Source organism: Streptococcus oriscaviae (assembly GCF_018137985.1).
Lineage (GTDB): Bacteria > Bacillota > Bacilli > Lactobacillales > Streptococcaceae > Streptococcus > Streptococcus oriscaviae.
In genome coordinates this window covers 57,672-980,417 of sequence record NZ_CP073084.1, presented here as the reverse complement: position 1 = coordinate 980,417, position 922,746 = coordinate 57,672, and the positions used below count along the sequence as shown (strand labels likewise).

At 44.1% G+C, this 922,746-nt stretch carries 911 protein-coding genes, 4 tRNA genes, 2 other RNA genes, 22 pseudogenes, 1 CRISPR repeat array, 2 riboswitches and 4 other annotated features (2 of these 946 running past the window's edge); of the genes and pseudogenes, 561 read left to right on the top strand and 378 right to left on the bottom strand.

The window, feature by feature from the left end; all coding sequences use genetic code 11:
* From infB to INT76_RS04910, 7 genes and pseudogenes are all read left to right on the top strand, one after another.
* Positions 1 to 741: pseudogene (gene infB, locus INT76_RS04940) on the top strand (translation initiation factor IF-2); its annotated part reaches 1,728 nt to the left of the window's first position; the annotation flags it as partial.
* Between the two features lie 242 nt (positions 742 to 983).
* The gene (gene rbfA, locus INT76_RS04935) at positions 984 to 1,334 is read left to right on the top strand and encodes a 30S ribosome-binding factor RbfA (protein ID WP_212572788.1); all 351 of its coding nucleotides are present in this window, start codon (positions 984 to 986) and stop codon (positions 1,332 to 1,334) included.
* Positions 1,335 to 1,471: 137 nt separating this feature from the next.
* Positions 1,472 to 3,235, top strand: a complete 1,764-nt coding sequence (locus tag INT76_RS04930; RefSeq protein WP_212572786.1) for an ABC transporter ATP-binding protein/permease — start codon at positions 1,472 to 1,474, stop codon at positions 3,233 to 3,235.
* The gene (locus INT76_RS04925) at positions 3,228 to 4,892 is read left to right on the top strand and encodes an ABC transporter ATP-binding protein (RefSeq protein ID WP_212572785.1); all 1,665 of its coding nucleotides are present in this window, start codon (positions 3,228 to 3,230) and stop codon (positions 4,890 to 4,892) included. Before INT76_RS04930 ends, INT76_RS04925 begins: the two co-directional genes overlap by 8 nt.
* 2 nt (positions 4,893 to 4,894) lie before the next feature.
* Positions 4,895 to 5,485 carry an MptD family putative ECF transporter S component gene (locus tag INT76_RS04920; RefSeq protein WP_212572783.1) on the top strand — a complete coding sequence of 197 codons (591 nt, stop codon included), beginning with the start codon at positions 4,895 to 4,897 and terminating at the stop codon, positions 5,483 to 5,485.
* Positions 5,482 to 6,141, top strand: coding sequence for an energy-coupling factor transporter transmembrane component T family protein (locus INT76_RS04915; protein WP_212572781.1), 660 nt, complete (start codon positions 5,482 to 5,484; stop codon positions 6,139 to 6,141). The genes INT76_RS04920 and INT76_RS04915 overlap by 4 nt, the downstream gene beginning before the upstream one ends.
* Positions 6,105 to 7,607, top strand: coding sequence for an ABC transporter ATP-binding protein (locus tag INT76_RS04910; protein WP_212572779.1), 1,503 nt, complete (start codon positions 6,105 to 6,107; stop codon positions 7,605 to 7,607). Before INT76_RS04915 ends, INT76_RS04910 begins: the two co-directional genes overlap by 37 nt.
* Here the strand turns inward: INT76_RS04910 and INT76_RS04905 are convergent.
* The 5 genes from INT76_RS04905 to INT76_RS04885 form a co-directional block, all read right to left on the bottom strand.
* Complete coding sequence (locus INT76_RS04905; protein WP_212572777.1) at positions 7,546 to 8,004, bottom strand: hypothetical protein; 459 nt, start codon at positions 8,002 to 8,004, stop codon at positions 7,546 to 7,548. The two genes, INT76_RS04910 and INT76_RS04905, sit on opposite strands and share 62 nt — an antisense overlap.
* A gap of 137 nt (positions 8,005 to 8,141) precedes the next feature.
* Complete coding sequence (locus INT76_RS04900; RefSeq protein WP_212572775.1) at positions 8,142 to 8,648, bottom strand: hypothetical protein; 507 nt, start codon at positions 8,646 to 8,648, stop codon at positions 8,142 to 8,144.
* A 13-nt stretch (positions 8,649 to 8,661) separates the two neighbouring features.
* Positions 8,662 to 9,108, bottom strand: a complete 447-nt coding sequence (locus tag INT76_RS04895) for a hypothetical protein (protein ID WP_212572773.1) — start codon at positions 9,106 to 9,108, stop codon at positions 8,662 to 8,664.
* Positions 9,109 to 9,238: 130 nt separating this feature from the next.
* On the bottom strand, positions 9,239 to 9,727 hold the full coding sequence (locus tag INT76_RS04890) for a hypothetical protein (RefSeq protein ID WP_212572771.1): 489 nt from the start codon (positions 9,725 to 9,727) through the stop codon (positions 9,239 to 9,241).
* Positions 9,728 to 9,736: 9 nt separating this feature from the next.
* The gene (locus INT76_RS04885) at positions 9,737 to 11,788 is read right to left on the bottom strand and encodes a T7SS effector LXG polymorphic toxin (RefSeq protein WP_212572769.1); all 2,052 of its coding nucleotides are present in this window, start codon (positions 11,786 to 11,788) and stop codon (positions 9,737 to 9,739) included.
* 229 nt (positions 11,789 to 12,017) lie between these two features.
* On the opposite strand from INT76_RS04885, the gene esaA reads away from it, so the two are divergent.
* From esaA to INT76_RS04775, 22 genes are all read left to right on the top strand, one after another.
* Positions 12,018 to 15,503 carry a type VII secretion protein EsaA gene (gene esaA / locus INT76_RS04880; RefSeq protein ID WP_212572767.1) on the top strand — a complete coding sequence of 1,162 codons (3,486 nt, stop codon included), beginning with the start codon at positions 12,018 to 12,020 and terminating at the stop codon, positions 15,501 to 15,503.
* Positions 15,504 to 15,977: a hypothetical protein gene (locus INT76_RS04875; RefSeq protein WP_212572765.1), complete on the top strand. Its 474-nt coding sequence runs from the start codon at positions 15,504 to 15,506 to the stop codon at positions 15,975 to 15,977.
* A complete protein-coding gene (locus INT76_RS04870) occupies positions 15,977 to 16,216 on the top strand; it encodes a type VII secretion protein, YukD family (protein WP_212572764.1) in 240 nt (79 codons plus the stop codon). The genes INT76_RS04875 and INT76_RS04870 overlap by 1 nt, the downstream gene beginning before the upstream one ends.
* A 12-nt stretch (positions 16,217 to 16,228) precedes the next feature.
* Positions 16,229 to 17,428 (top strand): type VII secretion protein EssB, encoded by a 1,200-nt coding sequence (essB, locus tag INT76_RS04865; RefSeq protein WP_212572762.1) that lies wholly within the window; start codon positions 16,229 to 16,231, stop codon positions 17,426 to 17,428.
* The gene (gene essC, locus INT76_RS04860) at positions 17,418 to 21,857 is read left to right on the top strand and encodes a type VII secretion protein EssC (protein ID WP_249116187.1); all 4,440 of its coding nucleotides are present in this window, start codon (positions 17,418 to 17,420) and stop codon (positions 21,855 to 21,857) included. The genes essB and essC overlap by 11 nt, the downstream gene beginning before the upstream one ends.
* Before the next feature lie 130 nt (positions 21,858 to 21,987).
* On the top strand, positions 21,988 to 22,419 hold the full coding sequence (locus INT76_RS04855; RefSeq protein ID WP_212572758.1) for an SDR family oxidoreductase: 432 nt from the start codon (positions 21,988 to 21,990) through the stop codon (positions 22,417 to 22,419).
* Between the two features lie 14 nt (positions 22,420 to 22,433).
* Entirely contained in the window at positions 22,434 to 22,709 is a 276-nt protein-coding gene (locus tag INT76_RS04850; protein WP_212572756.1) for a variable surface protein mvspG, read from the top strand.
* 5 nt (positions 22,710 to 22,714) lie between these two features.
* The gene (locus tag INT76_RS04845) at positions 22,715 to 23,377 is read left to right on the top strand and encodes a DUF4176 domain-containing protein (protein ID WP_212572754.1); all 663 of its coding nucleotides are present in this window, start codon (positions 22,715 to 22,717) and stop codon (positions 23,375 to 23,377) included.
* Positions 23,367 to 24,887: a T7SS effector LXG polymorphic toxin gene (locus INT76_RS04840; RefSeq protein ID WP_212572752.1), complete on the top strand. Its 1,521-nt coding sequence runs from the start codon at positions 23,367 to 23,369 to the stop codon at positions 24,885 to 24,887. Before INT76_RS04845 ends, INT76_RS04840 begins: the two co-directional genes overlap by 11 nt.
* A gap of 4 nt (positions 24,888 to 24,891) precedes the next feature.
* The gene (locus INT76_RS04835; RefSeq protein WP_212572750.1) at positions 24,892 to 25,524 is read left to right on the top strand and encodes a DUF443 family protein; all 633 of its coding nucleotides are present in this window, start codon (positions 24,892 to 24,894) and stop codon (positions 25,522 to 25,524) included.
* A gap of 18 nt (positions 25,525 to 25,542) precedes the next feature.
* Positions 25,543 to 26,145 (top strand): DUF443 family protein, encoded by a 603-nt coding sequence (locus tag INT76_RS04830; protein WP_212572748.1) that lies wholly within the window; start codon positions 25,543 to 25,545, stop codon positions 26,143 to 26,145.
* Positions 26,146 to 26,159: 14 nt separating this feature from the next.
* The gene (locus INT76_RS04825; protein ID WP_212572746.1) at positions 26,160 to 26,459 is read left to right on the top strand and encodes a DUF4176 domain-containing protein; all 300 of its coding nucleotides are present in this window, start codon (positions 26,160 to 26,162) and stop codon (positions 26,457 to 26,459) included.
* A gap of 274 nt (positions 26,460 to 26,733) precedes the next feature.
* A complete protein-coding gene (locus tag INT76_RS04820; RefSeq protein ID WP_212572745.1) occupies positions 26,734 to 27,837 on the top strand; it encodes a hypothetical protein in 1,104 nt (367 codons plus the stop codon).
* An 11-nt stretch (positions 27,838 to 27,848) separates the two neighbouring features.
* Positions 27,849 to 28,355, top strand: a complete 507-nt coding sequence (locus INT76_RS04815; RefSeq protein ID WP_212572743.1) for a hypothetical protein — start codon at positions 27,849 to 27,851, stop codon at positions 28,353 to 28,355.
* 249 nt (positions 28,356 to 28,604) lie between these two features.
* Complete coding sequence (locus INT76_RS04810) at positions 28,605 to 29,108, top strand: hypothetical protein (RefSeq protein WP_212572741.1); 504 nt, start codon at positions 28,605 to 28,607, stop codon at positions 29,106 to 29,108.
* Positions 29,109 to 29,600: 492 nt separating this feature from the next.
* Positions 29,601 to 29,918 (top strand): hypothetical protein, encoded by a 318-nt coding sequence (locus INT76_RS04805; RefSeq protein ID WP_212572739.1) that lies wholly within the window; start codon positions 29,601 to 29,603, stop codon positions 29,916 to 29,918.
* A 1-nt stretch (position 29,919) separates the two neighbouring features.
* Positions 29,920 to 30,132: a hypothetical protein gene (locus INT76_RS04800; protein WP_212572738.1), complete on the top strand. Its 213-nt coding sequence runs from the start codon at positions 29,920 to 29,922 to the stop codon at positions 30,130 to 30,132.
* A complete protein-coding gene (locus INT76_RS04795; RefSeq protein ID WP_212572736.1) occupies positions 30,119 to 30,433 on the top strand; it encodes a DUF4176 domain-containing protein in 315 nt (104 codons plus the stop codon). The genes INT76_RS04800 and INT76_RS04795 overlap by 14 nt, the downstream gene beginning before the upstream one ends.
* A gap of 164 nt (positions 30,434 to 30,597) precedes the next feature.
* Positions 30,598 to 30,909 (top strand): DUF4176 domain-containing protein, encoded by a 312-nt coding sequence (locus INT76_RS04790; protein WP_212572734.1) that lies wholly within the window; start codon positions 30,598 to 30,600, stop codon positions 30,907 to 30,909.
* Entirely contained in the window at positions 30,906 to 31,301 is a 396-nt protein-coding gene (locus tag INT76_RS04785; RefSeq protein ID WP_212572732.1) for a hypothetical protein, read from the top strand. Before INT76_RS04790 ends, INT76_RS04785 begins: the two co-directional genes overlap by 4 nt.
* Positions 31,302 to 31,576: 275 nt before the next feature.
* Complete coding sequence (locus INT76_RS04780; RefSeq protein WP_212572725.1) at positions 31,577 to 31,870, top strand: WXG100 family type VII secretion target; 294 nt, start codon at positions 31,577 to 31,579, stop codon at positions 31,868 to 31,870.
* A gap of 338 nt (positions 31,871 to 32,208) precedes the next feature.
* A complete protein-coding gene (locus tag INT76_RS04775) occupies positions 32,209 to 33,363 on the top strand; it encodes a carbohydrate-binding domain-containing protein (protein WP_212572723.1) in 1,155 nt (384 codons plus the stop codon).
* A 21-nt stretch (positions 33,364 to 33,384) separates the two neighbouring features.
* Here the strand turns inward: INT76_RS04775 and INT76_RS04770 are convergent, their stop codons facing one another.
* Positions 33,385 to 34,047: a trimeric intracellular cation channel family protein gene (locus INT76_RS04770; RefSeq protein WP_212572721.1), complete on the bottom strand. Its 663-nt coding sequence runs from the start codon at positions 34,045 to 34,047 to the stop codon at positions 33,385 to 33,387.
* A 231-nt stretch (positions 34,048 to 34,278) separates the two neighbouring features.
* Here INT76_RS04770 and INT76_RS04765 point away from each other — a divergent pair, with 231 nt between their 5' ends.
* The 16 genes and pseudogenes from INT76_RS04765 to INT76_RS04690 all read left to right on the top strand — a co-directional run bounded on the left by INT76_RS04765 (position 34,279) and on the right by INT76_RS04690 (position 53,256).
* Complete coding sequence (locus INT76_RS04765) at positions 34,279 to 35,247, top strand: thiamine pyrophosphate-dependent dehydrogenase E1 component subunit alpha (RefSeq protein WP_212572719.1); 969 nt, start codon at positions 34,279 to 34,281, stop codon at positions 35,245 to 35,247.
* A 428-nt stretch (positions 35,248 to 35,675) separates the two neighbouring features.
* Positions 35,676 to 36,671, top strand: a complete 996-nt coding sequence (locus tag INT76_RS04760) for an alpha-ketoacid dehydrogenase subunit beta (protein WP_212572718.1) — start codon at positions 35,676 to 35,678, stop codon at positions 36,669 to 36,671.
* Between the two features lie 171 nt (positions 36,672 to 36,842).
* Complete coding sequence (locus INT76_RS04755; RefSeq protein WP_212572716.1) at positions 36,843 to 38,216, top strand: dihydrolipoamide acetyltransferase; 1,374 nt, start codon at positions 36,843 to 36,845, stop codon at positions 38,214 to 38,216.
* 197 nt (positions 38,217 to 38,413) lie between these two features.
* The gene (gene lpdA, locus INT76_RS04750) at positions 38,414 to 40,159 is read left to right on the top strand and encodes a dihydrolipoyl dehydrogenase (RefSeq protein ID WP_212572714.1); all 1,746 of its coding nucleotides are present in this window, start codon (positions 38,414 to 38,416) and stop codon (positions 40,157 to 40,159) included.
* A 150-nt stretch (positions 40,160 to 40,309) separates the two neighbouring features.
* Positions 40,310 to 41,152: an HAD family hydrolase gene (locus INT76_RS04745; protein ID WP_212572712.1), complete on the top strand. Its 843-nt coding sequence runs from the start codon at positions 40,310 to 40,312 to the stop codon at positions 41,150 to 41,152.
* An 85-nt stretch (positions 41,153 to 41,237) separates the two neighbouring features.
* Positions 41,238 to 42,671 carry a 6-phospho-beta-glucosidase gene (locus tag INT76_RS04740; RefSeq protein ID WP_212572710.1) on the top strand — a complete coding sequence of 478 codons (1,434 nt, stop codon included), beginning with the start codon at positions 41,238 to 41,240 and terminating at the stop codon, positions 42,669 to 42,671.
* 63 nt (positions 42,672 to 42,734) lie between these two features.
* A complete protein-coding gene (locus INT76_RS04735; protein ID WP_212573023.1) occupies positions 42,735 to 42,974 on the top strand; it encodes a SemiSWEET transporter in 240 nt (79 codons plus the stop codon).
* Positions 42,975 to 42,997: 23 nt separating this feature from the next.
* Positions 42,998 to 43,339, top strand: coding sequence for a hypothetical protein (locus INT76_RS04730; RefSeq protein ID WP_212572708.1), 342 nt, complete (start codon positions 42,998 to 43,000; stop codon positions 43,337 to 43,339).
* A 286-nt stretch (positions 43,340 to 43,625) separates the two neighbouring features.
* A complete protein-coding gene (locus INT76_RS04725) occupies positions 43,626 to 43,943 on the top strand; it encodes a PTS cellobiose transporter subunit IIB (RefSeq protein WP_212572706.1) in 318 nt (105 codons plus the stop codon).
* Between the two features lie 44 nt (positions 43,944 to 43,987).
* Complete coding sequence (locus INT76_RS04720) at positions 43,988 to 45,955, top strand: BglG family transcription antiterminator (protein WP_212572704.1); 1,968 nt, start codon at positions 43,988 to 43,990, stop codon at positions 45,953 to 45,955.
* 11 nt (positions 45,956 to 45,966) lie between these two features.
* Complete coding sequence (locus INT76_RS04715) at positions 45,967 to 46,281, top strand: PTS cellobiose transporter subunit IIA (protein ID WP_212572702.1); 315 nt, start codon at positions 45,967 to 45,969, stop codon at positions 46,279 to 46,281.
* 10 nt (positions 46,282 to 46,291) lie between these two features.
* A complete protein-coding gene (locus INT76_RS04710; protein ID WP_212572700.1) occupies positions 46,292 to 46,798 on the top strand; it encodes a hypothetical protein in 507 nt (168 codons plus the stop codon).
* 14 nt (positions 46,799 to 46,812) lie between these two features.
* The gene (gene celB / locus INT76_RS04705; protein ID WP_212572698.1) at positions 46,813 to 48,156 is read left to right on the top strand and encodes a PTS cellobiose transporter subunit IIC; all 1,344 of its coding nucleotides are present in this window, start codon (positions 46,813 to 46,815) and stop codon (positions 48,154 to 48,156) included.
* Positions 48,157 to 48,467: 311 nt separating this feature from the next.
* On the top strand, positions 48,468 to 49,304 hold the full coding sequence (gene licT / locus INT76_RS04700; RefSeq protein WP_212572696.1) for a BglG family transcription antiterminator LicT: 837 nt from the start codon (positions 48,468 to 48,470) through the stop codon (positions 49,302 to 49,304).
* Between the two features lie 199 nt (positions 49,305 to 49,503).
* Positions 49,504 to 51,413: pseudogene (locus INT76_RS04695) on the top strand (beta-glucoside-specific PTS transporter subunit IIABC).
* A 160-nt stretch (positions 51,414 to 51,573) separates the two neighbouring features.
* Positions 51,574 to 53,256 carry a carboxylesterase family protein gene (locus INT76_RS04690; RefSeq protein WP_212572694.1) on the top strand — a complete coding sequence of 561 codons (1,683 nt, stop codon included), beginning with the start codon at positions 51,574 to 51,576 and terminating at the stop codon, positions 53,254 to 53,256.
* Positions 53,257 to 53,313: 57 nt separating this feature from the next.
* Here INT76_RS04690 and INT76_RS04685 read toward each other — a convergent pair whose 3' ends face one another.
* Complete coding sequence (locus tag INT76_RS04685) at positions 53,314 to 53,643, bottom strand: putative quinol monooxygenase (protein ID WP_212572692.1); 330 nt, start codon at positions 53,641 to 53,643, stop codon at positions 53,314 to 53,316.
* Entirely contained in the window at positions 53,640 to 54,581 is a 942-nt protein-coding gene (locus tag INT76_RS04680) for an AraC family transcriptional regulator (protein ID WP_212572690.1), read from the bottom strand. Before INT76_RS04680 ends, INT76_RS04685 begins: the two co-directional genes overlap by 4 nt.
* A 263-nt stretch (positions 54,582 to 54,844) precedes the next feature.
* Here INT76_RS04680 and INT76_RS04670 point away from each other — a divergent pair, with 263 nt between their 5' ends.
* The 35 genes and pseudogenes from INT76_RS04670 (at position 54,845) to INT76_RS04500 (ending at position 87,990) form a co-directional block, all read left to right on the top strand.
* Positions 54,845 to 56,329, top strand: a complete 1,485-nt coding sequence (locus tag INT76_RS04670) for a family 1 glycosylhydrolase (protein ID WP_212572688.1) — start codon at positions 54,845 to 54,847, stop codon at positions 56,327 to 56,329.
* 17 nt (positions 56,330 to 56,346) lie between these two features.
* On the top strand, positions 56,347 to 57,099 hold the full coding sequence (locus INT76_RS04665; protein ID WP_212572686.1) for a ChbG/HpnK family deacetylase: 753 nt from the start codon (positions 56,347 to 56,349) through the stop codon (positions 57,097 to 57,099).
* Between the two features lie 128 nt (positions 57,100 to 57,227).
* Complete coding sequence (locus INT76_RS04660) at positions 57,228 to 58,706, top strand: 6-phospho-beta-glucosidase (protein WP_212572684.1); 1,479 nt, start codon at positions 57,228 to 57,230, stop codon at positions 58,704 to 58,706.
* A gap of 8 nt (positions 58,707 to 58,714) precedes the next feature.
* Positions 58,715 to 59,314 (top strand): histidine phosphatase family protein, encoded by a 600-nt coding sequence (locus INT76_RS04655; protein ID WP_212572682.1) that lies wholly within the window; start codon positions 58,715 to 58,717, stop codon positions 59,312 to 59,314.
* Positions 59,315 to 59,327: 13 nt separating this feature from the next.
* Positions 59,328 to 59,932: pseudogene (locus INT76_RS04650) on the top strand (histidine phosphatase family protein).
* A 14-nt stretch (positions 59,933 to 59,946) separates the two neighbouring features.
* A complete protein-coding gene (locus INT76_RS04645) occupies positions 59,947 to 61,386 on the top strand; it encodes a 6-phospho-beta-glucosidase (protein WP_212572680.1) in 1,440 nt (479 codons plus the stop codon).
* An 82-nt stretch (positions 61,387 to 61,468) separates the two neighbouring features.
* Positions 61,469 to 62,299 (top strand): endo alpha-1,4 polygalactosaminidase, encoded by an 831-nt coding sequence (locus tag INT76_RS04640; RefSeq protein ID WP_212572678.1) that lies wholly within the window; start codon positions 61,469 to 61,471, stop codon positions 62,297 to 62,299.
* 103 nt (positions 62,300 to 62,402) lie between these two features.
* The gene (locus tag INT76_RS04635) at positions 62,403 to 63,308 is read left to right on the top strand and encodes an alpha/beta hydrolase (RefSeq protein WP_212572671.1); all 906 of its coding nucleotides are present in this window, start codon (positions 62,403 to 62,405) and stop codon (positions 63,306 to 63,308) included.
* Between the two features lie 181 nt (positions 63,309 to 63,489).
* Positions 63,490 to 64,479 carry a lipoate--protein ligase gene (lplA, locus tag INT76_RS04630; RefSeq protein ID WP_212572669.1) on the top strand — a complete coding sequence of 330 codons (990 nt, stop codon included), beginning with the start codon at positions 63,490 to 63,492 and terminating at the stop codon, positions 64,477 to 64,479.
* 260 nt (positions 64,480 to 64,739) lie between these two features.
* Positions 64,740 to 64,856 (top strand): annotated as a pseudogene (locus INT76_RS11235) (IS110 family RNA-guided transposase); the annotation flags it as partial.
* A 671-nt stretch (positions 64,857 to 65,527) separates the two neighbouring features.
* Positions 65,528 to 66,529, top strand: coding sequence for a uroporphyrinogen decarboxylase family protein (locus INT76_RS04620; RefSeq protein ID WP_212572667.1), 1,002 nt, complete (start codon positions 65,528 to 65,530; stop codon positions 66,527 to 66,529).
* A gap of 10 nt (positions 66,530 to 66,539) precedes the next feature.
* The gene (locus INT76_RS04615; RefSeq protein ID WP_212572665.1) at positions 66,540 to 67,409 is read left to right on the top strand and encodes a transporter substrate-binding domain-containing protein; all 870 of its coding nucleotides are present in this window, start codon (positions 66,540 to 66,542) and stop codon (positions 67,407 to 67,409) included.
* A 13-nt stretch (positions 67,410 to 67,422) separates the two neighbouring features.
* Complete coding sequence (locus tag INT76_RS04610) at positions 67,423 to 68,112, top strand: amino acid ABC transporter permease (RefSeq protein ID WP_212572663.1); 690 nt, start codon at positions 67,423 to 67,425, stop codon at positions 68,110 to 68,112.
* Positions 68,113 to 68,120: 8 nt separating this feature from the next.
* On the top strand, positions 68,121 to 68,807 hold the full coding sequence (locus INT76_RS04605; RefSeq protein ID WP_212572660.1) for an amino acid ABC transporter permease: 687 nt from the start codon (positions 68,121 to 68,123) through the stop codon (positions 68,805 to 68,807).
* A gap of 18 nt (positions 68,808 to 68,825) precedes the next feature.
* The gene (locus INT76_RS04600; protein WP_212572658.1) at positions 68,826 to 69,584 is read left to right on the top strand and encodes an amino acid ABC transporter ATP-binding protein; all 759 of its coding nucleotides are present in this window, start codon (positions 68,826 to 68,828) and stop codon (positions 69,582 to 69,584) included.
* Between the two features lie 150 nt (positions 69,585 to 69,734).
* On the top strand, positions 69,735 to 70,583 hold the full coding sequence (locus INT76_RS04595; RefSeq protein ID WP_212572656.1) for an SAM hydrolase/SAM-dependent halogenase family protein: 849 nt from the start codon (positions 69,735 to 69,737) through the stop codon (positions 70,581 to 70,583).
* 18 nt (positions 70,584 to 70,601) lie between these two features.
* Entirely contained in the window at positions 70,602 to 71,147 is a 546-nt protein-coding gene (locus INT76_RS04590; RefSeq protein WP_212572654.1) for an ECF-type riboflavin transporter substrate-binding protein, read from the top strand.
* Positions 71,148 to 71,270: 123 nt separating this feature from the next.
* Positions 71,271 to 72,251, top strand: coding sequence for an oxygen-dependent tRNA uridine(34) hydroxylase TrhO (gene trhO / locus INT76_RS04585; RefSeq protein WP_212572652.1), 981 nt, complete (start codon positions 71,271 to 71,273; stop codon positions 72,249 to 72,251).
* An 88-nt stretch (positions 72,252 to 72,339) separates the two neighbouring features.
* Positions 72,340 to 74,277 carry an AAA family ATPase gene (locus INT76_RS04580; protein ID WP_249116186.1) on the top strand — a complete coding sequence of 646 codons (1,938 nt, stop codon included), beginning with the start codon at positions 72,340 to 72,342 and terminating at the stop codon, positions 74,275 to 74,277.
* Positions 74,261 to 75,583 (top strand): annotated as a pseudogene (locus tag INT76_RS04575) (5-methylcytosine restriction system specificity protein McrC). Before INT76_RS04580 ends, INT76_RS04575 begins: the two are co-directional and overlap by 17 nt.
* Positions 75,584 to 75,849: 266 nt before the next feature.
* Complete coding sequence (locus tag INT76_RS04570; RefSeq protein WP_249116185.1) at positions 75,850 to 76,452, top strand: hypothetical protein; 603 nt, start codon at positions 75,850 to 75,852, stop codon at positions 76,450 to 76,452.
* Between the two features lie 106 nt (positions 76,453 to 76,558).
* Positions 76,559 to 76,972, top strand: a complete 414-nt coding sequence (locus INT76_RS04565) for a VOC family protein (RefSeq protein ID WP_212572650.1) — start codon at positions 76,559 to 76,561, stop codon at positions 76,970 to 76,972.
* On the top strand, positions 76,965 to 77,546 hold the full coding sequence (locus tag INT76_RS04560; protein ID WP_212572648.1) for a TetR/AcrR family transcriptional regulator: 582 nt from the start codon (positions 76,965 to 76,967) through the stop codon (positions 77,544 to 77,546). The genes INT76_RS04565 and INT76_RS04560 overlap by 8 nt, the downstream gene beginning before the upstream one ends.
* On the top strand, positions 77,539 to 78,294 hold the full coding sequence (locus tag INT76_RS04555; protein ID WP_212572646.1) for a DNA alkylation repair protein: 756 nt from the start codon (positions 77,539 to 77,541) through the stop codon (positions 78,292 to 78,294). The genes INT76_RS04560 and INT76_RS04555 overlap by 8 nt, the downstream gene beginning before the upstream one ends.
* A 249-nt stretch (positions 78,295 to 78,543) precedes the next feature.
* On the top strand, positions 78,544 to 79,335 hold the full coding sequence (locus tag INT76_RS04550; protein ID WP_212573020.1) for a helix-turn-helix transcriptional regulator: 792 nt from the start codon (positions 78,544 to 78,546) through the stop codon (positions 79,333 to 79,335).
* A gap of 193 nt (positions 79,336 to 79,528) precedes the next feature.
* Positions 79,529 to 79,879 (top strand): TfoX/Sxy family protein, encoded by a 351-nt coding sequence (locus INT76_RS04545; protein WP_212572644.1) that lies wholly within the window; start codon positions 79,529 to 79,531, stop codon positions 79,877 to 79,879.
* Between the two features lie 4 nt (positions 79,880 to 79,883).
* Complete coding sequence (locus tag INT76_RS04540) at positions 79,884 to 80,222, top strand: VOC family protein (RefSeq protein WP_212572642.1); 339 nt, start codon at positions 79,884 to 79,886, stop codon at positions 80,220 to 80,222.
* A gap of 104 nt (positions 80,223 to 80,326) precedes the next feature.
* A complete protein-coding gene (locus tag INT76_RS04535; protein ID WP_212572640.1) occupies positions 80,327 to 80,935 on the top strand; it encodes a TetR/AcrR family transcriptional regulator in 609 nt (202 codons plus the stop codon).
* Positions 80,936 to 81,023: 88 nt separating this feature from the next.
* Positions 81,024 to 81,542 (top strand): HdeD family acid-resistance protein, encoded by a 519-nt coding sequence (locus INT76_RS04530; RefSeq protein WP_212572638.1) that lies wholly within the window; start codon positions 81,024 to 81,026, stop codon positions 81,540 to 81,542.
* Positions 81,543 to 81,560: 18 nt separating this feature from the next.
* Positions 81,561 to 83,078 (top strand): cardiolipin synthase, encoded by a 1,518-nt coding sequence (gene cls, locus INT76_RS04525; RefSeq protein WP_212572636.1) that lies wholly within the window; start codon positions 81,561 to 81,563, stop codon positions 83,076 to 83,078.
* 11 nt (positions 83,079 to 83,089) lie between these two features.
* Entirely contained in the window at positions 83,090 to 83,443 is a 354-nt protein-coding gene (locus INT76_RS04520; protein WP_212572634.1) for a potassium channel family protein, read from the top strand.
* Complete coding sequence (locus INT76_RS04515) at positions 83,443 to 84,648, top strand: chloride channel protein (protein ID WP_212573019.1); 1,206 nt, start codon at positions 83,443 to 83,445, stop codon at positions 84,646 to 84,648. Before INT76_RS04520 ends, INT76_RS04515 begins: the two co-directional genes overlap by 1 nt.
* Positions 84,635 to 85,393, top strand: a complete 759-nt coding sequence (locus INT76_RS04510) for a hypothetical protein (protein WP_212572632.1) — start codon at positions 84,635 to 84,637, stop codon at positions 85,391 to 85,393. The genes INT76_RS04515 and INT76_RS04510 overlap by 14 nt, the downstream gene beginning before the upstream one ends.
* A gap of 93 nt (positions 85,394 to 85,486) precedes the next feature.
* Entirely contained in the window at positions 85,487 to 87,160 is a 1,674-nt protein-coding gene (locus tag INT76_RS04505) for an ABC transporter ATP-binding protein (RefSeq protein ID WP_212572630.1), read from the top strand.
* Positions 87,157 to 87,990, top strand: a complete 834-nt coding sequence (locus INT76_RS04500; RefSeq protein ID WP_212572628.1) for an energy-coupling factor transporter transmembrane component T family protein — start codon at positions 87,157 to 87,159, stop codon at positions 87,988 to 87,990. The genes INT76_RS04505 and INT76_RS04500 overlap by 4 nt, the downstream gene beginning before the upstream one ends.
* Before the next feature lie 42 nt (positions 87,991 to 88,032).
* On the opposite strand, the gene INT76_RS04495 is transcribed toward INT76_RS04500, so the two are convergent.
* The 7 genes from INT76_RS04495 to recU form a co-directional block, all read right to left on the bottom strand.
* Positions 88,033 to 89,142 (bottom strand): family 8 glycosyl hydrolase, encoded by a 1,110-nt coding sequence (locus INT76_RS04495; protein WP_212572626.1) that lies wholly within the window; start codon positions 89,140 to 89,142, stop codon positions 88,033 to 88,035.
* A 13-nt stretch (positions 89,143 to 89,155) separates the two neighbouring features.
* Positions 89,156 to 90,466 (bottom strand): glycosyltransferase family 2 protein, encoded by a 1,311-nt coding sequence (locus tag INT76_RS04490; protein ID WP_212572624.1) that lies wholly within the window; start codon positions 90,464 to 90,466, stop codon positions 89,156 to 89,158.
* Between the two features lie 145 nt (positions 90,467 to 90,611).
* Positions 90,612 to 91,400 (bottom strand): hypothetical protein, encoded by a 789-nt coding sequence (locus tag INT76_RS04485; RefSeq protein WP_212572622.1) that lies wholly within the window; start codon positions 91,398 to 91,400, stop codon positions 90,612 to 90,614.
* A gap of 10 nt (positions 91,401 to 91,410) precedes the next feature.
* Positions 91,411 to 92,550, bottom strand: coding sequence for a non-hydrolyzing UDP-N-acetylglucosamine 2-epimerase (wecB, locus tag INT76_RS04480; protein WP_212572620.1), 1,140 nt, complete (start codon positions 92,548 to 92,550; stop codon positions 91,411 to 91,413).
* 231 nt (positions 92,551 to 92,781) lie between these two features.
* Positions 92,782 to 93,495 carry a 16S rRNA (guanine(527)-N(7))-methyltransferase RsmG gene (rsmG, locus tag INT76_RS04475; RefSeq protein ID WP_212572619.1) on the bottom strand — a complete coding sequence of 238 codons (714 nt, stop codon included), beginning with the start codon at positions 93,493 to 93,495 and terminating at the stop codon, positions 92,782 to 92,784.
* 62 nt (positions 93,496 to 93,557) lie between these two features.
* Positions 93,558 to 95,672, bottom strand: a complete 2,115-nt coding sequence (pbp1a, locus tag INT76_RS04470) for a penicillin-binding protein PBP1A (protein ID WP_212572617.1) — start codon at positions 95,670 to 95,672, stop codon at positions 93,558 to 93,560.
* On the bottom strand, positions 95,653 to 96,273 hold the full coding sequence (gene recU, locus INT76_RS04465) for a Holliday junction resolvase RecU (RefSeq protein ID WP_212572615.1): 621 nt from the start codon (positions 96,271 to 96,273) through the stop codon (positions 95,653 to 95,655). The genes pbp1a and recU overlap by 20 nt, the downstream gene beginning before the upstream one ends.
* A 65-nt stretch (positions 96,274 to 96,338) precedes the next feature.
* Between recU and INT76_RS04460 the strand changes: the two genes are divergently transcribed.
* The 5 genes from INT76_RS04460 to INT76_RS04440 all read left to right on the top strand — a co-directional run bounded on the left by INT76_RS04460 (position 96,339) and on the right by INT76_RS04440 (position 100,299).
* Complete coding sequence (locus tag INT76_RS04460; RefSeq protein ID WP_428843983.1) at positions 96,339 to 96,878, top strand: SLOG family protein; 540 nt, start codon at positions 96,339 to 96,341, stop codon at positions 96,876 to 96,878.
* A gap of 71 nt (positions 96,879 to 96,949) precedes the next feature.
* Positions 96,950 to 97,288, top strand: coding sequence for a cell division regulator GpsB (gene gpsB / locus INT76_RS04455; protein WP_212572614.1), 339 nt, complete (start codon positions 96,950 to 96,952; stop codon positions 97,286 to 97,288).
* Between the two features lie 13 nt (positions 97,289 to 97,301).
* Positions 97,302 to 97,668, top strand: an RNA gene (gene rnpB, locus INT76_RS04450) — RNase P RNA component class B.
* Positions 97,669 to 97,722: 54 nt separating this feature from the next.
* Positions 97,723 to 98,880, top strand: a complete 1,158-nt coding sequence (locus tag INT76_RS04445) for a THUMP domain-containing class I SAM-dependent RNA methyltransferase (protein WP_212572612.1) — start codon at positions 97,723 to 97,725, stop codon at positions 98,878 to 98,880.
* 12 nt (positions 98,881 to 98,892) lie between these two features.
* Positions 98,893 to 100,299: a cell division site-positioning protein MapZ family protein gene (locus INT76_RS04440; protein WP_249116183.1), complete on the top strand. Its 1,407-nt coding sequence runs from the start codon at positions 98,893 to 98,895 to the stop codon at positions 100,297 to 100,299.
* Between the two features lie 145 nt (positions 100,300 to 100,444).
* On the opposite strand, the gene INT76_RS04435 is transcribed toward INT76_RS04440, so the two are convergent.
* Complete coding sequence (locus INT76_RS04435; protein ID WP_212572610.1) at positions 100,445 to 100,927, bottom strand: S-ribosylhomocysteine lyase; 483 nt, start codon at positions 100,925 to 100,927, stop codon at positions 100,445 to 100,447.
* Between the two features lie 129 nt (positions 100,928 to 101,056).
* Here INT76_RS04435 and INT76_RS04430 point away from each other — a divergent pair, with 129 nt between their 5' ends.
* From INT76_RS04430 to INT76_RS04370, 13 genes are all read left to right on the top strand, one after another.
* Positions 101,057 to 102,670, top strand: coding sequence for a ribonuclease Y (locus tag INT76_RS04430; RefSeq protein WP_212572608.1), 1,614 nt, complete (start codon positions 101,057 to 101,059; stop codon positions 102,668 to 102,670).
* A 110-nt stretch (positions 102,671 to 102,780) separates the two neighbouring features.
* Positions 102,781 to 103,407 carry a guanylate kinase gene (gene gmk / locus INT76_RS04425; RefSeq protein ID WP_212572606.1) on the top strand — a complete coding sequence of 209 codons (627 nt, stop codon included), beginning with the start codon at positions 102,781 to 102,783 and terminating at the stop codon, positions 103,405 to 103,407.
* Positions 103,408 to 103,438: 31 nt separating this feature from the next.
* Positions 103,439 to 103,753: a DNA-directed RNA polymerase subunit omega gene (rpoZ, locus tag INT76_RS04420; RefSeq protein ID WP_212572604.1), complete on the top strand. Its 315-nt coding sequence runs from the start codon at positions 103,439 to 103,441 to the stop codon at positions 103,751 to 103,753.
* Between the two features lie 61 nt (positions 103,754 to 103,814).
* Positions 103,815 to 106,196, top strand: a complete 2,382-nt coding sequence (locus INT76_RS04415) for a primosomal protein N' (protein WP_212572602.1) — start codon at positions 103,815 to 103,817, stop codon at positions 106,194 to 106,196.
* Positions 106,197 to 106,320: 124 nt separating this feature from the next.
* Complete coding sequence (fmt, locus tag INT76_RS04410; protein ID WP_212572600.1) at positions 106,321 to 107,256, top strand: methionyl-tRNA formyltransferase; 936 nt, start codon at positions 106,321 to 106,323, stop codon at positions 107,254 to 107,256.
* Positions 107,246 to 108,559, top strand: a complete 1,314-nt coding sequence (gene rsmB / locus INT76_RS04405) for a 16S rRNA (cytosine(967)-C(5))-methyltransferase RsmB (RefSeq protein WP_212572598.1) — start codon at positions 107,246 to 107,248, stop codon at positions 108,557 to 108,559. Before fmt ends, rsmB begins: the two co-directional genes overlap by 11 nt.
* Positions 108,560 to 108,597: 38 nt before the next feature.
* Entirely contained in the window at positions 108,598 to 109,335 is a 738-nt protein-coding gene (locus INT76_RS04400; protein ID WP_212572596.1) for a Stp1/IreP family PP2C-type Ser/Thr phosphatase, read from the top strand.
* Positions 109,335 to 111,311, top strand: a complete 1,977-nt coding sequence (gene pknB, locus INT76_RS04395; protein ID WP_212572594.1) for a Stk1 family PASTA domain-containing Ser/Thr kinase — start codon at positions 109,335 to 109,337, stop codon at positions 111,309 to 111,311. Before INT76_RS04400 ends, pknB begins: the two co-directional genes overlap by 1 nt.
* Before the next feature lie 126 nt (positions 111,312 to 111,437).
* Positions 111,438 to 112,133: a cell wall-active antibiotics response protein LiaF gene (gene liaF, locus INT76_RS04390; protein WP_212572592.1), complete on the top strand. Its 696-nt coding sequence runs from the start codon at positions 111,438 to 111,440 to the stop codon at positions 112,131 to 112,133.
* Positions 112,133 to 113,149, top strand: coding sequence for an envelope stress sensor histidine kinase LiaS (locus INT76_RS04385; RefSeq protein WP_212573016.1), 1,017 nt, complete (start codon positions 112,133 to 112,135; stop codon positions 113,147 to 113,149). Before liaF ends, INT76_RS04385 begins: the two co-directional genes overlap by 1 nt.
* The gene (locus INT76_RS04380; RefSeq protein ID WP_212572590.1) at positions 113,121 to 113,762 is read left to right on the top strand and encodes a response regulator transcription factor; all 642 of its coding nucleotides are present in this window, start codon (positions 113,121 to 113,123) and stop codon (positions 113,760 to 113,762) included. The genes INT76_RS04385 and INT76_RS04380 overlap by 29 nt, the downstream gene beginning before the upstream one ends.
* 31 nt (positions 113,763 to 113,793) lie before the next feature.
* Positions 113,794 to 115,194: a bifunctional Cof-type HAD-IIB family hydrolase/peptidylprolyl isomerase gene (locus INT76_RS04375; protein ID WP_212572588.1), complete on the top strand. Its 1,401-nt coding sequence runs from the start codon at positions 113,794 to 113,796 to the stop codon at positions 115,192 to 115,194.
* Between the two features lie 6 nt (positions 115,195 to 115,200).
* Positions 115,201 to 115,569, top strand: coding sequence for a S1 RNA-binding domain-containing protein (locus INT76_RS04370; RefSeq protein ID WP_212572586.1), 369 nt, complete (start codon positions 115,201 to 115,203; stop codon positions 115,567 to 115,569).
* A gap of 81 nt (positions 115,570 to 115,650) precedes the next feature.
* Here the strand turns inward: INT76_RS04370 and INT76_RS04365 are convergent, their stop codons facing one another.
* From INT76_RS04365 to INT76_RS04345, 5 genes are all read right to left on the bottom strand, one after another.
* Complete coding sequence (locus tag INT76_RS04365; RefSeq protein WP_212572584.1) at positions 115,651 to 117,069, bottom strand: PASTA domain-containing protein; 1,419 nt, start codon at positions 117,067 to 117,069, stop codon at positions 115,651 to 115,653.
* Entirely contained in the window at positions 117,062 to 117,736 is a 675-nt protein-coding gene (locus INT76_RS04360; RefSeq protein WP_212572582.1) for an ABC transporter ATP-binding protein, read from the bottom strand. Before INT76_RS04360 ends, INT76_RS04365 begins: the two co-directional genes overlap by 8 nt.
* 11 nt (positions 117,737 to 117,747) lie before the next feature.
* Positions 117,748 to 119,229, bottom strand: coding sequence for an ABC transporter permease (locus INT76_RS04355; RefSeq protein WP_212572580.1), 1,482 nt, complete (start codon positions 119,227 to 119,229; stop codon positions 117,748 to 117,750).
* Between the two features lie 190 nt (positions 119,230 to 119,419).
* On the bottom strand, positions 119,420 to 120,343 hold the full coding sequence (cysK, locus tag INT76_RS04350) for a cysteine synthase A (RefSeq protein ID WP_212572578.1): 924 nt from the start codon (positions 120,341 to 120,343) through the stop codon (positions 119,420 to 119,422).
* A gap of 90 nt (positions 120,344 to 120,433) precedes the next feature.
* A complete protein-coding gene (locus tag INT76_RS04345) occupies positions 120,434 to 121,066 on the bottom strand; it encodes a YigZ family protein (protein WP_212572576.1) in 633 nt (210 codons plus the stop codon).
* A gap of 90 nt (positions 121,067 to 121,156) precedes the next feature.
* On the opposite strand from INT76_RS04345, the gene INT76_RS04340 reads away from it, so the two are divergent.
* The 6 genes from INT76_RS04340 to ppdK all read left to right on the top strand — a co-directional run bounded on the left by INT76_RS04340 (position 121,157) and on the right by ppdK (position 127,998).
* A complete protein-coding gene (locus tag INT76_RS04340; RefSeq protein ID WP_428843982.1) occupies positions 121,157 to 122,452 on the top strand; it encodes an ATP-dependent helicase ComFA in 1,296 nt (431 codons plus the stop codon).
* Positions 122,445 to 123,110 carry a ComF family protein gene (locus INT76_RS04335; RefSeq protein ID WP_212572572.1) on the top strand — a complete coding sequence of 222 codons (666 nt, stop codon included), beginning with the start codon at positions 122,445 to 122,447 and terminating at the stop codon, positions 123,108 to 123,110. Before INT76_RS04340 ends, INT76_RS04335 begins: the two co-directional genes overlap by 8 nt.
* 76 nt (positions 123,111 to 123,186) lie before the next feature.
* The gene (gene hpf, locus INT76_RS04330; protein WP_212572570.1) at positions 123,187 to 123,729 is read left to right on the top strand and encodes a ribosome hibernation-promoting factor, HPF/YfiA family; all 543 of its coding nucleotides are present in this window, start codon (positions 123,187 to 123,189) and stop codon (positions 123,727 to 123,729) included.
* Positions 123,730 to 123,903: 174 nt separating this feature from the next.
* A complete protein-coding gene (locus INT76_RS04325; protein ID WP_212572568.1) occupies positions 123,904 to 124,527 on the top strand; it encodes a helix-turn-helix transcriptional regulator in 624 nt (207 codons plus the stop codon).
* A complete protein-coding gene (locus INT76_RS04320) occupies positions 124,524 to 125,345 on the top strand; it encodes a pyruvate, water dikinase regulatory protein (RefSeq protein ID WP_212572566.1) in 822 nt (273 codons plus the stop codon). The genes INT76_RS04325 and INT76_RS04320 overlap by 4 nt, the downstream gene beginning before the upstream one ends.
* 19 nt (positions 125,346 to 125,364) lie before the next feature.
* A complete protein-coding gene (gene ppdK, locus INT76_RS04315) occupies positions 125,365 to 127,998 on the top strand; it encodes a pyruvate, phosphate dikinase (RefSeq protein ID WP_212572564.1) in 2,634 nt (877 codons plus the stop codon).
* Positions 127,999 to 128,048: 50 nt separating this feature from the next.
* Here ppdK and pepC read toward each other — a convergent pair whose 3' ends face one another.
* Positions 128,049 to 129,386: an aminopeptidase C gene (pepC, locus tag INT76_RS04310; protein WP_212572562.1), complete on the bottom strand. Its 1,338-nt coding sequence runs from the start codon at positions 129,384 to 129,386 to the stop codon at positions 128,049 to 128,051.
* Positions 129,387 to 129,522: 136 nt separating this feature from the next.
* On the opposite strand from pepC, the gene INT76_RS04305 reads away from it, so the two are divergent.
* From INT76_RS04305 to INT76_RS04235, 15 genes are all read left to right on the top strand, one after another.
* On the top strand, positions 129,523 to 130,770 hold the full coding sequence (locus tag INT76_RS04305; RefSeq protein WP_212572559.1) for a diaminopimelate decarboxylase: 1,248 nt from the start codon (positions 129,523 to 129,525) through the stop codon (positions 130,768 to 130,770).
* 168 nt (positions 130,771 to 130,938) lie between these two features.
* Positions 130,939 to 131,175, top strand: a complete 237-nt coding sequence (locus tag INT76_RS04300; protein WP_212572557.1) for a YneF family protein — start codon at positions 130,939 to 130,941, stop codon at positions 131,173 to 131,175.
* A gap of 88 nt (positions 131,176 to 131,263) precedes the next feature.
* Positions 131,264 to 132,058 carry a glutamate racemase gene (gene racE, locus INT76_RS04295; RefSeq protein ID WP_212572555.1) on the top strand — a complete coding sequence of 265 codons (795 nt, stop codon included), beginning with the start codon at positions 131,264 to 131,266 and terminating at the stop codon, positions 132,056 to 132,058.
* On the top strand, positions 132,055 to 133,041 hold the full coding sequence (locus INT76_RS04290) for a nucleoside-triphosphate diphosphatase (RefSeq protein WP_212572553.1): 987 nt from the start codon (positions 132,055 to 132,057) through the stop codon (positions 133,039 to 133,041). The genes racE and INT76_RS04290 overlap by 4 nt, the downstream gene beginning before the upstream one ends.
* On the top strand, positions 133,014 to 133,541 hold the full coding sequence (locus INT76_RS04285; protein ID WP_212572551.1) for a metallophosphoesterase: 528 nt from the start codon (positions 133,014 to 133,016) through the stop codon (positions 133,539 to 133,541). Before INT76_RS04290 ends, INT76_RS04285 begins: the two co-directional genes overlap by 28 nt.
* On the top strand, positions 133,538 to 133,984 hold the full coding sequence (gene cbpB, locus INT76_RS04280) for a cyclic-di-AMP-binding protein CbpB (RefSeq protein WP_212572543.1): 447 nt from the start codon (positions 133,538 to 133,540) through the stop codon (positions 133,982 to 133,984). The genes INT76_RS04285 and cbpB overlap by 4 nt, the downstream gene beginning before the upstream one ends.
* A 9-nt stretch (positions 133,985 to 133,993) precedes the next feature.
* Positions 133,994 to 134,725 carry a site-specific tyrosine recombinase XerD gene (xerD, locus tag INT76_RS04275; protein ID WP_212572541.1) on the top strand — a complete coding sequence of 244 codons (732 nt, stop codon included), beginning with the start codon at positions 133,994 to 133,996 and terminating at the stop codon, positions 134,723 to 134,725.
* The gene (locus tag INT76_RS04270; RefSeq protein ID WP_212572539.1) at positions 134,725 to 135,444 is read left to right on the top strand and encodes a segregation/condensation protein A; all 720 of its coding nucleotides are present in this window, start codon (positions 134,725 to 134,727) and stop codon (positions 135,442 to 135,444) included. The genes xerD and INT76_RS04270 overlap by 1 nt, the downstream gene beginning before the upstream one ends.
* Complete coding sequence (gene scpB, locus INT76_RS04265) at positions 135,428 to 135,997, top strand: SMC-Scp complex subunit ScpB (protein ID WP_212572538.1); 570 nt, start codon at positions 135,428 to 135,430, stop codon at positions 135,995 to 135,997. The genes INT76_RS04270 and scpB overlap by 17 nt, the downstream gene beginning before the upstream one ends.
* Positions 135,987 to 136,721: a pseudouridine synthase gene (locus INT76_RS04260; protein WP_212572536.1), complete on the top strand. Its 735-nt coding sequence runs from the start codon at positions 135,987 to 135,989 to the stop codon at positions 136,719 to 136,721. Before scpB ends, INT76_RS04260 begins: the two co-directional genes overlap by 11 nt.
* Positions 136,718 to 136,963, top strand: a complete 246-nt coding sequence (gene yidD / locus INT76_RS04255; protein ID WP_212572534.1) for a membrane protein insertion efficiency factor YidD — start codon at positions 136,718 to 136,720, stop codon at positions 136,961 to 136,963. Before INT76_RS04260 ends, yidD begins: the two co-directional genes overlap by 4 nt.
* A 171-nt stretch (positions 136,964 to 137,134) precedes the next feature.
* The gene (locus INT76_RS04250; RefSeq protein ID WP_249116182.1) at positions 137,135 to 138,916 is read left to right on the top strand and encodes an oligopeptide ABC transporter substrate-binding protein; all 1,782 of its coding nucleotides are present in this window, start codon (positions 137,135 to 137,137) and stop codon (positions 138,914 to 138,916) included.
* A gap of 264 nt (positions 138,917 to 139,180) precedes the next feature.
* Complete coding sequence (locus tag INT76_RS04245) at positions 139,181 to 139,723, top strand: tRNA (cytidine(34)-2'-O)-methyltransferase (protein ID WP_212572532.1); 543 nt, start codon at positions 139,181 to 139,183, stop codon at positions 139,721 to 139,723.
* Positions 139,724 to 139,798: 75 nt separating this feature from the next.
* Positions 139,799 to 139,972, top strand: a riboswitch (FMN riboswitch).
* Positions 139,973 to 140,018: 46 nt separating this feature from the next.
* A complete protein-coding gene (locus tag INT76_RS04240) occupies positions 140,019 to 140,576 on the top strand; it encodes an ECF transporter S component (protein WP_212572530.1) in 558 nt (185 codons plus the stop codon).
* A gap of 23 nt (positions 140,577 to 140,599) precedes the next feature.
* Entirely contained in the window at positions 140,600 to 141,250 is a 651-nt protein-coding gene (locus tag INT76_RS04235) for a phosphatase PAP2 family protein (protein ID WP_212572522.1), read from the top strand.
* A gap of 36 nt (positions 141,251 to 141,286) precedes the next feature.
* On the opposite strand, the gene INT76_RS04230 is transcribed toward INT76_RS04235, so the two are convergent.
* The 4 genes from INT76_RS04230 to INT76_RS04215 all read right to left on the bottom strand — a co-directional run bounded on the left by INT76_RS04230 (position 141,287) and on the right by INT76_RS04215 (position 144,273).
* Positions 141,287 to 143,107: an acyltransferase family protein gene (locus INT76_RS04230; RefSeq protein ID WP_212572520.1), complete on the bottom strand. Its 1,821-nt coding sequence runs from the start codon at positions 143,105 to 143,107 to the stop codon at positions 141,287 to 141,289.
* Positions 143,097 to 143,519 carry an MORN repeat-containing protein gene (locus INT76_RS04225; protein WP_212572518.1) on the bottom strand — a complete coding sequence of 141 codons (423 nt, stop codon included), beginning with the start codon at positions 143,517 to 143,519 and terminating at the stop codon, positions 143,097 to 143,099. Before INT76_RS04225 ends, INT76_RS04230 begins: the two co-directional genes overlap by 11 nt.
* 81 nt (positions 143,520 to 143,600) lie before the next feature.
* Positions 143,601 to 144,020 carry a low molecular weight protein-tyrosine-phosphatase gene (locus tag INT76_RS04220; RefSeq protein ID WP_212572516.1) on the bottom strand — a complete coding sequence of 140 codons (420 nt, stop codon included), beginning with the start codon at positions 144,018 to 144,020 and terminating at the stop codon, positions 143,601 to 143,603.
* Between the two features lie 46 nt (positions 144,021 to 144,066).
* On the bottom strand, positions 144,067 to 144,273 hold the full coding sequence (locus INT76_RS04215; RefSeq protein WP_212572514.1) for a CsbD family protein: 207 nt from the start codon (positions 144,271 to 144,273) through the stop codon (positions 144,067 to 144,069).
* A 230-nt stretch (positions 144,274 to 144,503) separates the two neighbouring features.
* Between INT76_RS04215 and INT76_RS04210 the strand changes: the two genes are divergently transcribed.
* The 9 genes from INT76_RS04210 (at position 144,504) to INT76_RS04170 (ending at position 150,307) form a co-directional block, all read left to right on the top strand.
* The gene (locus INT76_RS04210) at positions 144,504 to 145,025 is read left to right on the top strand and encodes a Dps family protein (RefSeq protein WP_212572512.1); all 522 of its coding nucleotides are present in this window, start codon (positions 144,504 to 144,506) and stop codon (positions 145,023 to 145,025) included.
* A 229-nt stretch (positions 145,026 to 145,254) separates the two neighbouring features.
* The gene (locus INT76_RS04205) at positions 145,255 to 145,476 is read left to right on the top strand and encodes a YqgQ family protein (RefSeq protein ID WP_212572510.1); all 222 of its coding nucleotides are present in this window, start codon (positions 145,255 to 145,257) and stop codon (positions 145,474 to 145,476) included.
* Positions 145,477 to 145,860, top strand: a complete 384-nt coding sequence (locus tag INT76_RS04200) for a rhodanese-like domain-containing protein (RefSeq protein ID WP_212572508.1) — start codon at positions 145,477 to 145,479, stop codon at positions 145,858 to 145,860. It begins immediately after the preceding gene.
* A 77-nt stretch (positions 145,861 to 145,937) separates the two neighbouring features.
* On the top strand, positions 145,938 to 146,477 hold the full coding sequence (gene rsmD, locus INT76_RS04195; protein WP_212572506.1) for a 16S rRNA (guanine(966)-N(2))-methyltransferase RsmD: 540 nt from the start codon (positions 145,938 to 145,940) through the stop codon (positions 146,475 to 146,477).
* Positions 146,467 to 146,955: a pantetheine-phosphate adenylyltransferase gene (coaD, locus tag INT76_RS04190; protein ID WP_212572498.1), complete on the top strand. Its 489-nt coding sequence runs from the start codon at positions 146,467 to 146,469 to the stop codon at positions 146,953 to 146,955. The genes rsmD and coaD overlap by 11 nt, the downstream gene beginning before the upstream one ends.
* Positions 146,942 to 147,991, top strand: a complete 1,050-nt coding sequence (locus INT76_RS04185) for a SepM family pheromone-processing serine protease (RefSeq protein ID WP_212572496.1) — start codon at positions 146,942 to 146,944, stop codon at positions 147,989 to 147,991. The genes coaD and INT76_RS04185 overlap by 14 nt, the downstream gene beginning before the upstream one ends.
* A gap of 114 nt (positions 147,992 to 148,105) precedes the next feature.
* Positions 148,106 to 148,675 (top strand): YutD family protein, encoded by a 570-nt coding sequence (locus INT76_RS04180; protein WP_212572494.1) that lies wholly within the window; start codon positions 148,106 to 148,108, stop codon positions 148,673 to 148,675.
* Between the two features lie 7 nt (positions 148,676 to 148,682).
* Positions 148,683 to 149,795, top strand: coding sequence for a dual-specificity RNA methyltransferase RlmN (gene rlmN, locus INT76_RS04175; RefSeq protein ID WP_212572492.1), 1,113 nt, complete (start codon positions 148,683 to 148,685; stop codon positions 149,793 to 149,795).
* Positions 149,792 to 150,307, top strand: coding sequence for a VanZ family protein (locus tag INT76_RS04170; protein WP_212572490.1), 516 nt, complete (start codon positions 149,792 to 149,794; stop codon positions 150,305 to 150,307). Before rlmN ends, INT76_RS04170 begins: the two co-directional genes overlap by 4 nt.
* A gap of 56 nt (positions 150,308 to 150,363) precedes the next feature.
* On the opposite strand, the gene INT76_RS04165 is transcribed toward INT76_RS04170, so the two are convergent.
* Positions 150,364 to 150,561, bottom strand: coding sequence for a hypothetical protein (locus tag INT76_RS04165; protein WP_212572488.1), 198 nt, complete (start codon positions 150,559 to 150,561; stop codon positions 150,364 to 150,366).
* A gap of 216 nt (positions 150,562 to 150,777) precedes the next feature.
* Between INT76_RS04165 and trpB the strand changes: the two genes are divergently transcribed.
* Positions 150,778 to 151,953, top strand: coding sequence for a tryptophan synthase subunit beta (gene trpB, locus INT76_RS04160; RefSeq protein WP_212572486.1), 1,176 nt, complete (start codon positions 150,778 to 150,780; stop codon positions 151,951 to 151,953).
* 26 nt (positions 151,954 to 151,979) lie between these two features.
* Here the strand turns inward: trpB and INT76_RS04155 are convergent, their stop codons facing one another.
* Together INT76_RS04155 and INT76_RS04150 are read right to left on the bottom strand one after the other, a co-directional pair.
* Positions 151,980 to 152,627: a prepilin peptidase gene (locus INT76_RS04155; protein WP_212572483.1), complete on the bottom strand. Its 648-nt coding sequence runs from the start codon at positions 152,625 to 152,627 to the stop codon at positions 151,980 to 151,982.
* A gap of 88 nt (positions 152,628 to 152,715) precedes the next feature.
* Complete coding sequence (locus INT76_RS04150; RefSeq protein ID WP_212572481.1) at positions 152,716 to 153,606, bottom strand: cation diffusion facilitator family transporter; 891 nt, start codon at positions 153,604 to 153,606, stop codon at positions 152,716 to 152,718.
* A gap of 135 nt (positions 153,607 to 153,741) precedes the next feature.
* Between INT76_RS04150 and INT76_RS04145 the strand changes: the two genes are divergently transcribed.
* The 6 genes from INT76_RS04145 to INT76_RS04120 all read left to right on the top strand — a co-directional run bounded on the left by INT76_RS04145 (position 153,742) and on the right by INT76_RS04120 (position 157,915).
* Complete coding sequence (locus INT76_RS04145) at positions 153,742 to 154,263, top strand: TetR/AcrR family transcriptional regulator (protein ID WP_212572479.1); 522 nt, start codon at positions 153,742 to 153,744, stop codon at positions 154,261 to 154,263.
* A gap of 20 nt (positions 154,264 to 154,283) precedes the next feature.
* Positions 154,284 to 155,219, top strand: coding sequence for a tRNA modification radical SAM protein MnmL/YtqA (gene mnmL, locus INT76_RS04140; protein WP_212572477.1), 936 nt, complete (start codon positions 154,284 to 154,286; stop codon positions 155,217 to 155,219).
* Positions 155,213 to 155,785, top strand: a complete 573-nt coding sequence (gene mnmM / locus INT76_RS04135) for a tRNA 5-(aminomethyl)-2-thiouridylate-methyltransferase MnmM (protein ID WP_212572475.1) — start codon at positions 155,213 to 155,215, stop codon at positions 155,783 to 155,785. The genes mnmL and mnmM overlap by 7 nt, the downstream gene beginning before the upstream one ends.
* A gap of 150 nt (positions 155,786 to 155,935) precedes the next feature.
* On the top strand, positions 155,936 to 156,343 hold the full coding sequence (locus INT76_RS04130; protein ID WP_212572474.1) for a hypothetical protein: 408 nt from the start codon (positions 155,936 to 155,938) through the stop codon (positions 156,341 to 156,343).
* A gap of 15 nt (positions 156,344 to 156,358) precedes the next feature.
* Positions 156,359 to 157,354: a type II toxin-antitoxin system antitoxin SocA domain-containing protein gene (locus tag INT76_RS04125; RefSeq protein WP_212572472.1), complete on the top strand. Its 996-nt coding sequence runs from the start codon at positions 156,359 to 156,361 to the stop codon at positions 157,352 to 157,354.
* A 141-nt stretch (positions 157,355 to 157,495) separates the two neighbouring features.
* Positions 157,496 to 157,915: a hypothetical protein gene (locus INT76_RS04120; RefSeq protein WP_212572470.1), complete on the top strand. Its 420-nt coding sequence runs from the start codon at positions 157,496 to 157,498 to the stop codon at positions 157,913 to 157,915.
* Between the two features lie 238 nt (positions 157,916 to 158,153).
* Here the strand turns inward: INT76_RS04120 and INT76_RS04115 are convergent, their stop codons facing one another.
* On the bottom strand, positions 158,154 to 158,933 hold the full coding sequence (locus tag INT76_RS04115; RefSeq protein ID WP_212573014.1) for an ABC transporter ATP-binding protein: 780 nt from the start codon (positions 158,931 to 158,933) through the stop codon (positions 158,154 to 158,156).
* Positions 158,934 to 159,074: 141 nt separating this feature from the next.
* On the opposite strand from INT76_RS04115, the gene INT76_RS04110 reads away from it, so the two are divergent.
* From INT76_RS04110 to INT76_RS04095, 4 genes are all read left to right on the top strand, one after another.
* Complete coding sequence (locus INT76_RS04110) at positions 159,075 to 160,412, top strand: hemolysin family protein (protein WP_212572468.1); 1,338 nt, start codon at positions 159,075 to 159,077, stop codon at positions 160,410 to 160,412.
* 127 nt (positions 160,413 to 160,539) lie between these two features.
* On the top strand, positions 160,540 to 161,328 hold the full coding sequence (gene pflA / locus INT76_RS04105; protein ID WP_212572466.1) for a pyruvate formate-lyase-activating protein: 789 nt from the start codon (positions 160,540 to 160,542) through the stop codon (positions 161,326 to 161,328).
* Between the two features lie 201 nt (positions 161,329 to 161,529).
* Positions 161,530 to 162,435, top strand: coding sequence for a DUF2268 domain-containing putative Zn-dependent protease (locus INT76_RS04100; protein ID WP_212572465.1), 906 nt, complete (start codon positions 161,530 to 161,532; stop codon positions 162,433 to 162,435).
* An 8-nt stretch (positions 162,436 to 162,443) separates the two neighbouring features.
* Positions 162,444 to 163,142: a MerR family transcriptional regulator gene (locus INT76_RS04095; RefSeq protein WP_249116181.1), complete on the top strand. Its 699-nt coding sequence runs from the start codon at positions 162,444 to 162,446 to the stop codon at positions 163,140 to 163,142.
* Positions 163,143 to 163,225: 83 nt separating this feature from the next.
* Here INT76_RS04095 and INT76_RS04090 read toward each other — a convergent pair whose 3' ends face one another.
* Positions 163,226 to 164,074, bottom strand: coding sequence for a VOC family protein (locus tag INT76_RS04090; RefSeq protein WP_212572462.1), 849 nt, complete (start codon positions 164,072 to 164,074; stop codon positions 163,226 to 163,228).
* A gap of 4 nt (positions 164,075 to 164,078) precedes the next feature.
* Complete coding sequence (locus INT76_RS04085) at positions 164,079 to 164,618, bottom strand: NADPH-dependent FMN reductase (protein ID WP_212572460.1); 540 nt, start codon at positions 164,616 to 164,618, stop codon at positions 164,079 to 164,081.
* Positions 164,619 to 164,770: 152 nt separating this feature from the next.
* Between INT76_RS04085 and INT76_RS04080 the strand changes: the two genes are divergently transcribed.
* Complete coding sequence (locus INT76_RS04080) at positions 164,771 to 165,118, top strand: winged helix-turn-helix transcriptional regulator (RefSeq protein ID WP_212572458.1); 348 nt, start codon at positions 164,771 to 164,773, stop codon at positions 165,116 to 165,118.
* A gap of 24 nt (positions 165,119 to 165,142) precedes the next feature.
* Here INT76_RS04080 and INT76_RS04075 read toward each other — a convergent pair whose 3' ends face one another.
* A complete protein-coding gene (locus INT76_RS04075; RefSeq protein ID WP_212572456.1) occupies positions 165,143 to 166,840 on the bottom strand; it encodes a M3 family oligoendopeptidase in 1,698 nt (565 codons plus the stop codon).
* A 135-nt stretch (positions 166,841 to 166,975) separates the two neighbouring features.
* On the opposite strand from INT76_RS04075, the gene INT76_RS04070 reads away from it, so the two are divergent.
* The 4 genes from INT76_RS04070 to INT76_RS04055 all read left to right on the top strand — a co-directional run bounded on the left by INT76_RS04070 (position 166,976) and on the right by INT76_RS04055 (position 170,214).
* Entirely contained in the window at positions 166,976 to 167,911 is a 936-nt protein-coding gene (locus tag INT76_RS04070; protein ID WP_212572455.1) for a manganese-dependent inorganic pyrophosphatase, read from the top strand.
* A 160-nt stretch (positions 167,912 to 168,071) separates the two neighbouring features.
* Positions 168,072 to 168,470: a MerR family transcriptional regulator gene (locus tag INT76_RS04065; RefSeq protein WP_212572454.1), complete on the top strand. Its 399-nt coding sequence runs from the start codon at positions 168,072 to 168,074 to the stop codon at positions 168,468 to 168,470.
* The gene (locus INT76_RS04060) at positions 168,467 to 169,513 is read left to right on the top strand and encodes a zinc-dependent alcohol dehydrogenase family protein (RefSeq protein WP_212572453.1); all 1,047 of its coding nucleotides are present in this window, start codon (positions 168,467 to 168,469) and stop codon (positions 169,511 to 169,513) included. The genes INT76_RS04065 and INT76_RS04060 overlap by 4 nt, the downstream gene beginning before the upstream one ends.
* 20 nt (positions 169,514 to 169,533) lie before the next feature.
* Positions 169,534 to 170,214, top strand: coding sequence for a DUF1803 domain-containing protein (locus tag INT76_RS04055; RefSeq protein WP_212572452.1), 681 nt, complete (start codon positions 169,534 to 169,536; stop codon positions 170,212 to 170,214).
* An 18-nt stretch (positions 170,215 to 170,232) separates the two neighbouring features.
* Here INT76_RS04055 and INT76_RS04050 read toward each other — a convergent pair whose 3' ends face one another.
* Positions 170,233 to 171,417 (bottom strand): DUF2974 domain-containing protein, encoded by a 1,185-nt coding sequence (locus INT76_RS04050; protein ID WP_212572451.1) that lies wholly within the window; start codon positions 171,415 to 171,417, stop codon positions 170,233 to 170,235.
* Between the two features lie 144 nt (positions 171,418 to 171,561).
* On the opposite strand from INT76_RS04050, the gene INT76_RS04045 reads away from it, so the two are divergent.
* The 14 genes from INT76_RS04045 (at position 171,562) to INT76_RS03980 (ending at position 183,597) form a co-directional block, all read left to right on the top strand.
* On the top strand, positions 171,562 to 172,245 hold the full coding sequence (locus tag INT76_RS04045; RefSeq protein WP_212572450.1) for a response regulator transcription factor: 684 nt from the start codon (positions 171,562 to 171,564) through the stop codon (positions 172,243 to 172,245).
* Positions 172,238 to 173,218, top strand: a complete 981-nt coding sequence (locus INT76_RS04040; RefSeq protein WP_212572449.1) for a sensor histidine kinase — start codon at positions 172,238 to 172,240, stop codon at positions 173,216 to 173,218. Before INT76_RS04045 ends, INT76_RS04040 begins: the two co-directional genes overlap by 8 nt.
* Before the next feature lie 110 nt (positions 173,219 to 173,328).
* Positions 173,329 to 174,087, top strand: coding sequence for an ABC transporter ATP-binding protein (locus tag INT76_RS04035; protein ID WP_212572448.1), 759 nt, complete (start codon positions 173,329 to 173,331; stop codon positions 174,085 to 174,087).
* Position 174,088: 1 nt separating this feature from the next.
* The gene (locus INT76_RS04030; protein WP_212572447.1) at positions 174,089 to 176,080 is read left to right on the top strand and encodes an FtsX-like permease family protein; all 1,992 of its coding nucleotides are present in this window, start codon (positions 174,089 to 174,091) and stop codon (positions 176,078 to 176,080) included.
* Between the two features lie 123 nt (positions 176,081 to 176,203).
* A complete protein-coding gene (locus tag INT76_RS04025) occupies positions 176,204 to 176,521 on the top strand; it encodes a PadR family transcriptional regulator (protein WP_212572446.1) in 318 nt (105 codons plus the stop codon).
* A 1-nt stretch (position 176,522) separates the two neighbouring features.
* Positions 176,523 to 177,317: a DUF1129 domain-containing protein gene (locus tag INT76_RS04020; protein ID WP_212572445.1), complete on the top strand. Its 795-nt coding sequence runs from the start codon at positions 176,523 to 176,525 to the stop codon at positions 177,315 to 177,317.
* 1 nt (position 177,318) lies between these two features.
* Positions 177,319 to 178,143 (top strand): DUF1129 domain-containing protein, encoded by an 825-nt coding sequence (locus INT76_RS04015; protein ID WP_249116180.1) that lies wholly within the window; start codon positions 177,319 to 177,321, stop codon positions 178,141 to 178,143.
* A gap of 80 nt (positions 178,144 to 178,223) precedes the next feature.
* Complete coding sequence (locus INT76_RS04010) at positions 178,224 to 178,460, top strand: DUF2829 domain-containing protein (RefSeq protein ID WP_105156501.1); 237 nt, start codon at positions 178,224 to 178,226, stop codon at positions 178,458 to 178,460.
* The gene (locus INT76_RS04005) at positions 178,453 to 179,151 is read left to right on the top strand and encodes a 3-oxoacyl-ACP reductase (protein WP_212572444.1); all 699 of its coding nucleotides are present in this window, start codon (positions 178,453 to 178,455) and stop codon (positions 179,149 to 179,151) included. The genes INT76_RS04010 and INT76_RS04005 overlap by 8 nt, the downstream gene beginning before the upstream one ends.
* Before the next feature lie 34 nt (positions 179,152 to 179,185).
* The gene (locus tag INT76_RS04000) at positions 179,186 to 179,428 is read left to right on the top strand and encodes a zinc-ribbon domain-containing protein (RefSeq protein ID WP_212572443.1); all 243 of its coding nucleotides are present in this window, start codon (positions 179,186 to 179,188) and stop codon (positions 179,426 to 179,428) included.
* A 20-nt stretch (positions 179,429 to 179,448) separates the two neighbouring features.
* Positions 179,449 to 180,000, top strand: a complete 552-nt coding sequence (locus INT76_RS03995; RefSeq protein WP_212572442.1) for a GNAT family N-acetyltransferase — start codon at positions 179,449 to 179,451, stop codon at positions 179,998 to 180,000.
* On the top strand, positions 179,997 to 180,467 hold the full coding sequence (locus tag INT76_RS03990) for an ASCH domain-containing protein (protein ID WP_212572441.1): 471 nt from the start codon (positions 179,997 to 179,999) through the stop codon (positions 180,465 to 180,467). Before INT76_RS03995 ends, INT76_RS03990 begins: the two co-directional genes overlap by 4 nt.
* A gap of 61 nt (positions 180,468 to 180,528) precedes the next feature.
* A complete protein-coding gene (locus tag INT76_RS03985) occupies positions 180,529 to 180,840 on the top strand; it encodes a hypothetical protein (protein WP_212572439.1) in 312 nt (103 codons plus the stop codon).
* A 477-nt stretch (positions 180,841 to 181,317) separates the two neighbouring features.
* The gene (locus INT76_RS03980; RefSeq protein ID WP_212572437.1) at positions 181,318 to 183,597 is read left to right on the top strand and encodes an IdeS/Mac family cysteine endopeptidase; all 2,280 of its coding nucleotides are present in this window, start codon (positions 181,318 to 181,320) and stop codon (positions 183,595 to 183,597) included.
* Between the two features lie 22 nt (positions 183,598 to 183,619).
* Here the strand turns inward: INT76_RS03980 and INT76_RS03975 are convergent, their stop codons facing one another.
* Positions 183,620 to 184,726 carry an NAD(P)/FAD-dependent oxidoreductase gene (locus INT76_RS03975; RefSeq protein ID WP_212572435.1) on the bottom strand — a complete coding sequence of 369 codons (1,107 nt, stop codon included), beginning with the start codon at positions 184,724 to 184,726 and terminating at the stop codon, positions 183,620 to 183,622.
* Between the two features lie 75 nt (positions 184,727 to 184,801).
* Between INT76_RS03975 and INT76_RS03970 the strand changes: the two genes are divergently transcribed.
* From INT76_RS03970 to INT76_RS03925, 10 genes are all read left to right on the top strand, one after another.
* Positions 184,802 to 185,419, top strand: coding sequence for a GDSL-type esterase/lipase family protein (locus tag INT76_RS03970; RefSeq protein WP_212572433.1), 618 nt, complete (start codon positions 184,802 to 184,804; stop codon positions 185,417 to 185,419).
* A 64-nt stretch (positions 185,420 to 185,483) separates the two neighbouring features.
* Positions 185,484 to 186,029, top strand: coding sequence for a signal peptidase I (lepB, locus tag INT76_RS03965; protein WP_212572431.1), 546 nt, complete (start codon positions 185,484 to 185,486; stop codon positions 186,027 to 186,029).
* Positions 186,030 to 186,212: 183 nt separating this feature from the next.
* On the top strand, positions 186,213 to 188,027 hold the full coding sequence (gene glmS, locus INT76_RS03960; RefSeq protein ID WP_212572429.1) for a glutamine--fructose-6-phosphate transaminase (isomerizing): 1,815 nt from the start codon (positions 186,213 to 186,215) through the stop codon (positions 188,025 to 188,027).
* A 152-nt stretch (positions 188,028 to 188,179) separates the two neighbouring features.
* Positions 188,180 to 188,821, top strand: a complete 642-nt coding sequence (locus tag INT76_RS03955) for an amino acid ABC transporter permease (RefSeq protein ID WP_212572427.1) — start codon at positions 188,180 to 188,182, stop codon at positions 188,819 to 188,821.
* A gap of 9 nt (positions 188,822 to 188,830) precedes the next feature.
* Positions 188,831 to 189,463, top strand: coding sequence for an amino acid ABC transporter ATP-binding protein (locus INT76_RS03950; protein ID WP_212572425.1), 633 nt, complete (start codon positions 188,831 to 188,833; stop codon positions 189,461 to 189,463).
* A gap of 14 nt (positions 189,464 to 189,477) precedes the next feature.
* Positions 189,478 to 190,314 (top strand): amino acid ABC transporter substrate-binding protein, encoded by an 837-nt coding sequence (locus INT76_RS03945; protein ID WP_212572424.1) that lies wholly within the window; start codon positions 189,478 to 189,480, stop codon positions 190,312 to 190,314.
* Between the two features lie 172 nt (positions 190,315 to 190,486).
* Positions 190,487 to 192,247 carry a PTS mannitol transporter subunit IIBC gene (locus INT76_RS03940; RefSeq protein WP_212572422.1) on the top strand — a complete coding sequence of 587 codons (1,761 nt, stop codon included), beginning with the start codon at positions 190,487 to 190,489 and terminating at the stop codon, positions 192,245 to 192,247.
* Positions 192,248 to 192,312: 65 nt separating this feature from the next.
* Positions 192,313 to 194,265: a BglG family transcription antiterminator gene (locus INT76_RS03935; RefSeq protein ID WP_212572420.1), complete on the top strand. Its 1,953-nt coding sequence runs from the start codon at positions 192,313 to 192,315 to the stop codon at positions 194,263 to 194,265.
* 1 nt (position 194,266) lies between these two features.
* Positions 194,267 to 194,704 (top strand): PTS mannitol transporter subunit IIA, encoded by a 438-nt coding sequence (locus INT76_RS03930; RefSeq protein WP_212572418.1) that lies wholly within the window; start codon positions 194,267 to 194,269, stop codon positions 194,702 to 194,704.
* Between the two features lie 14 nt (positions 194,705 to 194,718).
* Positions 194,719 to 195,858 carry a mannitol-1-phosphate 5-dehydrogenase gene (locus tag INT76_RS03925; RefSeq protein ID WP_212572416.1) on the top strand — a complete coding sequence of 380 codons (1,140 nt, stop codon included), beginning with the start codon at positions 194,719 to 194,721 and terminating at the stop codon, positions 195,856 to 195,858.
* A gap of 123 nt (positions 195,859 to 195,981) precedes the next feature.
* Here the strand turns inward: INT76_RS03925 and INT76_RS03920 are convergent, their stop codons facing one another.
* The 3 genes from INT76_RS03920 to INT76_RS03910 form a co-directional block, all read right to left on the bottom strand.
* Positions 195,982 to 197,175 (bottom strand): cation diffusion facilitator family transporter, encoded by a 1,194-nt coding sequence (locus INT76_RS03920; RefSeq protein ID WP_212572414.1) that lies wholly within the window; start codon positions 197,173 to 197,175, stop codon positions 195,982 to 195,984.
* 74 nt (positions 197,176 to 197,249) lie between these two features.
* Complete coding sequence (locus INT76_RS03915; protein ID WP_212572412.1) at positions 197,250 to 197,702, bottom strand: threonine/serine exporter family protein; 453 nt, start codon at positions 197,700 to 197,702, stop codon at positions 197,250 to 197,252.
* Positions 197,703 to 197,705: 3 nt separating this feature from the next.
* Positions 197,706 to 198,464, bottom strand: a complete 759-nt coding sequence (locus tag INT76_RS03910) for a threonine/serine exporter family protein (protein ID WP_212572410.1) — start codon at positions 198,462 to 198,464, stop codon at positions 197,706 to 197,708.
* 268 nt (positions 198,465 to 198,732) lie between these two features.
* On the opposite strand from INT76_RS03910, the gene INT76_RS03905 reads away from it, so the two are divergent.
* From INT76_RS03905 to INT76_RS03895, 3 genes are all read left to right on the top strand, one after another.
* Positions 198,733 to 199,164 (top strand): MarR family winged helix-turn-helix transcriptional regulator, encoded by a 432-nt coding sequence (locus tag INT76_RS03905; protein WP_212572408.1) that lies wholly within the window; start codon positions 198,733 to 198,735, stop codon positions 199,162 to 199,164.
* A gap of 15 nt (positions 199,165 to 199,179) precedes the next feature.
* Complete coding sequence (locus INT76_RS03900; RefSeq protein ID WP_212572406.1) at positions 199,180 to 199,539, top strand: DUF1304 domain-containing protein; 360 nt, start codon at positions 199,180 to 199,182, stop codon at positions 199,537 to 199,539.
* 124 nt (positions 199,540 to 199,663) lie between these two features.
* Entirely contained in the window at positions 199,664 to 200,572 is a 909-nt protein-coding gene (locus INT76_RS03895; protein WP_212572404.1) for an AEC family transporter, read from the top strand.
* Between the two features lie 58 nt (positions 200,573 to 200,630).
* Here INT76_RS03895 and pepT read toward each other — a convergent pair whose 3' ends face one another.
* Complete coding sequence (pepT, locus tag INT76_RS03890) at positions 200,631 to 201,854, bottom strand: peptidase T (RefSeq protein WP_212572402.1); 1,224 nt, start codon at positions 201,852 to 201,854, stop codon at positions 200,631 to 200,633.
* A 9-nt stretch (positions 201,855 to 201,863) separates the two neighbouring features.
* A complete protein-coding gene (locus INT76_RS03885) occupies positions 201,864 to 202,679 on the bottom strand; it encodes a Cof-type HAD-IIB family hydrolase (protein WP_212572400.1) in 816 nt (271 codons plus the stop codon).
* A 155-nt stretch (positions 202,680 to 202,834) separates the two neighbouring features.
* Here INT76_RS03885 and INT76_RS03880 point away from each other — a divergent pair, with 155 nt between their 5' ends.
* The 16 genes and pseudogenes from INT76_RS03880 (at position 202,835) to ileS (ending at position 220,225) form a co-directional block, all read left to right on the top strand.
* Entirely contained in the window at positions 202,835 to 203,905 is a 1,071-nt protein-coding gene (locus INT76_RS03880) for an MmcQ/YjbR family DNA-binding protein (RefSeq protein WP_212572398.1), read from the top strand.
* A gap of 80 nt (positions 203,906 to 203,985) precedes the next feature.
* Positions 203,986 to 204,978 carry an aspartate--ammonia ligase gene (gene asnA, locus INT76_RS03875; RefSeq protein ID WP_212572396.1) on the top strand — a complete coding sequence of 331 codons (993 nt, stop codon included), beginning with the start codon at positions 203,986 to 203,988 and terminating at the stop codon, positions 204,976 to 204,978.
* A 164-nt stretch (positions 204,979 to 205,142) separates the two neighbouring features.
* Positions 205,143 to 206,993 carry a translational GTPase TypA gene (gene typA, locus INT76_RS03870; RefSeq protein WP_212572394.1) on the top strand — a complete coding sequence of 617 codons (1,851 nt, stop codon included), beginning with the start codon at positions 205,143 to 205,145 and terminating at the stop codon, positions 206,991 to 206,993.
* Positions 206,994 to 207,020: 27 nt separating this feature from the next.
* Positions 207,021 to 207,311 carry a DUF3165 family protein gene (locus tag INT76_RS03865; RefSeq protein ID WP_212572386.1) on the top strand — a complete coding sequence of 97 codons (291 nt, stop codon included), beginning with the start codon at positions 207,021 to 207,023 and terminating at the stop codon, positions 207,309 to 207,311.
* A gap of 102 nt (positions 207,312 to 207,413) precedes the next feature.
* Positions 207,414 to 208,772, top strand: coding sequence for a UDP-N-acetylmuramoyl-L-alanine--D-glutamate ligase (gene murD / locus INT76_RS03860; RefSeq protein WP_212573012.1), 1,359 nt, complete (start codon positions 207,414 to 207,416; stop codon positions 208,770 to 208,772).
* The gene (locus INT76_RS03855) at positions 208,769 to 209,836 is read left to right on the top strand and encodes a UDP-N-acetylglucosamine--N-acetylmuramyl-(pentapeptide) pyrophosphoryl-undecaprenol N-acetylglucosamine transferase (protein WP_212572384.1); all 1,068 of its coding nucleotides are present in this window, start codon (positions 208,769 to 208,771) and stop codon (positions 209,834 to 209,836) included. Before murD ends, INT76_RS03855 begins: the two co-directional genes overlap by 4 nt.
* Before the next feature lies 1 nt (position 209,837).
* Entirely contained in the window at positions 209,838 to 210,926 is a 1,089-nt protein-coding gene (locus tag INT76_RS03850; RefSeq protein WP_212572382.1) for a cell division protein FtsQ/DivIB, read from the top strand.
* Positions 210,927 to 211,087: 161 nt separating this feature from the next.
* Positions 211,088 to 212,476, top strand: coding sequence for a cell division protein FtsA (gene ftsA, locus INT76_RS03845; protein ID WP_212572380.1), 1,389 nt, complete (start codon positions 211,088 to 211,090; stop codon positions 212,474 to 212,476).
* Positions 212,477 to 212,499: 23 nt separating this feature from the next.
* Positions 212,500 to 213,474: pseudogene (gene ftsZ / locus INT76_RS03840) on the top strand (cell division protein FtsZ); the annotation flags it as partial.
* Between the two features lie 257 nt (positions 213,475 to 213,731).
* Positions 213,732 to 214,403 carry a YggS family pyridoxal phosphate-dependent enzyme gene (locus tag INT76_RS03835; protein WP_212572369.1) on the top strand — a complete coding sequence of 224 codons (672 nt, stop codon included), beginning with the start codon at positions 213,732 to 213,734 and terminating at the stop codon, positions 214,401 to 214,403.
* A gap of 9 nt (positions 214,404 to 214,412) precedes the next feature.
* Positions 214,413 to 214,973, top strand: coding sequence for a cell division protein SepF (locus tag INT76_RS03830; RefSeq protein ID WP_212572367.1), 561 nt, complete (start codon positions 214,413 to 214,415; stop codon positions 214,971 to 214,973).
* Positions 214,974 to 214,978: 5 nt separating this feature from the next.
* Entirely contained in the window at positions 214,979 to 215,239 is a 261-nt protein-coding gene (locus INT76_RS03825; RefSeq protein WP_212572365.1) for a YggT family protein, read from the top strand.
* 15 nt (positions 215,240 to 215,254) lie between these two features.
* Positions 215,255 to 216,034 (top strand): YlmH family RNA-binding protein, encoded by a 780-nt coding sequence (locus INT76_RS03820; RefSeq protein ID WP_249116179.1) that lies wholly within the window; start codon positions 215,255 to 215,257, stop codon positions 216,032 to 216,034.
* 8 nt (positions 216,035 to 216,042) lie between these two features.
* Entirely contained in the window at positions 216,043 to 216,735 is a 693-nt protein-coding gene (locus INT76_RS03815; RefSeq protein WP_212572363.1) for a DivIVA domain-containing protein, read from the top strand.
* Positions 216,736 to 216,737: 2 nt separating this feature from the next.
* Positions 216,738 to 216,950, top strand: a binding site (T-box leader).
* Between the two features lie 28 nt (positions 216,951 to 216,978).
* Positions 216,979 to 217,422 (top strand): GNAT family N-acetyltransferase, encoded by a 444-nt coding sequence (locus INT76_RS03810; RefSeq protein ID WP_212572361.1) that lies wholly within the window; start codon positions 216,979 to 216,981, stop codon positions 217,420 to 217,422.
* Positions 217,423 to 217,432: 10 nt separating this feature from the next.
* Positions 217,433 to 220,225: an isoleucine--tRNA ligase gene (gene ileS / locus INT76_RS03805; RefSeq protein ID WP_212572360.1), complete on the top strand. Its 2,793-nt coding sequence runs from the start codon at positions 217,433 to 217,435 to the stop codon at positions 220,223 to 220,225.
* A gap of 73 nt (positions 220,226 to 220,298) precedes the next feature.
* Here ileS and INT76_RS03800 read toward each other — a convergent pair whose 3' ends face one another.
* The gene (locus tag INT76_RS03800) at positions 220,299 to 220,610 is read right to left on the bottom strand and encodes a DUF1827 family protein (RefSeq protein ID WP_212572359.1); all 312 of its coding nucleotides are present in this window, start codon (positions 220,608 to 220,610) and stop codon (positions 220,299 to 220,301) included.
* 50 nt (positions 220,611 to 220,660) lie between these two features.
* Positions 220,661 to 221,119 carry an NUDIX domain-containing protein gene (locus INT76_RS03795; RefSeq protein ID WP_212572357.1) on the bottom strand — a complete coding sequence of 153 codons (459 nt, stop codon included), beginning with the start codon at positions 221,117 to 221,119 and terminating at the stop codon, positions 220,661 to 220,663.
* A 173-nt stretch (positions 221,120 to 221,292) separates the two neighbouring features.
* Between INT76_RS03795 and INT76_RS03790 the strand changes: the two genes are divergently transcribed.
* Positions 221,293 to 222,288: an MBL fold metallo-hydrolase gene (locus INT76_RS03790; RefSeq protein ID WP_212572355.1), complete on the top strand. Its 996-nt coding sequence runs from the start codon at positions 221,293 to 221,295 to the stop codon at positions 222,286 to 222,288.
* A gap of 97 nt (positions 222,289 to 222,385) precedes the next feature.
* On the opposite strand, the gene INT76_RS03785 is transcribed toward INT76_RS03790, so the two are convergent.
* The 4 genes from INT76_RS03785 to INT76_RS03770 all read right to left on the bottom strand — a co-directional run bounded on the left by INT76_RS03785 (position 222,386) and on the right by INT76_RS03770 (position 226,736).
* On the bottom strand, positions 222,386 to 222,652 hold the full coding sequence (locus INT76_RS03785; RefSeq protein ID WP_212572353.1) for a hypothetical protein: 267 nt from the start codon (positions 222,650 to 222,652) through the stop codon (positions 222,386 to 222,388).
* Positions 222,653 to 222,707: 55 nt separating this feature from the next.
* Positions 222,708 to 224,948, bottom strand: a complete 2,241-nt coding sequence (locus tag INT76_RS03780) for an ATP-dependent Clp protease ATP-binding subunit (protein ID WP_212572347.1) — start codon at positions 224,946 to 224,948, stop codon at positions 222,708 to 222,710.
* A 161-nt stretch (positions 224,949 to 225,109) separates the two neighbouring features.
* Positions 225,110 to 225,451, bottom strand: coding sequence for a hypothetical protein (locus tag INT76_RS03775; protein WP_212572345.1), 342 nt, complete (start codon positions 225,449 to 225,451; stop codon positions 225,110 to 225,112).
* Positions 225,432 to 226,736 carry a DUF1576 domain-containing protein gene (locus tag INT76_RS03770; RefSeq protein WP_212572343.1) on the bottom strand — a complete coding sequence of 435 codons (1,305 nt, stop codon included), beginning with the start codon at positions 226,734 to 226,736 and terminating at the stop codon, positions 225,432 to 225,434. The genes INT76_RS03775 and INT76_RS03770 overlap by 20 nt, the downstream gene beginning before the upstream one ends.
* Positions 226,737 to 226,910: 174 nt before the next feature.
* On the opposite strand from INT76_RS03770, the gene INT76_RS03765 reads away from it, so the two are divergent.
* The 5 genes from INT76_RS03765 to INT76_RS03745 all read left to right on the top strand — a co-directional run bounded on the left by INT76_RS03765 (position 226,911) and on the right by INT76_RS03745 (position 230,458).
* Positions 226,911 to 227,141 (top strand): DUF1797 family protein, encoded by a 231-nt coding sequence (locus INT76_RS03765; protein WP_212572341.1) that lies wholly within the window; start codon positions 226,911 to 226,913, stop codon positions 227,139 to 227,141.
* Between the two features lie 157 nt (positions 227,142 to 227,298).
* A complete protein-coding gene (locus tag INT76_RS03760) occupies positions 227,299 to 227,988 on the top strand; it encodes an amino acid ABC transporter permease (protein ID WP_212572339.1) in 690 nt (229 codons plus the stop codon).
* On the top strand, positions 227,981 to 228,715 hold the full coding sequence (locus INT76_RS03755) for an amino acid ABC transporter ATP-binding protein (protein ID WP_212572337.1): 735 nt from the start codon (positions 227,981 to 227,983) through the stop codon (positions 228,713 to 228,715). The genes INT76_RS03760 and INT76_RS03755 overlap by 8 nt, the downstream gene beginning before the upstream one ends.
* Before the next feature lie 107 nt (positions 228,716 to 228,822).
* A complete protein-coding gene (locus INT76_RS03750) occupies positions 228,823 to 229,671 on the top strand; it encodes a bifunctional methylenetetrahydrofolate dehydrogenase/methenyltetrahydrofolate cyclohydrolase (protein WP_212572335.1) in 849 nt (282 codons plus the stop codon).
* Between the two features lie 13 nt (positions 229,672 to 229,684).
* Positions 229,685 to 230,458: an HAD hydrolase family protein gene (locus INT76_RS03745; protein WP_212572333.1), complete on the top strand. Its 774-nt coding sequence runs from the start codon at positions 229,685 to 229,687 to the stop codon at positions 230,456 to 230,458.
* Between the two features lie 173 nt (positions 230,459 to 230,631).
* Here the strand turns inward: INT76_RS03745 and INT76_RS03740 are convergent, their stop codons facing one another.
* Entirely contained in the window at positions 230,632 to 231,051 is a 420-nt protein-coding gene (locus INT76_RS03740; protein WP_212573010.1) for a nuclear transport factor 2 family protein, read from the bottom strand.
* A gap of 513 nt (positions 231,052 to 231,564) precedes the next feature.
* Here INT76_RS03740 and INT76_RS03735 point away from each other — a divergent pair.
* The 11 genes from INT76_RS03735 (at position 231,565) to INT76_RS03685 (ending at position 240,338) form a co-directional block, all read left to right on the top strand.
* Entirely contained in the window at positions 231,565 to 232,092 is a 528-nt protein-coding gene (locus INT76_RS03735) for an isoprenylcysteine carboxyl methyltransferase family protein (protein ID WP_212572331.1), read from the top strand.
* Between the two features lie 234 nt (positions 232,093 to 232,326).
* Positions 232,327 to 233,670, top strand: coding sequence for an exodeoxyribonuclease VII large subunit (xseA, locus tag INT76_RS03730; RefSeq protein ID WP_212572329.1), 1,344 nt, complete (start codon positions 232,327 to 232,329; stop codon positions 233,668 to 233,670).
* Positions 233,645 to 233,857 (top strand): exodeoxyribonuclease VII small subunit, encoded by a 213-nt coding sequence (locus tag INT76_RS03725; protein WP_212572327.1) that lies wholly within the window; start codon positions 233,645 to 233,647, stop codon positions 233,855 to 233,857. Before xseA ends, INT76_RS03725 begins: the two co-directional genes overlap by 26 nt.
* Positions 233,854 to 234,726, top strand: coding sequence for a polyprenyl synthetase family protein (locus INT76_RS03720; RefSeq protein WP_212572325.1), 873 nt, complete (start codon positions 233,854 to 233,856; stop codon positions 234,724 to 234,726). The genes INT76_RS03725 and INT76_RS03720 overlap by 4 nt, the downstream gene beginning before the upstream one ends.
* The gene (locus tag INT76_RS03715) at positions 234,719 to 235,540 is read left to right on the top strand and encodes a TlyA family RNA methyltransferase (RefSeq protein WP_212572323.1); all 822 of its coding nucleotides are present in this window, start codon (positions 234,719 to 234,721) and stop codon (positions 235,538 to 235,540) included. Before INT76_RS03720 ends, INT76_RS03715 begins: the two co-directional genes overlap by 8 nt.
* The gene (locus INT76_RS03710) at positions 235,533 to 235,958 is read left to right on the top strand and encodes an arginine repressor (protein ID WP_212572321.1); all 426 of its coding nucleotides are present in this window, start codon (positions 235,533 to 235,535) and stop codon (positions 235,956 to 235,958) included. The genes INT76_RS03715 and INT76_RS03710 overlap by 8 nt, the downstream gene beginning before the upstream one ends.
* A gap of 3 nt (positions 235,959 to 235,961) precedes the next feature.
* Positions 235,962 to 237,623, top strand: coding sequence for a DNA repair protein RecN (gene recN / locus INT76_RS03705; RefSeq protein ID WP_212572319.1), 1,662 nt, complete (start codon positions 235,962 to 235,964; stop codon positions 237,621 to 237,623).
* 113 nt (positions 237,624 to 237,736) lie between these two features.
* Positions 237,737 to 238,570 carry a DegV family protein gene (locus INT76_RS03700; protein WP_212572317.1) on the top strand — a complete coding sequence of 278 codons (834 nt, stop codon included), beginning with the start codon at positions 237,737 to 237,739 and terminating at the stop codon, positions 238,568 to 238,570.
* On the top strand, positions 238,563 to 239,399 hold the full coding sequence (locus INT76_RS03695) for an SGNH/GDSL hydrolase family protein (protein ID WP_212572315.1): 837 nt from the start codon (positions 238,563 to 238,565) through the stop codon (positions 239,397 to 239,399). The genes INT76_RS03700 and INT76_RS03695 overlap by 8 nt, the downstream gene beginning before the upstream one ends.
* The gene (locus tag INT76_RS03690) at positions 239,377 to 239,976 is read left to right on the top strand and encodes a YpmS family protein (RefSeq protein ID WP_212572313.1); all 600 of its coding nucleotides are present in this window, start codon (positions 239,377 to 239,379) and stop codon (positions 239,974 to 239,976) included. Before INT76_RS03695 ends, INT76_RS03690 begins: the two co-directional genes overlap by 23 nt.
* Before the next feature lie 86 nt (positions 239,977 to 240,062).
* Positions 240,063 to 240,338 (top strand): HU family DNA-binding protein, encoded by a 276-nt coding sequence (locus tag INT76_RS03685; RefSeq protein WP_067086181.1) that lies wholly within the window; start codon positions 240,063 to 240,065, stop codon positions 240,336 to 240,338.
* Positions 240,339 to 240,426: 88 nt separating this feature from the next.
* Here the strand turns inward: INT76_RS03685 and INT76_RS03680 are convergent, their stop codons facing one another.
* The 3 genes from INT76_RS03680 to INT76_RS03670 all read right to left on the bottom strand — a co-directional run bounded on the left by INT76_RS03680 (position 240,427) and on the right by INT76_RS03670 (position 243,585).
* Positions 240,427 to 241,569: a tyrosine-type recombinase/integrase gene (locus INT76_RS03680; protein WP_212572311.1), complete on the bottom strand. Its 1,143-nt coding sequence runs from the start codon at positions 241,567 to 241,569 to the stop codon at positions 240,427 to 240,429.
* 126 nt (positions 241,570 to 241,695) lie between these two features.
* Positions 241,696 to 242,664 carry an Abi family protein gene (locus INT76_RS03675; protein WP_212572309.1) on the bottom strand — a complete coding sequence of 323 codons (969 nt, stop codon included), beginning with the start codon at positions 242,662 to 242,664 and terminating at the stop codon, positions 241,696 to 241,698.
* Positions 242,665 to 242,823: 159 nt separating this feature from the next.
* Positions 242,824 to 243,585, bottom strand: a complete 762-nt coding sequence (locus INT76_RS03670) for an XRE family transcriptional regulator (protein ID WP_249116178.1) — start codon at positions 243,583 to 243,585, stop codon at positions 242,824 to 242,826.
* 188 nt (positions 243,586 to 243,773) lie between these two features.
* Here INT76_RS03670 and INT76_RS03665 point away from each other — a divergent pair, with 188 nt between their 5' ends.
* Positions 243,774 to 243,914 (top strand): hypothetical protein, encoded by a 141-nt coding sequence (locus INT76_RS03665; RefSeq protein WP_171841394.1) that lies wholly within the window; start codon positions 243,774 to 243,776, stop codon positions 243,912 to 243,914.
* Here INT76_RS03665 and INT76_RS03660 read toward each other — a convergent pair.
* Positions 243,911 to 244,135, bottom strand: a complete 225-nt coding sequence (locus INT76_RS03660; RefSeq protein ID WP_212572307.1) for a DUF2188 domain-containing protein — start codon at positions 244,133 to 244,135, stop codon at positions 243,911 to 243,913. The genes INT76_RS03665 and INT76_RS03660 overlap by 4 nt on opposite strands.
* Positions 244,136 to 244,271: 136 nt before the next feature.
* Here INT76_RS03660 and INT76_RS03655 point away from each other — a divergent pair, with 136 nt between their 5' ends.
* Genes INT76_RS03655 through INT76_RS03645 form a run of 3 tightly spaced genes read left to right on the top strand, consistent with a single transcriptional unit; the run spans position 244,272 to position 244,930 of the window.
* Positions 244,272 to 244,454 carry a helix-turn-helix domain-containing protein gene (locus INT76_RS03655; RefSeq protein WP_212572305.1) on the top strand — a complete coding sequence of 61 codons (183 nt, stop codon included), beginning with the start codon at positions 244,272 to 244,274 and terminating at the stop codon, positions 244,452 to 244,454.
* 15 nt (positions 244,455 to 244,469) lie between these two features.
* Positions 244,470 to 244,673, top strand: coding sequence for a helix-turn-helix transcriptional regulator (locus INT76_RS03650; protein WP_249116177.1), 204 nt, complete (start codon positions 244,470 to 244,472; stop codon positions 244,671 to 244,673).
* A gap of 35 nt (positions 244,674 to 244,708) precedes the next feature.
* The gene (locus INT76_RS03645) at positions 244,709 to 244,930 is read left to right on the top strand and encodes an antitoxin (RefSeq protein WP_212572303.1); all 222 of its coding nucleotides are present in this window, start codon (positions 244,709 to 244,711) and stop codon (positions 244,928 to 244,930) included.
* A 169-nt stretch (positions 244,931 to 245,099) separates the two neighbouring features.
* Here the strand turns inward: INT76_RS03645 and INT76_RS03640 are convergent, their stop codons facing one another.
* Positions 245,100 to 245,669 carry a hypothetical protein gene (locus tag INT76_RS03640; protein WP_212572302.1) on the bottom strand — a complete coding sequence of 190 codons (570 nt, stop codon included), beginning with the start codon at positions 245,667 to 245,669 and terminating at the stop codon, positions 245,100 to 245,102.
* 472 nt (positions 245,670 to 246,141) lie between these two features.
* On the opposite strand from INT76_RS03640, the gene INT76_RS11200 reads away from it, so the two are divergent.
* The 3 genes and pseudogenes from INT76_RS11200 to INT76_RS03625 all read left to right on the top strand — a co-directional run bounded on the left by INT76_RS11200 (position 246,142) and on the right by INT76_RS03625 (position 247,574).
* Positions 246,142 to 246,249: a helix-turn-helix domain-containing protein gene (locus INT76_RS11200; protein ID WP_346267614.1), complete on the top strand. Its 108-nt coding sequence runs from the start codon at positions 246,142 to 246,144 to the stop codon at positions 246,247 to 246,249.
* A gap of 382 nt (positions 246,250 to 246,631) precedes the next feature.
* Positions 246,632 to 246,769: pseudogene (locus tag INT76_RS03630) on the top strand (IS110 family transposase); the annotation flags it as partial.
* 337 nt (positions 246,770 to 247,106) lie between these two features.
* Entirely contained in the window at positions 247,107 to 247,574 is a 468-nt protein-coding gene (locus tag INT76_RS03625) for a GNAT family N-acetyltransferase (RefSeq protein WP_212572300.1), read from the top strand.
* 141 nt (positions 247,575 to 247,715) lie between these two features.
* On the opposite strand, the gene INT76_RS03620 is transcribed toward INT76_RS03625, so the two are convergent.
* The 11 genes and pseudogenes from INT76_RS03620 to INT76_RS03580 form a co-directional block, all read right to left on the bottom strand.
* Positions 247,716 to 248,996 carry a hydroxymethylglutaryl-CoA reductase, degradative gene (locus INT76_RS03620; protein WP_212572298.1) on the bottom strand — a complete coding sequence of 427 codons (1,281 nt, stop codon included), beginning with the start codon at positions 248,994 to 248,996 and terminating at the stop codon, positions 247,716 to 247,718.
* A 41-nt stretch (positions 248,997 to 249,037) separates the two neighbouring features.
* A complete protein-coding gene (locus INT76_RS03615) occupies positions 249,038 to 250,198 on the bottom strand; it encodes a hydroxymethylglutaryl-CoA synthase (RefSeq protein WP_212572296.1) in 1,161 nt (386 codons plus the stop codon).
* A gap of 45 nt (positions 250,199 to 250,243) precedes the next feature.
* Positions 250,244 to 251,428, bottom strand: coding sequence for an acetyl-CoA C-acetyltransferase (locus INT76_RS03610; RefSeq protein WP_212572288.1), 1,185 nt, complete (start codon positions 251,426 to 251,428; stop codon positions 250,244 to 250,246).
* Between the two features lie 191 nt (positions 251,429 to 251,619).
* Positions 251,620 to 252,078 carry a DUF4368 domain-containing protein gene (locus INT76_RS11020; protein ID WP_249116194.1) on the bottom strand — a complete coding sequence of 153 codons (459 nt, stop codon included), beginning with the start codon at positions 252,076 to 252,078 and terminating at the stop codon, positions 251,620 to 251,622.
* Between the two features lie 99 nt (positions 252,079 to 252,177).
* A pseudogene (locus INT76_RS11015) lies at positions 252,178 to 252,303 on the bottom strand (recombinase zinc beta ribbon domain-containing protein); the annotation flags it as partial.
* A gap of 15 nt (positions 252,304 to 252,318) precedes the next feature.
* Positions 252,319 to 253,314 carry a recombinase family protein gene (locus tag INT76_RS11010; RefSeq protein ID WP_249116176.1) on the bottom strand — a complete coding sequence of 332 codons (996 nt, stop codon included), beginning with the start codon at positions 253,312 to 253,314 and terminating at the stop codon, positions 252,319 to 252,321.
* Positions 253,315 to 253,519: 205 nt separating this feature from the next.
* Positions 253,520 to 254,320 carry a replication-relaxation family protein gene (locus INT76_RS03600; RefSeq protein WP_212572286.1) on the bottom strand — a complete coding sequence of 267 codons (801 nt, stop codon included), beginning with the start codon at positions 254,318 to 254,320 and terminating at the stop codon, positions 253,520 to 253,522.
* An 82-nt stretch (positions 254,321 to 254,402) separates the two neighbouring features.
* Positions 254,403 to 256,609, bottom strand: a pseudogene (locus tag INT76_RS03595) (type IV secretory system conjugative DNA transfer family protein).
* Between the two features lie 2 nt (positions 256,610 to 256,611).
* Entirely contained in the window at positions 256,612 to 256,782 is a 171-nt protein-coding gene (locus INT76_RS03590) for a hypothetical protein (RefSeq protein WP_212572278.1), read from the bottom strand.
* 157 nt (positions 256,783 to 256,939) lie between these two features.
* Positions 256,940 to 257,140, bottom strand: coding sequence for a hypothetical protein (locus INT76_RS03585; RefSeq protein ID WP_124776787.1), 201 nt, complete (start codon positions 257,138 to 257,140; stop codon positions 256,940 to 256,942).
* A 10-nt stretch (positions 257,141 to 257,150) separates the two neighbouring features.
* A complete protein-coding gene (locus INT76_RS03580) occupies positions 257,151 to 257,420 on the bottom strand; it encodes a hypothetical protein (RefSeq protein WP_024413593.1) in 270 nt (89 codons plus the stop codon).
* 121 nt (positions 257,421 to 257,541) lie between these two features.
* Between INT76_RS03580 and INT76_RS03575 the strand changes: the two genes are divergently transcribed.
* The 7 genes from INT76_RS03575 to gloA all read left to right on the top strand — a co-directional run bounded on the left by INT76_RS03575 (position 257,542) and on the right by gloA (position 263,740).
* A complete protein-coding gene (locus INT76_RS03575; RefSeq protein ID WP_212572276.1) occupies positions 257,542 to 258,567 on the top strand; it encodes a hypothetical protein in 1,026 nt (341 codons plus the stop codon).
* A 71-nt stretch (positions 258,568 to 258,638) separates the two neighbouring features.
* Positions 258,639 to 259,391: a WbqC family protein gene (locus tag INT76_RS03570; RefSeq protein ID WP_212572274.1), complete on the top strand. Its 753-nt coding sequence runs from the start codon at positions 258,639 to 258,641 to the stop codon at positions 259,389 to 259,391.
* Positions 259,388 to 260,164 carry an alpha/beta hydrolase gene (locus tag INT76_RS03565; RefSeq protein ID WP_212572272.1) on the top strand — a complete coding sequence of 259 codons (777 nt, stop codon included), beginning with the start codon at positions 259,388 to 259,390 and terminating at the stop codon, positions 260,162 to 260,164. The genes INT76_RS03570 and INT76_RS03565 overlap by 4 nt, the downstream gene beginning before the upstream one ends.
* Positions 260,165 to 260,200: 36 nt before the next feature.
* Complete coding sequence (locus INT76_RS03560; protein WP_212572270.1) at positions 260,201 to 261,007, top strand: hypothetical protein; 807 nt, start codon at positions 260,201 to 260,203, stop codon at positions 261,005 to 261,007.
* 107 nt (positions 261,008 to 261,114) lie between these two features.
* Positions 261,115 to 262,395: a DUF6161 domain-containing protein gene (locus INT76_RS03555; RefSeq protein WP_212572268.1), complete on the top strand. Its 1,281-nt coding sequence runs from the start codon at positions 261,115 to 261,117 to the stop codon at positions 262,393 to 262,395.
* Positions 262,396 to 262,562: 167 nt separating this feature from the next.
* Positions 262,563 to 263,258 (top strand): phosphoglycerate mutase, encoded by a 696-nt coding sequence (locus tag INT76_RS03550; RefSeq protein WP_212572266.1) that lies wholly within the window; start codon positions 262,563 to 262,565, stop codon positions 263,256 to 263,258.
* 98 nt (positions 263,259 to 263,356) lie between these two features.
* On the top strand, positions 263,357 to 263,740 hold the full coding sequence (gene gloA / locus INT76_RS03545) for a lactoylglutathione lyase (protein ID WP_024416389.1): 384 nt from the start codon (positions 263,357 to 263,359) through the stop codon (positions 263,738 to 263,740).
* Positions 263,741 to 263,822: 82 nt separating this feature from the next.
* Here gloA and INT76_RS03540 read toward each other — a convergent pair whose 3' ends face one another.
* Together INT76_RS03540 and INT76_RS03535 are read right to left on the bottom strand one after the other, a co-directional pair.
* Entirely contained in the window at positions 263,823 to 264,905 is a 1,083-nt protein-coding gene (locus INT76_RS03540; RefSeq protein WP_212572264.1) for a DEAD/DEAH box helicase, read from the bottom strand.
* Entirely contained in the window at positions 264,895 to 265,881 is a 987-nt protein-coding gene (locus INT76_RS03535) for a Gfo/Idh/MocA family protein (RefSeq protein WP_212572262.1), read from the bottom strand. The genes INT76_RS03540 and INT76_RS03535 overlap by 11 nt, the downstream gene beginning before the upstream one ends.
* Positions 265,882 to 265,964: 83 nt before the next feature.
* Between INT76_RS03535 and udk the strand changes: the two genes are divergently transcribed.
* The 10 genes from udk to INT76_RS03485 all read left to right on the top strand — a co-directional run bounded on the left by udk (position 265,965) and on the right by INT76_RS03485 (position 274,927).
* The gene (gene udk / locus INT76_RS03530) at positions 265,965 to 266,594 is read left to right on the top strand and encodes a uridine kinase (RefSeq protein ID WP_212572260.1); all 630 of its coding nucleotides are present in this window, start codon (positions 265,965 to 265,967) and stop codon (positions 266,592 to 266,594) included.
* Between the two features lies 1 nt (position 266,595).
* On the top strand, positions 266,596 to 267,135 hold the full coding sequence (locus INT76_RS03525) for a PadR family transcriptional regulator (protein WP_212572258.1): 540 nt from the start codon (positions 266,596 to 266,598) through the stop codon (positions 267,133 to 267,135).
* Positions 267,136 to 267,433: 298 nt separating this feature from the next.
* On the top strand, positions 267,434 to 268,993 hold the full coding sequence (locus INT76_RS03520) for a 2-isopropylmalate synthase (RefSeq protein WP_212572256.1): 1,560 nt from the start codon (positions 267,434 to 267,436) through the stop codon (positions 268,991 to 268,993).
* Between the two features lie 8 nt (positions 268,994 to 269,001).
* The gene (gene leuB, locus INT76_RS03515; RefSeq protein ID WP_212572254.1) at positions 269,002 to 270,039 is read left to right on the top strand and encodes a 3-isopropylmalate dehydrogenase; all 1,038 of its coding nucleotides are present in this window, start codon (positions 269,002 to 269,004) and stop codon (positions 270,037 to 270,039) included.
* Positions 270,036 to 270,305, top strand: a complete 270-nt coding sequence (locus INT76_RS03510; protein WP_212572252.1) for a DUF1294 domain-containing protein — start codon at positions 270,036 to 270,038, stop codon at positions 270,303 to 270,305. Before leuB ends, INT76_RS03510 begins: the two co-directional genes overlap by 4 nt.
* Positions 270,306 to 270,308: 3 nt before the next feature.
* On the top strand, positions 270,309 to 271,691 hold the full coding sequence (leuC, locus tag INT76_RS03505; RefSeq protein ID WP_212572250.1) for a 3-isopropylmalate dehydratase large subunit: 1,383 nt from the start codon (positions 270,309 to 270,311) through the stop codon (positions 271,689 to 271,691).
* 5 nt (positions 271,692 to 271,696) lie between these two features.
* Positions 271,697 to 272,290, top strand: a complete 594-nt coding sequence (leuD, locus tag INT76_RS03500; RefSeq protein ID WP_212572248.1) for a 3-isopropylmalate dehydratase small subunit — start codon at positions 271,697 to 271,699, stop codon at positions 272,288 to 272,290.
* A 65-nt stretch (positions 272,291 to 272,355) separates the two neighbouring features.
* On the top strand, positions 272,356 to 272,853 hold the full coding sequence (locus tag INT76_RS03495) for a GAF domain-containing protein (RefSeq protein ID WP_212572246.1): 498 nt from the start codon (positions 272,356 to 272,358) through the stop codon (positions 272,851 to 272,853).
* The gene (gene dnaX, locus INT76_RS03490; RefSeq protein ID WP_212572245.1) at positions 272,853 to 274,526 is read left to right on the top strand and encodes a DNA polymerase III subunit gamma/tau; all 1,674 of its coding nucleotides are present in this window, start codon (positions 272,853 to 272,855) and stop codon (positions 274,524 to 274,526) included. The genes INT76_RS03495 and dnaX overlap by 1 nt, the downstream gene beginning before the upstream one ends.
* Positions 274,527 to 274,738: 212 nt before the next feature.
* Positions 274,739 to 274,927 (top strand): DUF3272 family protein, encoded by a 189-nt coding sequence (locus INT76_RS03485; protein ID WP_212572243.1) that lies wholly within the window; start codon positions 274,739 to 274,741, stop codon positions 274,925 to 274,927.
* Here the strand turns inward: INT76_RS03485 and birA are convergent.
* A complete protein-coding gene (gene birA, locus INT76_RS03480) occupies positions 274,914 to 275,849 on the bottom strand; it encodes a bifunctional biotin--[acetyl-CoA-carboxylase] ligase/biotin operon repressor BirA (protein ID WP_212572235.1) in 936 nt (311 codons plus the stop codon). The genes INT76_RS03485 and birA overlap by 14 nt on opposite strands.
* Positions 275,850 to 275,913: 64 nt before the next feature.
* Here birA and INT76_RS03475 point away from each other — a divergent pair, with 64 nt between their 5' ends.
* From INT76_RS03475 to INT76_RS03465, 3 genes are all read left to right on the top strand, one after another.
* Entirely contained in the window at positions 275,914 to 276,948 is a 1,035-nt protein-coding gene (locus INT76_RS03475) for a M42 family metallopeptidase (RefSeq protein ID WP_212572233.1), read from the top strand.
* A gap of 13 nt (positions 276,949 to 276,961) precedes the next feature.
* The gene (locus INT76_RS03470) at positions 276,962 to 277,699 is read left to right on the top strand and encodes a CBS domain-containing protein (protein WP_212572231.1); all 738 of its coding nucleotides are present in this window, start codon (positions 276,962 to 276,964) and stop codon (positions 277,697 to 277,699) included.
* 109 nt (positions 277,700 to 277,808) lie between these two features.
* Positions 277,809 to 278,276, top strand: a complete 468-nt coding sequence (locus tag INT76_RS03465; RefSeq protein ID WP_212572229.1) for a deoxycytidylate deaminase — start codon at positions 277,809 to 277,811, stop codon at positions 278,274 to 278,276.
* 50 nt (positions 278,277 to 278,326) lie between these two features.
* On the opposite strand, the gene INT76_RS03460 is transcribed toward INT76_RS03465, so the two are convergent.
* Positions 278,327 to 279,232: a hypothetical protein gene (locus INT76_RS03460; RefSeq protein WP_212572227.1), complete on the bottom strand. Its 906-nt coding sequence runs from the start codon at positions 279,230 to 279,232 to the stop codon at positions 278,327 to 278,329.
* A gap of 264 nt (positions 279,233 to 279,496) precedes the next feature.
* Here INT76_RS03460 and metK point away from each other — a divergent pair, with 264 nt between their 5' ends.
* The 3 genes from metK (at position 279,497) to INT76_RS03445 (ending at position 282,623) form a co-directional block, all read left to right on the top strand.
* The gene (gene metK / locus INT76_RS03455) at positions 279,497 to 280,687 is read left to right on the top strand and encodes a methionine adenosyltransferase (protein ID WP_212572225.1); all 1,191 of its coding nucleotides are present in this window, start codon (positions 279,497 to 279,499) and stop codon (positions 280,685 to 280,687) included.
* 131 nt (positions 280,688 to 280,818) lie between these two features.
* Positions 280,819 to 281,652: an AraC family transcriptional regulator gene (locus INT76_RS03450; protein ID WP_212572223.1), complete on the top strand. Its 834-nt coding sequence runs from the start codon at positions 280,819 to 280,821 to the stop codon at positions 281,650 to 281,652.
* A gap of 17 nt (positions 281,653 to 281,669) precedes the next feature.
* Positions 281,670 to 282,623: a DNA repair protein RadC gene (locus INT76_RS03445; RefSeq protein ID WP_212572221.1), complete on the top strand. Its 954-nt coding sequence runs from the start codon at positions 281,670 to 281,672 to the stop codon at positions 282,621 to 282,623.
* A gap of 40 nt (positions 282,624 to 282,663) precedes the next feature.
* On the opposite strand, the gene INT76_RS03440 is transcribed toward INT76_RS03445, so the two are convergent.
* Positions 282,664 to 282,936 carry a YiaA/YiaB family inner membrane protein gene (locus INT76_RS03440; RefSeq protein WP_024382836.1) on the bottom strand — a complete coding sequence of 91 codons (273 nt, stop codon included), beginning with the start codon at positions 282,934 to 282,936 and terminating at the stop codon, positions 282,664 to 282,666.
* 217 nt (positions 282,937 to 283,153) lie between these two features.
* Between INT76_RS03440 and murA (INT76_RS03435) the strand changes: the two genes are divergently transcribed.
* The 4 genes from murA (INT76_RS03435) to INT76_RS03420 all read left to right on the top strand — a co-directional run bounded on the left by murA (INT76_RS03435) (position 283,154) and on the right by INT76_RS03420 (position 286,876).
* Positions 283,154 to 284,413 (top strand): UDP-N-acetylglucosamine 1-carboxyvinyltransferase, encoded by a 1,260-nt coding sequence (gene murA / locus INT76_RS03435; RefSeq protein WP_212572219.1) that lies wholly within the window; start codon positions 283,154 to 283,156, stop codon positions 284,411 to 284,413.
* A gap of 69 nt (positions 284,414 to 284,482) precedes the next feature.
* On the top strand, positions 284,483 to 285,049 hold the full coding sequence (locus INT76_RS03430; RefSeq protein WP_212572217.1) for a GNAT family N-acetyltransferase: 567 nt from the start codon (positions 284,483 to 284,485) through the stop codon (positions 285,047 to 285,049).
* A gap of 1 nt (position 285,050) precedes the next feature.
* Positions 285,051 to 285,911: a methionyl aminopeptidase gene (locus INT76_RS03425; RefSeq protein WP_212572215.1), complete on the top strand. Its 861-nt coding sequence runs from the start codon at positions 285,051 to 285,053 to the stop codon at positions 285,909 to 285,911.
* Positions 285,912 to 285,940: 29 nt separating this feature from the next.
* Positions 285,941 to 286,876 carry a YihY/virulence factor BrkB family protein gene (locus tag INT76_RS03420; RefSeq protein ID WP_212572213.1) on the top strand — a complete coding sequence of 312 codons (936 nt, stop codon included), beginning with the start codon at positions 285,941 to 285,943 and terminating at the stop codon, positions 286,874 to 286,876.
* Between the two features lie 12 nt (positions 286,877 to 286,888).
* Here the strand turns inward: INT76_RS03420 and INT76_RS03415 are convergent, their stop codons facing one another.
* The gene (locus tag INT76_RS03415; RefSeq protein WP_212572211.1) at positions 286,889 to 287,326 is read right to left on the bottom strand and encodes a GtrA family protein; all 438 of its coding nucleotides are present in this window, start codon (positions 287,324 to 287,326) and stop codon (positions 286,889 to 286,891) included.
* A gap of 28 nt (positions 287,327 to 287,354) precedes the next feature.
* Positions 287,355 to 287,458: riboswitch (PreQ1 riboswitch) on the top strand.
* On the opposite strand from INT76_RS03415, the gene INT76_RS03410 reads away from it, so the two are divergent.
* The 9 genes from INT76_RS03410 (at position 287,456) to INT76_RS03370 (ending at position 294,464) form a co-directional block, all read left to right on the top strand.
* Positions 287,456 to 287,971: a QueT transporter family protein gene (locus INT76_RS03410; protein WP_212572209.1), complete on the top strand. Its 516-nt coding sequence runs from the start codon at positions 287,456 to 287,458 to the stop codon at positions 287,969 to 287,971. It overlaps the preceding riboswitch by 3 nt.
* A gap of 85 nt (positions 287,972 to 288,056) precedes the next feature.
* Positions 288,057 to 290,186, top strand: a complete 2,130-nt coding sequence (locus INT76_RS03405) for a Tex family protein (protein ID WP_212572207.1) — start codon at positions 288,057 to 288,059, stop codon at positions 290,184 to 290,186.
* The gene (locus INT76_RS03400; RefSeq protein WP_212572205.1) at positions 290,173 to 290,601 is read left to right on the top strand and encodes a SprT family protein; all 429 of its coding nucleotides are present in this window, start codon (positions 290,173 to 290,175) and stop codon (positions 290,599 to 290,601) included. Before INT76_RS03405 ends, INT76_RS03400 begins: the two co-directional genes overlap by 14 nt.
* A gap of 69 nt (positions 290,602 to 290,670) precedes the next feature.
* On the top strand, positions 290,671 to 291,441 hold the full coding sequence (locus INT76_RS03395) for a hypothetical protein (RefSeq protein ID WP_212572203.1): 771 nt from the start codon (positions 290,671 to 290,673) through the stop codon (positions 291,439 to 291,441).
* Positions 291,422 to 291,682 (top strand): PspC domain-containing protein, encoded by a 261-nt coding sequence (locus INT76_RS03390; protein WP_212572201.1) that lies wholly within the window; start codon positions 291,422 to 291,424, stop codon positions 291,680 to 291,682. The genes INT76_RS03395 and INT76_RS03390 overlap by 20 nt, the downstream gene beginning before the upstream one ends.
* 124 nt (positions 291,683 to 291,806) lie before the next feature.
* Positions 291,807 to 292,745 (top strand): HPr(Ser) kinase/phosphatase, encoded by a 939-nt coding sequence (hprK, locus tag INT76_RS03385; protein ID WP_212572199.1) that lies wholly within the window; start codon positions 291,807 to 291,809, stop codon positions 292,743 to 292,745.
* Complete coding sequence (gene lgt, locus INT76_RS03380; protein WP_212572197.1) at positions 292,745 to 293,521, top strand: prolipoprotein diacylglyceryl transferase; 777 nt, start codon at positions 292,745 to 292,747, stop codon at positions 293,519 to 293,521. The genes hprK and lgt overlap by 1 nt, the downstream gene beginning before the upstream one ends.
* A 15-nt stretch (positions 293,522 to 293,536) precedes the next feature.
* Positions 293,537 to 293,932, top strand: a complete 396-nt coding sequence (locus INT76_RS03375) for a DUF948 domain-containing protein (protein ID WP_212572195.1) — start codon at positions 293,537 to 293,539, stop codon at positions 293,930 to 293,932.
* A gap of 1 nt (position 293,933) precedes the next feature.
* On the top strand, positions 293,934 to 294,464 hold the full coding sequence (locus INT76_RS03370; RefSeq protein WP_212572193.1) for a YtxH domain-containing protein: 531 nt from the start codon (positions 293,934 to 293,936) through the stop codon (positions 294,462 to 294,464).
* 71 nt (positions 294,465 to 294,535) lie between these two features.
* Here the strand turns inward: INT76_RS03370 and INT76_RS03365 are convergent, their stop codons facing one another.
* The gene (locus INT76_RS03365; protein WP_212572191.1) at positions 294,536 to 294,850 is read right to left on the bottom strand and encodes a DUF3270 domain-containing protein; all 315 of its coding nucleotides are present in this window, start codon (positions 294,848 to 294,850) and stop codon (positions 294,536 to 294,538) included.
* A gap of 155 nt (positions 294,851 to 295,005) precedes the next feature.
* Between INT76_RS03365 and INT76_RS03360 the strand changes: the two genes are divergently transcribed.
* Positions 295,006 to 295,935: a peptidase U32 family protein gene (locus tag INT76_RS03360; protein ID WP_212572189.1), complete on the top strand. Its 930-nt coding sequence runs from the start codon at positions 295,006 to 295,008 to the stop codon at positions 295,933 to 295,935.
* 2 nt (positions 295,936 to 295,937) lie between these two features.
* Complete coding sequence (locus tag INT76_RS03355; RefSeq protein WP_212572187.1) at positions 295,938 to 297,224, top strand: peptidase U32 family protein; 1,287 nt, start codon at positions 295,938 to 295,940, stop codon at positions 297,222 to 297,224.
* Positions 297,225 to 297,251: 27 nt separating this feature from the next.
* Here the strand turns inward: INT76_RS03355 and INT76_RS03350 are convergent, their stop codons facing one another.
* Positions 297,252 to 297,572 carry a hypothetical protein gene (locus INT76_RS03350; RefSeq protein ID WP_212572185.1) on the bottom strand — a complete coding sequence of 107 codons (321 nt, stop codon included), beginning with the start codon at positions 297,570 to 297,572 and terminating at the stop codon, positions 297,252 to 297,254.
* Positions 297,573 to 297,665: 93 nt separating this feature from the next.
* Between INT76_RS03350 and INT76_RS03345 the strand changes: the two genes are divergently transcribed.
* Positions 297,666 to 297,881, top strand: coding sequence for a YdbC family protein (locus tag INT76_RS03345; RefSeq protein WP_212572177.1), 216 nt, complete (start codon positions 297,666 to 297,668; stop codon positions 297,879 to 297,881).
* Between the two features lie 24 nt (positions 297,882 to 297,905).
* Here INT76_RS03345 and INT76_RS03340 read toward each other — a convergent pair whose 3' ends face one another.
* Positions 297,906 to 298,448: a biotin transporter BioY gene (locus tag INT76_RS03340; protein WP_212572175.1), complete on the bottom strand. Its 543-nt coding sequence runs from the start codon at positions 298,446 to 298,448 to the stop codon at positions 297,906 to 297,908.
* 371 nt (positions 298,449 to 298,819) lie between these two features.
* Positions 298,820 to 300,172 (bottom strand): glutathione-disulfide reductase, encoded by a 1,353-nt coding sequence (gene gorA / locus INT76_RS03335; protein WP_212572173.1) that lies wholly within the window; start codon positions 300,170 to 300,172, stop codon positions 298,820 to 298,822.
* A gap of 233 nt (positions 300,173 to 300,405) precedes the next feature.
* On the opposite strand from gorA, the gene INT76_RS03330 reads away from it, so the two are divergent.
* The 6 genes from INT76_RS03330 to INT76_RS03305 all read left to right on the top strand — a co-directional run bounded on the left by INT76_RS03330 (position 300,406) and on the right by INT76_RS03305 (position 305,421).
* Positions 300,406 to 301,560 carry an efflux RND transporter periplasmic adaptor subunit gene (locus INT76_RS03330; protein WP_212572171.1) on the top strand — a complete coding sequence of 385 codons (1,155 nt, stop codon included), beginning with the start codon at positions 300,406 to 300,408 and terminating at the stop codon, positions 301,558 to 301,560.
* Positions 301,541 to 302,236 carry an ABC transporter ATP-binding protein gene (locus INT76_RS03325; protein ID WP_212572169.1) on the top strand — a complete coding sequence of 232 codons (696 nt, stop codon included), beginning with the start codon at positions 301,541 to 301,543 and terminating at the stop codon, positions 302,234 to 302,236. Before INT76_RS03330 ends, INT76_RS03325 begins: the two co-directional genes overlap by 20 nt.
* A complete protein-coding gene (locus INT76_RS03320) occupies positions 302,236 to 303,483 on the top strand; it encodes an ABC transporter permease (RefSeq protein WP_212572167.1) in 1,248 nt (415 codons plus the stop codon). Before INT76_RS03325 ends, INT76_RS03320 begins: the two co-directional genes overlap by 1 nt.
* Before the next feature lie 30 nt (positions 303,484 to 303,513).
* On the top strand, positions 303,514 to 303,924 hold the full coding sequence (locus INT76_RS03315) for a hypothetical protein (protein WP_212572165.1): 411 nt from the start codon (positions 303,514 to 303,516) through the stop codon (positions 303,922 to 303,924).
* 113 nt (positions 303,925 to 304,037) lie between these two features.
* The gene (locus INT76_RS03310) at positions 304,038 to 305,096 is read left to right on the top strand and encodes an LLM class flavin-dependent oxidoreductase (RefSeq protein ID WP_212572163.1); all 1,059 of its coding nucleotides are present in this window, start codon (positions 304,038 to 304,040) and stop codon (positions 305,094 to 305,096) included.
* A 124-nt stretch (positions 305,097 to 305,220) separates the two neighbouring features.
* Positions 305,221 to 305,421 carry a hypothetical protein gene (locus tag INT76_RS03305; protein WP_212572161.1) on the top strand — a complete coding sequence of 67 codons (201 nt, stop codon included), beginning with the start codon at positions 305,221 to 305,223 and terminating at the stop codon, positions 305,419 to 305,421.
* Between the two features lie 79 nt (positions 305,422 to 305,500).
* Here the strand turns inward: INT76_RS03305 and INT76_RS03300 are convergent, their stop codons facing one another.
* Genes INT76_RS03300 through INT76_RS03290 form a run of 3 tightly spaced genes read right to left on the bottom strand, consistent with a single transcriptional unit; the run spans position 305,501 to position 306,797 of the window.
* Positions 305,501 to 305,725, bottom strand: coding sequence for a hypothetical protein (locus tag INT76_RS03300; protein WP_212572160.1), 225 nt, complete (start codon positions 305,723 to 305,725; stop codon positions 305,501 to 305,503).
* A gap of 45 nt (positions 305,726 to 305,770) precedes the next feature.
* A complete protein-coding gene (locus INT76_RS03295; protein ID WP_212572158.1) occupies positions 305,771 to 306,058 on the bottom strand; it encodes a GIY-YIG nuclease family protein in 288 nt (95 codons plus the stop codon).
* Complete coding sequence (locus INT76_RS03290) at positions 306,048 to 306,797, bottom strand: tRNA1(Val) (adenine(37)-N6)-methyltransferase (RefSeq protein WP_212572156.1); 750 nt, start codon at positions 306,795 to 306,797, stop codon at positions 306,048 to 306,050. The genes INT76_RS03295 and INT76_RS03290 overlap by 11 nt, the downstream gene beginning before the upstream one ends.
* A 99-nt stretch (positions 306,798 to 306,896) precedes the next feature.
* Here INT76_RS03290 and INT76_RS03285 point away from each other — a divergent pair, with 99 nt between their 5' ends.
* From INT76_RS03285 to phaC, 8 genes are all read left to right on the top strand, one after another.
* Positions 306,897 to 307,640, top strand: a complete 744-nt coding sequence (locus INT76_RS03285) for a lysophospholipid acyltransferase family protein (protein ID WP_212572155.1) — start codon at positions 306,897 to 306,899, stop codon at positions 307,638 to 307,640.
* Positions 307,641 to 307,698: 58 nt separating this feature from the next.
* Positions 307,699 to 308,346 carry a helix-hairpin-helix domain-containing protein gene (locus INT76_RS03280; protein ID WP_212572153.1) on the top strand — a complete coding sequence of 216 codons (648 nt, stop codon included), beginning with the start codon at positions 307,699 to 307,701 and terminating at the stop codon, positions 308,344 to 308,346.
* Positions 308,330 to 310,570: a DNA internalization-related competence protein ComEC/Rec2 gene (locus INT76_RS03275; protein ID WP_212572146.1), complete on the top strand. Its 2,241-nt coding sequence runs from the start codon at positions 308,330 to 308,332 to the stop codon at positions 310,568 to 310,570. The genes INT76_RS03280 and INT76_RS03275 overlap by 17 nt, the downstream gene beginning before the upstream one ends.
* A gap of 80 nt (positions 310,571 to 310,650) precedes the next feature.
* On the top strand, positions 310,651 to 311,280 hold the full coding sequence (locus INT76_RS03270; protein WP_212572144.1) for a Maf family protein: 630 nt from the start codon (positions 310,651 to 310,653) through the stop codon (positions 311,278 to 311,280).
* 139 nt (positions 311,281 to 311,419) lie between these two features.
* Entirely contained in the window at positions 311,420 to 312,088 is a 669-nt protein-coding gene (locus tag INT76_RS03265) for a recombinase family protein (protein WP_212572142.1), read from the top strand.
* A gap of 429 nt (positions 312,089 to 312,517) precedes the next feature.
* Positions 312,518 to 313,918, top strand: coding sequence for an InlB B-repeat-containing protein (locus tag INT76_RS11155; protein WP_212572140.1), 1,401 nt, complete (start codon positions 312,518 to 312,520; stop codon positions 313,916 to 313,918).
* A 231-nt stretch (positions 313,919 to 314,149) separates the two neighbouring features.
* Positions 314,150 to 315,445 (top strand): poly(R)-hydroxyalkanoic acid synthase subunit PhaE, encoded by a 1,296-nt coding sequence (locus tag INT76_RS03255; RefSeq protein ID WP_212572138.1) that lies wholly within the window; start codon positions 314,150 to 314,152, stop codon positions 315,443 to 315,445.
* 25 nt (positions 315,446 to 315,470) lie between these two features.
* Positions 315,471 to 316,541: a class III poly(R)-hydroxyalkanoic acid synthase subunit PhaC gene (gene phaC / locus INT76_RS03250; protein WP_212572136.1), complete on the top strand. Its 1,071-nt coding sequence runs from the start codon at positions 315,471 to 315,473 to the stop codon at positions 316,539 to 316,541.
* 43 nt (positions 316,542 to 316,584) lie between these two features.
* Here the strand turns inward: phaC and INT76_RS03245 are convergent, their stop codons facing one another.
* Entirely contained in the window at positions 316,585 to 317,487 is a 903-nt protein-coding gene (locus tag INT76_RS03245) for an alpha/beta fold hydrolase (RefSeq protein ID WP_212572134.1), read from the bottom strand.
* A 72-nt stretch (positions 317,488 to 317,559) separates the two neighbouring features.
* Here INT76_RS03245 and INT76_RS03240 point away from each other — a divergent pair, with 72 nt between their 5' ends.
* From INT76_RS03240 to INT76_RS03130, 24 genes and pseudogenes are all read left to right on the top strand, one after another.
* On the top strand, positions 317,560 to 317,961 hold the full coding sequence (locus INT76_RS03240; RefSeq protein WP_212572133.1) for a MaoC family dehydratase: 402 nt from the start codon (positions 317,560 to 317,562) through the stop codon (positions 317,959 to 317,961).
* Between the two features lie 111 nt (positions 317,962 to 318,072).
* The gene (locus INT76_RS03235) at positions 318,073 to 319,005 is read left to right on the top strand and encodes a nitronate monooxygenase (RefSeq protein WP_212572131.1); all 933 of its coding nucleotides are present in this window, start codon (positions 318,073 to 318,075) and stop codon (positions 319,003 to 319,005) included.
* Between the two features lie 230 nt (positions 319,006 to 319,235).
* Positions 319,236 to 320,444: an acyl-CoA dehydrogenase FadE gene (gene fadE, locus INT76_RS03230; protein ID WP_428843987.1), complete on the top strand. Its 1,209-nt coding sequence runs from the start codon at positions 319,236 to 319,238 to the stop codon at positions 320,442 to 320,444.
* Positions 320,445 to 320,537: 93 nt separating this feature from the next.
* A complete protein-coding gene (locus INT76_RS03225) occupies positions 320,538 to 321,386 on the top strand; it encodes a 3-hydroxybutyryl-CoA dehydrogenase (RefSeq protein WP_212572127.1) in 849 nt (282 codons plus the stop codon).
* 24 nt (positions 321,387 to 321,410) lie between these two features.
* Positions 321,411 to 322,589 (top strand): acetyl-CoA C-acetyltransferase, encoded by a 1,179-nt coding sequence (locus INT76_RS03220; RefSeq protein WP_212572125.1) that lies wholly within the window; start codon positions 321,411 to 321,413, stop codon positions 322,587 to 322,589.
* Positions 322,590 to 322,619: 30 nt separating this feature from the next.
* Complete coding sequence (locus INT76_RS03215) at positions 322,620 to 323,816, top strand: L-lactate MFS transporter (RefSeq protein ID WP_212572123.1); 1,197 nt, start codon at positions 322,620 to 322,622, stop codon at positions 323,814 to 323,816.
* A 211-nt stretch (positions 323,817 to 324,027) separates the two neighbouring features.
* The gene (locus INT76_RS03210) at positions 324,028 to 324,807 is read left to right on the top strand and encodes an enoyl-CoA hydratase-related protein (protein ID WP_212572121.1); all 780 of its coding nucleotides are present in this window, start codon (positions 324,028 to 324,030) and stop codon (positions 324,805 to 324,807) included.
* 23 nt (positions 324,808 to 324,830) lie between these two features.
* Positions 324,831 to 325,553: a CoA transferase subunit A gene (locus INT76_RS03205; RefSeq protein WP_212572119.1), complete on the top strand. Its 723-nt coding sequence runs from the start codon at positions 324,831 to 324,833 to the stop codon at positions 325,551 to 325,553.
* A 4-nt stretch (positions 325,554 to 325,557) separates the two neighbouring features.
* Entirely contained in the window at positions 325,558 to 326,211 is a 654-nt protein-coding gene (locus INT76_RS03200; RefSeq protein ID WP_212572117.1) for a 3-oxoacid CoA-transferase subunit B, read from the top strand.
* Between the two features lie 335 nt (positions 326,212 to 326,546).
* The gene (locus INT76_RS03195) at positions 326,547 to 327,446 is read left to right on the top strand and encodes a LysR family transcriptional regulator (protein ID WP_212573006.1); all 900 of its coding nucleotides are present in this window, start codon (positions 326,547 to 326,549) and stop codon (positions 327,444 to 327,446) included.
* Between the two features lie 33 nt (positions 327,447 to 327,479).
* Entirely contained in the window at positions 327,480 to 327,947 is a 468-nt protein-coding gene (locus INT76_RS11000) for an acyl-CoA dehydrogenase family protein (RefSeq protein ID WP_249116174.1), read from the top strand.
* Complete coding sequence (locus tag INT76_RS10995) at positions 327,926 to 328,588, top strand: acyl-CoA dehydrogenase family protein (RefSeq protein WP_249116173.1); 663 nt, start codon at positions 327,926 to 327,928, stop codon at positions 328,586 to 328,588. The genes INT76_RS11000 and INT76_RS10995 overlap by 22 nt, the downstream gene beginning before the upstream one ends.
* 27 nt (positions 328,589 to 328,615) lie before the next feature.
* A complete protein-coding gene (locus INT76_RS03185; RefSeq protein WP_249116172.1) occupies positions 328,616 to 329,548 on the top strand; it encodes an MBL fold metallo-hydrolase in 933 nt (310 codons plus the stop codon).
* A gap of 130 nt (positions 329,549 to 329,678) precedes the next feature.
* Positions 329,679 to 330,710: a DNA polymerase III subunit delta gene (gene holA, locus INT76_RS03180; RefSeq protein ID WP_212572115.1), complete on the top strand. Its 1,032-nt coding sequence runs from the start codon at positions 329,679 to 329,681 to the stop codon at positions 330,708 to 330,710.
* 75 nt (positions 330,711 to 330,785) lie between these two features.
* Positions 330,786 to 331,391, top strand: coding sequence for a superoxide dismutase SodA (gene sodA / locus INT76_RS03175; RefSeq protein ID WP_212572113.1), 606 nt, complete (start codon positions 330,786 to 330,788; stop codon positions 331,389 to 331,391).
* Positions 331,392 to 331,582: 191 nt separating this feature from the next.
* A complete protein-coding gene (locus INT76_RS03170; protein WP_212572111.1) occupies positions 331,583 to 332,278 on the top strand; it encodes a Crp/Fnr family transcriptional regulator in 696 nt (231 codons plus the stop codon).
* 244 nt (positions 332,279 to 332,522) lie between these two features.
* Positions 332,523 to 333,752 carry an arginine deiminase gene (arcA, locus tag INT76_RS03165; protein ID WP_212572109.1) on the top strand — a complete coding sequence of 410 codons (1,230 nt, stop codon included), beginning with the start codon at positions 332,523 to 332,525 and terminating at the stop codon, positions 333,750 to 333,752.
* Positions 333,752 to 334,194: pseudogene (locus tag INT76_RS03160) on the top strand (GNAT family N-acetyltransferase). The gene arcA and the pseudogene INT76_RS03160 overlap by 1 nt, the downstream one beginning before the upstream one ends.
* Positions 334,195 to 334,208: 14 nt before the next feature.
* On the top strand, positions 334,209 to 335,222 hold the full coding sequence (argF, locus tag INT76_RS03155) for an ornithine carbamoyltransferase (RefSeq protein ID WP_212572107.1): 1,014 nt from the start codon (positions 334,209 to 334,211) through the stop codon (positions 335,220 to 335,222).
* A 164-nt stretch (positions 335,223 to 335,386) separates the two neighbouring features.
* The gene (gene arcC / locus INT76_RS03150) at positions 335,387 to 336,334 is read left to right on the top strand and encodes a carbamate kinase (protein WP_212572105.1); all 948 of its coding nucleotides are present in this window, start codon (positions 335,387 to 335,389) and stop codon (positions 336,332 to 336,334) included.
* Between the two features lie 90 nt (positions 336,335 to 336,424).
* Entirely contained in the window at positions 336,425 to 337,834 is a 1,410-nt protein-coding gene (gene arcD, locus INT76_RS03145) for an arginine-ornithine antiporter (protein WP_212572096.1), read from the top strand.
* A 28-nt stretch (positions 337,835 to 337,862) separates the two neighbouring features.
* A complete protein-coding gene (locus tag INT76_RS03140; protein WP_212573004.1) occupies positions 337,863 to 338,993 on the top strand; it encodes an aminotransferase in 1,131 nt (376 codons plus the stop codon).
* 139 nt (positions 338,994 to 339,132) lie between these two features.
* Positions 339,133 to 340,635, top strand: a complete 1,503-nt coding sequence (locus INT76_RS03135; protein ID WP_212572094.1) for a YfcC family protein — start codon at positions 339,133 to 339,135, stop codon at positions 340,633 to 340,635.
* Positions 340,636 to 340,652: 17 nt separating this feature from the next.
* Positions 340,653 to 342,005: a dipeptidase gene (locus tag INT76_RS03130; protein ID WP_212572092.1), complete on the top strand. Its 1,353-nt coding sequence runs from the start codon at positions 340,653 to 340,655 to the stop codon at positions 342,003 to 342,005.
* A gap of 229 nt (positions 342,006 to 342,234) precedes the next feature.
* Here the strand turns inward: INT76_RS03130 and INT76_RS03125 are convergent, their stop codons facing one another.
* The 3 genes from INT76_RS03125 to INT76_RS03115 are packed head-to-tail and all read right to left on the bottom strand — an operon-like array spanning position 342,235 to position 343,929.
* On the bottom strand, positions 342,235 to 342,708 hold the full coding sequence (locus INT76_RS03125) for an arginine repressor (protein ID WP_212572091.1): 474 nt from the start codon (positions 342,706 to 342,708) through the stop codon (positions 342,235 to 342,237).
* A gap of 8 nt (positions 342,709 to 342,716) precedes the next feature.
* Positions 342,717 to 343,745, bottom strand: a complete 1,029-nt coding sequence (gene queA / locus INT76_RS03120; RefSeq protein ID WP_212572089.1) for a tRNA preQ1(34) S-adenosylmethionine ribosyltransferase-isomerase QueA — start codon at positions 343,743 to 343,745, stop codon at positions 342,717 to 342,719.
* Positions 343,746 to 343,755: 10 nt separating this feature from the next.
* Positions 343,756 to 343,929, bottom strand: a complete 174-nt coding sequence (locus INT76_RS03115) for a hypothetical protein (RefSeq protein WP_212572088.1) — start codon at positions 343,927 to 343,929, stop codon at positions 343,756 to 343,758.
* A 163-nt stretch (positions 343,930 to 344,092) separates the two neighbouring features.
* Between INT76_RS03115 and INT76_RS03110 the strand changes: the two genes are divergently transcribed.
* Positions 344,093 to 344,797: a glucosamine-6-phosphate deaminase gene (locus INT76_RS03110; protein ID WP_212572086.1), complete on the top strand. Its 705-nt coding sequence runs from the start codon at positions 344,093 to 344,095 to the stop codon at positions 344,795 to 344,797.
* 62 nt (positions 344,798 to 344,859) lie between these two features.
* Here the strand turns inward: INT76_RS03110 and INT76_RS03105 are convergent, their stop codons facing one another.
* Entirely contained in the window at positions 344,860 to 345,819 is a 960-nt protein-coding gene (locus INT76_RS03105) for a glutathione S-transferase family protein (RefSeq protein WP_212572084.1), read from the bottom strand.
* A gap of 87 nt (positions 345,820 to 345,906) precedes the next feature.
* Between INT76_RS03105 and INT76_RS03100 the strand changes: the two genes are divergently transcribed.
* Positions 345,907 to 346,626: a 16S rRNA pseudouridine(516) synthase gene (locus INT76_RS03100; RefSeq protein WP_212572082.1), complete on the top strand. Its 720-nt coding sequence runs from the start codon at positions 345,907 to 345,909 to the stop codon at positions 346,624 to 346,626.
* Positions 346,627 to 346,647: 21 nt separating this feature from the next.
* Here INT76_RS03100 and INT76_RS03095 read toward each other — a convergent pair whose 3' ends face one another.
* The 5 genes from INT76_RS03095 to INT76_RS03075 all read right to left on the bottom strand — a co-directional run bounded on the left by INT76_RS03095 (position 346,648) and on the right by INT76_RS03075 (position 351,993).
* A complete protein-coding gene (locus tag INT76_RS03095) occupies positions 346,648 to 347,655 on the bottom strand; it encodes a FecCD family ABC transporter permease (protein WP_212572080.1) in 1,008 nt (335 codons plus the stop codon).
* Positions 347,652 to 348,677: a FecCD family ABC transporter permease gene (locus INT76_RS03090; protein WP_212572078.1), complete on the bottom strand. Its 1,026-nt coding sequence runs from the start codon at positions 348,675 to 348,677 to the stop codon at positions 347,652 to 347,654. The genes INT76_RS03095 and INT76_RS03090 overlap by 4 nt, the downstream gene beginning before the upstream one ends.
* Positions 348,678 to 348,689: 12 nt before the next feature.
* Complete coding sequence (locus tag INT76_RS03085) at positions 348,690 to 349,619, bottom strand: ABC transporter substrate-binding protein (RefSeq protein ID WP_212572076.1); 930 nt, start codon at positions 349,617 to 349,619, stop codon at positions 348,690 to 348,692.
* A gap of 12 nt (positions 349,620 to 349,631) precedes the next feature.
* Positions 349,632 to 350,417, bottom strand: coding sequence for an ABC transporter ATP-binding protein (locus INT76_RS03080; protein WP_212572074.1), 786 nt, complete (start codon positions 350,415 to 350,417; stop codon positions 349,632 to 349,634).
* Between the two features lie 130 nt (positions 350,418 to 350,547).
* The gene (locus tag INT76_RS03075; RefSeq protein ID WP_212572058.1) at positions 350,548 to 351,993 is read right to left on the bottom strand and encodes a UDP-N-acetylmuramoyl-L-alanyl-D-glutamate--L-lysine ligase; all 1,446 of its coding nucleotides are present in this window, start codon (positions 351,991 to 351,993) and stop codon (positions 350,548 to 350,550) included.
* 263 nt (positions 351,994 to 352,256) lie between these two features.
* Between INT76_RS03075 and INT76_RS03070 the strand changes: the two genes are divergently transcribed.
* A complete protein-coding gene (locus tag INT76_RS03070; RefSeq protein WP_212572056.1) occupies positions 352,257 to 353,348 on the top strand; it encodes a cystathionine gamma-synthase in 1,092 nt (363 codons plus the stop codon).
* Position 353,349: 1 nt separating this feature from the next.
* On the top strand, positions 353,350 to 354,513 hold the full coding sequence (locus INT76_RS03065) for a MalY/PatB family protein (RefSeq protein WP_212572054.1): 1,164 nt from the start codon (positions 353,350 to 353,352) through the stop codon (positions 354,511 to 354,513).
* A gap of 28 nt (positions 354,514 to 354,541) precedes the next feature.
* Here INT76_RS03065 and INT76_RS03060 read toward each other — a convergent pair whose 3' ends face one another.
* Complete coding sequence (locus tag INT76_RS03060; RefSeq protein WP_212572052.1) at positions 354,542 to 355,381, bottom strand: AraC family transcriptional regulator; 840 nt, start codon at positions 355,379 to 355,381, stop codon at positions 354,542 to 354,544.
* A 172-nt stretch (positions 355,382 to 355,553) separates the two neighbouring features.
* Here INT76_RS03060 and INT76_RS03055 point away from each other — a divergent pair, with 172 nt between their 5' ends.
* From INT76_RS03055 to INT76_RS02975, 17 genes are all read left to right on the top strand, one after another.
* Positions 355,554 to 357,656 carry an alpha-galactosidase gene (locus tag INT76_RS03055; protein ID WP_212573003.1) on the top strand — a complete coding sequence of 701 codons (2,103 nt, stop codon included), beginning with the start codon at positions 355,554 to 355,556 and terminating at the stop codon, positions 357,654 to 357,656.
* A 14-nt stretch (positions 357,657 to 357,670) separates the two neighbouring features.
* On the top strand, positions 357,671 to 358,903 hold the full coding sequence (locus INT76_RS03050) for an extracellular solute-binding protein (protein WP_212572050.1): 1,233 nt from the start codon (positions 357,671 to 357,673) through the stop codon (positions 358,901 to 358,903).
* 154 nt (positions 358,904 to 359,057) lie between these two features.
* Positions 359,058 to 359,930 carry a carbohydrate ABC transporter permease gene (locus INT76_RS03045; RefSeq protein ID WP_212572048.1) on the top strand — a complete coding sequence of 291 codons (873 nt, stop codon included), beginning with the start codon at positions 359,058 to 359,060 and terminating at the stop codon, positions 359,928 to 359,930.
* Between the two features lie 10 nt (positions 359,931 to 359,940).
* On the top strand, positions 359,941 to 360,771 hold the full coding sequence (locus INT76_RS03040) for a carbohydrate ABC transporter permease (protein WP_212572046.1): 831 nt from the start codon (positions 359,941 to 359,943) through the stop codon (positions 360,769 to 360,771).
* 70 nt (positions 360,772 to 360,841) lie between these two features.
* Complete coding sequence (gene gtfA / locus INT76_RS03035) at positions 360,842 to 362,290, top strand: sucrose phosphorylase (protein ID WP_212572044.1); 1,449 nt, start codon at positions 360,842 to 360,844, stop codon at positions 362,288 to 362,290.
* A 63-nt stretch (positions 362,291 to 362,353) separates the two neighbouring features.
* Complete coding sequence (locus INT76_RS03030; protein ID WP_212572042.1) at positions 362,354 to 363,964, top strand: glycoside hydrolase family 13 protein; 1,611 nt, start codon at positions 362,354 to 362,356, stop codon at positions 363,962 to 363,964.
* Between the two features lie 81 nt (positions 363,965 to 364,045).
* Positions 364,046 to 364,675, top strand: a complete 630-nt coding sequence (upp, locus tag INT76_RS03025; RefSeq protein WP_212572040.1) for a uracil phosphoribosyltransferase — start codon at positions 364,046 to 364,048, stop codon at positions 364,673 to 364,675.
* Positions 364,676 to 365,229: 554 nt separating this feature from the next.
* Positions 365,230 to 366,102, top strand: a complete 873-nt coding sequence (locus INT76_RS03020; RefSeq protein WP_212572038.1) for a hypothetical protein — start codon at positions 365,230 to 365,232, stop codon at positions 366,100 to 366,102.
* Positions 366,095 to 366,751: an ABC transporter ATP-binding protein gene (locus INT76_RS03015; RefSeq protein ID WP_212572036.1), complete on the top strand. Its 657-nt coding sequence runs from the start codon at positions 366,095 to 366,097 to the stop codon at positions 366,749 to 366,751. Before INT76_RS03020 ends, INT76_RS03015 begins: the two co-directional genes overlap by 8 nt.
* 79 nt (positions 366,752 to 366,830) lie before the next feature.
* A complete protein-coding gene (locus tag INT76_RS03010) occupies positions 366,831 to 367,421 on the top strand; it encodes an ATP-dependent Clp protease proteolytic subunit (RefSeq protein ID WP_212572035.1) in 591 nt (196 codons plus the stop codon).
* A 125-nt stretch (positions 367,422 to 367,546) separates the two neighbouring features.
* Positions 367,547 to 367,819 (top strand): YlbG family protein, encoded by a 273-nt coding sequence (locus INT76_RS03005; protein WP_212572033.1) that lies wholly within the window; start codon positions 367,547 to 367,549, stop codon positions 367,817 to 367,819.
* Between the two features lie 88 nt (positions 367,820 to 367,907).
* Positions 367,908 to 369,080 (top strand): ABC transporter substrate-binding protein, encoded by a 1,173-nt coding sequence (locus tag INT76_RS03000; protein ID WP_212572031.1) that lies wholly within the window; start codon positions 367,908 to 367,910, stop codon positions 369,078 to 369,080.
* Between the two features lie 204 nt (positions 369,081 to 369,284).
* Positions 369,285 to 370,172, top strand: coding sequence for a branched-chain amino acid ABC transporter permease (locus INT76_RS02995; protein ID WP_212572030.1), 888 nt, complete (start codon positions 369,285 to 369,287; stop codon positions 370,170 to 370,172).
* Between the two features lie 2 nt (positions 370,173 to 370,174).
* Positions 370,175 to 371,125, top strand: coding sequence for a branched-chain amino acid ABC transporter permease (locus INT76_RS02990; RefSeq protein ID WP_212572028.1), 951 nt, complete (start codon positions 370,175 to 370,177; stop codon positions 371,123 to 371,125).
* Positions 371,125 to 371,889, top strand: coding sequence for an ABC transporter ATP-binding protein (locus tag INT76_RS02985; RefSeq protein WP_212572026.1), 765 nt, complete (start codon positions 371,125 to 371,127; stop codon positions 371,887 to 371,889). Before INT76_RS02990 ends, INT76_RS02985 begins: the two co-directional genes overlap by 1 nt.
* Complete coding sequence (locus tag INT76_RS02980) at positions 371,889 to 372,599, top strand: ABC transporter ATP-binding protein (protein ID WP_212572024.1); 711 nt, start codon at positions 371,889 to 371,891, stop codon at positions 372,597 to 372,599. Before INT76_RS02985 ends, INT76_RS02980 begins: the two co-directional genes overlap by 1 nt.
* 302 nt (positions 372,600 to 372,901) lie before the next feature.
* The gene (locus tag INT76_RS02975) at positions 372,902 to 373,558 is read left to right on the top strand and encodes a CBS and ACT domain-containing protein (RefSeq protein ID WP_212572022.1); all 657 of its coding nucleotides are present in this window, start codon (positions 372,902 to 372,904) and stop codon (positions 373,556 to 373,558) included.
* 189 nt (positions 373,559 to 373,747) lie between these two features.
* Here the strand turns inward: INT76_RS02975 and INT76_RS02970 are convergent, their stop codons facing one another.
* Positions 373,748 to 374,611, bottom strand: a complete 864-nt coding sequence (locus tag INT76_RS02970; RefSeq protein WP_212572018.1) for a YitT family protein — start codon at positions 374,609 to 374,611, stop codon at positions 373,748 to 373,750.
* A gap of 129 nt (positions 374,612 to 374,740) precedes the next feature.
* Here INT76_RS02970 and tmk point away from each other — a divergent pair, with 129 nt between their 5' ends.
* From tmk to INT76_RS02925, 9 genes are all read left to right on the top strand, one after another.
* Positions 374,741 to 375,373 (top strand): dTMP kinase, encoded by a 633-nt coding sequence (gene tmk, locus INT76_RS02965; RefSeq protein WP_212572017.1) that lies wholly within the window; start codon positions 374,741 to 374,743, stop codon positions 375,371 to 375,373.
* 1 nt (position 375,374) lies between these two features.
* Complete coding sequence (locus INT76_RS02960) at positions 375,375 to 376,271, top strand: DNA polymerase III subunit delta' (protein ID WP_212572016.1); 897 nt, start codon at positions 375,375 to 375,377, stop codon at positions 376,269 to 376,271.
* A gap of 30 nt (positions 376,272 to 376,301) precedes the next feature.
* Positions 376,302 to 376,619, top strand: coding sequence for a DNA replication initiation control protein YabA (gene yabA / locus INT76_RS02955; RefSeq protein ID WP_212572015.1), 318 nt, complete (start codon positions 376,302 to 376,304; stop codon positions 376,617 to 376,619).
* 2 nt (positions 376,620 to 376,621) lie between these two features.
* The gene (gene rsmI / locus INT76_RS02950) at positions 376,622 to 377,485 is read left to right on the top strand and encodes a 16S rRNA (cytidine(1402)-2'-O)-methyltransferase (RefSeq protein ID WP_212572014.1); all 864 of its coding nucleotides are present in this window, start codon (positions 376,622 to 376,624) and stop codon (positions 377,483 to 377,485) included.
* A gap of 123 nt (positions 377,486 to 377,608) precedes the next feature.
* On the top strand, positions 377,609 to 378,700 hold the full coding sequence (gene serC / locus INT76_RS02945; RefSeq protein WP_212572013.1) for a 3-phosphoserine/phosphohydroxythreonine transaminase: 1,092 nt from the start codon (positions 377,609 to 377,611) through the stop codon (positions 378,698 to 378,700).
* Positions 378,700 to 379,257: a GNAT family N-acetyltransferase gene (locus tag INT76_RS02940; protein WP_212572011.1), complete on the top strand. Its 558-nt coding sequence runs from the start codon at positions 378,700 to 378,702 to the stop codon at positions 379,255 to 379,257. The genes serC and INT76_RS02940 overlap by 1 nt, the downstream gene beginning before the upstream one ends.
* Positions 379,258 to 379,310: 53 nt before the next feature.
* On the top strand, positions 379,311 to 380,492 hold the full coding sequence (locus INT76_RS02935) for a 3-phosphoglycerate dehydrogenase family protein (protein ID WP_212572009.1): 1,182 nt from the start codon (positions 379,311 to 379,313) through the stop codon (positions 380,490 to 380,492).
* A gap of 2 nt (positions 380,493 to 380,494) precedes the next feature.
* Positions 380,495 to 381,007 (top strand): methylated-DNA--[protein]-cysteine S-methyltransferase, encoded by a 513-nt coding sequence (locus INT76_RS02930; protein WP_212572007.1) that lies wholly within the window; start codon positions 380,495 to 380,497, stop codon positions 381,005 to 381,007.
* A complete protein-coding gene (locus tag INT76_RS02925) occupies positions 381,004 to 381,357 on the top strand; it encodes an arsenate reductase family protein (protein ID WP_212572004.1) in 354 nt (117 codons plus the stop codon). Before INT76_RS02930 ends, INT76_RS02925 begins: the two co-directional genes overlap by 4 nt.
* A 24-nt stretch (positions 381,358 to 381,381) precedes the next feature.
* Here INT76_RS02925 and INT76_RS02920 read toward each other — a convergent pair whose 3' ends face one another.
* Positions 381,382 to 382,209, bottom strand: a complete 828-nt coding sequence (locus tag INT76_RS02920; protein WP_212572002.1) for an exodeoxyribonuclease III — start codon at positions 382,207 to 382,209, stop codon at positions 381,382 to 381,384.
* A gap of 173 nt (positions 382,210 to 382,382) precedes the next feature.
* Here INT76_RS02920 and INT76_RS02915 point away from each other — a divergent pair, with 173 nt between their 5' ends.
* From INT76_RS02915 to INT76_RS02905, 3 genes are all read left to right on the top strand, one after another.
* Entirely contained in the window at positions 382,383 to 382,667 is a 285-nt protein-coding gene (locus INT76_RS02915; protein ID WP_212572000.1) for an autorepressor SdpR family transcription factor, read from the top strand.
* Positions 382,648 to 383,283 carry an SdpI family protein gene (locus INT76_RS02910; protein ID WP_212573002.1) on the top strand — a complete coding sequence of 212 codons (636 nt, stop codon included), beginning with the start codon at positions 382,648 to 382,650 and terminating at the stop codon, positions 383,281 to 383,283. The genes INT76_RS02915 and INT76_RS02910 overlap by 20 nt, the downstream gene beginning before the upstream one ends.
* 91 nt (positions 383,284 to 383,374) lie before the next feature.
* Entirely contained in the window at positions 383,375 to 385,039 is a 1,665-nt protein-coding gene (locus INT76_RS02905) for a hypothetical protein (protein WP_212571998.1), read from the top strand.
* Positions 385,040 to 385,074: 35 nt separating this feature from the next.
* Here the strand turns inward: INT76_RS02905 and INT76_RS02900 are convergent, their stop codons facing one another.
* Genes INT76_RS02900 through INT76_RS02880 form a run of 5 tightly spaced genes read right to left on the bottom strand, consistent with a single transcriptional unit; the run spans position 385,075 to position 388,681 of the window.
* Positions 385,075 to 385,674 carry a response regulator transcription factor gene (locus INT76_RS02900; protein ID WP_212571996.1) on the bottom strand — a complete coding sequence of 200 codons (600 nt, stop codon included), beginning with the start codon at positions 385,672 to 385,674 and terminating at the stop codon, positions 385,075 to 385,077.
* Positions 385,671 to 386,768, bottom strand: coding sequence for a sensor histidine kinase (locus INT76_RS02895; protein WP_212571994.1), 1,098 nt, complete (start codon positions 386,766 to 386,768; stop codon positions 385,671 to 385,673). Before INT76_RS02895 ends, INT76_RS02900 begins: the two co-directional genes overlap by 4 nt.
* Positions 386,768 to 387,514, bottom strand: coding sequence for an ABC transporter permease (locus INT76_RS02890; RefSeq protein WP_212571992.1), 747 nt, complete (start codon positions 387,512 to 387,514; stop codon positions 386,768 to 386,770). The genes INT76_RS02895 and INT76_RS02890 overlap by 1 nt, the downstream gene beginning before the upstream one ends.
* Positions 387,515 to 387,562: 48 nt before the next feature.
* The gene (locus INT76_RS02885) at positions 387,563 to 388,480 is read right to left on the bottom strand and encodes an ABC transporter ATP-binding protein (protein ID WP_212571990.1); all 918 of its coding nucleotides are present in this window, start codon (positions 388,478 to 388,480) and stop codon (positions 387,563 to 387,565) included.
* Positions 388,481 to 388,495: 15 nt separating this feature from the next.
* Positions 388,496 to 388,681 carry a hypothetical protein gene (locus INT76_RS02880; RefSeq protein ID WP_212571988.1) on the bottom strand — a complete coding sequence of 62 codons (186 nt, stop codon included), beginning with the start codon at positions 388,679 to 388,681 and terminating at the stop codon, positions 388,496 to 388,498.
* 301 nt (positions 388,682 to 388,982) lie between these two features.
* Here INT76_RS02880 and INT76_RS02875 point away from each other — a divergent pair, with 301 nt between their 5' ends.
* The 6 genes from INT76_RS02875 (at position 388,983) to INT76_RS02850 (ending at position 399,312) form a co-directional block, all read left to right on the top strand.
* Positions 388,983 to 392,219 carry a helicase-related protein gene (locus INT76_RS02875; protein WP_212571986.1) on the top strand — a complete coding sequence of 1,079 codons (3,237 nt, stop codon included), beginning with the start codon at positions 388,983 to 388,985 and terminating at the stop codon, positions 392,217 to 392,219.
* A 1-nt stretch (position 392,220) separates the two neighbouring features.
* Positions 392,221 to 392,901 (top strand): DUF4391 domain-containing protein, encoded by a 681-nt coding sequence (locus INT76_RS02870; protein ID WP_212571984.1) that lies wholly within the window; start codon positions 392,221 to 392,223, stop codon positions 392,899 to 392,901.
* 154 nt (positions 392,902 to 393,055) lie between these two features.
* A complete protein-coding gene (locus INT76_RS02865) occupies positions 393,056 to 393,163 on the top strand; it encodes a putative holin-like toxin (RefSeq protein ID WP_212571982.1) in 108 nt (35 codons plus the stop codon).
* A gap of 368 nt (positions 393,164 to 393,531) precedes the next feature.
* Positions 393,532 to 395,352, top strand: coding sequence for a site-specific DNA-methyltransferase (locus tag INT76_RS02860; RefSeq protein WP_249116171.1), 1,821 nt, complete (start codon positions 393,532 to 393,534; stop codon positions 395,350 to 395,352).
* A 3-nt stretch (positions 395,353 to 395,355) separates the two neighbouring features.
* Positions 395,356 to 398,454: a type III restriction-modification system endonuclease gene (locus INT76_RS02855; protein ID WP_212571980.1), complete on the top strand. Its 3,099-nt coding sequence runs from the start codon at positions 395,356 to 395,358 to the stop codon at positions 398,452 to 398,454.
* Between the two features lie 102 nt (positions 398,455 to 398,556).
* The gene (locus tag INT76_RS02850) at positions 398,557 to 399,312 is read left to right on the top strand and encodes a hypothetical protein (protein WP_212571978.1); all 756 of its coding nucleotides are present in this window, start codon (positions 398,557 to 398,559) and stop codon (positions 399,310 to 399,312) included.
* Between the two features lie 70 nt (positions 399,313 to 399,382).
* On the opposite strand, the gene INT76_RS02845 is transcribed toward INT76_RS02850, so the two are convergent.
* The gene (locus INT76_RS02845; protein WP_212571977.1) at positions 399,383 to 399,943 is read right to left on the bottom strand and encodes a DUF1361 domain-containing protein; all 561 of its coding nucleotides are present in this window, start codon (positions 399,941 to 399,943) and stop codon (positions 399,383 to 399,385) included.
* 178 nt (positions 399,944 to 400,121) lie between these two features.
* Here INT76_RS02845 and INT76_RS02840 point away from each other — a divergent pair, with 178 nt between their 5' ends.
* The 7 genes from INT76_RS02840 to metG all read left to right on the top strand — a co-directional run bounded on the left by INT76_RS02840 (position 400,122) and on the right by metG (position 406,715).
* Positions 400,122 to 400,691 carry a TetR/AcrR family transcriptional regulator gene (locus tag INT76_RS02840; RefSeq protein WP_212571975.1) on the top strand — a complete coding sequence of 190 codons (570 nt, stop codon included), beginning with the start codon at positions 400,122 to 400,124 and terminating at the stop codon, positions 400,689 to 400,691.
* A gap of 107 nt (positions 400,692 to 400,798) precedes the next feature.
* Positions 400,799 to 401,122, top strand: coding sequence for a hypothetical protein (locus INT76_RS02835; protein WP_212573000.1), 324 nt, complete (start codon positions 400,799 to 400,801; stop codon positions 401,120 to 401,122).
* 20 nt (positions 401,123 to 401,142) lie between these two features.
* Positions 401,143 to 401,865 carry a ferredoxin reductase domain-containing protein gene (locus INT76_RS02830; RefSeq protein ID WP_212571973.1) on the top strand — a complete coding sequence of 241 codons (723 nt, stop codon included), beginning with the start codon at positions 401,143 to 401,145 and terminating at the stop codon, positions 401,863 to 401,865.
* Positions 401,866 to 402,002: 137 nt separating this feature from the next.
* Entirely contained in the window at positions 402,003 to 402,623 is a 621-nt protein-coding gene (locus INT76_RS02825) for a PadR family transcriptional regulator (protein WP_212571971.1), read from the top strand.
* Positions 402,624 to 402,643: 20 nt separating this feature from the next.
* Entirely contained in the window at positions 402,644 to 403,630 is a 987-nt protein-coding gene (locus INT76_RS02820) for a serine hydrolase domain-containing protein (protein WP_212571969.1), read from the top strand.
* A gap of 50 nt (positions 403,631 to 403,680) precedes the next feature.
* Positions 403,681 to 404,550 (top strand): CPBP family intramembrane glutamic endopeptidase, encoded by an 870-nt coding sequence (locus INT76_RS02815; protein ID WP_212571967.1) that lies wholly within the window; start codon positions 403,681 to 403,683, stop codon positions 404,548 to 404,550.
* Between the two features lie 161 nt (positions 404,551 to 404,711).
* A complete protein-coding gene (gene metG, locus INT76_RS02810) occupies positions 404,712 to 406,715 on the top strand; it encodes a methionine--tRNA ligase (protein WP_212571965.1) in 2,004 nt (667 codons plus the stop codon).
* A gap of 124 nt (positions 406,716 to 406,839) precedes the next feature.
* Here the strand turns inward: metG and INT76_RS02805 are convergent, their stop codons facing one another.
* Complete coding sequence (locus INT76_RS02805) at positions 406,840 to 407,259, bottom strand: GNAT family N-acetyltransferase (protein WP_212571963.1); 420 nt, start codon at positions 407,257 to 407,259, stop codon at positions 406,840 to 406,842.
* A gap of 130 nt (positions 407,260 to 407,389) precedes the next feature.
* Positions 407,390 to 407,620 (bottom strand): DUF4190 domain-containing protein, encoded by a 231-nt coding sequence (locus INT76_RS02800; protein ID WP_212571961.1) that lies wholly within the window; start codon positions 407,618 to 407,620, stop codon positions 407,390 to 407,392.
* A gap of 69 nt (positions 407,621 to 407,689) precedes the next feature.
* On the opposite strand from INT76_RS02800, the gene INT76_RS02795 reads away from it, so the two are divergent.
* The 15 genes and pseudogenes from INT76_RS02795 (at position 407,690) to INT76_RS02725 (ending at position 420,964) form a co-directional block, all read left to right on the top strand.
* Positions 407,690 to 408,631: a competence protein CoiA gene (locus INT76_RS02795; RefSeq protein WP_212571959.1), complete on the top strand. Its 942-nt coding sequence runs from the start codon at positions 407,690 to 407,692 to the stop codon at positions 408,629 to 408,631.
* 69 nt (positions 408,632 to 408,700) lie between these two features.
* The gene (gene pepF / locus INT76_RS02790; RefSeq protein WP_212571957.1) at positions 408,701 to 410,503 is read left to right on the top strand and encodes an oligoendopeptidase F; all 1,803 of its coding nucleotides are present in this window, start codon (positions 408,701 to 408,703) and stop codon (positions 410,501 to 410,503) included.
* Between the two features lies 1 nt (position 410,504).
* Entirely contained in the window at positions 410,505 to 410,966 is a 462-nt protein-coding gene (locus INT76_RS02785) for a hypothetical protein (protein ID WP_212571956.1), read from the top strand.
* A 15-nt stretch (positions 410,967 to 410,981) separates the two neighbouring features.
* The gene (locus INT76_RS02780) at positions 410,982 to 411,533 is read left to right on the top strand and encodes a DUF6630 family protein (protein ID WP_212571954.1); all 552 of its coding nucleotides are present in this window, start codon (positions 410,982 to 410,984) and stop codon (positions 411,531 to 411,533) included.
* Positions 411,534 to 411,618: 85 nt separating this feature from the next.
* Positions 411,619 to 412,338, top strand: a complete 720-nt coding sequence (locus INT76_RS02775) for an O-methyltransferase (protein ID WP_212571952.1) — start codon at positions 411,619 to 411,621, stop codon at positions 412,336 to 412,338.
* A 61-nt stretch (positions 412,339 to 412,399) separates the two neighbouring features.
* Positions 412,400 to 413,365: a peptidylprolyl isomerase PrsA gene (prsA, locus tag INT76_RS02770; RefSeq protein ID WP_212571950.1), complete on the top strand. Its 966-nt coding sequence runs from the start codon at positions 412,400 to 412,402 to the stop codon at positions 413,363 to 413,365.
* 204 nt (positions 413,366 to 413,569) lie between these two features.
* Positions 413,570 to 414,067 carry an LURP-one-related/scramblase family protein gene (locus INT76_RS02765; protein WP_212571944.1) on the top strand — a complete coding sequence of 166 codons (498 nt, stop codon included), beginning with the start codon at positions 413,570 to 413,572 and terminating at the stop codon, positions 414,065 to 414,067.
* A 15-nt stretch (positions 414,068 to 414,082) separates the two neighbouring features.
* Entirely contained in the window at positions 414,083 to 414,553 is a 471-nt protein-coding gene (locus INT76_RS02760; protein ID WP_212571942.1) for an LURP-one-related family protein, read from the top strand.
* Positions 414,554 to 414,574: 21 nt separating this feature from the next.
* Entirely contained in the window at positions 414,575 to 417,193 is a 2,619-nt protein-coding gene (alaS, locus tag INT76_RS02755; RefSeq protein WP_212571940.1) for an alanine--tRNA ligase, read from the top strand.
* A gap of 58 nt (positions 417,194 to 417,251) precedes the next feature.
* On the top strand, positions 417,252 to 417,800 hold the full coding sequence (locus INT76_RS02750) for a hypothetical protein (protein WP_212571938.1): 549 nt from the start codon (positions 417,252 to 417,254) through the stop codon (positions 417,798 to 417,800).
* 222 nt (positions 417,801 to 418,022) lie between these two features.
* Positions 418,023 to 418,580, top strand: a pseudogene (locus INT76_RS02745) (DUF3267 domain-containing protein).
* A 13-nt stretch (positions 418,581 to 418,593) separates the two neighbouring features.
* Positions 418,594 to 418,809 (top strand): helix-turn-helix transcriptional regulator, encoded by a 216-nt coding sequence (locus INT76_RS02740; RefSeq protein ID WP_212572999.1) that lies wholly within the window; start codon positions 418,594 to 418,596, stop codon positions 418,807 to 418,809.
* Positions 418,806 to 419,564, top strand: a complete 759-nt coding sequence (locus INT76_RS02735) for a DUF3169 family protein (RefSeq protein WP_212571936.1) — start codon at positions 418,806 to 418,808, stop codon at positions 419,562 to 419,564. The genes INT76_RS02740 and INT76_RS02735 overlap by 4 nt, the downstream gene beginning before the upstream one ends.
* A gap of 31 nt (positions 419,565 to 419,595) precedes the next feature.
* Positions 419,596 to 420,258: a CPBP family intramembrane glutamic endopeptidase gene (locus INT76_RS02730; RefSeq protein WP_212571934.1), complete on the top strand. Its 663-nt coding sequence runs from the start codon at positions 419,596 to 419,598 to the stop codon at positions 420,256 to 420,258.
* A gap of 25 nt (positions 420,259 to 420,283) precedes the next feature.
* Positions 420,284 to 420,964, top strand: a complete 681-nt coding sequence (locus INT76_RS02725; RefSeq protein ID WP_212571932.1) for a CPBP family intramembrane glutamic endopeptidase — start codon at positions 420,284 to 420,286, stop codon at positions 420,962 to 420,964.
* Positions 420,965 to 421,003: 39 nt separating this feature from the next.
* Here the strand turns inward: INT76_RS02725 and nrdF are convergent, their stop codons facing one another.
* The 3 genes from nrdF to nrdH form a co-directional block, all read right to left on the bottom strand.
* Positions 421,004 to 421,963, bottom strand: a complete 960-nt coding sequence (gene nrdF / locus INT76_RS02720) for a class 1b ribonucleoside-diphosphate reductase subunit beta (protein WP_212571930.1) — start codon at positions 421,961 to 421,963, stop codon at positions 421,004 to 421,006.
* A gap of 405 nt (positions 421,964 to 422,368) precedes the next feature.
* A complete protein-coding gene (nrdE, locus tag INT76_RS02715) occupies positions 422,369 to 424,528 on the bottom strand; it encodes a class 1b ribonucleoside-diphosphate reductase subunit alpha (RefSeq protein ID WP_212571928.1) in 2,160 nt (719 codons plus the stop codon).
* A 67-nt stretch (positions 424,529 to 424,595) separates the two neighbouring features.
* Positions 424,596 to 424,817 carry a glutaredoxin-like protein NrdH gene (gene nrdH, locus INT76_RS02710; RefSeq protein ID WP_212571926.1) on the bottom strand — a complete coding sequence of 74 codons (222 nt, stop codon included), beginning with the start codon at positions 424,815 to 424,817 and terminating at the stop codon, positions 424,596 to 424,598.
* A gap of 297 nt (positions 424,818 to 425,114) precedes the next feature.
* On the opposite strand from nrdH, the gene acnA reads away from it, so the two are divergent.
* From acnA to INT76_RS02680, 6 genes are all read left to right on the top strand, one after another.
* Entirely contained in the window at positions 425,115 to 427,787 is a 2,673-nt protein-coding gene (acnA, locus tag INT76_RS02705) for an aconitate hydratase AcnA (RefSeq protein WP_212571924.1), read from the top strand.
* Complete coding sequence (locus INT76_RS02700; protein ID WP_212571921.1) at positions 427,781 to 428,899, top strand: citrate synthase; 1,119 nt, start codon at positions 427,781 to 427,783, stop codon at positions 428,897 to 428,899. The genes acnA and INT76_RS02700 overlap by 7 nt, the downstream gene beginning before the upstream one ends.
* A gap of 3 nt (positions 428,900 to 428,902) precedes the next feature.
* Positions 428,903 to 430,084 carry an NADP-dependent isocitrate dehydrogenase gene (icd, locus tag INT76_RS02695; RefSeq protein WP_212571919.1) on the top strand — a complete coding sequence of 394 codons (1,182 nt, stop codon included), beginning with the start codon at positions 428,903 to 428,905 and terminating at the stop codon, positions 430,082 to 430,084.
* A gap of 194 nt (positions 430,085 to 430,278) precedes the next feature.
* On the top strand, positions 430,279 to 430,542 hold the full coding sequence (locus INT76_RS02690) for a phosphocarrier protein HPr (protein ID WP_212571917.1): 264 nt from the start codon (positions 430,279 to 430,281) through the stop codon (positions 430,540 to 430,542).
* 4 nt (positions 430,543 to 430,546) lie between these two features.
* Positions 430,547 to 432,280 carry a phosphoenolpyruvate--protein phosphotransferase gene (ptsP, locus tag INT76_RS02685; RefSeq protein ID WP_212571915.1) on the top strand — a complete coding sequence of 578 codons (1,734 nt, stop codon included), beginning with the start codon at positions 430,547 to 430,549 and terminating at the stop codon, positions 432,278 to 432,280.
* A gap of 138 nt (positions 432,281 to 432,418) precedes the next feature.
* A complete protein-coding gene (locus INT76_RS02680) occupies positions 432,419 to 433,843 on the top strand; it encodes an NADP-dependent glyceraldehyde-3-phosphate dehydrogenase (protein WP_212571913.1) in 1,425 nt (474 codons plus the stop codon).
* Between the two features lie 76 nt (positions 433,844 to 433,919).
* Here the strand turns inward: INT76_RS02680 and INT76_RS02675 are convergent, their stop codons facing one another.
* Positions 433,920 to 435,407 (bottom strand): DUF1846 domain-containing protein, encoded by a 1,488-nt coding sequence (locus INT76_RS02675; protein ID WP_212571911.1) that lies wholly within the window; start codon positions 435,405 to 435,407, stop codon positions 433,920 to 433,922.
* Positions 435,408 to 435,682: 275 nt separating this feature from the next.
* On the opposite strand from INT76_RS02675, the gene INT76_RS02670 reads away from it, so the two are divergent.
* Positions 435,683 to 436,951 (top strand): MFS transporter, encoded by a 1,269-nt coding sequence (locus INT76_RS02670; protein ID WP_212572998.1) that lies wholly within the window; start codon positions 435,683 to 435,685, stop codon positions 436,949 to 436,951.
* Between the two features lie 11 nt (positions 436,952 to 436,962).
* Positions 436,963 to 438,006 carry an ArsR/SmtB family transcription factor gene (locus tag INT76_RS02665; protein WP_212571909.1) on the top strand — a complete coding sequence of 348 codons (1,044 nt, stop codon included), beginning with the start codon at positions 436,963 to 436,965 and terminating at the stop codon, positions 438,004 to 438,006.
* Between the two features lie 24 nt (positions 438,007 to 438,030).
* Here the strand turns inward: INT76_RS02665 and INT76_RS02660 are convergent, their stop codons facing one another.
* Positions 438,031 to 439,029 (bottom strand): acyltransferase family protein, encoded by a 999-nt coding sequence (locus INT76_RS02660; RefSeq protein WP_212571907.1) that lies wholly within the window; start codon positions 439,027 to 439,029, stop codon positions 438,031 to 438,033.
* 142 nt (positions 439,030 to 439,171) lie between these two features.
* Here INT76_RS02660 and rnc point away from each other — a divergent pair, with 142 nt between their 5' ends.
* From rnc to ftsY, 5 genes are read left to right on the top strand one after another with little or no spacing between them, the layout of a single operon-like run.
* Entirely contained in the window at positions 439,172 to 439,858 is a 687-nt protein-coding gene (rnc, locus tag INT76_RS02655) for a ribonuclease III (RefSeq protein ID WP_212571905.1), read from the top strand.
* A gap of 2 nt (positions 439,859 to 439,860) precedes the next feature.
* Positions 439,861 to 443,397 (top strand): chromosome segregation protein SMC, encoded by a 3,537-nt coding sequence (gene smc / locus INT76_RS02650; protein ID WP_212571903.1) that lies wholly within the window; start codon positions 439,861 to 439,863, stop codon positions 443,395 to 443,397.
* Positions 443,394 to 444,203: a Cof-type HAD-IIB family hydrolase gene (locus INT76_RS02645; RefSeq protein ID WP_212571901.1), complete on the top strand. Its 810-nt coding sequence runs from the start codon at positions 443,394 to 443,396 to the stop codon at positions 444,201 to 444,203. Before smc ends, INT76_RS02645 begins: the two co-directional genes overlap by 4 nt.
* Positions 444,193 to 445,005, top strand: a complete 813-nt coding sequence (locus tag INT76_RS02640) for a Cof-type HAD-IIB family hydrolase (protein WP_212571899.1) — start codon at positions 444,193 to 444,195, stop codon at positions 445,003 to 445,005. Before INT76_RS02645 ends, INT76_RS02640 begins: the two co-directional genes overlap by 11 nt.
* A gap of 1 nt (position 445,006) precedes the next feature.
* Positions 445,007 to 446,263 (top strand): signal recognition particle-docking protein FtsY, encoded by a 1,257-nt coding sequence (gene ftsY, locus INT76_RS02635; protein ID WP_212571897.1) that lies wholly within the window; start codon positions 445,007 to 445,009, stop codon positions 446,261 to 446,263.
* A 26-nt stretch (positions 446,264 to 446,289) separates the two neighbouring features.
* Here ftsY and INT76_RS02630 read toward each other — a convergent pair whose 3' ends face one another.
* The 6 genes from INT76_RS02630 to INT76_RS11150 all read right to left on the bottom strand — a co-directional run bounded on the left by INT76_RS02630 (position 446,290) and on the right by INT76_RS11150 (position 450,998).
* Positions 446,290 to 446,850: a GNAT family N-acetyltransferase gene (locus tag INT76_RS02630; RefSeq protein ID WP_212571895.1), complete on the bottom strand. Its 561-nt coding sequence runs from the start codon at positions 446,848 to 446,850 to the stop codon at positions 446,290 to 446,292.
* 2 nt (positions 446,851 to 446,852) lie between these two features.
* Positions 446,853 to 447,530 carry a DNA alkylation repair protein gene (locus tag INT76_RS02625; RefSeq protein ID WP_212571893.1) on the bottom strand — a complete coding sequence of 226 codons (678 nt, stop codon included), beginning with the start codon at positions 447,528 to 447,530 and terminating at the stop codon, positions 446,853 to 446,855.
* Positions 447,531 to 447,573: 43 nt separating this feature from the next.
* The gene (gene zwf / locus INT76_RS02620; RefSeq protein ID WP_212571891.1) at positions 447,574 to 449,061 is read right to left on the bottom strand and encodes a glucose-6-phosphate dehydrogenase; all 1,488 of its coding nucleotides are present in this window, start codon (positions 449,059 to 449,061) and stop codon (positions 447,574 to 447,576) included.
* Between the two features lie 79 nt (positions 449,062 to 449,140).
* Entirely contained in the window at positions 449,141 to 449,956 is an 816-nt protein-coding gene (locus INT76_RS02615; protein ID WP_212571889.1) for a TIGR03943 family putative permease subunit, read from the bottom strand.
* The gene (locus tag INT76_RS02610) at positions 449,957 to 450,862 is read right to left on the bottom strand and encodes a permease (protein ID WP_212571886.1); all 906 of its coding nucleotides are present in this window, start codon (positions 450,860 to 450,862) and stop codon (positions 449,957 to 449,959) included.
* A 1-nt stretch (position 450,863) separates the two neighbouring features.
* Positions 450,864 to 450,998, bottom strand: coding sequence for an SPJ_0845 family protein (locus INT76_RS11150; protein ID WP_282960511.1), 135 nt, complete (start codon positions 450,996 to 450,998; stop codon positions 450,864 to 450,866).
* 630 nt (positions 450,999 to 451,628) lie between these two features.
* Here INT76_RS11150 and ligA point away from each other — a divergent pair.
* From ligA to INT76_RS02540, 14 genes are all read left to right on the top strand, one after another.
* Complete coding sequence (gene ligA / locus INT76_RS02605) at positions 451,629 to 453,587, top strand: NAD-dependent DNA ligase LigA (protein WP_212571884.1); 1,959 nt, start codon at positions 451,629 to 451,631, stop codon at positions 453,585 to 453,587.
* 9 nt (positions 453,588 to 453,596) lie between these two features.
* Complete coding sequence (locus INT76_RS02600; RefSeq protein ID WP_212571882.1) at positions 453,597 to 454,640, top strand: diacylglycerol kinase family lipid kinase; 1,044 nt, start codon at positions 453,597 to 453,599, stop codon at positions 454,638 to 454,640.
* 141 nt (positions 454,641 to 454,781) lie between these two features.
* Positions 454,782 to 454,982: a F0F1 ATP synthase subunit C gene (locus tag INT76_RS02595; protein WP_212571880.1), complete on the top strand. Its 201-nt coding sequence runs from the start codon at positions 454,782 to 454,784 to the stop codon at positions 454,980 to 454,982.
* Positions 454,983 to 455,016: 34 nt separating this feature from the next.
* A complete protein-coding gene (gene atpB, locus INT76_RS02590; RefSeq protein WP_212571879.1) occupies positions 455,017 to 455,733 on the top strand; it encodes a F0F1 ATP synthase subunit A in 717 nt (238 codons plus the stop codon).
* Between the two features lie 17 nt (positions 455,734 to 455,750).
* On the top strand, positions 455,751 to 456,257 hold the full coding sequence (atpF, locus tag INT76_RS02585) for a F0F1 ATP synthase subunit B (RefSeq protein ID WP_212571878.1): 507 nt from the start codon (positions 455,751 to 455,753) through the stop codon (positions 456,255 to 456,257).
* Between the two features lies 1 nt (position 456,258).
* A complete protein-coding gene (locus INT76_RS02580) occupies positions 456,259 to 456,792 on the top strand; it encodes a F0F1 ATP synthase subunit delta (protein ID WP_212571877.1) in 534 nt (177 codons plus the stop codon).
* Positions 456,793 to 456,811: 19 nt separating this feature from the next.
* Complete coding sequence (atpA, locus tag INT76_RS02575; RefSeq protein WP_212571876.1) at positions 456,812 to 458,317, top strand: F0F1 ATP synthase subunit alpha; 1,506 nt, start codon at positions 456,812 to 456,814, stop codon at positions 458,315 to 458,317.
* Between the two features lie 12 nt (positions 458,318 to 458,329).
* On the top strand, positions 458,330 to 459,208 hold the full coding sequence (locus INT76_RS02570) for a F0F1 ATP synthase subunit gamma (protein WP_212571875.1): 879 nt from the start codon (positions 458,330 to 458,332) through the stop codon (positions 459,206 to 459,208).
* Positions 459,209 to 459,225: 17 nt separating this feature from the next.
* Positions 459,226 to 460,632 carry a F0F1 ATP synthase subunit beta gene (atpD, locus tag INT76_RS02565; RefSeq protein WP_212571874.1) on the top strand — a complete coding sequence of 469 codons (1,407 nt, stop codon included), beginning with the start codon at positions 459,226 to 459,228 and terminating at the stop codon, positions 460,630 to 460,632.
* 9 nt (positions 460,633 to 460,641) lie between these two features.
* Complete coding sequence (locus tag INT76_RS02560; protein ID WP_212572997.1) at positions 460,642 to 461,058, top strand: F0F1 ATP synthase subunit epsilon; 417 nt, start codon at positions 460,642 to 460,644, stop codon at positions 461,056 to 461,058.
* A gap of 126 nt (positions 461,059 to 461,184) precedes the next feature.
* Complete coding sequence (locus INT76_RS02555) at positions 461,185 to 461,415, top strand: DUF1146 family protein (protein ID WP_212571873.1); 231 nt, start codon at positions 461,185 to 461,187, stop codon at positions 461,413 to 461,415.
* 33 nt (positions 461,416 to 461,448) lie between these two features.
* On the top strand, positions 461,449 to 462,720 hold the full coding sequence (murA, locus tag INT76_RS02550) for a UDP-N-acetylglucosamine 1-carboxyvinyltransferase (RefSeq protein WP_212571872.1): 1,272 nt from the start codon (positions 461,449 to 461,451) through the stop codon (positions 462,718 to 462,720).
* Between the two features lie 3 nt (positions 462,721 to 462,723).
* Positions 462,724 to 462,915 (top strand): DNA-directed RNA polymerase subunit beta, encoded by a 192-nt coding sequence (locus tag INT76_RS02545; RefSeq protein ID WP_212571870.1) that lies wholly within the window; start codon positions 462,724 to 462,726, stop codon positions 462,913 to 462,915.
* A gap of 30 nt (positions 462,916 to 462,945) precedes the next feature.
* A complete protein-coding gene (locus INT76_RS02540) occupies positions 462,946 to 463,782 on the top strand; it encodes a DNA/RNA non-specific endonuclease (RefSeq protein ID WP_212571868.1) in 837 nt (278 codons plus the stop codon).
* Between the two features lie 62 nt (positions 463,783 to 463,844).
* On the opposite strand, the gene INT76_RS02535 is transcribed toward INT76_RS02540, so the two are convergent.
* Positions 463,845 to 464,591, bottom strand: coding sequence for a PHP domain-containing protein (locus INT76_RS02535; protein WP_212571867.1), 747 nt, complete (start codon positions 464,589 to 464,591; stop codon positions 463,845 to 463,847).
* Positions 464,592 to 465,055: 464 nt separating this feature from the next.
* Between INT76_RS02535 and hisC the strand changes: the two genes are divergently transcribed.
* The 11 genes from hisC to hisE are packed head-to-tail and all read left to right on the top strand — an operon-like array spanning position 465,056 to position 472,978.
* A complete protein-coding gene (gene hisC, locus INT76_RS02530; RefSeq protein WP_212572996.1) occupies positions 465,056 to 466,138 on the top strand; it encodes a histidinol-phosphate transaminase in 1,083 nt (360 codons plus the stop codon).
* Complete coding sequence (locus INT76_RS02525; protein ID WP_212571864.1) at positions 466,104 to 467,078, top strand: ATP phosphoribosyltransferase regulatory subunit; 975 nt, start codon at positions 466,104 to 466,106, stop codon at positions 467,076 to 467,078. The genes hisC and INT76_RS02525 overlap by 35 nt, the downstream gene beginning before the upstream one ends.
* 1 nt (position 467,079) lies before the next feature.
* A complete protein-coding gene (gene hisG / locus INT76_RS02520; protein WP_212571862.1) occupies positions 467,080 to 467,727 on the top strand; it encodes an ATP phosphoribosyltransferase in 648 nt (215 codons plus the stop codon).
* Entirely contained in the window at positions 467,724 to 469,007 is a 1,284-nt protein-coding gene (gene hisD / locus INT76_RS02515) for a histidinol dehydrogenase (RefSeq protein ID WP_212571860.1), read from the top strand. Before hisG ends, hisD begins: the two co-directional genes overlap by 4 nt.
* Positions 468,994 to 469,641: a phosphoserine phosphatase SerB gene (gene serB / locus INT76_RS02510; protein ID WP_212571858.1), complete on the top strand. Its 648-nt coding sequence runs from the start codon at positions 468,994 to 468,996 to the stop codon at positions 469,639 to 469,641. The genes hisD and serB overlap by 14 nt, the downstream gene beginning before the upstream one ends.
* Positions 469,638 to 470,222, top strand: a complete 585-nt coding sequence (gene hisB, locus INT76_RS02505) for an imidazoleglycerol-phosphate dehydratase HisB (protein WP_212571856.1) — start codon at positions 469,638 to 469,640, stop codon at positions 470,220 to 470,222. The genes serB and hisB overlap by 4 nt, the downstream gene beginning before the upstream one ends.
* A 1-nt stretch (position 470,223) precedes the next feature.
* Positions 470,224 to 470,838: an imidazole glycerol phosphate synthase subunit HisH gene (gene hisH, locus INT76_RS02500; RefSeq protein ID WP_212571854.1), complete on the top strand. Its 615-nt coding sequence runs from the start codon at positions 470,224 to 470,226 to the stop codon at positions 470,836 to 470,838.
* Positions 470,839 to 470,851: 13 nt separating this feature from the next.
* Positions 470,852 to 471,571, top strand: coding sequence for a 1-(5-phosphoribosyl)-5-[(5-phosphoribosylamino)methylideneamino]imidazole-4-carboxamide isomerase (gene hisA, locus INT76_RS02495; RefSeq protein WP_212571852.1), 720 nt, complete (start codon positions 470,852 to 470,854; stop codon positions 471,569 to 471,571).
* 2 nt (positions 471,572 to 471,573) lie between these two features.
* Complete coding sequence (gene hisF, locus INT76_RS02490) at positions 471,574 to 472,332, top strand: imidazole glycerol phosphate synthase subunit HisF (RefSeq protein WP_212571850.1); 759 nt, start codon at positions 471,574 to 471,576, stop codon at positions 472,330 to 472,332.
* Positions 472,332 to 472,646: a phosphoribosyl-AMP cyclohydrolase gene (hisI, locus tag INT76_RS02485; RefSeq protein WP_212572995.1), complete on the top strand. Its 315-nt coding sequence runs from the start codon at positions 472,332 to 472,334 to the stop codon at positions 472,644 to 472,646. Before hisF ends, hisI begins: the two co-directional genes overlap by 1 nt.
* A 17-nt stretch (positions 472,647 to 472,663) precedes the next feature.
* On the top strand, positions 472,664 to 472,978 hold the full coding sequence (gene hisE, locus INT76_RS02480; RefSeq protein ID WP_212571848.1) for a phosphoribosyl-ATP diphosphatase: 315 nt from the start codon (positions 472,664 to 472,666) through the stop codon (positions 472,976 to 472,978).
* Between the two features lie 52 nt (positions 472,979 to 473,030).
* On the opposite strand, the gene INT76_RS02475 is transcribed toward hisE, so the two are convergent.
* Positions 473,031 to 473,675 carry an HAD family hydrolase gene (locus INT76_RS02475; protein WP_212571846.1) on the bottom strand — a complete coding sequence of 215 codons (645 nt, stop codon included), beginning with the start codon at positions 473,673 to 473,675 and terminating at the stop codon, positions 473,031 to 473,033.
* 102 nt (positions 473,676 to 473,777) lie between these two features.
* Between INT76_RS02475 and INT76_RS02470 the strand changes: the two genes are divergently transcribed.
* Positions 473,778 to 474,917 carry a glycerate kinase gene (locus tag INT76_RS02470; protein WP_212571844.1) on the top strand — a complete coding sequence of 380 codons (1,140 nt, stop codon included), beginning with the start codon at positions 473,778 to 473,780 and terminating at the stop codon, positions 474,915 to 474,917.
* Between the two features lie 226 nt (positions 474,918 to 475,143).
* On the opposite strand, the gene INT76_RS02465 is transcribed toward INT76_RS02470, so the two are convergent.
* Positions 475,144 to 475,593, bottom strand: a complete 450-nt coding sequence (locus INT76_RS02465; RefSeq protein WP_212571842.1) for a YueI family protein — start codon at positions 475,591 to 475,593, stop codon at positions 475,144 to 475,146.
* 170 nt (positions 475,594 to 475,763) lie between these two features.
* Between INT76_RS02465 and eno the strand changes: the two genes are divergently transcribed.
* Together eno and INT76_RS02455 are read left to right on the top strand one after the other, a co-directional pair.
* Positions 475,764 to 477,071: a surface-displayed alpha-enolase gene (gene eno, locus INT76_RS02460; RefSeq protein ID WP_099871461.1), complete on the top strand. Its 1,308-nt coding sequence runs from the start codon at positions 475,764 to 475,766 to the stop codon at positions 477,069 to 477,071.
* A 317-nt stretch (positions 477,072 to 477,388) separates the two neighbouring features.
* On the top strand, positions 477,389 to 478,018 hold the full coding sequence (locus INT76_RS02455) for an HAD family hydrolase (protein WP_212571840.1): 630 nt from the start codon (positions 477,389 to 477,391) through the stop codon (positions 478,016 to 478,018).
* A 140-nt stretch (positions 478,019 to 478,158) separates the two neighbouring features.
* Here the strand turns inward: INT76_RS02455 and INT76_RS02450 are convergent, their stop codons facing one another.
* Entirely contained in the window at positions 478,159 to 478,344 is a 186-nt protein-coding gene (locus INT76_RS02450) for a hypothetical protein (RefSeq protein WP_212571838.1), read from the bottom strand.
* Between the two features lie 14 nt (positions 478,345 to 478,358).
* Positions 478,359 to 479,363 carry a lactonase family protein gene (locus tag INT76_RS02445; protein ID WP_212571836.1) on the bottom strand — a complete coding sequence of 335 codons (1,005 nt, stop codon included), beginning with the start codon at positions 479,361 to 479,363 and terminating at the stop codon, positions 478,359 to 478,361.
* Positions 479,364 to 479,507: 144 nt separating this feature from the next.
* On the opposite strand from INT76_RS02445, the gene INT76_RS02440 reads away from it, so the two are divergent.
* From INT76_RS02440 to budA, 3 genes are read left to right on the top strand one after another with little or no spacing between them, the layout of a single operon-like run.
* Positions 479,508 to 480,686, top strand: a complete 1,179-nt coding sequence (locus INT76_RS02440) for an AI-2E family transporter (RefSeq protein WP_212571835.1) — start codon at positions 479,508 to 479,510, stop codon at positions 480,684 to 480,686.
* Positions 480,676 to 481,905, top strand: coding sequence for a tetratricopeptide repeat protein (locus INT76_RS02435; RefSeq protein WP_212571833.1), 1,230 nt, complete (start codon positions 480,676 to 480,678; stop codon positions 481,903 to 481,905). Before INT76_RS02440 ends, INT76_RS02435 begins: the two co-directional genes overlap by 11 nt.
* A 3-nt stretch (positions 481,906 to 481,908) precedes the next feature.
* Complete coding sequence (gene budA, locus INT76_RS02430) at positions 481,909 to 482,625, top strand: acetolactate decarboxylase (RefSeq protein WP_212571831.1); 717 nt, start codon at positions 481,909 to 481,911, stop codon at positions 482,623 to 482,625.
* A 17-nt stretch (positions 482,626 to 482,642) separates the two neighbouring features.
* Here the strand turns inward: budA and INT76_RS02425 are convergent, their stop codons facing one another.
* Positions 482,643 to 484,292, bottom strand: coding sequence for an Rqc2 family fibronectin-binding protein (locus INT76_RS02425; RefSeq protein ID WP_212571829.1), 1,650 nt, complete (start codon positions 484,290 to 484,292; stop codon positions 482,643 to 482,645).
* A 214-nt stretch (positions 484,293 to 484,506) separates the two neighbouring features.
* On the opposite strand from INT76_RS02425, the gene INT76_RS02420 reads away from it, so the two are divergent.
* From INT76_RS02420 to INT76_RS02340, 18 genes are all read left to right on the top strand, one after another.
* Positions 484,507 to 484,716, top strand: a complete 210-nt coding sequence (locus INT76_RS02420) for a hypothetical protein (protein ID WP_212571827.1) — start codon at positions 484,507 to 484,509, stop codon at positions 484,714 to 484,716.
* Between the two features lie 165 nt (positions 484,717 to 484,881).
* Complete coding sequence (locus tag INT76_RS02415; protein WP_212571825.1) at positions 484,882 to 485,262, top strand: hypothetical protein; 381 nt, start codon at positions 484,882 to 484,884, stop codon at positions 485,260 to 485,262.
* On the top strand, positions 485,259 to 485,456 hold the full coding sequence (locus INT76_RS11145) for an RNA 2'-phosphotransferase (protein WP_282960508.1): 198 nt from the start codon (positions 485,259 to 485,261) through the stop codon (positions 485,454 to 485,456). The genes INT76_RS02415 and INT76_RS11145 overlap by 4 nt, the downstream gene beginning before the upstream one ends.
* Before the next feature lie 7 nt (positions 485,457 to 485,463).
* Positions 485,464 to 485,808, top strand: a complete 345-nt coding sequence (locus INT76_RS11140; protein ID WP_346267621.1) for an RNA 2'-phosphotransferase — start codon at positions 485,464 to 485,466, stop codon at positions 485,806 to 485,808.
* A 245-nt stretch (positions 485,809 to 486,053) separates the two neighbouring features.
* A complete protein-coding gene (locus INT76_RS02405; protein ID WP_105147595.1) occupies positions 486,054 to 486,527 on the top strand; it encodes a hypothetical protein in 474 nt (157 codons plus the stop codon).
* A 533-nt stretch (positions 486,528 to 487,060) separates the two neighbouring features.
* Complete coding sequence (gene trpX, locus INT76_RS02400; RefSeq protein ID WP_212571823.1) at positions 487,061 to 488,065, top strand: tryptophan ABC transporter substrate-binding protein; 1,005 nt, start codon at positions 487,061 to 487,063, stop codon at positions 488,063 to 488,065.
* Positions 488,066 to 488,086: 21 nt separating this feature from the next.
* Entirely contained in the window at positions 488,087 to 488,953 is an 867-nt protein-coding gene (locus INT76_RS02395; protein WP_212571821.1) for an ABC transporter permease, read from the top strand.
* The gene (locus tag INT76_RS02390) at positions 488,950 to 489,708 is read left to right on the top strand and encodes an ABC transporter ATP-binding protein (protein ID WP_212571819.1); all 759 of its coding nucleotides are present in this window, start codon (positions 488,950 to 488,952) and stop codon (positions 489,706 to 489,708) included. The genes INT76_RS02395 and INT76_RS02390 overlap by 4 nt, the downstream gene beginning before the upstream one ends.
* Before the next feature lie 80 nt (positions 489,709 to 489,788).
* Positions 489,789 to 490,277, top strand: coding sequence for a prolyl-tRNA synthetase associated domain-containing protein (locus INT76_RS02385; RefSeq protein ID WP_212571817.1), 489 nt, complete (start codon positions 489,789 to 489,791; stop codon positions 490,275 to 490,277).
* A 149-nt stretch (positions 490,278 to 490,426) separates the two neighbouring features.
* Positions 490,427 to 492,088, top strand: a complete 1,662-nt coding sequence (locus INT76_RS02380; RefSeq protein ID WP_212571814.1) for a ribonuclease J — start codon at positions 490,427 to 490,429, stop codon at positions 492,086 to 492,088.
* 149 nt (positions 492,089 to 492,237) lie between these two features.
* Positions 492,238 to 493,017: an alpha/beta hydrolase gene (locus INT76_RS02375; protein ID WP_212571812.1), complete on the top strand. Its 780-nt coding sequence runs from the start codon at positions 492,238 to 492,240 to the stop codon at positions 493,015 to 493,017.
* A 62-nt stretch (positions 493,018 to 493,079) separates the two neighbouring features.
* A complete protein-coding gene (locus INT76_RS02370) occupies positions 493,080 to 493,778 on the top strand; it encodes a M57 family metalloprotease (protein ID WP_212571810.1) in 699 nt (232 codons plus the stop codon).
* Positions 493,779 to 493,796: 18 nt separating this feature from the next.
* A complete protein-coding gene (locus INT76_RS02365; protein ID WP_212571808.1) occupies positions 493,797 to 494,162 on the top strand; it encodes a hypothetical protein in 366 nt (121 codons plus the stop codon).
* Between the two features lie 67 nt (positions 494,163 to 494,229).
* Positions 494,230 to 496,128 (top strand): ABC-F family ATP-binding cassette domain-containing protein, encoded by a 1,899-nt coding sequence (locus INT76_RS02360; protein WP_212571806.1) that lies wholly within the window; start codon positions 494,230 to 494,232, stop codon positions 496,126 to 496,128.
* Between the two features lie 10 nt (positions 496,129 to 496,138).
* Positions 496,139 to 496,468 carry a hypothetical protein gene (locus INT76_RS02355; RefSeq protein WP_212571804.1) on the top strand — a complete coding sequence of 110 codons (330 nt, stop codon included), beginning with the start codon at positions 496,139 to 496,141 and terminating at the stop codon, positions 496,466 to 496,468.
* Positions 496,469 to 496,573: 105 nt separating this feature from the next.
* Positions 496,574 to 497,056 (top strand): helix-turn-helix domain-containing protein, encoded by a 483-nt coding sequence (locus tag INT76_RS02350; RefSeq protein ID WP_212571802.1) that lies wholly within the window; start codon positions 496,574 to 496,576, stop codon positions 497,054 to 497,056.
* Positions 497,053 to 497,892, top strand: coding sequence for a putative RNA methyltransferase (locus INT76_RS02345; RefSeq protein WP_212571800.1), 840 nt, complete (start codon positions 497,053 to 497,055; stop codon positions 497,890 to 497,892). The genes INT76_RS02350 and INT76_RS02345 overlap by 4 nt, the downstream gene beginning before the upstream one ends.
* 55 nt (positions 497,893 to 497,947) lie before the next feature.
* Positions 497,948 to 498,868 carry a hypothetical protein gene (locus INT76_RS02340; RefSeq protein ID WP_212571798.1) on the top strand — a complete coding sequence of 307 codons (921 nt, stop codon included), beginning with the start codon at positions 497,948 to 497,950 and terminating at the stop codon, positions 498,866 to 498,868.
* 41 nt (positions 498,869 to 498,909) lie between these two features.
* On the opposite strand, the gene gatD is transcribed toward INT76_RS02340, so the two are convergent.
* Both gatD and murT read right to left on the bottom strand, forming a co-directional pair.
* The gene (gene gatD, locus INT76_RS02335; RefSeq protein ID WP_212571796.1) at positions 498,910 to 499,692 is read right to left on the bottom strand and encodes a lipid II isoglutaminyl synthase subunit GatD; all 783 of its coding nucleotides are present in this window, start codon (positions 499,690 to 499,692) and stop codon (positions 498,910 to 498,912) included.
* Entirely contained in the window at positions 499,692 to 501,035 is a 1,344-nt protein-coding gene (gene murT, locus INT76_RS02330; protein ID WP_212571794.1) for a lipid II isoglutaminyl synthase subunit MurT, read from the bottom strand. The genes gatD and murT overlap by 1 nt, the downstream gene beginning before the upstream one ends.
* Before the next feature lie 154 nt (positions 501,036 to 501,189).
* Here murT and cdaA point away from each other — a divergent pair, with 154 nt between their 5' ends.
* The 34 genes and pseudogenes from cdaA (at position 501,190) to INT76_RS02160 (ending at position 533,034) form a co-directional block, all read left to right on the top strand.
* Positions 501,190 to 502,044 carry a diadenylate cyclase CdaA gene (gene cdaA, locus INT76_RS02325; protein WP_212571792.1) on the top strand — a complete coding sequence of 285 codons (855 nt, stop codon included), beginning with the start codon at positions 501,190 to 501,192 and terminating at the stop codon, positions 502,042 to 502,044.
* Positions 502,034 to 502,738, top strand: coding sequence for a CdaR family protein (locus INT76_RS02320; RefSeq protein ID WP_212571790.1), 705 nt, complete (start codon positions 502,034 to 502,036; stop codon positions 502,736 to 502,738). Before cdaA ends, INT76_RS02320 begins: the two co-directional genes overlap by 11 nt.
* A gap of 19 nt (positions 502,739 to 502,757) precedes the next feature.
* Positions 502,758 to 504,110 (top strand): phosphoglucosamine mutase, encoded by a 1,353-nt coding sequence (gene glmM / locus INT76_RS02315; RefSeq protein ID WP_212571788.1) that lies wholly within the window; start codon positions 502,758 to 502,760, stop codon positions 504,108 to 504,110.
* Positions 504,111 to 504,161: 51 nt separating this feature from the next.
* A pseudogene (locus INT76_RS02310) lies at positions 504,162 to 505,693 on the top strand (ABC-F family ATP-binding cassette domain-containing protein).
* A gap of 235 nt (positions 505,694 to 505,928) precedes the next feature.
* Positions 505,929 to 506,705 (top strand): class I SAM-dependent methyltransferase, encoded by a 777-nt coding sequence (locus INT76_RS02305; protein ID WP_212571785.1) that lies wholly within the window; start codon positions 505,929 to 505,931, stop codon positions 506,703 to 506,705.
* Between the two features lie 160 nt (positions 506,706 to 506,865).
* A complete protein-coding gene (locus INT76_RS02300) occupies positions 506,866 to 507,294 on the top strand; it encodes a cupin domain-containing protein (protein WP_212571783.1) in 429 nt (142 codons plus the stop codon).
* A 107-nt stretch (positions 507,295 to 507,401) separates the two neighbouring features.
* Positions 507,402 to 508,802, top strand: a complete 1,401-nt coding sequence (gene pepV, locus INT76_RS02295) for a dipeptidase PepV (RefSeq protein WP_212571781.1) — start codon at positions 507,402 to 507,404, stop codon at positions 508,800 to 508,802.
* Between the two features lie 98 nt (positions 508,803 to 508,900).
* Entirely contained in the window at positions 508,901 to 509,656 is a 756-nt protein-coding gene (locus INT76_RS02290; RefSeq protein WP_212571779.1) for a TPM domain-containing protein, read from the top strand.
* A 35-nt stretch (positions 509,657 to 509,691) separates the two neighbouring features.
* Positions 509,692 to 510,273, top strand: coding sequence for a LemA family protein (locus INT76_RS02285; RefSeq protein ID WP_212571777.1), 582 nt, complete (start codon positions 509,692 to 509,694; stop codon positions 510,271 to 510,273).
* A 264-nt stretch (positions 510,274 to 510,537) separates the two neighbouring features.
* Positions 510,538 to 511,278 (top strand): TraX family protein, encoded by a 741-nt coding sequence (locus INT76_RS02280; protein ID WP_212571775.1) that lies wholly within the window; start codon positions 510,538 to 510,540, stop codon positions 511,276 to 511,278.
* Between the two features lie 107 nt (positions 511,279 to 511,385).
* Positions 511,386 to 511,802, top strand: coding sequence for a PaaI family thioesterase (locus tag INT76_RS02275; protein ID WP_212571773.1), 417 nt, complete (start codon positions 511,386 to 511,388; stop codon positions 511,800 to 511,802).
* Between the two features lie 51 nt (positions 511,803 to 511,853).
* Complete coding sequence (locus INT76_RS02270; protein ID WP_212571771.1) at positions 511,854 to 513,002, top strand: YcjF family protein; 1,149 nt, start codon at positions 511,854 to 511,856, stop codon at positions 513,000 to 513,002.
* 16 nt (positions 513,003 to 513,018) lie between these two features.
* The gene (locus INT76_RS02265) at positions 513,019 to 513,432 is read left to right on the top strand and encodes a DUF2871 domain-containing protein (protein ID WP_212571769.1); all 414 of its coding nucleotides are present in this window, start codon (positions 513,019 to 513,021) and stop codon (positions 513,430 to 513,432) included.
* 161 nt (positions 513,433 to 513,593) lie between these two features.
* Positions 513,594 to 514,847 carry a DUF2130 domain-containing protein gene (locus tag INT76_RS02260; protein ID WP_212571767.1) on the top strand — a complete coding sequence of 418 codons (1,254 nt, stop codon included), beginning with the start codon at positions 513,594 to 513,596 and terminating at the stop codon, positions 514,845 to 514,847.
* 36 nt (positions 514,848 to 514,883) lie between these two features.
* Entirely contained in the window at positions 514,884 to 515,468 is a 585-nt protein-coding gene (locus INT76_RS02255) for a hypothetical protein (protein WP_212571765.1), read from the top strand.
* A gap of 324 nt (positions 515,469 to 515,792) precedes the next feature.
* Positions 515,793 to 516,668 (top strand): tRNA pseudouridine(55) synthase TruB, encoded by an 876-nt coding sequence (truB, locus tag INT76_RS02250; protein ID WP_212572994.1) that lies wholly within the window; start codon positions 515,793 to 515,795, stop codon positions 516,666 to 516,668.
* 35 nt (positions 516,669 to 516,703) lie between these two features.
* On the top strand, positions 516,704 to 517,627 hold the full coding sequence (locus INT76_RS02245) for a bifunctional riboflavin kinase/FAD synthetase (protein WP_212571763.1): 924 nt from the start codon (positions 516,704 to 516,706) through the stop codon (positions 517,625 to 517,627).
* Positions 517,620 to 518,351, top strand: a complete 732-nt coding sequence (locus tag INT76_RS02240) for a potassium channel family protein (protein ID WP_212571748.1) — start codon at positions 517,620 to 517,622, stop codon at positions 518,349 to 518,351. Before INT76_RS02245 ends, INT76_RS02240 begins: the two co-directional genes overlap by 8 nt.
* 76 nt (positions 518,352 to 518,427) lie before the next feature.
* Positions 518,428 to 518,829 (top strand): transcriptional regulator SpxA, encoded by a 402-nt coding sequence (gene spxA, locus INT76_RS02235; protein WP_212571746.1) that lies wholly within the window; start codon positions 518,428 to 518,430, stop codon positions 518,827 to 518,829.
* Between the two features lie 6 nt (positions 518,830 to 518,835).
* Positions 518,836 to 519,114, top strand: a complete 279-nt coding sequence (locus INT76_RS02230) for a UPF0223 family protein (protein ID WP_212571744.1) — start codon at positions 518,836 to 518,838, stop codon at positions 519,112 to 519,114.
* Positions 519,104 to 519,877: an inositol monophosphatase family protein gene (locus INT76_RS02225; RefSeq protein ID WP_212571742.1), complete on the top strand. Its 774-nt coding sequence runs from the start codon at positions 519,104 to 519,106 to the stop codon at positions 519,875 to 519,877. Before INT76_RS02230 ends, INT76_RS02225 begins: the two co-directional genes overlap by 11 nt.
* A complete protein-coding gene (locus INT76_RS02220; protein WP_212571740.1) occupies positions 519,862 to 521,163 on the top strand; it encodes an RsmF rRNA methyltransferase first C-terminal domain-containing protein in 1,302 nt (433 codons plus the stop codon). The genes INT76_RS02225 and INT76_RS02220 overlap by 16 nt, the downstream gene beginning before the upstream one ends.
* 151 nt (positions 521,164 to 521,314) lie before the next feature.
* A complete protein-coding gene (locus INT76_RS02215) occupies positions 521,315 to 522,184 on the top strand; it encodes a phosphate ABC transporter substrate-binding protein PstS family protein (RefSeq protein ID WP_212571730.1) in 870 nt (289 codons plus the stop codon).
* Between the two features lie 2 nt (positions 522,185 to 522,186).
* Positions 522,187 to 523,104 carry a phosphate ABC transporter permease subunit PstC gene (pstC, locus tag INT76_RS02210; protein ID WP_212571719.1) on the top strand — a complete coding sequence of 306 codons (918 nt, stop codon included), beginning with the start codon at positions 522,187 to 522,189 and terminating at the stop codon, positions 523,102 to 523,104.
* Positions 523,094 to 523,978, top strand: coding sequence for a phosphate ABC transporter permease PstA (gene pstA / locus INT76_RS02205; RefSeq protein WP_212571717.1), 885 nt, complete (start codon positions 523,094 to 523,096; stop codon positions 523,976 to 523,978). Before pstC ends, pstA begins: the two co-directional genes overlap by 11 nt.
* A gap of 25 nt (positions 523,979 to 524,003) precedes the next feature.
* Complete coding sequence (gene pstB, locus INT76_RS02200; protein ID WP_212571715.1) at positions 524,004 to 524,807, top strand: phosphate ABC transporter ATP-binding protein PstB; 804 nt, start codon at positions 524,004 to 524,006, stop codon at positions 524,805 to 524,807.
* A gap of 11 nt (positions 524,808 to 524,818) precedes the next feature.
* The gene (gene pstB, locus INT76_RS02195; protein WP_212571712.1) at positions 524,819 to 525,577 is read left to right on the top strand and encodes a phosphate ABC transporter ATP-binding protein PstB; all 759 of its coding nucleotides are present in this window, start codon (positions 524,819 to 524,821) and stop codon (positions 525,575 to 525,577) included.
* 54 nt (positions 525,578 to 525,631) lie between these two features.
* Positions 525,632 to 526,288, top strand: coding sequence for a phosphate signaling complex protein PhoU (phoU, locus tag INT76_RS02190; RefSeq protein WP_212571710.1), 657 nt, complete (start codon positions 525,632 to 525,634; stop codon positions 526,286 to 526,288).
* A 321-nt stretch (positions 526,289 to 526,609) separates the two neighbouring features.
* Positions 526,610 to 527,869, top strand: coding sequence for a hypothetical protein (locus INT76_RS02185; RefSeq protein WP_212571708.1), 1,260 nt, complete (start codon positions 526,610 to 526,612; stop codon positions 527,867 to 527,869).
* A gap of 38 nt (positions 527,870 to 527,907) precedes the next feature.
* Positions 527,908 to 528,819: an LPXTG cell wall anchor domain-containing protein gene (locus tag INT76_RS11135; RefSeq protein WP_212571707.1), complete on the top strand. Its 912-nt coding sequence runs from the start codon at positions 527,908 to 527,910 to the stop codon at positions 528,817 to 528,819.
* 349 nt (positions 528,820 to 529,168) lie between these two features.
* A complete protein-coding gene (locus INT76_RS02175) occupies positions 529,169 to 529,573 on the top strand; it encodes a hypothetical protein (RefSeq protein WP_212571705.1) in 405 nt (134 codons plus the stop codon).
* Between the two features lie 53 nt (positions 529,574 to 529,626).
* Entirely contained in the window at positions 529,627 to 530,301 is a 675-nt protein-coding gene (locus tag INT76_RS02170; protein ID WP_212571703.1) for a response regulator transcription factor, read from the top strand.
* Positions 530,291 to 531,679: a sensor histidine kinase gene (locus INT76_RS02165; protein WP_212571701.1), complete on the top strand. Its 1,389-nt coding sequence runs from the start codon at positions 530,291 to 530,293 to the stop codon at positions 531,677 to 531,679. The genes INT76_RS02170 and INT76_RS02165 overlap by 11 nt, the downstream gene beginning before the upstream one ends.
* Positions 531,680 to 531,789: 110 nt before the next feature.
* Positions 531,790 to 533,034: a transglutaminase domain-containing protein gene (locus INT76_RS02160; protein ID WP_212571699.1), complete on the top strand. Its 1,245-nt coding sequence runs from the start codon at positions 531,790 to 531,792 to the stop codon at positions 533,032 to 533,034.
* Between the two features lie 114 nt (positions 533,035 to 533,148).
* Here the strand turns inward: INT76_RS02160 and rpsT are convergent, their stop codons facing one another.
* Both rpsT and coaA read right to left on the bottom strand, forming a co-directional pair.
* Positions 533,149 to 533,397, bottom strand: a complete 249-nt coding sequence (gene rpsT, locus INT76_RS02155) for a 30S ribosomal protein S20 (RefSeq protein ID WP_212572993.1) — start codon at positions 533,395 to 533,397, stop codon at positions 533,149 to 533,151.
* Positions 533,398 to 533,454: 57 nt separating this feature from the next.
* Positions 533,455 to 534,378: a type I pantothenate kinase gene (gene coaA, locus INT76_RS02150; RefSeq protein ID WP_212571697.1), complete on the bottom strand. Its 924-nt coding sequence runs from the start codon at positions 534,376 to 534,378 to the stop codon at positions 533,455 to 533,457.
* Positions 534,379 to 534,452: 74 nt separating this feature from the next.
* Between coaA and INT76_RS02145 the strand changes: the two genes are divergently transcribed.
* The 8 genes from INT76_RS02145 to INT76_RS02110 all read left to right on the top strand — a co-directional run bounded on the left by INT76_RS02145 (position 534,453) and on the right by INT76_RS02110 (position 542,202).
* Positions 534,453 to 535,043, top strand: coding sequence for a class I SAM-dependent methyltransferase (locus INT76_RS02145; protein ID WP_212571695.1), 591 nt, complete (start codon positions 534,453 to 534,455; stop codon positions 535,041 to 535,043).
* Complete coding sequence (locus INT76_RS02140) at positions 535,040 to 536,317, top strand: pyrimidine-nucleoside phosphorylase (RefSeq protein ID WP_212571693.1); 1,278 nt, start codon at positions 535,040 to 535,042, stop codon at positions 536,315 to 536,317. Before INT76_RS02145 ends, INT76_RS02140 begins: the two co-directional genes overlap by 4 nt.
* Positions 536,318 to 536,341: 24 nt before the next feature.
* Positions 536,342 to 537,004: a deoxyribose-phosphate aldolase gene (deoC, locus tag INT76_RS02135; RefSeq protein ID WP_212571691.1), complete on the top strand. Its 663-nt coding sequence runs from the start codon at positions 536,342 to 536,344 to the stop codon at positions 537,002 to 537,004.
* The gene (locus tag INT76_RS02130; RefSeq protein WP_212571689.1) at positions 536,991 to 537,380 is read left to right on the top strand and encodes a cytidine deaminase; all 390 of its coding nucleotides are present in this window, start codon (positions 536,991 to 536,993) and stop codon (positions 537,378 to 537,380) included. Before deoC ends, INT76_RS02130 begins: the two co-directional genes overlap by 14 nt.
* 80 nt (positions 537,381 to 537,460) lie before the next feature.
* Positions 537,461 to 538,522 carry a BMP family lipoprotein gene (locus INT76_RS02125; RefSeq protein ID WP_212571687.1) on the top strand — a complete coding sequence of 354 codons (1,062 nt, stop codon included), beginning with the start codon at positions 537,461 to 537,463 and terminating at the stop codon, positions 538,520 to 538,522.
* Between the two features lie 134 nt (positions 538,523 to 538,656).
* Positions 538,657 to 540,192, top strand: a complete 1,536-nt coding sequence (locus tag INT76_RS02120; RefSeq protein WP_212571679.1) for an ABC transporter ATP-binding protein — start codon at positions 538,657 to 538,659, stop codon at positions 540,190 to 540,192.
* On the top strand, positions 540,185 to 541,246 hold the full coding sequence (locus INT76_RS02115; RefSeq protein ID WP_212571677.1) for an ABC transporter permease: 1,062 nt from the start codon (positions 540,185 to 540,187) through the stop codon (positions 541,244 to 541,246). The genes INT76_RS02120 and INT76_RS02115 overlap by 8 nt, the downstream gene beginning before the upstream one ends.
* A gap of 2 nt (positions 541,247 to 541,248) precedes the next feature.
* Positions 541,249 to 542,202: an ABC transporter permease gene (locus INT76_RS02110; RefSeq protein ID WP_212571675.1), complete on the top strand. Its 954-nt coding sequence runs from the start codon at positions 541,249 to 541,251 to the stop codon at positions 542,200 to 542,202.
* An 85-nt stretch (positions 542,203 to 542,287) separates the two neighbouring features.
* Here the strand turns inward: INT76_RS02110 and INT76_RS02105 are convergent, their stop codons facing one another.
* Positions 542,288 to 543,271: an L-lactate dehydrogenase gene (locus INT76_RS02105; protein ID WP_212571673.1), complete on the bottom strand. Its 984-nt coding sequence runs from the start codon at positions 543,269 to 543,271 to the stop codon at positions 542,288 to 542,290.
* A gap of 198 nt (positions 543,272 to 543,469) precedes the next feature.
* Here INT76_RS02105 and gyrA point away from each other — a divergent pair, with 198 nt between their 5' ends.
* The 3 genes from gyrA (at position 543,470) to radC (ending at position 547,417) form a co-directional block, all read left to right on the top strand.
* A complete protein-coding gene (gene gyrA / locus INT76_RS02100; protein ID WP_212571671.1) occupies positions 543,470 to 545,926 on the top strand; it encodes a DNA gyrase subunit A in 2,457 nt (818 codons plus the stop codon).
* A 2-nt stretch (positions 545,927 to 545,928) separates the two neighbouring features.
* The gene (locus INT76_RS02095) at positions 545,929 to 546,675 is read left to right on the top strand and encodes a class A sortase (protein ID WP_212572992.1); all 747 of its coding nucleotides are present in this window, start codon (positions 545,929 to 545,931) and stop codon (positions 546,673 to 546,675) included.
* Between the two features lie 61 nt (positions 546,676 to 546,736).
* Positions 546,737 to 547,417, top strand: a complete 681-nt coding sequence (radC, locus tag INT76_RS02090) for a RadC family protein (protein WP_212571669.1) — start codon at positions 546,737 to 546,739, stop codon at positions 547,415 to 547,417.
* Here radC and INT76_RS02085 read toward each other — a convergent pair.
* The 6 genes from INT76_RS02085 to INT76_RS02060 form a co-directional block, all read right to left on the bottom strand.
* Positions 547,414 to 548,052, bottom strand: a complete 639-nt coding sequence (locus tag INT76_RS02085) for a redox-sensing transcriptional repressor Rex (protein WP_212571667.1) — start codon at positions 548,050 to 548,052, stop codon at positions 547,414 to 547,416. The two genes, radC and INT76_RS02085, sit on opposite strands and share 4 nt — an antisense overlap.
* A gap of 95 nt (positions 548,053 to 548,147) precedes the next feature.
* Complete coding sequence (locus tag INT76_RS02080) at positions 548,148 to 548,378, bottom strand: DUF4649 family protein (protein WP_212571666.1); 231 nt, start codon at positions 548,376 to 548,378, stop codon at positions 548,148 to 548,150.
* Positions 548,379 to 548,380: 2 nt separating this feature from the next.
* Complete coding sequence (locus INT76_RS02075; protein ID WP_212571664.1) at positions 548,381 to 548,728, bottom strand: DUF1831 domain-containing protein; 348 nt, start codon at positions 548,726 to 548,728, stop codon at positions 548,381 to 548,383.
* Positions 548,729 to 549,850: a cysteine desulfurase family protein gene (locus tag INT76_RS02070; RefSeq protein ID WP_212571662.1), complete on the bottom strand. Its 1,122-nt coding sequence runs from the start codon at positions 549,848 to 549,850 to the stop codon at positions 548,729 to 548,731.
* 11 nt (positions 549,851 to 549,861) lie between these two features.
* Positions 549,862 to 550,839, bottom strand: coding sequence for a ribose-phosphate diphosphokinase (locus INT76_RS02065; protein ID WP_212571660.1), 978 nt, complete (start codon positions 550,837 to 550,839; stop codon positions 549,862 to 549,864).
* An 83-nt stretch (positions 550,840 to 550,922) separates the two neighbouring features.
* Positions 550,923 to 551,501, bottom strand: coding sequence for a CYTH domain-containing protein (locus INT76_RS02060; protein ID WP_212571658.1), 579 nt, complete (start codon positions 551,499 to 551,501; stop codon positions 550,923 to 550,925).
* Between the two features lie 82 nt (positions 551,502 to 551,583).
* Between INT76_RS02060 and yjbM the strand changes: the two genes are divergently transcribed.
* The 9 genes from yjbM to INT76_RS10975 all read left to right on the top strand — a co-directional run bounded on the left by yjbM (position 551,584) and on the right by INT76_RS10975 (position 561,121).
* On the top strand, positions 551,584 to 552,255 hold the full coding sequence (gene yjbM / locus INT76_RS02055; RefSeq protein ID WP_212571650.1) for a GTP diphosphokinase: 672 nt from the start codon (positions 551,584 to 551,586) through the stop codon (positions 552,253 to 552,255).
* Positions 552,239 to 553,057 carry an NAD kinase gene (locus tag INT76_RS02050; protein ID WP_212572991.1) on the top strand — a complete coding sequence of 273 codons (819 nt, stop codon included), beginning with the start codon at positions 552,239 to 552,241 and terminating at the stop codon, positions 553,055 to 553,057. Before yjbM ends, INT76_RS02050 begins: the two co-directional genes overlap by 17 nt.
* A complete protein-coding gene (locus INT76_RS02045) occupies positions 553,058 to 553,987 on the top strand; it encodes an RluA family pseudouridine synthase (protein ID WP_212571648.1) in 930 nt (309 codons plus the stop codon). It begins immediately after the preceding gene.
* Positions 553,968 to 554,948: a phosphate acetyltransferase gene (gene pta / locus INT76_RS02040; protein ID WP_282960516.1), complete on the top strand. Its 981-nt coding sequence runs from the start codon at positions 553,968 to 553,970 to the stop codon at positions 554,946 to 554,948. The genes INT76_RS02045 and pta overlap by 20 nt, the downstream gene beginning before the upstream one ends.
* A 2-nt stretch (positions 554,949 to 554,950) precedes the next feature.
* Positions 554,951 to 556,678: an ABC transporter ATP-binding protein gene (locus INT76_RS02035; protein ID WP_212571644.1), complete on the top strand. Its 1,728-nt coding sequence runs from the start codon at positions 554,951 to 554,953 to the stop codon at positions 556,676 to 556,678.
* The gene (locus INT76_RS02030) at positions 556,675 to 558,411 is read left to right on the top strand and encodes an ABC transporter ATP-binding protein (protein WP_212571642.1); all 1,737 of its coding nucleotides are present in this window, start codon (positions 556,675 to 556,677) and stop codon (positions 558,409 to 558,411) included. The genes INT76_RS02035 and INT76_RS02030 overlap by 4 nt, the downstream gene beginning before the upstream one ends.
* Positions 558,412 to 558,458: 47 nt before the next feature.
* Entirely contained in the window at positions 558,459 to 559,613 is a 1,155-nt protein-coding gene (gene mutY / locus INT76_RS02025; protein WP_212571640.1) for an A/G-specific adenine glycosylase, read from the top strand.
* Positions 559,614 to 560,415: 802 nt separating this feature from the next.
* The gene (locus tag INT76_RS10980) at positions 560,416 to 560,844 is read left to right on the top strand and encodes a hypothetical protein (RefSeq protein WP_249116170.1); all 429 of its coding nucleotides are present in this window, start codon (positions 560,416 to 560,418) and stop codon (positions 560,842 to 560,844) included.
* A 22-nt stretch (positions 560,845 to 560,866) separates the two neighbouring features.
* A complete protein-coding gene (locus tag INT76_RS10975; RefSeq protein ID WP_249116169.1) occupies positions 560,867 to 561,121 on the top strand; it encodes a hypothetical protein in 255 nt (84 codons plus the stop codon).
* A gap of 45 nt (positions 561,122 to 561,166) precedes the next feature.
* Here the strand turns inward: INT76_RS10975 and INT76_RS02015 are convergent, their stop codons facing one another.
* The 4 genes from INT76_RS02015 to INT76_RS02000 form a co-directional block, all read right to left on the bottom strand.
* Positions 561,167 to 562,885 carry a phospho-sugar mutase gene (locus INT76_RS02015; protein ID WP_212571638.1) on the bottom strand — a complete coding sequence of 573 codons (1,719 nt, stop codon included), beginning with the start codon at positions 562,883 to 562,885 and terminating at the stop codon, positions 561,167 to 561,169.
* A gap of 91 nt (positions 562,886 to 562,976) precedes the next feature.
* The gene (locus INT76_RS02010) at positions 562,977 to 563,546 is read right to left on the bottom strand and encodes an ECF transporter S component (protein ID WP_212571636.1); all 570 of its coding nucleotides are present in this window, start codon (positions 563,544 to 563,546) and stop codon (positions 562,977 to 562,979) included.
* The gene (gene coaC, locus INT76_RS02005; protein WP_212571634.1) at positions 563,536 to 564,081 is read right to left on the bottom strand and encodes a phosphopantothenoylcysteine decarboxylase; all 546 of its coding nucleotides are present in this window, start codon (positions 564,079 to 564,081) and stop codon (positions 563,536 to 563,538) included. The genes INT76_RS02010 and coaC overlap by 11 nt, the downstream gene beginning before the upstream one ends.
* 1 nt (position 564,082) lies before the next feature.
* On the bottom strand, positions 564,083 to 564,772 hold the full coding sequence (locus INT76_RS02000) for a phosphopantothenate--cysteine ligase (protein WP_212572990.1): 690 nt from the start codon (positions 564,770 to 564,772) through the stop codon (positions 564,083 to 564,085).
* Between the two features lie 196 nt (positions 564,773 to 564,968).
* Between INT76_RS02000 and INT76_RS01995 the strand changes: the two genes are divergently transcribed.
* Positions 564,969 to 566,639 (top strand): formate--tetrahydrofolate ligase, encoded by a 1,671-nt coding sequence (locus INT76_RS01995; RefSeq protein WP_212571632.1) that lies wholly within the window; start codon positions 564,969 to 564,971, stop codon positions 566,637 to 566,639.
* 24 nt (positions 566,640 to 566,663) lie between these two features.
* Here INT76_RS01995 and INT76_RS01990 read toward each other — a convergent pair whose 3' ends face one another.
* The 3 genes from INT76_RS01990 to INT76_RS01980 all read right to left on the bottom strand — a co-directional run bounded on the left by INT76_RS01990 (position 566,664) and on the right by INT76_RS01980 (position 569,278).
* On the bottom strand, positions 566,664 to 567,482 hold the full coding sequence (locus INT76_RS01990) for a PrsW family glutamic-type intramembrane protease (protein WP_212571630.1): 819 nt from the start codon (positions 567,480 to 567,482) through the stop codon (positions 566,664 to 566,666).
* 234 nt (positions 567,483 to 567,716) lie between these two features.
* Positions 567,717 to 568,550, bottom strand: coding sequence for a PrsW family glutamic-type intramembrane protease (locus INT76_RS01985; RefSeq protein ID WP_212571627.1), 834 nt, complete (start codon positions 568,548 to 568,550; stop codon positions 567,717 to 567,719).
* A gap of 26 nt (positions 568,551 to 568,576) precedes the next feature.
* On the bottom strand, positions 568,577 to 569,278 hold the full coding sequence (locus INT76_RS01980) for a CPBP family glutamic-type intramembrane protease (RefSeq protein ID WP_212571625.1): 702 nt from the start codon (positions 569,276 to 569,278) through the stop codon (positions 568,577 to 568,579).
* Positions 569,279 to 569,498: 220 nt separating this feature from the next.
* On the opposite strand from INT76_RS01980, the gene INT76_RS01975 reads away from it, so the two are divergent.
* From INT76_RS01975 to dapA, 9 genes and pseudogenes are all read left to right on the top strand, one after another.
* A complete protein-coding gene (locus INT76_RS01975) occupies positions 569,499 to 570,149 on the top strand; it encodes a response regulator transcription factor (RefSeq protein ID WP_212571624.1) in 651 nt (216 codons plus the stop codon).
* Position 570,150: 1 nt separating this feature from the next.
* A pseudogene (locus tag INT76_RS11230) lies at positions 570,151 to 571,505 on the top strand (HAMP domain-containing sensor histidine kinase).
* A 124-nt stretch (positions 571,506 to 571,629) separates the two neighbouring features.
* Positions 571,630 to 572,946, top strand: coding sequence for an FAD-containing oxidoreductase (locus tag INT76_RS01965; protein ID WP_212572989.1), 1,317 nt, complete (start codon positions 571,630 to 571,632; stop codon positions 572,944 to 572,946).
* A 14-nt stretch (positions 572,947 to 572,960) separates the two neighbouring features.
* Entirely contained in the window at positions 572,961 to 573,572 is a 612-nt protein-coding gene (locus tag INT76_RS01960) for a DUF5052 family protein (protein WP_212571622.1), read from the top strand.
* Positions 573,573 to 574,082: a GNAT family N-acetyltransferase gene (locus tag INT76_RS01955; RefSeq protein ID WP_212571620.1), complete on the top strand. Its 510-nt coding sequence runs from the start codon at positions 573,573 to 573,575 to the stop codon at positions 574,080 to 574,082. It begins immediately after the preceding gene.
* Entirely contained in the window at positions 574,075 to 574,728 is a 654-nt protein-coding gene (locus INT76_RS01950; protein WP_212571618.1) for a DNA alkylation repair protein, read from the top strand. The genes INT76_RS01955 and INT76_RS01950 overlap by 8 nt, the downstream gene beginning before the upstream one ends.
* Before the next feature lie 8 nt (positions 574,729 to 574,736).
* Positions 574,737 to 575,033, top strand: coding sequence for a DUF1905 domain-containing protein (locus tag INT76_RS01945; RefSeq protein WP_212571616.1), 297 nt, complete (start codon positions 574,737 to 574,739; stop codon positions 575,031 to 575,033).
* A 321-nt stretch (positions 575,034 to 575,354) separates the two neighbouring features.
* Complete coding sequence (locus INT76_RS01940) at positions 575,355 to 576,431, top strand: aspartate-semialdehyde dehydrogenase (RefSeq protein ID WP_212571614.1); 1,077 nt, start codon at positions 575,355 to 575,357, stop codon at positions 576,429 to 576,431.
* Positions 576,432 to 576,468: 37 nt separating this feature from the next.
* Complete coding sequence (gene dapA / locus INT76_RS01935) at positions 576,469 to 577,353, top strand: 4-hydroxy-tetrahydrodipicolinate synthase (RefSeq protein WP_212571606.1); 885 nt, start codon at positions 576,469 to 576,471, stop codon at positions 577,351 to 577,353.
* Between the two features lie 106 nt (positions 577,354 to 577,459).
* On the opposite strand, the gene INT76_RS01930 is transcribed toward dapA, so the two are convergent.
* From INT76_RS01930 to INT76_RS01895, 8 genes are read right to left on the bottom strand one after another with little or no spacing between them, the layout of a single operon-like run.
* On the bottom strand, positions 577,460 to 578,350 hold the full coding sequence (locus INT76_RS01930) for a glycosyltransferase family 2 protein (RefSeq protein WP_212571595.1): 891 nt from the start codon (positions 578,348 to 578,350) through the stop codon (positions 577,460 to 577,462).
* Entirely contained in the window at positions 578,350 to 579,228 is an 879-nt protein-coding gene (locus INT76_RS01925; RefSeq protein WP_212571593.1) for an acyltransferase, read from the bottom strand. The genes INT76_RS01930 and INT76_RS01925 overlap by 1 nt, the downstream gene beginning before the upstream one ends.
* Before the next feature lie 17 nt (positions 579,229 to 579,245).
* Positions 579,246 to 580,247 (bottom strand): sugar transferase, encoded by a 1,002-nt coding sequence (locus tag INT76_RS01920; RefSeq protein WP_212571591.1) that lies wholly within the window; start codon positions 580,245 to 580,247, stop codon positions 579,246 to 579,248.
* Positions 580,248 to 580,250: 3 nt separating this feature from the next.
* Complete coding sequence (locus INT76_RS01915; protein WP_212571589.1) at positions 580,251 to 581,906, bottom strand: glycosyltransferase family 8 protein; 1,656 nt, start codon at positions 581,904 to 581,906, stop codon at positions 580,251 to 580,253.
* Between the two features lie 24 nt (positions 581,907 to 581,930).
* Positions 581,931 to 583,607 carry a glycosyltransferase gene (locus INT76_RS01910; RefSeq protein WP_212571587.1) on the bottom strand — a complete coding sequence of 559 codons (1,677 nt, stop codon included), beginning with the start codon at positions 583,605 to 583,607 and terminating at the stop codon, positions 581,931 to 581,933.
* Positions 583,608 to 583,622: 15 nt separating this feature from the next.
* Positions 583,623 to 586,124: an SP_1767 family glycosyltransferase gene (locus tag INT76_RS01905; RefSeq protein ID WP_212571585.1), complete on the bottom strand. Its 2,502-nt coding sequence runs from the start codon at positions 586,122 to 586,124 to the stop codon at positions 583,623 to 583,625.
* Positions 586,125 to 586,151: 27 nt separating this feature from the next.
* A complete protein-coding gene (locus INT76_RS01900) occupies positions 586,152 to 587,828 on the bottom strand; it encodes a glycosyltransferase (protein WP_212571583.1) in 1,677 nt (558 codons plus the stop codon).
* Positions 587,821 to 588,699, bottom strand: coding sequence for a glycosyltransferase family 2 protein (locus tag INT76_RS01895; protein WP_212571581.1), 879 nt, complete (start codon positions 588,697 to 588,699; stop codon positions 587,821 to 587,823). Before INT76_RS01895 ends, INT76_RS01900 begins: the two co-directional genes overlap by 8 nt.
* A gap of 215 nt (positions 588,700 to 588,914) precedes the next feature.
* Between INT76_RS01895 and secY2 the strand changes: the two genes are divergently transcribed.
* The 9 genes and pseudogenes from secY2 to INT76_RS11130 form a co-directional block, all read left to right on the top strand.
* On the top strand, positions 588,915 to 590,138 hold the full coding sequence (gene secY2 / locus INT76_RS01890; RefSeq protein ID WP_212571579.1) for an accessory Sec system protein translocase subunit SecY2: 1,224 nt from the start codon (positions 588,915 to 588,917) through the stop codon (positions 590,136 to 590,138).
* A 12-nt stretch (positions 590,139 to 590,150) separates the two neighbouring features.
* Positions 590,151 to 591,695: an accessory Sec system protein Asp1 gene (gene asp1, locus INT76_RS01885; protein WP_212571577.1), complete on the top strand. Its 1,545-nt coding sequence runs from the start codon at positions 590,151 to 590,153 to the stop codon at positions 591,693 to 591,695.
* Between the two features lies 1 nt (position 591,696).
* A complete protein-coding gene (gene asp2, locus INT76_RS01880; RefSeq protein ID WP_212571576.1) occupies positions 591,697 to 593,346 on the top strand; it encodes an accessory Sec system protein Asp2 in 1,650 nt (549 codons plus the stop codon).
* A 2-nt stretch (positions 593,347 to 593,348) separates the two neighbouring features.
* Entirely contained in the window at positions 593,349 to 594,275 is a 927-nt protein-coding gene (gene asp3 / locus INT76_RS01875; RefSeq protein WP_212571574.1) for an accessory Sec system protein Asp3, read from the top strand.
* A gap of 24 nt (positions 594,276 to 594,299) precedes the next feature.
* Positions 594,300 to 596,678, top strand: a complete 2,379-nt coding sequence (gene secA2 / locus INT76_RS01870; RefSeq protein WP_212571565.1) for an accessory Sec system translocase SecA2 — start codon at positions 594,300 to 594,302, stop codon at positions 596,676 to 596,678.
* A gap of 11 nt (positions 596,679 to 596,689) precedes the next feature.
* Complete coding sequence (gene gtfA, locus INT76_RS01865; RefSeq protein WP_212571563.1) at positions 596,690 to 598,210, top strand: accessory Sec system glycosyltransferase GtfA; 1,521 nt, start codon at positions 596,690 to 596,692, stop codon at positions 598,208 to 598,210.
* Positions 598,194 to 599,528, top strand: a complete 1,335-nt coding sequence (gtfB, locus tag INT76_RS01860; RefSeq protein ID WP_212571561.1) for an accessory Sec system glycosylation chaperone GtfB — start codon at positions 598,194 to 598,196, stop codon at positions 599,526 to 599,528. The genes gtfA (INT76_RS01865) and gtfB overlap by 17 nt, the downstream gene beginning before the upstream one ends.
* Complete coding sequence (locus tag INT76_RS01855) at positions 599,525 to 599,704, top strand: hypothetical protein (RefSeq protein ID WP_212571559.1); 180 nt, start codon at positions 599,525 to 599,527, stop codon at positions 599,702 to 599,704. Before gtfB ends, INT76_RS01855 begins: the two co-directional genes overlap by 4 nt.
* Positions 599,705 to 599,977: 273 nt before the next feature.
* A pseudogene (locus INT76_RS11130) lies at positions 599,978 to 600,175 on the top strand (KxYKxGKxW signal peptide domain-containing protein); the annotation flags it as partial.
* 191 nt (positions 600,176 to 600,366) lie between these two features.
* On the opposite strand, the gene INT76_RS11125 reads toward INT76_RS11130, so the two are convergent.
* Complete coding sequence (locus tag INT76_RS11125) at positions 600,367 to 600,654, bottom strand: hypothetical protein (protein WP_282960505.1); 288 nt, start codon at positions 600,652 to 600,654, stop codon at positions 600,367 to 600,369.
* A gap of 3,187 nt (positions 600,655 to 603,841) precedes the next feature.
* On the opposite strand from INT76_RS11125, the pseudogene INT76_RS11225 reads away from it, so the two are divergent.
* The 8 genes and pseudogenes from INT76_RS11225 to INT76_RS01820 form a co-directional block, all read left to right on the top strand.
* Positions 603,842 to 604,837: pseudogene (locus INT76_RS11225) on the top strand (hypothetical protein); the annotation flags it as partial.
* Between the two features lie 4,263 nt (positions 604,838 to 609,100).
* Positions 609,101 to 609,424, top strand: coding sequence for an LPXTG cell wall anchor domain-containing protein (locus tag INT76_RS11220; RefSeq protein WP_428843985.1), 324 nt, complete (start codon positions 609,101 to 609,103; stop codon positions 609,422 to 609,424).
* A 179-nt stretch (positions 609,425 to 609,603) separates the two neighbouring features.
* On the top strand, positions 609,604 to 610,935 hold the full coding sequence (locus INT76_RS01845) for an NAD(P)/FAD-dependent oxidoreductase (protein ID WP_212571557.1): 1,332 nt from the start codon (positions 609,604 to 609,606) through the stop codon (positions 610,933 to 610,935).
* Positions 610,936 to 610,952: 17 nt separating this feature from the next.
* Positions 610,953 to 612,428 carry an AcpB/EbpR/MafR family transcriptional regulator gene (locus tag INT76_RS01840; RefSeq protein WP_249116166.1) on the top strand — a complete coding sequence of 492 codons (1,476 nt, stop codon included), beginning with the start codon at positions 610,953 to 610,955 and terminating at the stop codon, positions 612,426 to 612,428.
* 192 nt (positions 612,429 to 612,620) lie between these two features.
* The gene (gene glpK / locus INT76_RS01835) at positions 612,621 to 614,135 is read left to right on the top strand and encodes a glycerol kinase GlpK (protein WP_212571553.1); all 1,515 of its coding nucleotides are present in this window, start codon (positions 612,621 to 612,623) and stop codon (positions 614,133 to 614,135) included.
* Between the two features lie 18 nt (positions 614,136 to 614,153).
* Complete coding sequence (gene glpO / locus INT76_RS01830) at positions 614,154 to 615,983, top strand: type 1 glycerol-3-phosphate oxidase (RefSeq protein ID WP_212571551.1); 1,830 nt, start codon at positions 614,154 to 614,156, stop codon at positions 615,981 to 615,983.
* 90 nt (positions 615,984 to 616,073) lie between these two features.
* Positions 616,074 to 616,427 (top strand): Lin0368 family putative glycerol transporter subunit, encoded by a 354-nt coding sequence (locus tag INT76_RS01825; protein WP_212571550.1) that lies wholly within the window; start codon positions 616,074 to 616,076, stop codon positions 616,425 to 616,427.
* A gap of 12 nt (positions 616,428 to 616,439) precedes the next feature.
* On the top strand, positions 616,440 to 616,775 hold the full coding sequence (locus INT76_RS01820; protein ID WP_212571548.1) for a Lin0368 family putative glycerol transporter subunit: 336 nt from the start codon (positions 616,440 to 616,442) through the stop codon (positions 616,773 to 616,775).
* A 48-nt stretch (positions 616,776 to 616,823) separates the two neighbouring features.
* Here the strand turns inward: INT76_RS01820 and pepF (INT76_RS01815) are convergent, their stop codons facing one another.
* On the bottom strand, positions 616,824 to 618,614 hold the full coding sequence (gene pepF, locus INT76_RS01815) for an oligoendopeptidase F (RefSeq protein WP_212571546.1): 1,791 nt from the start codon (positions 618,612 to 618,614) through the stop codon (positions 616,824 to 616,826).
* Positions 618,615 to 618,768: 154 nt separating this feature from the next.
* Between pepF (INT76_RS01815) and INT76_RS01810 the strand changes: the two genes are divergently transcribed.
* The 7 genes from INT76_RS01810 to INT76_RS01780 all read left to right on the top strand — a co-directional run bounded on the left by INT76_RS01810 (position 618,769) and on the right by INT76_RS01780 (position 625,032).
* Positions 618,769 to 619,107 carry an ATP cone domain-containing protein gene (locus tag INT76_RS01810; RefSeq protein WP_212571544.1) on the top strand — a complete coding sequence of 113 codons (339 nt, stop codon included), beginning with the start codon at positions 618,769 to 618,771 and terminating at the stop codon, positions 619,105 to 619,107.
* A gap of 199 nt (positions 619,108 to 619,306) precedes the next feature.
* A complete protein-coding gene (locus INT76_RS01805) occupies positions 619,307 to 620,299 on the top strand; it encodes a YhdH/YhfP family quinone oxidoreductase (protein ID WP_249116191.1) in 993 nt (330 codons plus the stop codon).
* Positions 620,300 to 620,445: 146 nt separating this feature from the next.
* On the top strand, positions 620,446 to 621,732 hold the full coding sequence (locus INT76_RS01800) for an O-acetylhomoserine aminocarboxypropyltransferase/cysteine synthase family protein (protein ID WP_212571540.1): 1,287 nt from the start codon (positions 620,446 to 620,448) through the stop codon (positions 621,730 to 621,732).
* Between the two features lie 164 nt (positions 621,733 to 621,896).
* Entirely contained in the window at positions 621,897 to 622,283 is a 387-nt protein-coding gene (locus INT76_RS01795) for a nuclear transport factor 2 family protein (protein ID WP_212571538.1), read from the top strand.
* Between the two features lie 11 nt (positions 622,284 to 622,294).
* Positions 622,295 to 623,281 (top strand): aldo/keto reductase, encoded by a 987-nt coding sequence (locus INT76_RS01790; protein ID WP_212571536.1) that lies wholly within the window; start codon positions 622,295 to 622,297, stop codon positions 623,279 to 623,281.
* A gap of 19 nt (positions 623,282 to 623,300) precedes the next feature.
* On the top strand, positions 623,301 to 624,161 hold the full coding sequence (locus INT76_RS01785) for an aldo/keto reductase (protein WP_212571534.1): 861 nt from the start codon (positions 623,301 to 623,303) through the stop codon (positions 624,159 to 624,161).
* A 16-nt stretch (positions 624,162 to 624,177) separates the two neighbouring features.
* Positions 624,178 to 625,032, top strand: coding sequence for an aldo/keto reductase (locus INT76_RS01780; RefSeq protein ID WP_212571532.1), 855 nt, complete (start codon positions 624,178 to 624,180; stop codon positions 625,030 to 625,032).
* Between the two features lie 33 nt (positions 625,033 to 625,065).
* Here the strand turns inward: INT76_RS01780 and INT76_RS01775 are convergent, their stop codons facing one another.
* Both INT76_RS01775 and INT76_RS01770 read right to left on the bottom strand, forming a co-directional pair.
* Complete coding sequence (locus INT76_RS01775) at positions 625,066 to 625,503, bottom strand: LysR substrate-binding domain-containing protein (protein WP_249116165.1); 438 nt, start codon at positions 625,501 to 625,503, stop codon at positions 625,066 to 625,068.
* A gap of 42 nt (positions 625,504 to 625,545) precedes the next feature.
* The gene (locus tag INT76_RS01770; protein ID WP_249116164.1) at positions 625,546 to 625,944 is read right to left on the bottom strand and encodes a LysR family transcriptional regulator; all 399 of its coding nucleotides are present in this window, start codon (positions 625,942 to 625,944) and stop codon (positions 625,546 to 625,548) included.
* 209 nt (positions 625,945 to 626,153) lie between these two features.
* Here INT76_RS01770 and ylqF point away from each other — a divergent pair, with 209 nt between their 5' ends.
* The 5 genes from ylqF to INT76_RS01740 all read left to right on the top strand — a co-directional run bounded on the left by ylqF (position 626,154) and on the right by INT76_RS01740 (position 629,967).
* Complete coding sequence (gene ylqF / locus INT76_RS01765) at positions 626,154 to 627,005, top strand: ribosome biogenesis GTPase YlqF (RefSeq protein WP_212571530.1); 852 nt, start codon at positions 626,154 to 626,156, stop codon at positions 627,003 to 627,005.
* The gene (locus INT76_RS01760; RefSeq protein ID WP_212571528.1) at positions 626,992 to 627,768 is read left to right on the top strand and encodes a ribonuclease HII; all 777 of its coding nucleotides are present in this window, start codon (positions 626,992 to 626,994) and stop codon (positions 627,766 to 627,768) included. The genes ylqF and INT76_RS01760 overlap by 14 nt, the downstream gene beginning before the upstream one ends.
* On the top strand, positions 627,768 to 628,778 hold the full coding sequence (locus INT76_RS01755) for a YdcF family protein (protein WP_212571526.1): 1,011 nt from the start codon (positions 627,768 to 627,770) through the stop codon (positions 628,776 to 628,778). The genes INT76_RS01760 and INT76_RS01755 overlap by 1 nt, the downstream gene beginning before the upstream one ends.
* A gap of 241 nt (positions 628,779 to 629,019) precedes the next feature.
* Positions 629,020 to 629,457 carry a hypothetical protein gene (locus INT76_RS01750; protein WP_212571525.1) on the top strand — a complete coding sequence of 146 codons (438 nt, stop codon included), beginning with the start codon at positions 629,020 to 629,022 and terminating at the stop codon, positions 629,455 to 629,457.
* Between the two features lie 201 nt (positions 629,458 to 629,658).
* Complete coding sequence (locus INT76_RS01740) at positions 629,659 to 629,967, top strand: hypothetical protein (protein ID WP_212571523.1); 309 nt, start codon at positions 629,659 to 629,661, stop codon at positions 629,965 to 629,967.
* 124 nt (positions 629,968 to 630,091) lie between these two features.
* On the opposite strand, the gene INT76_RS01735 is transcribed toward INT76_RS01740, so the two are convergent.
* Both INT76_RS01735 and INT76_RS01730 read right to left on the bottom strand, forming a co-directional pair.
* Positions 630,092 to 631,744 (bottom strand): FAD-dependent oxidoreductase, encoded by a 1,653-nt coding sequence (locus INT76_RS01735; RefSeq protein ID WP_212571521.1) that lies wholly within the window; start codon positions 631,742 to 631,744, stop codon positions 630,092 to 630,094.
* A gap of 12 nt (positions 631,745 to 631,756) precedes the next feature.
* A complete protein-coding gene (locus INT76_RS01730) occupies positions 631,757 to 632,083 on the bottom strand; it encodes a rhodanese-like domain-containing protein (RefSeq protein ID WP_212571519.1) in 327 nt (108 codons plus the stop codon).
* A gap of 108 nt (positions 632,084 to 632,191) precedes the next feature.
* On the opposite strand from INT76_RS01730, the gene INT76_RS01725 reads away from it, so the two are divergent.
* The 21 genes from INT76_RS01725 (at position 632,192) to INT76_RS01625 (ending at position 651,148) form a co-directional block, all read left to right on the top strand.
* Positions 632,192 to 632,452: a metal-sensitive transcriptional regulator gene (locus tag INT76_RS01725; protein WP_212571517.1), complete on the top strand. Its 261-nt coding sequence runs from the start codon at positions 632,192 to 632,194 to the stop codon at positions 632,450 to 632,452.
* Positions 632,453 to 632,470: 18 nt separating this feature from the next.
* On the top strand, positions 632,471 to 633,025 hold the full coding sequence (locus INT76_RS01720) for a sugar O-acetyltransferase (protein ID WP_212571515.1): 555 nt from the start codon (positions 632,471 to 632,473) through the stop codon (positions 633,023 to 633,025).
* Between the two features lie 10 nt (positions 633,026 to 633,035).
* A complete protein-coding gene (locus INT76_RS01715) occupies positions 633,036 to 633,998 on the top strand; it encodes an ROK family protein (RefSeq protein WP_212571513.1) in 963 nt (320 codons plus the stop codon).
* Between the two features lie 49 nt (positions 633,999 to 634,047).
* The gene (gene dprA / locus INT76_RS01710) at positions 634,048 to 634,890 is read left to right on the top strand and encodes a DNA-processing protein DprA (protein ID WP_212571511.1); all 843 of its coding nucleotides are present in this window, start codon (positions 634,048 to 634,050) and stop codon (positions 634,888 to 634,890) included.
* Positions 634,891 to 635,026: 136 nt separating this feature from the next.
* Positions 635,027 to 637,120, top strand: coding sequence for a type I DNA topoisomerase (gene topA / locus INT76_RS01705; protein ID WP_212571509.1), 2,094 nt, complete (start codon positions 635,027 to 635,029; stop codon positions 637,118 to 637,120).
* Positions 637,121 to 637,246: 126 nt separating this feature from the next.
* Positions 637,247 to 637,927 (top strand): hypothetical protein, encoded by a 681-nt coding sequence (locus tag INT76_RS01700; RefSeq protein WP_212571507.1) that lies wholly within the window; start codon positions 637,247 to 637,249, stop codon positions 637,925 to 637,927.
* A 254-nt stretch (positions 637,928 to 638,181) separates the two neighbouring features.
* The gene (trmFO, locus tag INT76_RS01695) at positions 638,182 to 639,516 is read left to right on the top strand and encodes a methylenetetrahydrofolate--tRNA-(uracil(54)-C(5))-methyltransferase (FADH(2)-oxidizing) TrmFO (protein ID WP_212571505.1); all 1,335 of its coding nucleotides are present in this window, start codon (positions 638,182 to 638,184) and stop codon (positions 639,514 to 639,516) included.
* 110 nt (positions 639,517 to 639,626) lie between these two features.
* A complete protein-coding gene (relB, locus tag INT76_RS01690) occupies positions 639,627 to 639,860 on the top strand; it encodes a type II toxin-antitoxin system RelB family antitoxin (RefSeq protein WP_212571503.1) in 234 nt (77 codons plus the stop codon).
* A complete protein-coding gene (locus INT76_RS01685; protein WP_212571501.1) occupies positions 639,853 to 640,131 on the top strand; it encodes a type II toxin-antitoxin system RelE family toxin in 279 nt (92 codons plus the stop codon). Before relB (INT76_RS01690) ends, INT76_RS01685 begins: the two co-directional genes overlap by 8 nt.
* Positions 640,132 to 640,196: 65 nt before the next feature.
* The gene (locus tag INT76_RS01680) at positions 640,197 to 641,204 is read left to right on the top strand and encodes a DNA glycosylase AlkZ-like family protein (protein WP_212572985.1); all 1,008 of its coding nucleotides are present in this window, start codon (positions 640,197 to 640,199) and stop codon (positions 641,202 to 641,204) included.
* A 106-nt stretch (positions 641,205 to 641,310) separates the two neighbouring features.
* A complete protein-coding gene (locus tag INT76_RS01675; RefSeq protein ID WP_212571499.1) occupies positions 641,311 to 642,135 on the top strand; it encodes an alpha/beta hydrolase in 825 nt (274 codons plus the stop codon).
* A 13-nt stretch (positions 642,136 to 642,148) separates the two neighbouring features.
* Positions 642,149 to 642,895 carry an esterase family protein gene (locus INT76_RS01670; RefSeq protein ID WP_212571497.1) on the top strand — a complete coding sequence of 249 codons (747 nt, stop codon included), beginning with the start codon at positions 642,149 to 642,151 and terminating at the stop codon, positions 642,893 to 642,895.
* A gap of 14 nt (positions 642,896 to 642,909) precedes the next feature.
* Positions 642,910 to 644,076: an ATP-grasp domain-containing protein gene (locus INT76_RS01665; RefSeq protein ID WP_212571495.1), complete on the top strand. Its 1,167-nt coding sequence runs from the start codon at positions 642,910 to 642,912 to the stop codon at positions 644,074 to 644,076.
* A gap of 332 nt (positions 644,077 to 644,408) precedes the next feature.
* On the top strand, positions 644,409 to 644,549 hold the full coding sequence (locus INT76_RS01660; protein ID WP_212571493.1) for a hypothetical protein: 141 nt from the start codon (positions 644,409 to 644,411) through the stop codon (positions 644,547 to 644,549).
* A gap of 58 nt (positions 644,550 to 644,607) precedes the next feature.
* Positions 644,608 to 645,360: an ABC transporter ATP-binding protein gene (locus INT76_RS01655; protein WP_212571491.1), complete on the top strand. Its 753-nt coding sequence runs from the start codon at positions 644,608 to 644,610 to the stop codon at positions 645,358 to 645,360.
* On the top strand, positions 645,361 to 647,331 hold the full coding sequence (locus INT76_RS01650) for an ABC transporter permease (protein WP_212571489.1): 1,971 nt from the start codon (positions 645,361 to 645,363) through the stop codon (positions 647,329 to 647,331). It begins immediately after the preceding gene.
* A gap of 92 nt (positions 647,332 to 647,423) precedes the next feature.
* Positions 647,424 to 647,675, top strand: coding sequence for a type II toxin-antitoxin system RelB family antitoxin (relB, locus tag INT76_RS01645; RefSeq protein WP_212571488.1), 252 nt, complete (start codon positions 647,424 to 647,426; stop codon positions 647,673 to 647,675).
* The gene (locus INT76_RS01640) at positions 647,659 to 647,916 is read left to right on the top strand and encodes a type II toxin-antitoxin system RelE family toxin (protein WP_212571486.1); all 258 of its coding nucleotides are present in this window, start codon (positions 647,659 to 647,661) and stop codon (positions 647,914 to 647,916) included. Before relB (INT76_RS01645) ends, INT76_RS01640 begins: the two co-directional genes overlap by 17 nt.
* Positions 647,917 to 647,954: 38 nt before the next feature.
* On the top strand, positions 647,955 to 648,623 hold the full coding sequence (locus INT76_RS01635; protein ID WP_212571484.1) for a response regulator transcription factor: 669 nt from the start codon (positions 647,955 to 647,957) through the stop codon (positions 648,621 to 648,623).
* Positions 648,620 to 649,561, top strand: coding sequence for a sensor histidine kinase (locus INT76_RS01630; protein WP_212571482.1), 942 nt, complete (start codon positions 648,620 to 648,622; stop codon positions 649,559 to 649,561). Before INT76_RS01635 ends, INT76_RS01630 begins: the two co-directional genes overlap by 4 nt.
* Positions 649,562 to 649,636: 75 nt before the next feature.
* The gene (locus INT76_RS01625; RefSeq protein WP_212571480.1) at positions 649,637 to 651,148 is read left to right on the top strand and encodes a phosphohexomutase domain-containing protein; all 1,512 of its coding nucleotides are present in this window, start codon (positions 649,637 to 649,639) and stop codon (positions 651,146 to 651,148) included.
* A 49-nt stretch (positions 651,149 to 651,197) separates the two neighbouring features.
* On the opposite strand, the gene xerS is transcribed toward INT76_RS01625, so the two are convergent.
* The 8 genes from xerS to INT76_RS01585 all read right to left on the bottom strand — a co-directional run bounded on the left by xerS (position 651,198) and on the right by INT76_RS01585 (position 657,743).
* Positions 651,198 to 652,268, bottom strand: coding sequence for a tyrosine recombinase XerS (gene xerS, locus INT76_RS01620; protein WP_212571478.1), 1,071 nt, complete (start codon positions 652,266 to 652,268; stop codon positions 651,198 to 651,200).
* Between the two features lie 118 nt (positions 652,269 to 652,386).
* Complete coding sequence (locus tag INT76_RS01615; RefSeq protein WP_212571476.1) at positions 652,387 to 652,905, bottom strand: AAA family ATPase; 519 nt, start codon at positions 652,903 to 652,905, stop codon at positions 652,387 to 652,389.
* 67 nt (positions 652,906 to 652,972) lie between these two features.
* Positions 652,973 to 653,728, bottom strand: a complete 756-nt coding sequence (locus INT76_RS01610; RefSeq protein WP_212571474.1) for a DUF3307 domain-containing protein — start codon at positions 653,726 to 653,728, stop codon at positions 652,973 to 652,975.
* The gene (locus INT76_RS01605) at positions 653,728 to 654,387 is read right to left on the bottom strand and encodes a SatD family protein (RefSeq protein ID WP_212571472.1); all 660 of its coding nucleotides are present in this window, start codon (positions 654,385 to 654,387) and stop codon (positions 653,728 to 653,730) included. The genes INT76_RS01610 and INT76_RS01605 overlap by 1 nt, the downstream gene beginning before the upstream one ends.
* A gap of 132 nt (positions 654,388 to 654,519) precedes the next feature.
* Positions 654,520 to 656,058: a signal recognition particle protein gene (gene ffh / locus INT76_RS01600; protein ID WP_212571468.1), complete on the bottom strand. Its 1,539-nt coding sequence runs from the start codon at positions 656,056 to 656,058 to the stop codon at positions 654,520 to 654,522.
* Positions 656,059 to 656,087: 29 nt separating this feature from the next.
* Positions 656,088 to 656,420: a putative DNA-binding protein gene (locus INT76_RS01595; RefSeq protein ID WP_212571466.1), complete on the bottom strand. Its 333-nt coding sequence runs from the start codon at positions 656,418 to 656,420 to the stop codon at positions 656,088 to 656,090.
* Positions 656,421 to 656,492: 72 nt separating this feature from the next.
* Positions 656,493 to 657,029 (bottom strand): DUF7010 family protein, encoded by a 537-nt coding sequence (locus INT76_RS01590; RefSeq protein ID WP_212571464.1) that lies wholly within the window; start codon positions 657,027 to 657,029, stop codon positions 656,493 to 656,495.
* A gap of 15 nt (positions 657,030 to 657,044) precedes the next feature.
* Entirely contained in the window at positions 657,045 to 657,743 is a 699-nt protein-coding gene (locus INT76_RS01585; protein WP_212571462.1) for a GntR family transcriptional regulator, read from the bottom strand.
* 256 nt (positions 657,744 to 657,999) lie between these two features.
* Between INT76_RS01585 and guaA the strand changes: the two genes are divergently transcribed.
* Complete coding sequence (gene guaA, locus INT76_RS01580) at positions 658,000 to 659,550, top strand: glutamine-hydrolyzing GMP synthase (RefSeq protein WP_212571454.1); 1,551 nt, start codon at positions 658,000 to 658,002, stop codon at positions 659,548 to 659,550.
* Positions 659,551 to 659,680: 130 nt separating this feature from the next.
* On the opposite strand, the gene INT76_RS01575 is transcribed toward guaA, so the two are convergent.
* The 12 genes from INT76_RS01575 to INT76_RS01520 form a co-directional block, all read right to left on the bottom strand.
* Complete coding sequence (locus INT76_RS01575) at positions 659,681 to 660,022, bottom strand: HIRAN domain-containing protein (protein WP_212571452.1); 342 nt, start codon at positions 660,020 to 660,022, stop codon at positions 659,681 to 659,683.
* Between the two features lie 23 nt (positions 660,023 to 660,045).
* Entirely contained in the window at positions 660,046 to 660,804 is a 759-nt protein-coding gene (locus INT76_RS01570) for a DUF6287 domain-containing protein (RefSeq protein WP_212571450.1), read from the bottom strand.
* A 16-nt stretch (positions 660,805 to 660,820) separates the two neighbouring features.
* Positions 660,821 to 661,579, bottom strand: a complete 759-nt coding sequence (locus INT76_RS01565; RefSeq protein ID WP_212571448.1) for an SDR family NAD(P)-dependent oxidoreductase — start codon at positions 661,577 to 661,579, stop codon at positions 660,821 to 660,823.
* An 80-nt stretch (positions 661,580 to 661,659) separates the two neighbouring features.
* On the bottom strand, positions 661,660 to 662,259 hold the full coding sequence (locus INT76_RS01560) for a lysozyme family protein (protein WP_212571446.1): 600 nt from the start codon (positions 662,257 to 662,259) through the stop codon (positions 661,660 to 661,662).
* 1 nt (position 662,260) lies between these two features.
* Positions 662,261 to 663,235, bottom strand: a complete 975-nt coding sequence (locus INT76_RS01555; RefSeq protein ID WP_212571444.1) for a nucleoid-associated protein — start codon at positions 663,233 to 663,235, stop codon at positions 662,261 to 662,263.
* Between the two features lie 3 nt (positions 663,236 to 663,238).
* On the bottom strand, positions 663,239 to 664,495 hold the full coding sequence (gene glyA / locus INT76_RS01550) for a serine hydroxymethyltransferase (protein WP_212571443.1): 1,257 nt from the start codon (positions 664,493 to 664,495) through the stop codon (positions 663,239 to 663,241).
* Between the two features lie 13 nt (positions 664,496 to 664,508).
* On the bottom strand, positions 664,509 to 664,940 hold the full coding sequence (locus INT76_RS01545) for a GNAT family N-acetyltransferase (RefSeq protein ID WP_212571441.1): 432 nt from the start codon (positions 664,938 to 664,940) through the stop codon (positions 664,509 to 664,511).
* Complete coding sequence (locus INT76_RS01540; protein WP_212571439.1) at positions 664,933 to 665,547, bottom strand: L-threonylcarbamoyladenylate synthase; 615 nt, start codon at positions 665,545 to 665,547, stop codon at positions 664,933 to 664,935. Before INT76_RS01540 ends, INT76_RS01545 begins: the two co-directional genes overlap by 8 nt.
* Entirely contained in the window at positions 665,534 to 666,367 is an 834-nt protein-coding gene (gene prmC / locus INT76_RS01535) for a peptide chain release factor N(5)-glutamine methyltransferase (RefSeq protein WP_212571438.1), read from the bottom strand. The genes INT76_RS01540 and prmC overlap by 14 nt, the downstream gene beginning before the upstream one ends.
* Positions 666,367 to 667,446, bottom strand: a complete 1,080-nt coding sequence (gene prfA, locus INT76_RS01530) for a peptide chain release factor 1 (protein WP_212571436.1) — start codon at positions 667,444 to 667,446, stop codon at positions 666,367 to 666,369. Before prfA ends, prmC begins: the two co-directional genes overlap by 1 nt.
* Positions 667,443 to 668,030 (bottom strand): thymidine kinase, encoded by a 588-nt coding sequence (locus INT76_RS01525; protein ID WP_212571434.1) that lies wholly within the window; start codon positions 668,028 to 668,030, stop codon positions 667,443 to 667,445. The genes prfA and INT76_RS01525 overlap by 4 nt, the downstream gene beginning before the upstream one ends.
* Before the next feature lie 95 nt (positions 668,031 to 668,125).
* Positions 668,126 to 668,344 (bottom strand): hypothetical protein, encoded by a 219-nt coding sequence (locus INT76_RS01520; protein WP_212571432.1) that lies wholly within the window; start codon positions 668,342 to 668,344, stop codon positions 668,126 to 668,128.
* A 110-nt stretch (positions 668,345 to 668,454) separates the two neighbouring features.
* On the opposite strand from INT76_RS01520, the gene INT76_RS01515 reads away from it, so the two are divergent.
* A complete protein-coding gene (locus INT76_RS01515; RefSeq protein ID WP_212571425.1) occupies positions 668,455 to 668,637 on the top strand; it encodes a 4-oxalocrotonate tautomerase in 183 nt (60 codons plus the stop codon).
* Between the two features lie 35 nt (positions 668,638 to 668,672).
* Here the strand turns inward: INT76_RS01515 and INT76_RS01510 are convergent, their stop codons facing one another.
* From INT76_RS01510 to INT76_RS01490, 5 genes are all read right to left on the bottom strand, one after another.
* Positions 668,673 to 669,041, bottom strand: a complete 369-nt coding sequence (locus INT76_RS01510; RefSeq protein ID WP_212571423.1) for a hypothetical protein — start codon at positions 669,039 to 669,041, stop codon at positions 668,673 to 668,675.
* The gene (locus tag INT76_RS01505) at positions 669,031 to 670,383 is read right to left on the bottom strand and encodes an MATE family efflux transporter (RefSeq protein ID WP_212571421.1); all 1,353 of its coding nucleotides are present in this window, start codon (positions 670,381 to 670,383) and stop codon (positions 669,031 to 669,033) included. Before INT76_RS01505 ends, INT76_RS01510 begins: the two co-directional genes overlap by 11 nt.
* Positions 670,384 to 670,547: 164 nt before the next feature.
* Entirely contained in the window at positions 670,548 to 671,531 is a 984-nt protein-coding gene (guaC, locus tag INT76_RS01500; protein WP_212571419.1) for a GMP reductase, read from the bottom strand.
* A gap of 294 nt (positions 671,532 to 671,825) precedes the next feature.
* Positions 671,826 to 672,449: an endonuclease III gene (gene nth / locus INT76_RS01495; RefSeq protein WP_212571417.1), complete on the bottom strand. Its 624-nt coding sequence runs from the start codon at positions 672,447 to 672,449 to the stop codon at positions 671,826 to 671,828.
* 54 nt (positions 672,450 to 672,503) lie between these two features.
* Positions 672,504 to 674,270 carry a hypothetical protein gene (locus INT76_RS01490; protein ID WP_212571415.1) on the bottom strand — a complete coding sequence of 589 codons (1,767 nt, stop codon included), beginning with the start codon at positions 674,268 to 674,270 and terminating at the stop codon, positions 672,504 to 672,506.
* A 178-nt stretch (positions 674,271 to 674,448) separates the two neighbouring features.
* Between INT76_RS01490 and INT76_RS01485 the strand changes: the two genes are divergently transcribed.
* Entirely contained in the window at positions 674,449 to 675,306 is an 858-nt protein-coding gene (locus INT76_RS01485; RefSeq protein ID WP_212571413.1) for an NAD(P)H-hydrate dehydratase, read from the top strand.
* 25 nt (positions 675,307 to 675,331) lie between these two features.
* Here the strand turns inward: INT76_RS01485 and INT76_RS01480 are convergent, their stop codons facing one another.
* The 7 genes from INT76_RS01480 to INT76_RS01450 all read right to left on the bottom strand — a co-directional run bounded on the left by INT76_RS01480 (position 675,332) and on the right by INT76_RS01450 (position 682,321).
* A complete protein-coding gene (locus INT76_RS01480) occupies positions 675,332 to 676,402 on the bottom strand; it encodes an ABC transporter substrate-binding protein (RefSeq protein ID WP_212571411.1) in 1,071 nt (356 codons plus the stop codon).
* Positions 676,402 to 677,172 carry an ABC transporter permease gene (locus tag INT76_RS01475; protein WP_212571409.1) on the bottom strand — a complete coding sequence of 257 codons (771 nt, stop codon included), beginning with the start codon at positions 677,170 to 677,172 and terminating at the stop codon, positions 676,402 to 676,404. Before INT76_RS01475 ends, INT76_RS01480 begins: the two co-directional genes overlap by 1 nt.
* Positions 677,169 to 677,972, bottom strand: a complete 804-nt coding sequence (locus INT76_RS01470) for an ABC transporter permease (protein ID WP_212571407.1) — start codon at positions 677,970 to 677,972, stop codon at positions 677,169 to 677,171. The genes INT76_RS01475 and INT76_RS01470 overlap by 4 nt, the downstream gene beginning before the upstream one ends.
* Positions 677,956 to 679,110: an ABC transporter ATP-binding protein gene (locus INT76_RS01465; protein WP_212571405.1), complete on the bottom strand. Its 1,155-nt coding sequence runs from the start codon at positions 679,108 to 679,110 to the stop codon at positions 677,956 to 677,958. Before INT76_RS01465 ends, INT76_RS01470 begins: the two co-directional genes overlap by 17 nt.
* Positions 679,111 to 679,148: 38 nt before the next feature.
* Complete coding sequence (gene murB / locus INT76_RS01460; protein ID WP_212571403.1) at positions 679,149 to 680,057, bottom strand: UDP-N-acetylmuramate dehydrogenase; 909 nt, start codon at positions 680,055 to 680,057, stop codon at positions 679,149 to 679,151.
* A 109-nt stretch (positions 680,058 to 680,166) separates the two neighbouring features.
* On the bottom strand, positions 680,167 to 681,033 hold the full coding sequence (gene thrB / locus INT76_RS01455; protein ID WP_212571402.1) for a homoserine kinase: 867 nt from the start codon (positions 681,031 to 681,033) through the stop codon (positions 680,167 to 680,169).
* 1 nt (position 681,034) lies between these two features.
* On the bottom strand, positions 681,035 to 682,321 hold the full coding sequence (locus INT76_RS01450; protein WP_212571400.1) for a homoserine dehydrogenase: 1,287 nt from the start codon (positions 682,319 to 682,321) through the stop codon (positions 681,035 to 681,037).
* 99 nt (positions 682,322 to 682,420) lie between these two features.
* On the opposite strand from INT76_RS01450, the gene INT76_RS01445 reads away from it, so the two are divergent.
* Entirely contained in the window at positions 682,421 to 683,371 is a 951-nt protein-coding gene (locus INT76_RS01445) for a polysaccharide deacetylase family protein (protein ID WP_212571399.1), read from the top strand.
* Positions 683,372 to 683,412: 41 nt separating this feature from the next.
* On the opposite strand, the gene INT76_RS01440 is transcribed toward INT76_RS01445, so the two are convergent.
* The 45 genes and pseudogenes from INT76_RS01440 to INT76_RS01220 form a co-directional block, all read right to left on the bottom strand.
* A complete protein-coding gene (locus tag INT76_RS01440) occupies positions 683,413 to 684,357 on the bottom strand; it encodes a TDT family transporter (RefSeq protein WP_212571397.1) in 945 nt (314 codons plus the stop codon).
* A gap of 45 nt (positions 684,358 to 684,402) precedes the next feature.
* Positions 684,403 to 684,957, bottom strand: a complete 555-nt coding sequence (locus tag INT76_RS01435; protein WP_212571395.1) for a carboxymuconolactone decarboxylase family protein — start codon at positions 684,955 to 684,957, stop codon at positions 684,403 to 684,405.
* Positions 684,958 to 685,164: 207 nt separating this feature from the next.
* Positions 685,165 to 685,704: a GNAT family N-acetyltransferase gene (locus INT76_RS01430; RefSeq protein ID WP_212571393.1), complete on the bottom strand. Its 540-nt coding sequence runs from the start codon at positions 685,702 to 685,704 to the stop codon at positions 685,165 to 685,167.
* 199 nt (positions 685,705 to 685,903) lie between these two features.
* Entirely contained in the window at positions 685,904 to 686,269 is a 366-nt protein-coding gene (gene rplL, locus INT76_RS01425) for a 50S ribosomal protein L7/L12 (RefSeq protein ID WP_212571391.1), read from the bottom strand.
* 70 nt (positions 686,270 to 686,339) lie between these two features.
* On the bottom strand, positions 686,340 to 686,837 hold the full coding sequence (rplJ, locus tag INT76_RS01420; RefSeq protein ID WP_212571389.1) for a 50S ribosomal protein L10: 498 nt from the start codon (positions 686,835 to 686,837) through the stop codon (positions 686,340 to 686,342).
* 30 nt (positions 686,838 to 686,867) lie between these two features.
* Positions 686,868 to 687,006 (bottom strand) — a sequence feature (ribosomal protein L10 leader region).
* Between the two features lie 82 nt (positions 687,007 to 687,088).
* Positions 687,089 to 687,679 carry a ribosome biogenesis GTP-binding protein YihA/YsxC gene (gene yihA / locus INT76_RS01415; protein ID WP_212571386.1) on the bottom strand — a complete coding sequence of 197 codons (591 nt, stop codon included), beginning with the start codon at positions 687,677 to 687,679 and terminating at the stop codon, positions 687,089 to 687,091.
* Positions 687,680 to 687,759: 80 nt separating this feature from the next.
* Complete coding sequence (gene clpX, locus INT76_RS01410) at positions 687,760 to 688,986, bottom strand: ATP-dependent Clp protease ATP-binding subunit ClpX (RefSeq protein WP_212571384.1); 1,227 nt, start codon at positions 688,984 to 688,986, stop codon at positions 687,760 to 687,762.
* Positions 688,987 to 689,012: 26 nt separating this feature from the next.
* Positions 689,013 to 689,183 (bottom strand): hypothetical protein, encoded by a 171-nt coding sequence (locus INT76_RS01405; RefSeq protein WP_212571381.1) that lies wholly within the window; start codon positions 689,181 to 689,183, stop codon positions 689,013 to 689,015.
* 3 nt (positions 689,184 to 689,186) lie between these two features.
* Complete coding sequence (locus INT76_RS01400) at positions 689,187 to 689,699, bottom strand: dihydrofolate reductase (RefSeq protein WP_212571379.1); 513 nt, start codon at positions 689,697 to 689,699, stop codon at positions 689,187 to 689,189.
* A 116-nt stretch (positions 689,700 to 689,815) separates the two neighbouring features.
* Positions 689,816 to 690,655, bottom strand: coding sequence for a thymidylate synthase (locus INT76_RS01395; protein ID WP_212571377.1), 840 nt, complete (start codon positions 690,653 to 690,655; stop codon positions 689,816 to 689,818).
* Positions 690,656 to 690,751: 96 nt separating this feature from the next.
* Positions 690,752 to 691,711, bottom strand: coding sequence for an ROK family glucokinase (locus INT76_RS01390; RefSeq protein ID WP_212571375.1), 960 nt, complete (start codon positions 691,709 to 691,711; stop codon positions 690,752 to 690,754).
* Positions 691,712 to 691,807: 96 nt separating this feature from the next.
* On the bottom strand, positions 691,808 to 692,143 hold the full coding sequence (locus INT76_RS01385) for a hypothetical protein (protein ID WP_212571373.1): 336 nt from the start codon (positions 692,141 to 692,143) through the stop codon (positions 691,808 to 691,810).
* A complete protein-coding gene (gene abc-f, locus INT76_RS01380) occupies positions 692,144 to 694,012 on the bottom strand; it encodes a ribosomal protection-like ABC-F family protein (RefSeq protein WP_212571372.1) in 1,869 nt (622 codons plus the stop codon).
* Positions 694,005 to 695,216, bottom strand: coding sequence for a CCA tRNA nucleotidyltransferase (locus tag INT76_RS01375; protein ID WP_212571371.1), 1,212 nt, complete (start codon positions 695,214 to 695,216; stop codon positions 694,005 to 694,007). The genes abc-f and INT76_RS01375 overlap by 8 nt, the downstream gene beginning before the upstream one ends.
* Positions 695,213 to 695,980: a 4-hydroxy-tetrahydrodipicolinate reductase gene (gene dapB, locus INT76_RS01370; RefSeq protein WP_212571369.1), complete on the bottom strand. Its 768-nt coding sequence runs from the start codon at positions 695,978 to 695,980 to the stop codon at positions 695,213 to 695,215. The genes INT76_RS01375 and dapB overlap by 4 nt, the downstream gene beginning before the upstream one ends.
* A gap of 9 nt (positions 695,981 to 695,989) precedes the next feature.
* Positions 695,990 to 696,841: a DegV family protein gene (locus tag INT76_RS01365; RefSeq protein WP_212571366.1), complete on the bottom strand. Its 852-nt coding sequence runs from the start codon at positions 696,839 to 696,841 to the stop codon at positions 695,990 to 695,992.
* Between the two features lies 1 nt (position 696,842).
* Positions 696,843 to 697,217, bottom strand: a complete 375-nt coding sequence (locus INT76_RS01360; RefSeq protein ID WP_212571364.1) for a DUF1149 family protein — start codon at positions 697,215 to 697,217, stop codon at positions 696,843 to 696,845.
* Between the two features lie 92 nt (positions 697,218 to 697,309).
* Positions 697,310 to 699,259: a PTS fructose transporter subunit IIABC gene (locus INT76_RS01355; RefSeq protein WP_212571362.1), complete on the bottom strand. Its 1,950-nt coding sequence runs from the start codon at positions 699,257 to 699,259 to the stop codon at positions 697,310 to 697,312.
* Complete coding sequence (pfkB, locus tag INT76_RS01350) at positions 699,256 to 700,167, bottom strand: 1-phosphofructokinase (RefSeq protein WP_212571360.1); 912 nt, start codon at positions 700,165 to 700,167, stop codon at positions 699,256 to 699,258. Before pfkB ends, INT76_RS01355 begins: the two co-directional genes overlap by 4 nt.
* Positions 700,164 to 700,913 carry a DeoR/GlpR family DNA-binding transcription regulator gene (locus INT76_RS01345; RefSeq protein WP_212572984.1) on the bottom strand — a complete coding sequence of 250 codons (750 nt, stop codon included), beginning with the start codon at positions 700,911 to 700,913 and terminating at the stop codon, positions 700,164 to 700,166. The genes pfkB and INT76_RS01345 overlap by 4 nt, the downstream gene beginning before the upstream one ends.
* 135 nt (positions 700,914 to 701,048) lie before the next feature.
* Positions 701,049 to 701,777 (bottom strand): tRNA (guanosine(37)-N1)-methyltransferase TrmD, encoded by a 729-nt coding sequence (gene trmD / locus INT76_RS01340; protein WP_212571358.1) that lies wholly within the window; start codon positions 701,775 to 701,777, stop codon positions 701,049 to 701,051.
* Positions 701,764 to 702,282: a ribosome maturation factor RimM gene (rimM, locus tag INT76_RS01335; protein ID WP_212571356.1), complete on the bottom strand. Its 519-nt coding sequence runs from the start codon at positions 702,280 to 702,282 to the stop codon at positions 701,764 to 701,766. Before rimM ends, trmD begins: the two co-directional genes overlap by 14 nt.
* Positions 702,283 to 702,374: 92 nt before the next feature.
* A pseudogene (locus INT76_RS01330) lies at positions 702,375 to 704,141 on the bottom strand (ABC transporter ATP-binding protein).
* Positions 704,142 to 705,884, bottom strand: coding sequence for an ABC transporter ATP-binding protein (locus INT76_RS01325; protein WP_212571354.1), 1,743 nt, complete (start codon positions 705,882 to 705,884; stop codon positions 704,142 to 704,144).
* Positions 705,885 to 705,991: 107 nt separating this feature from the next.
* On the bottom strand, positions 705,992 to 706,231 hold the full coding sequence (locus tag INT76_RS01320; protein ID WP_018167302.1) for a KH domain-containing protein: 240 nt from the start codon (positions 706,229 to 706,231) through the stop codon (positions 705,992 to 705,994).
* Positions 706,232 to 706,251: 20 nt separating this feature from the next.
* Positions 706,252 to 706,524: a 30S ribosomal protein S16 gene (gene rpsP / locus INT76_RS01315; RefSeq protein WP_212571352.1), complete on the bottom strand. Its 273-nt coding sequence runs from the start codon at positions 706,522 to 706,524 to the stop codon at positions 706,252 to 706,254.
* 125 nt (positions 706,525 to 706,649) lie between these two features.
* Positions 706,650 to 707,297 carry a pyroglutamyl-peptidase I gene (pcp, locus tag INT76_RS01310; protein ID WP_212571343.1) on the bottom strand — a complete coding sequence of 216 codons (648 nt, stop codon included), beginning with the start codon at positions 707,295 to 707,297 and terminating at the stop codon, positions 706,650 to 706,652.
* Positions 707,294 to 708,058 carry a class I SAM-dependent methyltransferase gene (locus INT76_RS01305; RefSeq protein WP_428843981.1) on the bottom strand — a complete coding sequence of 255 codons (765 nt, stop codon included), beginning with the start codon at positions 708,056 to 708,058 and terminating at the stop codon, positions 707,294 to 707,296. Before INT76_RS01305 ends, pcp begins: the two co-directional genes overlap by 4 nt.
* Positions 708,027 to 708,619, bottom strand: a pseudogene (locus tag INT76_RS01300) (GrpB family protein). The gene INT76_RS01305 and the pseudogene INT76_RS01300 overlap by 32 nt, the downstream one beginning before the upstream one ends.
* Before the next feature lie 228 nt (positions 708,620 to 708,847).
* Positions 708,848 to 712,027 (bottom strand): annotated as a pseudogene (gene carB / locus INT76_RS01295) (carbamoyl-phosphate synthase large subunit).
* A 516-nt stretch (positions 712,028 to 712,543) separates the two neighbouring features.
* Positions 712,544 to 713,626: a carbamoyl phosphate synthase small subunit gene (locus INT76_RS01290; RefSeq protein ID WP_212571341.1), complete on the bottom strand. Its 1,083-nt coding sequence runs from the start codon at positions 713,624 to 713,626 to the stop codon at positions 712,544 to 712,546.
* 51 nt (positions 713,627 to 713,677) lie between these two features.
* A complete protein-coding gene (locus tag INT76_RS01285; protein ID WP_212571339.1) occupies positions 713,678 to 714,604 on the bottom strand; it encodes an aspartate carbamoyltransferase catalytic subunit in 927 nt (308 codons plus the stop codon).
* A 46-nt stretch (positions 714,605 to 714,650) separates the two neighbouring features.
* Positions 714,651 to 715,172: a bifunctional pyr operon transcriptional regulator/uracil phosphoribosyltransferase PyrR gene (gene pyrR / locus INT76_RS01280; RefSeq protein WP_212571338.1), complete on the bottom strand. Its 522-nt coding sequence runs from the start codon at positions 715,170 to 715,172 to the stop codon at positions 714,651 to 714,653.
* 230 nt (positions 715,173 to 715,402) lie between these two features.
* On the bottom strand, positions 715,403 to 716,050 hold the full coding sequence (locus tag INT76_RS01275) for a Pr6Pr family membrane protein (protein ID WP_212571336.1): 648 nt from the start codon (positions 716,048 to 716,050) through the stop codon (positions 715,403 to 715,405).
* 76 nt (positions 716,051 to 716,126) lie between these two features.
* On the bottom strand, positions 716,127 to 716,462 hold the full coding sequence (locus INT76_RS01270) for a zinc ribbon domain-containing protein YjdM (RefSeq protein ID WP_212571334.1): 336 nt from the start codon (positions 716,460 to 716,462) through the stop codon (positions 716,127 to 716,129).
* A gap of 77 nt (positions 716,463 to 716,539) precedes the next feature.
* Positions 716,540 to 717,109: a TVP38/TMEM64 family protein gene (locus INT76_RS01265; protein ID WP_212572982.1), complete on the bottom strand. Its 570-nt coding sequence runs from the start codon at positions 717,107 to 717,109 to the stop codon at positions 716,540 to 716,542.
* A gap of 118 nt (positions 717,110 to 717,227) precedes the next feature.
* Complete coding sequence (locus tag INT76_RS01260) at positions 717,228 to 718,115, bottom strand: RluA family pseudouridine synthase (RefSeq protein ID WP_212571332.1); 888 nt, start codon at positions 718,113 to 718,115, stop codon at positions 717,228 to 717,230.
* Positions 718,099 to 718,563 (bottom strand): signal peptidase II, encoded by a 465-nt coding sequence (gene lspA, locus INT76_RS01255; protein ID WP_212571330.1) that lies wholly within the window; start codon positions 718,561 to 718,563, stop codon positions 718,099 to 718,101. The genes INT76_RS01260 and lspA overlap by 17 nt, the downstream gene beginning before the upstream one ends.
* Before the next feature lies 1 nt (position 718,564).
* Positions 718,565 to 719,470 (bottom strand): LysR family transcriptional regulator, encoded by a 906-nt coding sequence (locus INT76_RS01250; protein ID WP_212571327.1) that lies wholly within the window; start codon positions 719,468 to 719,470, stop codon positions 718,565 to 718,567.
* A 79-nt stretch (positions 719,471 to 719,549) separates the two neighbouring features.
* Positions 719,550 to 720,005, bottom strand: a complete 456-nt coding sequence (locus INT76_RS01245; RefSeq protein ID WP_212571324.1) for a GNAT family N-acetyltransferase — start codon at positions 720,003 to 720,005, stop codon at positions 719,550 to 719,552.
* Positions 720,006 to 720,236: 231 nt separating this feature from the next.
* Positions 720,237 to 720,530: a 50S ribosomal protein L27 gene (gene rpmA / locus INT76_RS01240; RefSeq protein ID WP_067089616.1), complete on the bottom strand. Its 294-nt coding sequence runs from the start codon at positions 720,528 to 720,530 to the stop codon at positions 720,237 to 720,239.
* A gap of 50 nt (positions 720,531 to 720,580) precedes the next feature.
* A complete protein-coding gene (gene rplU / locus INT76_RS01235) occupies positions 720,581 to 720,895 on the bottom strand; it encodes a 50S ribosomal protein L21 (RefSeq protein ID WP_212571322.1) in 315 nt (104 codons plus the stop codon).
* 35 nt (positions 720,896 to 720,930) lie between these two features.
* Positions 720,931 to 721,001: a sequence feature (ribosomal protein L21 leader region), on the bottom strand.
* A gap of 79 nt (positions 721,002 to 721,080) precedes the next feature.
* Positions 721,081 to 722,406 carry a branched-chain amino acid transport system II carrier protein gene (gene brnQ / locus INT76_RS01230; RefSeq protein WP_212571320.1) on the bottom strand — a complete coding sequence of 442 codons (1,326 nt, stop codon included), beginning with the start codon at positions 722,404 to 722,406 and terminating at the stop codon, positions 721,081 to 721,083.
* 329 nt (positions 722,407 to 722,735) lie between these two features.
* Complete coding sequence (gene thiI, locus INT76_RS01225) at positions 722,736 to 723,953, bottom strand: tRNA uracil 4-sulfurtransferase ThiI (protein WP_212571318.1); 1,218 nt, start codon at positions 723,951 to 723,953, stop codon at positions 722,736 to 722,738.
* Between the two features lies 1 nt (position 723,954).
* Positions 723,955 to 725,097: a cysteine desulfurase family protein gene (locus INT76_RS01220; RefSeq protein WP_212571316.1), complete on the bottom strand. Its 1,143-nt coding sequence runs from the start codon at positions 725,095 to 725,097 to the stop codon at positions 723,955 to 723,957.
* A 116-nt stretch (positions 725,098 to 725,213) separates the two neighbouring features.
* Here INT76_RS01220 and INT76_RS01215 point away from each other — a divergent pair, with 116 nt between their 5' ends.
* Positions 725,214 to 725,588 (top strand): DUF6556 family protein, encoded by a 375-nt coding sequence (locus tag INT76_RS01215; protein ID WP_212571314.1) that lies wholly within the window; start codon positions 725,214 to 725,216, stop codon positions 725,586 to 725,588.
* A 156-nt stretch (positions 725,589 to 725,744) separates the two neighbouring features.
* Here INT76_RS01215 and INT76_RS01210 read toward each other — a convergent pair whose 3' ends face one another.
* The 10 genes from INT76_RS01210 to parE all read right to left on the bottom strand — a co-directional run bounded on the left by INT76_RS01210 (position 725,745) and on the right by parE (position 735,635).
* Complete coding sequence (locus tag INT76_RS01210; RefSeq protein WP_212571312.1) at positions 725,745 to 726,773, bottom strand: threonine aldolase family protein; 1,029 nt, start codon at positions 726,771 to 726,773, stop codon at positions 725,745 to 725,747.
* Positions 726,774 to 726,832: 59 nt separating this feature from the next.
* Positions 726,833 to 726,904 (bottom strand) — tRNA-Arg (locus INT76_RS01205).
* 37 nt (positions 726,905 to 726,941) lie between these two features.
* On the bottom strand, positions 726,942 to 728,147 hold the full coding sequence (gene rpsA / locus INT76_RS01200) for a 30S ribosomal protein S1 (protein WP_212571310.1): 1,206 nt from the start codon (positions 728,145 to 728,147) through the stop codon (positions 726,942 to 726,944).
* Positions 728,148 to 728,269: 122 nt separating this feature from the next.
* Positions 728,270 to 728,341, bottom strand: a tRNA-Gln gene (locus INT76_RS01195).
* Positions 728,342 to 728,616: 275 nt separating this feature from the next.
* A tRNA-Tyr gene (locus INT76_RS01190) sits at positions 728,617 to 728,698 on the bottom strand.
* Positions 728,699 to 728,749: 51 nt separating this feature from the next.
* On the bottom strand, positions 728,750 to 728,983 hold the full coding sequence (locus tag INT76_RS01185; protein WP_212571308.1) for a DUF2969 domain-containing protein: 234 nt from the start codon (positions 728,981 to 728,983) through the stop codon (positions 728,750 to 728,752).
* Between the two features lie 131 nt (positions 728,984 to 729,114).
* Positions 729,115 to 730,137: a branched-chain amino acid aminotransferase gene (locus INT76_RS01180; protein WP_212571306.1), complete on the bottom strand. Its 1,023-nt coding sequence runs from the start codon at positions 730,135 to 730,137 to the stop codon at positions 729,115 to 729,117.
* 92 nt (positions 730,138 to 730,229) lie between these two features.
* Positions 730,230 to 730,847: a DUF4230 domain-containing protein gene (locus INT76_RS01175; RefSeq protein ID WP_212571304.1), complete on the bottom strand. Its 618-nt coding sequence runs from the start codon at positions 730,845 to 730,847 to the stop codon at positions 730,230 to 730,232.
* A gap of 64 nt (positions 730,848 to 730,911) precedes the next feature.
* Positions 730,912 to 733,368, bottom strand: coding sequence for a DNA topoisomerase IV subunit A (gene parC / locus INT76_RS01170; RefSeq protein WP_212571297.1), 2,457 nt, complete (start codon positions 733,366 to 733,368; stop codon positions 730,912 to 730,914).
* A 323-nt stretch (positions 733,369 to 733,691) separates the two neighbouring features.
* Positions 733,692 to 735,635, bottom strand: coding sequence for a DNA topoisomerase IV subunit B (gene parE / locus INT76_RS01165; RefSeq protein WP_212571290.1), 1,944 nt, complete (start codon positions 735,633 to 735,635; stop codon positions 733,692 to 733,694).
* Between the two features lie 102 nt (positions 735,636 to 735,737).
* Here parE and plsY point away from each other — a divergent pair, with 102 nt between their 5' ends.
* Positions 735,738 to 736,376 carry a glycerol-3-phosphate 1-O-acyltransferase PlsY gene (gene plsY / locus INT76_RS01160; protein WP_428843984.1) on the top strand — a complete coding sequence of 213 codons (639 nt, stop codon included), beginning with the start codon at positions 735,738 to 735,740 and terminating at the stop codon, positions 736,374 to 736,376.
* 123 nt (positions 736,377 to 736,499) lie between these two features.
* Here plsY and nt5e read toward each other — a convergent pair whose 3' ends face one another.
* From nt5e to INT76_RS01105, 11 genes are all read right to left on the bottom strand, one after another.
* On the bottom strand, positions 736,500 to 738,620 hold the full coding sequence (nt5e, locus tag INT76_RS01155) for a cell surface ecto-5'-nucleotidase Nt5e (RefSeq protein ID WP_212571287.1): 2,121 nt from the start codon (positions 738,618 to 738,620) through the stop codon (positions 736,500 to 736,502).
* 137 nt (positions 738,621 to 738,757) lie between these two features.
* A complete protein-coding gene (locus INT76_RS01150; RefSeq protein WP_212571285.1) occupies positions 738,758 to 740,026 on the bottom strand; it encodes a dihydroorotase in 1,269 nt (422 codons plus the stop codon).
* A 10-nt stretch (positions 740,027 to 740,036) separates the two neighbouring features.
* Positions 740,037 to 740,504: an NUDIX hydrolase gene (locus INT76_RS01145; protein ID WP_212571283.1), complete on the bottom strand. Its 468-nt coding sequence runs from the start codon at positions 740,502 to 740,504 to the stop codon at positions 740,037 to 740,039.
* Positions 740,501 to 741,157, bottom strand: a complete 657-nt coding sequence (locus INT76_RS01140; RefSeq protein ID WP_212571281.1) for a uracil-DNA glycosylase — start codon at positions 741,155 to 741,157, stop codon at positions 740,501 to 740,503. Before INT76_RS01140 ends, INT76_RS01145 begins: the two co-directional genes overlap by 4 nt.
* 18 nt (positions 741,158 to 741,175) lie before the next feature.
* Positions 741,176 to 742,105: a glycosyltransferase family 2 protein gene (locus tag INT76_RS01135; protein WP_212572981.1), complete on the bottom strand. Its 930-nt coding sequence runs from the start codon at positions 742,103 to 742,105 to the stop codon at positions 741,176 to 741,178.
* Positions 742,099 to 743,586, bottom strand: coding sequence for a glycosyltransferase family 39 protein (locus INT76_RS01130; RefSeq protein ID WP_249116162.1), 1,488 nt, complete (start codon positions 743,584 to 743,586; stop codon positions 742,099 to 742,101). Before INT76_RS01130 ends, INT76_RS01135 begins: the two co-directional genes overlap by 7 nt.
* A gap of 78 nt (positions 743,587 to 743,664) precedes the next feature.
* Complete coding sequence (gene pyrE / locus INT76_RS01125) at positions 743,665 to 744,294, bottom strand: orotate phosphoribosyltransferase (protein WP_212571277.1); 630 nt, start codon at positions 744,292 to 744,294, stop codon at positions 743,665 to 743,667.
* A 225-nt stretch (positions 744,295 to 744,519) separates the two neighbouring features.
* A complete protein-coding gene (locus INT76_RS01120; RefSeq protein ID WP_212571275.1) occupies positions 744,520 to 744,846 on the bottom strand; it encodes an inorganic diphosphatase in 327 nt (108 codons plus the stop codon).
* Entirely contained in the window at positions 744,836 to 745,531 is a 696-nt protein-coding gene (pyrF, locus tag INT76_RS01115; RefSeq protein WP_212571273.1) for an orotidine-5'-phosphate decarboxylase, read from the bottom strand. Before pyrF ends, INT76_RS01120 begins: the two co-directional genes overlap by 11 nt.
* A gap of 168 nt (positions 745,532 to 745,699) precedes the next feature.
* Entirely contained in the window at positions 745,700 to 746,641 is a 942-nt protein-coding gene (locus tag INT76_RS01110) for a dihydroorotate dehydrogenase (protein ID WP_212571271.1), read from the bottom strand.
* 12 nt (positions 746,642 to 746,653) lie between these two features.
* Positions 746,654 to 747,427: a dihydroorotate dehydrogenase electron transfer subunit gene (locus tag INT76_RS01105; protein WP_212571269.1), complete on the bottom strand. Its 774-nt coding sequence runs from the start codon at positions 747,425 to 747,427 to the stop codon at positions 746,654 to 746,656.
* 171 nt (positions 747,428 to 747,598) lie between these two features.
* Here INT76_RS01105 and INT76_RS01100 point away from each other — a divergent pair, with 171 nt between their 5' ends.
* From INT76_RS01100 to glgB, 5 genes are all read left to right on the top strand, one after another.
* A complete protein-coding gene (locus tag INT76_RS01100) occupies positions 747,599 to 748,510 on the top strand; it encodes a LysR family transcriptional regulator (RefSeq protein WP_212571267.1) in 912 nt (303 codons plus the stop codon).
* 177 nt (positions 748,511 to 748,687) lie between these two features.
* Positions 748,688 to 749,815 carry a glucose-1-phosphate adenylyltransferase gene (locus INT76_RS01095; protein WP_282960500.1) on the top strand — a complete coding sequence of 376 codons (1,128 nt, stop codon included), beginning with the start codon at positions 748,688 to 748,690 and terminating at the stop codon, positions 749,813 to 749,815.
* Positions 749,816 to 749,827: 12 nt separating this feature from the next.
* On the top strand, positions 749,828 to 750,943 hold the full coding sequence (glgD, locus tag INT76_RS01090; RefSeq protein WP_212571265.1) for a glucose-1-phosphate adenylyltransferase subunit GlgD: 1,116 nt from the start codon (positions 749,828 to 749,830) through the stop codon (positions 750,941 to 750,943).
* Between the two features lie 9 nt (positions 750,944 to 750,952).
* Positions 750,953 to 752,398, top strand: coding sequence for a glycogen synthase GlgA (gene glgA / locus INT76_RS01085; RefSeq protein WP_212571259.1), 1,446 nt, complete (start codon positions 750,953 to 750,955; stop codon positions 752,396 to 752,398).
* A 79-nt stretch (positions 752,399 to 752,477) separates the two neighbouring features.
* The gene (gene glgB / locus INT76_RS01080) at positions 752,478 to 754,358 is read left to right on the top strand and encodes a 1,4-alpha-glucan branching protein GlgB (RefSeq protein WP_212571257.1); all 1,881 of its coding nucleotides are present in this window, start codon (positions 752,478 to 752,480) and stop codon (positions 754,356 to 754,358) included.
* Positions 754,359 to 754,394: 36 nt separating this feature from the next.
* Here glgB and INT76_RS01075 read toward each other — a convergent pair whose 3' ends face one another.
* The 8 genes from INT76_RS01075 to uvrB all read right to left on the bottom strand — a co-directional run bounded on the left by INT76_RS01075 (position 754,395) and on the right by uvrB (position 765,932).
* Positions 754,395 to 755,216: an ABC transporter substrate-binding protein gene (locus INT76_RS01075; protein WP_212571255.1), complete on the bottom strand. Its 822-nt coding sequence runs from the start codon at positions 755,214 to 755,216 to the stop codon at positions 754,395 to 754,397.
* A 202-nt stretch (positions 755,217 to 755,418) separates the two neighbouring features.
* Complete coding sequence (locus INT76_RS01070; RefSeq protein ID WP_212571253.1) at positions 755,419 to 755,886, bottom strand: 8-oxo-dGTP diphosphatase; 468 nt, start codon at positions 755,884 to 755,886, stop codon at positions 755,419 to 755,421.
* Between the two features lie 12 nt (positions 755,887 to 755,898).
* On the bottom strand, positions 755,899 to 756,633 hold the full coding sequence (locus INT76_RS01065; RefSeq protein ID WP_212571251.1) for an elongation factor Tu: 735 nt from the start codon (positions 756,631 to 756,633) through the stop codon (positions 755,899 to 755,901).
* 2 nt (positions 756,634 to 756,635) lie between these two features.
* Positions 756,636 to 757,121, bottom strand: a complete 486-nt coding sequence (locus INT76_RS01060; protein WP_212571249.1) for a GNAT family N-acetyltransferase — start codon at positions 757,119 to 757,121, stop codon at positions 756,636 to 756,638.
* Positions 757,122 to 757,232: 111 nt separating this feature from the next.
* Positions 757,233 to 762,509, bottom strand: coding sequence for a ZmpA/ZmpB/ZmpC family metallo-endopeptidase (locus INT76_RS01055; protein ID WP_212572979.1), 5,277 nt, complete (start codon positions 762,507 to 762,509; stop codon positions 757,233 to 757,235).
* Positions 762,510 to 763,289 (bottom strand): YSIRK-type signal peptide-containing protein, encoded by a 780-nt coding sequence (locus tag INT76_RS01050; protein ID WP_212571247.1) that lies wholly within the window; start codon positions 763,287 to 763,289, stop codon positions 762,510 to 762,512.
* A 308-nt stretch (positions 763,290 to 763,597) separates the two neighbouring features.
* On the bottom strand, positions 763,598 to 763,804 hold the full coding sequence (locus INT76_RS11215) for a putative immunity protein (RefSeq protein WP_428843980.1): 207 nt from the start codon (positions 763,802 to 763,804) through the stop codon (positions 763,598 to 763,600).
* A 139-nt stretch (positions 763,805 to 763,943) separates the two neighbouring features.
* The gene (gene uvrB / locus INT76_RS01045; RefSeq protein ID WP_212571239.1) at positions 763,944 to 765,932 is read right to left on the bottom strand and encodes an excinuclease ABC subunit UvrB; all 1,989 of its coding nucleotides are present in this window, start codon (positions 765,930 to 765,932) and stop codon (positions 763,944 to 763,946) included.
* Between the two features lie 193 nt (positions 765,933 to 766,125).
* On the opposite strand from uvrB, the gene INT76_RS01040 reads away from it, so the two are divergent.
* Together INT76_RS01040 and INT76_RS01035 are read left to right on the top strand one after the other, a co-directional pair.
* Positions 766,126 to 768,324 carry an ABC transporter substrate-binding protein/permease gene (locus INT76_RS01040; RefSeq protein ID WP_212571237.1) on the top strand — a complete coding sequence of 733 codons (2,199 nt, stop codon included), beginning with the start codon at positions 766,126 to 766,128 and terminating at the stop codon, positions 768,322 to 768,324.
* A complete protein-coding gene (locus tag INT76_RS01035; protein ID WP_212571236.1) occupies positions 768,324 to 769,064 on the top strand; it encodes an amino acid ABC transporter ATP-binding protein in 741 nt (246 codons plus the stop codon). Before INT76_RS01040 ends, INT76_RS01035 begins: the two co-directional genes overlap by 1 nt.
* Before the next feature lie 89 nt (positions 769,065 to 769,153).
* Here the strand turns inward: INT76_RS01035 and INT76_RS01030 are convergent, their stop codons facing one another.
* The 6 genes from INT76_RS01030 to INT76_RS01005 all read right to left on the bottom strand — a co-directional run bounded on the left by INT76_RS01030 (position 769,154) and on the right by INT76_RS01005 (position 773,594).
* On the bottom strand, positions 769,154 to 769,594 hold the full coding sequence (locus tag INT76_RS01030) for a GNAT family N-acetyltransferase (protein ID WP_212571234.1): 441 nt from the start codon (positions 769,592 to 769,594) through the stop codon (positions 769,154 to 769,156).
* A gap of 58 nt (positions 769,595 to 769,652) precedes the next feature.
* On the bottom strand, positions 769,653 to 770,159 hold the full coding sequence (locus INT76_RS01025) for a GNAT family N-acetyltransferase (protein WP_212571232.1): 507 nt from the start codon (positions 770,157 to 770,159) through the stop codon (positions 769,653 to 769,655).
* Between the two features lie 26 nt (positions 770,160 to 770,185).
* Positions 770,186 to 771,055, bottom strand: coding sequence for a DUF4097 family beta strand repeat-containing protein (locus tag INT76_RS01020; RefSeq protein ID WP_212571230.1), 870 nt, complete (start codon positions 771,053 to 771,055; stop codon positions 770,186 to 770,188).
* A gap of 8 nt (positions 771,056 to 771,063) precedes the next feature.
* Positions 771,064 to 771,615 carry a DUF1700 domain-containing protein gene (locus INT76_RS01015; RefSeq protein ID WP_212571228.1) on the bottom strand — a complete coding sequence of 184 codons (552 nt, stop codon included), beginning with the start codon at positions 771,613 to 771,615 and terminating at the stop codon, positions 771,064 to 771,066.
* The gene (locus tag INT76_RS01010) at positions 771,612 to 771,926 is read right to left on the bottom strand and encodes a PadR family transcriptional regulator (protein ID WP_212571226.1); all 315 of its coding nucleotides are present in this window, start codon (positions 771,924 to 771,926) and stop codon (positions 771,612 to 771,614) included. The genes INT76_RS01015 and INT76_RS01010 overlap by 4 nt, the downstream gene beginning before the upstream one ends.
* Before the next feature lie 96 nt (positions 771,927 to 772,022).
* A complete protein-coding gene (locus INT76_RS01005) occupies positions 772,023 to 773,594 on the bottom strand; it encodes an L-lactate permease (protein ID WP_212571224.1) in 1,572 nt (523 codons plus the stop codon).
* 381 nt (positions 773,595 to 773,975) lie between these two features.
* Between INT76_RS01005 and INT76_RS01000 the strand changes: the two genes are divergently transcribed.
* Positions 773,976 to 774,125, top strand: coding sequence for a hypothetical protein (locus INT76_RS01000; protein ID WP_212573080.1), 150 nt, complete (start codon positions 773,976 to 773,978; stop codon positions 774,123 to 774,125).
* 27 nt (positions 774,126 to 774,152) lie between these two features.
* Positions 774,153 to 775,658, top strand: coding sequence for an ATP-binding cassette domain-containing protein (locus INT76_RS00995; RefSeq protein ID WP_212571222.1), 1,506 nt, complete (start codon positions 774,153 to 774,155; stop codon positions 775,656 to 775,658).
* Between the two features lie 55 nt (positions 775,659 to 775,713).
* Here the strand turns inward: INT76_RS00995 and INT76_RS11115 are convergent, their stop codons facing one another.
* The 11 genes from INT76_RS11115 to uvrC form a co-directional block, all read right to left on the bottom strand.
* Positions 775,714 to 775,845 carry a hypothetical protein gene (locus INT76_RS11115; RefSeq protein WP_282960499.1) on the bottom strand — a complete coding sequence of 44 codons (132 nt, stop codon included), beginning with the start codon at positions 775,843 to 775,845 and terminating at the stop codon, positions 775,714 to 775,716.
* 128 nt (positions 775,846 to 775,973) lie between these two features.
* Positions 775,974 to 776,138, bottom strand: coding sequence for a hypothetical protein (locus INT76_RS00990; protein WP_212571220.1), 165 nt, complete (start codon positions 776,136 to 776,138; stop codon positions 775,974 to 775,976).
* A gap of 248 nt (positions 776,139 to 776,386) precedes the next feature.
* Entirely contained in the window at positions 776,387 to 776,581 is a 195-nt protein-coding gene (locus tag INT76_RS00985; protein ID WP_212571218.1) for a hypothetical protein, read from the bottom strand.
* Positions 776,582 to 776,633: 52 nt separating this feature from the next.
* Positions 776,634 to 777,947 carry a GTPase ObgE gene (gene obgE / locus INT76_RS00980; RefSeq protein ID WP_212571216.1) on the bottom strand — a complete coding sequence of 438 codons (1,314 nt, stop codon included), beginning with the start codon at positions 777,945 to 777,947 and terminating at the stop codon, positions 776,634 to 776,636.
* A gap of 87 nt (positions 777,948 to 778,034) precedes the next feature.
* Positions 778,035 to 778,160, bottom strand: a complete 126-nt coding sequence (locus tag INT76_RS00975) for a DUF4044 domain-containing protein (protein WP_212571214.1) — start codon at positions 778,158 to 778,160, stop codon at positions 778,035 to 778,037.
* A 50-nt stretch (positions 778,161 to 778,210) separates the two neighbouring features.
* On the bottom strand, positions 778,211 to 778,369 hold the full coding sequence (locus tag INT76_RS00970; RefSeq protein ID WP_212571212.1) for a hypothetical protein: 159 nt from the start codon (positions 778,367 to 778,369) through the stop codon (positions 778,211 to 778,213).
* A gap of 223 nt (positions 778,370 to 778,592) precedes the next feature.
* The gene (locus INT76_RS00965; RefSeq protein ID WP_212571210.1) at positions 778,593 to 779,021 is read right to left on the bottom strand and encodes an SMI1/KNR4 family protein; all 429 of its coding nucleotides are present in this window, start codon (positions 779,019 to 779,021) and stop codon (positions 778,593 to 778,595) included.
* Positions 779,021 to 779,698 carry an RHS repeat-associated core domain-containing protein gene (locus INT76_RS00960; protein WP_212571208.1) on the bottom strand — a complete coding sequence of 226 codons (678 nt, stop codon included), beginning with the start codon at positions 779,696 to 779,698 and terminating at the stop codon, positions 779,021 to 779,023. The genes INT76_RS00965 and INT76_RS00960 overlap by 1 nt, the downstream gene beginning before the upstream one ends.
* A gap of 55 nt (positions 779,699 to 779,753) precedes the next feature.
* Positions 779,754 to 779,993, bottom strand: coding sequence for a hypothetical protein (locus INT76_RS00955; RefSeq protein ID WP_212571205.1), 240 nt, complete (start codon positions 779,991 to 779,993; stop codon positions 779,754 to 779,756).
* A 28-nt stretch (positions 779,994 to 780,021) separates the two neighbouring features.
* Entirely contained in the window at positions 780,022 to 780,258 is a 237-nt protein-coding gene (locus tag INT76_RS00950) for a hypothetical protein (RefSeq protein ID WP_212571202.1), read from the bottom strand.
* A gap of 198 nt (positions 780,259 to 780,456) precedes the next feature.
* Positions 780,457 to 782,235 carry an excinuclease ABC subunit UvrC gene (uvrC, locus tag INT76_RS00945; RefSeq protein ID WP_212571200.1) on the bottom strand — a complete coding sequence of 593 codons (1,779 nt, stop codon included), beginning with the start codon at positions 782,233 to 782,235 and terminating at the stop codon, positions 780,457 to 780,459.
* A gap of 155 nt (positions 782,236 to 782,390) precedes the next feature.
* Here uvrC and INT76_RS00940 point away from each other — a divergent pair, with 155 nt between their 5' ends.
* Both INT76_RS00940 and INT76_RS00935 read left to right on the top strand, forming a co-directional pair.
* Positions 782,391 to 783,137 carry an ABC transporter ATP-binding protein gene (locus INT76_RS00940; RefSeq protein ID WP_212571198.1) on the top strand — a complete coding sequence of 249 codons (747 nt, stop codon included), beginning with the start codon at positions 782,391 to 782,393 and terminating at the stop codon, positions 783,135 to 783,137.
* Complete coding sequence (locus INT76_RS00935) at positions 783,134 to 784,756, top strand: permease (RefSeq protein WP_212571196.1); 1,623 nt, start codon at positions 783,134 to 783,136, stop codon at positions 784,754 to 784,756. Before INT76_RS00940 ends, INT76_RS00935 begins: the two co-directional genes overlap by 4 nt.
* An 18-nt stretch (positions 784,757 to 784,774) precedes the next feature.
* On the opposite strand, the gene INT76_RS00930 is transcribed toward INT76_RS00935, so the two are convergent.
* From INT76_RS00930 to INT76_RS00845, 18 genes are all read right to left on the bottom strand, one after another.
* A complete protein-coding gene (locus tag INT76_RS00930) occupies positions 784,775 to 785,218 on the bottom strand; it encodes a VOC family protein (protein ID WP_212571194.1) in 444 nt (147 codons plus the stop codon).
* Positions 785,219 to 785,315: 97 nt separating this feature from the next.
* The gene (ldcB, locus tag INT76_RS00925) at positions 785,316 to 786,059 is read right to left on the bottom strand and encodes an LD-carboxypeptidase LdcB/DacB (RefSeq protein ID WP_212571192.1); all 744 of its coding nucleotides are present in this window, start codon (positions 786,057 to 786,059) and stop codon (positions 785,316 to 785,318) included.
* 62 nt (positions 786,060 to 786,121) lie between these two features.
* Positions 786,122 to 786,808: a pyrimidine 5'-nucleotidase PynA gene (pynA, locus tag INT76_RS00920; protein WP_212571184.1), complete on the bottom strand. Its 687-nt coding sequence runs from the start codon at positions 786,806 to 786,808 to the stop codon at positions 786,122 to 786,124.
* A gap of 143 nt (positions 786,809 to 786,951) precedes the next feature.
* On the bottom strand, positions 786,952 to 789,198 hold the full coding sequence (locus INT76_RS00915; RefSeq protein ID WP_212571182.1) for a DUF262 domain-containing protein: 2,247 nt from the start codon (positions 789,196 to 789,198) through the stop codon (positions 786,952 to 786,954).
* The gene (locus tag INT76_RS00910) at positions 789,164 to 790,987 is read right to left on the bottom strand and encodes a DUF262 domain-containing protein (RefSeq protein ID WP_212571179.1); all 1,824 of its coding nucleotides are present in this window, start codon (positions 790,985 to 790,987) and stop codon (positions 789,164 to 789,166) included. The genes INT76_RS00915 and INT76_RS00910 overlap by 35 nt, the downstream gene beginning before the upstream one ends.
* Before the next feature lie 194 nt (positions 790,988 to 791,181).
* Positions 791,182 to 791,670 carry a YkgJ family cysteine cluster protein gene (locus INT76_RS00905; protein WP_212571177.1) on the bottom strand — a complete coding sequence of 163 codons (489 nt, stop codon included), beginning with the start codon at positions 791,668 to 791,670 and terminating at the stop codon, positions 791,182 to 791,184.
* Between the two features lie 13 nt (positions 791,671 to 791,683).
* Positions 791,684 to 791,926 carry a hypothetical protein gene (locus tag INT76_RS00900; protein ID WP_212573079.1) on the bottom strand — a complete coding sequence of 81 codons (243 nt, stop codon included), beginning with the start codon at positions 791,924 to 791,926 and terminating at the stop codon, positions 791,684 to 791,686.
* 19 nt (positions 791,927 to 791,945) lie between these two features.
* On the bottom strand, positions 791,946 to 792,779 hold the full coding sequence (locus tag INT76_RS00895; protein WP_212571175.1) for a Cof-type HAD-IIB family hydrolase: 834 nt from the start codon (positions 792,777 to 792,779) through the stop codon (positions 791,946 to 791,948).
* A gap of 185 nt (positions 792,780 to 792,964) precedes the next feature.
* Positions 792,965 to 794,797 carry a translation elongation factor 4 gene (gene lepA / locus INT76_RS00890; RefSeq protein WP_212572978.1) on the bottom strand — a complete coding sequence of 611 codons (1,833 nt, stop codon included), beginning with the start codon at positions 794,795 to 794,797 and terminating at the stop codon, positions 792,965 to 792,967.
* 248 nt (positions 794,798 to 795,045) lie between these two features.
* Positions 795,046 to 795,459 carry a nucleoside-diphosphate kinase gene (gene ndk, locus INT76_RS00885; protein WP_212571173.1) on the bottom strand — a complete coding sequence of 138 codons (414 nt, stop codon included), beginning with the start codon at positions 795,457 to 795,459 and terminating at the stop codon, positions 795,046 to 795,048.
* 91 nt (positions 795,460 to 795,550) lie between these two features.
* The gene (gene addA, locus INT76_RS00880; RefSeq protein WP_212571166.1) at positions 795,551 to 799,153 is read right to left on the bottom strand and encodes a helicase-exonuclease AddAB subunit AddA; all 3,603 of its coding nucleotides are present in this window, start codon (positions 799,151 to 799,153) and stop codon (positions 795,551 to 795,553) included.
* Entirely contained in the window at positions 799,150 to 802,389 is a 3,240-nt protein-coding gene (gene rexB / locus INT76_RS00875) for an ATP-dependent nuclease subunit B (protein ID WP_212571164.1), read from the bottom strand. Before rexB ends, addA begins: the two co-directional genes overlap by 4 nt.
* A gap of 88 nt (positions 802,390 to 802,477) precedes the next feature.
* Positions 802,478 to 804,748 (bottom strand): DNA helicase PcrA, encoded by a 2,271-nt coding sequence (gene pcrA, locus INT76_RS00870; protein WP_212571162.1) that lies wholly within the window; start codon positions 804,746 to 804,748, stop codon positions 802,478 to 802,480.
* 202 nt (positions 804,749 to 804,950) lie between these two features.
* A complete protein-coding gene (gene nox, locus INT76_RS00865; RefSeq protein ID WP_212571155.1) occupies positions 804,951 to 806,321 on the bottom strand; it encodes a H2O-forming NADH oxidase in 1,371 nt (456 codons plus the stop codon).
* Between the two features lie 125 nt (positions 806,322 to 806,446).
* Positions 806,447 to 807,352, bottom strand: a complete 906-nt coding sequence (locus INT76_RS00860) for a carbohydrate kinase family protein (RefSeq protein WP_212571152.1) — start codon at positions 807,350 to 807,352, stop codon at positions 806,447 to 806,449.
* A gap of 149 nt (positions 807,353 to 807,501) precedes the next feature.
* Entirely contained in the window at positions 807,502 to 809,013 is a 1,512-nt protein-coding gene (gene pyk / locus INT76_RS00855) for a pyruvate kinase (RefSeq protein ID WP_212571149.1), read from the bottom strand.
* 63 nt (positions 809,014 to 809,076) lie between these two features.
* Entirely contained in the window at positions 809,077 to 810,087 is a 1,011-nt protein-coding gene (gene pfkA, locus INT76_RS00850) for a 6-phosphofructokinase (protein WP_212571147.1), read from the bottom strand.
* Positions 810,088 to 810,170: 83 nt separating this feature from the next.
* A complete protein-coding gene (locus tag INT76_RS00845; RefSeq protein ID WP_212571145.1) occupies positions 810,171 to 813,281 on the bottom strand; it encodes a DNA polymerase III subunit alpha in 3,111 nt (1,036 codons plus the stop codon).
* A 183-nt stretch (positions 813,282 to 813,464) separates the two neighbouring features.
* Between INT76_RS00845 and INT76_RS00840 the strand changes: the two genes are divergently transcribed.
* Genes INT76_RS00840 through INT76_RS00830 form a run of 3 tightly spaced genes read left to right on the top strand, consistent with a single transcriptional unit; the run spans position 813,465 to position 815,343 of the window.
* On the top strand, positions 813,465 to 813,839 hold the full coding sequence (locus INT76_RS00840) for a GntR family transcriptional regulator (RefSeq protein WP_212571143.1): 375 nt from the start codon (positions 813,465 to 813,467) through the stop codon (positions 813,837 to 813,839).
* On the top strand, positions 813,832 to 814,539 hold the full coding sequence (locus INT76_RS00835) for an ABC transporter ATP-binding protein (RefSeq protein ID WP_212571141.1): 708 nt from the start codon (positions 813,832 to 813,834) through the stop codon (positions 814,537 to 814,539). The genes INT76_RS00840 and INT76_RS00835 overlap by 8 nt, the downstream gene beginning before the upstream one ends.
* Before the next feature lie 18 nt (positions 814,540 to 814,557).
* Entirely contained in the window at positions 814,558 to 815,343 is a 786-nt protein-coding gene (locus tag INT76_RS00830) for a hypothetical protein (protein ID WP_212571139.1), read from the top strand.
* A gap of 61 nt (positions 815,344 to 815,404) precedes the next feature.
* Here the strand turns inward: INT76_RS00830 and add are convergent, their stop codons facing one another.
* The 3 genes from add to ssrA form a co-directional block, all read right to left on the bottom strand.
* Positions 815,405 to 816,418 (bottom strand): adenosine deaminase, encoded by a 1,014-nt coding sequence (add, locus tag INT76_RS00825; RefSeq protein WP_212571137.1) that lies wholly within the window; start codon positions 816,416 to 816,418, stop codon positions 815,405 to 815,407.
* 109 nt (positions 816,419 to 816,527) lie between these two features.
* Positions 816,528 to 816,615, bottom strand: a tRNA-Ser gene (locus INT76_RS00820).
* Between the two features lie 10 nt (positions 816,616 to 816,625).
* Positions 816,626 to 816,973, bottom strand: a transfer-messenger RNA (tmRNA) gene (gene ssrA / locus INT76_RS00815).
* 106 nt (positions 816,974 to 817,079) lie between these two features.
* Here ssrA and INT76_RS00810 point away from each other — a divergent pair.
* Positions 817,080 to 817,676: a TVP38/TMEM64 family protein gene (locus tag INT76_RS00810; protein ID WP_212571135.1), complete on the top strand. Its 597-nt coding sequence runs from the start codon at positions 817,080 to 817,082 to the stop codon at positions 817,674 to 817,676.
* A gap of 51 nt (positions 817,677 to 817,727) precedes the next feature.
* On the opposite strand, the gene INT76_RS00805 is transcribed toward INT76_RS00810, so the two are convergent.
* A complete protein-coding gene (locus tag INT76_RS00805; protein WP_212571133.1) occupies positions 817,728 to 818,339 on the bottom strand; it encodes a response regulator transcription factor in 612 nt (203 codons plus the stop codon).
* On the bottom strand, positions 818,336 to 819,382 hold the full coding sequence (locus INT76_RS00800) for a sensor histidine kinase (RefSeq protein WP_212571132.1): 1,047 nt from the start codon (positions 819,380 to 819,382) through the stop codon (positions 818,336 to 818,338). Before INT76_RS00800 ends, INT76_RS00805 begins: the two co-directional genes overlap by 4 nt.
* Before the next feature lie 194 nt (positions 819,383 to 819,576).
* Here INT76_RS00800 and INT76_RS00795 point away from each other — a divergent pair, with 194 nt between their 5' ends.
* Genes INT76_RS00795 through INT76_RS00785 form a run of 3 tightly spaced genes read left to right on the top strand, consistent with a single transcriptional unit; the run spans position 819,577 to position 822,707 of the window.
* Positions 819,577 to 820,515, top strand: coding sequence for an ABC transporter ATP-binding protein (locus INT76_RS00795; protein WP_212571130.1), 939 nt, complete (start codon positions 819,577 to 819,579; stop codon positions 820,513 to 820,515).
* Between the two features lies 1 nt (position 820,516).
* On the top strand, positions 820,517 to 821,578 hold the full coding sequence (locus tag INT76_RS00790) for an ABC transporter permease (RefSeq protein ID WP_212571128.1): 1,062 nt from the start codon (positions 820,517 to 820,519) through the stop codon (positions 821,576 to 821,578).
* Positions 821,565 to 822,707: an ABC transporter permease gene (locus INT76_RS00785; RefSeq protein WP_212571126.1), complete on the top strand. Its 1,143-nt coding sequence runs from the start codon at positions 821,565 to 821,567 to the stop codon at positions 822,705 to 822,707. Before INT76_RS00790 ends, INT76_RS00785 begins: the two co-directional genes overlap by 14 nt.
* A gap of 161 nt (positions 822,708 to 822,868) precedes the next feature.
* On the opposite strand, the gene INT76_RS00780 is transcribed toward INT76_RS00785, so the two are convergent.
* From INT76_RS00780 to dnaG, 10 genes are all read right to left on the bottom strand, one after another.
* Positions 822,869 to 823,219, bottom strand: a complete 351-nt coding sequence (locus tag INT76_RS00780; protein ID WP_212571124.1) for a DUF1801 domain-containing protein — start codon at positions 823,217 to 823,219, stop codon at positions 822,869 to 822,871.
* A gap of 196 nt (positions 823,220 to 823,415) precedes the next feature.
* On the bottom strand, positions 823,416 to 824,291 hold the full coding sequence (aguB, locus tag INT76_RS00775; RefSeq protein WP_212571122.1) for an N-carbamoylputrescine amidase: 876 nt from the start codon (positions 824,289 to 824,291) through the stop codon (positions 823,416 to 823,418).
* Positions 824,292 to 824,403: 112 nt separating this feature from the next.
* Positions 824,404 to 825,501, bottom strand: coding sequence for an agmatine deiminase (gene aguA / locus INT76_RS00770; RefSeq protein ID WP_212571120.1), 1,098 nt, complete (start codon positions 825,499 to 825,501; stop codon positions 824,404 to 824,406).
* Positions 825,498 to 826,625: a carboxynorspermidine decarboxylase gene (gene nspC / locus INT76_RS00765; protein WP_212571118.1), complete on the bottom strand. Its 1,128-nt coding sequence runs from the start codon at positions 826,623 to 826,625 to the stop codon at positions 825,498 to 825,500. The genes aguA and nspC overlap by 4 nt, the downstream gene beginning before the upstream one ends.
* Positions 826,626 to 827,885 (bottom strand): saccharopine dehydrogenase family protein, encoded by a 1,260-nt coding sequence (locus tag INT76_RS00760; RefSeq protein ID WP_212571116.1) that lies wholly within the window; start codon positions 827,883 to 827,885, stop codon positions 826,626 to 826,628.
* Positions 827,882 to 828,742 (bottom strand): polyamine aminopropyltransferase, encoded by an 861-nt coding sequence (speE, locus tag INT76_RS00755; protein ID WP_212571114.1) that lies wholly within the window; start codon positions 828,740 to 828,742, stop codon positions 827,882 to 827,884. The genes INT76_RS00760 and speE overlap by 4 nt, the downstream gene beginning before the upstream one ends.
* A gap of 1 nt (position 828,743) precedes the next feature.
* The gene (locus INT76_RS00750) at positions 828,744 to 830,192 is read right to left on the bottom strand and encodes an aminotransferase class I/II-fold pyridoxal phosphate-dependent enzyme (protein ID WP_212571112.1); all 1,449 of its coding nucleotides are present in this window, start codon (positions 830,190 to 830,192) and stop codon (positions 828,744 to 828,746) included.
* Between the two features lie 511 nt (positions 830,193 to 830,703).
* Complete coding sequence (locus tag INT76_RS00745) at positions 830,704 to 831,027, bottom strand: metal-sulfur cluster assembly factor (protein ID WP_212571110.1); 324 nt, start codon at positions 831,025 to 831,027, stop codon at positions 830,704 to 830,706.
* 332 nt (positions 831,028 to 831,359) lie between these two features.
* Positions 831,360 to 832,481: an RNA polymerase sigma factor RpoD gene (rpoD, locus tag INT76_RS00740; RefSeq protein ID WP_212571108.1), complete on the bottom strand. Its 1,122-nt coding sequence runs from the start codon at positions 832,479 to 832,481 to the stop codon at positions 831,360 to 831,362.
* A 2-nt stretch (positions 832,482 to 832,483) separates the two neighbouring features.
* Positions 832,484 to 834,274, bottom strand: coding sequence for a DNA primase (dnaG, locus tag INT76_RS00735; protein WP_212571106.1), 1,791 nt, complete (start codon positions 834,272 to 834,274; stop codon positions 832,484 to 832,486).
* 159 nt (positions 834,275 to 834,433) lie between these two features.
* Between dnaG and mscL the strand changes: the two genes are divergently transcribed.
* The gene (gene mscL, locus INT76_RS00730; RefSeq protein ID WP_212571104.1) at positions 834,434 to 834,796 is read left to right on the top strand and encodes a large conductance mechanosensitive channel protein MscL; all 363 of its coding nucleotides are present in this window, start codon (positions 834,434 to 834,436) and stop codon (positions 834,794 to 834,796) included.
* Between the two features lie 111 nt (positions 834,797 to 834,907).
* Here mscL and galE read toward each other — a convergent pair whose 3' ends face one another.
* The 19 genes and pseudogenes from galE to cas9 all read right to left on the bottom strand — a co-directional run bounded on the left by galE (position 834,908) and on the right by cas9 (position 854,955).
* Positions 834,908 to 835,921 carry a UDP-glucose 4-epimerase GalE gene (gene galE, locus INT76_RS00725; protein ID WP_212571102.1) on the bottom strand — a complete coding sequence of 338 codons (1,014 nt, stop codon included), beginning with the start codon at positions 835,919 to 835,921 and terminating at the stop codon, positions 834,908 to 834,910.
* A gap of 72 nt (positions 835,922 to 835,993) precedes the next feature.
* The gene (gene rpsU, locus INT76_RS00720; protein ID WP_000048054.1) at positions 835,994 to 836,170 is read right to left on the bottom strand and encodes a 30S ribosomal protein S21; all 177 of its coding nucleotides are present in this window, start codon (positions 836,168 to 836,170) and stop codon (positions 835,994 to 835,996) included.
* A gap of 111 nt (positions 836,171 to 836,281) precedes the next feature.
* Positions 836,282 to 836,899 (bottom strand): TIGR01906 family membrane protein, encoded by a 618-nt coding sequence (locus INT76_RS00715; RefSeq protein WP_212571099.1) that lies wholly within the window; start codon positions 836,897 to 836,899, stop codon positions 836,282 to 836,284.
* Entirely contained in the window at positions 836,889 to 837,662 is a 774-nt protein-coding gene (locus INT76_RS00710) for a TIGR01457 family HAD-type hydrolase (RefSeq protein WP_212571097.1), read from the bottom strand. Before INT76_RS00710 ends, INT76_RS00715 begins: the two co-directional genes overlap by 11 nt.
* A gap of 10 nt (positions 837,663 to 837,672) precedes the next feature.
* Positions 837,673 to 838,293, bottom strand: a complete 621-nt coding sequence (locus tag INT76_RS00705) for an NUDIX hydrolase N-terminal domain-containing protein (protein WP_212571095.1) — start codon at positions 838,291 to 838,293, stop codon at positions 837,673 to 837,675.
* Positions 838,290 to 839,018, bottom strand: coding sequence for an acyl-ACP thioesterase domain-containing protein (locus INT76_RS00700; RefSeq protein WP_212571093.1), 729 nt, complete (start codon positions 839,016 to 839,018; stop codon positions 838,290 to 838,292). Before INT76_RS00700 ends, INT76_RS00705 begins: the two co-directional genes overlap by 4 nt.
* A gap of 21 nt (positions 839,019 to 839,039) precedes the next feature.
* On the bottom strand, positions 839,040 to 840,176 hold the full coding sequence (gene hemW / locus INT76_RS00695; protein ID WP_212571092.1) for a radical SAM family heme chaperone HemW: 1,137 nt from the start codon (positions 840,174 to 840,176) through the stop codon (positions 839,040 to 839,042).
* Positions 840,177 to 840,469: 293 nt separating this feature from the next.
* Positions 840,470 to 842,734: a glycogen/starch/alpha-glucan phosphorylase gene (locus INT76_RS00690; RefSeq protein WP_212571090.1), complete on the bottom strand. Its 2,265-nt coding sequence runs from the start codon at positions 842,732 to 842,734 to the stop codon at positions 840,470 to 840,472.
* A 154-nt stretch (positions 842,735 to 842,888) separates the two neighbouring features.
* Positions 842,889 to 843,602 (bottom strand): purine-nucleoside phosphorylase, encoded by a 714-nt coding sequence (gene deoD, locus INT76_RS00685; RefSeq protein ID WP_212571088.1) that lies wholly within the window; start codon positions 843,600 to 843,602, stop codon positions 842,889 to 842,891.
* An 84-nt stretch (positions 843,603 to 843,686) separates the two neighbouring features.
* The gene (locus tag INT76_RS00680) at positions 843,687 to 844,496 is read right to left on the bottom strand and encodes a purine-nucleoside phosphorylase (RefSeq protein WP_212571087.1); all 810 of its coding nucleotides are present in this window, start codon (positions 844,494 to 844,496) and stop codon (positions 843,687 to 843,689) included.
* A gap of 18 nt (positions 844,497 to 844,514) precedes the next feature.
* On the bottom strand, positions 844,515 to 845,264 hold the full coding sequence (locus INT76_RS00675; protein WP_249116161.1) for an alpha/beta fold hydrolase: 750 nt from the start codon (positions 845,262 to 845,264) through the stop codon (positions 844,515 to 844,517).
* A 138-nt stretch (positions 845,265 to 845,402) separates the two neighbouring features.
* Positions 845,403 to 845,777, bottom strand: coding sequence for an MmcQ/YjbR family DNA-binding protein (locus INT76_RS00670; protein WP_212571083.1), 375 nt, complete (start codon positions 845,775 to 845,777; stop codon positions 845,403 to 845,405).
* A gap of 10 nt (positions 845,778 to 845,787) precedes the next feature.
* Positions 845,788 to 846,084 (bottom strand): ArsC/Spx/MgsR family protein, encoded by a 297-nt coding sequence (locus INT76_RS00665; protein ID WP_249116160.1) that lies wholly within the window; start codon positions 846,082 to 846,084, stop codon positions 845,788 to 845,790.
* An 83-nt stretch (positions 846,085 to 846,167) separates the two neighbouring features.
* Entirely contained in the window at positions 846,168 to 847,379 is a 1,212-nt protein-coding gene (locus INT76_RS00660; RefSeq protein WP_212571079.1) for a phosphopentomutase, read from the bottom strand.
* Positions 847,380 to 847,580: 201 nt separating this feature from the next.
* Positions 847,581 to 848,255: a ribose-5-phosphate isomerase RpiA gene (rpiA, locus tag INT76_RS00655; protein ID WP_212571077.1), complete on the bottom strand. Its 675-nt coding sequence runs from the start codon at positions 848,253 to 848,255 to the stop codon at positions 847,581 to 847,583.
* A gap of 199 nt (positions 848,256 to 848,454) precedes the next feature.
* Positions 848,455 to 849,083: a CRISPR direct-repeat array (repeat unit 36 nt; unit sequence GTTTTACAGTTACTTAAATCTTGAGAGTACAAAAAC).
* Positions 849,084 to 849,139: 56 nt separating this feature from the next.
* Complete coding sequence (csn2-St, locus tag INT76_RS00650) at positions 849,140 to 850,189, bottom strand: CRISPR-associated protein Csn2-St (protein ID WP_212571075.1); 1,050 nt, start codon at positions 850,187 to 850,189, stop codon at positions 849,140 to 849,142.
* Positions 850,186 to 850,509: a CRISPR-associated endonuclease Cas2 gene (cas2, locus tag INT76_RS00645; protein WP_212571073.1), complete on the bottom strand. Its 324-nt coding sequence runs from the start codon at positions 850,507 to 850,509 to the stop codon at positions 850,186 to 850,188. Before cas2 ends, csn2-St begins: the two co-directional genes overlap by 4 nt.
* Positions 850,506 to 851,420, bottom strand: coding sequence for a type II CRISPR-associated endonuclease Cas1 (gene cas1 / locus INT76_RS00640; RefSeq protein ID WP_212571071.1), 915 nt, complete (start codon positions 851,418 to 851,420; stop codon positions 850,506 to 850,508). The genes cas2 and cas1 overlap by 4 nt, the downstream gene beginning before the upstream one ends.
* A gap of 163 nt (positions 851,421 to 851,583) precedes the next feature.
* Positions 851,584 to 854,955: pseudogene (gene cas9, locus INT76_RS00635) on the bottom strand (type II CRISPR RNA-guided endonuclease Cas9).
* Positions 854,956 to 855,110: 155 nt separating this feature from the next.
* On the opposite strand from cas9, the gene mnmE reads away from it, so the two are divergent.
* From mnmE to INT76_RS00620, 3 genes and pseudogenes are all read left to right on the top strand, one after another.
* Positions 855,111 to 856,484, top strand: a complete 1,374-nt coding sequence (gene mnmE / locus INT76_RS00630) for a tRNA uridine-5-carboxymethylaminomethyl(34) synthesis GTPase MnmE (RefSeq protein ID WP_212571069.1) — start codon at positions 855,111 to 855,113, stop codon at positions 856,482 to 856,484.
* A 199-nt stretch (positions 856,485 to 856,683) separates the two neighbouring features.
* Positions 856,684 to 856,887 (top strand): annotated as a pseudogene (locus INT76_RS00625) (hypothetical protein); the annotation flags it as partial.
* A gap of 82 nt (positions 856,888 to 856,969) precedes the next feature.
* Positions 856,970 to 857,173, top strand: coding sequence for a DUF5960 family protein (locus tag INT76_RS00620; RefSeq protein ID WP_249116159.1), 204 nt, complete (start codon positions 856,970 to 856,972; stop codon positions 857,171 to 857,173).
* Between the two features lie 53 nt (positions 857,174 to 857,226).
* Here INT76_RS00620 and INT76_RS00615 read toward each other — a convergent pair.
* The 12 genes and pseudogenes from INT76_RS00615 to aroA all read right to left on the bottom strand — a co-directional run.
* Positions 857,227 to 857,542 (bottom strand): annotated as a pseudogene (locus INT76_RS00615) (hypothetical protein); the annotation flags it as partial.
* Between the two features lie 28 nt (positions 857,543 to 857,570).
* Complete coding sequence (locus tag INT76_RS00610; RefSeq protein WP_212571067.1) at positions 857,571 to 858,056, bottom strand: GNAT family N-acetyltransferase; 486 nt, start codon at positions 858,054 to 858,056, stop codon at positions 857,571 to 857,573.
* Positions 858,057 to 858,209: 153 nt separating this feature from the next.
* Positions 858,210 to 858,362: pseudogene (locus INT76_RS00605) on the bottom strand (transposase); the annotation flags it as partial.
* A 494-nt stretch (positions 858,363 to 858,856) separates the two neighbouring features.
* Positions 858,857 to 859,270, bottom strand: a complete 414-nt coding sequence (locus INT76_RS00600) for a hypothetical protein (protein WP_212571065.1) — start codon at positions 859,268 to 859,270, stop codon at positions 858,857 to 858,859.
* Between the two features lie 80 nt (positions 859,271 to 859,350).
* Positions 859,351 to 860,235, bottom strand: a complete 885-nt coding sequence (locus INT76_RS00595) for a helix-turn-helix domain-containing protein (protein ID WP_212571063.1) — start codon at positions 860,233 to 860,235, stop codon at positions 859,351 to 859,353.
* A gap of 138 nt (positions 860,236 to 860,373) precedes the next feature.
* Positions 860,374 to 860,511, bottom strand: coding sequence for a hypothetical protein (locus tag INT76_RS00590; protein WP_212571061.1), 138 nt, complete (start codon positions 860,509 to 860,511; stop codon positions 860,374 to 860,376).
* Positions 860,512 to 860,547: 36 nt separating this feature from the next.
* On the bottom strand, positions 860,548 to 861,189 hold the full coding sequence (locus INT76_RS00585) for a hypothetical protein (RefSeq protein ID WP_212571059.1): 642 nt from the start codon (positions 861,187 to 861,189) through the stop codon (positions 860,548 to 860,550).
* 407 nt (positions 861,190 to 861,596) lie between these two features.
* On the bottom strand, positions 861,597 to 862,967 hold the full coding sequence (gene rlmD, locus INT76_RS00580; RefSeq protein WP_212571057.1) for a 23S rRNA (uracil(1939)-C(5))-methyltransferase RlmD: 1,371 nt from the start codon (positions 862,965 to 862,967) through the stop codon (positions 861,597 to 861,599).
* A gap of 72 nt (positions 862,968 to 863,039) precedes the next feature.
* Positions 863,040 to 864,374, bottom strand: a complete 1,335-nt coding sequence (locus tag INT76_RS00575) for an LCP family protein (protein WP_212571054.1) — start codon at positions 864,372 to 864,374, stop codon at positions 863,040 to 863,042.
* Between the two features lie 15 nt (positions 864,375 to 864,389).
* Positions 864,390 to 865,217, bottom strand: a complete 828-nt coding sequence (pheA, locus tag INT76_RS00570; RefSeq protein ID WP_212571052.1) for a prephenate dehydratase — start codon at positions 865,215 to 865,217, stop codon at positions 864,390 to 864,392.
* The gene (locus tag INT76_RS00565) at positions 865,208 to 865,699 is read right to left on the bottom strand and encodes a shikimate kinase (protein WP_212571050.1); all 492 of its coding nucleotides are present in this window, start codon (positions 865,697 to 865,699) and stop codon (positions 865,208 to 865,210) included. The genes pheA and INT76_RS00565 overlap by 10 nt, the downstream gene beginning before the upstream one ends.
* Positions 865,692 to 866,975 (bottom strand): 3-phosphoshikimate 1-carboxyvinyltransferase, encoded by a 1,284-nt coding sequence (gene aroA, locus INT76_RS00560; RefSeq protein WP_212571048.1) that lies wholly within the window; start codon positions 866,973 to 866,975, stop codon positions 865,692 to 865,694. The genes INT76_RS00565 and aroA overlap by 8 nt, the downstream gene beginning before the upstream one ends.
* A gap of 725 nt (positions 866,976 to 867,700) precedes the next feature.
* Here aroA and INT76_RS00555 point away from each other — a divergent pair.
* The 4 genes from INT76_RS00555 to aroB all read left to right on the top strand — a co-directional run bounded on the left by INT76_RS00555 (position 867,701) and on the right by aroB (position 871,786).
* Positions 867,701 to 868,720, top strand: coding sequence for a 3-deoxy-7-phosphoheptulonate synthase (locus tag INT76_RS00555; protein ID WP_212571046.1), 1,020 nt, complete (start codon positions 867,701 to 867,703; stop codon positions 868,718 to 868,720).
* Positions 868,721 to 868,730: 10 nt separating this feature from the next.
* The gene (locus INT76_RS00550) at positions 868,731 to 869,759 is read left to right on the top strand and encodes a 3-deoxy-7-phosphoheptulonate synthase (protein ID WP_212571044.1); all 1,029 of its coding nucleotides are present in this window, start codon (positions 868,731 to 868,733) and stop codon (positions 869,757 to 869,759) included.
* A 61-nt stretch (positions 869,760 to 869,820) separates the two neighbouring features.
* Positions 869,821 to 870,687, top strand: coding sequence for a shikimate dehydrogenase (locus tag INT76_RS00545; RefSeq protein WP_212571042.1), 867 nt, complete (start codon positions 869,821 to 869,823; stop codon positions 870,685 to 870,687).
* Positions 870,688 to 870,718: 31 nt separating this feature from the next.
* Positions 870,719 to 871,786 (top strand): 3-dehydroquinate synthase, encoded by a 1,068-nt coding sequence (gene aroB, locus INT76_RS00540; protein WP_212571040.1) that lies wholly within the window; start codon positions 870,719 to 870,721, stop codon positions 871,784 to 871,786.
* Positions 871,787 to 871,957: 171 nt separating this feature from the next.
* Here the strand turns inward: aroB and INT76_RS00535 are convergent, their stop codons facing one another.
* From INT76_RS00535 to INT76_RS00495, 9 genes are all read right to left on the bottom strand, one after another.
* On the bottom strand, positions 871,958 to 874,867 hold the full coding sequence (locus tag INT76_RS00535; RefSeq protein WP_212571038.1) for an NADH-dependent flavin oxidoreductase: 2,910 nt from the start codon (positions 874,865 to 874,867) through the stop codon (positions 871,958 to 871,960).
* Between the two features lie 2 nt (positions 874,868 to 874,869).
* A complete protein-coding gene (gene aroD / locus INT76_RS00530; protein ID WP_212571036.1) occupies positions 874,870 to 875,637 on the bottom strand; it encodes a type I 3-dehydroquinate dehydratase in 768 nt (255 codons plus the stop codon).
* A gap of 156 nt (positions 875,638 to 875,793) precedes the next feature.
* Positions 875,794 to 877,131: a Na+/H+ antiporter NhaC family protein gene (locus INT76_RS00525; protein WP_212571034.1), complete on the bottom strand. Its 1,338-nt coding sequence runs from the start codon at positions 877,129 to 877,131 to the stop codon at positions 875,794 to 875,796.
* Between the two features lie 30 nt (positions 877,132 to 877,161).
* Positions 877,162 to 878,118 (bottom strand): alpha/beta hydrolase, encoded by a 957-nt coding sequence (locus tag INT76_RS00520; RefSeq protein ID WP_212571032.1) that lies wholly within the window; start codon positions 878,116 to 878,118, stop codon positions 877,162 to 877,164.
* Between the two features lie 141 nt (positions 878,119 to 878,259).
* Complete coding sequence (locus tag INT76_RS00515) at positions 878,260 to 879,144, bottom strand: shikimate dehydrogenase (RefSeq protein ID WP_212571030.1); 885 nt, start codon at positions 879,142 to 879,144, stop codon at positions 878,260 to 878,262.
* Between the two features lie 35 nt (positions 879,145 to 879,179).
* Positions 879,180 to 880,409, bottom strand: coding sequence for an MFS transporter (locus tag INT76_RS00510; protein ID WP_249116158.1), 1,230 nt, complete (start codon positions 880,407 to 880,409; stop codon positions 879,180 to 879,182).
* Positions 880,410 to 880,512: 103 nt separating this feature from the next.
* Entirely contained in the window at positions 880,513 to 881,835 is a 1,323-nt protein-coding gene (locus tag INT76_RS00505) for an MFS transporter (RefSeq protein ID WP_212571026.1), read from the bottom strand.
* Positions 881,836 to 881,944: 109 nt separating this feature from the next.
* Positions 881,945 to 882,799, bottom strand: coding sequence for an SDR family NAD(P)-dependent oxidoreductase (locus INT76_RS00500; RefSeq protein ID WP_212571024.1), 855 nt, complete (start codon positions 882,797 to 882,799; stop codon positions 881,945 to 881,947).
* A gap of 65 nt (positions 882,800 to 882,864) precedes the next feature.
* The gene (locus INT76_RS00495; protein WP_212571022.1) at positions 882,865 to 883,707 is read right to left on the bottom strand and encodes a sugar phosphate isomerase/epimerase family protein; all 843 of its coding nucleotides are present in this window, start codon (positions 883,705 to 883,707) and stop codon (positions 882,865 to 882,867) included.
* Between the two features lie 156 nt (positions 883,708 to 883,863).
* On the opposite strand from INT76_RS00495, the gene INT76_RS00490 reads away from it, so the two are divergent.
* On the top strand, positions 883,864 to 884,766 hold the full coding sequence (locus INT76_RS00490) for a LysR family transcriptional regulator (RefSeq protein WP_212571020.1): 903 nt from the start codon (positions 883,864 to 883,866) through the stop codon (positions 884,764 to 884,766).
* A gap of 45 nt (positions 884,767 to 884,811) precedes the next feature.
* Here the strand turns inward: INT76_RS00490 and INT76_RS00485 are convergent, their stop codons facing one another.
* The 9 genes from INT76_RS00485 to INT76_RS00445 form a co-directional block, all read right to left on the bottom strand.
* Entirely contained in the window at positions 884,812 to 885,615 is an 804-nt protein-coding gene (locus tag INT76_RS00485; RefSeq protein ID WP_212571018.1) for an ABC transporter ATP-binding protein, read from the bottom strand.
* A gap of 9 nt (positions 885,616 to 885,624) precedes the next feature.
* Positions 885,625 to 886,518: an ABC transporter permease gene (locus tag INT76_RS00480; RefSeq protein ID WP_212571016.1), complete on the bottom strand. Its 894-nt coding sequence runs from the start codon at positions 886,516 to 886,518 to the stop codon at positions 885,625 to 885,627.
* Between the two features lie 129 nt (positions 886,519 to 886,647).
* Positions 886,648 to 887,625 carry an ABC transporter substrate-binding protein gene (locus INT76_RS00475; RefSeq protein ID WP_212571014.1) on the bottom strand — a complete coding sequence of 326 codons (978 nt, stop codon included), beginning with the start codon at positions 887,623 to 887,625 and terminating at the stop codon, positions 886,648 to 886,650.
* 27 nt (positions 887,626 to 887,652) lie between these two features.
* Complete coding sequence (locus INT76_RS00470; protein ID WP_212571012.1) at positions 887,653 to 888,612, bottom strand: ABC transporter substrate-binding protein; 960 nt, start codon at positions 888,610 to 888,612, stop codon at positions 887,653 to 887,655.
* Between the two features lie 616 nt (positions 888,613 to 889,228).
* The gene (locus tag INT76_RS00465) at positions 889,229 to 889,567 is read right to left on the bottom strand and encodes a YlbF/YmcA family competence regulator (RefSeq protein WP_212571010.1); all 339 of its coding nucleotides are present in this window, start codon (positions 889,565 to 889,567) and stop codon (positions 889,229 to 889,231) included.
* A gap of 9 nt (positions 889,568 to 889,576) precedes the next feature.
* Entirely contained in the window at positions 889,577 to 890,680 is a 1,104-nt protein-coding gene (locus INT76_RS00460) for a prephenate dehydrogenase (protein ID WP_212571008.1), read from the bottom strand.
* A gap of 8 nt (positions 890,681 to 890,688) precedes the next feature.
* Complete coding sequence (gene aroC / locus INT76_RS00455) at positions 890,689 to 891,855, bottom strand: chorismate synthase (protein ID WP_212571000.1); 1,167 nt, start codon at positions 891,853 to 891,855, stop codon at positions 890,689 to 890,691.
* Between the two features lies 1 nt (position 891,856).
* Positions 891,857 to 892,531 carry a type I 3-dehydroquinate dehydratase gene (aroD, locus tag INT76_RS00450; RefSeq protein WP_212570998.1) on the bottom strand — a complete coding sequence of 225 codons (675 nt, stop codon included), beginning with the start codon at positions 892,529 to 892,531 and terminating at the stop codon, positions 891,857 to 891,859.
* Complete coding sequence (locus INT76_RS00445; protein WP_282960497.1) at positions 892,528 to 893,691, bottom strand: class I SAM-dependent rRNA methyltransferase; 1,164 nt, start codon at positions 893,689 to 893,691, stop codon at positions 892,528 to 892,530. Before INT76_RS00445 ends, aroD (INT76_RS00450) begins: the two co-directional genes overlap by 4 nt.
* Before the next feature lie 123 nt (positions 893,692 to 893,814).
* Between INT76_RS00445 and INT76_RS00440 the strand changes: the two genes are divergently transcribed.
* A complete protein-coding gene (locus INT76_RS00440; protein ID WP_212570994.1) occupies positions 893,815 to 895,968 on the top strand; it encodes an LTA synthase family protein in 2,154 nt (717 codons plus the stop codon).
* A gap of 199 nt (positions 895,969 to 896,167) precedes the next feature.
* Here the strand turns inward: INT76_RS00440 and INT76_RS00435 are convergent.
* The 6 genes from INT76_RS00435 to INT76_RS00410 all read right to left on the bottom strand — a co-directional run bounded on the left by INT76_RS00435 (position 896,168) and on the right by INT76_RS00410 (position 900,102).
* A protein-coding gene (locus tag INT76_RS00435) for an IS3 family transposase (protein ID WP_212569952.1) occupies positions 896,168 to 897,516 on the bottom strand; the annotation gives its coding sequence in 2 pieces (ribosomal slippage) (positions 896,168 to 897,066 and positions 897,066 to 897,516; 1,350 coding nt in all).
* Positions 897,517 to 897,589: 73 nt separating this feature from the next.
* A complete protein-coding gene (gene rplT, locus INT76_RS00430; RefSeq protein ID WP_000124834.1) occupies positions 897,590 to 897,949 on the bottom strand; it encodes a 50S ribosomal protein L20 in 360 nt (119 codons plus the stop codon).
* Positions 897,950 to 897,991: 42 nt separating this feature from the next.
* Positions 897,992 to 898,192: a 50S ribosomal protein L35 gene (rpmI, locus tag INT76_RS00425; RefSeq protein WP_012027223.1), complete on the bottom strand. Its 201-nt coding sequence runs from the start codon at positions 898,190 to 898,192 to the stop codon at positions 897,992 to 897,994.
* A gap of 26 nt (positions 898,193 to 898,218) precedes the next feature.
* The gene (gene infC, locus INT76_RS00420) at positions 898,219 to 898,749 is read right to left on the bottom strand and encodes a translation initiation factor IF-3 (protein ID WP_212570992.1); all 531 of its coding nucleotides are present in this window, start codon (positions 898,747 to 898,749) and stop codon (positions 898,219 to 898,221) included.
* 15 nt (positions 898,750 to 898,764) lie between these two features.
* Positions 898,765 to 898,894, bottom strand: a sequence feature (ribosomal protein L20 leader region).
* A gap of 26 nt (positions 898,895 to 898,920) precedes the next feature.
* On the bottom strand, positions 898,921 to 899,598 hold the full coding sequence (gene cmk, locus INT76_RS00415) for a (d)CMP kinase (RefSeq protein WP_212570990.1): 678 nt from the start codon (positions 899,596 to 899,598) through the stop codon (positions 898,921 to 898,923).
* A 9-nt stretch (positions 899,599 to 899,607) separates the two neighbouring features.
* The gene (locus INT76_RS00410; RefSeq protein WP_212570988.1) at positions 899,608 to 900,102 is read right to left on the bottom strand and encodes an SAG1386/EF1546 family surface-associated protein; all 495 of its coding nucleotides are present in this window, start codon (positions 900,100 to 900,102) and stop codon (positions 899,608 to 899,610) included.
* A gap of 49 nt (positions 900,103 to 900,151) precedes the next feature.
* On the opposite strand from INT76_RS00410, the gene INT76_RS00405 reads away from it, so the two are divergent.
* Positions 900,152 to 900,346: a ferredoxin gene (locus tag INT76_RS00405; protein WP_212570987.1), complete on the top strand. Its 195-nt coding sequence runs from the start codon at positions 900,152 to 900,154 to the stop codon at positions 900,344 to 900,346.
* Here the strand turns inward: INT76_RS00405 and INT76_RS00400 are convergent.
* The 12 genes from INT76_RS00400 to cps2T form a co-directional block, all read right to left on the bottom strand.
* Positions 900,335 to 900,823 carry an EbsA family protein gene (locus INT76_RS00400; protein WP_212570985.1) on the bottom strand — a complete coding sequence of 163 codons (489 nt, stop codon included), beginning with the start codon at positions 900,821 to 900,823 and terminating at the stop codon, positions 900,335 to 900,337. The two genes, INT76_RS00405 and INT76_RS00400, sit on opposite strands and share 12 nt — an antisense overlap.
* Positions 900,824 to 901,046: 223 nt before the next feature.
* Positions 901,047 to 902,540, bottom strand: a complete 1,494-nt coding sequence (locus tag INT76_RS00395) for a DUF2142 domain-containing protein (RefSeq protein WP_212570983.1) — start codon at positions 902,538 to 902,540, stop codon at positions 901,047 to 901,049.
* 1 nt (position 902,541) lies between these two features.
* The gene (locus tag INT76_RS00390; RefSeq protein ID WP_212570981.1) at positions 902,542 to 903,789 is read right to left on the bottom strand and encodes a lipopolysaccharide biosynthesis protein; all 1,248 of its coding nucleotides are present in this window, start codon (positions 903,787 to 903,789) and stop codon (positions 902,542 to 902,544) included.
* Positions 903,786 to 904,130 carry a DUF2304 domain-containing protein gene (locus INT76_RS00385; RefSeq protein WP_212570979.1) on the bottom strand — a complete coding sequence of 115 codons (345 nt, stop codon included), beginning with the start codon at positions 904,128 to 904,130 and terminating at the stop codon, positions 903,786 to 903,788. Before INT76_RS00385 ends, INT76_RS00390 begins: the two co-directional genes overlap by 4 nt.
* Before the next feature lies 1 nt (position 904,131).
* Positions 904,132 to 904,824, bottom strand: a complete 693-nt coding sequence (locus tag INT76_RS00380) for a glycosyltransferase family 2 protein (protein WP_212570977.1) — start codon at positions 904,822 to 904,824, stop codon at positions 904,132 to 904,134.
* A gap of 14 nt (positions 904,825 to 904,838) precedes the next feature.
* Positions 904,839 to 905,621, bottom strand: coding sequence for a glycosyltransferase (locus tag INT76_RS00375; RefSeq protein ID WP_212570975.1), 783 nt, complete (start codon positions 905,619 to 905,621; stop codon positions 904,839 to 904,841).
* Between the two features lie 94 nt (positions 905,622 to 905,715).
* Positions 905,716 to 907,473, bottom strand: a complete 1,758-nt coding sequence (locus INT76_RS00370; protein WP_212570973.1) for a rhamnan synthesis F family protein — start codon at positions 907,471 to 907,473, stop codon at positions 905,716 to 905,718.
* Positions 907,473 to 908,867 (bottom strand): glycosyltransferase, encoded by a 1,395-nt coding sequence (locus INT76_RS00365; protein WP_212570971.1) that lies wholly within the window; start codon positions 908,865 to 908,867, stop codon positions 907,473 to 907,475. Before INT76_RS00365 ends, INT76_RS00370 begins: the two co-directional genes overlap by 1 nt.
* Positions 908,868 to 908,876: 9 nt before the next feature.
* On the bottom strand, positions 908,877 to 910,100 hold the full coding sequence (locus tag INT76_RS00360) for an ABC transporter ATP-binding protein (RefSeq protein WP_212570969.1): 1,224 nt from the start codon (positions 910,098 to 910,100) through the stop codon (positions 908,877 to 908,879).
* A complete protein-coding gene (locus INT76_RS00355) occupies positions 910,100 to 910,903 on the bottom strand; it encodes an ABC transporter permease (protein WP_212570967.1) in 804 nt (267 codons plus the stop codon). The genes INT76_RS00360 and INT76_RS00355 overlap by 1 nt, the downstream gene beginning before the upstream one ends.
* 2 nt (positions 910,904 to 910,905) lie before the next feature.
* The gene (locus INT76_RS00350; RefSeq protein ID WP_212570965.1) at positions 910,906 to 911,835 is read right to left on the bottom strand and encodes a glycosyltransferase family 2 protein; all 930 of its coding nucleotides are present in this window, start codon (positions 911,833 to 911,835) and stop codon (positions 910,906 to 910,908) included.
* Entirely contained in the window at positions 911,832 to 912,980 is a 1,149-nt protein-coding gene (cps2T, locus tag INT76_RS00345) for a beta 1-4 rhamnosyltransferase Cps2T (protein WP_212570962.1), read from the bottom strand. The genes INT76_RS00350 and cps2T overlap by 4 nt, the downstream gene beginning before the upstream one ends.
* Positions 912,981 to 913,130: 150 nt before the next feature.
* Here cps2T and INT76_RS00340 point away from each other — a divergent pair, with 150 nt between their 5' ends.
* Positions 913,131 to 915,713 (top strand): LTA synthase family protein, encoded by a 2,583-nt coding sequence (locus tag INT76_RS00340; RefSeq protein ID WP_212570960.1) that lies wholly within the window; start codon positions 913,131 to 913,133, stop codon positions 915,711 to 915,713.
* 52 nt (positions 915,714 to 915,765) lie between these two features.
* Here INT76_RS00340 and rfbD read toward each other — a convergent pair whose 3' ends face one another.
* The 9 genes from rfbD to INT76_RS00295 all read right to left on the bottom strand — a co-directional run.
* Positions 915,766 to 916,620, bottom strand: coding sequence for a dTDP-4-dehydrorhamnose reductase (gene rfbD / locus INT76_RS00335; RefSeq protein ID WP_212570958.1), 855 nt, complete (start codon positions 916,618 to 916,620; stop codon positions 915,766 to 915,768).
* Between the two features lie 77 nt (positions 916,621 to 916,697).
* The gene (gene rfbB / locus INT76_RS00330; protein WP_212570956.1) at positions 916,698 to 917,744 is read right to left on the bottom strand and encodes a dTDP-glucose 4,6-dehydratase; all 1,047 of its coding nucleotides are present in this window, start codon (positions 917,742 to 917,744) and stop codon (positions 916,698 to 916,700) included.
* Between the two features lie 188 nt (positions 917,745 to 917,932).
* A complete protein-coding gene (locus INT76_RS00325) occupies positions 917,933 to 918,418 on the bottom strand; it encodes a phosphoribosylanthranilate isomerase (RefSeq protein WP_212570954.1) in 486 nt (161 codons plus the stop codon).
* A complete protein-coding gene (locus tag INT76_RS00320; RefSeq protein ID WP_212570952.1) occupies positions 918,418 to 919,011 on the bottom strand; it encodes a dTDP-4-dehydrorhamnose 3,5-epimerase family protein in 594 nt (197 codons plus the stop codon). Before INT76_RS00320 ends, INT76_RS00325 begins: the two co-directional genes overlap by 1 nt.
* Positions 919,011 to 919,880 (bottom strand): glucose-1-phosphate thymidylyltransferase RfbA, encoded by an 870-nt coding sequence (gene rfbA, locus INT76_RS00315; RefSeq protein ID WP_212570950.1) that lies wholly within the window; start codon positions 919,878 to 919,880, stop codon positions 919,011 to 919,013. The genes INT76_RS00320 and rfbA overlap by 1 nt, the downstream gene beginning before the upstream one ends.
* A gap of 96 nt (positions 919,881 to 919,976) precedes the next feature.
* Entirely contained in the window at positions 919,977 to 920,801 is an 825-nt protein-coding gene (locus INT76_RS00310; RefSeq protein ID WP_212570948.1) for a ZIP family metal transporter, read from the bottom strand.
* A gap of 30 nt (positions 920,802 to 920,831) precedes the next feature.
* The gene (locus tag INT76_RS00305) at positions 920,832 to 921,626 is read right to left on the bottom strand and encodes a Nif3-like dinuclear metal center hexameric protein (RefSeq protein WP_212570946.1); all 795 of its coding nucleotides are present in this window, start codon (positions 921,624 to 921,626) and stop codon (positions 920,832 to 920,834) included.
* Positions 921,616 to 922,299: a tRNA (adenine(22)-N(1))-methyltransferase gene (locus INT76_RS00300; protein WP_212570938.1), complete on the bottom strand. Its 684-nt coding sequence runs from the start codon at positions 922,297 to 922,299 to the stop codon at positions 921,616 to 921,618. The genes INT76_RS00305 and INT76_RS00300 overlap by 11 nt, the downstream gene beginning before the upstream one ends.
* Before the next feature lie 3 nt (positions 922,300 to 922,302).
* Positions 922,303 to 922,746 carry the 3' portion of a DnaD domain-containing protein gene (locus tag INT76_RS00295; protein WP_212570936.1) on the bottom strand. The gene runs 231 nt beyond the window's last position, so the window shows 444 of its 675 coding nt (coding positions 232-675); its start codon lies off the right edge, out of view; its stop codon occupies positions 922,303 to 922,305.

Genomic DNA, 922,746 nt, shown 5'->3' with positions numbered 1-922,746 from the left:
GCCGTTTACGAAGATGAGAAATCTGCGCGTGCAGCCGGTGAAGAGCGTGCCAAACGTGCTCTCCTCAAACAGCGTCAGGTGACCCAACGTGTCAGCCTTGAAAACCTCTTTGATACCCTCAAAGCAGGCGAAGTCAAGTCTGTCAATGTCATCATCAAGGCCGACGTACAAGGTTCTGTTGAGGCTCTGGCTTCCTCCCTTCAAAAGATTGAAGTGGAAGGTGTTCGTGTGAATATTGTTCACTCGGCAGTAGGTGCCATCAACGAATCCGACATTACCCTTGCAGAAGCTTCCAACGCCCTCGTTATCGGATTTAACGTTCGTCCTACACCAGAAGCTCGCCAACAGGCAGAAGCAGATGATGTAGAAGTACGTCTGCACAGCATTATCTACAAGGTTATCGAGGAAATGGAAGACGCCATGAAGGGTATGCTGGATCCAGAATACCAAGAAAAAGTTATCGGAGAAGCTATTATCCGCGAAACCTTCAAGGTATCCAAAGTTGGCACTATCGGTGGTTTCATGGTTATCAATGGTAAGGTGACCCGTGACTCTAGCGTTCGTGTCATTCGTGACGGAGTAGTTGTTTTTGATGGGCAACTGGCTAGCCTGAAGCGCTACAAAGATGACGTCAAGGAAGTCGGCAATGCTCAAGAAGGTGGTCTCATGATTGAGAACTTCAACGACATTAAAGTTGACGACCATATTGAAGCTTATATCATGGAAGAAATCAAAAAATAAGCCTCTTCGAAAATCAAAACGACTCGGCTTGGTGAGTGAAAAGCTCCAGTGGAGGTTTTCAGTCTGCTCCCCTGAAACTAGAAAGGAGCAGAGTTTTACCTGCGCCTTTGTTTCCTTGCCTAGTTTCGATTTTCATTGAGTATGCGATGGATGGACGTCAGCATCCACAGTCGCTTTAACCAAATGTCAAGCTGGGAGTTTTCTTAGCTTGAACGGTATGATTAAATGAGAGGAAAATATCTATGGCAAATCATTTCCGAACAGACAGGGTTGGCATGGAAATCAAACGCGAAGTCAATGAGATTTTGCAGAAAAAAGTCCGCGATCCGAGGGTTCAAGGAGTAACCATCACTGATGTGCAGATGGTGGGTGATCTGTCTGTAGCCAAAGTCTACTACACTATTATGAGTAACCTAGCTTCAGATAATCAAAAGGCTCAAACAGGTCTTGAAAAAGCTACTGGAACCATCAAGAGAGAACTAGGTCGCAAATTAACTCTTTACAAGATTCCTGACTTGGTCTTTGAAAAAGACCAATCCATCGAGTATGGCAACAAGATTGACCAGATGCTTCGGGACTTAAATAAAGACTAAGTTTGAACCACTCTGTTTGAATGGCAGGGATTGGAAAAAATTCCAATCCCTTTTCTTTTTAGTGATAGAAATTAAAATTTACAGACAATTCAAAGAATGATATAATAGAAGGACTATTGTAGAAAACAGGAGTTCTTATGGCACAACAAGAAGAGCGAATTTCTCGCCAAAAACGAAAGGCCTTACTGGCTCGGCTCAAGGAAAGAATCAAGCCAAAGATGGGCTTGGTAGTATTGTCGGCTGTTTTAGCCTGGGCCCAATTCTTGATGCGGATTATTTCTTTTTACCTGATTGCCAGAGGTTTTGCGACCTATCTGGCAGGAGGTAAGCTAGATATTGTTGGTTTGTTGGCCTTGTTGCTAGGTTTGAATGCCTTTGGTTTTGGTATAGCCCTGCTTGCCAAGAATTTGCAGGGGCTTGCGTCGCAGTATGCAAGGGATTCGCTTAAGCAGTCCTTCTTTGAAGCTCTGCTGGCACAGGACGGGCAGTTTGAATCGCAGGCAACTGCTGCTGATGTGTTTACCATAGCTTCCCAAGGGATTGACAGTCTGGATACCTATTATTCTTATTACATGGCTTCCGCTCTGCGTACCTATTTTAACTGTACGACCGTTTTGCTTCTCGTTTTCTTCATTTTTCCCATGGGTGGTTTCATCTTTATCTTGGCCCTGCCCTTGATTCCTATTTCCATCATCGCCATGCAAAAGCGGTCTAAAAAGATCATGAATCGTTACTGGGCTTCCTATATGGATGTAGGCAACCTCTTTCTGGATGATCTCAAGGGTCTTAACACGCTTTATTCCTATCAGGCGGACGGTCTTTACGAGCAGTCCTTCAACCGGCAGGCAGAGGATTTTCGTGATGCGACCATGGAACTGTTGAGCTTTCAATTGCAGGCAGTTGGCTACATGGATGCAGTCATGTATCTAGGCATCGGTGTATCAGGTTTTGTCGCAGTGCAAGAATTGGCAGCGGGCAACTTATCACCTTTTAGCATGCTATTTTTTGTTTTGATTGCGACGGAGTTTTTTGCCCCAATTCGTGAGCAGGGCTATGGGATGCACTTGGTCATGATGAACACCAAGATGGCAGACCGCATTTTTGGTTTCTTGGACAAAATGATGAAAACAGATGAAGAGGCTAATCAGGAGCTGCCTGCTTTCAGCAAGATGGAGCTGGCAGATGTGACCTTTTCCTATGGTGAAAAACAGGTGCTGGACGGTATTTCTATGAGCCTGACAGCTGGGCATATCTATGCTTTTGCAGGAGAGTCTGGGCAAGGAAAGACGACCTTGGCTCAAATCCTGCTCAAACGCTTGATACCAGACAAGGGGCAGGTGTTCTTGGGTGACAGAGAGTTAGCTAATCTGTCGCAAACGGCTATCAATCATCAAGTCCTCTATGTATCAGGGCAGTCTTACCTGCTCAACCAATCCATCTATGCCAACCTTCGCATGGCCTGTGATTGGTCTAAGGAGGACATCTTAGCCTGGATGGAGCAGCACCAGGTCTTGCAGTTTGTCCATGATTTGCCAGAGGGCTTGGATACAGTTGTCGGTGATGATGGAGCCTTTTTGTCGCCCGGTCAACGCCAACAGGTGATTTGTGCCCGTGCAGTCTTGGCGAAGCGCTCGCTCTATATCTTTGATGAGGTAACATCGAGCGTGGATCAGGACAATGAGGGCTTGATTTATGATTTAATCCGCTTGGTGTCGGCTTCGGCGATTGTCATTGTGATTACCCACAAGATGAAGCAGGTAGAGGCGACAGATCAGATTCTTTTTCTGGCTGAAAATCAGAAAGCTCAGGTTGCTGACAACAGCATCCTCTATCAGACCAATCCAGCCTACCGTCAACTGGTAGATAGTCAAAGAGAATTGGAGGACGCGATTTATGGATAAGGAACGCTATCCGACGGGAGTTTTGATACCGCGGCTGCTCCGGTCAATGCAGCACCTCTTGCCGCGTATTGGACTGGCTGTCTTCTTCGCTGTTATGGGGCAGGTAACGACGGTAGCCATACCGGTTTTGCTCATTCATTTGGCCATGAGGGCCTTAGCTGGAGAAACGGCTTCGATTCTCATGCTGGGAATCTTCATTTTACTGGCCTTATTAAGAGGAATTTTTCGTTATGGCGAACATTACTTTGGACATTATGTAGCCTTTCATACCCTTGCGGCCTACCGCAGGCTTATCTTTGCTAAATTGCGGGCCTTAGCTCCCGCCAAATTAGATCGGCAGGACAGCGGAAGTCTTCTGAAAATGATAGGAGAAGATATTGAAGCTCTGGAAGTCTTTTTTGCCCATACCATTGCCCCAATCTGTACAGGGATTTTGGTGGCGGGGCTGCTAGGACTTTACTTCGGTTTGTCTTCTTGGATATTGCCAGTGCTTGCTCTGGTGACCTATGCCATCTTGGCTATCTGGATTCCCAATCAATTTGCCCAGCAGCTCCAGCCCCTACTTAAGGAGCAAAACAGCAAGCGCAAGGCCTATGTGTCCTATTTTATTGAAAGTTTAAAAAGCATGAAGGACTTACTGCAATTCCAACAAACTGACTGCCGTTTTGAGCAGCTGAGCATCAAATCAAAAGAGGTCAATCAGTTGGAGTGCCGAGTAGCCCAAACCAACTTCATGCAGTACGCGGTCAGTTTTTTGGTCGTTGGTTTGTCTATTATGGCTTTTGCCTTGACTAGTTTGCATTTGGTAGAAAGCGGTCAGCTATCGGTTGGAGTTGGACTTTCTCTGGTAGTCGCATTTTCTAGCTCCTTTGCTCCATTTTTGGAACTCAGTCGCCTGCCTCTTGGTTTTAAGCGGGCTATGAATGCCGGTCGCAATATTTTTGAACTCTTGGATGAGAAAGAGGCAGAACAAAGCGGTCAGAAACTGGACATCGTCGTCACGGATATTGCTATTAAAGAATTGGATTTTGACTATGATGGACGAGAAGCAGGCCTTTATCGTAAGCTGTCGGTTGATTTCCATCAGCCGGGAATTATTGGCTTGATCGGGTCTTCCGGTGCTGGCAAGTCAACCCTGATGAAATTGATTATGCGCTGGTATGACTGGCAATCAGGGGAAATAGCTCTTTCAGGAATAGATAGCCGCGACATTGACAAGGCTCACTTGCAAGCCAACTTTGCCTATGTTCCGCAGGTGCCGCAAATTTTCCATCAGAGCATTCGAGAAAACTTGCTTCTCGGACGAACAGATATTTCTGATGAGATGATTTTGGAATTGGCGGACAAGTGCCAAATGAAGGAACGGATTTTAGAAAGTCCGCAGGGCTTAGATACGGTGGTTGCTTCTGCCAATGATTTTTCAGCCGGTGAGGGTCAGCGCTTAGAATTGATGCGCGCCCTGCTCAAGAAGGCAGATTGCTACATCTTTGATGAGCCGACCAGCAATCTGGATTCGCTTAACGAAGCACGCTTTATCCAGCTGGTCAAAGAACACTGTCAGGGCATGGTCTTTCTGATTTCCCACCGTGCCTCAACCATGGCCTGTGCAGATCATCTCTATAGGCTAGAAGGTGGTCAACTGTTCAAGGAGAGATAAGAATGAATTTAAAAGTAAAAGATATTATGGTAACGGGAGCCTTTTCTGCCCTTTATTTCCTCTGTGTAGGTCTTGGAACCTTGATTGGAGTTTTCTTTGATAAGTCGGGCAATATGATGTACGCACCAGCCTTTGCAGCGCTCCTAGCAGGCCCGGTCTATATGCTTTTGATTGCTAAGGTCGGAAAATTTGGAGCTATCAGTCTGGTTGGGGCTGTCATGGCAGGATTTTTCTTCCTGTCAGGCTATATGACGGCTTCTTTTCTGCCGAGTCTGCTCTTTGGATTGCTTGGAGATGGGCTGGCTAGACTGGGTTCTTATAAGAGCAAGGTCTACAATTTGGCCAGCTATGTGCTGTTTTCCTTTGGAAATTTAGGGCCTATCCTTCTCATGTGGTTTATGAGAGATGCTTACGAGGCCGCTCTTGTGGCTCGTGGAAAGTCTGCAGAGTACATCGCTCGGGTTCTTTTAGATTTCAATCTGGGCAATGTCCTCTGGCTGTCTGCAACCATCGTAACAGCCGCTGTGATCAGCGGGCTTCTGGGACAGCATCTGGTTAAGAAATATTTCGATAAGTCAGGTCTGCTGGCATGAGGTTTGATGCTCGCAGTAAAATCATCTTGGTAGTGGCAAGCAGTCTGACTTATGGCTTACGGCTGGGTTTTCTTCAAACAGCTTATTTGGTTATAGGGATGAGCATGCTCTTTCTGCTTTCAGGCAAGAAGAAAATGGCTGTTGTGGCTCTGGTTGGTTTTCTTGGATTGGGCTGTGTCAGTCGGCTGTCTGTCCTTCCGGATTGGCTTAGTCATTTATCCTTTGTTCTAGGCTATATCTGGGTTCCCTTGCTGGCAGGGCATTTTCTCTTGATGACGACCAGTAGCTATGAGCTGGTTCATGCACTTCGGAAGTGGCATCTGCCGGAGGCTCTTCTCTTGGTCTTGGGGGTAATGTCGCGTTTTCTGCCGGCTATCAAGCAAGATGCGCGTCATATTCATGCTGCCCTGATGGTTCGGGGGATTTTTCTGGGCAAACGCGATATGTTTTTGCGGCCTCATCTTTATCTGGAGTGCTTTGTGGTGCCTTTGATGATGTCACTTTTGCGAACCGCCCAAGATTTGACCTTGGCAACCTTGACCAAGGGTTTGGCACTAAAAGGAAAGCCAAGTGAATTTGTCAAGTCGTCTTGGACTTGGCTAGATTGGAGTTTGTGCTTATGGAGCCTCAGCTTTCTACTCTTTCTCCTAAAATAGCCGCTGAAAATTTTCGTTTCTTCTATGGTCAGGCGAAACAGCCGGCCTGTCAGATTGACCAACTGTCTATTCAATCAGGTCAATGTGTGGTGCTGTGTGGCCCTTCTGGTTCAGGAAAATCCACCTTTCTCAAACTCTTAAACGGCTTGATTCCAGAGTATTATCATGGCCGACTAGAAGGGGAACTCCGCCTATCCGGTCAGCAATTGGGGCAGGTTTCAGTGGAAGACTTGTCCCGGCAGGTGGCCTCTGTTTTTCAAAATCCATCCACTCAATTTTTCCACCGAACAGTGGTCAATGAGCTGGTTTTCCCCTGTGAGAATCAGGGGCTGTCGGAAGAAGAAATAGCTGGACGTTTGCACCATATCAGCAGAGAATTTCAGCTGGACAGGATGTTACAAGAGGATATTTTTCAGCTGTCTGGCGGTCAGCAACAGTTGATTGCTATTGCGACGGCAGCTATGCAGGGAACAGATGTTTTGGTCTTTGACGAGCCGACAGCTAACTTGGACAGAGCAGGGATTGAGAGGGTTAAAGACTTATTGTTGGAGCTGAAAGCAGCCGGAAAGACCCTGATTATTGCTGAACACCGGCTGTCCTATCTCAGTGAGTTGGCAGACACCTATCTCTACTTTAAGGATGGCTGTTTAAAGGAAATCTATCCAGCTGCTGCCTTTTTAGGGAGAAACGAAGAATGCCGGCAAGTTATGGGGTTGCGCTGCATGGATTCGACAGTCTATGGGGAGCGGGTTGCAGCGCTCGCAGCCAACTTTACCAGCGATAAAGAAGGCCTTTCTATCCAACATCTTACCGTTCGTCAAGGGAAGAAGGCCTTGTATCGGATCGATCAGCTCTGCCTGGCCAAGGGGCAGGTGGTCGGTCTGGTCGGTCAAAATGGATCGGGCAAGTCTAGCTTAGCCAGCTATTTAGTCGGCCTAAAAGATGATAGTCAGGGGAGGATTTCCTTTCAGGGACAAACCTTAACTGCTCGCGAACGCTTGCAGAAAATCGGCTTGGTAATGCAGGACGTGCGTTTGCAGCTCTTTGCAGAAACAGTCCGCAAGGAGTTGCTGTTAGGCAATCGATCAGGCCAACTGGATAACCAGCTGCTCAGCCTGTTTCGTCTATCCGATCTTTTGGATCGGCATCCAGTTAGCCTGTCAGGTGGGGAACAGCAGCGCTTGATGATTGTGGCCAGCTTATTGGCGGACAAGGACATCCTCATCTTTGACGAACCATCCAGCGGTCTGGACTTGGAACAGATGCACCAACTGGCTAGGGCCCTGGCCTTTTTGAAAAAAGAAAAGAAGCTGGTTCTTCTCATTTCGCATGATGAGGAATTACTGGCCAGTGTTTGTGATAAGGTATTAGATATTGAAGCTTTTCCATATACTGCGGGTCACGTCAGTCAATCAGTTCTTGAGCCATCAACTCTTCAAAACGATGATAAAGGTAATCTTTCTTAGCTTTTCCGGATGGATCTGCTAGAGCATATGGGATGTCCATGCCTAAGCGGGGTGATAAGAGATAGCTATATTTGCTTGTCAGCTCCTCCAAGTTCATAGAATCAATGGCTTCCTTATCCGTTGCTTTCAAATTGGCGTACATGGTCTGGAGTTCTTCTATCTGTTGAAGGGATTGGTCTCCCCTCGCTTTCAGATACTGATAACGGGCACGGATGGCATCTATTTCTTTTGGACTAAGTTTAGATCCTGCATAGCGACTGTCATAACCTGACCCAATGTATGCGCTGTCGACATTCACCCTGATGATGTTCCCGTACTTCTCTTCGATTTCCGCCAAGCTCATCTTCTGCAGTCTTGACTGAAAATCATCGCCGACACCCTGAACCTGCAGGTCCAACAGGCTGACGCTTCCTCTTAAGAGATAGGCTCCGGTCTGTGACTAAGTCAAAAACCGTACTAGATATTGCACGGTCTTTGAAAATTTTATACAATCCAAATCATCCGTTTGTTAGCTATTTTTCAAATTTAAGAATATTATTTAACCCCATCATTATGGACAATTTCTGATAAATAAGCATCAATAGCCTCACCTTGAAGGATGATCTCTTTCTTTCCCTGTGAAGAGAAAATACCTTGCGGTGATTCAATGACCTTCAATTCCTCAATATCCTTGCGGTAGATTCGTTTTGTATAATAAAATTTATCCGTCCGTTCAAAATCAAGCTCTTCTGCCAGTTTCTTTTCTTCTACATCAAGAAAATCAAGAATAATTTCATAATAATCTTCTGTAATGGTTCGAGTATTCAGAGCTGTATATAGATGAAACCACCTGTCCTTATACTTTAGCTCGTAAGAAAGTTCATAAAGATAGTCTAGGTCGCTTTCGTTAACCTCTTTGGAAAAATAATCGTCATATACCTTCCCCCAAGGAGATATGGCATTCTTAAATCCAACTTCTTTGATATCACTGTAAACAACAAAAATATTATTGCCTAGATGACCACTTACAGTATATTTTTTGCCTTTGTAAATTCCAATCATAATTTCTCCAATATTACTCTATAAGTTCCCAACCACGACCACTCATATATCCATATTGTTGGATAATTTTGCCATCCTGACTACTATGTATTGTTATTGTATCCCCATGCTGATAATAATAGTCTGTCCCTTTTCGTAGCTTATATTCCGGCAAGACAATATTTTGTGAACCTGTAAAACCTCGACCTGTGAAAGGGTATTCTCCCACTTTAGGTTCTTCTAATGGAATATCCAGACGCATCTTAGAATCTAATGTAAAATTAATCTTGGCATAGGTTTCATCAACCCCTGGTGTATATGGGGTGTTCTGATAATCCAAACGATTGCCTTCAAAAACCTCGTCCAAGGTTTTCAGGCTAGCCGAATGGGAATCAACGGATACAAAACCTGAAAAAGTATTGTATGGACTACCCGGTTTGACAATCCCTTCCACATACTTCGTCGGAATTACCTTAGCCATCCTGGTATCTGAATCTGGCAAACCTATCTTGAGACAGACCTCTAGAAAAAATTGGGTGTCAGAGGGGGCAGCTAACTGTCTACATTGGTAAACCTAAAACAATCCTATTAGAAAATAGGAGGTTGCTGTATCAGTCTGTTATGGAAGCAAAATAATCATCAATCTCTTGACCTTCAAGTATTCTTTCTTTCTTTCCCTGGGACGAGAAAATGCCTTGCGGCGTTTCAATGACTTTTATGGCTTCAATATCCTTGCGGTAGATTCGTTTGGTGTAGTAAAACTTGTCTGTTCGCTCAAATTCTAATTCTTCTGCTAGTTTTTTTTCTTCTGCATCAAGAAAACTTAGAATTATCTCATAATAATCTTCAAAAATTGTTCGAGAATTCAAGGCAGTAAAGAGATGAAACCACCGACCTTGATACTTTAGCTCGTAAGAAAGTTCATAAAGAAAGTCTAGTTCCACATCCTCTACTTCTTTAATATAAGTATTCTCTGCCACTTGTCCCAAGATATTGATATATTGCGCAAAACCATCATATTGAACATTAGAAATTAATGTATAAATATTATTCCCTTCATAGGTAACATCAAACTTTTTTCCATTAAAAATTGCGTACATATCTTCCTCCTACTGCAGCAACCATTGCTTTTGTTTTCCATCATAAATATACTGTTTCACAAGATTGCCCGACTTACCATCATAGACACCGATGGTATCCCCATGCTGAAAGTGATAGTTTGCCCCTTTTCGCAACTCGTATTCTGGTAAGACAATATTTTGTGAACCTGTAAAGCCTCGACCCGTAAAAGGATATTCTCCAACTTTAGGTTCTTGTAATGGAATATCCAGTCGCATCCTAGAATCTAAAGTGAAATTGATTTTGGAATAGGTTTCATCCGTCTGGAGATTATACGGTGTATTCTTATAATCAAGACGGTTGCCTTCAAACACTTCCTCTAAGGTTTTCAAACTAGCCGAGTGTGAATCAACTGATACAAAACCTGAAACAGTATTGTGCCGACTATTTGGCTGCACAATTCCCTCAACATACTTGGTCGGAATTACCTTAGCCATTCTGGTGCCTGAATCGGGCAAACCTACCTGCAAGCGAATATCTCGAACGATTGCCGTCTGCTTCGCGGAAAGGACAGAGTCGGCATTGGTCAAATAAAGAAAATCATCAACACTATAACCGCGTCTGTTTATGATGTCTGCGACTTCCGCATTTGTGTAAGCAGAAACGCTTGGAGTTCTAACATTTCCTGTAATTTCCGAAAAATCTATGAAGGCTCCAATGATTGAGGTTGCTGTTGTTGAACTTGCCTTGACCCAACCATAATGCTTGGCCACTAGCTTCACATCATCGCTGGCTTCCAATCCTGTCCGTGGATCAAGGCCAGTCTTATTGACATAGGCATTGAGCTTCTCCATGTACTGCGGGTCGCGCCAGTCAATCAGTTCTTGAGCCATCAACTCTTCAAAACGATGATAAAGGTAATCTTTCTTAGCTCTACCTGCTTTCGAATCTAGAATATATGGGATATCTAGGCTATTGCGAGGCAACATCACATAGATGTATTTATCTGTTAATTCTGACAAGGTCATGGCATCAAGTTTAGCCTTGTCCTCTGGACGCAGATTGGCAAACATGGTCTCCAGTCGATCTAGCTCTGCCTTACCCATATCTCCCCGGGCGACAAGATACTCATAACGACCGATGATATAGTTGTATTGCTCAGGTGTCAACTCTCCTGTCAGCACCCGACCATAGCCTGTATTACGGAAACTTTTTTCTCCCTGAATCAAGTGTCCGTACTTATCTTCCAACTCCGCCAAGGTCATGGCGTTAATCTGAGCTTCAAATGGGGAGCGGATAAATTTGACATACTCTTCCTGCGACTTCTTATCCAGATTGCGGAAGTGGGCCAGATCCGCATCCGAAATGCGACCAGAATAGCGAGAACCAAGGATTTCCTTGGCAAGGGCTGATGTCAGTTGCTTGCCAGAGCCACCGTGGCTCAAGACATGACTGACCTCCTCCACGGTCTTGCGAAAGGCCGTGTCCTGAAAGAAGGCAATCGCACTGTCATGCTGGTAGCCAGAACTGACTGCCTGTCCCAACCTTCCAAGTTGATGGTTCTGACTGCTGAACAAGTCCGCGAGAGCATTGTCTGCCTTGAGGCTGTTAAATGCGCTCATGTCCGCAATCAGCTTATCCAAGAGCCTGTCCAATTCTGACTTGGCCGTTGTCATCGCAGAAAGAGATGGACTGGATAGAGGAATGATGTCACTGATACTGCTGTAGATACGGTTAGCATCTGAGTTAATCATCTGGCTATCCGTCAAGATACCAGCCGCCTTGCTTTTGAGCTCAGATAGATAGTCTGTGTTGATAATGGCGCTGTCGCTGGTTTCCCCTGTTATCGATTGGAAACGAGTAATAAGTTCATCGTAGGAGGAGGCAAGCAGAGTCAGGGCATTTTCATAGTTGGTCAGAAGCGGGAGCTGATGGTTGCCGATCTTAGCGTCAATGGCTTCTTTTACCTGACCCTTGAGCGCTGAGGAAGACTGGGCTGCCTGCAGACTCTGCTTGGCAGCGGCTAATTGGCTCCTAAGACTAGTCAGTTGAGCTTCAAGGGCAGCCTTTTGACCCTTGACTTCTGACATATCAATTCTCATAACCGACTCCTTTTGTTTTGTAGGGATTCCTATAGAAAATAGTCAAATTCTATAGTTGTATTATACTATACATCTGTAAATTTGCCTACTTGTTTTTGATTTTTTTTGTAAATAAATGGCTAAAATGGAGCTGGATAACGAACATTATGTAATTATATATCCGAGAGGCTGTTGAAATAATAAAAATATGGTAAAATGGTTATATCATTTTTATTAAGGAGAAATAAAATTGAAGGAAAAATTTAGGAAATATTTACCAATAGGCTTATTATCCCTTGCCTTATTGTTTACAGCAAGTTTTCTGGTGTATATTGCATTCATGGATGATAATCTATACCAAACTACTGAAACGACCAGCTCTAGGATACGTTATGTATTGGTAAATGAAGATGAGGGGGCAGTTTTTCAAGGAAAACCTTATCAGCTTGGGGCTGACTTTGTGACCATGATTAACCAAGATTCAGATAATTCTTGGGAAACGGCCAGTCGAGCAGTTGCCCAAAATGGTATCAACAGCGACCAGTACGATGTAGCTATTATCATCCCAAAGAATTTTTCAACCGATTTGCTCTCTTTAGAGAGTATAGACCCGAATAAGGCGACCTTGGAGTATGTCGTTCGTGAAGGGCAAAATGAGGCAGCTAACCATCAAATTCAAAATCAAGCGAATGAAATCCTAGCTCTCTTTAATCAGCGAGTGATTCAAATGTATTTCTCTAGTATCTTGGGAAATTTAACAAATGCTCAAAATACAGTTTCGAAAATTGTTCGTAATGAAACGGTTCATACCTCTACGCTGATTTCACAAATTCAGAATCCACTCTCAAGCTTTCCGTCAAGTTTTGAGTCTATCTATACATTGTCCAATCAATTAAAGGCACAAAATGATTTGTTTAATTCCCAGCAAGATGGATTTATAAAAGCAACCCAAGATATGTTGACGGCAAATACGAGTAGTTTGTCTTCAGCTAATGATGCTGTCTTGAGTAATAAGGAATTGTTAGATAAGCTTTTAACAGAGTCAAATAATAATTTTCAAATCTCTTTGAAACAGTTTGAAGCACAACTAGAAAATCAAGCGCAGCAACTGGAACAGCAGTGGAAAAATGACAAAGAGCATTATGCTCTCTATCAGGAACTCGTTACTCGTCAACTGGAAAAATATTACAATGTAGCTTTGAATGAAGATACTAGCGTTACGACAAATTTTGTGAGCTTCTTAGTGGCCTACAAGGCATACCAAAATAAAATTGCGTCAGAGAGGGCTGGCATTGAAGAAGCAATAGCGAACCTTGAGAATGAAAAAGCAGAGTTGCAAAAAACACTTGACGGACTGGCAGAAAACTATTATGGAAACCTATCGATAGATGGTGAGAAAATTACAGATCCAACTAAGATTACAGATAAGGAAATTCAAAAGAAGATAGTAGCAGCAGTACTAAAAAGGGAACACTCTGAGCTCAAGAAATACACAGATCTGATTGATAGTTACGTCGGTAGCGTTTCTGTCCAAAATTTAGACACGATTTTATCAACTTTGGAATCTCGAAAGCTGATTGATGCAGATAGTATAGACCGCTATCGAGAGCAACTTAAGATAGTAGGGGCTTATTCTGCTCAGGGTGGAAGTTCAAACGCACCAATTTTTACTGAACCGACAGAAGTTGATAGGGTGGCGAATTTTGTTCAGCATACCAGCATGAATGTAGAGCTTAATGAGGGAGTCCACCACTTAGTATTCACAACAAGTAACTCGGATGTGAGCATGTCTGTAGATGCCAGTGCTATTCAGTCTCAACTAGATGGACAACTAGATGGAACAGGTTATACAGCAGTGGTAACAACAACTGATAATGAGATTATCCTAACTGTCACCTACGATGAGAAAAATGTCAAAATAACAGAAACAGAAGAAACAAAAACAGTTCCTTCTGAACAAGAAAAACCTGCTGAAGAGAGTACGACGTCTGTTACCGAAACGACAGAGGATGCAAGTCCTGCTTTAACATCGCCGTCAACCTCTTCTCCTACCGTAGGGACACCGGCTAGCACTACAATAACAACCAAAGTTATAACCAAAGAAACAGCTCCTAAACAGATTTCCTTCACAGTTCCCGTGACCTATCATTGGTCTGTCACAGGAGAGCAGGTTTACAATCAAGCAACAATCAGTTGGAACCTTCAAGAACGTGTGGTATCTGAAAACAAGCTAGTCTTCTATGATGGGTCCATGGAAGAAATAGCTAATCAACTAGGGACAATAATAGAATCCTTTACATCATTGGAACGAGCAAGTCAGGCCATTGCAGTCCTATACGGAGATCCTGATAAATTGACAGTTACAGATGTAGCAAGCGAACTTTCTCAAGGAACTAGTCTGGATGAACTATCTGAGAGATCAATGATGGATTCTTATTATCAAATCCCTGCCGAAAAAATTCCAGATGAGTTTGTTGTAAGCTATTGGTCAGCTATTTCAACCCTTTACACAGACACCCATGCACAATTAGACAAGCTACAAACCAGATTGGGAACAAATAAGATTGAAGAAGTAGACTCAGAAGGTACAGTCACTTCTAAAATCAATACGGATGTCAAAACCCTTTATGGTTTGCGAAATAGTATGGTTTTGCCAGATGAACTAGAAAATTCTGTAAGAGAGTTATTTAAGTGGTACCACAATGCAAATGAAGAAATAAAAAATGCATGGCAAGATAGTGGAAAACTGACTTCCAAATCTATCCGAACAGAAGAAAATGGAGAGCCAGCTGCTACGGATACAAGAGCTGTTAACCAGCAATTGGAATCTATTGTTACAGATTTAAATAACTTATCTACCAGTTCGAAAGAACTCTCGACTACTATTATTAACTCTGCGGCTAAAGTTGAAGATATTACTCCTGCGATTGAGGAATTGACACAAACAACTAATAGCGTTCAACGGTCAGCACAGTCTATTTTAACTGAGCTGAACCAAACAATATCAGCTACAAGCGAAACTCTCGTAGAAAATCAAGCGTATTCTGAAAACTTTTCCACTGTTATGGCAAATGCCAAAATTGGTGGTACAGATAATCCAGAGGTATTCAACTTCCTTTCGGCGCCAATAGTGATGGAAGGAACTCAGGCTTCCATAGCCGTTAAATCGTTATTACCATATTATATGACTTTGGTCGGTAGTATGATAGCATTGATGACGAGCTTCTTGTTATCTAAGGTTATGAAAGATCGACAGGCAAAGGTTGAAGAAAGTTTTATCACACCTAATATCCTGTGGTTGAATGTTCCAAATGTGACAAAGATAGGATTACTAAGTGTGTTGATGTCAATTGTGTTTGCCGCGACAACAACAATGTTTGCCAAGGTACCGAACGACGGACTTTGGTTCATGTATACTTTCCTGTTTATTTTTGCCTCCATCAATCTACTAACATTAGGGTTACGCTGGTTTAAGCAATATACTTATTATGTTATTGTTCTGGTTTTTGGTCTGTATTTAGTATTAACACCTATATTGGGAGTTTCAACAAAAACCGGAAGTTTTGTGGCATCAATTTATCGCCTTTCTCCACTACAAAATATTGAAACAGGTTATTCAATGATTATTGCGGGTAATTCTATTGGAGCTCTCTCAATGCTTTCTTTGCTTTTGTTAGGTGGAGTTGGATTAGGTCTGCATTTTATTATCAAAAATAGACAAGAGGTTACTGAGTAAATGAAGAAATTTGGTCTACTTGTTCTTATCATACTCTGTTCTTTTGCATCATTAAGTATTGGTGCAGAAGAAGGTACGCTGAATATCAATAACAATGTTATTTATGACAATATTATGAAAGAAAAAGCCGATGTATCTTCAAATCCCTATCTTTTTCTTAATCAAATGAATGAACAAGAAAAGGCCTTACAAGAGGAGATTATTGAGCGTCATAGTAAGATCAAATTAAGCCTGTTTACAGAATCTATCAATAATGAGGAAGAGGCTGGTAGGTATACTATCAGCTCTTACTTATTTACCGATAATTATCAATTTTCCAATGTAGAATCTGGTCAGCTAAGTGAAGGGACAAGTGCGGCAGAAGAATTGGGGATTTGGATGACCATGGCAACATTTTTTATCGTGATGCTTATTGTAGGAATTTACTTAGGACGTCGTTTTTCTAAACTTTTATATATGCGAAGAGGTGAGTGATGGATAGCATTTCAATCGGATTACATATCACAGATAGAATTATAGATATAAAAATTCCGACAAAGGTAACAATTTTAAGATTAAAAGAATTGCTGAGGGATTCGATGGCATTATTGCAAATCGAATTGCCAATAGAATTTGAACTAGTTGTACTAAACAAACCGATTGTATTGGTTGATTACGAAGTATTAGCCCACTATCCTCTTGGAAATGGTGATCAATTGAAGATAGTTTTTTAAATTTAGGAGAGTATGATGGAAGTATTAAAAGCAGGGACACTGGAATTGATAGTTGAAAGAACAGACAGAGGATTGGCCTGTACGTTTAATCCAAGTCAGTATAAGATGGCGAGAGCAGAACAAATTCGACTATTCTTGGATAGTAGCGCCCAGTTACTAGAAGGAGAAATTCTGGAATTGCGAGATGAGGAGATGACGATTCATTATCACATTGATGAGCAATTTAAAAGTTTACCAGATTTTCTTAATAATCTAGATTTGGTTGATAGATTACTAGTGGCGCAAAAATTGACTTTTCTACACGAGTTTGCTACCCGACCGATTGTTCCATTTATTCATCCAGAGAATATATTCATTTTAGGTGATGTAGTTAAACTCGCTCATCGAGGAGTTCATGATATTGTTGTTCCCTACAAGCTAGAAGAAGACGAGGTTTTAAAACAGTACAAGGCTTTGATAACTTATATCTTAAATCCTAAATTAAAATACAGTGACCTTGTGGAAGGGATACATTTGGTAAAGAACCCCTTTGCAGAGCAACTGGTAGCCGCAACTAATTTTGCTCAAGTAAACGACTTGTTGAATCAACAGGTGGTTGCTCAAAAAAATAAGCGAGACAGTGAAAATATACTCGTGAATAGAAACTTGAATCGGACACTTCGTATAGGCACAGTAGGGTTATCTGTTCTAGCGATTATTCTAGGTATTTTTGTAGGTGTTTATAGTTTGAGTGTTGTACCCAGACAGGATAGTATCATTGCCGCAACTTCAGAGTATATCAATAAAGACTATAACGCAGTCTTAGAACGATTGGGAATGTATGATCCATTAGATTTGCCAACAAGTGCTCAATTTATGTTGGCTGAAAGTGCTATTAGGACAGAAGATTCTATCTTTGAAAATCAAAAGGATGCTTTGTTGGGGAATTTGTCACAAAAAACACAGACCAATACCTTACTATTTTGGATTTATACTGGAACCAATAAATTAGAACAAGCCCTCGACATTGCCCAAAACATTGGAGATAATCAGTTAATCTCTTTGGCCTATTTGAACCTATATGATAAGGTTAAAGCAGATTCTACAATGAGTGGCGCTGAAAAGCAAGCCAAACTGAAAGAATATGAAGAAGAAATTCAAAAGTATGAAAAACTTCTTGGATTAACTGACAATGAAACAGAAGATGAAACAGGTAGTTCAGATGGCAATTAGAAAAACAAACAATCAAACTGATGAAACAACAGTTACCTATATTGTGGGGATAGGTGACAAATTTCTAGAAAAAATACGTTTGACAAGGGAACAAACAACATATCCTTTTATGGGTCATCTCGTTGAATCTCACTCTGGGACGTTAATTTTGGATGGAGAATTGTGGGATGGCTGTCTTAAAAATAACTTGTTTGCAATTCGTCAAAATGCGAAAGTTATTTGGACAAATCGGCCTCGGAGAGATTTTATTTTGACGAATCTGGGGCAGGCAGGTATTCAAATTGGTTCTGGCGCCTTAATTAAGTTTTATTATCGCGAGGGAGATTACTTTTTAGATATTTTTAGCAACGGCAACCCAGTTTATTTAAATGAAGTGGCGGTAGATATATTACAGACAAAGTTTCAAGTCTCAGATCGCTTGTTTGTAGGAGGGATTGAGATTGAACTGAGAGAACAACAGCTAAAAGTGACGCATTTCTATCAAGAGGCTATTCAGCTAGATCCAGAACTTTTTATCGAAGAAGCTCAAAAGATGGAATATCCAAAGGGGTTCCCCCATTTTAGAAGAAGTCCAAGGATTTTTCTACGAGAGCCTGATAGAGAGGTTCAGGTCAAATCGCCAAAACCAGAAGAAGGAAGTCCTAGAGGGAATTTATTGCGTGCAATCGTACCCCCTCTGGGGATGATTATTGTTACAGGAGCTGTTAGTATCTTTACAAAAGGAAATCCGCTAATGATGTTAGGGATGGGGAGCATGAGTCTTTTGACCGCTGGCTTCACAGTTTCGGGCTACTTTACGGATAAACAAGAAATTAAAGAAAAAAATCGGCAACGTTCAGAGCAGTATCAGGATTATTTGATTGAGAAGGAGTCTGAACTAGTTGCTCTTCATCAAGCTCAGTTGGAAGCTATGAATTATAATTTTCCGAATGTTGAGCTTTTGGCAATGTTGGCTAAAACCTATAGCTCTAGGATTTATGAAAAAATGCCTGCCAATGAAGACTTTCTAAATGTTCATTTAGGGCATGGAACTATCGATTCAAGTTATAGAATTTCCTATTCATTAACTGACCGTCAAGATAATTGGGATCGTCTAGCTGATGAAAAATTGGTCCATCCTCACAAAAAAATTGAAAAAGCTCCTATTATTGTTTCGCTGAGAGATCAAACTTTAGGTTTAGCTGGGCCTTCTGCAACATTACGAGTTGCTGTTCAGACGATTCTATTTCAAATAGCGATGCTACACTCTTATCACGATGTTGAGTTTGTTACACTGGTACCAGAGTCTGATTATGAAGACTATTGGCAAGAGTGGCGCTGGCTACCTCATAATCAAATGTCTTCTTTGAATCTAAGAGGGATTATTCACAATAATCAAACCAGAGACATGGTCTTGACGTCCTTTTATCAGCTGCTTGTAAAAAGAAGACAACAGTTACGGGAATTGCCAAATAGTGAGTCACATACCTTTTCTCCACACTATATATTTACAATCCTAGATGAATCTTGGATAATGGGGCATGGTCTTAATGAATTTTTGGCAGAAGATATGACTCAGTACGGTGTCACTGTTATATGGGCAAAAGATAGTATAAATATGCTTCCGGAAACGGCAACAAGTGTGGTAGACTACCAGAGTGGAGAATCGGCACGATTAATCAATGATCATCTTGAATATGTAAATCAGACCTTTACACCGAATCATTTACCACAGGGCTTCACTATTGAAGAGGCCATTTATAGGTTGGCAAACTTAAACCACTTGGAAGTTGAGAAAAATTCTATCCCAGAGATGATCACCTTTCTGGAATTATACCAAACAAAAGATGTTAAGGATTTAGCAATTCGAGAAAGATGGAGGCGGGCAGACCCTTCAAAAACGTTAGCAGTTCCGTTGGGAGTACGGGGAAAAAATGATGTGGTTTATCTCAACCTGCATGAACGCGCTCATGGACCGCATGGTTTAATTGCAGGAACGACAGGGTCAGGGAAATCAGAAATTGTCCAATCTTACATCCTATCTCTAGCTGTCAATTTTTCACCAGAAGATGTTGGTTTTTTGCCGATTGACTTCAAAGGTGGTGGAATGGCTGACTTATTTACTAAGCTGCCACACCTTCTAGGGGCGATTACAAACTTGGATGGAGCGGCTTCGGCGCGTGCTTTGAAGAGTATTCGAGCAGAATTGGAGAAGCGTCAGAGAGAGTTTAAGCGGTATGGAGTAAATCATATTAATGGATATACCAAACTATATAGGAAAGGAAAAGAATATACAGACCCTCAAGAAAAAGAGAAATATCCTAAAAAACCAATGCCTCATCTGTTCTTGATTTCCGATGAATTTGCAGAATTAAAGGCTAATGAACCAGACTTTATGGCAGAGTTGGTGTCAACGGCACGGATTGGTCGTTCTTTAGGAGTGCATTTGATTCTAGCAACACAGAAACCTTCAGGGGTTGTGGATGACCAAATTTGGTCCAACTCTCGCTTTAAGTTAGCTCTAAAAGTTGCAGATACAAGTGATTCAAATGAGATTATCAAAACTCCTGATGCGGCAAGCATTACACAGCCAGGGAGAGCCTATCTTCAAGTCGGAAACAATGAAATTTACGAACTGTTCCAATCAGCTTGGTCAGGAGCCAACTATAATCCTAAAGAAGATAATTTGGATTTGATTGATGAACGTATATGGACTATCAATCAACTTGGACAAGCAGAACTTTTGATGGATGATTCCTCGGATTACTATGCTCAAGATGAGCTGCTACAGGAGGAAAAAAAGACGGAGTTGGAAGTTGTTATCCAAGAAATCGTTTCTGAGTTTGCAAAAACAACCCAGCGCCTCCCTGACAAACCTTGGTTACCACCTTTGGAGAGGGAATTGGTAACACCAATGATAGTCGCAGAAGTAGAATGGCAGAAACCAAGAGCATTATCCATTCCGTTTGGGATCTTAGACAGACCATCTAAGCAAAGTCAAGAAGCCTATTTCTTTGACATTGAAGAGGTTGGTAATACAGTCATTTATGGCTCGCCAGGCTATGGAAAATCAACAGCTCTTCAAACAATCATCATGAACCTATCACGGCAAAATAGTCCCGAGCAACTCCAATTTAATTTATTTGATTTCGGAACAAATGGACTACTTCCTTTAAAAGACTTGCCTCATGTTTTTGATATTGTTCGTTTAGATGAGATGGAGAAACTACAAAAGTTCTTGACCCATGTTCAAAATGAAATGAAACGTAGGAAACAAGAATTTACAGAAGTAGGCGTTTCAAGCCTCAGTCAATATCAAGCAAAAACAGGTCGGTATCTTCCGGTCCTTATCAATGTTTTTGACGTCTATGATTCGGTTAGAGAAAGCCCACTTGAAGAACAGGTAGATGCGGTCATCAACCAACTCCTCCAAGAAGGTGCGAGTCTTGGTATCTATACCATCCTTACCGCCCTGACATTCAATAGTTTAAAAATGCGAATGAACGCAAATATGTCAAATAAAATAAGTCTTTATTTGGTGGAAGATGATGCCATGCGCATGATTATGGGGCGTGACGCCCTTATTCCTCAAGAGATATTTGGTAGAGCCCAGATTGAGGACGAAGAAATTCTAGAGCTACAAATTTATCTTCCTATTGAAGGCCACGATGATATTGATCGACTTGCCAGAATGACAGAAGAAATTTCAGCCCTAAACGCCTCATGGGATGGAGAGCCACATAGAGGTATTCCGATGCTTCCTACTGTTCTTAAGATGGACAACTTTAGAAAGGCAAGTCAGGTAAAACGAGCTTGGGAAAGAGGGGAGTTGCCAATTGGTATGGACAAAGAAACTACAGATGTTCAAGGATTTGTTCCTGAACGAGATGGCTATTTTGTCCTGTTCTATGATACTGGACAACAAATTGAGTACCTCGAACATATATTATTTGCAGGCTTTGAACAGTTGGAAGGGAAGGTTAATCGAATTATGATTGACTTATCAGAGAATGGACGTGGAACGGAGTATTTTGATACCGTTCTCTCGCCTACGGAGGTCAACGGCTTCTTTGCAGATATGACAAGTGAAATTCAAGCGCGCCAGCTTTCAGGGGCACGTCACCCTATTTACGTCTACATCTCGGAAGCACAAATGTTAAATCGTCATCTCGTTCTAACTCAAGATAGCTTCCAAAATCTTTTACGTCAAAGTAGCAAAGTGGGGATTCACTTCATTTTCCTTGGAGAACAGAAACAAATTGCGAATGGCTACCTAGATGTTGATAAAGTTCTTAAGAATAATCCACCTTCTGGAACGATTGGGACACGCTTCCAAGATCAGGGGATTATACAGGTACGAAGTCACTTTAGTGAGCCGCCAGTTGCTACCGATGAGACTAATTTTTACATTGGTCGGACAGGTTATCGTGTCAAATTGGTCTCAGAATAAGTCAAATTTCCTGATTCAAGCCGAATCAGGAAATTTTAGTTTTAAAAAATAGCCAAATATCCTTACAATTCAGGCTGGTTTTATGATATAATATTGAAATAAATAGGTAAGAAAGAATGGAGCTCTCTAGATGGAAAATGAAGTAAACTGGGCCTTATATTATAGCTACATCAATCAAGCGAATAGATATAGTACGAAAAGAAGAAATAGTGTAGCCAAACAAAACGAACTTTCTGCAAAAATTGCACGTTTACGGGCAGCTCTGGGCTCTATAGACAGGACGATTAACAATGCTAGCATGGTCAAGCAGCGTGTAACGGAAGTGCAGCAGGTTAATAGTGGGGAGTTCAGGGGCAATAAGGCTGATGAATCTAGTCGCAAAGGGCAAGTATTCCATCAGACACTCTCTGAGTTGGAGAGAAAACATAGTGAGAATCGTGGACGTATTTCACAGAAACTATCAGAGTTAGAATCTGATTTGAGTGAACAAATTGCGATTACTCAATCTGCCACATCTAATATGTATTATTATAATGCTCTTGCAAATGAATTGCTGTATTAAATAGGAGAATAGCTATGACTGTAACAGGCGTTAATTACTCAGAATGGACAGGAATTACTTCCAAGGTCAGTGCGAGTACAGAAGGGATTTCTCAAATGAAACCCCTTCAGTTTTCTCGTACGGACTTAAGTCCTTTTGTTACCTTTTCAGACTTCCTAGATCGCTTCAATCACTCAATTGGCGAGCTGAAGTCATTTACTGTTTCAGATGTCTCACAGATGAATCTTGTCGCCCAAAATAAACTGTCAGATGATGCGAACGAAGCGAGCGCCATTCGTTCAGGAGGATAACTGATATGAGAACTAAACAAGATGCTCTTTTTCAACAGGGTTTATATTCTTTGGGAGTGACTACCGAAAGGGCGTCCTTCTTCCATCTGCTATCCCTCCCTTTCATTGGCCATCCGGAAGTATTAAAGGATTGCCTATTAACCTATTTGAACCGAGAACCACACTATGCCTATCAACCTATTATCGGTGCAGGTTTAACATTTGATTTTCATTACGAGTCGCAAGAAGTTAGTATTCAACGCTTAGAGGAAACTTGGATTCTTCCTCTTTCTCTCTTCATACAGTTTCTTCGACTCGTAGATTTAGTATATGGGGTCATCTATCCTATTGGCACAGTCGTTGAGTTAGATCGTAATCTTCTGTCATCAGACTTGGTTGCACGTTTTGAACAAGCCGGAGTTGACATGCTAGTTAGCTTGGTGGGTCGCCGAGTTCATATGAAGGCAAGTGGAGTCTATGTAGATTATGTGGGATATATGCAACCATATGGCTTGACCTATGATCAGGAGCCATTATTTATCAGTCACCTTTTCATCAAGCGAGTGCTGAGTGAAGGGTACCGAGGAGCTACGGATGATGCGTATTGCTTTGAAGAGTTGCGTCAATCCTATTTAGAGATGGGAATCTACTCAGGCTTATATGAGGAAGGGGTCAGTTATGAGAATTGATATGTCAGAAGTCAAGGGTCAAAAGGCCGCCCTTGAAGCTCAACTGACTAGTCTTAGGGGCCAATTAGCCGCTGCCAAGCAGAGTCTGCAGGCAGCCCAGTCTTCCTCAGCGCTCAAGGGTCAGGTAAAAGAAGCCATTGACGCTAAGATAGGCAACCACCAGCTCCCGCTTCTGACCAACTATGAAAATGCCCTGACTCTGCTTGCCTCCTCCTACGACGAACTTATTACTCGTTTCCAATCGATAACAGGGGAAACCAGCGACAGCGCCATTATCAACACAGACTATCTATCTGAGCTCAAAAGCAAGGCGGCTGGTATCTTGACGGATAGCCAGATGATTAACTCAGATGCTAACCGTATCTACAGCAGTATCAGTGACATCATTCCTCTATCCAGTCCATCTCTTTCTGCGATGACAACGGCCAAGTCAGAATTGGACAGGCTCTTGGATAAGCTGATTGCGGACATGAGCGCATTTAACAGCCTCAAGGCAGACAATGCTCTCGCGGACTTGTTCAGCAGTCAGAACCATCAACTTGGAAGGTTGGGACAGGCAGTCAGTTCTGGCTACCAGCATGACAGTGCGATTGCCTTCTTTCAGGACACGGCCTTTCGCAAGACCGTGGAGGAGGTCAGTCATGTCTTGAGCCACGGTGGCTCTGGCAAGCAACTGACATCAGCCCTTGCCAAGGAAATCCTTGGTTCTCGCTATTCTGGTCGCATTTCGGATGCGGATCTGGCCCACTTCCGCAATCTGGATAAGAAATCGCAGGAAGAGTATGCCTATCAAACGGTATACGCAAAAGCTCAAAGGGGTTATGCACTAACTACAGAAGATGTAGAAATTATCAAAAACTACCAGACCAATTATCCTCAAGTACAAATACCCGAGCGTCTTCAATCAGCAATTTCTCGCTATGAAAGAGATCAAGAGAATCAGATGACTGTAGGAGAAAAAGTTGATGACGCAGCCACAGGAGCGATTGTTGACACTGTTCTTGGAGGAACCAGCTATCTCATCACCCGAGATAACGGATGGGCTTCAAAATTGGGGTACTCCTTCGGTACCATTTTGGACGATGCGGCAGGTCCGTTGGCTCGCTCTACAAACGATGCTATACGAGCGGCCTATACTGGTACCTGTAATGGAATCGGCAATGCAATAGGCTCAACAGTCTTTGGAGCAACGGTCGGTTCAGTGATTGGTATGATGCAAGGAGATAGCCCTGGACAGGCAATTGCAAGTTCAGTTATGACAACGACTTTTAGTTATGGTTTAACTCAGGTAGCTATGTTGGGAGCGGCTGCCTTTCTAGGAGCAACTCCAGTTGGTTGGGCTGCAATTGGTATAGGAGTAGCAGCTGGTGCTGTGACATCGTTATTATACAATTCAGATTTTATGGGAATGAAAAGTGTCGCTCAAGATTGGGGAGAGAATATGGATGAAACATTTTCTAATATAGGAACGGCATTTAAAAATGTAGGAGATTTTTTGTGGGGAGGTTAGATTATTGAGTGAAAAGATTGATATTGAAAATAGTAATTATATACGATACAAAACACTAATTTATAGAGGTAAAAAGTGCTTGGTTGATTTAGATGATAGTTTGTTATATTGTTTTTTTCCATCTTTAATTTGGATAAGACCGATTGTTATCTATGAAATTGATTCAGATAATGAATTTAAAAAAAAGTCAGCGTTATCCAAAAAGGGATGGTTTGGATTGACCATTATAATTGCCTCCCTGACCTCTGCTTTTTTTACAAGGCTTTTACCTGAAAACTTTTATGAAGTGGTATATATTGATAATGTGAGAATAACGATAGGGTTGATGGTCTTGCTACATGTGGTTGCTTTTTCTCTAAAGTGTTTTCAACGGCAGAAAGATGCTAAAGTGGGAATGAATAGAATAATAGTGCAATTTCGTTACAGTCAATCAGTAATTCGCTCATATTATTTGCAACGACTATATGGATTTGTCATACTTTTTACAATTTACGGCTATTTTCTACATTGGTTTATCACAAAGGGGAACTTACTGGTAGGAGTCTTGATTGCTCTTGGAACAGTTTTCTATTATTTTTTAAATAATATAATTGTTCCGATTAAGCCGATAGATGAAATAGTATTTTTAAAAGAGTAAAGGAAGCGGAGACTTAATTTGAAGGAACCAGAACAAAACTACATTATCACAAAAGTAGGAAACCTACGCTACCGTCAGTTACAAGTGGGAAGTGATTATTATCTTTTAGACTTGGACACACATATTTGGACTTGGTTGATTCCGACAAGTGTGTGGTGGTTTCCTATGAGAGTTTATCGATTAAAAGGACCAAAATTTTTTGTGAGCAAGAAACAGCCACAAATTTCGCCATATTTAGTTTCATCGCTAGTCGCTATCTTTTTCACACGTTTTTCTTTGGTATATACCGATTATAACCAATTTATCGCAGGTTCAATTATGCTAGGAGTGTGCGTACTGTTATTTTTAGCCAGGCTGTTGTGGAGTAAGAAGCAAGCAGTGGAATTTACCGAAGTGAAGATTGTTCGTATAGAATTTTCTAAGTCTTCAAGACGAAACTACTTTAAAAGGATGGTATTTCCAATATTGTTTTTATTCACAATACTATTTGTAGGTGCTTATTATTTTTTAATAGGAGAGCTCCTTGGTATTGTTGTTGTTTTTATCCTATTTTTGATGCTATTAAATTCAAGCGGTGCTTCAATGGTGCCTGATGATATAGAGAAGATAATATTTATATAAGTAAGGAGGAAATAATGCAAACAATTGGAAGTATTGTCTACTTAAAAGAAGGTGGACAAAAAATGATGATATTAAATCGTGGAGCGATAGTTGATTTAGGTGAGGGTCAGGTATACTTTGATTACTCGGCTTGTGCCTATCCTGTAGGCTTTAGTCCAGAACAGATATTTTATTTCAATGAAGAGAATATCGATAAGGTTCTTTTTGAAGGCTATCGAGATGAAGATGAAGAACGTTTCATGGAGCTTTATGAAAATTGGTTCGCACAAAATGGAAAGACTCTTAAAAAGGGAGCTGTCAAAGGACCAATTTAGAGATTTAAAAAATCTAGGCGCCTCAGTGGCGCCTTTACTATATTGTGCTATAATTTTATTAGTGCGAATTTGACTTATGTACTATTGCAAGGAAGCCTGAGCGGAGTCAAACATTGCAGCCAGTGTACTCACCCCCTTACTGCAAGCCAGCATCCTTTATAGTGAATGTGTCAGTGAGAAGACATCTTCTCTGGAGCGTTTATATGCTTCCTACTGCAGTGAAAGTTTAGATAGTGAGGAGTTAGAAGCTCAAATCCGCCAGTATGAAAGCAGCATGCGCTCTGCCCTAAACACTTATCGCATCCTGTCTCGAGACCCTGACAGTGATCCAGCCCTTCGCAACAGTGTCCTGGGGACCATCAATACGATGCAGCCCCAGCTCAACCAACTGCGCGAAAAACTGCGAAAACTCTATCAGTTTAATACCGCCTCTGCTCGAAGCTTCGAGAGTATTTCCAGCCTGGAAACAGCCTTGATGTCGGGGTTCAACCGGGTCAAGCAGAGCTTTTCCAACTACGCCCCAGCTACCGGTTTTGTCCCGCCCAAGGATATGACTTGGGTAGAAACGGTGAATAGCCAGTGGAAGAAGAGGGAGGAAGTTGTACAAGGTTATCAAACTGCCCTTAAGAAATTACAGAGAGGTCAAGATTTGACGGATGCGGATGTTGTGGCGATAGCGGCTTATGTTAAAAAATACCCTAATATTGAATTGCCAGAACAAGTAAAGAGTGCATATCCAATTAACGAATTTATAGAAAACTATGGAGTGTCCGCTTTAGCCGGACTTGGTGTCGATGAGTTAACAGGAAAACTATACTATAAGTACATAGGTGAAACTGTTGAGGAAGGCATTATTAATCGTGGAGTAAATTTTGCGCTTCAGAATGCGGGCTATATCTACGCTAATCGTTATTCAATTACAAATAGTGCAGGTAAAATCATTGGCAAAATACCAGGAGAAACTCAAGAGGCTATTATTAAAGAAAGTGGAGAGATTGTTTCTAAATATTCAGCAAAAGCATGGTTTGTCAATGGTATCTTAGGTGAGGCGGTATCGCTTGGGCCAGGTTTACTTGTCGGAGTTGGCTTTAACATGTATTTCGGAGATACTGCGGAAGTAGCTTGGGGCAAGGAAATTACAACCGGGTTAGTTACCACTGCTATTACAGGAGTATTAGCGGTGGCGGGAGTTTCAAATCCAATTGGTTGGGGAATTGCCGTAGGTATTGGTGTAAATATGGCGAATGACTGGCTAAGAGAGGAATTCCCTGAAGTAAAAGAGTTTGAAGATAATGTGGGTGAAGCTGTTGTAGATGGGTGGAACAATCTATGTAATACAGCCTCTAATACTTTTAGTTTCATCAATCCATTTGATTAAAAGGTGAAAATATGGTTAGAAAGAAAATGTTTGGTAAAGCTCACAACTTTTCTCTTGATGGGAAGAAACCTGTTAGAGGATGGTATCTCATCATTACTAATAATGGAAAAGAGTTTTTGGTTAGACGCAATTTCAGATTGCCATGGTATGGTTTTCAAGAAGTCTATCAAACAGGAATTAGTTTGGCTCCAATTGCCATTCTTAATAGCGTTGAAATAAAGAATAGGTCGTTTTTAGGAGCAGGTATAGGAATTGCAATAGCTCCATTAGTACGAATGATTGTTCCTATGGAATTAATTTTTGGTGAATCTAACCTTCCAATAAATGTTCTGGAGGGAGTGTATAATATATTTGGATTGAGTATTATAGTAATGCTTGCTTTTTTCCTAACCAGTTTTTATCGCTATAAGAAAGTAGAAAGTTATATTCAGAAACAAGGAGGAAAACTCTCTAAGTTAGGCTATATAAAATCGAATCAGTATCTAACTTTAATGGCTAATGGAAGGGAATTGTGGTGATATGATAAAGCTAAAGATCATTTTCTATCATATTGTTTTATTTCTACTCATAGTTCTCCCTTTCTATCTATTTTCCTTTATTGTTCAATTTAGGCTGTTTATTCTATTTCCTGTTTTGTTGTGGAGATTCCTCTATTTTGGCGAGGTAGTTATCAGAGATCCAAAACGTGAGATAGAATTTGAAATAATGGATGAAAAAGATGAGTAAGAAACACCTCCAATTGAAGATTACGATAGGTGGGTAATTTGATGAAAAATATTAAAGGACAAGCCTTTAGCTTTTCTCTTGATGGAAAAAGAGCAGTTAAAGGCTGGTTTCTGATTATTGAAGATGATGGCAAAGAGTATTTAGTTAGAAGAAATTTTAGTCTTTCCTCTAACTGGTATCGAAAAGTATATAGAAGTAATCATTCATTGAAAGAATATCTGATTATTGGAGAGGACTATGAACGTTTGTCACAATCTTCTAAATATCAAGGCTGGGGCATTGGACTTGGTATTGCAATTGGAGCGATAATCAATCAAATAGTTCCAAGTAATTTATTTTTTGGTGCTATCAATAGCTCTGGTGATGCTATGATAGGTATAAAAAGTATAGGAACTCTAATTTTAGTAACGGCTGTTAGTTTTTCACTTGCTTCGGTCATTCGAAAGATGAGGTTGGAGCGACAACTCGGTTCTCTAGTTTTGATAGGAAAAATAAAGTCAAAGACAGCATTAAAAGTACTAACAAATGGAAGGGAGTTTTGGTAATTTGAAAATTGTAGGCTATATATTAGCGTTTGTATTATTTGTCCTTCCTCTTCTTGTTCTGTGTTATTTTGTACAGTTGCGTATGTTATTAATTTTTCTGGCGTTATGGCTTATCATGATTTTTTATAGAGGTGTATGGATAAAACCAGACAATCGGATGATTGAATTTGAAATAATAATGGAGGAAGATCTCGAGTAATAAACTGCAAAAAGTGTATGTTTAAATAACCTATGTAACGCAGCCTCTGATACTTTTAGTTTTGTAAATCCATTTGATTAAGAAGGGGGATAGGTATTTTAATGAAAAATGCGTTTATGGATATATCTGCTTCTATACATAGTCTCTCGTTGGAGAGAAAATCTGTAATAAGAGGTTGGTATCTACTGGTAACACCTGAAGGAGAGGAATATGTGGTGCGTCGGCATCTAGGGCTTTCATCACGAAGATACTGGGAGCTTTATCGAAGCACTATTCCGCTTGGAGATTATATTATGGCTACAGATAAAGAGCAAGGAAAACAGGCACATTCGATTTTTTTTGGAATTGTAGGTGGAACAATTGTAACAAGACTAATTCCTAGGGAGTACTTGTTGGGTCCTTCCAATATTCCCTTTAGTCTGGTTCAGGCTCTATTAAATGTTAGCATCATTCTATTCATTTCCATCGTTTTTGTGTTGCTATTAATTAAAGTTAGGGACTTTCGTTTTAAACAATTTATCACAAGAAAGGGCGGAAAACTCGAAAGAATTGGAGATGTGAGGGGGGAAACTCCGTTTCGCTATATGCCAAGTGGCAAGGGGTATTGGTAGTATGTTTAAAGAAATAAAATATTTTTTAACTATAAGTGTTTTGGTACTACCTCTTTTTATTGTTTCACTGTTTGTTCAGTTGCGATTACTAGGTCTAGTAGAATGTATTTTTGTATATTTATTTTATATGGGACTGGATACGAGAGATTTGGTTGATGAGTACCAATTTGAAGTAAGACTAAAAAATGAAGGAGATAGTAATGAACTCAAATAAACTTTTACCCATGGGGACAGTAGTTTATCTGAATGGAGGGAAGCTTGAATTAATGATTGTTTCAAGACAACCGATTCTAAATATGGATGGCACAGAGGTATATTTTGATTATGCAGGTATAAGTCACATTTTAGGATTAGATCCAAAACAAATTGTATATTTTAATCGAGAAAACATTAGTGAAATTGTTTTTACAGGATATGAATCTGATAATGAAGATAGGTTGCAGGATGCTTTTGCAGAATGGCGAGATAATAATCCAGAAATTCCTAAAGGAAAAGTTGAAACGGATAGGAATTAATATTCGTACGGAATTTGTCCAGAAGCAGTAAGGTGATATGACGGGCATAAGCAGGTGTTTCAACTCCTATTGGCTTAGGGTATTGCTATTGGTGTTGGCATCAGTTTTGCCAATGATGCGTTAAGAGAAACATTTCATGATTATATCAGGAGAATATAGAAATAATGAATGAGCGTAGACACTTACCGTTAGGGACGGTGGTAAAAATAGTTGGAAGCAGTGAAAACTATGTCATAGTTTCACAATTTCCGGCTGTTGATATAAATCAAAAAAATGGGTATTTCGATTTTGGAGGAGTTCCTTCACCTATAGGTTTGAGTAGTCAAAATATTGTTTTTTTTAATTTGGATGATATTTCAGAAATCTTATTTGTTGGCTATATCGATAGAGATTTTCAAGGTTTCATGGCTCGATACGATGAATTAGTAGAAAGTATAAAATATCCTAAGCATAAAAATATAGGAGACTCGAAATGAAAAATAAAAAATACTTGTATCTTTTACCGCTTATCTTCCTTATAATTGGGGTAGTTGGTATACTTTCTCATAGAGAACAGAAATTTCAGGGGACCTTTTATCGTGTGCTTGTACATGAAGCCACACGAACAAAAACTTTATCTTTGGAAGAGATTATAGAAGTTGATGGAGTAGAAGTTATAATCAAAGACACAAATTCTACAGAAACGCAGCTGATAGATAGCGAAGAAAAATCGATTAGTTACAAAGGACACAAATATTTTTATAACTATAATACAGGTCACCTTACTTTAACTCGAGATCTCGGAAATGGCAATTTTGAGACAATAGAATTTATCAGTAAAGAAAGTCCTATGTTTGAAGCTTATCAAAAAGGTGAAGTGGGTTATTAATTTACTATGTTGATTTCATCGGTTACCTATATCCATAGGGGTCGAACTAGGACAGTCACTCCTCATATCAGAGTCAGCTCTGGGTCAAGCCGCCGAGTTCATATGAAGTCAAGTGGAGTCTATGGAGATTATGTGGGGTATATGCAACCATATGGCTTGATTAGTGATTTCGTTTCATAAAATATGAAAAATTAGCAAAAGCAACATAGTAAGGACTTGAAAGTACGAATAAAAAATAGTATAATTGTGCTATAAAACATAAAAGGAGATTTACTATGTCACAAATTTCATTAACCCCTGAACAGCTGGTCAGTCAAGCACAGATTTATAAAACTGCTAGTGCACAAATTGATGCAGCAATTCAAAGTGTTAATAGAGCCAATTCTGAAATTGGAGCTCAATGGAAAGGGCAAGCTTTCCAGGCTTATCTTGAACAGTATGTACAACTTGAAGGCAATGTAAAACAAATGGAGGCATTGTTGGAGAGTATAAATGTTCAACTGAATCAATATGCACAAACTGTGGCAGCTCGTGATGCGCAAGATGCAAAATCGTTTGGGCTACACTAATCTATTCTTTCAGTATTGCTTTGGTGAAGGTGAATCCTTCACTTTTTTAGTATTTGATGCACCAACTGGCTAGGGTCTTGGCCTTTTTGAAAAAAGAAAAGAAGCTGGTCCTCCTCATTTCCCACGATGAGGAACTATTGGCCAGTGTTTGTGATAAGGTATTAGATATTGAAGCTTTCCCAAAACCTGAGTGATTTCTCAGGTTTTTGTGTTTTTTCTCTCAGATTTCTTAAGGTTTCTTAGGGAAAATTTAATGTTTCTTTCAGGAAATTTGCGTAAACTAGGAGCAAGTAAGAAGGGCAAGACCTTCTTCGGAAATAGAAATAGAGGAATTCATTATGAAACTGAACGCACGAAAATATTTATATTCATCCATGGCTATTTTGAGTCTGGCCGCCCTAACAGCCTGCTCGACAGCCACCAGCTCAACGACTAATCAATCTTCTGCGACGGTGACAGCAAGTTCGTCAACTAACTCAGCAACTAGCTCGAATTCGGCAGCTTCAACTGTTGATTGGTCTTCTCTGCCAACAACGGAAGTCAGCCTGACAAATGAAGGTTTGACCATTACAGAAGCAGGAACTTATATTTTGACCGGCTCAACCACAGGCGGTGTGACAGTTAACACAACAGGCAATGTCCGCATCATCCTTGCTGGAGCCACTATCTCTAGTCAAGACAATGCCGCCCTTTATGTCGAAGCGGCAGAAAGTGTTGCAATCGAGTTGCAAGATGGCACAAGCAACAGCATTTCCGATTCAAGCAACCACAGCAATACAGATATTGAAGGAGCTCTTCACTCGGAATCTGATTTGACAATCTACGGTTCAGGTAGTTTGACGGTTAAAGGCAACTTCCAAGATGGTATCGTATCGACAGATGACCTGCTGATTTCTGCTGGAAACATTACGGTCACAGCAACAGATGACGGTATCCGCGGCAAGGATTCAATGACGATTACAGGTGGTAGCATCCAAGTGACCGCAGGTGGTGATGGGATCAAGGCAACCAATGCAGATGATACCAGTAAGGGCTACACAGTCATCACAGGTGGTGAGATTACAGTATCTGCCGGAGATGATGGTATTAAGGCGGAGTCTAGCATGACCATCGATGGCGGCACCATCACAGTGACAGACAGTGCGGAGGCCTTGGAAGCAACCAATATTACCATCAACGGTGGTACGCTAGATGTTTATGGTGCAGATGATGCCATCAATGCGGCGAGTGACCTTGCTGGTGCAGACATCTTTATCAAGGTGACAGGTGGTGACCTGACAGTTGCAGTCGGCAGCGGTGATACGGACGCCTTTGATGCCAACGGAAACATCTATGTTTCAGGAGGAACTATTGATATTACTGCCCAATCTGCCTTTGACTTCGACGGAACAGCCGAATATACCGGAGGTACCATCACGGTCAATGGTCAGAAAATCTCTCAAATCACAGCAACAGGACCTGGTGGTGGAGGAGCCCCTGGCGGTGGCTGGTAAGAAAAACAAAACCAGGGGTTACTAGTTAATCCCTGGTTTTCTGTCCATGTTGGGCAGGTTAATCTTGTACTTGATAACCAAAAGTCGGATGATGAGAAAGAAGATGAAGAGAACGATAAAAGAAGGAATGCGAGCAAGTCCCAGCTCAACGACAGCGATATGGTAAGTGATTCCCGTAAAAAGTGCGAGGAGGGCATATACATCTTCTTTGAGTACAATTGGTGTTTCGTTGACCAAGAGATCACGGATAATCCCTCCACCAACTCCCGTCAGTGTTGCTAGAATGCCAGAAGTCATAAAATTCAGATTCAGCTCGACTCCGGTACTGGCTCCAATCAAGGCAAAGATAACGAGACCGATAGCATCAAACACTAGATTGATTCGGCTCAAGAAGACATACATCTGTTTGTCCAGTGGCCGGTCGTTTTTTTTGCTAATCACAATGAGATACATGATCAGGGCAACGGCGATAGAAAGATAGATGGATGAGGGATCTATCAGGGCTGTTGGAATACGATTGACCAGACTGTCGCGAATCATCCCTCCCCCAACGGCTGTAATGATAGCCAATAAGGTGATACCAAAAATATCCAGCTTTTTCTTGAAACCTTTTATCACCCCCGAAACCGCAAAGGCAATGGTTCCAATGTAGTTGCAAATCAATAGAAATAACTCAAAATCCATAGAAACCTCCGTTCCCCATCTTACCACATACTGAAAGAGTTTTCAACGAGAGAAAACTTTGTGAAATGAAAAACAAATTGGAAGCAGGAGTGTTTTCATTTATGTGAAAAAACGCACTAACTACAAGGGTTTGAAAGGTTTTCTGAAATGAAAGAAAACGGTTCAAATATTTGCCATTTGTGAAACATTCCATTATCATGGAAAAGAACGAGAAAACCTTTGGAGGAAATTATGGTATCTATCTCAAAAGAACAACACTTGGACATGTTCTTGAAAATGCAACAAATTCGTGATGTTGATATGAAATTGAACAAATTGGTGCGTCGTGGCTTTGTACAAGGGATGACTCACTTCTCAGTTGGTGAAGAAGCTGCCGCTGTCGGCCCAATCGCTGGCTTGACAGATGAGGACATCATCTTCTCACACCACCGTGGTCACGGTCACGTTATCGCTAAAGGCATTGACATCAATGGTATGATGGCAGAATTGGCTGGTAAAGCAACAGGTACATCAAAAGGCCGTGGTGGTTCTATGCACTTGGCCAATGTTGAAAAAGGAAACTTTGGTTCAAACGGTATCGTAGGTGGCGGGTACGCCCTTGCGGTGGGTGCAGCCCTTACGCAACAATACCTTGGCACAAATAATATCGTTATTGCCTTCTCAGGTGATTCAGCAACCAACGAAGGCTCCTTCCACGAGTCCATGAACTTGGCAGCAGTTTGGAATTTGCCAGTTATTTTCTTTATCACAAACAACCGCTATGGTATCTCAACAGATATTTCTTATTCTACAAAGATCCCTCACCTTTACCAACGTGCAGCTGCTTACGGCATGCCTGGCCACTATGTAGAAGATGGTAACGACGTGATTGCGGTTTATGAGAAAATGCAAGAAGTTATCGAATATGTTCGTGCAGGTAATGGTCCTGCTATGGTCGAAGTTGAATCTTACCGTTGGTTTGGTCATTCAACAGCTGATGCTGGCGTTTACCGTACCAAAGAAGAAGTTAACGAGTGGAAAGCAAAAGACCCGCTCAAGAAATACCGCACTTACTTGACAGAAAATAAGATTGCGACCCACGAAGAATTGGATGCTATCGAAGCACAAGTCGCAGAACAAGTTGAAGCATCTGTGAAATTTGCCCAAGAAAGCCCAGATCCAGATATCTCAGTAGCCTATGAAGATGTGTTTGTAGATTAAGTTGTGAGGTCGTATAAAAAACGACTGAAAATAGGGAACTGACACAGTGTGCTTGCACACAAGGAAGTTCATCATTTTTCCGAGTTTTTAGACCGAACACGATTGTAACGTAAGAAGTTTGACTATGCTCTGAAGAGCAAGTCAAACTAGGGTAGCTCACCAAGGTGGACTACCTACTTGGTGGAGGAGAGCCAAGCTCTCCCTATCCGGAAGACCTTCAAACATTTCCCAAATGTTTGAAGCTAACTTCGCCTATTCAGCAATATCGGCTGAATAGTCTCCGTGTCGTAGTAAGTTATGAGAACGGTAGAATACAATTCTAGAGTGTCTCAAACAGGGATGATAATCAATTATGTTGAGTCTGTTGGTTGATTTTCCCTTTAATTTACTAATTACAGTGAACAAAATGATATAAATTAGGAGTAAAAATGGCTGAAACAAAATTAATGGCCTTGCGTGAAGCGATTAACTTGGCTCAAAGCGAGGAAATGCGTAAGGATGAAAAAGTATTCTTGATGGGTGAAGACGTCGGTATCTACGGCGGGGACTTCGGTACATCAGTTGGTATGTTGGAAGAATTTGGTGAAAAACGCGTTCGCGACACGCCTATCTCTGAGGCGGCTATTGCTGGTTCTGCAGTTGGTGCAGCCCAAACAGGTCTTCGTCCAATCGTTGACTTGACTTTCATGGACTTTATTACGATTGCCCTGGATGCCATCGTCAATCAGGCAGCTAAAACCAACTACATGTTTGGCGGCGGTTTGAAAACCCCTGTTACTTTCCGTGTGGCTTCAGGTTCTGGTATCGGTTCAGCGGCGCAGCACTCCCAATCTCTTGAAGCATGGTTGACCCATATCCCAGGTATCAAGGTGGTTGCGCCTGGTACAGCTAACGATGCCAAAGGTCTCTTGAAATCATCTATCCTTGATAACAACCCAGTTATCTTCTTGGAGCCAAAAGCTCTTTACGGTAAAAAAGAAGAAGTGAACTTGGACCCAGATTTCTACATTCCACTTGGCAAGGGTGAAATCAAGCGTGAAGGTACAGATGTAACCATCATTTCCTACGGTCGTATGTTGGAGCGTGTCTTGAAAGCAGCTGAAGAAGTGGCTGCAGAAGGCATCAGCGTAGAAGTGGTTGACCCACGTACCCTTATACCGCTTGACAAGGAATTGATTATCGAGTCTGTCAAGAAAACTGGTAAGGTGATTTTGGTCAACGATGCCTACAAGACAGGTGGTTTCATCGGTGAAATCGCGTCCATCATCACAGAAAGCGAAGCCTTTGACTACTTGGATGCCCCAATCATCCGTATCGCTTCAGACGATGTACCAGTTCCTTACGCAAACATTCTTGAAAATGCAGTATTGCCAAACGTAGAGAAAATCAAGGCGGCAATCTATAAGCAAGTAAACAAGGGTTAATCTTATCGTCACCCGCTTATCTTTTTTAACATTGTGATTTGGCTTGCCTAACGTCCGTTATGCCTGTGCCCAATCGCCTCGTCAGAAAAGCAATCGGAAAGGCGCTAACCCTGATATGCTAGAAATAAAATAGCCTAGCATTACTAAAGAATGTACGAAAGGAAACTCAAAATGGCAGTAGAAATTATTATGCCAAAGCTCGGTGTGGACATGCAAGAAGGTGAAATCATCGAGTGGAAAAAACAAGAGGGCGATTTCGTCAACGAAGGCGACGTCATCTTGGAAATGATGTCTGACAAGACCAGCATGGAACTGGAAGCAGAAGAGTCAGGCGTCCTCATCAAAATTGTTCATGGCAATGGTGCAACCGTACCTGTTACTGAAGTTATTGCCTACTTGGGCGCAGAAGGGGAAACAGTGGAAGCAGGGTCTGCTCCAGCTCCAGCCCCAGCGGCAGCCATCGAAGAAGTGCCAGCAGGTCGCACACCCGTTATCGTTGCGCCAGCTGCGGCTAAGCCACAAGGTGGCGGCAAGGTTCGTGCTACTCCAGCAGCCCGCAAATTGGCCCGTGAACTCCATATTGACCTGGGTGTTGTGCCAGGAACTGGAGCCAATGGCCGTGTTCACAAGGCGGATGTTGAAAACTTCAAAGATGCAGCACCAAAAGCAACGCCTCTGGCAGCCCGCATTGCAGCAGATAAGGGTATTGACCTCTCTACCATCACAGGTACAGGTGTCAATGGTAAGATTGTCAAAGAAGACGTCTTGGCCCTTGTTGCACCAGCAGTAGAAGCTGCTCCAGTAGCTAAGGTCGAAGAAAAACCAGCCAAGGAATTGCCAGAAGGTGTTGAAATCATCAAGATGAGCCCAATGCGTAAGGCTATTTCAAAAGGCATGGTTAACTCTTACCTGACGGCTCCAACCTTTACCCTCAACTACGACATCGACATGACCAACCTCATGGCCCTGCGTAAGCAAGTCCTTGAGCCAATCATGAATAAGACTGGCCTCAAAGTAACCTTTACAGATCTGATTGGTCTGGCGGTAACCCGTACCTTGATGAAGGAAGAGCACCGTTACCTCAACGCTTCCCTTATCAACGATGCCCAAGAAATCGAATTGCACAAGTTTGTCAACCTGGGTATCGCAGTTGGTCTGGACGAAGGCTTGGTCGTGCCAGTTGTTCACGGTGCAGATAAGATGAGCTTGTCTGACTTTGTGGTGGCTTCTAAAGATGTCATCAAGAAAGCCCAATCTGGTAAACTCAAGGGTGCTGAAATGTCAGGCTCCACCTTCTCTATCACCAACTTGGGGATGTTTGGTACCAAGACCTTCAACCCAATCATCAACCAGCCAAACTCAGCCATCCTTGGTGTCGCAGCAACTGTTCAAACACCAGTTGTCATCGACGGTGAAATCAAGATTCGCCCTATCATGGCCCTTTGCTTGACCATCGACCACCGTATCGTGGATGGTATGAACGGTGCCAAATTCATGGTTGACTTGAAGAACTTGCTCGAAAACCCATTGGAATTGTTGATTTGATTAAAACTAGTTATTAAGTAGAGGGGTGAGGCCACCTTGCCCAACCATAAAAAAGAAAGGGAAGAAGAGCAGAGGGGATTCAGAAACTGAACCCGAGCGGAAAGCTCGGAAAAATAGATAAATCGTTTAGAAAATCAGGATTTTCTACGATTTTCTAGTTTTTCAGTCGCTTTCTCTTCGCTCTTGGTATCTTAATCATGGCAGTAGAAATTATTATGCCCAAACTCGGTGTAGACATGCAGGAAGGTGAAATCATCGAGTGGAAAAAACAAGAAGGTGATATGGTCAATGAAGGCGATGTTATCTTGGAAATGATGTCAGACAAGACCAGCATGGAGCTGGAGGCAGAGGATTCTGGTATCCTTCTGAAGATTGTCCATGGCAATGGTGCGACTGTTCCTGTAACAGAAGTCATTGCCTACCTTGGTGCAGAAGGGGAAGTCATTGAAGAGGGAGCAAACGTGGCTCAAGCAACTGCTGACTTGAAAGCGGCTGGCTTGGAAGTGCCGGCAGCTCCAACAGCAGCTCCACAGGCTCCTAAGGCAGAATTGGCAGCTGATGAGTACGACATGGTTGTTGTCGGCGGTGGTCCTGCTGGTTACTATGCAGCCATCCGTGGTGCCCAATTGGGTGGTAAAATCGCCATCGTTGAAAAATCAGAATTTGGCGGAACCTGCTTGAACAAGGGTTGTATCCCAACCAAGACCTACCTCAAGAACGCTGAAATTTTGGACGGCTTGAAGATTGCGGCTGAGCGTGGTATCAACCTTGCTTCAACCAACTACACAGTTGACATGGACAAGACAGTTGACTTCAAGAACAAGGTTGTCAAGACCTTGACTGGCGGTGTTGCTGGTCTCTTGAAAGCCAACAAAGTCACCATCTTCAACGGTCTTGGTCAAGTAAATCCTGACAAGACAGTTGTCATCGGTGACAAGGTGATCAAGGGTCGCTCCATCATCCTGGCGACCGGTTCAAAAGTTTCCCGCATCAACATCCCAGGTATTGATTCCAAATTGGTCTTGACTTCTGATGATATCCTTGACCTGCGTGAAATTCCGAAATCCCTCACTGTTATGGGTGGTGGCGTTGTCGGTGTCGAACTCGGTCTCGTTTACGCATCTTACGGAACAGAAGTAACGGTTGTTGAAATGGCTGACCGTATCATCCCAGGTATGGACCGCGAAGTGTCTGTTGAATTGCAAAAAGTCCTTTCTAAGAAAGGTATGAAATTCTTGACCTCTGTTGGCGTATCTGAAATCGTGGAAGCCAACAACCAGTTGACCATCAAGTTGAATGACGGTTCAGAAATCATTTCTGAAAAAGCCCTTCTGTCCATCGGTCGTGTACCGCAGTTGGCAGGTCTTGAGAACCTCAACCTTGAATTAGACCGCGGTCGCATCAAGGTAAATGAGTACCAAGAAACCTCTATCCCAGGCATCTATGCGCCAGGTGATGTCAACGGTACCAAGATGTTGGCCCACGCTGCTTACCGCATGGGTGAAGTGGCTGCCGAAAATGCCATTCATGGTAACCACCACAAGGCTAAGTTGGACTTCACACCAGCAGCGGTTTACACCCATCCTGAAATCGCCATGGTTGGTTTGACAGAAGATCAAGCCATTGAGAAATACGGCAAGGAAAATATCCTGGTTGGCCGCAACAGCTTTACGGGTAATGGCCGTGCCATCGCTTCCAACGAAGCCCATGGTTTTGTAAAAGTAATCGCTGATGCTCGCTACCATGAAATCCTTGGTGTCCACATCATCGGTCCAGTTGCTGCTGAAATGATCAACGAAGCCGCAACCATCATGGAATCTGAGTTGACAGTGGACGACGTGGCAGCATCTATCCACGGTCACCCAACCTTCTCAGAAGTCATGTACGAAGCCTTCCTTGACGTGCTTGGCGTGGCCATCCACAACCCACCAAAACGCAAATAAAATCATTTTATCCTCGAGTCATCGGAACTCGGGGATTTTTTCTTGGAAAAATAGTTACATCATACCATAGTATCAGAATATCGGAATATATCGCTAGGAAGCGGATGCATTTCCTTATATAATGGAAGTATCAAAAAATGAGGTGACAATATGGGAAAATTGATTTTTCTGGATGTGGATGGGACCTTGGTAGACTACCACAACCGTATTCCAGATTCGGCCATAGCAGCCATTCGCAAGGCTAGAGAAAATGGGCACCTGGTCTATGTCTGTACGGGTCGCAGTCGGGCAGAGATGCAGCCAGAGCTTTGGGACATCGGCCTTGATGGCATGATTGGAGGCAATGGCTCTTATGTGGAGCACCAGGGTCAGGTCATCATGCACCAGCTCATTTCCAAGGAGGATGCCAAGGCTGTGGTTGATTGGCTTCATGAGCGGGGCCTGGAATTTTACTTAGAGAGCAATAATGGCCTCTTTGCCAGTGAGAACTTCCGGGAACGGGCTCGGGAAACCATGAGAATTTACGCCATGAACAAGGGCAAGACAGCGGAAGAAGTGGCCCATCAGGAGACGGAAGATGTCCTGCATGGAATCGTTTATGGTGGGGAACTCTATCGGGACGATCTCAATAAAATCAGTTTTGTCCTTGATTCCTACCAGGATCATCTGGATTCTAAGGCAGCCTTTCCCCAGCTGGTAGCCAACACCTGGGGTGGCCGGGGAGAAACAGCCCTCTTTGGGGATCTGGGTGTCAAGGACATCAACAAGGCCCATGCCATCGATGTCCTACTGGAACATTTGGGTGCGAAAAAGGAAGACACCATTGCCTTTGGGGATGCCAAGATTGATATTCCCATGCTGGAATACTGTGAGATTGGCGTATCCATGGGCAATGGCGGACCAGAAATCCTGGCCATGGCCGATATGGTGACAGACGATGTGGAGCATGACGGCCTCTACAATGCCTTCCAAAAACTGGGTCTACTTGCGTGATTTCCGCAGGGATGTGGAAAATATCCAACTGTACATCATGTAAGCGGTTTAGTATACTGGTTGTAATAATAAGGAGGAAGATCTTATGACAACACTACCACATGATTTTCTCTGGGGCGGCGCAGTGGCGGCCCACCAATTAGAAGGTGGCTGGAAAGAAGGCGGTAAGGGCATCAGTGTGGCGGATGTCATGACAGCTGCTCGTCATGGTGTGCCGCGGGAGATTACAGCAGGTGTCTTAGAGGGCAAGTACTACCCTAACCACGAAGCCATTGATTTTTACCACCGCTATAAGGAAGACATTGCCCTGTTTGCTGAGATGGGCTTCAAGTGTTTCCGTACTTCCATCGCCTGGACACGGATTTTTCCAAAAGGGGATGAGGAGATGCCTAACGAAGCAGGCTTGCAGTTCTATGATGACCTCTTTGATGAGTGCCTCAAGTATGGGATTGAGCCGGTGGTCACCTTATCTCACTTTGAGCTGCCTTACCATCTGGTAACGGAATACGGTGGGTTTACCAACCGCAAGGTGATTGATTTCTTTGTCCGCTTTGCAGAGGTCTGCTTCAAGCGCTACAAGGATAAGGTCAAATACTGGATGACCTTCAACGAAATCAACAATCAGGCCAACTACCAAGAAGATTTTGCCCCTTTTACTAACTCAGGGATTGTCTACAAGGAAGGGGATGACCGTGAGGCCATCATGTATCAGGCGGCCCACTATGAGCTGGTGGCGTCTGCTCGTGCGGTCAAGGTCGGTCACGCCATTAACCCAGACTTGCAGATTGGCTGTATGATTGCCATGTGTCCGATTTATCCGGCGACTTGTAAGCCGAGTGACATCTTGATGGCCCAAAAAGCCATGCAGAAACGCTATTATTTTGCGGATGTCCATGTTCATGGCTTCTATCCCAACCATATCCTCAATTACTGGAAGCGCAAGGGCTTTGCTATTGATGTGACAGAGGAAGATGAGGCAGATTTGCTGGCGGGAACAGTGGACTATATCGGCTTTAGCTACTATATGTCCTTTGCCATTGACTCCCATAGGGAGAACAACCCTTACTTTGACTATCTGGAAACAGAGGATCTGGTTAAAAATCCTTACGTTAAGGCCTCTGACTGGGAATGGCAGATTGACCCGCAGGGCCTGCGCTATGCTCTCAACTGGTTTACCGATATGTATCACCTGCCGCTCTTTATCGTGGAAAATGGTTTTGGGGCCATTGATCAGGTGGCAGAAGATGGCATGGTTCACGATGATTACCGGATTGACTATCTGGCAGCCCATATCGCAGAGATGAAGAAGGCGGTTGTCGAAGACGGGGTGGACTTGATGGGGTACACACCTTGGGGCTGTATCGATCTGGTGTCAGCAGGAACAGGGGAGATGCGCAAGCGGTATGGTTTTATCTATGTGGACAAGGATGATGAGGGCAAGGGAAGTTATGCCCGGTCGCCAAAACTGTCCTTTGAATGGTATAAAAAGGTCATCGCCTCAAATGGCGAAGACTTGTAAGTCGGTTGTCCTGCAGGGAGAATTTCCCTTGCAGGGCCTTTTTACTAGAAAGTGGGGATGCTAATGATTGGCTTGATTGCTGCTTGCTTGACGACCTTTGGATTTATTCCTCAGGTGATAAAAATTTTTCAGACCAAGGACACTTCAGCTATTTCACTGGGGATGTATACCATGACGGTAACAGGAATTTTCCTTTGGTTGGTTCATGGATTTATCATTGGGGATATTCCGCTGATTTTGGCAAACGGTTTCAGTTTTCTCTTGACAGGAACGATTTTAATTTGTAAACTAATATACAAATAATTCAGTAAAGGCTGGTGATTCTGATGTTACAATTTGTTTGGTCTTTGTTGCTGCTTGCTCTCATTGTAGTTCCATTGACATGGTTGATTGTTAAAACATCTAAGTGGGGTCTGACGCGAAGCCGAACAGGTGATGGCAGTAAGGTTGTCTACGTTATCCAATTTTTTAATATGGACGTTCTTCCGGACTTGTCCAAAAGTTCGGCCTTGATGGAAGTTCTGAAGATTCAGTTGACCAACCAAGAGTCCTATGTTGTTGAAAGTGCCGTATCAGACAAGCAGATAAAAGATCTTATTCAAAAGGAATTTTCTCTGGCAGACAAAGATCTGGTCGTGTTTTCAAAAAATTTTATGCAGTCTGTGTGACAGATCTGCTTCCAATCTCGGAAAAATCTACAAGGGAGATGATGGGAGTTCTTGCTCTATATGATGGTTGGAGCGGTTTTTGTTCATGGGGGCAGCAGGGCCGATAAGGCTTGTGGCTGCGAATATGTTTGCAATCCTAGCTTAGAAAATGGCTGGGATTTTTTGATAATGTGTCGGATTGCGCGAAACTTTCCGCAGTACTAAGGAAAGTCTTGCTATTGTCATAGAAAGCGTTTACAGATATACTGGAGATAGAAATAATCACAAATACATGGAGGAAGCCATTATGTCAAAAGCATTGATTATCTGTGCTGCTGGAATGTCATCATCTCTGATGGCTAAAAAAACAACGGAATATTTTGCAAGCAAGGGACAGGATATTCAGGTTGATGCGATTTCTGCTACTGAAGGGGCGAAGGCTATCGCGGAAGGGAAGTTTGATCTCTACTTAGTCAGTCCGCAGACAAAAATGTACTATGCTAATCTGAAAGATGCAGCGGATAAGGCTGGTAAGGCGATTGCGCAAATTCCACCGCAGGCCTACATTCCAATCCCGATGGGTATTGAAAAAATGGCGCAACTCATCGTGGACAATATCGGTTAGTCAACTTATCTAAACCATTATCTCATTCATTAAAAGGGGAAGTCATGCTGGGACCGAAAGAAAAATTGCTCGCTCAATTCTTATTTCAAAACCGCAACCAGTTTGTAACCAGCAAGGTTTTAGCTGACCAGCTTGGTTGCTCAGATCGAACGGTGCGGAACTATCTGAAAAACCTGACTGATGAACTGGCCAAGATTGACGGTCTTGAACTGCAATCCAAACAAGGCTACGGCTACCAGCTCATCGTTGAAAGAGAAGGTGAGGGGCTAGAATTTCTCACCGATAAGCAGATCCCCTTTGGAAAAGAGAACGTGGATATTTCAGATCGCCACAATTACATCATTAACAAACTTATTTTCGAGCAGGAAAACCTTCTGTTGGAAGATTTGGCTGACCAGCTCTATGTCAGCCGCTCAACCTTGTCAGCCGACTTGAAGAAGATACGCTCTGTCCTAGCCAAGCACCACTTGACGATTGAAAGCCGTGCCAACAAGGGGATTTACGTTCAGGGTGAGGAACACCACAAACGTCGCTTCATTATGGACTATTTCTTTAATGGACACTTTCTCAAGCATTTTCAGAGCTATGTGAGTGGGGATATTCTCAATCTGCCCATTAGCCTGGAAGAGTTGACCATGATTGTGCTGGATGGCTGCCGCAATGAAGAACTTTCCCTATCAGACTATGTGATACAGAATCTAGTCATCCACATTGCTTTAGCCATCAAACGCTTGGAAGACGGTTTTCAGATGTCTCCCATTGATGTGGACAAGGACAAGTTTGCCAGAGAGTTTCGGGTGGCACAAGGAATTGTGGAGCAGTTGGAGGAGCGCAGCCAGATTCATTTCCCACAGGAAGAAGCGACCTACATTGCCCTGCACTTGATTTCTAAAGGTCGCAATCTAGAGTCTAAGACGGATGCGGAAAGGGAACATCGTTTGCAGGATGAACTAGCAGAAGCCTTTCGCCAACTAGACGGAGTTTATGGCAGCCACTTCTTTTCGGACTATCCGCTGATGGAGGGGCTCTTAACCCACTTCCGAGTTCTCTTGGAGCGCCTGACCAATCGGATTCATCTGACCAATCCTTTGGTAGGCGAAATTAAGGAGCACTATCCAGATGCCTTTGAGCTGACCAAACAATTTATTAAGCGGGTACCTAGTTTAGCTATTTATCCCATCACGGATGATGAACTAGCCTATATCGCCCTTCACCTGATGGCTGCGCAAGAGCGTTACAAGGAAAAGAAAAAGGTCAATGTCCTTGTCATTTGTGCAACAGGATATGGCTCGGCGCAAATGTTGAAGCACCGCATTATCAATGAGCTGAATCCCTGCGTCCATGTAGTGGATGTGGTGGGTTATTATGACTTGGATGATGACTTGCTCAAGGGAGTGGATTTGATTATCTCCTCCATCGATTTGTCAACCTTGGTCTTCTCTGTTCCGGTTGTCACTGTCAGTGTCTTTTTAAAGGACGAAGAAGTGGCACGGGTCAAGGAAGCCCTATCCAAGATTGATGGGAAACATCCCTTGATAGACGAAAAAACCGGTCAAAATCTCGAAACAATCTTTGATGACTACTTTTCACAAGACATGTTCTTTATCGAAGAGCAGCTGGAGAAAAAGGAGGTCTTGGATAGGCTGGTTGACTGTTTGAATGAAACAGGCGATAACGGTTACCATCAGAAAATGCTGGAGCTAATCCAACAACGGGAGCAGATGTCAACAGTTGTCTTCAACGACCAGATAGCTGTTCCACATCCTATCAAGGCCTACGATAAACGCCACAAGATTGCCATAGGCATTGTCCGTCAAGGGGTAGACTGGGATCAGCACTTCCACGCCATCAAGCTTGTGTTTCTAGTATCACCTTCCATCTATGAAAATGATGGCTTGGCAGATTTAACCACTCTCTTGGTGCAGTTGACGGATAGACCAGACTTGCAGGCAGCCATTTGTGACTGCCAGGATTATCAGACATTTAAAACCCTATTGCTTTCAGTTGTATAAAAGGAGATAGTATGACAGCAGAAGAATTACAGGTAGCCGCCTTTGAAATTATTCTTTACAGCGGGAACTCTCGAACCCTTGTCCATGAAGCCTTTGCGGCCATGCGAAAGGGTGACTATGAAGAAGCAGCAAAACTCTTGGAAAACGCCAATGAAGAGTTGTTGCTGGCTCACAAGTCACAGACCAAGCTCTTGCAGGAATATGCTGGCGGAACAGAAATTAAAATCGAAATCATCATGGTTCATGCGCAAGATCACCTTATGACGACCATGACCCTCAGAGAAGTAGCCTTGGAAATGCTAGCTCTCTATCAAAAAGTAGCGTAAGGAGTAGGGCATGACAGAAACTAGTAAGAAACCATTCAAGTCAGCTGAGGACATCAAGCAAGAGCAAATCCAAAAGACCAATGCCTTCAATCGTTTCTTGCTCTTTCGTTACAGCTTGCCGGTCTTCTTCTTTGCCAATCTGTATTGGCTCATTATCCAACTAACTCACCTTAGTGTGTATATCCTTCTCCCGATTGTCATGGTGGCACTGATGGTTGCTGCTTTTGCAGAACAAGTGACACTTTTTGGGAAAACAGATATTTCGCTCAAGTTGACGAAACGGGCCTTGTTAGCCCAGAGGGTGATGAACCTGTTGGTGATGGGGCTTTTGCTTGTAGGACAAGGCCACAGTTTATTCCCTATTTTTTCAACAGTCAGTCAGACCCTTATTGCCCTTATCCTAATCCAGTTGGCAGGTCTGGTAATCATCAGCTATAATTTGCGCCGCATTGGCCAAATTGAACACAACTGCGATCCTTATTATTATCGGTTTCAAAAAATAAAACAATCTTACTAAAAAGGAGTTTCATTATGGAAGAACAACACGGATGGTTTGGTTTCCTAGAGAAGCATCTCATGGGACCTATGGGCAAGGTTGCCCAAATGAAGTTTGTGCGTGCGATTACTGCAGCGGGTATGGCGGCAGTACCGTTCACGATTGTTGGCTCAATGTTCTTGGTATTTAGTATCATCCCATTGGCCTTTGGATTTATCCCGGGCATTCAAGATTTCTTTGACGCCTCCTTTGCAAAATATACAAGCCTCTACATGGTGGCTAATACCGCTACTATGGGAATCTTGGCCCTCTACTTCAACTTGGCGATTGGCTATGAGTTGACGAAGATTTATGCCGAAGAAGAAAACCTGAACTTGACACCGCTCAATGGTGCCTTGCTAGCGCTCTTTGCCTTCATCATGGCTGTTCCGCAGGTTGTCTTTGAAGATGGGCTTATGACACTTGTTCATAGCCTAGACCCTGAAAGTACAGTCATTGTGAATGGTTGGGACATTAGCCGCTTGGGAACAACGGGTATCTTTACTGCTATTATCATGGCAGTAGCCGCAGTTCATCTCTACCGCCTCTGCGTGAAGAAAAACTGGGTTATCAAGATGCCTGACTCCGTTCCAGAAGGTGTTTCTCGTGGTTTCACAGCCTTGATTCCAAGTTTTGTGATTGCCTTCTTCGTTATTTTTGTTAATGGTGCCTTTGTTCTGTTAGGAACAGACATCTTCAAGGTTATCGCTGTTCCATTTGGCTTTGTAGCTAACCTGACAGATACTTGGTTTGGTCTGGTGATTATCTATCTCTTGACTCAGGCTCTCTGGATTGTTGGGATTCACGGTGCTAACATTGTCTTTGCCTTCGTATCTCCGATTGCCTTGGTCAACATGGCAGCCAATGCAGAAGGTGCTCGCAATATTGTAGCAGGTGAATTTTCGAACATGTTCGTTATCGCTGGTGGTTCCGGTGCAACTCTTGGACTCTGTATCTGGCTTGCGACCCGCGCTCGTTCCGAGCAACTCAGTGCCATCGGTAAGGCGGCTATCGTACCGGGCATCTTTAACATCAATGAGCCATTGATCTTTGGTTTGCCGATTATCTACAACCCAGCGCTAGCTATTCCGTTTATGCTTGCACCGATTGCTTCGATGACCGTTTACTACTTTGCTATGGAGCTAAACTTGGTCAACGCTGTCATTGGTCAGGTGCCATGGCCGACTCCAGTTGGTATCGGTGCCTTCCTTGGAACTGCTGACTGGCGTGCCATTATCCTTGCTTTGGTATGTAGCTTGGTAGCCTTCCTGGTTTACTATCCGTTTGTTCGTTCTTACGACAAGAAATTGTTGGCAGAAGAGCAGGCAGCAGCACAGTAAACGGATTTCCAATCCTTCGTTCCCCTAAAAAGTAGATGGCTTCTTTGCAGGTTATCTACTTTTTCTTTACTTTAGGAAAATCAGAAAATTGAAAGGCTAGGAAGGACAGAGTTTCTCTGTTTTTGCTGTTTATGCTCGATTAGGTTGGCCTATAAAACCGCTTGCAAATAACTAGGAATTTTGCTACTATAGTTCTAGGATTGTTACTGGTTGGCAGGCAAAACCTAAGCAGATAGGAATAGCAGAGGCTTTTTTGGCGTGCTGTTGCTATGTGTTTAGGTTATTTTTTATGAAAAATGACGGAGAAAAAAATGCTAAAAATTGAAAGAGTCTATAACAATAATGTTGTGCAGGCCAGCGATGAAAATGGCAAGGAATTGATCGTCATGGGAAGAGGACTGGGCTTTCAAAAGCGGTCTGGCGAATTCTTAAATCCCGACCAGATCGAAAAGACCTTTGTCCTGCAAAATGACCTTCAGATGACCGATATTCGGGAAATTTTTGGTACCCTGCCGCAAGAGGAATTAGGTCTGGTCAATCTCTTGATACATAAGGCAGAAGAAGCTCTTGAGACGACTTTTGAGTTGTCACTGTATGTGGCCTTGGCAGACCATTTGCACTTTGCCCTTGAACGAACCAAACAAGGCATGGCCCTAGAAAACCCGCTGGCTTGGGAAATCCGCAAGTTCTATCCCAAAGAATACCAGCTAGGCCTTGAAGCTCTGGCCTTGGTTCAGGAAAAATTGGGGCAGACTTTGGATAAGGCAGAAGCGTCTTCTCTTGCCCTGCACTTTGTCAATGCTCAAAAAAATGGCGCTCTGGGGAAAGAATCCTATACCATCGGTCGGATTGTAACTCAGATCTTGGACATCGTGCGCCTGCACTTTGGCTATGAGATGGATGAAAATGATACCAGCTACCATCGCTTTGTCATCCATGTCCAATATTTTGCCCAGCGGGTAGTCAACGGTTTGGTACAGGGAACCAACGACGCCTTCCTCTTTGAACAAGTACAGCAAAACTATCCTCAGGCCTTTGCCTGTACCAAGAAGATCAAGACCTATATTCGAGAGGCTTATAACTTTGAAATGAGCAAGGACGAACAGGTCTACTTAACCATTCACATTCAGCGTCTGAAGGGGTATTGACAAAATTTTTAAAAAAGTTTTAGAAAACGCTTGCAAAAATTTTTGCAATGTGCTATCATAATCTCAACAAAAGGATTGTTACTGGTTAGCAGGCAAAACCTAAATATATACAAGATACTCTTTTTGACATGGGTCAGAAGGCAGTGTTTGGTATATGTTTAGGTTTTTCTGTTTTTCCAGAAAAGAAAGGAGCCGGAAAATGGCAAAGGATTATACAGATTTAGCTACGGACATCGTAGCTCATGTCGGAGGCAAAGAGAATATCAGCAGCCTCAAGCACTGCGTGACCCGTCTTCGTTTTGGTCTCAAGGACGAAAGCAAGGCGGATACAGATTACTTGAAAGCGCGTGATGGTGTGGTGACCGTCGTTCAAGCTGGAGGTCAATATCAGGTGGTTATCGGAAACCACGTTCCAGATGTCTATGCCGCAGTTCAAAAGGTTGCCGGTATCGCAGGTGATGGCGCCTTGGATATTGACGAAGGCGATGGACCAAAGGGAAATCTCTTTGATCGCTTTGTAGACCTCATTTCTGGTGTCTTCCAACCCTCACTCGGTGTTTTAGCGGCTGCCGGTATCATCAAGGGTCTGGTTGCCATCTTGGCTGCGACCTTGAAGTGGAACAATGACAATAGTGCTATCTACGCTATTCTAAATGCCGCAGGCGATGGCTTCTTCCAGTTCTTGCCAGTTATTCTAGCATTTAATGCCGCTCGCAAATTCAAGATGAGCGAGTTTACCGGTATGGCCATTGCTATGGCCTTGGTCTATCCGACACTGCCAACCACTTTGGCAACCTTGACAGAAGCAGGACTCAACAATGTTTTTGGTATTCCATTTGTCCTGCCTGCGTCGGGTAGTTACTTACAGACAGTGGTGCCTGTCATTCTGGCAGTTTGGGTGGCATCTCATATCGAAAGATTTTTCAAGAAGATTACTCCAGATGTGGTCAAAGTGTTTATGGTGCCATTTGCAACCTTGTTGATAACAGTGCCATTAACCTTCTTGGTGGTAGGCCCTGTTGCCAACTATGCTTCTGATCTTCTATCTGCTGGTTTCACATCTGTTATGGATTTTAGCCCACTTCTTTATGGTATCCTCCTAGGTGTTTTCTGGCAGGTGATGGTTATGTTTGGTCTTCACTGGGCCTTGGTACCACTGGCTATCCTTCAATTCTCACAAAATAATTGGTCAGATGTGCTTATTCCTGCCAACTTGCCAAACTTTACTCAGACAGGTGTTCTTTTGGCTATTTTGTTGAAAACCAAGGAGCAAAAAGTTAAATCTGTGGCTATGCCAGCCTTCATTTCTTCTATCTTTGGTGTAACAGAGCCTGCTATCTACGGTGTGACCCTGCCGATGAAAACCCCATTCTATATCTCTTGTGCGGTATCAGGTTTAATCGGTGCTGGACTTTCCTTCTTTGAATTGAAGTCCTACTCAATGGGTGGTCTTGGTATCTTCCTCTTCCCAAGTTTCGTAAGTCCAGATACTGGAGTTACTCCAATGTGGATTATGATGGGCTTTGCGGTTGCTGCGGTTGTTATTTCCTTCGCTATCCAAATGATGCTTCCGGTTCCTTACTTGTACGGAGGACCAACTGAAAAAAAGTAGTGGAGACTCCTGAGGAGTCTGTACCAGAGCTAAAAGAAATCAAGCAAGAAATTCTTGCAAGTCCCCTTATTGGTAAGGTTGTGAAATTGGAAGACGTTCCAGATGCAGTATTTGCTTCAGGAGCTATGGGCAAGGGGATTGCCATCGACCCCCTAGATGGCATCCTTGTTTCTCCAGCCAAGGCAGAAGTGACCCTCGTTTTCCCAACCAAGCATGCCATTGGCCTTCGGACGGAAAATGGAGCAGAGCTTCTTATCCATATCGGTATGGATACGGTATCCCTTGCTGGTAAAGGATTTGAGTCCTTTGTGGCAGTCGGTGACAAGGTTGAAGCTGGACAAAAACTATTAGAATTTGATGTTCATGGCATTAAGGCAGCCGGTCTTCCGATTATTACTCCAATTATCGTTACAAATACTGCTGATTATGAAGACATTTTAGTCACACAAGAAAGTCAGCTCAACAGCGGAGACTACCTGTTAACGACAGTCAAATAAAACATTAGCAATGTGATAAGCCATTAAAAAGGGGCCAGGGAATCACTCCCCAGCTCCTTTTCTTGTTTGTTAATCGTTCAGAAACTCATTAAAAAGAAAGGAGGGTAGAGAAGAAGTCGGTTGTTTTGCGTGTTTGTTTTCATAAGGAAAGAGGTAAAATATGAAAAAGAAATTGTTTAAATGGCTGAGTTTGGTGCTGCTTTTCTTTTTAGCAGCCTGTGGCCAGACTAAGAAAGAAGAACCTGTCACTTTTAAGAATGACGTTACGCAAACCATCGCCAGTGGCCAGGTTAAGGGCAAGCAAGACCAGGGAAACGGAGTCTTGGAATGGTTGGGCATCCCTTATGCAGCGGCTCCTGTTGGGGATTTGAGATGGAAGGAGCCTCAGCCAGTTGAAGCTTGGACAGATACCTTTGATGCCACCAAAGTTGGTGAAAAGTTTGTCCAATTCACAAATGGTGAGGTCGTGGGTTCCGAAGGAGCCCTCAATCTGGATGTTGTTCGGCCGGATACGACCGAGGCTGGTCTGCCTGTCATTGTCTTTTTGCATGGGGGTAACAACCAGACGGGTCATGCCCAGGAAATCAAGGGTAATACCTTTGTCAAGGATGTCAATGCGGTCTATGTGTCGGTCAATTATCGCTTGGGAGTCCTAGGCTTCAACCCCTTGGAAGCCCTAAAGACAGGGACTGATTTAGAACAATCGGGCAACTTTACCCTCTTGGATATTGCCACCGCCCTAGATTGGGTACAGGAAAATATTGAAGTCTTTGGCGGAGACAAGAACAATGTGACCCTGGCTGGTTTTTCAGCTGGAGGGCGTGATGTCATGGCTACCCTTATTTCTCCCCTCTTTGAAGGCAAGTACCACAAGGCTATTTCTTTCAGCGGGGGCATGACCTTGGCGGATGAGGCGGAGAGTCAGGATATTTTTGCGACTGCCCTAGCCCCGCTGGTTGTGGAAGATGGCGTCAAGGCAGACCAGACTGCGGCCAAGGAGTGGTTGCGGACCAGTGGCAAGGATGTTCAAGACTATCTGTATGGTCTATCCGCTGACCGTCTGGCACCACTCATGGGCAATGCCGGCATCCGGATGTCAGTCTTCCCTCATCTCTACAAGGATGGCACAGTTATTCCTGAAGAAGGTTTTGACACCAAGAACTACAATGATGTTCCCCTGCTCTTGGTGACAGGAACCAGCGAGTTTTCCCTCTTTACAGCCTTTGACAAACGCTTTGCGGCTTCTGTCGGCGATGGCAGTCTCTTCAAGGATGAAAACTTGCTCAAGGAGTTTACCTATGCAGAAACCTATGGCAGCCAGCTCTATCGCCTGTCCAATACGGTTGAAAGTGCTCGAATCATGACTGGAAATTATAACTCGCCTATCTACATCAGCCAGATTTCCTTTGGGGATGATGGGGCTTCTGCTCCAACGGTTGCCGGTCTACTGGGAGCTTTCCACGGTGTATTTGAGCCGCTTTTACAAACTCCATCCAACTATGCAACCTTCATCGGAGATGATTTTGAATCCGCAGGGGCCAAGGAATTGAGCAAGGATTTCAAGGCCTATCTCAAACAGTTTGTGACCACGGGTGATCCAAATGGGGCTGACCTGCCCAAATGGGAAGCCTGGACGGCCTCCAACCAAGAGGTGCTGAGCATGGATGCGGACTTGGAGAAGGTCAAGATTGAAATGTCCAGCGACAAGGAAAGGGCAGAAGACATCCTAGCCAAGATGGAAGCGGATGCGACTCTGTCAACCGCCATCAAGGATGAGCTCAACAAAACCGTCCTCAATGGACGCTGGTTTAGTTCGGTCATTGATGCCAAGTATGGGGAATAGAGCTTCAAAAGATTCTGAGGCAAGAAAAAGGCTGGACGAGGTACGTCCAGTCCTACTTTAGTGGCTATGATATTGTTGATCCCGCTCAGGGATGTTTTCTTGGTCAGAGCGGTAACGCTCCGCACGCACCACAAGGCCATACTTTTCTCGCAGGTTCAGAATGTCCTGCATCATAGGCGAAGCATGGTGGAAGTCGAGGGCCTCTTGGTCTGCCCAAGCATCCACTAGGAGGACAGTCTCAGGGTCCGACAGGGAGTGGTAGTAGTGGTAGACCAGATTGCCCGGCTCTTGACGAATCTTTTCTGCGATGCCTGTTTCTTCCATTTCCTTGACAAAAAGCAGAGCGGAACCATTGGTTCCAGTGTAGTACAGTTGCATAGTAATCATGAGTTGGTCTTCCTTTCTAGTTTGTGAGGCCGCGCAGCGACATAATTTCTCTCCTTGCGAAATTGTTTGCGGTAGCGGCTGGGGGTGACTTTGTAGTAGCGTTTGAACTGGCGGTTAAAGTTGGATAAGTTGTTAAACCCAACCTGATTGGAGATGTCAAGAATGGGCTTCATGCTGGTTGTCAGAAGCGTACAGGCCTCGCGCAGTCGGACTTGGATGACAAATTCCATGCAGGAAGTACCCGTGTGCTGTTTGAAAACAGACATAAAGTGGGTCTTGCTATATCCCATATAATCAGCCATCGCCTCAATCGTCAGATTGTCCTGATAATGGTGGTGAATGTGGTCAATCAGCCCGCGCAGCTTTTCATTTTTCCGATAAAGGTCATCGGTATTTTTCCTGAGAATATAGCCATAGCGGTAAAGTAGATGGAGCAACTCAAACAGCTGGCTTTTGAGCGACAGTTCATAATAGGGCTCGGGAGCTTGAACTAGCGAAAAAATCCGGAAAAGACATTCCTTGACAGGGGCATAGCCCTCCTGATGAGGCTGGATGCGTGGAACAAACTTAAAACCATCGTTTTGCAGGGGCTGGAGGTAGAGCATGGAGGTCTGATCCAAGATAGATGCCCCCAGCAAATCCAGATGCCAGACAAAGGTGTCGGTCACATGTTCCTCGTTTTCAATCGGGTGAATAGAGTGCATAGCATTGGGCCGCATGAGGATGATGTCGCCGGCTTGACTGTCAAAGTAGTCATAGTCGATATGATAACGAGCAGTTCCTTCATAGACGTAGTTGATTTCAATTTCGTTGTGCCAATGAAAGAGGACATCGGGAATCCCCTGCTTGACATGGGTGTAGTAGTACTTAAAAGGCAGCAGCTGATTATCATAGTCAATCTGGTGCTGGAAAAATTGATCGGTGAGATGTTTCTTCATAAAAACCTCCGAATCAGATGATAGTATCATTATACCATATTATTGGGCAAGAAAAGGGTTTTCAATCCATTTATACTATATTTATAAGAAAAAATAAGTTGAGGAAGTAAGAACATGAAGATTGAATATGTTGCCCTTTATGTCAGGGATTTAGAAGGGGCAAGGACCTTCTTTGAAACCTATTTTGAGGGCAATACCATTGAATTGACAGTTTAGGTCTTTTCTTCTCAATTTGTAAAAAATATTAAAAAAGGAGGGCAGTTATGCCTAGATTTCCAAAAAATTTCCTCTGGGGAGGAGCTATTGCAGCCAACCAAGCAGAAGGTGCTTACAATGTAGACGGACGCGGTTTGGTTCAAACCGATGTGACCACCGGAGGCTCTGTCAACAGCCCTCGCTATACAACCTACATTGATAAGGACGGCAAGCCAGGTAAGTATGCTTCCATGGGGCATGCAGGAGGTCATCTGCCAGAAGGAGCGACCTATGCCGTCCTAGAAGACCACTATTATCCAAACCACAAAGCTGTGGATTTCTATCACCGCTACAAAGAAGACATCAAGCTCTTCGCAGAAATGGGTTACTCTGTTTTCCGCTTGTCGATTTCCTGGGCACGGATTTTCCCAAATGGTGATGATGCAGAGCCAAACCAAGCAGGTCTTGATTTCTATCGTTCTGTTTTTGAAGAATGCCGCAAGTATGGTATTGAGCCATTGGTTTCCATTTGGCACTTCGATACACCTTTGAGCTTGGAGCAACGCTATGGTGGTTGGACCAATCGTAAGCTCGTTGATTTTTATGTCAAGTATGCAGAAACCATTTTCAAGGAATACAAGGGTCTTGTCAAATACTGGTTGACCTTCAATGAAATCAACGGCGGTATCATGTTCTTGGATCTCTTTGGTGATGAGATGACTGACCAGGATTATCAAGATGCCTACCAAAGCCTTCACCATCAATTTGTTGCCTCAGCCAAGGCTGTTCAAATCGGGCATGAGATTGACCCAGAATACAAGATTGGGAACATGATTTGTGGTATTGCCTTCTACCCTGGCACCTGTGACCCAGCAGATATCCTTGCCAACCAACACGCTTGGGAGCAAAACATCCACTATTGTGGTGATGTACAGGCAAAAGGAAAATATGGTACCTACGCTAAACGCCTCTGGGCAGAGCATAATGTGGTGGTTGAGATGGCTGAGGATGACTTGGAAGTTCTGGCCAAAGGGAAAGTTGATATGTACACCTTCTCCTACTATATGTCAACGGTCGTAACGACTCATCAGTCAGATGATACCGTTTCAGGAAACTTCTCAGCAGGTGCGAAAAACCCTTACTTGACTTACTCAGACTGGGGTTGGGCACATGACCCGTCAGGCCTCCAATACTACCTTGAAAAAATGTATGACCGCTATGAAATTCCACTCATGGTTGTTGAAAATGGTTTGGGAGCCTTTGATACAGTTGAAGAAGATGGATCGATTCATGATGATTACCGCATCGACTACCACCGTGCCCATGTCAATGCTATGGCAGATGCCATTGCTAATGGTGTCGATTTGATTGGTTATACCACTTGGGGCTGTATTGACCTAGTATCAGCAGGAACAGGTGAAATGCGCAAGCGCTATGGCTTCATCTATGTAGATATGGATGATGCTGGAAATGGGACACTTGCTAGAACACCAAAAGATTCATTCTACTGGTACAAGAAAGTCATTGCCAGCAATGGTGAGGATGTAGAATAAGGAAGACTTACTTCTGTATGACAAAAAGATTGCTTTTTAGGGCCGATGATTTAGGTTATTCTGAAGCGGTAAATTACGGAATTGAAAAAACCATAAAGGATGGCTTGATAAAGAGTGTTGGTGTCATGGTAAATATGCCGGCTACAGATCATGGAGTTCAATTGATAAAAGGCTATGATATTGCAGTCGGCCTTCATACAAATATTTGTGTAGAAACTCCCTTAACCGATCCAAGTCTGATTCCGAGTCTTGTAGATGAAAAAGGTCATTTTAAGACTTCCCAAGAATTTCGGGAGTCCAAAGAAGACTTTGTCGTATTTGAGGAAGTTGTGCTAGAAATTGAGGCTCAGTATCATAAGTTTGTCGAATTGTTGGGGCGTCAACCCGATTACTTCGAAGGACACGCAGTGATGTCAGCAAATTTTTTCAGGGGATTAGAATACGTTGCAGAAAAATATAATCTGAAGTATTCGGGGTTTTCTATGGACGGTAGGCCAATAAGGATAGGAAATACTCTCGTGAAGATCAACTTGGAAGCCATGTTACCTCATTATGATCCGTTTGATATGGTGAAAAGAATAGTAAACAGTTCTCAAGAGGATTGCGTTCAATTGATTGTTTTCCATCCAGGGTATATAGATGACTACCTTATGACCAACTCTAGTTTGACGATTCCTCGTATTAAAGAGGTGACATTTTTAACAAGTCCTCAATCTGTTCAGTGGCTTGCCCATCAAGCGGTAGAGTTGCTTGACTACCGAACGTTATAATAAAATAGCGCGCCTCTACAATATTTGTTAACATATCCCATTAGTCGGAGTAGGACAGCTTAGTGGAAAAACGGTAGTTTACCGTTTTTCTTACAGCTATAAAAATGAATCAATAAAGGAGACGAGCAATGACAGATAAACGATTTCCAGACGGTTTCCTCTGGGGTGGGGCAACAGCCGCCAACCAGTTTGAGGGAGGATTTGGTGAGGGAGGCCGCGGCTTTGCGACCTCTGATACAGCCAGGGCAGTCAATCCAGAAGAGCGCAAGTCCATGACCGGAGAATTTACAACACCCATGAACCGTGAAAGACTGGATTTTGCCCTTCAGGATACAGAAGGACTTTATCCAAAGCGCTGGGGTTCTGATTTTTACCACCGCTACAAGGAGGACATCGCCCTCTACGCGGAAATGGGTTTTAAGACTTTCCGTCTCTCCATCGCCTGGCCACGGATTTTTCCAAAGGGAGATGAGTTGGAGCCCAATGAAGAAGGACTGGCCTTCTATGACAAGGTCTTTGATGAGCTCAACAAGTACGGTATCGAGCCCTTGGTGACCCTGTCCCACTACGAATTTCCCATTCATCTGGTGACCGAGTACGGTGGCTGGAAGAACCGCAAGGTGATTGACTTCTTTGTTCGTTATGCGGAAACGGTCTTCAAGCGTTACAAGGGCAAGGTTAAGTACTGGCTGACCTTCAATGAAATCAATATTCTCGGTCTGACAGGCTACTTGTCAGGCGGCCTCCTCTTTGAAGATGGCAAACTCCATTTGGATGAGATGTACCAGGCTGTCCACCATCAATTTATCGCTTCAAGCTTGGCAACCAAGGCTGCCCATGAGATTGACCCAGAAAACAAGGTGGGCTGTATGTTGGCTCGGATGGAGGCCTATCCAGCAACCTGCCATCCAGATGATATCCTCCACGCGGTGCAGAGGGAGCAGGCTAATCTCTTCTATTCTGACGTCCAAATTCGGGGAGCCTATCCGCGCTACATGAATCGTTTCTTCAAGGAAAATAATATCCAGATTCAGTTTGAGCCAGGAGATGAAGCCATTCTCAAGCAGTACCCAGTGGACTTTATGAGTTTCTCCTACTACATGACCTCTGTGACCCGTCACCCCAACAACCAAAGTCCTGAGCAACAAGCCACCGCAGGTAATCTCCTGCTGGGCGAAGCCAATCCATACCTGGAGGCTTCGGACTGGGGCTGGCAAATTGACCCTGTCGGACTTCGTACCACCCTCAACAAACTCTATGACCGCTATCAGGTGCCCCTTTTCATCGTGGAAAATGGCCTGGGTGCCCTGGACGTGGTCGAAGAAGATGGTGCTATCCATGACAGCTACCGGATTGACTATTTGGAAAAACATGTCCAGCAGATGTACGAAGCCATTGAGGACGGAGTGGAGCTCATGGGCTACACCTGGTGGGGTTGTACAGACCTAGTTTCAGCTTCGACTTCTGAAATGTCCAAACGCTACGGCTTTGTCTATGTCGATGCGGATGATCAGGGTCAAGGAAGCTTTGACCGGTCTCGCAAGGATTCCTTCTTCTATTACAGAGATTTGATTGCAAGCAACGGCGCTACGGCCTTGAATGACTAGGAGGTTATATGTCAAAAACCATTTACTTAATGCGACATGGCGAAACCCTGTTCAACACACAAAAACGGGTTCAGGGCTGGTGCGACTCTCCCTTGACGCAAAAGGGGATTGAGCAGGCTCAGGCGGTCGGCGCCTACTTCAAACGACAAGGTATTGCATTTGATGCCGCCTATTCGTCAACACAAGAGCGGGCAACCGATACCTTGAAGTTGGTAACGGATACTCCTTACCAGCAGCTCAAAGGGCTGAAAGAGATGAACTTCGGTATCTTTGAAGCAAGAGAAGAGGAATTACTGCCCAAGCACCGGCCGGGTTCACGCTCTTTTGAAGATTTGCTGGTACCGTTTGGCGGAGAAGACATTCATGAAGTGGGCAGGCGGGTAGAAGAGGCTATTCTTTCTGTGGCAGAAACAGACCCAGCCCAGTCCATTCTCATGGTCAGCCATGGAGCAGCTATTTGGGGCTTGGTACAGGTCTTAGATGTTCAATTTCCCCCAGGAGTTTTTTTACCTAACTGCGCCATTTGCCAACTAAATTATGAAGATGGGCAAATCCAGTTTGAACACTTGATTGACCCTCAGAATGATTTCAAGGTTTATGATTTGTAACGAGGTAAACGTTATGAAAAAAGTCTATCTCATGCGCCATGGACAGACTCGCTTTAATCTGCAAAAACGCATCCAAGGAGCCTGTGATTCTCCCTTGACAGAAGAAGGGATTGCTCAGGCTCGGGCAGCCCATGATTATTTCACGGAACAGGGCATCCAATTTGACCGCGTTTACTCTTCAACTCAGGAAAGAGCCTGTGATACAGCAGAGCTTGTCAGCGGCCGAACAGATTATATTCGCTTTTGAAAGGCTTGAAAGAACAGGATTTCGGTGCCTTTGAGGGTCAGCAGGAGTACCTCAATCCGCCCTTGCAGGGTGATATTGGTTACGGAGATTATTTCGTGACCTACGGGGGCGAAGATTATATGACGGTTCGTTTGCGGATGGAAGCAACCATGCGGGATATTTTGAACAATCCTGACAATCAGACGGTACTCGTTGTCGGTCACGGGGCTACCATTGCCCAATTTTTAAGACATGTCCTGACAGATTTCCCAAGGGTTCCGATGCGAAATTGTGCCATCATGGAGTTTAATTACCAAGATGGTCGTTATGACCTTTTATCCATTGTAGACCCAGTGAATAGGGAAGTCCTCTGTCAAAAAGAAACCAACTAATAAAGGAGAAAGAAATGACACCATTAAAACCATTTCCAGACGGATTTTTATGGGGTGGCGCAACAGCTGCCAACCAGTGTGAAGGTGCCTACAATGTAGACGGCCGCGGCCTGGCCAATGTGGATGTCGTGCCTATTGGGGAAGACCGCGGAGCCATCATTACCGGCCGCAAGAAGATGTTTGATTTTGAGGATGGCTATTTCTATCCAGCCAAGGAATCCATCGATATGTACCATCGATTCAAGGAAGACATCGCCCTCTTTGGCGAAATGGGCTTTAAAACCTACCGCCTCTCCATCGCCTGGACCCGTATTTTCCCTAAGGGGGATGAGGCTGAGCCAAATGAAGCAGGCCTGAAATTCTACGAAGATCTCTTCAAAGAATGCCACAAGTATGGCATCGAGCCTTTGGTCACTATCACCCACTTTGACTGCCCCATGCACCTGATTGAAACCTATGGTGGCTGGCGTAGCCGCAAGATGCTGGGCTTCTATGAAAATCTCTGCCGTGCCCTCTTTACCCGTTACAAGGGCCTGGTCAAATACTGGCTAACCTTCAATGAAATCAATATGATTCTCCACGCGCCATTTATGGGGGCAGGGCTCTGCTTTGAAGAAGGGGAAAACGAAGATTTGGTCAAATACCAGGCGGCCCACCATGAGCTGGTGGCTTCCGCCATTGCGACCAAAATCGCCCATGAAGTAGACCCAGAAAACAAGGTCGGCTGTATGCTGGCGGCAGGCCAATACTATCCCCATACCTGCCATCCGCGCGACTACTGGGAAGCCATGCAGGAAGACCGGGAAAACTATTTCTTTATCGATGTGCAATCCCGTGGTGAATATCCAAACTACGCCAAGAAGAAATGGGAAAAACTGGGCCTTGAGCTGGAAATGACCGAGGAAGACCTGGCCCTGCTCAAGGAGCACACTGTCGACTTCATTTCCTTCTCCTACTATTCAAGCCGCGTCGCTACTGGCGATCCAGCTGTCAAAGAACAAACCCAGGGCAATATCTTTGCCTCCATTAAAAACCCTTACCTGGACGCATCCGAGTGGGGCTGGCAGATTGACCCGTTGGGCCTCCGTATCACCCTCAACGCCATCTGGGATCGCTACCAAAAACCAATGTTCATCGTTGAAAATGGACTGGGTGCCATCGATACACCAGATGAAAATGGCTATGTAGCGGATGATTACCGCATCGACTACCTCCGGGCCCACATCGAGACCATGAACCAAGCCATTCATGAGGACGGAGTGGTTCTCTGGGGCTACACCACTTGGGGCTGTATCGACCTCGTATCAGCCGGCACGGGCGAAATGAAGAAACGCTACGGCTTTATCTACGTAGACCGTGACAATGAGGGCAATGGCACCCTCAAACGCTCCAAGAAGAAATCCTTTGACTGGTACAAGAAGGTCATCGCCTCAAACGGAAGCGATATTGAATAAGCGAGAAAGACAGGCCTACGTCGGGCCTGTTTTGACTTTTTACTAACTCTTTGATAGTCTGGAAGAAGGGAGGAAATGAGCAGTGAAGAAATGGCTAGGTTTGTTTGGTATTATCTTATTGGGAGTCGCTCTATTTTTCTGCTTTCAAGTATCAGGCAAGAAACCGTCAGATTATGGAGTCTTCATCGGGATGGAAAAGAAAGATTTGCTTCAACTTTCCAAATCCTATCAGACCTTGGTTTTGGATGTGACCTATCTAGACAAAACCGATATCAAACAACTTCATTTTCGCTCTCGGCAGATTTTTGCCTACCTCAATATTGGGGCCCTGGAAACATCCAATTCCTTCTATCAGGATTTCAAGGATTTGACTTTCAAACCCTATGACAACTGGCCAGATGAATCCTGGATTCATGTGACGGATTCAGCCTGGCAGGATTTTCTGGTTCACCAGCTGGCCCAAAGTTTGAAGGACAAGGGGGTAGATGGCCTCTTTTTGGATAACTTTGATGTCTATGATCATGACCAGCGGCCAGAGGTGTATGCTAGTTTGGTCCAATTATTGAAGGAATTTCAGACGATGAACCTACCCGTCATCATCAACGGTGGTTCGACCTTTGTTTCACAATTTCTTGCTGAAGATCCTCAGCTCGCAAGACAGCTCATCTACGCAGTCAATCAAGAAAGTGTCTTTTTAGCTTACGATTTTGATGCGGGCAAACCTGTTCAACAGACTGCAGAAGCAGAAGATTTTTATCTGGACTATTTGAACAATCTCTCCCAGACCGGCCTCCAAGTCTTTCTCATCGAATACGGAGCTGATTCACATCAGGCACATCAGATTTCAAAACAGTGTCAAGACCTGAACTACACACTGTATCTGGCCCCGAGCATCTTGCTGGATAGGGAGTGATTACCTTCCAAAGAAATGATATTTCCCCTGCAAGAAACTGCGATTTACAAAATAACTGAGAAACTTTATAATAGATTAAAAATTGAGGAAGGAAATGCAAGGTATGAAGTATTTTGAAAAGCAATTAGATAACAATGGCTCCTATGCTAAATTTTATCTTCAGGAGCCCAATCAAGAGATTGACTCGGACCGACTTTATCCAAGTTTAGTGATTTGCCCAGGAGGAGCCTATTTTTGGACCTCATTTCGTGAAGATGAGTCGGTTGCACTTCGTTTTCTAGCTGAGGGCTTTCATGTGATAGTGGTTCACTATGCAACAGAGGGATTAGAAAGAATGGCTTCAGATGATGTCGAACAACTTCCAGCGAATCCAGTTTCAGCCTTTCCTCAGCCTCTTGTTGCATTAGCTAAGGCGGTGGCTTATCTTAAAGAGAATGCTGTTTCCTTTCATGTTGATTTAAATTATGTCGTTGTCGGAGGCTTTTCGGCTGGTGGCCATGTAGCAAGTCAGCTAGGGACACATTGGCACAAGCCCTGGTTTCAAGAACTATTAGGAAAAGATATGGAACTATATAGGCCGACCCATCTCCTATTGGCGTACGCAGCCTATGCTCTTGATGCCGATACTGATTCTGGAAGCTTCGATAAGGTAACATTTGCAGCAACAGGTTGCACTCATCCTAGTCAAGAACTCATTGAAAAACTCAATACGATAGCAAATGTCAGTCCACATACACCTCCGAGTTTCGTATGGCATACGATGGAGGATAGTTTGGTACCAGCAAGCAATGCCTTAAAATACTGTCAGGCACTAGACGAAGTCAATGTATCTTACGAACTTCATATTTTTAACAAGGGGAAACACGGTCTTGTATTAGGAGATTTGAGAACAGGTATCAACGAAAGTAATCAAAACGCTCAAGTATATAAGTGGGTTGATTTGTTTTTAGAGTGGCTGGCCCCAATAAAGACAAATCGTTTCAGCTTCCATAAACCCCAAAAAGGGTAAAGATAAAAGCCAACACCATTTTCTGCAGTCAGGAATGGTGTTGGCTCTTACTCTCTAAAGTCGGCTCATTCTAAACAATTCCATTGTCAATTGTCCTCCTTTTCTTTATAATAGGAGTATCTGACAAATAAGAAAGGAAGCATGTGCCAGTCCATTTTTGGTACGCAAAAAGTAGTACAAGATGAAATACATTGTCAACAACAGCAACGACCCAGCCTATAATATTGCCCTCGAAGCCTATGCCTTCAAGGAATTGACCGACCTTGATGAGATTTTTATCCTCTGGATCAATGAGCCAGCCATCATCATCGGTAAGCACCAAAATGCCATCCAGGAAATTAACAAGGAATACACAGATGCCAACGGCATCCATGTGGTTCGTCGTCTGTCAGGCGGTGGCGCTGTCTATCACGACCTCAACAACCTCAACTATACCATCATTTCCAACAAGTCAGAAGAAGGGGCCTTTGATTTCAAGACCTTCTCTAAGCCTGTGATTGACACCTTGGCAACCCTGGGTGTGGAGGCCAACTTTACTGGCCGCAACGATCTGGAAATTGACGGCAAGAAAATCTGTGGCAATGCCCAAGCGTATGCTAAGGGCCGCATGATGCACCACGGCTGCCTGCTCTTTGATGTGGACATGTCTGTCTTGGCCAACGCCCTCAAGGTCAGCAAGGACAAGATTGAGTCCAAGGGTGTCAAGTCCGTCCGTGCCCGCGTGACCAACATCAACAATGAACTGCCTGAGAAGATGACCGTCCTTGAGTTCAAGGAAGCCATCCTCAACCAGATGAAGCAAGAATATCCAGACATGGACGAATATGTCCTGTCAGAAAGCGACTTGGCCCGCATCCAAGAAATCCGTGATAGCCAGTTTGCGACCTGGGACTGGACCTTCGGTGCCACCCCAGAATACACAGTAGAGCGCAGTGTCCGCTACCCAGCTGGTAAGATTACCTCCTACATCAAAACAGAAAAATCCGTCATCGAGTCCATCAAGATTTACGGAGACTTCTTCGGAATCGGTGATGTTTCAGACATTGAGGAGCTTCTCGTCGGCACCCGCTACGAGTATGTGGATGTCCTCGAAAAACTCAAAACCATCGACACCACACACTATTTCTCCCGCATGACCACAGAAGAAGTGGCCAAGGCCATTGTGGCCTAGATGAAATCATGAGTCTGGGCAAGACATCCATGATGGCTCCGCCCTCACCCACAGAATAATGAAAACGAACATAAAGCCCTCACTAGGTGTATAATCTTAGTGAGGGCTTTGTGGTTGACGAGTTAATGATGTTATTCATCGAGGGCAAAACTGATCCACTCTACTGACGAGCACCCCAAAATATGCGGCAGGCATGAGTATAAAAACACGACTACAATTCGGTAGATAAGCTCTCTAATTTTAAGAAGGAGGGAATTGTCATGGATGTTCTCTATCAATCTTGTGCAGGTATTGATGTCCATCAAGCCAATATTGTTGTCTGTATCCTACACGCTCCACTCACCTCAACTCGTCCAAATTGGGTAATGATAGTGTTTTTATTGATATTTGGTTTTTTCTCCTATTCTAATCATCAAAGCTCTGTTCAACTTGAAGCAGCATTTAAAAATGACGATAAGATTCAAATTCTCTATCACCTAATGGTTTCGGAGAGATATGCGAAAGTTATCCGCCAAGCTGGTTTTACGATTCCACCGGATAGCGCTATTCGATTTGATGGAGCTATTGATCCCTTGGAAATCGAAGGAGAGTTGCATTTAAAAATTCATCCACCAGATGAAGCCGATGAGGAACTTAGTATTTCATTTTCAGTGGAAAAGAACGATGCTATTATTGAAGCGTTTTTTGTCATAGATAGGCAACTGAATTTGCTCCGTAGCTATTATCAGATAATGGAACAAAATGAGAGGAAAAACTTAACACTTCAAGAATCAGAAGAAAAGCGTCTTTTGAGTATTGTCCAAAAAGAAATCAATAGTTTTTTGGACACGATGGAGGAGACTTTGTATAATCAGTGAGCTATGCTTGTTGAGATATCTATAAATATAGAAAAAAAGTGCTTTGTGATGGGCATTTTTTCTTTCCCCGATGCTTTCTTGATAGTTTATTCCAAATTCCGTGATAGGAAATATATATTTGTCAACGAGTAGTCAGGGTGGTAAGATTAGAACCATCTATTTTAGGTTCTAAGATGAGAAAGGAGAATCGCATGACAGCAAAACGAGACTTGGTGGAGAGAGCGTTTCGAGGTCAAGAAGTTGACCGTGTTCCAGTTGGCTTCTGGTACCATTTTACCCAACCAGAAGAATGGATGGAGGGGCTGGATTCACCTGAAATCTATCGGAAAAACCTAGAGGGGCATCGGCAGTTCCTGAAAGAGGTTCAGCCGGATTTGATTAAGTTGATGAGCGACGGCTTTTTCCGCTATCCCAATCCTCTGATCACTTCAGGAGCCAGTGCTCAGGACTTGGCCCGGCTAGAATCGATTGCAGCAGACCATCCATGGTTTCAACAACAAGTCCAGTTGGTTAAGGACATCAAGGCTAGCTTTGAAGAGGACATTCCTGCTTTTTACAATATTTTTGCCCCGGCTACCCATCTGAAATGGCAGTTGGCAAATGAAGTTTCTTCAGGTGATCACTTGCTAGCTCAGCTGTTGGAGGAAGCGCCTCAGGCAGTCAGCCATGCCTTAAACGTGATTGCTAGCGACTTAGCTAAGCTCGTCACAAAACTGGTGGAAGAGGCAGGAATTGATGGTATCTATCTCAGTGTCCAAAGCCTGCAAGATACAAGTGTTAGCCCCGAAACCTACCACACCTATCTTGCTCCGTCTGAGGTCAGCTTGCTGGAGACAGTCAACCACCTTCACAAACAAAGCATCCTCCATATCTGTGGCTATGAAGGAGCGAAAAATAACTTGTTCCTCTTTACAGATTATCCGGCACAAGTGATTAACTGGGCAGTTGGAGCAGAAGGAGTCGGTCTGGCAGAAGGGCGACAGTTGTTCGGCGGAAAAACAGTTCTAGGTGGTTTTGACAATACCAAGAATGGTCTGCTCTATAAGGGAAGTCAAGCAGATATTGAAACTGAAACCAAACGTTTGATTGAACAAGCAGGCAGACAGGGGCTCATTTTAGGAGCTGACTGTACCCTTCCTAGTGATATTTCGCCACAACGTATTCACTGGGTTCGCCAAGCAGCAAGTAAATAAGGAGATGAAAATGAAAAAGAAAGTTATTTGGATCGGTGGTCTTGTCCTCGTCTTGGTTCTTGTGACCGTTCTAGTTCGCTATTTTTCTGGGAACAATTCAACAAGTACAGCCAGTCAGAAGGAGGAAGTCACTACCTTGCGGGTTGCCCATACACAATCCTATGCACCATATGATTTTATCAATGAGCAGGGAGAGTCAGATGGCTATGAGGTTCAGGTTTTAAAAGCCATTGACGAGAAGTTGGAGCAGTACCAGTTTGAATTTATCGGAACTAGCGACGAAGACTTATTGGTCGGTTTGGAATCTGGCAAATACGACATCGGGGTCAAGGGAGCTTGGTACACTGCGGAGCGGGCTGAAAAATTCCTGATACCAGAAACAGCAATTGGCGCTAGCATAATCGGTTTTACCGTCCGCACAGCCGATGCTGCAACCTACAAAACGATTGATGATTTTGCAACAGCGGGTGCAAAACTGGTGCCGATTTCTCCGCAAAATGCCCAGTACAATGTCATCCAAGCCTACAATGAAGAACATCCAGACAGTCCGATTGCATTGACCGCGGCGGAAACCTTCACGGTAGCAGATGCTTACGCTTGGGTGCTGGAAGGCCGCTACGATGGGTATTTTGATATTAAATTATCTTTTGAAAAAGCTGTACTTGCCGAGGATGGAGCCTACCATCAATATGCCGAAGAATTGAGCTGGTTCCCTTATCGTGGGATTGAAACCTACCCGCTCATTCACCGCAACCAGCAAAATGAAGAGCTGGTCGCAGCCTACGAAACAGCCATCAAAGAACTGGAAGAGGAAGGGGTTCTAGCCAAACTATCAGAAACCTATTTCGGAGAGAATGTTTTTGACTATGTAACAGATTAGCAAGGAGGGCCTGATGGTCAGTTTTAACGTTGAAAAAGTGTTGCTCTTTCTGCCGGAGCTACTGTCTGCCCTACCAACCACCTTGTTTATCATGCTGATGACAAGTGTGTTTGGTTCCCTTCTGGGCGGCTTGCTGACGTGGGCGCAATTGGCAGGGGGACAGACGGCTCGAAACGTGGCCAAGTTCTATATCTTTGTATTGAGATGTACGCCTCCTATAGTCTTACTGTTTATGGTTTTCTATGGTTTACCAGTATTTTTAGAATGGTGGCTCGGTTTGGACATCAATGCCTGGTCGCGGGCAATTTTCGTTCTTATCAGTCTGATTCTTTTATTTGGCGCCATGCTGGCAGAAGTATTTAAATCCGCCTTTCTAGCGCTGCCTATCGGTCAATTGGAGGCAGGCTTAAGCATCGGACTGACCCCGGTTCAGACAGTTTGGCGTATTTTGCTGCCGCAAGCCTTTCGGATTGCCTTACCAAATATGACGACGGCCCTGCTGAATGTCATGAAGGACGCAGCGTTGGCCTACACCATCGGTCTAGTGGATGTGATGGGAGCGGCCAACTTAATCATCGGTCGCAATACAGGGAATTATTCCCTAGAAACCTACACTGCGGTCGCCTTGATTTATTGGGGAATTGCGCTTGTGATTTCATTTGGTTCACAGAGGCTGGAAAGCATGTTATCAAAAGGAAGCTAGGAGGTAGTATGGACTTAAACTATATCTGGGAAACATTCTTATTGACCCTGGGCGGAGTGCCAGTGACTCTGCTTATCATGCTTGCCGCCCTCCTTTTAAGCTTTGTTCCGGCTCTTTTACTGGCTCTGGGGCAAATTCATCAGGTTAAAGGAGTTCAGTTGTTTTCCACAATTTACCTTGCCTTTATTCGGGCTACCCCTCCTATTGTTTTGATTTTGTTCTTTTATAGCCTACTGCCCAGCCTGCTCAACCTTGCCTTTCAGGGCTTAGGATGGACAGTGGATGTCTTTGCAATCCATCCCATCTGGTATGCTTTTGCCATCTTTAGCCTGATGACAACAGGAACCCTTTCTGAAATTATCCGCTCTGCCCTTTTAACGGTCGACAAGGGGCAGTTGGAGGCGGCACTGAGTATCGGCTTGACGAGAAGAAAGGCATATGTGCGGATTATCTTTCCCCAAGCCTTGAGGTCTGCCCTTCCCAATCTCTGTAACCTCGTCATTAACTTGGTGAAGGGGACATCCTTGGTTTTTGTCATGACAATCAAAGACATCACGGCCATTGCCCGCATTCAGGCAGCATACGGTTATCAATACTTTGAATCGTACGCAGTCATTTTTGTGGTCTACTTACTCTTATGCGGTTTTATTCAATGGGGTTTTAACCGATTGGAAAAACGCATGAGTCCAGTTTGATATGAGAGAGGAGAAGAGATGATAGCCTTAGATGGTATTGAGAAAAAATTTAGTGAAAAACAGGTGCTAGACGGTGTATCCCTCCGTGTAGAGAAGGGAGATGTTGTGGTGATTTTAGGCCCATCGGGGTCAGGGAAAACGACCTTTTTACGCTGCATCAATCAACTGGAAAAACCAGATCAAGGCAGGCTAACCTTAGATGAGGTTCACTACGATCTTGCTAATCTTTCTGCCAAGGATCGCCTGACTATTCGTCAAAAAACAGCCTTTGTATTTCAAAATTACAGTCTTTTTGCCAACAAGACAGCCCTTGAAAATATCCTAGAAGGTCTCGTTGTTGCCCGTAAAATTCCAAAGGCCAAAGCCATTCCGATAGCCGAAGCTGCCTTAGAACGAGTGGGGTTGGCAGAACATGCTGCCAAGTACCCTCACCAACTATCGGGCGGTCAACAGCAACGGGTTGGTATCGCCCGTGCGATTGCCGTTAAGCCAGAAGTTATCCTGTTTGATGAGCCGACATCAGCCTTGGATCCGGAGCTGATTGGAGAAGTGTTGAGCTTGATGAAGTCTTTGGCTCAGGAAGGGATTACAATGATTGTCGTCACTCATGAAATGGGCTTTGCCCGCGATGTCGCCAACCATGTCATTTTCATGGATGGAGGAAAGATTGTTGAAGAAGGTCATCCTAAGGACTTTTTCACTCAGCCAAAGGAAGAACGCACCAGACAATTTCTAGCAAGGATTCTACCTGAACTCAGCTTGGAATATGTTTTGTAGGTAAAGGCAGTGGACGTTGACCGTTTGCTGTCTTTTAGACTGTTTTGAAGTCTTATAGTTGTAAACTATAACAAAGCCCCAAGAAAACCTATTTGAAAGCCGACCGGTTTTCTGATATGATGGATTGGTATTATCTTTGAAGGAGTAGCTATGTCCAATAACTTACTTGTTTTACAGTCAGACTTCGGGCTGGTTGACGGGGCGGTTTCTGCCATGATTGGCGTGGCCTTGCAAGAGTCTAGGGAGTTGGTGGTTCACAATCTCACGCATGACATCACCCCTTATAACATCTTTGAAGGCTCTTATCGTCTGTTTCAAACCGTTGAGTACTGGCCGGAAGGTACTACATTTGTATCTGTCGTTGATCCAGGAGTTGGTTCTAAGCGCAAGAGTGTTGTAGCGTTGACAGAAAAAAATCAGTATATTGTAACACCAGACAACGGGACCTTGTCCTTTATCAAGCAGTATGTCGGTATCAAGGCGGTGCGTGAAATTTCAGAAGTCGCCAACCGCAGAGCCAATACCGAGCATTCCTATACCTTCCACGGTCGAGATGTATATGCCTACACAGGTGCCAAACTAGCTTCTGGACATATCAGTTTTGAAGAAGTTGGACCAGAGCTTAGCGTGGAGAAGATTGTTGAAATTCCAACCGTTCCAACCGAAGTTGGTTCTGATTTTGTCAAAGGAGCTATTGATATTCTGGATGTGCGTTTCGGCTCGCTCTGGACCTCGATTACGCGCGAGGAATTTTATAGCCTCGATCCTCATTTTGAAGAGCGCTTCGAGGTGACCATCTACAACAACGATATGCTGGTTTACCAAAACCAAGTTACTTACGGCAAGTCCTTTGCGGATGTCCGCATCGGTCAGCCCCTAATCTATATCAACTCCCTCTATCGTGTAGGAGTTGCCATCAACCAAGGCTCGTTTGCCAAGGCCTACAATGTCGGTGTCGGACAAAACTGGCACATCGAAATCAAAAAAATTGCCAACTAGGCAGCTAAGGAGATTCAAATGAAAAATAATTCTATCAAAACTGTTGTCGCAACCGGTATCGGTGCAGCCCTTTTCTTCGTCATCGGCTACATGATCAATATTCCTACATTTGTAGCCAATACTTCTATCCAATTGCAGTACGGTGTTCAAGCACTGTTGTCTGTTATTTTTGGTCCAATTGTTGGCTTCCTGATTGGTTTTATCGGGCATTTCCTCAAGGACTCAGTGCAGTATGGCCCATGGTGGTCATGGATTTTGGCCTCAGGTATTTTTGGTCTGATTGTTGGTTTTGTCAAGAACCGACTACACGTTCAGGAAGGAGTATTTACCAAAAAGGATATGATTCTCTTCAACGGCGTGCAGATTGCGGCCAACGTGTTAGCTTGGGGTGTTATTGCGCCAGTCCTAGATATTTTTATTTACAGCGAGCCTGCTAACAAGGTCTTTACACAAGGCTTGGTTGCAGGAATTGCCAACGCAGTAACGGTTGCGATTGCAGGAACCATCCTCTTGGCTGTCTACGCGAAAAATCAAACACAAAGCAACAGCTTGTCGAAAGATTAAAAAGAAACTCGGGCCTCGGCTCGGGTTTTATTTTCAGTCAAATCATTTCCCAAAACTTTTCTAAAAAGATAGAATAAGATGATATTAAAATTATCTAAAAATTTTTATAGAATGAGAGAAATCATGTCAAACGATATTCGCGTCTTGCTTTACTATAAATATGTTCCCATCGAAAACGCCAAGGAATATGCTGCTGAGCACCTGGCCTTCTGTAAATCCATCGGACTCAAGGGCCGCATCCTGATTGCTGATGAAGGCATCAACGGTACCGTTTCCGGTGACTACGAAACCACGCAAAAATACATGGACTACGTTCATGCCAATCCGCTCTTCAGTGACCTCTGGTTCAAGATAGATGAAGAGAATCAAAACGCCTTTAAGAAGATGTTTGTCCGCTACAAGAAAGAAATTGTTCACCTAGGTCTTGAAGACAACGACTTTGACAGCGACATCGACCCGCTAGTGACAACAGGTACCTACCTGTCACCAAAAGAGTTCAAAGAAGCCCTTTTGGATGAAGACACAGTGGTTCTTGACACCCGCAACGACTACGAGTATGATCTGGGTCACTTCCGCGGGGCTATCCGCCCAGACATCCGCAACTTCCGTGAGCTGCCGCAGTGGGTCCGTGACAACAAGGAAAAGTTCATGGACAAGCGCGTGGTGGTCTACTGTACCGGTGGTGTCCGCTGTGAGAAATTCTCAGGCTGGATGGTGCGTGAAGGCTACAAGGATGTCGGCCAGCTTCATGGCGGTATCGCGACTTATGGAAAAGACCCAGAGGTCCGTGGCGAACTCTGGGATGGTAAGATGTATGTCTTTGACGAGCGAATCGCAGTTGATGTCAACCATGTTGACCCTGTTGTCGTAGGGAAAGACTGGTTTGACGGGACGCCTTGTGAGCGCTATGTCAACTGTGGCAACCCCTTCTGTAACCGCCGCATCCTGACCTCAGAAGAAAATGAAGCCAAATATGTCCGCGGCTGTTCAACAGAATGCCGTGCCCACGAACGCAACCGTTACATCACTGAAAACGGTTTGACCCGTCAAGAATGGACAGAGCGCCTAGAAGCAATTGGGGAAACCTTGCCGGTTTTGGTATAAAATAGAATAGATTATCACGTTCCTACTATGATATAATGACATAGTAGGAACTTTTTTAGTAGCAAAAACAGATGAAAGGAAGAAATGAATGAACAAAGAAGTTGTGCTGAGTAAGATAAAAGAAGTATTTCCAGAAGCCAAGCAGCATGAAACGAAAGGCTATACCGCTTTCCGTGTTAGAAATATGAAAGGGGTAGACCAAAACTTTGTTCAGGTACAGAAGAGTCGAGGCGGTATAACTATATCGGTTCTATCTAGGTTCTTATCGGAGGAAGACAAGCAATATTTTAAAATCGCCCCCAAAACGAATGGCTGGCCAATAGATGCCGACTACATCATAGAAACTGAAGAAAAACTCCCAGTTGCCTTATCCATGATAGGGAAGTCCTATGAAGGGGTTAGAAGAGGGGGCATAACCCTAGCAGAGCTTAATGAGCTAGAGTTTAGAAGCTGGGTCGAAAAAACGAAGAAGGAGAAAGGGAAAACAGGTTGGATAGCTGTTGACTCTAAAATTTCTTGGCTAAAGGGCGAATTTTTCCAAGACGAGACCCTTCGGATTACTCCGATAAAGGATTTGTTGCTTGAGATTGAGTCCTTAACGGAAGAGGAAAAGGAACTTATCCAAAGCTTTCCTGAAAATTTATTTTCCCTCCCTGATTCAGATTTTCTAGTCGTCCATAAACAGATTATGGAAATGTGTAAGAAATATAAAGAAGAACTCAGTAAAGTAGTAGCTAGAAGAAATTTACAGAATACAAAGAGAGCAGACTTTGCAAACTTTAAATACACAAATTTTGCCTCGGAGTATGTGCAGTTTCTCAAGGAAAAAGGACAACATCAGATAAAAACAAGTTTGAGCAACAAATTACTTTCTTCCCACAACATCATCCTCCGCGGTGCGCCAGGGACTGGGAAAACCTATTTAGCTAAACAGATTGCAAGAGAATTGACAGATGGAAATGAAGAACAAATCGGTTTTGTTCAATTTCATCCATCCTATGATTACACGGATTTTGTGGAAGGGTTGCGGCCTGTAAAAGATGATTCTGGTGATATTAAATTTGAAATCAAAGCTGGAATATTTAAAACTTTTTGCGAAAAAGCTAAGCAGGCCTCTCAAACGGGTGGTCGAGATAATTTTGATTCGGCTTGGAAAACTTTCTTTGAAGCCGTGAGCGAGGTAGATGAAGACGATTCCTACGTAATTTCTTCTTTACGCGGGAAAAGTATGCACCTTCAAGCTTATGAAAGAGGAGGAATGACAGGAGTCACAGAAAAAGACTCATCCAGTAACTTTTATAATAAAGCTCAATGCTACAATCTGTATAAAGGAAAACCAGGTGTTCCACAAGGTGGATTTGATAATTATAGAAGAGCGATTCTTAATCATTTGAAAGAAAAATTTGGTCTAGAAGACTTTATACCACCAACTGAAACCACCTCTGACAAAAAATTCGTCTTCATCATCGACGAAATCAATCGTGGGGAGATTTCTAAAATATTTGGAGAGCTCTTTTTCTCTATTGACCCAGGCTATCGTGGGGAAGATGGGGCAGTTTCTACTCAATACGCTAATATGCACCAAGAGGAGGAGAAGTTTTATATTCCTGAAAATGCCTATATTATCGGAACCATGAACGACATTGACCGCTCTGTTGATAGTTTTGATTTTGCCATGCGCAGACGCTTTCGGTTTGTTGAGATAAAAGCGGCCGATAGTATGGTGATGTGGGAAAGGGACAAAAACTTCGACAATGACCAAATTCCTGAAGCTAGGACACGCCTGACAAACTTAAATCAAGCCATTGAAAATACCCCAGAATTAAATAGCAACTACCATATCGGGCCGTCCTATTTTTTGAAATTGCCTGAACTTGACTATGATTATGAGATTCTCTGGCAAGATTACTTACAGCCCCTTTTGGAAGAATACCTACGGGGAACTTTTGAGGAGGAACAACGTCTGAGGGAATTAAAAGCGGCCTATGACAGATTAGAGGAAGAAACTCATGTGGATGAGGGATAATCAGCAGGACATTTCAAAGGCAGATTTTCAGGCTAAATACCCAGAATTAGCGGAACACTTGCTGGACAAAAGTCTGGATTATCTAACCAAGAAGCACCAACTCTTCCTTTTTCCAAATGATTTGAAGGATATTCCTGATTTGGATTGGTCAGGAAAAATCTTTGAAACGGTGAATGATAAGGTCAGAACGCGGAATATTGTTGGTTTTATGGGTTTCAAGGGGGAAAGCTTGCGGATTCATTCTCGTTTTGCCCAGAATGATGAGGAAGATTATTTCCTGCATTATATGTTGCAGAAGGTTCTTCATCTCAATCTAACCAACTTAGATACTTCGCTTTCGACGGACCAGTAGTTTTATCAACTCCTGCTATATCTTTTTCCCAAATACCTTCAGGCCGCCTTGCGAAAAGGACTTTACAAGGAGTATCAGCGTTTTCACTACCACGATTCCAATGTCAAGGGAACTCTGGATGTGGCTCGGCATATCAAATATAGTACGCCCTTTGTCGGGAAAATCGCCTACACAACTAGGGAATTTTCCTATGAAAATGACCTTATGCAGCTGATTCGGCACACTATTGAATGGATAAAAGTCAGTCAGAAAAATAGCCAGCAAATCTTAAACCCCAATCAGGAAACTAGGAAAAATATTGACTCTATCGTACAGGTGACGCCTTCCTATGACTTGTCTGATAGAAGAAAAATCATCTTTAAAAATCGCCAGTCGCCTGTTCGACATGCTTATTTCCATGAGTATGCTGCCTTACAAAGGCTCTGCCTCCTGATTTTGAAGGGCCAAGAACAGAATTTCGGATCTGGCAGTGAGCAAATTCACGGGATGCTTTTTGATGTGGCCTGGCTCTGGGAGGAGTATTTGGCAACGCTCTTGGGAAGTCAGTTTCTCCATCCGCGCAATAAAGACAGAAGCGGTGGCTATTCGCTCTTTAACAAGGGGAATGGGCTCATCTATCCAGACTTTCTTTCCTTCTCACCAATGCCCATTGTAGCGGATGCCAAGTACAAACCATTTGGAAATATCAAGGGAACAGACTATCTGCAGCTGGTTGCCTACATGTATCGGTTTGATGCCAAACTAGGATTTTACCTTTTCCCAAATGCAATAACTGAACAGCATAGCCAGCAATTTGAACTCTTGCAAGGGAAAAAACAAAAGCGGGAAGACAAGATTATTGTTGAAAAGCTAGGTTTGACCATTCCGCAACAAATGACCAGTTTTGACGCCTTTGTCCTTGCAATGCAGGCAAATGAAGCCCAATTCCTTGAAAGAATCCAGCTTGAAATGTGAAATAAGAAGAAAAAGGAGGCCCTCCTTGCTGTCTTGAGAAGAAGAGGAGTAAAAGGCGCCTCCCTATCAGTCTCAAAAGCCAATCCCGCTTATTTTCTCTACCATAAACTTGGTTTTCGTACCCTTCGTGAAAACCAGGAGGACTTTGTCATGGTTTTGGATTTTTCCAGAAAATAGGAAAAAAACAGATAGTTTGCTTTCTGTCATCTTGCTTTGACTTTTCAAAGAGCTTATAATAGTGGTGAAAACATGAAATGGAGCAGGAAATGCAGTTCTTGAAAATCATCAAAGCCTTGCCCCTGATTCTGATTGCAGGGGCCTTTATTTTTTTGTCTATCTATATTTGCTTGGACAATGGGGCCTTTATTTTTTTGTCTATCTATATTTGCTTGGACAATGGGGCCTTTATTTTTTTGTCTATCTATATTTGCTTGGACAATGGGGCCTGGGCCTATTTGGCAGCCCGCCTGATGGGCCTTGAGGAAAAGTATGCCAGCAATATGGAGTGGCTTGTCATTGCAGTTCAATCACTCATTTTTACCTCTGACTGGTTTTATGGTCGGATAAGGGCCTTTCTTAACAGGCGTTTGGAAAAATCAAGCGGCCTCAATCACCAAATCTATTTAGGCTACAAGGTGGGTATTGAGTGCCTGATGGCCTTGCCAAAGCGAACCATCCTATTTGCCTTTTACCTCTTGCTCATCATCGCAGAAAATCTCGGCCTGATTGCCAGTGCCAAGGATTACACAGCTGTTATTGTCTTTATCATTGCCGTGGACCGGGTGACCAAGATTTGGCCAGAGGAAAAAGGACGCTTTAGGGAATTTAGCCAGAAAATCAGAAGGCGTTTTAAGAGTGTGAATACTTAGGGCTGGGATTTTTCTCAGCTTTTTTAGCAAGTTATTTGCATACATACAGAATGTATGCTAAAATAAAGAAAACACATACAGGATGTATGTATTGAGGAGGAAGAAGATGTTAAAAAGTCTATACCCTGTTATCATGACTCAGAATGTGGCTGATTTACAGGCCTTTTTCATAGATTATTTTGGTTTTGAAGAGACCTTTGTATCGGATTGGTATGTCAGCCTGCGCTTGAAAGAGCATGAAATCGCCTTTCTGGCTTCAGACCATGAAACCATTCCGCAGGGGTTTAGGCAGGCTGCCCAAGGCATTTTGGTCAATGTTGAAGTGGAGGATATCACTGACATTCATGAGAGAATCCAGCAAGACAGGCCGGATTCCATTGTGTTAAGTTTGCGGGATGAGGAGTTTGGCCAGCGTCATTTTATCGTGGCTATGGATGGTCTGCTGGTTGATGTGATTCAAGAAATTGAGCCATCTGACAGTTTCAAGGAGCATTTTCAGGAGGCTTTTTACCATGAATAAGAAAATGGAAGCCAGTCAAGCGACCATTGGTCAGCTGATAGCGGTGTCCAGAACCTTGTTTGCCCAAAAAGGCTACAATCAGACGTCTCTGGAAGAAATTGTGGACCAAATTGGCATGACCAGAGGGGCCCTCTACCATCACTATAAAAACAAAAAAGATTTGTTCAGGGCTGTTCTCCTGCAGATCCAGGAAGAAATCGGCCAAAAGGTAGCAGAGGAAGCAGACAAAACAGACGACTTGTGGGAACAGTTGCTTATCGGCTCTGTGACCTTTGTTAAAGAGGCCTGCAAGTCTGATATCAAGCAGATTCTGCTGCTTGATGGCCCCAGTGTCATCGGTTGGCAGGATTGGCGTGAAATGGATGAAGCCAATTCCCAGTACCATTTGCAGCAGCAGATTGAGCTTTTACAAGAAAAGGAAATCTTGCGAAGCTATGACTGCCGGGCCATGACGGCACTTATTTCCGGCGGGCTAAATGAACTGGCCCTTTATTTGGCGGAGCAGGAAGCTGTCGGTTTAGATTTGGACGACCTGATCAGAAGGCAATTAGAAGGGTTCAAAAAGCATGGCTAAAAAATTAAAAGATTATTATGATGAGGCCTTTTTGGATGACTTGATTGGGAAAATTGCCTCAGCCTATCCAGACTTTGATAAGGTAGTCTTTAAAAAGACGGTCATGGGTCAGCTGGAAAGTCTGGACTTCAGTCCTAGGCAGATCTTGATTGCGGAGGCACTTAAGGCTCATATTCCTCTGTCCTATCGGGAAAGTTTGGGCATTTTTGAGCAGATTTTAGGTCCAGAGTTGGAGACCAGTGTCGGCATGTTTACGGAAGGTTACTGGCTTTGGCCCATTGGTAAATATGTGGAACTTTACGGGCTGGATGATTTTGAAGCCAGCACGGCCTTTCTCAAGGAACTGACCAAGCGGCATACAGGTGAATTTGGGATGAGGCAGCTCCTGCTGCGCTATCCTGAAAAAACGGTGGCCCTAGTCAAGATTTGGTGTCAAGATGAGGACAATAAGGTGAGGCGTTTGGCCTGCGAGTGCCTGAGAATTGCCCTGCCTTGGGCAAAAAAGACGACCATTGCACTGGACTATTTTGAAGATTATGTCTGGATTCTGACCAGCCTCAAGGATGATGAGGACAAATCCATCCAAAAAAGTGTCGCCAACAATCTCAATGACCTGTCAAAAGTAGACATGGACAAATTCAAGGATATTATTGATTCCTGGACAAAAAACAAGGTCGTCAGTCCAGCCTGCCAGTGGATTATCAGGCATGGGTCCAGAAGCATTCGAAAAAAGCAGAGCCAGGCATAATATGGTAAAATGGGAAAAAGGAGCATTCCATGTCTATTGAAATTCGCAAGGAAAGGTCAGCTGAGTACCGAGAGGTTGAAAATCTGGTAGTGAAGCTGAAAGATTAAAAGCTGCAGTCAAAAAAGCTGAGTTGGAGAGAAGAAACTCTCGAAGACTTTGATCAAAACTTTCCGCCCAGCAGAAAGAAAAGCGGCCAGGACAGTTGGAGTAGGGGATGAAACGAAGGGAGGTGACCCTGTGCAGAAAAAGATGGAAGAAGTGGCTGTCTACATCCAGCAGCATATCCATGATGGGCTCAGTTTGGAAGACTTGGCCAGGCAGTTTCATTACAGCCCCTATCACCTGTCGCGGACCTTTAAGAAGGAGATGGGCTATTCCATTAAGGAGTACATGGAAGCCCTAAAAATCAAGGGCAGTATTGAGCATCTGGTTTTGAACCCTCAGAAAATCACAGACACCGCCCTAGATCACGGTTACTCCAGTCCGACCACATTTTCAGCAACCTTTAAGCGCCATACAGGCTTGGCCCCAAAAAAGTTTATCAGAGAATCTACCCTGTCCTATCGAATTTTGCAGGCTTTTTTGACCCAAAAAGAGGTACTGGTTCACCGTGAAAAACAAGTTGTGACCAATAATCGCTTGTCTGTTAAACTGATTTACCCAGATGATTATCAGCCCCATATCAGCTGTGTCGGCCTGTTCAAGTCTCGCATTCCCAAGGAAAATCCGATTGTTGGGGCAGCCATGAGCCGAGTCTTGACCTGCGTTTTTGACAATGTTCCAAACGGCAGCTACTATCTGCTGACTTGCGAACTCTTGGAGAACTTGTCCTTCAAACAGACCTATGTCCTGGATGAAAATTTTCGTCAGGGTCCAGACCATATGCTCCACTTTTCTGGCGATACCCAGCTTCATTTTGAACTGAACATGCGCCGCCCCATCGCAAGTGACCCACCCATCACCATGAATGTACCGCGTTTGGTAAAGCAGAGCTTGATGGACAAATTAAACTCTCCATTTGGAAAAACTCGTGAGAACTAGCCTCTTCAAGGCTGGTTTTTTGCCTCTAAAAACCGCAATTGAAGATAGGATTTTCTGGAATAATCATGCTAAACTGGAATTAGCAGAAAGGATGAAGGGTTATTGTGACCGACTTCATCATCGTCAATAGGCTCTTAAATCCATTGCCCATTCTAATTGGGAATTGGACAAAAAATAAAAGAAGGGGATGGCTATGGCTTATAATCAAGAAGCAGCAAAGCAGATTAGAGAGGAATTGAGGCGGCAACTACCTCCAGAAGTCTTTGAAGATGAAGTGGCTGAAAAAAAGATGTTTGGCGGTTTGGCATTTATGGTGCGTGGGAAGATGTGCATTTGTGCCAGCGGACGTGATGAGGTTCTGGTCATGGCTCGTATTGGTAAGAAGAGACAAAATGCGCTTCTTCCAATAGCCGGTGTCTCTGTTACCATCATGAGGAGCAGGCCCTGTCAAGGCTATATTGATCTGGATAAAAATGCCTGCGAGAACCTGTCTTTTTGGGTGACCCAAGCCCTTGGATATAATTTAGAACTAATAAAGGAGTAATCATATGAAATCACAGTTTACAAGCCTCATCACCGTCTTTCCTGTCAAGGATGTGGAAACAAGCCTAGCCTGGTACAGAAGGTGGCTGGGAGAGTCAGATAGCATTCCCATGGAAGGGATAGCTGAGTATCAGGTGACCGAGACTGCCTGGCTGCAACTGACCCAAGAAGAAGGAAATCCAACCAGCCTTATCCTGGGTGTAGACGATATCAACAAAGTACGAGAAGATCTTGTCAATAAAGGTTTGGAGCCGAGTGACATTATGGATTGGGAGGTCGTCTTGACCTGTCAGATAGAGGATCCTGATGGCCATACCATCTCCTTTGCGCAAGAAGTGATTTAGGGATAAGAAAAGACTGATAAAGGATTCAGTCTTTTTTTAGTGCATAGGAGTTGACATTATAGACCAAGTGGTCTATAATGTTAAAAAAGCTTAGGAGAAGTAGGATGAAAAAAGAGTTGAAGACCAAGTTAACTCAGGAGCGCATCATTGAAGCGGCCCTAATCGAGTTTGCTCAAAAGGGCTATAAGGCCTTCGGCATCAATGAACTCTGCAAGAATCACAAGATTTCAAAGGGGATTCTTTACCATAACTTTTCTGGCAAGACGGAGCTCTATCTGGCCTGCGTCCGAGAGAGCTTTCAGAAGGCTGTGTCCATCATCCGTGGGGAGTCAGGTGACATTCCCAGTTTGGTGGAGTATATGGAACGGCGGAATCGCTTTTCTAAGGATTTTCCTCACCACAGCCATGTCTTCTTTGAAGCATGGCTGACAGCTCCGGCAGAAATTGCAGATGAAGTGGCACAAGAAAAGGCTGTTTTTGAGGACTTGAATCGCCAGGTTTCAGAAAAATTACTAGCTGATTCAACCCTTAAGGACCATATCAGCCAAGAACAGGCCCTAAACTATCTGACCTTTATCCAACAGCTCTTTCGGAGTTATTATCTGGCAGCCAGCGGGTCTCAAGGAACCAGTAGTCTGGCCAGCCAATATGAGAATGACCTCCAAAAGGTCCTTCATCTCATGATTTATGGCATTTTAAAGGATGAAAAGTGAAAAGGAGTGATGCATGATTAGAAGTCCAGTATGAGGCCAGTCCTCGAAACCAACACAAAAATAAAAAAAGAATTATAGGAGATTTATTATGTCTAAAAAATTATCATGGTTGTCAATCGTAGCGGGTGTTTTATCCATTCTTGCAGGTTTTTATCTGATGGCCAATCCAGCCCTCAGCCTTCTGTCCTTTGCCATCTTGTTTGCCCTGATTTTCATGGTAAACGGTATTTCTGACATCATCAAATACTTCTCAGCTGATGAGAAAAGCGGTTGGGACCTTTTCAACGGTGTGATGACGGTTCTCTTGGCTATCTGGCTCTTCTCAGGGACCTTCTTTGAAAAAGTGACCTTCATTCCCTTCATCTTTGCTTTCTGGGCTCTCTTTACTGGTGTTTCCAAGACGATCATGAGTTTTGAAGTCAAAAAAGTGGACAAGAAGTTGGGCAGCACCCTTCTTTGGACCGGTATTTTGGGGATTATCTCAGGAATCATCATGATGGGTCACCCACTCATGACAGGCGTGATTGTGACCTATACCGTGGCCTTTGTCTTTATCTACCAAGGAATTGCGGCCATCGTTCTCTATTTCAAATCTAAAAAAGCATAAGTTAGAAAGGGTTTCAATATGGAGAAGCTGAAAAATATCCTCTTTAACAAGGTCACCATCGGGGCCATCCTGCTCTTTGTACAGCTAGCCTGGCTCCTGCTCTTTTTCTACCAATTAAGCAGCTATTCCACGGTGATTACAGCTATTTTGGGGCTTGTCAGTGTCCTGATGATGTTGGCTATTGTCAGCTCCAAGGATAATCCGGTCTACAAGATTGGCTGGCTCATCCTGATTGGCCTCATGCCCATGTTTGGAACCTTTCTTTACTTAATCTCTGCCAACAAGCAGCCAGCTAAGAAGCTGAGAAAGGCCATTCAAGAATCGGAAGCCCGCATTGAGCAGCAGCTAGAGCAAATCAACTACCCGCAACAAATCCTCCCCATCGCAGATGAGGTCAAGGGGATTTCGGACTATATTGCCAGTCAGGGGACCTATGCCCGCCATGGCAATACAGATGTGGCCTATTTCAAACTGGGTGAAGACATGTATGCTTCCATGCTCAAGGATATGGAGCAGGCCCAGTCCTTCATCTTCTTTGAATACTTCATTGTCGGCCAAGGCCAAATGTGGGATGGGATGAAGGAAATTCTGATCCGCAAGGCTCAGGAAGGTCTGGATGTCCGTGTCATGTATGACGATTTAGGTTCATTGATGGTCTTGCCAAAGGGATTCAAGTCCGAGCTGGAAAGTCAGGGCGTCAAGGTGGTAACCTTTAACCCGATGGTCCCTTATCTAGCTCTGGGAATGAACAATCGCGACCATCGCAAGATCTTAGTCATTGATGGAAATGTGGCTTACAACGGTGGCATCAATATCGCGGATGAATACATCAATGTGGACAGCAAATTAGGCCACTGGAAGGATACTGGTCTGCGCTTGGAGGGGGATGGGGTTGCCAATCTGACCCTCATGTTCCTCTCGGTTTGGGATGCCTGCTGTAAGGAACAGACCGATATTGCGGCTTATCTGCCTAGGAAGTCCGTAAGGGCCAAGGGTTATGTCCAGCCATTCTCCGATTCGCCTCTGGATGAGGAGCTGATTTCTGAGAACCTTTATATGGATATTCTCTGGAATGCCAAGGACTATGTTTACATCTTTACCCCTTATCTGATTATCGACCATGAGATGACACTGGCTTTGACCATGGCGGCCAAAAGAGGGGTAGATGTCCGCATCGTAGTGCCGAAGATTCCAGATAAAAAGGCTGTCTACACCCTGACCGAATCCTATTTCCGTCCGCTTCTGGAAGCAGGCGTTCGCTTGTATCGCTATACGCCAGGCTTTATCCATGCCAAGAGCTATCTGGCAGATGATAAGGTTGGCGTCGTTGGGACCATCAACATGGACTACCGCAGTCTCTACCTGCACTTTGAATGCGGCACCCTTCTCTACGAAGTGGAGACCCTCAAGGACTTGAAACAGGACTATCTCGAAACCTTTGCGGTCAGTGAAGAAGTGCATTTGAAGGAGCTGGGAGAAGGACTGCTGAAGCGGACAAGTCAGGCTGTCTTGAGAGTTTTGAGTCCGCTCTTTTAGGAGGAAATACCATGAAAGCGAATCTTAAAAAAAAGAAACCCTTGCAGGTCTTGTGGCATATTGTCAAGGTAACCCATTTTTCCAAGTTTATCCTGTCCTTTGTCTGTTATCTCTTTCTGGCAGCCCTGATCTTGTTGTTTACTGAGCCTGCCATCAAGACCTTCGGAGATAGTATTTGGTATTCTTTTGTAACCTCAACCACTACGGGCTATGGGGACATTGTGGTGACAACGGCTATCGGCAGGATTGTCAGTGTTATCTTGTCCCTCTACGGCCTCCTATTTTTCGGCTGTCTGTCAGGGATTGTGGTGACCTACTATATGGAGATGAACAAGCTCTTGCCCAAGGAGGATGACCAAAAGTGATGAAGAAACAAAATGTGACAATCCTGCTTTCTGGCTTCTGCTTGAGCAGTCTGATTGCCCTAGTTGCCTTTTTCTTTTTGATGGCTGAAAAATTTGGCAGCCATCTGCTCTGGGAAAGCTGGGGGCAGTCAGTGCCCTTTCCCAACCTCTATAAAGGTCTCATGCTCTTGGTTGGCGGCCTCCTAGTCTTTGCCCTCAAGCGAAAGTGGGGGAGTCTGCCTAGAACCAGCCATGAGCTGATGGAGGAGCTGCAAGAAGAGCAGACGGTCACCTACCGCCATACTTGGCGCAGCCTGGTCTTGGCCCTGCTCATCCTTGTCTTGGGAGCAGGAGTTGGGCCAGAGGCTCCCTTGCTGGGGGCGGTCATTGCCTATTCCATCTGGCAGGCTGATAAGCTCCGTTACCTAGAAGCTAATAGAGAGCGGCTGAAGCAACTGCCCCTCAAAGACAAGTTAGTCAGGCTTTTCCATCCCAGTCAATACCTGCTGACCTATCCAGCCAGCCAGAAGGGAACGGATAAGAAGAAGCGCTTGTTTTTCATTGTCAACGGCCTGATTATTTTTGTCCTGCTGATGCGGATGACAGAGCAGCCTTCCTTTATCACCAAACTGGGTGACAGCCAGTGGCAGATTGCGGACTTGGTTTTGATTTTGCCCCTCATGCTCTATGGCTTCCTCTTTGGTAAGGTCTACCATTGGCTGATGAAAAAGATAAAAGCTGTCTTGAAGAAGTATTCCTTGCCTCTCTTTGGTAAAGTCATGCTTGGTGCAATTGCCATCTTTGGAATTGCTGTTTTTGCGCCCAGCCTGCTCTTTTCTGGCCAGCATGCCATGCACTCAGTTGTGGAGATGGGCCTGGAGCTACCAGTCCTAGTTTTGTTTGGCCTGTCCCTCCTCAAACTTGTCTTCTTGGAAATCTGTCTGGAAACAGGATGGACAGGCGGAGATATTTTTCCCATCACCTTTGCCAGTATCCTGCAGGGCTTTGCAGTGGCCCAAGTGCTGCCAGGCTACGATTCACTCTTTGTTGTTCTGGTTGTCAGCCTTTCCTTGGCGGTCACCTTGCTGCAAAAGGAGTGGCTGGCAGGTATCTTTATCTCCCTCTTTTTCCCAATCAAACTCTGGCCCATTGCCCTCATCCTCATCTTCATTTTACGGTGGATGGGTATAAAATTGAAAGCAGGAAGAGTTCATGGTGAAGCCTAATTTCAGTCGGCTGCTCCATGGCTCTTGGGCTTTGCTTATCCTTGTCCTGCTCATGCTCCAGCCGGCCATCTATCAGGGAATCATCAAAGCCAGCCTGTCTCCCTCCATGGCCTATCTGGATGCCCTTTTGGCAGGAGAATTCGCCACCTTTATCAGACAAAAACTGATTTGGATGGGAGTTTTTTTGATTTTTGCCTTTCTGGGCCAGCTCTTCCTCTACTTTTGGGGAAATATGCACTTGCTGGGCATTTTGAAGAGAGAAAGAGGGCTTAGTCCTTCCTTGAAGCGCCTGACCTGGGCCTATTACGGGCTAATCTGGTTGATGGTTGGTGCTATCTTGGCTGTCCTTCTTGTCCTTCTTGTCCTTTTTGTCCAGGGCTGGCAGATTTACCAGCTATCTGGCGAGCTTGGACAGTATGATATTCAAGCGACTGTTGAACAGATAATAGAGAAGCTGCGGAGCCTTAGTTTACAAAGCCTTGGGAACATCGAAGTGACCCTGAAAGACTCTTGGACCATTTTAAAAGAAAATGCACCCCTCTATAAAGTGCTACGAGAAGGGATTGCCACCCTAACCAAGCTTGAACAGGTCATCGGAACCTCTTACTTCTTACTTTCTGGACTGTCGATCTATATGGTTTTGGAGTCCATCTATGCCTACTGGTGGGAGAAAAGGCGGCTCCAGAAAATGGTTATTCTCTTCTTACCTGATTTGGATGGCGGTTCAGATTCATCCGACTCCTGATCCAGTTCGGTTATCGTTCGTATCTATTCATCAAAAGCGAGGAATTTGGTTTCCTTGCTTTTTTTCCTACCCCATTTACGCTATAATGGTTTCATGAACAAAATCATCGAGTTTAAGGATTTTACCTTTAAATACAATGCCCAGCAAGAGCCGACCTTGCTTGACATCAATCTAACCATCTATCAGGGAGAGAAGGTTTTAATTATCGGGCCATCAGGATCGGGCAAGTCAACTCTAGGCCACTGTCTTAATGGCTTGATTCCCAATATCTATCCCGGGGAGATGACCGGCAGCTTGACCATTCAGGGGAAGGCCGCTTTTGATATGTCCATCTATGACAAATCTCTTCTAGTCAGTACAGTTCTTCAGGATACGGATGGGCAGTTTATCGGTTTATCAGTTGCTGAGGATTTGGCCTTTGCCTTGGAAAATGATGTAGAACCGCTAGATGTTATGAAGGAGAAAGTGGCCGATTGGGCAGGGCGCTTGGAATTGACCGACCTCCTTGGTCACCGACCGCAGGATTTGTCAGGCGGGCAGAAACAACGAGTCAGCCTGGCCGGGGTCTTGATTGATGAGAGCCCCATTCTCTTGTTTGATGAGCCCTTAGCCAATCTCGATCCGAAGTCTGGTCAAGATACGATTGACCTGATTGACCGCTTGCATCGGGAAGAAGGGGCGACGACCATTATTATCGAACACCGGCTGGAAGACGTCCTTTATCGGCAGGTGGATCGGATTGTCTTGGTCAACCATGGACGCATCCTCTATAATGGACATCCAGATGAGCTTCTTAAGTCAAACCTACTGGATGAAAATGGTATTCGGGAACCCCTTTATTTGTCTACTCTGCGTTATCTGGGGTATCCTATTCAAGCATCCTCCAATCTATCCACCCTTTGGGATTTGGATTTGAAAGAAGTGAACCTATCTCAGCTGCCGGTTGCCCACTTGGAAAAGCAGGGTAAGCCAGTTCTTTTAGAAGTGCGGAATTTGCAGTTTTCCTATCCCACTAAGCAGGTGTTAAAAGATATCAATCTGACGCTTCATCAGGGAGAACGTCTAGCGATTGTCGGTAAAAATGGTGCAGGTAAATCGACTCTAGCCAAGGCACTTTGTGGCTTTGTACAGGCGGAAGGAGAGATGCTTTGGAAGGGGCAATCCATTCTGGATGACTCTGTGAAGGAGAGGGCAGAGCGGATTGGCTACGTCCTTCAAAATCCCAATCAAATGATTAGCCAGACTATGATTTTTGACGAAGTAGCCCTAGGTCTACGCATGCGAGGTCTGGCAGAAGAAGAAGTCCAAATTCGGGTGGAAGAGGCCTTGAAGGTCTGTGGACTCTATCCATTCCGTAAGTGGCCGATTTCTGCTCTTTCCTACGGACAGAAAAAACGAGTGACCATTGCCTCCATTCTGGTGTTAAATCCTGAGATTATCCTTCTGGATGAACCAACAGCCGGTCAGGACAAGCGCAATTATACAGAAATCATGGATTTCCTTGATCAGCTCAATGCTAAAGGACACACCATTGTCATGATTACCCACGATATGCAGTTGATGCTGGATTATTCGGACAGGGCAGTCGTGGTCTTGGACGGTCAAATCATTGCGGATGCCAGTCCGGCTCAAATTTTGACGAATCCATCGCTCATTCGTCAGGCCAATCTCAAAGAAACCAGTATTTTCCACTTGGCAGAACGCTTGGGCGTTGACCCACTGGATTTGACGGCATTTTACATGGATAAGGAGAGGAACAAGATATGAAGGAGATAAAGACTATCGGCTATCATGCCGGTGAGGGCTTGATTTATGAATTATCAGCAGTCAGTAAGCTAGTCTTCTTTTTGCTAGTGTCCATCTCTGCTATGATTACCTATGATACTCGCCTGATTGTGTTGATTGCTCTTTTTTCCCTTTACTTATTCAAGCTATCCCATATCCGGATGCGGGATGTGTCCTTTGTTTTGGTCTTCACCACCATCTTTGCCCTTCTAAACGCCAGTATGGTCTATCTCTTTGCTCCACAATATGCTGTGGAATTATATGGAGCAAAAACCATCCTCTGGTCGGGTGTTGGGATGTATACTGTCACCAGTCAGCAGCTCTTTTATCTACTCAATCTGCTGTTGAAATACTTCTGTACAGTTCCTTTGGCGGTCGTCTTTTTGATGACGACCCATCCTAGCCAGTTTGCTTCCAGCCTTCATCAGATTGGTGTTTCCTACAAGATTGCCTATGCAGTCAGTTTGACCATGCGCTATATACCAGACATTCAAGAGGAATTTTATACCATTCGGATGTCGCAGGAAGCGCGTGGGCTGGAATTGTCGAAAAAAGGCAAGCTGATGGATCGCATCAAGGGCAATTTGGCCCTTGTCATCCCTTTGATTTTCAGTTCCCTCAAGCGGATCGACACTATCTCTACGGCCATGGAATTGCGGCGTTTCGGGAAAAATAAAACCCGTACTTGGTATACCTATCAGCCACCAAGTAAACGGGATTATCTGGTCATTGGCTTGGCCTTGCTCGTCATGGTAGTGACTCTTGGCCTTTTCTGGGTCAATGGCGGTCGTTTCTACAATCCTTGGAAATAAGGCATAAATAGCCCTGCTGGGAATCTCCCGGCAGGGCTTATTTTATGAGAGTGTTTCTAGTGCAATCATGGTAACGATGACAGCTTCGTAGTAGCTATCGGATGGCAAGTCTTGCAGGAAAATATATTTATTTTGCTGCAAGAGCTTATCGTAGGCGTCATTCTTGCTCGCTGCATAAAAAATCGGTGCACCAAAACTGGATGGTTGGTGTTGGTCTAGAGGTTTTCCATCAAGACGGTATCCGGCGTAGATACTTTTTTGTTCCATGAAAAAGTCCATCATCTTATTTAAGATTTTCTGGCTATGTTTGTCCTGACTTTGAGCCAAGACGTAAGGAAGCCGGCAGGCGTTGTAATAATAATCACCATCGTGGGCCGAAGCTACGGCATTGGCCTCAGCTGCTCTAGCATCCCCCTTCTCACTAACCCAAATAAAATCCGGGATCAGGCCCGTGCTATGTTGGGCACTGATGGTTTCCAGCTTTTCCAGCATGGAGGCCTTGATAGACAGCCACTGTTCGTCCTTCGTAAAGTCGTAAAAGGTTTCAAACTGTTCTGGCAGGGTATCAGATGTTCTCATCAGCCAGTAGTAGTCAGAATCTTTGCTGGCCCAGTTTCCAGCAGTCAGGAAATTAGCTTTGCTGTTGTAATTGTATGTAAGGATGTCCTGTAAAATGGCGGTCGCCTGTTTTTGATATTCGGGGGCGTGCTGTTTCCACAACTTTGCTGCCTTAATCAGAGCGTATGCGATATAGATGTCCCCGTCAGTCGCATTATTTTTCTCGTCAGAAACCTGTCCATTTTTGATGGTTTGGCGCCAAGACATGAGCTGGGTTTTGTTTGTCCGGTGATTCATATAGTAGTTGTAGAGTTTGTGGAAATCCTCTTGCGTATCTTCTCCTTTTTCTGCTGCTAAAACAGCAATATACATGGCATAGCCCTGTGCTTCTGAGAGGACGACAGTTTCTCCGGAAGACACCTTGGTCTTAACATAGGCTTCCTTTTTGTTCTTTTGGATGTAGTGGGTAGTCCACTGCTGATAGAGTCGGTCTGTTATGTCTGTTTGGATAGACTGACGGACATAGAAGAAAAGAGCAACGAGAGCCGTTAGAATCATTCCGAAAATCAAAAATTGTAGTTTTCTACTTTTCATAGTACTTTCCTTTCTAGCCGGCAAACCGTTTTGTCTTCACCCACTTGGTTCCCTTGCGACGCAAAATTTTATCAAGAATAACGGATGAAATGGCATCGATGGACACGATGATAAATAATTGAGAATAGGTGAAATAGGCAGCCAAAGCCAGCCAAATTTGCTTGATGGTGGCCTGACCGAATTGCGAAGCCAAAGCAATGTTAATTTGCAACAAATAGAGCAAAATCATCAAGATCCAGTTGAAGAGCATTAGCTGGGTGATATAGATATTGCTCGAATCAAAAGCAAAAGGAATCTCAATGTCTGGATAGAAGAGCCGGGCGACAATGGCGATTACATTGGCTAAAAACACTAAATCAGAAAGAATAATCGCAGCATTAAACCAGAAGAAGGTACAAGCATAGTAAAGAACTTCCAAGGTGACGCGCCAGTTGCTGCGGTCAAAAAGGTGCTTAAAGTTGGCTAAGACGACTTCATAGTTGCCCTTGGCCCAACGCTTGCGCTGCATATAGTAGGAGCGGAGGGTTTCTGGTTCCTGTTGAAAGGCCTCGGAATTATATGCTAGAGCAATCAATTTTCCCTTCTGCATGATTTTGAAAGAAATATCGGTGTCTTCAGTGAGCGCCCCGTTTTTCCAACCACCGATGCTCTTGACAAAATCCGTTTGGATAATAAAATTGGTTCCCGGGATACGCCCGATTTTAAAGAAATGCCAGAGGCCTACATGCAAGATTCGCTGTGTTACCACAATCTCCTGATTGATACAGCGGGTCAGAAAATTCTGGTCGGCATTGCGCGTTTTGTTGCGTCCAAATGCGGCCACATGGCGTTCAGGGTCTTCCAGCGCTTTTTTTACCAGGAAATACAAGGCATTTTTTTCGGGCATGGCATCTGCATCGTAGACGCAAATGTATTCGCCTTGAGCCATTTTCAGCCCATCGTTGAGGACGCCTGCCTTACCGCCGGTTCCCTTGCGGTTGATGAGGGTCATGTTGCGGTTGGCGTACTGTGGCAAGGCCTGAACTTTTTGCATTTCCTGATAGGTCTTGTCGCTGCAGTTATCTGCAAAAAGCAGGAGTTGAACTTTATCTGCCGGATAATTCATATCCAAAATAGCAGTAGCGGTCTGCGCAATAACCACTTCTTCGTTGTGGGCAGGAACTACAATGGTAATCATTGGGTAGCGCTCCAAAGGACTCATGTCCACTTTAAAGCGACTGTGTTTAAGCCAAAAGCAGACAGCGGATGTGAGGGTTGTGAGGGACCAGGCTAGTGAAAACCAAATGGACACTAGCGTTAAAATCATGATGAACTGACTAATCATTATCTACCGCCTTAAAATATCGATTGACTCTATGGTATATAACCAAATAGCAGATGAATAAGACCAAAAAGCAGCCTGTAAAGAAGAGGCTGATGGCCAAGGCAACATTAAAAAATAGATCTGTAAGATTCATAGGGCAACTCCTTTAGTATTCTACGATAATGTCAGTTTCCAACTGCCGGTTTAACTGTTTTAACAGCTCGCTGCTTGTTCTGAATGTTTCCATATTGGACGAATCAATGGCAACATAGCCGTGTCTGTACTGTGTTTCCTGAGAAATCGAGAGATTGTGGAAACGGAGCTTGCTTAGCTTGGGCTGAATAACCGTGTCAAAGTAAAGACGATGTTCGGCATCTTGCCCAGAAAGCAAAATGAGGAAGCTGCCGTTAGAAACATAGTAAACAGTCATGTCTTCTGTCAAACAGTCCAGCAATGTCTGGTAAATGGTTCGAAGCATGTCCCGATAAGCGGATGGATTCATATGATAGAAATGGGAACTATGGGCCCAGTTTACCAAGATTGCTTCAACGGGCCAGGTCTGGTTCTGCTTGGCAGCAGCTAGCAACTGACGGTAGTGGTTTGAAGCGTTTTTTTGCTCATCTTTCACTGCTGAAAGAATCTCCCGCTTGAGTGCATGAATGCGACTCGTCAGGGCGAGTACCAAGGGAAATGAGAATAGGAGAACCAGCTGTTGGAGAGAAGTCAAGTAGACGACACCAGCAACAAGTAGTACGACTGCAATAGAGCTGCTTAACAAGAAGAGCCAGGCAATCAGGATGTCTGACAAGAGTGTGGCAGCTAAAAGTGCAGCAGCGACTAAGAGTAGCTCAGTAAAGAAGATAGAAGTGGTTGAAAAATAACCAAAGGCCAAACAGGCCAGAATCGTTGCTGTTAAGAGCAACCTGAAAAGATCGAGTTTTCGGATATAGGTCATAGTGAACTCCTTATTGAAAATCTAATGGTCTTTCTGCAGACCCAAAATAGTAGGCGATAGCATCCAAGATTCGCTCTGCGGCTTGTCCATCACCATAAGGATTTTTGGCTTGAGCCATTTGATGGTAACTGTCTGCGTTTAACAGCAAGTCTTCCATAGCAGATCGAACCGTTTCAGGTGAGGTTCCGACAAGCTTTAAGGTACCGGCTTCAACGCCTTCAGGACGCTCGGTCGTATCCCGGAGAACCAAAACAGGCTTCCCAAGAGAAGGTGCTTCTTCTTGAACGCCACCAGAGTCCGACATAATGAAGTAACTTTTGGCAGCGATATTATGGAAGTCCACCACGTCAAGCGGAGGAATCAGATGGATACGCTCTGAATTTGCAAGAATCTCAGCTGCAGCTTCTTGGACTGCAGGGCTCAAGTGAACGGGATAGACCACCTCAACAGTGGGGTGGTTTTCGACGACTTCTCGAATGGTTTTTAAAACACGCCGCATGGGCAGTCCTTGGTTCTCCCGACGGTGCATGGTCACTAAAATGAGTTTGTGGTCGGGATTGATTTTCTGAAGAATGGGGTGCTGGTAGTCCTGTTTGACCGTTAGTTTCAGCGTATCAATGGCAGTGTTCCCAGTGATAAACACATCTTTTTCAAGATGATTTTCTAGCAAGAGATTGGCCTTGCTTTGTGGCGTTGGGGCAAAATAGAGGTCGCTGAGAACATCTGTTAGCTGCCGATTAGCCTCTTCAGGGAAGGGCGACTGTTTGTTCCAAGTCCGAAGGCCGGCTTCTACATGTCCGACCTTGATTTGATTATAGAAAGCAGCAATGCTGGCTGCCAAGGTAGTGGTCGTGTCACCATGAACAAGGACAATATCTGGTTTTAGCTCTTTTAACACCTTGTCCAACTTGGAAATGATATGCACGGTAATGTCCGCTAAACTTTGGTTTTGACTCATGATATTCAAGTCAACATCTGGTTGAATCGCAAAAGTTTCCAAAACCTGATCCAGCATTTGCCGGTGCTGGGCAGTGACAACAGTGATTGCCTTAAAACGGTCAGTTTGTTTTTGAAGGGCCTTGACAAGAGGGGCCATCTTGATAGCTTCAGGTCTGGTACCAAAAACAACCATAACAGATATCTGTTTCATTGGTAATATCTCCTCATCTACGGATAGCAAACTGATGTGATGAAACAAGGACATCAACTATCCATGTTAGCATTCTACAATTGTCTTATTTGAAAGTCAAGCAATTATAGAGAAGCTATACCCAATGTTCGGTTTTTTGTGATAAAAATCACGAATTGTAAAGATAGACATATAAGGAATACTTGTCTGGATATTAAAAAACGCTTGGTAGTTCAAGCGTTTGGCGTATTCTTATAATGGTCGTTTGTTTGGAAGACCAGCCTTGCGGGGATATTTATTGGGCGTTTCTTTTTTCTTTTCAACCAGAGTCAGGGTGCGGGGGTCGCCATTCGGCAGCTGGTAGTCCACATTGTCTACGACTTTGGCAAAGAGAAGGTTGAGGGCATTTTGTGCCTGAGCCAGTTCGTCCTCGGCACTGGAGGCCTTGAGGGCAATCAATTTGCCCTTGACCTTGAGAAAGGGAATGGTTAATTCCGACAGAACCTGCATGCGGGCCACGGCCCGAGCGGTTACTAGGTCAAACTGGGCACGAAATTGCTTATCTTGAGCAAAATCTTCAGCCCGCCCGTGATAAAAGCGGACCTTTTTCAGTTCCAATTTCTCGGCCAAAAACTGCAGAAAATGGATTCGCTTGTTGAGGGAGTCAATGATGGTCACCTCTAAGTTCGGGCAGAGAATTTTCATAGGAAGGCTAGGGAAGCCTGCTCCCGCTCCGATGTCAAGGAGTTGGATGTCCTGATTTTGGATGTAGCCCTGCAAGACCGGAGCGATAGAATCATAAAAGTGTTTGAGGTAGACCTCCTCACGCTCAGTAATAGCCGTAAGATTTATCTTTTCATTCCATTCGACCAGAAGTTCATAGTAGCGTTGGAATTGTTCTTTTTGTTTGTCTGTCAGGGGAAATCCCTGTTCTTCAAGGGTTTGGTAAAAAATGTCTGGTTTCATAGAACTATCTTATCATAAAAAGTATAAAAGAAAAACCCAGAAAAATTTCTGGGTACTATTTTCTAGTCACCATTCTGGTTGGTTGACGGGGAGTTAGTTGTTGGTTCAGTCGTTTCGCTTGAAGCAGTTGTGGTTGAACCGCTTGTTTCAGAAGTAGTTGCTGCTTCAGTCGTTGTACTGTAATAGTAGTTCGTGACAGAACGGCTACCCTTGAGGTAGTAACTAGAACCGTAGCGAACCAGTCCGTCAGGCATCTCCCAATCAGTTGCTGTTTCTGGTGAATTGAGGAAGGCCATCATGTTGTGATAAACATCAGTTGCAACATGCATACCATTATCCAGAAGAGGAACCATCCGGTTGGTGTAACCGGTCCAAACAGCCATTGAGTATCTGCTCGAGTAGCCAACAAAGTTTTCATCAGGAACAACCATATAGCTATAATTGGCTTCAGGAACTGTAGCCAAAATTGTATCGGTCTCACTGTCAGTATAGTTAGACGTACCTGTCTTTCCAGCCATTGGTACACCGCTGACAGAAGCGTTCAATCCATAACCATAGCTCATAACGGCCTTCATCATATCCGTCATCATAAAGGCAGTTTCTTCCGTCATAACCCGTTTGCCTTCAGCTGCGTATTCGGAGACCGTTCCATCGCTAAAGACGATTTTGTTGACATATTGCGGTGCATAGTAGGTTCCGCCGTTGGCAAAAGCTGCATAGGCCGCAGCCATCTTTTCACTGCTAGCTCCATATTGGCGGCTGGAATCCGTAGTGTTACTAGAAATGGCGTTGGAATAGTGAATTTCCGGATAGTAAATACCGACACTATTTAGGAAGTTATGAGCGTTTTCCAAACCAGTAGCTTCCAAGGCTTTAACAGCTGTGACATTACGGGAATACTGGATGGCAGATTTGACTGTCATCGTACCAAAGTACCTCTTGTCCCAGTTGTTGACCGGTGTGGAAGTGCCTGGATAATTATAAGGACCATCGACAATGGTATCAGCCGTTGAGGTATAAATGCCGTTTTCTAGAGCTGGGGCATAATCCGTGATAGGCTTCATGGTTGAGCCAAAGTCACGGTTAGTTTCAACGGCTTGGTTGGTACCGAAGGAAACATTGCTAGCCTGATTGCGTCCGCCCAGTTGGGCTACGACACGACCGTTGCTGACATCGACAACAGTGGAAGCAACCTGGAAGTTAGGATCTGGGTATTCCACATAAAGATCGGAGTTGTAGATGTTCCAAAGCTGTTGTTGGGCAGCAGGATCCACATTCGTATAGACATCCATACCAGTTGTCAAAAGGTTGTAGCCTGTTTTGCTCTCAACTTCTTCGATGACCTGTTTGAGGTAATTGTCCATATAAGCAGGGTAGGCTGCCTCGTTTGTCAATGGTTGAAGCCCATCTGTTACGGGAGTCAGAACCGCTTGCTCATACTGGGTAGCATCAATGTACTTTTCTTCCAACATTTCAGCCAAGACCAAATCACGACGCTCCTTAGCAGCTTCTGGCTGGGTGTAAGGGTCGTATTGGTTTGGTGCCTGAGGCATTCCGGCCAGCAAGGCTAGCTGAGGGAGGGTCAAGTCTTTCAGTTCTTTCCCAAAGTAAGACTTGGCTGCCGTTTTCATACCATAGTTTCCGTTGGACATGTAGACCTTGTTGATATAGTAGGTCAAAATTTCTTGCTTGGTATTGCGCCGCTCCAACTGCAAGGCCATCCAGGCTTCTTGAATTTTTCGTTTGAGGGTCTGATCTTCGGTAGAAGTCGAGAAATAGGTTAGCTTGATGAGCTGCTGATCAAGGGTTGATCCCCCTTGTAAATTGCCGCCAGAAAGGTTGTTCAACAGAGCCCCCGCGATACGGAGGACATCGATTCCCCTATGGCTGAAGAAGCGTTGGTCCTCAATTGCTACAACAGCATTCACTAGTTCGGTAGGGATTTCTTCCGTCTTGGCATTGGAGCGTTTTTCTGTTCCAAGGTCTGCAATTAAGTTGCCATCCTTATCGTAAATTTTACTGGAAACAGTTGCGACCAGACTTTCTTCGGTTAGCTCCGGAGCGCTGCTGATGTAGTAGGTTACCAGAGCGGCCCCTGCAATAACAGCGATGATGAAGACTGCCAGAAGGCAGTTGGCTGCAATCAGCAGTAATTTTTTAATGGTTGTTTTGTTCAACAGAGTCACCACCTAATAAAATTTTTTCAACGATTGTCAGATAGGGCAGGCTAGGAAAACCGCCTATTTCTATCTCATAGCCATGTTCACGAATATAGGCAATCGGCATGGACTTGCTGCCTTGATCGATCTGATAAAACGAAATCAGAGCAACCGCGGGCAAGAGATAGGTTTCCTTCAGGGTTGAAAAGTGAAGGAGGACAAAACAGATTCCCCCCTGTCCAACAACCTGTTCCATGTGCTCAATCTGGTGAGCATGAAAATTTTTCATGGGCATGGCTGTCTTCTGGCGTGTTTCCTTGGCCTCAAAGTCGATGTAGTATCCTTTGAAAACTCCTGAATAGTCCGTAGTGGATGCCTGACGGAAGTAGGCTTCTACAATCTTGGCCCGGCTTCGTCTTGGATAGTCCACTTTGACAATTTGGATAGGAGTTGGCTTCTTATGAATAACGGCTATCCCATGAGCTAGATAGTATCCATTACTGTCGTTAATGGCCGTTTCAAAAGACATTCCACGGTTAGCGAAGTTAACACGTTTTTGACGGGGGTCACTATTTGTTCTAATGATTTTCTTTCTTATCTGATGAGGATAATTGACCATAGAACTCCTTCTTGATAAACTATTATCAGTACATTATAACATAAAGAAGGAAAAGAGTACAAGTCATGCACATTAGGAGCCTATTGGTGACCGGCTACCGGCACACTGATCTGGGGATTTTTTCGGATAAGGATGCTAGGATCTACCTCATCAAAAAAGTTATCCGACAAGACCTCATCCATTTCCTGGAAAACGGGACGGAATGGTTTGTTTTTACAGGCAATCTTGGCTTTGAATACTGGGTCTTACAAGTTCTGTTGGACTTGAAACAAGAGGGGTATGACTGCCAGATAGCGACCATTTTCCCCTTTGAAAATCATGGTCAGAACTGGAACGAAGCCAATCAAGAGAAATTGGCCGCTTTTAAGGCAGTTGATTTTGTCAAGTTTACCTATACTCACTATGAAAATCCAGGGCAATTCCGCGCCTACAATGAATTTTTACTAGATAATACCGATGGTGCCTATCTATTTTACGAACCGGAAAATGAAACAAACTTGAAATATTTGCATAATCTCCTCTTAAAAAAGGCAGGGTATACTGATAAGAGGGTCACCTTTGATCGCTTAAATGAGGTGGCTGAAAATTTTGAAGAATTTGAGTAAAATGACTTGATTTTTCCCTATTTTTTTTAATATAATAGAGCTAGTGACGTTTTTAGATTTGGGAGAGAAAAATGGCAAGTATTAAATTTACAACTAAAGATATTTTTGAGCAGGATTTTAAAATTGGTTTTCGTGGTTATGATCAAGATGAAGTCAATGATTTCCTTGATGATATTATGAAAGATTACGACGCCTACGAGGCCATTATCAAGGAGTTAAAAGGGGAAATCGCCCGTTTGAAGGCTCAGGCAGCCAATGCTCCTCGTACAGCAGCGCCAGTTGCAGATGAGTCAGAAGTTCTTCGGACAGAGCGAGCTTCATCTGCGACCAACTTTGATATTTTGCGCCGACTGAACCGTCTGGAAAAAGAGGTTTTTGGCAAACAAATTATTCAAGAATCGTACGAATAAACTGGACTGTGCAATTTTTGGATAATCGCGTGGTAGCGTGCTACCATGAGGAAAGTCCATGCTAGCACCGGCTGTGATGCTGGTAGTGTTTGTGCTAGGCGAATCCATAAGCCTAGGGACGTAGCGATACGTTACGGCGGTCAAATTGGCTAAGTCCTTGGATAAGCCATAGTAGACCTGAAAGTGCCACAGTGACGAAGTTTTTATGGAAACGTAAAAAATGGAACGCGGTAAACCCCTCAAGCTAGCAACCCAAACTTTGGTCGGGGCATGGGAAAGCTGGAATCCGAACGGTCTTTCCTGACTGCATAAGCGGTAGACAGATGATTATCGAAGGCGGCAGAGCCTAGTGCCGCTGGAACAAAACATGGCTTATAGAAAATTGCATAATAGGTAGGCTAGCTTTGCTAGCCTTTATTCAATAGAGGAAACAGATGAAAGAAAAATTTGAATTGGTAGCCACTGCAGCGGCTGGTTTAGAAGCGGTTGTTGGTCGAGAAATTCGTAATCTAGGCTATGATTGCCAGGTAGAAAATGGACGGGTCCGCTTTGAAGGCGGGCTAGACGCCATCATTAAGACCAATCTTTGGCTCCGGTCTGCCGACCGAATAAAGATTGTGGTGGGTCAGTTTCCTGCTCGCACCTTTGAGGAATTGTTTCAAGGTGTTTTTGGCCTAGATTGGGAGCATTACTTGCCTCTGGGCTGTAAATTTCCGATTTCAAAGGCCAAATGCGTCAAGTCTAAACTCCACAATGAGCCGAGTGTTCAGGCCATCAGTAAGAAGGCAGTCGTTAAGAAATTACAGCAACATTTTTCTCGCCCAGAAAATGTCCCCTTGCAGGAAGTTGGGGCAGAGTTTAAAATTGAAGTTTCCATTCTAAAAGATCAGGCGACGGTGATGATTGACACAACGGGAGCCAGTCTCTTTAAGCGAGGCTACCGGGTAGAAAAAGGCGGAGCTCCTATCAAGGAAAATATGGCAGCAGCTATTTTGCAACTGTCCAACTGGTACCCTGATAAACCCTTGATTGATCCAACTTGTGGTTCAGGAACCTTCTGTATTGAGGCAGCTCTGCTAGCTCGCAACATAGCTCCAGGACTTAAGCGCTCCTTTGCTTTTGAAGAATGGAATTGGGTGGATCAGGATGCGGTCGAACAAGCTCGCAAGGATGCTCAAACTCAGATTCGGACAGACCTTGTCTTGGATATTTCTGGTTTTGACATCGACGGTCGCATGGTGGAAATCGCCAAGAAAAATGCCTTTGCAGCAGGTGTTGAGGACGCTATTTGCTTCAAGCAGATGCGGTTGCAGGATTTGCGAACAGATAAAATCAACGGCGTTATCCTTTCCAATCCGCCATATGGAGAACGGCTTTTGGATGACACTGCCATTGCAAGACTGTATCGAGAAATGGGGGAGGTTTTTGCCCCGCTGACAACCTGGTCCAAGTTTATCTTGACCAGCGATGAACAGTTTGAAAGTCGTTTTGGCAGCCAAGCTGACAAGAAGCGCAAGCTCTACAATGGAACCCTGAAGGTAGATCTCTATCAATTTTTCGGACAACGTGTGAAACGAACAAGAACAGAATAGGAGTCAGTAGATTTGGAAAATAAAGACAAACAAACAGGTCTGCCACAAGATGATGAAAAAGTATTGGAATTTGAGCAGGCTAAGGATATGACCATTGCCGAGGCCGTTCGTAAGCATCAAGAAATACAAGCAGGTGTAACGGAAGACGATAGCATTTTGGATCGTTATATCAAGCAGCACCGTGATGAGATTGAATCCCAGAAATTTGAAACACAGATTGCCAAGGCACCATTAACTGAAGAAGGCGCAAAAGAGGAAAGCTTAGAAGAAGCGACCTCAGAAGCTACTCTTTTGGAGGAAACACAGGAGTTTGCTCTTCATAAAGTCGTTTCTACCGAGGAAAAAGAAGAACCAGCAGTTTCAGCAGAGGAAACAACTCCGCTTATCGTTGAAGAGCTGCCTGCTCCTGAAACAGCAGATTTTAACGACTATGAAGATGTAGAGAGTCGAAAAGAGAGCAGAAAAAAAATCTTTGTTGGTTTAGGCATTTCCGCGCTTTTTGTCGGTATTTTAGCCTCGGCCTTTATCTGGCTTAATGCAGCGAATAAAAATGATTCAACAGCTTCGTCAAGCAGCTCTACAACAAGATCTAGCCGAACGAGCTCTTCAAGCACTACAAATGAGGCGCTGGCTGCTTTTGACAGTTTTTATGCTGGCTTCTTTGTTGATGCTGAGCAAACCAAGTTGAAAAATTCTGAATTTGGGAAACTTGCTGAGTTAAAAGCCTTGCTGGATAAAATGGATAGCTCAACAGACGCCTATAAGGAAGCGAAATCTCGCTACGACAAGTTGGCCAAGGCTATTGCTGCTTTGCAAGACCTCAACAATCAGTTTGACAAGCCTGTTATTGTAGATGGTGAGGTCGATTCTTCAGCAACTGTAAAGGGAGATGCCAATCTAACAGCTGTCACAACAGGTATCAGCTCAGTGGATGCAGTGCTTGCAGCAGCCGTTACTCTCGGTCGCTCCCAGCAGGAAAGTGGCGTTACTGCAACTGTCAGTCAATCTGCTGAAACCAATAAGACGGTTACAGAAACCTCGGCGTCTTCTAGTCAAACAACGGAAGCAACAAGTGCAACGGTAACAGGTGCAGCCTCTATCTATGGCATTGCCGTTCCAGCAGGAGTTACCCTGCAGCGTGACGTCAGCCGGGTTCCTTATAATCAGGCTGCCATTGACGATGTCAACAATGAGGCTTGGACCTTTAACGCAGGGGTATTGGAAACCATCATTTCTATTTCTCAACAACGTGGGTATATCTCAGGGAATGACTATATTCTGGAAAAGGTGAATATTGTAAACGGCAATGGCTACTACAATCTCTATCGTCCAGATGGAGTCTACCTCTTTACCCTCAATTGTAAGACGGGTTACTTTGTTGGTAACGGTGCTGGCCACTCAGATGCTCTGGATTATTAAATCATATGTATCACATTAAGTTAGACAAATTACTCTTTTAAATTGGATAATAAAAATGCTGGACTGATTCTTGGTCAGTTCAGCATTTTTGTTTTTTTTATCATAGAAAAAAGCGACAATTTGCCGCTTTGACTTGGAAAAACGCTTATACCGGCCGATGTTCAAAGGCGTTGTCAGAAATCCCTTGCTCCAAAATCAATTTTGCCCACTCCTTGGCAGAATGAAGGCTATGGTCCTTGTAGTTGCCACAGGATTCGATAGTGGTACCTGGCACATCCTCCCAAGAAATTCCTTGGGCAATTTCTTCTAGGCTAGACTTGATAACTTTGGCTATTTGGGTAGGATCTTGCTTGCCCCACATAATCATGTGAAAACCAGTGCGGCAACCAAAGGGAGAACAATCGATTAAACCGTCGATGCGTTGGCGAATCAACTTCGCCAAAAGATGCTCGATGGTATGCAAACCTGCGGTGTCCATGGCATTTTCATTGGGCTGAATCAGTCGGATGTCAAAGTTTGTGATGACATCACCTTTGGGGCCGACTTCCTCTGAAATCAAGCGGATGTAAGGGGCTTTAACGATGGTGTGATCCAGTTCAAAACTTTCAACAATAACTTCTTTGCTCATAAATTTCTCCTTTGTTATTCGTTATGATAATTATAACATAATTTCAATTTTGAATTGTGAAATCGTTTGAAATATGTTAGAATAGAAGAGGATTTTTTGAATCTACAATGAAAATAAAGAGGTGGAAATATGGAACTCAATCCGATAGTGGTTGCTCTTGTTTCTGCTCTCATTGGTTTAGTTATTGGTTATCTAGCCATTTCTTTGAAGATGAAATCTGCTAAAGGAACAGCAGAATTGACACTTTTAAACGCTGAACAAGAAGCTAGCAATGTCCGTGGAAAGGCAGAGCGGGAAGCAGAAGCAATTGTGAGAACTGCAGAGCGCGACCGCCAAAGCCTGAAGAAGGAATTGCTCTTGGAAGCCAAGGAAGAAGCTCGTAAGTATCGCGAAGAAATAGCAGAAGAGTTTAAGTCGGAACGACAAGAACTGAGACAAGCAGAAGCGCGTTTGACAGAACGTGCCAGCAGTTTGGATCGAAAGGATGATAATTTAACAAATAAAGAAAAGACTTTGGAGAAAAAAGAACAAAGTCTGACTGACAAATCTAAACACATTGATGAGCGTGAACAAGAAGTTGCGAAACTAGAGGAGCAAAAAGCTCAGGAATTAGAAAAAGTAGCTTCGCTCAGTCAAGAAGAAGCGCGTGAATTGATTTTGACCGACACTCGCGACAAGTTATCCCATGAGATTGCGACTCGTATCAAGGAAGCAGAACGCGAGGTTAAAGAAAGAGCAGATAAGACGGCCAAAGATCTGCTGGCTCAAGCTATGCAGCGAATCTCTGGTGAGTATGTGGCAGAACAGACCGTCACATCCGTTCATTTGCCTGATGATGCTATGAAGGGGCGGATTATTGGACGTGAAGGTCGCAATATCCGGACCTTTGAAAGCCTGACAGGGATTGATGTTATCATCGATGATACACCAGAAGTAGTTGTCCTGTCTGGATTTGATCCAATCCGTCGGGAAATTGCCCGCATGACCATGGAAGCTCTCCTGCAAGATGGCCGGATTCACCCAGCCCGCATTGAGGAGTTGGTGGAAAAACACCGTGTGGAAATGGATAATCGCATTCGTGAGTATGGTGAAGCTGCTGCCTATGAGATTGGCGCACCAAACCTGCATCCTGATTTGATTAAAATCATGGGACGTCTGCACTTTAGAACCTCTTATGGCCAAAATGTTCTCCGTCACTCGATTGAAGTGGCTAAGTTAGCAGGAGTGTTGGCTGCAGAGCTGGGCGAAAATGTCAACCTTGCCCGCCGTGCCGGTTTCTTGCATGACGTTGGTAAGGCGATTGACCGAGAAGTAGATGGAAGCCACGTCGAAATCGGTACCGAGTTGGCTCGTAAGTATAAGGAACATCCAATCGTTATCAACGCGATTGCCAGTCACCATGGAGATGTAGAAGCAACGAGCACCATTGCCGTGATTGTTGCTGCAGCTGACGCCCTTAGCGCAGCCCGTCCAGGGTCTCGCCGTGAATCGATGGAAGCCTACATCAAGCGCCTGCAAGACCTGGAAGAAATCGCCAATAGCTTTGATGGCATCAAGCAATCCTATGCTATTCAAGCAGGTCGTGAAGTTCGCATCATCGTCCATCCAAATAAGGTTAGCGATGATAAGATTACGATTTTGGCCCACGATATTCGTGAGAAAATCGAAAACAATCTGGATTATCCAGGAAATATCAAAATCACGGTCATTCGTGAAACGCGCGCGACTGAGGTTGCCAAATAGGAGAGAGGGTCCATTCGGACTCTTTTTCTATCCCTAGTCTTTTGGTGAAATGGGTTGAAATCTCACTCGTTTTCTGTTACACTAGAGTGAAAGCTTTAGAAGGAGAACTCATGACAGAACGTGGCTTACTAATCGTATTTTCTGGTCCGTCTGGTGTTGGAAAAGGAACCGTCCGTAAAGAAATTTTTGAAAGCTCTGACAACAAATTTGAATATTCTGTATCCATGACAACTCGCCCTCAGCGTCCAGGTGAAGTGGATGGGGTGGATTATTTCTTCCGTACCCGTGAGGAGTTTGAGGAGTTGATTCGCCAAGGGCAGATGCTAGAATATGCGGAGTATGTTGGTAATTACTATGGAACACCTCTAACCTATGTCAATGAAACCTTGGACAAGGGTATTGATGTTTTCTTGGAAATTGAAGTGCAAGGGGCGCTTCAAGTCAAACAAAAGGTGCCGGATGGAGTCTTTATTTTCCTGACCCCACCTGATTTGGAGGAGTTGAAAGACCGCTTGGTTGGACGTGGAACCGACAGTGAAGAGGTTATCCGCCAACGCATCGAACGGGCAAAGGAAGAAATTGCCTTGATGAGGGAATACGACTATGCAGTAGTCAATGACCATGTTCCGCTTGCGGCTGAGCGTGTGAAGCGGATTATTGAAGCAGAACACTATCGAGTGGATCGTGTGATTGGTCGTTATGATGAGATGATTCGTGAGCAAGTAACAGCTCGCTAGAGAATATAAAAGTAGAAAGAGTAAGAATGCTATGATGTTAAAACCGTCAATCGACACCCTTTTGGACAAGGTGCCGTCAAAATATTCCTTGGTTATCTTGGAAGCCAAGCGGGCTCATGAATTGGAGTCAGGGGCAAAACCAACTCAAGAGTTTAGTTCTGTAAAGTCAACCCTACGCGCTCTGGAGGAGATTGAGTCTGGCAACGTTGTGATTCATCCAAATCCAGAAGCAAAACGTGAGGCTGTTCGTCGCCGTGCGGAAGAGGAGCGCCGTCGTCAAGAAGAAGAAGAGCGCAAGATTAAGGCGCAAATCGCTAAGGAAAAAGAAGAAGGCGATAAAATTTAACAAACGGAGCTCAGTTGGAAGACCAGCTGGGTTTCTTTTAGCTTATGGAAAGGAGGTTTCTATGCTAGCTCAAGTGATTGTCGATGTTCCTCTGATGCAAACAGACAAACCTTACAGCTACCGAGTTCCCAAGGCTCTGGCTGGCCTGATGCAAGAAGGGATTCGGGTTCATGTTCCCTTTGGTAAAGCCAACCGGCTTATCCAAGGAATCGTTGTCGCCTTGTCGGATGAAGAAGAGCCAACAGACATCAAGGAAATTGCTGAGATTTTGGACTACCGACCAGTCTTGAATCAGGAGCAGCTCTGGTTAGCAGGACAGATGCGAAAGACCGTTTTCTCCTACAAGATTTCGATTTTGAAGGCGATGTTGCCCAACTTGCTCAACTCGACCTATGATAAGATTTTACACGCAGGGGCCGGTCTTTCAGATGAAGATAGACGGGAAATTTTTGCAACGAAGGAAGAAGTGCGTTTTTCTGATTTGGATGTGGATAATCAGGCCCGTGTTATGCGTTTGGCTCAAGCAGGGAAGATTGAAGTGGAGTATCTAGCGAAGGACAAAAAGCAGATTAAGACAGAAAAATGGTACAGGGTTTGTCATGAACGTCTCAGTCAATATGAAATCAGCAATCGTGCCAAAAAGCGTCAAATGCTAAAGGAAGAACTCCTAAAGCAAGAGGAGCCAGCTCCCTTGAGCCAACTGAAGGAACGATATTCTTCAGAAATCATCCATTATTTTGAAGAAAATGGTCTTATCTCGGTTTGGGAGGAGGAAGTCAGCCGAGCCCAAAACTATTTTGATAACGTTGAAGCCAGTCAGGCTCTAACCCTCAATCCTGAACAAGCGATTGCAGTCAGAGAAATTACATCAATGATTGGACGAGAAAGCCAAACCTACCTTTTGCAAGGCGTGACAGGTTCTGGAAAAACCGAAGTATATCTTCAGGTTATCGATCAAGTTTTACAGGATGGAAAGACTGCCATTATGCTGGTTCCTGAAATTTCCCTAACTCCTCAGGTAACCAATCGCTTTATCTCGCGCTTTGGTCAGCAGGTGGCGATTCTACACTCAGGTCTGTCAGATGGTGAAAAATATGATGAATGGCGCAAGATTGAGCGGGGGGAGGCTCAGGTGGTCGTCGGTGCCCGTTCGGCTGTCTTTGCTCCATTGAAAAATCTGGGAGCCATTATCATTGATGAGGAACACGAGGCCAGCTATAAGCAGGATAGCAACCCTCGCTACCATGCCAGAGATGTGGCCAAGTTACGAGCGGAGTACAACAGGGCCGTTCTGGTTTTGGGGTCTGCGACTCCGAGTCTTGAAAGCAGGGCTCGGGCCAGCAAGGGGCTGTACGGTCTATTGACCCTGCAGAAAAGGGCCAATCCCTTGGCTCGGATTCCTAGGGTGGACATCATCGATTTCCGCGACTACATTGGCCGTCAGGAAACCAGTAATTTTACTCCGCCCTTGCTCGAAAAAATTCAAGAAAAATTAGCCCGCAAGGAGCAGGTCGTACTTATGCTCAATCGCAGAGGCTACTCCTCCTTTGTCATGTGCCGGGATTGCGGAACAGTTGACCAATGTCCGAATTGTGATATTTCTCTGACCCTGCACATGGACAGCCGTAGTATGAATTGCCATTACTGTGGGTTTCAAAAGGGAATCCCCCACACCTGTCCTAACTGCCAAAATCCATCGATTCGATACTACGGAACAGGAACGCAGAAGGCCTACGATGAGCTGCAACAGCTTATACCAGAAGCCCGTATTCTCCGGATGGATGTGGACACGACTCGTAAAAAGGGGGCGCATGAAGACCTCTTGGGCCGCTTTGGTCGTCAAGAAGCAGACATCCTCTTAGGAACTCAGATGATTGCCAAGGGCTTGGATTTTCCAAATGTCACCTTGGTCGGTGTTCTCAATGCCGATACGGCCCTCAATTTACCTGATTTTCGCTCTTCTGAGCGAACCTTCCAGCTGCTGACTCAAGTGGCCGGTCGAGCTGGGCGAGCGGATAAGGAAGGAGAGGTTCTGATTCAGACCTACAATCCGCACCACTATGCTTTGGCATTTGCCAAAAATCAGGATTATGAGGGGTTTTATCGGTATGAGATGGCCATTCGTCGCAATCTAGGCTATCCTCCCTATTACTTTACAGTCGGGTTGACCTTATCGCATAAGTCAGAAGAGTTTGTGATGAAAAAGGCTTTTGAAACAGTTGCTGTTCTAAGGGGAAATCTGACAGAGTACATTCAGATTCTTGGACCGACACCCAAGCCCGTCGCGCGCACCCATAATCTCTACCATTATCAAATCATTTTGAAATACCGCAAAGAGGATAATGTGGAGCAGGTACTCAACCAGATACTGGATTGGACCCAAGAAAAGGAACAAAAGGATTTGCGGCTGATTATCGACAATGAACCGCAACAGATGATGTAAGGCCGAGCAATCGGCTTTTCATTTTTGTCCAAGCAGATGGATTTGGCAGTAAAGTAGCTTGAGTTAAGGAAAATGCAAGCAAAAGTGGTATAATATAGAGATAGTGATAGGAGTAGAACACACAATGACAAAGATTATTTTTATGGGAACGCCAGACTTTTCGGCGACTGTTTTGGAAGGAATCTTGGCTGATGACCAGTACCAAGTTTTGGCGGTTGTTACTCAGCCAGATCGGGCAGTTGGTCGTAAGAAGGAAATTCGTAGAACACCTGTGAAGGAAGTCGCTCTCCAACATGGTCTAACCATCTACCAGCCCGAAAAATTATCGGGGAGTCAGGAGATGGAGGAACTGATGGAGCTAGGAGCAGACGGGATTGTAACAGCTGCTTTCGGTCAATTTTTACCGAGCAAGCTACTTGATTCAGTCGGCTTTGCGATCAATGTCCATGCCTCTCTTTTACCTAAATACCGAGGTGGTGCGCCTATTCACTACGCCCTCATCAATGGAGATGAGGAGGCTGGAGTGACAATCATGGAGATGGTCAAAGAGATGGATGCTGGCGACATGATTTCAAGCGACAGCATCGCCATTGAAGAAAGTGATAATGTCGGCAGTCTTTTTGAAAAATTAGCTCTTGTCGGAAGGGATCTACTGCTGAGAACCTTGCCTGACTACCTATCAGGAAAGCTTCTGCCACAGCCACAGGATCCAGCATTGGTTAGTTTTTCTCCCAATATTCGTCCAGAAGAAGAATGCTTGGATTGGAACAAGTCAGCGCGTCAGCTCTTCAATCACATTCGCGGGATGAATCCTTGGCCGGTTGCCCACACTCTTTGGAAGGGTGAGCGATTTAAGATTTACGAGGCGGTGGAAGTGCCGGGTTCTGGTCCGAGCGGTCAAGTGATTGCCCGCAGCAAAAAGGAATTGATTGTCGCAACAGGCCAAGGTGCCTTGTCCTTAAAGACCGTCCAGCCCGCTGGTAAACCAAAGATGGGCATTGCGGACTTTCTCAATGGTTCTGGCCGAGAGTTGGCAGTAGGAGAACAATTTGGTAACTAGAAAGAAAGACAGCGCACGAAGTCTAGCTTTAGAGGTTTTGGGGCAGGTTTTTGAACAGGGAGCCTATTCTAATCTGGCTCTCAATCAAGCTTTAAAACAAGCAAAACTCTCAGAAAAAGACAAACACTTGGCTACGGAGCTAGTCTATGGAACAGTAGCCCGAAAGATTAGCCTCGAGTGGTATCTAGCTCACTTTATAGCTGATAGGGACAAGCTGGATAGCTGGGTTTACCAGTTACTCCTGCTTAGCATCTATCAGTTGCTCTATCTGAATAAGATTCCCAAGCATGCCGTTGTTCACGAGGCGGTGGAACTCGCCAAGGCAAAGAAGGGGGCAGATAAGTTTGTTAATGCTATCCTTCGTAAATGGTTGGAAACAGACCTACCAGACCCCACGACCATCAAGCGCAAGAACAAGCGTTTGTCTGTCCTGTATTCGGTGCCTGTCTGGTTGGTCAAGACCCTGATTGACGAGTATGGAGAAGAGCGTGCAGAGAAGATACTAGCTAGTCTTCACATCCGCAACAAGGCAAGCGTGCGGGTAACGGATTCTAGTCGTCTGGAAGAGATAAAGACTCAACTAGGTGCGGAACAATCCAGACTTTCCCCAGTCGGTTTAGTCAAGGCCAATGGGCATTTTGCTAGTACGGCCTATTTTCAGGAAGGGCTGATCACCATTCAGGATGAATCCAGTCAACTGGTTGCTCCAACCTTGAAAATTGAAGGTTCAGAAGAACTATTGGATGCTTGTGCAGCGCCGGGCGGAAAAACTTGCCACATGGCTTCTTATCTGACGAGCGGTCGGGTAACTGCTTTGGATTTGTATGACCACAAACTCAGCTTGATAGAAGACAATGCGCGACGTTTGGGTTTGTCAGATAAGATTGTAACCCGACGTTTAGATGCGACAAAGGTGGCAGAAACCTTTGGTCCAGATCGTTTTGATAAGATTTTGGTAGATGCACCATGTTCGGGGATAGGCTTGATTCGCAGGAAGCCGGATATTCGTTACAATAAGGAGGCTGCAGATTTTGAGTCCTTGCAGCAAATCCAGCTTCAAATCCTTGACAGTGTTTGCCAAACCGTTAAAAAAGGTGGTATAATAACCTATAGCACATGTACCATTATAGCCAAGGAAAATCAGGAAGTTCTTCGTATTTTTCTAGAGAAACATCCTAATTTTGAACAGGTTACTTTGAGCCACCACTGTGCGGACATTGTAACCGACGGCTGCATTTTACTCACACCCGAACAGTATTTGACAGATGGATTCTTTATCGGTCAAGTCAGAAGAAAATCCTAAATTAGAGGAGGTTGCTGATTCATCAGCAGAGATACAGTATGGAAATTGCACTTTTAACAGATGTGGGACAGAAGCGTTCCAATAACCAAGATTATGTCAACCGTTATACCAACCGAGCAGGTATTGATTTGATTGTGTTGGCAGACGGAATGGGTGGGCATCGCGCAGGCCATATTGCCAGTGAGATGACAGCCACGGACCTAGGAGCGGCTTGGGTGGACACCCAGCTGAATGTTCTCAATGATGTACGCCAGTGGATGGTGGACATCTTGGATGAAGAGAACAAGAAGATTCATGAGTTAGGTAAGTCAGAAGAGTATAAAGGGATGGGAACAACTCTTGAGGCAGTTGTTGTTATCGGCAATCAGATGATTTATGCCCATGTGGGAGATTCTTGTATCGGACTTATCCGCAATGGAGAGTACACTCGTCTGACCAGTGATCATTCTCTGGTTGGAGCCTTGTTGCGCGCCGGTCAGATTACAGAGGAAGAGGCTCAGAATCATCCTCATAAGAATTTTGTCACTCAATCAATCGGCCAGCAAGAACCGATTGAACCAGATATTGCCCTTAAGACCTTGGAGGTCGGTGATTATGTCCTAGTCAACAGCGATGGTTTGACCAATATGGTGTCCATCGAGGATATTTGTGATATTGTCCTCAGCGAAGTTCCCTTGGGTCAAAAGGCAGAATCCCTTATTCGCTTCGCCAATAATGCAGGTGGAACGGACAATATCACAGTAGCTCTTCTTCAGATTACAGAGGAGGCTCATTGATGATACAGATTGGAAAGATCTTTGCAGGTCGCTACCGGATCGTTCGACAGATTGGTCGCGGTGGTATGGCAGATGTCTATCTAGCCCGCGACCTGATTTTAGATGGTGAAGAGGTCGCCGTGAAGGTCCTTCGGACCAACTATCAGACGGATCAGATTGCCATTCAACGCTTCCAGAGAGAGGCTCGCGCGATGGCTGACCTAGACCATCCTAACATTGTTCGTATCTCAGACATTGGAGAAGAAGATGGTCAGCAGTATTTGGCCATGGAGTATGTAGACGGTCTTGACCTGAAACGATACATCAAAGAAAATGCTCCTCTATCCAATGACACTTCTGTCCGTATCATGGGGCAAATTCTCCTTGCCATGCGGATGGCCCATACTAGGGGAATTGTTCACCGGGATTTAAAACCTCAAAACGTTCTGTTAACCAAAGACGGAACGGCCAAGGTGACAGATTTCGGTATCGCGGTTGCCTTTGCTGAAACCAGCCTAACCCAGACCAATTCAATGCTCGGCTCGGTTCATTACCTATCACCTGAACAGGCGCGGGGGTCTAAGGCGACTGTGCAAAGTGATATTTATGCCATGGGGATTATCCTCTTTGAGATGCTGACAGGTCGTATTCCCTACGATGGGGATAGTGCTGTAACCATCGCCCTCCAGCATTTCCAAAAACCGCTTCCGTCAGTTAGAGATGAAAATCCAAGAGTGCCACAAGCATTGGAAAATGTGGTCCTCAAGGCTACCGCCAAGAAGTTGACAGAGCGCTATAAGACAGTTGCTGAAATGTATACTGACTTGGCGTCAGCCCTGTCCTTGGATCGTCGGCATGAACCGCGTGTTGTCCTGGAGGGAAATAAGGTCGACACCAAAACTCTCCCTAAATTATCTCAGGCTGCTGTGGAGCCTAAACGGCCAGCAGCCACCCCATCTAATAAGGATGAGGCAGTAGGGGCTCGACCAGAGGTGTCAGCGTCGGTCAATAAACCAACCAAGCCCAAGCGCCGGATGCGTATGCGCTACAAGGTGTTAATTGGTGCGACACTTTTGACCATCATTGGATTCTTGATTGTACTCTATAACACTCCAGCAACGGTTACGGTTCCAGATGTCAGAGGGCAAACCTTGGAAGTTGCTAAGGAAAAAATAGAAACATCAGGTTTGAAAGTGGGAACGGTAACAGAGGAGGAGTCCTCCGATGTGGAAGAAGGAACTGTTCTTCGGACCAATCCAGCAGCCAACAGCTCCAAGCGTGAAGGCAGTACAGTAGATATTGTTCTAGCCTCTGCAGAAGCAGTCACAGTTCCAGATGTGGTTGGCCAAGATGCTTCCGTGGCACAACAGGAATTAGAAAATGCTGGTTTTACCGTCAAGCGCAAGGAAGAATACAGTGACAGCGTAGAGAGCGGAACGGTTATTAAGACCGATCCAATAGCTGAAAGCTCCAAGGCCAAAGGCAGTTCGGTTACGATTGTTGTTTCCAAAGGCCCACAACCAACGACAGTTCCAGATGTGGTCGGTAAGAGTCAGGAAGTAGCTAGTCAGGAGTTGAAAACTGCCGGTTTCCTAGTAGGTGATATCACACAAGAGTACAGCGATACCCTTGCAGAGGGAGTGGTAATCAGTACCAATCCTACGGTAGGAAGTAGCTTGACTAAGGGCTCCACTGTCAACCTAATCGTGTCAAAAGGACCGGCTATTACCATGCCAGATTTTGGTGTGATGAAGTATAGTTATGCAGAAGCAAGACGTCAGCTTCAAAACTTGGGAGTGTCAGTTTCTACTATTGAGAAACAAGAAGATAGCAGTTACGCGGCTACAACCAGTGACCTGGTTGTAGGACAGTACCCAGCAGCTGGCAGCACGATTGATGGAACGGTGACTCTCTATGTTTCCGTTGCCTCCAATTCACAGCAAGGAGGAAGCTCTAGTTCTTCTTCCACTGGTACCTCTTCCAGCAACGGTCAATAATCAATCAAGAAAAGCACATCTAGCAATTGAGGTTTTTCCATCGATTGCTGGGGGTGCTTTTTTCCTACCTCGGAAGGAGGCGTTTCTTGCAAAATTTGGTACAATAGTAAGGAAAGGAAGAAACCTATGCGGAAAGTGCAGTTTTTCTTATTATTAGAAAGTATAATTTTTACACTAGCTTTCTTTGACGTCTTGGCCAGTGAAGCAGCGCGTGCAATTTTACTGGTAGCGGTCTTTATGCTGGTGATTTGGTATGTGACAGGTAGGAAGAATAGTCAGGTACTCTTAGCCAGTGCGGTATCGCTCATTTTTCTTGTATTTGTACTGAATCCTTATTTCATCGTTGGGGTGATGCTGTTTATCATCTATATTTTTATCAATTTCTTTTCAAGATACGAAAAAAGAAATCAGTACACCCATATTTTGCTGGAGGATGAGCCCCTAGAAGCTAAAAAAGAAAAAACCAAGTGGTTTGGTAATCAGGATCACTCTCAGGACAAGTATGGTTTTGAGGACATCAATATTATCCGTCTTTTTGGAAATGATGTCGTTGACTTGGATGAGGCTGTCTTGGTTGGACGAGATAATATCGTTGTTATTCGAAAGACCTTCGGGAAAACGAAGATTATCGTTCCCATTGATGTAGAGGTATCCTTGGTGGCTTCCAGCCTATATGGTCGCGTCCAGTTTATGGGCCTGTCCTACTGGGATTTGCGCAACGAGAGTTTTTCCATTTCCAGCCCACACTATAAAGACTCCCACAAACGGGTGAAATTGGTGGTGAATTGCCTCTTTGGAGATGTGGAGGTGGTTCGAGTATGATGAAAAAAGGAACCCTGTTACTCTTAATCTGGTACGCAACCCTCATTGTCTTGGTTGTTCTGGCCTCTGTCTTTCCTTTGTTGAACTACTCTGTCTTTGACCTATCTCTTTGGACTTCGACAGAGCAGTTGGTGTTTACCCTCTTACTCTTGATTATCGTATTGACCTTCTTTTTGTCGGTTCTGGTTCAAACAGTTTCTTTGGTTGCTACTCAAGGAACTAGGCAGAAAATCCGGGCCATTCTTCAAAACAAGAGCATTCGTTCCTCAGCAGAAGAAGATCAGCTTCTCTTACAACTGTCTGATAAGGTGCGCAGTTTGACCAGACAGGTTCAGATGATAGATAATCAGGATTTGGTTAAACAAGAAGAAATTGTGGAAGGGGAACGCCGTCGGATTGCCCGTGATTTGCACGATACGGTCAGTCAGGAACTTTTTGCGACCAGTATGATTTTATCTGGTTTATCCAGTAATTTGAACACCATTTCGCAAGATACCTTGGCCCAGCAGTTATTAGCGGTTAAGGACATGATTGAAACAGCGCAGAGAGATCTCCGTATCCTCTTGCTTCACCTCAGACCGAGCGAGCTAGATGGGAAGACCTTGGTGGAGGGCTTTGAAGTGATTCTCAGAGAAGTCAGTGACAAGAGTGCCATTCAGGTTCACTTCCATCATCAGGTGGAGGACTTGCCTAAGCATATCGAGGAGCATCTCTTTCGGATTGCTCAGGAAATCATCAGCAATACCCTGCGGCATGCCAAAGCCAAGCACCTGGATGTCTACCTAGTTCAGTCAGAGTCTGAGCTTCAACTCAAGATGACGGATGATGGTGTTGGATTTGTACAATCAGATGAGCAAGAATTGAGTTACGGTTTGCAGAACATGCAAGAGCGAGTAGAGGATATGGCGGGGACGATTAAGATTCGCACAGCCCCTAACAAGGGAGTAGCTATTGATATTCGCATCCCATTATTGAAAGGAAAAGAAGATGACCAAGATACGAGTGATGCTAGTTGATGACCACGAGATGGTTCGACTGGGCTTGAAAAGTTTTTTGAATTTGCAAGAAGATGTAGAGGTCGTTGCAGAAGCAAGCGACGGTGAAGAGGGTCTTGAACGGGCTCTCCAACTCAAACCAGATGTGGTGGTCATGGATTTGGTCATGCCTAAAATGACCGGAGTAGAGGCCACTTTGGCCCTGTTGAAGGAGTGGGAGGACGCCAAGATTGTCATTTTGACCTCTTATCTGGACAACGAAAAAATCTATCCTGTTCTTGAGGCTGGAGCAAGGGGCTACATGCTTAAAACTTCCAGCGCAGAAGAAATTCTACGAGCGATTCGTAAGGTAGCGCGGGGAGAGTTGGCCATTGAAACAGAAGTAGAGAAGAAGGTGGAACATCACAAGCGCTATCCGGATTTGCATGAAGATTTGACCGCGCGTGAACGCGACATTTTAGCTTTGCTGGCTAAGGGCTACGATAATCAACGGATTGCAGATGAGTCCTTTATTTCTCTGAAGACGGTTAAGACCCATGTTTCCAATATTTTATCCAAACTGGCTGTCAGCGATCGGACACAGGCGGTTGTCTATGCTTTCCAACATGGCCTGGTAGCACAAGACGAAGAATAATGGTATAATGGACAGCAGTAAAAGGAGACTTATGGACGCAAAATTAAAATACAAAGCCAAGAAGATTAAAATTGTCTTCTTTGATATTGACGATACCTTGCGTATCAAGGATACAGGCTATATTCCTGACTCGATCAAGCAGGTTTTTCGCTCGCTGAAGGAGAAGGGGATTTTGACGGGAATTGCCTCGGGTAGGGCCAAATACGGTGTCGTACCAGAAATCAGGGCCCTTCAGCCTGATTATTTTGCCCTCATCAATGGTTCCTATGTAGAAGATGCCAAGGGCCAAATTATCCACCACCAGCCCCTTCCTGTGGAACTGATTGAAGACTACATCCAGTTCACCAAGGAAATTGGTATTGAGTATGGATTGGTCGGCAGTGAAACAGCGGCCTTGTCTGCCCGTACGCCGCGCATCAGTCAGACCATTGATGTGGTTTATGAAAATCTTCCGACAGACCCAACTTTCTATCAAAACCATCCGGTTTACCAGATGTGGACCTTTGAGCAGGAAGGTAAGGAAGTTGAGCTCACTGAAGATTTGGGCAAGAGCTTGCGCAGTGTTCGCTGGGATCCGATTTCTTCAGACATTGTTCTCAAAAACGCTTCTAAGGCGGCAGGTGTTGCCAAGGTTGTGGAATATCTGGGACTTAAGTCAGAAAATGTTCTGGTCTTTGGTGATGGACTGAATGATTTAGAGGTTTTTGACTATGCAGGCATTAGTATTGCGATGGGGCATTCTCATCCCGACTTGCAAAAACGGGCCGACTATATTACAAAAAAAGTAGAAGAAGATGGCATTTTTGATGCCTTGGAGAAATTAGGAATGGTAGAAAAAGAAAAACACTATCCACAAGTTGCCTTAGCGGACTATGTTGGTCCTCTTGCAACCATTCAAACCAACCATGGAGATTTGAAGCTGAAACTCTTCCCTGAAATTGCTCCCAAGACGGTCGCAAACTTTATTGCTTTAGCCAAAGACGGCTACTATGACGGCGTTATTTTTCATCGAATTATCAAGGATTTCATGATTCAAGGTGGCGATCCGACAGGTACAGGTATGGGTGGCGAGTCCATCTACGGTGCAGCTTTTGAAGATGAGTTTTCAATGGAAGTGTTTAACCTCCGTGGTGCTCTATCTATGGCCAATGCTGGGCCAAACACCAATGGCAGTCAGTTCTTTATCGTTCAGAACACCAAGCTTCCGTATGCAAAGAAAGAACTGGAACGCGGTGGCTGGCCAGCACCCATTGCTGAATTGTATGCGGAAAAAGGTGGAACTCCACACTTGGATCAACGCCACACTGTTTTTGGGCATTTGGCAGATGAAGCTTCCTATGCCGTTTTGGATGCTATTGCTGCTGTTGAAACTGGGGCGATGGATAAGCCAGTAGAGGACGTTGTTATCCTTGGTATTACAATTGAGGACTAAAAACTGATGAAGATTGGAGATAAAATCCAAGGGAGGGTAACGGGTATTCAGCCCTATGGTGCCTTTGTGGAGCTGGAAACCGGAGCAACTGGCCTTATCCATATTTCAGAGATAAAGACCGGTTATGTAGAAAATATTCATCAGCATTTGAAAGTGGGACAGGAAGTCTTAGTTCAAGTGGTAGATTACGATGAGTATAGCCGCAAAGTCAGCTTGTCCATCCGAACCTTGGAAGAAGAAAAACAAAAAATGCCTCGTCACCATCGATTCACCAGTGATCGTCACAAGATTGGCTTTGCCCCGCTAGCTAAAAAGCTCCCTCGTTGGGTCAAGGAAGCTAAGGCGTTTTTAAAAGAAGAACAGGAAACGTCTTGAAAGAGTCAAAAGGCTTAAAATCACGTTGATTTTAAGCCTTTTCTTATGTCCTCTTGTTATAGCAGCTTTCCAGTTGCTTTTTTATGGATTGCTGCCGGTTTCCGTCTGAGAATTGCTGCTGTCGTCGCTAGAGCTTAGTGGGGTTTGGCCGCTGTACCAAGCGCCATTGCTAATACCCAGCTCGACAGTGTAAGAAAGTGGCAACTCTGTTTCATAAACGCTCTGTTGCACCACAGTCCCCTTGGCTTGATCAGAGTTGACATAATAGGTGGTATAGTAGATGTCGGCGCCCTTAGAGCGGAACTGGTCGTAGAAATATTGTTGGAGGTCGCCCTCATTTTTTCCGCGTAAGTCACGAAGGTAAGGGATGCCGGCCGAGTAGACGACTTCGACATTCCGATCATCTTTTTCTGTCAGTTCTGTACCAGCTTCTTGAGACTGGCTAATCAGGTGACCGTAGGGAAGTTCGCTATAAACAAAGCGGACAATGACGGTTAGCCCAGATACGGATCCAGCTTGGCTGGCGTTGATATGATTGAAATTCGGAACAGTTACTCCTTTGCCAGCAGAAATGGCGACGGTCATGGTAGATTTTTTCGCAATTTTTTGACCTGCCTCTATCGATTGGTCCAATACGAGCCCTGTTGCAACGGTGGAGCTAGCCTTATCCTGATAAGTAACAGCGATGGAATTGGTTCTAGCCCAGCTTTCAACGTCAGCTTTTGGCTTGTCTTTGAAGTTGGGAACTTCGATGTTGGCCTCAAGGATTTCCTTTCCTCGAGAGTAGTATAGGCTGGCTTTGTTGGAGCGCTTGTATTCTTCCGCAGGGATATTATTGGCAATATCCAGTTTGATAAACTGCCCTTTTTCAATGGTGTCACTATATTCTTGAACCAGCTTGAGGTTTTCAGCCTTATATTCCTCAATCCATTTTTTGGCTTGTGAGAAGGTCATGCTGGAAAAATCAGGCAGGCTGATGATTTCCTCAGGGTCAGCCCCAAGGGAACTGGTCACGGTTAAGGTTCCGCCCTTGGCCAGCTTGCTGCCTGCCTTTTTATCTTGAGAAATGACGGTATTCACCTCAACTGTATCGCTATATTCTTGTTTGAGATCAATGGTGACCTGATTTTCAGTCGCCCATTTTCGTGCGTCGGTCAGCGGTTGACCAACGAAATTGGGTAGGCTGACATGGGTGAATTGATAGATGAGCCATACAGCAAGCACAAGTGTCAAGAGAGCGCTACCGGCAATCATCGCCCATTTTTTCCGCTGATTTTTCTTGTAATGAGGGTCAATCTCCATTTCCTCGGCCAATTCTTCCCGTCTGACAGACCGACTGGCAGAGGACTCACTTCGGCGTCTGCGGGCTGTTGGTTGGCTCGGTTCTTTTCTTGGGGCTTCCTCTTCTTCAGTCGGTGCAGGCTGGCTTTCAGCTAGGGGCTGGTCATCAAGGATTTTATCGTAGTTTTTTCCAGAAAATTTTGATAGAAAATCATTCATAGGCTTTTAGTACTCCCTTTCTCAGGTAGAAGGTCTGGTCTGACTTCTGGGCAATTTCCTGAGAATGGGTGACCACAATGACGCATTTGTCATGATCGTGGGCTAGCTTCATAAAAATATCCACTATTTCATTTTCCATTTCTTCATCAAGATTGCCCGTTGGTTCGTCAGCTAGAATGACTTCGACATTGGTGGCTAAGGAGCGCGCAATGGCTACCCGTTGCTGTTCACCGCCAGATAATTGGGTTACTAGGCGGTCCGCTTTGGATTGGACAATGCCGATATAATCCAAGAGATTGTAAGCAACTTCCTTAGAATCGCTCGGCAGTTGGTTTTCTGTTATGGCCATGGGAACCAGAACATTCTCAACAGCTGTCATGTAAGGAATGAGGTTGTAGTACTGAAAGACAATGCCGATATGGTTGCGCCGAAAGGCTTCGTAGCCAATCTCTTTTATATCTTTTCCTTTGTAGAGAATCTGACCGTCTTTAGGGGCTTCAAGGGCGCTGAGGAGAGATAGAAGGGTAGTTTTCCCCGAACCAGACTGTCCAAGGATGGTATAGAATTTCCCTTTTTCAAACTGAACGGTAGCACCCTTTAGGATGTGGCGTCGGTTCTCTCCGTCCTGATAGTAGTAGGACACATTTTTTGCTTCTAAAATAGGCATGATACTCCCCCTTACATCATAATTCGTTTCGGATTGAGGCGAACAATGTAGCCGACTGGCACGAGTGTTGCCAAAAGGACGGTTCCTAGACCAATACCATACATAGCAGCGATGTAGCCTAGGGACAACTCAACCTTATATTCATTGATGACATCGTCGGTGCTAGTATCTGGTTGGAATTCAAAGGAGGTATAGCTAATTCCTCCGTTAGGGTCCTCATTTTGCTCGATTTGGTGCTGGATGAGGGAGTCCGAAACAGCTCCTGCCGTTGCATTTCCGGTAAAAATAGAGAGGCTGAGTGAGAGGAAGGCAATCAAGAAGACCTCGATCAAGGTTTGTCCAACAACCTTCCATTTGGCTTCGCCGAGTGCAAGATAGATACCCAGTTCATGTTTGCGGTCGCGCAAGAAGAGCAAGACGACTAGGGTGATAATGGTGATGGTTGCGATAACGGCAACAATCAGGACATAGCCTGCCAACCGTGACATGGATTGTACTGGCGCTGCAATAGTATCATAGGCATCGGAAGCCGCGTAGACGATATAGTAATCAGGCAAGAGAGGTTGGGCTTCTTGTCTAAAATTTTCTACATCTTCTGGGCTTTTTAATACATAGAGAGGTTCTCCTGCTGAAATGTACCCTTGCATTTCTTCTTCGGTGAGGCCGTTCTCGTTTTGGCTAGCAGCTGCCTCTATTGACTCACGTCGGGTTGCTTCGACAAATTTGTTGGGGACAAAGATGCGGTTGGCCAGCATCTGTTCTTGAAAGGCCTTGCTCCACTGGTCGCCTTCTTTTTGATTGTCTGTGCTGCTGGTTGTTTGTTTTTTGCTCTGATAGATACCGATGATTTCGACTTGGTGTTCAAATTGGGTCGCGATTTCAGCCTGACCATCTGAGTTTATTTCGCCGTAGATATAGTTGTTCAGGGTAATGGTGTCGCCGACAGTGGCATTGTTTTTATCAGCTAGTTCTTTGGAAATTAAGGCAACAGTTTTTCCGGCAGTCACTTCCTCATTGGTAAAGTTTCGTCCTTGGACGATGCTGATTTCCCCCTCTTCAATCGGGAGTACGACGCTGGATTGAACACCGCGGAGGTTGAATGCGAACTGATTATTCTCTACTGCCGGAACTCCTCCGTTTTCTTCAAGGAAAGGTGGAATGTAGGCTTGGAAACTTTCGGAGCCGATGGTATTGTTGAGTACGTAGTCATAGTACTTCACATAAGGAAGTTTTCCAATTTCTTCAATCAATTCCTTGCTCAGATTCGGAAGGGCTTCTTGGGGCTCTTCTTTGCTTAAACGCTCATAATCTAGTTGGAGGGTAGCCGTGGCTCCCATCTGGTGTTTAATCTTGCGTTCAACACTTTGGGTGGCCTGCTGAATCGAGACTGCGCCAGCAATAACGTTGCCCAAAATAAAGAGAATGGTGAAGAGCAAGAGGGATTTTCCCTTGCGTCGGGTCACGCTGAGCCAAGCTCGGTTTAGATAGTTCATTGGAAACCTCCTTTAATTTGTTGTCTAGAAAGCGCTTACTTTTGTTTATATCATACTATATTTTTCACAAAGCTTCAAGACAATAGAAGTAAAATAGACAAAAATTAGATACTCTGTTATCTACTAATAAAACGAATAGTAGATGAAATGGTTACAAAAAACTGACCATGAAAACACGGTCAGCTCAAGCTTATTCAAATTCGTAAAGTGCAGTGGAGAGGTAACGCTCACCGTTGTCAGCAAGTACAGCTAGGACAGATTTTCCTGCTCCCAGTTCTTTGGCCACTTCAATCGCTGCAAAGATAGCAGCACCTGATGAAATGCCTACTAGGAAACCTTCTTGACCACCGATAGCACGGCCGGTCGCAAGGGCATCATCTGATTTGACGCGGATGATGTGGTCATAAGACTCAGTGTCCAAGGTGTCTGGAATGAAACCGGCAGAAATTCCTTGAATCTTGTGCGGTCCAGGAGCTTCGCCAGACAGAACAGCAGACTCATCTGCTTCGACAGCGTAGATAGCTACATCTGGATTTGCTGCTTTAAGAACCTGGGAAACACCAGTGATGGTACCGCCGGTTCCGATACCAGATACGAAGGCGTCTAGTCCTGTTGCTCCAAACGCTTCGAGAATCTCTTGACCAGTTGTTTCCTCATGAACTTTGGGGTTGGCTGGGTTTGCAAATTGCAGAGGCACCCAAGCCTGTCTTTCTGCTGCGATTTCATGAGCCTTAGCGATAGCCCCTTTCATTCCCTCGCTGCCTGGAGTCAAGACCAGCTCAGCTCCGTAGGCTTGAATGATTTTACGACGCTCAATGCTCATGGTTTCTGGCATGACAATGACAACCTTGTAGCCTTTTGCAGCACCGACCCAAGCAAGACCGATACCGGTATTTCCGCTAGTAGGTTCTACGATAGTATCGCCAGGTTTGATAATTCCTTGTGCTTCGGCATCTTCAATCATGGCAAGAGCAATCCGATCCTTTACTGACGATCCGGGGTTAAAGGCTTCTAGTTTGACATAGACGTCCGCCGCTCCTTCAGGGACAATCTTATTTAATTTTACAATCGGTGTTTTTCCAACTAATTCGGTAATATTCTGATAAATGGCCATACGGCACCTCCATTTTAACTAATGGTTTTAGTATACTGTTCTGCCCCGTCTTTGTAAAATATAAAAAAACTATCAAGGCGATAGTCTTTTTTAATGAATCGGTACTTCGACAATTCGAGTGTCTAGGGCCTGAGCCTCTACTTTGCCGTGATAGAAATCTGTTAAGCTGTGCAGTGTCGGTGCTAGGTCTTCCTTATCTACAAAGACGGTGGTGGTGACTTCCGTGGCAAACTGGGTGTCGTACTCTTCCAGCAATTGGGTCTGCCGCCAGTTGGCAAATTCTTGGTATTGGGCGTAGGACAGGCGAATATGGATGCCTTCTTGTTCCTTAACCTCAACGATACCAATATCCTTGATGGCTTTGGCAACACTGCCGGCATAGGCACGGATGAGGCCGCCTGCTCCTAGTTTTATGCCGCCAAAGTAGCGGGTGACAACGGCAGCGACGTTGGTCAGACCGGCATTCTCCAGCACGGTCAACATGGGAACACCAGCTGTTCCAGAAGGTTCGCCATCGTCTGAAGACCGCTTGATAGTTGCTGCTTCTCCAAGGATAAAACAAGAGCAATTGTGGGTAGCCTTGTAGTGTTCTTTTTTGACGGCGGTGATAAACTCACGGGCCTCTTCTTCTGTTGTGACTCGTTTAATCTGGCAGATGAAGCGGGATTTTTTTATTTCTTCTTCGACAATACCGTCTTCTTTGATGGTTCTAAATGCTTTCATACCAAGATTGTACTAATTTTTAGACGGAATGACAAGCCTTAGCAGTTGCTTCGATGGTTTGCCTTTGTTCCTTATTTTACGAATAAAGAGGTGATGACAGGATTTGAACACTTATATGGTCGCTTGCTGACCAGCGGTCAGTTGACAGAAGAAGAAAGACAGATGGCTAACCGACTAGCCTCAAAAACCAAGGATGGCTCTTGTTTCCGTTGTGGAACGGCCTTTGTGGCGGAGCATAGCCTCCCAAACGGAGCAGTTTACTGCAGGGAGTGCTTGATGCTTGGCCGGGTGAGGACGGATGAAGACCTTTATTATTTTCCTCAGCAAGGCTTTCCGAAGCAGCAAAGTCTTTGCTGGACGGGGCAGCTGACTGACTGGCAGCAACAGGTTTCGGATGGTTTGTGTCAGGCGGTTGCTGAGCGAAGGGCTAGTCTGGTTCACGCGGTTACGGGAGCTGGCAAGACAGAGATGATCTATCAGGCGGTTGCTTCAGTGATTGATGAGGGAGGGGCGGTTTGTTTGGCTAGCCCACGCATTGATGTGTGCATTGAACTGTATAAGCGATTGAGTAAGGATTTTGCTTGTCCGATTAGTTTGCTGCATGGAGAGTCAGAGGCTTATTTTCGCACCCCCTTGGTTATTGCGACCACTCATCAGCTTCTCAAATTTTATCAGGCTTTTGATTTGATATTGATTGATGAGGTAGATGCCTTTCCTTATGTGGACAATCCCATGCTCTATCGGGCGGTGGAGAATGCCTGTAAACCCGATGGGGTTCAGGTCTTTTTGACAGCAACTTCAACAGAAGCCTTGGATAAAAAAGTCAAGCGTGGGGATTTAGAGCGCTTCCGCCTTCCCAGACGATTCCATGGCAATCCCTTGGTTCCTCCTCAAAAAGTTTGGTTGGCACATTTTGAAAGGGAGTTAGGCAAAAAGAAATTGGTCAAGAAGTTGGAAAGGGCAATCCGAAAGCAACGAGAAAGTGGCTATCCTCTGTTGATTTTTGTTCCAGAAATAAAGTTGGGGCAAGCTTTTTGTCAGGTGCTCAGCCAGGTTTTTCCAGAGGAGTTGATCGGTTTTGTATCTAGTCAGACGGAAAATCGGCTGGAGCTGGTGGAGGGCTTTCGGAAGCAGGAGCTGTCGATTTTGGTATCAACGACCATCTTGGAGCGTGGGGTGACTTTTCCTTGTGTAGATGTCTTTGTCGTTGATGCCCACCATACCCTGTATAGTTCTTCTTCACTCGTCCAGATTGCAGGGCGCGTTGGACGGAGCTTGGAGCGGCCAACAGGACAGTTGCTCTTCTTTCATGCTGGCAGTAACCGGGCTATCGAACGGGCTATTGCAGAAATTCGCTTGATGAATAAGGAGGCTGGTCATGAGTGAATGTTTGTTGTGCAAGCAAGGGATGAAGGAGAGTCTGCGGTTTGTGGACATTCTTCTCTTTAAAAAAATGGAAGCGCAGGTTTGTTTGAGTTGCCGCGCAGCTTTTGTTCCCAAAACAGAAGAGGCCTGCCCTTCCTGCTCAAAATCTGGCAGCAGTGAGGTTTGTCAGGATTGCCGTTATTGGGAGAAGTTGGGGCTATCGGTGGATCACAAAAGCCTCTATGATTATACAGACGAGATGGCGGCCTATTTTAACCAGTATAAATTTCAAGGGGATTATCTTTTAAGGAAAGTTTTTGCAAAAGAGCTTAAACTCTACCTAAGCGCATATTCCGACTACACTCTCGTACCCATCCCACTTGGTCCCAAGCGTTTGGCGGAGCGGGGCTTTAATCAGGTAGAAGGAATCCTGGAAGCGGCAGGGCTTACCTACCAGCCTTTGCTGGGGAAAATGGATACCCAGCGGCAGTCAGAAAAATCGAGGAAGGAACGATTGGAGGCGGAACAGTTTTTTTATCTTTTGGAGGAAAAACCACTTCCGGAAAAAATAATTTTGATTGATGATATTTACACAACAGGTGCCAGTATCCAGCTAGCCAAGCGGATTCTTATGAAAAATGGAAAGAAAAGAATCAAGAGTTTTTCAATCGCGCGCTGAGAAAACGGTTGCAAAAAAATTCTCAAGTGGTATAATAAGAGTGAAGAAAGGCGAAAGCCTAGAAAGAGGTACTTATATGATTAAATTCAGTATTCGTGGAGAAAACCTTGAAGTGACAGAAGCACTTCGCAACTATGTGGAAGACAAGGTAGCCAAGATTGAGAAATACTTCCATGAAGACCAAGAACTCAACGCGAAAGTGAATCTGAAAGTATATCGTGACAAGCGTGCCAAGGTGGAAGTAACCATTCCAATTGGCTCCATTACTCTCCGTGCTGAAGATGTTTCCCAAGAAATGTACGGTTCGATTGATTTGGTAGTTGACAAGATTGAGCGCCAAATCCGCCGCAATAAGACAAAGATTGAGCGTAAGCACCGTCAAAAAGTTTCAACCAGTCAAATCTTTACTGAAGACTTGGTAGAACAAGCAGAAGAAGAAGTGAAAGTAGTTCGTACCAAGCAGGTTGACCTGAAACCAATGGATATTGAAGAAGCCATTCTCCAATTGGAATTGCTGGGCCATGATTTCTTCATTTACACAGATGCAAGCGATGGCACTACCAACGTCCTGTACAAACGTGAAGACGGTGATTTGGGTCTCTTAGAAGTTCGCCAATAAAATATATACTATTTCTGAAAATCCATAGGAAGAACCCTATGGATTTTTTTCTGGTGTTTGAAGCAGGGAATAGTGTGTGCTAATTAAAAAAACAATAGAAATAATGTGTTATAACTTGATTTAATGTAGCATAAGTGATAAGATGTGGTGGAAGGCGCTTACAAGGAGAGAAAAATGAAGTTAAATAAACGACAAGAAAGTATCATCGAATTAGTTAAAAGCCGTGAACCAATTACGGGTGATGATTTGGCCAAGCAGCTATCAGTTGGCAAGTCTACCATCCGCAATGAACTGGCTGTCCTCATTATGATTGGGATTTTAGAGGCCAAACCCAATGTTGGCTATTACTATAATGAAAATTATCAGGCGCAACAGAACTATCATTTTCAAGAAAAAGAAGTCAAAGATGTGATGGGGATTCCTATTGTTGCCAAACAGACAGATGGCTTTTCAGATGTTGTGACCAAGCTGTATATTCACGATGTAGGAACGATTTTTATTGTTGATGAGGATGGGTATCTCGTTGGGATTGTTTCTCGTAAGGACCTACTCAAAATGGCCCTGTCCAATCCCATCATCCAAAACTTTAGCGTGGCCTTAGCCATGACAAGGGTTCCTAATATTATCTACTGTAAAGAAGAGGAGCGTGTTTTAGATGCTCTGAAAAAAATTGGTCTGCATCAGGTAGACTGTCTGCCAGTCGTCGTCAATGAGGATGGCCGTCTGCGGCCAATTGGTCGGATTTCAAAAACGACCATTCTATCTCTGCTTTTGGAATCAATGGAGGGAATACGATGATTATCTATATCATTTCAGATTCACTGGGCAATACAGCCAAGGAAGTCATTCGAGCAGCTCTGGCCCAGTTTGAAGGCCAAGCGGTGACCTATTCTGTTTTGCGCTATCCCTTTATCAACAGTCCTTCAGAGCTAGACGGCATTTACCAACAGATGCCAGACAGTCAGTGTCTGGTCATCCAAACGTTGGTTAACCCTGAACTGGCTGCCTACTCGCGGCAACTGGCTGAGGAAAAAGGCGTTCAGCTTTTCGATATTTTGACAGATATGATTGCCAGTTTGGCTGCCCACTTTGAATTGGCTCCCAAGAGTCAGCCGGGTTTACTGCGCAAGGTCGATCAGGCATATTTCAATCGCATTCATGCTATTGAATTTACCATTAAGTACGATGATGGCAAGGACGTGCGAGGTTTGTTCGAGGCGGATGTGGTCTTGATTGGCGTTTCCCGAACCTCCAAGACACCGCTTAGCATGTATTTGGCTAACCAACAGTTAAAGGTGATGAATCTTCCGCTTATCTTGGGTTCTCCCATCCCTCAGGAACTATTTCAACTAGATCGCAGGAAGATTTTTGGTCTGACGACCAGTCTGGATCACCTCAACCGAATTCGGGAAGAGCGCTTGAAATCTCTCGGTATGTATCAGGACAACACCTATACCAATCAGGAGCAGATTTTAGAGGAATTGAACTATGCCCACTCGATTATGAACAGGTTGGGCTGCCCAATCATTGATATTGAAAACAAGGCTATCGAAGAAACAGCAGAGTTGATTATGGAACGAATGAAGCAATCTGGATTAACAGTGGTCAATTTATAGGTGCAAAAAGGAGGTCACCATGGCAAAATTGGTTTATCGTTTTCAGGAAGGCAACAAGGAGATGAAGCATCTCTTGGGTGGCAAAGGGGCCAACCTAGCTGAAATGGTCGGTCTAGGAGTGCGGGTGCCACCGGGTTTTACCATCACAACAGAAGCCTGCAATGCCTATTATACTCATGATGGGCAACTCTTTGACAGTCTGATAGCAGAGGTTAAGGAACATCTTCAGGGCTTGGAAGAGGAGATGGGCAAGGTACTGGGAAGTTTGGAAAATCCGCTTTTGGTATCTGTTCGCAGTGGTGCCGTTTTTTCTATGCCAGGCATGATGGATACGGTACTCAATTTGGGGCTCAATGATCAGGTTGTCGAAGCCTTGGCTCAACAACAGGATGAAAAATTTGCCTTTGACAGTTATCGTCGCTTCATCCAAATGTTTTCAGACGTGGTGATGGGGGTTGAAAAGTTCCATTTTGAACAGGTGTTATCCCGCATCAAGGCCGAAAAGGGCTATCCCGAAGACAAGGATATTCCAGCTCATGAACTTAGACAGATTGTGCAGGAGTTCAAGGTGATTTTTCTGGCGCAAACTGGAAGAACATTTCCGCAAGATGTGGAGGAACAGCTCTTCTTAGCCATCGAAGCAGTCTTTCGATCCTGGAATAACAACAGGGCCAAGGTCTACCGCAGGCTGCATCAAATCAGTGATAGTCTAGGAACCGCCGTAAATATACAGGCCATGGTTTTTGGTAATCGGGGAGATGAGTCTGGAACAGGTGTTTGTTTTAGCCGCAACCCGGTTGACGGCAGCCGAGAATTGTTTGGGGAATACCTTATCAACGCCCAAGGCGAGGATGTGGTGGCGGGCATCCGAACGCCAAAGAGTATCGCTAATTTGAAAGAAGACAAACCAGCCCAATACCAAGAATTGCTAGGCCTAGTAGAAGAGTTAGAGCGCCACTATCAAGATATGCAGGACATTGAATTTACTATTGAGGAAGGCAAACTCTATCTCCTACAGACCCGCAATGCCAAACGGACCGCTAAGGCCGCAGTGCGAGTTGCTGTGGATCTGGTGAAAGAGGGGATTATCGACAAGCAAGAAGCCTTGTTGCGCCTGTCGGCTCAAGAGATTAACCAACTCCTCCATCCTCAATTCAGGCCAGACAGTCTAGCAGGAGCGGAGTTGCTAGCGACAGGACTTGCTGCCTCTCCAGGTGCGGCAAGTGGGAAAATTTACTTTACAGCAGAAGAAGCAACCAAGGCCGCTAAGCAGGAAAAGGTGATTTTGGTGCGAGAGGAAACCTCGCCCGAGGACATTGAAGGAATGGTTTCTGCTCAGGCCATTCTGACCAGCCGTGGAGGTATGACTTCTCACGCGGCGGTGGTTGCGCGTGGAATGGGGAAATCCTGCGTTTGTGGCTGCCAAGCCCTGCAAATTGATGAAACAACAAAGACCGTAAGGGTTGGTCCTCATCTGCTTCATGAAGGGGATGTGTTGTCTATTGATGGAGCAACTGGCAAGGTCTACTTAGGAGCTTTGGAAACTTCCCAAGATAGTCATGACGAACATTTCCAAGAGCTGATGACGTGGGCAGACCGCATTCGTCCTCTCAAGGTGTATGTCAACGCTGACAATGCAGCAGATGCCAAAACCGGTCTGGGCTTTGGTGCAGAAGGAATCGGTCTTTGCCGGACAGAACACATGTTCTTTGAAGAAGAACGTATTCGGACTGTTCGCCAGATGATTTTAGCTAAGTCCAGCGAGGAGCGTAGCGTCTACCTCGACCGCTTGGAACCCTTCCAGCGGGATGATTTTTATCAGATGTTTAAGGTTATGGAAGGACGTCATCTCACCATTCGGCTCTTAGATCCACCTTTACATGAATTTCTTCCAAAAGAGGAGGAGCAAATCGCTAGCTTGGCAGCAGATTTGGGGGTTAGCCTTGTAGCTCTCAAGCGGCAGCTCCATTCCTTGGCAGAATTCAATCCTATGATGGGGCATCGCGGCTGCCGTTTGGGGATTACCTATCCAGAAATTTATCTGATGCAGGCGAGAGCCATTGCCAGAGCAGCTCTCAAGGCGCGTAAGGAGGGAACTCCTGTTCAGGCGGATATTATGATTCCTCTGGTTGGGATCGATAAGGAGCTGACCTACCTCAAGAATCTGATTCAGACCTGTCTGGAAGAGGAGATGGAGCAAGCAGGCTTGCGGTTTGATTACAGCATTGGCAGCATGATCGAAATTCCGCGTGCCTGTCTGACAGCAGACCAGCTCGCAACTCAGGCAGCCTTCTTTAGCTTTGGAACCAACGACTTGACCCAGATGACCTATGGTTACTCTCGCGATGATGCCAGCAAGTTCCTAGAATCTTACTTGGACAAGCAGATTCTGCCGCAGGATCCATTTGTTAGTCTGGATGAATCGGGCGTTTTGGAACTGATGAAACTGGCAATCGAAAAAGCGCGGTCTGTGAACCCTGAAATAGCCATCGGTATCTGTGGAGAACACGGCGGCGATCCAGTGTCCATTGAGCGGTGCTCAGACCTAGGACTAGACTACGTTTCCTGTTCGCCTTATCGGGTTCTGATAGCCCGTTTGGCTGCTGCTCAAAGCCAGATAAAGAAAGAACGACAGATTTGGTTAGATAAGTAAATCACATGCAAAAAGAGTTAGAGGTGCGCCTCTAACTCTTTATCTATCTGTCATAAGTTGGCTAAGGCCCCCATTGGATCCCAAGGAGCGAGTACCTGAGGCTGGGCCTGATAGGCGGCTAATTCTTCAGCGGTCAATAGGTCTTTGCGGACAACAATTTGGTAAGTATACTCATCCATCCACTTGTCAGAAGCAACGAAATAGCCTTTCTGACCAACCTTGTCACCCCAAGAATTTTCTACCTTCCATTTGAGTGAACGGCCAGCCTGATCTAAATCAACACCTGTTAATACCATGGCGTGCGTCATCAGACTTTCAGCATAATCCAAACGCCCTGCCTTGTCTTGGGTTAGTTGGATGTCCATGCTGGATTGGAAATCATAAGTATTGATTGCCATTACGCCTGTCTGACGGTCGCTTGATTGACCGACATCTGAACCAAACCAAACAGATTCACCTGTTTTTAACTGGGCAATAGCTAGTTCTTTCAATCGGTCCATTTCCAAATTGAGATAGCGTACAGCAGGACTTCCAACCACATTCCCCAGCAGTTCAACAGTATAGGATTTTCCATATGGCTTGTCACTGGTCGGTGCATTGATGACGGATACATAGTCTGCCAGTTTCAAACCGACATAGCGTTCGTAGAAGACTTGCGGTGTCAGGTCTTTGTCGCTATGATAAGCGTTGTCCTTATCGCGGTAGGCAAAGTCAAAAGAGCGTGGGGGAAGCCCTAGGTTCATGGCTAAGAAATTGAAGATTTCTTGAAGAAGATCTTCTTTTTTGGCCTTGACCTGAGGAAGGTTGGCCCCGTTTTCAATCAATTGCCGTAAGATCTGGGCGTCCTGACGCAGCAATTTGTTGAGGTATTGGTTGAGTTCGCGACTATTGCTGGAAGAGATAGACTCAGGGTAGACAGACTTTGGTACCACTCCGTATTTCTCAAAAAGAGCTACGACCATATCCCACTGACCCCCATCTTGTTGGGGAGTATCCAGAAGGAATTTGACCTTACGGCTATCTAACTCCTGATCCGCAGTGGCAATAATTTGTTCAAGAAACCAGTTGGATTTTTCATACTTATCCCAGAAGAAGGTGTGGGCCTGTGACAGTTCAAAATCTTCCAGCTTGAATTCGCTGATGAGCTTGTGGCGGAAGGTATTGAGGGCGGCAAACATCCAGCAACGGCCGGAAGCCTTTTGGTCGGAAACCTTATCTTTGGTCACATCAATGGAGAAAACAGGATCGTTTTCTACGGCACTTTGGCGTGTTTCCAAGGACTTCAACAAACCGTTGTGACTGATGGCGTTTTCCATTGCACGATATTTGGGATTGGCCAGATAATCAGCATAGAGTTTGTCAGTAAATGATGGTTCTAGTTCAAACATAACGAACTCCTTTCTTTCTTAATACCCATTATAGAACTTGCTGTTTATTTTGCAAGCCGAAAGCGAAATTGGTTGAAAGAAATGCCTATCCCCTCTTTTTATGGTATAATGGTAAAAAATTTGACGAGGTAGAGAGATGACCAAACAACCATTTATCAGCAAAGAAACCCTAGCTACCATCACTGAGCAATTTCCAACCCCCTTCCACCTCTACGATGAAAAGGGAATACGCGAAAAAGCGCGTGCCCTGCACGCTGCCTTTTCATGGAACAAGGGATTTAAGGAATATTTTGCCGTGAAGGCGACGCCGACTCCAGCCATTTTGAAGATCCTTCAAGAAGAAGGTTGTGGGGTGGACTGTGCGACGGATGTGGAGGTCTTGATGAGTGCTAAGATGGGCTTCACAGACATCATGTTTACCTCAAATGATACTCAGGCTCAAGAATTTGTCTATGCAAGGCAGGTTGGTGCGACCATCAATTTGGACGCCTATGAACATATTGCCTTTCTAAGAGATGTGGCAGGGATTCCAGAAACGGTTTGCCTGCGCTACAACCCTGGTGGTATCTTTTCTTTGGGAACCGACATCATGGATCATCCAGAGGAGTCCAAGTTTGGCATGACCAAATCTCAACTTCTTCAGGGTTACAAGGATTTGAAAGAACTGGGAGTGAAACAGTTCGGTATCCATGCTTTTTTGGCATCGAATACTGTCACCAATGATTACTATCCCGAACTGGCTCGCCAACTTTTTGACTTGGCCTTGGAAATCCGAGAGGAAACAGGTGTTAGCTTAGACTTTATCAATTTGTCAGGTGGAATCGGAGTTGACTACCATCCAGATCAAGAGCCAAATGATATTGCCCGTATTGGCGAGGGCGTCCGTAAGGTATATGAGGAAATTCTGACTCCGAACGGTCTAGGGGATGTTAAGATTTTCACAGAACTAGGACGCTTCATGCTGGCTCCTCATGGCCATCTCATTACCAAGGTTCTTCACCGCAAGGAAACTTATCGCACTTATATAGGGGTAGATGCTTCGGCAGCCAATCTCATGCGCCCAGCCTTCTACGGGGCCTACCACCATATTACCAATATCACGCGACCAGATGCTCCGCTTGAAGTGGTGGATGTGGCTGGTTCACTCTGCGAAAATAATGATAAGTTTGCAGTGAATCGCTCTCTGCCAAGAGCTGAAGTTGGAGATACCTTAGTCATCCACGATACAGGCGCACACGGCTTTTCGATGGGCTACAACTACAACGGCCGCCTGCGTTCTGCCGAGATTCTCCTTACAGAAGATGGTCAGGCGCGGATGATTCGTCGAGCAGAAACTCCGGAAGATTATTTTGCAACGATTTACGGCTTCGATTTTGACAGGTAAGTCTTGGAAAAAAAGTGTAAATTTGTTATAATGTAGGGAGTGAAGATTTGCTTCAACTGCTTTTTACTCATCCATCTGCAACCCAGTATCTGCAGAGCAAGAATAAAGAGCGTGTGCAGCAGTTTGACATACCAACGAAACAGAAAAAAGTTAGGAGATTGTTAGAATATGAATATTGGTCTTGCAATTCTATTGATTGTATTAGCCTTTGCGGGCGGTGTGTTTTTGGGGATTTTCCTTTCCCGTAAACAGGTTGAAAAGTTTATTGCAGATAAGCCAATTTTGGATGAAAATGCTCTTCGTACCATGATGAGCCAGATGGGACAAAAGCCAAGTGAGGCTAAGGTTCAGCAAGTGCTTCGTCAAATCAAGAGCCAACAAAAGGTTGCAACTAAGAAAAAATAAGAATAAATGGGACTGGGAGACACTCCCAAGTCCTTTTCGTTTCAAGAAGGAACAGGCCCAAAGAAACATCAAGGCCTAGGAAAGTAGTATGGACAATCGACCTATTGGATTTTTAGATTCGGGTGTGGGTGGTTTGACGGTGGCCCGGGAGCTGATGCGTCAGCTGCCTCACGAAGAAATTGTATACATCGGCGACTCGGCCAGAGCCCCTTACGGACCCCGACCAGCCCAACAGATTAAAGAATATACCTGGCAGCTGGTCAACTTTCTTCTGACCAAGAATGTCAAGATGATCGTCTTTGCCTGCAATACAGCAACAGCAGTTGCCTGGGAGGAAGTTAAGGCCAAACTGGATATTCCAGTGCTGGGAGTCATCCTTCCGGGAGCCTCAGCAGCCATCAAGGCCTCTAAGTCAGGCCGCATTGGCGTATTGGGAACGGCTATGACCATTCAGATGGATAGTTATCGGAAAAAAATACAGGCCCTTTCACCTGCTGCCCAGGTTGAAAGTTTGGCCTGCCCTAAATTTGTTCCTCTGGTAGAATCCAACAACTACCAGTCTAGCCTGGCTAAGAAAGTGGTGTATGAAACCCTTCGTGGGATGGCGGGAAAGGTTGATACGGTCGTCTTGGGCTGTACCCATTACCCGCTTTTACGTCCTATTATCCAGAATGTGATGGGCAAGGACGTGACCCTTATTGACAGCGGAGCAGAGTGTGCGCGGGATATTTCTGTCCTGCTCAACTATTTTGAAATCAATCACAGCCGGACAGAAGAGCCGTTGAATCATCGTTTTTATACAACTGCCAGTCCAGTCGCCTTTCGTTTGATTGCAGAAAACTGGCTGGGCAAAGACATTGATGTGGAGCATGTAGAATTATGACAGACAAAATCTATGAATACAAAGATGCACAGAACTGGTTTATCGGAAAATGCGCAGATTGGAGTTGTCTGACCCATTTTGGAAGAGTACAGGATGATGAGGAACTCCGAGTTTCCTTTCATCGCCTAATGGAACTGATGAAAGAAAAGGAATTAGAAGTTCATATTGTTACCCTCTCCTCCAAGGCTTCTTTTTTCCAATTTCTTCTGGATATCATCCAGCAGGAAATGGGCCGCCAATTGAGCCTTATTCAGCATCAGGGAGCCCTCTTGATTACAGAAGGAGAACAGCTAATCCTAGCAGAACTTCCTTCAGAAGGAGTGCCCTTAGAGAGTTTCTTTGGTAGAGAAAACCAGAAGCGACCAATCGGTGATAGCATCCTGATTGCTACCAAAAACGAAGGGAAGACCAAGGAATTTCGCAATTTCTTTGAGAAACTAGGTTACCAAGTGGAAAACCTAAACGACTACCCCGAGTTGCCAGATGTAGCAGAAACCGGTCTGACATTTGAAGAAAACGCCCGCCTCAAGGCAGAAACCATCGCCCAACTGACAGGGAAGATGGTCTTGGCAGATGATTCCGGCCTAAAAGTAGATAAGCTCGGCGGTCTTCCAGGCGTCTGGTCTGCTCGTTTTTCGGGCCCAGATGCGACGGATGCTAGCAACAACGCTAAGCTCCTCCACGAATTGGCCATGGTATTTGAGAAGAAGGACAGGTCTGCCCAATTCCACTGTACCCTTGTCATGGCAGCACCTGATCGAGAAAGTCTGGTCGTTGAAGCTGACTGGGCAGGCTATATCGGCACGAGTCCACGGGGAGAACATGGTTTTGGTTATGACCCACTCTTTTTGGTCGGCGAAACTGGAAGAACCTCTGCAGAACTTAGCCTAGAAGAAAAAAATAAAATTTCCCACCGTGCTCAAGCACTAGAAAAATTACTGGAGGCCTTTCCTGTATGGCAAGCACAAGCAAAACAATCCTAGTCATGAGTGACTCACATGGAGACAGGGCTGTTGTCCAAGAGTTGAAAGACCGCTATAGCGGTAAGGTTGATGCCATTTTTCACAACGGAGATTCCGAGTTGGATAGCGAGGACCCTATCTGGGAAGGGATTCAAGTTGTCGAAGGCAATTGCGATTATTATGGGAATTTCCCAGCCAGTCTCAAAGTTAGGATGGGAGATCTCACCATCGCTCAGACCCATGGTCACCTCTATCGAATCAACTACACCTGGCAGAACCTGGATTATTGGGCTCAGGAACTGGATGCGGATATTTGTCTATACGGTCACCTGCATATTCCGGATGCCACTGTCAGAGGCAAGACGCTCTTTCTCAATCCCGGTTCTGTCAGCCATCCTAGAGGAATGATTAGAGAGAAGCTCTACGCTTTAGTTACGATTACAGATGACTTATTTCACGTTGAATTTTACACGCGAAACCATCAGCTCTATTCCCCATTGACAAAGGATTTTCCACGATGATTGCACATGAATTTGAAACCTTTTTACTGGCTCAAGAAGATACCTTTTTGACACCTGCAGACAAACTGGCGGTGATTATTGATACACATAATATCGACCATGCCAAGCTCCTGCTCAGCCACATGACCTATTCGCGGGTACCAGTAGTGACAGAAGACAATCGCTTTTATGGCACGATTGGCCTGCGAGAAATCATGCTCTATCAGGCGGAGCATGAACTATCCGATGATGAATTGACAGAAGACATTTCGGTGGTTGCAAAGACCGATGTGGCAACAGTTGAAGAGGACTATGATTTAGCTGAGGTGATGAGAAAACTAGTTGACGAACCCTTCCTTCCAGTTGTGGGCAAGGACAGAGAATTTCTGGGAATCATCACCCGCAAGTCCATCCTCAAGGCAGTCAATGCCCTCTTACACAACTTTTATCAGGATAAGAAGTAACCGACAACAATGAATCAAGCCATTACCCGCTTTATCGCTCAGAAAAAACTATCTCCGCATTCGCAATCAGCTTATTTTTACGACCTGCGGCAGTTTGTAGAGCTCTGCCACGAAACGGTCAGTCCTCAAGAATTGGCTGCTTACCAGCTCTTTTTACAGGACTTGAAGCCTGCCGCTCAAAAACGTAAGTTATCAGCGGTCAACCAATTCCTCTATTTTTTATATGAAGACGGTCAGCTGGATAAGTTCTACAAGCTCAAATTGCAGCAGACTGTACTGGCGAAACGTCCTCAAAAGACCAGAGCGAACTTGAGCCTGCTTTGGCAGGAAACCAGTGAAAAAAACGGGCAGTTAATCGCGCTTCTCATCGCCTACTTGGGTTTGCTGCCCAGTGAGATTGGAGAGATTAGGCTACAAGACATCAATCTTGATTTTCAGGTGTTAACCGTTCAAAAGAGCAACCGCAAGCGGATCCTTTCGCTGCCTAAGGATTTGATACCTTATTTGAAAGGCCCTTTTTCAGGAACCTACCTTTTTGATAAAAAAGGACAGACCTATTCTCGCCAATGGTTATTTAACCGTTTAGCAGCTTTCCTCCGCTTGATTGGAAAAAGAGAGTGGACTGCTCAGTTCCTGAGAGAGCAGTATATTTTGGGTCAGCTGGATGCTGGTAAGAGTCTTGAAGAAGTTGCCAAACTTTTGGGCTTAAAAACAAGTATGAGTTTAGAAAAATACAGATAATGGATATTAAGTTAAAAGATTTTGAGGGACCTCTGGATTTGCTCCTGCATCTGGTTTCTAAGTATCAGGTGGATATTTACCAAGTTCCTATTACAGAAGTTATCGAGCAGTATTTGTCCTATATTGCCACTTTACAAGCTATGCGCCTAGAAGTGGCAGGAGAATACATGCTTATGGCCAGCCAGCTCATGCTGATTAAGAGCCGGCGGCTTCTTCCCAAGGTGGTGGAACAAGTAGAAGATGAGGTGGATCCAGAGCAGGAACTCTTGGATCAATTAGAAGAGTACCGTAAGTTCAAAGTCCTGAGTCAGGAACTGGGGAAACAGCATGATGAACGGGCCCAGTATTATTCCAAGCCTAAACTAGACTTGGTTTATGAAGATGTGACCTTGACTCAGGATAAGACGGTGATTGACATCTTCTTGGCCTTTTCCAAGGTTATGGCTGAGAAACAAGAAGAACTGCGTAAGAGCCACACCACCATTGCTAGAGATGAGTATAAGATTGAAGACATGATGGATCGTGTTCGTAGGCAGTTCGACCAGTCACCTCGTTTGGCCCTGCGTCAGCTCTTTCAGGAGAGTCGTGATCTCAACGAAATCATCACCATCTTTTTGGCAACCCTTGAATTAGTAAAGGTTCAGGAAATTTTATTGGAGCAAACAGAAACATTTGGAGAGATTGTGTTAATAAGGAGTCAAGATGAGTCGATTAGCTGAAATTGAGGTGCTATTATTTGTTGCTGGAGAAGATGGCTTGACCGTGCGAACCTTGGCAGAATTGCTGGACTTGCAGCCGTCTGCCGTCTTACAGCAGTTGGAAAAATTGAGTACCAAGTATCAGGAAGATTCCCAGTCAGGCCTTGCCTTGTTAGAGTCTTCCAATAGTTATAAGTTGGTGACAAAGAAAGACTATGCAGACCTCCTGCGAACCTATTCTAGAACGCCTATTAACCAGTCTATGTCACGGGCTCTTCTAGAAACCCTTTCTATTGTGGCCTACAAGCAACCCATTACCCGTGTAGAGATAGACGATATTCGCGGAGTCAACTCCAGCGGTGCCATCAGTAAGCTTCAAGCCTTTGACCTGATTCGGGAAAACGGTAAAAAGGAGGTTATCGGTCGCCCCAACCTCTATGTGACGACAGATTATTTCCTAGATTATATGGGAATGAACAGTTTGGAAGAATTGCCGGATGTTTCAAGCCTAGATCTAATTGACGAAGAAACAGAATTGTTCGTAGAAAGAAAAGAGATAGAAGATGAGAATTAACAAATACATTGCCCATGCAGGCGTAGCCAGTCGCCGTAAGGCAGAAGAACTGATTAAACAGGGGCTGGTTACCGTTAATGGTCAAGTGGTGCGTGAACTGGGAACTATTATCAAGTCTGGTGATAAGGTCGAAGTGGAAGGGCAGCCGATTTATAACGAAGAAAAGGTCTACTACCTTCTCCATAAACCACGAGGCGTGATTTCCAGTGTATCTGATGACAAGGGACGACCAACGGTTATCGATCTGTTGCCCAATGTACGCGAGCGGATTTATCCCGTAGGGCGCCTGGATTGGGACACATCCGGTGTCTTGATTTTGACCAATGATGGCGATTTTACCGATGAGATGATTCACCCACGCAACGAAATCGACAAGGTCTATGTGGCGCGAGTTAAGGGAATTGCCAACAAAGACGTTTTGCGCCCCTTGACGCGGGGTGTCGTGATTGACGGCAAGAAAACCAAGCCAGCAGTCTATGAAATCCTCAAGGTGGATCCTATCAAAAATCGCTCGGTCATCGAGTTGACCATCCACGAAGGACGGAACCATCAGGTGAAAAAAATGTTTGAAGCGGTTGGGCTTCAGGTGGATAAGTTATCTCGGACTCGTTTTGGGAACTTAGACTTGACCGGTTTGCGACCAGGAGAGGCCAGAAAACTCAACAAGAAAGACATCAGCAAACTTCATACTCTTGCTGTGACTAAGGTAGCAAAGAAAAAATGAGCCGGCTGTTAATCGGTCTTGTCCGACTATACCAACGCCTGATTTCGCCCCTCTTTCCGCCCACCTGTCGTTACCACCCCACTTGTTCCAACTATATGATTGAAGCGCTGAACAAACATGGTTTGAAAGGCTTTCTCATGGGGCTGGCTCGCATTGGCCGCTGCCATCCCTTTGTGGAAGGTGGGGAAGACCCTGTGCCCGATCACTTTAGTTTAAAAAGAAATAAGCAGGAATCAGAGTGATTTGCTGCTTTTTTTTTGCAGTATTTCGGTTGTTAACCTGCGTTTTATTCTGCTCTCCTTTAGGTATGCAAAAGCCGAACAAATGTTGAAAAATTCTGAAAATACTGTATATTTATGAGCCTTTGTGATATAATAATAAATAGTTTAAACCATAAGAAACGGGAGGTTAGTATGAATACAATGAAAAAGCAGTTCGCGCTAGCGGGAATTAGTTTTTTGTCACTTGCAGTTTTGGTAGCCTGTCAGACAAAGCAAGGTGGAACAGAAGAAGCAAGTCAGTCCTTTGCTTCGGAAGTGACTCATGATGGTACACCGATTGATGGTGGTCAACTAAATTATGCGGTGGTTGCTTCTGCGCCAACAACCGGTATTTTGATTGATGAGCTGGTTGTCAATGTAGCAGATGCTAATTTTTCAGACATGGTTGATATTTCCATGTTTGGCTACGACGAAAACCGTGAGCTGGATGATTCTGGTCTAGCTAAGGCTGAGTTCGATGTAGACAAGCGAACCGTCACCGTTAGTTTGACGGGTAAGGATTACAAGTGGTCAGATGGCCAGCCTTTTACCATTGATGACTACATTTTCACCATTGAGCAGATGGCTAGTCCAGACTACGCAGGTGTCCGATTTGACTCCACCTATACTAATATTGAAGGCATGGATGAGTTCATTGCAGGGACAGCAAGCAACATCTCGGGTATTGAAAAGGTAGACGACTATACGGTTGTCTTGACCATGAAAGAAATGACACCTTCTATGCTTTATGCAGGAGGGGCTGTGCCAGCAATGGTGATGCCAAAACACATTTATAAGGATATTGCCGTCAAAGATTGGGAAAACAGTGAGTATTCTCGTACAGCAAAGACGGTCGGCATGGGACCTTATAAGATTAAAGAAATTGTCAGCGGTGAGTCCATTACCTATGTACCAAACGAGTATTACTACAAGGGGCAAGTCAAGTTGGACAGCCTGAAAATGGATGTTGTATCACCTGACACCATTGTGGCGGAAATGAAGGCTGGTCACTATGACATTGCAGATATGCCGATTGATCAGCTAGATGCCTATAAAGATTTGTCCAACATTACCTTGCTGGGCAGTCTGCAAGGAACCTATAATTATGTTTCCTTCAACTTGGGGCATTACGACGCCGAAACTGGCAAAAATGTTATGAACCAAGATGCCAAGATGAACAATGTCAAGTTACGGCAGGCCATCGGTTATGCTCTGGACAATGCTATGGCTGGTGAGAAACTTTACAACGGACTCTACCATCCAACCAACTCACTGATTATTTCCTTCTTTGGTAAGTTGAATGATAAGGAGATGGAGGGCTATACCTATAATCCTGAAAAGGCCAAGCAACTCTTGGATGAAGCGGGATATAAGGATATAGATGGAGATGGTCTTCGTGAAGATCCAGACGGCAACAGCTTTACCATCAGTCTTGCAGCCCAAAAGAGCACAGAAACCCAAGAGACCCTGGTTCAGCAGTACATTAGCTGGTGGAAGGAAATCGGTCTAAACGTTGAACTATTTACTGGGCGTACGATTGAATTCAACACCTTCTATGACCAGGTGGAAGCTAATGATGCAGGAATTGATATGTATATGGCGGCTTGGTCAACTGGTCTGGATCCAAATCCAACAGCACTTTGGGGACCAGAAGCTATGTTCAACTACTCTCGCTTTGTGTCGGATGAAAATACAGAACTGTTGGATGCTATTTCGTCAGTTGAATCTTTTGATGAAAAGGTCAACTTTGAAAACTATAAAGCATGGCAACAGTATGCCTTTGAACAAGCCTTTGCTATTCCAACATTTGAGCGGGAGAGTATTACGGCTGTCAATAAGCGTGTTAAATACTACGATACCTACATCGGTTCTGCAACAAAGAGATCAGCTGAATTGATTGAATTGACGGCAGAAGAAGGTATTGCAGCTAAGTAAGAATCCAAAGGGGTAACCAAATCGGTTGCCTCTTTTTTAGGTTCTATAAAAAACGGTCATTTTCCTTCAAAAATTTGTCATTTTAAGGCTCTTTTTCTTGACTTGTAATCTGCTTGTGATATAATGGTTACACGAAATCATTGATTTAACTCAAACCTGTTGTGAGTTAAGTGAATGACTCGTCATTCACCATGCTGTTTGCTGAGATTGACTCCGGGCAGTGTGGCTCTTTTTTTGTCAAAAATATGCTTTCAAGGAGAGTACATGAATATCGAAACCCTGTCCCATCAAGAAGAAACTGCCAAGAATCATATCGTTCTCTTTGAACCTCAGATCCCCCAAAATACCGGCAATATTGCCCGCACCTGTGCGGCGACGAACAGCCCGCTCCACATTATCAGACCCATGGGCTTTCCCATTGATGACCGCAAGATGAAGCGGGCTGGCTTGGATTACTGGGACAAGCTAGATGTGCGCTTTTACGATAGCTTGGATGAATTTATGATAGCGGCGCAAGGTGGCAAGGTTCACTTGATTTCCAAGTTTTCAGAGAGGGTGTATGCAAAGGAGGACTATGCGGATAACCAGATTCATTACTTTCTCTTTGGGCGGGAGGACACAGGATTGCCGGAGGAGTTCATGCGCCAACATGCAGACAAGGCCTTGCGGATTCCTATGAATGATGAACATGTCCGCAGCCTCAACGTGTCAAATGCAGTTTGTATGGTTGTTTACGAGGCACTCCGTCAGCAGAACTTTTTGGGTTTGGAATTATCCCACACCTATGAAGTAGATAAGCTGAAGTAAATCGTTTATTAAGAAAATCAAAGATAACGGGTCAAACCCCAGCCTTGCTAATGCAAGGTTTTTTTGTTATGATTAAGGTGTCTTCAGGGCAGGGTGAAATTCCCGACCGGCGGTGACAAAAGGAATTTTTTTCTACGAGATGACCTAACGGCGTATCAGAGAAAAAGAGCCCTTCTGAAGTCCGCGAGCACAAGCTGATGTGGTGAAATTCCACAACCGACAGTATAGTCTGGATGGGAGAAGACGAAAGGACATCCTTTCTCTTTTCTCTAATTTGTAAAAATTGGAGGAAGATATGACACATACACGCAAAATGGCACTAATCGCCATTCTTTCAGCAGTTTCTTTTCTGCTCATGTACCTAAAGTTTCCCTTGATTCCAACGGCCAGCTTTTTGGAAGTTGATTTTTCCATCATACCGATTTTCTTCGGTTTGCTGCTCTTGGACTTGCGCTCGGCCTTTTCTATCCTGATTCTTCGGTCCATCTTGAAATTATTTTTGAACAATTCAGGGCCGTCGACCGTTATCGGGATGCCGATGAACATAGTCGCTATGGGAGTCTTTGTTTTGGCCTTTGCCTTGATTTGGCAGAAGCAGCCAAGCTTTAAGAATTATGTACTGGCCTCGCTCATAGGAACCCTTAGCTTGACAACGGTTATGTTGGTCTTGAATTATGTTTATGCGATTCCGGTCTATGCTGCCTTTGCTAACTTTGATATTAGAGAAATACTAGGTGTAAAGACCTACCTGTTTTTGATGGTGGTTCCTTTTAATCTCTTGCAGGGAATTTTATTATCGACTGTTTTTTATCCAATTTATCGCGTCAGTCAGCCGATTTTAAAGAAAGTTTAAACTTTCCCTGTTAGACTACTGATATGAAAAATAAACAACTACATTTACGAAACGCATCTTTTTTAGCCTTAGCCCTTGTTATTCTGGGTTACGTTATCAAGTTTTATCCAGAACAGCTGACAACTTTTGATACTGCCGTCCAATCCGCTATCCGGGGAAACCTGCCAGATTTGGCTACCCAGTTTTGGACAAGGATTACAGTGATTGGAAATACCTCTGTTATCGTTAGTATCTGTTTCTTGCTGATTGTCCTGTTTCATCGCAAACAGTGGAAGGCAGAGGCCTATTTGGTTTTAGCCTCAATTGCGGGGATGGGAGTGGCATCGACTGCCCTGAAATATGTCTACCAACGCCCCCGTCCAAGTATTGAATGGCTGATTGATACCATCGGTTATTCCTTCCCAAGTTGGCATACAGCCTCGACCATGATTGTGGCTGGTGCTGTGGTCGTTATTGTCAACCAACGGATGAAACACCAGCTCGCCAAACGAGTTGTGCAGCTCAGCCTGATTTTACTGGCTGTGTTGGTAGCTCTTTCACGGATTTATATCGGAGTACATTATCCGACAGATATTATCGGAGGCTGGCTTCTAGCTGTTCTTCTTTTGGAACTCTACTACTCAGTTTATGATCGCATTCGCTTTACTTGGCGTTTTCAAAGCAAACAAAAATAAAACTACTGAAGGATTGTTGTCCTTCAGTAGTTTTATTTATTCTTGCCCTTTTACAGGTTTTTGTGCGGCTTCTTCTAAAGCAGTCTTAATCGTCTGAGCAAAGAGGTTGCCACCTTCAGCAGTGGTTTCTGCATCGCTACCAAAGTGGACATTATCACTGCCGACCCAGATTTGCGGGTTGGCCTTGGAAACGGCATTCCAGTCTGCGACGGTGATAAAGTTGTGCTTTTTGGCTAGATTGCGAACATATTGGGCATGTTTTTCTGACAGTGGATCTTCGTAGGTTGCGGCATTGCCATCGTAAGGAGTGACCAAGATAAGACGGTAACCGTTTGGCAGAATATCGACAATCTTATCTAATTCTTCGTCATAGTTATAGATGACATTGGCCCCCGTCGCGATAACAACGTCCTTGAGAAGCGTTCCGCTATCAATATTGGTTTTTAAAATCTCATAGGCCTGCTGGGTATTGCGGCTGCCTTGGGCATCTATAAAGGCTCCTGGAAGTTGCTCGTTCAACTGAGGAGTGGCGCGCAGGGTAACGGAGTCTCCGATAATAGTCACCCCTTCTTCAATATCGTAGCCAGAAGCCTTGCCTTTTTCTGCATTGGCTTTGGTCTGTGCCATGCGTGTGTCGGCTTGCTTGAGACTGTTGACCAGCATTTCTGTATCAAAATCCCCTAGTTTTGGTGCTGTCAGTGTAATGAGAAGGGTGCTGAAAGCCAGTAGACCACCAGCAATTGAAATCCATTTGGTATAAGGTTTGAGGTCAATCTCCAATGTGAACAGCCGACCTGTTTTTCCAGCCAAATAGGGTTCTAGAATGTAGAAGGAGGCAGTTGATAAGAGAAGAGAGAAGATTACTGTTAGAATGACACCGCCAATATTTCCAAAAATCTGGGAGAAAATGAGATAGAGCGGCCAGTGGAAGAGGTAGAAACCGTAGGAAATATCTGCTAGGTACTGGACAGCTAGCGGTTCATTGACTTCTTCTGTCTTTTCATGAAGAACTCGTGCCGCGAAAATCATCACAGAAGTTGCCATACTGGACAGGAGGAAACCAATTAAGTATGTCCAAATTGAATTGAACTTGAGTAAAAAAAGCAGGAGAAGTTCTAAGGTGAAACCGGCAAGGAAAACCTGTAAGGCCTTCTTCTTGCTCCATTGTTGGATTGTACGTTGGAATCCTTTGGTTGTATTTTTAATACCGGCAATCGTTGCCAGAATGCTTCCTAAGAAGAAAGGAAAAATATGCGTCCAAGTTGAGAAGTAAATGGTTGAATAACTATCCACAAAAAAACTTGAGATGAACATGGACAAAAAGCTAGTAAGGAAAATCGCCGATGAACTGAGGAAAATCAAACCTCTCAACTGCCCAATCGACTTGGCCATTCGTGTCATTCCCCAAACGGCCAGTCCCCAAAGCAGATAAAATTGTACCTCGATGGCCAGAGTCCAAGTATGCACAAAGAGGTGAGGGGTAAATTGATTCTCGTAGTTTCCTCCAGTTAAAATTTCAAAGATATTGGTCATAAAACCAAGCGCCACCGCAATTTGATTGCCGATATTTGCGATGAAATCATTGCGAACCAAGAGGGCTAACGGGGTGACCGTAAGAATCATTAGGAGGAGCGGGGGTAGGATACGGTAGAGGCGTCTACGGAAAAAACCTACCAAGTCGATGGTCTTGTCCTGAGTGAATTCGTCAATAAGAAGGGCGGTGGTTAGATAGCCCGATAGGGTAAAAAAGAGATCGACTCCGACAAAGCCGCCAGAGAAATATTTGATAAAGAAGTGATAAAGAAGGACAAAGAGTAGCCCTACAACTCGTATTACTGAAAACCATTTAATCCGCATGCTGATAAATCCCCTCTTTAAACGTTCCCTCATAGACAGTCTTGGTCTGTGTAGTCAGCTTGCCTTGTCCGTCTGCTAAGCCGTTTTTAAAGTCTCCTTCGTATTTCCACCCTTCGGAAGAAATAAAGGTGCCTTTTCCGTTAAACACACCATTCTTAAACTCACCTTCATAACTATCTCCGTTTTCAAAGGTCAGTTTACCTTGTCCATTCATCTTATTTGCTCGAACGTAGCCCTGGTACTGAATGTTGCCGTTGTCTAAAGTCAAGGCCTTCTCGCTAGAAATTTGTCCTGTAAAGACTGAAATGGCACAGACAATAATCAGAATAAGGCCTAAAATCTCACCGTTTTTACGAGTCAGGTATTTTTTAAAACGATTCAATTCATGAAGACCGGAATTACTCTTTTTCATAGGTTTTTCTCTTTCTGTTTGATTCTCCTTATTCTACCACTTTTTATACCATATTACAAAAATGTTACATAAGAAAATCCATTAGTTGATGCGCTTGAGCCAAACTCTGCATCCTTCCCTGACGATAGAGTAGGTTTCGTCAAAATCCCCTGTATACCAAGGGTCTGGAACGCTTTTTTCGGCAAATTGGACAATCTTGTTTTCGGTTCCTTCTGGAGCCATAGCCTTGAGGTCAAGGACATTTTGGGCGTCCATGCCAATGATGAGATCAAAGGTTAGGAAGTCCTCGCGGGTCATGCGCATGGAGGTCTTGTGCTGATTGTAGGCGATGGCGTGTTTACGGAAAATCGCCTGCGTTCCACGATGGATGGGATTGCCCTCCTCCCACGAAGAAGTGGCCCGACTTTCAATATGAAGCTCGTCGGTCATCTCTTTCATGACAAATTCAGCCATAGGGCTGCGACAGATATTCCCTAGGCAAACAAATACAATTTTTTTCATTTTCTTTCTCCTCATGCAAAAACGGCCTCAGGGCCGTCAGTTTGACTCAATCCTTATCAAGCGCCTTCTTGATACCCTTGATGGCACCCTCAACGCTCTCCTTGGCATCAATAGCCATCTCCTTAGCTTTTCCGACTCCTTTTTCAACCATACCTTCAACTTCCAGCTTCTTGTTGCCGGTGAGTTTTCCAATTCCTTTTTTGACAGAACCGGTCACTTGTTCCAGTTTGGCATCTCGTTTTTCTTTTGACATGGGCGGCCTCCTTTCCTTTGCTCCAGTGAACGCCTTCTTCTACTAATATCTAATATCATAAAATAAAAAAGCAAAAAATGCAAGAATTATCCCGTATTTTTGCCCCCATCCTGAACAACAGACTCTAATCTGATAATTGTAGAATTTTTCTAATCTTGAGTCTAAAAACTTGAAGAATTTTTCTGTTTTAATTATAATGATTATAAATAAAATAGAAAGAAGGAAAACATATGTTTGAAAAAATGTACCAATCTGCAGCAGAGGTAGCGAGTTTTACCCAACGTCAACCTGAAAGTTTACCAGCTACAAAAGCTATTTTGAATCAGGCTGTGGCAGACTTGTCTGTTGCCCATTCCATTCTTCACCAAGTGCATTGGTATATGCGTGGTCGCGGTTTTCTCCTTTGGCATCCTAAGATGGATGGCTATATGGAAGAGTTGGATGGTTACCTAGATGAAATGAGTGAGCGTTTGATTACCATTGGCGGTGCGCCTTATTCTACTCTTAAGGAATTTAGTGATAATAGTCAGTTGACGGAGCTGCCAGGTGATTACAGTCTGACAATGGAAGCTCACTTGAGTCGTGTTGTAGAAGTTTTTCGCTATCTGGCTGACCTTTTCCAAAAAGGCTTTGACATCAGTGATCAAGAAGGAGATAGTGTGACCAACGATATTTTCAATGTCGCTAAGGCAAGTATCGAAAAGCACATCTGGATGCTCCAAGCAGAATTGGGTCAGGCGCCAAATTTGTAAACCAATAAACTCTATAATACTCCTGAATTTGCTAGGCAACTGGTGATTTCAGGAGTTTTTCATTGGGTTCAGCCAACGGGCAAGAAATGACAAGAAGCAGAAATTGTAGGAGTTCTGTGGCAGGAATAGGAGCGGCTAAAGATAGAAGGGATGTCAACTGGTTACTTGTAAATCATTCTTCTTTTCATGGACTCTTGAAAAACAAGGGAAATTTTGCTAAACTTTTCCTATGAAAAGACTTTACGATGTGCAACAGCTGCTCAAGCGTTTTGGGATTATCGTTTATATGGGCAATCGCCTCTATGATATTGAGATGATGCAGATTGAGCTCAGTCGAGTCTATCAGTCGGGCTTGCTGGAAAAACTGGACTATCTGGAAGCCGAAATGGTTTTGCGGCGAGAACATCGTTTGGAATTAGCCTATCAGCAATCGAAGGAGAAGAAAGACTAAATGGAAACCTTATATACAATTCTTGCATTTTTAGCTATTTTGGGTGCCTGGATGGGCTTCAACTACTGGCGCCTGCGTCGGGCTGCAACCATCTTGGACAATCATGAATTTGCAGAAAAAATTCATACAGGTCAGTTAATCGACCTGCGTGAACCCAATGAATACCGCAGAAAGCACATTATGGGAGCCCGCAATATTCCCTATCAGCAACTCAAGCAGAGTCTAGGCGCCCTCCGCAAGGACAAGCCTGTTCTTCTCTATGAGAATGACCGTGGGCAGCTAGTCACACCGGCGGCTCTCCACCTCAAGAAGCAAGGCTATCAAGAAATCTACATTCTCAGCTATGGAATCAATGGTTGGGATGGTAAGGTAAAGACCAATTAACTAGGCAAGGCGAGGCAATCTCGCCTTTTTCTTGTCTGCATTAGTCATGGGAGCAAATTTTTGTTATAATAAATCCTATGAGAATTGTTTCTGGAAAATATGGCGCCCGGCCACTCAAGACTTTAGCAGGGAAAACAACTCGCCCAACCTCTGATAAGGTGCGTGGCGCTGTGTTCAATATGATTGGGCCCTACTTTGAAGGCGGCAGGGTGTTAGACCTATATGCAGGCAGTGGTGGACTGGCTATCGAGGCGGTTTCTCGTGGTATGGAAGAGGCGGTTTTGATTGAGCGGGATCGCAAGGCCCAAGCCATCATCCGAGACAATATTGCCATGACAAAAGAAGCAGATAAATTCCAGTTGCTTGCCATGGATGCCAGACAGGCTCTTTCTAGTTTGACAGGCCCCTTTGATTTGGTTTTTCTGGATCCGCCTTATGCGGACCAAGAGATTGTGGCTATGGTGACAGAACTCTGTCAGCGGCAATTGCTGGCAGAAGAGGTCATGGTCGTCTGCGAAACAGACAAGGCTGTTCAGCTACCAGAAGAAATTGCGGAGCTGGGCATTTGGAAGGAAAAAATTTACGGAATAAGCAAGGTAACAGTGTATGTCAGATAAGATTGGATTGTTTACAGGTTCCTTTGACCCGCTAACCAACGGACATTTGGATTTGATTGAGCGGGCTTGTGGTCTGTTTGATAAACTCTATGTCGGTATTTTCACCAATCCCAAGAAAGCAGGTCTTCTCACCGCTGTTGAGCGCAAGGTTTTACTAGAAGATATTTTTGCGGACTGGGATCAGGTAGAGGTTATCCTATCTGAAAATGAATTGGTGGTGGACGTAGCAAGGCGCCATGGTGTTACCCATTTGGTACGGGGCCTACGCAATGCAATCGATTTAGAATATGAAGCCAGTTTTGATTTTTACAATCATCAGCTGGCCCCTGAAATCGAAACCGTCTATCTCTTGGCCAAGCCGGAGTTCAAATTTGTTTCGTCCAGTCAGGTTAGAGAATTGCTGCACTTTAAACAGGATATTCGTCCCTATGTGCCAGCTATCATTTGCAAGGAGTTAGAAAAAAATGAAAAAGAATAAAAAGTTATTACTGGTTCTCTCCATCGTTGGACTCAGTGCCCTTCTCTGGCTGGGAATGTTTTTTCGACTTCCCTACTACATTGAAAGCCCTGGTGGAGCAGCAGACGTCCGCCATGTCCTGACGGTCAATGGGCAGGAAGACTCAGAACCAGGCTCTTATAATTTCGTGTATGTCCATGTCCAGCAAGCCACAGCCTTCCAGCTCTTAGCGGCTTATTTGAATCCGACCATGGATATTCGTTCAGAAGAAGAAACAACTGGCGGAGCCAACAATGATGACTACTTCCGGATTGCTCAATTCTATATGGAAACTTCGCAAAACATGGCCAAATACCAAGGCTTGACCTTGGCAGGCAAGGATGTGAGTCTGGACTTTTTCGGAGTCTATGTTCTCAGCCTAACAGAAGATTCGACCTTCAGAGAAATTCTCAATATAGCAGACACCGTTGTCAGCATCAATGGAGAGACCTTTGAAAGCTCAGCAGACCTAATCAAATATGTCAGCAGTTTGGAGCTCGGTAGCAGCGTTACAGTCGGCTACATCAGTGCTGGCCAACAGTATGAAGCTGATGGAAGCATCATCAAGCTGTCCAATGGCAAGAACGGTATCGGTATCACCCTAGTGGATCATACAGAAGTAGACAGCAGTGTTCCCATTGAGTTTCAAACAGGCAACATCGGCGGCCCTAGTGCCGGCCTCATGTTCACCCTTTCTATCTACACCCAGTTGGCCGATCCAGACCTACGGGATGGTCGGATAATTGCCGGTACAGGAACCATTGAACAGGATGGTTCAGTTGGAGATATCGGCGGGGCGGACAAAAAGGTTCTATCGGCTGCTCAGGCTGGTGCCACAGTCTTCTTCGTTCCCAACAATCCAGTAGATGAGAAGATTCTCAAAGAAAATCCTGATGCCAAGACCAACTACGAAGAAGCCATGGAGATGGTTCGACAGGAAAAATTAGACATTGAAGTGGTTCCAGTCACCAACGTTCAAGAAGCGATTGATTACTTAGAGAAGACCAAGAGCGAGTAAATCGCTCTTTTTTATCTTAAAATTGTTAGAAATTTCTCTTATATGGCAAAGTCAGGGTATTTAAGGTAAAATAGTGTTATAATAATAAGGTTAGAGTAGCAAGAAGGAGGAGACATGAAGAAAGAAATTTCTCCAGAATTATACAATTACAATAAGTTCCCCGGCCCAAGTTTTGCCCGAGTTGGGGATAAGGTGGTTTCTGAAAATATTGAACTAGATGTCTTAGAAGATTACAAAGAAGCCTTTGACCAGACTATTTTTGGTCAACGCTTTTCCCAACTCATGCTTAAATTTGACTACATTGTTGGGGACTGGGGCAACGACCAACTGCGTTTGAAGGGATTTTACAAGGACGAGCGCTCCGTCAAGAGTGATTTGAAAATCAGCCGTTTGGACGACTATCTAACCGAGTTTTGTAACTTTGGCTGCGCTTATTTTGTTCTCGAAAACCCCAATCCTCAGGAAATGCCGGTCGAACCAGAAGATAAGCCACGCCGCAAACGCAAGCGCAATCGCAACAACACGAACAAGAAAAAGGAACGCTCCTTTACTGTCAAAAATGACAAACCGTCCAATCCGACCAACAAGCAACACAAAAAAGAACGCAGTCAGAAACGTGACCGCAAGAAAAATAACCGCGAAATTCAAGAAGCCAAACGTGGCTTTGTGATTCGCCAGAAATAGGAGTAGCATGAAAGCATCAATCTATGGTCTGACCCGCCAGCAAGTGACAGACTGGGTTTTGGAGAATAACCAGAAATCTTTTCGCGCCACCCAAATTTGGGAATGGCTTTACCGCAACCGCGTCGCTTCATTTGAAGAGATGACCAACTTGCCCAAGTCTTTGATTGATAAACTCAATGAAGATTTTGTTCTCAATCCTCTCAAACAACGCATCGTTCAAGAGTCGAAGGACGGAACGGTCAAATACCTCTTTGAACTACCAGACGGGATGCTGATTGAAACAGTTCTCATGCGGCAGCACTACGGCTTGTCAGTCTGCGTGACTACACAGGTTGGCTGTAACATCGGCTGTACCTTCTGTGCCTCAGGCTTGATTCCCAAACAGCGGGATTTGACCAGCGGAGAAATCGTTGCTCAAATCATGTTGGTACAAAAATACTTTGACGAACGCCAGCAAAATGAGCGCGTTAGCCATATCGTTGTCATGGGGATTGGAGAACCGCTTGACAACTATGATAATGTCATGACCTTCCTTCGCGTGGTAAACGACGACAAAGGCTTGGCCATCGGTGCGCGCCATATCACGGTATCCACCTCTGGCTTGGCACCGAAAATTCGTGACTTTGCCCGCGAAGGTGTTCAGGTCAATCTGGCTGTATCTCTTCACGCTCCAAATAATGACTTGCGCTCAAGTATCATGCGTATCAACCGCAAGTTTCCGATTGAAGTTCTATTTGAAGCAATCGAGGATTATATCCAGACCACTAACCGGCGCGTGACCTTTGAATACATTATGCTCAACGAGGTTAATGATGGAGTGGAGCAGGCACAGGAATTGGCTGATTTGACTAAGAAAATCCGCAAACTATCCTATATCAACTTGATTCCCTACAACCCAGTTAGTGAGCATGACCAATACAGTCGTTCTACGCCAGAACGGGTAGCTGCCTTCTATGACCGCCTCAAGAAGAATGGTGTTAACTGCGTGGTTCGTCAAGAACATGGTACGGATATTGATGCAGCCTGCGGTCAGTTGCGCTCCAATACCTTGAAAAAAGACAGGGAAACCGCTAGGGCTCGGATTGCAGCAGCCAAAGCAAAAGCAGGAATTAAGGCATGAAAGGATTCTTTCACACCGACGGTAATTTGACAGATAAGGGCAGACACTTGGCCAAAATATTGGCTGGCCTATACAGTTTAGTGATCGGCCTACTTTGTTTTCTACCCCAGTCTTGGTATCCCCAGTACAAAACATTTTCAACACCTGGCATCGTTCAGATTGGTCGGCTTTACTTTTTACCGACCCCGTTTAACAGCCTAATCAATGGTGATAAGGTGGATAGCCTCTACGAGCTTTGGCTTATTGTTCTTCAGAATCTAACCAATATTTTCCTGCTCTACCCTCTGGTGCTTGCCCTTGTTTTTCTTTTTGAAAAATGGCGGAGTGCCAAAACAGCCTTGCTGTATAGCTTGTGTATCAGTTGTTTTATCGAATGTACCCAGCTAATCTTGGATTTTTTGCTGGACGCAGGACGGGTTTTTGAAGTGGACGATCTCTGGACCAACAGTCTGGGAGGTCTCTTGGCCTATGTCAGCTACAAAATGTGGATTAAGATCCACCAGCCATCCTAGACAGGTGAATCAAGCGTTCACCTGTGTTTTACTTTTTGCAAAAATTTTTAGAAAATTTAGATAAATTCTTGACAGGGATTTTGAATAGGTGTATAATAGCCCCAATCAGAAGAAGTAATTAACAGCCAGTCTTCAGGGAGCCTGTGGTGATTGTGAACAGGTGGCAGCTGTTTATGAAATGGGCTGATGTGTGGCTTGCCGATAGGCAGACCAATAGTGTTTGAACTTGAAACAATGAGAGTTCGGTTGTGCACCCCTTACCGTGCAACTCCTTGGTTGAGGAGACAGAGAGATGGAGAAATGAGATTGTTCTCCATAAGTGAGGTGGCACCGTGTCCATTGACGCCCTCGCAGGTTGACCTGCGGGGGCTTTTTGCATAGAAAGAGGACCTGAAAATGAAACGATGGCGTCGCATGAGATAAGATTTGTAGCGTACACACAGAAAGAAATATAGAGAAAGAGGCAGGAAATGGCAGAAAAAGGATATTTTGGAGAATTTGGCGGAAGTTTCGTACCTGAGGCAATTCAGGTCTTGTTGGATGAATTGGAAGCGACCTTTGAGCAGTATAAGGACGACCCGACCTTCTTAGCAGAATACCATGGCTACCTCAAAGATTATGCAGGCCGGGAAACACCACTCTATTTTGCGGAGTCTTTGACCAAGGAGTTGGGAGGAGCTAAGATTTACCTTAAACGAGAGGACCTCAACCATTTGGGCTCTCATAAACTCAATAATGTACTCGGGCAGATTCTGCTTGCCAAACGTATGGGCAAGACCCGTGTTATCGCAGAAACAGGAGCAGGACAGCACGGGGTGGCAACCGCGGCAGTTGCGGCCCGCTTTGGATTGGGTTGTGATATTTACATGGGAGCTGAAGACGTTAAGCGTCAGCGATTAAATGTTTTCCGGATGGAGATGATGGGGGCGCGTGTTCATGCAGTGACAGAAGGCACGCAGACCCTCAAAGAGGCCGTCGATGCTGCCTTCGGAGCTTGGATGGCGGATTTGGAGGCATTTTATGTCCTTGGTTCAGCTGTGGGGCCTCATCCCTACCCAACCATTGTGCACGAATTTCAGAAAATCATCAGTGTCGAATCTCGCAGGCAGATTCTGGAAAAGGAAGGCCGGTTGCCAGACTATGTAATCGCCTGTGTAGGTGGTGGTTCCAACGCCATTGGGGCTTTTTCACAGTATATAGCAGACGAAGCAGTCAAGCTAATCGGTGTGGAAGCAGCCGGAAAAGGTGTGGATACAGACCAGCACGCAGCCACCATGACCAAGGGGAGTGTCGGTGTAGTCGATGGCATGAAGACAATCTCGCTCTTTGATGCCAATGGTGGAGTTGCTCCTGTCTACTCTATCTCTGCTGGTTTGGACTACCCAGGAGTTGGCCCAGAACATGCTTTCTATAAGGAAACAGGCAGAGTTAACTATGTTGCTGCAACCGATAATGAAGCGGTCAATGCCCTTCTCACTCTCAGTCGGACAGAAGGAATTCTTCCTGCCATCGAAAGTTCGCATGCCATTGCAGAAGCCATCAAGCTAGCGCCACAGCTTGCTTCTGATAAGATTATCCTCATCAACGTATCTGGACGCGGAGACAAGGATGTGGCAGCGATTGCCGATTATCTAGAAGGAAAGTAAAAAAATCTGAGCGCCTGCTCAGATTTTTAAGTTGGGATAAGATAGACCATGAGGCTGGCCAAGAAAAGAAAAGGAACATAGGGCAGGGACTTGGTTTTAAAAACAAAGAAGACGACTAAGCCTAAAAGACTGCTGATTTGGACAATCCACAAGAGTTGATTGAAGTCAAAGAAAAGGGCCAGACTAGCCAAATACAGAAAGTCACCAGAGCCAATTTTGAGCTGGAACTTTTCTGTTAGGTAGGCCAGAAGCAAGAGTCCACAGAAAAGCCAATTGAGCTGACTGAGGATAAGAGCAATGGTTGTCAGAACCAACCAGACCATAAGTGGATATTCTTGGTGTTTAATGTCATAGATAGTCAACACCAGACCACAGATTAGGAGAACAAACTCCAAGAAGGAGATGAGCTGCCATTCTAGCAAGATCACCAAGAGGGCTGAAAGGAACTCCAAGCCACCGTACCAATAAGGAATCTTTGCCTTGCAATACCGGCATTTTGAGCGATTCATAAGCTGAGATAGAATAGGAATTAAATCCCAGGCCTTGAGCTGCTTCTTGCACTGATTGCAGTGGCTGGCAGGAAAGAGAATGGATTGTTCAGGGAAACGGTCGATAACCAGACCCAGAAAAGAACCCAAAGACGCACCTAAAAAAGAAAGTAATAGAATCTTCATACCCATTTATTCGTAAACAGATAGGAAAAATAAAACAAACTTGCTTGATATGAAAAAATGATTCCCCTAAAGACAAACTCGTCCAGCATCAATGATGGTGATGGGAGTGATTAGCAGATTGTGGACGTTCCTTGTCGTGTGCGAGGTGCTCTGCTTCAGACCAATCAATTTCGATGGTGACTTGGTAGATAGACTGGTTCTCAAAAATCTGGCGAATGGCTTTCTTGCAAAAAGCTTCCTGAACATCAGCTTTGGGGCGAATGTGGATGCTGGCATAGTGATTGAGTCCGTCCATGGTCCAGACATTGATTTGATAGACTTGTTCTACCGTTTCTAACTGACTAACTTGTTGGCGTAGCTGATGAAGATCGATGCCCTCGGGTACGGCTTCCAAGAAAATTTTGAGAGTAGAATAGGCTTGCGGCAGGGCTTTTGACAGGATAAAACCAGCGATGATAAGAGATAACAGTGGGTCTAGGAAGTACCAGTCTGTAAATTCCAGTAGAATCGAAACAAGGATGACGGCCAGCCAGCCCAGAATATCTTCTAAAAAGTGCAGGCTGAGGATGGCCTCATTGCGGGTCTGCCCCTTGCGGATGATGAAACTGGCAGTCAGATTGATGAGGATGGCAAGAATGCCAAGCAGCAGCATCCCCCGATGGTTGACGGGTTCGGGTGCCCACAGTTTTGGAATGTTTTCCACGAGGATAAGGCTGGAACCGCTGATGAGAATAGCAGAAGTCACCATGGCTCCGAGCAAGCTGAAGCGTTTGTAGCCCAGACTATAACGCAGGTCGGCCTTCTTATGAGAAAAGCGCTCCAGAAAGGCGGCTGTTCCAATAGCCAAGGCATCTCCCAGATCATGAACTGCATCTGCAAGAACTGCGCTGGAGTTAAACAAAAAACCAAAAACACCTTCAATCAGGGCAAAGCCAAGATTGAGGAAAAAAGCAAGCATCATTTTTTTGCTAGAGGACATGACATTCTCCTTTTTGGTATAATAGACGAATAGAAGACCTTCTTCACCTCTATTATCTACAAAAAACGGAAGGAATACCAGAAACAAATAGGACAGAATGTTTATTTCTGAACAAAATGTTTCAAATGTACGGCTATGGACAGACGGATTGCAAAAACAAAAAAAGCAATTTATCATGCTTTTATCGAACTAATAAATAAGAAGGGCTATGAAGCGATACGAGTTCAGGATGTCATTGATGTGGCGAATGTTGGTCGTTCAACTTTTTATTCCCATTATGAGAGCAAAGAGGCCCTTCTAGAAGAACTTTGTCAGGATCTCTTTCACCATCTTTTTGAAAGGCAGGGAGAAAGGGGGGATTTGGAGGAGCTATTAGCCCACATTTTCAAGCATTTCCGGCTCAATCAGGATCGGGTAGCCTCCCTGCTCTTGTCGCGCAATCCTTATTTTTTGCAAGAATTAAAGGCGGAGCTTGTTCACGATGTCTACCCCTTGGTGCGCGAGAACTATCTGAAAGATAAGGCTGATTTACCAGAAGATTTTTTGGTGCATTATGTGACGAGCAGCTTTATCGAAACGGTGACGTGGTGGTTGCAGCAGCGGCAAAAAGTGAACGAAAAAACATTAACGCGCTATTACTTGACCCTTTTAGGATAAAATTATGGTACAATAGGAAAATGAAACGTTACAAGACACTCAATGAACACTACCGGAAACTTTTCGGTGAAAAGATTTTTAAGGTACCCATTGATGCGGGATTTGATTGCCCCAATCGCGATGGAACGGTGGCGAAAGGTGGCTGCACCTTCTGCACAGTGTCTGGTTCAGGAGATGCGATTGTGGCTCCAGATGCGCCGATTGTGGAGCAATTTTATCAGGAAGTTGATTTTATGCACCGCAAGTGGCCCGAGGTCAAAAAATATCTGGTCTATTTTCAGAACTTTACCAATACCCATGCGGATGTGGCTGTTCTGCGAGAGCGCTACGAGCAAGCCATCAACGAACCGGGTGTGGTGGGAATCAACATTGGTACCCGGCCGGATTGCTTACCGGATGACACCATTGCCTATCTGGCAGAATTATCCGAGCGGATGCATGTGACTGTTGAGTTGGGACTTCAGACAACCTACGAAGAAACCTCGGAGCGGATCAATCGTGCCCATGACTACCAGACCTTCGTGGATGCGGTCAAGCGCCTGCGGCAGTATCCCAAGATTGAAGTAGTGGCTCATTTAATCAACGGTCTTCCTGGTGAAAGCCACGAAATGATGGTGGAAAATGTCCGGCGTTGCGTACGAGATGCAGACATTCAGGGCTTGAAACTTCACCTTCTCCATCTGATGACCAATACCCGCATGCAACGAGATTATCATGAAGGACGATTGCAGCTTCTCAGTCAGGAGGCCTATGTCAATCTGATTTGTGACCAGCTAGAGATTATTCCCCAACACATTGTGATTCACCGGCTCACAGGTGATGCTCCGCCCCATCTCTTGATTGGCCCCATGTGGAGCCTTAATAAGTGGGAGGTGCTCAATGCTATTGACAAAGAAATGGAGCGACGCGGCTCCTACCAAGGATGTAAAGTAGAAGAAAGGATTACCCTATGTTAAAACCCTTAGAAATGGCCCATGCTTTTTTGGCTGAAATCTTGACAAAAAACGATTATGCACTGGATGCGACCATGGGAAATGGTCATGATACGGTCTTTTTAGCCAAGAGAGCAAAGGAAGTATTTGCCTTTGATGTGCAGTTTGAAGCCTTGCAAAATACGCGAAATCGAGCAGATGCGGAAGGTTTAGACAACGTACGGCTCTTTTGGTCTGGTCACCAGAATATCAATCACTATATCTTGGGCTGTAAAGTGGCTATTTTTAACTTAGGCTATTTACCAAACGGGGATAAGTCTATCACAACTCGCTACGATACGACAATAGATGCCATTGAACAGGTCTTAAATATTTTGTCTGTTGGTGGTCGGGTTTCTATTGTTATCTATCCGGGCCATGAGGCAGGGAAGCTAGAAAAAGTAGAGGTGTTGGACTATGTGAGTGCTTTGGACCAGAACTACTTCACAGTAATGCTCTATGAACCGCTCAATCAAATCAATACCCCACCGCTGTTGGTCATGATTGAAAAAATCAAATCAACAGACGACCCCTTCTACGATCGTTTTTAAGAGAGAAAAAGCTTGAGAATGGCACTGAGAATAAAGTATTTTTATCTTACAAAAGCACCATTTTTATAAAAATGGTACTTTTGTTTTGCGTTTACACCCCCAAAATGATAAACTATTTATAGAAATACTGACCTGGTAAAGGAGAGTGAGTTGTCAGTACAGAAATATTCAAAGCAAGAGATTGAAGAGGTATTGGGTCAAATCAAGGATCTCGTTTCTCAGAACAAATTTATCATTAGTACTGGTGAGAATAGGGTGAAGAATGATGAATTTGCGGATGAATTTAATTTGGATAAAGAAAAGCGCAAGCAATTAATACTTAAAATAGAGGTTCGTGATTTTTGTGCCTGTGTTCAGTCTCCAAATGTTTATCAGAATCATGATGATTATTTTATATTTGGTCCGTGCTTTCTGTTAACAGATGTTTTTGGTGACGAAAGACAGGTCCAAGTTTATGCAAAATTTGTCCTTGCCTCCAGTAAAACAACGGGTTTAAAAACAATTGTGGTTTCCTTTCATGAGGCCGAAAGGCCGATGAGTTATTATTTCAAGAAATAAGGAGTTGAGTCTATCATGGCAGAAAAAAAAATATTTTGTGAACATTGTTTAGACGATGTTACTTATCATATTGAAGAGCGTGAAATGACACGGAAATTAAAAGGAACAGACTATACCTTCCTGGGTAAGGAGGCTTTTTGTGATGCTTGTACGCAGCCTGTTTTTGTGGAAGATATAGACACTGCAAATAGGCAGGCCCTCTATGACGCCTATCGGAAGGCTAATGACTTAATTTCTATTGCAGAGATAACGAGTCTTTTGAAAAAATACGCCATTGGTGCCAAGCCTTTGTCGGAATTGCTGGGCTGGGGCATCAATACCATCCCACGTTACTTAAAAGGAGACCTCCCCAAACGCTCCTATTCTGAGACTCTTTACCGCATTTCTAAAGAGCCAGATTATTTTTTGACCTTGTTAAAAGATGCAAAAGGGAGCTTAAGTTCTCCAACGTATGAAAAAAGTCTCAAAGCGACAGAAAAACTCATAGCAGACGGAGAGGTGCCGAAAGAGCATTTGGCTGCCAATTATTTATTATCAAAAAATAACGAAATTACTCCTTTAGCACTGCAGAAACTCTTGTATTATGTTCAAGGTTTTTCTGTTGCCTTTACGGGGGAATTTATGTTCCAAAGTGATTGTGAGAGTTGGGTTCATGGTCCAGTCTATCGAGATATTTATGAAAAATACCAGGAATTTGGCTGGCAACCGATTGTGCTAGAAAGCGACTATGATTATAGGCACTGTTTTACTGATCAGGAAATCCAAGTGTTGGACAGTGTTATCTACCACCTTAGTGTCTATAACGGGAAGGTTTTAGAAAAATTCACTCACGAAGAGAGCCCTTGGCTACTAACGCGTGGAGATTTGAAAGAAGATGAAGCCTCAGCTGCTGTTATCGAAAAAAAACTGATTGCAGATTTCTTCGAGAGAGTAAAGGATAAATATGATATGCTGACGGTTGATGACATAGCTGCCTACTCGAATGAACGATTTTCCCGCCTTCATTTTTAAAAACAGCCCAAAAGCGTACTTCCTCCGCACCAATGTCAACAAACTGGAATCCTATTCTCTAAGAGAGATGGAGGCGGGGGAGGTTTAAGAGTCACATGCAGATAAATAAACTGAGAATTTGTAGAAAAGGAGTTTCAAAGAATGTTTGGAAATTGGATGCTCATGCTCTTTGGCCTGATCTTTGTTTTGCGGGTGGTTTTCTTGTTTTTCTCCCTCAGAAAAGGCAAGCAGGGCCAGGGCTTCTATGATGTTTTTTTGATTTCTGATGGCAAATTGACCATTCAGGCAGCTTTTCCAATCACCTATCCCTTGGAAGAGATCGAACGAGTAGAGTTTTCGAGATTTGCCACCACCAAATCAGGCTTTACCAACTTCGCAGGCCAGCTACGGATCATCAAAAAGAATGGCCGTACCAGCCGTCGCTATTACTTTGATAGTAGTGTCCTTCACCAAAAGATTGTAGCCAAGTCGACAAAAGAAGAGATGGACCAAACGATTCAACTCCTCATGGCAAGACTGGAGCGTCATGGCATTCCCGCTCGGATGGTTGGGATGAAATGATGCAGGTTATATTTTCAAGCCATCTCATCCAAGTTTGGACCTGACAACCATTCTTCATTCCCAAGGTCTCCATGATAATCCTATTGAACTTACCAGCCTTCTTCATTCCGATGTAGGCTAACTTAGTTTCTGCCGAATAGGCATAAGAAAACACTCCTGCTTCTAGTTGACTAGATTTCAATAGGAGTGTTTTCTTGTGTCTCATTTGTGAGAGGCAGTCCCCTTTTAGGGGTTGTTATTACAATTTCGGCTTAATAAACAGTCTCTCTTCTCCCAGAGGGATCAGCTCGACTTGGTTGCCATAGAAGTCGCCCAGGTGGTCGGTTGTGAGGATGTCTTCCTTGGGGCCATGGGCCAGGACCTTGCCCTCTTTGAGGAGGAGGACATGGCTAAAGTCGGCGGTGATTTCTTCGGCATGGTGGGTGACGAAGATGATGGCGGGAGCGGTATCCAATTGGCAGATGTGGTGGAGGTGCTTGAGGAGACGCTCTCTGGCTAGGAGGTCCAGGCCGACGGTGGCTTCATCCAGGATGAGGAGTTCAGGGCTTTCCATGAGGCTGCGGGCGATGAGGAGGAGCTGGCGCTCGCCCTGAGAGAGGCTGGCATAGGTGCGGCCGACCAGGTGGGCACCATCGATACTGGTCAGCATGTCGATGGCCTCATTGAGCTCTTTCTGCCCGTACTCACGGTAGAGGATGGAGGACTTGTATTTGCCGGTCAGGACGATCTGTTCGGCCAGGAGGTCTGTGGGAAAGCGCTCGGCTAGAAAGGAGCCGACGATGCCGATTTTGGTGCGCAGGGTCGGAATATCTCCCTTGCCAAATGTGGTTTCCAGAACCGTTAAGTCGCCTGACGTTTTCCAAAATTCTGCCATAAGGATGCGTAAGAGGGTAGATTTGCCAGCTCCGTTGAGACCTAAGATTGCCCATCTTTGACCCTTTTCAAATTCCCAGCTAATATCTTCTAAAATTGTTTTTCCCTGTCGGCGGTAGGTAAGATTTTTCATAGAGATAATCATGACCGGCCCTCCCAATGCTCGTTTTATCCATTGTATCATAGAAAAAGCGGACGGGAAATGTTTTCAGCAGAATCTAGGCTACCATATTTTTTCAAATGTGGTATAATAGGGGTATTATATATTTTTACATAGGAGATTATCATGGAAGACCCCGGTAGTCAGACCATTCACTTACAATTTTTATTGCTCTTATTTTTAACCTTGCTCAATGCTTTTTTCTCAGCCTCTGAAATGGCTTTGGTTTCGCTCAACCGTTCTCGTGTGGAGCAAAAAGCAGCCGAAGGGGAGAAAAAATTCATCCGTCTCCTGTCTGTTTTGGAAAATCCTAACCATTTTTTATCTACCATTCAGGTAGGTATCACCTTCATTTCCATTTTGTCAGGAGCGAGCTTAGCTGGTGATTTGGGGGCAATCTTTGCTCAGTGGCTGGGTAATTCTGCAACTGCTCAGACAGCAGGTTACTGGTTGGCCTTGGCCTTGTTGACCTTCATTTCTATCGTTTTGGGAGAACTCTATCCTAAGCGGATTGCTATGAATATGAAGGAAAATTTAGCGGTTGTTTCAGCGCCGATTATCATTTTTCTGGGAAAAATTGTCAGTCCGTTTGTCTGGCTCTTATCTGCTGCGACCAATCTTATCAGCCGTATCACGCCGATGGATTTTGATGATGCAGATGAAAAGATGACCCGCGATGAGATTGAATACATCCTGACTAAGAGTGAGGAAACCTTAGATGCGGAAGAAATTGAGATGCTTCAGGGAATCTTCTCCTTGGATGAAATGGTTGCGCGTGAGGTGATGGTACCTCGTACCGACGCCTTCATGATTGATATTGACGACGATATTGAAACCATCATGCCGGAAATTCTCAAGCAAAATTATTCACGGATTCCGGTCTATGAGGGAGATAAGGATAAGGTCATCGGTCTAATCCATACCAAGAAAATCTTGGCGGAAGGTTTTACCAATGGGTTTGATAAGCTTAATATTCGCCGGATTATGCAGGAGCCACTCTTTGTTCCGGAAACCATCTATGTGGATGATTTGCTCAAGGCTCTGCGAAATACACAGAATCAAATGGCCATCCTCTTGGATGAGTACGGTGGCGTGGCTGGTCTGGTCACTCTGGAAGACTTGCTGGAAGAAATTGTCGGTGAGATTGATGATGAAACCGATAAAACGGAGATTTTTGTCCGTGAAATTGGTGAAAATACTTATATCGTTCAAGGCAGCATGACCCTCAATGATTTCAATGAACACTTTGATACGGAACTAGAAAGCGATGATGTGGACACCATTGCCGGTTTCTATCTAACAGGACTTGGTACGATTCCGACTCAGGATGAGAAAGAAGCCTACGAGATTGATAGTAAGGGCCACCATCTGGTCTTAATCAATGATAAGGTGAAGCACGGCCGTGTCACTAAATTGAAACTCTTGATCACCCCTATCGATGAAGAGGGCGCTGAAAAAGAATAACCAACGAGTCACTGAAAAGTGGCTCTTTTTGTGGATTCATTTCTTGAAAATCTTTTGTAAACCATCTAGTAGAAGCGTTTTCATTTTTGTGGTATACTAGAGGTATCAAGCTGATGAGGATGAGAGAATGGAAGAAGTAGATTACAAGAAAGTTACCGGTCTGGTGCATTCGACAGAAAGCTTTGGGTCAGTGGATGGTCCAGGTGTCCGTTTTGTGGTCTTCATGCAGGGCTGCCATATGCGTTGCCAGTATTGCCATAACCCCGACACATGGGATTTGGTCAATCCATCTGCCACTGAGCGGACGGCTGAAGATGTACTCAATGAAGCCCTGCGCTTTCGTATGTTCTGGGGAAAAGAGGGGGGCATCACTGTGTCAGGTGGTGAGGCCACTATCCAAATTGACTTTTTGATAGCTCTCTTTAGTTTGGCCAAGGAAAAGGGAATTCACACAACTTTGGATACCTGTGCCTTAACCTTTAGAAACACTCCTCGCTATCTGGAAAAATACAACAAACTTATGGAAGTGACGGATCTGGTCCTTCTTGATATTAAGGAAATCAATCCAGACCAACACCGGATTGTGACAGGCCATAGTAACAAAAATATTCTGGCTTGTGCAAATTACCTATCTGACATCGGTAAGCCTGTCTGGATTCGTCATGTACTGGTACCAAACTTGACAGATAGGGATGAGGATTTGATTGAGCTTGGCAAGTTTGTCAAGACCCTCAAAAACGTAGAGCGTTTTGAAGTCCTTCCTTATCACAACTTGGGTGAATTCAAGTGGCGCGAACTTGGCAGACCCTATCCCTTGGAAGGTACAAAGCCACCGACCAAGGAACGGGTTCAAAATGCTAAGAACCTTATGGGAACGGAGTCTTATCAGGACTACCTCAACCGCATTCGAGGGTAGGAAAACAAACCAATTCTGCCTAGACTTCTTATGACAAACATGGCTAGCGCTGTTCCTGACTGTCAGGCACAGTGCCGGCCTTTTTATTTAGATGAAGCAGGGCAAAGCGAGTTAAGGAAGGAATAAATGATAAACGGAATATTCATACTTGACTGTAACCTTAGGTTATCCTTTATACTTTTGTTGTAAAGGAGAAAAAATATGAATATTCACATGATTCGCTCAGATAAGGTCTATCGAGAGTTGCTAGAAATGCCAATGGCAGAAAGAAGGGGCTATTTTAAAGAGGAAATACTAGCGCCCTATAAAGAAAAATTTTACAAACAGGGCATTCCTTTTGAAGCCAAGCAAGAGGGTGGTTTTGACATTATGATGTTGCTGAGTTGGATGCACTTCATGCCTGAAATGCTGACGGCGCAGCAGCTGCCCCTGATTGACCGTTTAGACGACTCTGTTTGGCAAAGTTGCGAAAGAGCTATTCGAGACAGTTTGGCAAGATTTGGTTCGGTCACATTACCTGTCCAAGACTACACTTTTACAATCTTGCTGGCTCAGCCAACGGCACCTATGCTGCAAATCAATGATGGGTATAGTGGGGATGGTGGGATTCCGGGTTATCTATTTTTGTCATTGGTTCCGAATGAGCATACCTTATCCCGCCTACCATCAGCCCTAGCTCATGAAGTCAATCATAATGTTCGCTATCAGTTTGTTGACTGGGATGGGGGTTCACTTAAGGAAATGCTGGTAGCAGAAGGGTTGGCCGAGAATTTTGCTGTTCAGATGTATGGAAAGGAAAAGCTAGGTCCTTGGGTGAGCAAAACCAGTCTGGATACACTCAATCAGGTCATCAAACCCTTCTTACACAATCATTTAGACGTTAAGGGTGTGCAAAAAATCACCGCCTACCTCTATGGTGATGAAATAGCTGCCTTGATGGGCCAGGAAGGTGTTGGCATGCCTTACTGTGCAGGTTACGCTTGCGGCTATTATCTGATACAGTATTATTTGGAAAAGACAGGAAAAACCATCGAAGAAGCAAGCCTCATACCGGCTTCGGAAATTTTAGCGGAGGTAGAAGAATTTTGGACAGGAACTACACGATAAAGGAAATAATGACCATCACAGGTTTGACCAAGAGGACCCTACATTATTATGATCGGGTTGGATTATTGCCAGCAGAGAAGTTAGAGAATGGCTACCGTAGTTATAGTCAGGAAGACTTGATCCGACTGCAGAAAATTCTCTTTCTAAAGGCTTTGGATTTTTCCATCAAGGACATTCAGAACCTAATCGATTTGACTGATGAGGATCTTCGTCCCATCTTAGAAAAACAAGAGAAGGTCTTTGCCTTGAAAATCAAGGAGCTACAAGAAAAGGAAAGACAATTACAGGCCTTTCTATCTGGCCAGCCCCTGTTAGATTTAGACATATTTGAAAAGCCACTTTCAGATCAATATAAGGTGGAAGCGGAAATGCGGTATGGAGATACTCCAGCCTATCAGATCTTCCAAGAACGTCAGGAAAAACTAGACACAAACCAAAAGGGGACCGAACAAGAACGATTGGAACAAATTTTTCAGCTCTTTAGTCAACAGACGCATCTCCCTTATGATGCACCTGAAGTAAAGCAGTTAGTGGAGGAATGGCGACGGGCTCTGCTTGCCTTTAGTGACTTTAGCGATCAGGTCTTGGTTTATATTGCGCAAACCTACGAAGACGACCCTAGGTTCAAGCAGTATTTCCAAAAATACGGCAACCCAGACTTACCAGCTTTTATCAAAAAAGCAGTGAAAGCCCATTTGGGGTTGTGAAAAAATAAAATAAAGCACATAGAATCACTGTTTTTCCTAACATGATTGTATGTGCTTTTTCTATTTATGGCCTTTCTGCCCTTTTAATCTTCACTGAGGAGTAACTGTGTCCTTATCCCGTCAACGTCAACAAAGGCTGCTGTTTTGTCAATCTGTTGGACGGTTAAACCAGCAGCTGAGGCACGTTCCAAGGTGGCTTTGAAAGTGTCAGTCTGAGAATAGATCACAGTATAGTAAGCAAGGCCTGGCATGCCTTCTTGTCTGGTTTCTAGATTTTTTCCTCCCCATTCGTTGACAGCTAAATGGTGGTGATAATCACCAGAGGCTAGCCAAGAGGCGGACGGCACACTGAATTTGTCCTCCATAGCTAGAACTTCTTGGTAAAAGCGGCTAGAAGCGGCGCTTTCTCGGACGGAGAGGTGGACATGGCCCATGCGGCTGCCTGCTGGCATCTGATAGGCTGCGTCAGCTTTTTTACCTAAAGCATAGACAGCCTCCGCATCCATAGGCTCGGTCTTGCCGACGATGCGGCCGTCCGGACGGACATCCCAAGTGTCTTGAGGCAGGTCGCGGTAGATCTCGATGCCGTTGCCTTCAGTGTCGGCTAGGTAAATGGCCTCGCTGTAACCGTGGTCGCTGGCCCCTTGTAGGGGAACTTTGTTGTCGATAAAGTGGCGGAAAATGGTGCCTAAGTCCTCTCGGCTAGGAAGGACAAGAGCCAAGTGGTAGAGTCCGTAGCTGTGGCTGACTTCGCCTTTCTGCTCTGTTTGAATCAGGCGGACAAGGGCGGTCTGTCCGACACCAAGATCAATCTGGTTTGGGCTTTGGGAGAGAACTTGGAGACCCAATACCTGCTGGTAAAACAGGCTTTGGAGGTCGAGATTGCGAACATTGAGGGCAACAGGGCCCAGTTCAAATTGGGAATTGTACATAGGCTTAGGCCTCCAACAAAGCTTGAGCCTGGGCCTGCAAACCAGCAATAGCTTCCTCTGACAATACCAACTGTCCAGTTCCCCATGCTTCTGGGTTGACAGTTGTTCCTGTAAATTTACCTACGACTTGCATACGAACAAATGGCAATAGGGCTTGGTAAGTAGCAAACAATTGGTCCTGTCCTGCATTGGCAACCGAAGATACGGTAATAATTTTGTCTTGAAGAGCAGACGGGCCGCGTGTTTCTGACAAGTCAAGGGCACGGCTGAGCCAGTCAATCAGGTTCTTCACCGTACCTGGAATAGCGAAGTTGTAAACTGGCGAGAAAATCCAGATGGCATCCGCCGCTATGATGGCGTCACGGGCGGCCTGCACGGCTGGTAAGACAGGGGTCTCAAGGTCTTGGTTCATAAGCGGAATATTCTTGTAGTCAAGGTAGCTGACATTTGCTTGACCAGCCAAGATACTTTCAGCCTGCTTAGCCATTTGGTGGTTGAACGACCCTTCACGAAGGGAACCGACGATAAATAGAATGTTTTTCATAATAATATACCCCTAAAAGTTTCTTCTTTCCTGCTCTCGCAGTTTATGGTATGATTATAGCAGATACATCAAAAAAGACAAGTAGGTTTTTTTTGAGTAGTCACTATCTTTTTATGAAGTAATGTGAACTATCAAGGGAAAGAGGTTGCAACATGCCAGACTATCATACCAAAAACATCTATGCCTGCCCCTATCTGGCCACACAGACGGTTTTGTCAGGTAAGTGGAACATTTTGCTCTTACACCACATTGAAGACGGCCCCATTCGTTTTAATGAACTGCACCGTCGTTTAGAAGGGATTTCTCAAGCTACCCTGACCAAACAGCTGCGCCAGTTGGAAGAGGACGGCCTGATTGTCCGCAAGGTGTATGCTCAGGTACCGCCAAAAGTCGAATATGAGCTGAGCGAGATTGGTCAGGAATTTAAGGCTGTTTTAGAGCAGATTGAAACATTTGGGGATAAGTACATCAACTTTATCAAATCCAAAAAATCTGAATGAGGTGTTCATTCAGATTTTTGTATTTTATAAGTCACCATCATTCACTGCATCTAACCAGCTTGCTGCGGCTTGGGCGGTGCTTTCAAGGGCGCCTTCCTTGAATGGTGACTGGAGGTTTGCGGCTGCAACCACCTGTAAGAAGGACTTGGTGCCACCCAAATCACAGATGCGGATGTAGTCTTCCCAAGCAGTTTCATCCTGGTCAACCTGTGTGCGTTTCCAGAATTGGAGGGCGCAGACTTGGGCCAAGGTGTAGTCAATGTAGTAGAATGGGCTGGCAAAAATATGCCCCTGACGGTACCAGAAGATACCACGGTTGAGGGCTTCTGATTCAGAATAATCACGGTCTGGCAGGTATTGGGCCTGCAAGCGAGCCCAAGTTGCCTTGCGTTCTGCTGGTGTCATCTCCGGGTGTTCATAGACTTCGTGCTGGAAGTGGTCTACCAAGACACCGTAAGGCAAGAAGAGTAGAGTGCCAGCCAAGTGGCTGAATTTATATTTATCAACTTGTTCCTTGAAGAAACGGTCCATCCAAGGCCAGGTCATGAATTCCATGGACATGGAGTGGATTTCGCAGGTTTCATAAGTTGGCCAGACAACTTCAGGACTTTGGATCCAACGGGAGCGGTAAACTTGGAAGGCGTGTCCCGCTTCGTGGGTCAAGACGTCAATATCACCGCTGGTTCCATTGAAGTTGGAGAAGATGAAGGGGCTCTTGTAATCAGGGATATAGGTACAGTAGCCTCCACTATCTTTACCTGTTTTGGCAACCAGATCCAGCAATTCATGCTCTACCATGAAGTCGAAAAACTCACCAGTTTCTGCTGATAATTCGCGGTACATTTCTTGAGCTTGGGCCAAGATAAAGTCAGGGTCACCTTGTGGGACTGCATTACCGTCTAAAAACTCGAGATTGAGGTCGTAGTGCTTGAGGCTTGGTACCTGCAAGCGTTTGGCTTGGCGCTCACGCAAGTTTTGCACAATCGGCACGATATGCTTGAGAATTTCCTCCCGATAAATCTTTACCATCTCACGATTGTAGTCAAAACGGTTCATCTTGAGGTAGCCGTATTCGACATAATCCTTAAAGCCGAGTTTGCGGGCGATTTCCGTACGGACTTTGACCAGTTCGTCATAGACACGGTCGAAGTCTGCTTCTTTTTCAACGAAATAGGCAGTGCTGGCTTCAGATGCGGCTTTACGAACCTCGCGATCAGTTGATTGGCCAAATGGGCTAAGCTGAGAAAGGTTGTAGGTTTTTCCTTGAAACTCAATAGCAGCACCTGCAATCAATTTGTTGTAGGCGTCGATGAGTTCATTTTCCTTTTGGAACAAAGGAATGGCTTCGGATGAAAAGGTCTTGAGTTTGTTTTCAGCTAGTTTAAAGAAGGTTTCTGGCAGAATGTCAGCCAGTTCAGCCTTGTAAGGCGTTTTGATAATGATACGGTAGTAGTTGGTGGTCAATTCCTCGAACAAGGGAGAATACTCATTCCAAAACTTGGTTTCTTCATTGTAAAATTCATCATTCATATCAATGGAATGGCGAATCATCCAGAGGTTGTACTGAGTATCAACTAGGTTGAGGAGCTTTGTAATCTCCAAGATAAGAGCCTTGGTTTCCTCAAGACTAGCAGCTGCCTCTAAATCAGCTGTCAGGCGTGTAAAATCTTCCTTGATGGCAGGATAATCTGGGTGGATGTAGGTATAGTCTGAAAATTTCATAAATAACTCCTTGTTTCTTTCTACATTCTATCTTACTCTTTTTGAGATGCTTTGGCAAATCCCGACCTGTTCATGTTCACAAGGAGGGGGATTTGTGGTAAAATATAGATGATTTTAAAAAAAGAGGTTTTAGACATGACAAAATTTTTAGTTTTTGGACACCAAAATCCTGATACAGATGCGATTGCGTCAGCATACGGTTGGGCTTACTTGGAGCGCGAGGTTTTTGGTCGCGATGCGGAAGCTGTTGCCCTTGGTACACCAAATGAAGAAACAGCATTTGCCCTTGACTATTTCGGTGTGACGGCACCGCGCGTGGTGGAATCTGCTAAGGCAGAAGGTGTTGCACAAGTTATCCTGACTGACCACAATGAATTCCAACAGTCTATCGCAGACATCAAGGATGTTGAAGTGGCAGCAGTCATTGACCACCATCGTGTTGCCAATTTTGAAACAGCTAATCCGCTTTACATGCGCTTGGAGCCAGTCGGTTCAGCTTCTTCTATCGTCTACCGTGCCTTTAAAGAAAATGGGGTAACACCTCCAAAAGAAGTAGCAGGTCTTCTCTTGTCTGGTTTGATTTCAGATACCCTTCTCTTGAAATCACCAACAACTCACGCAACAGATCCACAAGTTGCGGCTGAATTGGCTGGAATTGCAGGTGTTAACTTGGAAGAATATGGTCTAGCCCTCTTGAAAGCTGGTACCAACCTTGCTAGCAAGTCAGCAGAAGAATTGATTGACATTGATGCAAAAACCTTTGGTTTGAACGGCAATGATGTGCGTGTAGCTCAGGTCAACACTGTTGACATTGCTGAGGTCTTGGAGCGTCAAGCAGAGATTGAAGCTGCCATGACAGCAGCGTCTGAAGTAAATGGTTATTCTGACTTTGTATTGATGATTACAGACATTGTTAACTCAAACTCTGAAATCCTCGCTCTCGGCAGCAACATGGACAAGGTTGAGGCAGCCTTCAACTTCAAGTTGGAAAACAATCATGCCTTCCTTGCAGGGGCTGTTTCGCGTAAGAAACAGGTTGTACCGCAGTTGACAGATGCATTTAATGCTTAAATGTCCTCCTACTCTTCCCTGTTCCTTCTTTGTTACTCTTACTAAGAGGAAAAAATAGTTATCATGCGAATCTGGGTTTTTCCCAGATTTTTTTGTAAAAAAGCTTGACTTGGAGTGGACTCCAAGGTGTATACTAAGGTAACAAACAAAGGAGGTGCAGATGAATATCAAGCAAGCTAGCCTTGCAACAGGGCTGTCAGCAGATACCATTCGCTACTATGAACGCATCGGGCTCTTGCCACCCATTGAGCGAACAGATTCAGGTATTCGGAAGTTTTCGGACAAGGACATTGCGATTTTAGAATTTATTCATTGTTTTCGCGCCGCAGGTATGTCCATTGACTCCTTGACGAGTTACATGAATTTGATTCCCGCTGGGGATAAGACCTTGCTTACGCGGCAGCGGATTTTGCAAGAAGAAAAAAATCGTCTAATCGAGGAGAAGTCTAAAATTGAACAAGCCTTGAAGCGATTAGAGCAGAAATTGGCGGACTACGAAACCAGTCTGGCTCAGTTTGAAGAAAGGTTGTTTAAGGAAGTAAAGGAGGAAGAACAATGAAATCAGTAGAGTTTATTGCAGCGGGAAAAGTTGGTATTCGAGAAATAGAAAAACCTCAACTTATAGAGGCAGATGATGCCATTATCCGTGTGGTTCGTTCTTGTGTCTGTGGTTCAGACCTTTGGGCTTATAGGGGCCTGAGCGAAAAGGCGGAGCATTCAGCTAATAGCGGTCATGAGGTTATCGGAATTGTAGAGGAAGTAGGTTCAGCCGTTACAACAGTGAAAAAAGGTGACTTTGTTATTGCCCCCTTCACTCATGGCTGTGGACAGTGTGCGGCCTGCCGTGCAGGCTTTGAAGGCGGATGTCAAGGACACGGCCCAGCAACAAACTTTTCATCAGGCTATCAGGCAGAATACGTTCGCTATACTCATGCCCAATGGTCCCTCATTAAAATTCCGGGGCAGCCAAGTGATTACAGCGAAGGGATGATTGCTTCTTTTCTGGCTCTTGCTGATGTGATGCCTACGGGCTATCATGCAGCTCGTGTGGCAAATGTGCAGGCTGGAGATACTGTTGCGGTAATCGGAGATGGGGCGGTTGGTCTGTGTGCTGTTATTGCGGCCAAGCTACGCGGAGCCAAGCGCATCATTGTGATGAGCCGTCATAAGGATAGACAGGAACTGGCACTAGAGTTTGGCGCAACAGATATTGTTGAAGAACGTGGCGAGGAAGGTGTGGCTAGGGTCTTGGAATTGACACAGGGAGCCGGCGTGGATGCTGCCCTAGAATGTGTTGGAACGACCCTATCGACAGAAACAGCTGCCAAGATTGTTCGGCCGGGGGCGATTGTCGGCCGTGTCGGTGTTCCGCATGGTGAGGACATCCAACTATCTAGCTATTTTATGTCCAACACTGGTTTCGCAGGTGGCCCAGCTTCAGTGACAACCTATGTGAAGGGAGGCCTGCTTCAGGCTGTCTTGGATGGTCTTATCAATCCAGGTAAGGTGTTTACCAAGGTCTATAAGCTGGATGACATCGCTCAGGCCTATCAGGATATGGATGAGCGCAAGACCATCAAATCAATGTTAACCATGGAATAGATTTGTGCTATAATGGGTCTATGATTAGACACTACAATGCAAGCAAGTTGGCTCGCTCTTCCTTTTTCAGGCAATTGATTCAGTATGTAGACCAAGAGGGTTCCGTGACCTTACGTCAAATCAAGGAGGTCTTTCCAGACCAAGCCAAGCTAAACCGACAACTGGAGGCCTTTATTGAAGCGGGCTATATCGAGCGCAGGAATCGCCGGTATCAACTGGCTTTTACTTACCTAACCAGTCTTGAAGGAATAGCGTTGGATTCCGAAGTTTTTGTGGAATCGGACAGTTCGCTGTTAGCTGCTTTGGAAGAGTTACACTTTTTGGTGGAGTTAGTCAATGAAACCAATCAAGCTATCATTCAAGAAGAGGTGGATTTTCTTCGAGAAGAATTGACCTTATCCTCGTATTTCTACAAGGTTAGGGAGCAACTGCCTTTATCACCTGAACAGGAAGAACTGTTCCACCTGCTGGGAGATGTCAATTATCAGTATGCCATGAAATACCTGACCACCTTCTTGCTCAAGTTTTCGCGCAAGGAACGAGTTATCCAGAAACGACCGGATATTTTTGTAGGAGCGCTACTTCTGCTTGGTTATATCAAAAAGATTGATGAGCAAGCCTATCAGTTGACGATGGAGCTTGATAGGGAAAATTTGGTCTTTCGACCGCCTTCTGATAGAGAAAAACAAACAAGGGATTGAGTCGTCAGTCCCTTGTTTTTATAATTCAGCTTCTTCTTTTTTCTCTGCAAAGAAAGGCTTGAGCCATTCTTCTATTTTTTCCTGCGGCTTAGCTAGGTTTTGAAGGAGGTCTTCCTTCCAGATCTGATAGCGGGTGTCAAGCAGAGAGAGTAAGAGGCGGTCCACCATCTCCCTTTCTTGGCTGGTTAGGTGCTGGCTGTTGGCAATCAGCTGTTGGATTTTTTGTAGGGTATCTTTTGTGATGTCATTGAAGCGGTGGATGCCGGCCTCGATAAAGAGGCCAAAGAATGTGTCAAAGAAGTGTTTGAGTTCTTCATCAGACAGATTGGCTGTCCATGTTTTGAGAGTTTTGTCTACTTGGATGCTATTTCCGCTAAGGGTTTCTGCAGGTTTGAAGTCATGGTTCTCTATCTCCCAGGAGAAGGTGATGTGTTGGAGGAGTCCAATGGCTCTGCTTTGGACAATATGAGCCCCTTTGGGTGTTTCTAACATCATGCCGACAATAGAGTTTTCTGGGATGATGGTTTCGATGCGGCTCTCGATAGCCTTAAAACCATCAGATTCTATGATGGAGCGGTGGACTCCGGGGGCATCAAAGGCTAGAACTTTTAGAATGTGTTCCTGTTTATCCGCCGTTTGCTGGCTGGAGGCATAGACAGCCAGATTGCCTCCCTTAGAATGACCTGAGATATAGAAGTGTCCTGTCAGACTGTCCATCAGCTTGCTCAGGTAGTTGCTGGCAGATTTTTGGGCAGGGATTTCCGCCATGTAGGTCATGTGGAAATCTTCCTTCCAACCGATAATGGTGTCGTCTGTTCCCCTAAAGCTGACAAGATAGGTATCGCGACAGACCTTGTAGCAGAGGGCGGCAAATTGTTTTTGTTTATCTAGGTCATAATCATCAACAAACCCTAGAACCTTGATATGCTTGAACCGCTTGCTTTTGGAGAGTTTGTCCAGCAGTTTCAAGCGCTCCTTAGTCACCATCAACAGGGGAGGATAACCATCTGCGAAGGCTTGAGTAAACTTGACTGCGAGTTGATCCAGACGGATGGCCTCTGCCAGAGAAAAGGCATAAGGAGCCAGTTGGTCGAAGGGAAGATAGGCTATTTCTGTCAGAGCGAGGATGTCCAGCCGATTGAGGGGCTGATCGTAAAAACTGTCAAATTGACAGTCGTCAATATAGTTGAGTAGGTTTGCCATGAGAATCCTTTCTGAGTATCTTATCAGCATTATATCCTATCTTTCAGTAAATGACAAAATTGTAAGAAAGAATACCTAGCTTTTCTAACTTTTTCTTAGGAAAATAGATTATAATAAAAGCAACAAATGTAAGAAGGAGCAGCCATGCAGAAGATTGTCATCATAGAAGACGATGTAACCATTCGCCAATTGGTAGCCAAGAACCTCCGCAACTGGGGCTATGAGGTAGCAGAAGTAGAGGGTTTTCAGACGGTCTTAGAAGAACTTTCCAGTTTGGAACCTCATCTTGTTTTATTGGATATTGGGTTGCCGTTTTTTAATGGCTATTATTGGTGTCAGGAAATCCGAAAAACATCCAATGTACCAATCATTTTTTTGTCCTCACACGATCAGCCGATGGACATTGTGATGGCTATCAATATGGGAGCGGACGACTATGTGACCAAGCCCTTTGATATGACCGTTCTTTTGGCGAAGATTCAAGGGCTTCTGCGCCGAACCTATGATTTTATCGGGGAGCAGAGCAAGCTCTGGTTTGAGGACATTGCTTTGGATTTGAAAACCATGCAAATCCAGTATAAGGGGCAGGTTGAGGATTTGACAAAGAACGAATTTCAGATTGTTCGTGTCCTATTTGAGCGGCCGCTAACCGTAGTCAGCCGTGATGAGCTGATGCGAGAATTATGGAATAGTGATCTTTTTGTGGATGATAATACTTTGACCGTCAACGTTGCCCGTCTGCGGAAAAAGTTAGCTGATTTAGGTTTGGAACAATTGATTGCGACCAAGAAAGGGGTCGGATATGGTTTGGTGAAGTCGCATGACTAAAAAGGAATTTACCGTATTTATAAAGTCGTGGTTGTTCACTCGTCTGCTCTTTTTGCTTGCCTATGGGGCTTTCTTTGTCCTGATTGGCGGCATCAGTCTTCTTTTTGAGGTAGAGAGGGCTCTGGTCTTTTATACCTTGAGTCTCTTGTCTTTGCTTGTGATAGTGGTCATATTTGCGGATCTGGTTCGGGAATTTTCCAGGTATAAACAGGTCTTGAGAGGGGATATTCTAGAAGCAGGTTCTGCCAGTGAACAGGTTTTGCAGGAACGGGTACTTGAACTGGCAGAGGAGCTCAAAGAGGCGGTGTCTAGGCAGCAGCAAAAGCAGGATGACTTTCAGGACTATTATACGCTGTGGGCCCATCAGATGAAGATTCCCATTGCGGCTAGCCAGCTTCTCTTGGGAGAGCTTGGTGCGGGGGAACCGAAGCGGGCTCTGGAGCGTGAGCTTTTCAAAATCGAACAATATACAGGTCTGGTTCTCAATTATCTCCGGCTGGAGTCTTTTCACGAGGATCTGCAGGTGGAGCAAGTGGCAGTTGAGGAGCTGGTCAAGCAGACGGTAAAGAAGTTCTCTCTTTTCTTTATAGAAAACAAAATCAGTCTGGAGCTAGGGAATCTGGATTGTTTGCTTGCGACTGATCGGCGCTGGCTGGGCTTGTTATTGGAACAATTGATTTCCAACGCCGTTAAATATACTCGGCCGGGCCGGATTGCTATTTTCTTAGAAGAGGATGATTTGATTGTTCAGGATACGGGAATCGGCATTGCCTCTTCGGATCTTGAGCGGGTCTTTGACCGCGGTTTTTCAGGCTATAATGGTCGCAGGACGCAGCAGTCCTCAGGACTCGGTTTGTACCTGTCCAAGCGCATCGCGACAGAGCTGGGTTATGGATTGACCTTGACTTCACAAGTTGGAAAAGGAACTCAGGTGCGTATCAGGCTAAAGCAAGAAGACTTGGTATTCAAGTAATCTTACAAAAATGTCATGCAAACGAAAGGTAAAGCCATGGCAGGCTGTCAGGATGTGAGCTAAGATAGGGGTAGAAAAAGAAAGCTGTCTGACAGCAAAAGGAGGTTCCTATGTCATTATTAGATGTGCAACATGTGAAAAAGATTTATCAATCCCGTTTTAAAGCGGGGCAAGTTGAAGCCTTGAAAGATATTCACTTCAGTGTGGAAAAGGGAGAATATGTAGCCATTATGGGTGAATCCGGCTCTGGTAAGTCTACCCTGCTCAATATCTTAGCTATGCTGGATAAGCCGACTCAGGGCAAGGTCATGCTCAATGGTTTAGATATGCAGTCGATTAAAAATAAAGAGGCTTCTGCCTTTCGTCGTGAAAAACTTGGTTTTGTCTTTCAAGATTTTAATTTGCTAGATACCCTCACGGTTAAGGATAATGTACTGTTGCCCTTGGTTTTATCAAGAGTGGCAGTTAAGGAAATGGACAAGCGCGTGCTGGATGTTCTCAATCAGTTAGAGATTGCAACCCTCAGAGATAAGATGCCTTATGAAATTTCAGGCGGTCAACAGCAACGGGTAGCTGTGGCTCGGGCCATTATCACCAATCCAGAGATTCTTCTAGCAGATGAGCCGACCGGTTCTTTGGATTCCAAATCTTCAGCCACCTTGCTGGATGTCTTTGATCATATCAATGAAACGGGGCAGACCATTTTGATGGTGACCCATTCAACCGCTGCCGCCAGTCGGGCCAAGCGAGTTCTCTTTATCAAGGATGGCATTCTCTACAATCAAATTTACCGCGGAGATAAAAGCAGTCAGGAGATGTACCAGCAAATTTCCGACACCTTGACTCTAATGGCGAATCGAGGTGAGTGATATGCTAGGATTGACAAGTAAACTAGCCTGGTCTAATCTTTTAAAAAACCGAGCCCTCTATTATCCCTACGCCTTGGTGACGGTGCTTTCAGCAGCCCTCTCTTATATCTTTACCTCCCTCAGCCTAAATCCAGAGCTGGCCAATGTTTGGGGCGGAAGAGGCGTCATTGCTGTACTCAATTTTGGTACGGTTGTGGTCATGATTGCTGTGGCTGTTATGATTTTTTATGCCAATTCCTTCGTGATGAAAAATCGCTCCAAGGAATTTGGAGTTTACAGTATTTTGGGTTTGGAGAAAAAACACCTTCTCCTTATGACCTTGATTGAAAGCCTTCTTTTTGCGGTGGTAACAACCATTTTAGGGCTTATCATTGGAATTGCTCTGGACAAGCTCTTCTACGCCCTGCTGCTCAAATTGATGCAGATGAAAGTGATACTAGCCTCGGTCTTTCAATGGGCGAGTGTGGCAACTGTTCTAGGCTACTTTGCGGGCATCTTTCTTCTAATTTGTCTGTTGAATGTTGGAAAACTTGGCTTGACAGATTCGCTAAAGATGGTTCAGAATAAGAAACAAGGGGAAAAGAAAGGTCGCTTGCTATGGTTACAGACCATCGTTGGTCTGGTGGTTTTAGGAACGGCCTACTATTTGGCCCAAACAGTGACCTCTCCCGTCAAGGCGCTGGGCACCTTTTTCCTAGCAGTTCTTATGGTTATCTTTGCGACCTATCTCCTCTTTAATGCAGGAACCATCAGCCTACTCAATTGGCTAAAGGGGCGCAAGAAATATTACTACCAACCTGCAAACTTTATCTCTATTTCCAATCTTGTCTTTCGGATGAGGAAAAACGCCATGGGGCTGGCTACGATTGCCATCTTGTCCACCATGTTTCTGGTAACCCTTATTGGAGGAAGCAACATCTTTTTTGGTGGGAGAGATCATATCCTTCGGCAAAATCCCAATGATTTTATCATTGGAATTGGTCTTTCTCGCACAGAAGCTGATACTCAGCTGATTGAAGCAGAGGCGGCTTCTTTGATGGAAAAACTCGACATCCCTCTTGAAAAGCAAGTGACCTATTCTTATATTGACGAATTTGTTACAGGAGTCAGTCAGAAGGAAATTGACCTTCTAAACGAAGGGGAAGAGTTGGGCGTGGATTTTTCCGATAAGACAGGACTCATCTATATCATTGATCAGGCAGCCTACCAACAGATGACTGGGAAGAAGCTGAGTCTGGATGATCATCAGGTAGCCCTTTATAGTAAGCAGGCCAACTATCAGCTTAATCAGGAGCTGAAAGTAGAAGGACAGACCTTCCAAGTGAGCCAACTCTTATCCACAAACCCTACGATAGGTCACCTTCCTGACACCACATCCTTCTTGCTAAATCAGTACTTTGTTTTAGTTGTCAAGGATTTGAAGCTTGTTCAAACTGATGATAAGCAGCATTTCTACCTAGGCTTCGAGTCCAGTTTGTCAGAAGAAGAGCAGATAGAGGCGCGTGACCGTTTTATGATGGGGCTATTTGAAAGTGAGTTATGGAGTCGCTATTCCTCCTCGGCCCACCTTGCCTACCGAGCTTACTCCCTACATGACTACTTTGGTTTTGCGGGCTCCCTCCTCTTTATTGGCTTGATTTTGGCCCTTGTCTTTCTAATGGCGACAGTTCTAGTCATCTACTACAAGCAAATTTCAGAAGGATATGAGGATCGTAGTCGGTTTGTTATTATGCATAAGGTCGGCTTGGATGAGCAAGAAACCAAGCGCAGTATTCGCAAACAGATGGTCACTGTTTTCTTCCTGCCGCTTGTCTTCGCCTTTCTCCACCTCGCCTTCGCCTATAAGATGCTCAGCCGTATTCTTAGTCTGATGGGAGTTGTCAATTCTGACTTGATGCTTCAAGTCACCATAGGTGTTTGTCTGGTCTATGTGGTAACTTACCTGCTCGTTTACAACCTGACCTCTGTTTCCTATCGAAAGATTATTTCATAAATCGACACTCGGATTTTCCGAGTGTTTTTTTACTAGTATGCTTTACAAACTAGTTGCCGTATGCTATACTAAGATAAAAGGACTAGTGTGTAAAACAAACTAGAAAGAAAGGGGAGGTTTTGTATGCGAGAAACGCAGATGCTCAAGGGAGTTCTGGATGGTTGCGTCTTGCAACTTATTTCCCGGAAGGAGAACTACGGCTATGAACTGGTTCAAGCCCTGCGAGCCCAAGGTTTTGAAAATATGGTAGGAGGCACCATCTATCCCCTCCTGCAAAAATTGGAGAAGAATGGTCTGATTTACAGTCAAAACAAGCCTTCGCCAGATGGGCCAGACAGGAAGTATTTTTATCTGACAGAGGAAGGACAGGGTTACCTAGATGATTTTTGGTTTCAGTGGAGCGAGTTGGTGGACAAGGTTGAGAAGGTGAAAGGAGAGTAAGATGACGAAGCAAATGGAATACCGCAAACAGATTGAAGCAATTGAAGCCCAGTTAACCAAGAAAAATAAAGAATATATGGGCCGAATCAATGGCTATATGATGATTGCCTCCATCTTCCACAGGCAGGAAGAAGCCGTGACAGTCCAACTTTTATCCATTTACCAAGATGTTCTGGATGCGCAAGAAGATGGGCAATCAGCCGAGGACTTTCTGGGGAAAGACAGCAAGCAAATGGCAGATGAACTCCTGTCAGACCTGCCTCCTATTGGCATTTTTGAGGTGGCTCGGCTGAGCGGTCTTATGCTCAGTATCTACGTCGGTAGTCAGTTACTAATGGACTTTGCAGCAACGGGAACAATTTCCCTCAACTGGCTCTCCTTAATTTGCGACATGGCCTTTAGTTTGCTCTTGCCAGCAGGCCTCCTCCTTATTCTTCGCGGTCTGATTTACCAGACCAACAAAATCAAAGTTTGGGCAAGTTTTCTCTGTACTCCCCTTCTTTTTCTAGTAATTTGTGGCCTTCGTCTTTGGGTAATCCCCAAGGAACCTGACCTAGTCTTGACTGGCTGGGGGCTTCTAGTGCCACTTACCTTAATCGGTTCAGCTCTGCTATTTTTCCAAAAGGAAAAATTAGTCCGCTATGTCTTTTTACCAAGCTATCTCTTCATGATCTTGGGAGGTGTGGTGAATATGGTCATGACTGTTCCAGTTTGGCTCAATCTGGTCTTGGTCATTCTTCCAGCTCTGGCATTTTGGATTGGCAGTGCGGTATTATTGGTGAGAAAGGAGAAGTAGGATGAACAAACAGCAGGAAGATTTGAATGCCATTAGTAACTTGCAAGGGAAATTGACCAAGGGAAACAAGGTCTACATGCGCAAGCTCCATGGCTACTTGATACTGGCCTCGGCTTTTCATGAGCAGGAGGCGGAGGCGACAGAACTCTTGCTATCCATTTATCAAGATGTTTTGGAGGCGCAGAAGGATGGTCTGTCTGCGGAGGACTTTCTGGGGAAGGACAGTAAGCAAATGGCAGATGAACTTTTGTCTGATCTGCCGCCCATTCGCTGGTATTATGGTTTGCGACTGACAGGTTCCATGGCCTTGATTTATATTAGCTGGTTTTTCCTAGGAGAATTCGGCGTAACAGGCAATATGACTTTGGAATGGCGGGGTTTGCTTTGTGACCTACTCATCGGTTTCGTCCTGCCCAGCTCTGCCTTTTTCATCCTAAAGAATCTGGTTTATGAGCCATCGAAAATTAAGGCTAGTCTTGTCATGGGTACTTGGGGGATAGTGTTCGTCGGTTTAATCGGTCTGCGATTTTGGATTAGCCGTCAGTTTTTTGAAGGGCTTGCCCTGCCGCTGTGGGCCTCAATCTTAGTATTGCTGGGGATTGCAGTGGGAATCTGGTACTACCGCACGAAATCACCGATTGTTTACGTTTTTGTACCTGCCTATGTGTTAACCGTTCTTAGTGGTTTCAGTCAGGTGATAGCTAGCCAGTTTGGTTATGGACCGCAGGACTGGACAGGTTGGTTGCCATTGGTGTTTATGGGAATAGCCTCCATCACCACATTTGCAGGTACCTATTTCCTTCTAAAAAAGGAGCAGATAGTTTAGAAACAACATCAGGCTACGCTTTAGAGTGGTCTGGTTTTTTGGTATAATGGTTGAAAGATAGAAGATTAAAGGAGAAAACCATGACATTTGAAGAGATTTTACCAGGCCTCAAAGCTAAGAAAAAATATGTTCGCACAGGCTGGGGCGGAGCGGAGAACTACGTTCAGCTCTTTGACACCATTGAAGTCAACGGTCAAAAACTAGAAGCGACGCCATATTTCCTCATCAACGTGACCGGCGAGGGTGAAGGCTTCTCCATGTGGAGCCCGACCCCCTGCGATGTCCTTGCGACCGACTGGGTGGAAGTCCATGACTAAGACAGCCCTCATCACCGGCGTTTCCAGCGGCATTGGACTTGCACAGGCGCGGATTTTTTTGGAAAAAGGCTGGCGCGTGTACGGGATTGACCAGGACAGCAAGCCTAATCTGGCAGGGGATTTCCACTTCTTACAACTAGACCTAACTGGTGATTTATCCCCAGTCTTTTCATGGTGCCAGACAGTTGATGTCCTCTGTAACACCGCAGGCATTCTAGACGATTACCGTCCCCACCTAGATATTGAGGAGGAGGAATTAGCTCAGGTTTTCGCGGTTAATTTTTTTGCGGTGACAAGACTAACCCGCCCTTATCTGCAGCAAATGGTGGACAGGCAGTCCGGTATCATTATCAATATGTGCTCTATAGCCTCCAGTCTAGCAGGTGGAGGGGGCTCAGCCTATACTGCCTCCAAGCACGCTCTTTCAGGCTTTACCAAGCAACTGGCTTTGGACTATGCCAAGGACAAGGTGCAGGTATTTGGTATTGCCCCCGGTGCTGTCCAGACAGGCATGACCCGGAAGGATTTTGAACCCGGGGGATTAGCCGATTGGGTGGCAGACCAGACACCTATCGGACGCTGGACTCAGCCTGACGAAATAGCAGAGCTGACTCTTATGCTGGCTACTGGAAAACTAGCCTCCATGCAAGGCCAGATTATCACCATTGACGGCGGCTGGAGTTTGAAATAGAATAGACAAAATAGAGAGTTAGGAAAAAGAGTTTATGGTTATTATTTTTGGAACAAAGAATAAGTCAGAAGATTTAGGTGCCACAGATGCTGAAGTACTCTATGCGAATTGCCATAATCAATCACCTTGGCATGTACATGTAGTAGATAAAAAATTTACGCTCTTTTTCATGTCGATTTTTACCCTGAGTTCGACTTACTATCTGCTTTGTCCCATTTGCCAGTATGGCAGACAAATTTCCAAGCAGGATGCAAAAGAGTTGGTGGGTCGCACTTGATAACATAGAAAGGTAAACGTATGATTCTTGAAACCAATCGTCTTTTGCTCCGCCCTTGGAGTGAGGCAGACGCAGTAGATTTATTTGCTGAGGCCAGTCATCCAGAAGTTGGTCCCGCAGCAGGTTGGCCAGTTCATCAGAGCCTAGAAGAGAGTCGGGAGATTATCAAGACGGTCCTCAGCCAACCAGAAACCTATGCCCTTGTCCTCAAAGAAACAGGACAGGTGATAGGCAGTATCGGCCTTATGATTGGAAAGCAAAGCGGTCTTGATTTGCCTGACTCTGAAGCTGAGCTAGGCTACTGGCTTGGGCAGGGATTTTGGGGACAAGGCCTGGTACCAGAGGCCTGTCACGCGTTGTTGGGCTACGGCTTTAGCCAACTAGGTTTAGAGCAGATTTGGTGCCGTGCTTTTCTAGAAAATAGCAAGTCCCAACGGGTCCAAGAAAAGCTGGGCTTTGTTTATCAATACCTATTGGAAGATGTTTATTTCTCGCTCATTGATGAGATCCGTACCGAACGCGTGAGCTTACTGACCAAGGAGAAATGGCAGGCTAGAAAGGAAGAATTATGACCCCAACACAACTCTGGCAAGATTTTCTTGCCATCAATCCCCAAGCAGGTCCTGAGCCAGAGGCCTGGGCTTTTGGGGCGGAAGCTGATCGTCTGGCTGATTTAGTAGCCAGAGGTATAAAAACCTCAACCAGCTCTGCCCATGCCCTCTACGCAGTAGAGGGAGAAGAAATCCCAAAAGCTGGTGGCTACGACATTATTCTCGATGGTCAGGGGCAGGCTGTTTGCATTATCCAAACTACCAAGGTCTATGTGACGCCCTTTTCTCAAGTGACAGCAGAGCATGCCTACAAGGAGGGCGAGTTCCGTCAGGAAGGCGATTTGTCTGTCATAAAAGAGAAAAGTCTGGTCCACTGGCGGCAGGTTCATGAGGAGCTCTTTACCATTTGGTTAAAAGAAGCTGGCCTTTCTTTCTCGGAGGAAATGCTAGTGGTCTGTGAAGAATTTGAATTGGTTTATCCAAAGTAGGTCTTGCTTTCTTTTGCGAAAATAGTATAATAATATTACATATGCAAAACAGAGGAAATTTATGGACAAAGAACACCTCACTCAACTCCTTGGGCAACTATCTCAAATTTTAGCTGCAAAAGAAACCCTGCTAGGGTCAGAACTAACGGTGCAGTTACAAGAAAGAATTGCAGCTGCTCAATCAGCGATGACCAATAAAGACGGTTTGGCTCTAGGAACCAGTTTAGCCAATCTGGTACAGGCTATCTCGGCAGCCTGTCTGCCAGGAAGAAATCTCACTTTTACAGATCAGGAACGACCGGTCTGGGAAGCCTTGAAAGACCTGACAAGAAAAGAAAGGGATGATAGTCTGAGAGGGTTGCACTTGTTCTAAAGAAATCAGGGAGTGGGAAAGAACTCGACCAGACCCAAAAAGAGTTCGTCAACAAGTCTTTATTGCCAGTTGTTGAGCTGAAACAGTCTATCCCCAGACCTTGAACGATGTGAGCTGACTACCGTCAGCTTATATCTCCCACTTCAAAAGGTCTCCCAGACCTTTTGAGGTTGGAAATAGAGCGAACTCTGTTCGCGTCAGTCGTAAAGGTCAGATTGGGAGTGTAAAACACAAATTACGGAGATTTGCTTTGCAAATCCTATCTCCAACCTTTAACAGTCTCCCAGACTGTTAAAGCCAATCAACCACTGCGCTGAGATGTTGACACGAACTCTGAGAAGTGGCGCTGGGCTTGAGCCCAGCCTCTTTGCTGTGCTTTTTGGAAATAACAGATAAAAAACAGACAGCCCCTATTGACGCAGCTGCTGGGGTTGTTATAATGAAGGGATGACTTTTGAGAAAGAAAGAGAGAAAAAAATGAAAAATGAAAGCAGCTCAAAGAAGTTCCGCTATGCTATCAGAAAATGCCAGAAGGGACTTGTTTCAGTTGCAATTGCAATGACAGTTGGCTCAGCAGTCGGACAGCAGCAAGTTCAGGCAGAAACCGCGTCTTTACCAGTGTCAACCCAGCTGCCAGTCAATCAGAAAAATGTGACAGACTACTTAGCAGAAGACGGAAGCAAACGTCAGATTGTATGGGTAAAAGGGATTCAGGCGCCGCAAATGGGCCCTGGTGGAGATTTTAAAAAGGAAGTTGACTGGGATTTTGTTTCCTACAAAATGCCCTTTAAGGAAAATCAAGGTTGGTATGATGTGAATAAGAGTTTGACAGCTTCAGCTGTTGACTTAAACCTATGCTTTGCGGCAGTGTCTTCCAACATGCTCCACTGGTGGTTGCAACAAAATCAGGCCTATGTGGAACAATACATCCAGCAAACCTACGGTGAGCAGGAAGTTGCCAGAGAAAAACTTGGACTTCGTGATCTGCGTAGATATGTTGACTCATTTACCAATCAACAGGAGAGCCGCATTTTTGACTTGTTCAAGGTCTATTACGGCTATCGAACCGATGGCTACCTATCGGATCTACTCATCGATCTCTTTATCAACGGCTATTCACCAAAGCCTAGCGGAGGAACCAATCAAGAGAATCCAGAGCTAGTGCCGGATGAGCGTGGAGGTTTTTTCCACTCTGTCTTTAAGGGAACCAAGCTGACAGACCGTTTTTTCAGCGGAAACTATGAGCGCTTTGGAAAAGATGTGAAGGAGCGCTTGGAAGCGGGGCAAATCCTAGGAGTAACCCATCTTCTCTTCCGACAAAATAATAGTCACATCGTTACCCTTTGGGGGGCAGAATACGATGAAGAGGGGAATTTGCGGGCCATCTATGTGACGGATTCAGATGACCAGTCGACTCCGGTCGGAATGAAGCGTTACGGTGTTACCAAGGATCGCTGGGGAAATCCTCGCCTCAACGACCACACCAAAGACCCATCAAGAGGGGTTGCCATTGAATACATTCACAGTCTTTCTTTGGGACAAGACAGCTGGGAGCGCTACTTTCATCCAGTAGATGAAGAACTGCTTTCAGCCAAAGAATCTGCTAAAACAGCCCTAGGAGAAGCTGCCGGAACAATTGCCCAAGCAATTAAACAGCAAGAAGAGTTAGGTGCGGAAGAACAGGCAAGCCTTCTTGCTCGTTTGGAAGAAGCGCGCCTCAAGTGGGAAGCAGGCTTGATGCAGGCAGCAACTACGGAAGAGGTCGCAAGTTACCTAAAGCAAGGCCTAGAGGACTTGCAGCCAAGGATAGAACACAAGGGAGAAGCTGCCTACCATAAACAAGAAGCTCTTACTATTGACTCGCTGTTGACAGAAACGACGTCACCTCCTTCGGAATCACTGCCAGGTAGCAGTGGAGAAGGTGCTGAGCTAGTGACCACCTCGTCGGAGTTGCCATCTGATAGTAGCAGTGAAACGACCGTTCTAGAAACACTTCCTTCCTCAGCAGAGGCACCAGTAGATGCTAGTGCAGGAAGCAACAAACGAGAAGAGGAATCCCAGTCCTCAGAACAAACAACCACTCTTACTGAAGAAAAACTTGCGCCGGTGGATGACCAAGCCTCTACCATCGCTAGCAAAGAGCCTGAAACTCAGTTGGAAAATCCGACGTCTATTTTAGAACAAGAAGAAGCAGAGAAACTCCCTGTCTTGGAAGAAAAGCAGGAAGATTCCCAAGAAGAGCTCAAAACAGAGGTCGTCGCACCCTCAGTAGTGGTTCTGCAGGAAGATAATAATATATCCACGACTGAATCCGAGCAACCAATCGTTGTTGCTGTTACTCCGGTGGAAAGCGAGCAGCAAATCACATCTCCACAGGTGACAGATGAAACCAGTGTAGTGGACGATTCAATTCCCGCTGAAGAAGAAGTGACGAGCAGTCAACAGCCAACAGTGGTTCAGCCAATTTTATCACCGCATCAGTCTTCTGAGGCATTCTCTCCTCGAGAACCTCAGGCAGAGTCAGTAGAGAACGACCGACCACAGGATAAGGCAGATGAGAAAAGACCAATCAAGGACAGCAATTCTTCACCTATCGAGAAAGAATCCACCTTGCCAATTTCTCCTAAACAAGCTACAAACAGCCAACTACCTCAAACCGGGGAAGACCAATCACTTTGGACAGTCTTGGCTATCACCTTACTGGGTCTGATTTCCTTCTATCTACGAAAAGGAATAGGAAAAAATAAAAGAGCTTAGGAAAATCTTTCCTAGCTCTATTTTATTGTGGTTGGATATAAGGGGCAGGGCTGTATGGACTGCGGTCAAAATGGGTAGGTTTCTCCACAATTTCCTGAGCGATTTGCCAGCCGATAAAGGGCCCGTTTGTCAGACCAGAAGACCCCAAACCACTTGCTACCCAAAGGCTTGGTTTGTCCGCTAGTTGGCCATAGAAAGGAGCATAAGTAGAGGTATAGGCTCTTGTACCAGTGCGGGTTTTGGAAACCGCGTACTGGGCTAGGATGGGCATGAAGTTTTCAGAACGCTCCTTCATTGCCGCGATCTTGTCGCTGTCCAGAGTTAGGTCATAGCCCATATCATCTTCGTGGGTAGCCCCGATAATGACTTTCCCTTTTTCAAAAGGAAGAATGTCGATTTCTCCGTAGGGCATGCAGACAGGCCAATTGTCTGTGTCTAAATCTGTTTCAAGCTCAAATAATTGTCCCTTTTGCGGACGGACATCGACTTGATAACCCAGAGGTTCCAGAATATGTGGCAGCCAAGCCCCGACAGCCAGAATAATATGATCGGCTGTCAGAATCTCACCCTCAAAAGCCACCTCTCTTTCATTCTGTAAAAAGGCTTGTCCTTTTAGTAGCTTACCGCCATTTAGTAAGACTTGTTCTTGTAAGAGGTCGATGAGCTTGCCGCCGTCAACCCGACCTCCGCCTTCTAGCAAGATGCCGTAGTTGTCCGGAGTGAGAGCTGGTAGGTAGTCTGTGACGTCCTCTTTTTCCAAGAGTCGAATGTCTCCTATGGTCGGAGTATCCTGTCTACGCTCCTTAGCGATTGCCTGCACTTTTTCTGCTAGTTCTGGTCGGCTCTTTAGGCCCAAAGTTCCTGTTTGTTTGAAGGGAAGATCAGTCACGCCTGCTTTTGTTAGGTCAGCCATCAATTGACGATAAAAGACAGCACCTGTGGACGTCAGCCGATACCAATCCTTGTTTTTCTTCTGAGCCAGCCAAGGGCAGATAATCCCTGCTGCGGCACGAGTCGCTGTTCCTAGACCGTGGTCAATAAGGGTAATGTGATTGTCCGTTTGAGAGAGATAGAAGGCGGCAGTTGAGCCGACAATTCCCCCTCCGATAATGATGATTCGTTTTTGCATACCCACATTATAGCACAAAACAAGCTGGTTTCATTATTTTTTCCAACATGATAAAATAGAACAAAGGAGTCAATCATGTCAGATATTATGTATCCCGAGGTTTTGACCGTGGGAAGTGGAGCAATCAAGGTAGCAACAGTTGGTGATAGCCTGACCTATGGCTATGGCTTGGAGAATAGAGAACGAGATGCCTATCCTTGTATTTTGGCAGATAAGCTAGGCTCTCACTACCAAGTATCCAATTTTGGACTTAGTGGTCGCTCTCTTCAATCGACGGCAGACTATCCGTATCTGAAGGAAAAAAATGCTCAACTTTCTTTCCAAAGTGAGGCAGATATTGTGATTATCATGATTGGCAGCAATGACAGCCGCGCAGCTTACTGGAATAAGGAACGTTTTACAGCAGAGTATAAGGCCTTAGCTGAAGGGTATATGGCCCTTGCCAGTCAACCGGACGTTTATCTGGTCATTCCACCCCATGTGCCGACCAGTCGATTTGGGCTGAATAATCAGATTATTGAAGAGGAGTTGCAGGTAATTATCCCTCAGATTGGAGAGGACTTAGGTCTGCCTGTCATCAACCTTTATCCCATTACCAAGGATCAGTCAGCTTATTATAGTGACGGCCTCCATTTGACCCCGCTTGGCAACCGCGTGATTGCTGAGGAAATTTATCGGCATCTTATTGGATGACAGGAGATGTTGGTTTTTCAAAAAATATGATATACTATACTAACTAGGAGAGATTGGAGAATATATGGTAAAAAGAGATTTAATCAAGCAAGTCATCCTGTTGGTGTCCTTGCTTTTAGGCTTGATTGCTTTGAGGGCGTGGGTCTTTGAACCGGTAACCATCCAGCCGGAGATGGCCAATGCCTACCTCAAAGAAAAAGACCTGATTATCACAGTTAGGGGAGCTGATGCGACGTACGGTGATTTCATCTTGTATGAGGTAGATAAGAAAGAGTATGTCGGTCGCATTATCGCCATGGAAGGTGACAGCGTGACCTACATGGATGATGTTCTTTACCGGAATAATGAAATTGTTCATGAAGACTATTTGAGTCGCCTCCCACATGTGGAGTACTACACCGAAGACTTTACAATTGCTAGTTTGACAGAGCAAGCTCATCAAGTTCTACCAGAAGGAACCTATCTGGTGCTAAACGATGATCGGACCAACCTGTCAGATAGCCGAACCTTTGGCCTGATTGATACCAAGCAGGTGATAGGCCGTCTGACTTTTCGTCTAACACCTCTCAGTGACTTTGGCTTCATCGACACAGGTGTTACCCAGCAATAAGCCCAAAGCGCAGTTGACCGCAACTGTGCTTTTTTTCACAAATTAGACTATACCAATTTTTATTGTTGACAAGGGAAAAGTCTTATTGTATACTGTTTTTACTGGTCTTTTTGCAAAAAGATTAGACTATACCAATTCGAAAAAATAAAGAAAGCTCGATGGCCTCCATCGAAGGTAAATTGTATGTGCGGAATTGTTGGTGTTGTAGGAAATGCAAACGCAACAGATATTTTGATTCAAGGTCTTGAAAAATTAGAATACCGTGGCTATGATTCAGCAGGAATTTTTGTCACAGGCGCTGGTAAGGATTATCTGGTTAAGTCGGTTGGCCGGATTGCCGATTTGACAGAAAAAGTGGGTGACCAGACCGAAGGAACAATCGGTATCGGCCATACACGCTGGGCAACCCATGGCAAACCAACTGAAGACAATGCCCATCCTCACACTTCTCAAACAGGGCGCTTTATTCTTGTTCACAACGGCGTCATTGAAAACTATCTTGAGATGAAAGAGGACTATCTTTCCGGTCATACATTTAAAGGACAGACCGATACAGAGATTGCAGTTCACTTGATTGGAAAATTTGTTGAAGAAGAGGGCTTGTCTGTTCTTGAAGGATTCAAGAAAGCTCTCCATATCATCCAAGGTTCGTATGCCTTTGCACTGATTGATTCTGCTAATCCGGACACGATTTACGTTGCCAAAAACAAGTCGCCACTTCTGGTTGGACTGGGAGAGGGCTATAACATGGTCTGCTCAGATGCCATGGCTATGATTCGTGAAACCAGTCAGTATATGGAAATTCATGACAAAGAATTGGTAATTGTTAAGAAGGATTCTGTGGAAGTGACCGACTATGAAGGAAATCCGGTTGAGCGTGCTAGTTACACTGCTGAGTTAGACCTATCAGATATTGGTAAGGGAACCTACCCATTCTATATGCTGAAGGAAATTGATGAGCAACCGACCGTTATGCGGAAACTGATTAGCACTTATGCAGATACAGATGGCAAGATGGTGGTTGACCCTGCCATTGTACAAGCTGTTCAGGAAGCGGATCGCATCTATATTTTGGCGGCAGGAACTTCTTACAATGCCGGTTATGCTGCCAAAAATATGATAGAAGCTTTGACGGACACTCCTGTTGAAATCGGTGTTGCTTCTGAGTGGGCTTATCACCTGCCAATTCTCAGCAAAAAACCGCTCTTTATCCTCTTGACTCAGTCTGGGGAAACAGCAGACAGCCGTCAGGTCTTGGTGCGTGCCAATGAACTAGGCATTCCAAGTTTGACCATTACCAATGTTCCAGGATCAACCCTTTCTCGTGAGGCGACCTACACTATGCTCTTGCACGCAGGCCCTGAGATTGCGGTAGCTTCTACCAAGGCCTATACCGCTCAGGTAGCAGCTCTTGCCTTCCTTTCAAAAGCTGTTGGAGAAGCCAATGGCAAACAGGAAGCCTTTGACTTTGACTTGGTACATGAGCTGTCTATTGTTGCTCAATCTATCGAAGCCACTTTATCAGAGAAGGAGTTGATTGCAGATAAGGTTGAAAAACTTCTGGCAACAACCCGCAATGCCTTCTATATTGGTCGGGGTAATGACTACTATGTGACGATTGAAGCGGCACTCAAACTGAAGGAAATTTCTTACATTCAATGTGAAGGATTTGCTGCTGGAGAGTTGAAACACGGAACCATTTCCCTGATTGAAGATGGCACCCCAGTTATTGCCTTGATTTCAAGCAATGAGAAAGTTGCAGCTCACACTCGTGGAAACGTGGCAGAAGTGGTTTCTCGTGGTGCCAACACTCTGACGGTCGTTGAAGAAGGATTGGAACGAGAAGGTGATGACATTGTGGTTAACAAGGTTCATCCGTTCCTATCTAGCATTTCAATGGTTATCCCAACCCAGCTGATTGCTTACTTTGCTTCCTTGCAGCGGGGCTTAGACGTGGATAAACCGCGTAATCTGGCTAAGGCCGTAACCGTAGAATAAAGTCAATACCAAATGAAAAGATCTGACAGAAGAGTCGGGTCTTTTCTGCTTGGTAAGGAATATTTATTAAATATCAGAAAAATTCTGAATAATTCTTTGAAATGAATAAAAATTCTGATATACTAGAAGCTAACAATTCATTAGGAGGAGTCATGGAATATATTTTGGAGGTTTTGCCAAGCCTGTTAAACGGGGCTTTGGTGTCTTTGCAAGTCTTTGTGTGGGTGCTTGTTTTATCTCTTCCTTTGGGGGCAGTTGTGGCATTTTTGATGCAGATAAAATTTGCCCCTCTGCGTTGGTTTTTGCATTTTTATGTACTGATTATGCGCGGAACACCGCTTTTATTGCAACTGATTTTTGTTTATTATGTTTTACCTAGTGTTGGCATTACCTTTGACCGTATGCCAGCGGTTATTCTAGCCTTTTCCCTCAACTATGCGGCCTATTTTTCTGAAATTTTCCGCGGAGGTATTGAGGCGATTCCGACTGGACAATACGAAGCGGCTAGGGTTTTGAAGTTTACACCCTTTCAGACCATTCGCTATATCGTCTTGCCTCAGGTTGTTAAAATCGTTCTTCCTAGCGTCTTCAATGAAGTCATTACCCTAGTGAAGGATACGTCACTGGTCTATGCCTTGGGAGTCAGCGACCTCTTGTTGGCCAGCAGAACGGCTGCTAACCGTGATGCCAGTCTAGCTCCCATGTTTATCGCAGGAGCTATCTACCTGCTCATGATTGGCCTAGTAACCCTCTTTTCTCGCCGAATCGAGAAAAAATTTGACTACTATAAATAGGAGGTCATCATGTTAGAAGTACGAAATCTTTCCAAACGATTTGATAATAAGTTGATTTTTGACAACTATGACTTGGTGATTCCAGAAGGGAAAATCATCGCTATCGTCGGACAATCAGGAGGAGGAAAAACCACGCTCCTGCGGATGCTGGCGGGCTTGGAGGCGATTGACTCGGGTCAATTGTTCTACAATGGTCAGGAATTACCTCTTGAGGAGCTGGAGAAGCGCAACTTGCTGGGCTTTGTTTTCCAAGACTTTCAGCTCTTTCCTCATCTCTCTGTTTTGGATAATTTGACCCTATCGCCTATAAAAACCCAACATCTGCCAGAAGAAGAGGCCGAGAAAAAGGCTCGCCAACTACTGGAAAGGCTAGGTTTAGCCAACCATGCGGCAGCCTATCCCTATTCTTTATCTGGCGGGCAAAAGCAACGGGTAGCCTTGGCGCGAGCGATGATGATTGACCCGGAAATTATCGGCTATGATGAACCGACATCGGCCTTAGACCCCGAACTACGTAGGGAAGTGGAGCAGCTCATCTTAGCCAATCGAGAAACAGGAATTACGCAAATCGTTGTTACCCACGATATGCAGTTTGCAGAAAATATTGCAGATGAGATTATTAAAATCGAGCCTAAACATTAAAAGGAGTAAAACAGATGAAGTGGAAAAAAATTATTTTAGGAGTAGCTGGTCTGTTAGCGGCAGCCAGTCTTGCAGCTTGTGGTTCGAGTGAAAAAGCGACCAGCCAAGACCAGTGGTCTACTTATGAAACCGAAAAGACGATTACAATTGGTTTTGACAAAACCTTTGTTCCAATGGGATTTGAGGATAAAAGCGGTGAATATGTCGGCTTTGATGTTGAGCTTGCGACAGCTGTTTTTGACCAGTACGGTATCAGTATCAATTGGCAACCAATCGACTGGGATTTGAAAGAAACTGAGCTGAACAATGGCAATATTGATCTCATTTGGAACGGCTACACTGCCACAGATGAACGCAGGGAGAAGGTTCTCTTTAGCGATAGCTATATGGATAATTTGCAGGTTTTAGTTACCAAAAAATCATCTGGGATTGCTAGCGTTGCAGATATGACTGATAAGATTTTGGGAGCTCAGGCGGGGTCGTCTGGTTACTCGGTCTTTGAAAGTCAGCCAACTATCTTAAAGGATCTTGTTAAAGACAATACAGCAACGCAATATTCGACCTTTAATGAAGCCTTGATTGACCTCAAGAGTGACCGGATAGATGGCCTTTTAATCGACCGCGTGTATGCCAACTATTATCTCCAACAAGAAGGGATTATGGCTGATTACAACATCATAGATGCTGGGTTTGAGGCAGAGTCCTTTGGTGTTGGTGCCCGTAAGGCAGATAAAACCTTGGTTGAAAAAATCAATCAGGCCTTTGCTGAACTCTATGCTCAAGGTAAATTCCAAGAGATTTCCAACAAGTGGTTTGGTGAAGATGTCGCTACAAAGGAAGTGAAAGAATAAAACGATGGATGCTGGACAAAAAGTCCAGTATCTTTTTTATTCGATGAAAAAATAGTAAGACTGTTTTATTTTGCCCGTCTGTCGACTGTCAAAAAAACTGTGACAAGATTTGAGTTTTCTTATCATAAGGGAGCTTGTATAATAAACTTAACAAATAAGGAGGAAATGAAAAATGGCACAATCTTCATTTAAAGTTCGGCTTCAAAAGCTTGGAACGACATTATCAAATATGGTTATGCCCAATATCGGGGCATTCATCGCTTGGGGGGTATTGACCTCGCTCTTCATTGAAACGGGTTGGCTGCCAAACGAAGAGTTTGCAACAATCGTTGGTCCAATGATTACCTATCTCTTGCCACTCTTGATTGGTTACACAGGCGGTTACAACGTCTATGGTCAACGCGGCGGGGTCGTGGGAGCTATCTTGACCATGGGTGTCATTGCAGGTTCAAGTGTTCCGATGTTTATCGGTGCTATGGTGGTAGGACCATTTGGTGCCTGGGTTATCAAGAAATTTGATGCAGCTGTTCAACCAAAAATTCGTCCTGGTTTTGAAATGCTGGTCAACAACTTCTCCGCAGGCTTGATTGGTTTTGCTTTGATGCTCTTGACCTTTAAGGTTGTGGGACCATTTGTTGAAAGCATGACAACCCTGATTGGTGATGGCGTTCAGGCTATTGTGGATATGAAACTCTTGCCACTGGCTAACATTATCATCGAACCAGCCAAGGTTCTCTTCCTCAACAACGCTCTCAACCATGGTATTTTCACGCCGCTTGGAACGGAGCAGGTTTTGGAAGTCGGCAAGTCTGTTCTCTTCCTTTTGGAAGCAAACCCTGGCCCTGGTCTAGGTATTCTCTTGGCCTATGCCTTCTTTGGTAAAGGTTCTGCCAAATCTTCTTCTTGGGGAGCAATGGTTATCCACTTCTTTGGTGGAATCCATGAAATCTACTTCCCTTACGTTATGATGAAACCGGCCCTCTTCCTAGCAGCAATCGCTGGTGGTGTATCAGGTACCTTCGTATTCCAGCTTCTTGGTGCAGGTCTTGGTGCGGCAGCATCACCAGGTTCTATCTTTGCGATTCTTGGTATGGTACCAAAAGGTGATAACTACTTCATGAACGTCCTGTCTGTTCTTGCTGGTGTCTTTGCTGGTGCAGCAGCATCGTTCCTTGTAGCTTCCATCATCTTGAAGGCCGACAAGTCTGAAGGGGAGTCTTTAGAAGAGGCTCAAGCAGCAACCAAGGCAGCAAAAGCAGCTTCAAAAGGACAAACAAGTCTTTCTAAAGACATCTCTACTAACACTGTTAAGCAAATCATCTTTGCTTGTGATGCAGGTATGGGAAGTTCTGCGATGGGTGCTTCTCTGCTTCGTGACAAGGTGAAAAAAGCAGGTTTGGATATTCCGGTAACCAATAAAGCAATTGCCAATCTGCAAGATACAGACTACACCTTGATTGTAACTCAGGAAGAATTGGCAAGTCGTGCAGCTCAGCGGACGCCAAGCGCTATCCATGTGACCGTAGACAATTTCTTGACCTCAGGCAAGTACGATGAAATCGTAGCCCAACTGACTCAGACCAAGACGGGAGATTCTCCCAGGCAAGTAAGTTCAGAGGTCACTGCAACAGACACACCGGATCTCAACTATATTGATGAGGTAGTCTTTGCCTATGGCAAGGCTCAAGGGTCTGCGACGATGGGACAGGCAACCCTCCGTGCTATTTTTAAAAACAAGGGGATAGCCATTCCTGTTGCTACGGTGGCCTATGAAGAACTTGGTCAACACAATGCCAAGAATATCTTGGTGGTCACGACCATCGAGCAACAAGCCCAAGTGCAACAGGCGGCACCAAATGCGCAGCTTCTAGTCGTCGATAGTCTGGTAACAACGCCAGAATATGACAAGATTGTTGAACGCATGTACAAATAATCGATTCAAGTCAGTTTCTCAGCAAATCCCTATTTGAATCATAGAAAGTATAGTATAATGAACTTATGCTACTAACAAAACGAGAAGAACAACTGATGAAAGCTTTCCTCCAGGTAGGAAAGCTTTCATTGAAAGAGATGGCAGATATTTTACAGGTATCGTCACGAACCGTTTACCGTACCCTGTCAGATTTAACCATCAGCCTAGAAAGTCAAGACATTCAGATTATCAAAGAAGGGAAAAAATATTACCTTTCTGGAGATGTGGCAAAGTTAACCGATGTTCAGGCAGAGGAGTCCTATTCAGCCAGCCAGCGCTTGGTATTGATGGCCTACCAACTCTTGACCAGTCAAAACCCCGTTACCAATGAGCAATTTCAGGAGCGTTTCTACGTTTCCAATGTAACAGTCATACAGGATATTGCTAGCATTGAGGGGCGTATGGCGGATTTTGGTTTGGGCTTGTCACGGCAAAAAGGCTATCGGATTGAAGGGGCGGCCGGCCAAAAACGGCGCTTTTTAGCCATCCTCTTAGCCAACGCAATCTCCGTTCAGGATTTTTGGTCTGATTGCTATGAGGGCTATCCTCTCCTAGAGAAAAGCAAGGTAAGTCGAGCTAGAAGAGTCTTTGAAAGCTACCAGAAAAATCTAGGTGATATTGATTCGACACTCAAAGAATTTTTAATTATCCTGCTTAGTCTAGCTGATAATCAAGAGCATTTGGAACATCAGCTACAAGTTTCTAAGGCGGCTCTGGAGTTTTCTCAGAAAGTCTTTGCGGATTTGGCAAAGGAAAGCAAACAGTTTTATGGCATTCAAGAAATTATCTACTTTGCAACAATCCTAGATGAGTTGATTATCAAGCGGCAGGAGGTTCCGCTGTTCAGAGAACAGTTTGACAGTGGTTTTTATTATAGTATTTCTCAGTTAGTAGATGCTATTTCCCGCTTTACCAAGATTGATTTTATCAAGGATAAACTGCTGTTTCGTCTTCTCTTTAATCACATCCGTCTGAGCTTAGCTGTTCCAATCCTATTTCCAGACTATGCCACTACCAATGTAGCCTATTTGGCTACCCAGAAAAATCCTTTCTTACACAGCCTAGTTAGTTTGCTGATGAAGGACATCTTTCCTGCCTATATTCAGAATGAATATGAATACGAACTTGTAACCCTGCACTTTGCTTCCAGTCTGCGTCGGAGTCCAGACATCTATCCCATTCGCTTACTCTTGGTAACGGACGAGCGTCCGCTAACCACCAGTGTTTTGGTATCAAAAATTAAAAGTATTGCCCCTTTTGTAGAGTTGATTGATGTGCAATCAACGACCAATTTGGCCAACATTCGGATGGATCAGTATGATTACTGCCTATCGACCAAGCCTGTTCCGCATCTAGGTTTGGATCTCATCTCAACCTTTCCTAATACGCAGGAGATACTAGAGTTGCAGGAAACCTTGCAGTCTATCCAAGAAAATCGGACAGTTTTGCAGAGAGAAGAGATGGCCATTGAACGTCACTATGACCTACAGGCCTACTTGATGGCCAGTGCCCAGTTGCTCAAGCACTTTCAACTGACACAATTGGACAATCAGCCCAATTTTGATCAGACAGTCCGACAAATTGTGCAGGAACTGGATTTCGTGAAGGATAAGAAGTATTTGGCTGACAAGCTCCTATCCCGATTTGCTGTCAGTCCCTTGGCGATTCCCAAGACCAACCTTGCCCTAATCCATACCCAGTCTAGTCAGGTTTCAAACAGTCAGTTTCGGATTGTTAATCTGGCAAAACCTGTTCAGGCCCTATCCATGAACAATCAGGAGGAGCAGGTTCAGCGAGTCCTTGTCATGCTGACCCGATTAGGGGAGGAAGAAGAAATCCGCGAACTGCTGACAGCGATCAGTCAGTCCATCATTGAAAATAATCTCTATACAGAAATTTACCGGACGGGCAATCAGGAAATCATTTACCAACTGCTCAACTCAATCTTTAATGAAAAAATCAAAAAATTGGAGAACTAACATGGAATTTCAACAACACCTAATTAAATTAAACCAAGCTTTTGCAACCAAGGAAGAGGCCATTCGTTTTTGCGGTCGCCAACTGGTTGATGCAGGCCACGTCAATGAAGCTTATGTAGAAGCCATGATTGAGCGGGATGCAGAACTTTCCGTTTACATGGGCAATTTTATCGCTATTCCGCATGGTACAGATGCCGCTAAAAAAGAAGTTCGTTCTTCAGGGATTACCATCGTTCAGGTTCCGGCCGGTGTCAACTTTGGAACAGAAGAAGCTCCCAAAATAGCAACGGTTCTCTTTGGTATCGCTGGTATTGGTGACGAGCATTTGGAAATCATCCAAAAAATTTCTATCTTCTGTGCAGATGTAGACAATGTTGTTAAGTTGGCAGATGCCCAGTCTGAAGAAGAGGTTGTTCAACTATTAAACAGTGTTGGTTAAAAGGAGGTGGACAAATGAAAAAAGCAGTACACTTTGGTGCAGGAAATATCGGTAGAGGTTTTATTGGAGAAATTCTCTTTGAGAACGATTTTGAAATCGCCTTTGTTGATGTCAATGAACGAATCATCGATGCCTTGAATGAGCGAGGCAGCTACGAAATCGAAATCGCCGAAGAAGGTCAGCGTCATATCACGGTTTCCGGTGTTTGTGGTATCAACAACGCGAAACATCCAGAGGAGGTCGTAGCCGCTCTTGCGGAAGCTGACTTGGTAACAACAGCTATCGGACCAAACATCCTGCCTTATATCGCTGGTTTGGTTGCTCAAGGAATTGAAGCCAGACAGGCAGCAGGCAACCATCAGCCACTAGATGTCTTGGCCTGTGAAAATATGATTGGTGGCTCAGCCTTTCTTTTTGAAGAAGTTAAAAAGCACCTATCTGAATCAGGTCTAGCCTTTGCCCAAGAGTACATTGGTTTTCCAAATGCAGCAGTGGATAGGATTGTACCTGCCCAGACACATGATGATCCGCTCTTTGTGATTGTTGAGCCCTTCAATGAGTGGGTAGTGGAAACACGCGGGATGAAACGGCCTAGCCTTCGCTTGGACAAGGTTCACTACGAAGAGGAGCTTGAACCCTTCATTGAACGGAAACTCTTCTCTGTTAACTCAGGGCACGCGACCTCGGCCTACACAGGAGCCCACTTTGGAGCCACGACCATCCTAGAAGCCCTACAAAATGATGTTGTAAAATCTAAGGTTGAGGCTGTTTTGGGAGAAATTAGAAGCCTGTTGATTGCCAAATGGGGCTTTGATGAGGCTGCTTTAGCAGACTATCATAAGATTATCATCAGCCGTTTTGAAAATCCATTTATTGTGGACGATGTGGCCCGAGTAGCTCGGACACCGATTCGTAAGCTCGGTTATGATGAGCGCTTTATTCGCCCTATTCGCGAGCTTCGCGAGCGAGGATTGTCCTATGACAACCTCCTGCAAACCGTAAGCTATATCTTTTCCTACCGAGATGAAACAGATGAACAATCCCTCCAGCTTCAAACTCTCTTGCAAGAAAAACCACTTGCCGAAGTGGTCGCAGAAGTGACTGGTCTAACCGACCAAACCCTGATTGACGAAATTGTTTCCGTTTTGAAATAGCAAAAAGAGGCGGATAAAATCTCGTTCCTTGCAAAAATTGACACACTACTTTCATCAAAAAAGGCTTAAAACCAACCTCTCCTAGAGATACGGTTTTAAGCCTTTTACTGTTGGATAATTTTCCTAATCTTGTTTTTTTGAAATTTGGTGGAAAACCACCTGCCAGACTTCGTGCCTTCTCCAGAGGGAGGTGTGCACATAATCGCCGATTTCAAAGGTGACCAGCTTGGACTTTTGACTGATGGAGGCCATCTGGTAATTGGTCAGGTAAGTGGTTTGAACAGGGTGCTGTTTTAGCATTTCCTCCTTGTTGAGGTAGCGGCCTTTGGCATCAATCAAAAGGTAGTTGTCATCAATAAGGTTCTGATAGCCCTTTTCATGGGCCTGAATTTCAGCCTCAAAACGATAGAGTTTATCATAGACGTGTTCATAGATTTCGTCGTGGGGCAAATCAGAAGGCTCAACATGGATATCAACATCAAAGACACCATGTTTGAGTTTGAGGAGCTGTTCAACCTGCTCAGTTACCTCATGGCTTTCATAGACAGACAAATCTGGATTCATCTCTAATACAATATCCAGATAGATATTGGCCCCATAGGTTCGCCCGCGCTGGGACTTGACGGCAACAACCTTGGGCAACTTGAGGATGTCAATCTTGTAGCGGTTCAGGAGTTCTTCATCAAAACCATCCGACAGGGTGAAAAAGCTCTCCATAAAAATTTCATGGGCTGTTTTGAGGATGAAGAAGGTGATGATAATAGCGGCAATCTTATCCACAATGGGAAAGTTGGCAGCCGCCGCAAAGACCGCAACAGAGGTACCGATAGAGGTAACGGCATCTGACAGATTGTCCTTGGCCGCAGCCTCCAGTGCCTTGGAATTGACCTGTTTTGCTAGGCGCTTGTTGTAGAGATAGACAGCAAACATGATAGCCGCAGATACAATTCCAACGCTGGCTCCCATGATGTCAATTTCGACGGCTTCCTTGCTCAATAATTTTTGGATGGTCGCGTGCAGAACCTGAAATCCAACGACAAACATGATGAAGGAAGTAATGAGGCTGGCCAAGTCCTCCATTTTCCAGTGGCCAAACTTGTGATCCGTATCAGCAGGCTTTTGTGCCATCCTCAGACCAATCAGAACCGCTACGTTACCGATAATATCAGAGATATTGTTAAAAGCATCGGCTGTCAAGGCGTCCGAATGAAAGATGGAGCCTGCTGCCAATTTGAGCCCTGAAAGAAGGATATAGGCTGCGATGGAGATGAGGGCTCCGTGTTCAGCCGTTTTGAGGTTTTGAATTTGAGTGTTCATCCTATCTCCTTTGTCGCATTTTATGAAAAAGGATGACCTCACTCTTACAAGAGGCACATCCTGAGAAGGAAGCATCAAGCTTCTTTGAAGCGTTTTTGAATGTATTTATACAAGCGCAGAAGCACGGTGCCACTTGCCATGCCGATTGGAATAACAAGGGCCAAGATAATAACGGTTGTTGTATTAACAAGGGCTTCAGAGTGATTGCCAGATACGAAATAGGTGGTCGTCATATAGGCCCGGTAGCCTGGAACTAGCGGTGCCAAAATAGCCAGAGCAAAGATGACAGACGGGGTTTTGAGGACAATACTCATAACCTGACTGGCACAAGAACCAATGACGGCAGCTGTGAAGGTAGCAACAATCACATTGGTAGGCTCTAAAAGCAGATAGTAAATCAGCCAGACAGACATCCCCAAGATACCTCCAGGAATCACCATCTGTTTTTGTACATTTAAAACAATCAGGAAGGCTGCGATAGCGATGTAGCTCGCCAAGGCTTGCAGTAAAAATGTGATAATATCCATAACTCACCCCATCAACAACAGTGCAGCAGCGGTTCCAGCTCCTAAAGAGAGGATGACCAAAAGGGTCTGAAAAATTTTGGCCATACCAGAATTGATATGATTGGTCATCAAATCACGAACAGCATTGGTAAAGGCTATTCCTGGAACAAATGGCATGACAGCTCCGGCATTTATCAGGTTTGGATTGAGAGGAAAAGGAGCGTGGCGAGCCAACAGGTAGGCAGTCAGAGAAAATACTAGAGCGCCGACAAACTTTGCAACAAAATCAATACGAATTAACTTGTCAATCCAGAGTGATAAAGGAAAGGCGAGTCCGGTTGCACAGGCTGCTCCAAGAGCCTCCAAAATACCGCCACCAAACATAATGGTAAAAAAAGGAGCGGCGATGGTCGCAGCTAGGCTGACTTGGAGAGAAGTATACGGAAGCGGCTGATTTTTAATCCGTTGCAGAGCAGCCATTGCTTCTTCTAGGTCAATATCCCCTGCAACTAAGGAACGCGATACCTGATTGACATCGCAAACCTTTTGCATATCATGATTGGAATGAACAATCCGTTTCATGCGAGAAATATTGGTGTGATCAATAGAAACGAAAATCGCTGCAGGAATGGCAAGGACGTTTGCATTTTCAATGCCCTGAGATTGGGCAATCCGAATCATAGTGTCTTCGATTCGATGGATTTCCGCACCGCTTTGAGAAAGAATGGCTCCTGCCAACATCAGGACATCGATAACCTGATCAAGTTTAGGGCTTGCTTCCATTTTCGATCACTTTCCTTTTTTAAAATTGATTAGCCCTATTATATCAAAAAAAGTTTGAATAGGAGATGAAAAAGAGGGATTTTCTGTGACTTCAGGCAAAAATAAGTTTGGTTCCAAAACTATGGCAATTTCTGGAACTAGGGATGATGCGAGTACAGATTCTGTCCAATCGTGATGTTAGTTGGTATCTTTTTCTTGTCATCGGTTGTAATTTGTGCTACACTTGATAAGTCAATTGTTGACAAATCAACAAACAAAAGGGAGTACCATGAAGAACATCGCAAACTTGCTCTATCAATTAAAATTGGCAGAAGAACGGATTACAACTCTTTTTGAAAAACAGCTTGGTATCAGTCTAACTCGCTACCAACTGTTGACGATTTTATTGGATGATGCTCCTTGTTCCCAGCATGTGCTTGAGGAAAAACTCCAGATTGATCGAGCTGCTATCACCAGACACTTGAAAATCTTGGAGGAAGAAGGCTATATCAGCCGCCAGCGGAACCCTCGAAACCAACGAGAGATGGAGGTTGTACCAACGTCCAAGGCTATTTCTGATATGGTTAGTCATCCTCAAGAACAACATCTCCTCGTCAGAAAAGCCATGGAAGCTATCTTAACTGAAGAAGAAGGCGCCATCCTCAGCCAGCTTCTGGAAAAATTGCAAGTAGGTGTTCAAAATCTCCCCCTGAACATATGAGAAAGGAAGAATCTTATGTCACTTATCACCAGTGTTCTGGCCTCTGTGGTCGCTTTAGAACACCTCTACATCCTCTATTTAGAAACCTTCGCTACCCAGTCAGACGCCACTAGTCGTGTCTTTGGGATGGAAAAAGAAGAACTTCAACGTCCATCTGTTTCCGCCCTTTTTAAGAATCAAGGAGTTTACAACGGTCTTTTAGCCCTCTTTCTCTTTTATGGAATTGTCACGGGCAATCGGGAAATCGTAACAATCTTTGTCCTCTTTGTCATTGGAGCAGCTAGCTACGGTGCTGTCAGTTCCAGTCCCAAAATTCTTTTAACTCAAGGCGGACCAGCTATTTTGACATTTATCAGCCTGTTGCTGTTTAAATAGTCCTTTTCGGAAATCAACCCCAGATTGCTTGAGCCATTCTGGGGTTTCTTTTGGAAACAAAGCGGAGCGACTGTCTGCGACATCTTTATGATATACTAGAAAGAAAGCACGAAGAGGAGAGTAGATGGTAATAGTAGTGACGCGGGCCATAGGGTTTGTCTTGGTTATCGCCCTTGGCTATGTGATGAAAAAAAGAGGAGTGATTCGGAGAGAAGATGCCAGCATCTTCTCGAGTCTGGTAATGAACGTGACCCTGCCCTGTGCTATTTTGGCTTCGACTCAGGCCTTGGTATGGGAAGGGTATCTGATTTTACCGCTTTTTTTAGGCCTTCTTGCCAATCTTATTTTAGATGCAGTTGGCTATTGGGAAGCTAAAAAGAGCGGGCGCAGGGCTGCGGTTGGCTTAATGCAGTTGTCTGGCTATAATATTGGAACCTTTACTCTGCCCTTTGTTCAGGCCTTTTTTCCACCGGCAGCCTTGGTGAGTGTGCTTTTGTTTGATGCAGGAAACGCCCTCATGGTTTTAGGTGGAAATTACAGCTTGGCAGCTAGTTTGGACAAAAAAGAAAAAGGCTTGAGTCTAAGAGGTTTTGCTCAAAACCTTTATCGCTCCATCCCCTTTTTAGTCTATCTGACAGCCGTGTTGCTGGCAGCTTTTCAGGTCGGGCTCCCCAAGGAAATCACCGCTTTGGTGTCCATAGCTGGCAATGCCAATCCCTTTCTAGCCATGCTGATGCTGGGCATCCTTTTGGATTTGGATGTAGATAGTCGTGAATTGCTGCGCTTGTTCAAGCTGCTGACTCTTAGATTAGGAACTAACTTGCTACTTGGCTTTGTCTTTTATTTGTTCTTGCCCCTGCCTGAGTTGGTTCGTCAGCTTTTGTTGGTCTGCTTAGCCTCTCCGATCTCTGTGGTGGCGCCAGTCTACGCCCTCAAACTAGGCAGCAACTCCTCTGAACCAGCCAATCTTAACTCCCTCTCGATTCTGGTCAGCCTTTTGCTTATGATGTTGCTCTTATTTTTCTTTGCCTGACAACAAAAAAATCTGCCAACAGCAGATTTTTTCTTATGGGGTGAATCAGTAGCGCCAATTAACCGCGGTGGGAAACAATCCCCAGAATAACGTCAACGGCCTTTTCCATGGTTTCAAGGCTGACAAATTCAAATCGACCGTGCATGTTTTCGCCGCCAGCAAAAATATTTGGTGTTGGAATTCCCATAAAGGAGATTTTAGAGCCATCTGTTCCGCCGCGGACAGGTTCAATGAGCGGTTTGATGCCTAAATTTTCCATGGCTTCCTTGGCGATATGAACTGGTGTCATGTCTTTTTCGATAATCTTTTTCATGTTGTAGTACTGATCATGGAGTTTAACAATGACACGCGGACTATCAAAGGCGGCGTTCATTTGGTCAGCAATATCCAACATGAGCTGTTTGCGGGCAAGGAAGTCTTCTTCTTCAAAATCGCGGATAATATAGCTGGCTGAAGCAGTGTCCACGCTACCTTCAATATTCATGAGATGGAAGAAGCCCTGGTAGCCATCTGTTTTTTCAGGTCGGTCCCCTTCTGGCAGGCGATTGTGGAAGTCAATAGCTAGCTGGAACGCGTTAATCATTTGGTCCTTGGCAGAGCCGGGATGGACATTTCGGCCCAGAAAGTCGATAGTTGCGGCAGCCGCGCTGAAGGTTTCGTACTGGAGTTCGCCGAGCGGTCCGCCGTCCATCGTATAGGCAAAGTCTACGTTAAAGTCTTCGACATCAAATTTATCTGCACCAACACCAATTTCTTCATCAGGACCAAAGCCAACTCGGATTTCGCAGTGTTTAATGTCTGGATTTTGCACTAGAAACTCAATAGCCGTCATGATTTCAGCGATGCCTGATTTGTCATCTGCTCCCAAAAGAGTTGTGCCATCAGTGGTGATGAGGGTCTGCCCCTTATAATTAGCCAACTGAGGGAAGTCTTTAGGATGCAGTTCATAGCCAGATGTACCAAGGACAATCGCTTGTCCATCGTAGTTTTCAATAAGCTGTGGTGAAACATTCTCTGCGTTGAAATCGGCCGTGTCCATATGGGAAATAAAACCAATCTTGCGGGTCAGGTCAGGGTCGTTGGCAGGCAGGGTTCCTACGGCAAAGCCATTTGGTAGATAGTGAACATCCGTCAGTCCAATCCGCTTCATCTCAGGGAGTAGAATGTTCTGGGCAAATTCGACCTGATTTTGAGTGCTGGGTGTGGTAGTAGACCGCTCGTCTGACCGAGTATTTTCCTTAACATAAACAAGAAAACGTTCTAAAAGGGTAGGGTATTTCATCATTTCTCCTTACTGGTTTAAAATATATTTTTCAATAGCTTTGGCAACACCATCGTGATTGTTGCTTGTAGTGACATCATCTGCGATTGCTTTGACAGCCTCATTGGCATTGCCCATAGCGACGGCTAATCCTGCAAATTCTAACATTTCAAGGTCGTTGTTAGCGTCGCCCATCGCCATGATATGGTCAGGCTGGATGTTGAGTTTCTCCGCGAGTTTCTTGAGTCCGGAAGCCTTGCTGGCACCTTCTGGCAAGATTTCTAGTAAGACATCCTGAGAGCGAACGGTTGAGAATGTTTGACTCAGTTGACTATTATGCCTTGCTTCAAAACGGTCTGTGTCCTCCTTGCTTCCAATGAACATCGCCTCAAAGATAGGCTGCTTACCTGAGCTAGCCTCTTCTAAGCTGATGGTTACAGGCTCGGTGTAGACCAAATTGGCATCTGCGCGAGCAAATTCATTGGCTTTTTCTTCAAGGATATAGTAATGGTCCTGGTCAAAAAGGCTGAGCTGCATAGAAGAACCTTCCAAAAAACTAGCCAGATAGATAATGTCTTCTGGCTTGAGTTCCTCCCAGTCTAGCAAGGACCAGTCCTTGGTAGAGTGAGTGGAGCAGCCGTTGTTGACAATGATATACTCTTCTTCTTGGTCAAAGCCCAACTGCTGGATAAACGGTTTGACCCCGATGAGAGGGCGGCCGGTACAAAGGACAATTTTTACTCCGGCATCAACAGCCTTATGGATAGCCTCAATCTGACGTGGAGTCAGCTCTTTTTGGTCGTTTAAAAGCGTTCCGTCCATGTCAAGGGCGATGAGTTGAATCATAGTAACCTCCTGAAATCTGCTAAGATTAGTATAGCATAAAACAGGCTAAAGCGAAGTTATTTCCTTTCATCTGCCTTAAAATCTGCTACAATGGTTCTTGACATAGAAACGATATGGGCCAGAAAATGCCGCCTAGGATAAGAACAGGAGTTTGTATGAGCCAACTATCCACCTTTTTTCAGCAGAAAATACCCATCTTTGATCGTTTGCTGCCCTTTGGTTTTACAGTGACAGACGGTCTCTACACCTATCGAGAAGTCTTTTTTGATGAGCAGTTTGAACTCCTTGTCCAAGTGGATGAAGGGGGAAAAAGCCGAGTCACGGTTTTGGATGTTGAAATGGGAGAAGAGTATATGGCTGTTCATGTCACTGCTCCTCTTGGAGCCTTTGTCAGTCAGGTTAGAAAGGAAAGTCTAGCTATTCTCCAGAAGGTGGCCAATGCCTGTTTTTGTGCTCTGCCTTTTGCCCAGGAACAGACCAATCGTCTGAGTCAGTTTATCCAGAAACGCTGGAGAGACCAACCGGATTATCCCTTTGCCAAGTTTCCACAGACAGCTAGTTTTCGCCATCCAGCCAATGGGAAGTGGTATGCCTTGATAACACGGGTCAAGCGCTCCTATTTTGGCGACAGTTCAGATACGAATCAGGTGGAAATTCTCAACCTCAAGGTCGATAGGGAGGAAATGGCAGAGCTACTCAGTCTGCCGGGCGTCTATCCAGCCTACCACATGTCCAAAAAGACATGGGTTTCCCTCCTTTTGGACGGAAGTATAGCCGACCATCTCCTCTTTGACCTTGTTAAAAAAAGCCGATCTATGGTTGGGCCCAAAACCTATCGGTCAGAAGAAGGACCTGATTATTGGCTGATTCCGGCTAACCCCAAGCTCTACGATATTGACAGTGAATTTGCAGCCAACAAGCGAGTGAATTGGCCTCAAAAATCCAGTATCAAAACAGGAGATATGCTGGCCATCTATGTGACGGCTCCGGTCCAGGCAATTCGCTATGTTTGTCGAGTGTTAGCTGCGGAACTGCCTAATCATGGGGAGCCAGATATTCCGGCTGACAAACGAGTGATGCAAATTGAACTCCTAGATAAGCTACCTGATCAAGAACTTTCTATCCAACGAATGAAGGAATTGGGGGTCAAGGCCGTTCGCGGCCCAAGGCGGATGACAAAGGAATTAAAGGATGTTTTAGTCTCCAAAATCAACAGGGTTCATTAAATTATCTGAAAATTTAATAAACCCCTTTACATATTGCAAAAAAAAGCTATAATAGATACTATCTATTGGAGGAATCGTGCATGAAAAAAAGTTTTATTCATCAGCAAGAAGAAATTTCCTTTGTCAAAAACACCTTTACCCAGTATTTGAAAGACAAGTTGGAAATCGTAGAAGTGCAGGGCCCCATCTTGAGCCGAGTTGGCGATGGGATGCAAGATAACCTGTCAGGTGTCGAAAATGCTGTAACAGTCAATGTGAAACTCATTCCGGATGCCACCTATGAAGTGGTTCATTCTTTAGCTAAGTGGAAGCGCCACACCTTGGCTCGCTTTGGCTTCAATGAAGGAGAAGGCCTGTTTGTCCATATGAAGGCTCTTCGTCCAGACGAGGACTCACTAGACCCTATCCACTCCGTCTATGTGGACCAGTGGGACTGGGAAAAAGTCATTCCTGACGGCCGACGCAATCTAGCTTACTTGAAGGAAACCGTTGAGCAAATCTACAAGGCCATCCGTTTGACAGAGTTGGCAGTAGAAGCCCGTTATGACATTGAGTCTATTTTACCAAAGCATATTACCTTTATCCACACGGAAGACTTGGTGAAGAATTTCCCGGATTTGACCCCGAAAGAGCGTGAAAATGTAGTTGCCAGAGAATACGGCGCAGTCTTTTTGATTGGTATTGGTGGAGAATTGGCAGATGGCAAGCCTCATGATGGTCGGGCTCCTGACTATGACGATTGGACCAGCCCGTCTGAGGGGAACTACAAGGGCCTCAATGGTGATATTCTGGTTTGGAACGAGCAACTTGGCGCAGCCTTTGAGATTTCTTCCATGGGAATCCGGGTTGATGAAGATGCACTCAAACGTCAGGTGGCCATTACCGGAGATGAAGATCGACTCCAGTTTGACTGGCATAGAGCCCTGTTGAATGGTCTGTTCCCACTGTCCATCGGTGGAGGGATTGGTCAGTCACGCCTAGCCATGTTCTTGCTGCGCAAGAAACACATTGGAGAAGTTCAATCCAGCGTGTGGCCACAGGAAGTTCGTGATACTTTTGAGAATATTTTGTAAGAAAAATCCCTTTGCGGCAGTTTTTCAGTCAAGAGATTGTTTTCAATCTCTTTTCTTATTTCTATCATCTAGTAGTTGAAAACATTTACAATAGATAAATCAGTGCTTTTTGACCTATTTTATGATATACTTTCTTAGCTAAACTAAAAGAGACAGAGGTCCTTATGACAAAACTTAGAAATGACATCCGAAATGTAGCTATCATCGCTCACGTTGACCATGGGAAAACCACCTTGGTAGATGAGCTCTTGAAGCAGTCGCAAACTCTGGATGAACGCACGCAGCTGGATGAGCGCGCCATGGACTCAAACGACATTGAAAAAGAGCGTGGGATTACCATTTTGGCAAAAAATACAGCCGTGTCCTACAACGGCACTCGTATCAATATTATGGATACCCCAGGGCACGCAGACTTCGGTGGAGAAGTTGAGCGGATTATGAAGATGGTTGATGGGGTTGTCCTTGTCGTAGATGCCTATGAAGGCACCATGCCACAGACCCGCTTTGTATTGAAAAAAGCCTTGGAGCAAAACCTGACGCCAATCGTTGTTGTCAATAAAATCGATAAGCCGTCTGCTCGTCCGGAAGAAGTGGTGGACGAAGTACTAGAGCTCTTCATCGAACTAGGAGCAGATGACGATCAGCTAGAGTTTCCAGTGGTTTACGCTTCGGCCATCAACGGAACATCTTCTTTGTCTGACAATCCAGCAGATCAGGAAGAAACCATGGCACCGATTTTTGATACCATCATCGAGCATATTCCAGCTCCAATTGACAATTCAGATGAGCCACTCCAGTTCCAAGTGTCACTTTTAGACTACAACGACTTCGTTGGCCGTATTGGTATCGGCCGTGTCTTTCGTGGTACCGTTAAGGTCGGTGACCAAGTGACCCTTTCCAAGCTAGATGGTACGACCAAAAACTTCCGAGTGACCAAACTGTTTGGTTTCTTCGGTCTTGAGCGTAAGGAAATCCAAGATGCTAAGGCAGGAGATTTGATTGCCGTATCTGGTATGGAAGACATCTTCGTTGGAGAAACCATCACACCGACCGATGCCGTCGAAGCTTTGCCAGTTCTTCGCATTGATGAACCAACCCTTCAGATGACCTTCTTGGTTAACAATTCTCCATTTGCAGGTCGGGAAGGGAAATGGGTAACTTCTCGGAAAATCGAAGAGCGGCTTTTGGCAGAATTGCAAACCGACGTATCCCTGCGTGTAGATGCGACAGACTCACCAGACAAATGGACTGTTTCAGGTCGCGGAGAACTGCACCTGTCCATCTTGATTGAAACCATGCGCCGTGAAGGCTATGAGCTGCAAGTATCGCGTCCAGAAGTTATCATCAAAGAAATTGATGGCGTGAAAATGGAGCCCTTTGAGCGTGTGCAGATTGATACCCCTGAAGAATACCAAGGATCTGTCATTCAATCCCTGTCTGAGCGGAAGGGTGACATGTTGGATATGCAGTCTACCGGAAACGGACAGACTCGTCTGGTCTTCCTTGTGCCAGCTCGTGGGTTGATTGGTTATTCAACAGAGTTTCTATCTATGACACGAGGATATGGTATTATGAACCATACCTTTGATCAATACCTTCCAGTAGTACCTGGAGAAATCGGTGGCCGTCACCGCGGAGCGCTGGTTTCTATCGACCAAGGCAAGGCTACCACCTACTCTATCATGCGTATTGAAGAGCGTGGAACCATCTTTGTCAACCCGGGAACCGAAGTCTATGAAGGTATGATTATTGGTGAAAACTCCCGTGAGAATGACTTGACAGTCAATATCACAACTGCTAAAGCCATGACAAACGTTCGTTCAGCAACCAAGGATCAGACAGCCGTTATCAAGACTCCTCGGATTCTGACGCTTGAAGAATCGCTTGAGTTCTTGAACGATGATGAATACATGGAAGTGACCCCAGAATCCATTCGCTTGCGTAAGCAAATTCTTAACAAAGCAGAGCGGGATAAGGCTGCTAAAAAGAAAAAATTAGCAGTTGAAGAAGGCTAAAAATATCAAGTATAGAAAGGAGGCACCATGTTTTATCTCATTATCACGATTATGATTGTGCTCTTTTACATCTTTGCAGCACCAGATCATATCAAAGGAACCATGAACTTGGTTGCCTCAGTTTTCATCTTGGTTGCCCTTGTGGTTGCCTTGGTGCTCGGTTTTTTACGCATCCTGCAGCTACCGACCGAGTTATGGGTCGGAGCAGGAACCGTCTTTTTAGGGATTTGGGCTATGCGGGATATCTATTATCTCGACAAGCCATCCCGGCCAAAAAGAGCTGGCAGACGAAGTTCAGGTGCCGGTTCGCTATTTTGATTCTAAATCCGATTGGTCTTCCCAGTCGGATTTTTCTCTCTCCTGCTTGAAAAAGGGTTCCATTCAAGGTACAATAGTATATTGGAAAGTATGGTTAAACAAATGAAAACAATCACAGATTTTGCAAATAAAAAAGTATTGGTATTGGGCTTGGCCAAATCAGGTGAATCAGCAGCGCGTCTTCTGGATAAACTAGGGGCGATTGTTACTGTCAACGATGGCAAGCCGTTTGATGAAAACCCAACAGCCCAAGCGCTATTAGAAGATGGGATTCGTGTTATCTGCGGCAGCCACCCACTGGAATTACTGGATGAGGATTTCGCTCTCCTTGTCAAAAATCCAGGCATTCGCTATGACAATCCTATGGTTGAAAAGGCCCTCCAAAAAGGCGTGCCAGTCTGGACAGAGGTTGAGTTAGCCTATCTGATTTCAGAGGCACCTATTATCGGTATCACAGGTTCTAACGGCAAAACGACGACTACGACCATGATTGCAGAGGTATTGAACGCTGGCGGTCAGTCGGCCAAACTCTGTGGCAATATCGGTTACCCAGCGTCATCTGTTGCCCAAGAGGCTTCAGCGGAGGACAAATTGGTCATGGAGCTATCTTCCTTCCAGTTGATGGGAACAGAGTCCTTCCATCCGACCATAGCTGTTATTACCAATTTTATACCCAGCCATTTGGACTATCACGGCAACTTTGAAGATTATGTAGCAGCCAAATGGATGATTCAACGTCAGATGACAGCGTCGGATTGGTTGGTTCTGAATATGAATCAGGAGCTAGCAAAGGACTTGACTGAACAAACTCAGGCCCAGGTTCTGCCTATTTCAACTGTGGGCATTGTAGATGGAGCCTACCTGTTAGATGGGCAACTCTACTTTAAAGGTGAGCCCATCATGTCAGCCGACGAAATCGGTGTTCCAGGCTCACACAATGTTGAAAATGCTTTGGCAACCATAGCCGTTGCCAAAATACTCGGCGTAGATAATTCTGTTATCAAGGAAAGTCTGTCTGCTTTTGGCGGGGTAAAACACCGACTTCAATTTGCAGGTGAAATTCAGCAAGTCCGCTTTTATAACGACAGTAAATCGACCAATATCTTGGCGACCCAAATGGCCCTTTCTGGCTTTGATAACAGCAAGGTTATTCTGATTGCAGGCGGTTTGGATCGTGGCAATGAGTTTGATGAGTTGGTGCCTAGTCTCAAAGGTTTGAAGAAAATGGTTATTCTGGGCCAATCAGCTCCTCGTGTCAAACGGGCAGCTGAACAAGCAGGAGTGCCTTACCTAGATGCCGTAGATATTGCAGATGCTACGCGTAAAGCATTTTTGGAGGCGGAAGCAGGAGATATCATTCTCCTCAGCCCTGCCAATGCTAGCTGGGATATGTATCCTAATTTTGAGGTTCGTGGAGATCTCTTCCTTAAAACCTTTGAAGAATTGAAAGGTTCACTATGAAAAAAATCGTCTTTACTGGCGGGGGAACAGTCGGTCATGTGACCCTCAACCTCCTGTTGATTCCGCGTTTCCTAAAAGAAGGCTGGGAAGTTCACTACATCGGAGATAAAAACGGAATTGAACATGAGCAGATAGAAAAATCGGGGCTTAAAATCCAGTTTCACTCCATAGCGACGGGAAAACTCCGCCGCTACTTTTCCATACAGAATATGCTGGATGTTTTTAAGGTAGGCTGGGGCACCCTTCAGTCTTTCTTTATCTTGGCCAAAATTCGTCCTCAGGCTCTCTTTTCTAAGGGAGGATTTGTGTCAGTGCCGCCCGTTGTAGCAGCTCGACTCTTAGGTATCCCTGTCTTTATCCATGAATCAGACCTGTCTATGGGATTAGCCAACAAGATTGCCTATAAGTTTGCGACTACAATGTATAGCACCTTTGAGCAAGCAGCTAGTCTGACCAAGGTTAAACACGTTGGAGCAGTTACCAAGGTGGGGCATTCTCACAAGGTCACCCCTATCCAGCTCCCAGAGATTCTCAGCCAGTTTGACAAAGAACTGCCAACTCTACTTTTTGTGGGAGGTTCAGGAGGAGCGAAGGTCTTCAATGATTTTGTCAATCAGTATCAGGCGAAACTAACGGAACGCTTTAATATCATTAACCTGACTGGTGATAGCAGCCTGAATCAGCTCTCTCCGCGCCTCTATCGGGTTGATTATGTGAGCGAGCTCTATCAGCCACTCTTGGAAGAAGCTGACCTTGTTATTACGCGCGGAGGCTCCAATACGATTTTTGAGTTGGTTGCCTTGCAAAAATTACATGTGATTGTTCCTCTGGGGCGCAATGCTAGCCGAGGCGACCAGATAGAGAATGCTCGCTATTTTGAAGAAAAAGGATATGCCAAGCAGATAGACGAGGAAAAATTGACCTATGATCAATTGGTCAGCTGTGTAGAGGAAGTCTTAACTGACGGAGATGCCTACCGTCAAAATATGGCCCAGTCACAGGAAATCCAATCGCTGGATGATTTTTACCAGCTTCTACTGGCAGATATAAATAGAAAGGCCTAGCATGACTGAGAAAGACCAGCATGAAAAAGAAGTAGTTTCTGAAGAAGCACAAGAACAAGAAGATACTCAAGAGCTTTCTGAAGAAGAGGTCGCTGTATCAGACCTAGCTGAAGAAGAAACAGACTCCACTTCGAATGAAGAAGAGAGTAATAGTCAGTTTTTAAGCCAGTGGAAGGAGCGCCATCAGGCTTATTTGGCGAGCCATGGAAAAACTGGTGTTGAAGACTCTGCCCCAACCACTGAAGAAAAAATTGCTGAAGAAACTCCAGCGTCTGTTTCTGACACACCCCGTGTTCCTCGTTTGAAGACCTTGAGGAAAAAGGATAAACCTCAGTTTGATACCTTGGAAAATGAAGAAGAAGCAAGTTCAGAAGCAACAGCCCAAAAACATCCGCCAATTCCCCGCAAGGCCATCTGGAAGAGTTTGCCAGTATTATTTGTGAGCCTTCTGTTATTGCTAACCTCTATCTATTTTATGAGTCCTTACAGCAAGGAAAAGCAAGTTGAAGTAACAGGGAACCAACGCTTAAGCGTAGAGGAAGTATTGGAATATAGTCTGATTTCTAATAAGGATTATACTTTGTCCACGATTTTGAACAAGGATAACCATGCTCGAAATATTCTGGCCAGCACTAATCTGATTAAATCGGCAACAATTTCCTATACCTTTCCCAACGCCTTCTCTATTCAGATAGAAGAGTATCAAGAGATTGGCTATGTTAAGGAAAAAAATAGCTATTACTCGGTTCTTTCCAACGGAGCCATTTTAAGCGAAGGCATAGCCAGCGAACAGCTGCCGAAAAACTACACAGAAATCAATCTGAGTGATAAAGATTTAGTTAAGAAATTAGCGCTACAATTAGCAGAAGTGGATCCGGCCATTCGGTCAAATATTCAAACAATCGCCTTAACGCCCAGCAAGGCGACGGCCGATCTACTAACGCTATCCATGTATGACGGCAACAGTGTCATAGTACCTTTGACAGAGATTACAAAGAAACTGCCTTATTATCCTAAAATAGCGGCGCAGTTGATGACAAACAGTACCATCGATATGGAAGTGGGAATCTATAGTTATGCTAATTATTAAAACTAAAAACAAATTGGCAAAAATATTAAAAAAATGTTAAAAATAGCTTTAAAAATCCCCATTTTTAAAGAACATATGATATAATGAAGGATGAATAATTCTATTTTCTCAAATAGAAAAATAATAATTGCTAAAGTTGGAAGTAAGAGAGGACTGATAGGATGGCTAGAAATGGCTTTTTCACGGGATTAGACATCGGTACAAGCTCCGTTAAAGTCTTGGTTGCAGAATATATTGAAAATCAAATGAATGTTATTGGCGTCAGCAATGTAAAGAGTGCTGGCGTAAAAGATGGAATTATCGTCAACATCGATGTGGCGGCAGGCGCTATTAAAAAAGCGATTGCGCAAGCAGAAGAAAAAGCAGGTATCCGCATTGATAAGGTCAATGTTGGTTTGCCAGCCAACCTCTTGCAGATTGAGCCAACTCAAGGGATGATTCCTGTAACGACTAACTCGCAGGAAATTACAGATCAGGATGTAGAAAATGTTGTGAAATCAGCACTGACTAAGAGCATGACTCCTGAGAGGGAAGTGATTTCCTTTATTCCTGAAGAGTTCGTAGTTGACGGCTTCAAGGGAATTAAAGACCCACGCGGGATGATGGGAATTCGTTTGGAAATGCGCGGCTTGCTTTACACAGGTCCTCGCACCATCCTTCATAACCTACGCAAGACTGTTGAACGCGCCGGTATCCAAGTGGAAAACATTATCATTTCTCCATTGGCTCTCACTCGTTCAGTTTTGAATGAAGGTGAAAAAGAGTTCGGTGCGACAGTGATTGACCTCGGTGGCGGTCAAACAACCGTTGCTGTCATGCGTGGTCAAGAGTTGCAATACACAAATATCTACCAAGAAGGTGGCGACTACATCACCCGTGATATTTCCAAAGTATTGACAACATCTCAAAGCATCGCAGAAAACCTCAAGTTTAACTACGGAATTGCTTACCCACAAGAAGCAAGCGAAAAAGAGAAGTTCACTGTGGAAGTAATTGGTGAAAATTCACCAATAGAAGTAACAGAACGTTACCTATCAGAAGTGATTTCTGCTCGTCTTCGCCAAATTTTCGCCCGTGTGAAGCAGGACTTGGAACGCACCCGTGCACTTGACTTGCCAGGCGGTATCGTTTTGGTTGGTGGCGGTGCTATCCTTCCAGGGATTACAGAACTTGCCCAAGAGGTATTCGGTGTTAACACCAAGTTATACATCCCAAATCAAATTGGCATCCGCAATCCAGCCTTTGCTCAAGTCATTAGCTTGGTAGAGTATGTTGGAAGCCTTGATGAGGTTGAAAAAATTGCTCAGCTTGCTGTTAATGGCGAAGCGAGCCTCAGACAGCGTCCAGTTGATGTGCCAGTTGAATTACCAAGAGTTCGTCCGGCAGTCCAACCAGCTCCTAGCGATTTGGTAACTGAGTTAAACACGGAAGTTGCTGAGGAAAAGAACTATGTGACCTATGATGAAGAAGTCGCTGAAGAGCTAAATCAAGAACCAAAAACAAAATTGACGGATCGTATCCGCGGCTTGTTTGGAAGCATGTTTGAGTAAGAAAAGAAAAGGTGATTAAAACTATGACATTTTCATTTGAAGCAGCAGCAGCTCATGGTGCTGTCATTAAAGTAATCGGTGTTGGTGGTGGCGGTGGTAACGCCATCAACCGCATGATTGAAGAAGGCGTTTCAGGCGTTGAGTTTATTGCAGCCAATACAGATGTTCAGGCGTTGAGCAGCTCAAAAGCAGAAACAGTTATCCAATTGGGTCCAAAATTGACTCGCGGACTCGGCGCTGGAGGTCAGCCTGAAGTTGGCCGTAAGGCGGCTGAAGAAAGTGAAGAGGCCATCACAAATGTACTTTCAGGTGCAGACATGGTCTTCATCACAGCTGGTATGGGCGGTGGTTCTGGTACAGGTGCTGCACCGGTTATCGCTCGTATTGCCAAGGGATTAGGCGCTCTCACAGTTGCTGTTGTTACCCGTCCGTTTGGTTTTGAGGGAAACAAGCGTGGGAACTACGCAATTGAAGGAATCGAAGGCCTTCGTGAGCAAGTGGATACCCTCTTGATTATTTCAAACAACAACCTGCTTGAAATTGTCGATAAGAAGACTCCACTTCTGGAAGCTCTTAGCGAAGCAGATAACGTTCTTCGCCAAGGGGTGCAAGGTATCACAGACTTGATTACAAATCCAGGTCTTATCAACTTAGACTTTGCAGACGTGAAGACAGTAATGGAGAATAAAGGAAATGCCCTTATGGGTATCGGTATCGGTACCGGTGAAGAGCGCGTGATTGAAGCGGCTCGTAAGGCGATCTACTCTCCACTACTTGAAACAACAATTGATGGCGCTGAGGATGTCATTGTCAACGTAACCGGTGGTTATGATATGACCTTGACAGAAGCAGAAGAAGCTTCTGAGATTGTTCATCAAGCAGCGGGTCAAGGTGTAAACATCTGGTTGGGTACTTCGATTGACGAAACTATGAAAGATGAGATCCGCGTAACCGTTGTTGCGACAGGGGTTCGTCAAGATACAGTTGAAAAAGTAGTGAAACATCGTTCAGACATCGCGCCGATCGGTCGTACTGCACCTCGCTACGATCAATTGACGGCTCCAACTCCAACCCGTACGGCTGCTCCAGTTGAAACACCAAAAGCATCTGCATTTGGTGAGTGGGACTTACGTCGTGAAAATCTTTTGCGGCCAGATACAACCGATAGCCGTCCAAGCGTATCTGTTGAGAAATTCACAGCCGATGAAGAAGATGATGAGTTGGATACACCACCATTCTTCAGAAACCGTTAAAAATGAATTTTCAAAAGAATAAAGATGCCGTCTTTCAAGCGGTGCAAACTGCTGCTGAGAAGGCATATCGTTCTCCCAATTCAGTAAATGTTATAGCTGTCACCAAGTATGTTGACAGCTCTATTGCTAAAGAACTGGTAAAAACAGGAATTAAACATATCGGCGAGAACCGAGTGGATAAATTTTTGAATAAATACCGGGAGTTAGCAGATCAACATCTTACTTGGCATCTAATAGGCACACTCCAAAGAAGGAAAGTAAAAGATGTAATCAACTATGTCGATTATTTCCACGCTTTAGATTCTGTCACATTAGCCGCTGAAATCAACAAGAGAGCCACTAAGCCTATCAAGTGCTTCCTTCAGGTCAATATTTCACAAGAAGAAAGCAAACACGGGTTTTTAGTGGATGAAATAGATAACGTTTTAGAGGATTTAAAAGCCTATGACAAGGTAGAACTCGTCGGACTCATGACCATGGCTCCATTTGAAGCTAGTCAAGAAGAACTGGAGCAAATCTTTTCTGAAGCCAAACGCTTGCAGGAAAGTCTTGTTGCTCGTCAGTTGCCAAACATGCCCTTTACTGAGCTAAGTATGGGAATGAGTGGGGATTTTGAGCTAGCGATCAAGCACGGTTCAAGCTTTGTCCGGATAGGGACAGCATTTTATAAGTGAGGAAACAACGTGGCACTGAAAGATACATTTAAAAACCTATTTAACTATTTTGAAATAGATGACTCTGCTGAGGTGGAAGATCGTCCGGAGACATATCAGATGACAAATGAGCGTCCAAAAATGCGGGTTGCACCAACTGTTGCAACGAAGGAACCAGTCGCAAATCAGCCTGAACCCTCTCAAAAGGCACCGGCACAAGAAACGAACCTGCAACGCCTTCGTGAACGTCAGCAAGAGTTGCGTGCAAATAGCATTCATGAAGACAAGAAAACGATTATTGATATAAAATTCCCTAAGAAGTACGAAGAAGCTCGTAGCATTGTCAACCTTCTTTTGGACAACTCGAGTGTTTTGATTGACTTCCAATATATGTCTGAACCACAGGCACGCCGGTGTTTGGATTATTTGGATGGAGCGCGTTCCGTCTTGTCAGGAAGTTTGAAGAAGGTGTCTAGCACTATGTGGCTCCTGACACCTGTTAATGTGACTGTGAACATTGATGAGTTACGCTCAACCAGTTCACAAGAGGGACAGCACGAAGCACAATTTGACTTCGATATGAAGTGGTAATTGCCATGCATCTAGTTATAGTCATTCTTTTAAGAGTAGTGGAAATCTACTCTTTCATTCTCTTGCTCTATACCTTTTTGACCTGGATACCGGAAGTTTTTGCAACAAGCTTTGGACGCTTGGTCCTTTGGCTGGTTCGACCGGTTTTAGAGCCTTTCCGCCGCTTTAATCTCCAATTTTTAGGACTGGATTGGACGGCACCTTTGGTAATGGTGCTACTGAACCTAGTAACGCGTCTTCTCTTTTATTTACTTTTATCGCTTTAGGATATGGTGAAGACGATGCGAGATTTGTTGCAACATTTTCCGCGGGAAGAAAAAGAGTTTGCAGAAAAAATTATTGATAGTTGCCAGCAAGTTGAGAATACGTACTCGCACAGAGTGACATCCTTTCTCAATCATCGGCAAGTTGCTATCGCAACTTCAATCGCCCATCATTTTCAACTCTTGACTTTTTCTAGTTTGGAATTAGTGGAAACAGAGTTTTCTCGCATGATTATCGCTCCATCTTACTATCAGCTAGAAGTGGATGATTTTGATATGATGGCTTTAGAAATTGCCTATCCCCAAAAATTCCATAAATTGACTCATGCTCAGATTTTGGGAACCTTGCTGAATCAGTTAGGTATTAAGAGGCAATTTATCGGAGATATTCTTCTTTCAGACAACCAAGCAGTGGTTCTAATAGACCGTAAATTTGGGCAATTGCTTCAAACATCCGTGCAAAAAATTGCACGAGTTCCAGTAAACTGGATAGAAGTAGACTGGACAAGGCTTGAGCTGAAAGTTGATGATATGCAAACGAGAGAATTATTGCTATCAAGTTTGCGGCTGGATAAGATTGTCTCAACAGCCTTCAAGCTATCGAGAGCCAGTGCAGTAAAGTTGATAGAAGGGAAACAAGTCAAGCTGGATTATGCTGAAGAGACTCAGGCAGCCCGCCTTGTGGAACTTGGTCAGCTTATCAGTGTTCGGGGATTTGGAAGGATTCGCTTGAGAGAAGTAGTAGGATATACCAAACAAGGCAAATTGAAAGTAGACATTGAACTTATAAAGAAATAGGGGGAAGTATGGCACTTACAGCATTAGAATTAAAAGATAAAACCTTTGGTACGAAATTTAGAGGCTACGATGCAGAAGAAGTGGATGATTTCTTGGACATCGTAACCCGTGACTATGAGGATTTAGTTCGTAAAAACCACGAGCAAGAATCTGAAATCAAATCCTTGAGAGAACGATTGGCTTACTTTGATGAGATGAAAGAATCTCTTAGTCAGTCTGTGCTTTTGGCTCAGGATACAGCAGAAAAAGTAAAACATGCGGCAGAAAACCAGGCTGCCCATATCGTTAAAGAGGCAGAATACGATGCTCAGACCTTGCTTAATGAAGCCAAGGACAAGGCGAATGGCATCTTGCGCTTGGCAACAGACAACGCAAAGTGTGTTGCTGTTGAAACAGAGGAGTTGAAGAACAAGACCCGTATTTTCCATCAGCGTCTTAAATCAACCGTTGAAAGCCAGTTGGCCTTGATTGATTCTCCGGAATGGGAAGAAATCCTCCGTCCAACGGCATCCTACCTGCAGACCAGTGATGAAGCCTTCCGTGAAGTTTTAGAAAAGGCATTGGATGAAGATGTCAAGTTCATTGAAGAGGACTTGGACATGACCCGTCAGTTGTCTCCAGAAGAGGTGGCTGAATTGACCAGACAAGCCGCTGCCTTGGAAGAGTTTCCTATTTTGGAAGCAGACCCAATTGAAGAATAGTCTACTACACAGAAACACGAATTTATAAAGATATTTTTAGCGAGCAGGAGATGGTGGAAGTCCTGTAATCCCTCTTTATAGAATCATCCTTCTGTTAAATTCTCTCTGAACGATTTATTGGAGTAGGAGAGAACGGTTCACTCCCGTTACGAGTCAAGAGGGATAGGGGAAACTCTATCTAAATTAAGGTGGTACCACGAACTTTCGTCCTTATTGGCGAGAGTTTTTTTATTTGACGTGATTATGATTACATTAAGATTAGTAGATGAAACAACATTTGAGGCGGTTATAGGACTTTCCGTCGCAGATGGAGATAAACGTCGCGTAGCCTCCAATCTCTATTCTTTAGCCCAAGCTTGGCTCTACCGTCAGGATGATACCATAGAGCCCCTAGCTATCTTAGCCAGCGGTAAAGTAGTAGGGTTCCTGCTTTTAGCCAAGCATAGAAGAGACAAGGAGTACCTGATCTGGCGGCTGATGATTGACCAAGCCCATCAAAACAGAGGGCATGGTAGGGAGGTTCTGCGTCAGGTCATTCAGATGGCCAAGGACGATCAGGAGTGTCAGAAGGTGACGGCCAATTATGTGATTGGCAACCATAAGATGCGAGGCTTACTTGAAAAATTTGCCTTTCAGCCAGTCGGGCTAAAAGGTAACGAGATGATGATGACATTAGATATAAAATAAAGGAGATAGTATGAAATTAAAAGAAACATTGAACTTGGGGCAAACTGCCTTTCCTATGCGTGCAGGGCTTCCAACTCGTGAACCAGAGTGGCAAAAGGTTTGGGATCAAGCAAAGATTTATGAAAAACGTCAGGAACTAAATGCAGGAAAGCCAGCCTTTCATCTGCATGACGGCCCTCCCTATGCAAATGGAAATATCCACGTCGGACATGCCTTGAACAAAATTTCAAAGGACATCATCGTTCGCGCCAAGTCCATGTCAGGCTTTAGAGCTCCATATGTTCCAGGATGGGATACCCATGGTTTGCCTATTGAGCAGGTTCTAGCCAAACAAGGGGTTAAGCGCAAGGAGATGGACTTGGTAGCCTACCTTGAGATGTGTAAGGAATATGCTCTCAGTCAGGTTGACAAGCAACGGGCTGACTTCAAGCGGTTAGGTGTATTAGGTGATTGGGAAAATCCTTATATCACGTTGACCAAGGACTATGAAGCTGCTCAAATTCGTGTGTTTGGTGCCATGGCTGATAAAGGCTATATCTACCGTGGAGCAAAGCCGGTGTATTGGTCTTGGTCTTCTGAGTCTGCCCTTGCAGAAGCTGAAATTGAATACCATGATATTGACTCCACTTCCCTATACTATGCCAATAAGGTTAAGGATGGTAAGGGAGTATTGGATACAGACAGCTATATCGTTGTCTGGACAACGACTCCATTTACCATTACAGCCTCACGCGGTTTGACAGTTGGTGCGGATATTGTCTATCTGTTGGTTAAGCCTGCTGGAGAAGAGCGTAAATTCCTCTTGGCAGAGGCTTTGATTGATAGTTTAGCTAGCAAATTTGGCTGGGAAACCTTTGAAGTAGTGGCTCGTTATAAAGGGTCAGAACTTGAGTACATCGTCACAGAGCATCCGTGGGACAAGGTGGTTGATGAGCTGGTCATCTTGGGAGAACACGTTACAACAGACTCCGGTACGGGGATCGTCCATACCGCTCCAGGTTTTGGTGAGGACGACTATAATGTGGGAATCAAATACGGCCTTGAAGTTGCTGTTACAGTTGACAGTCGCGGAATCATGATGGAAAATGCAGGTCCTGCTTTTGAAGGCCAATTCTATGATAAACTCCTTCCAACCGTCAAGGAAGAGTTGGGTGATTTGCTCTTAGCTAGCGAAGTCATCAACCACTCCTATCCTTTTGATTGGCGGACTAAAAAGCCAATCATCTGGCGTGCAGTACCTCAATGGTTCGCTTCTGTGTCCAAATTCCGTCAGGAGATTCTGGATGAAATCGAGCGGACAACCTTCTATCCAGCTTGGGGTAAGACTCGTCTGTACAATATGATTCGTGACCGTGGTGACTGGGTTATTTCTCGGCAACGTGCTTGGGGCGTGCCTCTGCCTATCTTCTATGCAGAAAATGGCGAGGCCATCATGAGCAAGGAAGTGACAGACCATGTGGCCAAGCTATTCGAGGAACATGGGTCAATTGTTTGGTGGCAGCGTGAAGCAAAAGATTTGCTACCGGAAGGTTTTGAACACGAAGGTTCACCGAATGGTTTGTTTACCAAAGAAAGCGACATCATGGATGTTTGGTTTGACTCAGGTTCTTCTTGGAACGGTGTCATGAATGCTCGTGACAATCTTGCCTATCCTGCGGACCTCTATTTGGAAGGGTCAGATCAGTATCGTGGTTGGTTTAACTCTTCTCTGATTACCTCTGTTGCAGTCAATGGGCATGCTCCTTACAAGTCTGTTCTTTCCCAAGGGTTTGTCCTTGATGGAAAAGGGCTCAAAATGTCTAAATCACTGGGAAATACCATCTTACCGAGTGATGTGGAGAAGCAGTTCGGTGCGGAAATCCTACGTTTGTGGGTTACATCTGTTGACACCTCCAATGATGTACGCGTATCAATGGAAATCTTAGGGCAAGTTTCTGAAACTTACCGTAAAATCCGCAATACCCTGCGCTTCTTGTTGGCCAATACATCGGATTTCAATCCGTCAGTGGATGCAGTAGCCTACGATCAGTTGCGCACAGTTGACCAGTACACCTTGGTTAAATTTAACAAGCTGGTAGACCACATCCGTAAGTCCTACGATGCCTATGATTTTATGGCTATTTATAAGGCTGTGGTTAACTTTGTAACCCTTGACTTGTCTGCCTTTTATCTGGATTTTGCTAAGGATGTTGTTTATATCGAAGGTGCAAAATCAGTGGCTCGCCGTCAGATGCAGACAGTTTTCTATGATATTTTAGTGAAGATTACTAAGTTACTGACTCCGATTATGCCACATACAGCTGAGGAAATTTGGTCATACTTGGAGCATGAGGCGGAAGAATTTGTCCAGTTGGCAGAGTTCCCAGAGGTAGAAACTTTCGTGAATGAAGAAGGTTTGTTGGCTGAGTGGGAAAACTTCATGACCTTTAGAACAAAAGCTCAAAAAGCCTTGGAAGAAGCCCGCGATGCTAAGATTATCGGTAAGTCCTTAGAAGCTCACTTGAGTGTATATGTTTCAGACACAACTAAGGCCTTCTTGGAAAGCCTTCATACAGACTTGGCTCAGTTGCTGATTGTATCAGAATTGACCCTCCTGACAGAGGCTGCTCCTGCAGAAGCCTTGGTGTTGGAAGATCTTGCTTTTGTCGTAGAACGTGCAGCAGGTGAGGTTTGTGAACGTTGCCGTCGCATTGATACCAGTGTTACAGAGCGTAGCTATGGTGTGCGTATCTGTAACCACTGTGCAGATGTGGTAGAAGAAAACTTCCCTGAGGCAGTAGCAGCAGGTTTTGAAGCTAAATAATTAAGTTAGCACCGGAGTTGGAAGCAACTCCGGTTTTTTTCAATAAAAAAAACTGGAACAGGTTCCAGCTTTGTTAGGATGAGGGAGTGATGATTGGAATAGACATCTCCACCAACCGGTCTGTGTGAATGGTTTGGATGGCGGCTGGATTGATGGTTTTGGCATCAATCTTGCGGTGGAGGAAGAAGTCACGAATCTTCTTTAATTCACTATCTTGAATGGCGCGATAATTATTAGAAATCAAGAGTTCATAATGACGAGGTGCTTGAGTGAAAATGACATCTGTATTTCCTGCAGAATAGGTTTCTACCAGAAAAGCATCTGTATTAGCGAGTTGATTTTGAACGAGTTGGGAATGGCTATTTGTCGTGTTGATAATTTTCATGTGCTACCTCCTTCGTTTGTGAATATTATAGCACGCTTGAGTTGATTTGACTAGCTATTGTGGGAAATTTCTTGCAATTTCCATTGTTCGATGCCCCATTTGTGGCTGCCCCGCTTGAGTTTTTCAATCGCTTCGTCGATTGAGAACCAGGCCAGATTGTTAAAGTCTTCAAGAGGCTTGCCCACTTCTTGGTAGCTGATTACCTGATAGATATAGGCAGGATTGTAGTAGTGGGTATCTCGATGACGGGAGTAAAAGTATTCATCTGCCTGTCCAAAGTAGCAGCCGATTTCAGCCGTAAATCCGAGTTCTTCAAGCAATTCTCTTTCTAGGGCAGCTAGATGATCTTCGCCTGCTTCGATTTCTCCTCCCGGAAGGAACCAGGCCCCATTGGGTGCTTGAACTAGAATGATATGTTCATGGGCAGCATCAGGAATAACGGCATAAACTCCGTAGCGGTGCTTGTAGGTCACTCCATCTTGTTTTTCACCAAATGTAGCTTGTGTCATCCGAACCCTCCTCTTAGCAGTATTTCCTTGTGTTTGTATGTTTACTTTGCTCTGCCATTATACCACTTTTCCATAATTTTTTCTTATGGGAAGCATTACGGATTGTAAGATTTTTCGCTTATCAACCTGTGCTATAATGAAGAAAAGAAGCCTTTTCAAAGGAGAATTCAGGCATGAGAGAAATCTATCCTAACATCTACACCTTTCCCATTGTCTTGCCCAAGAGTCCTCTGCGAGAGATTCATTCTTACGTTATCAAAGGAGAAGGCCGAACCCTAGTAATTGATACTGGCTATAATCAGCCAGAATCCTTAGCAGATATGCAGGCAGGTTTGGATGAGCTGGGCATTCAAATGAAAGACGTTGATCTGATTATTACCCATCTTCATGCAGACCATTCAGGTCTTGCCACACTCTTTTATGATGCGGGGGCCCGTATCTTTGCTGGGAAGGTAGATGGTGATTTGTTCAATGCCATGGCCAGCGGTGAATACTGGGAGTTGCTAGGCAGTTTTAGACCGCTCTACGGAATTTCAGAAGAAGAGATGGCAATTGAAGACAATCCAGGTTTTCGTTTCAAACTCGATCGCCCAGTTCCTTATCAAGTTCTTGAAATTGGAAGTCATGTTCAGGTTGGGGACTTTGATTTTGAAGTGGTGGATTTGATTGGGCATACACCAGGTCATATCGGACTTTATGACAGGGAAAAAGAAATTATGTTTAGTGCGGATACGGTTTTGGATCCTATTACGCCCAACATAACTTTCTGGGGCTGGGATTATCCAAATATTCTCAAGACCTACATGAGAACCCTATCAACTTTGCGCCAGATGAAATTGCGTTTTCTCTTTCCAGGACACCGCCAGCTGATTACAGATCATGTGAAGCGGATTGACGAACTGGTAGACCATCATTTTGAGCGGATGCAAGAAATTCTCGATTCTATTGCCGATGAGGAGCGAGTAACCGTCCGTGATGTATCGGCGCGTATCAAGTGGCGCATTAAGGCTGCCAACTGGGATGAGCTTCCAAAACCACAGAAGTGGTTTGCTAGTGGCGAAACAATGGCTCATCTGGATTACTTGGTTGCGTCTGGGCATCTGGAAATGACACTGGAAGATGGCGTACTCTACTTCTGTAAACTCCAATCTCACATCTCAAGAGAATAATCTTCACAAAAATAGAACCCTGAATCACTCGGATACAGGGTTCTTTTTCTGTCAGTTGTCCACCCCTACTAAGGATAGGGAATGAGGACACCAGTCATTAGCCTATTTGACTAATCCAGATAAGGCTTCCGATGAGCCCGCAGAGCCAAAGTACAGAGAGAGTCAAAATCGCATAGGCTAGAAGCAAAAGAATGCGTTTGCCTAGACTAGCTTTGCCAAAGGGTTTTCTGAAGCAATAGAAGCACAGAGCATAGCAAGCTCCAAGAAGAACCATGGCTCCAAAAGGTCCAAGTGGTCCTAGGATGAAGGCCAGAGGCCAAAAGAATGCTTGATAGAGGTCAAAGATAAATTGTGATACAGTCATGATAAGCCTCCTTTCTGTCCATAGGTAGGCAATCTAGGAATATGTTATGATGATCTTATGCACTGGTTTCGACCGGTTTTTTCTGGCTGGCTTTGACAAGGATTTCCCCTTTGGCATTCATCACAGCCCGAAGGTCTTTTTCGTTTGGATGCTCCAGATAGAAGTCTGTGACGGCATCTTCGATTTGATCCTGAATGGTTCGACGAAGAGGACGAGCTCCCATCTTTGGATCGTAGCCCAAGTCGACCAGTTTTTCCTTAACCTTGTCGGTCACATGCAGGCTGATACCGTTGCTTGCTAGACGTTTATTGACATCTTGCAGCATGAGATCAACGATTTGCAGGAGATTTTCCTTGCTGAGCGGTTGAAATTCGATAATACCATCAAAGCGGTTCATGAATTCAGGACTAAAGAAATTGCTGAGTTGGCCAAGAACAGATTGGCTCCGGCCTTCCATAGCCGCTCCAAAACCAACACTAGCCTCCACCTTACCTGTTCCAGCATTGGAAGTCATGATAATAATGGTGTCTTTGAAGCTGACGGTACGGCCTTGACCATCTGTTAGTCGGCCGTCATCCAGAACTTGTAAGAACATATGCATGACGTCCGGATGTGCCTTTTCAACCTCATCAAGAAGGATGAGAGAGTAAGGGTTGCGACGGACTTTTTCTGTCAGCTGACCAGCTTCTTCGTAGCCAACGTAGCCTGGAGGGGCTCCAACCAGTTTAGCCACTGCGTGTTTTTCCATATACTCAGACATATCGAAGCGAATCATACTATCTGCTGAACCAAAGAGTTCAATGGCCAGTTGTTTGGAAAGCTCGGTCTTTCCGACACCCGTTGGCCCCACAAAGAGGAAGCTGCCGATAGGGCGATTAGGGGCACCAAGACCGACACGGTTACGGCGGATGGCCTTAGCAATCTTATCGACTGCCTGATCTTGACCGATGACATGAGCCTTGAGGTCGCTAGCTAGATTGATTAGCTGTGACTGTTCTTTTTCTTTAAGGTCACCGACAGGGATATTGGTCTTTTGCTCTACAATGGCTTCAATTTCCTTCTCGGTGATGAGCGGGGTATCTTCTTCGCTCAAGGTTGCTTTTTGCATTTCCTTGTATTTGGCAATTTGGTCACGGAAATAAGCAGCTTTTTCATAATCTTCATCTCGGGTTGCCTGAGCCTTGCGATTCTCAGCATCAATCAGGCGTTGGTCCAGTTCTTTTGGATCGACAAAGTTGAGGGTCAGATTCATCTTAGAGCCTGCTTCATCCAATAGGTCAATGGCCTTATCTGGCAAGAAACGATCCTGAATGTAGCGGTTGGAAAGAACGGCAGCAGCTTCAATAGCAGCATCGGTGTACTTGACATGGTGATAGTCTTGGTACTTGCTTTGGATACCCTTGAGGATGGTGATGGTTTCTTCTACACTTGGTTCATCTACCTTGACAGGCTGCATCCGACGTTCCAGAGCGGCATCTTTTTCAATGATGCGATACTCATTGAGAGTGGTAGCACCGACTAGCTGCATTTCTCCACGTGCTAGGGCTGGTTTGAGGATATTTCCCGCATCCATATTGCCATCACCTGCAGAACCTGCTCCGACAATCTCATGAATCTCGTCAATAAAGAGAATGACTTCCTTGCGGTTGCGAATCTCTTCCATCAGCTTTTGCATTCGTTCTTCAAATTGACCGCGGATTCCAGTTCCTTGTACCAAGCTGACTACATCCAGTCGGATAACTTCCTTCCCTTGTAGTTTTTGCGGAACAGCTCCATCGACAATCTTCTGGGCTAGTCCTTCGACAACAGCTGTTTTACCAACTCCGGGTTCGCCGATAAGAACAGGATTGTTCTTGGTTCTGCGGTTGAGAATTTCAATGACACGGGTGATTTCCTGATCGCGACCGATAACAGGGTCTATTTCGCCTCGGCGGGCAATTTCGGTAACGTTTATGCCAAACTCTTCCAAAAGACCATTTGGACGCTGCGGCGGTTGTTGATTTCCTCCATTATTGCGGCCGTTTCCTCCTCCTGACTGGGTGGGTGGAGTCGGGTTGCGGGGCTTGCCAGCAGGTGTTTTTCCAGGATAGCCTCCCAAATTATTGAAAAACTCACTAAAAGGATCCATATTGTTTGGATTGGACAAATCGCCCAAGCCTTTTAAAATGGCATTGTTAGGGTCGGTCTTCATGATTTGATAGCAGTTATGACAGAGGTCGACTTGTTGCTGTTTTCCGTTGAGATTGGTGTAAAGGTGAATAGTTGCATCGTTGATTTTACAATTGTGACAAAGCATCGGTTTACCTCTTTCTTTGGAATAAAGACCAATAGTCAATAAAGGTCAGATATATCTTAATTATAACAAGATTTGGGTAAATTGCAAGAATCTGCTACAAAAATTCCCCTTGCAGGTGAATCCTGCAAAGGGACTGCAACAACATGCTTAGAGAGTAGTGCTTAGTGCTGCTCGTAGCGCCAAATCTCTAAAAAGAGTTTGCCATCTTTATAGCTTCCTAGGGCTTTATCAATGGCTTTACCCAAAAAACTATAGTCATGATGGCTGTGGCTACCCAGCAGGGCATTGAAATACTCATCAACCTCTAGCTGTCGCTCGGTTTGCAAGTCTTCAACAAGTTGGTCGAAGTTAGCCGGTTTCTGCTGGCAAGGGGCCTCGATGGAGAGGTAGAAAACCCCATCTTTGATATGAAAATCCATCGAAAAATCATTGAGGTCATTGTCCAGAAAATAACTGATAATTTCTTTCATGATACGAGTTGCTTTATTTTTTTCGTTTAACATTTTTTCTCCAATGCAGCTGTGTCCATTTAGGTTTGTGATCTTGAATATTTTCGATAATCGGAAAGAGGAAGCCGGCAACCAGTCCCGTCGTAAATCCGTTGTTGTATAGGCTCATGCCCTGATGAAGTCCAAAAGCTAGACTGGTCAGATTGTAGTGAAGGAAGCCTGCAATGAATCCATAGGTCATGCCATAAAATCCAGAAATGGGGGCTAGGCCATTGCCTAGAAAGAAGGCCAGTTGGAAGCGAATGCCTGTCAGTGGTTGTCCCAAGAGCAGGCAAGCGGCCATAATGCCGAGGGTAACGGGCAGGCAATTTTTGGTGTGCTTACCGAAGGCGCTAAAGCCAAAGAAGGATAACAAGGCTCCAAGTACAGGCCCATTCAATGGCTCTCCCAAGAGAAGAATGATGAGCAAGTAGAGCCCGCTATTGCAACACATATTTAGAAGCGTGCTGTAAATACCGTATTTTGCTACAAAATCATCCGGCAGGCGACCTGAGCTTTTCAACAGCTTGGGATAATGCTGAATGGCTTCACGAAAGTTTTTCACCACCAAAAGGGCAAATCCCGCCCAGATGATGGAGAAATAAGTGAGCAGAATATGGCTGTTTGTCTGAAGCAAATTGATGGTCAGTTGGGTTTCCCAGCCCAGATAAGGTAAGGCTAGGACAAAAAACATGGCCATATAGCCTGTTGTAAAACCATAGTTGTAGAGGGATAAACCATTGTGAAACTTCAAATAGTGTTCTGCCAGAGGCGGGGCTATAAAGCCTAATAGGATACCAACCAGACAAGCGGCAAGGACAGAGCCTATTGACAATCCCGGTTCGAGTGCAACAAAAGAAACCAGAGGAGCCGTTGCAGTTGCAAATAAACTCACCGTGGTAAACAATTTGAAGGACTGGTGAGTCCAATGGGCATAGAGGACAGTTCCTACTAGAATAGGGACAATGTTGAGTATGTGGGTTCCGAAAAAGGAATGCCCTATAAAAATGCCAATGGCTGCAATCTGAAGACCGCTAATTTTGCTGCGCTCATTTCGACTCATTAGATAATAGGCAACGAAAAAATGCAGAGCAACATTGAAAAAGGTAGCGGCAAAACCAGCTGTGACAAAGGCATCCTGAATCAGATAGGTCTGATGGAGCAACAGTGCTAGATATTGTTCGACCAGCAAGTGTCTGTCCGGCATTAAAAAGGCAAAAACAAGCGTATAGACAGCCAACAGCAGAATGATTAGTTTTCGTCGGTCTTGTTTGTGGAAGTGGGTGAGAATCCTCGTCATAGAAACCCCTTTCAAATAATCTTATCCCTATTATAACACGAAGAAGGAGAGAAGAAAAATATTGAAAACGCTGTGAAGTTTTTTTAGTAAATCAGTGGAATTTATGAGTAAAAAAATGACTTTTTATGAAAAATGTGATAAAATACGCTTATACTAAGGATTAGGAGAATAGATATGGAATCACATTTAGTGAGAATTATTAACCGCTTGGAGGCCATGGCTAGTGATGGCGGTACCTTGAAACGCAACTTTGAACGCGAAGGTGTTGTTGTTGCAGAGGTAGCTTATAGCTATGACGAAGAGAATGGTTCTGTATTTACCTTGCGGGATGTTGCTGCGCGTGAAACCTACACATTTGACAGCATTGACCTGATTGCAATGGAAATCTACGAGCTCTTGTACTAAGAAACAGTGGAACGAGCAGAGAGATGCTCAGATTGACAAGACAACCGTCTTGTCAATCTTTTTTTTTTGAACAAAATGAATATTCTATCACTTGTTGTTGCATTTTTATACAAAAAATGGTATAGTATAACCTACATTGAAAAAACGGAGAATTTACATGAACTTTTCTTTTCTTCCAAAATACTGGGATTATTTTAATTACGGAGCGCTTGTGACTATTCTAGTTGCAGTGTTGGTGGTCGTTTTTGGCAGCATTCTTGGTGTGCTGTTGGCCTTTGCTCAACGAAGCCGCTTCCGTCCACTGGCTTGGCTGGCCAATATCTATGTGTGGATTTTCCGTGGCACTCCTATGGTGGTGCAAATTATGATAGCTTTTGCCCTCATGCACATTGTGGCACCAACTTTTCAGCTGGGTGTCCTAGCCGTGGATCTCTCACGTCTGATTCCGGGGATTATCATTATCTCCATGAATTCGGGTGCCTATATTTCAGAAACGGTGCGGGCTGGAATCAACGCAGTTCCTAAGGGACAGCTAGAAGCGGCCTATTCACTAGGGATTCGCCCCAAACAGGCCATGCGCTATGTCATTATGCCTCAAGCCATCAAAAACATTCTTCCAGCCTTAGGAAATGAGTTTGTAACCATTTTGAAGGATAGCTCCCTCCTGTCTACCATCGGGGTGATGGAATTATGGAATGGGGCAACGACGGTTTCTACGACCACCTACCTGACCTTAACGCCCCTCTTGTTTGCAGCTTTTTACTACCTGATGATGACGAGCATCTTGACTTTGGGCATTCAAGCTTTTGAAAAATCACTGAATAAAGGAGAGAACAGCTATGTCTAGTAGTATTATTTCGATTAAAAATTTGCATAAATCCTTCGGGAAAAATGAGGTGTTAAAGGGAATTGACCTTGAAATTGCCCAGGGAGAGGTAGTGGTGATTATCGGACCGTCTGGATCGGGTAAGTCTACTTTGCTCAGAACTATGAATCTATTGGAAGTGCCAACGGAGGGAACCATCACTTTTGAGGGGGTAGATATTACTGACAAGGCAAACGATATTTTCCAAATGCGGGAAAAAATGGGGATGGTCTTTCAACAGTTTAACCTTTTTCCGAATATGACTGTTCTAGAAAATATCACTCTTTCTCCCATTAAGACCAAGGGGATGTCCAAAGAAGCGGCCGAACAAATCGCCTTTGAATTGCTTGATAAGGTGGGCTTGCCTGATAAGGCGACAGCTTTTCCACAAAGTCTGTCAGGAGGTCAGCAGCAGCGGATTGCTATTGCGCGTGGTTTAGCAATGGATCCGGATGTTCTCCTGTTTGATGAACCAACTTCCGCACTGGATCCTGAGATGGTAGGAGAGGTTCTGAGTGTTATGCAGGACTTGGCCAAATCTGGGATGACCATGGTTATTGTGACCCATGAGATGGGATTTGCCCGAGAAGTGGCGGATCGTGTCATTTTCATGGATGACGGCCTCATCGTTGAAACGGGCAGCCCTAAAGAGGTTTTTGAGGAAACAAAGGAAGAGCGAACCAAAGATTTTTTGTCCAAAGTTCTATAAGCATGAAGCCCTTGTGCGACCTAACGATGTAAAAAACTTTCCTGAAAGATGGGAAGTTTTTCTGTTTTTTAGTATAATGGAAGTGAACGGGAGGTAGTACACATAAGATGACGATAATTGATGGTAAAGCTCTAGCAGCAAAAATGCAGGCGAACTTGGCTGAAAAGACCGCTCAGTTGAAGGAAGAAAAAGGAATCGTTCCTGGTTTGGTAGTGATTCTGGTGGGAGAAGATCCGGCTAGTCAGGTCTACGTCCGAAATAAGGAGCGGTCCGCTCTGGCCGCTGGCTTCAAGAGTCAGGTTGTCCGTTTAGCGGAAACCACAACGGAAGAAGAGCTCTTGGCTATGATTGAAACCTATAACCAAGATGCGGACTGGCACGGGATTTTGGTACAATTGCCACTGCCAGCCCATATCGATGAAGAAAAGGTTCTCTTTGCCATTTCACCGGAAAAGGATGTGGATGGCTTCCATCCAACCAACATGGGTAAACTCTGGTCTGGTCACGCGGTCATGGTGCCGTCCACGCCAGCAGGCATCATGGAAATGTTCAAAGAGTACCAGGTGGATTTGACTGGTAAAAATGCGGTGGTCATCGGGCGTTCCAACATTGTTGGTAAACCCATGGCACAACTGCTCATGGATGCCCATACAACAGTGACCATCGCCCATTCGCGGACGAAAAATCTGGCTGAACTGGCCCGCCAAGCGGATATCTTGGTGGTTGCTATCGGCCGAGGACATTTTGTCACCAAGGAATTTGTCAAAGAAGGTGCGGTTGTCATTGATGTCGGCATGAACCGGGATGGGAATGGCAAGTTGATTGGTGATGTGAAATTTGATGAAGTTGCCCCTGTGGCCAGCTTGATTACGCCCGTTCCAGGCGGTGTGGGACCAATGACCATTACCATGCTGATGGAACAGACCTATGAGGCGGCCCTTCGAAGCGCTCAGTAGAGGAGGAATTCCTATGAAGTTTGTTTTTGATTTGGATGGGACTCTGTGCTTTGACCGCAGGACCATCGATGATGAAATCATGCAGGTCTTGCTCAGTGCCCCCAGGTATGGACATGACCTGGTCTTTGCGACCACCCGCTCCTATCGGGATTGTTTGGCGACCTTGGGGCCAGAACTCAGTCAGAAAATGGTGGTCGGCCTCAATGGCGGTCTGGTTTATGAAAATGGTCAACTGATTTTTGAGCGGGCGATTGATGAGAAGGCCTACCAGATCTTGGTGGACTGGTGCAAAACCTATAATTTACCCTTCATTGTCGATGAGAGTTTTGATTATTCTGGCCAAATTCTTGAAAAAATGCCCTTTATTTCCAGAGTGGATCCCTTGGAAAAGGCTCAATTTTTACCACTTGATGCCATTAAAAAACCTATCAAAATGGTCATTTACATGGGTAATCATGAGAACTTGGTTGAAGAAACCCTGGCCCAATTTGCTCATGAAAAGAGTCTGGAAGTTTTCTATGATGAAGGAGAAAAATGTATCTACCTCAATCCAGCAGAAACTCACAAGGCCAAGACCTTGGTGGAGCATGTGGGCAATGATGTGGTCGTCTTTGGCAATGACCGCAACGATATTGAACTCTTCAAGGAATCCCTTTATGCTGTCCAGGTGGGTGACCTTTCCGTCCTGACAGAATTTGCGGACGAGCAAATCAAGCTGGTCGGTGACTACCAGTCAGCCATTGCAGCCAAGATTTTGGAAGTCTTTTCCCTTTTTAGAGGAAAATAGAAAAATCAGCCCTAGGACCGATGCAGATACCTGCTTTTCAGGTTATACTGTATTCAATCCTAAATATTTTTCATAATCTCCTGAAAATACCAGCCAAAAATGACTGGTATTTTTTGTTTTTATCAGCGTTTTTTTCGTAAAGCGCCATACTGAAAGAGACTTATTCTATCTCCTCAAAACCAATTTACTTTTTCATCCCTGAACAATGGAGTTTCACCCTCTTTATAAGGATTGTAGTTATTGCAATTACAGCCAAACTCTTTTAAGGTTTTTATTTTATTATCGGCCGTCCAAACAATTAAAGAGATGCCATCAAACTCTTCAACTTTCCCCTCATTCATTTTATTTTGGAAGTACCATTCTACAATCGTTTGATCATCTTTATGCAAAAACTGCTTTATATCCCATGCAAGAACTTTTCCTCTTGTATTCCACTCGTTAAACCAGAGCTTCACTGTCTGACGATTTTCATATTTAGGACCCCAACTCTCAATATAAATGACATCCTCTAAAAAAATATCATCTATACCTAAGTCTTGTTGTGTAAGCCACATATCAAACCATAATTGAATTATTTTCTCTCTTTCATTCATAAACATTTAATCACCTCCAAAACCAGATACTGTTTTGTTATTATACCATTTTCACTTCGTTTTATAAATCTAACTGGCGTCTGTTTATGTGTAGTTTTTTGCTTTTTTTTGCTTGTTATACTTTTTTAAAGGATAGCCCCTGATTTCTGTTTGGATGTATGCAAGGTCGTGCCTTTTCCTGTATGTGTTTTCCAATAACATAAGTTCTACGATATGCTCGTTGTAGTAATGTTCTTGCTGTATCTCAAGACCAGTGTCCCCTTATGAATGGCTGTCTTATCTGGAAGAATAGGCAGAATCAGCCCTAGGACTGATGAAGTTTACTGATTTTCAAGTTATACTGTATTCAATCCTAAATATTTTTCATAATCTCCTGAAGATACCAGCCAGAAATGGTTGGTATCTTTTTGTCTTATTAGGGCTAAAAAACAGGTAAAAAGGAGAAAGGATACAGGGGAGAGTTAGTTGTGTTTGATACAATTAAGTCAAAAGGATAGATTTTAGGAGGATAAGATGGTTGCTTTAATAGTTGTAGGAGTTTTTTTATTGAGGTTAGTATTCCTCAAGATTTCGCTCAGAAATGAAAAGCAGATTCTAAAAGATGGAGGCAAGGAATATGGAATTCAGAATACAAAGCTATTGACAGTTATTCATATTTTGTTCTACCTTTCCTGCCTTGTAGAAAGCCTGTGGAAACAGCAGCAATTCGATTGGATTAGCAGCATCGGCTTGCTACTTCTCGTTTTTTCCATGAGTATGCTCTATTGGGTGACGCGTATTTTGGGAGATATTTGGACAGTCAAACTGATGTTGGTAAAGGATCATAAGTTTATTGACCATTGGCTTTTCCGATTTATCAAACATCCCAACTATTTTTTAAATATCTTGCCGGAATTGGTTGGGCTGGCTCTCTTATGCCATGCGACATACAGTTTTTGTTTGTTGGCGCCGATCTATGCTTTTATTCTCTACAAACGCATCGCTGAAGAGAATAAGTTGCTTAAAGAGGTGATCATCCCCAATGGGATAATTGGCAAATAGCCGGTAAGAAGACAGAGCTTCTTGGAGTTATCAAAAGCAAGTGGTTTAGAAAAAATAAACAATGGAAACACGGAAAATGTTGGATTCTTGAGATAGGTCAAGCCAATACTTTCTGTGTTTTTACTTATTGGCTCGTTTTTTTCAGAGGTCGGTGAAGAGCTTCTACAAAGCGCTTTGTAGAGCTTTTTGTCTTTTTTTGGTATAATGGTAAAGATACAGACAGAAGGAGCAGACATGGTTGAATATTTATCCGTTTCCAGTCTCACCAAGTACTTAAAATTAAAATTTGACCGCGATCCCTATTTGGAGCGAGTCTATCTGACAGGGCAGATATCCAATTTTCGGAAAAGGCCAACCCACCAATATTTTTCTCTTAAGGATGACAAGTCTGTTATCCAAGCTACCATGTGGGCAGGAGTATATAAGAAGCTAGGTTTTGAACTGGAAGAAGGGATGAAAATCAATGCGGTTGGACGAATCCAACTCTACGAACCGAGCGGCTCTTATTCCATTGTGATTGAAAAGGCAGAGCCGGATGGGATTGGGGCCTTGGTAATCAAGTTTGAACAGCTCAAACAGGCTCTTTCCAAGGAAGGACTTTTTAACCCTGAATGGAAGCAAGACCTGCCTCGCTTTGTCAAGAAAATTGGAGTGGTGACCAGCCCGAGTGGAGCTGTTATTCAGGATATTATCACAACCGTCAGCCGGCGTTTTCCGGGTGTGGAAATTCTTCTCTACCCAACCAAGGTTCAGGGAGAAGGAGCTGCCGAAGATGTGGCAGCTAATATCCGAAGGGCAAATGATCGAGAGGATTTAGACGTCCTTATTGTCGGTCGTGGTGGAGGTTCCATTGAGGATTTATGGGCCTTCAATGAAGAAGTGGTGGTTAGGGCCATCTTTGAATCCAAGATTCCCGTTATTTCAAGTGTGGGGCATGAAACAGATACAACCTTAGCAGACTTTGTGGCCGATAGAAGGGCTGCAACCCCGACAGCAGCGGCTGAAATGGCAACCCCCATTACCAAGGCTGATATTGTGGGGCATTTGCGTCAACAGGAAAATCGGGCCTACCAAGCCATTCGCAACCGCCTCCAGTACCTGCGAGGTCAGGTTGACAAGGTAGGCCAATCCGTATTGTTCCGACAACCAGAACGCTTATATGATGGCTATTTGGAAAAGCTGGATCGTTTGACCAGCCAACTCAAGACCCGTCTCAAGGAAATTTATAGCGAGAAGAAACAACGATTTGCCCTGCTAGACCATGGCCTGCAGGCTGCTAATCTGGGTAAACGCGTGGAGCGGGACCGAGAACTGCTCAGCCAGCAGGAGCGCCTGCTCAAAAGCAACATGGCCAATATCTACGACAACAAAATGGCCAAGGCAGATAAGTTAATTGAGGCCTTGGTTATGCTGGATACCAGTAGAATTGTGGCACGGGGCTATGCGATTGTAGAGCAGAATGGACGTGTGATTGACAGCGTAGAAAAGATTGAAACAAACAAAGGAATGACCGTTCGTATGCGAGATGGTCAGGTAGATGTGGAGGTAAAGAATGTCCAAAAAAACGAAAACATTTGAAGAAAACCTAGCTGAGTTGGAAGGCATCGTAATGAAACTGGAGCAGGGTGATGTAGCCTTAGAAGAAGCGCTGACGGAGTTCCAGAAAGGGATGATGCTATCCAAAGAGCTGCAAAAGACCTTGAATGACGCAGAAAAGACTCTGGTCAAGGTCATGCAGGCTGATGGCAGTGAGACAGAACTATGATAGCAACAGAGCGAATGGCGCAACTGGAAGCGACGCTAGCTGGTTTTTACCAACAGGCTGTTGCGAATAGATTAAATGAAGCAGTTCTCTACTCTTTGCAGGCAGGGGGCAAACGCATTCGTCCAATGATATTTCTTCAGCTGATTGAGGACTTAGGCCGACAAGCGACGGAGGCGGATTATCAAGTAGCGGCTTGTCTGGAGTTGATTCATACGGGGAGCCTCATCCATGATGATCTGCCAGCTATGGATGATGATGACTACCGGCGCGGTCGTTTGACCAACCACAAGGTCTTTGATGAAGCAACGGCAATTCTGGCTGGAGATGGTTTGTTTTTAGATCCCTTCGGTTTTTTGGCCCAGGCGGATTTGCCAGCCCAAACGATAGTAGAACTAGTTCGTGAACTGTCTCAGGCTTCGGGTACCTTTGGTATGGTTGCTGGTCAGATTTTGGATATGGCAGGAGAGAAACAGAAACTGGATGTGGAGCAATTACGGGTCATCCATGCCAATAAAACAGGGAAACTCTTAACCTTTCCCTTTGTGGCGGCAGGCTTGGTTACAGACCAGTCAGAAGCTGTTATCGCCCACCTTCGGGAAGCAGGGCGTTTGGTCGGTTTAGCCTTTCAGGTGCGGGATGACATCTTGGATGTGACGGCTAGTTTTGAAGAATTAGGCAAGACACCGCAGAAGGATTTGCGAGCGGACAAGTCTACCTATCCAGCGCTCATGGGCTTAGAAGCTTCTCGAATTTTCCTTGAGGAAACGCTCAGTCAGGCCTTGGAAGAACTGGAAAAAGTAGCAGAACTGACTGCTTTTTCTCCGGAAAAGATCAAAAAAATCATAGAAAGTTTACGACTAGATGGCTAAAGAAAGAGTAGATGTACTAGCCTTTAAGCAGGGCTTGTTTGAAACCAGAGAACAGGCCAAGCGAGGGGTAATGGCAGGTCTAGTGGTTTCCGTCTTAAACGGAGAGCGCTTTGACAAGCCGGGCGAGAAGATTGATGAGGCAACAGAACTCAAACTCAAGGGTGAAAAATTAAAATACGTCAGCCGTGGCGGACTCAAGCTGGAAAAGGCTTTGCAGGTGTTTGAACTGTCAGTTGACGGGCAAGTGTGTCTGGATATTGGAGCTTCTACGGGTGGTTTCACAGATGTGATGCTACAAGCAGGGGCGCACCTAGTTTATGCAGTGGATGTTGGTACCAACCAACTGGTTTGGAAACTTCGTCAGGATCCACGAGTTGTCAGCATGGAGCAGTACAATTTTCGTTACGCTCAAGAAGCTGATTTTTCTCAAGGGCAGGTGACGTTTGCGTCCATAGATGTTAGTTTTATCTCTCTTAGTTTGATATTGCCAGCCCTACATGGACTTCTAGCGGACAGCGGTCAGGTCGTAGCCTTGATTAAGCCACAATTTGAAGCAGGTAGAGAATTAGTTGGTAAGAATGGGATTGTCAAGGACAAGGCAGTTCACCTCAAGGTTTTAAAGGAGGTGGCAGCGATGGCCCAGACGGTTGGTTTTTCTGTCAAGGCGCTGGACTTTTCACCGATTCAGGGTGGTCAAGGAAATATTGAATTTTTAGCTTTTCTGGAAAAAAGCGCTCTGCCGGTCAATCAAGTGGCAGACCAAATAGAGTCTCTGGTAGAGCAAGCACATGAGGAATTTAAAAAAGATGAATAAGAAAGAACGATTACAGGTCATTAAGGATTTGGTAGTCCGATACCCGATCGATACTCAGGAAGAAATTGTTGAACGCCTTAAGGAGATGGGCGTTCATGCGACCCAAGCGACCGTTTCACGAGATATTAAGGAACTAGGGATCATCAAGGTACCTTCTCCTGAAAAAGGGTATATATATGGGTTGCCTAAATCAGGCTTGAGCAAGGTGCAGAGCCGCAATGTTCTAAGTCTGGCTTCCATGGACAAGATGATGAATATCAATCTCGTTCCGGGCAGTACGGCAGTGGTTAAACGGCAGATTTTGGAGCAGTTTGAAGAATTGATTTTTAGCATCATTGTTGATGATGACAGCATACTGATTATTGTAAAAGATGAGGCTAACCTGCCTCGGTTGGAAGAAACGATAAGGGTTTGGTAAAAAATGTTACTGGATATCTCCATAAAGAATGTTGCGATTATTGAGGAAGTATCGCTAAGTTTCGATAAAGGAATGACGGTTTTGACCGGTGAAACAGGAGCTGGTAAGTCCATTATTATCGATGCTATGAACCTCATGTTAGGGGCTCGGGCAACGACGGACATCATCCGGCACGGAAGCCCCAAAGCAGAGATTGAGGGACTTTTTTCCGTGGAGAATAGGAGCGGCTTGCTTCGTGTTTTGGAGGAACAGGGAATAGAGGCCGGGGACGAGCTAATTATCCGCCGTGAAATCTTACAAAACGGCCGCTCACTTAGTCGAGTCAATGGGCAGCTGGTGAATTTATCGGTTCTCAAAGAAATTGGACAATATCTGGTAGACATCCATGGTCAGCATGACCAAGAAGAATTGATGAAGCCTCAGCACCATATCCGACTGTTGGATAACTTTGGAGAGGCGACATTTTGGCAGCTTAAGTCACGCTATCAGGAAACCTTTGAAGATTACCGAACCTTGCGCAGACAGGTGCTTGAAAAGCAAAAGAACGAACAGGAACATAAGGCCCGTATCGAGATGCTAGAGTATCAGATTGCAGAAATCGAAGCGGTCGATCTGCAGTCTGGTGAGGACAGCCAGCTCCAGCAGGAAAGAGAACGATTGCTCAATCACAAACAGATTGCAGATACGCTGACCAATGCCTATGCTATGCTAGACAATGAGGAATTTTCAAGTCTATCTAACCTGCGTTCTGCCATGAATGACCTGCAATCAATTGAGGACTATGATGGTAGCTACAAGGAGCTGTCAGGCAATTTAACGGAAGCCTATTATGTCATTGAAGATATTGTCAAGCGACTGGGAGATGTCATTGACGGCTTGGATTTTGACGGGAATCGCCTCTTTCAGCTGGAAAGTCGGTTAGATATTCTCAACACCATCACACGCAAGTACGGCGGTGATGTGGACGATGTGCTGGCTTATCTGGCAAAGATTACAGATGAATACAATCTTTTGACGGGGAATAATCTTACTAGTGAAGACCTAGAAAATCAACTCAAGACCTTGGAAAAAGAACTGGTGGAGCTGGCCCAGCAGGTCAGTCAGGCACGACATGATTTAGCCAGCCAGCTTGAAGCGGAAATCGCTCAGGAATTGCAGGATCTTTACATGGAAAAGGCCAAGTTTCAAGTGCGTTTCACCAAAGGAAAGTTCAATCGCGAAGGCAATGAACAGGTTGAATTCTATATTTCGACCAACCCTGGAGAGGATTACAAACCTCTTGTTAAGGTTGCTTCAGGCGGTGAATTATCTCGCCTTATGCTGGCTATCAAGTCGGCCTTTGCCCGCAAGGAAGCCAAGACGTCAATCGTCTTTGACGAGGTAGATACCGGCGTGTCTGGCCGAGTGGCTCAGGCTATCGCCCAGAAAATTTATAAGATTGGCCAATTTGGTCAGGTATTGGCCATTTCCCATTTACCGCAGGTTATCGCAGCTGCAGACCACCAATTTTATATTGAAAAAATATCAGATGAGGCTTCGACAGTATCCAAAGTCCGACTTCTGGATGAGAACGAGCGGATTGAGGAGATTGCCAAGATGCTGGCCGGTGACAAGGTGTCAGAAGCCGCTAGGAGCCAAGCTAGGGAGTTGTTGAACAAGGGGTAGGAAGGAGTTCTATCCCCTTTTTCTGTTGATTTGTATAGAAAAAAATCCCCACTTTTAATCTGAATTTTGGTATAATAAGGACAATCAATAGAAATGTAAAGTAGGAAATATCAATGACTTCTATTAAAATCGTAACCGACTCTAGCACAACGATAGAGCCAGAATTGGTCAAAGAACTGGGAATTACCGTCGTTCCACTTTCTGTCATGGTAGATGGTGTTGTTTATTCAGACAGTGATTTGGAGGAAGGACAGTTCCTCAAGCTGATGCGTACGAGCAAAAACCTGCCTAAAACCAGTCAGCCACCGGTGGGCTTGTTTGCAGAAACCTTTGCCAATCTCGCTAAAGATGGCAGCCAGATTATCGCGATTCACCTGTCACACGCTCTTTCCGGAACGGTTGAAGCCGCTCGTCAGGGAGCTAATCTATCAGGTGCAGATGTCACAGTAATTGACTCTGGTTTTACGGATCAGGCGGCTAAGTTTCAAGTGGTTGAAGCCGCTCGTTTGGCACAGGCAGGAGCTAGCAAGGAAGACATCTTGGCAGAAATTGCCTATGTTCAGTCTAAAACAGAGCTCTATATCGGTGTTTCAACACTGGAAAACTTGGTAAAAGGCGGTCGAATCGGCCGAGTGACGGGTCTTCTGAGCAGCTTGCTCAATATCCGAGTGATTATGGAAATGAAAGACCATCAGCTCAATCCGATTGTCAAGGGACGAGGCAATAAAACCTTCAAGAAATGGCTGGAAGAATTTCACCTTAAGTTATCTGATAAGAGCGTTTTAGAGGTGGGAATCTCTTATGCGGGCAGTCCAGAATTTGCGGAGGAAATCAAGGCTAGATTACAGGATGCTGTACCGACCCCTATCTCTGTTCTTGAAACAGGTTCCATTATCCAAACGCATACAGGAGAAGACGCCTGGGCGGTTCTAGTACGCTATGAATAGCCGCAATTTTCTTCATAGCACAGTCTACTTCTTTGTCTGTTTGCTCCTCTTTGTATTCATTTTCCAGTTTTTACTGCCTCAGGCTCAGGCCCGCTTCAAACCAGAGGATTTTCAGAAACAGGAAATACAGGCGTTTCACTATGTAGCCATCGGAGATTCTTTAACCGAAGGAGTAGGGGATACAACCAATCAGGGGGGCTTTGTTCCCTTGTTGGCGCAAAGCCTTGTCAATTCCTATGGTTATCAGGTTAACTATGATAATTACGGCCTCGCAGGCAATACCAGTCAGCAGATTCTCAAGCGGATGACAGAAGAAGCAGAAATTGGCCAGGCTCTAAAGACGGCTGACTTACTGACCTTGACGGTTGGTGGAAACGATCTGCGTCATATTGTTCTCAAAAACATTGCTAATTTGAGTATATCGACCTTTGATCAGCCCCTGAAGGCTTATAGTCAGCGGCTGAAAGACATTCTTCAGACGGCTCGGCAGCATAATCCCGACCTTCCTATCTATGTTCTGGGCATCTACAATCCGCTCTATCTGTCTTTTCCGGAAATGACAGATATGCAGACCATTGTAGATAACTGGAATCAAGTGACAGAAGAAACTGTGACCAGTATGGAAAATGTTTATTTTGTTCCCATCAACGACCTTCTCTATAAAGGCTTAGATGGTCAAGAGGGTGTAGCGGAAACGAACTCAAGCACATCAAGCGGAGTGAACAATCTTCTTTATGAAGAAGACAGTTTTCATCCCAATAATACAGGCTATGAAATCATGAAACAGGCAGTCATGGAGGCGATTAGTGAAACAAAAGAAAACTGGTAAAGTCAATATATGGAAGTGGCTCTTTCTAACCCTTCTAGCCCTGGTTTTAGGCTTAGGAATCGTCCTAATCAGTCGAATCGTGGTTCCAAGAGAGGACTTGAGCCAACTTGTTGCCACCAATGCAGAGGACACAAAGATTGGCACCTTTACGACCAATAGGGAACAGTTGAACGAAACCCTAGCAAACTATCTGGAAGACTATCAAACAGAAGATTTCGCCTACAAGCTCTATGCCAGCAACCAGCAGATACTCTTTGAAGGGTCTTATACGGTTCTTGGCACACAGATTCCCTTGGATATTTATCTCCATCCGAGCAAGCTAGAAGATGGAAGTGTCTTATTGACCATCACCGAAATTTCAGCAGGCAGTTTGAATCTGCCCAAGTCCTTGATACTCGATTATATCGAGAAACATTACAAGCTACCAAGTTTTGTTCAGATAGATGCCAACGCCGCAACAGTCCATATTCAACTGACAGCTTTGGAAAATAAACTCGGTCTTTATGGGAAAGCAAACACAATTGACCTTTATAATGACCAAATCATTGTAGATATCTATAGAAAAGTGCAGAAATAGCAGAAAAAACTTGACCAATCGAATAAATTTAGGTACTATATTAGAGTGAGTAGTTTACTCAGAAAATTTTTGGAGGATTTAGCAAAATGGCTAATAAACAAGATTTGATTGCAAAAGTTGCAGAAGCAACTTCATTGACTAAGAAGGATTCAGCAGCTGCAGTTGATGCAGTATTTGCTGCAGTAGCAGACTACCTTGCTGCTGGTGAGAAAGTTCAGTTGATCGGTTTCGGTAACTTCGAAGTTCGCGAACGTGCAGCTCGTAAAGGTCGCAACCCACAAACTGGTAAAGAAATCACTATCGCAGCTTCAAAAGTTCCAGCATTCAAAGCTGGTAAAGCTCTTAAAGACGCTGTTAAGTAATTAACGCATAAAAAGCCTATTGTATCAATATTTCGACGTTGTGCAGTAGGCTTTTTTCTTGTTTAAGGGGCAAATAAGGGGCAAAACTTTAGTAGTTTTCCATGATTTCAGCTACATTTGCCTTGAGTTTTTTGGTGATATGGGTGTAGATTTGGGTTGTTGTCTTTGCATCTGCATGGCCAACACGATCCATAATAGCTTTCAGCGGAACTCTGTTTTCTGCCAGGCGACTAACCAGGGTGTGGCGGAAGATGTGACTGGTCAGATTTTTTTGGATTGGTTTCTCAAGTCGTTCGTTGGCTTTTTTTAAGGCCAGGTTGAAAGAGTTGGTTTGGATTGGAACACCGTTCTTAGTTGTGAAGATATAGCCCATTTCCCTGTATCTTGGGTTGGTGTTTTTTTCTAACTCGTTGATAAATTCCATTTCCTCGAGTATTTCCATTTCCCGTTTGGTCATGATTGTTTCACGGTATGAAGCATTAGTCTTTGGAGTTGTTTTCTCACCATTGCGATAGCCTCCCGTGTGGTCATAGGTCCCGTGCAGTTGTAAGACCTTGGTTTCAAAATCACGATTGCCTGGCTCAAGGCTGACTGCCTCACCAATACGGCAGCCGTTAAGGCTCATGAATTCAGCCAACAGGGCTGTTCGGTACGTGCTAGGTCGTCTATATAATTCTTTCAACAGGGGCTTAATTTCGTCTTCATCAAGATACTTTTCTTCAACTTTTTTCCAATCTTCCAAAGTCTTTTTGACCCGTGGAAGTTTGGCCCGTCTGGCAGGGTTGTCTTTGATGATGTCCAAGTCTGCTGCATAGTCAAAGGCAAGGTTAAGCATGGACTTGGTCCGCTCTTTTTTATTTCTAGAGCAGTCTAGGCTGTCCAGGTAATTCTGGACGTACTTAGGGTCAATATTGACAACTTTGACACCTAATCCAAAACTTTCTCTTATCTCTTTGATATTACCACTCAGAGAAGCGATGGAGGAGCGTTTGATTTCTTGTTGGTAAAAAGTCCACCACTGGTCAAACAAGTCAGTGAAGAGCATTTCAGATGTTTTAAGCTGAGCTATTTTTTCTGCAATACGTCGCTCAAGAATTTTTTGTGCTTGTTTTTGCGCCCTGCTTGAATTGCTTGTTAAAATAGTAGCTACTCTTTTCCAAGTTCCAGTATATGGATCTTTGTATCGTTCAAAAAATTTATATCTGCCGTCTGGAAGTTGTTCATCCCACATTGTTTTTACCTCATTTCTGTGTTAAAATGGGTATAAGAAAACACTTCAAAAGATAATGTCTTTTGAAAAGATTTCTTTACATTTTGCCTTACGCTCGGACCGGCCAAAGTTGAGCGTAGGGCTTTTTTATTGTTGATTATATTTTAATTCCTCAAGCGGGAAATTCATCTCTTGTGAAAGTAACATTAGATCATCTGGATATATTTGGCAATGTTTATCTATTGAGTAAGTCGTATAGAAATCGAGGTTGATTTTGGCAAGGCTATTTTCAAATCTAGATAATAATTTCGACAGAGTATAGAGATCGCTTTTCCCTAATCCGTTTCTGTAACTAGCCGCTGTAATCCCAATTTCAGAGTGAAATTCCTGATTAAATTGAAGAATATGTAAATTGGATTTGTAGTTAAATATTCTACCACTGTGTGCTGCTCGATTCCTGAAGCTATTAATTACAGACAGACTGTCTTTGAATAAAGATTTTTTCTCCTCCGTTACTTCGTCAATATTTATTCCATAGCAAATTGAAATCACTTTATCCTTTTGAGGCCCCTTTAAGAGCTTGAATAGGTGCTTTAAATTGCCAAACGTGGTTTCTTTTAATAGTATCCAAGGAGGGATATGGCCATGGAAAGCTCTGTAATGGTTAAGTGGTTCTATATTTTTGTTTGTAAGAGCGTTTAGCTTATTTAGCAGTACCGCTCTTTCATTAGTTGGAGAGCCGTTCCCCCAAATACTATCTCCTTGTCTAAAATTTCGATAGTGAAGGTAGTCTCGCTGATGAACTCCAAAATCTTCAGCTAGAGTGTATGCGATGGCAGTTCTCAATGATAGTTCTATTTCTAAGCTGGCTTTCATAACACCATTTCGGATGTCTTTGTCTAGCTCATAAAGGGCGATAAGGTGTTCGAATGTCTCGCCGTCTTTAAATTCCTCGGATTCGCATTCTTCTTTCAGAAGGAAAGTTTTATATCCGTTCACTACTTCGTAATATCCATAGCGCATTAGTAATTTCTTTGCTTTTTCTACATCTATAAAATTTAGATTTCGTCTGTTTAGTATTGCTATTTGCTGTTCTTTGTCTGTAAAAGGTTTCATTTTCTAATCTCCATGAAGCGCAAAAGGACCCCATAAAAGAGGCCCTTTTGGTATGACGCTTAGCGCGCCTATTCATCGATTGACTTAATTATAGATTAATCTCAACCAGATTGCAATAGATAAGCCTCTATGTTATAAAAAAATTTTTAAATAGTTCCCTTATCTCTCCACCGGTGTAAAGTTACCGACGATTTTGCCGATGATTCTCGGGTCTTCGTCATAGGGGGCGAACTTGTCGGAGTATTTGTCGTTAAGCGAGACCAGGCGCAGGCCGTCTTCTTCTCTGTATACTTTCTTGATGTAGGTCTGGCCATCCCAGACCACGGCGTAGATGGCCCCGTCGTAGTCAAAGCCTGTCTCCTTAATCAGGGCCACTTGGCCATGGTGGTATTTTGGTTCCATGGAGTCGCCGTAGATCCAGCTGGCAATGTCGTGGTCCAGGTCCTTGTCAAAATAGACCAGATCATAACTGTGGTCTTCATAGATGGCCGTCCCTGTACCTGCAGATAATTTCTCATAAATACGGTACTCAAAGAGAGGTTCTTCTCGCAGTTCGAGGGACTGCTCTTTCAGAAGCTGCTCACCGTGGCCAAGCCAGGCGCTGTGGCGCGGTTCTTTGAGCTCCTGGTCTAAATATACCACCTTGGGCGAAATCATCGCTACGGGGCTGTCAGGGGCTTCTGTGGCGCGATTTATTGAAAGAGTTCTTTTATCTTCAATCAAATCCGACTTGTTAATCCCAAAGTAATTTGCAAGCAATTCGATTTTATCGATTCGTGGGTATGTAATACCTTTTATCCAGTCTCGTACAGTTGTATACTTTAAATCTAAATCGGAGCAGAGTTGATTTCTATCAACTCCTTTTTTATCCATATAGTATTTTAGATTTTTCGAGAAAATATCTTTGTTTTCTATTAGCATAGCATTTTCCTCGCTTTCTAATGAAGATTTTACGGCAAAAACGCAAAAAAATCAAGAAAAAAACAAAAAAATGCGGGAAAAACGCAAAAAGTTCTTGATATTGCGGTTTAACCGCAGCATAATATAATCAAGGTCAGGGAAATGACCAAATAAAAAAAGCCCATAAGGGCGGAAAGGAGAAGAAGAAAGTGAATGAAATCCTGAATGCCGAAAAATATACCTCATTGGTCGTAGAGACGGAAGAAGGTAAAAAAATAGCAGAAATCACTTTAACGGAAGTAATTCCTGCCGAAGGCTATGTAGTTCGACTGACGCCAAAATATGATTAACCTTTTGGTGGGTATGGGTCGTTACCATATGAATTGCGTTCTCGTATTTGTCCATTTGGACGATGGATAAACAGTTCTGAACCTTGGTTCTTAGTGATGTCACGGGCGATCTTTGTGGCTTCTGCTTGCGTGGCTACGTGTTTGGTTGCACGACTATTGCCAGCACCTTTGACATCCCAGCCACCGTTTTTATTCGGAACGACGTGTTGGTTTTTCGCCATATTCTTCTCCTTCCTATCAAGATTTTATGAATAACAGATGTTGGGTTATTCCTGAGAATATTATAGCACAGATTACTAGATATAGTATTACAAAAATTTTACATTACTATATCTAGTGATTTACAAGGAGGATATTATGTGGGAAAAACTACAAAAAATATTGGTAGAACGAGGCCTGACAGTCGTTGACTTGGCAAAAATGGCAGGTGTCCCAAAGACAAGCATATATAATGCCAAACATCACGATATTGGTTTCAAAAAAATGGAAAAAATCGCTGACGCTTTGGATGTCAGCCTGGATGGATTTAGAAAGGGGTGAGGGGGATTGACACAAATGAAATGGACGCTAAAAATGCTTCGTGCCAGAGATAATCTTACGCAAAAACAAGCTGGCCAACTTGTGGGAGTCACGGCCGACACATGGGCCAATTTGGAAAAAGGGAAAACCAATCCAGATGTCAAAACAGCCTATAAAATTGCAGAAAATTTTGGATTGTCGATAGATGACATTATTTTTTTAGACAAGATTGCGGTTTAACCGCACGAAATCAACCAAACTAGGAAGGGGCTAACATGTCAAAACAAAGATACGGTCGCCCAAGTACAGGGCAAAAAGGGAACAACCGTCCCACAGTGGTCATTAGTCGTGAGAACTACGACGAGGTAGACAGCTTATCAATTGGAACAGGAATGAGCCGTAGTGCTATTATTGATTATTTTATCAGTGAAGGCTTGAAACGTGCTCGTATTGAAGAAGTCACCATCAAGACTAAGCGCCTTGTCCTTGAGGACTAGAAAGGAGACGGTTATGAGACCGAAAAAATACCCCTATTCAAAACAGAGGTACCAGGAAGTTATTGTGAATGAGACGCGATTTCCGTATTCAAATATGGATTTCAGAATAATTGCTGTAAAGGATACGTACACAGGAAAGTTTATTGACTATCGTTTTGAAGAGTCGGAATCATAATTTAGTCAACCATAGCCAATCTCTCATAGTTATCAACTTTTCTTTTAATTCTTCTGAAGCAATAGAAATTTGTTTTGATTTTCCTCTGTCAATAAACGTTGCTTTTAATCTCAAATCTTCAATGGATTTTATGCTACGTATCCACTCTGTTTGAAAAGCTAGCACAACGTTTCTACTTTCAAGTGGAGGAATTGAAACTGGGAATGTATCAGAGAGTTGTGGCTCATCCTGTTGACCATGATTAAAACCACCTAGTGTTATTTTATTTGGTCCCTTTAGTACTTTTCCAATAATTAAATCCTTAGGATGACTTCTAGGAGGAATAATCTTTAATTCAATATCAATTATAGCAGTAGGTAAAGTAGAGCGGTTTACGAGCATCATCTCAACATAGGTAACACCAGTCACCTCTGCACTTTGTCGCTCAGTAGGAACCACTGCTCTAATTATTATATCTGTTTGAAATCTTTTTTCTCGTTGTTCTCGTTGAAATACATAGATACTGAATATTGCTGTACCAAGCGACAGTAGGAGATTAATAATGTCAATGATTGAAATTTGCACAAGAAATACCTCCGGTTTTTTATACAAAATTATGAAAGGAAAATTATGAATATATTACAACTATTAACAATGTTAATAAACGTTTTCACTATATCTTTATTAATGATTACGATTTTTCGAGATAGAAAATAAAAAGTCAAGTGTTTGCCAGAATGGAGTGGTTTCAATTTACGGTGTCATGACAGTACCTCACGTTTTTATTTTTATTATATCAAATTTACTAACTAGAAAGGAGAAAGGGATGTTACATCACTATATCACGAAGTACACAGAGAACAATCAGCGATATGCTGAAAGCTGGATACAAATCAATATTTTCGGCAAGTGTTTCTGTCTATGGAAAAAGCGTATCAAAATTTGACACGCTTGGTAAGGTGTAAAACAATATGTTGTGGAAAAATATCGAACGAATTTTGGCTGAAAAAATTTTTCGATTTATAGGCTAGCATTGAATGCAGGACTTGATCCAGCAATGCTTTATCGACTTCGTGACGGCAGGGTCAAAGATTTGCACTTTGAAACAGTAAAAAAAATCGCCAAGGCTCTTGATGTGAGTCTGGACGAATTAGCAAAAAGCTAATAAAAATAGCCCCTTGACAAAGTCAGGAGCTTACCAAAAATTACAGTTTCATTATACCACAGAAAGGAATGATTGACCATGACAAAAGCAGAAACGGTCAGAAAATATTTTATCGACAATCCAAATGCAACAGTTGATGATGCAGTCGAAAACTTAGCGTCAGCTGGATTGGACAAGCGTAGTATCAATATCAATTTGAAGCGTGACATTGAACGTGGAAATGCGATAGCCAATGTTGACGGAACATTTGATTACACTTTACTAACAGATGCGAAAATGAAGGCGGCAGACCTCTTAGCCTGGAAACAGGAAATCAGGCAAGCCTTAGTTGAGCAGTTGCTAGACGCTAACAAGGTTGTTTTGGGGCATTTTTGGGGAAACACAAAAACGAAAAAGACAATCGCAAACGACTTCAACCAAGCCACACACGATTGCCTCCATACATCGTCTCATTCGGACAATGTATTACCTCATAACGCATAACAAACTTTACGATTATACTTCAACCCAAAATCAGTAAAATTGTGTATGCCATATCAATTTAACACCTTATTTCAAAAAATACCAGATAAGGTGGTGTTTTGTCATGCCCTTTTATAGCTAAATTAGTGAAAAAAAATAAGGTGGCAGCCTCAGAATAGTTACTGTCTTGATTTATTTTTTTGCTTAAAGCCTTGATAGACTTGACAAATGGTAGAAAAAATCAGCCTTGGCGGACTGATTTTTAAGGAGATTTATGAAAAATTTTAGGATACACTTATAGTATACAGGAATTTTTCAATCATTCATCGGTCCTCAGACTGATTTTGTTATTTTTTGAACATGTGGTATACTGATTGAAAAAAAGGAGAAGAGCCATGGCCATTAGACCAGCAACGAAAACAGATATTCCTACTTTGCAAGCCCTCCTGCAGGATATTTTGGAGGTTCACCATCGATTGCGGCCAGACATTTTTAAGGCCACAGGTCAAAAATATAGCGCAGAGGAGCTAGCGTTCCTCCTAGAGGACAAAACCAAGCCTGTTTTTGTCTATGAGAAGGATGGGGAAGTTTTAGGTCACCTCTTCTGCAAAATCTTAGAGTCGAAGAGTCAGGTAATCAAACCAAGCAAGACCCTCTTCATTGATGATTTATGTGTAGCAGAATCTGCGCGTGGATTGGGGATTGGTGAGGCTTTCTATCAATATGCCCTAGAGTTGGCCAGGGAATTGGGCTGTCAGACGGTAAGTTTGGACGTCTGGGAAGCCAATAAGGGTGCTGTGCGCTTTTATGAGCGTTTGGGCATGAAGGTTCAGCGTCTTAGAATGGAACAAAGAGTAGAATAAAAGTGAAGTAACGGATTCTTAGCAACGAAAAACTCTTAGAACATAATGTACTGACCCCAAAAAGTTAGACAGAAAAAATCTAACTTTTGGGGTCAGTACACATAATAATCTAAGAGTTTTTATTGAAACCAAGCCTTTCTCTTATTCTTGACGGATTTTTTTGAGAATGGCTTGTGCGGTTTCTAGATTGCTGTGTTTTTCTTGGCGCAAGAGCTGGGCAACTTTATCAATCTCAGTTTCTGTTGCACCGGCCAACATAGCCAGTGATTTGGCGTGGAGTTTCATATGGCCCTGCTGGATACCAGAGGTGACAAGGGCTCTTAGGGCAGCAAAGTTTTGACAGAGGCCGACAGAGGCGACAATCGAAGCCAACTGTCTTGCCTTTGGTTGATCCAGTATGTCAAAGGCTGTCTGCACCTTGGGATTGAGACCGATAGAGCCTCCAACAGAGGCGATGGGAAGTGGTAGGGTGATCTGGCCCACCAAGTCATCTCCTTCTATTTCCCAAATGGAGAGCCCGCGGTATTGTCCGTCGCGACTTGCATACGCGTGAGCTCCGGCTTCGATAGCTCGCCAGTCATTGCCAGTTGCGATAACAACAGCGTCAATACCATTAAAAATCCCCTTGTTGTGGGTTGCAGCTCGGTAGGGGTCAAGCTGAGCTAATTTGCTGGCTAGGACGAGTTTCTTGGCTGTTTTTTGAGCAAGAGCAGAGTTGGTTGCAAGGCTGCTTATCCGAATTCGGCAGCAGGCTGTGACGAGCGATTGGGTGGCATAGTTGGATAGGATGCCCATCAGGGCCTGCCCTTGAGTGAGTGCCTCTAAGTCATCCTTGATAGCTTCTAGCATATTGTTCAAGATATTGGCCCCCATGGCTTCTTGAACATCGACTTCCAGATAGAGGATGAGAAATTCCTCTTTACTTTCAACAGAAAGTTGTCGTGCACCGCCACCTCGCTTGACAATAGAAGGATGAGCAGCGTTAGCCTTGTCGAGAATAGAACGCTTCTGCTGTAAAATGGCTTTTGTAGCCTCCTCCATATCAGGAACATCATAGAGAGCCACTTGGCCAATCATGAGACGGTTATGGATTGTGGTTGTAAAACCGCCAGATTTTGAAATAATTTTTGCGCCAAAGGAAGCAGCAGCTACAACAGAGGGCTCTTCAGTGACCATAGGTACACTGTACTCCTGACCATCGATGAGAATTTCTGGTAACAGTGAGAAGGGGAGAGCAAAAGTACCCAGATGGTTTTCGGTCATCTTGCCTGCAATGGTTTCAGGAAGATTTTGATCCTGCGACAAGATGTTGAAGCTATCTGGCGCGAGATGTCTGGCCTGTTGGAGAAGGTTGATGCGCTCTTGGCGTGTTTTTTTATAGTATCCGGAGAAGTGTGACATGGCTGGCCTTTCTTTCTTCATTGAAAAAGCCCCCTTTGAAAAGCCAAAGAGGGCTAGTTTGGCTAAGCTTTGCGGTAAATGCGCTGGTGGTTTTCAATCTTGGTGAGGGCAAATGGACTGGAATCCTCAGGCAATTGGATAGAAGAACCGGTCTCATCTAGTTGAATCTCCTCAAAAAAGATTCTTTCATAGTCAGATACATTGAGGCGAGTACGCTGTTTGAGTACCTCCAAACGATCTGGCTGCAGATAATCTTGATAGCCCTCAACAAGGTTTCCGCTAAAGATTTCACAGACTGCACCGCTTCCATAGCTATAAAAGAGGACTTGGTCGGCTGGCTTCAGCGCTCTGCTATTTTCCAAAAGAGAAAGTAGCGAGAGGAAGATGGAGCCTGTGTAGATATTGCCGACCAGCTTGTTGTAGACGATGGCCTCGTGGAATCGTTCAGTCAGGCGTTCGAGGCTTTCAGGGTCTTTCTTGCCGATGGCTTGAAGCCCTTTGAGACCTTGTTTGGAGAAGGGGATGTGTAGGCACATAGCTGCAAAATCAGCTAGGGTTTTGCCTGTTTTTTGCTGGTAATGGTCGAATGTAGTGGTCAAGCAGTTGGTGTACTGCTCTGTCGAGAAGCGGCCATCTATCCGTGGATACTTGTCATAGTTTGGTCGCCAGAAATCCATGATGTCACGGGTCTGGCAAACGTTGTCGTTGTTGAGAACCATGATGCGAGGATTGGCTGTAACCAACATGGCTACTGCACCTGCACCTTGAGTCGGTTCACCGCCTGAGGCAATGCCGTACTTGGCAATGTCGCTAGCAATCACTAGAACCTTGGAGTCTGGGAATTGAGCGATGTGGCTCTTAGCAAGACTGAGGCCGGCTGTCGCACCGTAGCAGGCTTCTTTCATCTCAATGGAGCGAGCAAAGGGTTGAATTCCCAATAGCCCATGGATGAAGACCGCTGCGGCCTTACTTTGGTCAACACTGGATTCGGTACCGACAATCACCATGTCGATTTGTGTTTTATCCAGGTCGGTCAGGATGGCTTGAGCAGCTCTTGCACCTAGGGTAACAATATCCTGAGTAACAGGGGAAACAGCCATTTCGCTTTGGAGCAGACCAAGTTTGTATTTATTTGGGTCAATGTTTCGAGCGGCAGCTAAATCAGCTAAGTCAACTACATAATCGGGTGCCGCAAAACCGATTTTATCAATACCAATCTTCATAATGTATCCTTTATTAAGATAGAGGGGGCACAGGTGCCAAACCTCTTATTGTTTTTTTGAATTTGAGACAATCAGGGCGATACCTTGACCGCCTCCAATACAGAGAGAGCAGAGACCGAGGTGTCCATTTTGTTTTTGCAGTTCGTGGATAAGGGTTACAAGGATGCGACTGCCACTGGCTCCAATTGGATGGCCTAAGGCAATGGCACCACCATTTACATTGACTTTTTCAGCATCTAGACCCAGTTCTCTGATAACTGCAATAGACTGGGCAGCAAAGGCTTCGTTTAGCTCAAAGAGGTCAATGTCAGTTGTTTTTTTACCCATTTTCGCCAAGGCTTTTTTGCTGGCCGAAACAGGGCCTAGCCCCATATAGGCAGGGTCAAGACCAGTTGTTGCGTAGGCTTCGATATAAGCCAGAGGTTCGATACAGAGTTCAGCAGCCTTTTCTGCAGACATGAGGACAAGAATAGCACAACCGTCATTTATTCCGGAGGCATTGCCGGCAGTAACGGTGCCATCCTTCTGAAAGGCAGGGCGGAGCTGGGCCAATTTGTCCAGTGATGTCAGACGTGGGTATTCATCTTGTTCAAATGTAGTTTCTCCTCGTCTGCTTGTCAATGTGATCGGCACTATCTCATCACGGAAGCGCCCTGAGGCAATAGCCTGAGCAGCTTTTTCTTGGCTCCGTAAGGAGAAGGCGTCTTGTTCTTCTCGACGAATAGCGTGAGTTTGCGCAATGTTTTCAGCAGTTATTCCCATATGGGAGCCGTCAAAGGCATCTAGTAAGCCATCGCTCAAAATAGCATCTTCAAGTTGGACATGTCCCAATTTTCCTCCAAAGCGACTATGCTTGGACAGGTAAGGGGCTTGACTCATGATTTCGATGCCACCTGCTACGACAACCTCATTGTCACCCAGAAGAATAGACTGGGCTGCTAGGAGAACAGACTTGAGACCGGAACCGCAGACCTTGTTGACTGCAAAAGCAGGGGTTGTTTGGGGAAGACCTGCTTCAAGGGCAATTTGTCGGGCAATATTTTGCCCCTGCCCGCTGCTGAGGACATTACCAAGGATAACTTCATCAATTGAGTCGGCAGGGATATTTTTTTCTGTTAGGGCAAATTGGAGCACCTGCGCGCCCAAATCTGCCAGCTTGATATCTTTGAGGCTGCCACCGAAGCTTCCGATAGGAGAGCGGTAGGCAGACACGATAGCAACTTTTTTCATGATAACTCCTCATTTTCTTCTGAAAACTCTAGATTCAGCTCTACCATTATACCATTTTTTAGGGTAAAGCATAGCTTTAAATATCGGTCTCAGGTCTGATTTTATAGTGCCTGTTAATGAAAGCGTAAACAGATTGTAGAAAGCCGAGCTGACACCTAGCAGTTTAGTTCTTGTGATTAAATAGTAGCGAGTCAGTCCGCCTGACTCGCTTTTTCGTTGTTTAGTTTTCCGATGAAATTGTAATAAATGTCTATCTGGATAATTCGGTTGCGTTTCGTGCCAGTTGGCTTATGAATCACAATCTTGTCAATCAGTTCATTTACCATTTCAACGGTTAATTCTGAAACTTGTGTATATTTGGAAATTCTCGTCATAAACTTGGAGATATTCAGGCTATCTTCTTGTTGTTTGGCGAGTTTTTCTGTTAAGTCAGAAATGGAAGTTTGAAGTTGTTTCTGTTCTTCTTCATAAGTCTGGCTTAACTTTACAAAGCGTTCATCTGAAATTTTGCCAAGTAGATTGTCTTCGTAAAGCTGTTGAATAATACGGTCGATTTCTTTGAAGCGGTGTTCGTCCTTTTGGAGTTGCTGACGTTGGCGTTTGTTGTCCTTGCTGAATTGAGCCTGACTTTGTTGTTCTAACTTCTTCAAAAAGTTTTCTCGGTCAAGCTGGGCTTCAAAAATGGTCTGGCGGAGTTTGTCGCTCACAATCGCAATCAGGGCGGATTTCTGAATGTAGTGTGGATTCTCACACCCGTCAATTGGTTTTCGATAACCCGAACATTTGTAATGGTCGTGATTGAGTCCATTTTTCTCTTGCGGACAAAAGTAATGCTTCCGCCCACAAGTTCCACAAAAGACTAGCCCCGCAAACAAATTTTCATGCCCAAGTCAATTTTTATACCGCTGATTTGAACGCTTGTGACTTCGCATTTTCTGGACAATATCGAAAGTTTCTTGGTCTATAATTGCTTCATGGGTATTTTTGAAAATCAACCAATCTTCTCTTGGAAGGTCAATAGACCTTTTGTCCTTATAAGATTTTGTCCGTGTCCGAAGATTGACGGTATGTCCAAGATATTCTTCACGCCCTAAAATAGCACTCAGTGTTTCCCGAGTCCAAAAATATGGCAGAGCCTCTACATTTGGACTAGCAGAAATCGACTTCAAGCCAATTTCAATGCGGTGACGGTCTGGCTTGAAAACTTTCTCGCTTTCTAATCCTTTCGCAATCTCTGAAAGACTTTTACCGCTTTTCGCTTCTTGAAAAATCCGTTTCACAACTTCGCTGGCAACAGGGTCTATTATCCAGTTTTTAGGGTTGTTTGGGTCTTTTAGATAGCTGTAAGGTGGGTTGGTCGTGACGGGCACACCCGATTTTGCCTTGGCTTGAAAGACAGCCCGAATCTTCTTACTGGTGTCCGCCGCATACATTTCATCCATTAAGCTCTTGATTGGCAGGAAAATGGAGTTGGTTTCATTTGGCTTGTTTGAATCTATACCGTCATTAAGGGCGATAAATCGGACATCAAAACTTGGAAAAGTAATTTCCGTTAGTTGTCCAACCTTGATATAAGACCGCCCTAAACGGCTTAAATCCTTAACAATGAAGTTTGAAACTTGTCCATTTTCTACAAGTCGCAACGCTTCTGAAATAGCTGGTCGGTCAAAATTTGTTCCGCTAAAACCATCATCAACGAAAAGGACGGGATTTGGCAGTTTTTCTCTGGTTACCACTTCAAAAAGAATATTCTTCTGATTGATAATGGAGTTACTGTCTCCGTCCAGTCCATCGTCTTGACTCAAACGGCAATAAACAACCGTAATATCCGACAGTTTGGAAGTATCTACTTGTCTATAATCTGAAATTGTCAAAGTTCTGTTCATGTGTTTTCTCCTATTGGAGTTCACACACCTTATACTTCTATTATACCATTTTTACTACTGTTAAAGTAGTGATTTATCGCTAAAAATCAACCTTTCTAGGACATTTTCAAGTGGACGATTTCCAGTAAAATAGTGGCAGATAAAGTAAGTAGTTCGACCGATTTGCTTCTTTTCGTGCTTGGTGTGCGAGCTGGTTATGGAGTCTTTATCTTGATTTTTCAAGTTCATCAATCCCTCCTTTGATATAGTTTTGGTAGTCGTCCAGAGTAATCACGGTGAACAATTCCCAAAAATTATAAAGTTCCGCTTGAATGGCTTTCGAAATTGCTAGCTTTCGCTTGTCATCTGGAACAATCCAAAGCACGAATGGGAAAACTCCGTGCTGGCGTTGTTCGACGCCTGAGCGATAGTATTCGATATATTTTTTACAGGTGTTTGCTATGCGGGCTAGACTTTCAGTGCTTCGGTCTAGTTCAATGAAATAGTGGTCTTCGTATTCTTGGCTAACTAGCTCCAGATAAGCATCTGGCTTCAAAGTCATACCTAAGCCAGAAAGTTTTTGGTAGCTCCGCCAAGAGTTCGGCTCGAAAGAAAAGGCTTCAAGCGATAGCTTTTTGGAATCTCGGACGGTCTCCATAGTTTCAACGAATATTTCCGTGACTGCCAAGGTATGTTCGACATGGTGTTGGCTGGGTTCGTAGTGGTTTTTATACCGCAGAACAACCGTTTCATCTTGGCTTTTCAGCAGCTTCAAACCTTGAAAAGTAATTTGCCAAACATAGGAAGCAGAGCCTTTGCGAACGCCACCGATTCGGCGTTTGAGGTGTGAAACCAGACCAGCCTTTAACAGCCTTTGTGTTGTAAAGTTAGCACGGCGAATAGCGGTTTCTGGTTTGTCGCTGTCTGAATAAAAGAGTCTGGCAAGCTGGCTGGTGGTGGCATATCTAGCTTGATTGAGAAAGTATAAAATTTGAATATCTTGTGTGGTTAATTGATTCCATTTCATCTGTTTTGTTCTCCTTAAAGGTTGGCTGGTAAAATGTGCTAAGTTACGCAGTAAGTCGTGTGACAATTGAGGGCAGAAAGGCTTATTTTACAGGGGTGGAAGAATCTTCTTCATCAACACGATTAGAAGACCGATTAGAACGCTTTTTTCGTCCTAAATCGTCCAGAGATTCAGCCATTTGTGGTTTCTCTTGGTAGGTAAAAGCCTGAAATTCTCGCTCTAAATCATCTACATTTTGTCCGTATCTGATAAGACTATTTAGATAAGGCGTGCGACTATCTCGAATCCTAGGCGTTGGAGGATAGGTTTTGCCAATTACCCAGCGATAAGTATTGGGTGAGGTTTCAATTCTTGAATACACCCAAAACGGTGGTAGGCTGTAAAAATCCTCTTTGGTAACTTCTAATGTGGTTTTGCCTTTTCCTTGGCTTCGTTCAAATTCAAGCCAAAGACAATTTTATTGGCGGTGTTTGACTCAATTCCCGCTTTGAGATTTGAAGACATCTGCGCCAAGTGCTGAAAGCCTATCGCCCAGCCAACATTAAACTGGCGAGATTGTGAAAGTGCTTCGTCCAGATTGGCGTTAGGGATTCCAAGAAAGCTCGGTGTTTCATCGACATAAATGAAAGCAGACCGACGCTTGCTTGGCTCAACCGAAGACTGTCGCAAAATAAGCATCCACAAGATTGAAGTGACAAGGCTTCCGATAAGTTTGGCGGATTCTGAACCAATAACTGCCTTGTTAAGTGGCACTAGCACAATTTTTCTGCCCTGGAAGAGTTCTGCCAAACTGAATTTGGGTTTAGCTTGTCCAAGCATAGCCCTGAGTTGCGGACGAAGCAAAAACTGGCGAAACTTGTTCAAAATCGGGTTTAACATCTGGTGGCGTTGGGCTTCGCTTAACAGTTCAAACCAAGACCAAAAACTTTCTAAGCCGATTGGGTCTGTGAGATTTTTCAACAGTTTATTTCTGAAATGCTTGTTGGTTAAAAGGCTAGGCAACATCACCAAAGAACTGTTTGGAATCCGTGCCAGAGTTAAGAAAGCGTGCGACAGAATATCCAAAGAGTAGATTCCGAAATGTTCTGGATATAAGCCTTTGAATAACTCTAGTAAATAATCTGCGATAACTTCAGGTTCAATTCCATAGTTTGTCAGCTCAAAGGGGTTAATGCCAACAATTCGCTTGGCGGTTGGTGAAATAACCACTATGTCTTCATCATGTTCGGCTGGAGTTCGTTCAAGTAGTTCATGCGTTAATTGCCCCTTGGCGTCAATCACGACCACGCTATGCTTTTTGGATTTTATGTCAGACAGAATCAAATGACTCATCGCTGTAGTTTTACCTGTTCCAGTGCTTCCAAGTAGAAACAAATGTTTCTTGGCGGATTGGCTAGAAATTTGAAGCGGTCTCGGCTGAGTTTCGATAGTCTGCCCAAAACTTCTCGCCTTGTTGTGATTCAAATTGTAGCCAAGCGGTGGCGTGATGAGTTTCGGGTGAACATTCGGCACGCCGTCCATGTTTTCTTCGCCAACTGGCAAAAGCAGGAAACAAGCGAGGTCAGCAGTAGCTAGGCTATACGGGAAAGACCAAGATGGTTGGGTTTGATTGATTTTTGAAGCCGAGATTGATTTTAGTTCGATAGTGGCGTGAGTCTCCAGCATACGAAAGCTACTGAGCAGACTCGAAAAGAACTCTTTCGTCCGCAAAATACTGCGTGAGCTTACCCCAAGTCTAATTTCACATCTGAAAGTTGATTGATTTAACTTCTGACGCATGAGCTTTTTGGAGTTTTCCGAGAGTTCAGGAATATTATTTGTAATAACCTGATACCAGCGAGCAGACAAATTCGGTAATTCTTTAGGTTGTGGCTTTGGTGGAGAGCCAGAGCCAAGAATCAACTGAAGAACAATTTCCTCATCTGGTTGGAGTGTTTTTGACAGTGCCAAACTAGAACGAATCATATTCTCTAACGAATCTGTTTTTAGAGCATAATGTGACTGCTTAATCTGAACTAATCGGGCAACCGATATTTTTTCACGCTTAGGAGCTTTAGAAAATTGAATCTGTCGGTGTGATTGTATCAATTGATGAACGTGCCGCTTATCTTGTTCTTCTGTTCCTAGAAGATACCGCACATGGTTTCTCTTCAAGTGAACTTCAAAAACAAGACTCTTCCGCCGAGTTAGACCGACCAACTGACCAAGCAGACCTTTGACATCTTCTTCTGAAAACGGACGTTGCCAAGTCCATTCACTCCACGACAAGGCGTTAAAGTGTCGCTTCATATTTACCTCCAATCTTTCTTAATTTTGATAATCCGAAAGATAAACCAGCCAGCAAAGATGAACACCGCTCCCCAAAACAACACTTGCCAGACTTCCAAGACCAATTTAACCGCCTGATTGACAAGCCAAGCACAGGCAAAGAATCCGAGAATGTAAGCGAGTAGTTTCTTCATGGCTGGTTTCCTTTCTGATTTCAGTTATACAGGAAGATTGCCAAAAATTGAAATTTGGCTTTGTCCTGCTTTTGAAGCGATTGGAATAGATTTTGGGCAGGTTAACAGTAGTATATTTCACCATATTTTGTCCTTTTGTCTAGTCCAAGTGGTGATTTTATCGCTTTTGGTGGCGTAAGATTTCGGCGACAGCTTCTAGGTAAATTCCGTTAATTGCTTGTTTCTTTTCAAGATATTCTGCCAATTCGATTTCTTCTGTGGTGTAGGTGGTTTTTTCCTGCTCTGAGATTTCTTCCAAACAGTCCCAGATGGCAGCTATTACAAGCAGCCCTAAGGCAAGCCAAAGATACATATTCATGGTATTCTCCCTATTTCAAATATTGCGTAGTATAATGAGTGAAAGCTCTCAGAATATAATCTGTATAAGCGTGAGCTTCTGGATTGTTTTTCAGGATTTCAGCTTGAATCAAGGCTAAATTCCCCACTTTGTAGAGAATGTCTGTCGCCAGAAGCTCCCTTGCTTGGTTGTCTGCCATGTTTTGGCTGAGCTTTCTTGCGACCTCCATTTGATATGGACTGGCGATGGTTTGAAGTGCTTGGACTTCTTTATTGCGACGAATAGAAGGTGTGAGTGACATAAGCATTCTCCTTTGATATAATTTTAGTAAGTTAGCTAACTTATGGTTAAAGTTTATCAAAGTTAAAATGCCAAATGTTGCCAAAATCTATGTCAAAATCTTGCCAATTTCGGAGGTGTTTATGTTTACAATCCCAGACTTATTTTCCATTGTTTTGAAAAATGCCAACAAAACGGTCTGGTCTGACCGCAAGAAAGTGAGTGTTGGCTTAGCAGTTGTTCTTCATGAGGATTCACTAGCATATCTATCTGACACAACCTTCAATAAATTATTCACAGGGCAAAATAAAGGACGAACCCTTTACGGAATCGTCCAAGATGAGATAGATGAAGCAGGTTTTTCAGCTTACATTTTCAAAACTGAAAAGAGATTAAGCGATACCAACTACCGAGAAAATAAGTTTGAATTACAGAAAGCGCAAGAAGACTTCTTTGATTTGTTAGAGCAAGCACAAAATTTACCAAAATCCATTCTTTTAGGTTTGAAGCAATCTTTCCAGCTCAACCATGCCGAGCGACCTTATTTGTTTTTAGCAGAATGTTTGTTTTACGTCTTGGCTTACCAGCACAACAAACACCAAGGATATATCGAACTGGATTTCAGCCGAGAAACGGAAGTGGTCTCCCGCCCTTTGGAAGAGTTAGTTTCAAAAGCAACAGGCTATTCCAAGCGAATCAAGCAAGAACTAAACCGCTTTTCAGAAGATGAACTGAATCTGTTTAAGCGAATCGCCCCTTATACTTTTTATGATGAATCCTTTGACGAGCTTTCAGGGGAATATATCTTGGATTATTACCTGATTTCTCACGCCGATTTTCTGGATTTATTCACAAAATATGGTGTAAAAGGAAACGACATTTCAAGACTGAAAGAATACGGCTTGATTTCTGGCGGTGGCAGACATGAAATGATTGTAGAAAAAGGTGAACTGTCTGGTTTCCAGAATGACAACCTAGTCCTAACGTTCTCCACTGATTCTGATGAAAGAATAACTTTTGAATACAGTGCTTTTCACCTAACAGATACCGCCAAAGCTTTGATTGAGATTTTGGAGATTGGGACGGATGATGAGTTTTTTAGGGAGTTGGGGGAAAGGTTCATAGATAACAAAACAAAAGATATCATAATCAATTTCATCACATTATAGCTATTTTATGGATTGATTATTTACAACATTGTTGCTAAAATATAAATTAGAATGTTGCGGGAGGTATTATCATGGGAACTGCTGTAATTCATAGACCTTATTTTCTTCCGTGGTTAGGATATTTTACTAAGCTTGTTCATGCTGATACATTTATAGTTCAAGATAATTTCATTTTTACGAAGAGACTATTTATAGACAGGGCAAGAATAACCAACTCTAATGGTCAACCATCATTTATATCACTAAAGACAGGAGAAAACTACAATAAACTTTGCAATCAAATATATTTTAACGCTAGTAATATATTTAAGATAATCGAAACAGTAAGGCACGCTTATGTAAAAGCACCTTACTTTGAAGAATTTTTTGAAGTATTTTCAGAATTATTGATTTCTTCGGCAGACAAATCCACTAATCTTGCCGAATTTGATATAGAGCTGATTGAAGGATTGTTAAATATTTTAGACACACACAAGCCCAATATAATAATGAGCAGCGATATTATATCTGACAATGAATCCCCGCATACAGAGAAAATAATAGAGCTATGTAGGAAAACTCACAATAACACTATAATTATAGGTGGAGGCGGGGGTCTTACGGAGTTTGAAGAACAGAGACTGCTTGACTCTGGCATTAGTATTTTAATTCAAGATTTTAAGCGAATACACCCAAAATACTATCAATACAGGAGGTCTATCGAGGGATTCATACCGTGTCAGTCTGTTATAGATTGTATTTTTAATGAGGGAATAGATTTTACTAAAAAAATTATAGAAGACACTAAATATTTACCTGAAATTTACAAGAGGAGTTTAAGATGAAAATAATAAAAAGACACACAGAAAACAAAAAGGGAGAAAAGTTATGTGCTCATTTTTTTCTTCCGAAAAATAACAATGGCGCGAAAACCAAATTTCCGCTAGTTGTTATGCTTACGGGTGATGGACCTAGTGGCTCTAAGAGTTTAAGCTGGACAAAAATCCCTCCTCTGTTGAGCGAAAAAGGGATAGCCTCTCTAACCTTTGACTTTTCTGGATTAGGGGATAGTGAGGGCAGTAGAAAGGAGTTGACTTTAGAAAAAGGGATTGACGACTTCAAGGCTGTTATTAAACTAATTGACGAGATAGATGCAGTAGATACTGACAGAATAGGCGTATTTTCTTCCAGTTTTGGTTCAAGCGTCGTTATTGCTTCAAAAGAATTTCGAGACATAAAAGCGCATGGCTTCAAGTCACCGTGCACTTTCCTGCCAGATGCTTATTTGAATGAGATTTCCGAGGAAGCGGCAAAAAATTGGAAGACATCAGGCTACTGCTCTGAAAATGGATACAATATAAACGTTTTATATAATCCAATGAACTATAATATATATAGGGAATCTTCAGATATATCCTCTTCTTGTCTCATAACGCATGGGCTAGATGATGAGATTGTTCCTTTTCGGCAATCTCAATTGCTACAATCGCAATTACTGACTTCTTCGAATGATGTTGAATTAGTATTGATTGAAAATTGCGACCATGGATATACCCAAGACGGAAAATGGGAATATATGGCTAATCTTTTTGTTGATTTTTTTGTAAACAAACTATAGTTTATCTTTATCTAGCAAATATAGTCGGAGTGGGTTGTGAAAAAAATTAGAAAAATCATAGAATTTTTAGTAGGGTATTTTACTATTTTTGTAATTTTCATAATAATGGTTTATGATATGACAAATAATTTCATGCTTAAATCATTGCCTGATATAGAGGTGGCATACCCTGCCATCTCCTCTGTTCTTCTTGTTTCAGTATCTACTATTTTAATCCTTTACCAGTTTGAAAATAGGGAGAAATTGGAAAAAATAGAGGAGTTGCCTAAGGATATAAGTAGTATCGTAGGGAATTCCGGGAGCGTTAAATTCTTTAAAAACATTGATGAAGTCGATAATTACATTGCTAAACGAATATCGCAGGCTAAGGAAAGTGTTTGTGACCTTAACTGGCAAGATTTTACGACAACAAATCCTATACCAAGAAATGAGGCTAAGAAAAAACATGTAAGCAATCAGATCGATAAGGAAATCAGAAAATTCTGCAACCATAAAAAAGATATAAGAGAGTATAAAGAAATATTTACTTTTAGCTATGAGCGCAATATTGATAAAATGCTTGACCATATAAACTACGGTTCTGTTTATTCGTGTAGATACTTTGATAATAAGGAAGAAAAAACAAAATTTCCAAAGATTCAATTTGTAATAATTGATGATGAAGAGGTTATTTTTGTCTCATCATCTTATGCACCCCACCTATATTCTTTGAAAGGAAAGGAATTAGTGGGGGTATTTAGAAAATATTTTGAACAAGCGTGGCTGTTGGCTATAGAATTAAAGTCGGATAACAATCTGAATAAGGACAATATAGACTATATAGAATCCACTTACAGACAATAAGAGACTGGATAAGGCGTATGAACTCAGATTTACAGCCAAAACATTGAAATGGTAATTATAAAACTTCAACAATATGCTATAATTAAGAAAAGAACAAGGAAATAATTATGGGATACACTAAGCAGCAAGTTTCGAACTATATTAACAGTAAAATTCTATTCAGATTCCAAGTCAACGCTAACTTTATTATAGATTATGGTAATACTAAGACTTATACATTTGATGAATTCGAAAAAATTACACAACGAAATTTGGCATATTGGGAGAGCATTGGGAAGAATAACCCTTTTAAAACGCACTGGGATAATCTAAACTCAACCATAAAACGAGTACGAGAATATTTTTCGAATTTAGAAAGTCTCGATATAGATTCTATCAATAGTTTCTTAACAAATAATGTAAACTATAGTTATGAGACGATTTCAACGGGTGAAAGAATATACCTGCTATCTATTGCGTCTCCTATTAGCGAAGATGGCGAGATTAGAAAAATTAGGGACTTTTTTCGTTATTATTTAGAAAAAACAACCGATTATCAAACGGAAGCGTTAAACTCCTATATATACCTCTATAAAAACAATCATAGTGTTGGTCAATATCTATCTTATGCGGAAAAATATCGCTACTATCCTGCGCTTTACCATTTCAAAAAAGAGTTTTCTAATATTCGTGAAGACGTATCAAACTTCACTCAAACGGTAGTTAATCCCGTTACGGAGCAACTAAATCAACTATCGAGTGAAGCGAACGAAAAATATAGTGAAATTGTTAAGTTTTCAGAAGAACAATACAGTAAAATTAAACAAGAAGTTGATGCTAAGTCTTTAGAGTTAATAGAGTTTCAAGATAAACTCAATGCTTGGCAAGCAGATAAGCAGGCAAAACTCAGCGACCTTGAAGAGACATACAATATAAAACTTTCTTTTGAAGAACCAGAAAAACTGTGGAATAAGCGAGCTAATGAATATAGAACTAAGGCAAAATATTGGTCTATCGGTTTAGGTATTTTTTCGACACTTATGATTATCGCGGCATCAGGTCTAGTGTTTATGCTTTACCAATATCCTATTGGAATAACAAGCAAAATTCCATTTATTTCCCAATCGTTTATCTTTATTTCAGTAATTTCTTTTTTAATTTATATAATTAGAGTCTTAATAAAAATTGTGATGTCCAATCATCATATAGCGACCGAATATGAACAAAAGGCAGCATTAACCAGATTCTATCAATCATTAACATATTCAGGAATAGATATTGATAAAGATGAACGTTTGATAATTGTTAGCGCGCTCTTTAGTAGAGTTGAAACCGGCTTAATTAAAACAGAAGGAGTATCAGATTCTGAGGGACTACTAGCTGCGATTTCGAAAAATATCTCAAAATAAAAGACGGCCACTTTTAGGTCGTCTTTTGAGTTTTTATAAGGCGTATGAACTCAGATTTATAGACTGCTGAGCGTCAGATCACCTAAAGGCTAGCTTTTTTTTGTTTTTTTGTGTAAAATAGAAAGGTAAAAGAGGGAAGCCTCAAAAATAAAAGGAGAATCCATTAAATGGTAAAATTGGTTTTTGCTCGCCACGGTGAGTCTGAATGGAACAAAGCTAACCTTTTCACTGGTTGGGCTGACGTTGATTTGTCTGAAAAAGGAACACAACAAGCGATTGACGCTGGCAAATTGATTAAAGAAGCAGGTATTGAGTTTGATGTAGCTTATACTTCTGTATTGAAACGTGCTATCAAAACGACAAACTTGGCTCTTGAAGCAGCTGACCAACTGTGGGTTCCAGTTGAAAAATCATGGCGCTTGAACGAACGTCACTACGGTGGTTTGACTGGTAAAAACAAGGCAGAAGCAGCAGAACAATACGGTGATGAGCAAGTTCACATCTGGCGTCGTTCTTACGATACCTTGCCACCAGCAATGGCTAAAGATGATGAGTATTCAGCACATACTGACCGTCGTTACGCTCTTTTGGATGATTCAGTAGTTCCAGATGCAGAAAACTTGAAAGTAACCTTGGAACGCGCGCTTCCTTTCTGGGAAGACAAGATTGCTCCTGCTCTTAAATCAGGTCAAGATGTTTTTGTTGGTGCCCATGGTAACTCTATCCGTGCCCTTGTAAAACACATCAAACAATTGTCAGATGATGAAATCATGGATGTGGAAATTCCAAACTTCCCACCACTTGTTTTCGAATTTGACGAAAAATTAAACCTTACTGCTGAGTACTACCTTGGTGGTGAATAATATGCTGTTCAACTAGCCTATCATGGGCTAGTTTTTTCGTACCACCGAAAGTGTCGGTTCATGTTATAATGAAGCTAGTAAAGAAAAAGGAGACGACAATGGCAAGTAAAAAAATGTTACACGCCTGCTTGCGTGTTGAAAATTTGGAAGCATCTCAGAAGTTCTATGAAGAAGGGTTTGGCTTTAAGGAAACCCGCCGTAAGGACTATCCAGAACACAAGTTTACCTTGGTCTACTTGGCGCTCCCTGGTGATGAATTTGAAATTGAGTTGACCTATAACTACGATCACGGCCCTTATATCGTAGGCGATGGTTTTTCTCATCTAGCCCTTTCTTCTGATGATTTGGAAGGTGATAACGCTAAGCACAAGGCTATGGGCTATCCAACGACAGACATCAAGGGTCTTCCAGGCAGCCCAGGACGCTATTATTTTGTGACAGACCCAGATGGCTATCGGGTTGAAGTGATTCGGGCAGATTAGTGGAGGCAAAAACAGAAAAAGGCTCAGAACCAATTCTTTGTAAGAAACATGGTTCTGAGCCTTTTGAGTGTGGTGTAGGATTTTATTTTTTATAAAGTTCTTGATTCTTCAAAACGACTTCGCTGACAGGAGCAAATTTTTTCAATTGTTTGAGTTCCTGAGGATTGGATACCAGAGTAATGACAATTCCTTCATTTCCCATACGGCCAGTTCGACCAGCACGGTGAGTGTAGGCTTCCTTATCGAAGGGAACTTCATAGTTGAGGACATATTCCAAGTGTTCAATATCAATGCCACGCGCTACCAAGTCTGTTGCTAAAAGCAGGGGGATTTCCCTGTTTTTAAATCGTTCAATGATGACTTTGCGGAATTTGACATTGACATCTGATGCTAGGGAAACAACGGTGGCTTGGTTGTATAGGAGCCGTTCTTCTGCTGCACCTAGGTCGGATAGGCTGTTGAAAAAGACCAGGGCACGAAAATCCTCGATATTAGCAAACTTGCGAAGAATGTCTAAACGACTGCGTTTATCCACCATCATGTAATAGTGCTGAATGGTGGACAAGTCTTGGTCAGAAAGGTCCAGAGTTAAAAGGTCAGCAGGAAGTTTGGAACGGTCAAACTTGGCGGTAGCACTCATGTAAATCAATTGATGGTCGCGTGGGGCGTAGTGACAGATTCTCTCTACAAACTGGTACTGAGAATCACTGAGCAACTGATCGAACTCATCCAAAATAATGGTATGAACAGCCATCATTTTGATTTTTTTTAGTTTGATGAGTTCAAAGATACGGCCAGGAGTGCCAATGAGGACTTCTGGACCTTTTTTGAGCCGTTCAATTTGTCGCTTTTGACTAGAGCCTGATAGAAAGAGTTGGGTAGTAAGACCGAGCGGCTCTGCCCAAGTTTTACAAACCTCAAAAATCTGTCCTGCCAGTTCCGTGTTAGGCGCTAGGATAAGAAGTTGTTGCGCTTTCTTGGGTTTTAATTGCAGCAGGCTCGGCAATAGATAAGCCAAGGTTTTTCCAGTTCCTGTCGGGCTGATGGCCAATAGACTCTTGCCCGAACAGATGGGTTCAAAGACCTTTTCTTGAATAGGAGTGAAGTGGCTGAAGCCAGTCTGGGACCATTGGTCTTGCCAAGGAGTGGGTAAATTAGTTAACATCTAAATCCGCCTTAAATTGTATCTGCGCATCTTGGCGCATAGTGTAAAGTGTATCGTGGACAGCTTGGGCAGCAATCAGCCAGTCTGTGGCTAGTTCTAGGTCTTTCCTTTCAATAGCCTGGGCGAAGTGTTGCGCTTCTGTTAGCATGGTATCAACTTCAAAGTCAATCGCCAGTTCGGTCACTTGTCCGTCATTGGAACAAAAAACAGCTGACTGAATATGCTGGCAGGCATTGAGAGTGAGAGTTCCTTGGTCGGTATAAATTTCACTAGGGAAGTAGCTGGTCATGTTTTTACCAGCCTCTATGGTAACATAAAAACCATCATAGAAGAGTTGACCGCTTCCTCTCAGGTCAACGGAACTTGGCAGTTGACTGGCCTTGTAGGTGGCTGTTTGAGGCTTACCAAAGAGAGTAACAGCAGCATAAACGGGGTAGATGCCTAAGTCCATCAAGGCTCCGCCTGAAAAGTCTGCAGAAAAGACGTTTGGAGTCTGTCCGGCAAGCAATTCGGGCATCTTGGATGAATACTTGGCATAGCCAAAGTAAGCTCCCAAGATAGTTTTGTCTGTTAAAAAGTTACGGATCTGTTGGAAGGCAGGTTCGTGGTGGTTACGGGCGGCTTCAAAAACCAATACCTGATGCTTGGCGGCGGTGTCTTTTAGGATATGCAATTCAGCAGGGGTTGAAACCATCGGTTTTTCTACGATAGCATGTTTGCCGGCTTCCAGTACCGCCTTTGCCTGGTGAAAGTGCAGTGAATTTGGGCTGGCAATGTAGATAACGTCTAAGTCGGAAGCTAGGAAATCTGCCCAGTCTGTAAAAAGCGACAGGTTCCCATAGCTCTTTGCGAAGGCTTCTGCCTTATCCAAACTACGGGAAAAAACAGCGGAAAGTTGATAGCCTTGACTTTCATGAGCGGCAGTGACAAAGTTATGTGTGATGGCGCTGGTGCCAATAATGCCTAGTTTTAACATATTTTTTCCCTTCTTATTGTGTTATTCTTTTCATTATATCATTTTTCATGATAAAATAGTATTGAAAAAAGAAGGAGATGATGATGTCACAAAAACCAATTATTATTGGCGTAACGGGTGGCTCAGGCGGAGGCAAGACTAGTGTCTCTCGTGCTATCCTAAATAGCTTTCCTGATGCTCGCATTTCGATGATTGAACATGACTCTTATTATAAGAATCAGTCCCATTTAACCTTCGAAGAGCGAATCAAGACCAATTACGACCATCCACTGGCTTTTGACACAGATTTGATGATCTATCATATCAACGAGTTGCTTAAAGGCCGCGCAGTGGAAATACCGATTTATGATTACACCCAGCACACCCGTTCAGACAGGACTTACCGTCAGGAGCCACAGGATGTGTTCATTGTGGAGGGGATTCTAGTCTTAGAAGACAAGCGCCTCCGTGATCTAATGGATATCAAACTTTTTGTGGACACGGATGACGACATCCGGATTATTCGACGGATAAAAAGGGATATGGAAGAACGTGGTCGGAGCTTGGATAGTATCATTGAGCAATATACCTCAGTGGTAAAACCGATGTATCATCAGTTTATCGAGCCAACGAAACGCTACGCCGATGTGGTCATTCCCGAAGGTGTGTCCAATGTCGTGGCTATTGACTTGATTACTACTAAGGTGGAGAGTATATTAAGAGAGCGTGGTTAAGATGCCGAAGCAAAGAATTTTACCTCATATCATTTTAGGAATTATGGTTGCAAGCGATAGCGATATCACAGGCAAGCAGGTCACGGACTATGTCCAAAGAGAAATCAGCGAATTTTGGCAAGTGGCCCACAGTCAGGTCTATCCGGAGTTAAAGAGGATGGTGGCTGACGGCTGGCTAACCTGTTACCCTGTGCCAGGAAATGACAAGGAAAAACGTTATAGTTTGACCGATGCAGGACGTGCAGAGTTGGAGGACTGGCTGGCGATTCCTCATAGAGAAACTCCTTTGCAAAAAGATATTTTCTCTCTGAAGATGTTCTTTATCCAAAGCAAGCAAGATGATCGGATTCCAATCTTGCTGGAAGGTCAAATTGATCTTTTGAAGAAGCATTTGCGTCACTTAGAAAGCCGCAAAGAAGAGCTGTTTCCTTCTAAGGAAAAGGTTCAGGCCAACTACGGTCATTACTTGATTTTAAACCGGGCCATTGTCCGCAATCGAGCGCAGTTAAACTGGCTAGAAGAAACCTTGGCAGACTACTAAGATTCAGTTTTTGCTGAATCTTTTTTTGAGGCAAAATTGTCTGACAATTCACGCATTACAGAAAATTCTTGACACATCATAAAAAAAGGGGTACAATAGGGTCAATCTATCTCAAGGAGAAGTCAAATGGCGAACCTTTATACACAAAACTTGTTGTTGAGGTGCAAGGGCTAGTGCTAGAAGCATTAGTCCTGTTTGGCTTACCAAGCGGGAAAGAACATCTCGCTTGGTTCAAGTGAGATGTTTTTATTTTTTATGCGAGTTTACGGCCGCAGATGAAAGGTAAGGAGAAAAGTCTATGCGTACAGTTGAGTTTCTAGATACCAGCCTTCGGGATGGCGAGCAGACACCGGGTATTCATTTTTCAATCAAGGAAAAAGTAGCCATTGCCAAGCAATTGGAGAAGTGGGGGATTTCCGCTATTGAAGCAGGTTTCCCTGCTGCAAGTCCAGACTCATTTGCGGCGGTTCAGGCTATTGCTAAAACGATGACCAAAACGGCGGTCACAGGTCTAGCCCGCTCTGTCAAGTCAGATATCGATGCCTGCTATGAAGCCTTGAAGGATGCCAAGTTCCCTCAGATTCATGTCTTTATCGCAACCAGTCCCATCCACCGGGAGTTCAAACTCAACAAGACCAAGCAAGAAATCTTGGAGGCTATCAAAGAGCATGTTTCCTACGCTCGCTCCAAGTTTGAAGTAGTTGAATTTTCACCTGAGGATGCGACTCGGACAGAATTGGATTTTCTGCTAGAAGTTGTTCAGACAGCAGTTGATGCGGGAGCCAGCTACATTAACATTCCAGATACAGTCGGCTTTACCACTCCAGAAGAGTACGGCTATATTTTTCGCTACTTGATTGAACATGTTCAGTCCGACCGCGAGATTCGCTTTAGCCCGCATTGCCACAACGACCTTGGTATGGCGGTTGCCAACACCCTGTCTGCTATCAAAAATGGGGCAGGCCGTGTGGAAGGAACGGTCAACGGAATCGGTGAACGGGCTGGCAATGCCGCCCTAGAAGAAGTGGCCGTAGCTCTCAACATCCGTTCTGACTTTTATGATATTGAAAGCCCAATTGTACTCAGCGAAACAGTGAACACTTCCCAAATGATTTCACGCTTTTCAGGGTTGCCCATTCCCAAAAACAAGGCAGTCGTGGGGGGCAATGCCTTCTCTCATGAGTCGGGTATCCATCAGGATGGAGTTCTCAAAAATCCTCTTACCTATGAAATTATCACACCAGAGCTGGTCGGTTTTGCCTCCAATTCACTGCCTCTGGGGAAACTTTCAGGTCGCCATGCCTTTGTTGAAAAGTTGAAGGAGCTGCAACTAGACTTTGACGAGTCAGAAATCAAGACCCTTTTTGCCAAATTCAAAGTTTTGGCAGATAAGAAAAAGCAGATTACAGACGCAGATATTCGAGCGCTAGTTGTTGGGGTGACGGTTGAAAATGTTGAAGGATTCCACTTTGCCGATCTCAAGTTGGTTTCCAACACTGACGAAAGCATTTCGGCGACGGTCAGCATGGTCAATCAGGAAGATGAGAGGGTTGATTTGCTGGCAGATGGCAAGGGTTCTGTCGAAGCCATCTTCAATGCGATTGATCAATTCTTCAATCATGCTGTACGACTGGATGCCTTTACCATTGATGCGATTACAGAAGGCATTGATGCCCAAGCGGCAGTGAATGTGTCGGTGGAAAATGTAGATACCGATACGATCTTTAATGCAACCGGTATTGACTTTGATGTTTTGAAAGCAGCGGCCATTGCCTATATCAATGCCAATATCATGGTTCAAAAGGAAAATGAAGGCGGGTTTGCTAAACCTCTTTCTGCTAAAGAATTGCCAAGATAGGAGAAACTATGACCAAGAAAATTCTTGCCCTTGCTGGTGACGGTATCGGCCCAGAAATTATGGCTGCTGGTCTTGCAGTCTTGGCCAGCCTTGCTCCGAAAATTGGCTTTGATTATCAAGTGGAAGAAGAAGCTTTTGGAGGAGCAGCCATTGATCAAGTTGGACATCCTCTCCCTGACAAAACGCTGGTTGCGGCTAAGCAGGCAGATGCGATTCTTCTTGCTGCTATTGGCAGTCCCCAGTATGATCAAGCGCCTATTCGTCCTGAGCAGGGGCTCTTAGCCCTGCGTAAGGAACTGGGGCTCTTTGCCAATATTCGGCCTGTTAAGATTTTTGGCTCCCTTTCTCACCTCTCTCCTTTAAAACCAGAGCGTATTGCTGGTGTAGATTTCCTAGTTGTGAGAGAATTAACAGGAGGAATCTATTTTGGCGAACATCATCTTGAAACGGAATTTGCCCGGGATGTGAATGAGTACAGCCGAGCTGAAATTGATCGCATCTTGCGGACAGCCTTTGAGGAAGCTAGAAAACGCAAGAAGAAGGTTACCAGCATTGACAAGCAAAATGTTTTGGCGACTTCTAAACTCTGGCGTCAGGTTGCAGATCAGGTAGCAGAAGACTATCCAGATGTAGTCCTAGAACACCAGTTGGTGGACAGTGCAGCCATGTTGATGATTACCAATCCCGCCAAGTTTGATGTTATCGTGACAGAAAATCTCTTTGGGGATATTCTGTCAGACGAGGCCAGTGTTCTTTCGGGAACTCTGGGTGTTATGCCGTCGGCTTCCCATGCGGTAGACGGCCCTAGCCTTTATGAACCGATTCATGGTTCCGCTCCAGACATTGCAGGAAAGGGCATTGCCAATCCTGTCAGCATGATTCTATCTGTTGCGATGATGCTACGTGATTCCTTTGGCCTAAGCGAAGGGGCTGACCGCATTGAAGCGGCGGTAGAAGCAGCCTTTTTGGCAGGCGTATTGACACAAGATTTAGGAGGAAACGCCTCAACCCAAGAAATGCTTGAGGCTATTATCAATCATTTATGACAGTACAACAACTCATCAGTCTCGCTCTCTTAATTTGGAACCTAGTCGTCTTTGTTATCTATGGATTGGACAAGGGCAAGGCCAGAAAACAGGCCTATCGGATTCCAGAGAAGACCCTGATGGCCATGGCTATTTTCTTTGGTGGACTGGGAGCCTGGGCGGGAGGGCATTTCTTCCACCACAAGACTCAAAAACTCTACTTCAAGCTGGCTTGGTTGCTGGGCCTCGCGGTGGATATTTTGGTTATTTACTATCTGTGGAGGTAGCTGATGGCAGGACAATCGATTTTTGATAAACTGTGGGACCGCCATGTCGTGACGGGTACACTAGGCCAGCCCCAGCTCATGTATGTGGACCAGCATTATATCCATGAGGTGACCAGTCCCCAGGCCTTTCAAGGTCTCAAAGACAATGGGCGCAAGGTTCGCAGACCCGATTTGACCTATGGAACCTTTGACCACAATGTCCCGACGGTGGATATTTTTGACATTCGGGATGCCATTTCCAAGGCTCAGATGGATAAGTTGGCTGAAAATGTCCTAGCATTTGGCATTGACCATGCCGCCCATGGGTCGGAGAAACAGGGCATTGTCCACATGATTGGACCTGAAACAGGCCGAACCCAGCCTGGGAAATTCATCGTCTGTGGTGATAGCCATACGGCCACCCACGGGGCTTTTGGTGCCCTGGCTTTTGGCATTGGCACCTCTGAGGTGGAACATGTTTTCGCCACCCAGACCATCTGGCAGGTCAAGCCCAAGAAACTCTTGATTCGCTTTGTTGGTAGTCCGCCCAAGGGCGTCTATGCCAAGGATTATATTTTAGCCCTCATTGCCCAACACGGGGTGGCTTTGGGAGTTGGCTATGCAGCCGAATTTGTGGGAGAGGCAGTAGATGCCCTCAGCATGGAAGAACGCATGACCATTTGCAATATGTCTATCGAATTTGGCTCTAAAATCGGCATCATGAACCCAGATCAGACCACCTTTGATTATCTGAAAGATAAGGCCTGTGTGCCTAAGGATTTTGAGGCGGCAGTAGCGGATTGGAAGACCTTGGTCTCGGATGCGGATGCCACCTATGACAAGGTGATTACCCTGGATGTGTCGGACCTGGCACCCATGGTGACTTGGGGAACCAACCCTTCGATGGGCGTATCTTTTGACCAAGCCTTTCCAGCCATCAGGGATATGAATGATGAACGGGCCTATGCTTATATGGACTTGCAGCCTGGGCAAAAACCAGCTGATATTGAGCTGGGCTATGTCTTCATCGGCTCCTGTACCAATGCCAGACTCAGCGATTTGAAACTGGCCGCTAGCTTTGTAAAAGGCAAGAAAATTGCCCCAAATCTGACCGCTATTGTAGTGCCGGGTTCACGACCGGTCAAGCGGGCGGCGGAAAGCCTCGGGCTGGACAAGATCTTCATGGAGGCCGGCTTTGAATGGCGGGATCCAGGATGCTCCATGTGCCTGGGGATGAACCCAGATAAGGTACCAGAGGGTGTCCACTGTGCCTCCACCAGCAATCGGAACTTTGAAGACCGCCAAGGCTTCGGGGCCAAAACCCACCTCTGTAGCCCAGCCATGGCAGCAGCGGCGGCCATTCATGGTCGCTTTGTGGATGTGAGAGAATGGGTAGAAGGGATGTGATGGGCATGGAAAAATTTACAGTCTATACTGGAACGACCGTTCCCCTTATGAACGACAATATCGATACAGACCAGATTTTGCCCAAGCAATTCCTCAAACTCATCGATAAAAAGGGCTTTGGCAAGTACCTCATGTACGCCTGGCGTTACTCAGACCATCTCTATACTGAAAATCCAGATTTTATCTTCAATAAAGAGGAGTACCGTAAGGCCACAATCTTAATCACCGGAGATAATTTTGGGGCTGGTTCTTCCCGAGAACATGCCGCCTGGGCTCTAGCGGACTATGGTTTTAAGGTGGTCATTGCAGGTTCCTTTGGTGATATTCACTACAACAACGAACTCAACAACGGCATGTTGCCTATTGTCCAACCGCTGGAAGTACGGCAAAAGCTGGCCCAGCTGGCTCCGACAGATGAGATTACTGTTGATTTGTTCAAGCAGCAGATTGTCAGCCCAGTTGGAACCTTTGACTTTGACATTGATGGCGACTGGAAGCACAAGCTCCTCAATGGCTTAGATGACATCGGCATCACCCTCCAATATGAGGACTTGATTGCAGCATACGAAAAAAATCGTCCAGCCTATTGGCAGGAATAAGCGAGAACCGAAAGGCCTTGTGTCTTTCGGTTTTTTACTGGCTTGATTTATGCTATAATGGTTCCATGACACATTCAGAAAAAAAATCAAACTACCAGCTCTTGCTGGCCCAGCTGGAGGCCCTCTTAGAGGGTGAATCCAATGTCCTGGCCAATCTAGCCAACGCTTCAGCCCTGCTCAACCAAGCCTTGCCGAATTCGGTCTTTACAGGCTTTTACCTCTTTGATGGAGAGGAATTGATTTTGGGGCCTTTTCAGGGCGGGGTTTCCTGCGTTCATATTGCCCTAGGTAAGGGTGTCTGTGGAGAATCTGCCCAGACCCCAAAAACCATCATCGTGGACGATGTGACCAGCCATACCAATTATATTTCCTGCGATGCGGCGGCCATGTCAGAAATCGTAGTACCAATGATGAAAGACGGTCAACTCTTGGGCGTTTTGGATCTGGATTCCCGCTTGCAAGCCGATTATGATGCCATTGACCAAGAGTATCTGGAACAGTTTGTTGCCCTTTTGGTTGAAAAAACTGACTGGAATTTTGCTATGTTTGGAGAGAAAGACTAATGTACCAAGCCCTTTATCGCAAGTACCGTAGCCAGACTTTTGAGGAAATGGTGGGCCAAGAGGTGGTCGCCACCACCCTTCGTCAGGCCATTGAGCAGGGAAAAATCAGCCATGCCTATCTGTTCTCAGGGCCAAGGGGAACGGGGAAAACCTCTGCTGCCAAGATCTTTGCCAAGGCCATGAACTGCCCCAATCAAGTGGGTGGGGAGCCTTGTAATGATTGCTATATCTGTCGCGCCATCACAGAAGGTAGTTTAGAAGATGTCATCGAGATTGACGCGGCTTCGAACAACGGAGTTGATGAAATCCGTGACATCAGAGATAAGTCTACCTATGCGCCTAGCCTGGCTCAGTATAAGGTCTATATCATTGATGAGGTTCACATGCTGTCCATGGGGGCTTTCAATGCCCTCTTGAAGACTCTAGAAGAACCGACGGAGAATGTAGTTTTTATCTTGGCGACAACGGAACTCCACAAGATTCCAGCCACCATTCTCTCACGGGTGCAGCGCTTTGAATTCAAGTCCATCAAGGTTCAGGACATTGAGCGCCATCTTTCGTCCATTCTGGACAAGGAAGGTGTCCGATATAATCCGCAAGCCGTCAGTATGATTGCCAGACGGGCCGAAGGAGGGATGCGGGACGCTCTTTCCATCTTGGATCAGGCCCTCAGTCTAACGGCTGAAAATCAGTTGACTCTGGAAACGGCAGAAGAGATTACAGGCTCCATCAGTCTGCGGGCTTTGGATGATTATGTGGCCTTTATCCGTCAGGGAGATGTTCCCCAGGCCCTTCAACAGCTCCAAATCATCTTTGACAACGGTAAGAGCATGCACCGTTTTGCGACAGACCTGCTCTACTATCTAAGGGATCTGCTCATTGTGCAGACAGGCGGAGAAAATACCCATGTCAGCCCAGTTTTTGAGGAAAATCTAGCCTTTTCCAGAGAGCAAATCTTTGCCATGATTGAGCGCGTGACGACGGGGCTGCAGGATATCAAGTCCAGCCCCCAGCCCAAAATTTATGCGGAGATGATGACCATCCGGCTGGCAGATGCCCCTGAAAGCTCAAGTATTGCAAGCAAGCTGCCGCCCAATCTCCTAGCAGAGATTACCCAGCTCAAGAGTCAGGTGGCCCAGCTTCAAGAACAGCTGGCCCAAGGCGGCCCTGCCAAAGGTTTTGAGGCTAAGCCTGTATCGCGCCAGCCCCAACAGCCTAAGAAGTATCGACTTGATACCAATCGGGTCCACACCATCCTCCAAGAGGCCATGGAAAATCCCCATCAGGCCAGAGAAAATCTAACCCGCCTGCAAAATGCCTGGGGCGAAGTCATCGAAAGCCTGTCGGGTGCTGACAAGGCCCTGCTCAGCGGCTCTCAGCCTGTGGCGGCCAATGAAAACCATGCCATCTTGGCCTTTGATTCACCCTTTAATGCCGAGCAGACCATGAAGCGGGACAATCTCAATATCCTCTTTGGCAATATTCTCAGCCAGGCCGCTGGTTTTTCACCCCAAATTCTGGCTATTGCTCAGGAAGATTGGGTTCACATCCGAGCAGAATTTTCAGCCAAGGCCAAGGGCCAGAAAATACCGGAATCAGAGCCAGCAGAGGAGTCACCTCTTCCAGAAGGTTTTCAATTTTTAGCCCAACAGGTGACAGTAATTGATGATTAAGCTATAAAAATGCTCTGCGAAGTTTTTGACCTGTCTTGATAAGATAAGAGCCTTCCTAGCAATGTGTTGAAAGCAAAGATAGGATTCTTATCTCAAACCGTTAAGAACTTTCCGAGTAGTATAAAATCCCCTTTCTGTTGTGATGAAAGGGGATTGGTTTTTGAAGATGGGTTTAGGCGTACTTTCCAGAGAAACTGTGCTATACTGGTAGTATGAAATTGTCACCATTTTTGATGCTGGCCCTGACGACAGCAATCGCAACCTATTTTATGAATGACTCTATCTTGGCGGGCGATTATTTTTTTGCAGGAATTTTTGGTCTAATTGTCCTGCGTAACCTTCATTTTAGCTATCAAATTACCAAGGTTATCCGTTTTTTTAATAAACCTACCAAGAAGTAAGGCTGATCTCTCCGCTGGAGAGCGTTTTTGCCCTGCCATCTTTGAGTTCTAAGACTAGATTTCCAGTATCAGTCACGGCCACTGCTGTGCCACGGTACTCCACTTGATTTTCCACGAAGCTCACTTGTTTGCCAACGACAAGTGATTTTTCTTTATAGAGGGCGCGGAGTTCCATCTCATCCGTCTGAAGGAAACAGTTCCAAATCTCTGCAATCAATTGGTTGCGGCTGATGGTCGGACGGCCCTCAAAAAGATTGCCTGCGCTTGCCTGCAATTCTTCGGGAAAATAGTCGATATGGAAATTGATACCAATGCCAATGACAACATCAAGAACAGTCTGGGTTTCCATGGAGGAAATGGCTTCTGTCAGGATACCAGCTACTTTTTTCTGATTGAGATAGATATCGTTAACCCATTTGATTTCGACATCCAGATTTGTGAGATTTTGGATAGCCTTGACCACAGCTGCTGCGGCCATGATGGTATAAGGTTTGAACTCTAAAAAAGGTGCGTTAGGAGAGAGGCGTAAAGACATATAGATGCCTCCGTCCCGAGAGGCGTAAAATGGTCTACCAAACCGTCCTTTGGCTTTGTTTTGATAAGGGGAAAGGTAGAGGGCAGGACTCGGGTGCCCCAGTTCAATTCCTTGCTTGGCATCCAGCTGAGTGGAGTCGCTGTCAACTTTTAAAAAGACAGGCAGACCGATTTCCTGTTCCAGTTGTTTCGGCAGCAACAGATCACCCTTGACTAGTTTGTAGCCTTTGTGGCGGGCAGCCTCAATGACTAGGCCATGTGCTTCAAGCTGGCGAATAGCCTTCCATACGGAGGTGCGAGAAATGCCCAACTCCTGTGCCAAGTCTTCTCCGCTGATATAATCATCACGTTCTTCCAGAAGAAGATAAATTTTTTCATAGGTTTTCATACCTTCATTATAGCAAAAAAAGTGTTAAAAAGTGGTATAATGAACTGAGAAATAAGGAGGAATTATGACTACAATTGACTACATTGTGACCTTGACCCAAACGCCTTCACCGACAGGCTTCACCACAGGTATCATGAATTACATCAAAAATGAAGTAGAGGCCATGGGCTATGAGGCCATAAAAACACCCAAAGGAGGCATCCTGGTTTCCCTTAAGGGGAAAAATGACCGCCAACACCGAATTGTAACTGCTCACCTAGACACACTGGGTGCCATGGTTCGGGCAATAAAACCAGATGGCCGCATCAAAATGGACTTGGTGGGTGGATTTGGCTACCCTTCTATTGAGGGCGAAAACTGTCTTATTCACTGCGCTAAAAATGGCAAGACTTTCACAGGGACGATTCTCATGCATCAGACCTCTGTCCATGTCTACCGAGATGCCAGTACAGCCGAGCGTAACCAGACCAATATGGAAATCCGACTGGATGAGAAGGTGAGAACAGCAGAAGAAACACGCGCCTTGGGGATTGAAGTTGGTGATTTTATCTCATTTGACCCTCGCACCATCATCACAGATACCGGTTTTATCAAGAGCCGCCACTTGGACGATAAGGTGTCAGCTGCTATCCTGATGCACTTGCTCAAGACCTACCAGCAGGAGGGAGTTGTCCTGCCCTATACCACGCATTTTTACTTCTCAAACAATGAAGAAATTGGCTACGGAGCTAATTCTAGCCTACCTGAGCAGGTTGTAGAATATTTGGCCGTGGATATGGGAGCTATGGGAGATGATCAACAGACAGATGAATACACGGTTTCTATCTGTGTCAAGGATGGCTCTGGCCCTTACCATTACGAACTTCGCCAACACTTGGTCGCTCTAGCAAACCAGCATGACATTCCCTATAAACTGGACATTTATCCCTACTATGGTTCGGATGCTTCTGCTGCTATGAGAGCTGGAGCAGATGTCAAACATGCTTTGTTGGGAGCAGGCATTGAATCCAGTCATTCGTATGAGCGAACCCATATCGACTCGGTTGTTGCCACGGAGAAGATGGTAGACGTCTATCTCAAGTCCGAAATGATTGACTAGAAAGTGAGATACCATGAGAGAAGAACGCTTTTTGCTCCTTTTCAATGAATTGGAAAAGATTTTGAGGAAGGAGTGCCGCATCAAGGATGACCAGTATGAGGACATGGCCACTCTGTTAAGCAAGGCCAAGGAGGCTTCCCATCACAATCCTGTTCGCAGTCACTGGGATAACCTCTATGTTGCCCGACACCTGCGCAATCTCATGGTTCATGAGCGCCGTCAAAACCTCACTTCTGTTGCGGAACCCTCTGAACAATTGCTTGCTGTACTGGAAGAGGTCATCAGCCAGTATCAGGATCCTATGACCATCATCAGCTACCTTGCGGCTAAGCAAGTTCCAAGACCAACCTGCTTCATGGAAACAGACCCATTGACTCAGGCCCTGAGCCTTGTCCATCACAAGCGGTATTCCCAGTTTCCTATCTTTTCACCAACAGGCTATCTGGGCATGGTCTCTGAAAATGGGATTGCTCATTGGCTGGCCAAAACCCTAGAAGAAGACGATACTATCTTAGACCTCCTGAAAGCTGTTCAGCTCAAGGATATTCTAGCTCTGGAGGAGGATCGCGATCAAGTGGTAAAAATCCATAAGGAAGCGAGTCTTTACCAGCTTGTATCCCTGTTTGAACGAGCAAATGTCACCACCGTTCTGGTCTGCAATCATCCCAACTGCAAACTCATTAGCCCACAAGACCTGACCGGTATCATCACCGGCTACGATCTGGCAGAAATTTATCGAGAGATTGAGTGAGGGGGAGAAGAGGATAGGGTTGGAAAAGTAGTTTAATGAAAAGGCTCTTTGAGTCTTTTTTTCTCTCAAAAGAAATAGTATAATAGTAAAAAAGAAAACGAGGTGAGTCATGTCAACAACACGATTAGCTTGGGATGAGTATTTTGGAGCGCAGGCGCTTTTGATTGCCAATCGGGCGACCTGTAAGCGGGCCAAGGTGGGGGCTGTCCTAGTCAAGGACAACAAGGTCATTGCGACGGGTTACAATGGATCGGTTTCTGGGACGGAACACTGTCTGGATCAGGAGTGTTTGATGATTGACGGCCATTGCGCCAGAACCCTGCATGCCGAGGTTAATGCTATTTTACAAGGGGCGGAACGGGGCATTCCTAAGGGCTTTACAGCCTATGTGACCCATTTTCCTTGCCTGACCTGCTCCAAGCAGCTGCTTCAGGTGGGTTGCAAGCGCGTGGTCTACATTACCCCTTACCGCATGGATGACTATGCCCAATACCTTTACAAGGAAAAGGAATGTGAGTTGGTTCATCTGCCTTTGGAGGTTGTCAAACAGGCTATTGCAGACGCGGAGTTTATTTAAAAATAAAGAATAAAGGCAGCTCAATCAAACTGCCTTTATTTTTGTATCTATCAATTTCCCGCTTCCCATTTTTGGAAGGTGCTTTCCCATTTTTCATTGACGGAGCTTGCATCTACTTGGCTGACTGCGCCCAACATTTCGTCAGAAATAGAGATTGACTGGTCTTTGTTGACATCTAGCACAAGGTAGATGTCACGTAATTCTCCCCAAGTCATACCTGCTAAATCAACAGCGCCTTCTTCGCCTCCAACTGCTTCAAGATAATAGATATACAAAACGAGCAAGCTTTTGTTAATGTCCTCTTTCTCTTGTGCAGCAGTCAACTCCATTTCCAACGGGTAGAAAAAGTCTTCATAATTGTTGTGGTAAGTTGCTTGAGCGTAATATTGATAACTGTCGACAATTGGCACCCGAAGATGAAGGTAAACTTTGTTGTCTTCGAGTTTTGAAAAAACAACCTCGTACGCTGCGGATTCTTGGAGTGAGTTGATGTTGACTTTTAAAGCCTTTGGTCCAACTTCGGATAGCCTATAAGTGGTACCTTGGTAGGTCATTTTATAATTTAAATCAGCTTTCATGTCCTTTATGAAGAAAGAAAATAGTTTTTCATAGACATCTTTCTCTGAGGAAACACCATAGGCTTTTCGGGTAGCTTGCAGGGTGTTATTGGAAATATAAAATTCATCTACAATAGAAAGGGCATTTAGGATGGCTTTTTCTTTTATTCCTGCCTTGTATTCCTGAAGCTGGTCGTAGGCTTCTTTTCTTTCTGTATCATCAACGACAAGTTCGCCAGAAGATGCCAGACTGCCGTCTAGTGTTTGCTTGCGATAGGTCTTAGAGTAGGCAGCAGTATTTTCCGTTACATCTATTTCTTTTGTAACAGGCGAAGTGGCACACGCACTCATAGTAGCTAGGGCTAGGATGAAACAACTAGATAAGATGGTTTTTTTCATTACAATGTCTCCTTTTTCTTATTATATCATTTTTTGAGGAAGTGGAGTATAGTATAGTATAGTATAGTCTGTGAATGATGTGACAGTTCATTTTTGATTTTCACTGCAGTTTTTACCAACTTGTGGTACAATAGAGGAGTTATTAAGTCCCGAAAAGGCGACTGAAAGAGTGCTTTGAACGGTGTCCTTGACGTTTCCCGAATCGCTCCTTTCAGTCGGTGCTTTGTAACCTTGGTAACAATTTATTTTAAGGGGGACATTTTTATGTCAGAACGTAAACTTTTCACGTCTGAGTCGGTTTCGGAGGGGCATCCGGATAAGATTGCGGACCAGATTTCCGATGCGATTTTGGATGCCATTTTGGCCCAGGATCCGGAGGCCCATGTGGCAGCTGAAACGGCTGTTTATACCGGAAGCGTCCATGTTTTTGGAGAGATTTCAACCACAGCCTATGTGGACATTAACCGTGTGGTGCGCGATACCATTGCGGAGATTGGCTACACCAAGGGCGAATACGGTTTTGCGGCAGAATCTGTCGGGGTTCATCCGTCACTGGTTGAGCAGTCACCAGATATTGCCCAAGGGGTCAATGAAGCCTTAGAAGCGCGTGAGGATGCCAGTCAAGATCCGCTGGATTTGATTGGTGCAGGTGACCAGGGGCTCATGTTTGGTTTTGCGGTGGATGAAACGCCTGAACTCATGCCACTGCCTATCTCGCTTAGCCATAAGCTGGTGAAAAAATTGGCTGATTTGCGCAAATCTGGCGCCATTTCTTACCTACGTCCAGATGCCAAGTCACAGGTGACCGTCGAGTACGATGAGAATGGAAGACCAGCGCGAGTGGATACGGTTGTCATTTCAACCCAGCATGATCCAGATGCGACTAATGAGCAAATCCATCAAGATGTGATTGAAAAAGTCGTCAAGGCAGTCATTCCTGCTGAATATCTGGATGAAAAAACCAAGTATTTCATCAATCCGACCGGTCGCTTTGTCATCGGTGGCCCGCAAGGGGATTCGGGCTTGACAGGTCGTAAAATTATCGTCGATACCTATGGCGGCTATGCCCGTCATGGTGGCGGTGCCTTCTCTGGTAAGGATGCGACCAAGGTAGACCGCTCCGCCTCCTATGCAGCCCGCTATATCGCTAAAAATATTGTAGCAGCAGGTTTAGCTAGCAAGGCAGAGGTGCAGTTAGCCTACGCCATCGGCGTGGCCCATCCAGTGTCCGTACGGGTGGATACCTTTGGTACCAATACAGTCTCTGAGGGCAAGATTGAAGCGGCTGTCCGCCAGATTTTTGACCTTCGGCCAGCAGGCATTATCCAAATGCTGGACCTCAATCGCCCGATTTACAGACAAACTGCGGCCTATGGCCACATGGGCCGGACCGACATTGATTTGCCTTGGGAAAAACTGGACAAGGTAGAGGCTTTGAAAGAAGCGACCAAATAAGATTGTCAGGACATCGTTCCAGCCTTGCTGGGGCGGTGTTTTTTTACAAAAAGAACCCCATTATCTTTGTTCAAAAATTCTGGGGCGGGCCCATCTGATTTCTGTTATACTGTCTATGAGAGGTGAGGAAGATGATGCATCAGTTTAATCAAACCATGAAGTATTTGGAGACTGTTCTGGATTCGGAAATGGATCCGAAGAAAATCCAGCAGCTGTCTGGCTATCCCTATGCCATGTTCAGCAGAATGTTCTCCATTTTGGCGGATATGACCTTGGCAGAATACCTGAGAAATCGCAGACTTTCGCAAGCTGTCCATGATTTAACCCAAACATCTGCCAAGATTATTGACATCGCTCTAACATATGGCTACGATTCGGCCGATGCCTTTAGTGCGGCCTTCAAAAAGTTTCACGGTGTGACACCTTCTCAGGTCAGAGGCGGAAGTGCCTATAAGGTTTTCCCGCCCCTGCAACTATCCTTGAAAATCACAGGAGGAAAAAATATGGATATCAAAATTGCACAAAAATCAGCCTTTGCTGTGGCTGGCATCCTGCTAGAAGCCATTGACAATAGTCTTTGCCCCTCTGCTTGGAATCAGCTTTTTGAAGAACAGTCTCTTGAAACCTTGGCCAGTCTTGGGAATGGCCAATCTTATGGTATCTGCTCAGATGTCAAAGAAGGGGAAATCATCAATTACATGGCTGGCTATGATGTGACTGATCAGAGAAAAGCCAAAGCACTGGGTCTGACTATCATGGAAATCGAGCCAGCAGAATATGCCATCATCCCAGTTAAAGGTCCTATTCCGGGTTCCATTCATCAAGCTTGGAAGTATGTTTTGGAAGTGTTTTTCCCTGAAACAGGCTATCGCCATTCTGGAGCTCCAGACTTTGAAGTCTATGCAGAAGGAGAGATGGATAGCCCTGACTACGAAATGGAGCTTTGGATTCCCATTGTCAAATAAAGGAAGGAGCGATACACATGCAGCTTTACTACGGGGATATTCCCCTCTGCTATACACATTCGGTGGCCATGGTCCTGCATGCCTGTGGCTATGATTTCCAACCTCCCTATTTGGAAGCCTTGATGGCTATGGGAAACGAGGCAAACTTTCTAAACGATGACCCAAAGCATCCCCTTGTTTTCTTTGACAATGGTGAACCAGATATTTCGATTAGCAACTGTTTACAAATGCTAGGATTTGAATATGACGAACATTACTTGAAACCTTCTGATGAGATGGATGTCGTCAACATAAAAGAAAGCTTGGCTTCTTTATTGAAAAACGGTCCCGTCATTGTCGGTCCTCTGGATATGGGGCATCTGACCTACAACCCCAATCATGGATATCTAAAAGGGGTAGATCATTTTGTCACCATCTATGATTTGATTGGGGATGAACTCTTTCTCCATGACCCAGCCGGCTATCCCTGCATGCAGATGAATTTTACTGATTTCTTGCCCGCCTGGCAGGCAGAATCAATCGCTTATAAGAGAGGTTCCTTTTCCATGTGGGGGAATTTGCTGCGAGTGGAAACTCCAAGTCTAGTGGAGATTTACCATAAACTCTCTCTAACTATGAAAGAGCGCTACGAATCTGGTCAAAGCAATGTGATAGAAGCCTATGCAGACTCTATTCGAAGCCATGGTCTTAATTTGCAACAAAAGCAACTGCATGACTTCTTTTCATTCAGATTAGCATCTGCAAGAAGCAATTATCTGAGTCATTTCCTCCTAAAATACGATCTTGAAAGAGCAGTCTTGAAAGAAAAGATGGCTGACCTGTTCGGGCAGGCACATTTGGCTAGCTTGCGGGAGGATTACACCTCGCTCGCAGACATCCTCCAAGATATTGCACAATTGGATAATCAATTTAAGGAAAAATGTCTACAATACAAGGCGGAGGAAGACATAAAATCTGATAGTAAAAAATAAAACAGGTTTGAGGATATGACCTCAGACCTGTTTTTCGTGCTTATTTTGCTTGTTCGTCCTTAGCAACAACATCTTGTAAGAAGCTGTTGTAATTGTCTTCGTCTTCTTGGTTGTCACGAATAACTTTTGATAGGGTAAAGGAAGAGGAAATCAAACCAACAGACCCCATCAAGTAATAACCCTTGACCATCAATGGTTCTTTTAATGTGTAAAGACCAATCAAAATCAAGGAAACAAAGAAGATAAAGGAACCCCAAGCCATCATGGTAAAGGCGGGTGTGTTGCGATAAACTTTCTTTTTAACTTTGTTCATAAGAAATCTCCTAATTTTATATTTATGCTAATATAGCATACTTTGTTATTTAGGACAAGAACTGGACAAGTAAAAACTGTGACAGCGGAAAACGGATTTGAACGGTTTAGGAACAAGCCCAACCGTTTATTAGAATAACTCTACTAGCAATTTCTTACCAAATATGATACAATGAGCTGTATGTCTATCGGCAAAAATGTGAAAGTGATATGAAAGTATGAGAAAAATCGTAATAAATGGCGGTCGCTCCTTGAAAGGACGAGTGACGGTTAGCGGGGCAAAAAATTCAGTGGTGGCGCTGATTCCTGCAATTATTCTGGCAGATGGAATCGTTACTTTGGACGGTGTGCCAGCCATCTCAGACGTGGATAGTTTGATTGATATTATGGAAACAATGGGGGCCACTGTTACACGTCAGGGTGAAACCCTTGAAATTGACCCAAGAGGTGTGCAAGATATGCCAATGCCGTTTGGGAAAATCAATAGCCTGCGTGCTTCTTACTATTTTTACGGCTCTCTTTTAGGCCGTTTCGGACAGGCAGTTGTCGGTTTGCCGGGTGGTTGCGACTTGGGACCACGACCGATCGACTTGCACCTCAAAGCTTTTGAAGCCATGGGTGCTCGCGTGACCTATGAAGGGCAAAACATGCGTCTTTCTACGGAAGGGCAGCGAATTCATGGAGCCCATATCTACATGGATACAGTCAGTGTTGGAGCAACCATCAATACCATTTTGGCAGCTGTTAAGGCTGAAGGGCGAACGGTTATTGAAAATGCTGCGCGCGAGCCAGAGATTATCGATGTGGCAACTCTTTTGAACAATATGGGAGCCCGCATTCGTGGCGCTGGAACGGACATTATCACTATTGACGGAGTTGAAAACCTTCACGGAACCCGTCATCAGGTTATTCCAGACCGTATTGAAGCTGGCACCTATATAGCTCTTGCAGCTGCTGTCGGCGAAGGAATTCAGATTGACAACGTTCTTTATGAGCACTTGGAAAGCTACATTGCTAAACTCGAAGAGATGGGTGTTCGGATGACGGTTTCGGAAGATGCTGTTTTTGTAGAAAAGCAGGATAAGTTGAAAGCAGTCAGCATCAAGACTTCCCCTTATCCTGGATTTGCGACCGACCTGCAGCAGCCGATTACCCCGCTTCTGTTAAAAGCAACAGGAAGTGGCTACATTACCGATACCATCTATGAGAAACGTGTTGGACATGTCCAAGAATTAGCCAATCTCGGAGCAGACATTCAAACACGGGGGAATCGCATTGCCTACAAGGGTCCAAGTCATCTGAGAGGTACAGCCGTTAAGGCGACTGACCTGCGAGCAGGAGCGGCGATGGTCATTGCAGGCTTGATGGCAGAAGGTCGAACAGAGATTACAAATATCGAGTTCATCCTACGCGGCTATTCCAACATTATTGAAAAGTTGACAGAATTAGGTGCTGACATCCAGCTGGTAGAAGAGTAAGCTCATACCTAGAAACAAAGAAAACAAACTGAGGCTGGAATCATGTGTTCCAGCCTCTTGGTAAGAACGATGACAATTTGGAAAGACTTGGCAGCTTTTGCGACCTTTGAAAGCGACCGCTTGCTGTTTCGCCCCTTCGTTTTTGAAGATGTAAATGATTTTCATGCTATTGTATCCAATCCCTCCAACCTAGCCTTTATCTTTCCTGGAAGTAAGGAAGTTGGGGAGAGTCAGGAAATCTTGGTTCAGCTGTTTATGAAGGCACCGCTTGGAATTTGGGCATTGGAGGATAAGAAAACAAGGCAGATGATAGGCGCTATTCGTCTTGAAAAAATAGATGAAACCAGACGACTGGCAGAGATTGGTTATTTTCTCCATCAAGATTTTTGGGGACAGGGGCTGATGACAGAAGCCTTGAAAAATCTAGTTTATTTATCCTTTGAAGAATTGGGGCTTCAACAGCTGGTTCTTATTGCGCATCTGGAGAACATTGCTAGTCAGCAGGTGGCTCAGAAAGCCGGTTTCAAACTAATACGCCGTTATCGTGGGAGCGATCGTTACAGTCACAAGATGAGGGATTATTGCCAATTTGCTCTCCATAAAAAAGAATTCAGGTTAGAAATGTACGAGGAGTAGAATGATTACGATTAAATCACAAAGAGAAATTGAAGCGATGGATCGGGCAGGAGATGTTCTTGCTAGTATTCATATCGGCCTGCGCAATTTGGTTAAGCCGGGCTTGGACTTGTGGGAAGTTGAAGAGTATGTTCGCAAACGTTGCAAGGAAGAAAATGTCCTTCCCCTGCAAATTGGGGTAGATGGTCATCTCATGGACTATCCTTATGCGACTTGTTGCGGCATTAACGATGAAGTGGCCCACGCCTTTCCACGGCATTACAAATTAAAAGAAGGTGACTTGCTCAAGGTGGACATGGTTTTAAGTGAACCGCTTGACAAGGCTGTATTAGATGTTTCAACATTAAACTTTAACAATGTTGCCTTGATGAAAAAGCACACCCAAACCTATCGTGGTGGTGTGGCGGATTCTTGCTGGGCCTACGCAGTGGGTCAAGTTTCTGAAGAAGTGCAAAAGCTTATGGATGTCACCAAAGAATGCCTTTACCGTGGTATTGAGCAGGCGGTCGTTGGTAATCGAATTGGTGATATTGGTGCAGCAATTCAGGAATACGCTGAAGGACTTGGTTACGGAGTGGTGCGTGACTTGGTTGGCCATGGTGTTGGCCCAACCTTCCATGAGGAGCCTATGGTTCCGCACTATGGAAAAGCAGGCCGTGGCCTTCGCTTGCGTGAAGGCATGGTCTTGACAATCGAGCCGATGATCAATACAGGCACTTGGGAAATTGACACGGATGAAAAGACAGGCTGGGCCCATAAGACCCTTGATGGCGGTTTGTCCTGTCAGTATGAACACCAATTTGTGATTACCAAGGATGGCCCCCGTATCCTGACTAGTCAGGGAGATGAAGGAACTTACTAAGGTTTAAAGGAAAAAGAAGGAGGAGGAAAATGGAGAAACAGACATGGTTTGCCAAGGTTCGCTATTTTTTCTCAACCTTCTTTTCATTTTACCGGTCGGCTGAGTTGGATGTCACAGCGGTAGCAGTAGCCTACTACCTCATCATCTCCATCTTTCCCATATTGATGACACTGGCCAACCTACTGCCTTTTTTAAACATTGATGCAGAGCAATTTTTGCCGATGCTCAAGGATATATTTCCAGAGCAACTCTATCCGAAGGTTTCTAGTTTGGTGATTTCTGTCCTGACCCAACCGTCTAGTTCTTGGTTAGGTTTCTCTATCGCAACGACCCTTTGGACCATTTCTCGGAGTATGACCGTTCTGCAAAAAGCGGTCAATAAGGCCTATGGCGTGGATCGGCACCGGGATTTTATTATCAGTCGAATTGTTGGTATCTTTTTAGGGATTGGCCTTCAGCTTATCATCACCCTCAGTGTTCTGATGATTGCTTTTGGTAAGACCCTGCTTCAAATGCTGCAACGATTCATCCAGTTGGATCAAGGGATTGTAAAAACCCTTATCAATCAGAGTGAGCCTGCTGTCTACCTCTCCCTCTTTCTCTCTCTGCTGATGCTCTATTTTTTCCTGCCTAATGTGCGAATCAAGAAAATCCGTTACATTCTCCCGGGAGCAATTTTTGTCATGGTAGTCATGGGAACGGTGGGCAAGATCTTTGGTTTTTATGTAGAAGTGTACGCCAATCGATTGATTGACTTTCGTTTTGTAACATCGGTCCTCTTTCTGGTTCTCATGCTCTGGTTCATCTTCATGGCCAATGTCCTGATTATGGGAGCGGTATTAAATGCGACTGTCCAGAGCCTGCATGTGGAGGAGTTTCACGCCAGACATGGGGATGTTGTGACGGTGCTCAATCGGATAAAAGCCCGCTTTACAGACATTGATACGGAAACTAATAAAAAATAGGTTGAGCACAACCTATTTTTTATCTTTAAATACAAAAAACTTACTTAGGAAATAGTTGCTGACCATGATGAGAACCTGTCCAATTAAGGCTGCCACCGCATTGACCATTTGAATATTGTTGTTAACAAATTGACCAATCAGTTGAGGGAAACTATCCACTAAGAGCCAGGCAAGTGCTACATCTAAAAATAGAGTTGCCAGGCGTGCAGAGGTAAATTTGACCAGACGTAGGGGCCAGCCCTTAGTCACTTGTTTGAAAACAAAGCGGTCGTTGACCCAAAAAGCAAAGAGGATAGCCAAGGAATTGGCGATTAGCGTGACAGTCACAACATCTGAAATGAGGAAAAAGAGCCCCATTCGGACTGCAAAATAAACGATAGTGGTGGCTACTCCAGCGATTAAGTACAGGACGACTTCATGCTGGAAAAGTTTCATAATACGATTTTTCATGTCTCTAGTCTATCATTTTTTTCAAAAATATGCTATACTTGTCAACGTTGCTGTGTTTGCAGCAACCCTTGGCACTTCCTCCCTTTAGCCAAGCATATTACAAGCGGTATAGCCGCCAAAGGAGAACACATGAAAATAGAAAAACTCACTGCCCGTGATATGACGGACATCGCCCTTGTTGCGGCCATTTATGTGGCCCTGACTCTGACACCCCCACTCAATGCTATTTCCTTCGGAGCCATCCAGTTCCGTCTGTCAGAAATGCTTAATTTTTTAGCCTTCTACAACCGTAAGTACATCATTGGTGTAACTATTGGCTGTATGATTTCTAATCTGATTGGTTTTGGAATTGTGGACCTTTTTGTTGGCGGCCTTTCGACCCTAGTTTTTGTCACACTTGGGGTCATGCTCTTTGAACGTTACCAGAAGGACTATCTTCTGGGCGGTTTGGTCAATAAGGCTTTTCTGTATTTTTCCCTTTTCTTTTCAGCTAGCATGTTCACCATTGCCTTGGAGTTAAAGGTTCTCTACGATTTACCTTTCTTTACAACTTGGCTGACAACAGCGGGGGGAGAATTGCTCTCACTGCTCATAGGAGCTGTTATCATCGACAAATTATCCAAGCATATTGACTTGAAACGTTAAGGTCTATACTGGGAGGCGGCACCGTGAGGTGCTTTTTTCTTATCCGGCATTTCAATTCATCTGAAAGCGTGGTATAATAAAGCCTATGGAAGAAAAATACATGAAAATTGCTCAAGATTTGGGCGTTAGCTTAAAGCAAATTGATACGGTGCTGACCTTGACAGCAGAAGGCAATACCATCCCCTTCATCGCTCGTTACCGCAAAGAGGTGACAGGCAATTTGGATGAGGTAGCCATCAAGTCCATCATTGACCTCGATAAGTCTTTGACAGCTCTAGCTGACCGAAAGGCGACAGTCCTAGCCAAGATTGAAGAACAGGGGAAACTGACAGACCAACTTCGAAAAGCCATTGAAGAAGCTGAAAAGTTGGCAGATGTGGAGGAACTCTATCTGCCTTATAAGGAAAAACGCCGCACTAAGGCAACGGTGGCGCGTGAGGCCGGCCTCTTCCCACTGGTACGTCTTATTTTGCAGAATGTAGCTGATTTAGAAGCTCAAGCGGCGACTTTTATCTGTGAAGGTTTTGATACCGTTGAGTCCTGCTTAGCGGGTGCAGTCGATATTTTGGTGGAAGCTATTTCTGAAGATACCAAGCTTCGTTCGTGGACCTATCATGAAATCCAAACCAATTCCAGCCTTTATTCAGAGTTAAAAGATCAAGCAGCAGATGAGAAGCTGGTCTTCCAGATTTACTATGATTTTTCCGAAAAAGTGGCTAAAATGCAAGGCTATCGAACACTGGCTCTCAACCGTGGAGAGAAAATCGGTGCCTTGAAAGTCGGCTTTGAACACAATCTGGACAAAATTGTCCGTTTCTTTGAAGTGCGTTTCCCGCAGAAAAATGCCTATATCGCAGACGCCATCAACCAGGCGGTTAAGAAGAAAATTATTCCAGCCATGGAGCGTCGCATTCGGACAGAGTTGACGGAAAGTGCAGAAGAAGGGGCTATTGCACTCTTTTCAGATAACCTGCGCAACTTGCTTCTTGTACCGCCTTTAAAAGGAAAAATGGTGCTGGGCTTTGACCCTGCTTTTCGGACAGGTGCCAAGCTGGCAGTGGTGGATCAGACTGGTAAACTCTTGACCACGCAGGTTATTCATCCTGTTAAGCCAGCTTCTCAGTCCCAGATTGCCCAAGCCAAGGAAGAGTTGGCAGCCTTGATTGGTCAGTATCAGGTGGAAATCATTGCCATCGGAAATGGGACGGCCAGTCGGGAATCCGAAGCCTTCGTTGCTGATTTACTCAAGGACTTTCCTGCTGTTTCTTACGTTATCGTCAATGAAAGCGGAGCCTCTGTCTACTCAGCTTCTGAACTGGCTCGAGCAGAGTTTCCAGACCTGACTGTCGAAAAACGCTCTGCTATTTCCATTGCCCGCCGTCTGCAAGACCCTCTGGCTGAGTTGGTCAAAATTGATCCCAAGTCCATCGGTGTCGGCCAGTACCAGCACGATGTCAACCAGAAGCTCCTGTCGGAAAGTCTAGACTTCGTGGTCGACACGGTGGTCAACCAGGTCGGTGTCAATGTCAATACCGCCAGTCCTGCCCTTCTGGCTCATGTGGCTGGTCTCAACAAGACCATTTCGGAAAATATCGTCAAGTATCGTGAGGAGAATGGGGCTTTGACCTCACGTCAGCAACTCAAAAAGGTTCCTCGTTTGGGGGACAAGGCCTTTGAACAGGCCGCCGGTTTCTTGCGGATTCCAAACGGAGTGAACTTTTTGGACAATACTGGCGTGCACCCAGAGTCTTACAAGGCTGTTGAGAACCTACTTGAACTCTTAGACATCGACCACTTAGATGCTGCTGCGCAGGAAAAATTGAAGCAGGTTTCTATCGTTGACACGGCAGAAAAGATTGGTGTCGGTCAGGAAACCTTGAAAGACATCATCGCAGATTTACTCAAGCCCGGTCGTGATTTGCGGGATGACTTTGCGGCACCTGTCCTTCGTCAGGATGTCTTGGACTTCAAAGACCTACAAATCGGTCAGAAGCTGGAAGGTGTTGTCCGCAACGTAGTAGACTTCGGAGCTTTTGTGGACATTGGTATTCATGAAGACGGGCTCATCCACATCTCCAACATGAGCAAGAACTTCATCAAGCACCCAAGCCAAGTGGTTTCTGTCGGTGACTTGGTGACCGTCTGGGTTCATAAACTAGACGAGCAACGTGAGAAGGTCAACTTGACCTTGGTGGCGCCTCGTGAATCTCACTGAGTATGTCAAACAGGTTTCGTTGGGGGACTTTGGTAAGGAATTTCAACATATAGCGGTTTGGAACAGGCGGTTGCGATCAACCGGCGGACGTTTTTTCCCCAAGGACGGTCATTTGGATTTCAATCCCAAGCACTTGGAAGAACAGGGACTAGACATCTTTCGCAAGATTGTCCGTCATGAGCTTTGCCACTATCATCTTTACTTTGAGCAAAAGGGGTATCGGCACGGCGATAAGGACTTCAAGACCCTGCTGGCAGCGGTAGATGGCCTACGCTATGCTCCTCGGCTTGAAGCTGTGAACTACCACCATTATCAGTGCCAAACCTGCGGTCAACCCTATCAGCGCAAACGCAGGGTGGATACTCGTAAATACCGTTGCGGCCGTTGCCGTGGCTCACTTAGACTAAAGAAATAAAGAATCAGTCTTCGGGCTGATTCTTTTGTGCTGAGATATGGTATACTAGAAGGGAATTGAGGTGAGATCATGGCACAGGACCAACAGAAACGGTTGATTGAGTTGTATGAAAAAGGAATCTTAACCAAGGAAGAAGCGCGTGCCTGCTTTTTGGAGCTTGAAGAGAGCCCGGATTTCTTGTTTGTAGAAGAAAAGACCAAGATGACCTTTACCCTGCCTAGTCTCAAAGTCTTTTCATCTTCCAAACTCAAACAGGATTATGTTTTTTCTGACGTTGAATCTCTCTTTATGAGTTTGTCGGAAGGTCGTGTTTCCTTTATGAAAGGAAAGACCGATCAGGTTCAGCTACGGCTGGTCTATCCTCAGCAGGTGGAAGAGACCTTGTTGCCGCAAATCTATGTTGAAAATAAGGGCTTGCACTTTGCCTCCCCCCTCCCTTGTCAGCTGACAGTCATCCTGCCAGACCAATGGATGGCCGTCTTAGAACTTGAGGTTGGTCGGGCGGATGTGAAGTTAGACTACCTGCCATTTGAAGATATTAGCTTGAGAAGCACAACGGATAAGAAACAACAGGATATTCGGATTGCTTCCTTGGGCCAATTCCCTCAACACTTGACCATCCAGTTGAGTCAGGCTCCTATCCATCTCCATGTACCTAAAGAACAGGGAGTCAAGGGGCGGATAGAAGGAGCAGAAGGCAGTGTTTCTGTCAATCGCAAGAAAAAGTCCAGTCCCTATCTCTGTGAAAAGGATGGTAACAACCTACTATACTTGCAGATACGAACAGACAAGAGTCCTTGCACAGTGAAAGGAGTCAAAGATGTTACTCGGATTTTATAAACAGCGTTTGGGTCGAGTTCTAGCCGGAGTGTTGGCAGGGATTTCCGATCGCTTTCATTGGAATGTATCTCTTGTGCGGATTATCTTCGTTGTTATCTGTCTATTGGGGAAAATTGGTCTCCTAGCTATTGCGGCCTATGTTCTTTTGGCGGCTATACTTCCTTTCAAGGAAGATGTCTATGCCGACCGTTACGGAACAGGCCCGCGCAAAATCAAAGACGCAGAGAAGATTCGGAAATAATAACGATTGGTAATAGAGGTCTGAGTGAAATTCTCGGGCCTTTTGTTTTTGAAAGTATCAAGTCCAATCTCATCATCTGCTGCAACTTATGATATAATAGTTTCATAGAAATGAGAGGTAGAAGATGACAGTATACGTCAAGGATTTGATTGACTATGTGCGTGTCGACTGTGCCTATTGCACAGAAGAACTGCTAAAAAAAGAAATAACAACATCAGACATTACCCGACCAGGGCTTGAGATGACCGGCTATTTTGACTATTATTCGCCGGAACGAATCCAGCTGATTGGGATGAAGGAATGGTCTTACCTGATGGCCATGACCTCCCATAACCGTTATCAGGTTTTGTGTCAGATGTTCCAACCTGAAACCCCTGTTGTCATTGTAGCCAGAGGTCTAGCGATTCCTGAGGAGATGTTTCAGGCTGCCAAGGAAAAGGAAATTGCTATTTTCCAGAGCAGAACGGCCACCAGCCGCCTATCAGGAGAGATTTCATCCTATCTGGATACTCGACTAGCCCAACGAACTAGTGTTCATGGCGTTCTTATGGACATCTACGGCATGGGAGTTCTAATCCAAGGAGATTCAGGGATTGGTAAGAGTGAGACTGGCTTAGAGCTAGTCAAACGGGGCCATCGCTTGGTGGCAGACGACCGAGTGGATGTTTATGCCAAGGATGATGTTACCCTCTGGGGAGAACCGGCAGAAATCCTTCGCCACCTCCTTGAAATCCGTGGGGTAGGTATTATTGACGTCATGAGTTTATACGGTGCCAGTGCAGTTAAGGATTCATCGGAAGTCCAGTTGGCAGTTTATCTGGAATATTACGAAAAAGATAAGGTGTTTGACCGCTTGGGCAACAGCAATGATTCGATTGAAATTGCAGGAATTCAGCTTCCTCAAATCCGCATTCCTGTGAAGACAGGACGGAACATCTCCGTCGTTATTGAAGCGGCAGCCATGAACTATCGGGCTAAAAAGATGGGATTTGATGCAACCAAGAGCTTTGAGGAACGCCTAGCCAGCCTCATCCAGACCAATAAAGAATCGGAGGACAAGTAATGGATCCGATTGCACTGAAACTTGGTCCACTAGAGATTCGCTGGTACGCCCTCTGTATATTGGTAGGTCTCGTTCTAGCTGTATACCTGTCTGCCAAAGAAGCCCCTCGCAGACGCATTAGAGAAGACGATGTGTATGATTTTATCCTCATCGCCTTTCCATTGGCCATTCTAGGAGCGCGTCTTTACTATGTCGCTTTTAGTTGGGAGTCCTACAAAGATAATCTGCTAGCTATTTTTGCCATTTGGAATGGTGGAATTGCCATTTACGGAGGCTTGCTGGCTGGTTTTGCGGTATTAGTTTTCTTTACCCGGCATCGCTTTATCAATACCTGGGACTTCTTAGATATTGCAGCTCCGTCGGTGATGATTGCTCAGGCTATCGGTCGCTGGGGGAATTTCTTCAATCAAGAAGCTTATGGAGAAGCAGTTGCCCACTTAGATTATCTGCCAGCCTTTATTCGCGACCAGATGTATATTGACGGTAGTTACCGAACCCCGACCTTCCTCTACGAATCCTTGTGGAACCTGATTGGTTTTATCCTCATCTGCATTCTCAGAAGGCGGCCACGTCTACTCAAGCAAGGGGAGATTACCTGTTTTTATCTTGTCTGGTATGGCACAGGGCGCTTTTTCATTGAAGGGATGCGAACAGATAGCCTGATGTTCTTAGGCTTGCGCGTATCTCAGTGGCTGTCTGCCCTACTGGTTATTTTAGGGCTCGGCTTAATTTTTTACAGACGGAAACAAGCTACCATACCTTACTATCAATCATAAGAAATGGAGATTACTATGATTATTGAAGTATCAGTCCTCATCATTGCACTGGCTCTTGCAGCTGTTGCAGTTTATCTGGTCTTGCTGTTGAAAAAGTTATCAATTATCGCAGACGAAGCCCAGCAGACACTCAAGGTGTTAACCAGTGATGTCAATGTCACCCTCTATCAAACCAACGAACTCTTGGCTAAAACCAATGTCTTGGTTGAAGATGTCAATAAAAAGGTTTCTACCCTTGACCCGCTCTTTGTTGCTGTGGCTGATCTTTCTGAATCCGTTTCGGATCTCAATGCTTCCGCGCGTGATTTGACAGTCAAGGCCAAGAACGCTGGGAAAAATACGATAAAAGCAGGCGGCGTCCTGTCCGCACTTAACTTATTTTCATCCATCTTAGGAAAGAAAGGAGAATAACATGGTCAAAAAATCAAGTATTTTTACAAGTATCCTTTTAGGAGCAGCAGGAGGAGCGGCAGCAGCAGTCTTCCTAGCTTCCAAGACTGGGAAGGCAGTCAAGGAAAAAGTAGTTCATTTTGCTCGAGATTACAAGGAAAATCATGAAGAAATCAATGCGGACTTAATCAACAAGGCACAGGACCTTGGCAAACACGCGGTAGATCGCTATGAAGAAGTCAAGAGCCAGTTTGAGTCAGGTGAACTGACGGTTGATGACTTGGTTCAATCTGGCAAAGAAAAAGCGCAGGTTGTCAAGGAACAGTCGCTTGAAAAATTTGAGCAGATTAAGGAAAAGATGGCAGAACAAAATTTGTCTACGGCAGATCTTTTTGCATCCATCAAAGAAAAAATGGCTGGTCATAAGCCTGCCACAGAAGAAAACATCAACCAAGAAGTTATCGAAATTGACTATACAGGTCAAGTAAGCTCCCAGCCGGAACAAGAAGAAGTAGCTGCTGATCTAGCTGATTCAGAAGAAAATCCAGCATAAGCCAAAAAACACTGATAGACGCGCTATCAGTGTTTTTTGGTCATCGAATAAGAGGGGAGTCGATTCCCCTCTTATTTGCGGCGTTTTTTCTGTTTGATTTGTTTGTACTTTCTTCTCATAAGAGCCTGCACTAAACGCAAGCCAATAAAGCCTGTAACGATTGCCATCAAAAAGGCAATGAATACAGGGATCTGGAAAGAAAGGTAGATATAAGCAGCCATCACAGTGATGATACTAAATAGGACAATGTTAACAAAAAATAACAGTTCTTTCAGTCGTTCTTTATGTGGATTGCTGGCTTGATAGGTTTGGTAAGTGGCCTGTTTCTCTTTCGGGAGGGAGTTCTCATACGGGTGGGTGTCAGGCCGATATTGTCTAAGTGCCATATCGTCTCCTTTTATGCCCTATAAGCATACCATAACATTGCTGTTTTTTTGTGTCAGTTACATTACAATACTGTTACAAGAAAATGAGAAAAGTCTGAACATTAAAGTGGTTTTAGACCTTAAAAATAGTTTGTTTTTTTGATATAATAATCTTTATGGGAAAAATTATCATTACAGCAACAGCTGAAAGCATTGAACAAGTAAAAGAACTTTTAGAAGCTGGTGTGGACCGGATTTATGTTGGGGAAGCAGACTATGGTTTGCGCCTTCCGACCAATTTTTCTTATGATGAACTGAGAGAGATTGCCCGTCTAGTCCATGCGGCAGGAAAAGAGCTGACCGTGGCCGCTAACGCTCTTATGCACCAAGACATGATGGATGCCATTAAACCCTTTATGGAATTGATGAAGGAGATTGGAGTAGACTATCTGGTGGTCGGAGATACTGGTGTCTTCTACATCAACAAGCGCGATGGGTATAACTTTAAGCTCATTTATGATACATCGGTTTTTGTCACCTCTAGCCGCCAAATCAATTTTTGGAAGGACCATGGTGCTGTGGAGGCTGTTTTAGCGCGTGAAATTCCTTCGGTGGAGCTTTTTGAAATTGCTAAAAATCTTGAAATGCCTGCTGAGATTCTCGTCTATGGCGCTTCTGTCATTCACCATTCCAAACGGACTCTCCTGCAAAACTACTATAATTTTACGAAGGCTGATGAAACAGACCTATCAAAAGAGCGCGGTTTATTCTTGGCAGAGCCCTCAGATCCAGACAGCCATTATTCTATTTTTGAAGACAAGCATGGTACCCATATCTTCATCAACAATGACATCAGCATGATGACCAAGCTGCTGGAGTTGGCTGAACATGGCTACCGCAACTGGAAATTAGATGGTATCTATTGCCCAGGACCCAACTTTGTAGCCATTGCCAAATTGTTTGTCCAGGCCCGGGATTTGATTGAAAAGGGGCAATTTAGTAATGACCAGGCCTTTTTGCTGGAAGAAGAAGTGCGCAAACTCCATCCAGCTGAGCGTGGTTTGGATACAGGATTCTACGATTACGACAAGGATAAGGTAAAATAAGCATGTCAAAAACATTGAAACGTCCCGAGGTTCTCTCGCCTGCGGGAACTTTGGAAAAACTAAAGGTGGCAATTGACTACGGCGCGGATGCTGTCTTCGTTGGCGGTCAGGCTTACGGTTTGCGGAGCCGGGCGGGGAATTTCACCATGGATGAGATGCGTGAAGGGATTGATTATGCCCATGCACGCGGAGCCAAAGTCTATGTGGCAGCCAATATGGTCACCCATGAAGGCAATGAAGAAGGAGCAGGAGCCTGGTTCCGCGAATTGCGCGATATGGGCTTGGACGCAGTTATTGTGTCAGATCCGGCCTTAATCGTAATTTGTGCAACGGAAGCTCCTGGACTTGAAATTCACTTGTCTACTCAAGCTTCTTCCACCAATTACGAGACCTTTGAATTTTGGAAAGAATTAGGATTGACCCGTGTGGTGCTGGCGCGTGAGGTAACCATGAAAGAGGTGGCCGAAATTCGCAAGCGGACCGATGTTGAAATTGAAGCCTTTGTCCATGGAGCCATGTGTATTTCCTATTCAGGTCGCTGTGTTCTCTCCAACCACATGAGCAATCGCGATGCCAACCGCGGTGGCTGCTCCCAGTCCTGCCGCTGGAAGTACAATCTCTATGACTTGCCATTTGGCGACGAAAGACGTTCAATCAAAGGCCAGGTTCCAGAAGAATTTTCCATGTCTGCCGTCGATATGTGTATGATTGACCACATTCCAGATATGATTGAAAATGGAGTGGATAGCCTGAAAATCGAGGGTCGGATGAAATCCGTCCACTATGTATCAACGGTGACCAACTGTTATAAGGCGGCTGTTGATGCCTATCTGGAAAGTCCTGAGAAATTTGAAGCCATTAAGCAGGACTTGATTGATGAGATGTGGAAGGTGGCCCAGCGCGAGTTGGCAACAGGTTTCTATTACAGCCCGCCAAGTGAGAATGAGCAGCTTTTTGGAGCGCGTCGCAAAATTCCAGAGTACAAATTCATCGCAGAAGTGGTAGCTTTTGATAAGGAAACCATGACCGCAACGATTCGCCAGCGCAATGTTATCAACGAAGGCGATAAGGTGGAGTTCTACGGCCCAGGTTTCCGCCATTTTGAAACAACCATCAACAACCTCCACGATTCCAATGGAGAAAAGATCGAACGGGCCAATAAGCCAATGGAACTGTTGACAATTCGTTTGGATAAAGAAGTTTATCCAGGGGATATGGTGCGTTCCTGTCAATCCGGTTTGATCAATCTCTACAAAGAGAATGGCACTTCTATGACGATTCGAGCATAAAGAAAACGACCGTCTGGTCGTTTTTTGCTAGTTTTTTTGCCGTTGGGATTGTCGTATACTGTCAGGAACTAGGGAAATTCGCTTAATATCTCTCATGCGGATGATACTGGTGACACTTTTTTTGAAGTTTTTCAAAATGAGTTGCTGGCGCTTGTCATCCCATTTTACAATATCTCCTGTAAAGCTCTTGTTGCCATAAATCACATGAACAGCAGCTTTTTTGTAGAGGGCTAGTTGGATGGTATTAAGCAAATCCTTTTTTTCGTCAGGTTTATCGGACACATCCGGTTGGGAATTGCCCAAAAAACGATTGATGTGTTGCAATAGAACCTGAAGAAATTCTTTCATGACTGGTTATTTCCTTTCATACCTGATATAATAATCATAGCGAATTTTAGAGAAAAAGACAAGTTTTCTCGAATAGAAAGAGTAGGAGGGAATATGGCAGAATTTACATTTGAAATTGAAGAAAAACTCTTGGTCCTGTCTGAGAATGAGAAAGGTTGGACCAAGGAACTCAATCGCGTTTCCTTTAACGGAGCGCCAGCTAAGTACGATATTCGTACTTGGAGTCCAGACCATACTAAGATGGGAAAGGGAATTACTCTTTCCAATGAAGAGTTTCAGGTTTTGCTGGATGCTTTTCGTAATCAATAAGAAGAAGCAGGGGGCTCCCTGCTTTTATGCTTTGAAGTATGTGATGTCCTTTAAGACAGGCTTTAAGAAGCGGTGAGCCAAAGTGATGATTGCAATTTTGAACAAGTCCGGCAGGACAAACGGAAGGACTGTCCAGGCTAAACTATCTGTCCAGCTAGCTCCTGTTACAAACTTGAATACGACAAAACCTAGTAGGAAACAGAGGCTGTCACCTATTAGATTAGCCAAGAATACTTTTGCAAGAGAGGAGTTTGGCTTGGTTAAGATGGAGGTTACAGTTGCAAAGAGGAGGAAACCCCAAAGAAAGCCAGCAGTCGGGCTGAAGAGAGCAGCAAAACCACCGGAAAAACCAGCAAAGACTGGAAGACCAAGCGCTCCAAGAAGCAAGTAGATAAGGATGCTCAAGATAGCTTCTTTAGGCTTGAAACTTGTAGCAATGAGACCGATAGCGAGAGTTTGTAGGGTAAATGGCACCAAGCCGATGGAGAGGGTAACTTGAGAAAGGGCTGCGATTAAAGCGGCTCCTAAAGCTACATAGATAATGGTTTGTATGTTGTTTTTTTGCATGATTGTTATCCTTTATTATTTAGTAGGGTAACTAAGAGTATAGGGAATTTTGAGGAAAAAGTCAAATCCTTTCAATCGGCTGTCACAGGTCATTAAGAAAATCTATCACGGCTATAAAAATTTTATATGAGATTTTACATAAATAAAAGAGAACCAACAAGGAGCTTCTATGATAGAATAAGTATATCCTCTATGAATGAGATAATTGGTTTCACAGATGAGATTAAGTTGGTCAAACCGATTGTTAGAATGGGTTGACTATTTATTATGCCCCCCGGGGCCGTAGCCATTTTCCAGATTTTAAGTCCGGGTTGGCTACGGTATTTCAAAGCTATAAAAAACTTGCCCCAACAGGCAAGTTTTTTTGCATCTTATCTCATGGTTACAAATTCTTCAGAACCCGTTGGGTGAATGGCCACAGTAGCGTCAAAGTCTGCCTTGGTGGCTCCCATCTTCATTGCAACAGCAAAGCCTTGAATCATTTCATCTACCCCATAACCGATACCGTGAAGACCAACCACTTGTTCTTCGGGTCCAAGAGTAACCAGTTTAAATTTGGCTACTTGGCGGTTGTCAGCTAAAGCAGTATACATGGAGGTGAAGCTGGAGGTGTAGCATGTCACAGCTTCTGCACCGTAGGTAGCTACCGCTTCTTTTTCTGTCAAACCAACTGTACCAATAGCGGGGTGAGAAAAGACGACTGTCGGGATTTGACGATAGTCCATCTTGGCATCTGGCTTGTGGTTGAAGAGGCGTTCTGACAGCAGGCGACCAGCCTTGATAGCCACAGGTGTCAGCTCTTTTTCACCAGTAACATCTCCTAGGGCGTAGATTCCTGGAACTACAGTTTCTTGAAAATCATTGACAGCAATATGGCCGGACGGTGTTAAGGTAACACCAGCAGCCTCCAGATTTAACCCTTCAGTATTGGGTTTTCGTCCGATTGCCCAAAGGACTTGTTCGGCGACATGGCTGCTTCCGTCTTCAAAATAGATGCGAACGAGGCCCTCTTTTGTTTTTTCCAAGCGGCTTGGTATCTTGTGGGTATGAAGAGGGAGCTGGGTGCGTTCCATTTCTTCTATCAGGGCTTCGACAATATAGGAGTCAAAGCTGCGCAGAGGGGCTTCCTTGCGGACAAAAAGGTCTGTTTGAACTCCTAGACCATGAAGAAGGCCAGCCATTTCGACAGCAATATAGCCAGCCCCAATCACGGCAACGGAAGCGGGGAGCTCTTCCCAGGCAAATACATCGTCAGATACAACTCCGAGTTCCTTTCCGGGAACTTCAGGAATGATGGGACGGGCTCCAGTGGCAATAAGGATATGATCAGCGGTCAGCAGCTCACCATTCACTTCTAGCGTATGAGCATCAACGAAACGAGCAAAACCGGCAATGGTTTCAACGCCATTGCGTTTGAAGGTGTTGGTATAGGAAGAGCGAGAGCGTTCGATATAGGCTTCTCGATTTTTTCGTAACTGAGCAAAGTCAAACTGGATGTTTTGTGCAGAAAATCCATAGTCAGAGCCGTAGTGGTGGAAGGTTTCTGCTACTCCGGAAGCATACCACATGATTTTTTTAGGAACGCAGCCGACATTGACACAGGTACCACCAAGGTGATGTCCTTCGATAACTGCGGCCTTGGCTCCGTGTTCAGCTGCGCGGTTCATGCTAGCAATTCCCCCGCTTCCTCCTCCGATTGCGATAATATCAAATTTTCTAACCATAATTTCTACCTTTTCTTTTTTTATTATTTTATCGAAAATGCAAAATTCCTGCAAAAATCCGCTACGCTAGTCAAACTTACAAAATTGTAAGCCGTAAATCTTGGTTTTTGGATGCTATTTTTTTTTATTTTTTTGTAAGATAGTGACATAAATACTTGCAATTTGTTTTGTATTGATGTATTATTTAGATAACACAAGAAAATAATGTCTGTGTATAAGAAAAGGAGAAGTATATGTTTAAGTCAAAGAAAGCTAAGATTGCTTTGTTCTCAGGTATAGGTCTTGTAGCAGTAGCCCTGGTGTTGGCCGCACTGCTTTTGAATCCGAATAGTTCTCAGTCTACAACGGATACGGAAGTTGGTCTAACATACACAGTTGCTAAAGAAGGTTCGATTGCGTCAGCCACTCTGTTGTCAGGAACGGTTTCAGCGGCTGAAGAGCAGTATGTCTACTACGATGGCTCTAAGGGTGATTTGGAAACAGTCTATGTTGGTCAAGGGGATCAAGTTCAGGTTGGAACTCCTCTGGTAAAATACGATACCAGTGAGTTGCAGGCAACTTATGACACAGCTGTTCGGGCGCGGGATAAGGTTGCCCGTCAGATTCATGATTTGAAAACCAACGGTCAAACAGTTACCATGACTGGAGATGAAGCAACAGACAACAGCAATGTGGCTTCAACGCAGCGCAGTGTAGACATGCAGTTGCAAGACTTGAATGATTCTTACGCAGACGCTCAAGCCAATGTAGATAAGGCAGCTGCTGCTTTGAATGAAGCGACTGTAACCAGCACAGTTGTGGGGACAGTGGTTGAGGTCAACAAATCGGTATCTCGCTCCAACACCAGCACCAACCAGACGGTAGTACATGTGGTGAACCAAGGCAGCCTTCAGATTACTGGCAGTTTGACTGAGTACGATTTGGCTAATATAGCTGTTGATCAGGAAGTGAAGATTACTTCTAAAGTCTATCCAGAACAATCTTGGACTGGTAAGATTAGCTACATTTCTAACTATCCAGAGGGCTCACAAGCAGCGGCTGTGACGGGTACATCTGGCAACTCAGGTTCTAAATATCCATTTAAAGTAGCATTGACCAGCGAAGTGGGGCCTTTGAAGCAAGGATTTAGCGTCAATATTGAAGTTGTTAACACAAGTAAATCTATTCTTGTTCCTGTAACGGCAGTGGTTGCAGAAGAAGAGAAGAATTATGTTTGGACTATTGTAGATGGCAAGGCTAAGAAAGTGGAAGTAACACTAGGAAGTGCTGATGCAACCAACCAAGAAGTGACAGCTGGTCTCACAGTAGGGGATCAGGTTATCACGATTCCAAATGACAGCCTAGAAGATGGAAAAGAGGTTGAGGCCTATGAAGAACCAACTAATTAAGCTGTCAGGCATCAACAAAAGCTATCGCAATGGAGATCAGGAACTCCGCGTTCTCAAAGATATTGACCTAGAAGTCGAAGAAGGAGAATTTCTTGCCATCATGGGGCCTTCTGGCTCAGGTAAGTCAACCTTGATGAACATTATTGGTTTATTGGACAGGGCAAGCTCTGGAAACTATGTCTTGGATTATACCGAGGTCAGTCAATTATCAGAGAAAAAATTAGCCCAAGTCCGTAACAACCAAATCGGCTTTGTCTTTCAACAGTTCTTTTTGCTGGCCAAGCTCAATGCCCTTCAAAATGTTGAACTTCCCTTGATTTACGCGGGTGTTCCGACAGGAAAACGCAGAGATTTGGCCAAGCAGTACTTGGAAAAAGTTGAATTAGGTGAGCGGATGACCCACCTTCCATCAGAGTTATCTGGTGGGCAAAAGCAGCGGGTGGCGATTGCTAGGGCTTTGGTCAATTCCCCTTCTATTATTCTGGCAGATGAACCGACAGGAGCTTTGGATACCAAGACTGGCCAACAAATCATGGAGCTTTTGACAGAGCTAAATGAAGAAGGCAAGACCATTATCATGGTTACTCACGAGCCGGAGATTGCAGCCTATGCTAAACGAACCATCGTGTTGCGGGATGGCATCATCACAGAAGATCGTCGCAAGGAGGGGGTATAATGGAAAATTGGAAATTCGCCCTCAAATCCATCCTGGCTCACAAGATGCGTTCTCTGTTGACCATGTTGGGGATTATCTTTGGTGTGGCGGCCGTCGTTGTTATCATGGCAATGGGAAATGGGATGAAAAATTATTTTGAAGACTCGCTGGCGGGTGATCAAAAAAATGTCAATGTCTATTTCTCTAACTATGTCGAAACAGAAGCTTCTTCAGGGATGTTTGGTTCCGCCTATTACGCAGAGCCAGTAGATGAAGCAGAGCCAGATCTGACCAGCCCTATCTTGCAAGGCTTGTTGGACATCGATGGGGTTGAAAACTACTATACGAGCAATTCAACCATGGCGGAACTCAGTTTTGGAAATAAAAAAGCTGAGAATGTCAATATCACAGGTGTCAGTCAAACCTTCTTTGATATCAAACAGTATGATATTTTAGCCGGGCGCAAATTCACGGCGAATGACTATGCGCAATTCTCACGCATTATCATGCTGGACAAGGCCTTGGCTGAAAAACTATTCGGCTCAATCGAAGCCTCTCTCAATCAAACAGTTAGTCTGCAAAACAACGCTTATCTGGTTGTTGGTGTCTATAAGGATCCCAATGCAGGTTCGGCCCTTTATGGGATGAACTCAGGCGGAAATGCCGTCATGACCAATACGCAATTAGCAGCCGAGAGCGGTATGAAGGAACACTCGTCCATCTACGTCCATGTGGCGGATGTCAGTCGAGCTTCCGAAGTCGGAAGGGCAGCGGCAGACTATTTGACAAGGGCGACTGGCTTGAGAGAAGCACGCTACGATATCTACGACTTATCTAGCATGCTGGATCAAATCAATCAGCAGTTGTCTGCAATGACTCTCTTTATCGGATCAGTAGCAGGTGTCTCCCTGCTGGTTGGTGGTATCGGGGTGATGAACATCATGTTGGTATCGGTGACCGAGCGGACTCGAGAAATCGGCTTGCGTAAGGCATTGGGTGCGACCAGAGGGAATATCTTAATGCAGTTTTTGATTGAAGCCATTGTCTTAACTAGCTTGGGTGGTTTGATTGGTCTGGTCTTGGCTCAGGGGGTTGTTTATCTCTTCAACATTATGCAAATCCTCGGCCCTGAAATCAAGTCCTCCATCTCACTACCTGTCGTACTAGGCAGCATGGCCTTCTCAGCCTTTGTTGGTATCGTCTTTGGTGTCCTTCCAGCTAATAAGGCTTCCAAACTGGATCCAATTGAAGCCCTTCGATATGAGTAAGTAATCTTTTTCCTTACTGAGGAGGTTAGTATGAAACGTTTCTTATATGCACTAGTTGCTTTCTTAAGTGTGACTTTACTTGCTAGTTGTTCAAGTACTTTTAGTCAGCAGTCGAATCAGGAAAAACAGACCATTACAGTTTATGACGAAAATGATGAAAAAATTCTTGAAACCACAGACACAGCCGTCTTGGAGAAATTTTCTGACTACGCTAGTCAAAACACCGTCGAAGGATTGGAAGTGTTTGATGCCGTTCCAAACGATGCTCAACTAGCCTACCGTTTTATCCTCAAAGGCCAATCGAAATACGAAATCACGATGGAGATTTATCAGAATTATGATTTACTATCCATTAAAGATTTACCAATTCTAGGCGACCTTCAGCTGAAACTAACCAAGGAAGAAGCTGAATGGTTTCGGACACCTGAGAAATGGGAATAAAATAGAAGACTCGGCTATGGCTGAGTCTTTTTTGCGCTCAGATAAGCAGATTTCTTGTATATATTACTAATTAGTGATAAAATACAATCATAAAGAATAAAGGAGTCACTATCATGGTAGAATTAGGTATTTCAACATTTGGAGAAACAACGCCTCTGGAACAGACAGGAGAAGTCTACTCCCACGATGAGCGGATCCGCCAGCTGGTAAAGGAAATCGAGCTAGCAGATGCGGTGGGTCTGGATGTCTATGGAATTGGAGAGCATCACCGAGAAGATTTTGCGGTGTCTGCACCTGAAATTGTTCTGGCAGCAGGGGCCGTCAATACCAAGCAGATCAAGCTGACATCGGCAGTTTCCATCTTGTCCTCTATGGATCCAGTAAGGCTCTACCAGCAGTATACAACCATCGACGCCTTGTCCAATGGACGTGCGGAGATTATGGCTGGGCGAGGCTCCTTTACCGAGTCTTTCCCCCTATTTGGTTATGACCTCAAGGATTATGAGGAGTTGTTTGATGAAAAGCTAGACATGCTCTTGGAGATTGACAAGGCAACCAATCTGAAGTGGGAAGGCAAGTTTACCCAGTCTGTTGATAATAAACCCGTATATCCGCGTCCTGTTCAGGATGATTTTCCAATTTGGGTCGCAACAGGGGGGCATGTAGAGTCCAGTATCAAAATTGCTAAGCTAGGTTTGCCGATTGTCTATGCCATCATTGGAACGGCACCTAAGCACTTCAAACCGTTGGTAGATGCTTATCGTAAGGTAGCTAGAAACGCTGGTCATTCTCCAGAAAAAACCAAGGTGGCTGTTCATTCATGGGGTTGGATAGCGGATGACCATGACAAGGCTGTGGCTGATTATTTCCATCCTACCAAGGTGATGACAGACAACATCGCAAAAGATCGCCCGCACTGGTCGCAGATGACCAAGGGCCAATACCTTCACTCTCTGACAGATGCTGGGTCAACCATTGTTGGAGATCCGCAGCATGTGGCACAAAAGATTATCCAGACGATTGAAACCCTAGATCTGGATCGCTTCTTCCTCCATCTGCCAATCGGCTCCATGCCGCATGAGGATGTTCTTCGTGCCATCGAACTCTACGGAAAAGAAGTAGCACCGATTGTCAGAAATTACTTTGCAAATAAGGAGAGCAATAAGGCGTAATCCTTTGTTGTTCGAGTACCAGACCGGCTGTTCAGCCGGTTTTTTGATAAAAGAAAAGAACCGCACCCAGTCGCTAGAAACGTTTGAGGTGCGGTTCACGAGGCTAAGGAGTGAGTAGTTGTTTTTGAACCAGAGTGTATTCGGATGTTTGGTCAATGATTTGGAAGCCTTCGTTGAGAAAGAGGGCAAGCGAGGGATTATCAAGGCCAATGGAATCTTGGAGTTGAGAAATTCCGGCGGAGAGGGCTGCTTGACAAAGCAATCGAAGTCCTTGCCTGCCATAACCCTTGCCACGGTACTGGGCTGGGATAATATAGTGAACTGAATAAAGGTTAGGACATCGTTAAGTCTCTTTGATGAACTCCAGTTCTATCTGCATCAACTTGCCTTGTCCTATTCCTTTCTCAATTCACTATAATATCAGCCAGATAGGCCTGAAAATCAGCATCATAATAGTAAGCCACTTCTCCAACAAAGAGTTGGCTTTCTGTGTCAAGAAGATAGCGGTAGAAGTGCTTGTTTTCGTGCTGAATAAGCCAATGAGTGTACCACTTTTGCCAACTATATTCTGGGAAGGGAATGGTTCCTCCCCAAGCTTGATTATAGGCCATGGTTTCTGGGTCAGCCATGAATTGTTGACGAAACCAGTGGTCTGTTAATTGGGTTTGTACAGTTTAAGCATGCTTGGATTCCTTATCTGTGAGATGGGAAGTTTTTTCAGCGATATAGTCCAGCTTGGCCTGGCGCTTTTTGCGTTTAAAGAGGGCTTCTGCACTCATGGCCTCTTGCTTGCTAGAAAAAGGCTCACAGTAAAGCAGGCTGACTGGAAGTCGGCTACGGGTATATTTGGCTCCCTTGCCCTGATTATGTGTCAGTAGGCGCTTGTCCAAATCAGTGGTATAGCCGGTGTAGAGACTGCCATCTGCGCATTTCAAGACATAAAAGTAGGCCTTATTTTCCATAATAAATCTCCCGGATTTCGGAGGTGTAGGCGCCGTTTTCCTCATGAACGATGAGAGGAGGCAGGATTTTGAGTCCGGTGGTTGAACCATCTTTGAGAGCCTCGATGAGGAGCATATTGGCTTCTTTGCTGGCCTTGGGGTAGACAAATTGGACTTTCTTTGGTGCCAGTTTGTACTTTTTGAGGGTTTCAAGGATGTCCAGGAAGCGGTCTGGTCGATGCACCATAGCCAGTCGGCCATTGGACTTGAGTACCTGCTGGGCCACCTGACAAATGTTGTCCAAATTGGTCGCAATTTCATGGCGGGCTAGGAGGTAGTGTTGGCTATCGTTGAGGTTCGAGGTTTCGTCCACCTTGAAATAGGGTGGGTTGCAGAGGATGAGATCTACCTGAGACCGCTCGATGTGGTCGGTCAGATTGGCCAAATCATCATTGATGACGCTCACTTGATCCTCTAAGGCGTTGAGGGTGATCGACCGGCGGTTCATGTCTGCCAAGCGTTCTTGCAATTCAACCTGAATAATCTTTGCCTTGGTTCTGGTCGCGGCAAAGAGACCGACCGCTCCGTTTCCGCTGCACAAATCCACCACTAGGCTGGTCTTTGCTGGGATATTTGGAAAACGAGAAAGTAGCACGCTGTCGATGGAATAACTGAACACTTCTCTATTTTGAATAATCTTGATATTGGAGGAAAACAGCTGGTCAATCCGCTCTCCCTGAAGTAGTTGATAATTCTGCATAGGAACATTATAGCACAATGTGACAGCGGATGCCCAACACTTTTCTGCAGAAAAAAATATGATATAATAGAGGGGATTGAGAGAAGAAGAGGTAGTATCATGTTTTATTCATACTTACGAAGTCTGTTGACCTTCCTTTTATGGGCCATTAACGGCAATATCCATTATCACGATCGAGAAAAAATCTTGCCTGAAAGCGAGAATTATATTTTGATTGCCCCCCATCGTACCTTTTGGGATCCGGTCTTTTTCGGTTATGCTGCTGCTCCCAAGCAATTCATCTTTATGGCCAAGAAGGAGCTATTCAAAGACCGCGGGTTCGGTTGGTGGATTAGCAAGTGCGGAGCTTTTCCGATTGACCGTGAAAATCCTGGAACAGCTGCTATCAAGTACCCTGTCAATATGCTGAAAAAAAGCAATCGCTCTCTGGTAATGTTTCCTTCAGGCAGCCGCCACTCTTCAGATTTGAAAGGTGGAGTTGCGGTCATTGCTAAAACGGCCAAGGTAAAAATGATGCCAGCTACCTACATCGGTCCTATGACCATCAAGGGTCTCTTGGCGGGTGAGCGCATCGACGTGGCCTTTGGTGATCCGATTGATATTTCAGACATCAAGCGTTTGGACGATGCGGGAGTTGCGGAAGTCACCCAGCGGATTGAGTCAGAATTTAAGCGTCTGGACGATTTGGCCAAATCGCATCAAACTAAGAAAAAACCAAATGTGTTAACCTATCTTTACCGTGGTCCTGTCCTTTTGCTCGTTGCTATTATCTTGGGCTTGACCTATGCCTTTAGTTACATTGCTAGTTTCTTTTGGAAACCTAGCACTCAGTTAGATAAATAAGACGGAACTCGCAAATGCGAGTTTTTTCTTTTTCGAACTATCTAAGTGGAGGTAGTTTATGGACAAATATATTGAATGGCTAAAAGAATACAAGTGGCAGTTATCGGTGCCAGCAGTGGCTTTGTTGTTGATAGGAAGTTTCGTCCTTTTCCGGCCGGCTGCCCAATCCCAAGACCAAACAGGCTTGACTGATTTTCCACAAACAGAGCAAACCAGCACTAGTCAGGAAGACCTTGCAGCGAGTTCGACCGAGGAAGCAAGCCAGTTGGTTGTGGATGTCAAGGGTGCCGTCAAGGAACCGGGGCTTTACAGCTTGGAGGCTGGCAGTCGTGTAAATGATGCGATCGAAGCGGCAGGAGGACTGACAGATGAGGCCGATCCCAAGTCCATCAATCTGGCTCAGAAACTAACGGATGAAGCCGTGGTTTATGTGGCACGAGTGGAGGAGCAGGTATCTATCATCGGTAGTAGAGAAGGTGACAGTGCAGGGTCGATGCAGGGTGAAAAGAATACGAAGGTCAACCTCAATACAGCGACTGAGGCCGACCTGCAAACCATCTCTGGTATCGGTGCCAAGCGGGCAGCAGATATTATCGCCTATCGAGAGGCCAACGGTGGTTTCAAGACGGTGGATGACCTGAGCAATGTATCCGGAATTGGTGATAAGACCATGGAAAGCCTAAGACCCTATGTCACAGTGGATTAAGCGCCTCTCTCTGCCACCCATTCAGCTGGCGATTCTTTTGTTGGTTGTCTATTTCACCATTCATTCGTTTTCTTTTTTGACAATGGGCCTTCTCAGTTTGTTTCTTCTGGCTCTTTTTCTTGGTCAAAAAAGACAGGTTTTTCTAAAGGTGCTGCCGCTACTCTGTTTGTTTAGTCTGTTTGTCTGCTTTCAGCGGCTGCAATGGCAAGAGGAAGACCAGTCAGCTCCGACCCACTTGGACAGGGTACATCTGCTACCGGATACTATCCAAATAAAGGGGGATAGTCTGTCTTTTCGAGGCAGGGCTGACGGTCGGCTCTATCAGGTCTTTTATCAATTGGCCAGTCAGGAGGAACAGGCTTATTTCTACTCTCTATCAGATACGGTGGAGATAGAGGTTGAAGCGGTGGTCGGTGAGGCAACAGGTCAACGAAATTTTAATGGTTTTGATTATCAGGCCTATCTGGCCAGTCAGGGCATTTATCGTACGGTGACCATTAAGACGATGAAGGAGGTAACGGCTGTCAACAGTTGGAATCCCTTTGACTGGCTGTCTAGTCTGCGAAAAAAGACGATCGATCATATTAGAACCCATTTTCCAGCACCCATGAGCCATTATATGACGGGGCTGTTGTTTGGGGAATTGGGGAGTGAGTTTGAACAGATGAGCGCCATTTATTCGAGTCTGGGGATCATCCATCTCTTTGCTCTGTCTGGCATGCAGGTCGGCTTTTTTGTAGACCGATTTCGCTGGCTGTTCATGCGCCTGGGTCTGACCAAGGAGTGGGTGGATTGGTTACAGTATCCTTTTTCCTTTGTCTACGCGGGTCTGACTGGCTTTTCAGTATCGGTAGTTCGCTCGCTTATACAGAAATTATTAGCGAATCACGGTGTGAAAAAGTTGGACAATCTTGCTTTGACCATCTTGATTTGTCTGTTTTTTCTTCCTAGATCGTTGATGACGGCTGGAGGGATTTTGAGTTTTTCCTATGCCTTTTTGTTGGGGGTGTTCGATTTTGAAGAGTTGCCTCGGTGGAGGAAACTTGCGGCGGAGAGTTTGAGTATCTCGTTGGGGATTTTACCGCTTCTGATGACCCATTTTTATTCGTTCCAGCCTCTTTCTATCCTCTTGACCTTTCTTTTTTCTTTCATTTTTGATTTCTTGCTACTGCCAGGTCTGTCGGTCATTTTTCTCTTATCACCTGTGCTGAAGATAGATTGGGTCAACGGTTTATTTGTTTGTTTGGAGGAGGTCATTCTTTGGGTGGCCAATCTGGGCTTTAGGCCCTTGATACTGGGAAAACCGTCAGATTTTCTCCTCTTGTGTCTAGTTCTTGTCTTGCTTCTGATTCATGATTTTCGCAGGAAAAAGCGGTGTTTGTTCGCCCTGAGTCTCTTGCTCGCTCTGCTTTTTTTCATGGTAAAACATCCCTTGGAAAACGAGGTGACCATGGTGGATATCGGTCAGGGGGATAGTCTGTTCTTGAGGGATGTGTCGGGGCGAACTGTTCTGATTGATGTGGGTGGACGCCTTGAGTTTGCAAGTAAGGAAGGCTGGCGAAAACGGTCGCGGGAAAGCAATGCCCAGCAAACCCTGATTCCCTATCTCCACAGTCGAGGGGTGGGGCGGATTGATTCGTTGGTTCTGACCCACACCGACACGGACCATGTGGGCGATGTGCTGGAGGTGGCCAAGCATGTCGAAATTGGAGAGGTGTATGTGTCGCCAGGAAGTTTGACCGTTCCAGACTTTGTGGCAACTCTGAAGCAGCTCAATGTTCCAGTCCATGTGGCAGAGGTAGGTGATAAGATTCCCATCATGGGTTCTCACTTGGAGGTTCTTTATCCAGCAGAAACTGGTGATGGGGGCAATAATGATTCCATTGTTCTTTATGGTCGCTTGCTGGGAACCAACTTCCTCTTTACAGGGGATTTGGAGCAGGGAGAGCTCGACTTGATAGAAAACTATCCAAATCTGCCGGTCGATGTACTCAAGGCCGGGCACCATGGTTCCAAAGGTTCTTCTTACCCTGAGTTTTTGGAACATATTGACGCTAAGATTGCCTTGGTATCGGCTGGTGTCAACAATCGCTACAAACACCCTCATCAAGAAACCTTGGCTCGTTTTGAAGAGCAGCAGATGCAGGTCTATCGGACAGACCAGCAAGGCGCTGTCCGTTTTAGAGGCTGGTCAAGCTGGCGCATAGAAACAGTAAGAGAATAGTGGATGTCTGTTTGGTCTAGCTTGTGAAGCTTAGGCTCCTTTGCTATAATAAAAGAAAATTATTTTGCTGGAGAGATTAGATGAGTCAGACGGTTAACTATGAACAAGTTGGAAAAAAGGGCAAGATTGAGCGGGTCGTCTTACTTAGTCAGTCACCGCGCCGCAAGGAATTGCTGTCCTTTTTGAAGCCTGAGATTGCTTGGGTAGAGTTGGACGAACGCGGGATTGAGGAGCAATTTATGGCGGCTTTTGCCGGCGATGCTTTCCTAACTCGGGCGGCTAAGACCTGTTGTGAGATTTCAAAAGCCAAGTCAGAGCGCGAACTAGAAGAAGGGGTTCTCTATATTTCTGCGGATACCATCGTTGTGTTTGGCGAGCAGGTTTACAACAAACCAGTAGACGCTAAAGAGGCGCGCGAGATGTTTTTGTCTTACTTCGGCAAGTGCCATCAGGTAGTCACCTCGGTCTGTCTGCGGATGAAGGGCTACTTGGATGTCTTTTATACAGTAGCAGATATTGAGTTTGTGGAGTATTATCCCGAGTTGGATTCGGCCATAGAGGCCTACTTGAACTCAAACTCTCCTATGGACAAGGCTGGCGCTTATGGTTTTCAGGAATTAGATCCGCGCTTTATCAAATCTGTGCGAGGCGACATCCATACGATTATTGGATTGCCTGTTGCAGAAACCGCCTTTCGGCTTGCCCGATAAAAATGTGAGTGAAGACAGGTCATCTGGCCTAACACAATTTAGTAATAGTAGCGAGTCAGTCCGCCTGACTCGTTTTTGTATATAGTTTTGATTTAAAGAGTACACCCCCTGCTACACTAGTAAAGCAAGGAGGAAAACAGTGAAGAACATCATCAAGCAACACCAAACCCAAGGAAGTATCACCATCGGCTACGCCCGCGTCAGCTCCGCTGATAATCGCCAAGAGCTGGGGCTAACTGTCCAAAAAGAAGCCCTGAACTTCTGCGACAGACTCTACATCGAAAAAGAATCAGGAGGCAACCAAGAACGGCCGCAGCTACAAAGAGCGCTAACGCTCGCCAAGGCCTGCGCCAACCAAGGCATAGAAACCAGCCTAGTCGTCTATAAGCTAGACCGCCTGACCAGAAAAATGCTCCACCTCTCCGCCCTCATCGCAGACCTGACCAGTCATCACATCCGTCTCCAATCCCTTCACGAACAGATTGAAACGGACTCCCTGACAGGTAGGTTCTTCTGCCTCATGTTGGGCTATGTGGCAGAATGGGAGCTTCAAGCTATTTCAGACCGGACCAAGGACGGACTGCGCAAGGCCAGAGAACGCGGAGTCAGACTGGGCAACAAGGGTTTGCCCAAAACCAAGCAAAGGCAGATTATCCGCTCCTATCTCAAGCAAGAAATGCCCATCCGAGAGATGGCCGACCAGTTCCATATTTCCACCGCCACCATTTACAGCGTTCTAAGGCGCAATAATATCCGAATAAACCGCAAAATGAACCTAAAAATGGTTGACAAAAGTTGGAAAAAATAGTAAATTAAAAACGTAAAATTGTTTTAGCAGACGTTCGTTTGGTAAAACAATCAAAATCATCTATAACGAATAGTCAAAATGCTGATTTGACGGGGTTTTTGAGGCCTTGTCGAGTCGGCATTTTTTTGATTTTTCGATGTTTTAGTTAACGAACGTTAACTAAAACACGCACAAACCCTATTGTAGCAGGGGTTTTGAGGGGGTTGGGGATTAAGAAAAAGCAGAAAATAAGGATAGATATTGATAAAATTATAAAAATGTCATACACAACTTCAAGTTGATAGAAGTCGTCATCACTCAACTCCTATCAAGCACATTCAAAAGAAGTTGAAGATAAATTAGTTTGTCTTGGGCTTTTTGTGCTTGATGGGAGTTTCTTTTTAAATTATAGAGAAAGGGAAGTGCCCGTGAGGGCGCTGGTGATTCATTATGAAAATCACGAAGAAAAAAGCCCTCGCGGGCTCACTTATTGTGTTAGGTCTAGCTGGGGGGATTGTAGCTCCAGCATTCCCGTCTCTTTGGGACGGGGATACCGTGATTGCGGCAGAAACGCCGCAAGAAACGGTTCAATTGACCGTTATCCATATCATTGATACGGGTAACGGGTTTGCAGGGGTCCTTGCGAGAGAATATTACACTCTCTCCCCGGGGGAAAGCATTACTCTTTCTCGTCTCTACACTCATAAGCTAATAGACTGGTATGCGGGTGGTGACCGTGGGTCATTCTCTCTTTTAGGGGAGAGCGACTCTGTTACTATCAGTTACGACCAAGCTATATCTGATAGTAACGTGTCAGTGGGTTTCCGTTATCACCCTAACGAAACCACCACCGAGGCTCCGACTACTGAAGCACCAACCACTGAAGTTCCAACGACTGAAGTAGCAAGCACTGAGGCTCCAACTACGGAAGCACCAACCACCGAAGCACCAACCACAGAAGCGCCGACTACCGAAGTGCCAACAATTCAAGTTATGGTAGAAATATACCAGAACGAGAAGCTTCTCCTTCAGGGCATCAGGCCTCTGCAAGTCAAGTTAGGGGACGATCCAATTGCTTTTGTTCGCAGCAAAACCTTTAACGAAGAAGAATTCGGGGTTTTTTTGAGAGGCGAAATTGATTATGGGCGCGGAATTGTAAGGTTGTACTACACCACCGAAGCTCCGACAACTGAAGCGCCAACTACGGAAGTACCGACTACTGAAGCACCAACTACGGAAGCACCAACTACGGAAGCACCAACTACGGAAGCACCGACTACGGAAGCACCAACCACGGAAGTACCGACTACCGAAGTACCAACTACCGAAGTACCAACTACCGAAGTACCAACTACGGAAGCACCAACGACTGAAGCTCCAACCACCGAGGCTCCGACGACCGAAGTACCGACGACTGAAGCACCAACTACGGAAGCACCGACTACCGAAGCACCAACCACAGAAGTTCCAACGACTGAAAGCCAAAAAGCGACCATTTCCTTCGACCTAGCAGGCGGAAGCCTTAACGGTCAAACAGGAACGGTGAACTTGGAGGCAGAGGTGGGTCAGATAATCACCTTACCAGAAGCTCCGACCAGAGAAGGCTATCGCTTCCTCCACTGGAAAGGGTCTGTCTACCAAGCAGGAGCTCAGTACACTGTGACAGGTCCTAAGACCTTCACAGCGGTGTGGGAGCCGGTGGCTGCACCGACTACCACAACAACTACTGCAAGCGAAACGCCTAAGAAAATCCTGCCAGCAACAGGGGAGGCAAGCTCTCTTTTAAGTCTGGCTGGACTTGGCCTTGCTGGTTTCGCTGGATTCCTAGGATTTAAACGCAAACAGGACTAAAGTAACCTTTAGTCACCGCCCTATCTTTATAAGGTAGGGCCTTTTCTTTTTGCCTAATTTTATAACCTATTAGCTGGACTACTACCTACTATAAAAAAGTTTAAAATCCTTTTGGGTTTGCTCATATTGAAATCGCTTCCGCTATCCTCTAGAATAGAAATGTAGGTAGACTGTCCCTATCGTCTTACCAAAGGTCAAGAACAAGACCGATTGAATAAAAGGAGGAACTCTATGGCAACTAATGACATGATGAATCAGTGGTTTGAGGCGCAAAAGAAAATGGCGGAACAGTGGCAGACCATGTTTTCTGGCAAGACAGAGGACACCAAGCAGGAAAAAGGTCTGGCAGATCTGGTTGCTGCCCAGCAACAATTTTTCACGGACTATCTCAAAGCCTTCAGCCCTCAAACAGCTTATCCTTTGCCATTTGCGACGGGATTTTCGCATCCTGTTCTTGATTCGTGGAACAAATGGCAGACAACTTGGGCAGAAAATGTGCAGAACTCTTTCCAAGAAGGGCCGGTAGCGAGCTATCTTGCGCAGTTTCCTGATATGAATACCTATCTGGAATTTTACCGCAACCAGTTCAATCCATCCAGACTCTATGATGTGATGGATAGCAATTCTTATGCAACATTTGCAAAAATCATGGATGCTAATCAGCATTATGTGAATTTTTACCGTTATTTTGACAAGTTGCGTGACCTGTACAGCAAGCCGTTTGCGGAGGATGGCAAGGACTTGTTGGACAAGTGGGTGACGGATAGTCAGCAATTTTATGCAGACTTTGTTCAACCCTTTATTCCCGCACAGATTCGTCAGGTAGTTGAAGCACCTTATCAGTTAACCCAGACGATTGGGGATCAGTGGACCAAGTTTTTAGGCCCATGGGCGGAATCCTTCTTTGAGCTCAGCCGTTTGTATGTAGAAGGAGCAAATGGTGATACAGAAAAATTGGCTGAATACTTTGCCCTTTGGAAGGAACAGTACGAGGCAACGGTAGCACCGCTTCTACGTCTTCCGGGTATGGGGAATCAGACAGAGAAGATTGAAGCACAGAATGCCTTTTTGGACAATGCCATCCAACTCATCTTGACCAATGTGGAATTTCAGCAGAAACTCTCTCAGGTTACTCAAAAACGGGCCAAGAGCTTGATGGAAGAGTTTGTAGAACTCGTGAAAAAAGGTGAGCAGCCGAAGACCTACAAGGAATTCTATCAGCATTGGACCAACCAAGTTGAAAAAACCTTGCAGGAATATTTCTATTCAGATGAGTTTTCACAATTATTGGCTCGTTTTGGAACGGCAAATGCCCAGTTCGTCATCGCCCGCAACAAGGTTTTGGAATTGGCTTTGAAGGGGCTGCCAATCGTACTGGAAAGTGACGCAAGAAGCTTGTATCAGAAGGTACAGAACTTGAAACGTGAAGTGAGTCAGCTCAAGCGTGACCTCAAGGTTCTCAAGGCGGCTTCTGAAGAAGTGAAGCCCAGCAAGGCCAAAACCAGCAAGAAAACGGACAGCAAGTAAGAGATAAGGTGAAAGGAGACTGCCTATGTTTGATGATTTTTTGACAGTACCGAAGAAAAATGTTCAGGATGCCCTTGAAGCCCAACAGCGGTTGATAAAGGGGATTGAAACCCTGACTAAGCTGGAGCGGCCCAAGGGGGGCGTATCTGAAAAAGAGGTCATTTACAAAGAGGATAAGTTGACCCTCTATCATTTCACGCCAAAGGTGAAAAGTCCTTTGAAAACTCCTACCCTCATTTCGTATGCGTTGGTCAACAAGTACTATATGCTGGATTTGCAGGAAGGCAACAGCTTTGTGGAGGACTTGCTTCTTGCAGGAGCAGACCTGTATGTGATTGACTGGGGGTACCCGACCAAGGATGACATGTTCATCACCATGGAAGACTATATTCAAGGGTATATGCGCAACTGTGTCGAGGCCGTTTTGGAACACTCTGGAGCAGACAAGATTAACTTCTTTGGCATTTGTCAGGGAGCCAATTTTGCGACGATTTTCACGGCCCTCAATCCTGACTTGGTGAAAAACTTAGTGACCGTTGTAGCACCGATTGATTTTTCACCTTGTGACAAGTTGCTCTTCCAATGGGGCAAATATTTGGATGCGGATAGCATGGTGGAAGCTTATGGCAATGTGTCGGGTGAAATCATGAATAACGGATTCTTGCTTTTGTCACCGATTAAGCTAACGACCAATAAATACCTGGACTTGATTGATAAATTGGACAATGAAAAGGCCATGACCAATTTCTTGGCTCTGGAAAGTTGGATTTTTGACAGTCCAGATCAGGCTGGGGCGACGATTCGCCAGTTTACCAATGACATGTATCATGACAATAAGCTCGTCAAAGGCGAGTTGATGATTGGGGATGAGCTTGTTGATTTGAAGAAGATCAAGCAGCCACTGCTGAACATTATCGCTAAACGGGATGATCAGGTGCCGACATTGGCTTCTGAACCGCTGCCTAAGTTGGTCGGCTCTAAAGATACGGAAACAGTTTATTACGAATCCGGTCACATTGGGCTTTTTGTCAGCAAGCGTTCCCGGGAGCAAGTTATTCCAAAATTGATGGAGTTTTACAGCTCTCACGATGACTAAAAGAAAAAACTCCTATCCATCCTTGGATGGGTAGGAGCTTCTTTCAATCATGCGGTCTGTAAAGGTAGTCTTTGAGAAGGGCAGTCAGCTGGTCTAGCTGATCTGTCAAAATTGAGTGACCTGCCTCCAGTACAATAAGCTGGCTGTGGGGCTGCAGGGCCTTATGTGTCAGCTTTGCAGTATCAAGACTGACAACGGGATCTTTGTCACCGTGGATAATCAAGACAGGCGCTTGAATCTTCTCGATGTGGCCGTTGCCAAGAGTGATGCCATTGTGTTCAAGCGTGATATTAAAGGTAAAGAGGCTGAGAAAGATGTCAGAATAGTTACGTTGTTGATAAGCGGCATCTAGGTAAACTTGAAATTCTTGTTCTGAGATGGGATTGTTCTGATAAAGAGGGGCAAGGATTTTCCGAATCAGCCCTTCCCGGCGATGTTTGAGGGCGTATTCAATTTTTTGAAGGGCGGGGTTCCACTTGGTCAGGGCTTTACTAGCCGGTATCATGAAGGGAAACATGCCAAGAGCAGTCAGAGGGTTGTCCTTGGGGGTGACGTAGCCCTTGACACCGACAGATGAAAGCAGGACAAGCTGCTGAATGAGCTTCGGACGAAGGGCTGCCATTTCAAGCGCAACACCGCCACCTGTGGACCAACCAAGGACGGTACACCTGTCAATCGCAAGCAGGTCTAACAGGTTCAAGACATCTCGGGCTAGGTCTGTCAAGGAAGCAATTGACTGGTGATAACTGGAGTGCCCAAAGCCGCGCATGTCAATAGCCAATAGCTGAACATGGTCTTTTAGTTGCTCCATAAGCTTTTCAAAATGCACCGAGGAGCTGAGATTGCCGTGGAGCAAGACCAGAACAGGCCCCTTCTTACCGACCTTCCGATAGCTGAGTGTTTCGCCAGTTGTCAGCTCTTGCTGAGAAATAGGAAATAATGTCATAAACTGTCCTTTCATTGACACCATTATACAAAAAGTTTTTAAAAATGCAATCATGTAGATTAGGAGAAACCAATGACGAAAGTATTTGAAATTGGACAAAGCGGAAGCTTTTCCAAAACCATTACAGAAACAGACGTAGTCTTATTTGCCGGGATTTCAGGAGATTTAAATCCTGCCCACACCAATGAAGTTGAGGCTGCACAGGGGATGTTTAAAAAACGGATTGCCCATGGTATGCTGGGGGCATCCTTGATTTCAACCGTGTTGGGAATGCACCTGCCAGGCCCAGGTACAATCTACCTTGGGCAAAACCTCACCTTCCTGAAGCCGGTTGCTATTGGGGATACTCTGACAGCAGAGGCGACGGTAGCCGCGGTAGATGAAAAGGGCTGGCTCACACTGGACACCATTGTGACCAACCAAGAGGGGGTAAAGGTTATTTCAGGAACAGCCAAGGTCATTCCTCCCAAATAAGTGTCTAAAACTTAATAAAGTCATATATAAGACATTGTTATAGGAAAAAGATTGAAAAGCCTTACAAGCTATGCTATTCTTGTGATAGATGTAACATTCAGGAGGAAAAAAATGAATCGTGTAACAGAATTGCTTGGAATCCAGTACCCTGTTTTCCAAGGTGCTATGGCACAAATCTCTCGTCATCAGCTGGTCAGCGCAGTTTCTAATGCAGGTGGTCTGGGAATCTTGGCATCCGGAGGGCTGACAGCAGAAGAAGTGCGTGAGGAAATCCGATTGACCAAAGCCCTGACCGACAAACCCTTTGCCGTCAATCTGATGCTCATGATGGACAATGTGGCAGAAATTGTTGAAGTTCTGATTGAAGAAGGAGTCAAGGTAGTCACGACCGGTGCTGGTACGCCTAAACCCTATATGCCACGCTTGAAAGAAGCAGGGGTTATCGTCATTCCAGTTATCCCATCCGTCAAACTAGCTCTCAAAATGCAAGAGTTGGGCTGTGATGCAGTTGTGACTGAAGGGATGGAAGCAGGCGGTCATATCGGTGAAATGACCAGTATGCCTCTGACTCGTCAGGTTGCTGCTCATTTGGATATTCCAGTCATCTGTGCAGGTGGCGTGGCAGACGGGCATGGCCTAGTAGCTGCCTATGCCTTGGGTGCTGAAGGGGTTCAGATGGGAACCGTCTTTCTTGCTGCAACAGAATGTCCAATTCCAGACAGCTATAAGCAGGCCGTTTTGGAGGCTGTTGATACATCAACCGTCGTGACAGGTCGCAAGTTCGGCGCGCCGGTTCGATGCATTCGCAATAGCCTGACAACCAAGTATCTGGAACTGGAAAGCCAAGATATTTCTCGCCATGAGTTAGAGAAGATAACCATGGGGGCCTTGGCCAAAGCAGTCAAAGAAGGTGATGTGGAAAACGGCTCTCTGATGGCAGGGCAAATTGCAGGTCTTGTCAAAGAGATCAAACCTGCAAAAGAGATTATCCAGCAGATATTTAACGAAGCAAAAGAAGTTCTTGGGAAACTTCACATAGATTAAGAAAACCAATTTTATCTACCTGGACAAAGGGCGGTGCATCCGTCTTTTGTCTTTTTTATGTCGAAAAAAAGTCTTGTGAAAAAGTCCACATTTACAAGGATAAAGCTATCAGTTTTTCTTATGGTTCTATTAATTTTTATTAAGTAGATTTTTTAGGAAAAGCAGGTTATGATAATGGTGTCAACAAAATGTAAACGCTTTACAAAACACTATACCAAAAAGGAGTTTTTATCATGTCAGTTAAAGAATTAGCAAAAGAGTTGTATCCAGAAGATTTGTTTGGTTATGCTGAGAAGCTGACCGAAGGCGAATTGAAGGTTCTCAAACACTTGCGGGAAGAATTGGAGGCGCGTGTTCGCCCGGTTCTGATTGACTGTTATGAAAAAGCATTGTTGCCACGCGAAGAAATTCTCGGAGCTTTTGCGGCAGCGAAAATCATGACCCACCCAGATCTCTTTGTGGGACGTGAAGGTTCTTGGAAGGCAAGTGAGCTTTACAACGCTTTCCTCTATCTGGAAATGGCACGCTTTGACCCATCTGTGGCAACCTTCTACACAGTACACGGTGGTCTAGGTTACAATACCATTCTTATCGGTGGCAGCCCTGAGCAAATTGAGCGTTTTGCTACGCCAGTTCGCAACTTTGAAGCCCAAACTTGCTTTGCCCTCACCGAGCCTGACCATGGTTCTGACATTGCAGGTGGTCTTGCAACAACTGCAGAACGCAAGGGCGATGTTTGGGTATTGAACGGTGAGAAACGCTGGATTGGTGGTGCTAAGACAGCCGACTTCATCCCTGTCTTTGCCCGCGATGTTGAAACGAAAAAAATCAAGTGCTTCATGGTTAAGAAAGGCAGCCCAGGCTTATCAGTTGAGAACGTTGAGCATAAGATTGCCCTGCGTCTAGTCAACAACGGACACATTACACTCAAGGATGTGGAAGTTCATGAAGACGACCGTTTGGTCAATATCAACGGTTATGGAGATGTTGCAAAAATCTTCGTGCGTACTCGTGCTGACGTAGCCTACATTGCCATGGGTACAGCAGCTGGTGCCTTCAATGCAGCCCTTCGTTTGACTACAACTCGTGAGCAATTCGGACGCAAACTCGGTGGCTTCCAGCTTGTTCAAGAAAAATTGGCTCGTATGCAAGCTAATGTGCAGGCAGCCATTGCTTACTCTGTTCGTATCGCTGAGATTCAAGAATCTGGTAAGGAAGAAATGCTCAACTCTTCGCTTGCTAAATTGCACAATTCACTCCGCATGAGAGAAACAGTTGCTCTGGCTCGTGAAGTATGCGGTGGTAACGGAATTACTTATGAAACAGAAGTGGCTCGCTTCTTCACAGATGCAGAAGCGATTTACACCTACGAGGGAACTCATGAAATCAACGCCATGATTGTAGCTCGTGAGCTAACAGGAATTGGTGCTTTCATCTAAGATGGATGAGAAGGAGTGCTTGTAGGCTTGGTTCTTCAAGGCTCCTTCTTTTTCAAAAGGAAATCCTTCTGATAAAGAAAAAGGAGAAAAAACGTGGAAATTACAACAGTTATGGTCATCGGTTCGGGCCAAATGGGAAGCGGTATTGCTCAAGTTTTTGCCCAATCAGGTTTTACTGTCTACCTGAATGACATTAAAGAAGAATTTGTTGAACGTGGTCTGACAGGAATTAAAAAACAATTTGATCGCGCAGTAGACAAGGAGCGGATGACTCGTGAAGAAGCTGACGCAGCTCTTGCACGCCTCATCCCTTCAACAGACTATGCAGATGCAAAACAGGTTCAATTGGTTATTGAAGCTGCAACTGAAAACAGAGACATCAAACTAAGCATCTTTAAGCAATTACATGACATTACCCCGGCCGAAACTATTTTAGCATCCAATACCTCATCACTTTCGGTAACGGATATTGCAGCTGCTTCTGGCCGACCTGATAAGGTCTTAGGAATGCATTTCTTTAACCCCGCTCCTCTGATGAAACTGGTCGAGGTCATTCGTGCGATTCAAACCTCCCCAGAAACAGCTCAGGCGGTCGAAGCAGTTACTGCAAAAATCAACAAGACAGCAGTCCGAGTGGCAGACTCCTATGGTTTTGTCGTGAACCGTATCCTTATTCCAATGGTTAACGAAGCTGTCTTTGTACTCGGAGAAGGCGTAGCCAGTGCAGAAGAGATTGATACAGCTATGAAACTTGGTGCTAACCACCCAATCGGTCCTTTGGCCTTGGCTGATTTGATTGGGTTGGATGTAGTGCTTGCCATCATGAACGTCCTCAACAGCGGCTTCAATGATCCAAAATACCGTCCAGCTCCATTGCTCAAGAAAATGGTAGAATCAGGCAAACTTGGCCGCAAGACAGGCGAAGGATTCTTCAAGTATTAAGAAAGGCGCAGGAGGAAGAAAAGTATGAAAGAAGCAGTTATTGTAGCAGCTGTCCGTACTCCGATTGGAAGTTATGGCGGCAGCCTGAAAGATGTTTCGGCTGTTGATTTAGGAGTAACAGTCGTCAAAGGCGCCTTGGAAAAAATCAACCTGTCACCAGACCTCGTTGAGGAAGTGATTTTTGGAAATGTTCTCAGTGCTGGCTTGGGTCAAAATGTCGCCCGCCAAATTAGTGTTAAATCAGGGATTCCGATTTCAACACCATCTTTTACCATCAATAAGGTTTGTGGTTCAGGCTTGAAGACCGTTCAACTGGCTGCTCAAGCTGTTCTCCTCGGAGATGCAGACATCGTTGTTGCCGGTGGCGCCGAAAATATGAGTCAGGCAGCCTATGTACTTGAAAACCACCGTTGGGGTTCCCGTATGGGGCACAGCCAGGTCTTGGATACCATGTTGCGCGATGGCTTGACCGATGCATTTGAACCGATTCACATGGGGATTACCGCAGAAAATGTTGCTGCTAAATACGGTATCAGCCGTGAACAACAAGATGCTTTTGCCGTTCATTCTCAAGAAAAAGCTGTTGCTGCTATCAAGGCTGGCAAGTTTAAAGAAGAAATTGTGCCTGTGGTTATTCCGCAGCGCAAGGGGGAACCGCTCGTCTTTGATACGGATGAGTATCCTCGTCACAATGCGAGTTTAGAAGGTATGGGCAAACTTCGTCCAGCCTTTAAGAAAGATGGAACGGTGACCGCTGGAAATGCTTCAGGTATCAATGACGGAGCGGCGGCTGTGGTTGTGATGAGCAGCGAAAAGGCTGCTGAATTGGGTCTTCCTGTTCTTGCTACCATCAAATCCTATGCAAGTGCTGGACTAGAACCAGAATTGATGGGCTGCGGACCGATCTTTGCTAGTCGGAAAGCCCTTGAAAAAGCAGGTTTGACCGTTAGCGACCTTGATTTGATTGAGTCCAACGAAGCCTTCGCTGCTCAAGCCTGTGCGGTGAATAAAGAACTGGATTTGAACACAGAGATTGTCAACGTCAATGGTGGTGCAATCGCCCTTGGTCACCCAATCGGTGCATCAGGTACACGGATTTTTGTCACCCTCTTACATGAAATGCAAAAACGTGATGCCAAGTGCGGTTTAGCGACCCTTTGTATCGGCGGTGGCATGGGGACAGCTGTCATCGTGACACGTTAGTGATGATGAGAATGGAGTGAGATTAGATTTATGAAAAAAACACCAAATCGCTGGTTGATTTTGGCGGCGGCCATTTTGACCAACCTTTCCTTGGGGGCAGGATACGCCTGGTCCGTTTTCCAAAAAGCTTTGTTGGAAGCCAATGTTGACCAGGGCTGGGTTCAATCTCAGACCTCCCTGGCTTTCAGTATCTCCTTTGCCATGGTACCTGTTGGGATGATTATCTTCGGACCAAAAGTAGATGCCCTAGGCCCTAAAAAATTCGTCTTTCTTGGCGGAGTTCTATTTGGTCTTGGCATGTTTGCAACAGGTTTTGCGACGACTCTTCCAGTCCTCTACCTGACTTATGGGGTTATTCTTGGTTTGGGAATTGGCGCAGCTTACGGTGCAGCAACCTCTGTTGCAACCAAGTGGTTCCCTGATAAGAAAGGCTTGGCAGGTGGTTTAACAGCGGCAGGCTTTGGTCTTGGTCCATTGATTATCGGCCCTGTTGCCAAATCCTTGATTGCCTCAACAGGTGTCTATCGAACCTTCAACATTTTGGGGATTGCCCTTTTGGTGATTATCTGTGTGTCTTCGCTGGTGATGGAAAAGGCACCGGCCGCAGCCCCTGTTGCAGGTGCAGCAGCACCGACAGGTAAAACCCACAAAGAAATGCTTCGTGAGGGTAATTTCTGGCTTCTCTGGCTTATTTATATCTTAGGAGCGACAGGCGGTATGATGATTATCGGATCTGCGGCTTCTATCTCAGACCAGTACAAGCTGGTTGGCGAAGCAACCTTCTTCGTTATGTTGGTATCGATTGCCAATACCTTTGGTCGTATCTTCTGGGGGGCTGTTTCCGATAAAATTGGTCGCTATCCAACCGTTGTAGCCATGTTTGCAGCAGTTGCAGGTGGTCTCTTCTTGACAGCAACCTTTAAGGGAGAAGGCAGCGTGCTTGCCATTATCGGTGTCATGTTAGTAGCCCTTTCTTTCGGTGGCTTCCTTGGCTCCTTCCCTGGAATTACGGCAGAAAACTGGGGCGTGGCCAATGTCGGTACGAACTATGGCTGGATGTTTACAGCCTATGGGGTGGCGGCTATTGCAGGACCACAGCTTGGAGCACGACTGGCTCAGGCCAATAACGGAGATTATTCGATGGCCTTCTATATTGTTATCGGTATGGCAGTAGTGGGGATTTTACTTCAGCTCTACTATATCGGAAAAACGAAAAAAGCTTCCTAACCTTTTTAGGGGCCTGAGTTCTGCTCAGGCCTCTTTTTTCAGCTGTAAAATCCATAAGTTGTACTTATAGCTCTATTAAAATTTCTTAAGTAGACGAGGGCTGGAAAACTTGGTAAACTCAAGATGTAAGCGTTTTATATTTTGTCAAAAGAATAGATGTGTTTGTTGACAGCTGGCATCTATTCACAACTAATTTATTAGGAGAAAGTTTATGAACAAAACTGTATTGTTGGATGTGAAAGACCATATTGGTTATATCACCATCAATCGTCCTGAAGCTCTCAACGCCCTCAGTTCGCAAGTTTTGAAAGACCTCAACGACGTTTTGGAAACCGTAGAACAAAGCGACGCTATTCGAGTGGTCATTCTAACAGGTGCAGGGGAAAAATCCTTTGTTGCGGGTGCAGACATTAAAGAGATGGACACCATGACCCCGACAGAAGCATTTGAATACATGACTTATGCCAATGACACCTTCTCCAGACTGGAACATCTTCGTCAGCCAACCATCGCAGCCATCAACGGCTATGCTCTTGGGGGCGGAATGGAGCTCGCTCTCTCAACAGACATTCGTTTAGGGCACGAAAAAATCCTCCTCGGTTTTCCAGAGGTGACACTTGGTATCATCCCAGGATTCGCAGGAACCCAGCGCATGTCCCGTTTGATTGGCGTCAGCAAGGCTAAGGAACTCATCTTCACTGCTCGCAACATCAAGGGAGCAGAAGCCTTAGAACTGGGCATCATTAACCGTTTGGTTGAAGCGGAAAACCTCTTGGAGGAAGCAGAAAATTTAGCTAAGGCCATCATGAAAAATGCTCCGCTTGCTGTGGAAAAAGCCAAACACGTTATCAGTGTAGGAGTGGAATTGCCACTGCAAAACGCCATTCGTCTGGAAACAGAAGCAGAAGCCCTGCTCTTTTCAACCGAGGATAAGGTTGAAGGCATGCGTGCTTTTGTTGAAAAACGCAAGGCAGTTTTTACACGCAAATAAGATCTACTGACGAGGAGAAAAAAATGGCAAAAATTGTAACGCTTAAAGAAGCCGTATCGTTAGTTCAGCCCGGCCATATTGTTGGAATTTCAGGATTTTTGGGCGTGGGTGAACCGTTTGAGCTAATCGAAGGATTGGTGGAACAAGGAACAAAAGAGTTGACCCTAACATCTGTGGTGACCTCTCATCCAGGCAAGGAAGTCGGTGTCGGTCGCCTCTGTGAAAACCATCAGGTTAAAAAATACATCGCTGCCCATGTCGGCACCTCACCCGGCGCTCAGAAGGCCTATTTTGGCGGGGAGATGGAAGTTGAATTTACCCCAATGGGAACCGTGGTAGAGCGCCTTCACGCTGCAGGAGCAGGGCTGGGAGCAGTCCTCACACCGACCGGAGTTGGTACCATCCTAGAAGAAAACCAAGAAAAAATGGTTCGCAACGGCCGTGAGTATCTGGTTTATGATCCGCTGAAAATAGATGTAGCTCTCATCAAAGCTACAAAAGCAGATGCCTATGGCAACCTTTATATCGACGGAACAACCAAGAACATTTCCCTTCAACTAGCATTGGCTGCAGATGTTGTCATCGTTGAAACCAATGAAATTGTTGAAGTAGGAGATATTCATCCAGATGATGTTTATATTCCAGGAATCTTGGTAGACTATATTGTTCAAGGCCTGTCCAGTCAAGAACACCATGAAATGATGGGAGCGCTATGGACAGAAACAAAAAAATTAGCAGGGGTGTAAAGATATGAAAGCTAAAGAAGTTATCGCACGCCGTGTGGCACTCGAGTTCCATGATGGAGACGTAGTTAACCTCGGCTTTGGAATTCCGAACGCATCTGCTGACTATATACCAGAAGGGGTCAATGTTATTTTACAGGCTGAAAATGGAGCCCTTCGCTTCGGTGAAACCCCAGGCAAGGACAATTACCATCCCAACACAGCCAATTCAGGCGGAGCCCCAATTACCTTAATGCCTGGAGCGTCTACCTTTGACATTCAGACTTCATTTGCCATCATTCGTGGTGGTCATGTGGATGCAACCGTTTTGGGTGCGCTTGAGGTCAGCCAAGATGCTAGCATCGCCAACTGGATTATTCCAGGTAAGTTTGCTCCTGGTATGGGCGGGGCAATGGATCTCTTGGTCGGAGCAAAGCGTGTCATCGTTGCCCTTCAACATGTAGACAAACATGGAGAATCCAAGGTCTTGAAGGAATGCACCCTGCCGCTTTCTGCTAAGGGAGTAGTGTCAATGGTCATTACCGAACTTGCTGTATTTGAATTCCAAGATGGCAAGTATCTCTTGAAAGAAGTTGCACCGGGTGTGACGGTGGAAGAAGTGATTGAAAAAACTGCCGGAGATGTCATCGTTTCTGACCATGTCATCACGATGCCAATCTAGATTGAAGCAATGAAATGGATGTTTTCACAAGGTTGACGCTACATGAAGGTTAACAAGAGACAGATAGGGACAGATTTCAGGTATACTTTGTGAAATTTCATACATTTTAACATGCGAAAAAAGCTATAAAACCCGGCCGTTAGATGCTGGGTTTTTATTTGTGAAATTCCTGAGCAAAACGCTTTCAAAACACTGTTCTGGATGATATAATAATATATAGAAGTTAAGCTTATAGTTCAGAAGGAGAAAGGACAGGCCTGTAAACTCTTTACCAGTCCTGCCAACAGTTTTATTTTACAAAAGAACCATACATAGAGGAGGAGTTTTGAATGGGAATGGACATTGTACAGATGGGCTACTTTATCAACATTGTCGAGTGTAGCTGTAATCTTTCCTTGGCTGCTAAGAAAATCCATATCAGCCAATCTGCCTTGAGTCAATTCATCACTCAATTCGAAGCCAACGAAGGGCTTCAGCTGTTTTATCGAAAAAATGGGCGTCTGGAACGACTGACAGAAGCTGGGGAGCGTGTTTTTCGCTATTCATCTGAAATACTCTCTAAATTTGAAGAAATGCAGAGTATGATTCAAAGCGAGTCTGCCAAACAGCAAGGGACTATCCGGCTCGGTATCCCGTCTTTGATACTTCGGATCTATTTTGCTAATATCCTGCCAGACTTTTTGTTGAAACATCCAGATATTGATATTCAAATTACGGAAGGCGGTGGGGTGGAACTTCGCCAGAAATTTATCGCAGAGGATTTGAACTTCGCCATTCTGATTGAGCCGACCAGTCTGGACAATAAAAAGTATGAGCAGCATGTTATTCAGATGGATGAATATGTCGCCTTTATGGATCACAATCATCCGCTTGCCGACAAGGAATTTTTAGAGTGGAAAGACATCGAACCCTATCAAATCGCCACCTTTAACAAGAGCTTTACCACCTACCACGCCATCACCGAGAAAATGAGAAAGGAGAAAGTCAACCCTGATTTGGCCTATCTCTCTTCTTCTTGGGATTATCTGATTCAGGCTGCTTTGGGACATGAGATTATCACTATCCTACCGCGGCCGGTTGAGGAGTTTATCGATAAGGATAAGTTCAAGGTGGTACGCTTTAGGGATTATATTCCGTTTAATATTTGGTTTTGCAGGCCCTATAAATCAAAGGCTAGTGAGATTGAATCCTTCGTCTATGAAGAATTCTTAAAACTCTATTATTCACCTGTTTAAGCAGTTTCGTCACATCATATTATGGAGTTTTCTATGCTATTTTACGATGATATTTTAGAAGAAGCGACTGACTATATTCAAGAAGAGATAATTGGTGAGGCTAGGAAATTTGATATGGAAGAGGAGTTTCCTGTCCGGCACTTTCGGTATTTTGCAGAGGAATTAAAGATTTTTGAACTCATTACCTCTTATCCAGATTCAGAAAGAGCTTTTCGGACTTTTTTGGAAATCATCCGTCTTCTGTCCATTGAATTCTCCTCTTTGGCCAGTATTATCTTCACACAGGCGATTTATGCTATTTGGCTGTTAAAAACCTTTGGCAGCGCAGAGCAGAAAGAGGCCTATTTGGATGATTTGATTTCCTGTAAAAAAATAGGGGCCTTTGCTTTTTCAGAAAAAGATATTAGTTTGGATCGCCATCAGCCAGAAACCATCGCCCGCCAGACTGAAACAGGCTGGATAGTGATTGGAAAAAAGACATGGTGTCCAATGCCACCCTAGCAGATGTCATTTTTGTATTGGCTCAGACCATCGACCAATATGGCAAGAAGGCTCTGGGCATCTTCGTTGTAGACCGCCAGCAAGAAGGACTTCAGATTGGTCCACGGGAAGAGAAAATCGGTGTTCGCGCTATGCCCTTGGCACCTGTCATCCTAGATAATCTCCATCTTGAACCAGATAGTCTGCTAGGAGGAGTTATCAAGGGAACAGAGCAGTGGCGTCAGACTATGGTGAAGATGCGCTTGGTTATCAGCGCCCAGTCTTTGGGAATTGCAGAAGGCTCTTTCCGAAAAGGTCTGGCTTATGCCAAGCTGCGCCGTGGCTTTGGCAAGCGCCCGATTGATGTAGAAATCAACCAACTCAAATTTGCCGGCATGAAAACCAAATTGGCTGCCTGTGAGGCCTACTATAACGAATACATCCGCGGCAGCATGACCAACGAACGACGGGTTTCCATGCTCAAGGTCATCACTTCTGACACAGCCAAGGAAATCTCTGAGGAAATCATCCGCATCACAGGTTCTTATAGCTTTATCGCGGACAATGATATTGAACGGTATGTTCACAATGCGAATATCACCTGTGCCTATGGCGGTGAAACGGATAACTTAAAACGCAAGATTGCAGAGGTTTGGCTTTAAACCTAACCTAAGAGAAAGGAGAAAGGGATGTTACAACGTTATCAATTTGGGCAGATGACACTGACCTGGTTGAGAGGAGCAGATAAGTATACGGATGCAGGAACCTTGTTCGGCCCTGTTCCAAGAGCGGTCTGGTCTCGTTTTTACCCGACTACTGAAGATGGCCTCATGGCCGATGTGACAGATCCAATTTTAATAGAATACAACGGGGAGCGCTATTTGATTGATGCTAGTTTGGGAACAGAAAAATTAGATGCCAAACAGCGCAGGAATCTAGGCGTTCTGTCTGAAAACCGCGTGGTTGAAAGTCTGGCACAACTGGGATTGTCGCCCGAGGATATTGATGTGGTCTTGATGACCCATATGCACAATGACCACGCTGGAGGATTGACCCGTATCCAAGATGGGCAACTGGTATCAACCTTTTCCAAGGCGGTGATTTACATCAACGAGATTGAGTGGGAGGAAGTTCGCCATCCCAATCCTCGTACCCGGGCGACTTATCTGAGAGAGAACTGGGAGGCGGTTCAGAATCAAGTAGTAACCTTCAAGGAGCAGATAACCATCACTGAAGGCATTGAAATGCACCGTACAGGTGGGCACTCCAACGGACACTGCCTGATTTTACTCAAACAAGGGGAGGAAACCATCCTCCACATGGCCGATACTGTACTGACCCATGTCCACCGCAATCCTCTCTGGGTCGCAGCAGTAGATGACTACCCTATGGATTCCATCAAGGCTAAGCAAAAATGGATAAGCGAGGCGTATGAGAAGGGCTATACCTTCCTCTTCTACCATGACCCCTTCTATGCTCTGCTCAAATTTGATCAGACAGGACAGACGGTTGTTTCATGCTTGGAGCGCTTAAGGCCGCCAATCGTTCCTTTTACCGACAAACAGGATAAGCGCCTAGTGGTTGCTGAAGATGTAAAGATACCACCCCAATCATGGCCATAAATCACTCAAAAATCACTCAGGGAAGTGACCCGCTCAAATCTAAGGAGTGGAGGTCAGACAAACCTGAGTGATTTTGGCATCTTTCTCAAGCTCCGTGGTATAATAGACAGAGAATGTGACGAGGATGACGATGACAGTTATTGAACAGATACAAAAACTAAGCCGAGATAACTTGGGACTGATAACAGTCCTGACGGGTGATGACAGAGGGCAGTTTCAATTGGCCAAGGATCAGCTCTTCCAGCAGATTCATTTTGACAGCAGCGATTTGACCATGGCGTATTTTGATATGTCGGAAACAGATTACAGCCAAGTGGATTTGGATTTGGTTTCGCTGCCTTTTTTTGCTGATGAAAAGGTGGTTGTTCTGGACTATTTTGCAGACCTGACCACGGACAAGAAGCGTTATTTAACAGATGAGGAACTCAAGCAGTTTGAGGCCTATCTGGAAAATCCTGTCGAAACCACCCGTTTGCTGATTCTGGCTGCAGGAAAATTGGATAGCAAACGCCGCTTGGTTAAGCTGCTCAAGCGAGATGCACTCGTTTTGGAAGCTACGGCACTGAAAGAAGCTGAATTGCGAGCCTTTTTCCAAAAGGAAATCAAACGGCTAGGCTTGCAGATGGAGGCTTCTGTATTTGAACAGCTTTTGCACAAGTCCAATTTTGATTTTGCAGAAATTAGTAAGAATCTAGCCTTTCTTCAGTCTTACAAGGGACAGGCAGCCATTCGGTTAGAGGATATTGAGCAGGCCATTCCAAAGACCCTTCAGGACAACATTTTTGACCTCAGCCAGCTGGTCTTGCAGTCCAAAATTGATGAGGCCAGAAGTTTGGTCAGGGATTTGCGCCTTCAGGGGGAAGATGAAATCAAGCTACTGGCAATCATGCTGACCCAGTTTCGTTTGTTTTTGCAGGTGCGGTTGCTTCAAGCAGAAGGAAAGCAGGAACAGCAAATCCGAGCAGATTTATCCCTAATCCAAGGACGGCAAGTCAACCCCTATCAAGTCAAATTTGCTCTGAGAGATTCTCGAAATTTATCTATCCAATTTCTGAAAAAAGTGGTGCAATGGTTGATTGAAACGGATTACCAGATGAAGACAGGCCGCCTTGATAAGGACTATCTTTTCGACCTGCTTTTGCTGAAAATAGCCAGCCTGTAATAGTGGACAAATAAGTTGAAAAGCCTATCTGATTACAGTACAATAGTAACAGAACAAGAAAAGAGGAGGCCGACCATGGCAATTATTTTACCAGACCTACCCTACGCATACGATGCACTCGAACCTCACATTGATGCGGAAACCATGACACTGCACCATGACAAGCACCATGCAACCTATGTGGCCAATGCCAACGCAGCTCTTGAAAAACACCCTGAAATCGGTGAAGATTTGGAAAGCCTTTTGGCGGATGTGGAAAAGATTCCAGCTGATATTCGTCAGGCCCTAATCAACAATGGTGGTGGTCATCTCAACCATGCCCTTTTCTGGGAATTGCTTTCTGCGGAGAAGTCTGAAATCTCTCCAGAATTAGCAGCAGACATCGATGCGACCTTTGGTTCATTTGATGCCTTCAAAGACGCCTTCACAACAGCAGCAGCTACTCGCTTTGGTTCAGGCTGGGCTTGGTTGGTTGTCAACAAGGAAGGCAAGTTGGAAGTCATCTCTACTGCTAACCAAGACAGCCCAATCATGCAAGGTTTGAAACCAATCTTGGCCTTGGATGTCTGGGAGCATGCCTACTACCTCAACTACCGCAATGTTCGTCCAAACTACATCAAAGCTTTCTTTGAAATCATCAACTGGAACAAGGTCAACGAACTCTACGCAGCAGCAAAATAAAATCAATCAATAGCCCCAACGGGCTATTTTTTTATGCAAACCGAGTGGATTTTAGAAAAAACCGTAGGGTTAATGTAAAATATGGTATAATGAAGCTGATAAGACAGTTAAAGAATTTGCAGAAGTGACTGGAAAACAGGTCGGATAAGGGGCAGTCAGACTTCTGTGGAAAAGAAGAACAGGGAGGAACAATGATTAACAAGGAACAATACCTATTCTTAAAACAGCACCCGTCCTTTGTCAATTTACCCATTGAGTCCTTTGACCAATTGGCTAAAGAAGTGCGTTTTCGTAAGATTCCTAAGGGGCAGATTTTCTTTTTCGCTGGGGACAAGCGGGAATATCTTTTTGTATTATTTAAGGGGTATGCACGGATTGAGCAGTATGACCAGACCGACACTTATTCCTATCTGGACTACATTCGTGAGGGCGGAGCCTTTCCTTTTGGTGATATTTTCCAAAATGACTATTACCACTACACAGCTATTGCAGCAACTGATTTGGAATATTTCATCGTACCCATGTACCTTTACGAGAAACTATCCATGCGTACACCCAAACAGTTAGTCTATATCAGCCAGAAATTATCTAAAATTCTCAAATTTCAGGAACTCCGTTTGCGCAATGCCATGATTTCCAGAGCCAGCGAGCGCGTGATTCAGGTAATGGCCTTGTTATACTGGGATATTTGTCAGAGAGATAGGCTAGAAACCCTTCCCTTTGAAATTCATATTCAAGAACTTTCTCGTTTGGCTGCCACTACAAGGGAAACGGCTAGCCATGTGGTGAAAGAGCTGAAGAAGGATAAGCATATCGCTTATTCCCATAAGCGCTTGACCTATTTGGATATTGATTTCTTCCTAGAAAATTTAACAGAGACACACTAGCGTCTCTTTTTTTCTTAAAATATTAAAATAATAAATATTCAAAAAATGGTTAAAAGGGTAGAGAAATTCATAAAAAAGGGGTAAAAATTGATATTTATTGATTATAAGGGTTAGAAATGAGAAGAATTTCTCAAATAAATTGTGGTATTTTTTGTGTAAGCGTTCACAAAGAGTGGTATACTGAGTGTGTCATAAAGGCAAGAGAAATCTTGCAACAAAGAAAAAAATACAAGGAGGACTTGAGATGTCACAACATCCAATTCACGTTTTTTCAGAAATCGGTAAGCTGAAAAAAGTTATGCTTCACCGTCCAGGTAAAGAGATTGAAAACTTGGTGCCAGATTACTTAGAGCGTTTGCTCTTTGATGATATTCCATTCTTGGAAGACGCTCAAAAAGAACACGATGCTTTTGCACAAGCCCTTCGTGACGAAGGGGTAGAGGTTCTTTATTTGGAAACTCTGGCTGCGGAATCATTGGTGACTCCAGAAATTCGTGAACAGTTTATTGATGAATACCTTGAAGAAGCAAACATTCGCGGACGTGCTACTAAGAAAGCGATCCGTGAGCTCTTGATGGGTATCGAAGACAACCAAGAGTTAGTGGAAAAAACAATGGCTGGTGTTCAGAAGGCAGAACTTCCAGAAGTCCCTGCTGAAGAAAAAGGTTTGACAGATTTGGTTGAATCAAATTACCCATTTGCGATTGACCCAATGCCAAACCTTTACTTCACACGGGATCCATTTGCTACCATCGGTAATGCAGTTTCCCTCAACCACATGTATGCAGAAACTCGTAACCGTGAAACCATCTACGGTAAATATATCTTTACTCATCACCCAGTCTACGGTGGAAAAGTTCCATTGGTTTACAACCGTGACGAAACAACCCGTATCGAAGGTGGGGATGAATTGGTTCTTTCAAAAGATGTCCTTGCAGTAGGTATTTCACAACGTACTGATGCAGCTTCTATTGAAAAACTATTGGTGAATATCTTCAAGCAAAATGTCGGCTTCAAGAAAGTATTGGCCTTTGAATTTGCCAACAACCGTAAATTCATGCACTTGGATACCGTCTTTACAATGGTAGACTATGATAAATTCACTATCCACCCAGAAATTGAAGGCGACCTCCGTGTTTACTCTGTAACCTATGAAAACGAAAAACTTCACATTGAAGAAGAACATGGTGACCTCGCTGAACTCTTGGCTGCAAACCTCGGACTTGAAAAAGTAGAATTGATTCGCTGTGGTGGTGACAACATCGTTGCTGCAGGACGTGAACAGTGGAACGACGGTTCTAACACCTTGACCATTGCACCAGGTGTAGTAGTAGTATACAACCGCAACACCATCACCAACGCTATCCTTGAGTCCAAAGGACTTCGTTTGATTAAGATCAGAGGAAGTGAATTGGTTCGGGGTCGTGGTGGACCACGTTGTATGTCCATGCCATTTGAGCGTGAAGACCTCTAATGAGGGAAGAACTCCTCATCGGCTCTGAAGAATGGCAGAGAGCAGCTTCTATCTATGTACGCTACCAGGTTTTCGTTCTGGAACGCGGGATTGAGCGAAGCGATGAATTTGATCAGTTCGATGAGAAAGGGCGTGTCTATGCCAATCTCTTTATCGATGGTAGACCTGTTTCGACCGGCCGTTTTCTTCCTGAGGATCAGGAAACAGCAAGACTGACGCGTATAGCAACCCTGCCTCAGTATCGGGGGGGGTGGGATACGGCTCCAAAATCATTCGTATCCTTGAAGAATATGCCAGAGAAGCAGGTTACCTTCGATTGGTTATCCATTCAGAACTGACCGCCAAAGGCTTTTATGAAAGCCTTGGTTATCAACCAATTTCAGATATCTATCAAGAAGATGGCGTTGATTGCCAATCTCTTGCAAAAACTATTTCAACATAAAGGAGAAACACACGATGACAAACGTATTTAAAGGCAGACACTTCCTCGCAGAGAAAGATTTCACTCGCGCTGAACTGGAATGGTTGATTGATTTTTCAGCACACTTGAAAGATTTGAAAAAGCGCAACATTCCTCACCGCTACTTGGAAGGGAAAAACATTGCTCTCTTGTTTGAAAAAACATCTACTCGCACTCGTGCTGCCTTTACCGTAGCTTCTATTGACCTCGGTGCTCACCCAGAATACCTTGGAGCAAATGACATCCAGTTGGGCAAAAAAGAGTCAACAGAAGATACTGCAAAAGTATTGGGCCGTATGTTTGATGGTATTGAATTCCGCGGCTTTAGCCAAGCAATGGTAGAAGATTTGGCTAAATTCTCTGGCGTACCAGTTTGGAACGGTTTGACTGACGCATGGCACCCAACTCAAATGTTGGCTGACTACCTGACAGTAAAAGAAAACTTCGGTAAACTGGAAGGCTTGACCTTGGTATACTGTGGTGACGGCCGTAACAACGTAGCAAACAGCTTGTTGGTGACAGGTGCAATCCTTGGTGTCAACGTACACATCTTCTCTCCAAAAGAACTCTTCCCAGAAGAAGAAGTGGTTGCTTTGGCTGAAGGCTTTGCGAAAGAAAGCGGAGCGCGTGTCTTGATTACTGACAATGCAGACGAAGCAGTGAAAGGCGCAGATGTCCTTTACACAGACGTTTGGGTATCCATGGGTGAAGAAGACAAATTCGCAGAACGCGTTGCCCTCTTGAAACCATATCAAGTAAACATGGACTTGGTGAAAAAAGCAGAAAACGAAAACCTTATCTTCTTGCACTGCTTGCCTGCCTTCCACGATACAGAAACTGTTTACGGTAAAGACGTTGCTGAAAAATTCGGCGTAGAAGAAATGGAAGTAACAGACGAAGTCTTCCGCAGCAAGTATGCACGTCACTTCGACCAAGCTGAAAACCGCATGCACACTATCAAAGCAGTGATGGCAGCAACCTTGGGCGACCCATTTGTACCACGCGTTTAATAAGGACTTTCCAATAGCTTCTATTTGAAACGAACGAATACCAACTGATGAGGGCTGGACTAGCCTCTAGTCGCAGCCCTTCATTTCCATGTGTAATGTAAACGCTATCAAAACAGAGGGTGTTCCCTCTTCACCAGAATGTTTAAAAGGAGAAAGAACAAAACATGGCAAACCGTAAAATCGTCGTAGCCTTGGGAGGAAACGCCATCCTCTCATCTGACCCATCTGCACAAGCACAAAAGGAAGCCTTGGTGCAGACCGCAAAACACTTGGTAAAATTGATTAAAAATGGCGATGACTTAATTGTCACACACGGAAACGGCCCACAGGTCGGCAACCTCTTGCTACAAAACTTAGCAGCTGACTCTGAAAAGAACCCAGCTTTCCCATTGGACAGCTTGGTAGCTATGACAGAAGGCTCTATCGGTTTCTGGCTTCAAAATGCTTTGGCCAACGAATTGACCAAAGAAGGCATTGAGAAGAACGTCGCTTCTGTTGTGACCCAGGTTGTAGTAGATAAACAGGACCCAGCCTTTGAAAATCTGACCAAGCCAATCGGCCCATTCTATTCTGAAGAAGAAGCCAAAGCAGAAGCTGAAAAGACTGGTGCAACCTTTAAAGAGGATGCTGGTCGTGGCTGGAGAAAGGTTGTTGCTTCACCAAAACCTGTTGACATCAAAGAAATCGGAACCATCCGTACGCTTTTGAATGCAGGGGAAGTGGTTGTAGCTGCTGGCGGTGGCGGCATTCCTGTTGTCCGTGAAGCCGATGGCACCTTGACAGGTGTTGAAGCAGTTATTGACAAGGACTTCGCTTCACAACGTTTGGCGGAATTGGTTGATGCAGACCTCTTCATCGTACTAACGGGTGTCGATTACGTCTTTGTTAACTACAACAAACCAGATCAAGCTAAATTGGAACATGTAACGGTGGCAGAATTGGAAGAATACATCAAACAAGACCAATTCGCACCGGGCTCTATGCTACCAAAAGTTGAAGCAGCTATCGCCTTTGTGAACAACAAACCAGAATCAAAAGCAGTTATTACATCGCTAGAAAACTTGGGCGCTCTGATTGAGTCAGAAAGTGGAACAATCATCGCTAAAGGCTAATGGCCAGTTAACTTAGGACATGAGGGAGGTTGTGACGGGTATATGTCCTGCTACATCCTCCTTTTTTATGAGAAGTTTAGGAGAAAATCTATGACAGACAATCCAAAAAAATTAGGTGTCATCGCTCTGACAGCCCTGATTATTAGTTCATCCATTGGTTCAGGGATCTTCGCCATTCCAACCGATATGGCAGCGGCAGCCGCTCCAGGTGGAGCGTTGGTTGCTTGGGCAATCGCTGGCGTAGGCGTCTTGGCTCTTTGCCTTTCCATTGTTAACATCGGACGCAAAAAACCAGAACTATCTGGGATTGTGAGTTATGCGGAAGATGGCTTTGGTCCTTTCAGCGGCTTTATCAGCGGTTGGGGCTACTGGCTGTCTGCCTGGCTTGGTAACGTAGCCTTTGCGACTATGATGATGAAGACTCTGGGACGCTTTTTCCCAGTCTTTGAAGAAGGAAACAATCTTATCTCTATCCTTTTGGCCTCAGTGGTTCTGTGGGGACTGACCTATGTGGTCAATCGCGGGGTAGAAGGTGCTGCGGCCCTAAATACCATCATCACCTTGTGTAAACTCCTTCCTTTGGGCTTGTATATTGTCTTAGCCCTTCTCTTCTTTGACCTGCCAACTTTCATGGAAAACTTCTGGGGAACAAGCTCAGCTGGTTTTGAATTTGGTCCAATCATGGAACAGGTAACCAACTCTATGATGGTTATCATGTGGGTCTTTGTTGGTATTGAAGGAGCAGCCATGATGTCAGATCGGGCACAAAATCGAGCTATCGTTGGAAAATCAACTGTTCTTGGCTTGATTGGTCTGTTGATTATCTATGTATCTGCTTCTATGCTCCCTTATGGCATTATGAGCCGCGAACAGGTTGCCGAATTGGCTAGCCCAGCCATGGGTTATGTCTTAGCCGAAAATGTTGGTGACTGGTTCCCAACGGTTGTGAATATTGCCTTGATTATCTCCATTTTCGGTAGTTGGCTATCTTGGACCATGCTCCCTGCTGAAACAACCTTGGTTATGGCCAATCGCAATTTATTGCCAAAGAAATTTGGAGAACTCAACCAGCATGGTGCGCCAACCTTCTCCTTGGTATTTATGACTGCCCTCACTCAGGCCTTCATGTTTACCCTGCTCTTTACAGATCAAGCCTATCAGTTTGCCTACTCTCTCTGTACGGCAGCGATCTTTGTATCTTGGCTGTACGTGACCCTCTATCAGGTCAAACTATCCAGCGACTTAAAAGAAACAGGTCAGTTGGTGATTGGACTAGTCGGTACAGTCTTTTATCTCTGGGCCATTTGGGTATCAGGTATTGATTACTTCTTGCTCTGCCTGATTGTCTACCTACTGGGAATTGTTTTGTATATTCAAGCGCGCAAGGCCATCGGGGTGAAAAAATTATTTGCTAGCGGAGAGTTGGTACTAGTGGTGCTCTTGATTGCTGGTGCAGTCCTAGCCTTGGTTCGATTATTTACTGGACAAATTACCCTTTAAGCTATCTGTATACATAAGGAGGAAGATGATGGAAATTCAAGCATTTGGTGTAGAAGAATGGCTCAATGTTTGGGAAAACGATGCTGTCTATGATATTGCAGGCAGCTCAATCGCCTCTATGACTCTGGAAGAAATCTTAAACTTAGATCCAGCTGGTAAGGATGCTCTCTTGGCAGAATTGCTGCAAAAGAAGATGAACTATGGCTGGATTGAAGGTTCTCCTGAATTTAAAGAAGAGGTAGCTAAACTCTACCAAACGGTCAAGTCCAGTCAGATTCTCCAAACCAACGGTGCAACAGGTGCAAACTTTTTAGCACTCTATGCTCTCATTGAAAGAGGAGATCATGTGGTTTCACTCTATCCAACCTATCAGCAACTCTATGATATTCCACGTTCCTTTGGAGCAGAGGTTTCTCTTTGGAAGATTCATGAAGAAGACAAGTGGCTGCCTTCCTTGGATGAATTGCGGCAACTCGTTCGTCCTGATACCAAGATGATCTGTATTAACAATGCCAATAATCCAACTGGAGCCATCATGGATCGTAGTTTCTTGGAAGGCATTGTAGAGGTGGCTCGGGAAGTTGGGGCCTATATCCTGTCAGATGAGGTTTACAAGCCTTTGGAAGATGGGCTGGATGTGCCAGCTATTGTCGATATATATGAAAAAGGCATATCAACCAATAGCCTTTCAAAGACCTATTCTGTTCCAGGTGTTCGGGTCGGCTGGGTTGTCGCTAATGATGAAGTGACAGAGCTTTTCCGCAAGTATCGGGACTACACCATGATTTGTGCAGGTGTCTTTGATGACTTCATCACGACTCATGTGCTGAAGCATAAGGAAGCCGTTTTGAAACGCAACCAGACGATTGTTAGTGAAAATCTAGCCATTGTCAAAGACTGGGTGGCAAAGGAACCACGCGTTTCTCTGGTCTTTCCGCGTCATGTTTCCACCTCTTTTATCAAGCTGGATATTCCAGAAGAAATCGAGGCATTTTGTATCCGTCTGTTAAAAGAAAAAGGAGTCTTGCTGGTTCCGGGGAACCGCTTTGACATGCCCGGCTATGCCCGCTTGGGCTACTGCACACATACAGAAATGCTGAAAAAAGGCTTGGAAGGTCTGTCTGATTTTCTTCGTCAATTTGATACGCCAAATCCGTAAAAAAATCCAAAATTTGTTGTAAAAATCACAACTAGACCTTGATTTTTTATGGAAATTTGGTACAATTAAACTAAGAAATGTAAGGGGTTTCCTTGAATGGGGACCTACAAATAAAAAAATATATAGGAGGTTTTTTGCGATGAGCGAAAAAGTGAAAAAAGGGTTCAAGATGCCTACATCGTATACCATCTTGATGCTCATTATCGCCTTTATGGCAGTGATGACTTGGATTATTCCAGCAGGTCAGTACCAGACTGATGATGCTGGAAATCTCATAACGGGTACTTACGAGCAGGTGGCACAGAACCCTCAAGGTATTTGGGATGTGTTGATGGCACCGATTCGGGCTATGCTTGGTCACGAACCAACTAAAGCAGCGATCGACGTATCTTTCTTCATCCTGATGGTTGGTGCCTTTCTAGGTGTTGTCAATGAAACAGGTGCCTTGGATGTAGGGATTGCCTCTATCGTGAAGCGGTTCAAGGGAAGAGAAAAAATGCTCATCTACATCTTGATGCCGCTCTTTGCACTCGGTGGTTCAACCTACGGTATGGGTGAAGAAACAATGGCTTTCTACCCTCTTCTCGTGCCAGTTATGATGGCAGTAGGGTTTGACTCTATCACAGGTGTTGCCATTATCTTGCTCGGTTCTCAAATCGGCTGTTTGGCCTCTACTGTTAACCCATTTGCAACTGGTGTAGCTGCAGATGCTGCCGGTGTCAGCGTGGCTGATGGTATGATCTGGCGTATCGTCTTCTTCATCGTAATCCTGGCAATGGGTATGTTCTTCGTTGCTCAGTACGCTGAAAAAGTACAAAAAGATCCAACTAAGTCTCTTGTTTATAAACAGCGTGAAACAGACATGGAGCATTTCAATGTGAATGCAAGCCAAGAAGTCAACGCTGACTTGACGCCAGCACAAAAACGTGTCCTTTGGGTCTTTGTCTTTACTTTCATTCTTATGATTTGTAGCTTCATCCCATGGGGTGATTTGGGCATCTCTATCTTTGAAGATTTCAACACTTGGTTGACAGGTCTTCCTGTTATTGGTCAAATCATCGGTTCTTCAACTTCACCACTTGGTTGGTGGTACTTCCCAGAAGGGGCAATGCTCTTTGCCTTTGCGGGTGTAGCAGTCGGTTTGGTCTACGGCATGGAAGAAGAACGTATGATCAAAGCCTTCATGAACGGTGCAGCAGACTTGCTCAGTGTAGCCCTTATCTGTGCGATTGCGCGTGGTATCCAAGTTATCATGAACGACGGTTTGATTACTGCAACCATCCTTCACTGGGGTGAAGTAGGACTGCAAGGTTTGTCATCTCAAGTCTTCATCGTCCTGACCTATCTCTTCTACCTGCCAATGTCCTTCTTGATTCCATCTACTTCAGGATTGGCAAGTGCTTCTATGGGTATCATGGCGCCGCTTGGCGAATTCGTAAATGTACCTTCTCACTTGATTATCACAGCCTTCCAAGCAGCATCTGGTGTGTTGAACTTGGTGGCACCAACTTCTGGTATCGTAATGGGTGCCCTTGCCCTTGGTCGCATCGAAATCGGTACTTGGTACAAGTTTGTTGGTAAATTGATTGTTGGAATTATTCTTGCAAGTATTGCGATTTTGGTACTTGCGACCTTCTTCTAAAACGAGAGGAGTTTCATGTGGTAAATACATTTATCACAGAGGAACACAAGAAAGCTTGTGTGGCGGCCATTCAGAAATTGGTCGCCTTTCCCTCTGTATTACAGGAAAATGAGAATAACACCCCCTTCGGTCAAAGTATTCAGGATGTTTTAGAGCATACCTTAGCTCTGACAAACGATTTGGGTTTTACAACCTATCTGGATCCAGCTGGCTACTATGGCTATGCCGAAGTCGGTAGCGGTCAAGAAATGCTAGCGATTCTCTGTCACTTGGATGTCGTTCCCGCAGGGGATTTAGACAAATGGGAAACCCCGCCTTTTGAAGCGGTTATCAAGGGGGAACACCTGCATGGACGAGGTGTTCAGGATGACAAAGGCCCTTCAATGGCAGCACTTTATGCAGTTAAAGCCTTGATGGATGCTGGGATTAGATTCAATAAACGCATTCGCTTTATTTTTGGTACAGATGAAGAAACACTCTGGCGCTGTATGAACCGCTACAACCAACTAGAGGAAGTAGCAACCATGGGCTTTGCTCCCGACTCATCCTTCCCCTTGACCTATGCTGAAAAGGGCCTCTTACAAGCTAAACTCCACGGGCCGGGTCATTCCTGCCTTGCTTTGGAAGCAGGAACTGCCTACAACGTTGTTCCGGCCAAGGCCAGTTATTCAGGTCACCTACTAGCAAGTGTAATAGCAGAACTGAAAAATCGGAACTATGATTATGAAACGGACGATGATATCTTGACAGTCCTTGGTGTTTCTCGACACTCCAAAGATGCAGCAGAGGGTGTCAATGCCATCGTGCGTCTGCTTCAAGCCCTTCATAAATTTGAAGACCACCCTGCCCTTGCCTTTATCAGCAACGAAGTGGGCGAAGATGCAACAGGTGCTAAACTGTTCGGAGATATTTCGGACGAACCTTCTGGTAAGCTCAGTTTTAATGTAGCAGGTATCACTGTAACACCAAAATCATCTGAAATCCGCTTGGATATTCGCATTCCTGTCCTTGCAGACAAGGATGCTCTTGTGAAGACTTTGGTAGAAAAAGCTGGCGCTTACGGACTGAGTTATGAAGAGTACGACTATTTGGCTTCTCTCTATGTACCGCTTGACAGTCAGCTGGTTTCGACCCTTTTGTCTGTCTATCGTGACAAAACGGGAGATATGACAGAAGCAGAATCCTCAGGAGGGGCAACCTTTGCCCGTACCATGCCAAACTGCGTAGCCTTTGGTGCATGTTTCCCAACAACAGAGCAAACTGAGCACCAGGAAAACGAACGGATGCCACTAGAGGATCTTTACCGAACAATGGACATCTATGCCGAGGCGGTGTATCGTTTAGCAGGACAAGATGTGAATGGACACTAACATAAATTGTTCACAAAAACAAACAGACCTACTACTCTGTAAAAGAGCGCTAGGTCTGTTTATTTTTATATCATTTCGGAGGAATTCCCTGCAAAACAAATGAAACTGGGCGAAAAGTCTTAAAAATAGAAAATAGCTTAGAATTGCGTCATCAGAAACGTTGCTTCTAAGCTATTTTTTTATTGTTCAAATTTTGACCGGAAGGGTAAAATTTTAGTTTTACCCAGACTCAACGTTTGCTAAAGAAAAATGGTGGTGTATACTGCTTGAGTTTTTCAAAACAGTCAAGGGCTGCTTGGTTGTCTTCACAGATAATTAAGCAAACATCGTCACCACAGACCGTGGCAATGATTTCAGGAATCTCCATGGCGTCTAAAATGGAGCCAAAGGAGTTGGCGAGCCCTGGAAGAGCCTTCAGCACCACTTGGTTTTGAACGGGTTTGAGCATGACTAAAGCGTCTTCCATATAGATTCGCAGTCGTTTTTCCCAACGAGAAGGAGCGATGCTATTGATCACATAATAGGTCGAATTTCCTTCGTTGATTTTAACCAAATTGAGTAACTTAATGTCTCGCGACAGGGTTGACTGGGTAACATGAACCCCGTTGCGTTCTAAGAGTTCTTGCAATTCTTGTTGGGTATGGATTTTCTTTTCTAAAATCAGAGAACGGATGAGTTGATGGCGGCTTTCAATCTTATTCATAGCATATCCTATTTCAGAAACATGGCGTCGCCGAAACTGAAGAAGCGGTAACCTTCCTCAACGGCGTGTTTGTAAGCTTCGAGGGTAAATTCACGGCCTGCAAAGGCAGCAACGAGCATGACCAGAGTGGACTTTGGCAGGTGGAAGTTGGTTGAAAAGGCATCGACAACCTTAAAGGTATAGCCTGGCTTGATGAAGATATTGGTCCAGCCAGAATCAGCCTTGAGTTTTCCATCAAATTTGTTGCCGATAGTTTCCAGGGTACGGATAGAGGTTGTTCCAACGGCAACGACACGGCCTCCGGTCTCCTTGACGTGATTGAGTGTATCCGCGGCCTTTTGACTAAACTGATAATACTCAGAGTGCATTTCATGGTCTTCCAAATTATCCACAGATACAGGTCGGAAGGTTCCAAGTCCAACATGCAGGGTTAGGTAAACTAGCTTGACCCCTTTATCCTCGATTTTTTGGAGTAATTCTTGGGTAAAGTGTAGACCGGCCGTAGGAGCAGCAGCAGAGCCATTTTCCTTGGCGTAGACTGTCTGGTAACGCTCGCGATCCTCTAGTTTTTCGTGGATATAAGGTGGCAGAGGCATTTCACCCAGACTTTCCAGCACCTCAAGAAAAATACCGTCATAGCTAAATTCGACGATTCTTCCACCATGCTCTAATTCTTCCACAATAGTTGCGATGAGTCGGCCATCACCAAAGGAAACCTTGCTTCCGACACGCAGCCGTTTGGCTGGCTTTGCAAGAACCTCCCACTGGTCGCCTTGGGTATTTTTCAGCAAAAGCAACTCCACATGACCATGGGTGTCAGGTTTTTCTCCATATAGTCGAGCTGGCAACACGCGGGTATTATTCATCACCAGAGCATCCCCTGGTTGAAGTTGGTCAATAATATGGTCGAAATGACTATCCGCTAAGGTCTGTTTTTCCTTATCCAAAATCAACAAGCGCGAGCTATCTCGCTGGATTAAGGGGGTTTGGGCAATCAATTCTTCCGGCAATTCAAAATCAAAATCAGCTGTATTCATATCTTCTCCTTTATCCTGCTAATAAAATGGTCAAAAAGTAAAATAATAGTCCGAAAGGAAGGACAATCAAACTGCCACCGATGACAAAAAGAATGAGTCGGATGACTTTTTGACCCCGCAAACTGTAAGCAATCAGAGAGAGGATAATGCCAACTGCAAATAGTATCAATAGTTCTGTAAGCATGGCTCTATTATATCATATTTTGAACAGACGAGTGGGGAGAAGTTATGGGCAAATTTTCTTTGTTTGAAAGATTTTTCAAATAAAAAGGGAAATGTCTTGACAAAAATCGGTCTATACCATATAATGGTCTTAAACAAATGGTATAGACCAAAAAGGAGGAATCATGCGCGTTATTAAAGTAAAACATGCAATCGAGGGTGGGAAAGTAGCTTTTGATCTCTTAAAAGAAAAAATGGCAGCAGGTGCCAAGGTACTGGGGCTAGCTACAGGCTCAACACCACTTGAGTTTTATAAACAGATTGTAGCCAGTGACCTTGATTTTTCAGATATGGTATCTGTCAATCTGGATGAGTATGTAGGTTTGGGAGTGGAGAGCGATCAGTCCTATGCTTACTTTATGAAGCAACACTTATTTGATGCCAAACCCTTTAAAGCTTCCTATCTACCAGATGGTTTAGCCAGTGATTTGAATGCCAGTCTTGACCAGTACAACCAACTATTGGCAGATAATCCAGTAGAATTGCAGATTTTAGGAATCGGTCGTAACGGTCATATCGGCTTTAATGAGCCCGGCTCGTCATTTGATGGCATCACAAGAGTTGTCGATTTGGCTCCTTCTACTATTGAAGCAAACAGCCGCTTCTTTGCAAGTATGGAGGAGGTTCCAAAACAGGCGATTTCAATGGGAATTGCCAATATTATGGCTGCCAAAACCATTCTGCTGATGGCTTATGGTGAAGATAAGGCTGATGCTATTCAAGCAATGATTGAGGGCCCTATTACAGAAGAACTTCCTGCAAGTATCTTACAGAACCATCCAGATGCAGTCATCATTGTAGATGAAGCAGCAGCAAGCAAACTTGCCTAAAATAGACCAGAAAAAATCCTGTTTCAACAGGATTTTTTGTGTGCAGTAAGAATGTCATCGGTTTAATCGAGCGACCAGTCTAAGTCAGGACCAAGGGGCACGATTCCGGTTGGATTGATTGTCTTGTGACTGCCGTAGTAGTGTTGTTTAATATGCTGGAAGTTTACCGTTTCCGCAATTCCCTTGTGGTTATAAAGCCGCTTCGTATACTGCCAGAGGTGAGGGAAGTCGACCAGAGGCTTGCTGTTGCACTTGAAATGTCCGAAATAAACCACATCAAAGCGCACCAAGGTCGTAAAAAGACGAATGTCCGCTTCTGTCAGCTGATTGCCGACTAGGTATGTGTGTTCTGCCAAATGCCTATCCAACTCTTCCAGTGCAAGGAAAAGTTGTTTGACCTCTTCTTCGTAGACTTCTTGTTTGGTAGCAAAACCAGCTTTATAGACACCATTGTTGATAGTCGGATAGACAAACGCGTTCATTTTATCAATCTCAGCCTGCAGCTCTACGGGGTAAAAATCTTCAGTATTGCCTGTCAGTTCATCAAAGGCAGAGTTGAACATCCGCATGATTTCTGCAGATTCGTTGCTGACAATGGTACTGGTCTTTTTATCCCAAAGAATGGGAACAGTGACGCGGCCTGTGTAGTGTGGATCGGCTTGGGTATAGATCTGATGTAGGAAGTCACTTCCAAATATACTGTCGGCCATAACTCCATCCGCTTCTTCAAACGTCCATCCATTTTCCAACATCAGCGGGTGAACAACCGAAAGAGAAATATGCTCTTCCAGCCCCTTCAACTTACGCATAATGAGGGTACGGCTAGCCCACGGACAGGCCAAGGAAACATAGAGATGGTAACGGCCAGATTCAGCCTTGAAGCCTGCTTTTCCAGTTGGACCAGCTTTTCCATCCTTAGTAATCCAGTTTCGGAACTGGGTTTTGCTACGCACAAATTTTCCGCCAGTTGATGTGGTATCATACCATTGGTCATGCCAAACGCCATCGATAAGTAGTCCCATAATACTCTCTTTTTATTATTACTAATTAGTAGTATACCACACCTGTGATGAAAGACAAAGCATTAGGAACTATGGTAGAATAAGGCTATGAGATTGGATAAATGTTTGGAAAAAGCGAAAATTGGCTCCAAAAAGCAGATAAAACGCTATTTTGCCAGCCGGCAGATTACAATTGATGGTTCGTTGGCTAAGAAGCTCAGTCAGATTGTAGACCCAGAATTGCAACAGGTAGAGGTGGCAGGTAGATCTGTGAAGATAACAGGAGCTAGGTACTATCTCCTCAACAAACCTGCTGGCGTGGTTTCCGCCTGCTCGGATGCCCACTTCCCAACTGTGCTGGATTTGCTGAGAGAGGAAGACCGGGTGGATGGCCTCTTTCCCATTGGGCGCCTAGACCGCGATACGGAAGGGCTGGTTCTTTTAACCAACAATGGCCCCCTGGGCTTTCGCATGCTCCATCCCCAGCACCATGTGGCCAAGACCTATTATGTAGAGGTCAATGATGCCCTGCATCCTGATGCGCCAGCTTTTTTTGACAATGGAGTGACCTTTTTAGACGGCACCACATGCAAGCCAGCTCAGCTGACCATCTTATCCAGCCAGCCAGGCCATAGCAGGGCCCAGATTACGATTTCCGAAGGAAAATTTCACCAGGTCAAGAAGATGTTTCTAGCATACGGGGTCAAGGTGACCTATCTCAAGCGCATCTCCTTTGGTGGCTTTAACCTAGAAGATTCCCTTCCCGCCGGAGCCTACCGACAACTAAGTCAGGAAGAAATCAAGGTTTTAAAGAAGTATTTTGATTAGAAAACCCAACCCAGTTGAGCTTCAACTGGGTTGGGTTTGTTTTAAGAGGTAGAGGAAGTAGGGGGCTCCAATCATGGAGACGATGATTCCCGTTGGGATGCCGGTGCCGACCAGCAGGACCCGGCCGATGGTGTCAGCCAAAAGGAGAATGAGGCTGCCTAAAATCATGCTGGCTGGGATGGTGATACGGTGGTCATTGCCCAACCACCGGCGAGTAATATGGCCAGCGATTAGTCCCACAAAGGTGATGTTGCCTACGAGGACGACACTGAGTGCGCCTAGGGCTGTGGCCAAGACCAGGGTGACCAGCCTTTCCTTTTGCAAATGCAGGCCCAGGGCCATGGCGGTCTGGTCATTGAGGTTCATGATATTGAGGGAGCGACTGCGGCTAAAGGTGGCTACCCAGACCAGGATAAGGAGTGGACTGTATAGAGTCAAGCTTGACCAATCTCCACCGTTCACCCGACCGCTCAACCACTGGACGATGTACTCCATCTTGAAATCATCTAGGCTGCTGATAATGCTGACCATGATGCCAGACAGCATGCTGGATATTCCTACCCCAGTGATAATCAAGCGTGTGGGATGGACCCCATAGAGTTTCTTACGGGCCAGCCAGTAGACTAGAAAGATGGTCAAGCCTCCCCCCAGCATGGCAAAGAGGGGGGTAAAGGCTAGCAAAACGGGATGGATAGTGGATGAAAGTCCTACCAGAATCGCAACCACCAGCCCAGCACCCGTATTGATACCCAGGATACCCGAATCTGCCAGAGGATTGCGGGTCAAGGTTTGCAAGAGCAAGCCAGCCAAGGACAAGGATGCTCCGCCAATCATGGAGGCCACGATACGGGGCAAACGAATCCGCCCGATAATGAGCAGGGTGGATGAATCCGCCCGTCCCTTTATCAGCTCCATGAAATCAGAAAAAGAAGAGTTGGTATAGCCCACAGACAAGGCAATCAGAAAGGCTGCCAGCAGCAAAAGGAGCAGGATGGTAAAGCTTGGAAGGAGCTGATTTTTTCGCATCATAAGTGGTCCCCCTTTCGGATGAGCCAGAGGAAACAGGGCAGACCAATGATGCTGATGACAGCGCTCATCGGCGTTTCAACTGGTGGGTTGATGGAACGGCAAATCAAATCCACCCAGATGAGGAAAGTGGCTCCCGCAAAGGCCGTCAGTGGCAAGAGGATGCGGTAGTTTTTCCCCGTAAAGATACGGATGAAGTGCGGGATGATGAGGCCGACAAAGGAGAGGGAGCCGACCAGAGCCACAGCCGCAGCCGAGAGCAAGAGGACAATGCCCAATAAGAGCAAGGTCATCAGAAAGGTCCGCTGGCCCAGGTTTTTGGCCACTGTTTCATTAAGGCTGAGAATGGTCAGCTGATGGGCAAAAAGCTGGGCTAGGATAAGACCCAGAACAATAAAGGGAGCAATCATGGCCAACATCTTCCAGTTGACTTGAACCAAGCCACCTGCCAGCCAGCCGATGACCGCCGTTGAAAGGTCAAAGTAGATGGTGATAGCCTGGCCAAGGGCAGAAAAGAGGCTGGCAACCATGGCTCCAGATAGGATGAGCCGCAGCTGATTGTAGCCCTTTTGAGCCTGATAGGAAAGGGAAAAAACTAGGATGGCAGCCAAAAAGGAGCCCAGCAGGCAGATCAGTAAAATCTGGCTATAATGCAGGCTTCCAAAAATAGCAAAGGCCAGGATAAGGGCCAGGCCTGCCCCCGCATTGATGCCTAGAAGGCCTGGATCGGCAATGGCATTGCGGGTGACGCCCTGCATTATGGCACCAGCCTGGGCCATGGCTGCTCCAACCAGGAGGGCCGCCAGGATTCGGGGCAGTCGTAAATCGACAACGACATCCTGGACAGCGGATTGGACCATGGGCTCTTGCAAAACTTCCATCAGCTGATTGTGGCTATAGGAAATGGCCCCAAAGCGCAAACTCAGATAGATTCCCGCCAGAAAAAGCAGGCAGATGCTGAAAAAAACGAGCCAAAGTTGCTTTGGCTTCGTTGAGTGAGAAAGAAGGGTTTCTTCTTGTTTCATGAATGTTTCCTTTTATTGGGCGTCCTTGATGGCTTTAACAAAGGCTTCAATCTGCAAGTCTAACGACATTGGATCAGAGAAGTAGAAGAGGTTGTAATCCACTTCCAGCACATGACCCGCTTGGACTGCCGGCAGGTTCTTCCAAATGTCACTTTCCTTGAGAGAAGCAGCAGCTTCTTTGGTAGTCGCATTGACATTGACCAGAGCATAGTCACCGATATAGTCAGGCAGAGCTTCTTGGGAAACGCCAAACCAGCCATCCTTGCTGATGATGTCCTCTTGGACCTTGGCAGGGGCTGCAAAACCGAGAGCCTTGTAAACCAATTCTCCGCCACGACCAAAATTATCGCCATAGAGGTAGATGTTTTTATCAAAGAAATCCATAACAGTGAAGGTGGTGCTTTCATCGATGACGCCATTTAGCTCGTTCTTGGCAGCAGTCACTTTTTCCTCCCACTGGTCAAGCCAGGCTTGGGCTTCTGTTTCCTTGCCAAAAATTTGTCCCACATCTGTCAGCATTTCCAGATAATCACTCTTACCGTAGGTAATTTCGATGACTGGAGCAATTTCTTTCAAGGTTTCCAAGTTATCATCCCCAGCAAAAACCAAGATGACATCTGGTTCCTGGGCCGCAATGGCCTCCGTATCCGCAGTGGTCAGCTGGACAGCGTCCTTGAGCTGATCGCCAAAGGCAGGACTATCCTTTTCCAAATCAAGGCTGTAACTGGAAACATCTATGCCCAATTGCAGGAGGTAACCTGTGTAGGAATAGGCAAAATTGACCACCTTTTGTGGATTCTTTGGAATATCGCCATGATAGACGATGCCCTCAATCTCAGGCATACTGGACAATTCGACCTTGGTGGAAGGTTGTGCGCTGGAGCAGGCTGCCAGCCATAGAAAGGCAAGGACCAAACTACATGTTGCTAAAAACTTTTTCATAATCATCTCCTTTTATTTAATTAAATCGTAGGTGAGTAAAGTGGGGTAATCTTGGCCTGGAAGCTGCAAGAGTTGGGCCTCAATCTGGAAAATGTCACGGAGAATATCTGTCGTCATGATGGCTGAGACAGCCCCGTGGTGGTGAATCTTGCCCCCCTTCATCGCGATCATATAGTCTGAAAAGCGGGCGGACAGGTTGACATCATGGAGGACCATGACGATGGTTTTCTGCCTGGTCTGATTGAGCTCCCTCAAGAGTTCGAGTACCTCCAGCTGATGGTTGAGATCCAGGTAGGTGGTGGGTTCATCCAGGAAGATGGTATCGGTATCCTGGGCAAGGGCCATGGCAATCCAGACCCGCTGTCTCTGCCCACCGGACAAATCATCTACCGGCAGCCTGGCATAGGCTATGGTTTGGGTGACCTCCAAGGCCCAGTTGACTTTTTCCCGGTCCAGGTCAGACAAGTAGCCCAGGCCATTTTGATGGGGAAAGCGACCGTAGGAGACCAGTTCGTAGACGGAGATTCCCTCCGTTGCCTCCAAGACCTGGGGCAGGAGGGCCAGTTTTTTAGCCACTTCCTTGGTTGGCAGCTGGGCAATAGCCTGCCCATCCAGATAGACAGCTCCAGCTTGGAGAGGAAGGATCCTAGTCAAGGCCTTGAGCAGGGTTGATTTGCCACAACCGTTGGAACCGATGATGGTAGTGATTTTTCCTTCGGGAATGGTGGTTGACAAGGAATCAATGATGACCCGGTCGTCGTATGCCACCCGGATGGCTTCAGCCTGAATGTTTGACACAATTTCCCCCTTTTTCTATTTCTAAACATATTATACCAAAATTTTCTCATAAAACAAGAGTTTTCTGACAATTTTAATCTAACAAGAATGGTTATAAAAAACCACTGCCCTATTGAGCAATGGCATTTTTCTATAAATAATGTTTTGCAACTTCCAAATCTCCAGCGTATTCTTCGCGACGGTCATTCACAATCTGGTAAGCATCTGCTCCCTTCCCAGCAATGATAACGGCATCTTGGTTGTTTTTTGTCATACTCATTGCTAGTTGAATGGCCTTCTCGCGGTCAACTTCGATTTGACTTGGACGGGTCATGTAGGATTGGATTTCCGCTGCGATGGCTGCAGGGTCTTCACGGTTGGGGTCATCCGCGGTCAATAGGACATCAATTTGCGGATAGTGGTTCAGCAATAGCCCAAAGTCCTTGCGGCGGCTTTCACCCTTATTGCCTGTCGCCCCTAAAATAAGGATGACCTTGCCTTTCTGATGTTCCAAAACAACATCAATCAATTTTTTCACACTGTCCCCATTGTGGGCATAGTCAACAAAGATTTTGGCTCCATTTTTCTGGGTCAAAACTTCCATGCGACCGGGAACAGATGTTTGGGCAATGCCAGCTCGAATATCTTCTAGGCTGGCACCCAATCGTAGACAGGCTAGTCCAGCAGCAAGAGCATTTTCCTGATTGAAACGGCCGATAAGCTGGATGTCGTAGTGGCCAGCCAATTTCCCAGACACGGCAAAATCAAAGCCATGCGAGTCGAGGATTGCATTGTCAGAAGCTGATCCATAAAAGTCGTGGTCTTTAGTGATGACTTGCTCTCTTACCGCTTCAAAATGCTCCATGCCGCTATTAACAATCACAGCTCTGCTATTGTCCATCAAGAGCCGCTTGTGGTAGAAGTAGTCCTCAAAGGTGGGATGCTCAATTGGTCCAATATGGTCGGGACTGATGTTGAGAAAGACGCCGACATCAAAGGTCAGCCCGTAGACCCGCTTGACCAGATAGGCTTGGCTGGACACTTCCATCACCAGATGGGTACGACCGTTTTCCACTGCTTTAGCCATCATCGCAAAGAGGTCCAGGCTTTCAGGCGTTGTTAGGGCCGACTTGAAGAAGTGCACACCATCTAGTGTAGTATTCATAGTAGATAACATAGCCGGGCGGTGGCTCTGGCTAAGGATAGAATAGGCGAAGTAAGCGGCAGTGGTCTTTCCCTTTGTCCCTGTAAAGGCCAGAAGTTTGAGTTTTTGCTCAGGGTGGTCATAAAATTCCATAGCAATCAAACTCATTGCCTGCTTGACATCGTTGACGAGAATAACAGGAATATCAAGCTCATAGTCCATTTCAGATACATAGAAGGCTAGCCCATCTTCAATAGCTTTTTCCAAAAATTCTCTCTTGAAAGAAGCTCCCTTAGCAAAGAAAAGAGTGCTCGGACTGACAGTTCTGCTGTCATAGCTGAGAGCGTCAAACTGCACACCAGACCAAGTGTTGTAGCTCGTTTTGTTGTGGTTTATATGGCGGAAATTTCCGTCTTCTTTTAAAATGGTTAGTAGAGTTTCAATGGTAATCATATCCCTATTTTACTCTCATTAGGGAGGTTTGACAAGTCAAAGAAAGGAAATGATGAAAAAAGCTGCGCTAATCTTGCTTAAACCGAGGTTCGTCCTGATTGGAGGGGCAAGGTTCGTAGTTGTAGCCTTTCTCAACAGAGGGAAATGCCATAGTTAAAAACTATAACAGCGATTGAAAAAACCTATGAGTTTTTTAGGAGTTTTGCCTGAAAAATTTGCGGAGAAATGCTAGAATGGAAGAAGGATATTCAAAGGAGGAAACGATGACAGATTATAAGATTGATACGCTTTTGGCCCGTGCAGGTGTCAATACTGATGAAAAGACGGGAGCGCTCATTTCTCCCATCTTCCTGTCTACTACTTACCAGCATCCTGAATTTGGTCAGTCCACTGGTTTTGACTATACCCGTACCAAAAACCCAACGCGCCTGACTTTGGAAAAAACACTAGCAGCGATTGAAAAGGCTGACTATGCCTTGGTTACTAGTTCAGGTATGGCAGCTCTTGTCTTACTGTTCAATGGTTTTCCGCTTGGAAGCAAGATTGTTGCGGCGCGTGATCTGTATGGAGGAAGCTTCCGCTGGTTTAATGAACAAGAGGCGCTTGGGCGTTTCAGTTTTACCTACGTGACTAATCAGCAAGAACTCTTGGATAGCATCAATGAAGAAACAGATTATGTTTTTATCGAAACGCCGACCAACCCACTGATGGTCGAATTTGATATTGAGGCAGTAGCAAAGGTGACCCATGCTCATGGAGCCAAGTTGATTGTGGACAACACCTTTTATAGTCCAGTCTATCAGAATCCCATTCCTTTAGGCGCGGATGTCGTTTTGCATTCCGCGACCAAATATTTGTCAGGGCATAATGATGTATTAGGCGGCGTCTTGGTAACCAACGACCAAGCTCTCTATGACAAGCTTTTTTACGATCAAAACACGACAGGGCCAACGCTGTCACCATTGGACTCCTATCTCTTAATGCGCGGGCTGAAGACCTTATCAATTCGGATGGAGCGTGCTACCAAAAACGCTCAGAAAATCGTTAACTACCTCAAAACGTGTTCCGCTGTTAAAGAGGTCTTTTATACTGGAAAGGGAGGGATGGTCTCCTTAAAGGTGATGGATCAAAGCCGTATTCCTCAGATTCTCAATAGCTTGCAGATTTTTACCTTTGCAGAAAGTTTAGGAGGAGTGGAGAGTTTGATTACCTACCCAGCTACTCAGACCCATGCCGATATTCCTGAAGCAATTCGCCATTCCTATGGTTTGACAGACGACCTCTTGCGGTTATCAATTGGTATTGAGGATGCAGATGATTTGATTGCGGACCTTCGGTCTGCCTTGGAGGGATAAGATGGGACGATACGATTTTACAACGAGGCCCAATCGCTTGGGGCATCACACAGAAAAATGGCGCAAAAGCGAACAGGATCCGGATTTGTTGCAGCTATGGATTGCAGATATGGACTTTGAAGCCCTGCCTGAAATCCGGACAGCCTTGCGCCGCTATGCCGACGAACACATTTTTGGCTATCCCTACGCTAGTGACCAGCTCTATCAGGCTATTATAGACTGGGAAAAAAGGGAACATGGCTATGAGGTTGATAGAGAAGCCATTGTCTTAATAGAAGGAGTTGTGCCTGCTATTTCTGTGGCAATCCAAGCCCTGACAAATGAGGGAGATAGCATCCTTATCAATACCCCGGTCTATCCCCCCTTTGCTCGTTCTGTCAAACTCAACCAGCGCAATCTGGTGACCAATTCATTAGTCAACTCAAACGGACACTTTGAAATCGACTTTGCCCAGTTGGAACATGAACTGGTTACTCATGATGTCAAACTTTATATCTTCTGTAATCCCCATAACCCTAGCGGGCGAGTTTGGACCAAGGAAGAGATAAAACAGGTTGGCTTGCTCTGTCAGAAATATGGAGTGCTCTTAATTTCTGACGAAATCCATCAGGATTTGGCTCTCTTTGGCCACCAACATTGCTCCTTTAATACCGTAGACAGCCGTTTCAAAGAGTTTAGTTTGATTCTTTCTTCAGCGACAAAAACGTTCAATATCGCAGGGACTAAAAATAGCTTTGCGATTATTGAAAATCCAGCTTTGCGTAAGAAGTTTACCCATCGCCAGTTGACCAATAATCAACATGAAATTCCGACAGTTGGTTTGATTACGACAGAAACAGCCTTCACGTACGGCAAGCCGTGGCTGGAAGAGTTAAAGGCTGTCCTTGAAACCAATATTTGCTTTGCTGTGGATTATCTTACCCAGCACACCAAGATTCAGGTGATGAAACCAGAAGGAACCTATCTCATCTGGCTAGACTTCTCTCCTTATGAGCTCAGCCATGAGGAAATTCATGAAAAGTTACAAAAAGAAGCCAAGGTGGTTTTGAACGATGGCAAGACTTTCGGTAAAGAAGGAACCTGTCACGCTCGATTTAACGCAGCTGCTCCACTGGCAACTATCCAAGAAGCTTGCCAGCGGATAGCCCGTGTTTTTGGTGAATAAAAAAAAGAAGGGTTAGTTCATCATTGAGCTAATCCTTCTTTAGTTGTGCCTTTCGATAGTCACTAGGGCTCATGTGAAAATAGTGTTTAAAGGCGGTGCTAAAATTAAGTGGGTCTTGGTAGCCAACGGATAAAGACACCTCTGTAATACTCCATTTTGGGTTGAGCAATAATTCGCGACTTCGGTTCATACGAACAGAAAGTAAATATTCTTTGATTGAATAGCCTGTTTCTTGTTTGAATATTTTATAGAGGTAGCTACGGTTTAAGGCTAATTTTCCAGCAATATCAGCTACTTTTAGAGGTGATGCGTAAAGGCTATGAATCATCTTAATAGCCTGTGTAACATAATGCTTTGTTGTTTGTTGGGACTCCTTGAGTGCTTTATTTGGAAATTCATCAATCAAGGCTGCCAAGAGTTTATGAAGCTGACCGATTAGTGATAGTTCAGTGACAAGATGGAGAGAATGCTGGCCGACACGAGTGATAGCAACCATCTCTTCCAAGATGGGGGAGTTAAGATGTGAATGCAAGTAGTAGTTTTCTAGGAGTTGGCTTTGCTTGAGGATTGTTTCTACTCTGGACCCGCTAAAACCAACCCATATATAGGACCAAGGTTCTTCGCTATCTGCTTGGTAAAAGGTGACTTGGTTCTTCGGGAGGATAAATAGGTCGCCTTCCTTGAGAGGAGTGGTCTGACCGTTGATGGTGAAGGCTCCTTTACCGTGAACTATAAAATGCAGGACATAATTTTCTCGGACAGTCGGTCCGAAGGAATAATTTTTATCGCAAATTTCAGCGCCATAGTGGTCAACATTCAGGTCGAAGTTGTTGCTTTTTAATTCATTGTAGATATTTAGGATATTCATAGTTGTTCTCCTTAGGAAACATTATACCATGTTTTGATAACAAATTTCCATTTTTTAAAGCGTTTTCATTTGGTAGAATAAACGTGTAAAAGAGATAGGAGATAGAAAAGTGATACAATTTTTTGAACAAGAAGGCTTGTTTCACTTGAAAACAACGGAATTTTCTTATGTGATGCAAGTTTTAGAAAATGATATACTTGTGCATAGATACTTCGGTAAAAAAGTCAATCAGTTTAGTTCAAGTAACAAAATAACATATTTAGACAGAGCCTTCTCTCCAAGTCCCATCAGTGGAAATCGGACTTTTTCATTGGATACTCTGTCCATGGAATATTCAAGCAATGGCCTTGGAGACTTTCGTGCCGCAGCCATCGAAGTACGAAATGAATTTGGGACAGCTTTGGATTTGCGCTATCAGACTCATAGAATTTTCAAAGGCAAGAAGAAATTACTGGATTTGCCAGCCAGTTTTGCAAGCGAAGAGGAGGTTGAAACTTTAGAGATAGACCTCTATGACCAGTTAACGGATGTGACAGTAACGCTATCTTATTCTGTATTTGAAGAGGCAAATTTTCTAGCGCGGTCAGTTGTGATTCAGACCGGTCGCTATCCAAGCACTCTTGAAACGGCACTTTCATTCATGTTGGATTTTCCTCATCAAGATTTTGCTATTCATAGCCTGACGGGTCGATATGGCTACGAAAAAGAATGGACGGTAACGCCTATTACCAAGGGAAAATACAGTATCGGCAGTATCCGAGGAGCATCCAGTCACTCTAGAACCCCTTTCTTAGCTTTAGCCTCTAAGGATGTGACGGAGGATTATGGCGAAGTTTATTCAGCCCATCTTGTTTACAGCGGTAATTTTACAGGTTTTGTCGAAACAACAGCTCTTGAAACCTGCCGTTGGGGCATGGGGCTTAACGATTGGGGATTTTGCTGGAAACTAGAAGCCCATCAATCCTTCCAAACCCCAGAAGCTCTTTTGTCTTATACCGACAGAGGATTGACAGGAATGACTCAGACTAGTCACGCTTTTCTTCAGAAGCATCTGGTTCGGTCGCCCTTTGCTAATAAACCTAGACCGATTCTCATCAATAATTGGGAAGCCACTTACTTCCATTTTACGGAGGAAAAAATTCTCAGTTTAGCAAGAGAGGCTCAACAGGCAGGAATTGAATTATTTGTATTGGATGACGGCTGGTTTGGCAAGCGAAATAATGACGAGTCTTCTCTTGGTGACTGGTACGTCAATAAGGAAAAACTTCCTAATGGCTTGAATGGATTGGCTGAAGCCATCAATGATTTAGGTATGGAATTTGGACTGTGGTTTGAGCCTGAGATGATTTCAGTGGATAGTGAACTCTATCGCAAGCATCCTGACTGGGCTATTCACATTAAGGGTAGAGAGCATATCTATAGCCGGGAACAGTTGGTTCTTGATTTGTCTAAAAAAGAAGTCTGCGACTATCTTATCGATTCGATAACCAGAGTGTTGCAATCGGCTAATATTACCTATGTTAAGTGGGATATGAACCGCAACATCACCTCAATTTCTGAAGGACAAGCCAATGCTACTAAGCATGAATTTTATCATCGCTATATCCTTGGACTCTATCGGATTTTGGATACCCTTACCCAAGCCTTTCCTCATGTGCTCTTTGAATCCTGTGCAGGAGGAGGAGGGCGTAATGATCTAGGTATGCTCTATTACATGCCACAAGCGTGGGCGAGTGACAATACAGATGCGATTGGTCGCCTTTCCATTCAGGAAGGAACGAGTTTGATTTATCCAATCGCTTCAATGGGAGCCCATGTATCAGCTGTTCCGAATCATCAGGTAGGGCGGATTACTCCTTTTTCAACTCGAGGGAATGTTGCCATGCTGGGAAATTTGGGCTATGAATTGGATTTGACAGCCCTGTCAGACTCCAAGAAAAAAGAAGTTGCTAGCCAAACAGCTCTCTATAAAAGTATTCGACAAACAGTCCAATTCGGGAATATCTACCGATTACAACAAACGGAGAATACGAAAGCATATACTTATGTTAATAAGGATAAAAGTCAGGCAGTCTTTACTTTTGTGAAAATCCTGGCTCAGCCAGAGGCTCCTCTTGTGCAAGTCCGACTCAAGGGCTTGGAGGAGCGTGCGCTTTATCATTGTCCTCAGTTAGATGCTAGCTTTTATGGGGACGAACTCATGAATATCGGGTTAACTATGCCGCATATTCAAAAAGATTTCTTTAGTGTACAATATATTTTTAATAAAATCTAGGAGGATTTTACCATATGAACATCAAAACAGTTTTTAAATGCGCTACTGCTTGTGCGTTTGCTAGTTTGCTCGTTGCCTGCGGCAGTTCAAGCTCTAGCGAAAAGGTTGAGATTGAATTTTACTCTCAAAAACCTGAAATGCAAAAAACGCTTCAAGAAATCATCGATGATTTTGAAAAAGAAAATCCTACGATTGATGTTAAGTTTTCAAACGTACCAGATGCGGGAACTGTTTTGAAAACCCGTATGGCTAATGACGAAGCGCCAGATGTCATCAATATTTACCCTCAGAATGCTGACTTCAAAGAATTTGCAGCTGATGGTCGTTTCTTAGAAATCGATGATGATGCAGGGCTATCCAACTTGAAAGACGGAGCGGTAACTCCTTATCTGGTTGAAGACAAGAACTACACCCTTCCTTTAACTGCCAATGCTTACGGTATTTACTACAATAAGGATAAATTCAAAGAACTAGGTTTAGAAGTTCCAACGACTTATGCAGAATTTGTTGCGCTGGTAGATAAAATTAAGGCAGATGGTACAACTTCACCATTTGCACTTTCTCTGAATGATGCTTGGTCACTAAATGGATACCATCAGTTAGCCTGGGTAACAGTTGCCGGTGGGTTTGATGGTGCAGAAGACATCTTGATCCGCAGTGCTAAAGGTGCAATTCAAGATGATACAACAACAAAAGCGGTAACTGAGCGCTTGGCACTGTTGACAGACAACGGTCAAAAGGGAGCAGCAGGAGCATTGTATGCAGATGCGGTTGCAGCTTTTGCAGCAGGAGAAGCGTTGATGTTGCCACAGGGAACATGGGCAGCAACTGCTATTAACCAGCAAGAGCCTGAGTTTGAGTACGGCATGTTCACCTTCCCTGGAGATGAAGAAGGCGGTGACTATACCATTGGTGCAGCGGACCTAGCTCTCTCTATCTCTGCTGAATCGGAACATCCGGAAGAAGCTAAGAAATTCTTAGAGTATCTCTCTCGTGCAGAAGTTATTCAAAAATATTATGATGTAGACGGTTCTCCAACCTCTGTTGAAGGAGTTGATACAGAAGGCAAATTCCCAGAAACAGCTGGTGTTACCCAATATGCCTTCACAGACAAGCATGTGGTTTGGTTGCAAAGTGAATGGGATTCGGAAGATGAGTTCTGGAATATCACAGTTGAAACCGTCAAAAATCCTGACTCAGCTGAATTGGTTAAGAAACTCAATGCCTTCTTTGATCCAATGAAATAGAAAAGTTAATAGAAACAACTGTGGAACCGGGGCTGGAGAATCTGGTCGTGGTTCCTCTTATAGTTGTTTAATCTCAGTTTGAATGATGGCACCCCTAAACTGTTGTTGGAACTGAGCTTAAACTACTATACTCAACAACATAAGGAGAACTACTATGCAGCAAAAAGGATTTGTAGCTAGATTTTGGCCCTACTTGTTTGTAGCAGTACCGATTATCTTGCAGCTCATTTTTTTCTTTTATCCGCTACTGACGGGGATTTATTACAGTCTGACGGACTGGAATGGACTGTCTAGCAAGTACGACCTGATTGGCATTGGCAATTATCTGGATATTTTGAAAAATCCTGATTTCTATACCTCAATGACCTTCACGATTATCTTTACCATTGGTTTAGTTATTGGTGAAATTGTCATCGGGATTTGGCTAGCCACCTTACTCAATCGGAAGATAAAAGCAGTAGGTTTCTTTAGAACCTGGTACTTTTTCCCAGCGGTTTTATCAACTGTGACCTTGGGCTTGATTTTTGTTCAACTTTTTAATTACGGTTTTACTCAAATCGGTGAGCTACTTCAAATTGATTGGTTGATGGAAAACCTATTGGTTCAGGAGCATACCGTTATTCCAGCTGTAATCTTTGTAGCTCTCTGGCAGGGATTGGCTATGCCGGTCATCATCTTTTTGTCTGGTTTGCAAAGTATTCCAGAAGATGTTAAGGAAGCAGCAGCCATTGATGGTGCAACTCGCTCTCAACAATTCTTTAATATTGAACTGCCCTACCTCCTTCCATCCATCAGCATGGTCTTTATCTTAGCTATGAAGTCAGGTTTGACGGCATTTGACCTTATCTTTGCACTGACAAGTGGGGGGCCTGATGGGAAAACAGAGTCCCTCGGCTTACTGGTCTACAACTATGCTTTTGTGGACAATAAGTTCTCTTATGCGAATGCTTTAGCTGTGGTGCTCTTCATCTTCATTATTGTCATCTCATTGGTTCAGATGAGAATTTCGAAGAAATTTGAGATTTAGGAGGATTGTCATGAATACTCAAAAACAAAAAAATTGGTGGGTCTACCTTATCCTCTTCACGGGCATTCTCTTTATGTTCATCCCGCTCTTAGTTACGGTCATCAGTTCCTTTAAACCGACCAAGGAGATTACAGGAAATTTCTTTGGACTTCCTGAAGAGTTTACGCTGGACAACTATAACAGGCTTTTTGAAGATGGGATAGTTCAATATTTTGGTAATTCAGCTGTAATTACTATTGTAGCCGTATTACTCATTGTTCTGATTATCCCGATGGCCGCTTTTGCAGTTGCTCGTCAGATGAAACGACAAACGGTCTTTAATATTATCTACTTTTACTTGATTATCGGGATTTTTGTACCTTTTCAGGTTATCATGCTTCCAATGACAAAGCTGATGTCTAGCATTGGATTGAACAACATTGTTGGCTTGATTATCTTGTATTTGACCTATGCTGTTCCTCAGGCGCTCTTTCTCTATGTTGGATACATCAAGACAATTGTGCCAGAAGAAATGGATGAAGCAGCAGCCATTGATGGATGTGATAAATTTACCATGTACTGGAAAATTATTTTTCCACTCATGAAACCTATGCATGCGACGGTTTTGATTATCAATGCGCTGTGGGTATGGAATGACTTTCTTTTGCCACTCTTAGTATTGAACCGTGACCAAAATATGTGGACCTTGCCACTTTTCCAATACAACTATCAAGGCATGTATTTTAGTGACTATGGTCCATCGTTTGCATCCTATGTGGTCGGAATTATCCCAATTCTACTTGTTTATCTGGTCTTCCAAAAACATATTATTTCTGGTATGACGAGCGGTTCTGTCAAATAATCTTCAAGGTTGACTTGTTCAACCTTTTCTAACAAAGAAAAAAGAAAAGGCTTACAAAAGGAGAGTAGCTATGAAAATTAAAAACCAAGCCATGTTGATTACCTATTCGGATAGTTTAGGTAAGAATCTCAAGGATTTGAAAAAAGTGCTTGAGGGGCCATTAAAGGATGTAGTAGGAGGGATTCATATCCTGCCATTCTTCCCATCATCAGGGGATCGTGGCTTTGCACCCATGGACTATACAAAGGTTGATCCTGCATTTGGAGACTGGTCAGATATTGAAGCACTAAGCAAAGACTACTACCTCATGTTTGATTTTATGATCAATCATATTTCGGCCAAGTCACCGTATTTCCTTGATTTCCTCGAAAAGAAAGATAAATCAGCTTATGCGGATTTGTTCATTCGCTATAAAAACTTTTGGCCAAACGGGGAACCGACTCAAGAGGATGTCGATTTGATTTATAAGCGCAAACCTCGTGCTCCTTATCGAATTGCTAAGTTTGCAGATGGCAGTGAGGAAAAAGTATGGTGTACCTTTGATGAGGAGCAGATTGACTTAGATGTGACAACAGAAACAACCCGTCGCTTCATCCAAGAAAAATTGGAACAGTTGGCAGAGCATGGAGCTTCCATCATTCGTTTAGATGCTTTTGCCTACGCCAACAAAAAGATTGGAACGAACTGTTTCTTTGTTGAGCCAGATATTTGGGAAATGCTGCATTTTCCACGTCAACTATTAGCACCAAAAGATGTCGAAATCTTACCAGAAATCCATGAACATTACACGATTCAACAGAAAATTGCAGAGCAGGATTACTATGTCTATGACTTTGCTTTGCCAATGCTGGTTCTCCATGCATTGTATTCAGGGCATGTCAATCGCCTTGTTCATTGGATGGAAATTTGTCCACGCAAGCAGTTTACAACCTTGGATACGCACGACGGTATCGGCGTTGTGGATGTCAAGGATTTGCTGACAGATGAGGAAACAGAAGCAACTCGTGAAGCCTTGTATGCACAAGGAGCGAATGTAAAGAAAATTTATAGCACAGAAGCCTATAACAATTTAGACATCTACCAAATCAACTGTACCTATTATTCAGCGCTGGGCAATAATGATCAAGCCTACCTGTTGGCGCGTGTTCTTCAATGTTTTGCCCCAGGGATTCCACAGATTTACTATGTTGGACTTTTGGCAGGCGAAAATGATATTGAATTATTGGAGTCAACAAAAGAAGGGCGTAATATCAATCGTCACTACTACGAATTAGCAGAAATTGAGCGCGAGGTAGAGCGCCCTATTGTGCAAGCTCTATTTAAACTCCTCAAGTTCCGCAATACCAGTCCAGCCTTTGATGGTGAATTTTCTGTGCAGATGGTAGATGAACATAATTTGACCATTCTCTGGTTTAATCAAGACGCAGGTATTTCAGCTCGCTTGACAGCGAACCTCAAGGATAAAACCTTTGAAATTGTTGAAATTGAGGAAGGTAAAACCACCACAATTGAGTTATAATAGGAATAAAGAGGGCTTCCCTCTTTTTCTTGCCTAAGCAGATACAAAGAAAGGACAGTCATTATGGTAGAAAAAACAGACTGGTGGAAGAAATCCGTTATTTATCAAATTTATCCGCGTAGTTTTCAAGATTCCAATGGAGATGGTATTGGGGACATTAGAGGAATTATCAGTCGCCTCGATTATTTAAGTGAGTTGGGCATTGATGCTATCTGGCTCAGTCCGGTTTATCAATCTCCCATGGATGATAATGGCTATGATATTAGTGATTATCAGGTCATTGCCCCCGAGTTCGGTACAATGGAAGATATGGATCAATTGATTGCCGAAGGGCGTAAGCGAAACATCAAGATTGTCATGGACTTGGTTCTCAACCATACTTCGGATGAACACGTTTGGTTTCAAGAGGCGCTTAAGGGGGAGGAGAATCCCTATCATGATTATTATGTTTGGGCCAAAGAACCCAACTCACTCAAATCAACCTTTTCAGGGTCAGCATGGGAGTACGTTCCCCATTTAGACAAATACTATCTACACCAGTTCTCTGTCAAGCAGCCAGACCTTAACTGGAAAAATCCTTCCCTAAAACAAGAGATATGGAATATGATTAACTTTTGGATTGAAAAAGGTGTAGGTGGGTTTCGGTTAGACATGATTGATTTGATAGGAAAAGAGCCAGAAAAGTTAATTACCGCCGATGGACCAACTCTTCATTTTCTGATTCAGGAATTAAATGAAAACACATTCGGAGCCTACGATCTTGTAACAGTTGGAGAAACTTGGAGTGCCAATCCTGAGAAAGCCCAGCTTTATTCACATCCAGATAGAAATGAGCTCTCCATGATTTTCCAGTTTGAACATGTCTGTCTTGATCAAGAGGAAGGAAAGGAAAAATGGGACTTGGCACCGCTTGAACCGGCACGCTTGCACCAAGTTCTCTCCAAATGGCAGACAGAACTGGTAGGCAAGGGGTGGAACTCCTTATTTTGGAACAACCATGACCTTCCTCGTGCCATTTCTCGTTTCGGTGATGATAGGCCAGAATTTCGTGAGTTGAGTGGTAAGATGCTAGCTATTTATCTTCATTTCATGTCAGGTACACCTTATATTTACCAAGGTGAAGAAATCGGTATGATCAATACACCGATACAGGATATTAAAGAGGCTGATGATATTGAAACTCGCAACATGTATGCGGAACGCTTGGAAGCAGGATACAGTAAAGATGAAGTGCTAGTTTCCATCAACGCTAAGGGTCGTGACAATGCACGCAGGCCCATGCAGTGGGATGGTGAAAAACATGCAGGCTTCACAACGGGTAGTCCTTGGCTGAACTTGAATCCGAGCTATGAAGCAGTCAATGTTCAGACAGCACTAGAAAATAAGGAATCCATCTTCTATACTTACCAGCGACTCATTCAGCTACGTAAGACCTATTCTTGTTTATCTCAGGGGCTTTACCAGAACCTTCCAACAGGCAACCCATCTGTTTTAGCTTACCGTAAGTATGATGAAGCGGATGCGTTCGTTGTAATTGTCAATTTCACAGCCCAAGACCAGCCCCACTCAGCCGATTTGACTGGCAATGGAGAGCTCTTCATGAGCAATTATCAGGAGTTATCCAATCACTCAAACTTGCTCAGGCCGTACGAAGCAAGGGTTTACAAAAAATAAGTTTTGCTTGCCATTTTTGGCAAGCATTTTTGGAAATTTTTTGGTAAAATAAAGAAAACAAAAAAGAGAGGTTACATCATCATGGGGAAATTTCAAGTTATTTCACATCCACTTATTCAACACAAGCTATCTATCCTACGTCGTAAAAATACATCGACCAAGGATTTTCGTGAACTTGTCAATGAAATCGCAATGTTGATGGGATATGAAGTCTTGCGTGATTTGCCACTTGAGGACGTAGAGATTGAAACACCAATCACTACCACCGTTCAGAAGCAACTGGCTGGTAAAAAATTGGCCATCGTTCCAATCTTGCGTGCAGGTATTGGTATGGTGGATGGCTTGTTGAGCCTGGTTCCAGCAGCTAAGGTTGGTCACATTGGTATGTACCGTAACGAAGAAACACTGCAACCAGTTGAGTACCTAGTGAAGTTGCCAGAAGATATTGACCACCGTCATATCTTTGTGGTTGATCCAATGTTAGCAACCGGTGGTTCAGCAGTTATGGCGATTGAAACTCTGAAGAAACGTGGCGCATCAAATATCAAGTTCGTAGCCCTTGTAGCAGCTCCAGAAGGGGTAAAAGTGCTTCAGGAAGCTCATCCAGACATTGACATCTACACAGCAGCTCTCGATGAGCGCTTGGATGAAAAAGGCTACATCGTACCTGGTCTTGGTGACGCAGGCGACCGCCTATTCGGTACCAAATAAAGATCCAGAAGGGGGAGATTTTGTACTCCCTCTTTTTTTGACAGAATTGCCATAAAAAGCTGACAAGACAGAAAAAATAAAGTATACTATAAAGAAAAAATAAATAAAATTGTGTAAATCAGCTCTGTTTTGAACCAAGAGAAGCAGAAGGGAGAAGAGATGGCTAGGGAAATCAAAAAGCAGTTAAATCAATTCCTTCTTTTAGATGTCTTTACAGTTTCTTTACTTTCTTTTTTATTCTTTTTACGCCAATTACCTCTGGTGCCTCTTCTTCTAGTAGCAGCCACCAATCTCCTTCTAACTATGATCAGTTTTCTAGCCATGATAAAAGAGTTGCGAACCCATCGCCTTTTAGGGCTGGCGAGGTCGGACTATCTCTACGCTTATCTTTGCTCCCATGCCCTCGGCTTGTTTTTGCCTCTTGCACTTGTTTCTGGCGGAGCTTTTCTTTTTTTGGCAGTTCCTTCATCCCAGTTCCTTTGGTTTCTGCTGGTGATCTTGCTTTTGTTTTTGGGCAACATCTTGTTCCTATCTCTTGTTCTGAGGTACCGTTTATGAGAAGTATTTATAGACTTGTACTTAAAAAAAGATGGTTTCTCTTTCTGGGCTTAGTCCTAGTTACCTTTTTAATGAACCTCTTTTTATGGAATGAAACCAGTCAGCTGATTCGGTCCTGGTCAAGACAGGATATTATCAGAAAAGAAGTGGAGAAAGGAAGCTTGTCCTTGGTCTATGATGTAGAACTTGCAGCAGATGGAGCCGTTCTGGAAGAATTTACAGATCAGGAAAAGAAGGAGCTCTACCAACTGCTGTCTACAACCTTTACCCAAAAAGAGAACGGAGCAAAAATATATCTCAATGTTCTTGAGTACGAAAACGGAGGTCAACTGCAATTGGTTACAGAGCGTGTTTTATACAGCCTCTTCCTATCAGAAGATCACCTATCTTATGCCTTTGAAGAATTTTTAGTACGAGATATGGATAGTCAGAGCCAACAAGAGTTCCTCTCAGCAGCTCATCAAGCAGGCTTTGCCTTTAAAATCATAAGCTACAAGGACATCTATCAAGCCTACATCTCTTACTATCTGTCCAATTTCTGGTTCGGTCTGGTTGCTTGCTTCGTATTTTTGGGGATTTCCTTTCTTTTTATCCTTATCTTGTTGCGCGCCAGCCTGAAAATATGTCAGGAAGAACTGCGAACCTTGCGGATTCTGGGGTGGGGAAAAAAGAAATTATCTATTTCTCTTTTTCGGTTGTTGGCAGCTCCCATCGTCATCGGTTTGCTGTTGTTCTTGATTTTTATCCACCTGTTGCCATTCGGCGCCATCTGGCAGGACTACCTCTATCTCTGCTTGTTGAATAGTGGTTTGGCTGCCATTGTGTACAAATGGTGTCAGACCTATACGAAAGGAGTTTTGGATGCTTGAGTTACGCCAGTTCACCAAAAAATACAAAGACAAACTGATTTTTCAAGAAGCAGATTTTCAAGCACAATCAGGAGAAATTGTCCTACTCACCAGCAAGTCTGGCAAGGGGAAAACGACCTTACTGGATATAATAGCTGGCCTGAAAACTTGGGAAAAGGGCGATTATTTCTACAAAGGGCAAACCTACCTACTGGAAGACGATGAAGCAATGAGTGCCTTTCGGAGTCAATCGATTGCCTATATTCCGCAAGACTTTGCCTTAATCGCAGACTATACCGTCAGAGAAAACATTGTTCTTCCCTTTTTATACTCGTCTAAACCTTACCAAGCAGAAGCAGAGATTGACCGCCTGTTGCGCACGTTCGACCTTGAAGAAGTGGGAGATAGCAAGGTCAGGAAAATATCCGGCGGACAGAAGCAGCGAGCGGCGATTATTCGAGGTTTGGTGGTCAATAGCCCGATTCTTCTAGCGGATGAGCCGACAGCTAATCTCGATGAAGACAATATCCAGCTTGTGCAAGAGTTACTCCTCGAGCAAAAAGAGAAGGGAAAGATTGTGATTATTGCCAGTCATGACAGTCGCCTTCAAAGCATAGCCGATCAAATTTACCGAATTAAGAACCAAAAATTGATAATAGAAACAAAATAAGTGTTTCCATGTTAAATATTTGACCATGTTTGACCTTTTCAGTATAATGAGAGGGAAGTTTGAATTTAAGGAGAAAATCATGATTCCAGTAGTTATTGAACAAACGAGCCGCGGTGAACGTTCCTACGATATTTACTCCCGCTTATTGAAAGATCGGATTGTCATGCTGACAGGGCCTGTTGAAGACAATATGGCCAACTCTATCATTGCCCAGTTGCTCTTTCTTGATGCCCAAGACCCAACCAAGGATATTTACCTCTATGTAAATACACCAGGAGGTTCAGTATCTGCAGGTCTTGCTATCGTTGATACCATGAACTTTATCAAGTCTGATGTGCAGACCATTGTTATGGGAACAGCAGCCAGCATGGGAACGGTGATTGCTTCAAGCGGTGCCAAAGGCAAACGCTTTATGTTGCCAAATGCTGAGTACATGATTCACCAGCCAATGGGTGGCACAGGTGGTGGTACCCAACAGACAGACATGGCCATTGCAGCAGAGCACCTGCTTAAGACTCGTAACAAGTTGGAGCAGATTTTGGCGGACAACTCAGGTAAGACCGTTGAGCAGATTCATAAGGATGCAGAACGTGATTACTGGATGACTGCTGAAGAAACGCTAGCCTATGGCTTTATTGATAAGGTAATGGAAAACACCAACCTGAAATAAGAAAAGCCTTCTCAGAGAGCAAAGCGAAAATCCATTGGAGTCAGAGAGGATTTTCAGCTTGCTCCCTTTTCATTTTGAACTGAAAAGAGTATAATGGTAGGGTAGACTTGTAAAAGGAGAACACCATGTTTGAGAAAAAAGAGCGAACGAGCTTGGCCATTTACCTTCATTATAACCGCGACGCTCGTAAACTGAGTCAGTTTGGAGATATCGTATATCATTCCCGTCGTTTGCGCTACCTGATCCTCTATGTGGATGGACAGCAGGCAGCGGATTTGAAGGAAAAATTAGAAAAAGAAAAATTTGTCAAACGCGTTGAACCGTCCTATATCAAGGACTTGGATCAGAACTTTGTCGGCAGTTTATGGAGAGAAGAAGAGAAAAATATTGTTTTATAAAATATTTTTCTTTTTTTGTTGACAATTTTCAGATAATTCAGTATATTAGATGTACATTATTTTTTGAAAGAACATTAAGGAGTTTTTTATGAAAAAAAGATCATTTGCTAAGGCTCTTGTGACCTTTGCTTCGGTAGCACTTCTTGCTGCCTGTGGAGATGTATCAACTACAAATAGCGCATCAACTGCTGCCGAAGTAGGTGACACACTCAAGGTTGGTTATAACCTAGAGCTGTCTGGTGCGGTTTCTTCTTACGGTCAGACCGAAGCGAACGGTGCAGACCTCGCTGTTAAGGAAATCAATGCAGCAGGCGGTGTGGACGGTAAGCAGATTGAGGTCATCAAAAAAGACAACAAGTCTGAAACAGCAGAAGCAGCAACAGTAGCAACTAGCTTGGCTAGTGAAGGAGCAAACCTCATCATCGGTCCAGCAACTTCTGGCGCTTCAGCTGCATCAATCCCGGCAGCAACTTCTGCAGGTATTCCAATGATTACTCCTTCTGGTACTCAGACAGACCTCGTAGTGGACGATAAGGGAAATGTTCAGGAATACTTCTTCCGTGCAACCTTTACAGACGGCTACCAAGGTCAAATCATGGCAGAATACGCAACCTCCAACTTGAATGCAAAGAAAGTTGTTCTCTACTATGACAACTCTTCTGACTACGGTAAAGGAGTTGCAGAAGCATTTGAGAAAGCCTACAAGGGAGAGATCGTTTCAAAAATTACCTTTGCTTCAGGAGACAAGGACTTCCAAGCTGCTCTTACAAAATTGAAAGACCTTGAATTTGATGCGATTATCATGCCAGGATACTACAACGAAACAGGTACAATTGTAAAACAAGCGCGTGGTCTTGGTCTTAACCAGCCAATTCTTGGATCAGACGGTTTTGACTCACCACAATTTGCAGAGTTGGCGACTGCTTCAGCAGCCAGCAATGTATACTACCTGTCAGCCTTTGTAACAACTGCTAGTGATCGTGCAAAAGCCTTCTACGATGCTTATGTAGCAGAATACGGTGAAGAACCATCTATGTTCTCAGCGCTTGCTTATGACTCTGTTTACATGGCAGCAGAAGCGGCTAAGGGTGCAAAAAACTCTACTGAAATCAAAGACAATCTGTCAACTTTGAAAGACTTTGAAGGTGTAACAGGTACTATGTCTATTGATAAAGAACACAACGTTGTGAAATCTGTTTACGTCGTTGGATTGACCGACGGTAAGCAATCTTCAGTTGACACTGTATCAATCTCAGAATAGGCAAAAGAGGGGCTTCCCTCTTTTTCCCTTGTTAGCCCTGAAAAGGCGGATAAAAGAGCAGGGAAAGAATCTTGCTCGTTTTCAGAAAATCCGCTACAATAGAATCTGCGTGCATAGTCCAAATAAACAACACAAGCTAGTTCTTAGCTGAGCTGTTTTCTGTGACTGTCACAGTCCTATTTACTTAGAAAGTTTGGTGAACCTATGCTTCAACAACTCGTCAATGGTTTGATACTTGGTTCTGTATATGCCCTTTTAGCTCTGGGCTACACCATGGTCTACGGAATTATCAAACTCATTAACTTTGCCCACGGAGACATCTACATGATGGGTGCCTTTATGGGGTATTATCTTCTTAACCAACTGACCTTCATTGCTGATGGTAGTCTGCGCTTCTTTGTGGCCTTGATTTTGTCCATGATTGGAACGGCTATTTTAGGTGTGGTTATCGAATTTTTAGCCTATCGGCCCTTGCGAAACTCAACCCGTATTGCGGCTTTGATTACAGCTATCGGTGTATCTTTCTTCTTAGAATACACCATGATTAAATTCTTTACAGCCGATGTTCGGGCCTTTCCTCAGGCGATTGAAGCAGTGACCTTCCAGTTAGGGCCTGTTTCTGTGACCAATATCCAGTTGATCATTCTGGGCGTTTCTCTTTTCCTCATGGTTGCCTTGCAACTGATTGTGAAAAAAACCAAGATGGGGAAAGCTATGCGTGCCGTGTCGGTCGACAGCGATGCAGCTCAACTGATGGGAATCAATGTCAACCGGACAATCAGCTTTACCTTTGCCCTAGGTTCTGCCCTTGCAGGCGCAGCTGGAGTTCTTCTTGGTCTTTACTACAACCAGATTGAACCTTTGATGGGGATGACGCCAGGTCTTAAGGCATTCGTTGCGGCAGTATTGGGTGGTATCGGTATTATCCCAGGTGCAGCACTTGGAGGTATCGTTATCGGTATTATCGAGACCTTCACTTATGTGATTGGACTGGATACCTTCCGTGATGCGATTGTCTATATCGTTTTGATTATCATTCTCTTGGTGAGACCAAGTGGTATTCTCGGTAAAAATGTGAAAGAGAAGGTGTAATCATGAAGCAAAATTTAAAAGTTAATCTGATTTGGTTGGGCATTTTGGTCCTTGGTTTTGCCTTGATTCAAGGCTTGGTTGCCATGGGAGTGCTGAACTTCTACTATGTTCAAATTGTTCAGCAAATCGGTATCAACATTATTCTGGCAGTTGGCTTGAACCTGATTGTTGGTTTCTCTGGTCAATTCTCCTTGGGGCACGCTGGTTTCATGGCAATTGGAGCTTATTCGGTCGGTATTATCGGTAAGATGATGCCAAACTACGGCGGCTTTGCGCTCGCCCTCCTTGTTGGAATGGTTCTGGCTGGTGCGGTTGCCCTCTTGGTTGGTATTCCAACACTTCGTTTGAAGGGAGACTATCTAGCTATTGCGACATTGGGTGTTGCTGAAATCATTCGTATCCTGATTATCAATGGTGGCAGTCTGACAAATGGCGCAGCAGGAATCATGTCTATCCCTCTCTTTACCAACTGGCAGATGGTTTACGTTTTTGTTGCTATTACCACAATCTTTACAGTCAATTTCCTGCGCAGTCCGATGGGGCGGTCGACTATTTCTGTGCGAGAAGATGAAATTGCAGCCGAATCAGTTGGGGTCAATCCAACAGTGGTTAAGGTTTCTGCCTTTGTCTTTGGTGCTATGACAGCGGCGATTGCAGGCGGTCTGCATGCAGGCTATGTTGGAACAATCGTACCGAAAGACTTCTCATTCATGACCTCTGTAAATATCTTGATTATCATCGTATTGGGAGGTTTGGGGGCTATCACAGGTACCTTTGTCGCAGCTATTGTTTTGGGAATTCTCAATGTCTTCCTCAAGAGCTATGCTGACATCAGCATGATTATCTACTCGTTGGCCCTCATCCTCTTGATGATTTTCCGTCCAGGTGGTCTCTTGGGAACCAAGGAATTGGCCTTTTCAGGACTCTTTAAGAAGAAGGAGGAAACCAACTAATGGCATTACTTGAAGTAGAAAAATTAACGAAAAATTTCGGTGGTTTAACAGCCGTTGGTGATGTTACCATGGAACTGAACGAAGGGGAATTGGTTGGTCTTATTGGCCCCAATGGAGCAGGTAAGACAACGCTCTTCAACCTGTTGACAGGTGTCTATGAACCAAGTGAAGGCAACGTCGTTCTGGCTGGGGTGACCTTGAATGGAAAATCTCCTTCTAAGATTGCTTCCTTGGGCTTGGCCCGTACCTTCCAGAACATTCGCTTGTTTAAGAATATGACGGTGCTGGAAAATGTATTGATTGGACTTGGAAATCACGGCAAATCGCATATCTTTGCCAGCTTCTTCCGCCTACCAGCCTTCTACAAAAACGAAGAAGAGTTGAAGAACAAGGCTATCAGCCTCTTGAAAATCTTTGACTTGGATAAGGATGCGGATACCTTGGCTAAAAATCTGCCCTACGGTCAACAACGTCGTTTGGAAATCGTTCGCGCCTTAGCAACAGAGCCAAAAATCCTTTTCCTTGATGAACCTGCTGCGGGAATGAATCCGCAAGAAACGGCAGAATTGACCCAACTCATCCGGAAAATCAAAGATGAATTTAAGATTACCATCATGCTTATTGAGCATGACATGAGCCTAGTAATGGAAGTCACCGAGCGCATCTACGTTTTGGAATACGGCCGCTTGATTGCCCATGGCAAGCCTGAGGAAATCCGTAACAACAAACGCGTTATTGAAGCCTATTTGGGAGGTGAGGCCTAATGTCTATGTTGAAAGTTGAAAATCTATCGGTACATTACGGTGTCATCGAAGCTGTGAAAAATGTATCCTTTGAAGTCAATCAGGGGGAGGTTGTAACTCTAATCGGTGCCAATGGTGCTGGTAAAACCTCCATTCTTCGTACCATTTCTGGTTTAGTCCGTCCGTCATCTGGCACAATTTCCTTCCTCGGAAATGAAATTCAAAAGGTGCCAGCTCGAAAAATCGTTGCAGACGGCTTGTCACAGGTACCTGAAGGGCGTCATGTTTTCCCTAGTCTGACGGTTATGGAAAACTTGGAGATGGGAGCCTTTCTCCGCAACAACCGTGAGGAAAATCAGGCCAATCTTAAAAAAGTTTTTTCCCGTTTTCCTCGCTTAGAAGAGCGGAAAAACCAAGATGCGGCAACTCTTTCCGGTGGTGAACAGCAGATGTTGGCCATGGGCCGGGCCCTTATGAGCCAGCCCAAACTCCTGCTCTTGGACGAGCCATCCATGGGCTTGGCGCCAATCTTTATCCAAGAAATCTTTGATATTATTCAGGATATTCAAAAGCAGGGAACGACGGTTCTCTTGATTGAACAGAACGCTAACAAGGCCCTTTCTATCGCAGACCGTGGCTACGTCCTTGAAACAGGGAAAATCGTTCTGACAGGAACCGGACAAGAACTCCTCGCTTCAGAAGAAGTCAAAAAAGCATATCTGGGTGGTTAAAACAGCCTACGGATAGGCTGTTTTAATCGGGAGATAGGAAATACCAGCCAAAAATGACTGGTATTTTTCCCCCGAGGCTGACGCCTCATTTTAGCTTGAAGATAGGGACCGTCGGCAGACGGTCTTTTCTTTTATTTTGATTTTGGGTTGGAAATGAGAACCGCTGGCAAGCGGTTCAGATCAAAGAAAAGGTCCATTTTGGATAATTTTTTAATTTAGGGATTTTCATATTTTTTCAACAAAATATGTAATCGTTTTCTAATTTGTGGTATAATGAAGTATAAAACGAGGGAGGTATTTACATGTCTGTTAATGATTTTATGACTCGAAAAGTAATTTATATTTCGCCGGAAACGACGATTGCTCATGCAGCTGATTTGATGCGGGAGCAGGATATTCACCGCTTGCCAGTTATCGAAAATGATAAGTTGGTTGGACTGGTTACGGAAGGTACCATCGCTGAAGCAAGTCCATCCAAAGCGACCAGTCTGTCCATCTATGAGATGAACTACCTACTCAACAAGACCAAGGTTAAGGATGTCATGATTCGCGATGTTATCACCGTTTCCCGCTTTGCTAGTCTGGAAGATGCTGTGTATCTGATGTTTAAACATAAGGTAGGCATTCTGCCGGTTGTGGATAATGAACAACTCTACGGTGTTATCACAGATCGTGATGTCTTTGCGGCCTTTCTTCATGTATCAGGCTATGGTGAAGAAGGAGTCCGGGCTCGCTTTTTGGCTGAGAATAAGGCTGGTGAGCTGGAGAAAATTATCAAGCTGATTGCCGAGCAAGGACACAACATTATCAGCACTGTCCAGATTGCTACTAAGGCGGGCAATGTAGCCATCGAAGTTCAAATTGAAGGCAAGGTGGACTGTGACCAGCTTCAGACGATTTTCAAAGAAGCAGGTATCCATGTTGAAAGCATCACCCCAACAGTAGCTAAGAAAATTTAGAGATGAAAAGAGGCTGGGCAAAAAGCCCAGCGCCACTTCTCAGAGTTCGTGTCAACATCTCAGCGCAGTGGTTGATTGGCAGATTTGTTCGTGTTTTACACTCCAAATCTGACCTAATCAACTGTGCGGGGGTGGGAAGACGAACTCTTTTTTGTCTGGTCGAGTTCTTTCCCACTCCCTTATTGCTTTTTATTTTTTAAGCGGTTGTTTGTTTCTATCCAAGGTAAAACCTTCCCCTAGCACCTCGTGGGCATCTGTGATGGTGATGAAGGCGTGAGGGTCAATTCGATGAATCAAATCTTTCATTTCTTGTAACTGGCTCTTATAGATAACCGAATAAATCATATTGATGTCGGTTTTGCTGTAAAACCCCTGCGCCTTGATGAAGGTGACACCGTGTTCGATTTCAGAGTCAATCGCTTGGGCTAGCTCTTGGGATTTTTGCGATACAATCATAATTCCCTTGCTACCGTAGCCCCCTTCGCTAATAAAGTCAATCACACGAGAGGCAATGGCTACCATAATCAAGGTATAGAGGACACTGCGCAAATCCTTGGAAACAATGACCGTCAAAGCCAGTACCAAGATGTCAACAGAAAGGATGATGCGTCCAATAGAGAAGGAAGTGTATTTGTGGCCGATACGAGCAATAATATCACTTCCACCCGTCGTTCCTCCAGCCTTGAAAATAATGCCTAGGCCAAGCCCCATAAGGATTCCTCCCAGAACACTGACCAAAATCAAATCGTCTTGAAGGTTGATGGCAAAGGGAAGGTGTTCAAAGATGGCTAGCCAAATGGTCACACTGAAGGTTCCTAATAGGCTGTAATAGAGCATCTTTCTGCCAAGGATTCTCCAGCCTAATAGAAAGAGTGGAATATTGATTACAATATTCATAATCCAGGGCTGAATCTTGAAGAGATAGTAGATGATCAGTGTAATCCCAGTTGCTCCGCCTTCGTAAAGATGGTTGGGCATGATGAGATAGTTCAGACCAAAAGAAAAAATCCCAGCACCTAAGATGATAAAGAATAAATTTTTAAAGCGTAACATACCAATCTCCCTTTTTAACTCACGATTTCATTCTAACAAAATGTCGGCTATTACACAAGATGAACTTTGAGGTGCTTTTTCCTCTCTTTTTTGATAAAATAGAATGAACTACAAACAAACGAGGATACTATGACAAAGGGATTATTTATTTCACTTGAAGGACCAGACGGAGCAGGAAAGACAACCGTTTTGCAGCAACTCTTACCCCATTTGCAAGCCTATGGTCGAGAAGTGATTACAACCAGAGAGCCGGGTGGTGTGGCGATTGCGGAGGAAATACGCAATGTCATCCTCAATCCTGAACACACTGCTATGGATGACAAGACAGAACTTTTGCTCTTTATCGCTGCTCGACGCCAGCACTTGAAGGAGCGGATTTTGCCTCCGCTTGAGGCTGGCAGTATCCTGTTGGTGGATCGATTTATCGACTCTTCTGTGGCTTATCAAGGCTTTGGTCGCGGTCTTTCGGTGGAAGATATTAACTGGCTTAACCAATACGCTACTGATGGCCTCAAGCCAGACTTGACCCTCTATTTTGATATTGATGCTGAAGAAGGTCTAGCTCGGATTGCTCGCAATGCTGATCGGGATGTGGATCGCCTGGACATGGAAAAAGCGGATATGCACAGACGGGTTCGTCAGGGTTATCTGACTATTTTGGAGCAGGAACCAGAGCGGCTGGTTAAGATTGATGCTAGCCAGCCAATAGAAGCAGTTGTAGCTGATGCGCTGGCTGTTATCAAGGAACGTTTGTTTAGCTAATATGAAACAAGAACAATTACAGGCTTTGCAGCCGAAAATTTTTGCAGGTTTTGAAACGGCTCTCCAGCAGGGGAAACTTGGGCATGCCTACCTGTTTTCTGGGAATTTTGCCAGTTATGACATGGCTATTTTTCTTAGCCAGGCCTTATTCTGTCAGGAAACAAATGGGGTCTTACCTTGTGGCACTTGCAGAAACTGCCGCTTGATTGCCAACAATGAATTTTCCGATGTGACGGTACTGGCACCCCAAGGTAATGTGATTAAAACCGATACCATCCGCGAGCTGGTCAAGAATTTTTCCCAGTCTGGCTTTGAGTCTAGCCAGCAGGTCTTTATTATTCGTGATGCTGAAAAAATGCACCCCAATGCAGCCAATTCACTGCTCAAGGTGATGGAAGAACCTCAGAGTGACATCAGGCTTTTCCTCTTAACCAACCAAGAGGAAGCCGTTCTTGCGACCATCAAGAGCCGGACTCAAATTATCAACTTCCCTAAAAACCAGCCAGCCCTTGAGCGAATGTTGGAGGAAGAAGGACTCTTGCGGACGCAAGCCAGACTTCTGGCCCAGCTAGTGTCGAGTATGGATGAGGCTAGAAACTTAGTCCAGAACAAGTCCTTTCTGGATTTGATGACGACCAGCCGCAAGTTTGTCGAACAGCTCTTGGATAAGCCAGATGCTGCTTATCTGCAAGTGGGGCAGCTTACGGCTTTGGCAGGAGAAAAAGCAGAGCAGGCACGCGTGTTTGACCTCTTGGCTCTGCTGGTGGCTGAAGACTTGACGAGAAAGAATGCCTGTCAGGCCATGGAAGAAATCCTGGCGGTTCGCAGAATGTGGCAGGCCAATGTCAGCCTACAAAACGCTTTGGAATACCTAGTCCTCCATCTTGCCAGAGGCTAGAAAAAAGACAGGTTCAACGAAAGGAAAGAGATGGACAAGAAAGAGATTTTTGATGCACTGGATGATTTTTCGCAAAATCTCCTGATGACCTTGGCAGAGGTAGATGCGATAAAAAAACACCTGCAGGGTGTGATTGATGAAAATACAGCCCTGCGACTGGAAAATTCCAAACTCAGAGAACGTTTGGAGAGAGAAGAAAAGAGTGACTCTAAGTCGTCTAACTTCGGTAAGGAAAACTTGGAAAATATCTATGAAGATGGCTTCCATATCTGCACCTTCTCCTATGGACAACGCAGAGACAATGATGAGCCATGTATGTTCTGCGTAGAATTATTGAATCGAGATTAAGTATGAAAGTACAGAAATCCTTTAAGGAACAGACGGGGTATGGTAGTCTTTATCTGGTGCCGACTCCGATTGGCAATCTTCAGGACATGACCTTTCGGGCCGTTGAAACCCTGAAAGAGGTTGACCTAATCGCAGCAGAAGATACGCGCAATACAGGCCTGTTACTCAAACACTTTACTATTGCTACCAAGCAGGTATCTTTTCATGAACACAATGCTCATGAAAAAATCCCGGGACTCCTCGACTTGCTCAAGTCTGGCCAGTCCATCGCCCAAGTGTCGGATGCTGGCTTGCCGTCCATCTCAGATCCTGGACATGACCTAGTGGAAGCAGCTTTGGCAGAAGGGATTACCGTGATTGCTCTACCCGGCGCCTCAGCCGGTATTACAGCTCTGATTGCTTCAGGACTTTTGCCTCAGCCTCATGTCTTCTACGGTTTTTTGCCACGAAAAGCAGGGCAGCAACGCCAATTTTTTCAGAGCAAACAAGCCTATCCAGAAACTCAAATCTTCTATGAATCGCCCTATCGTTTAGCAGATACATTGGAAAACATGCTGACTGTCTACGGCGACCGCCAAGTGGTGGTTGTCCGGGAACTAACCAAGCTTTATGAGGAGTACCAGAGGGGCTTGATTTCAGAAATCTTGACTTATTTGGCGGACCATCCACCAAAGGGAGAATGCCTGCTCATTGTTGCGGGTGCGAGTGATGAACAACTTCCATCAGCAGATGAGGTGGATTTGAAGTCTGAAGTAGAAAAGGAGATGGCTAAGGGGCTCAAACCTAATCAGGCCATCAAGGAAGTCGCCAAGCGCTACCAACTCAAAAAACAAGAAGTGTATGATTGTTACCACGGACTGGGTTAGGCCCAGTCTTTTGCATTTTTATACGGAAAAAACGAATGAAGAGTAAAAAAGAGAGGATAAAGAATGGAATTGTCAGAATATTTGTGATATAATAAGCAGACTATCTTAATTTGGAGGGATTTTATGACAATCTATAACTTTTCTGCAGGTCCTGCAGTCTTGCCAAAACCAGTCCTTGAAAAGGCTCAAGCGGAATTTCTTGACTACAAGGGGTCGGGCATGAGTGTGTTGGAGATGTCGCATCGCTCCAAAGACTTCGATGAGATTATTAAGGGAGCAGAGGCGACCCTTCGTGAGTTGATGGCTATTCCAGATAACTATAAGGTTATCTTTTTGCAAGGTGGAGCGTCTTTGGAATTTACTATGATTCCGCTCAACTTTGCCAAGGGCAAAAAAGCCTATTATTTGGTTGGGGGTTCATGGGGTAAAAAAGCCTATACAGAAGCTGTTAAGCTGTCCAAATCGTTTGATTTTGAACCAGTCTTACTGGGCTCAACCGAGGATATTGTATACGCGGAGTTGCCAAGTTTTGACAAGGATAGCATTGATCCAAATGCAGCCTACGTTCACTTGACGACGAACAATACTATTGAAGGAACGGCTCTCTACTCGATTCCGGATACCAATGGGGTACCGGTTATTGCGGATATGTCGTCCAATATTCTTGCTGCCCGCTACAATGTTGAAGACTTTGCCATGATTTATGCGGGTGCGCAGAAAAATATTGGCCCTGCTGGGGTGACAGTGGTGATTGTCCGCGAAGATTTCCTCAATGACGAGCCGGTTTTATCTAGCATGTTGGACTACCGTATTCAGGCAGAAAATGAGTCGCTGTATAATACACCGCCAGCCTATTCTATCTATATTTCCAAGTTGGTCTTTGAATGGGTCAAGGAAATCGGTGGAGTAGATGAGATGGAAAAACTCAACCGCGAAAAATCTGGTCTTCTCTACGACTATATTGACCAATCAGCCTTTTATAGCAATCCTGTCCGCAAGCCAGAAGAGCGCTCGGTTGCCAATATTCCTTTTGTATCGCCAAGCGAGGAATTGGATGCCAAGTTTGTCAAGGAAGCAACGGCAGCTGGTTTTAAAAATATTAAGGGTCACCGTTCTGTCGGTGGTATGCGGGCATCCATTTACAATGCCTTCCCGCGTCAGGGTGTGTTGGATTTGATCGACTTTATGAAGAAATTCGAAGCGGAGAATGCCTAATGGAAATTAGACTAGCACATCCCAATGAAGTAGCGGCTATCAGTCAAGTACTGCAAGATGCCAAAGCCTTTCTGGCAGCTTCAGGAAGCAGTCAATGGCAAGGAGATTATCCTAATCAAGAGGATATCTTCGAGGACATTCTCAACGGTCATGCCTATGTCGCTATCGTTGACGGCCAGCTTGCAGCCTATGCAGCGGTTCATCGTGGTAAGGAAGCTGCCTACGAAGCTATTTATGATGGCAAATGGCAGCACAAAAACCCTATCTACACAACCTTTCATCGGGTCGCAGTAGCAGAAGCCTTTCGGGGACAGCAGATTGTTCAGACTTTCTTACAAGGGCTGATTGAAGGCCAAAAAGGTCCTGATTTTCGTTGTGATACCCATGCAAACAATCTAGCCATGCAACATATCTTAGAAAAACTCGGTTTTGTTTACTGTGGCAAGGTACCGATTGATGGAGAGCGCTTAGCCTACCAAAAAATCAAAAGCAAACGGGAAGCCAGCCTCTATCAGGAAATAGCCGAAGATGATCGTTGGATGCTAGGGACAAATTAAGGAGAGAAAGAAAGGGACGGTAGCAGTTTTTCCGTCCCTCTTAGGTAAAAACAATGGTTTATAGTGTACGAACTTTTAATAATATCAACCAAGTCGGCCTCAAGGAGTTAGGCAATCAATTCCAAATTGATGGCGATCATGCCCACAATCCAGATGCCTTTATCATCCGCTCTGAAAACCTTCATGGTTTTGATTTTCCTGAAAACCTCAAGGCTATTGCCCGTGCTGGTGCAGGAACCAATAATATTCCTATTGATGAAGCAACAGAGCAAGGGATTGTTGTCTTCAATACCCCGGGTGCGAATGCTAACGCAGTAAAAGAGGCGGTCATTGCTTCCATTCTCTTATCAGCGCGGGATTATATTGGTGCAACAGCTTGGACCAACACCTTGACAGGAGATGATGTGCCTAAGCAAGTAGAGGCAGGCAAAAAGCAATTTGCTGGAACTGAAATCTCTGGTAAGACCTTGGGAGTGATTGGTCTTGGAGCTATCGGCGCTCGCATTGCAAACGATGCTCGTCGTTTGGGGATGAATGTCTTGGGCTATGACCCTTATGTTTCCATCGAAACAGCATGGAGCATTTCCAGTCATGTGAAGCGGGTGGATGACCTGAAGGATATTTTCAAGTCGGCAGACTATATCACAGTACATGTGCCTTTGAATGACAAGACCCGTGATATTTTCAGTGCAGCCAGTTTTGCTCAGATGAAAAAAGGAATGACCATTATCAATTTTGCCCGCGGGGAATTGATTCAAAATCAAGACTTGTTCGACGCTATTGAAACGGGTGTGGTCAAGCAATATATCACCGACTTTGGTACAGAAGAGTTGCTTAATAAACCAAATGTACTGGTTTTCCCACACGTTGGAGGCTCAACCGAAGAGGCCGAACTCAACTGTGCTATCGCTGCTGGTCAAACTATCCGCCGTTTCATCGAAACAGGGGAAATCACAAACTCAGTCAACTTCCCTAACATGCACCAAGCCCTAGATGCACCTTACCGCATCACGCTGATTAACCGCAACGTACCCAATATTGTTGCCGCGATTTCGACAGCAGTATCTGATCTAGACATTAACATCGCCAACATCCTCAACCGTTCTAAGGGAAATTATGCCTATACACTTTTGGATTTGGATGAGGCGGACAAGGCCAAAATTGACAGTCTGGTTGAACTGTTTAAGGGACGGGATTCAATTATTCGTGTGCGTTTGATTGAAAATAAAAACTAAGTATGAAACGAGCAGCACCAATCTTTTATAAGAAAAGGTATAGTAGTCCACTAGGGGAAATGTCCTTGGTAGTCAGTGACAAGGGGCTTCGAGGAGTCTGGTTTGTCGGACAAAAATACTTCGAAGCCGGTCTGAATCAAGAACTGCTTGGGGAGAGTCACCCAATCTTAGAGGAAACAGCTCGGCTGTTGGATGCTTATTTTGCAGGGGAAAACGTTGATTTTTCTTCCCTTCCCTTAGACCTAGAAGGAACAGACTTTCAGCAGAAGGTTTGGGCTATTCTGAGAACGATCCCAGCGGGCCAGGTAACGAGTTATGGTCAAATTGCCAAAGACCTGAACCACCCATCTCCTCAGGCAATCGGAGGTGCAGTAGGCCGCAATCCTATTTCTGTCCTCATTCCCTGCCATCGAGTGTTGAATTCTCAAGGGAAACTGACAGGGTATGCTGGTGGTTTGGATAAGAAAATGTGGCTTCTCCAGCATGAAAATCCAAGGATAGAGGTGAAGGAATGATTGTATTTTATGAGTACCCTAAATGTACGACCTGTCGTGCAGCCAAGGCAGAGCTGACAAAATTGGGCTTGGACTTTGAAGCCATCGACATCAAGGCCACTCCGCCAAGCGTTGACCAGCTTAAGTCTTGGATGGAGGCCACTGGTTTGGAATTGAAAAAGTATTTCAACACTTCTGGTAACAGTTATCGTGAGCTAGGCTTGAAGGACAGGTTTGATCAGCTGACTGTTGAAGAAGCCCTGCATCTTTTATCTCAGGACGGTATGTTGATCAAGCGGCCTTTGCTGATTAAGGATGGAAAAATTCTTCAAATCGGATATCGAACAAAATACGAAAACCTCGACCTATAATGGTTGAGGTTTTTGGTTTATGGTTTACAATTCAATCTCCATCACAATAGGAGTGTGATCCTGACGAGCACCTGAGTCAATCATGTCTGACTTGGTTACCTTGTCCGCGATACGGTCGCTAGTCAGCCAATAGTCAATCCGCCAGCCCGTATTGTTTATCTTACTGGTGCGGCTCCGCTGTGCCCACCAAGTATAAGCGTGGAGGACATCTCCGTGTAGGTGACGGAAGGTGTCTGTAAAGCCTTTGGCCAAGAGATTGGTAAAGCCTTCGCGCTCCTCGTCCGTGAAACCTGGAGATTGGCGGTTGCTAGCTGGGTTTGCTAGATCAATTTCCTTATGGGCAACGTTATAGTCACCAGTTGCTAAAACAGGCTTCTGGCGGTCTAGTTCAGCCAGATATTCTGCATATTTCAAGTCCCAAATTTGGCGGTCTGCCAAGCGCTTCAAACCATCACCGGCATTTGGCGTATAGACTTGAGTAACAAAGAAATCTTCAAATTCCAGAGTGATGATGCGCCCTTCTGAGTCCATAGTCGTAGGTGCCCCTATTTCTGGGAAGGTGACAGTCGGTGTCAAATGAGCTTTATAGAGAAAGAGGGTTCCAGCATAGCCCTTGCGCGCGGGCTCCACAGAAGAACGCCAAGTATTTTGGTAGCCAGGGAAGTAGGTTTCCAAGATTTCAATGTGTTTTTTGGTTGGCCCTTTGTCAGAGAGTTTGGTTTCCTGAATGGCAATGACATCGGCATCTTCTGCAGCTAGGGTATCAATAACAGCGCGCGACAATAAGGCGCGTGGAGATTCAGCCGTCAAGGCTGCGTTGAGGGAATCAATATTCCAAGAAATGAGTTTCATATGTTTCCTTTTCTAAGTTCTAATCCTTTTCCTATTATAGCAAAAATAAGGCCCCTTCGCGAGTATTGGGTTTTTAAAACTATTTAGAAAAAATCCGAAATAGTTCTTGACATTTGAGGCGGAAGTGGTAGAATCTATTTAGAAAGATTTCTAAATAGAAGGAGGTGTTTCTCTTGACCTTTGCCGATACCTTTAAGGCCTTGTCCAATCCTGTGCGGCGGGAGATTCTGAATTTGCTGAAAGCTGGTCGGCTGTCTGCGGGTGAGATTGCTGGTCAGTTCAAGATGACTGGGGCCACCATTTCCCACCATCTCAGTATCCTGAAAAAAGCCGATTTGATTACGGAAACAAGGGAAAAAAATTATATTTACTATGATTTGAACGCCTCTGTATTGGAGGAGATTATGGTCTGGTTTGCAGACCTGCGAGGTAACCATGATGAAAAAAATCAATCTTAACTTACTCATCCTAACATCCATCTTAACCCTTTTGCCTATCTTGGTCGGGCTTATCCTATGGAAAGACTTACCTGCAAGCCTGCCCAGCCACTTTGGTTTGGATGGTCAGGCTGATGGCTTTTCTAGCAAGCTGGAGGTTGTCTTTCTGATTCCGTTGGTGATGTTGGGATTACATCTCTTTGCAGTCATCGTCACTTCCTTGGACCCTAAGGCTAGTCATGTGAGCCCGAAGATGAAGATCTTGGTCTACTGGTTAGTGCCCCTCATTAGTGGTTTGGTTCAGCTCTCCATTTACGGGGCCGCTCTTGGTATTATCGCCAATTCAACCCGAATCGGTCTGGTTATGGTGGGGATTGTTTTTCTGGTCGTGGGCAATTACCTGCCTAAGACCAAGCAAAACTATACAGTCGGCATCCGCCTGCCCTGGACCTTGGACAGTGAGGAAAATTGGAATAAGACCCACCGTCTGGCGGGCAGACTTTGGGTTTTGGGTGGTACAATCATCCTCCTCAATGGCTTTCTTTCCTGGGCTGTCCTCTATGTTTTCTTTGGCGTCTTGCTGGTCATGGTTCTGGTACCTATCTTCTATTCCTATTGGATTAGTCGGAGTTACTAGCTTAAAAAGGTGGGAAATCCCCATCTTTTTCCTGTTTTTTCGATGCTTTGTGGTATAATAAACATAATCTATCAATTTTGGGAGTGATAATATGAAAAAGTGGATCTGGCTTGTCTGGTTCTTGTTGCTGGTGGAGGTAAGTGTTTACTATTGGATTAATCTACCACCCTTTAATGTGATGAGTATGGCCTTCTGGCTCTTTGCCCTGCAAACTGGTGGCCTTGTTTGGCTGATTCTACTCTTTACAACCTCAACGGGCCCGCGCTTTGAACGGGTTACAAGGATGAGTGGAAGACAGCGGCAGGTAGATAGTTTTCAGCTGAAGGGTGGCACACTCTCTCCTCTTACTCGTTATCTGGGCCGTGCCTTGTTGGCTCTTATGTTGATTCTGGGACTTTTATTGGTCATCCATACGCGCATTTTCCGTGCTAAGGATTATGCACAAGTTGTCAGTGTAACAGAAGCCGATTTTAAGGAAGATTTTCCAGAAACAGATATTTCCAAACTGGCGCTTTTAGATAGAACATCCGCGGAAAAAATAGGGGATACCTATCTAGGAACCATCGACAAGGTATCCCAGTTTGGGATTTCCGACGATTACCGTCAGATTACCATCGGAGAACAACCCTATCGGGTTTCTCCCCTAGAATATAAAAACTTCTGGAAATGGCTGACCAATCATCAGGACGGAATCAGCTACTATGTCAAGGTCAATCAGACTACGGGCAAGGCTGAACTGGTCAAACTGAAAGAGTCCATGCACTACTCTGACTCAGAATATTTCTTAAATGATACCATGCGCCATTTGCGTTTCAAGTACCCTACGGTTCTTTTTGGAAAACCCTCTTTTGAGGTGGATGATGAAGGCAATCCCTACTATATCGCGACAGAATACGCTCCAAAATTTGGCCTATCCTCTCAGGATCCCATAGGGGTGATTGTGCTGAATGCAGTGACTGGTGAAACCCAGCGTTACCAATTGGAGCAGGTGCCAGATTGGGTGGATCGGGTTTTCTCAGCTGATAATGTCATCACCCGCGTGAACGACCACTATACCTATCAGAAAGGGTTCTGGAATACGATTTTTAGTCAAACTGGCGTGAAAAAGACGACGGATAGTTACAACTATATCGCCATTGGTTCAGACATCTATCTCTACACAGAGATTACCTCCGCAACGGCTGATTCGTCCAACCTAGGTTTTATTTTGGTCAATATGCGGACAAGACAGGTCACCAATTATAAGCTGGCATCAGCCACGGAATCAGCTGCTCAAGCATCAGCAGAAGGAGAAGTCCAAGAAAAGGGATATGAAGCAACCGCACCAAGTCTAGTTAAGTTTGCGGATAAGGCTTATTATTTGGTTTCTCTCAAGGATGACGCTGGGCTGGTTAAGACCTATGCTCTGGTTGATGCTGAGGACTACCAGCAGGTAACGGTCAATAACGACCTAGCCAATTTGATTGCACAAGTAACGGGAGAAGATGCCTCCAGTCTTTCTAGTCTTTCCAGCAGTCTGACAGGAGAAAGCACAGCGGAAACCATTATCATTACTGGACAGGTTGAGGCACTTGGAACACAGATGATTTCAGGCTCAACCGTCTACTATATTTCTTCTTCAGGCAAGATTTACAAGGTCAAGGCGACAGAAGACAGCATTGATCAACTGCCCTTCCTGAAGGTGGGCGACCAGTTCTCTGGCGAGCTGTCCAAGAACAATTACCTCAAGAATTTTAAGATTATTGAGTCTGAATAAGCAAAAAACAACTGGAAGAAATGTTCCAGTTGTTTTCATATCCAGCCATTTTCTTGGGCAATGTTAATGGCTTCGACGCGGTTGTTGGCGCTGAGCTTGTTGAAGATGGAAGTGGTGTAATTGCGGACGGTTCCGTCTGATAGAAAGAGCTGGGAGGCGATTTCCTTGCTGGTCTTGCCTGCGGCAATCAACTCCAGCACCCGTTGTTCTTGGGTACTCAAGGGATTGTCATGGTTCATGACGGTTTCCATCAGCTCGGGAGAATACTCCTTGCGGCCAGCCAGAACTGTGTGGACAGTGGTCATGAGGTCTGAGATGGAGCGGTCCTTTAGGACATAGGCGTCGACGCCAGCCTTGATGGCTCGTTGGAAATAGCCCACACGCTTGAAGGTGGTCACGATGATGATTTTGACGGTGGGATGGTTGGCGCGTGCCCACTCTAGGACATCCAAACCAGTCTTGTAGGGCATTTCAATGTCTAGGATAGCCACATCGATGGGCTGTTTTCCTAGGATTTCGATGGCTTCCTGGCCATTATTGGCCTGAAAAATCGCCTCCACATCCTCCTCCATGAGAAGAAGCTGGCACATGGCATCTCGGAGCATGGATTGATCTTCAGCAACTAATAATTTCATGGCAGTTCTCCTTCCTCTAGGATGACGCGGATGCTGGTGGGATTGGCTGGGGATAGGATGTCGACCTGTCCTTTTACCAGCTGTAAGCGCTCCTTGATGGAATGCAATTCTTGGCCTGTCAGCGGCGGAAAGCCTCGGCCATCATCGGTGACTTGGATGATAATCTTGCCAGCTCGTGTTAGGCTGATCTGGCAATGACTGGCCTTGGCATGCTTGATGATATTGGTGGTTAATTCCCGCAAAATCATGGTTATGCTGGACTGGATGACTGGGGAGAGTTGATTGGTATTGACGGTGTTTTCAACTTCTAATGCAATCCCTGACAGGGCAAACATCTCGCGGATATTGTCCAGTTCTTCTGTGACGGTTCGGTATTTGAGATTGTTGACCAGCTGACGGACATCCTTCATGGATTTCTTGCTGATTTGGTTGAGCTCTTCCAGTTCCTTCCTAACCGCTGTCAGATTTTCCTTGTCCAGCTGTTTGAGGGCCAACTCGGTCTTCAGGGTCATCATGGCAAAGGTGTGGCCCAGACTATCATGCAAATCACGGCCGATCCGATTGCGCTCATTTTCCGCAGCCAGCAGGTTGATGGTCTTGTTTTGCTGGTAGATTTTTTCTTTCATTTCATCTTCTTTTAGTCCTTTTTTCTGGACAAAATAGATAACTAAGATAAAGAACAAGACAGCGATTGGGAAAATCTTATTGATGAGGTTGTCAGAGCGAAGGAGTCCTGAACCAGTTGCTGCCAGCAGTCCAATCAGGGTTGAAATAAAACGGTAGTGTTTAAAATCATCCTTGAAACGGTAGGTTAAAAGATTGGTCAAAAAGAAGAAGAACCACATCATTGAACCATTGATGGTCAAGGTCATATAGACGATATAGGCCAAGAGATAGAACCAGAGACCGGCGATGAGTTTAGGGTACTGGTCTTTGATATGAATAATCGTTAGATAAGCTAGGGCAAAAAGGATAGATGGAAGCAGGGTCCATGCTGGATAATAATCCGTCCAAAAGACTCCTCCAATTGGAAAGATCATAAAGACAAAACCAACATAAAAGAGGAGATCGGACCGTTTGTAGGGATGAAACATTATTTTACCTCAAGTTTTTTTCCGACAGCTAAAGCTATTCCTAAAGATATGATAGCATATCCAAGAAGAATTAGCAGGGATTGAACGGAAAAATCCTTGTCAAAATAGGAAATAATGAGATTGTTGAGGTGGTAGGTTGGGGTCAGTTTGGCCAAGTTTTTCAAAAAATCTGGAAAAATTTGGATAGGCATCCAAAGTCCTCCTAAGAGGGCCAGCCCCAGATAGAAGATATTGGAAACGATAGACAAGGTCTGGGTGGATTTGATGTGAGCGATAAGGGCACCAAAGGGCATGAAGCAGATGGCACCGCCAAATAATATCAGGGCACACATGAACCAGTCTGTCAGCGGCATACGGATATCTTTAACCACATAGCCTACTACGAAAATGGCGATAATGGCTAGGACAAAGTGGGCTAAGATTCCAATGATTTTGCTGGCATAGTATTGCCAGATAGGGATGGGACTGTGCTGAATGGTCCGCAGGCGATTGCCATTGCGATCTTCTTGGAAGGCAAAGGGCAGGGAGAAGAAGGTAAAACTGAGACTGGAAAAGGCAGTCATCTGCATCATGTACTGACGCACAAAATCTTTTGCAATTTCAGCTGGCATCATATTTTCATTTGCCAAAATATTGGTAAAGAGCAGGAAAAAGGCAACAGGCATACCAATTGAGACAAGCAAATTGGAGATGGACCGTTTGCTGATCAGGTATTCCTGTTTCAAAATTGCTTGAAAGGTGTTCATGATAGGTCTCCTTTAACTTGAAGTGGATGTGAAAAGGGGATGAGGCAGCTAGGCTGACTTATTTTTTTTGCCAGCAGCAGAGCCATTTGCTATCTCCTTCTCGTTTTCAAAAATAGTATCCAAGAGCGTCCGATTGGTCATCTTGATATCTTCAATCGGACAGCGGGCTTCCGCTAAGAGGTCCCAGATGGTTTGCGGTTTTGTACTGCTAAAGGAAATGGTGTCTGCCTTAATGACCAGGTCTTCAATTGCCTGCTCTTCAAAGAGCGGTAAATAGTCGGTTGGCAGGGTGAAGACCTTGACCCTTTCTTCGGCCCGCATGAGGTAAGGAGTGGTGTCCCGCAGGAGCTGTCCTTGATGGAGGACCAAAATGCGGTCAGCTGTATGCTCGACTTCTTCGATGTAGTGGCTGGAGTAGATGATGGTTTTGCCAGCCTTCTTTAAATCCCCGACAATCTCCCAGAAACGAATCCGAGTAGAGGTGTCCATGCCAGCGGTCGGCTCATCCAGGAAAATAATGTCTGGCTGGCCAATCAAAACCTGCACAAAGGCTAGGAGACGGCGCTGACCGCCTGATAATTTTTCTGCAAATTGGTCTTTCTGCTGGTCACTAAATCGCAGGAGATTATCAATTTGCTGGTCAGTCAAGGGGTTGGGATAGATGGCCTTCTGGAAATCCAAGAGTTCCTTGACCTTCATTTTTTGCTCGGTCAAGTTTTCCTGAAAGAGGATGCCAACCTTTTCCTTGAGCTCTGGAGAGCGGGTCCCCATCCCCAGCAGGGCAATATCGCCAGCGCTAGGATGGTAGTCGCCCAACAGGCAGTTAAAGAGGGTGGTTTTTCCGGAACCATTTGGCCCAATCAAAGCCAGACAGTCTCCCTGATAGACTTCAAAGGATATGCCGAACAAGGCTTTCTTATCCTTGAAGTTCTTACTGAGATTCTTCACGTCAATCACTTTGGACATGATAGTGCTCCTTTCTTAAGGGGTGGAACTTTTGCAAATTCCCATATAGGTCAAGATACCAATGATAATACTAGCTGGCAATGACCAAGAGAGGTATCGAAAGATGGTTTTTGCCAAGTCCTGACTGGCAGGACAAAAGAGGATACAAGAGACGTAAATGAGGACGAAGCTAATGATTCCAGATGTGAGGGCTTTTTTCATCAGATTTCTCCATTTCTGTATTTCTACATTTATTATAGAAAAACTACCCAAAAAGCATTAGCCCAGAATGTCATGACACGGTATGACATTTGTCATCAAAAAAACCGAGTGAAACTCGGTTTTAAAACTTATAGGCCCAACCAGACCAAGTCTGACAGGAGGATGACGGGGAGAAAGTGGGAGGCTAAAGTAAAATTCAGCTAGTAAGCTACTTTTACTGGAAATCCTCTCCTAGTCTGTCCAGAATACTTTGAAATATGGTATAATGTGAGGATGAATGAACCGTTTTCAGGAGAATAAAATGGAAATTGATAACCGTACGATAAAACTAGGAGAAGAACTCAAAAAGGAACTAAAAACTGGGAGCAAGGTGAAGATGGCTGCCGCTACTTTTTCTATGTTTGCCTACCAATCCTTAAAAGAGGAACTGGAGCAAATAGAGGAACTGAAGTTTATCTTTACAAGTCCTACCTTTACAACCGATGAGTTCGCAAAAGAATATCGAGAATATGCTATCCCTAAAAAGAAGCGAGAATCCTCCATTTTTGGAGCAGAATATGAGTTAAAATTGATGAATGAACTGACCCAGAAAGCCTTAGCCAGAGAATGTGCAGACTGGGTTCGCAGAAAGGTCCAGTTCAAATCTATCAATGTGGATGAAGAAATTGATAATGGCATCCAAATCAACAATGGCCAGATTGTTTCGGTAGATAAGTTAAAAAACTTTGATCGCAAGGAGTTGGGCTATGAAAATTCCCTCTTCAAATCGAGCCGCAATCTTTACCACCAACCTCAAAGCTTGACCTATCTCCAAAATTTTGAAAGTTACTGGGAAGATGATGAACATTTTCGTGATGTGACAGAAGAAGTGCTGGAAAATCTGACCCTAGCTCATAAAGAACACTCCCCTGAGTTTCTTTACTATGTCATGCTCTACCATATTTTTAGCGAATTTTTAGAGGATATCAATCAAGACCAGCTTCCAAATGAGCATGTTCAGTACAAGCAGACGAAAATCTGGAATATGCTTTATGATTTTCAAAAGGATGCGGTCAAGTCGCTCATCGCAAAATTAGAACGTTACAATGGTTGTATCTTGGCGGATTCGGTTGGTCTAGGAAAGACCTTTACAGCACTGGCGGTGATGACCTATTATGCTTATCGGGGAAAGCGTATCTTGGTTCTCTGCCCCAAAAAATTAGAACATAACTGGAATATGTACCGCCATGATTATGTCAATAATCCGATTTACGATCGCTATCTCCAATACGATGTCCTCTATCATACGGATCTAAGCCGAGATAAGGGGGAATCCAACGGCATTGATTTGGCCCTAAACCGCTGGGATACTTATGATTTGGTTGTTATAGACGAATCCCATAATTTTCGAAACGGCGGTTCATCTGATGCAGACCTGGAAGATGGACGAGAGAACCGCTATTCACGGCTCATGAACAAAATTATCAAAAGCGGTGTACCAACAAAGGTTCTAATGCTGTCAGCAACACCTGTTAACAACCGCTTTAATGACCTGAAAAATCAGCTTGCCCTAGCCTATGAAGGGAATGCTGCCCAACTAGATGCCAAACTTGAAACCAAGTCCTCTGTCAATGATATTTTCCGAATGGCCCAGTTGGCCTACAATCAATGGGCAGAATTACCTGTTCAAGAAAGGACAACGGCAGCTTTATTGGAAAAACTGGACTTTGATTTTTTCAAGGTGTTAGACTCTGTTACCATAGCTCGAAGCCGTAAACACATTCGACAATTTTATGATAGGAAGACAATCGGAGATTTTCCAGAACGGTTAAAACCGCTCAATTATTATCCGGATTTAACGGTAAACCGAAGCGATATTACCTACAAGCGCATTTACCAATTGCTGGACCAACTTAGTCTGACCATTTATCAACCCAGCTTGCACATCCATCCGTCAAAAAGGGCTCTATATGATAAAGAAGAAGGGAAGAGCCTTACTCAGTTAGGACGAGAGACAGGTATCAAGCAATTGATGATGATTAACCTGCTCAAGCGGTTGGAAAGCTCGGTAGAAGCCTTTCGTTATACCTTGGTAGAGGTGGTTAAGGATTATGTTGATAAGACCTTACAGCAAATCAACGCCTATCAGACAGCAGGTGGTTCAGGTACTCTTGAAACTCAAGTCTTGTCTGATGATGATTTTGACATTGAAGATAGCAATTCTGAATTCTTCGTAGGGAAAAAGATTGCTATCAAACTGGAAGATATGGACTATGTCAGTTGGAAACGAGAACTTGAAAAAGACCAGGCAGTCCTGACCCAATTGGAAGACCTAATAAGGCAAGTATCAGTCCAAGAGGACCAAAAACTGCAAACCCTCTTGCAATTGATTGATGATAAAGTACAAAATCCAATCAATCCAGGGAATCAAAAGCTGATTATTTTTTCAGCCTTTGCCACCACAACAGACTATCTCTACAAACACATCAGCAAATATGCTTTGGAAAAGTACGGCTTGCATACAGCGCAAATATCTGGCAGTAAAGGATATAAAAGCAGTCTTCCCTTGGAAAACAAGGAACTCAATACACTCTTGACCTATTTCTCACCAAAATCCAAAAACAAAAAGGTTATTTTCCCTGATGATGACCGAGAAATTGATATCTTGATTGCGACAGATGTCATCTCCGAGGGTCAAAACTTGCAGGATGCCGACACCATGGTCAACTATGATATTCACTGGAATCCAGTCAGAATTGTCCAACGATTTGGCCGTGTAGACCGCATTGGCAGTCAAAACAAGGTTATTCAGCTGGTCAACTTCTGGCCAAATATAGAACTGGATAGCTACATTGACCTCAAAGCTCGTGTGGAATCTCGGATGAAGATTTCCGTGTTAACATCGACCGCCGATGATAATGTTCTTACCAATGAGGAAATAGAAGAAAACAACTATCGAAAAAAACAGTTGGAACGTCTGCAATCAGAAGTCGTAGACTTAGAAGAGATGAACGAGGGAATTTCCATCATGGACTTGGGTCTGGAAGATTTTCGTATGGATTTGATCGCTTACCTTGAACAGCATCCAAAGTTAGCCGACATGCCACAAGGCATACAGGCCGTTGTGGAAGCTGGAGTAGAAGAACCGACAGGAGCCATCTTTCTTCTGAAAAATGTTGCCAATAAGACCAATCTCAGCAAGAAAAACAGACTCCATCCCTATTATCTGGTCTATGTGGACAGTCAGGGAAAAACGGTCTATTCTGTTGCGGATACCAAGGCCCTATTAGAACATATTCGATATATCACAAAAGGTAAAGACAGGCCAGAAACAGACCTGGTAACCCAGTACAATCAAGCAACCAACGATGGTGTAAATATGGCTCACTATTCCAGTCTGCTCCAGTCTAGCTTGGACAGTTTGGTTGAGAGTGATGAAACCAGTTTTATTGATTCCCTGTTCGCCACGGGAGTGACTGATTTTTTGAATACAGGATTGGAAGGCAGTGATGACTTCGAACTTCTGGCCTTCTTCACAGTTTTAAAAAAGGAGGACTAGGATGGAGAATTTTCCAGCCGCGAGCAGATTACCAAGTCCAAGGCCCGTATACAAACCCTATCTAAAAGGGAACAGTGATTTCTTTGACCAGCTGGGCCTTACTCCTGCAGACAAGCAATTGCTCCGACAACAGATAGAAGGGATCTACCTGACTCACCAGCTAGATGCAAAAACCCTCTCCATACCAGCAGGAAAAACGGTCCAACAAATCATTGTCTTGTCCATTGACCTCCTAACTCCCCACTATGCCAGTCGGCTCTTAGCAGAACTCGATACAAGGCTAGGACAATATAGCCTATTCATCCTCCGTTTTCCAGATGGACACGAGGAAATCTTGATTCATTTTAAGGAAAAGCTGGCGCAGTCAAGAGAAGGACGGAATTTTAAAATTATCCGTTCTTTTCAAACCGATAAGCCCCTAGTATTGACCTATCAAGAACGGGACCTAGACCAGTTTTATGAAAATTTGGTCAATCAAGTCGGAAAAGCAGCATTAGTAAAAGGCCCCTCTTCTGTCAAGGACAGAATCGAACAAACCAAACTCTTAGCGAACTTAGAAAAACAAGCAGTACAGCTAAAGAAAAGAATGTTTGCTGAAAAGGCCATGCGCAAACAAATGGAGTTACAAAAAGCCTATAAAGACTTGCAAAAAGAAATCGAACAATTAAAAAACCCACAGTAAACCTGTGGGAAATATGGTATAATAGAACAGTAGAAAAGTACTTCCATATTCATGAATGAATTTGGGAGAAAGACGGTGGTTACTTTCTGAGTGAGAGGACGGTGATGCCCATGTGCAATTCATCAAAATCTGATAGAAAGGAGGTAACAATCTTTTGACAGCATTTGAAGTGGTGCAAACTCTATTGAGTTTTGGCGGTTTCACCATCGCCTTGATAGGTTTGTGCTATAAAATCTTCAGGGATGTTGATAAAAAGAAATAGCCGTCAAAACTTTGGCGAGTGACGGCTATTTCTAAATTAGCATAACACGAACCACCGTCTTTAAAGCGGTTCTACTGGGATTGAGTTGGCGCTCAATCCCTTTTTCACACTCATTATATCACAATCTACTATCGTTTGACAATTTTTTATAGTTTAACCTACAAAAGGCTTGACAGCCTAAGAAAAGGAGATTACCATGAGCACAGCACAGCACAGCACAGCACAGCACAGCACAGCACAAGTTTGGAGACTACACTCAAGTTGAAAAGCTAGACCTGACTTCAAAAGATATTCTTTCAGACAATATTGCAAAAATTGGTCAGCTTTTTCCTGAGGTTCTGACAGAAAGTAGTGATGAAAATGGCAGGTTGCGTCCAGCCATTGACTTTGACAAGCTACGCCAATTCCTTTCAAGAGAGATTGTTGAGGGGCGGGAGTACTATGAGTTTACCTGGGTCGGCAAACGCGGAGCGATTGCGGAGGCAGGTAAACCGACGACCCAGACCCTTCGCCCAGATCTTGAGGAAAGTGTTGACTTTGACAAGTCTGAGAACGTCTTTATTACAGGGGACAACTTGGAAGTCCTCAAGGTCTTGCAGGAGTCTTATCTGGGCAAGATTGATATGATTTACATTGACCCGCCATACAATACAGGCAAGGACTTTGTCTACTCGGATAAATTCCAGATGAGCGAGGAAGAACTATCAGATGAAATGGACCTGCGAGATGAGGACGGTTTGCAACGGGTGGGCTTGACCAGGAATGAAAAATCCTCCGCCCGCTATCACTCCGACTGGCTCAATATGATGTACCCCCGCCTAGTCCTCGCCCGCAACCTCCTTAAAGACAGTGGCGTTATCTTTATCTCCATTGACGACAACGAACAAGCCAACCTCAAAGCTATCTGTGATGAGATATTTGGGGAGGAGAATTTTGTTGGTACATTCATTCGAAGGACAATAAATTCAGGGAAGCAAGACTCAACAAAAGTTTCTGATTATCATGAATATTGTTTATCATACTCGAAAAGTATAACAAAATGTATTCTCAATAGAAGAAAAAAATCAGAAACGGAAAGACAGAAACTATATCCATTAGAAGATGAGTATGTTAATACACGTGGGCGATATTATATTTCTCAATTAGATAAAGGAAGTTTACAATATTCTGATGGATTGAATTTTGCCATTAAAGCACCGGATGGAACAGATATTTGGCCAGGTGAGGGATTCCATGATAAATCAAAGATTTTTAGATGGTCTAAAGATAAAGTAAAGTGGGGAATAGATAACGATTACCTAGTTTTTAAGAAACAAGGTAATAAGTGGAAAGTTTATGCTAAATCATATGAATTTCGGGATAATAATGATAATGTAATTGTGCCATCGAATCCTTATACGACTCTAGACCATGTTCAAAAAGAATTTTCTAATTTTAATGCAACACCAGAACTAAACAAGTTATTTGGAAATAAAAAATATTTTGATTTTCCGAAACCTGTGCCATTTATCATGGATTTAATAAAATATGCAATGCAAAAGGAATCAAAAATCCTCGACTTCTTCGCAGGCTCTGCAACCACAGCTGATGCCGTTATGCAATTAAACGCAGAAGACGGTGGCAATCGTAAGTATATTCTCTGTACGCTAGACGAGCAGGTGGCAGATAAGTCGGCTGCCAAAGAGGCTGGCTATGAAACCATCGACCAGATTTCTCGTGAGCGGATCCGTCGGGCTACTAAAAAGATTCAGGAAGAACATCCAGAAACTGTCGGCCAGCAAGACTTTGGTTTCAGGGCTTATAAGCTGGACACTTCCAACTTCAAGGATGTCAGCCAAACACCAGATAGCTTTAGCCAAGACAGTCTTTTTGACAGTGTTTCCAACATCAAAGATGGTCGTACAGACCTTGACCTCCTCTTTCAGATTATGCTGACTTGGGGTATGGAATTATCTCTTCCAATTGCTAAAACCCAGATTGACGGTACGGACGTTTACAATGTGGCAGACGGTGCCTTGATTGCCTGCTTCGCAGATGAGATTTCAGAAAATGTTCTCCGTCAAATTGCTAAAGAAGAACCGCTTCGTGCTGTCTTCAAGGACGAATCTTTTGCCAACTCCGCAGCCAAAATCAACCTAGGCCAAATCTTCAAAGAAGAAGCACCAAATACCAAAGTGAAGGTGGTGTAGGGGATGAAACTTCAATTTAAGCAGCAGCAATTTCAGTTAGATGCGGTGGCCTCTGTTGTGGATGTTTTTGCTGGTCAGGGCAATCATAGTGGTTTTGACTACCACATGGATAAGGGCCAAGGGGCAGTTGCGGAACTAGATATGAATTTTATCGGTTTTCGCAATGCGCCTATCCAGTTATCAGAAGACATCATCAGCCAGCAGGTTCGGGTAAAGCAGCTCCGCCATGGACTGAAACCCTCCGAAACCTTGTCTGTTCAAGAGGTGAACGGTCGTCCTTCTTACAATCTAACCATTGAGATGGAGACAGGTACTGGCAAGACCTACACCTATATCCGCACCCTGATGGAGCTTAACAAGCAGTATGGCTGGCTCAAGTTTATCATCGTGGTGCCCAGCATTGCCATTCGGGAAGGCGTGCTCAAGTCCTTTGAGATTATGGCTGACCACTTTCAGATGGAGTATGGCAAGAAGCCACGCTACTTTATCTATGATTCGAGCCGTTTGGGAGAGTTGGACAAGTTTGCCAACTCCTCGGACATTCAGGTCATGATTATCAACTCACAGGCCTTTAACGCCACTGGCGCAGATGCCCGTCGGATTCATACCGAGCAGGAAAGTTTCCGCTGGAGAAAGCCTATCGATGTCATCGCGGCAACCAATCCCATTTTGATGATTGATGAGCCTCAGTCGGTCGAGGGGAAAAAGACCAAAGAACGCTTGGAGGACTTCAAGCCCCTATTTACCCTCCGCTATTCAGCGACTCATAAGGACAAGCACGATATGATTTATCGTCTGGATGCCTTGGACGCCTATAATAAAAAGTTGGTTAAGAAGATTGCGGTGAAGACCGTGGAGCAGACTGCTACCACAGGAACCCAAGGCTACCTTTACCTGCAAGAACTTATCCCGCAAAAATCAGGAGCTCCCAAGGCTCGGATTGAGTTTGAAATGCGGACCAAGGCAGGTGCCATCAAGCGTGTGACCAAGCTAGTTGAGGAGCCTTTTGGCCTTTATGAAGAGTCAGGCAACCTACCAGCCTATCAGGATGGCTGGACCTTGAGCCATTTTGATGCGCGTGAGGGAGAAAACTCTATTCAAATTGGGGCCAATCGCAAACTCCATGTTGGGGAAGTAATTGGGGAAACCAACGAAGATGATATTCGCCGTATTCAGATTCGGGAAACCATTGCCAGTCACCTGCAAAAGGAAGAACGCCTATATAAACGAGGTATCAAGGTCTTGTCCCTCTTCTTCATCGATGAAGTTGCCAAGTACAAGTGCTACGACGAGCAAAATGATGCCTACAATGGCACCTATGCCCAGATGTTTGAAGAAGAGTATGAAGCCCAGGTCAAGGCCTTGTTGGCCGATCCAAACCTCCATGGCAGCAACTTTTGGCACTATCTAAATAATCATCAGGAAGGCAATCCCGTTCACGCAGGTTATTTCTCCGTTGATAAGGTGAAAAAATCGGACAAGGTCAAGTTTGTGGACTACAAATCGGCAACTGAGAAGAAAAACAACCAGTCCAACGACAAGGATGCCTACGACCTGATTATGAAGGACAAGGAGCGTCTGCTGTCCTTTGATGAGCCAGTACGCTTTATCTTCTCCCACTCAGCCCTCAAAGAAGGCTGGGACAATCCTAATGTCTTCCAGATTTGTACTCTGAAAAATACGGGTACGGAGACAGAAAAACGGCAAAAGATTGGTCGTGGGATGCGTCTTGCTGTTGACCAAAAAGGTGTCCGTCAGGATGAGGAACTGTTAGGAGCTGATGTTCATAACATTAACAAACTGACCGTCATTGCCAATGAAAGTTATGAAGACTTTGCTAAGAACTTGCAAAGAGAACTCAAGGAGATCTTGGCTGACCGACCAAGTAAGGTGGAAGTAGATCTCTTTGTCAATAAGGTCTTGGAAAATGAAGCTGGTCAAAAACTGACGGTTACCAAAGAACTCGCAAAAGAAATTGAGTTCCAGCTCATCAAGCAGGACATGATTGACAGCAAGGGGAATTTGACCTCAAATTATTTTGAACAAAATGATACCAATCAGTTTACATTATCTGAAAATCTGGCTGGTTATGAAGTGGCTGTAAAAGATATTCTAGAAACGATTTACGATGCCAATCGTTACCAGATTGAGCGTGAAAATGATTCGGAAGTTGTTTTTGCAAGAGAAATCAATCATGATAACTATAACCGCCAAGAGTTTAAGCATCTGTGGGAAAGCATTCATCACAAGTCCACATATTATGTCGAGTTTGACGATGAGGAGTTGATTGAAAAATCTGTTAAGGCATTGAATGAGGCTCTTTTTGTCAAAAAGCCAAGCTATATGATTACAGAGGCTGAGGCAAGGGAAATGAAGGCTGAACAAGGTTTGGATTTCAAGGTCAATAAGGACGGCAAGCGTCAGGCTGAATTGGACAAGTCTTCTATTCAACTACGTTATGATTTGCTGGGGGAAATCGCCAGTCGCACGGAGTTGAAACGCAAAACAGTTGCAAATATCCTGAAACAGATCTCACCAAGCAAGTTTGACATGTTCGCCTATAATCCTGAGGTATTTATCCAACAAGCTAGCAGACTCATCAATGAGCAAAAGGCGAGTCAGGTGATTGAGCATATCCGCTATAATATTCTGGAAGAAACCTTTGACACTTCTGTTTTTACAGACAATCCAGAAAGCGGGAAGCTATCGGACAAACGCTTATTAGAATCGCAAAAAGGGGTGTATAACTATGTGAAGGTTGATTCGGATACGGAACAGAAGTTCAAAGAAGAGTTGGATCAATTCGAAGAGGTTATGGTCTATACTAAGTTGCCAAGCAAATTTAAGATTTCCACACCTCTAGGAGACTACAATCCTGACTGGGCTATTGCTTTTCGTGAAGGAACCGTCAAACATGTCTATTTTGTAGCGGAGACCAAGGGTTCTATGTCAACATTGCAGTTGAAGGGAGCTGAATTGGCCAAGATTGAGTGTGCCAAAGCCCACTTTAGAGCTTTAAGGAATAATGGCTTGATAGCAGATGATCACATATATGATGTGGTTGATTCCTATGAAAAACTCCTTGAAATTGTGAAGGGATAAGTCATCTCAACGAGTTAGCAATTCAGCTGTCAATCACCATTGCTCAAAACAGCAACCTATCGTAAAATGGTAGTATATTGTGGATAAACAGGGAGGGAGCCTATGGCTTATCGTCGTTTAAAACCAAGCGATCGGACTTTTATTAAAGGGGAAACAAATCGTATCCTTCATCAGATGAATAGCAATGCGGAGTATTTGGGGACGGTCCAAGCTTACGAAGCAGCCAGAGCCCGCATGAATCAAGCCTATTTGGCTATGGAGCTGGAAGATGACCCAGAGAAAAAGCTACGACTAGCGAAGTTGGTTGAAGAATATACTGCTCAAGCCCAGTCTATACTGGATGATTGGGAAGAGAAGAACAGACGAGCAGAAAAAGGGGTAAGGAATGTGAAGCTGATTTTATGGCTTACCTTGCTGTTTACACTCAGTTTTGTCTTCCCAGTTAATATCCTTATCGCTGTCCTATTTGTCATGTGGTTCTATCGAAATTACCTCAGTCCAAGCAGAGAAGTAGTACAAGTCAATTCTAGCCAACCGCTTCAAAGGGATGTAATAACTGAAGAAGCTCGCTATGAGGAATGGCTAACGGATAAAATCGTCACACTCAACAAGGACAAGCGTGAGTGGACAGAAACCATGCTGTCAACCTATGACGATTTGGATGACATTGCGGCAGGTCATGGGCAAATTGATGAAATAGATAAAGATGCTGGTAAGAAAATTCTTCAGCGCTATCGAGACATTATAGCTGACATTGAAAAACTACCAGATTCTGACCAGAAAACCTATTATTTAGACTTTCATCAAGACTTGATTGCTGACTTAGAAGATGTGCTTGAACAGCTCTATATAGAATAAGAAAAAAAGGAAACAGCCGCAAACTGTTTCCTTATTTTCATTCCTCCTCCGCAAAGACCAAGACCATGATCTAGATAAAGGTAAAGCCGAGGATAAAGGGCAGGGCTGCCCAGGAGATGACGGCCAGCATTTCTTGGACGACGACCATGGGTCTGGTGAAGATGTCCCAAGAATTGAGTCGTGCATAGCGGCCGATATGGATGGCAAAACTGGAGATGAAAGACAGGCCAGCTATCAAGACCAGTCTTAGCCAGTAGAATTTGACCTCAAAACTGGCGAAAATCTGACGCAGACTCTCCACACCCGCCATGACCCCAAAGAAGATGCTAGGCACATACAGCATAAAGAGAATCATGCTTTCCCGCTCCCAGAGAACGGTACTGGTAAAGTGCATATGGACAATGTCCGTCACCATGTAAAAGGTATTAGGATAAAAGAAGAGCCAGAGAAGGGCCGACAAAATTTTGATGGCCCAGCCCTTGTTTGCCTTTGACAAAATGGCGAAATCGAGTGCTACTAAAGCCAAAAACATATTCCACATCAAATCAGGTTGCCTTAAATTGTAGTGGTGTAAACCAGCGGAAATGGTCAGGAAAAACAGATGAATCAGGATATTTTTCTTTGTAAACATAGGACACCTCTTTCTTTCAAAACATTACATGCTAGTATACCACAAACTTGCGGACTAAGGACAAATGGAGGGAGAAATCTAATTTTGAGAAAATACTTGACATCGGATTTCAAAAGCGCTACAATATGAATGAATAAAATACTATGTTCATTCACCATCAAAAAGAAAAGAGAATCCAATGACAGAAGATAAGAAAGCAGCTCTCAAAGCCGCAGCCCTGGATATTTTTGGTCAAAAGGGTTACAAGGCAACAGGGATTTCTGAAATTGCTCGGCAGGCCAAGGTGGCCGTTGGTTCTTTTTATAACTACTATGATTCCAAGGAAGCCATTTTTCTGGATGTTTACATAGAGGAGAACAAGCGGACTCGCCAGAAGATGATGGAGGAGATCGATTGGCAGGGGGAAGCCGTTGACCTAGTGACGCAGCTCTTTGCCTGGTCTAGGAGGCTGATTTCCCCCAATAAAATCCTGTCGGAATGGTACAACCCATCCATCTCGGGCTATCTACGTACCTATTATGCCTCCGAAAACGGCAAGAAGGAGAACACCTTTCATCAGTTTTTGATCCAGCATTTTACAGAGCGTATGCTGGCTGAAGGCTTTTCCCAAGAAAAAATCCAGGAAATCCTGCAGGTTTACCAACTATTCTATTACATGGATATGCGCATCACGGAAAATGATTTTCCGGCCATTGGCCAGACCATTGAGACTCTGGCGACCAACTTTGTCAAAGGAATTTTTAAATAAAGAAGCTTTATTCTTTATTTTTTAAGGACAAATGAATGAATGTTGGACAATATTCATTCACCAACAAAAAAAGGAGGAACATCATGAACACACAGAAAGGAAATCACATGAGTGGATTTACGATTGCCGGAATGGCGCTTGCAGTTACAGGAATATTGGTGGTGATTTGGGGCATGAACTTACATCCTGTTCATTTGATGAGCCCTGATTTTATGACATTTGCGACTGGAGGCTTGCTCTTAGTGGCCATGGGACTTTGTATGATGACTGGATTGCCAGCTATCCTGCAGATTGTAGGAATTTGGCTGGCAGTGGTGGCGACCATGCTCTATATTTACAGCCTACCTGATACGGACCTGATTATCAAGCTGATTGGCTTTGTGCCAGTCCTTGGGCTTGCGCTCTGGCTGAGCCTAAAGTTTTGGCGCTAGAATGACGAAAGGAGACAGTTATGCTCATCCTTATCCTATCCATTCTTGCAGTGGGGCTTTTTGCCTGCTGGGGAGTCTATGCCTATCTTGACCGAAGCCTTGATTTGTCGGTCAAATCCATTGAGAATCTGATTGACGACCTTTTTCTCATTCACCTGACAAAACCTGGAAATCTGGTCTGGGATCCAGGTTCCTATGCCAAGTTTACCTTGCCTGACAGCAAGGAGAGCCGCTGGCTGACCATCGCCTCAACGCCTGATGAGAATGAAATGTTGATTCTTACTCACACTAGCGGCAGTGCTTTCAAGAAAGCCCTGACTTCTTTGCATAAGGGGGAGAAAATCCAGATGAGCTGGCTGTCCTCAACCTTAAAAGTGAAAGAGGATGCTAGTCCGCTGGTCTGCTTTTCCTCTGATGTTGGCATCGCTGCTATACGCCCCATAATCACAGAATGGGCTGGTAAGCGCGAGCTTGTCCTCAGTCACCTAGATAAAGGAGTGCTGGTTTTTGATGGGGAACTGGCAGAGCTGGTTGCTAACCAAGAACTGCTGACTTACCAAACTAGCGCCAGCTTTTCCCAAAGCCAAGAACAGTTAGCGCAAGCTATTGACCATTATGGGACTCAAGCCACTTACCTCCTGGCCGGACAGCCCGATGATGTGGAAGGCTTGAAAGTCTTTCTTTCAGCCAAGGGAATAGACAGCAGTCGAATTCAAGTTGAGGTGTTTAGGGGCCTATCATGATACTTGAAACTTCCATTGAGAGCCGAATACCAAAAAACATGCGCTCAGCATGTTTTTTGCTTGTTGTGACTTCTTATATTGCTTGATTATATCGAAAAGTTATGTTACTATTAGGTATATAAAGAGGAGGAAGAAGAATGAATAACATTATTTTAGGCATTCTTATGATGAGAAGAATGACGGCCTATGAGCTGAGGAGTGTCATTGGAGAACATTTTCAATCTATGTGCAGCGACAGTCTGGGAAGCATTCAAGCTGCTCTCAAAAAACTGCTGCAATCCGGCTATGTGACTTATGATGAGGTTACTGAAAACGGCAGGTTCAAAAAACGCTATGCCATTACTAAGGAAGGTCGTCAAAGCCTGATTCAATGGATAAAAGTCCCCATCGACATGGGCAAAACCAAAAATATGGATCTTGGAAAATTTTTGTTTATGGGGCTGGTATCACAAGAGGAGCGGATATACCTGATTGACAAGTTGATTGCGTCTTTGCAGGAAGACTATGTGACTTTGCAAGAAATGAAAGAAAGCCTAATGCCTGAACTTCAAAAATCAGAGGCGATAGATTATTTCAGGGAGGACACTGTCTATCTGAATGGTATTTGTGAAATAAAGAACACTTCAGATATTGTACAGGTTGTGGATGACTATAGTCAATTCAGTCTTGCAACCCTAGAGTACGGAATCGATCTTGCTACTTTTAATCTTGCTTGGTTTAAGAATTTCAAGGAAAAACACTTGAAAATGAATAAATGAAAAGATTGGAGGTTCTTCTGATGACAGCTTTTTTAAAGGATAAAAGCATCCATCATGCAACACTGCTGGCCTATCAAGGTAATCGTCAGTTTCTAGTGGAAAATAAAGGCGACCTGAACATCGATACGCCCATTTCCATTGCCAGTATTTCAAAACTCTATACCGACACCATTGTCTTTCAATTGCTGGATCAAGGAAAGCTGACCTACAGCACGCAATTGACTGAAGTTCTTCCCAAGGACTTGACAGATCGTCTGCCTCATGCCGAATTGGTCACAGTTAGACATCTGATCGATCAAACTTCGGGCTTTCCAAATTACGAAACAGATCGCCAGACTAACGGTAAAATCTTGATGGATAGTATTTTGGAGGAAGATCGGCGTGTGGAATGGGATGAGGCGCTTGGTATCTTATCAACTTTATCTTCCAAATCCAGCCTCGGTGGAAAGAGGGCCTACTATGCTGATGTCAATGCTATGCTTTTGGGGAAAATAGCAGAAGCGGTGACTGGCAAGTCCCCAGAGTCATTATTAGATGATGCTGTCTGCCAGCCCTTAAACCTCCAACAAACTCATTGGGCGACTGGCTACGAATCCCTTGCTCCAATCTATAAGGGGCAAGATATTGTAAAGTGCCAGCAGTATTTAGCTAGCCAGTTTTATCAAGGTGGTATTGTGACCAGCAACAGAGAACTGATGCGCTTTATCAGGGCCTTTTTCGGTGGAGAACTCTTTTCACCGACACATATCAGCAATCCAACCTTTCGCCCCATTCAGTTTCATCCGCTCAGATACGGCAGCGGCATGATGCAGCTAACCGTGAGCCCTATCCTGTCGGTCTTTTTTGCAGGGGTCCGAGAGATTCGTGGACACAGTGGCATAACAGGGAGTTTTGCTTTTTATTGTCCAGAGAAGGATATCTTTGTAACAGGAACAATCAATCAGTTCAGCAAACATCCCTACCCCATGATTTTCCGCGTGATTGCTGCTGGTTCAAAATCATACTAGTATATGACAGGTTAAGAAATATGGCGTTTTAAGTGAAAGGAGATTCTAATATGAACCAAACATCTAAGATCAAACGAAACATTATCATCTTTGCTGTCATTAGCATCATTTGTGGATGGATAGGTTATCTTGTTGATCAATTTACTGGTCAGGCTAACTATGAGAATATGGGAACAGCAACAGGTAATGGTTCCCTTGGAATGCTGATATGGTTAGTTTCTCCCTTAATATGCACCATCTTTCTTCGAACTTTTGGAGGCGATGGTTGGCAGCATGCAGGATTTTCTCTTAACTTTAAACACAATAAAAAATTATACTTGCTGAGTTTTTTGATATACCCATCAATTACTCTCCTTGTTATAGTATTAGGGGTATTCACACAGAGCATCCGCTTCGCCAATGTAAACATCGGCATGACAGCATATCTTGGCATCTTGTTTACACAGGTTATCTATCAATTTGTAAAAAATATATTTGAGGAATCAGTCTGGAGAGCCTACCTTACAAATCAACTTTTAAAATTAAAATTGTCTGATTTGACATTATATTTACTTGTAAGTTTTATATGGTGGTTTTGGCACTTGCCTTATATTATGATATTTCTATCTGAAAGTGAAATCCATAATACTTTGCCTGTTGGAAGACTGACCTTTTTCTTAGTTGGACTATTAACCGTTACATGTTGGACTGTCATGTATACGGAAATTTTTAGAATGACGAAATCCGTATGGCCATTAGTCATTATGCATACTATGGAAGATGCTGTCATAAATCCCTTGCTTTTATTAGGAATAGTGGTTGTAGAAAAAGAGCAGGCTACCCTCTTTTCGCTTTCAGTAGGGCTTGTTCCAAATATTCTTTATTTGATAGTAGGACTATTTATCCGAAAATGGAGGAAAGTTCAAGAACAATCTGACTAGAAAACTCACTACAACATGTTCAAATATGATCTTTATACCAAGGAATGGCAGATAACATCCTGGCACAAATAATTAACCCAAAAAACATGCGCCCAGCATGTTTTTTTGGTATAATAAACTGTTATCAAAAACGCGTTCCATTAGCGCGGAAAGGAAATAGAATGACAAAGAAACAACCTTTTTACATTACAACGCCGATTTACTACCCATCTGGCAAGCTTCATATCGGGTCTGCCTATACGACCATTGCCTGCGATGTCTTGGCCCGTTACAAGCGTCTCATGGGTCATGATGTCTATTATCTGACAGGTCTGGATGAGCATGGTCAAAAGATTGAGACAAAGGCAAAAGAAGCTGGTCTGACACCGCAAGCCTACGTTGACGGGATGGCGGTTGGAGTGAAGGAACTCTGGCAGCTGCTGGACATTTCTTACGACAAGTTTATCCGCACGACAGATGATTACCACGAAAAAGCAGTGGCAGATGTTTTTGAAAAATTGCTGGCGCAGGATGATATTTATCTGGGTGAGTATGCCGGTTGGTACTCGGTTTCGGATGAGGAATTTTTCACAGAAAGCCAGCTTGAAGAGGTCTTCCGTGACGAATCTGGCAAGGTCATTGGAGGCATTGCCCCATCTGGCCATGAAGTAGCCTGGGTTTCAGAAGAATCCTACTTCCTTCGCCTTAGCAAATACCAGGATAAATTGGTCGAGTTTTTCAAGGCGCATCCTGACTTTATCCAGCCAGATGGCCGTATGAATGAAATCATGAAGAACTTCATCGAGCCAGGATTGGAGGATTTGGCAGTATCGCGTACCTCCTTTACTTGGGGAGTGCCAGTGCCATCTGATCCCAAACATGTCATCTATGTTTGGATTGACGCCCTGCTCAACTATGCGACGGCCCTTGGTTACGGTCAAGAAGACCACGCCAACTATGACACATTCTGGAATGGGACAGTCTTCCACATGGTGGGCAAGGACATTCTGCGTTTCCACTCCATCTACTGGCCCATCATGCTCATGATGCTGGATATGAAGTTGCCAGATCGCTTGGTGGCCCACGGCTGGTTTGTCATGAAGGACGGCAAGATGTCCAAGTCCAAGGGCAATGTGGTCTATCCAGAAATGCTGGTGGAGCGCTTCGGTTTGGATCCGCTTCGCTATTACCTCATGCGTAGTCTGCCAGTCGGTTCTGATGGGACCTTCACCCCAGAAGACTATGTGGGTCGTATCAACTATGAGCTGGCCAATGACCTTGGAAACCTCCTCAACCGGACCGTTGCCATGATTAACAAGTATTTTGGCGGTCAAGTACCAAGCCTTGCTCAAGCGACCGACTTTGATGCGGATTTGGCAGCAGTAGCAGCTGAAAATATCGCTGAGTACAAGAAGCAGATGGATGCGGTGGATTATCCTCGGGCTCTGGAAGCTGTCTGGAATATCATTTCCCGTACCAACAAGTACATCGACGAAACCGCACCGTGGATTTTGGCCAAAGAAGAAGCGGACCGTGACCAGTTGGCGGCGGTCATGGCTCACTTGGCAGCAGGTCTGCGGGTGATAGCTCACCTGATCCAGCCATTTATGATGACCACTTCGGATGCCATCATGGAGCAGCTGGGCATGGACAAGGTAGCCACTCTGGAAGGCTTGGACTTTGCTGGCTTGCCAGCTGGTTTGACCGTTGTGGCCAAAGGAACCCCTATCTTCCCTCGTCTGGATATGGAGGAAGAAATCGCCTATATTCAGGCCCAAATGGGTGTCGGCTCTGCCCTTTCCCAAGAGGAAGAAAAAGAGTGGAACCCAGCTGATGTCGAGCTCAAAAATGAAAAGGCAGCCATCAAGTTTGAGGCCTTTGACGCTGTAGAAATCCGCGTGGCGGAAGTCAAGGAAGTCAAAAAGGTGGAGGGCTCTGACAAGTTGCTCCAGTTCCGTCTGGATGCTGGTGATGGAGAAGACCGCCAAATCCTCTCTGGTATCGCCCAATTCTATCCAAATGAGCAGGAATTGGTCGGAAAGAAAGTCCAAATCGTCGCCAACCTCAAACCGCGCAAGATGATGGGCTTGCTCAGTCAGGGCATGATTCTCTCCGCAGAATACGAGGGCAATTTGACATTATTAACCGTAGATCCGTCTGTGCCAAATGGCAGTCAGATTGGGTAATAGAACAACAAAAACCAGCCTAATCAGCTGGTTTTTTGAGTGCTTTCCATTCATCTTCTAGTATAGCCATGATAAGGGTATCTGCGTAGCCGTCCGCTGTCTTTTGGCTGTCGCGCTTGATGCCTTATAAGCGGAAGCCTGCTTTTTCATAGGCACGTTTGGCGCGTGGATTGAAGGAAAAAACTTCCAGTTCCAAGCGGTGTAGGCCAACCTGCTCAAAAGCAAAGTACCTGGTTTTCTCAACTACCCAAGAATCCAATCCTAGGCCAAAGTAACTCTCATCAAAGATGACGATACGGAAGTTGGCAGTGCTGTTTTCCCTATCTAGTTCATTGATGACCGATTCGCCGATAAAGGTTCCGTCAGGTGCAATCAATATAAAGTCAAAGCGGTCAGGGTCAGTGACAATCCGGTTGTAGTAGCTGACAACCTCTTCTTTTTTATAAGTTCCCGAACTCCCCGTCAGGCGATCAATTTCAGCGGAAGGCTTGGTAAAACAGTCCTCATAATATTTCTCCGCAAAACCTGCTTCAAAGGACTGCAAAACAAAACCGTCTTTTTCCCGTTTGGCATCTCCTTTCCACTATTCTATCACAAATTCCGAACGGATAGATAGAGGAGAATTGTGACAAAAAATCAGAATGGATGCAACCACGTTACATCCATTGCCCTCATTATGAAAAGTAAAGAAAGATACCTGCAATCCAGTTAAGGACTGAAACAACGATACCGACAATACCTAAGATTTTTTCAGTCTTGAAAATATGCTCAGTTGATTTCTCATTTTGTTGAACAAGAACCAAAGTAACAATACCAATGATAATACCGACAATAGGGCTTATAAGTCCTAAAACAATGGACAGAATCCCGAGGATTAAAGGAACTTTGCTTTTTGGTGTATACATAATGAATCTCCTTAATTAATTTTTAAATACAATTTTACCATAGGGAAGAAATTCGGTCAAGGAGCAACCATGCTAGTAGCTATGAATGAGAAAAAACAGATTATCAATCTTTTGGAAAATACTGCGCCACAGGGCTCTTTTTGCTGTCCGGGTTGCGGCGGTGCGGTGCGTTTGAAAAAGAGAAAGATTATGCGGCCGCATTTTGCCCACATCAGTCTGAAAGATTGTGCCTATTATTCTGAGAATGAGTCGGACCAGCACCTGATGCTCAAATCTAGCTTGTATAGCTGGCTGAACGCTCACGATGAGGTTGAGCTTGAAAAGTGCTTGCCGGACTTGGGGCAGGTTGCCGATTTGCTGGTCAATCATCGTTTGGCATTGGAAGTTCAGTGTTCTAGTCTGTCCATTTCACGTTTGCAGGCACGAACGAAATCCTATCAAGAGGCGGGGGTTCAAGTTCTCTGGCTTCTCGGTAAGGAACTTTGGTTAGGCAAGCGGTTGACCAAGCTACAGGAGCAATTTCTTTCATTTAGCTATAATATGGGCTTTTATCTTTGGGAACTAGATGACAAAAAGAACGAGTTGCGGCTACATTATCTCATCCATCAAGACCTGCGTGGCAGGCTTCAGTATGTGACCAAGCGTTTTCCTTTTCATCAAGGTAGGCTGTTGACGATTTTGCGCTCGCCCTACGCCCAACAAAGGCCTGCTAGTTTTGAAGGGCGACAGGATAGGACTATTGCTTCCTATATTGCGCGGCAGCTCAAATACCGTAACCCTTATTGGATGCAGTTGCAGGCGGTGGCTTATGCGCAAGGGGAAAATCTTCTGAGTAAATCAGTGACAGATTTTTATCCCCAGATTCGTCTGCCCCAATCCGAACATGGCTTTGCCCAGATCCATCAGGACTTGGCTCCGGTTTATCAGGCCTTTGAAGACTTTTACCAGCAACAAAAAAACAAAGATCAACAAGTGCTTGTACCTCCCAGTGTCTATCTCAATCGGAAATGAAATCCCTCACTTTTCAATGGAAGACAGAAAGTTTTTATGTTAAAATAATGAGTACGGAGGATTTTTATTATGTCTAAACAACGTCATGAAATTGAAGAAAAATACCAGTGGGATTTGACCACTATTTTCCCAACAGATGAGGCTTGGGAAGCAGAGCTTGCTGATTTGCAGGCGGAAACGGAGAAAGCTAAGGCCTTTGCAGGGCATTTGCTTGATTCAGCTAAGACCTTATTGGACATCAGCGAAACCCAGCTCGACTTGATGCGTCGGGTTGAGAAGCTCTATGTGTATGCTTCCATGAAAAACGACCAAGATACACGTGAAGGGCTGTATCAGGAGTTTCAAGCTAAGGCTATCGGGCTCTATTCTGCCTTCCAGCAGGTCTTTGCCTTCTATGAGCCGGAATTTTTGAAGATTACCGAAGAGCAGTTAGCTGTCTTCAAGGAAGAAGAACCAGCACTTTGCCAGTATAGTCACCAGCTTGAAAAACTATTGGCAGCCAAAGCTCATGTCCTATCTCAGGAAGTGGAAGAAGTGCTTGCTGCAACGAGTGAGATTTTTGAAGCGCCGTCTGAAACCTTCTCCATCTTAGACAATGCCAGCCTGCGCTTCCCAGAAATAGCAGATGAAGATGGCAAACTAGTACCGCTCACGCATGGGAACTACATCTCCTTTATGGAATCTAAGAACCGTGAAGTTCGTCAGGAAGCATATGAGGCAATGTATGGCACCTACCAGCAGTTCCAGCATACCTATGCCAAGACCTTGCAGTCTAATGTCAAAGTCAATAACCTAAAAGCTCGTTTGCGCAAGTACGATTCAGCTCGCCACGCAGCTCTTTCTGCCAACTTCATTCCAGAAACTGTTTACGAAACACTAGTTTCAGCAGTTAACAAGCATCTTCCGCTCTTGCACCGCTATATCAATCTGCGTAAGAAACTCTTGGGAATTGATGAACTCAAGATGTACGATATGTATACACCGCTGTCTGATACGGATTACAAGTTTAGCTACGAAGACGCTTTAGCCAAGGCTGCGGATACCCTGACCATTTTTGGTGATGAGTACACAGCGATTGTTAAGGAAGCTTTTGAAAACCGCTGGATTGATGTCCATGAAAACGAAGGCAAACGCTCGGGAGCTTATTCTGGAGGTGCCTATGACACCAACGCTTTTATGCTTCTCAACTGGCAGGACACCTTGGACAATCTCTATACCCTTATTCATGAAACAGGTCATTCCCTCCACTCTATGTTTACCCGTCAGAACCAGCCTTATGTCTATGGTCACTACTCTATTTTCTTGGCAGAGATTGCTTCTACAACCAATGAAAACCTCCTGACAGAGAAACTCTTGTCAGAAGTAGAAGATGATAAGACACGCTTTGCTATTCTCAACCACTACCTAGATGGTTTCAGAGGGACAGTCTTCCGTCAAACCCAGTTTGCAGAGTTTGAGCAAGCAATTTATACGGCCGATCAAGAAGGTCAAGTTTTGACAGCAGATTTCCTCAGTCAGCTCTATGCAGAACTCAACCAAAAATATTATGGACTTTCTGCGGAAGACAATCCTGAAATCCAGTACGAGTGGGCGCGGATTCCACATTTCTACTACAATTTCTACGTTTACCAATATTCAACTGGCTTTGCGGCAGCGTCAGCTCTTTCAGACAAGATTGTCAATGGTAGTCCAGAAGACAAGGAAAACTACCTAGATTACCTCAAGGCAGGAAGCTCTGATTATCCGCTTGAAGTTATGAAAAAAGCAGGCGTAGACATGACCAAGGAAGACTATCTCAATGATGCCTTCAAGGTCTTTGAAGCCCGCTTGACAGAGTTGGAAGCTCTTGTTGAGAAAGGTGTGCATTTGTAAGATGAAAACCTATAACCGTTCTTTCTTTCTTCCACTGATGATTGGAGGAGTTGCTAGTTTGTTCGCTATCGGTCTGATGACCAAACCCTCTGGTCAGGCTAATCAGCCTATAATGGCGCTCTTGTGCTCGCTACTAGCGGCCGTAGCATTTTTAGTTGCATTTCTAATCAAGCGCCAACCTCCGGCGCTGGTTGTAAGTCCTGAGGGAGTGGTTCTTAGAGAAAGTCTGTTTGGCTCTAGTCGTTCTTTCAGCTGGGATGAAGTGACGCAAGTACACTATGTCATAGAGGCAACTTACAGCGTCTATCAGTATTTGCCAAGGCGGGAAGTACGGTTTATGGGAAAAGGGGATGTTCAACTGGCCTGTCTTCGCTTAAATGGGCTTGCGGGTGCAGATTTTAATGATATTTATGAATATGCGAGCAGTGTCGCCCCTCATATCATCTGGAGATTTCCAAAATAATACCGGGAGAAAGGTATGATTACAGAAGATAATTTACAGGATATTTTTGAATTAGCAGACATACTCTCAGCCAGTAATCAAGAGATTTATTCCCATCTCAAGGAAGTTGTTTTTGCTGCTGATCCAGAACAAATTCTTGATCAGTTGGAGCGTGTTCTTTCAGCGGAAGCCTTTGACAATTTTCTGGATGATATCGGAGAGTCCGAAAAGGATAATCTCTGGTTGATTCTGAGCTATCTATTAGAAGCCTATGGCTATGCCATGGTTTGCCATCAGAAGATAGGATTAGATGACTTTATGACTCGTTTTGACCGGCTGGCCCCTGTTCGTAAGGCTGGAGTTTCTCTGAAATTGGATAGGGAAGGCCTTGAGCCAGCAGCAGGATTGGCTGCTTGGGCGACTGTGGTGGAAGAAAAATTAGCAGATGAAGGCTTTCATTTGCTTCTGCTTCAAAACGCAACAGGGAAAAACAGTTTGGTCTTTCTCCAAGCGCTGGCTTATCAGAGGGTTCAAGCCTTGGCTGAGAAAAATGGTTTTCAGGTGACAGCTGCCAAAGAAATTTCTTGATATGCAGGTAGGGAATGATTCCCTGCCTGTTTTTTCTGGCTTTAAGCCCTGACAATCTCAGCCGTGATATGGTATAATGTTGGGTATGGTTGAATCTTATAGTAAAAACGCAAACCACAATATGCGCCGACCTGTTGTGAAGGAAGAAGTTGTGGAGTTTATGCGGACAAGACAGGCGCAAAATACGGGGTATCTGAAAGAACTAGAAGAGTTTGCCCGTAGGGAAAATATCCCCATCATTCCCCATGAAACAGTAGCTTTTTTCCGTCTGCTCATGCAGACCTTGCAGCCTAAGCACATTCTTGAAGTCGGTACAGCCATTGGTTTTTCTGCCTTGTTGATGGCTGAAAACAGCACGGAGGCCCAGATAACCACCATTGACCGCAATGAGGAGATGATTGGGTTTGCCAAGGATAACTTTGCCAAGTACGATAGTCGAGGGCAGATTGAGCTTTTGGAAGGAGAAGCCATGGATCTTCTGCCTGAGCTTCCTGATGACCACTACGATTTTGTTTTTATGGACTCGGCCAAATCCAAGTATATTGTCTTTTTGCCAGAAGTTCTAAAAAAAGTTAAAGTGGGAGGCTTGATTGTTCTCGATGATATTTTCCAAGGCGGAGATGTGACACGGGATATGAAGGAAGTACGCAGAGGCCAGCGAACCATCTATAAAGGATTGCATCGATTGTTTGACGCAACCCTGACCCATCCGGGTTTGACAGCCAGTCTGGTATCTATGAGTGACGGTCTTTTATTGCTACGAAAAAATGAGAAAAACCTTAGATTAGACAGCGATATAATTTAAGCAATTTTTAAGGAATTGTGATATAATGTCTTAGTTAACGAAAAAAGGAGAAGTATTCATAATGAAAACTAAAAAATTTCTTGCAGGTGCAGTGACACTTCTTGCGGTTGCTACGCTTGCGGCATGTTCAAGTACGGCTGATAAAGATATTATTACCATGAAGGGTCAGACCATCACCGTATCTGAATTCTATGAAAAAGTAAAAACCAACTCTGCTGCTCAGCAAGTTTTGCTCTCAATGGTTGTGACGGAAGTCTTTGAAGCAGAGTATGGTGATAAAGTAACAGAAAAAGAAGTGAATGCAGAATACGACAAGAAAGCAAAAGAACTCGGTGAAACCTTTGAATCTGCTCTGGCTTCTGCTGGCTTGACCAGCGAAACATTCAAACAGCAAATCCGCACCAACCTATTGGTAGAGTACGCCCTCAAACAAGCAGCTGAAAAAGACATCACAGATGAAGATTATAAGGCGGCGTATGAAGCCTACACTCCAGAGGTAACGGCGCAAATCATCAAGTTGGACGATGAAGCAAAAGCTAAAGAGGTCCTTGCTGCAGCTCAAGCAGAAGGTGCTGATTTTGCACAATTGGCAAAAGACAACTCAACTGATACTGCAACAAAAGAAGATGGCGGAACAGTTAAGTTTGACTCAACGTCTACAACGGTTCCGACCCAAGTTCAGACGGCTATTTTTGCCCTTGAACCAGGTCAAGTAGGAGCTTCTGTAGTCAACGTGGTAGACATGACGACTTACCAAACCAGCTACTATGTTGTTAAATTGAACAGCAAGACAGAAAAAGCGACTGATTGGAAAGAGTACAAAGATACCTTGAAAGAAATCATCGTAGCACAAAGACAAAGTGACAGCACCTTTGTAACCAATGTTTTGTCAGAAGCTCTGCAGAATGCGAATGTTAAGGTGAAAGACGAAGCCTTCCAAAACCTTCTCTCTCAATACATTCAGTCTGATACATCATCAAGCTCATCAAGTTCAACAAGTTCATCAAGCTCGTCTGACAGCGAGTAAACATTGAGAATAGATCTTTTATCCCTTAGTTCAGAAAATTGGCGGTTGCTGCGAGCCATCTAAGCAAAACATCTTGCTACTCAATGATTCACAATTTCATACATCAATAAGAATGACAAGTTCATTGAATGAAGGTGGTACCGCGGTTTTTCGCCCTTCGTTAGTGTTCTTGTCATTTTTTGGCTAGATGGGAAAGGGGGCATCATGAAACAATTCCGCATCAAGCAAAAATTTTGGTCGCTCGGTGGTCGCTTTGAAATTTTCGACCAACTGGGAAGTTTGGGTTATCAGGTAGAAGGTTCTGTCCTTCGCTGGTTAAAGGAGTACGAAGTCAAAGACGCCTTGGGCCAGCCTGTCAGCCACATTAAGGAGGAGTGGTCTTGGTTTTTACCTCGATTTACTGTCACCATGAAGGACGGGCGTCGTTTTACCATCCAAAAAGAGTTTACCTGGTTCAAGGATCGCTATAAGATAGCCGATTTGGGCTTGGAAGTACAGGGTGATTTTTGGGATATGAATTTCAGTCTTTTGTCTGATAACCGTGAAGTCGCCCGTATTTCTCAGGAATGGTTTGCTTTGATGTCAACTTACAATGTCGAAGTCTATGAGGATGTGTACGCCGATGTGGCCATTTCTCTAGTGATTGCCATTGATTTTGTGAAAGAAAGAGCGGCAGTAGCCTCTAGCGCCGCCTCATCTTAGAAGAAGGAGTAGAATATGAAACACTATACATTTCAACGCAGAGAACTGAGTTTTAGTGACAGTCGAATCATCTTTGATGAACAGTTTCAACCTGCCTATCGGATTCAAGGCTCTATCTTCAGTACCAGCCAGCAGATTTACCGTTCAACCAATGACATATTCGCTAGTCTGACTCATCAGTTGTTTGAGCAAAAGACCAAAATTTTTGCCTCCAACCAAGAATTTACCACCTTAACCAGCAGTTTTTTGATTGAAGAACAGATTGCTGTTCAACAAGACTTTTTCAGTGGCAATGTCACCATGACCAAGGACAATCAACTGATTGCTACTGTTCAAAACATGGGTTCTAATCGCCAGATTACCATCCACAACGAGCAGTACGAAGAAGCGATTTTAGCCGTAGCAGTCGCCATGGATTACCGCTACGCCGTCAATATATTTTTTGCCCTCATTGCCCTGCTCATCCTACTAAACATTATATTTTAAAGAAGAATAAAGGAGATTTTTATGAAACACTTGTCAAGCGCTCAAATCCGCCAAATGTGGCTGGATTTCTGGAAATCAAAAGGTCACTCTGTTGAGCCGTCAGCAAACCTTGTACCGGTCAACGATCCGACGCTACTCTGGATTAACTCCGGTGTAGCAACCCTCAAAAAATATTTCGACGGTTCAGTTATTCCTGATAACCCACGGATTACCAACGCCCAAAAATCCATTCGGACCAATGATATTGAAAACGTCGGTAAGACTGCCCGCCACCATACCATGTTTGAAATGTTGGGTAATTTCTCTATCGGTGACTATTTCCGTGACGAAGCGATTGAGTGGGGCTTTGAACTCTTGACAAGTCCAGAGTGGTTTGCCTTTCCGCAGGAAAAGCTTTACATGACCTACTATCCAGATGACATTGATTCCTATAATCGCTGGGTGGCACTCGGTGTGGATCCAAGCCACTTGATTCCTTTAGAGGATAACTTCTGGGAAATCGGTGCAGGCCCTTCTGGCCCAGATACGGAAATCTTCTTTGACCGTGGTCCAAGTTTTGATCCTGAAAACTTAGGGGTACGTCTTTTGCAAGAAGACATTGAAAATGACCGCTACATTGAGATTTGGAACATTGTGCTTTCACAATTCAACGCTGATCCAGCTGTTCCTCGTTCCGAGTACAAGGAATTACCAAACAAAAACATTGATACGGGTGCTGGTTTGGAACGTTTGGCAGCCATCTTCCAAGGAGCTAAGACAAACTTCGAAACAGATCTTTTCTTGCCAATCATCCGTGAAGTAGAGAAAATTTCTGGCAAGGTTTACAATCCAGATGGCGACAATATGAGTTTCAAGGTCATCGCAGACCATATCCGTGCCCTTTCATTTGCTATCGGAGACGGTGCTCTTCCAGGTAACGAGGGCCGTGGCTACGTTCTCCGCCGCTTGCTCCGTCGGGCTTCTATGCACGGTCACCGCTTGGGTATCACTGAACCATTCTTATACAAACTGGTCGAAACAGTTGGCAATATTATGGAAAGCTACTACCCAGAAGTCCTTGAAAAACGGGCCTTCATCGAGAAAATTGTCAAGAGTGAGGAAGAGTCCTTTGCTCGCACCATCCACACAGGCTCACAGTTTGCAGAGCAGCTGATGGACAAATTGGCGACAGAAGGAAAAAATGTCATCGACGGTCGCGACATCTTCAAACTCTATGATACCTATGGATTCCAAGTGGAATTGACAGAGGAGTTGGCAGAGCACCGTGGCATGACCCTTGACATCGCAGGATTTGAAGCCGCCATGAAAGAACAGCAGGAGCGAGCGCGTGCTTCTGTTGTCAAGGGTGGCTCCATGGGCATGCAAAACGAAACCTTGGCAGGTATTACCGAAGAGTCTGTCTTCGTATATGAAGCAGAACGATTGGAAGCTAGCCTGTCTGTTCTGGTGGCGGACAATGCTCGCGTAGATAGTTTGTCTAGCGGAGAAGCTCTGCTTGTCTTTGAACAGACACCTTTCTATGCAGAGATGGGTGGACAGGTTGCTGACCATGGCTCTATTTTGGATGCGGCTGGCAATCTGGTTGCACGTGTCATTGATGTTCAAAAGGCGCCGAATGGTCAGCCGCTTCATACAGCAGAAGTTGTCGGAAATCTAGCGGTTGGTCAAACGTACACGCTTGAAATTGACAGCAATCGTCGTCGTGGCGTTGAAAAAAATCACACCGCAACTCACTTGCTCCACGCAGCCCTTCACAATGTTATCGGTGAGCATGCAACGCAAGCTGGTTCCTTGAATGAACAAGATTTCCTCCGCTTTGACTTCACTCACTTTGAAGCGGTTACGGCAGAAGAACTCCGTCGTATCGAAGAAGAAGTCAACGAGCAAATCTGGAAAGCTATTCCAGTTGTGACAGTAGAAACAGACATTGACACCGCAAAAGCAATGGGAGCAATGGCTCTCTTTGGCGAAAAATACGGCAAGGAAGTCCGTGTGGTATCTATTGGTGATTATTCTGTTGAGCTATGTGGTGGTACCCACCTTGCCAATACAGCTGAAATTGGAATCTTCAAGATTTTGAAAGAAGAAGGAATCGGTTCAGGAACTCGCCGTATCGTCGCTGTAACCAGCCGTGAAGCCTTCCTAGCCTACCGTGACCAAGAAGATGCCCTGAAACAAGTAGCCGCAGCCATCAAGTCACCTCAAATCAAGGAAGTACCAAATAAAGTAGCGAGCCTGCAAGAACAGTTGCGTGAACTGCAAAAAGAAAATGCAGCCCTCAAAGAGAAAGCTGCCGCAGCCGCTGCAGGAGATGTCTTTAAAGATGTCAAAGAAAGCTCAGGTATCCGCTATATCGCAAGTCAAGTACAGGTATCAGACGCAGGCGCCCTCCGTACCTTTGCTGATAACTGGAAGCAAAAAGACTACTCAGATGTGCTTGTCCTTGTAGCAAGCATTGGCGATAAGGTCAATGTCCTTGTAGCCAGCAAGTCAGCCAATGTCCATGCGGGCAACCTCATCAAAGTCCTTGCCCCAATCGTAGCAGGCCGCGGTGGCGGTAAACCAGACATGGCTATGGCAGGTGGTAGCGATGCTTCGGCTATCCAGGCCCTACTGAACAGCGTGGCTGAAAACTTATAATCTGACAATAAAACTCTTTTATCCCATGGATAAAGGAGTTTTTTGGTATAATAAAAACGTGATTTTAGTTATTTATCTTCTTTTGCAAGTTATCGCAGCATTGCTCATATTTTCTATGGTATCTTATCAGATATGGAACCTTCTTCTCATTATTCCTACCTATCTCAGTTTACGGTTTATCAACTATGAAATTTGCCGTTTGTTGGGCTATTATGCCTTGGATGAAATGGGACGTATCGGACATGGCAGCAAGGAAATTCTCTACCCACGTTTTAGAAAAATAGACGAAGCCTATAAAAAGAAATACGCCCAGCGAAGTAGAAAGCACCAGCTGCTGTATTATGCAGGCTTTGTAATGATTCATTCTGTTGGTTTTCCTTGCCTTCTTCTAATCACGATGGTTGTTGTTGAGGTGGCCAGGTTGCTGATTGGTGAGAATGCAGGCGAAGTGATAATAGGAGTATTTTTCATAGTCATTCTTCTTTTATTTGTTCTAATGTATGAAAAGCTACAGGCCTACAAAAGAAAGTATGCTAAGTGGTTTGGTTTAGAAATCATCATGTGGGAACACGGTCATCCTGTCTTTCGAGAAAAGAAGCGAGAGTAATCAATCTTGCTTCTTTTTTTGTAGAGAATCTCAGTCGTTTTGACCATAATTTACTACATTTTGACAAATTTCATAAACTTTTTGACAAAAATTATTATTTTTTTGACAAAGATACTTGTCAAAAAGAAAAAGAAGTGTTACAATGATATTGAAATAAGGAGCTGCTTTAAATCGAGCTTTTGAATCAATTGTTTGGGTCTTCCAAACTAGAAAGGAATTGTCATGAAACTTATCTATGAAGTCAACATTATGGAGAACAAAAAAATGGTCGTATGGCTCAATATTTTTGCTTTCCTATTGATTCTGCCGTTTTTGCATTTATTTTCTTTTATCTGCTTTTCTATTACTGGTATTCAGGAAGTTCAATTTTATTTCGGACTTTGGGAAACTCTCTTTTTGTTCCTCTTTATGATGGTCTTGCTGAGTATTCACGAGCTGATTCATGGTCTGTTCTTCAAGGTCTTTATGCCACAGAACAAGGTTAAATTCGGTTTTAAATGGAAATCGGGGATGGCCTATGCAACCAGTCCAGGTTCTTTATATAGCAGAGGAAAAATGCTTATTATTGGTCTGGCTCCCTTTGTATTTATTTCCTTGGGGTTGACATTTGCCTTAGTGATGGGATAGATTAGCCCTATTGTCTACACTATCATAGCTAGTCTTCATGCAGCAGGCTGTATCGGTGATTTTTACTATACCTATCTCTTGCTGATAAAGTTTGGTAAAGGGAATATCCTAGTAGAAGATACAGAAACAGGCCTTCTAATCTATCAAGTGTAACAAGGAGCAGATGATGGAATATATCTTAAAGAATCGCCTCAAAGAATTGCGAGCGCGAGATGGGCTCAATCAGACAGAGTTAGCCAAGTTGGCAGAAGTGTCTCGGCAGACCATTAGCCTGATTGAGCGGGGGGAATACACGCCCTCAGTAGTTATCGCTATGCGGATTGCGCAAATTTTTAAAGAACAGCTGGAGAATGTTTTTCAGTTGGTGGAGGTGGAAGAATGAAACAAGGGAAACAACTTTCGACAACGCAAAGATGGGTTAGGTTCTCTTTATACATGTTGGCCGGAGCCATTCTTGGGGGACTGGTGGGATTTTTTGGGATGGCACATTATAAAAATGGGTTGCCAGAGTTTATGAGTACAGAGAGCTTGTTGCTCGTTACTCGTATTGGTAATCTCATCGCCTTTGCGGTTGCTATCTATTTTGGACTGACAGCCAATCGCTTGTATGGAGCTTACGAAAAATCCGATGAGGAAGAGGATGATGTCGTCGATGATTTGTATAAAAAAATGTATCGTAGTTTAGAATATGCAACCATCTTTTTCAATGTCGCTGTGTCACTAACTCTGTTGAACATAGGGTTAGGGATTCAAATCAACTTATCTGATATGGACTCATTCCTATTCTTTTCGATAATTGATTTGGTCTTCTTCCTACTGCTTTTCATTGCTCAGCCGCTAATCTTGAAATTGACCCAAAAAATTCGTCAGTACAAATTATCTGCCTTTGCTACTGTTAAAGAAATGAAGGATTTTGCCGAAGCCATGGATGAAGGGGAGAAGCAGGCTAACTATGAGATGAGTTTCCAAATTGTCTTCTCCCTCAATCAAATTATTTTGCCGGGCTTGTATCTTGCTTTGTTCTTCCTGTCATTCATACTTCAGGAACCACAAATTGTTGGTTACCTTATCGTTGCCTTCCTACATAGTTACATCAACATCATGAATATTCAGATGGTGAGAAAATATTTTAAATAGTATAATCAAACAAAAAAATAAGGAGATACTTATGATTCAGGTCGAAAAACAGAGTAAGAAGAAACAAGCCGTTATTTATTTTTTACAGGCTGTGGGGATTTTGCTGGTAGAGCAACTTATCTTATTGCCATTTATGGTCGGAGGAAGCAGTCTGCTGAAAACTCTTCTGGCTTGCCTCGTGCTACCTGCTCTTACTATTGCCGGGATTTGGATAGCTAAAAAAGTTAACTTATTGGCTCCCAAAGGCTCATTAAGAGGAGGAGAAGCAGCTAAATATCTGGGGCTAGGGTTTCTAGCCACCTATCTAGTCAAGATGATAGGAGGGGTTCTGCTATTTATTCAATATGGCTTGGAAGGGAACACGCTCAATCAGGAAGTGCTTGATTCTCTGCCCCTATCTCCAATTGTTCTTTTTCTTATAACTGTTTTTGTTGCTCCTGTTATCGAAGAGCTAGTCTTGCGTGGTTATATCATGGGGAAGGTTTTTGGAGAAAAATCCTGGCTAGGTTTGGTAGTGAGCAGTATTTTATTTGGCTTGATTCATGTTCCCACTGATCTTGGCAGTTGGGTTATCTACGGTGGTATGGGCTTGGTTTTAGGGATAGTGTATCGCATGAGCGGTAAGTTGGAATATGCTATCGGACTTCATTTTCTCAATAACCTTTTGGGTGCGATAATCATGCTTCTAATATAAAAAAGATATAGAAAGGATTTGAGATATGAAGTATTTAAAAAATGGTGGCTTGTTGCTCCTATATTTTCTGGCGTTTCAAATTGCTCTGGGCTTTTTGCTGAGTCCAATTGCGGTTACAAGCATTTCAGTAACAGAAGGGTTCCCTGTTGAACTTTTGGAGCAGGCCGCCTTAATATCCTCTATCATTGGGTTTGTTTTGTTGATTGGATTGACCATTCTTCTTTGGAAAGTGCTTTTTCCTCGCAAAAAAGTTCAGTTTGGGCTGGCAGATAGCTGGTTGACGAAAATCAGTTTACCACTTCTAACTTATGTAGCTTTCTTTATTTTTCAGCTGTTGGTTCCTATATCTGAAAGTAATAACCAACAGACGGTCGTTGCTCTTATCAAGGACTTTCCTTTCCATGCCTTTTTAGCAGTGGTTATCTTTGCACCTATACTGGAAGAACTTTTGTTTCGCGGATTTTTAGCGACCTATTTCTTCCCGCGGATGGCTAATAGAAAAACAGTCTATTTCTATATTACAACTTCAGGCACACTCTTCAGTGCGGTTCATGGCCCATCTACCTTGCCGCAGTTCTTGATTTATTTTGCTCTAGGAGCTATTCTGGCCTGGCTCTATGTTAGCAGAAGGGACATTCGTTATCCTATGGCCTTACATGCAGTCAATAATCTGATTGCCTACTTGTTGGTCATTTTCCTGTCCTAAGCAAAAAAGCAGATTCCAAATTGAAATCTGCTTTTAATCTTATAATCCGTACAAGTAATCTTCATCTTGCATGGCTTCCACTTCGCCAAGCAGGTAACCATTGCCGACTTGTGAGAAGAAGTCATGGTTAGATGTGCCAGTTGAGATACCGTTCATAACGATAGGGTTAACATCGTCTGCTGAGTCTGGAAAGAGTGGGTCTTGTCCGAGGTTCATCAGGGCTTTGTTGGCATTGTAGCGTAGGAAGGTTTTCACTTCCTCTGTCCAACCAACTCCGTCATAGAGAGACTCCGTATAGCCCTCTTCGTTTTCATAGAGTTGATAGAGGAGGTCGTACATCCAGTCGCGGAGTTTATCTTGTTCTTCTTCCGGCAACTCATTGAAGCCCAGCTGGAACTTGTAGCCGATGTAGGTACCGTGGACAGATTCGTCGCGGATAATCAGCTTGATAATTTCAGCGACGTTGGCCAGCTTGTTATTTCCAAGGTAGTAGAGTGGAGTAAAGAAACCAGAGTAGAAGAGGAAGGTTTCTAGGAAAACGCTAGCCACTTTCTTTTCAAGTGGTGTTCCTGTTTCATAGATTTCATTGATAATCTTTGCCTTCTTCTGCAAGTACTCATTGCTATTCGTCCAGTCGAAAATTTCCTCAATTTCAGACTTGGTATTCAAGGTTGAGAAAATAGAAGAATAGGATTTAGCGTGGACAGACTCCATGAATTGGATGTTGTTGTATACAGCTTCTTCGTGCGGTGTGCGAACATCGTTGCGCAGAGCTTGAACCCCTGTTTCAGATTGTAGGGTATCTAGGAGAGTTAGCCCACCGAAGACCTTGCCAACGAGGTCTTTTTCTTCAGCAGTCAATTTACGCCAGTCATCCAAGTCATTTGACAAAGGAATGCGCGTATCGAGCCAAAATTGCTCGGTCAACTTTTCCCAGGTTGACTTGTCAATAACATCTTCGATGGCGTTCCAGTTTATGGCTTTGTAGTAGGTTTCCATGTTTTTCTCTTTCTTCTTTCTCGAACTATCTACATTATTGTATCATATTTTCTTCTAAAAAACGCCCCAAGGACGTTCTCTGGATAGGTCGTAAGCCACTTAGGTACTGATATATAGTCAGTACCGTTCATTCATTAAATGCCTTAGCATCAATGAACGGTAGTGTTGTACGACACGCAGAAACTGAAGAAATTGCATCTTCAGTTTCGAAGTTAGTAAGGTAGCTAGCTAATCCGCCATTAGCGGTTAGCGTAGTTTAGCTAGTTGATTTATCAACAGCTAAACTTGCTACGTTGGAATTGAGTTCGGGCTAAGGACTTGGCAAAAAAGATAAATCCCTACGAGATGCAAGACATCTCTATGGTATTTCCTATTTTTGCTGTGTCCTTTTAACGCCCTTACATCTTAGATCACACAACTTTCACATTGGTTTGCACCGACTTCTTCGCCGTCATCGGTAAAGGTACGGATGTAGTAGATGGACTTGATTCCCTTGTTAAAGGCATAGTTGCGAAGGATAGAGAGGTCGCGCGTGGTTTGCTTGTTCTCTTTCTTCCATTCATAGATGCCTTTTGGAATGTCGCTACGCATAAAGAGGGTCAATGATAGGCCTTGGTCAACGTGTTCCGTTGCAGCAGCATAGACATCGATGACCTTGCGCATATCCATATCATAGGCGGATTTGTAGAAAGGAATGGTTTCTGTTGCCAAACCTGCAGCAGGATAGTAGATTTTACCGATTTTCTTTTCCTGACGTTCTTCAATCCGTTGGGTAATCGGGTGGATGGAAGCAGATACGTCGTTGATGTAGCTGATAGATCCGTTTGGTGCAACGGCCAGACGGTTTTGATGGTAGAGGCCGTCTGCCTGAACCTTTCTACGGAGGTCAGCCCAATCTTGACCGCTTGGAATAAAGATTCCTTCAAAGAGTTCTTTTACTCGAGCAGATTTTGGTTGGTAATCACCAGTTACATACTTGTCAAAGTAGGTTCCGTCTGCGTACTTCGATTTATCAAAATTATGGAAGGTAGCCTTGCGCTCGCGGGCGATATTGTTGGACTCAACCAAGGTCCAGTAGTTGAGGAGCATAAAGTAGATATTGGTAAATTCTACTGCATCTTTTGAACCGTAATCGATAAGATTTTGAGCCAGATAGCTATGGAGCCCCATGGCTCCAAGTCCGATAGAATGGGCTTGGCTGTTGCCGTTTTCGATAGAAGGAACAGCAGAAATGTGGGAGTGATCAGTGACAAAGGTCAAAGCGCGTGTCATAGCACGGACAGAGCGGCCAAAATCAGGTGATTTCATGAGGTTGACAATGTTGGTCGAACCAAGGTTACAAGACACGTCTGTTCCCAGAGTCAAGTATTCTTGTGAATCATTGAGTTCGCTCGGAGTTTGAACTTGAAGAATCTCAGAACAGAGGTTGGACATGATGATTTTGCCGTCAACTGGGTTGCTTCGGTTTGCTGTGTCGATATTGATAACATATGGGTAGCCGGATTCCTGCTGGAGCTTCGAAATCTCGGTTTCCAAGTCGCGAGCTTTGATTTTTGTCTTGCGAATATTTGGATTGGCTACCAATTCATCATACTTTTCAGTGATGTCCAGATAGCTGAATGGCACACCGTACTCCAATTCGATAGAGTAAGGGCTAAAGAGATACATATCTTCATTTTTACGCGCCAACTCGTAGAATTTATCAGGAATCGTAATACCCAGTGATAGGGTTTTTACACGCACTTTCTCGTCGGCATTTTCCTTCTTAGTAGAAAGAAAGGCGATGATGTCTGGGTGGAAGACATCGAGGTAAACAACCCCAGCCCCTTGACGTTGCCCCAATTGGTTGGAGTAGGAGAAGCTGTCCTCGAAAAGTTTCATAACAGGAACCACACCAGAAGCTGCTCCTTCGTAGCCCTTGATTGGTGCGCCGGCTTCTCGCAAGTTGCTGAGGGAAATGCCAACCCCACCACCGATACGGGACAATTGCAGAGCAGAGTTGATGGAACGGCCAATTGAGTTCATATCGTCTGTTACTTGGATGAGGAAGCAAGATACCAACTCACCGCGACGAGCACGGCCGGCATTGAGGAAGCTTGGAGTTGCAGGCTGGTAACGAAGATGAATCATTTCGTTCGCCAAATCCATAGCCAAGTCCTCATTGCCTTCAGCAAAGTATAAGGCGTTGAAAAGAACACGGTCTTCCATGCTTTCCAAGTAGTAGGCACCATCGTTGGTTTTCAAAGCGTACTGATTGTAGAACTTGTAGGCAGCCATGAAAGACTTAAATTGGAAATTTTGCTCCTTCAAAAAGTGAGCCAATTTTTCGATAAAGGCTGGGCTGTATTGTTCTAAGAATTCTTTTTCAAGGTAGTTTTCTTCTAATAAGTAGGCGATTTTTTCTGTAATGCTCTCAAACTGCTTTGTATTTGGAACAACATTTTCCTTAAAGAAGGCCTTGAGGGCTTCTTGATCCTTATGGAGTGGAATCTGTCCATTAACAGGGCGGTTGATCTCATTGTTAAGACGGAAATAAGACACATCTCCTAATTCTTTCAAACTCATATTAACTGTATCTTTCTATCGTAATAAGGTGGGTACAGACCCAGATGGTTTCTAGTAGACGAAAACCTTATGATACAAGGTTTTTTAATTTGGCTGGTTGGAAACCTGAGAAGGTTTCGGTTCCAGTTTCGATAACTGGAGCAGCTGAAAATCCAAGGTCTTTAACGTGTTGGATATATTCTGGTTCTTCGTCAAGGTTGATTTCTTTAAAGGCAACATTGTGTTGTTCTAAGAAACGCTTGGTCATTTTGCATTGGACACAGTTGTTTTTTGAGTAAACGGTTACCATAGTTTTCTCCTTAAATTTAATCACCAGTATAGAATACAATGAAAGGACAGAAAAGTCAACTTTTAAAGACTAAATATTGTGTCTGAATGGGACGTTAAACACCATATGTAGTATAAAACCTTGATGTCATGCGGTTTTGTTCAACTTGTTTTTTTTGTAGGGCTAATGCGGTCTTATTGTTGTGTCTGAAAAACAAATAAAACAATGTTATAAAATATAACACAAAGAGTCAGGAGTGGATTGTTTTATTATACAAAGCGCTGTATAATATTAGCAAAAACGATAGAGGTGGACTGAATGGGAAATCAATACAAAAACCAACTGCGTCTTTTAAATAAAGAATATGCCTATTTTGATATTGCCAGAGCTTGCCAAGATGAGGGAGTTTCTATTTATACACTTCCCTACACGATTCGGATTTTGCTTGAAAGTTTAATCCGGAAAGAAGATGGTGTTGATGTTACTAAATCTCACATTTTAAATCTAATTTCTTATCAAGCACAGTCTCCTCTCGGTGAGGTTCCCTTTAAACCTAGCCGGGTTATCTTACAGGATTTCACCGGAGTTCCGGTGGTGGTTGACTTGGCTTCTATGAGAGATGCGGTAGTCAAATACGGTGGGAATCCAGAGTTGATTAACCCTGAAATTCCTGTTGATCTGGTAATTGACCATAGCGTTCAAGTGGACTACTTCGGCAGCAGCGATGCCTTGAACAAAAATATTGAACTGGAATTTGAGCGCAATATGGAGCGCTATCAATTCCTTAAGTGGGCGGAGCAATCTTTTGAGAATTACCGAGCGGTTCCGCCTGCGACAGGGATTATTCATCAGGTGAATATCGAGTTTCTCAGTGATGTGGTGATTGAAAAGGATGGAGTGCTGTATCCGGATTCTATGTTTGGAACAGATAGCCATACTACGATGATCAATGGTATTGGCGTCTTAGGTTGGGGTGTCGGCGGAATCGAGGCTGAAGCGGCTATGTTAGGAGAAGCTTCGTATTTTCCGGTACCGGAAGTTATCGGTGTTCGGCTGACGGGGAGTTTGCCCAAGGTTGCTACTGCAACGGATTTAGCCCTCAAGGTCACTCAGGTCTTGCGTCAGGAAAATGTTGTCGGTAAGTTTGTGGAATTTTTTGGTTCAGGTTTGGAGTCCTTGAGTTTGGCGGATCGAGCAACGGTATCGAATATGGCGCCGGAATATGGCGCGACCTGTGGTTATTTTCCTATTGATCAGGAAACCTTGGAATATATGCGCCTGACCAACCGTTCGGATGAAACGATTGCCTTGACAGAGGCCTATGCAAAAGCCAATCACCTCTATTACGATAAGGATAGAATACCGACCTATACGAAGGTTGTTGAGATTGATCTGTCCGACATTGGGCCATCTATATCAGGTCCTAAGCGACCGCAAGATTTGATTGAACTGGCCCAAGCGAAAAATGAATTCCAAGCCAGTCTGGTTCGAGAAGTGGGAGTTCGCGGTTTTGGGCTAGGAGTCGACGAACTTCAAAAAACAGCGCAGGTGACCTTTTCGACAGGGGAAGAAACCATTCAAACAGGTCATGTAGCCATCGCTGCCATTACTTCCTGCACCAACACCTCAAACCCGTATGTTTTGCTAGCGGCTGGTCTGCTGGCTAAAAAAGCGGTTGAGAGAGGGTTGACAGTTACCAAAACGGTGAAAACCTCCCTTGCCCCAGGCTCTAAAGTGGTAACAGGCTATCTGCGAAATTCAGGTTTGCAGACTTATCTGGATACTCTAGGTTTCAACCTTGTTGGCTATGGTTGCACCACCTGCATAGGAAACTCTGGAGATTTGTTGCCAGAAGTAGCAGAAGCCATTCGCAAAGAAGATTTGCTGGTGTCGGCGGTCTTGTCTGGCAACCGAAACTTTGAAGGACGCATCAATCCGCTTGTGAAGGCCAATTTTCTAGCCAGCCCACCCTTGGTGGTAGCCTATGCGCTGGCTGGTACGACCAATATTGACTTGACCAGTCAACCTCTTGGTAAAGATACGGATGGCCAGCCGGTTTATCTAGCGGACATTATGCCTGACCGCGCAGAAGTGGACGCCTACATCGAGCGATTTGTAACCCGCGATCTTTTCGAGGAAGAGTACAAGCAGGTCTTCTCAGATAGTGAGGCCTGGAATGAGATTGCAACGGGACAGGAGAAAAATTACGCCTGGGATGAGGCATCCACCTATATTCAAAATCCACCCTACTTTGATGCTCTAGAAGAAGAATCTGCAATTAAACCATTGAAGGGGCTGGCGGTTCTTGCTAAGTTTGGTGATTCGGTGACAACCGACCATATTTCTCCGGCAGGGAACATTGCTCGGATTAGTCCTGCTGCTCAATACCTGATGGACAAAGGGATTGACTACATGGACTTCAATTCGTATGGTAGCCGTCGTGGCAATCACGAGGTAATGATGCGGGGAACATTTGCCAACATTCGTATAAAAAATGAATTGGCAGATGGTAAAATCGGGGGGTGGAGCTACTATAAAGGTGATATCCTCCCTATCTACGAGGTAGCTATGCGCTACAAAGAAGCTGGAATCGGTAGCCTAGTTATCGCAGGAAAAGACTATGGTATGGGCTCTAGCCGGGACTGGGCTGCCAAAGGAGCAAATCTTTTGGGGGTGAAAGCAGTGCTGGCAGAATCCTTTGAGCGGATTCATCGTTCCAATCTTGTGATGATGGGGGTTCTCCCGCTTCAGTTTATGGAAGGGCAGACGGCGGATAGTCTTGGTTTAACAGGTTTTGAAACCTATGACATTGACCTCCCTCACAATCCTCTAGTGGGACAGTTGGTCACAGTTAGAGCCTATTCTGAAACTGGAAACAAGGAGTTCCAAGCGATTCTGCGCTTTGATGCAGATGCGGATATTCGTTACTATCAGAACGGGGGAATCCTACCAATGGTTGTTAGGAAGAAATTAGGAGACTTAATATGTTAGATGCAATGGGTTTGAAAGATACGATTGCTTGTGATACACGTATTTGTGCAATCGAAAATGATGCCTTGTCTTATGCAGGCTACGACATGTCGGAGTTGATGGACAACAACGCTTCTTTTGAGGAGGTTATCTATCTCCTCTGGAATTTACACTTGCCTACTCAGGTTGAACTCAATCATTTTGAAAAAAGCTTGCGCTCAGAGTATGCGATTTCGGATGCAGTAGAGCAATGTATTTTGATTCAATCACGCAAACACCTACATCCGATGAGTGTCTTGCGTTCAACCGTATCACTCTTGGGAGTTTACAATGTTCATGCAGAAGAAAACACCCTGGAGGCACTCTATGATCAATCTATCCAAATCATGGCTAAAGTACCGACTATTATCGCGGCTTTTGCGCGACTGCGCCAAGGATTAACACCGATTGAACCTAGGGAAGATTTGGGATTTGCAGCCAATTTTCTTTATATGCTCAAGGGGCAAGAGCCGAGCGAGCTAGAAGTTAAAGCCTTCAACAGGGCTTTGGTTCTACACGCAGATCATGAGCTGAATGCCTCAACTTTTGCGGCGCGAGTAACAGCTTCAACCTTGGCTGACCTCTATTCCTGTGTGACCACGGCCATTGGTACCCTCAAGGGTTCGCTTCATGGTGGGGCAAACGAGCGCGTCTTCGATATGCTTTTAGCCATCCGTGAAAGCGGAGATACAGAGGCTTATTTGCAGCAGAAACTTGATTCCAAGGAAAAAATTATGGGCTTTGGCCACCGCGTTTACAAGACGGTTGACCCTAGGGAAAAATACCTGAAAGAAATGGCGAAAGATCTGACAGAAGGAGGAGAAGATGCGGATTTCTTTAGACTTTCAGAAGAAGTTGAAGACTTCATTCGCAATAAAAAAGGCTTGATACCCAATGTAGATTTTTACTCTGCGACAGTCTATCATGTCCTAGGTATTGACAGCGACATCTTTACCTTGATTTTCGCCATGAGTCGAATGGCAGGCTGGATTGCCCATGTGCAGGAGCAAAAGAAAAACAACAAGTTGATTCGTCCTCGTTCTCAATACAAAGGATTGACCAATCTCACATATATCCCGATAGGAAAGAGGTAAGTGATGTCAGAAAAAATTAGGATGATAAATGGACAATTGCAGGTTCCAGCTGAGCCAATCATTCCTTACATTGAAGGAGATGGTGTAGGTCAGGATATATGGAAGAGTACTCAGACCATAATCGATGCTGCGGTTGAAAAAGTGTATGCAGGAAAGCGTCGAATCAAATGGCAGGAAGTTTTGGCGGGTGAAAAAGCGTATGCGACAACAGGTACTTCGCTGCCAAAGGAAACATTAGAAACCATCAAAAGCCATCTAGTTGCCATCAAGGGTCCTCTTGGAACACCAGTTGGTGAGGGACATCGTTCGCTCAATGTGGCCCTGCGACAGGAACTTGACCTGTATGCCTGTGTACGCCCTATTCGTTATTTCAAAGGAGTACCCAGTCCTTTAAAAGAGCCTGAAAAGACAGATATGACCATCTTCAGGGAAAATACAGAGGATATTTATGCTGGCATTGAGTGGGAGATGGGAACAAGAGAGGTCAAGCAGGTCATTGACTTTTTAGAAAACACCATGCAGGTCAAAAAGATTCGTTTTCCACATAGCTCTAGCATAGGAATTAAGCCGATTTCCAAGGAAGGCAGCCAGCGCCTGATTCGGGCTGCAATTGACTACGCTTTGGAGAAAAATCTCAAACGCGTAACCCTTGTTCACAAGGGGAATATTCAAAAATTCACCGAAGGCGGTTTCCGAAAGTGGGGCTATGAACTGGCTGAACATGAATATGCGGATGCTCTACATGACGGCCGCTTGGAAATCAACGATATTATCGCAGATAATTTTCTTCAGCAGATCTTGCTGGCTCCTGAGAAGTTTGATGTGGTTGCTCTGACCAATTTAAATGGTGACTATGCTAGCGATGCGCTAGCAGCTCAGGTGGGTGGGATTGGGATTGCCCCAGGGGCCAATATCAACTACCAAACTGGCCATGCTGTCTTTGAAGCGACCCACGGAACTGCCCCTGATATTGCCGGTCAGAACAAGGCAAACCCATGTTCCTTGATTTTATCAGCTTGCATGATGTTAGACTATATCGGTTGGCAGGAAGTGTCAGCAGCCCTTATTACTGCTTTGGAGAAGACTATCCAATCAGGCCAGGTAACCGGCGATTTTGCCACAAGTATGGGAGTAGAAGCTCTAACCACCAGTCAATTTGCAAGAAAAATTCTTGAAAAATTGTAAAAGATGAAAAACAGATTTTCTGTTAAAAGCCTAGAGCCGCAAGCCTAGGCTTTATTTGAATGTCAAAGATAAAAGGGATTTTTGAAAGAGATACAAAAAATTCTTGAAAATGATTTCAAAAAATGATATAATCGTGGATGTAAGGGTTATCAAAAATGACCCGCAATTTTGAAAAAACAAAGGAGAATCCAACTATGGCTTCAAAAGATTTCCACATTGTGGCAGAAACAGGTATCCACGCACGTCCAGCAACTTTGCTTGTGCAAACAGCTAGCAAGTTCGCTTCAGATATCACTTTGAACTACAAGGACAAATCAGTAAACCTTAAGTCTATTATGGGTGTTATGAGTCTTGGTGTTGGTCAAGGTGCTGATGTAACCATCACTGCTGAAGGTGCAGATGCTGACGATGCAATCGCAGCAATCACTGAAACAATGGAAAAAGAAGGATTGGCGTAAGGATATGACAGAAATGCTTAAAGGAATTGCAGCATCTGATGGTGTTGCCGTTGCTAAGGCATATCTACTCGTTCAGCCGGATTTGTCATTTGAAACTGTGACAGTGGAAGATACAAATGCAGAAGAAGCTCGTTTGGATGCCGCTCTCGAAGCATCGCAGAACGAGCTTTCTGTTATCCGTGAAAATGCAGTAGCAAGCCTTGGTGAGGAAGCAGCAGCCGTATTTGATGCTCACTTAATGGTACTTGCTGACCCAGAAATGATCGGTCAGATTAAAGAAACAATTCGTGCAAAGAAAGCCAATGCAGAAACTGGTTTGACAGAAGTAACGGATATGTTTATTGCTATTTTTGAAGGCATGGAAGACAACCCTTACATGCAAGAACGTGCAGCAGACATCCGTGACGTAACCAAACGTGTCTTGGCACACTTGCTTGGCGTTCGTTTGCCAAACCCTGCTACCATCTCAGAAGAATCAATCGTTATTGCTCATGACTTGACACCTTCTGATACAGCACAATTGAACAAGAAGTATGTAAAAGCCTTTGTAACCAACATTGGCGGCCGTACTAGCCACTCTGCTATCATGGCCCGCACCCTTGAAATCGCTGCTGTACTTGGTACCAATAATATTACGGAAATCGTTAAAGATGGTGATGTCCTTGCTGTTAACGGTATCACAGGTGATGTGATTATCCACCCTACTGAAGAACAAATCGCAGAATTCAAGGCAGCTGGTGAAGCCTATGCGAAGCAAAAAGCTGAATGGGCGCTTTTGAAAGATGCTCAAACAGTAACAGCTGATGGCAAGCACTTTGAGTTGGCAGCCAACATCGGTACACCGAAGGACGTTGAAGGTGTAAACGATAATGGCGCTGAAGCGGTTGGTCTTTACCGTACAGAGTTCCTCTACATGGATTCTCAAGACTTCCCAACAGAAGATGAGCAGTATGAAGCTTACAAGGCAGTACTTGAAGGTATGAACGGTAAGCCAGTAGTGGTTCGTACCATGGACATCGGTGGAGATAAGGAACTTCCTTACTTTGACCTTCCACATGAAATGAACCCATTCCTTGGTTTCCGCGCCCTTCGTATCTCTATCTCTGAGACTGGTAACCAAATGTTCCGTACTCAGTTGCGTGCCCTTCTTCGCTCATCTGTACATGGTAAACTTCGTATCATGTTCCCAATGGTTGCCCTCTTGACGGAATTCCGTGCAGCAAAAGCAATCTTGGAAGAAGAAAAAGCTAAGCTCTTGGCTGAAGGCGTAGCGGTGGCTGATGATATCCAAGTGGGTATCATGATTGAAATCCCTGCTGCAGCAATGCTTGCGGACCAATTTGCTAAGGAAGTTGATTTCTTCTCAATTGGTACAAACGACCTTATCCAGTACACCATGGCAGCTGACCGTATGAACGAGCAAGTTTCCTACCTCTACCAGCCGTACAACCCATCTATCCTTCGCTTGATTAACAACGTTATCAAGGCTGCTCACGCAGAAGGTAAGTGGGCTGGTATGTGTGGTGAGATGGCAGGTGACCAACAAGCTGTTCCACTCCTTGTGGGTATGGGCTTGGATGAGTTCTCTATGAGTGCAACTTCTGTCCTTCGGACACGCAGCCTCATGAAGACTCTTGATACTGCTAAGATGCAAGAATATGCTCACCGTGCATTGACAGAATGTGCGACAGCAGAAGAAGTTCTTGAATTGCAAAAAGAGTATGTATCTTTTGATTAAACCAATAATGATAGGTCCTTCGGGGCCTATTTTTTTGAATTAGTTCGATGTATTGAATATTTAAAATTTTCTAAAAATATTTGCAATTCACCCTTTGTTATGTTACACTATTCACATTCTACCAAAGGAGGTTGGAGATTGAAAGACTATCAAAACTATGTAAATGGTCAATGGGTAAGCTCTGCCAAAACCCTCACAATTTATTCGCCAATAAATGATGAAAAACTAGGGACAGTTCCTGCTATGTCACAGGAAGAAGTCGATGTGGCCATGGCAGCAGCACGCAAGGCGCTCCCTGCTTGGCGGGCTTTGTCAGCATATGAACGGGCCCAGTATTTGCACAAGGCAGCGGATATCTTAGAAGAGCGCAAGGATCAAATCGGTGAAATCTTAGCCAAGGAAGTGTCCAAAGACATCAAGGCTTCCATCAGCGAGGTCGACCGTTCAGCCCACTTGATTCGCTATGCTGCGGAAGAAGGCCTTCGGGTCTACGGTTCTTCCTTGGAAGGTGGTACTTATGAACCAGCTGCCAAATCAAAAATTTCCTTGATTCGTCGGGAACCAGTTGGTGTGGTCTTGGCTATTGCCCCCTACAACTATCCTGTCAATCTGTCCGCATCCAAAATTGCCCCAGCCCTTATCGGGGGAAATGTGGTTATGTTTAAGCCGCCAACGCAAGGATCTATCTCAGGCTTACTTTTGGCTCAGGCCTTTGCGGAAGCCGGCTTGCCAGCAGGTGTCTTCAATACTATCACGGGCCGTGGTTCTGAGATTGGGGACTATATCATCGAGCATCCGGAAGTGAACTTTATCAACTTTACAGGCTCAACACCGATCGGTCAAAAGGTCGGAAAATTGGCCGGTATTCGTCCCATCATGTTGGAGTTGGGTGGTAAGGACGCAGCTGTGGTCCTTGAGGATGCTGACCTAGACCATACGGCCAAGGAAATTGTCAGCGGTGCCTTCAGTTATTCTGGTCAGCGCTGTACAGCCATCAAGCGGGTCTTGGTCATGGATGCTGTTGCAGACCAGCTGGCTGCCAAATTACAGGCTGAGGTCGAAAAATTGACAGTTGGTGATCCATTTGAAAACAAGGACATCACACCAGTCATTGATGAAAGTTCTGCCCTCTTTATCGAAGGCTTGGTTCAGGATGCTCAGAAAAAAGGAGCAGTAGAATTAACTCCTTACAAGCGGGAGAAAAATCTCATCTGGCCAACCCTTTTGGACCATGTGACAACAGACATGGAAATTGCCTGGGAAGAGCCATTTGGTCCAGTCCTGCCGATTATTCGCGTCAGCTCACTGGATGAGGCCTTGACCATCTGCAACCAGTCAGAATACGGTCTTCAATCTTCCATTTTTACTAGCAATTACCCACTAGCCTTTGATTTTGCTTCTAAATTGGAAGTGGGTACGGTGCATATCAATTCCAAAACCCAACGCGGCCCAGACAACTTCCCATTCTTGGGAGTCAAAGGTTCTGGTGCGGGTGTACAAGGTATTAAGTACAGTATTGAAGCCATGACCAAGGTCAAATCCGTCGTTTTTGATATTCAATAAGTAGGTGCTACTTCCCGGTGCAAAATATAAAAAGTAAAAGCTCAAAACCGCGGTTTTGAGCTTTTTAAAGGTAAAATTAGTGTTTGTGATAAAACTTGTTGTGTTGGTAGATGGGATCAAAGGTGACGTTGATTCCCAGTTTACGGAGAACGTTCTTATCTTCTTCAGGAAGCGTGACAGTAGAGTGGGCTTCGCTTCCCTTGAGATTTCCTAGTTCTTTCATGGCAATATCTGCTTCGGTTTTATTCATAGCGGTAATAGCCAGAGCAATCAGTAATTCGCTAGAATGGAGTCTAGGGTTGCGGTTGCCGAGGTGATTGATTTTGAGATTTTGAATTGGTCGGACATACTCTGGTTCAATCAAATGGGTTTCCTTTGCGATGTTGGCCAATTTTTTAATCGCATTGATAAGGACTGCAGCAGAAGGACCAAAGAGGTCGGAGGTTTTACCGGTGACAATCTCACCATTTGGTAACTCTAGGGCAAGAGCGGGCTGTCCTGTTAGCTCTGCCTTTTGTCGTGCCACAAGTGCAACCTTGCGATCAGCAGGAGTAACCCCGACTTCGTTCATCAGGAGTTCAATTTTTTTCACAGCCTGCTCGCTAACACGCTCAGCCTTGAAGTCAACCAAGGTCTGATAGTAGCGGCGGATGATTTCTTGCTTAGAAGCTTCGATGGCGGCTTCTTCGTTGATGATAGAATAACCTACCATGTTAACGCCCATATCTGTCGGCGAAGCATATGGAGATTTATTTAAGATGCGTTCGAAGGTACGGTTGAGAACTGGAAAGACTTCAATGTCGCGGTTGTAGTTGACGGCGGTTTTTCCATAGGTTTGGAGGTGGAAGGGGTCAATCATATTCAGGTCGTCAAGATCAGCAGTTGCTGCCTCGTAGGCTAGATTGACAGGATGGTGGAGTGGCAAATTCCAGACTGGGAAGGTTTCAAACTTGGCATAGCCAGAAGTAATTCCGTGGAGTTGATCGTGGTAGAGCTGGGAGATACAGGTGGCAAGCTTGCCAGAACCTGGGCCAGGAGCGGTTACGACAACTAAATTGCGGCTGGTTTCGATGTAGTCATTTTTTCCCATACCTTCTGGCGAGATGATGTGGTTGATGTCAGATGGGTAGCCCTTGATAGGGTAGTGGAGGTAGGATTTGATACCGTGCTTTTCCAGCTGCTTGCGAAAGGCATCGGCGGCTGGTTGACCGGCATACTGGGTGATGACAACAGAACCAACATAGATGTCAATATCGTTGAAGGTATCAATCAAGCGAAAGACTTCTTGGTCGTAGGAAATACCCAAATCGCCACGCGCCTTAGAATGCTCGATATTGCTAGCGTTGATGGTGATGACAATCTCAACCTGTTCTTTCAATTCTTTAAGGAGTTTAATCTTATTATCAGGCTCATAACCAGGAAGGACACGAGCGGCATGGAAGTCCTCTAGCATTTTTCCGCCAAATTCCATGTAAAGTTTACCTTCAAATTGGGCGATACGATCCAAGATATGGTCGCGTTGTAGGTTCAAATATTTATTTGAATCAAAAGCAATCTGTTTCATACTGTCAAATCCTCCAAAATAGTATGTTGTCTAGGAAAAATAAAAATAGCTCCCTAAGACTAGGGAGCTTTTATTTACTTATCGACCTCTTCTAGAGGTGCCCGAACAATACTATAACAAACTAAGGCAATCTTGTCAAGAAAAAAACAGAAAGGAGAAATAAAACAGACGCTTAATAAAAATTTTGTTCTTATTTAAATTAACTCTTGACTTTATTTAAATAAAGTGTAAAATAATATTAAATAAACGCTTAATTTGGATTAAAGGAGTTTATGATGAAAAAAATAGTCAACAATAAATTGTTTCTTTCTAGCTTTGTGGCAGACTTGATTTCCAATTTTGGAGATGTCCTTTACTATCTGGCTTTGATGAACTATGTCTTGCTTTTGCCAGACACCAAGTTTGCCTTGGCCATGATTACCGCTTCTGAAACCCTGCCGATTTTAACGGGGCTCTTCATCGGAATTTGGGCAGATAGGACTAAAAATAAATTGGATACCATTCTAGCAACTCTGGTGGTTCGTGTAGGACTGTATGTGGTAGTTGGCTTATTGATGGGATTTGCGCCGGCACTCTGGATTGTAGCAGTGGTCTGCGTCCTCAACTTCCTGTCTGACTTGGCTGGTCAGTACGAAAACGGCCTCTATATGCCAGTCAGTCTTCGGGTGGTAGCGGCAGAAGACCGTGAAACAGCCACGGCTTTTAAGGTGACGGTCAAAAGTCTTTTACAGATTGCTTTCCAAGCCAGCGGTGCTATCCTAATCGGCTTCATGTCTTACCAGAATCTTGCCTTCTTTAACGCAGGAACCTTCTTGGCCAGCCTTGCGATTATGGCAACTCTCCGTCCCGCCCTTGCCAAGCTTTTGAAGGAAAATCCGATTCAGCAGGTTGAGCAAACGGAAACAGGGACTGGTATTGTCAAGGGGATTCGTCAGAGTATCAAAGAATCCTATCAAGCCATTCAAAATATCCCTGTGCTCAAGGCTTCTATTGTTACCATCGCTAGCTTGAATGCGATTTTTACCGCCCTCTCGCCCTTGGTGATTCTTAATATGAAGGAGTTTTCAGGTTTTGTCATTGTTAATACTGGAACTACGATTGCTCTTATTTCCATTCTCTTTTCAGTTGGTAGTATTCTTGGCTCAAGTGTGGGGATAGCTCTGTTCAAAAACGTCAGCTTGCTCAATCTCCTCAAGTTTTCTACCCTTATGCCTGTCTTGCTGTTTTCAGGTTTCTTCCTTCACAATATCTACGTGGTATTAGCAGTTCTTTTTGTGACTGCTGTGACCTTGGGCATTTTTAATCCCAAAATGAACGCCTTGGTGTTAAACGAACTGCCAGAGGATAAGTTGGCAACTGTTGGTGGTGGTATTGATTCTTTCTGCCAGATTGGTATGGTAGCTGGACAAGCCCTGGTTGCTCTTATGGTGACTCTTCTTTCTGCGACAAGTATTTCCCTGATCTTCCTCTTGCTTTCTGTGGGATTGTTGGGCTATACTGTTATTACAGGACATAAACCTAAAAAAGAGTTCGTTCAAGGTTAGAAAGTAGGAATATGAAATTAGATTACCGTGATTATCGAAGTGAGATTGTTGAGAAGTTTTTCATTCCCTTGATTGTCAAGGAGCGTGAAGAGCCGTTTGAGGCGGATTTTTCACAGAAAGAAAAAGACATACTCAAAGATGCCTTGGACATTCGTGATGAGATTGAGGAAAAGCTAGCTGATTTCCGTCAGGAAGTCAACGAGGTCTTTCTCTGGGGCCATATCTTTAATAGTTTGCATAGTCTTTACTTCTATCTCTTGAATGGTGGACAGGATCCAAAGACGGTTGGGGAAGCCTGCCAGCTAATCCTGGCCTTGTCGCAGGAAGAAGTTGAAGAGGCCATGCGAACCATGTTGGCGTCAGAAAATGACGGTCATCGTGAGAAGGACCTCAGCCTCATGGAACTCTTGGAAAAGACGGACAAAAAGCCAGCGGAAAAATGGTATTGGTCGCTAGCCATTCGCAACCCTTTAGAAACTGTTCGGCGTTCTGTCAATCTCTTGTATAAGTTGCTTCCAATCTATCAGCCCTATTTTGAAGAGGCAAGAACGGAGCGAGAAACCTTTGCTAGAGAGTTTGATATTGAAAAACTCTACAGAGAATCCAAGCAGTTAGCTATGACTAGCTTGGATGCTTTGAAGATAGAGAATGCCCAATTCTTTGTCCTCAGTCCATGGTGTTTTTGGTTTGCTTATTACGGCAATGAGCAGTTTGACAATATGAAGGTTGCGCTTCTTGCTTCCTGTCGGATTGACCAGATTTTGCTGTCCAATGAGGAGTTAGATATAGATGACTTGACTAATGCCCTCAAGGTTATCAGCGATAGTACGCGTTATCAGGTCTTGGTGGAACTGACCAAGCCTCATGCCAAGAGCAAGGACATTGCCGAACGACTGGCTATCACAGGGGCAGCTGTGTCTTTCCACACACAAAAACTGATTAACGGCGACTTGCTTCTTTTTAACACGAAAGATAGTGATGTCAAGTACAGTGTCAATCGCGACTTGCTCAAACAGGTGATTGTAAAACTACAGGATGATTTTGATTTGGAGTAAAAGAAAGGCCCGATTTATTGCAAATCAGGTCTTTTTTTGATGTTTAACCAGAAAATGAGCTAACAAGTGGCAAGTCAGTAGACTGATGAGAAAGGTTAGCTGGCCCTTGAGAGCAGGTTCGAGGCCACTGTCTTTTAGGAGGAAGAGGCATATTTCGACAGGGATGAGATGGAGGAAGTAATAATAGTTAGCGTAGTATTTGAGTGCTCCAAGATTTCTTGTTTTGAACAGGTTGCTAGATAGACTGAAAGCTACTAGGAAGGCTGTGAAAGGAATTAGGCCCAGAAAGAAGTTCTTGTCAATCCCTTGGTGGTGAAAGATTAGCCAGCCTTCTAAGGAGAACAACATGAAACTTCCTAGGAGCTTGAGGCCGACTTGTTTCTGAAAGAAGGAGCTGTAATAGTTATCACAAAGGGCGTAGCCAATTAGGATGAAAACGGGTGTGTAAAAGAGGCCGTTTCGGGTGGTAAAAAAGATGTCCATATAGCTTGTAAAGACGGTACCCACGCTGGTTTCTGTCAAAAAAGCAGAGTAGGTTTCGCTACACCCCAACAGATAAAGGAGTAGGGCAAGACAGCTAGTCCAGAAAAAACCTAGTTTCTTCAAACTGACGTTCACTAGAAAAAGTCCAGTCAGAAATGCAGGAATATACCAGAGCTGGTATCCAATCCCTGTATAGGTCAGGCCAATGATGAAAGCAAGGGGATAGGAGGTGAGGGGCAATTGGATGCTTCTCAGATAGAGAACAAAATAAGGTAGATAGAGGGCAGACCAAAAGAGGTACTGACGAATCTGACTCTTAAAATAGGTCAAAGTCTGGTGTTGATTTCTGCGGATGAAAAAGCTGGCGCTAACCATGAAAAAAGGCACAACCATCCGGCCGAAGATACTTTTTTGGATAAAATGTAGGGCATGGTGGTCAAAAACCTTCTGGCTGTGAATGGCAATAACCAAGATGGCCCCTAAAAATTGCAGGAGGGACAGCAGAGAAAGATTGAGGTCTGATAAAGCTGGTTTCTTCATGCTGGCTCCTTTCGATTTCCTTCTTTCATTGTAGCGAAAAAGTAGGAAGTTGTAAATGCTTTTCTGCTTAGAAATAAGGAGGAAAAAGCGCGCCTAATCCATTTTGTGGTATAATAGTAAGGACAGACTAAAAGGAGTTATCATGAAAACATTACAAGAAAAATTAGCTGCCGAATTTGGTATTGAATTTGCGGATTTGCCCTTGCTTGAAACCGCCTTTACCCACACTTCCTATGCCAACGAGCACCGCCTTCTAAAAATTTCACATAACGAACGCTTGGAATTTTTAGGAGACGCTGTTCTTCAGCTGGTCATTTCCAAATACCTTTACCAGAAGTACCCTCATTATCCAGAAGGGGAAATGTCCAAGCTACGTTCGACCTTTGTTCGGGAAGAAAGTTTGGCTGGATTTTCGCGTGCCTGCGGTTTTGATCGCTACTTACGCCTGGGCAAGGGAGAAGAAAAGTCAGGTGGTCGTAATCGCGATACCATTCTAGGAGATGCCTTCGAGGCTTTCTTAGGCGCTCTGCTTTTGGACAAGGGAGAGCAGGTCGTGGAGGAGTTTCTCTATAAGGTCATGATTCCGCAACTGGAGGTAGGCAACTTTGAGCGGGTGACGGACTATAAGACTGCCCTTCAGGAACTGTTACAGGTCAATGGGGAAATCGCTATTTCCTATCAGGTGATTGCTGAGACAGGTCCGGCCCATGACAAGGTGTTTGAAGTAGTAGTGACGGCTGACCAACGGATTATCGGACAGGGTAAGGGCCGTTCCAAGAAATTAGCTGAACAAGCCGCCGCTAAAAATGCAGTGGAGGCTAGAGGATAAGTATGTATCTTAAATCAATTGAAATGCAGGGCTTTAAGTCCTTTGCAGATAAAACAAAGGTTGTCTTTGACCGAGGGGTGACGGCAGTAGTTGGGCCCAACGGTTCAGGCAAGTCCAATATTACAGAGAGCCTACGGTGGGCGTTAGGAGAGTCTTCTGCCAAGAGTCTTCGAGGCGGAAAAATGCCGGATGTTATTTTTGCAGGAACGGAAAGCCGGAAACCTCTCAACTACGCATCGGTCATCGTGACGCTAGACAACAGCACTGGTTTTATTGCTAACCACAATAAGGAAATCAAGGTTGAGCGGCATATCTACCGTTCTGGTGATAGTGAGTATTTGATTGATGGCCAGAAGGTGCGCTTGCGGGATATTCATGATCTTTTCATGGATACAGGACTAGGAAGAGATTCTTTCTCGATTATTTCCCAAGGACGGGTCGAGGCAATTTTCAACTCGAAACCTGAGGAGCGCCGCGCGATTTTTGAAGAGGCGGCTGGAGTGCTGAAGTACAAGACTCGTAAGAAGGAAACGGAGAGTAAACTGGCTCAGGCGCAGGATAACCTCAATCGTCTGGAAGACATTATTTACGAGCTGGACAATCAGGTCAAACCCTTGGAAAAACAAGCTCAGACTGCCAAGAAATTCCTTGATTTGGATGGCCAGAGAAGTGCCCTTTATCTGAATGTTTTGGTTGCCCAACTCAAAAGTGGTCGTGAGCGTCTGACTCTCAAGGAAGAAGAGTTGGCGCAGGTTCGGGAAGACTTGAGTAGCTACTATGAACAACGCAGCAAACTAGAGCAAGAAAACCAAGAACTCAAGAGCCAACGTCACCAGTTAACGGAAGAAGTTGAGCGCAAACAAGCCTTGCTCTTGGACTTGACCAAACTGATCAGCGACCTAGAAAGAAAAATTGAAGTCTATAAACTAGAATCCAGCCAGAATGAGTCCAGCAGACAAGAGGCTCAGGAACGCCTAGCCCAGTTGGGAGAGAAATTAGAAAAGACCCAGCAAGGTTTAGCAGAAAAAGGCCTGCATTTGCAGCATATCGAAGAACAATTGGCGCGTTTAGAGGCTGGTATAGCCGAAACAAATAAGGAAATCGCCTACTTCTCAGAAGACCCAGAGCAAGTTTTGGATCATCTGCGTGAAACCTATGTTCGCCTTTTACAAGAAGAAGCCGAGCTTTCAAACAAACTGACTAAGGTTGAGCAGGATATTGCCAATCAGATTAGCCTTTCAGAGAGTAAGTCAGAGGAGATAAACCGCCTGCTGGCCGAAAAAGAAGCAGGAGAGGCTGAACTGGAGATTAGTCAGTCCGAGCTTGAAGAGACAGTTGCCAAACTCCGCCAGCTCCTAGCAGACTACCAGAGGGAAAACCAAGCCCTAGCAGAGCTAGAACAAGGCTATCAAAAAGAGCAGGGGCTGATGTTTGATCTGTTGGATCAAATCAAAACAAAAAAGGCTCGTCAGGCAAGTTTAGAAGCCATCTTGAAAAATCATTCCAACTTCTACGCTGGCGTTAAAGCAGTTTTACAGAACGCCTCAAAAATAGGCGGAATTGTGGGAGCTGTGAGTGAAAAATTGACCTTTGACCCCCACTATCAGACAGCACTTGAGATTGCGCTCGGAGGGGCTAGTCAGCATGTTATTGTAGAGGATGAGAGAAGCGCTAAGGCAGCAATCGCCTTTCTGAAACAGAGCCGTCAAGGGCGGGCGACCTTTCTCCCCCTGACCACCATCAAGCCGCGCCAATTGGCTGACCATCATACAGCCTCTCTAGTTAAATCAACAGGTTTTCTGGGGATGGCTAGTGAACTTGTGAGCTATGACAGTCGTTTGGGGAATATTTTCCAAAATCTTTTGGGAACAGTCGCTCTCTTTGATACGATTGATAACGCTAATCAGGCTGCGCGTGCTACCAAGTTTCAAGTGCGTCTAGTTACCTTGGATGGAACTGAAATTCGTCCGGGCGGCTCCTTTGCGGGCGGTAGCAATCGGACAAATCAAACAACCTTTATTCAACCGGAACTAGACTCATTAGCTAGTGAGCTTGCAGATTTAGCACAAGCCTTGCAAGCTCAAGAAGAAGTGGTCGCTCATCAGAAAGAAGCTCTAGAGAAGGCTCGTCAACAACTTGATACCATCAAATCTGAAGGAGAAGAAGCCCGCTTAGCTGAGCAGGGAAGCCGTCTTCGCCATGAGCAAATTGGTAAACGCTTGGAAGAAGTGACGGCGCTTTACCAGCTGCAGCTGAGTCAGACCAATCAAGGGCTCTTGGCAGAATTGCAGGATTTGGAACAAGAATACCGCAAGGATTTAGATGGGTTTGCCGGGAAAAAAATCCAGCTAACAGAGCAAATTGAGCAGGTTAAGGACAACCGAGATGCCATTCAGGAAAGTTTACAGGCTCTCCAAGATAAGCTATCAACGCTCAAGCTGGAACAGACACAACTAACCAGTGAGCTGCGCTTTGAGCAGACAAATCTACTTCGCTTAGAAGAAGAAAAGCTCGCGACAGAAAAAGAAATGGCTGTGCTTCAGGATGTTATCGATCAAAAAATTGAGGCCTTGGATGACACCAGTCTGGAAGTTTTAGAAGGACAGTTGAATCAAGCGAATCAGCGCAAGGAAGAAACCGGCCAAGTCCTTATCCGTCTCAAGTTTGAATTAGAAGACGTAGATGGGCAATTTGAAGATTTAGAAGCCCGTCTGGAACAGGCACGTCTGAAAAATGATGACCTCATTCGCAAGCAGGCCAAGTTGGAAGCGGATTGTGAGCAGGCCGCAGATAAATTGAGAAACCTCTTGGGTAATCTGACAGAATATTACAAGATGAGCTTTGAAGAAGCAAGTCAGACCGCCCAACCATTGGATAATCTAGCGAAGGCAGAACAGGAGTTGAAGGAACTGGAACGAGCGATTCGTGCTTTGGGCCCTGTCAATCTGGACGCCATTGAGCAGTATGATGAAGTTTCTAACCGTCTGGTCTTTCTCAATGAACAAAGAGCAGACATCTTATCAGCCCGCGATTTGCTGCTTGATACTATCCATGAGATGGATGATGAGGTGAAAGAGCGCTTCAAACTGACCTTTGATGCGATTAGAGAGAGTTTCAAGACGACCTTCCGTCAGATGTTTGGTGGAGGTTCGGCTGATTTGATTCTGACAACGCCAGACCTGTTGACAGCCGGAGTTGAGATTTCGGTGCAGCCTCCGGGCAAGAAAATCCAATCACTCAATCTCATGTCGGGTGGCGAAAAGGCCCTCTCAGCCCTCGCTCTGCTCTTTTCCATTATTCGCGTTAAAACCATTCCATTTGTCATCCTTGACGAAGTGGAAGCGGCGCTGGATGAGGCAAATGTCAAGCGCTTTGGAGACTATCTCAATCGCTTCGACAAGGACAGCCAGTTTATCGTCGTGACTCACCGCAAGGGAACAATGGCGGCGGCAGATGCCATGTATGGTGTGACCATGCAGGAATCTGGGGTGTCTAAGATTGTTTCTGTTAAACTCAAAGACATAGAAAGTATGACATGATAAAAAAGATTTTTGCAGCCGATATGGATGGCACCTTCTTGAGGGAGGACCATGGTTATGATAAGAAACGGTTTCGTCGTCTAATTGACCAATTCAAGGAAAGAGGCTACTTGTTTGTAGCTGCTAGTGGACGGTCGATACAAAGTCTTAAGCTCGTTTTTGAAGATTTCGTAGACGAGATTGGCTTTGTGGCAGAAAACGGTTCTATCGTGGAGTATCAGGGACAGACCGTTTTTATGGATGACCCCATTCCCCCTGAGGTTTATCTCCCGATTATTGACGGAATTGATGCTGGTCCGTACGGAAGCAGTCGGGCCATGATTTTATCTGGTCGCGAACAGTTCTATTTATTGAAAAATGCAGACTCTCAATTCTTGGAAGCCATGACCAATTATTACTCCCATTTCCACTTGGTAGACTCTTTTAAAGAGGTTCAAGAAGACATCATAAAGCTGAATGCTAAATTCTCCCCTGAGGAAATGGACGATGCTAGACAGTGGATAAATGACTCGTTTGAGGGGATAACAGCCATGACAACGGGATTTGACAATATTGATATAATCCCGCCCGGCTCAAATAAGTCAGTTGGTTTAAGCCATCTTTGTGTCCATCTTGGAGTAACAAAACAAAATGTGGTAGCTTTTGGCGACAACCAAAATGATTTGGATATGATGGCCTTTGCAGGTCACGCTGTTGCAACAGCAAATGCAAGAGAGGAAGTTAAGACGCTTGCAGATCAAGTTATCGGGCATTGCAACGACGAGGCGGTTTTAGGCTATTTAGAGGAGGAAGTAAATGGCAATTAAATTGATTGCGCTAGATTTAGATGGTACACTTCTGACATCGGACAAACGCATTACAGAAGCTAATAAAAAAGCTCTGCGGGCAGCACGCCAACAGGGAGCCTATGTTGTCTTAACCACTGGGCGTCCACTTCAGGCTATCGGTACTTTTTTGGAAGAGTTAGAACTGCTAGGAGAAAATCAGTACTCCATCACCTTTAATGGTGGGTTAGTACAGGAAAATACAGGCCGAATCTTGGATAAAATCGGTTTTAGTATTGAGGATGTCCGTGCTATTCGTCAAGTGACCAATAAATTGGATTTGCCGCTAGACGTCCTTTACGGTGGCGATGTCTACTCACTACCGTCAGCTCATGAATCCCTTTATCTAACCTGCAACCCATTGCTCAATAAAATCATAACCAGCGACGAAGAAATGCCGGAAGACTTTGTCTATAACAAGGCAGTATCGGCGGTTGCTGCGGATTTTCTGGATGGACAGATTCCGAAAATTCCTGCGGAACTGTATGAGCGTTTTGAAATTTTCAAGTCGCGGGATATTTTGCTAGAATGGAGTCCTAAGGGTGTCCATAAGGCAAATGGTCTGGCAAAGTTGATTAAGCACCTCGGGATTGACCAGTCAGAGGTTATGGCCTGTGGAGATGAAGGCAACGACCTTTCTATGATTGAATGGGCTGGGATGGGTGTAGCGATGGCAAATGCGACAGACGAAATCAAGTCAGCTGCCAAACTGATCCTACCCAAAACCAACGACGAAGATGGCATTGCTTGGGTAATTGAAAACTATGTATTAAGCGAGGGCTAATATGGGATTATTTGAACGATTATTTGGACAAGGGGCTCAAGAAGAAAAACAGGCAGAAGCGGTTGAAGAGCTTGAAGCTATCCAGTCAGAAGAAGCTGAACAGGTTGAGCCAGAACAAGAACATGCCGCTCCTGAAGAAGTAGCCGACTCAACATTGACAGCTGAGCAAGAGGAACAAAAACAGCGAACCTTGGACATGATGGCTCAGTATTATGCAGCTAAGGAAGCTGCCGCAGCTCGTGTCAAAGAAGCACAAGAATTAGGTCTAGATCCTGCTGTTCAAACCAAAGCTAAGGAAGAGCTGCTTTCAGAGCCCGCGCAAGTTGCTCAAGAAAGTGAGCAGGACAAGTACCAACGCACGCTGAAAAAGACCCGTACAGGTTTCGGAGCCCGACTAAATGAATTTTTTGCAAACTTCCGATCAGTAGATGAAGATTTCTTTGATGAATTAGAAGAATTGCTGATTTTGTCAGACGTGGGCGTGCAGGTAGCATCAACCTTGACAGAGGATCTACGTTATGAGGCAAAACTACAAAATGCCAAGAAGACGGAAGACCTACGGCGTCTAATTATCGAAAAGCTAGTTGATATTTATGAAAAAGATGGCCAGTTCAGTGAAAAAATCAATTTTCAGTCTGGTTTGACAGTCATGCTTTTTGTCGGTGTCAATGGTGTCGGTAAGACCACCTCTATCGGCAAGCTAGCCTATAAGTACAAACAAGCAGGCAAGAAAGTCATGCTGGTTGCTGCCGATACCTTCCGTGCTGGAGCGGTTGCTCAGTTGGTTGAATGGGGTCGCCGTGTAGATGCTCCTGTTGTAACAGGGCCTGAAAAATCAGACCCGGCCAGTGTTGTTTATGATGGTGTTGAAAGAGCCCTTGCAGAGGGTGTGGATATTTTGATGATTGATACAGCAGGTCGTCTTCAGAACAAAGACCATCTCATGGCCGAATTGGAAAAGATTGGCCGCATCATCAAACGAACGATTCCAGATGCTCCGCATGAAACCTTATTGGCCCTTGATGCCTCAACAGGTCAAAATGCTCTAAGTCAGGCCAAGGAATTCTCAAAAATTACACCGCTGACCGGTTTGGTTTTGACCAAATTGGACGGTACTGCGCGTGGTGGTGTTGTCCTTGCTATCCGTCAGGAGCTGGATGTTCCAGTGAAGTTGATTGGTTTTGGTGAGAAAATTGACGACATTGGCGAATTCAAATCAGAAGAATTTATGCGCGGTTTGCTTGAAGGTCTTGTATAAAAAGAAAGTCGTTAGCTCAGATTGAACTAACGGCTTTTGTTTTTGTCAGTGTTGAGAAGGGAATAGACAGCAATATCGACAATGCCGCGATTGTTTCTTGCTGCTTGACGAAGCGTACCCTCATAGGTCATACCCACTTTTTTCATGACACGACCAGAGGGGGTGTTTTCCGTATCATGGACAGCAACAATACGTAAACAACCGACTTCTTCAAGTAAAAAGCGGCTTACTGCCTCAAGGGCTTCTGGCATATAGCCTTGTCCCCACCACCTACTGCCAAGTACCCAGCCCAGTTCGGCAGCTTGGACTTTTTCATCCAGTCCGACAACAGAAATGTCTCCGATTACTTGTTTGCTTTCTTTGAGCTCGATAATCCATCTGTAAGATGTTTCCTGTGAGTAGGATTGGGTGCAGAATTGGACATAGTCTTCCGTATCTTTAAGAGCTTGATGCCTTTGCCAGGTTAAGTATGTAGTGACTTTCTCATCTGAAGTCCAGTTTTGATAAACATCTGTTGCATCCTTTACCTGAAAGGGACGCAGAAGTAGACGGTCTGTTTCTAAGGTTTGGGTTCCTTTATGCTCCATTCTTATTTCCTCCGTAAAAGCGCCTCAATCCAATCTGGTGCATAGGCAGAAGTACAGCCCTTAGCCACTTTCATATCAGCGTACACAGCGAGGTCTTTACCGATGGTCAGTGCCTTATCTAGATAAGGAGGATAGGCAACAGCAATTTCGACCAAGCACTGATTCATGGTCCATTGTACAAGAGGGTGGGCAGACTGCAGTTGAGTGAAAATGGTATCCAAGGTTTGTTCAATTTCTTCTGAGTTGGCTGTTTTACCCGCAAAGTATTTGGCACGCAGAAACCAGCCCAAGCGTTGAAAGATGGGTTGGGTTTGGGAAAGAAGAACAGTTTCCCATTCTTTGCTATCTTTGCGTTTGGCTAAGATCAGACTGGCAAACTTATCAAGGACATTTTGGGAAACCGATTCCTCCAAGCAGGTTTGTAAGTCCTCCTTGCTCAGTTGATCAGGTTTACTCTTGGCGATTTGAATAGCCAGATACTGAGCCTCTAACACCCCTGTTTGCCAAAGGGGAATAAAGAGGTCAAATTGATTCTTATAGTGTTTGGCCAAGCTAGAGATGGCTCCCATAGGAACACCATAATAAGGCTTGGTTTCATTTAGTTTTTCATAGCGTTTGAGCGTGCCTGTATGGCTCGCTTTCTCAAGAGCCATCAAGATTTCTGAAAGAATAGGTGTCATTGTATATCTCCTAAAAAAACTGGAATGCTCCAGTTTTCTTGTTTTATTTTAGTAAGCCTCGTTCACGGTACCAGACATCTGGTGTCCAAATCCACTGGCTACCATAGCTTTCCAACAAGTCAAAGGCAGCCTGTGGGCCCATGGTTCCTGCCGGATAGAGGTGAAGCGGCACTTGGTTGTCTTGCCAGAGAGCAACAATGCGGTCAATCAATGTCCAGCTAGCCTTAACTTCCTCCCAGTGACTGAAGTTGGTTGAATCCCCCTTCAAGACGTCGAAGAAGAGTTTTTCGTAGGCTTCTGGTGAGTTGCCCAGAGCTGTGGCATTGTGGCGGAAATCCAGCTTGGCTGGTGTTAGAGCAAAGTGAGAACCGACCTCTTTGCCGTTAATGGACAAGGAGAAGCCCTCAGTTGGTTGGATATAGATGGTCAAGACATTGCGCTCAGAATGCTGACCGAAAATATCTTCTGCCTGTTTGAAGATAATGGTGACACGGGTTCCTTTTTCTGTCAGGCGCTTGCCAGTACGGAAGAAGAAGGGAATGTCACGGAAGCGGTCTGTATCAACGAAGAAGACACCACCTGCGTATGTTTCGGTCTGTGAATTTTCCTGGATATTGGCCTCATCCAGATAGGCAGGATAATCCTTGCCATCAATTGAACCAGCTGTATATTGACCTCGGATAAAGTTTTGCTTAATCTCTTGGTCCGTTTGTTGTTTGAGACTTTGGAAGACCTTGATTTTTTCAGCGCGGACATCTTGCTCGCTAAAACTTGCAGGCTTGTCCATGGCAAGCAGTGACAAAACTTGCAGGACGTGGTTCTGTACCATATCTTTGAGGGCTCCTGAATGGTCGTAGTAACCGCCTCGATCTTCAACGCCGATAGACTCTGCAAAGCTAATTTGGACACTCTCGATGTAGTCGCGGTTCCAGATATGCTCAAAGATGATATTGGCAAAGCGGACAGCAAAGATATTCTGCACCATCTCCTTGCCTAGATAATGGTCGATGCGGTAGATTTGATTTTCCTCAAAGGTTTCGGACAGTTCATTGTTAAGCTGGGTCGCTGTTTCAAGGCTAGTACCGAAAGGCTTTTCGATGATAAGCCGCTCGAACCCTTGACCATCCACAATCTGTTCCGACTTGAGATGGCGAGCGATTGTACCGAAAAACTCTGGAGCCATGGATAAGAAGAAAACTTTGTTATTCTGAGTGTCGTACTGTTGGCCCAGTTCTTTTTGCAGATTACGCAGAGCCACATAATGCTCTGTGTCGTTGACATCATGACTTTGGTAGTAGAAATGGCTGGCAAAGGCATGAGCTTGGCGTGAATTATCAGGTAAATCACCTAGAGATTCAATCACAATCTGCTCAAAAAACTCCTTGGTCCAAGGTCTACGGGCAGTACCGATAACGGCAAAATGCTCTCCCAAATGTCCAGCCTTATAGAGGCGAAAGAGCGAAGGGTAAAGCTTGCGTTTAGCCAGATCGCCACTGGCTCCAAAAATTGTAAACAAAACGTGTGCTGTCATAACTCATTTCCAATCTGTAGTATAGGTCTTATTATAGCATAAATTGTCAGAAAATTCACTTGGAATTTCCACTTTTTTCTTAGAAAATACGATAGACATAGGGGTTTTTAGGTTGTTGGACTTCTTGAATTGTTGAAACATCAATAGTCGGTAAGGCTTGCTTGAGTGAGCTGTGGTAGGCAACCTTGATGGTACCGCTCACCTTCACCCAGCTATTGTCTGTGAAGTTTTCTTGAAGCCCCGTTGCCAAAAGGCCATAGACTCCCGAGTCCGCAATGCAGTGGATGATACCAAATCGAAAAAGAAAGACTTGATGAGGATTTTCTGGGTCGTTGTAGACAAAGCCAACCATCTCAATGGTCTTTCCGACAAACTCATCAGGATAGTCGTAGATGGCTTCCATCACTTCCATATAATTTTCGCTGGTCACTTGGATATGGTCACTTGCAAGATAGCGGTCTGCTACCTTGCGCATCTCTGTCTGATAGGCAGATTTGGTAAAGTAAACAGAAGTATCCGGTTTTAGATATTGAACGCTTGTTCCTTCTTGTGCCTGAGTTTGTGTGTCGTTTTCAGCGGCCAAAGGGAAGTGGTAGCCCTTGGCAGAAACCGTCGCAGAGTCCAGACTGACTGTCGGGAAAAGCCAGGCAACAATTAAAGGGAGAAGAAGGAGGCCAATGCTGGCTACTTTAGCGGATTTTTTGGTTAAATGGCTGTGCGTTTCTATTTGTTTCATCCAGACAACCAATTGAACGATGGCAAGGATAAAGGACAAAATCATAGAGAGGTAGGCCAAATAACTGTAATGAAGATTGATATATTGATCTAGCTTACCTGAAACGTATAAGTACATGGTCATTTCAAAATAAGCAGCTAAAATGAGAAAGCGAATCATCTAAAATCCTCCTATTAGTAGACAGTAGCCTAGAATAACCAGAGAAATCAAGCAGATAAATTGCAGGATGAAGCGAGGTTTAAAATAATGCTTCATCATTAGCAGGTTTTTTATATCAATCATAGGACCGATGATGAGAAAGGCCATGACAGGAGCAAAGCCAAAGCTAGATAGTAAGGAAGCGCCGATAAAAGCATCTGCTTCGGAGCAGAGCGACAGCAAAAAGGCCAGAACCATCATGAGGAGAATGGCTGTTATCGGATTGTGACCGATAGTGGTCAGGACGGAAGTAGGTACATAAACCTGCACTAAGCTCGCAAACAGACAGCCAAAGACCAAGTAACGCCCTGTGTCAAAAAATTCATCGATGGCTTGAATGAGGGCATAGCCAACCTTGGTCCAGCCTTTTTTATCGGAAAAGTCGTGTTCATGCTGGTGAATCTGATTTTCCTTGAGGATACTGTCTGTCTGGAAAAAAGCAAGAACAATCCCTAAAACAAGTGCCACTAAAATGGAACCCAAGGCACGGTAGAGGGCGAACTTGACGGAGTTCCCAAAGGCAGTGAAGGTCGCAAACAGTACGATGGGGTTGATGACAGGTGCCGTTGCCAGAAAGGGAATAGCAGTATAGTTGGGTACCTTTTTTTCCAATAGTCGATTGACAATGGGAACGATGCCACACTCACAGGAGGGGAAAATAAAGCCGATAAAGGTACCGAATAAAATCCGCAGAAATTTATTTTGGGGCAGGTAGCGATGAACCATATCTGGTGTGATATAGACCTCGATGAAACCTGAGATGATCGAGCCAATCAGAACAAAGGGTAGGGCCTCAATCATAATCGATAAAAAGATGGCCCCAGCTTGTAAGATAGAAGTGGGAAGGTTTTGAAATAGGTCGGTCATCTTATTTCACATCTTCTTTGTCAGTAGTTTGGTTTGATTTTGGATCTGGAAATTCTATTTCTTCCAGTTTGTCAAAGGATGCAAACTTCTCCAAAATTTTTTCCAAGTCATCTTCTTTTTTATAGGTAATTGCCATAAGAGCCTCCAGATAGTTTTTTTTCTATTATACCTTTTCTGTCATTATTTTTCTTCTTTTTAGGGGTAAAATCTTTCGTAAAAATGATAGAAATTAGGAGGCCTCCAAGAGATGTTTTTTGCAAGGGATTTTAGAATGCGTTTTCAAAAATGGTTTGCTTGTTTAGATAAATCCTTGACAACCCTACTTAATTAGCAACAACTAATTTAAATCTATTGATTGGAGGAAAAATAAGGAATAAAACCAAAGCCCTTGAAGCGATTGATTTGTATTTTAATGATATCGAGAAAGACAAGATTGGAGATACATTAAAATTATTGAATGTATCATTTGGTTTGACCATAATAGAACCAGAAACTTACAATATAATTGACGAATATGATACAATGATGTTCAAGGTGAAATAATCGCCCCTAGCGCCCTTTTTGGAAGGTGTAATTACCAAAAAAATTATAAACAGAGGCGGGCTGTTCGTAAGTCTGCCTCTTTATCTTTTCACCGCTACTTGAGGACAGCTCAAATCTTCAGTTTTGCGGGCCGAAGATTCCTATCCTAGCTTTAGAAAATTTAAAACCCAAACCTGAAGTGAAGATTTGATAATTCTATAAATAAACATGATATAATAAGATTATGAAAACGAGAATGAATGAATTAGTTGAGTTGCTCAACCAGTATGCTGACGCTTATTATCACATGGATGCCCCTCAGGTTTCAGACGCTACTTATGACAAACTGTATCGTGAGTTGGTGACCCTAGAAACTGCTCATCCGGAATGGGTGCTTGCCAACAGTCCAACCCATCGTGTGGGGGGCAAAATCTTGGATGGTTTTGAGAAATATCGCCATGAGTATCCGCTTTTTAGTTTGCAGGATGCTTTTTCACGTCAGGAGTTGGAAGCCTTTGATCAGCGAGTGCGCAAGGAGTTTCCTAAGGCCAGCTATATTTGTGAGCTCAAGATAGATGGACTATCTATTTCCCTGACCTATCAAGCTGGAACATTGGTGGTAGGAGCTACTCGGGGAGATGGCAATATTGGTGAAAACATCACCGAGAATCTCAAGCGGGTATCAGACATCCCCTTGACGCTACCAGTCCCAGTGGACATTACTGTCCGCGGGGAGTGTTATATGCCCAAAGCCTCCTTTGAACGGGTCAATACCCTGCGTCAAGAAGCTGGGGAGGCGGAATTTGCTAACCCCCGCAATGCGGCAGCAGGTACCCTGCGTCAGCTGGATACAGGCGTAGTAGCCAAGCGCGGTCTGGCAAGTTTTCTCTACCAAGAAGCCAGTCCAACAGAAGCTAACACCCAGTCTGCTGTCTTGGAAAAATTGGATAATCTGGGCTTTGTAACCAACCACGACTACCATTTGGCAGATAGCATCGATGATGTCTGGTCTTTTATTGAAAGAATGGCAGAGCGCAGAGATAGCTTGCCCTATGAAATTGATGGCATCGTTATTAAAGTCAATGACCTAGCTGTTCAAGAAGAAATGGGCTTCACAGTCAAGGCACCACGCTGGGCCATTGCCTATAAGTTTCCAGCAGAAGAAAAAGAGGCTCAGATTCTTTCTGTTGATTGGACAGTTGGCCGAACAGGCGTGGTGACGCCAACCGCTAATTTGACTCCAGTGCAATTAGCAGGGACCACCGTCAGTCGAGCAACTCTGCACAATGTGGATTACATCGCAGAAAAAGACATCCGTATCGGAGATACAGTTATCGTCTACAAGGCGGGAGACATTATTCCGGCAGTCTTATCTGTTGTAGAGAAAAAACGAACCACTCAAGAAGCTATGTCGATACCAGAACTCTGTCCAAGTTGTGGCAGTCACCTACAGCATTACGAAGACGAAGTTGCCTTGCGTTGTATCAATCCTCTTTGTCCTTCTCAGTTGATGAATCGTCTGGAACATTTTGCCAGTCGTGATGCTATGAATATTGCTGGTCTCGGAGGCTCGATTGTCGAAAAATTATTCTCTGCAGATTTGGTTCACGATGTGGCGGACATTTATAAACTAACCCCTACGGCTATCCAGACCCTCGAAGGCTTCAAGGAAAAATCGGCTGAGAAACTCTATCAGGCTATTCAAGCCTCCAAGGAAAATTCAGCGGAACGGCTCCTGTTTGGCCTAGGCATTCGTCACGTCGGCAGTAAGGCCAGCAAGATTTTGATGGAGGCTTTCAAGGACTTGGAGAGTCTAGCGGTAGCTGACCAAGAAGCCATTGCCTCTCTTGAAGGTCTAGGGCAAGTCATTGCAAAATCCTTGACCAGTTATTTTGCCAGCCGCGGAACCAAGACACTTTTAGCTGAACTTAAGGAAGCAGGAGTAAACTTAACCTATCTAGGACAAGTGGCGCGTGATGATGCAGCTCTTTCTGGCTTGACGGTTGTACTGACAGGTAAATTAGAGCGCATGAAACGCAGTGAAGCCAAGGCCAAATTAGAAAGTTTGGGAGCCAACGTTGCAGGGTCTGTTTCAAAGAAAACCGATTTGGTTGTCGTAGGAGCAGATGCCGGCAGCAAGCTAACCAAAGCCCAAGAATTGGGAATTGAGATTAAGGATGAGGCTTGGCTAGAAAATCTATAAGGTACGAATATGCTAAATAGAAAACGAGCACGATTGATTTATAATCCAACCTCCGGTCAAGAAATCATGAAGAAAAATGTCGCGGAGGTCTTGGATATTTTGGAAGGATTCGGTTACGAAACCTCTGCCTTTCAGACCACAGCAGCTAAGGATTCCGCCAAGAATGAAGCGGAACGGGCTGCCAGAGCGGGTTTTGATTTGATTGTGGCGGCTGGTGGTGACGGCACGATTAACGAAGTGGTGAATGGCATCGCTCCGCTGAGAAGGCGGCCCAAAATGGCCATCATCCCAACAGGAACCACCAATGACTACGCTCGGGCCCTCAAGGTTCCAAGAGGAAATCCAATTGAAGCAGCGAGATTGATTGGTAAGAATCAGACCATCTTGATGGACATCGGACTGGCACAAAACAAGAAGGATGGACAGGACAATCGGCACTACTTTATCAATATTGCTGCGGCGGGAACGCTCACTGAGTTGACATACAGCGTACCGAGCCAACTCAAGACAACCTTTGGTTATTTAGCCTATGTGGTCAAAGGAGCAGAGCTATTGCCTCAGGTTCAATTTATTCCCGTTCGTGTTAAGCATGATCAGGGAGTTTTTGAAGGCAAGGTTTCTATGATTTTTGTTGCCTTGACCAATTCGATTGGTGGCTTTGAGCAGATTGTACCTGATGCCAAACTGGATGATGGACACTTCACCCTCATTATGGTCAAGACGGGGAATTTGTTTGAAATCCTTCATCTGATTCGATTGGTCATTGATGGCGGAAAACATATCGAAAGCGACAAGATTGAGTACATCAAAACTCGTAAGCTCCAGATTGAATCGCTAGACGAGGAACAGCGCAGGCTCCTGATTAACCTTGATGGTGAGTATGGCGGAGAGGCGCCGGTCATCTTGAGCAACTTGTCCAATCATATTGAATTTTTTGCAGATACGGACAAGGTTTCCGAGCAGGCGATTACCTTGGACACAGAAGAACTCAAGATTGAAAAAATGACCCAGTGTTTCGTGGAAGAAAGTGCCCGTTTAAAAGAAATTATATAAATAGGAAGAAAAGATTATTCGTCTTTTCTTTTTGTTTTTCCTGCGGTGGTTTTAAACGCTTCCAAAGGCGGTATTTCCTTGACAAAAGCTCTTTTTAGGAGTATGCTTACTAGGTATAAAAATTTTAAAGGAGAATTCATTATGAATTTAGGCGCATTAGCTTTAGGTTTGGCCTGTCTTGGTGTCAGTATCGGTGAGGGACTATTGGTTGCAAGTTACCTGAGTTCCACAGCGCGTCAACCTGAATTACAAAGCAAACTGATGGCAGGAGTGTTCTTGGGTGTTGCCTTTATCGAAGGTACCTTCTTCGTTACCTTGGCCATGACGTTCGTCCTTCAATAATCAGTAAAATAGAAATAAAAAGGGGGAACCTCAATTGGAAGAACATGCAAGTCCAACCCTTACCCTTGGTCCCGTAACCTTTGATTTGACTCTGGTATTAGTTTCTGCTATTACCGTTGCCATTATTTTCTTCCTTGTCTTCTGGGCTAGTCGCCGCATGGAGATGAAACCAAAGGGCAAGCAGAATGTTCTGGAATATGTCTATGAGCTAACGGTTAACTTCACAAAAGGAAATTTGGGTGATGAAGAAGCGAAGCGCTACGCACTCTTTTTCTTCACGGTTTTTACTTTCCTTTTGGTTGCCAACAACCTAGGTTTGATGACAAAATTGGAAACGCCTGAAGGATACAATTTTTGGACCTCTCCAACAGCCAATATGGCCTATGACTTTGGTCTAGCGACCATTGCGATTGTATTTTGTCATGTTGAAGGTATTCGCCGTCGTGGGTTCAAGGCTTATCTGATGTCCTTTGTGACACCAGCTGCCATGACACCGATGAATATTCTGGAAGAAGTGACAAACTTGGTTTCATTAGCCCTTCGTTTGTACGGTAATATTTATGCCGGTGAAGTGCTGGTATCCCTTCTTCTCCAATTATCGCAACAAAGTGCATTTGCTTACCCCATCGCCCTCCTCTTGAACATTATTTGGACAGCCTTTTCTGTCTTTATTTCATGCTTGCAGGGCTATGTATTTATCATGTTGGTTTCGATGTACTTGAATAAAAAAATCAATGGTGAAAGTGAATAGGAAAGGGAAAAAGATTCATGGTGACAGTATTAACTACGCAGCCTAGTACCATCCTTGGTAATTTTATCTTGGTAACGGCTTCGTTCGCAGTTTTAATCGTATTGATTCGACTCTTTGCTTGGCAAAGGATCACCGGTATTTTTGAAGCCCGTGCCGCAAAAATTGCAGGTGATATTGATGCTGCTGAAGAAAAATTGACTGTGGCTTCAGACCTTGTTAAGCAACGGGAAGACGAATTGGCGCAAGGCCGTTTGGAAGGCCAAAAGATTATCCAAGATGCGGTTGAGCGTGCCAAGCTTGAGAAAAAACGGATTTTGGAACAGGCTGATGTTGAAATTCAAGCAATGAAAACCAAGGCAGAGCTTGAAATCGAAGCCGAAAAGCGTGAAGCACAGGAAAATCTTCACATTCAAGTAGCAGACTTGGCCGTTGATTTGGCTGGGAAAATCATTTTGGAGGACTTGGATAAGCAAGCCCACAGTGACTTGATTGACCGCTATATTGATAAACTAGGAGATAAGTAAAATGAATGCTAGAGAAAATGCCCTAGTGCAAAGATACGCTCAATCATTCGTTGACCGAGTTAGTGATAAGGAAGAAATTTGGGATATCTATGACCAAATTTCGGATCTGATTACCATTATCATAGATAGCAAGTTAAATCGCATCCTTCTCTCAGGAACAGTTTCAAAAGAAGAAAAGGCGGATTTTGTTCGGACTGTTCGTCAGTCAACTTACCGTCAGGTCAATGATTTAATAGAGGAGGTCATCAGTGATGGCCATGCCGACTTGCTATTAGAAACCTTGGATCGAATCTTGTTGCAGATTAGCAAGAGCAAAAATGAGTTTGATGCTCATTTGGTCTCGGTCTATCCGCTATCTCCTGAACAAAAAGAGCGTCTTAGCCGCCTTATTGAAAAACGATTCTCCTTACGGGTGCGTCATATCATCGAAGAACTTGATCAGAGTTTGCTCGGTGGTTTTGTCGTGACCATCAACCATAAGGTCATTGACGCCAGTGTCCGAACACAGTTGAGAGAGATAAGAAATAAATTGTAAAATAGAAAGTGGTGTTCTTTTGGTGATAAATGCACAAGAAATTAGCGCTTTACTAAAACAACAAATTGAGGGTTTTCAACCTGATTTTGACTATACAGAAACAGGGGTCGTAACCTATATCGGTGATGGAATTGCTCGCGCTCAAGGTCTTGATAATGCGATGAGCGGAGAACTCCTCATTTTCGAGAATGGCACTATTGGTATGGCACAAAACTTGGAAACCAATGATGTCGGAATTATCATCCTCGGAGAGTTTACCGATATTCGTGAAGGCTCAGTTGTCCGCAGAACTGGTAAAATCATGGAGGTTCCGGTCGGTTCCGCCTTAATTGGTCGTGTCATCAATCCTTTGGGACAGCCAGTTGATGGTCTGGGGGATATTCGAACCAATAAGACACGTCCGATTGAATACCCAGCGCCAGGGGTTATGCAGCGTAAGTCAGTCAACGAACCGCTTCAGACAGGTCTCAAGGCCATCGATGCCCTCGTGCCGATTGGTCGCGGACAACGTGAGCTGATTATCGGTGACCGCCAAACAGGAAAAACATCCGTAGCTATTGATGCCATCCTCAACCAAAAAGGGCAGGACATGATCTGTATCTATGTGGCCATCGGACAAAAGGAATCAACTGTTCGTACACAGGTTGAAACCCTGCGTCAGTATGGTGCCTTGGACTACACGATTGTCGTGACTGCTTCAGCCTCTCAACCTTCACCCTTGCTATTTTTAGCACCTTATGCTGGTGTTGCCATGGCTGAGGAATTCATGTATGAAGGCAAGCATGTTTTGATTGTGTATGATGATTTGTCAAAACAGGCTGTGGCTTACCGTGAATTGTCACTGTTGCTTCGTCGTCCTCCAGGTCGGGAAGCCTATCCAGGTGATGTCTTTTACCTGCACAGCCGCCTCTTGGAGCGGTCTGCCAAGGTTTCTGATGAGTTGGGCGGTGGCTCGATTACAGCTCTGCCTTTTATCGAAACACAAGCAGGTGATATTTCCGCCTATATTGCAACTAACGTGATTTCGATTACAGATGGGCAAATTTTCTTGAAGGATGATTTGTTCAATTCAGGGATTCGTCCAGCTATTGATGCGGGGTCTTCTGTGTCCCGTGTAGGTGGGTCTGCTCAAATCAAGGCCATGAAGAAGGTGGCAGGTACCCTGCGTATTGACCTTGCTTCTTACCGCGAGTTGGAAGCCTTCACTCAGTTTGGTTCTGATTTGGATGCGGCAACGCAAGCCAAGCTCAATCGAGGCCGTCGGACAGTGGAAGTGTTGAAACAACCCTTGCATAAACCATTACCTGTGGAGAAACAGGTCTTGATTCTCTATGCCCTTACCAATGGTTTCTTGGATTCCGTGCCGATTGCAGATATTCTGACCTTTGAAGAAGAGCTCTATGCCTACTTTGATTTGCATCACGATACTTTGCTGGATGTTATTCGCACAACCAAGGATTTGCCGGACACAGATGACTTGAACGCTGCTATTCAGGAGTTCAAAGACCAGTCTGTCTTTAAGTAAAGGAGAGGTTGTATGGCAGGTTCTCTAAATGAAATAAAAACAAAGATTGCTTCCACAAAGAAAACCAGTCAAATCACCGGTGCCATGCAGATGGTTTCTGCTGCTAAATTAGCTAAGTCAGAGCAGCTAGCCAAGTCGTTTCAGATTTATGCTAGCAAGGTTCGTCAGATTACAACCGACTTGCTCCGAGGAGAATTGATGGCTTCTGATACCAGCAATCCTATGCTGATTCGTCGTCCTGTCCAGAAGTCGGGTTATATCGTGATTACATCCGATAGTGGCTTGAAAGGTTCCTATAATTCAACGATTCTTAAAGCCGTTATGGGCATGATAGAGCAGGACCACGATTCTAAAGAAGAATATGAAATCGTTGCTATTGGTGGTATGGGGGCAGATTTTTTCCGTGCTCGTGGTATCAATCCGGTTTTCGAGTTGCGTGGCTTGGCAGACAATCCTAGTTTTGAGGAAGTTCAAAAAATTATCTCTAAGTCTGTTGAAATGTACAAAAATGAGATTTTCGATGAACTCTATGTCTGTTATAACCACCATGTTAACTCGCTGACCAGTCAGGTGCGGGTGCAGCAGATGTTGCCAGTGGAAGACTTGGACCACAACGAGGTAGACGGTTATACGGCGACCTTTGAGTTGGAGCCGAGCCGCGAAGCCATTTTGGATCAGCTCTTGACCCAGTACGCTGAGTCAACCATCTACGGGGCTATTTTGGATGCGAAGACGGCTGAGAATGCAGCCGGGATGACTGCGATGCAGACAGCAACAGACAATGCTAAGAATGTCATCACAGATTTGACCATTCAGTACAATAGAGCTAGACAGGCAGCTATTACTCAGGAAATCACAGAGATTGTTGCGGGAGCGTCAGCTTTAGAATAACAAAAAGAGGAGAGAAAATGAGTTCAGGCAAAATTACTCAGGTTGTTGGACCAGTTGTAGACGTTGCGTTTGCAGCAGAAGACAAGCTACCTGAGATTAACAACGCACTGGTTGTTTACAAGAATGATGAAACAAAACAAAAAGTCGTGCTTGAAGTTGCTTTGGAACTTGGCGAGGGAATCGTTCGGACCATCGCCATGGAGTCCACAGACGGCTTGACTCGTGGGATGGAAGTCTTGGATACAGGGCGCCCAATCTCTGTTCCAGTTGGAAAGGAAACTCTGGGGCGGGTCTTCAATGTGCTTGGAGATACGATTGACCTAGAGGCGCCTTTTGATGCAGAAGCAGAGCGTGAGCCAATCCATAAAAAGGCTCCAACCTTTGATGAGTTGTCCACTTCAACAGAGATTTTGGAAACCGGAATTAAGGTCATTGACCTGCTGGCTCCCTATTTGAAAGGGGGCAAGGTTGGCCTCTTTGGTGGTGCTGGTGTCGGGAAGACAGTTCTTATCCAAGAACTCATTCACAATATTGCCCAAGAACATGGCGGTATTTCGGTCTTTACCGGTGTTGGAGAGCGTACCCGCGAAGGGAATGACCTTTATTGGGAGATGAAAGAGTCCGGTGTTATTGAAAAGACAGCCATGGTTTTTGGTCAGATGAATGAGCCGCCAGGCGCTCGTATGCGCGTGGCCTTGACAGGTTTGACCATCGCCGAATACTTCCGTGATGTGGAAGGCCAGGATGTGCTCTTGTTTATTGACAATATCTTCCGGTTTACTCAGGCAGGTTCAGAAGTATCAGCCCTCTTAGGCCGTATGCCGTCAGCCGTTGGTTACCAGCCGACCCTTGCGACAGAAATGGGGCAACTGCAGGAGCGGATTACTTCGACCAAGAAGGGATCTGTAACCTCCATTCAGGCTATTTATGTTCCGGCTGATGACTATACTGATCCAGCTCCAGCAACAGCTTTTGCCCATTTGGATTCAACGACCAACTTGGAGCGGAAACTGACTCAGCTGGGGATTTATCCAGCAGTGGATCCGCTAGCGTCTTCTTCGCGTGCCCTAGCACCTGAAATTGTGGGAGAAGAGCATTATGCGGTGGCGATGGAGGTAAAACGTGTCCTCCAACGTTATCAAGAATTGCAGGACATCATTGCTATCCTCGGTATGGATGAGTTGTCTGATGAGGAAAAAACGTTGGTGGGGCGTGCCCGCCGGATTCAGTTTTTCTTGTCACAAAACTTCAACGTAGCTGAGCAGTTCACAGGAATGCCAGGTTCTTATGTACCTGTTGCCGAAACGGTGAAGGGCTTTAAGGAAATTTTGGATGGCAAACACGATCATCTGCCAGAGGATGCCTTCCGTAATGTTGGGGCTATTGAAGATGTTTTGGCTAAGGCTGATAAGATGAGATTTTAGAGGTGTATGATGGCTCAAATGACAGTACAGATTGTAACGCCAGACGGAATAAAGTATGACCACCATGCGGCCTTCGTCTTGGTCAAAACAACTGAAGGGGAGTTGGGAGTCTATCCCGGCCATATCGACCTGATTGCTGTTTTGGAGATTGACGAAATCAAGGTTCGCCGTGTTGATGATGAAAATCATGTGGACTGGATTGCTGTCAACGGTGGTATCATTGAGATTTCCAAGGACATGATTACCATTGTGTCGGATTCGGCAGAGCGCGAGCGGGATATTGATGTCAGTCGGGCGGAACGGGCCAAATTGCGAGCGGAGCGTGAAATTGAAGAAGCGCACAACGCCCACAATATCGATATGGAACGTCGTGCTAGCGTTGCCCTTCAGCGGGCCATCAACCGTATTCGTTGTGGAAATAGATAAAAAAGAGACGAGCCCTTTGACTCGCCTCTTTTGTCCTTCTTTTACAGGGAAATGACAGGAATGTTTCTTTTTTAACAGAAGGGTTTAAATGAAACTTTCTTTCTGAAAATTTGGTATAATGGGAACATGATTACTTCATTTTTAGAATTTTTAAGTCATATCTTGTTTATCTACATTGCCCACCACCTCTTGGTAACAGTCGTTGATTGGTCCAAGTGGATGAAGGTATCAGGCAACAATCAGAGAAAGATTCAACTGTTGATTCTCTTTTTTGCCATTGCCCTGGGCTATTTGGTATCGACTTTCTTTTTACATATTTTAGCTATCGGTCGCTCCCTGTCGCTGGGATTGAGTTAAGCGCTGAAAAATCTTGAGGACAAAGGAGTTTACATGGATAAAATTATTGTTAGAGGTGGGAAGACCCGTCTGGAAGGACAGGTCACGATTGAAGGAGCAAAGAATGCGGTTCTTCCGCTTTTAGCGGCAACTGTTTTGGCCAGTGAAGGGCAGACAACTCTCGCTAATGTTCTCATCCTATCCGATGTTTTTACAATGAATAATGTGGTACGCGGTTTAGGAGTCGATGTAACCTTTAATCAACGTAAAAAAGAAGTCTACATTGATGCCAGTGGTGATTTGGGTAGCGAAGCTCCCTACAAATATGTTAATAAGATGCGGGCTTCAATCGTGGTTTTAGGCCCAATCCTAGCTCGGAATGGCTATGCACGCGTGTCGATGCCAGGAGGCTGTACGATAGGAAGTCGGCCGATTGACCTTCATTTAAAAGGCTTGGAGTCAATGGGAGCCACAATCAAGCAGCGGGCTGGTTATATCGAAGCTAGAGCGGAACAGCTATGTGGAGCTCACATCTACATGGATTTTCCAAGTGTTGGTGCCACACAGAACCTTATGATGGCAGCCACCTTAGCCAAGGGTACGACTGTTATTGAAAATGCTGCGCGAGAGCCTGAAATCGTTGATTTGGCGGTCTTTCTCAACAAGATGGGGGCCAAGGTAAGAGGAGCTGGTACAGAAACAATCACCATCGTAGGAGTAGAGCGGCTATACGGAGCTGAACATCAGGTCGTACAGGATCGTATCGAAGCTGGAACCTTTATGGTGGCAGCGGCTATGACAGGTGGTGATGTCCTCGTCAAGGATGCTATTTGGGAACACAATCGACCGCTTATTTCTAAAATGCAAGAAATGGGTGTGGAAGTCAGTGAAGAAGAAGAAGGCATCCGCGTACGCTCAACTGTCCATCAATTGAAGCCGGTGACGGTAAAAACCTTACCACATCCCGGTTTTCCAACGGATATGCAAGCTCAGTTCACTGCCCTGATGGCTGTTGCCAAGGGGGAATTAACCATGATTGAAACGGTCTTTGAAAATCGTTTCCAGCATTTGGAAGAATTGCGTCGGATGGATCTGCACTCAGAAATTTTGCGGGACACAGCTATTATTATGGGAGGAGAGCCTCTCCAAGGGGCGGAAGTGGTATCAACCGATTTAAGAGCCAGTGCGGCCCTTATCCTATCTGGTTTGGTCGCAGACGGTGTAACGACGGTTGGGAAACTATCCCACTTGGATCGTGGCTACTATCGTTTCCATGAGAAATTAGCTAGTCTTGGTGCAGACATTGAGCGTGTGAGTGGAGAGTAAGATATGGATAAAGAAAGTTTTGCATTTGTTGGCAAGCAGGTCCTCTTGGTCTTGCTAGTTGCTCTTTTGGCTATCGTCGCCTTGGGCTTAGGCCTCATGGTTGGTTACGGAGTCATCGGCGATGGCGAAAATATCTGGGCCATTTTATCCCTAGAGAAGTGGCAAGAACTGATTAGTAAATTTACTGGAAAGTAGGGCCTCCCTACTTTTTTCATAGGAGAATCAATGGCAAAAAAACGGTTAGGAAAACAAGTTTCCAGTGCAATTAGTCTTTTAGTGACGGTCCTCATCATTGCAGGGGCTTATTTACTCAATGAAGAACCTACGCAGGAGCAAAGTAGCAGCTACTTTGTCAATCAGTCACTAGCCAGTGAGGCAGCCCCTTCTGAGGAACTAGCTAGCTCTGTTTTGACAGAATCTGTCAGAAAACAACTGGGAGAGTCTATCGAATGGAATGGTGCAGGGGCCTTTGTAATCAATGGGAATGTCACAAAATTGGATGCTTCCGTATCCAGCATGCCCTACGCTGAAAACAAGACCAAGGCTGCTCAGGGAGAAACGGTTCCAACAGTGGCCAACGCCTTGCTGACTAAGGCGACCCGTCAATACAAGAGCCGTGAAGAAACTGGCAATGGGTCTACTTCTTGGACACCCGCAGGCTGGCATCAGATTCAAAATCTGGAAGGAGAGTATGACCATGCTGTTGACCGTGGACATTTGCTGGCTTACTCCTTAGTGGGAAGCCTTAAGGGCTTTGATGCTTCTACGAGCAATCCAGCCAATATCGCTGTCCAAACAGCTTGGGCCAACCAGTCCAATCAGGAGGACGCAACCGGACAAAACTACTACGAAACCCAAATTCGTAAGGCTTTGGATCAGAACAAGCGAGTTCGCTATCATGTCACCCTTATCTATGCCAATGAGGAAGATTTGGTGGCAGTTGGCAGTCACTTAGAAGCTAAGTCTTCGGATGGCAGTTTGGAATTTAATGTCTTCATTCCCAATGTCCAAAGTGGTCTCAGTATAGACTACCATAGCGGAGAAATTCATGTGAATCAATAGAAAATACATAAACCAGCCTCTAAATATCCTTAGAAGCTGGTTTTACTGTGTCTTTAGAGGTATTAAGTTTGGTAGTTGATGACTTCTTCTTTTGGTATGCCAACCTCTTTTAGAAGAGTTGCCATCTGATCAAAACCTAGGCGGAAGTGGGCAGGCAGGTGACCGTCAGAACCGATTGAGTAGCGGTGGCAGCCCAATTCTTTCACTAAACTAAGAGCATAGCGATAGAGGTGTTCGTGATGATAGAGGAACATACTCTTGGCATTGAGTTCAAAGGCAAGGTTGTGCTTTATCATTTTTTGAAAAATGCGGATGAGTTGTGGTTCATAGGCTTGTAGCTCCTCAACAGATAGGTCAAAAAGTCGGAAGCCATAATCAAAATGAGCCAGAACATCAGCAGGAATACGGCCGATTGCATACTCTAAGCGGTTCAAGTAGTCGCTTATAACAGTATGTCTGTCCATGTCCGCTACTTCCTCGTCCAGATAGTCATTGATTCCATTGTGGTGGACAGATAACAGTTTTAAATCAAAGTTCTTGTCAGCTAGGTAGGCGATAATATCGGCTTCGCGTGGCTGGTAATAGCCAATTTCGATGCCCTTCTTGATGCGGTTGTCGTAGAAACGGTTGAGCTCTGCGATTTCCTTTGAGTAAGCCTCGTAGTCAGGAACATCGTCTTGTTTGCTGTAAGGGTTGGACAAGTCAAAATGCTCTGTTGTTACAATCTCCCCATCGTAGCAAGCCAGATAGTCTTTAAAGCTGGCATCGGAGTCATAGGAATGATGAGTGTGTAAATGGTTATCTCGCATGGCAAACCTCCTTTTCTCCTATTGTAGCAAAATCAAAGAGGGCAAACAAGTTCGGATGAGGCATTTATTGGGTAAATAAAAAATTCTGATAATTCTTGCAATTTTTCTGGAATTTGATACAATAGTACAAAATAGCAAAGCGAAGAAAGAAAAAATCCCAAATCGCTTGTAGAGAGTATCTAGTTGCTGAAAGGATACACAGATTTGGGCACACATTCTTGAGTGCGGTTGTGAACGGTCGAAAGAGCCTACTAGCAGCTGACGTTTGCTCACGTTACGAGCTGAAGTCTTAGGTTCAATGAGAATCAGAAGCAGACGGATTTCAACTGTCTGGGTTTGATTCTCAAAGCCTATGAGACTTCCTGAGGGATATGTGGCGACATGTATCTGAATGAAGGTGGAACCGCGTGCAAACGTCCTGATACAAGGACTTGGCATGTGGTTTTTTGGTTATGGAGGATATGATGGAAATAAAAGGACTGAGAAACATTGAACCGTATGTGGCTGGGATTCAGCCCAAGGTGGACAATATGATTAAACTCAATACAAATGAGAACGCCTATGGTCCGAGCCCTGCGGTCTTAGCAGCCTTAGCGGCCTTTGATGGAAATGGCTTGCGCCGCTACTCTAGTCTGGAACAGGCAGACCTGCGTCAGGCTCTTGCCGAACAGCATGGTTTGGAGGCAGGGCAATTTGTCATCGGAAATGGGTCAGACGACATTCTTTCTATGGCCTTTCTCGCTTTTTTCCAAACGGAAACACCGGTGCTTTTTCCTGATTTAACCTATGGTTTTTATAAGGTTTGGGCTCAGCTTTATTGTGTTCCCTACGAGGAGATTCCCTTGCGGGATGATTTTAGCTGGCGGGTGACAGACTACCAGAGAGAGTGTGGCGGTATTATTCTGACTAATCCCAACGCACCCACAGGGCGTTTCCAATCCCTAGATGATATTGAGGCGGTACTGAAAGCCAATCCGCAGGTGGTAGTTATTGTCGATGAGGCTTATGTCAACTTTGGGGGGCAATCAGCTCTATGCCTCTTAGATAGCTATCCCAATCTGTTTATCACCCGCACCTTTTCTAAGGATGCCTCGCTAGCAGGTTTGCGCGTGGGCTATGGTATCGGCTCCAAGCAGTTAATCAGTGTGATTCAGGCTGTCCGCAATGCGATTAACCCCTATAACGTAGATGCGATTTCAGAAGCGCTGGCTCTTGCCGCTGTAAAGGATTGGAGTTATTACCAGCAGGCCTGTCGAACGATTATGGAAACGCGGGATTGGTTTGCAAGTGAGTTGAGAGAATTAGGCTTTGAGCTTTTGCCATCGGCAACCAACTTCCTTCTGGTCAAACCTTCTTTGGTCGAGGCACAGAAGCTGTTTGCCCATTTGGAAAAAGAAAAGATCTACGTCCGCTATTTTCCTTCTCAGGAACGGATTAAGGACTGGCTCCGCATCTCTATCGGAAGACAAGATGAGATGGAGAGTGTCCTAGCAAGTATAAAGGAATGTTGCAATGAACAAACGAACACTACCTCAGGGCCTGCATGATAAGCTCTTCAAACGAGCCAAGGCTACTTATGAAATTGAAAGAACGATTAGTGACCTCCTGATGGAGCGAGGTTTTCATCGGATTGAAACCCCAACCCTGGAGCATTTTGAAGTCTTTTCTGATCAGGTGAACAAGGATCATTATCATCTTTTTGACAAAGAAGGACAGCTGCTTAGCCTGCGGCCTGATATTACCAGTCAAATCGCCCGTGTTATCGCTTCAACCCGCGTTCATACGCCTATTAAATTTTCCTATTCAGGGAAGGTGTTTCAGAGTCAGGAGTTGATGAGGGGCTTGGAAAATGAGCGAACTCAGGCTGGTATTGAGATTATTGGCTTTCCAGCTCAAGAGGCTTATCAAGATGCTATTTCCAGTGCCAAGGAAGCTCTGGATAAGCTAGGTTTGCAGGGCTACAAATTTGAATTTTCCCATGCGGCTATTTTAAAGACAATCTTTGAACATCTGGGTCTGACAGGGGAACTTGCTGAGGAGCTTTCCCTTCACATTCGGGATAAGAATATTACAAAACTTAATGAATTTACCAAGCGTTATCCAAGTGAATTTGATGCCTTTATCCGCCAGCTTCCGTATTTATTCGGAGACAGTCGTCCTGTTCTGGCTCAGGCTCGCCAGGCAGTTCAGAATTCCCAATTGCTCAAGGCCTTTGATCAGCTGGAAGGCCTAATCACCTTAGTAGAAAGAGATTTGGGAAATGTCACGGTTGATTTGGCCCAGCTTTCTACCATGCCCTACTATACTGGTATGATGTTTAAGGTTTTTGACCAGCAACTACCCGATGCCTTCTTATCAGGAGGGCGGTATGATAAGCTCTTTGAACGTTTCGGGGCACAGGAGGTGACGGCTGTTGGATGGGCCTTGGAGATTGATGCGGTTTATCAGGCTATCCGTAAGGACATTGATTATGAAGGAGGCCAGTAAGATGGTGGAACAAGTAACCATTGCCCTGACCAAGGGGCGGATTGAAAAAGAAACCCTTGTCTTGCTTGAAAAGGCTGGATTTGACATGTCCTTCATGATGGACAAGGGGAGAAATTTGATTTTTGAAAGTCCAGATGGCCGGTTTCGATTCTTGCTAGTTAAGGCTCCTGATGTGACAACCTATGTGCGTCACGGGGTTGCAGATCTGGGAATTGTTGGTAAGGATGTTCTAATCGAACACCCGGCAGGTTTTCTTGAGATGCTGGATTTGAATTTCGGTCTGTGTAAATTTGCAGTAGCTTCGATTCCATCTTATAATCCTAGTGATCACAAGCGCAAGCGCATTGCGACCAAGTATCCGACAGTTGCCATGGAGCATTTTAATAAAAAAGGTGAAGATGTAGAAATCATCTCTATTCAAGGCAGTGTTGAAATCGCTCCGGTCTTGGGACTGGCAGATGCTATTGTGGATATTGTCGAAACAGGGAATACGCTGATTGCCAACGGTTTGGTGGTTTTCGAGGATATTTGTAGGGTTTCGACTAGACTGATTGTCAACAAGGCCAGTATCAAAAACAAGCCCCAAATTCGAGAATTTATTGCGAAATTAGAAGCCATTGTTGGAAATGAGGAGGTGGCCTTCAGATGAAACGACTAAGTGGTAAGAGTCAAGAAATTGCACAACTTCTCTATGAAGAGCAGGTTGCATTGAATGCAGAAACGGTATCCATTGAAGAAGCTGTTAAGGAAATCATGGCTGATGTGGCGCAAAATGGCGACGAGGCGATTCGACGCTATAATCTGCGTTTTGATGGCATCAGCTTGGAAGAACTGGCAGTTTCTGAGGAGATGGTGGATGAGGCCTTTGCGGCGATTGATCCACTAATCTTATCTGCCTTACAGGAGGCCAAGGAAAATATCGAGTCCTACCATCTCCAACAGGTTGAAAAAGGATTTGAAGACCAGCCCTCTCAAGGGGTCATCCGCGGTCAGTTGATTCGGCCCTTGGAGCGGGTCGGAGTTTACGTGCCTGGCGGAACAGCTGCCTACCCATCCTCCGTCCTGATGAATGTCATTCCTGCTAAAATAGCGGGTGTTTCGGAGATTATCATGATTACTCCGCCACAAGAAAGTTACAATCCAGCCATACTGGTTGCAGCAAGACTAGCTGGAGTGGATCAGATTTATCAGGTGGGCGGAGCCCATGGAATCGCAGCGCTCGCCTATGGCACGCAGACCATTCCCAAGGTGGATAAGATTACAGGGCCTGGAAACATCTATGTAGCAACGGCTAAAAAATTGGTCTACGGTTTAGTGGGGATTGATATGATAGCTGGCCCGTCAGAGATTGGGGTGATTGCAGATGAAACGGCAAATCCAGTATTTGTCGCGGCAGATTTGTTGTCACAGGCCGAACACGATAAACTGGCACGAGCGATTTTGGTAACCAACTCAGCAGATCTGGCTCATCAGGTTGAGTTAGAAATCGAAAGGCAACTAGAGTCGCTTCCTCGAAAGGATATTGCTCGTACTTCCATTGTTAACAATGGACGGATTGTCCTTACAGAAACAGTAGAAGAAATGTTTGAGCTGATGAATCTGATTGCGCCGGAGCATTTGGAAATTGCCATGGAAAATGCCTATGATTATCTCCCTCTGGTTAAGCATGCGGGTTCTATCTTTTTAGGGCATTATACAAGCGAACCGATAGGGGATTACTTTGCAGGAACCAACCATGTCCTGCCAACGTCAGGAACCAGCCGGTTCTACTCAGCTTTGGGAGTGCATGATTTTATCAAACGCATCCAATACATACAATACAATAAGGAAGCTGTGCAGGCAGCCAGTCAGGCGATTACAGCTCTAGCCTATTCAGAAGGCTTGGCCGCCCATGCACGAGCGATTGAGGTGAGAAATGAAGAAAGTTAAAGGATTATTGGTCATGGATGTGGATAGCACCCTGATCATGGAAGAAGGAATTGATTTACTCGGGGAAGAAGCCGGGGTCGGACCACAGGTGGCGGACATTACCGAGCGAGCCATGCGGGGAGAATTAGACTTTGAGGAAGCCCTACGAGAGCGGGTTGCCCTTCTAAAAGGCTTGCAAGAAACAGTTCTGGATACTATTTTAGGACGTATCCATTTCACACCAGGTGCAGAGGAGCTGGTAGCTGAGCTGCACAAGCGTGGCTACAAGGTAGCGGTTGTGTCAGGCGGTTTTCATCAAACAGTGGATATTCTGGCCGAACGCCTCAATCTGGATTATGTCAAGGCCAACCATTTGGAGATTGTCAATGGTGTTCTGACAGGACGTGTTCTGGGTGAAATTGTGACCAAGGATGTGAAAAAGGCCAAGTTGAGAGCTTGGGCCTTGGAAAATGGCTTAGAAATGAAAGATACGGTAGCCATGGGAGATGGGGCTAATGACCTACCCATGATTCAAGAGGCGGGCATTGGAATTGCTTTTTGTGCCAAACCAATTGTGGAAAAAGAAGCTCCATACCGTATCACAGAGAAAAATTTGTATAAGGCGATTGAAATCATAGATGAGGTGAGAGCATGAGAAAATCTGAAATCGAGCGCAACACATTTGAAACCAACATCAAGTTAGCAGTGAATCTGGACAGGCAAGAACCTGTTGAGATTGCGACAGGAGTGGGATTTTTTGACCACATGCTGACACTTTTTGCCCGCCATAGCCGGATTTCTCTGGTTGTAAAGGCAGAAGGCGATACTTGGGTAGACAGCCACCATACGGTCGAAGATGTGGGTATTGTTTTAGGGCAGGCTATCAGAGAAGCACTGGGCAAAAAAGAAGGGATTAACCGCTACGGAACCAGTTTTGTGCCTATGGACGAAACGCTGGGAATGGCCAGTCTGGATTTGTCTGGACGTTCTTACTTGGTCTTTGACGCCAGCTTTGACAATCCAAAGCTAGGCGATTTTGACACCGAATTGGTAGAAGAATTCTTCCAAGCCTTGGCCTTTAATCTTCAGATGAATCTTCACTTGAAAATCTTGCATGGGAAAAATAGCCACCACAAGGCAGAGAGTCTGTTTAAGGCGACAGGACGCGCCCTGCGGGAAGCTATTACCCTGAACCCCGATATTCAGGGGGTCAACTCAACAAAAGGAATCCTGTAACATGATAATTGTAATTGATTACGATGCGGGTAATACTGCAAATGTTTTGCGGGCTTTAAAGAAGATTGGAGTAGAAGCAGAATTGTCTGCAGACCCAGAGAAAATCCGTCAGGCACAAGGTTTAATTCTGCCAGGGGTTGGTGCCTTCCCATCAGCCATGCGCGAGTTGGAGAAACGGCAGCTCATTTCAGCCATCAAGGACGCCGTAGCTGCTGGAACCCCGCTCTTAGGGATTTGTCTGGGAATGCAGCTCCTCCTTGAGCAAGGGCTAGAACACCAAGCAACTCACGGGTTAGGCCTGATCCCGGGAACTTGCCGGCCTATTTTACCAGAAGCTGGTTACCCTGTTCCCCACATGGGGTGGAACACCCTCCATCTTGAACAAGAAAACCAGCTGACAAGCGGCTTGGAGGGAGAGTCGGTTTATTTTGTTCATAGCTATTTTACAGATGTTCCCAAGGATTACTTAGATGTGACAGCTTCTTACAGCCGAGAAATTCCAGCCATGATTTCAAAAGGGAAGGTCTATGGTGCGCAATTTCACCCAGAAAAATCAGGTGAGGTTGGTCTAGGAATTTTGCGGAATTTTGCTCAAGTTTGCCAGCTAGAAAACTAGAAAGAGGTGCGGGATGAAGATTTATCCAGCCATTGACATCAGAGAAGGCCGTGCAGTTCGCCTTTTCAAAGGAGATTTTAATCAGGAAACGGTCGTCAATCCGGATGTGATTGGTCAGGCTAGACTGTTCAAGGAAGCAGGGATTGACTACATCCATGTTGTGGATTTGGACGGAGCCTTGGAAGGACGGGCAACCAATCGTGACTTGATTGCTCAGTTAAAACAAGAAACCAATCTCAATATCCAGGTAGGAGGCGGCATTCGCACTCTGGAGCAGATTGCGGATTATCTGGAAGCAGGGATTGACCGCGTTATTATCGGGTCTATGGCCGTAAAAAATCCTTCCTTTGTAGAGGAGGCCCTGGCCCAGTTTGGCAGCGATAGGATTGTTGTGGGAATCGATGCCAAGGGTGGTCGTGTTGCGACGGAAGGCTGGCTGGAAACCAGCGATGTGGACTTTGTGCAACTGGCTTTGGAGATGGAAAAAATCGGTGTCCGCCTCTTTGTTTATACAGATGTAGACCGTGACGGAACGCTGACGGGCCCCAACCTTGCCCATTATCAGGAGCTTGTCGCTAAACTGACAAGTGCCCAAGTTATTGCTTCAGGCGGCATTCACGCCCTCAGTGATTTGGAGCAGTTAAAAACCATTGGTGTTGCAGGTACCATCGTTGGCAAGGCCTATTACAGCGGCAAAATTAGTCTTGCTGAATTGGTAGAAGTGGAGGGGTAAAGATGTTAGCAAAACGCATTATCCCCTGCCTAGATGTCAAGGATGGTCGAGTGGTCAAAGGAGTTAATTTTGTCAACCTGACAGATGTTGGAGACCCTGTTGATTCAGCCAAGGCTTATTATGAAGCTGGCTGTGATGAGTTAGTTTTCCTTGACATTACCGCCACTCATGAAGAACGCGATACAACCGTTGACATGGTGCGCCGCGTAGCAGAGCAAGTCTTTATCCCTTTTACGGTTGGCGGAGGTATCCGCTCGGTTGAGGATATGAATAAGATGCTCAAGGCTGGTGCCGACAAGGTTTCGGTCAACTCATCAGCTGTTGACAATCCGCAACTGATTGCTGATTGTGCAGAAAAATTCGGTAGCCAGTGTGTAGTGGTGGCTATCGATGCTAAAAAGGAAGCAGATGGAAGCTGGCATGTTTATGTAGCAGGAGGTCGTAAAGATACAGGACTCGACCTGCTAGAATGGGCCCAAAAGGTGGTTGCTCTTGGAGCAGGGGAAATTCTCTTGACCAGCATGGACAAAGATGGCACCAAGTCAGGTTTTGATGTGGAGATGCTCAATGCCGTGGCTGATGTAGTGACCGTTCCCATTATCGCATCAGGTGGAGCAGGCAGTAGCCAAGACATCCTTGAAGTGTTTGAAAAAACTCCGGCAACGGGTGCCTTGGCAGCCTCCATTTTTCACTATGGTGAAGTGAGCATTTCTGATACTAAGCGCGCCATGCGCCAGCGAGGAATCGAGGTGAGAGTGTGATGATACAGTTAGATTTTGCAAAACAAGGTGGGCTCATTCCTGTGATTGTCACTGACCACGAAACAGGACAAGTCCTCATGCTAGCCTACATGAATCAGGAAGCCTATCACCAAACACTAACCACCAAACAGATGCACTATTGGAGCCGGTCGCGTCAGGAACTCTGGCACAAGGGGGCGACTAGCGGTCATTATCAGGAGGTCGTATCCATCAAGACCGATTGTGACAAAGATACGCTCCTCATCTCTGTCCGCCAGACAGGAGCTGCCTGCCATACGGGAGCGTACAGCTGCTTTTTTGAGGAGATTTTGTAAAGAAAGGAAAAGGAATCATGCTGAATACCCTTTATCAAGAAGCGCTCAATCGTAAAAATAGCCCCAAGAAAGGCTCCTATACCAATTATCTCTACGACAAGGGACTAGATAAGATTTTGAAAAAAGTGGGGGAGGAGGCAACAGAAGTTGTCCTCGCTGCGAAGAACGCGGATCAACGAGAAATTTCTCAAGAAGTTGCAGACTTGCTCTATCATTTGGCAGTTCTCCTAGTTGAAACAGGAGTATCTCCGTTGGAAGTGGAAGAAGTCTTGCTTGAAAGACAAGGAAAAATCAGCAAAACTGCTGACAGAAAAGAAATTACAGATTATTAAAAGGCTCGAAATTCGAGCCTTTTGTGCGGTCTTGTGCTGATTTGGCAGGCTATCAGATAGAGAAAAATTGTCCTAATTGCTCCACGCTTTGGATAATATGTGTAGCTCCCGCAGCAGTCAATTCTTCCAACTGACCGTAACCATAAAGAACGCCGATGCTGTCCAGATGGTGGGCTTGGGCACCTTTTATATCATGTTCGCGATCGCCAATCATCACAGCTGGCTTGGCTAGGTTTGGTCGCTGAGTGAGGGCATGAGCGATTACTTGCTCCTTGCTGATTCGTGAGCTGTCCAAACTTGCGCCAGCTATGACTGAAAAGTAACCATCTAAGTGAAAATGGTTTAAAATCTGCTTGGCAAATACCTCTGGTTTAGAGGTAGCAATCAGCAGTTCCTTCCCCTGTTCCTTCAGCCCAGAAAGTACTTCGGCAATGCCGGGGTATGGCTGGTTTTCAAACATGCCACGCTCCTTAAAGTATTCCCTAAAATAGCCGACCGCCTCCTGAACTTGCTCTGGTGAAAAGTTGTAGAAACGAGCAAAGGATTCGTAGAGTGGTGGGCCGATAAAGCGTTTCAAGTTGGCTAAATCTGGTTCTTCTACACCCATTTTTTCAAGGGCGTAGGCAACCGAATTGATAATGCCGAGTCCTGAGTCAGTCAGGGTTCCATCCAAGTCAAAAATCAGTGTCTGATACATACAAGTCTCCTTTTTACCAGTATAGCATGTGTCAGAAGACTTGTAAATAAAGGGGGAAAAGCGCTATAATAAGAGTGAAATGAGTAGTTAGGAGGTCCTATCATGCATATTGTGATTGCGCCGGATTCGTTTAAGGAATCCCTATCTGCCCCAGCAGTTGCAGGGGCCATAAGGACAGGGTTTGAAAAAGTTTTTCCAGAAGCTAGTTTTGACGAGTTGCCACTTGGTGATGGTGGAGAAGGAACGCTTGCTATTTTAGCCGATGCGCTAGGTCTTCAAATGGACAAGTGGAGTGTGACTGGGCCCTTAGGATTGCCTGTGCAGGCTTCTTTTGCCCGTAAGGGAGAACTTGCCCTCTTTGAAATGGCTGAGATTGTCGGTCTGGCAATGGTTCCTGATAGCCAGCGAAATCCCTTACTAATTCAAACGACAGGAGTTGGAGAGATGATTCTCCATTTAGCCAAAACAGGTGTCCGTCAAATGATTATCGGCGTTGGAGGCTCAGCCAGTCATGATGGTGGGATAGGAATGGCAGCAGCTCTAGGCTATCGCTTTTTTGATGAAGAAGGAAGGCAACTAGAGGCTATCGGACAGAATTTGGGCAAGGTTGCAAGTCTTTCAGATGAAGCAGTGGCCCCTGAACTCAAGCAAGTCACCATCCAGATTGTGACCGATGTAAGCAACCCTTTATGTGGAAAAAAGGGAGCGACCTATGTATTTTCAGCTCAAAAAGGATTATCCCCGTCCGAGTTTGAACGAGTGGATGCGGAGATGGAGTCATTTTACCAACTCGTTGCGCCCACTATTCTCAAGCAAGATGGCGCTGGGGCAGGAGGCGGTATGGCTGCAGGCCTGCTTACTTTTGCAGGCGGAGCAATCGTCGCAGGCATAGACTTTGTCTTGGATCAGGTCAACTTTGATGAGCGAGTATCCCATGCTGACTTGGTCATTGTGGGTGAAGGGCGGCTGGATGCTCAGAGTCTGGCCGGCAAGACTCCTATCGGTGTGGCTCGCAGAACACCGTCGAATGTACCCGTCATCGCTATATGCGGAAGCCTGAAGGATGACCTCCCTCCTCTTCCTTTTGAAAATATCTGCGCCGCTTTTCCTATCATTTCTCAAGTAGCCAGTCTGGAAGATACGCTGGCTAAGGCGGAAGAAAATCTGGCACGCACAGCAGAGCAGGTGGCGAGGGTTTTGCAACTTGGTAGCAGCCTTGCTCTTAGGGAATATAGTCAGTAGCCGTCTATCTGTTCACTTATAGTCATTTGAATTATCTTTGATACATCGTCACTTTCGACTTGCCGTACTCTACAGAAGTGACTTGCTTTGCAAGTTATATCTCCAACCTAGCACAGCCACTAGGCTGCGCTAGCAACCTGCGCCTCAGTTCCTTGTCTGAAAGCTAATTCATTCGACTATAGTAGTATAAGGTGGTGTTTTTGTTGCAAAAAAGGGCAAGCGCTGCTTACCCGAATAATTTTTTCCAGAAGGAAGGCTTGGTTTCTTCCTTTTTTGGTGCTTGCGTCACGAAGTGAGGGAAGCATTCTTCCAGTTGAATGCTTTCCTTGTTTAAGGCTAGATCTGTATGGAAAACCATGGCATAAGGGCTGTCTGCAATTTTTTCATCGATGATTGAAACAGTAATTCCCAGCTGTTGCCCTATTTTCATATAGTGGATCTGCAAGCTATCTGACAGCTTGGGAGATAGTTTTAGAAAGAGGGGCTGATAGTCCATAACTAGTTGTTTTGCAAGTGCTTCAAATTGCTCCTCCAGTTGACTGGACACTGCTTGTTCAAAAGAAAGAACCAGGACAACGCGCTCGCGAAAGGTTCCCATGTATTGGCGTTGTTCGTCAGGATTTAGGCGGTTTTCGCCAGAGGCTTTTTGTAAGATGGTTGTATTCAAATCAGTCATGGAAAAAGTATAGCATAAAATGGAGTATTTTGAAAAGAATAGGGGATTCGTAGTTTTCAGTCAGAATTTGAAAATAGCTACTGAAACTTTTTTTGTTTTTTCTTGAAAAAAAAGCTATTTTAGGGTATGATAACAGTGTAACTAATTAAAACTCAAAGGAGAGTAATATAATGTCAATTATTACTGATGTTTACGCTCGCGAAGTCCTTGACTCACGCGGTAACCCAACACTTGAGGTTGAAGTTTATACTGAATCAGGTGCTTTCGGTCGTGGTATGGTTCCTTCAGGAGCATCTACTGGTGAACACGAAGCAGTTGAACTTCGCGATGGTGATAAGTCTCGTTACCTTGGTCTTGGTACACAAAAAGCTGTTGACAACGTGAACAACGTGATTGCTGATGCAATTATCGGTTACGACGTTCGTGATCAACAAGCTATTGACCGTGCAATGATCGCTCTTGACGGTACTCCAAACAAAGGTAAATTGGGTGCGAACGCAATCCTTGGTGTGTCTATCGCTGTTGCTCGTGCAGCTGCTGACTACCTTGAAGTGCCACTTTACACTTACCTTGGCGGCTTCAACACTAAAGTATTGCCAACTCCAATGATGAACATCATCAACGGTGGTTCTCACTCTGACGCTCCAATTGCTTTCCAAGAATTTATGATCTTGCCAGTTGGTGCGCCAAGCTTCAAAGAAGGTCTTCGTTGGGGTGCTGAAGTATTCCACGCTTTGAAGAAAATCTTGAAGGCTCGTGGTTTGGTAACAGCTGTTGGTGACGAAGGTGGTTTCGCTCCTAAGTTTGAAGGAACTGAAGACGGTGTTGAAACAATCATCGAAGCAATCGAAGCTGCTGGCTACGAAGCAGGCGAAAACGGCATCATGATCGGTTTCGACTGTGCGTCATCTGAGTTCTACGACAAAGAGCGCAAAGTATACGACTACACTAAATTTGAAGGCGAAGGCGCAGCTGTTCGTACTTCTGCAGAACAAATCGACTACCTTGAAGAGTTGGTTAACAAGTACCCAATCATCACTATCGAAGACGGTATGGATGAAAATGACTGGGATGGCTGGAAAGCTCTTACTGAGCGTCTCGGCAAACGTGTTCAATTGGTTGGTGACGACTTCTTCGTAACAAACACTGACTACCTTGCACGCGGTATCAAAGAAGGCGCAGCTAACTCAATCCTTATCAAAGTGAACCAAATCGGTACACTTACTGAAACATTTGAAGCGATTGAAATGGCTAAAGAAGCTGGTTACACTGCCGTTGTATCACACCGTTCAGGTGAAACTGAAGATTCAACAATCGCTGACATCGCAGTTGCAACTAACGCTGGCCAAATCAAGACAGGTTCATTGTCTCGTACAGACCGTATCGCTAAATACAACCAATTACTTCGTATCGAAGACCAATTGGGTGAAGTTGCGGTTTACAAAGGCTTGAACTCATTTTACAACTTGAAAAAATAAAACAGTCTGGGAGACTGTTTTATCCCCGAGCTAGTATAGCGAGGGTTATAGTAAAAACAAGTCTGGAAATCTCCAGACTTGTTTTTCATAGTACAGTGTACTAATTTATCCCCGAGCTAGCATAGCGAGGGATATAGTAAAAACAAGTCCGAAAAACTTCGGACTTGTTTTCATAGTCTGGGAGACTGTTTTATCCCCGATCTAGTATAGCGAGGGTTGTAGTGAAGGCAAGTTCGGACATTACCGGACTTGTTTTTCATTATGACTTGAGGCTATAAAAAAATAGCATCGCAGGTCATTTGCAATGGATTTTATCAATGGATAAGTGGCTATTTTTTGATATTGGCTCCACCTTGGTGGACGAAAGTGACTCCCTGAATGATTTTATTGACTGGTGTGTAGAAAAATTAAACAAAGAAGGCGTGCTTGTTTCAAAAATAGATTATCAAGACATACTTCTGAATATTGCTAGGAGAGGCGGAGATCCTCTTCGTGAAACATGGGCATCTTTTTCACCACCTCAACTGGAAAGACCAAAATGGCCACATGATAAAGAGGCCTTATTTCCTTCTGTTAAATCGGTTTTGAAAATCCTAGGAAAGAAGTATCGGTTGGGGATTATCGCCAATCAAGGAAAGGATTTGCGCTATCGATTGGAGCAATTTGGCATTTTGGATGGTTTTGAAGTCATTGTTTGCTCTGCTGAACTTGATTTGTACAAGCCTGATGTCAAAATCTTTTTATATGCTTTAGAGGAAGCGGGAGCTTCTCCTTCTCAATCTATATACATTGGTGATCGTGTAGATAATGATATGATTCCAGCCAAGATGTTGGGAATGAAAACCATTCGAGTAAAGCAAGGTTTGGGGCAATATTGTCCAGAAGATTCAATGTATCCAAGTGACTGGCAAGTATCGAATGTCCAAGAACTGCTAGAAATAGTATAAAATGCTATGAGCCCAGCGAGTGTCTGGGTTTTTCTATACTCAAAAAAGCTCAAAACCACGTTCTTAAAATAGTGGTTTTAAGCTTTTTCTAATGTAAGTAGCCAATATATTTTTGCTGGAAGCCGATTTTTATCTTGTTTCTAAAATAATCCTTTGAACTTTTTGAAAAAGCCGTTGGTAGTTTTAGAGTGCTTGAGGAGCTTTTTGGCTTGAATGAGGTAGGCGCCGAATTCGTCTTTGTGCTTTTCAAGATAGTTTTTGGCGCCATCAAAATCTTTCTTGGTGAGAAAATGTTTCAGTTGGTTGAAGTGTTCTAGGGGCTTCATTCTTTTCTCCTGTCTTAGTTAAATGTCACACAAACAGCTTCTGGCACATAGAAATCATGTGACAGCTCTGTCAAGCGACCACTTTCTGTATCTCTGGCAAATACTGTTGCATTATCAGAATCTTGGTGAACAACAATCAGGTGTTTTTCATCTGGGCTGAGGGTAAAGTCGCGCGGAGTCTTGCCATTTGTAGGGATGATTTCTAGCAATTCTAAGCTAGCGTCGCCGAGCGTTTTATAGACCGCGATGGAGTCGTTTCCACGGTTAGAACCGTAGACGAATTTTCCATCTTTCGTGATACGGATAGCAGCTGTGCCATTGAAACCAGTATGGTCTTTTGGAAGGGTAGAGATGGTCTGCATGAGTTCAAAATGCCCTAGACCATCGTAGATAAGGACTTCGATGGTGGAGTTGAGTTCGCACATCAAGTAGGCAATCTTGGCAGTTGGATGGAAGACGATGTGGCGCGGGCCAGCACCTGGTGCTGAGGAGTAGGCCGCCAGTTGAGTTAACTTGCCTTCGTCTGAGAGTGAGTAGGTCACAACTTGGTCTGTGCCTAAATCACAAGTGACAAGGTGCTTATCAGGTGTTAAGTCAGCGAAGTGAACATGGGGGGAAGCCTGATTTTCATGAGGGCCAGACCCCTGATGACAAACAGAGTCTGCCAGTTCTAAAGTAGCATCTTCCAGTCGTTTGTATACCAAAACCTGCCCCTTGTGGTAGTTGGCTCCGAAAACGAGATTGCGGCAGTCATCAACCGCAACATAGCAAAGCGGAGCGCCTTCTTCAACCACATGATTGAGAGGGCTAAAGTCAGCAGAAAAGCTAGCAATCCCCCCCAAGCCATCCTTGGCTCCAACCGCATAGAGGCTTTTATCTTTTGCAAAGGCAAGATAGGTTGGGTTTGGTTCTTTGGCGATTAAGCGTAGTTGACTCAACTGGCCGGTTTGACGATCAAAGTCTGCTGCATAAATCCCTTCAGAAGCACGTTTGGTATAGGTTCCGAAATAAATAGTCATCGTATCCACCTCATCTATCTTTGTGTTTATTGACTCTCATTATATCATAAAAATGTAGGAAAGTCCGTGTAAGATTGAATTTCAATTATCAAAAAAGCTGTATAAAATGGTACAATAGAAAAAAAGAAGTGAAAGAGGTTCCTTATGGACGATAAGAAGCAGAAATTTACAGCTTCCTGGTTTTTCAAGTGGTTTGTTAACAACCAAGCAGTTACATTTTTCCTTGTCACCTTATTGATTTTGTTGACTATTTTTATCTTCACAAAGATTAGCTTCCTACTAACCCCGATAGGTAGTTTTATTGAAATTATCCTGCTGCCGATGATTCTGACAGGCTTGTTGTACTATCTCTTAAATCCGATTGTTGATTGGCTGGAGAAGTACAAGGTATCGCGGACAGTTGGGATTTCGATTGTTTTTGTTTTGATTGCCATTCTTCTGGTTTGGGGGTTGGCGGTTGCTATTCCCAGCATTCAAAATCAGGTGGTGAGTTTTGCAAAGAATGTACCGACCTATATTCAGGAAATTGAAACGCAGGTAACTGCCATGCTTCAAGATGAGCAATTCGAGCAATTTCGACCGACTGTTTTAGGGATTTTGGAAAAAATCAATGATCAGATTGTTGCGTTTGCCCAGAAATTTTCTTCTAGTGCAGTAAACTGGGCCAGCAGTTTGATTTCGACCGCTTCGCAGATTATCGTTGCAATTTTGATCATGCCCTTTATCCTCTTTTATCTCCTGCGGGATGGAAAACAGCTCAAGGGGCACATTACTCGTTATTTGCCCACCAAGTGGCGCCAGTCTATCGGAACCGTTTTGACAGATGTGAATAATCAGTTGTCCAACTATGTTCGTGGGCAGGTGACAGTGGCCATCATTGTAGCCCTCATGTTTTCAATCATGTTTTCCGTGATTGGTTTGAGTTATCCTGTGACCTTGGGTATCATGGCAGGATTTTTAAATTTGATTCCTTATCTTGGTTCATTTTTAGCCATGATTCCAGCAGTCATCCTTGGTTTTATTGCAGGGCCACTTATGCTGGTTAAGGTATTGATTGTCTTCATGGTGGAGCAGACCATTGAGGGACGTTTTGTTACACCTCTTATCATCGGAAGCTCACTCAGCATCCATCCGATTACCATTTTGTTTGTTCTTTTGACAGCAGGTCAGATGTATGGTGTTTTGGGTGTCCTTCTAGGTATTCCGATCTATGCGTCTATCAAGGTAGTGGTGAAGGCTGCATTTGAGTGGTATAAGACTTATAGTGGCCTTTATGAAGAAGAAGGCGAGGAAGTCGCCGTCGAGGTAAATAATGAACAATAGTGAAAAGATGCTCTTGGCTTTGGAGCAACAGGATTTACAGCAGGCTAATCAATGTTTTCAGCGAGCCTTGGCAGAAGATGAAGAAGAAGTATTGCTGGATTTGGCTGCCTATCTGGAAGGGATTGGCTTTTTGCCCCAAGCCAAGGAAGTCTATCTCCGTCTGTTGGAAACCTATCCTGATCTAGCCATCAATCTGGCCCAGATTGCCCATGAAGATGGCGACATAGAAGGAGCCTTTGCCTATCTGGAAGAGATTAGCCCAGCTAGTCCTACCTATGTAGAAGCATTGGTAGTGAAGGCAGATCTCTATCAATCTGAAGGCTTGCCTGATGTGGCGCGTGAGAAGCTGCTGGAGGCTTCTCAGCTCTCGGATGATCCGATTATTCTATTTGGTCTGGCTGAGCTGGCCATGGAGCTAGAGTATTACAAGGAGGCCATTGCCTACTATGCTCAGCTGGATAATCGCGCGATGTATGAGGGAACAGGAGTGTCAACCTACCAGAGGATAGGCTTGTGCTATGCTAGTTTGGGTAAGTTTGAGGCAGCGATTGAGTTTTTAGAAAAAGCGGTTGAGTTGGAGTACGATGACCAAACAGTCTTTGAGTTGGCAGCTCTGCTTTTTGAACGGGAAGACTACCAAAAGGCTGCTATTTACTTCAAGCAATTGGATACGATTAACCCTGACTTTGAAGGCTATGAATATGTGTATGCTCGCACCTTACATGCGGAGCACAGGGTGAGTGAGGCCTTGGCCATGTTGGAAAAAGGGTTGGCTAAGAACAGGTTCGATGTGGCCCTAATGCTTCTAGCTTCCCAATATGCCTATGAACTGCACGATGAGGAGCGAGCAGAGGCTTACCTCTTGCAGGCGAAAGCAGAAGCGGAGGATGTCAACGAAGTCTTACTGCGCTTGACCAATCTCTATCTGCAACAGGAACGCTACGAAGAAGTGATAGCCCTAGACAGGAACGAACTGGATAATGTTTTAGCCCGTTGGAATATTGCCAAAGCCTATCAAGCCTTGGAAAAAGACAGTCAGGCTCAGGCAAGCTACGAAGACTTACTGGCAGATTTGGCGGACAATCCTGAATTTTTGGCAGATTATATCGACCTTCTTCGTCAGACTGGGCAACAGGAGTCGGCCAAGCGCTACGCTAAGGCCTACTTGCAACTGGTACCGGATGATGTGGCAATGCAAGAATTTTTCAATCAAGAGTAGAATATGGAAGCAAACAAATTATTTCAATACAATACATTAGGTGCCCTGATGGCGGGCTTATATGGTGGCTCTCTGACAGTTGGTGAACTGTTGGAGCATGGAGATTTGGGTCTTGGAACCCTTGACTCAATTGATGGCGAGTTAATCGTTTTGGATGGAAAGGCTTATCAGGCCAAGGGTTCTGGTGAAAAGCCAGAGGTGGTCGAAGTTCCTCATGATATGAAGGTACCCTATGCAGCGGTCATTTTCCATCAGGCAGAAGTCCTCTTCAAGCAACGATTTGAGATGACAGATCAAGAACTGCAACGAAGAATTGAGTCCTATTACGATGGGGAAAACCTCTTTCGCTCCATCAAAATTCGCGGTCACTTCGCCAAGATGCATGTCCGCATGATTCCCAAGTCTTCGACAGATATTCGATTTGCCGATGTAGCTAGCCACCAGCCAGAATACACGGCAGAAAATATCAGTGGCACCATCGTTGGAATCTGGACACCGGAGATTTTCCATGGCGTCAGTGTGGCAGGCTACCACCTCCACTTTATCTCAGACGATTTGACCTTTGGCGGTCACGTCATGGACTACATCATCTCAGAAGGGTATGTGGAGGTAGGAGCTGTCGATCAGCTAGACCAACGCTTCCCTGTTCAGGATCGTCAATTCCTCTTTGCAAAATTTAATGCCAAGGAAGTCCGTGAGGACATTGATCGGGCAGAATAAACAAAAAGATCCATGAACTAGATTTTCATGGATTTTATCTTGTCTTCTGTTGGGGTGACGCGGAGGGTCTTCTGACCACGATAGGTCACAAAGCCGGGCTTTCCTCCAGTTGGCTTGTGGAGCTTCTTGGCTTCAATCATATCCACCTGAACCAGATTGGAGTAACGAGCCTTTGAAAAGTAGGCGGCCAGCTCGGCCGCATCCGTCTTCACCTCATCGGTCGGATTCAGATTATCTGTGATGATGACATGGCTTCCCGGAATGTCTTTGGCATGGAACCAAAGTTCCCCTTTCTTAGCCATTTTAAAGGTTAGTTCATCATTTTGCAGGTTGTTCTTGCCGACTAGAATAATGGTTTTGCCATCCGTCGCCAGATACTTTTCTGGCTTTTGTCGTTTCTGGTTTTTTTCACGGTGACGGCGCTTGAGGTAGCCTGTTTCAACTAATTCTTCACGGATCTCATCAATCTCTGTCAGACTAGCCTGACTCAGCATGGTTTCAACGCTTTCAAGGTAAAGGATGGTAGATTTTGTGTCCTCTAGCAGATTCGTCAGGTGCTTAACAGCTTCCTTGAGTTTCTGGTATTTCTTGAAATAGCGCTGGGCATTTTGACTAGGGGTCAGAGCGAGGTCTAACTCAATGGTCAAGGGGTGGCCGGTATAGTAGTTATCGAGGGTCACTGCCGGCTGGTCATTGGGAACTTGATGGAGATAGGTAGTCAGCAGCTCCCCTTTCTGCCGGAAGATTTCAGCAGTTTCCGTATCCAGCAATTCCTGTTCTTGTTTGAGCAGTTTCTTGCGGTTTTTGTCTAACTCATTTGCCACGCGCTTGATTAGCTCATTGGCCTGCTGGGCTACGCGATCACGCTCGGCCTTGTCTTGGTAGTAGACGTCCAGCAGCTGGCTGAGGCTAGGGTAGTTCTCACGGCTATCGTCAAAAGGCAGAGCAGCGTAAGAATGTTCCGTTAGGCTTGGTTGGCAGGTTTGGTCAAAGAAGGAGCGAAAAGATTTCAGCCTGTCGGACTTCAGTCTGCCTGCTAGTTCGGTCGCAGTGTCCCGGCCCAATCCCTGAAAGAGGCCTTGTAAGTTTTTGGGTGATAGGTCTTTTGTACTGAGGATTTCAAAGAGTTTTTCGTCTTTGACAGTAAAGGGATTGAGGGCCTCTGTCTGCGGTGGACGAATATAGGTAGAACCTGGCAGGATGGTGCGGTAGGAGTTCTGGGAAAAACCGATGTGCTTGATAGCCTCGATAATCCGATTTTCTGACTTGTCCACCAGAATGATATTGCTATGCTTGCCCATGATTTCCATGATGAGGGTTGTTTGAATATGGTCGCCAATTTCATCCTTGTTGGACACAGCCAATTCGATAATGCGGTCGTTTTCCAACTGTCGAATCTCCTCGATAACCGCTCCTTGCAAATACTTGCGCAAAATCATGGTGAAGGTATTGGGAACCTTGGGATTGGCAAAGTCAGTTTCCGTCAGTTGAATCCTTCCAAAAACAGGATGAGCGGAGAGGAGAAGCTTGTGGCTCTGGCGATTGCTGCGGATGTTCAGAACAATTTCCTTCTCAAAGGGCTGGTTAATCTTCTGAATCCGCCCCCCTTCCAACTGAGCCTTTAACTCCGCCGTCATATGGTGCAAAAAAAATCCATCAAAGGACATGGTTCTTCCTCGTTTTCTACTTATTAGCCTAATCATTATACCATTTAATCCGGCAAAAGCTAACTTTCAAGCAAAAACTTCTAAATCTTCCATGTTGAAGAGCAAGTCTAGCGGCTGTTTTGCTTGAACTCCTCCCCTAGACGGATACTCAGACACTATGGTATAATAAACAGATAAAGATAACGGTTACAAAACCATTGGAAAAGGAGATCGGATGAAAAAAGGATGGGGATGCTTTCTAGCTCTATTGCTTTTGGGCTTGGGAAGCGTGCTGATATGGTATGAATCAAGATTGACTCCGTCTGCGCGTGACAAATTGGAGGAGAAGGTGGACAGTCAGTCAACAGTTTTTTCTTGGCTGACGGTTGAAGGAACGAAAATAGATTACCCAGTCTACCGACATCCGACGGACGATCGCTATTAAAGGACTTCACAAGCTTTAACTCAGGCGGTGATACCAAGAAATCAATGGAGTGTGATTGATAGAACTGGAAATCCATTTTTTGAGGAACAGCTTAATGGACAACTATATCGAAATAAATTAACATCTGAGGGAATATCTACCGTAAGAATTGGAGGAGGAAAGTAAATGGAGAATAAATTACTCTATGAATTACCTATGTTTTCAACTCTTTTATCCGAATCACCGAGGATAGAGTTTAAAGGAATGGATGTTTATATAACCTTGAAAGGTTATGATTGCGATGACAATTTTTTTGAGGTCACATTAAAGTTTTACTCTGTTTTTCAATTTGTTAAAACATACTCTCATTTTGAAGGTCCTCCATTTTCTTATGACAGAGTAGAAGAAGTTACTAATTCAAAAATTCTAACAATTTTAGAGGAAAGAAACTCAATATTATTTGAAGAAATTAAAAAAGAAGGGGGGCTAAAGCACTTTATATTACTTTTAGATAGCGATGATAGTTATCAAATTATTTGTAAAAGTTTTGAGGTATTAGAACTATGATTGATTATGGTAAATTAAGTAGGGATTGTTCTTATATATTAAGGCATGCTGTTGACAAATATAATTTAAAAAGTGACTCTTCGGGGTGGGTGTCGCTGAACGACTTCATTGCTGTTCTGAATTTACATTTTGGATGGTGTAATCTTAGCGAGGATGCTTTAAAATTTATGGTGGCTAAATCTAAAAAAAAATAGACATGAGATAGTTAGTGGGAAAATTCGAGCAATTTATGGACATTCAATCAAGGGAAAGGTTAAGTATGAGGAAAATGAGCCCCCTTTGTTTTTGTACCATGGAACGGCAGCAAAAAATATTGGCTCTATCTTTGAATATGGCCTTTTGAAGCGAAGTAGGCAATATGTCCATTTATCAAATGACATTGAAACTGCTTCTCAAGTAGCAGTTCGACATGATTCTGATATTGCTATTTTAAAGATTGAATCTAAATTAGCTTGGAAGGAAGGTATAAAATTCTATCACCCAAAAGATATGATTTGGTTAACAGATTTTGTTCCGTCTAAATATCTTACGCTTGTTTCGGGATAAGAAACTATTAACCACGATTGAATCACCTAGGATTTTTCCTAGGTGATTTCTTTCTGGTATGGTAGAATATATGTGTAGCTGTTTGAAAACATATTATTTCTGTATCTACTGGCTGAGAAGCTCTGCTTTTTTCCAAAATAAAAAATAAGAACGGCAACCGCCAATGCGAAGCTACCTAATATTGATTACTACAAACAAATTGCATCAAAATATGATGTACTACTTAGATTTACGGAGGAATAAACATGGCAGATAGATTTTTACCCGAAGAGAGACAGGCATTTTTGGACATAAACTTTGTGGAAAGATATGAGAAGTTTGCGCTTGCTCGACAATTTCCTGAGGAAATGGAACAGTTCGAAGCTATCTACAAACCGGCCAAGGTTAAAGAGCTTATTGAAAGCATGGGTTACACGGTTACCTACAATGGGAGAGAGAAATTTTTCCGATTCTCGATTGCCAAAGACGAAGCGACAGGATTAGAAGCATTTTTAACGATTGATGTTCGTTATGGAAAGGTAGAGCTAATCTGGTATGTCCACAAAAATGATCAGCCCTATGCAGGAACGGTTCTACTTTCAGTTGCTAGAAGATTGATTTCTCTAGATTATCGTATCCCTTATCCAGATGTTCGTTCATATGAGGAATTACGAGAGGTGTTGGAAGAGAATATCAGCCTCTATCTTGAGTTCTTTGAAGCACTGAAGAAATACCAGTAGACTACTTAGAAGTCATAGGAAATCATCTAACCTCCCCCTCCTGTAAATCCTTGAAAATAGAAGAACTGGTTGAACAGGAGGAATCTGCAAGTTCTCCGATTTGTTGGTTATTTATTCAAAAAATATGAAAAAACTATTGACAAACGATTCAAGAACCTCTATAATCGTCTGTAATCAGAAAAAGTAGTAAACATGACGTCTTCAGGGAGCCTGTGGGAATTGCGAACAGGTGGCGGCGGTCTATGAAATGGGCTGATGAAGAGCCTGCCTATTGGCAGATGCAAAGAAGTGAACTTGAAACAATGAGAGTTCGGTTGTGCACCCCTTATCGTGCGGCTCCTTGATAGAGGAGAGAAAGAAGTGGAAAAAAGAATATTTTTTCCATAAGTGAGGTGGCACCGTGTCCATTGACGCCCTCGCAGGTTGACCTGCGGGGGCTTTTTGCATAGAAAGAAGGAAAAAAAGATGAAACGATGGCGTTGCAGATTGGAGTGTTAGTGAGTTAGGTTTTTAAGATAGAAAGAGGATGTAGAATGAAAAATAAAAAATTGATTGGTGTTGTTATTGCTCTTGTAATGTTGGTGGTTGTAGGCTATTTCTTCAACAACCAGCCGCAAACAGAAACTTCTGGGAATAAAACGACTACGACTGTCAAAGTAGGCGTCTTGCAGTATGTGACCCATGATTCACTAGATGAAATTTACAAGGGAATCAAGGCAGGACTTAAAGAAGGCGGCTACGAAGAAGAAGTTAATTTGGACATTGATTTTATGAATGCAGAAGGAGATCAATCTCAGGTACAAACCATGAGTAAGAAATTGGTCGCAAATGGGAATCAGCTTTTGATTGGGATAGCAACACCAGCTGCCCAAGGCCTGGCCAATGCTAGTAGCGATTTGCCCATTATTATGGGAGCTGTGACGGATCCAGTTGGAGCCAATTTGCTAACAGACTTAGAAAAGCCGGGCGGCAATATTACCGGAGTGTCTGATCAGACACCAGTGGCTGATGCGATTGAATTGATTCAGACCATTACACCGGCAGCCAAGACCATTGGACTTCTTTATTCATCCAACGAGGATAACTCCAAGGCTCAGGTGGCAGAGTTCAAAACAGCTGCAGAAGCAGCAGGCTACACTGTTCTTGACTATGCTGTTCCATCAAGCAACGAAATTGCGGCCACCGTTGAAGTAGCCAGCAGCAAGGTCGATGTACTCTTTACCCCAGTGGATAACACGATTGCTTCAGCCTTTTCAACGGTTGTCGGCGTTGCCAATAAAACAAAAACGCCAATTTATACCAGTGTAGAAGAGATGGTGGAAACAGGAGGGATTGCCTCTGTAACGATTAACCAATATGACTTGGGACTTGCTACTGGTAAGATGGCAGCAAACATTCTTAACGGTGCAAACCCAGCTACAACACCGGTTGAAATATTCAATCAAGGTAGCGTGGTGGTTAATAAAAAAGTGGCAGAGCAGCTAGGATTGACAATTCCAGAATCAGTCCTTGAAGAGGCTAGCCGCATCATTGAATAAGTGTAGAAATGAGATGATTCTATGATTTTATCAACTATTTCCCAGGCCCTTCTCTGGGCCATTCTCAGTTTGGGAATCTTCATGACCTTTCGGATTTTGAACTTTCCAGATATGACAACAGAAGGATCTTTTCCCTTAGGAGGAGCTGTGGCAGTGACCCTCTTGACTCAGGGGATTCATCCTGTACTTGCTACGGGTGCAGCGATTTTGGCTGGCTGTTTGGCAGGTCTTGTTACAGGGTTGCTCTATACCAAGGGGAAAATCCCTACCTTGCTTGCAGGTATCTTGGTGATGTCCTCCTGTCACTCTATCATGCTGATGTTGATGGGAAGGGCCAATCTTGGTTTGCTCCATTCTTCGACCTTACAGGATCTTCTTCCTTTTGATGCCAGTTTGAATGAGCTCGTGCTGGGCTTGGTGGCAGTTGTCTTGGTTATTCTGGTTTTGCTTTTCTTTCTCTTTACCCGATTGGGGCAGGCTTATATTGCAACAGGGGACAATCCTGATATGGCAAAAAGTTTTGGGATTCATACCGGTCGGATGGAGCTGATGGGGCTAGTCTTATCCAACGGTATTATTGCGCTGGCAGGAGCCCTGATTGCCCAACAAGAAGGCTATGCGGATGTTTCTCGTGGTATTGGCGTTATTGTTGTGGGATTAGCTAGCTTGATTATCGGAGAAGTTCTTTTTGATAATTTGACCATGGCAGAGCGTTTTATTGCGATTGTAGTTGGGGCAGTATTTTACCAATTCTTGATTTTAATCGTCATTTCTCTTGGCGTTAATACGAGTTACCTGCGCATCTTCTCTGCGGCTATTCTAGCAATCTGTTTAATGGTACCAACGCTGAAAGAAAAAATTCTGAAAGGAGCCCGGTTGTCACGATGAAAGAAATTGTTACACTAACCAATGCGACTGTCCATGTGAACAACGGGCTAGATCAGGAGCGTCTTATTTTAGATGATGTTAGCCTGACGATTTACGAAAAAGATTTTATCACCATCCTCGGCGGTAACGGAGCGGGCAAGTCTACCCTCTTCAATGTTATCGCAGGCAGTTTGAGCCTAACCAGCGGAACGGTTCATATTTTAGGGGAGAATGTTACCAATTGGTCGGCAGAAAGGCGAGCCAAGTATCTGGGCCGAGTCTTTCAAGATCCGAAGATGGGAACGGCTCCTAGAATGACTGTTGCAGAAAATCTACTGATTGCCAAGTATCAAGGAGAAGGCAGAGGGCTGGTGCCTCGGCGTCTGCCCCATCACATGGCTGAGTTTGAAGCCCTGTTGCCCTTGGTGGGCAACGGTCTTGAAAAACAGGTCACCACACCAGCAGGTTTCTTATCAGGCGGACAACGTCAAGCTCTCAGTCTTTTGATGGCAACCCTCAAGCAACCTGAACTCTTGCTCCTTGATGAACATACAGCGGCTCTTGACCCAAAGACCAGTGTTTCCCTGATGGAGCTGACAGATCAGTTGATTGCCCAGCGGTCACTGACAGCACTGATGGTGACCCATCAGATGGAAGATGCTCTCCATTATGGCAATCGCCTGATTGTGATGAAAGATGGGCGCATCATCAAGGATTTGACCAAGGAAGAAAAGGCTCAGATGAGTCTGGATGATTACTATCACTTATTTGAATAAAGGCTGGTTTTTCAGCCTGTTTCAACTTGAAGCTTGTCGGGCAATTTGCTATGATAGAAGTAGGAGAAAGGAGTGTTGTTATGGACAAACCTGTTTTTGAAAAACTCAAAGACATGGGGATTGCTTACCAAGTCGTGGAACATCCCCCTGCTTTCACAACAGAGGAAGCAGATGCCTATATTGAAGGGTTGGAAGGTGTGCGTACAAAGTCCATGTTTTTAACAAATAAGAAGAAAACAGCCTTCTACCTGCTCATCATGGACGACCGTAAACAGTTAGATATGGAACTGTTCAAGGAACTAGTAGGTGCCAATCGTATCCGGATGGCTTCCAGTGACAGCCTAATGGAAAAAATGAGCCTGCCAGCAGGAACGGTATCCATTTATGGTCTTCTTAACAATAAAGAAAAAGACATTCAGGTCTATTTTGATGAGGAAATCCTATCAGAAGCCATTTTGACCTTCCATCCCAATGTTAATACCAAAACAATCTTCGTAAAAACGGAAGATGTGCTTCGTTTCGTCAAGGAGATTGGTTTTGATTACCAGGTCATTCAACTGACAGAATAGCGAAAAACTCTGCTGAACAGCAGGGTTTTTGTAAATTTTCCTGAAAAGAGGTATAATAAAGGTGATATGCAAGAAATTGCAAAGACTGTAATTCGACTTGGATTTTCCAAGGACCGTTGGTAAGAAAAATACATAACATAGGAGTAAACATGAGCGATATTAAAATTATTGCTTTGGGTGGTGTGCGAGAAAATGGTAAAAATCTCTACATCGCTGAAGTAAAAAACAGTATCTTTGTCTTAGATGCTGGTGTCAAGTACCCAGAAAATGAACAGCTGGGCGTGGATGTCATCGTTCCAAACTTTGACTATTTAGTGGAAAATAAGGATAAGGTCGCGGGCATCTTTTTGACTCACGGACATGCGGATGCTATCGGAGCTCTGCCTTACCTCTTGGAAAAGGTAAAGGTGCCTGTTTTTGGCTCGCATTTGACCATTGAACTAGCCAAGCTGGTCGTGAAAAACTACAATGCCACCAAGAAATTCAAGGATTTTCACGTCATCAATGCAGAAACTGAAATTGACTTTGGTGATTCCGTTATTTCATTTTTTAAGACCACTCACTCTATCCCAGAAAGTCTAGGTATTGTGGTCAAAACAGATGAAGGGAACATCGTCTATACAGGTGATTTCAAATTTGATCAGGCGGCAGACCGTTACTACCGCACGGATTTTGGTCGCCTAGCGGAAATCGGTCAGGAAGGTGTTTTGGCCCTCTTATCAGATTCTGCCAATGCTGACAGTAATGTGCAGGTTGCCAGCATGCACGAAGTGGGCGAAGAAATTCTAACCACGATTGGTGACTGGGAAGGCCGTGTTATCGTTGCTGCAGTTGCCAGCAATATTATCCGTATTCAGCAAGTTTTTGATGCAGCAGAGGCAACAGGTCGTCGGGTTGTTCTGACTGGACATGATGTGGAAAATATTGTCCGAACAGCAATTCAACTGAAAAAGTTACGTCTGGTGAGCGAGCGCCTGCTGATTAAGCCGAAAGATATGGACAAGTATGAGGATCATGAGCTGATTATCCTTGAAACTGGTCGGATGGGCGAGCCTTTAAATGGTCTTCGCAAGATGGCTATTGGTCGTCATCGCTATGTCCAAATCAAAGAGGGCGATTTGGTTTATATCGTTACCACACCGACTATTTCCAAAGAAGCGGTTGTGGCCCGCGTTGAAAACTTGATTTATCGTGCGGGTGGTATCGTCCAGTCTGTTACCAAGCACCTGCGTGTGTCTGGGCACGGAAATGCGCGTGATCTGCAGCTCATGCTCAATATTATGCAACCGAAGTTCCTATTCCCAATTCAAGGGGAGTATCGTCAGTTGGATGCTCATGCCAATGCAGCGCTGGAAATCGGTATGTTCCCTGAAAATATCATCATTGTCAAACGTGGTGATGTCATGGCTTATGAAGATGGCGATTTTGTCCACAATGGAGCAGTTCCTTCAGGGGATGTAATGATTGATGGGAATGCCATTGGAGATGTTGGTAATATTGTCCTGCGTGACCGGAAGATTCTCTCAGAAGACGGTATCTTTATCGTGGCTATTACAGTCAATCGTAAAGAAAAACGGATTATCTCTAAGGCCAAGGTCAATACTCGCGGATTTGTTTATGTCAGAAAGAGCAAGGATATTCTGCGTGAGTCAGCTGAGTTGGTCAATAAAACAGTTGAAAATTACTTTACCAAGGATGGTTTTGACTGGACAGAATTAAAAGCAGCAGTTCGTGATGATTTGGCTAAATACCTCTTTGACCAGACCAAGCGTCGGCCAGCTATTTTACCAGTCATTATGGAAGTAAAATAAGTTAGGCATCTTGCCCCTTTATAGAGAACAGAAATAGGCCATGTGGCTCTTGGAGATAGTTGGTATCTCCGAAAGCCACACCCTTTTTCTATATTAAGCAGTAAGTGTGCTGATGAAGCAGACTAGATATGATGTTGAGGAGAAATAGTATGGCAATTATGAAGATAGAATACCATTCGCAGGTCTTAGATATGGAAAGACGGGTCAATGTTCTCTATCCTGATCGGGATCGGGTGCCCAACCCAGACGATACCGACATCCCTGTCCTCTACCTCCTGCACGGAATGGGTGGCAGTCAGGATTCCTGGCTCAACCGCTCTACCATAGAGCGGTTGGTTCGCTATACCAATCTTATCGTTGTGATGGTCAGTACAGACAAGGGCTGGTATACCAATACCACTTACGGTATGAACTATTACGATGCTATCGCCATTGAGCTGCCTCAGGTACTAAAACGCTTCTTTCCAAACATGTCGGATAAGCGCGAAAAAACCTTCATTGCAGGATTATCCATGGGTGGTTATGGTGCTTTCAAGCTGGCCTTGACAACCAATCGCTTCTCCCATGCGGCATCCTTGTCCGGGGCTCTCCACTTTGATTTTGACAACGAAGCGGCAAAAACTCTAGGTTCAGAAGCTTATTGGCGCGGAGTGTTTGGGGATATTGAGAATATGGCAACAAATCCGGATAGCATTGAAAACCTCTCCAAACAATCTGACAAACAGACCAAGTTTTATGCTTGGTGTGGGAAAGAAGACTACCTTTATTCAGGCCATCAGCTGGCTGTGAATTTTCTGTTGGAAGAAGGATTTGACCTTGAGGCAAAGGATGGCCCAGGTAAGCACGAGTGGTATTATTGGAATCAACAAATTGAAGAAGTTTTGCAATGGCTACCGATTGATTTTGTTTTAGAAGAGCGCTTGAGTTAATTTAAGGATAGATTTAGTTTCGTGTGGTAAACTGTTCCTTATTTCTAGGGAAGGAGTTCGACATGAAATGGTTTAGTAGTCTTATCGGCTTTCTTTGGCGGACTTTCTGGCGCTTGGTTTGGTTCGCATTTTTCCTCTTGTTGTGTGCGGTTGCTCTCTTATTTTATTTTCAAAAAGAAGCGGCACCGCAAATTCTTCAGACCATGTTTTTTCAAGCCCAGCAGGTCATAAATGGTCAGCAAGCTCTGGATATGGGGGCTAGTCTGGAAACCTTGGAGCAGTTATCAACTGATACGGTTGATATGTCTGCAGAAGGTCGCTGGCCGACCAATGCGGCTACGGTTTATATCGAAACTCAGGATCCGACCTTCCGCTCGGCCTACGAAACAGCCATAGCCAATTGGAATGCGACGGGTGCCTTTACCTTTACGCTAGTGGATGATGCCAGTCAGGCCGATATTATCGCCACAGAAATGAATGATGGGCAAACTCAGGCGGCCGGGGAAGCTAGTTCTTCAACCAATACCCTAACCAATTACTTGGTTGCTGTGACAGTCAAGCTCAATCGCTTTTACCTCTTAAATCCAGCCTATGGGTACAGTATGGAACGAATCATCCATACAGCAGAACATGAGTTAGGTCATGCTATCGGTTTAGGCCATGAGGATCATCATACCTCTGTTATGGAATCGGCAGGTTCTCACAATGGTATCCAACAGACTGATATTGATGCGGTTAGGGCCCTCTATGCAACCCAATAGATACAGAAAGAAGGAAGTATGTTAAAAACACTTTTTCATGCCATTCGATCCTATCCTGAACAGGCTCTCTTGTTGATTTACAGTACAGGTGTCTTTGCCTGGCTGCAGACGACCAGTCGAGCGATCTTTGATCAGCTAGGCATTCAGGAAGATTGGATCAATCATATTCCTCAGCCCTTTCGTAATTGGGCGGGAAGCAGCTTAGATAGTCTACAACAAATTTGGAACTCTTCCACCTGGGGATGGTTGATTGTTTCTCTTATCATCATCTTTGCTATTCGCTTTATTAAAGGTCTTTTAAAACTTGTTCTCATCCTTATTGTCATTTTGGGAGGACTGTATCTCATCTGGCAAAACAAGGAAATGCTACAAGGGCTAGTCTAATGAAAAAACCAGTTTCTGACTGGTTTTTTGCATATCTTTGACATCAAATTTATGATACAATGTTTTTATGATTATTTTACAAGGAAACAAACTGGAACGGTCTTTTGCAGGCCAGGTTCTTTTTGATAATATCTCTCTTCAGATTGATGAGCGTGACCGGATTGCTCTGGTCGGAAAAAATGGAGCGGGGAAGTCTACCCTGCTCAAGATTTTGGTAGGAGAAGAAGCAGCAACGAGCGGAGAAGTGCATACCAAGCGGGATATTTCTCTATCGTATTTGGCCCAGGACAGCCGCTTCGAGTCGGAAAACACCATTTATGATGAAATGCTGCATGTTTTTGACCATTTGCGGGTTAAGGAAGACCGTCTGAGACTGATGGAGCTGGAAATGGGCCAATTGAGCGGAGAAGCATTGGACCAGTTGATGAAAACCTATGACAGTCTGTCAGAGGAATTTCGTCAAGCTGGCGGTTTCACTTATGAGGCAGACATTCGCACCATTCTAAATGGATTCAAGTTTGACCAGAGTATGTGGGGAATGAAGATTTCAGAACTCTCAGGAGGGCAAAATACCCGTCTGGCTTTGGCGAAAATGTTGTTGGAACAGCCTGAACTCCTCGTTTTGGATGAGCCGACCAACCACTTGGACATTGAAACCATCGCCTGGTTAGAACAGTATTTGAGCAATTACAAGGGGGCCTTACTGATTGTCAGTCACGACCGCTATTTCTTAGATAAGGTAGCGACTGTGACCATGGATTTGACCAAACATTCGCTTGATCGATATGTGGGAAATTACTCCAAGTTTGTCGAGCTCAAGGAGCAAAAACATCTGACAGAGCAGCATAACTATGAAAAACAGCAAAAAGAGATTGCAAAACTAGAAGATTTTGTCCAGAAAAATATTGTTCGTGCCTCCACCACCAAGCGGGCTCAAGCAAGACGCAAACAGCTGGAGAAGATGGAGCGCTTAGACAAGCCTATGAAGAACGGCAAGTCAGCTCATATGACTTTTTATTCGGAGAAACCATCCGGCAATCTAGTTTTGACTGTGGAAGAAGCTGCAGTGGGCTATGAAGGACTAGTCCTATCCAAACCGATTTCCATCGAACAGCGAAAGCTGGACGCGATTGCTGTTGTGGGGCCAAACGGGATTGGTAAGACTACCTTGCTCAAGTCTATTATTGGTCAACTTCCTCTGATAGAAGGTCAGATTAGATTTGGAGCCAATGTCCAGACGGGCTACTATGACCAAACCCAGTCGGCCCTTACTCCGTCCAACTCCGTCCTTGAAGAACTTTGGTCCGCCTTTCCGACAACACCAGAAGTAGAGATTCGCAACCGCTTGGGAGCCTTTCTGTTTTCAGGGGATGATGTGAAGAAGTCTGTTTCCATGTTGTCAGGTGGTGAAAAAGCGCGCCTGCTTTTAGCCAAGCTTTCTATGGAAAACAATAATTTCCTTATCTTGGATGAGCCGACCAACCACCTGGATATTGATAGTAAAGAGGTGCTTGAAAATGCCTTGATTGACTTTGACGGCACCCTTCTCTTTGTCAGTCACGACCGCTATTTTATCAACCGCGTGGCCACCAAGGTTCTTGAATTATCCGAAACAGGCTCTAAGCTCTATCTGGGTGATTATGATTATTATCTGGAGAAAAAGGCGGAGCTAGCAGCTCAAGAGATCCCAGTCCAACAAGTTGAAGTAAGCAACTCTCAAGGGGCGCTCACCTACCAAACCCAAAAGGAAAATCAAAAGGAACAGCGTAGAATAGCTCGCCGTATTGAGCAAATCGAAGAAGAAATTGAAAGCCTCGAAAACCGTCTGGAAGAACTTAATCTGTCCATGTTGTCAACCAACGACATAGGAGAGCTGACCGATTACCAAAAAGAAACTGACCGACTGACTGCCCAGCAAGAATCCCTCATGGAAGAATGGGAAGAATTATCGGAGCAGATGGGATAGAGAGGATAATATGGCAGTAACCGGTTCAGAGGTTCAAACTCTTTACTGTATATCAAATTCTAGGGAACTTATTTCAAAGATTCAGAAGTTTTTTGTTGAAAATAGAGATAGGGATTGCTGTTTCTTAAATTCTACCAGCGAATCGAAGTTGATAGAAGAGCTAAATGCTGAACATGGGCACAAAAACATTTTGGTGAATTGCGAAATGTCCGATCTCAGAAGTAACGTTCCGATATTCCGAGAAAACATCGAAAATATTGGAATTGAAATAGAAGAGCAGGTGGAAAATTTATTAAAGCTATTGGAAGAAGATGATATTTATCTTCTAAAACCTCGATAAATCAAGCCTGCAAGCAGACCTTGCTTCAAAAAATCCTGCTTGCAAGCAAGACTTTCTTGGCAATAGTTCCCTTGGGATGTAAGCTGATGATGAGAGGAGAAAGACATGAACTTCGGACAAGAGATTCGCGAATTGCGTAAGAAAGAAGGGCTGACTCAGGAGCAGTTTGCCCTCAAACTCAATGTGACCAGACAGGCTGTTTCCAACTGGGAAAATGATAAAAATCTACCTGATCTGGAACTCCTGATTCTGATGTCCCGTGTCTTTTCCATCTCACTTGATCAACTGATTCTAGGAGGAACTGACATGAACAACATGACAAAAAAATTAGTAAAAGACGGCCAAGAAGGTCGTCGCACACAGATGCACTTGACCCTGACCATCATCGGAGCCTTTCTCATGGTGCTTGGCCTTGCCTGCTTTGTCATCAAGGCCAATTCTATTGAGTACATCGATGACAACGGTATGCTACATGAGAATTTCTACCTGCTGCCTGTTGGCTATTTGCTACTTGTGTCAGGTGGTTTAACGAGCGTTTTATCCGCTGTCTTCTTATATCGCTTCAAGAAAGAACAAGAGAAATCATGAAAAAACACCAACAGTTTGCGAATGCAGACCGCTATTTTGCCTGTCCACACTGTGGTCAGGCTCTTGAATTGGAGCAAAACAGCCTGCGTTGTGCCAAGCGGCATACCTATGATCTAGCTAAGCAGGGTTATGTCAATTTGGCTCCCCAAGTAAAACAATCAGCCAATTATCACAAAACGAGCTTTGAAAAGAGGCAGGCTTTCCTTGAAAAAGGGTATTACGACCATCTCTATCAGGCGGTCAAATCTTGTATCGCAGCTGCAAACCTCCAGTCGTTTGTGGATGTTGGCTGCGGTGAGGGCTTCTATTCCCGGAGATTGGCAAAAGAAATGGATGCAGACATTTTGGCTTTCGACCTTTCCAAGGAATCCATCCTTCTGGCTGCTCGTAGTGAACCCAGTAAGTCTGTGAAGTGGTTCGTAGGAGATTTGACGCATTTACCTCTGCAAGATCAGTGTGTGGACGGGATTCTTGACATCTTTTCTCCGGCCCATTATCAAGAGTTTCATCGGGTTCTAAAGCCCCATGGAAGGGTTATCAAGTTGATTCCAGGCCCAAACCATCTCAAGGAGCTCCGCCAATTGGCCAAGGAGCAGCTCCGGAAAGATACTTACGATAATCAGGAGATGGTGGCGCATTTTGAAGCCAATCACCAGCTAGTTAGCAGGCAGTTGATTAGTAAAACCCTTGCGATCACGCCAGAAGATGCTCAGATTTTAGCAGATATGACGCCGCTCTTCTTCCATGTTGATCAGACCCAGCTACCTTTGGACAATTTATCGGCGATTACCATTGAAGCCCTTTTGTTAGAAGGAAAAGTGTCGGTCCCTTACTAATATTACTGGAAAATTATTGCTTCGCCTGTTATAATGTGACATAGGAGGAAAAGCTATGTCAATTTTGAAAAAAATTTGGATGAATGCTGGCTATGTTTACGATAGTCGGCTGGATGTCATGTTTGGTGAGAAAAATGGCTTTAAGTTCGCTGTGCAATCTCATGGACAAAACCAATATAGTTTGATGTTTTCGGTCAAACGTGATCAAGGAGCGGTGGAAAAACTAGAGGCCAAGGTTTTAAAACAGTCTGCCACAACGGTGTCTGTTGCCAGTTTTAAACAATATAAGCTGACTTGCTCCATCAAACCAGGCCTTACAGCTAAAAAAACAGGTGAGAATATTTTGCAAGCAATTGATGAAGTGGTGGCTTTTTTGGAGCAGAATGGCTATGTACAATGTTGCGAAGCAAGTGGAGAAACAGCAGATATTAACCTCTATATTGTTGGGAATCAATTGTCTTTTCTCACTCCAGCAAGTTATAGTCAACGCAGTCAAGAATTAGACCAGTCAGAACAAGCCATCCTTCAAACGAAGGAAAATATTTTTCTGGGCATTCTCGGTGCCTTTTTAGGCTCATTGGTTGGGGTTGCAGCCATTGTGATTATTGGCCAACTAGGCTATGTTTCTTATGTGTCTGGTGTGGTGATGGGGGTCTGTGCCCTTAAAGGATATGAGTTGCTCGCCCGCAGATTAAGCGTAAAGGGCGCGGTTATTTCTGTTATTCTTATTTTAGCAATGACCTATTTTGCCAACCAACTGGACTGGGCCTTTACGGTAGCAAGGTATTATGAGATCTCTGTCTTTGACACACTCCCTTATATTAACGACCTGGTAGCAGAGGGGATTATTGATAATTCTGTCTATGTTACCAATCTGGTTCTCATCTATGCGTCGACAGTTATCTCGGCATTGGCCATGATTATAACTACGCTTAAGGCGCACAAAACAAAATTTGAAGTACGCAAACTATTTTAATCGAAACCCCGCCAGTGTTCATCAGCTGACGGGGTTGTTTCTTATTCAAATTCTGCCTTACTTTTGACATCCGCATATTCTTCAGGAACTTCTTTACTGAGAATGTCTTCGTAGCTTGCTAGTGCAATGGCTGGGCCGTATTTCTTACGCAGAGCGGTTGTGACTAGCCTGTAAGCTAGATTGGCATTGCGAGATAGGATGGGGCCGTGGAAGTAGCTCGCAAAGGTATTTTTATAGTGCATTCCTTCGCCGCCATCTTCCTTGTTGTTGCCATTTCCGTAGATAACTTTTCCAAGCGGTTTTTGATTGTCTGCTAGAAAGGTGCGGCCTTGGTGGTTTTCAAAGCCATAATAGGTTTCATCGAATTCCTCATTGTGAATTTTGATGTCACCAATGTAGCGATTCTTGGCTTGGTTAAGGGTGTAGTGACCTAAGATTCCCAGACCATCGATTTTACGACCACCGGCTTCGATGTAGTATTGTCCGAGTAGCTGAAAGCCACCGCAGATAGCCAGCATGACCCCATCGTTTTCGATAAAGTCAGCCAGGCTGTCTTTTTTGCTTGGTAAATCGCCTGCTAAGATGGACTGCTCGTAATCTTGACCGCCGCCGAAGAAGGCGATGTCATAAAAGTCTGCCTCAAAGGAATCCTTGAGGGAAACAATGTCAACTTGGACGCGGGCATTCAGTTTCTCAGCCACATATTTGAGCATGAGGATATTGCCGTTGTCACCGTAGGTATTCATCAAGTCACCGTAGAGATGGGCAATATTCAGTTCATAGGAGTAGTCTTTTTCGGGACTTTTGAGTGAGGTGTAGACCATTATTTCATCTCCTTTCCAACTGCTTGGCGCTTAGCCAGCAGGTCACGGAGTTCAAGCATAGCAGTATAGGTCGCTAGGATATAAGCGTGCTGGCTGTCAGATTGCTCAATCAGGGCCAAAACATCTTCTAGTTTTTTGCTTTCTGTAATCTGCTCCTCTGGATAACCGGTCACACGCAGGCGACGGGCGATTTCAGAAGATCTAACCCCACCTGCAAAAACTTGAGGGATGTTCATCTGAGTGATTTGTTCAAAGTCGGCATCCCAAATCCAGCTGGTATCAATACCGTCAGCGTAGTTGGCATTGAGAAGAACAGCTAGACTAAATTGATAAGGAGCCAGCTTCATCATTTCGATGGCTTGAGTTGCTCCGACAGGGTTTTTAATCAGAACCAAGGTACAGTCTTTTTGCCCAAGCTTAAAGGTTTCCTGACGGCCAAAGACAGCCTTGCTCTTGTCAAAACCAGCCTTGATGACCTCGGGCGCGACACCAAAGAAGCGGGCTACACTAACGGCAGCAAGTGCGTTGTAAATATTGTAAAGACCGCCGATGTTGATTTTGTAGGTCTGACCGTCAATGACAAAGGTGGAAGAAGTATTGGTAATCTCTTTTAACTCCGTCAGTTTGTAGTCCAGTTCAGGCCGGCTAAAGCCACAGTTGGTACAAATATAACTGCCCAAATTGGCGTAGGTATTCAGTTTGTACTGGATAATCTGATGACAATGCGGGCAGAGAACTCCTTCGGTATTGTAGTGAGCGAGTCTTGGCTCATGCTCTGCGGTTGCAAATCCGTAGTACTGAACAGGGTTGATGGTTTTAACGGAGTTGAAAAGTGGGCTGTCACCGTTGGCCAAAATCGTTGCACTGGAAGCCTTGGCCGCTCCGTCCAGTATCATCTGGTAGGTGGTATAAATCTCACCGTAGCGATCCATCTGGTCGCGGAAGATATTGGTAAAGACGATGAGGCTAGGCTTGATGAATGTGGTGACTTTGAAAAGGCTGGCTTCGTCAATTTCAAGAACAGCAATCTTCTTGCCGTTTTTATTTTTCTTGGCTGCTAGGAAGGTTGCAGTAATACCGGTAATCATATTGGCACCGCTGGTGTTGGTTGTCACTTCACCAAAGGCTTCTTTGAGAATGCCAACGGTCAGGGCGGTCGTCAATGTTTTCCCATTGGTACCAGTTACCACGACGATTTCATAATCCTTGGCCAAACTATCAAGGATGTTTTTATCAAATGTGAGGGCAATTTTTCCTGGCAAGGTCGTTCCACGCCCCAGTTTACTAAGGATGAACTGGGCAGATTTACCAGCCAGAATGCCAAATAATGTATTTAGTTTCATAGGTGTATTTTAACACAAAGCAGGGGGATTTTCTAGCAAGGAGTAGAGCAATCGTGTAGTCTGAAGAAGCTAAGGTCATTTAAGGCGAATCTGTCCAAATTGTGGTATAATGAAAGAGCTGATATTCAGAAGAAATTAGGAAGTGCGAGGAAAGATGTTAACGATTAATCAACTCTTAGACGCGGAATATTGGTCTAGTTTGGTTGCGAGTCCTTGGACGGCTCTCATCCATTTGATTGATATTTCGATTGTCATTTACCTTATTTACCGGTTTAGTAAGGCTCTGATAGGAACCAAGATTATGACGCTGATACGAGGGGTATTCCTCTTTGTCTTTGCGCAAATCGTTGCCAGCTTGTTGGGGTTACAGACCATTTCTTGGTTGATGAACCAAGTCATCACCTATGGGGTAATTGCTGCCGTGGTCATTTTTGCACCAGAACTGCGGGCGGTGCTGGAAAAGCTTGGACGGACAACACATATCTTTACAGGTAACCCAATCAGTGCTGAAGAAGCGTTGATTCTGGCCTGTGTCAAAGCTGTCGCTTATATGTCTCCGCGAAAGATTGGTGCCTTGGTAGCCATTGAGCGGGCCCAAACCTTACAAGAATATCGTTCAACTGGAATTTCTCTGGATGCGGATATTTCTAGCGAACTCCTTATCAACATTTTTATTCCAAATACTCCTTTACACGATGGAGCTGTCATTATCAAAGAGGATAAGATAGCTGTATCCTGCGCCTATTTACCTCTTTCAGAGAGTGCAGGTATTTCCAAGGAATTTGGAACGAGGCATAGAGCGGCCATCGGCCTATCAGAAGTTTCAGATGCCTTTGTTTTCATTGTTTCAGAAGAAACCGGCAGTATCTCTATCGCCTATAATGGGCAATTCAAGCATAATCTGCGGCTGGAGGAATTTGAACTAGAACTGCGTAAGGTTTTTGTAGCCGATGAAAACAAACAATTGACTTGGTGGCAGCGACTAGGAGGTAAGAAAAATGCAAGATAAGGTCAAACGAATCGGTCATCTTTTCCTATCGGTTCTGCTAGCTCTGGTTCTTTTCTTTTATGCAACGACTACCAACTACAAAAATTCCCTTGCTAACAAACAGAGTACAGAATCTGAAACCTACACCCACACCTTAACGGGTGTACCAGTCGACATCAATTATGACAATGAAAATTATTTTATTTCAGGTTTTGCTTCAACGGTAACGGTTGACTTGACAGGCTCCAACCGAGTCATCTTGCAACGGGAGTCTGATGAGGTGACGCGTACTTTCCGGGTCGTTGCAGATTTAACAGAATTGGAGAGCGGTACACATACAGTCGATCTTCAAATATCCAATCTGCCATCGGGAGTCAATGCAGCAACAACCCCCGCTTCTTTGACCATCAAGATTGGGAAAAAAGTTAGCAAGAGTTTTGCTGTTCAAGGAGTTATTGCGGATAGCCAGTTAGCGAATGGCTATATGGTTTCTAGGATTGCGGTCAATGTAGATTCGGTTAAGGTAACCACCGATGAAGAAACAATGGATAAAATCGATCGAGTAGAAGCAGTGGTTTTAGATGCGGACAATCTGTCTGAAAACTATACAGGAACGGCTACGCTTCAAGCAGTTGACAGCCAAGGGGCTCTGCTGCCAGTCGTCTTTTCTCAAGACGAAGCAACCTTGCAGGCCGTTATCACAGAATCTAAGTAGAAAAGAGGAAGAATAGAAAATGGGAAAATATTTTGGTACGGACGGTGTTCGTGGAGAAGCAAACGTTGAATTGACGCCAGAATTGGCTTTCAAATTAGGACGCTTTGGAGGCTATGTCCTCAGCCAGCACGAGACGGAAACACCCCGCGTTTTTGTTGCCCGTGATACACGGATTTCTGGTCAGATGTTGGAATCAGCGCTGGTGGCAGGTCTTTTGTCTGCGGGCATCCATGTCTACAAGTTGGGAGTCCTGGCGACTCCAGGTGTGGCCCATCTGGTTAAGACTGAGAAAGCAAGCGCTGGGGTCATGATTTCAGCCAGCCACAATCCAGCCCAGGACAATGGAATCAAGTTCTTCGCTGGTGATGGTTTCAAACTGGATGATGATTTGGAAGCAGAAATTGAAGTCCTTCTTGACGCCGAAGAGGATACCCTGCCTCGCCCATCTGCTCAAGGTTTGGGGGATGTTGTAGACTATCCAGAAGGCTTGCGCAAGTACCAGCAGTTCCTGATTTCGACAGGCATTGATTTGGACGGTTTGAAGGTTGCACTGGATACAGCCAATGGAGCAGCGGCGACATCTGCTCGTCAGGTCTTCGTGGACTTGGGGGCTGACTTGATCGTCATGGCCGAGCAGCCAGATGGACTCAATATCAACGAGGGAGTTGGCTCCACCCACCCTGAGAAATTGCAGGAATTGGTCAAGGAAACAGGCAGCCAGATTGGTCTGGCCTTTGATGGTGACAGCGACCGCCTCATTGCAGTCGATGAAAATGGCGATTTGGTAGATGGCGACCGCATCATGTATATCATCGGCAAGTACCTTTCTGATAAGGGACTTTTGGCACAAAATACCATCGTGACAACCGTTATGTCCAACCTTGGCTTCCACAAGGCCTTGGACCGCGAGGGCATTGGCAAGGCTGTGACTGCAGTTGGTGACCGCTATGTGGTGGAAGAAATGCGCAAGTCAGGCTTTAACCTTGGTGGTGAGCAGTCAGGACATGTTATCCTCATGGACTACAATACCACAGGTGACGGCCAGTTGACCGCTGTCCAATTGACCAAGATTATGAAAGAAACTGGCAAGAAATTGTCAGAATTGGCAGCCGAAGTGACCATCTACCCACAAAAATTGGTCAACATCCGCGTTGAAAATGCCATGAAGGACAGGGCTATGGATGTTCCAGCCATCGCAGCCATCATCGAGAAGATGGAAGCAGAGATGGCAGGAAATGGCCGTATCCTAGTTCGCCCAAGTGGTACCGAGCCGCTCCTGCGTGTTATGGCAGAAGCACCAACAGATGCAGAGGTAGACTACTATGTGGACACCATCGCTGATGTGGTCCGTGCGGAAATCGGTTTAGATTAAGAAGAGTAAACAGAGACTGGAATGATTTCCAGCCTCTTTTGTGAGGAAAGTATGAGTATTTTAGAAGTTAAAAATTTGAGCCATGGCTTTGGTGATCGGGCCATTTTTGAAAATGTCTCCTTCCGCCTGCTCAAGGGCGAGCACATCGGCCTTGTTGGTGCCAACGGTGAAGGAAAATCGACCTTCATGTCCATCGTGACGGGGCAGTTGCAGCCTGATGAGGGTAAGGTCGAATGGTCCCGCTATGTGACCGCAGGTTACTTGGACCAGCATGCCAAGTTGGAAAAAGGGCAGTCTGTCCGTGATGTCCTGCGGACCGCTTTTGATGAACTCTTTAAGACGGAAAGCCGTATCAATGACATTTACATGTCCATGGCAGAAGAAGGGGCCGATATGGATGCCCTTATGGAAGAGGTTGGAGAACTCCAAGACCGCTTGGAAAGCCGTGATTTTTATACCCTTGATGCCAAGATTGACGAGGTGGCGCGTGCCTTGGGTGTCATGGATTATGGCATGGACACGGATGTTACCGAGTTGTCTGGCGGACAACGGACCAAGATTCTTCTGGCCAAGCTCCTCTTGGAAAAACCAGACATCCTGCTCCTGGACGAGCCGACCAACTACCTGGATGCAGAGCATATTGACTGGCTCAAGCGCTACCTGCAAAACTATGAAAATGCCTTTGTCTTGATTTCTCACGATATTCCTTTTTTGAACGATGTCATTAACATTGTTTATCATGTGGAAAATCAGCTTTTGACCCGCTATTCTGGAAATTCCAAGAAGTGCATGCTATGAAGCGGGCCCAGTTGGAGGCAGCCTATGAGCGTCAGCAAAAGGAAATTGCCGACTTGCAGGACTTTGTCAACCGTAACAAGGCCCGTGTCGCCACTCGGAATATGGCCATGTCCCGTCAGAAGAAATTGGACAAGATGGAAATCATCGAGCTTCAGGCTGAAAAACCAAAGCCTTCCTTTGATTTCAAAATGGCACGGACTCCGAGCCGCTTTATCTTCCAGGCAACTGATTTGGAAATTGGCTATGACCGCGTTCTGACCCGCAAACCCCTTAATCTCACTTTTGAGCGCAATCAGAAGATTGCCATCGTCGGTGCCAACGGTATCGGGAAATCCACCCTTCTCAAGAGCCTGCTTGGCCTTATCCCACCGCTGGGTGGCTCGGTGGAGCGAGGTGAATATCTGGAGCTGGGCTATTTCGAGCAGGAGGTAGCAGGCGGCAACCGCCAGACACCGCTGGAAGCAGTCTGGGACACCTTTCCGGCCCTCAATCAGGCAGAAGTGCGCGCAGCCCTAGCTCGCTGTGGCCTGACTTCCAAGCATATCGAAAGCCAGATCCAAGTCTTATCTGGTGGGGAGCAGGCCAAGGTTCGGTTCTGCTTGCTGATGAACCGGGAAAACAATGTCCTAGTCCTTGACGAGCCCACTAACCACCTGGATGTGGATGCCAAGGACGAACTCAAGCGGGCCCTCCAAGCCTACAAGGGCTCCATCCTCATGGTCTGCCACGAGCCAGACTTCTATGAGGGTTGGGTAGATGATATTTGGGACTTTAACGACTTTTAGTCTTCCCATTTTTCTTTTATTACTTCCTTAGCTCGGCTTGCTATACCTTAGTATAACCTGCACCTCGCTGCCTAGTATGAAAAGTAAATGGAAAACCTAATGTATTTGAAGCCACCGTAAGGTGGCTTTTTCTTCTCGCTTGTGTCATAATAGAATCAGCATAGTAAAGGAGGTAAATAAAATGAAGAATTTAGAACGAGGTCAGACTGACTAGACCTCAGAAAGAGGAAAGAAAATGACCAATTATGTAAACTACAATCAGGAACGCTGGAATCGGGTTTCAGGTAGGCAGGGAAATAGTTATACGATTCCTATCAGTCATGAGGAGTTTGTGGCTGCCAAGAATAGCCCCCTTCAAGTATCCTTGACAGTTGGAAAGGCTGTTCCGCTGGACTGGTTTGAAAAAGCTCCGGGGAAGAAATTACTGGGGCTGGCTTGTGGCGGCGGTCAGCAAGGGCCCATTTTTGCAGCCCATGGCTATGAAACGACCATCATGGACTTTTCCAAGGAACAGCTGGCAAAGGATAGACTAGTTGCGGAGCGAGAAAATCTGGACATGCAGACAGTTGAGGCGGATATGACCCAGGCCTTCCCCTTTGAGGATGAAAGCTTTGACATCATTTTTTGCCCTGTGTCAAATGTCTATATCGAAGACTTGACCAATATGTGGCAGGAATCCTATCGGGTCTTGAAGAAGGGCAGGCTTCTCATGGTCGGCTATATGAATCCCTGGATGTATGTCTTTGACGCTGACGATGTGTGGGACCATCCAGACAAAGCCTTGACTCCAATATATCCCCTGCCCTTCAACTCACGTCAACTAGAAGAAGCAGGAGAAATCACCATCAACCCCGAATTTGGCTATGAATTTAGCCATACCCTAGAGGAACAGATTGCTGGTCAATTAAAGGCAGGCTTTGCAATGATAGATTTTTATGAATCAAAGGACAAGAGAAATCGGCTCAGTCAGTTTGGCAGGGATTATTTGGCAAATTTATCCATTAAATTGTAGAAACAAGCTACCGAAAGGTGGCTTTTTCTCATTCTGTTGCTCTTGTATTTTCTAAAAATTATAATGTTTCTAAAAAAGCTTGACTTGTGTTTTAAAAAGAGTATAATTAGAATTTTTCTAAATAAAGTTTGGAGCAATTCTAATTTAGAGGTAAAATACTATGACAACAAAAGACTACGGCAAAGAGCCATTTGTAACCAACATTGAAACAGCGACACTTGAAAACACCAACTACCGCACAGCCCTTTGGACAGGGGAGCTTTTGCAAGTAACCCTCATGTCCATCCCAGTTGGCGGTGATATTGGTGCCGAAGTTCATAATGAAAATGACCAATTTCTCCGCATTGAGCAAGGCCAGGGCCGTGTCCTCATGGGTGAGTCAGCTGACAAGATTATCTTGGATACAGAAGTTGGGCCAGAAGATGCTATCTTGATTCCAAACGGTGCCTACCATAATGTTATCAACATCGGCCAAGAAGACCTTAAAATCTACTCTATCTATGGCCCTGCCCACCACGCTCACGGAACAGTTCATGAAACCCAAGCCATTGCTATCGCTGCGGAAGAAGCAGAAGAGCATGGACATTAAGATAAACCAAGGCAAATGATCTTTCTTCTTGAAAGGTCATTTTTTAGCGGTGAAGTTAGCAAAATTATGATAAAATAGACTTACTTTCATACTGAAAAGGAGAACATATGACAATCAATTTTAGATCAGAAGTTGATAAACGCAAAGACGAATTTATGGCGGATTTGTTTGACCTTTTGGCGATCAATTCCGAGCGGGATGATAGCCTAGCGGATGCCCAGCACCCATTTGGCCCTGGCCCTGTGCGTGCCTTGGACAAATTCCTTGAAATTGCTGAGCGCGACGGCTATCCGACTAAGAATGTTGACAACTACGCAGGTCATTTTGAATTTGGCGAGGGGGATGAAGTCCTCGGTATCTTCGGTCACCTAGATGTGGTGCCAGCTGGAAGCGGATGGAACACCGACCCTTATGAGCCGCAAATCATCGACGGCAAACTCTTTGCCCGTGGCTCCTCTGATGACAAGGGGCCAACCATGGCTTGTTACTACGGCTTGAAAATCATCAAGGAGCTAGGCCTTCCAACGTCGAAAAAAGTCCGATTCATCGTCGGTACGGACGAAGAGTCAGGCTGGGCAGATATGGATTATTATTTCAAGCATGTCGGCCTTCCTCTGCCAGATTTAGGTTTCTCTCCAGATGCCGAGTTCCCGATTATCAACGGCGAAAAAGGCAATATCACAGCTTATTTGCATTTTGCGGGGGAAAACAGCGGAGCTACCAAACTGCATTCCTTCGCAGGCGGTTTGCGTGAGAACATGGTACCTGAGTCTGCGACAGCTATTATTTCCGGCGACCTAGCAGATCTAGACAGCAAGTTGGCAGCATTCACAGCCACTTACGGCCTAAAAGCTGACGCGGAAACCCTTGAAAACGGACAGGTACAAGTAACCGTCATTGGAAAATCAGCCCACGGTTCAACCCCAGAAGAAGGTGTCAACGGTGCAACTTACTTGGCTAAATTCCTCAGCCAATTTGCCTTTGACGGAGCAGCCAAAGCTTACCTAGACTTGGCTGGACAAGTGCTTCTTGAAGACCACGATGCCAAAAAACTCGGCGTAGCCATTTACGATGAGCAAATGGGGGCCCTCTCTATGAATGCAGGTGTCTTCAAGTTTGACGAAACGTCATCTGACAACACCATTGCTCTCAATTTCCGCTATCCAAAAAACACCTCTCCAGAAGCTATCAAGGCTGGTTTGGAAACCCTAGGAGTAGAAGCTGTTAGCCTGTCTGAACATGGACACACTCCGCACTATTGCCCAATCGATGACCCAATGGTCGCAACCCTCTTGTCTGTTTATGAAAAGCATACAGGACTAAAAGGTCACGAGCAAGTAATCGGTGGTGGTACCTTTGGACGTCTACTCAAACGTGGTGTCGCCTACGGAGCTATGTTCCCAGGTGATGTCAACACCATGCACCAAGCCAACGAATTTATCGAAGTAGAGCAACTCTACCGTGCCGCGGCTATTTACGCAGAAGCCATTTATGAATTGATTAAATAAAAACAAGGTCAGGATGAATTGTCCTGACCTTAGTTTCTATAAAAAAATACTTAGACACGCAGGTTTTTGTGGTATAATGATAGCAAGGAGGTGTTCTTATGAAACAGCGCGTGATATGGCTCTTGGGAATGGTTCTAGTGTTCTTGAGCCTTGTTTCATCAGCAGTGCCAGTTCAAGCCAATGTTCCTGAAAGACCTATTGATTCAACGGTGGTTGATGAAACCTATCACCTAAGTCAGGATACGATTGCAACCATTAACGCAGAGAACCAAGCCTGGCAGACAACCCCAGAGCAGTTACAGGTTGGTGTCTATGTGACCAATTCCCTCTCTCAGGATATTGAGTCTCTCGCCAACGCTACCTTTCGTAAGTGGCAGGTGGGTTTTGCTGGAACGGATAACGGCATTCTTCTTGTCATCGCCATAGAAGATAGAGAGTTTCGGATTGAAACGTCTGATAAGGCCTCGACCGTTTTGACCGATGTAGAGGCTAAACGCATTTTGGAATCCTCACGCACCTTCTTCCGAGAAGAGGATTATAATAGTGGTGTTCTTTACATTGTGGATGCCATTGGAGATGAATTTTATGGCACCGATCGGGCTCAGGCTCGCTTGGATCAGTTCGAAGAAGAAACTAGCGAAGAAGGTGAGGATTACCTTTTTCTAGCCGTCATTATCGTAATCATTTTGCTAGTTACTAATAAGGGAAAAGGCGGTCGTGGTGGGCCAGGTTCCTGGTTATGGATGGCTTCTAGTGGCAGTAGCTCAAGGTCGTCCTCTCGTTCCTTCAGTAGTGGAGGTGGCGGCTGGTCAGGCGGCGGCGGTGGAGGCGGTGGCGCCTCATCCGGTTGGTAGCCCTGACGGTAGCAGATGTATGGAAAGGAAATATCATGAATAAAAAAATACTCTTTATTGTACTCCCTATATTAGCCCTCATTTTTCTGGGGCTAGGAGCTATTGGCCAATACAACGGTCTTGTTGACAGCTATGCTGAGGTTGAAAATGCTCAAGCTAACGTGGACACCCAACTACAACGGCGATACGATTTGATTCCCAATGTAGTAGCTTCGGTTAAGGGAATTATGGCCCACGAAGAAGAAGTCTTTACAGCGATTGCGGATGCGCGTGCTAAGATTGGTTCTAGCAAGCAAGGTTCTGCTGAATACCAAGAAGGTCAAACCGCTCTAGATTCAGCTGTATCGCGTCTGTTGGTTTTGACAGAAAACTATCCTCAGTTAAATTCCAATCAGCAGGTATCTGATTTGATTACGGAACTGGAGGGAACTGAAAACCGTATTATGGTGGCGCGTAAGGACTACAACACAGTCGCAACAGCCTACAATAAAAAAATCAAGCGATTCCCAACCAATATTTATGCAAGCTTCTTTGGTTATGAAAAGGTTGAGCTATTTCAAGCAACAACAGATGCAAGCACAACCGTCCCGAGTGTTGACTTGAATAATGATGAGTAAATAAGAACCCCAGCAATAAACAGGTTGCTGGGTTTTTCTTAAGGCTTCGAACCAGTTTTTCTCGCAGAGAAAAATCATGACTACCCGTCAAACGGGTAATTTGTGCACTATATTTTTTGTAAAATGGTAAAAAGTTCAAAACAAAAAGAAAAAATGCTAAAATAAAGTAAGGTACCTGTTGTACTTAAAATATCAATGGGGATAAGAATTATCTTTCCGAAGCACCTACAACCTTCCACCTAAAGAAGAAATCAGGAGATTGAGATGAAAAATATGAAGTTAACTGCCACACAATTGAAGTTTATAGCGATTGTTGCGATGACAGTAGACCACCTTGCATGGCTGTTGTTCCCCGGTTTAGTTAAGGAGCCCTTGCCAGTTTTAATGCACCTTTTTGGACGATTGACAGCACCGATTATGTGGTATTTTATCGCAGAAGGTTGCTACTACACCAAAGACATTGACAAATATTTCCTCAGATTGTTTGGCTTTGCAGTGATTAGCCATTTTGCATTTTGCTTTGGCTTAGGGATTCCTTATAATGTTTTTGTGGGCAGCCTTTTTAATAAAACAAGTGTCCTGTTCCCCTTGGCTATGTCAGTGTTGTTGATTAAACTGTTTAACAATACCAAGATAAGCAACCCAATGAAAATATTGGCAATTGTTCTTCTGTGCCTAGTAACGTTTGTGGCGGATTGGTCCTCCATCGCACTCATGATGCCATTTTTCCTCTACCAGCATAGAGGAAATAAAAAACAACAGGTATTGGATTACCTTATCTGGATTAGTGTGTATGCCTTGATATATATCGTATTTATTGATGTGTTTTATGGTGTTCTACAATTTGGAACGCTGTTGTCCTTGCCCTTGCTATTGGCATACAATGGCGAAAGAGGAAGGAGCCTAGGCTCAAAATGGATATTTTACTATTACTATCCAGCCCATTTAATCCTGATAGGTATCGCAAGAATGATGCTATATGGAAATATACCCTTGGTATTTTAGTGTCTACTGAAAATACTTACCTTCGACCCTAATAAAACAATTTAGGGTCTTTTTGGTCTTCTAAATGGTATAATGAAGATAAGATTAGTCTGAAGAAAGGTGAGAGGATGACTGAGTTTAAGATTCCGGCGATTACATTTTTTGAAAACTATGATTTGGAGAAGATGGAGGACGGACACGTTCTTTTGACAACAGAAGTTGTGGCATCTTCTCTCAATATTTATGGAAAGACTCATGGTGGTTATCTCTTTGGGCTCTGCGACAATGTGGCAGGGCTGACAGTGTTTTCCATGGGTTCTCACTGCGTTACCCTTCAGTCCAGTATCAACTACCTGCGGGCGGCGGAACTTGGAGAGCAGCTAACCCTTGAAGGGCACTGTGTCCACGATGGACGCTCCACTAAGCTTGTGGATGTGACGATTCGCAATCAAGCAAATCAGCTAGTATGTCAAGCAAGTTTTACCATGTTTGTGACCGGAAAGATGGAGCATCTTTCAGAATTTCTGGGAAAAGAGCAGAGCTAGCAGTAAGGCCGTGTGGTATAATCAAGATGCAAATAAACAGGAGGATATAGGATGCAACTGGATACCGATAAAATTGCCCAGCAGTGTCTGGATGCGATTGCAGATAAGATAAAAAATTTAAAAACCTTGAACATCGTAGTGATTGGCAAATCGGGTGTAGGAAAGAGTACCCTCATCAATAGCCTATTTCGAGGGAATGTTGCGGAAACAGGCTTAGGTCGCCCCGTTACTCAGGAAATTCGCAAGATTGAAAAGAAAGATTATCCTTTAGCCATCTACGATACGCCAGGTTTTGAACTATCTCAAGACCAGCAGAAGAAGGTCAAAGACGAGGTTCTCAAATTGATAGACCAAGGGCTGCGCTCTCAAGACATCAATCAAGCGATTCACTGTATTTGGTACTGTATCAATGTAGGTGCCAATCGAACCTTTGACAGCTCTGAAGTCGCTTGGCTGAGGGAATTTACAGAAAGTACTAAGTCTACCAAGGTACCTGTTATTGTCGTTTTGACCCAAGGAGTACCAAAATCCAAAGCCTTGGAAATGAAGGGCTTGGTTGAGCAAGAAAATCTTCAGATTTCCAAAGTCATTCCAGTCTTAGCCCAAGACATGGCCTTTGATGAAGAGTATGTGGCGCGCGCCTACGGCTTGGATCAACTGGTTGATGTTCTTTCAGAAGTTTTACCAGGTGACTTGCAAGACACGCTCCAAAATTTACAGAAGGTGTCACTGGAAGCAAAAAAGAAGCAGGCCCAGGCCGCAGTCGCAACAGCAGTAGCTGCCGCCTTCGGTGAGGGCTTTGTTCCCCTTCCCTTTGCGGATGCAGCCATGCTGATACCAACTCAGGTCAGCATGATTGCGGCCATCACGGTTATCTTTGGCTTGGACATGAACAAGAGTTTCCTAACTGCCTTTGTTTCGTCCACCATCGGAGCAGGTGGGGCAACTGTCTTGGGAAGAGCAGTTGTTGGGAACCTTTTCAAGTTGATACCGGGTGTCGGAACAACGGTTGGCGGAGTTATTTCTGGTACAACAGCAGGTTTGATTACAACTGCCTTAGGTCAGGCCTATATCCTGCTTATGGAGTTGATTTACAAGGGAGAACTGCGGAAGGAAGACCTCTATACCAAAGAAGGAAAAACCAGGATGACCAATCTGTTTAAGGAGCAACTTTCTTTCACGAAAAAGTTACCAAGATAAGAAAAGGAGATTTTAGATGAAAAAGTATATTTCGATCGCTATTTACTATGCCTACGCTGCCTTGGCGGCCGGAGTCTTTTATAGGGAATTTACCAAGTTTAATGACTTCACAGGTGTTACCAGCCTCGGGAAGATTCATACCCACCTATTTGTCCTAGGGATGTTTGTCTTTCTTCTGGTTGCACTCTTTAGTGAACGACTGGATTTGACTGCTCATAAGAGTTTCCAGCGCTTTCTTTACACCTACAATGTCGGCCTCATTCTGATGGTGGTCATGTTATTTGTTCGTGGTGTCGTTCAGGTATTGGCTCTGGAGTTAAGCAAGGGTCTAAATGCTTCAATTTCAGGCTTGGCAGGAGTAGGTCATATCCTTTTAGCCTTCGGTTTGATGAGCCTGCTCTATACCTTGAAAAAAGCAGCCAAAAACTAATCGCAACCTCTCTCAGACAGTTAGTTTGGGAGAGGTTTTGGAAAAACAAACTTGCTGATCTTTTACCCCAATTTTCAGCTACAAGGTTAGACATGACAAACACCGCATATTGTGGTGTTTTTTGGTATAATATAATAAATAGACAAAAGAAAGAGGAAAGTATGAATCAAATTCAATGCCCGCATTGCGGAACGACATTTACCATCAACGAAACTGCTTATAGCCAGCTCCTAGACCAGGTTCGGGGAGCTGAATTTGAAAAAGAAATCCATGAGCGCTTGGCGCGTGAAACGGAACTCCTAGCTGAGAAGGCCAAGAACGACCTGCAAGCCAAACTAGGAGAAAAGGACAAGGAAATCGCCAAGCTGGCAGCGGATTTGGACAAACTTTCTGATAAGAACGCCCATGAGTTGGAACAAACCCTTTTTCAAAAAGACCGCGAGTTACAAGAGCTACAAAGTCAGCTGGAAAAACTGAAGTTAGAGCAGGAGAATCAGCTTCAAAAGGCCCTTTATCAAGTGGAGAAAGAGCGAGATCAGGCCAAAAATGAACTGCGTTTAAAAGAGCAAGAACGTGACTTGGCACTGGCTACAACCAAGCAAGAATATGAACTCCAACTCAAGGCAGCCAATGAACAGGTGGAATTTTACAAAAACTTCAAGGCACAGCAGTCTACGAAGGCTATCGGGGAAAGCTTGGAACTCTACGCAGAAGCAGAATTTAACAAGGTTCGCCACCTAGCCTTCCCAACTGCCTACTTTGAAAAAGACAACCGCGTATCAGAAAGCGGCTCTAAGGGTGACTACATCTACCGCGAAAAAGATGAGAATGATGTAGAAATTCTCTCCATCATGTTTGAGATGAAAAACGAAGCAGATGCAACCAAGACCAAGCATAAAAACGAAGATTTTTTCAAGGAGCTGGATAAGGATCGCCGAGAGAAAAACTGTGAGTACGCTGTGCTTGTAACCATGCTGGAAGCAGATAGTGAATATTACAACACAGGCATTGTTGATGTTAGCCACAAGTACGAAAAGATGTATGTGGTGCGCCCACAATTCTTTATCCAGTTGATTGGGATTTTGCGCAACGCAGCCTTAAATAGCCTCAAATACAAGCAGGAGTTAGCTTTGATTCGCGAGCAGAACATTGACATTACCCATTTTGAAGAAGACCTAGAAACCTTCAAACAAGCCTTTGCCAAGAATTACAACTCTGCCAGCAGTAACTTTAAGAAAGCAATCGATGAAATCGACAAAGCTATCAAGCGGATGGAAGAGGTCAAACGCTTCCTGACCACCAGTGAAAACCAACTGCGCTTGGCTAACAACAAACTAGATGACGTTTCTGTCAAAAAACTAACCCGCAAAAATCCAACCATGCAGGCCAAGTTTGCTGCCTTAAAAGAGAAATAACCCCCTGCCAAACACCTAAAATAGCTAGTAGGATTTATGGAAATTAAAAATATATTACCAGATTTAGTAGAGTGTTTTTATTTGAGTAATAGAATTGATGGTGAAATAGAATTTCTTGAAAATCCGTTATTACTCACTGTTAATAATATTTCTGGTCAATTGTTAGAATACTACCAACATCTATCTTTCGCAGAAGATTGTTATTTTGGAAATCAATTTTTTGATATTGTGCTACTTCCCATACAATCAGAAGGAACTAGACCAGAGACTTTTGGGGTACACCATGATGAACGATTTCAAAAAAATGATTACATTATTTTTGCACATACTACTTCAGATGATGTAATTTTTTGTGATGTACGGGATGAAAAATGTCCAGTTTATGGGCTCATTTCCGGGGGTGAATACCCTCACAAACTAGGTGATTCTTTATACGATTTTTTATCTTTTTACATCAAAATTGTGAAGTTAGAAATAAACGATTATCACGAAGAAATCTATTCTGACAACAACTTTAATATAAAAAAAGAATTTGTCGCTGATGTGTCTAACATAATAAATAATAATTTTTCTGGAGAGTCGCATGAGGGACTAATCACATTTTTATTAAGCGGTTTATAAAGAGATTTAAGGAATTAAGAAGGCAACTTTTGGCACCTATCCAGGTCTAACATTTTTATCCACTTTTTGTCTTCAAATGGTTGGATATTTCAAAATTATATGTTAAAATAATAATATACAAAGCAGATATGTGAGATAAGAAAATACGCCCGTTTGCAATGAGGTTTTGGTTTGTATGGGCAATCACCTTCTTAACGACCTCTCCTTATGAACTAGCTAGAGAATGCTTGATGGTATTCTCTAGCTTCTTTTTTTTGTCTATCAGAATGTCTTATAGAAAAATGTGGAAGCATATGCTGGATTCTATGCTATAATGGTTGTATGATTTCAGGAATTATCAATTTGAAAAAAGAGGCTGGGATGACCAGTCATGATGCAGTATTTAAACTTCGTAAAATCTTGCAGGAAAAAAAGATTGGTCATGGGGGCACGCTTGACCCAGATGTAACGGGTGTATTGCCCATTGCAGTCGGCCAGGCGACCCGCATGATTGAATTTATGCAGGAAGAAGGAAAAATCTACGAAGGAGAGATAACCATTGGATGGTCAACGACAACAGAAGATGGCACTGGAGAAGTGGTAGCAGTCACCCCTGTGTCAGAGTTGACCGAGGAAGAAGTAGACCAAGCCATGGCAACTTTTAAAGGGCCAATAGGACAGATACCTCCCATGTATTCAGCGGTTAAAGTCAACGGTCGAAAGTTGTATGAGTATGCTCGTGCGGGGGAGGAGATAGAGCGCCCTGTCCGTCAGGTCGTCATCCATGAATTTGAGCGAACCAGCCCCATTGAGTTAAACGATGGGAGCGCACGCTTTTCCTTCCGAGTTCGTTGTGGTAAAGGAACCTATGTCCGCACCCTTTCTGTGGATTTGGGAGCTAGACTGGGTTACGCTAGCCACATGTCCAAGCTAGAGCGGACTGGTTCTGCCGGCATGGTTTTGGAAGATGCCCTGACGCTAGAAGAAATTGCCCAAAAAGTAGCTGACCAAGATTTTTCTTTTCTCCAGCCTATGGAAAAAGGAATTGGTGATTTAACGAGGGTTGACTTGACCGATGAAGAATGGCTAGATGTCCGCCACGGTCGTTTTGTTAACTTACCGATGAGCCAAGAAGTGCTAGCAGCCTTCTATCAGGAAAAAATTGTCGCTATTCTAGAAAAGAGAGAGGATTGCTATAAGCCTAGAAAGGTTTTCTTATAAGCCTTTCAGGGACTTTATGTTACAATAAAACCACTATGGATATTTTTCGTTTTACAGATTATAAAGAGTTAAACCCACAAGAAGAAACGGTTTTGGTGTTGGGGTATTTTGATGGGATTCATCTTGGGCACAAAGCTTTGCTAGAACGAGCGCGTCAGTTGGCTGACCAAGAAGGCTTGACTGTTTCCATCTTGACCTTCCCAGAGTCGCCTAGATTGGCTTTTGCTCGTTTTCAACCGGACTTGCTCCTCCATTTGACCAGTCAGGAGAAGCGCTATCAGCTGATGGCGGATTATGGGGTGGACAAGCTTTACTTGACTGATTTCACTAGTCGTTTTGCTTCTAATAGCCCAGAGGAGTTTGTGGACAAGTACCTCAAGCGGCTGAATGCTAACATTTTGGTAGCCGGTTTTGACTATCATTTTGGAAATTGCCGAGCAGATGTGGCAGACTTGGAAGCTCTTTTTGATGGTCGGGTGGAGATTGTTGAGGAAGTGAAGTACCAGGATGAAAAAATCTCCTCCAGTCGCATCCGTCAGGCCATTCAAACAGGTCAGGTCAAGGAAGCCAATCAGCTCTTGGGGTACGAGTTTTCTACCGAGGGAATCGTCGTCCATGGAGATGCTAGAGGAAGGACTATTGGCTACCCAACAGCGAATCTCGCTCCTTTTGAACGGGTACATTTCCCCGCAGAAGGTGTTTATGTGACCGATGTTGAGATTGAAGGGCAGCGGTATCGTGCAATGGCCAGTGTTGGTAAGAATGTGACCTTCGACGGCAGGGAATTGAGGATTGAAGCCCATATTTTTGATTTTGACCGTTTTATCTACGGTGAAAAGATTACCATCTATTGGCTTGACAAGATTCGTGACATGGTTAAGTTTGATGGGATTGATGAGCTGATGCAGCAGATGAAGCAAGATGAGCAAGTCGCGCTTGCTTGGGGACAAGATGATTAAAAAAATAATTCAGCATCCAAATTATGAAACACTGATGACTGGCTTAGCCATTGTCTATGTTATTTTGATTATCGGTGAGTTGCTGACCTTTACCTCACAAAGCAATCTCATTTATCAGATGTGCAACACCGGTCTATGGCTTATTTTTGTCTTTGACTATTGTGCTAATCTCTACTATGCAGAGGATAGAAAAGTCTATATTAAGACCCATATTCTGGATTTGATTGCCATTCTTCCCTTTGATCAGTTCCTTGGATTCTTCCGATTGGGTCGAATTGCCCGCCTTTTTCGCCTTTTGCGGATTGCTCGCTTATTCGCCTTATCTAGCCGGTTCTGGGATACTATCCGGAGCTTGCTCAATACCAACGGATTATCAAAAATTCTCATCTTAAACCTTGCGGCAGTTGTATCTTCTAGTATTCTGCTGTCTATCTTGGAAGACAAGCCCATTTTTGATGCTCTTTGGTGGTCTATTGTAACCATGACGACGGTAGGCTATGGTGATATTGTTCCTCAGGACTGGATTACCAAGATTATTGCCATTGTCCTGATGCTAGTCGGGATTTGCACCTTCGGTATGGTAACCAGTGCCATCACACGTTTTTTCATTGATGGGGAAAGAGAGTCAAAGCTGGATATTATCATGAAAAAGCTAGTTGACCAGTCTCGCATGATTGAGGAGTTGGAAGCAAAAATTGATAATCTCACCCAAGAAAAAAAGTAACCTTAAAAAATAGGCTTGTAAATTGCTTTTTTATAGTGTATACTATATATGAGAAAAATTGTAGAAAGGTATGCTTATGATTACATTGTTTTTATCACCGAGCTGTACGAGTTGTCGTAAGGCCAGAGCATGGTTGACGAGTCATCAGGTACCTTTTACAGAGCACAACATCATGACCAGCCCCCTGACAGCCGACGAACTCAAGAGTATTTTGGCTCTAACAGAGAATGGAACTGATGATTTGATTTCAACTCGTTCAAAAGTGTTTCAAAAGTTGAATGTTGATGTAGATGAGTTATCTATTTCTCAACTGATTGATTTGATTGAAACCTATCCGAGTCTTTTGCGCCGTCCGATTATCTTGGATGAAAAACGGATGCAGATTGGCTTTAACGAGGACGAGATTCGGGCCTTCCTACCACGGAACTACCGAAAACAAGAACTAAAAAATGCAACATTACGAGCAGAAATAGGATAGAAAGATATGGACAAGAATTATTCATATCCACTTGATTTTTCGTGGAGCACTGAGGAGATTTCCTCCGTGCTTTCTTTTTTGAATCAGGTGGAAAAGGCTTATGAAAATGGTGTAGAGGCTCAGGCCTTGCTAGATCGTTATGCGAAATTTAAGTCAGTGGTTAAAAGCAAGGGGCAAGAGCGACAGATTGACCGTGATTTTGAAGCGGTGTCTGGCTATTCCACCTACCGTGCGGTCAAAATGGCCCGAGAAAAAGGGAAAGGGGTTATTCGCCTTGGACGCTAAGTATGCTTTCGCCCAGCAGATTGTAAAAGAAGCTGGAGCTTTTTTGCGCCAGCACCTCCATGATGACCTGCTCATTGAAGAAAAAACAGATTTCACAGATTTAGTGACCCACTTGGACAAACAGGTGCAGGAAGAGCTGGCTCAACAGATTATCAGCCGCTATCCGGATGACAGCATCTACGGAGAAGAAAGTGAGCAGAGAAGCTCTCTTTTTCAGGGTAAGGTTTGGGTCATTGACCCGATTGATGGCACGACCAATTTTATCGTCCAACAGACAGATTTTGCGGTCTTGTTGGCTTATTTTGAAGATGGAGTCGGTCAGTTTGGGATTATTTACGATGTCATGCAGGACAAGCTCTATCATGGCGGTGGGAGCTTTCCTGTCTATGAAAACGACCATCTTTTGCCTAGCTTTGTAGATAAGCCTTTTAAAGCTGGTTTGATTGGTATCAGTGCTGGCTTATTTGCTCAGGAAAATCTGGGTTTTCGCACTATCGCAGAAAAGAGTTTAGGTACCCGTTCCTATGGTAGTGCCGGTATTAGTTTTGCCCATGTTCTCACTGGTCGATTGATGGCTCATTTTTCCAATGCCTTTCCTTGGGATTATGCGGCGGCAGCTATTTTGGGGCAATCTCTCGGTTACAGTTTGATTCGTCCGGATGGAAGCCAGCTAGCCTACGAGGGGCGAGAACTGGTTATCTTTTTACCAACGGTGAAGATTGATGAAGTGAAAGGAGTGTGTGAGTCGTGCAACTCCCTCTAGAATTTATTGAAAAGTACACAGACTTGCTGGGAGCAGAAGCGCCAGCATTTTTTGAGAGTTTCCATCAAGAAGCTATTTCCGCTTTTCGCAGCAATCCTCTCAAAGAAAGGCAGGAAACATTTGACCAGCCCATTAAAGGGCTGCCTTGGTCTTATTACGGTAAGGTGTCGGGGAAATCTCCTCAACATGTCAGCGGTTTGGTGTATTCTCAAGAGCCAGCTGCTCAGATGGTCGGACACATCGCAGCTCCTCAAGAAGGAATGAAAGTCTTGGATTTGGCTGCTGCTCCGGGAGGAAAGTCAACTCATCTGCTGTCTTTTCTGGGCAATGCCGGTATTCTAGTCAGCAATGAAATTTCCAATAAACGATCTAAAATCTTGGTTGAGAATATTGAGCGTTTTGGGGCTCGTAATGTAGTGGTTACTAATGAGTCTGCTGACAGATTGGCTAAGGTTTTTCCTTCCTATTTTGACATGATTGTTTTGGATGCCCCTTGTTCGGGCGAAGGGATGTTCCGAAAGGATCCTGCAGCCATTCAGTATTGGTCCCTTGATTATCCTAAGCAGTGTGCTGCACTGCAGAAAGAAATACTAGTTTCTGCTGTTGAAATGCTGGCAGATGGTGGTCAGTTAATCTATTCGACCTGCACTTGGGCTCCTGAAGAGAATGAGGAGGTTGTGCAGTGGCTTTTAGATAACTACGATATGGAGTTGTTGGATATTCCAAAAATCAATGGGATGGCAGAGGGAATCGGTTTGCCACAGACTGCTAGAATGTATCCCCATCGCTTTGAGGGAGAGGGACAGTTTGTTGCCAAACTCCGCTACAAGGGGGCTCCGAGCAGTAAACGGCTTAAAACAGGGAAATCCAATCTCAATCGTGAGCAACAAGCACTCTGGCAAGAATTTGCAAGGAAGCACTTGAATCTGCAGCTGGATGGCTTGCTGCAAGTTTTTGGTGATAACCTCTATCTGTTACCACTAGGACTACCTGATTTGTCCAAGGTCAAAATTGCCCGCAATGGTCTTCACCTCGGTGTCTTCAAAAAGAAGCGGTTTGAGCCTAGTTTTGCTCTGGGGCTTGCTTTATGGAGCGAAGAAGTCAAAACAAGAGTAGATATTTCAGAAGCTGACTTTATCAATTATGTGGCTGGACAAACCGTTTCTGTGTCTCAGGAACTTCCTAACGGTTGGTACCAGATTGCAGTCAATGGCAACGGTCTTGGCTTTGCCAAAATTGTTTCGGGAACCCTAAAAAATGCCTTTCCAAAGGGTCTGCGATTTTAACCCGCGATTTTAAGGGAAATTGAGGCAGAAATCTTTTGCATGTTGTCAGGTTATATGATATAGTGGATTAGTGGAAATTTCTTGTAAAAAGCATGTAAAAGCAAGCTGTTTGCAGGAAATTTCTGCGTAAAAATGTAAAGGAAAAACAATTATGAAAAATAAGCATAAGCTTAGGATGGCGGCCTTGGTTTTCTTGGCTGGTATCAGTTTATCTGCCTGCTCATCATGGATTGACCGAGGAGAGTCTATTACTGCGGTTGGTTCTACGGCTCTGCAGCCCTTAGTTGAAGCAGCAGCGGACGAATTTGGTTCAACCAACATTGGTAAGTCCATCAATGTCCAAGGAGGAGGTTCGGGGACAGGCCTATCTCAGGTTCAGTCCGGAGCGGTTCAAATTGGAAACAGCGATGTATTTGCTGAGGAAAAAGAGGGGATTGAAGCAGATCAGCTTGTGGATCATCAAGTGGCAGTAGCAGGTCTTGCGGTAATCGTCAATGAAAAGGTCACTGTGGATAATATCACCACAGAAGAACTACGCAAGATCTTCACGGGTGAAATTACCAACTGGAAGGAACTAGGCGGTAAAGATCTAGACATTTCCATTATCAACCGAGCGGCGAGCTCTGGTTCACGGGCAACCTTTGACAGTGTCATCATGGATGGTGAGACGGCTATTCAAAGTCAGGAACAAGACTCAAATGGTATGGTAAAATCCATCGTAGCTCAAACACCAGGAGCAATTTCTTATCTTGCTTTTGCCTATGTAGATGATTCCGTTAAAACAATCAAGCTGAACGGCTTTACACCAACAACTGAAAACGTTGCAACCAATGATTGGCCAATTTGGGCTTACGAACACATGTATACCAAAGGAGAAGCTGACGGGCTGACGGAGGAATTCCTCGATTACATGATGTCAGATGAAGTGCAAAAAGGTATCGTTGTGAGCATGGGGTATATCTCCGTGAATGATATGAAAGTAGTGAAGAGTGCTGATGGCACTGTCACAGAGAAGGAGTAGGGATGAAAAATCAACAGCTTGCCAAAGAATTGAGTTCACCTTCTAAGAACTCCAGACTGGAAAAATTTGGTAAGGTCTTGACCTTCCTGTGTCTGGCCTTAATTGTATTTATCGTTGCTATGATTTTGGTTTTTGTGGCCCAGCGTGGCCTATCAACCTTCTTTGTAGATGGCGTGAAAATAACAGATTTCTTATTTGGTTCTAAATGGGAGCCAAGTTCTAAGATCTTTGGAGTCCTTCCAATGATTATGGGGTCTTTCATCGTAACGATTTTATCTGCAGTGATTGCAACTCCGATTGCGATTGGAGCGGCAGTCTTTATGACAGAAATTTCTCCCAAGCGCGGAGCGCGTATCTTGCAGCCAGTTATTGAGTTGTTGGTAGGGATTCCGTCCGTAGTGTATGGATTTATCGGTCTTCAAGTCGTTGTACCGTTTGTGCGTACCTTGTTTGGAGGAACAGGGTTTGGTATCCTTTCGGGAGTTTTTGTACTCTTTGTTATGATTTTGCCAACTGTAACCTTTATGACAGTAGATAGCCTTCGTGCAGTTCCTCGTCACTATCGGGAAGCAAGTTTAGCTATGGGAGCTACTCGTTGGCAAACGATTTGGCGCGTTATTTTGAATGCGGCTAAACCAGGTATTTTTACAGCTGTTATCTTTGGTATGGCTCGTGCCTTTGGTGAGGCCCTTGCCATTCAGATGGTGGTTGGTAACTCTGCGGTTATTCCAACCTCACTCACTACACCAGCTGCGACCTTGACATCTGTCTTGACCATGGGTATTGGTAATACGGTTATGGGAACTGTTCAAAACAACGTTCTATGGTCATTGGCTTTGGTCTTGCTTCTTATGAGCCTGGTCTTCAATATGATTATGAAATTTATTACGAGAGAGGGTAAGAAAAACTATGCACGCTAAAAAATTTGACAAACTAGCGACGGGGCTTCTCTACTCTATCGCAGGAGTTATCGTAGTTATCCTGACATCGCTGATTCTCTATATCTTACTCCGTGGTCTGCCCCATGTAAACTGGTCTTTCCTAACTAGTAAGTCCTCATCTTACAAGGCAGGCGGAGGTATCGGGATTCAGCTCTACAACTCGTTTTTCTTGCTGATTATCACCCTGTTGATTTCGATACCTTTATCAACCGGTGCGGGTATCTATCTCGCTGAATATGCTAAGAAAGGCCCATTGACTAATTTTATCCGTACCTGTATTGAGATTCTTTCTTCTCTTCCCTCAGTCGTGGTCGGTTTGTTTGGTTACTTGATTTTCGTCGTTCAATTTGAGTATGGTTTCTCCATCCTTTCTGGTGCCTTGGCACTTACAGTTTTCAACCTTCCTCAAATGACGCGTAACGTAGAAGACAGCCTTCGCCATGTGCACCATACTCAGCGTGAAGCAGGACTTGCCCTTGGACTTTCTCGTTGGGAAACAGTTCTTCATGTGGTCATCCCAGAGGCTTTGCCAGGTATTGTCACAGGTATTGTCTTGGCATCAGGACGGATTTTTGGTGAAGCGGCCGCACTGATTTATACAGCAGGACAGTCTGCACCAGCGCTTGATTGGTCCAACTGGAACCCGCTTAGTGTTACCAGTCCAATCTCAATCTTCCGGCAGTCTGAAACTCTGGCTGTCCACATCTGGAAGGTGAATAGCGAAGGAACCATTCCTGATGCGACACAAGTTTCTGCAGGTAGCGCAGCCATTCTCTTGGTATTTATCCTGATTTTCAACCTGTCAGCGCGTTACATTGGTAAGAAACTGCATTCAAAATTGACCTCTGCATAAGAAGGTTATGCTATAAGGAGAAAAAATGGCAGAATATAACTGGAATGAACGGCATATCATTACCTTCCCAGAGGAGAAAATTGCTCTTTCTACAAAAGATTTGCATGTTTACTACGGTAAAAACGAAGCAATCAAGGGCATTGATATGCAGTTTGAAAAAAATAAAATTACGGCTCTTATCGGCCCTTCTGGTTGCGGAAAATCAACCTATCTTCGGAGCTTAAACCGGATGAATGATACTATCGATCTTGCCAAAGTAACCGGAGAAATCCTTTATGAAGGGATTGACGTCAATAAGCCGGAAATGAATGTTTACGAGATTCGTAAGCATATTGGGATGGTTTTTCAACGACCAAACCCATTTGCGAAATCTATTTACCGCAACATTACCTTTGCCCATGAGCGTGCAGGGGTGAGAGATAAGAAGGTTTTAGATGAGATCGTTGAGACCTCCCTCAAGCAAGCAGCACTTTGGGATCAGGTGAAAGATGATTTGCATAAGTCTGCTTTGACCTTATCAGGCGGTCAACAGCAGCGTCTCTGTATTGCTCGCGCTATTTCGGTGAAACCTGAAATTTTGCTGATGGACGAGCCTGCTTCGGCCCTGGATCCGATTGCGACTATGCAGCTGGAAGAAACCATGTTTGATTTGAAGAAGAACTATACCATCATCATCGTAACGCACAACATGCAGCAGGCAGCCCGTGCGAGTGATTACACAGCCTTCTTCTATTTGGGAGATTTGATTGAGTACGATAAGACCTCTAACATCTTCCAAAATGCAAAACTGAAGTCAACCAGTGACTATGTATCAGGACACTTTGGTTAGAAAGGGACAAGATGACATCACCTATTTTACAAGTAAAAGATCTATCTGTTTACTACAATAAAAAGAAGGCTCTCAATAGTGTATCCATTGATTTCTACCCAAATGAAATTACAGCTCTGATTGGTCCATCTGGTTCTGGTAAGTCAACGTTATTGCGCTCTATCAACCGTATGGGTGATTTGAATCCAGAGGTAACCTTGACTGGCTCAATCGACTACAATGGCAAAAATATTTACAGTCCTCGGACGGATACTGTTGATTTACGTAAGGAAATCGGTATGGTTTTCCAACAGCCCAATCCATTCCCTATGACCATTTACGAAAACGTTGTATACGGTCTTCGGATCAATGGTGTTAAGGATAAGAATATCTTGGATGAAGCAGTTGAGTATTCTCTTAAAGGGGCGTCTATTTGGGACGAGGTAAAAGACCGTCTGAATGATTCGGCGCTCGGCTTGTCTGGTGGACAGCAGCAACGTGTATGTGTGGCTCGTGTTTTGGCAACAAGTCCTAAAATCATCTTATTGGATGAACCAACGTCTGCTTTGGATCCTATTTCAGCTGGTAAAATCGAGGATACCCTCTATGGTCTAAAAGAGAAGTACACCATGGTACTGGTGACACGTTCTATGCAACAAGCCTCTCGTATCTCAGACCGGACAGGATTTTTCCTAGATGGCGACCTAATAGAGTATAATAAGACTAAGGAAATGTTCTTGAATCCTGTTCATAAACAAACCGAAGATTACATCACAGGTAAGTTTGGATAGGCTGAAGCCTGTCTAACCTGAACAAGGAAATAAAAGAAGAAAGCGAGAGTAGCTATGTTAAGATCACAATTTGAAGTTGAGCTAGGAAAGCTCCATAACCAATTTTATGCCATGGGAAATGAGGCCCTTGGCCAAATCAATAATACTGTCCGTGCCTTCACAACCCATGATCGTGAGTTGGCTAAGGAGGTTATTGAAGCCGACAAAAAAATTAACGAATTTGAGGTGAAACTAGAAAAGAAATCCCTCGAAATCATCGCCCTGCAACAACCAGTATCTACTGACCTCCGTACGGTTATCACCGTTCTTAAGGCGACCAATGACCTTGAGCGTATGGGCGACCATGCCGTTTCAATTGCTCAAGCGACCATTCGCATGAAAGGTGAGGTTCGTATTCTAGTTGTTGAGGAAGAAATCAAGAAAATGGGCCGTGAGGTTCGTAAACTGGTTGAAAACGCCTTGGAACTCTATCTCAACAATGGAAGTGTTGAACAAGCCTATGAAGTTGCTGCCCATGATGAAGTTATCAATGATTTCTACGACAGCATCCAAGAATTAACCACAGAAGAAATCAAGAAAAATCCGGAAGCCCTTGTGGCGGGACGTGATTACTTCCAAGTTATTTCTTTCCTTGAGCGAATTGGCGACTATGCCAAGAATATTTGTGAGTGGGTTGTTTACCTCAAAACCGGAAATATCACAGAATTATAGGAAAGGGCCGCAAGGCTCTTTTTTTTGTCCTTTGAAGGAGGAGATAGCTCAAACAAACACGCAAAGGGTTCTCATTTTTTACTTAAACATTGATGAAGAAAGAAAAAGGAGATTAAAAAACAGGAAAATAACGGATGAAGGATAGCCCTGCTGTAGACTTCTTTATTACAATTAGAATGTAAAATAAAAAAATCCGTGCTATCCCTCATCCTAGTGAGTGATACTCTGCTAGTTTAGAGAGCGCTCACTGTCGAATGAAGGCTTAAAACGATAGACATTCGGATATGAAATAGTTAGCTCATCTCATTAAAGGAGGAACCTATGAGAAAACAAAGTATTCTTAATCATCTACTTGTCAGCACAGCAGTCCTGGGCACAATACTGATCTATCAGACTCCAACTGTTCAGGCAGAAACCATCTCTGAAACGAGCCCTTCTTCATTAGAAACCAATCAATCTATTGCTTCCAATTCCGAAGCTATAAATACTACGGATGGAGCCCTTTCTGAGAAAACACTAGCTGTGGAAAATCCAGTAAATCAGGAACTATCTCCCGAAAACCAAATACCTACCACAACCCCTTCGCAACTTGTATCAGAAGCATCCTCTTCCTCAGAAATTGATGGCAACAAAACAGTGACTTCCACATCAGACAATGCGGGAACTTCCTCAACTGAGGCTACTGCACCAGTTGCTTCAGGACAGACAAACGTTGCCGAAACAACGCTCACGCCCACTGAATCAGCAACACCTACTACTGCAGCACACCAAACAGAGGCAGCAGTGACACCTGCTGAACAAATTAGCCCAGTCACCGATACAAAAACCGAAGAAATTCAAAACACGAATGTTTGGGAAAAATCTGTTTCGATTAGCAGAGAACAACCAACTTCTAACACTGTTAAATGGACTGTAACCTTTGACTCAACTAACTGGGGACTCACACCTGACAGTGTCGGCGCCTTTTACTTCTTTACTCCGAAAAATGCCGAAATTACCAGTATTGTAGACAACAGTACGAATCAGGAATTAGTTCATCAGTTTTCAACAGAAGGACTTTATAAAGCTTACGATGAAAATCATCCAACAGACGGACTGAATCAACAGTGGGGATGGTCCGTAGAAAATATCACGTCAAGAGATCCACGGTTAGACCAATGGAAAAAAGCAGGTCTATTTTCTAGAGTTTTCGTCCTAAACGAAAGAAAGGACACGGGAAAAGTCACCTTCACTATAACCGCTACCGTACCTGATGATGTCCAACAGGCCTTCCCATTTGTAGCAGTGATGAAACGGTATAAGAAAATTGCCCTAATTGAATCTACGGCCCTCGCTGCAACTAACTTTGAAAAAAATCCTAAAGTTACTCTAAAACCATTGTTTCCGGAAACACCAACTCCTCCTAAAACTGGTGGCATTACGATAAGCCCTTTGAAACCCCAAGTTCCAAAGGAAAAGCCAACAGAGCAAATCCAAGTGACCTTCAAAGAAGGAAAGGGTGGGGAAAATAATCCAAGTACGTTCACTCACTATATTTATGGTGGGCAGATTATAAAAATGGTCAATCCAGAACCTCTCTAAAAAATATTCTCCCTACCATTAGGACTGCTCTCTCTGGTTTGAAACCGCAACAAGGAGATCTTATTCTTCAAAAAGGCTACAAAGTAACTGGCTGGGTTGACGAACAAAACAATCCAGTTAGTGAAGACACTATCATCAAACAGCCAATCATCCTATCCCCTGTTGTAGAATTGGCTGAAGTAGCACCAACTCCAGAGAAGCCTAAGACAGAACCCGAAGCACCAAAAGTGACACCAGAAAAACCCAAGGCTGAACCCGAAGCACCAAAAGTGACACCAGAAAAACCCAAGACCGAGCCCGAAGCACCGAAAGTGACACCAGAAAAACCTAAGGCCGAACCCGAAGCGCCGAAAGTAACGCCGGAGAAGCCTAAGACTAATCCCGAAGCACCGAAAGTGACACCAGAAAAACCTAAGGCCGAACTCGAAGCGCCGAAAGTAACGCCGGAGAAGCCTAAGACTAATCCCGAAGCGCCGAAAGTAACACCGGAGAAGCCGAAGGCTAAGCCCGAAGCACCAAAAGTGACACCGGAGAAGCCTAAGACTAATCCCGAAGCGCCGAAAGTAACGCCTGAAAAACCCAAGGCGGATCCCGAAGTGCCGAAAGTGACGCCAGAAAAACCTAAGGCCGAGCCCGAAGCACCAAAAGTGACACCGGAGAAGCCAAAGGCGGACCCTGAGGCACCAAAAGTAACACCGGAGAAGCCAAAAAAAGATTCTGAAGCTCCAAAAATCATTTCAGAAACAACTCAAACACAAGGGCAATCTAAAAAAGTCACTCCAAATCCTTCATCGGCTAATCCCACAACAACTACTTCAGGAACAAGGAAGGCGACCTTGCCAAATACAGGTGAGCAAAGTAATGTGTTCGCTTGGATTGGAGGAATACTTGCGGCATTCTTGATAGGTATTTTTGCACTGAAAGCAAAAAGTCTAAAAAATAGGAAGTAGTTCACAACCAATTTTCGACCGAGTGGGACAAGAGATGGAGCATGATACTGCTCCTAAATAAGTGGACAGTCAAATAATAAACGATTAAGCAACGGCTTTGCTCCTCATTCAAGAGGGACAAGGCCGTTATCATTTTACAAGGCTATTTTTATATCAACTTGCTAATATTTTTAGCAAGTTTTAAGTTTGCTCGGCTATACTTGTTCATAGAAACCTAGACTAGATGTGCCGAGCCAATCTGATATTTAAAACCTATTCGTGCCTTCTTTCTCATAACAAGAAGAAAAATAGTAGCTTGTTTCTGTTACGGATAGCTAGGTTTCGTTACTATTGGAAAGTGAGGTAAACAATGTCATTACTCAATAAAATGACGTCGCATCCCAAAATCTTCTTGGCAACAGTGGCTATTTCCAGTGTTACACTAGGCTTTGCAGCAGGTCTTGGAATCGGAAAGCAAACAGCTACAACCAGTTCGCAAACTCAGTCGTCATTAGCTGAAGCAGAAGCACCTCCACAAGGGAAGATTCCGCCTGGACAAAACGGTGCGCTTACTCCAGGGCAAAATACTGGTAAGCAAATGCAGCCAGCTCCTGGCCAAGGTGGAGGAAATAGAAGTCAACTGCCTCCGGGAACAGATGCGACCAGTGGTGCCAGTCAGTCAACCAACGGTGATATGCAGCCACCGACCAAAAATCCTCAGGATACTGAAGCAAGCCAAGGTACAGATAGCAGTATTTCTTCGGATTCTCAATAAATGATTCAGTTTTTATTCTTTCCATGATATAATGTTAAAAAAGGAGACAGCCTATGATTAAGATATTGTTAGTTGAAGATGATCTCAGTCTTTCAAATTCCGTCTTTGATTTCCTAGATGATTTTGCAGATGTTATGCAGGTTTTTGATGGTGACGAAGGTCTTTATGAAGCCGAATCAGGGGTGTATGATTTGATTTTGCTGGACTTGATGTTGCCTGAAAAGGACGGATTCCAAGTCTTGAAGGAATTGCGTGAAAAAGGCATCACCACGCCAGTTCTCATTACCACTGCAAAAGAAAGTCTTGATGACAAGGGACATGGATTTGAGTTGGGAGCCGATGACTACTTGACCAAACCATTCTACCTAGAAGAGCTAAAAATGCGTATTCAGGCCTTGTTGAAACGCGCTGGGAAATTCAATGAGAATACTCTTTCTTATGGCGATGTTTCGGTTGATCTTTCAACTAACTCTACCTTAGTCAACGGTGTTGAAGTGGAGCTTTTGGGCAAGGAATTTGATTTGCTAGTGTATTTCCTACAAAATCAAAATGTTATCCTGCCTAAGACACAAATTTTCGACCGCATTTGGGGCTTTGACAGCGATACGACTATTTCGGTCGTTGAGGTCTACGTTTCTAAAATAAGAAAAAAATTGAAAGGTACCGCCTTTGGAGAGAACCTACAAACTCTCCGTAGTGTTGGTTACATTTTGAAGAATGTTGAATAAATTTAGAAAGCTCTATCGTACGGATAATTTTGCATATTTTATCCGTTATTTTGCTGTTTTTACCCTCATTTTTGGCTTCATGACCATGATTATCTTTCAGCTCATGAGGGCTACCATGTATCAAAATACAGATGATACGTTCCATAAAATCTATCAGGATCCTACCACGGCGATTCAGTTTGCCATTGCTAGAAGTTATGCCCCTGGGAGCGAGATTGTTTTAGAAAAGGGAGAAGTAACAGAAGAAACACCCCCTTCTACGACAGGCTCAACCACTGAAGAGAGTATGAGCCAGCCTCAGCAAGGTCAAAAAGTCGGTTCAAAAATACGTTTGAGCACCAACTTTCATGTGGTTATCTACGATAGCAAGGGGCAGGTCTTTAACCCGGATCAATTCTCCAGCCTATCCGATTTGAAGTTGGACAAGGATGAGCTGGAAAGTATAAAGGAGGTCACAGTGGAAACTCCATTTGGTGGCCAAGAAGATTATCGTTATATGACGATTGAGCTGACCAGTGAAGATTTGGGAGAATACGCTTCTCTGGACATCAAATACGCTGTCATTTACTCCAATGTCAGTCAAATCAAGTCCTCCATTGCTTCTTACGAGTCAACGGTGGCACTGGTCATGATATCCTTCTGGTTGATTTCCATCGTAGCTAGTATTTATCTGGCAAATGTCAGCATGCGTCCACTCTTAGTTAGTTTTCAGAAGCAAAAAGACTTTGTGGAAAATGCCAGTCACGAATTGCGCACACCGCTAGCTGTTCTGCAAAATCGTCTGGAGAGCTTGTTCCGTCATCCTGAAGCGACCATCATGGAAAGCAGCGAGAATATCGCCTCCAGTCTGGAAGAAGTCCGCAACATGCGCCTGCTCACAACGAGCCTGCTCAATTTGGCTCGGCGTGATGATGGCCTGAAACCGGAAATTTCAGATATTCCACCAAGTTTTTTTGATGAGGTGTTTGCAAACTATGCCATTATGGCTGAAGAAAACGGAAAAGAATTGCAGGTAAACAATGAAGTCAAGCAGTCCATTCGGACGGATCGCGTGCTTCTCAAACAGTTGATGACCATCCTGTTTGACAATGCCCTCAAATATTCTGATGAAGATGGACAGATTCATATTGACAGTAGAATTAAGGACCGCTACCTAGTCTTTACTATCGCTGATAATGGCCTAGGAATCCGAGCAGAAGATAAGAAAAAAATCTTTGATCGCTTTTATCGGGTGGACAAGGCCCGGACTCGGCAGAAGGGGGGATTTGGTTTGGGGCTTTCTTTGGCCAAGCAGATCATTGACACCTTAGATGGCAGCATTCAGATTCGAGACAATCATCCTAAGGGAACTATTTTTGAGGTCAGACTCCCAAGATAAAAAGAACATGACAGACAGAGTATGTATACTTTGTCTGTTTTTTATCCAGCAAATGCTAGTAAAATATATCCTATTGTGCTATACTATCTTTAATATAGGAGGTGCGGGAGATGACGAAACGGATTCAGTATCTAGTAGCGTTGGTAGTGAGTGTTTTTCTACTGTCTTCCTGTCAGAGTGACAACCAGAGGGAGAGTCAGGTTGCGAAGGCTTACAATGCCCAGAGAGCCAAACTAGAAAAGGAGAAGCAGGAAAAAGCTGCAAAAATGATGCAGCTATCAGAAGAAGCTAAAGATAATTTTTATTATCAGCAGCTAGACAGCAAGAGTGATCGAGAAGCCTACATTCTGCTTAGTTACGGTCTGAGTGAGTTTGAGTCTTACATAGAACTTCCTGAGCTTTCTGAGGAATCTGAGTATAGGGTGTATACTTCCGTCGCCAACGACTACCCCGAGTTTTACTGGATGTCAGAAGCCTTGAGAGATGGCTTGTATACCCCAGAAATTGTTTCTCCGACTTATCCTGTATATGTCCAAGAAACCTATCGGCTATTGCAGTCTATTGGAGATCAGATAGTTAGCCAACTGCCACAGGGAAGTGATTATGACAAGGTGAAGTATATCTATGAGTATATCATCAACCAAACGGACTACAATGTTGCAGCCTTGACCGATGATGCAGAATCGTGGAAAGGGCAAGGCATCAAGAGCGTCTTGGTTGATAAACTGTCCGTCTGTGCTGGTTATAGCCGTACTTTTCAGTTTCTTTGTGAAAAGGCCGGAATCAACTCTATCTATGTCACTGGGGTGATCGAAGGAAGTCCTTATGAAAACAATAGCCATGCTTGGAATCTAGTTGAGATTGACGGTCAGTATTATGGGATAGATGCCACTTGGGGGGATCCAATTTTTGAAGGAGAAATGAACGAGCAGATAAGCTCTAGCATCAACTACAATTATCTCTGCGTCCCAGAGCAAATCCTCCATATCAGCCACAAACCCGACAAGGATCTGCTCGACTTCTGGGGAGATTACTACCATAGTATTCAAGAGCTAGATTATCCAGCTTTTACAGATAATTCCTTGAATTATTTTGTCTTGAATGGCAGTTACTTTGAAAGCTTTGATACCGCAGCCATTTCAAATCTGGTTATCAATCGGGCTTCAGACCCGAGTGTTCAGCAAATTGAAATGCAATTTGCAACCAAGCAAGCTCTGGATCAAATGGTTGCAGAAGCAGGTAGGGAAGGGAACTTTATTTTTCAAGCCTTTGATAGTGTTTTTGGATTTACAGAAACCTATGAATACGAATGGGAAGACCACACCTACACTTTCCGAATAAAAAATTGGCGATAGTCTGATAACAGAAAAAGCTTAAAACCGATGTTTCACAGGTTCTAAGCTTTTTTTGTCGTCGGTCTATCCTTGTGGGCGTTTGGGCAAAAAAAAAGCCCTGACAGAGCCTTTTTCTTAAGCAAGTTTACCTGCAAGACGAGCTTTGTCACGGCTTGCTTTGTTTTTGTGAATCAAACCTTTAGATTCTGCTTTGTCAATCGCTGAGCTAGCAGCGCGGAAAAGCTCTTCAGAAGGGTTAGCTTCAAATGCTTTGATTGCAGTACGCATAGCTGATTTTTGAGCTGAGTTTTTTTCGTTTTGTTTAACGTTCAATTCAGCACGTTTGATAGCTGATTTAATGTTTGCCAATGGTTTCACCTCCACCTTTTCTGTACTAACCATACCATTATATCTGAAAATAAGGTATTTGACAAGTGAAATTTATTTTTTCAAGTAAATTTCATCAATTTCATGATTTTCACCCTTGTGGAGAATAATATCAGCTCGGCTGCGAGTAGGTTCGATGTATTTTTCCAGATTGGCTAAATTGATATTTTTCCAAGTATCATGGGCGACGGCTAGAATTTCCGGATAAGACAGTCGAGTGAAGCGGTGATAGTAATTATTCGGATCGTTTTTAGCAAGCGTCAGCAATTTCTGGAAGCGTTCGAGGTACCAAGTTTCGATATCCGTCACATCTGCATCGACATAGATGGATAGGTCGAAATAATCACTGACATAGAGGCGCTGGTTTTGTGGGTTTTGAAAAACATTGATTCCCTCTACGATGAGAAAGTCCGGCGCCTGAATCGTTTGGAACTGATTAGGAACGATATCATAAATTTCATGGGAATAGGTCGGTATACTGTAATCCTCTCCATTTTTTATGGTGTCAAGGAAGTCTAGCAGAAGCTCCATGTCATAAGATTCTGGAAAACCTTTTCTATCTAATATGTTGCGACTTTCAAGGATGGCATTCGGATAGAGAAACCCGTCCGTTGTGACCATTTCCACTCGCGCGTGCTTGAAGGTGCGGGAAATGAGTATTTGAAGAAGACGGCTAGTCGTTGATTTTCCAACGGCCACACTACCTGAAACACCAATGATGAAAGGTTGAGATTGAATTTTTTGCTGCAAGAAAAGACTCTTAGAGAAGGTCAAGTCCTCACGAGCTTTCTTATAAATACGAATGAGATTGACCAAGGGAAGGTAAACATCCAATACTTCTTGCAGGCTGATGCGGTCATTAAAACTTTTGATGGAATTCAGTTCGGCCTGAGTCAGAGGAACAGTCGTATTGCGATGGAGTTGCTGCCAGGTCTTTCGGCTGATTTGTTCAAAATTTAAAAATTCTTTTGTATTCATGCCCTTATTGTAGCATGAAATGGCTTCCAAGTAAAACTCTTGTAAACGTTTTTAGTAAATGATATAATAATGACATGACCAATATGTATTACGAAAAGAATCCAAGTGTTGCACATGACATTCATGAACTTCGTGTCACTTTACTCGGTACTCCAATGACCTTCTTAACAGACGCAGGAGTATTTAGTAAGAAGATGGTAGATTATGGAAGTCAGGTGCTTTTAAACGCCTTGGAAGTAAATTCTGGAAAGACCTTGCTGGACGTTGGATGCGGATATGGCCCTATCGGTTTGACTCTAGCAAAAGTTTACGGAGTCAAAGCCAGCCTTATCGATATAAATAGTCGCGCGCTCGATCTGGCTCAGCAAAATGCCGAAAAAAACAAAGTCGCGGCAAGAATCTTCCAGTCCAATATCTATGAAAATGTTACTGGTGTTTTCGACTACATTGTTTCCAACCCTCCCATTCGTGCAGGTAAGTCAGTGGTTCACACAATTATTGAAGGGGCGAGTCAGCACCTAGTTTCTGGAGGACGGTTGACAATCGTCATTCAAAAAAAGCAAGGAGCCCCAAGTGCCAAAACCAAGATGGAAGAGGTCTATGGAAACTGTCAAATTCTAAAGAAAGACAAAGGATACTATATCCTTGAAAGTGTGAAAGAATGAGAACAGTTGATTTAATTCAGAAAAAACGAGACGGCCATGAATTAAGCACAGACGAGATTAAATGGCTTATCAATGGCTATGTAGATGGAACAGTTCCTGATTATCAGATGTCAGCATTCGCTATGGCGGTGTATTTTAAGGGGATGTCCACACGCGAAATTTCTGACCTGACGATGGCTATGGTTGCTACGGGCGAGCAGATTGATTTATCGGCCATTGCTGGTATCAAAGTAGACAAACATTCGACAGGCGGAGTAGGAGATAAAGTAACTCTTATCTTGGTTCCGCTAGTGGCTAGCTTTGGTGTACCTGTTGCTAAAATGAGTGGTCGTGGGTTGGGGCACACAGGTGGAACCCTCGATAAACTGGAATCTATCAAGGGATTTCAGATTGAAGTCAGTCAAGAAGACTTTATTTCCCAAGTTCAACAAGCAGGTCTAGCCGTCATCGGTCAGTCCAATAATCTAGTCAAGGCAGATAAGCTTCTCTATGCTCTGCGCGATGTGACAGCGACCGTAGATACCATTCCACTGATTGCTAGCTCAGTCATGTCTAAGAAAATAGCAGCAGGTGCCGATGCCATTCTTCTTGATGTTACTGTGGGCGAAGGTGCCTTCATGAAAAATGTTGAAGATGCTCGTCTATTGGCCCAAACCATGGTGGATCTTGGGAAGGCTGTCGGTAGAAAGACCGTTGCTGTCTTGACCGATATGTCGCAGCCGGTAGGAACCTCTATTGGAAATCGCTTAGAAATCCTTGAAGCTTTGGACATTCTTCAAGGTAAGGGAAGAGAAGACGTCACCGAATTCATTTGCGAATTAGCACAAATCATGTTAGGTTTGGCTCAGGTAGAAAAGTCACTGGATGAAGTTCGCCAGCATCTTCAAGATGGTTCTGCTCTCAAGAAGTTTGAAGAAATGGTTCTAGCCCAAGGAGGTGACTTAGAGGATCTCTATCGGCCAGTCCAAGTGGAACATCAGTTGCCTGTTTATGCAGAAAAATCAGGCTACATCACAGCTCTCCCTGCCATGGAGTTTGGATTGTTTGCTATGAAATTAGGGGCAGGACGTGCTGTCAAAACAGATGAACTGGACTATGAAACCGGCCTTGTTTTCCATAAAAAAGTTGGGGCAGCTGTTGTTCAAGGAGAGCAGATTGCAACTATTTACAGCAATGAAAATATTTCGGAAAACATGCTTACAAATTTCCAAAAAAATGTTAGAATAGAAGATAGGGTTGTGAAATCGAAGGAAATTATTGAAATCGTTTCCTAGACTCACAAAAACATGGAGAAACTAATGAAACTAAACAAATTTATTGATCACACTATTTTGAAACCAGACACTACTTATCAAGAATTTGAACGCGTACTTGCAGAAGCGAAAGAGTATGATTTTGCTAGTGTCTGTGTCAATCCAACCTGGGTATCCCTAGCAGCAGAAGGGCTCAAAGATAGTGACGTTAAGGTGTGTACCGTGATTGGTTTTCCTTTGGGTGCAAACACACCAGCTGTAAAAGCATTTGAAACCAAGGATGCGATTGCAAATGGTGCAGATGAGATTGATATGGTTATCAATATCGGAGCTTTAAAGGACAAGCGTTATGATTTGGTCTTAGAAGACATCAAGGCTGTTGTAGAGGCAAGCGGTGATAAGCTAGTTAAGGTCATCATCGAAGCCTGCCTATTGACAGACGAAGAGAAAGTCAAAGCCTGCCAGCTTTCGCAAGAAGCAGGAGCTGATTTTGTGAAAACTTCAACTGGATTTTCAACTGGTGGAGCAACAGTGGCCGATGTCGCCCTCATGCGTCAAACAGTTGGGCCAGACATGGGCGTTAAGGCATCTGGTGGTGCTCGTTCTTATGAAGATGCGCTAGCCTTTATCCAAGCGGGAGCAACCCGTATTGGTGCATCATCTGGTGTGGCAATCATGAAGGGAGAAAAGGCAGATGGCGACTACTGAGTTAATTGACTTAGCGATTGAAGCCAGCAAGAAGGCCTATGTTCCTTATTCACACTTTCCGGTTGGAGCCGTTTTGGTTGCCAAAGATGGACAAGTCTTTACTGGGGTGAATATTGAAAATGCCAGTTTTGGGTTGACCAACTGTGGAGAGCGAACTGCTATTTTTAAGGCGGTGTCAGAAGGTGTTACCGAATTTTCAGAGCTGATTATTTATGGAGAAACGGAAAAACCCATCTCACCATGTGGCGCCTGTCGCCAAGTTATGGCAGAATTTTTTAGTCCGGATTTAAAAGTAACCTTGGTTGCTAAAGATAAATCGACAGTCGAGATGACAGTCGGGGAATTACTTCCATATTCTTTTACAGACTTAAACTAGTCTGTAAGGCAGTCATCTGACTGTAGTTATTTCATAACCGCAACGATAGTTGCAAAAGAATTTTTTAGGAGGGTTCAGAAATGAACAAGAAACTTGTTGGTTTGGGTGTTGTATCACTTGCAGCACTTACTCTTGCTGCCTGCGGTAGCCGTACATCAAACAGTGGCTCAAGCACATCTTCAGAAGATGTATCAGTGAAAGCTGCTATCATCACCGACGTTGGTGGTATTGATGACCGTTCATTCAACCAATCAGCTTGGGAAGGCTTGCAAGCTTGGGGTAAAGAACATAGCCTATCTAAAGGTAACGGCTATGACTACTTCCAATCAGCTAGTGAAGCAGACTACATCACTAACCTTGACTCAGCTGTATCAGGTGGTTACAACGTCATCTTCGGTATTGGTTTTGCCTTGGAAAGTGCTATCGCTGAAGTAGCGCCAAACAACCCAGATACAAACTATGTTATCGTAGACTCTGTTGTTGCAGATCAGCCAAACGTTGCAAGTGTTGGATTTGCTGACCATGAAGCATCATACCTTGCTGGTGTTGCCGCTGCTAAATCAACCAAGTCAAACCACATCGGTTTCATCGGTGGTATGGAAGGTGTCGTAATCGACCGCTTTGAAGCTGGTTTCGTAGCTGGTGCTAAGTCTGTAAACCCTGACATCAAAGTAACAATTGACTACGCTGGTTCATTCGTAGACTCAGCTAAGGGTCAAACAATCGCTGCGGCTCAATACGCTGCTGGTGCAGATGTTATTTTCCACGCTTCAGGTCAAACAGGTAACGGTGTATTTGCCGCTGCCAAAGCTGAAAACGAAACTCGCAATGAAGCAGATAAAGTTTGGGTAATCGGTGTTGACCGTGACCAATCTGCTGAAGGTGACTATACTTCTAAAGATGGAAAAGATTCTAACTTCGTACTTGCTTCTACTTTGAAACAAGTTGGTACTTCAGTAAAAGACATTGCCAACAAGGCAGTTGAAGGTAAATTCCCAGGTGGCGAAATCATCCAATTCTCATTGGCTGATGGAGGTGTTGACTTGGCTGAAACTAACCTTTCAGAAGACGCTACAAAAGCAGTAGCTGAAGCTAAGAAAGCTATCTTGGATGGTAAAGTAACTGTTCCAGAAAAACCATAATCATAAATATCTTTAAATCCGAACGGCGACCTGATCGGTCGCCCTTTTCGGAACTGAGATTTTTCTCAGTAAAGCCTATCAAGGACTTGGTGGGTTTTACTGACAAAAAATGATAGTCTGAAAGGAACAAGATTATGACTAGAGATTATGTCATTGAAATGCGTGAAATCACCAAAATATTTGGCGATTTCGTTGCGAATGACCACATCAATTTAAACGTCAGACGCGGTGAAATTCACGCACTTTTAGGAGAAAACGGGGCAGGCAAGTCTACCTTGATGAACATGCTGGCCGGTCTTTTGGAACCAACCAGTGGTGAAATTGCTATCAATGGTGAAGTAGTGACCATCGATTCCCCATCAAAGGCAGCCCATCTGGGTATCGGAATGGTACACCAGCACTTTATGTTGGTGGATGCTTTTACTGTGGCTGAAAATATCATTTTGGGTAGCGAAACCACCAAGGCCGGTGTTATCGACATCAAGAAGGCTATAAAAGAAATCAAAGCACTTTCTGAGAAGTATGGTCTGGATGTAGACCCAACAGCCAAGGTTGCTGATATTTCAGTTGGTGCCCAACAGCGTGTTGAAATCCTCAAAACCCTTTATCGGGGCGCAGACCTCTTAATTTTCGACGAGCCGACTGCGGTCTTGACGCCAGCTGAAATTACAGAGCTTCTGAAGATTATGAAGGCCCTTGTCCAAGAAGGCAAGTCCATCATCCTCATTACCCATAAACTGGATGAAATTCGCGCGGTAGCAGATACTGTAACGGTTATCCGTCGTGGAAAATCCATCGAAACAGTCGAAGTAGCAGGAGCAACCAACCAGGATCTAGCAGAATGGATGGTGGGGCGTTCCGTTTCCTTCAAGACAGAAAAAGTTGTAGCGAATCCCAAGGAAGTTATTCTATCTATTAAAGACCTAGTTGTCAACGAAAACCGTGGCATTCCAGCGGTTAAAGGCCTATCCTTAGATGTTCGGGCTGGCGAAGTAGTCGGAATCGCAGGGATTGATGGTAACGGACAGAGTGAATTGATTCAAGCCATTACGGGTCTTCGTAAGGTCAAATCAGGTGAAATCCTCATCAAGGGTGAAAATGTGGTGGGTAAGACTCCGCGTAAAATCACTGAGATGCAGGTCAGCCATGTCCCTGAAGATCGTCACCGTGATGGCCTAGTTCTTCAGATGACTGTCGCAGAAAATATCGCCCTTCAAACCTACTACAAAGAACCCAATTCTAAAAATGGCATTCTCAACTACAATGTCATCAACGAGCATGCCCGCAAGTTGATGGATGAATTTGATGTCCGCGGTGCTGGTGAATTGGTACCAGCCAAGGCTCTCTCAGGTGGTAACCAGCAGAAGGCTATCATTGCTCGTGAGATTGACCGCAATCCAGATCTCTTGATTGTTAGTCAGCCAACTCGTGGCTTGGACGTCGGTGCTATCGAATACATCCGGAAACGCTTGATTGCTGAGCGTGACAAGGGCAAGGCTGTTCTTGTTGTCAGCTTTGAGCTGGATGAAATTTTGGATGTATCAGACCGTATCGCCGTTATTCACGATGGTGTTATTCATGGAATTGTAGACCCTGCCAAGACCAATAAGCAAGAATTGGGTGTCTTGATGGCAGGTGGAAAACTTGAGAAGGGAGAAGAAAATGTCTAAGAAATTACAAAGTGTGGCCCTTCCAGTATTGGCAGTTCTTTCTGGTCTATTGCTAGGTGCCATCATCATGTTGATCTTTGGTTATGACCCAATTTGGGGCTATGAAGAACTCTTCTATTCAGCCTTTGGCTCTGTTAAATCAATCGGTGAAATCTTCCGTGCCATGGCACCGCTGATTTTTACCGCCCTCGGTTTTGCTGTTGCAAGCCGGGCTGGCTTCTTTAATGTCGGTCTATCTGGTCAAGCCTTAGTGGGCTGGGTATTTGCGGGCTGGTTTGCCCTTGCCAATCCTGACCTGCCGCGTCCTGTCCTCATTATCGCAACGGTTGTGATTGCTATGCTGGCAGGAGGTATCGCTGGTGCCATTCCAGGGATTCTTCGGGCTTATCTGGGAACCAGCGAAGTCATCGTGACCATCATGATGAACTACATCTTGCTCTATTCTTGCAACCACATCATTCGTAATGTCTTTTCGCAAGATTTGATGAAGAATACTGACTCTAGTATCAACGTTTCTGCCAATGCTTCCTACCAGACGGAATGGTTGCGTGCCTTGACAGATAACTCTCGGATGAACATCGGTATCTTCTTTGCAGTGATTGCAGTAGTGGTGATTTGGTTCCTGATGACCAAGACCACGCTTGGTTTTGAAATTCGTTCAGTAGGTCTTAATCCTACTGCCTCTGACTATGCAGGGATGTCTGCAAAACGCACCATTATCCTGTCTATGATTATTTCAGGTGCCTTGGCAGGTCTTGGTGGAGCTATTCAAGGTCTGGGTACCTTCCAGAATGTTTACATTCAAGGCGGAAACTTAGATATTGGTTTTAACGGTATGTCTGTTGCCCTCTTGGCATCTAACTCCCCGCTCGGTATTCCACTAGCAGCCTTCCTCTTTGGTACCCTCTCTATCGGAGCACCAGGCATGGTTCGGGCGCAAATTCCACCTGAATTGATTGATGTTGTGACGGCGTCCATCATCTTCTTCATCGGTGTGAAATTCATCTTTGAACAGTTGATTCAGCCAAGATTGAAAGCGAAAGGAGTGAAATAAAGATGAATACAACCATTTTAACTTTACTTATTTCGCAAATGCTGATTTACTCAGCTCCCCTTATTTTCACCAGTCTTGGTGGCGTATTCTCCGAGCGGGCTGGCATCGTTAATGTCGGTCTGGAAGGAATCATGGTCATCGGGGCTTTTGCAGGGGTGGTCTTCAACATCGAGTTTGCTGAAAGCTTTGGAAAAACGACGCCTTTGTTGGCTGTCCTAGTGGGAGGCATCGCTGGTTTGCTCTTTGCTATTATCCACGCAGCAGCAACCATCAACTTCCGTGCTGACCACGTTGTTTCTGGTACGGTATTAAACCTCTTGGCACCAGCCCTGTCTGTCTTCTTGGTCAAGGTTATTTATAACAAGGGACAGACAGACAGTATCCGCCAATCCTTTGGTAAATTCTCCTTCCCAGTCTTGCAGGATATTCCCTTGCTTGGTGACCTCTTCTTTAAAAATACCAGTTTGATGGGTTACGTTGCCATTGCGACAGCCTTCCTCTCTTGGTTTATCCTTTATAAGACCAAGTTCGGACTTCGTCTGCGCTCAGTCGGTGAACACCCTCAGGCTGCTGATACTCTAGGTATCAATGTCTATCTCATGCGCTATTCTGGCGTTTTGATTGCAGGTTTCCTTGGAGGAGTAGGGGGAGCAGTAAGTGCCCAATCCGTAAATATCAACTTCTCAGCAACAACTATTGTTGGTTCAGGCTTTATCGCCCTAGCAGCGGTTATCTTTGGTAAATGGAATCCAATCGGTGCTATGCTTGCCAGTCTCTTCTTTGGTCTTTCCCAGAGTTTGGCAGTTATTGGTAGCCAGCTACCTTTCCTTTCAGGAGTTCCGACTGTTTATCTGCAAATCGCACCATATCTGATTACAGTTGTCGCACTTTCAGTCTTCTTTGGTAAGGCAGTGGCGCCTAAGGCAGATGGTGTTAACTACATTAAGTCAAAATAAGAAAGCTCGAGACCTTTGGTCTCAAGCTTTTTTTGCATATCAAAAAAACTACCTTTCATATTAGTGAAAGGCAGTTTTGAATGATTTATTTTTTAACAGCTGCTGCGATTTCTGGATTAGCGAAGGCATCATCAATAATGTCTTTCAATTGCTTAGCAGAAGCCTGCATTTTTTGCAACTCAGCATCATTCAACGGAAGATTTACTGGACGAACGATACCATGCGCACCAACGATAGCAGGTTGTCCGATGAAGACATCTTCTACACCTTCGTATTGACCTGATTGGTATACAGAAAGTGGTAAAACGGTTTTCTCATCATCAAAGATGGCTTTGGTAATACGCGCCAAGGCTACACCGATACCGTAGTAGGTTGCACCTTTTTTGTTGATGATGGAGTAAGCAGCATCACGAACGGAGATGAAGAGGTCAACCAACCCTTGTGCGTCAATATCGCGGTTATCCTGCAACCATTGCTCCAATTTTACCCCAGCAACGTTGGCATGTGACCAAACCGCAAATTCTGAGTCACCGTGCTCACCCATGATGTAGGCATGGACAGAACGAGCATCGATACCGATTTTTTCAGCCAAGGCTTGACGGAAACGAGCAGTATCCAATGAAGTACCTGAACCGATAACGCGTTCTTTAGGGAAACCTGAGAATTTCCAAGTAGAGTAGGTCAAGATGTCAACAGGGTTTGCAGCAACAAGGAAGATGCCGTCGAAACCTGAAGCAACAATTTCGGTTACGATTTGTTGGTTGATGCGAAGATTTTTTTCTACCAATTCCAGACGAGTTTCACCCGGTTTTTGTGGCAAACCAGCAGTCAATACAACGAGGTCTGCATCGTGTGCATCGGAGTAGTCAGCTGAGTAGATTTTTTTAGGTGAAGTAAAGGCCAAAGCGTGGCTCAAATCTTCTGCGTCACCTTGTGTACGGTCTTTGTTGATGTCAATGATACCTAATTCTTGACCAATACCTTGGTTAACGAGAGCGTAAGCATAAGCTGAACCTACGGCACCATCACCGACAAGGATTACTTTTTTGTGTTGTTTAGTTGCAGTCATATTCTAAACATCTCCTTATTTTTATTTGGGGATTCCTATGTATCCTAACCATCTTTCATTGTAGCATTTTTTAGGTCTTTTGTCACTTGTGAATGAATTTTTGAAAATGTTTACATTATAACTTCCTGAGCAGAAAAATCTTTCACAATGTGGTATAATAAGATAGATACTTTCTAGTAGAAATGAGGCATTTTTTGAATGCAAGATAAGAATTTAGTAGATGTAAATCTAGCCAGTGAGATGAAGACTTCCTTCATTGATTATGCAATGAGTGTCATCGTTTCCCGTGCTCTGCCAGATGTCCGTGACGGGTTAAAACCAGTACACCGTCGTATTTTGTACGGGATGAATGAACTGGGGATTACGCCAGACAAACCACACAAAAAATCAGCCCGTATCACAGGGGATGTTATGGGTAAGTACCATCCGCATGGTGATAGTGCAATTTATGAAGCCATGGTTCGGATGGCACAGTGGTGGAGCTACCGCCACATGCTGGTAGATGGCCATGGAAACTTCGGTTCGATGGACGGTGACGGTGCAGCGGCTCAGCGGTATACAGAAGCCCGCATGAGCAAGATTGCTCTTGAAATGCTGCGCGATATTAACAAAAATACCGTTGATTTTTCTGATAACTATGATAGCAATGAACGGGAACCGGTTGTCTTACCAGCTCGTTTTCCAAATCTCTTGGTTAACGGTACAACTGGTATTGCTGTTGGTATGGCGACCAATATTCCGCCGCACAACTTGGGAGAAACCATTGATGCGGTCAAACTCTTGATTGATAATCCTGAAGCAACAACCCGTGAAATCATGGAAGTGTTACCTGGTCCAGATTTTCCAACAGGTGCTCTGGTCATGGGGAAATCCGGTATCCATCGTGCCTATGAAACAGGTAAGGGGTCAATTGTGCTCCGTTCTCGGACGGAGATTGAGGAGTACGGAAATGGTCGTGAGCGCATTGTTGTGACCGAATTTCCATATATGGTCAATAAATCTAAGGTTCAAGAGCACATTGTTAAATTGGTGCAGGAAAAGCGTATCGAAGGAATTACAGCTGTCCGTGACGAGTCCAACCGTGAAGGGGTGCGTTTTGTCATAGAGGTGCGTAGAGATGCTTCTGCCAATGTGATTCTCAACAACCTCTTTAAATTGACCCAGCTTCAAACCAACTTTAGCTTTAACATGCTGGCTATTCAAAATGGTGTTCCGAAGATTCTTTCAGTTCGGCAGATTTTAGAAGCTTATGTTGAGCACCAGAAGGAAGTTGTAACCCGTCGTACTCAGTTTGATAAGGAAAAAGCAGAAGCGCGTGCCCATATTTTGGAAGGCTTGCTGATTGCTTTGGATCATATTGATGAGGTGATTCGCATCATCCGTAATTCTGAAACGGATGCCATCGCCCAAGCTGAGTTGATGGAAAAATTTGCCCTTTCTGAACGTCAAAGTCAGGCTATTCTTGACATGCGCTTGCGCCGTCTGACAGGCTTGGAGCGCGATAAAATTCAGTCTGAATATGACGAGTTGGTGGCTTTAATTGCTGACCTAGCAGATATTTTGGCCAAGCCAGAGCGTGTGGTGCAGATTATCAAAGAAGAACTGGAAGATGTGAAGCGCAAGTATGCAGATCCTCGTCGAACAGAACTTATGGTTGGAGAGGTCTTGTCACTAGAAGATGAAGACCTGATCGAAGAAGCCGATGTTCTCATCACCCTATCCAACCAAGGCTATATCAAGCGATTGGCTCAGGATGAATTTCAAGCCCAAAAACGTGGAGGGCGCGGCGTCCAAGGTACAGGAGTTAAGGATGACGACTTTGTGCGTGAGCTAGTTTCTACTAGTACCCACGATCGCCTGCTGTTCTTTACAAACAAAGGCCGAGTGTACCGTTTGAAAGGATATGAGATTCCAGAATATGGCCGTACCGCCAAGGGATTGCCAATTGTTAACCTTCTCAAACTAGAAGAAAATGAATCCATCCAGACCATTATCAATATCAGCAAGGACCAAGAAGATGGACATTACCTCTTCTTTGCTACCCGACAAGGTGTCGTTAAACGCACCAAGGTGGCAGAATTTGACAATATCCGCCAAAACGGTCTAAAGGCTCTCAACCTCAAAGACGATGATGAGCTAATCAATGTCTTTTTAACAGATGGACAGGCTGATATTATCATGGGAACCAAGTTTGGTTATTCTGTTCGCTTCATGGAAACAGATGTACGTAACATGGGCCGTACCGCGACAGGTGTTCGTGGTGTCAATTTGCGTGAAGGTGACTGTCTGATAGGAGCGACCATGGTTGCAGATGGTCAGGAAGTTCTAGTCTTAACGGAAAAAGGTTTCGGTAAGCGTACCCCTGCTAGTGAATACCCAACTAAGGGTCGTGGCGGTAAGGGTATTAAGACTCTGAAAGTAGCAGATAAGAATGGGTACCTTGCAGGCCTGACAACAGTTTCAGGTGATGAGGACATCATGGTTATCACGGATAACGGTGTCATCATCCGAACAAGTGTAGCCAACATTTCGCAGACGGGCCGTGCAACCATGGGTGTGAAAGTCATGCGTCTAAACGACAGTTCTCGCATTGTTACCTTTGCCTTGGTTGACCCTGCAGAAGCTTCAGATACCGAAGAGGAGGCTGACGAATGACCATGGCAAGAGAAAGAAAGAGAAAGAAGAAAAGGAGTGGGTGGTGGAGGAACCTCCTAGCCCTCCTTCTGGTTCTGATTGCTCTAGCCCTCATTTTTAATACCTCAATCCGAAATTTCATCATCGCCTTAAACACAGATCGCTACCAAATCGACCAGGTGTCTGAAGGTGATATTGAAAAAAATAAGGCGGCAGAGGTGACGTTTGATTTTGATCAGGTAGAATCCATCTCTACGGAGGCCGTTTTAAAGGCCCAGTGGGATGCCCAGCAATTGCCGGTTATCGGAGGCATTGCTATTCCTGAGCTGGGAATCAACTTGCCGATATTTAAAGGTTTGTCTAACGTTGCCCTCATGTATGGGGCAGGAACCATGAAAGAAGGACAGGAGATGGGCAAACTCAATTACTCCCTTGCCAGTCACCATATTTTTGGAGTGGCAGGAGCGAGTGAAGTTCTTTTTTCACCCCTAGACAATGCCCAGCAGGGGATGAAGATTTACATCACCGATAAACAACAGGTTTACACCTATGTTATCAACAGCGTGGAAACAGTATCGCCTGAAAGTGTTGAAGTGATCGATGACCGAGAAGGAATCACAGAAATTACCTTGGTAACCTGTACGGATTACGATGCAACTGGACGGCGGATTGTAAAAGGGCAGCTAGAATCAAGCATTGCTTACAAGGATGCACCAAAGGAAATTTTGGAGCACTTCTCTAAGAAATACAATCAATATAATTATGGATAAGGGAGCAAATCAATGCTCTCTTTTTCATCTTTTTCCGAATAAATAGGTGAGGAGGAATACTATGTATCAGATTGAATTTAAGGAAGAATCCTTGTTACCGAGAGAGCGTTTGATGGAAGTGGGAGCTGAAAAGTTGAGCAATCAAGAGTTGCTAGCTATTTTTATCCGAACAGGAACCAAAAAAGAATCGGTTTCGCATGTGTCTAACAATCTTCTGGCTAGATTGGAGAACTTGGCTGCATTACGAGAATTATCTATTGAAGAATTGCAGCAATTGACAGGGATTGGGAAAGTAAAGGCCATTGAAATCAAAGCGATGATTGAGCTTGGAAAACGCATCAATCAGTCCGAGCTACGTCTGAAGGGGCAAGTATTGGGCAGTGAGAAATTAGGGCGAAAAATGATGCAGGAACTTGGTGATAAAAAACAAGAGCATCTAGTAGCTCTCTACCTCAATACTCAGAATCAAATTATCAGTCAGAAGACAATCTTTATTGGCAGTGTGAATCGTAGCATAGCTGAACCTAGGGAAATCCTTCATTATGCAGTCAAATGTATGGCAACATCCCTTATCATTGTTCACAATCATCCATCTGGTTCGGTCGATCCCAGTCGCAATGATGTAATTTTTACTGAAACATTAAAAAAGTCCTGCGAAACGCTAGGACTGGTTTTACTAGATCATTTAATTGTCGGAAGCTCAGGCTATTACAGTTTCCGTGAGGAGAGCGAGCTTTACTAGCCCTTGCGCATAAAGTAGAGAAGAGTCTGTAATTCACTTGTCAAGTCAACATATTGCACCACCACATCTTTTGGTAGAGATAGGTTGACTGGTGAGAAGCTCAAGATACCTTTGATTCCAGCTTTTACTAAAAGATCAGCAACTTCTTGAGCCTTGTTACTTGGGACAGTCAAAATGGCTGTTTGAGCCTTGGCTTCAGCATTTTTTTCTTGAATATCAGAAATACCGTATATTGGAATATTCTCATCAATGGTCCCAACCGCAGGATGGTCATCTGCTTCAAAAGCCATAACGATCCTCATTTTATTACGTTCATGAAAGCGATAGTGGAGCAGGGCACGTCCCATATTACCAACACCAATCAACATAACATTGGTAATAGAGTTGTCGTTTAAAATTTCAGCAAAAAAATCCATCAGTTTCTTGACGTCATAGCCAAAGCCGCGACGGCCTAATTCACCAAAATAAGAAAAGTCGCGTCGAACTGTTGCGGCGTCAATGCCAATTGCTTCGGCAATTTCTTTGGAACTGGCTTTTTCGATATTCCCTGCATGAAATCGTTTGAAAATACGGTAGTAAAGGGAGAGGCGTTTGGCAGTTGCTCTAGGGATGGTTGTATTTTTTTCTTTTTTCACAATCTTTTCTCCTTCTGGAATGTCTATGTCTATTCTAGTGGAAGTTTGTGAAAAATGCAACGGTTAGGTTTTAGAATATTAAAAAAACAAGATTTTTATCTTGTTTTTTTAAGTCTTCTCTCTTGATTGATAGTCTGTAAAAAGGAGTAGAGTTCACCGATTGAACCGGTGTAACCAAGGTCTTTTTCATCTTCTGTCAGTGAGAGAACCTTCAAGTAGTCAGGCAGGGTAATACAAGAAGAGAAGGCGAGAAGGATTGCATCCAAATCTTCAAATTCTTGTGATTTTGTCTGCTTGTAGGCATCTTGATATGTGAGTCGTAACATTCTTATTTGCCCACTTTTGTGAAAATTTCGCGGTCAACTAGGCTATCCATCAAGAAATAGAATTTTTCTTGAATAACCTTGTTGCTGTCTGGTTTAAAGATGTCAACCAAGCGAAGTCCAGATTTGTCTGTAATGTTGATTTTAAAACCAGTCAAATCTGAATTGATGATGATTTTCAGCAGGAAACCTTGGTTAGAGTTGGGAACTTCTTCCAACATGCGTGTCAGTTGGTAGTTGCCTACCTTGGTTTGTTCAAAGGTATTGTCGCGCAAGGTATATTTTTTGATAGCTGGGTTGATTTGGTAAGTGTAGTCACAATTTTTGAGGGTGACAGAGTGTTCAAATGCCATTTAATGGGTTCCTCCAATTATTTCTTTTAGGGTTGCGATTAGTTTGTCCAATTCATGAGTGGTTGTAGTTTCTGAGAAGCTAATGCGGATGGCTTCTTTCAGGCGTGAAGATTCTTTGCCATAGATGGCTTCTAAGACGTGGCTGGTTTGGACAACACCAGCTGTGCAGGCTGAACCACTGGAAACAGCGATACCTGCTAGATCCAGACGCATGAGCACTTGCTCGTTGAGTTGGTTTTTAAATCCGACATTTAAAATGTGTGGTAGACAGGGGCCGGATTCATTGAGATAGAAAGGAAGTCCGTCAAGTCCCTTCACCAGATAGGTTTTTAACTCTTTGATGGTCTGAAACTGTTCTTTTTGTCTGGTAGTTTGTTCCTTGAGCGCCGTTGCCATAGCAGCGATAGCAGCGATATTTTCAGTGCCTGCCCGGTGCTGATTTTCTTGCTTCCCACCATGAATGAGAGAGTCAAATTTGGCAATGCGGCTATAAAGAAAGCCAATCCCCTTAGGTCCGTGGAATTTGTGGGCAGATGCAGAAAGCAAATCAATCCCTTCTTGCTCTGGGAAAAGCGGAAGTTTTCCGATGGCTTGTACCGCATCAACATGAAATACAGCCTGATGATCAGCAAGGATGTGTCCGATTTCTTTGATAGGGAGAAGCAACCCCGTTTCGTTGTTGGCATACATGATGCTGACCAAGATGGTGTCTGGCCGTAGAGCTTCTTGGATCTGAGAGGGATGGATAGTCCCTTCAAAAGGTTCGAGATAGGTCACTTCAAATCCTAGCCGTTCTTCCAAATAGCGCATGCTATGGAGAACCGCATGATGTTCAATAGCAGTGGTAATCAAGTGTTTACCCTTGTCTTGATGAGCGAGGGCATAACCGATAATCGCTAGGTTATCTGCTTCAGAGCCACCGGATGTAAAAATAAGCTGTTCAGGTCGCACATCAAGCGTTTGAGCGATTGTTTGTCTGGACTCACGCAAGATTTGGTTAGCCTTACGGCCTAGGCCGTGGATACTTGAGGGGTTGCCGTAGTATTCTTTGGAAACGGCCATAAGGGTATTTAAAGCTTGGTCTGATAGAGCGGTTGTAGCGGCATTATCTAAATAGATCAATAACCTGCCTCCTATTTTTCTTTGTTTGGATTGTTAAAAGCAAAGAGCGGGCTGACAGGACGGCGCTCGTGGATGCGGATAATCGCATCTGCAATCAATTTACTTGCTGATAAGAAGGCAATATTCTTAGGATGGGGGTTTTTGCTGGCAACGGAATCCGTCACAAGAATTTCCTTGATAGGAGCAGCATCTAGCAGTTCGGTAGCATTTCCAGCAAAGAGACCATGGCTAGCTACGGCGTAGATTTCTGTTGCCCTGCCTTCTTTAACAATACGCGCCGCTTCAGAGAAGGTTCGGCCTGTATTGAGCATGTCGTCAATCAAGATAGCCGTCTTCCCGGTAACATCACCAATAATGTAGCCCTCAGAGCGATCGGAGTCATCCTGAGCGTAGTCAATAATAGCAAGTGGGGAGTCTAGCAGTTCCGCTAAGGCACGCGCCCGTTTAATACCAGAGTTTTTTGGGCTGACAATGACAACATCTTCTCCGCTCAAGCCTTTTTCCATATAATATCGAGCAAAAAGTGGCACAGTGAAGAGATTATCGACTGGAATATCAAAGAAACCTTGAACCTGAACAGCGTGGAGATCGAGGGTCAGCACACGATCCACACCTGCCTTGACCAGCATATTGGCAACCAACTTAGCTGTTAGCGGTTCGCGAGATTTTGCAATGCGATCCTGACGAGCGTAGCCAAAGTAAGGCATAACGACAGTCACAGTGTTGGCACTGGCACGCTTACAAGCATCGACCATAATCAAGAGTTCCCAGAGGTGATTGTTGACAGGGTAGTTGGTAGACTGGATGATATAAACATCTATCCCCCGAACACTCTCTTCAATGTTAATCTGGATTTCTCCGTCAGAGAATTGACGTGAGCTCATTTTTCCAAGAGGAATACCAGATTCTTCTGAAATTTTTTTTGCAATTTCCGGATTGGCATTGAGGGAAAAGAGCTTGATTTGTTTATCAGCATATGATTGAACCATGTCAGAATAACTCCTTTTATTAGATACTACCATTTTATCAGAAAATGAAAAAATTTTCAGTAATGAAAAATAAAAAAGCCAGCTTATTGGGCTGGCCTGAGACTGTTTGCGGTTCTTGCGACCTTGCTGCTGGCATATTTGAAGCGAATTCCCTTACTGTTCAAGTAGTCGTGAAAGGCGATTTTGCCTGAATCTGGGTCGGTTACCTCAACCTCCAGTTCATAATCATGTTGGTCGGCGTATCGATTTTCATCTAAGGCCATGAGGCCAATAGGAGTTTCTTTTTCGTAGCGGATAGTAGAAAGTTGTCCCCAGACGGCTAGTTTCTGAACAGGAACGGATGTTTGGGCAATCAACTGACAAATTTCTCCATCAGGCAGAGAGAAATTCTTAATCAGCTCCTGAGCCTCTGTGAAACTAAGGGATTGATTGTACTCATGATTGCCGATTTCCTGAGGGATTTTTAGGGTCAATTCGGCCTGCTCATCAAAGGTCCGAATCCGAAGGGACATCCGGTTCTTTTTCATATCCAGTTCTGGTGTATCGATGTAGTAGTTAATCTGGCTAACGGGTTTTACCTCTGAAAAGTCGCCTAATAGATGGGTAAATTCGGTTTCTGTCAGTAAGGTTTTATATTCGATTTCCAAATGATTCTTTTTCATAGAGTAAAACCCTTTCATGTGGTATAATAGTCCATGTGCTATTCTATCCAAAAAATAGATATTTGACAAGAAGGGAGTAGGCATGGAGTTTAACTGGGAAGAATTTTTAGACCCTTACATACAAACAGTTGGGGAACTAAAAATCAAGTTGCGCGGTATTCGCAAGCAATACCGTAAGGCCAACCGTCATTCTCCGATTGAATTTGTGACTGGTCGAGTTAAGCCGATTGAGTCTATCAAGGAGAAGATGGCCCTTCGTCATATCAAGTTGGAAAATCTTGCCCAAGATATGCAGGATATTGCCGGCGTTCGCATCATGGTGCAGTTTGTGGATGACGTAGAAGAAGTTCTAGCTATTCTGCGCAAGCGCAAGGATATGCAGATTGTTCACGAACGGGATTATATCAACAATATGAAGGCTTCTGGCTATCGTTCCTATCATGTAGTGATTGAATACCCTGTTGATACGATTAACGGCAATGTGACGGTACTGGCAGAGATTCAGATTCGAACTCTGTCGATGAATTTCTGGGCAACGATTGAGCATTCGCTGAATTATAAGTATAAAGGGAAATTCCCTGATGAAATCAAGCGGCGACTTGAAATTACTGCCAAGATAGCCTATCAGTTAGATGAGGAGATGCGGAAAATCCGCGACGACATTCAAGAAGCACAGGTTCTTTTTGATCCTGCCCACCGCAAGTTGAGTGACGGCGTTGGAAATAGTGATGACACAGATGAAGATTACAGATAGAAAAAAAATCGCTCTGCTCAGCAGTAAAAATCCAAAGAGTGAAGCAGTTGTAAAAGAACTTTGGGACAAATTGAAGGAAGCCAACTTTATATTGACTCCCAAAAATCCAGATATTGTTATTTCCATTGGTGGCGACGGGATGCTCCTTTCGGCTTTTCATAAGTACGAAAAAATCATTGATAAGGTTCGCTTTGTTGGTATCCATACTGGTCACCTAGGTTTCTATACAGATTATCGCGATTTTGAAGTGGAGAAGCTAGTAGAGAATCTCAAATTGGACACTGGAGCCAGAGTTTCTTATCCAATTCTCAATGTCAAGGTCAAGATGACAGACGGTCGAGAGATTGTTGCGCGTGCTCTCAACGAAGCCACTATCAAACGCCTATCCAAAACGATGGTAGCAGATGTCTATATCAACGGTGTTGCTTTTGAACGTTTCCGTGGCGATGGCATTTCGGTATCTACACCGACGGGTTCTACCGCCTACAACAAATCGCTTGGTGGTGCTGTCTTGCATCCCACAATCGAAGCCCTTCAAATTGCAGAGGTAGCCAGTCTAAACAACCGAGTTTACCGGACGCTGGGCTCTTCCATCGTAGTGCCCAAGAAGGACAAGATTGTGATTGAACCTAAGCATGATGGGCGTTACTCATTGTCAGTGGACAATCGAACCTTTGTTTACGAGAACATTGACCAGATCGAATACCAGATTGATAATAGTAAGATTCATTTTGTGGCCTCACCTAGTCATACCAGTTTTTGGAATCGGGTCAAGGACGCCTTCATCGGAGAGGTGGAGTAGATGCGCTTTGAGTTTGTCGCCGATCAGCAGAGCATGGTAAAGACCTTTCTCAGACGACAGGATGTGTCACGGGGCTTACTAGCTAAGATAAAATATGCGGGCGGTCAGATTTTGGTCAATGATGAGGAGCGCCTTGCTACCTATCAGCTATCAGTCGGAGATAAGGTAACAATTGATATTCCACCCGAGTTGGATGTGACAGGCCAACTAGAGGCTATTCATCGCCCCTTGGATATTGTCTATGAAGACGAGCACTTCATGGCTATTGATAAACCTTTCGGTTATGCCTCTATCCCCAGCATCCTTCATTCATCCACCATTGCTAATTTTGTGAAGGGCTACTTTGTAAACAAGGGGTATGAGAATCGACAAGTTCATATTGTGACCCGACTCGATCGGGATACATCGGGCCTCATGCTCTTTGCCAAACATGGTTATGCTCATGCCCGTTTGGATAAGCAGCTTCAATCTAAGACCATCCACAAGCGTTATTATGCGCTGGTTCAAGGAAAAGGTGAGCTTTCGAGGGCGGGGGATATTATTGCTCCCATTGGCCGACCGGAAGATAGTATTATCACCCGCTGTGTCAGCCCGACCGGCAAGTACGCTCATACTTCTTATGAGATTATCCAGTCTTGGGGCGAGGTTCACTTGGTTGATATTCAGCTCCACACGGGTCGTACCCACCAGATTCGGGTTCACTTTGCTCATATCGGTTTTCCGCTTCTAGGGGACGATCTCTATGGCGGCAGTCTTGACCATGGGATTGAACGTCAGGCCTTACATTGTCATCGGCTGACCTTTGACAATCCGTTTGTGAATGAGCAACTCAATTTAACTAGTCCATTACCAGCCGACTTTCAGGCTGTAATAAAAAATTTAAACGAAAACAAGGAGATTTATAATGGAAATTCGGAATTTATTCGGTGAAATGAAACACAAAATCGTAGGTAAAAAACTACGGATTGTTTTCCCAGAAGGAAAAGATGAGCGTGTTGTGCGTGCGGCTGCTCGTCTGAAGTTCGAGGGATTGGCTGAGCCAATCATTCTCGGTGTGCCAGAAGAAGTCCATGCCTTGTTGACTGACTTTGGTTTCTCAAACCCAGGTATCACCGTTATCAATCCTGAAAACTATGCCAACTTTGAGACCATGAAACAAGAGTTTTTGAATATCCGTAAAGGAAAAGTCAGTGAAGCACAGGCTGATGAAATCTTGCGCGATGTTAACTACTTCGGTGTCATGTTGGTTCAGCTTGGTTTGGCTGAAGGGATGGTTTCTGGAGCAGTTCACTCGACTGCTGATACCGTTCGCCCTGCCCTTCAAATCATCAAGACAAAACCAGGTGTTAAGCGGACATCAGGTGTCTTCTTGATGGTTAAGGATGAGCATAAATACATCTTTGGCGACTGTGCCATCAACATCGATCCAGATGCAGAGGCACTTGCTGAGATTGCTATCCAGTCTGCAGCAACAGCTCAAACGTTTGGTTTGGATCCAAAGATTGCTATGATTTCTTATTCAACTAAGGGTTCTGGTTTCGGCCCACATGTAGACAAGGTGGTTGAAGCAACTCGTTTGGCTCAAGAAGCTCGTCCTGACCTTTTGATTGATGGAGAGTTGCAAATGGATGCGGCCCTAGAGCCAAACACAGCCCGTTTGAAGGCTCCAAACAGCCCAGTTGCCGGTCAAGCCAACGTCTTTATTTTCCCTGCTATTGAAGCTGGAAACATCGCTTACAAGATTGCAGAGCGTCTAGGTGGTTTTGAGGCGGTTGGCCCAGTTCTTCAAGGATTGAACAAGCCGGTAAACGACCTTTCTCGCGGTTGTAGTTCTGAAGATGTCTACAAGCTCGGTATTATCACAGCTGCACAAGCAGTGGATGCCTTGTAAACATGACTTCGCTCTTTCGTTATTTTAGGGATTATCTCAAGGAGTCCATTCTAGGTCCGCTCTTTAAGCTCCTAGAAGCACTCTTTGAGCTAACTGTCCCCTTGGTCATCGCCTATATCGTTGACTCTATTATTCCCCATGGCAATCAAGGTGACTTGGTTGCTATGATTTTACTATTGGTCGGACTGGCCTGTGTCGGGGTTTTGATGTCTATCACAGCCCAATACTATTCTGCCAAAGCTGCAGTTGGATATACTACTGAACTGACTCAGGATTTGTATAAGAAGGTTCTGAGCTTGCCGAAGTTTAATCGAGCTAATCTATCGGCTGCCAGCCTCCTTACCCGCCTATCCAGCGATACCCTGCAAATTCAAACAGGAATTAATATTTTCCTGCGTCTTTTTTTACGGGCCCCTATCGTAGTTTTTGGTTCTTTTATCATGGCGGTTATGATTAGTCCAACCTTATCCTTGCTGTTTCTTGGCATGATTGCAGTTCTCTTTTTGGTAGTCAGTTTGATTTCTATTGTTAATAGCCGGCTGTACTTACGGATGCGCAAAACCTTAGATGAACTGGTGGGACAGGTAAGAGAAACGGTATCTGGGATGCGTGTGATACGAGCCTTTGGACAGACATTGCGTGAGCTTGGCTTTTTTAAAGAAAAAAACGGGACTTATCTGGAACAGCAATTGAAGGCTGGCTTTTGGTCTAGTATCCTAACACCGGCTACTTTTCTGATTGTCAATGTCACCTTGGTTACTCTCATCTGGCAGGGAAGACTAGCGATCGAATCTGGGCTTTTAGAAGTCGGAATGTTAGTAGCTTTGATTAATTATCTGCTTCAGATATTGGTAGAATTGGTCAAGATGGTCATGGTTATCTCCACTCTTAACCAATCCTTTATCAGTGCAGGTCGTGTGCAGGAGATTTTCCAGCAAGAGTCCGAAGATCTGGATGTGGCCTTGCCTGCCTTTACTTGTCAGGATAAAGAACGACTACTTGTGGTTCAGGAGCTAGTTTTTAGTTATCCAAAGGCAGCAGAAGCAGCACTTTCAGGTATCCACTTTCAGGTGCAAAGGGGAGATTTTTTGGGAATCATAGGAGGTACTGGTTCAGGAAAATCAACCTTGCTTGATCTCTTGTTGAAGTTTTATCTAGTGCCTGAACAGCAGCTGCAACTTTTCATAGACGGTAGCAGTCCACGAAACTTGCGTGAATGGCGACAGACCTTTGCCCTAGTTCCTCAAGAGGCTCAACTGTTTAGCGGAACGGTTCGCTCCAATCTGAGTCTAGGCAAGGAGCCATTAGCAGAAGAAGAACTTTGGGCTGCTTTAGAAATTGCACAAGCTAAGGAATTTGTAATCGATAAGGGAGGTTTAGACTGCCAAGTTGAGACCTCAGGTCGGAACTTTTCAGGTGGTCAACGCCAGCGTCTGACGATTGCGCGTGCGCTGTTGCAGAAAGCTCCTATTTTGGTTTTGGATGATGCGACCTCCGCTCTGGACTATCTGACAGAAAAGAATCTTTTGGAGGCAATTCGAGAAGAGTTGCCTGAAAAGACCCTAATCCTCATCTCACAGCGGACGAAAAGCTTGCGAAAGGCTGATTGTATCCTAGTGCTTGATAAGGGAAGACAGGTTGGCTTGGGCACTCATGAAGAACTGCTTCATAGCTCTGCTATTTATCAAGAAATTGACCAATCTCAGCATAGTCAGGAGGATTTGGCATGAAAAAGCAGCAAACAACCTCTAAACTTGCTACCTTGACTTTTCTCTTTCAAGCACAGGGGCCTCAGGTGTTTGTTATCCTCTTTGGAACTCTCATACAGGTCTTATTGACTGTCTATCTGCCCATCCTAATTGGACAGGCAATTGATGGGGTCCTTGGTGGTGCAAGCTCTAAGTTTTGGGGTGTATTAGGTCAGATGCTCCTTGTGATAGCTATCAATAGTTTGGTTCAGTGGTGGCTCCCTTTGCGGGTTAATCAGGTGGTCTATCGGTCGATGAATCAGCTGCGCCAAGCAGTTTATGAAAAGCTCCATGACCTACCCCTCTCTTATCTGGACAGGCAGTCTACCGGTGATTTAGTAGCTCGTTTTTCGAGTGATTGTGAGCAGTTAACCAGTGGACTCTTAATGATTTTCAATCAGTTTTTCCAAGGTATTCTTCTGATTCTTTTGACCGTCTTTACCATGGCTAGACTGGATTTTCTGATGATGATTGTGGTTGTTGCTCTGACCCCGCTATCGCTCTTTGTTGCTCGTTTTATTGCCCGTAAGAGTTACCAGTACTATCGTCAGCAAACAGAGGCAAGAGGTCATCAAGCAAGAATGTTGGAAGAGTCTATTAGTCAGCTGTCCTTGCTACAAGCGTTCAATGCACAGAGCCGGTTTGAAGCTGACTTTGCTACAATCAACCAGACCTATGCCACTTTTTCAATCAAGGCTATTTTTGCCTCCTCAACCATCAATCCGATGACCCGTTTTATCAACGCCCTTATTTATGCCCTCCTGGCAGGATTGGGTGCTTTGAGGATTATGGCGGGGCACTTCACGGTTGGAGAACTGACCACCTTTCTCAACTACGCCAGCCAATATACCAAGCCGTTTAATGATATTTCTTCGGTTTTGTCAGAATTGCAGAGCGCCTTAGCTTGTGCGGAGCGCCTAGTCGGGATCGTGAAAGAGCCTAGCGAGCTGGAACAGAGCCAGCTTGAATTAAATGACGAAGAGGTCAAAGGTCAGATTGATTTTAAAGAGGTAGCCTTTTCCTATAAACCGAATCAGGAGTTAATCAAGGACTTAAACTTGACAATCCCTGCCGGTGCTAAGGTGGCTATCGTTGGTCCAACAGGAGCTGGTAAATCAACGCTTATCAATCTCTTAATGCGCTTTTATGAGGTTGATAAGGGAGATATTCACTTAGATGGTCAGTCCATTCGCCAGTACCGTCGTGAGGAACTCCGCAGGCAGGTCGGTATGGTTTTACAGGACACCTGGATCAAGGCAGGAAGCATTCACGAGAATATCGCTTACGCTTATCCCAATGCTACGCGGGAGCTGGTTATTGAAGCGGCACAGGCCGCCAATGCGGATTTCTTTATTCGTCAGTTACCACAGGGCTATGACACCTATCTGACGGATGGTGGTGCTGAACTTTCTCAAGGTCAGCGGCAGTTGCTTGCCATCGCCCGTGTTTTTGTTAAACTTCCCAAGATATTGATTTTAGATGAAGCGACTTCCTCCATCGACACGCGGACAGAAATTTTAGTTCAAGAAGCGTTTGCTAAACTAATGCAGGGCAGAACGAGTTTTATCATTGCTCATAGGCTATTTACCATTCAGAGCGCTGACCTTATTCTGGTTATGGTAGATGGTAAGGTTGTTGAAAAAGGAAGCCATAAAGAATTGATGCAAGCAGAAGGTGTTTATTACCGGATGCAAGCGAGTCAGGAAGCCAGTTGAAGAGCCAGCAACTGGCTCTTTTTTTATGCCTATGCTATACTAATTCTATGTTAGATTTAAAGAAATACGGCATTGAGATGTGGCCCGAAGAAAAGATTGTTGCTTTTCGCAAGGCCCTTTTGGATTGGTATGACAAGAATAAGCGTGATCTTCCTTGGCGCAGGAGTAAAGATCCCTATGCTATTTGGGTGTCTGAAATCATGCTCCAGCAGACGCGTGTGGACACAGTCATTCCTTATTATGAACGGTTTTTACATCATTTACCGACCATAAAAGATTTGGCGCAGGCAGAAGAAGAGGTCATCCTAAAACTTTGGGAGGGCTTGGGCTATTACTCTCGTGTACGCAATATGCAAAAGGCGGCCCAGCAAATGATGGCTGATTATGGGGGTCGTTTCCCTCAGGCACACGCAGAAATTGCTAGTCTTAAAGGAATTGGGCCCTATACTGCCGGTGCCATTGCCAGCATTGCCTTTGATTTACCAGAACCGGCTGTCGACGGCAATGTTATGCGAGTTCTCAGTCGTCTTTTTGAGGTCGACTACGACATCGGCTTACCTGCCAACCGAAAGATTTTTCAGGCCCTAATGGAGGAACTCATTGACCCACAACGACCAGGGGACTTTAATCAAGCCTTGATGGATTTGGGTTCTGATATTGAATCACCTGTCAATCCACGACCGGAGGATAGTCCTGTCAAGGACTTTAGTGCGGCCTATCTCAACGGAACCATGGACAAATACCCCATCAAAGCTCCCAAGAAGAAGCCCCTTCCAGTCGCCTATCAGGCCTTTATTATCCGAAACCAACACAATCAGTTTCTTTTGGAGAAGAATACTGATCAAGGCCTTCTGGCTGGTTTTTGGTCTTTTCCACTTTTGGAAAAAGGGGAAGAGCAAGACCAGCAAGTATCTCTATTTGAATTAGCAGAAGCCCCTGTTCAACCAGATTTGCGGCAGAGCTTTTCAGACAGTTATGGACTAAATGTCGACTGGCAGGAGCAAGAATTTACCCGGGTCCAGCACATTTTTAGCCACCGCAAATGGCAGATTGAACTGACTGAAGGCCTTGTCAAAAACGATACAGTTTTCTCCCAGCGACAAACAATGTGGGTTGCTGTTGAAGATTTTCACCGTTTTCCTTTTGCCAAACCCCAGCAGAAAATGTGGGAATCCTACCAAAAAAAGGCAGCGAATAAATAGACACTTTTTTTCAAAAATCTGCGCATAATTATTTGAAAGCGTTTTAGAAAAGGTGTATAATAAGAGTGTAGATAGGAAGAGTGTAGATAGGAAGAGTGTAGATAGGAAGAGCATAGAGGAAAAACCTCAAAGCGAATCCTATAGGATCGTCATGACGAAAGTGTCTTGTTTTATCTGGTCGCTACTAGATTAGTAGAAGGGAGATAGAAAGAAGATGCGACTGGATCCAGTTGGTATCTATTTGTCCTAGGCTTTTCAGTTGTAAAAGCGGGGCATGTAGAAGGGAAAGTCCATTGTCCGTGTTTCGGATGAAATAGTATGATATTGGTTTTCGTTGAATTGGTACTTACCAATCTTAGCCTTGCTACCCACACTAAGCAACCTTTTGGGCTAAAAAGAATTTAATCCGTGTCATATATATGCACTGAGTGTCTCATCGGGAAATGATGAGAAGAAGCAAATTGAAAATCTAGAATACCTCTGAAGGATTTTCACTGAACAAAGCAATCTCCACACTTTAGACAAATAATAAGAGGAAATGATTTGAGAATATTCAGGGTAGCTAAATGATATTTTTCAAATGAATTTATTCAAATTGTTGTCGGTTATATCATATTGGAGAATGGACTTTCCTGATTAGTTTATAAAGCGGGGCGCGAGTAAGGCCCCGTTTTTTGATGCTGTGATTGAAGGCCAAGTACAGCCATACCACGCTCTTCGCCTTCATGCGATAAGGGCTTGGCTACTTGCAAATTGTATAATACATTGTGAGAAATGAGTAAGGTTGGTATGTAACAGTAAGATGGTGGAAAAAGGTATAACAATAGAAATTGTTGAAAAAGCTATCATGGATTTTTACCATGATTTAAGACAAGATGAGCAAGCACGTTATCGTTCTTGGGAGCATTGTTATGCAAACTTCTTTGCTGCTCATCAAGACGAAAACCGAGATAATGAACTGCTGAGTCTTCATTTGTCTTTCTATCTGGCAAGTTGGGGGATGTATCGTGGCTCATCCTTTCTTTTGCAAAAAGATTACACGGTTCATCTTCCCGTTGTTAAAGAATTACTGCAAGCTAAGTATAAACCTCTGATGGGGATAACATGTGACCAATTGCCAAAGAAGTCAAATCAGCAATTACTTGCTGAACTTGAATGGTTTATGCGAGATTATTACGATAAGATACGAAAAGAAGTAAGGGGTCAGGAGTTAAAAAAACCAAGTATCTGATACCCTTATCACGAAAATCTTGATGGGGACTTTGGGATGTGTTCCAGCCTACGATAGGTATTTTGTTTCTGGAATCCGTCAACAAAAAGTTGCCAGTGGAACTTTTGGCAAGCGCTCGTTGCTCCAATTGGCTGAGTTTTATGAAGAACATGCTGCAAGGTTGGAACTTCGTCGTAAGGAGATGACCATAGAGGGTGTTCTCTATCCTCAAATGAAATTACTGGATATGGGATTTTGGCAAATTGGATATGACTTGGATATGATGAGAAAAAGATGAACCAAAGAAACAGAGCTGCATCGGCAACTCTGTTTCTTTTTATGCTTATCCAACAAATTCGTTGATTTCTTTTTCAATATTGGCAATTTTTTCTTCCGCTTCAGCAAGTGTTTCACCAACTGTTGCAATGTAGAACTTGATTTTTGGTTCTGTACCAGAAGGACGAACAGCGAACCAAGAATCATCAGCCAAGGTGTATTTCAGTACGTCAGATGGCGGTGTTGTAAGAGTAGTTACATTACCATCTTTATCAGTCTTGGTTTGAAGGACAAAGTCTTCAAAGACCGCGATGTCTGTCGCATTGAATTGTTTAGGAGCATTCTCACGGAATTTGGCCATGATAGCCTTGATTTGTGCTGCCCCATCTTTACCTGAAAGGGTAACGGAGATGGTCTTTTCAGCGAAGTAACCATATTCTTTGAAGATTTCATCGATACCATCTGCCAAAGTCAAACCGCGTGAACGGTAGTAGGCAGCAATTTCAGCTACCATAAGAACAGCCTGAATTGCATCCTTGTCACGAACGAATGGTTTAATCAAGTAGCCGAAGCTTTCTTCAAAACCAAACATATAGGTATGGTTGTGTTTTTCTTCAAACTCTTGAATTTTTTCTGCGATGAACTTGAAACCAGTCAAAACGTTGAACATGGTTGCACCGTAGCTTTCAGCAATCTTAGTAACCAATTCAGTAGAAACGATAGACTTAGCAAGAGCGGCATTTTCTGGAAGGGTTCCAGCTTGCTTGTGGGCTTCAAGAATGTACTTAGCAATGATGGCACCAATTTGGTTACCAGACAAGTTCCAGTAAGAACCGTCAGCTTGACGAACTTCAACCCCTACACGGTCTGCATCTGGGTCGGTCGCAAGAAGAACATCCGCATCAACTTGGCGACCCAATTCTTCAGCAAGGGCAAAGGCAGCCTGGCTTTCTGGGTTTGGAGAGGAAACGGTAGAGAAGTCTGGATCTGGTGTTGCTTGGCTTTCAACAACCTGAACAGATTCAAAGCCAGCTTGAGCAAGCGCACGGCGTGCTAGCATTTCACCCGTACCATGAAGCGGTGTATAGACAATCTTCATGTCTTTGCCGTATTCTTCAATCAATTTTGGATTGATGGTCAAATCCTTGAGTTCTTCTAGGTACTTAGCATCTGTTTCTTCGCCCAATACAGTGACAAGGCCAGTTGCCTTGCTTTCTTCAAGGTCTGCCAATTTCACAGCGAATGGGTTGTCGATGGCACGGATGAAGTCAGTCAGTGCATCCGCATCTGCTGGTGGCATTTGACCGCCATCTTCACCATAGACCTTATAACCGTTGAACTCTTTCGGGTTGTGGCTGGCTGTTACCATAATACCTGCGATAGCATTGTAGTGACGAACAGCAAATGACAACTCAGGAGTCGGACGAAGGCTTTCAAATACATAGGATTTGATGCCGTGGGCTGCCAGAACTTGTGCCGATTCAAAAGCGAATTCTGGAGAGAAGTGGCGAGAGTCGTAGGCGATGGCAACGCCGCGTTTCTTCGCTTCGTCACCCTTAGATTCAACAAGTTTTGCCAAACCTTCAGTAGCCTGACGAACAACGTAAATATTGATACGGTTTGTACCTGCACCAATATAGCCACGCATACCTGCAGTACCAAATTCGAGTGTAGTATAGAAGGCATCTTCTTTTGTCTTTTCATCCATCGCTAGGAGGTCTTCGCGCAAATAAGCAGGAAGTTCCGCATAGTCGAGCCATGTTTGGTAGGTTTCTTGATAAGTCATCTAAGAGATCTCCTTTTATTTTATTTTTGAATCGCTTTCATTATATCATTTTTGAAAAGAAAAATCATGCTTTCACATGATTTTCTGATATTTATTTTTTTACTTTCTGTAAAGTTGGAACAAGGGCTGCAGTTAAAACAGCAGATATTATCATTTCTGCGATAGAATTGGTTCCCAAAACGGTTGCCAGCATAGCCTGAATGTTTCCTTCAAAGACAGAAGAGAAGAGGAAGAAGATACCGCCTAGAACAAAAACAGTATTGGTCATTGAACCGATCGCTCCAGCAAGAAGTAAGCCGGTGCGATTTTTCATCCATTTGTATACAAAATACGGGGTGATTCCGATAAGGATACGCGGCACCACTGCGATGATGACGGAGTAAATATTACCATTCTCAACAAAGGGAGAGAAAAGGTAGCTGGTCGGCAACAGGATGATGGTGTTGTGGGTGATACTCATAATACCCATCAAAGCGCCCAAGCTAGCTCCAACACGGGGACCGTAGATAATGGAAGCGATGATAACAGGAATGTGGACGATAGTTGGTTTAATAGGTACCGGCAAGATATTAAAGATGATGGAACTCAGAACATTGAGGACAATCATGACGGCAAAGAAGATGGCAATTGTAGCAATTTGGTTGGATTTTTTAGACTTCATGAAGGGTTTTACTCACTTTCTCTAAGATGGCATCAATTTCAGCAAGGGCACCAGTTCCAAAGTCACCGCAGGCGAGAAGTGCCTCGCGTGGCTTGATTTCCTGATAATCGTAACGAGCTAGTTTTTCGAGATTATTCTGGGTAGCTGGATTGAGATACATGTTGGTATTCATGGCTGGCGCAATCAATTTTGGAACACCGATTGGCAGGGCCAAAGCAACTGCAGAAACAATGTCGTCCGCCAAACCGTTTGCTAATTTTGCTAAGGTATTGGCAGAAGCAGGCGCGACCAAGAAGAGGTCAGTTGTCTTGGCGATGTCAATATGCTTGATGGAAGTAGGATCTTCTTCCACCATGATATCGAGGTGGACTATATTTTTCGACAGAGCCTGAAAGGTCAGCGGTGCAATAAACTCAGTAGCTGAACGGGTCATGAGCACAGTAACATTGTGGCCCAACTTGGTCAGCTGGCTGGTCAAGTCCGCAGCCTTATAGGCAGAGATAGATCCTGTTACAGCGAGCGTAATGTTTGCCATGTCATTCTCCTTTTTCTGCAATTTTTTCTAAGATAAGCTGGGCGATTTCTTGCTTGGTAGAGGCAGGGTATTCCTCTTTTAAATCAAGCAGATAGGCCTTATGCTGGTCTGCGGTGATTTCTGTTAGGTCATTGGCGAGAATATAATCTGCCTGATTTCGTCGGATACTGTCGCGGGCAACAGCAAACAGCTCTTCCTTTGGCACACCGACCAAGAGTTTGAATCCGATGAGTTGAATGTTCGGATTCCACTCTTTTACTTGGGAAATGACCTTTGGTGTCTTTTTCAGGAAGAGAACTTGGAAATCATCTTTGGACGAAATTTTGTTTTCCGAATTGGTTTTTTGCAGCAAATCCTCAATCGCCTCAGCCTGTTTGACTTCCTCTAGTCCAGTCATATAAACAGGGGTATAGTCAGAAACCGCCATGCTATGGATGAGAACCTGGTGGTTTTTTACCAAGGGTTCTAGACTTGCTTGAAGACTGGCAACGTTGCTGATTTCTACTAGGTTTAAACGAGCGTGGCTAGCAGGTTTGACAGCATTCTTGGTTGTAACCAAAGTGACTTCATAGCCCTTGGCTAGACAGGCTTCTGCAATGATTTTTCCTAGGTGTCCAGATGCGTGATTGGTAATGGAGCGAACCTGATCGATGGCTTCACTGGTTCCGCCGGATGTAATCAATATTTTCATGTTCATATTGTACTAGATTTTCCATTTTTCGTAAAGTTTTCAAAATGAAATTTCTATTGAAGCTTGCGAAATGGAATATAAGTTCATCTTATAAAATCAAAAAATCCGTACGTTAAATCAGAAGTAGAATAAAATAATATGATTTTGAGTCCTAGATTTGGTATAATAGTTTTATCTTAAAATATGAGGAGCTTTCATGAAAACAGATATTGAAATTGCACAGAGTATCGCCCTAAAGCCAATCACTGAAGTTGTAGAAAAAGTGGGAATCAGCTTTGACGACATAGAGCTTTATGGGAAATATAAAGCCAAGCTTTCTTTTGAAAAAATCAATGCTGTCAAACATCAAGATCCAGGAAAACTAATCTTGGTAACAGCCATCAATCCAACTCCTGCTGGTGAAGGAAAATCCACTATCACAATCGGTCTGGCAGATGCCCTCAGCAAGATTGGCAAAAAGACCATGATTGCCTTGCGTGAGCCTTCTCTTGGTCCTGTTATGGGAATCAAAGGGGGAGCTGCTGGTGGAGGCTATGCACAGGTTCTCCCAATGGAAGACATCAACCTGCATTTCACTGGCGATATGCATGCCATCACAACGGCCAATAATGCCCTGTCAGCTCTGATTGACAACCACATCCACCAAGGCAATACTATCGGTATTGATCAGCGTCGCATCATTTGGAAACGGGTGGTTGACCTTAACGATCGTGCCCTTCGTAAGGTAACAGTTGGCTTAGGCGGGCCCTTGAATGGAGTTCCTCGTGAAGATGGATTTGATATTACCGTTGCTTCTGAAATCATGGCCATCCTTTGCCTTGCCACAGATATTTCTGACTTGAAAGAGCGCTTGGCAAATATTGTTATTGGGTACCGTTTCGACCGCAGTCCTGTTTATGTGCGTGATTTGGCGGTTGAAGGGGCCTTGACTCTGATTCTCAAAGATGCGATTAAGCCAAACCTAGTCCAGACCATCTACGGAACTCCCGCATTTGTTCATGGTGGACCATTTGCCAATATCGCCCACGGTTGTAACTCTGTTCTTGCGACGTCAACAGCCCTGCGCTTGGCAGATTATACTGTGACAGAAGCTGGTTTCGGTGCAGATCTTGGGGCAGAGAAATTCTTGGATATAAAGGTTCCAAATCTGCCTAAGGCACCAGACGCAGTTGTGATTGTTGCGACCCTTCGTGCCCTCAAGATGCACGGCGGCGTTGCCAAGTCTGACCTTGCTATCGAAAATGTAGAGGCGGTCAAAGCTGGTTTTGCCAATCTCAAACGTCACGTGGAAAACGTCCAGCAGTACGGTATTCCAGCAGTGGTTGCCATCAATGAGTTTGTTTCAGATACTGCTGATGAAATTGCTGCCCTCAAGGAACTTTGCCAAGAAATAGGTGTACCTGTTGAACTAGCTAGCGTTTGGGCAAACGGTGCAGCTGGTGGTGTTGACTTGGCTGAAACACTTGTTGCAACGATTGAGCAACAGCCGTCTACCTACAAGCGCCTCTATTCTGAGGAAGACAGTCTTGAGGAGAAGGTGACTAAGATTGTTACCAACATTTACGGCGGTCAAGGTGTTGTCTTTGAGAAAAAAGCCCGTACACAATTGGCTGAATTTGCAAAAAATGGTTGGGACAAATTGCCAGTCTGCATGGCTAAAACTCAGTACAGTTTCTCAGATGATCCATTCGCTCTTGGTGCACCAACTGGTTTTGACATTACTGTCCGTGAATTTGTACCAAAACTTGGTGCTGGCTTCATTGTCGCCCTCACTGGTGAGGTTATGACCATGCCTGGTCTGCCAAAAGCCCCAGCAGCCCTCAACATGGATGTGGATGCTGATGGAAATGCTGTTGGTCTGTTTTAAGAATAACACAGAAAAAATCCGCTCCTAGGCGGATTTTTCTATATTGTTTTCAATCCTATCTACGGATTTGAATGCTGCAAGTGCCAAGCAGAGGTTGAAACAAAGCATGAGAATGGTTACTTCGGCCGTGTCGGAAGTGAGGCCAGCATTGAAAGGAGTATTTAAGAGAAAATGGGCAAGGACTGCCATTGAGAGCCAGAAGAGCCCCTGCGTTTTTGTCATGCCCCTGTTTTTGGAAATGAGGGCAACCATACCGACGGCAAAGACAAGGGAGAAGGTCCAGTGAGTACCACCAGCGTGGACAATTCGTTCAATAAGGGTTGCAAAACCATCTGTTTTAGCAGTGAATATTTGCTGGAAAGTGTAGACACAATCTTCAACCACTTGAAAACTCAGGCCAACAATCAGACCACTGACCAAGGCATTCTTCAGATTGAGCTGTTTGAACAAGAGGAGTACCAGAAGAACAACCAGACCTTTTCCAACTTCTTCATGGATGGGGGCGGTGACAGCGGCTCCCCAGGCATCAATGAAGGATTGAGGTGGCTTGACCACCAACAACCAAAAAGCTCCTAAAAGCGTTTGTCCAATACCAGAGAAGTAGTAACTAGCTGTTATTCCTAAAACCCAGCTAAGATGAACAACCTTTTTTGAAATATCAAAGCGTTTTGCTAGATAACGGATAAGAAAAATCATGGGGATGACATAGAGGGCAACCAATGAAATGGTCAGAAAGAAAAGAGGGTATTTTGCTTCGAGCCCATTTGGCTTACCAAAAAAGGTCAGTAAGATCTTGCAACCAGAAAAAAATCCCCATACAGCTAGAAAAATAATCAACTTCATCTTGTGCTTCTCAAAGAATTGGGTTTCATAAAAACGTTCCTTTAAAAATTTAGTGGAAACTTAATTTTTTATTTTCTGTTTTTAGTCTATCAAATATATCTACCTATTCTCTCAAGTCTATTTATTTTTTCTCTGTTTTTGTGGCTGGAGATGTTAACGTTTGAGGTTTTTTGCCAAAACACTTTTTTACCTACAAAAAACTCCGCTCTTTTGAGCGGAGAAAGGAGGATGTTCCTATGCTAGTGAGTTGCTTTCTTTTGAAAGAGTCAGGCTGTCTACGGATTTGAAGGCGATTAGGAAGCAGGTGAAGTTCAATACCATGAGAGCAAGTGTAACAGAGCCTACATTAAAAGGTGAGTTGTACAGGAAGTGAAGGAAGATGCTTGCGAACAAGAAGAGGAAGCTCCGAATCTTGCTCAGACCGCTGTTCTTGATGAATAAAGTAGCGGCACCTACCCCGAACAAAGCTGTGAAAGTCCAGTGACTAGCTCCAGCCTGGCTAATCCGTTCCAAAATAGTCACAAAACCATCCACGTTTTGTTTGAACATATCGTTGAAGACATAGATGCAATCTTCGATAACCTGAAAACTCAGTCCGACAATCATTCCGCTAACCAAGGCATTTTTCAGACTCCATTTGCTTAGGATAGCCAGAACCAACAGCACGACAATCCCTTTTGCGATTTCTTCAGCAAAAGGCGCAGAAACAGCTGCTCCCCAATCATTGAGAAATTGTTCATCAGCTTTGATGATATGAAGCCAGAAGTAACCAACGATTTCATGCCCTATTTCTGAAAAGGCAAAATTAGCTGTCAAGCCTAGCAACCAACTCAGGTTGATAAGTGACTGAGAAATGGAGTACCGCTTTGCCAAGTAACGAATGAAGACAAGCATTGGCAGCATATAGATTGTTACTAGAGAAATAGTTAGTAAGAAAAGAGGGTATTTGGCTTCATTGCCTTCAGGAGAGCCAAAGGTTTCAAAGAGATTCTGGCAGCCGACAAAGAAACCAACAGTTGCTAGTAGGATGAAGAAGTAAGACTTGTATTTAGTAAATAATTTTTTCATTGTTTTCCTTTTCTAAGTTGTTCTGATTAGTATAAGATGTAAGAGAGAATAGTTAGTCCGATGACATCAGCTATGGCATGGGCTAGAAAGAAGGGAAGAAGGTTTTGAGGTTTGAGGTGTTTATAAATCAAGTAAAAGACGGTTCCCAAAACCAATCCGATTCCCAGGGCTGCTCCAATCCCTTGATAGGTATGAAAACTGATGCGAACCAAGAGTGAATAAAGAAATGCCCACTTGGTGTATTCAGGCTTGACGGCAAGACAGATACCTAAGAAAAAGACCTCTTCGTAAAATCCGTTTAAAAGTGAGTAGAGGAGCAAGGACAAATCGATATTTGGCAGCAACTGAAACATGGATGGTACTGGAAATAGGGTCAACTGATAAGTCAGATAGTAGTAGATGTCCATGGCTAGAGCTGCGATTAAAAAGAATCCTATGGTTTGCAGAGGCAGCCAGGGAGTCAGTTTAATCTTCTGTTTTATAACCGAAAAATCAAAGTTCCTAAATACCAGATAGAAGATGGCAAAAGATAGCCAAACCAGCTGCATGGCAAGTGCTTGGTAGTTTGCAAAGGTGGAAAAAGTAAGATTCTCTTCGATTGTTCTTGTTTGATGTTGAAGGGCCAAGTACTGCATTGTGGAATTGAAGATACCTTCACCAAACATGATAACTGTTAGGATGAGTATGTCGAACCATTTTAGGTGTGTAACTTGTTGTCGCGAAGTCATACGAATATCCTTTCTTATTTTATGCCTTTAGTTTACCAAATTCTACTATTTCTCCTCTAATATCATTCTGTTTTTTATCTGTTTTTTGAGGAGGCGGAGCTAGGAATGCCTGTACGAAAGCTTTTAGAGGCTATTGTGCAGCCTGAGTCAAGTCTTGCAGTTAGAAGGAAAGGAGCATATAATAGTAATAGAATCTTATGCAAAGAAAGAGGAAGTTTTTATGGCACGCATATTAGTAATGGAAGATGATCAGGTAATCAATCAGGTGGTCTGTGAATTTTTAAAAGAGCATGGTCACACGCCTCTTCCGATCTTTGATGGCAAGCTTGCTCTGGCAACGGCTCAAGAAGAAGAGTTTGACTTGCTTATCCTTGATATTATGGTTCCGTCCATGACTGGCATTGAAGTCCTAAAAGAAATTCGCAAGACCTCTCAGGTACCTGTTCTAATGCTGACTGCTATGGATGATGAATACACGCAGCTATTGAGTTTTAACCATCTGATTAGCGACTATGTTGTCAAACCATTTTCGCCTCTTATCCTGATGAAACGTATCGAGAATATTCTCAGAAATAAGATGGATTTAGATGTTATCCAAATCGGCGATATTCAGATTCAGCCGACCAGTGGAGCGGTGCATCTGAGCGAAGAAGAAGTCCAGTTGACCAAGAAGGAATATGAAGTCTTGTTGTTTTTATCAGAGCGCAGGGGCAAAATTGTCAGTCGTGATGCACTAATGATGGGAATCTGGGGCTATACTGAGCTGGATAGCCGAGTTCTTGACAACCACATCAAGAACTTGCGCAAGAAATTACCAACCTTACCGTTGAAGACAGTTATCGGTCGAGGTTATCAGATTGAGGAGGATTAACATGGGCTTAGCTAGGAAGAATTTCCTGATTGTAACCACGATGATTGCATTGTGCTCCATGCTCTTGTTGGCCTTATTATATTTTGTGATGCCCATTTACTATAGTCAGGTAAAGAAGCAGGAACTCAAGCAGGATTTTCAGAGGGTTGTCAAACAACTCGATAAAAAGCCAGAGGCGGAAATTCTTGATAAAATTGATGATTATGATAGGGCAAATCCAATATTTTGCTCACTCTGCTTAGTGACGGTGAGAACGTTGTCTATCCTCGTCCAGATGATACCGAAGCCCTTCAGGCTGAGCGTGACTACTTGGAAAAAGGTGATTTTGATGAGATTGGCTCATGGACGGTACCGATTGAATCTGCGGAAGGAAATAAATTCTATCTACTAGCGGATTACGGTTTTCATTCGCTATCGGATGTCAGTCAAACACTTTTGACCTTCTATCCCTTTATCCTTGTTCTTATCATCATTTTGGCTATTTCAGCCGCCTTTGTATACAGTCGTCTGTCAACAAGGCGGATTCGGACTATATCTGAAACTGCCTGACAGATGCAGTCTTTGGAGAAAGGCCTAGCCTGCGAGATTGTTGGAACAGATGAAGTAGCTACCCTGGCAGAAGATGTTAATAGCCTCTATGATAAATTGTTGACCAGCATCGAGGAATTAAAGAGCGAAAATGAGCGGACAGTAGCACGTGAGCGGGAAAAATCGGACTTTTTGCGCATGACATCGCATGAATTAAAGACCCCTATTGCCAGTATGCTGGGCTTGGTAGAGGGAATGATTTACAATGTAGGAGATTTCAAAGATCACGATACCTATCTGAAGAAGTGCCGCTCCATCCTTCAGGAACAATCTCATCTGGTTCAGTCCATCTTGGAGGCAACCAATTTGGACATGGCACTTGAAGACAGCAAGGAAAACTTTTTCTTGGATCGTTTACTAGAGGAATCTTTGACCAGCTACCAAAGTTTAGCCCAGGTCAAAGGCTTTGATTTTCAGGTTCAGTTGGGACCGACCCAGTTGGTTGGCAATCAGGTCTACTTGCTCAAAGCGATTAAGAATATTTTGGACAATGCCTTTCGTTATAGCCGACCAGGTGCAACTATACGCATGGTCTGTCAGGAAGACAGTCTACTCGTAGACAATCAGGTAGAACGCTTATTGGAGCCGGAGGAATTAAAACGCATTTTCCAACCGCTTTATCGGCCAGATTATAGCCGCAATCGAAAAGATGGCGGAACAGGTATCGGACTGTTTCTTGTTCAGCAGATTTTAGACAAGCATCAATTTTCCTATGCCTTTTACCCACTAGACAAGGATACCATGCGCTTTATCATTCATTTTTATTGATTGTCAGCATGATTTACCTTTGGCAGAAGCCAAAGGTTTTTTGTCTTCGTAGCAAAAATCTGTCAAAGAAAACCATTCGTGATAAAATGAAGGAGAAAGATAAATAATTTTTTAAGAGGTAATGATGAAACAATATGATGTATTAGTTATTGGATTTGGGAAGGCAGGAAAAACTCTTGCAGGGAAACTAGCAGCTACTGGAAAATCCGTCGCACTGGTGGAGGAAAATCCTGCTATGTTTGGCGGAACATGTATCAATATCGGCTGTATTCCAACCAAAAGTCTTTTGGTCGCGGCAGAGAAGAACTGGTCTTTTGAACAAGCTATGGCACAAAAAGATACTGTGGTAACTCGCTTGCGCAATAAAAATGAAGCCGTCTTGGCTGGTGCAGGTGCCGTTTTATATCAAGGGCACGCCCGCTTTGTGGAGGATAAAGTTATAGCAGTTTCTGCAGGTTTGGAAGAAATTTTGCTGACAGCTGAAACCATTGTCATCAACACAGGTGCCAAGTCGCGTGTTCTGCCAATTCCTGGTTTAGCCCAGACCAAGGGTGTTTATGATAGTACAGGTATCCAGACTTTGACAGAAAGACCGAATCGTCTGGCTGTGATTGGTGCTGGCCCGATTGGACTGGAGTTTGCAAGTTTTTACAACAAGATGGGGAGCCAAGTAACAATCTTTGAGGCCGGCTCTGCCATTTTGCCAAGCGAGGAAGAAACTGTTGCGCAACTGGCTCAATCCTATATGGAAGAAACAGGCATTTCCTTTGTGCTAGATGCTACTATTGAGGCTGTTCGCCAACATGACCAAGCAGTAGCCCTCGAGCTTGCTGGACAAGAGCAGATTTTTGATGCGGTTTTATATGCTACTGGCCGAGTTCCCAACACAGATCAGCTTGGTCTGGAAAAAACGGCTATTGAGGTGCTAGATAATGGTGCAATCAAGGTAGATGACTATTGTCAAACAACTGTGGCTGGTGTGTATGCGGTGGGAGATGTCAATGGCGGTCCACAGTTTACTTACACCTCCTTGGATGATTTTCGGATTGTATTTGGTCACTTGACAGGAAATGGTACTTACAGTCTGAAGAAACGTAAGTCTATACCAAGAACCATCTTTATAGAGCCGGCTCTTTCTCGTGTGGGTCTAACGGAAAAAGAAGCACAAGCAGGAGGTTATGACTACATTGCGAATGAGCTTCCAGTGGCCAATATGCCTCGTGCCCACGTCAACAATGATTTGAAAGGTCTGTTTAAGGTCATTGTAGACAAGGAAAGCAAGGAAATTCTCGGAGCCACCTTGTTTGGTCACAATTCAGAAGAGTTGATTAACTTGATTAAGATGGCTATAGATAACCACATTCCTTATACATATTTTGCAACACAGATTTTCACACATCCAACTATGGCAGAAAATTTAAACGATGTTTTCAACTTTTAAGGAGGGAAAACGAGATGAAAAAGAAAATGGCTATGGGTGCTCTATTGATTTTTAGTCTGGTATCCCTGACAGCTTGCCAGTCTATTCAAAATTGGTGGAAAAATACCAAGGAAGAATGGATTGGACTGGAAATGACTGTGCGTACCTTTGACGAAAATTCGCAGTTGATTGATGAAATGTCTGGTAAATCCTTGTCCATCTCTCGCAACGAAGACTTTGATTCCGTGGACAGCGAAGGGAACTCACAGGCTGATTCGACAGTCTTAAAGGTGACGATTGGGAATTATGAAGTGGATCATGTCGGTTCTTCACTTATTGCCTCGGAAAAAGGACTAGAAGATCTCTATGCCAAGTACCAAACAACGGTTGATATTGCCAACTATGATCACTCTGTTCCGCTGGTTAATCGCATGGTATCCAGTTTGAAAAACGATTTTACTGGTAAGGCCAAGGTGATTCTTATTCGATCCCAAAACGGAACGCCTCTTGCGACCTATGTAGGAGATAAGGTTTCACTTTACGCTTCAGATGCGCCAAAGACATCAGAGCTTTTGATTGACGGCAAGCGTTTGGTGATTTATCGCTGCGACTATACCATTTATGATCGCGCTTTGTTGGAGGAGTAAATGCTAGTCATTCGTTCGGCACAGCCATCAGATGCCAGAGAACTCGTTGCCATCTATGCCCCTTATGTGGAAGAAACGGCTATTAGCTTTGAAATCCAGGTTCCGACAGTTCCTGAGTTTGAGGGAAGAATTGAAAGGACCCTGGAAAAGTTTCCCTATCTTGTTGCAGTAGAAGGAAACGAAATTCTGGGCTACGCCTATGCGTCAACTTACTATGCCCGAGCAGCTTATGATTGGACGGTCGAATTGTTTGTCTATCTTCGGCAGGATGCGCGTGGTAAGGGGATTGGACAACAATTGTATGCAAGGTTGGAAGAGAAATTGCTGGCACGTGGTTTTAAGAATTTCTTAGCCTGTATCGCCCTCCCCAATCCTGCCAGTATTGCTTTTCATGAGAAAATGGGTTACGAACAGGTTGCTTATTTCAGGAAGGTTGGTTACAAGTTTGGGAGCTGGCATGATATTGTTTGGATGCAAAAATCTCTTATTGAGGAGGAGAAGGATGGATAGTCATTTATTGGAAAACAGTTTAAGGGAAATTGCCAATCCAGAACAGGCTATTCTGATGGCAGCCTATATGAAGAACCAGTTCCCCTTTCTAGGGATTAAAACTCCAGAAAGAAGAAAACGATGCCGGGCATTCTTTAAAGAATACAGGCATGAGGGGATTGATTGGGAATTTGTAGATACTATGTGGGATTTACCCGAACGTGAATTTCAGTACGCAGCGATTGACTATCTGACCAGTAAGAAAAAAGACTTGACCTATAATCACCTACCGAAATTGAAGCAGTTGATTCAGACCAAGTCTTGGTGGGATAGTGTGGACAATCTGGACACTTTGGTTGGTGAAATTGTGTCTAAGAATCCCCAAGCCAAGGCTACCATGTTAGCTTGGAGTCAGGACGAGGATTTCTGGCTGAGGCGAATCGCCATTGACCATCAACTTTTGCGTAAGGGGGATACGGACACGGAACTTCTTGAACAAATTCTTGTCAACAACCTCAATCAGACAGAATTTTTTATCAATAAGGCCATCGGTTGGAGCTTGAGAGATTATTCCAAGACCAATCCCGATTGGGTAAGGGATTTTCTAATGAAGTACCAGGAGCAGCTAGCTCCTCTCAGTATCCGTGAAGCCAGTAAATATCTTTAGGAGTCGATATGAGTAAGGTCTACAAATTTGACGCTACCATCCATCCTATTCCCGATAAGGGAGGGGCTTATCTTATTTTTCCCTACGATATACGTAAGGAGTTCGGTAAGGGGCGGGTCAAGGTGCATGCGACCTTTGATGGCCATCCTTATGACGGTTCCATTGTCAATATGGGAGTAAAGGATGAACAAGGGAATATCTGTTACATTATCGGTATTCAAAAAGCTATTCGAGCAAAGATTGGTAAGGATGTCGGGGATGAAGTCCGCGTTACGATAGAAGAAGTGCCAGCAGATAAAACCTAGCACTTGCAATTTGAACTGATTGTGATACAATAAGTTCATGCGATGAGCCGAGTAGTGATCCTATCACATTCGACGCTAGGGAGGTCATAAACGCAGGAGCGGACCTTGGATAGTTGTGTGAACCAGCTATTCTCACTGGGAACAGTGCCCTCGCCCACCTTTGGGTGGGCTTTTTTTATTTTTCGTAATGGACAAATCCCCTGTTATCGAAAGTTTTTCGGATAGCCGAAAACTTCTAGACAAGCACAGTCCTTTATAGTATAATGGATACATTATAAATTTTTAGAAAATTTTGAAGATAACACTTTAAAGGAGATTATCATGGGATATACTGTTGCTGTTGTCGGAGCTACCGGGGCCGTTGGAACACAGATGATTAAAATGTTGGAAGATTCAAGTCTTCCAATTGATAAGATTCGCTTTTTGGCATCCGCTCGCTCTGCTGGAAAAACCTTGCAGTTCAAAGGTCAAGATGTTGTCATTGAAGAAACAACGGAAACAGCCTTTGAAGGAGTGGATATTGCCCTCTTTTCTGCTGGTGGTTCTACCTCAGCTAAGTTCGCACCTTATGCTGTCAAAGCTGGAGCGGTTGTGGTTGATAACACTTCTTATTTCCGCCAACATCCAGATGTTCCTTTAGCAGTACCAGAGGTCAATGCCCATGCCTTGGATAAACACAATGGTATCATTGCCTGTCCAAACTGCTCGACCATCCAGATGATGGTGGCTCTTGAACCCATTCGTCAGAAGTGGGGCTTGGAGCGCATTATCGTATCCACCTATCAGGCTGTATCTGGAGCGGGTGTGGGGGCTATCTTGGAAACCCAGGCTCAACTCCGCTCTGTCTTGAACGATGGGGTCAATCCAAAGGATGTGGAAGCCAATATTCTGCCTTCAGGTGGGGACAAGAAGCATTATCCGATTGCCTTTAATGCCCTTCCGCAAATCGATGTCTTTACAGACAACGATTACACCTACGAAGAGATGAAGATGACCAAGGAAACTAAGAAAATCATGGAAGATGATTCTATCGCGGTTTCTGCGACCTGTGTCCGTATTCCAGTTTTGTCTGGTCACTCTGAGTCCGTTTATATCGAAACCAAGGAAGTTGCACCGATTGATGAAGTGAAGGCAGCTATTGCGGCCTTCCCAGGTGCCGTCTTGGAAGATGATGTGGCCAACCAAATTTACCCTCAGGCTATCAATGCTGTCGGCAGCCGCGATACCTTTGTGGGTCGTATCCGCAAGGACCTGGATAAGGAAAATGGGATTCACATGTGGGTTGTGTCAGACAATCTGCTCAAGGGTGCAGCCTGGAACTCTGTTCAGATTGCAGAAGTGCTCCACGAGCGTGGTTTGGTACGCCCAACAAGGGATTTGAAATTTGAATTGAAATAAACCAATCCCCATTTACAACTAAACTTAGGAGGAAATTATGTCTATCAAAGAATTAAAAAATGCACGTATTATCACGGCGTTGGTGACTCCCTTTAATCAAGATGGGACCATCAACTTCAAGGCACTTCCTAAGTTAATCGAGCATTTGCTTGAAACCCATACGGAGGGGCTTGTTTTAGCGGGTACGACTGGGGAAAGTCCGACTCTGACACACGAGGAAGAACTGGAACTGTTTGCAGAAGTGCAACGCATTGTCAAGGGACGAGTGCCGTTGATTGCCGGTATCGGTACCAATGATACGCGCGACTCGGTTCAATTTGCCAAGGAAGTAGCAGAATTTGGCGGTTTTGCGGCAGGTCTTGCAGTGACACCCTACTATAATAAACCAAGTCAAGAAGGGATGTATCAGCATTATAAGGCTATTGCAGAAGCAAGCAGTCTGCCTATCATGGTCTATAATGTGCCGGGGCGTACAGTAGCTGGTCTGACTGTTGAAACTATCCTGCGTCTGGCAGAATTGCCAAATATTATAGCGGTGAAGGATTGCACGGGAGTGGCGACCATTTCTCATTTGGTAGAAAAGGCCCCAAAAGACTTTCTTGTCTATACTGGAGAAGATGGCGAAGCCTTCCATGCCAAAGCTTTAGGCGCTCAGGGAGTAGTCAGCGTTGCTGCTCACACCAACGGAAACGACTTTTACAATATGTTTGAAGCCTTGGAAAAAGGGAAAGTGAAAGAGGCTGCTGCTATCCAACGCAATTTGCTGCCAAAGGTTGAAGCCCTCTTTTCTATCACCAGTCCAGCTCCGCTCAAGGCGGTTCTCAACCATCAAGGATTTGAAGTAGGTCCACTGCGCCTACCAATGATTGCTTGCACAGAAGAAGAAGCTCAAAAGGTCATTGCGGTGGTGACCAAAGATTAACAAAAAATGCCCAACCACTCTATCCGAATTTCTATTATAAGATACAGAGTTCGGATGAGTTTGCAATGGGCTTTTTTGTTGTTTAAAACTGGGAAAGAATTTCCGCTCATGATAGATGTGGGTTGCTCTGTAATAATGCGGTATATTTTTTTAATCGGTTGTAGATGTCGTTGTGTACCAACTGGTTACTTTCTAAATAGTGTTTATAATTATTAAATCGTACAGAGTACATGCTTAATAATTTGTCGGAACTGTAGCCATACAGTAGCAATTCAAAAGCTCGTTGTTCGAAACCATCTAAATCGTCTTGAATATGTTTTAACGATAAATTTTGGCCAGTAATACTGCTGGCTCTTTTTCGATAGCAATAGTTTGTATCACTGATATAGACTATTTTTTTAGCCTTGATATACAATAAATGAGAAACGACTTGATCTTCATTTACACGTCCTTTAGGGAAGGATACTTGGTAATCAAGTGAAAAGAGGCTTGTTTTAAACAGTTTCCCCCAGATAACAACATAGGTATCGTTTTTAGCATCAAACAGGCGATTGAAAATATCTGTTTGACTTAAAATTTCTCGTGTTTGTTCAAAAATATGAATGAGGTAGCTGCCGCTTTGTTCGTCAAATTGATAATAATCTGAAATGACGATATCAGCATCCTCTTGAGTGAGCTCGTGATACATCCTATTAACATACTCTGGTTCCACGAAGTCATCACTATCAATAAATGTGACATACTTTCCTTTTATATTAGCTAGAGCACTGTTGCGAGCATTTGATAAACCAGTATTTTCTGCGAGATTGATCAGTCGAATGCGACTATCTTCTTGAGCATAACGTTCACAGATGGAAAGACTGTCGTCTGTGGAACCGTCATTGACTAAAAGGATGTCGAGATTGGTATAGGTTTGCTGAATAATACTGTCCAGACATTGCTCTAGATAGGCTTGAACATTGTATACAGGTACAATAACAGAAATTAAATCAGACATTAGGTTTCTTCCTTGGTGGTGTTTAGTAGCGTATTGATAGCCTCAACCATTGCTTGGGGGTGGTGAGGGTCGATGAGTTGAACCGCTTTTTCAGGTGCATGACTGGTATTCTCAAAGGCTAAAATAGGGATGTTCTTGTTCTGGCAACGGTTGAGAATATCCTTTACTTCCCACCAGTGGTTAATATCAAGATAGAGATTGGTTCGATTTAAAATCTCATCTTCTAGCTCAAGGTCGTTGATGTTGCTGTAAATATTGAGGTTTTTAAATCGTCTGAAACTGTTGAGCTGGGGTGAGATATGAGTGCCAGCTAGAATATTAAAGGCTACATCAGGTAAGTGACTGGCCAAGTAGTCAAGGTGTTCTAAATTATCGGATGCAGTGAAGGTTGTCACCTGCTTTTCGTATTGTTGTCTTGGTTTAATCGTTACATTTCCTGAGGAGGTGACGATACTGTTTGAAGGAATGTCTTTGTAGATAGTAGTCCCTGCACCGATGATTACATTGTCCCCGATGGTCACTCCTTTTAAGATGGTGCTATTTGCACCAATCCAGCATTTTTGACCAATGGTGATAGGAGCAGTGCTAAATGATAAAGCTTCAACATGATAGTTGGAATAATGATGGTTGTTATCAAACAATTTTACACCGTCACCGAAAAGACAGTAGTCCCCAATGCTGATGCTTTCTTTGCAGCGGATACTGCAACCAGCGTTAAAAAAGACGTTTTTGCCGATAGTTAGCTTGGCGTAATCATTGACTTCGAGACTGCAAAAATTCTTCAGAATGACTCCTTGGTCAATATCGAGCTGAGCATGCGGGTCTATTTCTAGGTTGTAGTATTCTCCTTGGAATAAAAATGGAAGGTGAGATTCCATATCAATCTCCTTTTTTATTAGGGAAGTAGAACGGTGTGAACAGCGTCAATCAAGAGTTTTTTACTAAAATAACCTTTGGTAATCAATTCTCTAAAGTTCCATAGAGAATGGATTAGTTCTTGGTAGTCTGCTTGACTGCACTGCTTGACTATTTCTTGGGCTTCTTCAAGACTATCTACGAGGAAACCAAGTTTGTAGGTTTCCACTAAGTCAGCATTTGAGAGGCTTCTTGGAACAATAACAGGCAGACCAGCAGCGATGTAGGTACTGAGTTTATAGGAAACGTTGAGATTATAATACTCTGCATCTTCTCCTTGAGCCCAAACAAGGCCAAATCCGCCGGCTTGATTCAAACTCTTGAGCAACTCATCTCCAAACTTCCACCCTTGATAGTGGACGGTGTTTTCTCCTTGAGCTTGAAAATCCGGTCCAAATAGGTTTAACGGTGTTTCAAAGTTCCAATCGTAAACGAAGGGGAACCGTTGGGGATTGCCTGCAAAATTAACTACCTGTTGATAGGTTGGTTGTTCAATCCAGAAGGAGGTCCGATGATCCCAAAAATGCTGAATGAGGGTTTTCTTGACTGTCAGACCTTGTTGGTAAAGATAGTCAAGCATCTGTTGAGATGGGGCGATGATGAGGTCGGCAAGGTTGTAGGTTGCAATAGTTTTTTCCAGAAGATAGAAGTTGCTGCTAAACATGAGAGGAGCAACATCGTGGATAAAGATGACAATCTTGATGCCTGCATAGATTTTCAATCGACGGATGTATTCGTAGTCAAAGTGGGTGCCGTTCCAGCTTGGGGACTGAAAAATAATGATATCGCCGTTACCAACAGCTGCATTCATACCATCAAAGCGGATGGCGAGGTTTTCCAAACTTTCTCCCTCCGCATTAAAGCTATAAATGCCGATTTCTTTCATGTCCAATTGCTTGCCTATATCAGCAACCATATTTTGCGCCATAAGGGCGACACTGAGTGGCGATTGTCCGTATAGATTGGTAATATGTACCTTCATAGGTTAATTCCTTATTCCTTCAATAAAGTCAAGTTTTTTCAGATGTTGATCAATGGTCTGATTGAGCGGATGCTTGCTTCTTTTAGCTTGTTGAGAAAGTCTTTCCAACTCAGAGCGGTAGAAGCGATTGTTGCTAGGAGCTATTTGTTTTTCAAGGGCTAGGTAGGTTTGTAACTGCTGGAAATATTGAACCAACTCTTCCGAATCATAGGCTTGTTCGGAATTTGTCTGACTTGAAATATAGAGGCAGTCCTTACTTACAGCCAGCTTTTGTGATAAAAGCAAAAGACCTCGGATAGCTAATTTATCTGGCAATTGAGCAATCGCGCTTTCATGCGTTTCATAGTGTCGGCGAGATAGCAAGATACCCGCTGAAGACTGGTAGTAAGGCAGATTGATTAGGTTTGAATCTGCAAGTGCCTGAAGATAGTTCAGACCGGTAGGCTGATTGTCAGATAATGAAACCTCTGGATAAAAGCGAAAAATTTGGTCTTCCCAGTTGAAAAAACTAGCCAAACAAAGGCTGGTAGTAGCTTGTTCTTCCATCAGCAGTCGGTAGAGTGTGGCCAGATAATCTTTGTCTACCCAATCGTTGGCAACAATCGTGGTTAGATAATCGCCCATGGCCAGTTTGAAACCAAGTTCCAAAGTCCTAGAGCTATCTTTTGGATCAAAACGATAGATTCGCAAGGCTGGTAGGTGAGGGCGATGAGCTGCTAATATCTCTTGGTAAGAGTCTGATGTACCAAAATCAAGCAATATGCAGTCAATGTTTTTATAGGTTTGTTCTGCAATTGAAGATAGAGTTTTTTTCAGTTCCTGCGTATTTCCTGTCAAAGGAATAATGACGGAAATCAAAGGTTCAATCGTAGAGCGGTACGTTTGATAGTGCGCAAGATAGTCATTGACAGCTTGGCGGTTGTATTCTGCTACATCAAGCGAAGTATCCCAAGGTTTTTCAAGGCTGAAATGGATGATGACCAGCTCGTCATCGGAGCGCAGGTTGGCCTGGCGTTCCATATAGCCGTAATTGTAAATAATATCAATGGGTTTAATCTGACCTTCCAGAGCTACGTTGATAATATCCTGATCTTGAAGGAGAATTTTATCCTTGATTTCTTGTCCGCAGGCCAACAAGCGTTTTTCAATCCCATCGTTCCGCATTTTTTTGAGATCCATCAAAAGCACGCCAGAATTGAAATAGAGTTCTGGCTGACGCATGCCAATACTTTTGCGATAGTCAAAACCACCCTCCGAAGGGGGTTCACTGACAGCTGCCATATAGTTGCCTTCTAGGTCAGTGTTCCAGAGAGTAGTCAGGTCTTTTTTTACCAAAAGGTCACTATCCAGATACAAAATCTTATCGACTTCGGGCAGTAGACTAGGAAAGGCCATTCTAAAATAAACTTCAGGACGCGTGATATGACTACGATTTAAGGGAAGGTTGTCAAACTGGCTGGCATCGACTACTCGAACCTTTATGGTCAATTGCTCATAATCTTTTTCCAGTCGTTTTAGTTTGAAAAGGCTGTAAGGAGAAATAGCGGTTGTCAGCAGATAGACGGTAATTGCCTCTTCCTTGTTGTGCTTTAAGATGGAAAGGAGGGTTGTTCCCATATAGTCAATGTAATTATCACTGACTGTAAATGCGATATTCATAAATCAAGTCCTTTGATGATTAGTTTATGGTTTATCAGAAGCAAGGAGCTTCAGACTGGTCAGCCGATTGAGGTCGGCTTCTAGCTGGGTGACTAACTCTCTTTCATGAAGCTGCCAAGCAGTTTCTAACAATATTTGCAGCTGTTCTTGGTAGTAGTTGAGAACATGTTGAAGAGGAATTTTACAGACTGCAAAGCTGGTTAGGATAGAGAGGAGTTCTTGTCGGCGAAGTGAGATAGTTTCTGCATGGAGAGCTTGTTTTTCCTCCACCCGTTTTAACCGTTTGACATAGGTGCGTTCTCCGTTAAAGGCAAGGGTCTTAGATGCCAGATAGAGCATGAGAGACCAAAGATCTTCTGACTGATAGTCATTGATAAGATGCGCTTGTGAGAAAAGCTGTCTGCGGTAAATTTTTCCAGTCAAACTGAGATGACGATAGGACTCATACCATTTGAGGCCGAAGAGATTTTCTAAAAGGTAGGTGCTGGTTCTGCTGCCTTGGTGAATCTCTGGCTCAAAAAAGCTATAAATACCATCTTCCTCGTTGAAGAGAGTGAAGGCCCCAAGGCAAATATCTGCCTCCTCATGATAGAGGTGACGATAGAGTCCAGAAACATAATCCGCATCTAACCAATCTTCAGCATCAACAAAAATTAGATAGGGGCTGTATGTAGTGGCAATTCCCTGCTTATAGTAATCCAGTCTGGTTGCCGTAGGCTTCATTTCTCGCAAGCGAAAGCGATGATCCTGATCAAGGTATTGGCGAGCTAGGGCAAGTAAGTCTGCTTCTTTTTCGGAAACAAGGACTACTATATCCAGACGCTGATAGGCCTGTTGCTGGATACTAGTCAGGCACTGACGAAGAGCCTCCGGCCGAACCTGATGGGCATTGACTAGGAGTGTGATAGGCTGTTCAGTCAGTTGTTGGTAATCCTGATAGTAATTACGGTAGAGCTGAAAGGCCGGCCGGTTGTAGTGCAGGCTGTTTTGATCCTTTCTCCAAGGCTTGTGCCAGTTAAAATGGATGATGGCAGCTTCTTCCAGAGGCGGCTGGCTGACTTCTCTGAGGTAGGAGGTCACATTGTATTTCTGGGCCAGAGGGCGGATTTTGCCTTTCAGCGCAATATTGATGATGTCCTGATCCTGATAGTCAATGCTGTCTTTCAGCTGTTCAGCCTTTTCAAACAAGAGTTCTGTAATCTGGTCCTTACGCATTTTTGCCAAATCAAGGAGCAGGACCCCAGCATTAACATAGATGTCGTCTGTTTCAAAGCCGATTTTCTGGCGGTAATCTGGATTGCGGTGGAGCATATCCAGTTCGTTGACACCGGCCAGGTAAGAATCGTTTAGGTCAAACTGCCAGAGCTCAGTTAGATCACCCTTGACCAGGATGTCACAGTCGAGATAGAGGATGCGGGGCAGTTGGGGCAGGAGATTGGGAAGGAGGATACGAAAATAGGTTTCTAAGGAGATGTTTTCTTTGAGCGGCAGGCCCTCAAAAAGGCCAGCATTCACCTCAATAACATCAATGGAAACCAGTTCGCTTTCCAAAAGGCTGAGCTTAAAGCGGCTATGGCTGGAAAATCCCCTTGTCAGTATATGAAAGTGCAGTTCTTGCTGGGGGTGGTGCTGGATGATGGAATATATGGCCGTTCCCATGTAATCGACATAGGAATCGGTTGCACTGAAAGCGATATGCATGGGTGTACTTCCTTACTAGTTAGGATAGGTCGGATAAATCCTTCCGAGTTCTTCCAGTTTTCTGTCTAATTCTCGACTGAAAACCGAATCATGACGGAGGAAAACTTGCTGCCTGATGGCTTTCAGGCGTTCAAACAGATAGTCGCTGTAATCTGTGGTCATCAGATTGGCTTTTACCAGACAGTCGTGCAGGTAAAGCAGCGTGCTGACTTCTTGTCGGAGGTCAGAAATGGTATCCGGCTGCTCCATTATCCTGCGGATGTAGAGCTTGTGCGGCGCTACAACAATTTTTTGAGCCTGGAGATAGAGGTGGATGGCTAAAATCTGCGAGCTGACGGCTTCTTGCAGGAAGGCGGCGCTTAGAAGCTGCCGGCTGTAGAGTTTGCCTCGCAAATCCCTTTGCCGCTCTGTTTCAAACCAGCGCATCTGGTACATGGCTGCCAGCATATCTGGTCCGTTTAAGAGTTGACTTTCTGCAAACTCTTCTTCAAAGAAGCGGTAGACGGCTTCCTTTTGATCGTAGACCGTAAAGGAAGTCAGGCTGATGTCAGCGTCTGTTTGCTGGCTGCTGGCCAGCAGTTTTGCGACATAGTGACTGTCCAGCCAGTCGCTGTCTTTGACGAAGCTGACATAGTCACCTTTTGCAAGCGCCAGACTTTTGCTGGCAAGTTCATCCGGCTGGCAGTTTAAATTGTGAAGGCTGAATCGCTGATCTGTCAGGTAGGTTTCAAGGAGGGCTTGCTTATCAGCCTGCTTTTGATGTTGAACCAAAAGGACATCCAGCCTGCGGTAAGATTGTTCTGCAATGCTTTCCAGACAGGTTTTCAGCTGCTGGCTGTCGGCTGTCATCAGCACAATCAGGCTGACCAGGGGCTTCTGAGTCATTTCCGCAAATTTCTGCTGGTAACTGTGGTAGAGCTGGGCAGATGGTTTCAGATAGTCAGGTATTTTTGACAGGGCATGCCAGGGTTTGATGTCACCGTTGAAATGTTCAATAAGGATCTGATGGTCTGCCAGTTCCCGATTCATCTTGCGGACATCGGTGTAGTTGTAGGCTGCCTCCAATTGTTTGAAGCGGTTTTTAAAGTAGAGGTTGAGAATGTCCTGGTCTGGAAATTTATAATCGGCAGCTTTTTCAAGGCCTGCTTGAATGAGAGCCTGACTGGCCCCTTCCTGGCGCAAGGCCTCTAAATCCATCAGAAGGACGCCTGAGCTGAAATAGGGGTCCTGAGCGGAAAAGCCCAGACTGTCTAAGTACCACTGATAATACTGGTAGATGTCGCTCTCAACAACGGCGCCGATCGGATAGCCCTGCAAATCCTGCTGGAAGAAGGCCAGCAAATTTCCCCTGACCAAAATATCAACATCCAGATAGAGGATTCTGTTGATATGCGGCAGGAGCTGGGGCAGGAGGAAACGGGAGAAGGATTCCAGAGGGAATTGTTCCGTACGGATGGGAATGGCCGAGAAAGCCTGGTCTTCTATGAGGTGGAAATGCAGTTCCAGATTAGCCGCCGTTTCCTCTAGGTGTTTCAGATCTTGGATGATTACCTCATCTAGTTGCTTATAAAGAATATGTATGCGGAGGAACTGCTCAGAATGGTGGTTTAAAAGCGAGAGAATGGTAGCCCCGAGATACTGGGCGTAGCGGTTGTTGACTGAAAAAGCCAGATCAATGACGGTGTCAGACTGCGGCAGCGGCTCAGCTGTGATGTCCAGAACAATCTGGCTGCGGTAATCAGCATCCTCTGTGAAAGTGATATTTTCATCAAAGTTATGCTCTGCCGTATGCTTATGGCTGAGCTTAACCTTATGGTCGGCCCCCATCTGGAACCATTCGTATTCGGAATCGATATGGCCGATGTCGACAGCCTCATAGCCTAAGCCGGAGAGCTGATAGGCCAGAACCTTGGCTGTCGGTCCAAGCATCAGCAGAACCAGGCGGTTTTTGCCCTGATTCTGAACAGCTTTCAATATATCCTCATAACGGGAAAACGCATTCTTTGATGGGCAAATGATACGCTGTATCGATTTAGCCTCCTGAAAAAGGTCATTTCCGACCCCGGAACGAGAGGTTTGCCCTTCCACGATAAGAATGTCTCTTCCAGCCCAAATCGACTTTAATTTGCTAAAGTAGGCTGCTGATACGGACTTATCCTGTAAATCCATATAGGGTCTGGAAATAAAGGTGCTGCCGTACCAAGGTGCGCAGCAAAGGCGCGCATAAGCTGTGCCAAATGCTGCCAAGTGTCCTTTCCAGAAGTTTTGGCAGGTAGGGGTATAGCGCTCCGTCCGCTCAAAAACATCAGACAAACAGATAAGTAGTTTGTCTGAGCTTTGTTTGCCAATGATGGTTTCAAGAAACTGGGCAAGCTTGGGGTCGTAGTCCTGGTAAGGAATGCTGCGGCCCATGATAATGTCCATTTCCCCATCTCCAAAACGAGCGACGGAGCAACGGTTTCTCAAGATAAAATCAAGGCTTTGATCAATATCCTTGACGGTAATGACTGGTTGCATGGTAGGTATATTTTCCTTCTCTGTCAATTATAGTGGTTGACTATCAAGAACAGCAAGCCGTTCCAGAATATGTGTATAGAGCGAGGTAGCTAACGATTGACTGGTTTCAAGCTGCTCTTTTACATGATGGAGGGTCTGAATGTAGTCGGCTTGAAGATAACTAGCATCTATTTGCAGGAGATGAAAGTCAAGCAATTTTTGTTCATAACTGGCTATGAGGTCCTCCCAGTGTTTCAGGGATGGAGTTGAGCGCATGACAGCATCTTCGTGAATTCGATAAAGATAGAGTGTTTCATTAAGAAGAACTGTTTTGCGACTGGCCAGTATGGCGCGATAGATGGTAAATTCATCCTCATGCAGTCTGCCTTTTGGGAAACGAATAGGATGCTGTGGCTGGTTGAAAAGGGCTGTCTTATAAAGTTTTGCCCAAGCGGTAGATAGTCCAAAAACATGGTGATGATGGACGCGTTCAAGCCAGCTTTCAGGTGTCAGGATTTCATGTGTTTGACTCTCTGCAAGATGATAATCAAAGAAAAGCCATTGTCCATCAGCCTCCCGGTAGCTCACGCATTTGGCTATGGTGATGTCAGCTTCTGTCGCAATCATGGTCTGGTAGAGATGAGAAACATGATCTTTATCCAGACGGTCATCTGCATCTAAAAAGATGACATAGGGACTGCTGATGGCATCGAGACCAACATTTCGAGCATCTGCTAGGCCAGCATTTTCTTTATGAATGACCTTGATACGCGGATCTTTTTTGGCATACTCATCACAAATATTCCCCGATTTATCGGTGGATCCGTCATTGATGAGAAGAATATCAAGTTTGGTGTAGGTTTGTCCAACTAGACTGTCTAAACAGTCAACAAGATAGTCTTCAACATTATAAACAGGAACAATTAGACTGATGGTTTCCAGATTTAAAAGTTGATGATAACGAATCAAACTAATTAAGTAGTCTGGATAGGCAGAAAGAAGATGCCAAGGTTTTTCCGAACCAGTAAAATGTTCGATGATATGCTCTTCAAGTAGTTGCGGAAAGTAGGCATTGTAGGCAGCAGACAGGGGCAGGAAGGAATTCTTCAGTAAGACATTGATGATGTCCTGATCGCCGTAGCGGAAATGGTCTTGCATCTCATTGGCTAAATCAAGAAATTGTTTCGTGAAGTTCATTTTTCGCAATGCCACAAGGTTCAGCAGAAGTACGCCAGTGTTGACATAAGAATCTTCTTGCAAGCCGAGGTCTTGGATATAATCTGCTTGAAACTGGCTCATCCAGCTGTCAGGAACAGCAGCCATGGGCCTATCTTTTAGGTCGATTTCCCAAAGTGGAGCAATGTCACCTTTAATCAAAAGGTCACAATCTAGATAGATAATTTTTTCAATCTGTTCTGAAATCAATTCTGGAATGAAGGCTCGGTAATAGGTCTGAGAGCTGATGTAATCTATGGTTTGGAAATGACTGACCAAGCTATTGTCGATACCGATGAAGCTAATAGAAAGCCGAGGAAAGATAGCTGTCAATTGCTGGCAGGTAAAGAGACTTGAATCTTCCCTTGAGTCGTGCAGTATATGAGCGTGCACATTGTAAGAAGGGTCGCAATGTTCCATAAGAGAAAAAAGAACAACTCCGAGATAGTCACTATAACTAGCGGTGGCGGATAAAGCGAGCTGAATGGTCTTTTGAATAGGTTTAATCATGGTTTGATAGTTCAATTTTTTGTAAAATACGCTTATACTCAGGTAAATGCTGGCAATGATGTTCTTCAAATTTCTGCTTGGTTTGATAAAGTAAGGCGGTCAACTTATGTTTAACCAAGTCGGTATCTCTCCCAGCTAAGACAAAATCTAGGAGCCGTTCTTCAAGTGCTTCGATTAAATTCATATCCTTTCTAGGGCTATAATCCCCTGTCATGATGCTTTTGCCATGCCTGCGATACATATAATAATCGATGTTGACAAGGACAATTCTATTCGCCTTCAGTAATAGCTTGTGAATAGTGTACTCGTCTTCATAGACTTTACCTACTGGAAAACGAACGGTATCAAACAATTCTTTCTTGAAGACTTTGCCGCAGGCGATGACGAAGGGAGCGGTGTTGAGCCCTTGCCAGTCTATCTGTCTATTCAGTGCTTCTTGGGAGTCTAGGATTTCTATGGTTCCCCAGCTATCTTTTGGAATGTAGTAGTAGAAGGATTGGTCAATCTCGCTCCACTGGAAGAAGTGGCCGATAACCATATCAGCTTTTTGAGCTTCTAAATGATAGAGGCAATCTTTTAAGAAATCCTCATGAATGCCGTCATCAGAATCTACAAAGGTTAGTAAATCGCCAGTCATTCTATCCAGACCGACATTTCTCGCAGCAGAGAGTCCTTCGTTCTCCTTGTGTATCACCTGAATGCGCGAATCTTTTTCAGCGTACTCATCACAAATGCTGCCAGAACTGTCAGTGGAGCCATCGTTGATAAGAAGAATTTCTAAATTGGTATAGGTCTGATTTAGGATGCTGTTAAGGCACTCTCTTAGGTAGTCTTCCACGTTGTAAACTGGCACAATCACACTGATTTTCATGCTTTTTATTTCTCACATTCCAAAGTAAAATCACCCTAAATTATACCATAAATAGGTCAGTTATCCTATTTTTTTTGAAAAATGCAGAGCTAACCAGTTTGAATGAAAGCTATCTTAGAAAACATTCAGTTTTACTTGCAAAAAGCCGGTTCATAGCCTATACTGGAGTAGTTAGAAACTAATTGCAGCGAGTATTTTCTAAGAATGAGGATAAGATGAAAAAAATACTTTACGCCCACCCCATTATCCAGCGTGTCATGGCTAGTGTTTTCATTGTGGCCATCTTTATATTGGGGAGGTATATCCCACTTCCGTTTTTGAAATTGGAAAGTTACCTAACCCCTCACCAGTCTAATCTGTCTTGGGCAGCTCATTTGACAGGAGGAGATTTATCGCAGATAGGTCTTTTCTCCCTAGGCTTGTCGCCGTGGATGTATGCCAGTATTTTAATGACCCTGTTTTCCATTGGTCAAAAAGGAAAAACTATTTCTCCACAGTCAGCTGAATATCGAAAAAACGGTCTGATGCTGATCATTGCAGCGATTCAAGGTTTGGGAGTAGCTATTTCGCTTGATTACGGAACGACAGACAAAACCCAACAGCTACCCCTGATAGGGATGGTTGCTGTGATTCTGGTTGCCGGAGCCTTTGTTATTGCTTGGCTGATTGGGCTGAATACCGCCTATGGATTCGCTGGGCCCTCTCTTTTGGTATTGGTCAGCATTCTTGTTGGTCAGTTTCGTGTCTTGCCACTCATGGCGGATTTAGCAGCGGATGGCTATCTTTTTTACCTGCTTGGAATTGGACTTTGGTGTCTGATGTCTATCTACATCACAGTGGTTTTGGAGAAGGCCGAATACCGCATTGCTGTCCAGCGTATTTCTATAAAAAACAGTTTGGCAAAAGAAGCCTACATGCCTGTAAAATTGAACCTTGCAGGCGGTATGCCTTTCATGTATGCTATGACTCTTCTGACCTTTCCAAACTACCTATTGGCCTTGCTGGCCTACCTGCTTCCAAATCACTCCGAATCCATTCTTTCTTTTGGACGCTTTTTTTCCTTCTTGACACTTGAAGGACTGTTGGTTTATATGGTAATTTTACTGGTATTGACACTGAGTTTTGCCTTTATGAACCTCAATCCGACAGATAAGGCGAGAGAGTTAAGAAAAACAGGGGACTATATTCCAGGTATACGTCCCGGTCGGCCTACGAGGGATTATCTGACCAGAATTGTATGGAGTTTAGGTGTTCTCAACGGGCTCTTTCTGATTGTGATGGGGGGGCTACCGCTCTTCTTGATCTTGTTTCTGCCCGTCTTACAGCCGGTTGTTGGATTTCCAGGTGTGGTCTTGATGACGGTTGGAATCGTACTATCCATTATTTTAGAAGTGGAAATGATGCGTTTGAAAAAGCGCTATACGGGCCTTTTTCAATAGATAGGGGAAAGCATGTTTTATTTTATCCCAGCTTGGTATCCAGAAGGTAGAACTTGGTACGACGATACCTATATTTGGTACAGACGACCGATAGGTTCTAGGTTCGATGATAGTATTAACCAGCTTAGAATGTTTCATACGGTAGGTGAAGCTTGTCAGCTATTGGTCTTAAACTACCGTCCAAATTTGCGCTATTATTGCCATCGCTATGATTTGCTGGAAGTAGATACTTGGTCTGTTTTTGATGACATTCAAGGCATTGGTCAGATTCCGGTTCGGATTTTGGATTATATGGATTTGGATTGGCCAGTGGGAGCTGAGTTTATCAATAGCCCATTCTTGGTTATGGTTCGATTGCAGGGGCAACCCTATGCTCAGATTGAATTTGGCGAAGAAGGTCAGATGGTCTGGGTAGATCTATTTGAAGAGGGGCTGATTAGCAAAAAATTGGTCTTCGATGACCGGGGGTTTTTGTCTAGTATTCTTTACTACGAAGGAGGAGCAGAACATCATCAAGACTATCTGGGTCTTGATGGTATCTGGCGTATTCGTGAGTATCTGCTACCAGATGACAATCATGTAGAAGTTAATCCTCTTTTTCAAGATGCGATGTGGCAGTCCAGTTATGGCAGGATAGAAGACTTGATTCAGGAAAGACTGACGGTTTATTTTTCTCACACAGAGCGTCAAGAAGGAGTTATCGTTTTGGCCTCTGACCCGCGTCACAATCATCTGGTTCGGTCTGTCAAAAAGAATCGAAAACTGGTTTTGTCTTTCTTTGGGGAGCGCCATCCCATACAAGAGGGGACAAACTTCCAAGAAGAATTGGCCGACTGTCGGTTGGTTGTCACCGATACATTCAAAAAGGCAGAAGCCCTGCAGGAGGTAAGCAAGATTCCTGTGCAGCACCAATCTCTGTTTGATACCCGACTTGCTTTAGGAAAAAGTCAACGGCTCAAAGAATTGATCTTGTATGTCTTGATTGATGGACTGTCATGGAGTCAGCTGAAGGGGGTACTCGATTGCCTATTTGAGTCTATGGCAGAGAATCAGCATATTTACCTTTCTCTGGTATCTTACAGTCCTGACTTTTCCTTCCAACAGGAAATGGAAAAAAAACTTACAGAGCTACTGGAGCATCGGCCAGAATCCTATTTGTTTTTGCAGGATCAAACAGAAACTCGGATGTTTGAATTCGGTGATGAGTCAGAAAAAACCAGTCGGATTGCCCTTCATTTCCTTCACTCAGAAATGGAGATTATCACCCATTTGGACTCAGCAAGGTTGATTATTGATTTGGCAGATGAGCCGAATCTCTATACACAGATTGCAGGAATCAGTGCTGGTATCCCTCAAGTGAACCGAGTGGAAACAGAGTTTGTCGAACACATGAAAAATGGGTACATCCTCGATGTTCCAGAGCGGATAGGAGAGGCAATTGACTTTTATTTAACAGGTTTGACCAATTGGAACAAGTCTTTGATATATTCTGTTCAAAAAATTGCGGATTATACAAAGGGTGTTCTAGTCGAAAAAATGAAAGAAAAGATTGAATGATATGTCTGATAAGATTGCAATTTTACAAATTGGGATGGAGGATTGGAGCAATAGCTTAGCGATTCCAGAGAAGCTAGATTGGCAGTATCTGCATCCAGAGGATATAGCTATGTTTGTGACGGCCCATCAGAACTGGAAACAGGAGCGAAAAAAACTAGAGAAAGACTTAGAGCAACTGGAAAAACTCAAGGAAAAAACACCTCAGATAGAACTGGAAATCAAGAAGTTGCGCCAAACTCTGAAAGAAGTGCTAGCCAGCCAGACTGTTTATGCTGCCCTGATTTTATCTGAGAAGTCCTACCCAAGGGAACTTTCTGGTTTGGGTGAGCAGTTTGAACCCTATCAAGTCTTTTATCCAAGTCATCTCGAAGCAGACGGAGATACGGCAGCTTTTCTGCGGCAAAAAATGGCTCAGTCATTTGTTTGGGAAAAGAGAAACGAGCTGGTCTATCAACTGTCCAAGATTCTTTTCACTGGTCAATATGGAGCCAAACTCCCTATTCATGATTTGCAAATTTCTCCTTCATTCAGCGGAGAAGTTCGGTTTGAGGGACGAAAGTACCTTTGTTTAACCGGTGATTTCGGAGAGGATTACCGACAGATTGCCTTTTTCCGTTACAATATACAATTTATGGAGTGGCAGTTTTTAAATCTTTTTTTGGATCATTGGACGGATGGCCAGTGTCAGCTTAAATTATCGGTTAGCCTGATTCCAAGCGGTGCAACCAATGAGATTGCCAAAGAGTGGACATTTGAAGGAAGCGACCTACGCCAGCAACTATTGATTGATGGTGGCATGGATGGCTACCTATTTATTTCCATCCAGGCCAAAGGACAAGGCAGTCTGAAATTAGGGCCCTGTCACTATCGTTGGAGCAGGGCTGAATTTGGTGAGTTCATTTTAGGTGGTGAACGCTTGGTTGACCAAGACCTGCAAGAAATTCAGACCTACTTTGAACCAGGGGATTTCAAGCCGCCTTTGTGCGTGTATTTTTCAGGGTTTCGTACAGCAGAGGGTTATGAAGGGTACTGGATGATGAAGAGTTTAAAAACACCCTTTATGCTGATTTGCGACCCGAGATTGGATGGAGGCGGCTTTTATCTTGGAAGTCCAGAACTAGAGCAAGCGGTGATTGACAAAATTCAAGAGAAGCTAGCCTTTCTAGGGTTTGATTCCAGCCAGTTGATTTTGTCGGGGATGTCCATGGGTACTTTTGGGGCCCTCTACTACGGCAGTCAACTAAAACCTTATGGAGTTGTTATCAGTAAACCCTTGATGAACCTTGGCAATATGGCTCTTAGAGAACGTGTACAGCGACCAGGTGGCTTTCCAACGTCTTTGGATATTCTAAAAACAAATGCTGGAAATCTCTCAGAGGAAGCGGCTCATCGTCTCAATGAACGTTTCTGGAGCTGTATGACAGACGGTGTTTTTGCCGGTACAAGATTTTCGATTGCCTATATGCGCGAAGATGATTATGACCAGACAGCCTTTGAGGACTTTGTGCATTTCAGTAAAGGAACAGGTGCTAAAGTTTTAGGCAAAGGGTATTCAGGCCGTCACTTGGATGGCGGAGGGGCGCCGAATAATTGGTTTATGAACCAATACCTCGACTTGTTGAAGAAAGGATTTGGAAGGGGGGAGAACTGACAATGGTACGAATCTACTGGAAAAATTATAGTCAGTCTACTTACTTGCATGGAAGCCAGATCGACTTTCATAAGGATCAGGTCTTCTTTGAAAATTCCCTGATGCCACCTAGTTTCGTTATTAAAAGCTGGGATTCCATGACTAATTTTCAGGCTGTTAGGAGTCAACCTTCTCTTCCGCTTTTGAAGAAAGGGGCGTGCTACCAGTTGGATTTGGTTGCTGCGATAGAACCCAAGCATGCGGCTTATTTGCAGATAAACTTTTTTGATCGCCATCACGAAAAAATTCACTTTGAAATTTTAAAAAATCAACAGAATCAGTTTACCTATCCGCAGGAAGCTTATTCCTATCAGATTGCTTTGATTAACGCAGGAGCAACTTCCTTGACCTTCAAGTATTTAAGTTTAAGGGTTTTGGGTAGCGAAGATTCCGTTCCTCAAGGCATGCTTCTTTATCCGCAGACAGGGACATCCGTCACTCTCTTACTCTTGGAAGAGGAGGAAGATGCCACTTTGTATGCGGATGTCATTGAGCAAATTGGGCGAAAAGTTGGCAATCTTCTCATTCTTGAAGCAAGAGATGCTATGAGTGAGCAAGGGATTGTTGATTTGCAAGGGTGGGCAAAAAAACATGGATATAGCCACATGACCATCATCGGCTATGGTTCCAGAGGCAACCAAGCTGGCCTTCATCTCCACCTCAAACTAAAGGAAAGCAAGTTTTATCTGAGCCAATCTGTCAATCGGATTCGATTGGATAAGGCGCTGCTCGCTCAACTAGACATTGACCAAAATCGATTGGAGCAGGTAGTGAAGCAAGATGACGGGCTTCTGTTTTATATGGAGCAAGCGGTGGGGCTGGAGCTGGTATCAGGGCTCATTCATCCCCTGTCCACCTTGCTGCACGCTTTTTCCACTGCCAATACCTAAACAGGAATTATAGAAAGGAAGGCCATGGGTTTCTTGAAATCTCCATTTTCACTGGATTTTTACAGGCTTAAAAAATTGAAAAAAATCTACCGTCAAATTGATGCCCTCAAGGATGAGATGGCTGCTTTGACAGATCAAGAACTCAGCCAAAAAACCAGCTTTTTCAAACAGCGGTTGGCAAAAGGGGAAACGGTGGACAGTCTTCTCGTTGAAGCCTATGCGGTTGTTCGGGAGGCTTCTAGGCGCGTGCTGGGTCTGTTTCCTTATCAGGTTCAGGTTCTCGGAGCGATTGTTCTTCATCAAGGCAATCTGGCTGAAATGAAGACCGGCGAAGGAAAAACCTTGACCGCAACCATGCCCCTTTATTTGAACGCCCTAAGTGGCAAGGGAGCCATGCTGATTACAACCAGTGCCTATTTGGCACAACGGGATGCTGAGGAAATGGGGGCGATTTTTAATCTGCTGGGTATGACGGTTGGGGTCGGTGTATTTGATAGCAAGACCGACGTAACAGTTGAAATGAAACGCAAAGTCTATCATTCAGACATTATTTATACAACAAACTCTGCCCTGGGCTTTGACTATCTCTTTGAGAACCTTGCTGTTCATCGTTCTCAAAAATATATGAGAAGTTTCCACTATGCCATCATAGATGAAGCGGATGCTGTTCTGCTAGATACGGCTCAGACTCCGTTAGTCATTTCGGGTTCCCCTCGTGTTCAGTCCAACCTTTATTGGGTTGCTGATAACTTCATCCTCAGTCTGAAGCAGGGGGAAGGTTATTATTATGACCGTGAACGTGGAGAAGTTTGGCTGACGCAAAAAGGGATGGATGAAGCGGAGCGCTACTTTAGACAGCAAGGCTTTTATTCGTTGAGCAATCAGGAGCTGGTTCGGCATGTAAACTTAGCTCTTCAAGCCCATAAATTATTTACACTGGGCAAGCAGTACGTCATTGAAGATGGGGAAGTGAAACTGCTGGATCAGACAGACGGTCGTACGCTGAAAGGAACCAAAATTCAAGGTGGCGTCCATCAGGCCATTGAGCAAAAAGAAGGAGTGAAGGTCACTCCTGAAATGCGGGCCATGGCTTCTATTACTTATCAAAACCTCTTCTTGATGTTTCCAACTCTGGCAGGGATGACTGGTACAGGTAAGTCGGCAGAAGCTGAATTTATCCAAACCTACAATATGGAAGTGGTTCAAATACCCACCAATAAGCCAGTTATCCGTAAGGATTATCCAGATCTTATTTACACAAGTATCCCTGAAAAAATTCGTGCTTCGTTGGATATGGTAAAAAAGCTGCATAAGAAGGGACAACCTATCCTTCTGGTAACAGGTTCGGTAAAAATGTCTGAGCTTTACTCTGAATTGTTACTGCTAGAGGGGATTCCACACAGTCTTTTGAATGCCTATCACGCAGCCAAGGAAGCGCAGATGATTGCTGAGGCGGGCCAGCTAGGTGCCGTAACAGTCGCAACCAATATGGCTGGACGAGGAACAGATATTAAATTGGGGCCGGGTGTTGAGGAACTAGGCGGTCTAGCTGTTATCGGAACGGAACGGATGAAAAGCGACCGGGCAGATTTGCAGATGCGGGGTCGCTCGGGACGTCAAGGAGATCCGGGATTTAGTCAGTTCTTTGTTTCCTTAGAAGACGATATTGTGATTGAGCATGGTGGCAAATGGGTAAGCGATTATTTCCGCAAGCATCGGGATTTAATTGATGAAAATAACCCACGCCCATTGACCCAGAAACGGTTTCGCCGTGCCTTACGGCGGGCACAACAGGCAAGCTCCGGAGCAGCTCAACAATCACGAGGAATGACCTTGCAATTCGATGAGAGTGTTAAGGTTCAGCGTGATTATATCTACAAAGAACGAAATGCCATCATAGATGGTAGCAGTCAGGGAGTTGATATTCTCCAATTTGCGCAGGATTTGGTTGATTGGTTTTTGAAAAGCAAGAAAACCTTGGACCAACATGATGTGGAACGTTTCATTTTAGATTATATCACTTATGATTTTCAGGATTTTCCTGATGATATTGATTTGGATAACAGGGATAGCATCGGGCAGTTCATGATGAAGTTAATCACCAAGGAATGGGAGCGGAAAAAGCGTTTTTTGAAGAAGGATTATCTTGATTTTGAACGCATTGCGCTCCTCAAGGCGATTGATGAAAGTTGGGTTGAAGAGGTTGATTATTTGCAGCAGTTGCGCGTGATTGCAGGAGCTAGACAAACGGCCCAGCGCAATCCGGTTTTCGAGTATCACAAGGAGGCCTATCGCAGCTATCAGGCGATGAAGAGAAATATTCGGCATCTAACAGTTCAATACTTGCTCTTGAGCCAGGTTTCTTACAATGCTGAAGGAGAACTCCAAATCTACTTTGCTTAGAAAGGGATAGAATGACCATTTATAACCTTAATTTGGGCATCGGTTGGGCAAGCAGTGGTGTCGAATATGCCCAAGCCTATCGAGGGCAGCTTTTTCGGAAGTTGGGACTGGATACTAAGTTCATTTTCACGGATTTTTTTGTTCAGGACAACCTATCGGATTTAACTCGAAATCTTGGTTTTTTAGATGAAGAAATCATCTGGCTTTATGGGTATTTTACAGACGTTAAGGTAGCTCCATCTAGCTACCGCCTCTCCGATTTGTTGGCCAATATGAAGGAACAGATAAGAGGAGAAGAGGTCACTGACCAGTTTATCCGTTATTTTTTAGGGGCGTCAGATCATTTCATGACCGTTTATTTGTCAAAGAAAGATAAAGAAGCGGTTCATTGTGTAGAGTATGTTCACAAAGGCAATCTGGTAAGAAAAGATGTTTATTCTTATACTAAGATTTTCTCAGAATACTACACACCAAAAGAACAGACAGCACATCTCTATCTCCGCCGTTTTTTCAATGAAGATGGCAGTGTCGCCTATGATGAGATAATAGATGGCCCCAAAAGTATGTTCAAGTTTCCTAAGGCGATTCTGTATTCAAAAGAAGAATTGATTTCCTACTTCATGCAGGATTTAAATCTTACAGCCAACGACTTGTTCTTACTTGACCGAGCTACGGGAACAGGCCAGTCGGTATTTCGCTACCATGGTCAAGCGCGACTGGGAGTTGTGATTCACGCAGAGCATTATAGTCCAAATTATGTGACAGATGATACGATTCTTTGGAATAATTTTTATGATTATCAGTTTGTAAATGCTGATAAGGTTGATTTTTTCCTTACCTCTACGCAGCGACAAAAAGAGGTATTGGAAGAACAATTTCTGCGTTATACAGGGCACGTTCCCCGAGTGATTGCTATCCCGGTTGGAAGCCTCGATCAGTTAAGAGGAGAAAATGCCAAACGTAAACCTTATTCCATCCTGACTGCCTCGCGGCTGGCAACGGAAAAGCATGTCGATTGGCTGACAAGGGCTGTAATCGCAGCTAAAAAGGAACTTCCAAACCTGACTTTTGATATTTATGGTCAGGGAGGAGAGTGGGATAAAATCGACCAGATTATCAGGGAAGCTGGGGCTGAGGATTCTATTCAGCTGATGGGGCATCATCAGTTGGCAGATGTCTATCAACAATATGAACTGTATCTGACCGCCTCAAAGAGTGAAGGTTTTGGTTTAACCTTGTTAGAGGCTGTGGGATCTGGTCTTCCCTTGATCGGCTTTGATGTGCCATATGGAAATCAAACATTTGTAAAAGAAGGACAAAATGGCTATTTATTGCCTTGCCCGTCTGCAGATGATGAAACAGCAATAGTTGCAGCCTATCAGCAGGCCATCGTGACATTCTTTAGGCAGGCGGATAGAGAAGTCATGCGACAGACATCTTACCGATTGGCAGAAGGCTTTTTAACCAGCAATGTAGAAGAGGCTTGGCTCAAACTAGTAAAGGAGATGACGGCAAATGATAACCTTATTTGATACTTACGGGCAGTCAAGCTGGGATCTACACTACTCGCTTCTCTTGGCAGGCTACAAGCACCCAACTGTCTGTTTGACGGATGATGGTTTTTTACCTGATGATGTGACTTCTCCCTATCAATTCTTTACAGAATTCAAAGACGGGGGGCAAAAGCCACTCTACTTTAATCAAGTGGAATTACCGAATTTCTGGGAGATTGTTGGGAATGGCAGTCAGGCAGAAATCTTTGATCTCCATCGCAAGCGTGGGCATATCCATTACGCTTCTCCAAATCACAAGCGCCATGTAAAGATGGTGGATTGGTATGACGAGGAAGGTCGGATGCGATTGACAGACCGCTACAATCGATTGGGCTACCGTTTTGGACAAACTGTTTATGATAGAGAAGGGCAACCTCTCCTAACGTCTTATTTTAACCAAGAAGGTCACGAAGTTGTCCAAGAAAACCACCAAACAGGCAGTTTTATACTCCACTATCAAGGACAGGTTCATTTCTTTGGTGATAAGCGAGAATGGGTAGACTTCTATTTGACAAAGGCTGGTTTTCAGCGTGATCGCATCTTTTACAATACCTTGTCCTTGCCTTTTTTGACTTGTTTTTACATGGAGGAAGAAGGGCGGGATATTCTCTTTTGGCAAGAACCTATTCTGGGGGAAATTCCAGGAAACATGCGTCTGCTTTTGAACGGAGCAGGGAAGCGCCCCACAAAAATAGCGGTTCAGGACGCGACAGCTTACAAGAATCTTCTTCCTCTTCTGACAGAAACAGAAAAGGAGCAGGTGTATTTTCTTGGTTTTCAATATCCTTTCGTTAAACAAAATCAAGCTGGAAACCAAGCGCTAATATTAACCAATACGGATCAGTTGTTGCATCTGAAGGAGCTAGTAGAAGCTCTGCCAGACTTGCATTTCCATATAGGAGCACTGACGGAAATGTCCAGTCAGCTGATGGCCTTTAGCAGCTATAAAAATATCAGCCTGTATCCAAATATCTCACTTGAGCAAGTCCACAAACTATATAAGGCCTGCGATTACTATTTGGACATCAACTTGGGTGATGAGATTTTATCATCTGTCCGAACAGCCTTTGAACACAATCAGCTTATTTATACCTTTGAAGAAACAGCACATGGACGCAAGTATTGTGCTGACGAAACTATCTTTTCAAGTCAAGATTGGCCTAAGTTGATAGAAAGTCTATCCAGTTGCCTCAAACAAGCTAGTTCAGTTGCTGAAGCAGTTGACAGACAGAAGCGTGCAGCTCATCTTGCTAGTGCAGAAGACTACCGATCTGTGATTGATAGGAGGGAACAATGAAAGAGGAAAATCCTTTAAAAGACAGCATCAACAAACGGATGGAAGAAGAACGATACCAATTTCCGAAAGAGAAAAAAGAAAAAAAGCAGTTCAATATGCAGATTATCGTACTCATCTCAGTTCTCATCTCACTCGGACTCATCATCCTAAGACTGATACAATTTTTCATGGAATAATCGGAAAACAGCCTATCTATTTTTCACAAATAGATGGGTTTTTGTTTAGCATTTCATCCTAAACTAGAGCCTTTTTCGGCAGAATACAAAAATGTAAGCGATATTCAGAAATCTTTCGCAGTAAAATAGTAAATTTCATTGAAAAAATAGTGAATATGTATTATAATGAAGGATAGTTTATAAAAATATCTAACTTATTTATATATGTAAAAAACATTGTAGGATAAGCGAATTTGTGCCTTCGCAGCACAAGTAAATATTTAGGAGCAATTCATGAATCGAAAGCGGTTTAATAAACATTTTGACGAGGTTAACAGGACCAGTCGGGTCAAAATGCATAAATCTGGAAAAAATTGGGTAAAAACCGTTCTATCACAGCTAAATCTTTTAAGAGTGATGCGTGGAAAGGGGAGTGACAAGCCAGATGTGCGTATTCCAGATCTCCATCCTTCTGATAGTTTAACATCGCATCATTTAGACTATTTAAAGGCTGCATTGGCAACCGGAGCTATTGCAACCGGGGCTACTGTAACGACTTCGGTATTTGCAGAAGAAGTGCAAACAGTCACTGAAGAGCAGGTAACAGCAGGAGAAACGCTAGTTGATCAAGATGTCGTTGTCGTGACTACGACTGAAACAAGCGCGGTTTCTGAATCAGATGCTCAGCAAGTAAGCACTGTAACTACGAGTCCGACTGCAAGTGCAGGGAGCCAAACTCTCTCCACCGAGGATAGTTCCTCAGCCTCGGCCAGTTTGTCTGCCTCAGAAAGTGCCAGCACTTCAGCATCTGAATCCGCATCCTTGAGTGCCTCGACAAGTGCCAGCACTTCGGCATCGCAGAGTAGCTCTACCTCGGCAAGTACTAGCGCCTCAGAAAGTTCATCAACCTCTTCTAGCCCTCTAGCAGAAGGGGCTACTACTGGAAATGAGCGTTCGAATGAGTCTGCCACATCGGCTGTTGCTCAGGCAGAGTCTAATCTGGATTACTCAAAATTACAGATGGCCCTGCAAACACTGAGGGAGGCCTTATCAAAAGAAGTGCCTTCTGAAGAATCAACCAGCGCTGCAAAATATCAAAAATATGTGACTGCTCGAGACCGTGCAATCGCAATATTGGCTCAAGCAGAAGCAGCCTTCACAAATCCAACCATCAGCCAACAAAGCCTAGATGCCTTGGCTATATCTACTGCCTCAGCTGGAACTGCTCTGTCAGGCCGTATCCAGCAGATGACACCAACAAGCACAGCTACAGGAACCAGCCTTAGAAACGGCACAGGAACCAATTCGCTTGGCAAGTTGTTGGTAAGTAAATCAGATACTTCTGGAACTGTAAGAGCCGTTCGAGGCTATTACGATGAAGCCAATCAAATTATCAATTGGCAGGTGGATGTTCAACCTATAAGTACAGGATATCTTGGCTTCTATTTTGCTGGTGATGAGACTATGACTCCGATTGGAATACCAAGTTTGGCCAATAATAGCTTTGTCCTGTCCCAAGTCCATACAGCAGCACTCGGCGTTACTTGGTCCGATGGTGTCCGTGTTACAGGAATTGCCTACATGACTACTGGAAGACTGACAGGTGGGCAAATTTACACAATTAACTTCCAAATGCGGACAACAGATGTTAGACAGGCTCAGATAATTGTTCAAGCAGGTGCCCATAGTCGTAATAATCAAACTCCTACTGGCGAAACACACAATGCGGGTGGACAACGAATCCCTGTTTTAGATGCTCCTACAGGAACTTACTCGGGTGGAACACATGTTAGTAGCCCTGTCGATAGAACGCGTATCAATATGAGCGATTTAACTATCGATGTTCAAAATCCGGTAGTGACAGTCGTGGCTAATGATGTCTATCTATTTAAGGATACAGCTTTAAATACAGATTTGAAGTTAGCAGACGTAACAGATCGCTCGTCAATCGCTGCTGCCTCAATTACTAGTTCAGTCGGAAACAATACCACAGATGCTACGTTTGGTACAAGCTTGGCTGTTCGAGTTGATAACAATACACAGGTGGTTATACCTGCTGGAAAACTAACCGATCAGCCAACTGGTACCTACGAACGGGCAGTAATGGCTAGAGATAGTTCACAACATGGAAATGAAGGATACGGAACTTTCCGCATCCATGTCTTGGATACAGAAGTAACACCTGTTCAAAAAGATCACAAGCAAACTATCACAGCAACTGAATTAACTGATGCGGTTTCTATTCTTGGGCCAACAGACGGTGCTATTATCACCAAGGAACTGTTAAGTCCAGTTCCAACTTCTGGTTCAGGCTTTGTTCAAGTGAGGATAACCACTCAGCAAGGTGTTTCTAAAATTGTCAATGTTCCGTATAGTATTGCTCCTAACTCAGCTCCGACTCTCTCTGTTTCTGACCAAACCATTGACAGAGCAGGTCAGATTGTTATCCCACTATCAAATGGTGTTGTCGCTGCAGATTTAGAAGATGATCGAGATGGTGTTGCAAAAACAATCACTTATACAGTCACTGATAGCGAAGGAAGAAGCATTGCGGTAACAAATGGAGCTATTCCATCTTCCACTAAACCTGGTGTCTACACCGTCACAGTTACTGTGGTTGATAGTGATGGAGCAAGCGTAACAAAAAGTTACCAGCTAACCATTACTGATCAGCAGTCAACATCAAACTCGGCTAGTCTATCTGCCTCCGAGTCTGCATCACTAAGTGCGTCCACCAGCGTAAGCACATCCGCATCTGAGTCCGCGTCACTAAGTGCCTCGACTTCAGCAAGCGCATCCGCCTCCGAGTCCGCATCTCTAAGCGCATCAACTAGCGCAAGTACGTCAGCCTCTGAGTCGGCATCCTTGAGCGCCTCGACTTCAGCAAGCGCATCCGCCTCCGAGTCCGCATCTCTAAGTGCATCAACTAGCGCAAGTACGTCGGCTTCTGAGTCAGCATCCTTGAGTGCATCGACCAGTGCAAGTACGTCAGCCTCTGAGTCGGCATCCTTGAGCGCCTCAACGAGCGCAAGTACGTCAGCTTCCGAGTCCGCATCCTTGAGTGCATCCACCAGCGCAAGCACGTCAGCATCCGAGTCTGCGTCACTAAGTGCATCAACTAGCGCAAGTACGTCAGCCTCTGAGTCGGCATCCTTGAGCGCCTCAACGAGCGCAAGTACATCGGCTTCCGAGTCGGCATCCCTGAGTGCCTCGACTTCAGCAAGTACATCAGCTTCCGAGTCCGCATCCTTGAGTGCATCAACTTCAGCAAGTACGTCAGCCTCCGAGTCAGCATCCTTGAGCGCCTCAACCTCGGCAAGTACGTCAGCCTCTGAGTCTGCGTCAACTAGTGCATCGACCAGTGCAAGTACGTCAGCCTCTCTAAGCGCCTCAACCTCGGCAAGTACGTCAGCCTCTGAGTCGGCATCCTTGAGTGCCTCAACCTCGGCAAGTACGTCAGCTTCCGAGTCCGCATCCTTGAGTGCATCCACCAGCGCAAGTACGTCAGCTTCTGAATCTGCATCCTTGAGTGCATCAACCAGTGCAAGTACGTCAGCCTCTGAGTCCGCATCCTTGAGTGCATCAACCAGTGCAAGTACGTCAGCCTCTGAGTCGGCATCCTTGAGCGCCTCAACGAGCGCAAGTACATCGGCTTCCGAGTCGGCATCCTTGAGTGCATCAACCAGTGCAAGTACGTCAGCCTCTGAGTCCGCATCCTTGAGTGCATCAACCAGTGCAAGTACGTCAGCCTCTGAGTCAGCATCCTTGAGCGCCTCAACGAGCGCAAGTACGTCAGCCTCCGAGTCCGCATCTCTAAGCGCCTCAACTAGCGCAAGTACGTCAGCCTCTGAGTCAGCATCCTTGAGTGCATCAACTAGCGCAAGCACGTCAGCTTCAGAATCCGCATCCTTGAGTGCATCGACCAGTGCAAGTACGTCAGCCTCTGAGTCAGCATCCTTGAGCGCCTCAACGAGCGCAAGTACGTCAGCCTCCGAGTCCGCATCTCTAAGCGCCTCAACTAGCGCAAGTACGTCAGCCTCTGAGTCAGCATCCTTGAGTGCATCAACTAGCGCAAGCACCTCGGCTTCCGAGTCCGCATCCTTGAGTGCATCGACCAGTGCAAGTACGTCAGCCTCTGAGTCAGCATCGCTCAGTGCGTCCACCAGCGCCAGCACCTCGGCTTCCGAGTCCGCATCCTTGAGTGCATCGACCAGTGCAAGTACGTCAGCCTCTGAGTCGGCATCCTTGAGCGCCTCAACGAGCGCAAGTACGTCAGCCTCCGAGTCCGCATCTCTAAGCGCCTCAACTAGCGCAAGTACGTCAGCCTCTGAGTCAGCATCCTTGAGTGCATCAACTAGCGCAAGCACGTCAGCTTCAGAATCCGCATCCTTGAGTGCATCGACCAGTGCAAGTACGTCAGCCTCTGAGTCAGCATCGCTCAGTGCGTCCACCAGCGCCAGCACCTCGGCTTCCGAGTCCGCATCCTTGAGTGCATCGACCAGTGCAAGTACGTCAGCCTCTGAGTCGGCATCCTTGAGCGCCTCAACGAGCGCAAGTACGTCAGCCTCCGAGTCCGCATCTCTAAGCGCCTCAACCAGCGCAAGTACATCGGCTTCCGAGTCCGCATCCTTGAGTGCATCGACCAGTGCAAGTACGTCAGCCTCTGAGTCGGCATCCTTGAGTGCCTCAACCTCGGCAAGTACGTCAGCTTCTGAGTCCGCATCCCTGAGTGCCTCGACTTCAGCAAGTACATCAGCGTCCGAGTCCGCATCCTTGAGTGCATCAACTAGCGCAAGCACCTCGGCTTCCGAGTCCGCATCCTTGAGTGCATCGACCAGTGCAAGTACGTCAGCCTCTGAGTCAGCATCCTTGAGCGCCTCAACGAGCGCAAGTACGTCAGCCTCCGAGTCTGCGTCACTAAGTGCATCAACTAGCGCAAGCACGTCGGCTTCTGAGTCAGCCTCAATGAGTGCATCAACTAGTGCAAGTACATCCGCGTCTGAGTCCGCGTCACTAAGTGCGTCAACCTCGGCAAGCACGTCAGCCTCCGAGTCCGCGTCACTCAGTGCATCAACTAGCGCAAGTACATCAGCTTCAGAATCCGCATCCTTGAGTGCATCGACCAGCGCAAGTACGTCAGCCTCTGAGTCGGCATCCTTGAGCGCTTCAACAAGCGCAAGTACGTCAGCCTCCGAGTCTGCGTCACTAAGTGCGTCAACCTCGGCAAGTACATCCGCCTCCGAGTCTGCGTCACTAAGTGCATCAACTAGCGCAAGCACATCGGCCTCCGAGTCTGCGTCAACTAGTGCATCGACTTCGGCAAGCACATCAGCGTCCGAGTCCGCATCCTTAAGTGCATCGACCAGTGCAAGTACGTCAGCTTCCGAGTCCGCGTCAACTAGTGCATCGACTTCGGCAAGCACATCCGCTTCTGAGTCAGCATCCTTAAGTGCATCGACCAGCGCAAGTACGTCAGCTTCTGAGTCTGCGTCACTCAGCGCTTCAACGAGCGCAAGTACGTCGGCTTCTGAGTCAGCATCCCTGAGTGCCTCGACTTCAGCAAGTACGTCAGCCTCTGAGTCTGCATCCTTGAGTGCATCAACTTCAGCAAGTACATCAGCATCCGAGTCCGCATCTCTAAGCGCATCGACCAGCGCCAGCACCTCGGCTTCCGAGTCCGCATCCTTGAGTGCATCGACCAGCGCAAGTACGTCAGCCTCTGAGTCGGCATCCTTGAGCGCCTCAACTTCAGCAAGTACGTCAGCATCCGAGTCCGCATCCCTGAGTGCATCAACTAGCGCAAGCACATCGGCCTCCGAGTCGGCATCACTAAGTGCATCGACCAGCGCAAGTACGTCAGCCTCTGAGTCGGCATCCTTGAGCGCCTCAACGAGCGCAAGTACATCAGCTTCAGAATCCGCATCCTTGAGTGCATCAACTTCAGCAAGTACATCAGCGTCCGAGTCCGCGTCACTAAGTGCCTCGACTTCAGCAAGCACATCCGCCTCCGAGTCTGCGTCACTCAGTGCATCAACTAGCGCAAGTACATCCGCGTCTGACTCTGCATCAACTAGTGCATCAACCTCGGCAAGTACGTCGGCATCCGAGTCTGCGTCACTCAGCGCTTCAACGAGCGCAAGTACGTCGGCATCCGAGTCTGCGTCACTAAGTGCGTCAACCTCGGCAAGTACATCCGCCTCCGAGTCCGCGTCCGCGTCACTCAGTGCATCAACTAGCGCAAGTACATCCGCGTCTGACTCTGCATCAACTAGTGCATCAACCTCGGCAAGTACGTCGGCATCCGAGTCTGCGTCACTCAGCGCTTCAACGAGCGCAAGTACGTCGGCATCCGAGTCTGCGTCACTAAGTGCGTCAACCTCGGCAAGTACATCCGCCTCCGAGTCTGCGTCACTAAGTGCGTCAACCTCGGCAAGTACATCCGCCTCCGAGTCTGCGTCAACTAGTGCCTCGACTTCGGCAAGCACATCCGCTTCTGAGTCAGCATCCTTAAGTGCATCGACCAGTGCAAGTACGTCAGCTTCCGAGTCCGCATCTCTAAGCGCCTCAACTAGCGCAAGTACGTCAGCCTCTGAGTCAGCATCCTTGAGTGCATCAACTAGCGCAAGCACGTCAGCTTCAGAATCCGCATCCTTGAGTGCATCGACCAGTGCAAGTACGTCAGCCTCTGAGTCAGCATCCTTGAGCGCCTCAACGAGCGCAAGTACGTCAGCCTCCGAGTCCGCATCTCTAAGCGCCTCAACTAGCGCAAGTACGTCAGCCTCTGAGTCAGCATCCTTGAGTGCATCAACTAGCGCAAGCACCTCGGCTTCCGAGTCCGCATCCTTGAGTGCATCGACCAGTGCAAGTACGTCAGCCTCTGAGTCAGCATCGCTCAGTGCGTCCACCAGCGCCAGCACCTCGGCTTCCGAGTCCGCATCCTTGAGTGCATCGACCAGTGCAAGTACGTCAGCCTCTGAGTCGGCATCCTTGAGCGCCTCAACGAGCGCAAGTACGTCAGCCTCCGAGTCCGCATCTCTAAGCGCCTCAACCAGCGCAAGTACATCGGCTTCCGAGTCCGCATCCTTGAGTGCATCAACCAGTGCAAGTACGTCAGCCTCTGAGTCGGCATCCTTGAGCGCCTCAACGAGCGCAAGTACGTCAGCCTCCGAGTCCGCATCTCTAAGCGCCTCAACCAGCGCAAGCACATCGGCCTCCGAGTCGGCATCACTAAGTGCATCGACCAGCGCAAGTACGTCAGCCTCTGAGTCGGCATCCTTGAGCGCCTCAACGAGCGCAAGTACATCAGCTTCAGAATCCGCATCCTTGAGTGCATCAACTTCAGCAAGTACATCAGCGTCCGAGTCCGCGTCACTAAGTGCCTCGACTTCAGCAAGCACATCCGCCTCCGAGTCTGCGTCACTCAGTGCATCAACTAGCGCAAGTACATCCGCGTCTGACTCTGCATCAACTAGTGCATCAACCTCGGCAAGTACGTCGGCATCCGAGTCTGCGTCACTCAGCGCTTCAACGAGCGCAAGTACGTCGGCATCCGAGTCTGCGTCACTAAGTGCGTCAACCTCGGCAAGTACATCCGCCTCCGAGTCCGCGTCCGCGTCACTCAGTGCATCAACTAGCGCAAGTACATCCGCGTCTGACTCTGCATCAACTAGTGCATCAACCTCGGCAAGTACGTCGGCATCCGAGTCTGCGTCACTCAGCGCTTCAACGAGCGCAAGTACGTCGGCATCCGAGTCTGCGTCACTAAGTGCGTCAACCTCGGCAAGTACATCCGCCTCCGAGTCTGCGTCACTAAGTGCGTCAACCTCGGCAAGTACATCCGCCTCCGAGTCTGCGTCAACTAGTGCCTCGACTTCGGCAAGCACATCCGCTTCTGAGTCAGCATCCTTAAGTGCATCGACCAGTGCAAGTACGTCAGCTTCCGAGTCCGCATCTCTAAGCGCATCAACTAGCGCAAGTACGTCGGCTTCTGAGTCAGCATCCCTGAGTGCCTCGACTTCAGCAAGCACGTCAGCCTCTGAGTCAGCGTCACTAAGTGCATCAACTAGTGCAAGCACGTCAGCTTCTGAGTCAGCATCCTTGAGTGCATCAACTTCAGCAAGTACGTCAGCCTCTGAGTCTGCATCCTTGAGTGCATCAACTTCAGCAAGTACATCAGCATCCGAGTCCGCATCTCTAAGCGCATCGACCAGCGCAAGTACGTCAGCTTCTGAGTCTGCGTCACTCAGCGCTTCAACGAGCGCAAGTACGTCGGCTTCTGAGTCAGCATCCCTGAGTGCCTCGACTTCAGCAAGTACGTCAGCTTCCGAGTCCGCGTCACTAAGTGCGTCAACTAGCGCAAGCACATCGGCCTCCGAGTCGGCATCACTAAGTGCATCGACCAGCGCAAGTACGTCAGCCTCTGAGTCAGCATCGCTAAGCGCCTCAACCAGCGCAAGTACGTCAGCTTCCGAGTCTGCGTCACTCAGCGCTTCAACTAGCGCAAGTACGTCGGCTTCCGAGTCTGCGTCACTAAGCGCCTCGACTTCAGCAAGTACATCAGCCTCTGAGTCGGCATCCTTGAGCGCCTCAACTAGCGCAAGTACGTCAGCTTCTGAATCTGCATCAACTTCAGCAAGCACATCAGCTTCAGAATCCGCATCCTTGAGTGCGTCAACCTCGGCAAGTACGTCAGCCTCCGAGTCCGCATCCTTGAGTGCATCAACCAGTGCAAGTACATCGGCTTCCGAGTCGGCATCCTTGAGCGCCTCAACTAGCGCAAGTACGTCAGCTTCTGAATCTGCATCAACTTCAGCAAGCACGTCAGCTTCAGAATCCGCATCCTTAAGTGCCTCGACTTCAGCAAGCACATCCGCCTCTGAGTCGGCATCCTTGAGCGCCTCAACTAGCGCAAGTACGTCAGCCTCCGAGTCAGCGTCACTCAGCGCTTCAACTAGCGCAAGTACGTCGGCATCCGAGTCTGCGTCACTCAGCGCCTCAACCAGCGCAAGCACGTCAGCTTCAGAATCCGCATCCCTGAGTGCATCGACCAGTGCAAGCACGTCGGCCTCTGAGTCCGCATCTCTAAGCGCATCAACCAGCGCAAGTACGTCAGCCTCTGAGTCAGCATCGCTAAGCGCCTCAACCAGCGCAAGTACGTCAGCCTCCGAGTCCGCGTCCTTGAGTGCATCGACCAGCGCAAGCACGTCAGCTTCTGAATCTGCATCCTTGAGCGCCTCAACTTCAGCGAGCACATCGGCCTCCGAGTCTGCGTCACTAAGTGCATCAACTAGCGCAAGCACGTCAGCTTCAGAATCCGCATCCCTGAGTGCATCGACCAGTGCAAGCACGTCGGCCTCCGAGTCCGCATCTCTAAGCGCATCAACCAGCGCAAGTACGTCAGCTTCTGAGTCAGCTTCAATGAGTGCTTCAATCAGCGCAAGTACGTCAGCCTCTGAGTCGGCATCCTTGAGCGCCTCAACCAGCGCAAGTACATCGGCTTCCGAGTCCGCATCCTTGAGTGCATCGACCAGTGCAAGTACGTCAGCCTCTGAGTCTGCGTCATTAAGTGCGTCAACTATGTGGAAACCAAGGTCAGCAAGCAAACTTGCAACAAGTTCAGAAAGATTGCCTAATACTGGTGAATCGAAATCACAAACAGGATTATTTGGCAGTCTTGGATTGCTAGCTGCGGCAGCACTAATTGCTCGTAGAAAGAGAAAGAATAATCAGTCAGAAGATTAATGTTTTAGATTAACCTTATCAACTGTTTCTTCTCTTTTGAGGGAGTCTATAGAACATGAAAAACAGAGAAGTTCAATTTGATTCTTCTCTGTTTTTTTGTATAAACCAAGAAGCTGTAAGCCTTTCCAAACCGAAAAGGGCAGTTTGATGATATAATGTTAGGGATAAGGAGGATGAAGATGGATATTGTGATTGTTGGTGCATCCTTTGCTGGTTTAACTGCCGCCATAGAATGTCGGGCGGCTTATCCAGAAGCAAGTATTCATTTGATAGATAGAGAAAAGGAAGTCGGCTATTTTCCCAATGCCTTGAATTGGAAGCTGAAGGGCAGTTTGACTTCTTGGGACCAAGCCCGAATTTCCTTGGTAAAAGATGCGGAGCAGGCTGATCTGGACTGGAAATTAGAGACCAGTCTGATTGGCTTGAATTGTGGTAGAAAAACAGTCCTCCTCGAAAAAGGAGAGACTGTCTTTGAGCTGGCTTATGATTACTTGATTCTTGCCATGGGAGCCAGCCAGATCTGGGAGCGCTCGACTGGGGAATTGGAGCCCCGCCTGCTTTCTTCAAAGACCATTGGGGCGGCCCAAGCCAGTCTGGAAAAGCTAAGGGATGCCCAGTCCATTGCCCTGATTGGCGGGGGCCAGATTGGTTTGGAAAGCTTGGAGGCCCTAAGCCAGCTCCCAGTAAGGCTCAGCTTGTTTGAAGCCCAGGATTCCCTTTTGGCCAAATATTTTGATAGGGAAATGACGGAGAAGCTCCGCTTGAAATTGGAAGAGGCTGGGCTAGACCTTCATCTTTCAGAAACGGTCAATGATATTAGCCTTTCTGGGTCAGCTGACAAGGTGAAACTGGAAAGCATCCATGGACAGTATGAGGCAGATTATCTTCTGATTGGGACCAACTTCAAGCCCAATAGTGCACTTTTTGAAGGTGCCCTTGAACTCAATTCTGATGGAACCATCTGGGTGGATGCGTTTTTGCAAACCAGCCAGGAAGCTGTATTTGCAGTTGGGGATCTGATTCAGCTTCCCTATGCCTTTTTGGGAAAAGCCTACCTGCCTATGATCAATCATGCAATTCTGACAGGCCGACTAGTAGCTCAAAATCTAGTCGATCGGAAGCGGCCACTCAAAGAGGTCAATCGTATAATTTCCAGTCACCTCTTTGGTTATTACCTGACTAGCGTCGGTTTGACTGAGGCGGAGGCTGAACTGAGGCAGGAAATCAGGACTATCCGTTTACAGCGTCCCTTTAGTGACTGGGATGAAAGGCTAGTTGACTTTAAGCTAGTCCTGACCAAGGAGAGTGGTCGGATTCTTGGGGGGCAGTTGGTTTCCAAGTCTCAGCATTTGGAGCAGATGGACAGTCTGGCTTTGGCCATTTCCCAAGGACTCTGTCTTCAGGATTTCCTAGAGCAGAGCTGGCTGTGGTTGCCGAGAAGCAGGCCTCTGGTGCCTATCTTGGTTGAGGCTGCCAATCTCTACCACCGTCTGCTTCGGGCTGAGGAATGAGAGGTGGAAGGATGCAGATGATTGATTTATTAGAAAAAAAGGAAAGGGCCATCTACCAACTCTACCTTCGTTTGCAGGATTCGGTTAGACCTTTGACCCTTAAGGAACTCAGTCAGGAACTGGACCTTTCACGTTCAACTCTGACCCGATATATCCAAGCTTTTTGTGAGCATGCAGAAGAAGAGCAGTTGGATCTTGCCTTTCGGATTGAAGGGGATTTCCTCCTCATGGAGCGGTCTTCCGTCTTGACGAAACAAGATATTCTTTCCTTTTTATGTAGAGAAAGTATCAAATATCAGATTTTGCTTTACTTGTTTGACAAGGAGGAGTTTTCCATTCAAGGCCTTTCCCAGACCTTGCTCATCAGTGAGGCTACTCTCAATAGGCAGCTTTCTTCCCTCAATAAGTCCTTGCAGGAAAATAAGATCAGCATTCGAAACGGCCGCATCAAGGGCAGTGAGCTGCAGATTCGCTATTTCTATTACCAACTTTTTTGGCAAACCATGACACAGGCACAAATGGAAAAGCGCTTGGCCTACCAAGAACAGCTTGGAAATTTGTCCATTTTTGAGCGCTTTTATGAGTCCAGTTTCAATCCCAGACAAGAACAGCAGTTGGCTCTGTGGTTGACCATCCAGCAGAAACGGATGCGCTTACGGCATCTTGATTTTAAGGATTTGGTCCAGCTCATGAAGCCCTATGAAGAGCATAAATTTTATAAACGGCTCCGTAAGTTCGCCCTCACCATCCACCAACAGTTTGCTTTCTCCTTTCATGAGGGGGAAATCATGTGCCTTTTTGCCTTTCTCTTTAGCCAGTTTCTCTTGAAACCGGAAAAACTGGAGCAGGTGTTAGGTTTTGGCGGGCCGATTATGCAGGCGACTTCATGGGCCTATCAAGCTATCCGCAGCTATTTTTCTTCCCAGCTTCCCATGGTCGAAGAAGGTTTGTATCATCTCAATCAGATTCTTAGTCAGTTCTACTTTTTCCAGTCTAGCATTCAGACAGGGATGGAGCGATGGGCGGTTGCGGAGGACCAGTTCAAAGAAGAAGCCTTAAGTCTTCTGACAGAGGTCCATCAGACCCTCTATGGCCGGAAATGGTCCCTGACTGCCTTGGAAAAGTCTGTCTTTGTGCCCAAAATTGTCAGTCTCTATGTTTACCTGAGTCAGGTCAAACCCATCCGACTGCGCATTGGTTTCGTTTCCAGCTACCATCAGGTTTTAGCCTATCCCTTGCTGCATCAGTTGCGGCAAAGTTTGGAGCGAAATCGCTTTGCCAGCATCGAAGAATATCAGGAGGGGATGACCTATGATTACATCATTTCAGATGGCTTTCCTTTGAAAAACAAGCAGGTGTATTATTTGCAGGGAGGCTTAGCTTATCAGGATTTACAGAGCCTAAAAGCCATTCTTGATGGACTCTATCAGGAGAAGGAGCTGGAGGCAGAAAAGATTTCTCAGCAGCCAGACTTTACCATTGAACGACGATAAGTGACCAAAATCTCAGTTTTTTCTGGGATTTTTTTGCTTGAAAAACCCTTTGCTGGCAAGTGATGAGAGAAATTTCTATCAGATTTTTTCAGCAGAATGAAAAAAATGATAGGAAAAAATATCCAGAATGGTTTACAATAAAATCAAGAAGAAGCGGAAGCGTTTTCAATATCAATTTTCAGGAGGACTCTTATGTCAACAGAAAAATTCATCATGGCCATCGACCAAGGAACCACTAGTTCGCGTGCCATCATTTTTAATAAAAAAGGTGAAAAAGTTGGTAGCTACCAAAAAGAATTCACCCAAATCTTTCCAAAACCAGGCTGGGTAGAACACAATGCCAACGAAATCTGGAACTCTGTCCAATCAGTCATCGCCGGCTCCTTTATCGAAAGTGGTGTCCGTCCTGATCAGATTGAAGGGATTGGCATTACCAACCAGCGGGAAACAACTGTCGTCTGGGATAAGGAAACCGGTCTTCCTATCTACAATGCCATCGTCTGGCAATCTCGCCAAACAGCCCATATCGCTGACCAGCTCAAGCAGGATGGCTACTCTGAACTCTTCCATCAAAAAACAGGTCTGGTCATCGATGCCTATTTCTCAGCGACTAAGGTGCGTTGGATTCTGGATCAGGTTCCGGGAGCTCAAGAGCGGGCTGAAAAGGGTGAAATCCTCTTTGGCACCATCGATACCTGGTTGGTTTGGAAATTGACCAACGGTGCTTGCCATGTGACCGATTATTCCAATGCGGCTCGAACCATGCTCTACAACATCAAGGAGCTCAAGTGGGATGAGGAGATTTTAGCCCTCCTCAATATTCCTAAAGCCATGTTGCCAGAGGTAAAATCAAACTCAGAAATCTACGGCACAACAGCCCCATTCCATTTCTATGGTGCAGAAGTTCCAATTTCAGGTATGGCAGGAGACCAGCAGGCGGCCCTCTTTGGTCAGCTAGCCTTTGAACCAGGTATGGTCAAGAACACCTACGGCACTGGTTCCTTCATCGTGATGAATACAGGTGAAGAGATGCAGCTTTCTGAAAACAGCCTCTTGACCACCATCGGCTATGGCATCAATGGCAAGGTCTATTATGCTCTGGAAGGCTCTATCTTTATCGCAGGTTCTGCTATCCAATGGCTGCGTGATGGCATGCGGATGATCAAGGAATCTCCAGAATCAGAAGAACTTGCCCGCAATTCGACCAGCAATGATGAAGTCTACGTCGTGCCAGCCTTTACAGGCCTCGGAGCCCCTTACTGGAACTCAGATGCCCGTGGTTCGGTCTTCGGTTTGACCCGTGGTACCAGCAAGGAAGATTTTGTGAAAGCAACTCTTCAATCCATTGCTTATCAGGTTCGGGATGTCATTGACACCATGCAGCTTGACTCAGGCATCGACATCTCTGTCCTCAAAGTTGATGGTGGGGCAGCAATGAACAGTCTGCTCATGCAATTCCAGGCTGATATTCTCGGTATCGAAATTGCCCGCGCCAAAAACTTGGAAACGACCGCTCTTGGAGCAGCCTTCTTGGCCGGTTTGGCAGTTGGCTTCTGGAAGGACTTGGATGAGTTGAAAGAATTGAATGCCGTTGGTCAATCCTTCCAACCAGCTATGAACGAAGCCCGCAAGGAACAACTTTACAAGGGTTGGAAACGAGCCGTTGCAGCGACCCAATTATTTGCTCAAGTGGATGACGAAGCCTAAGGCTAGAAAGAGAATAAGATGGAATTTTCAAAAGAAACTAGACGATTAGCCATTGAAAAAATGCAAGACCGCCAGTTGGATCTCTTGATTATAGGAGGAGGTATTACTGGGGCAGGCGTGGCCCTTCAAGCAGCAGCCAGCGGAATGGAAACGGGCTTGATTGAAATGCAGGACTTTGCAGAAGGTACTTCCAGCCGTTCCACCAAGCTGGTCCATGGCGGCCTGCGCTATCTCAAGCAATTTGATGTAGAGGTGGTTTCCGATACTGTTTCGGAACGGGCAGTTGTTCAGCAGATTGCTCCTCATATTCCAAAGCCAGACCCTATGTTATTGCCTGTCTATGATGAAGAAGGTTCAACCTTTAGCCTCTTCCGCCTTAAAGTAGCCATGGATCTCTATGACCTCCTGGCTGGTGTCAATAACACAGACTTGGCCAACAAGGTTTTAACCAAAGAAGAAGTCCTGGAAAGAGAACCTCATCTCAAACAAGAAGGCTTGCTCGGCGGCGGTGTCTATCTGGACTATCGCAATAACGATGCCCGTCTGGTCATCGAAAATATCAAGCGCGCAGCTAAAGACGGGGCCTTGATTGCCAGCCGAGTAAAGGCAGAATCCTTCATCAAGGATGAAGCTGGAAAGGTTGTCGGTATTGTCGCTCGTGACTTGCTGACAGACAGCACTTTCGAAATTCGTGCCCGCCTGGTCATCAATACAACAGGACCATGGAGCGATGAAGTCCGCAATCTTGGCGGAGAAGGTTCAGGTATCCTTCAAATGAGACCAACCAAGGGGGTTCACCTGGTGGTGGACAGTTCCCGCTTGTCTGTACCGCAGCCAACCTATTTCGATACAGGACAGGCTGATGGACGCATGGTCTTCGTCCTACCGCGGGAGAATAAGACCTACTTTGGAACAACCGATACGGACTATACCGGTGATTTGGCCAATCCAATGGTCACCCAAGAAGATGTTGATTACCTCTTGGCCATTGTCAACAACCGCTTCCCTGAAGCACATCTTACTCTTGATGACATCGAAAGTGGCTGGGCTGGCCTTCGTCCTCTCCTTTCAGGAAACGGAGCTTCAGACTACAATGGTGGGAATAACGGCAAAATCAGCGATGAAAGTTTCAACAGCCTAATTGAAACCGTCAAAGCCTACCTGAACCAGGAAAAGAGCCGCGATGATGTCGAGCATGATTTGACCCATTTGGAAGGTAGCGTATCTGAGAAAACGCTGGATCCTTCGGCGGTATCCCGTGGTTCGTCCCTTGACCGAGATGACAACGGCTTGCTCACCCTGGCTGGTGGTAAGATTACAGATTTTCGTAAGATGGCCGAAGGGGCCATGGACAAGGTAGCAGCTATCTTGAAAGAGGAACATGGCCGCAGCTTCAAGCTTATCAATTCGAAAACCTACCCAGTTTCAGGTGGTGAACTCAACCCTGCCAATGTTGCAGAAGAAATCGAGCACCTGGCTCAGCTGGGAGTGAAAAAAGGTCTTGCCTACGAAGATGCCCTCTATCTGGCCAATCTTTATGGCTCAAACGCACCAAAAGTCTATGCCCTCAACCATAAAATTGAAGCGGTATCTGACTTGAACCAGCGTGACCTCCTGTCGCTTCACTATGCCATGAAAGAAGAGATGACCTTGACACCAGTTGATTACCTGCTCCGCCGGACCAACTACATGCTCTTTATGCGGGAACAGGTGGATACCGTCCTACCAGATATTTTGCTGGAAATGGCGGCCTACTACCAATGGACAGATGAAGAAGTAGCAAATCATAAAGATTTACTAATAGAAGCGTTAACTAAGAATGATTTGACCTATCTGAAAGATAGATAATATAATACAAGTAGGGAAATGCCAGCAGGTCTGGCCTTCCCTCATGATAAGGAAAGAAGTCCTCTTTCCCTTGACAATATTGGAGGTTTTATGAAATTTTTACGTTCAACCGTAGGATATATGATTGCAGGCATGATTGTGATGAGTGTCTGGGGAGCTTTTGCCAACACTTATGGCATAGCAGGTGGTTATTTTGCGGCCTTTATCATCATCGGCCCAATGTGGTACATGAATCATTATCACGGACTAATCAAGCAGGATGCAGATGCAGCTTTTGTTGACATGGGATTAGCCATCGCCATTTGCGGCGTCTTTAGGGATGCCTTCTTATACGGTTTTCATACCGTTGTTGATTCCCTTCCAACCATTCTACTGGTCATTGTCGGAGCGACTCTTGGAGGGCTCTTTGCGGCCAAAGTAGAAGTGGATATGGAAAAGGATTAAGGAGGTAGAAAGATGACAATTCAACAAGCCATTGCAACAGTAGTAGGAGCTTTTATCTTTCCATTTGTTATCCGCATGATTTGGGGAAAAATGGTTGATAACTGGGGTCCCATCGGTGGTTGGGTAGCAGCTGCTATGATTGTAGGAACCATCTGGACACTCAACCACGGTGTCGGTCTCATGACCCAAACAGGCGACGCTTGGGTAGATATGGGATTGGCAGCAGGAGTCGGTGTCTTCGTTGCCTCAGTAGCCCGTGGCGGCAAGATTGGTAAAGCCAAACTCAACTTACTGGCAGCCCTTGTTGGCGGTATTTTAGGTGGGCTAATCCTCTCATTTATTCTATAAAACAAGCAAAGACCCTGTGGGAAATCCACAAGGCCTTTCTTTTTATGTCTAAACCAATTCCTCCAGTTTATCCACCAAGGAACCTACATAGGCGATGGTTTCTTTAAGTGGTTGGTCTGTTGAAACATCCACACCGGCATACTTAGCAAGGTCCTGTGCAGACATGCTAGCTCCGAGTGAAAGAGTTTCAAGCCATCTTTCAACCACAGCTTCAGGATTTTCTTCTAGTTGTTTGGCCATGGCAGTACCGATGGTCAAACCAGCTGAGTAGGTATATGGGTACAAGCCTAGATAATAGTGTGGTTGACGCATCCAGATGAGACCAGCATCTTCACCGATTTCAAAGTCCTCACCCCAGAATTCCTTGATGACATCCAGCTTAATCTGGCAAAGAATATCACCATTGAGGTATTCATCCTTGTCCAAACGAGTGTAGACTTCACGTTGGAAAGCTGCTTCCAAGAGGTGGGTCACCATGTTGTGGAAGTAGGTACGGCTGATTAACTCACTAATAAGATAGGCTTGGAAACCGGGATCCTGATTTTGTTTGAGCAAGGTATTGCAGGTCAAGACTTCATTGGCCGTAGATGGCGCTTCGATGAAGTAGAGAGATGGCTCGTAGTTGAGAATGCTTTGCTTTTTCGCTAGCTGGAAGTGTCCTGCGTGTCCTAGCTCATGGGCCAAGACCAAGACTTCATTCATTAGACCAGTCCAAGAAAGCAGGATATAGGATGGGCCATCATAGAGAGTAGCACAGAAACCACCCGTTGCCTTGCCTTCATTTTGGGCGAAGTCGGTCCACCGCTCATCAAAAGAGCGCTCAATCATCTTAACGTAGTCTTCTCCAAGAACTCCTAAACAGTCAATTAGAAATTGTTTGGAATCCTCAGGAGTAATCCGCTGATTATAATCAGAAGGAAGGCTGATTTTTAGGTCAGCGTGTGTAATAGTTTCCAGATTATGAGCTTTTGCGACCAATTTAACATAGCGACGCATATGCGGTGCCAATTCTTTCATGATCACATCAATTTGACGGTTGAAGAGATCGCGAGATACATTCTGTTGGAAGAGCAAGTAGTCAATGGTTGATTGGAATCCGCGCAACTTTGCTTCAATTTGCTCATTCTTGATATGTGAAAGATAGGTTGCAGCAGTAGTATTCTTATATTTCTTGAGGGTAGAGTAGAAACTAGCAGCAGACTTGCGACGAAGTTCAGTATCATGGCTGATTTCATAATCATTCTCAAAAAGCACATAGCTGTTACCGTAGGTCTGACCATTGGCTTCAAAGTTTTCAAAGGTCATGTCTTCAAACTTAGTAGTACCGTAGTTCAGGTAAGGTTGGTCAAAAGTAGGAGCAAAGCTTGCCAGCAACTCCTCTTGGAGTGGGTGCAACTGATGCGGCTTGAAGCGAATGATTTCTTGAATGTAGGAAGTCCACTGTGGCTGATCAGCAATCACCGCTTCCAGGAGTGCTTGATCCAAAAGAGCAAGTTCTGTTTCAAGGAAGGATAGAAGTGGCGCCACAATAGCAGCTACCAATTGGAACTCATTTGCCAAGCTAGCTAATTCCGTATTAAACTTATCCACTTCAAGTGGCAAAAAGGCATAGTTGAAGAGTTTCCCTCTTAAAATAGCCAGAGTTTCATAATGTTTTAGGGCTGCCACGATGGTTTCAAGGTCGGTGAGCTGCCCCTTATAGGTCTTCTCAAACGTTTCTACTGAAGATTTGTAATCTGCAAGAGCAAGCTTGAAATCTTCTTGTGTTGGAAAAATCAGATCAGTGTTCCAAGTTAGCTGAACATCAATATCTTGACGTTTTGGCATCGCATTTGTCATATAGTTCTCCTTTTCAGTTAACACATCTTTAGATGCTTTTCTTCATACTGAAAATATTATACCATATTCATGAAAAAAATCTTGACAAATTTACATAATACTTGGATAATAGAAGTAGAATGAAAGGGTTTTTATAAACCAGAAAGGAGCTTTTATGCAAGTCATTAAACGTAGTGGAGAAGTTGTTGACTTTGATCCAGATAAGATTTATCAGGCCATCATTAAAGCTGCTCAGACTGTCTATGTGATTGATGATACCTGGCGCAAGAACTTGGCTCAAGTAACCAAGAAAGTTGTCCTAGACTTGGAAGAAGCTCACACAGAGCGTCCAACCATTAGTATGGTCCAATCACAAGTTGAGCATCGCCTTCTTGACGCAGGCTATATTACGATTGCTGAACATTACATTTCCTACCGTCTGCAACGCGATTTGGAGCGCAATGGTTATGGCGATCGTATCAATGTTCACCTTCGTTTTGAACAAGTTCGTTAAACCGTCTGTCAGACGGTTTTTTGCTTGTTTTAAAAGGAATAAAAGTTCGTTCAAAAGACTAGATTTTCATGTTTAAAAATATTATTATATGAATAGAAGAAAAGAAAGGAGGGCTCGAAGCAATCGCTTCGCTCAAAGGTTAGGAAGAGCGTCGTCATTTGCTAGGTATAGATTTTTTATGGAGGTTTACATGCAAGAAATCACACAATTTACAGCTATGGTTGTTGAATCGGTAGAAGATCAGATTGTTTTTGGACCCAAACAAATTAGTTTGGACGATCTAGACAAGGGAGATGTTCTGATTAAGGTGGTATACAGTTCTGTCAATTACAAAGATATGCTGGCAGTCCAGAAAAATGCTGGTGTTATCCGAAACTACCCGATGATACCAGGTATTGATTTGGCAGGAATTGTTGTTTCATCTGAAGCAGAAGAGTTTTCAGTAGGTCAAGAAGTCATAGTGACCGGTTACGAGATGGGAATGTCTCATACTGGTGGCTTTGCAGAGTACGCCCGCCTTCCGCACGACTGGGTGGTTCCACTTCCAGAAGGCCTATCTATGAAAGAAGCCATGATGCTGGGTACGGCTGGTTTGACAGCAGGCTTATCTGTATTGGCTTTGGAAGAAGCAGGAATGGCTGTTCAGAATGCACCTCGTATCTTGGTAACTGGGGCAAGCGGGGGTGTCGGCAGCGTTGCCTTAGCAATACTAAAGGCGGCCGGTTATCCAAACATTACAGCTCTTACTCGCAAGGATAACCAAGATCCTTTGGTGACTAGACTAGGAGCTAGTCATATTATCAAGCCTGAACAGGTCTTCCTGAAAGAAAATCCCCTTCTTTTGAAAGGTGTCTATGATTATGTGTTGGATACAGTTGGAGGCGATGTCGCAGCCCATCTCATCCCACAGATTGACTACGATGGAGCCATCTCGCTCTGCGGAAATGCAGCGGGCATAAAGTTGACCACCAATGTACTCCCCTTCATCCTACGCGGTGTGAAAGCACTGGGAATTGATTCTGTTCAAATCAGTCACGATAAGCGCTGTCGTGTATGGGAAAAATTTGCTACTGACTGGAAGATTACCGACCAGCTAGAAGTCAATGAAATCAGTCTGCAGGAATTACCAGATACCATTTTAGCACTCAAAGAAGGCCGTCACCTCGGACGGACAATTGTTGCTATTTCTTAAAATTACCAGAGGAGCTTCCTGATAGAGCTCCTCTTTTTTCAGGAGGAGTTATAGTTTTTGGCTATACCTTTTTGCTAAAAATAAGTATTGGTCAAGCCATCAAAAATCCTGTAAAATGGATTTATTACGATTTGAGGAGTTAACTTATGACCAGAGAATTTCATTTCGAGACCTTACAGCTTCATGCAGGACAGGAAGTCGATTCTGCTTCAAAATCACGTGCTGTCCCTATTTATCAAACAACCTCGTATGTCTTTGATGATGCTCAGGAGGCAGAAGATCTATTTGCCCTTCGTAAGTTAGGTAATATCTATACCCGCATCAACAACCCAACCGTTGCGACTTTCGAGAATCGTATAGCAGCCCTAGAAGGTGGCATCGGTGCTCTTGCGACTGCATCAGGTATGGCAGCCATCACTTACACCATTTTAGCGCTTGCTCATGCTGGTGACCATATTGTCGCTGCAACAACCCTCTACGGCGGAACCTTCAATCTTTTCAAAGAAACCCTTCCCCGCTATGGCATCACCACAAGTTTTGTGGATATTGATGACTTTGAGGCCGTTGAAGCAGCTATTCAGGACAATACCAAGTTGGTCTTTATTGAAACTCTGGGAAATCCTGTGATTAACATCCCAGATCTTGAGCGTCTGGCAGAGATTGCCCATCGCAATGCTATCCCATTGGTAGCCGACAATACCTTTGCGACACCTTACTTAATCAATGTTTTCTCACACGGTGTTGACATTGCTGTGCATTCAGCTACCAAATTTATTGGCGGTCATGGAACAACGATTGGCGGTGTCATTGTAGACAGCGGAAAATTTGACTGGGCAGCGTCTGGTAAATTTCCTCAGTTTGTTAAAGAAGACCCAAGCTATCACAATATCAGTTATACTCGTGACCTTGGAGCGGCAGCCTTTATCGTTGCTGTTCGTGTCCAACTCTTACGAGATACTGGTGCGGCTCTTTCTCCCTTCAATGCCTTCTTGCTTTTACAAGGGCTTGAAACCCTTTCTTTACGAGTGGAGCGCCATGTGGAAAATACCAAGAAGGTGGTTGATTTTCTATTGAACCACCCTCAAGTTGAACAGGTAAACTACCCTGCTTTGGCTAACAGTCCTTATAAGGCTTTAGCAGATAAGTATTTGCCAAAAGGGGTAGGCTCTATCTTTAGTTTCCACGTGAAGGGCGGGGCAAAAGAAGCCTGCCAAGTGATTGATAGGCTTGAGATTTTCTCTAACCTTGCCAATGTTGCTGATGCCAAATCCCTTGTCATCCATCCGGCAACAACAACTCATTCTCAGTTGGCAGAAGCAGACCAACTGGCAGCCGGTGTCGGGCCAAACCAAATCCGCCTCTCTATCGGCCTTGAAAATGCGGATGATTTGATTGAGGATCTTCGGATTGCTCTTGATAGTCTAACTTCGTAATGTCTGCCAGTACTACTAGTCAAAATCCCTTAGAACGTGCACTAAGGGATTTTTTGTATGTTGTTCAGTATTCACTTTTTGAATACTGGTATGTAAAATCACTATTTTACAGAAGGCATTTCCGGCAGTATACTATTCTAAAGAAGGGATAAAGGAGGTAGTTTATGGTTCACATTGTAGAAAACCTATCTGAGAAGATTTGGCAGGCCAAGCTAGCAAATGCATTAGAACCTGTGAAGGAGCTGATTGCAGATAAGGCCCACTTTGTTCACATGGGGATTACCCTGGATAAGGAGGGAGAGTTGGAGGCATTTCATAGCCGAAAATTCATCTACCAGGATGTCCAAGTTTTGGATGAAGTTTTGGAGGGTTTTGGGCAGACAGCCGTGCTCTACAAGAAATTGGTCTTAAGGGCAGTGGTCAAGGGTACTCCAGTTGAGAACCCCTTTGTTGTCACAGAAATTTTTTCAAATACAGAGCAAGGTTGGCAGCTGGTTACAGAATGCTACACACGAATCGCTACTGAGCTGGTAGATTATCGCTTTTTATAGGAGGATACAAGATGGAATATACAAAATTAGGTCAAACTGGGTTGGAAGTATCCAAATTATGCCTGGGCTGCATGAGTTTTTCAGACCCCAATCGGGGCTTTCATGCTGGATGGGTATTGGATGAAGAGGCAAGCAGAAAGATTATTAAAAAGGCACTGGACGCGGGCATCAACTTCTTTGACACAGCCAACATCTATGGCTATGGTTCAAGTGAGGAAATTTTGGGCCAGGCCCTAAAGGATTTTACCAATCGGGAAGAAGTGGTGATTGCGACCAAGCTCTTCTTTGGTGATGGTTCTGGGTCAGGCCGTAATACGACCAAGTTGTCTCGTAAGGCTATTTTTGCCCAAGTGGAGGCTAGCCTCAAACGCTTGCAGACGGATTATATCGATATTCTTTACATCCATCGTTGGGATTATGATACCCCGATTGAAGAAACCATGGCGGCGCTCAATGATCTGGTTCGTGCAGGAAAGGTGCTCTATCTGGGTGCATCTGCCATGTATACTTGGCAGTTCCAAAAGGCCCAATACATTGCTGAAAAGAAGGGCTGGACCAAGTTCTCTGTCATGCAAAATCATTATAATCTTCTGTACCGTGAAGACGAAAGGGAGATGATACCTTTCTGTAAGGATTCTGGAGTTGGTTTGGCACCGTACAGCCCACTGGCAGCAGGTCGGGTGGTTCGGGACTGGTCAGCAGAGACTGCCCGTAGCCAGACGGACGAAGTAGCCAAATCCAAGTACGATGCAACAGAAGCTGAGGATCGCTTGATTGTGGAGCGGGTCGCTCAGCTGGCGGAAAAACACGGCAAATCGCGTGCCCAGGTGGCCCTGGCCTGGTTGTGGCAAAAGGGCATTGATGCGCCTATTGTCGGTGTGACCAAGGAAAAATACCTGGATGACTTTGTTGGGGCCTTTGGCTTTGAATTGTCTGCTGAGGACGTGGCCTTCCTTGATGAATTGTACCGCCCTCATGCCATTGTTGGTGCCCTATAAAATAGAGAGAGAGAAGGTTATGCAAGAAATCACCTTAAATAACGGCGTTACCATCCCCATTTTAGGCTTCGGTGTCTTCCAAATCCCTGCTGCAGAAACCAAACAGGCTGTACTGGATGCCATTTCGGCGGGTTACCGCCATTTTGACACCGCTCAGGCCTATGCCAATGAAAGGGAGGTTGGTCAGGCCATCGCCGAATCTGGACTTCCACGGGAAGAATTTTTCATCACCAGCAAGGTTTGGCTGGATAATTATGGCTATGAGAAGGCTCGCCAGTCTGTCCTTGATTCATTGGAAAAAATGGGGCTGGACTACCTAGATCTGATGCTCTTGCACCAGCCATTCTCAGACTACTACGGGGCCTATCGGGCCTTGGAGGACCTGTATCGGGAGGGCAAACTTCGGGCTATCGGGGTCAGCAATTTCTATCCAGATCGTCTCAGTGATTTGGCTGCCTTTACTGAGATTACACCTCAGGTTAACCAGGTTGAAACCCATCCCTTTAACCAGCAAATCTTTGCTCAGGAAAACATGATAAAAAATAAGGTTCAGATTGAATCCTGGGCGACCTTTGCAGAAGGACGCAATGGCATTTTCACCAATCCAGTTCTGGAGGAAATCGGCCGTAAGTATGGAAAAAGTACAGCTCAGGTTATGGTTCGCTGGCAGGTTCAAAGAGGCATTGTCTGCCTGACCAAAACGGTCAAACCAGAACGGATGAGGGAAAATCTGGATGTCTTTGACTTTGAACTGTCAGATGAAGATATGAAGGCCATCGCTGGCCTCGACACCAAAACCAGCCTCTTCTTTAACCATCAGGATGCTTCGACCGTCGATCTCTTTGTCAACCTCATCCAGCAAAGACGGGGTAAATTATAAGAAAAAAGGAGAAACTATGCACTATACAAGATTAAACAATGGCGTTGAGATGCCTATGGTGGGCTTTGGAGTCTTTCAGATTCCCGACCAAGACCAATGTCAAAAAGTAGTAGAAGAAGCCCTGCGCATTGGCTATCGCCTGATTGATACAGCCCAGGTCTATGGAAACGAAGAAGCAGTTGGTCGAGCCGTGAAGGCTTCTGGCATTCCTCGTGAGGAATTGTTCATCACCACTAAACTCTGGATTTCAGATTATAGTTACGAGGGAGCCAAGGCCGCCTTTGCAGAATCCTTGAAAAAACTAGATATGGACTATGTGGACCTCTACCTCCTGCACCAGCCAGTTGGCGATGTCTTTGGCGCATGGCGGGCATTGGAGGAACTTTATCAAGAAGGAAAAATCCGTGCCATCGGTATTTCCAATTTCATGCCGGAACAGGTGGCCAATCTAGCCCTCTTTAACCAAGTCGTTCCAGCGGTCAATCAAGTGGAACTCCATGTCTTCCATCAAAAGGAAGACCAGCAAGCCTACCTCGCTTCCAAGGGTATCCAGCTGGAAAGCTGGGCAGGCTTGGCAGCAGGCCAATTCAATGTCTTCACCAATCCGATTTTGCTGGAGATTGCAGAGAAATACAATAAAAAGACCAGTCAGGTCATGTTACGTTGGCAGCTGCAACGAGGCATCGTTTCCCTGTCCAAATCAGCTACCCCATCACGGATTGCTGAGAATTTCGATATCTTTGATTTTGAATTGTCACCAGAAGATATGGCACAAATTGCCACGCTCAACTCCAACACCACCCTTTTTGATGACTACCATTCACCATCATCGGTTGAAACTCTGGCAGGATTTTTAGGAAAAAGCTTTTAATGAAAATAGCACTGGTAGCACCAGTGCTATTTTTTACTTGCAACCAAAGAGGGAGAGAAGCTGCCTGTTTTTTTCAAGGACGGAGAGATAGAAGCTTTTGGTGGCTTCTGGATCCCTGATGGGAATATGGACTCGGCCTTGACTATTTTCTGAGAGGTCTTGACTAATGTTGGTTGAAAAGCAGGGCAGGTTGGAGGCCTGAATCAGTTCTTCAAAGGTCTCCCAGTCCTTTTGAACGATAAATCTAGTCTGACTCAATGTCTCAACCAAGGACTGCCAGATGCCCAAGTCAGAGCGAATCAGCATGGTCAAATTAGCCAAGTCCTTCAATTCAATCTCGTCCTTAGCTGCAAGGGGGTGGCTGGGATGGATGGAGAGATAGAGCTGCTCTATAAAGAGGCCAGCTGTCACAATACCCTCTTCATCGATTGGATGATCTGTCACAACCAGATGAAATTCTCCCGTCAGCAACCCTTTTTTGAGAGCAGGATTTGCTAGCAGCTTGATTTGCAGCTAGTTTTTTTGGTCTCTTTCCATCAGACGATTTTTCAACTCCCACTCGGCAGCGGGGGCACAGATGCCAGCAAAAAGACTGATTTGGTGTTGGTAAAAATTCTGCACACCTTCCACAAATTCCTGACTTTTTGCAAGAAGGAGTTGGGCCTCTTGAACCGTATAGTGACCTGTTTCTGTCAGAACTAAGCGATTTCTTCTTCGTTCGAAGAGCTGAACCCCCAAATCTTCTTCCAGACTTTGCATATTCCGCGTCAGTGAGGGCTGCGACATCAGCAAGACCTGTGCAGCTTTTGAGAGGGTTCCTTCCTGAGCAACTGTCACAAGTTGCTCAAGGAGCTGGAGATTGATCATGGTAACTCCTTTCCATACCAAAGCAGACGTTTCTTTTACTGCCATTTTACTATTTTTTATAAAGTCTGTAAAACAAATCTTGGAACCTGAAGAGGAGATGTATCTAGCTAGCATAAATTTGAGTGAAATAATGGTATAATAAGGTATTAGTTCTATATGGCCAGACTATATTTATGATGAATTACAAGGTTTGGTTCTAAACTGAAAAATGAAATACAAGGGAAGCCCCCTTGCTAGGAAAGGATTTTTATTACATGGCAACTATTCAATGGTTTCCGGGCCATATGTCCAAGGCTCGCCGTCAGGTCCAGGAAAATCTCAAGCATGTTGATTTCGTGACCATTCTGGTCGATGCTCGCCTGCCCCTGTCCAGTCAAAACCCCATGCTCAATAAGATTGTAGGTGACAAGCCCAAACTCATGATTCTCAATAAGGTTGATTTGGCCGACCCTACCCGTACTAAGGAATGGCAGAGCTACTTTGAAGGACAGGGCATTAAAACCCTAGCCATCAATTCAAAAGAGCAAGCGACGGTGAAAAAGGTGACCGACGCAGCCAAAAGCCTCATGAAAGACAAGGTTGAACGCCTCCGCCAAAGAGGCATTCAAAAAGAAACCCTGCGAACCATGATTATCGGGATTCCAAATGCCGGAAAATCCACCCTCATGAACCGACTGGCAGGCAAGAAAATCGCTGTCGTCGGCAACAAACCAGGTGTCACCAAGGGCCAGCAATGGCTCAAAACCAACAAGGATTTGGAAATCTTGGATACACCAGGGATCCTTTGGCCTAAGTTTGAAGACCAAGAGGTCGGCCTCAAATTGGCTCTGACAGGTGCCATCAAGGACCAGCTCCTGCCCATGGATGAAGTCACTATATTTGGCTTGGACTATTTTAAGGCTAACTATCCAGAACGCTTGCTGGAGCGTTTTAATGGCATGGACTTGGATCAGGAAACACCTGAACTCATTATGACCTGGACACAAAAACTAGGCTTCCGTGATGATTATGACCGTTTTTACCAACTCTTTGTCAAAGATGTTCGAGACGGACGCTTGGGTACTTACACATTAGACAAGGTGAGTGATTTGAATGGCGACGATTAAGGAAGTAAAAGCGCAGCTAGCGCTGATAGACAGCCTAGATAGTCCTGTCTGGGCTCAGTTGGCAAAAGATGAGCGTTCAGGCGTTCAGACTGCTATTCAAAAACGCCAAAAGGAGCTGGAAAAAGAAGCGGCTGAAGATGCCCGTTTGAAAGCTATGCTTTCCTATGAAAAAGCCCTTTATGAAAAAGGTTTGGACTGGATAGCCGGTATCGACGAAGTGGGCCGAGGGCCACTAGCAGGCCCAGTGGTGGCAGCAGCAGTCATTCTGCCAAAGGGCTGCAAAATCCGCTACCTCAACGACTCCAAAAAAATCCCCAAAACCAAGCATGAAGCCATCTATCAAGAGGTTATGCAACAAGCAGTGGCAGTGGGTATCGGTATAAAAGACGCACAGATTATCGACCAAGTGAACATTTATGAAGCGACCAAACTAGCCATGTTGGAGGCCTTGGGTAAGCTAAACCCAGCCCCTCATCACCTCCTGATCGATGCCATGAAGCTGGACACACCCATCCCTCAGCAATCCATCATCAAGGGCGATGCCAATTCCTTATCCATCGCAGCGGCTTCCATTGTGGCCAAGGTGACAAGGGATAGGCTGATGGCCGACTACGACCAAACCTATCCAGGCTATGGCTTTTCCAAAAATGCAGGATATGGCACCGCAGAGCATCTGGAAGGACTGAAACAACAGGGGGTTACCCCCATTCATAGAAAGACCTTTGAGCCGATTCGATCAATGGTAGAAAGGAGAAGTCAGTGATGGAAATCCTCCTTGTGCTTTGCATGTTGTCTTGGGGGAGTTTTCTTTTTCTATACTTGCTAGAACGTCGTAGTCTGCTTATTTCCTTATTGGCTCTCAATGCTTTATTCTTTACCGGTCTTTTTGTCTTATCGACGGGTATATTTGAAAAGAGTGAGATTGCTCGAATACTGATATTTGGCTTGGCCATTCCCCTCTTATTGGCACTTTTTTCAGGTCCTTTTGTGTTCTTAGTTGCCCTTTATTACAATGGCTTTCAGCTGTTGAAGCGCGAGGGATTCCGTTTGACCAACGTGCTGTCCTTAGGTCTGGCAATCGCAGTCACCCTTTACTGGTTTGTCTTTCCTTTTGTGCTTCAATCCTTATCTAGCAACAACTTATTCAACCTGATTTTTGTCTACATTGGCGCTTTAATCTCTTACTTATTTGGCGTTAGTCTTCTGTATACCTTGTCGAGTTTTATTAACTTTGTTAATCTATTCCCAAAAAAATTAGAGTATGTTGTGGTTTTGGGAGCAGGTCTAAATAAGGATAAGGTCACTCCGCTCTTGGCTTCGCGGATTGATAAGGGAATTGCTGTTTACAAGAAACACTCTGGCAGCAAGCTGATACTGTCTGGCGGTCAAGGGCATGATGAGCTTATTTCGGAAGCTCAGGCAATGGCAAACTATGCTCAAGAACAAGGAGTGGTAGCAGAAGATATTCTGCTGGAGAATCAATCTGCCAATACAGAACAAAATCTCAAATTTTCTGTTGCCTTGATGAAGCAAAATAGTCGCTTTGCTATTGTCACCAATTACTATCATCTCTATCGCGCCTTATTGCTGGCTCGTAAGTTAAAACTGAAGTGTATCGGTTACGGGGCAAAAACAAAATTTTATTTTAGCCTAAATGTCTTTATACGCGAATTTGTGGGCTATTTGGTCATGTCTAGGAAAATCCACCTTTGGTTACTAGGGAGCTTTACGCTCATTTGCCTTTTGGGCTTACTGATCCAATTCCTCTTTTAGTTATTTAGTTGAATAAAAAAGGAAAATCTATATGCAATAAATGAGTCGTTAGGTTTGTCTTATGACTTGATTTCAATGGATTCTTTTGAGGGTGAAAATGGTTTCTTTTATAACAAAAAGACTGAAGAAGTTTTCTATATTGGATTATCTGATACAGGAATAGAAATAATTCAAAAATGGTCTGATTTTAACCAATTTTTAGAATGGTATTTTGATACTTAATTTAAAATAGGAGCATCATATGTTAAATAAGAAAATAATTAACTTTTTAAGAGAAAAAAATTGGTGGTATGAACATGAAATCATTAAGTATAGAGATGCACTTTCTCAACTAAATCTAGATATGGAAAGTGATTTTATTCAATTTTACTTACATACAGAAGATGGACCAACTTTTTTTAGCAGATATAGAGAGATTTATCAATTGGGATGGTTTCTAATAAATACTAACTTAAGTAAAGACTTATATTCAATCAATAAAATATTAGACCTACCTGAGGACTTTATCGGACTGGATTCTTTTGAGGGGGAGCATGGATTTTTTTATAATAAAGTGACGCAAGAAGTTGTTCACTTTCAATTGGGTAGTTCGTATGAGGAAAGGGAAGTAAAAAAATGGTCAACTTTCGTAGCGTTTATTGAATGGTACTTTAATATCGAGGATGCCCTAGATAACTAGCTGAAGCTGGTTTTACCCAGTGTTTTAAAATAGAAATTTGAGAGCATAAGTTATTGCAATTAAAGTTTCATTCACATTCCTTCAAAGACAGTTAAAAATGCTGTTTCAGACTTCCGTTTAACGGAAGTCAAAAATGCGCAGGGCGACAGTTACCGCTATGAATACGACAAAGCGGGACAACTCATCGCCGAGACGGACTTTGTGGGCAATCGTAAGACTTACGCTTACGACCAAGCGGGCAGATTGATTCAACGTCACGAAGCTGATACTATCGAGACCTTCCAATACGATTGGGAAGACAAATTGCTGAAACGGCAAAGTTGGCAAAAAGCCGATTTACAAGCAGTCGAATTTAGCCAAAAATTTGCAAAAAATCAGGAAAATCTGACCGCTTGCAAGGGCACGCAGTTTGTGTATCATCACCATCAGCTAGTGGCAGAAGTGCCACTACAAACGGACGGAAACCTTGCACTACAAGCGAATTGGGCTGACGCGATTTACTGGCTCTAGCAAAGCAACAATTTCACCCTTGACCTCAAATAGGCAAAAAACGAATGAATCGGAAAATTCTTTATTTTCGTGACTCATTCGTTTTTATTGGTTACTTTTTCGGTAGTGATCCGATGATGCTTGCCTAATCTCGGACAATATCTTCTGGAAGGACGGTTTGGTAAAGGAAGTAGGCACCGTCAAGGTTTTGGACAGAAAAGTCGTTTTCCTTGAGGATACGCTCTGCTATATAAGAGCGAAGACCGCTATGGCAGCTGACAATGTAGTCTTTCTTCTTATCGAGTTGATCTAAGTTGTCACGCAGACTGTCCAGAGGAATGTGGATGAAGTCCTTGAAACGGCCATTTTTTAATTCTGCCTCATTGCGAACATCAAGGAGTATTTTGCCCTTGGCTAGTTCATCCGAGAGTTGGTGCCATTGGATCGAATCGCTCAATCCTTCAGCAAGGTTCATACTAGCATAGCCAATCATGTTGACCGGATCTTTGGCAGAGCCAAATGGAGGAGCATAGGTCAGCTCCAGTTCGGGTAAATCATAGATGGTCAGGCCAGCCTTGATAGCTGTAGCAAGGACATCGATCCGTTTGTCAACTCCTTTTTGTCCAATTGCTTGGGCACCGTAGATTCGTCCATCAATGGGTGAAAAGATTAGTTTGAGAACAATGTCTGTCGCTCCCGGATAGTAACCAGCATGATCTTTACCAGTTGTATGAACGATAGAAAGCGGATAGTCAAGGGATTTGACTGCGCGTTCACTCAGACCTGTGGAAGCCACTGCTAGATCGAAGACCTTGACAATGGCAGTGCCGATACTTCCTCGATTGGTGCGTTTGAGACCGGCAATAACATCTGCGACTTGGCGTCCTTGGCGATTAGCAGGAGAAGCGAGGGAAATCAAGGCATCCTGACCGGTGATTTCTTGCTTGACAAGAATAGCGTCGCCGACGGCATAGATATGAGGGAGTGAAGTTTGGTAGTTTTGGTCAACAAGGATACCCCCGCGTAAGCCCAAGGCAATGCCGGCATCTTCGGCTAGTTTGGAATCCGGCTGAACGCCGACAGATAAAATAGTGATGTCAGACTCCAGTTGGCTTCCGTCTTCAAGGATTAACTGGCGCCCCCTGTCTTTGATGGCTGTTAGGGATTGCTGGGTGATAACTCGGACTCCCTTGGTAGTGAGTTCTTGCTGAACAAAACTGGCCATTTCCTGATCCAAGGTTGGTAAGACATGTGTTGCCTTTTCAACGATTGTGACGTCTAACCCTTTCATGACCAAATTTTCAGCCATTTCAAGTCCGATGAAGCCCGCTCCAACAACGACAGCCTTGCCTTGTTTGATGTTTTCTAAGTGCGACATAATCTGGTCAAGGTCTGGAACATTGCGCAGTGTAAAGAGATTGTCGGCTTCTTCAATACCCTCTAGGGTAGGGACAAAAGGCTTAGCTCCGGGTGAAAGAATGAGTTTGTCATATCTTTCTGTTAGTAGAGATTCCTTATGCTTGACAGTGACTTCTTGTTTTTCTGGGGCGATTGCAATGACCTCGTGGAAGGGGCGTACATCCAGATTGAAATGTTTTTTGAGACTTTCAGGCGTTTGTAGCAGCAGGCTGTCGTGCTCTGCTATTTTTCCAGAGATATGATAGGGAAGTCCGCAGTTGGCAAAGGATACATAAGGGCCTTTCTCAAAGACGATGATTTCGGCGTCCTCCATCAAACGACGCAGGCGAGTAGCGGCTGACATCCCTCCGGCAACGCCACCAATGATAATGATTTTCATAGAGTCCTCCTTCTAATAGACAATAGGGCCACGCCAGCTGTTCATACCACCGCGGATATTCACTGCTTTATAACCAGCCTGTTTTAGATAGTTTGTTGCACGCAGGCTTCGCATACCAGACTGGCAAATGACCAGATAAGTTTTGTTGGCTTCTGGTTTGAAAAGCTCCAGTTGACTCAAGGGAACATTTTTGGCTTCTTTAATGTGCCCGCTTGAAAATTCGTGAGATTCCCTGACATCCAAAAGAACCGTATTCTTGTCTGTTAAAAGCTCAGGAAGCTGTTCAACTGTAAGACTTTCGCCTTTTTTAAATACTGCTGAAAAAATGTTTTCTAACATAAATTACCCCTTTATACCCGTTAGGGTATTTTTAGTCTACCAAAGCTGACCCGTCTTTGTCAATTAAATGAGTTGACTTTCTTAAAAGGGAGAGGTAGTATAGTTAGTATGGAAATGAATAAAAAAAATATGCTAAATCGCTTAAAACGGGCTGAAGGCCAGCTTCGTGGGATTCAAAAGATGGTGGAAGAAGACCAAGAATGCATTGATATAGTGACTCAGCTTAGCGCTGTTCGCTCCAGTATCAATAGTATGATGGGAATCGCAATCGCTCAAAAAGTTAAGGCCTGTATAGAAGAGCCGTCTGACGATCCCAGTCTGCAAGAAGCTCGCTTGGAAGAAGCGATTAAACTGATTATCAAAAAATAGTCAACAAGGAGATTTGCCATGACTGAAAAAGAAAAAATGCTGGCGGGTCAACTCTATCAGGCTTCAGACCCTGAGCTTCGTCAGATGAGAAAAGATGCCCGTCAAAAGATGCGTGATTTCAATCAAGAGTTGGATGGTAGCCTACGAACCGCATTGTTAAAAGAGTGGTTTGGTGCTACTGGTCAGCGTATTTACATAGAGCCTAGTTTCAATTGTGATTATGGCAGCAATATTTACGTTGGTGAAGATTTTTATGCGAATTTCAACTGCACCATGTTGGATGTCTGCGAGATTCGGATTGGCAAGAATGCCATGCTTGGGCCAAATGTCCAGCTTCTAACACCTCTTCACCCACTAGATCCCGATGAGCGAAACGCTGGTCAAGAATATGGCGCGCCGATTACCATAGGAGATAATTTTTGGGCTGGTGGAGGCGCCATCATCCTACCCGGTGTGGAACTTGGAAACAATGTCGTTGTGGGTGCGGGAAGTGTGGTCACAAAATCCTTTGGTGACAATCTACTGATTGCAGGCAATCCAGCTCGCATTATTAAGGAGATTCCAAGCAAATAAAGGAGAAGCAATGCCAGAAACCATCTTATCTATTGACATAGGCGGAACCTTCATCAAATCTGCCTTGATTGATCATCTAGCGGCAGTGGAGATGTTAGAAAAAGTGGATACGCCAGACAGCCTGCCTGAGTTTTTGGCAAGCTTAGAAGGCCTTATCCGTGCTCATGATTCCCAGATTACAGGTGTTGCAATTGCCTGTCCGGGAACCATTGATACGGATACGGGTTTTGTGCATAAAGGCGGTTTGATTCCCTACTTGAAGAACTATCCTCTAGGTCAATATTTACAGGATACTGTTCAGCTGCCTATTTCGGTACTGAATGATGCTGATGCGGCAGGGCTTGCAGAGGCGGTTTATGGCGAATTAAAGGGCTGTTCTTTGGGAGCTGTTCTGGTTTTGGGGACAGGAGTTGGTCTGGCTCTTGTTTCGGATGGGGGCTTGATTTCCTTGCAAGAGATTGCCGGTAAGGGACTCTTAACGCCTTTTGAGGATAAGACAAGCACGGATCAGACAAGGACGCTTTTTCAAGATCTTGGTCAGATGTTTGATTTACATATTAGAGGACTAAGGAGCTTGATGGATAACAGCGGTTCTGCTGTGCAATTTATCAAAAGAGCCAGTCAAGAACTTGGCTTAAGGGATGTTGATGGTAAGGCGGTCTTTGAAGCCTTGGAAGCTGGTGCAAATCATCAATTGCTGGATATGTTTAAAGACTATTGCCACCAAGTAGCTGTTTTAGTCCTTAATTTGAGAACCCTCTTTCAACTGGAGTGTGTCCTTATAGGGGGCGGTATCAGTCAGCAACCTCTCCTCATTCAGGAGGTTAAACGCCAATACCAAGAACTTCTGGAGGTGGAGAAGACGGATTTTGACAATGATCTTGATATTTTAGCCTGTCAATTTCATAATCAGGCCAATTTATTGGGAGCTTATCGTTTTTTTCAAGACAAGTATAAGAAATTGAATGGCTGAGGCCATTTTTTTCTTTTGGTTGCGAATAGACTGATTGAGGTGACTAATTATGAATAATTTTGAACTGTTTAAATTGAAAAAAGCAGGCTTGACAAATCTCAACATCAACAAGGTTCTGGCTTATCAAGAGCGTTATCAGAAAAAATTGAGCATAAGAAATATCGCAGTCGTTTCTGAGTGTAAGAATCCTGTTCTTTTTATCGAAGCCTATAAGCAGTTGGATATAACTGCTTGTCGGGAGGAGTTTAATCGCTACCCATCTTTTTCCATCTTAGATGAGGTTTATCCTCTGGAGCTCAAGCAAATCTATAATCCACCAATCCTGTTATTTTATCAAGGTGATTTGGACTTATTGTCCAAACCAAAGTTGGCAGTTGTCGGTTCGCGCAAGGCCAGCAAGGAAGGAAGTCAATCGGTTCAAAAGATTGTAAAAGAACTCCAAAATCGTTTTGTGGTTGTCAGCGGTCTGGCTAGAGGGATTGACACAGCGGCCCATATGGCTAGTCTGAAAAGTGGCGGTAAAACCATTGCGGTCATAGGAACAGGCCTAGACCATTATTATCCAAAGGAAAATAAGCAGCTCCAAGACTATCTATCAAAACACCATCTTGTTTTGACAGAGTATGAACCGTCCGCCCAACCCAAGAAATTTCATTTTCCTGAGCGTAATCGCATCATAGCAGGGCTAGCTCAGGGCATTGTTGTTGCGGAGGCCAGAATGCGGTCAGGCAGTCTGATTACCTGTGAGCGTGCCTTGGAAGAAGGAAGGGATGTTTTTGCCATTCCAGGCTCTATATTGGATGGACATTCTGACGGCTGTCATCATTTGATTCAAGAGGGCGCAAAGTGTATCACATCGGGGATGGATGTGCTTTCAGATTACCAATTTTGAAACTAAGTTCTCCTATAGGAAAATAAAAATCTTGACACTTACCTAAAAATAGTTTATTCTTTGTGAAGTTGTGTGTAAGAAAACCTCGTTTTTGAGGATTGAAACCAACACCATCAATGACAAATAAGGTAAGAAAATGGCTACAAAAACAGCAAGCAAGAAAAAATCAACTACCAAGAAAAATCTGGTCATCGTGGAGTCGCCTGCCAAGGCTAAGACCATCGAAAAATATCTGGGGCGTAACTACAAGGTTGTGGCTTCAGTCGGTCACATCCGCGACCTGAAAAAGTCCAGTATGTCGATTGATTTTTCAAATAACTATGAACCCGAATATATCAACATCCGAGGCAAGGGGCCGCTGATCAATTCATTGAAAAAAGAGGCTAAAAATGCCAAACAAGTCTATCTGGCAAGCGACCCGGATCGCGAAGGAGAAGCTATTTCCTGGCATTTGGCCCATATTCTGGGACTAGATGAAAAGGATAAGAACCGTGTGGTGTTTAACGAAATTACCAAGGATGCTGTAAAAAACGCCTTCAAAGAACCGCGCACGATTAACCAAGATCTTGTCGATGCCCAACAGGCTCGCCGCGTTCTGGACAGGATTGTTGGATACTCCATTTCTCCCATTCTTTGGAAAAAGGTTAAAAAAGGTTTGTCAGCTGGTCGTGTCCAGTCCGTTGCGCTCAAGCTGATTATTGATCGGGAGAATGAAATCAATCAATTCAAACCCGAAGAATATTGGACAATCGAAGCTACTTTTAAAAAGGGCAATAAGAAATTTCAAGCCAGCTTTTATGGACTCGATGGTAAAAAGGTTAAGGTCGAGAACAATCATCAGGTTCAGGAAATCTTGGCTCGCCTATCTGGCGATGACTTTCTTGTTGAACAGGTGGAACGTAAGGAGCGTAAGCGCAACGCACCATTGCCTTATACGACCTCAACCCTTCAAATGGATGCCGCCAATAAGATTAACTTCCGTACGCGCAAAACCATGATGGTTGCCCAGCAACTTTATGAAGGGGTGAGCTTGGGAACAGGTGGTTCGCAAGGTTTGATTACCTATATGCGTACAGACTCTACTCGTATCAGTCCCCTTGCCCAAGGGCAGGCGGCAGACTTTATTACAGAGCGCTTTGGGGCAAACTATTCCAAACATGGCAGCAAGGTCAAAAATGCCAGCGGTGCCCAAGATGCACACGAAGCCATCCGACCGTCTAATGTGCAGCTGACTCCTGAATCTATTGCCAAGTATTTGGATAAGGATCAGCTCAAGCTTTATACCCTAATTTGGAATCGCTTTGTAGCGAGTCAAATGTCTGCTGCAATTTTTGATACAATGAGTGTCCGTTTGGGTCAAAACGGAGTCCTCTTTGCTGCCAACGGCAGTCAGGTGAAGTTTGATGGCTACATGGCTGTCTATAATGATTCTGACAAGAATAAAATGCTGCCTGATATGGAAGAAGGGGATCAAGTTACCCGTAGCAACACCAATCCGGAACAGCATTTCACGCAACCACCAGCCCGTTATTCCGAAGCAACCTTGATTAAGACCTTGGAAGAAAACGGTGTTGGCCGACCATCCACCTACGCTCCGACGATTGAAACCATACAAAAACGCTACTACGTTAAACTGGTTGCCAAACGCTTTGAACCAACCGAGCTGGGAGAAATCGTCAACAAACTAATCATTCAGTTCTTCCCAGATATTGTCAATGTCAAATTTACTGCCGAAATGGAGCAAAAACTAGATGACGTTGAGATTGGAAAGGAAGAGTGGCAGAAGATTATCGACAGTTTCTATCAGCCGTTTAAAATCGAATTGACCAAGGCTGAGGCAGAGATGGAGAAAATCCAGATAAAAGATGAGCCTGCTGGCTTTGATTGCGATGTCTGTGGTCATGAAATGGTAATCAAGCTTGGTAAGTTCGGTAAGTTCTACGCTTGCAGCAATTTCCCAGACTGCCGCAATACCAAACAGATCACTAAGGAAATAGGTGTCACTTGTCCAGTCTGTCATCAGGGGCAGGTCATAGAGCGTAAGAGCAAGCGCAATCGTCTTTTCTATGGCTGTGATCGTTACCCAACCTGTGACTTCACTTCTTGGGATAAACCAGTTGGACGCTCTTGTCCAAAATGTGACCACTACCTAGTCGAGAAAAAAGTCCGTGGCGGTGGCAAGCAGGTTGTTTGTCCAAATGGCGACTATGAAGAAGAAAAGGTGAAATAAACCGAGGTATTCTTGATACTTACTCAAACTCTCTCTGGTTGCTAGAGAGAGTTTTTTTATGGGGCCACTTGAATAATAAGGTGTTTTATTCTATAATAAACTTATAAAATTTTTTAGGAGATTGCTATGAAGAAATTTTTATCCATTATCATACTTGGTTTAGCCACTTTTGCGCTTTTGGGCTGTGCAAGCGGCAAACTGGAAACAGAAACTTCTTCCACAAGTTCGACTGAACAATCCAGTTCCACAGCTTCATCCAGTAAAACAGAGGCAAGTACAACAAAATCCAATGTTACCTATCCCGCTAGTCAATCAAGTCAATTAGCAGATACAACTTATCTTTTCAATGGAGTCGATATTGAGGTTGCTAAAACGATTGAACGCTATGTTGTTTTGACTAGTACCTATGATTTTGAAACGTTTACTCAAGAAGAAGCTGATAAAAGGATGGCAGAACTGAAAACTCTCAAAGTAAATGGAGAACTTGCTCAGGATGAACAGACTTTATTTACTCCTCTTTTAGAAGCTATCCAGAGTTCGAGTGCAAGTGCTGGCTCAACCAAACTGGTTCAATTGGGTATTTTTAAGGATACAACTGCAGAGCCTGATCCTTCTGGTTTATATGACTCTACCTATCAGGTTGCTGTTTCACTTGCTACTGAGCAAGATGGAGAAGTTGTACACGAAACAACAATGGTAGCAATGGTATGGACTAAAGATAACCTTATTCAAGCATCTTATAGCTTAGCAGATTTACAGGAATTTGTTGATGCAGAGGAGCTCTTTAATAATTTGATGACAGAGTAACTTCTCATTGAGCATTTAGGACCAAGATTGTAAAAACAACAATAACCCACTGTGCATCCTCTTGGAAATACCCAGTGGCAGTTTGCGTAAATTATATTATGCAAACAATCTCAAACTACTTTCATCTCCATGAGAGTAGTTTTTGTCTTTTCCAGTCATTTTCTGGTATACTGGATAAGTATAAAATTTAGAAAGGTTCTGTTTTGGGTCATTCCCAAACGGTAGCCAGATGACTGGCTAGAGGTATTAGTTTCATGTCTCAAACCCATATTAACGTTATTGGAGCTGGTCTTGCCGGCTCTGAAGCAGCCTACCAGATTGCCAAGCGGGGCATCCCTGTCAAACTCTACGAGATGCGCGGTGTCAAACCCACTCCCCAGCATAAGACAGACAAGTTTGCAGAGTTGGTTTGTTCCAACTCATTTCGTGGTGATAGCTTGACCAATGCGGTTGGGCTGCTCAAGGAAGAAATGCGTCGTCTGGATTCCATTATTCTTCGGGCTGGCGAGGCTCACCGAGTGCCTGCTGGCGGTGCCATGGCCATGGACCGGGAGAATTTCTCCCAGGCGGTTACAGATGAGATTCACAACCATCCCCTGATTGAGGTCATTCGCGGAGAAATCACTGAAATTCCTGAGGATGCTATTACGGTTATTGCGACCGGGCCTCTGACATCTGACGCCCTAGCAGAGAAGATTCACGCGCTCAATGGTGGCGACGGTTTTTATTTCTACGATGCGGCAGCGCCGATTGTGGACAGCTCGACCATTAACATGGACCTGGTCTATCTCAAATCCCGTTATGACAAGGGAGAAGCTGCCTATCTCAATGCGCCTATGAATAAGGAGCAGTTCACCGCTTTTTACGAGGCCTTGATTTCTGCTGAAGAAGCCCCGCTCAATTCCTTTGAAAAGGAAAAATACTTCGAAGGCTGTATGCCCATTGAAGTCATGGCCAAACGCGGTATCAAAACCATGCTATATGGCCCAATGAAGCCAGTTGGTCTGGAATACCCTGAAGACTACAAGGGACCACGTGACGGCGAATACAAGACCCCTTACGCAGTTGTCCAGCTCCGTCAGGATAACGCAGCAGGCAGCCTCTACAATATCGTAGGCTTCCAAACTCACCTCAAGTGGGGCGAGCAGAAGCGGGTCTTCCAGATGATTCCAGGCCTTGAAAATGCGGAATTTGTCCGCTACGGTGTTATGCACCGCAATTCCTACATGGATTCGCCAAACCTTTTGGAACAGACCTTTGCGACCAAGAAAAATCCAAATCTTTTCTTTGCAGGTCAAATGACAGGAGTAGAGGGCTATGTCGAGTCTGCCGCCTCTGGCTTAGTGGCCGGAATCAATGCCGTTCGCCGCTTCCGAGGCGAAGAACCTGTCATCTTCCCGCAGACCACAGCCATCGGCGCTCTGCCATTCTACATCACCCATACCGAAAGCAAGCACTTCCAGCCTATGAATGTCAACTTTGGTATCATCAAGGAGCTGGACGGCCCCCGTATCCGCGATAAGAAGGAGCGTTATGAGGCAATAGCAGAGCGTTCCCTCAAGGATTTGGAGGAGTTTTTAGCCTACTAAATCTTATCAACTATTCTTAGACACCTTCGGGTGTCTTTTGTGTGCAGAATTGACTTTTTTTACGATTAAGATTATAATGTTTACAGAGTAAACATTCGGAGGTGTGAAGCATGTCAACCTTATCAAAACCAATTGCGGTACGCTTTGATGAAGATTTGGTTCAGTTGATTGAAGAAGTTTCTGCTGGCCAACACATGACAAAGACAGATTTTATTCGAGAAGCTGTCCTAGAGAAATTAGAAGATATGTACGACCTTGCAAAGGCAGAAACTACCTATCAAGAGTGGGCTGACAGCGGCAAGGAAACTTATAGTCACGATGAGATGATGAAGCGCTATGGCTAAGTATCGTGTGGACTATGCCCCAAGTTTCTTTGAAGATATGGATAAGCTTGATAAGGGAACCAGCCGGCAAATTGCTAGGTGGATTGATAAACACTTGGTAGATGTGGATTTTCCCCGGTCTCCTGGGAAGTACTTGACGGGAAAGTTAGCTGGTTATGTTCGCTTTCGCGTGGGAAATTATCGTATAATTGCAGTGGTTGATGAGGGTGAATTGGTCTTGCTCAATCTCCATGTAGGACATCGTTCAGATATTTATAAGAAGTTGAAATAATCCCCAGACACCTTCGGGTGTCTTTTATGCTATACTGGACTTAGTAAGAGTAAAAGAGGAAAATGATGAATCAGGAAACTTGGAAAGGAATTATTCTCAAGAAACAAGGGCTGCTGGAAGGGCAATCTGTTGAAAAAATCTGTCAACATCTCAATGGCCTGCAGGCTCAGTTCCAGCCCTATGTCCATATTGGTTTTCAGAATCGGATGACGGAAGAGGCATTTCAAGAGGCAGATTGGCAGGAAAAACTGACCCGCCAGTGGTCAATCCGTAGGACTGTCCACGCCTATCTCAAATCTGAAATTCCCCTTTACATTCACGAGGGGCGTATGGCTGACACTGCCTATCTACAAACTGAGTACCGAGATGAATTAAGCCCTAAAACCAAGCAACGATTCCACCAAGTCATCCTAGAGGGGTTGAGTCAGCAATCCTTGACCCGGGACCAGATAAAGGATCTTTGTCGGGCAGAAAAGATCAGCCTAGAAGATGAAAAGCGGATTTTCAATGCTTGGGGCGGGCTCTTGCGCTATATGGTTGAAAGGGGAGAAATCTACCAAGGGTACGGAGCCAAGCGTTTCCACTTGCTCAAGGATTTTCAACCCCTGCCCAAGAAAGAAGCGGAGCTGGAAATTGCACGGCGGTATTTTTCTGGATTTGGCCCAGTCAGTCTGGCAGATGCCCGTTATTATTTCAAAGAAAATAAGTCAACTGTACTTGATTGGATGAAGCAGCTGGACTTAAAAATCATCCAAGTCGCTGGTGAAGAACGTTTTTATCTGGGTGATTTGGAAGAAGCGGAGCTGCCAAAATGTTTGTTCATCGCTGGTTTTGACCAGCTCTTGCTGGGTTATGAAAAGAAGGCCAATCCATTTTTTGAGCCCAAACACATCCGCCAAATCTACACCTTGACCGGCATTATCAAACCGACTGTCTTTTACAAGGGGCGCCTGGTTGCCACTTGGAAGCGAGATAAGAAAGACATTATTTTGGATGTTTTTGAAGACTTGACCCGTTCTGAGCTGAAGGAGTTGGAAGGCTACAAGCAAGCCTATCAAGCCAAGTTGCCTTAGTTTGTTCGGAATTGACGGACATTGAAAATAAATAACTAAATTTTCTGAATATTTCATAAAAAATATGCTATAATAGACCAATACTAGTTGAAATGAGAGTTTATAAGTGAATAAATCCTATTTTTACCTTGATATGAAAACCCACGAATTGCAGGTTCCCTATACCCAGCAGAATCGCCGCGTTCGTGTCTTGCTTCCGAAAAATTATGAAGAAGACAAGGATACTCGCTATCCTGTGGTTTACTTCCACGATGGGCAAAATGTCCTATATAGCAAGGAATCCTTTTCTGGGCATTCTTGGAAAACCATCCCCACCATCAAGCGCAATCCTGACATCCCTAAGATGATTATCGTGGCTATTGACAACGACGGCTTGGAGCGGATGAACGAATACGCTGCCTGGAAATACAGCGAAATGGGGATTCCAGGGATCCAATTTGGTGGCAAGGGAACCCTCTATGCCGAATTTGTCATGGATGTGGTCAAGCCCTTTATCGATAAAGAATACCGAACCAAGCCAGATAAGGCTCATACTGCCATGATTGGTTCCTCGCTGGGAGGAAATATCACCCAGTTTATGGGCCTGGCCTACCAGGATCAGATTGGCTGTCTAGGTGTCTTCTCATCTGCCAACTGGCTGCACCAAGAGGCCTTTAACCGCTACATTGAGCGTCAGCCGTTGGATCCAGACCAACGGGTTTACATCTATGTTGGGACAGAAGAAGCAGATGATACCGACAAGACCCTTATGGCTGGCAATATCAAACAGGCCTATATCAATTCCTCGCTTTCCTATTACCGTCAGTTGATAGCAGGAGGAGTGGCGTTGGAAAATCTCAAGTTGGAAATCACCTCTGGTGCCATTCATAATGAGATTGCTTGGGCTCATCATTTGCCAGAGTGTCTGCGTTTTTTAAGTGAAAAATGGTAAGGAGAATAAGAATATGCATGTAGAATTTTTAAGTCACTGGTCTGGCCATCTTGGCCGTGAAATGAACCTCAACCGCTATGGTCATGCGGGGATTCCAGTTGTTGTTTTTGCTTCTTCGGGCGGTTCTTACAATGAATATGCTGATTTTGGGATGATTGAAGCTTGTCGCGGTTCGATTGAAGCTGGCAAGGTACAATTTTTCACCTTGACCAGTGTAGATAAGGAGAGCTGGTTGGCTGAATGGAAGTCCATGCATGATCGTGCGCAAGCCCACAGGGCATATGAGCGCTACGTTATTGAAGAAGCGATTCCTTTTATCAAACACAAGACGGGCTGGTTTGATCCTATGATGACAACAGGTTGCTCTATGGGAGCCTATCATGCTCTTAATTTCTTCTTACAGCATCCAGATGTCTTCAATAAGGTTATAGCTTTGTCTGGTATTTATGATGCTCGCTTCTTTGATCATAATCAAGATTATGGCGGTGACGAAGCGGTTTATCAAAACTCACCAGCAGACTACATCTGGAATCAAAATGATGGCTGGTTTATCGACCGCTACCGTCAGTCTGATATTATTGTCTGCACAGGCTTGGGAGATTGGGAACAGGACGGATTAGAGTCTTTCTATAATCTCAAACGGGCCTTTGAAGAAAAAAATATTCCAGCTTGGTTTGATACCTGGGGAACGGATGTTGCCCATGATTGGATTTGGTGGAGAAAGCAAATGCCTTATTTCCTCCATGCGCTCGGCTTGTAGAAAGGAGATTTTCTATGAATTACCTCGTTATTTCCCCCTTTTATCCTGAAAACTTCCAACCTTTTACTATTGAGTTAGCTAAACAAGAAGGTGTCACAGTTCTTGGTATCGGTCAAGAGCCTTATGACCAATTGCCTGAAGAATTGCGTAATGCTTTGACAGAGTATTTCCGTGTTGAAAATCTGGAAAATCTGGATGAGGTTAAGCGTGCCGCAGCCTTTCTTATCTATAAACATGGACCAATTGACCGTGTTGAATCCCATAATGAACACTGGTTGGAAACTGATGCGGCCTTGAGGGAACAGTTCAATATTTTTGGTGCCAAGCCAAGTCAGCTTAAAAAGACCAAGTTCAAATCTGAGATGAAGAAATATTTTGTCAAAGCTGGTGTTCCTGTTGTACCCGGACAGGTAGTCAAGGTTGACAAAGATATTGATAAGGCAGTGAAGAAAATTGGTTTTCCAATGATTGCCAAGCCTGACAATGGTGTGGGTGCCGCAGCCACATTTAAGTTGCTAAACCAGCAGGATCTTGCAGCTTTCCGCGAGTATTGGAACGGACAGACAGTCTATTTCTTTGAAAAATTGGTCGAATCCAGTGAACTATGCACCTACGATGGTCTGATTGACAGCAAGGGAAATGTAGTTTTTGAAACAACCTTTAATTATGTTTATGCTCCTCTTGAACTATTAGAAGCAAAGAAAGACAATGCCTACTATATTCTGAAAGAAATGGATCCGAAGTTGCAAGAATACGGCAGATCCATCATCAAGGCCTTTGGTATGAAGGAGCGCTTTTTCCATATCGAATTTTTCCGTAATGGCGACGACTACATTGCTCTTGAATACAATAATCGTCCTGCCGGTGGATTTACAGTTGATGTATACAATTATGCTCATTCGATTGACCTCTATCAGGATTATGCAAATGTTGTGACAGGAAAAGAAGTGGCAGACCGTCCTTATGAACCACAGTATTGTCTAGCAGTTACGCGTCGTGATGCAACCAACTATGCGCATTCTGAGGAAGAATTCCTCGCCAAGTATGCTGCCAATGTTAAGATGGTAAGAAGAATGCCGCGCGCCTTTGCCGAACTTCAAGGAGATACTATTTACATCTTGACAACAGACAATCGAGATGTCTTGAATGATATGATTGCCTTTGTTGGGAAAACAGTGTAGGACAATGACGTCAACCTATTTGGGCATTTAAAAAATCAGCCCTGAGACGGATGAAAACGATGCTAAAGTTCTATATACTAAGGACAATCCTAATCTTGATTCTTGTTTACCAAGTTCAAGGTTCAAGCAGTCATCCCACAGACAGCTTGGCTTTTCATAATCTCCTTACAAAACACCAGTCAAATCGGCTGGTGTTTTTGCTGTGATGAACTCTGTGGAGGATAGGTCAGCCTCCTTACAAACTTGTAAGTTTTTTGGATGAAACTGTAAGGGGAGCAGACAGGTACTTGGTCTATACTAGAACTATCAAGAAAAGAAAGAAGGAAATGATTATGTTATTCAAGCAAGCCTACCAAGCACTTCAGACAAAGGAGGATTTGTCAACTGAAGAAGTCGATAGTTTGCTAGAACATGGAGAATATCTAGCAGAATTGGCTCAGGATTTTCAAATGCTCAAGTTTATGGCATACTAGAAGAAAATGTCGATGAATCAGATCGTATCAACAATGAAATAGAAAATTAGGAGTTTGTATGTTATTAGAAATCAATCACTTAGAAAAAATTTATCGCACGCGCTTTTCAAAAGAGGAAACTCGTGCTCTCCAAGACGTGGATTTTAAGGTAGAAGAGGGCGAATTTATTGCCATTATGGGAGAAAGCGGCTCAGGTAAGACAACCCTTCTCAATATTCTTGCGACCTTGGATAAACCGACCAGAGGATCTGTCATCTTGAACAATCAGGACATTACCAAAATCAAGGAAGGCAAGCTGGCTGATTTCCGTTTGCGAAACCTAGGCTTTGTTTTTCAAGATTTTAACCTCTTGGACACTCTGTCTATTCAAGACAATATCTTTTTACCTCTGGTCTTAGCGCGTGAGAGTCATCAAGAGATGGAAAAACGGTTGAAGGTCCTGGCACCGAAACTACGGATTCAAGATTTACTGAAAAAACGCCCCTTTGAATTGTCTGGTGGTCAAAAGCAGCGCGTGGCTATTGCTCGCAGTCTAATTACGCAGCCACAGATTGTCCTAGCGGACGAACCGACTGCCGCCTTAGACTATCGCAATTCAGAAGATCTGCTGAATCTGTTTGAGGATATTAACTTAGATGGACAAACGATCTTGATGGTTACTCACTCAGCCAACGCAGCCAGTCATGCTAAACGGGTCTTGTTTATCAAGGACGGACGGATTTTCCATCAATTATATAAAGCAGGCAAGAGCAATCAAGACTTTGCCAAGGAAATTTCGCTCAACATGTCCGCACTTTTAGGGGGTGAGTAGATGTTTTATCTCAAACTTGCTGGGCAAAATATCCGAAAATCCATCGGCGTATTTGCACCCTTTGTTTTAGCCAGCCTCGTCCTTTTTACCCTAATCTGTTCCATGTTTTTACTCATGCTTAGTCCAGTCATGAAATCTATGGGGTCAGGCGCCCTATCTATCGGACTCGGGGTGGTTGTCCTGACTATTTTCTCGCTGATTATGGAAATTTATAGCTTCAATTTTCTCATGCAACAACGGGCTAGAGAGTTTGGACTTTACAATATGCTGGGGATGAACAAGAAGAAGGTTTCCCTGATTGCTAGTTTGGAACTGATACTCATTTTCTTGCTAGTTGTCGTATTGGGTTCTGTACTCGCTAGTGTTTTCTCCAATGTCCTTTATCTGATTTTTGTTAATTTGACGAAATACGGAGAACTTCACTTTAGCATTTCACCGTTGGCCTTTGGTATGACAGCCTTTCTCTTTGCTGGTATCTTCTTTATCTTGGAATTGCTGGCCATTCGGACAATCGGCAAAACCAGTCCGCTGATTTTATTTAGGGCTAGTGAAAAAGGGGAGAAGGAGCCCAGAGGAAATCTACTGTTGGCAGCCCTTGGAGTTCTTAGCCTTGGGGTTGGTTACTACCTATCACTATCTTCCAGAACAGCGGGAATCGGTGTGATTTGGCGATTCTTTGTCGCCGTGCTCTTTGTCATTGCTGGTACCTATCTTTTCTATATCAGTTTTATGACTTGGTATTTGAAAATGCGTCGGAAAAACAAACGATATTTCTACACACCTGAGCATTTCATTACCACCTCGCAGATGATTTTTCGGATGAAACAGCACGCAACTGGTTTGGCCAATATTACGCTCTTAGCTGTCATGGCCTTTGTGACCATTGCGACAACGACATCCCTCTATACAGGTATGGCAAATATGACCAGTGGACTTTATCCAAAGGAAACATCCATTACCTATCCTGTTGCGGATAGGAGTCAGGGTGAAATGGCCTTCCAGCAATCGGTGCTCAGCCATTTTCCAGAAAAAGCAGAAGATAGTCTGGCCTACCTAACCTATCAGGCTGGTCTAGTCTACGATGAGGGAGATGAGATTGTCATCAATCCAGAAACCATTGCTAATCCAGATTTTAACAAGATGTTTTTTACCTACTTTATTACCCAAGATGATTTCAGAAAACTGGGTAATGAGTTACCTAAATTGACTGAAAATCAAATTGCCTTTATTCGTCCGAGCGAACCGAACGCTTTGAAAACCGTGACATTGGGCGATAAAACGTTTGAAAATGTGAATGTTCAAAACCAACCAATTTTTCCAGATATTACTAATACTCTAAATCCTGCGGTGATGGTGGTCAGTGATGATAGTGTGTTAGCCGCTTTTAGTGACTACTATGCCGCCAATAACCCTCAGGGTTATCTCGTCAGCTTGGATTACCGGGTCTTTACAGATTTGACTAAGGAAGAGGTTGCTTCCCTTGGTGAGCAGTCGGGTGATATGTACCATATTCTTGACGCAAATGGTGAATATCTAGGAAACGCCATGCAAAAAACGGACTTTGGGAATATGCTTCTAGGCTTCACAGGCGGCTTCCTCTTTACCGGTTTCTTGTTGGGCATTAGTTTCTTGCTTGGTGCAGCATTGATTATCTACTACAAGCAGTATTCAGAAGGACATGAAGACAAGAAATCTTACAAGATTTTACAGGAAGTGGGCATGAGCCAACAAGCTGTCAAGAAAACCATCAACTCTCAAACTCTCATTGTTTTCTTTATGCCTCTGGCTATGGCGACCCTGCACTTTATCGTTTCTCTCGTTATGCTTAAGCAAATGCTACTGTCGTTTGGCGTTGTATCGTCTGTCATGATATACAGCGTCAGCGGAGTGACCTTGCTTGCCGTTGCTCTTATCTATTTTGTTATTTATAAGTGGACAAGCCGAACCTATTATCATATTATCGAACGATAGCAGAAATCTCGCTTTATGCGGGATTTCTTGCTTTTTTGGGGAAATGGTGTTACAATGGTAATACCAAAGGAATACCCAAAGAGGTGAGAAAAATGGCAGCTATTACATTGAAAGTTTCTGAGCAGGACAAGCTCTTTATGCAGGCTATGGCAAAGTTTGAAGGTGTGAGTTTGTCAGAACTTATTCGGACCAAAACACTTGAAGCACTTGAAGACGAGTACGATGCGCGTGTGGCAGACATTGCCTTGGCAGAATACGAAGCAGACTTAGCCAAAGGAATTGAGCCGATTAGCTGGGAGGAAATGTTGGAAGACTTGGGGTTGACGGATGAAGACCTACTATAAACTCGTACCGACCAGTCGTTTTATCGAACAGTTAAAAAAGTTGGACAAATTTACCCAAAAACAGATTACCAACTATCTGTCCAGTCATGTGACCGACAACCCTAGACAACACGGAAAAGCCTTGACAGCCAATCGTTCTGGCCAATGGCGGTACCGTATCGGCAATTACCGCGTCATTACCAGCATTGAGGACGATAAATTGATTGTAACAAGTCTAAAAATGAGAAATGGAAGTGTGTAAAAAGCCAAGACCTATGTCCTGGCTTTTGCAGAATGAAGATGATGGAAAAAGAAAAAATATATATCGTTGAAGATGATGAAATGATTGTCCAGATTTTAAAACAGCATCTGGGCAAATCCTATCAAGTGGATAGTGTGAAGAATTTCCGTGCAGTTAGTCAAGAAGTAGCAGAGTTGCAGCCTGACTTGGTACTCATGGATATTAGTCTGCCTTACTATAATGGCTTTTACTGGACGACGGAAATTCGCAAAACCATGACCATGCCTATTATTTTTATTTCCTCTAGTGATGATGAGATGAATGCAGTCATGGCCATGAATATGGGCGGTGATGACTTTGTATCAAAACCTTTTTCGCTAGGGATTCTTGATGCCAAAATTGCTGCATTTCTACGTCGAGTCAATCAATTCAGTCAATCAACAGTTCTGAAATTGGATGAGTTCCAGCTGAGTACAGACGGACGGTTTACAAACGGAGAGCAACAAATTCAACTCTCACTCACAGAAACAAAAATTTTAACCACTCTTATGAAGGAACAAGGGCAGGTAGTTGCCAAGGAAGTACTGCTAGAAAAGCTCTGGGAAAATGAAGAATTTATCGACCAGAATACACTCAATGTCAATATGACTCGCCTGCGCAAAAAAATCAATGAGTTAGGTTTTAACCGCATTCATACTGTCCGAGGTGTGGGGTACGTTATTAAATGATTGCTAAATTTTTTCGAGAATACAGGAGTTTGTATGTTTGCTATGGGGTGCTGGCTGGTAGTTTTATCCTGCTTTTCTTTCTCTACCAGCTGCCCACCGAATTTCTGCAAAACGCTCTGCTATTGTCCCTAACTCTCTTAATCCTACTGACAGCGGGTCTTTTCTGGAAGTTTCGCAATCGCATGAGAGCATTGAAGGATTATGTGCATGAAGAGGCTCTGCCCTTGCTTAATAAACCGGTGGATTTGGCTTATCTCAGCCTCATTGAAGCAGAAAAGCAGGCTACACGGGAACAGCTTTTAGACTACAAGTCCAGAGAAGAAGATTTGCAAGCCATGGTGAAAATGTGGTCGCATCAGATGAAAGTCCCTCTGGCTGCCCTTTCTTTGATGAGCCAGACGGAACAGTTAAAACCTGCTGATGTGAACCACCAGCTTTTGCGGTTGGATAATTACATGGCCAACCTGCTCAACTATCTCAAACTGACCAGTCATTCCAGCGATTTTCGATTTGAAGAGGTTGAAGTGAGAGAAGTAGTGGTCGAAGTGGTCAAAAAATACCGAAACCAATTCCTGCAGAAAGAAATTGGAGTCAGCATAGATGGTAACTGGTCCATCAAAACCGACAGGAAATGGCTAAGTTTTGCTCTGTCACAAATCATTGATAACGCCCTTAAATACAACAAGACTGGCGGCAGTGTGACTATTTGCTTGGATAAGGGGATTTCGGTCAAGGATACGGGAATTGGTATACTGGCTGAAGATATTCCGCGACTGTTTGATGAAGGTTTCACAGGCTACAATGGCCGTGAGCACCAAAAGGCAACTGGCTTTGGGCTCTATCTAGCCAAGCGTGTCTTGAATCAGCTAGAGTTGACCATTCAAGTAGAGAGTCAGATAGAAATTGGTACTCAGGTAACCATAGAGAAAGTACGGTAAAAACTGTGCTTTTTCATTTTGAAAGCGTTTTGCTTTTGTGCTATACTGAAAGTAACAGATACAAAGGAGAATCTTATGACCCACCATCATGTTTTGCAAAACGGATCTGATATCCGTGGAATTGCGATTGCAACAAAGGAGCAGGCTGTTAATTTGACACCGCAGGCAACGAAGCAGATTGCGCGTGGCCTCATCCACTGGCTAACTCAGAATCCCGAACTAGCAAGAGCCTTCCAAGAAGGCCAACTTAAGATTGGTATCGGACGAGATAGCCGCATTAGTGGTCCAAATTTGCTCGAGGCATTTTCAGAAGAAGCCGTTCGATTGGGGGTTCAAGTCGTAGATTTTGGCATGGCAACTACCCCAGCCCTCTTCATGAGTACCCAGTACCCTCAGTTCAAGTGTCACGCCGGCGTCATGATTACTGCCAGTCACCTGCCTTATTATTTTAATGGCATTAAGATTTTTTCGGAAAAAGGCGGAGCAGAACACGAGGACATTGACTACATCCTCTCGCATAGTGAAGACTTACCAGCTTCCCACCTTGGAAGTGTGACCTCAGCAGACCTGATTACACCTTATGCTCAGGACCTGGTTGACAAAATTTGTAGAGCCTGTGACGGACAAGAAAAGCCCCTGAGCGGTCTCCATATCATCGTTGATGCTGGAAATGGAGCGGGTGGATTCTTTGCTGAGAAGGTTTTGGCGGAGTTAGGTGCAGATACCACAGGCTCGCAATTCCTAGACCCAGATGGCACCTTCCCAAATCATGTTCCCAATCCCGACAATAAGGAAGCCATGGAAAGCATCCGTCAGGCTGTTCTTGCAGCAGGGGCAGACTTAGGGATTATCTTTGATACCGACGTTGACCGCGCAGCCTTGGTCACTAAATCTGGTCAAATTCTCAACCGGAACAACCTGATTGCAGTCCTCAGTCAGATTGTTCTCGCCGAACATCCTGGAACCAGCATTGTAACCAATTCTCCGACAAGTGAACACCTGAAGGTTTTCATAGAACGCCTTGGAGGCAAGCAAATTCGCTACATCTCAGGTTATCGCAATGTCATCAACAAGGCCATTGAAACCAATAAGGCAGGAATCGACTGCCAGCTGGCTATTGAAACCTCTGGACATGCAGCCTTCAAGGAAAATTATTTCTTAGATGATGGGACGTATGTAGCAGCAAAAATCCTCATGCTCTTACCAAAACTTCAGACAGAAGGAAAGTCCTTGGACGACTTGATTGATCAGTTAAAACAGCCACTTGAAACGCAGGAAGTGCGTTTCAAACTAGAAGCAGAAGATTATCGTACGCTCGGTGAAGGGGTTATTGATGATTTCCGGCAGACAAACATTGAGGGCTTTGCTTTTAATCCTGAGAATGAAGAAGGAGTGCGCTTTGACCTAAGCCATCCTTATGGAGATGGCTGGTTCTTGCTCCGCATGAGCTTACACGAGCCGCTTTTGGTTCTTCAGATTGAAAATGACCAAGCAGGGTATATCCCAGCTGTCCTGCGAACTATTTCGACTTTCTTAGACCACTATCCAGATGTTGATCAGGAAAAATTAAAAGAATTGTTAAAGTGATTTTACATAATTTAAATTACGCAAAAAGCAAGAGCTGACCTCTTGCTTTTTATAGTTTATCTAAGGCGTTTTTCTGCTCATCATTGACGATATGGGTGTAGAGGTCAGTGACTTGTGTGTTGGCATGGCCTAGTTGGTGGCTAACCAGAACTTGAGATTTTGTCGCATCATAAAGCCTGGTTGCAAGCGTATGGCGAAGTTTGTGAGGTGTTACCCGTATCTTGAAGTCTGCTGAATACTTGGCCACCATTTTCTCGACAGAAGAAGCATCAATACGGTTTGGAAGTCCTCGATATTCAGTCAAAAAGAAGGCGAGGTCTGTTTTTTCGGCCTTATAGCGTTGCTGGCGGATACCTAGATAAGCCTCAAGATAGGGTTTAGCGAAGCCCGCGACATTGACCGAATCACGTTTGCCTCCCTTGCGTGTCACCTCGATAATCATCATTCGAAGATTCACATCCTTTAAATCGAGATTTACTGCTTCAGATAAGCGGACACCAGACGCCAGAAGAAGTGCCAAAATTGCTAAATCCCTCTCTTTATTTTTCTGGAAGGAGGAGAGGGCACGTTTAGACAGCTTAGACTGGTACTCATTTTCCACATAGTCCAAAAACTCCATGGTTTCATCCCCCAAAAAGAGTTTCTGCTTGATGTTCTCCGCGCGCGCAGCCAAGGTTTCTTTTTTCTTCTTGGTAGACACCTTTTTCATGACGTTTCGGTAAAAATAAGGCTCACCTTGCTCGTTTTCTACCTCTTCCGTCAGGTATTTATAGAGGGAAGAAAGCGCAGATAGGGTTCTATTGATAGTTGTTTGAGAAACCCCATTCTGAGTCGTGTTGGCATTCAGCAAAGGCCTTTCTCGTAGATAGAGGATAAAGGCTTCCATATCTTTTTTCGTCAAATGTTCCAGCGTATCTAGCGGAATGTCAGCAATATGAGCGGATGTAACCAAACCGGTATCCATCAACCATTCAAAAAAACGCCGGTATTCTTTCAAGTATTCATATAAGGTTGTAAAACTATAAGGCACAGCCAACTTAGACTGATAGTAGTCCAGCACATACCAAGGCATGATACCTTTTAGTTGGTCAATTTTTTCTAGTAACAACTCGCGTCGCATATCACAATATCTCCTTAAATGGTCTATTAGTAGTATAGCATAACCTCAGATATTTTTCAAGAAAATTATAGTTTTTCGGAAAGATGTATGTAGGTGGTTGAATCAAATTCTCACCTAACTAAATAAACTCGCTGCGCTTTAGAATCTCCATTGCAACCTCTTCGGGTCTTAAGCCGTCCGTGTTTTTAACTTTTTTTCCTGGAATATGACTTTCAAACGCTTCTAAACAAGCGTCAAGATGTCGCTTTGCCCAAATATTGTCTTCATCGAATCGATTATCTAAACGTTCTAAAATGGTTGTTTTGTCTGCTAGTAAAATATAATGTTCCAAGGGAATCTTATCCTCTATCAATCGCTGGATGATTTCTTGATAATATTCTCTTTTACAGATTGTCATGGGGACAATAATGACCTTTCCTGTTTTGGTGGCTAAATCTCGGATAATCTGATGGGTTGTCTTTCGCCAAATTGGGTAATCCTGGAAATCGTCAGGACAGACAGCTTTTGGAAGAATTTCTTGAAAAAAATCACCTAGTTGCTCTGGATCATAGAGGATAGAGTTCTGGATTTTTTGATGAAGAAGATTTGCAAGAGTCGTTTTCCCAACCCCAAATGGGCCGTTTAACCAAATAATCATATAAGAATCCCCTTTCGTTTTCCCAAAAAAGTTTACATAATTTATTATATGTAAACTTTTTTGGGAATTATAAAATAAGTAAGGCATAGACGATTAGTACACTGATAATGCTAAACAAAGAACCAATCAGATAATATTCTGCAAAAGCTTGATCTTCAGAGATTTTGTTAAATCTGGCGATGGATTTGGCAGTAAATACTAAACCGATGGCAGCAAATTGTCCGAAAAGCAAGAAAATAGCCATAATCAGGCGTTCTAACTGACCAATAAGCGCTCCTGCTCCTGCTATGGTCTTCTTCTTGTTTGAAACGGCTTCTTCTGTCTGGTATTTGTTGAAAAAAAGTTTGAAGACAATATTGACGGGCTTTGTGACGATTAAAATGAAAAGAACTTGGAGTAAAAGCTGAGAAAGTCCTGGCATCTGCACTATAAGGCTGTCTGCCGGAAGATTGACACCCGTTTCATGATAGATGATAACAATGCAAGCCAGATGTAGCAATTGATCCAGGACAAATGCACTTTTCTCAAAAGCAGGTTTGATGAAACCTTTTTTGCTCAAAAAATACTTGATATAATCGATTGCTAGATGGCTTAGCCATACTTGAGCAAACAAATCCCAGTTCTGCAAGGGAAAAATAAGGGCTAAAAAGACCAATGGAATAAGAACAAGGATAAGATGTGTGATAAGGGCGGTAAGCTTTTTCTTCTTTCTATCAGCCATTTGCTGATTCTGAAGCTGAAAGTCACTGAGAAAATGGGCAATCAGCAATAGAATGAGAGCCGGCTGTTCAAGTAAGTATACGGATAAAGGATTATAAACCATTATGGCTGCTCCTTTCTGATGGCGTTCATGGCTGCACTGCGATTGCGTAGGTAGAGTTTGAGTCCGCTAGCCTTGATACGCTTGGTAAGTGCGCTGGTACTGATATTCAGTGCTTGGGCAATTTCCTTTTGTCTAAACTGCTCTTCATAAATATTTTCTGCAAGGAGATGATAAAGGATTTCTCTTTGAGATTTGGTCCAGCTGGCTTTGATAAAATCTGCAGAGGCAAGAAGAGCATTTACTGTCAGCTTTAAGGTGCTGTTTTCAGCGGAGAAGGCTAACTGGGTAGTTCCATAATCATCATTATCATGTACGAACTCAATCGCCTTACGCGCTTCCCAGTAAGCAGGCCCATCTGCTCCAATGCTCTGCTTAGGATTTATATCTGTTAAAATAACCCCGAAACCAATACCGAATCGGATAAAGATGGTCTGGTCAAAGGCTTTTTCTATCCGGTCTAGTATTTGAAAAATGGGTGCTGTTTGGTAAAAGAGAGCCTGAAATTCATCGCCTCGTGTGATGGTAAAAGGAGAGGCAAAATGTTCCTGAAAATCACGATTTACTTGACTTAAAACCTTTTCCAGTTCTACTTGAACCTGAGGGCGATTGGGCATTTTTTTGGAGTCAATCAAATCTCCGATAACGGCAATATAATTCATCCTCTTCCTCCTATTCTATCAGTCGGTGATGATTCTACGTCCATTATAACAGACAAAACAAAAAATGTCCATAAATACGGAAATTTATTTTAATTGCCGTTTATTAGGACATTTTTTATTTATTTAAAGAGTTTACTTTCTCTTCTTCTTCGCTTTTTTAATCTTATTGGCTTGGCGTTTCATGGCCTGTTTCATGGCAAATTCACCGATTTTACCCTTGAGTCCTCCCCCCATCATCTGACTAAAATCAGGCATGCCTGCCCCGCTCATCATGCCTTCTAAGGCAGACATATCCATATTGCCCATGCCAGGCATATTTTTAGGAAGGTTATTGGGATTAAGCCCCATCTGACGCATCATTTGGTTCATATCACCGCTCATAACCCCTTGCATCATGGTCTTGGCTTGGTTGAAGTCTTTGATAAATTTATTGACTTCTACAAAACTGTTTCCAGAACCCGCAGCAATACGACGGCGACGACTTGGTGTTAATAAATCTGGATTTTCACGTTCAGCCGGTGTCATGGAATAAACAATGGCCCGTTTACGAGCAATTTCTCTTTCGTCAACCTTGATGTTAGCCAAGGCAGGATTGCCAGCCATTCCTGGAATCATTTTGAGAAGGTCTTCCATTGGCCCCATATTTTGTACTTGGTCTAGCTGGTCAATGAAGTCATTGAAATCAAAGGTATTCTCTCGCATTTTTTCAGCGAGTTCAATAGATTTTTGCTCATCGTATTCCTTGCTGGCCTTTTCAATCAAGGTCAGCATATCCCCCATTCCCAAGATACGAGAAGACATGCGATCTGGGTGGAAGGTTTCAATGTCGGTGATTTTTTCACCTGTACCGGTGAATTTAATCGGTTGACCTGTGATGTGACGGACAGACAAGGCCGCACCACCACGAGTATCACCATCAATCTTTGTTAGAATAACACCTGTGATGGCGAGTTGATCATTAAATTCACGGGCCACATTAGCAGCCTCTTGACCAATCATAGCATCGACAACCAAGAGAATTTCGTTAGGCTGTGCAAAGGCTTTAATGTCGCGCAGTTCTGCCATGAGGGCTTGATCGATTTGCAGACGACCAGCCGTATCGATTAACACATAATCGTTGTGGTTGGCCTTGGCTTGTTCGAGACCTTGACGAACAATTTCAAGTGCAGGTACTTGATTGCCTAATTCAAAGACAGGAACGCCAATCTGTTGACCCAGTGTTTTGAGCTGATCAATCGCCGCAGGTCGATAAATATCAGCGGCAATCATCAATGGACGGGCATTCTCTTCGTTTTTGAGTTTATTGGCCAGTTTCCCAGCAAAGGTTGTTTTACCAGCACCTTGCAGACCGACCATCATAATGATGGTTGGGATTTTTGGTGATTTGATAATTTCAGCGGTGTCTGACCCCAGAATTGCAGTCAGCTCCTCATCGACAATCTTGATGATTTGTTGGGCAGGATTAAGGGTATCAATGACTTCGTGCCCTACTGCACGTTCACGAACTTTTTTGATAAAATCCTTCACCACTGGTAGGGCAACGTCAGCCTCTAAGAGCGCTAATCGGATTTCTTTAGTTGCCTCTTGAACATCTGCCTCACGAATCTTTCCTTTTCTTCTCAGATTCTTAAAGACGTTCTGTAAGCGTTCGGTTAAACTTTCAAATGCCATGCTTTTTCTTCCTCATTTTATACTTTTTCTTAATCTCGATTGTCTAAGCTGGTTAGGACAGCTATTTTTTCCTGAAGATAGGTATCCTCGGGATATTGTTGTAAGAGATCATCAAAAATCTGACTGCGAACAATATAATCTGAATACATATGCAGCTTTTTTTCATAGTCTTCTAAGATTTTCTCAGTCCGCTTGATATTATCATATACAGCCTGTCGGCTGACTTGAAATTCCTCTGCAATTTCCGCCAAACTATAATCATCTGCATAGTAAAGCTCGATATAGTTCATCTGCTTGTCCGTTAATAGTGCAGCGTAAAATTCAAAAAGGGCATTCATTCGATTGGTTTTTTCAATTTCCATAAGATTTATTATACCAAAAAAGCCCGCATTTTAATAGAATTAAGTCGGACTTTTATCTGATATCAGGGGTTCTTATTCTGCCTGAGCTGCTCTTACTTCTTTGACTAAAAGGAAGGTAAAGAGAACTTCTAAGCCAAACATGACAAAAGCAAGGATGGTTGCGGAAAAGAGATTTCCTAAAATGAGAGCTACAACTGGAATCAAGATGGCAAAGAGTTGATAACTTGGGGATTTATATAGCCAAGAATAAGGCAAAAGGTGAGCTCCAAAAACCATGGCGTAGACCATAACCATCTTATCAGGCACCGCATTGAAGACCCACATGACAATCAGCAAATACAGTACTTGATTGAGGGTAAAGAGAAAACCGAGTTTGCCAAGAGGATTTTCATTAGAAAAAATATCCACCTTCAACTGCTTGCCAATCAGCCATGCTAGAGGCAAGAGAGGGCAGGAACAGGAAAAAACAAGAATATTTTCCATGGTCTGCTTAAAACCAAGAGAGGTAACGATGGCAATCAAAAGCCAAATAAGAACAGAACTAGCAATAAAGGGAAGACCCTTTTTCTGCTTGAGAATGATGTCATTTCTTAAATCTTCTAGGTTCATAATTGTACCTTCTTTCTAATTGTTTTCCAGATAAAACTCGAAGCGCTCACCGACATACTGACTGTTGACATATTCAAAGGCCTGACCATCTTCCAGATAGGAAACCTGCCTCAGAGCCAGAATAGCCTGATTTTTAGCGATTTGTAAATGTTTTGCGACTTTTTCGTTGGCCAGACGAGCATAGATGGTTTGGTGACTCTTACCAATACGGTACCCGTTGTCTGTCATGGTTTTGAAGAAATGATTGGTTACCTCTTCTTTGCGAACATTTTTGATTAAGCGTTCAGGAATACTGGCCACTTCATAAACAACAGGAACCGTGTCAGCATAGCGTACCCGTTCCATACGAATGACATATTCGCCCCTTTCAAGCCCCAGTTGGCTGATTTCTTTTTCATTAGGTTTGGTTTTGATATAAGAAAGTAACTTGCTGCTTGGCGTTTTCCCCTGCAATTGAACTAGTTCTGTAAAGGAAGTTGTTCCGCGCATCTTCTCCTGAACCCGAGTGCTGGCAACGTAGGTACCCGACCCTACCTTGCGCTGAAGTACTCCTTCTTCTACCAGCAAGGTGATGCCTTGACGGAGGGTCATACGGGAAACACCGAACTCATCTGCCAAATCTCGCTCACTGGGAAGACGCTGCCCGATTTCCCAGATTCCCTTATCAATCTGTTCTTTAATTTTGTCGTGAATGGTTATATATGCTGCTTTCATGTTGGCTCCTAGATTCCGAATCTACGCCTTCATTGTACCAAAAAAATGCTGTTTTTGCTAGAGTTTCTTCTAGCAAAAGAAACAAATAATTGACTAAAACAGGGTTGGTTTTGTTGGGAAAAGCCGAACTCTTTCTCGTCCAAAACAATATAATATCACTGAAAAAATATTTCCAACATCTTCGTAGCCAATAGTTCGCTTTTGTGGTAAAATATATTGCAGTATTTGATTTTTTTTCAAAATGAAAGGGAAAATAATGACAAAACAAGATGTCCAAAGAATCATTGTTCTGGATTATGGCAGTCAGTACAATCAGCTTATTTCACGTCGTATTCGTGAATTCGGTGTTTTTTCGGAGTTAAAAAACCACACCATCACCGCTGAAGAAATCAGAGAAATCAATCCAATTGGTATCGTCCTCTCCGGCGGTCCAAACTCTGTTTATGCGGAGAATGCTTTTGATATTGACCCAGAAATCTTTGAATTGGGGATTCCAATCCTCGGAATTTGTTACGGGATGCAGCTTATCACCCACAAATTGGGCGGTAAGGTTGTGCCAGCTGGTGAGGCTGGAAACCGTGAATATGGCCAGTCTACACTCCAACTGAAAGCTGATTCTGCCCTCTTTGCTGGCACTCCTGCCGAGCAAGTCGTTCTCATGAGCCATGGAGATGCGGTAACTGAGATTCCTGCTGACTTCCACTTGGTTGGTTTGTCAGCCGATTGTCCTTTTGCTGCTATTGAAAACACGGACAAGAAAATTTTTGGTATTCAGTTCCACCCAGAAGTTCGTCATTCTGTCTACGGAAATGATATTTTGAAAAATTTTGCTATCAACATCTGCGGTGGCCGCGGCGATTGGACCATGGAAAACTTCATCGATGTTGAGATCCAAAAGATTCGTGAAACCGTTGGTGATAAGAAGGTTCTTCTTGGTTTGTCTGGCGGTGTTGACTCATCAGTTGTTGGTGTTCTTTTGCAGCGGGCCATTGGTGACCAGCTGACCTGTATCTTTGTAGACCATGGCCTTCTTCGTAAAAATGAAGGGGATCAGGTTATGGAAATGTTGGGCGGCAAGTTTGGCCTAAATATCATTCGAGTAGATGCTTCCAAGCGCTTCCTTGACCTACTGGCTGGCGTATCAGATCCAGAGAAAAAGCGTAAAATCATCGGTAATGAATTTGTCTATGTCTTTGACGATGAAGCTAGCAAGCTAACAGATGTGGACTTCCTAGCTCAAGGAACCCTTTATACTGACATCATCGAATCGGGAACCGAAACCGCTCAGACTATCAAGAGCCACCACAATGTGGGCGGCCTGCCTGAGGATATGCAGTTCAAGCTGATTGAGCCTCTCAACACGCTGTTCAAGGACGAAGTTCGGGCTTTGGGGACTGCTCTGGGCATGCCAGATGAGATTGTTTGGCGTCAACCCTTCCCGGGTCCAGGGCTTGCAATCCGTGTCATGGGTGAAATCACTGAAGAAAAACTTATGACCGTCCGCGAATCAGATGCCATCCTGCGTGAAGAAATCGCCAAAGCTGGTCTAGACCGTGATGTCTGGCAATACTTCACCGTCAACACAGGTGTACGTTCCGTTGGTGTTATGGGCGACGGACGCACCTATGATTACACCATTGCCATCCGCGCCATCACTTCTATCGACGGCATGACAGCTGACTTTGCCAAACTCCCATGGGAAGTCCTCCAGAAGATTTCCGTCCGCATCGTCAATGAAGTCGACCATGTAAACCGCATCGTCTACGACATCACCAGTAAACCACCTGCAACGGTAGAGTGGGAATAACAGATATTGCAACAAAAAGGCTTTGAAATCAATATTCTAAGCCTTTTTCTTTTGCATTTAACAACAATATTGTAACAAAATACGGTAAACATCAACTGGTTACCGTAGAAATCCAATTATTATCTCCCCCCTACTTCCTCTTGTCCTTCAATTTAACCACAACACGGAATTGTCTGTCTGGATGGTTTTCGGTGTTGGACATTTGGATTCGAGCTTCCAAAATGTCATCGTGTCCGAAGTAAATCAAGCGACTAATCAAGGAGTTTTTAGTGCTTGGAACATAACCAAGCTTGGTTCCTTGGAAATAAATAGCTACTGCTTCAGAATCGTGTGGATTGGTGGGTTCCCCTACCAAATCTACTGGCGTGCCTAGCTTGAGGTGCTCAATTACCTCCAAACCATCATAATAAGCGAAGGCTGCTAGGTGAAAATCTTCAACATTTCTTGTTGGTTCAAAAGGCGCAAAAGTCATCGAATTTCCTTTCTTTATCTGTTTTATGGCTGATAAATAATTGTGTAGGTTGCGTCAAGGATGACACCATTTTGATAAACCGTATAATGTGAGCCATCTGTTCCTTGGATGAGATTATATGGTATAGCTTCGGTTCGAGTGTAATTCCCCTCAATAACCGTCCAACCCTTATCTCCTAAAATGGAGTTGGCATATTCAATAGTTACAGGGCCACTTTCCAATATCACCCCTGTATCAGTATTTTTAAGGGGGTCTGTGTCACTAGAGGCACTTGTGGACTGGCGGTAATAACTATCTAGGCCGGAGCCGTAGAGTGGCCCATTGGCGAATACAATCCGATCTTGATTGCTATCGCTGGTGTCGCTCCCCTCTTCAAATAGATCCTGTGGCAGAACGGTTCCCTTAGGCACGAAATACAAAACAAATCCTTCTGCTCCCGATTCGAGGAGTGCATCTGCAAGCAAAATCCCTTGTTGATTTGAAAATGTTCCAGCCAAACTAAAGCCGGGTGTTACCAAGCCGGATGTATCAAACGTTAGGCTTCCTCCCTGACTATTGGCCCAAGTGCCAATTAGGCTAGTAAAATCCCCTTGCTGAATCTCTTCAATATCAATACTGGCCTGTTTTACAACAACTTGCTGACTGGATGAGGAACTTGTTGTTGTTTCTTCAGTCGTTTGACTGCTTGATGAAGTTGTACTATCCGTTGTCTTATTCGTACAAGCGGTCATCAAACTCAGCGATGCCAGAACTGACAAGGCTAAAAGGCTATATCGTTTCATAGAAATCTCCCTTCAATTACTCGCGATGAATCATAAAACCTGTGGCTTGTTGAGTAGCCATGATGGTCATATCTGATATTTGCACATGTTTTGGCTGATTGGCCACGAAAAGAACACAAGAAGCAATATCCTCTGCCTGAAGCGCTTCAACACCTTCGTAAACCTGCGCTGCACGCTCCTTGTCACCGTGGAACCGTACCTGACTGAAATCCGTTTTAACAATTCCTGGTTGGATGGTCGAAACCTTAATATTTGTATCGATGGTGTCAATTCGGATGCCGTCGCTTAGAACCTTGACTGCTGCCTTAGTCGCTGCATAAACTGCTGCACCTGCGTAAGCATAGATACCTGCCGTAGAGCCGATATTGATGATATGACCGTGATTTTCTCTGACCATTCTTGGTAAAATGTGTCTGGTTACCAGAAGCAGACCTTTAACATTTGTATCCAACATGGTCATCATATCACCTGGTTTGTAATCATGAAATTTATCCAAACCCAATGCTAATCCGGCATTATTGACAAGAACGTGAATAGCTCCTACTTCTGCTAGAATGGTTTGGCAGGTCGTTGCTACTTCTTCTTCTTTTGTCACATCCATAGTGTAAGCCCAGACGGTCACTCCGAAAGTTGCTTGAAGGTCTTCTTGGATTTCCCTTAGCTTTTGGCTTCGTCTGCCCGTAATGACAAGGTTGTCACCGTTTTTGGCGAAACTATAAGCGATAGCTTTTCCGATACCACTTGTGGCACCAGTAATCAAAACAGTTCTTACCATCTCAACTCCCTCACTTTCTTACCCACATTATACCATTATTTGAGGTAAAATGAGAAAAAACAGCCAAGAAAACTTGACTGTTAAAAAAGAGTAAGGAGGCGCATCAGGTACATGTTAAATCGAACCTGACGGGAATAGTAAATATTGCCTCCATTGACATAAAGTTTGCCACCGTTCATAAGAGCTATCGGATGGTAATAGATATAGGATTCTCCAGTTGTATTTCCCAAGCTTGGTGCAACAATGTAAAGCGAATAGCGCTCGGAAAGCTCGATAGTGTTTTGTCCACCATTTTTTGCAACATAATCAATATAACCTGGGCCGTAGTTATAGGCTTGGACAGCTGTCCAAACATCTACTCCTGCTTCTTCTGCCAATTGAAGATTCTTGCTTAGGTATTCAACTCCTTGGCGGATACTTTCTTTGCTGTCTGTAATGGTATTGGCGTAACCAGAGGCTGATTCACTTGATTGCATAACATCAATTTGGGCCCCTTTTGTTTCCGTGTAAATCATAGCCAGAACCAACTCCTCATTTGCCTTAGTATCATTTTCAGCGAGGACTTCCTGAACCATACTTTGATAGGTCATAACCTGCTGAACACCTTGATAAGCTTGATAGAGTTTGTAAGCTAGAAAAACAAGGACGACAAGGGCGATCGTTCTTGTTAGTTTTTTCATTTTATTTGCTCTTTATATCTTCGATATTTTTGATCAGAATAGAGTATGTTCCATTCTCATTTTGAATAAATTCAACGGATTCTGCATCTTCGTAAATACTGTTAGGTACAATCAACTCAATTCCGTTGGAAAGGGATAGTTTTTGGTTTTCAAACTTCTTCAATTGACGTGAGGCGTCAATTTCATCGAAAATAATTTTCTCTGGAATGACTTCTTTTAATTCATCAACAAAAGTTAAACGCGCTGTTAAATTGTTGTCAAAGAGCTGGTCAGCCAATTTTTCAGGTGATAAGGCATTGTCCTCTTCCAAATGGGAATAAATGGCAGACTTGACCTTGGACTGGAAGTGAAAATCCCCCTCTTGGAAGTTGTCAGCAATTTTTTGTGCTGTTTGTTCAAGGGTCTTGATGGATTTTTTAGCTGAAATGATTGGTTTGACCTGAAGAAGATTATCTGAAAAATAGTTGAGAAAACTACCGTTATACTTAATCCGCTTTTCAATCAAATGGTACTTGTAATTGTTCAAATTGACAATCAAGGCTTCATCTGGAGCAGATCCGGCACTTGGTAGATTGTTTTGAGTCAGCTTGAGAGGATTAGCAAGGTCGTTGCCAACATGAGTCAGGTTTTCACGCAAAGAGATACGGAGGAAGGCAAAATGCTCCACTCCGTTTTTCTCAAAATTGATAAAGAGTAAGTCGTTGGTCTTGAGATTTTCAGACAGAGAAAACTCTTCTTTCCAGCGAGTGGCTATTTTGACGGACTGACTGAGCAAATCACCTGTAAAATAATCTAAAAAAGGATTATCGGCTTCAAATTGTCCTGTCTTAGCCTCATCAGAATAGACTCGTTCGACTTTTTTGCGGAGATACTCCTCTATTTTGGGAGTAATCGTAATAGTCTGCTCCGCCAACCTTAACTCCGTGTCCTCTGGACTGAATTGGTGTATAAGGGCTTGTTTGATATAAATGTCCATAAATTAGTTTTCGTAAAGTGGGAATTTGTTTGTGAGGGAACGAACTTCTTGGCGAACTTCTTCAAGAACAGCTTCGTTGTCAGCATTTTCCAATGCCTTGATGGTCAATTCAGCCACCTTGTGAGACTCCTCAACTCCAAATCCACGAGCTGTTATAGCCGCTGCACCGATACGGATACCGCTGGTTTTAAATGGAGAGAGTTTTTCATAAGGGATAGAGTTCTTGTTCAGAGTAATATTCACTTCGTCCAAAAGGTGCTGTGCTACCTTACCGTTTTCAACAACCTTGGTGACATCCACAAGGAAGAGGTGGTTATCTGTTCCACCTGTGATAACACGGAAGTTGTCATTTTCAAGGAAAACCTGTGCCATAGCTTGGCTATTTGCAATAATCTGCTTAGCGTAATCCTTAAATGCTGGATCTAAGACTTCTTTAAAAGCTACTGCTTTTGCTGCAATCACATGTTCAAGAGGGCCCCCTTGAATACCAGGGAAGATAGCAGAATTGATTTTTTTGGCCAAGTCTTCATCGTTGGTCAAAATCAGACCACCACGAGGTCCGCGTAGGGTTTTGTGAGTAGTTGTTGTCGTGATGTGCGCATGTGGTACAGGGTTTGGATGGAGACCTGCTGCAACGAGTCCTGCAATATGCGCCATGTCAACCATAAGTTTGGCACCAACCGCATCAGCGATTTCACGGAATTTGGCAAAGTCAATGATACGGGCATAAGCTGACGCTCCTGCTACAATCAGTTTTGGCTGGACTTCTCTAGCCTGCGCCAAAATTGCATCGTAGTCTAAAAGGTCAGTTTCTTCGTCAACATTGTAAGCAACAAAGTTGTAGGTTTGTCCTGAGAAGCTAACGGATGCACCGTGGGTCAAATGACCTCCAGCCGCCAAATCCATCCCCATGACGGTATCACCAGGCTGAATAAGAGCCATATAGGCTGCACAGTTGGCTTGGCTTCCAGAGTGAGGCTGCACATTGGCAAATTTAGCACCAAAAATCTCCTTCGCGCGCTCAACTGCTAGGCTTTCAATAACATCCACACATTCAGTACCACCATAGTAACGACGACCAGGATAGCCTTCTGCATATTTGTTAGTCAAGATGGAACCTTGGGCTACCATAACAGCTTTTGAAACAACGTTTTCAGATGCAATCAATTCGATATTGTTTTGCTGGCGTTCTTCTTCTGCCTTGATGGCTTCCCATACTTCAGCATCGTATGCCTTATAGTCTACTTTATCAAAAATCATGTGCAGTGTCTCCTTAAATATATTTTATAAAGCGCTTTTGAAGTTTATCGTCTTGAAAACCCGCCCTTAGATAAAAAGAATGAGCCTGGGTGCGTTTTTCAGCAGAATTGAGCCTGATGAAATGCAACTCCTTGTCAATGGCTAGTTTTTCTAGCTCTTGAAGCAAGCTACGCCCAATTCCTCTTCTTTGGTAATCTGGTAAAACAGCCAATGCTAGAACATTTAAACCAGTGTCCGCATAAAGAACTTGATAGATCTCAGCGTGGATATATCCAACCAAGCGGCCTGTTTTCTCCTCTTCAAAACCAAACAAAAAATGATGGTCTTGAGACAAGAGTTGTGTCAATTGCTTGCTTGTCTGGGTATGCCCCTTGCTATATCCCAAAGCTACTTCATTGATAGTCATCAAATCAAAGCTGTCTGATAGCTTAACTTTCCTAAGCATACTCATCCTCCTCGAATTGGATTTCGGGAACTTTTTCTAGGATAGCTTCTTTGGTGATAGCTCCTTGGCGCAAGATTCTAGCCTTGTTCCCAGATAAATCGAGAATAGTGGAATCAATACCAGTTAAAGCCGAATCATCAGCTAATCCTTCAAGAAAGGAAGGGAACTGGGCCATAATTTCCTGAAAATTTTTCCCGCTGCTATCTCCTGAAATATTGGCAGAAGGTCCGATAAGGGGGCCTGTTTCTTTTATCAGTTGTAAGGTTTTTTCGTGTTTCGGCAGACGAAATCCAACGGTTTTTTTACCCGAATTGACCCAAAACGGAACATTATCATTTGCATTCAATATAATCGTTAGGGGTCCAGGCATAAAACTATTATACACTTTTTCGAGGAAAAAGGGGGGATTTTGACTGAAATGTTCAATATCTGCCAGAGAAGAAACGTTCAGGTTCATGGCCTTATCTCGTGGCCGTTTTTTGAGTTGGTAAACATGGTTGACTGCTGTTTCGTCGAGCGCTTTGGCAAAAAGCCCATAGACCGTTTCTGTTGGCAGCACCACTGCTCCTCCAGCTTCCAATATTTTATGTAGCTTAGTTAGCGTCATCGACAACCGCCTTCCTATCTTTGGAAAAGGCATCCTGAATGATGCGAACTCGTTTTTCTGGGAATTGCTGTTGAAATAGTTCTGAAACAGCCTGCCCTTGCTTATAGCCAATCTCCAGATAAATCTTTCCTCCTGGAGTTAGATAATCGCCTGCCTGCTCTGCTATTTTTCGATAGATAGCTAGTCCATCCTCTGCAGCAAAGAGGGCAAGATGTGGCTCTGAATGAAGGACATTGAGCCCGACTTCATTCGTATCTTTTTTAGAGATATAAGGTGGATTGGAAACAATGATGTCATAAGTCCCCATTACCTGTTCCAATACATCTGATTCTTGAAAATTAACAGTTAAATGGTTTGCCTGGGCATTTCTCTTAGCAACTGCTAAGGCTTCAGGTGAAATATCTAGCGCAGTTAGCTGCCAATCTGGTCTTGCTTGTGCCAAGGCCAAGGCAATAGCACCACTGCCCGTTCCAATGTCAAGTACTCGCAAGTGAGCGTCCTTATTTTCCTTCAAAATCAGCTCTACTAACTCCTCTGTTTCAGGACGTGGAATGAGCACATGAGGATTAACCTCAAGTTTTAAGCCATGAAACAGAGTATGCCCGATAATATACTGAGCAGGAATATGCTGGGATAGGTTCTGAAAAATTGTCGCGATTAAATCTTGGTCTTCTTTGGTCACTTCCTTGCGGAGTGTAAGGAGGAAGTCAGTCAGATTCAGACCTTTTAAACCACGAAAGGTGAAGGACAGGGCTTCTGCCTCTTCACCAAGCATTTCTAATCGTTCTTCGTATTCAGCAAATAATTGCGCATAGTTCATTATTTGTTCAATTCTTCTAGTTTCTGCGTTTGATCGTAAAGGACCAGAGCGTCGATTACTTCATCCATTTTACCGGACAAGATTGTATCCAATTTTTGTAAGGTTAAACCAATGCGGTGATCCGTCACACGGTTCTGTGGGAAATTGTAGGTGCGGATACGCTCTGAACGATCTCCAGTACCGATGGTAGACTTGCGCTCAGCATCCTGTTCATCTTGAGCAATTTGAGCAAAATGATCAGCCACACGAGCTCGGATAACCTTCATCGCCTTATCCCGGTTCTTTTGCTGGGTTCGTTCTTCCTGCATTTCAACCTTGATATTGGTCGGCAAGTGGACAATACGAACAGCTGTTGCAACCTTGTTGACGTTCTGACCACCAGCACCTGAAGCGTGATAAATATCCACGCGCAGGTCTTTAGGATCAATATCGTATTCAACTTCTTCGATTTCAGGCATGATTAAGACGGTTGCAGTTGAAGTATGGACACGGCCTTGACTTTCTGTTACGGGCACGCGCTGCACTCGGTGGGCTCCTGATTCATACTTGAGCTTGGAGTAGACAGATTGACCAGAAACCATAGCTACAACTTCCTTGATACCACCCACACCGTTGTAAGAAGCTTCCATGACTTCAAAGCGCCAGCCTTGGCCTTCCGCAAACTTCTGGTACATGGTCAAAAGATCACCAGCAAAGAGGGCAGCTTCGTCACCGCCAGCTGCTCCACGGATTTCAAGGATGATATTTTTATCATCGTTGGGATCTTTAGGAAGTAAAAGGATTTTGAGTTTTTCTTCATACTCTTCTTTTTCTGCTTTTGCTGTCTTGAGTTCTTCCTTTGCCATTTCTTCCAGATCGGCATCTCCAGATGAGTCCTTAATCATCTCTTCTGCATCGACGATATTTTGCAAGACTTTTTTGTATTCGCGGTAAGCGGCAACTGTATCGCGTGTCGCTGCTTCTTCTTTTGATAATTCCATAAAGCGTTTGGTGTCGCTGACCACATCTGGATCACTCAGCAACTCACCTAGTTCTTCATAGCGGTCTTCTACTGCTTGTAATTGTTCATAAATGTTCATTGTTCACTTCCTTTTTCAATTTCCGGTGCAAAGTAATGTCTGCGGCAAACAGGTATGTAGGTTTCATTTCCACCAATTTGAATCTGTTCCCCTTCATAAACAGGCTCACCGTTAACTGTTCGTAATACCATGGTTGCTTTTTTGGAGCAAAATTGACAGATTGTTTTTATCTCATCCAGCTTATCAGCCAGAAGCAAGAGGTGTTTGGAGCCTTCGAATAAGTCGTTGCGAAAATCATTTTTTAGCCCAAAAGCCATGACAGGCACATCTAAATCATCTACCACACGAGCAAAGTCATAGACGTGTTTCTTGGTCAAGAATTGTGCTTCATCGATGAGAACACAATAAGGTTTGTTAGGCAGATTTTTGATATAGGCATAAACATCCATATCGTCGGTAATAGCCACTGCTTCTCGTTGCATCCCGATGCGGCTAGCAACAATTCCAACCCCAGCGCGGGTATCAATAGCAGATGTCATGATGACAACATTCTTGCCTTGTTCTTCATAGTTATGGGCAACTTTGAGAATCTCAATGGTCTTACCCGAGTTCATCGAACCGTATTTAAAATAAAATTGAGCCACTTTCCTCTTTCCAATCTATTAAAACTCACTTCTCCTATTTTACCACATTCTGCAATTTTTAGACAGAAAAACAAGCCCAAATGAGCTTGTTTGAATCACGGCCAAGTAAGGCAATTAACAAGAAATTCAAAAACAATTTTAGCAAGGTTCGGCTTCCACTTATGGAGCATTGCTAGGCCATAAATCATACTGAACAAGAAAAATGTGATAAGCAAGGGACCTTCCCACTGACTATGTGCAAATACCGTGGCAGTTAAATACAAGGCCAAGCCGCCAAGCATAAAGGAAAAAAGCATACGTTTCATATATTTCATAGCCAAGCTCCTCCTATTTGAATTTAGTATATCATATTGTGAACACCTTGTCATTTTTAAAGTGGTCAATTTTATGCTATACTTGAAAAAATAGAAAAGGAGAAATACATATGCCATTTGTAAAAATTGATCTATTCGAAGGCCGCTCAGAGGAGCAAAAAATCGCCCTAGCTCGCGAAGTAACGGAGGTTGTTTCTCGTATCGCCAAGGCTCCTAAAGAAGCCATTCATGTATTTATCAACGACCTACCAGAAGGAACCTATTATCCTCAGGGAGAAATGAAGCGTAAATAAAACAAATCTCCCATTGCCGAGCAGTGGGAGATTGTTCATTCTAGGATAATATCTAGAGAACTCGGCAACTCGACTGTATAGTCATAAGGTTTCATCAGATGAACGGATCCATTTTTATCGTAAATGTAGAAGACTTCCTCTCCCACCACCATTTTGTAGACTATTTCTGCCTCTTGCGGATAGTCCTCAACACTGGCATTTTTGAAGAAATAGGGCTTGACTGTTTCTAGTTGCATGAGAAAAAGCTGAGCTTCTTCACCAGATAGTTCTTTAACAACAGTTTCTTCTTGATAAATCACAACTTGTTCTGCATCCGGCAGGTTTACCGAAGATTTGAGTTGACTAAAAATTCCAAGACTGATTACAATGAGAATGCAGGCTGAGATGGTAATTTTATACTTCATGTTTCAGCCTCCTTTTTACAATTTTCTGTAACCTCATATCCAGTAACATGCCACAGACAAAAATACCAGAAATGAGTCCCAGCCAGTAAGATACAGGACCTAGATTGGTCGTAGCTTCTAAAAGGAAAGCTACGGGGAAGGTCATCCCCCAATAGGAGATAATGCCTAAAAAGAAGGGAACCGTTGTGTCCTTAAACCCTCTCAGAATTCCCTGAATAGGTGCAGTATAAGCATCAGCTAGCTGAAAAAGAAGGGCATAAGATAAGAAATGCGATGTCAGCTGGATAAAATCTGGGTCATTGCCATAGAGAACAGCCACTTTGGAACGAAAGAAATACAAGAAGGTCAGGGTTACACCAGCAAAACCAAAGGCAACCAAACGACCGATGCGGATGTATTGTCTGACATCCTTTGGCCGCTTAGCCCCAATCTCATAGGAAATGACGATTGGCAAGGTCATGGAAACACCTGCTGGAAAAGCATAGAGCAAGGTGGCAAAGTTCATTGCTGCTTGGTGCGAAGCAATCACTTGCGCTGAAAATTGTGACATATACAGGCCAACAACTGCAAAGATTGCAACTTCTGCAAAAACCTGTAAACCAATAGGAAGCCCCAAAGCAAGGCCATCTTTTATCAGACGTGGTTGGAAAGGCAGCCTTTGCCAAACCTTGTGTGAACGTACCTTTGGATGATAGACCATAACCAATAACACAATCACTAGAAGAAGCCAGTAGGCGAGAGAGGTCCCCAGACCTGCTCCTGCTCCTCCCATAGCGGGCAGCCCCATTTTCCCATAAATCAGCAAATAGTTAAAGAAGGAATTAAAAGGAACCAGTAAGAGCATGAGGTACATGGATAGTCTAGTCAAACCCAAAGCATCAAAGAAGGATCGAAAAACACTAAAGAGCATAAGGGGAAGGATGCCAAGACAGATATAATATAGATAGGACTTCGCAACTTGGAAAACGGGCTCATCTAATCGTAACCATCCCAAAACTGGTATAGCCCCAAACAAGACAATAAGGAGCAACACCAAGGATAAAATAAGTGCTAGATAAATGAAATGTTGCAGTTCTTCTCGTACCTGCCTATCATTTCCACGGCCCAAATGCTGACCAATAATGGGAATCAATGCCGAAACAATTCCTGTTAATAAGGAAAAAAATGGATTCCACAAACTGGTTGCCATTGAAACGCCTGCCAAGTCAACAGTACCGTACTGTCCAGTCATCATGGTGTCAATAAAAGACGCTGAATAATTAGCAAACTGATAGACTAAAATAGGCAGAAATATCTTTAAAAAGAGGACCAACTTGTCCTGCCACTTACTTGCTTGATACATATTCTCTCCTAAACAATTCTTTCCTGTCTTCATTCTATCAAGTTGAATCAGAAAGTTCAACTGCTGACTGGCATTGGCAAAGATTGTCGAAGCTAAGTCATACTGGTTAGATATTCTATTCAGGAAAAATAAACAAAAAGACCTGTAAAGCAGGCCCTCTGTTCCTAAATCGTGTCGCCATTCCAAATGGAATTTTTGACAATAACATAGTCTACATGTCGCAAGCTATCAAGATCACGTCCCCCAGCATAGGAAATGGAAGATTGTAGATCTTGCTCCATTTCAACTAGGGTATCTTTCAAGTGCCCCTTGGCTGGGAGAAGAATTTTCTTGCCTTCCACGTTTTTGTAAGCTCCCTTTTGGTATTCAGAAGCTGAACCGTAATACTCTTTGAAGGCTTTTCCGTCTACTTCTACTGTTTTTCCTGGACTTTCAATATGTCCAGCAAAAAGCGAACCAATCATCACCATGCTCGCACCAAAGCGGATAGATTTTGCTATATCTCCATGGGTACGAATTCCACCATCAGCAATAATCGGCTTGCGCGCAGCCTTGGCACACCAACGTAGAGCAGCCAGTTGCCAACCGCCGGTTCCAAATCCTGTCTTAACCTTGGTAATGCAGACCTTTCCAGGACCAATTCCTACCTTGGTTGCATCCGCACCGGCATTTTCCAATTCACGAACTGCTTCGGGGGTGCCGACATTTCCTGCAATAACAAAGGTATCTGGTAATTCTTTTTTGATATGCCGAATCATGCGAATTACGCTATCTGAGTGTCCGTGTGCAATATCAATCGTAATATAGTCAGGTGCATCCTGTTTCAGACTAGTTACAAAATCGTACTCATAAGCCTTAACCCCAACCGAAATCGATGCAAGCAAGCCCTGAGAATGCATTCGCTTGATAAAAGACATGCGGCTAGCTTCATCGAAGCGGTGCATAATATAGAAGTAGCCGTCCTTTGCCAACATCTCTGCTACTTCTTCATCAATAATTGTTTGCATATTAGCAGGTACAACAGGAAGTCTGAACTGATGTTTTCCCAAGGTAACCTTGGTATCTGCCTCAGAACGACTCTCAATAATACACTTATTAGGAATCAGTTGAATATCTTCATAGTCAAAAACTGGAGTTTCGTTGAACATGTTTTGTCTCCTCTATTGGATAAATGACCTTCCTATCTGATGACCTGCATCACATCGCTAGACTTCTAAAGTCTTTCCATATGCAATTATAGAAAAATGTTTGGCTTTTGTCAATATGGAGCGATAAAACAAGTTTATCGTTCGTTTATTTATAAAGATTATTGTTTTTATAAATAAAAGAGTTCGCATTTTGAGCGATATAAGAATAACTAGCAGCTATCACACAAGAATGTTCCTGTTTTCTGAATAAAAAAACTCCTAAAACGAAAAAATTTAGGAATCTTTTTATACAATTTACTCAAATTCATACAATTGTGGGAATTTTTCACACTCAGGATTCTTTGGATGGCAGACTTCACGACCAAAGTATATCATAGCCTGATGAGCTGGTAGCCAAAGCTCTGGCGGTAAGACCTCCATCACACGCTTTTCTGTTTCGAGCGGTGTTGCGGATTTCTTTACGATGTCGTGGTGTTTGCAGATACGACCGACATGTGTATCGACCGCAAAAGCGGGAATTCCAAAGCCTACACTTAGTACAACATTAGCGGTCTTACGTCCCACACCTGCTAAAGCCTCTAATTCTTCACGCGTTTGAGGAACTTGACCATGGTGGGCAGCCAATAGCTGTTGAGCACACTCCTTAAGGAATTTGGCTTTATTGCGATAGAGTCCTAGACGAGAAATAAAAGGTTCAATCTCTCTCACCTCAGCGCTTGCCATAGCCTCTGGAGTCGGAAAAGCTTTAAAAAGTGCTGGGGTCGCCTTGTTAACTGCTGCATCGGTCGTTTGAGCAGAAAGCATGACAGCTACTAAAAGTTCAAAGTGATTGCGAAAATCTAAACTAGGTTTTGCATCAGGATAAAGGGCAATGATTGCTTCAATAACTTTTCGGGCACGTTTTTTGGATAACACCATATTTTTTCTTTCTTGTTTCTTAGTCTGTTCCATTATATCATGAATCACACAAAATCATTCAATCAAGAAACCGCATTTCTCTCGTATATCTGCTGGAAGAATCAGATCCCCAGTGTAGCAATACAATACTAAAAATAACCAGAAAAATGCTTCTAACAGAAAACCAAGGTATTGAAGGATGGTTTTGTGATGAGAAATCGTAACGGTCCCTGATTCTTGAATGGTTAGATAGATCCTGCCATTATGGAGAACTTTCTCTGTTTCTACTGGCATTTTCAATTTCTTCATCTTAACTACTTCTTCTTCTGTTCTCAGTACTTTTTTCTGGGCAGCTTGACTGCCCTTGCCTCCGTTAGAGTAAGATACTTTGTAGCCACTGTACCCAACCTTGGGCACCACTAAACTGGTGGCTACACCTTGATTTTGTACTTCCACATCAAATTGAAGAAAATTATACCCATATTGAATATTTGACACTTTCACATTTTCTAGCTCAGAAAATTCTGCAAAATTATCTTGACGAATCGCCATATTATCAACATCTAAGGTATAGTACTCATCTCCAATCGGATTGATAAAGACATTTTTCGCATCTTCGTAGGCTTTGAGCATTAACTTATTGTGTTGATTCATCAATTTTTGGCTCATCTTTTGATGGGTAACTGAATAAGGCAGAACAAAAGAAATCAAGTAAACCAGGAAGACTGCACCTACTGCTCCTTGTAAAAACCGTCGATTGCACTCAATGGCAAAGATCATCATAATGAGTACTGGCAAGAAGTAAGATAGCCGTTCTGTGTATTGAAGATTTCCCAAGAAGGTATACTTTAATGTTGTATGCCAAGGCAAAATCCCTGTCATTGAAATATAGGTCAATACTATTACTCCAACCAATGATTTGGAGATAGGTTTCAACTGGAAGAAGTTAATAATAAAATAGAAAATAGCAATCTTGAGGGCTACATCATAGAGATTGGTCAAACTCGTAAAACCTGAATGAAAGTTATGGCTCATGTCAAACATGAGTTTATTGTCAACAGGAAAGTTTCGTGTGACCCAACTAAAGTAGAACTTTTGGGACAACACTTGTTCTACATACTGGAATAAGAAACCAGCGGATAATGCAAGGCCGATAAGTATGGATTTACCAAAAGAAAGCAAGACATGCAAGTTGATTTTTTTGGCATTGCAAGCGACAAAAAACATAGATGAAATCGCTAAAACAATTGTTGACAGAAGGTGCGTTTGAATTAACAGTGCTATCGTAACCCCAAGCAAAATAGGATTGTACTCTTCTAAATATAAGACCTTGTAGATAGCATAGAAAAGCATGGGAACAAAACCAATGACCATCGTCATCCCAAAACCAAATGCTGGATAAAAACAAGGTACAATCATTGCCACCAAAAAGCTGTTGAGTTTGGACTGAGTTAATTTTCGCGTGAAATGAAAGGTAGAAAGGATGGCGAAACTATTCATACAAAAGGCAAAGAAAGTATAGGCTCCAATGGCGTCTTTCGTAAAGATATAAACCATCGCTGCTGGGTAAAATTGCCAATTCCCATAAAACATGCTGGACGCATAACCTGTTCCATAAGAAAACAAGTGATTTAGATTTGGTAGAATATCGCCGTTGCTAATGGACTGGGCTAAGCCAACCATCCTAGCCAAATGAAACTCCATATCGTAGACCGGCAAATAGGCATTTATGACATAAATTGATAAGAACGTAAAGATAATTGCCCAACCAATCAATACAATATAGGCCCCTATTGTATTCATAGAAAGTGAAGGCTTTATTTCTTGACTAAAGTCATTCATTCCAAAACTCCAATTATTTTTGCGTATTTATTGTTGTATTTTCTTAAATTCTAGCAAAATTTAATCTTAAAATCAAGCTGGGACTGAATAGGGAGGAAAATCGTTACTAGCAAAGCTTCCCACTTCTTTTTCGGAATGGTATAATAATGTAAATAAGGAGATGACTAGGAGGAATATTATGCTAGACCTTCATTATTTGACCCAACAACTGATTCAGCCACGACCTCGTCACAGTCATAAGGGCACTTTTGGCCGTGTATTGCTAATCGGGGGGCTGTCCCCCTATGAAGGAGCTATTATCCTAACCTCCCTTGCCTGTGTCAACAGCGGAGCAGGATTGATAACAGTGGCTACCGAACCAACAAATATCTCTGCCCTCCATGCGCATCTTCCTGAAGCCATGGCATTTTCAGTAGATGATACAGAGCTACTGCTGGCCAAGTTACGGGAGTCTGATTTGGTTTTGATAGGCCCTGGTCTTGGGGAAGATAGCAGAGCAAAGCAGATTCTTTCTCTGACTCTTACTAATATATCCCAAGAACAAATCCTCGTCCTTGATGGCTCCGCTCTTAATCTTATTGCGCAATCCCAAAATATGACTTTCCCAACCAAACAGGTCGTCTTAACTCCCCATCAGAAAGAATGGGAGCGATTGTCCGGAACGCCTATTTCTGAACAAAATCCAACAAGTATACGACTTGCCTTGTCAAACTATCCTTCAGGCCTCATCCTTGTTGCCAAAAGCCACCAAACGGCCATTTATCAGGCAGGTAAGGTCGACAGAGCCCAACTTACAATCGGAGGCCCCCATCAGGCAACGGGTGGCATGGGGGATACTCTTGCGGGGATGATAGCCGGATTTGCTGTTCAATTTAGAGATTACAGTTTGTTTGAGCGGGTCTGCGCAGCAACCTATCTTCACTCCTACATTGCCGATCACTTGGCAGATAAGTATTATATAGTTCGTCCAAGTCAGATTTCAGCAGCTATTCAATCTACCATGCAGCAATTTTGCCAAGCAAAAACCAGTTTCTAGGATATTTCCTAAAACTGGTTTTTCTTTATTTGCGATACATTTTGAATTGCAGATAGAGGTCATTGTAGAAACCGAGTAAATCTTTTCCAAGGTTGTCATAGACTTCCATGTTTTTCATAGTTTCTTCTGAGGGATAGAAGGACTCATCGTTTTGTGTTTCTTCATCCAACATAGCCTTAGCGGCTGGAATTGGTGTAGAATAGCCAACGTACTCTGCATTGCGATAGGCATTTTCCGGTCGCAGCATAAAACTCATAAAAGCATAAGCCCCGTCGATATTTTTAGCTGTTTTTGGAATAACCATGTTATCAAACCAGAGGTTTGAACCTTTAGATGGAACGACATAACGAAGGTTTTCGTTCCCATCCAGCATTTCACTAGCTTCACCAGAGAAGCTAACCGCGATGGCAGCTGCATCTTGAATCATGTAGCCCTTGATTTCATCTGCTACAATTGCCTTGATATTAGGAGTTAGATTGTAAAGGTGCTCTGCTGCTTTTTCCACTTCCGTGTGATTCCGTGAGTTCAGGCTATAACCGAGAGATTGAAGCCCAAATCCCATCACTTCCCGCACACCATCAATCAGCATGATATTGTCGCGGTATTCTTCTGACCATAAATCTTCCCATTCTCTGGGCGGATTCTCTACCATTGTTTCATTATAAACAATACCGAGGGTACCCCAGAAATAAGGAATGGAGTAATCATTGTTTTTATCAAAACTCAGTCCCATAAATTGCGGATCAATGTTATTTAAACCATCAATCTTAGACTTGTCCAGTTTGTTAAGCATATCTTCTTCTATCATTTTAGAAATCATATACTCAGACGGCACCGCCAAATCATAGGTTGTACCTCCCTGTTTAATCTTGGTATACATGGCCTCGTTGGAATCAAAGGTCTGATAATCGACTTGGATACCTGTTTCTTCAGTAAACTCAGCTAAAAGTTCCGGATCAATATAATCTCCCCAGTTGTAGATGACCAGTTTATCAGTTGTTCCTTGTGTGGACTGCTCCTCCAAGCTCTTGCTGATAGCAAAGAGGAGGAGGGTAATTACGATAATGCCTGCAAAAAAGGAATACAATCGTTTCATTAGTCAGCCTCCTTTTCGCGAGAAATAAAGTAATACCCCACTACTAACAAGATGCTAAAGAGAAAGACGAGAGTGGAGAGAGCATTGATTTCCAAAGAGATCCCTTGACGTGCCCGAGAGTAGATTTCTACCGAAAGGTTGGAATAACCATTACCGGTTACGAAGAAAGTTACTGCAAAGTCATCCAAAGAATAGGTGAATGCCATGAAATAGCCAGCAATAATGGCCGGTGTCAGGTAGGGCAGCATGATTTCTCTCAGCATTTGTAGCTGGGTAGCGCCTAAATCATAGGCCGCAGAAACCATATCATCATTCATCTCCTTCAGACGAGGCAATACCATCAATACCACAATTGGAATAGAAAAGGCGATGTGACTCAGCAATACGGAAACAAAACCTAATTGGAAGCCGATAAGAGTAAAAAGAATCAAAAAACTAGCTCCTATCATAACATCCGGTGCTACCATAAGGATATTGTTAATAGACAGCAAGCTATTTTGCCAACGTTCCTTAGCTTGGTAGATATAAATAGCTCCAAAAGTACCAATCACTGTTGCAATCAACGAGCTGAGAAAGGCTAAGAGAAAGGTTTGGGCTAAAATGAGCATGAGTCGACTATCTCCCAACATGGACGAAAAATAGTCCAAGGTAAAGCCTGTAAAACCATTCATATCCTCGCCTTCGTTAAAGGCATAGGCAATAAGATAGAAAATAGGTAGATAGAGGATGAGAAAGGCTAAACTTAAATAGATTTTTGTAATTTTTTTCATGATTTCTTCCTCTCCTTCGTCACCCACATAATCAAAAGCATGGCAAGAATTAAGACTACTCCAATGGTTGAACCCATTCCCCAGTTTTGTGTAGTTAAAAAGTGCTGCTCAATGGCGGTACCCAAAGTGATGACACGGTTTCCTCCAATCAGACGAGTCAGCATAAACAGGCTCAAACTCGGAATAAAGACCGCCTGTACTCCACTTCGGACTCCATTCATAGAGAGAGGAAAGATGACCTTGGTAAAGGTCTGCCAAGTATTTGCCCCTAAGTCGCGACTGGCATGAATCAGATTGGGATCCAAGTCATCTAAGGCATTAAAAATTGGTAAAATCATAAATGGAATTTCGATATAACTAGCGACAGCAATAAAAGAAAAATCTGTAAAGAGAATTTGCTGGCTGCCAATGCCCATAAATTCCAAGAATTGATTGATTGCTCCATGCTGACCAAAAATTCCGATAAAGGCGTAGGCCTTGAGCAAAAGGTTTACCCAAGTTGGCAGAATAATTAGCATGAGCCAAAGCTGTTTATGCTTGAGCTGCGTCAGGAAAAAAGCCGTCGGATAGCTAATCAAGAGAGTAACGAGAGTAATCAAACCTGCATAGAAAATTGAGTTAAAGCTCATTTTCAAGTAGGTCATGTTGGGAGAGTTAAAGTAGGCTTGGTAATTTGCCAGCGTAAAGTGATTGTCGCTATCAAAAAAAGATTGGTAAACAATAAGGACGACAGGAGCTAGCACAAAGAGAAAGACCCAAAGAGCATAGGGAACAACAAAGAGTTTAGAGGTTTTCTTCATTGCGTTCCTCCTCGATAGCGTTAATCAAGCCATCTTCTACCTCTTCTACCTCTACATATTCTTCGATACGAGCATCAAATTCTTCTTCCGTCTCGTTAAGGCGCATGATATGGATGTCTTCAGGCTCAAAGCTAAGACCGATAACCTCTCCTACAATCGCTTTGCGGGTTGAGTGAATCATCCATTCATTGCCCAATTCATCATAGGCGATGATTTCATAATGAACTCCGCGGAAAAGCTGGGTGTCGACTTTGACCTGCAACTTTCCTTCTTCTGGAAGGGTAATCCGCAAATCTTCTGGCCGAATAACCACTTCAATCGGTTCATTTGGCCGCATCCCGCCATCCACCGCTTCAAAGCGTTTGCCATTAAACTCCACCAGGTAGTCTTCAATCATGGTACCAGGCAGGATGTTGGACTCACCGATAAAGGTCGCAACAAAGTGGTTGATAGGCTCGTCATAGATATCTACGGGTGTACCTGACTGAACAATCTGTCCTTCGTTCATAACAAAGATCCAATCGCTCATGGCAAGCGCTTCTTCCTGATCATGGGTCACGAAAACAAAGGTGATGCCCAAACGCTGCTGTAATTCTCGCAACTCATACTGCATTTCTGTACGCAACTTCAGATCAAGGGCGGACAGAGGTTCGTCCAAAAGGACAACTCGCGGCTGATTGATAATCGCTCTAGCAATTGCTACACGCTGACGTTGTCCACCAGATAATTTTTGAATGGCACGTTTTTCATAACCTTCCAATCGCACCATTTTCAGGGCTTCTGTGACCCGCTGCTTCATTTCATTTTTATCCAGCTTACGAAGTTTTAGAGGAAAAGCCACATTTTCAAAGACGTTCATGTGTGGAAAAAGGGCATAAGACTGAAAGACTGTATGGACATCACGTTTATTTGTGGGAATGTCATTCATTCGCTGACCATCCAAGAAAATATCACCTGAAGTGGCATCCAGCAGCCCAGCAATGATATTTAAAATAGTTGATTTTCCTGAACCAGAGGCTCCAAGAAGGGTATAAAACTTACCTTCTTCCAACTCAAAACTAATATTCTTTAAGACGGTTGTTCCGCTGTCTTCAAACACCTTGGTGACGTCTTTAAATTCAATAATTGGCTTTTTCAATTCTCATAAATTCCTTCTTTGTTACTAGAGTCTTGCGACTAGAGCGTATCGGCAGTAGCACCGATAATGCGTACTTCTCTTTCCAGAGTAACCCCTGAAACCTCTTTGACAGCTTCAATTACATGGGCGATAAGATCTTCGTAATCTTTTGCCGTCCCATCTGCCACATTTACCATAAAGCCAGCATGCTTTTCTGATACTTCAACCCCACCGATACGGTGACCTTTTAGACCAGCTTCCATAATCAACTGACCTGCAAAATGCCCTAAGGGGCGCTTGAAGACTGACCCGCAAGAAGGATGTTCCAAGGGTTGCTTTAGTTCGCGTAGATGGGTCAAACGAGCCATTTCTTGCGAAATGACAGTATAATTGCCTGGTTTTAGGGCAAATTTTGCGGAAAGGACAATGGCGCCGTTTTCCTGAAGCACAGACGAACGATAACCAAACCGCAAGTCACGATTGTCCAAGGTGACGACATAACCCGCAGGTGTTAAAATCTGAGCTGAAACTAAAATGTGGGCAATCTCGCCACCGTAGGCACCGGCATTCATAAAGACAGCACCACCGATACTTCCAGGGATGCCGCAGGCAAATTCAAAACCAGATAAGGAATGGAAAAGGGCAACTTTGGTTGTTTCAATCAGGTTAGCACCAGCTTCTGCTTCAATGGTATAACCCGAAACCGTCACAGAATTTAATTTATCCATACGGATTACAAAACCACGAATGCCCCCATCACGAACGATAATATTGCTAGAATTCCCCAAAACCATCCAGGGAATTTCTTCACGTTTAGCAAATTCGACAATACGAACAATCTCATAGCGATTGCGCGGGAAGGCCAGATAATCGACTGGGCCACCAACTTTTGTGTAGGTATATGTTTTCAAAGGTTCGTCGAATCGGATGTCAATTCCTTCCAATTCTTTCCTTATTTTTTCCTTCATAACTATCTCATTTCAAAAAATAATAATACAGTTCATTATACCAAAAAATGGAGGAGAAAACGATAAAAAGAGCCAAAAGAATATAATCTTTTGGCTGGTCACTATTCAATTAGTTTTCTTGCACCTGAATCCCTTTGGTGTCCACTTGCAAGACGTGAACTTGTCCATCCAGATCCAGTGCCTGTATAGCCCCAATCAAGGCAGCTTCCTTCTCCTTTGGAGCTAGAACCATCACGGTAGGGCCAGCACCAGATAAATAAGTGGCGTAAGCACCGATTTCTTTAGCAGTTTGCTTAATCGGGTAAAATTCTCTAACCAATTTTTGACGGAAAGGTTCATGGAAGCTATCTGACTCAATTGCCTTACCTGCTTTAATCAAATCTCCTGTCAAAAGAGCTGCAATAGCAACATTGGCTACGGAACTAGCAGCAACAGCCTTCTTGTAAGACAATTGGTTGGGCAGAACGCCACGGCTTTCACTGGTTCGGAGTGGGTAATTTGGTATGAAAGCGATGAAGCTTGCCGGTGGAAAATCAGTGACAACTGCTGCAACTTGTTTATTGACATAGCTAGAAATAACAAGATTTCCATAGATAGCTGGTGCTACGTTGTCCGGATGACCTTCAATCTGAGTTGCCAACCGTAGCTTTTCATCTGCAGTAAGCTGGAGGTTCCCCAGCTGATTCGCCAGTTCAATTCCCGCTACAATGACTGAGCTTGATGATCCCAATCCACGGGCAAGTGGAATATCGCTCGTCATCTTAATATGATGAGGAGGCAAATCTGACTTGACCTTCAGAGCTGTCTTAATCAGGAGATTGTGCTTATCACTGGGAACAAATTCCAAATTATGCTCAACAAGCCACTCCTCTCTGGGAGCTAGCACTTCAATCGTCAAATATTTTGATAGGGCGACGCCAACAGAGTCGAAACCTGGACCAATGTTGGCACTGGTTGCTGGTATCTTGATTTTCATATTATTCTCCCAAAACCTTGAAGATATTTAAGACATCGACATCTGCTGCCCCTGCCAATTTCTTCGTAACATTTTCTAATTGGGTCTTGCTCATAGTATGGGTTACAATGACCAAACGTGCTTGCTTTCCATCTGCCGCTTGCTGCAAAATCTGTTTGAAGGAAATTTCTTCGGAATTAAAAATTTCTGCCAATTGAAGCATCATGCCACTTCGATCTGCAGTGTTGATGGAAAAGTAATATTCACTCTTGACATCTTCTGGAAGCGCCAATTTGAGGGGACGTGAGAACTCGTTAAAGGCCTTGCCGACAGTTTTTTCTTTCAAGCGGCGCGCGATGCGAACGATGTCTGCCATGACGCTGGTTGCGGTCGGCTTTTGCCCGGCACCTGGTCCGTAATACATGGACTCACCAATACCGATAGACTCCACAAAGACTGCGTTCATCACACCGTTAACGCTAGCAAGCGGATGCTCCTTTGGAAGGAAGGTTGGAGATACTTCTGCTGCAATTCCTGAAGGTGTTTCTTGAACATCGCCAACAAGCTTGATAACATAGCCTAATTTTTGAGCTACTGCTACATCTTCTGGAGTGATGTTAGAAATTCCTTTGTGAGCCACACTTTCAAAATCAATTGCCATACCAAAGGCAAACTGGCTGAGGATAACTGCCTTGTAAGCAGCATCAATTCCTTCCACATCGTTAGTCGGATCTGATTCAGCATACCCCAATTCTTGAGCGGTTTTCAAAGCCTGGTCATAAGTCCAGCCCTCGTCTACCATCTTGGTCAGCATAAAGTTTGACGTTCCGTTTAAAACACCTAGAATACGAGTAACGCGATCTGAGGCAAGCGAGTTGACCAGAGTACGCAGGATAGGGATGCCACCTGCAACAGCAGCCTCGTAGTAGAGAGCCAGCCCTTGTTTTTCAGCAAGCGTACGCAATTCGCCACCGTGAACAGCAAGTAAGTCCTTATTGGCTGTCACAACGTGCTTTCCTGCCTCCAAAGCGCGCGTAATAAAGGTCTTGGCTGGTTCGATGCGCCCCATCAACTCGACCACAATTTCAATTTCTGGGTCTTGAATAATCTCATCAATATTGGTCACAAAAGGGTAGTTGTGGCCCGCAACCCAAAGGCGTTCTTTTTCTGCATCATCTTTGACCAAAACCTTAGCAATTTCAATCTCAGCCTGTGCTGCTTGAACGATTTTCTCGGTGTTTTCTTTTAGTAAAAATGGAACACCGCTAGCAACTGTTCCGAATCCCAATAATGCAATTTTTACTGACATGATAGCTCCTTAAAAAGTATTTCTCTCATTATACCAAATTTTCTGATAATTTGGCAAAAATTTTGATATAATAGGCCTAGCAAAATCAAAGGAGGCAATATGAATACACCAATAAGTCGTGCTACCCATCGAAAGGGAAAACGAAGAAGGAAACAAAAGCGAAACCTAACATGGCTGGTCCTTCTTAGCTTGGGATTTATTACTGCTGGTTTACTCTATCTCAACAGAGGATTTTTTACCCAACAAACAAAAGAAAGTGTCTCAACCACCACTAGCAGTCAGACCAGCAGCACCAGTTCTGAAGAAACCACTGCCACTACTTCAACGGTTAGCGAAGAACAAGGAGTTGTTTGGGAGAAGCAAGAAAATCCTGTCAATCTTCCGATTCTCATGTATCACGCCATTCATGTCATGGCGCCTGAAGAGGAAGCCAATGCAAATTTGATTGTTGATCCGACTACTTTTGAAAGTCATCTTCAGGCACTGCAAACCGCTGGTTACTACACTGTAACCCCAGAAGAAGCTCTTAAAATTTTAACAGAGAATGTCCTTCCTAAAGGAAAAAAAGTTGTCTGGTTGACTTTTGATGATAGCCTCTGGGATTTTTATAGCAACGCCTATCCTGTCTTGAGGAAATACAATATGACAGCAACGAACAATGTCATTACAGGGCTTACTGCTAGCGGAAATGCTGGTCATTTAACCTTGGAGCAGCTAAAAGAAATGAAGGATAATGGGATGTCCTTTCAAGGCCACACTGTCAACCATCCTGATTTAGAGTACAGCTCACTTGAAGCACAAACCATGGAATTACAGGAATCAAAGTCATTTTTAGATAACCAACTTGGACAAGAAACCATTGCGATAGCCTATCCAGCTGGACGCTATTCCACAGAAACCATCCGGCTTGCGCAAGAATCTGGCTATAAATTGGGATTGACAACCAATGAAGGGGCTGCTTCTGCCGCTAATGGTCTTCTAACACTCAATCGTGTTCGTGTATTGCCTCATTATAGTCCAGAACTGCTACTACAAGCTATGGGAGAATAAACTGAAACATCCACTAGTAACCGCTCTAGTGGATGTTTTCTTTATTTAGAATTTAATGGTGCCTTTTTCAAAGAGAGAGTTAGAACCGTCTGGAGCCTAAACATTCTAATATAAGAAAAAAGAACATAGCCGATAATTAGACTGGCAATCACTACTTCTGCGTGAACCAGCAGCGTTAGAGGAGGCTGAGTTACATATAGCCGACTAACAGCTAACTTTAAGCTAATTGCGGTGCTAACAAAAGGAAAAGTAAAGGCAGAAAACAGTGGAGAAAACCCATTTTTCATCAATCGGTACAAGGAGAATAAAACTAATCCATAGATAACCTGTGATAAACCTACCAGCCCTACTGCTAGAGGAATATTCACCTCATCTGCCAAAGATAAATAGGCGGTTAAGAGAAGGGATGTCGGTGCCGCAAAAATAGCAAGGATTGGGAATTGATTCTCAGGCAGAGGAATGAGAATCAGCCGATACATGACCACCGGTATTAACAGCACATAGGCTATACCGGCTATCAGAAGAGCACTCCAGCCCAGAATCGCTTCCTCGTAGACAGGTGCAGTAACAGCTACCATTGCAAATCCGACATAGACAATGAACCAACTAGGATAGATAAGACTGAGTTTTCTTTGAAATGCAAAGCGTTTAGTAAAGAATACAATATAGAGAAGATAAGCCAAAGCATTGAGATACCACAGCAGGTTCCCGAGCTTGTTTGGCAGAGGCAGGCTGGCTGTCAATAACTGAATAGCCATGAAAAAAGTAGCGAAACAAGAGGCCACCAATGGATTGTGAAACTCTTTTTTTACGGTTTTCCAGTCTTGTTTCAAGCGCGTTCCGACTAGCACTAGACCCAAAATAGCAAGCCCCTGTATAATTGGTTTCAGAGGTGGAAAAAATCCAGCCAAGATATTTGCAAGAGCTACCAAGGCTAATAGTAGACTTGACAAGGCCAGTGGTATACTTTTTATAAACTCCTTCATAAAAACCTCCTCTTTGAAAGCAAGTAAATGATTATCTATCCAATCCTATAGTGCATAAGGCTGCAACTCAGGGTTGATTGGTGTGTTAATTAGATTGTTTGCATAGTTACACAAGGTTGCTAGACTGACTCCGAGGACAACATCTAGGGCATTTTCAGGCGTGTAACCCGCTGCAAACAGGTCATCTAAAACTTCCTGACCAACCTTACCTTTGGATTGGATGACTGCCAGAGTAAATTTGGCAAGTGTATCGAGTTTCGCATCGCTTTCAATCGGAGTTCCCTGTCTAAGTGCATTGAGAACATCCTCAGGCATTTTGATTTGTTTAATAGAAATGGCTGTGTGACCTGCTACGCAAAAACCACAACCATTGGTAACTGCCGCAGTAATTTGAACAACTTCACGTTCTGTTGCAGTCAAGCTGTTGCGTCGGTTAATCGCTCCGACAGTCTGATACGTTTCAAGCGCTGTTGGTGAATTGGCTAATAGACCAATCAGATTGGGAATATAGCCGCCATTGTTCTTTTTTACGGCGGCCAGATTTTCTTTTAAACTTTCTGGTGCTGTTTCGATTGTGTGAATTTTAAATTCTTGTGACATGAGGGATTCTCCTTTTCAATGATTTGCATTAGCCATTTGCTAACAAAATCTATGGTATCAAAAAACGCCTTAAGAAACTAATATATTTTACCTATCTTGGCGATAGGAATAATCTATCAAGTGTCCTAAGAAAGTAATCAATTAAATTCCTCAACTCTTTCTTTTGGATTTTGAGCAATAAAAAACAGTAAACCGATGATTTACTGTTTAGCTAGCATTTGTTTCTCTCAGCTTCTTGCTCATATACAATAATAATGCATCATCGTTGCAACAATTTTCATACGGTGCCAATGGCTTTCCTTTGTACCAAACTCCTGAACCATCAGGGATATAGCCTCGTTTTGCATAGATTCTTTGTGCATTTCCATATCCAGCATGCAGTCCAACTGCTAGTGTTACTTGGTCGCTGTAATGGGAAGCATCATCTTCTGCACAATCTAACAGAATGCTTCCAATCCCTTTATTTTGAAATTCATTGAATACTCTTAAATCCGAAATTTCAGGTAGTTTGTCCTTCCAAGGGCCAGTTTGTGCCTGTAATAGCAAGGTGCAAAATCCGGCCACTTTATGTTTATACTCTGCAACGTATACTTTTCGGATACCCTCTGCTTGTTCCTTAAAATAACCGACATAGGTTTCTATCTCATGATGCCATCCATAGGTTTGAAAGACTTTTATAAATGCTTCGGCATCGGTGGCTATCATTTCTCTTATGATGACATGAGCTTTTTCAAAATATACCTTCATCTTCTTTCTCCTCCTACATGCTCTAATAGCGTCTTTGAAATACTCACTAGTATTAAATCATTTTTAAGGTATTTTTTCTACTGCCAGATTACCTGAAAACAGAATTGATTATACAATTAGTGATGGCTTTGAATATATATACGAAAATCCCACCAAATATGGCGGGATTTTCTATTGTTTAATGATAGGCAAACCTTGATTATTTCAAAGTTACGCTAGCGCCAGCCTCTTCAAGCTTAGCTTTGATGTCTTCTGCTTCAGCAGCGTTAACACCTTCTTTAACAAGTGCAGGTGCACCGTCAACAAGTGCTTTTGCTTCTTTAAGACCAAGACCAGTGATTTCGCGTACAACTTTGATAACGCCGACTTTCTTGTCGCCAGCAGAAGTCAATTCAACGTCGAATGAATCTTTAGTTGCTTCTTCAGCAGCACCAGCTGCAGCAACAGCTACAGGAGCAGCTGCAGTTACACCAAATTCTTCTTCGATAGCTTTTACAAGGTCGTTAAGCTCAAGGATAGTAGCTTCTTTAATTTCAGCAATAATGTTTTCAATGTTCAATGCCATTGTGATTTTCCTCCAAATTTTTTAAATAAAAGTATATAGTTTTTGTAGCCCTAGGCTACCAGTTGACGCATTAAGCAGCGTCTTCTTTTTCTGCAACAGCTTTGACAGCGTATGCAACGTTGCGAACAGGCGCTTGAAGTACAGAAAGGAGCATAGAAAGCATACCTTCGCGGTTTGGCAATGTAGCAAGTGCTTCAATTTCAGCTTTTGTTGAAACTTTACCTTCTACAGCACCACCTTTGATTTCAAGAGCTTCTGCTTTTTTCGCGAATTCGTAAATAACTTTTGCTGGTGCTACTGCATCTTCATTTGAGAATGCAACAGCAGATGGGCCTACGAACAATTCAACAAGTCCTTCAAGACCAGCTTTTTCAGCAGCACGGCGCAAGATTGAGTTTTTGATAACTTTGTACTCAACGCTTTCACCACGCAAGTTGCGACGAAGAACAGTATCTTGTTCAACTGTCAAACCACGCGCATCAACTACTACGATTGATGTAGCAGCTTTCATTTGCTCAGCAACAGCATCCACTAATTCCGCTTTTTTAGCAATAATAGCTTCACTCATTTGTGTGTTTACCTCCGTTTTTATTTTGGGCTAGGCACAAAAAAATCGCACCTAAACCTAGACACGAAAGTACAATACGTTAGAAAAATATTCATTTACGTTTTGTGCCTCGGTAGGATGTTTATGAGTCCAGCTCCCCTACTGTCTTAGGTCAGTTTTTTCAAACCTTAATCATCATACCACAACTCTAACAGGATTGCAAGAATTTTCTTTGGTTTTTTAAAAAAAAGTGAATAGGTGGCAATCGCCACCTATTGTACACTATCTAAAATGTAATCCCAAGCCAAATCATAGCCCTGACGCGTTTCAGATGAAAAGACAACGAAACGATCTGACCTATCAAAATCCAACTTCTTTTTAATAATCGATTCGTGTTTGTTCCATTTGCCGCGAGGGATTTTATCTGCTTTTGTTGCCACGATAATCACTGGGATCTCGTAGTACTTGAGAAAGTCATACATCTGCACATCATCCGCTGTTGGTTCATGGCGCATATCGACCAAACTGACAACTGCTCGCAGGTTGTCACGGTTGGTTAAATACTCTTCAATCATCTTACCCCATTTTGCACGTTCTGCTTTTGACACCTTGGCATAGCCGTAACCAGGCACATCAACGAAACGCAGTTTGTCATCAATGTTATAAAAATTGAGTTGCTGCGTTTTGCCCGGCTTGCTAGAGGTACGAGCTAGATTTTTCCTTCCCAAAAGCGTATTGATAAAAGAAGATTTACCAACATTTGAGCGACCTGCGAGGGCTATTTCAGGGAGGTCATCCTGAGGGTATTGCGCCTTGGAAACGGCACTGAGGAGGATTTGTGCATTATGCGTATTGATCTTCATCCTGAATCCTTTCTTGGCCGATGCTAATCGACGCAGTTTTTCGTAAAAGGAGTCAGCCGGTGAGGTGGCTGACTTCTTGTTTAGGCCGTTTCGAGTAGAGGTTTTTCTATCCCCTTAACCGCATCCTTGGTGATACGAACACGTTTCACATTACTTTGACTAGGCACTTCAAACATGACATCCAACATGGTTTCCTCGATAATGGAGCGTAGTCCACGAGCACCGGTTTTACGTTCAATAGCCTTTTGGGCGATTTCTTCCAATGCATCTTGGTCAAACTCCAACTCTACATCATCGTATGAAAGGAGAGTCTGGTATTGCTTTACAAGAGCGTTTTTAGGTTCAGTCAGAATACGAATCAAATCATCGGTGGTCAACTGATCCAAGGCAGCAAAAACAGGTAAGCGGCCTATCAATTCTGGAATGATACCAAACTTCTGAATATCATCTGCAATAATATGCTGCATGTAGGAATCTTTTTCTTCGATAGCTCGATTGTTTTGGCCAAAGCCGATAATTTTCTCTCCAAGACGCTGCTTGACAATCTCCTCTATGCCATCAAAAGCACCGCCTACAATGAAGAGAATATTTTTGGTATCAACATGTATCATTTCTTGGTTTGGATGCTTACGACCGCCTTGTGGTGGAACGCTGGCAACAGTTCCTTCAATAATTTTCAGGAGAGCCTGTTGGACTCCTTCACCCGATACGTCACGGGTAATGGACACATTTTCACCTTTTTTGGCAATTTTATCAATTTCATCCACATAGATAATCCCTCTTTCTGCACGGTCAACATTAAAGTCTGCTGCCTGAAGGAGTTTGAGTAGGATATTTTCAACATCCTCCCCTACATAACCTGCTTCTGTCAACGCTGTCGCATCCGCAATGGCAAAGGGAACATTGAGGCTCTTTGCAAGGGTTTGTGCCAAAAATGTCTTGCCAGAACCAGTTGGACCAATCATTAGGATATTAGATTTCTGTAAATCTACATCATTCTCATCACGGTTATCTTGGAAGTTAATCCGTTTATAGTGATTGTAAACAGCTACCGCCAAGGCCCGCTTCGCACGGTCCTGTCCAATAACATAGTTGTTTAAAATATTGAGCAGCTCTTGTGGTTTCGGAGTATCAGCCAGGTCTGTCAGGACTTCTTCTGCTAACTCTTCTCGAATAATTTCCTGTGCCAATTCGACACATTCGTTACAAATAAAAACGTTATTTCCTGCGATAATTTTCTTTACTTCTTCTTGATTTTTGCCGCAAAAAGAGCAGTAAATTAGCTCAGGATGGTTGTGTACAGCCATTTTTTACCTCATGTATAATTGATATGTTAGAATAAAAAGCCATAAAAGGCATGGATGCTATTGACTAGATTGGTAAAAGCGTTGAGTATGAAAATCGCTGCCAAGCCATAGCGTTTTTTTTGTAGGGCCTGAATGGAGCAAAGAACACAGACGCCGCATAAAACAGCGGTAAACAGGCCAAATAAACTCTTTTGCATGAACTATTTCTCTCTTTTTTCAAATATTCTAACTGTAAAGTCAACTGGATTTTGCTGGTCTTTTTCTCTCAGCTTGCTGCTGACCTCTTCAAAATCACTCCAGTCAAAATCAGTTGGGAAATACACATCTCCTTCGAATTCCCCATGGATGTCTGTCTTGATGATTTGATTTAAAACGGGTTGAAAAGCGGAGAATATCTGACTTCCACCAATCACATAGAGATTTTTATCCTGTGAATGATACCAGTCCAAGACCTCCTCCAGACTGTGAAAGACAAGGACACGGTCATGATCGACTTGGTAATGTTTATCCTTGGTCAAGATAAGAGAAAGCCGGTTGGGAAGCACGCGCTTTCCCATACCATCAAAAGTAACACGTCCCATCACCATGGCATGACCGCTTGTTGTCTGCTTAAAGTGTTCCAAATCAGCCGGAAGCGACCAAGGCAGCCCTCCGCCTTTTCCAATCAATCCATTCTTATCTTGAGCCCAGATAGCTGTTATTTTTTTAGTCATTTTCTCTCACTTTCTCGTCTACTCATTCTATCAAAAATCCATAAAAAATGCACTTGCCAAGTATAGGCAAGTACGATTTTAATCACTCCACAGTCAAGGGCATTGACTATCAAGGCTTAGATTGCTAGATCAAATTTCAACTGCGGTTTAACCGGTTCATAATCTACTAATTCAAAATCTTCCGGCCTGATATCAAAGAAATTGGTACCGTCTGGAACGTTTAGAAGCAACTGAGGTGCTACTTCTGACGGAGTTCTACGGAGCAATTCTTCGGCCTGCTCAAACTGGTTATCGTAGATATGGAGATTGTTGATGAAGTAGAAAAACTTTCCAACCTTCCAACCAAAATGCTTGGCAATCATCATTTGAAGGGCTACATATTGCATGGCATTGATATGATGAGCTACTAGCATATCATTTGAACGTTGGGTCAAGGTCGCATCCAGATAAATCTCCCCATCCACCCGTCGAACATCGAACATGGTCTGAAAGGCACATGGTAAGAGACCTGCCGATTCTTCAAAGGCTTGGTAGTCCCAGAGAGAAATCACATTGCGGCGATTCCATGGATTTTCTTCCAGTTGCTTCAAAATCTTGGAAATAATATCGTGTTTTTTAACGATTGCCCCGTAGCGTTCTCCGATGGTTCCTGTTTCTTCCACTTCCCAGTCATTCCAATAGGTCACCTTGTACTTATCATTGAGAACTGACAGGTCATTGGTCTGGTCTTGGTAAATCCAGAAAACCTCTTTGATGGCATTTTTTATCGGAATTGGACGCAATGTGGTGATGGGAAACTCGCCCTTGGACAAGTCATACTCAGCAAAGGCGCCCGTAATGTACTTGGAATTAGCGATATTTCCATCTTTATAACGCGGGCGAGCATTCTCCGAAAAAACGCCCTCTTCCATAATCTTGCGAATGTTTTCTTTGAAAATAATATCTGCTTTTGTCATGGTTTTAGTATAGCATAAAGAAGAAGGTTTGTCTTAAAAAAGTTATGGCAATGCGGCCAAGACTAAGAAAAGCAGAGTCGCCTCTGCTTTCATGATTTATTTCAAAACCAATGATGCTGCTCCTAAGACACCGGCATCATTTCCCAAGGTTGCTAGTACCAACTGGGTGCTTTCTTTGATTTGTGGGAAGCTATTTTCAGCAAAGACCTTGCGTACGCCTTCCAATAAGAAATCACCAGCGGCTGATACTCCGCCACCAAGTACGATATAGGCTGGGTTCAATACAGCCGCAATGTTGGCACAGGCTACACCAAGATAGTCAGAGAAATGACGGTAGACAATCAAAGCTAGATCGTCCCCTTCTTTTGCCAAGTCAAAGACATCTTTAGCAGTCACATCTTGACCATCATCAATCATTTGTTTGAGTTTGGCATCCCCAGCATATTCTTCCGCATAACGGCGGGTCAAGTTGACGATACCTGTTGCGGAAGCAACGGTTTCCAGACAGCCCATCTTCCCGCAGGTGCAGGCAAATGGAGCGTCAAAATCAACAGTGATATGTCCTAGTTCACCGCCTGCTCCCTTGACACCGCGAATCAAGTTACCAGAAGCGATTACTCCGCCACCAACACCTGTTCCCAGAGTCATGAAAACAACGTCAGGATTATTCTCGCCAGCTCCAACCCACTGCTCACCGAGAGCTGCTACGTTGGCATCGTTGTCGATAAAGAAAGGCAAACCAAGCTCGGCCTCAAACTGTTCTTTGACCAGCTGCAAGGTCTTCCAGTTAAGGTTGTAAGCTCCGATAACCGTACCCGCTGTGCTATCAACCACACCAGGAGAGCCCATACCGATTCCTAAGAAATCGTCCTTGGTCAGACCGTGTGTTTCAAAACGATGTTTGATACTTTCAATAATATCAGGCACAATATGGCTGCCCTCATCCAAAATATTGGTCTTGATAGACCATTTTTCCTGAATCTCACCTGCTGTGGTCAAAATCGCCAACTTGACAGATGTACCACCGAGGTCAATACCGATAATTTTTTTTGACATAGTTCTTCTCCTCAAATCCATTTTTTCCATTATACCACAATGCAAAGGTTTGCGTAAAGCCTTTTCATAGATTTATAGGAAGAAAAAAAGAATGCCCTATCTAAACAGATAGAGCAAAATTAAAAATTGAATATGTAAGACAAAACGCCCGAAGGAAAACAGCATCACTATGGTAAAATTGCTCCCTTCCTTGCTACCATTATAGAGGAACAAGGTGGAAATAAAAGTAAATCCAAGGGCAAAACCTACCATCTGCAAGGCATGGTAAGACTGACTATAAAAATACAGCGTAACCGCAAGCAAAATCATGGATAAAACCGTCAGAATCAAACGAAGAGCATTCATCTTTTTGGTCTTAATATAACTAAATAAGGCCGCTCCCAAGGTCACCAACAGATAAATTCCCATATAGGACATGACAAGAACTTTCATCTAGCCCTCCAATTCACTCAAATACTCGTAGCGCTCGTATTTTTCTAAGAGCAAGTTATTTTTTTCATCCAACTCTCTCTGCAGATCGGATAGTCTGGTAAAGTCACTGCCACAGGTCAGCATCTCCGCTTCAATGGCTTCAATTCGCTCCTCAAGACCAGCAATATCCTCTTCAATGGTCGCCCACTCCTGCTTTTCAAAATAGGACATCCGCTTCTTGTTCTCTCTTATCTTCTCAGTTTTCTCCTTTGGTTTTTCTGGAGAAATAGCAGAGCTGGAAGCCAGGAAGGCTTTTTCATCCAGATAGTCCGTGTAATTGCCGAAGAAAGTTTGGATGCCATCATCCTCAAAAGCCAGAATTTTGGTCGCAACCTTGTCTAAGAAATAGCGGTCGTGGCTGACGGTGATGACTGGTCCAGCAAAGCCCTGTAAGAAATGCTCCAGCACTGTCAAAGTCGCTATGTCTAGGTCATTGGTCGGCTCGTCCAGCAAAAGAACATTGGGGCGTTCCAAAAGAATTTTCAGCAGATAGAGGCGCTTTTTCTCTCCACCTGACAATTTCTCGATGAGGGTACCGTGGGTGTTGCGTGGGAAGAGGAATTGCTCCAAGAGTTCGGCAATGGAAACCATACCTGAACTGGTCTTGGCCTCTTCTGCTACTTCTTGTAAGAAATTGATGACCCGCTTGCTCTCATCCAACCCCTTGATGGTCTGAGAGAAATAACCGATGCGGATAGTTTCACCAATCTCCAGCTTTCCGCTGTCGGCCTGCATCTCGCCTGCTATCAAATTTAGCAGAGTTGATTTGCCTTTTCCATTGTCACCAACAATCCCGATTCGATCCTTGTTTTGGACGAGGAGATTAAAATCCGTCAAAATCGGCTTGTCTGGATAAGAAAAGCTAACATGTTCAAAGTTGATGACCTTTTTACCAATCCGGGAGGTCTCAAAGTTGATGTCTAACTCGCTGTCATCTACCTTGTGGGCTAAATCGCCCTTCAAGTCATGGAAACGATTGATACGAGCCTGTTGCTTGGTAGCACGAGCCTGTGGCTGACGACGCATCCAAGCCAGTTCCTGCTTATAGAGCTGTTCTTTCTTGTGACGGAGGGCTGCATCGCGTTCGTCTTGTTCGGCTTTCAAGCGCACATAGTCTTGGTAGTTGCCTTGGTACTCGGTCAAGTTAGCGCGGTCCAGTTCAAAGATCCGTGTCGCCACATTGTCTAAGAAATAACGGTCATGGGTAATGAAAAGAACGGACTTCTTGGTATTTTTCAAGAAGGCGGTTAGCCACTCAATGGTTTCAATATCCAAATGGTTGGTCGGTTCATCAAGCAGCAAGAGATCCGCATTCCCTAAAAGAACCTGAGCCAATTGCACCCGTCTACGCAAACCGCCAGACAGCTCTGCTACTGTTTTGTTAAGGTCTGTTAAACCTAATTTGGATAAGACCGTCTTGACTTGACTTTCAATCTCCCAAGCGTTGAGGGCATCCATTTCAGCCATCACTTTTTCAAGACGGGTTTGGCTGGTATCGCCATAATGGGTTAAAAGCAACTCATATTCACGGATAAGCTGGATTTCTCGCAAATCAGAAGACAAAACTGTATCTAAAACGGTTTTACTCTCATCAAAATTTGGTTCCTGTGTCAAATAAGCAAACGTATAGGTGCTTTTACTGTGAAAGGGCGATACATCTCCGTCAAATCCGACACGACCAGACAAGACGTCCAATAGAGTGGTCTTCCCCGTTCCGTTGACTCCGATAATTCCAATGCGATCGCCTTTGTGAATGATGAAAGAGAGATCCGAAAAGACTGTCTTATCACCGACTGACTTGGTAAGGTGTTCAACGATAAAATCACTCATTTTCTAACTTCCCTTTCACAAATGTCAAGATTGCTTCTGATTCATTGGCTAGATGGCCTTCAACAATCTGGTATTCAACCTGTTTGAGAAGACTGCCCAAAACTGGTCCCGGTTTGAGAGCAAACTCTTTCATGATGTGGCCGCCGTTCACCACAATTTCATGCTTATCATGAATCGTCAAAGCTTGGTCAATCCGATCAATTTGCTCAAAATCTGTCGCCAAACCTTGAGCCTGACGGAGTTCTTCTACCAAGTAGAGCAAGTCTTTTCCGTATTGGAAGCAGATTTGCTTGGTGATGGGGCCTGTTTGGCGGTGATGATAAATATCGACCAACTTGACAACTGTGCGTTGAAAATCGTTGCTGGTCTTCCATTTCTTCAAGAAGGACTTGATGTTATCGATACCCAAGCAGACAAAGAGCATGGCCCAAGCTTGTTCAGAACTTGAAAAGCGGAAATTCTCTCCTAGGCTGGTCAGCATGCTTGCTAACTGCTCTCCCTTTCCTGCTAGGTCTGGCAGAAAGTTGTAGGCTTTTGAATCAATCATAGCGCGTAAGCCTTTTCTCCAATGCTTCGTTGTTAACAGTTTGTCAAATTCAATGAAAATTCGCTCTACTGATATTTTCTCTAAAAGCGGAGCGGTTTCTACCATTGCCTGAAATGTTTCGGGTTCAATGGTGAAATCCAAACTGGCTGCAAAACGAAAACCGCGCATGATACGGAGGGCGTCCTCATTAAAACGCTCAGAAGGCACTCCGACCGCACGCAAAGTGCGGTTTTCCAAGTCTGTCAGTCCATCAAAAAGGTCAACAATGCGGGCCTCTTCATCAAGGGCAAAGGCGTTGACTGTGAAATCGCGTCGCCTCAAATCTTCTTCTAGAGAGCGCACAAAAGCAACCTGACTAGGCCTGCGAAAATCAACATAGACATCTTCTGTCCGAAAAGTGGTAATTTCGTACTCTCGCCCACCTTCCAAAACCAATACCGTTCCATGTTCGATACCGACATCAATAGTCCGAGGAAAAATGGTTTTTGTTTCTTGAGGATAGCTGGATGTGGCAATGTCTACATCATGTATAGACCTGCCAAGAATAGCATCTCGGACAGACCCGCCGACAAAATAAGCTTCAAAACCAGCGGCTTTAATTTTCGATAAAATCGGTAAAGCCTCCTGAAATTCAGAAGGCAAAACAGTTAATTTCATAGTAAATGTTCCAACCCATAAACGAGCTTTTCTCGTTTAACTACTTCTTTAATTCCGAGATTCACGCCACTCATAAAAGAAACACGATCGTAGGAATCATGACGAATGGTCAAGCCTTCACCTTGGGCACCAAAGATGACTTCTTGATGAGCGACAAGACCAGGTAAACGTACTGAATGAATACGGAAACCATCAAATTCTGCACCGCGTGCTCCAGCCATCAATTCTTCTTCATCTGCTGCACCTTGAACCTGTGTTTGGCGCACTTGAGAAATCAATTCTGCTGTTTTTACAGCTGTTCCGCTCGGCGCATCTTTTTTCTTGTCATGGTGCAATTCGATAATTTCAAGATTTGGGAAATACTTGGCTGCCTGTGCTGCAAATTGCATGAGCAAGATAGCGCCAATAGCAAAGTTAGGAGCAATCAAGCCACCCAGGCCTTTTTCGGCTGAAAGTGCGGTTAGTTCTTCAATTTCCTCTGGAGTAAAACCTGTTGTTCCAACCACAGGTGCAAACCCATTTTCCAGTGCGAAGCGCGTGTTTTCATAGGCAAACTTAGGTGTGGTAAAATCCACCCAGACATCTGCATCAAGCTGCGCTACTTCTTCTTTTGTCTTAAAAACTGGCACACCGTCCATTTCTGTTTCGGTTGCAAAAGGGTCTACTAGGGCAGTTAAGGTCAACTCTGCATCTTCCTTGACCATAGCAACAGCTGTTGAGCCCATTTTCCCTTTAAAGCCAGCAATAATAACTCGAATGGACATGTTTACCTCCTAATCAATGATGGGAGAAATCCCAAAGGCGACAGCTCCTTCACCCAAATGGGTGCCGATAACCGAGCCAAAACTTACGACGGGAAGATCAGTTGCAATGCCTGTTTCCTCAAGGCTCCGCTTGAAATTCTCGGCTTTCTCAGGTGCGTTTGCATGGATGATGGCAATCTGATACTGACCATCCTTGGTTTGCTCCTGAAGGATTTCGAGAAGCCGTTTCACCGCCTTCTTCTCGGTCCGGACTTTCTCATAAACTTCAATCTTTCCTTCTCCAGTGAAATAAAGGATAGGTTTGATGCTGAGGAGATTTCCGAGCAAGGCCGCGCCATTAGATAGACGTCCGCCTTTTACTAAGTGATTCAAATCATCAACCATGATAAATGCGGTAGTTTTGCCAATCTCTTGATTCAGCTTGGTTAAAATCTCTTCGTAGCCACGACCGTTTTCTGCCCAAGCAAGGACATTTTCAACCATCATTCCCAAAGGAGCGGAAGTAATTTTTGTATCTGGAAAAGCAATACTCAGCCCCTCAAACTCGTCTGCTAAGTACTGAATATTTTGGTAGAAACCTGAAATACCCGAGGATAGAAAGAGTCCAATCGCATGGCTATATCCTTGTTCTACTAAACTGGCAAGGATTTCTTCTAATTCCAAAAGACTAGGTTGACTGGTCTTTGGTAACTCGCTTGAATTAGCCATTTTTTGGTAAAATTCCTCGGCAGTTAAGTTTTCTCCTTCAATGTAGGTCTGTCCTTCAATCGTCACGGGAATAGGAAGAACAAACAAATTATCTCTTTCTAAGGCTGCTGAGCTGAGAACAGCTGATGAATCCGTGATAACTGCTAACTTCATTTTAAAACTCCAAATTTACGCCTGGGGCATCAAAGGCGATTTCTGTTACATCATAAGTCATGCGTTTCAACATCTCCAAAAGTGGTTCTACAAGAATCCGCTTGTCTTCTGCTGAAAATTCTGAGGGCTCCTCAATATAGCAGTTTTTCAAGTGAACGCTTTGACTCATAGCACCCGAAATGACGTGGTATTCTAAGACAATCATAAATCGTAAAATGGTCACCATAGAGGTCCGATTTTCGTCACGGTTCTTCTCAATTAGCTGAAAATCAACCTTCATTTGAGTAGTTGGTGTACCATTTTCCTTTTCCCACTCTAAGTTGCGTGCATCAAAGTGATATTGGTTAACAAACTCTTTATCACGAATAATATCCATATCCATTCTCCTAATAACAATAGTAGGTTTATTATATCATATTTTTATGAAAGATAGAAAAAAACCTTGCCGAGAACAAGGTTTTAAAGGGGTTATTTTGCTTTACGAAGAGCTCCGTAAAGGACACCTGAAACTACCGCACCAACCAGTACAAAGGCGATGTAAAGAAGCGGATTCGTTGTCAAGGCGATAACGAAGATACCGCCATGAGGAGCCATCAATTTGATACCTGCTAGACCAACAAGTGCACCTGCAAGTGCAGAACCTGCGATAAAGCTTGGAATAGCGCGGGCTGGGTCAGCTGCTCCAAATGGGATAGCTCCCTCTGTGATGAAGGACAGACCCATAACGATATTGGTCAAACCTGAGTTACGCTCTTCTTGAGAGAATTTATTTTTAAAGAGAAGGGTCGCTACAAATACTGCCAATGGTGGAACCATACCACCTGCCATAACAGCTGCCATTGCTACTGAACCGCCTTCTGAAACAGTTGCTGCAAGGGTACCTGTACCAAAGACATAAGCTGCCTTATTGATTGGACCACCCATATCAACCGCCATCATACCACCAAGGACAAGTCCTAGGAGAACTGCTGAACTTCCTTCAAGACCTGCCAAGAAATTGTTCATACCAGTGTTGATAGCTGCCATTGGAATATTGACGAAGAACATCAAGAAACCTGTAATCGCTGTACCAAGGAGTGGCAAGAGGAGGATGGCATTTAGACCTTGTAAGGATTTTGGAAGGTTACGCAAAGCATTACGAAGAACAAGAACAACTCCACCGGCAATGAAACCACCAACAAGGGCGCCCAAGAAACCTGATGACACTGCAGCAGGGATTTCAGAAGTTGCAGCTCCGTAAGTAATCTTACCATAAGCAAGACCATTGTTTGCAATAGCACCCGCTACGAAACCTGCGACCAAACCAGGTTTTTCAGCGATTGAGAAGGCGATAAAACCTGCAAGCAGCGGCAACATGAAGCCAAAGGCTGCACCACCGATACTCATAAACATAGATGCAAGTTCATTGTACGAACCAAGGCTGCTGAGGTTTTCGTTTGGAACTCCCAACAGGTTATCAAAGAGGAAGGCAAGGGCAATCAGGATACCGCCACCGATAACGAACGGAAGCATTTGTGATACACCGCTCATCAAGTGTTTGTAGAATGCCTTACCAAGGCTCAGTTTTTCAGTTGTTTCCACGGTAGATGCTCCTTCCTTGGCTACATAGACGCTAGCCTGACCAGACAAAACAGTGTTAATCAATTCTTCTGCTTGTTTGATACCAGCTGCTACTGGACGTGATACCAATGGCTTACCATTGAAGCGAGGCATGTCAACCGCTTTATCAGAAGCGATGATAACACCGTCTGCACGGCTGATGTCTTCTGCAGTCAATTTGTTGCCCACACCTGAAGCACCATTGGTTTCAACCTTGATGTCAATGCCCATCTCTGCTGCTTGTTTTTTAAGTGCTTCTTCTGCCATATAAGTATGCGCGATACCTGTTGTACAAGCTGTTACAGCTACGATGAATGGGCGTTCTCCTGTCGGAGCAACAACTTCTGCCTCAGCCGCTTTGTTAGCTGCTTCTACTGCATCAAAAACAGCTAGTACACCTTCAGGAGAGGATACATTGCGTAGCTTATCTGCAAAATCTGGCTTCATCAAGTACTTAGACAATTCTGCCAAGGCAGCCAAGTGAGTATCGTTAGCCCCTTCTGGAGCAGCAATCATAAAGAACAAGTCCGTTGGTTGTCCATCCAAACTCTCATAATCAACGCCCTTCTTTGACTTAGCAAAAAGAACCGTCGCTTCTTTTACTGCTGCATTTTTAGCGTGTGGCATTGCAATACCATCGCCAAGACCGGTTGTTGTCTGTGCCTCACGATTCATGATGCCCGCTTTAAAAACATCAAAATCCGTTACAATTCCCTTATCAACAAGGTTAGCAATCATCTCGTCGATGACAGCTTCCTTGCTTGTTGATTGTAAGTCAAGAAGCATGACTTCTTTTCTCAAAACGTCCTGAATTTTCATAATTTCTCCACCTCTACTTTTTCATAAGTTTCTTTTATAAATGCCAAGCTTGCCAAATCATCTGAAAAGGCAGTTGCTGTTCCACAGGCCACTCCCCACTTGAGGGCTTCTATCGGATCTTGTGAATGGACAAATTCACCAGTAAAACCTGCCACCATTGAATCGCCTGCCCCTACGGAGTTCTTTACAGTTCCCTTGATGGGTTTGGCAAAGTAAGCAGCCTCAGGTGTTACCAACAAGGCACCATCACCTGCCATTGAAATGATGACATTTTTTGCACCTTTGGCAAGAATTTGGCGGGCGTATTTTTCAACATCCGCAAGCCCATTTAATGTGACACCAAAGATAGCTTCTAGCTCATGGTTATTTGGTTTGACCAAGAGCGGTTGGTGAGCAAGCGAATCCAGAAGGGTTTGACCTTCAAAATCGCAGACAACTTCTGCTCCCGCTTTTTTTGCAACTGGGATGAGTCTATTGTAGACTTGATTGCCCAAACTTGCTGGTGCTGAACCGGCAAAAACAACGGTATCTTCTTCTGTTAATCCTGCTAGGATAGCTTCCAATTCTGCTAGTTGAGCATCTGTCACAACCGGCCCGAGTCCGTTGATTTCCGTTTCTTGGTCGGCCTTAATTTTGACGTTGATGCGGGTATCTTGGTCTACTGCGACAAAGTTTGTCTGAATCCCTTCTGCTAGCAGGCCATCTTTGATGAACTGACCTGTAAAGCCTCCAAGAAAACCTGTCGCTGTGTTGTCGTATCCCAAACGCTTGAGAACCCGACTGACATTGATCCCTTTTCCACCAGCGTACTTGTCGTCGCTGTCCATACGATTGACGCTACCTGTTTCGACTCGTTCCAGTCGAATCACATAGTCAATGGCAGGATTTAGAGTGACTGTGTAAATCATACCTCTATTATCCTCGTTTTCTTTTTCAAAACCTCTAGCAGACCGCTCTCTGCATGATTACAGATTAAACTGGCCCTCTCTACCTCTGCTACCTTGACAAAGGCGAATTGTCCAAATTTGGAACTGTCCACTAAGACAAATGGCTGCTTGGCATTCTCCAGAACTGTCCTCTTGATAGCTGCTTCCTCCATATCAGGTGTCGTCAGGTAGTCCTTATCTACACCATTCATGCCGAGGAAGGCTTTATCAAAGTTGAGTTGGCGAATGTGCGCAACCGCCGACGCGCCAATAGAAGCATCTGTCGATTCCTTGACAAAACCGCCGATAATAATCGTTCTTATCCGCTCTTCTACCAGCTTGACTGCATGGTGAATCGAGTTGGTAACAACGGTCAGATTCTTTTGCCCCAGATGCTCAATCATTAGTTCTGTGGTCGTTCCAGCATCCAAAAAAATCACATCACCATCTTCTATCAATTCAGTAGCTTTTCGAGCAATAGCTCGTTTTTCCTGAATGTTTTTGACAGATTTTTGCTGAATCGATTCTTCCTGCTGCAAATTAGATGGAGCCTCTGCTCCACCATGAACCCGCCGAAGTTTTCCAGATGCTTCCAAGTCATCCAAATCCCTTCGTACTGTTGATTCCGACGTTTGTAACTCATCCACAAGTTCTTCCAATCGAACGAACTGTTGTTCTTTCAGTTTGTCCAAAATAACCTGTTTTCGTTCTGATTTTAGTATGGAAATCACCTCCTGCAATCGTTTACAGTTTCTATTATACACTATTTTCTATCAATGTCAATCAATATCTATCAAAAACCTTCATTTTTCTTCAAAAAAAAAAGAAAACGGACATTTTGGCCGTTTTCCTGACTACTATCATTAAAATAAAGTATCCTCGCTCTTAATCCTTGCTAAGATTGCCGCTTCTTCCTCTGTAAATGCGTAATTAGTCAACAAGTCAGGTCGCCTTTGGTAGGTTTTGCGCAGACTTTGCTCCAATCGCCACTTGCGAATATTCTCATGGTGCCCACTCATCAAGACATCTGGCACAGTCATCCCACGAAAATCGTATGGCCGCGTGTATTGAGGGTATTCCAAGAGACCGGAAGAAAAACTATCATCCTGGTGACTGGCCTCCTTGCCAATCACCTCTGGAATCAGGCGGACAGTCGCATCCACCATGGTCATAGCGGCCAATTCCCCGCCCGTCAAAACAAAATCTCCCAGTGAAACTTCGTCTGTCACCAAGGTCTTAATGCGCTCATCATAGCCTTCATAGTGGCCACAGATGAAAATCAACTCCTCTTCCTGGGCCAATTCTTCTGCAAAAGCTTGATCAAAGCGGCGACCTGCTGGATCCAGCAAGATAACCCGAGGATTTTTGGCATCAATCTTTTCAATGGTATCAAAGATGGGTTGAGCCCGCAAGAGCATGCCTTGACCGCCCCCGTAAGGCTCGTCATCCACATGGCGGGCTTTTTCAGCGTTCTCCCGAAAATTATGGTAGCGAATGTCTAACAAACCCTTTTCTTTGGCTTTACCGACAATGGAGTGTTCCAAAGGAGCAAACATCTCGGGAAAGAGGGTTAAAATATCAATCTTCATCATCCAAACCTTCTAGCAGTTCTACCTGAACCCGCTTGTTTTCCATGTCGACTTCCAAAACAACTGGTGGGATATAGGGCAATAAGAGATCGCGTTTTCCCTTGCGTTTTACTACCCAGACATCGTTGGCTCCTGGCTGCAGGATTTCCTTGATTTGACCGATCAGCTCTTCTCCCTCATACACATCCAAGCCAATAATCTCGTGGTAATAAAATTCCCCTTCATCCAAGTCTGACAAGTTTTCTTCTGCAATTTTCAGGCTAAATCCCTTGTATTTTTCAATATCGTTGATGTGGTACATCCCCTTGAACTTGATAATGTCAAAGTTTTTGGCCTTGCGGTGGCTGGCGATTTCCACATCCATGACAAATTGGTCCTTGTCATTGAAAAGAGCTAGCCTAGCTCCTTTTTTAAAGCGTTCTTCTGCGAAGTCCGTTACAGACAGAACTCGCATTTCACCCTGCAAGCCCTGAGTATTAACAATTTTTCCAACGTTAAAATAATTCATATTTTCTCCATTAAATCTTCTATCCTATTATTTTATCATGAGCAAGGAGATTTCTCAAGCCTAGAAAAAAGCCGTCCACGGACGACTTTCTCTTATTTGGCTTGGCTAAATTGGCTTTGATAAAGGTTGTAATAGAAGCCTTTTGCTGCCAAGAGGCTTTCATGGTTGCCCTGCTCGATAATCTGACCATTGTTCAAAACAAGAATCTTATCTGCTTCTTGAATGGTGGATAGGCGGTGAGCGATGACAAAGCTAGTACGCCCTTCCATCAGACGCTTCATTGCCTTTTGAATCAAGAGTTCCAATCAAGTGTCAACAGATGATGTTGCTTCATCCAGTATCAAGATTGCTGGATCTGCAAGAAGAGCACGAGCGATGGTTAAAAGCTGCTTCTGCCCTTGAGAGATATTGCTAGACTCCTGGTTCATCTCCATATTATAGCCACCTGGTAAGGTGCGGATAAAATGGTCTACGTTAGCAGCTTTGGCGGCTTGGATGATCTCTTCATCTGTCGCATCTAGGCGACCAAAGCGGAGATTTTCTTTTATCGTTCCTTCATAGAGCCAAGCATCTTGCAAAACCATACCGAATTGCCGGCGATAGGCTTGGCGTGACAGTGACCGGATATCCAGACCATCCACCTTGATAGAGCCTGATTGCACATCATAAAAGCGCATCAAAAGGTTAATCAAAGTCGTCTTACCGGCTCCTGTCGGTCCAACGATGGCAACCATTTCACCGGGCTGTACTTCCAGATTGAAATTGCGAATAAGTGGCTTATCCTCCGTGTAGCCAAAGGATACTTGTTCAAAGCTGACTTGGCCGGTCAGTATATGATGGACATCCTGGCTATCTTCTGTTAACTCATCCACTTCGTCAAGGACAGAAAAGATACGTTCGAGGGAGGATTTGGCAGACTGTAATTGAGGGGCAAGCTGAGTCAGGGTTTGAACTGGCTGAGTAATCTGCCAAACATACTGAACAAAGGCCTGCATATTACCGATGGTCAAATTGCCTGCTAAGACCTTAAGACCTGACAGCAAAGCAATGATCAGATAGGTCAGATTGGAAAATCCCTGCACAACAGGCATGAGAAGACCGGATACAAAACTGGCCTTAAAACCGACCTCCTGAAGGTTTTCAGTAATTTGTCGAAACTCCTGAGTTGATTGGTCTTCGCGGCCATAAAGTTTAAGAACATTAAACCCTGTGAGGTTTTCTTGGACAAAGCCGTTTAGCTTGCCAAGTGCTGCCGCCTGTTCCTTAAAGTAGGGTTGAGATTTTCGGATGATAAAGCTAGAACCGAAATAGGTGACAGGCACCAAAATCAAGACAATCACAGCCAAGGAGGCATCCAGCCAAAAACACATAAAGAGGGCCAAACTCAAGGTTAGAAAGGCATTGACAATCTGAAGAAAACTTTGTTGCAAGGCATTAGAAACCGTTTCGACATCGCTGGTAAAGCGTCCCAACAAATCACCATATTGTTGCTTGTCAAAATAAGCAACCGGAATCTGGTTGATTTTGACAGACAAATCTCGTCTCAGATGCTGAACAGCTCCCTGCACTCCCTTGGTCATAAAATAGTTTGAACCGTAAGCTCCCAGTTCATAGAGCAAGGCCCTAAGAGCATAGAGCGCTAATAGCAGGCCGATGTAAGAAACGTTAATCGTAGCACCTTCTGTTCCTTTGGCGATGTCGAGTAGATTGGCAGTTAACTCTGTAATAATCAAACCGAGTACATAAGGCTCAAGTGCATTCATCACTGCACTCAAAATTTTGAGAAAGACTGCTAGAAAAACGGATAGTTTGTACCGTCTTAAATAGCCCCAAACACGTTTAAAGACATTTTCGTTCATCTAGGCTTCCTCCTCTGTCAATAATTGGCGATTAAGCTGAGAATTAGCGATTTCTCGATAAATGCTATTATTTTCCATTAACTCTGTATGAGTACCACGACCAACGATTTCACCCTTGTCCAAGACGATAATCTGATCTGCATCCATAATCGTTCCAACCCGCTGGGCTACAATTAAAACCGTTGCTTCTTCTGTCACTTCTTTCAATCGCTGACGTAAAATTGCATCCGTCTTATAATCCAAGGCTGAGAAGGAATCGTCAAAGATATAAATATCCGGCTGCTTGACGATGGCTCGTGCAATCGACAGCCGTTGTTTTTGTCCGCCAGACAGATTGCTGCCACCTTCAGCCAGATGGGTGTCAAACTGCTCTTCCTTGCTCTCAATAAAATCTTTGGCTTGAGCGACATCGGCTGCCTCGTGCAATTCGGCTAAACTCGCATCAAATTTTCCATACTTGAGATTCTCTGCTATGGTTCCTGTAAAAAGCAGAGCTTTCTGCGGTATGAAGCCAATCTTACTGCGCAGGGCCTTGAGATTGTAGCGTCGCACATCCACACCATCTACCAAGATACGCCCTAACGTCACATCATAAAACCGAGGAATGAGGTTAACCAGAGAAGACTTACCAGAACCCGTTGAGCCAATAAAGGCAATGGTTTCTCCTGGACTTGCCTTAAAGGAAATATTATGCAGTACAGGCGACTCTGTTTCTCCAGGATAGGCAAAGGTCACATTTTCAAATTCCAAATAACCACGAGTTTCTGTTTGAGTCACTCCATCCTCATTTTTGGAGATGGAAATGGGCATATCTAAAACTTCCTGAATCCGTTGACTAGATACTGCCATCCTAGGATACATAGTAAATAAATTGGCAAAAAGTAAAAAGGAGAACAAGGCGTGAAAGCTATATTCAATAAAGGCTACCAAGTCACCAATCTGAAGGCTTCCTTGTGCCAAAGGTTCTAAGGCGAACCAGACAATAGCAACAATCATTGCAATAATAATCTGAACAAACAAGGGTTCTGTCAAGCCTGTCAAAACAAAGAGCTTACGAGAAGTCTGTGCATACTCTTGATTGACTTGATCAAAGCGCTCCTCTTGAAACTCTTCGCGCGCAAAGGCACGAATTACCCTGAGCCCCATCAGATTTTCTCTGACATACTGATTGATGGTGTCCAGCCGCTTCTGTTGCTGTTCAGATAAGGGACGTGTTTTCACCGCTACATAGACCACTACCCAGACAAGAAAAGGCATGGCTACTGCTACTGTCCAGGCCAAACCCGGACTGGTCAAGAGGGTCATAATGACGGATGCAATCATCATCATCGGTGTGATAATGCCCAATTTTAAGACCTGCTCTGAAAACTGCATAAGCACAAAAGCATCATTGGTCATACGAGTTACCAAGGATGACACCCCGATTTGTTCATATTCATGATGGGAATAGTCCTGAATTTTTTCGTAGAGATCATTGCGAATATCCTTGACGATGTGAGTGGTCAATTTTCCTGCTGCATAGGCCAACAAAACCCGACCCATCACTCCTAGGATTACAATCAATAGCATCATGCCGGCCCAGAAATAAAGCTGATGTACATCATTTTTAGTAATCCCCTGATCAATCATGCGGGCCAAAAAGGTAGGAAGCCCGAGATTGACGACAACAAATAATATAGCTGCAAATAGGTCCAAAATAAGCCACTTGGGATAGCGCTTGAGGTAGTTCCATATTAAACGCATACTTACTCCTCTCTAAAGAATAAGGGGAGCCTATGCTCCCCGTAATACATAGTCAGCTCCTTAATCAGCAGCCTTCCATGGAAAAAAACCACCCGAAGGTGGCTAAATTATTTCTCATCAATAACTAAACGAACTTTTTTGTCACTTGTCGGAACAGAATAGACAATCGTTCTTATGGCAGAAATTGTGCGACCTTTTCTGCCGATAACACGGCCAATATCAGACTGATCCAAGTCCAAATGATATTCTAAAAATTCAGGTGTGTCAACGATTTTAATCGTCAGACTATCCGGCTGTGAAATCAAAGGTTTCACAATTGCAATAATAAGATTTTCAATCATGTCCATAAGTGTTCTCGCTTAATGTCTTATTTTGAGAATTTTGATTCGTGGAATTTCTTCAATACGCCAGCGTTTGAAAGAAGGCTACGAACTGTATCAGAAGGTTGTGCACCTTTTGCCAACCACTCAAGTACACGGTCTTCTTTAAGGGTTACTGAATTTTCAGCCAAAAGTGGGTTGTAAGTACCAACTGTTTCGATGAAGCGACCATCGCGTGGTGCGCGTGAATCTGCAACGTTAATACGGTAGAAAGGCTTCTTTTTAGAACCCATACGAGTCAAACGGATTTTTACTGCCATTTTTAATGTTCTCTTTTCTATATTTCTAATTTTGGTCTGTCAAAAGCAGAACTTTTAACAACACATCCTATCTTATCACACCTTTAAAGGGCTGTCAAGAAAAAAACTTGACAGAGATTGTTTTTTTAATGTGTCGCTCCACCAACAAGTTTTAAGTCCTCTTTATCAGCATATTCAACGATTGCTACAATCGCCGCTTCCACACCGCGAACAATATCGGTAAGACTCATAGAGGCCAGATTAGGTTTGTCTACTACCTGTTCTGGAAGAAAAGGAATGTGCAAAAAACCTGCTCTAGTCTGTGGAAACTTAGTTGCCGTTAAATACAGAACCTGATACATGAGATGATTGCAAACATAAGTACCAGCCGTATTGGAAACCGAAGCTGGAAGCCCAATCTGATGAATAGAGGCCACCATTGCCTTGATGGGCAATGTGGAAAAATAAGCTGCGGGTCCCTCTTCTTGAATAAAGGTATCGATTGGTTGATTGCCTTCATTATCGGGAATGCGCGCATCATCCTGGTTAATCGCAACTCGCTCTGGTGTCAAACCAGTCCTGCCGCCAGCCTGTCCAATGCAAAGCACTGCATCCGGTTGCAAGGCGGTCATCTTTTCTTCTAAGACACAAGCAGAACGCCCAAAAACAGTTGGTACCTCTAACCACTCTATTGTAGCCCCTGCAATTGTTGCAGGTAATTTTTTGACTGTTTCAAGAGCGGGGTTAATTTTCTCTCCCCCAAAAGGGGTGAAACCGGTCACTAATATTTTCATCTTTCCTCCTTGATGATGATTTCTCCATAATGAAATTTTTGATTGGGGCGCACATGACGGAAAAAGCCGAAATTTCCAAAAACTTTATCCCTGAAATGGGCTTTGATAATGATTTTCTTTCTGGCCACTCGTCTGGCTTCTGTCAACAATTCTTTAGAAAAGACCGCATAATTTGCCAGAGGCTTAAGACCAGAAAGGTTTTCAGACTCTGTAATAACTTCCGAAAACATGGGGTCACAATAAATGACATCATAAGACTGCTCCGGCTGGCTTTTCAGAAAAGAAAGAGAGTCAACGCAGTGGGTGCGAATCTTTCTCATTGCTTGGTTAATATCTGGATTTCCAGTGTCAAAGGTTTGCAAGCCATGCGCAACAACGGTCTCGATAATCGGCTGGCTCTCCAAAGCAGTTACCTCATGCCCCGCAAATGAAAGGACAATACTGTCACTGGCCAAACCCATCGTCGCATCCAAAACAGACAGCGGAAGCCCACCAATCAACTCAAGCAAAGGGTCACGCGGCGCCTTAATCCGCAATATGGCCGTGTCAGGATGAAAGGAAAAGGATTGACCGTTGGCATATTCCAAGACCAAACCTTCCTTGGTTACCAAGAGAACATCACCAAATCGCTCCTGCAACTTGACCAAAGACTGTTTCTTTCGCTCCACATAGTCCAGATGCAGGACCTCCGAAAGTCTCAAGGCCTCCTCTTCTAACTCCCTAGTTAATCTAGAACTTGTTGTGATGATCAATTTCCTCATACCTCCCCTCATGGTCCTTCTTGGCTAATTGGGTATATCTTTGGATGAAATCTGTTTTGGCATCAGTATAGCTATCTCTATCGTGCTCAAATTGTTTCCAGAGGCCTAGTTTCATCTGCTCGTAGTCCTTAGCAACCTCTGGATGATCTAGCAGGTAATCTCTAAAATAAAGTTCGTCATGATCACCGACAAGGCGTAGATGGAGATGGAAAATTCGCTCTGCAAAGCCATCCTCAGTATAGCCCTTATTTAGACTACATTGGCCAGCATCCTGATTCATGGCGCGCCAGCCCTTTTCTTTCAATAGTTCCACAAGGACAGCCAAGTCTTCCTTGCTAGCTACTTCCAGCAGAATATCCACGATATTTTTAGCCCAAATGGCTGGAATGGCGGTGCTACCTACATGAGAAATTCGCTTCACCAAACCTCTGGCCACTGGCTTAATAGAGATCGGCTCTCTTCTTGGTACCAGTCAGCCCATTCTGCTCGGTGTTCCACCAAAAAAATGGGAAAGAGTTGCCAGAGTTCCTCTAAGGTCATATCTTCCAGTCTTTTCTTCATCTGCTTTCTCCTTTTTACTATTATATCACTTTCTCCATGTAAAAGAGTTTGGGACAACAGTAGTTCCAAACTCTATTTTTTTCGTTTTAGATACTTATAGCGCAGTGGTTGAGTGGGCTCTAATGCGCTGATAAATCAGCTTTTACAGCCCTACTCAACTGTGCGGAGGCGAGATGACGAAATCGAATTTCTTCGAAATTATCGATTTCTGTCCCACTCTCTGATTTCTTAAATAGCCTGTGTTATAAAGCTGCGACTTTCTAGGACACGAACCATGGCGTCTGCTGTGTCAAGGGCAGTAAAGAGGGGAATGCCCGCTTCAATGGCCGAACTGCGGATGATGTGACCGTCACCTTCTGCCACACGCTTTTTGCCAACTGTGTTGATAATGGCTTGAACTTTTCCTGCTCGCACCAAGCTAGGAATATCTTGATATTGCGAATCGCCCAATTTACCAACAGAAGTAACCACTAGACCTTGTGCTTTGAGATAGGCCGCTGTTCCATGCGTTGCCAGAAGTCCATAACCTAATTCATAGAAACGCTTGGCTAATTCAAGTGCTTCTTCCTTGTCCTCGTCGGCGATAGTGAAGACAACATTGCCAAATTCTTCTAAGTGCTGGTAACTGGCTTCAAAAGCTTTATAAAGTGCTTTTTCAAGTGTTACATCCGATCCCATAATCTCACCGGTTGACTTCATTTCAGGGCCTAACAAACTGTCTACCTTTGCCAATTTTGTAAAGGAGAAGACGGGTGCCTTAACATGGACTTGGGAACTTTCAGGGTAAAGACCGTCTTCATATCCTAGTTCAGCTAAAGTCTGACCTAAAATAAGTTTGGTAGCTACTTGTGCCATTGGAATATCTGTTACTTTGGATAGGAAAGGAACGGTACGGCTAGCCCGCGGATTTACCTCGATAACATAGACTGTTTCGTCCTTGATGACAAACTGAATGTTCATCATACCGATACAGTTAAGCCCAATAGCTAAACGCTTGGTATAGTCTGCAATTGTTTCCTGAACTTCTTTAGACAGAGTTTGTGGAGGATAGACTGCCATAGAGTCACCGGAGTGAACACCAGCTCGTTCGATATGCTCCATAATCCCTGGTATGAGCACATCCTTTCCATCTGAGATAGCATCAACTTCACATTCACGTCCTACAAGGTAGGAATCTACCAGAACTGGATGTTCTGGACTGGCTTTTACAGCTGTCCGCATATAGGAGCGCAAATCGGCTTCATTTTCAACAATCTCCATCGCTCGTCCACCCAAGACATAAGAGGGGCGAACAAGTACCGGAAAACCAATTTTGCGGGCCGCTTCTAGGGCTTCTTCTTCATTGGTTGCGGTTTGCCCTGGTGGTTGAGGAATCCCTAACTCTTTCAAGGCTTTTTCAAACAAATCACGGTCTTCAGCTCGGTCCAAATCAGCCACTTGTGTACCCAGAATTGGAATGCCAGCTTGAGCCAGAGGCTCTGCTAGATTGATAGCAGTCTGCCCGCCAAACTGGACAATAACACCTTTGGGTTGCTCCAACTCAATCACATTAAGCACATCTTCAAGAGTAAGTGGTTCAAAGTAGAGTTTATCCGATACGGAAAAATCCGTTGAAACTGTTTCAGGGTTGGAGTTCATGATGATGGCTTCATAGCCGGCAGCCTGAATAGCTTTCACCGAATGAACGGTTGCATAGTCAAACTCAACCCCTTGTCCAATACGGATAGGCCCTGACCCTAGAACAAGGACAGAGTCCTTTTTCGACTGAATGGATTCATTTTCCCATTCATAGGTTGAGTAAAAGTATGGTGTTGTGCTTTCAAACTCAGCTGCGCAGGTGTCAACCATCTTGTAGACTGGTACAATACCATGCTCTGTACGAATATGACGAATATACTTTTCCGTTCTCCCCTAAAGCTCCGCAATTTTTCGATCCGAAAAGCCGTATTTTTTAGCTTTTTTCAGCAGATCAATATCATCAAAGTTTGTCGCCAGTTCTTGCTCTATTTCAACGATATGAAGGAGTTTATCCAAAAAGAAGAGATCAATTTTGGTCAACTTAGCCAATTCTTCTACTGTGAATCCACGACGCAAAGCTTCCGATAAATAGAAAAGGCGATCATCTTGCGCTTTAACAATTTTTTCTACCAAGTCATCATCTGTTACTTGAGCCAGTTCGGATAGTTCATTGTGATGAACCCCAATCTCTAAGGAGCGGCAGGCTTTGAGCAAACTTTCTTCGATGTTGCGACCGATTGCCATAACTTCCCCTGTCGCCTTCATCTGGGTGCCTAGGCGGCGTTCTCCTTTTTCAAATTTGTCAAAAGGAAAGCGTGGAATCTTAGCGACCACATAGTCAAGTGCCGGCTCAAACATTGCATAGGTCGTTCCTGTTACTGGGTTAATCATTTCGTCCAAAGTTAGACCAACCGCAATTTTAGCAGCTAGTTTAGCAATTGGATAACCTGTTGCTTTTGATGCAAGAGCAGAGGAACGCGATACACGAGGATTCACTTCGATGACATAGTATTTAAAACTATGAGGGTCAAGAGCAAGCTGAACATTACAGCCTCCCTCAATCTTAAGGGCGCGAATAATGCTTAGACTAGCATCCCGCAACAGTTGATTTTCAATATCGGACAAGGTTTGTGTCGGAGCAAAAACAATCGAATCGCCCGTATGAATCCCAACAGGGTCAAAGTTTTCCATGTTACAAACAACAAGAGCGTTGTCAGCAGCATCTCGCATAACCTCGTATTCAATTTCTTTGAAACCAGCAATTGAGCGCTCAATCAAACATTGGGTAACTGGGGATAGTTTCAGACCGTTTTCAGCAATTTCCCTTAGTTCAGCCTCATCGGCACACATGCCTCCACCTGTACCTCCAAGAGTAAAGGCAGGGCGAACGATAACAGGATAGCCAATTTCACTAGCAAATGCCAACGCTTCTTCGACTGTTGTTACGATTGTTGATTCAGGGATAGGCTGCTCCAAGTCTTCCATGAGCTGCTTGAACAAATCACGGTCCTCAGCTTGATCAATCGCTGATAACTTTGTTCCCAAAAGTTCCACTCCAAGTTCATCGAGAACACCTGATTTGGAGAGTTCCATGGCCATATTGAGTCCCGTCTGGCCACCCAAGGTTGGCAAGAGGGCATCTGGTCGCTCCTTGCGCAGGATACGGGTCACAAATTCTAGTGTAATAGGCTCGATATAAACCTTGTCAGCAATCTCCTTATCCGTCATGATAGTCGCTGGATTTGAATTGACCAAAACGACACTATATCCTTCTTCTTTCAAAGCCAGACAAGCTTGAGTACCAGCGTAGTCAAATTCTGCAGCCTGACCAATAATAATCGGACCAGACCCAATCACCATAATTTTTTTTATATCCAAACGTTTTGGCATAATGATAAACGATTCCGGGCGTTAGGCTAGCACAAGAAACAACTATCTTTTGAGCTAAAACTGTCAATCGACCTCAGCTTCAACAAGCCGAGCACCTAACCACCCTACTCCTTTCTATTCGTCGCCTCACAGGGCGACATTAAATAAGTTTCCTCCGACGTTTGAAAGCTCAGCTCGATAATAGATGAGCTTTCAAACTAGTGTATGAGCTAGCAAAGTTCCCCCCTAGGACTTTGCGTACTAGGACAAATGCTTCAGCATTTAGACCTAGTTGCTCAGACCTTTCTATTCGTCGCCTCACAGTGCGACATTAAATAAGTTTTTTGACGCTTGCAAATGGATTCGATAGTAATCCTTTTGTAAGCTAGTGCAGGGAGTAGCTAATGCACCATAGTGATTAGCGTCACGACCTGCCGACGTGGTAAAATGGATTCAATTCTCTCGCTTATGAGCTAAAGCATTAAATATATCTCTTATAAGTTAAGCCAAGTTCCGACAGGACTTGGCCTAACTTATTTATTGCTTTACAGCTTGAAAAGAATCAATCAAATCCATAAATTCATCAAATAGATAGCTAGAATCATGTGGCCCTGGTGCTGCATCTGGATGAAACTGGACAGAGAAGGCTGGGTGATATTTGTGGCGCACACCTTCTACCGACTTGTCATTGATTTCTTCATGGGTAATCATCAGTTCCTCAGGCAGTTCTTCACGAGATACGGCGTAGCCATGATTTTGACTGGTAAAGTCAACACGGCCTGATGCGATTTCCCGTACAGCGTGATTGAAGCCACGATGACCAAATTTCATTTTGTAGGTCTTTGCTCCATTAGCCTTAGCAAAAAGTTGATGCCCCATACAAATCCCAAAGATTGGAATGTTGCCTTGGATACCTCGAATCATATCCAGCACCTCTGGTACATCATCGGGATTACCAGGGCCATTAGATAACATCACCCCGTCAGGATTAAGGTCTAAAATTGCTTCCGCACTGGTATCATAAGGAACAACAGTAATATTGCATCCTCGCTTGGCCAGCTCTCTCAAAATAGAATGCTTGAGGCCAAAATCAACCAGAACAATATTCTTGCCAACTCCTGGAGCTGGATAGGCAGTCTTGGTCGAAACCTGATGGATATTATTTGTCGGAAGAACGGTCGCACGCAGTTGATCGGTCAGATGTTCAACCGAGTCCCCAACATCCGCTAAAGTGGCCCGCATTGTGCCATGTTTCCGAATGATTTTAGTCAGAGCGCGGGTATCAATCCCTGAAATGCCTGGAATTTTTTTTGCCTTCAGAAATTCATCCAGAGTCATCTGGTTACGCCAGTTGCTAGCCCGTCTAGCCCATTCACTGACCACCACGCCCTTACAGGTCGGGCAGATGGATTCATAGTCATCACGGTTAATGCCATAATTTCCTACCAAGGGATAGGTGAAGGTCAGAATTTGACCATTATAGGATTGATCCGTGATAGACTCTTGATAACCGGTCATGCCTGTGCTAAAGACAATCTCTCCCGTTACATCCATATCGGCACCAAAGGCTTGGCCTTCAAAAATAGTACCGTCTTCTAAAATTAAACGTCTTTTTGACATACATACCTCGTTGGCCCTCTCTGGAGCCCTTTAACGCTTCTTCTTTCTTTATTAGGCCTTGCCGTTTAGGATGGCCTCCAAAATCGCCATACGAACAAAGACTCCGTTCTGCATCTGGCGTACGATACGAGCCTTAGGAGCTTCAACCAGACTGTCATCAATCTCAACATCACGGTTTACTGGCGCTGGGTGCATCACAATAGCTGTGTCTTTCAAACGCTTGTAGCGTTCTACTGTCAAACCGTGCAAACTATTATACTCTCCCTTCGAGAAACTTTCATTGCCATCATGGCGCTCATGTTGCACACGAAGCAACATAAGGACATCTACGTCTTCAACGATTTCATCAATCCCAACATGCTGACCATACACATCAAACTCTTCAGAATACCATTCACGCGGTCCTGAGAAGAAGATTTCCGCACCCAAACGCTTGAGAATTTGCATGTTAGACTTTGCCACCCGAGAATGTGTGATGTCTCCGGCGATGACAATCTTAAGCCCCTCAAAGGTTCCAAATTCTTCATAAATCGTCATCAAATCCAATAGAGATTGGCTAGGGTGCTGACCAGAACCATCACCACCATTAACGATAGAGGTTTGGATGGTTGGACTATCAATCAATTGTTTGTAGTAGTCTACTTCTGAATGGCGGATAACACAGATGTCTACACCAAGAGCGCTCATTGTCAAAATCGTATCGTAGAGCGTTTCACCCTTATTGACAGAGCTAGTACGCGCGTCAAAGTCAATCATCCCCATATCTAGTCGCAATTCTGCCATCTCAAAGGACTTATGCGTACGAGTAGAATCTTCAAAGAAGAGGTTGGAAGCGTAGTACTTGCGATCTGGTTTAATCTCAACTTCACCTCGTTTAAACTCCAGTCCCCGCTTAATCAAGCCTAGAACTTCCTCGTTTGAAAGGATTTCCATTGTAACTAAGTGTTTGAGCGATACTTTACCGTTTGTGATTGTCATCTTTTTCCCTACCTTAAATTTTAAAAGTCTATGTGAATTTGGACGATTAGCTAGCTTCGTGAATCAAGACTTGATCTTGACCATCAATTTCTGCCATATGGACAATAATTTCCTCCGAACGGCTGGTTGGTATATTTTTTCCAACATAATCCGCCCGAATAGGTAATTCGCGGTGGCCGCGATCCACTAGAACCGCAAGACTAACACGCGCTGGTCGGCCAAGTGAAACAACATTGTCAATAGCTGCACGAATAGTCCGACCAGTATAGAGAACATCATCCACTAGGATGACATCTCGATCATTGACATCTGCTGTCATCAGGGTTGTATCTTCTTCTACCTTCATATCATCTCGGAAGGGCTTGGTATCCAACTCTCCTAAGGGAACATCTATCCCTTCCAGCTGCTTAATCCGCTCCTGAATTCGTTGGGCAATATAGACACCGCGGGTCTTAATCCCAGCGAGTACAATATTTTCTATGTTCTTGTTGCGCTCGATGATTTCATAGGTAATCCGCGTGATGGCACGCTTCATCGTCATCTCATCAACAATTTCCTTTGTTTTCATCAAAGTCCTCCTGCTTTTGCTCCAAAGGGCATGAAAAAAATCTCCCAATACAAGGAGATTTCAGAAAATCTAGGCAGGACAAAAAGACCAACCCTATTTCACACGATACTCCTTGCCTGCCTCACGGGACAGCACTTAAAGGATATATTTTTTCACAGTATACCAAAAAAAATTGCAACTGACAAATATAATCGTAGTTTTTTTAAAAATAAATTTATATCGTTCGGATTTTAGTCTGTTTTAACCTTCAAGGCCCAGGAACTCTTCAAGCTAATTGACTTAATCCCAGCTAACAGAAAACCAGATAGCAGGTAGGCAAGAAAAATTGTTGCAGCATAGGTCAAAACATAGGCCCAACCATACTTTGGAACATTAAGGAAAAAGTAAGCAAACGGACTATCCTTGGCATCTGGGATGGGGATTTTGATAAAGAAGCCATTGCTTAGACCAAAAATCATGTAAGCGACAGGTAGGGCAGTCCACCAAATAGGGTCAAACCACTTGTACTGCTTTTGTCGGTCAACAACAAGGGTATCCAAAAGAAAATAGACAGGCACAATGTAGTGACATAGCATGTTTTCGACCCGCCAAAAATCAGTTGCCAGAGGCGCAAGCATAAAGTGATAGACAACGCATGTAATCATAATAGACATGGTAACTGCTGCCTTGATACGTAAAAAGCCCTGTTGTTGCAAATCCTTCCCCTTGGTCATGGCATAAACCATATAGACTGCAAAAATAGAAACCAACAAGTTGGACTGTACCGTATAGTACATGAGCATTCCTGGTCCGTACTTGACCAGTTGAATGGTAGTTCCTGCGATAGCGAGCGCCGCCAACAGACAGCGAGAGTAAAACAATCTACTTTGATGTTTCATAGCATCCTTTCTTAAACAGCAATAGGGAGCAGCCATTACATTTTCTATAAATGCAAAGACCGCTTCCCTATTTCACTTAAATTTTTTTCACAAATTCTGATTTCAATTTCATCGCACCAAAACCATCAATTTTACAATCGATGTTATGGTCGCCTTCAACAATACGGATATTCTTAACACGAGTTCCCTGTTTCAGGTCTTTAGGAGCCCCCTTTACCTTTAAATCTTTAATAAGAGTTACAGTATCTCCATCCGCCAGACGATTACCATTGGCATCGATAGCAACAACTCCTTCTTCTTCTGCAAGTTCTGCTGGGTTCCACTCATAGGCACATTCTGGGCAAACTAGCAAGGCACCATCTTCGTAGACATATTCAGATTGACATTTTGGACAATTTGGTAAAGTTTCCATGTTATCTCCTTTAATTTTATTCCGCTATCTAGTATAGCATCTTGAAAAGATTTGGGCAAGATGATAAGGTTTTCAATCTAAAAACCAAAGAATTTAGAAAAGAGTGTTGTCAAACCTAAACTGTAAATCAAGATAGAGGCTGGCTTGCCCAATAAAATAATCCAGATAAACTGTTTGTAAGTCATGGAAGTTGTCCCTGCCAAATAACATAAGAAATCATCTGGAGCAAAGGGGAAAAAGATGGCAATCGCAAAATACTTGGCAAATTGCGTATCTGAACTAGTCTTTTTCTCATAGGCAGCGATGGTTTTTGGGCTAAAAAGCAAGCGCAAGACCGGACGGCCATAAATTTTTGCAATATGGAAGGCTAGGATTGATCCCACACAAATACTTAGATAGTTCCAAACAAATCCCCAGAAAGGGCCGAAAATGACAACACCTGCTAAAGTAGTCACACCTCCCGGAAGAACAGGCAGGATAATTTGAATCAGCTGCAAAAGCATAAATAAGAGAGGCGCCCAGACTCCAGCCTTGCCAACTAACAGCCGCAATTTAGGCATGTCTGTCAAATAGCCTTGCTTATACAAATAATAGCCCAGCACACACATGGCGATAATCCCTAACCATGTAAGTATTTGTAAAATGATATGGATATACCGAAGTCTTTTTTCAGACTCTATTACTTTTAATTTCTTCATAAGAATATTATAGCATATCCCCGGCCGTAAACCATCCGTCTATGGATGTAGCCCATCTACTTTTTATCTACTTTCTCAACTCTTCCAAGGTCTTTTGAAAAATCGCTGGTGCTTCTACCGTAAATTCAACCAGTTCACCTGTTCTAGGATGAGTAAAACCAAGAGTCTGAGCATGGAGAAATTGACCATCTCCCTTTAAGGTCTTGCGAGGCCCATACACCTCGTCGCCGGCCACAGGATGGCCAATGTAGGCCATGTGAACACGAATTTGGTGAGTCCGTCCTGTTTCTAAACTCAATTCCACCAAGCTGTAATCACCAAAACGCTCCAAAACTTGAAAACGCGTTATGGCTTCTTTTCCCTTTGCGATTACAGCTTGTTTTTTCCGATCTTTTTCTGAACGACCAATCGGCGCTTCAATTAGCCCGCGGTCATTAGGGAGATTGCCGTGGACAATGGCTATGTATTTGCGAAGTGATTTTTTGGCTTTTAACTCTTCGGCCAACTTAACATGTGCCTCATCATTTTTAGCAACCATCAGCAAGCCCGAAGTATCCTTATCTATTCGGTGGACAATGCCTGGACGCATCACTCCGTTGATACCAGACAAATCCTTGACATGGTAGAGCAGGGCATTGACTAGGGTACCGGATGTATGACCTGCTGACGGATGAACCACCATCCCTTGTGGCTTATTGACAACTGCCACATCCGCATCCTGATAAACAATCTCAATAGGAAGATTCTCTGCTACATAGTCTAGGGCTTCCACCTCTGGTTCTTGGTACTGAATGACATCACCGACTTGGACACTATATTTCGCTTTTTTAACCTGACCATTGACCAGTACCTGACCAGCCTTGATTTGCTCGTTAGCCACTGAGCGCGACAAGTCCGTCAACTCAGCCAGCGCCTTGTCCAGACGCATACCACCTATTTCAACTCTTACTTCCATTTTTCTCTTCTTTCATCAAACAAATAAACAAAATTCCAACTCCAATAGTCAGGCAGATGTCTGCCACATTAAAGACTGGAAAATTGATGAAGTCTAAGTGAAACATATCCACTACATAGCCCAGACGCAACCTGTCAATAAAATTCCCCAACCCGCCGGCTATCATTAAGGATAGACTAAATAGGGTAAAGAAACTTCCATTGATATGTTTGATAAAGTACCAAACAAGACCAGCCATCACCACAATGGTCACAATGGTAAACAACCATTGTTGGTTCTGCAAAATTGAATAGGCAGCGCCGTAGTTGCGAAGGTAGGTCAAGCTCATGATATTAGGCAGAAAAGGCTTGACCTCATGCAAAGCTATCGTTTCAACCGTCCACCACTTTACCAACTGATCCAAACCAATTAGCGCCGCTATCCATAGCGGAAAAACAATTTTTCTCATCTTACTCCTTCTTCTTGTCAAAATAAGCCTGCATAACGCCGATAAAATCTTGAGCGCACGCTGTCAACTCTGTATCTGCCCGTTTGACATAAACCATTCGGTTATCACTTTCACCCTTGAACGGAATAACCGTAATCCCATGGACACTTTCGCTGTCCAAAAAGCCCGACCCAGTGGCATAAGCATCTGTCCGCTCCAGAATACCATTCAAGGTTGCACGATCTGTCACATCAAAGGTCACTGACGAATCTGAGGTATCAAAAAAGTTTTCTGAATAGTAGAGATAGGCTTCTTTTTCCTGCGTAAAACGTACCGTTGGCAAACCAGCTAAATCAGCCAATTCAATCTCTCTTTTCTCTGTTAGAGGATGCCCTTTGCGCAGGTAAATGTGGGTTTGAAAGCCAATCAAATCTTCCACTTCCAAGTTGAGTTTATCCAGCTTTTGCATAATCCCTTTTGTATTGCGTTTATTCAGGTAGATAATCCCAAGCTCACTATACCCCTGAGCCACCTCGTCCAGAATTTGAACCGTAGTAGACTCAAAAATCCTAAAGTTTGGATACTGAGGATGTTTCTTAGAAAATTCTGTTATAAGGGGCGGCAAAAAATCATAGTGTTGACTGGAAATCGAAAAAACCTTTTCTCCCTCTTCTGGCTGTAAATAAAAGTTCTCAAAATGATCAAACCCCTTAACCAAGGCTTGAGCCTTCTCATAGAATTCCATTCCTTTTTTGGTCAAAAAAGTTCCAGAACTGGTTCGACTAAAAATTTTAAAGCCCAGCTCTTTCTCCAAATCTCGCACAGAAATTGACAAACTCGGTTGGGATACAAACATCTTTTCAGCTGCCTCCCGAAAGGTACCACTATTGGCAATAGCTACAACGTATCGTAATTGTTGAATATTCATTGACTCGTCCTTTCTCAATTTCTATCTTTTTATTATACCACATATCAAAACATCAGCAAAATTGCTGATGTCTTTCTTTTTATAACTTTTTAATCATGATGAGACAAGGGTTCCACTCATCCCACAAAGTAGGAAATACTTCTAGTTTCACAAAACCGCAAGAGCGATAAAAAGCAATGGTCTGATCATACTCCTTATAGTGTCCTTCATCAACAGTTTTCACCTGAAGATAGGAATAGGACTTCTTCGCCCCCTCTTCTAAGGCTTGCATCAAGGCGTGACCCACACCTTTTCGGTGATAAGCTTTTTTAACCCCCATACAGTGAACTTCGCCACAGTCCTCAGAGGATTTTGTTAGGGTCACAAAACCAATTAGATCTTCGCCATCAAAAGCAGCCCAAAGCGGAAGCAAACTACCATCTTGAATATATTCCTTTGTACTTTCAGGCAAGCCAAACCATTCAGGTAAATCTGTCAATATTTCTTCAATAATTCTAAGCTTTTCAGCCAGATTCGTTACAGCAGCGATATTCATTTTTTCTCCTCTAGGAGATTATGCCAGCACAACCTCCACTCTATTGATTCTTATTCTGTCAACATTTATTATCTTCACTTTCATTTGAATCCCTCCCTTCGATTATAGTATGTTTATTGTACAATAAACGGTAAGAAGTTGCAACGCAAAATCTTAAATATTTTAGCATACAAGAAACAAAAAACAGGCCTTCCGAAACTCGGAAAGCCTATTGTTAAGCCATTTTTAGACTTATTTAGCGATTGGATAAACAGATACTTGTTTCTTATCGCGGCCTTTACGTTCGAAGCGTACAACGCCTTCTACTTTAGCGTAAAGGGTATCATCTCCACCACGACCTACGTTAGCTCCTGGGTAGATTTTAGTACCACGTTGGCGGTAAAGAATTGAACCACCTGATACAGTTTGGCCGTCAGCAGCTTTCGCACCAAGGCGTTTTGCTTGTGAGTCACGACCGTTTGACGTTGAACCTCCACCTTTTTTGTGGGCGAATAGTTGCAAATTAGCAAGATTCAAGTTTAACATGTGTTATTCCTCCAAAATTCTGTGATAAATGTTGTTTAGCTAGACCGCAATTATGCGTTGATAGCGTTGATAACAACTTTTGTATATGGTTGACGGTGACCTTGTTTGCGGTGGCTACCTTTTTTAGGTTTGTACTTGAAGGTAACAACTTTCTTTTGTTTACCTTGTTTTTCAACTGTACCAACTACAGTAGCGCCAGCTACAAGTGGAGTTCCGACAACAGTCTTCTCACCACCGACGAGAACAACTTCTTCAAAAGTTACTTCTTGACCTGCTTCAACGTTTAACTTTTCAACGTAGACAGCTTGACCGACTTCAACCTTAACTTGTTTGCCGCCAGTTTTAATGATTGCGTATGTGCTCATTATGCACCTCCTATGATTTTTGGGCCAGGCCCGAATTTATTGTGAAGACTCGCCTAGTACCGTGGGACGAACCACTTGAACGGTATTCGTGCGGTTGCACAGGATGTGTGCATAGTCAACCAATAGAATATACCATAAAACACCTGCTATTGCAAGTGTTTTGTGTAATTTATCTCAAGTTTTTTTTACATTTCAAAAGCTTCGCTCTCTTGCTTATTAGGCAAAAACAAGGCTAAGAGGATTCCAAGGATTGCCGGCAGCAACCAGGACAAGGACTGGTTGGCTAACGGAAGGCTAGCAAAGAAGGAAGATAGAGCTGTCCAGCCAAATTTTGAAGCCATTACTTCTACCAAGGACATGACTGTTACCAGTCCGACTGTCAAGCGCATCCCATAAACAGATAGGGGAAGAAACTTGTTGACAATGGTGATCATAACGATACAAATCGTCGTTGGATAAAGCACCAAGAGAACAGGGATTGAAAAAGCAATGATTGTGTTCAAGCCAAGATTAGCGATAGCAAAGCCAATCAAGGTAAAAATTGTCGCATACGTTTTGTAAGACAAGGCTGGAAACCGCTCATTGAAGAACTCACCAGTTGATACAATCAAACCTACCGTTGTGGTAAAGCAAGTTACCGTTACCATGGCTGCTAGAAAAATCTGAGCTCCAGGTCCGAAAATTTGCTGGGTTGCTTGGGTCAACACATAAACACCTTTATTGACATCTGATGCCATGACCTCTGCAGGAATTGGAAAACGATTGCCCAAGTAGGCAAGTCCGATATAAAGCGCACTAAAGGCAACTGTTACAACTGCTCCTACAATCCAAATGGTTGAAACATATTCTTTTTTGCTTGAAAAACCGAGCTGTTTCAAGGTATTGACCGCAATAACACTGAAAGCAACCGAAGCCAAGGCATCTAAGGTATTATAGCCTTCGATAAATCCTGTACCAAACGCCTGACCACCGGTATAGGCATCGCTAGCGGGCATTGGATTGTTTTTACCGTAGGCAATAAAACCAAGAACAACCAAAACCACAATTAACAGAGCAAAAACAGGCGTCAGGATACGACCAATTCGGTTCAAAATCTTTGAGGGATTGAGAGCAATGAGATAGGCCGCTACGAAGTAAAGGGCTGTAAAAATCAAAAGGGCTAGCTGAGCATTCACCCCTCCTAAAAGTGGGGCAATTCCCATATCAAAAGAGGTAGTCGCTGTTCTAGGAATGGCAAAGAATGGGCCAATAGCCAAGTAAAGAGCAACTAAATAAACTGTTGCAAACCAGGGTGATATTTTCCGTGAAATCTCATGGACATAGCCTTTGGGATTCAGAGTACCGATGACCAAGGTCAAAACAGCAATACCAACTCCTGAAACAACAAAACCGCTAACCGCAGGCCAAAACGCATCCCCCGATAGGGCACCAAGTGCAGGAGGAAAAATCAAGTTTCCCGCACCAAAAAATATACCGAACAGGAGCAAGCCTGTCAGTGATCCTTTTTTCATATTCTCTCCTTTATTTAAACAGATTAACGACCTATTATATCATATAAAACCGGTTTCAAAAAGGCTAACGACTCATACTTTTCAAAAATCAACCCCTCCTATCCGTTCAACCAAGTTCACAAGCCTCTGCTACAAATAGCAAAATCTTCCTTAATAAAAAACAAACAGGTTTCAAGTTTCTGATAACCAGAACCCAAAACCTATTCGCTTATTTTCATGAATGATTGCTAGATTACCCTAACTCTCCCAATAATGAAGAAGAAAATGTTTAGCCAGACTCTTCTCCTTGATATGATTGCCCATACCAATATAGAGTACCGTCTTACGCATTAGAGGAGTTCATCAATCAGAGTATCCAGCACGTCCTTGACTTCTCCTTTAGGTGTGATTTCTGTCACGATAATGCCTGCAACCGCTCGTTCAATCAATCCTTCTACGTCCAAGCGTGCTTCATATTGCTCAACGTTTTTTATCTTGGGATTGGTTTTAGGTCTGTCTGGTGCGAAAATCGTACAACAATCTTCAAAAGGTTGGATAGACAATTCAAAGGTATCGATTTCTTGAGCAATGTCAATAATTTCTAGTTTATCCATGGTGACAACAGGACGAATAACAGGTGTTGTCGTCACTGCATTGATCGCCTGCATAGACTCTAATGTCTGGCTGGCAACCTGTCCCAGACTTTCCCCGTTGATGATGACCATGCCAGAGCGCTCTTCGCGGATACGGTCTGTAATCCGCAACATAAAACGACGGGTTAAGGTCATCAAATAAACCTCTGGTGTTTTGTTTTTAATCTCTTCCTGAATCTCGGTGAATGGCACTTCGATGAAGCGAATATTTCCTCCGAAAGCTGTCAGTTTTCTGGTTAGGTCTTGGGCCTTCTTCAGTGCTCCTGGACTTGTATAAGGCGGACTAGCAAAATGAACCGCCTCAATCTCTACTCCACGTTTGAGGGCCAGGTAGCCTGCAACAGGGGAATCGATACCGCCCGATAGCATCAGCATCCCTTTACCAGAAGTTCCAACAGGCAGACCGCCTGCTCCTTTGACTTCCTCGTGAGAAATATAGGCCGCATCTGGACGAATTTCTACCCTTAGAGTAATGTCAGGCGACTTCATTTGAACCTGAACATTCGGAATGGCTGTAAAGACCGCATCTCCCAGTACTTGGTTGAGCTCACGACTGTCCAGTTCAAAACCGTGATCACTGCGACGAGCTGCGATTTTAAAGGTCATTCCTTCTTGATAGATGTTTTTCATAATAGCCTGAACTGCATCTTTCAAGGCTGGAACAGATTTCTCAACCTTGTAAGAAGGGGCAAAATTTTGAATCCCAAAAATCTTTTTCAGAGAGGCTGAAACCAGCTGATAATCAGCACCGTTCAGATAGACATGTCCCCGGTCACGGTCAAAATAAACTGTCACTTCTGGGTAGATAGCTAGGGCTTCTTGAATATTTTGGCGGAGTTTGTTTACAAAACGCATCTTGTTCTTGCCTTTAGTAGACAGCTCGCCATAGCGGATCATAATTTCTGAATATTGCATTTCATCGTACTTTCTTAGTGTTGGTATAAATTTGTTTGAAGATGGTCAAAAATTGCTCGATTTGCCCCATATCATTGTCGCCGTCAAGACTGATGCGAACAGCTGTCTGGGCTAGTTTTTGTGGAACACCCATAGCTATAAGGGTTCCTGCCGGTTTACCTGCCTTAGACGAACAAGCTGAAGTTGTTGAAACATAAATCTGGTGTTCTTCAAAGGCATGAACGATGACCTCACCGCGGACATTTTTGATACCAAATGTTAAAATATTTGGAACAAACTCCTCCATCCCTGAGAAGACGGTCACATCCTGATAAGAATCAAGCTCCTGCAAAAGAATTTGCTTCATGGCAGTCAGTTTTTTCTGCTGTTCTTGCGCCTTGTCCAGACTGAGACGCAAAGCCTTGGCAGTCGCTGCAATACCGGCTACATTTTCGGTTGTAGAGCGTTTATCCGACTCCTGACCGCCTCCCATCAAAAGCGGCGTAATCTTTTTGCCAGACTTAATATAGACAAAGCCCACTCCTCGAACCGAATGGAATTTATGGCCAGAAAATGTCGCAAAGTCTACGCGATCCGTCAGGAACAGATCCGTAGAAAGCTTGCCGATTGCCTGTACTGCATCCACATGGAATGAAATGGTTGGCTTGTCTGCTAATAGTTCCGAAATTGCTGAAATAGGTTGGATAGAGCCTATTTCATTGTTAACAGCCATGATGGAAATTAAAATCGTATCCGGTCGAATGAGAGCCTCTAAACGGTCAAGGTCTACAAAGCCGTTTTTGTCGACAGGTGCCAAGTCAACTTCAAACCCTTGGCTGTTCAGCCACAGGGCAGCTTCTTTTACAGCTGGATGTTCAATTTCAGAAACAATGATGTGTTTCCCCAAGTGCGCTTTTTCAAAAGCCACACCTTTTATCACCCAGTTGTCTCCTTCTGTTCCACCAGAGGTAAAAAAGATTTCCTTGCTATTTTTTCCCAAAAGCTCCGCAATCTGCTTACGAGAGGCTTCTAAAATCCGACTTGCCTGACTGCCTAAATTGTGGAGGCTTGAGGGATTTCCCCAGATTCTACTTGCGACTTCCGTGTAGGTCTGTAAGACCTCTGGGTAAACCGGTGTCGTCGCTGCATTGTCAAAATAAATCATGTTTACTTCCTTTTCTACAATAGATTTATTTTATCATGTTTAGGGGAGTTCTGCCAAACTTTAAGATAGATTTAACCTTTATCCCCTATTCTAGTGATAAATAGGAGGAAGAAACCATGCCAACTAGGAAAACCAAGTCACCTACTTCAGCCGCTAAAAAAGGGCTGTCATCCCTACAAAAAACCTTAACGTTTATCGGCTCCATTCTCGGGATTATCACAGCCAGCATCACCATTTATAGTTTCAGTTCCAGAGCCCAAACCAATTCGGGGGAAACCAATACTTCTACAACGGTCTACATTGTCCCATCTACTTCTGAAGAAAGTAGCCAGACTACTACCGAATCCAGTCAAGAAGCTAGTACAACAACTGAAACAACCACCACTATTAGTCAAGAAACAACTAGTTCTACTGACAACCAAGAAAGTGTCACCAGTACCGAAGCAACTTCTGATGCGGTCAGTGGCGCCAGTCAATCTTCTGACCAATGATAAAAAACAGTGACTATTCAACATCTTTTAAATACAAGATTTCTTAAAAGCACCAAATCCCCTCTTTTGGTGCTTTTATCCATTGTTCTATCATGTGTACAAGCTCCTCCAAGAAAGGAAAGCTTATCACTAGCCTTATCAAGCAAACGATTTGAACTATAAGATTTTTTTCAATTCATCCAAGTCCTCTTGACTAGTTGACCAACTGGTTATTAGGCGAATAACAGTGTGGGTTTCGTCATATTTTTCCCAAAAGGAATACAGCAAACCAGCTTCTGTCAAACGTGGCAGTTCTTGGTTGTCTAGGATGATAAACTGCTGATTGGTCGGTGACTTGAGATAGAACGAATATCCCTTTTCTTCCAAGATAACTTTCATTTGCTCAGCCATTTCAATACCATGTCGCCCCAGCTCCAAGTAAAGGTTATCACTAAATAAACAATCGAACTGGATTCCTAACAATCTTCCCTTAGCCAGTAATGCACCGTGTTGCTTGACGATTGTCGTAAATTGCTTGGGTTGATTGTTTTTCGTAAATACGATTGCTTCACCCATCAAAGCCCCTAACTTGGTTCCTCCGATGTAGAAAACATCTGTCAGCTCTGCAATTGCTGCCAGATCTAAATCTGCATCCTTTGCTGCCAAAGCATATCCTAGACGTGCCCCATCCAAGAACAGGGGAATATCGTAGGTACGACAAATTTCAGCAATCTCCGTCAGTTCTTTCTTGCTATAAAGCGTTCCATACTCTGTCGGATGAGAGAGATAGACCATGCCCGGAAATACCATATGGCTATGGTTGGCATCGGCATAGAAATCCTCTAGAAGCTCTTTAATATCCGCAGCAAAAATCTTTCCTTCCTGATGAGGGAGAGTCAGCACTTTATGACCAGAAAATTCGATAGCGCCGGCCTCATGGCTAGCAATGTGACCAGTATCGGCAGCAATGACTCCCTCATAAGACTGCAACATGGCGCTAATAACTACCTGATTGGTCTGAGTTCCCCCTGTCAAAAAAGTCACCTGTGCATGCGGACATGCTGTTGCCAGCCGGATTTTTTCAATAGCGGCTTGAGAATAGCTATCGAAACCATAGCCTGAAAGACCTTGGTGATTGGTTGCCAGTAAGGCTTCAAGGATAGCAGGATGGGCACCTTTGTTGTAGTCATTTTCGAAGTGTAGCATGAAAAAGTCCTTTCTAAATAGACAAGAAAGGAGCTGGATAACCCAGCTCCTTATTCTAATCCACCCTGAGGGAATCGAACCCCCATCTCAAGAACCGGAATCTTACGTGATATCCATTACACTAAGGGTGGAAAGAAAAACTTGCTCTAGGCAAGTTTTATCGCGGAATTACAATTCAATGTCACCGAACAAGTCAGCCATTGAGAAACCAGATTGTGTTTCTGGCAATTCGTAATCACGTTTTTCTTCACGTTTTTGACGGCGTGGACGTGGTGCACGTTTTTCAGCTTTTTCTTCGCCTTCAGCTGGAGCAGGACGCTCTTCCAAGGCTTTGATAGAAAGAGATACACGTTCATCAGCAGCATTCACTTCAAGAACCTTAACAGTTACATCTTGACCAACTGACAAAGCGTCTTTTGGATTTTCAACACGTTTGTGTGAAATTTGTGAAATGTGAACCAAACCATCGATACCTGGCAATACTTCTACAAAAGCACCAAAGTCAGTCAAGCGTTTTACTTTACCTTCGATAACATCGCCGGCTGCCAATTTTTGCTCAACGCCGTCCCATGGACCAGGCTGTGTAGCTTTCAATGACAGTGATACGCGACCTTCTTCTTCGTCGATAGCAAGAACTTTTACTTCAACTTCTTCACCAACTGTTACAGCTGATTTAGGAGAAACGTTGCGCTCATGTGACAACTCAGTCAAGTGAACCAAACCATCAACACCACCGAGGTCGATAAAGGCACCAAAGCTAGTGATACGAGCAACCTTACCAGTTACTACTTCACCAACTGCCAACTTACCAAATACTTCGGCACGCGCTGCTGCAGCTGCTTCTTCAACAACTTCACGACGTGACAAGATGAAGCGGTTTTCAGCTGGGTCAACTTCTTTGATTTTTGCATCAAATTCTTGACCTACAAAACGCTCAGTGTTACGAGTGAAACGGCTGTCGATCATTGAAGCTGGAATGAAACCACGAAGTCCTTCAAATTCAACTGAAAGACCACCCTTAACAGCACGAGTAACTTTAACGTTTACTACTTCGCCTTCACGGCCAACCAATTTATCCCAAGCCTTGCGTGCTTCCAAACGTTTTTTAGATACAAGATAGGTAACAGTGTCTGTATCTTTACCAACTACTTGGCGAAGTACAAGCAACTCAAGCGTTTCACCAACTTTAACAAGGTCGTTGATGTCAGCATCGCGGTCGTTTGTCAACTCACGAAGAGTCAAGACACCTTCTACACCAGTTCCTGCAATCGCTACGTTTGCTTGACCAGCATCAACGGTCAATACTTCAGCAGTAACCACATCACCAGGTGTAACTTCACTTACACTGTTCAACAAATCTTCAAATTCGTTCATTAAATAAACCTCCGACAATCAAGTCTTTCGACTCAACATAAAATATATTTTATTAAGGCACACGCAAGGACAAACAACAATATGACATCTTTGACGAACTAGAGTTTCCTCTAGTACCTTGACTGGGGTAGCTGGATTCGAACCAACGCGTGAGGGAGTCAAAGTCCCTTGCCTTACCGCTTGGCGATACCCCAAAAAAGAGATACAATTCATTTCTTTGCTAGTCACAAGAAATTGAACTCGTGATTAGTTTCTTAGGAAAATAGATAACCTTCCTTGAGTGTAAACACTCAGCGTCAGTCAGCTAATTTTCTACAGAAATTTCTGGTAAACCAGAACACATCTCGTATCTAAGTTGAACACGGACTAAAATCCTAGTGAAAAAGATAAACTTCCTTGTGTGTTTGGCACACTGCGTCAGTTTCCTATTTTCATACGGATTTCTTAACGTCTTTTGTATCCTGTTCAATGGAAAGAGAGGGATTCGAACCCCCGAACCCGTAAGGAGCGGATTTACAGTCCGCCGCGTTTAGCCTCTTCGCTATCTTTCCGCAACACTAACAGCCACTATTCTAACATAAAATAGTGACTATTTCAAGTACTTAATTGCTCAAATTGTAATTTTCGATAACATTTCCGACCGCTTTTTCAAGGTTTTTATAAAAGCTTTCGGTATTTCCGTTTTTGACAACAGCAAAATTGTTCTCTTCTAATTCTGCAATTTCACCGATGGTTTTTTTACCAATCACCAGACGATAGCCTGAAAACTCTTGTCCATTCACAAGAACCGCGCTATCTTCTAGTTGAATTTCAATCTTTTTGTCTTTTTTACTCATAAAATTGATGAAGGCTCATTCTACATACTCAGATATCTATTTCCGAACAATAGACCTTCTCTTCCTTTCTTTGCTCACTTTCTCCATTTTACACGAAATGAAGAGAGCTTGCAAGTGCAAGCCCTTTTCTTTTAATCAACTGTTACAATCCAACCAGCGGGAGCTTCACGGTCTCCGAATTGAATTCCTGTCAACTCATCATAGAGCTTACGCGTTACGGGCCCAACCTCTGTTTCACTGTAAAAAACATGAAGTTTGTCATCAATTTGAACACCGCCGATAGGTGAGATGACTGCTGCTGTTCCGCAGGCACCAGCTTCTACAAACTGATCTAGTTCTTCGACAAGGATTTCACGTTCCACCGCCTTCATTCCCAGACGATGCTCTGCCAAATAGAGGAGAGAATATTTGGTAATGGATGGTAGAATGGATGGACTAATCGGGGTAACAAACTCATTGTCAGCCGTAATTCCAAAGAAGTTTGCTGATCCTACTTCTTCAATTTTGGTATGAGTTGCAGGATCCAGATAGATTACATCAGAAAAACCTTGCTGTTTAGCAAACTGACCTGGAAGGAGGCTGGCCGCATAATTCCCTCCCACCTTAGCTGCTCCTGTTCCATGTGGAGCTGCCCGGTCATACTTGTCTTGGATGAGGAAGTTGGTCGGTGCAAGCCCACCTTTGAAGTAGTTGCCCACAGGCATAGCAAATACAGTAAAAATATACTCATCCGCTGGTTTAACGCCGATAATATCGCCGATACCAATCAAGAGCGGACGAAGATAGAGGGTCCCGCCACTTCCATAAGGAGGAACATAATCGGCATTGGCTTTAACGACTTCTTTACAGGCTTGAATGAACAGGTCTGTCGGCACCTGTGGCATGAGGAGGCGATCTGCGGTACGTTGTAGGCGTTCGGCATTCTGATCTGGACGAAAGAGCTGGAGATGGCCGTCCTTGGTGCGGTAGGCTTTGAGTCCTTCAAATGCTTGCTGACCATAGTGGAGGGCTGGCGAGCTTTCTGAGATATGCAAGGTGGCATCCTCGGTCAAGCTGCCTGGCTGCCACTGCCCATTTTTGTAGTAGGCCATATAGCGGTAAGGTAGTTTCATATAGGCAAAACCTAGGTTTTCCCAGTCAATTTGTACAGTCATAGCGATTCTCCAAACTTATTTTTTACTATTTTACTATTTTTAACCTTGATTTTCAATTAAAAATTCAGAAAATTTTGTGAATAAGACCACTGCTATTGTTCAAAGACGACTTCTAATTGAAGGTCCGAAGAGATGGACTTGAATAAGTTATGATAATAGTTTTGGGCTGATTCCTTGATGTCGTCTTCATATTGGGTAAGAAAACTTGTTTGTTCAGCCGACTTGAATTCATCCGTAACTAATTGGCCTGTATCGATTTCTTCCGTTGTAAAACTGAGAATATCTCCACTTTTATCATAGAGAATATAGGGTTCTTTGGCATCTAGTTCCAAGCCGATCACCTGAAAACTTGGAACAGTGATGCGGTATCGCTTTTCTCCAGTCTTCTCAATCGTTACTGGACTTTTTATCCCAAACTTTGCTTTATAGTTAACGATGAGTAAGGCTGATTTTTCTGAGAAGGGCATCTCTTGTCCAAATAAGATGGTGTAGTTCTTGGCAGTGATTATTTTTTGAACGGAGGTATTTAAAAATACAAGTTCGTTTACCTGCTCAATATATTCAATTGTTGTGCTGACTTTTGCTTCGCTTTGCTTTTCCATAGAGCCGCTCAGATAGCCGTACCCCCACATACTCAGAAGGCCAAGTAAAACAGCCACAACGACCCATAGATAGACCTTTAGTTTAAAAAATGTTTTGATAAAATACATAAAACCTCCTTGCATGTTTACTAGACTCTAGCAAAAAGACTGCTCATAGAGCAATCTTTGCCTGCTATTTTGTCCAAGAGAACAAAACTTCTTCATCTGATATGGTGTCAGAAATAAAACTACCATTGCTCGTCCGCTCAGAAAGAGTCAAGTTAGCCAAGTTTTTCTCAATCACTTGCCCTGTCGTAGTGGTCACAAGAAGGAGTTGCTCCTTGCTGCTTTCTACCTCAGTAGCAAATAAATCGAGTTCTGCTCCGCTATTATCCGAGAATACTGGCCCCGCCGCAAAGACACGGTGGGGTTTGCTTTTGAGTTCACGCAGCACTTGCAAGCCTCGTTTTGCGCGGCTAGTCACTGGAATATCATCTGTTGCCATCCGTTTCAAACTGCCACGCTGGGTCAAGATGTAGATGCTGTTAGTATTGCTTAAAAAGGCCGCCACTACATGATCGTCGTCCTTCAGATTGATGGCTTTGACACCAGCTGCTTTGGCTCCGATAATCGGTACTTCTGATATGGAAAATCGCAGAGCGTACCCTTTTTGTGTGATAATCATGACATCATCCAAAACTACTGGTGATACTGCAACAACCACGTCTTCTGCTTCTTTGAGTTTGGCATACCTAGTTGACTTGGATTTATAGGTTCTCCAAGGAGTAAATTCCTTACGCTCCACACGCTTGATTTGTCCTAATTTTGTGGCCGCGAAATAAGTACCCTGATCAAAATTGTCAACCAGCTCAGCATAAATAATCTCCTCATTGGTTTCAAAGTTGGTCAGAGATTGACTGAGGTGCTCGCCGATATCTTTCCAACGGATGTCGGTCAACTCGTGTACCGGCCGGTAGATGACATTTCCTAGATTGGTAAAGAGCAAGAGGTGCTGAGTCGTCTTGGCTGGAGCTAGAAATACCAACAGGTCATCATCTCGTTTGCCCATTTCTTCTACTGTTGACGCGTTGAAGGATCTCGGACTAGTCCGTTTGATATAACCTGCCTTGGTCACGCTGACAAAGGTTTCTTCCTCGACAATTAGACTGGCTGTGTTGATTTCAATGGTTTCAGCCTGGTCTTGCAACTCACTCAGACGCGGAGTGGCGAATTGTTTTTTGATGTCACGGAGTTCCTTTTTCATCAGGTTAAACATGGTGCGCTCGTCACCGATAATGGCTGCCAGAGTTTGAATCTGCTCGCGCAAGGCTGCTTCTTCATTTTCCAGCGTAACGATGTCCGTATTGGTTAGACGATAGAGTTGCAAGGTCACAATAGCTTCGGCCTGCTCCTCGGAGAAATCGTAGCTAACCTTGAGATTTTCTTTTGCATCTGCCTTATTATCAGAAGCGCGGATAAGAGCGATAATCTCATCCAGAATCGAAATAACTCGAATCAAACCTTCCACGATGTGCAGGCGTTTTTCTGCCTTAGCCTTATCAAATTTGGAGCGAGCAATGATAATCTCACGCCGATGAGCGATATAGCTAGACAAAATTTTCTGCAAACCAACCTGACGTGGGGTGAAGTGATCAATTGCCACCATGTTGAAGTTGTAATTGATCTGTAAATCAGTGTACTTCAAGAGATAGTTGAGAATGGTCTGGCTATCTGCATCCTTTTTAAGCTCAATCGCAATCCGTAAGCCTGTTCGATCCGACTCATCACGAACTTCTGCAATCCCTGGAACACTATTTGCCACCCGGATTTTATCCATTGAGGCAACCAATTCGCTTTTTTTCACACCAAAAGGAATTTCTGTTACAAGAATCTGCTCGCGACCTGCCTTGAGTTTTTCAATTTCGCAACGGCTGCGAACGACCACTCGTCCCTTACCTGTTTCGTAGGCTTTTTTGATTTCATCTGCCCCTTGGATAATGCCGCCGGTTGGAAAATCTGGCCCTGGTAAAAATTCCATCAGTTTTTCCAACTTAGCCGACGGATGGTCAATCATGTAGACAACCGCATCAATCACTTCGGCAAGATTATGGGATGGAATATCTGTCGCATAACCAGCAGAAATCCCGGTTGCCCCGTTGACAAGCAGGTTTGGAAACGCGGCTGGTAAAACCGTCGGCTCTTTTTCTGTATCGTCAAAGTTCCAGGCAAAAGGTACCGTCTTTTTCTCTATATCCTGCAATAAAAAGCCAGCTATTTCAGAAAGACGCGCCTCGGTATACCGCATCGCTGCCGGTGGATCGTCATCAATAGAGCCGTTATTTCCATGCATTTCAACCAAGATTTCTCTATTTTTCCAATCTTGGCTCATACGAACCATGGCATCATAAATAGAGGAATCACCGTGTGGGTGGAAATTCCCCATGATATTACCAACTGACTTGGCTGACTTACGGTAGCCCTTATCAAAGGTATTGCCGTCCTTATTCATCGAATACAGGATACGGCGCTGAACAGGCTTCAAGCCATCGCGAATATCAGGCAGGGCCCGCTCCTGAATGATGTATTTGGAGTAGCGACCAAAGCGCTCTCCCATGATGTCCTCAAGGGACATGTTTTGAATATTGCTCATAAGATACAAAGGGACGGTTCGGCTTACCGAAAAATTCCGTAGGAAAATAGAAAATCGACCGATGATACACATCTAAGGAGATTTATCTTTTCACTAGGAATTTAGTCCCGTGTTCAGTTAGGGTTAACTGAACGTTCCTTTCTTATTTATTCGTACTAAAAGGAATATTCCTTTTTCTATTTTGATACTGTTCACCGTGGTAAACGTATCATGAGGAACAAGATTATCACAGAAATGATGTAAGAACAATCAGTTTCTTTTGTCATCTCCAGACGATATTCCCACCACCCCATGTCTTAAACCGATTCAATAAAAGTCAGCTCTTAAAATACCGTACTTTCTTCCAAGGTAAACTTAACATTATCCTCAATCCATTGGCGGCGCGGGGCTGGTTTATCTCCCATGAGGATGGAGACTCGGCGTTCTGCCCGAGCTAGGTCTTCAATGGTCACACGGATAAGGGTGCGGCTTTCTGGATTCATGGTCGTTTCCCATAGTTGATCCGCATTCATTTCCCCGAGCCCTTTGTAGCGTTGGAGAACAGCACCTTTGCCAAATTCGCGGCGAAGGTCTTCGAGTTCGCCATCTGACCATGCGTAGGCGATTTTTTCAGTCTTACCTTTTCCCTTACTCATCTTATAAAGAGGTGGAAGGGCGATGTAGATATGACCGTTTTCAACTAGAGGGCGCATGTAGCGATAAAAGAAGGTCAAGAGGAGAGTTTGGATGTGGGCACCATCCGTGTCCGCATCAGTCATGATAATCACTTTATCGTAGTTGATGTCTTCAAGGCTAAAATCTGCGCCGACACCAGCTCCAATGGTATGAATCATGGTATTGATTTCTTCATTCTTTAGAATATCTACCATCTTGGCTTTTTCAGTATTCAAAACCTTACCGCGAAGAGGAAGAATGGCTTGGAACTTACGGTCACGACCTTGTTTGGCTGAACCGCCCGCTGAATCTCCTTCGACCAAATAAAGTTCATTTTTCGCAGGGTTTTTGGATTGGGCTGGAGTTAACTTGCCGGATAAAAGCCCCTTATCTTTTTTATTTTTCTTACCGTTGCGTGATTCGTCACGAGCTTTTCGGGCTGCCTCGCGAGCATCTCTGGCCTTGATGGCCTTGCGAATGAGATTAGAAGCTAGTTCGCCGTTTTCTAAAAGAAAATAGGTTAATTTGTCTGAAACAATTCCATCGACAACAGGACGAGCCAAGGGGCTGCCTAGTTTGTCCTTGGTCTGCCCTTCAAATTGTAGGTGTTCTTCAGGAACTAGGATAGATAGGACCGCTGAGAGACCTTCACGATAATCAGAGCCTTCCAGATTCTTATCCTTTTCTTTGAGCAGATTTATCTTGCGTGCGTAGTCGTTCATAGCCTTGGTCAGGGCAGTTTTAAGGCCTGTTTCATGAGTTCCGCCGTCTTTGGTGCGAACATTGTTGACAAAGGATAGGATGTTATCAGAATAGCCATCATTGTACTGCATGGCCACCTGAACTTGAAATCCAGACTCTTCTCCCTCAAAGTAGAGGACTGGGGTCAGTGTTTCCTTGTCTTCATTCAAATAACTGACAAAATCCTGCACACCATTTTCGTAGTGGTAGTCTACTTCTTCGCCGCTACGCTCATCCTTGAGGCAAAGAGTCACTTCTTTGAGCAAGAAGGCAGATTCTTTCAAACGATCTGCAATGGTGTTGAATTTAAAATCAGTCGTTGAAAAGATGGTATCATCAGGCATGAAGGTTACTTTGGTACCCGTTTTTGATTTTGGTGCAGAACCTATCTTTTCTAAACCTGTTACCGGTTTTCCACCTTGTTCAAACCGTTGTTTGTAGACGGAGCCTTCACGGGTAATTTCAACCTCTAACCAACTAGATAAGGCATTGACCACCGAGGAGCCTACACCGTGAAGTCCACCTGAGGTTTTATAGCCTCCTTGTCCGAACTTACCGCCTGCGTGAAGTACAGTAAAGATGACCTCAACGGTCGGTTTTCCTGTTGCGTGCATCCCGACTGGCATGCCACGTCCACGGTCAGCGACTGAGAGGCTGCCGTCCTTGTTAATGGTCACTTCTATGCGGTCACCGAATCCGGATAGGGCTTCGTCTACCGCATTGTCAACGATTTCCCAAACCATGTGGTGGAGTCCGTTTCCGTCTGTCGAGCCAATGTACATCCCTGGACGTTTGCGGACAGCATCCAATCCTTCTAGCACCTGAATGGCGTCGTCATTGTAATTATTGATGGTAATTTCCTTCTTAGCCAAAATTGACCTCCAGTCATTTTATCCTAACTATATTACCAAAAAAAGGGGTCACTATGCAAGATTTTTCCCTTCCTACCCTAGATGTGGTATAATGGGAAAATGATGATGAATATCTTATTTTTATTGATTGCATATTTATTAGGTTCTATTCCATCTGGACTTTGGATTGGAAAAATTTTCTTCAAAAAGAATATTCGAGAGTATGGTTCTGGCAATACAGGAACCACTAATACCTTTCGAATACTCGGTCCAAAAGCTGGAACCGTAGTCTTTCTCATTGATTTCTTAAAAGGAACCTTGGCTGCTTTGTTGCCACTGCTGTTTCAGTTAGAAGGCATTTCACCAATTATCTTTGGGCTCTTGGCTGTTCTGGGCCATACCTTCCCAATCTTTGCACAGTTTAAAGGCGGAAAGGCTGTCGCAACTTCCGCGGGAATGTTGATGGGAATTGCTCCTGGATTCTGCCTCTTCCTGCTATTGATTTTTATGACCTCGCTCTATCTGACATCCATGGTGTCCTTCTCTAGTGTTCTAGCCGCCGCAGTTGCTTTGGTCGGGGTACTTCTATTTCCTGCCTTTGGCTTTATCCTGCCGAGCTACGACTTGCTCTTTACCTTGATTATTCTTTTCCTAGGAAGTTTTGTTATCATCCGACACATAGATAATATTAAACGTATCCAGAAAAAAGAAGAAAATTTAGTTCCCTTCGGATTAAATTTAACCAAACAAAAAACAAAATAGTTTTCTTAACTGCCAACTCGCTGGCAGTTTTTTTCAACAATGAACAATAAAAGACGAACAAGCTTGGTTTGGTTTCTTGTTCGCTTTTATTTTTTATGCAATTTTCTAAAATTTACATACCGCTTACTGATACTCTTTGCGTTTAGCTGCTGCAAATCCTAAGCCGACTAATCCCAGACCAATGAGGGAAAGAGCATAGCTCGCTGAATCACCTGTGTTTGGCAAGGTTGGTTTCTTGCTTGTTACTGCTTTATCAGAGTTTGATGCGCCACCCGCACCTTGCGCTGGATCGCTGATAGGTTTAGGTGTTCCTTGATTATTTCCAGATTGATCCACTGGTGGGTTAGCAGGATTTGACGCTGCATTGGCAGGATCCGTTCCATGAATATGCTCTACATAGTCTGGATAGGTATCGCCATCTGTGTCTAGTGTTTCTGAAACAGAGTACAGGCGACTAGCAGGATTCACTACTTCATACTCCTTAAGCAAGCCCAAGTCAGCTACCTTTTTGAGATAATCTGCAAAGACACTATCCATAGAAGGGCCTTCTTCACGCGCACCTCCAAGCATTGTGTATCCATCTCCTCCAGCAGCCAAGAAGTCATTCGTTGCTAGGTAATAAGTTCCTTCTAATTTTAATGGTTGGAAGGTCTTCGTTGCCGGATCCCAAATAGAAATGTGAAGAACCCGTTGGCCAGCTTCGCGGTTGACGTCATAGTAGACTTGAGCACCAGATGTGTGAAGGAAACCTCCGCTTGCTTCAAGCAATGGCAGACCGTTCTCGTCCAGAACAACCGCTCCAGTTGCTTTATCCACTTGATGTGGAGCAGAAACTGATTTTTCAAACATGGCACGAATCTGCTCGCCTGTCACTGTAATTTGTGAAATACTGTTACCAAATGGCAGAACAGCAATAATATCTCCTTTGGTAACCGGTTGATCCTTGGCAATGGTTGCACGAAGTCCACCACCATTTGTGACTGCCAAATGGGACGGATTGCTAAAGCCGGTTTGTCCATAATCATAGATAGCATCTGTCACGATATTACCAAGGTTGGTTTCGCGAACACGAACATTTGAGCGTTCACCGTTGAGTTCAACAGGATTAGTGTCAATGACTACTTGTGCATTTTCTGCTTCGTATTTGGCTTTGATATCAGCAACGAGGGCTGCAATTTTAGCATCAGGCTCTACATCTTTGACATCAGCAGCTTTAATCATACTCGTTTCTGCCAAAAGTTGGCCAGATTTAAGGGTAATTTTGCCAATGTTATTTAAGTAAGAACCTGTTTGGCTATACGTTACATTTGAACCATAGGTCGTAGATTCGACGGTGTGAGAATGGCCATCAATAACAATCACTCGCTTGCCAGCTAGTTTTGCATTTTCTGCAAGTGCTTGGGCAAGTGTTGAGCCACGCCATGCTTCTGGTGTTGTAGTATCTACTCCAAGGTGAGCCAAAATAATATAATTTTTATAAACAACCCCTTCTGCTTGCGCACGCGCTTCCACTTCATCAATCACTAGGTTTACCTCAGTAATTGGCTCTGTAAACACAACATTCTCGACATTCTTTGGATGGGTCTTCGTAGCTGTTTCTGGTGTGGTTACACCAATCACAACGAACTCATCACCTTTTACTGTTGTGTCTTTATCGATAACAGTAGAGGCCTCAAACAAACGTGCTCCATTCACATAAGTATTGGCACTCAATAGTGGGAATTTCAAGGTTTCTTTATACTTAACAGCCTGTTCCAAACCAAAGTCAAACTCATGGTTACCAACAGCCATGGCATCATAGCCCACTTGGTTCATGATGTTTGCGCGGTCTTCCCCTTGTGTGCTATTTGAAATCGGCATTCCTTGGAAAGCATCTCCAGCATCCAAGACCAAGGTGACAGGTTCTTTAGCACGCTCTGCTTCAATAACTGCTGCCGCTTTTGCATCCCCCATTACTCCACGGTCTTCCAAGATGCGACCATGAACGTCGTTGGTATGGAGGATAACCGCATCAACTGTGTCTGCTACTGGCTCAGTTTCTGTTGTAGTTTCTGTTGTAGTTGCTGCCACTGGCTCTGTTGAAACGGTTGATGCCGCTCCTTCAGTGGTCGTGTTTGTCGGTGCCGCTGTTGTTTCAACCGTCACAGATGGAGTCGCTTCCTGAGCTTCAACATGCTGTGACAAAACAAAGGGAGCTAACAAGAGCGTTGACAAGACAGGTAGGAATAAATCTTTCTTTTTCATACAAAATCCTTTCGTTTTTTGAATTCCTTTCACTATTATACTCTTTTTTCACAAAAACAACAAAAATTGAAATCCTTTACAGAGAAAAATGTTCGAGAAAAAACAGCTCAAATAATTATCGAGCTGTTTAGACGCTATTACTTACCGTAAACCAATTGTCCATCTGCAATGGTGTAATGCACGACTCCCTTGAGGCGGTCGCCGATAAATGGTGAGTTGCTAGATTTTGAAGCAAATTGATCAGAAATAATTCGTTCGGCTGCTGGATCGAAAATAACAAGATCGGCCGGGCCATTTTTGGCCAGATAACCTGCCTCCAGGCCGTAAAGTTTGGCTGGGTTGATGGTCATTTTTTCTAGCAATTCCAGAAGCGTTAAGTGACCTTCTTCCACCAGATGAGTCAAACCTAAGGATAGAGAGGTTTCAAGACCTGTCATGCCTGAAGGTGCTTTGGTCAAATCGGCAACATTTTTCTCATCTGCATGATGTGGGGCATGGTCGGTAGCAATTAAGCTGATAACTCCCGATTTAAGCCCTTCAATAACAGCTAAACGATCAGATTCTAGGCGCAGGGGAGGATTCATCTTAGCATTGGCACCCTTGGTAAGCAGCAAATCCTCTGTCCGAGAGAAATGCTGGGGAGCTACTTCTGCCGTAACTTTGGCCCCAAGCTTTTGGGCAAAAGCGACAACCTCAACAGACTCAGCCTTAGACAAGTGCTGGATATGCACTCGAGCTCCTGTTTCATAGGCAATCATGACATCACGGGCAATCATACTATATTCGGCAACACCCGTCGCCCCACAAACGTGAAAGTGTTTTTCAGCCACAGATTCGTTGAGTCCTAATACACCATTTAGCTGTGGATCTTCCTCGTGCAAACTGAGAAAGGTATCGTGTTTCTTGGCTAGTTTCATAGCTTCCCTAACCACACCAGCGTTCGTCAACGGGATTCCATCATCTGAAAATGCCACTGCTCCATTTGCTAAAAGGGCTTCAAAGTCAGTTAGATTTTCTCCATCAAATTCCTTGGTAATGGTCGCGACTGTATGGATATGAATATTCTCCTTGGCAGCAGATGCCAAAACTTCCTTCAGAGTTTCAACGCTTGAAATCGTCGGACTGGTATTAGCCATCATAACTACTGAGGTAAAACCACCAGCTGCTGCAGCCAAGGCACCCGTATGAATGTCTTCCTTGTGGGTCTGCCCAGGTTCACGGAAGTGAACATGAACATCCACCAAGCCAGGGGCAACTACTAATCCCGTCGCATCAATGACCTCTGCTTCAGAAGCTACGATATTTTCTGCAATATCAACAATGACTTTTCCTTCTAAAAGAACATCACAAACCTGATCCAAGCCTGATTGAGGATCAATCACGCGACCATTTTTTATCAACAACATAGCAACTCCTTTACTCATAAAAAACGACACTATGGTCTTGTAAACTATTCTCAGTATAGGTAAACTTTGCCGAGAAAAAGGGACGATTGTCCAATATCCAACGAAGAAAGATGAGGTCACCCTCCCAAGTTGGTTTCTGGAGAACTTCTTCATAGGGAACCCACTCTAAGCTTCCCTCGTCACAGTCTTTGATACTTCCCTCAAATGCTGTCACTTTAAAAACATAGGTATACCAGTCCTGATTTGGTGTGAAATCAGGAAACGTAATCACACCACATAGTTTCATGTCTGTCGCAACCAAACCTGTTTCCTCGAAGATTTCCCGCTTGGCACAGTCTTCTGGACTCTCACCTTTTTCAAACTTCCCGCCCACACCTATCCACTTACCGGCATGAACATCTTGAGGCTTTTTATTGCGATGGAGTAGGAGCAATTCCTTTCCATTATCTACATAACAAATTGTTGCAAGTTTGGTCATGAGCGAATCCAGTCTATTGGTTGGCTACCAGCTTTTTCAAGAAAAGCATTGGCTTGTGAAAAAGGACGACTGCCGAAGAAACCGCGATAGGCTGATAAAGGGCTGGGATGAGCCGATTCCAGAATCAAATGATGTGAGTTGGTAATCAAAGCTTTTTTCTTACGAGCATAAGACCCCCAAAGGATAAAGACAACAGGTTGCTCCAAACGGTTGACCACCTTGATAATAGCATCCGTGAATGGCTCCCAAATCAGCCCTGCATGTCCATTTGCATGGCCTGCTGGTACTGTTAAACAGGCGTTGAGCAAAAGAACTCCCTGCTCTGCCCATGAGGTTAAATCGTGACTCTTTTTAACACCGACATCTTCTGCCAACTCCTTTAGGATATTTTGCAAAGAAGGCGGAGCGGGTACCCAATCTGGTACAGAAAAGGATAAGCCCTGTGCCTGGTCTGGCCCGTGATAGGGATCTTGACCAAGAATAACCACCTTAACTTCTTCCAAATGACTGGTCTGAATAGCTGCAAATACTTTTTCACGCGGAGGATAAACGGTACCCTGACTATAAACTTGATTTAAAAAATCGTTGATACGAGCAAAATACTGTTCTGGCAATTCTGCCTTAATCAAATCATGCCATTTTGAATGCTGCATAGAAAACTCCTTTATCGGTTACTTCTTGCTCTTTTCCTTGACGAGATAAACCGGCCGCTTCTTGGTTTCCATGAAAACCTTAGACAAATACTTACCAAGAATACCAATGGTCATTAGTTGCAGACCACCTAAAAACAAAATGATACAGATAGTTGACGGCCAGCCGATAGTTGGATCTCCAAAAACCAAGGTCTTTATTACAACAAAAATCATCATCAAAAGCGATAAGATAAAGGTGAAGAAACCTGTATAGGATGCGATATTTAAGGGCATATCAGAAAAGTTGATAATCCCTTCAATAGAGTAGGATAGAAGACTCCAGAAGGACCAACTGGTTTGACCGGCTACACGTTCCACGTTTTCATATGGCAGATACTCCGTCCGAAAACCTACCCAGGCGAAAATCCCCTTGGAGAATCGATTGTACTCAGAAACTTCCAAAATCCCGTCCACCATGGGCCGGCGCATGAGTCGAAAATCGCGCGCACCGTCCACCACTTCCACCTGACTAATCTTGTTCATAATTCGATAAAACAGTTTTGCAAAAAAACTACGGATAGGTGGCTCTCCATCACGGCTAACTCGTCTAGTCCCCACACAATCTAAGTCTGGATCTGCATCCAACATAGCCTTCATGTCCATCAGCATTTCAGGTGGATCTTGCAAATCAACGTCCATGACCGTCACAAGTTCTCCGCTCGCTTCTTTCAGACCGGCATAGAGGGCTGCCTCCTTCCCGAAATTACGGGAAAAAGAGAGATAGTGAACCTGCTGATCCTGAGCAGATAATTCTCTCAAGACTCTCAAGGTGCCATCTTTGGAACCATCATTGATAAAAATATATTCAAAAGTTTCTTGCATCTGCAGACGAACCTTTTCCATCGCCTCATAAAACAAAGGGATGGCTTCTTCTTCATTGAAGCAAGGAACGATGACTGAAATCATAATGTATTCTCCTTATTGAGCCAAGTAGCAAGTCCGATACTTGACAGCAAGATAATTTGTGGTAAAAACTGGATGAGATAGCGGGTCTTGCCTCCTTCAAATACCATGAGAAAGAGGATGCCTCCAAAAATAGTCAGTAAATGATAATTGAGCTGGCGGTACCTTCTGTACTTCCAGACAGGTATAAAGGCACCCAAAGCCATCACGATCCAAATAGGCTGTTTGATTAGCTTATAGAAAACATAAGATGGGCTGTCGTATTCTATAATGAATTTACGAACCCATTCCGCCAAAGCATTATCCTTGGTATAAACATACAAAGGTGACACGAAGGCTGACTTCTCTTTCTCTGGCGCAGTGTAAAGCCAGTTCAAACTGCCATCAAAAAGGGTTCGTTTCAACTTGTAGAGGATATGGGAAGAAAAGCTGACTATCGTATATTCTGATAAACGACGCTTGATCTCTTTCCATTCGTTCTCATTAGAGAACATCCCATTGTTATAGTTGCCTCTCTCAGATTCTGGAACGTACTGCAAGAGGCCTTTTTTCATATCCCCTTGATCACTGCCAGAATAGGTCAAGCCCAAGTTGATAAAGGTTAGCCAGGATTTGGCTAATTCCTCTTCCTGCCTAATGACAACTTCATTTTGGTGCTGCTTGATAAAACTATTGAGCCCCATGGTTATCCCAAAACTTAAGCCGAAAATGAGGACAAGCTGAATCAGCTTCTTCCACGACTTTTCCAAAAACAGCAAGATGAAAAAGGCGATGGTGGAAATAGCTCCTGTCGGTCGAAAAATCAAGGCTAGAGTCGTCACCCCTCCAAGAGCAGCGACCTTTGTAACAGATACCTGCTTGTCCCTAATAATCCCCATGGTTAGATAGGTTTGAAGGGCCAGGAAAGGCAGACCAGTCAAATCTGTGTAGGTTTGGATGACATAAGGCGAAAATCCAAGCAAGAGCAAATAAAGACTAAAGGCTACATCTGCACTGGTTTGATTAAAATATGTTTGAGCCGTCTTATATAAAATCCAAGCTGTCCCATTGATGTAGAGCATCCCAAGAAGCTGCAGAACCCAAATAGCCTTGTATCCAAACAGATGATAGAGGCTTCTGGCATAAAGAAACATGGATAAATTATTTGGATTGCGCGTCAAATAGTTGGATATGGAACTATCACTAATCAGCTCAAAAGCACCATTGATGACAACCGCCGCATCTCTGCGCACCAACAGGTTAGCCGAAAGAATGACAGCCAGCTGAAACACAACCGCGCAAATAGCCAAGACCTTCTTGTGCCTCATCAGCCATTGGAAAGCGGACAGGAGCTTCTCTCTGTGAAAAAATGCATAGGCAACCAAAGCCAGAAAGCCAATTGTTACCAACCACGATAGCTCAAAGAGATGCCACAAAGATACAGCAATCCAGAAGGCAAAAATGACCCACATTAGCTTTTGAATCATCTTAAAAAATAGATCGTACATACTATCCATTATAGCATGATATTCTTTATCAATCTAATAAAAATCGAAAAGGACGCCCAATTAAGCGCCCTCTGTCAATTAGTCTTGCCAGGTTTCCTGATTTTCCTTGAATTTTTTGAGCAGAGTCAAGCCGTCAGCGTTGATGTACCCTTGTACCTTAGCCACCTTGATTAGTTCGCTGTAATTTGATAAGGTCACCAATTTGACACCTGCATCCGCAAAGTTTTTAGCTGCCTTTGGCAACTCATAGGTGAAAATAGCTACCACACCGAGAACCTTTGCTCCTTCACGTTCTGCAGCTGCAACAGCATCCAATACAGAACCGCCAGTAGAAATCAGGTCCTCAATAACCACCATTTTCTGACCTTTTACGATGCGGCCTTCCACCTGATTGCCTGCTCCGTGGTCTTTTGGTTTACTGCGAATATAAGCAAAAGGCAGGTTCATCCGATCCGCAATAATGGCTCCGTGTGGAATCCCAGCCGTCGCCGTTCCCGCAATGACCTCCACATCCGGAAATTCTTCCTTGATTTTTTGGACAAATCCATCCTCAATCAAGGTTCTGGTATCTGGATAAGAAAGAGTGATGCGATTATCTGTATAGATAGGTGATTGAATGCCTGAAGCCCATGTAAAAGGATTTTCAGGTTGCAGATAAACAGCCTTGATGTCTAAAAGGTGTGATGCGATTTGTGTAGCTAATGTCATCTAATATTCCTGCTTTCTATATTAAAAATTAAATTCGTACGTTTTCTCAATGGCCATCGTAGCAAACGACCTGACAACCCCCAAAAAGGCTGACACCATTCGTGTTCCCTTATTGCCTTTGCAACGCACATTGTTGGTAAAATGTTCTGACTTGCCATCGTTGTAGCGGTAGGTAAAATCATCAAAGAATGCGTCTTTAGAAACGTCCCTTCCCAGTTCTACCTCCTAAATGAGTTCAATCCATGAATCGAAATATTGCTCCAAAAAATGCGTTGCTTCTTGGATATCCTCTTTTGTCAGCGTTTCATCTTGACTGGTGATAACAAACTTGTCTTCTACATCATCACGACGATGAATAATAGCAGCAAGTTTTCCTTTAAAAATAGAGAGTGGACCATTGACTGAATCAGAGATAATATAAGCATCCTGCTCCTCGCCATCTCCCGCTAGCAACCCCGGAATATAGCCGTAGTTAATGGGGTAAATGGTGCCAAAGGAATCCTGATAGCCCACTGGTCTATCAACAAGGACTTTGTAGTTCTTATTCAGCATTCCATTCCTCTTTGATCTGCTGGTAGGCCGCAACTGGGTCGTCAGACTGTGTAATCGGTCGGCCAACCACGATATAATCACTGCCAATCTGGTAAGCATCAAAAGGAGTCATCACTCGTTTTTGATCACCCACATCTGCGCCAGAAGGCCGTATACCTGGTGTCAGACATAGGAAATCTTTACCAGTTGCCTCCTTAATCAGAGCCACTTCTTGGGCCGAACAAACTACTCCATCCAGACCTGCTTCACGGGCTTTTTTAGCATAATGAACAACTGAATCCTGAAGGCTGCTTTGAATATTTTGATAGTCTCTCATCTGCTCTTCTGATGTGGAAGTCAGCTGGGTGACAGCGATTAGCAAAGCCTCCTGCCCCAACCCTTGTTTGGCCGATCTCATCATTTCAACCCCGCCTGCAGCATGAACATTGGTCATATCTACACCAAGTTTGGATAATACCCTCATGGCAGACTCAACTGTGTTTGGAATATCGTGCAGTTTAAGGTCCAAGAAGATTGAATGACCTAAAGATTTAATGTAGGTAATAATTTCTGGGCCAACAGCATAGTAGAGCTCCATACCAACCTTGACATAGAGTTTTTCCTGCTTGGAAAAAAGATGTAAGAAAGCCTTAACTTCCTCAAAAGAGGGAAAATCAAGGGCGATAATTGGGCGCTGTTCTCTCATGAAACTCCTTTCGTTTACACAAAAACCCCGTCAGAATGGACAGGGTAACACGAAAACGGATGGCTCTCATCCTTATTCATGATCCCTTGCAGCCTCTCTGGACTTTTTTTAAAGGTTTTTTCTTTCAATAATACTATTTTATTTTACCTTTGTCAATAAAAGACCTGCTTATTGCCTCAATTCCTTGCGAATGCCCGCACGAAGATTTTCCAAGCTGCTGATGCCATACTTGGCCATCACTTTCGGTAGGTCTTCTATGATAGTTGGACAAGCAAATGGATCCGTGAAGTTGGCCGTTCCAACACCGATAGCAGATGCCCCTGCAATCATCATTTCGATGGCTTTTTCTGCACTATCTATACCGCCCATTCCTATAATTGGCAGGTCAGTCGTCTGGGCCACTTGTCGGATGAGTTTGAGCGCCACCGGAAAAACTGCTGGGCCTGACATACCACCTGTACCATTAGCAATGATGGGCTTTCTCGTTTTCAGGTCAAAACGCATGCCTACCAAGGTATTTATCATGGTCAAACCTGCCGCTCCTGCATCTTCAGCAGCTTTTGCAACCTGTGTAATATCCGCCACACTTGGTGTCAGCTTCACATAGACTGGAACCTCCGAAGTACGAACAGCGGCTTGAACAGCGGCGTAGGCTAATTCAGGTACCTGACCGATTAGCAGTCCTTGATTACCATGATCCACATTGGGGCAAGAAATATTTAATTCAATAGCCTTGACATTGGGTGCCTGTGAAATTTTTCCAGAAACATAAGCATACTCTTCATTGGAAAAACCAGCCACATTGGCAATAATAGGCAAATCAGGAAAGTGCTGGGCCAACCAAGGTAGTTTTTCAGCCAAAACAGCATCAACACCGGGATTTTGCAGACCAATGGCATTGAGCATCCCAGCAGGCGTTTCTGCCACCCGCGGTGTGGGATTGCCGTAGCGAGGGTGTTGGGTCGTCGCCTTTATCATAATGGAGCCCAGCTTATCCAAATCAAAGTATTCCGCGTATTCCTGACCAAATCCAAAACAACCTGAAGCGGGAATAATAGGATTTTTTAACTGTAAGCCAGGCAGGGAAATTTCCAAAGGATTCTTTGTCATCATCATCTCCTCCTATAAGTTCAGGCTGCCTGTTGCAAACACAGGCCCTTCCTTACAAACACGCTTGTTTTCATGAGCCGCTGCTCCTTTTGGATGAACGACACAGGCATAGCAGGCCCCCATCCCACAAGCCATCCGCGCTTCCAAGGAAAGATAAGCATGAGGGTGTTCTTCAAACTTCTGATCAACATAGGTCATCATAGCAGGAGCCCCACAAGCATACACCGCATCAAAGGACTTCTCCAGCCCATCAACAACGATCGACACATAGCCTTTTTGCCCATAAGAACCATCGTCAGTCGTAACCTGAACTGAACCATAACGGCTGAGTTCTTCTTGTAAAATGATAGCCTTATCTGTCGCAAAACCAATCACAGAATGGACGTCCACTCCCTTGGCATGAAGCTGTTTTGCCAGCTCAACTAGCGGTGGAACACCAATTCCTCCCCCAATGATGAGAGCTGACTGTCCTTTTTCAAGGAAATCAAATGGAAAACCTTGCCCAAGTGGCCCCATAATGTCCAAGCTTTGTCCGGCAGTCATCTTGGAAAAGACTTCTGTCCCCTGGCCTTCGACCCGGTAAATCAGCCGGCACTGACCCTTTTCTTTATCAATTTCTGAGATAGAAATCGGTCGCCGTAACAGCATAGACTGATCGGGAACTAAAATATGGACAAACTGCCCAACTTCCATCTCAGCTACCATTTGACCGGCCAACACCATAGAAAAAATAGATGGCGCTATTTCTTCCTGTGCAAGGATTGTCATTTTTTCTTTTAGAATCATCTTTCTCTCCTCAAAAAAACCTTGCCAAAGGGCAAGGTTACATGAAAAGAAGGCACGACTTGCCCTATTATCCTGTGAACCTTCTTCGCCTCTCTGGACTCAGTTAAAGGTTTTCTTTTCTGCATTATACATTTTTCTATATTTTTTGTCAATTCATGATACAATAGTAATATGAGAATCCAACAATTACATTATATTATAAAAATTGCTGAAACAGGCAGTATGAATGAAGCTGCCAAGCAACTTTTTATTACCCAACCCAGCCTGTCTAACGCTGTTCGTGAGTTGGAAAAAGAAATGGGAATTTCCATCTTTTTCCGTAATCCAAAAGGAATTACTCTGACCAAGGATGGAATGGAGTTTCTTTCCTATGCTCGTCAGGTGATTGAGCAGACTGAACTTTTGGAGGAGCGCTATAAAAATCCCGGGGCCAAAAGGCAGCTGTTCAGTGTGTCTTCGCAGCACTATGCCTTTGTGGTCAATGCCTTTGTATCCCTTTTAAAAGAAACGGATATGGAGAATTACGAGCTTTTTCTACGGGAAACCCGTACATGGGAGATTATTGACGACGTGAAGAATTTCCGCTCTGAGATCGGCGTTCTCTTCCTCAATAACTTTAACCGTGACGTCCTGCTCAAACTCCTTGATGACAACCGGCTCAGCCATACCCATCTCTTCACTGCCAAGCCCCATGTCTTTGTCAGCAAGTCCAATCCATTGGCCAATCGAAAGTCCTTGAAATTAGAAGATTTAGCTGATTTTCCCTACTTGAGCTATGAACAAGGAATTCATAACTCCTTCTACTTTTCAGAAGAAATCCTCTCTCAGGAGCACCATAAAAAGTCCATCGTTGTATCTGACCGGGCAACCCTCTTCAATCTCATGATTGGTTTAGATGGTTATACCATCGCAACAGGTATCCTGAACTCCAATCTTAACGGCGACAATATTGTTTCCATACCGTTGGTTCACGATGATCGGATCGAGTTGATTTATATCCAGCATGAGAAAACCATGTTATCGGATATGGGAGAAAAATTTATCTCCTTCCTCTTGGATGAGGTCAGATTTGACAAGGACTGATTGGAAACAAATCAGTCTGGTACAAGAGATTTATTAAAAATTAGTTGAATTCAGAAAGTAATGAAAGCTACTGTAAAAATATTTGAAAGTTTTTCAAATATTAGACAGGAAACGCTTTCATTATTTTTTTTCTTATGCTATAATGGTTTTATCATATATATTAAGGAGTGATTTATTTTGGCACAAAATAAAATGTTAGCAATGATTCTTGCTGGTGGTCGTGGTACTCGTCTTGAAGGTCTGACCAAAAAGGTTGCAAAACCTGCTGTTGCCTTTGGTGGCAAATACCGCATCATCGACTTTCCGCTCAGTAACTGTGCAAACTCTGGTATTGATATTGTAGGGGTATTGACACAGTATGAGCCAGTCCTTCTTAACTCTTATGTTGCCCAATCCCAACGTTGGGGATTGGATGTGCAAGGTTCAGGTATCTTCGTGCTTCCTCCAAGTGAGAAAATCGAAGGCTTCGGGCTCTATAAGGGAACTGCCGATGCAATCACTCAAAACATCGACTTTATTGACCTTCATGATCCTGAGTATGTCCTTATCTTATCTGGTGACCACATCTATAAGATGAACTATGACAAGCTACTTGATACCCACATTCAAAACGAGGCAGATGCTACCATCGCCGTAATTGAAGTTCCTCTCAAAGAAGCTTCTCGCTTTGGTATCATGAATACGGACAAAGACTATCGTATTGAAGAGTTTGAGGAAAAACCTGCTAAACCTAAGAGTAACCTTGCTTCTATGGGGATTTATATCTTTACTTGGAAAACTCTTAGAAAATACCTCTTGGAAGATGATAAGCTAGATACATCCTCTCACGACTTCGGTCACGATATCATTCCAAAATATCTTGCTGATGGTCGCCGCCTATACGCTCATCCATTCCGCGGTTACTGGAAAGACGTTGGTACCGTCAACAGCCTTTGGGAATCAAACATGGACTTGATTGACCATGCTGGTGATTTGGATCTGTCTGACGCTTCTTGGAGAATCTACTCAGAAGACTCTGGTTCTCCTGCTCAGGTTATCGGTACTAGCGCAACTGTCCGCAGTGCCTATATTGACAAAGGTGCTACAATTGATGGATTGGTAGAGCACTCTGTTATTTCTACCGACGCTCAGGTTCAAAAAGGCGCTTCCGTTAAAAACTCTGTTATTTTGCCAGGGGCTATTATCGGTGAAGATGTGGATCTTGACTATGTCATTGTCGCTGAAAATATTAAAATCGCAGATGGAACCAAGCTAGCTGGTACCCCAGATCAAATCTTGTTGATTGACAAAAATGTAACCAAGTAAGAGAGGACTGTTATGCTAAGAAATACATTAGGAATTGTAAACATTGAAGGAAAGAACGTTCAATTCGGTGATGTGATGGCCCACCGTGGTACCCAAGCCTTTGGTTTCCTAGGCCGTTACCGCTTGATTGACTTTGTTCTCTCTAACATGTCTAACTCAGGCATCACTGAGTTTCAGGTTTATATGCCTGCTAAAATGCGGTCAACTATCCAACACGTTGGTACTGGCAAACACTACAACATCAACAGTAAGCGTGGCAAACTTCGCTTGCTCAATAGTGCAACAGATCCTAACTCCATCTACCAACATGATATTAAGGCCTTCTCAGACAACCTTCACTACATTGAAAGTTCAAATAAAGAGTATGTCTTGATTGCTCCTTCCTACTTCATTTACAGTCAGGATTATTCAAGACTCTTGGATGAACACCTTGCTACTGGCGCTGATGTGACTGTTCTCTATAAGAACGTTACAGATGCTAAAGAAAACTTTATCGGCTGCCAAACCTTGAAGTTCGGTGATGACAAACGCATTGTCGAATTTGAAGAAAACCACGGTAAGTATAAAAACCGTCCAGTTTCCCTAGAAGCCTACTTTATGAAACGCACCCTCTTCCTTGACCTAATCAAGCGTGCTAACAAAGTATCTGCTCTCTACTGGCTCAAGGACATCCTCAATGACTTGGTGGATCAATACAAGATTGTCGGTTATGCACACCGTGACTTCGTTGCGTGTATCAATACGGTAGAGTCTTACTTCAAGACCCAGTTGGAACTGATTGACCGCGATACCCGCAAGCTTCTCTTCAAGAACAACTGGCCAATTCACACCCAAACTAGCGATAGCTCGCCAACTCTTTACGGACCGCTTGCTGAGGTAAAACGCAGCTTGATTTCAAACGGTGGAAACATCAACGGTCAGATTGAAAACTCTGTGATTGACCGTGACGTTGTGATTGAAGAAGGCGTTGTGATTAAGAACTCCATCATCTTGAACGGTGTCACCATCAAGAGCGGAGCAAACATTGAAAATGCCATTATCGATAAGGCGACAACCATTTCACACCCTGTCGATATTAAAGGTAGCGAGGTTTCACCAGCTTATCTGAAAGCTCATCAAATCATCTAGGAGTAAGGAATGACTAAAAAATCTGTTCTCTTTGTAGCTTCCGAAGGACTTCCCTTCATTAAAACAGGTGGGTTAGCCGATGTTATCGGCTCCCTTCCCAAGGAACTTGTCAACCAAGGAATGGATGTTCGGGTTGTCCTTCCCCTCTATCTAAAAATCGCAGTTAACAACCACTCTGATTTTGATTATGTAGCCAGCTATGATGTTCGTGCAGGCGATATTCAGTCAATGGCCAATGTTTATAGTCAAGTTGTGGACGGTGTTACATTCTACTTTATTGAACACCGCGACTTCTTTGAACGGGATGAACTTTATGGGTATGACGATGATGCGACCCGCTTCGGATTCTTCCAACATGCAACCTGTCGCCTCTTGGAAGCCCTCAATTTCTTTCCGGATGTTATCCACACACATGATTGGCATACAGCTGCTATTCCTTTCCTCTGCCGTACTTTTTATAGCTACCGCGAGGAGTTTCGTGCCATCAAACATGTCTTTACCATCCACAATCTAGCCTTCCAAGGTATCTTCCACAAACAGGCTCTCTGGTCCGCTTTAGGAATGAATTACAGTTACTACCTTGATGGCATTGCTCGCTTCCATGATGACTGTATCAGCTTCATGAAACTGGGCATCCTTTACGCAGATAAGGTAACAACTGTTTCTGAAACCTACGCAAGAGAAATTCTCACCGAAGAATTTGGCGAGAATATGCAGCACGTTTTGGAACTTCGCCGCCACGATTTGTTGGGGATTGTCAATGGTATTGACTATGATACTTGGGATAGCAATACAGACCAGTACCTCGTCCAAAACTACGGCCTGGACAGCTTGGAAGAAAAGAAAAAGAATAAGCTTGCCCTCCAAGCACAGTTTGGATTGCCTCAAGACGAATCTGTTATTTTGGTGGGAATTGTTTCCCGTTTGACCTGGCAAAAAGGCTTCTACCTCCTGACAGAAGTTCTCAGTCACTTGTTACAAGCCCATGTTCAATTTGTCATTTTGGGTAACGGCGAAACCGACATCGAAAACGCCTTTAATCACTTCAAGCACGCCTATCCTGAAAAATTTGCCTTCTACCGTGGCTACAACGAGCCGCTTGCCCATCAAATCTATGCGGCAAGTGACCTCTTCCTCATGCCATCTATGTTTGAACCATGCGGTATCAGTCAGTTAATTTCTATGCACTATGGTACCTTGCCACTGGTTCGCGAAACAGGAGGCTTGGTAGATACAGTCACTCCTTACCACATCGAAACCAAGGAAGGAACAGGATTTAGCTTCGGCGGTCGCGATGCCTACAATATGAAGCGCGTTTACGATTTTGCCCTAGAAACCTACTACGACCGACCTGATGACTGGAGAAAACTGATTGAACAAGCCATGACCCGTGATTTCAGCTGGAAGGCTTCTGCTCAACGGTACATCTATCTCTATCAGGAAATTACTCAGTAAATACTGGGCCTTATAAGCTCGTACTACAACCTTCGACAGTCTTCTTCTGACTGTTGAAGGTTTTTAGAAAGGAAGAAGAATGACCTCATTTAGTGATTTGGATCTCTATTTTATGCACACTGGTGAGCATACCTCACTCCACGAAAAATTTGGCGCCCATATCGTCAAAGAGGGCAATAAAATTTTAGGTACTCACTTCCGCCTCTATGCACCTAACGCTCGGGAAGTCTTTCTCGTCGGAGATTTCAATGATTGGCAAAAAAGCCATCCGATGGAATGGGAAGTAGATGGTGTATTCCAACTCTATGTAGCGGACTTAAAGTCGCTGCAAGATTATAAATACCTCATCATAACGCACGATGGCCGTGAAATCTACAAGGCTGACCCCTATGCCTTTTATAGTCAGCTGCGACCAAATACTGCTTCCACCACTTATAATGCACGCTATAAATTCAAAGACGACCTGTGGATGTATCACCGGGTTAACTACGATTTCAAAGAACAGCCTGTTTCAATCTACGAAGTCCATCTAGGATCTTGGAAGCAAAAATTTGCTAATAAAAACGAAGGCGGTGCTCCTGCTGAAGCCTTTTACAGCTACAAGGAGATTGCGCCTCTTCTCATCCAACACGTCAAAGAAAACGGTTATACCCACATTGAACTGATGCCCGTCATGGAACATCCCTTGGATGCTTCTTGGGGATACCAGATTACTGGTTACTTCAGCCCGACGAGCCGCTACGGTAAGCCTGATGAACTAAAATATCTAGTGGATCAATGCCACCAAGCTGGAATCGGCGTCATTCTGGATTGGGTACCCCTGCACTTCTGTAAAGACGCTCACGGTCTTTATCAGTTTGACGGAAGCTGGCTCTACGAATATGAACCTGAGCATGACCGCGAAAATCACCAATGGGGAACAGCAAACTTTGACCTTGGAAAAGGACTGACCCGCTCCTTCTTGCTCTCCAATATCAAGTATTGGCTGCAAAACTTCCACTTTGATGGCATTCGTGTTGACGCTCTCTCATATCTGATTTACTGGCGTGGGGAAACGGATGAGGATAAGATTAACCATACTGCCATTGACTTCATTAAACGAGTGAACGCCCTTGTCCACGAAGAGTTCAAAGGGGTAATGATGATTGCCGAGGACTCCTCCAGCTATCCAAAAGTAACCCATCCTTTAGATGAAGGCGGACTTGGTTTTGACATGAAGTGGGATTTGGGTTGGATGAATGACACCTTGGAATACATTAGCCGACCTGCTGTCTACCGTAAGTACCATTCCAAAGAATTAACTTTCGGTATGTTCTACAACCAGACCGAACAATTCCTACTTCCGCTGTCACATGACGAAGTAGTTCACGGAAAACTATCCATCGTCGATAAAATGAACGGTGACTACGAAGATAAATTCCATTTGGCTCGGGTATATTACAGCTACTACTTTGCTCACCCTGGTAAGAAACTGCTCTTCATGGGGAACGAGTGGGGACATATTCGTGAGTGGCATGAATACACAGAGATGGACTGGGGTCTAAAACTCTACCCTATCCACGACTCCTTCTATCAAATGATGAAAACCTTGTCTAATTTCTACAAAGACCACGATGCTTTTTGGAAATATGACTATCAAGCCCACGAAAAAGGCTTCAAATGGATTCGTATCGATGAAGAAGCAAGCCTCTTTGCCTTCTCTCGTTATAGCGATGATCAGGAAATCTTGGTTGTCAACAACTTCAACGATCAAGAACTCTATGATGTCCATCTGGATTTGCCGCAAGGCAGCGAGTATAAATTAGTCTTTTCTTCCAATGCCATTCCGACTGAAAACTTTAGTCTTTATCCAGACGAAAATGGCGCAACCATTACTATACCACGTCTAACAAGCTACTACCTCGAACGGGTGCAGCCTAAGAAGCCCACACGGAAGAAAGCACAGAAAAAAGCAAAATAGTAGCAAAAATCGCATGTCCAGACATGCGATTTTTCTTTATTCTGATGAACCAGAGATTGAGAGTTGGTAGGCGTCCTCTACCATCTGTGCCATCTTGCCAGATTCAACCAATTCTGTAATCACCTTATCTACCTTTTCCTTCAATGCTGGGTTATTTTTATTCATTGCAACAGCGTAGGAATCTGAAATACTGGTTTCAATTGCAATATCTGCAATTACCAAATCGTCATTGTTGGCAACATAGGCTTTGGCAATCGGTTCTTCAAAAACCACTCCGTCCAAATGCCCTGATTTTAGTTCATTGATTAGCTCCCCGTTTTGCTCCAATGAGATAAAGCTGGCTGTGGTAAATTGTGCCTTTGCGACTTCTTCTTGGATGGTTCCTTTCTGGGTACCAATGGTAGCACCTTCAAAAGACTCGGAAGTTGCATAGGTTGCTAGGTCAGCCTTACGAATAATAATCTTGTTGACAGACTGATAATAAGGTACTGAGAAATCGTAGAGTTTAGCACGTTCTTCGGTCGCTGAAATGCCCGAGATTGCCAAGTCAGCCTTGCCCAACTGTAAGCTAGTCAAAACGTTATTAAAGCTCATGCTCGAAAACTCAACCTCGACTCCCAACTCATCTGCAATGGCTTTGGCCAACTCTACATCTGCTCCTACTATTGTATCCTTACCATCAATCAGCGTTCTAAACTCAAAAGGAGGAAACTCAGGGTTCATAGCAATAACCACTTTTCCTTTTTCTTCAATTGAGGTCAAAACTTGGTTTTCTTGTGTAGTTTCACCACCGCAAGCAGTCAGTAGCAAACATGCCACTACTGCTAATCCGGTTGTCAGCATTTTATTCAATTTCATTTATCCATTCTCCTCTTCTATTTTTTCAGTCAACTGTATAATACTGCAGCAGCATCATCGGACTTTAAAAGCAATTTTCCCCATATTTTCTATCTCCTTTTCAAAAGATGAGTCTATTCTAATTCATTTTTATACATTTGTCAATCATTTTTTGTATTTTTATGCAATTTGTTTTATAAAAAAACTGCCTTTCGGCAGTCTGCTAGCGAAAATTGCGGTCCCAGTCGCCATCTTCTCCCTTTTGGGTATAGAAAAATTCAGATAGCTCTGGGCTGTCCATAACTTTTAAGACCTCTAGTAAGTCGTAGGCCAGATCAAGCTGGGGCAGTTCAGACTTTTTCACCCAACGGACTTCTCCTTCATCCGTTGAATGAATCTGACCTGAATAGTCAATGGCCTTATAGAGAAAGACTAGATAGCGGTCTCCCTCTTGGTCAGGCCAGTGCTTGATACCAACAAGCTGGGCCTTGTGAATCGTCAGTCCAGTTTCTTCGTAGACCTCTCGCACAACTGAATCGTAGAAACACTCCCCTTCGAGTAAGTGTCCTCCCGGAAATGCAACGCCAGACCAGCGATACCGTTTAGGATCACGAATTTGGACGACGACATGACCGTTCTGATCCTCAATAAGACACATATTTGTCAGTGTAACTGTTTGCTTTCGTGACATAATTCTCCTTTATTAAATTCTTAGGTTAAACCAAGTTAGTAGATCAACTGGTCGGCCTTCATCATTCCAACGATGATAGTCGGCAAAGACAGCAGAAATACTGCCAAAGCGCTGAACGAGAAAATCAATCGCTAGAAAACTGCGCCAGTACTTATAAAAGATAGAGGCATAATTGCCTTGATAGGTCGCTTTTCCAAACTCTGAGAGGGGATGGTAACCGTTTTGGGCCTGAAAAAGCTGGACGAGTTGCTCATTGACCCGTTTTTCAGCTTCAAATTCCTGATCTGACAAAAAATAGCAACGGCTGATGTATTCCACCATTCCTTCTTCAAACCACATGGTTTCTTCTTCATAGTCCAAAAAGCAGTCGCTTTGATGGGCTAATTCATGGCCGATGATTTGCAAGAGATGTCTATCCGACAAGGAGCTGTAATAGGTGGCTATTTCCTTGGTCTCAGGAGAAATAGGGTAGTCTTCTAATTGCCTGAGGTAAATGGACTTCCAGACTTCTATTTCTGGGGTCATGACCATGCGCACTTCGTTTGTATAGGCAGGTATCGGACAGTCTCGAAGGATTTTTGTTGCTGTTTCTAAATCTGTCCAGAGAATAGCCTGAGGCAAATCTGTCACTTGGTAGTTCTTCTTCAGATAATGGATATAGCTCTGCCATTTTTCCTGATGATGAATAAGGAAATCCTGATAGAGCTGTAACTGCTCCTTGTCTGTAACCAAATAAAGTTGCTTCATTCCTATCTCCTCAAAATCATTCTATGTTCCGTCCGCTCTGCTCCTAGATGGACAGTTTTTGTCACACCATCAAAGCGGAATCCTACTTTTTCATAAAAAGCAATCGCACGCGCATTCCCCTCTAAAACCCAGAGAGAAATGGTCACAGAATTAGCCATCTTAGCCAAAACAGCTTGGAAAAGCTGATAGCCAATCTCTTTGCCATAATGCTCTGCCAACACATAAATTGCATAGAGTTCGCCCGCATTTTTCAAATCCTTCTGACTAGAGGTGCCGTAACAGGCAAAACCTACAACCTGGCCATCAACTAGGGCTATCAGGGTGTTTTGCGGATAGCGGAAGGCCAAATCCTGACAGCGTTCTAACGTATAGGTGTTTTGAAGAAACTCTTGCGGTAACAGTCCTGCATAGGCCTCCTGCCATGCTTTCCAGTGGACATAGGCTTTCCCTTTAATTTCTTCCTCGGTTTCCATGTCTTTAATCTGCATGTCAGTCTCCTTCGCTTGGCTATATGTATCTATTATACTCCTTATGACAAAAAAATCAATGCAAACAAAAACCATAAACACAAGTAAACTGTGCCTATGGTTTTGTATTCCTTATGGATGGAAAATAGATTGCTTGAAGTCGTCAGTCGATTGAAGCATCGCGCTATACAGCTTATGCTTCAATGCATTGACGCGGCTATTGGCTACATAGTTGGTCGAATAGAAGATTCGATCCTCACTTGCGTCGGAGTCCATGGCTTCCTTCATCAATCTAACCATGTCTGCATAAGTAGAAATCACGACTTCCTTAGTAGAATTTGGCTTGCCAATCTCATACTGAATAGTAAATGGCTTGAGCTTATCCGTCTTATCAATGCGCTCTTGATACATCTTCTTCTTGAAGTCTGTCCATGAGGTGTATTCCCCTTTAAAGATGTGGTCAAATACATGCTGGTCTGTAATAAGTCCAATCGTCTTCTTAGACCAGTTGTCATAAATCGTAGAGCCGCTAGCCTTGGCTGCTTCTCCAAGCTGATTTGATACATAAGGGATAAAGCCATCTACGAAGCCTTTCTCAGCCAATAGTTCAAAGGCCATCCGGCGGAACATCATATCACCAGGTGCTCCATACGGGTTATCTAAAGCTGAGTAGATAGGTGCGAATAATCTAGCCTGATAATAACCATTCCGGTTCAAGGTCGCTTCGTTTGAATAATTTCTACGAGTAATAATACTGTGGTCAACCAAGTCCATAAAGTTTTGAAGTTGGGAAACCTCTTGATCCGTTAACAGACGAATCTGGTTGCCGGCATGGTTATTTTTACCGTCAGTAACCATATAGTAGTTCTCAATCTTACGCAACCACTGCTTCTTCATAGCATCCGACTTACTCAAAATAGCTGTTCCTTCCAAGTAGTCCAAGAGATAGATGGCATCCATCATATGACGGGCGTAAGTATTCAAGTCTTCTACATTGGTATAGCGATTGACTGGATCAATCGGGTGAACCCGCGTTGCAGACTCTGCTCCTGTCAGATAAGTGTTGATACCAAAGACTGGCTCAGAAAGATTATAGACATTCTGCAGGAGTCCTAAGGCAAAGAGTTCTGCTCCTTGGCCAGGACGACGACCATTTCCTTGGAAGTAAATATTGCCATCCTGATTGTGAACCATTTCATGGGTATAAAGAGAAGTACCGTCTTGATAGAGCATTCCTGCATTGACAAAGTGAGTTTCTGTACCATTTGCGTACGCTGTTAAGCCATTATCTCTATACCACTTATCGACTGGGCCAAAGAAGTTTTGGATTGAAGCAATATCAGACTGAAGAGTTCGGTAGGCTACCTGTCCAGTCTTGTCTATCAGCTTAAAGCTATCTGTATTCATGACAGAGGCAAACAACTTCTCCCTATTGGTTTCATCTAAAATCTTATACCAGAAATCTACATGATCTCTCTGCCAGATTGCTGCCTGATCAACCATGGCACGGACCTCAGACTTTGTTTCTGGCTTATTGACAATGTCTTTGTAGCGCTCAAAGGAGCCAAAGGAAATAGTGTTCATATTACTGATAATATAGATGGTTTCCTCTGGAAGAGTTAACAGCGGCAAGAGCATCTGTCGGAATCTCCAGCTTGGATTGGTAATTTTGTCGTATACTTCAACCGCATAAACACTATGCTTGGTTGCCGCATTTTGCTTGGCTAAAGCTGCTTCCACCTGAGATTTGCTCTCAACAATGTAGGCCTTGCTGGTTTCTTTAAACCACTGGTTATTGGTCTTGTCCGGAAGGAAACGTTCACGGTAGGTTTCAACAAAGTCGAAGAGGCTAGCTTTTCCAGTTTGCTGGGCCAAGTTCGTTGCATAGGTGGTGACATTATTACGCGGACGAAGGCTTGCATAGCCTGATTTGCCTAGGGTAATAATGGTTTCAAAAGCCGACTTGCTCTCATTTCCAAAGAAGTCCGGTTCAAAAATCGTCAAATCCTTGGTATTGAGATCACCATACTGGATATTGTACCAACGATCCAGATAAGAGAGTCCCAACAGGAAGGCTTCCTTGTTGTCTGCTATGGTCTGATAGAAATGATTTTCTGCAGCCTGCCCTTGTCCATTTAAGGATGAGGCAAAAAGTTTACCAAGATAGGTCGCAATGTTGGACTGCACATGTGCAAATGTTGGCTGTAAGTACAAGTTGTCCACTGTCTGACTGGCATCTGTCGCAGAAATTCCTAGGACAGATTTAACGGCGTCGGATTGCATATCAACAGATTGCAGCAAGGTCGACAAGCTAGTAATCAACGTACTTCGACTGGATAGGAAAGTCTCTGGTGTATAGATTAGCTCGCTGTCTAAAATCCTATATTCCACTACATGTTGGTTGGCGAAGTCCTCTTTGAACTGAACTTGCTTGTAATCAACGCTTCCGTCCTCATAGTGAAGCATCAACTTGTTCAGATTGGCTTTTTCAGCATAGAGATTTGCAAGGATGCTTCCATCCTTCATAGGTACTACATCTAGTAACCGGACTCTGTTTAGTTTATCTGTTACGGCAAGCTTATTGGCATAACGAACCAGCAACTCCTTATTATAGAACGGTAGTAACTTCTCCATATTGTAGTAAGCTGTCACTAGTTCAGGTTTTGCACCATCGACCTTGAGATAGTCCACTGAGTAACTATTGTTCTTCAAGGGAGTTGAATCCTCTAAATTCGTCGTGATTCCAAAACTTGCTTCCTTGGTCGATAATTCTTCCTGTGTCAGCAGAGTAATTTGTGGATTGTCACTATCTACAAGGTTTGCATAGGCGTTGAGAACTGTTGTGTTTGCCTGACCGGCTACTCCATAAATCGGATTAGCATTGGTCAGTTTTGCTGTGCTAATAACATTATCAACACGCCCCAGTGTCCATCCGCCTTGATTGTTACCAAATATGCCACCAAACATCTGAGAACTTCCTTGGTTGATTATTTCACCAGTCACAACAGAGTTTGTGACATTCGTCCTCGTCGCATTACGAGCTCCCGTTAACAAACCTGCAATTCCACCAACCGTATGATTGGCGCTTCCAAGAGCTGAAATTGTCGCATCCACATAGGCCCGATCAATGTAAGAACCTGTACTCTTTGCTGCAATTCCTCCAAGTTGCGACTCGGCCGGGCCATTCGTCTTGATGCTGCCTCTAAAGCTGACATTGCTTACGGTTGATTGATCCAGATGGTAGAACAAACCTCCCATCAGGCGACGGCCTGAAATAGTCGATTGAACAGACACATCTTCAACTCTTGCATTGACAGCAAAGGAAGCCAAGGCACCAATTTCAATATTGTTGGTTGTAATTTGACCATTTTTCAAGTCCAGCTGCTGAATAGTCGCACCAGAAATTCTTTTGAAAAGAGGTGCTTTGAGATTATGAATAGCATACTTACGGCCATTGTTTTCGCCAATCAATGTTCCTTGGAAGGTTTCTGTAATGTAGGCTGCCACATCTCCAACTGCAAGTTCGCTAGCATCCAAATCAGCCCCTAATTTAAAGGTTCCGCTTGGATTTGCCCGAATGGCATTGATTAACTCAGTAAAGCTTAGATAGGTACCCGCTTCTGGTATAACTTTAGGAACATAGAAATCATGGTTGGCTTTATATCTTTGACCATTATCTTGTACCAACTCATCAAAGGAAGAGGTGATTTTAAAGTAGTCTTGTCCTTCAATCGTTTCAGGCACCATCGAGGTAACCGGCAGGTAGAGATCTTTGAAACGGTCGGATGTAACCTTCACAAAAACATCTTCAAGGTTTTCTGGAAGGTCAGAAAGATAGTTCTGAGCTAGATAGACACCGTTCTTGCGTCTATACAGCACAGCGGCATCAATGTCCTTGATTTCGATTTTCTTGTATTCCAACTCAAACTGGCGAATGCTTTCTTGAATGCTTTCTTTGGCTTCTTCAGCCATTGTGAAATGCACACGGGTTTTCAATGTATAGTTCTTGTAGTAATCAAGTCCAGTTAAAGTCAGACTGCCATTGGCATCGTTTATACTTACTTCTTGAACCAATTGTTCGCCATCGTAGAGCAGCGCTATCGCCTGACGGAAATTGTTGCTAGGATTAGTCAGTTGATAGCTAACAGTTACCGACTTGGCATCCAAATCTTTGGTCAGTTGAGTGATGACAACCGTCGGAACTTCTTCTATTTTTTTCTTGGTGCCTCTTGCAACAATCTTCTTAGTAGGCTCTTTGACTACCTTTTCTGTGACAGTCGGATGTGGCTGACGAACTCCTTTGATGGTCACATAAGTGGTTGTAATCTCCTTACTGCCGTTAACCCCTGGCTGAATGACTTGTTCTTCATTCTCAAAAAGCTGGTCGCTGAGAACATACTCCGTTGGGTAGCTAACTTCTTCCTGATGAGTCTGGCTTTCTGTGCCCTGAATTGGTTTTGTTCCGCGTGCGATGTGGCGATTAACCACTTCTTTGGTAATGGTTTCTGTAACAGTCGGTTGAGGCAGGCGCACACCGTTTAATAACTGATAGGTGGTTGTAATCAGTTTTTCACCAGCACTACCTGGATGAAGAACCATTTCCTCATCTGTATAAAGCGCTGCATCACTTGTATAGACTGTTTCCGGCTGAATTAGCTCTGTCCGCTGTTCTGTTTCTGTTGTCAGCACATCTGACTTCTTCACTCCAATATGCACAATCTGCGGAACTGGCGCCGTCGTAATCGCATTGGAAACCTCCTCAGACTTAATCAATTGACCGTCTGCGTAGGTTTCCTTGGTTTCAATGGTTCGGATGCCGGTTTTACCTTCTTGAACCACCTGACGAACACCTTCTGCCAAACTGTTGTCGTATACTTCTTGCGTTTCAAAGACAAGAACTTCTGTACGGCTTACGGTTTCTTCCTTGATAGTGATGGCTGGTACTTCATGTCCTGGTGCGGTTGACGGAACCTCTGTCACCGGTTTGGTACCAATATGCACAATCTGCGGAACTGGCGCCGTCGTAATCGCATTGGAAACCTCCTCAGACTTAATCAATTGACCGTCTGCGTAGGTTTCCTTGGTTTCAATGGTTCGGATGCCGGTTTTACCTTCTTGAACCACCTGACGAACGCCTTCGGCCAAACTGTTGTCGTATACTTCTTGCGTTTCAAAGGCAAGAACTTCTGTACGGCTTACGGTTTCTTCCTTGATAGTGATAGCTGGTACTTCATGTCCTGGTGCGGTTGACGGAACCTCTGTCACCGGTTTGGTACCAATATGCACAATCTGCGGAACTGGCGCCGTCGTAATCGCATTGGAAACTTCCTCAGACTTTATCAATTGACCGTCTGCGTAGGTTTCCTTCGTTTCAATAGTGCGGATACCGGTTTGTCCTTCTTCAACAATTTAACGAGTTCCCTCGGTCAAGCTATTGTCAGCTATCTCCTGAATGTCAAATGCAACTGTTTCAGTTCGAGTTACAAGCTTTTCTTCGATAGCAATAGCAGGCAACTCGTGGCTTGGTGCTGTATCTGGTAGCTGAATAACTTCTTCCGTCGTAGTAGGCTGCTCGGTCTGTTGGGTCACATCGCTGATTTCTGTTTTTCGGCTGTCCTTCAAATAACCTACATACCGGTAGCCTGGGATAGTCATTGGCGCAGGCAGTTCCTGACCAACTGTCACTTCCAGTTCCTGATTATAATGAGCTAAAATCTGACCGGTCAAGGCAGAAGCTGCTGGACTTAAGAGGGTAAGACCTGTTGCCGATACAAGCGCGACCGCTACTAGGTGCTTCTTACCATCTTTGCCTAGCTTAAATGCCAAAACAAGAAATGATAAACCGGCTATCGCCAAAAGACCGTTGGAGAGACTGCTTCCTGTGCTAGGCAGGCTTGCCTGTGTAGCCTTTGTAGCTTGTTGTTCGACTGGCTTGTAAATCAGATAGTAGGTAGCATCTGTTGCCTGAGCAATGTTTGGCATCTCCCGGACAACAAGATTTTTTTCGGCTGGTGTCAACTCCTGCTCCGCCACATATTGATAACGAATCTGTTGGCTAGTTGTCTGAGCAGCAACCTGATCGGCTGATGTCGATATAAAAAAGAGACTTGCAACAGCAGCTGAAACAAGTCCATGAGATAATTTACGAAAAGCAAAACGCTCTTGCTTTTCACCTCTTATTTTTTTCATGATAACCTTCCATAATCCCTTTAAATTGCACTATCTATTATAGCTATTTTAAGTGATTATTTCAACTAAATCGTGTCCAATTATTTACTCTATTTAAACGCTGGTTTTCGTAAACGCTTCTATTTGATTTTGAGCAATAAAAAACAGTAAACCTTGCTGATTTACTGTTTTGCGAATCTTTAATGATGGGAGGAACGATTCAAGATTTCGATTTGCTTCTTTCGCTCTTGACGGACAAGTTCAAGATTACCAGGATTCGATCGATTGATAAGACTAATAGCAAAATCTGTTGCCCATAGAGCATGAAATCACACATGAGGGCTGGCTAAAAGCTGAGAGATAGTATGGTAGAAGCGTTTTCGAACCCTATCCTTTTCGTCACGAATCTGTCGGTTTAGGGCAAAACTTGAGTTTCTAGTAGGATGATAGTTTACCTTATCATCCTGCCAATCCTTCATGGCTTCAAAACCCTGTTCAATGACAGGTAATACTTCACAGGGATAGGTAGCCAGCAATTCCTTACTATAAAGTAGACAAAACCGAACCAGGTCTTGCTTACTTTTGGTATCGAAAACTTCAATAAATTCCTATCTCAGTTCAGGACTGTCTTCAATTTTTCCCAGTAATCGTGTATAGGCATAAAAGTCCATACTCCTACCCCATATTCTTCAACTCAATGACCATATCGCGAATCTGAGCTGCCAGTTCGAAGTCAAGGACTTCTGCTGCTTCCTGCATTTGACCTTCCAGTTTCTTAATCATGGCCTTGCGTTCGTCCCGGTTGAGGCTATCAAAATCAAGGACTTCTTCCTTATCCTGTGTCACCGCCTTGGTCACGCTGATTAGGTCACGGATTTCTTTCTTGATGGTCTGTGGAACGATACCATGTTCTTCATTATAAGCCATCTGGATTTGACGGCGGCGAGCTGTTTCATCCATGGCCTTGCGCATGGACTCGGTTACCTTGTCTGCGTACATGATGACATGTCCCTCAGAGTTACGGGCGGCACGACCGATTGTCTGGATGAGCCCACGCTCGTTGCGGAGAAAGCCTTCCTTGTCAGCATCCAAGATAGCAACCAGACTAACCTCTGGCACGTCAATCCCTTCACGCAAGAGGTTAATCCCTATCAGGACATCAAAGACACCCAGACGAAGGTCGCGGATAATCTCTGTCCGCTCCAAGGTCTTAATATCCGAGTGCATATACTTGACCTTGACCCCCATCTCTTTCAGGTAGTCAGTTAGATCTTCTGCCATCTTCTTGGTCAGGGTGGTGATAAAGGTTCGCTCACCTTTCTCTGCACGAACAGTGATTTCGCCCAAAAGGTCATCCATCTGCCCCATGGTTGGACGAACTTCCACCTCCGGATCCAAGAGTCCGGTCGGCCGGATAATCTGCTCAACAACGGTATCGGTTTGCTCCATTTCATAATCACCTGGAGTCGCGGACACATAGACAATCTGGTGGACATGGCTCTCAAATTCTTCCCGGCGCAGCGGACGATTGTCCAATGCACTCGGCAGACGGAAACCATAGTTGACCAACATCTCCTTGCGTGAGCGGTCGCCATTGTACATCCCCTTAATCTGCCCCATGGTCATGTGACTCTCATCAATCATGATGAGGAAATCTTCTGGGAAAAAGTCCAGCAGGGTGTACGGGGGCTCGCCCTCGCTTCGCCCATCCATGTGGCGAGAATAGTTCTCAACTCCGTTGGTGTAACCCATTTCCCGCAGCATTTCGATGTCGTATTCGGTCCGCTGTTTCAAACGCTGAGCTTCTAAGAGTTTGCCTTCTGCTTCAAAGACCTTGAGCTGCTCTTCCAGTTCTGCCTGAATCTTGGCAATAGCCACCTCCATGTGGTCATCGTTGGTCACAAAGTGAGTCGCTGGGAAAATTGCCAAGTGGTCTACCTCTCCCAGAACCTTGCCTGTCAAACTCTCAATCTCACGAATGCGGTCAATTTCGTCGCCGAAAAATTCTACTCGAAAGGCGTGCTCGTCACGAGAGGCTGGGAAAATCTCTACTACATCTCCACGAACACGAAAACGCCCGCGTTGAAAGTCGATGTCGTTGCGCTCAAACTGAATATCTACCAAATCATTGAGTAGGCGGTCACGGGAAATTTCAAGTCCAGGCCGCAAGCTAACTACGCTATCTGAATATTCCTTAGGTGAACCCAAACCGTAGATACAAGAAACAGAAGCCACCACAATGACATCATTGCGTTCTAGCAGAGCTGAAGTCGCAGAGTGACGGAGTTTGTCAATCTCATCATTGACAGAACTGTCCTTCTCAATATAGGTGTCGCTGGATGGAACATAGGCTTCTGGCTGGTAGTAATCGTAGTAAGACACGAAGTACTCGACTGCATTTTCAGGGAAAAACTCCTTGAACTCGCTGTAAAGCTGACCAGCCAAGGTCTTATTGTGGGCGATGACTAGGGTAGGTTTGTTAACACGGGCAATGACCTGACTCATGGTATATGTCTTACCCGTACCTGTCGCCCCCATGAGAATCTGGGCCTTTTCTCCCCCCTCGATATTGTCTACCAAGGTTTCAATGGCCTGAGGCTGGTCACCTGAAGGGCTGTATTTAGAAACCAGCTTAAATTGGTTACTCGTAGTTCGTTCAATCATGATTTTTTCTGCTTTCTCTTCGCTTTTAGGATTATTTTACCACATTTATTCGCTGAGCAGGTGGAATGATACCTAAGGTTCAATCTCTAACTTGGTTACCAATCATGTTACATCTTCTAACATGAGAACTTTGCAAATTTTCGGAATTTATGGTATACTTAGAGAGTTATTTTATTATAGAAGGAGAAAGGAAATGAAGAAAAAGTGGCTTATCCTATTGGCAAGCATCTTGCCAATGTTCTTTATTTTTACGGGTGTAAAAGCTGACGATACCATTGATATTGTCTCTGACTCTACCTATGCACCCTTTGAGTTTAAAGACTCCGATCAAGTATATAAAGGAATTGACGTTGACATCATCAATGAAGTGGCTGAACGCTCTGGCTGGAAGGTAAACCAAACCTTCCCAGGTTTTGACGCTGCGGTTAATGCTGTCCAATCTGGGCAGGCAGACGCCCTTATGGCGGGTACGACTATCACGGAAGCCCGCAAAAAGGTCTTCACCTTCTCAGATCCATATTTTGACACAAAGATTATTATTGCGACTAGCAAGAGCAAGCCAATCACTTCTTATGAGGAGTTGAAGGGCAAAACAGTCGGTGTTAAAAATGGTACCATCTCTCAAACCTTCCTCGATGAAAACAAGGAAAAGTATGGCTACACTGTGAAAACCTTTGACACTGGTGACTTGATGTATAACAGCCTGTCAGCAGGTGCTGTTGACGCAGTGATGGATGATGAAGCTGTGATTCAATTTGCCATTCAGCAAGGTCAGGATTTGAGTATCAACATGGCTGGTGAATCCATCGGTTCCTTCGGTTTTGCTGTTAAAAAAAGCAGCCAGTACGAATACCTAATTGAAGATTTCAACAAGGCACTAGCTGAGATGAAAGAAGACGGCACCTACGACGCCATCATAAAGAAATGGCTGGGTTCCTCTTCTAGTTCAAGTGCTGAAACAGACTATTCATCACGACTCAGCTTGACTGGCAGTGCAACTGCCAAAGCAACCCCTATCAAGTCAAGCTATACCATTGTTGCGGATTCCTCCTTTGCACCATTTGAGTATCAAGACGAAAATGGCAACTATGTCGGTATTGATATGGAGTTGATTAAGGCTATTGCCAAACAGCAAGGTTTTACCATCACCATTCAAAACCCTGGCTTTGACGCAGCTCTTAACGCTGTTCAGGCAGGTCAGGCCGATGCCGTTATCGCTGGTATGTCTATCACAGATGCTCGTAAAGAAATCTTCGACTTCTCAGATGCCTACTATTCTTCAAACATTCTTTTAGCTGTAAAGAATGGAAGCGACATCGCTTCATACGAGGATTTGAAAGGCAAGACTGTCGGTGCTAAAAACGGTACTGCTTCTTACACTTTCTTAGAAAGCAACAAGGCAAAATACGGCTACAATCTCAAAGCCTTCGATGAAGCCTCTACTATGTATGACAGCTTAAACTCAGGTTCGATTGATGCCCTTATGGACGACGAAGCCGTCCTCCTCTACGCTATCCAGCAAGGCCGTGACTTTGCAACACCAATTCCTGGTGAAAAATCCGGAGAGTACGGTTTTGCAGTGAAAAAAGGCAACAATCCTGAGCTGATTGAAATGTTTAACAATGGCTTAGCTGCTCTGGTTGAATCTGGAGAGTACGATGCCATCATGAATAAATACTTCAATTCTGAGGAAGAAAGTACAGAACAAACAAGTACCGTCGATGAAACAACCATCTGGGGCCTACTTCAAAACAACTACGGTCAGCTGCTTTCAGGTCTTGGAATCACTGTCGGACTTGCGCTACTTTCCTTTGCCATTGCCATCGTCATCGGGATTATCTTTGGTATGTTTGCAGTTAGCCCAATCAAGGCACTCCGCGTTACAGCTTCTGTCTTCGTAGATGTGGTTCGCGGTATCCCATTGATGATTGTTGCTGCCTTCATCTTCTGGGGTATTCCAAACCTCATTGAGTCTATCACTGGACAACAATCTCCTATCAATGACTTTGTGGCAGGTACTATCGCCCTCTCTCTCAATTCAGGTGCCTACATTGCTGAGATTGTCCGCGGTGGTATCCAAGCCGTTCCAGCTGGACAAATGGAAGCCTCTCGCAGTTTGGGAATTTCTTATGGCACAACCATGCGCAAGATTATCCTACCTCAGGCTGGTAAGATTATGCTTCCAAACTTTATCAACCAATTTGTTATCACTTTGAAAGATACGACCATCATCTCAGCAATCGGTTTGGTCGAGCTCTTCCAAGCAGGTAAGATTATCATCGCCCGCAACTACCAATCCTTCCGGATGTACGCTATTCTTGCGATTATCTACTTGGTAGTGATTACCCTCTTGACACGCTTGGCTCGTAAACTTGAAAACGGAGGAAAATAATGACTCAATTAAAAATCAATGTCCACGACCTGCACAAGTCCTACGGCGACAATGAAGTTTTAAAAGGTATTACTACCAAATTCTATGAAGGAGATGTTGTTTGTATCATCGGTCCTTCAGGTTCTGGTAAATCAACCTTCCTGCGGACAATGAACCTATTAGAATCCATCACTAGCGGATCTGTTATCGTAGATGGCTATGATTTAACAGACCCTAAAACAGATGTGGATGCCTTTCGTGCAAATGTCGGCATGGTTTTCCAACACTTCAATCTTTTTCCTCATATGACTGTCATCGACAACATCACTTTTGCTCCTACTGAGCACAAACTCATGGACAAGGCAGAAGCTGAAAAAGTCGCTATGGAATTGTTGGAAAAGGTCGGACTTGCAGATAAGCGAGATGCTATGCCAGACAGTCTTTCAGGTGGGCAAAAACAGCGTGTCGCTATCGCACGCGCCCTTGCTATGAATCCTGACATCATGCTCTTTGACGAACCAACTTCTGCCCTGGATCCAGAAATGGTCGGCGATGTACTGAACGTTATGAAGGATTTGGCAGAACAAGGGATGACCATGTTAATCGTAACTCACGAGATGGGCTTTGCCCGCAAGGTGGCCAACCGCGTTATCTTTACAGACGGCGGTGAATTCCTTGAAGACGGCACACCCGAGCAAATCTTCGACAACCCACAACACCCACGTTTGAAGGACTTCCTAGATAAAGTTTTGAACGTGTAAAAACTTTAGGGACAGGAACAAAACGAGCCCTTGAAGATAAAAAACGAGCATTTCCGCAGTTGGAGATGCTCATTTTTGTTTATCGGGCTCTATGTATCGATTCTAACTATTTCTGTGAGTGCCTTATCCCGATAGATTAAGTCGTCGCGAACGGTAAAGCCTAGGCTCTCCCAAAAGCCATTTCCGATTTCATTTCTATCGAAAACGACCAAGGCTACCTTGTTGATACCTATCCTCTGTAAAGCAGTCATCGCTGTGTCAACAAGACTTTTGGCGATGCCTTGTTTTCTGTATTGCGGATTTACAGCTGTATGATAGATATAGCCTCTTCTACCATCGCTTCCAGTCATAATCACTCCTACAATACTCTCTTCTACTTCCGCAACAAAACAGGTATCAGGATTTCGTTGAAGAAATTTTTCTATCCCCTCTTTTGAGTCGTCGAGATTATTTAATCCCATACCGACACAAGACATCCATAGCTCATATATTTTTTCATAATCATCAAGTTGCATTAAGCGAATCTTCATAGCTGACCTCCATACAATCAAGCTTTCTTAGTAGGTGGTTCTAAGAGTATTTTATTTATCATCTTTCCTGTTTGCACAAGACTTTTCGATAAGACCAGCCCTTTGCTGTCTTTTTTACTGCCTCAAAACCGCATTTTTCAAACAACCTACGAGAACCTTGGTTCCAATCGTAGATTTCCTCGACCAGTATTTCTGCAAACTCTAGCTCTCTAGCCCGCTCAATCATACGATTCAACACTTTAAAGCCAATCCCTGCTTTCCAATAGCGTTTATCACCAATGGCGATGGCAAAATCATCGGTAAAGAGGGTTACATCACCGATTGGAACAAACTGTCCACTTTCAAAAACTTCGATAATATAACACTCTCCATTTGCAGCAAGAAATGCATACATCCGATCCAATAAGTCTTGCGTATAAAGTTCCTTATCACCGTCAATCAGCCAGACTAGCTCTGGGTCTTGGTGCCAAGCAAAAGAAAAAGCATGAACACCATCGTAACGCCTCAGACGAAGATTGTCATCAATTGGTAGGAACTCTTTCTGCTCTATTCCCTGTATCGGCATATTCCCCCCTCATTCTTTTGCCCTATCTACTGTTCAAACTGAACATCAATGTCGCCGGAGGTGGTTTTTACTCGTAGCTGCTTGTAGCCTTCATCTAGTTCTTGAGGCAGATTATTAGCTCCGGAAGTTACCGTGGATTGAATGCTATATTCTGTCATTTTGCCAAGCAAATCACCTCTAATATCTCCAGAGGTCGCTGACAACTCCGTTTCCTGTCCAGCCTTAAATTGAGAGAACCTAATAGCGCCAGAAGTCGTTTCCATAGTCGTTTGATTGGCTACTATGACCCCATCAACCTGCAAACCACCTGAGGTAGCTTTGAGATACAAATCTTTTGATACGACATTGGTCAAATCAATCTCGCCACTGCTCAGCTGCACAGAAGTTTCGCCAGCAACTGTAACAGTCTCTAGCCGGACATCACTTGAGCTGAGGGACAAATCCAGATTTTCCTTGATGACCAACTTTTGAAACTCCACATCACCAGACGAGCTATCCAAAGTTACATTGTCGAGATTATCCACGGGAAGAATCACCTGAACAGTCCATGCTTCTGAGGAAAAGAAATCAAAGGTAAAGATGCCAAGTATCGGCTCTTTTTTTTCTGAGATGATCAGTTTACCATTTTCTTCTATTATGGTATAGGTCCTGCTCTTGCTTTCAGGGTATTTGATAAGAACTTGGTCTGTGTCTGCACTGCCGGTCACTTTGACATCCGAAGCTATCATTTCAAAACTAAGCTCTTTAATCTGGCTTACCTCAAATGTTTTTTCTTTTTGCACCTGATTCTCATTGCCTAATTGTGAAAAATTACCACCTGTCCGAACAAGAACAATTCCTCCAACAAGGAGACCGATTAACAAGAAGGCGCCAGCAATACGTTGAATGATTTTCATAGAATTACCTACTTTCTATACTGTTTGACACGGCTTTTGATAAAGCGAAAAAGTTGGACTAGCCAGCTAAAAAAGATCAGGCCCAGTCCGACGCTGAGACAAGAGATTGCTACACTAAACAAGCGGCCATCTAAGCTGCTGTTTGGATTAAATGGTGCCATAAACAGCATGACTATCCCAGCGAAAATACTGGCAATAGCACCAAGTCCAACTGAGACAACTACCACTACCACCGAAATTAGTATCGCCGCTACTGCTAGGAGCAAACTTCCCCAAATCGGGAATCCCAGTATCAGGAGAATGATTTCCCAAGTGGCCAGACGGCGTTTTGGAATTATCTTATCTTTAACACGATTGACCAAGGTCTGGTTTTCCATTAATAATTTGGTCGCAATATCGTTCACAGGCCCCATATCCGCAACGGCCTCTTCTTCTGTCATACCCTCATCTATCCGGTCATCAATCATCTCATTGAAATAAGCCAGTGATGACTGGATTTCCTGTTCTGGTAAATCTTTCAAGGCCAATTTTAAAGCCTCTATAAATTCTTCTCTTTTCATGCAATCTCCTCTCCAGCAATGAAATTATAGGCTCTTTGCAGCTTGTTCCATTCCTCCTTAAAATCCTCAATCTTCCCCAAACCTGCTTGAGTAATCTGATAGTACTTGCGCAACCGTCCATTGTGCTCGATGGAATAAACAGTCAGGCTCCCATTGGACTCCAAACGTTTCAATATGGGGTAGAGAGTCGACTCAGAAATCGAGAGGTAAGGGGTTATGTCTTTTATAATCTGGTAGCCATAGGAATCTTGCTTGCGAATAGCTGCCAAAACACAGACTTCAATCAAACCGCGTTTGAGTTGTGTTTGCATACGCATACCTCCTTTACACTTATACTATACAACACATAGTATAGCCTGTCAAGTAATATCAAAAAAACCTCATAAAGGACATGAGGCTTTTAGCTCTTAAAGTAAAAATCCAACCAGGGCTGTGATGATGCCGTAGATGAACATAGGAACAGCGGTTTTCTGCATGATATAGCCTTCCTGGCGATGAACACCTGAAACGGATGAGGCTGCGATGATATTGTTGACACAGGTCATATTTCCCATGGCCCCACCAACTGACTGCATGGCAAGGATACTGGTCATATTGAGGCCGGTTTGGGTTGCGATGGACTGCTGGACACCGCCAAATATCAGGTTGGAGATGGTGGCTGAACCAGAGAAGAAGGCACCGATAGCTCCCAGATAGGAGGCAAAGAGCCCCCAGAATGGGCCTGTTGCTGCGGCCAGCGACATACCAATGATGGAGACCATAGAATTATCTCCATTGAGCAACATGAACTTGACCATGGTGACACCACCCAGAAGGGCGAAGAATGGCACCAGCATCTGTTTGGCCGTTTGGCCAATCATCTTCCAAACACGACCTTTCATGCTTGGATAGAAGCCTGACAGGGCAAAGACGATCAGAAAGAAAGGAATAAAAGCTGGAGCATAGAGCAACTCATACGATTCGCTAGAACTAGTTCCAAAGACATTGGCCAGACTAAACTTGAGGGCCTGAGTGACTTCCAAATCCGCAAAGCCGAGATTGGCCCTGAAAAGGATAGCATCCGTCCGCATCAAGTCCTTGATGCCCAGCTGGGGCACACGGGTCACCACCAAAATCAAGACCAGACTAATCAGGGGCAAGAGAGCCATAAAGAGCTCTTTGGGACTAACTGGAGTAGCCGTCAGGCTTTCTTTTTCCGACTTGGCCAAGCCAATCTTTTTCTTAGCCAGCCAAATGGAAATGATAAAGCCAATGGCTCCACCTAGAAGTGATGGAAACTCATAGTTAATGGTGGCCAACAGGGTCATGGGCAGGGCACAGGCAAAGACCGTCAAGTAGATATAGAGGAGGTTTTGTTTGATTTGTGCCCAACTGAAAACATATCGAAGGGCAATCAATGGAATGACCAACCCCGCAGTCAAATGAACCAGGGCTGCTTTTAAGCCCAGTTCCCCAATCTGCTGACTGGTCAACCCCAGAGAGCCAAATCCAAACCAAGTCGGTGTCCCAACCGCCCCAAAGGATACCGGCATGGAATTAAAAATCAGAACCGCAATCACTACTTTGAGCGGTTCAAAACCAAGAGCAATCAGAATAGGCGCTGCAATGGCCGCCGGTGTTCCAAATCCCGAAGCCCCTTCAATCATAAAGGCAAAGGCATAGCCGATTATCATCATCTGGGCAACTGGATTGGGTGTCAGGCTAGACATCCAGCGGTTGATAACGGTTTGATTGCCTGTCTGCTGCTGGAAGTTATTGAAAAGAACAGCCCCCATAATCACTGTAATAGGGGTCAGGGTCGCCCAAAATCCTGTCACCAGACCAGAATTGAGAAGGGCAAAGTCCGTCTTGAAGTAAACCAGCAGGATGAGGTAGACCAGAACTGCAATGCCAGGCAGGGCATAATTAGCTGGAACCCGCATTTTTATCATCAAAAAAATCAAAATGACAATGGGCAAGACACTCAATACAATATCCATATATTTTTCATTTCCTTTTCATTTTCAGGCATGGGCCCAAATACTTTATCCTATTATACCTTATGAAGGCAAAGATGGGCAGTTGAACGCACTGTTTTTAGGTAAATATCCGTTTTCCAAGACATTGACAACGCTTCCAAATTTTGCTATACTATCATTAGAAAAATAAGGAGGTAAGGGAGTCATGATCAACTAAGAAATCACAGATGAACATAGCGTGTTGTTCCCAAACGAGACGCTAAACTTTATCAAGTTGTGGTTTTTTAGTGTGCTCTGCTTCTCCCCTCTACTAGTCATTTTTTGTCTAGTCTTTTTGAAGTAGCCAAACTATCCCTGCTTGATAAAGTAGGGATTTTTGATTGCAGAGATAGAAAGGAAAAGATGATGAAACACTTAGACCAACTGAAAAAACAAGTCAAACAGCCACAAGGGAAGGAACAAGCTGGCAAAACAGCTGATAAAAATGTCCGCCCTGGCCATACCAACCAGCACAGCAAACCTATCATCAGTCATAATCTAGGAAATCGCTAAGCTGGTCTCTTCTCCTAGGGAGGACCTATGCTACAATTAGAAAAACTCACCATTACCCATCAAAAGGATTTGCAAGACCTGGTACGAGACCTGGATTTAGTCCTAAATCCAGGCGAAAAACTAGCCATTATCGGCGAGGAAGGAACTGGCAAATCCAGCCTCATCAAGGCCATTGTTGCTCCCGAAATGCTTTCTTCCTATGCCCAACTTTCGGGAAACATCACCAATCATTTTCACCAGTTCGGTTATTTGCCACAAGCTTTGGAAAATGAAGAGCTCCAACTAACCGTCATGGATTTTCTCTATCGTAATCTGGACTATGGCCTCTTTGACTTTAACCTTTTTTACAAATACGCCGACCAATTTGGACTTGATTTGGACAGATTTGACGCTCAAAATCAGACTCTAGTTAGTCTATCGGGCGGGGAACGCTTAAAAGTACAATTGCTGAAAATTCTAGGCAATGACCCTGACTTGCTGATTTTAGATGAGCCTTCCAGTGATTTAGATTTAGAAACCCTGCAATGGCTGGAAAACTTTATCCGGCAATCAGACAAGGCCATCCTTTTCATCTCCCATGATGAGAGTTTACTGGCTCGGGCAGCTACTGCTATCTTGCACCTTGAATTGCTCAAAAAGCGGACGGAACCCCGGGCAACTTTTTACCGTGGAAACTACGACCACTACCGTCAGGAGCGTAGGGAGAAGTTTGAGCATCAGCTCCAAGTGGCCAAAAAAGAACGGGAAGAATATGCCAAGAAGATGGAGCGCCACCATCGCATCCACCAAAGCGTTGAGCATGTCCTGCGCCATACCCATGACAGTACGGCAGGCCGACTCTTGGCCAAGAAGATGAAGAATGTCCTCAGCCAAGAAAAGCGGCTGAAAAAAGAAGCCGAAAACCTGACCGAAATGCCGCAAGACATGGATGCTATCCAGCTCTTTTTCTCAGAAATAAAGCCCCTACCTGCCAGCAAAACCATCCTCTCTTGGGAGAAAATGCTACTTCCGACAGGACAAACGGTCAACTTGCAGATTCGGGGGCAGAATAAGCTGGTCATCACTGGCAAGAATGGCATTGGCAAGACCAGACTGCTCAAGTTACTCTTACAGGACTTGCGAGCGAGGACCGACCTGTCTCTTGGCTACATGCCCCAGCACTATGAGGAGGAGTTTGAAGCCCAATCTACTCCCCTGTCTTTTCTAGCTTCGGTAGCCGATGAGGAAAAGGCACGAACCCTTCTAGCCAGTCTGAAATTTACCAGACAAGAGGTCATTCATTCCCTGCATGATTTATCTGGTGGGCAAAAGGCCAAGCTCTTTCTGGCTCGGATGGTCTTGGCCGGAAACAATGTTCTAGTTTTGGATGAGCCGACCCGCCATTTTTCACCAACCAGTCAGCCCCTCATTCGTCAGCTCCTGATGGACTATCCAGGCGCCATCATCAGTGTTTCCCATGACCGTCACTTTATCGAAGAGGTGGCATCACTCCACTACCAGCTGAATGAGGAAAGCTTGTTGAGGACACGATAAAATGAAGCCTACTGCATGAAAACAGTAGGCTTCTTTAGCTATTATCTCTAGTCGTTTAAGCACGAAGGCTTGAAACTTCTTCTTCTGTCATAGACAAGTAGGGTGCAATTTCCTCGTCTGTCATATTGGTTGCCAACAAACGAAGGACAAATTCTTGACGATTGGAATCCATCTTAAGATTAGACATATTTTTTCCTCACCTTTCTTTAATGACAGTATTATAGCACAGGATTCTGAAAAAGTAATGCTTCAACTGTGAAAATTTTCATTATGTTGGAAAAACCTGTCAACTACTGATAGAAGGCAGGTTGCAATTTATCTTTCTTCTTGTTCCTTGGCCAATCTCTCCCGCTCTAGGCGCAATTTGCGATTGGGGTTGAGCTTATTAAAGAGTTCTTCCAATTTTTCAGCGTTCCAGACATCAGCTGCCGAAACAAAATTTCCATCCTTGTCTTTGAAGGATATAGGTTTATCTCCCATACAAACCTCCTATGTCATTCACTAAAATTTCATACTAATGATGATCAAAAGTTCCATCATGACACCCACAGCCATAAGATAGCTAGCCAAGGTTCAATAGGACTTGGCCTTGTTTGACTGCAAGTTACCTTGCAGGTGAAACTACTAAGCTAGCTTTCGGTTTTTTAGGGGGCACTTTCCAATTTCTCGGCGACCAGCTGAGACAGTCTATCCCCAGACTTCCTCGCTTTTAAATTTCTTGGCTCGGATTAAAACTGTCCCCCGGACATGGTCGCTTCCTTGTTTCCAGGCGGCCAGCTGAGACAGTCTATCCCCAGACTTCCTCGCTCTTGAGTTTTTTGGCTCAACCAAAGCCACCATACCTGACTGGTTACGACACGGAACCCAAATGGTCGATAATACCATTTGGGTGAAGTTAGTAAGGTTGGTAGGTAGATCGCCATAGCGACTACCGTATCACATCAAGTCCTTTAGGACTTAGATGTGATTCCAACGTTAATCCACAAACTCAAATTCAAACTTGCCGATGCGAACGATGTCACCGTCTTTGGCACCACGCGCGCGCAAGGCTTCGTCCACTCCCATGCCACGCAGTTGACGGGCAAATTTCATGACTGACTCATCTCGGTCAAAATTAGTCATGGTAAAGAGTTTTTCTAGCTTATCACCAGAAAGAATCCAACTTGCATCATCTGCACGGCTGATGTCAAATTCTGGCTCATCAGGGTTCAATCCATAGTAGGCCTCTTCCTGCTGGAAGTCGGACTCGTCATAGAGCAAGAATTCTGGTGTTTTCTCTAGTAATTCAGCCGTTGCTTCTAAAAGATTGTCCAAGCCTTGGTGGGCAATTCCTGAAATTGGGAAAATCTGTGGCAGTTCATCAAATTCATCATAGTTGGCTGCCAATTTTTTCTTAAATTCCTTCAGATTTTCTTCCGCCTCTGGCATGTCCATCTTGTTGGCGACGATAATCTGCGGGCGTTCCATCAAGCGAAGATTATAGGTTTCCAGCTCATGGTTGATGGCCTCGTAATCTTCATAGGGATCTCGTCCCTCACTGGCAGACATATCCAAGACATGAAGAATAACGCGTGTCCGCTCAATATGACGGAGGAATTGGGTTCCAAGACCCACCCCTTGACTTGCCCCTTCAATCAGACCTGGTAAATCTGCAACAGCAAAAGATTCACCCGACTTGGTACGCACCATGCCTAGGTTTGGAACGATGGTAGTAAAATGGTAGGCACCGATTTTTGGTTTAGCAGCAGTAATGACACTGAGAAGGGTTGATTTTCCAACAGATGGGAAGCCGACTAGGCCGACATCAGCCAAGACTTTCAATTCTAATTCTAGGTTTCGTTCTTCACCTGGTTCCCCATTCTCTGCAATTTCTGGGGCAGGATTTTTAGGAGTCGCAAAGCGGATATTCCCGCGACCGCCTCTTCCACCATGAGCGATAATAAACTCTTGACCGTGTTCAACCAAATCTGTAATGATTTTTCCAGTATCTGCATCGCGGACAGTTGTACCTTGAGGAACACGGACAATCAAATCGGCTGCACCACGACCGTGCATCCCTTTGGTCATCCCTTTCTCACCGGCTTCTGCCTTAAAGATACGGTTGTAACGGAAATCCATCAGGGTACGCAAGCCTTCGTCAACGACGAAAACAACGTTGCCCCCACGCCCCCCATCGCCACCCCAAGGTCCACCGTTGGGAACGTATTTTTCACGGCGAAAGGCCACCATGCCATCGCCGCCTTTACCCGCCTTGACCTTAATCTTCGCGGTATCTAAAAACATACTCATCTATTTACCTATCTTTCTTGCTTGCTAGTGATTGACTGGGGAGGAAGACCCTCAAAAATGGGGCTAGGAAATCTCCCAGCCCTCTTTTTACATAATGGCACTGATTGCTGGTAATACAAGGCCTGCAATCGTTGCTAAAACCATTAAAACAACGATAATCAAGGTTACTTTCTCAAAAGTTGTTTTCTTATGTTTGTCTTCTCCGAAAGCCATTGGTTTCTCCTTTACAGTCGTTTGCCCTTCATTATACCATGGAAGTCGCATTATTTCAACGAATGAGTTATCATCGCGGCATAGTGGCGATAACCGTCGATTTCTGCTTCGCCCCACAAGTTGAGTTTTTGGCGGTAGTCGATATAGCCGTCTTCGGTCATCAGCTCGGTGATGGTGCCGATTTGGTCGCTGACGGTATAGTGCAACATTAAGAATTGTTTACTAAGGGATTAATTAACTAAATATCAATTTTTACAGGATTTATCTCTGCTATTCTAGCTACATCAGAAGAATTAAATAAAACCACTTGGTATTAAATAATAATGAACAGTTTCAGAATAAATGCTCGAAATCAGAAGCAAGTGGCTAGTTTTAGTCTGTTTTCTTGTAAAATTTCAGCTAAAATAAATCGTTTACTTACCCTCCTTTCATTCAACTCCCGTTTGCAATAAAACTATTTATAAACTCGTCAAAAGAATCCCATTCACCATGTATTTCAGCTTTTTCCTCTAATACATAAAAATATATTTTCCCAAAGTCAGAATCTCTTAATGACATTGCGTAATTACCTGAACCTGGGTCATAAGCAAAATGCAATAAATTCTCGACTTTAAATCCCGAAGGAAGCACATCTTCGTCAAACCATTTCAATGAATCAATAATTTCCGTCAATGAATAGAAAGCATTAAAAGGGAAAACATGTTTTTTATCATGTACATAAAGTAAATTAGGTTGTCCTCCATTATATTTTAGATAAAAGTTCATCATTGAAATAGGCAACTTTTGTTTGATTTTAGTTTCAAATTCAAAAAAATCTTCCTTAGAAATTTTTTCGTCTGTATTTTGTAATAATAAGGTCATTAGTTTCTTCCCCATGCTTGAAAAATATAAGATTCTATATCTGGATGCGCAGCCTTATAATCAGCAACCCCTCCCCGATGAGGAATTCCTCTATGCGCATCTTGTTTAACTAATTGCATTATCCCCGTATTGGTCTGTGGATCATAATCCATATGGTGCCAAACATAACCTCTTGGCGTACTTTTTTGTCCTAATGCTTGCATACTAGCTCTTTCAAAATCAGTATGATAATCCCCTGTATATTCAATAGTTTGAATAGGGTTTACGTCTGGTTTTTTAGGATTACTATAAAGTGCATTACTACCAGAATAATCTAAACCACCATTTTGAGTTTGTGTAACTCCTTCATATCCTCTATCCTTTAGTTTTTGGATAGGACAAACCGCCGACCCCAACGGATCCACCCACCCCGTCGGGTTAAACGCATACCCATACGGATTAAATCCGCCTAGCAACCCTATCGGTTCTGAGCTGACATACTGCCCCGTTTCAGGGGAATAATAACGGAAACGGTTGTAATGCAAGCCGCTTTCTTCGTCGTAGTATTGTCCGACAAAACGGTGATTACAGGTGAGGGGTGTGCTGTCATTCGCCGCATAATGGCGATAGCCGTCAATCTCCGCTTCGCCCCATAAGTTGAGTTTTTGGCGGTAGTCGATATAGTCGTCTTCCGTCATCAGCTCGGTGATGGTGCCGATTTGGTCGCTGATGGTATAGTGCAGTTGTCCTTTCTTATTCTATAACGTATTTATCCCAATCTTTTTCTACAATATCTTTCCAATCGGCTGCTTGGATTGGTTCATTATTGTAAGTTTCAACAGTATTATTCATGATATTAGTTGGATCTCTCCATTCTGACTCACACTCGGAACAACATAAGACTAATTCTCCTGTAGAAATAACACTCACTATTTCAACCCATCCTTGATCACATATAGGACACCATTTTGTTTTATAATATTCTGATCTCATAATAAACCTCAATATGCTTATTTTATACTTATCTAATTCCAAAATTCGCCTCTGTTACTTTTGGACCAGATGAGGGAAATGCCGTAATTATTTGATTTGAACCTGATTTTGTTACTATAGTTATATGATTTAGATTTTGACCTTGTCCAGAGTATCCCCCTGCATAGCCAGAATTAGCTCTTGGAATATGATAAACATCTGTTCCACCTTCAGATATAGGTGTGACACCACCTTTATTACTCCAAGCACTATTTGTTACTTCCACTGGATCTCCATAGAAAACCCCATGATTTTGTTTCTGCAAATCGTTTTGACCATGTAAGCGGTCGGTTTCGGCTGATTTTTTGCAAATTTTTGGCTAAATTCGACCGCAATCGCCCCACTAAGTGATATGTAAACGAGCTAAATCAAAATCAAAAACGTTACCGTCCTTAATATTATACAAAAATATTCCTTACTATTATCAATCCTCGCTTCCCAACTGCTCCTTCACTTTCTCTGCTACTTTATAAGGAATGCCGGCTTCGGCAATTTCCTGAAGGCTGGCAGCTTGTATATTGGCAATAGATTTAAAGGTTTTGAGCAGGGCTTGCTTGCGCTTTGGCCCCAAGCCTTCGATACCATCCAATCTGGAACTAAAGGAATTCTTAGAGCGGAGCTGCCGGTGAAAGCTAACCGCAAAACGATGGACTTCATCCTGTATGCGCTGCAAAAGGAAAAATTCCTGCGAATTGCGCGGCAACTCAACCACTTCCAGAGGGCTGCCATACAGCAATTCATGAGTTTGGTGTCTATCATTTTTTTGAAGACCTGCGATAGGAATAGTCATTCCCAGCTCATCTTCGACAACAGACTTGGCAACATTGACCTGTCCCTGCCCGCCATCAATGATAATCAAATCAGGCGGTGTCAAACCCTCTCTCAACACCCGACTGTAACGCCGGCGGAGGACTTCCCTCATAGAAGCATAATCATCCGGCCCATCAACTGTTTTAATCTTGTACTTTCGGTATTCTTTTTTATTGGCTTGTCCATGTTCAAAGACAACCATGGCAGACACTGGACTGGTTCCCATGATGTTGGAATTGTCAAAGGCCTCAATCCGCAAGGGCGTTGGTATCCCTAATAGCTTACCAAGATTATCAACTGCTCCCTGAGTTTTTTCTTGATTTTTCTCAAGAAGGTTGAATTTTTGTTCCAGACTGACCCTTGCATTCTTGGTAGCTAGATTTACTAGCTGTTTTTTCTCTCCAATCTTAGGCTTAACCACCTTGGTGTCCACTAAAGCACGGACTGCTTCCTCATCAATATCTTGCGGTATCAAGACTTCATTAGGAATCAAGTGCTGCTGATCGCGGTAAAATTGTCCAATGTAGGTCAAAAAATCCTGATCCGCATCATTGTAGTAAGGAAAGAGATTGACATTCCGCTCAATCAATTTTCCTTGACGGACAAAGAAAACTTGCACACACATCCAGCCCTTGTCAACATAGTAGCCAAAAACATCGCGGTTCTGCAAATCTTTCGCCATGATCCGCTGTTTGGTGCGCAAGGTGGAGATGGACTGGAGCAGGTCGCGGTACTCTGCTGCCCGCTCAAACTCCAAATTAGACGCGGCAGTCGCCATTTTTTCTTTGAGTTGCTTGATAATCTTATCGTCATGTCCTGTCAAAAATTGACTGACCTCTGCTGCCATTTGGGCGTAATCTTCCCTGCTAGGCAACTGCTCGCCATGGGCTAAGCATTGCCCCAAATGGTAATACAGACAGAATTGGTGTTCAGGTAATTTGCATTTACGAAATGGATAGAGGCGCTCAAGAAGCTTGAGGGTCTGATTGGCCGCTCCTACATCTGGATAAGGCCCAAAGTATTGACCGCCATCCTTTTTAATCTGGCGAGTAATCATCAGTCTTGGGTGCCGTTCATTGCTAATTTTTATGAAAGGATAGGATTTGTCATCCTTGAGCATAATGTTATAACGCGGCTTATTCTCCTGAATCAGATTGATTTCCAGTAGGAGGGCTTCGATATTAGAATCCGTCACAATAAACTCAAAGTCAGCAATCTCAGCAACCAACGCCTCTGTCTTGGTATCGTGGGCACCTCGAAAATAAGACCGAACTCGATTTTTCAAGTTTTTGGCCTTGCCGACATAGATAATTTTTCCATATTGGTTCTTATGCAAATAGCAGCCTGGGCTGTCTGGAAGCAGCTCCAGCTTATGTTTGATTGTTTCATTCATGGCTCTATTATACCAAAAATAAAGGGATTTGCCCCTTCTAAGTTATTTGTTGATTTCTACCTAAAAATACTTGACAAGAAGGGCGAAAGTAGTATAATGACGGTAATGAAAGCGTTTTATAAACTGATAGTTTTTTATGGAAAAGAGGTAGAACAATGATTCAATTTGAGCAAATTACCAAACGATACGGGGAAGTGCTTGCCCTTGATAACCTGAACTTGACGATAGAAAATGGGGAAATTTTCGGCTTAATCGGTCATAATGGAGCTGGAAAAACCACTGCTATCAGTCTCCTGACTTCGATTATCACTCCTAGTCAGGGAAAAATCACCGTGGATGGATTAGAATTGGAAAAAAATCGAGAAGCCATCAAGAAACGGATTGCCTATGTACCTGATTCGCCCGATATTTTTCTCAACCTAACAGCTTACGAATATTGGCATTTTATGGGCAGCATCTACGGTGTGCCCAAGGAAACGGTTAATCAACGGATTCAGCAGTTGGCCGAACTTTTTGATATGACTAGCCGTCAGCATGAAGCCATTGATAATTTTTCGCATGGTATGCGGCAAAAAACCATTGTCATTGGTGCCTTGGTTCCTAATCCTGATATTTGGATTTTGGACGAACCCCTGACAGGTTTAGACCCGCAAGCTTCTTATGATCTCAAACAGCTGATGAAGGAGCAAGCTCAAGCTGGCAATACCGTCATCTTTTCGACCCACGTTTTAGCTGTGGCCGAGCAACTCTGTGACCGCATTGCTATTCTCCGAAAAGGAAAAATTATCTTCGTGGGCAGTCTTGAACAGCTAAAAAGTCATTATCCAGACAAGGACTTAGAAACCATCTACTTAGAACTAGCGGGCCGCCAAGTTCAAGAGAAAGCAGGTGATGACTTATGAAATGGGCCGTTATTTGGGAACTTATCAAAATCAACATTCTCTACTCCAACCCGCAAGGTATGGTGGCTGTCAAAAAGGTTCAGGCTGCTCGCAAGGATGCTTCTTTTTCAGCTTATAAGAGTGTCTTGATGCGACAGGCAGCCCTGCTTTTCTTTTTTCTGTTTATCTACTTATATCTTTTTATAGGAATTGATTACAGTAAATCTATCGGCTATTTTTCCATGCAGCTGGCTCTTTTGACTCTTGTCGCTACCATCTATGGTTTTACAGGGCTTTTCTCTGTCTTTTATGATAGCCATGATACAAAAATTTATCTGGCTCTTCCTGTCAAACCTCAGGAAGTCTATCTAGCCAAGCTCCTCTCTTCTCAGGGAATGGTCTTGCCCTTCCTCATGCCTTGTCTTAGTCTTCTTTTGATTTGCTATTGGCAAATCAGCCAGTCTGTATGGGTAACCTTGCTAGCGATTCCCAGTTTTTTCATCCTTTTTCTAAGCGTCAATGTCCTAGCACTGATTCTCCTAAATGTTATCGGTCAAGTCCTGACCCGTAGCCCTTACAAAAAGACCATTTCGACTGGTCTCATGGTTCTTTCTTCTCTCTTGGCCTTCATGTCCATCATGTACCTGCAGACCAACCACACGATGACAATTCACACAGACGGCTCTATTTCAGCCCCTATTCTCCCTTTCTTTAGAGGACTTCATGACATCATTGCGCAGCCTTTTTCCACTGACAGTCTGCTGCATTTTTGGCTACCACTTCTCTTATTAGGGTTCTTGCTTTTCCTAGTCTATCTCCGCATTGTTCCTAATTACTTCAATCAGATTCTCCATATTCAGGCCAGAGGTACAGGTACATCCAAAAAAGCTAGCCCCGTCCGCAAGGAAGCTAGCACTCTCCGACAAGCACTCATCAAACATCACCTATCAACCCTAAAGGACAGCACCCTTATCACTCAATCCTTTATCCAGCCCATCATCTTTGGAGTCGCCATGATTCCACCCCTCCTTAATAACGGCGATAAAATGAATCTATCTCAGCTGGGTAATGATTATTTTGGTATCTTCCTTCTGGCTGGTGTCATTATGGGCTGTTTCTTTGTTGGCCCAAGTACCTTTCTCGGAGTTGCAATGTCTTTAGAAAGGAACAATTATCATTTCATCAGAAGCCTGCCGCTCCCATTTCAAAGCTTTACCATTCAAAAATTCCTCTTACTTTCCTTCATCCAGTTTAGTATTCCAACTCTGCTCTACTTCCTAATCTGTCTGTTGCTTTTTAAACTTCCTCTCTTGCTTACACTCAGCTTTATAGTTGGTATTCTTGTTTCCGCCTTTCTGTTGGGACAGCTTTACTACTGGAGAGATCAACGACTCCTCGTCCTCAACTGGCAGAATATCAACCAACTCTTTACCAGAGGATCGGGTCAATGGATATTTGGAGGAACAATCCTCTTGGGTATGCTCGGTGGCAGTTTGCTGCTGGTTTTAAGTTTCTCCCTTGCACAAGTCATTGACCCGCTAATGATTAGTTTAGGTTTATGCTGTATCCTCTTTCTCATTGCCCTAAGTGCTCAGGCGTTTTTCCTTTTTGCCTACTGGAAGAAGCTTGTAATAAAATAAGGTTGGATCGCTCCAACCTTATTTTTCTGCGTAAAATTCTTGACCGTAGCCTGCTACCTCTGCATTGATTTGCCAATTGATACCGAACTTATCTGTCAAGTTTCCATAAGCTGGTGACCAAGGCACCGCCTGCAAGTCCATGTGGATCTTCTGTGCCCCATCAGACAGCTTGGCAAACAGTTCTTGAGCTGTTTCAGCATCATCCGTAATCAAAGCGACTGTGATATTGTCACCTTGAGTAAATGGCATTTCAGGATTGTTGTCAGATAGCATGAAGCGCTGACCGTTCAAACGGAACTGGGCATTCATGACAAAATTTTCCAATTCAGCTGGGCAATCCGGCAAGAAATCCTTGTAGAGATTGACCTGCTCAACGGTTGCACCGAGTGCTTGTTTATAAAACTCAATAGCTTCAATACCGTTACCGTTGGTAACCAAATAAACTTCCATGGCTTTTAGCATGATTTTCCTCCTAGCCCTATGGGGCTTCTTATTATATCATGTAACATTGGTACGGACAATTGTAACGACTTGCAAAAAAATAGAAGGTTGTCACCTTCTATTCGTAGTCACCTCCGGGAACGCCATAGTATTCCTCTAGAGTTAGTCCTGATTCGTAAATATCTGTGGCTTCCTTGCCAATATAACGGATATGCCATGCCTCTGCCATATAGCCTGTGATTCCTTCTTTTTCAGGTAAGTAACGGACAATAAAGCCATATTCATGGGCGTGATGACGAAGCCATTGAGCTGCTGTTGGTTCTTCTAAGAGATTGCCGCTAGCGTCAATCAAATCGAAGGCTAGGCCTGTTTGATGCTCACTGTAACCAGGACGGGCTGAATAGCGGTCAGCATTTGCTTGTCCATCCTGACTAACATAGGACTGGTACAAGCCCGCCTGAGTTTCATAGGAACGAAAACCACTATAACTCTGGGATAAGGCAAATCCCTGTGCTATCATATCTGCCTGCAGCGTTGAAAAAGCGGCCTTGGCTTCTGGATTTTCTCCTGGGGCGTAGTCACTGGCTAGGGGATGCTTCTTGTTGACGATAATCACTTCGCCATATTTCCCCTCAACACTGTAATAACTGCCATTATGGTTAACCGCTCCGCTGACAGTCTGGGGCGTTTCTGTGGTGGTTTCTGTACTGGCTGAACTGCTGGTGCTGGTTTGATGCTGACTACTTTCCTGACTCTCCACTGTTGAAGAGGAGCTGGACGACTGCTTGGTTTCCGTCGGCTTACTGCCACACGCTGCTAAAAGTAAGAGGATGGGCACTGCGCACAAGAGTATTCGTTTCATCTCGATCACCACTTTCTACTTGAACAAATGACGGCTTCTTTCTGTCGTATCCATTATACCAACTATTTCAATAATTGCAATAATTCTTGGTAATTGGATACTGTATAGGTCGGTTTAGCAAGGCTGGTATTGGCTAAGCGGTTGGGATTGTACCAAACAGTGTCAATTCCAGCATTGTTTCCGCCTTGCACATCCGCGGTTAAACTATCTCCAATCATCAGCGACTGTTTCCTCTCAAAACCAGCTATCCGCTCTGCTATTTTTTCATAAAAAAGCGCTTCGGGCTTCTGGGTTCCCATCTGCTCAGAGATAAAGACATCCTTAAAATAAGTCTGGATTGGGGAGTTGGCCATGCGGTTAACCTGAATGTAGGTCACGCCATTAGTCGCTCCATAGATCTGATATCCTCTATCAGTCAGCTCTGCTAAAAGTTGGTCTGCCCCTTGGAAAATCTGTCCCTGACGGCCAATGAACTCCTGATAGGTTAGAGCCAGCTTGCGGCCATCCACCTGCCGGCCAAAATGAGCAAAGGCGCGTGAAAATCGAGTGTTAATCAGTTCTTGTTTGCTGATTTTCTTTTGCTCCAAATCCTTCCACATGGCCTGATTCATGGGGCGATAATAATTTTTAAACGCTAGAATATCCTCAACCCCCATCTCCTGCAGAAACTGGGTCAGGGCCACTTCTTCACCCGCATTAAAGTCCAGCAGGGTGTGGTCAAGGTCGAAAAGTAGAAATTTGTAAGGCATGGGTGGTCCTTTCGCGTGTAGCAATAAAATTATCTTCATTATACCATATTCCAACTGATTCCCAAGCTTGTCTGCAAGAAATGGCTATAAGGATTTTTGGGATCATCATATTTTGTAGGTTTCTAAAAATAACCTGATGAAAATCAATGGGTGACTGGGATGAGTTTATCTATAATATCTAGAACATCTTCTTTTGAGCGGTAACTTTTGTAATAACCATCTTCTTTGAAATCCTCTTCAGAAAATTTGTCCGAGATTTTATTATTCCAAAACTCTAAGGCATCTCGGCTCTCTCCCTTTTCTTGAAACATTCTTATAATATAGTTATTTGTTTCATCAGAATAATGTATTTCAAATGAAGTCATCTGTTCTTTATTGCCAAAGCCTAATACTAAGTTATCTTGCCGATATTCATTTTGTCCTTTCCCAAACCCAATATTAAGATTTTCTACATCTGGATATTGTGTCTTTACTTCTTCAGTTAATAAAATTGTTTCAATATTACTGTATCTATAAGCTTGAATACGATCATTTGTTTCAATGAGTAGCTGAACTTTTGAGTTAAAATCTTTGTTAAAGATTTTATAGCTTTTCATGTATTTTTTATGAAATAAAATTGGATATTTAATAAGTGGACTATAAAGAGAATTTTGATCAAATCGATCAACAAGTGAATTTATTTGATTTTGAGAAAGTTGGAGATATTCTTTTAATTTTGTTTTGTTTTCAGAAATTAGCTTCAACCAGTTGCTTCGAGCATCTCTACTAGTCGGACTTTCAAGCAATAAGTATTCTTGGGGAGCAGTATTCGGTCGATTTTTTATTTTTCCAGCATTCATAGGATAATTATTGAGTCCAAATGCTAGCAGAGAACGTCTAAAAATTTCCTGTGAATCTTCACTCAGGGTAAGCGAATTTAGTTTTTCGTAGTGTTCCACATGGAAATCTTCCCACACAAACTGATTCTCATCATCAATATGAATCAAATCACGAAGTCTACCAGAAAAGAGTTTTTTACTTTCGGCTTCCAATATTAGTGATTCGTACAACGGGTTCTTTTTAATTTGCCTACATTTTTGAATTTCTTCTATCACTTGATTACTTGCAAAATCAGATTGCAAAGTGAAAGAGCCTGATAAGTAGTCATATATAGTGTCAGAGTAGTCACTTAATTCATTGATGAGTTTCAAAGCACCAATCATTGATGGTACACTATTTATATCAGCGTTGTTGACAATATTCCATGAAATCCGCATCCATTGTTTAAAGGCAACCTCCTCTATTGTAGACTTAGAAAGATAGTTTGAAATTGCTAAAAAAATGACTCGGTTAACTTGTGTGATGGGGTTAATATCTGATTGATGATAGTTGGGAATAAAAGAGAATTCTAATTCTTTTGCAAAATCCGGAAAGAAGTCACTCACTTTTTTATTCTGCAAATTATCCAAAACACTACCTAATTTTACCAAACTTTTTTTAGTCATCACCTCCTTCACAGCGGAGAACGTAACTTTAAAATCCTGACTAGATAGGACTTTGTATTCCTTGGACTCTTCAACCTCTTTTGCAGTCTTATCCGTTTTGATTATCCACTCATTTAACAAAAATCGAATAATAAAAGCGAGGTAGGCTTCATCAATTTGAAAATTCTCTGAACGATATTCCCAAAAAACATCTGCCCAAACTGTATCCAACTTCCTTGAAAATTCACTCAGTTCTCTCTCATCAAACCACTTGTTTTCTTTGCAGTAACTAAGCAAAGCAACTTTAAAATTCTCAAATGGGGTTAGCGCTACTCCCCGAGAATTCATTTTTAAGTAAAGCTCCTCAGGTTGTCCCAGTTCTTCTACATCTAAAAAGGAAAAACTCACTTTATTTAAGTCTGACAGTGTTACTGCCGAATAATCTTCAAAAACTCTCGTAATCGTATCTAGGGTCGCAATCATACCGGAAATTGTAGGATCATATTTCCAAGAATTATAAAACCACTTAACTTTCAGGCGATGATTGTCTATATCAATGTCCTCGGGCTGCCAGTCATTTTCAATTAAGGCTTGACAAAATTCTCTGGAACTTGTTCTAGTTGCATAGTAAAAGTTGTTTAACCAGACTGCTCCTTCTTTCCTTCTCTTTGAAATATAAGTAGCTATTAGCCACAAGGTAGTAATTCTCTGTTGACCATCCAGCAGAATAAAACGATTATTGATTTCTTTACCATAAAGAAAATCAAGATGAATCCCAGAGCAAGACATTTTTTCAAACAATGTCTTCACAAAAAGCTCACGTTTTTCTTTTGCTTCACGACGGCCAAAGGCGTAGTCACGCTGAATAGATGGAATTTCAACGATATATTCACTAAGTAATTTTTCTATCTGGTACCTTGTTCTCATCTGTACTTCCTTTAAACTGCTCTAACAGAGCCTTTATTTCTAATTTATATTTTTCAGCATCTTCTTGACTCCAGCTGAAATTATTGATAGTTAATCCCGAATAGTATTTTAAAAAAACATTTTTGGTTGTGGGTAATAGATACCGATTATAATCTTGCATGGCATCTACTTCGATGATTTTCTGCACCTTCAAGGGAAAGGGTTTATTGCCATAAGAACGATTCGTTTCTGAATCAAGTAAGCACAGATTCCCAATAGAATCAATATCATCTTCCCCAAGGCGCTCATTGTCTATTAAACTAGAATACAATTTGTTGAACGTTGCCACATTTTCATCAACAGCCTCCCCCACTTCTTCAAGCTGTTCATTAAAAAGACCTGATCTTCTCACCTCAGCCAACCACTCTTTTCTATCTTTCTCTCCCATATTATCGAATCCACTTTTAGGAGAAATATGCTCGATATCATAAGCTGTTGCTCTATACGCATCAAATCTGAATTGATTCTTAGTTTTGATACAAGTTAAAATATTAAATAAGAGCAATAATTTTCTTACTTCTGTACTATTATCTATTGTCAATTCATCTATGTTACCTAGAAGTTTCTCGATTCCTATTTTCTCGTTAAATTGTAAATTTCCACTATGATATTCTTTAACACAGGCTCTTATTGCGTGTGTTTTAAAGTCAACTTGATTCAAATAACCGATGTAATGGTAAATTTCAAGATCATCGTACCAATCTTCTAGTGTCATAAAACATTTCTTAATTTCTAACCAAGTATCTGATGTATTTTTCTGGCCACCAGATTTTAATTTTTTAGCAAAAAATGGATAAAAATCATCCTCTTGGGCAACTATTTTTAATATGAAATCAATCCTTGGCTGATCAGTTTCATCTTGTCCTAACCAAGCCCAAAAGTTTTTATCTCTTAATTTCCGCTCTATTCTGTCCCATTCACTAGAGATTTCCACAATGGAAGTTATCGCTGCACTCTCATCAAAGTTGCTACTTTTAAGAAAGAGCCCTTTAACCAATTCCGAATCAACCAATGGAATTTTTCCAGCATTTAAATTTGAAAAAATTTCTTCAGAGCTTCGATTGTCACCAGCCTGACTAGCATTGTATACAATCAAAAATGCTCCATAGTCTGGATGCGTCAAATGGTCAAACCATTTTTTCTTCCTCTCTTCATCTTCTTCAAACCAATCTTTAGCAGTTTCATAAGCTTGATTCATAAAAAAGAAATCAATATTTTCAGTAGCTTTCCTCTTGTCTGCTAAATAGTTTACTAGAAATTGTTGGCTTCCAATACTCCCCTCTACGCTCCTATCTCTCGTTTCATAAGCTAGGGAATAGTTTACTGGTGGAATATCACGATTGACTTCTCTTAGAGCCTTCATAATAATGAATAGAGTTGTCAGTCGCTGCTGACCATCTACTAAATCATAATCAAATTTCTCTCCTTCATGCGTTTTCAATACTATCGGTTGCAATGAATATTTTAGAACCTTCTCTGATTTTGCTGTGTGAAAAAACTTTTCCTGGTTCTCACCCCATTCCCAAATATCATTGAGCAAATCTTCTACTTGTTTTTTTGTCCATCGATAACCTCTTTGGTAGGATGGGATATAATATTTTGTAGAACTTTGAAGAATTTCTTTCAAGTTTCTTGTGATAATTGGTTCAGTTGGAGAAAAGTAACCTATCACTGCTCCATTCCTTGTTAATTCCACTTTTTCACTAATTTCTGTCCAACTCTCAACATCTTCTATTCTCAACTGCTTCATTTGAATACCTCATCATTTACTTATATCTATTATATCATAGCATATCTTTTATATATAACCCCATACCATACAAACTGGTCTCTTAGCCAAGTTTTCAAAGATTTACTTGAAGTTGCAACTGCAAGAAACTTTCTCTCATCTCCAATTGCTAAAACAGATTTATAAAAAAAAAGCCCTGAATCAAGCATTCAGGACTATTGCCCCAGTCTTTGCCGCAACTTTTCCACAAAGAGATAGGCTGCTGGGCAGATCAGGGTATTTTTGAGGGTTAGGTGGTTGATTTGGTAAATCTTCTTGCGGTCTGTATGGGGAAACTCGCGACAGGCCTTGGGTCTGACATCGTAAATGGAACAAAGATTGTCTGAATCCAAAAATGGACAGGGCATGCACTGAAACACCTTGTCCCCATCCTCATCCACTTGAAGATAGGCCGCTTCAAACTCCTGCAATTTCATACGAAAGTGCTTGGAAATTCGAGTGATGTCTGCTTCTGTCAAATCAGGTCCCAAATCTTTGCAACAGTTAGCACACTGGGTGCAGTCAATTTCCGAAAAGACTTCTTCATGGATTTCCTGAACAATTTTGTCCAGATTTTTCGGGGCTTTCTTGCGTAAGGTGGCCAAAAATTTCTTGTGTTCCACCCGCTTTTGCAGGGCTAATTGCCTGTATTTTTCAATGTCCATATCAGGTTTCTCACTATTTCTTCCGTTTTCGATTGCGGACAATAAAGAAGAGATTAACCCCGATAAGGATAAACCAGACTCCGGCCATGAGATAGTTACCAGTTCGGAGGTTGGTGTAGACACCTAAGGCGTAGAGCAGGATAAAGAAAATTCCTGACATGCTGCCCAAACTCAGCCCCTTTTCTGGAGTGTCTTGGTTGGAGTCGGCATCTTCTTGTTTCTTTAGTTCTTTGATTTTCTTTGGTTTTGTTGACATCTTATTTCTTCACTCTTTGCTATTTTTTAGTTGGATAATTGTTTAATAAATAACGCTCAATGGCTTCGGCGCAACCACCGCTATTGTTGTCTGCAACAACAACATCAGCCAAGTCCTTAATCCTGTCATTGGCATTTCCCATGGCCACTCCAAGACCTGCTACCTTCATGGCACTCTCATCATTATCTGCATCACCAACAGCAATACAGGCTGCCAAAGGGATGTCTAGCAAGCGACTTAAAAAGCCTAAGCCTTGACCTTTTTCCATACCTTTTGCGGTCACCTCTACTCCAGACACTTCTGACTTAACGATAGTGATAGATTCCTGCGAAAGTAGTTGATAGGTGAGGTCACGCGCCTCTTTTGTGCGATGGTAAAGATTGATTTTTTCAAAATGATTCCTCTCCTGAGCCAGCAAATCACAAGAGTTTTCAACCAAGACAGCCACTTGATGATAGAGAGATTGGTAGGGCGACATATGATAGGCTGCGATTCCTTCAACATGGGAAGCCTGAACATAGACCTGACCATCAATCATAGCTACTACCATCAAGTCTTCCTCAGCAACCTGTTTACGGATGATGTCCACAATAGAAGCTGGTATGGCCTGTTTAGCTAGAACCTTTTCTTCCTGATAATCATAGACCAAGGCTCCGCTTGCTAAAATGGCATAGCGGACAGTGGGTAAGTCCTGCCGATAGAAGGTTGTTTCAACAAGCGCACGACCAGTGGACAACACCACTTCTTTACCTGCTTGACTGGCTGCCTGAATGGCTGTTTGACTCTCTGGCGCAATGAGGTGCTGGTTGGTCAATAAGGTACCATCCATATCAAAGGCGATTAGCTGATACATATGTTCTCCTGTTTACTTTTTCCAGCTCTCAACATGACAGGCTGCTTTTTCCCATATTGTCGAATCCTGCTGACCTACAAAGAGGTTGGGCGCAAAGTCCAACCTCTCGATGCAAAAATATCAAGACCTAGCCTATGACAGATTGAGAGAACCCATTCTATAAAGCTTTGGGTATGTGCTGCTGCTTACTTTTTATCGTCGTCATCCATGCTAAGGACACTGAGAAAGGCTTCTTGAGGCACTTCGACAGAACCAATGGCTTTCATCCGTTTCTTGCCGGCCTTTTGTTTTTCAAGGAGCTTGCGTTTACGGGAAACGTCGCCACCATAACACTTGGCCAAGACATTTTTACGAAGGGCTTTGATGTCGCTGCGCGCCACAATTTTGTGACCGATTGCCGCTTGGATTGGCACTTCAAATTGTTGACGAGGGATAATTTTCTTAAGCTTGTCCACGATGATTTTCCCGCGTTCATAAGCAAATTCCTTGTGAACAATAAAGCTAAGCGCGTCAACCTTATCGCCATTGAGGAGAATGTCCATCTTAACCAGTTTGGATGAACGATACTCCGAAATTTCATAATCAAAACTTGCGTAACCACGGGTTGAAGACTTGAGTTTGTCAAAGAAATCAAAGACGATTTCTGCAAGAGGAATTTGGTAGATGACATTGACACGGTTGTCATCAATGTAATCCATGGTAACAAAATCACCCCGCTTGCGCTGAGCTAACTCCATGACAGCGCCCACATATTCTTGCGGCACCATAATCTGAGCCTTAACGTAGGGTTCTTCGATGTTGCTGATCTTGGTCGGATCCGGAAACTCGGACGGATTGGCTACTTCCAACATTTCCCCGTCTGTCATATTGACATGGTAAACGACCGACGGTGCCGTCATAATCAGGTCGATGTTAAACTCACGTTCAATCCGCTCTTGAATAACGTCCATGTGAAGCAAACCAAGGAAACCGCATCGGAAACCAAAACCAAGAGCCTGTGATGTTTCTGGTTCAAATTGCAGGCTGGCATCGTTGAGCTGTAATTTTTCCAAGGCTTCACGCAAATCATTGTATTTGTTAGAATCAATCGGATAGATACCCGCAAAGACCATTGGATTCATCTGCTTGTAACCATCCAATGGGGCAGCTGCCGGATTGTCTGCTAAGGTCACTGTGTCACCGACACGGGTATCTGCAACAGTCTTGATGGATGCTGCGATATAACCAACATCACCTGTTGCAAGGAAGTCCCGTCCAACAGCTTTGGGCGTGAAGATACCAACCTCTGTCACATCAAAGGTCTTACCATTACTCATCATTTGAATGGTGTCACCGGGCTTCACCACACCATTGACAATACGGACTTGGAGAATAACACCCCGATAAGGGTCATAAACCGAGTCGAAAATCAAGGCCTGAAGTGGCGCTTCTACATCACCTGTCGGCGCTGGAACCTTTTCGACAATCTGCTCCAGAATTTCTTCAATACCGATTCCAGCCTTGGCAGAAGTCAAGACTGCCTCGGACGCATCTAGTCCAATAACGTCTTCAATCTCCTGACGAACCCGCTCGGGATCTGCTGCCGGAAGGTCAATCTTGTTGATGATAGGCAGAATTTCTAAATCATTATCTAAGGCAAGGTAGACATTGGCAAGAGTTTGAGCCTCAATTCCCTGAGCCGCATCCACTACCAAGATTGCACCTTCGCAGGCTGCCAAGGAACGGGATACTTCATAGGTAAAGTCAACGTGTCCTGGGGTATCAATCAAGTGAAAAATATAGGTTTCCCCATCTTTAGCCTTGTAATTCAGCTCGATAGCGTTGAGCTTGATGGTAATGCCTCGCTCACGCTCCAAGTCCATGCTGTCTAACAACTGGGCCTGCATCTCACGACTGGAAACTGTTTCTGTTTTTTCTAAAATTCGGTCTGCCAAGGTTGACTTTCCATGGTCAATGTGGGCAATAATGGAGAAGTTACGAATCTTCTCCTGACGGTGTTTTAATTCTTTTACGTTCATCATTCATCCTTTTAAAGGTATTACTCTTTATTATATCAAAAGACAAGGAATTTAGCTAGATAGAATAACGGCGGATGGGGAGAAAAACTCAGGGTGAAAAAATTTGAACTTGCTAAACGAAAAAGAGTTCGCTAACATCTGTATCGGTCAGATTGGAGTGTAAAACACAAGCCAAGTTGACGTTGAGATGTTAAGGCGAACTCTAATAAGTAAAATCAGTCTACCTACCAATTTCATTCATTTGAAGACTAGTGCCCAAGCCATAGGGCGATTTCTCGTTCGGCCGCTTCTGGACAGTCTGATCCATGGACAACATTGTAGAAATTTCCATCCACAGGTGCCGTTGCATAATCCCCTCGGATAGTTCCTGGTGCAGCTTCTAAAGGATTGGTTACACCCATCATATCTCTCCAAGAGTTGACTACTTCAGGGCCTTCAATAATCCCAGCAACCAGAGGACCACGAGTCATGTAGTCAACTAGTTTTGGAAAGAAGGGCTTGTCCACGAGGTGGTCATAGTGAGCAGCAATTAAATCCTTATCTGCTGTCATCATCTTGAGTTGAACAATGCGAAAGCCTCTGCATTCAATGCGTGTAAGGACTTGTCCAATCAGACCACGTTCAACAGCGTCTGGTTTAATCATGAAAAATGTTCGTTGCATGGATACCTCCTTATGTGCGGGAAACTTCCCTAACCTTGTATTTTTCTTCATTATAGCATAAAAAACCAGCTAAAAATGCTGGTTTTTTCGCTTAATTCATTGAAATGACCTCAATTTTTTCGCCTCCAAGGAGAATCAAATAGGCTTCGACCTGTTCAATCTGGTAAGCTTTGGATAGGGCTTGTTGATAAAGGGTCATCTGCTGTCGGTAGCGGTCTTTGATTGTTTGGGCATCCTTGTAACGATCCGTCTTGTAATCAAACAAAACAATGCGATCTGAATAGCGGATAAAGCCATCAACAATTCCTCGAAGAACAAAATATTCCTTAGAAACGGGATCTTGTTCTAAACTGGCAAAGGCTGCTTCCCGTCGCAGTTTGTCCTGATTGGCTAAAATTTCCTTCCCTAATTCTGTACTGAAGAAGTCAAGGATTTTCTGACAGTCGATACTAGATTTGACAGCTTCGGTTGCTGCTACTTTGTCTAGCGTTCTTTCGATCAGTCCAAGGGTCATAGGGGCATTGAGAGGCAGGGCTTGCATTAGCTCATGCAGAGTAGAACCCACCTGAGCCCCAGTAACAGGAGTTTTCTTAGAGAAATCAGGTAGTTCAAAGGTTAAACTTGGTCTTACTTTCTCCATAACTTCCAAACCATCTTCAGCTAAAACCGGCTCATAAAGTTTTTTTATCTGGCTAGGTGTCCGAACACTTGGCAGTTCAATCGCGAATTTGTAGCGTTGGTTGAGTGCCTCAACAGAGGCAAGTTGATCCAAGGCTAGCCGAATGTCTTCTGACTGACGAAGGTTTTTTACATCATCAGCGGAAATTTGGGTTTCCATCCTGAGTTGACCAATCTTATCAGGAGTCAAGTCCTCATCATCAATAAAGCGCTTTTTAAAGTAAAGCTCCTCTCCCTGAAAGGCTTCCTCAATGGCCAAAATCCAATCTTGGAAGTTGTTCATACTTTCTCGGCTGGACGCAAGCAGAACCCCTTCTCTGCGTTTGCCATCATAGCGATCCTCTAGCTTTTCCTTGCTAGCTTTACCGACCAGATAGAGCTTGCTCTCAGCCCGTGTCATGGCCACATAAAGGAGCCGCATTTGCTCAGACAAGTCTGCTAGTTTGAGTTCTCGTTGGTTGAGCTGATAGGGCAGGGTGTTCATCGAAACGCGGACATGGGGTAACGGGGTTTCGAACTGGTCTTTCATATCGGCAATGAATTGGATGCCCAGCCCATTTTCCCGACTGAGAATGACGCTGCTACGGTTTTCTGTCGCATTAAAACTCTTATCCATGTTGAGCAGGAAGACATATTTAAACTCCAGCCCCTTGGACTTGTGAACAGTCATCAGCTGAACTGCATTTTGCGCAAGAGCAACTTCTACATCAGCCAAATCGTTATCACTTGCCAAGAGTTTATCAATAAAAGTGATGAAACGCGACAAGCCCTTAAAACCAGTTTTTTCAAAACTGTTGGCCCGCAATCCCAGAGCGTAGAGGTTAGCCTGACGCTTAGAACCGTTGGGTAGGGCTCCCACATAGTCATAGTAGAACTTTTCATTATAAATCTTCCAAATCAGGTCGTAAATGGAATGGGTCTTAGCATAAAGTCGCCAGCTCTTGAGATAATCCAAAAAGGCTTGTAGCTTGCGCTTAAAAGCAGGATGTATCAAGTCGCTTGCCTGTCTAGCATCCGCTACGGCTAGCTCCATTTTTTCATAAAAGAAACCTTTGTCAGCCTGCAAGGCTATCCTAGCCAACTCATCCTCATCAAATCGGAACATAGGTGACTTGAGCAAGGCAACTAGAGCATAGTCATTGAGAGGATTGTTGAGGGCACGCAGGGTATCCAACATCACCATCACTTCCAAGGACTTGAGATAGTTGGCTTCCCCTCCATCAGATACCAGAGGGATGCCATGCGTTTCAAAGCTGTTTAAAATCGCCTGATTGCGTGTCCTTGAAGGTACAAGGAGGGTAATGTCAGAAAAGGCCACACCTTCTTCATTATGAAGGCGGATGATTTCCTTAGCGACCAATTCAACTTCTCCTGACGTTAGGGCTGACGGATCTGCTTCAGCCGTCGTATCCTTGTTGTAAATCAGGTATTCCATGGTATGCTGAGGCTGGTGTATCTTTTGTCGGTCGCTCCCCGCCACTAGCGTATGTGTCTGGTCGTACTTGATTTGTCCAACTTCCCTGTCCATTAAGCGCGTAAAGATCGCATTTGTTGCTTCTATTACTTCATTTTGGCTGCGGAAATTCTCTTTGAGTAAAATCAGCTTGCCAGCACTTGGGTCAGCCTGATAGCGTTCAAATTTTTCCTGGAAAATATGCGGGTCGGCCTGACGGAACCGGTAGATAGATTGTTTAATATCTCCCACCATGAAACGGTTCTGACCATTTGATAACAAATCCAGCATGCGCTCCTGAGTGTGGTTGTTATCCTGATACTCGTCAACCATTATCTCATGATACTTGTCTTGAAAAATCTGACGGATGCCTGGGTTTTCTTCCAAAATCCGAATAGCAAAATGGCTGATGTCGGAGAATTCAAAGCAATTTTCCTGTATCTTTCGCTCCAAATAACGAGCTGAAAAATCAAGGAGGAAGGCTTGCAAGACCTGCAGGATAGGCAGAGCCTGAGGTTGATAAGCCAAGACGGTTTCCAAATGCTGGATGTCTAGCAAGCGAGCCTTGAGCAATTTGAAAATCGGATACTTGGTACCTGCAACTGTTACCTCACTTCCAGAAGGCAAGAGGTTGTTTAATTGACCTGTCAACTGAGGTAGCTGCTCTGCATCCATCTTTTCTTTGAAGTTGCTGGCCAAGTTCCGTAGTTCCTCAAAAATAGCCTGATGCTTCTTATAGTTAGCAGTCATAGCCCCTTTAGCTGTGACCTGCTTATAATCAGGATGATGGGTCAAGTCTTCTAGGTCATCCGCAGCTTGATTCATAGCATCCAAAAGACCTATCAAGAGCGAGGGTGGCAGGCTGTCCAGACTGTCAAAGTCTTGGTAGCCTTTGAGCAAGGTAGAGCGCAACCACTGCTCCGGATTGCTAGTTGACTGACTGAATCCATGAATCTGATAAACAATTTCTCGAAAGCCCTTGTTATCCTTTCGATTGCCAGAAAAATTCCGAACTAACTGTTGAAAAACAGTACCTTCTTGTCCTTCTAAGTAGGTGGCAAATAGTTCTGCAAAGACTTCATTTTTCAATAGGTCTTGTTCGCTCTTATCCTGCAGAATCCGAAAATTTGGGGAAATCCCTAAGCTGTAACCATAGCTGGTGACCAATTTCTGAGTAAAAGCATCCATGGTACCAATATCAGCGTTTTCAAGCTCAGTTAGCTGGCGAGATAGATGACGGCGTACCTGTTCGTCCGAAACAGCTAGAATCGCCTCATTCAGTTTTTTTTCAATCCGCTCTTTCAGTTCACCAGCCGCCTTAACCGTGAAGGTGGAGATAAACAATTGTTCAATCTGGATACCACGCAAGATTTTATCCAAAATCCGCTCAACCATGACAAAGGTCTTGCCAGAACCTGCCGAAGCCGAAACTAGGACATTCTGACCATGACAATAAATCGCTTCAATCTGTTCAGGGGTGCGCTTTTGACTCTTATCAGACTCAGCTTCTGCTAATTGTAGCTCACGGATTTCTTCAGCCTTTAAAAATGCTTCAAACATCATGCCTCTCCTCCTTTCTTCATACGCTCCAACCAGTCTTCCTTCTTTCCTCCCTTGGTTAGTCGGCGAGCCTGACCTAAGTGAAGATTCGCTTCAAATCCGGTAATGGCTTTAAGCTGCTCTCCTGCTACGGAACGACCATCTTCTGTATAGGGATTGATGGCAAAATTCCCCGATAAGATTGTTTGCGCTGCGTCTTTATACAGTTTTTCATGATAGGTCAGCATGGTTGCCAGCTCCTCTCGACTATATAAGGAAGCCTTGGTTTTGTGATACAGCTGATTTAGCTGATTGCTTTCTTCTTCTAGGAAAAGTCCCTTGTAAACTAAGCTCTTATAGGTTTCTGCCAAAACCTGGTCGCTTGTTTTGGCGTCAGTTAGCTTGACAATCGGATCCAAAAGGTGCAAATACATAGCCCCAAAGATTTTTTCGGACTGACTAAACTCGGGTAATCGCTGAACGGCGGAAAGATAGGTCATCAGTTGAGGGCTCAGACCATTATAAAAGCGGTCAATGTGAAACTGATTGCTGCTAGATTTATAATCCACAACACCAAGGGCCCCGTCAGCTGTCAGCCGATCCAGCCGATCCATTTTACCGGTGATATTCAGCTTGCGTCCGCCTTCTAAATCAAGGTAGTTGCCCGTGTCCTGACCAAAAACAGCCTCATTTGCCAACACTTCAATCTGACTTCCTTCTCGCAAAACGAGTGAACTCGCCCGAGCAATATCCAGAAGAACTTGCTCTGAATAGTGACTATCCGCATCTTCTTGATAAAGCGCCGCAAAGCCTGGTTCTTTTCTGGTCTGCTCAATAGCCAGCTTGAGCTTGTCATCAAAACTAGCTGGAGAGGGATCTTTAGTCAAGCGCTCAAAAATCCTATGCAGAAAATTACCATGACTGCGAGCATCTGGACGTAGACTATCCTGTTCCTGCAAACGAAGGACATGTTTAATAAAGTAGAGGTATTGGTTTTGGTAAAAATCTGTCAGACTGGATGCGGATAACTTGAGTGGCTTATCAATCGGATAAAGCAGACTAAGGGTTTCATTTGCTAAAGGCTGAGTTTGAACTTGATTAGAAATCGTAGGAATCACTATGCCTTCTTCATCCAGTTTCTTTCTCAGGTAGCGAAGGGCAACCGACCAAAATGTAGCCTCTTCTTTGGACCAATTTGCGTCAAAATCACCTCGATTGGCCTCGATTACACGCGATAACAAGCTCTTATAGTGACCAATATCACTAGCTGATAAGGTCGTTCCCCGCCCCTTTTGTTCGGAAGGAACTCCCATCTCTTTGAGAAGTTTTAAGTAAGGTGACAGACCATCTTCTGCTTCATTGTAGAGCTGCGGACTGGAAAGGACTAAGCCTTCACTTGCAGAATTAAGGAGAGAAATCATAGCAAAATGATTCTTCTTGATATGATCACGACTCACAAGATCAAACTGTCCTTGCTGCCCACTTACTGCATTAACCTTGGCCTTTTCTTCCTCAGTCAGCAGGCTCTTGGGCTGACTAATCTTAGGAAAGTTGGACTGGCTAAGACCGATAGCGTAGACATACTTGGCACTGTGTGGCTCAATCAAATCATAGGAGCGAATATTAACCACATCAACGGTTGCCGGAACTGTACGGTAATGACTGGCTAGCATACCTGCCCGCAAGAGAGCTAAAAAGTCATCCAATCGTAATTTCTCGTGCCCAAAAATTTCCTTCAGCTGCTCCAAAATGTGACAGAAGGCTTTCCAGACTTGTTCTTGTTTTTCCTGATCGATTTCATTGGAAAGGCTAGCTAGCTTTTCCATATTGACTGGCAGGGCTACGGCCTTCAAAAAGCGAGTAAACTTTTCTAGTAAGCTAGATACCGACTGGGTTTGGGCTTTAAAAAGTTCTTCTAAGGGCTGTATGAGGCTTGCCCGAATCTGGTTGAGCTCATCCAAATCATAGCCTGCTCTGCTATTGACCGTAAAATCACGACTAAACTTTGCCCGACCCTTGATGTCTGCAAAAAGGATATACTGTTCAAATCGGTCCAGCTCTCTCTGCTCAAAACTGCCGTACAAGCCCGATTTGACAAGATTGAGCAGATCTTCTGGTCTGAAATTATAGCGTTTAAGGCGCTCTAAAGATTCAACGAAATGCACCAAGGGATGGTGACTCATCTCTTCGGCCTTGCCAAAGTAATAAGGAATCTCATATTTGTCGAAAATTTTGCCAATTTGAAGTTTGTAGCTCTCCACATCTCCCAAGAGCAACAAAATATCCTTATAACGGCTTCCTTGATGCAGTCTATTGCGGATGGCACGCGCCACCTCTTCGACCTCTTCCTTCTGGTTGGTTACTTCCCAAATCTCAATCTGACTGGTATCTTCTTCTGTCAGCTCCAGATAAGCACCAGAAAAATCATAGTGGTTTTCAATATTTTTGGAAATCTTGCCAAAACCGTCCAGGTATTCGTCTGTCGGTAAAAAGACTGGCTTAGTTTGGTAGGTCTGTGCCAATCTCCTTAGAAATTCAACCCCTGCCTGATAGAGATTGCCCTCAACATAGCTTGCCTTATAGGCCTTTTGACTGGCGTAAACCGCAATTACTAGTTCGGCCACTCGGCCATCTAGGGCAGCAATCAAGGCTTCCTCTTCTGCTGAAAATCGGGTAAAGCCATCTACCACCACTACCAGCTGAGCAAGCTCTTCATCCAATCCTCCGCCTTCAACCAGATGCCGGAATTGACTAATCTTGCTTTCATTTTCATAGTCTTCTTTGCGGAGTAGTTCTTCAAAGGCTGTAAAAATCAGATGTAAATCATCGTATTTATCAGGCGTATCCATAGCCTCCAAGTCCAGAACTGTTAGATTGGAACGCTGCAAGTCTTTGTAAAGAGCAACCAATTGACTGATAAACTGCATATCAGTCTTCAACTGACCATAGACCTTGAGGTCACTGTCGTCAAACTGTGAGAGCAGGCGAAAGAATAAGATGGACAAACCTAGATCATCCAAACTGACCTGTTGCTTAGTTTGATTAAGAACCAAGTAGCGAGCCATTTGAGCGAAACGGGTAACCATGATGTCAAAAGAGGCCTGATTCTCCAAACGCTCCAAAACAGCCCTTTCTTTTTCAAAAGAGAGAGAGTTGGGAGCAATATAGAAGACCCGTTTGCCCGAACGAGCATAATCACAGGCAGTTTGAGCTAAGAAAGCTGTTAAATTATTGGAAATGTCTGTGTAGTAGAGTTTCATCTGTTTCTCCGAAATACTTGCTAGTTCTATTATAGCAAAAGACAGAAAAACTGTCTGAGCCCACAGACAGTTTTAGGTGAATGAAGTCCTAGTCTTCCTTTTCAATAGGTGCTAGACTGGCTAGAACTTTTTTCAGTCCCAAATCTGGGAAATTTATCTTCAATTCTTGATTGCTGCCAGTTCCTGACACTTCAAGTACCGTACCTCTCCCCCACTTCTTATGGATTGCAATATCACCAATGGACCAATTGGTTCCACCAGAGCTAGCTTTGCCAAAAGGTAAATCGCCTCCTAGATGGCGACTAGGCTGAACAGCAGCCTTACGACTTTGCAAAGCTTGAGACAGGCTCATCCCCTGACCAAACTGTGTTGCTCTGCCATTGACATAAGAAGCCTTGAAACTGGTATTGGCAGGACGTGCTAAACCTTGATAATCCAAGAGCTCACTGGAAATCTCGCGAATAAAGCGGCTAGGCTGATTGAAGCTACTGCGACCATAGAGCAAGCGGGAATTGGCATTGCAGAGATACAAAAGTTCCTCAGCCCGAGTAATCCCCACATAGGCTAGCCTGCGCTCTTCTTCCAAATCGGCTTCTTCGTCAGTAGCCCGAACCAGCGGAAAGACATTTTCTTCCATTCCGATAATAAAGACAACTGGGAACTCCAAACCTTTAGCAGCATGCAGCGTCATTAGAGTGACTTGACTTGCCTCACTTTCACCATCATCTGTATCCGCAATCAAAGCCAAATCATTGAGGAAACGACTGAGACGGTCCAAGCCTGTTTCGTCTTCTTCCTGCTCTTTTTCATCAAATGATTTCGTTACAGAAAGAAATTCCTGGATATTCTCAATACGGGCATTCGCCTCCAGAGTCGCCTGAATGGCAAGAGATTCCATGTAGCCAGTCTTAGCAAGGATAGCCTCCGTCAGGTCTGTCAAACTGAGGTGATCCAGTTGGTTACGCAAGTCGTAAAGCTGATTGGCCATCTCATTGACCGCAGTTGCCGCCTTACCTTTAATAGGGGAAAAGAGAAGCTCCTGCGAGGCTTCTAGCATGGACAGTTCTTGTATACTTGCAAAACTACGAATTTTTTCCAGTGTTCCAGGCCCTGCTCCTCGCTTGGGCTCATTGACAATCCGTTCAAAGGAGATGTTATCGGCAGGATTAGCGATAAGATTAAGATAGGAGATGACATCCCGAATTTCCTTACGGCTGTAAAATTTCGTTCCGCCCACCATAGTATAAGGAATATTGGACTTGAGTAGGGCTTCTTCAATTCCACGCGACTGGGCATTTGTTCGATACAGAACGGCAAAGTCCTTATACGACCGCCCTTTAGCAACTAACTGGGAAATTTGACTGGCTACGAAGATGGTTTCATCCCGCTCATCATTGGCCCGGTAGTAAACAATTTTTTCCCCTTCTTGATTTTGCGTCCAAAGTTTCTTTGGCCTACGATTGCGGTTGTTTTCAATGACTTCATTGGCTGCCTGCAAAACGCGCTTGGTTGAGCGGTAGTTTTCTTCCAACAAAACGACCTTTGCCTGCGGATAGTCTTTTTCAAAGTCTAGAATATTTTGCATATCCGCTCCACGCCATCCGTAGATAGATTGGTCCGCATCACCGACTACGCAGATATTTTTAAAACGGGAAGCCAATAATTTAACCAATTGATATTGGGCATGGTTGGTATCCTGATACTCATCCACATGGATATATTGATACCGCTGCTGATAATAGGTCAAAACATCTGGATGCTGATCAAATAAGCGAAGCGTTAGCATAATCAGATCGTCAAAATCAACAGCTTCTGACTGACGAAGTTCCTTTTGATATTCCTTGTAACACTTAGCGACTATCTGCGTATAAAGATCCGCAGCCTGGGTTTCATAGGCCAACTCATCAATCAGGTCATTCTTAGCATTGGAAATGGTGCCCAAAATCGTACGCTCGCTCCACTTCTTGAGATCCAAGTTTAGATTTTTCATGATTCGCTTCATCAAGGTGCGTTGCTCACCTGGATCTACAATGGTGAAATTTCGATTATAGCCGATATGGTCAGCATCACGCCGCAAAATTCGCACACACATAGAGTGGAAAGTCGCAATCAGACTATCCTGGGTGGCAGGATTAAGAGCAAATGCCCGCTCCTTCATCTCACGAGCTGCTTTATTGGTGAAGGTAATCGCCAAAATATTCCATGGATTGACATATTTTTCATCGATCAGATAAGCAATCCGGTGGGTCAGCACTCTCGTCTTTCCTGAGCCTGCTCCTGCCATAATCAAAAGCGGTCCTTCCGTTGTCTGCACCGCTTCTGCCTGTCTTTCATTCATTCCAGTTAATAGTGGATTCATTCTTCTCTTACTTTCTAGTAGTTTCGTATTTTTTATTATACCAAAAATTCAAGAAAAGCTCTTTCTTTAGAACATACAAAACCGAGATTGCTCTCAGTCTGTTTTCAGGCCAAAAGAAAAGGCCCATTGGACCTCTTCTCTCTTAGATAACCCCAAGCTTTTGAGTTTCTAGGCTTGGATTACAGCAGTTTCCCAAACTAGTTTAATCTTTTGCAGAAAGTGCTGCCATTGTGATGTAGTTGTATGGCTTGTTAAAGTGTGGCAAGAAGAGGATGTCAAGAAGTTGCAATTTCTCGATCGTTACACGCTCTTGAATAGCCAACGAGAACATGTGCATACCCATAGAAATATCTTCTTTAGAAGCCATTTGCGCACCGAGGATAACACGAGTATCTTTGTCGTAGACGATGCGGATTTTCACTTCGTGGTTGTCATGTTCCATGAATTCTGGTTTTTGAAGGTCTGAGAAGTCAGTTGCCACTGCATTGAAGCCAAAGCGTTTTGCTTTCTCAAGTGTCAAACCAGTTGAAACCATCTTAAGGTCATAGATAGAAATACCATTTGAACCTTGAACACCAGCAGTTTCAAGTTCTGTACCACATGCATTGTGAGCAGCAACAATAGCTGTACGAACAGCGTTAGAAGCAAGTGCGATGTAGTTCGTATCTTGAAGAGCGTTGTCGTAGATAGTTGCACAGTCACCGATTGCATAAACATCAGGGATGTTAGTCTCACCTTTTTTGTTTACAAGGAAAGCACCGTTGCGGAAGAGTTCAATCTTACCAGCGCCAAGTTCAGTGTTTGGACGGAAACCAACAGCCAAGATAACCATATCAACGTCAAATGTTTCTTTGTCAGTTACAAGACGCTCAACTTTGCCGTCACCTTCAACTGCTTGTACAGTTTGACCAAATGCCAATTTGATTCCATGCTCTTCCAAGTTTTTGTTCATCAAGTCAGTGAATTCTGGATCATAGTAACCACCGAGTGATGATTGAGCGATGTCTACCAAGATAACTTCCTTGTTCAAACGCTCAAACGCTTCAGCAAGTTCAACACCGATGTAACCAGCACCAACAACTGCTACACGTTTGATGTCTGGGTTGTTGAGCTTTTCAATTACTTCAGCAGAGTTTTGGTACAATTTAACAAATTGAAGGTTTTCAAGAGTCGCCTTGAATTCGCGTGAACCTTCTTGGATTTCAGCACCTTTGATTGGTGGCAAGATTGGTTGTGAACCAGTAGCCAAAATCAACTTGTCGTAGCTTTCAACGTGTTTTTCACCATTAACAATAGCTGTCACTTCTTTTTTGTCATAGTCGATAGATTCAACTGGAGATTCCATGTAAACTTTAGCGCCAGCTGCTTCCAATTTTTCTTTGTCTGAGTAGAAAAGACCTTCTGGACCAGAAATTTGTTTACCAATCCACAATGCCATACCACATCCCAAGAAAGAAATGTTGTTGTTTTGGTCGAAAACGACAACTTCGTTTTCTGCACCATAGTTGTTCAAGATTGTGTTGATTGCTGATGTACCAGCGTGGTTTGCACCTACAACAACGATTTTAGCCATATTGTAAAATCTCACTTTCAAATAATATATTTTTTTACAGACTCCATTATACACTACTTTTGATACCGATTACAAAAATAATGCTCAGAAAATCACAACAATTTTATAATGATAAAAAGGAGGGATTATTTCCCTTCCTTAAGCTGTTTTATATAGGTGTGATAAAGGTTCCTTTCCAGATGAACACCCGTACTTGCCACAACGTGACTGGCGACAAGATTGGCAAAATCCAAAGCCTGCTCTAATTCAAATCCAACATGTAAAGCAGCCAATAATCCGGCCACATGACTGTCCCCAGCCCCTACTGTATCCACTACCTGGCTGGCATAGGCAGGTAGGTCATACCAACTCCCATCATAAGCGATCACACCCTCGCCTCCCTTGGTCACAACCACTACATTTTGAGTTGTTGAAGATAATCTCAGTACTCCCTCTTCCACTTCTTCTGTCTGAGCCAAAGCCAAACATTCCATTTCATTCAAATGCAGGATTGGGCCTAGTGTAAGCAGCTTATCCAGTCTTTCTCTTGGAATCAGATTTCCTCTCGGGCCAGGACAAAAAACAATCTGTCCTTCCAGATGAGCAAGGGCCTCTACGAGTTCTTCTCCGGTAGCCTCTTCAACTTCTAAACCACAGACATAGATAAAATCAGTCGGTTCAATCTCTATCCCTTCAAGCCAGCTGGCATCAAAGCTATATTCCACGCCGTGCTCAGATAGGAAGGTACGCTCTCCATCTTCTTCAATGAAGCAGTAACAACATCCATTTGCCCCTGATAAATCAATCGTACTCGTCATACCTAGTTGTGACAGTTCCTGACGGACAAAATCTCCATAGAGGCCCTTTCCTACTGGTGATACAAACTGATAAGGCAAGCCTGTTTGATGTAGAAAATGAGCCACATTAAAAGCGCAGCCTCCCAATCTCATCTCCTGACGGCGGATATGTGTATCTCCTTCCCGACTCGGCAGGCGATCTACATACACAAATACATCACACACTGTCGACCCAATGACTACAATCTTAGACATAAATTCCTCTCTAGTACTGATGGACTACCAGTCTTCTCATCTTTGTTAGTTTTTCTGATTAAGACCAGTATAACATAGTTATTGGCTAGAAAAATGACAAAAACGCTAGAGCACATGGTCTAGCGTTGTGGAATCAAATTTGATTAGTTTCATTTTCCAGTGACAGTGCGAACACGCATGGTGTTTGTAGAACCTGCAACACCAACTGGCACACCTGCAACGATAACAATGTCATCACCAGGTTGAACAAGACCTTGCTCAAGAGCAACTTTTTCAGCCAATACGAACATGTCATCTGTTGAAGCTGGTTTTTCAGTAACCACTGGGATAACACCCCAGTTCAGCATCAATGATTTTTGTACTTTCTCAGTGAAGGTAACTGCCAAAATATCTGCATTTGGACGGTATTTAGAGATAGCACGAGCTGAGTAACCAGTTTCAGTGATTGTAACAACCAACTTGATGTTCATGGAGTGAGTTGCATCCTTAACCGCTGAAGCGACAACCTCTGTCTTAGAAGCACGGTTGAACTTATCTGAGTTCAAGCGACCGTACTCTTCAAGGAGAGTTTGAGCGTTTTTAGCGATTGTTGCCATTGCACGAACAGACTCAACTGGGTACTTACCGTTTGCAGACTCACCAGAAAGCATCGTTGCATCTGTACCGTCGATAACCGCGTTGAAGACGTCAGATACTTCTGAACGTGTTGCACGAGGCTTATCTGTCATGGTTTCAAGCATGTTGGTCGCAGTGATAACAGCCTTACCAGCAGCGTTCACTTTTGTAATGATGATCTTTTGATAAACTGGAACCATTTCAAACGGAACTTCAATACCCATATCACCACGGGCAATCATGATACCGTCTGATGCTTCGATAATTTCATCCAAGTTATCGATACCTTGTTGGTTTTCAATCTTCGCAAACAATTGAACGTGTTCGTTACCTGTTTCTTTACAGATAGCGCGTACTTCTTCTACGTCTTTTGCTGTACGAACAAATGAAATCGCGATGTAGTTCAAGCCTTGTTCCAAACCAAAACGAATATCTGCGTTATCACGTTCAGCAAGCGCTGGGAAAGGAATCTTGGTGTTTGGAATGTTTACACCTTTTTGTTTTGCAATGATACCATCATTTTCAATTTCTACTTCAAATTCACGAGTAGCTGCATCTTTGCCAACAACAGTCAAACCAAGTTTACCGTCGTCGATGAGGATTGTTTGACCAAGAGCCACATCGTCAAAAATGTCCAAACCACCTGCAACGTTCAAGGCAATCACTTCTTTTGTTGATTCTACGCCTTGTTTAGTTGCTACGCGAAGTTTGTCGCCTGTTTTATAGGCATATTCTTTCGCTCCGTCTGCGAACAATTCTGTACGCATTTCAGGACCTTTGGTATCAAGCAAGAAACCAACTTTTTGACCGGCAATTTCTTCTGCACGGCGAACAGTAGCCATACGTTCGCCTTGCTCTTGGTGGTCGCCGTGTGAGAAGTTGAAACGGAAGACATTAGCACCTTCTTTGATCAACTGAGCGATTTTCTGAGCAGATGCTTCAACATCTAGTTTTTCACCCCAATAACCGTCATCACCAAATTTTTTACCGCCACGGATTTCGACAGCTGGACCAAGTGTAGCAACGATTTTAACACGTTTATTCATGATTAGATAAAAGCTCCTTTTATAAATTATGATCTTATGATCACATTAACAATAATAAATAGACTAGAACGAAATTTCTCTGTTCAATGTAGCAAGGTTCAAGTCAGCCTTGTGTGGATTGTTGACAATAATCTTGCCTTCTGGAGAAAGACTAAACAAAGCACCTTCTTCAGCCGTTCCGAGGATTGGATTTTCAACCATTTCTTCGTTACGGATACCAACAGCAAGTCCACCACGGCCTTCTTTGAGCAATTTAACAGCGTGGGCACCCATACGCGATGCTAAAACGCGGTCGCGCGCAGTTGGTGAACCACCACGTTGGATGTGACCGAGTTCGGTTACACGCAAGTCGCTCAAATCTCCAGCAGCTTTCAATTCTTTAGCAAATTGAGTCACTGGCATCACGCCTTCTGCAAGAACGATGATGCTGTGTTTTTTACCAGTATCATAACCTTGTTTGATTCTAGCAACGATTTCTTTGATGTCAAAGTCTTCTTCTGGAACAACAATGACATCTGCACCTGCTGCGATACCTGCCCAGAGAGCAATATCACCTGCATGACGGCCCATTACTTCAACAACGAAGGTACGGCGGTGACTGGATGATGTATCACGAATTTTATCAATCGCATCCATAGCTGTTGTCACGGCTGTATCAAAACCAATGGTAAAGTCTGTGCCAACAATATCGTTGTCGATTGTTCCAGGAACGCCGACAGCTGGGAAGCCATGTTCTGTCAAACGCATCGCACCATGGTAAGAGCCGTCACCACCGATAACAACAACACCTTCAATGCCATGCTTTTTCAGCTGCTCAATCCCTTTTAATTGACCCTCAAGCTGGGCAAACTCTGGATAACGAGCTGAACCAAGGAAGGTACCTCCGCGAGAAATAATATCGCCTACAGAGCGGATGGTCAATGGAGCGATTTTTCCAGCTACCATACCTGCGTAGCCTTCACTGATTCCATAAACTTCCATGCCTTCTGAAATTGCTTGGCGAACAACTGCACGAATTGCAGCATTCATACCAGGGGCATCGCCACCACTGGTTAAAACACCAATACGCTTCATTTGTTAATGCTCCTTTATATTTTCATATTAACTGCCCTATTATATCACACTTGGGCTAAACATGCTTGTATTTTTACAAAAAATTACCGAAAAACCGTTTTCATAACAAACTCTTGCAGTTCTTCTACCATGAGCGGGGATTCTTGAACCAAAAATTGCTTTGCTTGAACCGTTCGATTGCTGTCTTGATAGTGAAGAACGACCGGAATTGTTCCTCGATAACGCTCCAAGATTCGGACGATGGCTTTGTCGTGTTGATTATTCTCCAGAAGAAGCCAGCATTTCTTCTGACTGGTCGGCTCAATAGACTCTGCCACAAACTGAACGTGTCCGTCACGCTCCTGAGCCTTCCCTGTCAAATAGAAAATCCCTGACTCTTCTAGTAAGTAAGCATACTTCTTATAGGTGGCCGGAAAGAGAGTCACATCTAGCTTCCGTTTGGTATCTGTTACCTGTAAAAAAGCCATCTGCTCCCCCGTTTTCTTGGTCCGAATCACACGAATGGTCTGAATTTGTACCAGCAAGGTAACCTGGTTGCCGGCCACCAAATCAGCTAAATCAGTTACCGTTCGCTTGGACTCTTGACTGATTTTCACCAGCGGATGTGGACTAATGCCAATGCCGATTAGATGTTGCTCTAGCTGGTATTTCTCGCTGTCAGTATAATCTTCAGCATCTGTCCAGCTATACGTTTCTTCCGCAAAGAATGAGCCAAAGGCATCCGCAAAGACAAAGAGATTCTCTAAGTTGTCAATAATTTTACGACGGTTAGCTTCAAAATCGTCAAAAAGCCCTAGTTGAACCAGTGGAATCAGCAGCTCTTTTTTCTTATAAGTTTCCGGAAGGCGCAATACAAAATCTTCAACTCCCTTGAAAGGCCGATTTTCCAATATCCAAAAAGCCAATTCTCTAGGCAAGCCCTTGATATTTTTTAAGCCCATGTAGATACGATTGTGGTCAAATCGATCATGGTAAGGGATATTATTGACTGTCAGACGAGCTAGCTGAAAGTCAAATTGCAGGGCATCTGTAATGTAGTCTGCACTGGAATAATTGAGCATGACATCGAAGAAGACATCTGGATAGTGGGTCTTGAAATAAGCCAACTGGAAGGCTAGAGCTGAGTAAGCATAGGCGTGACTACGGTTGAAGCCGTATCCTGCAAACTTGGCCATCATAGCAAAAATGTCCTTGGCTTTTTCAAGAGAATGTCCTTTCTCCGTGGCGCCTGCCAGAAAGGCAGTTTCCATACCCTGCATCTCTTGAGCATTCTTTTTGGACATTGCCCTGCGGAGCAAGTCGGCTTTTCCAAGAGTAAAGCCTGCATAACGCTGGGCAATCTGCATCACTTGTTCCTGATAGAGCATGATTCCATAAGTGGGCTGCAAGATGTCTGCGATAGAGTCCTCTAGTAAGTCAATTGTTTCTTGTCCGTGCTTGCGTTTAACAAAATTATCAGAGTAGTCACTAGCTCCTGGCCGATTCAAACTAGTGGTTGCAACGATGTCCTCAAATCGAGTTGGTTTGACCCGTTTCAACAGACTGATCGCTCCTGGTTGCTCGAACTGGAAGATGCCTTTGGTTTGACCAGCAGCAAATAGCTGTAAGGTGGCGGCATCTTCCAAGTCAATGGCTGCAATATCCACTTTTTTCTGGTATTTTTCCAGAACTCCTTCTGCCATTTTCTGGACGAAGGTCAAATTTCGCAAGCCTAAAAAGTCCATCTTTAACAAACCATTGGCTTCGACCGCAGGTGCATCATACTGAGTAATCAGCATATCTTCACCAGCCTTGAGCGGAATCGTATCCGTCAACTCCTCATCACTCATCACGACACCTGCTGCATGAATAGAGGTCTGCCGCGGTTGACCTTCGATTTGCTTCGCTATTTCAAAGGCCTTCTGGTATTCAATTTTGCTGTTAATGAGCTGCCGAAAGGAAGCATTTTTTTCATAAGCCGACTGCAGGCTATCCTTAAAGGAAATCTTCTTGGTAATGTTTGTCAGCTCGTACTCAGGTGTTCCAAAGCGCTTAAATACATCTCGAATCGCCTGCTTGGCACCGAAGGTAGAATAGGTGACAATTTGGGCGGCGTGTGTGCTTCCGTAGCGGTCACGGACATAGCGGATAAAATCTCCTCTATGAATATCTGGAATATCAATATCAATATCCGGCATGCTGTAACGCTCCAGATTTAAAAACCGTTCAAAAAGCAGGTTGTGCCGGACAGGGTCTATTCCTGTAATGTCCAAAACGTAAGACACTAAACTGCCTACCGCCGAACCGCGCCCCATCCCCATATAATAGCCCTGGCTGCGACCAAAGCGTAATAAGTCCCAGACGATTAAGAAATAATCATCAAAGCCCATCTGGTGGATAACTGCTAATTCCTCTTGCAAGCGCTCTTGATAGTTCTCGCCTGTCAGTCCTTTTGCTACTAACCCAGCTTGAGCCCTTTCAGACAATTCTTCTACCGCAGGACGTTCTCGATTAAAGCGTGGCAATTTTAAACTGGTATCCATCTGATAAGTAATAGGAGCCACAAGCTCTTTCAAATTCACTACCGCCTGAGGAAACTTATCATGAAACCTTGCTTCCAATTCTTGAGCGGATAGGAGCTGTTCTTGACGAATCAAATGGTTGACCTGATTGAGCTGAACATTATCACGAATGGCATGGAGAACCTGCAGGGTTTCCACCTGCTTCTCATCAAAATAACGGACAGTATGGAGGGGCAAGATGGGGTTCTTGCTCTCAAACAGCGGACTATCCTCACGCACTCCAATATAGTAGTCCACACCAAGATTGTAATTCTCCACTCCTTCTGCATAGGGAAGAACGATGGCGACATCTTTCAGAAATTGGCGAATATCTTCAAAATCCTGGTGCCCGGTCATCTTGGCTGTTGAAATTTTCATCAGGTTCCGATTGCCATTGCTGCTGAGTGCGATAAATTGCATCAAAACCGGATCTTGATCCGCTGCCAAACTCCATTCTATCTCACAGCCTATAATCGGTTGGATTCCCTTTTTCTGACAGGCCTGAATAAAACCATAGGCAGCATAGAGATTGTTTCGATCCATGATACCGAGATGGCTATATCCCAAGGCCTTAGCCTTCTCTACATACTTTTCAATCGTTACCATGCTATCCAAAAAGGTATAGACGGTTTTGGTATCCAATTGTGCTAGCATGGCGCTCTCCTTTAACTCTTTTCTATCTATTATACCCTAAAATTTGAGAATGGTATAGATAGACTTCCTTTAGCTCTAGTAAATTTCCTGATTATTTTTCAGCAAAATGCTTGCCAACTGGAGTATATTATTGTACTATGTATATAGAACAATAAAACAATTAGCTAGAAAGGAAGATGATACATGGCTTGGAAATTTGATAACAATGTTCCGATTTACATTCAAATCAGTAATACCATTAAATTACAGATTGTGACCAACCAACTGAAATCAGGGGATAAACTTCCGACTATTCGCGATTTGGCGGAAACGGCCGGAGTCAATCCCAACACCGTTCAACGGGCCTTATCTGATCTCGAAACGGAAGGATTTGTTTACTCCGTGCGGACTACCGGACGCTTCGTAACAGATAACCACGAATTGATTCGTAAGACTCGACTCCAACTGGCCCAGGAAGAATTGGAGAATTTTGTCAACAATATGTTGGACTTGGGCTTTACTCAGGACGAGCTGGTTCAACAACTGGATGCGTATTTGAAAGGAGACTTCCATGAATAGACACTTAACCCTTGTTGAGTTGCAGCAGGTATCCAAATCTTATGGCGGTGCTGTTGCCTTGAACAATGTCAATCTGAAACTATCTGCGGGTAGAATCATCGGCCTTCTTGGACCAAACGGTTCTGGGAAAACCACCCTGATTAAACTGATTAACGGACTTCTTCAGCCAGAATATGGACAAATTCTGATAAACGGCCGCACACCTTCTCCGGAAACCAAACAAATTGTTTCCTATCTTCCAGACACCACCTACTTGGATGAGAATATGAAGGTTTCGGATGCCATCGCCTTTTTCAAAGACTTCTATGCGGACTTTGACCAAGAACGAGCCCTCCATTTGCTTCAGGATTTACGTATTGACCTGCAAAGTCGTATGAGACACCTATCAAAAGGTAACAAAGAAAAGGTGCAGTTGATTTTGGTAATGAGCCGCCAGGCCCAGCTTTATGTTCTTGACGAACCAATCGGCGGAGTAGACCCAGCAGCCCGGGATTACATCTTAAAAACCATCATCAACAACTACTCTCCAACTGCTTCTGTCATTATCTCAACCCATCTCATCTCAGATGTGGAACAAATCCTTGATGAAGTGATTTTCCTTCAATACGGTAGCGTTGTCCGCCAAGGAAATGTGGATGACCTGCGCATCGAAAGCGGCGAATCCATTGACGAACTCTTCCGTCGTGATTTCAAGGCCTAAGAAGAGAAAGGAGAAAATATGTTTACGAAATTATTGAAATACGAGTTTAAATCTCTCGGAAAATGGTATATCAGTCTGTACGGAGCCGCCTTGGTACTGGCTACGGTGATTGGTTTTTGGATTCAGACCTTAATGATGCGCTCACCAGAAAGAGGCTATTCATTTAGTAGCGAAGTGGAAACTGCTGAAGGATTCTTCTTTGGTATCATCATCTTTGCCTTTGCTCTCTTAATTGGAGGACTCATTATCTCAACCTTCCTCTTAATCATCAATCGCTTTAGGAAAAATATCTATGGCCGTCAGGGTTACCTAACCATGACCCTACCAGTTAGTAGCCATCAGCTAATCCTCAGTAAATTTACCGCAGCTATGATCTGGCTTCTACTGGCCATCCTAACAGCTGGCCTCTGTGCTTTGATTACTCTCAGCATTCCAGCACTTCCATATCTATCTCAAGCATTTAAAGGCTTCTATTACTATGCTGCCTATTTTGACTTTGGTATTTTGGTACAGTCTATCCTGGCACTTTTCCTAGCAATAGCTGAAGGAATTTTGTTGATTTACTTCTCCATCTCCTTGGGGCAATTGTTCCACGACCACCGTACGTTAATGGCTGTTCTCTTCTACTTTGGTATTAGCTTTATGGCTGGTATCATCGCCACCTTCTTCCAATTGAATCAGTTCAGTGCCACCTACGTACCATTCTTACCGCATCCGATTACGATGGTATTTAGTTTCATTTTATCGATAGGCTACTACTTTGGAACTCATTACATCATGACAAAGCGGCTCAATCTTCAATAAAAAGAAAAAAGAGCTCTATCTCTTCAGGTTACTCTCCTTGAAGTTATAGAGCTTTTCTATATTAAGAATGATAGGCCAACTGTAAAGCCGTCAGAAGCGCTTGTTTTTCTTCTTGACTGGCAAAACTTGCATGAATAGCCTGTTGGTTGAAACGATAAAAATCATCCCTGCTGGTTCCAAAATATTGGACAAAAAGACCGTACTCCTTGGTTAGATTGGTATCTGATACCGTCCGATTGTCTGTGTTAATGGTTATCTTGGCTCCGGCATCATACAATTCCTGATAGGGAAAATCTGCTAAACTCTTAGCAGCACCCGTTTGGAGATTACTAGTCAAACACATCTCGACAGTCGCTCCTTGCTCAACAAACCTTGCAATGGCATCCGCTTGCCCGCTGAGAGCTGTGGCATGACCAATCCGCTTGATTCCAAGCGCTAAGGCCTGACAAATATTGGTGACACAACCACATTCTCCGGCATGAAAGGTCAATGGCAAACCTAATTGTTTGGTTTTTTGAATGGTTTCAAGCAGATTCTTTGTTGGATAGTCTGCCTCGTTTCCGGCAAAATCAAATCCAACCAAGCCTCTCTCAGATAACACTGCTACCTTTTGGAAAATCTCTTGGGTCATATCTGCCGGACTCTGTTTAAGGCCACAGACCAAGACCTTAGCAACGATGCCAAAATCCTTTCTTGCTGCTTCCAAACCATCAAGAACTGCTTCAAGGGTTTCCAAGGCTGTCAATCCCTGATCCATGGACAATTCCGGTGCATAACGAATCTCAATGTATAAAACATTTTCTGCAGCCGCCTGACTAGCAACATCATAAGCCGCCAACTGCAAGGCTTCCTTGGTTTGTAGAAGGGGACGGATAACATCGAAAACCTTGAGATAGTCTATCAGCGACTCTGTTCTGGCAGGAGCTGTTACCAAGTCTTTCAACTCCGTGTCATTCTCAGGCAGAGCAAGGTCTGCCATCTCCGCCAATCGGCGGATTGTTGCTAGCGATAAGGAACCATCTAAATGGCAATGCAGCTCTGCCTTGGCCAACTGTTGCAAGTCTATTTGCTTCACTGAAATTCTCCTTTACTTCTAGGTATATTGTTATCTATCATAGCACAATCCCTAGGAATTTCAAGTTTTTCTGCACAAAAAAACAGTGCCAAGCACTGCTTCTCTCTGACGGAAGACATGGGATTCGAACCCACGCACGCTGTTACACGCCTACCGCGTTTCCAACACGGCCTCTTAAGCCTCTTGAGTAATCTTCCATATTGAATATGATGGAGCCGGTGGGAGTCGAACCCACGTCCAAACACCTGCTAACTTATTCGTCTACAACCATAGGTTATGTCTTGATTTAACCAGTTGCCGGCACATAACTCAAGCCGACAGCAGGCGAGTCAGTTTATCTCTTTTAGAACAGCCTGACTCAGTTCTAACGTAGCTCGCTAAATTAAGACCAATCAACAAACGCAAGCAATCTGTGACCAGTCACGCAGGCAGGTTATTAAGCTGCTAATGCGTAAGTGTTTGTATTTTTTGCAGTTATATTTAAACTGAGCGGTTACGCCGCCATTCGGGTTGCAGAACAAGCCTCATAATGCCTGTCGAATCCGTAACGACCCCTCATAGGATACGTTAAACATTATAACAGATTTTTTTAGAAATAGCAAAATAATTTTTTCCTTTTTCCTTAATTTGAAAAAGGGATAGTTTATGGTAGAATGATAGTATGTATAAATTATTGCAAAAAACAATCCATGTATTGAGCATCATTACTCTAATCGCAACTTTCTTCTTTTTAGTTTGGCTCTATCGGATTGGTATTTTAAATGATCAAAATGTCCTGACCGAATTTATTAAAAGTCATGGAACCTTCGGTGGGCTTATCTTTTTAGCTATTCAAGTCATTCAGGTAGTATTCCCCATCATTCCAGGGGGTGTGACAACTGTCGTTGGCTTCCTCGTTTTTGGTTTCTGGTGGGGCTTTATCCTCAACTATGTTGGCATTTCGATTGGTAGCATCATCCTTTTCTGGCTGGCTAGACGCTATGGGAAGAAATTCTGCCTTCTCTTTATGACAGAGGAGACTTTTTACAAGTACGAAAGCAAGATTGACAATAAGCGTGCATACGAAATTTTCTTTATCATTTGCATGCTATCCCCAATTTCACCAGCAGACATTGTCGTGATGATTACCGGCTTGACCAGCATGAGTTATCGTAAGTTCATCACCATCACCCTACTTTGCCGCCCCTTCTCCATCGTTGCTTATAGCTTCTTTTGGATCTACGGTGGCCAGTTTGTTCAACAACTGTTCCAAAAATAAGAAACGAAAAACCGCTAGGTTCTCATATAGGAGCCTGGCGGTTTCTTTGGTTTAAGACTGATGCTTGTAATAATAAACTGCTAACTGAGTCCGGTCCCTAAGCCCTAATTTGTCCATGAGGGCAGAGACATAGTTGCGCACAGTTCCCTCACTCAAAAAGAGGATATCGGCAATTTCCTTGTTGTTGAGACCATCCGCAACTAAGTGCAGGACTTGGTTTTCACGCTCCGTCAAATGCTCGATGACCTGCGCTTCTTTCTTGGGGTGGATGGACTGGATAATTTGAGAGTCAAAAACCAGATGGCCATTTTCAACAGCTTCGATGGCGGGAAGGATACCCTTGATATTTTGTTTTAATATGTAGCCGCGGCAGCCCAAAGCCATGGCTTTTGTGATATAGTCATCGTCCTGAAAGGTGGTGATAAAGAGAATCTTGGCCTCCTTGTGCTCCTCCAGTATGTCGGCTGCTGCCTCAATGCCTGACATGGGCTCCATGCGGATGTCCATCAAAAGGAGGTCGGGCTGGTGCTTCTGATAGAGGTCAATGGCATCTTGACCACTGTGGCCAGTCGCCACGACAGTTAGATTTTCCTTGGAATTAACAATGGTTTCCAGGGCCTGAACCACCAAATAATCATCATCGATAATCACGAGTTCTTTCATAGCTCAATGGCCTCCTTTCTAAAAATCAAGTGCAGGTGATAACCATCTACTTGGTCAATGGTCATGCTTCCCTTGTATTTTTGGACAATTTCTTCAATGGAATAAAGTCCAATCCCTTTCTGGCTCTGGGATTGAAAACTGCCATTGTCCTTGTAGGTCAGGCTGAAAAAGCTGGGCTGCTCCACTAAGACCAGCCTTACCTGGCTGCTGTTGGAATGCTTGCAGCAGTTGGTCACCAATTCCTTGACAATGGTCACAAAATCAAGCTTGACAGAAAGGGGCAAGGGCGACTCCACACTGTAATGAAAGGTCAATTCCCGATTGCCGAGTGGCTCCAAACTTTCTTCTAGGCGTTGGTGGAGGTCAAAGGAGTCATTGTAGAGCTGATGGAGGGTCTGGCGGATGTCAGTCATGCCTGTCTGCAAATGCTCTGACAGAACCTCCAGATGTTGACGGGTGGCCTCTTCCTGACTGGTTATCTGAAGGGCTTCTAGTTGCAAGATACTGCTGCTGATGAGGTGCCCGATAGAGTCGTGCAAGCTATGGGCAATGCGGTTGCGCTCAGACAGGGTGGCAATTTCCATATTTTTGACCTGATCCTGTTCCAACTGCTGTTGCTTGCGGCGCAGGGCCATCTTGTCCTGGGCCAGCCGATTCTGGATTTGTAGATTTTGCTTCCTAAAAGCCTGATTTGCCTGCCTTTGATAGGCCATGTAGGCCGCTAAGAGACTAAATAGGATGGTCAGAGGAGTCGGTAAGAAAAAGAGAATGAAGAGACAAAGCCAACTCCAATTAGGAATAATCTGTACGACCGAGTAAACAAAGAGGGGAAAGAAAAAGAGAGCTTCTGGCTTCAGCAGAAACAGCAGGCCATGGGTCAGTAATAACCCCACTTGTATCCTTTTTTGCTGGAACAGCTCCAGCAAGAAAGATAAGATGAGGGTTAGGAGCAAGAAAGCCACACTATTTTGCCCCCTATCCAGCAGAAGCAAGGCTGCATAGGAGAGCGTGCTCAACAAAATTTTTTCAATGATGGTAGGCATCCTGTCTCCTTTCACAAAGAATATCCAATCTAGTTTTAGTATACGGTATTTCAGCCAGAAATGCTAGTCTTCCAGGAGAAAATATGACTATTTTCATATCAATATATGACTGGGGACACTGCTGATTTCTGATCTAAAGAGCTATAATAGACTTGAAGGAAAACAATGTTTATCTGCTAAAAAAGGAGTTTATTATGAAAACAATCGAAATCAACCAGTTGGTCAAACGCTACAAGGAACTCCTTGCTCTGGACCATTTTAATTTGGAAGTCAGAGAGGGTGAAATCCTTGGATTTTTGGGTCCAAACGGTTGTGGGAAAACCACTGCCATCAACTGTATGTTGGGTCTCTTGACCTATGACAAGGGCGACATACGGATTTTTGGGGAGGCCATGACTCCAAACACCTACCATATCAAGGAAAATATCGGACTGGTGCCTCAGGAGCTGGCCTACTTTGAGCAGCTAACCGTCTATGAAAACATCGACTTCTTCTGCGGCCTCTATATTAAAGACAAGCAAAAACGGAAAAGTTTGGTGGATGAAGCCATTTCCTTTGTTGGCTTGGAAGATTATCGGAAATTCTTTCCCAATAAACTGAGTGGAGGACTCAAGCGCCGCCTCAACATCGCCTGTGGCATCGCCCACAAACCCAAATTGATTTTCCTGGATGAGCCAACGGTCGCTGTGGATGCTCAGAGTCGGAATTTCATTCTTGAAGGGATCAAACGGCTCAACAAAGAAGGCTCAACTATTGTCTATACCACCCATTATCTGGACGAAGCGGATCAGCTTTGCGACCGCATTGTCATCATGGATAAGGGCCACAATGTGGTGGACGGTACTCCGGAAGAACTCAAGTCTATGATTGCCACCAAGGAAATCATCCACCTGGAATTGGTGGAGGAGGCTTCTGCTGACATCGTGCGAGAAATGGAAAGTTTGCCTCATCTGCAGCTGCTGGATAAAAACAAGGCAACCTATATTCTCCAGTTTACCCAAAAAGGAAGCAACATTGTTGCCCTGGCCCAGCTTTTAAACCAACACGGTCTTGCCTACTTAAAACTCTATAGCGAGCAGCCGAGCCTCAGCGATGTCTTTCTCTCATTTACTGGAAAGGAGTTGCGTGATTAAGATGACTGATTTTCTAAGATCTACCCTTTATCTGGCCAAGGCGACCCTGCGGGAGAAGAGTTTTACCTTCTGGGTCCTGCTCTTTCCTCTCCTACTGGCTACCTTCTACCATGTCGCCCTCTCTAATATTTTTTCCGCTAAGGTGGAAAGCATCCCTGTTGCCGTTCGAGAAGAATCTTTTGCGGCCTATGTCTTTCCAGAAACAGGGCTTTTTGATATGACCCTTGTGGAGAATGACGAGGAAGGGATAGACTTGCTGGAAGCTAAAAAAGTCGAGGCTTATGTTAACAAGGACTCTGAGATGGTGGTGAATAGCTTGACGGGTGTCAACCCCTCCATCATCCGTTCCGTCCTCAGCCAGATGGAACAAATCATGCTATTGGGAGATGCTGCTAATTATCTTGATTTTTCAAACTCCCCTGTCCGACAGGAGGAGCAAAAAACGAATCCCATGGCGGTTTACTTCTACTCCCTCTTTGCCATGGCCTGCTTCTATTCCATGTTTGGGGCCATTTCCAGCTGCATCATTATCCAGCCCAATTTGTCTACCCTGGGTGCCCGCCTGAATTCCTCCCCCTTTAAAAAGTCAACCTTCATCCTATCTTCCTTTTTCGTCACCATGGGCTTGACCATGATGGCCAATCTGCTTTTGTATGCCTATGTGGTCTACATCTTGAAGGTTCAAGTCTTCTTGCAGCCGCTCGAAAGCCTGCTCTTACTCTTCATGGGCAATCTCTGCGGCACAGCCCTGGGATATGCTTTGGGTGCTATTGAGAAACTCAAGGAAGCAACAAAAACCATGATTGCTGTCCTCTTGACCAATTTTCTAGCCTTCGCAGCAGGAATGATGTCACTTCAGGTTCGCTTTCTGGTCTACAAAGTTGCTCCACTCTTTGCCAAATACAATCCCATGTCCATCCTAACGGATACCCTTTATCAGGTAAATAATCTGGCAAATCGAGACAACCTGCTTTTTGCCACCAGTGTTCTGGGAGTCTATGCCCTCTTGGCCCTTGCTTTGGCCACCCTATTGTTAAGGAGGAATCGCTATGACAGTCTTTAAATACTTGATGACCAGCATCTGGCGGATGAAGTGGCACATTTTCACCTATGCCCTTATCTTCTTTATCCTTTCGGCAGTTAACCAGGGCCTTGACCCTCAAGAAAGAGGGGATTTTTCAAATACCCGTCTGGATCTGATTCTGGTTCGGCAGGAAGACAGCAAACTTGGTGATGCCTTCCAAGACTACCTGGAAGAAAACCACGATGTCGAATTGTCTAGCAAGCCAATTGAAGAATTGCGAGAACGCATTTTTATCGGGGAAATAGACGGTATCATAGTTCTGCCTGAAGATTTGGAAGAAGGGATTTTGAAGAAGACCTCGCCTGTCCAAATCATCACCATCAATAGCAATAGTTCCAGCCTGGTTTATTCCATGACCAACGGCTACTTCACCTTTGTCAATGCGGTGCTAACCGCTGGCCAGACCGACTTTGAAGCCCTCAATCAAACTTTTTCCAAAGAAGCCAAGGTGACCCTCATGCAGGCTCCGAAGTCAGACAAACGAACCGAAGCCAGTATCTGGGCCAGCTTCTACTTTAACTTTGTGACCTATGTCCTGATTGCCATCTTCATTGCCCTATTTGGCCTGCTCTTGTCCAACTTTCAGGAAACAAAGGTTCTGCAACGGCAGTTGATTTCATCCACCAGCCTTGTATCCATCAACAAGTCTAAGCTAATGGCCTGTGGCTTTGTGGCTTTCTTTATCACGGCCCTCTTTATCATCGGTGCCCTAGCCTTCAGGCCTAGCCTTGTCACCCAGCCTATTTTCCTTAAATATGTGCTGGTATCTCTAGCCTTTGCGACTGCTGCCCTTTCCATGGCTTTTCTGGCGTCTGTCATCATTGGCAATAACCGCTTCCTCTACTCAGGTTTGTCCACTGTCCTCGGACTTGGCCTTTCCTTCACATCGGGGGTCTTTGTTCCCTTAGAGATGCTATCTGAACCTGTCCTCCATTTTGCCAAACTCTTCCCTGTCTACTATGTGGTCAAAAGCAACCAGATCATGGATAGCAGCCTTTTCAGTTACCTGCCGACTGTTGGCATCCTCCTTCTCTTTGCCCTCTTCTACTTTGTCCTTGCCATGGCCATCAGCCGCGTCAAAAGCGGCAATAAATTGATTGCATTTTAGGAAAAAGTAAAAGCCCTTGCTTGAGGGCTTTTACTATTTTACGAGTCAGTCCGCCTGACTTACTTTTTCCTGTCTGAAAATAGTTGGGCTACCCTATCCGATAGGACAACAACTTTGGCTGTGATGGCTAATTCAGGAAACTGAGTTAGAAGACTGGCATCTTATTCTGCTGCTTTTTGCGCCAATCGTAGGTAATCCGTCAAATGCTTATTTTCTATATCTTCAAGCGTATGTAATTTGACATGACGGCGGCCTTTGCCTTTGCCTTCTAATAAACCGTGCGGGTCTACAATCTTGGCACCATGACTAAATTCAACAGAAACATGTTGCTTATAGACAAAAATGCCGCAAAAGGGTATAGGTGCAGCAAACAGAATACCGCCATATTTCACTTCTTCGCCTACTCTATCGGCCAGTTGCAATATTTTCGTGCGGACACTACTCGCGATTTCATACAAAGCGGGATTGTCAATTTCCCAGTCATCCAGCAGATTTTTTACTTTTTGGTCCATATTCGCCTCCTCATTTGGATTCTGTATAAGTTAATTAACCATAGTATATCAAAAAAAAAAAAAAAAAAAAAAAGCGACTTACATATTTATATGCGCTTTTGAGACCTAAATAAAAACCAGACAGGAAAGTCTGTCTGGTAATATACACCCTTTTCGTAAGTTATGAGATACTACACTTCATAAGGGCTTTTTCTCCTTATTCCACAATCTTCTGATACATATGTGGTCGGCGGTCTCTAAAGAGTCCCCAGTCCAGACGCTCACGCGCTCCCTTGTCCAAATCATAAGTGGCCAGCAAGACTGCTTCTTGATCTCGGCCAGCCTTGGTCAAGAGGTCTCCTGTTTCTCCTGTCATAAAGGAGGAACCGTAAAAACGCAGACTGGAGGACTGGCCTCCATTTTCCGCAGAAGGATGAACTTCTTCCAAGCCAATCCGATTGGCCGCAATGACCGGGGTGATATTGGCCGCCGCATGCCCCTGCATGGTCCGCTGCCAATGGCCTTGGCTATCCGTATCCAAAATCGGCTCCGAACCAATAGCTGTTGGGTAAAAGAGCAATTCTGCCCCGTTCAGAGCCAGACAGCGAGCGGTTTCTGGGAACCATTGGTCCCAACAGATGCCAATCCCGATTTTGGCATAACGGGTCTCCCAAACCTTGAAACCAGTGTTGCCAGGTGTGAAGTAAAATTTCTCCTGATAATAATGGTCATCAGGGATATGAGTCTTGCGGTAAACTCCCAAAACGGTCCCATCCGCATCAATGACTGCGATGGAATTATAAAGGTTATTGCCATCCTTTTCATAGAAGGAAATGGGCAAGACCAGCTGCAATTCCTTGGCAATGGGGATAAAGTGCTGGATAGCGTCATTCTCTTCAACAGACTTGGCATAGCTGTAATAGTCATACTGGCGTTCCTGACAAAAATAGGGACGCTCAAAGAGCTCTGGCAGGAGAACAATCTGCGCTCCCTGACCAGCAGCCTGCCTGACCAAACGCTCAGCGGTCGCCAGATTTTCCCCCACATCCTGACCGCACTGCATCTGGACAGCCGCAACAGTAACATTTCTCATAATTTCAATCCTTTTCGTAAGTTCTTTATGGGCGATACAATGGCTCTGAGACAAGGAAGGACGGAGCCGGCTATACCGGAGTTTGCCAATCCGGCTTGACGCTGTATCAGAGTCATTTAGCCCCATAAAGGGGAATCTGCTGGGTGATGCAATGGATATTCCCACCCCCAAGCAGGATGTCACGGGCTGGAATGCCGACGACTTTTCTGCTGGGAAAAAGCTGCGCTAGTAGCTCAAGTGCCACCGCATCATGCTCATCACCAAACTGGGGCACCAAGACCGCACCGTTGCTGATGTAAAAATTGACATAGGAGGCCGCCAAGCGTTCGCCTGCAGTCCGTTCTTCTTCCCCCGCTTCATAAAGATAACCTGGCAAATCCGCTTCAGTCACCAGAATGGGATGTTTTGGAATGGGGAGTTTGTGGACGGTCAACTTTCTGCCCTTGGCATCCACTTGCTCTTCCAAGTAGTCCCAATCAGCCTTGGACATGGCATATTGGGGGTCGGCTTCATCATCCGTCCAGGCCAAGACCAGTTCAGCTGGGCCGACAAAGGCCGCGACATTGTCCACATGCTCGTTGGTTTCATCATTGTAGATACCATAAGGGAGCCAGAGGACCTTTTCAGCACCTAGGCTATCTAGGAGGACTTTCTCGATCTGCTCCTTGGTCAAATGGGGATTGCGGCCCGGACTGAGCAGGCAGGATTCGGTCACCAAAATGGTTCCCTCACCGTCACTATGAATGGCTCCGCCTTCTAGGACAAAGGGATGGACATCATAGACTGGCAGACCGATGGCCTGGCTAAAGCGGCTAGCCACCTGATCATCTGCCTCATAGTCCTGATAGAGACCATCATAACTTCCACCCCAGGCATTAAAGGCCCAATCGACAGACAGAGCTCTGCCATTTTCATGAACCAAAACCGTCGGACCTGTATCCCGCGCCCAAGCGTCGTTTGTGGGAATGTCTAGGTAGGTAACGCCTTGACCCAACATGGACTGGGCTTCTTCACGGTGGACCTCATCGACCAAGAGATAGACCTGCTCACTTTCAGCAATGGTTTTGATGGCCTGGCTGAAGGCTTTTTTTGCCCCCTGACCATCAAAGGGCCAGGAACCAGGCCGGGTCGGCCACACCATGAGGGTGCCATGATGGGGCTCATACTCAGCTGGCATGCGGTAGCCCGCTGCTTTTGGACTTTCGATCATGACAGCCTCCCCTTGAAATTTTCATAGCCAAAACTCTTGACAATCCGGCAGTCGCCAGCCTTGTCCATCAAGACCAGACTTGGCAGACCGATCCCGTTGAAGGTATTATTTTTGACAAAAGAGTAGATGGCCATGTCTTCAAAGTAGAGCTTGTCACCAATCTCCACAGGTTTTTCAAAGGAATAATCGCCGATGATGTCGCCAGTCAGGCAGGTATTGGAAGACAGCCTGTAAGTATAAGCCTTCTCCCCAGCCTCAAAACCATGACGAAGCGGTGGGCGATAGGGCATTTCTAGTACATCTGGCATGTGACAGGTAGCCGAAGCATCCAGCACCAGGGTTTCAATGCCATTCTCCACAATATCCAAGACCTCTGTCACCAGATAGCCCGCGTTGAGGGCGATGGCCTCACCGGGCTCGATATAGACTTCCAGCCCATATTTTTCCTGTATCTGCTGGATTGAAGAAATCAGCAAGTCCAGATCATAATCATCTCTGGTCACATGGTGGCCGCCGCCCATATTGAGCCACTTGATGCGGTGGAGATAAGGGCCAAACTTGGCCTCAACAGCCTCCAAGGTAGTTTTCAAATCATCTGAATTTTGCTCGCAAAGTGTATGAAAATGCAGGCCATCCACCAAGTCCAGCAGGTCTTCTGAAAACTGGTCAATCCGAACACCGAATCGAGAACCCACTGCACAGGGGTCATAAAGGGCATGATCACCCTGAGTGGAACATTCTGGATTGATCCGCAGACCGATACTAACTCCTGCTGCTCGGCACTTGTCTACGTGCTTGCGCAACTGGCGCTCGGAATTAAAGACGATGTGGTCTGCAATTTCCAAGATTTCTTCCAAATCTGCGTCCTTAAAGGCTGGGGCAAAGACATGGACTTCACCCCCAAACTCCTCACGACCCAGCTTGGCTTCATAAAGGCCAGATGCGGTGGTTCCAGTCAGATATTGGCTAATCAGCGGATAGGTGGCGTACATGGAAAAGGCTTTTTGAGCCAAGAGGACCTTGCAGCCTGTACGGTCTTGGACTGACTTGAGAATTTCTAAATTCTTTACCAGCTTGCTTTCGTCAATGACATAGGCTGGCGTTGGGACTTGATCCATTCTCATCTAGTCCACCAAAACCGGATTTTCTACTACCTGCCAAGGTAGGCCGTACTGGTTGAGCAAGTCCATAAATGGATCAGGATCCAATTCTTCCAAGTTATAGACGCCTGGTTTTTTCCAGGTTCCATCCATAACCAGCTTGGTTCCAATCATGGCTGGCACACCAGTTGTGTAGGAAATAGCCTGTGAACCCACTTCCTTATAGCACTCTTGATGGTCACAAACATTGTAGATATAGATAGTTTTCTCAACGCCATCCTTAACACCTGTGAAAATACAGCCGATGTTGGTTTTGCCAACGGTGCGTGGACCAAGGCTGGCTGGATCTGGCAGGAGAGCCTTGAGGAATTGAATGGGCACCACTTCCTGACCATTGAAGTTGATTGGGTCCGTCCGCAGAAGACCGACATTTTCCAGACATTTCATGTGGGTCAGGTAGGATTGGCCAAAGGTCATGAAGAAGCGGATCCGCTTCACACCTGGGATATTTTTAGCCAGGGATTCGATTTCTTCATGGTGGAGAAGGTACATGTCTTTTTGACCCACTTCTGGGAAATCATATTCCCGCTTGATAGACATGGCTTCCACTTCCACCCATTTGCCATTTTCCCAGTAGGAACCTGGTGCTGAAACCTCACGCAGGTTGATTTCTGGGTTAAAGTTGGTCGCAAATGGATAACCATGGTCACCACCATTACAGTCCAAAATGTCGATGTAGTGGATTTCATCGAAATAATGCTTGAGTGCGTAGGCTGAAAAGACGCTGGTCACCCCTGGATCAAATCCGGAGCCCAAAAGTGCTGTCAGCCCTGCTTTTTCAAAACGCTCCTTATAAGCCCACTGCCAGGAGTAGTCAAAGTAGGCCGTAAAGCCCTCTTCAGCACAGCGTTTTTCGTAGATGGCCCGCCATTCAGGGTCTTCTGTGTCCTCAGACTCGTAGTTGGCCGTGTCGATGTAGTCCACACCAGTCGCCAAACAGGCATCCATGATGGTCAAATCCTGATAAGGCAAGGCCACGTTCAAAACAGCCTTGGGCTGGTAGCTTTCGATCAAGGCAATCACTTCTTCTACCTTGTCCGCATCTACTTGGGCAGTTTCGATATTAACGGATGTTTTTCCTTCCAAGGCAGCCTTCAAATCATCACATTTGGACTTGGTCCGGCTGGCAATCATGACCTCCTTGAAAGTATCTTCTGCCTGACAAACCTTGCTGATGGCAACCTGGGCTACGCCGCCGCAACCAATGACTAATAAACGACTCATTTTCTTTTCTCCTCTTCTTCTAAGATGTCTTCCACATAACGGGGCAACATGAAGGCTCCCACATGTAAATTAGCTGTATAGTATTCTGTAAAAAGCTGGCGCTTCTTCCATTTTTCCCGGTCAAAATCTTCGATGGGATGGTATTGCTTGGATGCAAAGCCAAAAAGCCAATAGCCCGCCGCACAGGTTGGAATATGGGCCTGGTAAACGCGGCTGATTGGGAAGGACTGGCTGGCCTTTCTGTGCATGGAACGAAAGGCGGACTCATCTTCATCATAGAAGGGTGAGCCATGCTGATAGACCATGATGCCATCTTCCTTCAAGGCCCGATAGGCATTGCCATAAAATTCCTTGGTAAAGAGCCCTTCCGTATGCCCAAAAGGATCGGTAGCGTCATTGATGATGATGTCGTACTCGTTTTCACAGTTGCGCAGGAAACGCAGCCCATCTTGCAGATAGACTTCCACCCGCTCATCTTCCAAGCCCGTTGCGTAGTCAGGGAAATATTCCCGACAGACTTCGACCAATAATTCATCTGGCTCGACCACATCGATGCGCTCAATTTCAGGATACATGCTGAGAACCTGGGCAACGCCACCATCTCCGCCACCCAGAATCAATATTTTCTTGGGATTGGGATGGACAGCCATGGGCACATGGGCCACCATTTCATTGTAGACAAAGTCGTCGGCATCTGAAAAGAGAACCCGACCGTTCAGGGTCAAAATTTTCCCAAAGGCTGGGGAATCCAAAACTGCGATGTCCTGGTATTCACTTTTTCCTGCAAAGAGCTGCTGGCTGGTCCGAATGGACAATTTGACATCTGGCGTCTGGACCTCTGAAAACCACATTTCCATGCTAGACCTCCTTAATGACATTGATGAAGTTGACATCTGGATCTTCTGTCCCTTGGACGGAGCAACCGCGCTCCTTGGCGAAGATGATGTAGTCTACGATTTCCTGGGTCACGCGCTCACCAGGTGACAAAAGCGGAATCCCTGGCGGATAACACATGACAAATTCCCCACAGACCTGACCAACCGCTTCTTGCAGGGAGCGGCTTTCCCGATCTGCATAAAAGGCTTCCTGCGGTGACAAGACCAGCTGGGGCTGGATGTATTCGCCTGAAATCAGATCTGAACCATCGCGTGAATAGAGCCGCTTGATGTCAGCCAGTGCTCCCACCAGCCGCTCGATATCCTGCAGGCGGTCACCGATGGAAATATAGGCCAGGATATTGCCAATATCCCCAAATTCAATCTGAATGTCGTACTCATCCCGCAGCAAATCATAAACTTCAATCCCTGTCAGGCCGATTCCTTGCGTGTAAATAGACAACTTGGTAACATCAAAATCATAGACCGACTTGCCATCAATCAATTCTTTGGAATAAGCATAGTAGCCACCGATGGCATTGATTTCCCGGCGAGCGTATTCCGCCATTTCAATGACTTTTTCAAAGGATTCCTTACCTCGAAGGGCCAGATTGCGGCGGGAAATATCCAGACTGGACAAAAGCAGGTAGGAGGCAGATGTAGACTGGGTTAAGTTAATAATCTGACGAACGTATTCCACATTCATATCTGGACCGACCAGCAAAATAGAGCTCTGGGTCAGACTACCGCCTGATTTGTGCATGGAAACAGCGGCCATATCAGCCCCCACATCCATAGCAGCCACTGGCAATTTGTCCGAAAAATGCAAGTGAGCACCGTGGGCTTCGTCCACCAAGACCTTCATGCCCGCTTCATGGGCCAGCTGGGTCAAGGTCTTTAAGTCTGAGCAGATCCCATAGTAGGTCGGGTTGTTGATTAGAACCGCCACCGCATCGGGGTGTTCTGCAATGGCCCGTTCAAAGGCCTCATTTTCTAAGCCAAGGGCAATCCCAATCCGTGGCTCAACGCTCATATCCACATAGACGGGAATGGCACCACAGAGTACCAGGGCATTGAGGGCTGATTTGTGGACATTTCGAGGAAGGATGATTTTATCCCCCGCCTTACAAGTCGCCAGAATCATGGTCTGCACTGAGGAGGTTGTTCCCCCAACCATGAGAAAGGCATGACTGGCACCAAAGGCCTCTGCAGCCAATTCTTCTGCATCGCGGATGATGGAAACTGGATGCCCTAGATTGTCCAAAGGTTTCATGGAATTGACATCGATGCCAACGCACTTTTCGCCCAATAACTCTACCAATTCTGGATTACCACGGCCCCGCTTGTGACCAGGTACATCAAAAGGAACAATCCGTTTCTTCCTGAGTTTGACAAGCCCCTCATAAATAGGGGCCTGATGTTGATTTTTCATGCTGAAAAATTCTCCTTTGCTAGATGATATCCTCCCTCTTTAATACAAAGAAAAAAGAGCAAGGTTCACCCTGCTCTACAATCGCTATTGACGCTTTTTATTCTTCTCTTGAGTTTATGTGCCTATCGTTTCCTACTCTCCAGTGCAAATATATACGTACTTTATTGACCGTTTCACAAGATGACGTGTGCTTTCACCACACTAAATTTGATACGAATTAGGAGCTGACTCCTAACATCAACTTATAAAATTCGAGCTTTTAACTCGATCAATAATGTGGCTTTCGCCACGCTTCGGCATTCGACCCGCCTGTCCGTAGGCTTTGGTTATGACAAGATTTTGTCCCATATAGGTCTGATATTTGCTAGAATAGGTATCACTACTTTTCCTAGGCCTGTTCATTGTAACACGAATGTTTCTGTTTGACAAGTATAAAATCTGATATTATTTCCGTAAATACCAAATATTACAAAAAGCATAGCTCCGAATGTTCGAAACTATGCTTTATCTATTACTTAATTCCAAGTGCAATCCGAGCATAACGACTCATTTTTTGCACCGTCCAAGCAGGTGACCAAACCAAACGAACATCCACTTCTGTCACCTCAGGAACAGAGGTGAGAACATCATGAATTTGGTCTGTAATCAAATCTGCCAGAGGACAACCCATGGTAGTTAGGGTCATGTCAATTTCCGCCTTTCCTTCAACAAAGCGAATTTCATATATCAGACCGAGATTGATAATATCAATGCCCAATTCGGGATCGATAACTTCTTCAAGAGCATGAAAAATACGCTCCTGAATGTCCTTAATTTGATCTTCTGTATACGCCATTTTTCTCTCTTTCTTATTCACAATTCGTCAACAATCCCCTTGAACCCAAATGAGGCAGCGAGTTGAGAAAGCCTATCCGTAGGCTTGGCCGCTTTCGTGTTTCTAGGCGGCCATTAAAAAGGTTCCCCGGAGGCGCTCCCTTTCTCATTTCAAGGGGAGCGGTTAAAATAGCCCACTGGGCTTGGGCCGCTTTCGTGTTTCTAAGCGGCCGTTAAAAACCTCCCCCGGAGGCGCTCCCTTTCTCATTTCAAGGGGAGCGGTTAAAATAGCCCACTGGGCTTGGGCCGCTTTCGTGTTTCTAAGCGGCCGTTAAAAACCTCCCCCGGAGGTTTTTAATCCTCAATAAAGTCTCTGAGTGGTTTGCTGCGGGATGGGTGGCGGAGCTTGCGGAGGGCTTTGGCTTCGATTTGGCGGATGCGTTCGCGGGTCACATTGAAGACCTTGCCCACATCTTCTAGGGTACGCATTTTTCCATCATCCAGTCCGAAGCGCAGGCGGAGGACATTTTCTTCTCGGTCGGTCAGGGTATCCAGGACCTCATCCAGTTGCTCACGGAGAACAACACGAGTCGTATAATCTACTGGATTTTCAATCACTTCGTCCTCGATAAAGTCACCCAAGTGGCTATCATCCTCTTCGCCAATTGGCGTTTCCAAGGAAACTGGTTCTTGAGCAATCTTGAGGATTTCACGAACCTTATCAGGCGTCATATCCATCCGTTCTGCAATTTGTTCTGGAGTTGGGTCTTGTCCCAATTCTTGCAGGAGGTTGCGTTGTTCCCGCACCAATTTGTTGATGGTTTCAACCATGTGCACAGGAATACGGATAGTTCTGGCTTGGTCTGCAATGGCACGGGTAATGGCCTGGCGGATCCACCAAGTTGCATAGGTCGAGAATTTGAAACCTTTTGAGTAGTCAAATTTATCGACCGCCTTCATGAGACCCATATTTCCTTCTTGAATTAAATCTAGGAACTGCATACCGCGGCCTACATAGCGCTTAGCAATAGAAACCACCAGACGCAGGTTAGCTTCTGCCAGACGCTGCTTGGCTTCAGGATCCCCAGCTTCAACAGCCAGGGCCAGTTCTTGCTCTTCTTCGTTGGTCAAAAGAGGCACAACCCCGATTTCTTTCAGGTACATGCGGACTGGGTCGTTGACCTTGGCAGAATTGCTGCCCAGCAACTCTTCATCGCTCAGTTCAGGTTCTTCTTCTACTTGCATAACGCGAGCACTAGGGTTTCCGGATTTATCAATAATTGAAATTCCTGCATCTTGAATGCGTTGCAACAAGTCATCAATGCCATCAGCATCCAAAGTAAATGGAATAACCAGCTTGTCATTGATTTCATCATCAATAGCTGTACCTTCCTTTTTATGGTTGCGGATAAAGTCCGCTACTTGAACATCAAAGGTCGTTACTTCTGTTTTTTTATCTGCTTTTTTGCTTGTCATAATTACTCCATTTTTCTTTTCTGTGCAATCAGTTGTGCTAATTCATCCAGGGCTAAATCATCATTTCCAATATGGGAATGTTCCCGGATAAGGCGCGTTTTGGCTTGGCTTTCCTTTTTTAACAATTCACGATGGCGACGTTCTTCCAATTCTTCTAACTCATTTTCGCCTATTTCGATTGGTAATTTTTCTTCTAAGACACGATACCAGGCACGTTGGACAGCCTCGTCTTGCTGGGCAAGGTCATAGGAACTGATTTCTCCATGTTTCTTGAGCAAGAGAAAAAGTGTCTGCAATTCGGGTGTGATGAAGTAAAAATCCTCTCTTAAGCGATAATTATTCAGAATATAGGCATGTTCTTTCATCCGATAGAGAAGATGATTTTCCGTCCGCATCAGACTCGTAATCTTTGACTGACGAGGAAGTTCCTGCAAAGGCGAGGTAGGACTAGATTGCTGATAAACCTGCTGACTACGTTCTTGTCTGTGTTGCAGTCGCACAGTATTGACCGCTTGTTCCACCTGACCATAATCAAAATCAGACAACAGATCCGCCACTTTGTAGATATAGGAATTCTGCGCGGTAATCGAGGCAGTTTTTGCAATAATTGGAGCGATTTGATCTACAAATTCAATCTGCATCTGCAAATTGTCAGGATTTTCCGGTTTTAGATAATGAATCAAAAACTCAACATCGCTAATCCTAGACTTAGTTAGGACTTGTTCTAGGGCTTCTTCTGAATGGCGAGCAATAAACTCATCCGGATCCATATTGTCAGGGAGGGTTACAATCTCCACTTGGAAGTCTTTCAGTTCCTCCAAGGCCTTAACAGTTGCCGCTTGTCCTGCTGCATCCCCATCATAGGTCAAAACAACCTTCTTGCAAAACTTAGATAGGTGTTGAACCTGTTCTCGCGTCAAGGCTGTTCCCATCGAAGCTACTGCATTGTCAATTCCTGCTCGATGAGCAGCAATCACATCCATGAATCCTTCCATCAGATAGACTTCGCGACTCTTTTTAATCGTCGCTTTTGCCTTGTCCAAATGATATAGTTCGTAACTCTTATTAAAAATAGCAGTGCTTCTACTATTTTTATACTTGGCTATCTGCTTGTTGGCTAAATCTGCCGCTTGCCAGATTCGACCAGAGAAGGCAACGACTCGACCGTACTCATCTGTCAAAGGAAAGATGATTCTTCCCTGAAAAGCATCGTAAACTTGGTTGTTGTCAGCCGCATTAAACAGACCAGAATTTAGGAGATCCGCTTCGGAAAATTTTTGCGATAAGCCTTGAAACAGATAGTTCGGCTCACTCGGTGCAAGACCGATCTGGAAAGTCTTCATCACTTCATCTGTCAGACCACGCTGGTGCAAGTAGGCTCTCGCCGGCTCCCCCATCTTGGTCGTCATCAAAAGAGCATGGTAGAACTTGGTTGCCTCACTATGAATGTCGTATAAAACCTGATGAGGATGCTCCTTTTTCTCTTGTGGGGAGAAACTAGGCTGAATATCCAGCTGGAAACCAGCCTTCTCTGCAACCACCTGCACACTGTCCACAAAAGAAATGCCTCGATAGTCCTCGATAAATTTGAAGACATCTCCAGATTTCCCACAACCAAAACAATGATAGAATTGTTTATCCTCCACGACGTTGAAGGAGGGCGTTTTTTCCCCATGAAAAGGGCAGAGCCCCAAATAATTACGACCAGCCTTGGTTAGTGCGACGGATTCTCCAATAATATCGACAATATTAACCGCTTGTTTAATCTCATTGATTTTATCTTTGTTCAGCAATCCGCCACCTCCTTCCAATGCAGGTCTAAGCACAATTCGACAGTTTATATTGTATACTAAAATGACAAAAAAGTAAAATTTTCAGGACATATTACTTGTAAAAAGTAATTTTTTGTATATAATAGAAAAGAAATCATTATGAAAGGACGTATTTAGGATATGTTGAAAGATTTGAAAGCTTTTTTGTTTAAAGGTAATGTGCTTGACTTGGCAGTTGCTGTGATTATCGGTGGAGCTTTTGGTGCTATCATCACTTCTTTGGTTAATGATATCATCACACCACTCATTTTGAGTCCAGCATTGAAAGCTGCAAACGTTGAAAACATCGCACAACTTGCTTGGAACGGTGTTAAATACGGTAGCTTCTTGAGCGCTATCATCAACTTCTTGATTATCGGTACTTCACTCTTCTTCGTAGTGAAGGTTGCTGAAAAAGCAATGCCTAAAAAAGAAGAAGCTCCAGCTGGTCCAACTCAAGAAGAACTTCTTGCAGAAATCCGCGACTTGTTGAAAAACAAATAATGAAAGAGCAGGCTTTATGCCTGTTTTTTTATTCCAAGAATAAATCAGGTATGGGCAACCCATACCTGATTTATTCTTTTGAGGGGCTGAGGCCTTTTTTCTCAGACTCTTTTATTCCCGATAACCGTTTGGATTCTTGGACTGCCAGTTCCAGGTATCCTTACACATATCCTCAATCGTCTTCTCTGTCTTCCAATTCAACTCTGCAAGTGCTTTATCTGCATTGGCAAAGCAAGTTGCCACATCCCCAGGACGGCGTTCAACAATCTTATAGGGAACTGGAATCCCATTGACCTTTTCAAAGGCCTGCACCAATTCAAGCACACTGGTTCCCTGCCCAGACCCTAGATTGTAGGTATGTACACCTTTGGTGTTAGCAATCTTTTCGAGAGCCTTAATATGCCCAAGAGCTAAATCAACCACATGGATATAATCCCGGACACCTGTTCCATCTATTGTATCGTAGTCATTACCAAATACGCTCAGTTCTTGGCGCTTTCCAACTGCAACCTGAGCGATGAATGGCATCAGATTATTTGGAATACCAGACGGATCCTCCCCAATCAAGCCAGAAGAGTGGGCACCAATTGGATTGAAATAGCGCAATAGAGCAATGCTCCATGAGTTATCTGCAACTTCTACATCGCGCAGAATTTGTTCTAGCATAACCTTGGTATAACCGTAAGGGTTTGTAGCGCTGGTTGGCATAGTTTCCACTAGAGGAGATGGATTATTGAGCCCATAGACAGTGGCGCTGGAACTGAAAACAATCTTCTTCACATCAAATTCAGCCATAACCTCAACCAGAGCCAAGGTTGACATGATGTTGTTTTCATAATACATAATCGGCTTTTCAACCGACTCACCTACCGCCTTATAGCCTGCAAAATGGATGGCTGCCTCAATCTTCTCAGCTGCAAAAATCTGACGCAAGCCGTCCTTATCCGCTACATCCAATTCGTAAAAAGCGGGACGTTTGCCCGTAATCGCTTCGATGCGATCTAAAACCAGAGGACTGGAGTTTGATAAATTGTCTACAATGACAACTTCTTGCCCCAAGTTTAACAATTCAACAACGGTGTGGCTACCGATATAACCAGCACCACCAGTAACTAAGATAGACATAATTAGCTCCTCCAAATGGTTGGCTCACAACAAATAAACAAAAAACAGCCTTGCAGCTGTTTTTCATAACAATTAGAATTTCTTACGCTTACGAGCTGCTTCTGATTTACGTTTACGTTTTACAGATGGTTTTTCGTAGAATTCGCGTTTGCGTGTTTCTTGAAGAGTACCAGCTTTAGTAACCGCACGTTTGAAACGACGAAGAGCATCATCAAGTGATTCGTTCTTGCGTACTACTGTTTTTGACATATTTTTCACTCCCCTCAATTTCAAAGTCCTACTCATTATACTGTTATTACGACTTTTTGTCAATCTTTTTTTGTCAAATCACGCATGAAATTTTCAGAGTGTGAATGAAAACTATTTTTTTCTAGTTAACCAGACAAAGCTTAGACATAGCACTTCATAAATCAAGAAAAAAAGGACAAAGCAATGCAAAAAGAATTCTTGCGGCAGTATATAGATGACTGGATCCGTTGCAGGATTAAAGAGCCAGGTACTATCGCCAACAAAGAGAACCTGATGAAAAAGGACAAAGAAGGCATCAAAACCAATCAGCAACCCCAAAATCCCGATTAGCATAGGCAGTACTGCTGCCCAAATAAAGCCCTTTTGAACTAGAGGACCGTACCCTTTCTGAATCACTTGTTTGAAAAAAAGCACAAGAATAGGTATTGTCAGCACAAAAATAGCCTGCGTCAGATGGAAAAGCCATTTGACCTGTTCAAAATGATGAAGTCCATCAGCTGAGGACGAAAAATTTGGCATCTCAAGTACCTGCACCAACGGATTGGTCAGGTAGTTAAGCAAGACATTGAAGTTGTAAGAAATATCTGCTGCTTTCATATAGACAATGCCTTCCAAGTTCAAGACATTGATTTCTACTGGATAAAAAAGCCATGCAAGATAGATCGTCGCTAGAATGGCTCCTGAAAGAATAGAGAGGATAACCGCAAACTGTTGTAATCTAGTTTTCATCAAACCTCCACTCATCCAGACTAGATAGAACATGGGTCGGAGCAATTGGCAAATCAGACACCTCCTCAGCTTTAGTGAAGCCTGTCAATACAAGGAGAGTTGGAAAGCCATTATCAATCCCAGCCCGAATGTCCGTCATATAGTTGTCCCCTACCATGAGGGTCTGGCTACGCTCGGTACCAAGCAAGGCCAATGCCTTGTCCATAATCACTGCTTCTGGCTTGCCAATAAAGATTGGTTTAACCCGTGTCGCAGCCTCTAAAAGGGCAATCAGCGAACCCGCCCCAGGTAATAAGCCGCGCTCTGTTGGAATATTGAGGTCAGGATTAGTTCCGATAAAGGTGGCACCATTTTCAATAGCAAGGGTAGCAATTGCTAATTTCTCGTAAGTCACTTCTGTATCCAGTCCAACCACGACATAGGCTGGTTCTTCTTGATTTTCTACATAGCCTGCCTCAAAAATAGCAGATTTAAGACCATCTTCTCCGATGACATAGACTGTCTTTTCACGCCCCAAGTCATTCATATAGTCAATCGTAGCCAAACTTGCGGTGTAAATGGTCTTCAAAGGCGTCTGGACATTAAACTCTTCCGCCAACATCTGCTGCACCGCTTCTGGCCTTCTGGTCGTGTTATTGGTCACAAACAGATAGGGAATCTGACGTTTCTGCAATTCCTGCACAAAACGCTCACCAGCCGGTATTCGGCTTTTCCCCTTATAAATGGTTCCATCTAAATCAATTAAATATCCCTTGTAATTCACTCATTTCTCCTTAATCAAATCGTGTTTCCCAGTGCTGGGCCTGACTTGCTTCAAAGCAAAGGGCCAACTGTTCTGGAGTATTTTTAGCTAGTGAAAGGGCAGGAAGATTATCGAGAGCAAAATAGCCACTAGCTACGGTTTCTATATTGGGTTGAAAACTTCCTCCTAGGCATCGGCAGAGAAGGAAAATCTTGGTTACTCGGATGGCTGATTTACTAGGATTATTTTTGGCCTTGTCCAAGATCGCCACTACCCGCTCCACTTCCACATCCAGCCCTGCTTCTTCTTTAACTTCTTTGACAACATTGTCCTTGACAGACTGATCCACATCGCACCAGCCTCCTGGTAGGGCCCACAGACCATCTTTCTCTTGCACCAGTAGAATCTTTCCGTCTTGAAAAATGGCTGCGCGAGTATCAAGCTTAGGCGTCTGGTAACCAACTTCTTTACAAAACAGCTCCTTCACTACCTCAAGGGGCTGTCCTGAAGGCTCAACCAACATCTCGGCAGCAATCTGCCTGATCTCCTCAAAACGCTCAATGTCGTAAACATCACGTCCATAAGCCAAGCCTGCCTGTGCTAGGGCCTGCAAACGAACAGCCCATTCTAGCCATTTATCCTGTTCTGTCATCTCTTCTCCCATTCAATAACAGCCTGAGCATGAATTTGTCCTTGGTAATCTATCTCATGCTGGCTGACAAGACCGTCTTTTACAAAACGTGAGAAAATCGTTCCGCCCGGTGAAACTTCTTTCACATAGCGCAGCTGCATTTTTTTTGGCTTATGCCCCAGAAGAAAGTCATAGTCCAAGGCCTCGTACATCCACTCCAAGTACTTACTATTATTGACATGACCGTTCATATCAATATCAAAGTAGCGAACTGTAAACTCCTTGCTATCAGCATCGATCAAGTCATTGTACTTAGGTGCCCGTTGCAATTTTTTGACCTTTTCAGACTGATAGGGTGCTATCAAGTCATCTGGAACTGGGCTGACCTTCCTAGTTTCAAAATCAATCAATACAAAATAACAGAGCAAGTCAAACAGCAACTCTCCATCCTGATCATAGATAAAGAACTTCCGATAACAGAAGAACTTGTTATAGGCAACAGCTTCTGTTTCGATTGTGATGGTTTCATTGTAACGGGGAAGACGGTTGATTCTCAACTCATAATCTGTTACTACCCAGATAAGTCCGTATTCATCGAAAACGAACAAATCGCTACGCCCGATGGACTCAGACTGTCTACCTGATACACCCAAACAATAGGAAATGAATGGCGGTAGCTTTAACTCTTGTTTGACATCAACCATGTCAAATGGAATAGTAAAGTGTTCTTGGTATTTCAGTCCCATAATCTTCTCCTTATCTACTGATTATTCTTCTAGAATAAAGCGTTCCGCAACCGTGTCTCCCAAGAAAAGGCCCTTTTTCGTCATGCGGATGCGGTCTCCTTCTTGCTGCAGAAGTCCTTCTTCCTTCAAGCCTTGGACAATCTGGCCATAGCGGTCCTGGAAGGACAGGCCAAATTTTTCTTCAAAGCGGGCAATGGAAACACCCGTTTTCTTCCGCAGGCCAAGAAACATCTCTTCTTCCATCTGTTCATTTGGGGTCAAATATTCCTCGTGAAGGCGGGAGTGCCCCTTTTCTCGGACAGACTTGAGATAGTGCTGGATGGGCCCCCGATTGCGGTAGCGCATGCCATTTAGATAACCTGATGCTCCTGCACCTAGGCCGTAATACTCCGCATTATCCCAGTACATGAGATTGTGGCGACTTTCAAAGCCTGGTTTGGTAAAGTTGGAAATTTCGTAATGCTCAAAGCTATGTTTTTCCAATTCAGACAGGATATAGTCAAACATCTCGGATTCGACATCTTCTCCCGGAAGATAGAGCCGGCCTCGTTTTTGCCGGTTCATAAAGACTGTATGATTTTCCAAAATCAAGCTATAAAGGCTGAGATGGGGTATATCAAGAGCCAGGGCCTTGGCTACATTGTCCACGACCTGGTCCATGGTCTGGCCAGGAAGGGCATAAATCAAATCGATGGAGATATTGTGAAAACCAGCGGCCTTGAGGCTATCGATGGTTTCATAGATTTGGCTCTCATTGTGGCTGCGACCGATGCGTTTCAACATCTTATTGTCAAAGGTTTGAACGCCCAAAGAAATCCGATTGCAGGCCGATTTTTTCAAAACCGCAATCTTATCCGCCGTCAAATCACCTGGATTGGCCTCTATGGTAAATTCTTCCAGCTGGGAAAAATCCAATTCATTTCCCAAGTTGGTCAACAGGTAACCCAGCTGTTCAGCCGAGAGGGCCGAAGGCGTTCCCCCACCGATGTAAAGGGTCTTGAGGGCTGGAAGTTCATAATGACGGACCTCTTCCATCAGAGCCTTTAAATACTCATCAACAGGCTGATTTTTGATAAAGACCTTGGAAAAGTCACAATAGTAACAAATCTGGGTACAAAAAGGGATATGAATATAGGCGGATGTAGGACGATTTTGCATAGACCTATTATAGCACAATGTTTCATTTTCAGAAGAAATCGGACACAAAGAAAAACCTGGATTGCTCCAGGTTTTATCGGACTGTGGCCTCGCTGTCCTATTTCTGGGCTCGGGATATATGGCCCTTTTCCAATTTTCAGAGGGTCAGCTGAAAGAGTCTATCCCTAGACTGTACCTCGCTCTTTTGTTTCAAGGCTCAGGTACAAACAGTTCCCCAAACTGTTTGTATCCCCCGGACTGTGGCCTCGCTTTCTTGTTTCTGGGCTCGGGATAAAACAGTCCCCCGGACTGTTTTATTTTTCCAAATGCCAGATGTCTTGGTTGTACTGCTCGATGGTGCGGTCAGATGAGAAGAAACCTGCTTTGGCGATGTTGACAATAACCTTGTCCAGCCAGCTATTTCGGTCTTCATAGTCTGCCAGCATGCGTTCCTTGGTTTGGATATAGTCTTCCAAGTCAAGAAAGGTCATGAAGTAGTCGTTATTTTTGAGGTTGTCCTGTAAACGCCAGAGACGCTCATCGATGCCCCCAGCATGACGGACTACATCACTGGTGATAAAGTCAATCAAAGGACGAATGCTGTCGCGCTCATAGAAACTATATGGATGATAGGTTCCATTTGCATAGTGGTCAATAACCGTTTGACTGTCTTGGCCAAAGATGTAGATATTGTCATCGCCTACCAATTCGTGAATTTCCACGTTGGCACCGTCATCGGTACCAATGGTCAAAGCACCATTGAGCATGAATTTCATGTTACCAGTACCGGACGCCTCCTTAGAAGCCAAGGAAATTTGCTCAGAAATATCTGCCGCAGGAATGATAAAGCTTGCCTCAGTGACATTGTAGTTCTCAATCATGACAACTTGCAAGTGTGGAGCCACTTCTGGATCATTTTTGATAACCTGTGACAAGACCAGAATCAAGTGAATGATGTCCTGAGCAATGGTGTAGGCAGGTGCAGCTTTACCTCCAAAGAAGACAGTCAGCGGACGGGCAGGAATGTTACCAGCCTTGATGTCCAAATACTTGTGGATGACATAAAGAACATTCATCTGCTGGCGCTTGTACTCATGCATACGCTTGATTTGAACGTCAAAGATAGACTCAGGGTTAACCTCAACACCTTGGTTTTTCAAGATATGGCGTTGCAACTTCCGCTTGTTGTGCTGCTTGATTTCTTCCAAACGTTCTTTGAAGTCTTGACTGTCCTTGAAGTTCAAGAGTTGTTCCAACTCAGAAGCATCGTGGTGATAGCCATGACCGATCAACTCATCCAAATAGTGGGCCAAGCTAGGGTTGGCGTGCATGAGCCAGCGGCGGAAGGTAATACCGTTGGTCTTGTTATTGAATTTTTCTGGGTAAAGGTCATAGAAGGCCTTCAGCTCAGAAGATTTCAAAATGTCTGTGTGGAGAGCTGCAACACCGTTGATAGAATAGCCGTAGTGAATATCCATGTGGGCCATGTGTACACGGCCATGTTCATCAATGATATTGACCGCAGGATCATTTTTCACTTCTTTTGCACGGCGGTCCAATTCCTCGATAAATGGTACCAAATGCGGTACGACACGGTTCAAGAAATCAAGTGGCCATTTTTCCAAGGCTTCTGCCAAGATGGTGTGGTTGGTGTAGGCCGTCATCTTTTTAACAATTTGAACAGCCTCGTCGAAATCAATGCCACGCAGCTCCAAAAGACGAATCAACTCTGGAATCACCAGCGATGGGTGGGTATCATTGATTTGAACCACTGCGTAGTCTGGCAAATCATGGAGATTGGAACCCTTGGCAATCGCTTCGTCAATCAGAAGCTGAGCCGCATTGGACACCATGAAATACTGCTGGAAGATCCGCAAAATCTTACCTTGATCTGTGGAATCATCTGGATAGAGGAAAAGGGTCAGGTTGCGGAAGATATCTTCCATGTCAAAGCTGATACCATCGTCAATGATATTGTCATCAACAGAGGCCAAGTCAAAGAGACGGAGGCGGTTCTTACGCTCAGTCTTGTAGCCTGGAACGTCAATGTCATAGAGTTTAGATGTCAAGGTGAAGTTAGCAAATGGCACCTTGTAAGAAATTGGTGACTCTGTCAGCCATGAACGGGGAGTAATCCACTCGTTTGGCACAGCAGATTGTTGGTGGTACTGGAACAACTGACGGAAAAGGCCGAAATGATAGTTGAGACCAACACCATCCCCATTGAGGCCAAGGCTGGCAATCGAATCCAAGAAGCAGGCAGCCAGACGGCCCAAGCCACCGTTACCTAGAGATGGTTCCATCTCCACATCTTCAATGGCCAACAAGTCCTTGCCAGCAGCAGCCAACTGCCCCTTAACCTCATCGTAGATGCCCAGGTTAATCAGGTTGTTGGACAAGAGTTTCCCAATCAGAAACTCAGCAGAAATGTAGTAAACTTTCTTCTTTTGCTCATTGGTATACTGAGCTTCACTGCGGTGCTTGGACAGGGCCAGTAGAGCATAGTAAAGTTCTTGATCAGAACAGTCTTCAATTCTTTTGGCATACATGGCCTGCACAAAATTTTGTAAGTTAATCACGGATAGGTCTCCTTTGAATAAATATCGTAAAGAATCAGAAACGTTTCAGACAAGAACTGGAAACGTTTTCCCTATTATACCCCATTTTCGTAAAAAAGACAAGCCATTATAGGCAAAGGTCTATAATGGTTCGTCATCTGCTATATAACAAGGATTACTCAGCAATCAGGGTTTCTAAGCCTACCTTCATCATATCCGTAAAGGTGTTTTGACGCTCTTCTGCTGTTGTGTCCTCTTCTGGATTAACCAAGCTATCAGAGATGGTCATGATGGCCAGGGTTTGAACGCCGAACTTAGCTCCCAGATAATATAGAGCAGCTGCTTCCATCTCCACTGCTTTTACTCCCAGCTGACCCAGTTCAATGTTGCGGCTGAAGAGCTTTGGAGAATAGAAACTGTCTGATGATAGGACATTCCCAACGTGGGTGGTCAGGTTCAGGTCCTTGGCGATATGGTAGGCCTTGTCCAAAAGGTCAAAGTCAGCAATCTGTGGCAAATCGTATTCTGGCCAGTCGATATTAATCATCTTAGAGTTGGTAGCCGCAGCTTGCGCCAAAACCAGTTCGCGGACATGAACATCCTTGTTGAGAGAGCCTGCAGTTCCGACACGGATTAGTTTTTTTACACCGTATTCGTTAATCAGTTCATGGGCATAAATGGAGATGGAGGGCATGCCCATTCCTGTTCCCATGACAGAAACACGATGGCCCTTGTAGGTTCCAGTGTAGCCAAACATGTTGCGAACCTCATTGAAGCAGACAGCATCTTCTAGGAAATTTTCTGCAATAAATTTGGCGCGGAGAGGATCTCCTGGAAGCAAGATTTTATCAGCGATGTCGCCTGGTTTTGCGGAAATATGGATTGACATTTATTATTACCTTTCGTTTTGAAATCGGATAAAAGGAGAGCTCCAGTTCAAATGAGTAGAACTCGAACTTCACTTCGTGTTAGTTTACAACTCCGCCAAAATTGCCTTAATTAGACCCTTGAAGTTGCCCTTGATTTGTTGGGTGACTTCGACCACTTCTTCGTGGTTGAGCTCGGATTGGAAGCCAGCGGCAAAGTTGGTGATGGCTGAGATGCCCAGGACCTTGAGTCCTGAATGGGCTGCCACAATGACTTCTGGCACGGTTGACATCCCAACAGCGTGGGCTCCCATGGTTTGAAAGGCACGGATTTCAGCAGGAGTTTCATAGGTCGGACCGGTCACACCCAGATAGACACCCTCGTCTAGCTTGATCCCCATTTTTTCAGCAATAGCATGGGCTTTTTCACGGTATTCCTTGGTATAGGCATTGGACATATCTGGGAAACGAGGACCAAATTCTTCCAAGTTTTCGCCAATCAGCGGATTTTGACCGGTCAGATTGATGTGGTCTGTAATAGTCATCAGGGTACCTGGGCCGTAGCCGATACCGCCTGCTGCGTTGGTGACAATGACACCTTGACAGCCCAGGGCCTTCATGACACGAACTGGGAAGGTTACGACTTCCATTGGATTTCCTTCATAGAAATGGAATCGTCCTTGTAGAGCTAAGACCTTACGTCCTGCCAAGTCCCCATAAACCAGTTTTCCAGCGTGGCCGACAACTGTTGATTTGCCCCAGTTTGGAATGTCGGCGTAGTCGATGACAATGGCATTTTCCACTTCTTCTGCCAGTTCACCCAGGCCTGATCCCAAAATCAGACCAAACTCAGCCTCTGTCAATCCTTTTTCGACCAAAAAGTCTTTTGTTTCAATAATTTTTTCTAATAGTGACATGTTGTCTCCTTTTAATATTTAAGATGATAAGAAGTGTAAAATTCGTTTATTAAAATCCTTTGTTTCAATATAAGCTGAATGACCAAGTTTCTCATAGATGAAATAGTCACAGTTAAGTTTGTCTGCTAATTCAAGCGATGACTCTCCACCGACAACCTTATCTTCTTTACCGCCAATTACAAAGACTGGGCATTTGATCTGTGGCACATCCAAAGAGTTATCAAATTTAAGTATCGAACTTGCGAGAATGATAAAGCGATCTAACTCTTTTACCTTCATGAACTTTGACATCAACCAAATAAGGGCTCTATGGTGGCTAATATAAGTTTCAGAATAGACTTTTTCCATCATATCTACTACCATTTTTTTCCTGTCTCTATTTTCGGCCAATTCTATCCAATTTCCAATAGTCTGGTAAACGGTGTCATTTGCTTTCATAGTTGTGACACCTAGAACTAATTTGTTCACCAACGACGGATAATTCACTGCTAAAATTTGTGCAATCATTCCTCCTTGAGAAACACCAACTACATCCGCATTTTCAATATGGAGAACTGACATAGCTTGGGCCACTTCTTCTGCCATATCCGAAATAGTATACCCTTCACTAACTTCATCTTTACGATCAAATAAAAATACTTGATAATCTTTAGCAAAAAGACGGTAGAAATATGCCATCTGGAATGCTTTCCCTCTAAGCCTCTCAGTGCTCAATCCTGGGATAAGAATTAGCGGCTTCACCCCTTTCCCGAAATGAATGTAATCCATTTTAATTCCCTGAAAAGATAAAACTTTATTCTTAGCATGATAAAACATATTTTCTAGTACTTTTAGCCCGTATTCAGTTAAGCGAATATTTGCATCTACTTAATTGAACATTCCTTTCTAAAATGGTCATAATATTCTTCATTTTTCCAATAAGGTTGCCTGAACCTTTTTTGGCAGCTTGCTAACCACGAGTTGGTAGGAGCTTATAATGAGTGAGGCTAGCATTTCTTTACCAATCTCACCCGAAGTCAAATCAATGGAATTCCAATGAACTTTATTGGTGTAATAACCTGGTCGGATAGCTTGATAGCTTGCCCTCAGTTCTTCATTTACCTCGGGTAAATTTTTCAAAGTGATAAAACTTTCTCCCCCAGACTTTGCTGACAGCAAACCAAAATACTTGCCTGCAATATCAAAATAGTAACAATCCCAATCTTCACGATAGTAAACTTGGGCACCTGCTAGTTTATTCCCCTGAGCTATACAAAATTCAACCCTTTCTTCAACTGACATAGTAGCCTCCTTACAAATACTCCGACCAGTCGTAGTCTGGCATTTTTTCAGCAATAATCTCCACAGGGCGGCAGAGAAAGGCTGTGTCTTCTCTCTCAATAATGGGTCTGTTGAGCAGGTCTGGTCGTTCAACCAACAGCTGCAAGAGGTCCTCATCTGTTTTATCTTGGCACTCCTGCTCTGATAATCGAATTATGTCGCTCGGTCTCGCTTTCATCTTCAGCAAGAGGTCAGTCAAGTCAGATTTCGATAAGGGATTTTCCAGATAGTATACCCACTTGACCGCTAAGTCTTGACTTGCTAACAAAACCTTCAGCTTCCTGCATTTGCTGCAATTAGGATTGAAATAGACGGTTATCTGTTCGGCCGTCATAAGCTACCTGCTTTCTTTTAGACCAATCTACCCAAGAAACTCTCGCCAATCATGGCTTTTTCCACACCAAAGTTTTCTGCGACTGTCGCTGAAATGTCTGCAAAATGTCCGACTGGCAACACTCCGCTGCCTTTGAAAGACTTGCTGTAAGCCAAGAGAGGCACATATTCACGCGTATGGTCGGTACCTGCATAGGCAGGATCATTGCCATGATCAGCAGTGATGAGGAGCAAATCATTTTCTCTCATGTTCTCAATAATCTCTGGAATACGAGCGTCAAACTCCTGCAAACAATCGCGGTATCCTTCAATATCACGGCGATGGCCATACACTGCGTCAAAATCAACTAGGTTGGTGAAGGAGAAACCTTTCTCAAATTCTGGCAGTTTAAGGGTATCAATGAGAACATCCACACCGTGCATGTTGGACTTGGTATGACCCATATCGTTGGTAATGCCTGAACCATTAAAAATGTCACTGATTTTACCAACGGAGTAGGTTGGTACACCTGCTTCTGCCAGCTTGTTGAGGACGGTATCCTCAAATGGTGACACGGCATAGTCATGACGATTGGCAGTTCGTGAGAAGTTACCTGGTTCACCCACATAAGGGCGGGCAATAATCCGACCAAGCAGAGCCGGACGCTCCAAGGTAATGGAACGAGCATATTCACAGATTCGGTACAACTCATCCAAGGGGATAATATCTTCATGAGCCGCAATCTGAAGCACAGGGTCTGCGGATGTGTAGACAATCAACTCACCAGTTTCCATTTGGCGAGGACCAAAGTCATCAATAACAGCGGTACCTGAATACGGCTTGTTTGCTTCGCGGATGATTTTACGGCCTGAAAATTCTTCGATTTTTGTCAAAATATCCTCTGGAAAACCATCCCAGAAAGTGTCGAATGGTTCTGTGATGTTGAGCCCCATGATTTCCCAGTGGCCTGTCATGGTATCCTTACCGAGCGACACTTCTTCCAGCTTGGTCACATAACCTGTGGGATTTTCCTCAGATGGAACGGTCGCAAGTGCTGTATCACGCGGGATATTTCCCAGACCCATTTTGGCCATATTTGGTACAGAAAGCCCTGCTTTTTCCGAAATATGACCAAGGGTATCTGAGTCTGTATCTGCTACACCTGCGTTGAAGAATTTATCTGAGTCAGGTGCTGCACCAATCCCCACTGAATCCATAACAACGAGATGAATACGATTAAATGTAGGCATAATCTACTCCTTTTTCTAATACTCAACAAAACCCAGCAACAAACTGAAAATGGCGTGTTTTTCTTCCACTGCTACAAGCTTCTTAACGAGTTTGATTGTTGAATGTTGAAAAGTATAAACAATAAATGTTCGTGTTTTCATTATATCATATATTAAATAAAAAAGCCCTCTCCAGACGATTCTGGAAAGAGCGATTAGCCATCAATTTTTTTCAAGTATTTGCGGCCCTTCAGGTCGACCGACAATCACCTTAGAAATCAAGCCGATAAAGAGACCGTGCTCTACAACTCCAACCGTATGATCCAATTCATCCGACAGAGCCCGAGCGTCTTCTATCCGCCCTAAATCTAGGTCAATAATAAAGTTCTGCATGTCTGTCACATGCTTTTTCCCATTGGTAATCCGAAAACTAGGTCGATAACCTTTTGTTTCAAAAAGACGGAAAAGATTTTCTGACCCATATTGCACAACCTCTACGGGCAATTTAAAAGCACCCAGTGTTTCTACCACTTTGGACTCATCCACTATCCAGATGCAGTCCTTGCTATTCACTGCCACAACTTTTTCCATTAAAAGTGCTGCGCCTCCGCCTTTTATTCCGTTGAATTGGCTATCTACTTCATCTGCACCATCCACGGTCAAATCAACAGACTCAACGTCATCTATATTTTTTAGGGGAATCCCGAGGGACGCTGCCTGTTCAGCTGTTGCATGCGAAGTCGTTACGCCAACAATCTGCAATCCTTCTTCCTTGACTCTGCGGCCAATTTCCTGCACGAAATAATAAGCTGTTGAACCTGTTCCCAAACCAACAACCATGCCGTCCGTTACAAACTCTGCCGCCTTGATTCCAACTTGTTCTTTTAAGTTTGACACACTCGTACTCCTTTAAGGTGAAACAATTACAGGCTCATTATATCATGGAACGAATCGTTTTTCTATAAAAATCACTATTTTCTTTTTAGATTTAAAATAGTTTGATGGGGGGATAAAATAGATTGAGTAGAGTTGGACCTGACGGACTTAAATCTTGAGAGTACAAAAACCATGGAAGATATTGAAGAATTTGTCATTAGTTTTACAGTTACTTAAATCTTGAGAGTACAAAAACCTAAGAAGTAATGAGCCTTGGTCGAGTAATGTTTTACAGTTACTTAAATCTTGAGAGTACAAAAACCTATTAGTCAGGTAGCTATTAAAACTGGATGTTTTACAGTTATTTAAATCTTGAGAGTACAAAAACACGGTGACGAGGTAACATTCCGAGGAAGAAGTTTTACAGTTACTTAAATCTTGAGAGTACAAAAACTCGCTCACGTAACCGTAAATACTTATTCTGGTTTTACAGTTACTTAAATCTTGAGAGTACAAAAACTTAACTGTTAATTCCGGTAATTCGAAGATAGTTTTACAGTTACTTAAATCTTGAGAGTACAAAAACCGCCATACATCTCGATTTGGTCGACAGTAGGTTTTACAGTTACTTAAATCTTGAGAGTACAAAAACATAACCCATCATTTAAAATTTTAATAGCGGTTTTACAGTTACTTAAATCTTGAGAGTACAAAAACTGATACCGTAGTTTTGGAAAAAAATGGGTAGTTTTACAGTTACTTAAATCTTGAGAGTACAAAAACGAATATTGATATTGATTTTAGATTCATTGTGTTTTACAGTTACTTAAATCTTGAGAGTACAAAAACCTCAAATGAACTTTCTGGACTCTTCAGTTAAAGTATATCGTGCTAAAACTTTATTGTCAATAGCCATCTCTCAAGTAACTAATAATCATTGAATTTGTTTTTTCAATCTCGATTGGTACCGAAATGCGGTATTGATAAAGGGCATTAACAATTTTTAAAGTTGTAAAATCAGTCATAGAAAGGCTGATGTGTTGGATTTCTGAGCAGAAAAGATAACTAGCAATTTTTCTCAGTGATGACAGAAATGCATGTTCATCTAACCTGTCATTAGAAGGATGAGTATTTCCATAACATTCATACATAAAATCAAAATCATAGAAGTGTTCAATCTGTTCTGATATTATATTAACAAATTCAATGTGGGCTGGCGTTAGGTAAAGGTAACCTTCGTTGGATGGAAAAACAATAGTATGAAACTGCGGGTAGGTTTGGCACATTCTTTCCAATTCTTGGCATATTGAATAGAATGATGAGTAAGTAAGATAGTCATCTAAGTTCTTGAAAATCAAGAGTACTTTCCTAGAGTGTTGCTGCAAGATTTCTTCTAGCATATTCAGAAAGAAACGTAATTTAGTCTCATTATGCACAAACTCAAAAGCAATGTTGTATGTTGAATAATTAAACCGTGGCACAAAATACTTTGTTAGCAACTGTTCAATTTGTAATTCAACAGTTTCTGTTAAATAAGAGGTTTCACCAATTGTTAGATTAAGATTATGATTGATTTTAGAAGCAATTTTTTCGAGATGAATATTCATTTGCTCTAGCTCGTCCATAACTTCAACAGTCTGTAATTTGGACGCCATGTAAGCATAACTGACGCTTCCTTTTTTATAAGACATCTGTTCAATAATATCTCGTACATCTGATATAGAGAATATCTGGTATTCATTACGTTTGACCGTTTCTTCAGAACAACAGATTTGTGGCTCTGCCTGTTGAAAAAGTGATAAGTCCTCTTCCTTATACTTTTTGCCATCAAAATACCAGATAAGCAGTTGCCAAATATAATATTTCAATTCTTGATTTTGCCCAACAATCTGAGTAAACTGACCAAAGTTAATTGTTACATGTTCTTTTGTAGGATGGGTAAATGTTAATTTCATATAATCACCAACTTATTATCGCTAATAACTTCTTCTTGTCTGGTCTTCCCACCAACAATTAAGACCATTTCTGAAAATTGCTTCTCCGTTACAGCTAATAATCGAACATTGCCTGCTGGTAACTGACTTTTCTGCAACTTCTTATAGAATTTATTAGCAAAACTTCGATTTGGACATGTTCGATAATAGACTGAAAATTGTAACATCTCGAATCCGTTGGCAATCAGTTCTTTACGAAAGTTGCGATAGGTTCGTTTTTCTTGGTTGGTTTCCATTGGCAAATCAAAAAAACAAAGTAGCCGCATTGCATCATACCTCATATATTTTCCACCTCTAAACTAGAAACCATCGGACAAAAGAATTGATTGGTTTCCTTATCTTCCATGCATTTAATAAATCCTTTCACAAATTTATCCATAGCTCCCGTCACTGTACAAATCTCCTTCCCATAACGGATTTTTGCATTTAATAGATTGGTTAGAGCCAATCGATCCGTATAACGCAAGTATTCTCCATCTTTCAAATGTCGATAAACCCATATATCAACAATCTGTCGAAACGGCTCCATTAAATCGTCTACAAGATTAAATTGATTATATTCGTTTTTATGGAAAATACCTAGCAGGGGATTCAGACCATATCCTGAAACAATGCGAGCTAATTGAGCTCTAAAAATAGTGTAGCCATAGTTTAATCCAGCATTAACAATGTCTGCTTCTTCTTGTGTAACGCGAGAAAACTGCTTTCCAAATAATTCATTAAAATACACTTTTTCCGCATGACCTTCTCGATTTGTTTTATCTCCAGGTTCAACGGCATTTTTATAATCAGACAAAAGCTGGATGGCTTTCAATTCCTTCTCTAACACCGCTAAGACATCTTGTTGATTATTTATTTTAAAATAGGTAATGATTTGCCACAATTTATCTTTTTGTTCTTGCGACCATGCAAGCTGACCAAGTAATTTCTTATAAGCCCTAAAATGTCCGTTTTGGGCATGAAATATCCCAGTCGGTAGATGTTGGTTATCACAGACAATCAAGGCAATATTATATTTGCTTATGACGCTTAATAAACGTAATGTCACAACTGTGTCACCACCTTCTGCAACAATGATAGAAATATCGCTCAATGGAATAACAAACTCTTCTCCTTGTTTGCTAATTAACAGATTGTCCAATTTTAAACGCATTTTTTCACTTTGATGAATATGAACAATTCTCCAAGTCATACTTTCCTCCGCACAACGAAAAGCACCCCATACGAAATGGGGTGCTTGATTTCGGCATGAAGCCTTATCTTTGTAGGCTCAGCAAGATTTAAGTAACTGTGTAAGGCGTCCCTTACACCTATAGTTTACACTATCTACTTAAATATTGCAACCCCTTTCTCACTCATTTTTTAAATTTCAATGTAGGTTTCTCACCTTCTTTTTTTATAAAGTGCTTGTATCCTAAAATATCAGTCCTTACCTTGTATATAGATAGGTTAACTTTGCTCAATCCTTTGATACACTGACCACCTTTTGAAACTTTTCCTAAAATTGACATCAACGCTTGCCCACCTTCAAATTTGGATTTGTCGTATGGCTTTAATTCTACATAATGCTTTTGATTCGGCAATGTCCTTGATAGAAAACGGAAAATTCTCTCCTCTTTCGTTTGTATATCTTTAATTAAAATAAGATCATTTTTATAAAGTGTAAATTTAAATTCTGATTCCTCTGAGATTCCCTCCTTCAGCTTTATTTCGTTATATTTTTCTTGAGTGATTCCATACTGACCTGTCCCTTTTTCAAAACTGAGATCTGAATACTTAACACCCATCAGCTCATATTTTCCTGTCTTGGGATTAAAATATAGATCAGCTCGCCAAGGATTGACTGACTGTAAGACAACTAGATTGCGACTATTTTCCGGTGTGATTGGGATATGATTTCCTAACTGACTATCATAGTATTTCAAAGACTTAATTGCAGGCCCCTTACCTTTCCGGCTATATTTTTTTACATAGCCGTTTTCCTTGTAGTATCGTTCAAATGGATTTCCGATTTCCTTTCCTTTGTCATCAAATTCTCGGTAATCACGTAAAATAATCTCGATAACCTTTTCCCATGTTTCAGGATCTTTTTGATGCATTAAAAATAAAGTCTTATCTTTGTTATAGCGTTTCAAAAATGCTTCATATCCAGCTTGGGTATAGATATCTTTAATTTTTCCAAGAACATATGTTTCTTTCGTCTTATCCTTGCCAAGTTGAGCTTTGCGAGTTGCATAAATTGTTGCATCTGAAATTTTACGATTCACCTTTGAATCAACTTGGTATGAAAAGAGAATCTCATCTTCAAATCCGTCGCTTGTAATGGTATTAACAAATCCTTTGTGTGGCGGTTGATAAACCAGTTCCTTATACTGTTCATCCGACATATTCAGAATCTCACCCGTTTCCAAATCAAGCCGTTCGCCGTCTTTATAATTAACAATAAGTGGATTGTCTTGCTTTTTCCATAATCGTAACTGGCTGGATGCTGCTATTATTAAGGCATCCACTGCATGATGATGATAAGTATCACGAGATTTTTCAATCTTCCATTGACGACGCAGCTGAGAAGTGAATTGCCCACGAACAACAGAAACTTTAGTTTCTTTCCCCAGAGCCTTTAGACCATCTTGAAGGGCTGTTAAAACAACTCGTGAAGCATAACGTGTATCAACAAGGTTTCGTTCGATAAATCTTGATCGAACTTCATAACCATTGATATTTTCCTCAAATAGTAAATATTCTCTCTTTTTCTTGCCCAATCTTTGACATCCTAGAACATACGCTTTATATTCTTTATATGTCCAAGATCTGTTAGCAGCCAATAGATACTGATACGGCGTCCTCTGTCCTTTTTCTTGGTTTGCTGTCGCTTCTACTAACACTTTGTTTGATAAACTGTCGTCAAAGGTTAAAGAAAGTGGCAAAATATGATCAATTTCGTATTGACTTTGATTGTGAATTAAGTCATGAATGGAAATTGTCTTGCCTGTATAAAGACACCTTTCTCCCTGTTGATACCACAACCGAATTTTGGTTGCTAATTGATTGTGTCCGTGATACAGATGTCCAGGTAATTCCTTTTTGCCACAATAAAGTGTTGCTGCATGACTTAGCGCATCTTCTTTTTCCTTTGCATTCGCCTTTTGACCATCCGCAATTCTCTTTCTCTCCTCTTCCTCATTCCGATCACGAGGCATTTCAATCACAATTTGTTCAAAATCTCCAAATCGCTTATGTGCCTCGTTAATGATTTTGATAGTTTGTCGAACAGACTTGGCAACTACAGGATTATAAATTTCTGAAACCATTTCAACTGGATCCAATTTTTCTCCCGCTATGCTAATCGTATGTTTACGAACAGTCTTTCCAAGCCTGTTTATAATGGTCATTTGTTCATCTGAGGTTGAATACAGCTCTGGGATTAACTCTAGCATAATTTTTGCAGATAGACTATGCCAGCCTCTACCGAATAATTGACTTTTTGATTTTCTAAAGGATGCTAGTTCTTTTATTTGTTCTGAAGTAAATAGTTTCGGTAAGTCATGTGATAAAGCTTCTTTGATTCCTTCATAGTCTGTATTTAACGTTAAAATATGTGCTAATATATCCAACTGTTCACGAGTAAGTTTGACTCCCCCTATTATCCCCAAACACTCATGAAGTTGACGATATGCATCAAAAGTATGCATATCAGGTTTATCTTTATTATCAAGCCGATATCCTTTTATTTCATCTACTTCGCAAGGGATGAGTTTTGCTATCTCTTTTAATAGTTTTGCAGGTCCTAATTTGGGAGTATTTTTAGCGTATTCAACTAAGTATTCTTTTTGCTCTGTACTTAATTTCTTCGTTTCTGATGGTACTGTTAAATTATTTAAATCATTGAGAAAATTGAACTCCTGTGCTGTATAGGATACCTTAGAGGCACGAAATTCCTCAGGATAGTAGGTACATTTCCCGATAAGAATATCAAATAAATTTTTCTCTGTTTTCCCACTTGTTTTATAAATACCATAATCTGTCCTAGATTTTTCATTTCCAGGACCAATGTAATATTTCCGCTTGCTTTCTAATAAGCTAATAAACTCTTCAATAAATGAATGAGTGAGTTCTTCATGGAATGATTGTTGTTTTTCTAAAATACGTCGTGCTTCTTTAACATAATCTGATGTCTAGAATACATTGATTACTTGCTGAGGTTCACCGTTCTCGTCCTTTACAATAAAATTCCCTCTCAGTTGACCATATCTTTCAAGGCGCTCAAGTTGAATTTGACCAGGAGTTTTTTCTGAAAGTAATTGTCTATTGCGTTCGATAGCTTTCGAATAGTCTGAGCCACTTGTTGTTTCTTCTACTGCATCATCAAGATAGGAAATTCCTCTACGTTTTACTAAATTCCGTAGTACAATGAATAACTCATCAAAACTCAACTCATTTTCTAAGCCCTTTACACGCAGTTTGTATGGATTGACATCAGGTAAAAGACCTTCTGTATGAATCTGATACTTATCAAACAAATCCCCCAGTCTCTTTACACGGTGTTTTTTTCGACGAGTCAATCGATGACCACCACGAAATCCTCTACGTTCCGCATTATTTGCAGCATTTGCAGAAGGAAAAATACGAGAGCTGGCATGTACTATCTCTCCTGTTTTTGCATCAATAATTCCAACTCCAACCGATCCCACACCAATATCCAGACCTAAAATTCTATTATTTGACATAAAATACCTACTTTCTATTTTTATTCACACCTTATTATATCAAATTATAAACCGTTTTCAATATCTATATTAGGATATTTCATCTTTCAGAGGTGATTTTTTTTATCTTCCATGTTACACTTATAGGTACCATACCTAATAGAAAGAATATCCGCATGATTACCAAAGAATTTGACACTATTACTGCTATTTCTACTCCGTTGGGAGAGGGAGCCATAGGAATTATCCGCCTGTCGGGAACGGAGGCTTTCTCCATTGCCAGCAAGGTTTTTAAGGGGAAGAATTTGGCAACAGTGCCCAGTCACAGCCTTAACTACGGTCATATTGTAGATCCTGCTACCGGACAAGTTTTGGATGAAGTGATGATAGGAGCGATGCGGTCACCACGAACCTTTACTCGCGAAGACATTATCGAGATAAATACGCATGGCGGGATTGCTGTAACCAATGAAATCCTGCAACTGCTGCTTCGCCAAGGAGCCCGCATGGCAGAACCTGGAGAATTTACCAAACGTGCCTTTCTAAACGGCCGAGTGGACTTGACCCAAGCTGAGGCCGTCATGGATATTATCCGCGCAAAAACTGATAAGGCCATGCACAATGCTGTGAAACAGCTAGATGGTTCCCTCTCTCAACTCATCAACGATACTCGCCAAGAGATTCTGACAACCCTTGCCCAAATCGAAGTCAACATTGACTATCCAGAGTATGATGACGTTGAAGAGGCGACTACTGAGCTGGTGCGTGAGAAAACCGAGCAGTTCCAGCAACTATTGGAGAACCTCCTACGAACTGCTCGCCGCGGTAAAATTCTACGCGAGGGGATTGCAACAGCTATTATCGGTCGACCTAATGTTGGAAAATCCAGCCTACTCAATAACCTACTCCGCGAAGATAAGGCCATTGTGACCGATATTGCAGGAACCACCCGAGACATCATTGAAGAATATGTCAATATCAAAGGCGTCCCCCTCAAGCTCATTGACACTGCTGGTATTCGAGATACAGATGACATCGTTGAAAAAATTGGTGTCGAACGTTCCAAGAAAGCCCTTGAGGAGGCCGACCTGGTTCTCCTAGTCCTCAACGCAGCCGAGCCACTAACAGAACAAGATAAGGCTCTGCTCACCATTTCAGAAAGTACAAACCGAATTGTCCTTCTGAACAAGACAGACTTAGAAGAAAAAATTGAGTCTGACCAACTACCTGACGATCTTATTCGTATCTCCGTTTTGGAAAACCAAAACATTGAGCAAATAGAAGAAAAAATTAACCAGCTCTTCTTTGAGAATGCTGGATTGACTGAACAAGATGCCACCTATCTTTCCAACGCCCGCCACATCTCGCTAATAGAGCAAGCAGTTAAAAGCCTACAAGCTGTCAATGAAGGGCTAGCGATGGGAATGCCTGTTGACCTACTGCAAGTCGATCTGACCCGTTGTTGGCAAATTCTGGGAGAAATCACCGGAGATGCCGCTCTTGACGAACTCATTACCCAACTCTTTAGCCAATTTTGCCTCGGGAAATAGGAAAAAACAGCAATGAAAAAGCTGTAACCGAAACAGTTTTCTGCTTTCAGTTACAGCCTTTCTTCTTTTACTGACAATCAAAAATAATAATAATCATCGTCATAATACTCATCATCTGAATAGGCACTATCAAATTCTTTCATAAGAGCTTCTATTAATTCTTTTCTGATTTGGTCATCAGACAAGCTCCGTACATAAGCTGGTAAGTCAAGTATACGCTGGGCAGCTGCACACGTGCATTCATGTGATTGAAAAAAACAAGCGTGTTTCCTACACTGGGACAATACCAAGTCTGAATAAGGATTTCATTTTGATAAAAACTACAACAGGTCACATCAATTTGAAATTGAAAGACATTATGAGTATTGAACTTGTAGAGGAGGTGCTTTATGAATCAGCTTGAGTTTCAGCGTAATCACCTGCAAATGGACTATTACAGAGAGAGCTACTAAGATTTTGACCGTGACTTCTACCGCTACTCCAACATGAATATTCCATTGACCTTCCTGACCGATGATATTCTCAAAACAATGGCGACTTCACCTAAGAATTACTTTGTCCTCAATAAGGAAAAGGCAAGAGATAACAGTGATCACTTCTTCATTTTTGAGGTAAATACCATAGATGAAAATCCGCTAAGCTACCGCTATTCGTATATGAAAACTACAACGTATTTAGTACAAAAATAGGAACTGTTCAATTGACTGTTCCTATTTTTAATCTTCATAAAATCTAAGCTATTCTATTTTGAAAAATTTACCATCTTCGAATATTTTTACCAAGGGATCAGATGGTTTAAAACTAGGTCCCTGCCGACCAATTATTAATTTTCCTTCCCAGATTTCCTCAGGGATATTACTATCCGTTAACTTAAACAAACTTTTTGAGTTTCCAGGTCGTCTAAAATATACTCCAGAATAAATTGGCTCATGATTACTGTCATATGTGATTAAAGGATCTTCATTCGAAATGTAAAAATTAAACTCGTTACAATCTCTCCCAAAATAAAAGATTGGTATTTCAAGCATATTACCATTTTTTCTATTCTTTAATATTTCTTACCAATGAACTAATAATTTTATGTTATTATTTTGACTTTAAAATCTTAATCATCAAAATATCATCGTCCCTACATTTCACAACTTCAAAACCAAATTTTTCATAAAGATGGATCGCATTATTTCCATAGCTAACACTTAGAGAAACTCCTTCTCTACCAATTTCCGATAATCTATCAAAGAAACCTATCATTAGTTGATTACCAATCCCTTTTTGTCTATGGTTAAAATCAATGGAAATCATTAACTCCGAAAAGGAGCTTTTATAATATCCGTAACCTCTTTTATCTGCATCAAGCAATCTCTCCCAAATTGCACCTATAATTTCATCATCTTCAACAGCAACTAATACTACTTCTCGATCTAAATCAATATCTTTATAATACTTAGATATCTCAGGTTGAAAAACTATTCCATATGGAAATTTTTCCTCTCCTTCTGGAACGTATAAAGCCAAATAAGTAAATTTCTCTAAAACTTTTAATTCATCTTTCCTTAAGTTTCTAATCTTCAAACCACATATCACTCTTTCTAACCTCAATATTTTTTACTATGAAATATTAAGGCATGCTTGAACTAATGTTCCTATTTCTTTTATAACTGTTTATTTAAAAATATATTCGTTTCTCTCACCAGACATTTATACCCATTTCATCATTTGATGAAGAATAGTTTTATATTGGCATAGATGACGGAAAATTTCGATTAAGTCCTGTCTAATTTTGTAGTAAATGGATTTGCGTCGATACTTTGGTGTGAAAACAATGTGATATTTGCACATCCATTTGGTGTGTGATAAACTATAACTAGTTTTAGCCATTTATTTTTCCTCCTTTATCTAACCTGAACAATTAGATTATACATGGAAAAATAAATGGAAGCTAGAAGCCTTGTCAGCCACCAGCTTAGCTGGTGGTTTTTTCATTTTTCTCTACGAGAAAAACTGGCTGGAAGCCATAATAATTAATGCAGCTCGTCAAATAGCGGGCTGCATTACGAGCATCAACTAAAAAATGGAGCCATCGAAATGATGCGCTCCATTTGTATTTTATCATTCCGAAAAATAGGTATTTTCCGGAAAGGAAATTAGCAGTAGGGACAATAGTACGCTTTCCTATCTTTTAATTTTCCACATTCTGGACATGGGATTAAATCAAGCTCGTCTGACTCAAATAATGTACGACTATGACATTTTGAACAATAGAATGTATCATCTTCATCCCATAATTTATCTGTATCAGTATTCCCACAATAAGCACAAATCATACAAGCCTCCATTTATAAATTTAAGAATAAGATAACAATAGACTGTAATTATGCCTTTTTCTTAAAGTCTACAGTTACTATATTACCGTCAATTTTTGTTACTAAGCCTTCATCTTGTTGTAATAAAATTTCTTTTGCATAATTTTCTGCTTTTAAACGTGCATTTTCATGCTTCTGTTGTTCAAGTTGTGCTTTAGATGATTTTGATTTTTTATGAAAATATACGATTATTCCACCTAGAGCAAATCCAGCTATCGCAGCAACTCCTAAAGCTCCAATTTGATTCATCTTTTGGTCTTCCATTGCATTACTATAACCGTCCCAATAACCATCATTATAACCATTTTCATAGATGTCTGCTATCAACTGTTCTGGTCCACCGTGATTTTTTGCTAAACTGGACAGTGCTGCATTTGCCCACTCAATACCAGTTCCCAAAAATTCTTTTGCTGCAATATTCATAATTTCCACCTCGTTTTTAACTTTCTAGTGTAATTATATATCTAAAAACATTTCCTGTCGTTCACGGATTGTGAAATTTTTCAACTTTTATAAACTTTTTTTATAAAGTTGAAATATCTTTTAGCAAATGGGTTGTTAATATTGGTAAGATCTAATAAAAGATAAATTCCAAGTTGCTGATTCAAAATTTGAGACAATCCGTTATTAACAATACCATAGACGTACCGGAGTGCAAAATAATAATCTGCAACTTTGTAAAAGTGGGTATCTTTTTTTAGATTTTCTATTATATAAAGGACAGTTTCATCAAACTCTTTAACGTCAGGTATCTCTTCATTAAAAGAAATATCGGTCATAACACTATTTAGAATATTATTAGAAATTAAAAATTTCGCTTTTTTTCGAGTATTTTTTCCAACATCTGTCTTCAAAAAATCCTCTAATTCATCCATAAAAGGAAATGCTAATTTCCCAGCAGCAATTAAAAATAAGAAGCTAAGAATATTTGCTCCAGCTGATGGATACCCTCCCTTTTCAAATAAATCTGTGAATATATCAAAAAACAACTCAAACTCTGATGATTCAATCGTATTTTCATCACCTTTTCTGACCTTTTTTTGAATCTCAAGTGCTTTTAAAAATCTTGCGTCCTCTTTTTCGGACTCCGTTGCAAATAAAGGGAACAATCTCATGTATTCCTTAATCAAAGCATCTCCTCCATCTTTTAAGTTCACAAAATAGTCAACCATTGATGGAAACTCTGAAAAATCACCATAGAGTAGGTCATCTATCGTAACCTGATAATGTAATGAAAGTAATTTTAGAATATCATTATTAGGAGTTCTCTTACCGTTCTCCCACTGAGAAATAGTACTTACGTTAGTATCTAAAATACTAGCCAAATCAACTAGGGTCTCCCCCCAGCAATTACGTATATTCCGTAAGTTAGCGCCAAACGAACCCATATTCACTTCTCCTGCATATATTATTGAATATATTATACCACGGAAACACTTTATTAAAACAATGAAAATGAGGTCGCACTGTTACGACCTCAAGAAAACAAATGTTTTTTCTGATAAGTGTGTGTAAAATAGATTATACTAATCTACAACTGATGAATCATTCTTACGGAAATCAGCAAGCTCTTCAAACTTTGAAAGCTCAAAGACAAAGGCCTTGTCTTCTGGTATATGAATGCCCTCTACTTTATAACGCTTTTCAGGTTTCCATTCAGGCATGATGTGAAGTATATTTCTAAATTGTAATATAGATCATCAATTGTTTTTAATATGATGATCCAGTTCCTTCTTTGATTCAGAGACTTTCTGAAAAAAGCAATACTCAACTTCTGTAAAGTAACAAAAAACTTCAGCACACTCAATCAGTATTGGATTTAATTCTTCTCTAGGTGGTAAACCTACTGAAAATTCAACGATTCCATCTTCTTTAGTCCAGAAACTCTCATGGAATGCTACTTCTGATAAGTGAACGTATCCCGATGATTTATTATACACTGTTTCAATGGAAGGATAGTACTCTGAAATTCTTTTTTTAAGATAAGCATCTGTCATTTTCTGATTATTAGTATCTTTCATATTCCTTATTGGCTTACCACTTAAGTATTTATCTATGAAAGAAGTTCTATCTTTAGAAATGAATGCCGCAAAAACTCGCATAAGATTATCTAGCTGAGTTCGAACTAACACTCCAGCACAAGTAAGATTCCTTGTATTTAACAGTTCAACTATTCCATCAATAAACTGTACTCGCCGATTCAATGCCGAAACAAAAAACATCTCATCTTGGGTAAAATTTTCACCAATCATACCAGCAGCAAGTGTTTTAGACTCTTCCTTATACTGTTTTAATTGTATTATGTATTGCTCAATTTCTTGAAGATATTCTTCATTTGTCATAAAATCACCTCATTTCAACCTTAAAAATATTATCGCATATCCCTTAGAACAACAAAGATTTTGTATCAATTACTGAACTCTTACTTCAATCGACCATTCAGGCGATATTAGAGGTGGGTACGTTTCTATTCCCACAAACTCCTTGTCAATGGAAACAAACACGTACCCACAGGGTAAATGGAAATAGATTTTGATAATTTCTTGCTATCACTTCTACTCATTCCAAAAATTTTCTCACTCTGATACTTCCCCACCTCAATACAAAAAGCCTTAGTGTCAAGACTTTTCAGTATCCCTTTCGTTCCAAGGTTTCTAGGCTTTTACGAGCAGAGCAACACACTCAGCGGTTCGCTGTTACCGCATCACTGTGTTCTGCGACAGCTATCGCATGGGCAGAACATCTGCTTCTACTTTGCTGATAAATCAACTCGTACAAGCAGTGATACTGCCTCCACATGATGCGTCTGCGGAAATAAGTCCACAGGCTGAACCTTGGTCAGTTTGTAGCCAAGTTCTTGATAGAGTTTAATATCACGCGCCATGGTAGCTACATTGCAAGAGATGTAAGTAATCTTTTCAGGCTGAACAGAGGCGCTAGCCTTGACAAAGGATTCTGTTAAGCCTTTGCGAGGTGGATCAACAACAATCACGGTCGGTTGAACTCCTTCTTTAGCCCATTTGGCCATGGCATTTTCCGCACTGTCGCAAAGGTAGGTCACGTTTGAAATACCATTTCGCTCTGCATTTTTCAAAGAATCGGCAACCGCTTCTGGAATAACCTCAACTCCATAAACGTGTTTGACCTGTTTGGCGAAGGACAGACCAATCGTTCCAATGCCAGAATAGGCATCAATCACGACATCATCAGGCCCGACCTCAGAAAAGTCAATAGCCGTCTGATACAGTTTTTCCGCCATCTCCGTATTAACCTGATAAAAGGAGGGAGCCGAAATCTCAAACTCATTTCCCAGCATGGTATCTACAATGGTTTCTTGACCATAGATCAGACAGAATTCCTTCCCTAAAATGGCGTTGGTTTGTTGGTCGTTGATATTTTGAAGGATAGAAACCAGATTGGGAAAGGCCGCAGTCAAGCGCTCTACTAAACTGTCTACACGGAAGATTTTCGGACGAGTCGTGACCAAAATGAGCATCAGTTGACCAGAGTAGTGCCCTCTACGCACCACCAGACTTCGGATGAGCCCTGTTTGCTCCTTTTCATCGTAGGGTTTGAGGTCAAGTCGCCTCAACTGATCACGCGTATAAGCAATCAGCTGATCAATCTCTGGGTGCTGGATGTAAAAATCTTCAATCGGAATCACATCGTGAGAATTTTTGCGGAAAAAACCTGTGTCTAAGAGTCCATTGACCCGACGAACAGGAACGGCTGCCTTATTGCGATAGCGGATTGGGTCATTCATACCCAGAGTATCAGCCACAGGAAGGTCTGTCAGACCCGCTATCTTTCGCAGACTATTGACGACCTGTTTCTTCTTGAAAGCCAGTTGGGCTGGATAGGTCATGTGGCCCAAATCAGCAATTCCTGTACGCAAATACGTCAGTTCAATATCCTGATTACGCTCCGGAGAGAGGGTCAGATAGCGTTCTACCTTTCCAAAACCAACCGTTTTTTTGACCTTGAGCACCCGCATGGCAATTTTCTCACCCGGTAGGGCATTGTCCACAAAAAAGACAAATCCATCTAGCTTAGCAACTCCTTGTCCTTCATGGGTCAAATCAACAATTTCAACTTCTACAACATCGTTTTTCCTAATCATTTTTCTACTTTCTATTGGAGGTCACGAAAAAAAGTGACCGAAGTCACTTCTAGTATATCATATTTTAGATGCTTATCGGATTCCTAGCTCAGCCAAGCGCTGCTGATACTTGTAAAAGTCAATCCGCAAGCCCAGACCATCGTATACATCATAGTCATCATACCAGTCCCCATTCTCAGGAATCGTAGTTCTTTCAATCCCCTTGGCTGCATCAAGCGCTGCAAAAGGGCCATTGGTAAAGGCAAATGAGAGAGGAACTGTGGTCGGAGTCATAGCGTAGACCTTACCAAGAGCCTCAGACCCCGTAAAGAGCTTGGTTGGGTCCTTCATCTGAGTCATAACAGCTGACAACACTTCCTGCTGACGTCTGGTTCGGCCATAATCTCCCTCATCATCCTTACGAAAACGAGCATAGTTCAAAAGAGTGCGGCCATCCATCTGCTGCAATCCGACTTCGATAGTTTGATTTGGAACAGTGCCGTCAGGTTGAATATTCAAATCATCTGGAACCTCTACCGAAGAAACGGGAACACCGTCTACTGTTGAGAACTGGGCATTGATGGTTACCCCTTCTGGGAAGAGGGTATCAATGGTCGTTGCAAAGGTTGAAAAGTCAATCATCGCATAGTACTTGATGTCAATATCAAAATTTGATTTGAGTACCTGACGGACGCTTTCTGCACCCTGACTCGCATTTTGCTCCCCAAGGGTATAGGCAAGATTGAGCTTGTAATCGTAACCGTCAATATCTACCAGAATATCCCGCATAAAGCTGACCAGTTTGACGGTCTTGCTGCTGTTGTTGACATTCAGAACCATGATTGAATCTGTCCGGGTCATATCAGATGTCTGTCCCAAGCGACCATCTGTTCCCAAGATTAGGATATTGACGCCATCTCGACTGTCCTGACCGTTAAACACCTCAGGTACCGCCTTTTGCTCTACACTGTTCATTCCTTTGACAAACATAAAGCCCATCCCTGCAAGCACTGCAAGAATGAGGACAAGCACCAGCTGAAAGAAGCGTTTCAGTTTCCATCTCAGCGGTTTACGAGGGCGAGGCACCTTTTCCTTACGAGGACGTTTAGGACGTCTCTCCCGCTTTTCCCGTGGATATTCAGGGAGGTCAAAATCATCCTCATAGGAATAGGAATCTCTATAACCTGGTTCGTATTGGTTTCCATAATCCATCGACTCCTCTTCATAGGGAGTATAGACTGGTTCTGGTCTGCGAACTGGAGCAGGCTGACTTCTACGCTTTGGAGTCATACCGGAGTAGAGATCTCTTTTGTACTCAAGATAGATGAGCTCTTTGCGTTCTTTTTCGTTTAGATAATGAATATTTTTTTGTAAATAGTCTAATCGTAATTCCTCATGATGATTGAGGTTTCCGTTGTTTCTAGCCATGGTCAATCCTTTTCTTTATCTAGCTTGAAAAACTAGATAGTCCCCTAGAATTTTATAAGAAATTCCCAAGCTTGTCAATTCTTTTAAGGCAAATTCCAATAATTCAGGAGCCTGATTATCTACATCAATAATAAAGAAATACTCACCCAAAGCTGTTTTCAGCGGGCGACTTTCAATTTTTGTCAAGTCAATCCCGCGCCAGGCAAATACAGACATGGCCTTATATAGAGCCCCCGGCAAGTTATCAGGAAGGGTCAGGGCCAACGAACACTTCCGCTCCGTGGAACCTAACGCCAAAGTAGGCTCTGCCTTTCCCAAAATCCAGAAACGAGTATAGTTCTCATCAATTTCCTGGATGTCCTGAGCAATCACCTCCAAACCATATTCTTCAGCAGCTGCATGTGGGGCAATGGCTGCATAAGGCTGCTCTGGGTGCTCAGCCACAAACCGAGCTGCAAAAGCGGTACTAGCCGTCATTTCAAAGCGGGCATGTGGGTAGTGCTCCCGGATGTATTGTTTGCCTTGAGCAATAGCCTGAGGATGGGAATAGATGACCTCGATCTCCTTAGCTTGACTGGTCGCCATCAGCTGCTGGGCAATGGGTTGGATGATTTCTGCCACCGCATGAATCTCTGCTTGATGAAAAAGGTAGTCCAGCGTTTCGTGGACAGACCCTTCAATCGAATTTTCAACGGGAACGACCGAATAGGCCACTCGCCCCGACTCATAGGCCTTAATGACCTCTGTGATGTTGGCAAAAGCCAGCAGTTCGGCCTCAGGAAAGGCCTGTTGGGCCACATGATGAGTAAAGGAGCCTCTCGGCCCCAAAAATGCTACATACATTTGATTATCCTTGCAATCTCCTCTGGTGTGCGATTGTCTGTGTTGATAATCAAATCAGACAATCCTTCATAAAGTTCCATCCGACGCTCGTAAATGCCATGGAAATCTTCCTTTGAGTTGTTCAAGAAAAGTGGACGCTGGAAAGCTTCATCATTTAGGATGCGATCATACAATACCTCAAAAGAAGCTGCCAAAAGAACATTGTTTTTACGGTTTTTGCGCAACAATTCTCTGTTTTTCTCAGAGATGACGACCCCACCACCTGTTGAGATGATATTGTCCCCTTCAAGAGCAAAGAGTTCTTCCAAGGTTTCTGATTCTAACTTACGAAAGGCTGGTTCACCAAATTTTGCAAAGTAGTCGGAAATAGACATGCCGATTTTTTCTTCGATAATGGTATCCATATCGTAGAAATCTCCGTCCAAATGTCCTGCAACAGTTGTTTTGCCTGCACCCATAAAGCCGAGTAAAATTTTAGTCATCTTGTAGTCCTTTCAAATCTGCAAAGAAGCTTGGATAGCTTGTGTTAATGGCTTCTGCCCGTTCTAACTCGACCTCTCCATCTTGCACCAAAAGGGCTGCGATGGCGGTCATCATCCCGATACGGTGATCACCAAATGTGTTGATTGTAGCGCCGTGAAGCGGCGTTTTACCGATAATAATCATCCCGTCATCCGTTGGGGTAATAGTGGCTCCCATGCTGTTGAGGGCATCGGCCACCACCTGGATGCGGTCTGTTTCCTTGACCTTGAGCTCCTCCGCATCTCGAATGACGGTGGTGCCATTGGCTTGGGTTGCTAGGAGAGCGATAATTGGCAGCTCATCGATAAGGCGCGGAATAATTTCTCCAGCAATCTCAGTCCCCTGCAAGTCAGAGGTTTCCACCGTGATGGTCGCTGACTTGGCCACCTCATCCACTTGAGACAGGGTTATTTTTCCACCCATGGCCTGGATGACATCCAAGATACCAGTCCTGGTTTCATTGATGCCCACATTTTCCAAGACGATCTTGGAATTTGGCACGATCAAACCAGCCACCAGCCAAAAGGCTGCACTGGAAATATCACCTGGAACCACGACTTCCTGACCAACCAATTCTTGTCCGCCTGAGATGCGGATTTCCTTGCCCTTGACATCAATCTGACCACCGAACTGGACAATCATGTCTTCTGTATGATTGCGGGTCTTTTCCTTCTCGATGATGACCGACTCTCCCCGAGCCTGAAGGGCTGCAAAAATAAGGGCTGATTTGACCTGGGCAGAGGCAACCGGAAGCTGATAATGAATCGGTTTGAGTTCCTTGCTGCCCCTTAGTTTCAACGGTGGCAAATGACGGTCCGTCACACCAGACACGGTGACCCCCATCTGGCTCAAAGGAATAGTGACCCGATCCATGGGACGTTTGGATAAACTATCATCGCCAAACATCTCCACTTCAAAGTCCTGACCAGCCAAAACGCCTGAAATCAGGCGGATTGAAGTCCCTGAGTTCCCCATGTCTAACTTGTTTTGAGGAGCCTTGAGGCCATCAAAGCCAACCCCATGGATGGTAATGACCTGACCGTCATCTTCAATGGATACCCCCAGGTCCCTAAAAACCTGCATGGTGGATAAGACATCCTCGCCACGGAGAATATCACGGACAATTGTTCTTCCCTTGGCCAGACTGCCAAACATAATCGATCGATGACTGATGGACTTATCTCCCGGCACTCTCAAGCGACCCTGAAGACCAGTCGATTGCGTCAATAATTTCATTCTATCCCCTTTCAACACGATTAGAATAATGGATGCTAAAGCATCTCATCCTTCTACGGCAATCGCTATCAGGCGACTTGCCTAAGCGGCTTATTAGCTCGAACCTAAAATAAAATCGATTTTAGGTTCTCACGTCACACCAAGATACAAAGGCGTAAGCGACACACAGCAAAATAGGAAAGCTGACGAAGAGGCTTAAGCATCTAGGAAGGTTTTATCTTTTTGCAAAGTGTCCAAGATACAAAGGCCTTTGCAAGCCCGTGGTTTTTCCTTCTTTCTAAAAAATTCCAGACAATCCAACCAGTTCCGACTGACGGAATCCTGATTTTACCTTTCATTATACCATATAATAGACAGAAATTTCTAAAAATTTATTTATTTTGCCAAAGATTGCTTGAATTTTATCTTGAATATAGCTGGCAGAGGGGTCAGTTTCAATTTAACTTGCTCGATGAAGCCATTTCGGCCCACAATAGCTCTGGATAGTTGAGATAACTATCATGCCTACCACTACTGCCAAGACTAAACAAATAGCAGACGTGGGCCATTCCAATACTTCATATGTATTACTGTGCAATGAGGCCTAAAAACAACTGTCAGAATTTACTGAAAATTGCCATTTTGCTGAAAATAACCCTCAAAAAGCAAAGAATTTCTTTAATTTTCTAAGGAAAATGGTATAATAGTGAAACACACAAAAATATGAAAGATAGAGGATTCCACCAGTGTTTACAGCAATCAGTGAAAAAATTGATATCAATCAGGTTCGGGAGCATTCCAAACTATCTCCTGAAACCTTGGCCAAAAAGCAAAAGCGTGACCGCGAATTGGAAGCCATTATCAAGGGAGAAGATGACCGTCTGCTTCTGGTCATCGGCCCTTGCTCCTCTGATAATGAGGAAGCAGTTCTAGACTATGCCCATCGCTTGGCCAAACTCCAAGAGGAAGTCAAGGACAAAATTTTCATGGTCATGCGTGTCTACACAGCCAAGCCAAGGACCAATGGGGATGGCTATAAGGGCCTCATGCACCAGCCAGATACAGATGCAGCGCCTAGTCTCATCAATGGTATCAAGGCTGTCCGCAACCTCCACTACCGAGTTATCAGCGAAACAGGTCTGACCACTGCCGATGAGATGCTTTATCCAGAGAACCTCTCCTTGGTTGACGATTTGGTATCCTATATCGCAGTGGGGGCAAGGTCCGTCGAGAACCAGCAGCACCGCTTCGTTGCCTCTGGCATCGATGTGCCGACTGGATTGAAAAACCCAACTTCTGGTAACCTCAAGGTCATGTTCAACGGTATTTTCGCCGCCCAGAAAAAGCAATCCTTCCTCTTCAACAATGCTGAAGTGGAAACTTCTGGTAATCCATTGGCCCATGTCATTCTGCGTGGAGCCAGCACTGAAAATGGCAAATACCTGCCCAACTACTACTACGACAATCTTCTGGAAACCATTGATTTGTACCAACAATTTGGGTTGGAGAATCCATTTATTATCATCGATACCAACCATGATAACTCTGGGAAAAATTATTTGGAACAAATCCGCATCGTCCGCCAAACCCTCATCAACCGTGATTGGAACCAATCCATCCGCAACGTTGTCCGTGGTTTCATGATTGAATCCTACATTGAGGATGGCCGCCAGGACAACAGCGAAGTCTATGGAAAATCCATCACAGACCCATGCCTGGGTTGGGAAAAAACTGAAGAACTAATTCGAGAAATTTACAATAGATAGGAAGAAAGCTATGGGAATTCATCAAAGAAGTGCTACCATTGATATTGCACAAGTCAAAGAGTTGTCTAAACTAAAAGGAGATTTCCTCACCGCCAAGGAAAAACGAGATGAGGAGCTGAAAAAGGTCATTCGCGGGGAAGACCAGCGACTCTTGCTGGTCATCGGTCCTTGCTCTTCAGATAATGAGGAAGCAGTCTTAGAATATGCCCGTCGCCTCTCCAAGCTTCAGGAGGAAGTAAAGGATAAAATCTTTATGGTCATGCGGGTCTATACGGCCAAACCACGGACCAATGGCGAGGGCTATAAGGGCCTAGTCCACCAACCTGACACTTCCAAGTTACCGGATCTAATCAACGGTATCGCTGCGGTACGTAACCTCCACTACCGTGTCATTACCGAGACAGGGCTGACAACAGCGGACGAAATGCTCTACTCAGCCAACCTGCCTCTGGTCGAAGATTTGGTTTCCTACCACGCTATTGGGGCTCGCTCCGTTGAGGATCAGGAGCACCGTTTTGTGGCTTCTGGCATCGACATGCCAACCGGCATGAAAAATCCAACTTCGGGCAATCTGACTGTCATGTTCAACGCCATCTACGCAGCCCAAAATAAACAAAACTTCATATACAGGGATGCTGAAGTGGATACGGATGGCAACCCACTGGCCCATGCTATCTTGCGAGGTGCCAGTACCGAACAGGGTGTCAATGAACCCAACTACTACTACGATATTCTTGTCAAGACTATCAAACAGTATGAGCGCTTCGGCCTCGCCAATCCTTTCATTGTCATCGATACCAATCATGATAATTCCGGCAAAAACTACCTGGAACAGATCCGCATTGTCCGCCAAACCCTCATCAATCGGGCCTGGAATGAAGACATTCGCAAGTATGTTCGCGGCTTTATGATTGAATCCTACTTGGAAGATGGTCGCCAAGATAGTCCAGATGTCTTTGGAAAATCCATTACTGACCCTTGTCTGGGCTGGGATAAGACAGAAAAACTCATTCGTGAAATCTATCAGACTGTTGAGTAGCCTGACCAATCGTCCCAACACCCCATCTCAGATGACACCTCAGAAACTAAAGGAGAACCTTATGCAAATTGATGGACACACCCGTCTGGCTGCTGTTGTAGCCCGCCCTATTAAACACTCAATCTCTCCCTTCATTCATAATGCTGCCTTTGACAAGACTGGCGTCAACGGCGTCTATGTTGCCTGGGATATCCCGGAAGAAGAATTGGCTGCGACTGTTGCCAATGTCAAACGCTATGATATGTTTGGAATCAATATTTCCATGCCCTACAAACAGGCCATCATGCAGTATGTTGATGAATTGACCGATTCGGCCGATTTGATTGGTGCTGTGAATACCGTTATCAACAAGGATGGAAAATTGATTGGTCACAACACAGACGGCATCGGTTTCTTCAGAAGTTTGGCTACCTATGCGGATTTCGAGGTCAAGGATAAAGTCATGACCATCTTGGGAGCAGGCGGTGCTGGAACTGCCATTATCGCACAGGCTGCCCTCAATGGCGCAAAAACCATCTATGTCTTCAACCAGACGGATTTCTTAGCAGAAACTGTTCAAAAAGCTGATAAAATTTCAAAAGCAACTGGCGTCACCATTCAGGTTTTCCCTATTGAAAATCTGGATTTAGTCCAGGACAAGATTTTGGAATCGGACCTCTTGGTCAACGCGACCAGTGTCGGTATGGATGGCACATCCATGTTGCTCAAAGAGGATACCCAGTTCCCAGCAGGGATTCAGGTGGCCGATGTTATTTACCAACCTTTTGAAACACCTTTCCTTCGCTTGGTCAGAAGTAAGGGATTGCCAGCCATCAATGGTCTAGGTATGCTGCTTTTCCAAGCTGCTGAAGCCTTTGAATCCTGGACAGGGGAAAAGATGCCGACCGATGATATCTGGGCTGCCCTAGAAGAAAAATACACCAAATAAGCATCATTCAAAAAAGAAAGTAGGTGATTCTGTGCACATACGCGTCAATTTACCACATCACCCCTATGATTTGGTTATTGAAAAAGGAAACTTGACCAAGGCTGGGCAATGGGTAGCCGGCCTCTGGCAACCACAGAAGATTGCCATTATTACAGATAGTCAGGTCCATCAACTGTATACTGAGCCAGTCAAGACTAGCTTGGAGGAAGCAGGTTTTGAGGTCTTTGTCTTCGTTTTTCCAGAAGGCGAATCCAGCAAAAACTTAGCTGTAACCCAAGATGCCTATGAATGTTTGGTCCAACATGGCATGACCCGAAGTGATGGGATTATTGCCCTAGGTGGCGGTGTTGTCGGCGATTTGGCTGGCTTTGTAGCTGCTACCTATATGCGGGGCATTCACTTTTTACAAATCCCAACCAGCCTGACAGCCCAAGTGGACTCCTCCATCGGTGGAAAAACGGGGGTCAATACCCCCTTTGCTAAAAACATGGTTGGCTGCTTCTATCAGCCTGACGGTGTCCTGATTGACCCCCTTACTCTGCAAACTTTAGGTAAACGGGAACTGATTGAAGGCATGGGGGAGGTCATCAAGTATGGCCTAATCGATGATGTCGAACTCTGGGAAGAACTCCAGGAAATGGATGGCTCGACAGACAGTATCTTAGAGCATGCTGAAAGCCTCATCTACCGCTCCTGTCAGGTCAAACGCAAGCTAGTGGTGGCTGACGAGCTGGACAATGGCCTGCGCCTCCATCTCAATTTCGGCCATACTATCGGCCATGCTATCGAAGCCATCGCAGGATATGGTCAGGTCATGCACGGCGAGGCTGTTGCTATCGGCATGGTCCAAATCTCCCGCGTTGCTGAGAAAAAAGGGCTGATGTCTGCAGGCTTGACAGATCAGATTATTGCCATGTGCAGCAAGTTTGGCTTGCCAACAGATTATGAACCATGGGAGACTGAACAACTCTATACAGCCCTAACCCGTGACAAAAAGGCTAGAGGCAAGACCATCAAAACCATCCTTGTCCCTCAATTGGGTCAGGCCGCCATCAACCAGATTTCCTTAGAAGAAATGAAGGAATACTTGGAAAAATAGTCTATCCGTAAACTCTTAGAAACGTGATGAAATAAGCGTTTCTGAGAGTTTTTTTGACTGCAAAAAAAGATTGAAGAAAAGAATCCACAATAGACTTTTTCTCCAATCAGAAATCTCCTTGCGAGATTTTATTTAGTAGGAAGTAAAGAGATTCTAGAAAGATTGAAACTCTTAGTCTTTGGCAATTTGTTCGGCAGCCAATTTACCAGAAGTCAGGGCCCAAGCATTATTGGCACCGGATGGTGAGTCTGTCCCCATTACCCCGCCGACAACTTCACCAGCGGCATAGAGGCCCTTGATGACAGTGTCCTTGGTATTGATGACTTCTAGTTTGTCATTGACAACCAAACCTCCCATGGTCGTTGCAAACCGTGGTTTTTGCTCAATCAGATAGTATGGTCCTTCTCCAACAGGGACTTGAAGGAAACGGAGTTCACGTTGGAAATCTTCGTCCTTGCCATTTGCTACGAAGCTATTGTAGCGAGCAACGGTCTCTTCAAGCGTAGCTGCATCAATACCTGCAACATCTGCCAGTTGAGCCAGCGTATCTCCATGGTAGAGGTATGGCGTTTCACGGCCATTGCTCTGCAGCCATTTTTCAACTTCTGCAGAGGAGATTCCGCCTTCTGCGATGCCTTCTCGGAAGCTGTCAAAGTGTTTTTGGTCAAGCAAGAGATAGAGAATCTTAGGCTCTTGCTGCAGGAGAACTTCCAAGATATCATGGTTGGAGGCCCGTTCGTTGACCACACGTTTTCCTGCCCCATTGAGAAGGAGGCCATTTTCTTTGAGGACACGCAAGTTTCCGTCAATGGTTGATTTGGCTTTTCCTGGTGCGACTTCCAATCCATTTGGATAGATCTTACCGAGGTGCATCATCCGAGTCGCGGCATCCACGCCAGGGGCTTGCGCCATGAGGACACCCTCACCCATTGAAGAATTGGTACCGTAGAAGAGAACATCTTTGAGGTCGTCTGGTAACATTTCCTTGTTATTTCCATAACCACCGGTTGTCAGTACAACAGCCTTGGCTGAGATTCGATGAGTAGTGCCGTTTTCTTCCACAGCAACCAGACCTACGACATTACCCTGACCATCTGTCAGGAGTTCTTCTGCCTTAGTTTGAAGGAGGATTTGAACATTAGAAGCTGCCATCTTAGCCCGAACAGAGGCTGCAAAGCCATGTCCACCGTGGGCATAGGCCAACTCCCGATCCTTGGCATATTCAGCCAGGACATGGAGGCCCGTTTCCATATCGTATTGGACACCGATGTATTCATTAACCCAGTCCGTTGCCTGACCAACATTTTCAGCCAAAAGGGTCAAGAGAGAGCGGACATTCTGGCCATTACCATTGACCATGAAGTCATCAAACATGGATTCGACTGTATCATCCGTCACACCGGCAGCTTTTTGAAGCTTGGAGCCCATCACCACCTGGTTCCCACCAGATACAGAGATGGCTCCACCGATAAAGCTGAGTTTTTCAACCAGCATGGTCTTGAGACCCAGTTCATCCGCACGCAGGGAGGCTGCGATACCGGCAGCACCACCGCCGACAACCACTACATCCACTTCTTCTTCCAGAACCTGAGTTGATTTTTCAATAACTGGTTTTTGACGGGCTTTCAGGACATCAACCGCATCTTGACCACTTGCCAGACGGGCTGCATCTGATACCCCATCGATAACCCCTTGTGAGGTTGATGACGCGCCTGATACGGCATCGACATTGAGGGTTTGGAATTCGATAATCTGTTTTGGAATCCGTTCAAATACCAAGTCTGACAGACCTTCTGACTCGTCTGCACTGTCAATTTCAATAGCAGTAATCTTATGGTCATCAAAGGTTACGACCATTGGCAATTCATTGTTGTGGCCATGGGCTGTAACATGATAAGTGCCAGCCTTAAACTCAAGTGGCTTGCTCATCAACTCCTCCAGACGAGCTTCCTTGGCTTTTTCTGCTGCGACGTCCTTGACCAAGAAGAAGCTTTCGTCCATGAAATCCCAGAGCGGTTCTGGAATAAAGAGGGCCTTGCGATCCTTCACATCTGCATAGGGTTGAACCTTTTTGCCGACCTTAATGGAGCCGGCCCAGTCTGGATCGACCAAGAAGCCCTTGGCTACAGCCACTAGGTCATAGCCTGCTTCCAAGGCTCCCTCAGCATCCTCTTTCTGCATAATGCCACCAACCCCCATAATCGGAGTTTGAGCTAATTTTCCAGTTTTGAGGGCATTGTATTTGCTGATCAGCATCTCTGGGTCATCCGCATGAACAATGGAATTGCGGGTGTAAATCCCCATGGAGAAATGGAAATAATCCAAGTCAAATTCTGCCAATTGATGGAGGAGGTACATGGTATCCTCAAATTGGATACCGGGAACTTCCAGCTCCTCAGGTGAGAAACGATAGCCGAGGACAAAATTTTTGACCCCTTCTTCTTCGATAACTTTTTTGGCAGCCTTGACAACTTCGATGGGGAATTTTGCTCGTTTTTCAATGGTTCCGCCCCAGGCATCCTGGCGTCGGTTTGAATGAGGAGAGAAAAATTGTTGCAGGAGATAGGTATTGGCCCCGTGCAATTCCACCCCATCAAAGCCTGCCTTGATGGCTCTGCGAACCCCTTCCGCATAGGCATCAACCATATCCAAAATCTCATGGTGGGTCAATTCTGTTGGAACAGGTGCATCAGGACGCAGAGCAGCCACTGGGGAGGCAGAAACTGGATTTTTCCCCTCGTTCATATTGGAGAAGCCCATTCGACCAGCATGGTAAATTTGGATAAAGGCTTTTGAACCCTTGGCTTGAATAGCTTGAGCTAGTTTTGCCAGGCCTGGAATTTTGTCGTCTTTGTCAATCCCAACAGCCCCGTAGAAGCCTCGGCCATAATTGTCAATAAAGGCAGATTCCACAATCACAGCCCCAACTTCACCAGAACGATGGGCATAATAATCCACTAATTCCTGCGGAACTTTCCCATCAAAGTAGGCCGACTGGGTGGTCATAGGGGAAACCAGGATGCGGTTTTTCAATTCGACACCTGATTTCAAGGTCAATGATTCGAATAAATGTTTGGACATGATTACTCCTCGTTGCTTAATTTCAATGTGGATAGAATGTTACGCAATTCTGAAACTGGAACCTGCCCAGGTGCAGATGCCTTGGCTGCCGCTCCAAAGGTTGCTGAGGAACCGAAGACCTCACCGCTGACACGGCTGACCATTCCCAAAGCTCCCATAGACATGGTAATGAGCGGACGAGTTGCCTTGGCATACATTTCAGCAGTGGCAGTCAAAAGAGTCAAAACATCCTGATTGGATTGAGGCATGACTGCGATTTTACAGATATCTGCCCCGCGATCTTCCATCAAGATCAAACGGCGGACAATCTCATCCTTATCTGGAGTCGCATCAAAGTCATGGTTGCACATGATAACCTTTACCTCTTTTTCATGGGCAAGGGCAATGATTTCTGCCACTTCTTTTTCTGGCATGAAGAGTTCCACATCCATGAGATCAGCCTGACCATCTCTTAAAACTGCCTTGTAAATCTCGAAATACAGCTCATCAGAGATGGGCAAAACACCGCCTTCCTTGGCTGTTCGGAAAGTCACCAAGACTGGCTTATTCGCTGCCTGTCTGACCTTGTGGGAAAGGTCTGCAACTTTTTCAGGACTCTCCACCTGCTCATAAAAATCAATCCGCCATTCGATGACATCGCAGTCCAAAACCTTTGCCTGACTGGCAGCTGCTAAAATTTCTTCCTCCGTTTTTCCAACCAAAGGAACAATAATTTTTGGTCTACCTTGACCAAATGTAATACCTGAAACTGTTACAGTTGCGCCTGCCATAATGATACCGCCTTTTTGTGATATTATTCACTAAAATCTTAACACAAAGGAATTGATAAATCTAATGAATATATTTTTCTAAACTGATAGAAGAAATCTATGTATTCCCTCTCAAAAACCAAAAAAACTAGGCAATTTCCTAGTTTCTTTTCAGTATTAAAATTGCAAAACTCCCGTCAACAGCGCCGTCAAGACCACAATCAGATTAGTGACAAACATGATGGGTGCAGCCTGACGAGTGTAAGGTCCAACCTCTCTTTCAATTAGGGAACAGCCAACAAAGGTGGCAGAATTCATAGGAGTGACACTTGTTGCCAAAGCCAGATTGCAAACAAAGGGTGCAATGATGGCAATCGGTGACAGGCCAAAGGCAGCCCCGACTGAAATAAAGAGGGGGTAGAGGGCATTGTATAATTGGTAAGGCACAAAGTAGATAATCGGTACCGCCAAGAGCAGGAAGACAATGTGCATGTAGTTGAGCAAGAAGGCTGGGAAGATGCTCTCCAAGAGCTGAGCCAATGAAGCCACCATGGAGAGTTTGCTCCCATCTTCTGGAGCTGCATTGAAGATGGCTAGATAAAAACAGATGGCCAAGAGCATGATCAAAACATTGAAGAAGGTCATGCCCGCCTTATTCCAAATCTGACCAAAGTTCTTAGGATAATTGATCAGAGCCGTCACCATAGAGGCAGCGATGAAGACCAAGTAGGATGGAACCTTGAAGACTGCCAGGGCTACAACGACTAAGATAAAAATCAAGAAATTGATCCAAAACAAATCATGGCGGGCAAATTCCTTTTCTTGTGTAGCCTGATTTTCTGACTCTTGTACTTGAGTATCCTTTGGCAACCCGAGACTGCCATGCTCTTTTTTATGCCGCCAAGCAAAGTAGACATACTGCAAGATGATGGCAGGGATAAAACAGACTCCCCAAGGAATGGAGGCTTGAGCCAACGTTTCAGCATTGGTCCCAGCCATGGTGGCGGACATAATCACCCCGATCCCCCAAGGCAGCCAACACATGGCCGCTACTGCTGTCTGGCAGATGATAAAGGCAAAATCTCGATCAATCTTAAATTTCTTGTACAGGGGAATGACGATGGGAAATACAATCAAATAGGTGGTGGACATATTGGCTGTCAAGTAGGCAATGGCCCCAAGGACTGACGTCAAGATCATCACCCCAATCACATTCAAGCGATTGCCAATCCGTTTCATGACCGCATTGACCATAACATCAAACATGCCCGTTTCTGTCAGCATGACAAAGTAAATCAAGCCAAACAAGAGCATGTAGCCAGTTTGATTCATAACTGTACTGAGCTGGGTCAAGATGAAGGTGCTGGTCTGGGTCAAATCATATCCCATCAAGAAACTAAAAATGACTGGTACCGTAAACAAGACAAAATTCATGGGCACCTTTAATTGTTTCTCAAAAAGGATAAATAGAACAATAATTGCAAGCATAATGAGGGCAAGTATGGCTGGACTCATGGTTCACTCTCCTAACATTTTTCAATCATCTTATTTTTTTAGTTCATCCAAGATTCCAAATTCACGTTTGAAGGACCAGGCCATCATATCATGAGTGAAATCTGTAAAGGGATGGGGAGTCGCAGTATAGCAATGCCCCAGTCGGGGCGCTTGATAGAGCTCACAAGGAACTCCAAAACGAAGCAGCCTTTGGGCATATTCCAGACCCGTATCCCGAAGGGTATCGTATTCGGCCACAACAATCATGGTCGCTCCCAAGCCTCCCAGGTCTGGACAATAATCTGGAAAGGCATAATAGGACGGCGCATAGCCATTGTAACCTCCAAGATAGGTGGCCTCTGCTCCCAGAGCCTTATTATCTGGCCCCATCTTCAAATCCAAGTATTGGTGCATGGAAAGAGAGGCGTCAATGTTCAGGGAGAAGGTCGGACAATTTAGAACTGTCAAGGCTGGCTGCGGTTCATTCCGGTCCCGGAGGTATAGGGCCAGGCCTCCTGCGATGGTTCCACCAGCGCTCGAACCATGGAGTCCAATACGATGCGGGTCGCCACCAAATTCTTCTGGATGCTGGTGCAAATACATGTAGGCTGCATGACAATCATGGAGAGGTTTCGGGAAATGGATGCCATCTTTGCCGCTGAGTCGGTAGTCAACGGAGACGACAATAGCTGGCACGCGCGCCGCTAAAGCAATACAGCGGCCATTATCAATGTCGACAGAACCTGCCACAAAACCACCGCCATGAATATCTAAAATCATGGGTGCCTTGTCTGGTAAATTGGCTGGGGTAAAGACCCGAATTTTCAATTCTTGCCCTGGGTCTGGACCAGGAATCAAACGGTCTTCCATGGTCATTCCGTCTGGAAGTTGATAGGCAAGCATAGCCTCTATCTGAGCCTTTGTACGATGTTGAACTTCCTCACTAGACTTGTCTGCTAGATTGCTGGCAAGGTGGTTTTCATATCCGGGAAAGGGATGAATTTTCATAGGCGGTGACTTCCTTTCTTTGTAAATAATGGTGCTTCTATTATGCTGCGTTTTGTGATTTTTACCTTTTCAATCAATTTTTTCGTAGTTGACTTGTCTAAAGAAAAAGCATAGCTTACTGAAGCAAGCCATGCCTGATTATTATTTTTCTTCACCAAAGAGCAAGTCCTTGATGTATTCAACGGGCATGTCTTCTCCAGTGTGCAGTTTGAAGGCTTCTGCCCCCTGATAGAGCATCATGCCCAGACCATTGATGGCCTTTTTGGCACCATGTTCCTTGGCAAAACGGAGCAACTCGGTTTCAGCTGGGCTATAGACCACATCGAAGACCACCAGGTCTGGTCGAATCACTGCTGGATCATTGATCAGTTTTTGATCCTGCAAAGGTTTCATCCCAACACCAGTTGCATCAATATAGATTGAACTTTCAGCGATAGATTGATAGAAGGCTTCTGTGTCTGCCAAATCATGAAGGCTGGCCTTGCAATCGGTCCGGCTATTGAGTTTTTCAACGGTTTTAACCGCATTCTCATAACAGCTATCTTGGATGTTAAAAATGCGAACCTCTTTTGCTCCATCTAAGCCCAGTTGAATGGCGATGGCTGTACCAGCCCCACCAGCACCAGCCAGAGTGATAATCTGGTCCTTGATGTCCACGCCTTCTTCAGCCAAGGCGCGCACAGCGCCTGTACCATCCGTACAGTGACCAACCAGATGCCCCTTGCCATCTTTATTGACAACTGTGTTAACCGCGCCAACCAATTCAGCAGCAGGTGAAAGCTCATCCAAGAGCGGAATGATGGCCTGTTTATTTGGCATGGATACATTGGAACCACGAATGCCCAAATCACGGATGCCCTGAACGGCTCCTGGCAACTCTTCGTTACCTACTTCAAAGGCAAGGTAGGCATAATCCAAGCCTAGTTTTGCATAAGCTTCGTTGTGCATTTTTGGGGAAAGGGAGTGGCGGATTGGGGTCGCAATGAGCGAAACCAGGAGTGTATGACCGGATAAACGTTCTGCCATAGTTGTTACCTCTTTCTAAAAGTATGATGATGACCTTATGATGGTTGATAGCCCTTTTTTTCAGGGTAATACATGAGTTGATAACGTCTATAAACGAAATATAGACTGAGGGTGCCTAGGAAGGCAAGGATTACAATGAGTAAAAAAACATATTGAATATTGCTTTCTGCCAAGATACCCGTCAAATAGGGAATGCCCATCACGGAGATGGAGGTGGCCAGCGAATAATAACTGGTCAGCAAACCCCGCTTGAAAGGGAAGAATTCCAGAAGAACCACCAAGCCCAGCTGCCAAATACCACCTGCCGCAAAGAAACCAACACAGAAGGTGGCTAGCAAAACAGTGTAATAGTTTGGCACCAGTAACATGATGCCCAAGGCTGTACCAGTGATGCTGGTACAAAACATCATAAAGAGGGGAACGTGAATGCCACGATTGACAATAAAAGAAGTGACAAAGACCGAGACAAAGGAGAAAATGCTATAGGCACTAACCCAAATCAAACTATCAGCTTCTTTCATGCCCAAGGCTGACTGGGTGAAACTTGGAATCCAGGTAATAAAGATATTAAAGAGAGATACGGAGACAAAGGAGAAGACCATCAGAGCAAGTCCTTCTACTTGGAATTTGGCCCCCGTTGGTTTGTAATGTGTCACAGGCTCACTTTGGAGATCTGTTTGAACAGGCTTGCCATGAGAAACCTCTGGGAATGGCAACTTCAAGACAATCAAGAGATTGACCAACATACAGAGGGCTGAAACCAGAAAAGTCCACCCAAAATAGATATCATTGTTGAGCATAAAGCGCACGATGATAGGAAAGACGAACTGGCCCATAGAGATAAAGGCCTTGTTCAAGACACTGAGGGCGCTGTTTTTAGAGCGATTGTCAAAGGCTTCTACAACTACTGGATAGGTAGCTGTGTCCAGAAAGGCATTGCCAAAACCAGCAAAGACCGAAAAGATAAAGCCCAGTATATAGTTTGGTGAATAGAGCAACCCAAGGAAGAAGACGATATAGGAAATAATTCCTAAAATAACAGCAGGCTTCCTCCCTAACCTGTCTGAAATAATACCAGCCAGATTGATACTGAGAATGCGTCCAAGGCCGACTGCACTGAGTACCAGGGTCACTTGGCTAAGACTGGCCCCCCATTGGGACCTTAAAACAGACATGTTTTGGGATACAATAATGGCAGCAATTCCTTGAAAGGCATAGTTGACATATAAACTGCTAATTGTAGGAATATACTTGTTTCTTTTCACAGAAAGTTTCCCCTTCATCGAATAAAATATTGTGATTGGCTTGTCTCATCACTATAAATGGAGACTAAGGTGATACCACCATAGCCTTCCATTTTATTATACACTATTTTGTTGCTTTAGAATTTGAGAAGATGGAAACACCAAAGATATGGCTGTATCGTCTGCCGACAAAGGCCATGATGGCTGCGGACAGGATACCGGTCACTGCAACAAAAATCATAATCATCTCAGCCTTGCCGCTTGCAATCATGCTAGAGGCAGCCTGTGGTACGATATAGGAACCAAGGGCCATGACAAAGTAGTAAACAGTTGTATTGAAACCTTTGTTAGAGGTAAAGAACTGGTTGAGGACACCGTTCCCCATCTGCAACAATCCACCTGCAGAACAGAAACCTACTACGACACCAGCCAGGGTCAAGACTGTTGGGCTTGGGAAGAAGAATACCGCCAAACCTGCTAGGCCTGCAAAGATTGGAGAAACCACTAAGATTGAAATATCTCGAATACCGCGAGCCATCAAGAATGAGAAGAAGATGGTCGCAATCAGGCCACCAAATTGGTACCAGGAAGTTACTGCTGCTGCGGATGTTGAATCCATCGCTAGAACATTCTGAGCATAGATTTTAGATGCCTGTTGGAAGAGATAGAAGTTTGAGTAGATAGAGAGGGCAAAGAGAGACAAGACCGTTCCGTCAATGATAAACTTGGCACGGTTTGAATCGCCTGCAGCCTCTGCTGACGCTGCTGTTGCTGGAGTTTGGCGTTTGGCCAATTCTTTGATCGCCTGCGCTGGCTTGAGCTTCTCAGCCTTCTGAAGATCCAAGTCTGGGAATGGCGCAAAGACAGCACCGATAAAGACCAAGGTACTAAGGATGAATGGCACCCAGATACCAATTTCAGCAGACATGCTGTTGGTGGCCAGGAAGGCTACAAAGAGTGGGTATAAGATGGATGATACAGAGATAAAGGTCTTACCAAGGACAGAAGCTGTTGACTTATTCTCTGGATACATTTCAAAGAGAGCTGGGTTCATGGAACCATCAAAGAGAGAGGTCATGGCCCCACCGATGAAGGCCAAAATATTGGCTGTCATGATGTTGCTGGCAAACAAGAAGCCCGCAAACATAATCACATAACCTGCCAAACCGGCAACCGCTACTGGCTTGCGTCCGATTCTATCAGACAGGGGACCTGAGAAGGTCAAAAATGAGATTTTACCAATCCCTGTCCAGGCAACGGCGCCCAGTACGGAAGCTGTTGCTGCAGCCAATTTTGTCGCATCTGTCAAATCAGCAGCATCAATCAAGCCCCACTTAATGGCAAAAAATTGAGAGTTCTGAGAAATGATGATGGCCTGCATCCCATGACAGAAGTAAGCCATCCAGAGCAGGAATGCCGTGAAATTGTATTTGTTGTTTTTGAACATTGAATCCTAAATTCCTTTCATAAAGACATTGCTATTGTTCATTTTGAAACGATGAATGAATCGCTGGACCGTTTAATGGGCCATTGACTTGGAACGATTTGCGCTTTTCTTATTTGCCATTCAAGCGGGCCAAGTAAGCCTCATGCTCTTTGACAGCAAATTCCCGACGGCCACCTGGTTTTGGCGTTTGGTCACCCATCATGATACCAAATCCACCTTCCACACGGAGTTCATGACCATTGGTGTAGTCGGAACGATCACTGGCAAGGTACATAACCGCATTGGCAATGTCCATGGTATTTCCAATCCGTTTGTTGGCGGTCAAGGCCTTGCGACCTTCTTCTACCACTGGATCTGCATAGAAGCTTTCAGACAAGGGAGTTTTCACAAAACATGGCTGAATACAGTTGGAGCGAACCCCAAATTGGCCCCATTCTGCAGCCATTTGACGAGACATCATGTTGACCCCAGCCTTGGTGGAGCTATAAGCTGCGGAATAGGTTTCTGGGAAAACAGAGGCAATGGTGGAAATGTGAACCATGGTTCCCTTTCCTTGCTTGATAAATTGGCGGCCGAAGCGCTGAGATACCAAGAAGTAACCTGTCAAGTTGATATCGACAGTTTCTCGCCATTCATCCAGAGGAAGATCCTCTAAGGGACAGGCACGCAGCATGGCTGCTGTATTGACCAAGATGTCCACCCGGCCAAATTTTTCTAGGGTTTTAGCAACAGCATTGTCCACTTCTTCTTCTGAAACGGAGTTGGTCTTTACTGCAAGGGTTTCGATACCATATTCTTTGGCAATCTCTTCTGCGTACTCGACCAAGGCGTCCTCACGAATATCCATGAGCACTACCTTGGCTCCTTGTTTTGCAAATTCTTGAACGATGGTCCGTCCCATACCTCCAACGGCACCTGTGACAGCTGCAACCTTTCCTTCAAGTCCTAACCATTTGTCTGACATGATTTTCTCCTCATTTTTTATTTTTCACCAACAGTCACTCAATCATGCGATTGACTGTTTCAGCATTATTTGCCCGGCAAGAGCTCTGGCCAAACTTCTTCCAAGACCTTGATGGTATTTTCATAGGTATGGTTAGCTGCCTGGTCTAAACCTCGGCTGAGAATCTCATCAGAGATGACCTCAACACCAACAACCGCTGGGCTAATGCCAGCCTCTTTCACCATCCGGAGGAAACCGGCTGTGTCCTTAGCACCTGTACCAGGTGCTAGGCGATCATGCATGGATTCGTCTCGAAGAATGGAGAAGGCATATGGGCGGTCGTAGGCATCATTGATTTGAATGGACACAACAGATGCTGCCTCTTCAGCTGTAAGGGCACGGTAGGGTTGGTCTGCCCGCACCCAATGCCAGGTATCCAAAATAATCCGGGCATTGTCCGCTCCAGAGGCTTTCACAACCGCAAAGGCCTTGTCAAAGTTCGGCAGCCCAGAATATGGCATGGGCTCCACACCGATAATCCGGTGACCTGCACGGGCACACAATTCTTTCAATTTTTGACCTGTGTATTCAACTGAATAGTTTTCCATCAGGCCACAGTTAATATGGTTGACACCAAAGAGGTCGCACATGTGGAAGCACATCTGCTCCTTGTATTTTTGCTCATAGCTGCGGTTTTCTTCTGCCCACTGTACAATATACTCAACTTCGGACACTACCATGTCATACTTGGCCAAAATAGCCAAAATATCTTGATCGGTCAGACCTTCTTGGAGTGCATCCACATAGGTTTCAGCACGAAGGCCAATAGCTTCAAAGCCCGCATCCTTAGCAGCCTTGACACGGTCTTCAAATCGACATTGATCGCCCAAGGTCCAGGAACTGATGGTGATTGGTGAACGTTTAGACATCGTCAACCCTCCTAGTTTGTTACTTTTTTCACTTTCTATATTTTTAATTATAATCCAGTCAGAATAGAAAAACAAATTAGAAAAAAATTGGTAATCAATAGATTCTTTCTATCATTCGTGCTACAATAGAAGCAAGGATAACGCAAGGGGGCCCATATGAATTTACAACATCTTCGCTATTTTTTGGTTCTGGCTGACCTAGAACACTACACCGATGCCGCTAAAAAATTGCATATCACCCAGCCTACCCTGAGCCATGCCATTGCCACTCTGGAGGAAGAAATCAAGGTCCCCCTCTTTCGCAAGCAGGGCCGCAATGTCATACTGACCAACCAAGGCAGAGAGTTTTATGCCACAGTCCAATCATCTCTTGCCATTTTGGACAAGGGTATCAGCCACCTCCAGAAAAAACATTCCAATAGACCGGTTATCAATCTGACCCTCCTTCGGGTGCTGGGAAGAAAGGCCGTTCCAAACTTGGTTCGAAAGTTTATGGAAGCCTATCCTAAAACCAATTCCCGCTTTGACTTTCACAATGACAGCGGCATGTCCACGGATATGGTGGAAGGCGTCCTCAACGATCGCTACGATTTGGCCTTTTGTTCCAAACTAGAAAACTATCCGACGATTTCTTTCATCCCTATCTTTGCCCAGGATATGGTCTTGATTGTTCCAAAAAAACACCCCCTCTTGGACCTAGACAAGGTGACCATCACGGATACCCTGCCCTATCCCCAAGTTTGGTTTTCCCCGCGGAGCGGCATGAGACCCCTGATTGAACAGATATATAGCAAGGAAAAAGAAAGACCGCAGATTGCCTTTGAAGTCAGTGAGGACGAAACGGTGGCTGGTCTGGTTTCCCAAGGCTTTGGGCTAGCCCTTATGCCCAAACTGGACTTCCTCCATACGATTGAGGACATTGAAATCATCGAGTTGGATGATTTGAAAAATGCCCGTATTTACTACGCTGTCTATCGAAATAATAAGCCTCTTACCAAGGATCTGAGAAATTTTATTGATTTCATTGCTGCAACGACTGAGCTGACTGACATCATTTAACAACGAGTTGAACCTAAAAAAGCCTGATTGCTCAGGCTTTTTTGCTTAATTCAAAATCAGTTCATCATTGTTCAAAACCTGTCCGCTATTCTTATGGAATAGCTCCATCAGATCTTGAACAGTTAGGTTGGCCTTTTCTTCTCCCTTGACATCCACAACAATTTGGCCATGATGGAGCATGACCAGACGATTTCCATAGGCAATGGCATTTTCCATATTGTGGGTAATCATAAGAGCTGTTAACTGATGACTCTCTACAATTTTCTTAGTCAGTTCCATGACCATATCGCTGGTTTTTGGATCGAGGGCTGCTGTGTGTTCATCCAAAAGAAGAACCTTTGGTTTTACCAGAGAAGCCATCAAGAGGGTCAAGGCCTGTCTTTGTCCGCCTGATAAAAACTGAGTGTCTACCTTCATCCGATTCTCAAGGCCCAGCCCTAATTCTTTCAATGCCTCTACAAAAATCTTGCGTTCACTGTCTTTCACTCCCCAACCAAGACCACGAGAAAGACCGCGACGGTAAGCAACTGCCATATTTTCTTCAATAGTTAAACGAGAAGCTGTTCCCATCTTTGGATCTTGAAAGACTCGACTAATGTAGGCTGCGCGTTTGGCTGCTGGAACCGACTTAATTGACTTACCTTCTAGTAAGATGTCTCCCTGATCAACACTCAAGGCACCTGCCAAAGAGTTCATCAAGGTTGACTTGCCTGCACCGTTTCCTCCAATGATGGAAATAAAATCCCCTTCTTGTACGTCTAGGTTTAACCCACGCAGGACATGGTTTTCATTGATTGTTCCTGCCTCAAAGGTTTTATGAATGGATTGAATTGATAAAATAGTACTCATGCTGTCCTCCTATGCCTTTTCCGCCAATTTTGGACGACGGATTTTCAATTTTTGTTGAAGCTCTGGTACAAACAAGACAACTGCAAGTAAGATTGCTGAGAAGAGTTTTACCAAATCAGCATCCATGCCTGGAATTTCCAAAATTGCAAGGATAATCAAACGATAGACAATGGCTCCTAGAACAACAGACAAGAGTCGCCAGCCGATACGCAAGTTGCGCAAAATAACTTCCGCAATAATGACAGAGGCTAAACCGATAACGATGGTTCCAGTACCTGAGTTGATGTCCGCATAACCATTGTTCTGTGTCAGCAAGGCTCCACAAAGGGCAATCAAGCCATTTGAAATCATATAGCCATAAATCTTCATCCTGTCAACATTGATACCATTGGCCTCGCTCATCGGAATATTATCCCCTGTTGAACGAAGAGCAAGACCGAGCTGAGTGTTGAGCAAGATGGTCAATAAGCCAATCACCACTAGGACAAAGACCGTGCCAATCAAAAGCACTGCATAGGTCTTCGTCAAGCCTAGTTTCTGCAACTGAGTAACCAATGTTTCCTGTTTAAGAAGGGCCACATTAGCCTTACCCAAGATTTTCAGGTTAATAGAATAGAGTCCTGTCAGGGTAACGATACCAGTTAAAAGAGCTGGGATCTTCATCTTGGTGTGAAGCAGACCAGACACCAAACCAGCCACAGCCCCACCCACAAAGGCAAGCAGGGTGGCAAGGAGTGGGTTCACACCACTCACAATACCAGTTGCGCAGATGGCCGCTCCCAAGGGATAGGAACCCTCTGCTGTCAAATCTGCAATATCCAAGATACGAAATGTTACATAAACACCAATCGCCATAATGGACCATAAAAGTCCTTGCGATATACTCGATAATACAATATCCACGATTTTCTCCTTTAATGGATAGTCTTTTGAAATAACATGATGCTGTGTCTTGTTTGACCTTCTATCTGCATCCTATCTCCTTTGACTACCGTAGGCCACTGAATTGACCTTCTTCCTTTCTAGACGTTCTTATTCTGAAACAGTCAACTTAGATGTGTCAATGCCAAGTTTTTTAGCCATTTCTTCATTCACATACAAATTAACAGTTTCTGGGTACTCGACAGCTGTCTTGGCAGGATCTGCTCCTTCGATAATCTTGATAGCCATCTTAGCAGTCTGGCGACCGAGCGCTTCATAGTTGGTACCATATGTTAATAGACCGCCCTCATCTACCATATCTGTTGACCCACCAATAACTGGAACCTTATACTCAACAGACAATTCACCAATCATGGTCATAGTTGAGGCTACCGTATTATCCGTAGGAACAAAAACGGCATCCACATCCTGCATCAAGCTGGTTGCTGCATCTTGAACTTCGTTGGAGTTGGTAATGCCTTTGATAACAACCTTATAACCTGCTTTTTCCAACAAGGCTTGCGCCTCTTCAACCTGAACTTCAGAATTTCGCTCGCTAGTTGTGTAGAGAATACCGACTGTCTTGGCATCAGGAACGGCTTGACCAAGAAGCTCTACCTGTTTATCAATCGGTGCCTGATCGCTAGTTCCTGTCAGAAGTCCGCCTGGTTCTTCAATAGAGGATACTAAATCAGCTGATAACGGATCTGTTACCGCGGTAAAGAGAATTGGAGTATCTGTTGAAACAGTAGCCAAGCTTTGCGCTGCTGGTGTTGCAATCGCAAGAATGATGTCATTCTCATCTACCAACTGCTCCGAAATGGTTTGAAGATTGGCTTGATCGCCTTGGGCGTTTTGGTAGTCCAATTTAATCTTTTCGCCTTCCGCATAACCGTTGGCTTCCAATTCAGCTACAAAGCCTTCACGAGCCGCAGTCAGAGAATCGTGTTCCATATACTGAAGAATTCCCACACGAACCATATCGCCCGAAGTTCCTGAATCACTTGTGGTTGAGCAGGCTGCTAATGTCAGAGCCCCCAAACCAATCACAGATAGTTTCGTCAATTTCTTCACCAAATAATACATCATTTTTTCTCCTTAATCGTTTCTTATATCTTAGTTAGACAATGCTTCGATTGTTTCTGCATCAATACCAAGCGCCTTGGCCATTTCTTCGTTGACTTCAATCGCAGACGTTTGCGGTTTTTCTACTGGAAGGTCAGCCGGCTTTTCTCCTTTGAGAATCTTGACAGCCAACTCTCCTGCCTGAACACCGATAGCATGGTAGTCAACTCCGTAGGTAAATAGGCCTGCATCAATGACAGCTGCATCGCTTCCCATGGCTGGAACCTTTGCCTCCATAAGAATTTCACCAATGGTGGAAGCTGTTGAAGCAACTGTATTGTCCGTAGGAAGATAGATGGCATCTACCTGACCTGCTAGAGAGGTCATTGCCTGTTGCACATCATTTGTAGAAGTGACAGTTTTAATAACCACGGTCACTCCTTTTTTCTCCAGAGCCGCCTTGGCTTGCTCTGCTTGAACTTCTGAATTTACTTCGCTTGAATTGTAGAAAATCCCAACTGTTTTAGCCGTCGGCACCACCTTCATCAACAATTCAATTTGATCTGCCACATCCGTAGCATCAATGGAACCCGTCATCGAACCACCTGGAACCTCCAAGGACTCTACCAGACCCGCTTCCACAGGATCTGTTACCGCGGTAAAGACTGATGGTGTGTCCGCATCAGCATTCAGTAAAGCTTGGGCTGCTGGCGTCGCAATCGCAAAGTTTAAATCATTCTTTCCTGCAAACTGCTCCACCATGGTTTGCAAATTAGCTTGGTCGCCTTGCGCATTTTGAAAATCAATAGTCAGGTTATCTCCCTCGGCGTAGCCTGCTTCTTTCAAGGCTTCCAGAAAACCTTCCTTCGCTGAAGTCAAGGCTTCATGCTCTGCATATTGGATAATCCCCACTTTCACTGTGCTCGTATCAGACGAGCCCCCTCCGCATGCTGCCAAGGTTAAGGTGGACAGAAAGGCAATTGAGCCTAGTAACAATTTTTTAAACCCCATAAGATAGTCTCCTTTTCTATTTATAGCTGAAATGATGTCTCAACGAACGGACTTTTCATCCATATGTAGCTACAAAAATAGGACCGCTTAGTTTTTATCTAAACGGTCCTATCATTCAACTGTAAAATGAAAAACAGACTGATTGACCAAGTGCCCATTTAGATATACATCTATGCGGACACATGTCAAAACACTACAGCCACATAGATACAAACATTACGTTCCCGTGTTTGCATCCATGTTTCCATGTCTACAAACACTATCTAAAGTAGCCGTAGAAATATGTATGATTCGCTGTTTGTGTTTGACAGGTCAACAACATATGTGTCTCCTTTTTTCATTTCTTTTTAGGTTACTTACGATGATACCTTTTTCAAAATCATTTGTCAAGGATTTTGCAGAAATTTTCTGACTTTTTAACCTTTTTTGACAAATCCCGAACAAATATAGGAAAAACGGGGCTATAAGACTTTTAGAGCTTCTTTGAGTCTAAACAACTCCCATACGACCTATGATAAAAAGTGCTCAAACAAGTCATCAGAAAAACTCCTATAAAACAAGCAAGACCTTGATTTCTCAAGATCTTGGACATTTACGGTCTTATAGAGGTACCATTCTACAATAGTTCATTGAGAGGCTTGAAGATAATTTTTTCAAGATCTGCGATGTAGATGGAGAGTTGCTGCTGCTTACTAAAATACTCCGTCAAAAGTGGATTATTCTGTACCTGCTTGCTGAAATCTTGCATTTTCTTCTGAATATCGCCATCTGGAATTTGACCAGATTGCAACTGAGCCTGGACTTCTTTTTGGAAGTTGATATAGTTTTCCAAAATGGTTTTGGCTTCTTTGTTTCCATCAATAGAAACCTTAATCGCTTCAACAGCCTTGTATTCAGGGAGGTTGCGAATCGCACGCTCTAGCTCGTTGGCAATATCATAAATGTTGGTTGACATAAGTTTCTCCTAATCTAGGTAAACCTGGTAGCTGGTCTGCTCACGAATAAGGCGCGCAGCCTTCTCCAAGTCTTCCTTATTTTTAAACGTAATTTGCAAAATACCGTTAATATCTGAACGGTTTTCTTCGTTGATGCGAAGGTTGACAACGGATATTCCCCGAAGAAGTTCCAAAACTTTTAAAATTGTATCTTCTTCGTCTGGTACACTGATGAAAATATCATAGAAGCTATCCACACCGCCACGCTTGTGGATTTCCATTTCTTTTCTGGTCAGGCGTCCCTGTTCAAAAAAGTGCCAAATACCTGATTCATCTCTGGTTTTGAGCATTTCTGCCACCTGATCCAGACGCTCCTTGAATTCCTCTATCCGCTCCAGAATACTGGTTGGATTGGTCATCAAGATACTGGTCCACATCCCCGGTTCGCTCTCTGCGATACGCGTCATATCTCGAAAACCACCAGCCGCAAAGTTATTTGTCAGTGGATGATCAACTGCATAGCTGCCTGCTTGATTCATCAAACTGGAAGCTAGCACATGGGGAAAATGGGAAACCTGACTGGTTACATAGTCATGCTCCTTGGCATCAATCTCGATAAACCGCGCATGAAGACCAGACAGCAAATCTGTCAGGCGTGGAATAGCATCCTTCTTGGTCGCCTTACAGGGCGTAAAAATAAAATAGGCATTTTCAAAGAGGTTGATGTCCGCCGCGATAGCCCCTGATTTGTGACTACCTGCCATAGGATGACTACCAATAAAGTTCAGCTGTTTAGGGACAAGATAGGTTTCTGCTGCCTCAACAATCGCTTGCTTGGTTGACCCGGCATCTGTAATAAGAACGCCCTCCTTGAGTTCCAAAGTCGCCAGTTGCTTGATAAAATCGATGGTTTGCTGAATGGGAACACAGAGAAAAATAAGGTCTGCCTGCCCTGCAAAGTGTGCAAAGTCATCTGTCGCTTCATCCACTATCCCTTTTTCCAAGGCGATGGAGCGAGAGGCTTCTCCCCGATTGTAACCTAGGATACGATAGTCGGGGTGATCTCTTCGGATTCCCAATGCCAGAGAAGAACCTATCAGACCAAGCCCTGCGATATATACCGTCTTTGTCATTTCATCTCCTAAAAATTCTTGACATACTCCCGATGTCTACGAACGGCTTCCTTGAGTTCCTCCATATTATCGGAAGAGAATTTCTCTAGGATTTCTGTTGCCAGAACGGTTGCCACAACAGACTCCATCACGACTCCTGCTGCAGGAAGAGCAGTCGGATCAGACCGTTCCACTGTCGCCACATAAGGCTCATGGCTTTCAATGTCGACAGACATCAGCGGCTTATACAGTGTCGGAATAGGTTTCATCACGCCTCGGACAACGATTGGCTGACCATTGGTCATACCACCTTCAAAGCCACCCAGATTGTTGCTGCGACGAGAATAACCATCTTGTTCAGACCAGGTAATTTCATCCATAACCTGACTTCCCTTTCGGTAGCCGGTTTGAAAACCAAGACCAAACTCTACACCTTTAAAAGCATTGATGGAGAGTACCGCCTGAGCCAATTTCCCATCTAGTTTCTTATCCCACTGCACATAGGAGCCCAAACCGACTGGAACACCACCAACAACCGTTTCAACAACGCCGCCGATAGTATCGCCATCTTTTTTAATCTGATCGATGTAGGCCTTGATTTCCTCTTCGCGCTCTCTGTTGACAACGGCTACTTCAGACTGAGAAGCAAGTTGGCGAATATCAGCCACAGTTAGTCCTTCGGGAATGTCAATCTCTTTACCGCCAAAAACAACCACATGGTTGGCAATATCTATGTCCAACTCCGCTAAAATTCGCTTAGCAAGGGCTCCGACTGCCACTCGCATGGTTGTTTCCCGCGCACTTGACCGCTCCAAGGAATTGCGTAAGTCATCAAAGCGATACTTCATACCGCCAACTAGGTCTGCATGACCTGGACGGGGACGAGTGATTTTGCGCTTGCTCTTTAGTTTGTCATCAATGTCTTCAACAGCCATAATTTCTAGCCACTTTTGATGATCCTTATTGATGACATGCAAGGTAATAGGCCCCCCCGTCGTTTTACCATGACGAACCCCAGAGGTAATCTCAACCTGATCGGTTTCAATCTGCATCCGCGCCCCTCGACCATAGCCGCCTTGTCGGCGCTTCAAGTCTACATTGATGTCATCTGCTGTTATAGAAAGTCCCGCAGGTACTCCTTCAATAATGGCTGTCAAACGTGGACCGTGTGACTCACCGGCTGTCAAATATCTCATCTTATTTCTCCAAAATTTCTAGGAACTTTCTTGTCGTCGCTAAGGAAATTTGTCCTGGCGCACTGGCTTCATCCAAGCTTGCGAAAGTCCAACAAGAACCCGTAACCTGACCAGCAATTCGTGAAAGAATACCCAAGTCCCCCATAGAAATTGTTGCATAGGCCTGTTCTGCGTTGAGGGTTTTAAAACCGCGGGTGTAGTTCATAATGTCTAACACATCCTGTTCGGTTTCAGCCATCACGGCAATCTTTACGACCGCAGGCGATAGGCTGGTTAACTCAGACATGATTTCCAGATAGTTCTCCGGTGTTTCTTCAAAATTGTGGTAACTCAAGACTAGGTTTGGAAAATCTAGCATCTGTTCAAAGACTTCTTGATAGGAATAGTATTCAAAATCGATAAAGTCAGGCTGATAATGGGCCGCAACTTCCTTGATAATGCCAACATATTCTTCGTTAGTGAGTTCAATCTTTCCACCCTCACGACTGGTTCGTAGGGTAAAAATCACTTCCCAACCCAAAAATTTCTCAAAAACAGCCGGAGCCACTTTCAAGATTTCCTCTTTGGGGAGGTAGTCTGCTCGCCACTCAATCAGGTCTGCCTCCGCCAAACGTTCAAGGTCGATTGCCTCTACCTCTTCTATACTCCTAGGCATAATTGGAACTACTATTTTCATTTCTGTACCTGTATCGTAAAGACCTTGAGGTAATTACTACTTTCATCTTTTTTATTGTATGCAAAATCACTCGGTAGGCGATGGGTCGTCAAGTAACGGTGTTTTCGGTTACCGAACCCCTTTTCTAGCTCCTGACGAAATTTCTCTAAAGACAGATTAGAAGCATTGGTCGAAGCCAGAATAAGCCCCTCGGGATTTAAAATATCCAGCGACTGAGCAATCAACTTGTGATAGTCCTTAGCTACTGAGAAGCTCTGCTTTTTGTTACGAGCAAAACTTGGCGGATCCAAAACAATCACATCAAAAGTCAGTCCTTTGCGCTTAGCATATTTAAAATACTCAAAAACATCCATAACTACAAAGTGATGATGTTCTAAGTCTACACCATTAACCTTAAAATGAGCTTGCGAGAGTTCTCGCGAGCGTTTCGCCAAATCAACAGAGGTCGTATGACTGGCACCGCCCATAGCCGCTGCAATAGAAAATGCTGCTGTGTAAGAAAACATATTGAGCAGGCTTTTTCCTCTGGCTAGTCCATCCACCAAGCTTCCACGAACGTCGTGCTGATCTAAGAAAATGCCAGTCATCAATCCATCATTCAGAAAAACCTGATAGGCAACTCCATTTTCTAAAATTGTCAGCTCGCTCGGCGCTTCTTCGCCATATAAGTGGGCTGATTCGTAATCCAACCCCTTAAAGCGAATTTTTTCGTAGGCAGCCACAATGGCTGGAAAAACCTGACGAAAAGCTTGCAAAATCGTATCTTTTATAGAAAACACGAAGGAATTATACCAAGAAAAGACTGCATATTGATTGTATATATCAATCGTCAGCCCGCCAAAGCCATCCCCATCTTGATTAAAAAGACGAAAAGCAGTTGTTGACTCCGATTGAAAATAAGAGTGACGTTTGACCATGGCTTTTCGGAAAAGATTCTCAAAAAAATCCTGATCCAACGCTACATTCTCTCTGCTGAAGAACCAGCCAATTCCCTTATTTTGTTGAGAAAGATAGGCTTGACCAAGGTAATCACCCTGCTCCGTCATTAAGGATACCGGCTGATTGTCCATGGGCACCTGTCCAAAATCACGACTATCCAATAAGCAGATTCCTTGTCGAATCTTTTTGGCCGCAAAACGGCTAACTTTCAGCATATTCATACATTCCATTATATCAAATTTCAGCTTATATCTCAAAAAAACTTCTACAGTTCATGGATATTTTAAAATTATGGTATAATGGACTGAAGATTTTATATTCTATGACAGTACGAGGAACCTTTCGTGAAAAAACTAAAAGAACTGCTGCCACGAGTCATGAAAACAAGGATTGGTTTTGTCTTCACCTTGTTAACCATCTACTGGCTAAAGACCCTTTGGGCATATTTCGTGGATTTTAACCTAGATACCAAGGGCTTCTACCAAAACTTTATCGCTGTTCTCAATCCTATTCCTACTGCACTTTTACTGATTGGTTTAGCGCTTTATATCAAAAACACCAAGGTGTTTTACGGGTTAGCCAGCTTCATCTACCTTCTGCTTTTCGCATGGCTTTTTTCCAATGCCATCTACTATCGTGAGTTTTCTGACTACATCTCCATCTCAACCATAATGGCCACCTCCAGTGTGTCTGCTGGTTTGGGAGAAGCTGCGCTGAAACTATTTCGAGTATGGGATTTGGTTTATTTCCTAGACTTCATTGTGTTGATTTTCCTTGCCGTTCGCAAAAAAATAGTGACCGACCAGCGTCCATTCAACAAACGAGCAAGTTTTGCCATCACGGCCTTTTCTATCATGCTCTTTTCTGTCAATCTCTTTCTGGCAGAAATTGACCGACCTGAACTTCTATCTCGTGGATTCTCCAATACCTACATCGTTCGTGCTCTTGGACTGCCAGCTTTCCTTGGCTACAATGCCAACCAGACCTATAACGCCCACAGGGATCGCTCTGGTGCAACAGCAGAAGATCTGGTTCCTGTACAAGAATACATCAGCCAGCACTACGCTACTCCTAACGACCAGTATTTTGGTATTGCCAAAGGGCGCAATGTCATCTATATTCACCTTGAAAGTCTTCAACAATTTGTTATTGATTATAAATTACAGGTTGACGGTCTTGACTATGAAGTCACTCCTTTCCTCAATTCCCTCTATCATTCAAACTCTACCCTTTCTTTCTCTAATTTCTTCAACCAAGTTAAAGCCGGTAAAACCTCTGACGCCGAAACCATGATTGAAACCTCCCTTTTCGGCCTCAACCAAGGCTCCTTCATGGTGCAGTATGGTGGCACCAACACCCAACAGGCTGCTCCACATATTTTAGACCAGCTGGGCGGCTACACATCTGCAGTCTTCCATGGTAATGCAGGTAGCTTTTGGAACCGCAATAATACCTACAAACAATGGGGATACAACTACTTCTTTGATCAGTCTTACTTTACCGAACAAACAGAAGAGAACTCCTTCCAGTACGGTCTGAATGATAAGATCATGTTCGCAGACTCAATTGAGTACCTCGAACATATGCAACAACCTTTCTATGCCAAGTTCATCACAGTTTCCAACCACTACCCTTATACAACTAGTTTGATTGGAGATGAAATTGGTTTTCCTCTGGCTGATACCGATGACGAAACCATCAACGGCTACTTTGCTACCGCGAACTACTTAGATTCCTCTGTCAAAGCCTTCTTTGACTACCTCAAAGCGACTGGGCTCTATGAAAAGTCAGTCATTGTTCTTTACGGTGACCACTACGGCATCTCCAATTCCAGAAACCCTGATTTAGCACCGCTTATTGGAAAGGATTCTGAAACCTGGTCCGATTATGAAAATGCTATGTTGCAACGGGTTCCTTATATGATTGTGGTTCCTGGAATGACTAACGGTGGCATTTTTGATACCTATGGCGGAGAAATCGATGCCCTGCCAACCCTAGAACACCTACTAGGAATTAAGGCTGACAATTATCTCCAAGTCGGACAGGATCTTCTTTCTCCAGAAAATGATCAAATTGTTGCCATGCGGACTTCTGGAACCTTTATTACTCCAAAGTATACCAGTTACGCTGGCAAACTCTACTATACAGAAACTGGACTTGAAATCACTAACCCGGATGAAAGCACTCTAGCAGAGGTCGAAGCCATTCGTGAGGCTGCGAGTGCCCAGTTGAAAGCTAGTGATGCCATCCAAACAGGTGATTTAATCCGCTTCCTTGACAACGGCCTACCCCCTCTGGATGCAAGTAAGTTTTCTTACATTGATTCTTTAGAGGCAGAACTCGCTATCGAGAAAGAACTAGGCAGTCAGTCAACTAGCCTGTATAGTCAAAATGGGAACAAATCCACCGTCGATCTCTTCAAAGCCCCTAGTTATCAAGAACTCAACGGCACAACTGGAACGGATACTTCTACTAGTACAAGCTCTTCTGGACAGTAAAGAAAGAGGCTGAGCAAAAAGTCCTAAAAATAGAAAATATCTTAGAATTTCGTCATCAAAAACGTTGCTTCTAAGCTATTTTTTATTGTTCAAATTTTGACCGGAAGGGTAAATGTTTAGTTTCTTGCCCAGACTCATTTTTCTATGCTAAAAAAGAACTAACCCAATGAAGTGACCCCAAAAAGTTAGACAGTATATTTTAAGTGAAGGATTGAGTTCTGTATTGTACAGGGCTCAGTCCTTTTAATGTTAGTTTGATACGTCTGTTGTTGTAGTAATCAATATAATCTGAAATAGCTTGTTTCAACTGGTCTAGTGATCGAAAACTCTTCTCAAATCCATAAAACATCTCTGTCTTAAGTGTGCCAAAGAAAGATTCCATCATCCCATTATCTAAGCTATTACCCTTACGAGACATAGACGGTTTCATGTTGTGTTCCTTTAGAAACTGGTGATAGTAGCTGTGTTGATACTGCCAGCCTTGGTCACTATGAAGAATAGCCCCTTGATAATCTTGCTTAGGAAAGGCTTCCTCAAGCATATCTCTTAATTGTTTTAAATTCGGTGATGTTGATAGATTATAAGCGATAATTTCACTGTTATAGCCATCAAGAACTGGTGATAGATACAATTTCTGATGACTAGCAGGAATCGAAAACTCCGTGACATCAGTGTAGCACTTTCTAAGTGGTTGAGAGGCACTAAACTGACGATTGATGAGATTAGCTGCTTTCTTGCCAACTTCTCCCTTGTAGGAATTATAGCGACGTTTAGTCCGTATCCTTGCCTTTAATCCCAAGTCTCTCATCAAGCGCTGAATCTTCTTGTGATTAATCCGATAGCCACGATTGCGTAACTCAAGATGAATTCTGCGATAGCCATAACGCCCTTTGTGTTCAGTATAGATGGCTTGAATCATCTCTTTTAACTCACTATTATTATCTTCCTTTGATAATCGCTTAAGCTGATAATAATAAGTTGAGCGAGCTAGCTTTAAGATAGCCAATAATAGCGATAAGGGAAATTCAGTAATTAGTCCTCGAATGATTTCTGTTGCTCTTTGAGCTTTGCTTCGTCCCTCAATCGGTATTCTCTCAGCTTTTTTAGCACAGCATTCTCCGCTCTAAGATACTCTAGTTCATGTTGGAGACGTTCTAACTCGGTCATCTCCTCAAGTTTTTTCTTTGGTTTACGTCTCATTTTGGCAGGTCTCCCTCGTTGTTTCTCAACAATAGTATACCCATTTTTCTTATATTGTGCTATCCAATTTGGAAGCATACCTTGATTTGGCAAGGCATAGTTTAAAGAAACCTCCAGTTGTGAGTAACCATTTAAGAGAACTTGGTCAATCATTTCTTGTTTTAAGTCTGGTGAGTAGTACCTGTTTTTTCCCTTACGGACAATCTCTGGACCATATTTATCCATGAGTTGTACCATATAGCGAAGATTAGATACGGTGATATTATAGGTTTGACTAATTTGCGACCAAGAATAGCCAGCTTGCTTCATTTGATAAATCGTTAGTTTATCTTCGTAACTTAATTTCATAGAAAAACACCCCCAAAGTTAGATTTTTTGTCTAACTTTGGGGGTGCAGTTCACAAGGCTAGCTCTTTTAGAATTATTTACCAAGTTTTGCTTTTGCTGCATCAGCAAGTGCTGTAAATGCCGCAGCATCGTTTACTGCCAAATCAGCAAGCATTTTGCGGTTTACTTCGATTTCTGCCAATTTCAAACCGTGCATCAATTGTGAGTAAGACAAACCGTTCATACGAGCAGCCGCGTTGATACGAGTAATCCACAATTTGCGGAAGTCGCGTTTCTTCTGACGACGATCGCGGTATGCGTAGTAGTATGAGTTCATCACTTGTTCTTTCGCTGTGCGGAACAAGATGTGTTTAGCTCCATAGTAACCTTTAGCTAGTTTTAAAATACGTTTACGGCGTTTGCGTGAAACAACGCCACCTTTAACACGTGCCATTTATATTTCCTCCAAATAATAATCTAAATTCTAGTAGTCGGCTTATTTCAAACCTGTAAGCATTGATTTGATACGCTTGAAGTCACCAGCATGTACCATACCTGCTTTACGAAGGTGACGACGTTGTTTCTTAGTTTTACCATGGAAACGGTGAGAAGTATAAGCGCGGAAGCGTTTCAATCCACCAGAACCTGTACGTTTGAAACGTTTTGCTGATGCGCGGTGAGTTTTTTGTTTTGGCATTTTAATTCTCCTTTTGCTTAATAAGCTTATTTTTTGTCTGAAGCTGGGGCCAACTGCATAAACATTTGACGACCGTCCATCTTCGCTCGCTGTTCGATAATGGCAATATCCTGAGTTGCTTCAGCGAACTCAGCCAATACTTTCGCTCCAACTTCCTTATGGGTAATCATCCGACCCTTAAAGCGGATGGATACCTTAACCTTGTTTCCTTTTTCCAGGAACTTACGGGCATTACGAAGCTTGGTCTCAAAATCTCCCTTATCAATAGTCGGACTGAGACGAACTTCTTTCACAGTGACAACACTTTGTTTTTTGCGCTGCTCTTTCTGCTTCTTCTGGTACTCAAATTTGAACTTACCATAGTCCATAATTTTCGCAACAGGTGGTTTAGCTTGCGGTTGAATTAACACTAAATCAACATTAGCATTATCAGCTATCGCCTGAGCCTCGTTGAGGGGTTTGATCCCCAACTGTTCACCGTCGAGACCGATAAGACGAACTTCACGAACACGAATTTCATCATTGATGAACAAATCTTGCTTTGCTATGGCTTTCACCTCATTTTATTTTTTTCGAGAAAAACAAAGCGGACCTGCTCTACACAAGTCCGCACTACATCCTTATCTTTCCGAAGAAATCTTAATCCGTAGGGCCAGACAACGTTAGTCGCAAGGCGAGAAGCTCTCACTTCTGCTTTTCTCAATGTGACTAGTATATCAAGTCTTGACCTACTTGTCAAGGATTTCTTTCGTTTTTTTTGAAATAAAGTCCACTACACCATCGATTGTTACGCCAGTTGTATCGAAAGTAATGGCATCTTCAGCCGCCTTTAGTGGAGAAACTGCTCTGTTGCTATCCTTATAGTCACGCGCTGCAATCTCTTCCTTAAGGGTGTCGAGGTCTGTTTCAATTCCTTTTTCCTGATTTTCTTTATAGCGGCGAAGAGCTCGTTCTTCTACCGATGCAATGAGGAAAATCTTCAATTCTGCATGAGGCAAAACGACTGTTCCAATATCCCGACCATCCATGACGATACCGCCTGAGCGGGCAATTTCTTGCTGCATGGCAACTAGTTTTTCACGCACTAGAGGCAGAGCTGCCACGACAGATACATTGTTGGTGACTTCATTGTCACGAATCGGGAGAGTAACATCTGTTTCTCCCACAAAGACCAGTTGCTCCCCCGTGTGGCTACGGTCAAATCGGATAGGATATTCCTCCAAGAGAGCCACTATGGCCTGTTCATCTGTCATAGTCAGCCCATGCCGTAGAGCTAAAAAGGTAGCCGAGCGATACATGGCTCCTGTATCTAAGTAGGTATAACCAAGATTCTTAGCAATGATTTTTGCAACGGTTGATTTCCCGCTTGATGCGGGACCATCAATCGCAATTTGAATGGATTTCATAATTCCTCTCTATCTAATTCGTACTACATCACCTGGATTTGCCCACCAAGTGCCACCAGGACCAGTCATTTTTTCTGGATTCAAGCGTTCCAATTCTGCAATAGAAATACCAGCACGAGCGGCAATAGACGCTTCTCCCTCACCTTCTTGAACCACCAGCGTGGAACCGTCTGTGGCCTCTGTCAAACTTGAGCTAGTCGTTGTCTCATCCGCTGAGCTTACTTCTGTCGTTGCCTCAGCAGCAGAGGAACCTTCAACAACTTCTGTCGTACTAGCAGATGGGTTGTGGAATTCTTGGCTAGAGTTCGTTGTGCTGCCTCCATTAGATAAGTAGAGCGCAATAATGGTGATTACCAAGACAATAATAAGAAAAATGACCGCTAAAACTGTAAATATACGGGTATGAATATCTCCTTTTAACTTACGGCTCTTCCGACTAGTTTCTGTTTCAGATTTTTCTTCAGCTTCTTGATAGATTTCTTCATTCCATGGTTCTTGTGTCATCCGTTGCTTTCTCCTTGTCTTTTTTCTTAAATACGATTACAATAACACTATGAAAATAAAACTTGACCCTGAAAAATGCATTGCCTGCGGACTCTGCCAAACCTACTCCACTATCTTTGATTACGATGATAATGGCATTGTTCTGTTTGCAGACCGTCCTGGACTGGAAGCTAACTTCCCTGATGATCCGTCCATTTTGAAGGCTGCTAAATCCTGCCCAACCAAGGCTATCCTAGCGGACTGATTTGGCTTTGTCTGAGTAGTATTCTTCAAAATAATCTTGTTTTATCAGGTGGTCAATCAGCTCAATCTCCCCTTTAAAGTTGGGGTTGAGGGCCAAAGCGTTAACAAAGTATTTTTTTGGCCATTTACGCATATAGAATACTTTCCCCTTGGAAAATTCTGGGGCACAAATGCGAATGTAGAGGTAGGTGACCTCTATTTTTTTGATAGAGGCAATTGGCAAACGCCTCGTTACAAAAGGATTGGCTGATGCAATCAGCAGGTGATCCTCTTTAATCTCAAAATAGCGGTGCAGACCGATACCAAATAAAAAGATAAAGAGGAAAAATAAAATAAAAATCGTATTTGAAATACGAGCCCTTTCATATACAAGGGACATACCAATAAAAATGGGAGTAATGGCTAAAGACCAGTAAATGATCGCCCATGACAACTCCGGTTGCCAATGGTATCGAATTTTACCAAATAGTTTAATCATCTCATTCCTCCTTCATCTATTCTAGCACAAAACCCATAAAAAGCCTATGAAAAGTTTATGAAGTTTTGAAACTTTTATTGCATTTTCATAACAGGAAAATCTCAATCAGATGACAGTTGCCTCTTCTTCTTGGCTACCAACCTTATTCACAAAAACGGCTCAAAACCAGAATCGTTAACATCATGGTTTTGAGCCGTTCTATTTTGTAGATTGTGTGACTGATTTAGAAATTATAATAGGTGAAGACTGTGCTGAGTAACATGGTATAGATAAAACAAATTGAAATATTTAATACCAATTCCTCAGAAAGAAAATCTTGAAATTTTTCAAAAAACTTCGTATTCGCTGTCAGAAAAATTAGAAAGAGTGGAATAATCCCTAAGACATAGCGATCTTGTATTCCCAGAACTGTTTGTGAACCGACCGGGGTCCAAGACAGATACATCGCAAGAACAATCCCCATCGTGAGAGCCAGACCTATCAGAAGCAGAGAGAGCCTACCAAAGATGTTGAAGCGTATCTTATTGGCATTATTCATTATAACCAAGAAGAAGAAAAGAAGGGTGTAGCTGATGAGGAAGGTCGGGCCGTAAGCTAGCCAGCCATATAGATGAATATTAGCTGGATTGAGGACACGCATAAGGGTTTCTCCGACGAGAACCTTTCCATACACCACTGGCTGGGAGAGGATGGATAGCAGCTGTTCCTTTGGATTAACGTCTTTCAAAAACTCAACGTCGTTAAAGTTCACATTGATGATTTGCGAATAGGTTCGCATCCAAAATACAGCTAACAGGGCCACAAACAAGATAGCTAAGCCTTTAATAAGCCAGATAGGAACTGGCCCACTATCAAACTTCTCATTTGGAACAAAGATTAGCAATCCTAAGAGCAAGAGAAAGGGGAGTTTCAGTGTGATAAGAAGGGCAGATAGGACTATAAATAATAGAACTTTCCCTAGACCAATCTTCTTTTCTGTCTGATAAAAATGACAAAACAGACCCAGTAACAACAGAATAACCCCTAAACTGAAGGCATCTTGATTATAAGAGCCTGCCAGATAGACATTCATCGGGATTAAGCTGGCCACTGCTATTACTTGTCCCATTTTTCCAGCAAATCGGATAGCAAAAAAGACTAAAAGCGCATAAACGAATACATTAAAAACTCTACCTAGAAAATAGCTCAATATGACGCTGATGTCTAAGCTATTCCCGATTTTTAATCCAATAGCCTGTGGTAGATAGCCAAAAATGTAATAGGCATTTGTCACTGTCAGACGCTCATTGGGGATTTCTTTTTCACTTGGTTCTATTCCAACTAACTGACTAATCATCAAGGGAACACGAAATTCCTTGTCGATCTTATCGTAATCTTCTGACTCAAGTAGCTGGTTCTTGTCATTGGACAAGTTCATATCTCCTTCTGAGAGAAACAGACTTCTTTGGTAATGAACGGGCTCGTCAGGGATATCGTTATTGGGACTCAGATAAGCCGACATAACTCCTGTTACGATAATAATCAGTGCCGTTGCGTATTCCAGCTTTTTGGGCTTGAAGGTCAATAAGACGACCCCTACCGTAAAGAGAACAAGCAATATTTTCCATGGCATGCTCTGGGCGTAGACCGTATACATCAAAATAAATACAAAAGTAAACAGAGCATAGGAAAAATACTGATTTCTTATCTTGTTGAAAACTAATTGGACGATTTGCATATCATTTCCTTTTCGTATAAAGATAAAGTGCTAGGGAGCTAATTAGCCATATAGCCATGGTCACTACATAGGCTAAGCCAGCACCGAAAATAGCATAATGGGAAACAAGAGGGCTCGTAACTAGTAGAGAGCAGGTAAATGCCAGAATATAAGAAACTAGCAAAAGATTTTGCTTTCTTAGTACTGTCAAAATATTATCAAATGCTGTCGCAAAACTACTTAGCACTCCTCCCAACATGAGTAGCATTAGGACAGACTGATAATGATCTAATTTTACACCATATAAGAGATTTAAAACAGGGATTCCTAACAGCCATGCTCCTACTAAGACAACCAAACTAGCACCCGCCAAAAAGAGAAGAATCTTGTACTGTAATCTCTTAAACTTTTCCTGCTCATCATTGAAATAGTAAATAGCCATCTGGGTGATCATGGGCCTGAAAAAGAGCATCAGTAGATTCATAACGAAGGCCGGCATAAACAAAATGTTAAAATCTGTCTGTACCCCTTCTGCTACTTTTCCGAGTTCTAATTGGCTATCCAAGGCGTATTTGGGACTATTGTAAATATAGTTCAAAAGAAAACCATTGATAAAAAACGGAAACACTTCTTTCAACAGAACAAGGGCAGACGAGAAGGGGCTGCCTTTTTTATCTGAAGGATGCATCCATCTTTCCATCTGAAAGGAATAGCGGATATCGTAGAAAACAATGAAGATAGAAGATACCAAACAAACAAGAACAAGTGCAACTGTTAAGTTATTCGTTAGAATCAGGGTTCCCGTAAAGACCAGAAAAACCAAGATATTGCGGAAAAAGAGGGATTTCCCTGCCAAATCCAAGCGTTCTTTTTGCTGAAAAAACCCCTGGAAAACATCTGAAAAGGCATCTGTCATCCGATAAAGAGCCACAAGGAGAATAATGGTCGCTTTATAGGCATCGAATTGCTGCCAAACAAGGTAGATAACTGCCGCCACAATCATCAGTCCACAGGTTAGGAGTCTTGACTGAAAGTAGTCTGGGAAACTGTACTTCTCCTTAATATCTGTCGCCTGATAATTGCGCATTTGAAACCATCCAATAACCAGCAAGAGATGGCCCAGCGAATAGGAAAAGGCAAAGACATCTGCCTCATTACGGGATAGCAAACGCGATACAACCATTAGTAACAAAACGGAAACGGCTGCCGTGGAAAGACTTCCCAACAAGTTCCACAAAAAATTTTGTCTGGCATTTGAGGTTTTCATCATTTGTCGCGCTCTCTCTCTTGTTCTGACAAGGCAATGTGCTGAATCAAACTTCTCAATTTAATTTCATTTTTAGAGACCTTCTTGGTCAAACGGTACTGATTGACAATCAACAAGAAAATAATGAACAAGAAAACAAAGTTGGCTGGCGATTGAAAACCAATCAATTCTGCAAAATAGATAACGACCCAAGGAAAGAGAGAAAAAAGAAATAGTAGCAAGGCAAACAAGAGCCAAAAGAAACTTTCTTCAATCTGAAGATTAGACTTTCTAATACTGCGCAGAATCACAAAGCTAGTTGAAATAGCAACAAGTACCAAAATAAGCTGCAAACCAAGTGTCATACTACTTCCCCTTTCTAAAATTTTGAATCACGATAATGGAAACGACCATGTGAATCATATAAGTCACTGAACGAGAAAGAGTCAGGTAAGATTGTCCTGCTTCTCTATCCAACATTTTCACCTGTACTTCTTTCACCTTCAACCCCTGACGAATAAGGTAGGAAATCGTGTCGGGTTCCGGTGTGTAGTTGATGTTGGTGGCAAAAATTTCAATCAGTTTTCTATTAAACATTCTCATGCCTGAAGTTGGATCCATGATGTTTTGTCCAGTTGTCAATTTAATCAGAAAACTAATCAGGGTGTTCCCCAACATCCGCAGGGAATTGGGACGTTTTTCTGTCACAAAGCGCGAGCCAATCACACAATCATTCCCTTCATCAATTCCTTTTACCAAATCAGCAATATACTCAGGCAAATGCTGTCCATCTCCATCAAATTGAACAGCCTTGTCGTAGCCGTATTTTAGAGCATATTTGAATCCTGTCTGAACGGCTCCTGATAGCCCAAGATTTTCTGGCAAATCAATGATATTGTAACCACGACGGTGACAGATTTCGGAGGTGCTGTCTTTTGAGCCATCGTTTATGATGACATAATCATAGTTTGGGTAGTTAAGAATGAGGTTATCAACTACTTTTTCGATTGATTCTTCCTCATTGTAAGCAGGTATGATAATCAGTGTTTTATTCTTCATTTTTTTCATATTCTCTATTTAAAATTCGATTGTTGACTTTTCTCGTAAAAACGCATCAAGGCATTGGCAATGAAATTCGGCCAAAAGAGTTTGTAGATGTCTAAATCTTCCTTGCTACGAACATTTTCTGTTATGGTTGCTGATGTTTCAGACTCTCCATGAATGCGGTGATACATCAGTACTTCTTTGATAAAGGTAAAACGACCTGAGTAATGGCTACTGATGTCATACCAAGCATACCAGTCCAGATTTGTTCGGAAATGCTCTTTGAATTGAAACCCCTTTAGTTTTGATAAGTTGTAACTAACGGCAGGACACGAAATCGCATTGCCAAAAGCCAAAACCCGATTGCGCCAAAAAGCAGATGTAGGAAAGAGATTCAAGGTGTTCAACATTAAACGCTTGATTTTTAAGTTGGTAGACCGAGCATCTTCCTGACCATCGCGGTATTCTGCATAATCTGAATAGACAATGGTTGAGTCTGGATATTTTTCAAAAGCCGCCATCGTCTTTTCAACAAAGGTTGGCAGATAGATGTCGTCTTGGTGAGCAATGGTTACATAGGGTGTTTCAACAAACGATAAGGCATTGTTCCAGTCTTTTCCGATACCACCGCCCTTTTTAGTATACATGGGCAGATGGTATTTTTCACACAGCCCCTCAATCAGTTGATTGGGCGTTGAGGTGTAGCAGGCTACGGTTGACTCAACTGTTTGATTGAGAATAGACTGGATGCACTCTTCTAAAAAGGAACTCTCTCCATAAGCACATATAACAACTGTATGTTTTTCTTTCAATGCAATCTCCTCATTTAGCAATTCGTATTTCATAACCCAAATCATTCTTCAACTCGGGCCCCGACTTGTCAACAGCGCCTAGTAATTTCAAAAATTACGACTGCTGCTTCCATTTTTGTAAACAGCGTTTGACAATGTATTTGACTGCTCTTGCAGGGCCGACAAAGATGTATTTTATCGCCCCCTTAATACCGCCCATGTGATCAAAATTTACATAGGTATGTGGAAGAGCATCTCCTCTTAAATTGAGTAATTTATTATCAACAAACGGTGTCAGAACAGTCGGATTCATGGCTATTCTAAAATCATAGTTTCTATCCCAGGCAATGTAAATCAGCAACCGCTCAATCGCATGAAGAATGGAATTCTGCGGCAAGGGTTCTGCTGGAACGTCTTTGTCAGTCAGATGAAGTTCAAACAGAGGTGCTAAGGCATCATACTTAAACCATACATAGGTTCCATAAGACATAACAAAGGTATGAAACTGATTAAAATCAATTTCTTTAGATAGCCCCATCGCTTGCCATAAGTCATTCATAGCAGGCGCAATTCTATGTTCATTATAGGCGTCTACTATTTTATTATAACGGAAAAAAGTCGGTATGTCGGCAATAACAATTCCCACATCTTCCTGTTCTTCCAGATGGGATAGAATATAATTAGCAGGTTTCACAAGCATCTCTATCAGCTCTTGACGCCAGGATTCTCCAGCCCAAAAATCAGCTTCCTTAGATTTTTTTGTATGAAAGTGACCAATAAAGTCATAATGGCTTAATTGCTCCTTCAACTTCAACATAGGAAGAACATCGCGACCGATATTACCTGTCACAAAAATGGTGCCCTGAACCTGATTGGCTGCCAATACAGCTTCAATCTCATTCATCTTTTCTTCAATGTCCGTTGTTATGAATAGGTCATAGCTGAATCCAAACTCTTTAAAAGCGGTTAAAAATTCTTCTAGCAGGTCAACGTAAAAGACATGGAGATGAACAGCAACTGTTCCATTAAGCGGCTTTCCTTCTCCAGCAGGTTTTAAATACTTTCTTGCTAAAAGGTACTTGTCATCCGGGAAGTTGACCTTGGACATGTGCGATACAATCAATTCAACAGGATAGGTTGTTGTTCTTTCGATTTCTTGCAAAAGATAGGGCGTAATGTGTTGGTTAGCATCAATGGTTTTAACCTTAATAAAAGGTACCTTGTGCTTGAGAATCGCTGTCGGATTGTAGTATGAAAAATCCGGATGAAGCATTCCTGTTGTATCTTCCTCAACAGTGTCAAATACAGATCTGTACCTAAAGCCTGCATCCAACAGATTCGTCGTCACTTGAGTTTCGTAGTTGTCAATAACATCCTGAACAGCTGTAAAATTTTTTATTCCCATCCAAAAATGTTGAAACGCCTCTGACTGAACAACTTTTTGTGAAAAAGAAAGAAAATAGCTCTGAATGTGTTCCTTAAATTGCTTATTGGCTCTGAAATTTGTCATACCCCAAAAATCAACAGTCGGATCTTGTTCAAATTCTTCGTAGAGGGGAACCATATTCCACAAGGGACCAAAGCAAGTGTCATTCATCAGTGTTACAGAATCATATTGCTGTACTTTTTCAAATCCCAGATAGAGCATCCCATCTCTCCAGGCAGCAAAATCGAAACCAATGTTCTCTCTTTCCACAATACAATCCACCATTTGGTGGGCACGAAGCGTCGCTTGGTCTTCCTCTGACAAACTGCTATTGCTGATGAAAACAATCTTTGAAAATAGCGGTCGTAGCTGGTTCAACTGGTAGTGAACATGAGAGCTGACCCGATTGTATTTATTAAAATGAACATATAAAAGCAGACGCTTCATTATTTTCTCCTAAAGAATTGAATAATTTTGGTTGGAATGGTCCACCGTCGGGAATGAATGACACTATTGTACTGGTGAGTTAAGCGAACAAACTGTTCTTCTACTTCTTTAAGACGATGGTACTCTCTTTGGTAGCTTTCCAATTCGTATATTTTTTGACGAGCTTGCTGGAGGTGGTTGGCTAAAACCGTAGAAACATAGTCCTGCGCTGTTTCATTCCCAAAATTGTATAACTGGTAACTGAGAACAAACTCCCTGCCAAATTCTGCAATTACTGGAAAAATCAACTGTGGATCTGGGTTTGGAAACAAAAGGGAGGATTGGTAGTAAAATCCTGTTGAGGCAAGCGCCTCTACTTCTGTCTGTGCCACCTGAGATACCAATGAAAAATGAGCATAATAGGATGGTTTTTCAGACAAATCAACCCGAAAAAGGTCACAGCCTTCTGGCAGCTGAAAAGAAAATTGATCCTCCTGTTTCAAAGGAAATTCAAGGATATTGTCCTCTGAAAAACCAGAACCTGCCACTGAAAAATAAATTTTTACTTTCTCCCCGGAAAGACTGCCCAGACTTAATTCCCGTTTAGTCAGCTCCAACTCGTAGCGATTGTTTCTCTCTAGCAGAATGTCTAGCATTTTTCTGCTATCACTATCTGGATACTTCTCCAGATAATCTTTTTGGGTTTGCAAAAGATTATTGAACCGGCGTTCTATCTGGCAGAACTCCTTAGGTCTGGAATCTGATCCGCGATTAACCGTGTAGGCGACGGTCGCCTGAGGAAGATAGGATAGTCGCGTTCTCTTAAATAAATCCAGTTGAAGATTAAAGGTATCATCGGAAGTTGCTAAATCCAGCTCTTCGTTGACAGCAAGCATCAACTGGCGCTCGACCAGCCAAGTTGATGCCATGGTGAAACCTCTGGTTGTAAGCATTTTTTCAAAGTCATCTGCTAGCGGAATCGTTCCTGTTTCAAAACCGGCAGCTGACACAAAGTTACTGTTTTCATCATAAATGTCAAAGTCTGTATTGGACCATTTAGAGTCTGGATTTTTCTCCAACAGATCAACCTGTTTTTGGAGCTTTAGGGAATCGAGCCAAAAGTCATCCCCATCGCAACGAGCTATGTACTCACCCTTAGCCTCTTTACAGATGGATACCCAGGTTTTCGCAATTCCTTGATTGCTCGTATGGTAAAAAGGGCGAATCAAGTCGGGATAATCTTTTGCAAATCGTTCGATGATAGCTGGCGACTGGTCGCTAGAAGCATCATCAACCAACAAAATTTCAAAAGGAAAGTTTGTTTCCTGCATCAAAAAACTTTCGATTACTCGTTCCAGCCATCGTTCCTTGTTATATACGGTACAAATAATCGAAACCTTCGGTTGGCTTTGCATAGTTACCTCTTATTTTGTAATAAAACTCCACTGACCATTTCGCTGAATCAATCCGCTTGCAGAATCCAAGGCAGAATAATCATCTGGTCTAATATCTGTGCGATTGACTAGAATAATCGGTGTCTGAGTAGCATCGGAATAGGCTAGCATTTGACCATCCTTATCACGAACAGTAACTTCCAATTTCAGTTTCAAATTGTTAACGGTTGGTAGGCTGCAACGATAGTGGATTGTTTTGTGACCTTTACCGGATACCATCTGGTCCATTGAGTTGTCATTATAAATCCAAATATTGCGGTCGATGTCTGTTAAAGAGAGCGCCAAGTAAGTATCGACATCTTCTAAAACATCATATTCAATTTGAAACTCAATCGAATCAGCAGGGCTAATCTGATTAGAACTAAGTAATTGTAGTTGGAAATGTTCGACCAACTTAGCATCATCCTGCTCAGCAGCTTGCTGTTCTTCTTGCTCCTCATGGTGCAATGGCGCTGTATTGTCATAGCTATATTGGTTGGCTACATTTTCTGGATTGCCAATCGCCTTGACCAAGCCGTGCTCGATTAAAACAGCTTTGTTACAATACTTTTTGACTGCCCCCATATCATGAGTGACTAAGATGGTTGTTTTTCCACTTTTTTTACGTTCTTGGAAATAGTCATTGCATTTTCGCTGAAAGGCCTCATCTCCAACAGCTAATACTTCGTCAAGGATAAGGATGTCCCCCTGCGCCTTGATAGCTACTGAAAATGCTAGGCGAACCTGCATCCCGCTGGAATAATTCTTCAGTTTCTGGTGCATAAAGTCGCGTAATTCAGCAAATTCAACAATGTCGTCATACATGGCGTCAATCTCATCTCTTGAAAATCCAAGGAGAGCGCCATTGAGATAGACATTTTCACGCCCTGTCAGCTCAGGATTAAAACCAACGCCCAGTTCGATGAACGAAACCAATTTCCCATCCACAATTACTTCTCCATGCTCTGGAACATAGATTTGTGAAATAATCTTTAAAAGCGTTGACTTGCCTGAACCGTTCCGGCCAAGAATCCCAAAGAAATCTCCCTTTTCAACTTCAAAGGAAATATCCTTGAGAACATGCTGTTCTTTATACCCTTTGATTCCTTTGAAACGGTTGACCATGGTTGTTCGCAAACTTTGCGTAGCCTCTGTGGGCAACTTAAAAAACTTGCTGACATGGTTTACTTTTACTGCTATATTCTTTTCTGTCATTAGAGAATCTCCGCAAATTTCTTAGAATGTTTCTTGAATACCATGATACCAATCACAAAGACAATTACTGGAATCAAATAAGGAATCGCTACAATGGCCTTGTTTTCAATGATTTGCCAGATTGGTAGATTGGCTCTATCAATCACAAAATAGCGCATATCCTGAATGATTTGTGCTAAGGGATTGAGCATAATCAGCTTGGCTGCTAGAGCGCTTCTATCCATAACAAAAGAGATAGAATAAATAATTGGTGTCGCATACATTCCTGCCTGCATAAAAACTTCCCAAATCTGAGCCAGGTCACGAAAACGCACAAACAGCGTCGATAGGATAAAGGCGACACCTGTTGCCAACAGGAACAACTCAATAAAAAGTGGAATAGCAAAAATGACTGTCCAAGTAAACTGAACACCATTCATCAGCGAGAACAAGAGGACAACCACCAAATTGATTGAAAAGTTAATAGCTGCACCAAACACTGCTGACAAAACAATAATTTCTTTTGAGAAGTTGAGTTTACGGAGTAAATCCCCACGAGTGACAATAGATACCATTCCCATATTGGTCGACTCCGAAAAGAAGGACCAAATCACATTTCCTAATAACAGAGCTACTGGAAAGTGCGGCACATCTCCACCCAATCTCAGAAAATGGATGAAAACAACATACATAATAGCAAATAACATCAGGGGTTTCAAAATCGACCAGAGATAGCCGATGACCGATCCTTGGTAGCGTAATTTAAAATCTGTCTTAATCAATTCTCGCAATAAGATGCGATTCTTGGTGGAAAATAAATCCATGTTTACTCCTTATAGGCGAATTTGGTAATAATCAGGCTTGAGAAAACAAAGGTATGGAAGGCCTTGTTCTTTCGCAAGCCGTATTTTTTCAAGGTACGGATACGATCTAAGAAACTCTTATCCATAATGGTGATGAAAGCTTCAATTAACTCTCTATCCTCTGCTTTCAGCGGCATCTCCAAAAGATACTTCGCTTGTTTTTGACTGTTCTTGATTAAATCCCAATAAATAGAAAAAAGAATATGGGGGCGAATCCATTTCTGAACTCGTTTTGATAGGGTTCTTGCCCCTAAAACATTATCCGTGTGCTGACGATACAATTCTCCAGCCTGATCAATATAGACTAGTTTTCCAAAGGCTGTTGCAAGAAGAGCCAGATACCAGTCGTGCATAATGATGTCCTCCGTCTGAGTCCAAAGCTCAGCTAAGGCATGGTTAATCATGGACACACCGCCAGTTACTGTATTTTCTGTCAGTTCCTGCACCAGTTCGGTATTGGCGTGGTGCGACTGCGTGCGAATCATACTTTCTGTCATCACTTCCAAGTCTTGGTTGACCACTTTTAAATCCATATAAATCATGAGCGGTTCTTGATTGGAATAATGCTGGGCTTGATCTAGGCTGGTCTGTAACTTATCAGGCAGCCAAATATCATCTTGATCGCTGAAAAAGTAATAATCAGCTTCTTCATAATGCAAGAGCGTGTAAAAACTCTTAATAACTCCTAAGTTGACCACTTCATCAGCGTTGATAAAGCGAATGCGCTCATCCTGAGTGACAAAGTTTTGAATAATCTCTCTGGTTTGATCCTTGGAGCCATCATCACGAATCAAGAGGGTCCAGTCACTGTATGTTTGTTCCTGGATACTCTTGATTTGTTCTGCTAAAAAGCGCTCACCATTGTAGGTGGACAACAATATGTTCACTTTCATTTCAAAAATAAATCCTCGTATTGGCTGACAATTTTCTCCCAAGTATAGTTGGTTTGCATGTGTTTTTTTGCCGCCTGCCCTAACTGGAGATTTTCATCCTGCCGATCAATCTGATTCAGCAACTGAGATAAACTCCCCTTAGTCTTTGTCCAATAATGGGCATTTTCTAGAGCAACCTTACGGTTAAAGTCAACGCCCAGAACCAGATTTTCATTGGTCTGTGCTAGAGCCTCAAGGAGGCTGGGGTTGGTGCCTCCGACCTCATGCCCATGAATGTAAGCTCGACAGCTCGAGCGCAAGTACTTGAGCAGGTCTTGAACGTAGACAGTACCGACAAACTTAATGCGCTTATCAGCATCAAAGCCTGTTTCCTCCTTTAGTTTTTGGAAATAGGCAGAGCCTTCATGATTACAAACGATGACCAAATCACGTTTTGTTTCTGAAGCCATGAATTCTTTGATGGCTACGGCATAATTATTTTCCGGTACAAAGCGACCAATAATCAGGTAAAATTCCTTTTCCCTTATCTGCCAGTTTTCAAAAAACTGTCGCACCTGAATAGTATCGGCTTCATAGGCAGTTTCCGTCAAATCCGTTCCGTAGGCGATAAAGGTCGTCTTAGACCAGGGATAGGCCGCTTGAATATAGGACTCAATCCCCTCATTGTCCGCAATCACTAAATCGGCATGGCGCGTCATTTGTTTTTCGGAATATTTTAAATAGGTCTGAACAGGCTTGGACCACTTGGTTCGCTTCCACTCCAGCCCGTCTGGATTGATAAAGAGTTGACCATTCAGAGCGTGGATTTTCTTGGCAAAAGGTGCAATAAAGGCTCCAATGGTATTACCTAAGATATAAAAAACAGGTTCTGCAATCTGCTCTTTCGCAATCAGTTGCAGTGCATAGCTAATAGCCATCATATCGTAGGCAATGACCCGTGCTGGACCTAATTTGGGCGGATTGATAGTAAAACAGTCTGCCCCCTTATAATTCGAATGTGTTTGATGGCTATCGTCCGATAGACAAGCCACATGGTATTGGATAGTTGGGCTGACCTGGTGAGACACAAGTTGTTCTACAAAGGTTTCAAAGCCGCCATATTTTGCCGGCAATCCGCGACTGCCAATAATAAAAACGTGTTTCATTTCTTCCAAGCTCTAAAAAGTATAATCAGATTATTATACCATTTTCTTTCATTATTTTCATTCTTTTAGTACAAAAGTTCCTACTATAATTTGTCATTTACTAATGAAGGTTTTTTTGATAGGATTAGTAGTGTAAATAAAGGAGCTTATATGAATTTGAATAGATATTTCCCCAAATGGCTCAACCAAGTCTTGGCTGGAATGTTCTTAATTAGTATTTTTTGTGCATTTGTCTTCAATATCCGTAGTGAATTAACAAGTGCCAATAACAAGGGGCTTGTTCGGATTAGTGCTATCTATTCCGCGCAACAGATTGAAAACATCCTGATAAACGGGAAAAACATCTCTTCTAGACAGATTGTTTCCAATGAATGGACAACCCATAATATTGATGTTGTGAATACTCACTACACTTCCAGTCCACTCTCTGAAGAAGTCAGCATGGTGATTCAATCCGCTGAACCCGTCAAGACTATTTCCTTTGAATACCGGAATGCGGACGACGATAGCTTTTTGCACATTCAAGTAGACAACCAACTCATAGAAAAAGTGAATACCAAACACGCCAAAAATGGTCGGTCTTTTAAAACCGTTCAACTGGATCAATACTACCAGATAAACTCCACAAACATTTTGTGGTATATTCAGGCACTTATCTTCCTGATTTCGATTGCTTACGTCACCTATTTCCAACTTTTCTATCATTATTCAAAAATCAGACTCTTATTCTTTGCCCTTCTTCTCTGGGGAATTCAGTATGTCATCAAGCAGGCATTTGGTTTCTTTTACGAGGACAAGGTAACAGTCTTTAATTCTAGTTATACTGAAAATCAGCTAACCTTAACCCTTTGGCTATTTGCCTTTCTGACTCTCATTGCCTTTAAAGTAATAGCTGATGGAGGTCGGCCGCTGATAAAGCGATTGCATCAAACAAGTTACTACTCTCTATTGCTAGCAACACCTTTTCTAGCCTTCTTTATTACTGAAAACTGCTACTCTCAGTTTAATAATGTTGAAGCAGAATGGTTCGTTCCCAATCTGATTATTCTCTATGCGATTTACTTCGTTTTCGCCTATATTCTTGGACTCAGAGCAGCAAGTTCCCTACTATTGCTACTCTCTCTAAGCAGCGGATTTGCCAATGAGATTCTGATCAAAACACGCGAAACTCCGTTTATGCACTACCACCTTTTGCAGTTTTTTGACGGCTTGAATGTTGCAAGTAAGGTTGAAGTTGTCATGACTAATCGCATGTTCCAATCTCTCATCTTCACCTTAGTGGCTTTCAGCATCCTCTACTCCCTAAGAAAACCCGAACCAGTTTGGTCTCCACAGCGCTTCAAGTATTACTTGATGTGTTACTCGCCGAAATTTACTTGGGTATTCCTTCTTGTCAAACCTGTGATTGCCGTTTTGCTACTTGCTATTCTTCCAAGTTTTATTTTTGGGGTCGCCAAAACAGCCGACATTCCTCTAAACTATTGGAAAATGCACGCAACATATTCCCACAAGGGGTTGCCGCTATCTTTTACTAGCTTTTATCTCGACTCTGTTATTGAACCGCCTAGCGGTTATTCTCCTAGTCTTGTCAGCCAAAAATTAGAAGAATACCAACCCCAGAAAGACGAGGGCAATATCAAACCCAATATCGTCATCATCCAAAATGAATCACAAGCTGATTTTTCTAAACTGGAAGGACTGCAAGTAGAACCTGACCCCCTTGCTTTCCAACATTCACTCAAGGAAAACGCCGTACATGGCAGTCTAAACGTTTCTGTCTACGGTGGTGGAACAGCCAATACAGAATACGAAACCTTAACCAGTAATGCCTTGGTTCTCCTGTCACAAAATGTATTTCCTTATCAGCAACTCATCACTCAGCCCAAACCAAATTTCACAACTTTCGTGGAAGAATTGGGCTATAAGACTGTGGCCCTCCACCCTCAGGCTGCAAAAAATTACAACCGAGAAGAAGTTTACCGGCTGCTTGGATTTGACCAAGCCTACTTTCTCAATTCCAAGCCAGCGATTAGCCAATTAGCAGACATCCAATATGATCGCGGCTTCCCAACAGACCAATTCTTATTCGATGCGATTGAGAACCTCTATCAAAACAAGGATGACTCTCCCTTATTCACTTTTGCAGTTTCCATGCAAAGTCATGGGGGATACGGTAGCAGCGAAGAAAACTACACCCGCGAAGTAACAATTGACGGTAGCACCTCAACTTTCCCTGTCGAAACCGAATTTTTGACCAGTGTAAAAAAGAGCGATCAGGCCTTCGCTAATCTAGTGGAATTTTTCAAAGCATATCCAGAACCTACAATTATACTTATGTACGGCGATCATCAACCTGCTCTATCAGAAACATTCTATCAGCGATTTATGGATCTCTCTGATAAGAGTTCACTTTATTCCACACCATTTGTCATCTGGAGTAATTTTGACATCCCTGAACAGGAAGAAACGACTATTAGTCCTAATTTTCTTATCCCCTATACACTGGATATCCTTTCACAAACTCCGCACGCCCTACCTCAATCTTCCTACTATCAATTCTTACAGGAAGTCCGCTCAGCCATTCCAGTATTTACAACTTGGGGCTACCGACTTCCTGACGGCAGCATTGTGGATGAGGTCGCAGACTCCCCACTCTATCAGGATTACCAACAAATCGAGTATAATAACGCTATTGACAGCAATCCCTTAGAAAAATTTTATAAAATAAAGTAGCAGTCAAGCTACAAAAACGAGGCTAGGATGTATTCATCCTGCCTCTTTTTTTTTATTTACGAACTTCTTGCTTATAAAATGCCTCAAGCGCCTCTTGCCATGTTGGGATGACAAAACCTGTCGCTTTCGCCTTATCCAAGCTCATGGTTGAGTTGAAAGGGCGTTTGGCCTTAGCTGGGAATTGGCTAGAATCCACTGGTAGAACTTTGGTAGTGGTATCCTTGAGAATCTCTGTCGCAAAGTCAAACCAAGTTGTGTCTTCTGCCGCATCATTTGACAAATGGTAGTAGCCAAATTCTTGCTTAGTATCCACCAAATAAACCATAAATTCAGCCAGAGTACGAGTCCAAGTAGGGCGACCGTGTTGGTCATTGACAACGGTCAAGGTGTCGCGGGTTGCCGCAAGATTTTGCATGGTAAAGACAAAGTTTTTGCCATAGTTACCAAAGACCCAAGCTGTACGCACTGTGTAGAACTTGTCTGCAAATTTCTCAACCGCTTCTTCACCCAAACGCTTGGTACGACCGTATTCAGATTGTGGATCTGGCTGGTCATCTACTTGCCATTCTTGACCGACTGGCAAATCACCATTGAAGACATAGTCTGTTGAGATATAGACCAGAGTTGAACCGTATTTTGCTGCTGCCTTGGCAACATTCTCAGAGCCCGTTACGTTAATTTTGTAGTTGAGTTCCTTGCCTTCATCTTCAGCCATATCAACCGCTGTATAAGCTGCACAGTGATAAACAACCGTTGGTTTCACTTCCGCAAAGAAGGCATCTACTTTGTCTGCATCTGTGATGTCCATTTCTGCCACGTCAGCCGCAACATACTCAACACCGCGCTCATCCAAAAGGTAACGCAATTCTGTGCCCAACTGACCATTTGCACCTGTAATTAAAATCATTGTTTTGACTCCTTCATTTGTAAATCAATCACTTCATTATATCAAAAAAACAGCCTATTGGCTGTTTTTGAACTTGATTACTTAATCACTTCTTGGGTCTTAGCGTAGTTAGCTTCAACAGCTTCTTTCTCAGCCTTCCACCAATCTTGGTTATCGGTGTACCACTGGATGGTTTCTTCCAAACCTTGAGAGAAGTCTGTGAACTGCGGTGTCCAGCCAAGCTCATCACGAAGTTTGCTTGCGTCAATGGCATAGCGCAAATCGTGTCCTGCACGGTCTGTTACATGGTCGTAAGCATCCTTTGGCTGACCCATTTTTTCAAGGATGAGTTCAAGCACTTCCTTGTTGTTCTTCTCGCCATCAGCACCAATCAGGTAGGTTTCACCCATGCGGCCTTTTGTCAAGATCGCCCAAACACCCGTTGAATGGTCGTTGGTATGAATCCAGTCACGGACGTTCTTCCCTTCACCATAGAGTTTTGGCTTGATACCTGCCAAAATATTGGTGATTTGGCGTGGGATAAATTTCTCGATGTGCTGGTATGGACCGTAGTTGTTTGAGCAGTTGGAAATGGTTGCTTTCACACCAAAGGAACGAACCCAAGCCTTGACAATCAAGTCTGAGGCTGCCTTGGTGGATGAATATGGTGAAGATGGGTTGTAGTTGGTTTCCGCAGTGAATTTCTCACCCGGACCTTCACCATGACCTGGCAAATCTTCACGCAAAGGAAGGTCACCGTATACTTCATCAGTTGATACATGGTGGAAACGGATGTCGTATTTACGAGCCGCTTCAAGCAATGTGTAGGTACCGATAAAGTTGGTATGGATGAATGGGCTTGGATCGTTGAGGGAGTTGTCGTTGTGGCTTTCTGCCGCATAGTGAACGATGGCATCTGCCTTTGCAGCCAATTGGTCTACCAATTCAGCGTCTGCAATATCTCCCACAACCAACTCAACACGGTCACCAAGAATGGCTTCCAAGTTGGCCTTATTACCTGCATAAGTCAATTTGTCCAAGACGGTTACATGAACATCTGGATGGTTGTTATATACATAGTGGACGAAGTTTGAACCGATGAAACCAGCGCCACCAGTTACGATAATATTTTTAAATTCTGACATTTTTTTCTCCGAAAATTTCTTTCTTTTTTGTGTGCCATCTTAGGTAGTGGGCCGAAGGTGTTTCATTACTAACCTATGAGTCTAGGGCCTCAAGGGTTTCCCCGCTCCTTAACAAAGCCAAGGAGCTTCTCACTACGGCGATGACATACAGAAGAGGCTCGCTCTGCTCGCCCTCTTTGATTGCCAGACTACTTCAACATTTCTTTCAAGTAATCAATCTTAGCAAAATCTTTTTGATTATTATTTTCTGCCCGATAAGAATCTTTGGAGGAGGCTTGATAGATTTTCAAGTATTGCTTCAGCGTCGGCAGATAATAGCGAATACCTTGAGTCTCAATCTCTTCCAAGTCCTCTAACTCCACGCCCGCAAAGTCGGGAAGCGAATGAAGGCCGCCAAATTCAACAGAAAGGCCATCCTTTTGAAATTCATGCTCATGACGGTCAACGAGGACATAGCCCAGCTGGTTCATCATGGCAATCAGCTCATCCGCACGGTAAATCCGCTCCTCGTCAGGAGCCTCCCAACCTCTGGGATCACTGGGCACATGAATATCAAGGTCCCTTGCCTGCCAATCCCGTCCTGTTCGCCTTTCCAGACCGACAGAGCCCATTAACAAGGGAGTGATTCCTAGCTTGTTTAACTGCTCTGCGATTTCCAAAAAAGCTTGAAACATTAGAGGTCTTCCTTTCTCAAAGGCTTAACATCCTTCAAAAGCGGGTGGTTTTTATCTGCTTCTGACACTTCTGCTTCTTCTAGGTTTTCCCACTGGATGTCAAGACTAGGATCAGCGTAGTTGACAAAAGCATACTTAGGCTTGAGTTCCAAAGCCCAGTAGTCATTGACCAAGTAACTGTAAGCCACGAAGTCTGACAGGACTTGGAAACCGTTGGCTACGCCACGCGGTACAAAAATTCCTTTTGACGCGTCAATAACCGTTTGGTAGGTATTACCAAAACTTTCACCCTCACGCAGGTCAACCCAGGTTCCCAGGACCTTGCCGCCATCTGCGACTGAGATATACTTATCCCAAGGCTCTGCGTGGAGGCCACGAAGAACATTTTTGCGGGAGAAGGAAACGTTGTTCTGCAATTTTCCTTCTGCAAAGAAGCTTTCTGGGAAGCCAAGCGGAAGCATTTTCTCCTTTTGGAAATTTTCCTTAAACCAGCCACGATTGTCGCCATGGACTGGAATGTCAAATTCCAGCATGCCAGGAATAGTCTCTACTGGACGAGCTGCTAGTGTTTTACCAAAAAAATTGTCTGTCATTAGGCTTCTCCAATCAAACGGAGCAAGTACTGTCCGTATTCGTTCTTCTTGAGTGGCTGAGCCAGCTCATATACCTGTTCCTTGCTGATGTAGCCCATGCGGTAGGCAATTTCTTCCAAGTTGGCCACTTGAACGTTTTGCAAACGCTGTACAGTCTCAATGTACTGAGCCGCTTCCAAGAGGCTTTCATGCGTACCTGTATCCAACCAAGCAAAGCCGCGTCCCATGAGCTCAACAGACAAATCGCCACGCTCCAAGTAAGCCTTGTTAACGTCTGTGATTTCCAACTCACCACGAGGAGATGGCTTGATATTTTTAGCAATCTCAACGACGTCATTGTCATAGAAGTAGAGCCCTGTAACCGCAAAGTTTGACTTAGGCACTTCTGGCTTTTCTTCGATGGAAATAGCGTTCATGTTGTCATCAAACTCCACAACACCAAAGCGTTCAGGGTCTTTAACATGGTAACCAAAGACAGTTGCCCCTGTTTCTTTAGCTGCCGCTCTCTGCAACATTTTGGTCAGACCGTTTCCATGGTAGATATTATCTCCAAGGATAAGAGCAACATTGTCATCTCCGATAAATTCCTCACCGATGATAAAGGCTTGTGCCAAGCCGTCTGGACTTGGTTGTTCTGCATAAGAAAGAGAGATTCCAAGCTCACTTCCGTCACCCAACAAATCCTTAAAACGCGGAAGGTCTTGTGGTGTAGAAATAATTAAAATTTCTTTAATCCCAGCCAACATCAAGGTTGACAAAGGATAGTAAATCATTGGCTTGTCATAAATAGGCATCAACTGCTTGGAAGCAGCACGAGTAAGAGGATAAAGCCGGGTACCAGACCCACCAGCTAAGATAATACCTTTCATAATTAAAACCTTTCGTAAAATATTCTTGGTCTATTATACCATATTCTAAAGCGGTTGTCATGACTAAAAAAGCCTGCCGCAGCAAGCTTCCATATTTTATCCAAGTGCTACATCCAAGACCATCATAATGACAAAACCTGCCATCAGGCCTAAGGTAGCAATATCGGTGTTTCCATTGGTTTGCGACTCTGGAATCAGCTCCTCCACTACAACGAAAATCATCGCTCCCGCCGCAAAGGCTAAGGCGTAGGGAAGAATTGGGGTCATGTAGGTAACTGCAACGGCCCCAATCACTGCCGCGATTGGTTCTACAATGGCTGACATAGAGCCCCAGAAAAAGGCCTTGCTGCGGGATTTTCCATCCGTCCGAATTGGAATCGCAAGCGCTGCTCCTTCAGGGATATTTTGCAAGCCAATCCCCAGTGCTAGACCAATCGCCCCAATAAGGGCCGCGGTTGTGTTGTTGTTGGCCAAAGCGCCAAAAGTCACCCCAACGGCCAAGCCTTCAGGAATATTGTGAATGGTAATGGCCAAGAAAAGCAAGGCAGTTTTGGATAGATTTTTCCTCCCAACTTCATCGCCACCTTCGGCCTTATCAATCTCATTTCCCAAGTGAAGGTGGGGAACCAGAGCATCCACCAGGCGCAAGAAGAAGCCACCTACTAAAAAACCAATAGCAGCCGGAATCCAGGACCATTTTCCATAAGCAGCATCCGCATACTCAATAGACGGTGCAAGAAGCGACCAAAAAGATGCCGCAATCATGACACCCGCCGCAAATCCCAACATGGTGTCTAAAAGACGTCGACTGACCGTTTTGAAAAAGAATACTACGGCCGAACCCAAGATAGTACAAAACCAAGTAAACAAGCCGCCTATCAGTGCCTGAACTAAGACAGATTGTTCTGTAAACCACGCCATGAAAACTCCTACTTTCCTACCAAATTCTTACTAGAGATGCCTGAAGGGGTTGGTGGTCACTGTGGAAGGATAAACTTCCACATCCCAAGCCTCTTCGGCTTTCCATTCTTCTAATTTTTGAGCAATTTTCTTGATAAAAAGTGCTTCAATATGGTGACCGGGATCTATTCCCAGAAGGCCCTGAGTCAGCATTTCTTGCCCTGTATGATAGTAAATATCCCCTGTAATATAAACATCCGCTCCTTTTTCAAGCGCATCTTTATAAAAAGAATCCCCACTGCCGCCACAAATAGCTACTCGTTTGATTGGTTGCTGGACGTGATACGGATAAGCTACAAGGCGAACGGCATCCAAATCAAAAACTTCCTTGACCTTAAGAGCTAATTCTTCCAAGCTTTGCTCTTTCAGACTGCCAATACGCCCTAGCCCACATCCTGGAGCTGTTTCGTGAAGAAAATCTGTGTCTTCAATCCCCAAAAGTTCACAAAACCAGTCATTGAGCCCACCATCTAGCACATCAATATCTGTATGACTGACGTAAACTGCAATGTCATGTTTGATTAACTGAAGGCAAATCTGAGTCTGCAAATCATCGGCCACTAGGTGTTTGAGAGGTCGAAAAATCGGTGCATGTTTCACAATAATCAAATCCACCTGCTTGTCAATCGCTTCTGCCACTGTGGTTTCGCGAATATCCAATGCAACCATGACTCGCTTAATGTCCTTATTAAGCGTGCCAATCTGCAAACCTGACACATCTCCTTCCATTGAAAGAGCAGGCGGACAAAATTCCTGATAGCGTTGAATAAGCTGACTAGCTAACATGAAGAACCTCCTTGATATCCTTGATTTTTTGAAGAATAGCTGCGCGGTCAGCTTGACGATCAAGCGGAACCTGTTCCAAAGCATGAACAAGCTTACCTAACTCTCTCTCCCACTTTTGGATAAAAACAGGTGAGCGGTCAGCTTGCAAAAATGGCCCAAAGCGCAACTCTTGAGCAGATAATTCCATCTGTCCATGCTCTGCAACAAGAATTTCATAGCGTTTGCCAGATTCTTCTAAGATGCTTTCAGCAACCAACTGAAATCCATTGGACATCAACCAACTGCGCACATCATCCTCACGGTTATTGGGCTGCAAAATCAAGCGTTGTATCCCAACCAACTTATCCTTTCCAGCTTCTAGGATGTCGGCAATCAGTCGGCCGCCCATCCCTGCAATCGTGAGAGTATCCATCTTGTCTGACAGCGTAAAAGCAGCTAAGCCATTGGCCATACGAACCGCAATCTTCTCGCCTTGCTGGGCTTCTTGCACATTTTTTAGCGCAGATAGATAGGGCCCCTGCACCACCTCGCCTGCAATAGCATACTCAATCCGCCCTTTTTCCACCAAAAAAAGAGGGAGATAAGCATGGTCACTCCCTACATCGACTAAACGCGCGCCCTTGGGCACAAAAGATGCGACTGCTTCCAGTCTTTTTGATAATCTTGTTTCCATTTTCTATTCTTTCCAGAGATTCATGGCATCCAAAAAATCATCGGATACCGTGACATTTTTAGGAATTTGAACTTCACGTTCAGCGTTTTTCGCTTCAACTTGGGCTAGGGTCGTAATCCCTTCGCGGCGCCAATTTCTCAAGATGGCTTGGATGTAGCGCCAGTTAGTCTTGTTGTTAAAGACAGCCTCTCGTAGAGCTGCCCGAACCAGCTCAACAGAGGTGTGATCCTCGTGAATGGTCTTTTGCAAATCTTCAATTTCAAAAGGTGATAGGAGCCGCCCCAATTCACGTTCAAAATCAGCAACTAAATCCTTGATGTCATTGCTAGGTAGAACTGGCTCTGTTTCCAGCTTGGGAGACAGAAGAGCATCTAGTTTTTCCAAGGCAGGCAGGGCATCAAAAATCATTTCGATTTCCCCGGCCAAATTGATGGTTTTAAACTCCAA

Bases quoted from the DNA above. Each gene is read 5' to 3' on its own strand.
- rbfA (WP_212572788.1), top strand. From the start codon at position 984: ATGGCAAATCATTTCCGAACAGACAGGGTTGGCATGGAAATCAAACGC.
- INT76_RS04930 (WP_212572786.1), top strand. From the start codon at position 1,472: ATGGCACAACAAGAAGAGCGAATTTCTCGCCAAAAACGAAAGGCCTTA.
- INT76_RS04925 (WP_212572785.1), top strand. From the start codon at position 3,228: ATGGATAAGGAACGCTATCCGACGGGAGTTTTGATACCGCGGCTGCTC.
- INT76_RS04920 (WP_212572783.1), top strand. From the start codon at position 4,895: ATGAATTTAAAAGTAAAAGATATTATGGTAACGGGAGCCTTTTCTGCC.
- INT76_RS04915 (WP_212572781.1), top strand. From the start codon at position 5,482: ATGAGGTTTGATGCTCGCAGTAAAATCATCTTGGTAGTGGCAAGCAGT.
- INT76_RS04910 (WP_212572779.1), top strand. From the start codon at position 6,105: ATGGAGCCTCAGCTTTCTACTCTTTCTCCTAAAATAGCCGCTGAAAAT.
- INT76_RS04900 (WP_212572775.1), bottom strand. From the start codon at position 8,648: ATGATTGGAATTTACAAAGGCAAAAAATATACTGTAAGTGGTCATCTA.
- INT76_RS04895 (WP_212572773.1), bottom strand. From the start codon at position 9,108: ATGGCTAAGGTAATTCCGACGAAGTATGTGGAAGGGATTGTCAAACCG.
- INT76_RS04890 (WP_212572771.1), bottom strand. From the start codon at position 9,727: ATGTACGCAATTTTTAATGGAAAAAAGTTTGATGTTACCTATGAAGGG.
- INT76_RS04885 (WP_212572769.1), bottom strand. From the start codon at position 11,788: ATGAGAATTGATATGTCAGAAGTCAAGGGTCAAAAGGCTGCCCTTGAA.
- INT76_RS04875 (WP_212572765.1), top strand. From the start codon at position 15,504: ATGAAGAAATTTGGTCTACTTGTTCTTATCATACTCTGTTCTTTTGCA.
- INT76_RS04870 (WP_212572764.1), top strand. From the start codon at position 15,977: ATGGATAGCATTTCAATCGGATTACATATCACAGATAGAATTATAGAT.
- essB (WP_212572762.1), top strand. From the start codon at position 16,229: ATGATGGAAGTATTAAAAGCAGGGACACTGGAATTGATAGTTGAAAGA.
- essC (WP_249116187.1), top strand. From the start codon at position 17,418: ATGGCAATTAGAAAAACAAACAATCAAACTGATGAAACAACAGTTACC.
- INT76_RS04855 (WP_212572758.1), top strand. From the start codon at position 21,988: ATGGAAAATGAAGTAAACTGGGCCTTATATTATAGCTACATCAATCAA.
- INT76_RS04850 (WP_212572756.1), top strand. From the start codon at position 22,434: ATGACTGTAACAGGCGTTAATTACTCAGAATGGACAGGAATTACTTCC.
- INT76_RS04845 (WP_212572754.1), top strand. From the start codon at position 22,715: ATGAGAACTAAACAAGATGCTCTTTTTCAACAGGGTTTATATTCTTTG.
- INT76_RS04840 (WP_212572752.1), top strand. From the start codon at position 23,367: ATGAGAATTGATATGTCAGAAGTCAAGGGTCAAAAGGCCGCCCTTGAA.
- INT76_RS04825 (WP_212572746.1), top strand. From the start codon at position 26,160: ATGCAAACAATTGGAAGTATTGTCTACTTAAAAGAAGGTGGACAAAAA.
- INT76_RS04820 (WP_212572745.1), top strand. From the start codon at position 26,734: ATGCGCTCTGCCCTAAACACTTATCGCATCCTGTCTCGAGACCCTGAC.
- INT76_RS04815 (WP_212572743.1), top strand. From the start codon at position 27,849: ATGGTTAGAAAGAAAATGTTTGGTAAAGCTCACAACTTTTCTCTTGAT.
- INT76_RS04810 (WP_212572741.1), top strand. From the start codon at position 28,605: ATGAAAAATATTAAAGGACAAGCCTTTAGCTTTTCTCTTGATGGAAAA.
- INT76_RS04805 (WP_212572739.1), top strand. From the start codon at position 29,601: ATGGCTACAGATAAAGAGCAAGGAAAACAGGCACATTCGATTTTTTTT.
- INT76_RS04800 (WP_212572738.1), top strand. From the start codon at position 29,920: ATGTTTAAAGAAATAAAATATTTTTTAACTATAAGTGTTTTGGTACTA.
- INT76_RS04795 (WP_212572736.1), top strand. From the start codon at position 30,119: ATGAACTCAAATAAACTTTTACCCATGGGGACAGTAGTTTATCTGAAT.
- INT76_RS04790 (WP_212572734.1), top strand. From the start codon at position 30,598: ATGAATGAGCGTAGACACTTACCGTTAGGGACGGTGGTAAAAATAGTT.
- INT76_RS04785 (WP_212572732.1), top strand. From the start codon at position 30,906: ATGAAAAATAAAAAATACTTGTATCTTTTACCGCTTATCTTCCTTATA.
- INT76_RS04780 (WP_212572725.1), top strand. From the start codon at position 31,577: ATGTCACAAATTTCATTAACCCCTGAACAGCTGGTCAGTCAAGCACAG.
- INT76_RS04775 (WP_212572723.1), top strand. From the start codon at position 32,209: ATGAAACTGAACGCACGAAAATATTTATATTCATCCATGGCTATTTTG.
- INT76_RS04770 (WP_212572721.1), bottom strand. From the start codon at position 34,047: ATGGATTTTGAGTTATTTCTATTGATTTGCAACTACATTGGAACCATT.
- INT76_RS04765 (WP_212572719.1), top strand. From the start codon at position 34,279: ATGGTATCTATCTCAAAAGAACAACACTTGGACATGTTCTTGAAAATG.
- INT76_RS04760 (WP_212572718.1), top strand. From the start codon at position 35,676: ATGGCTGAAACAAAATTAATGGCCTTGCGTGAAGCGATTAACTTGGCT.
- INT76_RS04755 (WP_212572716.1), top strand. From the start codon at position 36,843: ATGGCAGTAGAAATTATTATGCCAAAGCTCGGTGTGGACATGCAAGAA.
- lpdA (WP_212572714.1), top strand. From the start codon at position 38,414: ATGGCAGTAGAAATTATTATGCCCAAACTCGGTGTAGACATGCAGGAA.
- INT76_RS04745 (WP_212572712.1), top strand. From the start codon at position 40,310: ATGGGAAAATTGATTTTTCTGGATGTGGATGGGACCTTGGTAGACTAC.
- INT76_RS04740 (WP_212572710.1), top strand. From the start codon at position 41,238: ATGACAACACTACCACATGATTTTCTCTGGGGCGGCGCAGTGGCGGCC.
- INT76_RS04735 (WP_212573023.1), top strand. From the start codon at position 42,735: ATGATTGGCTTGATTGCTGCTTGCTTGACGACCTTTGGATTTATTCCT.
- INT76_RS04730 (WP_212572708.1), top strand. From the start codon at position 42,998: ATGTTACAATTTGTTTGGTCTTTGTTGCTGCTTGCTCTCATTGTAGTT.
- INT76_RS04725 (WP_212572706.1), top strand. From the start codon at position 43,626: ATGTCAAAAGCATTGATTATCTGTGCTGCTGGAATGTCATCATCTCTG.
- INT76_RS04720 (WP_212572704.1), top strand. From the start codon at position 43,988: ATGCTGGGACCGAAAGAAAAATTGCTCGCTCAATTCTTATTTCAAAAC.
- INT76_RS04715 (WP_212572702.1), top strand. From the start codon at position 45,967: ATGACAGCAGAAGAATTACAGGTAGCCGCCTTTGAAATTATTCTTTAC.
- INT76_RS04710 (WP_212572700.1), top strand. From the start codon at position 46,292: ATGACAGAAACTAGTAAGAAACCATTCAAGTCAGCTGAGGACATCAAG.
- celB (WP_212572698.1), top strand. From the start codon at position 46,813: ATGGAAGAACAACACGGATGGTTTGGTTTCCTAGAGAAGCATCTCATG.
- licT (WP_212572696.1), top strand. From the start codon at position 48,468: ATGCTAAAAATTGAAAGAGTCTATAACAATAATGTTGTGCAGGCCAGC.
- INT76_RS04690 (WP_212572694.1), top strand. From the start codon at position 51,574: ATGAAAAAGAAATTGTTTAAATGGCTGAGTTTGGTGCTGCTTTTCTTT.
- INT76_RS04685 (WP_212572692.1), bottom strand. From the start codon at position 53,643: ATGATTACTATGCAACTGTACTACACTGGAACCAATGGTTCCGCTCTG.
- INT76_RS04680 (WP_212572690.1), bottom strand. From the start codon at position 54,581: ATGAAGAAACATCTCACCGATCAATTTTTCCAGCACCAGATTGACTAT.
- INT76_RS04670 (WP_212572688.1), top strand. From the start codon at position 54,845: ATGCCTAGATTTCCAAAAAATTTCCTCTGGGGAGGAGCTATTGCAGCC.
- INT76_RS04665 (WP_212572686.1), top strand. From the start codon at position 56,347: ATGACAAAAAGATTGCTTTTTAGGGCCGATGATTTAGGTTATTCTGAA.
- INT76_RS04660 (WP_212572684.1), top strand. From the start codon at position 57,228: ATGACAGATAAACGATTTCCAGACGGTTTCCTCTGGGGTGGGGCAACA.
- INT76_RS04655 (WP_212572682.1), top strand. From the start codon at position 58,715: ATGTCAAAAACCATTTACTTAATGCGACATGGCGAAACCCTGTTCAAC.
- INT76_RS04645 (WP_212572680.1), top strand. From the start codon at position 59,947: ATGACACCATTAAAACCATTTCCAGACGGATTTTTATGGGGTGGCGCA.
- INT76_RS04635 (WP_212572671.1), top strand. From the start codon at position 62,403: ATGAAGTATTTTGAAAAGCAATTAGATAACAATGGCTCCTATGCTAAA.
- lplA (WP_212572669.1), top strand. From the start codon at position 63,490: ATGAAATACATTGTCAACAACAGCAACGACCCAGCCTATAATATTGCC.
- INT76_RS04620 (WP_212572667.1), top strand. From the start codon at position 65,528: ATGACAGCAAAACGAGACTTGGTGGAGAGAGCGTTTCGAGGTCAAGAA.
- INT76_RS04615 (WP_212572665.1), top strand. From the start codon at position 66,540: ATGAAAAAGAAAGTTATTTGGATCGGTGGTCTTGTCCTCGTCTTGGTT.
- INT76_RS04610 (WP_212572663.1), top strand. From the start codon at position 67,423: ATGGTCAGTTTTAACGTTGAAAAAGTGTTGCTCTTTCTGCCGGAGCTA.
- INT76_RS04605 (WP_212572660.1), top strand. From the start codon at position 68,121: ATGGACTTAAACTATATCTGGGAAACATTCTTATTGACCCTGGGCGGA.
- INT76_RS04600 (WP_212572658.1), top strand. From the start codon at position 68,826: ATGATAGCCTTAGATGGTATTGAGAAAAAATTTAGTGAAAAACAGGTG.
- INT76_RS04595 (WP_212572656.1), top strand. From the start codon at position 69,735: ATGTCCAATAACTTACTTGTTTTACAGTCAGACTTCGGGCTGGTTGAC.
- INT76_RS04590 (WP_212572654.1), top strand. From the start codon at position 70,602: ATGAAAAATAATTCTATCAAAACTGTTGTCGCAACCGGTATCGGTGCA.
- trhO (WP_212572652.1), top strand. From the start codon at position 71,271: ATGTCAAACGATATTCGCGTCTTGCTTTACTATAAATATGTTCCCATC.
- INT76_RS04580 (WP_249116186.1), top strand. From the start codon at position 72,340: ATGAACAAAGAAGTTGTGCTGAGTAAGATAAAAGAAGTATTTCCAGAA.
- INT76_RS04570 (WP_249116185.1), top strand. From the start codon at position 75,850: ATGCAGTTCTTGAAAATCATCAAAGCCTTGCCCCTGATTCTGATTGCA.
- INT76_RS04565 (WP_212572650.1), top strand. From the start codon at position 76,559: ATGTTAAAAAGTCTATACCCTGTTATCATGACTCAGAATGTGGCTGAT.
- INT76_RS04560 (WP_212572648.1), top strand. From the start codon at position 76,965: ATGAATAAGAAAATGGAAGCCAGTCAAGCGACCATTGGTCAGCTGATA.
- INT76_RS04555 (WP_212572646.1), top strand. From the start codon at position 77,539: ATGGCTAAAAAATTAAAAGATTATTATGATGAGGCCTTTTTGGATGAC.
- INT76_RS04550 (WP_212573020.1), top strand. From the start codon at position 78,544: ATGGAAGAAGTGGCTGTCTACATCCAGCAGCATATCCATGATGGGCTC.
- INT76_RS04545 (WP_212572644.1), top strand. From the start codon at position 79,529: ATGGCTTATAATCAAGAAGCAGCAAAGCAGATTAGAGAGGAATTGAGG.
- INT76_RS04540 (WP_212572642.1), top strand. From the start codon at position 79,884: ATGAAATCACAGTTTACAAGCCTCATCACCGTCTTTCCTGTCAAGGAT.
- INT76_RS04535 (WP_212572640.1), top strand. From the start codon at position 80,327: ATGAAAAAAGAGTTGAAGACCAAGTTAACTCAGGAGCGCATCATTGAA.
- INT76_RS04530 (WP_212572638.1), top strand. From the start codon at position 81,024: ATGTCTAAAAAATTATCATGGTTGTCAATCGTAGCGGGTGTTTTATCC.
- cls (WP_212572636.1), top strand. From the start codon at position 81,561: ATGGAGAAGCTGAAAAATATCCTCTTTAACAAGGTCACCATCGGGGCC.
- INT76_RS04520 (WP_212572634.1), top strand. From the start codon at position 83,090: ATGAAAGCGAATCTTAAAAAAAAGAAACCCTTGCAGGTCTTGTGGCAT.
- INT76_RS04515 (WP_212573019.1), top strand. From the start codon at position 83,443: ATGAAGAAACAAAATGTGACAATCCTGCTTTCTGGCTTCTGCTTGAGC.
- INT76_RS04510 (WP_212572632.1), top strand. From the start codon at position 84,635: ATGGTGAAGCCTAATTTCAGTCGGCTGCTCCATGGCTCTTGGGCTTTG.
- INT76_RS04505 (WP_212572630.1), top strand. From the start codon at position 85,487: ATGAACAAAATCATCGAGTTTAAGGATTTTACCTTTAAATACAATGCC.
- INT76_RS04500 (WP_212572628.1), top strand. From the start codon at position 87,157: ATGAAGGAGATAAAGACTATCGGCTATCATGCCGGTGAGGGCTTGATT.
- INT76_RS04495 (WP_212572626.1), bottom strand. From the start codon at position 89,142: ATGAAAAGTAGAAAACTACAATTTTTGATTTTCGGAATGATTCTAACG.
- INT76_RS04490 (WP_212572624.1), bottom strand. From the start codon at position 90,466: ATGATTAGTCAGTTCATCATGATTTTAACGCTAGTGTCCATTTGGTTT.
- INT76_RS04485 (WP_212572622.1), bottom strand. From the start codon at position 91,400: ATGACCTATATCCGAAAACTCGATCTTTTCAGGTTGCTCTTAACAGCA.
- wecB (WP_212572620.1), bottom strand. From the start codon at position 92,550: ATGAAACAGATATCTGTTATGGTTGTTTTTGGTACCAGACCTGAAGCT.
- rsmG (WP_212572619.1), bottom strand. From the start codon at position 93,495: ATGAAACCAGACATTTTTTACCAAACCCTTGAAGAACAGGGATTTCCC.
- recU (WP_212572615.1), bottom strand. From the start codon at position 96,273: ATGGTCAATTATCCTCATCAGATAAGAAAGAAAATCATTAGAACAAAT.
- INT76_RS04460 (WP_428843983.1), top strand. From the start codon at position 96,339: ATGCACATTAGGAGCCTATTGGTGACCGGCTACCGGCACACTGATCTG.
- gpsB (WP_212572614.1), top strand. From the start codon at position 96,950: ATGGCAAGTATTAAATTTACAACTAAAGATATTTTTGAGCAGGATTTT.
- INT76_RS04445 (WP_212572612.1), top strand. From the start codon at position 97,723: ATGAAAGAAAAATTTGAATTGGTAGCCACTGCAGCGGCTGGTTTAGAA.
- INT76_RS04435 (WP_212572610.1), bottom strand. From the start codon at position 100,927: ATGAGCAAAGAAGTTATTGTTGAAAGTTTTGAACTGGATCACACCATC.
- INT76_RS04430 (WP_212572608.1), top strand. From the start codon at position 101,057: ATGGAACTCAATCCGATAGTGGTTGCTCTTGTTTCTGCTCTCATTGGT.
- gmk (WP_212572606.1), top strand. From the start codon at position 102,781: ATGACAGAACGTGGCTTACTAATCGTATTTTCTGGTCCGTCTGGTGTT.
- rpoZ (WP_212572604.1), top strand. From the start codon at position 103,439: ATGATGTTAAAACCGTCAATCGACACCCTTTTGGACAAGGTGCCGTCA.
- INT76_RS04415 (WP_212572602.1), top strand. From the start codon at position 103,815: ATGCTAGCTCAAGTGATTGTCGATGTTCCTCTGATGCAAACAGACAAA.
- fmt (WP_212572600.1), top strand. From the start codon at position 106,321: ATGACAAAGATTATTTTTATGGGAACGCCAGACTTTTCGGCGACTGTT.
- INT76_RS04400 (WP_212572596.1), top strand. From the start codon at position 108,598: ATGGAAATTGCACTTTTAACAGATGTGGGACAGAAGCGTTCCAATAAC.
- pknB (WP_212572594.1), top strand. From the start codon at position 109,335: ATGATACAGATTGGAAAGATCTTTGCAGGTCGCTACCGGATCGTTCGA.
- liaF (WP_212572592.1), top strand. From the start codon at position 111,438: ATGCGGAAAGTGCAGTTTTTCTTATTATTAGAAAGTATAATTTTTACA.
- INT76_RS04385 (WP_212573016.1), top strand. From the start codon at position 112,133: ATGAAAAAAGGAACCCTGTTACTCTTAATCTGGTACGCAACCCTCATT.
- INT76_RS04380 (WP_212572590.1), top strand. From the start codon at position 113,121: ATGACCAAGATACGAGTGATGCTAGTTGATGACCACGAGATGGTTCGA.
- INT76_RS04375 (WP_212572588.1), top strand. From the start codon at position 113,794: ATGGACGCAAAATTAAAATACAAAGCCAAGAAGATTAAAATTGTCTTC.
- INT76_RS04370 (WP_212572586.1), top strand. From the start codon at position 115,201: ATGAAGATTGGAGATAAAATCCAAGGGAGGGTAACGGGTATTCAGCCC.
- INT76_RS04365 (WP_212572584.1), bottom strand. From the start codon at position 117,069: ATGAATGATTTTCTATCAAAATTTTCTGGAAAAAACTACGATAAAATC.
- INT76_RS04360 (WP_212572582.1), bottom strand. From the start codon at position 117,736: ATGCCTATTTTAGAAGCAAAAAATGTGTCCTACTACTATCAGGACGGA.
- INT76_RS04355 (WP_212572580.1), bottom strand. From the start codon at position 119,229: ATGAACTATCTAAACCGAGCTTGGCTCAGCGTGACCCGACGCAAGGGA.
- cysK (WP_212572578.1), bottom strand. From the start codon at position 120,343: ATGGCCATTTATCAGAATATTACCGAATTAGTTGGAAAAACACCGATT.
- INT76_RS04345 (WP_212572576.1), bottom strand. From the start codon at position 121,066: ATGAAAGCATTTAGAACCATCAAAGAAGACGGTATTGTCGAAGAAGAA.
- INT76_RS04335 (WP_212572572.1), top strand. From the start codon at position 122,445: ATGAGTGAATGTTTGTTGTGCAAGCAAGGGATGAAGGAGAGTCTGCGG.
- hpf (WP_212572570.1), top strand. From the start codon at position 123,187: ATGATTAAATTCAGTATTCGTGGAGAAAACCTTGAAGTGACAGAAGCA.
- INT76_RS04325 (WP_212572568.1), top strand. From the start codon at position 123,904: ATGAAGTTAAATAAACGACAAGAAAGTATCATCGAATTAGTTAAAAGC.
- INT76_RS04320 (WP_212572566.1), top strand. From the start codon at position 124,524: ATGATTATCTATATCATTTCAGATTCACTGGGCAATACAGCCAAGGAA.
- ppdK (WP_212572564.1), top strand. From the start codon at position 125,365: ATGGCAAAATTGGTTTATCGTTTTCAGGAAGGCAACAAGGAGATGAAG.
- pepC (WP_212572562.1), bottom strand. From the start codon at position 129,386: ATGTTTGAACTAGAACCATCATTTACTGACAAACTCTATGCTGATTAT.
- INT76_RS04305 (WP_212572559.1), top strand. From the start codon at position 129,523: ATGACCAAACAACCATTTATCAGCAAAGAAACCCTAGCTACCATCACT.
- INT76_RS04300 (WP_212572557.1), top strand. From the start codon at position 130,939: ATGAATATTGGTCTTGCAATTCTATTGATTGTATTAGCCTTTGCGGGC.
- racE (WP_212572555.1), top strand. From the start codon at position 131,264: ATGGACAATCGACCTATTGGATTTTTAGATTCGGGTGTGGGTGGTTTG.
- INT76_RS04290 (WP_212572553.1), top strand. From the start codon at position 132,055: ATGACAGACAAAATCTATGAATACAAAGATGCACAGAACTGGTTTATC.
- INT76_RS04285 (WP_212572551.1), top strand. From the start codon at position 133,014: ATGGCAAGCACAAGCAAAACAATCCTAGTCATGAGTGACTCACATGGA.
- cbpB (WP_212572543.1), top strand. From the start codon at position 133,538: ATGATTGCACATGAATTTGAAACCTTTTTACTGGCTCAAGAAGATACC.
- xerD (WP_212572541.1), top strand. From the start codon at position 133,994: ATGAATCAAGCCATTACCCGCTTTATCGCTCAGAAAAAACTATCTCCG.
- INT76_RS04270 (WP_212572539.1), top strand. From the start codon at position 134,725: ATGGATATTAAGTTAAAAGATTTTGAGGGACCTCTGGATTTGCTCCTG.
- scpB (WP_212572538.1), top strand. From the start codon at position 135,428: ATGAGTCGATTAGCTGAAATTGAGGTGCTATTATTTGTTGCTGGAGAA.
- INT76_RS04260 (WP_212572536.1), top strand. From the start codon at position 135,987: ATGAGAATTAACAAATACATTGCCCATGCAGGCGTAGCCAGTCGCCGT.
- yidD (WP_212572534.1), top strand. From the start codon at position 136,718: ATGAGCCGGCTGTTAATCGGTCTTGTCCGACTATACCAACGCCTGATT.
- INT76_RS04250 (WP_249116182.1), top strand. From the start codon at position 137,135: ATGAATACAATGAAAAAGCAGTTCGCGCTAGCGGGAATTAGTTTTTTG.
- INT76_RS04245 (WP_212572532.1), top strand. From the start codon at position 139,181: ATGAATATCGAAACCCTGTCCCATCAAGAAGAAACTGCCAAGAATCAT.
- INT76_RS04240 (WP_212572530.1), top strand. From the start codon at position 140,019: ATGACACATACACGCAAAATGGCACTAATCGCCATTCTTTCAGCAGTT.
- INT76_RS04235 (WP_212572522.1), top strand. From the start codon at position 140,600: ATGAAAAATAAACAACTACATTTACGAAACGCATCTTTTTTAGCCTTA.
- INT76_RS04230 (WP_212572520.1), bottom strand. From the start codon at position 143,107: ATGCGGATTAAATGGTTTTCAGTAATACGAGTTGTAGGGCTACTCTTT.
- INT76_RS04225 (WP_212572518.1), bottom strand. From the start codon at position 143,519: ATGAAAAAGAGTAATTCCGGTCTTCATGAATTGAATCGTTTTAAAAAA.
- INT76_RS04220 (WP_212572516.1), bottom strand. From the start codon at position 144,020: ATGAAAAAAATTGTATTTGTTTGCCTAGGGAATATCTGTCGCAGCCCT.
- INT76_RS04215 (WP_212572514.1), bottom strand. From the start codon at position 144,273: ATGTCAAAAGAAAAACGAGATGCCAAACTGGAACAAGTGACCGGTTCT.
- INT76_RS04210 (WP_212572512.1), top strand. From the start codon at position 144,504: ATGTTTGAAAAAATGTACCAATCTGCAGCAGAGGTAGCGAGTTTTACC.
- INT76_RS04205 (WP_212572510.1), top strand. From the start codon at position 145,255: ATGAAAAGACTTTACGATGTGCAACAGCTGCTCAAGCGTTTTGGGATT.
- INT76_RS04200 (WP_212572508.1), top strand. From the start codon at position 145,477: ATGGAAACCTTATATACAATTCTTGCATTTTTAGCTATTTTGGGTGCC.
- rsmD (WP_212572506.1), top strand. From the start codon at position 145,938: ATGAGAATTGTTTCTGGAAAATATGGCGCCCGGCCACTCAAGACTTTA.
- coaD (WP_212572498.1), top strand. From the start codon at position 146,467: ATGTCAGATAAGATTGGATTGTTTACAGGTTCCTTTGACCCGCTAACC.
- INT76_RS04185 (WP_212572496.1), top strand. From the start codon at position 146,942: ATGAAAAAGAATAAAAAGTTATTACTGGTTCTCTCCATCGTTGGACTC.
- INT76_RS04180 (WP_212572494.1), top strand. From the start codon at position 148,106: ATGAAGAAAGAAATTTCTCCAGAATTATACAATTACAATAAGTTCCCC.
- rlmN (WP_212572492.1), top strand. From the start codon at position 148,683: ATGAAAGCATCAATCTATGGTCTGACCCGCCAGCAAGTGACAGACTGG.
- INT76_RS04170 (WP_212572490.1), top strand. From the start codon at position 149,792: ATGAAAGGATTCTTTCACACCGACGGTAATTTGACAGATAAGGGCAGA.
- trpB (WP_212572486.1), top strand. From the start codon at position 150,778: ATGGCAGAAAAAGGATATTTTGGAGAATTTGGCGGAAGTTTCGTACCT.
- INT76_RS04155 (WP_212572483.1), bottom strand. From the start codon at position 152,627: ATGAAGATTCTATTACTTTCTTTTTTAGGTGCGTCTTTGGGTTCTTTT.
- INT76_RS04150 (WP_212572481.1), bottom strand. From the start codon at position 153,606: ATGTCCTCTAGCAAAAAAATGATGCTTGCTTTTTTCCTCAATCTTGGC.
- INT76_RS04145 (WP_212572479.1), top strand. From the start codon at position 153,742: ATGGACAGACGGATTGCAAAAACAAAAAAAGCAATTTATCATGCTTTT.
- mnmL (WP_212572477.1), top strand. From the start codon at position 154,284: ATGAAACGTTACAAGACACTCAATGAACACTACCGGAAACTTTTCGGT.
- mnmM (WP_212572475.1), top strand. From the start codon at position 155,213: ATGTTAAAACCCTTAGAAATGGCCCATGCTTTTTTGGCTGAAATCTTG.
- INT76_RS04125 (WP_212572472.1), top strand. From the start codon at position 156,359: ATGGCAGAAAAAAAAATATTTTGTGAACATTGTTTAGACGATGTTACT.
- INT76_RS04120 (WP_212572470.1), top strand. From the start codon at position 157,496: ATGTTTGGAAATTGGATGCTCATGCTCTTTGGCCTGATCTTTGTTTTG.
- INT76_RS04115 (WP_212573014.1), bottom strand. From the start codon at position 158,933: ATGATTATCTCTATGAAAAATCTTACCTACCGCCGACAGGGAAAAACA.
- INT76_RS04110 (WP_212572468.1), top strand. From the start codon at position 159,075: ATGGAAGACCCCGGTAGTCAGACCATTCACTTACAATTTTTATTGCTC.
- pflA (WP_212572466.1), top strand. From the start codon at position 160,540: ATGGAAGAAGTAGATTACAAGAAAGTTACCGGTCTGGTGCATTCGACA.
- INT76_RS04100 (WP_212572465.1), top strand. From the start codon at position 161,530: ATGAATATTCACATGATTCGCTCAGATAAGGTCTATCGAGAGTTGCTA.
- INT76_RS04095 (WP_249116181.1), top strand. From the start codon at position 162,444: ATGACCATCACAGGTTTGACCAAGAGGACCCTACATTATTATGATCGG.
- INT76_RS04090 (WP_212572462.1), bottom strand. From the start codon at position 164,074: ATGTACAATTCCCAATTTGAACTGGGCCCTGTTGCCCTCAATGTTCGC.
- INT76_RS04085 (WP_212572460.1), bottom strand. From the start codon at position 164,618: ATGAAAAACATTCTATTTATCGTCGGTTCCCTTCGTGAAGGGTCGTTC.
- INT76_RS04080 (WP_212572458.1), top strand. From the start codon at position 164,771: ATGCCAGACTATCATACCAAAAACATCTATGCCTGCCCCTATCTGGCC.
- INT76_RS04075 (WP_212572456.1), bottom strand. From the start codon at position 166,840: ATGAAATTTTCAGACTATACCTACATCCACCCAGATTATCCTGCCATC.
- INT76_RS04070 (WP_212572455.1), top strand. From the start codon at position 166,976: ATGACAAAATTTTTAGTTTTTGGACACCAAAATCCTGATACAGATGCG.
- INT76_RS04065 (WP_212572454.1), top strand. From the start codon at position 168,072: ATGAATATCAAGCAAGCTAGCCTTGCAACAGGGCTGTCAGCAGATACC.
- INT76_RS04060 (WP_212572453.1), top strand. From the start codon at position 168,467: ATGAAATCAGTAGAGTTTATTGCAGCGGGAAAAGTTGGTATTCGAGAA.
- INT76_RS04055 (WP_212572452.1), top strand. From the start codon at position 169,534: ATGATTAGACACTACAATGCAAGCAAGTTGGCTCGCTCTTCCTTTTTC.
- INT76_RS04050 (WP_212572451.1), bottom strand. From the start codon at position 171,417: ATGGCAAACCTACTCAACTATATTGACGACTGTCAATTTGACAGTTTT.
- INT76_RS04045 (WP_212572450.1), top strand. From the start codon at position 171,562: ATGCAGAAGATTGTCATCATAGAAGACGATGTAACCATTCGCCAATTG.
- INT76_RS04040 (WP_212572449.1), top strand. From the start codon at position 172,238: ATGACTAAAAAGGAATTTACCGTATTTATAAAGTCGTGGTTGTTCACT.
- INT76_RS04035 (WP_212572448.1), top strand. From the start codon at position 173,329: ATGTCATTATTAGATGTGCAACATGTGAAAAAGATTTATCAATCCCGT.
- INT76_RS04030 (WP_212572447.1), top strand. From the start codon at position 174,089: ATGCTAGGATTGACAAGTAAACTAGCCTGGTCTAATCTTTTAAAAAAC.
- INT76_RS04025 (WP_212572446.1), top strand. From the start codon at position 176,204: ATGCGAGAAACGCAGATGCTCAAGGGAGTTCTGGATGGTTGCGTCTTG.
- INT76_RS04020 (WP_212572445.1), top strand. From the start codon at position 176,523: ATGACGAAGCAAATGGAATACCGCAAACAGATTGAAGCAATTGAAGCC.
- INT76_RS04015 (WP_249116180.1), top strand. From the start codon at position 177,319: ATGAACAAACAGCAGGAAGATTTGAATGCCATTAGTAACTTGCAAGGG.
- INT76_RS04010 (WP_105156501.1), top strand. From the start codon at position 178,224: ATGACATTTGAAGAGATTTTACCAGGCCTCAAAGCTAAGAAAAAATAT.
- INT76_RS04005 (WP_212572444.1), top strand. From the start codon at position 178,453: ATGACTAAGACAGCCCTCATCACCGGCGTTTCCAGCGGCATTGGACTT.
- INT76_RS04000 (WP_212572443.1), top strand. From the start codon at position 179,186: ATGGTTATTATTTTTGGAACAAAGAATAAGTCAGAAGATTTAGGTGCC.
- INT76_RS03995 (WP_212572442.1), top strand. From the start codon at position 179,449: ATGATTCTTGAAACCAATCGTCTTTTGCTCCGCCCTTGGAGTGAGGCA.
- INT76_RS03990 (WP_212572441.1), top strand. From the start codon at position 179,997: ATGACCCCAACACAACTCTGGCAAGATTTTCTTGCCATCAATCCCCAA.
- INT76_RS03985 (WP_212572439.1), top strand. From the start codon at position 180,529: ATGGACAAAGAACACCTCACTCAACTCCTTGGGCAACTATCTCAAATT.
- INT76_RS03980 (WP_212572437.1), top strand. From the start codon at position 181,318: ATGAAAAATGAAAGCAGCTCAAAGAAGTTCCGCTATGCTATCAGAAAA.
- INT76_RS03975 (WP_212572435.1), bottom strand. From the start codon at position 184,726: ATGCAAAAACGAATCATCATTATCGGAGGGGGAATTGTCGGCTCAACT.
- INT76_RS03970 (WP_212572433.1), top strand. From the start codon at position 184,802: ATGTCAGATATTATGTATCCCGAGGTTTTGACCGTGGGAAGTGGAGCA.
- lepB (WP_212572431.1), top strand. From the start codon at position 185,484: ATGGTAAAAAGAGATTTAATCAAGCAAGTCATCCTGTTGGTGTCCTTG.
- glmS (WP_212572429.1), top strand. From the start codon at position 186,213: ATGTGCGGAATTGTTGGTGTTGTAGGAAATGCAAACGCAACAGATATT.
- INT76_RS03955 (WP_212572427.1), top strand. From the start codon at position 188,180: ATGGAATATATTTTGGAGGTTTTGCCAAGCCTGTTAAACGGGGCTTTG.
- INT76_RS03950 (WP_212572425.1), top strand. From the start codon at position 188,831: ATGTTAGAAGTACGAAATCTTTCCAAACGATTTGATAATAAGTTGATT.
- INT76_RS03945 (WP_212572424.1), top strand. From the start codon at position 189,478: ATGAAGTGGAAAAAAATTATTTTAGGAGTAGCTGGTCTGTTAGCGGCA.
- INT76_RS03940 (WP_212572422.1), top strand. From the start codon at position 190,487: ATGGCACAATCTTCATTTAAAGTTCGGCTTCAAAAGCTTGGAACGACA.
- INT76_RS03935 (WP_212572420.1), top strand. From the start codon at position 192,313: ATGCTACTAACAAAACGAGAAGAACAACTGATGAAAGCTTTCCTCCAG.
- INT76_RS03930 (WP_212572418.1), top strand. From the start codon at position 194,267: ATGGAATTTCAACAACACCTAATTAAATTAAACCAAGCTTTTGCAACC.
- INT76_RS03925 (WP_212572416.1), top strand. From the start codon at position 194,719: ATGAAAAAAGCAGTACACTTTGGTGCAGGAAATATCGGTAGAGGTTTT.
- INT76_RS03920 (WP_212572414.1), bottom strand. From the start codon at position 197,175: ATGAACACTCAAATTCAAAACCTCAAAACGGCTGAACACGGAGCCCTC.
- INT76_RS03915 (WP_212572412.1), bottom strand. From the start codon at position 197,702: ATGGATATTATCACATTTTTACTGCAAGCCTTGGCGAGCTACATCGCT.
- INT76_RS03910 (WP_212572410.1), bottom strand. From the start codon at position 198,464: ATGGAAGCAAGCCCTAAACTTGATCAGGTTATCGATGTCCTGATGTTG.
- INT76_RS03905 (WP_212572408.1), top strand. From the start codon at position 198,733: ATGAAGAACATCGCAAACTTGCTCTATCAATTAAAATTGGCAGAAGAA.
- INT76_RS03900 (WP_212572406.1), top strand. From the start codon at position 199,180: ATGTCACTTATCACCAGTGTTCTGGCCTCTGTGGTCGCTTTAGAACAC.
- INT76_RS03895 (WP_212572404.1), top strand. From the start codon at position 199,664: ATGGTAATAGTAGTGACGCGGGCCATAGGGTTTGTCTTGGTTATCGCC.
- pepT (WP_212572402.1), bottom strand. From the start codon at position 201,854: ATGAAATACCCTACCCTTTTAGAACGTTTTCTTGTTTATGTTAAGGAA.
- INT76_RS03885 (WP_212572400.1), bottom strand. From the start codon at position 202,679: ATGATTCAACTCATCGCCCTTGACATGGACGGAACGCTTTTAAACGAC.
- INT76_RS03880 (WP_212572398.1), top strand. From the start codon at position 202,835: ATGAGCCAACTATCCACCTTTTTTCAGCAGAAAATACCCATCTTTGAT.
- asnA (WP_212572396.1), top strand. From the start codon at position 203,986: ATGAAAAAAAGTTTTATTCATCAGCAAGAAGAAATTTCCTTTGTCAAA.
- typA (WP_212572394.1), top strand. From the start codon at position 205,143: ATGACAAAACTTAGAAATGACATCCGAAATGTAGCTATCATCGCTCAC.
- INT76_RS03865 (WP_212572386.1), top strand. From the start codon at position 207,021: ATGTTTTATCTCATTATCACGATTATGATTGTGCTCTTTTACATCTTT.
- murD (WP_212573012.1), top strand. From the start codon at position 207,414: ATGAAAACAATCACAGATTTTGCAAATAAAAAAGTATTGGTATTGGGC.
- INT76_RS03855 (WP_212572384.1), top strand. From the start codon at position 208,769: ATGAAAAAAATCGTCTTTACTGGCGGGGGAACAGTCGGTCATGTGACC.
- INT76_RS03850 (WP_212572382.1), top strand. From the start codon at position 209,838: ATGACTGAGAAAGACCAGCATGAAAAAGAAGTAGTTTCTGAAGAAGCA.
- ftsA (WP_212572380.1), top strand. From the start codon at position 211,088: ATGGCTAGAAATGGCTTTTTCACGGGATTAGACATCGGTACAAGCTCC.
- INT76_RS03835 (WP_212572369.1), top strand. From the start codon at position 213,732: ATGAATTTTCAAAAGAATAAAGATGCCGTCTTTCAAGCGGTGCAAACT.
- INT76_RS03825 (WP_212572365.1), top strand. From the start codon at position 214,979: ATGCATCTAGTTATAGTCATTCTTTTAAGAGTAGTGGAAATCTACTCT.
- INT76_RS03820 (WP_249116179.1), top strand. From the start codon at position 215,255: ATGCGAGATTTGTTGCAACATTTTCCGCGGGAAGAAAAAGAGTTTGCA.
- INT76_RS03815 (WP_212572363.1), top strand. From the start codon at position 216,043: ATGGCACTTACAGCATTAGAATTAAAAGATAAAACCTTTGGTACGAAA.
- INT76_RS03810 (WP_212572361.1), top strand. From the start codon at position 216,979: ATGATTACATTAAGATTAGTAGATGAAACAACATTTGAGGCGGTTATA.
- ileS (WP_212572360.1), top strand. From the start codon at position 217,433: ATGAAATTAAAAGAAACATTGAACTTGGGGCAAACTGCCTTTCCTATG.
- INT76_RS03800 (WP_212572359.1), bottom strand. From the start codon at position 220,610: ATGAAAATTATCAACACGACAAATAGCCATTCCCAACTCGTTCAAAAT.
- INT76_RS03795 (WP_212572357.1), bottom strand. From the start codon at position 221,119: ATGACACAAGCTACATTTGGTGAAAAACAAGATGGAGTGACCTACAAG.
- INT76_RS03790 (WP_212572355.1), top strand. From the start codon at position 221,293: ATGAGAGAAATCTATCCTAACATCTACACCTTTCCCATTGTCTTGCCC.
- INT76_RS03785 (WP_212572353.1), bottom strand. From the start codon at position 222,652: ATGACTGTATCACAATTTATCTTTGACCTCTATCAAGCATTCTTTTGG.
- INT76_RS03780 (WP_212572347.1), bottom strand. From the start codon at position 224,948: ATGCTTTGTCACAATTGTAAAATCAACGATGCAACTATTCACCTTTAC.
- INT76_RS03775 (WP_212572345.1), bottom strand. From the start codon at position 225,451: ATGTTAAACGAAAAAAATAAAGCAACTCGTATCATGAAAGAAATTATC.
- INT76_RS03770 (WP_212572343.1), bottom strand. From the start codon at position 226,736: ATGACGAGGATTCTCACCCACTTCCACAAACAAGACCGACGAAAACTA.
- INT76_RS03765 (WP_212572341.1), top strand. From the start codon at position 226,911: ATGGAATCACATTTAGTGAGAATTATTAACCGCTTGGAGGCCATGGCT.
- INT76_RS03760 (WP_212572339.1), top strand. From the start codon at position 227,299: ATGAACTTTTCTTTTCTTCCAAAATACTGGGATTATTTTAATTACGGA.
- INT76_RS03755 (WP_212572337.1), top strand. From the start codon at position 227,981: ATGTCTAGTAGTATTATTTCGATTAAAAATTTGCATAAATCCTTCGGG.
- INT76_RS03750 (WP_212572335.1), top strand. From the start codon at position 228,823: ATGACGATAATTGATGGTAAAGCTCTAGCAGCAAAAATGCAGGCGAAC.
- INT76_RS03745 (WP_212572333.1), top strand. From the start codon at position 229,685: ATGAAGTTTGTTTTTGATTTGGATGGGACTCTGTGCTTTGACCGCAGG.
- INT76_RS03740 (WP_212573010.1), bottom strand. From the start codon at position 231,051: ATGAATGAAAGAGAGAAAATAATTCAATTATGGTTTGATATGTGGCTT.
- INT76_RS03735 (WP_212572331.1), top strand. From the start codon at position 231,565: ATGGTTGCTTTAATAGTTGTAGGAGTTTTTTTATTGAGGTTAGTATTC.
- xseA (WP_212572329.1), top strand. From the start codon at position 232,327: ATGGTTGAATATTTATCCGTTTCCAGTCTCACCAAGTACTTAAAATTA.
- INT76_RS03725 (WP_212572327.1), top strand. From the start codon at position 233,645: ATGTCCAAAAAAACGAAAACATTTGAAGAAAACCTAGCTGAGTTGGAA.
- INT76_RS03720 (WP_212572325.1), top strand. From the start codon at position 233,854: ATGATAGCAACAGAGCGAATGGCGCAACTGGAAGCGACGCTAGCTGGT.
- INT76_RS03715 (WP_212572323.1), top strand. From the start codon at position 234,719: ATGGCTAAAGAAAGAGTAGATGTACTAGCCTTTAAGCAGGGCTTGTTT.
- INT76_RS03710 (WP_212572321.1), top strand. From the start codon at position 235,533: ATGAATAAGAAAGAACGATTACAGGTCATTAAGGATTTGGTAGTCCGA.
- recN (WP_212572319.1), top strand. From the start codon at position 235,962: ATGTTACTGGATATCTCCATAAAGAATGTTGCGATTATTGAGGAAGTA.
- INT76_RS03700 (WP_212572317.1), top strand. From the start codon at position 237,737: ATGACTTCTATTAAAATCGTAACCGACTCTAGCACAACGATAGAGCCA.
- INT76_RS03695 (WP_212572315.1), top strand. From the start codon at position 238,563: ATGAATAGCCGCAATTTTCTTCATAGCACAGTCTACTTCTTTGTCTGT.
- INT76_RS03685 (WP_067086181.1), top strand. From the start codon at position 240,063: ATGGCTAATAAACAAGATTTGATTGCAAAAGTTGCAGAAGCAACTTCA.
- INT76_RS03680 (WP_212572311.1), bottom strand. From the start codon at position 241,569: ATGTGGGATGAACAACTTCCAGACGGCAGATATAAATTTTTTGAACGA.
- INT76_RS03675 (WP_212572309.1), bottom strand. From the start codon at position 242,664: ATGAAACCTTTTACAGACAAAGAACAGCAAATAGCAATACTAAACAGA.
- INT76_RS03670 (WP_249116178.1), bottom strand. From the start codon at position 243,585: ATGCTAATAGAAAACAAAGATATTTTCTCGAAAAATCTAAAATACTAT.
- INT76_RS03660 (WP_212572307.1), bottom strand. From the start codon at position 244,135: ATGGCGAAAAACCAACACGTCGTTCCGAATAAAAACGGTGGCTGGGAT.
- INT76_RS03655 (WP_212572305.1), top strand. From the start codon at position 244,272: ATGTGGGAAAAACTACAAAAAATATTGGTAGAACGAGGCCTGACAGTC.
- INT76_RS03650 (WP_249116177.1), top strand. From the start codon at position 244,470: ATGAAATGGACGCTAAAAATGCTTCGTGCCAGAGATAATCTTACGCAA.
- INT76_RS03645 (WP_212572303.1), top strand. From the start codon at position 244,709: ATGTCAAAACAAAGATACGGTCGCCCAAGTACAGGGCAAAAAGGGAAC.
- INT76_RS11200 (WP_346267614.1), top strand. From the start codon at position 246,142: ATGCTTTATCGACTTCGTGACGGCAGGGTCAAAGATTTGCACTTTGAA.
- INT76_RS03625 (WP_212572300.1), top strand. From the start codon at position 247,107: ATGGCCATTAGACCAGCAACGAAAACAGATATTCCTACTTTGCAAGCC.
- INT76_RS03620 (WP_212572298.1), bottom strand. From the start codon at position 248,996: ATGAAGAAAGAAAGGCCAGCCATGTCACACTTCTCCGGATACTATAAA.
- INT76_RS03615 (WP_212572296.1), bottom strand. From the start codon at position 250,198: ATGAAGATTGGTATTGATAAAATCGGTTTTGCGGCACCCGATTATGTA.
- INT76_RS03610 (WP_212572288.1), bottom strand. From the start codon at position 251,428: ATGAAAAAAGTTGCTATCGTGTCTGCCTACCGCTCTCCTATCGGAAGC.
- INT76_RS11010 (WP_249116176.1), bottom strand. From the start codon at position 253,314: ATGAACAGAACTTTGACAATTTCAGATTATAGACAAGTAGATACTTCC.
- INT76_RS03600 (WP_212572286.1), bottom strand. From the start codon at position 254,320: ATGAAATGGAATCAATTAACCACACAAGATATTCAAATTTTATACTTT.
- INT76_RS03590 (WP_212572278.1), bottom strand. From the start codon at position 256,782: ATGAAGAAACTACTCGCTTACATTCTCGGATTCTTTGCCTGTGCTTGG.
- INT76_RS03585 (WP_124776787.1), bottom strand. From the start codon at position 257,140: ATGAATATGTATCTTTGGCTTGCCTTAGGGCTGCTTGTAATAGCTGCC.
- INT76_RS03580 (WP_024413593.1), bottom strand. From the start codon at position 257,420: ATGTCACTCACACCTTCTATTCGTCGCAATAAAGAAGTCCAAGCACTT.
- INT76_RS03575 (WP_212572276.1), top strand. From the start codon at position 257,542: ATGTTTACAATCCCAGACTTATTTTCCATTGTTTTGAAAAATGCCAAC.
- INT76_RS03570 (WP_212572274.1), top strand. From the start codon at position 258,639: ATGGGAACTGCTGTAATTCATAGACCTTATTTTCTTCCGTGGTTAGGA.
- INT76_RS03565 (WP_212572272.1), top strand. From the start codon at position 259,388: ATGAAAATAATAAAAAGACACACAGAAAACAAAAAGGGAGAAAAGTTA.
- INT76_RS03555 (WP_212572268.1), top strand. From the start codon at position 261,115: ATGGGATACACTAAGCAGCAAGTTTCGAACTATATTAACAGTAAAATT.
- INT76_RS03550 (WP_212572266.1), top strand. From the start codon at position 262,563: ATGGTAAAATTGGTTTTTGCTCGCCACGGTGAGTCTGAATGGAACAAA.
- gloA (WP_024416389.1), top strand. From the start codon at position 263,357: ATGGCAAGTAAAAAAATGTTACACGCCTGCTTGCGTGTTGAAAATTTG.
- INT76_RS03540 (WP_212572264.1), bottom strand. From the start codon at position 264,905: ATGTTAACTAATTTACCCACTCCTTGGCAAGACCAATGGTCCCAGACT.
- INT76_RS03535 (WP_212572262.1), bottom strand. From the start codon at position 265,881: ATGTTAAAACTAGGCATTATTGGCACCAGCGCCATCACACATAACTTT.
- udk (WP_212572260.1), top strand. From the start codon at position 265,965: ATGTCACAAAAACCAATTATTATTGGCGTAACGGGTGGCTCAGGCGGA.
- INT76_RS03525 (WP_212572258.1), top strand. From the start codon at position 266,596: ATGCCGAAGCAAAGAATTTTACCTCATATCATTTTAGGAATTATGGTT.
- INT76_RS03520 (WP_212572256.1), top strand. From the start codon at position 267,434: ATGCGTACAGTTGAGTTTCTAGATACCAGCCTTCGGGATGGCGAGCAG.
- leuB (WP_212572254.1), top strand. From the start codon at position 269,002: ATGACCAAGAAAATTCTTGCCCTTGCTGGTGACGGTATCGGCCCAGAA.
- INT76_RS03510 (WP_212572252.1), top strand. From the start codon at position 270,036: ATGACAGTACAACAACTCATCAGTCTCGCTCTCTTAATTTGGAACCTA.
- leuC (WP_212572250.1), top strand. From the start codon at position 270,309: ATGGCAGGACAATCGATTTTTGATAAACTGTGGGACCGCCATGTCGTG.
- leuD (WP_212572248.1), top strand. From the start codon at position 271,697: ATGGAAAAATTTACAGTCTATACTGGAACGACCGTTCCCCTTATGAAC.
- INT76_RS03495 (WP_212572246.1), top strand. From the start codon at position 272,356: ATGACACATTCAGAAAAAAAATCAAACTACCAGCTCTTGCTGGCCCAG.
- dnaX (WP_212572245.1), top strand. From the start codon at position 272,853: ATGTACCAAGCCCTTTATCGCAAGTACCGTAGCCAGACTTTTGAGGAA.
- INT76_RS03485 (WP_212572243.1), top strand. From the start codon at position 274,739: ATGAAATTGTCACCATTTTTGATGCTGGCCCTGACGACAGCAATCGCA.
- birA (WP_212572235.1), bottom strand. From the start codon at position 275,849: ATGAAAACCTATGAAAAAATTTATCTTCTTCTGGAAGAACGTGATGAT.
- INT76_RS03475 (WP_212572233.1), top strand. From the start codon at position 275,914: ATGACTACAATTGACTACATTGTGACCTTGACCCAAACGCCTTCACCG.
- INT76_RS03470 (WP_212572231.1), top strand. From the start codon at position 276,962: ATGAGAGAAGAACGCTTTTTGCTCCTTTTCAATGAATTGGAAAAGATT.
- INT76_RS03465 (WP_212572229.1), top strand. From the start codon at position 277,809: ATGTCAACAACACGATTAGCTTGGGATGAGTATTTTGGAGCGCAGGCG.
- INT76_RS03460 (WP_212572227.1), bottom strand. From the start codon at position 279,232: ATGAAAAAAACCATCTTATCTAGTTGTTTCATCCTAGCCCTAGCTACT.
- metK (WP_212572225.1), top strand. From the start codon at position 279,497: ATGTCAGAACGTAAACTTTTCACGTCTGAGTCGGTTTCGGAGGGGCAT.
- INT76_RS03450 (WP_212572223.1), top strand. From the start codon at position 280,819: ATGATGCATCAGTTTAATCAAACCATGAAGTATTTGGAGACTGTTCTG.
- INT76_RS03445 (WP_212572221.1), top strand. From the start codon at position 281,670: ATGCAGCTTTACTACGGGGATATTCCCCTCTGCTATACACATTCGGTG.
- INT76_RS03440 (WP_024382836.1), bottom strand. From the start codon at position 282,936: ATGAACAAAGTTAAAAAGAAAGTTTATCGCAACACACCCGCCTTTACC.
- murA (WP_212572219.1), top strand. From the start codon at position 283,154: ATGAGAAAAATCGTAATAAATGGCGGTCGCTCCTTGAAAGGACGAGTG.
- INT76_RS03430 (WP_212572217.1), top strand. From the start codon at position 284,483: ATGACAATTTGGAAAGACTTGGCAGCTTTTGCGACCTTTGAAAGCGAC.
- INT76_RS03425 (WP_212572215.1), top strand. From the start codon at position 285,051: ATGATTACGATTAAATCACAAAGAGAAATTGAAGCGATGGATCGGGCA.
- INT76_RS03420 (WP_212572213.1), top strand. From the start codon at position 285,941: ATGGAGAAACAGACATGGTTTGCCAAGGTTCGCTATTTTTTCTCAACC.
- INT76_RS03415 (WP_212572211.1), bottom strand. From the start codon at position 287,326: ATGAAAAATCGTATTATGAAACTTTTCCAGCATGAAGTCGTCCTGTAC.
- INT76_RS03410 (WP_212572209.1), top strand. From the start codon at position 287,456: ATGAAAATAGAAAAACTCACTGCCCGTGATATGACGGACATCGCCCTT.
- INT76_RS03405 (WP_212572207.1), top strand. From the start codon at position 288,057: ATGGAAGAAAAATACATGAAAATTGCTCAAGATTTGGGCGTTAGCTTA.
- INT76_RS03395 (WP_212572203.1), top strand. From the start codon at position 290,671: ATGGCACAGGACCAACAGAAACGGTTGATTGAGTTGTATGAAAAAGGA.
- INT76_RS03390 (WP_212572201.1), top strand. From the start codon at position 291,422: ATGTTACTCGGATTTTATAAACAGCGTTTGGGTCGAGTTCTAGCCGGA.
- hprK (WP_212572199.1), top strand. From the start codon at position 291,807: ATGACAGTATACGTCAAGGATTTGATTGACTATGTGCGTGTCGACTGT.
- lgt (WP_212572197.1), top strand. From the start codon at position 292,745: ATGGATCCGATTGCACTGAAACTTGGTCCACTAGAGATTCGCTGGTAC.
- INT76_RS03375 (WP_212572195.1), top strand. From the start codon at position 293,537: ATGATTATTGAAGTATCAGTCCTCATCATTGCACTGGCTCTTGCAGCT.
- INT76_RS03370 (WP_212572193.1), top strand. From the start codon at position 293,934: ATGGTCAAAAAATCAAGTATTTTTACAAGTATCCTTTTAGGAGCAGCA.
- INT76_RS03365 (WP_212572191.1), bottom strand. From the start codon at position 294,850: ATGGCACTTAGACAATATCGGCCTGACACCCACCCGTATGAGAACTCC.
- INT76_RS03360 (WP_212572189.1), top strand. From the start codon at position 295,006: ATGGGAAAAATTATCATTACAGCAACAGCTGAAAGCATTGAACAAGTA.
- INT76_RS03355 (WP_212572187.1), top strand. From the start codon at position 295,938: ATGTCAAAAACATTGAAACGTCCCGAGGTTCTCTCGCCTGCGGGAACT.
- INT76_RS03350 (WP_212572185.1), bottom strand. From the start codon at position 297,572: ATGAAAGAATTTCTTCAGGTTCTATTGCAACACATCAATCGTTTTTTG.
- INT76_RS03345 (WP_212572177.1), top strand. From the start codon at position 297,666: ATGGCAGAATTTACATTTGAAATTGAAGAAAAACTCTTGGTCCTGTCT.
- INT76_RS03340 (WP_212572175.1), bottom strand. From the start codon at position 298,448: ATGCAAAAAAACAACATACAAACCATTATCTATGTAGCTTTAGGAGCC.
- gorA (WP_212572173.1), bottom strand. From the start codon at position 300,172: ATGGTTAGAAAATTTGATATTATCGCAATCGGAGGAGGAAGCGGGGGA.
- INT76_RS03330 (WP_212572171.1), top strand. From the start codon at position 300,406: ATGTTTAAGTCAAAGAAAGCTAAGATTGCTTTGTTCTCAGGTATAGGT.
- INT76_RS03325 (WP_212572169.1), top strand. From the start codon at position 301,541: ATGAAGAACCAACTAATTAAGCTGTCAGGCATCAACAAAAGCTATCGC.
- INT76_RS03320 (WP_212572167.1), top strand. From the start codon at position 302,236: ATGGAAAATTGGAAATTCGCCCTCAAATCCATCCTGGCTCACAAGATG.
- INT76_RS03315 (WP_212572165.1), top strand. From the start codon at position 303,514: ATGAAACGTTTCTTATATGCACTAGTTGCTTTCTTAAGTGTGACTTTA.
- INT76_RS03310 (WP_212572163.1), top strand. From the start codon at position 304,038: ATGGTAGAATTAGGTATTTCAACATTTGGAGAAACAACGCCTCTGGAA.
- INT76_RS03300 (WP_212572160.1), bottom strand. From the start codon at position 305,725: ATGGCTGACCCAGAAACCATGGCCTATAATCAAGCTTGGGGAGGAACC.
- INT76_RS03295 (WP_212572158.1), bottom strand. From the start codon at position 306,058: ATGGAAAATAAGGCCTACTTTTATGTCTTGAAATGCGCAGATGGCAGT.
- INT76_RS03290 (WP_212572156.1), bottom strand. From the start codon at position 306,797: ATGCAGAATTATCAACTACTTCAGGGAGAGCGGATTGACCAGCTGTTT.
- INT76_RS03285 (WP_212572155.1), top strand. From the start codon at position 306,897: ATGTTTTATTCATACTTACGAAGTCTGTTGACCTTCCTTTTATGGGCC.
- INT76_RS03280 (WP_212572153.1), top strand. From the start codon at position 307,699: ATGGACAAATATATTGAATGGCTAAAAGAATACAAGTGGCAGTTATCG.
- INT76_RS03275 (WP_212572146.1), top strand. From the start codon at position 308,330: ATGTCACAGTGGATTAAGCGCCTCTCTCTGCCACCCATTCAGCTGGCG.
- INT76_RS03270 (WP_212572144.1), top strand. From the start codon at position 310,651: ATGAGTCAGACGGTTAACTATGAACAAGTTGGAAAAAAGGGCAAGATT.
- INT76_RS11155 (WP_212572140.1), top strand. From the start codon at position 312,518: ATGAAAATCACGAAGAAAAAAGCCCTCGCGGGCTCACTTATTGTGTTA.
- INT76_RS03255 (WP_212572138.1), top strand. From the start codon at position 314,150: ATGGCAACTAATGACATGATGAATCAGTGGTTTGAGGCGCAAAAGAAA.
- phaC (WP_212572136.1), top strand. From the start codon at position 315,471: ATGTTTGATGATTTTTTGACAGTACCGAAGAAAAATGTTCAGGATGCC.
- INT76_RS03245 (WP_212572134.1), bottom strand. From the start codon at position 317,487: ATGACATTATTTCCTATTTCTCAGCAAGAGCTGACAACTGGCGAAACA.
- INT76_RS03240 (WP_212572133.1), top strand. From the start codon at position 317,560: ATGACGAAAGTATTTGAAATTGGACAAAGCGGAAGCTTTTCCAAAACC.
- INT76_RS03235 (WP_212572131.1), top strand. From the start codon at position 318,073: ATGAATCGTGTAACAGAATTGCTTGGAATCCAGTACCCTGTTTTCCAA.
- INT76_RS03220 (WP_212572125.1), top strand. From the start codon at position 321,411: ATGAAAGAAGCAGTTATTGTAGCAGCTGTCCGTACTCCGATTGGAAGT.
- INT76_RS03215 (WP_212572123.1), top strand. From the start codon at position 322,620: ATGAAAAAAACACCAAATCGCTGGTTGATTTTGGCGGCGGCCATTTTG.
- INT76_RS03210 (WP_212572121.1), top strand. From the start codon at position 324,028: ATGAACAAAACTGTATTGTTGGATGTGAAAGACCATATTGGTTATATC.
- INT76_RS03205 (WP_212572119.1), top strand. From the start codon at position 324,831: ATGGCAAAAATTGTAACGCTTAAAGAAGCCGTATCGTTAGTTCAGCCC.
- INT76_RS03200 (WP_212572117.1), top strand. From the start codon at position 325,558: ATGAAAGCTAAAGAAGTTATCGCACGCCGTGTGGCACTCGAGTTCCAT.
- INT76_RS03195 (WP_212573006.1), top strand. From the start codon at position 326,547: ATGGACATTGTACAGATGGGCTACTTTATCAACATTGTCGAGTGTAGC.
- INT76_RS11000 (WP_249116174.1), top strand. From the start codon at position 327,480: ATGCTATTTTACGATGATATTTTAGAAGAAGCGACTGACTATATTCAA.
- INT76_RS10995 (WP_249116173.1), top strand. From the start codon at position 327,926: ATGGTGTCCAATGCCACCCTAGCAGATGTCATTTTTGTATTGGCTCAG.
- INT76_RS03185 (WP_249116172.1), top strand. From the start codon at position 328,616: ATGTTACAACGTTATCAATTTGGGCAGATGACACTGACCTGGTTGAGA.
- holA (WP_212572115.1), top strand. From the start codon at position 329,679: ATGACAGTTATTGAACAGATACAAAAACTAAGCCGAGATAACTTGGGA.
- sodA (WP_212572113.1), top strand. From the start codon at position 330,786: ATGGCAATTATTTTACCAGACCTACCCTACGCATACGATGCACTCGAA.
- INT76_RS03170 (WP_212572111.1), top strand. From the start codon at position 331,583: ATGATTAACAAGGAACAATACCTATTCTTAAAACAGCACCCGTCCTTT.
- arcA (WP_212572109.1), top strand. From the start codon at position 332,523: ATGTCACAACATCCAATTCACGTTTTTTCAGAAATCGGTAAGCTGAAA.
- argF (WP_212572107.1), top strand. From the start codon at position 334,209: ATGACAAACGTATTTAAAGGCAGACACTTCCTCGCAGAGAAAGATTTC.
- arcC (WP_212572105.1), top strand. From the start codon at position 335,387: ATGGCAAACCGTAAAATCGTCGTAGCCTTGGGAGGAAACGCCATCCTC.
- arcD (WP_212572096.1), top strand. From the start codon at position 336,425: ATGACAGACAATCCAAAAAAATTAGGTGTCATCGCTCTGACAGCCCTG.
- INT76_RS03140 (WP_212573004.1), top strand. From the start codon at position 337,863: ATGGAAATTCAAGCATTTGGTGTAGAAGAATGGCTCAATGTTTGGGAA.
- INT76_RS03135 (WP_212572094.1), top strand. From the start codon at position 339,133: ATGAGCGAAAAAGTGAAAAAAGGGTTCAAGATGCCTACATCGTATACC.
- INT76_RS03125 (WP_212572091.1), bottom strand. From the start codon at position 342,708: ATGAATAAGATTGAAAGCCGCCATCAACTCATCCGTTCTCTGATTTTA.
- queA (WP_212572089.1), bottom strand. From the start codon at position 343,745: ATGAATACAGCTGATTTTGATTTTGAATTGCCGGAAGAATTGATTGCC.
- INT76_RS03115 (WP_212572088.1), bottom strand. From the start codon at position 343,929: ATGCTTACAGAACTATTGATACTATTTGCAGTTGGCATTATCCTCTCT.
- INT76_RS03110 (WP_212572086.1), top strand. From the start codon at position 344,093: ATGCGCGTTATTAAAGTAAAACATGCAATCGAGGGTGGGAAAGTAGCT.
- INT76_RS03105 (WP_212572084.1), bottom strand. From the start codon at position 345,819: ATGGGACTACTTATCGATGGCGTTTGGCATGACCAATGGTATGATACC.
- INT76_RS03100 (WP_212572082.1), top strand. From the start codon at position 345,907: ATGAGATTGGATAAATGTTTGGAAAAAGCGAAAATTGGCTCCAAAAAG.
- INT76_RS03095 (WP_212572080.1), bottom strand. From the start codon at position 347,655: ATGATGCGAAAAAATCAGCTCCTTCCAAGCTTTACCATCCTGCTCCTT.
- INT76_RS03090 (WP_212572078.1), bottom strand. From the start codon at position 348,677: ATGAAACAAGAAGAAACCCTTCTTTCTCACTCAACGAAGCCAAAGCAA.
- INT76_RS03085 (WP_212572076.1), bottom strand. From the start codon at position 349,619: ATGAAAAAGTTTTTAGCAACATGTAGTTTGGTCCTTGCCTTTCTATGG.
- INT76_RS03075 (WP_212572058.1), bottom strand. From the start codon at position 351,993: ATGATTACCATTGAAACTCTACTAACCATTTTAAAAGAAGACGGAAAT.
- INT76_RS03070 (WP_212572056.1), top strand. From the start codon at position 352,257: ATGACAGATTATAAGATTGATACGCTTTTGGCCCGTGCAGGTGTCAAT.
- INT76_RS03065 (WP_212572054.1), top strand. From the start codon at position 353,350: ATGGGACGATACGATTTTACAACGAGGCCCAATCGCTTGGGGCATCAC.
- INT76_RS03060 (WP_212572052.1), bottom strand. From the start codon at position 355,381: ATGAATATCCTAAATATCTACAATGAATTAAAAAGCAACAACTTCGAC.
- INT76_RS03055 (WP_212573003.1), top strand. From the start codon at position 355,554: ATGCAAGTTTTAGAAAATGATATACTTGTGCATAGATACTTCGGTAAA.
- INT76_RS03050 (WP_212572050.1), top strand. From the start codon at position 357,671: ATGAACATCAAAACAGTTTTTAAATGCGCTACTGCTTGTGCGTTTGCT.
- INT76_RS03045 (WP_212572048.1), top strand. From the start codon at position 359,058: ATGCAGCAAAAAGGATTTGTAGCTAGATTTTGGCCCTACTTGTTTGTA.
- INT76_RS03040 (WP_212572046.1), top strand. From the start codon at position 359,941: ATGAATACTCAAAAACAAAAAAATTGGTGGGTCTACCTTATCCTCTTC.
- gtfA (WP_212572044.1), top strand. From the start codon at position 360,842: ATGAAAATTAAAAACCAAGCCATGTTGATTACCTATTCGGATAGTTTA.
- INT76_RS03030 (WP_212572042.1), top strand. From the start codon at position 362,354: ATGGTAGAAAAAACAGACTGGTGGAAGAAATCCGTTATTTATCAAATT.
- upp (WP_212572040.1), top strand. From the start codon at position 364,046: ATGGGGAAATTTCAAGTTATTTCACATCCACTTATTCAACACAAGCTA.
- INT76_RS03020 (WP_212572038.1), top strand. From the start codon at position 365,230: ATGAGAAGTATTTATAGACTTGTACTTAAAAAAAGATGGTTTCTCTTT.
- INT76_RS03015 (WP_212572036.1), top strand. From the start codon at position 366,095: ATGCTTGAGTTACGCCAGTTCACCAAAAAATACAAAGACAAACTGATT.
- INT76_RS03010 (WP_212572035.1), top strand. From the start codon at position 366,831: ATGATTCCAGTAGTTATTGAACAAACGAGCCGCGGTGAACGTTCCTAC.
- INT76_RS03005 (WP_212572033.1), top strand. From the start codon at position 367,547: ATGTTTGAGAAAAAAGAGCGAACGAGCTTGGCCATTTACCTTCATTAT.
- INT76_RS03000 (WP_212572031.1), top strand. From the start codon at position 367,908: ATGAAAAAAAGATCATTTGCTAAGGCTCTTGTGACCTTTGCTTCGGTA.
- INT76_RS02995 (WP_212572030.1), top strand. From the start codon at position 369,285: ATGCTTCAACAACTCGTCAATGGTTTGATACTTGGTTCTGTATATGCC.
- INT76_RS02990 (WP_212572028.1), top strand. From the start codon at position 370,175: ATGAAGCAAAATTTAAAAGTTAATCTGATTTGGTTGGGCATTTTGGTC.
- INT76_RS02985 (WP_212572026.1), top strand. From the start codon at position 371,125: ATGGCATTACTTGAAGTAGAAAAATTAACGAAAAATTTCGGTGGTTTA.
- INT76_RS02980 (WP_212572024.1), top strand. From the start codon at position 371,889: ATGTCTATGTTGAAAGTTGAAAATCTATCGGTACATTACGGTGTCATC.
- INT76_RS02975 (WP_212572022.1), top strand. From the start codon at position 372,902: ATGTCTGTTAATGATTTTATGACTCGAAAAGTAATTTATATTTCGCCG.
- INT76_RS02970 (WP_212572018.1), bottom strand. From the start codon at position 374,611: ATGTTACGCTTTAAAAATTTATTCTTTATCATCTTAGGTGCTGGGATT.
- tmk (WP_212572017.1), top strand. From the start codon at position 374,741: ATGACAAAGGGATTATTTATTTCACTTGAAGGACCAGACGGAGCAGGA.
- INT76_RS02960 (WP_212572016.1), top strand. From the start codon at position 375,375: ATGAAACAAGAACAATTACAGGCTTTGCAGCCGAAAATTTTTGCAGGT.
- yabA (WP_212572015.1), top strand. From the start codon at position 376,302: ATGGACAAGAAAGAGATTTTTGATGCACTGGATGATTTTTCGCAAAAT.
- rsmI (WP_212572014.1), top strand. From the start codon at position 376,622: ATGAAAGTACAGAAATCCTTTAAGGAACAGACGGGGTATGGTAGTCTT.
- serC (WP_212572013.1), top strand. From the start codon at position 377,609: ATGACAATCTATAACTTTTCTGCAGGTCCTGCAGTCTTGCCAAAACCA.
- INT76_RS02940 (WP_212572011.1), top strand. From the start codon at position 378,700: ATGGAAATTAGACTAGCACATCCCAATGAAGTAGCGGCTATCAGTCAA.
- INT76_RS02935 (WP_212572009.1), top strand. From the start codon at position 379,311: ATGGTTTATAGTGTACGAACTTTTAATAATATCAACCAAGTCGGCCTC.
- INT76_RS02930 (WP_212572007.1), top strand. From the start codon at position 380,495: ATGAAACGAGCAGCACCAATCTTTTATAAGAAAAGGTATAGTAGTCCA.
- INT76_RS02925 (WP_212572004.1), top strand. From the start codon at position 381,004: ATGATTGTATTTTATGAGTACCCTAAATGTACGACCTGTCGTGCAGCC.
- INT76_RS02920 (WP_212572002.1), bottom strand. From the start codon at position 382,209: ATGAAACTCATTTCTTGGAATATTGATTCCCTCAACGCAGCCTTGACG.
- INT76_RS02910 (WP_212573002.1), top strand. From the start codon at position 382,648: ATGAAAAAAATCAATCTTAACTTACTCATCCTAACATCCATCTTAACC.
- INT76_RS02905 (WP_212571998.1), top strand. From the start codon at position 383,375: ATGAAAAAGTGGATCTGGCTTGTCTGGTTCTTGTTGCTGGTGGAGGTA.
- INT76_RS02900 (WP_212571996.1), bottom strand. From the start codon at position 385,674: ATGAAATTATTAGTTGCTGAAGATCAATCCATGCTCCGAGATGCCATG.
- INT76_RS02895 (WP_212571994.1), bottom strand. From the start codon at position 386,768: ATGTTTCATCCCTACAAACGGTCCGATCTCCTCTTTTATGTTGGTTTT.
- INT76_RS02890 (WP_212571992.1), bottom strand. From the start codon at position 387,514: ATGAACACCTTTCAAGCAATTTTGAAACAGGAATACCTGATCAGCAAA.
- INT76_RS02885 (WP_212571990.1), bottom strand. From the start codon at position 388,480: ATGTCCAAAGTGATTGACGTGAAGAATCTCAGTAAGAACTTCAAGGAT.
- INT76_RS02880 (WP_212571988.1), bottom strand. From the start codon at position 388,681: ATGAAAAAAGCCCTCACATCTGGAATCATTAGCTTCGTCCTCATTTAC.
- INT76_RS02875 (WP_212571986.1), top strand. From the start codon at position 388,983: ATGGAAATTGATAACCGTACGATAAAACTAGGAGAAGAACTCAAAAAG.
- INT76_RS02870 (WP_212571984.1), top strand. From the start codon at position 392,221: ATGGAGAATTTTCCAGCCGCGAGCAGATTACCAAGTCCAAGGCCCGTA.
- INT76_RS02855 (WP_212571980.1), top strand. From the start codon at position 395,356: ATGAAACTTCAATTTAAGCAGCAGCAATTTCAGTTAGATGCGGTGGCC.
- INT76_RS02850 (WP_212571978.1), top strand. From the start codon at position 398,557: ATGGCTTATCGTCGTTTAAAACCAAGCGATCGGACTTTTATTAAAGGG.
- INT76_RS02845 (WP_212571977.1), bottom strand. From the start codon at position 399,943: ATGTTTACAAAGAAAAATATCCTGATTCATCTGTTTTTCCTGACCATT.
- INT76_RS02840 (WP_212571975.1), top strand. From the start codon at position 400,122: ATGACAGAAGATAAGAAAGCAGCTCTCAAAGCCGCAGCCCTGGATATT.
- INT76_RS02835 (WP_212573000.1), top strand. From the start codon at position 400,799: ATGAGTGGATTTACGATTGCCGGAATGGCGCTTGCAGTTACAGGAATA.
- INT76_RS02830 (WP_212571973.1), top strand. From the start codon at position 401,143: ATGCTCATCCTTATCCTATCCATTCTTGCAGTGGGGCTTTTTGCCTGC.
- INT76_RS02825 (WP_212571971.1), top strand. From the start codon at position 402,003: ATGAATAACATTATTTTAGGCATTCTTATGATGAGAAGAATGACGGCC.
- INT76_RS02820 (WP_212571969.1), top strand. From the start codon at position 402,644: ATGACAGCTTTTTTAAAGGATAAAAGCATCCATCATGCAACACTGCTG.
- INT76_RS02815 (WP_212571967.1), top strand. From the start codon at position 403,681: ATGAACCAAACATCTAAGATCAAACGAAACATTATCATCTTTGCTGTC.
- metG (WP_212571965.1), top strand. From the start codon at position 404,712: ATGACAAAGAAACAACCTTTTTACATTACAACGCCGATTTACTACCCA.
- INT76_RS02800 (WP_212571961.1), bottom strand. From the start codon at position 407,620: ATGTATACACCAAAAAGCAAAGTTCCTTTAATCCTCGGGATTCTGTCC.
- INT76_RS02795 (WP_212571959.1), top strand. From the start codon at position 407,690: ATGCTAGTAGCTATGAATGAGAAAAAACAGATTATCAATCTTTTGGAA.
- pepF (WP_212571957.1), top strand. From the start codon at position 408,701: ATGTCTAAACAACGTCATGAAATTGAAGAAAAATACCAGTGGGATTTG.
- INT76_RS02785 (WP_212571956.1), top strand. From the start codon at position 410,505: ATGAAAACCTATAACCGTTCTTTCTTTCTTCCACTGATGATTGGAGGA.
- INT76_RS02780 (WP_212571954.1), top strand. From the start codon at position 410,982: ATGATTACAGAAGATAATTTACAGGATATTTTTGAATTAGCAGACATA.
- INT76_RS02775 (WP_212571952.1), top strand. From the start codon at position 411,619: ATGGTTGAATCTTATAGTAAAAACGCAAACCACAATATGCGCCGACCT.
- prsA (WP_212571950.1), top strand. From the start codon at position 412,400: ATGAAAACTAAAAAATTTCTTGCAGGTGCAGTGACACTTCTTGCGGTT.
- INT76_RS02765 (WP_212571944.1), top strand. From the start codon at position 413,570: ATGAAACAATTCCGCATCAAGCAAAAATTTTGGTCGCTCGGTGGTCGC.
- INT76_RS02760 (WP_212571942.1), top strand. From the start codon at position 414,083: ATGAAACACTATACATTTCAACGCAGAGAACTGAGTTTTAGTGACAGT.
- alaS (WP_212571940.1), top strand. From the start codon at position 414,575: ATGAAACACTTGTCAAGCGCTCAAATCCGCCAAATGTGGCTGGATTTC.
- INT76_RS02740 (WP_212572999.1), top strand. From the start codon at position 418,594: ATGGAATATATCTTAAAGAATCGCCTCAAAGAATTGCGAGCGCGAGAT.
- INT76_RS02735 (WP_212571936.1), top strand. From the start codon at position 418,806: ATGAAACAAGGGAAACAACTTTCGACAACGCAAAGATGGGTTAGGTTC.
- INT76_RS02730 (WP_212571934.1), top strand. From the start codon at position 419,596: ATGATTCAGGTCGAAAAACAGAGTAAGAAGAAACAAGCCGTTATTTAT.
- INT76_RS02725 (WP_212571932.1), top strand. From the start codon at position 420,284: ATGAAGTATTTAAAAAATGGTGGCTTGTTGCTCCTATATTTTCTGGCG.
- nrdF (WP_212571930.1), bottom strand. From the start codon at position 421,963: ATGGAAACCTACTACAAAGCCATAAACTGGAACGCCATCGAAGATGTT.
- nrdE (WP_212571928.1), bottom strand. From the start codon at position 424,528: ATGAGTTTGAAAGAATTAGGAGATGTGTCTTATTTCCGTCTTAACAAT.
- nrdH (WP_212571926.1), bottom strand. From the start codon at position 424,817: ATGGTAACCGTTTACTCAAAAAACAACTGTGTCCAATGCAAAATGACC.
- acnA (WP_212571924.1), top strand. From the start codon at position 425,115: ATGGGAAATCAATACAAAAACCAACTGCGTCTTTTAAATAAAGAATAT.
- INT76_RS02700 (WP_212571921.1), top strand. From the start codon at position 427,781: ATGTTAGATGCAATGGGTTTGAAAGATACGATTGCTTGTGATACACGT.
- icd (WP_212571919.1), top strand. From the start codon at position 428,903: ATGTCAGAAAAAATTAGGATGATAAATGGACAATTGCAGGTTCCAGCT.
- INT76_RS02690 (WP_212571917.1), top strand. From the start codon at position 430,279: ATGGCTTCAAAAGATTTCCACATTGTGGCAGAAACAGGTATCCACGCA.
- ptsP (WP_212571915.1), top strand. From the start codon at position 430,547: ATGACAGAAATGCTTAAAGGAATTGCAGCATCTGATGGTGTTGCCGTT.
- INT76_RS02675 (WP_212571911.1), bottom strand. From the start codon at position 435,407: ATGAAACAGATTGCTTTTGATTCAAATAAATATTTGAACCTACAACGC.
- INT76_RS02670 (WP_212572998.1), top strand. From the start codon at position 435,683: ATGAAAAAAATAGTCAACAATAAATTGTTTCTTTCTAGCTTTGTGGCA.
- INT76_RS02665 (WP_212571909.1), top strand. From the start codon at position 436,963: ATGAAATTAGATTACCGTGATTATCGAAGTGAGATTGTTGAGAAGTTT.
- INT76_RS02660 (WP_212571907.1), bottom strand. From the start codon at position 439,029: ATGAAGAAACCAGCTTTATCAGACCTCAATCTTTCTCTGCTGTCCCTC.
- rnc (WP_212571905.1), top strand. From the start codon at position 439,172: ATGAAAACATTACAAGAAAAATTAGCTGCCGAATTTGGTATTGAATTT.
- smc (WP_212571903.1), top strand. From the start codon at position 439,861: ATGTATCTTAAATCAATTGAAATGCAGGGCTTTAAGTCCTTTGCAGAT.
- INT76_RS02645 (WP_212571901.1), top strand. From the start codon at position 443,394: ATGATAAAAAAGATTTTTGCAGCCGATATGGATGGCACCTTCTTGAGG.
- INT76_RS02640 (WP_212571899.1), top strand. From the start codon at position 444,193: ATGGCAATTAAATTGATTGCGCTAGATTTAGATGGTACACTTCTGACA.
- ftsY (WP_212571897.1), top strand. From the start codon at position 445,007: ATGGGATTATTTGAACGATTATTTGGACAAGGGGCTCAAGAAGAAAAA.
- INT76_RS02630 (WP_212571895.1), bottom strand. From the start codon at position 446,850: ATGGAGCATAAAGGAACCCAAACCTTAGAAACAGACCGTCTACTTCTG.
- INT76_RS02625 (WP_212571893.1), bottom strand. From the start codon at position 447,530: ATGACACCTATTCTTTCAGAAATCTTGATGGCTCTTGAGAAAGCGAGC.
- zwf (WP_212571891.1), bottom strand. From the start codon at position 449,061: ATGACAGCACACGTTTTGTTTACAATTTTTGGAGCCAGTGGCGATCTG.
- INT76_RS02615 (WP_212571889.1), bottom strand. From the start codon at position 449,956: ATGATTCGCTTTCTCATTTTAGCTGCTTATTTTGAAATGACCATGTAC.
- INT76_RS02610 (WP_212571886.1), bottom strand. From the start codon at position 450,862: ATGACCGACCTATTTCAAAACCTTCCCACTTCTATCTTACAAGCTGGG.
- INT76_RS11150 (WP_282960511.1), bottom strand. From the start codon at position 450,998: ATGGCAATTACCTATAAAAAAGAAGATGACTTGGAAAAAATTTTGGAG.
- ligA (WP_212571884.1), top strand. From the start codon at position 451,629: ATGAAAACGAGAATGAATGAATTAGTTGAGTTGCTCAACCAGTATGCT.
- INT76_RS02600 (WP_212571882.1), top strand. From the start codon at position 453,597: ATGCTAAATAGAAAACGAGCACGATTGATTTATAATCCAACCTCCGGT.
- INT76_RS02595 (WP_212571880.1), top strand. From the start codon at position 454,782: ATGAATTTAGGCGCATTAGCTTTAGGTTTGGCCTGTCTTGGTGTCAGT.
- atpF (WP_212571878.1), top strand. From the start codon at position 455,751: ATGGTGACAGTATTAACTACGCAGCCTAGTACCATCCTTGGTAATTTT.
- INT76_RS02580 (WP_212571877.1), top strand. From the start codon at position 456,259: ATGAATGCTAGAGAAAATGCCCTAGTGCAAAGATACGCTCAATCATTC.
- INT76_RS02570 (WP_212571875.1), top strand. From the start codon at position 458,330: ATGGCAGGTTCTCTAAATGAAATAAAAACAAAGATTGCTTCCACAAAG.
- atpD (WP_212571874.1), top strand. From the start codon at position 459,226: ATGAGTTCAGGCAAAATTACTCAGGTTGTTGGACCAGTTGTAGACGTT.
- INT76_RS02560 (WP_212572997.1), top strand. From the start codon at position 460,642: ATGGCTCAAATGACAGTACAGATTGTAACGCCAGACGGAATAAAGTAT.
- INT76_RS02555 (WP_212571873.1), top strand. From the start codon at position 461,185: ATGATTACTTCATTTTTAGAATTTTTAAGTCATATCTTGTTTATCTAC.
- murA (WP_212571872.1), top strand. From the start codon at position 461,449: ATGGATAAAATTATTGTTAGAGGTGGGAAGACCCGTCTGGAAGGACAG.
- INT76_RS02545 (WP_212571870.1), top strand. From the start codon at position 462,724: ATGGATAAAGAAAGTTTTGCATTTGTTGGCAAGCAGGTCCTCTTGGTC.
- INT76_RS02540 (WP_212571868.1), top strand. From the start codon at position 462,946: ATGGCAAAAAAACGGTTAGGAAAACAAGTTTCCAGTGCAATTAGTCTT.
- INT76_RS02535 (WP_212571867.1), bottom strand. From the start codon at position 464,591: ATGCGAGATAACCATTTACACACTCATCATTCCTATGACTCCGATGCC.
- hisC (WP_212572996.1), top strand. From the start codon at position 465,056: ATGGAAATAAAAGGACTGAGAAACATTGAACCGTATGTGGCTGGGATT.
- INT76_RS02525 (WP_212571864.1), top strand. From the start codon at position 466,104: ATGAACAAACGAACACTACCTCAGGGCCTGCATGATAAGCTCTTCAAA.
- hisG (WP_212571862.1), top strand. From the start codon at position 467,080: ATGGTGGAACAAGTAACCATTGCCCTGACCAAGGGGCGGATTGAAAAA.
- hisD (WP_212571860.1), top strand. From the start codon at position 467,724: ATGAAACGACTAAGTGGTAAGAGTCAAGAAATTGCACAACTTCTCTAT.
- serB (WP_212571858.1), top strand. From the start codon at position 468,994: ATGAAGAAAGTTAAAGGATTATTGGTCATGGATGTGGATAGCACCCTG.
- hisB (WP_212571856.1), top strand. From the start codon at position 469,638: ATGAGAAAATCTGAAATCGAGCGCAACACATTTGAAACCAACATCAAG.
- hisH (WP_212571854.1), top strand. From the start codon at position 470,224: ATGATAATTGTAATTGATTACGATGCGGGTAATACTGCAAATGTTTTG.
- hisA (WP_212571852.1), top strand. From the start codon at position 470,852: ATGAAGATTTATCCAGCCATTGACATCAGAGAAGGCCGTGCAGTTCGC.
- hisF (WP_212571850.1), top strand. From the start codon at position 471,574: ATGTTAGCAAAACGCATTATCCCCTGCCTAGATGTCAAGGATGGTCGA.
- hisI (WP_212572995.1), top strand. From the start codon at position 472,332: ATGATACAGTTAGATTTTGCAAAACAAGGTGGGCTCATTCCTGTGATT.
- hisE (WP_212571848.1), top strand. From the start codon at position 472,664: ATGCTGAATACCCTTTATCAAGAAGCGCTCAATCGTAAAAATAGCCCC.
- INT76_RS02475 (WP_212571846.1), bottom strand. From the start codon at position 473,675: ATGTATCAGACACTGATTTTTGACTTGGATGGAACCCTGACTGACTCA.
- INT76_RS02470 (WP_212571844.1), top strand. From the start codon at position 473,778: ATGCATATTGTGATTGCGCCGGATTCGTTTAAGGAATCCCTATCTGCC.
- INT76_RS02465 (WP_212571842.1), bottom strand. From the start codon at position 475,593: ATGACTGATTTGAATACAACCATCTTACAAAAAGCCTCTGGCGAAAAC.
- eno (WP_099871461.1), top strand. From the start codon at position 475,764: ATGTCAATTATTACTGATGTTTACGCTCGCGAAGTCCTTGACTCACGC.
- INT76_RS02455 (WP_212571840.1), top strand. From the start codon at position 477,389: ATGGATAAGTGGCTATTTTTTGATATTGGCTCCACCTTGGTGGACGAA.
- INT76_RS02450 (WP_212571838.1), bottom strand. From the start codon at position 478,344: ATGAAGCCCCTAGAACACTTCAACCAACTGAAACATTTTCTCACCAAG.
- INT76_RS02445 (WP_212571836.1), bottom strand. From the start codon at position 479,363: ATGACTATTTATTTCGGAACCTATACCAAACGTGCTTCTGAAGGGATT.
- INT76_RS02440 (WP_212571835.1), top strand. From the start codon at position 479,508: ATGGACGATAAGAAGCAGAAATTTACAGCTTCCTGGTTTTTCAAGTGG.
- INT76_RS02435 (WP_212571833.1), top strand. From the start codon at position 480,676: ATGAACAATAGTGAAAAGATGCTCTTGGCTTTGGAGCAACAGGATTTA.
- budA (WP_212571831.1), top strand. From the start codon at position 481,909: ATGGAAGCAAACAAATTATTTCAATACAATACATTAGGTGCCCTGATG.
- INT76_RS02425 (WP_212571829.1), bottom strand. From the start codon at position 484,292: ATGTCCTTTGATGGATTTTTTTTGCACCATATGACGGCGGAGTTAAAG.
- INT76_RS02420 (WP_212571827.1), top strand. From the start codon at position 484,507: ATGAAAAAAGGATGGGGATGCTTTCTAGCTCTATTGCTTTTGGGCTTG.
- INT76_RS02415 (WP_212571825.1), top strand. From the start codon at position 484,882: ATGGAGAATAAATTACTCTATGAATTACCTATGTTTTCAACTCTTTTA.
- INT76_RS11145 (WP_282960508.1), top strand. From the start codon at position 485,259: ATGATTGATTATGGTAAATTAAGTAGGGATTGTTCTTATATATTAAGG.
- INT76_RS02405 (WP_105147595.1), top strand. From the start codon at position 486,054: ATGGCAGATAGATTTTTACCCGAAGAGAGACAGGCATTTTTGGACATA.
- trpX (WP_212571823.1), top strand. From the start codon at position 487,061: ATGAAAAATAAAAAATTGATTGGTGTTGTTATTGCTCTTGTAATGTTG.
- INT76_RS02395 (WP_212571821.1), top strand. From the start codon at position 488,087: ATGATTTTATCAACTATTTCCCAGGCCCTTCTCTGGGCCATTCTCAGT.
- INT76_RS02390 (WP_212571819.1), top strand. From the start codon at position 488,950: ATGAAAGAAATTGTTACACTAACCAATGCGACTGTCCATGTGAACAAC.
- INT76_RS02385 (WP_212571817.1), top strand. From the start codon at position 489,789: ATGGACAAACCTGTTTTTGAAAAACTCAAAGACATGGGGATTGCTTAC.
- INT76_RS02380 (WP_212571814.1), top strand. From the start codon at position 490,427: ATGAGCGATATTAAAATTATTGCTTTGGGTGGTGTGCGAGAAAATGGT.
- INT76_RS02375 (WP_212571812.1), top strand. From the start codon at position 492,238: ATGGCAATTATGAAGATAGAATACCATTCGCAGGTCTTAGATATGGAA.
- INT76_RS02370 (WP_212571810.1), top strand. From the start codon at position 493,080: ATGAAATGGTTTAGTAGTCTTATCGGCTTTCTTTGGCGGACTTTCTGG.
- INT76_RS02365 (WP_212571808.1), top strand. From the start codon at position 493,797: ATGTTAAAAACACTTTTTCATGCCATTCGATCCTATCCTGAACAGGCT.
- INT76_RS02360 (WP_212571806.1), top strand. From the start codon at position 494,230: ATGATTATTTTACAAGGAAACAAACTGGAACGGTCTTTTGCAGGCCAG.
- INT76_RS02355 (WP_212571804.1), top strand. From the start codon at position 496,139: ATGGCAGTAACCGGTTCAGAGGTTCAAACTCTTTACTGTATATCAAAT.
- INT76_RS02350 (WP_212571802.1), top strand. From the start codon at position 496,574: ATGAACTTCGGACAAGAGATTCGCGAATTGCGTAAGAAAGAAGGGCTG.
- INT76_RS02345 (WP_212571800.1), top strand. From the start codon at position 497,053: ATGAAAAAACACCAACAGTTTGCGAATGCAGACCGCTATTTTGCCTGT.
- INT76_RS02340 (WP_212571798.1), top strand. From the start codon at position 497,948: ATGTCAATTTTGAAAAAAATTTGGATGAATGCTGGCTATGTTTACGAT.
- gatD (WP_212571796.1), bottom strand. From the start codon at position 499,692: ATGGTCTACACCTCACTCAAAAGTCCCGAAAAAGACTACTCCTATGAA.
- murT (WP_212571794.1), bottom strand. From the start codon at position 501,035: ATGAAACTAAATACATTATTTGGCATTCTGGCTGGTAAATCTGCCCAG.
- cdaA (WP_212571792.1), top strand. From the start codon at position 501,190: ATGTTAACGATTAATCAACTCTTAGACGCGGAATATTGGTCTAGTTTG.
- INT76_RS02320 (WP_212571790.1), top strand. From the start codon at position 502,034: ATGCAAGATAAGGTCAAACGAATCGGTCATCTTTTCCTATCGGTTCTG.
- glmM (WP_212571788.1), top strand. From the start codon at position 502,758: ATGGGAAAATATTTTGGTACGGACGGTGTTCGTGGAGAAGCAAACGTT.
- INT76_RS02305 (WP_212571785.1), top strand. From the start codon at position 505,929: ATGACCAATTATGTAAACTACAATCAGGAACGCTGGAATCGGGTTTCA.
- INT76_RS02300 (WP_212571783.1), top strand. From the start codon at position 506,866: ATGACAACAAAAGACTACGGCAAAGAGCCATTTGTAACCAACATTGAA.
- pepV (WP_212571781.1), top strand. From the start codon at position 507,402: ATGACAATCAATTTTAGATCAGAAGTTGATAAACGCAAAGACGAATTT.
- INT76_RS02290 (WP_212571779.1), top strand. From the start codon at position 508,901: ATGAAACAGCGCGTGATATGGCTCTTGGGAATGGTTCTAGTGTTCTTG.
- INT76_RS02285 (WP_212571777.1), top strand. From the start codon at position 509,692: ATGAATAAAAAAATACTCTTTATTGTACTCCCTATATTAGCCCTCATT.
- INT76_RS02280 (WP_212571775.1), top strand. From the start codon at position 510,538: ATGAAAAATATGAAGTTAACTGCCACACAATTGAAGTTTATAGCGATT.
- INT76_RS02275 (WP_212571773.1), top strand. From the start codon at position 511,386: ATGACTGAGTTTAAGATTCCGGCGATTACATTTTTTGAAAACTATGAT.
- INT76_RS02270 (WP_212571771.1), top strand. From the start codon at position 511,854: ATGCAACTGGATACCGATAAAATTGCCCAGCAGTGTCTGGATGCGATT.
- INT76_RS02265 (WP_212571769.1), top strand. From the start codon at position 513,019: ATGAAAAAGTATATTTCGATCGCTATTTACTATGCCTACGCTGCCTTG.
- INT76_RS02260 (WP_212571767.1), top strand. From the start codon at position 513,594: ATGAATCAAATTCAATGCCCGCATTGCGGAACGACATTTACCATCAAC.
- INT76_RS02255 (WP_212571765.1), top strand. From the start codon at position 514,884: ATGGAAATTAAAAATATATTACCAGATTTAGTAGAGTGTTTTTATTTG.
- INT76_RS02245 (WP_212571763.1), top strand. From the start codon at position 516,704: ATGGATATTTTTCGTTTTACAGATTATAAAGAGTTAAACCCACAAGAA.
- INT76_RS02240 (WP_212571748.1), top strand. From the start codon at position 517,620: ATGATTAAAAAAATAATTCAGCATCCAAATTATGAAACACTGATGACT.
- spxA (WP_212571746.1), top strand. From the start codon at position 518,428: ATGATTACATTGTTTTTATCACCGAGCTGTACGAGTTGTCGTAAGGCC.
- INT76_RS02230 (WP_212571744.1), top strand. From the start codon at position 518,836: ATGGACAAGAATTATTCATATCCACTTGATTTTTCGTGGAGCACTGAG.
- INT76_RS02215 (WP_212571730.1), top strand. From the start codon at position 521,315: ATGAAAAATAAGCATAAGCTTAGGATGGCGGCCTTGGTTTTCTTGGCT.
- pstC (WP_212571719.1), top strand. From the start codon at position 522,187: ATGAAAAATCAACAGCTTGCCAAAGAATTGAGTTCACCTTCTAAGAAC.
- pstA (WP_212571717.1), top strand. From the start codon at position 523,094: ATGCACGCTAAAAAATTTGACAAACTAGCGACGGGGCTTCTCTACTCT.
- pstB (WP_212571715.1), top strand. From the start codon at position 524,004: ATGGCAGAATATAACTGGAATGAACGGCATATCATTACCTTCCCAGAG.
- pstB (WP_212571712.1), top strand. From the start codon at position 524,819: ATGACATCACCTATTTTACAAGTAAAAGATCTATCTGTTTACTACAAT.
- phoU (WP_212571710.1), top strand. From the start codon at position 525,632: ATGTTAAGATCACAATTTGAAGTTGAGCTAGGAAAGCTCCATAACCAA.
- INT76_RS02185 (WP_212571708.1), top strand. From the start codon at position 526,610: ATGAGAAAACAAAGTATTCTTAATCATCTACTTGTCAGCACAGCAGTC.
- INT76_RS02175 (WP_212571705.1), top strand. From the start codon at position 529,169: ATGTCATTACTCAATAAAATGACGTCGCATCCCAAAATCTTCTTGGCA.
- INT76_RS02170 (WP_212571703.1), top strand. From the start codon at position 529,627: ATGATTAAGATATTGTTAGTTGAAGATGATCTCAGTCTTTCAAATTCC.
- INT76_RS02165 (WP_212571701.1), top strand. From the start codon at position 530,291: ATGTTGAATAAATTTAGAAAGCTCTATCGTACGGATAATTTTGCATAT.
- INT76_RS02160 (WP_212571699.1), top strand. From the start codon at position 531,790: ATGACGAAACGGATTCAGTATCTAGTAGCGTTGGTAGTGAGTGTTTTT.
- coaA (WP_212571697.1), bottom strand. From the start codon at position 534,378: ATGAATACAAAAGAATTTTTAAATTTTGAACAAATCAGCCGAAAGACC.
- INT76_RS02145 (WP_212571695.1), top strand. From the start codon at position 534,453: ATGACCAATATGTATTACGAAAAGAATCCAAGTGTTGCACATGACATT.
- INT76_RS02140 (WP_212571693.1), top strand. From the start codon at position 535,040: ATGAGAACAGTTGATTTAATTCAGAAAAAACGAGACGGCCATGAATTA.
- deoC (WP_212571691.1), top strand. From the start codon at position 536,342: ATGAAACTAAACAAATTTATTGATCACACTATTTTGAAACCAGACACT.
- INT76_RS02130 (WP_212571689.1), top strand. From the start codon at position 536,991: ATGGCGACTACTGAGTTAATTGACTTAGCGATTGAAGCCAGCAAGAAG.
- INT76_RS02125 (WP_212571687.1), top strand. From the start codon at position 537,461: ATGAACAAGAAACTTGTTGGTTTGGGTGTTGTATCACTTGCAGCACTT.
- INT76_RS02120 (WP_212571679.1), top strand. From the start codon at position 538,657: ATGACTAGAGATTATGTCATTGAAATGCGTGAAATCACCAAAATATTT.
- INT76_RS02115 (WP_212571677.1), top strand. From the start codon at position 540,185: ATGTCTAAGAAATTACAAAGTGTGGCCCTTCCAGTATTGGCAGTTCTT.
- INT76_RS02110 (WP_212571675.1), top strand. From the start codon at position 541,249: ATGAATACAACCATTTTAACTTTACTTATTTCGCAAATGCTGATTTAC.
- INT76_RS02105 (WP_212571673.1), bottom strand. From the start codon at position 543,271: ATGACTGCAACTAAACAACACAAAAAAGTAATCCTTGTCGGTGATGGT.
- gyrA (WP_212571671.1), top strand. From the start codon at position 543,470: ATGCAAGATAAGAATTTAGTAGATGTAAATCTAGCCAGTGAGATGAAG.
- INT76_RS02095 (WP_212572992.1), top strand. From the start codon at position 545,929: ATGGCAAGAGAAAGAAAGAGAAAGAAGAAAAGGAGTGGGTGGTGGAGG.
- radC (WP_212571669.1), top strand. From the start codon at position 546,737: ATGTATCAGATTGAATTTAAGGAAGAATCCTTGTTACCGAGAGAGCGT.
- INT76_RS02080 (WP_212571666.1), bottom strand. From the start codon at position 548,378: ATGTTACGACTCACATATCAAGATGCCTACAAGCAGACAAAATCACAA.
- INT76_RS02075 (WP_212571664.1), bottom strand. From the start codon at position 548,728: ATGGCATTTGAACACTCTGTCACCCTCAAAAATTGTGACTACACTTAC.
- INT76_RS02065 (WP_212571660.1), bottom strand. From the start codon at position 550,839: ATGGTTCAATCATATGCTGATAAACAAATCAAGCTCTTTTCCCTCAAT.
- INT76_RS02060 (WP_212571658.1), bottom strand. From the start codon at position 551,501: ATGAAAAAGAATCATTTGGAAATCGAATATAAAACCTTACTGACAGAA.
- yjbM (WP_212571650.1), top strand. From the start codon at position 551,584: ATGGAGTTTAACTGGGAAGAATTTTTAGACCCTTACATACAAACAGTT.
- INT76_RS02050 (WP_212572991.1), top strand. From the start codon at position 552,239: ATGAAGATTACAGATAGAAAAAAAATCGCTCTGCTCAGCAGTAAAAAT.
- INT76_RS02045 (WP_212571648.1), top strand. From the start codon at position 553,058: ATGCGCTTTGAGTTTGTCGCCGATCAGCAGAGCATGGTAAAGACCTTT.
- INT76_RS02035 (WP_212571644.1), top strand. From the start codon at position 554,951: ATGACTTCGCTCTTTCGTTATTTTAGGGATTATCTCAAGGAGTCCATT.
- INT76_RS02030 (WP_212571642.1), top strand. From the start codon at position 556,675: ATGAAAAAGCAGCAAACAACCTCTAAACTTGCTACCTTGACTTTTCTC.
- mutY (WP_212571640.1), top strand. From the start codon at position 558,459: ATGTTAGATTTAAAGAAATACGGCATTGAGATGTGGCCCGAAGAAAAG.
- INT76_RS10980 (WP_249116170.1), top strand. From the start codon at position 560,416: ATGGTGGAAAAAGGTATAACAATAGAAATTGTTGAAAAAGCTATCATG.
- INT76_RS10975 (WP_249116169.1), top strand. From the start codon at position 560,867: ATGGGGACTTTGGGATGTGTTCCAGCCTACGATAGGTATTTTGTTTCT.
- INT76_RS02015 (WP_212571638.1), bottom strand. From the start codon at position 562,885: ATGACTTATCAAGAAACCTACCAAACATGGCTCGACTATGCGGAACTT.
- INT76_RS02010 (WP_212571636.1), bottom strand. From the start codon at position 563,546: ATGAAGTCTAAAAAATCCAACCAAATTGCTACAATTGCCATCTTCTTT.
- coaC (WP_212571634.1), bottom strand. From the start codon at position 564,081: ATGGCAAACATTACGCTCGCTGTAACAGGATCTATCTCTGCCTATAAG.
- INT76_RS02000 (WP_212572990.1), bottom strand. From the start codon at position 564,772: ATGAAAATATTGATTACATCCGGCGGAACCAGTGAAGCCATCGATCAG.
- INT76_RS01995 (WP_212571632.1), top strand. From the start codon at position 564,969: ATGAAAACAGATATTGAAATTGCACAGAGTATCGCCCTAAAGCCAATC.
- INT76_RS01990 (WP_212571630.1), bottom strand. From the start codon at position 567,482: ATGAAGTTGATTATTTTTCTAGCTGTATGGGGATTTTTTTCTGGTTGC.
- INT76_RS01985 (WP_212571627.1), bottom strand. From the start codon at position 568,550: ATGAAAAAATTATTTACTAAATACAAGTCTTACTTCTTCATCCTACTA.
- INT76_RS01980 (WP_212571625.1), bottom strand. From the start codon at position 569,278: ATGACTTCGCGACAACAAGTTACACACCTAAAATGGTTCGACATACTC.
- INT76_RS01975 (WP_212571624.1), top strand. From the start codon at position 569,499: ATGGCACGCATATTAGTAATGGAAGATGATCAGGTAATCAATCAGGTG.
- INT76_RS01965 (WP_212572989.1), top strand. From the start codon at position 571,630: ATGAAACAATATGATGTATTAGTTATTGGATTTGGGAAGGCAGGAAAA.
- INT76_RS01960 (WP_212571622.1), top strand. From the start codon at position 572,961: ATGAAAAAGAAAATGGCTATGGGTGCTCTATTGATTTTTAGTCTGGTA.
- INT76_RS01955 (WP_212571620.1), top strand. From the start codon at position 573,573: ATGCTAGTCATTCGTTCGGCACAGCCATCAGATGCCAGAGAACTCGTT.
- INT76_RS01950 (WP_212571618.1), top strand. From the start codon at position 574,075: ATGGATAGTCATTTATTGGAAAACAGTTTAAGGGAAATTGCCAATCCA.
- INT76_RS01945 (WP_212571616.1), top strand. From the start codon at position 574,737: ATGAGTAAGGTCTACAAATTTGACGCTACCATCCATCCTATTCCCGAT.
- INT76_RS01940 (WP_212571614.1), top strand. From the start codon at position 575,355: ATGGGATATACTGTTGCTGTTGTCGGAGCTACCGGGGCCGTTGGAACA.
- dapA (WP_212571606.1), top strand. From the start codon at position 576,469: ATGTCTATCAAAGAATTAAAAAATGCACGTATTATCACGGCGTTGGTG.
- INT76_RS01930 (WP_212571595.1), bottom strand. From the start codon at position 578,350: ATGTCTGATTTAATTTCTGTTATTGTACCTGTATACAATGTTCAAGCC.
- INT76_RS01925 (WP_212571593.1), bottom strand. From the start codon at position 579,228: ATGGAATCTCACCTTCCATTTTTATTCCAAGGAGAATACTACAACCTA.
- INT76_RS01920 (WP_212571591.1), bottom strand. From the start codon at position 580,247: ATGAAGGTACATATTACCAATCTATACGGACAATCGCCACTCAGTGTC.
- INT76_RS01915 (WP_212571589.1), bottom strand. From the start codon at position 581,906: ATGAATATCGCATTTACAGTCAGTGATAATTACATTGACTATATGGGA.
- INT76_RS01910 (WP_212571587.1), bottom strand. From the start codon at position 583,607: ATGCATATCGCTTTCAGTGCAACCGATTCCTATGTCGATTACATGGGA.
- INT76_RS01905 (WP_212571585.1), bottom strand. From the start codon at position 586,124: ATGCAACCAGTCATTACCGTCAAGGATATTGATCAAAGCCTTGATTTT.
- INT76_RS01900 (WP_212571583.1), bottom strand. From the start codon at position 587,828: ATGATTAAACCTATTCAAAAGACCATTCAGCTCGCTTTATCCGCCACC.
- INT76_RS01895 (WP_212571581.1), bottom strand. From the start codon at position 588,699: ATGAAAATCAGTGTGATTGTGCCAGTTTACAACGTGGAAGACTACCTA.
- secY2 (WP_212571579.1), top strand. From the start codon at position 588,915: ATGAAAAAAATACTTTACGCCCACCCCATTATCCAGCGTGTCATGGCT.
- asp1 (WP_212571577.1), top strand. From the start codon at position 590,151: ATGTTTTATTTTATCCCAGCTTGGTATCCAGAAGGTAGAACTTGGTAC.
- asp2 (WP_212571576.1), top strand. From the start codon at position 591,697: ATGTCTGATAAGATTGCAATTTTACAAATTGGGATGGAGGATTGGAGC.
- asp3 (WP_212571574.1), top strand. From the start codon at position 593,349: ATGGTACGAATCTACTGGAAAAATTATAGTCAGTCTACTTACTTGCAT.
- secA2 (WP_212571565.1), top strand. From the start codon at position 594,300: ATGGGTTTCTTGAAATCTCCATTTTCACTGGATTTTTACAGGCTTAAA.
- gtfA (WP_212571563.1), top strand. From the start codon at position 596,690: ATGACCATTTATAACCTTAATTTGGGCATCGGTTGGGCAAGCAGTGGT.
- gtfB (WP_212571561.1), top strand. From the start codon at position 598,194: ATGATAACCTTATTTGATACTTACGGGCAGTCAAGCTGGGATCTACAC.
- INT76_RS01855 (WP_212571559.1), top strand. From the start codon at position 599,525: ATGAAAGAGGAAAATCCTTTAAAAGACAGCATCAACAAACGGATGGAA.
- INT76_RS11220 (WP_428843985.1), top strand. From the start codon at position 609,101: ATGAGTGCTTCAATCAGCGCAAGTACGTCAGCCTCTGAGTCGGCATCC.
- INT76_RS01845 (WP_212571557.1), top strand. From the start codon at position 609,604: ATGGATATTGTGATTGTTGGTGCATCCTTTGCTGGTTTAACTGCCGCC.
- INT76_RS01840 (WP_249116166.1), top strand. From the start codon at position 610,953: ATGATTGATTTATTAGAAAAAAAGGAAAGGGCCATCTACCAACTCTAC.
- glpK (WP_212571553.1), top strand. From the start codon at position 612,621: ATGTCAACAGAAAAATTCATCATGGCCATCGACCAAGGAACCACTAGT.
- glpO (WP_212571551.1), top strand. From the start codon at position 614,154: ATGGAATTTTCAAAAGAAACTAGACGATTAGCCATTGAAAAAATGCAA.
- INT76_RS01825 (WP_212571550.1), top strand. From the start codon at position 616,074: ATGAAATTTTTACGTTCAACCGTAGGATATATGATTGCAGGCATGATT.
- INT76_RS01820 (WP_212571548.1), top strand. From the start codon at position 616,440: ATGACAATTCAACAAGCCATTGCAACAGTAGTAGGAGCTTTTATCTTT.
- pepF (WP_212571546.1), bottom strand. From the start codon at position 618,614: ATGACAAATGCGATGCCAAAACGTCAAGATATTGATGTTCAGCTAACT.
- INT76_RS01810 (WP_212571544.1), top strand. From the start codon at position 618,769: ATGCAAGTCATTAAACGTAGTGGAGAAGTTGTTGACTTTGATCCAGAT.
- INT76_RS01800 (WP_212571540.1), top strand. From the start codon at position 620,446: ATGACCAGAGAATTTCATTTCGAGACCTTACAGCTTCATGCAGGACAG.
- INT76_RS01795 (WP_212571538.1), top strand. From the start codon at position 621,897: ATGGTTCACATTGTAGAAAACCTATCTGAGAAGATTTGGCAGGCCAAG.
- INT76_RS01790 (WP_212571536.1), top strand. From the start codon at position 622,295: ATGGAATATACAAAATTAGGTCAAACTGGGTTGGAAGTATCCAAATTA.
- INT76_RS01785 (WP_212571534.1), top strand. From the start codon at position 623,301: ATGCAAGAAATCACCTTAAATAACGGCGTTACCATCCCCATTTTAGGC.
- INT76_RS01780 (WP_212571532.1), top strand. From the start codon at position 624,178: ATGCACTATACAAGATTAAACAATGGCGTTGAGATGCCTATGGTGGGC.
- INT76_RS01770 (WP_249116164.1), bottom strand. From the start codon at position 625,944: ATGGCAGTAAAAGAAACGTCTGCTTTGGTATGGAAAGGAGTTACCATG.
- ylqF (WP_212571530.1), top strand. From the start codon at position 626,154: ATGGCAACTATTCAATGGTTTCCGGGCCATATGTCCAAGGCTCGCCGT.
- INT76_RS01760 (WP_212571528.1), top strand. From the start codon at position 626,992: ATGGCGACGATTAAGGAAGTAAAAGCGCAGCTAGCGCTGATAGACAGC.
- INT76_RS01755 (WP_212571526.1), top strand. From the start codon at position 627,768: ATGGAAATCCTCCTTGTGCTTTGCATGTTGTCTTGGGGGAGTTTTCTT.
- INT76_RS01750 (WP_212571525.1), top strand. From the start codon at position 629,020: ATGTTAAATAAGAAAATAATTAACTTTTTAAGAGAAAAAAATTGGTGG.
- INT76_RS01735 (WP_212571521.1), bottom strand. From the start codon at position 631,744: ATGAAAATCATTATCATTGGTGGCGTTGCCGGAGGGATGTCAGCCGCT.
- INT76_RS01730 (WP_212571519.1), bottom strand. From the start codon at position 632,083: ATGTTAGAAAACATTTTTTCAGCAGTATTTAAAAAAGGCGAAAGTCTT.
- INT76_RS01725 (WP_212571517.1), top strand. From the start codon at position 632,192: ATGGAAATGAATAAAAAAAATATGCTAAATCGCTTAAAACGGGCTGAA.
- INT76_RS01720 (WP_212571515.1), top strand. From the start codon at position 632,471: ATGACTGAAAAAGAAAAAATGCTGGCGGGTCAACTCTATCAGGCTTCA.
- INT76_RS01715 (WP_212571513.1), top strand. From the start codon at position 633,036: ATGCCAGAAACCATCTTATCTATTGACATAGGCGGAACCTTCATCAAA.
- dprA (WP_212571511.1), top strand. From the start codon at position 634,048: ATGAATAATTTTGAACTGTTTAAATTGAAAAAAGCAGGCTTGACAAAT.
- topA (WP_212571509.1), top strand. From the start codon at position 635,027: ATGGCTACAAAAACAGCAAGCAAGAAAAAATCAACTACCAAGAAAAAT.
- INT76_RS01700 (WP_212571507.1), top strand. From the start codon at position 637,247: ATGAAGAAATTTTTATCCATTATCATACTTGGTTTAGCCACTTTTGCG.
- trmFO (WP_212571505.1), top strand. From the start codon at position 638,182: ATGTCTCAAACCCATATTAACGTTATTGGAGCTGGTCTTGCCGGCTCT.
- relB (WP_212571503.1), top strand. From the start codon at position 639,627: ATGTCAACCTTATCAAAACCAATTGCGGTACGCTTTGATGAAGATTTG.
- INT76_RS01685 (WP_212571501.1), top strand. From the start codon at position 639,853: ATGGCTAAGTATCGTGTGGACTATGCCCCAAGTTTCTTTGAAGATATG.
- INT76_RS01680 (WP_212572985.1), top strand. From the start codon at position 640,197: ATGAATCAGGAAACTTGGAAAGGAATTATTCTCAAGAAACAAGGGCTG.
- INT76_RS01670 (WP_212571497.1), top strand. From the start codon at position 642,149: ATGCATGTAGAATTTTTAAGTCACTGGTCTGGCCATCTTGGCCGTGAA.
- INT76_RS01665 (WP_212571495.1), top strand. From the start codon at position 642,910: ATGAATTACCTCGTTATTTCCCCCTTTTATCCTGAAAACTTCCAACCT.
- INT76_RS01660 (WP_212571493.1), top strand. From the start codon at position 644,409: ATGTTATTCAAGCAAGCCTACCAAGCACTTCAGACAAAGGAGGATTTG.
- INT76_RS01655 (WP_212571491.1), top strand. From the start codon at position 644,608: ATGTTATTAGAAATCAATCACTTAGAAAAAATTTATCGCACGCGCTTT.
- INT76_RS01650 (WP_212571489.1), top strand. From the start codon at position 645,361: ATGTTTTATCTCAAACTTGCTGGGCAAAATATCCGAAAATCCATCGGC.
- relB (WP_212571488.1), top strand. From the start codon at position 647,424: ATGGCAGCTATTACATTGAAAGTTTCTGAGCAGGACAAGCTCTTTATG.
- INT76_RS01640 (WP_212571486.1), top strand. From the start codon at position 647,659: ATGAAGACCTACTATAAACTCGTACCGACCAGTCGTTTTATCGAACAG.
- INT76_RS01635 (WP_212571484.1), top strand. From the start codon at position 647,955: ATGATGGAAAAAGAAAAAATATATATCGTTGAAGATGATGAAATGATT.
- INT76_RS01630 (WP_212571482.1), top strand. From the start codon at position 648,620: ATGATTGCTAAATTTTTTCGAGAATACAGGAGTTTGTATGTTTGCTAT.
- INT76_RS01625 (WP_212571480.1), top strand. From the start codon at position 649,637: ATGACCCACCATCATGTTTTGCAAAACGGATCTGATATCCGTGGAATT.
- xerS (WP_212571478.1), bottom strand. From the start codon at position 652,268: ATGCGACGCGAGTTGTTACTAGAAAAAATTGACCAACTAAAAGGTATC.
- INT76_RS01615 (WP_212571476.1), bottom strand. From the start codon at position 652,905: ATGATTATTTGGTTAAACGGCCCATTTGGGGTTGGGAAAACGACTCTT.
- INT76_RS01610 (WP_212571474.1), bottom strand. From the start codon at position 653,728: ATGGTTTATAATCCTTTATCCGTATACTTACTTGAACAGCCGGCTCTC.
- INT76_RS01605 (WP_212571472.1), bottom strand. From the start codon at position 654,387: ATGAATTATATTGCCGTTATCGGAGATTTGATTGACTCCAAAAAAATG.
- ffh (WP_212571468.1), bottom strand. From the start codon at position 656,058: ATGGCATTTGAAAGTTTAACCGAACGCTTACAGAACGTCTTTAAGAAT.
- INT76_RS01595 (WP_212571466.1), bottom strand. From the start codon at position 656,420: ATGGAAATTGAAAAAACCAATCGAATGAATGCCCTTTTTGAATTTTAC.
- INT76_RS01590 (WP_212571464.1), bottom strand. From the start codon at position 657,029: ATGAACCTAGAAGATTTAAGAAATGACATCATTCTCAAGCAGAAAAAG.
- INT76_RS01585 (WP_212571462.1), bottom strand. From the start codon at position 657,743: ATGAAAGCAGCATATATAACCATTCACGACAAAATTAAAGAACAGATT.
- guaA (WP_212571454.1), top strand. From the start codon at position 658,000: ATGACAAAACAAGATGTCCAAAGAATCATTGTTCTGGATTATGGCAGT.
- INT76_RS01575 (WP_212571452.1), bottom strand. From the start codon at position 660,022: ATGACTTTTGCGCCTTTTGAACCAACAAGAAATGTTGAAGATTTTCAC.
- INT76_RS01570 (WP_212571450.1), bottom strand. From the start codon at position 660,804: ATGAAACGATATAGCCTTTTAGCCTTGTCAGTTCTGGCATCGCTGAGT.
- INT76_RS01565 (WP_212571448.1), bottom strand. From the start codon at position 661,579: ATGGTAAGAACTGTTTTGATTACTGGTGCCACAAGTGGTATCGGAAAA.
- INT76_RS01560 (WP_212571446.1), bottom strand. From the start codon at position 662,259: ATGAAAAAACTAACAAGAACGATCGCCCTTGTCGTCCTTGTTTTTCTA.
- INT76_RS01555 (WP_212571444.1), bottom strand. From the start codon at position 663,235: ATGGACATTTATATCAAACAAGCCCTTATACACCAATTCAGTCCAGAG.
- glyA (WP_212571443.1), bottom strand. From the start codon at position 664,495: ATGATTTTTGATAAAGTAGACTATAAGGCATACGATGCTGAAGTATGG.
- INT76_RS01545 (WP_212571441.1), bottom strand. From the start codon at position 664,940: ATGCTTAGGAAAGTTAAGCTATCAGACAGCTTTGATTTGATGACTATC.
- INT76_RS01540 (WP_212571439.1), bottom strand. From the start codon at position 665,547: ATGACGCTAACTAAGCTACATAAAATATTGGAAGCTGGAGGAGCAGTG.
- prmC (WP_212571438.1), bottom strand. From the start codon at position 666,367: ATGAACTATGCGCAATTATTTGCTGAATACGAAGAACGATTAGAAATG.
- prfA (WP_212571436.1), bottom strand. From the start codon at position 667,446: ATGAACATTTATGAACAATTACAAGCAGTAGAAGACCGCTATGAAGAA.
- INT76_RS01520 (WP_212571432.1), bottom strand. From the start codon at position 668,344: ATGAAATATATGAAACGTATGCTTTTTTCCTTTATGCTTGGCGGCTTG.
- INT76_RS01515 (WP_212571425.1), top strand. From the start codon at position 668,455: ATGCCATTTGTAAAAATTGATCTATTCGAAGGCCGCTCAGAGGAGCAA.
- INT76_RS01510 (WP_212571423.1), bottom strand. From the start codon at position 669,041: ATGAAGTATAAAATTACCATCTCAGCCTGCATTCTCATTGTAATCAGT.
- INT76_RS01505 (WP_212571421.1), bottom strand. From the start codon at position 670,383: ATGTATCAAGCAAGTAAGTGGCAGGACAAGTTGGTCCTCTTTTTAAAG.
- guaC (WP_212571419.1), bottom strand. From the start codon at position 671,531: ATGTTCAACGAAACTCCAGTTTTTGACTATGAAGATATTCAACTGATT.
- nth (WP_212571417.1), bottom strand. From the start codon at position 672,449: ATGGTGTTATCCAAAAAACGTGCCCGAAAAGTTATTGAAGCAATCATT.
- INT76_RS01490 (WP_212571415.1), bottom strand. From the start codon at position 674,270: ATGAATGACTTTAGTCAAGAAATAAAGCCTTCACTTTCTATGAATACA.
- INT76_RS01485 (WP_212571413.1), top strand. From the start codon at position 674,449: ATGCTAGACCTTCATTATTTGACCCAACAACTGATTCAGCCACGACCT.
- INT76_RS01480 (WP_212571411.1), bottom strand. From the start codon at position 676,402: ATGAAACGATTGTATTCCTTTTTTGCAGGCATTATCGTAATTACCCTC.
- INT76_RS01475 (WP_212571409.1), bottom strand. From the start codon at position 677,172: ATGAAAAAAATTACAAAAATCTATTTAAGTTTAGCCTTTCTCATCCTC.
- INT76_RS01470 (WP_212571407.1), bottom strand. From the start codon at position 677,972: ATGAAGAAAACCTCTAAACTCTTTGTTGTTCCCTATGCTCTTTGGGTC.
- murB (WP_212571403.1), bottom strand. From the start codon at position 680,057: ATGAAGGAAAAAATAAGGAAAGAATTGGAAGGAATTGACATCCGATTC.
- thrB (WP_212571402.1), bottom strand. From the start codon at position 681,033: ATGAAAATCAAGATACCAGCAACCAGTGCCAACATTGGTCCAGGTTTC.
- INT76_RS01450 (WP_212571400.1), bottom strand. From the start codon at position 682,321: ATGTCAGTAAAAATTGCATTATTGGGATTCGGAACAGTTGCTAGCGGT.
- INT76_RS01445 (WP_212571399.1), top strand. From the start codon at position 682,421: ATGAATACACCAATAAGTCGTGCTACCCATCGAAAGGGAAAACGAAGA.
- INT76_RS01440 (WP_212571397.1), bottom strand. From the start codon at position 684,357: ATGAAGGAGTTTATAAAAAGTATACCACTGGCCTTGTCAAGTCTACTA.
- INT76_RS01435 (WP_212571395.1), bottom strand. From the start codon at position 684,957: ATGTCACAAGAATTTAAAATTCACACAATCGAAACAGCACCAGAAAGT.
- INT76_RS01430 (WP_212571393.1), bottom strand. From the start codon at position 685,704: ATGAAGGTATATTTTGAAAAAGCTCATGTCATCATAAGAGAAATGATA.
- rplL (WP_212571391.1), bottom strand. From the start codon at position 686,269: ATGGCATTGAACATTGAAAACATTATTGCTGAAATTAAAGAAGCTACT.
- rplJ (WP_212571389.1), bottom strand. From the start codon at position 686,837: ATGAGTGAAGCTATTATTGCTAAAAAAGCGGAATTAGTGGATGCTGTT.
- yihA (WP_212571386.1), bottom strand. From the start codon at position 687,679: ATGAAGATCAATACGCATAATGCACAAATCCTCCTCAGTGCCGTTTCC.
- clpX (WP_212571384.1), bottom strand. From the start codon at position 688,986: ATGGCTGTACACAACCATCCTGAGCTAATTTACTGCTCTTTTTGCGGC.
- INT76_RS01405 (WP_212571381.1), bottom strand. From the start codon at position 689,183: ATGCAAAAGAGTTTATTTGGCCTGTTTACCGCTGTTTTATGCGGCGTC.
- INT76_RS01400 (WP_212571379.1), bottom strand. From the start codon at position 689,699: ATGACTAAAAAAATAACAGCTATCTGGGCTCAAGATAAGAATGGATTG.
- INT76_RS01395 (WP_212571377.1), bottom strand. From the start codon at position 690,655: ATGACAAAAGCAGATATTATTTTCAAAGAAAACATTCGCAAGATTATG.
- INT76_RS01390 (WP_212571375.1), bottom strand. From the start codon at position 691,711: ATGTCAAAAAAAATTATCGGTATTGACCTCGGTGGTACATCTGTCAAG.
- INT76_RS01385 (WP_212571373.1), bottom strand. From the start codon at position 692,143: ATGAAAGTTCTTGTCATGTCCTATATGGGAATTTATCTGTTGGTGACC.
- abc-f (WP_212571372.1), bottom strand. From the start codon at position 694,012: ATGAGTGATTTTATCGTTGAACACCTTACCAAGTCAGTCGGTGATAAG.
- INT76_RS01375 (WP_212571371.1), bottom strand. From the start codon at position 695,216: ATGAAATTAACTGTTTTGCCTTCTGAATTTCAGGAGGCTTTACCGATT.
- dapB (WP_212571369.1), bottom strand. From the start codon at position 695,980: ATGTCCATTCGAGTTATTATTGCTGGCTTTAAAGGGAAAATGGGCTCA.
- INT76_RS01365 (WP_212571366.1), bottom strand. From the start codon at position 696,841: ATGAAGTTAGCAGTTATCACGGATTCATCAGCTGTTCTCAGCTCAGCA.
- INT76_RS01360 (WP_212571364.1), bottom strand. From the start codon at position 697,217: ATGGATATTATTCGTGATAAAGAGTTTGTTAACCAATATCACTTTGAT.
- INT76_RS01355 (WP_212571362.1), bottom strand. From the start codon at position 699,259: ATGAAAATTCAGGACGTTTTGAGAAAAGAAGTCATGCTTCTTGACTTA.
- pfkB (WP_212571360.1), bottom strand. From the start codon at position 700,167: ATGATTTACACAGTCACTCTAAATCCTGCCATTGACTATGTGATTCGA.
- trmD (WP_212571358.1), bottom strand. From the start codon at position 701,777: ATGATGAAGATTGATATTTTAACCCTCTTTCCCGAGATGTTTGCTCCT.
- rimM (WP_212571356.1), bottom strand. From the start codon at position 702,282: ATGAATTATTTTAACGTTGGAAAAATTGTTAATACTCAGGGCTTGCAG.
- INT76_RS01325 (WP_212571354.1), bottom strand. From the start codon at position 705,884: ATGCGTTTAATATGGAACTACCTCAAGCGCTATCCCAAGTGGCTTATT.
- INT76_RS01320 (WP_018167302.1), bottom strand. From the start codon at position 706,231: ATGGACATGATTGAAAATCTTATTATTGCAATTGTGAAACCTTTGATT.
- rpsP (WP_212571352.1), bottom strand. From the start codon at position 706,524: ATGGCAGTAAAAATCCGTTTGACTCGTATGGGTTCTAAAAAGAAGCCT.
- pcp (WP_212571343.1), bottom strand. From the start codon at position 707,297: ATGAAAATATTAGTGACCGGTTTCACCCCTTTTGGGGGAGAGAAAATT.
- INT76_RS01305 (WP_428843981.1), bottom strand. From the start codon at position 708,058: ATGAGGAAATTGATCATCACAACAAGTTCTAGATTAACTAGGGAGTTA.
- INT76_RS01290 (WP_212571341.1), bottom strand. From the start codon at position 713,626: ATGTCAAAAAGACGTTTAATTTTAGAAGACGGTACTATTTTTGAAGGC.
- INT76_RS01285 (WP_212571339.1), bottom strand. From the start codon at position 714,604: ATGACAATCACAAACGGTAAAGTATCGCTCAAACACTTAGTTACAATG.
- pyrR (WP_212571338.1), bottom strand. From the start codon at position 715,172: ATGAAAACAAAGGAAATTGTTGATGAGATGACGATGAAGCGTGCCATC.
- INT76_RS01275 (WP_212571336.1), bottom strand. From the start codon at position 716,050: ATGAAACATCAAAGTAGATTGTTTTACTCTCGCTGTCTGTTGGCGGCG.
- INT76_RS01270 (WP_212571334.1), bottom strand. From the start codon at position 716,462: ATGGAAACTTTACCAAATTGTCCAAAATGTCAATCTGAATATGTCTAC.
- INT76_RS01260 (WP_212571332.1), bottom strand. From the start codon at position 718,115: ATGGAAGTAAGAGTTGAAATAGGTGGTATGCGTCTGGACAAGGCGCTG.
- lspA (WP_212571330.1), bottom strand. From the start codon at position 718,563: ATGAGAAAAATTGTTTTTCCGCTATGGATAGCGGCGCTAATTGGTTTG.
- INT76_RS01250 (WP_212571327.1), bottom strand. From the start codon at position 719,470: ATGAATATTCAACAATTACGATACGTTGTAGCTATTGCCAATAGTGGT.
- INT76_RS01245 (WP_212571324.1), bottom strand. From the start codon at position 720,005: ATGAATATCGCTGCTGTAACGAATCTGGCTGAAAAGCTTAGAATTATT.
- rpmA (WP_067089616.1), bottom strand. From the start codon at position 720,530: ATGTTAAACTTGAATCTTGCTAATTTGCAACTATTCGCCCACAAAAAA.
- rplU (WP_212571322.1), bottom strand. From the start codon at position 720,895: ATGAGCACATACGCAATCATTAAAACTGGCGGCAAACAAGTTAAGGTT.
- brnQ (WP_212571320.1), bottom strand. From the start codon at position 722,406: ATGAAAAAAGGATCACTGACAGGCTTGCTCCTGTTCGGTATATTTTTT.
- thiI (WP_212571318.1), bottom strand. From the start codon at position 723,953: ATGCAATATTCAGAAATTATGATCCGCTATGGCGAGCTGTCTACTAAA.
- INT76_RS01220 (WP_212571316.1), bottom strand. From the start codon at position 725,097: ATGATTTATTTTGACAATGCAGCGACGACACCGGTTTACCCAGAGGTC.
- INT76_RS01215 (WP_212571314.1), top strand. From the start codon at position 725,214: ATGCCAACTAGGAAAACCAAGTCACCTACTTCAGCCGCTAAAAAAGGG.
- INT76_RS01210 (WP_212571312.1), bottom strand. From the start codon at position 726,773: ATGCTACACTTCGAAAATGACTACAACAAAGGTGCCCATCCTGCTATC.
- rpsA (WP_212571310.1), bottom strand. From the start codon at position 728,147: ATGAACGAATTTGAAGATTTGTTGAACAGTGTAAGTGAAGTTACACCT.
- INT76_RS01185 (WP_212571308.1), bottom strand. From the start codon at position 728,983: ATGAGTAAAAAAGACAAAAAGATTGAAATTCAACTAGAAGATAGCGCG.
- INT76_RS01180 (WP_212571306.1), bottom strand. From the start codon at position 730,137: ATGACTGTACAAATTGACTGGGAAAACCTAGGTTTTGCCTATATGAAA.
- INT76_RS01175 (WP_212571304.1), bottom strand. From the start codon at position 730,847: ATGTATTTTATCAAAACATTTTTTAAACTAAAGGTCTATCTATGGGTC.
- parC (WP_212571297.1), bottom strand. From the start codon at position 733,368: ATGAGCAATATTCAAAACATGTCCCTTGAGGACATCATGGGAGAGCGC.
- plsY (WP_428843984.1), top strand. From the start codon at position 735,738: ATGATGAATATCTTATTTTTATTGATTGCATATTTATTAGGTTCTATT.
- nt5e (WP_212571287.1), bottom strand. From the start codon at position 738,620: ATGAAAAAGAAAGATTTATTCCTACCTGTCTTGTCAACGCTCTTGTTA.
- INT76_RS01150 (WP_212571285.1), bottom strand. From the start codon at position 740,026: ATGTTGTTGATAAAAAATGGTCGCGTGATTGATCCTCAATCAGGCTTG.
- INT76_RS01145 (WP_212571283.1), bottom strand. From the start codon at position 740,504: ATGACCAAACTTGCAACAATTTGTTATGTAGATAATGGAAAGGAATTG.
- INT76_RS01140 (WP_212571281.1), bottom strand. From the start codon at position 741,157: ATGCAGCATTCAAAATGGCATGATTTGATTAAGGCAGAATTGCCAGAA.
- INT76_RS01130 (WP_249116162.1), bottom strand. From the start codon at position 743,586: ATGTACGATCTATTTTTTAAGATGATTCAAAAGCTAATGTGGGTCATT.
- pyrE (WP_212571277.1), bottom strand. From the start codon at position 744,294: ATGACATTAGCTACACAAATCGCATCACACCTTTTAGACATCAAGGCT.
- INT76_RS01120 (WP_212571275.1), bottom strand. From the start codon at position 744,846: ATGCTGAATAAGAACTACAAAGTCCTTGTTGATAGACCAGTGGGCTAT.
- pyrF (WP_212571273.1), bottom strand. From the start codon at position 745,531: ATGAGAGAACAGCGCCCAATTATCGCCCTTGATTTTCCCTCTTTTGAG.
- INT76_RS01110 (WP_212571271.1), bottom strand. From the start codon at position 746,641: ATGACAAAGAATCCTTTGGAAATTTCCCTGCCTGGCTTACAGTTAAAA.
- INT76_RS01105 (WP_212571269.1), bottom strand. From the start codon at position 747,427: ATGATTCTAAAAGAAAAAATGACAATCCTTGCACAGGAAGAAATAGCG.
- INT76_RS01100 (WP_212571267.1), top strand. From the start codon at position 747,599: ATGAGAATCCAACAATTACATTATATTATAAAAATTGCTGAAACAGGC.
- glgD (WP_212571265.1), top strand. From the start codon at position 749,828: ATGCTAAGAAATACATTAGGAATTGTAAACATTGAAGGAAAGAACGTT.
- glgA (WP_212571259.1), top strand. From the start codon at position 750,953: ATGACTAAAAAATCTGTTCTCTTTGTAGCTTCCGAAGGACTTCCCTTC.
- glgB (WP_212571257.1), top strand. From the start codon at position 752,478: ATGACCTCATTTAGTGATTTGGATCTCTATTTTATGCACACTGGTGAG.
- INT76_RS01075 (WP_212571255.1), bottom strand. From the start codon at position 755,216: ATGAAATTGAATAAAATGCTGACAACCGGATTAGCAGTAGTGGCATGT.
- INT76_RS01070 (WP_212571253.1), bottom strand. From the start codon at position 755,886: ATGTCACGAAAGCAAACAGTTACACTGACAAATATGTGTCTTATTGAG.
- INT76_RS01065 (WP_212571251.1), bottom strand. From the start codon at position 756,633: ATGAAGCAACTTTATTTGGTTACAGACAAGGAGCAGTTACAGCTCTAT.
- INT76_RS01060 (WP_212571249.1), bottom strand. From the start codon at position 757,121: ATGCAGATTAAAGACATGGAAACCGAGGAAGAAATTAAAGGGAAAGCC.
- INT76_RS01050 (WP_212571247.1), bottom strand. From the start codon at position 763,289: ATGAAAAAAATAAGAGGTGAAAAGCAAGAGCGTTTTGCTTTTCGTAAA.
- uvrB (WP_212571239.1), bottom strand. From the start codon at position 765,932: ATGATTGAACGAACTACGAGTAACCAATTTAAGCTGGTTTCTAAATAC.
- INT76_RS01040 (WP_212571237.1), top strand. From the start codon at position 766,126: ATGAAGAAAAAGTGGCTTATCCTATTGGCAAGCATCTTGCCAATGTTC.
- INT76_RS01035 (WP_212571236.1), top strand. From the start codon at position 768,324: ATGACTCAATTAAAAATCAATGTCCACGACCTGCACAAGTCCTACGGC.
- INT76_RS01030 (WP_212571234.1), bottom strand. From the start codon at position 769,594: ATGAAGATTCGCTTAATGCAACTTGATGATTATGAAAAAATATATGAG.
- INT76_RS01025 (WP_212571232.1), bottom strand. From the start codon at position 770,159: ATGCCGATACAGGGAATAGAGCAGAAAGAGTTCCTACCAATTGATGAC.
- INT76_RS01020 (WP_212571230.1), bottom strand. From the start codon at position 771,055: ATGAAAATCATTCAACGTATTGCTGGCGCCTTCTTGTTAATCGGTCTC.
- INT76_RS01015 (WP_212571228.1), bottom strand. From the start codon at position 771,615: ATGAAAAGAGAAGAATTTATAGAGGCTTTAAAATTGGCCTTGAAAGAT.
- INT76_RS01010 (WP_212571226.1), bottom strand. From the start codon at position 771,926: ATGCAAACACAACTCAAACGCGGTTTGATTGAAGTCTGTGTTTTGGCA.
- INT76_RS01005 (WP_212571224.1), bottom strand. From the start codon at position 773,594: ATGGATATTGTATTGAGTGTCTTGCCCATTGTCATTTTGATTTTTTTG.
- INT76_RS01000 (WP_212573080.1), top strand. From the start codon at position 773,976: ATGATGAAACACTTAGACCAACTGAAAAAACAAGTCAAACAGCCACAA.
- INT76_RS00995 (WP_212571222.1), top strand. From the start codon at position 774,153: ATGCTACAATTAGAAAAACTCACCATTACCCATCAAAAGGATTTGCAA.
- INT76_RS11115 (WP_282960499.1), bottom strand. From the start codon at position 775,845: ATGTCTAATCTTAAGATGGATTCCAATCGTCAAGAATTTGTCCTTCGT.
- INT76_RS00990 (WP_212571220.1), bottom strand. From the start codon at position 776,138: ATGGGAGATAAACCTATATCCTTCAAAGACAAGGATGGAAATTTTGTT.
- INT76_RS00985 (WP_212571218.1), bottom strand. From the start codon at position 776,581: ATGGCGATCTACCTACCAACCTTACTAACTTCACCCAAATGGTATTAT.
- obgE (WP_212571216.1), bottom strand. From the start codon at position 777,947: ATGAGTATGTTTTTAGATACCGCGAAGATTAAGGTCAAGGCGGGTAAA.
- INT76_RS00975 (WP_212571214.1), bottom strand. From the start codon at position 778,160: ATGGCTTTCGGAGAAGACAAACATAAGAAAACAACTTTTGAGAAAGTA.
- INT76_RS00970 (WP_212571212.1), bottom strand. From the start codon at position 778,369: ATGTTGCACTATACCGTCAGCGACCAAATCGGCACCATCACCGAGCTG.
- INT76_RS00965 (WP_212571210.1), bottom strand. From the start codon at position 779,021: ATGACCTTATTATTACAAAATACAGACGAAAAAATTTCTAAGGAAGAT.
- INT76_RS00960 (WP_212571208.1), bottom strand. From the start codon at position 779,698: ATGACGGAAGACGACTATATCGACTACCGCCAAAAACTCAACTTATGG.
- INT76_RS00955 (WP_212571205.1), bottom strand. From the start codon at position 779,993: ATGAGATCAGAATATTATAAAACAAAATGGTGTCCTATATGTGATCAA.
- uvrC (WP_212571200.1), bottom strand. From the start codon at position 782,235: ATGAATGAAACAATCAAACATAAGCTGGAGCTGCTTCCAGACAGCCCA.
- INT76_RS00940 (WP_212571198.1), top strand. From the start codon at position 782,391: ATGATTCAATTTGAGCAAATTACCAAACGATACGGGGAAGTGCTTGCC.
- INT76_RS00935 (WP_212571196.1), top strand. From the start codon at position 783,134: ATGAAATGGGCCGTTATTTGGGAACTTATCAAAATCAACATTCTCTAC.
- INT76_RS00930 (WP_212571194.1), bottom strand. From the start codon at position 785,218: ATGCTAAAAGCCATGGAAGTTTATTTGGTTACCAACGGTAACGGTATT.
- ldcB (WP_212571192.1), bottom strand. From the start codon at position 786,059: ATGAAACGAATACTCTTGTGCGCAGTGCCCATCCTCTTACTTTTAGCA.
- pynA (WP_212571184.1), bottom strand. From the start codon at position 786,808: ATGCCTTACAAATTTCTACTTTTCGACCTTGACCACACCCTGCTGGAC.
- INT76_RS00915 (WP_212571182.1), bottom strand. From the start codon at position 789,198: ATGAGAACAAGGTACCAGATAGAAAAATTACTTAGTGAATATATCGTT.
- INT76_RS00910 (WP_212571179.1), bottom strand. From the start codon at position 790,987: ATGAAGCAGTTGAGAATAGAAGATGTTGAGAGTTGGACAGAAATTAGT.
- INT76_RS00905 (WP_212571177.1), bottom strand. From the start codon at position 791,670: ATGGACATTGAAAAATACAGGCAATTAGCCCTGCAAAAGCGGGTGGAA.
- INT76_RS00900 (WP_212573079.1), bottom strand. From the start codon at position 791,926: ATGTCAACAAAACCAAAGAAAATCAAAGAACTAAAGAAACAAGAAGAT.
- INT76_RS00895 (WP_212571175.1), bottom strand. From the start codon at position 792,779: ATGTATCAGCTAATCGCCTTTGATATGGATGGTACCTTATTGACCAAC.
- lepA (WP_212572978.1), bottom strand. From the start codon at position 794,797: ATGAACGTAAAAGAATTAAAACACCGTCAGGAGAAGATTCGTAACTTC.
- ndk (WP_212571173.1), bottom strand. From the start codon at position 795,459: ATGCAACGAACATTTTTCATGATTAAACCAGACGCTGTTGAACGTGGT.
- addA (WP_212571166.1), bottom strand. From the start codon at position 799,153: ATGATGTTTGAAGCATTTTTAAAGGCTGAAGAAATCCGTGAGCTACAA.
- rexB (WP_212571164.1), bottom strand. From the start codon at position 802,389: ATGAAACTCTACTACACAGACATTTCCAATAATTTAACAGCTTTCTTA.
- pcrA (WP_212571162.1), bottom strand. From the start codon at position 804,748: ATGAATCCACTATTAACTGGAATGAATGAAAGACAGGCAGAAGCGGTG.
- nox (WP_212571155.1), bottom strand. From the start codon at position 806,321: ATGGCTAAAATCGTTGTTGTAGGTGCAAACCACGCTGGTACATCAGCA.
- INT76_RS00860 (WP_212571152.1), bottom strand. From the start codon at position 807,352: ATGTCTAAGATTGTAGTCATTGGGTCGACAGTGTGTGATGTATTTGTG.
- pyk (WP_212571149.1), bottom strand. From the start codon at position 809,013: ATGAATAAACGTGTTAAAATCGTTGCTACACTTGGTCCAGCTGTCGAA.
- pfkA (WP_212571147.1), bottom strand. From the start codon at position 810,087: ATGAAGCGTATTGGTGTTTTAACCAGTGGTGGCGATGCCCCTGGTATG.
- INT76_RS00845 (WP_212571145.1), bottom strand. From the start codon at position 813,281: ATGCTAGCACAATTGGATACCAAAACCGTCTATACCTTTTTGGATAGC.
- INT76_RS00840 (WP_212571143.1), top strand. From the start codon at position 813,465: ATGGCTTGGAAATTTGATAACAATGTTCCGATTTACATTCAAATCAGT.
- INT76_RS00835 (WP_212571141.1), top strand. From the start codon at position 813,832: ATGAATAGACACTTAACCCTTGTTGAGTTGCAGCAGGTATCCAAATCT.
- INT76_RS00830 (WP_212571139.1), top strand. From the start codon at position 814,558: ATGTTTACGAAATTATTGAAATACGAGTTTAAATCTCTCGGAAAATGG.
- INT76_RS00810 (WP_212571135.1), top strand. From the start codon at position 817,080: ATGTATAAATTATTGCAAAAAACAATCCATGTATTGAGCATCATTACT.
- INT76_RS00805 (WP_212571133.1), bottom strand. From the start codon at position 818,339: ATGAAAGAACTCGTGATTATCGATGATGATTATTTGGTGGTTCAGGCC.
- INT76_RS00800 (WP_212571132.1), bottom strand. From the start codon at position 819,382: ATGCCTACCATCATTGAAAAAATTTTGTTGAGCACGCTCTCCTATGCA.
- INT76_RS00795 (WP_212571130.1), top strand. From the start codon at position 819,577: ATGAAAACAATCGAAATCAACCAGTTGGTCAAACGCTACAAGGAACTC.
- INT76_RS00790 (WP_212571128.1), top strand. From the start codon at position 820,517: ATGACTGATTTTCTAAGATCTACCCTTTATCTGGCCAAGGCGACCCTG.
- INT76_RS00785 (WP_212571126.1), top strand. From the start codon at position 821,565: ATGACAGTCTTTAAATACTTGATGACCAGCATCTGGCGGATGAAGTGG.
- INT76_RS00780 (WP_212571124.1), bottom strand. From the start codon at position 823,219: ATGGACCAAAAAGTAAAAAATCTGCTGGATGACTGGGAAATTGACAAT.
- aguB (WP_212571122.1), bottom strand. From the start codon at position 824,291: ATGAGAAATGTTACTGTTGCGGCTGTCCAGATGCAGTGCGGTCAGGAT.
- aguA (WP_212571120.1), bottom strand. From the start codon at position 825,501: ATGATCGAAAGTCCAAAAGCAGCGGGCTACCGCATGCCAGCTGAGTAT.
- nspC (WP_212571118.1), bottom strand. From the start codon at position 826,625: ATGAGAATGGATCAAGTCCCAACGCCAGCCTATGTCATTGACGAAAGC.
- INT76_RS00760 (WP_212571116.1), bottom strand. From the start codon at position 827,885: ATGAGTCGTTTATTAGTCATTGGTTGCGGCGGCGTAGCCCAGGTTGCC.
- speE (WP_212571114.1), bottom strand. From the start codon at position 828,742: ATGGAAATGTGGTTTTCAGAGGTCCAGACGCCAGATGTCAAATTGTCC.
- INT76_RS00750 (WP_212571112.1), bottom strand. From the start codon at position 830,192: ATGAAAAATCAACATCAGGCCCCTATTTATGAGGGGCTTGTCAAACTC.
- INT76_RS00745 (WP_212571110.1), bottom strand. From the start codon at position 831,027: ATGGCGTATACAGAAGATCAAATTAAGGACATTCAGGAGCGTATTTTT.
- rpoD (WP_212571108.1), bottom strand. From the start codon at position 832,481: ATGACAAGCAAAAAAGCAGATAAAAAAACAGAAGTAACGACCTTTGAT.
- mscL (WP_212571104.1), top strand. From the start codon at position 834,434: ATGTTGAAAGATTTGAAAGCTTTTTTGTTTAAAGGTAATGTGCTTGAC.
- galE (WP_212571102.1), bottom strand. From the start codon at position 835,921: ATGTCTATCTTAGTTACTGGTGGTGCTGGTTATATCGGTAGCCACACC.
- rpsU (WP_000048054.1), bottom strand. From the start codon at position 836,170: ATGTCAAAAACAGTAGTACGCAAGAACGAATCACTTGATGATGCTCTT.
- INT76_RS00715 (WP_212571099.1), bottom strand. From the start codon at position 836,899: ATGAAAACTAGATTACAACAGTTTGCGGTTATCCTCTCTATTCTTTCA.
- INT76_RS00705 (WP_212571095.1), bottom strand. From the start codon at position 838,293: ATGACAGAACAGGATAAATGGCTAGAATGGGCTGTTCGTTTGCAGGCC.
- INT76_RS00700 (WP_212571093.1), bottom strand. From the start codon at position 839,018: ATGGGACTGAAATACCAAGAACACTTTACTATTCCATTTGACATGGTT.
- hemW (WP_212571092.1), bottom strand. From the start codon at position 840,176: ATGCAAAATCGTCCTACATCCGCCTATATTCATATCCCTTTTTGTACC.
- deoD (WP_212571088.1), bottom strand. From the start codon at position 843,602: ATGTCAATCCATATTTCCGCAAAACCAGGCGACATCGCTGATAAAATC.
- INT76_RS00680 (WP_212571087.1), bottom strand. From the start codon at position 844,496: ATGTCACTATTAGAAAAAATTATTGAAACAAAAGACTTTTTGGTCGAA.
- INT76_RS00675 (WP_249116161.1), bottom strand. From the start codon at position 845,264: ATGGATTACATTCATTTCGGGAAAGGGGTGAAGCCGCTAATTCTTATC.
- INT76_RS00670 (WP_212571083.1), bottom strand. From the start codon at position 845,777: ATGTCAGTTGAAGAAAGGGTTGAATTTTGTATAGCTCAGGGGAATAAA.
- INT76_RS00660 (WP_212571079.1), bottom strand. From the start codon at position 847,379: ATGCCTACATTTAATCGTATTCATCTCGTTGTTATGGATTCAGTGGGG.
- csn2-St (WP_212571075.1), bottom strand. From the start codon at position 850,189: ATGAAATTAACATTTACCCATCCTACAAAAGAACATGTAACAATTAAC.
- cas2 (WP_212571073.1), bottom strand. From the start codon at position 850,509: ATGAGGTATGATGCAATGCGGCTACTTTGTTTTTTTGATTTGCCAATG.
- cas1 (WP_212571071.1), bottom strand. From the start codon at position 851,420: ATGACTTGGAGAATTGTTCATATTCATCAAAGTGAAAAAATGCGTTTA.
- mnmE (WP_212571069.1), top strand. From the start codon at position 855,111: ATGATTACCAAAGAATTTGACACTATTACTGCTATTTCTACTCCGTTG.
- INT76_RS00620 (WP_249116159.1), top strand. From the start codon at position 856,970: ATGAATATTCCATTGACCTTCCTGACCGATGATATTCTCAAAACAATG.
- INT76_RS00600 (WP_212571065.1), bottom strand. From the start codon at position 859,270: ATGAATATTGCAGCAAAAGAATTTTTGGGAACTGGTATTGAGTGGGCA.
- INT76_RS00595 (WP_212571063.1), bottom strand. From the start codon at position 860,235: ATGGGTTCGTTTGGCGCTAACTTACGGAATATACGTAATTGCTGGGGG.
- INT76_RS00590 (WP_212571061.1), bottom strand. From the start codon at position 860,511: ATGCCTGAATGGAAACCTGAAAAGCGTTATAAAGTAGAGGGCATTCAT.
- INT76_RS00585 (WP_212571059.1), bottom strand. From the start codon at position 861,189: ATGACAAATGAAGAATATCTTCAAGAAATTGAGCAATACATAATACAA.
- rlmD (WP_212571057.1), bottom strand. From the start codon at position 862,967: ATGATTAGGAAAAACGATGTTGTAGAAGTTGAAATTGTTGATTTGACC.
- INT76_RS00575 (WP_212571054.1), bottom strand. From the start codon at position 864,374: ATGGCTAGAAACAACGGAAACCTCAATCATCATGAGGAATTACGATTA.
- pheA (WP_212571052.1), bottom strand. From the start codon at position 865,217: ATGTATGTAGCATTTTTGGGGCCGAGAGGCTCCTTTACTCATCATGTG.
- INT76_RS00565 (WP_212571050.1), bottom strand. From the start codon at position 865,699: ATGACTAAAATTTTACTCGGCTTTATGGGTGCAGGCAAAACAACTGTT.
- aroA (WP_212571048.1), bottom strand. From the start codon at position 866,975: ATGAAATTATTGACGCAATCGACTGGTCTTCAGGGTCGCTTGAGAGTG.
- INT76_RS00550 (WP_212571044.1), top strand. From the start codon at position 868,731: ATGGGAATTCATCAAAGAAGTGCTACCATTGATATTGCACAAGTCAAA.
- INT76_RS00545 (WP_212571042.1), top strand. From the start codon at position 869,821: ATGCAAATTGATGGACACACCCGTCTGGCTGCTGTTGTAGCCCGCCCT.
- INT76_RS00535 (WP_212571038.1), bottom strand. From the start codon at position 874,867: ATGTCCAAACATTTATTCGAATCATTGACCTTGAAATCAGGTGTCGAA.
- aroD (WP_212571036.1), bottom strand. From the start codon at position 875,637: ATGGCAGGCGCAACTGTAACAGTTTCAGGTATTACATTTGGTCAAGGT.
- INT76_RS00525 (WP_212571034.1), bottom strand. From the start codon at position 877,131: ATGAGTCCAGCCATACTTGCCCTCATTATGCTTGCAATTATTGTTCTA.
- INT76_RS00520 (WP_212571032.1), bottom strand. From the start codon at position 878,118: ATGAAAATTCATCCCTTTCCCGGATATGAAAACCACCTTGCCAGCAAT.
- INT76_RS00515 (WP_212571030.1), bottom strand. From the start codon at position 879,144: ATGGCAGAACGTTTATCCGGTCATACACTCCTGGTTTCGCTCATTGCG.
- INT76_RS00505 (WP_212571026.1), bottom strand. From the start codon at position 881,835: ATGTTCAAAAACAACAAATACAATTTCACGGCATTCCTGCTCTGGATG.
- INT76_RS00500 (WP_212571024.1), bottom strand. From the start codon at position 882,799: ATGTCAGACAAATGGTTAGGACTTGAAGGAAAGGTTGCAGCTGTCACA.
- INT76_RS00495 (WP_212571022.1), bottom strand. From the start codon at position 883,707: ATGTCTAAACGTTCACCAATCACCATCAGTTCCTGGACCTTGGGCGAT.
- INT76_RS00490 (WP_212571020.1), top strand. From the start codon at position 883,864: ATGAATTTACAACATCTTCGCTATTTTTTGGTTCTGGCTGACCTAGAA.
- INT76_RS00485 (WP_212571018.1), bottom strand. From the start codon at position 885,615: ATGAGTACTATTTTATCAATTCAATCCATTCATAAAACCTTTGAGGCA.
- INT76_RS00475 (WP_212571014.1), bottom strand. From the start codon at position 887,625: ATGATGTATTATTTGGTGAAGAAATTGACGAAACTATCTGTGATTGGT.
- INT76_RS00470 (WP_212571012.1), bottom strand. From the start codon at position 888,612: ATGGGGTTTAAAAAATTGTTACTAGGCTCAATTGCCTTTCTGTCCACC.
- INT76_RS00465 (WP_212571010.1), bottom strand. From the start codon at position 889,567: ATGTCAACCAACATTTATGATATTGCCAACGAGCTAGAGCGTGCGATT.
- INT76_RS00460 (WP_212571008.1), bottom strand. From the start codon at position 890,680: ATGACAAAGACGGTATATATCGCAGGGCTTGGTCTGATAGGTTCTTCT.
- aroC (WP_212571000.1), bottom strand. From the start codon at position 891,855: ATGAGATATTTGACAGCCGGTGAGTCACACGGTCCACGTTTGACAGCC.
- aroD (WP_212570998.1), bottom strand. From the start codon at position 892,531: ATGAAAATAGTAGTTCCAATTATGCCTAGGAGTATAGAAGAGGTAGAG.
- INT76_RS00445 (WP_282960497.1), bottom strand. From the start codon at position 893,691: ATGAATATGCTGAAAGTTAGCCGTTTTGCGGCCAAAAAGATTCGACAA.
- rplT (WP_000124834.1), bottom strand. From the start codon at position 897,949: ATGGCACGTGTTAAAGGTGGCGTTGTTTCACGCAAACGCCGTAAACGT.
- rpmI (WP_012027223.1), bottom strand. From the start codon at position 898,192: ATGCCAAAACAAAAAACTCACCGCGCATCAGCAAAACGTTTCAAACGT.
- cmk (WP_212570990.1), bottom strand. From the start codon at position 899,598: ATGAAATCCATTCAAATTGCGATTGATGGTCCCGCATCAAGCGGGAAA.
- INT76_RS00410 (WP_212570988.1), bottom strand. From the start codon at position 900,102: ATGACACAAGAACCATGGAATGAAGAAATCTATCAAGAAGCTGAAGAA.
- INT76_RS00405 (WP_212570987.1), top strand. From the start codon at position 900,152: ATGAAAATAAAACTTGACCCTGAAAAATGCATTGCCTGCGGACTCTGC.
- INT76_RS00400 (WP_212570985.1), bottom strand. From the start codon at position 900,823: ATGATTAAACTATTTGGTAAAATTCGATACCATTGGCAACCGGAGTTG.
- INT76_RS00395 (WP_212570983.1), bottom strand. From the start codon at position 902,540: ATGCAAATCGTCCAATTAGTTTTCAACAAGATAAGAAATCAGTATTTT.
- INT76_RS00390 (WP_212570981.1), bottom strand. From the start codon at position 903,789: ATGATGAAAACCTCAAATGCCAGACAAAATTTTTTGTGGAACTTGTTG.
- INT76_RS00385 (WP_212570979.1), bottom strand. From the start codon at position 904,130: ATGACACTTGGTTTGCAGCTTATTTTGGTACTTGTTGCTATTTCAACT.
- INT76_RS00380 (WP_212570977.1), bottom strand. From the start codon at position 904,824: ATGAAGAATAAAACACTGATTATCATACCTGCTTACAATGAGGAAGAA.
- INT76_RS00370 (WP_212570973.1), bottom strand. From the start codon at position 907,473: ATGAAGCGTCTGCTTTTATATGTTCATTTTAATAAATACAATCGGGTC.
- INT76_RS00365 (WP_212570971.1), bottom strand. From the start codon at position 908,867: ATGCAAAGCCAACCGAAGGTTTCGATTATTTGTACCGTATATAACAAG.
- INT76_RS00360 (WP_212570969.1), bottom strand. From the start codon at position 910,100: ATGACAGAAAAGAATATAGCAGTAAAAGTAAACCATGTCAGCAAGTTT.
- INT76_RS00355 (WP_212570967.1), bottom strand. From the start codon at position 910,903: ATGGATTTATTTTCCACCAAGAATCGCATCTTATTGCGAGAATTGATT.
- INT76_RS00350 (WP_212570965.1), bottom strand. From the start codon at position 911,835: ATGAAAGTGAACATATTGTTGTCCACCTACAATGGTGAGCGCTTTTTA.
- cps2T (WP_212570962.1), bottom strand. From the start codon at position 912,980: ATGAAACACGTTTTTATTATTGGCAGTCGCGGATTGCCGGCAAAATAT.
- INT76_RS00340 (WP_212570960.1), top strand. From the start codon at position 913,131: ATGAATTTGAATAGATATTTCCCCAAATGGCTCAACCAAGTCTTGGCT.
- rfbD (WP_212570958.1), bottom strand. From the start codon at position 916,620: ATGATTTTAATTACAGGTGCAAATGGTCAGTTGGGCACAGAATTGCGT.
- rfbB (WP_212570956.1), bottom strand. From the start codon at position 917,744: ATGTCAGAATTTAAAAATATTATCGTAACTGGTGGCGCTGGTTTCATC.
- INT76_RS00325 (WP_212570954.1), bottom strand. From the start codon at position 918,418: ATGTTTCAAGCTTTTTTGGAAATCGCAGAGCAGTTAAACAAGCTAGGA.
- INT76_RS00320 (WP_212570952.1), bottom strand. From the start codon at position 919,011: ATGACAGACAATTTTTTTGGTAAAACACTAGCAGCTCGTCCAGTAGAG.
- rfbA (WP_212570950.1), bottom strand. From the start codon at position 919,880: ATGAAAGGTATTATCTTAGCTGGTGGGTCTGGTACCCGGCTTTATCCT.
- INT76_RS00310 (WP_212570948.1), bottom strand. From the start codon at position 920,801: ATGGCGTGGTTTACAGAACAATCTGTCTTAGTTCAGGCACTGATAGGC.
- INT76_RS00305 (WP_212570946.1), bottom strand. From the start codon at position 921,626: ATGTTAGCTAGTCAGCTTATTCAACGCTATCAGGAATTTTGTCCGCCT.
- INT76_RS00300 (WP_212570938.1), bottom strand. From the start codon at position 922,299: ATGGAAACAAGATTATCAAAAAGACTGGAAGCAGTCGCATCTTTTGTG.